This is a genomic window from Crateriforma conspicua, from assembly GCF_007752935.1.
Classification (GTDB): domain Bacteria; phylum Planctomycetota; class Planctomycetia; order Pirellulales; family Pirellulaceae; genus Crateriforma; species Crateriforma conspicua.
In genome coordinates this window covers 1728881-2651626 of sequence record NZ_CP036319.1, presented here as the reverse complement: position 1 = coordinate 2651626, position 922746 = coordinate 1728881, and the positions used below count along the sequence as shown (strand labels likewise).

General features: G+C 57.3%; 727 protein-coding genes, 2 tRNA genes, 3 other RNA genes and 4 pseudogenes (2 of these 736 only partly in view). 347 read left to right on the top strand and 389 right to left on the bottom strand.

Annotation, left to right across the window (positions count from 1 at the left end; translation table 11 throughout):
- The 4 genes from Mal65_RS10150 to Mal65_RS10135 all read left to right on the top strand — a co-directional run.
- Positions 1-2321, top strand: the 3' portion of a protein-coding gene (locus Mal65_RS10150) for a hypothetical protein (RefSeq protein ID WP_145296788.1). Its footprint begins 85 nt before the window's first position; 2321 of the gene's 2406 nt are visible here — the last part of the coding sequence; its start codon lies beyond the left edge, outside the window; it ends in the stop codon at positions 2319-2321.
- A gap of 163 nt (positions 2322-2484) precedes the next feature.
- Positions 2485-3573: a putative bifunctional lysylphosphatidylglycerol flippase/synthetase gene (locus tag Mal65_RS10145; protein ID WP_196784739.1), complete on the top strand. Its 1089-nt coding sequence runs from the start codon at positions 2485-2487 to the stop codon at positions 3571-3573.
- A gap of 39 nt (positions 3574-3612) precedes the next feature.
- The gene (locus Mal65_RS10140; RefSeq protein ID WP_145296785.1) at positions 3613-6603 is read left to right on the top strand and encodes a PSD1 and planctomycete cytochrome C domain-containing protein; all 2991 of its coding nucleotides are present in this window, start codon (positions 3613-3615) and stop codon (positions 6601-6603) included.
- A 67-nt stretch (positions 6604-6670) separates the two neighbouring features.
- The gene (locus Mal65_RS10135) at positions 6671-8068 is read left to right on the top strand and encodes a DUF1501 domain-containing protein (RefSeq protein WP_231131336.1); all 1398 of its coding nucleotides are present in this window, start codon (positions 6671-6673) and stop codon (positions 8066-8068) included.
- A gap of 185 nt (positions 8069-8253) precedes the next feature.
- Here Mal65_RS10135 and Mal65_RS10130 read toward each other — a convergent pair whose 3' ends face one another.
- From Mal65_RS10130 to Mal65_RS10120, 3 genes are all read right to left on the bottom strand, one after another.
- On the bottom strand, positions 8254-9627 hold the full coding sequence (locus tag Mal65_RS10130; RefSeq protein ID WP_196784738.1) for a S1C family serine protease: 1374 nt from the start codon (positions 9625-9627) through the stop codon (positions 8254-8256).
- A gap of 130 nt (positions 9628-9757) precedes the next feature.
- Positions 9758-10723 carry an ABC transporter permease subunit gene (locus Mal65_RS10125; protein WP_145296779.1) on the bottom strand — a complete coding sequence of 322 codons (966 nt, stop codon included), beginning with the start codon at positions 10721-10723 and terminating at the stop codon, positions 9758-9760.
- Positions 10720-11742, bottom strand: coding sequence for an ABC transporter ATP-binding protein (locus Mal65_RS10120; RefSeq protein WP_145296776.1), 1023 nt, complete (start codon positions 11740-11742; stop codon positions 10720-10722). Before Mal65_RS10120 ends, Mal65_RS10125 begins: the two co-directional genes overlap by 4 nt.
- A gap of 442 nt (positions 11743-12184) precedes the next feature.
- On the opposite strand from Mal65_RS10120, the gene argJ reads away from it, so the two are divergent.
- Positions 12185-13414, top strand: a complete 1230-nt coding sequence (gene argJ, locus Mal65_RS10115; protein ID WP_196784736.1) for a bifunctional glutamate N-acetyltransferase/amino-acid acetyltransferase ArgJ — start codon at positions 12185-12187, stop codon at positions 13412-13414.
- Positions 13415-13443: 29 nt separating this feature from the next.
- On the opposite strand, the gene Mal65_RS10110 is transcribed toward argJ, so the two are convergent.
- The 4 genes from Mal65_RS10110 to Mal65_RS10095 are packed head-to-tail and all read right to left on the bottom strand — an operon-like array spanning position 13444 to position 20018.
- Positions 13444-15543: a site-2 protease family protein gene (locus tag Mal65_RS10110; protein ID WP_145296769.1), complete on the bottom strand. Its 2100-nt coding sequence runs from the start codon at positions 15541-15543 to the stop codon at positions 13444-13446.
- 4 nt (positions 15544-15547) lie between these two features.
- Positions 15548-17002: an efflux RND transporter periplasmic adaptor subunit gene (locus Mal65_RS10105; RefSeq protein WP_145296765.1), complete on the bottom strand. Its 1455-nt coding sequence runs from the start codon at positions 17000-17002 to the stop codon at positions 15548-15550.
- Positions 16999-17991: an efflux RND transporter periplasmic adaptor subunit gene (locus Mal65_RS10100; RefSeq protein WP_145296762.1), complete on the bottom strand. Its 993-nt coding sequence runs from the start codon at positions 17989-17991 to the stop codon at positions 16999-17001. Before Mal65_RS10100 ends, Mal65_RS10105 begins: the two co-directional genes overlap by 4 nt.
- Positions 17988-20018, bottom strand: coding sequence for a TolC family protein (locus Mal65_RS10095; RefSeq protein ID WP_231131335.1), 2031 nt, complete (start codon positions 20016-20018; stop codon positions 17988-17990). The genes Mal65_RS10100 and Mal65_RS10095 overlap by 4 nt, the downstream gene beginning before the upstream one ends.
- A 405-nt stretch (positions 20019-20423) precedes the next feature.
- Here Mal65_RS10095 and Mal65_RS26980 point away from each other — a divergent pair, with 405 nt between their 5' ends.
- Together Mal65_RS26980 and Mal65_RS10040 are read left to right on the top strand one after the other, a co-directional pair.
- Positions 20424-45893 carry a LamG-like jellyroll fold domain-containing protein gene (locus Mal65_RS26980; RefSeq protein ID WP_196784735.1) on the top strand — a complete coding sequence of 8490 codons (25470 nt, stop codon included), beginning with the start codon at positions 20424-20426 and terminating at the stop codon, positions 45891-45893.
- Between the two features lie 263 nt (positions 45894-46156).
- Positions 46157-48970: a diguanylate cyclase gene (locus Mal65_RS10040; protein WP_145296756.1), complete on the top strand. Its 2814-nt coding sequence runs from the start codon at positions 46157-46159 to the stop codon at positions 48968-48970.
- 154 nt (positions 48971-49124) lie between these two features.
- Here Mal65_RS10040 and Mal65_RS10035 read toward each other — a convergent pair whose 3' ends face one another.
- Positions 49125-50141 (bottom strand): extracellular solute-binding protein, encoded by a 1017-nt coding sequence (locus tag Mal65_RS10035; protein WP_145296753.1) that lies wholly within the window; start codon positions 50139-50141, stop codon positions 49125-49127.
- A gap of 305 nt (positions 50142-50446) precedes the next feature.
- On the opposite strand from Mal65_RS10035, the gene Mal65_RS10030 reads away from it, so the two are divergent.
- From Mal65_RS10030 to Mal65_RS10005, 6 genes are all read left to right on the top strand, one after another.
- Positions 50447-51610 carry a hypothetical protein gene (locus Mal65_RS10030; protein WP_145296750.1) on the top strand — a complete coding sequence of 388 codons (1164 nt, stop codon included), beginning with the start codon at positions 50447-50449 and terminating at the stop codon, positions 51608-51610.
- Positions 51611-51732: 122 nt separating this feature from the next.
- Positions 51733-52722 (top strand): ABC transporter substrate-binding protein, encoded by a 990-nt coding sequence (locus Mal65_RS10025; RefSeq protein ID WP_145296747.1) that lies wholly within the window; start codon positions 51733-51735, stop codon positions 52720-52722.
- Positions 52722-54248, top strand: coding sequence for a sugar ABC transporter ATP-binding protein (locus Mal65_RS10020; RefSeq protein WP_145296744.1), 1527 nt, complete (start codon positions 52722-52724; stop codon positions 54246-54248). Before Mal65_RS10025 ends, Mal65_RS10020 begins: the two co-directional genes overlap by 1 nt.
- A 70-nt stretch (positions 54249-54318) precedes the next feature.
- Positions 54319-55317, top strand: a complete 999-nt coding sequence (locus tag Mal65_RS10015) for an ABC transporter permease (protein WP_145296741.1) — start codon at positions 54319-54321, stop codon at positions 55315-55317.
- 43 nt (positions 55318-55360) lie between these two features.
- Positions 55361-56722 (top strand): hypothetical protein, encoded by a 1362-nt coding sequence (locus Mal65_RS10010; RefSeq protein ID WP_145296738.1) that lies wholly within the window; start codon positions 55361-55363, stop codon positions 56720-56722.
- A gap of 114 nt (positions 56723-56836) precedes the next feature.
- A complete protein-coding gene (locus Mal65_RS10005) occupies positions 56837-58942 on the top strand; it encodes an SHD1 domain-containing protein (RefSeq protein ID WP_145296736.1) in 2106 nt (701 codons plus the stop codon).
- A gap of 223 nt (positions 58943-59165) precedes the next feature.
- Here Mal65_RS10005 and Mal65_RS10000 read toward each other — a convergent pair whose 3' ends face one another.
- From Mal65_RS10000 to Mal65_RS09990, 3 genes are all read right to left on the bottom strand, one after another.
- Positions 59166-60194 carry a D-alanine--D-alanine ligase family protein gene (locus Mal65_RS10000; protein WP_145296733.1) on the bottom strand — a complete coding sequence of 343 codons (1029 nt, stop codon included), beginning with the start codon at positions 60192-60194 and terminating at the stop codon, positions 59166-59168.
- An 11-nt stretch (positions 60195-60205) separates the two neighbouring features.
- The gene (locus Mal65_RS09995; protein ID WP_145296730.1) at positions 60206-61228 is read right to left on the bottom strand and encodes a putative zinc-binding metallopeptidase; all 1023 of its coding nucleotides are present in this window, start codon (positions 61226-61228) and stop codon (positions 60206-60208) included.
- 97 nt (positions 61229-61325) lie between these two features.
- Positions 61326-62402, bottom strand: a complete 1077-nt coding sequence (locus tag Mal65_RS09990; protein WP_145296727.1) for a mannose-1-phosphate guanylyltransferase — start codon at positions 62400-62402, stop codon at positions 61326-61328.
- A 249-nt stretch (positions 62403-62651) separates the two neighbouring features.
- On the opposite strand from Mal65_RS09990, the gene Mal65_RS09985 reads away from it, so the two are divergent.
- Positions 62652-63158, top strand: a complete 507-nt coding sequence (locus tag Mal65_RS09985) for an RNA polymerase sigma factor (RefSeq protein WP_145296724.1) — start codon at positions 62652-62654, stop codon at positions 63156-63158.
- A 107-nt stretch (positions 63159-63265) separates the two neighbouring features.
- Positions 63266-65860 carry a YfbK domain-containing protein gene (locus tag Mal65_RS09980; RefSeq protein WP_145296721.1) on the top strand — a complete coding sequence of 865 codons (2595 nt, stop codon included), beginning with the start codon at positions 63266-63268 and terminating at the stop codon, positions 65858-65860.
- 355 nt (positions 65861-66215) lie between these two features.
- Here the strand turns inward: Mal65_RS09980 and clpB are convergent, their stop codons facing one another.
- Positions 66216-68867 (bottom strand): ATP-dependent chaperone ClpB, encoded by a 2652-nt coding sequence (gene clpB, locus Mal65_RS09975; protein WP_145296717.1) that lies wholly within the window; start codon positions 68865-68867, stop codon positions 66216-66218.
- A 127-nt stretch (positions 68868-68994) separates the two neighbouring features.
- A complete protein-coding gene (gene dnaK / locus Mal65_RS09970) occupies positions 68995-70935 on the bottom strand; it encodes a molecular chaperone DnaK (RefSeq protein ID WP_145296714.1) in 1941 nt (646 codons plus the stop codon).
- A 465-nt stretch (positions 70936-71400) separates the two neighbouring features.
- Here dnaK and pheA point away from each other — a divergent pair, with 465 nt between their 5' ends.
- Together pheA and deoC are read left to right on the top strand one after the other, a co-directional pair.
- Entirely contained in the window at positions 71401-72378 is a 978-nt protein-coding gene (gene pheA / locus Mal65_RS09965) for a prephenate dehydratase (RefSeq protein ID WP_145296711.1), read from the top strand.
- Between the two features lie 83 nt (positions 72379-72461).
- Entirely contained in the window at positions 72462-73181 is a 720-nt protein-coding gene (gene deoC / locus Mal65_RS09960; protein ID WP_145296708.1) for a deoxyribose-phosphate aldolase, read from the top strand.
- Positions 73182-73233: 52 nt separating this feature from the next.
- Here the strand turns inward: deoC and Mal65_RS09955 are convergent, their stop codons facing one another.
- The 6 genes from Mal65_RS09955 to Mal65_RS09930 all read right to left on the bottom strand — a co-directional run bounded on the left by Mal65_RS09955 (position 73234) and on the right by Mal65_RS09930 (position 80876).
- Positions 73234-74202 carry an SDR family NAD(P)-dependent oxidoreductase gene (locus Mal65_RS09955; RefSeq protein WP_145296706.1) on the bottom strand — a complete coding sequence of 323 codons (969 nt, stop codon included), beginning with the start codon at positions 74200-74202 and terminating at the stop codon, positions 73234-73236.
- A 91-nt stretch (positions 74203-74293) separates the two neighbouring features.
- On the bottom strand, positions 74294-75757 hold the full coding sequence (locus Mal65_RS09950; protein WP_231131334.1) for a DUF1501 domain-containing protein: 1464 nt from the start codon (positions 75755-75757) through the stop codon (positions 74294-74296).
- Positions 75754-77676, bottom strand: a complete 1923-nt coding sequence (locus tag Mal65_RS09945; RefSeq protein ID WP_145296701.1) for a PSD1 and planctomycete cytochrome C domain-containing protein — start codon at positions 77674-77676, stop codon at positions 75754-75756. Before Mal65_RS09945 ends, Mal65_RS09950 begins: the two co-directional genes overlap by 4 nt.
- A 62-nt stretch (positions 77677-77738) precedes the next feature.
- Positions 77739-78581, bottom strand: a complete 843-nt coding sequence (locus Mal65_RS09940; protein WP_145296699.1) for an ABC transporter ATP-binding protein — start codon at positions 78579-78581, stop codon at positions 77739-77741.
- Positions 78578-79555, bottom strand: coding sequence for an adenine nucleotide alpha hydrolase family protein (locus Mal65_RS09935; protein WP_145296697.1), 978 nt, complete (start codon positions 79553-79555; stop codon positions 78578-78580). Before Mal65_RS09935 ends, Mal65_RS09940 begins: the two co-directional genes overlap by 4 nt.
- Positions 79545-80876 (bottom strand): ArsB/NhaD family transporter, encoded by a 1332-nt coding sequence (locus Mal65_RS09930; protein ID WP_390621968.1) that lies wholly within the window; start codon positions 80874-80876, stop codon positions 79545-79547. The genes Mal65_RS09935 and Mal65_RS09930 overlap by 11 nt, the downstream gene beginning before the upstream one ends.
- 406 nt (positions 80877-81282) lie before the next feature.
- On the opposite strand from Mal65_RS09930, the gene Mal65_RS09925 reads away from it, so the two are divergent.
- Positions 81283-83427 carry a hypothetical protein gene (locus Mal65_RS09925; protein WP_165701182.1) on the top strand — a complete coding sequence of 715 codons (2145 nt, stop codon included), beginning with the start codon at positions 81283-81285 and terminating at the stop codon, positions 83425-83427.
- A gap of 409 nt (positions 83428-83836) precedes the next feature.
- Here the strand turns inward: Mal65_RS09925 and Mal65_RS09920 are convergent, their stop codons facing one another.
- Positions 83837-85054 carry an RLV_5639 family protein gene (locus tag Mal65_RS09920; protein WP_145296693.1) on the bottom strand — a complete coding sequence of 406 codons (1218 nt, stop codon included), beginning with the start codon at positions 85052-85054 and terminating at the stop codon, positions 83837-83839.
- A 355-nt stretch (positions 85055-85409) separates the two neighbouring features.
- Between Mal65_RS09920 and Mal65_RS09915 the strand changes: the two genes are divergently transcribed.
- The gene (locus tag Mal65_RS09915) at positions 85410-85820 is read left to right on the top strand and encodes a DUF6384 family protein (RefSeq protein WP_145296691.1); all 411 of its coding nucleotides are present in this window, start codon (positions 85410-85412) and stop codon (positions 85818-85820) included.
- A complete protein-coding gene (locus Mal65_RS09910; RefSeq protein ID WP_196784733.1) occupies positions 85817-87328 on the top strand; it encodes a coiled-coil domain-containing protein in 1512 nt (503 codons plus the stop codon). Before Mal65_RS09915 ends, Mal65_RS09910 begins: the two co-directional genes overlap by 4 nt.
- Before the next feature lie 45 nt (positions 87329-87373).
- On the opposite strand, the gene rph is transcribed toward Mal65_RS09910, so the two are convergent.
- The 4 genes from rph to argB all read right to left on the bottom strand — a co-directional run bounded on the left by rph (position 87374) and on the right by argB (position 91283).
- A complete protein-coding gene (rph, locus tag Mal65_RS09905) occupies positions 87374-88096 on the bottom strand; it encodes a ribonuclease PH (RefSeq protein WP_145304815.1) in 723 nt (240 codons plus the stop codon).
- A 72-nt stretch (positions 88097-88168) separates the two neighbouring features.
- Complete coding sequence (gene argF, locus Mal65_RS09900; RefSeq protein ID WP_145296689.1) at positions 88169-89113, bottom strand: ornithine carbamoyltransferase; 945 nt, start codon at positions 89111-89113, stop codon at positions 88169-88171.
- A gap of 42 nt (positions 89114-89155) precedes the next feature.
- Positions 89156-90343: an aminotransferase class III-fold pyridoxal phosphate-dependent enzyme gene (locus Mal65_RS09895; RefSeq protein ID WP_165701181.1), complete on the bottom strand. Its 1188-nt coding sequence runs from the start codon at positions 90341-90343 to the stop codon at positions 89156-89158.
- A gap of 40 nt (positions 90344-90383) precedes the next feature.
- Entirely contained in the window at positions 90384-91283 is a 900-nt protein-coding gene (gene argB / locus Mal65_RS09890; protein ID WP_145304814.1) for an acetylglutamate kinase, read from the bottom strand.
- 169 nt (positions 91284-91452) lie between these two features.
- Between argB and proC the strand changes: the two genes are divergently transcribed.
- Positions 91453-92280, top strand: coding sequence for a pyrroline-5-carboxylate reductase (gene proC, locus Mal65_RS09885; RefSeq protein WP_145296685.1), 828 nt, complete (start codon positions 91453-91455; stop codon positions 92278-92280).
- Here the strand turns inward: proC and Mal65_RS09880 are convergent.
- From Mal65_RS09880 to Mal65_RS09865, 4 genes are all read right to left on the bottom strand, one after another.
- Positions 92277-93209, bottom strand: coding sequence for a hypothetical protein (locus Mal65_RS09880; RefSeq protein ID WP_145296683.1), 933 nt, complete (start codon positions 93207-93209; stop codon positions 92277-92279). The two genes, proC and Mal65_RS09880, sit on opposite strands and share 4 nt — an antisense overlap.
- A 24-nt stretch (positions 93210-93233) precedes the next feature.
- Positions 93234-95204, bottom strand: a complete 1971-nt coding sequence (locus tag Mal65_RS09875) for a vWA domain-containing protein (protein WP_145296682.1) — start codon at positions 95202-95204, stop codon at positions 93234-93236.
- A 45-nt stretch (positions 95205-95249) separates the two neighbouring features.
- The gene (locus Mal65_RS09870) at positions 95250-96146 is read right to left on the bottom strand and encodes a DUF58 domain-containing protein (protein ID WP_196784731.1); all 897 of its coding nucleotides are present in this window, start codon (positions 96144-96146) and stop codon (positions 95250-95252) included.
- 88 nt (positions 96147-96234) lie between these two features.
- Positions 96235-96633, bottom strand: coding sequence for a nuclear transport factor 2 family protein (locus Mal65_RS09865; protein ID WP_145296680.1), 399 nt, complete (start codon positions 96631-96633; stop codon positions 96235-96237).
- A 488-nt stretch (positions 96634-97121) separates the two neighbouring features.
- On the opposite strand from Mal65_RS09865, the gene Mal65_RS09860 reads away from it, so the two are divergent.
- Complete coding sequence (locus tag Mal65_RS09860; RefSeq protein WP_196784730.1) at positions 97122-98810, top strand: COG1361 family protein; 1689 nt, start codon at positions 97122-97124, stop codon at positions 98808-98810.
- A gap of 199 nt (positions 98811-99009) precedes the next feature.
- On the top strand, positions 99010-99633 hold the full coding sequence (locus Mal65_RS09855) for an esterase/lipase family protein (RefSeq protein ID WP_145296676.1): 624 nt from the start codon (positions 99010-99012) through the stop codon (positions 99631-99633).
- Between the two features lie 24 nt (positions 99634-99657).
- Here Mal65_RS09855 and Mal65_RS09850 read toward each other — a convergent pair whose 3' ends face one another.
- Positions 99658-100845, bottom strand: a complete 1188-nt coding sequence (locus Mal65_RS09850; protein WP_145296674.1) for an App1 family protein phosphatidate phosphatase — start codon at positions 100843-100845, stop codon at positions 99658-99660.
- 153 nt (positions 100846-100998) lie between these two features.
- The gene (locus tag Mal65_RS09845; protein ID WP_145296672.1) at positions 100999-101754 is read right to left on the bottom strand and encodes a hypothetical protein; all 756 of its coding nucleotides are present in this window, start codon (positions 101752-101754) and stop codon (positions 100999-101001) included.
- Positions 101755-101996: 242 nt separating this feature from the next.
- Between Mal65_RS09845 and Mal65_RS09840 the strand changes: the two genes are divergently transcribed.
- A complete protein-coding gene (locus tag Mal65_RS09840; RefSeq protein WP_145296670.1) occupies positions 101997-102836 on the top strand; it encodes a hypothetical protein in 840 nt (279 codons plus the stop codon).
- 1 nt (position 102837) lies between these two features.
- On the opposite strand, the gene Mal65_RS09835 is transcribed toward Mal65_RS09840, so the two are convergent.
- The 9 genes from Mal65_RS09835 to Mal65_RS09795 all read right to left on the bottom strand — a co-directional run bounded on the left by Mal65_RS09835 (position 102838) and on the right by Mal65_RS09795 (position 112545).
- Entirely contained in the window at positions 102838-104157 is a 1320-nt protein-coding gene (locus Mal65_RS09835) for a sulfatase (RefSeq protein ID WP_390621844.1), read from the bottom strand.
- Positions 104158-104396: 239 nt separating this feature from the next.
- Entirely contained in the window at positions 104397-106406 is a 2010-nt protein-coding gene (locus Mal65_RS09830) for an arylsulfatase (protein ID WP_165701180.1), read from the bottom strand.
- 186 nt (positions 106407-106592) lie between these two features.
- Positions 106593-107219 (bottom strand): DinB family protein, encoded by a 627-nt coding sequence (locus Mal65_RS09825; RefSeq protein ID WP_145296666.1) that lies wholly within the window; start codon positions 107217-107219, stop codon positions 106593-106595.
- A 292-nt stretch (positions 107220-107511) separates the two neighbouring features.
- Positions 107512-107871, bottom strand: coding sequence for a hypothetical protein (locus Mal65_RS09820; protein ID WP_145296664.1), 360 nt, complete (start codon positions 107869-107871; stop codon positions 107512-107514).
- A 112-nt stretch (positions 107872-107983) separates the two neighbouring features.
- Positions 107984-108679 carry an O-methyltransferase gene (locus tag Mal65_RS09815; RefSeq protein WP_145296660.1) on the bottom strand — a complete coding sequence of 232 codons (696 nt, stop codon included), beginning with the start codon at positions 108677-108679 and terminating at the stop codon, positions 107984-107986.
- A gap of 137 nt (positions 108680-108816) precedes the next feature.
- Positions 108817-109407, bottom strand: coding sequence for a DJ-1/PfpI family protein (locus tag Mal65_RS09810; RefSeq protein WP_145296657.1), 591 nt, complete (start codon positions 109405-109407; stop codon positions 108817-108819).
- A gap of 71 nt (positions 109408-109478) precedes the next feature.
- A complete protein-coding gene (locus tag Mal65_RS09805; RefSeq protein ID WP_145296654.1) occupies positions 109479-110777 on the bottom strand; it encodes a Gfo/Idh/MocA family protein in 1299 nt (432 codons plus the stop codon).
- Complete coding sequence (locus Mal65_RS09800; RefSeq protein WP_196784728.1) at positions 110774-111064, bottom strand: hypothetical protein; 291 nt, start codon at positions 111062-111064, stop codon at positions 110774-110776. The genes Mal65_RS09805 and Mal65_RS09800 overlap by 4 nt, the downstream gene beginning before the upstream one ends.
- Complete coding sequence (locus Mal65_RS09795) at positions 111064-112545, bottom strand: YeiH family protein (protein ID WP_165701179.1); 1482 nt, start codon at positions 112543-112545, stop codon at positions 111064-111066. Before Mal65_RS09795 ends, Mal65_RS09800 begins: the two co-directional genes overlap by 1 nt.
- 365 nt (positions 112546-112910) lie before the next feature.
- Between Mal65_RS09795 and Mal65_RS09790 the strand changes: the two genes are divergently transcribed.
- Both Mal65_RS09790 and Mal65_RS09785 read left to right on the top strand, forming a co-directional pair.
- On the top strand, positions 112911-114980 hold the full coding sequence (locus Mal65_RS09790; RefSeq protein WP_145296651.1) for a histidine kinase: 2070 nt from the start codon (positions 112911-112913) through the stop codon (positions 114978-114980).
- 15 nt (positions 114981-114995) lie between these two features.
- Positions 114996-115679 (top strand): response regulator transcription factor, encoded by a 684-nt coding sequence (locus Mal65_RS09785; protein WP_145296648.1) that lies wholly within the window; start codon positions 114996-114998, stop codon positions 115677-115679.
- A gap of 47 nt (positions 115680-115726) precedes the next feature.
- Here Mal65_RS09785 and Mal65_RS09780 read toward each other — a convergent pair whose 3' ends face one another.
- Both Mal65_RS09780 and Mal65_RS09775 read right to left on the bottom strand, forming a co-directional pair.
- Positions 115727-116074 carry a hypothetical protein gene (locus Mal65_RS09780; RefSeq protein WP_145296645.1) on the bottom strand — a complete coding sequence of 116 codons (348 nt, stop codon included), beginning with the start codon at positions 116072-116074 and terminating at the stop codon, positions 115727-115729.
- A gap of 237 nt (positions 116075-116311) precedes the next feature.
- Positions 116312-117688 carry an SGNH/GDSL hydrolase family protein gene (locus Mal65_RS09775; RefSeq protein ID WP_196784727.1) on the bottom strand — a complete coding sequence of 459 codons (1377 nt, stop codon included), beginning with the start codon at positions 117686-117688 and terminating at the stop codon, positions 116312-116314.
- Positions 117689-118169: 481 nt separating this feature from the next.
- Between Mal65_RS09775 and Mal65_RS09770 the strand changes: the two genes are divergently transcribed.
- The 8 genes from Mal65_RS09770 (at position 118170) to Mal65_RS09735 (ending at position 126124) form a co-directional block, all read left to right on the top strand.
- On the top strand, positions 118170-118337 hold the full coding sequence (locus Mal65_RS09770) for a DUF1328 domain-containing protein (protein WP_145296639.1): 168 nt from the start codon (positions 118170-118172) through the stop codon (positions 118335-118337).
- A gap of 151 nt (positions 118338-118488) precedes the next feature.
- Positions 118489-118959 carry a PA2169 family four-helix-bundle protein gene (locus tag Mal65_RS09765; RefSeq protein ID WP_145296636.1) on the top strand — a complete coding sequence of 157 codons (471 nt, stop codon included), beginning with the start codon at positions 118489-118491 and terminating at the stop codon, positions 118957-118959.
- A gap of 192 nt (positions 118960-119151) precedes the next feature.
- Positions 119152-120507: a dihydrolipoyl dehydrogenase family protein gene (locus Mal65_RS09760; protein WP_145296633.1), complete on the top strand. Its 1356-nt coding sequence runs from the start codon at positions 119152-119154 to the stop codon at positions 120505-120507.
- Between the two features lie 410 nt (positions 120508-120917).
- Entirely contained in the window at positions 120918-122963 is a 2046-nt protein-coding gene (locus Mal65_RS09755) for an FAD-dependent oxidoreductase (protein ID WP_145296630.1), read from the top strand.
- Positions 122964-122967: 4 nt separating this feature from the next.
- A complete protein-coding gene (locus Mal65_RS09750; protein WP_145296627.1) occupies positions 122968-124395 on the top strand; it encodes an ammonia-forming cytochrome c nitrite reductase subunit c552 in 1428 nt (475 codons plus the stop codon).
- 24 nt (positions 124396-124419) lie between these two features.
- Positions 124420-125049 carry a Tll0287-like domain-containing protein gene (locus Mal65_RS09745; protein ID WP_196784726.1) on the top strand — a complete coding sequence of 210 codons (630 nt, stop codon included), beginning with the start codon at positions 124420-124422 and terminating at the stop codon, positions 125047-125049.
- 65 nt (positions 125050-125114) lie between these two features.
- Positions 125115-125531, top strand: coding sequence for a globin family protein (locus Mal65_RS09740; RefSeq protein WP_145296624.1), 417 nt, complete (start codon positions 125115-125117; stop codon positions 125529-125531).
- Positions 125528-126124 (top strand): hypothetical protein, encoded by a 597-nt coding sequence (locus Mal65_RS09735; protein ID WP_145296621.1) that lies wholly within the window; start codon positions 125528-125530, stop codon positions 126122-126124. The genes Mal65_RS09740 and Mal65_RS09735 overlap by 4 nt, the downstream gene beginning before the upstream one ends.
- Before the next feature lie 28 nt (positions 126125-126152).
- Here Mal65_RS09735 and Mal65_RS09730 read toward each other — a convergent pair whose 3' ends face one another.
- Positions 126153-127775 carry a sigma-54-dependent Fis family transcriptional regulator gene (locus tag Mal65_RS09730; RefSeq protein WP_145296618.1) on the bottom strand — a complete coding sequence of 541 codons (1623 nt, stop codon included), beginning with the start codon at positions 127773-127775 and terminating at the stop codon, positions 126153-126155.
- A 401-nt stretch (positions 127776-128176) separates the two neighbouring features.
- Here Mal65_RS09730 and Mal65_RS09725 point away from each other — a divergent pair, with 401 nt between their 5' ends.
- A complete protein-coding gene (locus Mal65_RS09725; RefSeq protein WP_390621845.1) occupies positions 128177-128590 on the top strand; it encodes a nuclear transport factor 2 family protein in 414 nt (137 codons plus the stop codon).
- Between the two features lie 75 nt (positions 128591-128665).
- Positions 128666-129652 carry an alpha/beta fold hydrolase gene (locus Mal65_RS09720; RefSeq protein ID WP_145296612.1) on the top strand — a complete coding sequence of 329 codons (987 nt, stop codon included), beginning with the start codon at positions 128666-128668 and terminating at the stop codon, positions 129650-129652.
- A 141-nt stretch (positions 129653-129793) separates the two neighbouring features.
- Here Mal65_RS09720 and Mal65_RS09715 read toward each other — a convergent pair whose 3' ends face one another.
- Positions 129794-130249: a VOC family protein gene (locus Mal65_RS09715; RefSeq protein ID WP_196784724.1), complete on the bottom strand. Its 456-nt coding sequence runs from the start codon at positions 130247-130249 to the stop codon at positions 129794-129796.
- A 638-nt stretch (positions 130250-130887) separates the two neighbouring features.
- Here Mal65_RS09715 and Mal65_RS09710 point away from each other — a divergent pair.
- Positions 130888-131559 (top strand): response regulator transcription factor, encoded by a 672-nt coding sequence (locus Mal65_RS09710; protein WP_165701178.1) that lies wholly within the window; start codon positions 130888-130890, stop codon positions 131557-131559.
- Here Mal65_RS09710 and Mal65_RS09705 read toward each other — a convergent pair.
- On the bottom strand, positions 131510-132316 hold the full coding sequence (locus Mal65_RS09705) for an ATP-binding protein (protein WP_145296603.1): 807 nt from the start codon (positions 132314-132316) through the stop codon (positions 131510-131512). The genes Mal65_RS09710 and Mal65_RS09705 overlap by 50 nt on opposite strands.
- 257 nt (positions 132317-132573) lie before the next feature.
- Here Mal65_RS09705 and Mal65_RS09700 point away from each other — a divergent pair, with 257 nt between their 5' ends.
- The gene (locus Mal65_RS09700; RefSeq protein ID WP_145296600.1) at positions 132574-134187 is read left to right on the top strand and encodes a hypothetical protein; all 1614 of its coding nucleotides are present in this window, start codon (positions 132574-132576) and stop codon (positions 134185-134187) included.
- 42 nt (positions 134188-134229) lie between these two features.
- Here the strand turns inward: Mal65_RS09700 and Mal65_RS09695 are convergent, their stop codons facing one another.
- Complete coding sequence (locus tag Mal65_RS09695) at positions 134230-135243, bottom strand: transglutaminase-like domain-containing protein (protein WP_145296597.1); 1014 nt, start codon at positions 135241-135243, stop codon at positions 134230-134232.
- Positions 135244-135539: 296 nt separating this feature from the next.
- Positions 135540-136178, bottom strand: a complete 639-nt coding sequence (locus Mal65_RS09690; RefSeq protein ID WP_146438263.1) for a hypothetical protein — start codon at positions 136176-136178, stop codon at positions 135540-135542.
- A gap of 204 nt (positions 136179-136382) precedes the next feature.
- On the opposite strand from Mal65_RS09690, the gene Mal65_RS09685 reads away from it, so the two are divergent.
- Together Mal65_RS09685 and Mal65_RS09680 are read left to right on the top strand one after the other, a co-directional pair.
- Positions 136383-137441 carry a hypothetical protein gene (locus tag Mal65_RS09685; protein WP_145296592.1) on the top strand — a complete coding sequence of 353 codons (1059 nt, stop codon included), beginning with the start codon at positions 136383-136385 and terminating at the stop codon, positions 137439-137441.
- 15 nt (positions 137442-137456) lie between these two features.
- Positions 137457-138314 carry an aminotransferase class IV gene (locus Mal65_RS09680; RefSeq protein WP_145296589.1) on the top strand — a complete coding sequence of 286 codons (858 nt, stop codon included), beginning with the start codon at positions 137457-137459 and terminating at the stop codon, positions 138312-138314.
- Here Mal65_RS09680 and Mal65_RS09675 read toward each other — a convergent pair.
- Both Mal65_RS09675 and Mal65_RS09670 read right to left on the bottom strand, forming a co-directional pair.
- Positions 138298-139110, bottom strand: a complete 813-nt coding sequence (locus Mal65_RS09675) for a TatD family hydrolase (protein WP_145296587.1) — start codon at positions 139108-139110, stop codon at positions 138298-138300. The genes Mal65_RS09680 and Mal65_RS09675 overlap by 17 nt on opposite strands.
- A complete protein-coding gene (locus Mal65_RS09670) occupies positions 139111-139389 on the bottom strand; it encodes a hypothetical protein (RefSeq protein ID WP_196784723.1) in 279 nt (92 codons plus the stop codon).
- A 431-nt stretch (positions 139390-139820) separates the two neighbouring features.
- Between Mal65_RS09670 and Mal65_RS09665 the strand changes: the two genes are divergently transcribed.
- Positions 139821-141404: a hypothetical protein gene (locus Mal65_RS09665; RefSeq protein WP_145296584.1), complete on the top strand. Its 1584-nt coding sequence runs from the start codon at positions 139821-139823 to the stop codon at positions 141402-141404.
- Between the two features lie 7 nt (positions 141405-141411).
- Positions 141412-141870 carry a hypothetical protein gene (locus tag Mal65_RS09660; protein WP_165701177.1) on the top strand — a complete coding sequence of 153 codons (459 nt, stop codon included), beginning with the start codon at positions 141412-141414 and terminating at the stop codon, positions 141868-141870.
- A gap of 17 nt (positions 141871-141887) precedes the next feature.
- Here the strand turns inward: Mal65_RS09660 and Mal65_RS09655 are convergent, their stop codons facing one another.
- Together Mal65_RS09655 and odhB are read right to left on the bottom strand one after the other, a co-directional pair.
- Positions 141888-142733 carry a DUF1559 family PulG-like putative transporter gene (locus tag Mal65_RS09655; RefSeq protein ID WP_145296578.1) on the bottom strand — a complete coding sequence of 282 codons (846 nt, stop codon included), beginning with the start codon at positions 142731-142733 and terminating at the stop codon, positions 141888-141890.
- Positions 142733-144079, bottom strand: a complete 1347-nt coding sequence (odhB, locus tag Mal65_RS09650) for a 2-oxoglutarate dehydrogenase complex dihydrolipoyllysine-residue succinyltransferase (protein WP_145296575.1) — start codon at positions 144077-144079, stop codon at positions 142733-142735. The genes Mal65_RS09655 and odhB overlap by 1 nt, the downstream gene beginning before the upstream one ends.
- Before the next feature lie 417 nt (positions 144080-144496).
- On the opposite strand from odhB, the gene Mal65_RS09645 reads away from it, so the two are divergent.
- Positions 144497-145717, top strand: a complete 1221-nt coding sequence (locus tag Mal65_RS09645; protein ID WP_145296572.1) for an exonuclease/endonuclease/phosphatase family protein — start codon at positions 144497-144499, stop codon at positions 145715-145717.
- 67 nt (positions 145718-145784) lie between these two features.
- Positions 145785-149000 (top strand): DUF5060 domain-containing protein, encoded by a 3216-nt coding sequence (locus tag Mal65_RS09640; RefSeq protein ID WP_196784719.1) that lies wholly within the window; start codon positions 145785-145787, stop codon positions 148998-149000.
- 128 nt (positions 149001-149128) lie between these two features.
- Here Mal65_RS09640 and Mal65_RS09635 read toward each other — a convergent pair whose 3' ends face one another.
- The 3 genes from Mal65_RS09635 to msrB all read right to left on the bottom strand — a co-directional run bounded on the left by Mal65_RS09635 (position 149129) and on the right by msrB (position 153467).
- The gene (locus Mal65_RS09635; protein WP_145296569.1) at positions 149129-151297 is read right to left on the bottom strand and encodes a TolC family protein; all 2169 of its coding nucleotides are present in this window, start codon (positions 151295-151297) and stop codon (positions 149129-149131) included.
- A gap of 413 nt (positions 151298-151710) precedes the next feature.
- Positions 151711-152598: a hypothetical protein gene (locus Mal65_RS09630; RefSeq protein ID WP_145296566.1), complete on the bottom strand. Its 888-nt coding sequence runs from the start codon at positions 152596-152598 to the stop codon at positions 151711-151713.
- 212 nt (positions 152599-152810) lie between these two features.
- Positions 152811-153467 (bottom strand): peptide-methionine (R)-S-oxide reductase MsrB, encoded by a 657-nt coding sequence (msrB, locus tag Mal65_RS09625; protein WP_145296563.1) that lies wholly within the window; start codon positions 153465-153467, stop codon positions 152811-152813.
- A gap of 125 nt (positions 153468-153592) precedes the next feature.
- Here msrB and Mal65_RS09620 point away from each other — a divergent pair, with 125 nt between their 5' ends.
- The 3 genes from Mal65_RS09620 (at position 153593) to Mal65_RS09610 (ending at position 156757) form a co-directional block, all read left to right on the top strand.
- Positions 153593-154798: an ABC transporter ATP-binding protein gene (locus tag Mal65_RS09620; protein WP_145296560.1), complete on the top strand. Its 1206-nt coding sequence runs from the start codon at positions 153593-153595 to the stop codon at positions 154796-154798.
- Positions 154799-154890: 92 nt separating this feature from the next.
- Positions 154891-155646 (top strand): TSUP family transporter, encoded by a 756-nt coding sequence (locus Mal65_RS09615; protein WP_145296557.1) that lies wholly within the window; start codon positions 154891-154893, stop codon positions 155644-155646.
- A gap of 190 nt (positions 155647-155836) precedes the next feature.
- Positions 155837-156757 carry a TerC family protein gene (locus Mal65_RS09610; RefSeq protein WP_145296555.1) on the top strand — a complete coding sequence of 307 codons (921 nt, stop codon included), beginning with the start codon at positions 155837-155839 and terminating at the stop codon, positions 156755-156757.
- 10 nt (positions 156758-156767) lie between these two features.
- Here Mal65_RS09610 and Mal65_RS09605 read toward each other — a convergent pair whose 3' ends face one another.
- Together Mal65_RS09605 and Mal65_RS09600 are read right to left on the bottom strand one after the other, a co-directional pair.
- Complete coding sequence (locus Mal65_RS09605; protein ID WP_145296552.1) at positions 156768-157730, bottom strand: D-2-hydroxyacid dehydrogenase; 963 nt, start codon at positions 157728-157730, stop codon at positions 156768-156770.
- A 100-nt stretch (positions 157731-157830) separates the two neighbouring features.
- A complete protein-coding gene (locus tag Mal65_RS09600) occupies positions 157831-159405 on the bottom strand; it encodes a sulfatase family protein (RefSeq protein ID WP_231131332.1) in 1575 nt (524 codons plus the stop codon).
- A 568-nt stretch (positions 159406-159973) separates the two neighbouring features.
- Between Mal65_RS09600 and Mal65_RS09595 the strand changes: the two genes are divergently transcribed.
- From Mal65_RS09595 to Mal65_RS09585, 3 genes are all read left to right on the top strand, one after another.
- Positions 159974-160945: a formylglycine-generating enzyme family protein gene (locus tag Mal65_RS09595; RefSeq protein ID WP_196784718.1), complete on the top strand. Its 972-nt coding sequence runs from the start codon at positions 159974-159976 to the stop codon at positions 160943-160945.
- 122 nt (positions 160946-161067) lie between these two features.
- On the top strand, positions 161068-162456 hold the full coding sequence (locus Mal65_RS09590) for a Gfo/Idh/MocA family protein (RefSeq protein WP_145296546.1): 1389 nt from the start codon (positions 161068-161070) through the stop codon (positions 162454-162456).
- A gap of 102 nt (positions 162457-162558) precedes the next feature.
- On the top strand, positions 162559-163209 hold the full coding sequence (locus Mal65_RS09585) for a DUF502 domain-containing protein (RefSeq protein WP_145296543.1): 651 nt from the start codon (positions 162559-162561) through the stop codon (positions 163207-163209).
- A gap of 51 nt (positions 163210-163260) precedes the next feature.
- Here Mal65_RS09585 and Mal65_RS09580 read toward each other — a convergent pair whose 3' ends face one another.
- Positions 163261-164919 carry an arylsulfatase gene (locus Mal65_RS09580; RefSeq protein WP_165701175.1) on the bottom strand — a complete coding sequence of 553 codons (1659 nt, stop codon included), beginning with the start codon at positions 164917-164919 and terminating at the stop codon, positions 163261-163263.
- 273 nt (positions 164920-165192) lie between these two features.
- Between Mal65_RS09580 and ahr the strand changes: the two genes are divergently transcribed.
- Together ahr and Mal65_RS09570 are read left to right on the top strand one after the other, a co-directional pair.
- A complete protein-coding gene (gene ahr, locus Mal65_RS09575; RefSeq protein ID WP_145296537.1) occupies positions 165193-166203 on the top strand; it encodes an NADPH-dependent aldehyde reductase Ahr in 1011 nt (336 codons plus the stop codon).
- Positions 166204-166599: 396 nt separating this feature from the next.
- Entirely contained in the window at positions 166600-167058 is a 459-nt protein-coding gene (locus Mal65_RS09570) for a hypothetical protein (protein ID WP_145296535.1), read from the top strand.
- 105 nt (positions 167059-167163) lie between these two features.
- Here the strand turns inward: Mal65_RS09570 and Mal65_RS09565 are convergent, their stop codons facing one another.
- Positions 167164-168612 carry a sulfatase gene (locus tag Mal65_RS09565; RefSeq protein ID WP_165701174.1) on the bottom strand — a complete coding sequence of 483 codons (1449 nt, stop codon included), beginning with the start codon at positions 168610-168612 and terminating at the stop codon, positions 167164-167166.
- Positions 168613-168845: 233 nt separating this feature from the next.
- Between Mal65_RS09565 and Mal65_RS09560 the strand changes: the two genes are divergently transcribed.
- From Mal65_RS09560 to Mal65_RS09550, 4 genes are all read left to right on the top strand, one after another.
- Entirely contained in the window at positions 168846-170360 is a 1515-nt protein-coding gene (locus Mal65_RS09560) for a nucleoside hydrolase-like domain-containing protein (RefSeq protein ID WP_165701173.1), read from the top strand.
- A 169-nt stretch (positions 170361-170529) separates the two neighbouring features.
- Positions 170530-170967, top strand: coding sequence for a Dps family protein (locus Mal65_RS09555; protein ID WP_145296526.1), 438 nt, complete (start codon positions 170530-170532; stop codon positions 170965-170967).
- Between the two features lie 135 nt (positions 170968-171102).
- Positions 171103-171231 carry a hypothetical protein gene (locus tag Mal65_RS27305; RefSeq protein ID WP_261342801.1) on the top strand — a complete coding sequence of 43 codons (129 nt, stop codon included), beginning with the start codon at positions 171103-171105 and terminating at the stop codon, positions 171229-171231.
- A complete protein-coding gene (locus Mal65_RS09550) occupies positions 171228-171995 on the top strand; it encodes a sulfotransferase family 2 domain-containing protein (protein WP_145296523.1) in 768 nt (255 codons plus the stop codon). The genes Mal65_RS27305 and Mal65_RS09550 overlap by 4 nt, the downstream gene beginning before the upstream one ends.
- Positions 171996-172202: 207 nt before the next feature.
- Here Mal65_RS09550 and Mal65_RS09545 read toward each other — a convergent pair whose 3' ends face one another.
- The 3 genes from Mal65_RS09545 to Mal65_RS09535 all read right to left on the bottom strand — a co-directional run bounded on the left by Mal65_RS09545 (position 172203) and on the right by Mal65_RS09535 (position 174776).
- Entirely contained in the window at positions 172203-172874 is a 672-nt protein-coding gene (locus tag Mal65_RS09545) for a 3-keto-disaccharide hydrolase (RefSeq protein WP_145296519.1), read from the bottom strand.
- A 255-nt stretch (positions 172875-173129) separates the two neighbouring features.
- Positions 173130-173492, bottom strand: a complete 363-nt coding sequence (locus tag Mal65_RS09540; protein ID WP_145296516.1) for a cytochrome C oxidase subunit IV family protein — start codon at positions 173490-173492, stop codon at positions 173130-173132.
- A gap of 66 nt (positions 173493-173558) precedes the next feature.
- On the bottom strand, positions 173559-174776 hold the full coding sequence (locus tag Mal65_RS09535; protein ID WP_145296513.1) for a cytochrome c oxidase subunit 3: 1218 nt from the start codon (positions 174774-174776) through the stop codon (positions 173559-173561).
- Between the two features lie 59 nt (positions 174777-174835).
- Between Mal65_RS09535 and Mal65_RS26415 the strand changes: the two genes are divergently transcribed.
- On the top strand, positions 174836-174979 hold the full coding sequence (locus Mal65_RS26415; protein WP_165701172.1) for a hypothetical protein: 144 nt from the start codon (positions 174836-174838) through the stop codon (positions 174977-174979).
- Here the strand turns inward: Mal65_RS26415 and Mal65_RS09530 are convergent.
- From Mal65_RS09530 to Mal65_RS26975, 13 genes are all read right to left on the bottom strand, one after another.
- On the bottom strand, positions 174970-176730 hold the full coding sequence (locus Mal65_RS09530; protein WP_145296511.1) for a cytochrome c oxidase subunit I: 1761 nt from the start codon (positions 176728-176730) through the stop codon (positions 174970-174972). The genes Mal65_RS26415 and Mal65_RS09530 overlap by 10 nt on opposite strands.
- Positions 176731-176801: 71 nt before the next feature.
- Complete coding sequence (locus tag Mal65_RS09525) at positions 176802-177872, bottom strand: cytochrome c oxidase subunit II (protein WP_145296508.1); 1071 nt, start codon at positions 177870-177872, stop codon at positions 176802-176804.
- Between the two features lie 114 nt (positions 177873-177986).
- Positions 177987-178988: an SCO family protein gene (locus Mal65_RS09520; RefSeq protein WP_196784716.1), complete on the bottom strand. Its 1002-nt coding sequence runs from the start codon at positions 178986-178988 to the stop codon at positions 177987-177989.
- Between the two features lie 19 nt (positions 178989-179007).
- The gene (locus Mal65_RS09515) at positions 179008-179325 is read right to left on the bottom strand and encodes a hypothetical protein (RefSeq protein WP_145296506.1); all 318 of its coding nucleotides are present in this window, start codon (positions 179323-179325) and stop codon (positions 179008-179010) included.
- Positions 179326-179436: 111 nt separating this feature from the next.
- Positions 179437-180696 (bottom strand): hypothetical protein, encoded by a 1260-nt coding sequence (locus Mal65_RS09510; protein ID WP_145296503.1) that lies wholly within the window; start codon positions 180694-180696, stop codon positions 179437-179439.
- Between the two features lie 106 nt (positions 180697-180802).
- On the bottom strand, positions 180803-182296 hold the full coding sequence (locus Mal65_RS09505; RefSeq protein ID WP_145296501.1) for a quinol:electron acceptor oxidoreductase subunit ActD: 1494 nt from the start codon (positions 182294-182296) through the stop codon (positions 180803-180805).
- A gap of 7 nt (positions 182297-182303) precedes the next feature.
- Complete coding sequence (gene nrfD / locus Mal65_RS09500; protein ID WP_145296498.1) at positions 182304-183716, bottom strand: NrfD/PsrC family molybdoenzyme membrane anchor subunit; 1413 nt, start codon at positions 183714-183716, stop codon at positions 182304-182306.
- A gap of 91 nt (positions 183717-183807) precedes the next feature.
- Positions 183808-187188 (bottom strand): TAT-variant-translocated molybdopterin oxidoreductase, encoded by a 3381-nt coding sequence (locus Mal65_RS09495; RefSeq protein WP_145296495.1) that lies wholly within the window; start codon positions 187186-187188, stop codon positions 183808-183810.
- Positions 187189-187343: 155 nt separating this feature from the next.
- Entirely contained in the window at positions 187344-188030 is a 687-nt protein-coding gene (locus tag Mal65_RS09490) for a cytochrome c3 family protein (protein ID WP_145296492.1), read from the bottom strand.
- Positions 188031-188949: 919 nt separating this feature from the next.
- Positions 188950-193299: a DNA-directed RNA polymerase subunit beta' gene (gene rpoC, locus Mal65_RS09485; protein WP_145296489.1), complete on the bottom strand. Its 4350-nt coding sequence runs from the start codon at positions 193297-193299 to the stop codon at positions 188950-188952.
- A gap of 108 nt (positions 193300-193407) precedes the next feature.
- The gene (gene rpoB / locus Mal65_RS09480; protein WP_145296486.1) at positions 193408-197127 is read right to left on the bottom strand and encodes a DNA-directed RNA polymerase subunit beta; all 3720 of its coding nucleotides are present in this window, start codon (positions 197125-197127) and stop codon (positions 193408-193410) included.
- A gap of 413 nt (positions 197128-197540) precedes the next feature.
- Positions 197541-198374, bottom strand: a complete 834-nt coding sequence (locus tag Mal65_RS09475) for a hypothetical protein (protein ID WP_165701171.1) — start codon at positions 198372-198374, stop codon at positions 197541-197543.
- A gap of 108 nt (positions 198375-198482) precedes the next feature.
- The gene (locus Mal65_RS26975) at positions 198483-202475 is read right to left on the bottom strand and encodes a sulfatase-like hydrolase/transferase (RefSeq protein ID WP_196784715.1); all 3993 of its coding nucleotides are present in this window, start codon (positions 202473-202475) and stop codon (positions 198483-198485) included.
- Between the two features lie 389 nt (positions 202476-202864).
- On the opposite strand from Mal65_RS26975, the gene Mal65_RS09465 reads away from it, so the two are divergent.
- The 3 genes from Mal65_RS09465 to Mal65_RS09455 are packed head-to-tail and all read left to right on the top strand — an operon-like array spanning position 202865 to position 208280.
- On the top strand, positions 202865-203956 hold the full coding sequence (locus Mal65_RS09465; RefSeq protein WP_145296477.1) for a ThuA domain-containing protein: 1092 nt from the start codon (positions 202865-202867) through the stop codon (positions 203954-203956).
- Entirely contained in the window at positions 203943-207572 is a 3630-nt protein-coding gene (locus Mal65_RS09460; RefSeq protein WP_390621967.1) for a PVC-type heme-binding CxxCH protein, read from the top strand. Before Mal65_RS09465 ends, Mal65_RS09460 begins: the two co-directional genes overlap by 14 nt.
- Positions 207573-207593: 21 nt before the next feature.
- A complete protein-coding gene (locus Mal65_RS09455) occupies positions 207594-208280 on the top strand; it encodes an aquaporin (protein ID WP_145296469.1) in 687 nt (228 codons plus the stop codon).
- Between the two features lie 303 nt (positions 208281-208583).
- Here Mal65_RS09455 and Mal65_RS09450 read toward each other — a convergent pair whose 3' ends face one another.
- Positions 208584-209078: a tRNA (cytidine(34)-2'-O)-methyltransferase gene (locus Mal65_RS09450; RefSeq protein WP_145296466.1), complete on the bottom strand. Its 495-nt coding sequence runs from the start codon at positions 209076-209078 to the stop codon at positions 208584-208586.
- A 231-nt stretch (positions 209079-209309) separates the two neighbouring features.
- Here Mal65_RS09450 and Mal65_RS09445 point away from each other — a divergent pair, with 231 nt between their 5' ends.
- Genes Mal65_RS09445 through nagB form a run of 3 tightly spaced genes read left to right on the top strand, consistent with a single transcriptional unit; the run spans position 209310 to position 212279 of the window.
- A complete protein-coding gene (locus tag Mal65_RS09445) occupies positions 209310-210134 on the top strand; it encodes a hypothetical protein (protein ID WP_145296463.1) in 825 nt (274 codons plus the stop codon).
- A gap of 31 nt (positions 210135-210165) precedes the next feature.
- Positions 210166-211512: an HD domain-containing protein gene (locus Mal65_RS09440; protein ID WP_145296460.1), complete on the top strand. Its 1347-nt coding sequence runs from the start codon at positions 210166-210168 to the stop codon at positions 211510-211512.
- Positions 211509-212279, top strand: coding sequence for a glucosamine-6-phosphate deaminase (gene nagB / locus Mal65_RS09435; protein ID WP_196784714.1), 771 nt, complete (start codon positions 211509-211511; stop codon positions 212277-212279). The genes Mal65_RS09440 and nagB overlap by 4 nt, the downstream gene beginning before the upstream one ends.
- Positions 212280-212425: 146 nt before the next feature.
- Here nagB and Mal65_RS09430 read toward each other — a convergent pair.
- Positions 212426-212499: transfer RNA gene (locus Mal65_RS09430), tRNA-Ile, on the bottom strand.
- 384 nt (positions 212500-212883) lie between these two features.
- Here Mal65_RS09430 and Mal65_RS09425 point away from each other — a divergent pair.
- Positions 212884-214293 carry a PAS domain-containing protein gene (locus Mal65_RS09425; protein WP_145296457.1) on the top strand — a complete coding sequence of 470 codons (1410 nt, stop codon included), beginning with the start codon at positions 212884-212886 and terminating at the stop codon, positions 214291-214293.
- 121 nt (positions 214294-214414) lie between these two features.
- Here the strand turns inward: Mal65_RS09425 and Mal65_RS09420 are convergent, their stop codons facing one another.
- Entirely contained in the window at positions 214415-214813 is a 399-nt protein-coding gene (locus Mal65_RS09420; protein ID WP_145296454.1) for a CoA-binding protein, read from the bottom strand.
- A gap of 487 nt (positions 214814-215300) precedes the next feature.
- Here Mal65_RS09420 and Mal65_RS09415 point away from each other — a divergent pair, with 487 nt between their 5' ends.
- The 10 genes from Mal65_RS09415 to Mal65_RS09370 all read left to right on the top strand — a co-directional run bounded on the left by Mal65_RS09415 (position 215301) and on the right by Mal65_RS09370 (position 229522).
- The gene (locus tag Mal65_RS09415) at positions 215301-215819 is read left to right on the top strand and encodes a sigma-70 family RNA polymerase sigma factor (RefSeq protein ID WP_145296452.1); all 519 of its coding nucleotides are present in this window, start codon (positions 215301-215303) and stop codon (positions 215817-215819) included.
- On the top strand, positions 215816-217288 hold the full coding sequence (locus Mal65_RS09410; RefSeq protein ID WP_165701170.1) for a FecR domain-containing protein: 1473 nt from the start codon (positions 215816-215818) through the stop codon (positions 217286-217288). The genes Mal65_RS09415 and Mal65_RS09410 overlap by 4 nt, the downstream gene beginning before the upstream one ends.
- Before the next feature lie 32 nt (positions 217289-217320).
- Positions 217321-220452: a sulfatase-like hydrolase/transferase gene (locus Mal65_RS09405; RefSeq protein WP_145296446.1), complete on the top strand. Its 3132-nt coding sequence runs from the start codon at positions 217321-217323 to the stop codon at positions 220450-220452.
- Between the two features lie 75 nt (positions 220453-220527).
- Entirely contained in the window at positions 220528-223923 is a 3396-nt protein-coding gene (locus Mal65_RS09400; protein ID WP_145296443.1) for a family 43 glycosylhydrolase, read from the top strand.
- A gap of 345 nt (positions 223924-224268) precedes the next feature.
- Positions 224269-225057 carry an SDR family NAD(P)-dependent oxidoreductase gene (locus Mal65_RS09395; RefSeq protein ID WP_145296440.1) on the top strand — a complete coding sequence of 263 codons (789 nt, stop codon included), beginning with the start codon at positions 224269-224271 and terminating at the stop codon, positions 225055-225057.
- 64 nt (positions 225058-225121) lie between these two features.
- The gene (locus Mal65_RS09390) at positions 225122-226258 is read left to right on the top strand and encodes an alkene reductase (RefSeq protein ID WP_145296437.1); all 1137 of its coding nucleotides are present in this window, start codon (positions 225122-225124) and stop codon (positions 226256-226258) included.
- Between the two features lie 86 nt (positions 226259-226344).
- Positions 226345-226671: an ArsR/SmtB family transcription factor gene (locus tag Mal65_RS09385; RefSeq protein ID WP_145296434.1), complete on the top strand. Its 327-nt coding sequence runs from the start codon at positions 226345-226347 to the stop codon at positions 226669-226671.
- Positions 226672-226753: 82 nt separating this feature from the next.
- The gene (gene arsD / locus Mal65_RS09380; protein WP_145296431.1) at positions 226754-227143 is read left to right on the top strand and encodes an arsenite efflux transporter metallochaperone ArsD; all 390 of its coding nucleotides are present in this window, start codon (positions 226754-226756) and stop codon (positions 227141-227143) included.
- An 80-nt stretch (positions 227144-227223) separates the two neighbouring features.
- On the top strand, positions 227224-229026 hold the full coding sequence (arsA, locus tag Mal65_RS09375; RefSeq protein ID WP_145296428.1) for an arsenical pump-driving ATPase: 1803 nt from the start codon (positions 227224-227226) through the stop codon (positions 229024-229026).
- Between the two features lie 58 nt (positions 229027-229084).
- Complete coding sequence (locus Mal65_RS09370; RefSeq protein ID WP_145296425.1) at positions 229085-229522, top strand: arsenate reductase ArsC; 438 nt, start codon at positions 229085-229087, stop codon at positions 229520-229522.
- Between the two features lie 24 nt (positions 229523-229546).
- Here the strand turns inward: Mal65_RS09370 and Mal65_RS09365 are convergent, their stop codons facing one another.
- Together Mal65_RS09365 and Mal65_RS09360 are read right to left on the bottom strand one after the other, a co-directional pair.
- The gene (locus Mal65_RS09365; RefSeq protein ID WP_196784713.1) at positions 229547-230269 is read right to left on the bottom strand and encodes an MOSC domain-containing protein; all 723 of its coding nucleotides are present in this window, start codon (positions 230267-230269) and stop codon (positions 229547-229549) included.
- Positions 230270-230308: 39 nt separating this feature from the next.
- Complete coding sequence (locus Mal65_RS09360; protein ID WP_145296422.1) at positions 230309-230533, bottom strand: thioredoxin family protein; 225 nt, start codon at positions 230531-230533, stop codon at positions 230309-230311.
- Between the two features lie 476 nt (positions 230534-231009).
- On the opposite strand from Mal65_RS09360, the gene Mal65_RS09355 reads away from it, so the two are divergent.
- Positions 231010-231444 carry an Hsp20/alpha crystallin family protein gene (locus Mal65_RS09355; protein WP_231131331.1) on the top strand — a complete coding sequence of 145 codons (435 nt, stop codon included), beginning with the start codon at positions 231010-231012 and terminating at the stop codon, positions 231442-231444.
- 517 nt (positions 231445-231961) lie between these two features.
- Positions 231962-234940 (top strand): zinc-dependent metalloprotease, encoded by a 2979-nt coding sequence (locus Mal65_RS09350; protein ID WP_196784712.1) that lies wholly within the window; start codon positions 231962-231964, stop codon positions 234938-234940.
- Positions 234941-235555: 615 nt separating this feature from the next.
- On the opposite strand, the gene fhcD is transcribed toward Mal65_RS09350, so the two are convergent.
- The 6 genes from fhcD to Mal65_RS09320 form a co-directional block, all read right to left on the bottom strand.
- The gene (fhcD, locus tag Mal65_RS09345) at positions 235556-236464 is read right to left on the bottom strand and encodes a formylmethanofuran--tetrahydromethanopterin N-formyltransferase (RefSeq protein ID WP_145296413.1); all 909 of its coding nucleotides are present in this window, start codon (positions 236462-236464) and stop codon (positions 235556-235558) included.
- Complete coding sequence (locus tag Mal65_RS09340) at positions 236457-237062, bottom strand: 5-formyltetrahydrofolate cyclo-ligase (protein ID WP_145296410.1); 606 nt, start codon at positions 237060-237062, stop codon at positions 236457-236459. Before Mal65_RS09340 ends, fhcD begins: the two co-directional genes overlap by 8 nt.
- Before the next feature lie 96 nt (positions 237063-237158).
- Entirely contained in the window at positions 237159-238580 is a 1422-nt protein-coding gene (locus Mal65_RS09335) for an aldehyde dehydrogenase family protein (protein WP_145296407.1), read from the bottom strand.
- Positions 238581-238610: 30 nt separating this feature from the next.
- Entirely contained in the window at positions 238611-239705 is a 1095-nt protein-coding gene (locus Mal65_RS09330) for a PEP-CTERM sorting domain-containing protein (RefSeq protein ID WP_145296405.1), read from the bottom strand.
- Positions 239706-239827: 122 nt separating this feature from the next.
- On the bottom strand, positions 239828-241138 hold the full coding sequence (locus Mal65_RS09325; RefSeq protein ID WP_145296402.1) for an ABC transporter permease: 1311 nt from the start codon (positions 241136-241138) through the stop codon (positions 239828-239830).
- Positions 241135-242574: an efflux RND transporter periplasmic adaptor subunit gene (locus Mal65_RS09320; RefSeq protein WP_145296399.1), complete on the bottom strand. Its 1440-nt coding sequence runs from the start codon at positions 242572-242574 to the stop codon at positions 241135-241137. Before Mal65_RS09320 ends, Mal65_RS09325 begins: the two co-directional genes overlap by 4 nt.
- A gap of 506 nt (positions 242575-243080) precedes the next feature.
- On the opposite strand from Mal65_RS09320, the gene lysA reads away from it, so the two are divergent.
- A complete protein-coding gene (gene lysA / locus Mal65_RS09310; RefSeq protein WP_145296397.1) occupies positions 243081-244352 on the top strand; it encodes a diaminopimelate decarboxylase in 1272 nt (423 codons plus the stop codon).
- Here lysA and Mal65_RS09305 read toward each other — a convergent pair.
- On the bottom strand, positions 244339-245547 hold the full coding sequence (locus Mal65_RS09305) for a S26 family signal peptidase (protein ID WP_145296394.1): 1209 nt from the start codon (positions 245545-245547) through the stop codon (positions 244339-244341). The genes lysA and Mal65_RS09305 overlap by 14 nt on opposite strands.
- A gap of 331 nt (positions 245548-245878) precedes the next feature.
- On the opposite strand from Mal65_RS09305, the gene Mal65_RS09300 reads away from it, so the two are divergent.
- The 4 genes from Mal65_RS09300 to Mal65_RS09285 all read left to right on the top strand — a co-directional run bounded on the left by Mal65_RS09300 (position 245879) and on the right by Mal65_RS09285 (position 250135).
- Positions 245879-247102, top strand: coding sequence for a beta-ketoacyl-ACP synthase III (locus Mal65_RS09300; RefSeq protein ID WP_145296391.1), 1224 nt, complete (start codon positions 245879-245881; stop codon positions 247100-247102).
- Positions 247103-247275: 173 nt separating this feature from the next.
- Positions 247276-248055 carry a (Fe-S)-binding protein gene (locus Mal65_RS09295; RefSeq protein WP_145296388.1) on the top strand — a complete coding sequence of 260 codons (780 nt, stop codon included), beginning with the start codon at positions 247276-247278 and terminating at the stop codon, positions 248053-248055.
- Entirely contained in the window at positions 248052-249506 is a 1455-nt protein-coding gene (locus Mal65_RS09290) for a lactate utilization protein B (RefSeq protein ID WP_145296385.1), read from the top strand. The genes Mal65_RS09295 and Mal65_RS09290 overlap by 4 nt, the downstream gene beginning before the upstream one ends.
- Positions 249503-250135 carry a LutC/YkgG family protein gene (locus tag Mal65_RS09285; RefSeq protein WP_196784711.1) on the top strand — a complete coding sequence of 211 codons (633 nt, stop codon included), beginning with the start codon at positions 249503-249505 and terminating at the stop codon, positions 250133-250135. Before Mal65_RS09290 ends, Mal65_RS09285 begins: the two co-directional genes overlap by 4 nt.
- A gap of 1270 nt (positions 250136-251405) precedes the next feature.
- Here the strand turns inward: Mal65_RS09285 and Mal65_RS09275 are convergent.
- The gene (locus Mal65_RS09275; protein WP_145296382.1) at positions 251406-251609 is read right to left on the bottom strand and encodes a hypothetical protein; all 204 of its coding nucleotides are present in this window, start codon (positions 251607-251609) and stop codon (positions 251406-251408) included.
- A 9-nt stretch (positions 251610-251618) separates the two neighbouring features.
- Positions 251619-252617, bottom strand: a complete 999-nt coding sequence (locus Mal65_RS09270; RefSeq protein ID WP_145304800.1) for a D-2-hydroxyacid dehydrogenase — start codon at positions 252615-252617, stop codon at positions 251619-251621.
- 133 nt (positions 252618-252750) lie between these two features.
- Between Mal65_RS09270 and Mal65_RS09265 the strand changes: the two genes are divergently transcribed.
- Both Mal65_RS09265 and Mal65_RS09260 read left to right on the top strand, forming a co-directional pair.
- Positions 252751-253629 carry a nucleotide excision repair endonuclease gene (locus Mal65_RS09265; RefSeq protein ID WP_165701169.1) on the top strand — a complete coding sequence of 293 codons (879 nt, stop codon included), beginning with the start codon at positions 252751-252753 and terminating at the stop codon, positions 253627-253629.
- A gap of 69 nt (positions 253630-253698) precedes the next feature.
- Entirely contained in the window at positions 253699-254277 is a 579-nt protein-coding gene (locus tag Mal65_RS09260) for a hypothetical protein (RefSeq protein WP_145296376.1), read from the top strand.
- 59 nt (positions 254278-254336) lie between these two features.
- On the opposite strand, the gene Mal65_RS09255 is transcribed toward Mal65_RS09260, so the two are convergent.
- The 3 genes from Mal65_RS09255 to Mal65_RS09245 form a co-directional block, all read right to left on the bottom strand.
- Entirely contained in the window at positions 254337-254786 is a 450-nt protein-coding gene (locus tag Mal65_RS09255; RefSeq protein WP_145296373.1) for a DUF4430 domain-containing protein, read from the bottom strand.
- 142 nt (positions 254787-254928) lie between these two features.
- Entirely contained in the window at positions 254929-255165 is a 237-nt protein-coding gene (locus Mal65_RS09250; protein WP_145296371.1) for a hypothetical protein, read from the bottom strand.
- A 188-nt stretch (positions 255166-255353) separates the two neighbouring features.
- The gene (locus Mal65_RS09245; RefSeq protein WP_145296368.1) at positions 255354-255938 is read right to left on the bottom strand and encodes a pyroglutamyl-peptidase I; all 585 of its coding nucleotides are present in this window, start codon (positions 255936-255938) and stop codon (positions 255354-255356) included.
- A gap of 902 nt (positions 255939-256840) precedes the next feature.
- Between Mal65_RS09245 and Mal65_RS09240 the strand changes: the two genes are divergently transcribed.
- Both Mal65_RS09240 and Mal65_RS09235 read left to right on the top strand, forming a co-directional pair.
- On the top strand, positions 256841-260011 hold the full coding sequence (locus tag Mal65_RS09240; RefSeq protein ID WP_145296365.1) for a vitamin B12-dependent ribonucleotide reductase: 3171 nt from the start codon (positions 256841-256843) through the stop codon (positions 260009-260011).
- 170 nt (positions 260012-260181) lie between these two features.
- The gene (locus tag Mal65_RS09235) at positions 260182-261132 is read left to right on the top strand and encodes a DNA-methyltransferase (RefSeq protein WP_196784709.1); all 951 of its coding nucleotides are present in this window, start codon (positions 260182-260184) and stop codon (positions 261130-261132) included.
- Between the two features lie 112 nt (positions 261133-261244).
- Here Mal65_RS09235 and Mal65_RS09230 read toward each other — a convergent pair whose 3' ends face one another.
- The 4 genes from Mal65_RS09230 to fae all read right to left on the bottom strand — a co-directional run bounded on the left by Mal65_RS09230 (position 261245) and on the right by fae (position 264950).
- Positions 261245-262576: a PLP-dependent aminotransferase family protein gene (locus tag Mal65_RS09230; RefSeq protein ID WP_145296362.1), complete on the bottom strand. Its 1332-nt coding sequence runs from the start codon at positions 262574-262576 to the stop codon at positions 261245-261247.
- 151 nt (positions 262577-262727) lie between these two features.
- Positions 262728-263249, bottom strand: coding sequence for a hypothetical protein (locus tag Mal65_RS09225; protein ID WP_196784708.1), 522 nt, complete (start codon positions 263247-263249; stop codon positions 262728-262730).
- Positions 263250-263476: 227 nt separating this feature from the next.
- Positions 263477-264355: an NAD(P)-dependent methylenetetrahydromethanopterin dehydrogenase gene (locus Mal65_RS09220; protein ID WP_145296359.1), complete on the bottom strand. Its 879-nt coding sequence runs from the start codon at positions 264353-264355 to the stop codon at positions 263477-263479.
- Positions 264356-264452: 97 nt separating this feature from the next.
- Positions 264453-264950: a formaldehyde-activating enzyme gene (gene fae, locus Mal65_RS09215; protein WP_145296356.1), complete on the bottom strand. Its 498-nt coding sequence runs from the start codon at positions 264948-264950 to the stop codon at positions 264453-264455.
- A gap of 84 nt (positions 264951-265034) precedes the next feature.
- On the opposite strand from fae, the gene Mal65_RS09210 reads away from it, so the two are divergent.
- Positions 265035-266291, top strand: a complete 1257-nt coding sequence (locus Mal65_RS09210; RefSeq protein WP_145296353.1) for an ATP-grasp domain-containing protein — start codon at positions 265035-265037, stop codon at positions 266289-266291.
- A gap of 19 nt (positions 266292-266310) precedes the next feature.
- Here Mal65_RS09210 and Mal65_RS09205 read toward each other — a convergent pair whose 3' ends face one another.
- From Mal65_RS09205 to nusA, 10 genes are all read right to left on the bottom strand, one after another.
- On the bottom strand, positions 266311-268530 hold the full coding sequence (locus Mal65_RS09205) for a site-2 protease family protein (protein ID WP_145296351.1): 2220 nt from the start codon (positions 268528-268530) through the stop codon (positions 266311-266313).
- A gap of 4 nt (positions 268531-268534) precedes the next feature.
- Positions 268535-270124, bottom strand: coding sequence for an efflux RND transporter periplasmic adaptor subunit (locus tag Mal65_RS09200; RefSeq protein WP_145296349.1), 1590 nt, complete (start codon positions 270122-270124; stop codon positions 268535-268537).
- Positions 270124-270957 carry an efflux RND transporter periplasmic adaptor subunit gene (locus tag Mal65_RS09195; RefSeq protein ID WP_165701168.1) on the bottom strand — a complete coding sequence of 278 codons (834 nt, stop codon included), beginning with the start codon at positions 270955-270957 and terminating at the stop codon, positions 270124-270126. Before Mal65_RS09195 ends, Mal65_RS09200 begins: the two co-directional genes overlap by 1 nt.
- Before the next feature lie 5 nt (positions 270958-270962).
- On the bottom strand, positions 270963-272993 hold the full coding sequence (locus Mal65_RS09190; protein WP_145296343.1) for a preprotein translocase subunit SecA: 2031 nt from the start codon (positions 272991-272993) through the stop codon (positions 270963-270965).
- A complete protein-coding gene (locus Mal65_RS09185; RefSeq protein WP_165701167.1) occupies positions 272990-275074 on the bottom strand; it encodes a TolC family protein in 2085 nt (694 codons plus the stop codon). Before Mal65_RS09185 ends, Mal65_RS09190 begins: the two co-directional genes overlap by 4 nt.
- 176 nt (positions 275075-275250) lie before the next feature.
- On the bottom strand, positions 275251-276000 hold the full coding sequence (locus tag Mal65_RS09180) for a YebC/PmpR family DNA-binding transcriptional regulator (RefSeq protein ID WP_145296337.1): 750 nt from the start codon (positions 275998-276000) through the stop codon (positions 275251-275253).
- A gap of 105 nt (positions 276001-276105) precedes the next feature.
- Entirely contained in the window at positions 276106-277338 is a 1233-nt protein-coding gene (locus Mal65_RS09175) for a hypothetical protein (RefSeq protein WP_145296334.1), read from the bottom strand.
- A gap of 22 nt (positions 277339-277360) precedes the next feature.
- The gene (rbfA, locus tag Mal65_RS09170) at positions 277361-277777 is read right to left on the bottom strand and encodes a 30S ribosome-binding factor RbfA (RefSeq protein WP_145296331.1); all 417 of its coding nucleotides are present in this window, start codon (positions 277775-277777) and stop codon (positions 277361-277363) included.
- Between the two features lie 582 nt (positions 277778-278359).
- Positions 278360-281533 carry a translation initiation factor IF-2 gene (gene infB / locus Mal65_RS09165; RefSeq protein WP_145296328.1) on the bottom strand — a complete coding sequence of 1058 codons (3174 nt, stop codon included), beginning with the start codon at positions 281531-281533 and terminating at the stop codon, positions 278360-278362.
- 341 nt (positions 281534-281874) lie between these two features.
- Positions 281875-283419, bottom strand: coding sequence for a transcription termination factor NusA (gene nusA / locus Mal65_RS09160; RefSeq protein ID WP_145296326.1), 1545 nt, complete (start codon positions 283417-283419; stop codon positions 281875-281877).
- A gap of 364 nt (positions 283420-283783) precedes the next feature.
- Here nusA and Mal65_RS09155 point away from each other — a divergent pair, with 364 nt between their 5' ends.
- Positions 283784-284596 carry a sugar phosphate isomerase/epimerase family protein gene (locus Mal65_RS09155; RefSeq protein ID WP_145296323.1) on the top strand — a complete coding sequence of 271 codons (813 nt, stop codon included), beginning with the start codon at positions 283784-283786 and terminating at the stop codon, positions 284594-284596.
- Between the two features lie 84 nt (positions 284597-284680).
- On the opposite strand, the gene Mal65_RS09150 is transcribed toward Mal65_RS09155, so the two are convergent.
- The 4 genes from Mal65_RS09150 to Mal65_RS09135 all read right to left on the bottom strand — a co-directional run bounded on the left by Mal65_RS09150 (position 284681) and on the right by Mal65_RS09135 (position 289909).
- Positions 284681-286075 carry a hypothetical protein gene (locus Mal65_RS09150; protein ID WP_145296320.1) on the bottom strand — a complete coding sequence of 465 codons (1395 nt, stop codon included), beginning with the start codon at positions 286073-286075 and terminating at the stop codon, positions 284681-284683.
- Between the two features lie 264 nt (positions 286076-286339).
- A complete protein-coding gene (locus Mal65_RS09145) occupies positions 286340-287614 on the bottom strand; it encodes a BamB-related PQQ repeat family beta-propellar protein (RefSeq protein WP_145296317.1) in 1275 nt (424 codons plus the stop codon).
- Positions 287615-287840: 226 nt separating this feature from the next.
- On the bottom strand, positions 287841-288155 hold the full coding sequence (locus tag Mal65_RS09140) for an acylphosphatase (protein WP_145296314.1): 315 nt from the start codon (positions 288153-288155) through the stop codon (positions 287841-287843).
- Entirely contained in the window at positions 288155-289909 is a 1755-nt protein-coding gene (locus Mal65_RS09135) for a SpoIIE family protein phosphatase (RefSeq protein WP_145296311.1), read from the bottom strand. The genes Mal65_RS09140 and Mal65_RS09135 overlap by 1 nt, the downstream gene beginning before the upstream one ends.
- 437 nt (positions 289910-290346) lie before the next feature.
- Between Mal65_RS09135 and Mal65_RS09130 the strand changes: the two genes are divergently transcribed.
- The 4 genes from Mal65_RS09130 (at position 290347) to Mal65_RS09115 (ending at position 296021) form a co-directional block, all read left to right on the top strand.
- Positions 290347-291549 carry an HD-GYP domain-containing protein gene (locus Mal65_RS09130; RefSeq protein WP_145296308.1) on the top strand — a complete coding sequence of 401 codons (1203 nt, stop codon included), beginning with the start codon at positions 290347-290349 and terminating at the stop codon, positions 291547-291549.
- Positions 291550-291799: 250 nt separating this feature from the next.
- Positions 291800-292834, top strand: a complete 1035-nt coding sequence (locus Mal65_RS09125; RefSeq protein ID WP_145296305.1) for an exonuclease domain-containing protein — start codon at positions 291800-291802, stop codon at positions 292832-292834.
- Positions 292835-293435: 601 nt separating this feature from the next.
- Positions 293436-293873: a hypothetical protein gene (locus tag Mal65_RS09120; protein ID WP_145296301.1), complete on the top strand. Its 438-nt coding sequence runs from the start codon at positions 293436-293438 to the stop codon at positions 293871-293873.
- 234 nt (positions 293874-294107) lie between these two features.
- A complete protein-coding gene (locus tag Mal65_RS09115) occupies positions 294108-296021 on the top strand; it encodes a 3-keto-alpha-glucoside-1,2-lyase-like domain-containing protein (RefSeq protein WP_165701166.1) in 1914 nt (637 codons plus the stop codon).
- A 22-nt stretch (positions 296022-296043) separates the two neighbouring features.
- Here Mal65_RS09115 and Mal65_RS09110 read toward each other — a convergent pair whose 3' ends face one another.
- The 5 genes from Mal65_RS09110 to Mal65_RS26405 form a co-directional block, all read right to left on the bottom strand.
- Positions 296044-297504, bottom strand: coding sequence for a pectate lyase (locus Mal65_RS09110; RefSeq protein WP_165701165.1), 1461 nt, complete (start codon positions 297502-297504; stop codon positions 296044-296046).
- A complete protein-coding gene (locus tag Mal65_RS09105; RefSeq protein WP_145296292.1) occupies positions 297497-298711 on the bottom strand; it encodes a DinB family protein in 1215 nt (404 codons plus the stop codon). The genes Mal65_RS09110 and Mal65_RS09105 overlap by 8 nt, the downstream gene beginning before the upstream one ends.
- A 112-nt stretch (positions 298712-298823) precedes the next feature.
- Positions 298824-301946, bottom strand: coding sequence for an efflux RND transporter permease subunit (locus Mal65_RS09100; RefSeq protein ID WP_145296289.1), 3123 nt, complete (start codon positions 301944-301946; stop codon positions 298824-298826).
- A gap of 3 nt (positions 301947-301949) precedes the next feature.
- Positions 301950-303464, bottom strand: a complete 1515-nt coding sequence (locus Mal65_RS09095; RefSeq protein WP_165701164.1) for an efflux RND transporter periplasmic adaptor subunit — start codon at positions 303462-303464, stop codon at positions 301950-301952.
- A 233-nt stretch (positions 303465-303697) separates the two neighbouring features.
- Entirely contained in the window at positions 303698-304177 is a 480-nt protein-coding gene (locus Mal65_RS26405) for a hypothetical protein (RefSeq protein WP_165701163.1), read from the bottom strand.
- Between the two features lie 229 nt (positions 304178-304406).
- On the opposite strand from Mal65_RS26405, the gene Mal65_RS09085 reads away from it, so the two are divergent.
- Positions 304407-305387, top strand: a complete 981-nt coding sequence (locus Mal65_RS09085; RefSeq protein WP_145296280.1) for a family 43 glycosylhydrolase — start codon at positions 304407-304409, stop codon at positions 305385-305387.
- Here the strand turns inward: Mal65_RS09085 and Mal65_RS09080 are convergent.
- The 9 genes from Mal65_RS09080 to Mal65_RS09040 all read right to left on the bottom strand — a co-directional run bounded on the left by Mal65_RS09080 (position 305384) and on the right by Mal65_RS09040 (position 316673).
- Entirely contained in the window at positions 305384-305605 is a 222-nt protein-coding gene (locus Mal65_RS09080; RefSeq protein WP_145296277.1) for a hypothetical protein, read from the bottom strand. The two genes, Mal65_RS09085 and Mal65_RS09080, sit on opposite strands and share 4 nt — an antisense overlap.
- A gap of 100 nt (positions 305606-305705) precedes the next feature.
- Positions 305706-306398, bottom strand: a complete 693-nt coding sequence (locus Mal65_RS09075; RefSeq protein WP_145296273.1) for a HEPN domain-containing protein — start codon at positions 306396-306398, stop codon at positions 305706-305708.
- Complete coding sequence (locus Mal65_RS09070) at positions 306395-307510, bottom strand: DUF262 domain-containing protein (protein ID WP_145296270.1); 1116 nt, start codon at positions 307508-307510, stop codon at positions 306395-306397. The genes Mal65_RS09075 and Mal65_RS09070 overlap by 4 nt, the downstream gene beginning before the upstream one ends.
- 55 nt (positions 307511-307565) lie before the next feature.
- Positions 307566-310589 carry a DEAD/DEAH box helicase family protein gene (locus Mal65_RS09065; protein ID WP_145296267.1) on the bottom strand — a complete coding sequence of 1008 codons (3024 nt, stop codon included), beginning with the start codon at positions 310587-310589 and terminating at the stop codon, positions 307566-307568.
- Positions 310582-311919: a restriction endonuclease subunit S gene (locus Mal65_RS09060; RefSeq protein ID WP_145296264.1), complete on the bottom strand. Its 1338-nt coding sequence runs from the start codon at positions 311917-311919 to the stop codon at positions 310582-310584. The genes Mal65_RS09065 and Mal65_RS09060 overlap by 8 nt, the downstream gene beginning before the upstream one ends.
- Positions 311916-314009, bottom strand: coding sequence for a type I restriction-modification system subunit M (locus Mal65_RS09055; protein WP_145304797.1), 2094 nt, complete (start codon positions 314007-314009; stop codon positions 311916-311918). The genes Mal65_RS09060 and Mal65_RS09055 overlap by 4 nt, the downstream gene beginning before the upstream one ends.
- Before the next feature lie 103 nt (positions 314010-314112).
- The gene (locus Mal65_RS09050) at positions 314113-314313 is read right to left on the bottom strand and encodes a helix-turn-helix domain-containing protein (RefSeq protein WP_145296261.1); all 201 of its coding nucleotides are present in this window, start codon (positions 314311-314313) and stop codon (positions 314113-314115) included.
- A 296-nt stretch (positions 314314-314609) separates the two neighbouring features.
- The gene (locus Mal65_RS09045) at positions 314610-315101 is read right to left on the bottom strand and encodes a DinB family protein (RefSeq protein ID WP_145296258.1); all 492 of its coding nucleotides are present in this window, start codon (positions 315099-315101) and stop codon (positions 314610-314612) included.
- A 225-nt stretch (positions 315102-315326) separates the two neighbouring features.
- A complete protein-coding gene (locus tag Mal65_RS09040; protein WP_145296255.1) occupies positions 315327-316673 on the bottom strand; it encodes a Gfo/Idh/MocA family protein in 1347 nt (448 codons plus the stop codon).
- Between the two features lie 299 nt (positions 316674-316972).
- Here Mal65_RS09040 and Mal65_RS09035 point away from each other — a divergent pair, with 299 nt between their 5' ends.
- The 3 genes from Mal65_RS09035 to Mal65_RS09025 all read left to right on the top strand — a co-directional run bounded on the left by Mal65_RS09035 (position 316973) and on the right by Mal65_RS09025 (position 320687).
- A complete protein-coding gene (locus Mal65_RS09035) occupies positions 316973-317911 on the top strand; it encodes an alpha/beta hydrolase family protein (RefSeq protein ID WP_145296252.1) in 939 nt (312 codons plus the stop codon).
- A 66-nt stretch (positions 317912-317977) separates the two neighbouring features.
- Positions 317978-319189: a sialidase family protein gene (locus Mal65_RS09030; protein ID WP_145296249.1), complete on the top strand. Its 1212-nt coding sequence runs from the start codon at positions 317978-317980 to the stop codon at positions 319187-319189.
- A gap of 121 nt (positions 319190-319310) precedes the next feature.
- On the top strand, positions 319311-320687 hold the full coding sequence (locus Mal65_RS09025) for an alpha-L-fucosidase (RefSeq protein ID WP_196784707.1): 1377 nt from the start codon (positions 319311-319313) through the stop codon (positions 320685-320687).
- Positions 320688-320726: 39 nt separating this feature from the next.
- Here the strand turns inward: Mal65_RS09025 and Mal65_RS09020 are convergent, their stop codons facing one another.
- Positions 320727-321755, bottom strand: a complete 1029-nt coding sequence (locus tag Mal65_RS09020; protein WP_145296247.1) for an AraC family transcriptional regulator — start codon at positions 321753-321755, stop codon at positions 320727-320729.
- Positions 321756-321919: 164 nt separating this feature from the next.
- Here Mal65_RS09020 and Mal65_RS09015 point away from each other — a divergent pair, with 164 nt between their 5' ends.
- The 3 genes from Mal65_RS09015 (at position 321920) to Mal65_RS09005 (ending at position 324989) form a co-directional block, all read left to right on the top strand.
- Positions 321920-322735 (top strand): ThuA domain-containing protein, encoded by an 816-nt coding sequence (locus Mal65_RS09015; protein ID WP_145296244.1) that lies wholly within the window; start codon positions 321920-321922, stop codon positions 322733-322735.
- Positions 322736-322744: 9 nt separating this feature from the next.
- The gene (locus Mal65_RS09010) at positions 322745-323593 is read left to right on the top strand and encodes a sugar phosphate isomerase/epimerase family protein (RefSeq protein ID WP_145296241.1); all 849 of its coding nucleotides are present in this window, start codon (positions 322745-322747) and stop codon (positions 323591-323593) included.
- A gap of 73 nt (positions 323594-323666) precedes the next feature.
- Positions 323667-324989, top strand: coding sequence for a Gfo/Idh/MocA family protein (locus Mal65_RS09005; protein ID WP_145296238.1), 1323 nt, complete (start codon positions 323667-323669; stop codon positions 324987-324989).
- A gap of 1302 nt (positions 324990-326291) precedes the next feature.
- On the opposite strand, the gene Mal65_RS09000 is transcribed toward Mal65_RS09005, so the two are convergent.
- The 3 genes and pseudogenes from Mal65_RS09000 to Mal65_RS08990 form a co-directional block, all read right to left on the bottom strand.
- The gene (locus Mal65_RS09000; protein ID WP_145296235.1) at positions 326292-327668 is read right to left on the bottom strand and encodes an IS4 family transposase; all 1377 of its coding nucleotides are present in this window, start codon (positions 327666-327668) and stop codon (positions 326292-326294) included.
- A gap of 142 nt (positions 327669-327810) precedes the next feature.
- Positions 327811-328488, bottom strand: coding sequence for a transposase (locus Mal65_RS08995; RefSeq protein ID WP_145296232.1), 678 nt, complete (start codon positions 328486-328488; stop codon positions 327811-327813).
- Positions 328489-328548: 60 nt separating this feature from the next.
- A pseudogene (locus Mal65_RS08990) lies at positions 328549-328809 on the bottom strand (transposase); the annotation flags it as partial.
- A 157-nt stretch (positions 328810-328966) separates the two neighbouring features.
- Here Mal65_RS08990 and Mal65_RS08985 point away from each other — a divergent pair.
- The 5 genes from Mal65_RS08985 (at position 328967) to Mal65_RS08965 (ending at position 334488) form a co-directional block, all read left to right on the top strand.
- Positions 328967-329926: an alpha/beta hydrolase gene (locus tag Mal65_RS08985; RefSeq protein ID WP_145296226.1), complete on the top strand. Its 960-nt coding sequence runs from the start codon at positions 328967-328969 to the stop codon at positions 329924-329926.
- Between the two features lie 189 nt (positions 329927-330115).
- On the top strand, positions 330116-331258 hold the full coding sequence (locus tag Mal65_RS08980) for an AraC family transcriptional regulator (RefSeq protein WP_165701162.1): 1143 nt from the start codon (positions 330116-330118) through the stop codon (positions 331256-331258).
- Between the two features lie 167 nt (positions 331259-331425).
- Entirely contained in the window at positions 331426-332193 is a 768-nt protein-coding gene (locus Mal65_RS08975; RefSeq protein ID WP_145296220.1) for a 3-keto-disaccharide hydrolase, read from the top strand.
- A 149-nt stretch (positions 332194-332342) separates the two neighbouring features.
- The gene (locus Mal65_RS08970) at positions 332343-333125 is read left to right on the top strand and encodes a 3-keto-disaccharide hydrolase (RefSeq protein WP_145296217.1); all 783 of its coding nucleotides are present in this window, start codon (positions 332343-332345) and stop codon (positions 333123-333125) included.
- A gap of 85 nt (positions 333126-333210) precedes the next feature.
- A complete protein-coding gene (locus Mal65_RS08965) occupies positions 333211-334488 on the top strand; it encodes a Gfo/Idh/MocA family protein (protein ID WP_145296215.1) in 1278 nt (425 codons plus the stop codon).
- Positions 334489-334547: 59 nt separating this feature from the next.
- Here the strand turns inward: Mal65_RS08965 and ssrA are convergent.
- Positions 334548-334928, bottom strand: a transfer-messenger RNA (tmRNA) gene (ssrA, locus tag Mal65_RS08960).
- A 164-nt stretch (positions 334929-335092) separates the two neighbouring features.
- Between ssrA and Mal65_RS08955 the strand changes: the two genes are divergently transcribed.
- The 5 genes from Mal65_RS08955 (at position 335093) to Mal65_RS08935 (ending at position 344312) form a co-directional block, all read left to right on the top strand.
- Entirely contained in the window at positions 335093-335848 is a 756-nt protein-coding gene (locus tag Mal65_RS08955; RefSeq protein WP_145296212.1) for an RluA family pseudouridine synthase, read from the top strand.
- Entirely contained in the window at positions 335845-336336 is a 492-nt protein-coding gene (locus Mal65_RS08950; protein WP_145296209.1) for a putative molybdenum carrier protein, read from the top strand. The genes Mal65_RS08955 and Mal65_RS08950 overlap by 4 nt, the downstream gene beginning before the upstream one ends.
- Before the next feature lie 20 nt (positions 336337-336356).
- Positions 336357-338513, top strand: coding sequence for a M3 family metallopeptidase (locus Mal65_RS08945; protein ID WP_145296207.1), 2157 nt, complete (start codon positions 336357-336359; stop codon positions 338511-338513).
- 61 nt (positions 338514-338574) lie between these two features.
- Complete coding sequence (locus tag Mal65_RS08940) at positions 338575-339579, top strand: AAA family ATPase (RefSeq protein ID WP_145296204.1); 1005 nt, start codon at positions 338575-338577, stop codon at positions 339577-339579.
- A gap of 287 nt (positions 339580-339866) precedes the next feature.
- Entirely contained in the window at positions 339867-344312 is a 4446-nt protein-coding gene (locus Mal65_RS08935) for a DUF4332 domain-containing protein (protein WP_145296201.1), read from the top strand.
- Between the two features lie 111 nt (positions 344313-344423).
- Here the strand turns inward: Mal65_RS08935 and Mal65_RS08930 are convergent, their stop codons facing one another.
- From Mal65_RS08930 to Mal65_RS08920, 3 genes are all read right to left on the bottom strand, one after another.
- Complete coding sequence (locus Mal65_RS08930) at positions 344424-345842, bottom strand: RecQ family ATP-dependent DNA helicase (protein WP_145296199.1); 1419 nt, start codon at positions 345840-345842, stop codon at positions 344424-344426.
- Entirely contained in the window at positions 345839-346900 is a 1062-nt protein-coding gene (locus tag Mal65_RS08925) for an endonuclease/exonuclease/phosphatase family protein (protein ID WP_196784706.1), read from the bottom strand. The genes Mal65_RS08930 and Mal65_RS08925 overlap by 4 nt, the downstream gene beginning before the upstream one ends.
- A 120-nt stretch (positions 346901-347020) precedes the next feature.
- On the bottom strand, positions 347021-348424 hold the full coding sequence (locus tag Mal65_RS08920) for a GntP family permease (RefSeq protein WP_145296196.1): 1404 nt from the start codon (positions 348422-348424) through the stop codon (positions 347021-347023).
- Between the two features lie 217 nt (positions 348425-348641).
- Here Mal65_RS08920 and Mal65_RS08915 point away from each other — a divergent pair, with 217 nt between their 5' ends.
- Positions 348642-351143: an alpha-L-arabinofuranosidase family protein gene (locus tag Mal65_RS08915; protein WP_145296193.1), complete on the top strand. Its 2502-nt coding sequence runs from the start codon at positions 348642-348644 to the stop codon at positions 351141-351143.
- On the opposite strand, the gene Mal65_RS08910 is transcribed toward Mal65_RS08915, so the two are convergent.
- Positions 351121-352635, bottom strand: a complete 1515-nt coding sequence (locus Mal65_RS08910; RefSeq protein ID WP_165701161.1) for a matrixin family metalloprotease — start codon at positions 352633-352635, stop codon at positions 351121-351123. The genes Mal65_RS08915 and Mal65_RS08910 overlap by 23 nt on opposite strands.
- Before the next feature lie 364 nt (positions 352636-352999).
- Between Mal65_RS08910 and Mal65_RS08905 the strand changes: the two genes are divergently transcribed.
- Entirely contained in the window at positions 353000-353422 is a 423-nt protein-coding gene (locus Mal65_RS08905; RefSeq protein ID WP_145296187.1) for an RrF2 family transcriptional regulator, read from the top strand.
- 127 nt (positions 353423-353549) lie between these two features.
- Entirely contained in the window at positions 353550-355184 is a 1635-nt protein-coding gene (locus Mal65_RS08900) for an alpha/beta hydrolase (protein ID WP_165701160.1), read from the top strand.
- 13 nt (positions 355185-355197) lie between these two features.
- Here the strand turns inward: Mal65_RS08900 and Mal65_RS08895 are convergent, their stop codons facing one another.
- Both Mal65_RS08895 and Mal65_RS08890 read right to left on the bottom strand, forming a co-directional pair.
- Positions 355198-356466 carry a glycoside hydrolase family 117 protein gene (locus tag Mal65_RS08895; RefSeq protein WP_145304794.1) on the bottom strand — a complete coding sequence of 423 codons (1269 nt, stop codon included), beginning with the start codon at positions 356464-356466 and terminating at the stop codon, positions 355198-355200.
- A gap of 177 nt (positions 356467-356643) precedes the next feature.
- Positions 356644-357810 carry a XylR family transcriptional regulator gene (locus Mal65_RS08890; RefSeq protein ID WP_145296182.1) on the bottom strand — a complete coding sequence of 389 codons (1167 nt, stop codon included), beginning with the start codon at positions 357808-357810 and terminating at the stop codon, positions 356644-356646.
- A gap of 272 nt (positions 357811-358082) precedes the next feature.
- On the opposite strand from Mal65_RS08890, the gene xylA reads away from it, so the two are divergent.
- The gene (gene xylA, locus Mal65_RS08885; protein WP_145296179.1) at positions 358083-359399 is read left to right on the top strand and encodes a xylose isomerase; all 1317 of its coding nucleotides are present in this window, start codon (positions 358083-358085) and stop codon (positions 359397-359399) included.
- Between the two features lie 177 nt (positions 359400-359576).
- On the opposite strand, the gene Mal65_RS08880 is transcribed toward xylA, so the two are convergent.
- Positions 359577-359795, bottom strand: coding sequence for a hypothetical protein (locus Mal65_RS08880; RefSeq protein ID WP_145296176.1), 219 nt, complete (start codon positions 359793-359795; stop codon positions 359577-359579).
- 322 nt (positions 359796-360117) lie between these two features.
- Between Mal65_RS08880 and Mal65_RS08875 the strand changes: the two genes are divergently transcribed.
- The 3 genes from Mal65_RS08875 (at position 360118) to Mal65_RS08865 (ending at position 363664) form a co-directional block, all read left to right on the top strand.
- Positions 360118-361326: a DUF1559 family PulG-like putative transporter gene (locus tag Mal65_RS08875; protein ID WP_145304793.1), complete on the top strand. Its 1209-nt coding sequence runs from the start codon at positions 360118-360120 to the stop codon at positions 361324-361326.
- Between the two features lie 451 nt (positions 361327-361777).
- Entirely contained in the window at positions 361778-362821 is a 1044-nt protein-coding gene (locus Mal65_RS08870; RefSeq protein WP_145296173.1) for a nucleoside hydrolase-like domain-containing protein, read from the top strand.
- Positions 362822-363031: 210 nt separating this feature from the next.
- Entirely contained in the window at positions 363032-363664 is a 633-nt protein-coding gene (locus tag Mal65_RS08865) for a peroxiredoxin-like family protein (RefSeq protein WP_145296170.1), read from the top strand.
- Between the two features lie 33 nt (positions 363665-363697).
- On the opposite strand, the gene Mal65_RS08860 is transcribed toward Mal65_RS08865, so the two are convergent.
- Complete coding sequence (locus tag Mal65_RS08860) at positions 363698-364582, bottom strand: alpha/beta hydrolase (protein ID WP_145296167.1); 885 nt, start codon at positions 364580-364582, stop codon at positions 363698-363700.
- Between the two features lie 261 nt (positions 364583-364843).
- Here Mal65_RS08860 and Mal65_RS08855 point away from each other — a divergent pair, with 261 nt between their 5' ends.
- From Mal65_RS08855 to mscL, 7 genes are all read left to right on the top strand, one after another.
- Positions 364844-365671, top strand: coding sequence for an EcsC family protein (locus tag Mal65_RS08855; protein WP_196784702.1), 828 nt, complete (start codon positions 364844-364846; stop codon positions 365669-365671).
- Between the two features lie 345 nt (positions 365672-366016).
- On the top strand, positions 366017-367099 hold the full coding sequence (gene sbnA / locus Mal65_RS08850; protein ID WP_145296161.1) for a 2,3-diaminopropionate biosynthesis protein SbnA: 1083 nt from the start codon (positions 366017-366019) through the stop codon (positions 367097-367099).
- Positions 367096-368757 (top strand): FAD/NAD(P)-binding protein, encoded by a 1662-nt coding sequence (locus tag Mal65_RS08845; RefSeq protein WP_145296158.1) that lies wholly within the window; start codon positions 367096-367098, stop codon positions 368755-368757. Before sbnA ends, Mal65_RS08845 begins: the two co-directional genes overlap by 4 nt.
- The gene (locus Mal65_RS08840; RefSeq protein ID WP_196784701.1) at positions 368741-370210 is read left to right on the top strand and encodes a Y4yA family PLP-dependent enzyme; all 1470 of its coding nucleotides are present in this window, start codon (positions 368741-368743) and stop codon (positions 370208-370210) included. The genes Mal65_RS08845 and Mal65_RS08840 overlap by 17 nt, the downstream gene beginning before the upstream one ends.
- Before the next feature lie 156 nt (positions 370211-370366).
- On the top strand, positions 370367-370534 hold the full coding sequence (locus Mal65_RS08835; RefSeq protein ID WP_145296155.1) for a DUF1328 domain-containing protein: 168 nt from the start codon (positions 370367-370369) through the stop codon (positions 370532-370534).
- A gap of 118 nt (positions 370535-370652) precedes the next feature.
- Positions 370653-372137 carry a catalase gene (locus tag Mal65_RS08830; protein WP_145296152.1) on the top strand — a complete coding sequence of 495 codons (1485 nt, stop codon included), beginning with the start codon at positions 370653-370655 and terminating at the stop codon, positions 372135-372137.
- Positions 372134-372670 (top strand): large conductance mechanosensitive channel protein MscL, encoded by a 537-nt coding sequence (gene mscL, locus Mal65_RS08825; protein WP_145296149.1) that lies wholly within the window; start codon positions 372134-372136, stop codon positions 372668-372670. Before Mal65_RS08830 ends, mscL begins: the two co-directional genes overlap by 4 nt.
- A gap of 12 nt (positions 372671-372682) precedes the next feature.
- Here the strand turns inward: mscL and Mal65_RS08820 are convergent, their stop codons facing one another.
- On the bottom strand, positions 372683-374122 hold the full coding sequence (locus Mal65_RS08820; protein WP_145296146.1) for an MATE family efflux transporter: 1440 nt from the start codon (positions 374120-374122) through the stop codon (positions 372683-372685).
- Between the two features lie 190 nt (positions 374123-374312).
- Here Mal65_RS08820 and Mal65_RS08815 point away from each other — a divergent pair, with 190 nt between their 5' ends.
- Genes Mal65_RS08815 through Mal65_RS08800 form a run of 4 tightly spaced genes read left to right on the top strand, consistent with a single transcriptional unit; the run spans position 374313 to position 377606 of the window.
- Positions 374313-374561 carry a hypothetical protein gene (locus Mal65_RS08815; RefSeq protein WP_145296142.1) on the top strand — a complete coding sequence of 83 codons (249 nt, stop codon included), beginning with the start codon at positions 374313-374315 and terminating at the stop codon, positions 374559-374561.
- A 26-nt stretch (positions 374562-374587) separates the two neighbouring features.
- A complete protein-coding gene (locus tag Mal65_RS08810) occupies positions 374588-375658 on the top strand; it encodes a glycosyltransferase family 4 protein (RefSeq protein ID WP_145296139.1) in 1071 nt (356 codons plus the stop codon).
- Positions 375655-376764, top strand: a complete 1110-nt coding sequence (locus Mal65_RS08805; RefSeq protein WP_145296135.1) for a glycosyltransferase — start codon at positions 375655-375657, stop codon at positions 376762-376764. The genes Mal65_RS08810 and Mal65_RS08805 overlap by 4 nt, the downstream gene beginning before the upstream one ends.
- Positions 376749-377606 carry a glycosyltransferase family 2 protein gene (locus Mal65_RS08800; protein ID WP_145296132.1) on the top strand — a complete coding sequence of 286 codons (858 nt, stop codon included), beginning with the start codon at positions 376749-376751 and terminating at the stop codon, positions 377604-377606. The genes Mal65_RS08805 and Mal65_RS08800 overlap by 16 nt, the downstream gene beginning before the upstream one ends.
- Positions 377607-377652: 46 nt before the next feature.
- Here Mal65_RS08800 and Mal65_RS08795 read toward each other — a convergent pair whose 3' ends face one another.
- From Mal65_RS08795 to Mal65_RS08785, 3 genes are all read right to left on the bottom strand, one after another.
- Positions 377653-378474 (bottom strand): DUF4198 domain-containing protein, encoded by an 822-nt coding sequence (locus Mal65_RS08795; RefSeq protein WP_145296129.1) that lies wholly within the window; start codon positions 378472-378474, stop codon positions 377653-377655.
- A gap of 70 nt (positions 378475-378544) precedes the next feature.
- Complete coding sequence (locus Mal65_RS08790) at positions 378545-379633, bottom strand: DUF1559 domain-containing protein (protein WP_231131327.1); 1089 nt, start codon at positions 379631-379633, stop codon at positions 378545-378547.
- Between the two features lie 359 nt (positions 379634-379992).
- On the bottom strand, positions 379993-380610 hold the full coding sequence (locus Mal65_RS08785) for a hypothetical protein (RefSeq protein ID WP_145296123.1): 618 nt from the start codon (positions 380608-380610) through the stop codon (positions 379993-379995).
- Between the two features lie 299 nt (positions 380611-380909).
- Between Mal65_RS08785 and Mal65_RS08780 the strand changes: the two genes are divergently transcribed.
- On the top strand, positions 380910-382406 hold the full coding sequence (locus Mal65_RS08780; RefSeq protein ID WP_196784700.1) for a sulfatase family protein: 1497 nt from the start codon (positions 380910-380912) through the stop codon (positions 382404-382406).
- Here Mal65_RS08780 and Mal65_RS08775 read toward each other — a convergent pair.
- The 3 genes from Mal65_RS08775 to Mal65_RS08765 are packed head-to-tail and all read right to left on the bottom strand — an operon-like array spanning position 382403 to position 387290.
- Positions 382403-382918, bottom strand: a complete 516-nt coding sequence (locus Mal65_RS08775) for a nucleoside deaminase (protein ID WP_165701159.1) — start codon at positions 382916-382918, stop codon at positions 382403-382405. The genes Mal65_RS08780 and Mal65_RS08775 overlap by 4 nt on opposite strands.
- A gap of 58 nt (positions 382919-382976) precedes the next feature.
- Positions 382977-385880 carry a PAS domain S-box protein gene (locus Mal65_RS08770; protein WP_145296119.1) on the bottom strand — a complete coding sequence of 968 codons (2904 nt, stop codon included), beginning with the start codon at positions 385878-385880 and terminating at the stop codon, positions 382977-382979.
- 15 nt (positions 385881-385895) lie between these two features.
- Positions 385896-387290: an ABC transporter substrate-binding protein gene (locus Mal65_RS08765; RefSeq protein ID WP_165701158.1), complete on the bottom strand. Its 1395-nt coding sequence runs from the start codon at positions 387288-387290 to the stop codon at positions 385896-385898.
- Positions 387291-387757: 467 nt separating this feature from the next.
- On the opposite strand from Mal65_RS08765, the gene Mal65_RS08760 reads away from it, so the two are divergent.
- Positions 387758-388204, top strand: a complete 447-nt coding sequence (locus Mal65_RS08760; RefSeq protein ID WP_145296113.1) for a response regulator — start codon at positions 387758-387760, stop codon at positions 388202-388204.
- A 92-nt stretch (positions 388205-388296) separates the two neighbouring features.
- On the opposite strand, the gene Mal65_RS08755 is transcribed toward Mal65_RS08760, so the two are convergent.
- Both Mal65_RS08755 and Mal65_RS08750 read right to left on the bottom strand, forming a co-directional pair.
- Positions 388297-389736: a DUF1501 domain-containing protein gene (locus Mal65_RS08755; RefSeq protein ID WP_196784698.1), complete on the bottom strand. Its 1440-nt coding sequence runs from the start codon at positions 389734-389736 to the stop codon at positions 388297-388299.
- 2 nt (positions 389737-389738) lie between these two features.
- Positions 389739-392936: a DUF1553 domain-containing protein gene (locus tag Mal65_RS08750; protein ID WP_196784697.1), complete on the bottom strand. Its 3198-nt coding sequence runs from the start codon at positions 392934-392936 to the stop codon at positions 389739-389741.
- 234 nt (positions 392937-393170) lie between these two features.
- Here Mal65_RS08750 and Mal65_RS08745 point away from each other — a divergent pair, with 234 nt between their 5' ends.
- Positions 393171-393929 carry an AraC family transcriptional regulator gene (locus Mal65_RS08745; protein ID WP_145296108.1) on the top strand — a complete coding sequence of 253 codons (759 nt, stop codon included), beginning with the start codon at positions 393171-393173 and terminating at the stop codon, positions 393927-393929.
- A 47-nt stretch (positions 393930-393976) separates the two neighbouring features.
- Here Mal65_RS08745 and Mal65_RS08740 read toward each other — a convergent pair whose 3' ends face one another.
- From Mal65_RS08740 to Mal65_RS08730, 3 genes are all read right to left on the bottom strand, one after another.
- On the bottom strand, positions 393977-394849 hold the full coding sequence (locus Mal65_RS08740; RefSeq protein ID WP_145296105.1) for a universal stress protein: 873 nt from the start codon (positions 394847-394849) through the stop codon (positions 393977-393979).
- A 100-nt stretch (positions 394850-394949) separates the two neighbouring features.
- A complete protein-coding gene (locus Mal65_RS08735) occupies positions 394950-397940 on the bottom strand; it encodes a hypothetical protein (RefSeq protein ID WP_145296102.1) in 2991 nt (996 codons plus the stop codon).
- Positions 397937-398326 (bottom strand): fluoride efflux transporter FluC, encoded by a 390-nt coding sequence (locus Mal65_RS08730; protein ID WP_145296099.1) that lies wholly within the window; start codon positions 398324-398326, stop codon positions 397937-397939. The genes Mal65_RS08735 and Mal65_RS08730 overlap by 4 nt, the downstream gene beginning before the upstream one ends.
- 391 nt (positions 398327-398717) lie before the next feature.
- On the opposite strand from Mal65_RS08730, the gene ilvB reads away from it, so the two are divergent.
- Complete coding sequence (gene ilvB, locus Mal65_RS08725) at positions 398718-400517, top strand: biosynthetic-type acetolactate synthase large subunit (protein WP_145296096.1); 1800 nt, start codon at positions 398718-398720, stop codon at positions 400515-400517.
- Between the two features lie 48 nt (positions 400518-400565).
- Here ilvB and Mal65_RS08720 read toward each other — a convergent pair whose 3' ends face one another.
- The 4 genes from Mal65_RS08720 to Mal65_RS08705 form a co-directional block, all read right to left on the bottom strand.
- Positions 400566-402299, bottom strand: a complete 1734-nt coding sequence (locus Mal65_RS08720; RefSeq protein ID WP_145296093.1) for a sulfatase-like hydrolase/transferase — start codon at positions 402297-402299, stop codon at positions 400566-400568.
- Between the two features lie 111 nt (positions 402300-402410).
- Positions 402411-405500: a sulfatase-like hydrolase/transferase gene (locus tag Mal65_RS26970; protein ID WP_196784696.1), complete on the bottom strand. Its 3090-nt coding sequence runs from the start codon at positions 405498-405500 to the stop codon at positions 402411-402413.
- A gap of 17 nt (positions 405501-405517) precedes the next feature.
- Entirely contained in the window at positions 405518-406579 is a 1062-nt protein-coding gene (locus Mal65_RS08710) for an FG-GAP repeat domain-containing protein (protein WP_231131326.1), read from the bottom strand.
- A 206-nt stretch (positions 406580-406785) separates the two neighbouring features.
- Positions 406786-409101 (bottom strand): S9 family peptidase, encoded by a 2316-nt coding sequence (locus Mal65_RS08705; protein ID WP_196784693.1) that lies wholly within the window; start codon positions 409099-409101, stop codon positions 406786-406788.
- 307 nt (positions 409102-409408) lie between these two features.
- Between Mal65_RS08705 and Mal65_RS08700 the strand changes: the two genes are divergently transcribed.
- Positions 409409-410785, top strand: a complete 1377-nt coding sequence (locus tag Mal65_RS08700) for a glycoside hydrolase family 140 protein (protein ID WP_145296090.1) — start codon at positions 409409-409411, stop codon at positions 410783-410785.
- 64 nt (positions 410786-410849) lie between these two features.
- On the opposite strand, the gene Mal65_RS08695 is transcribed toward Mal65_RS08700, so the two are convergent.
- Complete coding sequence (locus Mal65_RS08695) at positions 410850-411671, bottom strand: DUF6528 family protein (protein ID WP_196784692.1); 822 nt, start codon at positions 411669-411671, stop codon at positions 410850-410852.
- A gap of 315 nt (positions 411672-411986) precedes the next feature.
- On the opposite strand from Mal65_RS08695, the gene Mal65_RS08690 reads away from it, so the two are divergent.
- Positions 411987-413018 carry a DUF1593 domain-containing protein gene (locus Mal65_RS08690; RefSeq protein WP_145296084.1) on the top strand — a complete coding sequence of 344 codons (1032 nt, stop codon included), beginning with the start codon at positions 411987-411989 and terminating at the stop codon, positions 413016-413018.
- 96 nt (positions 413019-413114) lie between these two features.
- Here the strand turns inward: Mal65_RS08690 and Mal65_RS08685 are convergent, their stop codons facing one another.
- Positions 413115-413834 (bottom strand): PEP-CTERM sorting domain-containing protein, encoded by a 720-nt coding sequence (locus Mal65_RS08685; RefSeq protein WP_145296082.1) that lies wholly within the window; start codon positions 413832-413834, stop codon positions 413115-413117.
- 700 nt (positions 413835-414534) lie between these two features.
- Here Mal65_RS08685 and Mal65_RS08680 point away from each other — a divergent pair.
- From Mal65_RS08680 to Mal65_RS08665, 4 genes are all read left to right on the top strand, one after another.
- Positions 414535-415362, top strand: coding sequence for a hypothetical protein (locus Mal65_RS08680; protein WP_145296079.1), 828 nt, complete (start codon positions 414535-414537; stop codon positions 415360-415362).
- 78 nt (positions 415363-415440) lie between these two features.
- The gene (locus Mal65_RS08675; RefSeq protein WP_145296077.1) at positions 415441-416658 is read left to right on the top strand and encodes an ABC transporter permease; all 1218 of its coding nucleotides are present in this window, start codon (positions 415441-415443) and stop codon (positions 416656-416658) included.
- 3 nt (positions 416659-416661) lie between these two features.
- Complete coding sequence (locus Mal65_RS08670; RefSeq protein ID WP_145296074.1) at positions 416662-417357, top strand: ABC transporter ATP-binding protein; 696 nt, start codon at positions 416662-416664, stop codon at positions 417355-417357.
- A 130-nt stretch (positions 417358-417487) separates the two neighbouring features.
- The gene (locus Mal65_RS08665) at positions 417488-417895 is read left to right on the top strand and encodes an ArsR/SmtB family transcription factor (RefSeq protein ID WP_145296072.1); all 408 of its coding nucleotides are present in this window, start codon (positions 417488-417490) and stop codon (positions 417893-417895) included.
- A gap of 85 nt (positions 417896-417980) precedes the next feature.
- Here Mal65_RS08665 and Mal65_RS08660 read toward each other — a convergent pair whose 3' ends face one another.
- Entirely contained in the window at positions 417981-419936 is a 1956-nt protein-coding gene (locus Mal65_RS08660; protein ID WP_196784691.1) for a TolC family protein, read from the bottom strand.
- Positions 419937-420287: 351 nt separating this feature from the next.
- On the opposite strand from Mal65_RS08660, the gene Mal65_RS08655 reads away from it, so the two are divergent.
- Together Mal65_RS08655 and Mal65_RS08650 are read left to right on the top strand one after the other, a co-directional pair.
- Positions 420288-421571, top strand: coding sequence for an efflux RND transporter periplasmic adaptor subunit (locus tag Mal65_RS08655; RefSeq protein WP_165701157.1), 1284 nt, complete (start codon positions 420288-420290; stop codon positions 421569-421571).
- 121 nt (positions 421572-421692) lie between these two features.
- The gene (locus Mal65_RS08650) at positions 421693-424818 is read left to right on the top strand and encodes an efflux RND transporter permease subunit (protein WP_145296065.1); all 3126 of its coding nucleotides are present in this window, start codon (positions 421693-421695) and stop codon (positions 424816-424818) included.
- A 71-nt stretch (positions 424819-424889) separates the two neighbouring features.
- Here Mal65_RS08650 and Mal65_RS08645 read toward each other — a convergent pair whose 3' ends face one another.
- The 4 genes from Mal65_RS08645 to Mal65_RS08630 all read right to left on the bottom strand — a co-directional run bounded on the left by Mal65_RS08645 (position 424890) and on the right by Mal65_RS08630 (position 428771).
- Positions 424890-425465 carry an REP-associated tyrosine transposase gene (locus tag Mal65_RS08645; RefSeq protein WP_145304785.1) on the bottom strand — a complete coding sequence of 192 codons (576 nt, stop codon included), beginning with the start codon at positions 425463-425465 and terminating at the stop codon, positions 424890-424892.
- A gap of 135 nt (positions 425466-425600) precedes the next feature.
- The gene (locus Mal65_RS08640; protein ID WP_165701156.1) at positions 425601-426599 is read right to left on the bottom strand and encodes an aldo/keto reductase; all 999 of its coding nucleotides are present in this window, start codon (positions 426597-426599) and stop codon (positions 425601-425603) included.
- A gap of 164 nt (positions 426600-426763) precedes the next feature.
- The gene (locus tag Mal65_RS08635) at positions 426764-427975 is read right to left on the bottom strand and encodes an amino acid aminotransferase (RefSeq protein WP_145304784.1); all 1212 of its coding nucleotides are present in this window, start codon (positions 427973-427975) and stop codon (positions 426764-426766) included.
- 238 nt (positions 427976-428213) lie between these two features.
- On the bottom strand, positions 428214-428771 hold the full coding sequence (locus tag Mal65_RS08630) for a GNAT family N-acetyltransferase (RefSeq protein ID WP_145296059.1): 558 nt from the start codon (positions 428769-428771) through the stop codon (positions 428214-428216).
- Positions 428772-429046: 275 nt separating this feature from the next.
- Between Mal65_RS08630 and miaA the strand changes: the two genes are divergently transcribed.
- From miaA to Mal65_RS08615, 3 genes are all read left to right on the top strand, one after another.
- Entirely contained in the window at positions 429047-430090 is a 1044-nt protein-coding gene (gene miaA / locus Mal65_RS08625) for a tRNA (adenosine(37)-N6)-dimethylallyltransferase MiaA (RefSeq protein ID WP_145296054.1), read from the top strand.
- 225 nt (positions 430091-430315) lie between these two features.
- A complete protein-coding gene (locus Mal65_RS08620; RefSeq protein WP_145296052.1) occupies positions 430316-434158 on the top strand; it encodes a S1 RNA-binding domain-containing protein in 3843 nt (1280 codons plus the stop codon).
- The gene (locus tag Mal65_RS08615; protein WP_145296048.1) at positions 434155-434646 is read left to right on the top strand and encodes a hypothetical protein; all 492 of its coding nucleotides are present in this window, start codon (positions 434155-434157) and stop codon (positions 434644-434646) included. The genes Mal65_RS08620 and Mal65_RS08615 overlap by 4 nt, the downstream gene beginning before the upstream one ends.
- Positions 434647-434725: 79 nt before the next feature.
- Here the strand turns inward: Mal65_RS08615 and Mal65_RS08610 are convergent, their stop codons facing one another.
- Both Mal65_RS08610 and Mal65_RS08605 read right to left on the bottom strand, forming a co-directional pair.
- Positions 434726-435766, bottom strand: coding sequence for an SMP-30/gluconolactonase/LRE family protein (locus Mal65_RS08610; RefSeq protein ID WP_145296045.1), 1041 nt, complete (start codon positions 435764-435766; stop codon positions 434726-434728).
- A gap of 266 nt (positions 435767-436032) precedes the next feature.
- On the bottom strand, positions 436033-436986 hold the full coding sequence (locus Mal65_RS08605) for a hypothetical protein (RefSeq protein WP_145296042.1): 954 nt from the start codon (positions 436984-436986) through the stop codon (positions 436033-436035).
- A gap of 336 nt (positions 436987-437322) precedes the next feature.
- Between Mal65_RS08605 and Mal65_RS08600 the strand changes: the two genes are divergently transcribed.
- On the top strand, positions 437323-438510 hold the full coding sequence (locus Mal65_RS08600) for a phosphoglycerate kinase (protein WP_145296039.1): 1188 nt from the start codon (positions 437323-437325) through the stop codon (positions 438508-438510).
- Between the two features lie 156 nt (positions 438511-438666).
- Here the strand turns inward: Mal65_RS08600 and Mal65_RS08595 are convergent, their stop codons facing one another.
- Entirely contained in the window at positions 438667-439098 is a 432-nt protein-coding gene (locus tag Mal65_RS08595) for a secondary thiamine-phosphate synthase enzyme YjbQ (protein ID WP_145296037.1), read from the bottom strand.
- Positions 439099-439603: 505 nt separating this feature from the next.
- Here Mal65_RS08595 and Mal65_RS08590 point away from each other — a divergent pair.
- From Mal65_RS08590 to Mal65_RS08565, 6 genes are all read left to right on the top strand, one after another.
- Complete coding sequence (locus Mal65_RS08590; RefSeq protein WP_145296034.1) at positions 439604-439828, top strand: hypothetical protein; 225 nt, start codon at positions 439604-439606, stop codon at positions 439826-439828.
- A 548-nt stretch (positions 439829-440376) separates the two neighbouring features.
- The gene (locus tag Mal65_RS08585; RefSeq protein ID WP_145296031.1) at positions 440377-441021 is read left to right on the top strand and encodes a response regulator transcription factor; all 645 of its coding nucleotides are present in this window, start codon (positions 440377-440379) and stop codon (positions 441019-441021) included.
- Positions 441022-441312: 291 nt separating this feature from the next.
- Positions 441313-442284, top strand: a complete 972-nt coding sequence (locus Mal65_RS08580) for an NHL repeat-containing protein (RefSeq protein WP_145296028.1) — start codon at positions 441313-441315, stop codon at positions 442282-442284.
- Positions 442285-442522: 238 nt separating this feature from the next.
- Complete coding sequence (locus Mal65_RS08575) at positions 442523-443044, top strand: hypothetical protein (RefSeq protein WP_145296026.1); 522 nt, start codon at positions 442523-442525, stop codon at positions 443042-443044.
- Positions 443045-443407: 363 nt separating this feature from the next.
- Positions 443408-444919 (top strand): secretin GspD/PilQ domain-containing protein, encoded by a 1512-nt coding sequence (locus tag Mal65_RS08570; protein WP_145296023.1) that lies wholly within the window; start codon positions 443408-443410, stop codon positions 444917-444919.
- 161 nt (positions 444920-445080) lie between these two features.
- Complete coding sequence (locus Mal65_RS08565; RefSeq protein WP_145296020.1) at positions 445081-446805, top strand: hypothetical protein; 1725 nt, start codon at positions 445081-445083, stop codon at positions 446803-446805.
- A 7-nt stretch (positions 446806-446812) separates the two neighbouring features.
- Here Mal65_RS08565 and Mal65_RS08560 read toward each other — a convergent pair whose 3' ends face one another.
- On the bottom strand, positions 446813-450283 hold the full coding sequence (locus Mal65_RS08560) for a pyruvate carboxylase (protein WP_145296017.1): 3471 nt from the start codon (positions 450281-450283) through the stop codon (positions 446813-446815).
- A 612-nt stretch (positions 450284-450895) separates the two neighbouring features.
- On the opposite strand from Mal65_RS08560, the gene Mal65_RS08555 reads away from it, so the two are divergent.
- From Mal65_RS08555 to Mal65_RS08520, 8 genes are all read left to right on the top strand, one after another.
- Positions 450896-451189 carry a hypothetical protein gene (locus Mal65_RS08555; protein ID WP_145296014.1) on the top strand — a complete coding sequence of 98 codons (294 nt, stop codon included), beginning with the start codon at positions 450896-450898 and terminating at the stop codon, positions 451187-451189.
- A 352-nt stretch (positions 451190-451541) separates the two neighbouring features.
- On the top strand, positions 451542-452237 hold the full coding sequence (locus Mal65_RS08550) for a hypothetical protein (RefSeq protein WP_145296011.1): 696 nt from the start codon (positions 451542-451544) through the stop codon (positions 452235-452237).
- 125 nt (positions 452238-452362) lie between these two features.
- Positions 452363-452950, top strand: a complete 588-nt coding sequence (locus Mal65_RS08545) for an ATP-binding protein (protein ID WP_145296008.1) — start codon at positions 452363-452365, stop codon at positions 452948-452950.
- Between the two features lie 190 nt (positions 452951-453140).
- Positions 453141-453213: transfer RNA gene (locus tag Mal65_RS08540), tRNA-Asn, on the top strand.
- 309 nt (positions 453214-453522) lie between these two features.
- Positions 453523-454731 (top strand): hypothetical protein, encoded by a 1209-nt coding sequence (locus Mal65_RS08535; RefSeq protein WP_145296005.1) that lies wholly within the window; start codon positions 453523-453525, stop codon positions 454729-454731.
- Positions 454732-454844: 113 nt separating this feature from the next.
- Positions 454845-456959, top strand: a complete 2115-nt coding sequence (locus tag Mal65_RS08530) for an N-6 DNA methylase (RefSeq protein WP_145296002.1) — start codon at positions 454845-454847, stop codon at positions 456957-456959.
- On the top strand, positions 456956-458275 hold the full coding sequence (locus Mal65_RS08525) for a restriction endonuclease subunit S (RefSeq protein WP_145295999.1): 1320 nt from the start codon (positions 456956-456958) through the stop codon (positions 458273-458275). The genes Mal65_RS08530 and Mal65_RS08525 overlap by 4 nt, the downstream gene beginning before the upstream one ends.
- Positions 458268-461513 (top strand): type I restriction endonuclease subunit R, encoded by a 3246-nt coding sequence (locus Mal65_RS08520; protein WP_145295996.1) that lies wholly within the window; start codon positions 458268-458270, stop codon positions 461511-461513. The genes Mal65_RS08525 and Mal65_RS08520 overlap by 8 nt, the downstream gene beginning before the upstream one ends.
- 104 nt (positions 461514-461617) lie before the next feature.
- On the opposite strand, the gene Mal65_RS08515 is transcribed toward Mal65_RS08520, so the two are convergent.
- Positions 461618-461833: a hypothetical protein gene (locus tag Mal65_RS08515; protein ID WP_145295993.1), complete on the bottom strand. Its 216-nt coding sequence runs from the start codon at positions 461831-461833 to the stop codon at positions 461618-461620.
- Positions 461826-463388 carry a hypothetical protein gene (locus Mal65_RS08510; RefSeq protein ID WP_145295990.1) on the bottom strand — a complete coding sequence of 521 codons (1563 nt, stop codon included), beginning with the start codon at positions 463386-463388 and terminating at the stop codon, positions 461826-461828. The genes Mal65_RS08515 and Mal65_RS08510 overlap by 8 nt, the downstream gene beginning before the upstream one ends.
- A gap of 102 nt (positions 463389-463490) precedes the next feature.
- Between Mal65_RS08510 and Mal65_RS08505 the strand changes: the two genes are divergently transcribed.
- Positions 463491-464999, top strand: a complete 1509-nt coding sequence (locus Mal65_RS08505; protein WP_145295987.1) for an alpha/beta hydrolase — start codon at positions 463491-463493, stop codon at positions 464997-464999.
- Here Mal65_RS08505 and Mal65_RS08500 read toward each other — a convergent pair.
- The 7 genes from Mal65_RS08500 to Mal65_RS08470 form a co-directional block, all read right to left on the bottom strand.
- Positions 464996-465415 carry a ParB/RepB/Spo0J family partition protein gene (locus Mal65_RS08500; protein WP_145295984.1) on the bottom strand — a complete coding sequence of 140 codons (420 nt, stop codon included), beginning with the start codon at positions 465413-465415 and terminating at the stop codon, positions 464996-464998. The genes Mal65_RS08505 and Mal65_RS08500 overlap by 4 nt on opposite strands.
- Positions 465412-466950: a recombinase family protein gene (locus Mal65_RS08495; RefSeq protein WP_145295981.1), complete on the bottom strand. Its 1539-nt coding sequence runs from the start codon at positions 466948-466950 to the stop codon at positions 465412-465414. The genes Mal65_RS08500 and Mal65_RS08495 overlap by 4 nt, the downstream gene beginning before the upstream one ends.
- Positions 466947-467447, bottom strand: coding sequence for a DUF2924 domain-containing protein (locus tag Mal65_RS08490; protein ID WP_145295978.1), 501 nt, complete (start codon positions 467445-467447; stop codon positions 466947-466949). The genes Mal65_RS08495 and Mal65_RS08490 overlap by 4 nt, the downstream gene beginning before the upstream one ends.
- Before the next feature lie 359 nt (positions 467448-467806).
- Positions 467807-468748: a hypothetical protein gene (locus tag Mal65_RS08485; RefSeq protein WP_145295975.1), complete on the bottom strand. Its 942-nt coding sequence runs from the start codon at positions 468746-468748 to the stop codon at positions 467807-467809.
- The gene (locus tag Mal65_RS08480) at positions 468717-469898 is read right to left on the bottom strand and encodes a hypothetical protein (protein WP_145295971.1); all 1182 of its coding nucleotides are present in this window, start codon (positions 469896-469898) and stop codon (positions 468717-468719) included. The genes Mal65_RS08485 and Mal65_RS08480 overlap by 32 nt, the downstream gene beginning before the upstream one ends.
- Before the next feature lie 6 nt (positions 469899-469904).
- On the bottom strand, positions 469905-470573 hold the full coding sequence (gene lexA, locus Mal65_RS08475) for a transcriptional repressor LexA (RefSeq protein WP_145295966.1): 669 nt from the start codon (positions 470571-470573) through the stop codon (positions 469905-469907).
- Between the two features lie 111 nt (positions 470574-470684).
- On the bottom strand, positions 470685-471209 hold the full coding sequence (locus Mal65_RS08470; RefSeq protein WP_145295964.1) for a hypothetical protein: 525 nt from the start codon (positions 471207-471209) through the stop codon (positions 470685-470687).
- Between the two features lie 332 nt (positions 471210-471541).
- Between Mal65_RS08470 and Mal65_RS08465 the strand changes: the two genes are divergently transcribed.
- The 13 genes from Mal65_RS08465 (at position 471542) to Mal65_RS08405 (ending at position 483074) form a co-directional block, all read left to right on the top strand.
- Positions 471542-472198, top strand: a complete 657-nt coding sequence (locus Mal65_RS08465) for an RNA polymerase sigma factor (protein WP_165701155.1) — start codon at positions 471542-471544, stop codon at positions 472196-472198.
- Between the two features lie 111 nt (positions 472199-472309).
- Positions 472310-472549 (top strand): hypothetical protein, encoded by a 240-nt coding sequence (locus tag Mal65_RS08460; protein ID WP_145295959.1) that lies wholly within the window; start codon positions 472310-472312, stop codon positions 472547-472549.
- Positions 472550-472582: 33 nt separating this feature from the next.
- Positions 472583-473341 carry an ATP-binding protein gene (locus Mal65_RS08455; protein ID WP_145295956.1) on the top strand — a complete coding sequence of 253 codons (759 nt, stop codon included), beginning with the start codon at positions 472583-472585 and terminating at the stop codon, positions 473339-473341.
- A 44-nt stretch (positions 473342-473385) separates the two neighbouring features.
- Positions 473386-473877 (top strand): DUF669 domain-containing protein, encoded by a 492-nt coding sequence (locus Mal65_RS08450; protein WP_145295953.1) that lies wholly within the window; start codon positions 473386-473388, stop codon positions 473875-473877.
- A gap of 94 nt (positions 473878-473971) precedes the next feature.
- A complete protein-coding gene (locus Mal65_RS08445) occupies positions 473972-474556 on the top strand; it encodes a RusA family crossover junction endodeoxyribonuclease (protein ID WP_145295950.1) in 585 nt (194 codons plus the stop codon).
- Positions 474556-476220, top strand: a complete 1665-nt coding sequence (locus tag Mal65_RS08440; RefSeq protein WP_145295947.1) for a DEAD/DEAH box helicase — start codon at positions 474556-474558, stop codon at positions 476218-476220. Before Mal65_RS08445 ends, Mal65_RS08440 begins: the two co-directional genes overlap by 1 nt.
- A gap of 28 nt (positions 476221-476248) precedes the next feature.
- Complete coding sequence (locus tag Mal65_RS08435) at positions 476249-476695, top strand: hypothetical protein (RefSeq protein WP_145295944.1); 447 nt, start codon at positions 476249-476251, stop codon at positions 476693-476695.
- Between the two features lie 55 nt (positions 476696-476750).
- Entirely contained in the window at positions 476751-478949 is a 2199-nt protein-coding gene (locus tag Mal65_RS08430; RefSeq protein WP_145295941.1) for a bifunctional DNA primase/polymerase, read from the top strand.
- Between the two features lie 117 nt (positions 478950-479066).
- A complete protein-coding gene (locus tag Mal65_RS08425; protein ID WP_165701154.1) occupies positions 479067-479525 on the top strand; it encodes a hypothetical protein in 459 nt (152 codons plus the stop codon).
- Between the two features lie 193 nt (positions 479526-479718).
- Complete coding sequence (locus Mal65_RS08420) at positions 479719-480186, top strand: GNAT family N-acetyltransferase (RefSeq protein WP_145295936.1); 468 nt, start codon at positions 479719-479721, stop codon at positions 480184-480186.
- Between the two features lie 35 nt (positions 480187-480221).
- Positions 480222-480791, top strand: coding sequence for a YdeI/OmpD-associated family protein (locus Mal65_RS08415; RefSeq protein ID WP_145304783.1), 570 nt, complete (start codon positions 480222-480224; stop codon positions 480789-480791).
- Positions 480792-480872: 81 nt separating this feature from the next.
- Positions 480873-481661: an MBL fold metallo-hydrolase gene (locus Mal65_RS08410; RefSeq protein WP_145295934.1), complete on the top strand. Its 789-nt coding sequence runs from the start codon at positions 480873-480875 to the stop codon at positions 481659-481661.
- 102 nt (positions 481662-481763) lie between these two features.
- Positions 481764-483074 (top strand): DNA modification methylase, encoded by a 1311-nt coding sequence (locus Mal65_RS08405; RefSeq protein ID WP_145295931.1) that lies wholly within the window; start codon positions 481764-481766, stop codon positions 483072-483074.
- Between the two features lie 6 nt (positions 483075-483080).
- Here the strand turns inward: Mal65_RS08405 and Mal65_RS08400 are convergent, their stop codons facing one another.
- From Mal65_RS08400 to Mal65_RS08325, 16 genes are all read right to left on the bottom strand, one after another.
- On the bottom strand, positions 483081-483404 hold the full coding sequence (locus Mal65_RS08400; RefSeq protein WP_145295926.1) for a hypothetical protein: 324 nt from the start codon (positions 483402-483404) through the stop codon (positions 483081-483083).
- A 12-nt stretch (positions 483405-483416) separates the two neighbouring features.
- Positions 483417-483644, bottom strand: coding sequence for a DUF4314 domain-containing protein (locus Mal65_RS08395; RefSeq protein WP_145295923.1), 228 nt, complete (start codon positions 483642-483644; stop codon positions 483417-483419).
- On the bottom strand, positions 483644-483877 hold the full coding sequence (locus Mal65_RS08390) for a hypothetical protein (protein ID WP_145295920.1): 234 nt from the start codon (positions 483875-483877) through the stop codon (positions 483644-483646). The genes Mal65_RS08395 and Mal65_RS08390 overlap by 1 nt, the downstream gene beginning before the upstream one ends.
- Positions 483874-484059, bottom strand: a complete 186-nt coding sequence (locus tag Mal65_RS08385) for a hypothetical protein (protein ID WP_145295917.1) — start codon at positions 484057-484059, stop codon at positions 483874-483876. The genes Mal65_RS08390 and Mal65_RS08385 overlap by 4 nt, the downstream gene beginning before the upstream one ends.
- A gap of 263 nt (positions 484060-484322) precedes the next feature.
- The gene (locus tag Mal65_RS08380) at positions 484323-484535 is read right to left on the bottom strand and encodes a hypothetical protein (protein WP_145295914.1); all 213 of its coding nucleotides are present in this window, start codon (positions 484533-484535) and stop codon (positions 484323-484325) included.
- A gap of 40 nt (positions 484536-484575) precedes the next feature.
- Positions 484576-485058 carry a winged helix-turn-helix domain-containing protein gene (locus Mal65_RS08375; RefSeq protein WP_145295911.1) on the bottom strand — a complete coding sequence of 161 codons (483 nt, stop codon included), beginning with the start codon at positions 485056-485058 and terminating at the stop codon, positions 484576-484578.
- A gap of 28 nt (positions 485059-485086) precedes the next feature.
- An RNA gene (locus Mal65_RS08370) (hammerhead ribozyme type II) lies at positions 485087-485158 on the bottom strand.
- A gap of 5 nt (positions 485159-485163) precedes the next feature.
- Positions 485164-485418 (bottom strand): hypothetical protein, encoded by a 255-nt coding sequence (locus Mal65_RS08365; protein WP_145295908.1) that lies wholly within the window; start codon positions 485416-485418, stop codon positions 485164-485166.
- 162 nt (positions 485419-485580) lie between these two features.
- On the bottom strand, positions 485581-485802 hold the full coding sequence (locus Mal65_RS08360) for a hypothetical protein (protein ID WP_145295905.1): 222 nt from the start codon (positions 485800-485802) through the stop codon (positions 485581-485583).
- A gap of 158 nt (positions 485803-485960) precedes the next feature.
- Positions 485961-486239, bottom strand: a complete 279-nt coding sequence (locus tag Mal65_RS08355) for a hypothetical protein (protein WP_145295902.1) — start codon at positions 486237-486239, stop codon at positions 485961-485963.
- 251 nt (positions 486240-486490) lie between these two features.
- Complete coding sequence (locus Mal65_RS08350) at positions 486491-486703, bottom strand: hypothetical protein (protein ID WP_145295899.1); 213 nt, start codon at positions 486701-486703, stop codon at positions 486491-486493.
- A gap of 72 nt (positions 486704-486775) precedes the next feature.
- A complete protein-coding gene (locus Mal65_RS08345) occupies positions 486776-487051 on the bottom strand; it encodes a hypothetical protein (protein ID WP_145295897.1) in 276 nt (91 codons plus the stop codon).
- A gap of 288 nt (positions 487052-487339) precedes the next feature.
- Positions 487340-488155: an amidoligase family protein gene (locus tag Mal65_RS08340; protein ID WP_145295892.1), complete on the bottom strand. Its 816-nt coding sequence runs from the start codon at positions 488153-488155 to the stop codon at positions 487340-487342.
- Positions 488156-488320: 165 nt separating this feature from the next.
- Positions 488321-489322 (bottom strand): tyrosine-type recombinase/integrase, encoded by a 1002-nt coding sequence (locus Mal65_RS08335; protein ID WP_145295023.1) that lies wholly within the window; start codon positions 489320-489322, stop codon positions 488321-488323.
- The gene (locus Mal65_RS08330) at positions 489319-490269 is read right to left on the bottom strand and encodes a tyrosine-type recombinase/integrase (RefSeq protein WP_197137846.1); all 951 of its coding nucleotides are present in this window, start codon (positions 490267-490269) and stop codon (positions 489319-489321) included. Before Mal65_RS08330 ends, Mal65_RS08335 begins: the two co-directional genes overlap by 4 nt.
- 17 nt (positions 490270-490286) lie before the next feature.
- Positions 490287-491510, bottom strand: a complete 1224-nt coding sequence (locus Mal65_RS08325; protein WP_145295028.1) for a site-specific integrase — start codon at positions 491508-491510, stop codon at positions 490287-490289.
- A 435-nt stretch (positions 491511-491945) separates the two neighbouring features.
- Here Mal65_RS08325 and Mal65_RS08320 point away from each other — a divergent pair, with 435 nt between their 5' ends.
- The gene (locus Mal65_RS08320; protein WP_165701153.1) at positions 491946-492152 is read left to right on the top strand and encodes a hypothetical protein; all 207 of its coding nucleotides are present in this window, start codon (positions 491946-491948) and stop codon (positions 492150-492152) included.
- 370 nt (positions 492153-492522) lie between these two features.
- Here Mal65_RS08320 and Mal65_RS26400 read toward each other — a convergent pair whose 3' ends face one another.
- Together Mal65_RS26400 and Mal65_RS26395 are read right to left on the bottom strand one after the other, a co-directional pair.
- Positions 492523-492840, bottom strand: coding sequence for a hypothetical protein (locus tag Mal65_RS26400; RefSeq protein ID WP_165701152.1), 318 nt, complete (start codon positions 492838-492840; stop codon positions 492523-492525).
- 159 nt (positions 492841-492999) lie between these two features.
- Positions 493000-493416: a hypothetical protein gene (locus Mal65_RS26395; RefSeq protein WP_231131323.1), complete on the bottom strand. Its 417-nt coding sequence runs from the start codon at positions 493414-493416 to the stop codon at positions 493000-493002.
- A 15-nt stretch (positions 493417-493431) separates the two neighbouring features.
- Here Mal65_RS26395 and Mal65_RS26390 point away from each other — a divergent pair, with 15 nt between their 5' ends.
- Positions 493432-494409, top strand: a complete 978-nt coding sequence (locus tag Mal65_RS26390) for a terminase gpA endonuclease subunit (RefSeq protein WP_165701150.1) — start codon at positions 493432-493434, stop codon at positions 494407-494409.
- A gap of 273 nt (positions 494410-494682) precedes the next feature.
- On the opposite strand, the gene Mal65_RS08310 is transcribed toward Mal65_RS26390, so the two are convergent.
- Complete coding sequence (locus tag Mal65_RS08310) at positions 494683-494958, bottom strand: hypothetical protein (RefSeq protein WP_145295883.1); 276 nt, start codon at positions 494956-494958, stop codon at positions 494683-494685.
- Between the two features lie 109 nt (positions 494959-495067).
- On the bottom strand, positions 495068-495610 hold the full coding sequence (locus Mal65_RS08305; RefSeq protein WP_145295880.1) for a hypothetical protein: 543 nt from the start codon (positions 495608-495610) through the stop codon (positions 495068-495070).
- A 603-nt stretch (positions 495611-496213) separates the two neighbouring features.
- Between Mal65_RS08305 and Mal65_RS08300 the strand changes: the two genes are divergently transcribed.
- Positions 496214-496519 (top strand): hypothetical protein, encoded by a 306-nt coding sequence (locus Mal65_RS08300; protein ID WP_145295877.1) that lies wholly within the window; start codon positions 496214-496216, stop codon positions 496517-496519.
- 444 nt (positions 496520-496963) lie between these two features.
- Here the strand turns inward: Mal65_RS08300 and Mal65_RS08295 are convergent, their stop codons facing one another.
- Both Mal65_RS08295 and Mal65_RS08290 read right to left on the bottom strand, forming a co-directional pair.
- On the bottom strand, positions 496964-497281 hold the full coding sequence (locus tag Mal65_RS08295) for a hypothetical protein (RefSeq protein WP_145295872.1): 318 nt from the start codon (positions 497279-497281) through the stop codon (positions 496964-496966).
- A gap of 497 nt (positions 497282-497778) precedes the next feature.
- Positions 497779-498351: a hypothetical protein gene (locus Mal65_RS08290; protein ID WP_165701149.1), complete on the bottom strand. Its 573-nt coding sequence runs from the start codon at positions 498349-498351 to the stop codon at positions 497779-497781.
- Between the two features lie 624 nt (positions 498352-498975).
- Between Mal65_RS08290 and Mal65_RS08285 the strand changes: the two genes are divergently transcribed.
- Positions 498976-499530, top strand: a complete 555-nt coding sequence (locus Mal65_RS08285; RefSeq protein ID WP_145295867.1) for a hypothetical protein — start codon at positions 498976-498978, stop codon at positions 499528-499530.
- 163 nt (positions 499531-499693) lie between these two features.
- On the opposite strand, the gene Mal65_RS08280 is transcribed toward Mal65_RS08285, so the two are convergent.
- The 7 genes from Mal65_RS08280 to Mal65_RS08250 form a co-directional block, all read right to left on the bottom strand.
- Positions 499694-500467 (bottom strand): hypothetical protein, encoded by a 774-nt coding sequence (locus Mal65_RS08280; RefSeq protein ID WP_145295863.1) that lies wholly within the window; start codon positions 500465-500467, stop codon positions 499694-499696.
- Positions 500445-500816: a 3-keto-alpha-glucoside-1,2-lyase-like domain-containing protein gene (locus Mal65_RS08275; RefSeq protein WP_145295860.1), complete on the bottom strand. Its 372-nt coding sequence runs from the start codon at positions 500814-500816 to the stop codon at positions 500445-500447. Before Mal65_RS08275 ends, Mal65_RS08280 begins: the two co-directional genes overlap by 23 nt.
- Complete coding sequence (locus Mal65_RS08270) at positions 500817-504584, bottom strand: protein kinase domain-containing protein (RefSeq protein ID WP_145295857.1); 3768 nt, start codon at positions 504582-504584, stop codon at positions 500817-500819.
- A 108-nt stretch (positions 504585-504692) separates the two neighbouring features.
- Positions 504693-505304 carry an RNA polymerase sigma factor gene (locus Mal65_RS08265; RefSeq protein ID WP_145295854.1) on the bottom strand — a complete coding sequence of 204 codons (612 nt, stop codon included), beginning with the start codon at positions 505302-505304 and terminating at the stop codon, positions 504693-504695.
- Between the two features lie 230 nt (positions 505305-505534).
- On the bottom strand, positions 505535-506248 hold the full coding sequence (locus Mal65_RS08260; RefSeq protein WP_145295851.1) for a hypothetical protein: 714 nt from the start codon (positions 506246-506248) through the stop codon (positions 505535-505537).
- Between the two features lie 126 nt (positions 506249-506374).
- The gene (locus Mal65_RS08255; protein ID WP_145295848.1) at positions 506375-507085 is read right to left on the bottom strand and encodes a hypothetical protein; all 711 of its coding nucleotides are present in this window, start codon (positions 507083-507085) and stop codon (positions 506375-506377) included.
- Positions 507086-507087: 2 nt separating this feature from the next.
- Complete coding sequence (locus Mal65_RS08250; protein ID WP_008655128.1) at positions 507088-507582, bottom strand: RNA polymerase sigma factor; 495 nt, start codon at positions 507580-507582, stop codon at positions 507088-507090.
- A gap of 344 nt (positions 507583-507926) precedes the next feature.
- Between Mal65_RS08250 and Mal65_RS08245 the strand changes: the two genes are divergently transcribed.
- Positions 507927-508463: a hypothetical protein gene (locus Mal65_RS08245; RefSeq protein WP_165701148.1), complete on the top strand. Its 537-nt coding sequence runs from the start codon at positions 507927-507929 to the stop codon at positions 508461-508463.
- Between the two features lie 100 nt (positions 508464-508563).
- On the opposite strand, the gene Mal65_RS08240 is transcribed toward Mal65_RS08245, so the two are convergent.
- The 5 genes from Mal65_RS08240 to Mal65_RS08220 form a co-directional block, all read right to left on the bottom strand.
- The gene (locus Mal65_RS08240; protein WP_145295842.1) at positions 508564-509424 is read right to left on the bottom strand and encodes a hypothetical protein; all 861 of its coding nucleotides are present in this window, start codon (positions 509422-509424) and stop codon (positions 508564-508566) included.
- Between the two features lie 45 nt (positions 509425-509469).
- On the bottom strand, positions 509470-510036 hold the full coding sequence (locus tag Mal65_RS08235) for an ankyrin repeat domain-containing protein (RefSeq protein ID WP_145295838.1): 567 nt from the start codon (positions 510034-510036) through the stop codon (positions 509470-509472).
- A complete protein-coding gene (locus Mal65_RS08230; protein WP_145295835.1) occupies positions 509993-510394 on the bottom strand; it encodes a hypothetical protein in 402 nt (133 codons plus the stop codon). Before Mal65_RS08230 ends, Mal65_RS08235 begins: the two co-directional genes overlap by 44 nt.
- A 143-nt stretch (positions 510395-510537) precedes the next feature.
- Positions 510538-511035 carry a hypothetical protein gene (locus Mal65_RS08225; protein WP_145295832.1) on the bottom strand — a complete coding sequence of 166 codons (498 nt, stop codon included), beginning with the start codon at positions 511033-511035 and terminating at the stop codon, positions 510538-510540.
- Between the two features lie 320 nt (positions 511036-511355).
- Positions 511356-511859, bottom strand: coding sequence for a hypothetical protein (locus Mal65_RS08220; RefSeq protein ID WP_145295829.1), 504 nt, complete (start codon positions 511857-511859; stop codon positions 511356-511358).
- A 186-nt stretch (positions 511860-512045) separates the two neighbouring features.
- Between Mal65_RS08220 and Mal65_RS08215 the strand changes: the two genes are divergently transcribed.
- Genes Mal65_RS08215 through Mal65_RS08140 form a run of 16 tightly spaced genes read left to right on the top strand, consistent with a single transcriptional unit; the run spans position 512046 to position 525850 of the window.
- Positions 512046-512306, top strand: coding sequence for a hypothetical protein (locus tag Mal65_RS08215; RefSeq protein WP_196784690.1), 261 nt, complete (start codon positions 512046-512048; stop codon positions 512304-512306).
- Between the two features lie 58 nt (positions 512307-512364).
- Positions 512365-513864: a phage portal protein gene (locus Mal65_RS08210; RefSeq protein ID WP_145295826.1), complete on the top strand. Its 1500-nt coding sequence runs from the start codon at positions 512365-512367 to the stop codon at positions 513862-513864.
- On the top strand, positions 513830-515854 hold the full coding sequence (locus Mal65_RS08205) for a phage major capsid protein (RefSeq protein ID WP_145295823.1): 2025 nt from the start codon (positions 513830-513832) through the stop codon (positions 515852-515854). The genes Mal65_RS08210 and Mal65_RS08205 overlap by 35 nt, the downstream gene beginning before the upstream one ends.
- Before the next feature lie 47 nt (positions 515855-515901).
- A complete protein-coding gene (locus Mal65_RS08200; RefSeq protein WP_145295820.1) occupies positions 515902-516231 on the top strand; it encodes a DUF2190 family protein in 330 nt (109 codons plus the stop codon).
- Between the two features lie 9 nt (positions 516232-516240).
- On the top strand, positions 516241-516591 hold the full coding sequence (locus Mal65_RS08195) for a DUF2190 family protein (protein WP_145295817.1): 351 nt from the start codon (positions 516241-516243) through the stop codon (positions 516589-516591).
- Positions 516592-516625: 34 nt separating this feature from the next.
- Positions 516626-517237 carry a hypothetical protein gene (locus tag Mal65_RS08190; RefSeq protein WP_145295814.1) on the top strand — a complete coding sequence of 204 codons (612 nt, stop codon included), beginning with the start codon at positions 516626-516628 and terminating at the stop codon, positions 517235-517237.
- Positions 517227-518222 (top strand): hypothetical protein, encoded by a 996-nt coding sequence (locus Mal65_RS08185; RefSeq protein ID WP_145295811.1) that lies wholly within the window; start codon positions 517227-517229, stop codon positions 518220-518222. The genes Mal65_RS08190 and Mal65_RS08185 overlap by 11 nt, the downstream gene beginning before the upstream one ends.
- 6 nt (positions 518223-518228) lie before the next feature.
- Positions 518229-518507: a hypothetical protein gene (locus Mal65_RS08180; protein ID WP_145295808.1), complete on the top strand. Its 279-nt coding sequence runs from the start codon at positions 518229-518231 to the stop codon at positions 518505-518507.
- A gap of 5 nt (positions 518508-518512) precedes the next feature.
- Positions 518513-518884, top strand: coding sequence for a hypothetical protein (locus Mal65_RS08175; protein ID WP_449252307.1), 372 nt, complete (start codon positions 518513-518515; stop codon positions 518882-518884).
- The gene (locus Mal65_RS08170; RefSeq protein ID WP_145295803.1) at positions 518881-519336 is read left to right on the top strand and encodes a hypothetical protein; all 456 of its coding nucleotides are present in this window, start codon (positions 518881-518883) and stop codon (positions 519334-519336) included. Before Mal65_RS08175 ends, Mal65_RS08170 begins: the two co-directional genes overlap by 4 nt.
- A complete protein-coding gene (locus Mal65_RS08165) occupies positions 519336-519890 on the top strand; it encodes a hypothetical protein (protein ID WP_145295800.1) in 555 nt (184 codons plus the stop codon). Before Mal65_RS08170 ends, Mal65_RS08165 begins: the two co-directional genes overlap by 1 nt.
- A gap of 39 nt (positions 519891-519929) precedes the next feature.
- Entirely contained in the window at positions 519930-520343 is a 414-nt protein-coding gene (locus Mal65_RS08160; RefSeq protein ID WP_145295797.1) for a hypothetical protein, read from the top strand.
- A 28-nt stretch (positions 520344-520371) separates the two neighbouring features.
- Positions 520372-520872, top strand: a complete 501-nt coding sequence (locus tag Mal65_RS08155; RefSeq protein ID WP_145295793.1) for a hypothetical protein — start codon at positions 520372-520374, stop codon at positions 520870-520872.
- An 11-nt stretch (positions 520873-520883) separates the two neighbouring features.
- Complete coding sequence (locus tag Mal65_RS08150) at positions 520884-521105, top strand: hypothetical protein (RefSeq protein ID WP_145295790.1); 222 nt, start codon at positions 520884-520886, stop codon at positions 521103-521105.
- A 24-nt stretch (positions 521106-521129) separates the two neighbouring features.
- Entirely contained in the window at positions 521130-525056 is a 3927-nt protein-coding gene (locus tag Mal65_RS08145) for a phage tail tape measure protein (protein WP_145295787.1), read from the top strand.
- Positions 525056-525850 carry a hypothetical protein gene (locus Mal65_RS08140; RefSeq protein ID WP_145295784.1) on the top strand — a complete coding sequence of 265 codons (795 nt, stop codon included), beginning with the start codon at positions 525056-525058 and terminating at the stop codon, positions 525848-525850. Before Mal65_RS08145 ends, Mal65_RS08140 begins: the two co-directional genes overlap by 1 nt.
- Here the strand turns inward: Mal65_RS08140 and Mal65_RS08135 are convergent.
- The 3 genes from Mal65_RS08135 to Mal65_RS08125 all read right to left on the bottom strand — a co-directional run bounded on the left by Mal65_RS08135 (position 525836) and on the right by Mal65_RS08125 (position 527502).
- Positions 525836-526234, bottom strand: coding sequence for a hypothetical protein (locus Mal65_RS08135; RefSeq protein ID WP_145295781.1), 399 nt, complete (start codon positions 526232-526234; stop codon positions 525836-525838). The two genes, Mal65_RS08140 and Mal65_RS08135, sit on opposite strands and share 15 nt — an antisense overlap.
- Before the next feature lie 611 nt (positions 526235-526845).
- Positions 526846-527235: a hypothetical protein gene (locus Mal65_RS08130; RefSeq protein ID WP_196784689.1), complete on the bottom strand. Its 390-nt coding sequence runs from the start codon at positions 527233-527235 to the stop codon at positions 526846-526848.
- Between the two features lie 27 nt (positions 527236-527262).
- On the bottom strand, positions 527263-527502 hold the full coding sequence (locus tag Mal65_RS08125; protein WP_145295779.1) for a hypothetical protein: 240 nt from the start codon (positions 527500-527502) through the stop codon (positions 527263-527265).
- A 915-nt stretch (positions 527503-528417) separates the two neighbouring features.
- On the opposite strand from Mal65_RS08125, the gene Mal65_RS08120 reads away from it, so the two are divergent.
- From Mal65_RS08120 to Mal65_RS08105, 4 genes are read left to right on the top strand one after another with little or no spacing between them, the layout of a single operon-like run.
- Entirely contained in the window at positions 528418-528975 is a 558-nt protein-coding gene (locus Mal65_RS08120; protein WP_145295776.1) for a hypothetical protein, read from the top strand.
- Positions 528959-530338: a glycosyltransferase family 25 protein gene (locus tag Mal65_RS08115; RefSeq protein ID WP_196784688.1), complete on the top strand. Its 1380-nt coding sequence runs from the start codon at positions 528959-528961 to the stop codon at positions 530336-530338. Before Mal65_RS08120 ends, Mal65_RS08115 begins: the two co-directional genes overlap by 17 nt.
- Positions 530335-531057: a glycosyltransferase family protein gene (locus tag Mal65_RS08110; protein ID WP_145295772.1), complete on the top strand. Its 723-nt coding sequence runs from the start codon at positions 530335-530337 to the stop codon at positions 531055-531057. Before Mal65_RS08115 ends, Mal65_RS08110 begins: the two co-directional genes overlap by 4 nt.
- Positions 531054-531800 (top strand): glycosyltransferase family 2 protein, encoded by a 747-nt coding sequence (locus Mal65_RS08105; protein WP_196784687.1) that lies wholly within the window; start codon positions 531054-531056, stop codon positions 531798-531800. The genes Mal65_RS08110 and Mal65_RS08105 overlap by 4 nt, the downstream gene beginning before the upstream one ends.
- 6 nt (positions 531801-531806) lie before the next feature.
- On the opposite strand, the gene Mal65_RS08100 is transcribed toward Mal65_RS08105, so the two are convergent.
- Positions 531807-532208 (bottom strand): DUF1801 domain-containing protein, encoded by a 402-nt coding sequence (locus tag Mal65_RS08100; RefSeq protein WP_231131322.1) that lies wholly within the window; start codon positions 532206-532208, stop codon positions 531807-531809.
- A 74-nt stretch (positions 532209-532282) separates the two neighbouring features.
- On the opposite strand from Mal65_RS08100, the gene Mal65_RS08095 reads away from it, so the two are divergent.
- The 5 genes from Mal65_RS08095 (at position 532283) to moaA (ending at position 537722) form a co-directional block, all read left to right on the top strand.
- A complete protein-coding gene (locus Mal65_RS08095) occupies positions 532283-532996 on the top strand; it encodes a glycosyltransferase (RefSeq protein ID WP_145295764.1) in 714 nt (237 codons plus the stop codon).
- Positions 532993-533799 (top strand): radical SAM family protein, encoded by an 807-nt coding sequence (locus Mal65_RS08090; RefSeq protein WP_145295761.1) that lies wholly within the window; start codon positions 532993-532995, stop codon positions 533797-533799. Before Mal65_RS08095 ends, Mal65_RS08090 begins: the two co-directional genes overlap by 4 nt.
- Positions 533796-534176, top strand: coding sequence for a hypothetical protein (locus Mal65_RS08085; protein WP_145295757.1), 381 nt, complete (start codon positions 533796-533798; stop codon positions 534174-534176). Before Mal65_RS08090 ends, Mal65_RS08085 begins: the two co-directional genes overlap by 4 nt.
- Positions 534177-534829: 653 nt before the next feature.
- Complete coding sequence (locus Mal65_RS08080; protein WP_196784685.1) at positions 534830-536530, top strand: alginate export family protein; 1701 nt, start codon at positions 534830-534832, stop codon at positions 536528-536530.
- A 211-nt stretch (positions 536531-536741) separates the two neighbouring features.
- Positions 536742-537722 (top strand): GTP 3',8-cyclase MoaA, encoded by a 981-nt coding sequence (gene moaA / locus Mal65_RS08075; protein WP_145304778.1) that lies wholly within the window; start codon positions 536742-536744, stop codon positions 537720-537722.
- Here moaA and Mal65_RS08070 read toward each other — a convergent pair.
- The 16 genes from Mal65_RS08070 to Mal65_RS07995 all read right to left on the bottom strand — a co-directional run bounded on the left by Mal65_RS08070 (position 537708) and on the right by Mal65_RS07995 (position 552310).
- Positions 537708-538262: a c-type heme family protein gene (locus Mal65_RS08070; protein ID WP_145295754.1), complete on the bottom strand. Its 555-nt coding sequence runs from the start codon at positions 538260-538262 to the stop codon at positions 537708-537710. The two genes, moaA and Mal65_RS08070, sit on opposite strands and share 15 nt — an antisense overlap.
- Positions 538259-538519 (bottom strand): DUF3565 domain-containing protein, encoded by a 261-nt coding sequence (locus Mal65_RS08065; RefSeq protein WP_145295752.1) that lies wholly within the window; start codon positions 538517-538519, stop codon positions 538259-538261. The genes Mal65_RS08070 and Mal65_RS08065 overlap by 4 nt, the downstream gene beginning before the upstream one ends.
- Positions 538516-538941, bottom strand: coding sequence for an RrF2 family transcriptional regulator (locus tag Mal65_RS08060; RefSeq protein ID WP_145295749.1), 426 nt, complete (start codon positions 538939-538941; stop codon positions 538516-538518). The genes Mal65_RS08065 and Mal65_RS08060 overlap by 4 nt, the downstream gene beginning before the upstream one ends.
- A gap of 262 nt (positions 538942-539203) precedes the next feature.
- On the bottom strand, positions 539204-539653 hold the full coding sequence (locus Mal65_RS08055) for a YbaN family protein (protein ID WP_145295746.1): 450 nt from the start codon (positions 539651-539653) through the stop codon (positions 539204-539206).
- Complete coding sequence (locus tag Mal65_RS08050) at positions 539653-540975, bottom strand: BamB-related PQQ repeat family beta-propellar protein (RefSeq protein ID WP_196784682.1); 1323 nt, start codon at positions 540973-540975, stop codon at positions 539653-539655. Before Mal65_RS08050 ends, Mal65_RS08055 begins: the two co-directional genes overlap by 1 nt.
- A gap of 148 nt (positions 540976-541123) precedes the next feature.
- Positions 541124-541459: a cupin domain-containing protein gene (locus Mal65_RS08045; RefSeq protein WP_145295743.1), complete on the bottom strand. Its 336-nt coding sequence runs from the start codon at positions 541457-541459 to the stop codon at positions 541124-541126.
- Entirely contained in the window at positions 541456-541749 is a 294-nt protein-coding gene (locus tag Mal65_RS08040) for a GYD domain-containing protein (protein ID WP_145295739.1), read from the bottom strand. Before Mal65_RS08040 ends, Mal65_RS08045 begins: the two co-directional genes overlap by 4 nt.
- Positions 541750-541776: 27 nt before the next feature.
- Complete coding sequence (locus tag Mal65_RS08035; RefSeq protein WP_145295736.1) at positions 541777-542613, bottom strand: class I SAM-dependent methyltransferase; 837 nt, start codon at positions 542611-542613, stop codon at positions 541777-541779.
- A 10-nt stretch (positions 542614-542623) separates the two neighbouring features.
- Positions 542624-543340, bottom strand: coding sequence for an iron-sulfur cluster repair di-iron protein (gene ric, locus Mal65_RS08030; protein WP_145304776.1), 717 nt, complete (start codon positions 543338-543340; stop codon positions 542624-542626).
- Between the two features lie 55 nt (positions 543341-543395).
- The gene (locus Mal65_RS08025; RefSeq protein ID WP_145295733.1) at positions 543396-545735 is read right to left on the bottom strand and encodes a nitric-oxide reductase large subunit; all 2340 of its coding nucleotides are present in this window, start codon (positions 545733-545735) and stop codon (positions 543396-543398) included.
- A 114-nt stretch (positions 545736-545849) separates the two neighbouring features.
- Positions 545850-547076: an NO-inducible flavohemoprotein gene (hmpA, locus tag Mal65_RS08020; protein WP_145295731.1), complete on the bottom strand. Its 1227-nt coding sequence runs from the start codon at positions 547074-547076 to the stop codon at positions 545850-545852.
- Positions 547077-547514: 438 nt separating this feature from the next.
- On the bottom strand, positions 547515-547835 hold the full coding sequence (locus Mal65_RS08015; RefSeq protein ID WP_145295728.1) for a hypothetical protein: 321 nt from the start codon (positions 547833-547835) through the stop codon (positions 547515-547517).
- The gene (locus tag Mal65_RS08010; RefSeq protein ID WP_231131320.1) at positions 547832-548431 is read right to left on the bottom strand and encodes a 4Fe-4S dicluster domain-containing protein; all 600 of its coding nucleotides are present in this window, start codon (positions 548429-548431) and stop codon (positions 547832-547834) included. The genes Mal65_RS08015 and Mal65_RS08010 overlap by 4 nt, the downstream gene beginning before the upstream one ends.
- A gap of 267 nt (positions 548432-548698) precedes the next feature.
- Positions 548699-549508 (bottom strand): diheme cytochrome c precursor, encoded by an 810-nt coding sequence (locus tag Mal65_RS08005; protein WP_145295723.1) that lies wholly within the window; start codon positions 549506-549508, stop codon positions 548699-548701.
- Between the two features lie 133 nt (positions 549509-549641).
- Complete coding sequence (locus Mal65_RS08000; protein WP_196784678.1) at positions 549642-552083, bottom strand: molybdopterin-dependent oxidoreductase; 2442 nt, start codon at positions 552081-552083, stop codon at positions 549642-549644.
- The gene (locus Mal65_RS07995) at positions 552080-552310 is read right to left on the bottom strand and encodes a hypothetical protein (RefSeq protein ID WP_196784677.1); all 231 of its coding nucleotides are present in this window, start codon (positions 552308-552310) and stop codon (positions 552080-552082) included. Before Mal65_RS07995 ends, Mal65_RS08000 begins: the two co-directional genes overlap by 4 nt.
- Positions 552311-552456: 146 nt before the next feature.
- Here Mal65_RS07995 and Mal65_RS07990 point away from each other — a divergent pair, with 146 nt between their 5' ends.
- From Mal65_RS07990 to dsrP, 3 genes are all read left to right on the top strand, one after another.
- On the top strand, positions 552457-553179 hold the full coding sequence (locus tag Mal65_RS07990) for a cytochrome c3 family protein (protein WP_145295719.1): 723 nt from the start codon (positions 552457-552459) through the stop codon (positions 553177-553179).
- On the top strand, positions 553166-554107 hold the full coding sequence (locus tag Mal65_RS07985; protein ID WP_145295717.1) for a 4Fe-4S dicluster domain-containing protein: 942 nt from the start codon (positions 553166-553168) through the stop codon (positions 554105-554107). Before Mal65_RS07990 ends, Mal65_RS07985 begins: the two co-directional genes overlap by 14 nt.
- 194 nt (positions 554108-554301) lie before the next feature.
- Positions 554302-555555 (top strand): sulfate reduction electron transfer complex DsrMKJOP subunit DsrP, encoded by a 1254-nt coding sequence (dsrP, locus tag Mal65_RS07980; protein WP_145295715.1) that lies wholly within the window; start codon positions 554302-554304, stop codon positions 555553-555555.
- A gap of 23 nt (positions 555556-555578) precedes the next feature.
- Here dsrP and Mal65_RS07975 read toward each other — a convergent pair whose 3' ends face one another.
- The 4 genes from Mal65_RS07975 to nrfH all read right to left on the bottom strand — a co-directional run bounded on the left by Mal65_RS07975 (position 555579) and on the right by nrfH (position 559047).
- Entirely contained in the window at positions 555579-555776 is a 198-nt protein-coding gene (locus Mal65_RS07975; protein WP_165701145.1) for a TenA family protein, read from the bottom strand.
- Between the two features lie 196 nt (positions 555777-555972).
- Positions 555973-556935, bottom strand: coding sequence for a YwiC-like family protein (locus Mal65_RS07970; protein WP_196784676.1), 963 nt, complete (start codon positions 556933-556935; stop codon positions 555973-555975).
- Complete coding sequence (locus Mal65_RS07965; protein WP_145295711.1) at positions 556875-558440, bottom strand: ammonia-forming cytochrome c nitrite reductase subunit c552; 1566 nt, start codon at positions 558438-558440, stop codon at positions 556875-556877. The genes Mal65_RS07970 and Mal65_RS07965 overlap by 61 nt, the downstream gene beginning before the upstream one ends.
- A 64-nt stretch (positions 558441-558504) precedes the next feature.
- On the bottom strand, positions 558505-559047 hold the full coding sequence (gene nrfH / locus Mal65_RS07960) for a cytochrome c nitrite reductase small subunit (RefSeq protein WP_231131318.1): 543 nt from the start codon (positions 559045-559047) through the stop codon (positions 558505-558507).
- Positions 559048-559145: 98 nt separating this feature from the next.
- Between nrfH and Mal65_RS07955 the strand changes: the two genes are divergently transcribed.
- Positions 559146-559835: a Crp/Fnr family transcriptional regulator gene (locus tag Mal65_RS07955; protein ID WP_145295709.1), complete on the top strand. Its 690-nt coding sequence runs from the start codon at positions 559146-559148 to the stop codon at positions 559833-559835.
- Between the two features lie 1083 nt (positions 559836-560918).
- Here Mal65_RS07955 and Mal65_RS07950 read toward each other — a convergent pair.
- Entirely contained in the window at positions 560919-562013 is a 1095-nt protein-coding gene (locus Mal65_RS07950) for an integrase core domain-containing protein (protein ID WP_145295707.1), read from the bottom strand.
- Between the two features lie 95 nt (positions 562014-562108).
- Between Mal65_RS07950 and Mal65_RS07945 the strand changes: the two genes are divergently transcribed.
- From Mal65_RS07945 to Mal65_RS07920, 6 genes are all read left to right on the top strand, one after another.
- Positions 562109-562990 carry an Rpn family recombination-promoting nuclease/putative transposase gene (locus Mal65_RS07945; protein WP_145295705.1) on the top strand — a complete coding sequence of 294 codons (882 nt, stop codon included), beginning with the start codon at positions 562109-562111 and terminating at the stop codon, positions 562988-562990.
- A 718-nt stretch (positions 562991-563708) separates the two neighbouring features.
- On the top strand, positions 563709-564524 hold the full coding sequence (locus tag Mal65_RS07940) for a metallophosphoesterase family protein (protein WP_145295703.1): 816 nt from the start codon (positions 563709-563711) through the stop codon (positions 564522-564524).
- Positions 564521-564778: a cyclic-phosphate processing receiver domain-containing protein gene (locus Mal65_RS07935; protein ID WP_145295701.1), complete on the top strand. Its 258-nt coding sequence runs from the start codon at positions 564521-564523 to the stop codon at positions 564776-564778. Before Mal65_RS07940 ends, Mal65_RS07935 begins: the two co-directional genes overlap by 4 nt.
- Before the next feature lie 102 nt (positions 564779-564880).
- Entirely contained in the window at positions 564881-565867 is a 987-nt protein-coding gene (locus Mal65_RS07930) for a methyltransferase family protein (RefSeq protein ID WP_196784675.1), read from the top strand.
- Positions 565867-566229, top strand: coding sequence for a low molecular weight protein tyrosine phosphatase family protein (locus Mal65_RS07925; protein WP_145295695.1), 363 nt, complete (start codon positions 565867-565869; stop codon positions 566227-566229). Before Mal65_RS07930 ends, Mal65_RS07925 begins: the two co-directional genes overlap by 1 nt.
- A complete protein-coding gene (locus tag Mal65_RS07920) occupies positions 566226-567344 on the top strand; it encodes an AAA family ATPase (RefSeq protein WP_145295692.1) in 1119 nt (372 codons plus the stop codon). Before Mal65_RS07925 ends, Mal65_RS07920 begins: the two co-directional genes overlap by 4 nt.
- Positions 567345-567347: 3 nt before the next feature.
- Here Mal65_RS07920 and Mal65_RS07915 read toward each other — a convergent pair whose 3' ends face one another.
- The 4 genes from Mal65_RS07915 to tuf all read right to left on the bottom strand — a co-directional run bounded on the left by Mal65_RS07915 (position 567348) and on the right by tuf (position 571187).
- Complete coding sequence (locus tag Mal65_RS07915) at positions 567348-568565, bottom strand: SUMF1/EgtB/PvdO family nonheme iron enzyme (RefSeq protein ID WP_231131317.1); 1218 nt, start codon at positions 568563-568565, stop codon at positions 567348-567350.
- A 50-nt stretch (positions 568566-568615) separates the two neighbouring features.
- Positions 568616-569074, bottom strand: a complete 459-nt coding sequence (locus tag Mal65_RS07910; RefSeq protein ID WP_145295687.1) for a macro domain-containing protein — start codon at positions 569072-569074, stop codon at positions 568616-568618.
- Positions 569071-569604, bottom strand: coding sequence for an ATP-grasp domain-containing protein (locus Mal65_RS07905; protein WP_390621960.1), 534 nt, complete (start codon positions 569602-569604; stop codon positions 569071-569073). The genes Mal65_RS07910 and Mal65_RS07905 overlap by 4 nt, the downstream gene beginning before the upstream one ends.
- A 380-nt stretch (positions 569605-569984) precedes the next feature.
- Positions 569985-571187 (bottom strand): elongation factor Tu, encoded by a 1203-nt coding sequence (gene tuf / locus Mal65_RS07900; protein ID WP_145295681.1) that lies wholly within the window; start codon positions 571185-571187, stop codon positions 569985-569987.
- A 55-nt stretch (positions 571188-571242) separates the two neighbouring features.
- On the opposite strand from tuf, the gene Mal65_RS07895 reads away from it, so the two are divergent.
- On the top strand, positions 571243-571524 hold the full coding sequence (locus Mal65_RS07895; RefSeq protein ID WP_145295678.1) for a hypothetical protein: 282 nt from the start codon (positions 571243-571245) through the stop codon (positions 571522-571524).
- Positions 571525-571609: 85 nt separating this feature from the next.
- Here the strand turns inward: Mal65_RS07895 and Mal65_RS07890 are convergent, their stop codons facing one another.
- A complete protein-coding gene (locus Mal65_RS07890; RefSeq protein ID WP_145295676.1) occupies positions 571610-572263 on the bottom strand; it encodes a nucleotidyltransferase domain-containing protein in 654 nt (217 codons plus the stop codon).
- A 19-nt stretch (positions 572264-572282) separates the two neighbouring features.
- Between Mal65_RS07890 and Mal65_RS07885 the strand changes: the two genes are divergently transcribed.
- A protein-coding gene (locus Mal65_RS07885; protein ID WP_145295673.1) for an IS3 family transposase occupies positions 572283-573454 on the top strand; the annotation gives its coding sequence in 2 pieces (ribosomal slippage) (positions 572283-572532 and positions 572532-573454; 1173 coding nt in all).
- Positions 573455-573488: 34 nt separating this feature from the next.
- On the opposite strand, the pseudogene Mal65_RS07880 reads toward Mal65_RS07885, so the two are convergent.
- Both Mal65_RS07880 and Mal65_RS07875 read right to left on the bottom strand, forming a co-directional pair.
- Positions 573489-573686, bottom strand: a pseudogene (locus Mal65_RS07880) (DNA polymerase beta superfamily protein); the annotation flags it as partial.
- The gene (locus Mal65_RS07875) at positions 573683-574558 is read right to left on the bottom strand and encodes a nucleotidyltransferase domain-containing protein (protein ID WP_145304772.1); all 876 of its coding nucleotides are present in this window, start codon (positions 574556-574558) and stop codon (positions 573683-573685) included. The gene Mal65_RS07875 and the pseudogene Mal65_RS07880, both read right to left, overlap by 4 nt.
- Positions 574559-574788: 230 nt before the next feature.
- Here Mal65_RS07875 and Mal65_RS07870 point away from each other — a divergent pair, with 230 nt between their 5' ends.
- The 19 genes from Mal65_RS07870 to Mal65_RS07785 all read left to right on the top strand — a co-directional run bounded on the left by Mal65_RS07870 (position 574789) and on the right by Mal65_RS07785 (position 592398).
- On the top strand, positions 574789-575598 hold the full coding sequence (locus Mal65_RS07870; protein WP_145295671.1) for a TIGR02452 family protein: 810 nt from the start codon (positions 574789-574791) through the stop codon (positions 575596-575598).
- Positions 575599-575622: 24 nt separating this feature from the next.
- Complete coding sequence (locus Mal65_RS07865) at positions 575623-576186, top strand: 3'-5' exonuclease (protein WP_145295668.1); 564 nt, start codon at positions 575623-575625, stop codon at positions 576184-576186.
- A gap of 746 nt (positions 576187-576932) precedes the next feature.
- Positions 576933-577427 (top strand): DUF2924 domain-containing protein, encoded by a 495-nt coding sequence (locus Mal65_RS07860; protein WP_145295665.1) that lies wholly within the window; start codon positions 576933-576935, stop codon positions 577425-577427.
- Positions 577424-578989, top strand: a complete 1566-nt coding sequence (locus Mal65_RS07855; RefSeq protein WP_145295661.1) for a recombinase family protein — start codon at positions 577424-577426, stop codon at positions 578987-578989. Before Mal65_RS07860 ends, Mal65_RS07855 begins: the two co-directional genes overlap by 4 nt.
- The gene (locus tag Mal65_RS07850; RefSeq protein WP_145295658.1) at positions 578986-579423 is read left to right on the top strand and encodes a hypothetical protein; all 438 of its coding nucleotides are present in this window, start codon (positions 578986-578988) and stop codon (positions 579421-579423) included. Before Mal65_RS07855 ends, Mal65_RS07850 begins: the two co-directional genes overlap by 4 nt.
- Before the next feature lie 84 nt (positions 579424-579507).
- Positions 579508-579852 carry a helix-turn-helix domain-containing protein gene (locus Mal65_RS07845; RefSeq protein WP_145295655.1) on the top strand — a complete coding sequence of 115 codons (345 nt, stop codon included), beginning with the start codon at positions 579508-579510 and terminating at the stop codon, positions 579850-579852.
- 216 nt (positions 579853-580068) lie between these two features.
- On the top strand, positions 580069-581274 hold the full coding sequence (locus Mal65_RS07840) for a hypothetical protein (protein ID WP_145295652.1): 1206 nt from the start codon (positions 580069-580071) through the stop codon (positions 581272-581274).
- The gene (locus Mal65_RS07835; protein ID WP_145295649.1) at positions 581249-582274 is read left to right on the top strand and encodes a hypothetical protein; all 1026 of its coding nucleotides are present in this window, start codon (positions 581249-581251) and stop codon (positions 582272-582274) included. Before Mal65_RS07840 ends, Mal65_RS07835 begins: the two co-directional genes overlap by 26 nt.
- A gap of 256 nt (positions 582275-582530) precedes the next feature.
- On the top strand, positions 582531-582857 hold the full coding sequence (locus tag Mal65_RS07830) for a hypothetical protein (protein ID WP_145295645.1): 327 nt from the start codon (positions 582531-582533) through the stop codon (positions 582855-582857).
- 181 nt (positions 582858-583038) lie between these two features.
- Complete coding sequence (locus tag Mal65_RS07825; protein ID WP_165701143.1) at positions 583039-583653, top strand: sigma-70 family RNA polymerase sigma factor; 615 nt, start codon at positions 583039-583041, stop codon at positions 583651-583653.
- Positions 583654-583733: 80 nt separating this feature from the next.
- Positions 583734-583973, top strand: coding sequence for a hypothetical protein (locus Mal65_RS27175; RefSeq protein WP_231131314.1), 240 nt, complete (start codon positions 583734-583736; stop codon positions 583971-583973).
- Positions 583974-584012: 39 nt separating this feature from the next.
- Positions 584013-584771 carry an ATP-binding protein gene (locus tag Mal65_RS07820; RefSeq protein ID WP_145295640.1) on the top strand — a complete coding sequence of 253 codons (759 nt, stop codon included), beginning with the start codon at positions 584013-584015 and terminating at the stop codon, positions 584769-584771.
- 49 nt (positions 584772-584820) lie between these two features.
- On the top strand, positions 584821-585303 hold the full coding sequence (locus Mal65_RS07815) for a DUF669 domain-containing protein (protein ID WP_145295637.1): 483 nt from the start codon (positions 584821-584823) through the stop codon (positions 585301-585303).
- 104 nt (positions 585304-585407) lie between these two features.
- Positions 585408-585929 (top strand): RusA family crossover junction endodeoxyribonuclease, encoded by a 522-nt coding sequence (locus Mal65_RS07810; RefSeq protein ID WP_145295634.1) that lies wholly within the window; start codon positions 585408-585410, stop codon positions 585927-585929.
- On the top strand, positions 585926-587587 hold the full coding sequence (locus Mal65_RS07805) for a DEAD/DEAH box helicase (RefSeq protein ID WP_165701142.1): 1662 nt from the start codon (positions 585926-585928) through the stop codon (positions 587585-587587). Before Mal65_RS07810 ends, Mal65_RS07805 begins: the two co-directional genes overlap by 4 nt.
- The gene (locus Mal65_RS07800; protein ID WP_145295628.1) at positions 587587-589776 is read left to right on the top strand and encodes a bifunctional DNA primase/polymerase; all 2190 of its coding nucleotides are present in this window, start codon (positions 587587-587589) and stop codon (positions 589774-589776) included. The genes Mal65_RS07805 and Mal65_RS07800 overlap by 1 nt, the downstream gene beginning before the upstream one ends.
- 406 nt (positions 589777-590182) lie before the next feature.
- Complete coding sequence (locus Mal65_RS07795; RefSeq protein WP_196784669.1) at positions 590183-590779, top strand: ATPase; 597 nt, start codon at positions 590183-590185, stop codon at positions 590777-590779.
- Positions 590776-590976, top strand: a complete 201-nt coding sequence (locus tag Mal65_RS07790; RefSeq protein ID WP_145295623.1) for a hypothetical protein — start codon at positions 590776-590778, stop codon at positions 590974-590976. The genes Mal65_RS07795 and Mal65_RS07790 overlap by 4 nt, the downstream gene beginning before the upstream one ends.
- 111 nt (positions 590977-591087) lie before the next feature.
- On the top strand, positions 591088-592398 hold the full coding sequence (locus tag Mal65_RS07785) for a DNA modification methylase (protein WP_145295620.1): 1311 nt from the start codon (positions 591088-591090) through the stop codon (positions 592396-592398).
- Between the two features lie 9 nt (positions 592399-592407).
- Here Mal65_RS07785 and Mal65_RS07780 read toward each other — a convergent pair whose 3' ends face one another.
- The 12 genes from Mal65_RS07780 to Mal65_RS07730 all read right to left on the bottom strand — a co-directional run bounded on the left by Mal65_RS07780 (position 592408) and on the right by Mal65_RS07730 (position 596846).
- The gene (locus Mal65_RS07780) at positions 592408-592725 is read right to left on the bottom strand and encodes a hypothetical protein (protein ID WP_145295617.1); all 318 of its coding nucleotides are present in this window, start codon (positions 592723-592725) and stop codon (positions 592408-592410) included.
- Between the two features lie 3 nt (positions 592726-592728).
- Entirely contained in the window at positions 592729-592974 is a 246-nt protein-coding gene (locus tag Mal65_RS07775; protein ID WP_145295615.1) for a DUF4314 domain-containing protein, read from the bottom strand.
- Complete coding sequence (locus tag Mal65_RS07770; protein ID WP_145295612.1) at positions 592974-593207, bottom strand: hypothetical protein; 234 nt, start codon at positions 593205-593207, stop codon at positions 592974-592976. Before Mal65_RS07770 ends, Mal65_RS07775 begins: the two co-directional genes overlap by 1 nt.
- 263 nt (positions 593208-593470) lie before the next feature.
- Positions 593471-593701 (bottom strand): hypothetical protein, encoded by a 231-nt coding sequence (locus Mal65_RS07765; RefSeq protein WP_145295609.1) that lies wholly within the window; start codon positions 593699-593701, stop codon positions 593471-593473.
- A 12-nt stretch (positions 593702-593713) separates the two neighbouring features.
- Complete coding sequence (locus Mal65_RS07760) at positions 593714-594199, bottom strand: winged helix-turn-helix domain-containing protein (RefSeq protein WP_165701141.1); 486 nt, start codon at positions 594197-594199, stop codon at positions 593714-593716.
- A 26-nt stretch (positions 594200-594225) separates the two neighbouring features.
- Positions 594226-594310: hammerhead ribozyme type II (locus tag Mal65_RS07755), an RNA gene on the bottom strand.
- 6 nt (positions 594311-594316) lie between these two features.
- Positions 594317-594559, bottom strand: a complete 243-nt coding sequence (locus tag Mal65_RS07750) for a hypothetical protein (RefSeq protein WP_145295603.1) — start codon at positions 594557-594559, stop codon at positions 594317-594319.
- A gap of 162 nt (positions 594560-594721) precedes the next feature.
- Positions 594722-594940: a hypothetical protein gene (locus Mal65_RS07745; protein WP_145295600.1), complete on the bottom strand. Its 219-nt coding sequence runs from the start codon at positions 594938-594940 to the stop codon at positions 594722-594724.
- A gap of 243 nt (positions 594941-595183) precedes the next feature.
- The gene (locus Mal65_RS07740) at positions 595184-595396 is read right to left on the bottom strand and encodes a hypothetical protein (protein ID WP_145295597.1); all 213 of its coding nucleotides are present in this window, start codon (positions 595394-595396) and stop codon (positions 595184-595186) included.
- 72 nt (positions 595397-595468) lie between these two features.
- On the bottom strand, positions 595469-595744 hold the full coding sequence (locus Mal65_RS07735; RefSeq protein ID WP_145295595.1) for a hypothetical protein: 276 nt from the start codon (positions 595742-595744) through the stop codon (positions 595469-595471).
- Positions 595741-595911: a hypothetical protein gene (locus tag Mal65_RS26385; protein WP_165701140.1), complete on the bottom strand. Its 171-nt coding sequence runs from the start codon at positions 595909-595911 to the stop codon at positions 595741-595743. Before Mal65_RS26385 ends, Mal65_RS07735 begins: the two co-directional genes overlap by 4 nt.
- A gap of 122 nt (positions 595912-596033) precedes the next feature.
- On the bottom strand, positions 596034-596846 hold the full coding sequence (locus Mal65_RS07730) for an amidoligase family protein (protein WP_165701139.1): 813 nt from the start codon (positions 596844-596846) through the stop codon (positions 596034-596036).
- 189 nt (positions 596847-597035) lie between these two features.
- Here Mal65_RS07730 and Mal65_RS07725 point away from each other — a divergent pair, with 189 nt between their 5' ends.
- The 5 genes from Mal65_RS07725 to Mal65_RS07705 all read left to right on the top strand — a co-directional run bounded on the left by Mal65_RS07725 (position 597036) and on the right by Mal65_RS07705 (position 603090).
- Entirely contained in the window at positions 597036-598259 is a 1224-nt protein-coding gene (locus tag Mal65_RS07725) for a site-specific integrase (RefSeq protein WP_145295028.1), read from the top strand.
- 17 nt (positions 598260-598276) lie between these two features.
- Positions 598277-599227, top strand: coding sequence for a tyrosine-type recombinase/integrase (locus tag Mal65_RS07720; protein WP_197137846.1), 951 nt, complete (start codon positions 598277-598279; stop codon positions 599225-599227).
- Positions 599224-600225 (top strand): tyrosine-type recombinase/integrase, encoded by a 1002-nt coding sequence (locus Mal65_RS07715; RefSeq protein WP_145295023.1) that lies wholly within the window; start codon positions 599224-599226, stop codon positions 600223-600225. The genes Mal65_RS07720 and Mal65_RS07715 overlap by 4 nt, the downstream gene beginning before the upstream one ends.
- A 401-nt stretch (positions 600226-600626) precedes the next feature.
- Positions 600627-600833: a hypothetical protein gene (locus Mal65_RS07710; protein WP_145295589.1), complete on the top strand. Its 207-nt coding sequence runs from the start codon at positions 600627-600629 to the stop codon at positions 600831-600833.
- Positions 600834-600894: 61 nt separating this feature from the next.
- Positions 600895-603090: a terminase gpA endonuclease subunit gene (locus tag Mal65_RS07705; RefSeq protein WP_165701138.1), complete on the top strand. Its 2196-nt coding sequence runs from the start codon at positions 600895-600897 to the stop codon at positions 603088-603090.
- Between the two features lie 137 nt (positions 603091-603227).
- Here the strand turns inward: Mal65_RS07705 and Mal65_RS07700 are convergent, their stop codons facing one another.
- The 5 genes from Mal65_RS07700 to Mal65_RS07680 all read right to left on the bottom strand — a co-directional run bounded on the left by Mal65_RS07700 (position 603228) and on the right by Mal65_RS07680 (position 608147).
- Positions 603228-603569 carry an ASCH domain-containing protein gene (locus Mal65_RS07700; protein WP_145295583.1) on the bottom strand — a complete coding sequence of 114 codons (342 nt, stop codon included), beginning with the start codon at positions 603567-603569 and terminating at the stop codon, positions 603228-603230.
- Positions 603566-604993: a Qat anti-phage system QueC-like protein QatC gene (gene qatC / locus Mal65_RS07695; protein ID WP_145295580.1), complete on the bottom strand. Its 1428-nt coding sequence runs from the start codon at positions 604991-604993 to the stop codon at positions 603566-603568. Before qatC ends, Mal65_RS07700 begins: the two co-directional genes overlap by 4 nt.
- Before the next feature lie 2 nt (positions 604994-604995).
- The gene (locus tag Mal65_RS07690) at positions 604996-605736 is read right to left on the bottom strand and encodes a Qat anti-phage system associated protein QatB (protein WP_527249234.1); all 741 of its coding nucleotides are present in this window, start codon (positions 605734-605736) and stop codon (positions 604996-604998) included.
- Positions 605737-605763: 27 nt separating this feature from the next.
- Entirely contained in the window at positions 605764-607587 is a 1824-nt protein-coding gene (locus tag Mal65_RS07685) for a KAP family P-loop NTPase fold protein (protein ID WP_145295574.1), read from the bottom strand.
- Positions 607588-607853: 266 nt separating this feature from the next.
- Positions 607854-608147 (bottom strand): MTH1187 family thiamine-binding protein, encoded by a 294-nt coding sequence (locus Mal65_RS07680; RefSeq protein WP_145304771.1) that lies wholly within the window; start codon positions 608145-608147, stop codon positions 607854-607856.
- 247 nt (positions 608148-608394) lie between these two features.
- On the opposite strand from Mal65_RS07680, the gene Mal65_RS07675 reads away from it, so the two are divergent.
- Both Mal65_RS07675 and Mal65_RS07670 read left to right on the top strand, forming a co-directional pair.
- A complete protein-coding gene (locus Mal65_RS07675; protein WP_145295572.1) occupies positions 608395-608592 on the top strand; it encodes a hypothetical protein in 198 nt (65 codons plus the stop codon).
- A 60-nt stretch (positions 608593-608652) separates the two neighbouring features.
- A complete protein-coding gene (locus Mal65_RS07670; RefSeq protein ID WP_145295569.1) occupies positions 608653-610203 on the top strand; it encodes a phage portal protein in 1551 nt (516 codons plus the stop codon).
- Between the two features lie 170 nt (positions 610204-610373).
- On the opposite strand, the gene Mal65_RS07665 is transcribed toward Mal65_RS07670, so the two are convergent.
- The 5 genes from Mal65_RS07665 to Mal65_RS07645 all read right to left on the bottom strand — a co-directional run bounded on the left by Mal65_RS07665 (position 610374) and on the right by Mal65_RS07645 (position 622409).
- Positions 610374-610721: an IS3 family transposase gene (locus Mal65_RS07665; protein WP_261343543.1), complete on the bottom strand. Its 348-nt coding sequence runs from the start codon at positions 610719-610721 to the stop codon at positions 610374-610376.
- A gap of 185 nt (positions 610722-610906) precedes the next feature.
- Positions 610907-611803 carry an alpha/beta hydrolase gene (locus Mal65_RS07660; protein ID WP_390621966.1) on the bottom strand — a complete coding sequence of 299 codons (897 nt, stop codon included), beginning with the start codon at positions 611801-611803 and terminating at the stop codon, positions 610907-610909.
- Positions 611804-612113: 310 nt separating this feature from the next.
- A complete protein-coding gene (locus Mal65_RS07655; protein ID WP_145295563.1) occupies positions 612114-614429 on the bottom strand; it encodes an endo-1,4-beta-xylanase in 2316 nt (771 codons plus the stop codon).
- A 54-nt stretch (positions 614430-614483) separates the two neighbouring features.
- Positions 614484-617720 carry an alpha/beta hydrolase-fold protein gene (locus Mal65_RS07650; RefSeq protein WP_449252306.1) on the bottom strand — a complete coding sequence of 1079 codons (3237 nt, stop codon included), beginning with the start codon at positions 617718-617720 and terminating at the stop codon, positions 614484-614486.
- A gap of 90 nt (positions 617721-617810) precedes the next feature.
- Positions 617811-622409, bottom strand: a complete 4599-nt coding sequence (locus tag Mal65_RS07645) for a PVC-type heme-binding CxxCH protein (RefSeq protein WP_145304769.1) — start codon at positions 622407-622409, stop codon at positions 617811-617813.
- Between the two features lie 874 nt (positions 622410-623283).
- Between Mal65_RS07645 and Mal65_RS07640 the strand changes: the two genes are divergently transcribed.
- The 3 genes from Mal65_RS07640 to Mal65_RS07625 all read left to right on the top strand — a co-directional run bounded on the left by Mal65_RS07640 (position 623284) and on the right by Mal65_RS07625 (position 626677).
- Positions 623284-623733 carry a MarR family winged helix-turn-helix transcriptional regulator gene (locus Mal65_RS07640; protein ID WP_196784667.1) on the top strand — a complete coding sequence of 150 codons (450 nt, stop codon included), beginning with the start codon at positions 623284-623286 and terminating at the stop codon, positions 623731-623733.
- Positions 623734-624047: 314 nt separating this feature from the next.
- Entirely contained in the window at positions 624048-625418 is a 1371-nt protein-coding gene (locus tag Mal65_RS07630; RefSeq protein ID WP_145295558.1) for a Gfo/Idh/MocA family oxidoreductase, read from the top strand.
- 104 nt (positions 625419-625522) lie between these two features.
- The gene (locus Mal65_RS07625; protein ID WP_145295555.1) at positions 625523-626677 is read left to right on the top strand and encodes a XylR family transcriptional regulator; all 1155 of its coding nucleotides are present in this window, start codon (positions 625523-625525) and stop codon (positions 626675-626677) included.
- 7 nt (positions 626678-626684) lie between these two features.
- Here the strand turns inward: Mal65_RS07625 and Mal65_RS07620 are convergent, their stop codons facing one another.
- Positions 626685-627563 (bottom strand): integrase core domain-containing protein, encoded by an 879-nt coding sequence (locus Mal65_RS07620; RefSeq protein WP_165701137.1) that lies wholly within the window; start codon positions 627561-627563, stop codon positions 626685-626687.
- Between the two features lie 693 nt (positions 627564-628256).
- On the opposite strand from Mal65_RS07620, the gene Mal65_RS07615 reads away from it, so the two are divergent.
- The 3 genes from Mal65_RS07615 (at position 628257) to Mal65_RS07605 (ending at position 630229) form a co-directional block, all read left to right on the top strand.
- Positions 628257-628532 carry a type II toxin-antitoxin system TacA family antitoxin gene (locus Mal65_RS07615; RefSeq protein ID WP_145295549.1) on the top strand — a complete coding sequence of 92 codons (276 nt, stop codon included), beginning with the start codon at positions 628257-628259 and terminating at the stop codon, positions 628530-628532.
- On the top strand, positions 628529-629035 hold the full coding sequence (locus tag Mal65_RS07610; RefSeq protein WP_145295547.1) for a GNAT family N-acetyltransferase: 507 nt from the start codon (positions 628529-628531) through the stop codon (positions 629033-629035). Before Mal65_RS07615 ends, Mal65_RS07610 begins: the two co-directional genes overlap by 4 nt.
- 66 nt (positions 629036-629101) lie before the next feature.
- Complete coding sequence (locus tag Mal65_RS07605) at positions 629102-630229, top strand: hypothetical protein (RefSeq protein WP_145295544.1); 1128 nt, start codon at positions 629102-629104, stop codon at positions 630227-630229.
- A 119-nt stretch (positions 630230-630348) separates the two neighbouring features.
- Here Mal65_RS07605 and Mal65_RS26380 read toward each other — a convergent pair whose 3' ends face one another.
- On the bottom strand, positions 630349-630552 hold the full coding sequence (locus Mal65_RS26380) for a hypothetical protein (protein ID WP_165701136.1): 204 nt from the start codon (positions 630550-630552) through the stop codon (positions 630349-630351).
- Between the two features lie 105 nt (positions 630553-630657).
- Here Mal65_RS26380 and Mal65_RS07600 point away from each other — a divergent pair, with 105 nt between their 5' ends.
- The 11 genes from Mal65_RS07600 (at position 630658) to Mal65_RS07550 (ending at position 646804) form a co-directional block, all read left to right on the top strand.
- A complete protein-coding gene (locus Mal65_RS07600; RefSeq protein WP_145295542.1) occupies positions 630658-631023 on the top strand; it encodes a hypothetical protein in 366 nt (121 codons plus the stop codon).
- Between the two features lie 185 nt (positions 631024-631208).
- On the top strand, positions 631209-631913 hold the full coding sequence (locus tag Mal65_RS07595; protein ID WP_231131311.1) for a GntR family transcriptional regulator: 705 nt from the start codon (positions 631209-631211) through the stop codon (positions 631911-631913).
- 50 nt (positions 631914-631963) lie between these two features.
- Positions 631964-633175 carry a mandelate racemase/muconate lactonizing enzyme family protein gene (locus tag Mal65_RS07590; protein WP_145295536.1) on the top strand — a complete coding sequence of 404 codons (1212 nt, stop codon included), beginning with the start codon at positions 631964-631966 and terminating at the stop codon, positions 633173-633175.
- Positions 633172-633948, top strand: a complete 777-nt coding sequence (locus Mal65_RS07585) for an SDR family NAD(P)-dependent oxidoreductase (protein ID WP_145295533.1) — start codon at positions 633172-633174, stop codon at positions 633946-633948. Before Mal65_RS07590 ends, Mal65_RS07585 begins: the two co-directional genes overlap by 4 nt.
- 17 nt (positions 633949-633965) lie before the next feature.
- Positions 633966-634910 carry an amidohydrolase family protein gene (locus Mal65_RS07580; protein ID WP_165701135.1) on the top strand — a complete coding sequence of 315 codons (945 nt, stop codon included), beginning with the start codon at positions 633966-633968 and terminating at the stop codon, positions 634908-634910.
- Complete coding sequence (locus Mal65_RS07575) at positions 634907-636643, top strand: arylsulfatase (protein WP_145295527.1); 1737 nt, start codon at positions 634907-634909, stop codon at positions 636641-636643. Before Mal65_RS07580 ends, Mal65_RS07575 begins: the two co-directional genes overlap by 4 nt.
- A gap of 38 nt (positions 636644-636681) precedes the next feature.
- Positions 636682-639405 (top strand): sugar-binding protein, encoded by a 2724-nt coding sequence (locus Mal65_RS07570; RefSeq protein ID WP_165701134.1) that lies wholly within the window; start codon positions 636682-636684, stop codon positions 639403-639405.
- 74 nt (positions 639406-639479) lie between these two features.
- Positions 639480-642176 carry a DOMON domain-containing protein gene (locus tag Mal65_RS07565; RefSeq protein ID WP_145295521.1) on the top strand — a complete coding sequence of 899 codons (2697 nt, stop codon included), beginning with the start codon at positions 639480-639482 and terminating at the stop codon, positions 642174-642176.
- Between the two features lie 88 nt (positions 642177-642264).
- Complete coding sequence (locus tag Mal65_RS07560; RefSeq protein ID WP_145295518.1) at positions 642265-643518, top strand: glycoside hydrolase family 26 protein; 1254 nt, start codon at positions 642265-642267, stop codon at positions 643516-643518.
- 159 nt (positions 643519-643677) lie between these two features.
- Positions 643678-645522 carry a sulfatase-like hydrolase/transferase gene (locus tag Mal65_RS07555; protein WP_145295516.1) on the top strand — a complete coding sequence of 615 codons (1845 nt, stop codon included), beginning with the start codon at positions 643678-643680 and terminating at the stop codon, positions 645520-645522.
- 95 nt (positions 645523-645617) lie between these two features.
- Positions 645618-646804, top strand: a protein-coding gene (locus tag Mal65_RS07550) for an IS3 family transposase (RefSeq protein ID WP_145293410.1) whose coding sequence is annotated in 2 segments (ribosomal slippage) — positions 645618-645888 and positions 645888-646804 — 1188 coding nt in all. Because the reading frame shifts where the segments join, the coding sequence is not laid out codon by codon here.
- Between the two features lie 794 nt (positions 646805-647598).
- On the opposite strand, the gene Mal65_RS07545 is transcribed toward Mal65_RS07550, so the two are convergent.
- Complete coding sequence (locus Mal65_RS07545; RefSeq protein ID WP_145295513.1) at positions 647599-648042, bottom strand: hypothetical protein; 444 nt, start codon at positions 648040-648042, stop codon at positions 647599-647601.
- A gap of 324 nt (positions 648043-648366) precedes the next feature.
- On the opposite strand from Mal65_RS07545, the gene Mal65_RS07540 reads away from it, so the two are divergent.
- A complete protein-coding gene (locus tag Mal65_RS07540; RefSeq protein WP_145295510.1) occupies positions 648367-648549 on the top strand; it encodes a type II toxin -antitoxin system TacA 1-like antitoxin in 183 nt (60 codons plus the stop codon).
- Between the two features lie 215 nt (positions 648550-648764).
- The gene (locus Mal65_RS07535; RefSeq protein ID WP_196784666.1) at positions 648765-651215 is read left to right on the top strand and encodes a sulfatase-like hydrolase/transferase; all 2451 of its coding nucleotides are present in this window, start codon (positions 648765-648767) and stop codon (positions 651213-651215) included.
- 52 nt (positions 651216-651267) lie between these two features.
- Here the strand turns inward: Mal65_RS07535 and Mal65_RS07530 are convergent, their stop codons facing one another.
- From Mal65_RS07530 to Mal65_RS07475, 12 genes are all read right to left on the bottom strand, one after another.
- Positions 651268-651597, bottom strand: a complete 330-nt coding sequence (locus tag Mal65_RS07530; protein WP_145295504.1) for a hypothetical protein — start codon at positions 651595-651597, stop codon at positions 651268-651270.
- A gap of 287 nt (positions 651598-651884) precedes the next feature.
- Positions 651885-653204, bottom strand: a complete 1320-nt coding sequence (locus Mal65_RS07525; RefSeq protein WP_165701131.1) for a sensor histidine kinase — start codon at positions 653202-653204, stop codon at positions 651885-651887.
- Positions 653197-653772: a heme NO-binding domain-containing protein gene (locus tag Mal65_RS07520; protein WP_145295499.1), complete on the bottom strand. Its 576-nt coding sequence runs from the start codon at positions 653770-653772 to the stop codon at positions 653197-653199. The genes Mal65_RS07525 and Mal65_RS07520 overlap by 8 nt, the downstream gene beginning before the upstream one ends.
- 51 nt (positions 653773-653823) lie before the next feature.
- Positions 653824-654372 (bottom strand): BLUF domain-containing protein, encoded by a 549-nt coding sequence (locus Mal65_RS07515; protein WP_145295496.1) that lies wholly within the window; start codon positions 654370-654372, stop codon positions 653824-653826.
- 46 nt (positions 654373-654418) lie between these two features.
- Entirely contained in the window at positions 654419-655804 is a 1386-nt protein-coding gene (locus Mal65_RS07510; protein ID WP_165701130.1) for an ATP-binding protein, read from the bottom strand.
- 2 nt (positions 655805-655806) lie between these two features.
- Positions 655807-656193, bottom strand: a complete 387-nt coding sequence (locus Mal65_RS07505) for a response regulator (protein WP_145295490.1) — start codon at positions 656191-656193, stop codon at positions 655807-655809.
- 77 nt (positions 656194-656270) lie between these two features.
- Complete coding sequence (locus Mal65_RS07500; RefSeq protein WP_145295487.1) at positions 656271-656696, bottom strand: response regulator; 426 nt, start codon at positions 656694-656696, stop codon at positions 656271-656273.
- A gap of 47 nt (positions 656697-656743) precedes the next feature.
- Positions 656744-657886, bottom strand: a complete 1143-nt coding sequence (locus tag Mal65_RS07495; protein WP_165701128.1) for a response regulator — start codon at positions 657884-657886, stop codon at positions 656744-656746.
- A complete protein-coding gene (locus tag Mal65_RS07490; protein WP_145295482.1) occupies positions 657883-659130 on the bottom strand; it encodes a response regulator in 1248 nt (415 codons plus the stop codon). The genes Mal65_RS07495 and Mal65_RS07490 overlap by 4 nt, the downstream gene beginning before the upstream one ends.
- A gap of 120 nt (positions 659131-659250) precedes the next feature.
- Positions 659251-660492, bottom strand: coding sequence for a hybrid sensor histidine kinase/response regulator (locus tag Mal65_RS07485; protein ID WP_145295479.1), 1242 nt, complete (start codon positions 660490-660492; stop codon positions 659251-659253).
- Between the two features lie 918 nt (positions 660493-661410).
- On the bottom strand, positions 661411-663570 hold the full coding sequence (locus Mal65_RS07480) for a hypothetical protein (RefSeq protein WP_145295478.1): 2160 nt from the start codon (positions 663568-663570) through the stop codon (positions 661411-661413).
- Between the two features lie 164 nt (positions 663571-663734).
- Entirely contained in the window at positions 663735-664553 is an 819-nt protein-coding gene (locus tag Mal65_RS07475) for an SDR family NAD(P)-dependent oxidoreductase (protein ID WP_145295475.1), read from the bottom strand.
- 424 nt (positions 664554-664977) lie between these two features.
- On the opposite strand from Mal65_RS07475, the gene Mal65_RS07470 reads away from it, so the two are divergent.
- Positions 664978-667839, top strand: coding sequence for a sulfatase-like hydrolase/transferase (locus tag Mal65_RS07470; RefSeq protein ID WP_165701127.1), 2862 nt, complete (start codon positions 664978-664980; stop codon positions 667837-667839).
- Positions 667840-667953: 114 nt separating this feature from the next.
- On the opposite strand, the gene Mal65_RS07465 is transcribed toward Mal65_RS07470, so the two are convergent.
- The 5 genes from Mal65_RS07465 to Mal65_RS07445 all read right to left on the bottom strand — a co-directional run bounded on the left by Mal65_RS07465 (position 667954) and on the right by Mal65_RS07445 (position 678496).
- On the bottom strand, positions 667954-668742 hold the full coding sequence (locus Mal65_RS07465; RefSeq protein ID WP_196784665.1) for a carbon-nitrogen family hydrolase: 789 nt from the start codon (positions 668740-668742) through the stop codon (positions 667954-667956).
- 119 nt (positions 668743-668861) lie between these two features.
- Positions 668862-670178 (bottom strand): glycoside hydrolase family 99 protein, encoded by a 1317-nt coding sequence (locus Mal65_RS07460; protein ID WP_145295470.1) that lies wholly within the window; start codon positions 670176-670178, stop codon positions 668862-668864.
- Between the two features lie 233 nt (positions 670179-670411).
- Positions 670412-671584 carry an aldo/keto reductase gene (locus Mal65_RS07455; protein WP_145304766.1) on the bottom strand — a complete coding sequence of 391 codons (1173 nt, stop codon included), beginning with the start codon at positions 671582-671584 and terminating at the stop codon, positions 670412-670414.
- A gap of 175 nt (positions 671585-671759) precedes the next feature.
- Positions 671760-677246 carry a PVC-type heme-binding CxxCH protein gene (locus Mal65_RS07450; RefSeq protein WP_449252305.1) on the bottom strand — a complete coding sequence of 1829 codons (5487 nt, stop codon included), beginning with the start codon at positions 677244-677246 and terminating at the stop codon, positions 671760-671762.
- 155 nt (positions 677247-677401) lie between these two features.
- Positions 677402-678496 (bottom strand): Gfo/Idh/MocA family protein, encoded by a 1095-nt coding sequence (locus Mal65_RS07445; protein WP_145304765.1) that lies wholly within the window; start codon positions 678494-678496, stop codon positions 677402-677404.
- A 229-nt stretch (positions 678497-678725) separates the two neighbouring features.
- Between Mal65_RS07445 and Mal65_RS07440 the strand changes: the two genes are divergently transcribed.
- From Mal65_RS07440 to Mal65_RS07410, 7 genes are all read left to right on the top strand, one after another.
- Complete coding sequence (locus Mal65_RS07440) at positions 678726-679874, top strand: AraC family transcriptional regulator (RefSeq protein WP_145295466.1); 1149 nt, start codon at positions 678726-678728, stop codon at positions 679872-679874.
- A gap of 171 nt (positions 679875-680045) precedes the next feature.
- Positions 680046-681677 (top strand): DUF5060 domain-containing protein, encoded by a 1632-nt coding sequence (locus Mal65_RS07435; protein WP_196784663.1) that lies wholly within the window; start codon positions 680046-680048, stop codon positions 681675-681677.
- Positions 681678-682015: 338 nt separating this feature from the next.
- Complete coding sequence (locus tag Mal65_RS07430; protein WP_145304763.1) at positions 682016-683494, top strand: sulfatase family protein; 1479 nt, start codon at positions 682016-682018, stop codon at positions 683492-683494.
- Positions 683495-683661: 167 nt separating this feature from the next.
- Positions 683662-685998 (top strand): glycoside hydrolase family 95 protein, encoded by a 2337-nt coding sequence (locus tag Mal65_RS07425; protein WP_145295463.1) that lies wholly within the window; start codon positions 683662-683664, stop codon positions 685996-685998.
- 123 nt (positions 685999-686121) lie between these two features.
- On the top strand, positions 686122-687822 hold the full coding sequence (locus Mal65_RS07420) for a sulfatase family protein (protein ID WP_165701126.1): 1701 nt from the start codon (positions 686122-686124) through the stop codon (positions 687820-687822).
- Between the two features lie 62 nt (positions 687823-687884).
- Complete coding sequence (locus Mal65_RS07415; protein WP_196784662.1) at positions 687885-689378, top strand: sulfatase; 1494 nt, start codon at positions 687885-687887, stop codon at positions 689376-689378.
- A gap of 152 nt (positions 689379-689530) precedes the next feature.
- Complete coding sequence (locus Mal65_RS07410) at positions 689531-692353, top strand: cation-translocating P-type ATPase (RefSeq protein WP_145295454.1); 2823 nt, start codon at positions 689531-689533, stop codon at positions 692351-692353.
- Between the two features lie 148 nt (positions 692354-692501).
- Here Mal65_RS07410 and nfsB read toward each other — a convergent pair whose 3' ends face one another.
- Both nfsB and Mal65_RS07400 read right to left on the bottom strand, forming a co-directional pair.
- Complete coding sequence (nfsB, locus tag Mal65_RS07405) at positions 692502-693161, bottom strand: oxygen-insensitive NAD(P)H nitroreductase (RefSeq protein ID WP_165701564.1); 660 nt, start codon at positions 693159-693161, stop codon at positions 692502-692504.
- A 415-nt stretch (positions 693162-693576) separates the two neighbouring features.
- Complete coding sequence (locus Mal65_RS07400) at positions 693577-694914, bottom strand: sigma-54-dependent transcriptional regulator (protein WP_145295449.1); 1338 nt, start codon at positions 694912-694914, stop codon at positions 693577-693579.
- A 225-nt stretch (positions 694915-695139) separates the two neighbouring features.
- On the opposite strand from Mal65_RS07400, the gene Mal65_RS07395 reads away from it, so the two are divergent.
- From Mal65_RS07395 to Mal65_RS07370, 6 genes are all read left to right on the top strand, one after another.
- Positions 695140-696786 carry a GAF domain-containing protein gene (locus Mal65_RS07395; RefSeq protein ID WP_145295447.1) on the top strand — a complete coding sequence of 549 codons (1647 nt, stop codon included), beginning with the start codon at positions 695140-695142 and terminating at the stop codon, positions 696784-696786.
- Positions 696752-697126, top strand: coding sequence for a response regulator (locus Mal65_RS07390; protein WP_145295444.1), 375 nt, complete (start codon positions 696752-696754; stop codon positions 697124-697126). Before Mal65_RS07395 ends, Mal65_RS07390 begins: the two co-directional genes overlap by 35 nt.
- A 194-nt stretch (positions 697127-697320) precedes the next feature.
- Positions 697321-698181 (top strand): NAD(P)H-binding protein, encoded by an 861-nt coding sequence (locus Mal65_RS07385; RefSeq protein WP_165701125.1) that lies wholly within the window; start codon positions 697321-697323, stop codon positions 698179-698181.
- Between the two features lie 142 nt (positions 698182-698323).
- A complete protein-coding gene (locus Mal65_RS07380) occupies positions 698324-700585 on the top strand; it encodes a sulfatase-like hydrolase/transferase (RefSeq protein ID WP_165701124.1) in 2262 nt (753 codons plus the stop codon).
- A gap of 124 nt (positions 700586-700709) precedes the next feature.
- Entirely contained in the window at positions 700710-701684 is a 975-nt protein-coding gene (locus Mal65_RS07375; protein WP_196784661.1) for a TVP38/TMEM64 family protein, read from the top strand.
- A gap of 79 nt (positions 701685-701763) precedes the next feature.
- Positions 701764-703287, top strand: a complete 1524-nt coding sequence (locus Mal65_RS07370; protein ID WP_145295436.1) for a mercuric reductase — start codon at positions 701764-701766, stop codon at positions 703285-703287.
- Between the two features lie 43 nt (positions 703288-703330).
- Here the strand turns inward: Mal65_RS07370 and Mal65_RS07365 are convergent, their stop codons facing one another.
- On the bottom strand, positions 703331-704782 hold the full coding sequence (locus Mal65_RS07365; RefSeq protein ID WP_196784660.1) for a sulfatase family protein: 1452 nt from the start codon (positions 704780-704782) through the stop codon (positions 703331-703333).
- A gap of 223 nt (positions 704783-705005) precedes the next feature.
- On the opposite strand from Mal65_RS07365, the gene Mal65_RS07360 reads away from it, so the two are divergent.
- Positions 705006-705893: an alpha/beta hydrolase gene (locus Mal65_RS07360; protein WP_145295431.1), complete on the top strand. Its 888-nt coding sequence runs from the start codon at positions 705006-705008 to the stop codon at positions 705891-705893.
- Positions 705894-705905: 12 nt separating this feature from the next.
- On the opposite strand, the gene Mal65_RS07355 is transcribed toward Mal65_RS07360, so the two are convergent.
- The 4 genes from Mal65_RS07355 to Mal65_RS07340 all read right to left on the bottom strand — a co-directional run bounded on the left by Mal65_RS07355 (position 705906) and on the right by Mal65_RS07340 (position 710629).
- Positions 705906-706340: a hypothetical protein gene (locus Mal65_RS07355; RefSeq protein WP_145295428.1), complete on the bottom strand. Its 435-nt coding sequence runs from the start codon at positions 706338-706340 to the stop codon at positions 705906-705908.
- A 40-nt stretch (positions 706341-706380) separates the two neighbouring features.
- Complete coding sequence (locus tag Mal65_RS07350; RefSeq protein WP_145304761.1) at positions 706381-707514, bottom strand: DUF1559 domain-containing protein; 1134 nt, start codon at positions 707512-707514, stop codon at positions 706381-706383.
- A 347-nt stretch (positions 707515-707861) separates the two neighbouring features.
- Positions 707862-708635, bottom strand: a complete 774-nt coding sequence (locus Mal65_RS07345; RefSeq protein WP_145295425.1) for a choice-of-anchor M domain-containing protein — start codon at positions 708633-708635, stop codon at positions 707862-707864.
- A gap of 1094 nt (positions 708636-709729) precedes the next feature.
- Positions 709730-710629 carry a LysR family transcriptional regulator gene (locus tag Mal65_RS07340; RefSeq protein ID WP_145295422.1) on the bottom strand — a complete coding sequence of 300 codons (900 nt, stop codon included), beginning with the start codon at positions 710627-710629 and terminating at the stop codon, positions 709730-709732.
- A 213-nt stretch (positions 710630-710842) separates the two neighbouring features.
- Between Mal65_RS07340 and katG the strand changes: the two genes are divergently transcribed.
- Positions 710843-713305, top strand: coding sequence for a catalase/peroxidase HPI (katG, locus tag Mal65_RS07335; RefSeq protein WP_390621965.1), 2463 nt, complete (start codon positions 710843-710845; stop codon positions 713303-713305).
- Between the two features lie 234 nt (positions 713306-713539).
- Positions 713540-714913, top strand: a complete 1374-nt coding sequence (locus Mal65_RS07330; RefSeq protein ID WP_145295420.1) for an NAD-dependent succinate-semialdehyde dehydrogenase — start codon at positions 713540-713542, stop codon at positions 714911-714913.
- Positions 714914-714993: 80 nt separating this feature from the next.
- Here the strand turns inward: Mal65_RS07330 and Mal65_RS07325 are convergent, their stop codons facing one another.
- Positions 714994-716526, bottom strand: a complete 1533-nt coding sequence (locus Mal65_RS07325; RefSeq protein ID WP_196784659.1) for a sulfatase family protein — start codon at positions 716524-716526, stop codon at positions 714994-714996.
- Between the two features lie 303 nt (positions 716527-716829).
- On the opposite strand from Mal65_RS07325, the gene Mal65_RS07320 reads away from it, so the two are divergent.
- The gene (locus Mal65_RS07320; RefSeq protein WP_145295418.1) at positions 716830-717678 is read left to right on the top strand and encodes a dienelactone hydrolase family protein; all 849 of its coding nucleotides are present in this window, start codon (positions 716830-716832) and stop codon (positions 717676-717678) included.
- A gap of 29 nt (positions 717679-717707) precedes the next feature.
- On the opposite strand, the gene Mal65_RS07315 is transcribed toward Mal65_RS07320, so the two are convergent.
- Complete coding sequence (locus tag Mal65_RS07315) at positions 717708-719000, bottom strand: lipopolysaccharide biosynthesis protein (RefSeq protein ID WP_145295415.1); 1293 nt, start codon at positions 718998-719000, stop codon at positions 717708-717710.
- A 173-nt stretch (positions 719001-719173) separates the two neighbouring features.
- The gene (locus Mal65_RS07310) at positions 719174-719923 is read right to left on the bottom strand and encodes an AraC family transcriptional regulator (protein WP_231131305.1); all 750 of its coding nucleotides are present in this window, start codon (positions 719921-719923) and stop codon (positions 719174-719176) included.
- A 63-nt stretch (positions 719924-719986) separates the two neighbouring features.
- Between Mal65_RS07310 and Mal65_RS07305 the strand changes: the two genes are divergently transcribed.
- Positions 719987-723334: a PSD1 and planctomycete cytochrome C domain-containing protein gene (locus Mal65_RS07305; RefSeq protein WP_196784658.1), complete on the top strand. Its 3348-nt coding sequence runs from the start codon at positions 719987-719989 to the stop codon at positions 723332-723334.
- 11 nt (positions 723335-723345) lie between these two features.
- Complete coding sequence (locus Mal65_RS07300; RefSeq protein ID WP_145304757.1) at positions 723346-724773, top strand: DUF1501 domain-containing protein; 1428 nt, start codon at positions 723346-723348, stop codon at positions 724771-724773.
- 45 nt (positions 724774-724818) lie between these two features.
- On the opposite strand, the gene Mal65_RS07295 is transcribed toward Mal65_RS07300, so the two are convergent.
- On the bottom strand, positions 724819-725685 hold the full coding sequence (locus Mal65_RS07295) for a hypothetical protein (protein ID WP_231131304.1): 867 nt from the start codon (positions 725683-725685) through the stop codon (positions 724819-724821).
- Positions 725686-726186: 501 nt separating this feature from the next.
- Between Mal65_RS07295 and Mal65_RS07290 the strand changes: the two genes are divergently transcribed.
- Positions 726187-727017 carry a PhzF family protein gene (locus Mal65_RS07290; RefSeq protein WP_145295408.1) on the top strand — a complete coding sequence of 277 codons (831 nt, stop codon included), beginning with the start codon at positions 726187-726189 and terminating at the stop codon, positions 727015-727017.
- Here the strand turns inward: Mal65_RS07290 and Mal65_RS07285 are convergent.
- From Mal65_RS07285 to Mal65_RS07255, 7 genes are all read right to left on the bottom strand, one after another.
- Positions 727014-727550 (bottom strand): magnesium-dependent phosphatase-1, encoded by a 537-nt coding sequence (locus Mal65_RS07285; RefSeq protein WP_145295405.1) that lies wholly within the window; start codon positions 727548-727550, stop codon positions 727014-727016. The two genes, Mal65_RS07290 and Mal65_RS07285, sit on opposite strands and share 4 nt — an antisense overlap.
- A 4-nt stretch (positions 727551-727554) precedes the next feature.
- Complete coding sequence (gene arsC / locus Mal65_RS07280; protein WP_145295403.1) at positions 727555-727905, bottom strand: arsenate reductase (glutaredoxin); 351 nt, start codon at positions 727903-727905, stop codon at positions 727555-727557.
- A 121-nt stretch (positions 727906-728026) separates the two neighbouring features.
- Positions 728027-728506 carry a hypothetical protein gene (locus tag Mal65_RS07275; protein ID WP_165701123.1) on the bottom strand — a complete coding sequence of 160 codons (480 nt, stop codon included), beginning with the start codon at positions 728504-728506 and terminating at the stop codon, positions 728027-728029.
- A gap of 164 nt (positions 728507-728670) precedes the next feature.
- Positions 728671-731076: an arylsulfatase gene (locus Mal65_RS07270; protein ID WP_145295396.1), complete on the bottom strand. Its 2406-nt coding sequence runs from the start codon at positions 731074-731076 to the stop codon at positions 728671-728673.
- A gap of 482 nt (positions 731077-731558) precedes the next feature.
- Positions 731559-732908, bottom strand: coding sequence for a sulfotransferase (locus tag Mal65_RS07265; RefSeq protein ID WP_145295393.1), 1350 nt, complete (start codon positions 732906-732908; stop codon positions 731559-731561).
- 3 nt (positions 732909-732911) lie between these two features.
- Positions 732912-733097 carry a hypothetical protein gene (locus Mal65_RS07260; RefSeq protein WP_145295390.1) on the bottom strand — a complete coding sequence of 62 codons (186 nt, stop codon included), beginning with the start codon at positions 733095-733097 and terminating at the stop codon, positions 732912-732914.
- Entirely contained in the window at positions 733094-734455 is a 1362-nt protein-coding gene (locus Mal65_RS07255; protein WP_145295387.1) for an arylsulfotransferase family protein, read from the bottom strand. Before Mal65_RS07255 ends, Mal65_RS07260 begins: the two co-directional genes overlap by 4 nt.
- Positions 734456-734737: 282 nt before the next feature.
- On the opposite strand from Mal65_RS07255, the gene Mal65_RS07250 reads away from it, so the two are divergent.
- The 5 genes from Mal65_RS07250 to Mal65_RS07230 all read left to right on the top strand — a co-directional run bounded on the left by Mal65_RS07250 (position 734738) and on the right by Mal65_RS07230 (position 741702).
- Complete coding sequence (locus Mal65_RS07250; protein WP_145295384.1) at positions 734738-735631, top strand: SHOCT domain-containing protein; 894 nt, start codon at positions 734738-734740, stop codon at positions 735629-735631.
- A 162-nt stretch (positions 735632-735793) separates the two neighbouring features.
- Positions 735794-736345 (top strand): sigma-70 family RNA polymerase sigma factor, encoded by a 552-nt coding sequence (locus tag Mal65_RS07245; RefSeq protein WP_145295381.1) that lies wholly within the window; start codon positions 735794-735796, stop codon positions 736343-736345.
- Positions 736342-737733 (top strand): FecR domain-containing protein, encoded by a 1392-nt coding sequence (locus Mal65_RS07240; RefSeq protein ID WP_145295378.1) that lies wholly within the window; start codon positions 736342-736344, stop codon positions 737731-737733. Before Mal65_RS07245 ends, Mal65_RS07240 begins: the two co-directional genes overlap by 4 nt.
- A 197-nt stretch (positions 737734-737930) precedes the next feature.
- Complete coding sequence (locus Mal65_RS07235; protein ID WP_196784657.1) at positions 737931-739208, top strand: DUF1552 domain-containing protein; 1278 nt, start codon at positions 737931-737933, stop codon at positions 739206-739208.
- A 13-nt stretch (positions 739209-739221) separates the two neighbouring features.
- On the top strand, positions 739222-741702 hold the full coding sequence (locus Mal65_RS07230; RefSeq protein ID WP_145295372.1) for a DUF1588 domain-containing protein: 2481 nt from the start codon (positions 739222-739224) through the stop codon (positions 741700-741702).
- Here the strand turns inward: Mal65_RS07230 and Mal65_RS07225 are convergent.
- The 11 genes from Mal65_RS07225 to Mal65_RS07175 all read right to left on the bottom strand — a co-directional run bounded on the left by Mal65_RS07225 (position 741699) and on the right by Mal65_RS07175 (position 754054).
- Positions 741699-744863: an efflux RND transporter permease subunit gene (locus Mal65_RS07225; RefSeq protein ID WP_145295369.1), complete on the bottom strand. Its 3165-nt coding sequence runs from the start codon at positions 744861-744863 to the stop codon at positions 741699-741701. The genes Mal65_RS07230 and Mal65_RS07225 overlap by 4 nt on opposite strands.
- Positions 744864-744893: 30 nt before the next feature.
- A complete protein-coding gene (locus Mal65_RS07220; protein WP_145295366.1) occupies positions 744894-746246 on the bottom strand; it encodes an efflux RND transporter periplasmic adaptor subunit in 1353 nt (450 codons plus the stop codon).
- Positions 746239-747975 (bottom strand): TolC family protein, encoded by a 1737-nt coding sequence (locus tag Mal65_RS07215; RefSeq protein ID WP_145295363.1) that lies wholly within the window; start codon positions 747973-747975, stop codon positions 746239-746241. The genes Mal65_RS07220 and Mal65_RS07215 overlap by 8 nt, the downstream gene beginning before the upstream one ends.
- A 170-nt stretch (positions 747976-748145) precedes the next feature.
- Entirely contained in the window at positions 748146-748484 is a 339-nt protein-coding gene (locus Mal65_RS07210) for a hypothetical protein (RefSeq protein WP_196784656.1), read from the bottom strand.
- Between the two features lie 230 nt (positions 748485-748714).
- Positions 748715-749299, bottom strand: coding sequence for an acetolactate decarboxylase (locus Mal65_RS07205; RefSeq protein ID WP_165701122.1), 585 nt, complete (start codon positions 749297-749299; stop codon positions 748715-748717).
- Between the two features lie 261 nt (positions 749300-749560).
- A complete protein-coding gene (locus tag Mal65_RS07200; protein WP_145304756.1) occupies positions 749561-750478 on the bottom strand; it encodes a DUF1559 domain-containing protein in 918 nt (305 codons plus the stop codon).
- Between the two features lie 354 nt (positions 750479-750832).
- The gene (locus Mal65_RS07195; protein WP_165700966.1) at positions 750833-751495 is read right to left on the bottom strand and encodes a hypothetical protein; all 663 of its coding nucleotides are present in this window, start codon (positions 751493-751495) and stop codon (positions 750833-750835) included.
- 194 nt (positions 751496-751689) lie between these two features.
- Positions 751690-751944, bottom strand: coding sequence for a hypothetical protein (locus Mal65_RS07190; protein WP_145295355.1), 255 nt, complete (start codon positions 751942-751944; stop codon positions 751690-751692).
- 2 nt (positions 751945-751946) lie between these two features.
- Positions 751947-753182: an ACR3 family arsenite efflux transporter gene (gene arsB / locus Mal65_RS07185; protein ID WP_145304755.1), complete on the bottom strand. Its 1236-nt coding sequence runs from the start codon at positions 753180-753182 to the stop codon at positions 751947-751949.
- A gap of 4 nt (positions 753183-753186) precedes the next feature.
- A complete protein-coding gene (locus Mal65_RS07180; RefSeq protein WP_145295352.1) occupies positions 753187-753666 on the bottom strand; it encodes an arsenate reductase ArsC in 480 nt (159 codons plus the stop codon).
- A 67-nt stretch (positions 753667-753733) separates the two neighbouring features.
- Positions 753734-754054, bottom strand: coding sequence for an ArsR/SmtB family transcription factor (locus Mal65_RS07175; protein ID WP_145295349.1), 321 nt, complete (start codon positions 754052-754054; stop codon positions 753734-753736).
- A 343-nt stretch (positions 754055-754397) separates the two neighbouring features.
- On the opposite strand from Mal65_RS07175, the gene Mal65_RS07170 reads away from it, so the two are divergent.
- Together Mal65_RS07170 and Mal65_RS07165 are read left to right on the top strand one after the other, a co-directional pair.
- Positions 754398-755882, top strand: coding sequence for a sulfatase family protein (locus tag Mal65_RS07170; protein ID WP_196784655.1), 1485 nt, complete (start codon positions 754398-754400; stop codon positions 755880-755882).
- Positions 755879-756499 carry a Tll0287-like domain-containing protein gene (locus tag Mal65_RS07165; protein ID WP_145295343.1) on the top strand — a complete coding sequence of 207 codons (621 nt, stop codon included), beginning with the start codon at positions 755879-755881 and terminating at the stop codon, positions 756497-756499. Before Mal65_RS07170 ends, Mal65_RS07165 begins: the two co-directional genes overlap by 4 nt.
- Positions 756500-756589: 90 nt before the next feature.
- Here the strand turns inward: Mal65_RS07165 and Mal65_RS07160 are convergent, their stop codons facing one another.
- The 3 genes from Mal65_RS07160 to Mal65_RS07150 all read right to left on the bottom strand — a co-directional run bounded on the left by Mal65_RS07160 (position 756590) and on the right by Mal65_RS07150 (position 761847).
- Positions 756590-758203: an arylsulfatase gene (locus Mal65_RS07160; RefSeq protein ID WP_174820206.1), complete on the bottom strand. Its 1614-nt coding sequence runs from the start codon at positions 758201-758203 to the stop codon at positions 756590-756592.
- Positions 758204-758493: 290 nt separating this feature from the next.
- On the bottom strand, positions 758494-760470 hold the full coding sequence (locus tag Mal65_RS07155) for a sulfatase (protein WP_145304754.1): 1977 nt from the start codon (positions 760468-760470) through the stop codon (positions 758494-758496).
- 93 nt (positions 760471-760563) lie between these two features.
- A complete protein-coding gene (locus Mal65_RS07150; RefSeq protein ID WP_145295337.1) occupies positions 760564-761847 on the bottom strand; it encodes an L-rhamnose isomerase in 1284 nt (427 codons plus the stop codon).
- 456 nt (positions 761848-762303) lie between these two features.
- Between Mal65_RS07150 and Mal65_RS07145 the strand changes: the two genes are divergently transcribed.
- Positions 762304-763170: a helix-turn-helix domain-containing protein gene (locus Mal65_RS07145; protein WP_145295335.1), complete on the top strand. Its 867-nt coding sequence runs from the start codon at positions 762304-762306 to the stop codon at positions 763168-763170.
- Positions 763171-763418: 248 nt separating this feature from the next.
- A complete protein-coding gene (locus tag Mal65_RS07140) occupies positions 763419-764693 on the top strand; it encodes a BamB-related PQQ repeat family beta-propellar protein (protein ID WP_145295332.1) in 1275 nt (424 codons plus the stop codon).
- Between the two features lie 7 nt (positions 764694-764700).
- Here Mal65_RS07140 and Mal65_RS07135 read toward each other — a convergent pair whose 3' ends face one another.
- Positions 764701-766026: a Trx7/PDZ domain-containing (seleno)protein gene (locus Mal65_RS07135; RefSeq protein WP_145295329.1), complete on the bottom strand. Its 1326-nt coding sequence runs from the start codon at positions 766024-766026 to the stop codon at positions 764701-764703.
- A gap of 184 nt (positions 766027-766210) precedes the next feature.
- Positions 766211-766594, bottom strand: coding sequence for a DUF6122 family protein (locus Mal65_RS07130; RefSeq protein WP_145295327.1), 384 nt, complete (start codon positions 766592-766594; stop codon positions 766211-766213).
- A gap of 368 nt (positions 766595-766962) precedes the next feature.
- Here Mal65_RS07130 and Mal65_RS07125 point away from each other — a divergent pair, with 368 nt between their 5' ends.
- Positions 766963-767154: a hypothetical protein gene (locus Mal65_RS07125; protein WP_145295324.1), complete on the top strand. Its 192-nt coding sequence runs from the start codon at positions 766963-766965 to the stop codon at positions 767152-767154.
- A gap of 75 nt (positions 767155-767229) precedes the next feature.
- Here Mal65_RS07125 and Mal65_RS07120 read toward each other — a convergent pair whose 3' ends face one another.
- On the bottom strand, positions 767230-767550 hold the full coding sequence (locus Mal65_RS07120) for a hypothetical protein (protein WP_145295321.1): 321 nt from the start codon (positions 767548-767550) through the stop codon (positions 767230-767232).
- A gap of 233 nt (positions 767551-767783) precedes the next feature.
- On the opposite strand from Mal65_RS07120, the gene Mal65_RS07115 reads away from it, so the two are divergent.
- The 5 genes from Mal65_RS07115 to Mal65_RS07095 all read left to right on the top strand — a co-directional run bounded on the left by Mal65_RS07115 (position 767784) and on the right by Mal65_RS07095 (position 773470).
- Entirely contained in the window at positions 767784-769280 is a 1497-nt protein-coding gene (locus Mal65_RS07115; RefSeq protein ID WP_145304753.1) for a hypothetical protein, read from the top strand.
- Between the two features lie 257 nt (positions 769281-769537).
- Complete coding sequence (locus Mal65_RS07110; protein WP_165701121.1) at positions 769538-770197, top strand: TetR/AcrR family transcriptional regulator; 660 nt, start codon at positions 769538-769540, stop codon at positions 770195-770197.
- Positions 770198-770236: 39 nt separating this feature from the next.
- Complete coding sequence (locus Mal65_RS07105; RefSeq protein WP_145295316.1) at positions 770237-771238, top strand: DUF1254 domain-containing protein; 1002 nt, start codon at positions 770237-770239, stop codon at positions 771236-771238.
- Between the two features lie 40 nt (positions 771239-771278).
- Entirely contained in the window at positions 771279-772784 is a 1506-nt protein-coding gene (locus Mal65_RS07100; RefSeq protein ID WP_145295313.1) for a DUF1254 domain-containing protein, read from the top strand.
- 194 nt (positions 772785-772978) lie between these two features.
- The gene (locus Mal65_RS07095; RefSeq protein WP_145295311.1) at positions 772979-773470 is read left to right on the top strand and encodes a YaiI/YqxD family protein; all 492 of its coding nucleotides are present in this window, start codon (positions 772979-772981) and stop codon (positions 773468-773470) included.
- A 51-nt stretch (positions 773471-773521) separates the two neighbouring features.
- On the opposite strand, the gene ppk2 is transcribed toward Mal65_RS07095, so the two are convergent.
- From ppk2 to Mal65_RS07075, 4 genes are all read right to left on the bottom strand, one after another.
- Positions 773522-774421, bottom strand: a complete 900-nt coding sequence (ppk2, locus tag Mal65_RS07090; protein WP_145304752.1) for a polyphosphate kinase 2 — start codon at positions 774419-774421, stop codon at positions 773522-773524.
- Positions 774422-774460: 39 nt separating this feature from the next.
- Positions 774461-774685 (bottom strand): hypothetical protein, encoded by a 225-nt coding sequence (locus tag Mal65_RS07085; protein WP_145295308.1) that lies wholly within the window; start codon positions 774683-774685, stop codon positions 774461-774463.
- A gap of 9 nt (positions 774686-774694) precedes the next feature.
- Positions 774695-775822 carry a Na/Pi symporter gene (locus Mal65_RS07080; RefSeq protein ID WP_145304751.1) on the bottom strand — a complete coding sequence of 376 codons (1128 nt, stop codon included), beginning with the start codon at positions 775820-775822 and terminating at the stop codon, positions 774695-774697.
- A 356-nt stretch (positions 775823-776178) separates the two neighbouring features.
- Positions 776179-776517 (bottom strand): cupin domain-containing protein, encoded by a 339-nt coding sequence (locus Mal65_RS07075; RefSeq protein WP_145295305.1) that lies wholly within the window; start codon positions 776515-776517, stop codon positions 776179-776181.
- Between the two features lie 342 nt (positions 776518-776859).
- Between Mal65_RS07075 and Mal65_RS07070 the strand changes: the two genes are divergently transcribed.
- The 3 genes from Mal65_RS07070 to Mal65_RS07060 all read left to right on the top strand — a co-directional run bounded on the left by Mal65_RS07070 (position 776860) and on the right by Mal65_RS07060 (position 781152).
- The gene (locus Mal65_RS07070; protein WP_145295302.1) at positions 776860-778830 is read left to right on the top strand and encodes an AI-2E family transporter; all 1971 of its coding nucleotides are present in this window, start codon (positions 776860-776862) and stop codon (positions 778828-778830) included.
- 46 nt (positions 778831-778876) lie between these two features.
- Positions 778877-779269: a response regulator gene (locus tag Mal65_RS07065; protein WP_145295300.1), complete on the top strand. Its 393-nt coding sequence runs from the start codon at positions 778877-778879 to the stop codon at positions 779267-779269.
- Between the two features lie 77 nt (positions 779270-779346).
- On the top strand, positions 779347-781152 hold the full coding sequence (locus Mal65_RS07060; RefSeq protein WP_196784653.1) for an alpha-amylase family glycosyl hydrolase: 1806 nt from the start codon (positions 779347-779349) through the stop codon (positions 781150-781152).
- An 85-nt stretch (positions 781153-781237) separates the two neighbouring features.
- Here Mal65_RS07060 and Mal65_RS07055 read toward each other — a convergent pair whose 3' ends face one another.
- Together Mal65_RS07055 and Mal65_RS07050 are read right to left on the bottom strand one after the other, a co-directional pair.
- Positions 781238-782716, bottom strand: a complete 1479-nt coding sequence (locus Mal65_RS07055; RefSeq protein WP_145295297.1) for a sigma-54-dependent transcriptional regulator — start codon at positions 782714-782716, stop codon at positions 781238-781240.
- A 21-nt stretch (positions 782717-782737) separates the two neighbouring features.
- Positions 782738-783955, bottom strand: coding sequence for a PAS domain-containing sensor histidine kinase (locus Mal65_RS07050; protein WP_145295295.1), 1218 nt, complete (start codon positions 783953-783955; stop codon positions 782738-782740).
- A 283-nt stretch (positions 783956-784238) separates the two neighbouring features.
- On the opposite strand from Mal65_RS07050, the gene Mal65_RS07045 reads away from it, so the two are divergent.
- Positions 784239-784550, top strand: a complete 312-nt coding sequence (locus tag Mal65_RS07045) for a hypothetical protein (protein ID WP_145295292.1) — start codon at positions 784239-784241, stop codon at positions 784548-784550.
- 230 nt (positions 784551-784780) lie between these two features.
- Here the strand turns inward: Mal65_RS07045 and Mal65_RS07040 are convergent, their stop codons facing one another.
- Positions 784781-785071 (bottom strand): putative quinol monooxygenase, encoded by a 291-nt coding sequence (locus Mal65_RS07040; protein WP_145295289.1) that lies wholly within the window; start codon positions 785069-785071, stop codon positions 784781-784783.
- 387 nt (positions 785072-785458) lie between these two features.
- On the opposite strand from Mal65_RS07040, the gene Mal65_RS07035 reads away from it, so the two are divergent.
- Both Mal65_RS07035 and Mal65_RS07030 read left to right on the top strand, forming a co-directional pair.
- The gene (locus Mal65_RS07035; protein WP_145295287.1) at positions 785459-785941 is read left to right on the top strand and encodes a protein tyrosine phosphatase family protein; all 483 of its coding nucleotides are present in this window, start codon (positions 785459-785461) and stop codon (positions 785939-785941) included.
- A 50-nt stretch (positions 785942-785991) separates the two neighbouring features.
- Positions 785992-787395: an MBL fold metallo-hydrolase gene (locus Mal65_RS07030; protein ID WP_145295284.1), complete on the top strand. Its 1404-nt coding sequence runs from the start codon at positions 785992-785994 to the stop codon at positions 787393-787395.
- 37 nt (positions 787396-787432) lie between these two features.
- On the opposite strand, the gene Mal65_RS07025 is transcribed toward Mal65_RS07030, so the two are convergent.
- The 3 genes from Mal65_RS07025 to Mal65_RS07015 all read right to left on the bottom strand — a co-directional run bounded on the left by Mal65_RS07025 (position 787433) and on the right by Mal65_RS07015 (position 790659).
- Positions 787433-789229, bottom strand: a complete 1797-nt coding sequence (locus Mal65_RS07025) for a serine/threonine-protein kinase (protein WP_196784652.1) — start codon at positions 789227-789229, stop codon at positions 787433-787435.
- Positions 789180-789827 (bottom strand): ECF-type sigma factor, encoded by a 648-nt coding sequence (locus Mal65_RS07020; protein WP_145295281.1) that lies wholly within the window; start codon positions 789825-789827, stop codon positions 789180-789182. The genes Mal65_RS07025 and Mal65_RS07020 overlap by 50 nt, the downstream gene beginning before the upstream one ends.
- Before the next feature lie 166 nt (positions 789828-789993).
- Positions 789994-790659: a peroxiredoxin-like family protein gene (locus Mal65_RS07015; protein WP_145295279.1), complete on the bottom strand. Its 666-nt coding sequence runs from the start codon at positions 790657-790659 to the stop codon at positions 789994-789996.
- A 385-nt stretch (positions 790660-791044) separates the two neighbouring features.
- On the opposite strand from Mal65_RS07015, the gene Mal65_RS07010 reads away from it, so the two are divergent.
- Positions 791045-791392: a tRNA-binding protein gene (locus tag Mal65_RS07010; protein ID WP_145295276.1), complete on the top strand. Its 348-nt coding sequence runs from the start codon at positions 791045-791047 to the stop codon at positions 791390-791392.
- Between the two features lie 25 nt (positions 791393-791417).
- Here Mal65_RS07010 and Mal65_RS07005 read toward each other — a convergent pair whose 3' ends face one another.
- The 5 genes from Mal65_RS07005 to Mal65_RS06990 all read right to left on the bottom strand — a co-directional run bounded on the left by Mal65_RS07005 (position 791418) and on the right by Mal65_RS06990 (position 796031).
- Positions 791418-792368 (bottom strand): glycerophosphodiester phosphodiesterase family protein, encoded by a 951-nt coding sequence (locus tag Mal65_RS07005; protein ID WP_165701120.1) that lies wholly within the window; start codon positions 792366-792368, stop codon positions 791418-791420.
- A 217-nt stretch (positions 792369-792585) separates the two neighbouring features.
- A complete protein-coding gene (locus tag Mal65_RS26375; RefSeq protein WP_165701119.1) occupies positions 792586-792729 on the bottom strand; it encodes a hypothetical protein in 144 nt (47 codons plus the stop codon).
- Between the two features lie 59 nt (positions 792730-792788).
- Complete coding sequence (locus Mal65_RS07000; protein WP_145295270.1) at positions 792789-793487, bottom strand: DUF4956 domain-containing protein; 699 nt, start codon at positions 793485-793487, stop codon at positions 792789-792791.
- Positions 793480-794232 carry a polyphosphate polymerase domain-containing protein gene (locus tag Mal65_RS06995; protein ID WP_165701118.1) on the bottom strand — a complete coding sequence of 251 codons (753 nt, stop codon included), beginning with the start codon at positions 794230-794232 and terminating at the stop codon, positions 793480-793482. Before Mal65_RS06995 ends, Mal65_RS07000 begins: the two co-directional genes overlap by 8 nt.
- A 143-nt stretch (positions 794233-794375) precedes the next feature.
- The gene (locus Mal65_RS06990) at positions 794376-796031 is read right to left on the bottom strand and encodes a CotH kinase family protein (protein WP_145295265.1); all 1656 of its coding nucleotides are present in this window, start codon (positions 796029-796031) and stop codon (positions 794376-794378) included.
- 316 nt (positions 796032-796347) lie between these two features.
- Here Mal65_RS06990 and Mal65_RS06985 point away from each other — a divergent pair, with 316 nt between their 5' ends.
- Both Mal65_RS06985 and Mal65_RS06980 read left to right on the top strand, forming a co-directional pair.
- Complete coding sequence (locus Mal65_RS06985) at positions 796348-798039, top strand: purine-cytosine permease family protein (RefSeq protein ID WP_231131303.1); 1692 nt, start codon at positions 796348-796350, stop codon at positions 798037-798039.
- Positions 798040-798043: 4 nt separating this feature from the next.
- Positions 798044-799543: a mannitol dehydrogenase family protein gene (locus Mal65_RS06980; protein ID WP_145295259.1), complete on the top strand. Its 1500-nt coding sequence runs from the start codon at positions 798044-798046 to the stop codon at positions 799541-799543.
- On the opposite strand, the gene Mal65_RS06975 is transcribed toward Mal65_RS06980, so the two are convergent.
- Both Mal65_RS06975 and Mal65_RS06970 read right to left on the bottom strand, forming a co-directional pair.
- On the bottom strand, positions 799540-800814 hold the full coding sequence (locus Mal65_RS06975) for a hypothetical protein (protein ID WP_196784651.1): 1275 nt from the start codon (positions 800812-800814) through the stop codon (positions 799540-799542). The two genes, Mal65_RS06980 and Mal65_RS06975, sit on opposite strands and share 4 nt — an antisense overlap.
- Positions 800815-800895: 81 nt before the next feature.
- Complete coding sequence (locus Mal65_RS06970) at positions 800896-802122, bottom strand: transporter (RefSeq protein ID WP_196784650.1); 1227 nt, start codon at positions 802120-802122, stop codon at positions 800896-800898.
- 376 nt (positions 802123-802498) lie between these two features.
- On the opposite strand from Mal65_RS06970, the gene Mal65_RS06965 reads away from it, so the two are divergent.
- The 5 genes from Mal65_RS06965 (at position 802499) to Mal65_RS06945 (ending at position 811779) form a co-directional block, all read left to right on the top strand.
- Positions 802499-806953, top strand: coding sequence for a PQQ-dependent sugar dehydrogenase (locus Mal65_RS06965; RefSeq protein WP_165701117.1), 4455 nt, complete (start codon positions 802499-802501; stop codon positions 806951-806953).
- A gap of 127 nt (positions 806954-807080) precedes the next feature.
- Positions 807081-808316, top strand: a complete 1236-nt coding sequence (locus tag Mal65_RS06960; protein WP_196784649.1) for a DUF6786 family protein — start codon at positions 807081-807083, stop codon at positions 808314-808316.
- Positions 808313-809572, top strand: a complete 1260-nt coding sequence (locus Mal65_RS06955; RefSeq protein ID WP_196784648.1) for a hypothetical protein — start codon at positions 808313-808315, stop codon at positions 809570-809572. The genes Mal65_RS06960 and Mal65_RS06955 overlap by 4 nt, the downstream gene beginning before the upstream one ends.
- Positions 809573-809607: 35 nt before the next feature.
- The gene (locus tag Mal65_RS06950; RefSeq protein ID WP_145295252.1) at positions 809608-810558 is read left to right on the top strand and encodes a sugar phosphate isomerase/epimerase family protein; all 951 of its coding nucleotides are present in this window, start codon (positions 809608-809610) and stop codon (positions 810556-810558) included.
- A 360-nt stretch (positions 810559-810918) separates the two neighbouring features.
- Positions 810919-811779, top strand: coding sequence for an alpha/beta fold hydrolase (locus tag Mal65_RS06945; RefSeq protein ID WP_145295249.1), 861 nt, complete (start codon positions 810919-810921; stop codon positions 811777-811779).
- A 50-nt stretch (positions 811780-811829) separates the two neighbouring features.
- On the opposite strand, the gene Mal65_RS06940 is transcribed toward Mal65_RS06945, so the two are convergent.
- On the bottom strand, positions 811830-812180 hold the full coding sequence (locus Mal65_RS06940; protein WP_165701116.1) for a rhodanese-like domain-containing protein: 351 nt from the start codon (positions 812178-812180) through the stop codon (positions 811830-811832).
- A gap of 435 nt (positions 812181-812615) precedes the next feature.
- Between Mal65_RS06940 and Mal65_RS06935 the strand changes: the two genes are divergently transcribed.
- Positions 812616-813911, top strand: coding sequence for an MgtC/SapB family protein (locus Mal65_RS06935; protein ID WP_145295244.1), 1296 nt, complete (start codon positions 812616-812618; stop codon positions 813909-813911).
- 51 nt (positions 813912-813962) lie between these two features.
- Here the strand turns inward: Mal65_RS06935 and Mal65_RS06930 are convergent, their stop codons facing one another.
- Positions 813963-814694, bottom strand: coding sequence for a hypothetical protein (locus Mal65_RS06930; RefSeq protein WP_196784647.1), 732 nt, complete (start codon positions 814692-814694; stop codon positions 813963-813965).
- A gap of 352 nt (positions 814695-815046) precedes the next feature.
- Between Mal65_RS06930 and Mal65_RS06925 the strand changes: the two genes are divergently transcribed.
- Complete coding sequence (locus Mal65_RS06925) at positions 815047-815340, top strand: MTH1187 family thiamine-binding protein (RefSeq protein ID WP_145295238.1); 294 nt, start codon at positions 815047-815049, stop codon at positions 815338-815340.
- 52 nt (positions 815341-815392) lie between these two features.
- Here Mal65_RS06925 and Mal65_RS06920 read toward each other — a convergent pair whose 3' ends face one another.
- The 6 genes from Mal65_RS06920 to Mal65_RS06895 form a co-directional block, all read right to left on the bottom strand.
- A complete protein-coding gene (locus Mal65_RS06920) occupies positions 815393-815971 on the bottom strand; it encodes a hypothetical protein (protein WP_145304745.1) in 579 nt (192 codons plus the stop codon).
- A 210-nt stretch (positions 815972-816181) separates the two neighbouring features.
- Positions 816182-817345 (bottom strand): hypothetical protein, encoded by a 1164-nt coding sequence (locus Mal65_RS06915; protein WP_145295236.1) that lies wholly within the window; start codon positions 817343-817345, stop codon positions 816182-816184.
- 146 nt (positions 817346-817491) lie between these two features.
- Positions 817492-817650 (bottom strand): Lacal_2735 family protein, encoded by a 159-nt coding sequence (locus tag Mal65_RS06910; protein WP_145295234.1) that lies wholly within the window; start codon positions 817648-817650, stop codon positions 817492-817494.
- Positions 817651-817715: 65 nt separating this feature from the next.
- On the bottom strand, positions 817716-818363 hold the full coding sequence (locus Mal65_RS06905; protein ID WP_145295231.1) for an SOUL family heme-binding protein: 648 nt from the start codon (positions 818361-818363) through the stop codon (positions 817716-817718).
- 545 nt (positions 818364-818908) lie between these two features.
- A complete protein-coding gene (locus Mal65_RS06900; RefSeq protein WP_196784645.1) occupies positions 818909-819340 on the bottom strand; it encodes a four-helix bundle copper-binding protein in 432 nt (143 codons plus the stop codon).
- 381 nt (positions 819341-819721) lie between these two features.
- On the bottom strand, positions 819722-821095 hold the full coding sequence (locus Mal65_RS06895; RefSeq protein WP_145295229.1) for a hypothetical protein: 1374 nt from the start codon (positions 821093-821095) through the stop codon (positions 819722-819724).
- A 437-nt stretch (positions 821096-821532) separates the two neighbouring features.
- Here Mal65_RS06895 and Mal65_RS06890 point away from each other — a divergent pair, with 437 nt between their 5' ends.
- The 3 genes from Mal65_RS06890 to Mal65_RS06880 all read left to right on the top strand — a co-directional run bounded on the left by Mal65_RS06890 (position 821533) and on the right by Mal65_RS06880 (position 825129).
- On the top strand, positions 821533-821931 hold the full coding sequence (locus tag Mal65_RS06890; RefSeq protein ID WP_165701115.1) for a hypothetical protein: 399 nt from the start codon (positions 821533-821535) through the stop codon (positions 821929-821931).
- A 96-nt stretch (positions 821932-822027) separates the two neighbouring features.
- Positions 822028-823956, top strand: coding sequence for a rhamnogalacturonan lyase (locus Mal65_RS06885; RefSeq protein WP_145295223.1), 1929 nt, complete (start codon positions 822028-822030; stop codon positions 823954-823956).
- A 150-nt stretch (positions 823957-824106) separates the two neighbouring features.
- Entirely contained in the window at positions 824107-825129 is a 1023-nt protein-coding gene (locus tag Mal65_RS06880; RefSeq protein ID WP_196784644.1) for a hypothetical protein, read from the top strand.
- Positions 825130-825466: 337 nt separating this feature from the next.
- On the opposite strand, the gene Mal65_RS06875 is transcribed toward Mal65_RS06880, so the two are convergent.
- The 8 genes from Mal65_RS06875 to Mal65_RS06840 form a co-directional block, all read right to left on the bottom strand.
- The gene (locus Mal65_RS06875; protein ID WP_165701563.1) at positions 825467-826939 is read right to left on the bottom strand and encodes a sulfatase; all 1473 of its coding nucleotides are present in this window, start codon (positions 826937-826939) and stop codon (positions 825467-825469) included.
- 160 nt (positions 826940-827099) lie between these two features.
- Positions 827100-827729: a 3-keto-disaccharide hydrolase gene (locus Mal65_RS06870; protein ID WP_145295221.1), complete on the bottom strand. Its 630-nt coding sequence runs from the start codon at positions 827727-827729 to the stop codon at positions 827100-827102.
- A gap of 167 nt (positions 827730-827896) precedes the next feature.
- Positions 827897-829153, bottom strand: a complete 1257-nt coding sequence (locus Mal65_RS06865) for a Gfo/Idh/MocA family protein (protein WP_145295219.1) — start codon at positions 829151-829153, stop codon at positions 827897-827899.
- A gap of 46 nt (positions 829154-829199) precedes the next feature.
- Positions 829200-830708 carry a sulfatase gene (locus tag Mal65_RS06860; protein WP_231131302.1) on the bottom strand — a complete coding sequence of 503 codons (1509 nt, stop codon included), beginning with the start codon at positions 830706-830708 and terminating at the stop codon, positions 829200-829202.
- A 269-nt stretch (positions 830709-830977) separates the two neighbouring features.
- A complete protein-coding gene (locus tag Mal65_RS06855; protein ID WP_145295216.1) occupies positions 830978-831349 on the bottom strand; it encodes a GxxExxY protein in 372 nt (123 codons plus the stop codon).
- Between the two features lie 46 nt (positions 831350-831395).
- Positions 831396-831767 carry a hypothetical protein gene (locus Mal65_RS06850; RefSeq protein ID WP_231131301.1) on the bottom strand — a complete coding sequence of 124 codons (372 nt, stop codon included), beginning with the start codon at positions 831765-831767 and terminating at the stop codon, positions 831396-831398.
- Between the two features lie 390 nt (positions 831768-832157).
- Positions 832158-833525, bottom strand: coding sequence for a sulfatase family protein (locus Mal65_RS06845; protein ID WP_196784848.1), 1368 nt, complete (start codon positions 833523-833525; stop codon positions 832158-832160).
- Between the two features lie 212 nt (positions 833526-833737).
- Positions 833738-835210 (bottom strand): sulfatase, encoded by a 1473-nt coding sequence (locus Mal65_RS06840; RefSeq protein ID WP_231131369.1) that lies wholly within the window; start codon positions 835208-835210, stop codon positions 833738-833740.
- Between Mal65_RS06840 and Mal65_RS27170 the strand changes: the two genes are divergently transcribed.
- Complete coding sequence (locus Mal65_RS27170) at positions 835112-835357, top strand: hypothetical protein (RefSeq protein WP_231131390.1); 246 nt, start codon at positions 835112-835114, stop codon at positions 835355-835357. The genes Mal65_RS06840 and Mal65_RS27170 overlap by 99 nt on opposite strands.
- Before the next feature lie 121 nt (positions 835358-835478).
- Here Mal65_RS27170 and Mal65_RS06835 read toward each other — a convergent pair whose 3' ends face one another.
- Entirely contained in the window at positions 835479-837086 is a 1608-nt protein-coding gene (locus Mal65_RS06835; RefSeq protein ID WP_174820144.1) for a LamG-like jellyroll fold domain-containing protein, read from the bottom strand.
- Positions 837086-837610: a sigma-70 family RNA polymerase sigma factor gene (locus Mal65_RS06830; RefSeq protein WP_145295202.1), complete on the bottom strand. Its 525-nt coding sequence runs from the start codon at positions 837608-837610 to the stop codon at positions 837086-837088. Before Mal65_RS06830 ends, Mal65_RS06835 begins: the two co-directional genes overlap by 1 nt.
- Positions 837611-838467: 857 nt before the next feature.
- Here Mal65_RS06830 and Mal65_RS06825 point away from each other — a divergent pair.
- On the top strand, positions 838468-838965 hold the full coding sequence (locus Mal65_RS06825; protein WP_145295200.1) for a hypothetical protein: 498 nt from the start codon (positions 838468-838470) through the stop codon (positions 838963-838965).
- Between the two features lie 275 nt (positions 838966-839240).
- Here the strand turns inward: Mal65_RS06825 and Mal65_RS06820 are convergent, their stop codons facing one another.
- Together Mal65_RS06820 and Mal65_RS06815 are read right to left on the bottom strand one after the other, a co-directional pair.
- Positions 839241-839723 carry a GNAT family N-acetyltransferase gene (locus tag Mal65_RS06820; protein ID WP_196784640.1) on the bottom strand — a complete coding sequence of 161 codons (483 nt, stop codon included), beginning with the start codon at positions 839721-839723 and terminating at the stop codon, positions 839241-839243.
- A 35-nt stretch (positions 839724-839758) separates the two neighbouring features.
- A complete protein-coding gene (locus Mal65_RS06815) occupies positions 839759-840028 on the bottom strand; it encodes a type II toxin -antitoxin system TacA 1-like antitoxin (RefSeq protein WP_145295195.1) in 270 nt (89 codons plus the stop codon).
- 88 nt (positions 840029-840116) lie between these two features.
- Between Mal65_RS06815 and Mal65_RS27485 the strand changes: the two genes are divergently transcribed.
- Entirely contained in the window at positions 840117-840377 is a 261-nt protein-coding gene (locus tag Mal65_RS27485) for a recombinase family protein (protein WP_145295192.1), read from the top strand.
- Between the two features lie 325 nt (positions 840378-840702).
- Here Mal65_RS27485 and Mal65_RS06805 read toward each other — a convergent pair whose 3' ends face one another.
- From Mal65_RS06805 to Mal65_RS06785, 5 genes and pseudogenes are all read right to left on the bottom strand, one after another.
- Positions 840703-841326, bottom strand: a complete 624-nt coding sequence (locus Mal65_RS06805; RefSeq protein WP_196784639.1) for a mobile mystery protein B — start codon at positions 841324-841326, stop codon at positions 840703-840705.
- Positions 841323-841700: a helix-turn-helix domain-containing protein gene (locus Mal65_RS06800; protein ID WP_145295186.1), complete on the bottom strand. Its 378-nt coding sequence runs from the start codon at positions 841698-841700 to the stop codon at positions 841323-841325. The genes Mal65_RS06805 and Mal65_RS06800 overlap by 4 nt, the downstream gene beginning before the upstream one ends.
- Positions 841701-841931: 231 nt before the next feature.
- Positions 841932-842687, bottom strand: a pseudogene (locus Mal65_RS06795) (type I restriction enzyme subunit R domain-containing protein); the annotation flags it as partial.
- The gene (locus tag Mal65_RS06790) at positions 842651-842854 is read right to left on the bottom strand and encodes a hypothetical protein (RefSeq protein WP_165701113.1); all 204 of its coding nucleotides are present in this window, start codon (positions 842852-842854) and stop codon (positions 842651-842653) included. The gene Mal65_RS06790 and the pseudogene Mal65_RS06795, both read right to left, overlap by 37 nt.
- A 17-nt stretch (positions 842855-842871) precedes the next feature.
- Positions 842872-843129 carry a hypothetical protein gene (locus Mal65_RS06785; RefSeq protein WP_145295181.1) on the bottom strand — a complete coding sequence of 86 codons (258 nt, stop codon included), beginning with the start codon at positions 843127-843129 and terminating at the stop codon, positions 842872-842874.
- 1612 nt (positions 843130-844741) lie between these two features.
- On the opposite strand from Mal65_RS06785, the gene Mal65_RS06780 reads away from it, so the two are divergent.
- From Mal65_RS06780 to Mal65_RS06770, 3 genes are read left to right on the top strand one after another with little or no spacing between them, the layout of a single operon-like run.
- Positions 844742-845233 (top strand): DUF2924 domain-containing protein, encoded by a 492-nt coding sequence (locus Mal65_RS06780; protein WP_145295178.1) that lies wholly within the window; start codon positions 844742-844744, stop codon positions 845231-845233.
- Positions 845230-846804, top strand: coding sequence for a recombinase family protein (locus Mal65_RS06775; protein ID WP_145295175.1), 1575 nt, complete (start codon positions 845230-845232; stop codon positions 846802-846804). The genes Mal65_RS06780 and Mal65_RS06775 overlap by 4 nt, the downstream gene beginning before the upstream one ends.
- Positions 846801-847217, top strand: a complete 417-nt coding sequence (locus Mal65_RS06770; protein ID WP_196784637.1) for a hypothetical protein — start codon at positions 846801-846803, stop codon at positions 847215-847217. The genes Mal65_RS06775 and Mal65_RS06770 overlap by 4 nt, the downstream gene beginning before the upstream one ends.
- Positions 847218-847225: 8 nt before the next feature.
- Here Mal65_RS06770 and Mal65_RS06765 read toward each other — a convergent pair whose 3' ends face one another.
- Entirely contained in the window at positions 847226-848104 is an 879-nt protein-coding gene (locus tag Mal65_RS06765) for a hypothetical protein (RefSeq protein WP_145295173.1), read from the bottom strand.
- A 49-nt stretch (positions 848105-848153) separates the two neighbouring features.
- Positions 848154-848576, bottom strand: a complete 423-nt coding sequence (locus Mal65_RS06760) for a hypothetical protein (RefSeq protein ID WP_145304739.1) — start codon at positions 848574-848576, stop codon at positions 848154-848156.
- 18 nt (positions 848577-848594) lie between these two features.
- On the opposite strand from Mal65_RS06760, the pseudogene Mal65_RS27480 reads away from it, so the two are divergent.
- The 18 genes and pseudogenes from Mal65_RS27480 to Mal65_RS06665 all read left to right on the top strand — a co-directional run.
- Positions 848595-848870, top strand: a pseudogene (locus Mal65_RS27480) (anti-sigma factor family protein); the annotation flags it as partial.
- A gap of 129 nt (positions 848871-848999) precedes the next feature.
- Positions 849000-849674: a hypothetical protein gene (locus Mal65_RS06755; RefSeq protein ID WP_231131300.1), complete on the top strand. Its 675-nt coding sequence runs from the start codon at positions 849000-849002 to the stop codon at positions 849672-849674.
- A 9-nt stretch (positions 849675-849683) separates the two neighbouring features.
- Positions 849684-852011: a heavy metal-binding domain-containing protein gene (locus tag Mal65_RS06750; protein ID WP_145295168.1), complete on the top strand. Its 2328-nt coding sequence runs from the start codon at positions 849684-849686 to the stop codon at positions 852009-852011.
- Positions 852012-852026: 15 nt separating this feature from the next.
- Entirely contained in the window at positions 852027-856004 is a 3978-nt protein-coding gene (locus tag Mal65_RS06745) for an efflux RND transporter permease subunit (protein WP_145295165.1), read from the top strand.
- A 770-nt stretch (positions 856005-856774) separates the two neighbouring features.
- Complete coding sequence (locus Mal65_RS06735; protein WP_174820143.1) at positions 856775-858472, top strand: efflux RND transporter periplasmic adaptor subunit; 1698 nt, start codon at positions 856775-856777, stop codon at positions 858470-858472.
- A gap of 12 nt (positions 858473-858484) precedes the next feature.
- Positions 858485-861727, top strand: coding sequence for an efflux RND transporter permease subunit (locus Mal65_RS06730; RefSeq protein ID WP_145295159.1), 3243 nt, complete (start codon positions 858485-858487; stop codon positions 861725-861727).
- Between the two features lie 30 nt (positions 861728-861757).
- Complete coding sequence (locus tag Mal65_RS06725; RefSeq protein WP_145295156.1) at positions 861758-862120, top strand: RND transporter; 363 nt, start codon at positions 861758-861760, stop codon at positions 862118-862120.
- A 184-nt stretch (positions 862121-862304) separates the two neighbouring features.
- Positions 862305-862652, top strand: a complete 348-nt coding sequence (locus Mal65_RS06720; RefSeq protein ID WP_196784632.1) for a heavy-metal-associated domain-containing protein — start codon at positions 862305-862307, stop codon at positions 862650-862652.
- Between the two features lie 225 nt (positions 862653-862877).
- Positions 862878-863201, top strand: a complete 324-nt coding sequence (locus Mal65_RS06715; RefSeq protein WP_196784631.1) for a thioredoxin family protein — start codon at positions 862878-862880, stop codon at positions 863199-863201.
- On the top strand, positions 863198-864457 hold the full coding sequence (locus Mal65_RS06710; protein WP_145295150.1) for a cytochrome P450: 1260 nt from the start codon (positions 863198-863200) through the stop codon (positions 864455-864457). The genes Mal65_RS06715 and Mal65_RS06710 overlap by 4 nt, the downstream gene beginning before the upstream one ends.
- The gene (locus Mal65_RS06705) at positions 864454-865098 is read left to right on the top strand and encodes a cation diffusion facilitator family transporter (RefSeq protein ID WP_174820141.1); all 645 of its coding nucleotides are present in this window, start codon (positions 864454-864456) and stop codon (positions 865096-865098) included. Before Mal65_RS06710 ends, Mal65_RS06705 begins: the two co-directional genes overlap by 4 nt.
- Entirely contained in the window at positions 865091-867229 is a 2139-nt protein-coding gene (locus tag Mal65_RS06700) for a heavy metal translocating P-type ATPase (RefSeq protein WP_165701112.1), read from the top strand. The genes Mal65_RS06705 and Mal65_RS06700 overlap by 8 nt, the downstream gene beginning before the upstream one ends.
- Positions 867230-867572: 343 nt before the next feature.
- Positions 867573-868919, top strand: a complete 1347-nt coding sequence (locus Mal65_RS06695; RefSeq protein ID WP_196784630.1) for a TolC family protein — start codon at positions 867573-867575, stop codon at positions 868917-868919.
- A gap of 751 nt (positions 868920-869670) precedes the next feature.
- Positions 869671-871197: an efflux RND transporter periplasmic adaptor subunit gene (locus Mal65_RS06685; protein ID WP_145295145.1), complete on the top strand. Its 1527-nt coding sequence runs from the start codon at positions 869671-869673 to the stop codon at positions 871195-871197.
- 39 nt (positions 871198-871236) lie between these two features.
- Positions 871237-874620: an efflux RND transporter permease subunit gene (locus tag Mal65_RS06680; protein ID WP_145295142.1), complete on the top strand. Its 3384-nt coding sequence runs from the start codon at positions 871237-871239 to the stop codon at positions 874618-874620.
- A 67-nt stretch (positions 874621-874687) separates the two neighbouring features.
- Positions 874688-875032 carry a hypothetical protein gene (locus Mal65_RS06675; protein WP_196784629.1) on the top strand — a complete coding sequence of 115 codons (345 nt, stop codon included), beginning with the start codon at positions 874688-874690 and terminating at the stop codon, positions 875030-875032.
- Positions 875033-875260: 228 nt separating this feature from the next.
- Positions 875261-875644, top strand: coding sequence for a hypothetical protein (locus Mal65_RS06670; RefSeq protein WP_196784628.1), 384 nt, complete (start codon positions 875261-875263; stop codon positions 875642-875644).
- Between the two features lie 223 nt (positions 875645-875867).
- Entirely contained in the window at positions 875868-876458 is a 591-nt protein-coding gene (locus tag Mal65_RS06665) for an RNA polymerase sigma factor (RefSeq protein ID WP_196784627.1), read from the top strand.
- 53 nt (positions 876459-876511) lie between these two features.
- Here the strand turns inward: Mal65_RS06665 and Mal65_RS06660 are convergent, their stop codons facing one another.
- Positions 876512-878182, bottom strand: a complete 1671-nt coding sequence (locus Mal65_RS06660; protein ID WP_145295133.1) for a TolC family protein — start codon at positions 878180-878182, stop codon at positions 876512-876514.
- A gap of 133 nt (positions 878183-878315) precedes the next feature.
- Between Mal65_RS06660 and Mal65_RS26805 the strand changes: the two genes are divergently transcribed.
- The 6 genes from Mal65_RS26805 (at position 878316) to Mal65_RS06625 (ending at position 887393) form a co-directional block, all read left to right on the top strand.
- The gene (locus Mal65_RS26805; RefSeq protein WP_196784625.1) at positions 878316-878870 is read left to right on the top strand and encodes a hypothetical protein; all 555 of its coding nucleotides are present in this window, start codon (positions 878316-878318) and stop codon (positions 878868-878870) included.
- 277 nt (positions 878871-879147) lie between these two features.
- Positions 879148-881271 carry a heavy metal-binding domain-containing protein gene (locus Mal65_RS06645; RefSeq protein ID WP_145295126.1) on the top strand — a complete coding sequence of 708 codons (2124 nt, stop codon included), beginning with the start codon at positions 879148-879150 and terminating at the stop codon, positions 881269-881271.
- Between the two features lie 11 nt (positions 881272-881282).
- On the top strand, positions 881283-884798 hold the full coding sequence (locus Mal65_RS06640) for an efflux RND transporter permease subunit (RefSeq protein ID WP_145295124.1): 3516 nt from the start codon (positions 881283-881285) through the stop codon (positions 884796-884798).
- Between the two features lie 114 nt (positions 884799-884912).
- A complete protein-coding gene (locus Mal65_RS26960) occupies positions 884913-886292 on the top strand; it encodes a hypothetical protein (protein ID WP_196784624.1) in 1380 nt (459 codons plus the stop codon).
- Positions 886293-886426: 134 nt separating this feature from the next.
- On the top strand, positions 886427-886702 hold the full coding sequence (locus tag Mal65_RS06630; RefSeq protein WP_145295121.1) for a hypothetical protein: 276 nt from the start codon (positions 886427-886429) through the stop codon (positions 886700-886702).
- Between the two features lie 19 nt (positions 886703-886721).
- On the top strand, positions 886722-887393 hold the full coding sequence (locus Mal65_RS06625; protein WP_145295118.1) for a GNAT family N-acetyltransferase: 672 nt from the start codon (positions 886722-886724) through the stop codon (positions 887391-887393).
- Here Mal65_RS06625 and Mal65_RS06620 read toward each other — a convergent pair.
- Complete coding sequence (locus Mal65_RS06620; RefSeq protein WP_231131368.1) at positions 887385-888326, bottom strand: PP2C family protein-serine/threonine phosphatase; 942 nt, start codon at positions 888324-888326, stop codon at positions 887385-887387. The genes Mal65_RS06625 and Mal65_RS06620 overlap by 9 nt on opposite strands.
- A gap of 180 nt (positions 888327-888506) precedes the next feature.
- On the opposite strand from Mal65_RS06620, the gene Mal65_RS26955 reads away from it, so the two are divergent.
- Entirely contained in the window at positions 888507-889322 is an 816-nt protein-coding gene (locus tag Mal65_RS26955; RefSeq protein ID WP_196784622.1) for a hypothetical protein, read from the top strand.
- 606 nt (positions 889323-889928) lie between these two features.
- Here the strand turns inward: Mal65_RS26955 and Mal65_RS06605 are convergent.
- The 5 genes from Mal65_RS06605 to Mal65_RS06585 form a co-directional block, all read right to left on the bottom strand.
- Positions 889929-890897: a potassium channel family protein gene (locus Mal65_RS06605; RefSeq protein ID WP_145295112.1), complete on the bottom strand. Its 969-nt coding sequence runs from the start codon at positions 890895-890897 to the stop codon at positions 889929-889931.
- Between the two features lie 75 nt (positions 890898-890972).
- Complete coding sequence (locus tag Mal65_RS06600; protein ID WP_145295109.1) at positions 890973-891251, bottom strand: metal-sensitive transcriptional regulator; 279 nt, start codon at positions 891249-891251, stop codon at positions 890973-890975.
- A gap of 77 nt (positions 891252-891328) precedes the next feature.
- On the bottom strand, positions 891329-892843 hold the full coding sequence (locus tag Mal65_RS06595) for a copper oxidase (RefSeq protein ID WP_145295106.1): 1515 nt from the start codon (positions 892841-892843) through the stop codon (positions 891329-891331).
- Positions 892844-892894: 51 nt separating this feature from the next.
- Positions 892895-894160 carry a TolC family protein gene (locus Mal65_RS06590; RefSeq protein WP_231131299.1) on the bottom strand — a complete coding sequence of 422 codons (1266 nt, stop codon included), beginning with the start codon at positions 894158-894160 and terminating at the stop codon, positions 892895-892897.
- A gap of 428 nt (positions 894161-894588) precedes the next feature.
- Complete coding sequence (locus tag Mal65_RS06585; protein WP_145295103.1) at positions 894589-896997, bottom strand: heavy metal translocating P-type ATPase; 2409 nt, start codon at positions 896995-896997, stop codon at positions 894589-894591.
- 117 nt (positions 896998-897114) lie between these two features.
- On the opposite strand from Mal65_RS06585, the gene Mal65_RS06580 reads away from it, so the two are divergent.
- Positions 897115-897447 (top strand): four-helix bundle copper-binding protein, encoded by a 333-nt coding sequence (locus Mal65_RS06580; RefSeq protein WP_145295101.1) that lies wholly within the window; start codon positions 897115-897117, stop codon positions 897445-897447.
- A gap of 113 nt (positions 897448-897560) precedes the next feature.
- On the opposite strand, the gene Mal65_RS06575 is transcribed toward Mal65_RS06580, so the two are convergent.
- From Mal65_RS06575 to Mal65_RS06545, 7 genes are read right to left on the bottom strand one after another with little or no spacing between them, the layout of a single operon-like run.
- Positions 897561-898016, bottom strand: coding sequence for a hypothetical protein (locus Mal65_RS06575; RefSeq protein ID WP_145295098.1), 456 nt, complete (start codon positions 898014-898016; stop codon positions 897561-897563).
- Complete coding sequence (locus Mal65_RS06570; RefSeq protein ID WP_145295095.1) at positions 898013-898822, bottom strand: radical SAM protein; 810 nt, start codon at positions 898820-898822, stop codon at positions 898013-898015. The genes Mal65_RS06575 and Mal65_RS06570 overlap by 4 nt, the downstream gene beginning before the upstream one ends.
- A complete protein-coding gene (locus tag Mal65_RS06565) occupies positions 898794-899819 on the bottom strand; it encodes a hypothetical protein (RefSeq protein ID WP_145295093.1) in 1026 nt (341 codons plus the stop codon). Before Mal65_RS06565 ends, Mal65_RS06570 begins: the two co-directional genes overlap by 29 nt.
- Complete coding sequence (locus tag Mal65_RS06560; protein ID WP_145295090.1) at positions 899810-900523, bottom strand: glycosyltransferase; 714 nt, start codon at positions 900521-900523, stop codon at positions 899810-899812. The genes Mal65_RS06565 and Mal65_RS06560 overlap by 10 nt, the downstream gene beginning before the upstream one ends.
- Entirely contained in the window at positions 900516-901271 is a 756-nt protein-coding gene (locus Mal65_RS27600; protein WP_196784619.1) for a glycosyltransferase family 2 protein, read from the bottom strand. Before Mal65_RS27600 ends, Mal65_RS06560 begins: the two co-directional genes overlap by 8 nt.
- A 5-nt stretch (positions 901272-901276) precedes the next feature.
- The gene (locus Mal65_RS06550; RefSeq protein ID WP_145295086.1) at positions 901277-902611 is read right to left on the bottom strand and encodes a glycosyltransferase family 25 protein; all 1335 of its coding nucleotides are present in this window, start codon (positions 902609-902611) and stop codon (positions 901277-901279) included.
- Positions 902612-902624: 13 nt separating this feature from the next.
- The gene (locus tag Mal65_RS06545) at positions 902625-903197 is read right to left on the bottom strand and encodes a hypothetical protein (protein WP_145295083.1); all 573 of its coding nucleotides are present in this window, start codon (positions 903195-903197) and stop codon (positions 902625-902627) included.
- Between the two features lie 651 nt (positions 903198-903848).
- On the opposite strand from Mal65_RS06545, the gene Mal65_RS06540 reads away from it, so the two are divergent.
- Positions 903849-904460: a hypothetical protein gene (locus tag Mal65_RS06540; RefSeq protein ID WP_145295080.1), complete on the top strand. Its 612-nt coding sequence runs from the start codon at positions 903849-903851 to the stop codon at positions 904458-904460.
- 423 nt (positions 904461-904883) lie between these two features.
- Complete coding sequence (locus Mal65_RS06535) at positions 904884-905135, top strand: hypothetical protein (RefSeq protein WP_145295076.1); 252 nt, start codon at positions 904884-904886, stop codon at positions 905133-905135.
- Between the two features lie 970 nt (positions 905136-906105).
- On the opposite strand, the gene Mal65_RS06530 is transcribed toward Mal65_RS06535, so the two are convergent.
- From Mal65_RS06530 to Mal65_RS06450, 17 genes are all read right to left on the bottom strand, one after another.
- On the bottom strand, positions 906106-906897 hold the full coding sequence (locus Mal65_RS06530; protein ID WP_145295074.1) for a hypothetical protein: 792 nt from the start codon (positions 906895-906897) through the stop codon (positions 906106-906108).
- Positions 906897-910025, bottom strand: a complete 3129-nt coding sequence (locus Mal65_RS06525) for a phage tail tape measure protein (RefSeq protein ID WP_231131296.1) — start codon at positions 910023-910025, stop codon at positions 906897-906899. Before Mal65_RS06525 ends, Mal65_RS06530 begins: the two co-directional genes overlap by 1 nt.
- A 328-nt stretch (positions 910026-910353) precedes the next feature.
- Positions 910354-910854: a hypothetical protein gene (locus Mal65_RS06520; protein WP_145295068.1), complete on the bottom strand. Its 501-nt coding sequence runs from the start codon at positions 910852-910854 to the stop codon at positions 910354-910356.
- Between the two features lie 22 nt (positions 910855-910876).
- Entirely contained in the window at positions 910877-911290 is a 414-nt protein-coding gene (locus Mal65_RS06515) for a hypothetical protein (RefSeq protein ID WP_145295065.1), read from the bottom strand.
- Between the two features lie 27 nt (positions 911291-911317).
- Positions 911318-911875 carry a hypothetical protein gene (locus Mal65_RS06510; protein WP_145295063.1) on the bottom strand — a complete coding sequence of 186 codons (558 nt, stop codon included), beginning with the start codon at positions 911873-911875 and terminating at the stop codon, positions 911318-911320.
- Positions 911872-912315 carry a hypothetical protein gene (locus Mal65_RS06505; RefSeq protein WP_145295060.1) on the bottom strand — a complete coding sequence of 148 codons (444 nt, stop codon included), beginning with the start codon at positions 912313-912315 and terminating at the stop codon, positions 911872-911874. Before Mal65_RS06505 ends, Mal65_RS06510 begins: the two co-directional genes overlap by 4 nt.
- A complete protein-coding gene (locus Mal65_RS06500; protein ID WP_449252304.1) occupies positions 912312-912683 on the bottom strand; it encodes a hypothetical protein in 372 nt (123 codons plus the stop codon). Before Mal65_RS06500 ends, Mal65_RS06505 begins: the two co-directional genes overlap by 4 nt.
- Positions 912684-912688: 5 nt before the next feature.
- Positions 912689-912967, bottom strand: a complete 279-nt coding sequence (locus tag Mal65_RS06495) for a hypothetical protein (RefSeq protein ID WP_145295056.1) — start codon at positions 912965-912967, stop codon at positions 912689-912691.
- 5 nt (positions 912968-912972) lie between these two features.
- Positions 912973-913983, bottom strand: a complete 1011-nt coding sequence (locus Mal65_RS06490; RefSeq protein ID WP_145295053.1) for a hypothetical protein — start codon at positions 913981-913983, stop codon at positions 912973-912975.
- Positions 913973-914584, bottom strand: coding sequence for a hypothetical protein (locus Mal65_RS06485; RefSeq protein ID WP_145295050.1), 612 nt, complete (start codon positions 914582-914584; stop codon positions 913973-913975). Before Mal65_RS06485 ends, Mal65_RS06490 begins: the two co-directional genes overlap by 11 nt.
- A gap of 23 nt (positions 914585-914607) precedes the next feature.
- Positions 914608-914958, bottom strand: a complete 351-nt coding sequence (locus Mal65_RS06480) for a capsid cement protein (protein ID WP_145295047.1) — start codon at positions 914956-914958, stop codon at positions 914608-914610.
- 9 nt (positions 914959-914967) lie between these two features.
- Complete coding sequence (locus tag Mal65_RS06475; protein WP_145295046.1) at positions 914968-915297, bottom strand: DUF2190 family protein; 330 nt, start codon at positions 915295-915297, stop codon at positions 914968-914970.
- A gap of 48 nt (positions 915298-915345) precedes the next feature.
- Positions 915346-917361: a phage major capsid protein gene (locus Mal65_RS06470; protein ID WP_145295043.1), complete on the bottom strand. Its 2016-nt coding sequence runs from the start codon at positions 917359-917361 to the stop codon at positions 915346-915348.
- Positions 917333-918679, bottom strand: coding sequence for a phage portal protein (locus Mal65_RS06465; protein ID WP_165701110.1), 1347 nt, complete (start codon positions 918677-918679; stop codon positions 917333-917335). The genes Mal65_RS06470 and Mal65_RS06465 overlap by 29 nt, the downstream gene beginning before the upstream one ends.
- 210 nt (positions 918680-918889) lie before the next feature.
- Complete coding sequence (locus Mal65_RS06460; RefSeq protein WP_145295037.1) at positions 918890-919087, bottom strand: hypothetical protein; 198 nt, start codon at positions 919085-919087, stop codon at positions 918890-918892.
- Positions 919088-919178: 91 nt separating this feature from the next.
- Positions 919179-921446 (bottom strand): terminase gpA endonuclease subunit, encoded by a 2268-nt coding sequence (locus tag Mal65_RS06455; protein ID WP_165701109.1) that lies wholly within the window; start codon positions 921444-921446, stop codon positions 919179-919181.
- Positions 921436-921642 (bottom strand): hypothetical protein, encoded by a 207-nt coding sequence (locus Mal65_RS06450; protein WP_145295031.1) that lies wholly within the window; start codon positions 921640-921642, stop codon positions 921436-921438. The genes Mal65_RS06455 and Mal65_RS06450 overlap by 11 nt, the downstream gene beginning before the upstream one ends.
- Before the next feature lie 423 nt (positions 921643-922065).
- Here Mal65_RS06450 and Mal65_RS06445 point away from each other — a divergent pair, with 423 nt between their 5' ends.
- Positions 922066-922746 carry the 5' portion of a site-specific integrase gene (locus Mal65_RS06445; protein WP_145295028.1) on the top strand. Its footprint extends 543 nt past the window's final position, so 681 of the gene's 1224 nt are visible here — the first part of the coding sequence; its start codon is at positions 922066-922068; its stop codon lies beyond the right edge, outside the window.

Below are 922746 nucleotides of genomic sequence, written 5' to 3'. Positions count from 1 at the left end.
TGGTTTTGCCGGCCCTGCAGTCGTACCTGCAAAGTGGGGCGACCGTCGGCGCCGACCCGGTTTTTGCGACGTTTGACGGTACCCCGGTCAAAGCGTCGCGGGTCGATTACTTTACCCAAAGTCACAATAGCGTCGTTCGCTTTTTGAACGAACTGGCCGACGAAACGATCCGCCGCCAAGGCACGCCGCGGACCGCCGGGTTCCGCTACAACACCCAGACGAACCAGGTCGAAGACCTTGGGATTTTTTCCGCCCCCAGCCAATTCGCCACGGTGCGAACGCTGCAATTTGCCTCCGAAGCCAAAAAAGCCGGCTTCGAATTGGACGACGGCGCGATCCGATACTGGTTGCAACAATTCACCGACGGCACGATGTCCGACGGCGAAATCATCAGCCGCCTGATGCAGTCGACGCGAAACCGGCTGGGGCAATACCACCTGTACGACGTTTTGCGACAGCTGTTGCTGGCCCAGGCGTTCCAGCAAAGCGTTGATTCAGGCTTGGCCGCCGGTTCGATCCCCGGCATGGGCGACATCCCGATCGTCACTCCGGCCCAGCAATGGGAAAACTTCTTGAAGCTCAGCCAACAAGCCACCGTGGATGCCTACGGCGTGCTGGTTGCCGACTTCATCGACAAAACCGATCCCAACCCCAGCGAATCGGACATCAACGAGGTCTACGAGGCGGGAAAGGACTTGTTGCCCAACGACCAGTCGCCCGAACCGGGTTTCCGCCGCCCCACCGTCGCGGAATTCGAATTCGTCGCCGCCAATTTGAACACCTTCATCGATCGCGAAATCGATAACTTCACCGAAGAACAACTGAAGGCGGAATACCAGCGTCGCTTGGACGGCGGTGATTTCCGTCTGCCAGTCGAACCGGAAGCCGACCAAGACCTGCTGGACTTGGGCATGGGATCCGAAGCAGCCGCCGACGAAGAGGCAGCGGAAGAAGAAGCCGCAGCCGAGGAAGAGATGGCGGAGGTTGCCGAAGAGGCGGCCGAGGAGCCGATGACCGAAGAACCCGTCGGCGACGAAGCACCCGCCGAGGAAACACCAGCGGAAGAAACGACCGTCGAAGAACAGGCTGCTGAAGAATCCCCGACCGAGGAGACTTCAGTGGAAGAATCTCCCGCCGAAGAATCACCGGCTGCAGAGGAAGCCCCCGCCGAGGAAGACGGCGCGGCGACCCGTTCGCCTGGCAACGGCACCACCTTGGTCGCATTGGTCCAGGACGAATCGGACGACGCCGAAACGGCCGACGACGCCGGCGATGCGGACACCGCAGAGGCCGACTCGACCGATGCCGACGCAGATGCTGAAGATGGCGAAGGCGAACCGGAGTTTGAAGCGGAATCGTTCGAAGACGTCCGCAACGAAATCTTGGACGACTTGGCGCGACCGATCGCGGCCCAAAAGTTGGACAAAGCCGTCCAACAGGTCCGCAGCCGGATGCAACGCTACTTCAGCGAACTGTCGATCCACGAAAGCAACGTGGCGGTCGGCACGGCGACCGAAGCCGACGCTCCGGAACGTCCGGATCTGAAAAAACTGGCCGACGATTTGGGACTGGAATACGGAACCATCGGCGAACGCAACGCGGAAGAAATCGCCGACGAAGCGATCGGCAACAGCGTCGGAACGGGCACCTCGTTGGACCAACGGGGACCGCCCTTCGCGTTTCTGATGTTTGGCGGCGGCGGCATGCAAGGCCAAGCCGTTTTGTCACCGCTGGTCACCGTCGACCTGACCGCCAGCAAGACCTACGTGTCGTGGAAAACGGATCAGATCGACAGCTATGCACCGACGCTGGAGGAAGCCCGCGACGAGGTCGTCATGGCCATCCGCACCCGCGAAGCACGCAAGTTCGCCGAGGAAGAGGCGACACGAATCGCGAAACAGGTCGCCGCTGAGAACGAAAAATCTTTGGAAGAAGCCATTCCGGATGACAAGCAAGACCAACTGAAAACCGGCTTGGGCCCGTTCAGCTGGATGAACATGATGGGATTCGGCCAGATGACGATCGGTAACGTTCCGGAATTGGATTCGGTCGGTCCGAAATTCATGCGGGCAACGTTCCACACGGAAGTCGGCAACGCGGGAGTCGCGGCCAACGCCCCCCAGCGTGTCTATTACGTGATCGTTCCGCGTTCCTTCCAGCCGTCGGTCGAAGAACTCCGCAACCGTTTCCTGCAACGCGGCGAACGGATGATGGCCCAGTTCTTGACCAACACGGAAAACAACGAAATCCGACGCGGTTTTTATGAAGCGTTAGACGAACGGACCGGTTTTAAAATGACCGAATTTGATCAGCCGGAATGATCTCGGCAGACCGAATGTTGTTTCACCACCCTGACGGCCGGTTACCCCGGTAACCACCGTCGAGGGGCCGAAACGTGTGCCCCTCTTTTCGATGTCCGCGACGTAACGCACAATCCCGGCGCCCTGCCCATTGCCGCGTTTGCGTCCGACGGAACCTTTCGGTTTGATCAAAAAGCATCACCTACGAAACGCCATCGGACCGGTCTTTGCGATCGGTCTTTTTCTGTTGGCGATCCGTCTGCTGATCCACGAAGCCCAAGAAATCACATGGGAAGAATTCAAGGGCGGTTTGATCGGCGTCGACCCGATGTACCTGGGCATCGCGGCTTTCTTGGTCGCGCTGAACTACGGTCTGCTGACCTGTTATGACATCCTGGCGTTGCGGTATGTGCTGCGTCCGTTGCCTCTGCCGCGGGTGATGCTGGTTTCGTTCCTGGGATTTTCGCTGGGAAATAATCTGGGAACGCTGCTGGCGGCTGCCCCGATTCGCTATCGCTATTACCGCCAGTTCGGGCTGAGCCATCATCAATTGATGGGCATGATGAGCGTCTTGGCGTTGACGTTTTGGAGCGGTCTGGCGTGGCTAGGCGGCACCGTCTTGATCCTTAGCCCGATCCAGTTGCCGGCCGACATTCCGATTCCGTTCGGCACCCGGACGCTGGGCGTTGGCTTGCTGACCATCGCCGTCGCCTACACGGCATTGTGTTTTCTGTGGCGCAAGCCCTGGCCGATCGGCAAACTTCATTTGCGTTTGCCTCAACCGGGCTTGGCCATCGCCCAGGCTTCGGTCGCAGCGGTCGATTTGATCATCAGCGCGATGACGCTGTACCTGTGCATGCCCAGTGACGCGAATGTGCCGTTCCCGTTGGTCCTGTCGGCGTTCCTGGTGGCGATCACGATCAGCATCATTACCCAAGTCCCCGGCGGCTTGGGCGTTTTGGAATTGATTCTGTACGCTTTGCTGAAAGACACGGTCGGCAAGCCGGTGCTGGCCGCGGTGCTGATCTTTCGTGTGCTGTATTTCTTCTTGCCGCTGGTGTTCGGCATGATCACCTTGGTCGCCCACGAGATTTACGTGGGTGCGTTGGAGGCCAAGGAAGCGAAGGACGAAATCAATCACGAGTCCCAGGCTGCGCCCCGCCCGTCTGCAAAGCCGGAATCCGCTTCCCGAACACCGAATCCAACATCCCAGACGCCGGCGTCGGTGGATCCTTCCGAAGCCATCGCAAGCGGGCGAACGGGCACCGATTGAGCCCCATGGGCGGACCGGTTGCGGTGTAAACTGGACACCATGCACCCCGCCCCTTGCCCCACCCTTTGTCGTGTCGTCGCCACGCTGGTCGTTTGCGGTTTCACCGGCGACGCCAGTCGCGCTGAATCGCCACGACGCGCCCCGTCGCCACGCCCCGCGTCCACGCCACAGTACGGTCGTGATGTCCGGCCGATCTTGGCCAAACACTGCTTCACCTGTCATGGTCCCGACGACCAGGCGCGCGAAGCCGGCTTGCGTTTGGATACCGCCGACGGCAGCCGATCCGATTTGGGCGGCTATGCAGCCATCGCTCCCGGCGATCCCGATACCAGCGAATTGTGGCTTCGCATCACAACGGACGATCCCGACATTCGGATGCCTCCGGCCGACGGTCACCGCCCCCTTTCCGATGACGAACAAGACATTTTGCGTCAGTGGATCGCCGACGGTGCGGCGTACGAACAACACTGGGCTTTCGTTCCGCCGCAGCGCCGCCGACCGCCACCGGCCGATTTGAATCCCTGGTGCAGCGACGCCATTGACGCGTTCGTGTTGCAAGCGATGAAGGACCAGGATCTTTCGCCATCACAGCCGGCTGATGACGTCGCTTGGCTGCGCCGCGTGTACTTGGATTTAACGGGAACGTTGCCGACGCCGGGCGACGTCGATCGCTTTGTCTCGGATGATTCTCCGATGGGACGTCAACGCATCGTCGATCGCTTGTTGGCATCGCCCGATTTTGCCCAACAGTGGGCCCGACCTTGGCTGGACCTGGCACGCTACAGCGATACCAACGGCTACGAAAAGGATCGTCCTCGCACGATGTGGCCGTACCGCGATTGGGTGTTGTCGGCGATCAACGACGACATGCCGTTTGATCAGTTCACGATCGACCAATTGGCCGGTGACATGGTCGATAGCGCCAGCGACGACCAAAGGATCGCCACGGGTTTCCACCGCAACACGATGCTGAATGAAGAAGGCGGCATCGATCCGCTGGAATATCGCTGGTTGTCGGTGGTGGACCGCGTGGCCACCACGGGAACGGTTTGGATGGGGCTGACCACCGGTTGTGCCCAGTGTCACACGCACAAGTATGACCCGATCACACACACGGACTATTACCGACTGTTCGCAGTGCTGAACAATGCGGATGAACCCGATCTGGTCGTCACAGAGGAATTCGCCGAAGCCGACTATCAACGCCGGGTCGACCGCGCACGCGAACAACTGGATCGCTGGTCCGCCGAACACTTGGGCGATGATGGATCGCTGCGTGAAGCATTCGACCAATTCGTCACCGCCCAGCGGCAATCGCTGACCTCATGGACCACGTTGCGTCCCGACACGCTGGAATCGACGATGCCGATTTTGACCGTCCAAGACGACGGCTCGGTGTTGGCTCGTGGCGATGTGACCAAGCGCGACCAGTACCAGCTGTCGTTTCGTATTCCCGAGTCGATCGGCCAGGCGACCGCGATTCGAATCGATGCACTGCCGCACCCTTCGCTGCCCGCCGGTGGACCGGGGATGGCGTATTACGAGGGACGGCGTGGGGATTTCTTTCTGAGCGAGTTGACCGCGACGGCCGACGGCGAACCGATGGAATTGCGGGACGCGACGCAAAGCTATGGAAAGCTTAGCGTGGGCTCCGGTGCAGCCACTGGTAACAACGTGATCGACGGCGAAGGTTCCACCGGCTGGTCCACCTCGGGACGTCCCGGCGAAGCCCACCACTTGGTGATTCAGTTTGCCAAACCGCTGGTTGCGGGCCAAACGCTTTCGATCGGCATGCTGTTTGAACGTCACTTTGCCGCGGCACTGGGGCACTTTCGTGTCTCCGTGACGGATCGAACCACCGGTGCCAGCGCGGTGCAGTTGCCGACCGATTTGGAAGATCGACTTTTGGCTTTGGGCGATTCGGAAACACTACCGGATGCTCTGGCGACAGACCTTCGTCATTGGTTCTTACGCACCAGCGATCAGTGCAAAGCGATTCGCGGAAAATGGTCGTGGCCAGAACGTGATGTGGTGCGAGGTCTGGTCATGGCCGAACGTCCCGCCGCAATGCCTCGGCTGACTCAACGCCACCATCGCGGCGAATACTTGCAACCCGCGGAAGTCGTCACGCCAGGAAACTTGTCACTGTTCACTTCCGCCACCTCGGACGACGATGGTCCCGCGTCGTTTGATCGGCTGGCCTTGGCACGCTTCTTGGCCAGCGAGCAGAACCCGCTGGTCGGACGCGTGATGACCAATCGCTATTGGCGTCAAATGTTTGGTGCGGGCATCGTTCGCACCGATGGCGATTTCGGGACGCAAAGCGAATCGCCCAGCCATCCCGATCTGATCGATCATCTGGCGGTCCGCTGGATCGATGGCGGTTGGTCGGCCAAACGCCTGATTCGTGATCTGGCCTTTTCATCGACCTATGGTCAATCGATCGGGCGGCCGCCGGTGTCGGATCCCGATAACCGGCTGTTGTCGGTGTTCCCGTATCGAAGATTGACGGCCGAAACGTTACGAGATTCGCTGCTGTCGGCATCCGGCGTTCTGACCCGACGGTTCGGCGGCCCCAGCGTTTATCCGCCTCAGCCGCCCGCGGTGATGAAGACCGCCTATGGCAGCCCGGCTTGGCCCACCTCCAAGGCCGACGACCGGTATCGACGAAGTGTTTACACCTTCAGCAAACGCACCGCACCGTTTGCCGCCTTTTTGACGTTCGACGGCCCGACCGGTGAACAATGTGTGCCCAGACGTCAGAGCAGCACAAATCCGCTGCAAGCATTGACGACGCTAAACGATCCAATGTTTGTCGACATCACCCAGCGGTTTGCCGACGACGTCTTGCACGCAACACCCGATGCGGATCCCAGCGAAATTGCGATCCACATTTTTCGGCGAGTTTTGGTTCGCACGCCGACCACCGACGAAGTCCGAGACTTGGTCGACTTTTACACACAACACCGAAGCTGGCTGTTGGTGGTCCGTGCGGTCATGAATTTGGATGAATCGATCACGATTCCATGAACCAAGCCATTTCCAAACTGTCGCCTTTCCACCCAGTCGCACTGACACTTTCCCGATGACCTTTGGCATGAACACGACACGACGCCAGTTGTTCCAGACTTGCGGGATTGGACTCGGCAAAATCGCGTTGGCTTCACTGCTGGCCGGCGGTCGTGATGTGCGGGCCGAATCGGCACCCGGTGAATTGCCCCACCATCCGGCCAAAGCCAAAACCGTGATCTATTTGTTCATGGCCGGAGCGCCCAGCCAACTAGACCTATTCGATTACAAACCCAAGCTGGTCGAACTGGACGGCAAACCGATCCCACCCTCGGTGATCGCGGGCCAACGTTACGCGTTCATTCAACCTGATGCCGCCGTTTTGTCGCCTCGATTTCCCTTTGCCCGATACGGCGACAGCGGCGCGGAACTTTCCGACCGCCTGCCACACTTGGCCAAAGTCGTCGACGATCTTGCCTTTGTTCGGACGGTGCATACGGACCAGTTCAATCACGCTCCGGCGCAACTGTTTGTCAACACAGGCAGCGGCTTACCGGGCCGACCGTCGATGGGTGCGTGGGTGACGTACGGTCTGGGCAGCGAGGCCGATGATTTGCCCGGGTTCACCGTGCTGACCAGTGGTGGCAATCTGTCCGGTGGCGCGGCGATGTGGAGCAATGGCTTTTTGCCCGGTCAATTCCAAGGGGTACCACTGCGTGGCGGATCCGACCCGATTTTGAACGTGCAAACGCCCCAGTCGGTCAGCCCGACACAGCAGCGGGACACGATTGATTTGATCCGACGTTTGAACCAACGGCGGATGATCGATACCGGCATCGGGCGGATCCAAGATCGCATTGATGCGTTTGAAATGGCATACCGGATGCAAACGCGTGCACCGGAGCTGATGGATCTGCCATCCGAATCCGCCGAAACGCTTGGGCAATACGGGATCAAGGATGTCGGAGAAACCAGTTTTGCCAAGAACTGTTTGCTGGCACGACGTTTGGCCCAGCGGGGCGTCCGATTCATCCAGCTTTACCACGCCGGTTGGGACCACCACAGCCAAGTCGAAAAGGGGCTGCGGGCGCGATGCAGCGAAGTCGACCAGCCCTGTGCGGCCTTGATCGCGGATCTAAAACGCCAGGGCATGCTGGATGAAACGCTGGTCGTTTGGGGCGGCGAATTCGGCCGCACGCCGATGGTCGAAGCCAGCGCGGCGCTGGGGCGTTCCCTGGGTCGCGATCACCATCCCCAGGCATTTACGATGTGGATGACCGGCGGGGGCATCCGCGGCGGGCAAACGATCGGACAAACCGACGAACTGGGTTTTCATCCGGTGGAACGTCCCATTCACGTCCATGACATCCAGGCGACGATCCTGCACCAGTTGGGCATCGACCACGAACGTCTGACCTTCACCTACGCCGGCCGCCCCTACCGGCTAACCGACGTCCACGGCCACGTCGTCAACGAACTCGTCTGAACCTGAACCAAAAAGGGGTCAGGCCTCTTTTCCGGGTGCTCACCCTGTCGATCCGTTGGGTATTTGAGTGATGGGTTTGCGGATCGGATCCGGTGGCTCGCGCCACCGGCAGAGAGCTGTCGGCCCTTCGGGCCTGTTGGGATGAAGGCAAGCGCCCATGTGATGCTGAGCATCACCTACAGGGCTTACGGTTGGGGGACCGCGGTGACGTCTTCCAACGGGGCGAGTTGTATTTGCAGAGTGATCGATTCGCCGTCGCGCAAAATCGTCACCGTTTGTGTGGAACCGATCGGGGTCCGTTCAACGATTTCTTGCAGTTCGACCATGTTGCGTGTCGGCTGGCCTGCAAAGCTGGTGATCACGTCATAGTTTTCAATCCCCGCTTTATCGGCAGCGCTGTCTTCGATGACTTGGTAAGCCAACACACCGATGCCGGGCTTGAGTGAAAACTTTGCCGCGATGTTTGCGTTCAACTCGGCCAGACGTATGCCCATCGCGGCGCGGCGGACTTTGCCATGTTGGTCCAGTTCATTGGCTAACCAGAACGCATGGTTGATGGGGATGGCGAAACCGATCCCCTGGTTGCCGCCGTTACGTGAAGCAATCGCGGTGTTGATCGCGACGACTTTGCCGTCCAAGTCGATCAAGGGTCCGCCGGAATTTCCCGGATTGATCGCCGCATCGGTCTGCAGCATTCGCCCCCGTTGGATTCGACGCAGTTTGCGATCTTTGGCGCTGATGATTCCCGCGCTGACCGTCGCATCCAACTTGAAAGGGCTGCCGATCGCCAGCACCCAGTCACCGATTTCCAACCGATCACTGTCGCCGACTTCCACCGACGGAAAGGATTGATCCGATTCGATTCGCAGGATCGCGATATCGCTGGCCGGATCGCCAACGATTTTCACTGCCGAATATTCCACTTCGGTCGACATTTGCACCACGACTTTGCTGGCGCCGCGAACGACGTGTTGGTTGGTGATCACCAGGCCACTGGGGTCGACAATCACGCCGCTGCCCAGTCCGGTCAAAACCGCGTCGGGATCATCGGGTGCCTTGGGTGGCGGTACGGGGCCCAAGTCTTCATCGGGCACCGGTGCCTTTTCTTGTTCATCCAGCGGCGATTCCCCCTCGTCGCCTTCGGGCGGATCCGGTGTCGGCATACCGGGAATGCCCGGATCCGGAATCTTCTCCTCCAGCTGTTCGTCCAAATCCTCCTCGGACTTGTCATCATCATCGTCGCTGGGCGGTTGGCCTTGGCCATAGCACAACACGGTGACAACACCGGGCGTGGCACGCTTGGACGCGTAACGGAAAGCGCGGGAAAGAGCCCGTGGGCCGACCAAGCGAGCCAGATCACTTTGCGAGATCTGGACCATCGCGGGGTCGTCCGCCGCGGAACCGGCCGCAGACGTGGCGACGCCGGCTTGGCCAGCGGTGGCATCCTGCGCGGTGATTGGCCCTGTTGACGAAGTCATCCACAGCGACGTGATCGTCGCGGCCAGACACCACCGCACCCACCCATTCATCATGTTGCTTTGCATCAAAGGTCTTTTCATTGCACGTATTCGAACCGATCGCACGCCAGGCCAATCACATCCTAAATCATTCCAAGTCGGCGTTGACGATTCTAGCCCGTTGCCGAACCCTTGCCACAGCCGATTCCGTCCGCGATCGCTTGGAAACGAGCTAAAGCGGGGCCGGCAAATCCCGTGTGTGAAATCGCCACAACGCCACGGCGTAGAAGGCCGCCCCGCCGGCCAGCAGGATCAACGGGTACATCAGCGGTGGCATTACCGCGTCGGGCATCGACGTCGTCAGACTCCACGGCGCCCACCGATCACCGTCGGTCACCAGAGCCAACAAAGGCTGTGGTTTGTAGCACGAGAAGAACGTGACGTTCTGAAGCCAGTTCAGCGGCTCGGCGGCTTTTCCCAGCCCCAACAGCACCAACTGGACAATGTAGATCGCCATCACCGCGCCGATCGTCCGCCAACGATAGCGGTCCAGACTGCTGAACATCGTCGCCAAGCCCAACAGAAAAAAGCCGAAAGCAAACAGGTTGAAAACGGACGCGGCAAAATCGCCCACATCCACACGCTGGTGCATCGGCAACGTTTCCACAACCGGTTGGCCGCCGCCCAACGGCACTTCGACTTCGATCCACGGGATCGTCACCGTCTGGGGCGGCAAGGTTTCCTTGACCGATGACAACTGAACGCCGATCCCGATCCCCAACCACAACAACAAACACAACAACGCCAAACCGACGACGCTGACCAATGCGTGGGACAACATCAACCGGACGCGGCTGATGGGTTGGGACAGCACCATTTCCAAAGTCCCGCGGCCCAATTCACCACTGACGACGTCGCTGCCTCGAGAGACGCACCAAATCACCGTGCACAAAATCACGATTGGTTCATCGAACGTCATGCCCACCCGTCCGGTGTGCGTGGCCAGCGCACTGAATTCGATTGGTGCGAAGCGTTCAAAGTCCTTGAACAGATCCAACACCGATTGAAACTGGCCCATGTCGATCATGCCGACGACCCAGACGCGGACCCAGGCAAACGCGAACAAGGCCAAGGCGCATGAAGCCCACAACAACATGGATTGGCGAACGTACTTGCCGACCAAGACGCGATCGATCATGACACCGTTTCCTCCGACGGTCGCGACGTGCCGGCCGCATGCATCGCGCCATGCGGTGCCGTGGAAACACCAACGGGAATGGTTTGGCCGAAATGGACCGCGTCATAGACCGCACGCAGCCCCAATGGCTCGACTCGCATGCGTCGAATCCCGAGATCATCCAGCCATCCCAAGAAGGACGCCAGATCGCCGGAGGTATCCAAACGAACCGTGGTCGAGCTGTTACTTCCACTTGCACCGGAGACTCCCGCCGCATCGTCGGCCAGGCTGCACACCAAGCGATCGGCAAACTGCATTGGTATTGCGTCAGAATTCGGATCGACCAAACGGTCGGCCACCGGTCGATCCAGGTCTCCGGTGATTCGGTGCTGCTGAAAAAGTTCGCTCATCGTCAAACGGTGAGCCAAAACACCACGACGCAAAATCGCGACTTCGCCGCACGTTTCTTCGATCTCGCTTAGCACATGCGATGACAGCATCACTGTCCGACCATCGGCCCGCGCCTCGCGAACCATCTGCAGCACTTCGGCGCGAACGGTCGGGTCCAAGTTGGCGGTCGGTTCGTCCAAAACCAGCAACGGCGTCCGCGGGCCGAGGACCACGGCCAAAGCCAGTTTCTGCCGCATGCCGGTCGACATGAACGCGACATGGGTGCGAAGGTTCAGGTCCAGTCGCTGTGCCACGTCTAGGCTACGTTGCAAATCGCCATCGGGGTGCATTGCCGCAAAGAATTCCAGGACACCTTTGCCTCGCATATGTCGCGGCAATCGGGCGTCGCCCGGCAGGTAAGACACGTTCCGGCGTACCGCAACGCTGTCGTCGACGACATCGATCCCGGCAACCCGGCACGTTCCGGCCGTCGGGTGGATGTATCCCAGCATCAACCGAATCAACGTCGTCTTACCGGCACCGTTGGGTCCCAACAATCCAAAAACTTCGCCTGCGGTGACGGTTAAATCGCAAGCACGCAAAGCATCAAAAGCGCCGTAGCGTTTGCACAACCCCTGGCACACGACCATCGGCGAAGATCGGTCGTGCGGCACATCAGTCTGGGACACTTCGGGGGATGACCTTCAAAAAACGAAAGATTTGCAAAGCCGGCGTCGACGAAGACACGTCCACGTTCCTTTAGTTTCCGTGCTGTCACCCCGCGTGTGAACCGGTGCAGACTTAGAAAGCGGAACCTCTGCCTGGAACGAAATGCGTGTTCAATCGGTCGGTCTTTAACCACCGGCCCGCAGTCATCAACCCGCACGTCTTTCCGTTAAACAACGCGATGCGGCAGCCTGCGGCAACGTTCGCACGCTGTATTGTGAACCCACGTCAATCAATGGCTGTCATGTCGACATGGTGCCCGCGGGTCAAGAAATCACAACCCCTTGCCCGACGAAGTGCCACTGTGCTGAAATTTCGCTGTGTCTTGCCCGTCTATCCATTCACTTTTCGACCGCTGAATCGCCCGTGACTGAACCGCTGCCCCACTGCCAGGCTGCTGAAACGCTGGCCGACGATCAATTGCCCGCCGGATTTCGATTCGGATCGACCGCTTGCGGGATCAAGCCCAGTGGGCGTCCCGATTTGTCAGTGATCCTTGCCGACCGTGATGCGGTGGCCGCGGGGGTGTACACGCGCAACCAAGTCGTCGCCGCACCCGTGACGTGGTGCCGTGGGCTGACGCCCACCGATCGCTTTCGTGCCGTGGTGACCAACAGTGGAAACGCGAACGCTTGCACGGGCCCACAGGGCGAACAAGACACGGCCCAAATGGCGGCGGAAGTCGCCCAGCGGATCGATTGCGAGGACCGACAAGTCTTGGTGATGAGCACCGGTGTGATCGGACACACATTGCCGATGGACAAAGTCGTCACGGGGATCGATGCCGCCGTTGCCGGTGCGGATCATTCGGCATCCGCGTTTCGTGATGTCGCCACGGCGTTCTGCACGACGGATCAATACACCAAGATGCACTGCACCACGGCCAAGCTTTCGGCGGGGACGGTCAAGATCGCTGCGATCGCCAAGGGTGCCGGGATGATCCAACCCGACATGGCGACGTTGTTATCGGTCGTGGTCACCGACGCCGCGCTGCCCATCGCTGCGGCACAGAAAGCCATCGCCGACGCGGCAGCGGCCAGTCTGAATCGAATCAGCGTGGACGGCCACATGAGCACGAACGACACGCTGTTGTTGTTGGCACGAAACGAAGGCACCGTGTGCAGCGATGCGGAGGATCTGTCCGTGCTGACCGACGGGATCGCCGAAGCCCTGATCGACTTGGGCAAAATGATCGTGGCCGATGGCGAAGGCGCCACGCATGTGCTGTGCCTGCAAGTCGACGGGGCGTCCGATGATGCGTCGGCCGACGTGATCGCACGAGCCGTCGGAAACAGCCCGCTGGTCAAAACTGCCATCAAAGGAAACGATCCGAATTGGGGTCGCATCGTTTCGGCCGCGGGCTACGCGGGACCCAAAATCGACGTCGCCAAGACCAGTCTTTCGATCGACGGCGTGGCGATCTATGAATCCGGCGCACCGGTTTCGTTCGACGCGGCGACGTTGAGCGGTTCGATGAAATCCGCCAGCGACGTGCACATCCATCTGACCGTCGGCGACGGACCGGGGCAGAGTCGGTTCTGGGCCAGCGATTTGACGGAAGCTTACGTCAGCTTCAACAGCGAATACACGACGTAGCGTCGGATTCGATTTTCGGGGTAACGCCGCTATCGCATTGATTGCGGATCCAAGCGTTCCCAGATGCGTTGGCCGATCGTCCGGTCATCACTGATCACCATCGTGCCCTGTTGCCCGGCACGAACCGATGCGGCCGCCACCGGTTCGATCGGGCTGGTCGCCGTGAACCGTGGAGCGATCAAACGGTTTTCACCCGACTCGGGATCCGGCTGTACTGGCAACGGACCGCCGATCGCCGCCGAAAGAGCCGGATGGGGCAATTGCACGTCGGCTCGCGGACGCAGCGAAACCGGCAACGCCGTGATGCCGACGCCACCCCGCAATCGAACGCGAACCGGTTGAGCCGACTGTACCGCTCGACGATACGCCGGGGCATCGGATTCGCCGATCGAAGCCAAAAGTTCTTTTTCATGGGCGTCGGAAACACGCACCAACTCCGTGCCCTCGGTCACGAATTCGCCCAACAAGTCGATCGGATTTGACGTCGTGACCATGCCATCACGCTGGGCGGTCACTTGCAATTCATCCAAACGCCGACGCAGATCCTCCAGCTGATGCTTCAGGTTTTCGGCTTGGCGTTTTTCAATTTCTGCATCAGCCAACTTTCCTTGCCGGCGCAGTTGGACCTCCCGCCGCATTGCCAAGTCCAAACGATCGGCGGTTTGGTCGTGCCGCACCTGCAGTTCGTCGTTCTGCAGCCGCATCAACAGACTGCCGCTTTTGACGCGTTGCCCGCCTTCGACAAAAACGCCGACCACAAACGCATCGGACGGTGCGCGTGCGATCTGTTCGTCGTGGTATCGAACCACGACTGGAACACGACGGGTGATCGGGGAACGTTGGTTCCACAGCCACTGGCCGAACGGCACGATCAAGACGACCGAAAGCCCCAAGCGGTAACGACGTCGCCAATCCCCGTCACGCACATGACGCAGCATCCAATTGCCCAGCGGTATCGCCGCCCAAAGCAAGACCGCGACCATTGCGACCAAGATCCCCAAGCCTTTGGCCCAATAGGAAACGGCGAAAACCAATCCCGCCATCCAAACGAATTGGAACACGACCGACGCCATCGCGTGGCCGGTGGCAAACGGAACTCGCCAACCGGACAACAGCGACGATTCACGCGGAACCGCCAACAGCACATACTCCAGCCATCCGGCCAATTGCCGACGCCCGTGCGACCGCAGGTTGGGGATGTCCACCAAATCCGACAAGACGTAGTAGCCGTCCAGTCGCAACAACGGGTTGGCGTTGACCAGCAACGTTGCCGGACCGGCCACCACAAACACTTGTGCCGCGATGTGTCGAACCAGTCCGTCGGGCAAGCACCACCAACACCATGCCGCCACCGATGCAACGGCCAATTCCACGTACACACCCGCCAGTGCGATGGCCATCCGTGACATCCGCCGAGGCAGCATCCATGACGCGGTCACATCAACGTAGGCCAGCGGTGCCATCAAAAAGAACATCACCCCGGTTTTGCCAATGCGAACCCCTTGGCGTTTGGCGGCAACCGCGTGTCCCGCCTCGTGAAGCATCTTGCACAACAACCAAATGCCCAGCATGGGAATCCACATCTGGCGGTCGAACAACCGCGATAGTTCGCCCGCCAGTTCATCGCGGCGCAACGCCATCATGACCATCGCGCTGATCACCAAAACGGCCCAGACCGCGACGGCAACGGGTTGAAACAGAAACCCGAAATGCCGACTCAATCGCAACGCGGGGCGATCGAAATCCATCAAGGGGATTCGTAAACTGACCACCGACGACAACGGCGTCATCCACCAACGCAACGGATCGGTCTTTCGGCCAAGCTGCTCGGCCTTCTCTTGATCAAACTCTTGCACCGGAGGCAACAGCAATCGCTCGCGAATCAGCATCGACAGAAAGCCGACCACATCATCCCCCGACCAATCGACGCCGGCACGCTGCATGCCCAACAGTAAGTCTTCAACGCTGCGTCGTCCGTCGATCATGCCGATCAACAAAGCTTCTTCGCATCCGAACCGAAAGAACTTTTCAAGCCCTTGGTGATGCGCGATCGCGCCGGATTGTCCGCCGATCGTTCGTGGTGACAAACGCACCTCGGAATCCAGGTGCGGTACGAATCCTTCCATCATTCGATCAGTACCCCATCCACCACAGCGATTTTTCCCAGATCCCACGAACATACGACCAGATCCGCGGACGGGTCGGGCCGGAGATTCTGGCCAGCCCCTTCATCCCGGGTCGCAAATCGTCGCTGTCGTTGGGAATCGTGACGTGGGCAAGAAAGACGTTCTGGTCGTCACGAATTTCGGCCGCCGGATAGATCTGGCCCAAGCCATCGTCATAGGACTTGCCGCCCAGTGCGGGAAAACGAATGTGGGTGTCCGCCTCCGGCGTTACCATGCCGATTTCGAACTCCGGGATCTGGACCTCCACACGCATGTCGCCTGGCGGTGCGATTTCCAACAGCGACTGGCCCATTTTCAAAGGTGCGCCGACGTACTGGCTTAGGTCGCCACTGATCACCACAGCGTCCATCGGGCTGCAAATCTGCAGACGGCTTAATCGGTCCTGCAACAGATCGCGACGTCGTGAAAGCTGTCGCTGTTCCAAAGCCGCCTGTTGAGCCGCCGCGATGTCACCGGACGCCAAGGCGACGTTTTCCGCCTTCTCCGCTCGTTGGCTTTCCGCGGCGATCGATTCCAATTCCAGTTGCAACGGGCGACCGTCCAGTTCCAACAAGCATTGGCCGGCCTGCACACGGTCGCCGGGCAAAACGTGGCTTTTCAACAAGGTTGCTTCGAACGGACTGGCGATCATTCGCTGTCCTTGGGGCTTGATCACCGCGGTGCAACGTATCGGATAGGCGACCGGCCAAAACGCCAACAGCGAAACCACCAACATGGCCAGAAAACCGGCCAAAACGGGGCGTCGCCCCAACACCGATGCACTCGATGGCATCGCGACACGCGGTTGACGCCAAAGCGCCGTCGCCAACGCACGCGACGATCGTCCCATCCAAACCAAGGACGAACTGGCCGGCTCGGTCTTGGTTCCCGCCTGAGGCTGGATCCACAGAAAACAGTGCCGTTTGCCGCCGATCTCCGACAGATTGATCACCCAAACGCCGTCGATACGCAGGGTCCGGCCGTGGGATTGATTCTGTTCCTTTTCGATGCCTTCCTGAAACAACGGTTCCATCGACTGGCGCAAACGATTCGAAGGGCTGAGCCAGCCCAATCGATGGTCGTACAGCTTCGTCATGCTTCGCTGGCCAAAGGCGATGCGGACATGGCATCCGGAGTACTCCGATGCAAGCCGTTGTACGACCCGCTCGGCCGATTCGCGACGATTCTTCGCACCGGCGATGCAAACGACGCAGTCCAGCGGTGTTTGCAGACCCGCGGCCGGCTTTTTGGCCGGTTCGGTTTCCACGGGCGATTCCATCTGGCCCAACATGTGAGCCAATTGCGTGATTCCCTCGTCGGCGTTGGCAAGCGCCGTGCGCACCGATTGCCCCGCCGTCGCCACAACGGATTCCGACTTCAGCATCTGCTGGATGTCTTGCTGCAAATCGTGATCGTCTTTCATTGGGCTACGGCCTCCGGTGCAACGGGTTGCCAATGAATTCGTGACACTCGGGTCACCGAATTGCGTGCCCCTGTCGTCGTGCGGGCGGTCCGCTGGGGCGTCAACTGAAGCGTACAGCGATCACCGGCCAAGAAAGTTTCGTCGCGATTGTCAAGCAAAACCTTCACCTGGACGGTACCACTTTCGCCGTCGATGGCGGGGCTGATGCGATCGACGGTTCCGTCCACCGTTTTCCCTTGGCTGCGCAGAAAAACGCTGACCGTCTGGCCCATTTGAACGTGGTGGATGTGTTCGACGGGAACGTTGAAGACGGCAACCAGTGTGTCGGTGGCGATCAATCGAAAGATCACCGCGTCGGCGGGCGTCAGGTATTCGCCGGCCGCATGCATCACCCGAGCGATTCGGCCGTCACAGGGTGCCAGCACCTTTCGTCGGTTCAATTCGATCTGGTCACGCTGGACCTGCAAGCGTCGCAGACGTTGTTGTTCTTGAGCGATCTCCACGCGTGCTTTGGCGGCTTCCAAATCCGCCTCCGCACGCTGCAGTTCCTCCGGTCGCGCCATCCCGTCGGCCGCCAGTTTTCGCAGCGATTCGGTCTTCAGTTGTTGCAGCCTTTGTTCGGCAACCGCCATTCGAATCTCGCCCGTTATGTCGGCCTGGGCTTGGCTGATTCGCAGCGCCGATTCCTGCAGTTGATCGTCCAATTGGGCCAGCAAGTCACCTTTGCTGACTCGGTCGCCCATGCGAACGTGTATCGCGGTCAGACGCCCCAGATCGACACCGGACACCAAGACGTCTTGGGCCGGTTCGGTGAAGCCATCGAAAACCAGGGGAACGCTGGGCGGTGCGGAACGGGTCTGTGCCGCGGCGCGTCCCGAATCGCCGATCATCGCCGCGGACATGATCATTCCAACACTCGCCACCCATTGAACGGATGACGGTCGCCGGCGACGGTACAGGCTGGTGCGGTTCGAATTGTCGGGTTTCATCGTTTTCCTTCCTTGACGTCGGCCGTTGCCGCTTCCATCAGCAAGTACGATCGCACCGATCCGGATTGCGGTGCGGTGGTTGTTTCAATGGGCTGGAATTGGGCGTCACCGACTTGAACGGGAACGGCGTCGGAATAGCCACCGGTCGAATCGCCGGTGCTGCCGGGCGCGAAAACATCGCTTCGCATGTCGGGTTCGGCGGGCACCGGTTCGTCCATCGATTCCAGGCGATCCAGCGGCAACGGAATGACCGCGGGTTCGTCATCGGTGGTCGCCGTATCCAGGTCCAGCGATGACGCATCGATCGTTTGGGTGTAATCGAACCGAACGTCATTGCATGCGTCACGCACCGCCGTGATACCTTCGCGTTTCAACAAAATCCCCATCGCACGTTGCATTTCGACCCAAGCGATGTGGTATTCCGCTTCGGCGGACACCAACATGCGTTCGGCCATCGTGCGGCGCTGCTGTGATTCCAACAGTGATTCCAAGACCAAGCCGGCGTGAGATCCGTCCGCACCGACGATCGCGAAACGCCGGGTCAGCATTTCCTCTTCTTCGCGAGCCGCGGCCAAGGTGATTCGTTTGGTTTGGCGAAGCTTTTCGGCAGTTTCCCATCGGATCAACGCCGTTTCGATTTCCAGCCGCACGTCCTGGATCACTTCTTGAAGTCGCGCCGATTTTTGGCGATACCGATGCATCGCTTCGCGGTGTCGCGAACGAGCCAGCCGGTTCCCGCGAGGCAATTCGTACTCCAATCCCGCCATGATGCCCGGGCCCGATTCGTAGAACTGTTCGCCGAAGGAACGGGCAACGCCGTAATCGCCACTCAGGCCCGCCAAGTATCCGTTGACGACCGCATCCAAACGCGGCATCAACTGATTCCGAGTCACCTGGATGCCCAACGCGGCCGACTGGATGTCTTCCATCGCCATGCGAATTTCCGGGCGCGATTCCATGCCGACTCGCATCGCTTCGGCCAAAGTGATCGGCCGGTGTGCCGTCGATGGCGGGGCATCTGGAATCAGTTCCAGCGACAACGGGGCGACGTTCAGTTCATCCGAACCGATCAGATTCCGCAGCGTCGCCTGTTGTCGTTGCACGCCCGCATCCAACTGCAGCCGTTCATCGTTGCGGCTGGAGACGCGTTGACGCAGCTTGGTCAATTCCAACCGGCTGACGTCAAAGTCGCTGCGACCGCGCAACACGCGTTCGATGTCTTGTCCGCGTCGAATCAATTCATCTTGCTGAATCAGATGACAACGTCGCTGGTACAACAACAAGTACGCGGAGATGACTTCGGTGATACGATCGCTGACATCACGCTGCATTTGCTGCCAAGCGATGCGGCTGTCCAACTTGGCTTGCACCAACAGCCGTTCATTGAACACACGCCCGCGGCCCGCCATCAGGGGCTGAGTCAGGCTGAGGCTTAGACGTGCATTGCCCTGATCGGCGGGTTCAAAGAACTGACTGTTGCTGTCCAGCAGGCCCAGTTCTTGCGTCAAGTCGATCTGGGTACCGCTGCGAGCGGTGCGTCGCACGCCCCCGTTGAACGCCCAGGAACGTTCACGCAATCGTGGCGGCCCGCCAGTCACCAAAGCGTTGCCGACCGGATCGTTGGTTTGATCGTAGCCGGCGTCCAAAACGTAGCGGGAATCAAACGCGGCGTCTTGCTGGATGATTTGTTCCAGCTTGATGCTGGCCGATTCCTGGACCGTTTGGATCATCGGGCTGTTGGCCAACGTATCGATCAGAACCGTCGGCAAATCGAACGCGACAAAGCGTTGCTTGTGAAGGGTCGGATTCTGGGACGCCTCACGCCACCATGCCAGCGTGTCGCTGTCGGCGGCCATGAATGCCGTCGACGGTTCGGCCGCAGGGACGATCATTCGTTCGGCCGGGGGGGCGGATGCGAGAACATCCGGCGTTTGTGCCACCGAGATCGGCGCAGCACAGAACGCTGGCAATGTCCCCATCAGGACAAAGACAACGCGAATTCCGTTTCGCCAATCTGTTAGGTGCATTAAATCCATTGTCGACAGCGATTCCGCCGCCTCACCCATACAGCCCCACATCAGGGAATCGGCGCACGTCTGGCCGAACGTTCACGGGCGTCAACGATTCACTGGTCAAGGCCGGGTGCGACAGCGAATCACCCCGACATTCCGAACAGACACGCCAATCGTCAAATCCTGCCAATGCCGCACGGCCTATGTGTCCCCACCGGTTCAGCGGATCGTGAAAGTTCACGCATTGTTCCGCCGTTGTTGTAGATACGTCGTATTTTTGTGCTGGGGGTTTTGTGACCCGGTCAAAGTGCGGCCGGCTGTGCTCACAAAAATGCGCGGCAATACCACCGATTGGTGGCAGGGTTCCATTCTCTTGCCCCGTCGGTGATCCGATGATCCAAGCCCCACCGGATGGCGTTGATGGCCGACAAAAAGAAACGCGTATTCGACTTTTACGCGCTCGAAGACCGAATCCTGCTCAGCGGCGAAAGCCCCGACCAGGTCCTCGGTGACGCCGACGCCGCGGTCGATGTCGATCTGGATGCGCTGGCTGATGGTCTGGGCGATGCCGATGGACATGCCGAAACGCACACCTACAGTCCGCCGCCGGGACCCGCGGACGATTCGTATCTGTCGATCGCCACCAGCGAAGATGACAGTTTTGACGGATCCCAAGTGGCCGACCCCGTCGATGTCGACGGCGAACCGATCGATCCGGCCCGCCCGCTGGAAGTCGTCTTTGTCGATCAGGCGGTCGATGATGCCGATGTGCTGATCAACCATCTGCGTTCGGGCACCGACGACACCCAGTGGATCATCGTCCGCATCGCATCCGATCAAAACGGATTGGATGCGATCACCGAAACACTGAATCAGTTGTCCAGCGTCGACGCGGTGCATCTGGTCAGCCACGGTGATGCGGGAACGATCCGGCTGGGCAACGCCGAACTGAACCTAGACACTGCACCGGAGTACGCCGGCGACATCGCGTCGTGGGGACATGCGATGGATGCGGGTGCCGACATGCTGGTGTACGGCTGCGACCTAGCCGCAACCACCGACGGACAGGACTTGATCGAACTGTTGGCGTTGGTCTGCGATTGTGACGTTGCGGCCAGTGATGATGCGACAGGGCACGAGGATCTGGGTGGTGACTGGATTTTGGAATACGCGGTCGGTGAAGTCGAAACCGACGTCGCATTTGGCTACGCGGCGCAGACATCTTGGCACAGCACGTTGGATATCACCAGCAACCTGGTCGTGCATCACGAATACGACACGTCGGGTTCGCTGACGGAAGCGGATGCATCCGGAAGTGGCAACGACGGCTCATGGGTCAATGATCCGGCGTGGACCAGCGATGCGGCCGTTGGTGAATACGCGATGGACTTTTCGCAGGATGCTCCTGGTGCGAACTCGGTCGTTGAGATCGCGGATGATCCATCGTTGGACTTTAGCGGCGATTTCACCGTTTCGTTCTGGTACAACGCGGACGCTTTGCAAGGCAACTCGACTCGCTTGATCGGATCGCACGACGGCAGCGACGGATTCTCGATCTACACCGACAGCGATGGAAGCCTGACTTTCTTCCTGCAAGGCAGCACCTCTTCGGCCGCCACTCTTGCGGGATCCGGTTTCGTCGCCGACGGCAATTGGCATCATGTTACCGCGACTCGCAGCGGAACGGATCTGCGTCTGTACGTTGACGGAACAACCTCCGGCCCAACCACCGCCAACGTCGGCGTGGTCGATGTCAGCTCGACAGTCACGATCGGCGGCACCAGCGTCGCAGCAACTGATTACGAAGGCAAGCTGGACGACGTTCGCATCTACACCCGTGCGATCTCGGACAATGACGTCAATGCCTTGATGGCCAAAGGTGCGGGCATCCAAGTCGACACGTTTGCCGACACGCTGGACGGAGACACCAGCAGCCTATCGGCGTTGTATGCCGACAAAGGCGTGGACGGATTCATCTCGCTTCGCGAAGCGATTATCGCAGCCAACAACACCGACGGTGCTGACACGATTGTGCTTGGATCGGGCACGTATTCAATGGATGTCACCGGTGATACCGAACAGTTCGCAGCGACCGGTGACCTGGACATTCTGTCGGACATCACGATCACCGGCAGCGGTGCGGGCGACACGATCATCGACGCCTCGGGGATGGCCGATCGGGTCTTCCATGTCGCGTCATCCAACTCGCTCACGCTCAGCGATTTGACGGTGACCGGCGGAGAAGGTGACGTCTACGAAGCGGGAGCCGTCTTCAACGAAGGCACACTGGAGGCGACCAACGTCGTGTTCCAGGACAACACCGCAATCAATCAAGCAGGCGGAGCAATCTACAGCACCGGCACGACGACGTTGACACAAGTTTCTTTGATCAACAACGCGGCCAGCGACGGTGGTGCGTTGAACGTGGACGGCGGTGTCACGACGTTGACCAATGTCACGATGAGCGGAAACACGTCAACGTACGACGGCGGAGCCATTCGTGTTAATTCGGGCACGTTGAACGTCGACTACTCCACCATCGCGGCCAACGAAGCGACCAGTGGAAACGGTGGCGGGATTCAGGTCATTGCGGGCACGGTCAACGTGACCAACTCAATCATCGCGGACAACGTTTCCGCGTTTGGTGGAGCCGATGTCAACGGAACACTGGCCACCAACACCAACAACCTGATCGAAGACAACGGCGGCGTTCTAGGAACCGATCCGGTTCTTTCCGCATTGACGCTTGATGCCGCCTCGGGTCAGTACTACCACAGCATCACGGATAGCAGCGCCGCGCATGATGCCGGTGGTGGAACGCCCCCAACCGAAGACATCCGTGGTGAGACTCGCGATGCTTCCGCCGACATCGGTTCGTATGAATACGTCCCGGAGGCACCTTCGGACTTGGCCATCACCTCGACGACCAATGGTGGAGTCAGCATCAACCACGATGGCGGAAACGATGCGTATTTCATTGCCGACGACGGTGACGCGATTCTGGGCGGACTGACCGCGTTGACGTTGGAGATGCAGTTCAATTCGACGTCGATTGGCAATCAATTCACGTTCTTTTCGTATGCGACCAGCGGAGACTTCAACGCTTTGGCTGGCTTGGTCAGCGGCACGGCGTTTCAGCTTCATATCGGCGGAAACAACTACGCGTTCTCCGGCTTTGACATGACGTCGTTGTCGGATGGCCTGGAACACAGTCTCGCGGTGACCTGGGACAGTGCCACCGGCAATGCGGCTTTACTGATCGATGGCGATCAGAAATCAACCGCATCCGGCGTTGCGACCGGACTGTCCATTGACACCGGCGGGACGCTCGTCTTTGGGCAGGAACAGGATGCTGTCGACGGTGGGTACGCACCGGCACAAATCTTCCGTGGCACGCTTCATGACATTCGGATCTTCAACGAAGTCCGGACGGATGCCGCCATCGCTTCCAGTTACCGAAGCAACTTGCCGTACGACGAAACGGGCTTGCTCGCCAACTGGCAATTCAATGAGTTGTCCACCGGCGGTGTGGTGACCGACACGGTCAGCGGAAACAACTTGACGCTCAAGAGCGTCGACAGCGACTCGTTCACGCAGTCCTCTCCAACGCTGAATCTCAGTGTTGACGAAGATGCCTCGACCGGGGATGTCATCGGATCGGTGACCGGCACCGACCTGGAACGCGAGGCATTAATCAGCGCGTTGTTGGCGTCGGATAGCGATCTACGATACAACGCCGAGACGGGAAAGTTCTACCAAGTGGTCGCTGGTGCTTTTGATTGGGGTGTGTCACAGACCAACGCTCAGTCGACTGCATTAAACACAGTCAACGGGCAACTTGCTGTGATTCGTTCGGCAGCCGAAAATCAATTCATAACCAATCTTGCGAACACGCAAACCAGTGGCGGCAGTGTTTGGCTGGGCGGTACCGATGCGACCGTCGAGGGAGAATGGCGTTGGATCGAGAACGGGTTGGAGGCGGACCAGTTTTGGCACGGTGCAGAAACCGGATATGCGACCGAAGCATACTCCCACTGGGCCGATGCCAGTCAACCTAACAATCTCGGTGGGACCGAGGACGCACTCCGACTGGATTCCAGTAATGCCCTTTGGTACGACGCCCCCAGCACCGGATCTGATCACAACTATGTCATCGAATGGGACGCCGATGCGGTCTTGGATGCTACCGAAGCCCTGACGTACATGATTCAGTCTCAAACGGTCGCTGGTGCCTTTACGATCGATTCCGACAGCGGCCAGATCACCGTCGCCGATGCGACAAAACTGGACTACGAAACGAACGCGACTCACACCGTCACCGTTCGCGTCACCGACAACGATGGTGGCACGTACGACGAAGCATTCACGATCGCGATCAACGATGTGGACGAATCGGAAGTCGCCCCAACCGATTTGTCCGGCGGTATCGCTCTGAACACCGATGGCGGAAATGATGCTTACCTGATTGATGCAGTTAGCGGTGTGCCGTACTGGGACGCGTTGGAAGCCATCACGATGGAGTTCCAAGTCAGCGATCTGCAAACGCCTGACACCATCTCAACTTTCTACTCACGGCAATCTGGCGGATCCGGTTCGTTCTTCGGTGTGGAAGCGGACGGGACATTGAATTGGACGGGTTTTAAGTCGACCGGTACCTACGCCGAACTGTTCGATGGCGAATTCCACAGCGTCGGTTTCTCATGGGACGCACCTAATGGCGACCTTCGTTTCTATGTCGACGGCGAACTGGTTGAGATCGTTAGCACACCCACCCAAGCCCAAACCAACGGCGGAGGTGCATTCGTTTTGGGGCAAGACCAAGACAGCACGGGTGGCAGCTTTGACGCGACGGAATCATTTTCTGGTGTGTTCCATGACGTTCGTGTTTGGGATCACGTTCGATCGATCGAAGAAATCTCGCACAGCTATCAACACAAATTGGATGTGACGGCCCCCGAAGCCGCCGCGATCGGTTTGCTGGCCAATTGGCAGATGGATTTCAACGGATCCAACGAAGTCGTCGACATCGTCAACGGTTACACACTTTCGATTGGTCATGCGACCGAGCCTGGCTTCATTGAAGGCAATGTTCAAAACGGCCTGCACATCGCGGAGAACGCCACGGGTGGAACATCCGCGGGTCACGTGACCGCGACCGATCCTGATGTCGCCGTGGATCTCGTCAACGACGGCTTGTTTATGGATGCCCCCGATCCTGGTTCCTACACCCGCTACACCACCGGTCAATCCATTGGCGGTTGGACGGTGGAAAGCGGCAACGTTGACTTGCTGGGTTCGATCGTTGGACCGACGGAACTGGGCGGTCGGTCGGTCGAACTCAATGGCGACACCGAAGGCGTGATCGTGCAGACGTTGACGACCGAAATCGGCAAGCAATACCAGGTCATTTTCAGCGCCGCGGGGAACTTCAGCGGTGGTGCGGACCACATTGATTTTCGTGCCAGTGCCGGTGGCGTCTCCGAAGACTTCGTGATCACCGAGGGCACTGGTTGGTCGTTGTCGAATCTCTTGCCGCAATCACTTTCACTGACCTTCACCGCCGATTCGACTTCGACCGACCTGCGTTTCGAATCGTTTACCGCCGGAGCGTTTGGAGCAGGCATCGGTGACGTTCGCGTGGTGGAAGTCCCCGAAGCGGTCTCGGTGATTCTGCAAAACGACAGCACGCTTTCGTACAACGCGGGCACCGGAAAGTTTTATCGGTTTGTCGATACGAATGACGACTTCAACACGCATCTGGCGACCGCCACCTCCGCAATGCTCAACGGCGTCAGCGGTCAAATGGTGACGATCGGCAGTGCTTATGAGAACGAACTGATCCGCCAGTTTGCAATCGACAGCGGCAAACAAATCTGGTTGGGGGCCAGCGACGCAAACAATGATGGCAACTGGAACTGGTTGGAGGGAACGACAGAATCGAATGATCAGTTCTGGACCGGCGGGGATGCCGGATCGCCAAGCAACGGATACTTCGCACCCGCCTTCTCGCAGACCGAGGCCGTCGGCGAAGACTATGTGCGGATGCTCGCCGACGGGACCTGGGCAGACGACGCGGCAGGATCGAATAACGCGTTGATCGTCGAATGGGACGCCAGCGAAGTCCTTTCCGCCTACACGTTCACGCTGACCGATGACGCGGGCGGACGTTTTGCGATCGACAACGCGACGGGCGAGATCAGCTTCACCGGCGTCGGCTATCTGGATCACGAAGAATCACCTACGTATGACTTGACAGTTCAAACCACCGACGCGGCGGGGCACTCTTCGTCGCAGATGGTCACCGTCGAAGTCGACAACGTTCCCGATGAATCGCCCAGCAATGTGGTTCCCGCTGGACAAATTCTGAATGAAGACTCCTCGTTGACGTTCAACGAGGCCAACGGAAATGCGATCGTGTTGCACGACGACGTGGGCGAAAGCATGCGGGTGACGCTGTCGGTCGATGACGGCACACTCACTCTTTCGCAAACCGACGGGTTGACGGTTGTCGGTGGAGGCGATGGCACGGCGACGGTGACCGTGACTGGCACTCTGGAAGCCATCAACGCGGCGTTGGAAGGGTTGCGATACGATCCGACCGCAGATTTCAGCGGTGGCGACACGCTGACAATCACGTCGCAGGACGAGCAAGTTTATCAACTGAATATCGACGCGAATTTGGAAGCGTTGTTTCAGTTCGACTCGGCCGATCCGGCCAACGATTCCGGACCGGTCGGAACCAACAACGGATCGCTGATCGGTGCAACGGTCACCACCGATGCGGACTACGGAGACGTGCTGTCGCTCAACGGCGATGGACAACGTGTCGAAGTCAGCAATCTGTTGACGCAACCCGCCAACGTCACCATCGCGGCTTGGGTGAACCTGACCGCGGCCGATACGCAGGGTGCGACCGTGGTTCAAATTGGTTCGAACATGGGACTGCGTTTGGACAATGCGTCCGGACAAATGGTCGGTTTCTTTCACGACGGCACGGACCCACAATCGGTGACTTTCGACGGCACGGTTGCCGGCACCGGGTGGCGTCACGTTTCGTTCACGTTCGATGACCTTGCCGACACCGCTTCGCTGTACTTGGACGGCGAATTGGTTGCCACGAAAACGATCGGCACATCCATCAATTACACCGGCGCAGTGACGCGTATTGGCGGGCTTGCTGTCGACGGATATGACTTCAACGGAACGATGGACGACGTGCGTGTCTACGACCGTGCCCTGACGCAATCCGACATCGCTTCGCTCGCAAACGTTCTTGGCGCAGCCGAAGCGACCGACACTGTCGCCCTCACGGTCACGCCGATCAACGATGCGCCGGTGCTGGACAACGCCGCGTTCTTTCAGTTGACCGGGATCACCGAGGACGACACCAACAATAGCGGCAACACGGTCGCGGAAATCATCGCCAGCGATGGAGGTGACCGAATTACCGATGCCGATGGCGATCCGGAAGGCATCGCGATCTTCTCGTCCAGCAGCACGTACGGCAAATGGCAATACAACACCGGATCCGGTTGGACCGATGTCGGCACCGTGTCGCTGACCGAATCGCTGCTGCTTCGTTCGACCGACAGCCTGCGGTTTGTTCCTGACGGCGAAAATGGCGAGAACGCATCGTTTGTCTTCGCCGCCTGGGATCAAACGACTGGATCGGCCGGAAACAAAGTCGACACGTCCAGCTACGGCGGCACGACCGCCTTCAGCGATGCCACGGACACGGCCAACATCACGGTGTCTTCGGTCAACGACGATCCGACCAACGCCGGTTCGCTGCCGACCGACATCACGGTCACCGAAGACGTCGCCAGCCAGTTGGATCTCTCATCGATTGACCTGAGCGATGTCGATCACGGCGGCGGCAACCTGACGTTGAAACTGAGCACCGATGCCAACGGCGAAATCACCGCCGCCGCGATGGCCGGAATCACGATCACGGGCAACGGCAGCGACGCGATCGAATTGACCGGAACGTTGGCGGACCTAAACACCTACTTGGACAACACGACGATCCTGACCTACTTGCATCCCACCGCCAATCTAACCGGTGATGACGCGGACATTCTGTACGTGGTGATCAACGACAACGGCAACACAGGCAGCGGTGGTGGAGGCAACGTCGGCCTGGGCAACGTCAACATCGACATCACCAACGTCAACGATGCACCGGTGATGACGGCATGGGGTCCGGTTTACAACACCACCGAAGATGCGTCCGCGTTCAACGCACCCGTTTCCTCGGTTCTGCAATCCAGCGTCAGTGATGTGGACCCGGGTGCGGTGGAAGGCATCGCGGTCTATGCGGGCAGCGGCGATGGAGGCGTGTTGGAATACAGCACCAACGGTGGCGGCATTTGGACCGTGATGCCAGCATTGGACGCCAACAACGCGTTGCTCTTGCGTACCACCGACCTGATCCGGTTCACACCCGACACCGAAAACGGCGGCACGATGACGCTGGACTACTACGCCTGGGATCAAACAACCGGAACGGCGGGCACATCGGTTGACGTGACCACCCGAGGCGGCGCCACCGCGTTCAGCACCGCAAACGATACGGTGACGATCAACACCACCAGCGTCAACGACGAACAAGTTGTCTCGACCAATACAGGTGCCACTTTTGCCGAAGGTTCAGGCGGCTACATCACCGATGCGATGCTGGAAACGACGGATGTCGATACGAGCGACACGCCCAATCAAATCGTTTACACCCTGACAGACTATCCCTATTACGGAAGTTTGACTCTCGATGGCCTGGGGTTGTTCACCAACGACACGTTCACTCAACAAGACATCACGTCAGGCCGTTTGAGCTACAGCCACTACGGAAGCGAAAACCACAGCGATTACTTCGACTTCACGGTCGATGATGGCGAAGGCACCACCAGCAGCGGCCGATTCAACATCACCATGACGGCGGTGAATGATGCCCCAGTCGCATCGTCCGTCGAAGGCACCGCGCTGGACTACACCGAAGACGACGGGGATGTCACGATCACCGATACGTTGGCGCTCAGCGATGCCGACGACACCGATTTGGAATCGGCAACCGTATCGATCACAGGCGGATTCAGTTCCACCGAAGACAGCCTCGTTTTCACGGACCAAAACGGAATCACCGGTTCGTACGATTCCGGCACCGGCGTCTTGACGCTGACAGGAACCGCGACCGTCGCCGAATACCAGGCCGCACTGCGTTCGGTCGCGTACAACAACAGCAGCCAGAACCCCGACGAGACGACTCGAACGGTGCAGTTCGTTGTCAACGATGGCGAAGCTGACTCGCTGGCCGCTGCTCGCGCGATCACCGTCACCGCCGTGGTTGATCGTCCGGAGATCAACAACCTGCACGGCGACGCCTACAACTACACCGAAGGCGAAGGCCCGGTCATCATCGACCAAAGCACCGCTGCGGTCGTTTCCGACGATGACAGCAGTGACTTCGATACTGGAACGCTAACCATCGACATCGTCTCCGGCGGCGACTCCGCCGAAGACGTCTTAGCGGTGCAGAACCAAGGCACCGGTTCCGGACAGATCGGTGTCTCGGGAAGCAACATCACCTACGAAGGCACGACGATCGGTTCCTTCACAGGTGGAACATCGGGTTCTGCGTTGGTCATTACGCTAAATGCCAACGCCGATGCGACGGCCGCCACCGCTCTCGTTCGAGCCATCACCTACGAAAACGTCGACACGATTTCCGCAACCGAAACCGTTCGGCACATCGAATCTCGCATGACCGACGGTGACGGCGGAACCAGTCTCGTACGATCGGCCAGCATCAACGTCGGCGTCGCCAACAACGCCCCGGTCATCACGGCGGCGGGCGGCGGCGATGCTTATACCGAAAACGGATCCGGAACGTATATCGAGAACACGCTGACGATCACCGACGGTGACAGCGATGACTTCTTTGGCGGCACATTGACGACTGACATCGTCACCAACGCACAATCGTCCGATCGCATCTTCATCCAAGCCGGCAACAACGTCACCACCGCCAGCAACCGGGTTTACTACGACTCCGGCAGCGGTGCGACCGAAGTCGGAACGTTCACCGGCGGTAACGGCGCCGCCGCGTTGGTGATCACGTTCAACCACGACGCCGACGCCACCGCGGTCGAGGCCGTCGCACGCCAAGTTTCCTTCCGCAACCTCAGCGATACACCGCTGGCCAATCAACGCACGATCGAAATGACCGTCACCGATGGCGACGGCGGAACCAGCAACACGATCAGCCGCACGATGGACATGACGCTGGTCAACGACGCACCGGTCGCCACCATCACCGCCGACGATCCGACGTTCACTGAAAACGCCGGCGGCGTGGGAATCTTCAGCAGCACGTCGGTCAGCACCGTCGAAGGCAGCGACCAAGTCAACTCGATCGAATTGACTGTGTCTGACCTGGAAAACGGTGCGGATGAAATCCTCGTCATCGACAGCCAGTCCATCGAATTGACGCATCTGAACAGCGAAACGACCAGCAATCGCAGTTACGACGTCGACGTCACGGTGTCGGGGACCACCGCAACGGTCACGATCAGCAAGACAGGCGGTTTCACCGTCGCCGATGCCAATGCGTTGTTGGACAACCTGTCCTACAACAACACCAGCGAAGTCGTTACCAACGGATCACGCACCGTCACGCTGACGACGATCACCGACGACGGTGGCGGCGCCAACGGCGGATCCGACACCGGAACGATCAACACGGCATCGACGATCACCGTCGTGGGCTTGAACGATGATCCGTATAACAACGGCACGCTGCCAGCCAACTTCACCATTTTGGAAGACACGCTGTCGGACTTCGTCTTCACCGGTTTCGACCTTCGCGATGCGGACGGTGACAACGGTGAGACACTGACGATCAAACTGTCAACCGCGACCGGCGGATTGTTGTTCGCATCCGACGCGGGCGGGGTGACCGTGACCGGCAACAACAGCGACACGATGACGCTGTCGGGCACGCGAGCCGACTTGAACACTTACCTCACCAGCAGCAGTCGTGTTCAGTACCAACATGGCATCACGCACACCGAAGGCACGGGCGCCGACACGATCACCGTCGTCGCCAACGACAACGGCAACACCGGAAACGGCGGCGGCACCGATCAAACGCTGGGCACCGTCCAAGTCAACATCACCAACATCAACGACGCCCCCAGCGGCAGCGACAACACGATCACGATCAACGAGGACGCCACGCACACGTTCACGCTGGCCGACTTCGGTTTCAGCGACATCGATGGCGACACGCTCGAATTTGTTCACATCGACACGCTGCCCGGCAGCGGCACGCTGCTTTACAGCGGTTCGGCATTGGGTGCGGGCAACTTCGTTCATTTCAGCGACATCAACAGCGGGCTGCTGACCTACGAACCAATCGCTGATGAAAACGGCACCGGCTACGCCAGCTTCACGTTCCGCGCCCAAGACGACGGCGGCACGGCCAACTCCGGCAGCGACACCGATCCGGTTGCCAACACTTTGACCTTTGACGTCACGCCGCAAAACGATGCGGCAACGATCTCGACCGGCTTTGACGAAATGATCGGCGAGTTCGGTGGCAACACGACGACCTCGGTGATCGGCAAAGCGACACTCGAATCGACCAACATGATTGCGATCGATTCGGACCAGACGTACGAGTTGTCGGTGACCGCATGGTCGGGCGATGGCGTGGGCGGCAACTATGACGCGGGCGAAACGCACTACCTGGGCTTCTACAGCTACGACATCGACGGCAATCAAATCACGTCTCAACATACCGGCCACTACGCGGGGGCAGCTGATACAACTCTTGCCGTCGACCTTGTCGCGGGGGCGACTGAAATCGTGCTAACCGACGCAACCGGTTGGTACGAGGGCGGTACTCTGAGCAACCGCTCATTCGCTTGGTACGGCTACACCAATAGCCTTGGTGAAACTTACGCCGACTACACCTACACCCGCAACGTTGAAACGAACTTATGGGATGCCGGCGCGATCGATCACGTGACCGGCGTCATCACGCTGCGAGAAGTTTGGTCCGGACCGACCATTTTGGCGGGTGAAGCCGTTCGAAACATGTCGCCGACGGGCGGAACGTACCAATACCCCTTGTTGTCCAACGGACCGATCGACGAAACCGGCGGCGATTACTCCATCGTGATCGGAGGTGCCAACGATACCGGCGCGACCAGCCAAACGCAGTTCCGTCACGGCACCGCCTACATCGCGCCGCTGGTCCTGGCCAATTACACCGGCACCAGCAATCAACTGAACATCAGCGATTTCAGTGTCACGACTCAGCAGGGCACCACGGTGTTCACCGAAGACGCCGGCCCGATTGCGATCATCGATGACGACTTTGCGATCACCGACATCGACGACACCCACGCTGAATCCGTCACGGTCACACTGACCAACGGCAAGATCGGCGACATCCTGAACGTCAACGAAGGTGCCATCAACGCGCTCGGAATCTCGGTGGCCGGCATCCCCACCGGCAACCTTTCGGCGGACGGTTCGATCACATTGACGCTGACCAGCGACACGCCCGACAGCGTGACGTTTGCGGATTACCAAACCGCACTCAACGAAATCACCTTCGACAACAACAGCCACGATCCGGATACGGCCGATCGCACGATGACCTTTGTGGTCAACGACGGCGATGATGATTCGGCGACGGAAAACCTGGTCATCAAAGTCCACGCGGTCGACGACGCACCCATCGTTTCAACCACCGCGATCAACCCAACGTTCACCGAAGGCGGCGCGAGCGTCAGCGTCTTTTCGGGAACCACCATCGACGCCGTCGAGCTTAGCGACACCATCGGATCGTTCGAAATTTCGATCGCCGGAATCACCGATGGCGCTCATGAGCAGTATCGCATCAACAGCGAATACATTGAACTGGTCGACGGCAACGAAGGGACCACTGACACCTCCGGGTTCAGCTACAGCGTCAGTGTGAACGCGGGCGTTGCAACCCTGACAATCTCGCGTGACTTCGGCATTGGTTCTGGCACCGCCGCGGCCATGATCAACAACAGCGCCTATCAGAACACCAGCGAAGCGCCCACGGGGACCACCCGCACCGTGACGTTGGAATCGGTCACCGAATTCGAACAAGACGGCGTCAACGACACGACGGTTGTCGGCACGCAATCGGTCATCACGATCACCGGTGTCAACGATGCCCCCGAATTCATCGGGCCGGAATTGATCAGCAACGGGACATTCGACACCGACTTGAGCGGGTGGTCGACGTCCGGAGCAGTCGCCTACATCGGTGGCGAAATGAACTTTGGTGGGGGCAACGCCGTGGGTCCGCACACGGCCTCGCAAACGATCGCCACCGAAGCCGGCCAGACTTATCGGTTGACATTCGATTATCGCGACGGTTCGGATCTGAAGAATCAATCCATGCAAGTCACCGTCGACGGCGACAGCAATCTGCTGACGACTTCGCACATTGTCACCGACATTGATGGCAACACGTACGTTCGATACGAGTACACGTTCACCGCCGATTCCGTCGCATCAACGATCACCTTCACCGACACATCGGACACCGCCGGGTTGTCCGACGATACCAACAACGTCGACGGTCGCATTGACAACGTTTCGATCCAGCAAATCAATGGCCACGTCGGCACGGTCGGCTTCACTGAAGGCGGATCCGCCGTGGTTCTGGACGGCGACCTGACGCTGTTCGATGACGAGATTGCCGCGGGACTGGACAACTACGACAACACCGAATTACGGCTTTCGCGAAACGGTGGAGCCAGCGGGGACGATGTGTTCGGCGGTAGTGGCAACCTGGCCGCATTGACCGAAAGCGGAAGCGTTGTCCTGAACGGCGAAACGATCGGTACCGTCGAACAGAACTCAGCTGGGGAACTCCGACTGCGATTCAATTTCAACTTGGACGCGGCCAAACTGAACGAAGTCCTGCAGTCGATCACGTACGAAAACACCAGCGATGCACCGCCGGCCAGCGTGCAACTGAACTGGGAGTTTGACGACGACAACTTTGGCACCCAACAAGGCACCGGTGGCGAGCAAACCGGCACGGCTTACACCGTCGTGAACATCACCGGGATCAACGACGCACCGGAACTGGACAACAGCGGCACGCCGACCGTCACGTCGATCACCGAAGATCAAATCAACAACGGCGGAATGACCGTTGCCGACTTGTTGGCAACCGGTACGGGCGGCGACCCGATCAGCGACGTCGATGGAGATCCGGAGGGCATCGCAATCACGGCTCGCATCAACGGCAATGGACAGTGGCAGTATTCGACCGATGGAGGAACGAACTGGTCGGCCGTTGGAACCGTCTCCGAAAGCTCGGCGTTGCTCCTGCGCAGTACCGACTTAGTCCGATTCCAGCCCGATGGCGACAACGGAATCACGCAGACCTTCGAATTCCGTGCTTGGGATCAGACATCCGGAACCGAGGGCACGAAGGTCGACACGACCACCAATGGGGGAACAACCGCGTTCAGTACAGCGATCGAATCGGCTTCAATCACGGTAACCCATGTCAATGACGCTCCCACCCTGGATAATTCATCCGCGTTGACACTGACGACTCAAACCGAAGACGCCGGCGCGCCGGTGGGAGCGGTCGGGACGCTCGTCACCGACCTGGTTTCTCTTGGTGGCAACGTGGGCGATGTCGACAACAATGCCGAAACCGGTATCGCGCTGGTCAGCGCCGACACAAACAACGGAACTTGGTGGTTCACAACTGATGGAGGAACCAACTGGAACGCACTGGGAACCGTGAGTGATTCATCGGCACGGGTTTTGGAGGCGAACGCCGACACGCGAATCTATTTCCAATCCGATGCTGACTTCAACGGCACGATCACCGATGCCATTCGTTTTCGCGCATGGGATCGTACCGTGGGCACGAACGGATTGCTGGAAGATGCAACGCTCGTCGGTGGGACCACCGCATTTTCGAGTGCGGTCGAACGCGCAGACCAGACGATCACACCGGTCAACGACGCACCGGAGTTGGATTTCAGTTTCTCAACGTCGCTGAATACGATCGACGAAGACGCTGTCGACAATGCTGGGCAAACTGTTGCGTCATTCTTGGCTTCTTCCGGCCAAGACATCTTGACCGACGTCGATGGCGATCCCGAGGGCATCGCAATCATCGTTTCCAACCCAGGCAACGGAACGTGGGAATACTCCACCGACGGCGGCACCATTTGGACCGATGTTGGCAGTGTCAGCAACTCCAACGCGTTGTTGTTGCGTTCCACGGATCTTGTTCGATTCAATCCCGACGGTGAAAACGGCACGCTGGCCAACTTCGGCTTCCGTGGCTGGGATCAAACCGCCGGCACGGCCGGAACCTACCACAATATCAGCTCCACCGGCGGCAATTCTGCGTTTAGCAATTCGACGGAATCGGCGTTGATCACCGTCACGGATGTCAATGACGCACCCGTTTTGGACAACAGCGCCATTCTGACTTTGACCGCGCAAACTGAAGACGCGGGCGCTCCATCGGGCGAGGTGGGCACCGTCATCACCGACCTTGTCAGCCTCGGTGGCAACGTGACCGACGTCGACGATTCGTCTCAAACCGGCGTTGCGATCACCGCCGCCGACACGACCAACGGGACTTGGTGGTATTCGACCAACAACGGCGGCACCTGGAACACGCTAGGCAGCGTCAGCGACGCTTCGGCGAGAGTGCTGAACGCCAACAGTAACACGCGAATCTATTTCGAAGCCGATGCGGACTTCAACGGCACGATCAGCGACGCGATCACCTTCCGAGCCTGGGACCGCACGCTCGGCAGCAACGGTTCACTGCAAGACGCCAGTACGAACGGCGGAACGACCGCGTTTTCCAGCGCCACCGAAACCGCGGACTTGACCATCGCCGCAGTCAACGACACGCCCGTGCTGGATGACACTTACCTCTACACGCTGACGTCAATCAACGAAGACGCCACCAACAACGCCGGCCAAACCGTCGCGTCCATTCTCTCCAGCAACGCGGGATTCGGAATCACCGACACCGACGCCGGTGCATCCGAAGGCATCGCGATTCGTGCGATCACGGCCAGCAACGGTCACTGGGAATTCTCGACCGACGGTGGCACCAACTGGACCGACGTCGGCACGGTGTCGTCCACCAGTGCGTTGGTGTTGCGTGACACCGATCACGTTCGCTTTGTCCCCGACGGTGTCGCTGCCGAACAAGGCAACTTCACCTTTGTCGCTTGGGATCAAACCGACGGCTCGACGCCGGGCACCAAAGTCAACGCCAGCACAACGGGCGGCAGCACCGCTTTCAGCGACCAGGCCGCTGTTGCCAGGATCACCGTCACCGAAGTCAACGACGCTCCGTCGGGGACCGATAACACGGTGGCCACGCTGCGCGACCAAGATTACACCTTCACGTTGGGCGATTTCGGATACAGCGACATCGACGCGGACACGTTCGCCAACCTGATCATCAACTCCACCACCGGCGTGGGCACTCTGTACCTCGACGCTAACGCCGACGGCGATTACGACGCGGGCGAAGAACTCTCGGCGTCTGATTCGGTCAGCCGTGCACAAATCACCACTGGTCGTTTGATGTTCACGGCGATCGCGGGCCAAACCGGAACGGCCTACGACAGCTTCACGTTCCAAGTCAGCGATGACGGCGGCGTCTTTGACGGTGGCGTGAACACTGATCCCACGCCGAACACGATGACCATCGACGTCGACGATGCCTATCGGATCGAAGGGAATATCGTCGAAGACGTCAACGGCGATTCACAACTCGGTGACGCGGTAGGACTTTCGGGCGTCACCGTTCACTTGTACGAAGACGTCGATGACGACAACGCGATCACGGCGGCGGACACACTGGTTGCAACCACCACGACAGACGTCAACGGTTTCTACCAGTTCAACAGTTTGCTAGACGACACGTACTTTGTCATCGTTGATTCACGAACGATTGCTCCATCGGCTGGTTTGAACGCGACGTTCAGTGCAACCGACGTCTGGGCCGAACAAACTTATGGCGTCGCCGGTGCCGCCGACGGCGCAGGTTTCCTGAGCAGCAGCGGTGCACTATTTGGTGGACGTGCGGCGGATGTTTCCGATGACGCGAGTTCCCTGTTGACCGCCGAACACGTGACGCGAGTTTCCGTCAGCGGATCGGACACGGCGAACATCGATAGCGGTTTCAGCTTCAACGTCGTGACCGGTGTTCGCGATGGCGACGACGTGGGCGGCGAAGGACGCAGCGTTCAAGGCAGCTTCCGCCAGTTTGTCGATAACGCCAACGCGATCGCCGGCGGAAACGAAATGCGATTCGTTCCCGGTGTCGCCGCCAACGACACCGACGGCGGTGGCAACGATTGGTGGACGATCCAGTTGACTTCGCTGCTGGCGGACATCGAAGACATCGGAACGATCATCGACGGGACCGCTTATTCGGCCGCCGACGGCACCACCGTGCTGAATTCCAACGCCGGGCAAATCGGCAGCGGCGGAACCGTCGGACTGGGTGCCGATGGCGTGTTGGGCACCGGCGACGATGTCACGCTTTCGCAATTCGAACGCACCGAACTGGAGTTGGTCGGCGTCGCCAATGCTGTCCGCACGTTAATCTTCACAGGCGACGATGCGGAACTGCGTGACGTTGCGGTTCGTAAGGACGCCGACGGCACGACCAACAGCGGCATCGTGTATTTCGAAGGCGACAACGCCGTCATGTCGGATACTCTGGTCGGCACCTCCGCCGACGGAACGCGGTACGCTCAGACCGGAACCAGTGGCAACTTTGCAGCGTTCAGCGGAGCGTCGGGGGCTTCGGTTACCGGCAACTACTTCGGCGTTTCCGGTGCTGCTGTCGGAACCGCTCTCAGCGTCACCGATTCCACGGGAGCGATCGTTTCAGGAAATGAAATTGACGGTGCGTTTCAGTTCGGCTTGAGTGCCTACAGCGATGCGGCGACAGTGTCGGGCAACCTGATCGACGGCATCACGTCCGGTTTCGGCATCGGAACGTTTTACGGTCCACGCACCGGCGTCACCATTGAAAACAACACGGTCCGCAACACGACGGGTTACGGTGCGATCGTCGCCGGATTCGGCTCGGTCGACACAACGATCCGATACAACGTCGTCCACACCAATTCCAACGCGATCGTCATTCGCGGCGATGGTTCGGGCCACGAAGAAGCGCAGAACGCCGTCATCTCGATGAACTCGATTTACGGCAACACCAGCGAAGGCATCGACAACAACGACATCGACGCGAATGACGGCTTTCTGGTCGCAACCGAGGCCAACGACGGCATCGATCACCCGATCATCGAAACAGCCAACCTTGTCGGTGGAGACCTGAGCTTGTCGGGATACGTGGGTGCGGCGGCGAACGACAGCGATTTCGCCGGCGCGCGGATCGAGTTCTTCGAAAGCGATGGCGGTGGGGAAGGCCAGCGATACCTCGGCTTCCTGACGACCGATGCGAGCGGCAACTTCTCCGGAACGCTTTCGGTCACGGGCGTCGTCGACACGGACCAAATCGTTGCGACCACGACGATGACGGGAATCGGAACGTCGGAGTTTGGCAACGAATTCGATGTCAACGTCACGCCCCATGACCTCAATCCCAACGCAGCCTCGGTCGACGAACACAGCGATACCAGTGGCGGTCACGCTGTCGCAACACTGCTGACCAGCGACAACGATTCCGGTGACACGGCGACCTACACGATCGTCGGTGGAGCCGATGCGGGCGTCTTTTCGATCTCCGGCGATCAACTGATCCTGACGGATGGTGTGTTAGATTTTGAAAGCCAATCGTCGTACACCGTTCGCGTCCGCACGACCGACTCGGGTGGCCTGTTCCGCGAAGAAGACATCGTGGTTTCCGTCAATGATCTCAACGATGCCCCCACGGTCACCGGTCCCGCCACGGCAACGGTCAACGAAGGCGGTTCGCTGACGTTTGACATCTTGGGTGCAGGCGTCTTCGACACCGACGATGCCGACGGTGATAATTTGACCGTCACGGTGACCGCCGATCACGCCGCGATCGCTCTTTCGCAAACAAGCGGCCTGACCGTCATCGACGGCGACGGCAGCGATGGCACGTTGCAGTTCAGCGGCAGCACGGCCGACATCGACGCGGCCCTGTACGGTTTGGATTACGACTCGCAAGCCGGCTACAACGGCAGCGCATCGTTGGTCGTCTTGGTCGACGATGGCAACCTGACCGATTCAACCACCGTGGCAATCACGGTCAATCCCGGCCAAACCGTGTTCGTTTGGGACGGAGGCGGAGCCACCAACGACTGGACCGACGCGGACAACTGGAACCACGACTTGGTCCCCGAAGCCGACGACATCGTGGTCTTCGACGCGACCAGCACCAAGAACTCCACGCTGGATGCCGCGTTTGCCGGATCGATCAGCGAAATCCAAGTCAACGCGGGATACACCGGAACGCTCACGTTCGATCGAACCCTGACCAACACCGGCGACCTTCTCATTGCGGACGGAACCGTTGACACCAACGGACAAACCGTCGACATGGACGGGTTCATCAACGTCACCGGCGGAACGCTGACGATCACCGGCAGCACGCTGAACCTGGCCGACGACTTCATCCACTCCGGCGGGACGCTCAATACCAACGGTTCGACGCTGTACTTCGACGGCACCGGCGACCGCAGTTTGCAAACGTCGGCACAGATCGACAACATCGAAATCGATCACGTCGGCACGTTGACGTTCCTAAGCGATCTGTCTTTCGCCGGTGACTTCACGCACAGCCAAGGCAGCGTCGACTTTGGCGGTCACGAAGTCAGCGTCGCCGGAACGACCGGCCAAACCGTCGACGCGTCGGGACTCACGTTTGACGATTTCGAATTCAACAACAGCAACACCGTCACCATCGTCGGCGGACTCGATATCGATGGCGACCTGAATTACACCAACGCCGTCACCATTAACGGCGGCAACGTGACCGCGGCGGGTAATATCACGACGATCGACAGTGTTTGGTCGGGCACCAGCGTATTGACGCTTGATGGCACCGCCGACCAAACGATTTCGACCGGTGGCGGTACCGGTGAACTGGGCAACCTGGTCATCAACAAAGCCTCCGGAACCGTTCGCTTGCTGAACGATATCGAACTCGGCGGCGATTTCACTCACACCTCCGGCGGATGGGACACCAACGGTCAAGTCGTCGAGTTCCAAGGTCACAACACCACGATCGATGCCGATTCGGCAACGTTTGACGACGTCATTCTAAACAGTACCGTTGCGGGATCTCGCGTGATTGTCGGAACGCTGGATGTCGACGGCGACTTCACGTTCACCAATGCGGGCACGCTGAACAGCGGCCAGATCACCGTCGCCGGCGACATCAACTACGGCGATGACAGCTACAGCGGCACGACGATGATCATCGCCGACGGCACCGGCAACCAAATCGTTTCGGCAACGACCGGCACCGCGAAAGCCGAACACCTGACGATTAACAAAGCGTCCGGCACGCTGACGTTCGGCAGCGACCTGACCATCAACGGCACATTGAATCACGTCGCCGGAACCGTTGCCGATCTGACGCACACGATTACCTTCGGCAACAACTCGGGAACCATCACCGCGTCGTCGATCAATTTTGATGACGTCATTTTCGATTCCAATTACAGCAAGAACATCTCCGGCGTGTTGAACGTCGGCGGCGATCTGACCATCACCAGCGTCAACGCACTGAACGTCGGCGAAATCCGTGTCGCGGGCAACATCACGTCATCGGACACCAGCGTCGGTGGCAACTCGCAGTTCACACTGAACGGAACTGGCACGCAAACGATCTCCGGCGACGACCTTTCCGATGGAAGCCTGAACATCGACAAGACCACCGGCACGGCGATCCTGGCCGATGACTTGGTGCTCAACGGAACTTCGCAAGACCTGAACGTGATTTCGGGCACGTTGGACTTGAACGGTCACACGATCAACGCGACCGGCGATGTCGTAATCGATGACTCGTTGCTGATCGGCACGGGCGCGATCACAAACGATTTGACGCTCGACAATGACGCGATCGTGCGTTTGTCGGCATCCTCCACCAGCGTTTACGAATCGATCGCGGTCGGCGGCACATTGACGTTGGGTCTTGGCGCGCAATTGGAACTCGACCTCACCGGCATGACGGCGGGCGGTTACCTGCAAGACATCTTCACGTCGACGACGCTGGCCGGGACGTTCGACGCAATCACCTTGCTCAATGACTCCGTCGGCTTCACCGTTTACGACGAGTACGACTCACCATCCGGTGCCGTCGATATCTTCCTCAACAGCAACCCGACCGGCAGCATCAGCGACGTCACCGTCAACGAAGACGCCCCCGACACCGTCATCGATCTCGACGCCGCGTTCAGCGACCTCGAACATGCCGACAACGAGCTCACCTACAGCCTGATCGGCTACAGCAGTCCCGCGTTCTTGGATTCCGCCAACATCGACAACGGTGCCGGCACTTTGACGCTGGACTACGCCGCCGAACAACACGGCACGACCACGATCACCGTCCGAGCCACCGACGCACGCGGCGAATTCACCGACGTGACCTTCAACGTCACCGTCAACTCGATCGAAGACGCACCGATCATTACCGGCGGTCCCGCCACGTCATCGCTAACCGAGACCAACAGCGGCCTAACCGACTCAGGCATTTTCACCGTCAGCGATTCCGACATCGCCGACAACGTCACCGCCGCCGTCGACAGCGTCGCGGTCTCGGGCACCGGCGCATCCAGCGTTCCCGGATCGCTCGACAACGCAACCCTGCAAAGCTTCCTGTCCGTATCGCCCACCGCCATCCTGGACGGCACCGAAACAACTGACACGCTGACCTGGAACTTCAACAGCGGCGCCAAAGCGTTCGACTTCCTCGCCGACGGTGAAACGCTGATCCTGACCTACACCATCAGCGCCACCGACGATTCCGTCTCCACCCTGTCCGACACCGAAACTGTCACGGTCACCATCACGGGAACCAACGACTCGCCCGATGTCTTTGTCGACACCGGTGATAGTGCCGCAGAGACGCTGACCGAAACCGACACGACGCTGACCAGCAGCGGTACGCTAACGGTGAGCGATTCGGATTTGACGGATATCGTCACCAGCAGTGTGACGGGAGTCGTCGCCTCCTCCACTACGGCTGGATTGGGCAGCGACAACGCGGCGTTGCTGGCGATGATGTCGTCGACGGCGGGCGTGCTCGATGCGACCGAGTTGTCCGATCAGTTGACCTGGAACTTCAACAGCGGCGCAGAAGCGTTCGACTACCTGGCCAGCGGTGAATCGCTCACCCTGACTTACACAATCGAAGTCACCGACAGTCAAGGTTCCACCGACACGCAGAACGTCACCATCACCGTCAACGGAACCGGCGACGCACCAGTCATCACCGGCGGTCCCGACACGTCCAGCCTGACGGAAACCGACAGCGGATTGACCGACACCGGGACACAGACGATCAGCGATGCCGACCGAACCGACAACGTCACCGCCGCCGTCGACAGCGTCGCGGTCTCGGGCACCGGCGCATCCAGCGTTCCCGGTTCGCTGGACAACGCGACCTTGCAAAGCTTCCTGTCCGTATCGCCGACAGCGATATTGGACGGCACCGAAACGACGGACACGCTGACCTGGAACTTCAACAGCGGCACCGAAGCGTTCAACTTCCTGGCCGACGGTGAAACGCTGATCCTGACCTACACCATCAGCGCCACCGACGATTCGGGAGCAACCCTGTCGGACACCGAAACCGTTACCGTCACAATCACCGGTACGAACGATTCGCCGTTGATCACGGGCGGCCCGGCCACGTCGGGCTTGACCGAAGCCGACGCGGGACTGACCGATACCGGAACCTTCACGATTGACGACGCCGACCTGACCGACAAAGTCACCGCATCGGTTGACAGTGTCGCCGTTTCCGGAACCGGTGCAGGCAGTGTTCCACCCGCACTGGACAACCCGACGTTGCAAAGCTTCCTGTCCGTATCACCCAATGCCATCTTGGACGGTACCGAAACGACCGACACGCTGACCTGGGATTTCAACAGTGGCACCGAAGCGTTCGATTTCTTGGCCGACAGCGATACGCTGATCCTGACTTACACCGTCAGCGTCACCGACGATGCCGGCACACCGCTGTCGGACACCGAAACGGTCACAGTGACCATCACAGGAACCAACGACGCGCCTGTGGCAACGGTCGACAGCGGCACCGCGGTCGAATCGGGCGGCGTCGGCAATTCGGTCTCCGGCAGCGATGCGCTGGGCAACGTCTTTGACAACGATACGGACGCCGATTCGGGTGACGCCGCGACCGTGACCGGCGTGGCCGTGGGAAGTCAACCCAATGCCAGCGGCAATGTGGGTGCGCCCGTCGGCGGTTTGTACGGCAACTTGGTGATCCAGTCCGACGGCAGCTACACCTATCAGCTGGACGAACTGGATCCGGCGGTGCAAGCGTTGCGGACCAGCACGGACACTCTCAGCGACGTCTTCACTTACACCATCCGTGATACCCAGGGAGCAACGTCCACCACCCAGATCACCATCACGATCCGCGGATCCAATGACGCCCCACACGACTTGATCGATCCGGGGTTGTCGGTGATCGAAGACGCCGCCGACACCACCCCCATCGGAACGATCGGATCCAGCGACGTTGACGCGTCCGATTCGGCCACGTTCAGCCTGGTCGACAACGCGGGCGGGCGATTCGCCATCGACGCTTTGACGGGAGAAGTCAGCGTGGCGGATACTTCATTGCTGGATTATGAATCCGCGGTCAGCCACGACATCATCGTCCAAATCACCGACACCGCGGGGGCAAGCTATACTGAAACCTTCACCGTCACGATCACCGATGCGAACGAGCACGCCGTCACCGCGCCGGCGGATACCGACGCATCAGTCAATCGTGTCATTGAAAATGCGGCGACCGACACGCTGGTCGGGATCACCGCATCGGCCACCGATTCCGACGGTACCAACAACACGGTGACGTACAGTCTGGCCGACAACGCGGGTGGACGATTCAAGATCGACGCGGCCAGCGGTATCGTGCGAGTGGCCAATGGTGGATTGTTGGATTACGAATCCGACACCAGTCATGACATCGTCATCCGCGCCCATTCATCGGACGGATCGACCGCCGACACGACATTCACCATCCAAGTCACCGACGCCGATGAATTCGACGTGACCGCGCCGACGGATTCCGATGCGGCAACGAACATCGTCGATGAAAACAGCCCGATCGGAACTCCGGTGGGAATCACCGCCGACGCGATCGACTTGGACGGAACCAACAACACGATCACCTATCAACTGACCAGCAATCCGGACGGCTTGTTCCAGATCGATTCGGTGACCGGACAAGTCACCACCGCCGCTTCGATCGACCGCGAGATCCATGGTGCCACACGCACCATCATCATCGAAGCGTCCAGCAGTGACGGATCGGTCGCCACCCAGTCGTTCGATATCGCCATCGGTGACGTCAATGAATTCACCCCCGTCATCACGCCGGGGCAAGTCCTGACGATCAATGAAAATTCGCCGACCGGTACCGTGGTCGGTTCCATGATCGCGCAAGACGCCGACGCAACCACCATGCTGCAAAGTTGGCAAATCGTCAGCGGTGACGCGGTGGGTCGATTCCAAATCGATCCCAACACCGGCCAAATCACTCTCGCGATGGCCGACTTGGATTTTGAATCAACGAACAGTTATTCACTGGACATCCGTGTCAGCGATGCGAACTTCAACAGTCTGGTCGAAACCGTTCTGATCAACGTGGTCGACGTCAACGAAGCCCCGGTGGCCGATACCGAGTCATACCAAACGCTGGTCGACCAACCGGTAACGTTGAACGGGCCCGGCGTGCTGAACAACGATTTTGACGTCGACGGTGATCCGTTGCACGTGGTTCTGGTCACGGCGCCGGCACACGGGTCCGTTTCGGTGCAGCCCGACGGAACCATCGTCTACACCCCATCAACGGCCTACTTTGGTACCGACCAATTCGTCTATCGGGCCAGTGACGGATCGTTGGAAAGCGGTGACACGGTGGTCACCATCGAAGTCCAGGCGGCACCGCCCACCGGCGGCAGCGGTGATGGAGACGGCGGCGACAGCAACACCGACAACAATACCGATACGGACACCGATACCGACGCCGACACGGACACCCAGGACAACGATTCCTCAGAATCCGGCGATGGTGGCGAAGGCGGCGAGGCAATCTCCGATGCAACCGATGGTGTTGCATCGCCGACCGAATCGAGTGAATCGAGCGATGAGGATTCATCCGGATCGAAAGATTCGGCGGCGACCATCACGACCGGTGGAAGCGCGGTGAAGGGCAATGGTGGTATCGGTGTCCGAAACTCCTTGGCCCAACAGGCTAGTTTTTCGACCGATGTCGGTGGGTCGATCCGTCTGGGCAAAGACGCCGACTATACGAGACTTGGATTCAGTTCGACGGAAATTCAGCTGATCGACCGAATCCGCACCTTGGACCTGCAAAACGCGGTCGTCTGGCAACAGTGGGAACAGATGCAGGATGAAAACCAGACTGAACAGTCCGGTGGTGTGATTGTCGGCGGCGCCGCGACCACGTTGGGATTGGCGTCGTTGGGTTATGTCCTGTGGACCCTGCGTGGCGGGATGCTGATCGCGACCTTGGCGGCCGGCATGCCGTCGTGGAAAGTCGTCGACCCGTCGGTGCTGCTGTCGGGTTACCGCGCCGGTTCGGACGAAACCGAGGACCGCATCGACGAAATCTTGAAATAGCGGTCAGCGGGGAACGGACTTGGCCACTCAAGCGTCCGGGACGACCAGCCGTCACAGGTGGAATATTCGGCAAGGTCGATTCGCCGCATCCGCTTGTCCGGCCATGTCCGACGTTCCCACGCCGCCGGTTACCAAACACAGGTCAACACTTACATGGACGATTGGCGTCACTGATCCGGACGACGCCAAAGCAAACAATTGGGGCAACCACGTTCGTTCGATCCATCGAACGAACGTAAAACCGGATCGCACGGGAAAGGGAATTGAAATTGTTTCGGACGTACTTCGCAGCGTTACGCATCGCTTTTGCGCTAACGTGCGTCAGCGTCGGGCTGTTGATATCGGCACAAATGTTTGGTGTCGTGCCCGACGTCGACCACGAACGCACGAAAGCCAAGCAATCGTATTGTGAATCGGTGGCGATTCACGCGGCGATGGCGGTGCGCCGTGGCCAGTGGTCCGACCTGGACGGCACCCTGAAAACCCTGGTCGACCGTAACCCTGAACTGCTTTCCGTCGGCGTCCGCAGCGATCTAGGCATCCTGCGTCTGGACACCGGTTATCACGAATCATTCTGGGCCGCCGATTCCGGACGCAACGATTCCACCCCACAAGATTCGACCACCGACGACTCATCATTGCCGATCCAAACGGCGGGATCGATGTCGTCCATGATGTCGCCCGCAGCGTCAACGCCCGACCAACCTGTGGATTCCGGTTTGTTGTCGACCGCGAAGAATCGCATCCGCCAAACCGCAACGGAAATGTGGGACGACTTGATCGGTTTGCCGGGCAAGCTGGCGTCGCTGCCCGAGGAAATCCGTCAGTCGCTGCGGGACACCGGCGACGAATCAGCGGCGGTCAACACCAACACGGTCGAAGTCCCCATCACACTGAACCGTCGGCCCTGGGGAACCGTGGAGTTTTCCTTCCAGGGCGATCAGGCATCCTTGTGGGGATCGTTGACCTCACGATCGTTGTTCCCTTTGACGCTTTATGTCGGATTCGCGGGGCTGTTCGCCTACTTCACTGTGATGGCCAAAATCATGGGCGCGTTTACCGGTTCGCAGGTCGTTCCCGATCGCGTTCGTGGTGCGCTGGACACGTTGGCCGAAGGCTTGTTGTTGCTGGACGATAAGGGGCACATCGTCTTGGCCAACCAAGCGTTTCTATCGTGCACCGGATCGGTCGCGTCGGAAGTCCGTGACCGAAAGATCGACGAATTGCCGTGGGTCCACGATGCCGATTCCAACGAAGACCAACATCCTTGGCTGCGAAGTATCCAGTCCAGTGAATCGATCACGACATCGATCCAGCGGTACCGCATCTCCAGCGGCGAGGTCCGCGTCTTTTCGGTCAACACCGCGCCGATCGGCGGCGACAACAGTAAGCGTGGGGCGCTGGTGACCCTGCGCGACGTCACGCACATCGAAGCCCACCGTGCCGAACAAGAACGCATGCTTTCGATGTTGCGGTCCAGTCGCGATGAAATTCGACGCAAGAACCGCGAACTGGAATTGCTGGCGACTCGCGACAGTCTGACCAACTGCCTAAACCGTCGCGCGTTCTTCGAACGCTTTGAAACGCTGTACAGCACCGCGACGTCCAACGGCACGACGCTGGCGTGTCTGATGTTCGACAATGACCACTTCAAAAGCGTCAACGACAACTACGGGCACCACATCGGCGACGAAGTGTTGCGGAAAGTGTCCAAGACGATTCGTGACCGCCATGAATCACGCCACCTGGTGTGTCGATACGGCGGTGAAGAATTTTGTGTGGTCATGCCGGGCTGTGATCTGCAGCATGCGATCCACGAAGCCGAAGAAACACGCCGGGCGATCATGGAAATCCGGTTGGATGATCCGGCCGAACTACGCCTGACCGCCAGCATCGGCGTGTCCGAATTGGTCAACGACCCGGCCGATCCCCAAGAACTGATCAACCAAGCCGACGCGTGCCTTTACATCGCCAAACAACGCGGTCGTAACCGTGTCGTCGCCTATGAACCGGGCTTCGAGGAACAACAAGAATCTGCCAAGGCAGACGATTCACGTGCCGCGCCGTCGACCGCCGCCTCGGTCAACGGTCCGGCGGTTCCCTTCCAAGCCGTCACGGCATTGCTGGGCGCGTTGTCGTATCGCGACAGCCAGACTGCTGAACACAGTTGCCGTGTTGCCGACCTGTGCGTCCGCACCGCCCGCGGCCTGGTCGACCAGAAACAGTTATACATGTTCGAAGTCGCCGGCTTGCTGCACGATATCGGCAAGATCGGTGTCCCCGACCACGTGCTGCTGAAGCCCGGCAAACTGACCGCTGCCGAATGGAAATTGATGGGTGAACACGACCGAATCGGCGTGGACATCATCGAAGGCACCTTCGATTCGCCGATGTTGACCGAGATCATTCACAGCCACCACGCCTTTTACGCCGGTGGGGGTCGTCACGATGATCTGCCGCACGGCAAAGACATCCCCTTGGGTGCACGCATCTTGACGATTGCCGACAGCTATGACGCCATGGTCAGCGATCGCGTGTACCGCAAAGGCCGCAGCCACGAAGAAGCCGTCGAAGAACTGCGACGTTGTTCCGGCACCCAGTTCGATCCGGACTTGGTCGAACGCTTCATCGAGAAAATCCACCCGAGCGAACTGGGACAAGGCTTGGACGAAAACGGGTTGACCAAGCAAGCCGCACTGAAGATCGGCATGCACGTCGAACTGATCGCCGACGCAATGGACCATCGTGACGTCAATCGTTTGCGAGAACTGGCGGTGACACTTTCCGGGCTGGCCAAGAGTCACCAGATCGACGCGATCGCCCACTGTGCCCAGTCCATCGAGACCCGCGCGGTGGAATCACTGGAACGCGTCAAGACGGCCGAAACCGCGACGGGAATTTCCGCGTTCGAGATCATGGATCCCGAACAAGAAGAAGAAAACGATTGGATGCAGTTGTTGTGTGAAGCCAATAACTTGCTGGACCTGTGTCGCGCCACCCAAAACGTCTACTTGGGCGACACCACCGAACGCAATCGTCAGATCATCGAAAATTTCTTGACCGACGTCGACGCCTAACGGCTCGTTCGTGATTGAAAGTCGCCATTCGCTTTGCCGAAAGCAGCGTCCCGGAACGCGAAACCATGCGGCGAACCATGCGGTGAACCCGGCGGCGATGCATCGCGTCGATTCAATCAACCGACTGGCGATAGACGGTACTTTCGCGTCCCGGCTATGGTTCGCCCAGCACGTCGCGAACCGCGTCGGCCCATTGCGGCCAGCCTTCGGCCGCCGATTCAAAATCCACTTGCATCCAGCGAACCGGTTCATCGGGCAAGACCGGCGGCGGGAACTTGCTGTCGGGGCTGACCGGCATCTGGCTGCTGGGCCCCATCGCCAAGCGGTCTTCGATTTCTCCGGTCATCAAATAGTCGGCCAAACGTCCCGCGGCGACCGGGTGCGGAGCGTCTTTTAAAATCGCCAGTGTGTTGGGAATCCGCAACGTGCCGGGCTGTTCGGGTTGTTGATCGGGAAAGATGATCGCGACCGGGTACCCAAGCTCTTGTTCGACAAAAGCGTCGTCGGTGTCGGTCAGCCCCCAAGCCAGACGGCCCGTCGAAACGGCTTGGGCGACCTGTTTGTTGCCCGACAAGATGACCGCGTTGTCGACAATTTGGCTTAGCATTTTCAACGCCGCGTCTGGGCCGATTCGATCGCGGATAACGGCGAAGTGGGTGGCGGTGGTGCCGAACAGGGGCCGAGCCATGGCGCAGTCCTTTGCCCACCGCGGGTCGCGCAAATCATCGACCGAATTGGGGCGTTCCGCCGCGTCCGGAATCATATCGGTGTTGACGATCAGCACCCGAGCCCGTGTGGCAAACCCACACCACGTCTTGTCACTGGCGATCAAGTCCTTGGGCCAAGTGGCGGCGACGTTCCAGTCATGCGGTTGCAGCAGCCCCAACTTTTGCAGACGCACGGTGTGCAGGATTTCATTGTTCCAAAACAAATCGCACTGCGGTCGATCCTTCTCCGCGATGATCTGGTTGACCAGCCCCACGGTTTTGGTGGATTCGACGTCAAACTTGGCGATGACGCCGGTTTCGCCATCCTGTCGGCGTTCAAACCCCATCAAAATCGGCTCGGCAAATTCTTGATCCAGCGCCGAATAGACCACGACGTCGCTCTCGCTACGCGGAACGCAACCGCTACAAAGCAACACCACAAGCAAGGCCGTCGCGTGAAGCATCCGCCATCGGTGCTTGTCAGCGGCCGTAAAAAAGTGTCGGCGGCTATACTGAACCCACTCGCTTCGAAACCTCGCTGTGGTCCCGCATGGAAATCTATTGGCAACGTGTTGTGTCGGCATGTTGGGTCGGCTTTGACGTTGAACGAAAGTCGCGGTGGCGAATGTCGGACCTGATTCCAGTGACGTGCCCGTCGCAATGTGTGTGCATTGCGGTCGTCGTCGCTGTTCTGTGTGGAGCGGATTGTAAAGCACAGTCGGCAACCGCGGACGGGCTGTTCCGTCATACAGGTAACCACATCCGGTTAGTGACAGACATCGACGACGCATCACAAATGGACACCATCGTGGCCACCTTTGACGCCGCGGTGCCGCAGTGGGTGTCGTTTTGGCGTCTGGAACCGGATGCCGCCGATGATTGGGTGGTCGACGCCTATGTCATGCGAAACGACCAGCCCTTTCGCGACAAAGGTTTGCTGCCTCGTTCGCTGGCCGAATTCCCTTATGGCATCGCTGACGGCAATCGCGTGTGGGTACGCGAACAAGCCGACGACTATTACACGCGGCACCTGGTCTTGCACGAAGGCGTGCATGCGTTGATGTACGAACAATTTGGCGGTGCCGGTCCGACATGGTTCATGGAAGGCACCGCGGAATTGCTAAGTGTGCACAGCGGCGTCGGTTCCGGCGTGGTGATCGGACAAGTCCCACGGAACCGAGAGTCCGTGCCGGGCTGGGGACGTTTCAAGATTTTGTCGCAGCGACGCGACGACGGCGAAGTCAAGACGATCGAAGATGTCATGCGTTTGCCGCATCGTTTGCGTGGCGATGTCGAATCCTACGGTTGGTCCTGGGCCGCCGTGATGATGCTGGCCCAGTACGCGGAATACCGTGATGCGTTGGTCGATGCCGCCACACGGGACGGCCGCGACCAATCCAACGACTTCACGCGGCGGTTGTACGCAAAACTGGTTCGCCAATGGCCCGTCGTCCGAGCGCGATGGGCCTTGATGAATTTGGAATTGGATTACGGGTTCCGGTGGGACCGCGAATCGATCGACATTGCCGTGGACGACCCGCTGTATGACGGATCGGAAATTCAGACGACGCTGCATGCCGACCGTGGTTGGCAATCGACGGGCTATCGATTCCCCGCGTCTTCGGTCGTCCGGATCGCGGCACAGGGCGATGTCGCGTTGGCCGATACGACCCGCCCGTGGGTGTCATTGCCCGATGGGATCACCCTGCGTCACGTTCGCGGGCGCCCCCTTGGTCAAGTCATCGCGTGCTTGGTGCCGACCGATATCCGTGACACGGGATCGGCCACTTTGCCCACCATCGTGACCGTCGGCGACGATGCCACCATTCGCATGGATCGCGCAAGCTGGCTGTTCCTGCGGGTCAACGATTCGGTCGATCAATTGACCGACAACCAAGGCCACTTTGAAATCCGCATCACGCCGGCCCGATGAGCTAACATAACCCTCTGGTCCACCACCGGCCGTTGGCTTCAGGCGTCCATTGATAACCGTCGGTGTGACGACCAACGCCATCGCATACCGCCATCCATCCCACCTTTTCGATAACCGCCGTCATGGTCCGATCCATTTTTCTGATTTGCACGCTGACCGCCACGACGATGATGCTGGTTGGTTGTCAGCCGCCGTCCGAAACCGCCGACGGCTCGTCCAGTGATGGCGATTGGACGATCGCGATGATCCCCAAAGGCGAAACGCACATCTATTGGAAATCGGTCCACTTCGGTGCACGCCAAGCCGCCGACGAACTGGGGGTCGACCTGCAGTGGAAAGGCCCTTCGAAAGAAAACGATCGCGATGAACAAATCAGCGTGATGCAGAGCTTTCTGAACCGGCAGGTCGATGGCATATGCCTGTGCCCGCTGGACGCCGACGCGTTGGTCCGGCCGGTGGCCGAAGCCGGTCGTGCCAAGGTCCCCGTGGTGATCTTTGACAGCGGGCTGTCCGACACCAGCGGCACCGTGTCCTACGTGGCCACCGACAACTTTCGCGGCGGCCAAATGGCGGGCGATGCGATGGCAAAAGCCTTGGGCGAAAAAGGCAACGTCGTCGTGATGCGTTACCAAAAAGGCAGCGAAAGCACTCACCAACGCGAAGAAGGTTTCCTGGAAGCCATCGGCAAGTACCCCGACATGACGGTCATCAGCAGCGACCAGTACGGCGGATCGACCACCGAAGCGGCGATCGACAAGTCGCAACAGATCTTCAACAAGTTCGGCGACGAAATCGACGGGATCTTTGCCTCCTGTGAACCGACCGCCGCGGGCATTCTGCAAACGTTGCGTGATCGCAAGTCCGCCGGCGACGTCGCCTTGGTGGCTTTTGACAGCAGCGAAACGCTTCGCAAAGCGATGGCCGACGGCGAAGTCACCGCAATCGTCCTACAGGATCCCGTGCGAATGGGTTATCTGTCGATCCAAACCATGGTCCAGCACCTCCGCGGTGAAGACGTCCAGCGGCGCGTGGACACCGGTGTGTTCGTGGCAACCCCCGACAACATGGACGACGAAAAGATCCGCAGTCTGTTGCAGCCCGGCCAAGCGTGATGACGGTTGACGATTCATCGAATCGCCCGTCCGAATCCACCGATGATCGGGCGGTGGTGGTCGCCAAAGGTCTGGGAAAGCGCTACGGACCGCATTGGGTTTTGCGGGACGTTTCGATCCGCTTGCGCCCCGGCCAAGTGATGGCATTGCTGGGTGAAAACGGCGCCGGCAAGAGCACGATGATCAAGATCCTGAGCGGTGCGGTCGTCCCCGACGAAGGATCGCTGTCCGTCTCCGGTGCACCGATTCGTTTCGGACGCCCCGACGTGGCGCGGCGATCCGGCATCGCCACGGTCTATCAAGAACTGAGCGTCTGTGATGACCTGAGCGTCGAAGACAACATCATGCTGGGACGCGAACATGGACGAATCGGAACCCTAAACCGGCGATCCCAGCGACAGATCGTCGACGCGGCACTTCAGCGACTGGGTCACGCCGACTTGGACCCGAAAACACAGGTTGGCGACCTTTCGGTGGCCGCTAAACAGTTGGTCGAAATCGCTCGGGCCATCGCGGGCAACGCCAAGCTGTTGATCCTGGACGAACCCACCAGTTCGCTAACCGCCGCGGATGTCAGGCAACTGTTCGAAGTCACACGCAAGTTGGCCGGCGAAGGATTGGCGGTGCTGTACATCAGCCATTTTTTGGAAGAAGTCCGCCAGCTGTGCGATTCCTACACCGTGTTGCGTGACGGACGCATGACGGGCAGCGGACAACTGAGCGACGCCGGTGAATCGGAAATCGTTCGGCTGATGGTCGGTCGCGACGTGGACGATCTGTACCCGCAAACCGAACGCTGCACCGGAGATCCCGTTTTGCGATGCCAAAACGTCACCGGCCCGGGCATCGCATCACCGACGGATCTGACGGTCCATCGTGGCGAAATCCTTGGCATCGCCGGGCTGATCGGCGCGGGACGGACGGAATTGGTCGAAGCCGTCTTTGGCATGCGATCGCGTGGCGGCGGTGTCGAAATGAACGACAACATAATTCCACCGGATCACCCCGCCGCGGCGATCGCCGCGGGATTGTCGTTGGTCAGCGAAGACCGCAAAGGCCAAGGGCTGGCGCAAAACCTATCGATCGCCGACAACACGACACTCAGCCGGTTGGGTCCCTACGCCACCGCCAACGTGTTGAATGAAAAACGTCGCCACCAAGCCGTGGACGAATTGATCGAACAGTTACAGGTCAAGTGTCGCGGTGGCCAACAAACCGTGGGCGAACTTTCCGGTGGCAACCAGCAGAAGGTCGCTTTGGCGCGATCGCTGCATGAGCAGGCCGATTGTTTGATACTGGACGAACCCACACGCGGTGTTGACGTCGGCACGAAAGCACAGATCTATCGTTTGATCGGACGGACCGCTGCCGACGGAACCGCCATCCTGTTCATCAGCAGTTACTTTCAAGAACTGTTGCACATGTGCGACCGCATCGCAGTGATGGCTCGCGGTCGCATCGTGGAAATTCGCGATGCCAAGGATTGGGATGAACACGACCTGTTGATCGCATCGATGAAGACCTAGCCGTCATGCCGCCAAGTGTTTGTTGCACGATGATGACCGCATTCCCTTTCGCCCGACAGTTCCCAACAAAATGACTTCGCTGATTCGACGAATCTTGACCGCCGCCGGGCCGTTGTTGGCTTTGCTGGTGGTGATCGCGTTTTTCGCAATCGCCGACGCGGCCCAAGGCTTTGAAGGCCGTTTTCTGACCAGCGGATCGGCACGACTGGTGGGGCTGCAAAGCGTCAAGATCGGGATCGCCGCGTTGGGGATGACGATGATCATCATCGCCGGCGGAATCGACCTTTCGGCGGGAACCGCGGCGGCGTTGTGTGGGTGCACCGCGGCCTGGACGTTGCAGCAAGGCGGCGGCATCGCGGCGGCGTTTGCCGTGGCAATCGCGACCGGCATGCTGTGTGGATGTGTCAACGGTTCGCTGGTCAGTTTGCTGCGGTTGGTGCCGTTCATCATCACGCTGGGTACAATGACCGTGTTCATGGGGCTTGGCAAAACCATCGCCGATGAAGGCGGCACGATCACACCGCCGGTGGAATCGATTCCCAATTGGCTGGTATCGATGGTGACGCAGTTCCCCGAACCCGAGTGGATCGCCTATCCGATCCTGCCCAATTTCTGTTGGGGCGTTTGGTTGTGGCTGGTGTTGGCCGCCGGCGTCAGTTTTCTACTTCACCGCACCGTTCTGGGCCGCCACTTGTACGCGATCGGTTCCAACGAATCGACCGCTCGCTTGTGCGGTGTCCCCGTTGTGCGAACAAAATTGTTGGTTTATTCGTTGGCCGGTTGCCTGGTCGGTCTGGCCGGGATGGTCGACTTGGCGCGGATGGGCAAAGGCGACGCCAGTGCGGGCATGGGGCTGGAACTGGAAATCATCGCCGCGGTGGTGATCGGCGGCGGGTCGCTATCGGGCGGTCGCGGCAGCGTGATCGGAACCATTTGCGGCGTGCTGATCATGGGCGTGATCAATCACGGATGCACCGCACTGGGTTTGGAAAACCAAGTGGAAAATATCCTACTGGGTGCAATCATCATCACAGCCGTCTACGTCGACCGGCTGCGCAACCCCGGCTGATCCGTTCCCCAAGATTCTCATCCGGCCGACGAATCGCTCCGACATGCCAACTTTGTTTTCCATGCCCGACGCGTTGTTTTCCAGTTTCAACATCCGGCGATCGATCGGTGCCGGCATGTGGGTGGTGATCGTCGCGTCGGCCGTGGCCGCGTATGACCGATTGAAGGGTGACCGAACCGATGCGGCATCCTCGCCGAAGGTCGCTTGGTTCACGCCGGTTCGTGACATTGACGCCCACGCGGTTGACGCGGACGTGCGAATCGGCGATCCCGTTTTCTACCGCGGCCCATCGTCCGACGCATGGGTGCAGGCGGGTTACATTTCCGACGTCACCGACGACCGATCAGCCAATCAGCGTCAAGACATGCGAATCCGTTGGTATGTCGACGGCGTCACACCGCAAACGTTGGTCTGGGAATCGCATCGCACCACTGGCAGCTTGCAGGAAGTCGTCCAAACGATGCTGCCGCCGGAAAAACGCCAGCGGATCCAATCACAGATTCAACAATTGCTGAAGCAGAACGGCCAGGAAATGACCGAATTGCTGCAGCCACTGGTCCGCGAAAGCTTGGTCCGGTCGTTGCCCGTGATCGAACGGGGCGTCCGTCGTTCGATGGCCGAACATTCCGATCAGTGGCAGGGGCTGGCGGGACGTTTGCAAACGGAGATCTTGGACCAACGGATCATGCCACTTGCGAAGCAGGAAATGATGCCGATCGTCCGTCGTCACGGCCAACCGATCACCGAATCGATCGGCCGTGAATTGTGGGACCGCGCGTCGCTGTGGCGGTTCGGTTGGCGTGCGTTGTATGACCAGACGCCGCTGGGGGAACGGTCGCTGGTGAAGGAAGAGTGGCAGCGTTTTGTCGACGAGGAAGCCGTCCCGGTCTTCGAGGACCACTTGGATGAAATCGTCGTCGCGGTCCAGAACACCATGTCGGATGTCGCCGCCAACCCGGTCATCCGCCAGGAACTCGCCTCGGTCGCCGGAACCATTGCCGACGATCCCGAAGCGCAGCGGTTGCTGAAAACCGTCTTGCGTGAATCGATCGTCGAAAATCAAGAACTTCGGACCTTGTGGAAAGAAATCTGGACATCGCCCCACGCGGTCGCCGCACTGGATCGCGTCGGCGATCGCGTGGAACCGGTGGTGCGTCAGATCGGTGACTTGTTATTCGGTACCCCGGAACAAGGCATCGACCCGAATTTCGCTCGAGTGCTGCGGAACCAAATCCTGCGGAAAGACCGTCGGTGGATCGTCGCGTTCGATCCCTCGATGCGCGCGGGCGGTGCCGATGCGACGTCCTTCAACGAGATGACTCCCGCCGGCGACAGCTATCGGCCGGTCGTCCGGCCCGCCCAAACGTCGATGCCTTACCCGGTCGTTTACTTGGCCAGCGAATAATTTGCCCCCCTGGAAACGCCGACGCACCATGCGCCGGCGATGCCACTGGGTTAAACTGCCAAGGGTTCTCCTTTCTGGCATTTCTTTTCCGTTCCGCTGCCACGGACTTGCACTATGTCTCCATCGATCTGCGGCTGTCGACTGACGGCGTTTCTATTGACGGCTTTGATGACCCTGACGCCCGTGTTGGCGTTCGAAGTCGGCGACCGAGTGACCTTTTCTCGCGCCGGATCATCCGGCGAAGGTGTGGTGTCGGACGTTCGCGGCGGTGGCAAATTTTTGGTCATCGAAGTCGACAACGGCGGCCGAAAATCGAAAGTCGTCGTACTGGCGTCTCAGGCCAAAGCGTCGGCTTCGGCACCCGCGGCGGATGATTCGATGCGGATGTGGACCGATGCATCGGGTTCGTTCAGCGTGAAAGCGACCTTGGTCGAACAGTCGGCGACGATGGCAACGCTCCGCAAGGAAGACGGTCGGGTGATCAACGTTCCGATCGAAAAGCTGTCCATCGGCGACCAGGAATACTTGGCCCTGATGGACACGGCCGATCCGAATCCGTTCGCCGGCGGCACGAGCATGCCCGCGACCGGTTCGTCTTTTGCACCCAGCAGCAATGGCGGTGCGTCGCCGTCGCGTTCGTTCGGCGGTGTGGCTCAGTTGTCCGTCCCACAGGCCGTGAAACTGCCCGAAGGCAAAAAGCTGTTGCTGACCAACATGAGCCCCCCGGCGTCGATCCAAGCGGACACCACACCGTACGACTTTTCCGCTTTGGGCAACGCCGCGTTGAACGTGACGAAAAAAGAGTTTCGCGAAGACATGACGCGGCCGTTCATCGTCGGCAGCGACGGGTCCACGCTGGCGTGTTGTCTGAAATCCAGCTGGTCGAACAATGACAAGTTCACCAAAGTCTTTCGCATCGACGGACGTCGTGGCTCGGCCCAACAAGTCGCCGAATGCACGGGCCGTTCGTTCGGGATCGCGTCGGCGGATCCTGGGACCGGTGACGCCCTGATCATCTTTGACGCGGCCCAGGGCACCCAATCCAGCGGCCTTGGCATCATGACCGGCCTGACCGACGGGTCGCCCCGCATCGCGATGACTTGGGACATGTTCCCCGGCGATTCCAACAAGAAAGACTACGTGCGTTATCGACGCGTGCTTCCCGGCGGCATCGCCGTGGTGGTCTATGGCCAAACCATCCGCGTGATCAACTATCGCAATCGATCCACGGTCTGGACCTGTGCCCAAACGATGTTCAACGAACCCGCCGTTTCGGCCGGCGGACGATACACCGCCGTTGCCGATACCACCGGCGAACAAATCGCGATCGTCGAAACCGCGACCGGTCAACAAATCGGTTCGGTCCCGTGTGGAAAAATCGGCTCGGTATCGATGGGCTTTTCCCCCGACGCCAAACGCATCGCCTTGTCCGAAGGCAACAAGGTCCGGGTGTTCGAAGTCGCCACCGGCGAAGTCTTGCTGGAACACGAGGCCAATGTGCCACTGTCCAAACACGGCGGCCAGTTGCCTTGGTACGGTCAATCGTTCCTGCTGTTACCGACCGGGCCGGTGTTAAGCCTGAAACGCAACCTGATCGTTTGGAACTATCAAATGCAGGGAGAGCCCATCGAATACGCCGACCGAATTTTCGAAGGCCTGTACCCGGTGGTCAACGATGGCAGTGTGGGCATCGTTCGTTTGCCACATGAAAAGGCGATCGAAGCGGCGGATCGCGAAGTCGGTGATTTGGCCGCCGTGTCACAGGGTGATTCGATCGCGGTGAACGTGACAGGATCCGGCCCCGGTGCAACGACGAATCAAATCCGCAGCTGGATCGAAGCGGCGATTGAAAAAGCGGGCTACCGCGTCGCATCCGATGCACCGACGAAGCTGAACGCTTCGGTGACTCGTGGCAAAACCGAAGAACGTTCCTATCGAGAGTTCGGAAACTTCGGGACCACCGAAGTGAAGTTCACACCCTACATCAGCAAGGTGGATGTGGTTCAGGGCAGCGATACCCTGTGGACTCGCAGCAGTCGCAGCAGCATGCCGTTCTTCGTTCGCGGCGACAAAACACTGAAGCAGATCGCTCGCGAAAACGAAAAACCCAACACCGGCGTTTTCGAGAACATGGAGTTGCCCGAACAGATTCTGAAACTGGAATACCAAAAAGGCTTCGGCAACAGCATGGTTTCCATCCAAGGCATCCGCGACATGTAAAGCATGGTGATGCCGAACGTGATAGCGTCGGGTTGAGTCCGCAAAACGCAATTCACGCCCCCTTCTGATTTTCACCCTCCCTCCGGGAGGGTCGAGCCTTAGCGAGGGGAGGGTGCGCCGGCAGAAGAACCCTCCCCGGAATCTCGTTCCTCGATCCCGACCCTCCTGGAGGGAGGGTGAATCTAAACGGCAAATGCCGATTCAAGCCGCCGCGGCTGGCGCATCATCCGGCCATCCAAGCCGGCTTGTAGCTCAGCCCCAAGTTCAAAATCCGCTGCAGCAACTGTTCGTAATTCACACCGCCGGTTTCAGCAGATTCCGCAAAATCTTCCCCGTATTCGATGTTCGGATTTGCATTGGATTCGATCACATAGATCTCGCCTGACGGACTGAGTCGCAGATCCATCCGAGCGTAACCGCTCATGTGCAGCGCCCGATAAACGCGTTTGCAAACCTTGGCGATTCGGGCTTGCATGGCATCGTCCAAGTCGGTGGCCGCGTGAGTGGTGATGCCGTGTTTTTCCTGGTACTTGTGATTGAACTTGACGTGTTGCGTCGCAATCTTCGCCATCTCCTCCGGCATTTTGCCGAAGTCCATTTCCCAGGCGGGAAACGTTTGAAGCCGTTGGTTGCCGATCACGCCGACGTAAAGCTCGCGACCTTCGATGTACTGTTCGGCGATCGCGTCATCGCCCGTCTTTTCATGGATAAAGTTGACGCGTTCGGCCAACTGTTGGTCGGTTTGAACGATCGATGCTTGGCTGATTCCGAAACTGGCATCTTCAATGACCGATTTGACAAACAGGGGAAACGTCAAACGTTTGGGCCGGTGAACGATGCGGCCTTTGGGAAAAACGGCGAAACGTGGTGTCGGGATGCGGTGATACGACAAGATCTTTTTCGACAGCGCCTTGTCTTTGCTCAGCAACAGCCCTCGGGGATTGCATCCCGTGTAGGCTTGCTGCATCAGTTCCAAATAACTGATGATCGCAAAGTCATAGATCGCGACGCCGTGGAATTCTTCCAACAGCATGAACGTGATGTCAGGACTCTGTTCCAGCAACGCCTTTCGGATCGGGCCCAGATCGTCATACACGCCCAGCGGAATGACCTCATGTCCCAGACACCGCAGGGTTTCGCAAACGTCGAATTCCGCTTTCCAGGCGTCCAGTTCTTTTTCCGTGACGCCGTCCAATGTGTCCGGCGGAACGTGGCCTTCACGGACCAACAGCAGGATTCGAAGTTTACGCATCTTGCAACCGATCAAACCACGACGCGATGTCGTCCTTCGTGCATGAAATGAGTCGTCCGCACGGCGACCAGGATCATCGCATCCCGCTTGACGTCCTCCGCGGGTCCGCCGACACGCAACTCCATTTCTCGGCAGCGTTCGATCATTTCCTGGATCACTTGGTCGATCGTGTAGGTGTATTCGCCGGTCCAACGAGCCACCACGCGACGAATTTCGCCGCGCACCTTGCTCAGGAACGCGGCCGCCGTGGGGGCACGGCGCGAACTGATGGATCCGTCGAACAGGCGACGCAGATCGGCATCGTAGACGCTGGGGATGTCCAAACCGTAATGTCGACGCTTGGAAGCATAGTGTTCACGCAGGGTTTTGCGAATCCTGGATAGCGGTTCGTCGGCGCGACGCGATGTCACGACCGGTTTGGTGCCCGCCACGGACTTCATGAACCGGTCGACTTGTTCCAGCTTCTTCAGTGCCGGCCAGTCCTTGTACGTCGCACGCCAACGCGACCCGGGACGCAGCCAGACGGCAAAGGTTTCCGCGAAATCCTCCAGCGGATGAGCTTGGGCGTACCACATTTCCAGGTGCAGCACATAGTCACGGCTGGACGGCATCGGCTGGTAATATTCACGATACGGCTGGGAAACCCGGCCAAAGACACGACGAAACGCGGCTTTGCGTCGCAGTCGGTATGCCGTATCGATCGCGTGACCGGCTTCGTGACGCAGAATCTTCATGCACCACTGCTTCGTACCGCCTTCGACCTCCAGCAACTGCTGGCGTTCCAGCCGCATCAGCCGCGGGTGGGCCAGATAGAACGGGATCGCGATCCCCGGGATGCCGTCGGGGCTGTACCAATCGTCGCTCAGCCAACAATGCGGGCGGAATGTAATTCCACGCTGGGCCAATTCGTCATAAAGCTGATCGACGCGTTCCTGAAGCGGGGTGTCTTTCAGCTTCAGCGGCAACTCGCACACTCGGAGATCCAGCAAGTCGTCGTCGCTCATCCTGGCGAGATTCAACTTACGCTTGGGCATCAGCAATCCGAGGCGGTGATGTTCGATCAGGCGGCAAGTGCCGGGCGCACGAAACGCATGTCCGTCGCGTCGGCAAAGACTTCACCGCAAAGTGTATTCACAACAGTGAATCCGATCCACGTTTTTGCAGCTCGGCAACCGCTTCGCGGACACGTTCTTCGGCATTCTTGTGTGCCACCAACGTTGCGTCCTTGGTTTGAACGATCACCAAGTCTTCCACGTCGATGGTCACAATCGTGTGATCGGGGTCACCGTGCACAATCGTCCCGCCGGTGTCGATACCGATATGGTTGGCGACGACGGTGTTGCCGTGATCATCCGGCTCGTGCAAGCGAGACAGCGATTGCCAGCTGCCCAAATCGTCCCAAGGAAACGGCGCTTCGATGACGACGACGTTCGGGTGACGTTCCATCACCGCATAGTCGATTGACGTGCCGTCGATGGCCGTGAACTCACGTTCCAAAACATCGGCATAATCGGGTCGGCCAATGGCATCGGCGATCGTTTGCAGGTGACCGTGCATGTCGGGCTGGTGTCGGGCCAACGCGTCGCGGATCAGCGAAGCTCGCCACATGAAAATCCCGCTGTTCCAATAGAATTCGCCCGTCGACAGGTAATCCTCGGCCGTCGCACGACTGGGCTTTTCACGGAAACGTTTGACGTAAAAGGCTTTGCCGCCCACCGCCGCGATCGGCTCGCCACGATGGATATATCCGAACGATTCGGCCGGATACGTCGGCCGGATCCCGAACGTCACGATGCGATCGGGGTCTTCGTCGATCAACCGCTGTCCGGCCTGGACGGCGTCACGAAAGGCCGCGGGGTCGGCGATCACGTGGTCCGACGGCATCACCAACATCGTGGCGTCTTCGTCATCGTGGGACACCAGCGCCGCCGCCAGCCCGACACACGGGGCCGTGTCGCGTTTGCAAGGTTCGCCGACCACGTTTTCCGGCGGCAAATCGGGCAACTGTTTGCGAATCTCATCCACCAAGACTTGGTTGGTGATGACGCGTTGGCGTTGCGGCGGCACCAAGTCGCCCAGACGGTCCAGCGTGGACTGGATCATCGTTCGCGGCCCGGCCAGATTCAGCAACTGTTTGGGCTTATGCTTTCGGCTTGCGGGCCAAAAACGAGTGCCGCTTCCTCCGGCCATGATCACAGCGTGCAGCATGGGTCAATCGAATTTCGTAGATGATGGAAATGTGAATGGCCGTCGGGCGAACCGGCCGGCATCGGGGCCGCCAGCGGATCACGTTTGGGGTCCGACCCGCAGCAAAACGCTCGCGGACAGCAATCTACAAAAATTTTTGCTAAGAAACCGCCACCCTGATCGTTGTTCTGATCGCCGGAGGGGATTTCGCCCCGTGTCTCCGGCCAGCCACCGTCTTTTCGTGTCCACCGAATCTTGAACCGAAAAAGAATGAACGCGAGCGATTTTTCGGAAGATTCCATGGAATCCATCGTCGACCGTTTCGAACGGCCGCTGCTGGCTTACGCCACCCGCATGATGCGCGGCGACCGGCAATCGGCCCAAGACGCGGTCCAGGAAACATTCCTGCGACTGTGTCGCGCCGATCGACGCAAAATCCGATCCCGATTGGCGGCTTGGCTGTTCTTCGTCTGCCGTACCCGAGTGATCGATATGCAACGAACCAAGTCCCCCCAGCCCATCGAAGCGTTCGAAACGACGCTTCCCGATCCAGGCCCACCCGCCGAACAACTGGCCGATGAATCGGAACAATGCGACCGCTTGGCCGCGATGATCGACCGGCTAAGCGATCGCCAACAAGAAATCTTGCGACTCCGCATGCAAGGCGGCCTGTCCTATCGCGAAATCGCCGAAGTCACCGGGCTGACGGTCAACAACGTCGGCGTCCAACTGCACACCGCCGTCCGCAACCTGCGTCAAGCCTTCGCGACGCAGTGAACCGCCGCTGACAACGCGTCGGTCGCCACGACGCCGCCTATCCAATCGCCCGCGGCAATCACCGATGCGGGCCATACCACAAAACAACACCACACCCAGTCGATCCGATGTCTGAACACACACCAAACCAACCCGATTTTGAATCGTCCGGCCAACAAGCCTGGGATGATCCCCGCGTGACTGCCTATGTCTTGGGCGAAATGTCCGACGAAGACAAACAAGCCTTCGAAGCCGAAATGTCCGGCAACGAATCGCTGTCGGCCGCCGTCGAAGAAGCCAAAGCCGTCACCGGTGGCCTGGAACACTTCTATGCCGAATTGTCCGATGCCACCGACGGCCTGGACGCCGATCGTCGCGACGCGATTCGCAAAGAAGCCGCCATCGCCCCCGCAACGGACACGAATGCCAGCGACACCGGCGGCCCAGGTTTCTGGCGCCAGCACGGCGTCACACTGGCCGTCGCCGCGTCGTTGCTGTTGGTCGTCGGCGGCTTGGTGGCGTACCCCAGCGTCCAGTCCGCTCGTCGTCAGGTCGCCATGACCGATGCCGAAACCGCCGGTGAATTTGCTGCCGATGAGTACGCCGAAGCGGAGATGCGATTCGACGACATGGCAGTCGATGAAGAAGGGTTGTACGAAATCCAAGAAAGCGGCGATGTCACGATCGCTGCGGTTCCCGAGCTGGGCATGATCGTGCAACAAGATGAATCATCGCGGTTGTCCACCGTCGCCCCGGCCGACCGTGAATCGGATTCGCTTCGGCGTTCCAACCGACCGTCCAAACAACTTGCCGATTTCGCACAAAACGAATCGCCACAATCCGGAAGCGCCGTCGACCATCCCTTCGGTGACGTAGAATCCAAAGTCACCCAGAAACTGAAACTGGACGCCGATTCGTATGGCGACAATGCCGACTTTGCCGTCCCCGATCGCGTTGCACGCGGTATCACGCCGATGCAGCGTGGACAAGAAACCAGTGGTCCCGCACCGACGTCCGAATCGAAAACTCGCGTTCTGGGACGTGAACCATCGGCCGGAAAACCTGTTGCCAGCCAACCAGCCGCCGGCCAACCGGTCGCCGGTACCCCAGTGGCGGGCGGCGCTTACGGAGGCGCAAGGATCGCCGGGGACAAGGTTCGGTTTCGATCCGAGGACGGTACGAACCTTAGCCTGGGTGTGACACCGCGGATCATGATCGAGGCCGAAGAAGAGCCCGCGCAGCTGGGATTCGGCATGGACACTCCCGAAGGCACCGGTCCCGGGTTCAGTGGTGATCGCTTTGAACCGATCACCGACAACCCCTTCAAGCGTGTCGACGAACATCCGCTGTCGACGTTCAGCATCGACGTCGACACGGCCAGTTACAGCAAGATCCGCAGCTATCTGAATTCCGGGCGACTGCCACGGCCCGACGCCGTTCGCATCGAAGAAATGCTGAACTACTTCGATTACGCCTACGCGGCACCCCGCGACGACGCGGCGCACCCGTTTGCCCACCGCGTGGCCGTGATGGACTGTCCATGGAATGAAAAACACATGCTGGCTCGGATCGCCATCAAAGGCAAAGAGATGAAGCCCGAGCAGCGTCCCCGATGCAACTTGGTGTTCCTGCTGGACACCAGCGGATCGATGAACCGGCCCAACAAACTGCCGTTGGTCCAAGAAGGCATGAAGATGCTGATCAAAGAACTGAACGACGATGACCGCGTCGCGATCGTGACATACGCCGGATCCGCCGGCCTGGTGTTGGAAAGCACACCAGCATCCAAGAAGCGAAAGATTCGTCGCTCGCTGACTCAATTGTCCGCCGGCGGCAGCACCAATGGTGGCCAAGGCATCGCGTTGGCCTATCAAACGGCTCGTGAACACTTCATCAAAGACGGCGTCAATCGAGTCATCCTGTGCACCGACGGCGACTTTAATGTCGGCACGACCGGCACCGACGCCCTGGTATCGATGGTCGAACAGGAATCCAAAGGCGGCATCTTTCTAACCGTGATGGGATTCGGCATGGGCAACCATAACGATTCAATGATGGAACAGATCAGCGGCCGCGGTAACGGCAACTACGCTTTCATCGATACCGAAAAAGAAGCCCGTAAGGTCTTGGTCAATCAAACCAGCAGCACGTTGGTGACCATCGCCAAGGACGTGAAGATTCAAGTCGAATTCAACCCGTCCGCGGTCTCATCGTATCGCTTGATCGGTTATGAGAATCGCGTCTTGGCCAAAGAAGACTTTAACGATGACAAGAAAGACGCCGGGGAAATCGGAGCGGGTCACGCTGTGACAGCCTTGTATGAACTGGTGCCCGCCGGTGTGGAAGCCGACGCGTTGCCGCCCAAGGTCGATCCGCTGAAGTACCAGGCCAACGTGCAACCGAAGGAAGACGCCGAGTCCACCGGTGAATTGATGACGTTGAAGCTTCGTTACAAGCAACCCGACGGTGACACCAGCACCCTGGTCGAAACGCCGGTCAAGTCAGACATCAAGACGTCCTTTGCCCAGGCCGATGACGATGCACGATTCGCCGCCGCGGTGGCCGGATTCGGCATGCAGCTTCGCCGCAGCGAATACAAAGGATCCTGGACGATGCCCGATGTGATCGCAACGGCCAAAGATGCCAAAGGCGAAGACGTCAGCGGGTTCCGATCCGAAATGATCAAGCTGGCCACCAAAGCCGGAGATCTGATGGGCGAATGAGGATCTTGGTCAGTCTGGTTTTTGATCATCCTCATCGTCGCTAGCCGCAAGTTGGCCGTTTCGCCCCCCTGACTTCACCCTCCCGCTCCGCGGGAGGATCCGCCAGACACTACTTTCGCGGAGCGAAAGGCGACGATGTACCTGAGCCGCAAGGCGCTAGCCGCGGGTTCTGCGGTTTCGGCAATGCACCCGACGCTGGCATGTTCGCCTCAGACATGAAATTCACCCTCCCGCTCCGCGGGAGGGTCGGGATCGAGGAACGAGATCCCGGGGAGGGTTCTTCCAACAGCGCACCCTCCCCTCGCTAAGGCTCGACCCTCCCAGAGGGAGGGTGAAGCGAGTCCGACTCAATCGTTCATCCGGCCACGCCGAACGTGAATCCATCGCCGTTGTAGTCGACTTGGACCGTGGCCCCTTCCGGATACGACGACTTCAACAGCGCAGTGGCCAACGGGTTTTGGACTTCACGCTGAATCACACGCTTCAGCGGCCGAGCCCCGTACAGCGGATCAAACCCGACTTCGGCGATTCGGTCGACCGCGGCATCGGTAACGCTCAGGTGCAATTCGTTGTCTTCCAAACGACGATTCAATCCGGTCAATTGCAAGCGAACGATTTGACGAATCTCATCTCGCTTCAGCGGATGGAAGATGACAATGTCATCGATCCGGTTCAAGAATTCCGGCAAGAACCTTGCCTTCAAAGCTTCTTGCACCGCGGCTTGCATTTCCTCCTCGTCGCCACCTTCCTCGGTGACCTTCTGAATCACCTGGCTGCCGACGTTGCTGGTCATCACCACGATCGTGTTGGTAAAGTCCACCGTTCGGCCATGGCCGTCGGTCAAGCGACCGTCGTCCAAGACTTGCAACAAGATGTTGAACACATCCGGGTGCGCCTTTTCGGTTTCGTCCAACAGAATCACCGAATAGGGGCGACGACGGACCGCTTCGGTCAGCTTTCCGCCTTCTTCATAGCCCACGTATCCGGGAGGTGCGCCGATCAAACGCGCCACGCTGTGACGTTCCATGAATTCCGACATGTCGATGCGGATCATGGCTTGTTCGTCGTCGAACAACACGGTCGCCAGAGCCTTACAAAGCTCAGTCTTGCCGACTCCGGTGGGTCCCAGGAACAGGAAACTGCCGATCGGTCGATTCGGATCCTGCAAACCGCTGCGGCTACGACGCACCGCATCGCTTACCGCGCCGACCGCTTCGTCCTGGCCGATCACCCGTGTGTGCAACCGTTCTTCCATCACCAACAACTTGGCCCGTTCGGTTTCCATCATTCGGCTGACGGGAACCCCGGTCCAGTGGCTGACGACTTCGGCGATTTCTTCGTCGGTGACTTCCTTGCGGATCAGACGCCGCTTTTCATCACCGGCATCGTCGCCATCGTTTTGCTCGTCGGATTCCCGAGATTCCTGTTCTTCGATTCGCTTTTCCACGTCGCGCAGCGCCGACTGGACCTCCAGCATCTCGCGATACAGGTCTTCGGGGTTTTCGCCACGCAGTTGTTTCTCTTTCGCCTCGGCGTCCAATGTCGCGAAACGATGCTGAAGCCGCTCGGCTTCCTGGCGGACCGATTGCACGTCATCCAGACCAAGCTTTTCCGCTTCCCATTGTTCGCGCAGACCGGCCAACTCGTGCTTGACCGATTCCATTTCCTGCTCGACTTCTTCGCGATTCTTGACCGCGGATTCGTCGTTCTCGTCGACCAATTGACGATGCGCCAATTCCAACTGTCGCAGTCGTCGTTGCAGTCGATCGATTGGTTCGGGAACGCTTTCCTTCTCCATCGCCAAGCGGCTGGACGCTTCATCGACCAAATCAATCGCCTTGTCCGGCAGGAACCGGTCGGCGATGTATCGATGCGAAAGATTCGCCGCGGCGACCAACGCGTTGTCGGTGATCCGGACTCCGTGGTGCGATTCGTACCGAGGCTTCAAGCCGCGCAGGATCGCAATCGTGTCTTCGACCGTCGGTTCGCCGACATAGACGGGTTGGAATCGTCGTTCCAGTGCGGCATCTTTTTCGATGTGCTGTCGATATTCATCCAGTGTTGTCGCTCCGATGCAACGAAGCGCACCGCGTGCGAGTTCCGGCTTCAGCAGGTTTGCCGCATCGGCGCTGCCCTCGGCATTGCCGGCACCGACGACCAGGTGAAGTTCATCGATGAACAGGATCACCTGTCCGCCGCTGTCCTTGACTTCGCGCAAGACGGATTTAAGACGTTCTTCGAAGTCACCGCGGAATTTCGCGCCGGCGACCAGCGCGCCCATGTCCAGACTGATGACCTTTTTGCCTTTCAGACTTTGCGGCACATCGCCTTCGAAGATCCGCAGTGCCAACCCTTCGGCGATGGCGGTTTTTCCGACGCCGGGTTGGCCGATCAGCACGGGGTTGTTCTTCGTCCGACGTGAAAGCACTTGAATGACGCGGCGAATTTCGTTGTCGCGTCCGATGACCGGATCCAGTTTGCCTTGGCTGGCCAGTTCGGTCAGATCGATACCGTACTTTTGCAAAGCCTGGTATGTGTCTTCGGCATTTTGGTCGGTAACGCGAGCACTGCCGCGCACCTCGCTCATCGCTTTGAGAATCTCGTCGGATGAAACGCCCGACAGCTTCAGAAGGTTCTTGGCCTTGCATTCCGCTTTGGCCAATCCCATCAGCAGGTGTTCGGTGCTGATGTATTCGTCCTTCAGGTTGGCCGCTTCGTCGGCGGCGGTGTTGAAGGCATTTTGCAGCGTCGCACTGATCCCGGGCTGTCGCCCGCCGGACGCTTTGGGAAGTTTTTCCAGTTCGCTGCGGACCATTTCGGCCAGCTGATTCACATCGACGTGAATCTTCTGCAACATGGGTCGCGTGATGCCGTCGGTTTCCGACAACAACGCGGACAACAAGTGCAGCGAATCGATTTCGGGGTTGCCCGCCGACGCCGCCATGCCTTGAGCTTCGGCGACGGCGGCTTGGGCCTTATGAGTCAGTTTGTCAAAACGGAATGTCATGATCGCCTGTGGGGGTTGTTGGAAGAGTCACGGGTTGGGGTGGACTTGGCATCGCAGTGAGGGGCCGGGGAGCGGCAACGGGCGTTGCACACCCGTTACCTGCAACCCGTTGTCTTCCTCCCAGCGATCAGTCCTTGACCTCGAAATCCGCGTCGATCGCGTCGTCGTCACCATCGTTGTCCGCGGCGGCTGACGCACCGGCGGCGGGATCCGCATCGGCGGCACCGGCATCCGCACCGGCCTTTTCGTACAGCACTTTGCTGAACGCTTGGCTGGCGGCATCCAGTTCGTCGGTGGCGGCTTTGATCGCGGCGGCATCATCACCTTCGGCGACCTTCTTGACCTTTTCGATGGCCTGATTCATCGGCGCCTTGTCATCGTCGCTCAGCTTGTCCTCATGTTCCTTCATCAGTTTTTCAAGCTGATAGACCTGCTGGTTCGCCTTGTTTTTCGCTTCGACCAATTCGAACTGACGGCGGTCTTCATCGGCGTTGGCTTCGGCGTCTTTGCGCATCTGTTCGATGTCATCGTCGCTCAGTCCGCCGCTGTCCTTGATCTCGATGTTCGCTTCCTTGCCGGTCTTCAGTTCCTTGGCCGATACATTCAGGATACCGTTCTGGTCGATGTCGAATTTGACTTCGATTTGCGGAACACCACGTGGTTGCGGCGGGATGCCTTCCAAGTTGAATTCGGCCAACAACCGGTTGGCGGTGGCCATCTTTCGTTCGCCCTGGAACACACGTACGGTGACCGCGGTTTGATTGTCCGCGGCGGTGCTGAAGACGTTCTTCTTTTCCGCCGGAACAGTCGTGTTGCGTTCGACCAAAGCGGTCATCACGCCGCCTTCGGTTTCGATCCCCAGGGTCAGCGGGGTCACGTCCAGCAACAGAACGTCGGTCCGGTCACCGGCCAAAACGCTGCCCTGGATGGCGGCACCGACGGCCACGACTTCGTCAGGGTTGACGCCTTGGTGTGGTTCTTTGCCGAAGATCTTTTGCACCATTTCGCGGACCTTGGGCACGCGGGTGCTACCACCGACCAGAACGATTTCGTCGATGTCGCTGGGTTTCATGCCGGCGTCTTCCAACGCTTGCATCACCGAGGGGCGACACTTTTCGACCAGTTCGTCGATCAGTTCTTCGAACTTGCTGCGCGTGATCTTCATCGTCAGGTGCTTCGGTCCCGACTGGTCCATCGTGATGAACGGCAGGTTGATGTCGGTTTCCGGCAGCGTGCTAAGTTCCTTTTTGGCCTTTTCGCAGGCTTCTTGCAGCCGTTGCAGGGCCATCGGATCGTTACGCAGGTCGATGCCGTTTTCCTTTTGGAATTCCGACGCGACGTAGTTGATCAGTTCTTCGTCAAAGTCATCGCCGCCCAAGTGCGTGTTACCGCTGGTGCTGATGACTTGGAAGACGCGGCTTTCCTGTTCTTCATCACCGCTGTCGGCAACTTCCAGAACGGAAACGTCGAAGGTACCACCACCAAGGTCAAAGACGATGATCTTTTCGTCCTTCTTCTTGTCCATGCCATAAGCCAAGGCGGCCGCGGTCGGTTCGTTGATGATCCGTGCGACTTCCAGACCGGCGATTTGACCGGCATCCTTGGTGGCTTGACGTTGGGCGTCATTGAAATAAGCCGGGACCGTGATGACGGCCTTGTTGACCTTGTGGCCCAAGTAAGACTCGGCCGATTCCTTCAGTTTGCGAAGCACTTTCGCGCTGATTTCTTGCGGCGTGTATTCCTTGTCGCCGACGCCGATCTTGACGTATTCGCCGGCGCCACCGGAGATCGAATACGGCACCATCTTTTCTTCGGATTCGACTTCGCTGTGTCGCCGCCCCATGAAACGCTTGACCGAGTACACGGTGCGTTTCGGGTTGGTGACCGCTTGGCGACGTGCGGGTTCGCCGACGATCGTGTCTTCTTTGTCGGTGAACGCGACGACGCTGGGCGTCAGCCGGTTGCCTTCGGGGTTGGGGATGACCTTCGGCTCGCTGCCTTCCATCACGGCCACGACGCTGTTGGTCGTGCCGAGGTCGATGCCGATGATTTTTTCGCCTTGTGACATATCTCTGGGATTCCTTCGCGTCTGGTGTTTGCGTTCGCCGTCGCGTTGACGTGGATTGCGTGGACGTATCTGCGTTGACGGGCTTGTCCGCGTTGACATGCTTGCGTGAACGCTCGCCGCCGCCGGGGTCGCGAATCTGGCCATCGCGACGCGGTTTTGGCGGGACGATGGTGTCTAAGGCAACTGCCGTGCCAGAGCCTAAAAATGGGGATTTTCGGCACGCTAATCCCCCCAAACCCCCGCATTTTTGACAGTCTCGTCACATCCGGGCTTTTCGGCCCAAATCGGGCCTTGCCAATTTGACACTCCCGGCGGTCTGGCAACACGTCGTGGGTTTGCCGTTGTCCCATTGGCCGATGTCTTACGCGAATCCGACCACGGGGTTACGATGCGCGGCGATCCGCTCCGGGTCGCCTACGCCCAACCGCCAGCCCACGCAAAACGCCCCCATCCCACGGTTTCGGCATGCCATCGGACAACATCGCCGCCATCGACACCCAGATCGCACAGCTGATTCGCCGCCGCGGGCAATTGGTCACCGGCGGGGATGCCGAGATCGACGCGGCGTCGGTGGACGCGATCCAGCGACACATCCGCAGCGTCTGTGATGCACTGCTGCGTCCGACCAACGTCTGTTTTTTGGGACCGCAGTTCAGCTACAGCCACTTGGCCGCCATCAAATACTTTGGCGACGCGGCCCAGTTCACCCCCGTGGCATCCATCGCCGCGGTCTTTGATGCCGCCCGCCGTGACCCGAAATCGCGGGGCATCGTCCCGATCGAAAACAGCACCGACGGTCGCGTCGTGGACACCCTGGGGCGGATGATCCATTGCGACGTTTCGATCATCGGCGAAGTCGCGTTGCCCATTCATCACAACTTGATGTCCAAGACGCCACGCGGCGAGATCACCGAAATCCACAGCAAGCCGCAAGCGTTGTCGCAGTGTCGCCGCTGGCTGGCCGACCAAATGCCCGACGCACGTTTGGTGGAAACCAACAGCACCGCAGGCGCCGCCCAATTGGCCGCCCAACGCCCCGGTGTCGCGGCGGTCGCCAGCTTCGAAGCCGGCCGACAATACGACCTGAACATCGTTGCCAAGAACATCGAAGACAATCCCAACAACGTGACACGTTTCGTCATCTTGGGACACGACGCGCCGATGCCAACCGGCAACGACAAGACATCGTTGGTTTGCCAAGTCCTTCATCAACCCGGCAAGCTGGCCGACTTGATGACGACGTTCAAAACGCACGAGCTGAACATGACCTGGATCGAATCATTCCCGATCCCCGGCCGGCCCAACGAGTACTTTTTCTTCATCGAATTTGACGGTCATCGCGATGACGCAAACGTCAAAGACGCGTTGGAACAATTGGAACGCCAGGCCAGCGAGTTGAAGATCTTGGGGTCGTACCAAAAAGGCGATCCCGCGCTTTCATGATGACGCCATCGTTTCGTTACCAACTTTGACGCCCACCGTTTTTTCATCCTTCCGCCATCCCCGCTAACCCCACCTGGATTCGCATGAGCTATACGTATCAAGACATCGCCAAGATGATCGACCACTCGTTGCTGCAACCGTTCTTGACCACCGACGAATTGGATGCGGGCATCGAGTTGGCCAAAACGTTCGATGTGGCCAGCGTTTGCATCATGCCTTACTACCTGAAACGCTGTGCGGAAATGCTTGACGGCACCACCGTGAAAGCGTCGACCACGATCGGGTTTCCCCACGGCGGGCACACCACGGCGATCAAAGCGGCCGAGGCGCAAAAGGCGATCGACGACGGTTGTGAAGAACTGGACATGGTCGTCAACATTTCCAAAGTCCTCAGCGGCGATTGGGACTATGTTCAAAAAGACATCGCCGCGGTGATCGACGTGGCCCATGCAGCCGGCCAGAAGGTCAAAGTCATCTTTGAAAACTGCTATCTGGAAAACGATCACATCACCAAGCTGTGTGAAATCTGTGGTGAAGTCAAAGCCGACTGGGTCAAAACATCGACCGGATACGGCACCGGCGGCGCGACGATGGAAGACCTGACACTGATGCGTCAAAGTTCCCCGGCAGAAGTCCAAGTCAAAGCGGCCGGCGGCGTTCGCGATTTTCCGACGCTGTTGCAGGTCCGCGAAATCGGTGTGACTCGCGTCGGCGCCAGCCGCACCGCGGAAATCCTGAACCAGTGTCGTCAAGAACTTGGCATGCCGACCATCGAAGCCAAGGCGTCCAGCGGCGGATACTAATCATCGCGGCACGCGGCGCGCTTGATCGATCCGTCGGCGTGCGGCTGCGCGGCTAGGCTTCCACCACGCTGCGGTAGTAATCGATGCTGCGTTTCAAACCTTCGGCCATCGAAACCGACGGTTCGAACGTCAAACGGTTTCGCGTCTCCGACACGTCGGCCAGCGAATCACGGACGTCGCCGGCACGCGGCGGTTGATGAATCGGCGTGATCGTTTCGCCCAACAGTTCTTGCAACGTGTCCAACAGTTCCAACAACGTCGTCCGTTGTCCGCGGGCGACGTTGAACACGCCGCCGGCCACCCCGTCGACCGTTGCCGCCAACAAATTGGCTTTGGCCACGTCGCCGACGTACACAAAGTCACGCGACTGCAAGCCGTCGCCATAGATGATCGGCGATTCACCGGCCAGGATCATGGAAACAAACCGTGGAATCACGGCGCTGTATTCGCTTTGCGGATCTTGTCGCGGGCCGAACACGTTGAAGTATCGCAGCACGACGGTTTCCATGCCGAAACCTTGATAGAAGGCTTGGCAATACGCTTCGGACGCCAACTTTGCCGCCGCATAGGGCGAAAGCGGTGACACCGGATCGGATTCACGTTTCGATACAAACGTGGAATTTCCATACGCCGCACTGGTGGATGCCAACACCAATCGACGGACACCCGCGGCTTGACCGGCGTTCAACAACTCAACCGTGCTGGTCGCACACCAGGCGTGACAAAGGGCCGGTTCCCGCATGCTGCGTGGCACACTGGCCATCGCGGCTTCGTGAAAAATCACATCGACATCGGCGACGGCCGTTCGAACGACATCCGGATCAGACGCATCGCCGGTGATGAATTCAAAATCTTCGCGACCGACCAAGTGTTCGACGTTCGTGCGAAACCCGGTGCTTAAGTTGTCCAGCACGCGAACCTTGGCACCGACATCGATCAACGCGTCACACAGATGCGAACCGATGAAGCCCGCACCGCCGGTCACCAAAGCCAGCTTTCCCCGCAATTGATCGATAGACATCGTCGAACCGTCCCGCACCGCGTTTGAACCGTAAATGTGACCCTGAAAGATGGCATATCGCCACGGGTCGTGCGGCGGGAAGTCTAAGCGATCAGGCGAATAATTCCATCACCGGTTTTCCCACGCCGTCGCGGGTGACATAAAACGGACGACCTTCCACATCAAATCCGGTGCGCGGGCTGATTCCCATCGCACGCATGATCGTCGCGTGCAGATCCGTCACGGTGACGGGGTTTTCGATCGCCAGCAACGGACGCTGCGGGGCCGTCGCGCCGTACAAAAACCCTTTCTTCATCCCGCCGCCGAACATGACCACGCTGGTTCCGCCGGTGAAGTGGCGGTGCAGCCCGTAGTGCTGGGGCTCGGTCACCGATTCTGTTTTTACGGTCGCTTGATCGCGCGCCGTCGATCCGGGGACACCTTCAACGATCGCATCACGACTGAATTCGCTGGCCACAATCACCAATGTGCGGTCCAGCAACCCTTTGGATTCCAAGTCTTGAATCAGCGTCGCGATCGGACGGTCGATTTCCTGGTGCAACCGATCCACCGTCGCGTGACCGTCTTTGTGAGTATCCCAGTGCAGGAAAGGCACATACTCGGTCGTGACTTCCACAAATCGACAGCCGGCTTCGACCAGTCGACGTGCAAGCAGACATCCGCGACCGAATCGGCCGGTGTCATAGCGCTCGTAACTGTCCTTGGGTTCGGCGTGGATGTCGAAGGCTTGGCTTTTCGAACTGCTGAGCAATCGATACGCCCGGTCCAGGGATCGCAGCATCGATTCGCGATGATCATCGCTGATGTTTTCGCTTGCCGGCCCACTGCGCAGCAATTGCTGGAACAACTGCTGACGCTCGGCAAACCGACGACGATTCATCCCTTTCGGCGGTGCGACCGCGGCGGCGGCCTGCTCGGGGAACGGCAGATTCATCGGCCCAAATTCGCTGCCAAAGAATCCTCCCGTCGTGAACGCTTTCAGTTCTTCCTTTTCACCCACACCTTCCAAACGCTGGCCGATGTTCACGAACGCGGGCATCACCGGGTCGACCGGGCCCAGCACCTTCGCCATCCAAGCCCCCAAGTGCGGCGCGGCGACGGTTTGCGGCGGCACATAACCGGTATGCCAGTGGTATTGGTGCCGGGAATGCAAAATGTGTCCCAGATCCGGCTGGACCGCCGAACGAATCAACGTCGCACGATCCATGACCCCGGCGATGTTCTCCAAGCCTTGGCAAATCTTGATGTCGTCCACGGCCGTGTCGATGGCCGGAAACGTGCTGACCATCCGGTCGACGGGCATGCCTTTTTCAAAGGGCGCATACGTCTTGGGATCAAACGTTTCCGGTGCCGCCATGCCGCCCGCCATCCACAACAAGATGCAATGGTCAGCGGTTGGCTCGGGTTGGTCGATCAAGTCATGTTCGGCGGCCAAAGCACGCGCCGTCGGTGCGGCCAGTGTCGCAGCCGAAGCGGCGGCCAACGATTTCAAAAAGTCGCGTCGTTGACGTTGCCGTTCCATCGATGCGGAATCCTGCGTCCAGTCTTGAATCATCGCACGTACCAAAATTCGGGTTGAACGATCACGGCCCACAAGAAATCCGCCAAGCCATCGTCCGTCGGCTGATCTCCCAACGAATCAAGCACCACTTGGCGTTCGCGCGACGTCGCATGCCGTGCGAAACAAGTCAGGTACACATCGTCAATCAATCGTTCCCCATCGATGTCCGCTGACGGGCCGCGATATTGATCGAGCAATCGGCTGGCGCCCTGCCGCAGACGCTGGGCCAACGTCGGATCATTCGCAAGCGTCAAGGCTTCCAATGTCGTCACATCACTCGGCCGTGACGTCACGATCTGGTCACGATTGGGACGCCCGAGCGACCGTTGCAGCGAATCGGCCTTGACCAAAGACGCCCGTACACGGTCCGCATCTCGTTGCACCGGAGCGTCTGCCTTCTTTGGCGTCTGGCCGGTGATTGTCCCGATCGCGTCGACAAACTGTTCCGCCGTCAAACGCTTGGCCACCGGTCCGCGAAACACAAACGCATCGCCTTCGCCGTCAGCCGAACCGGCATCGATCACCGTTTGGCAGCGATAGATTCGCGAGGTCGTGATCAGACGCAGGGTTCCCTGAAGATTGTATCCACGACGCACAAAATCGCCGGCCAAGTAGTCCAACAGGTCGTGGTCCCAAGGCGGCGTCTGCATCGCATCGGTGGGATGGATCAATCCCCGGCCCATCAACTGAGCCCACAAACGATTGACGATCGTCCGTGAAAATCGCCCATTGGATTCGGCCGTCATCAGCCCCGCCAATCGGCGAAGCCGCGCCCCGCGATCGGCCTGTGGATCGATTTCGCCCATTTCAGGATAGATCCACGCCGCCGATGCCACCGCACCGGTCGGCTTGTCGCAACGGTACATCGCCAACGGCTTGTCGGCATAAACCGCGGCCAGCGAATAGGCGTCGCCCAACGTCCAACGGTCGATGAAGCTGTCATGACAGGACGCACATTTCATATTGATGCCCAGCAACGCCTGCGACACGCTTTGCGAAAACTGGATCGGCAATGACTGTCCCGCGCTGACTTCGCCACGCCACTTGATTCCATTGATGAACCCGGCACTGGAATCGCCCGGCGGGTTGATCAACTGACGAACCATCTGGTCATACGGACGATTTTCCAACAGCGCCTGGTACAGCCATCCGCTGATTTGCGTGCGACCTTTGGTGATGAACCCGGTGCCCTCATAGTCATTGCGCAGCAAGTCGTTCCAAAACGTCAGCCAATGATCCGCATATCCCACCCGGTCGTCCGCCAAACGCTGGATCAGCCGTGTGTGTTTCTGTGGGGACGTGTCGGCAAGGTAGTCGGTGGTCTCTTGGGCCGACGGCAATCGCCCGACCCAATCCAGCATCGTTCGACGCAGCAACGTGGAATCATCGGCGGCATCGGGCCAACGAACCTCGTGTTGCTGAAAATACCGGCCGACCAATTGATCGATGGGATGATCGCCAGATGGTCCGGGCAATGAAACGGATTTCAAACGCAGCGGCAATTCCGGCTTCGCTTCGCCGAACTGGAATCCGGCTTGCCAGGCAACGCCCTGATCAATCCAGTCGATCAGGACTCGGATTTCACTGGCCGACAATCTCGAACGATCCGGCGGAGGCATCCGCATGTCGGGATCGTCGGTGATCAAACGTTCGACCAGCACCGACGCATCGGCATCGCCCGCTTCAATGACTCCGGATTCCAATGCCAATGACCGAGAATTGAAGTTGAATCCGCCTTCGGCCTCATCGCCTGTGTGACAATCGGCACAGTGTTGTCGCAGGACCGGAACCACGTCGTGGGAAAAATCCACGGCCGATGCGTTCAGGCCGGCGAAGCCCAACATTGCGACGATGGAAGCCGCCCCACGCACGGCGGCCACACGGATCGATAACCAAGAATTGCGAACTTTCATGGCTTCGATTTTAACTGGTCGATCGACCGTCGGCGCCGAACAGGCCGAAAGACGGTGGACGCTTAGCCCACCGATGCGGAATACCAACCGTCATCATCGCGACGCACCGTGGTCGGAACCCTATACAACCGACTCAGACGGTCCGACGAAAGCGCATCGGCCTTGGAACCATCAAAAGCGATACGACCGGAATCGAGCAAGACGACGTGACCGATCGGCGGTGCGATCTCTTCCAAGGCGTGCGTGACCAGCACCAGCGTCAAGTCATGCATTGGCAGCATTTGCAACATCGTTTGCAGGAATTGGTGCCGCGCGGCCAGATCCAATCCGCTGGTCGGTTCGTCCAAAACCAGTACCGGGGGTCGGTGCACCAGACTGCGTGCGATCAGGGTCCGACGTCGTTCCCCTGTCGACAGTGTTTCCAAGCGGCGGTCGGCCAGGTGGTCCACGCCCACCGAGTTTGCCGCATGATCCGCGGCCTCTTTCATCGCCGGCGTCATGTGCGGTCCAAACGCCGACAACATCGTTGCGTTGAATCCGCTGTGGATCACGTCACGAACCGACATGCGTCCGCTGCGTCCCGACAGAAAGTCATGCTCCAACGACTGCGACACGATTCCCATCTGGCAGCGCAGCTGGTCCACCGGCCAATCCGATCGGCCCAAGATGCTGACCCCTCCCTGTGTCCCATCGTCATCGATCGAGGGATAAAACTGGCGGACCAACAGTTTCAACAACGACGTTTTGCCCGCTCCGTTGGGTCCCAGAATCGCGGTGTGCCGACCGACGGGGATGTCCAGATCAATCCGGTCCAAGATGCGCGTGTTTTCACGCCACACCGTGACCTGATCCAGCATTAACAATGACGACGCCGACGGTGTTCCGGCGGGACTGGGCTGATTCATTTGTCGTCGTCGACCACGTGACTGGGGACCACAAGCACTGGATGAGGGCTGCGCCGAATTCGATCTTGCGCAAAGCCTTGCCCGAATCGATCATCGACCTCCAGCGGCATGACCAACAATTGTTTGACGTTATCGTTCAGCGGATTGGGCGGCGCGACTTCGCCCGCTTGTGGCACCAAGCGATAAGCCAGCTTTCGCGCCGTCGCTGTTTTCAACATGGATCCGTGCAGTGCATGGTGCGACTTGGCCAACGCATCGCTGACCTGTTGTTCGCTTAACGTGCCTTCGGGATCCATCGCTTGGATGATCGATCGCAAGTTTTCAAACTGCTCCTTTTCCAACACCAAGTTCAAAGTGACCTGCGCCGACGGTCCCGCCAAGCCGAAACACCAAGCCGCCGCACGACTTTCGATATCGCATTCGCTGCCGACGACCAGGGCGATCCGCCCGACACATTCGTCCAGCCGTTGATCGTCGCGTCGGATGACCAGCGTCGGCACGCTGCACCGCGCCAGCAAGACATCCAGCACCGTTCCGATGCTGTCCACACCGATCTTGTCAAACGAACGACCGAACGGACTGGGCACGATCAGCATGTCCAGTTGATGATCTTTGGTCGCTTGCAGTATCCGTTCATAGGGTTCGTCACCGGTCGATTGAATCGGACGAGCGCCGCTGATCTGCTTGACCAATTCGTCGATCGGCACGAGTGGATCGGCCGACGAATCTGCCGTGTCGCTGCGCAAAAACTCACGCAGATCCAAGATCAGTGTTTCGACGTTGACCTGTTCACGCAGGTACTGGGCCGCGGCGATCGACGTCGCATCTTGTGGCGAACCGTCCAGCGCCAGCAAGATTCGGGCGGGTCGAACCGGAGTGATTTCCGGGGCCGGGCCGACCTGAGACCGTTCGAACATCCGCATCGATTCATCGACGTCGCGGTCCAAGGATTGACGGTTGGAATCAAACGCCATGGCTGGCAAGCTCCGGTAATAGATTCTGGCTTTCAAGCAACAGGATGTACACGATGGCGCCGGCCACCTGGATCAACATCACGCTGCCACCCAGCTTTAAAAACTGTCCCCAGCCGACGTGCACGCCGACCTCTCTTTTCAACGCGTAAATCGCGATCACACAACTGATCGACCCGATCGGTGTTCCATTGCCGCCCAGATTGCAGCAGATCACCAGCGTCCACCACAGCGGTTCGGCCGGCACCGATCCGCCGGAAATGTCTCGCACGATCGGAATCAAGGTGGCGGCCACGGGAATGTTGTCCACGATCGAACTGGCCACCGCCGAAAACACGCCCAACAGTGGAACCAGCAACGCCAGTCGGTTGCCCGAAACCGCGACCACCTGCTCGGCCACCCAAGCCAACGCGCCGGTTTGCTTGACGCATCCGATGATGACGAACAAGCCCATGAAGAACAGGATCACTGTCCAGTTGACTTTGCCGATCGCGTCTTCCACCCCTTTGCCGGCAAACAACAACGCGGCCGTCGCACCGACCATGGCGATGAAGTCCATGCCGACGCCCAGTTGTCCGGCCAACGCAAAACCGATCACGGTCACCAACAGAATGATCGCACTGCGAAACAGCACGCGTCGGTCTTCTACCAATGCCCACGGATCGAACGTTTCAATGCGTGCCTTCAAGTCTTCGCGTTGCTGGGGCGTCTGATGCCAAGGCAGATCATTGCGAAAGAAAAATCGCATCATCGCGACGGCAACGACCAGGCTGACCACCGCGTAGGGCAACGACACACGGATGAATTGCATGTACGGGATCATCGCCGCCGTCCCGATCATGATGTTGGGCAACCCGCTGGCGAACGTCGCGATCGCGCCGCTGTTGGCACAAATCGCGACGCTTAACAACAACGGCGTCGGCTTGTAGTCCAGCGACCGACAGATCACCAGCACCAGCGAACTAAGAATCAACATCGCCGGAACGATGGTCAGCACCGCGACGAACAAGAAGGTCACCGCACACAACGTGAAGTACAACGTTGACGCACCACCACCGGTCAAGCGGACGATCCACATGCCGATGAAGTGGAACAAGCCGCTGCGGCCGACGACATCCACCAAGATGCCCGTGCCGATGATGACCCCGAAAATATTCAGGTCTTCTTTGATGAATTCGTAGACCTTGGGATATTCGAACAACCCCAACGCGATCGACAACACGATCAGCACCGCGGCGCCGCACAACGCCGCGACGGTCTTGTGAAACCGCTCGATCGCGACGCCGACATAGGTGACCATCATCACGGCGGCGAACGACAGCATGACCCATTTGGGCGCCGGTTCGACCGCGGTTTCGGTCAGCGATGCGGCCAGCGCTAGGCCATCAAAAATACCGATGTGACGGGCAACCCCCACGGCCGCGACGTCAATGGGAACGTTCAGGTCCATCATGTCCAATCTTGTCGATCCGAAAGGCGAAAACGATTGCGAAAACTAAATCGGTGGGGGAATCCGTCGGGACGGGCGGTCCGCCACTCCGGGCGGTGGCGGCCAGACCAATGGGTTGCCAAGTCTAAGGGGTCGGCCGATCGCGATAAACGTGCTCACCCGCCGACGCCGGGCTCATTTTTGAAAACTTCGCCCACGTGATCCTCCAGATCGCTTGGTCTGGACTGACGGGGCGCCCAAAATGGATCTTGTGAACTTCCAACCTTTTCCCCAACGCTGCATGACCTGCGACACGCAGTTTCGTGTCACCCGCCCAGACCTGGTCGGGATGATCGTTGCGTGTCCCAATTGTGGTTCGATGATGCAAATCGAACCGCCCGCCGGTACTCCGGATCCCCCGGGTTCGCCCGGTCAACCGCCACTTGCCGATCAGCCCGCCATCGCGGTCGGCCGACACAGCGTCGACAGCGACGCGATCACCGAAGCCAGTTCGATCGTCACCGGCGACCGCAGCGGACCGCCACCCGTTGTCGATCCCGACGCACCCCGATTCGAAGTCGATGACTCCATCCCGACGGATGCCACCGCAAATACCGAATCATCAGCACCGCCTGTACCAATCGGCTGGGAAAATCCAGACACGACCCGGCGGCGACAAATGGTTTTGGTCGGCGTGTTGGCAGCGACGGGCCTGTGCATCGCTGCATTGCTGTTCGTGATCTTCGTGCGGTCTTGGCAAAAAGACGAAACCGCACAAACCACGACTCCGGATCCCGCGACACAGCAGACGCCCAACGACGATACCGCGAACGATTCGCCGGCCAGCGACGACAACCGGCCTCTGGCATCCGGCGACGCCGACGACCAAGCGGATCCCAACCAAGTAGATCCCAGCCAAGACGAGCCCGGTCCCGCCCTGCCGGATGCACAAGCGTCGGACGGCGGTGATGCCGATCCAACCGAATCGACTGATCAAGCACCAGAGCCCGCGGAGGATTCGCCGCCGACCGACGACGACACGGGCGGTCCGTCGATGATCCCAGACGACCTGACCCGCGACCCGGACACATCTGGCTTGGACAGCTTGATACCAAAGAATCCTCTTTCGCCTGAAGCGCCACCCGAAGACGCCGATTCGGACGGTCCAGTCGTCGTACCACGCGGCGATGACGCGGATTCAGAATCCTCCGGCGGCCCGGCCGACTTGACCGGGCTGGATTCCTTCAAGCCGTTCTTGATGGACCTTTCGGCACCTGCGCCCGATGCGCCGCCGGCACTGCAAACGCCCGTCGATCGCAACCAAGCAATGCTGGACCGCCCGGCGGATGTCGACTTGGACCCGATGATGGTGGCAAACCCGCCCAGCGCCGTGGACCTGACGCGTTCGATGTCGATCGAATTCGCGCTCGCTCGGCCACCGACGTATCCGATGGCGGACTACGTCATGCTGATCAGCCAGCTGACGGGCGTGCCCATCGAAATCGACTGGGTGTCGTTTGACGTCGCCGGCATCGATGTTCGCCGCCCGATCAAGACGATCAGTCGCCCCGTCGCCGCGTCGGAACACTTCGCCTCGATCGCATCCCAATCCGAGGCGATGACGCAAGAAGACGAAGCGTTGTTGCGTCTGACGGTCAGCGACGAAGCGTTCGAATCCGCCGTCGCGCCGATCACGTCAACCGACGATTTTGGTTCGGGCCAAGCATCGGCCGATGAAGTCTTGGCAGAATTCCTGGCAGACCCAAATGAGGTTTCGGAGCCGGAGGCAAACGAAGACGAACCGCTGGTTGCACCGGAGGACCGCATGGTCTGGGTGCGACGCCGCAGCAACCGACAGCTTGCGGCCTTTGCGACCGATGCGCTCCGGCGAATGCGTTCGATTGCCCCCAAAGTCCCCGGCGAAGTCTTCGCACGCTGGGCATCAGACCAGTCGACGCCCAACGCCGACTTTGCTTGGCGCATCCTGGATGACGGACAAACCGGCCCTCAATCGCCCACAGCTATGCCGATCGCCCAGTGGTTGGCGGGAACGGCACGACGTAACGACGCATCCGTTCTGGTCCACTGGACCGACGCCGGCCGACGACAAATGTCGCCGCAACAATTGGTGCTGCCGCACGCGGGCGACGGATTCACCGAAATGGTCCGAACAACCTTGGGGCCGTTCAACATGCGAATCCGTCAAGTCAGTCCGTCGTACTGGTGGGTCGGCCCCGATGCACGTTACGACCGATTGCCGATCGTGATCTGGACCGCACCCCTAACCGAAGCTCAACAAAGCCGACTGATTTCCCAGTTGGACGCCGTCATGTCGGACTCCAGTCGCGATGTTTATCGGCGAATCGTCGATCCGGATAGCGGACGCATGTTGCTGATGCTGCCGCGGTTCCTGGCACGCCAATGGGGCAAGTTTGTCGAGCCCTAAGGCATCGTCATCGTCGGTGCCGGAGTTTGTGTTGTAGTCCGCACCGAGCGAGCGTCTTCAATGCCTAGTAACCTGAGGCGTAAGTTTTCAAGCTGCGCTTATCTGGTAACCCGACGCGTGAGCGAGGCGATGCCAACATCATTTTTTCCTCGCTCACGCTTCGGGTTACCAAAAAAGTCAATGCCTCGGGTAAAAGCGGAACTTCAAAACTGACGCGTCGGATTGCCATTTGTCGCAAAACTCCTGTCCGCCTGCTGAGCGAAAGGAGTGACGGCAAGAGCATCCAACGCCGCCTTGCCGGATCTGCGCTGGGGCTAGATCCGGCCTGCGGATAGCACGCGCTACTTTTGCGGAGCAAAAGGCGACTTTGCAGGCCGCACGGCGAGTGCTTTCGAGAAGCGGATCGCGACTATTTGCCGGTTTCGCCGCGTGCGTGCTTGGCCAACGTTTCCATATACTTCTTCTTGCCTTCTTCGACCGTTGCGCGAATGGCTCGAGTGCTTTCTTCGCTTTCCTTTCGCAATTCCGCGATCATCTCCAGCGATTCGACTTGGAAACCGCTGATCGCATCGACCAGCTTTTGGACGCTTTTCGGATCGATCGTGCTGCCGTAACCGGCCTTCAACGCCGCACGTTCCAATTCGCGTCCGAGATCCGCGATGTCTTCCAAACCTTTGTTGACGCCTTCCTTCATCGCTTCGGTCGCCTGAGTCACCTCGTGCAAACCATGCTGACTGGTGTAAACGGTTCCCAGAATCGTGAAGACGTGTTCGTTGGTGGTGAAGAAAGTCACCGCACGACGATAAACGCGTTCCTTGACGTCGTGCGTCTGTTTCAGCTTGGTGATCAACGTTTCGCCGACGTCGTAACCGATCTCCAGGTTCTCAGCGATGTCCTTCAGCAATTGATACGTTTCATCTTCGTCTTCGTACTTCTGCCGTGCTTCATCGCGGCGCAGTTCCAGTTGGCTCTTCTCGGCTTCTTCGGTGCCGTTGTATTCGTCCAAAGCCTTTTGGGTCGAAGCCAACGCATTCTTGGCGTCTTCAAGCACCGGAACCTGCTTGTCCAAAATCTCGCGTGCCAACACTTCCGCTTCCTTCAAAGCAAAGCGAAAGTCGATGTAGGCATCCATGATCTGTTCTTCTTTGCCCAACGCATCTTTGGTGTCTTTGGCGACATCCGTGTAGACCTCCGCAATTTTCTCAAAGCGGTCACTGGGGGTGCCACGGCGCAGCTTCATCCACCAATTGGAAATCTTTTCGGTGCCGCTGATTTTGCCATCATCCAACTGGCCGATCAGACGCTTACTGTCTTCGCGAACCGAATCGAACATCTGGGTGATTTCCATGTAGCGGTTACCGACCTGGATCGACTCCACATTCTCGCGGACCATCGCGTTGAAACTGCCCATGTGCTTGATCACATCGGCGATCGCCAAGACCTTGGCTTCATCCAAGTGCCGCACACTTTCCAACAGGCTGATCAATTCCTGGGGTGCCGATGCACGATCTTCACCGCCGAATTTCTTGAGCGTGTCCAATGCACGATCCAAATACTCGCGCATCGAACGCGTTTCATCGACGCCGGACGTTTGGTTGGCCGGTGCGGAAGCTTGGGCTTGTGACATGACTGTGTTTTCCGTGCTTACTGCAAAGTGAAGAAGGAACGTGAAGAAGGAAGATGCGAAAGTTGCGTCCGCGTGAATAGTATCCGTGATCCGATCGAATCCGTCCCGCCAGGATGGCTTCAAGTTAGCGCTTCGGCGCGACAGAAGCAAGAAGCGGACACAGCGGGACGACGTCGGCGAAAGCTAGGCAGCCCAACGCCGTTTTCGTAACATTCGGGCACGCGCGGCCTAAGTCTTGGGGATCCGATTCGAAAACCGACGGGGCGTCAGAGTTTTCCCCAGCCCGCCAGCATCATCGCCACCATTGCTGTCTTGCCGATCGCATCATCGCCGTTTGTAGGGATTGTGAACCAATATGTCAGACGTCCGAACCGCCCAGGCACAACAGCCGGCACCGTCGGGGCGCAATTCCCAGGCACATCCGGCGGAAAATTTGACGCTGGAAGAAACCTTGCGGGTCATGGATGTCGCACGCGAACTGCGTGACCGCCGGCAAACCGCCGAGGAAATGTTTCGCCGCGATGAGGTCCGCCAAAAGCTACGCGAAAAACTGATGAAAACCGCGCGGCTTTCGGGCGACAATTTGACCGAAGCGGAATTGGATACCGCGATCCAGCAATACATGGATCGGCTGCACACCTATCAAGATCCCGCGCCAGGGATGAACCGATTCTTGGCCCACCTTTGGGTCCGCCGACAGCAAGTCGCCTGGACTTTGGCCACGATCGCCGCCGCAGCCGGCGGCCTGTGGTTCTGGTTCGGTTGACCGACCGATCCCAATCCACCGGCGACACCGCCACCTTTTCTGCATCCGCCAAAGCCTTCACTGATTCGCCCGCCATGCCTTTGACCGGCCCCCAAGTCCACCAACAACTGCTGACCGCCCAGGCCGGACAACAAAACCGGTTGCAGCAAGCTCGGCAACAAATCCAAAACGCGGACCAACGGCGTGAACAACTGGAACAGCAACGCGACCACACGATGGTCGAACTGGCGGAGTACTTTTTGCCGGAACTGACCCCGGACGCGGTACGCACGACGTGGCAGGAAATTCGCCCGACGATCAACGAGATACTGCACCGCAAGGAACAGGCGGTCGATGATCTGCGACAACAACTGGACCAGATCGCATTGCAGCATGGACACGCCGAGCAAACGCTGACCGAATGGAATGCCCAACATGACTTGATCGAAGAAGAAATCGAGTCACTGGCGGCCACCATCGAATCGCGTTTGGCCGCCGACCCAAAGTTTGCACAACTGTCCGAACAGGCCGCTCGCGCCGAAGCCGCTTTGGAACGAGCCGAAGACAACCTGAACGAGGCCGATCAGGACGCCGTCCGAAAACTGCCCGCCTACGAAGAAAGCGATCTTTTCACATACCTGAAGGATCGCGACTTCGGCACCGGACAATACAAACCACGCGGCATGACGCGCCGCATCGATCGTTGGCTGGCCAAGCTGATCGGATACCAGCAAGCGAAACGAAACTATGACTTTCTAAAGTCCACGCCTGAATCAATGCGGCAAATCATTGCAGAGGATCGCGCCGCACTGGACACCGTGATGGCGGAACTGGAACGCATGCGCGACGACTTGGCCCGCGAACTGGGCGCCGATGCACTGAAGGTCCGACGTGAACAAATCACCGCCGAACGCAACCAAGCGACCGACACGTTGAACAAGCTGGATCAACAGAGCGAACAGATCCAACGCGACTTGAACGCTCTGGCGGATCGACACTGTGATTATTACCAAAAAGCGATCGCGGCCTTTCGCGGGATGATCGAACGCAGCGACACGCGGGCACTGCAGCAACGCGCCCGCCAAACGGTTTCGTTGACCGACGACCAAATCATCGCCCGAATGAACGGCTTGGAATCGGAGATCGGACAACTGGACGCAACCGTGGCCGGCTGGCGAAACCAGATTTCGACTCATCAACAAATCTTCGAAGCGATCGGACGACTGATCCAGCGTTTTCGCAGTGCGGGATTCGCCAGCGGGCGATGCCTGTTTGCCGACTCGCTGGACGTCTTGGGATCTTTGGCCCGCGCCGACGATACGTACGACGTCGAAGCGGTGTGGGACCAGATTCGGCGAACGCAAAGCTGGGGCCCGTCGACGATGGACCGCATCACCGAAGTCGCCACGCACCCGATGACCCAAGTCTTGTTGAACGCGATGGCATCTGCGGCCGGTGCCGCCCTACAAGAACACGCACGTCGCGCCGGGCATCGTCGGAACCGACATTACCCGCGACGCCCCTGGTGATTCGGGATCGGCCCGTGATCAGCAGCGGGCATTCGATTCCGCCCCTTACTGCCCCAGCACCGAACGCTGCATGGTCGTCAATTCGCCGATGCCTTTTTTGGCCAGCCGAATCAGCCCCGCCAGTTGTTCGTCATCAAACGTGGCTTCTTCACCGGTCCCTTGAATCTCCACGAACCGACCGCTGCCGGTCATGATGACGTTCATGTCGACATCGGCGGCGCTGTCCAGTTCGTAATCCAAGTCCAGTTTCAGTTCATCGCCGATCACCCCCACACTGATCGCGGCGACGCTGTCCAACAGCGGTCCGTTTCCAATCGTTGAACCGGGGATGATGGATGCCACCGCATCGGCCAAAGCGATGAACCCGCCGGTGATCGAAGCGGTCCGCGTGCCGCCGTCGGCCTGCAGCACGTCACAATCGACTGTGATCATCTGTTCGCCCAACGCATTCAAATCGATGATCGAGCGCAAACTGCGACCGATCAATCGCTGAATCTCGGTTGTCCGGCCATCGACCTTGCTGCGGTCGCGACGTTTTCGCGGACTGGTGCTGCCGGGCAGCATGTTGTATTCGGCCGTTACCCATCCCTTGCCCTTGCCTTCCAACCACGGTGGCACGGACGGTTCGACCGACGCGGCACACAACACGACCGTATCACCGCTGCTGTACAGCACGCTGGCCGGACAGGATTTCAAATAGCCGCGTTCGATTTTGACTTCGCGGATCTGATCGGATGGACGGGTGACATAATCGGTCGACATGGACAACTCAGGTGCAAAGTTTCGTATCAAAGAAGATCGCATGCGTCGGCAAAGCGTGCGAACCACACATCGGGAACACTATTCAGGAACGTTCTCGCCGACCCAATGCGGGTTCAACAGCCAAGCCAGCAAGCCTTTTTGCGCGTGCATCCGATTGCCCGCTTGTTCGATCACGCGGCTTTGCGGACCATCGATCACATCGTCGGTAATTTCTTCGCCTCGCACGGCCGGCAAACAGTGCAACACGATTGCCGTTTCCGGCGCGTGCTTCATCAAATCTGAATTGACCTGATAGTCCGCAAAATCCTTGCGACGTTGGGCCGATTCGGCTTCCTGGCCCATGCTGGTCCAGACATCGGTGTAGATCGCGTCGGCGGTGGAAACCGCGGCAATCGGATCGGTGGTCTGGTTCAGCTTTGCGTCGGGGTAACGTTCGCTGATCTTTGACATCCAGGGCTGGTCAAGCTCGTATCCGTTGGGACACGCCAGCGTGAACTTCATTCCCAGCATCGCACAAATCAGTGCCAGCGACCGGCTGACGTTGTTGCCATCACCGACGAACACCAAGTGGTTTTCGGTCAGGGGGCGATCGGCAAATTCGCCTTCGATGGTCAAGACGTCGGCCATCGCTTGGCACGGGTGCGCCAAATCGGTCAAACCGTTGATCACCGGCACACAGTCGTATTTCGCAAGTGTGGCGGCGGTGTCATGAGAAAACGAACGACACACGACGCCATCGACGAACTGGCCAAGCACGCGGGTGAAGTCCGATGGGGCTTCGCGTTTGCCAAAGCCAACGTCGTCACCCAAAAACAAACTGCTGCCGCCAAGCTGCGCCATGCCGGATTCAAAACTGACGCGTGTCCGCAAGCTGGGCTTTTCAAAAATCAACGCCAGAACGCGATGCTGAAGTACCGCAGGTCGTTGACCTCCGGCGTGCATTTTCTTCAGCACACGTGCCGCACTTAAAATGCGATTCAGTTCGTGCGAGTTCAGATCAAACAGGGTCAGCAGGTGTCGCATGATTCGCTTTCACATCATTGACGATTCAATCGGTTGTCCGTCTCAACCAAGGTCGACGGTTTCACTTTCCAACGCTTCCATTGCCGCCGTCATCCGTGACAACAATTCATCCCAATCACTTTCCGACGCGGTCGGTGGCAATTGCAGCCGCACCCAACCACCGCCGGTTGATTCCAAAATCAGTCCGCGTTGCAACGCGGCCGCGACCACTTCGTCGCCGGGGATATCCGACTGGATGGCCAAATTCGTCCCCAGATACTGGATATCGCGTACAAATTCAAAGCCGCCCACTTTTTCGGCCAACGCGGTGGCCATCGTGCGTCCCGGCAGATCAGCATCTTCGTCGCGTCGCCCGTCCCAAGCGGCGATGGTGGCCGACAGAACCTTGGCCGCCAAAATTGTGCCAGGCATCAACGTGACCTTGGCGTGCGAGGGATCCGCTGGTTGATCGCCCAGTCGCAACCACAGCCCGCCGGGTAAACCGCCGAACAATCCCGCCGACCACAAGAAATCCGTTGCAGGTGTGACCTGAATCGCGTCCAAGCTGAACGGGCCACCGGTTCCGCCGAAAACCAAACGGCTTTCGTCCACCACAAAACGGACATCCTGGCGGGCACAAAGTTCGCTGACGGTTTCCAACCAAGATTCCGAAAGCGATGCCATGCCGGCATCCACATCGGCCGGCTGGACAACCACACAGGCCACCGTTTCGTCCAACCGTTGGGCCAAGGCATCCACGTCATCGGCCGGCACATACACCACGCCGGGCACCAATGGTCCAAAACCTTCGTGCATTTCCGGTCGCCCACTGATGGTTCGCGCCAACGTGGTCACGCCATGTTCGCTGCCGACAAGACTGAGAATTTGAAATCGAGAATCCGAATGGGTTCGGGCATCCCAAACCGCAGCCTCCAAGGCCAAATCACGACACGGGCACAACGTCGCCGACTGCAGAAACTGTTCGGTTCCCTCGCGACTGCCGGTGAACGGTCGCGATCGCACCAATCGGTCCAATCGACCAAACAGTTCTTCCGCCAATTCCGGTTGCCCGACCTCGTTGTTCAACGAACAGGCATCGCCCAGATACCGCTGATGCGCACCACTGATTGCATCAGAGACGACGGGATCGCCCAAGCCCAGCGTACTGACACGACCGCACACCGCGTCGATGACCGCGGACTGATCGTCACGCAATCGCCACAACCCGCCATATTGTTGGCCATCGGACATCGCTGGACTTCCTTCCATCGTGATACGCCGTGCGAAAAAGCTATGCCGAACCGGTGGGCTGGCCCGCCGACTTTGGGTCTTTCACGATCTGTGTCCCCACACCGTCGGTCGTGTAGATTTCCAGCAACAAACTGTGGCGCAGTTTACCGTCGATGATGTGGATCTTTCCGACGCCACGGCCCAGCGTATCCAAGCACGCTTCGACTTTGGGAATCATGCCGCTGGCAATCACACCTTCGCTGATCAGCCGGTTGGCTTCGGATACATTCAACGAATGGATCACGGTTTCCGGATCGTCTTTGTCGCGCCGGACGCCGTTGACGTCGGATAGGAACACCAGCTTTTCCGCACCCAAGGCCTGGGCGACGGCCATTGCCGCGGTGTCCGCGTTGACGTTGTACTGGGCCCCATCGTCGCCCTGGCACATCGACGGGATGATCGGCACCTGGTCGGTGTACGACAGCCCTTCGATGACTTGACGGTCGACCCGAGTGACATGGCCGACAAACCCAAGATCCTCGCCGTCCTCGGGGACCAGTTTTTCACCAAACAAAACGTTGGTCGTTTCGAACGATAGATTCATCGCGCGACCACCCAGCCGTTCGATTTCGTCGGTCAACAAACGATTGACGTCACCGGCCAGCACGCGTTTGACGATTTCCAAAGTCGGGGCATCGGTGATCCGTCGACCTCGGCTGAACTTGGCTTCGATCCCCGCGTCGGACAGTGCTTGATTGATCGCTTTGCCGCCGCCATGCACCACCACCGGACGCATGCCGACGGTTTCCATGAAGATCACGTCCAGCAAAATGTGGTGCAGCGCCGTACGGTCTTCCAACAGGCTGCCGCCCAGCTTGATGACCGTCGTTTTCCCGCGGAACCGACGGATCCATCCCATCGCTTCCAAAAGGGTGTCCGCTTTTGCGATCGCTTGGTCCAACCGGCTATCTCCACAGGCTCGGTCCTGGCAAACTGGTCGCACGGCGGTCCGCCGATCCAACGTCCAGCCGCCACAGGGTGGCCGAAAGGAAAAACCGAGTAGTGTAGGTGCCCCGCCGGACGTCGGCCACCCGGCTTTGCCACCACCCCCGCAAGGACCATCGATTGCCATGACCGAAAATTCCAATGCCAGCCAACCGCTTCCCCCGCTGTGCCTGATCGGTGGCGGCCAGATGGGTCGCGCCATCGTCGGAGGGCTGATCCACGCGGGAACCATCCGCCCAGACGACTTGGTCGTCGTGGATCCCAGTGCCCAATGTCGCCAATGGTGGTCCGACCAGCATCCGTCGGCCAAGTGTCACGCGTCGGTCCAGACAGTGGAAACCATGCCACCAATCGTTCTGTTGGCCGTCAAACCGCCGATCATGCAACGGGTCGCCCAGTCCGCCCCCAAGCAATGGGCCGGCCGATTGCTGGTCAGCGTGGCGGCTGGGATCACTCTGAATTCAATGCAAACCTGGTTCGGTCACGATCGTGTGATCCGTGTGATGCCCAACACGCCCTGCTTGGTCGGCCAAGGCGCCAGCGCATTTTGCGCGGCGGCCGGGGCGACCGACGAAGACCAAGGACACGTCAAAACCATGCTGGAAGCGGTCGGCATCGCGATCGCCGTTGATGAAAAACAGATGAATGCCGTCACCGGTCTCAGCGGATCCGGCCCGGCATACGTCTTCACCATCATCGAAGGCTTGGCCGACGGCGGCGTCCTGGCGGGGTTGCCGCGTGACTTGGCGATGCAGTTGGCCGTGCAAACGGTTCTGGGTGCGGCAACGATGTTGAAAGAAACCGGACAGCACCCGGGACAACTGAAAGACGCCGTGGCCAGCCCGGCCGGAACCACGATCACGGGGCTGAATACGCTGGAACGCCGCGCCGTTCGGGCCGCAATGGCCGACGCCGTCGCCGCCGCCAAACAGCGCGGCGATGAACTGGGCTAAGACGATCGGAATCGTTCAATCCGATCCGCAATTGGCGAACCGCCACCGAAGGATTCGACCAGCGAGAATCCTGTATCGGTTTTGCGGTACACACCGCCGTCGACCGGGCTGCCCGCGTCACCATTGGAACCGGTAACCAAGAATCCCTTGTCCGACAATCCGTCATAGAAGTTTGCCAAGATCACGTCGAATTGGTCGTCGCTGAAATAAGACGGGTTCAGCACGTTCATCGCCCGAACACAGTCGACGTTCTGCGGCATCGGCCCGGTCATGTCGTGTTGCGACAACTGGAATCGCGCGTCGGTATGATCCAGACGCACCGCCTCCGGTGCAAACAATTGGATGGCACGACCGGCGATCTGATGCCGTCGATACTTTTCGGCCAGTGGTTCGGCCACATACCGCTGGACCCACGATCGGACCAGGTGGTTGATCGGATAATGCCGGTAACTGTCACGCTTGATGCAATTGAAGACGAACGGCGGATAAACGATTTCCAATAACTCGCCGGCTTCGGTAACGGTCACCGTGCAACGACTTTCCACCAGCACCCAGACGGTGGGCTGAAAATCGCTGGCCATGTATTCGACACTGGGAAACGACTTGACCAGCGTTTGAAACCAATCGACCGACGTCCGGGCATCGCTGACGCCGACATCGTGAATCCGCAACGATCGACCGTCCCACGATTCCTTCAGCCGCGATGTCACACGCCGGTCAAAGTCATCGAACCGACCGGCATACGTTCGCTTGAAGGCGCCGCATTGATCGGAAAAGCGATCCAGAATCCTCTCGGCCCAAGGTTCCAGTCCCGGAGATTCACAAACCGCCGGATACAGCGTCACCGAGATATTCATTGGCTCGCCACGAAGTCGCGTCGTCGCGTCGCCACGAAGATCATCGATTCGATAGATGCCAGTCTTCCACATGTCGGATCCGCAAACCGTATTCGTTCAAGCGATCCGCTTGCCAAAGTACCACCATTCAACCGCTAACAAGCCCAGCATGACCAACAACGCGATCCGCCAATACTCCTGACGCTGCTGAACCGTGTTGTCCACGGCTTCGACCGCACGGTACCCCAATTCGATTTCGGGTTTGGCAGCGATCCTGCTTTCAGTGCGATCGAACAAATTGATCGAAAACAACGACAACACGCGATCGTCACCACGCACCAGATAGTTTCCGGGTTGATCCGTATCGACGACTTCTAAGAAACCGGTCTCCGATGGTTGAATCGTTTTTGCCGTTTCCGATTCGCGTCCCACGGTGACTTCGTCCACCGCGTTTTCCAGACGCAATCGCACCGTTTGACCCGTCGGATGTGAAGGCGCGCCGCCCGCTTCGGCCGCGCCGGCCAGATAACGCAGCACGTTCAGAATAAACACGGGCCACGATCGTTCGGCATACCAATTCGTGTTGGCCACCGTCGCGCCGTCATCGTCTTGCGACACCACTTCGAATCCCAACACCAGATCCTGGTAACCATCACGCGGTGCGATCGTCAGCACGGGTCCCGCGTCCCCTTCGACCAAAACCGCCGAACCATCCGGGCCGTCCAACGCACGCCCTTGAAAGATCAGCAGCGAAAACAAATCCACAAACCGCAACAGCGGATGCGATCGATCCACATCGACCAAGACCACAGGTTGCGGATCACCACGCCAGGACCATTCGCCCGGCGGCAACGCACCGATGAAAAACGTGTTGGTCGCCGGCAACGTATCGGGACGACAGCGATCGAAGATCACCAGGTCGTCAACGCCCGCCAACATGCGTTTTTCAAAGGATTCGGATTCCAAGAAATCGGGACTGACGACATCAGCCGTACAAATCTTGGCCGCCTTTTCGGTCGCCAACGCTAATTCCAACGGTTCATTTCCCGGCGTGACCACCAACACGCGGACCGAACGGATCGGCGACAGCCCCGCATAAGCGACATTGTCCAGGTCCAACTGGTCCTTGCGATCGATCCGCAGCAGCATCGTCGTCGCTTCATCAGCGGCAAACGCGAACGATATCCCCGTTTGTTCCGACGCACCGACATCCAACGCTTGCGCGTCAACCAAGTCGTCCCCGATCATCAGCGAAACCGTGGTCGACACATCCACGGTTCCGGCATTTGCGATCGTCGCAAACGCTTGCACCTGAGTCGGATCTTCGACGTTGCGCTGAGCACTGAACGCGATGATCGCCAAGTTATCGACTTCGCCGGTCCCGACCGCATGGTATTCCGGCGTCAGATTCCCCAGATCGAATTCCGTCACCGGATTGAATCCGCCGTCACTGTACAACTTCAACGTTGCCGGCATCGCGTCGGCGACCTGGACATCGTTGACGTCCCCCATTTCGCTGCTGCGTCGCGGATTGGCCAAACCATCGGCCGCTCGCAACGCGGACAACACATCGGTCGAGCGATTGCTGACTTCCGATCGCTGCAACGCGTCACGCAGCCGCCGCCGGTCGGACGTGAAGGACTGCATCACTTCGGCACGATCGTCAAACGTGATCAGCATCGCCGAATCCTGGTCGGTCATCGCGTCGATCTGCCCGCCGATCATTTCCTTGGCCGCTTCGAACCGCGTGTTGCCCTCCAAATCAGTCGCCTGCATGCTGGCCGAACTGTCCAGAAGAAACACCATCCGGTCCAACGATTCGGATTGCCCACGCAGCCCCGGACGAAACAAGGCAATCGCGGCCAGAGCGACGACCAGCAGTTGAGCCAATAACAACAAGCTGCGACGCAGCCGCTGCAACAGACTGTTGACGTGCAAGTCTTCGATCGTCCGCATCCACAAATAAGTGCTGGGGACTTCCACCGGTTCACGGCGCAACTTCAGAAAATACAGCAGTACGATGCCGATCGGCACGGCGGCCAACAGGCCCCAAAGCCAAGGCGACTGCAGCGCGGGGATCCAAGTCATTCGTTCGCCCTTTTACCTTCCGTACGCGTCACCGCTACACGCCACTTACCGCACCACGCCACGCTTGCGAAGATAATTCGTCACTACGACGTCGACCGGTGTTTCGGTCGCAACCGGAATGTAGGCGATCGACCGGCGACTGCAGAACGACTTCACACCGTCGATGAAGGCGTGAACCGTTTCCCGGTACCTTTCCAAGACGAATGAATTGATGGTGATCTCGGTTTGATCGCCGTCTTCGATATCAATCAGTCGGCGGTCGCCCCGCAACGGTGGGTCCAATTCCTCCGGCGACAAAACGTGCATCACAAAGACGTCCATCCGGCGTCCGACCAGCATCCGCAGGGCCGATTCGTAACCGGTCTTGTCCATCATGTCCGTGATCAAGACGCAAATGCCCGAACCGGAATGCCGAATCGAAAAGTCCTTCACGCCGTCATGCAACGTGACGTTGTGACCGCCGTCGACCGATTCCAGATACTGCAACATTCGCCACAAATTGGATCGGCCGCGTAGCACCGGCGCCGATCGGCCGGGCGGCCCCAATGCGGACACACACACGCGGTCGGCACGACACAGTCCGATGTAGCCCAATGCCGCGGCCAACTGTTTGGCCACACGCAGTTTGGACGGCTTGCCGAATTCCATCGACCCGCTGCAATCGACCAACGCGTAAAAGTGCAGGTCTTCCTCTTCTTGGAACAGCTTCAAGAACAGCTGATCCAGTCGCGCGTACAAGTTCCAATCGATCAAACGCAAATCGTCGCCGGGAACGTAATTGCGAAAGTCGGCGAATTCGACACTCTGGCCTTTCCGCCGGCTGCGTCGTTCGCCTTTGATGTTGCCTCGAAAAACCTTCCGCGACACCAACTCCAGACGCTCCAACCGGGCCAACAAGTCGGGCGTCAGCAAAGGCTCGGACTCGGCCACCGCACTACTCAATCGTCATGCTCCCAGATCGTCGTGCATTCATGTGGCGAGGTTGCCGAACCCATCGCACGCCGCAAGGGGCGGCCGAGCGATGACGTTGTCAATCGAACAATTCCATCGCCGCGTGCATCGGAAACGTGTCGGCGTATTGGCGGAATCGTGTCACCTTGCCGTCTTCGATGTCGAACACGTGAGCAAACACGGCTTCCATCGGCTTTCCCGTCAAGCTGTGCACGCCACGGTACGTGCCCAGCACGATCACATGATGGTCGGCGTCGATGACTTCGTCCATCGTAGCCGAAAACGAATTCCATTCCCCGTGCAATGCGTGCATGACCTTTTCGATCACTTCGTCCCGCCCGCGATGATGCCCACCGCCGGGAAACCCCTTGCACTGAATCCATTGAACGTCGGGGGCCAGCAACTCTCGTGCGGCATCGTCGTTTTGTGTCGAGAAGCTGGCGTACACCTTTTCGACGACTTTTAATCCTGTGCTCATGTTACCACCTGCGAATAATTCGCATCACGCAAACGGGACATCCCTGATGACAATCACGACCGCGGGTCGCCCACCCACGGCGAAACATCAATATACGCGATCGACTGTTGACAATGGTGCCTCTCGGCCGCGTCCGCGACAAATTGATGGATGCGTCGGTGTGGCTTGAATCATCGGATTCGATTCACCGCATCGTTCGTCACCTTGCGGTTGCCGCAGCTTTTCAAGGTCGCAGTTTCTCACGGCCACATCGTCCCACGCCCGCGGCGACCTCCGGCGGTGATACCAACGATGCTGCGTTCATCTCCGCTGCGTTTTTATCCGCTGCGAACACGCCAGCGGATTTGATGAAAAGTTGATTTGTGACGGCCACGACTGCCATTGCCGGAACACCACTTGCTCGACCTCGCCGGCATCGTCGAACGGCGCTCAATGGATGTCGTTCGGTTCCCTTTTTCCTTAGCTTCCATTTACTGACGAGGTGACTCATGACTTCGATGGGACGAAGTCTGGCCATGTTCGCAACCGTCGTGGCAACGGCGACCGCTATCCAGGCCCAAAACAACGAATCCTCCATGCGTACCGGCGACGGATTGATCGCCGTGCACACATCGTGGCCCGAAGAAGTCCGCGTGGGTGATTCTTTTTCATACACCGTGGACGTTGAAAACGTTTCCGACAATGTGACCTTGCATGCCATCAAGTTGGCGCAGAAAAACATGCAAGGCGTCAGCATTGATTCGGTTGCCATGCAAGGCGACAAAGCCGATCAACCATCTGGCGACCAAGCATCCGGCAACCAGTCTTCGCAAGACAAGTCGAAGAAACAGAACAACCAACGATCGAACAAGAACAACACTCTGTCGATCGCGACGTTGAAGCCCGGCGAAACCAAGACCTTCGACATTCAGGCGACCGCGGACAAACAGGGCGAACTACGCAGCTGTTTGGAAATCGTCGACTACAAGCCGGCGATGTGTGTGACCGCGCGTGCCGTCAAACCGCAATTGGAGCTGACCAAAGTCGCCCCCAAGACCGCGAATCGGTGCAACACGATCGAATTGGAATACGCCTTGAAGAACGGCGGAACCGGCGACGTCGGCCCAATCACGATCACCGATTCGCTAGGCAAAGGCTTGGCAACGATCGATGGCGAAAGCGAGCTTAAATTCGACATCGATGGTCTGAAAGCCGGCGACACTCGGCGCTTCGTCGCTCGGGTTTACGCGTCGAAAACGGGCGAATTCAGCAGTCGTGCGACCGCCAAGGCCGACGACACCGATTTGAAGTCACGCAGCCAAAAGACGACGACCAAAGTTGTCGCCGCCGACTTGGCCGCCAATGTCGATGGCCCCAATCGTCTGTACGGCGACGAACTGGCTCAATTCACCGCCACGATCACCAACCGCGGTGATGCGACGGCCGAAGACGTCCGCGTAAAAGTGATGTGGCCGCAAGACGCCAACCTGGTCGATCTGAGCGATCCGCAAATGAATCGTGCCAAGAAGCAGAACAACAACGGCAACGAATCGAAGTCGAACCAAAACGGTTCTTCCGACACCGGTTCAAACAACAACGAATCGTCGAACAACCGCGATCAAAACGCCCAGATGGCCGATCGCACGCTGACGATTGACCGATTGGAACCCGGCCAATCCGCCACGTTCGACTATGCCATTCGCCCCGGCGAACTGGACAGCGTGATGACCAAAGTCGTCGCCACGAATGTTTGTACCGTTGACGCCGCCGAAGACCAAGACAATGCCACCTCGCGTGCATCGTCGACTGCCACCGCGAATACCAAGATTGTGCGTCTGGCTGCTCTGCAATTGACCGTCGTGGACGACGAAGATCCGGTCAAGAAGGGCGACGAAGTGGTTTACACCATTCGCGTTTGGAACGAAGGCGATGCGCCCGATCAAAATGTGAAGCTGTCGGCTCGATTGCCCGAGCAACTCTCCTTCGTCCAAGCCGATGGGCCGACGGAAGTGAAGTCCGAAGGCAACCACGTCGTCTTTCAACCGATCGAAACGCTGAAGCCCGGTGATGAAGTCACCTACACTGTGACCGCCAAGGGCGACGGGAATGGCCCGACTCAAATGCAAGCCGAACTGGTCAGCAATGAATTGGACGGTCGGATCCGCGCAGAAGAACCGACGCGTATCTTTCAACGCTAATCCCACTGAATGAACTTGATCAAACCCTTCGTTTGGTCGATCCGACAACGGGCCCACCGGCAACCTGACCGGCGGGCCCGTTTTTTTTGGTATCACATGTGCACCACGGGCAGTCGAATCGGTCATCGCTGGAACGTTCAGGCCATGTCGATCTTGAAAACCGCTTGCGAAAGCGAATCGTGTCCATCGCTCCAAAAACATGCCCAAAATCGAATTTCCCACGACCGGTCTGATTCTGATACCTGGATTCATGTCACCCGCCTGGATGATGCGTCCGCTGCACCGGGCACTGCGTGACAGATTCGCGACCACCGTGCTGTTCGACTATCCCCGCGTGTTTTCGAATCTGTCAAAGACCGTCGGGCAACTACGAGATCGAATCGACGCCGGACCAGTCGATCGCTGGGTCTTGGTCACTCATTCCTTTGGCGACTGGGTGGCACGTGCTGCTCTGGCATGTCGCGACCATTCCGAATCGCCCAAGGTGATCAAGGCTGTGTCCATCGCACCGGTCATCGATGCCGTTCCGATGGCACGACGGGTGCGACCACTGTTGGGTCGATTCAGCCAGGAAATCCGCATCATGTCGGACCGCCAAGCAGTGCAATCGGATTATCCGCCGAACGTCCAGCGGATCGTTCTGTGGACGCGTTGGGAATGGCTGATGAAGGCCCCGCCGAGTGATTTGCATGAGCTGAAAACGATCAATGCAACGCACAACTCGGTGTTATTTCAACCGGCGGGTATCGCGGCGGTACGCGGGGCCATTCAAGAATTGTGTGGCACATCGACCGCCGTCCAGGGAATCGCGGCAACCGTGTGAAGCGCACGAACAAATGCAATGGGATCAGGGCTGAAACGGCGTCGCCGACCGTTGCCTGTCACGTGCGGTGGCCGCTTCGATTCGAGACAGGTGCTGCGTCGACATCAGACCTTGATCAATCAAACGCCGCGCGGCGTCGATGCTGTCTTTGATCAGGTACATCGGTACGCCCAATTCATCGCAGCGACGAACGTGCACATCGACCTTTTCATCATGATGGCTGATCTGATCAGGATCCACATCACGAATCAAGATGGCGGCAATGCGATCCGGATGCTCGGCGGCGATCTCGGCATACAGTCTGGCGTCTTCCTGTCCAGAGTCACCAATCAGGATGAAAGGCAAATCGGGATAGTCGTTCATCAACCGCAACGCTTTGACCTTTTTGTGGTCATGACCTGACTTGATGAACTTGTCACGGTCGATTCCCAGATCTCGCAATAACAGCGGACCGGCGGGAATGGAATTCAACTCCAAGAAGTCCGATAACAAGTCGTGTAAGTTCCAAGGCGAACTGGACACGTAAAAGATCGGGTTGATCGGGTCGACGTCAAACTGGTCATCGCCTTGCAACCACTGGTAAAGCCCGGCCACGCCATCCAGCGGTGCTCGAGTTCGCGCATTGCCAAAAAACGTCAACTTGGCCATGGTCATCAGGCTGGTCGCACCGGTGTGCAAAATCGTATCGTCGACGTCGCTGACCACCGCAAAACGTGCCGATGGTGGCACCGTGACGAAGGGGCAAACAACGGGTGAAACGACACCCGAGCTCCGTGAACCTTCGATCCGCAACACCGCGGATGACCAATACGGAATCGGCCCGGCGGATTCGCCGACGCGTGGAACTTCCAGATGGAAATAGCCTTCCCGGTCGCTGGTCGCCCGAGCATCTTGATCACCAACATTGGCACGAACGACCACGCCAGGGACTTCGTCGGATGCAAACCGACGCACGGCGTCCAGCATGTTGTCCCACCAGCGGTCATTGCGAAAATCGGGATCCAGCGGCGGGTTCCGCAGCACACGCCCGCTCAAGTGAATCGATTGCCGGGTCGCGTGCCCCAGATAGGGATAAAGCTGTGGCGTTCCGGGTCTGCCATATCGTTTGCGAAGCTTACGAAGTCCGGCGTCAAACGCGTCATCGACGTCCGATGCCAGATGACGCGCCCACTGGTGAAAGGAATCCTGCCAATGTGCTTGCGGTTGATCCATTGCGATGGTGTGTGATGATCCAGGGTTCAACAAATGAAAGTCAGTGCATTCTAAAAAAGCAAACCCCATTCCAACCCTTGACGGGCAATCGACGGATCCAAAAAACGCTGAACGCGAGAAGCCATCGACCTTTGGTCTCACCCGTCATCCGGTTTAGGCTCGCACCAACATCTGCAGCACGATCGATCCCATCAGCGACACGTGCGTGATGAACAGGATGAAATAGTGCCCCAGTCGAGCATGGAAACGGATCACCACCACGCCGAACAACAAGTGCACCGCCGTCGTGATGAAAGGCAACCACGCGGCTTGATGAATGGAGCTTTCCAAGAACTGGCCCGACAGCATGGCCGTCAAAATTCCGGGCATCGCAAGACTGGCCAAAACAGTCCACGGAAACTCATTAATCAAAGCCGCATCGGTGTACACCCAAACAAAGGGCAACATCATCCCCAGAACCAACACCGCCAGTTCGGGACGGACCATGCGACGTCGCCACAAACTGAATCCCCACGCCGACCACGCACCGATGCAAACCACCACGGTCGTTGCCAACGGGATCTTCTGGCATCCGACGATCACCGCAGCAACAACCAAGGGCACCATCAACAGCCACCGCAATCCATAGCGTGCTTGTCCCAATTCCGATCTGCCCGACGTGCCGCCACTGCAAACCGATGAATCGCCATCAAGCCGAAATGCACCGGGCCAATAGCGACCGGCGACGAAACATAGAACGCTGGAAATGCTCCAGCTGGCCAGCGGAATGATCCAAAGCAAATGGGACTGGTCGCTTTGGTCCGATTCCGTCCAGTCGTAAAACCCCGGAATCGATAGCCCACAACCGGTCAGCACCACCGCCGATGCGATCACAAAGGGCTTCGCGTTTCGTCCAGACGTCGTCCACATGTTTGGAAAGATCCTGCCGCGTCAGAAGCGCGGCGCGATTCGGCGAAAATCCCTGAACACTCTTCCTCGCCCCGACTAAACGATGCGGGCGTACAGCAACGAAACACGCCCCGGCCCCCCGCCAAGCAACTTGGGCAGACCACGCAGACTGGACAAGCCACCCGACACAGCGGACTCAAGCCGCCGCGATCCGGCGTCCGATAACGCCCACGGGAATGCCACCAAACATTGACGGGGCTGTGATGAGGATCGATCAATCGGCGACCGGGTTTGTGACCTTTGATCAACGGCGACGCACCAACGACCATCTGGTCCAAAACGTGTTCGACCAAGTGTTGGAAGCCGCCGGGCGCGACGGCTACGCCAGCGCGGAAACGCCGGACGCGATCGACGGGCAGACACCGGGGATCGCCGAAGCCTGGGACCAGTGGTACCGCAACGAATCGCTGGGACGGTACCGACAAACCGAAAACCGACAGCAACTCGGCCAGACTTTTGCGAACGTCATGGTCCAAGCGTCGGAGTCGGCAGGCTATGTCGATCCGATCGGCTTTCTGAACCAACTGTCCGATGACCAGATGGAAGCGGTCCGCCAGATTCATGCGCTGGCCGAACCGATTCGCGTGTCATCGTTAAGCGAAGAAGGCGCACTGAACCTGCTGTTACCGCCGGCCGCACAGATCGACCTGGACAACGACGGGCTGACCGAATCCGGCAAGGCATACGGCATTCGCTTTCCAGACAGCCAGACGCCACTGGATGTCGTCACCGCGTGGGAAAACGCGACCGCGGACATGGACGAAAGCGAACGCATGATGCACATGCTGCACATGAAGTTGCCGGTGCTGACGTCCAATGCCGTGGTGAAACCGGACGGCACGTTTTCGCATTTTCGCCAGCCCGGCGATCCCGATTGGATCAACCCGATGGCCAGCGAAGACTATTCGTATCGCGGGGCGACCGAAGACATGATCGATTACCTGAACGCCTTTCGCAGCCAGATCCCGTCGGACCGCTTTCAGCGCGACATGGCGTTCTGGCAATCATTTCGATCGGAACTGATCACCGCAGGCGTCGACTGAATCATTTCTTCCGTTTCGGTTTGACCGCATCGCTGGGCAACCACTCGGCCAAGTCCTTCTTGACCGAATCAAACGCCGGATCGTTTGCCAGGTTCTTCCACTCATAAGGATCGGCAACGCTGTCGTACAATTCTTCATCACCGTTGGCATAGCGAATGTAGCGATGTTGTTGCGTCCGCACGGTGTGGTTTTCATACCCATGCGTGGTGATCGCGGGGTAACCCCAGGATGCGGACGGATCTTCCAACAGCGGCGTGATGTCGTACCCGCTGACGTGCCCGGGCTTGGGGATCCCGGCCAATTGACACAACGTCGGATAGACGCTCATGAGGTCAACCGTGCGTTCGCATCGGGTCGCCGGCTTGGTCATTCCGGGAACGACCCAAATCATCGGCGTTCGCGTCGGTTCTTCCCAAAGCGCGAACTTACGCCAGTGTTCCTTTTCGCCGAACGACCAACCATGGTCGGTCCACAGCACGACGATGGTGTTGTCCCGCTCAGGACTTTTTTCAAACGCATCAAGTAGACGGCCCAGATTCATATCGGTATAGGCACAAGTCGCCAGATACGATTGAATGGCGGCTTTCCAACGACCGCTCTTTAAAAACTTTGCATGATCCCCGTTGCGTGCCATCTTCACGGCCGCGGGCGGCAGGTCATCCAAGTCGTCTTCGCGGTGCGGCGGCAACTGGATCGATTCCAAAGGGAACGCATCGTAGTACTTTCGCGGAACCACGAACGGCAAGTGAGGCTTGTACAAACCCAACGCCAAAAAGAATGGCTGGTCGTCATCACGGTCCAAACGATCGATGATGTAGTTGGTGCTGTGCCAATCGATCAGGTCGTCGTCTTTCAAGTTCGGATGGATTTTGTCGACGTGGTACCCGTCCATCTTATCGACGTTCGGGCCGTTCAGCGTGAACCCGCTCTTGGACATGTATTCGGTCCACTCGGACTCGTGATAGTCCATGCTGTGATAAATTTTGCCAGCACCGGCGACATAATAGCCGGCCTTTAGAAACTGAGCCGACAAGCCATCACCGGCCGGTTGGTGTGTTTTCCATTTATCGCCATTCTTATAACACCCGGTCACCCACGGACGGCGGCCCCCCATCAAAGCGCACCGCGACGGTTCGCATGCGGGCACTGCACAGTAAGCCTGTGTGAACGCGGTGCCCATCTTGGCCAATCGATCAAAGTTGGGCGTTTGTGCCTGTGGGTTGCGTCCCATGAAGGTCAGCCAATGATTCAAATCATCGACCGCGATCATCAACACGTTGGGCCGCTGTGCGTTATCCGCCGTCGCACTGTTGGCGAACATGCAGATCAGCGTCAGCGACACGATCGCCGCAAACAAGAAACGTCGCATCATGGAAAGGTCCTTCAATAAGGCCATGGGAGGTGGGAATGTGGCAGTGGTGGGCGGGATGGCCGGCCTTCATCAGCTTGCACAAGCGTGACGGTCGCGACCGCGCGATCATCTTAGTCCGTCGACGATCGGGCCGAAACAAGCGGGACGACCACGACAGACGACGACCACGACTGACAGGGTGCATCGCTTCACCGCGACGGCCACCGTTTCAATACGTTGCCGTCGGTGTCTTCCAAACGCAAGTCTTTGATTTCGACACGCCCCGGGCCTTCGCACAAGTCGACTCGAATTCCGATCACCTGTGTTTCGGATCCCGCATCGGATTCCAATCGGACCGTGAGATCATGCCATTGTTGATCGTGAACGACATCGATGGGCAACCGTTTCCCGCTGGGCAGCTTCGTGGCTTGGTCGCGTGTCCAAAACACATGACCTTGGCCGCTGGAATCGCTGCGGACGGTCATCCGCAGCACAAACGGCCCGACGCGCTGGCCGATGCCCACCCGGTCGATCGCCAAACCCGGATCATCCCCGCGGCACTGCATCACCACGACGCCGTCTTCTAACGTGATCGTCGTTCCGACGCGTGCACGTACGCCATCAACTTCGCTGACGCGTGATTTGCCCGATGGTTTGCTTCTGCCTTTTTGCTTGGTCGCCTTTGCGGCACTTGTTTTGCCTTCACCGCCGGATGTATCTCCCAGTGACCGGTACACCGGTTCGTTCCCCGCGCTGCGCAGTTTCGAATTCATCGAATCGGGAAACCAGTCATCCCACCGCGATTGTAGTTCCGCGACTTTGTCTGGCATGCTGGACGCCAAGTCATTGGTCTCGGTGCGGTCATGCCGAAGATCGAACAGCTGCCAGGGGCGACTCCAATCCGAAGCCAGCTTCCAATCCCCGGCGATGATTGCGCGGTGATCGAACAAGTGAAAATAGAGTGCGTCGTGTGGACGCCGTTGCTTTCCCTGAAAGATCGGCACCAGCGACTTGCCCGGCAACGGACGCAGCGGCTGACCGTCCGCCTGTTGCGGCCATCGACCACCGCTGACGTCGATCAGCGTGGCCATCAGATCAATGATGTGTCCCGGTTGATCGGTGATGCTGCCGGGCGTGGCCGTCATGCCGGCCGGCCAGTGCGCAATCAACGGCGTGCAACTGCCCCCATTGAAAACATTTCGTTTGTAGTGACGAAACGGCGTGTTGCTCAGGTGGGCCCAACCGGCACCATACTCCCATGCCGAATCACCGTCAGGCGGCGTCCCACGACGGCCACGATCGTATGGCGAGGCACCGTTGTCGCTTAAGAATAGAACCAGTGTGTTGTCCAGTTGATCGCTTTCACGCAAGTGATCCACCACACGTCCGATGGCTTGGTCCATTCGATCGACCATCGCGGCATAGGTGCTGAACCGCAGGTCTTCAAAGTCCTGGTCTTCCGCAGACAGTTCATCCCACGCCGGAATCGTGTGCGGTCGCCGCGGCAAAGACCATTCGTTTCGCACCAGCCCCATTTGCAGTTGCCGTCGGTGTCGATCCCGACGCAATTGATCCCAACCGGTTTTGTATTTTCCGCGATAGCGTGCAACATCATCGGGCCAAGCCTGCAGCGGACCATGCGGTGCATTGAACGCTAGATAGACAAAGAACGGCTGGTCGGGATTGTCTAGGCGGGCCTTTTGGATGAACTCGATCGCATAATCAGCGTTGGCGTCGGTCGTATAGAAGCGATCATCCTTGGGCTGAAACGGTTGGTCATACAACCGGTGCGATGGATGACCTTTGAAGTAATTGCTGGCGCCGCTCAGATGTCCAAAGTAATGGTCGAAACCTCGATCGACGGGGTTGCCAATCAAGTGCCATTTGCCGACCGCGATCGTCGAATAACCTTGCGCCCGCATGGCCTGTCCCATGGTTAGCCCGGTTTGGATGCCCAACCCACAATCGTGCCAATATTGGCCACTGACAAGCGATGCACGCGTGGGTTCGCACTTATGTGAATTGTAGAAACGGGCGAACCGCAAACCGTTCTTGGCAAGTTGATCCAGGCGCGGCGTTTGGATCTCGCCGCCATAACATCCGAGATCCGAATAGCCCAAGTCGTCGGCCAAGATCAGCACGACATTGGGACGCTGCGTCACCGTGTCCGCGGACGCCAACCCGGTGCCGAAGAAAAGACAGACCGATACTGCAGGCATCGATCGATGAATGGACCCGAGCATCTTGGAATTGCATCCCGATCAATGGGCGGCCGAACGCTGTCCCGCATGGAACAGAACTGAAGCGGTCGCCCATTGTATCGGAACCGATGATGCAACACGGATCGCGGATCGACACGTGCTCGGAGACACGCGTTTCGCATCTATCCGGCGACGCTACCAAGTCTATCCGGCGACGCTGCCGGCAACCGCGACGGACGGCATGGCCGTGCAGCCAAAGGCCGGTTCGGTCGACTGGACCTGACAATCGTGTTCATGTCTTGCCAACGTGATCAACATCACGTCCGGCAACGTGTCCACACCCAACTGACGCAGCATGTTGACCAGTTGCGCGGACGTGTACTGGGCGTGCGTACAGACGTGCATCAAAACGTCGGCGCGAGGACATGCGTGACGCGTCCCGTTGTGCGAACTGGTGCTGACCTTGATCACGGGACGCTGCAGGTCATCGTCGGTCAGCCCGGCCAGATAGTCCGCCCAACGTCGGTCCAGATCGTTCCAACGATGCCTCAGGTCGGCCAAGTTTTCGACCGCTCCGTCGCCTTGCTGGTTTCCCGGCAAGCGTCCGCGAACGTCTCCCGGCATCACGGGATCTTCGTTCCCCTGCAAAGCTTCCAACCAAACGTATTCCGCGGCCATCAAATGGACCAACGTTTTCCAAATGCTTCCCTGACCGATCGACAGCGAGGTGTGCAATCGTACTTCGGCGACTTGGCCGACCGAGGCCAACAGTTGTTGATTGGTCCAAGTTCGATGCTGATGCAACCTGCGTATCAAGTCGATGGTGGTCATTTCAGTGGGTGCCACATGGGCGTTGAAGGGATGCGTGTGATGACTGGCAACTGAGACAGTTTGTCACGCATCGATGTTCGGCCCTTTGGACGACTTTGTCACAGAATATTCGCGGCACCTCGCCGATCGCATTCGATGTTGCCTCTTTCTGGTAACCCGACGCGTCAGCGCGGAAAAAATGATGTTGACATCGCCTCGCTCACGCTTCGGGTTACCAAAAAAACCAATGGCTCAGGTAAATGCTTAACTTCAAAACGGATCGCCAGGGTCCTGGGTTGGGAACGCTGGCCGACTAGACCGCGGCCGACGTCCAAGACGGCGGGTCGCTTGCCGGGAACGATTCCATTCCCGCTTCGGTCACCCAATCTTCCGATTCGACAGGATCGGACGTCACCGGGCGATCCGTGGCGGATCCCGACGTTCCGGCACCGTGTGCCTGATCGTCGCGCCAGGTCGAAGCCAGATCGGCCGCCTGAGCGACGCGGCGCAGCAGGTCGGGATACGATCCCGGAGGGTCTTGCTGGGCGAACTGATCCACTTGGTGCGCCCACGCACTGGCAACGTCGTCTTGATCACCGGCCAAATGTTCAGCCGTTTGATTGACGCGATCACACAGTTGTTTCCATTGATCTTCGATGAACGGATGACGCATGATTGCACTCCTGCTTTGTGGGGGGGGGGAAGTCACGAAAAAAGTCGAGACGGATGAAGGGGCATCATCCGTCTCGACCAAGCGTGCAATCAATGCGCCGAAACGTTGCCGGCTATTTCTTCTTCAGCGAAATCGACATGCCGCCACGGACGACGGTTTCCAAGTTTGGATTTGTCGTGATCGCTTCCATAAACGGCGGGTGTGCCATCCGCGGATTGATGTTGTGTGCCAAAATCAACCCGCCCGGACGCAACATCGGCATCAACGTGTTCAGGTAATCGATATAGCCTTCCTTGTCCGCGTCCAGGAAGATCATGTCCACGGTCCCGGTCAGCTTTTTCAGTTCGACATGTGCGTCGCCTTCGACCAAATTGATGACGTCGGACAGCCCCGCCCGCTGAAAATTTTCACGTGCGGTGCGAGCACGATCGGCGTCAATTTCGTACGTCGTCAGCTTGCCGCCGGTCTGCCGTAGCCCCAAGCCGATCCAGATGCCGGAGATGCCCGTCGAAGTGCCCAGTTCCACCACGTGCTGGGCGTTGATCGACTGCGTCATGATCCGCAACAACCGGCCGTCGTGCTGGGGCACATTTCGGAAACGCTGGTTCTTGCCAATGTCATCTAAAACGGACAACGCGTTGCGTTCAAAGTCGTCCAGTGCAACGGGGCCCTTTTCCAGTTCAACGTCGCCGGGAATTCGGTCACCGCTGCCCCCGGCACCACGCTGAGCCATCACGCGACTGGCACCCAAACTGATAAACGAGACGACCAACAATGCAACGCCAACGCCATATTTAAGCACGGTCATGTCAACCTCCTGAAGAAACACAAAAATGATCAACCACGTCTGATGAAACGAAACGCCGTCGTCGCCCGCACGGCCCGCCGGTGACGCCCCCGCGATCGCGAAACGACGGAATCAACCAACCACCGACGACGATGCAATCAAGACGACGCGACGGTTCCCGATCCACTTGTGGCCTTGACCAGCATTTCGATCCATGGGCCCAGGTAATGTCCGTTGTCGTGAAAGGTCCGTCCGCTGACCAAATTTCCATCAACGACACAGGGTTCATCGACGAAAATTCCGCCACACACCTCCAGATCGAATTGGCATTTAGGAACGGTCGCCATCCGCCGACCACGTACACAATCCGCGTACGCAGGAATTTCAACACCGTGACAGACACTGGCGATCGGTTTTTCCGCCGCGAAAAATGCCTTCGTCACGCGAACCAAGTCCTGGTCGTAACGGATGTATTCCGGTGCTCGCCCGCCCGAAAACATGATGCCGGCGTAATCGTCGGGTTCGATTTCGGCGAATGTGATGTCCGCCTGGATCGTGTAGCCTTCCCATTCCTTGGTGATCGTCCAACCGGGTTTCACTTCATGCATCACCATTTGGTAGCGGCGTTTTTCTGGCGCGGCGACCACGGGCTGCATCCCCGCTTCGATCAAACGGTAATACGGATACATCGTGTCCAACGTTTCGCTGGCATCACCAATGATGATCAAGACTTGGGGGCGTTCAGGCATTTGGAATCAGAGTATCAAGGCGTGGGGAGTGGTGAACCGAAGTTTGTCGACGCGATGGACCGCTTGGCGGTTCAGACGACTTCGAATCCGCTGCGTTGCGGACGTCGCATCATGTCGTTGGCCGCTGAATCATCACCAAAGTTTTCCGCGACCGGATCCCAAGTCAACGAACGCCCCAGTCGCATCGACAAATTAGCCAAGTGGCATGTCGTGGCGCTGCGGTGTTGACTCTCCACGTCCGAGATCGGTGTCCGGCGGGAATGGACACAGTCAAAGAAGTTGCCCATGTGGTTGATGATCGCGTCCAATTTGCCCGCACGCAGTGGACGCTGCAGATTATCGTCATCATACAGCCTGTACATTTCGCGGGGCAGCGGATCGGTTTCCAGTCGCTGCACCGGAGCTCCGTCCAAAACGCTGCGATTGACGAACAAACGTCCGCGGTCGCCTTCGAACAAGATGCCACGTCGACCGATGTCACGAACGAGTAATTGAACACCGTTCTGGTATTGGATATCAGCTTCGAAATCGGTGGCGACGTTGTAACCGTCGGCGATGCTGGGAAGCTTGGCACGCGTCTCGATCTGCGTCGGCAGCGATCCGATGGCCCACTGTGCGATGTCGACATGGTGGGCTCCCCAGTCGGTCATTTTTCCACCGGCGTACTCGTACCACCAGCGAAACGTGTAGTGACACCGCTCGGCGACATAGGGCACGCGGGGTGCCTGGCCCAGCCAAAGATCCCAATTCAAGTGGCTGGGAACGGGAACCGGTTGAAACGGCCCACCGCTGGGGTTCTTGTCCGTGGTGCAGGTCACGCGGCGTAATTTTCCGATGCGTCCGGCGCGCACCATTTCGGCGGCCAAGCGAAAACGCGAATCGTTTCGCTGCCACGTTCCGACCTGGATCACACGATCATGGGACGCTGCCACATCGCGAATGACTTTGCCTTCGTCGATGGTCAACGTCAACGGTTTTTCGCAATAGACGTCTTTGCCCGCCCGCACGGCATCGATCAGCATCTTGGCATGCCAGTGATCCGGCGCGCCGATCAGCACCACGTCGACGTTCTTGTCGGCCAACAGTTCTTGATAATCTTCGCTGATCTTGGGCGTGCTGCCGAAACTGGCGCGGGCCTGTTCGCGGACATGCCGATCCACGTCAGCGATGCGAACGATGTCTCCATAAAGCCTTGCTTTTTCGGCGATTACCGATCCCTGGTATCGCATGCCGATGGCACCGATGCCGACACGTTCAACTTTGTGTTTGGATTTTTCGCCGGCGGTGTCCGCCGTGGCGTTTCGCAGATTTGCTGCGGTGGCAACGCTGGTCGCCGCGGCTGCTTGCAAAAAGCTTCGTCGTTTCATCATTCACCGGTGGGTTGGATGGTGGCAGGCGGGAATCCTGTCGACCGGCCGGCCAATTCTTCGGCCCGTCGTTGCTGCAGGATCCACTCCATCCTATCCAACTCGGTGTAGTACATGGCGCTGGGATCGATCCCTTCGCTCTTGAGCCATTGAACGCGTTGCCGGACGGCTGGACGTTTGGCCACGGCAGGCAGCACCACCAACCAAATCGTTGCCAGCACCGTTACCGCAATGCCCAGCATCAAACGTCGCCGGATGGCCGGCCGTCGAAGGCTGTTCGTCAATCGCATCAGGGTGTGGCCGCCGTTGGGAAAACGACTTTGAACATCAGGTACGCCATGACCAAGGTCAAAACCAAGTTCAGCGACTGTCCGCACACGTACAGAATCAACGGTTTGCCGCCCTTCAGTTGTGGCAACAATTGACGAAAGTTCGTTTCCAGCCCGATACATACGAAAGCAAGGCAGAAGAACCAGCCACGCAGTGTTTTGGTCGAACCTTTGATCATCGCATTGACCAACTCCGGTCCGGCGGGCAGTGTCGCGTACAGAATCGAAAACAAGATCGACATCGCGATGAAGCCCAAGACGAACTTGGGAAAGCGGTACCAGATTTCGGAGACACCGACACGCGGTCCGGCCGGATCGCGTTCGACGTAGGTCACCCAATACACGGCGACACAAAATGCCGTAACGCCGATCAAAATGTTTTGAATCATCTTCACCGTCGCGGCAACTTCCAACGCATCATCGCCCAGCACGGCGCCCGCCGCGGCCACCGCACCAGTTGAATCGATCGTCCCGCCCAGCCAAGCGCCGCCCAGAATCGGATCCATCCCGACCGCTTTTATGATCGCCGGCAAAACGACCATCATGATGACGGTGAAGCTTAGCGACAGACCGATCGCCAGCGACAATTCTTCCTTTTTGGCTTTGCACGACGCCGCAGTCGCAATCGCCGCCGAAACCCCGCAAACGGACAAGTCCGCAGAAATCACCATGTTCAGTGATTTGGAGGGAACCTTCAAAACCTTTTGCCCAAACAAATACGTGGAAATCAACACGACCGGTGTCACCACCCAAGCGACGAACACGCCGGGCACTCCCAACGCTAACAAACGGCTCATCAAGACTTCCGCCCCCAACAGGACCAAGCCCGTCTTGATAAAGAACTCCGTCAAAATCGCTGGCCGCAAAAACTCCGGCGTGCCCACGGTGTTGCTGATCACCAAACCGACCAGCAATGCCCACAGCGCGTATTCCAGGTTGTAAGACTTCAGGACTTCCTGGCCGGCCATCACATAGGCCAAAGCCGCCAGAGCAAACACCGCCGGAAAGGCCACCAAAAACTGTTTGGCCGATCGACCTCGCAACTGCATCGCCAAGGCGAACAACACGCCGATCGTGACAAGAGCACCGGCCATTCCGATCCAGTTGCCCGCCAACCCGGCCAGCGGATTGACCGACCAACCGCCCGGCTTGGCCAAGAACGCTTTCAGCGGGCTGACCACCTCCATCGGCTCACCGGCCGCAATGCTTTCTTCCAAGCCAACCGGCCGGCCCAGCCAAACCGCTGCCATACAGATCAATAACAATGTGCCGCCGCACCAGATCGCCCACCAGTCTTCGCTGGTCCGCATGTCGGTGATCCAATTCGGTCGTTGTGGCGGCGTTACGGATTCGCTGGTCGAGATTTTTGTGCTCGAGGATTCAGTGGTCGAGGATTCAGTGGTCGAGGATTCGTTGGGGACATTCTCCGGGTCTTGATTCATTCAGACAGCTCGGCAAAAAGGTGGGATGCGTCAGGGGGGAGGGGCGGTGGGCGAGCGGATGTCGATCGCGTCGCGACAAGATCAGACACCAGCGGTTGGCTATGTTCCAATCTTCAAACCCGACATTTTCCCGCCGGACCATCAAACTTGCAACGGCCAGTTGTCCAGCAATCGGTCCTGTGGCAACGGCGATCCATCAACGAGTGTCGCGTTGTCTGCATCGCCTCGGTTGGCGGGCGGTCTGGTTTCGATTCCGCTCGGCAGATCCGCGATGTGGTTAAACTGGACCGGGGCGTTCCACCCGCCAAGGCCCGCGACCTTTGGTCGCGATCGTCCTGTCCCCACGCCACGTCGCCACCGAATTGATGAACCTGTTGCCCGATCGTTTTTCGCGATGGATCGCCGAAAGCCGGCGTTGGCGACTGATCCTGCTTGTCGGCGGACTGGGGTTGCTGGGCCTGATGATGACTCTGGTGTTGCGTGTCGACGGACGCTGGTTGCCGGCGGAGGTCCGGCGTCTGCAACAAGAGGAAGCGTACTTGTCGTCCACGGTGGACCGCGACGTCTTGTACGAACCTCAAGATCCCTTGCGGGCAGGATTCCACACGCGATACCAGGATTCTGCCGACGCTAAAGAATGGGTTATCGTCGATCTGGGCAAACCATTTGCATTGGATCGAATCGTTCTGGCCCCCACATGCATCCGCGACAGCAACAATCGTTTGGTCACCGGATATGGTCTGCCCCGACACGTCAGAATCGAAGCCTCCGATACCGAAGACTTTGCATCGCCGCGATTGCTGGCTGAACGACAACTGAATGCATCGGAGACGACAGGTCGTTACCCGATTCAATTCGTTTCGCACGGCCGACGTGGACGATTCATTCGGGTGACCCTTTCGGAGTTGGCCGACAAGGACGGACAGTATTTTGCGTCGCTGGGCGAACTGATCGTCATTTCGGGTAATCGGAATGTGGCCCAGTGGCGCCCCCTGAAGACATCCAGTTCGATTGAAACCGACATGCGATGGTCAGTGGAATTTCTGGTCGACGAATTCTCGATCCTGTCGGCTCCACAGATTGCCACGCCCAGCAGCACCGATGGCTATCTGGTCCGTGATACCCTAACACTGCCTCATGAAATCGTCGTCGACTTGGGCCAGACCTACGACATCGACGAACTGAGGCTGTATCCGGCACAACCGAAATCGGAACCATTCACACCGGGCTGGGGATTCCCGGCACGATTTCGCGTGGAAGTCAGTCAAACCGCGGACTTCGCTGACCCCACGGTGCTGCTGGGTTTCGAAGGATTTGATCTTCGGCACTGGACGGATCGTCCGCTGATCATTCCCGTGGGAACGCGTCCGTTCTTCACTCGCAACCAACCCCTGTTCGCCGCGGCCCCGTCCGAATCGATTCCGGAAATGCCCGTTGATCCGGTCCCCGCACGTTTCGTCAAAGTGTACGTATCGGGCAGCGATTCACGGCTATCGCCTCCCGTGATCGCGTTAGCTGAATTACAAGTTTTCGCGGGCACCGAGAACGTTGCACTTGGAAAATCCGTCTCGGCTTCCGAAACGTCGGAACGCTGGAGTTCATCAGCGCTGGTCGACGGATTCAACAGCCGTTGGAAACTGATTCCCGACTATGATTGGCTGGTGCGAATCAAGCGACGGCAATTCGACGAAGAGGCGTTACAGAAGATCCGCGGCGAATTGGGCGATACCTATTCGCAACTGTGGCGGCGACTGGCCGCCGGCGGCGGAGCGGCGATTTTGGTGATCATCGGATCGCTGACCTGGGGCATGACCAGCGAACGTTCACGGACAAAACGAGAGACCAAACGTCTTCGTGATCGCATCGCCAGCGACTTGCACGATGACATCGGCAGCAATTTGGGAACCATCCGATTGATCAGCCAAACGATCTTGATGAATCCGAATTGTGACGATGAACTTCGCCAAGACATCAACGAAATCGCTAAGATCGCCACCGAGACCAGCGATTCGATGCGTGACATCCTGTGGCTGATCAAGCCGACCACGATGAACTTGGATGAATTCGTGGGTCGTCTACGGCAAACCGCCAACCGCATGCTGGGGCACTGTCAATTACAAGTCGATGTGACCGAGAACATCCCCGCGATGGAGGTCTCGGTCGCTTGGCGGCGGAATGTTTTCTTGTGCTATAAAGAACTGCTTCACAACCTGCAAAAACACGGATATCCCGAACACGTTTCCATCTGGATCGAATATCGGGCACCACGATTTCAAATCGTCATCACCGACGACGGCCGAAAGTTTCATCCCGCCACCGTGCATCGGGGCGAAGGCCTGGCCAACATCGAAAAACGCATGCGAGAAATTGGCGGCCACATCCGCTTTGTCCAACAAGATCGACGTGTCGCAACGTTGCAAACGAAAATCAGCTAATCTTCGCCGCCGCTTATGAACCTTGAACACAACGCCGACATCCCATCCGCGGCCACGCCGGAGTCCAATATTCGAGTCTGGTTGATCGAAGACAACGATGCGTACCGTCGCAGCCTGTCACGCGTTATCGACCTGCTGGACGACTGCGTTTGCGAATACGACTTTGACAGCGCCGAATCTGCGATCCGGCGATTCAGGGAAGGCCGACAACCGGATGTCGTCCTGCTGGACATCGGTTTGCCGGGGATCGATGGCATCACGGCGATCGGCCAGATCCGGGAAATCTATCCCGATTGCAAGTTGGTCATCCTGACGGTCTTTGACGATCACGATCGCATCTTCGGTGCCGTGTGTGCCGGCGCTGATGGCTATCTGTTGAAGACTTCTTCCAACGAAGACATCGAGCGGGCGATTCGCGAAGTCCTTGCCGGTGGCGCTTCGATGACACCCCAGGTGGCCCGAAAAGTCCTGACACTGATGAACCATTCGCGACCGACCGTCGACGACAGCGGTCTTTCGCCAAGAGAGATGGAAGTCCTGAGCCGCCTGGTCGAAGGCATGACAAAAGAGGAAATCGGTGTCGCGCTGGGCATCAGCCGACACACCGTCGACAAACACGTTCGCGCGATCTACCAGAAGTTACACGTCAACACCCGCGCCGGCGCGACGGCCGCAGCCATCCGCCGTGGATTGGTTTAAATCTTGCCCACCGTCAGAACCGTTGCCGCACCGAAACGGACCGACGACTAAACCGCGAACGCGGACCGGATCGCACGCACCGCTGCGGCGACGCCGCCCGGTCGCAGACTCAACACAACGTCCGAAGGCGTCGATTCGGCTGCGATATCCGTCTGCGACTGTTTCGAACACGGATCCTGCTGAGGAACATCCGATTCCAAGATCCGCATCACGCACGAATCGGTGACCGACGATGGCGCGTGCGTGGGATGGGTAATGACGCTGGGTTGCTGGGAATCACTGAATTCAAAACCGGCGTCACACTGCGGACAGTTGACCCAGGTACCGACCTTGGTCGCATCGTCGTGAACAAAGTGCCCCAGCGGACATATCGCGGTGATGGTTTCGGATTCCATATTTATCCCCATTGATGATCGTTTGCCGTGCGTCAGCATTGTTTCATTGAAACCCTGCTCGTTTGAAACCCGTTTCCCGTTCGCAGGTTTCGCGATTCGGCGGCGGGCCTATCGATTGCAATAGCCACCGACGAGTCATCTTCCGCCAGGCATGCCGTTGGAAAAATTGACTGTGGCGTGAAGTCGACCATCGCTTCGGCTTCACGGGTGAGCCTCACAGGGACTCTACCGCGTCGATCAACCCTTCGTGTGAATTCGAATCACGTGTCGGACGGGCCGGACCGCCTGACCAACGGCCTGTGCCAAAGGCGCACGTTGCTGTTCTGTTTCACGAACGGCTTTTTCCATATGCTTCCGACCCGAGGGGCCGTGAAACACCTTCTTGATCTGGTGAGTTTCAAAGGCCTGCTTCACCGCCACCGCCTGGCTGACATCTTCAAACGCATCAACAAAAGGGTTGTCGGTGAATTCAGCGGCCAGGTTCACACCGGCACTCAACTGAGCAGGCGAATAGGTGTGCGACTGGTTCCCCCAAGTGACCGTCGCGATCCCCGACAATCCTGACACGGTCAACATCAACCGATTCAAGCCATCATCAAAGGGAACGAACGTCATCCCCGAACGCACCGAATCGTCGCGATCGACCGGGCCGTCGGCGCAGAACGGATAACGGTGGCTGACCAAAGACACTTCGCCCTGGTTCACCGACACCACTTCATGACCGCCCTTGGCCGTTGCCGTGTCCGCCGCCATGTCGACGTGAATGTGTCCCAAATCACCGTCGCAACCCAGCGCACGCAAATAGGCGTAAGCCATGATCGCATGTCCCGCCCAATCCGGGTGGATGCCATCGCGGCCACACATTTCATACGGCCGCCAACCTTGCCCGGGGTATCGTCCCGGCGCAAACACTTTGGCTTGATACATCGGCCAAAACACATCGGCAAATGCGGCGTTCTGTTGTTCGGCGACATCGATGGCAATGTCACGAAGCGCACACAAATGCTGGTTGTGTTCATCCAGAGTGCCTGATCGCCCCTTGACCCAAGTCGCGATTTTGCCGCTGCACCCCGGGGATCCGACGACAACTTCCGCACCCGCCGCTTGGCACTTACGAACGATCTGCCGATAGTGGTCCGCGTACCATCGTCCGTTGGTCACGTCATACGGCCGATACCTGGCGTCGTTCATGCCGTAACTAAGCGTCACGACGTCGGGTTGAAAGCGCAGACAATCGTTGTCCATCCGACGCAAAAAACCGTCCGTCTTTTCACCGCTCCAACCGTATTGCCGCACTTCGATTTCCAGTTCCGGCATGCAGGCAACTAAGTAGGTCTCGATCAGACGCGAATACATGCGTTGCTCGGTGATCGAATCCCCGGCGATCACCAACAAGTCGCCCTTTTCCAGCAACAGCTTTGCCGGTGGCGGCGGTGCCAACCGCGGATTCAGCTTTTCGAACGCGACGTCGTCTGGCTTGGCTTCATACTTGTAATTCGCCGCTGCCGGATCGGCCGGCCTGGCCGTCTCCTGTGCTTTGGCCTGGAAAAACCCTAGGGCGAATGCCATCCAGACGGAACAGAACAACAAAGGCGAACGTGAACAACGGATCATGGATGAAGACTTTTAAAAATGAACGCGGCAGCAATCAGGCGCGTGACACATGGTGACTCTCAAATTCGAATTCTAGTCGCTGCTTCCGACACCGTGTCGAGTTTGGTTTTGAGCCACAAACCATCGAGAGATGACCAGTGTTGTTCCGTTCGCAAAGCAGAAAACCGTGGCCATCCCGATCACGGGTGGCTGGACACCAATCACACGTTTCCGTGCGTCAGTAACCGCGACCCACGACACATGGGCAATTGATCGACCAACGACCGGTATGGACGAATTTCTGTTGCTTTCGCTGCGGATCAACGTGCGTCAAAGCAGCCGAAGCACTGAGATAGCCATGAAGTTGGCGGGTTGAAGCAACATTTCGCCGTGTCGCCGAGAATTGGTACGGCTTGTGCGTTACGTCTCCCTCGTACCACGACACGCCGGAAACTGTTCCGGCTGGTTGTGTTTCGAAATATCACTCATTGGGAGAACAAGCATGTTGGGTTGGGCATTGACCTTTTTCGTGATCGCACTGATCGCCGCACTGTTCGGATTTGGCGGAATCGCCGGTAGCGCCGCAGGTATCGCCCAGATCCTGTTCGTCGTCTTCTTGGTGTTGTTCGTCTTGAGCCTGATCTTTGGTCGCCGAGGCACCGCTGTCTGATCCTGTCACAGCCTGTGCACGGCACATCGCCGCTCGACATCAACTTCCACATTCACTGCATCGAAATACGATCCACACCCTGGCCAATCCGACGCCACCGAGTCGCCGGCACGACTGTGTGCATCGTTGAACAAAACCAAAAGGAGTCATCATGACTTTGGAAACCAAAGACCAATTGAACGAAACGACTGTCAAGAAACTGCAACAACTGATTCAGGCCAACATCGATGCCTACGACGGCTTTCGTGAATCAGCTGAAGAGATCGAACATCCCGCATTGGCAGATCTGTTTCGCCAGATCGCACACCAGCGTTCCAAGTTCGCGACCGAACTGCAGAACTTTGTCAGCTGGAACGGCAAAGCACCCGAGACCGACGGTTCCGTCGCAGCGTCAATGCACCGTACATGGATCGACATTCGCGGTAAGCTGAACGGCGGTGACCCGCACGTGATTTTGATCGAGGCCGAACGCGGCGAAGATCATATCAAGCACGCCTATGAAGACGTGTTGAAGGAAACTGCCGGCAGCGCGATGAGCGACGTTTTGAACGCGCAATACGCCGTCGTCAAATCCGGTCACGATCAGATCCGCGACCTGCGAGATTCTTTCAAAAAGGCGTAACACCCCAAGGGTCACGTCCGTGACTACCTTCGCCATCGGGGCGGCTGATTGACAGCCGCCCCTTTTTCTTTGCCGTTGATCGATTCGCCTCTTTGCCCGACTTGGCCCGGTACCGCATCACGGTCAGCCCCGATCCACGGGATACAGATCCCACCTGCGTTAGATCGATTTCCATTTTGCCCAAGTGTTCGAATGTCTTCGCCCACCCATTTTGATTTGATCGTCATTGGGACTGGTCCCGCCGGTGGAACCGTCGCCAGCAAAATCGCCGAAACTGGCAAACGGGTTGCGATTGTTGACGAGCGCACCTTCGGGGGCACTTGTGCCCTGCGCGGGTGCAATCCAAAAAAAGTCTATGTGAATGCCGGGCAATTGCTGGACCGCGTCCGACGATCCAACGGTCAATTGGTGGCCGATGTATCCACTCGAATCGATTGGGAAAAACTGCACGCGTTTAAGGAAACCTTCACTCGTCCTGTGGCCGAGGGATCCGAAGCGTCGTTTCGGGATTCCGGCATCACCACACTGCACGGGACGGCCAAATTCATTGGCGTCAGCACGCTGTCCATTGCGGGTGAACTTTATGAAGCTGATCGAATCGTCATCGCAACCGGTGGTCGTCCGCGAACGCTGAGTTTTCCAAACAGCGAGTGCTTGATTTCCAGTGATGTTTTTCTGGACCTTTCACAGTTGCCACGACACATCGCATTCGTCGGTGGCGGCTACATCTCGATGGAATTCGCCCACGTAGCGGCGCGGGCCGGTTCACGGGTGACCATCATCGAAAAGAACTCAAGCGTTCTGTCGGGCTTTGATCCTGATCTGGTGAAAACGTTGACGGCGCTTTCTCATCAACTGGGCATCCAGTTTCTGTTGAACCAAACCATCGAAGGCATCGACGTTCTGGGTGACGAATCACGTCGTATCAAACTGCGTGACGGCCAGACGGTGGCGGCTGACTGTGTGGTCCATGGCGCCGGCCGCGTTCCCAACATCGATCGAATGCAGTTGGACGTCGCTGGGATCCAACACGATCAAGATGGCGTGTCGGTCGATGCGCATCTGCGGAGCCAATCCAACGAAAGAGTTTATGCGGTGGGTGATTGCGCCCGTACGGCCCAACCACGTTTAACACCGGTGGCCAATGAAGACGCCAGGATCGTAGCAAAGAATCTTTTCGCGGATCGTCCGGTACGAAGCCCCGATTACGGGATGGTTCCGCATGCATGCTTTACCACCCCCGCAATCGCTTCGGTCGGATTGTCGGAAGAACAGGCCCGCCAAACGTCAGCCGATCTGGACGTGCGAACCGGTGACATGAGCGACTGGAGCAGCGTACGAAAAACCGGCAAGACGGTGGCCGGTTACAAGGTTCTGATTGACCGCGACTCCGATGCAATCCTTGGTGCCCATCTTTTGGGCCCCGGTGCCGAAGAAACGATCAACCTGTTCGCGATGGCCATGAAACACAATTTGACGGCAGCGGAAGTTAAATCCACCTTGTTCGTCTTCCCGAGTTTCAGCCACGACATTCGGCAAATGATCTAGCACCACCGGACGCTCAATGCGATCAAACATCGCATCATTGCCCAGATAAGGTTTCACGCGTCACCCTGCCTTGTTTTCGGGCATTACGGAAGCGTACGGCCGTTCCCCACAGCATCGACATTAGGAACGATTCGTTTTCGCCCGGGCCTTTGCGGGCAAGCGAATGCCGTTACCAAGGCCACGACGTCGGTTCCAACTCCGTTGTCATTTTTCATCGACCTCCGACGACGTTGTGGCGCTGCGGTTGCGAATGCGTGCGAGGCAACGCTGCGGCTTTCGGTCCGCCCACAACGAACAGATCCGTCCTCCTGCAATTCGGTTTCCGCAGATGGGTCGGCTTGGATGATGGGTGATCCGGGAATCCGTTGCGAAGTTTCATTCGCGATTCGCTTCTTGGTCTCGGCCGCTGCATGCAAACATTTCCCGATTCGCCGACCGATCCCGCATCGCTGCGGACCGTGCCGACCGGGGATCCGGCATCGAACGCTCACGAACGCTTGGTCATTGTCGGTGGCGGCATGGCCGGTTGGGGGTTATGCGACCGTCTGGTCAAACGCAATGCAAATCACTTCTATCAAATCACGCTGATCGGTGACGAACCGACGCCGGCATACGATCGCGTTCATTTGTCGTCGTACTTTGGCGGTCGCAGCGAAGACGATTTACTGTTGGCCGACCGTCAGTGGTACGCCAACCATCGAATTGAACTGCACACCGGACGCCGGATCAGCTGTATCGATCAAACAAAGTGCGAGGTCGTTGATTCAAACGGCGTGCGGCACCCGTACGATCGATTGGTGCTGGCGACAGGATCTTCGGCGTTCGTTCCTCCGATTCCCGGCGCGGACCTGGCCGGCGTTTTCGTTTATCGCACTCTGCAGGATTTGCAGTCCATTCGTCGACATGTTGACGAAACCGGAGCTTCCACCGGACTGGTCATTGGTGGTGGCCTACTAGGATTGGAAGCGGCGAAAGTCATGATCGACCTGGGGCTGTCGGCATCAGTGGTGGAACGTGCCCCGGGGTTGATGCCAAGGCAGTTGGATTCCAAAGCCGCCAAGCGCCTACGCCAACACGTGGAATCGATCGGCGTCGATGTGCACGTCACTTGCCGCACCGATTCGATCACAACGACGGACGATCAGCGTCTGCGGATAGCCTTCAGCAACCGTGATCCGATGGTCGCGGATTTGGTGATCATCGCCGCGGGGGTCCGTCCGAATGACCAATTGGCCAAAGACGCCGAACTGGAAACGAGCGTTCGCGGTGGCATTGTCGTCGACCGACATCTTTGTACGAGCGACCCGAAAATTCATGCGATCGGCGAATGCGTTCGCTTTCGTGATCACGTTTTCGGACTGGTCGCACCGTGTTACCGCATGGCCGATGTGCTGGCACAACACTTGGTCGGTGAAGACGCAAGCTTCGAGGGTGCCGATGAGTCCGCGGAATTGAAACTTCTGGGTGTCCAAGTCGCGACGTTTGGACGACAAATCGGTGAATCACGCGGCGGCGTCGTGCTGAACCACTCCGACGATTCAGGATTCCGGGCGATCTTGTTAGAACAGGGACGCATCGTCGGTGCGTCCTGTGTGGGGCAATGGGATCAGTTGCCACAAGTCCGTTTGGCGACATCGAATCACCAACGGATGTGGCCGACGCAACGAACCAGGTTTGTGAAGAGTGGTTCACCATGGCTGGATGATGCCGCTTTGTCTGTACATCATTGGCCCGATGACAGTGTGATATGCAACTGTTTGAACGTGACCAAAGGAACCGTCGGTGAACTGATCAAGCAGGGATGCGATCAACCAAAGCGAATCGCGGAAGCCTGCGGCGCGTCGACGGCTTGTGGAAGCTGCGCAAACTTGGTGTCGGAACTGACAGGTGCCCCCGCCGAATCGTCCGCGGATCAGGGCGGGCGTCCGCTGATGTGGGTTTCCGCGTTGGCGTTTGCCATGCTGGCGATCTGGTGTTTCGGCCCGGTCATCGCTTTCGCCGAAAGCGTCCAATCGGATCGCCGCCTGATTGACTGGTGGTGGCGAGACGATCTGGCAAGACAAATCACGGGGTTCTGTTTGCTGGGCGCGTTGGTGATCGGCCAAGCGTTTTCGCTACGCAAACGAATCCCAAAGTTTCAATTTGGCGATTACCGCCTGTGGCGCTGGGTTCATTCGGCCATCGGAACGCTCACCGTGGTCGGGCTGATCGCGCACACGGGGCTTCGATTGGGCACAAACTTCAATGCGGTCCTTGGGGTCACGTTCTTATCGGTCGCAATGGTCGGCGCTTTGGCAGGATTGGTCACCGCAATGGAAAGCCGGCAAAGGGGACCGAGCGCGTTGCGATGGAAAAGATGGCGAGGCTGGTTTTCCAAACTGCACTTTTTCTTGGCCTGGCCGTTGCCGATTTTGATCGCCATTCATGTCGTTTCATTTTATTGGTTTCGCGACTGACGACATGAAGCTGCCTGTCCCTGCATCACCGAAATTCGCCGTCTGGATGGTCATGAATATGGCCATCGCCGGTGTTGCCACGTACGCCCTGGTCGCCCCCAGCACCACGGTCGCCCGACGCATATTTCTGCCAGGCGAAACAACCCACGGCCACTATCAAATTGAATTGGCTTGCAACCAGTGCCACCAAACCAATGGCGGCAATGACGAATCAAACGCGTCCAATGTGATGCAAGATGCCTGTTTGCGATGCCACGAAACCGACTTGGACACCGCCAACGACACCCACCCGGCATCGAAATTCAACGATCCGGTGCACGCCGACTTGCTGAAGACCCTGGATGCCCAAAGCTGTCTTTCGTGTCACCGTGAACACGTCGCCGAAAGAACGCTGGCGATGGGGCTGACCATTCCCCGCGACTATTGTTGGCATTGTCATCAAGACGTTGCCGAAAGCCGCGTGAGCCACGAAGGCATGCGTTACGACAGTTGCGCCACCACGGGGTGCCACAACTATCACGACAACCGTGCGTTGTACGAAAAGTACTTGGACGAACACCACGGCGAAGCAGACATCTTGGATGATGCCACGCTGATCTTGTTGACCTCTCAGCAAAACGGTGACGACCAAACACAAGAAACGCAAACGCAGGTTGTACCGGACATCAGCGATGCGGATCCGCAAATCGTTCGGCAATGGTCATCCAGCGCCCACTTCGCCGCAGGCGTGAACTGCACGCAATGCCATCAGCCCGAAGCGGAAGATTCCCTCGCGAATCATGGCACCACAACAACGGCGGGATTCGGCACCGCTTGGAACGATCACGTCGCGCTGGACACATGCCGCCATTGTCACGCACGACAATCCGAAACGTTTCTGCGAGGCAAACACGGGATGCGTCTGGCCGTCGGCTTGCCCGAAATGCAAGTGGCAATGGCGCGACTGCCGATGCGTTCCGATGCAGCCCATCGACAATTGAACTGCAACAGTTGTCATGCCGCACACGTCGACGACGTCCAATACGCGGCGGTCGACGCATGCTTGGGATGTCACAACGATGATCATTCGCTGGCGTACCTGGATTCTTCCCACGCCGAACTATGGCGTCAGGAACGCAGCGGCGATATCGATGCCGGACGCGGCGTTACATGCGCCACATGCCATATGCCGCGTGTGGCGACCGGCGACGACACGTTCGTCAATCACAACCAAAACAGCGTCCTTCGACCGGTTGAAACGATGGTCCGTGATGTCTGTCAACGATGTCATGGCTTGGAGTTTTCATTGAACGCGGTGGCCGATCCGGAACTGGCTCAAACCTGTTTCGATCGGCCTCCCGAACAGACCGTAACCAGTGTCGAAATGGCGCACGAATGGTTCGAACAACGTCGGAAGCGGCAACAAAGTCGCAAGCGATCGGGTTCACGTTAGTTTTCTGTTTTTCACCTTTTCTGAATGAGTTTTCAAAGCATGACGATCCAGCGAATCTTCTTTGCCGTCGCCGGCCTATCGGCGGTCATTGTTGGCACCCTATCAATGACCGGTTGCGGTTCCAGCGAAGCCAGCAGCAGTTCCAGCGGTCCAACCATCACGCCGCAACAATTCGCCGATGGCGTGCATGCGGTGATGATGGCCGACCGCACCGTGTATGCAACCCACGTCGTGACCAACCTGAAGAAACAAGAGTCCGTCGTCACCGCCGATGAGTACTGGCAAGATTCCGACGATGCCATTCCTTTGCCCGCCCAAATGTTCCGCATGGGTGCCGAATTGGTCGACGAGAATAAAGAAGCCGGATTCACCTATGCGTTGCGATCGTCATGGCCTCTGAACGAACAACATCAAGCCAAGACCGACTTGGAAAAGAAAGCGTTGCAGTACATCGTCGAAAACCCGGGCGACAACTTCTATGGCGAAGAAGTCCTGGGTGACACCAATTACTTCGTCGCCGTGTACCCGGATCGCGCCGTGGCAGAAGCCTGTTGGACTTGTCACAACGACCACCCCAACCGCGGTGACGATTATCCAGAATTCGAAAAGGACGATGTCATGGGTGGAGTTTTGGTTCGAATTCCGCTGCCCTAGTTTCAATCTCCTCGGATACTGATTTTCAACGCAGCTACTGTTAACCCACCACACGGATCGAAGCCATGACACCCAATCAAATCGAACTTGTCCAGTCGTCTTGGGAACAAGTCAAACCAATCTCCGAACAGGCCGCCGAACTGTTCTACGGAAAACTGTTTGACTTGGACCCTAGCTTGAAACCGTTGTTTAAAGGCGACATGAAAGAGCAAGGCAAAAAGCTAATGGCAACGCTCAGCCTAGCCGTCGCATCACTGACAAAACTCGAATCCTTGCTTCCCGCTTTGAAAGACTTGGGAAGACGCCACGTTCAATACGGTGTGCCCGATGAAAGTTACCAAACGGTCGGCCAAGCCCTACTTTGGACGCTTGAACAGGGCCTGGGCGAAGCCTTCACCGCCGATGTCAAAGAGGCTTGGACCGAAACCTACGTGACGCTGAGTACCGTCATGCTGGATGCGGCACACGAGCAGGCGGCATGAACGCTTTCCGCTCGATTCATGTGCAACGGATCAATGCTCCGCAGCGCTGCGGTTGGATCACGCCACCACGCCGACGACTCCGGTGCACATGCTGTTTCGCCGCCCAAGTCGTGTTTTTGCTCGGGTGCAGCGAACCGTCGCTGCCACCCGTTCCTGACTCAGGCGAATCGCCGGCGGCCATTGCGCAAACCAAGGCCGAACGGGCGATTGCCAGTCCGTCGGACCTTGCGGACCACGACATGACGAATCCGGCAGACATTGAATCGGGATTGGCGACCTATGGTCTGTCGCCGCTAACCGATGAACAGATCGCGTCGCTTTCGGTCGGCGACGTGATGCAGGCGGTCCACGAATCAAAAGCCTACCGAGAATGGCTGAAACCGCCGATCGATCCGGATCTGGGGCAGTTGGTCGTGCGGATGTATCGGCATTTGGCATCACAAGTTCCACCCAAAGGTGACCCATTGGATTTCCAAACGCGTGCCGGCGAATTGGCCGACGCAGCCGACGCGGTATTGCAACAGGGCGATGAAGCGGTGCCCCGGTTCCGGCGCGCCGTCAATTGCAATTCCTGTCACGCACGTCATCGATAGCGATCACGACAACGAGGTGCGATCGACATCACTTCGTCCGGCGACGAATCCCCATCGATCGCATCCGTGATGACAACGTCGCGGGATGCAGCCCCAAAAACTGGGCGGCCCCCTGGTCGCCGGAGATCTTCCAGCGATGAGCTTCCAACACGTCGATCATGTTCTGACGTTCGATCCGACGTATTTCTTCCTCGGTCATCAGAGCATCAGTCCGCGCCGGCGTCGGTGACGAAACCGTCGCCGCGGCCTCGTGCGCCGTCTGGGGCAGGTCAAACTGCAGCGGTCCGGTCTGCGAACGGATCACCGCCCGTTCAATCACGTTTTGCAATTCACGGATGTTGCCCGGCCACCGATACGCCATCAGTTGACGCACGTGCCGCTGTTTCAACGTCGGCTGATCGACGCCGATCTGGCGGGCACGTGTTTGCAGAAAATGCGATGCCAGCAGGGGAATGTCTTCGACCCGCTGCCGCAACGGCACGACTTCGATTGGGAATACGCTGAGCCGATAATACAGGTCTTCGCGAAAGTTCTTTTCGGCCGCCTCTTCTTGCAAGTCGCGATTCGTTGCCGCAACAATTCGAACATCGGCCTGACGCGTCTGTTCTTCACCAATGCGTTCGTAGGTGCCTTCTTGCAGCACTCGCAGAAGCTTGCTTTGCATCTCCAACGGGACTTCGCCGATTTCGTCCAAGAACAGCGTCCCACCATCGGCCAATTCAAAACGTCCCACGCGATCCCGCACTGCACCGGTGAATGCACCTTGAGTGTGGCCAAAGAACTCGCTTTCAAAAAGGTCACGCGGAATCGATGCGCAATTGACCTTGATCAGCGGGCGATCGTGCCGCGGGCTTTGTTGATGAATCGCACGAGCAATCAATTCTTTTCCAACGCCTGATTCGCCAAGAATCAGGACATTGCTGTCGGTCGGGGCCACCAATGCGACTTGCTGCAAGACCTTTTGCAGCGCCGCACTTTGCCCCACGATTTCACCGAACTGTAACGACGAACTGATTTCGTCTTTTAGATATTCGTTTTCCAATTCCAACTGCTGGGTCAAGTGTTCGATCCGCTGCAGTGCTCGGGTGTTTGCGATGGTAACCGCTGCATGGTCGGCGATGATTCGCAGCCAAGAACGCCCCGCTGGCCAGACCGGTGAACGCAGAAAGACCCCCAGCACGCCCAGGACCTCCGATTGGTGCACCAACGGTTGCCCGACAAACCCACGGATTCCTTCGGCGGTGGCCCATTCCGGTCGCACGATCCAGGGGGACCCTTCGCTGATGTCGGTCACTTCCACGACGTCGCCGGTTGCCGCGATGTGCCCGACTTTGCGAACGCCGATCGGAAATCGCTGAAACCTCCCGTCCAGACGATCCCAACGCGATCCGTTCGATTGCGATTCGCCGTCGCTGGCGACCAAATGCAAACACTGCGACCGGTCGGGGCATTCGTCGGCAAAAACGCACCGCTGGCAGATGTCCCCAGGCTGGATCAACCACAGACGTGCCAGGGCGATGCTGGACGTTTGGCACAGCCGTCGGACGATCAATCGCAGCAGCGAATCGACACTTCGTTGCCGGGCCATCTCCAGCAGCAACGCTTGGAACGATTCGGCGTCATCACAATTTAGTTCAGGTGGCGAATTCATCTGCAACAGAATAATGGTTTTTCACGAATCACACCTGACTTTTCATGTTTCGTGATTTTTCACGACCACTTCGACAGGCACAACAATTTCCCTAAAGCGTTTCCATCAAACCACTTACGAACAACCTTGAAGTTTCGGCATGGTTTGTGCCTAAGCGACCCCGCAACCAGATCGCCGAGATCTTGCGTCCGCTGATGGAAAGCCATCCGCGGCAACGGCAAGGTACCGGTGGGTCCGATTTCAACACGAACCGTTAATCCGAAAGACGAAACGACGCCATGAATCACGAAACCGCTTGCACCACCGACGCTTGCACCACCGACGCTTGCACCACCGACGCTTGCACCACCGACGCTTGCACCACCGACAGCTGTGCAACGCCGACCGTCCTTCCGACGGACATCCGGCCGCCGTTCGATCGGGCGTCCGCTTTGGCCAAAGTCCAGGCGGCCGAAGACGCTTGGAACAGCCGTGACCCGCACCGCGTCGCTCGCGCTTACAGCGTCGATTCCCAGTGGCGAAATCGCGATCAGTTCTTTGTCGGACGCGAAGCGATCACGGAGTTCCTGACAGATAAGTGGCAACGCGAGCTGGATTATCGACTGGAGAAGGAACTATGGAGCTTCACCGACAACCGGATCTCTGTCCGCTTTGAATACGAATGGCACGATGCCACCGGGCAATGGTTTCGCACCCATGGCAACGAACACTGGGAATTTGGCGATGACGGTCTGATGCAACGTCGTGACATGAGTGCCAATGACGTTGCGATTGAGCCGAGCGAACGACGCTTGGTTGACGCCGCGACGAACTAGAACACACGCGCTCTTCGCCGCAACACGAGAACCAATGAATCAACACAGAACCACTTTCAACTCAAAGACCATAAAATGACATACCGTTACACCGGAGCTTTGGCTTTATTGTCCCTTTCACTTCTTGCTTCACCCGCCGTCAACGCGTCTGAGCCCCGTCCGATTGTTCGGGCGGCTGATTCATCGGACACGACGACGGTGCACCATCGCACGGATCAGGTCGACGGATTGGAGATCTTTTATCGCGAATCGGGCCCGGCCGACGCACCGACGATCGTGTTGTTGCACGGTTTTCCGACGTCGTCACACATGTTTCGCAACTTGATCCCTCGACTGTCCGATCGCTTCCACGTGATCGCGCCGGACTATCCCGGCTTTGGAAACAGTTCCATGCCCACGGTCGACCAGTTTGATTACACGTTCGATCGCTTGGCGGATGTGATCGGTCAATGGCTGGATCAACGTGAAATCAAACGATACAGCTTGTACTTGATGGACTACGGCGCCCCGGTCGGCTTCCGATTGGCAGTGCGTCATCCCGAGCGAGTTCAGTCACTAGTGATTCAAAACGGCAATGCGTACGAAGAAGGCCTAAGCCCATTTTGGGATCCGCTTCGGGCCTACTGGCAAGATCGCAACGAAACGACGGCAGAACCGTTGAAAGCGTTCTTGAAGTTGGACGGCACACGGTGGCAGTACACCCACGGCGTCCGCGATGTGTCAAAAATCAGTCCCGATAACTGGCGGGTTGATCAACCTTTGCTGGACCGTCCCGGAAACCAAGCGATTCAGTTGCAACTGTTCTATGACTATGGCAGCAACCCGAAACGTTACCCGGCTTGGCAGGCCTATCTGCGACAACATCAGCCTCCGACGTTGATTGCGTGGGGAAAGAACGATGAAATCTTCCCCGCCTCGGGAGCCACACCGTATCAGCGTGATTTACCCAACGCCGAGCTGCATCTGCTGGACACCGGCCATTTTGCGTTGGAAGATCGCGGCGAAAAGATCGCACGGCTGATGCGTGATTTCCTGACTCGTCATGTCTCGGCGGTTCAGTAACCAAGCGTTGCCCGAACGGCCGCAAAGGAATGCGGCCGGAACTTGGATCTGATCAACGCGGTACCCATCGCGTCAGCGTGATCGCTGCAGAGACGTTTACGGTCGCATCAGATCATGACAACTGCCATCCGCCCGATTCAGCTAATCGACTTGGGTGCGATTTTGTTCCGGATCGACACACATCACCATCCACGCCACGCCGAATCTGTCGGTGACCATGCCATAGGATCGCGACCAGAACGTTTTCACCGGAGGCATTTCCGGGTTACCGCCGTCGGCCAGGTGGTCAAAGACGTGGCGGATTCGCTCCGGGTCTTCGGCGGTATAGACCAGGCGAAACCCGTTCATCCCGACCGAAGCATCTTCAGCCATGCTTGCACCATCGGATGCCATCACAATGGTGTTTCCGATGCGAATCGTCGCATGCATGATCTTGTCGTCGAAACCTTCGGGAATCGGACAGTCGGGATCGGGTTCCGGGTTATCTTTGAACCGCATGACGAACACGATCTCTGCGTCCAGCCTGGACTGGTAGAACCGCAGTGCTTCTTCGCAATTGCCGTCAAAGAACAGGTAGGTGGATACTTCGGGGGTCACGTTCATTCTTTCCAGTGAAGAGCCTGACGAAGCCTGCCTTCGCTCTGTGAGATGTCACCGATGGGATCGTCGGCGGCAAAGCCTTCGATTTTAAAGAGACGTGGAATCTTGATGTGAGTGTCGTCCGCCATCGGACGCGGGCGGCGACAAATGCATCCTGCAACGCTTCGCCGGCCAGATCGGCATCGCCCGGGCACCGCGCCAAAGTGGCGAGGACGCAAAAAGAATCTTGTCGAAAGTTTTTTCGGCCAGGACTTCGATTTCGGTCACGGCACAATCGGGGGGGCAACAATCTGGTCATTCAGCGGAAGACAAACGAAACCCACGGGTTTCAAAACGCAGAGATGACTTCCGACTTGTCGTTGCAGCACACAGTGAAATCAAAAATCAGGGCGACTCGTCTCCGATTGATCGCATGAAACGGGTAAACTGAACCGAACGTGAAAGGAAGTGGAGCCTCAGTGGCGCGTCAGACTTTTTGGGATGCCCGGTGTTCAGCGGTTGGACATGGGGCGTAATTCGAAAATCTGAGCCCTTATGTCCGACTTAAAGCACGCGGCATGTAAAAAACACGTTAAACTGAGCCTCCTCTTTGAATCCTCTTCTGACATTCGAGCGTTGTACGTATGACGGACACAATGCCAGCGACGACATCGAACGGGCGTACCGCCGAGTCGGTGGTCTATCTGATCGACGATTATCCCGACGACTTGTTGCTGTTGCGGAAACTGTGCGAATCCATCGGCTTGAAGGTACGCACGTTTGCTTCGCCCACTGAATTTTTACAGCTCGCCGACCTTGGGGCCAAAGGTTGCATCGTTGTCGACCTGATGATGCCACAAATGAGCGGGCTGGAATTGCACCGCGAATTGGCCAGCCGCGGCAGTTCGATTCCGATCATCGTCGTCACCGCTCACGCGGATGCGGCGACCTGTCGGGAAGCGTTCAAGAGCGGGGTTTTCGATTTCATCGAGAAAAGTTTCAACCCGCACGAACTGGTGCAAGTGATCCAAAAAGCGCTGCGCCACAGCGAAGACACGGAACACGTCAGCCGGATCCGTGAACAATCCCTGATCAACTTGGACCGCATTTCCCCTCGCGAACGTGAGGTGATGGAATTGCTGGCGGCCGGAAAGACGCTGAAGGAGATCGGCCAGAGTCTGGGCATTTCTGTTCAGACCGCGTCCAAGCACCGGGGCAAACTGTTTGAAAAGCTGGATGTTCAAAACGAAGTCGAGCTGTTCAAGCTGTTGCTGACGGTCAACCCGGATCGGGGCCGTCCGAGTGCGGGCGAAGCATCGGGTGTGTGATTTCCACGGCGGCACCACCGTCGATTTCGCCGCACAACACCAGGCCACAATTTTGACGCTTCGCCAAAGCGTCGGCGATGGCCAGTCCCATCCCGGGACGCATCGGGTTCGCTGCTGAACCACGTTCAAAGGGCCGCAACAAACGCGGGGCCAACTGCGGCGGAAACCCCACGCCGTTGTCTCGGATCAGGCACGTCCATCCATCGGAGGTCGGCTTGACTTCAACGGTGACTTCCAGCGTCCGTTTGTCGTCGCGGTAACGGAACGCGTTGTCCAGCACTTGGTGCAACATCTTTTCGAACGAATCGAAATCCACGTCCGGATCGGCACCGGCGTGAATGTCCAGCTTGGCATCGCCGATGCTGTGCTGACGACAAACATCGTCCCAAGATTGACGTAAGATTTCGGTCAGCGGTTTTTCGCCAACCATCGTCCCCGGATCAGGCGGCATGATGGCCATGCACCACGAACGGATCGCATCCAGCAATTCGTCCATCGAACGGCCGGCCCGCTGGATCACGTTCAGACTGTCTTCGATGTCGGTCACGTCTTCGGCATGCTTTTGCCGCAGGTCATCGTCGGCAATTCGTTGCCATGCTTCGGCGGCAATGCTGTGGAACCCGCGAACGTGCCGGACCGGCCCCCGCAAATCATGCAGCATCCGACGCAGATCTTTCGGGTCGATCGTCACGCCATCTTGAGGTGGCGTACCGGAGCTCTTTTTATCGGAGCCGTCCATACCGGGACCTGGATTCATGGATTTGCGTCAGTGAAGGTGTGCGATTCGGGCCGGCGACGTCCGCTGCAGTTTACCCCATCCACTGAACGATGCTTTGCCGGCAAGCCAAAGACCCAGCGTCTGGCAACGATGCCGACTTGAACCTCGGCATTTTGGGCAAAGTTTGAGCAGGCGGAAAAGTCACCGCGTTCAACAAGATCGCTTCGGCCGATAGGACCAGAACGGACGCGATTGACACCACACCTGTGCCGCCCTTGCCCGCTTGCCACTGCCTCATGCCCGCCTTTCGCCTCGACCGCTACATCACGCCATCAATCCGTCACGGCCTGCGGCACGTCGTGACCTGGATTTTGGTGTGCGCGTTCGGTTTCACGGCGACGGCACAGGAAACTTGGACGCTTCCCAGCCCCAACGACATCAAATCGGATGCTGCCAATCCAGACGCGCCGCTGTGGTCTTCGCCCGAGGTGGTTCCACCCGGCAGCGAAACGGTGTTCGGTGACGAAACGGTGATCGGCAGCCAATGGAGTGTTTCGGACCCGGCCGATGGCGTGCAAGAGTCATCCGTTTTCCAGGGTCCCGCAACGGACTTGGCGATCGAATCAGGAACAGCCGAAATCATCGGCCCAGTGTTCGATGGGCAAACCCCAGTGTTCGATGAACACAGTCCTTTGTTCGACGTTCCCGGCAATGTTGTGTATCCCCAATCACCCACGACGTCGGTGATCATGCAGGGTCGACGCCCATGGCTGAACCTGGACACCGATTTTTCCGATCCGTTGTTGGACTTTCAAAACCGACAGACGGATAAAGAACAGATGATCCTGCGTCACGCGTGTCATCGCGACGCATTCACACCGGCGGTGTACGTCGGCGGACAAGCCCGATTGTCCTTCTTGGCGGCGACCACCAACACGACGGACAAGTTTCCGTACCTGGGTCGTTTCCCCACCGACTTTTCTGGCGACAGCGCGACCGACGCGCGACTGTTGCAGGCCAACGGTCACGTCACGGCGCATGTCTCACCGATGGCCCATGTGTACGGGGAGTGGCTTTTCTCCGACGTGTTCACGTTCCCAGACCACCGCCAAGGCAGTCTGCAAGTTCGCCAAGCGTACGCCGTGTTTGGTGATTTTCGGCAGAGTCCCTGGTACCTGTACTTGGGGAAAAAGAACATCGGTTTTGGCGACCTTGGAACCCTTAGCCCGTTCACCCAGTCCGTCGTTTGGCACTACTTTTCCGCGTTGGCCGAAGGCGTCGGGCTGGGGTACTTTGACGACCGGTGGCACGTCACGCTTGCCGCGATCAACGGTGGTCGAGGGATCCGCGTGGCCGATTCGACATCGCGTGGAAAGCTGAACAACTTCGCCGCCAACGTCCGTTTTCGTCACGGCGATATCGAATTGGGACGCATCCAACTTGGCAGCGGTTTTCTGTTGGGGACCATCTACGATGGTTTCACCGCCGAACACCTGGATGCCAACCAATTCGGTGACGACAACAACAGCGCATGGAATTTGTTCGGCCAATTCGAATTCATGGCGGTCACGCTGGCGGGCGAATGGGTTTCAACGACCGAAGCGTGGCCGGTCACCGGATCGATGGTCCAAGCGTATCGGCTGGAAGCGGCGTATTGGCCCCACCGTGGACCGGGGTTTTCCGTCTGGTCATTCAGCTACAGCGATGGCGATCAGGGCGGCCCAGGCACCGAGTTTGAATTCAACCGACAACTGGTGCTGGGGTACCAAAAACAACTGTCACACCACATGCGTGTGTCGGCTGAGTATGTCCGCAGCACAGGATTCGCGCCGTTGATCAACATCACGACGGTCAGCGACCGTGACGTCACCCAGGACAGCCTGGTGTTGGGCGCGACCATCGTCTTGTAGCGGCCAGCCGGATGGACCGAAAAGTCCGCACCCGGCATTCGATCAAACGTCGACCTGTTCCAACACGAACGTCGGATTTGGATCGCTGCGTCCTTTGACCTCGCAGGTGAAGAATTCTGTCAGATAACGCTGGGGCTTGCCGCCCTTTTCCGGGACACGAAAGCGATCACCTTTCTGTAAGACCGGACGATATTCTTCGATGCCACCGAATTGTCGGGTTCCCGCCGCTTGGCACGGGAACCAGTGACCGTCGCCGTCGGCGTCTTCCAGGTAGAACTCTGGATAGCAGTGTTCGGGCACCCAAACCATCCGCGCGGGAATCTTGGCGTTGCGGCACAAAGCCACGACCAGGCTGGTCATTTCTTCGCAATCGCCATATCCATTTTCCAAAGCCAACGATGCACGTTGGATCGGTCCGTTGACGTATCGCACGTTGTCCCGCACGTAGTCGTACATGCGTTCGACCAATTGCCACGCGTTGTCATAGGGCTCGGCGGACAGTTCGGCATAGGCGGCGCGGATCGTCCGGTGTGTGTGGTCGATCTCGGGACTGGTTCCCAGGTACAGCTTGATGTCCCGCGATGGCCGCGCGGGGATCACCAGATCATCGGTGACCTCCGGTGCAACGATTCGATGCTTCTTGACATCGAATTCGAACATGATTTCCGTCTCGCTGCTGGCGGCCACCTTGGCCACCGACGCGACCACTTGGGTCGTTCCCCCGGGCGCCGGACGTGTGATCCAGCGGGTCATCGGATTATCGATGTTCTTGTTGACCAAGCGGACTTCTTGTTCGGGCCAGTTGACCGGAATTGGAAACGTCGCGATCACGTTTTGACAGGTCGAACCGGTCTTCAGTGACAGCCCCATCCGCCATCGATGGGTTTGCGGCAGATCAAACGAAACGCGTGGCGTGCCTTCGGATTCCTGGTCGCCCCGTCGCGAGCGACGACTTTGTGCCATGGCATCGTGATGGTACTCGAGCGTCGTGGCTGCGGAGACGGCTGTCAAACGGGCCAACGACTGTGAACAAAACTGGCGACGATCAAGCGGCATGATGTCGATTGGGGTGGGAAGAAAGAAATTCGATTTGTTCAGAGACGGGTCACGATTGGCGACCCTAGAAAAACAGACCGGTCACGCATCGCCGCCGCACGGGCTCGTCGAACGACGGCGATACGATTCCAGTCTAGTCGGTGAACGATTCCAAGCGTTCGTCTTTTCAGGCCGCTGCATCTATCCACCGTACGGATTTCTACAGTGCCAGACGTTTTCTTCTACGTTCGACGTTCCGGGGCGACCGAACGCTGCACTACAAAGCGTACGTTTTGACACGCCGCGTCGTGCGAATGCTACTGGACGAGTTGGCGGTCGACGATGCGATCGCCGTGTTCGTCGTACATATCGTTCATGAAGTCCTGGACGGGCGACATTTGGCTGTTGTATCGGGGTTGGAACCCGTCACCGCCCATCACACCGCTGCCCATGACGCCATCGCCGATCACTTGTCCGTCGTACATCATCGGCGTTCCATAGGGATCAACGTATGCGCCGGCGGAAGATCCACATCCACAACCGGATTCCAGAGTCGGTGATCCATAGCAACTGCTGCACGTCGGTGCAGCCATCGCGGCGGCCGGCGGGCACTGCGGTTCACAATACGTCGGGGCGGTCACGACCGGCGTGGGAGCATAAGTCGGGGCCGGTGCGTAGGTGGGCGCCGGAGCGTACGTTGGTGCCGGGGCATAGGTGGGCGCCGGTGCGTAAACGGGCGGTGCGACCTGGGCGGCCGGTGGGCATATCTGCTGGGTCCTTGATCGACAGCCGCCCAACAGCCGGTTGGTGCACGAGCCGATCGTGTTGCACAAACCGCAGCGGGCGCCGCGTCCAAAGAAGAAGTTGCGTAGCCCGCTGCATCCCGATGACGTGGAAACGGTCAACAGAACCAGCACAATCATTACTTTGCGGATCATCATCATACTTTCCTTCATTAACAAACCGAGCCTATTCGTTGATCCTGATGAAGGACCGCACAAAACTAGGTCGCCTGGAGTGTTGTGCAAACGCAACATCGTTTTTTTTCAGCAACATTTTGATGTCCTACCTCCACAGCTTCCCCCGCTACGTCCTGTATCCATATGACTCCACCGCAGCGCAACAGCTTGACGACGTGTTGTCGGACGCGTCGATCGATCATGGGAATCCAACGAGTGGCTTGTCTTTCACTCGTGGTGTCAATCACGTTCGGCTTGACCGGCATCGCCGCCAGTCCTGATCTTCCGCCGATCACGGTCGACACATCGATCCATTTGTCTGACACCTTGGAATCAACGTCACGAATTGGTTCACTGGGCATGACCCAAGACCGTTTGTGGATGTTCAGCACCCGCGGAATGCAAACCAGCGTTTGTGCGGCCCCGCTGGAATCGCCCAACTTTCGTGTCTATCAGTTGGACACCTGTGGCCGGATCCATCCATCATCGTTGGACATGTACTTGGCCAGCCGTCAAAGCGATCGTCCGACGGTGGTTTACGTTCATGGCAATCGTGTGGACTCATCGGCCAAAGCCATCGAACGCACATTGGCGGTGTACCGCAGCGTTCGTCGTTACCAACACTGCACCGGACAATTCGGCGGTTCGATCGACTGGGTCTTGTGGAGTTGGCCCAGCGAACGCGAAGGATTCGGTCTGAACGACGTACGCATTAAAGCCGCACGGACCGATACACAGGGTCTGTATCTGGCTTGGTTGCTGCGTGAACATGTCAAAGCCAGCCAGCCGACGTCGATGATCGGATACAGCTTTGGCGGACGCGTGATCACAGGCGCGCTGCATGCAATGGCCGGCGGCACATTGGGTCGACGACAATTGCCCGGCGATAAAGTGACCGGTGCGGCGATCGACATCGGCTTGGTCGCTCCGGCGCTGGAAAATGACTGGTTGGCCGAACGAGGCTATCACCGATTGGCAACCCAGAATCTGGATTCCATCCACCTGCTGTACAACCGCCGCGATGTTGTGCTGAAGAATTACTGGCGGTTGGATCGCATCCGCAACGCCGATGCCTTGGGTTACAGTGGTCCGTCACGTTTCGCATCACGCTATGACGGGACTCGATTGCCGGTGCGGGCCCGCGACTGTGCCGCGGTGGTCGGCCGGCATCACAGCGAACTGGACTATTACACGTCCAATTGCGGAGCCGGTCCGATGATGCAAACGGTGATCGACCATTGCCTGTTCCCCAACCCGTGATGTGAATTCGATCCCATGATCCTGGGCGAATACTTTCAAAACGGCCGCTGGTACGACACACCGCCGCCACGCATTGACAGCACCGACGTGGGATTTCGCCAAGGCGTGACCGCCGTCGAAAGACTTCGCACCTATCACGGACAACCGTTTCAAACCGACCGCCACCTGCGGCGGTGGTGGGACACCGTTGAAGTGTTGGGCATTGCGTCGTTGCCGTCGAAGGACTCGTTCACCGCGTTGGTCGACGAACTGATCGAGCGGAACCGTGCGACCATCGACGTTCATGGTGATGTCGGCATCACTTGGCTGGCGACCCCCGGCAGTGAACAGGGATCGCCGACATGCATCTTGCAGATCCAAAGCCTGGATCATCAACGGCATCAACGCTGGGCACGGTCCGGACAACCGCTGGTCATCACCGACGTGACCCAACCACCGCCCACCAGTTGGTCACGGCAAATCAAAACACGGTGCCGATTGCACTACTACTTGGCGGACCAGCAAGCCAAACGCAGGCAACCGGATGCGGCCGGCGTGTTGTTGGACGGCGACGGTTCGATCACCGAAACCAGCACCTGTAACCTGGCGATACTTTCGCAGGGCACACTATGTTCACCACCCAAAGATCGCATTTTGCATGGCGTGACCCAAGCCGTGGTCGAATGCATCGCGGGTGATTTGGGCATCGGCTGGACACTGGCCCCGATCACCCCACAGCAGTTACGCAATGCGGACGAAGTGTTGTTGATGGGGACCGACGCCGGCGTGTGGTTTGCCGGTGAGGTCGACGGCCGCCAAAAGACCTGCGACCACGACAGCGTTTACAGCCGCATCAAAGCAGAGTTCGACCGACGGGTCATGCCCGCGGATTGAAGTTGAAATTCTTGCTGCGTGAAAAGAACTCCAGCGGATTTTCGTAAACCACTTTGCGGATCAACGATTCGCTGTGGCCGCGTCGTCGCAATTCAAAGATTAAATCCGGCACGGCGGTCGGCTTGCTGGGCCCCCAATCACCGGCCGAGTTGGCCAACAATCGTTCGCCACCGGTGCGTTCGATCATGTCGGCGGCGCGTTGCGGCGTGCATTTGGTGACCGGGTACAACGTCATGCCGGCCCAAAAACCACGATCCAAGACTTCGTCAATCGTGTGTTCTTCGACGTGATCGACCAACACGCGATCCGAATCTAATCGCGTGTCGGATTGCAACATGTCCAAGATCATTCGCGTCCCCTGGTACTTGTCTTCCAGGTGCGGCGTGTGGATCAGAATCGGTTGGTTGTACTTGGCGGCCAAGTCCAGGTGTTCCAAGAACACGGTGGCTTCGTTCTTGGTGTTCTTGTTCAATCCGATTTCGCCGATTCCCAACACATTGGGCTGATCCAAAAATTCGGGAATCATCTGGATCACGTCGCGCGACAGCGAGACGTTTTCGGCTTCTTTAGCGTTGATGCACAGCCACGTGTAATGCTGGATGCCGTATTGGGCAGCGCGACGCGGTTCGACTTCGGTCAGTTGACGAAAATAGTCGCGAAATCCGTCGACGGTGCCACGATCAAAGCCGGCCCAGAACGCAGGTTCGCTGATCGCGACACATCCCATGCGGGCCAACGTTTCATAGTCGTCGGTGATCCGCGAAACCATGTGAATGTGGGGGTCGATGTAGTCCATTTACAGTTCCATTTTCTCTCGCCACTGGGCATCGTAGGGTCGGCTGAACAGAAACTGCAGTCGGGCCGCGCGATCGGGATCGTCCGAAGCTAAGATCTCAATGGCTTGGTCCAACTGGATTCGTTTGTCCGAATCACCAAGCCCGTCACCGCCGGGTGCCGACTGCATCCGATCCAGCGCAGCGGCAATTTCCAGCATCTTGGAGCGGACTTCCAGATAGCTTTCGTTCAGGATCGTCTTGGCGTCTTGTTGGGACAATGTCACGTCAGATGATGGCATCGTTGCGACTCAATCATGATGGTGGTTCCCCGAACCGAAGCGTTGATTCCGGCCAAGCGACCGGATGTCTCGGGAAACCCAAATTATAAACCACTGCGGTCGGGCGATCATCCGCAAGCATGACCATCGCCGTCCTTTGTATCGATCACGACGGATGTAAGGGATGTCCGTCGCCCAACGCCGGGGCGATGCGGATCTGACAACCAACCGATGACACGTTTGTCAGAACGAAAGCTACGTTTCCAGTACGGGAGCGACCCAGTCGCTGTTCCGTGAATTGAACGTTTTGTGATGGCTGTCGGGAAGGGGAACTCGACAACCGTCCGTTGTCCGCAACGCCGGATTCCCATCTTCGTCGGTCGTCGCGTCCTTCATCGGTCGCAAGATCAAACGATATCGGAACGTGGCGTTTAGGGGGGGGGTGCTGTACGATGCCCGGGTTATCACTGACCTATGAATTTCTAGCCGAAACCGCCAACGCTGCGGCGGTCGACGTCTTGGCGTCGGCCCTGCGCAGCGGCGATCCGGACGCTCACCGACGTGCCGTTGACGCATTGCTGCGCCGACGCTGTGAACGGTCCGGCCGGTGCCTGGCGATGCATTGGCCGTCGTTGACGCCGGAACAACAAGAACGTCTCGTGCCACATGCCAAGTGGTTTCGAACGTTCGTCGCTGAACGTCTGTCAGGCGATGCCGATGTCGTGCTGCCGGCTTTGCGGGCGTGCAAGACCCTGCAGCTGGTCGACCTGACGGACACGATTGCCCGCTTGGCGGAAAACGGAAAATCCCATGCGATCCGTCACGCCGCCGCCGACACGATTCGCTCCATCGCCCAACAACTGGGGGATGCGGCACGGTCGGGACAGGTGAACGTTCTCGGTCGATCCGCCTTCGTGACTCGTCTGGCCGCCAGCGCCCGTCGATTCTCGATGCACCGAAACCACACCTTGGTGGAAGCGTTTCTGTTGGCATCGACTTGGTCCGACAGCGAACTGCGTCGATGCATGAAAGACGATTCGGGGATCGCCGAGTTGCTGACCGACTGTTTGGTCAAGGCGACCGATCGCAGCTTGATCGACTTGCTGGCCGCTGGCGTCCGTCGCCGCGACTTGGGTGATGTGCTGGCCGGCGCGATCCAGGATCGCACGGACGAAACATTCCAGTCATCGTTCCTAACGAGCGTGGGAACCGATCCGACACCCAATACGATCAACAACTTGAAACAGTTGGGCATTCCGCGCTGCTGTCGTCAAGCGTTCGGCGAATCGGATCAACTGTCCGATTCGCACCAAGCCGCCCTGATCTATGTCTGGTCCTATGGCAATGGCGACTGGGAAGACACCCTGACGTTGGCGTGTGGTGCATTACAACACTGCGGCGAATCCGTGATCCCAGCCGTACTTTCCGCATTGAAACGAACCGAACCCCAGCCCGCCGAATCGTGGTTGGAAGCGGCCAAGCACGTCAGCAGTGATGATCCCGCGCAGATCCAACAACATCGCAAAGCCCGATTGCTGATGAACCTGATCGAAATGTTGGATCATCCCGACCCGCGGATCGGCGAAGCGGCGCGTGAGGTCCTGCGTCCGTTGCATGCCGCGGCAATGCTGCCGGTCATGAACACATTGGGCCAACGCAGTCGCCGGATCCTGGGACGTGTGGTGATGATGGTCGACAATCAAGCGATCCAACATGTCAGCGATTCGCTGCGTCACCCGGTACTGCAAAATCGGCTGGACGCATTGCTGGCCGTCGATGCGTTCGCGGCGATTGATTTGCTGAGCGATTCGATGAAACACATCGTTCGCAATGACCACCAGGAAGCCCGTCGCGTGGCCGCCGAAGTGATGGCCGACGGCACGGGTGAAGAAACGTTGAACCTGTTGATCGAAATGGCGGATCTGCCGGAAAGCAGTGCACGCGACGCCGCACGCCGTTCGTTAGAAAAGCGTCAGGAATCGGACACGGAATTTCCGGCCAATGTGTCCGACCTTAGCGAGCTGAACCTAAATTAGGGCGAAGATGAACATGTGGTCCAACATTGTTTCCAAGACAAGCTCGGTCACCGATGCCACGTTACCCCTGGCCGAAACCGTCATGCGTGACGTCAGCCTTCAGTTCCGCGAACAAAAGGTTGAATCGGAGTGGCATGGCGAACTGTGGTTTTTAGCGATCCCGGTGATCGCGATTGCCGCGGCGCTGGTGATCTATCAAGCGTTTCGCCGCCAGACCGCCCCCGAAAATTCGCCGCATCAATTGTTGCTGGACTTGGGGCACGCCCATCGTTTGGATCGCAAGTCGATGCAATTGATCGATCATTTAACCGAAGCCGCGGGGATGAAACATCCTGCGGCGATCATGGTGTCGGTCGACGCGTTCGATGCCGCGGTGCAATTGGTCCAGCGAAAGTCGGGGCTGGGTGACAAAGACCAACCCGTCTTGGCCGACATTCGGCGACGTTTGTTTGTCGCCGAAGCCTGAGCGAAAAGCGATCACCATCACTCAGTCGTCTGCGCGTCGGCTCGATCGGTCATCTGACGCAGCGTCGTCAGGTCGATGTTGTCGGCAACAAAGGACCAACGTCCGCTGCCCAACAACACGTGCGCCCCGTCCACGTGATCGCTGCCGAAGCCGCCGACGACGCCCAATGTCGTGGTAGCGTCGTCGCCGGGAACCAACGTTTTCGACACGTTGATCGAATGCCCGCCGTTGCGGATCGATGATCGGGTGCCGCTGGCCCAACCGTGGTCGTCCGGCAACGGCAGTTTTTCGCCGACGAACACCGTGTATTCCAAACCATCACTTACACCGTCGGCGTCCAAGAAAACGTTGGCCATCAAGACGCCGTTGTTGTCCGGCGCGATCGGCGTTTCGACCGAACCCTGATTGCCCGCATAGCAGGTCACGTTTTCGGGCACCCCGTCAAAAGCGGGGCAACGCAGTTCGGGAACGACGGTCTGCAGCACCATCGTGTTGGACGGCGAATAAATGCTGGCCGACCGATCGATCGATTCGGCCAATTCCGGATGATCCATTCGGGCGATCAAGCCGGTCAGCCAATTGTGGTGGAACCCGGTGGGGTCATTACAAACCGCCGATGATTCGTCCCAGGTGCCTGAGGGATAATGTCCGAACGTCGAATGGTACGAACCCAGCGCCGTGGCGATCCGTTGCAAGTGCGTCTGACAGATAATGCGTCGCGATCGTTGTCGCGACTGCAGCATCCATGGGATTGCCAGGGCGACAATCAACGCGACCAAGAACAGCACGAAAACGACTTCGCCCACACCGCGGCCACTCCGTAAGGTCGGCCACGATTCCGATTGCGTGCTTGTCGACTTCATCACACCTCTAAAAACATTCTTGCTGGATCTTCGATCACTTCTTTGATTGTCGTCAGGAAACCGACCGCTTCGCGACCATCGACGATCCGATGGTCATAGGTCAACGCGACGTACATCATCGGACGGATCACGACTTGGCCGTCTTCGGCGACCGGTCGTTCTTGGATCGAGTGCAGACCCAAAATCCCGCTTTGTGGCGGATTAACGATCGGGGTGCTTAACAGCGAACCATAGATTCCGCCGTTGCTGATGGTGAACGTTCCGCCCATCAGATCCGCCGGCTGCAACCGGTTTTCGCCGGCCTGCCGCGCATAGTCCCCGATGGACCGTTCGATTTCCGCGAACGACATGCGTTCAACGTTACGCAAAATCGGTACCACAAGTCCTTTGCCGCCACCGATCGCGATGCCGATGTCTTGGTAATTCTTGTAGACGATGTTCGCGTCACGGATCTCCGCGTTGACGGCCGGGAATCGTCGCAGGGCTTCGACAGACGCTTTGGCAAAGAAGGACATGAAGCCCAGCTTCACACCGTGCTTTTCGTGAAAGCTTTGTTTGTACTTGTTACGGATGTCCATCACCGGCTGCATGTTGATTTCGTTAAACGTCGTCAACAGGGCAGCGGTTTGTTGGGCTTCGACCAAGCGTGCGGCGATCGTCCGCCGCAACATGCTCATCGGTTTGACTTCTTCGCCCCGGTGCAGCGAACTGGTCATCAGCGATCCGTCGATCGTCGGACGCTGGGCCGGTGTCATGGGGGCGGCGGGCGGTTGGAATGCCGTCGGGGTGGTCGATGCCGCGGTGGTCGGTCCATCGGGCCGAGTCGTTGCGGGGGCAGCCGACGGGGCGGGATCGGTAGGCCGCGATCGGATGTAGGCCACCACGTCTTCCTTCAGCAATCGACCGCCGGGTCCGGTGGCCGGGACCTGGTCGCCACGCAGGCCGTGTTCGTCCAACAAACGCTGGGCGGCCGGCATCACGAAACCGCCCTTGCCGGCGGGTGCCGACGAAGCAGGTGCGGGACTGGGGGCTGCCGGGGCGGGTGTCGGTGCGGCGGACTGGGACGATGCCGATTTGCCGCCGCCACCGCCGGCGGGAGCTTCGCCGGGCTGGATCGACGCGATGACTTCACCGACGGTCGCGAATTCTTCCTCTTTCTTCTGGATCGACGTCAGCACGCCGGCCACGGGCGCCGGGATTTGAACGGACGCCTTTTCCGTTTCGATTTCCACCAAGTCTTCGCCGGCGGCCACGTGGTCGCCTTCGGATTTCAGCCACTGGCCGATCTGGACTTCGGAAATGGATTCGCCCACGGTGGGGACTTCGACGCTAACAAGATCGCTCACGATCGTTTCTGACTTCCGTTCTAAAGGGCGGAACGTGGGATGCCGACGGGGCGTTGCCGCCGGGGAAGACCACCGACCGGCCATGGTTCGTCTGTGGGGCAACGTACGATCACCGGCGCCGATTCGGCGTCCGGGACCGACCAAGACGTCGCAGCCACCCCATAAAGAATACCGATCCGACGTGGTGGTGTCAGGCCGGCGCCGCCGGCATTTCGCGGTCATTCGTGTTGATTCGGTGAAGCGTTAAATCTGGTTCGATCCCTAGGTGCTGGATCTTCTGCACCCAAAGTTCACCAGGCGGCATGGGCGAACCACTTGCGCCCAAAGCATCACGGTGTGACGGTCCGATTCCATAGAAACGAGTCACCTGATTCCAAAGGAAGGTTCCTTCGATCGTTTGCCGGAGTCCCCATCGCGATGTCTGAACACCGTGGATATTTGATCCAGACCGGCATCGCCCTGCTGGTCGTCGTCGGCGGCGGATGGTACTTCGTCAAACATTACGAAGTGTCGGGACTGGATCGCGTGTCGGTACGTCCCAAATCCGGCGATACCGTCGATACGGACCGCGTCAGCTTTGCCGCCAACCGATCCGATCCCTTGACCCCGGGGACCGGAATGCAAACGGCCAGCGTCGTGCCGGCGGCATCACAGCCCAATCCGTTCACGTCATGGTGGAACGGCGACGGCCTGGCGGGAAAGTCCGGCAAGGAGGACTCCACCGGCGGTCCCGATTTCGATAGTGACACGTCGGTGATTCGTAACACGTTCGCCAAAGCCAACGTGCCCGTCGCCACACCGAACCGGGCGGCGGCCCTCACCCACGCGTTTCGCAATCTGCGGATCGCGTCGTGGGCGATGGGCGGATTCGGACCGACCAAATTGCGGGATCCGATGATTCGGAAAAACGTGATCCGGATCTTGCGTCAATTTGACGTGATCGCGTTCCAACAAGTCAGCTCGATCGAACGTGACGTCATTCCCCGACTGATCGATGCGGTCAACGAAGGACAAAGTGAAATCAGCGGCGCCTCTCGATACGATTTCATCCTGTCCAATCCGAATGCCGCCGCCGCAGCCGATCCGTTGCTGGGCGAACAGATGGGCTTCATCTTTGACACCAGCCGTGTCCAGGCGGATCGCACACAAACCTATACCGTGTCCGATCCGGCCGGTGCGATGTCGCATGATCCGCTGGTCGCCTGGTTCCGTGCGGCCGAACCGTCCCCGTCAGAAGCCTGGACGTTTTCCATGGTCAACGTGCGGATCGAATTGACGCGGGCGAGAGATGAGGTCGCTTTGTTGTCGGGCATTTTGAAAGCGGTCGCCGAAGACGGCCGTGGCGAAGACGACATTGTCTTGGCGGGTCTGTTCCAAGCCGACGACGCGTATCTGATCCCCAGCGTCGCCGGCGGACGGATGCAAGCCGTCGTGCACAGCAGCCCGACCGATGTGTTCGCCAATCATCAGACGTCCAACATTCTGGTGCGTCCCTCATCGACCAGCGAATACTTGGGACGCGGCGGTCCGCTGAATTTCCTGAGGGTCTACAATCTTTCGCTCAGCGAAGCAGAAGCCATTTCGCCGCACCTGCCCGTGTATGGCGAATTTACTGCCGTGGAGGGTGGCCACCTTTAACGTCGATTTGAATTACATTGTGCCCGGGTTAAATACTCAATTCCTAGGCACTACACGTAAACGATCGATGAAACTGAATCTTTCCCCCACATTCGCCATGTTGGCGATCATTGTCGGCATGACTGGGACGTCCCAGGCGAAAACGCCGATCACCAGCGAGCAAACCATTTTCGCGGAAACCGACGGCATCGCCGCGGTCGAAGCGGAACACTTTTTTGACCAGCAAAAGGTCGACACTCGCGCTTTCTATCTGACCACTTCGGAAACCCAGCCGAAGTTTTCGCCCGACGGCGACCCGCCCCATGTTGGCGGCGCCAGCAACGGCGCGTACTTAGAAATCCTGCCCGACAGCCGACGCAATCACGGCGAAAAACTGATCAAGGGCACCAACTTTTCCAGCACGCCCGGCGAATTGGCCGTGGTCAGCTACAAAATCAACTTCCAAAACCCAGGTCGCTACTACGTTTGGGTCCGCGCCCATTCGACCGGCAGCGAAGACAACGGCATCCACGTCGGCTTGGACGGCAACTGGCCCGACAGCGGCAAACGCATGCAATGGTGCACGGGCAAACGCACGTGGCACTGGGAAAGCAAACAACGCACCGAGAAACAACACTGCGGTGAACCCTACAAGATCTTCTTGGATGTTCCGACCGCCGGCGTTCACACGGTGCACTTCAGCATGCGTGAAGACGGCTTTGAATTTGACAAGTTCATCCTGACCCAGAACCGCGATTTCCAACGCCCCGACGGTGTCGGTCCCGCGCCGGTTGTCCACGCGGGCCCCCAACCGCCGACGTTCGCTTATGTGGATGCCCCCGCGCCGACCAACGACGCGCCCCAACCGACCGCCGATGCCAACACGCATCAACAAAACGGTGGCCATCAAAACGCGGCCAAGGCGCTGGCGATGACCGCGTCGTCGTTCACGCTGGACGGCACCGGGTTCTATCTGCACAACGGCAAATGGGCCGCGGTGAATCCCGATCGCAACAAGTCGGGTTTGGCCGGCAAGACGTTTCCGTTCCCCTCTGGAAAATACAACGTCACCTTGGAAGCGGTCGGCGAAAGCGATGGCGAATCGACGTACCAAGTGATGGCCGACGACCGGACGATCGGCCAACACCAATGTCCGCTAAGCGACAAGATGTTCGAAGCCGGTTCGCGATACAACAAAACTTGGAAATCGGTCGACCTGACCGAAGGTGATGTGATCAAGGTCAAGGCAACGATCGCTTCGAAAGACGGGCAAGAATACAGCCGTGCCCGCTGGGCCGCGGTCCGATTCGAACCGGCCGATGACACAACCCTGGCCGCCGCACAACCTTTCTTGAAAGCCGCCGCGGTTGCCAAGAACGAACCGGCAAAATCCGCCAAGCCCGCCACCAGCCCGACCACCCCGGTCAGCACAAAACCGCTGATTCAACCGCGTGGCGCCGACGGTGACGGTTCGATCGCGGTTTCCGGAACCTTGGAAGCCTGGCATAAGGTCACCCTGACGATGAACGGTCCGTTCGCCCACGAACAGGACAACGAACCCAACCCGTTCACCGACATGGACATGACGGTCACGCTGCACCACGACGATGGAACCACCTATGTGATCCCCGGCTACTTTGCCGCCGACGGTGACGCCGCGAATACGTCGGCTGACCAAGGCAATCAGTGGCGTGCCCACTTTGCCCCCGATCGTCCGGGTCGCTGGACCTACAAGGTCTCGTTCCGTCGCGGTGACGGCGCCGCGCTCGATCGTGATGCGGATGCAGAAACCGTTTCGCCTTTTGATGGCCAATCGGGAACGTTGAAAATCGCCGCCAGCAGCGCCGACAAAGACAGCTTCCGTTCCAAGGGACGTCTGCAATACGTCGGCCAGCGTTACCTGCAACACGCCGACAGCAAAGAATTCTTCTTGAAGGCGGGTGCCGACGCTCCGGAAACCTTGCTGGGCTATGCCGAATTTGACAACACGATCGCCGGTAAGAAGGATCGTGTGCCGCTGAAGACCTACCAGGCCCACATCCGCGATTGGCAAGACGGCGACCCGACCTGGGCCGACGGTAAGGGCAAAGGCTTGATCGGTGCGATCAATTACTTGTCCGGCAAAGGATGCAACGCATTCTCTTTCTTGACGTACAACGCCGGTGGCGATGGCGACAACGTTTGGCCCTTCATCGATCGCAACGACAAGATGCATTATGACTGCAGCAAGTTGGATCAATGGGGCATCGTGTTCGACCACGGCACCGACCGAAACATGTACCTGCACTTCAAGATGCAGGAAACGGAAATCGACGATCATCATCGCGGCCACAACGGTTCGGCCAACTCGGTCCCCGAGTCGCTGGACGGCGGCAACCTTGGCGATCAGCGAAAACTGTATTGCCGCGAACTGATCGCTCGATACGGCCACAACCTGGCGCTGAACTGGAACCTGGGTGAAGAAAACACTCAATCCACCCAGCAACTGCAAGACATGATCAATTACATCGACGCGTTGGATGCGTACGACCACAACGTCGTCTTGCACACGTTCCCAAACCAACAGGACAAACAATACCGTCCATTGATCGGTGACAAATCCAAGTTGACCGGCCTATCGCTGCAAAACAGCGGGATCAAAGACACCCACTGGCAAACCGTCAAATGGGTGCGTGAATCCACCGCCGCCGGCAAGCCTTGGGTCGTCGCCTTTGATGAATCGGGAACCGCCGCCCACGGCCAGTGCCCCGACCTGGGTTACGAAGGCTACGACGGCCGCGACAGTTCCGGCGAAATGACGTACACCGAGCATGAAGTGCGACGCCAAACCCTGTGGGGACACCTGATGGGTGGCGGCGCCGGCGTGGAATACTACTTCGGTTACAAGTACACCCAGAACGACTTGGTTTGCGAAGACTGGCGTTCACGTGATCGCAGTTGGGACTATTGCCGTATCGCTTTGGAATTCTTCAAAGACAACCAAATCGCGATCCAGGAACTGATGCCTTCGGATGAGGTGATCGGTAACAACCTGACCAACGGCAGCAACGAAGCCAACGCCAAGTACTGCATGGCCAACCCCGGCAATCTGTATCTGGTCTTCCTGGCGACCGTCGGCGAAACCGAGTTGGATTTGTCCGGTGTCGATGGCGAATTCGAAGTCGGCGTGTTTGATCCTCGCAAGGGCGGTGACGTCAAATACGACGGCACCACCGTGCAAGGCGGATCCAAGATCACGCTGAAGTCGCCTGCGGCCGGTGAAAAGTCCGCCGACGACTGGTTGCTGGTCGTGCGACGCAAATAAGTCATCGCACGACCGTGATGCGATGATCCGTCACCGCATCGCGACTGTAAAATGATCTAAGGTAGGCGGCCGGATGCTTCCAGCATTCGGCCGCCTTTTTTTGTCCGTCGTCGGTGCCACCGTTCGTGTCAGCGACGCACGTCCGGGACCAAGATCGGAACCACGCCGGCGACGGTTTCATTTTTGCCGGTTTTGTTGGTATCGGGATCGTCCTTGGGTGCTGGTGTGATGCCGTCATCGTCCTCCTTCACCGGCCCTTCGTTGCCGCCTTGCGACGGCGGCATCGGCTGGTAAACCTCGGACGTCACCGGCATGCCGGTGGATTGAATCGCCGACGGATCAAACGGTCCGGACGAAACCGGTCGCGGCACATGGACCTTTTCGGGTTGGTGACGCGGCTTCAAGAATCGTCCGACTTCGTACGCATCGCGATAGGCATCGGGGCACCATGGACCTTCGCCCAGTTGGATCTGGTTGTACGCCAACAGCGACCCCTTGTTGCCGTGGACATCGCGGATGGCCAGGTTGTACGCGGCCAAGGCTTGATAGAACTGTTGTTCGCTGGTGACGACCTGGCGTTGTGCTTGCAACAGGAAATTAATGTTGTCCGTGCCGTCCAGGTAACGACGGCGCAACACTTCGACCTGACGCAGATCGGCCAAGTAGCGGTTGTAGTTGGTTTCCACCAACTGATACGTGACCTCCAATGCACGCGTTGCCGCGGTCAATTCATGGCTGACACGCAATTCGGCATCGGACAACAGTGCCCGTTCGCGTTGCAGCGTCAACTTGGCGTTGGCGATCGCCGCACTGGCCGCTCGCAATCCCACGGGCAACGACAACTCCATGCCCATTTGCCATTCTTCGAACTGGCCGCCGGTGATTTCACCATACAGGTTGTCAAGACTGCCGTGCCCTTCGCTGCCGATCAGGTGATCGCCCAACCCGCGAACACGATAGATGCCCAGGAAGTCCAATTGCGGCCGCTTGTTCAGCCGTGCCGCGTACAGTTCCATCTCGCGGCGTTTGACTTGCAGACGTTGTCGACGAATTTCGACGCGTCGCTGCAAGGCTTGGGACAACGCGCTGTTCCAGTCGAACGTCACGCGAACATCGATCGGATCGGTGGTCGGACGGATCAGCGTTCCATCGCTGGCCGGCATGCCGATCAGGTAACGCAGCTCACGTTCCAGTTCATACAAACCCTGGGTGCCGCCGAGCGCGTTTTGCACCTGGGCATCGAATTGGTAGTACTGCGATCTTGCTTGGGCTTCTTCGTCGCGACGTCCGGTACCGACTTCCAAGCGGACTTGTTGGAACTGCAACGTCTGTAACGCTGATTCGCGACCCTTCAGGTTGGCTTCCAAGACCCGATAGGCCGTGGCCAAGTTCCAGTACGCGGCTTCCACGTCCGATACGACACCGATCACGTTGCGTTCGAATTCGGCCAGCGATACGTCTTCGTTGACACGCGCGATCAAGACACCGTTGTACTGACCGGGAACCGATCCATTGCCGACGATGCGGTTGAACTGGGTGCCCGCACCACGCATCAAGGGCTGACGATACTCGGCTTCGAAATACCCGATGAAGGAACTTCGCAGGAAGTTGAACGGCCGGTTGTTGCGGTCATAGTTGACGTTGTGCCGCAAGGCAAAGCTGGCACCCTGTGCGGTGCGTTTGGACAGCTCGTTGGAGAAAACCGATTGGGTCGCTTGAAGTGCCAGCGGACTGAACTGGATCGCGATCGGGTTGTTGGGATCCACATTATTGGGCGTGTCGACCTTGTTCCAACTGAGTGTCTGCGCGTATTGGGCATCGAACGCTGCCAACGCCGCTTCCACGCCTGAGAACGGATCGGAGTGTGCCATCGCCGGGTCGTAAACGGTCGATACCGATTGTGGCGAAACGACCGCATTGGTGCCGGTGCGACGCAAGACGGGGCTTTGCGAAATGGCCCGCCGGATCGCTTCATCCAACGTCATTTCCAACGCGGGAATCTTTGACGGGTCTTCCAATGTGACCGGCGCCGATGCGGCACGGGCCGCCTGGCTGGTCGGCGTCGCGCACTGGGCGACTTCGGGGTATTCGATCCGCAAGGCCGAATTGTCGTGATACGACGTCTTGGTGTCGTGAGGCCCATCGGGCAGATGGCGAAACACGCCGCAACCACCGATCGATTGCACGACGGTCCCGATCACTATGGCAGCGACCAGGGCTCGCTTTCGTTCAAAGCGTCGACTGCGACGCTTGGTCGATGCGTCAGCAGAACTGTGCGGGGATGTCGTGTCTGACATAGCGATGTCGCCTCGATCAGGAACGCTTGGGATGCTGCGGTACAGACGACGGACGCCCGAAAATCGCTCGGGACGAATCTTCCGCTACCGTCGTCAGCACCGTCATCGGACATACACACCGCATTTCTGGAACGACCGGCGCCCGAAGCGCGGCGATCAACCGTACTCACACCGAACAAGCCCGACACAAGGCATAACCGGCATATCCGGCCACCTGTCAAAGCAGTCAAGCTTTGACGGTTATGCAACGATCAACCCGACGTCTGGCCGATCAGATCGAACCCAAGCGGCGGGCGATGAGATGACGCGCGTTCACAATCGCGATTCTGTCGTCAGCGCACGAGAAACGCCGCAAAGGGGATGACCTTTGCGGCGAGGCGATGATTCGATTGGATTCGTCGGTCGAAAAAGGGCTAGGGCAAAGCCACTGCGGCACCGGCGATCGCGGCGGCTTCGGCAATCACCGCACGCTTTTCATAAGGTGGACGTTGCAACATACGCGGTGCACAGCTGCCGACCCGGTAATACCCCATCGTGTATTCGCAATCGCACGGCGGTCGCACTGTCGCAAGGTACGGCAACATCGGGATCGTCGCGAAGAACCGGGCACCGCTGATCAAAGGAGTCGCACAGGGGAACCGCTCGTGACCGTGGCGTTCCAGCATTCGGTCTTCGAAGTACCGTGGCAATGAAAACGTGTTCGGCGCGGCCCAGTGCTTGACCGTCCACGAAGCCGGCAAGCCGCGATCAAACAAACTTTCGGGCAAAGCCATCACCGGCGTCGGTACATCGCCACGGAAATTGTCCGGCAGACGCCCGTTGCCGATCTCGGTCATGTCCGTCGTCAGGGCTTCCAACTTGGGCAATACGAAGCGGCCGCCCTCGAGCGACGGCACTCGTTCGTTACCGTCACCATAGATCGACTTGCTCAGCCGACCGTCCATGTCGTCTTCATCCATTTCGCCCAAGTCATCCGATCCGTAATCCTCCGCCGGATCGTCAAAGTCATCCAGCGGATCGACGTCATCAGCCGACGAATCAGGCGGATCCAATTCGTTCAACCATGCGGTAGAAAACGCATTGGCGGGTTCCATCAGATTGGCCGCAAACGCACCACTCGGTTCGGCCGCCCCGGCAAGCGAGCAACAACCGATGCCGACGGCCAGCCCCAAACTGCCCAGGCTCTTCAAGCCCAAGGCACGCCACAGACGACGGCGACGCCGAATCGGTTGGTCACCGACACACGCCCCATCAGTGCATTGGACAAAGGGTTGAGTTTCGTTTTCGTTACGGACACGCATGAGTGCTTCCTTGCACGGCGGATCGGCTCGTAAGATCGCATCGAACGGATACCCAGCTTGCGCGGGCAGCCACTCGTTAAAAGACCTTCGACCAATCCATCTGCTGAAAACAGTCCATGCGTGCTTTCGCCGCATAACCCGAACAGCCCGAACAAGCGTTGCGTCATCACCGGTCCACCAGCGGACAATGGCACCCGAATCGCGTGTGGCTGCTATTGGTCGTCCGCAGCGGATGCCTCGTCGGACGTTTCGGTGGAATCTGAACCTTCAGACTCGGCCGCCTTCTTCTCCGCCGCATCCTGTTCAGCCTTGCGTCGATCCAGCGTCGCTTGATCGACAAAATTCATCGAAGCGCTGTTCATGCAGTAGCGCAAACCAGTCGGCCGTGGGCCGTCTTCGAACACGTGTCCCAGGTGAGCCTTGCAGCGGCTGCAGTGGACTTCCACGCGGGTGTAGAACAGCTTCCAATCCTTTTTGGTCCCCACCGAATCGGGGCTAAGCGGTGCAAAGAAGCTGGGCCATCCGGTTCCCGATTTGAATTTCGTCTTGCTGGTAAACAAAGGTTGACCACAAACGACGCATTCGTACTGGCCTTCGCGTTTATTGTTCCAATACCGGTTCTGGAATGCCGGTTCGGTGCCTTCGTTCTGCGTGACGTTGTACTGGATCGGCGACAGTTCGCGTCGCAGTTGTGCTTTGGACTTCGGGCGATACGGCTTGGCCTTTTCCTCCGCCACACCGGACTGCTTTCGTGACGAATCGGAATCCTGTGCCAACACCGCCCGGGAACCGACCGATCCCCAAACCCCGGTCAAAACGGCCACAATGGCGGCGGCTGACAAAATCGAGAAAAGCGATTTGCGCTGCATCGTATCTCTCCGAAAACGGTCGACGGTGCGAACGCGATGCGTCCGTCCGCCAATAATGAACAAGGATGACGTGCCAGTCGGCGTAGCGATCCGCCGCTATCCATCGTGGCGAACGACTGGTCGGAATGCCACGTAAAAATGGCCTAAGACCGGATCACTCCGCCCGACACTCACATTTTATGCCACAAGTCCAGCTTTCCGCCGTTCGATTCGACTATCCGGATCCTGCCCCCACCGCATCGGGGCTGTTGTCGGGAATCGATTTGGACATCGACGACGGCCAGTATGTCTGTCTGGTGGGCAACAGCGGGTCCGGAAAATCGACGCTGTTGCGGTTGATCGCTGGGTTGCTCCGTCCCGACGCGGGCATCATTCGCATCGGCGGAGTCGATGTCGACGGTGTGCCCCCCCATCGCCGCGACGTCGCAATGGTGTTTCAGGGCGACGCTTTGTATCCCCATCTGTCCGTCGCCCGACAACTGTCGGTCGGTCGAGCCCAAACAAACGTACGCGATTCGACACGACTTTCCGACATCGTTCGGTCCACCCGCATCGAAGGTTTACTGGACCGGTTCGCCGATGGGCTTAGCGGTGGTGAACTGAAACGAGTCGGGCTGGCCAAAGCGTTGATCCGCAATGCGGGTGTGCGATTGCTGGATGAACCCCTGTCGGGAATCGATGCGTCGCACCGACAGTCGCTGGCAGATATTTTGATCGAGGTCCACCAACGCGGCGGCGGCGTGACGCTGCACGTGACGCATGACGGACAGGAAGCCGTGCGAGTCGCGGATTCCATCGCTGTCTTGCATGACGGCCGTATCGTTCAAAGAGACAACCCCGAAGTGCTGCTGGACAAGCCCGAACACCGCGCGACCTGTCGGCTGTTAACACCGTGGGGCCTGAATGAGTTTGCGTTTACACCTGCGTCTAAAAGCAGATCGAATCAAATCCAGCTGAGTAAGTTGCCCGACCAAGACATGAATACCGCGCCGACCGTTTGCATCTTGCCCCAAGCGGTTTCGGTCGAGTGCATCGAATCGTCATCGACGCCGGCAAACGTTCCAGCAACGTTGCAACGCGTCGGCGGGGACCGATGGGCGATCGTCGGGAACCTGGTTCGTCGTGCCTCAAACCGCTTCACGGTATCGCTGCCGATTCACACGCACGACCGCTCAGACGAAGCCGGAACAAAAGCACTTCTTCGTTTTACCGTCGCCGACCATGATGGATCGATGAAATCGGCCGAGCCCGGTCGCACCGTGCGAATGGTATTCGCCGACGACGCGGTGCATTTCTTTGACGCCGATGGATGGCGACAAGACGTCCATTGATGTTTGCACGGCGGCATGCCAGGCACGATAACGAATTCGCAACCGTCCAGTCCCGCTGACGTCATCCCGAACGATGCGTTAGTCTTCGCGACATGGAATCGCTTTCCGAATTCTTGCCGCTGGCGTTGATCCTTTCGGTCGGCGTATTCGTTCAGTCCGCCGCCGGTTTTGCCGCGGGGCTGTTGATCGTCCCCAGCCTTCTGTGGTGCGGTTACAGCATCCCCGAAGCGCAAACGGCATTGTTGGTCGCGACGATTCCACAGAATGCTTGGGGCGTTTGGAAATTCCGCGACTGTTTGACGCCTAAACAAATCGCGTGGCCGGGGCTGGGGCGGTTGGTGTTTTTGCCCTTGGGCGTCTGGGCGCTTCAAAATCTGGAATCGGTGTCGATCACGACGCTTCGCCAGATCGTCGGCGGATTCGTCCTGACGGCCACCTTGGCGACGATCTATTTTCGTCCTGTCCCGCGGGCTCGTCTTCACCCCGGCTGGGCGTTCCTGGCGTTTCCACTGTCGGGCTTTTTTCAGGGCGTCGTCGGCATGGGTGGCCCGGCGATGGTGTTCTGGGTCCAGGCCCACGACTGGGACACGCGTCAAATCCGCGGTTTTCTGTTCGGGATGTATCTGATCAGCTTGGCCCCCGCGTTGACGGTTCTGTATTTGTTTTTCGGCGACCGAATCATCGGCCCGGGAATTGCGGCGGCCGCATTGACGCCCTGGCTGATCGTGGTGACCAATTTGGGGCTGCGATTCGGCACGCGACTGGGACGCCAGCGTTTGCGAGTGTTAACGCTGGGGCTGTTGTTGATGTTGGGGGTGTCGGGGCTGGCATCGCCGTGGCTGCGGTGAAAACCGACGACCGCAAACTCGGTCACTGACCATCGGATCGCTGGACATCTGGCTCGCGAACGGGCCAAAACGGCCGTCGATCCGCATCCACGCAACGTTTGCTAAATTCATCCTATCCGCGGCCCGTCAAAGCGGCCCAATCACGTCACACTCCGGTGCATCGAGTCGATTCATGTGGGATTTTCTGTCAATGGATTTCGCAAGCGTTTCCTGGCTGGCGTCCGGTGTCCAAATCGCCAGTGATGCCCCACTGGTGTCGATGGAATCGGCCATCGCCTTGTTCGCGTTGACGGCGATGGAAATCGTCTTGGGAATCGACAACATTGTCTTCATCGCAATCATCACCGGTCGGCTTCCCCAGGACAAACGGTCCTTCGCGCGTCGGTTCGGGCTGTTCCTGGCGATGGGGATGCGGATCTTGCTGCTGATGATGATCGGCTGGCTGATGGGCCTGGAAGACGCCTTGATCACGCTAAGCGATTTCGTTTCCTTTGCCGGACTTGGTGACTGGCTGGCCGAACACGAAGAAGTCAATCAGGTTTCCGGTCGCGATCTGATCTTGCTGGTCGGCGGCCTGTTCCTGATGTACACCGCGGTCCGCGAGATTCACCACAAAATCGAAGGCGGCGAACTGGAACACGAAATTGGCAATTTGCCGGGTGACACAGGCGGTTCGGCCGATGGCATCGATCCGCCTGCATCCGGATCAGGCAAGATCACCGTCGGCGGCGTCCTGTTTCGGATCGCGTTCATGGACGTGATCTTTTCACTCGACAGCGTGATCACGGCCGTCGGCATGGCGTCGCACATCGAAATCATGGTCACCGCCGTGATCATCAGCGTCGGCATCATGATCATCTTTGCCAATCAGATCAGCGATTTCGTTCAACAGCACCCGACGGTGAAAATGCTGGCGTTGTCGTTCCTGATTCTGATCAGCGTGGTATTGCTAAGCGACGCGATCGGCGAACCGATCAACAAAGGCTACGTCTACTTTGCGATGGCGTTTTCGTTGTGCGTCGAATTTCTGAATCTACGCATGAAGACCAAACGCATTCGTCCCAGTCAGGGCGAAGGCGAAACGGGTTCACTAACGTCCGCGGCCCAGTAGGCACCGGCGATCAGTTGACGACATTGACCGCATCGCCATGGATCCATTGGCGAACGTTGTCCGTCACCGTGTCAATCAACCGTCGTCGCGCTTGGACCGTGGCCCAGGCGACGTGGGGCGTGATGATGCAACGGTCCAGGCCCATCAGCGGATGGTCCGCCTTCATCGGTTCGCTGTCCAACACGTCCAGGGCCGCAGCACCGATGACACCGTTTCGCAGTGCCGATGCCAACGCTTCTTCGTCGATCACCGGTCCCCGCGATGTGTTGACCAACCACGCCGACGACTTCATCGTCGACAACCGTTGTGCGTTGATCAAATGATGCGTCTGTGGCGTCAGCGGACAATGCAGCGAAACGACATCGCTTTGCGCCAGCAAATCATCCAATCCCACCGGCGTGAACGCATCGGGATCGTTGGGATCCGGATTCGGCGGCGTGCGAGAATACGCCAAGATATTCATTCCCAACGCCCGGGCGATCGTGGCGGTACATCGTCCGATCGAACCAAACCCGATGATGCCCATCGATAATCCCGCCAATTCGATCAGCGGGCCGGTCGTGAAGCTGAAGTCCGGACAGCGTTGCCATTGCCCGTCTTGAACCGCATCGTTGTGCCGGCCGACTTGGTTGGCCAGTTCCAGCACCATGGCAAAGACGTGCTGGGCAACCGAACGGGAACTGTAATCCGGAACGTTGGTCACCACGATGCCACGCTGCGACGCGGCTTCCATGTCAATGATGTTCGTTCCCGTCGCGGTGACGCCGATGTATCGCAGTCGTGGCAACGCCGCCAATGTCTCGGCATTCAGTGGCACTTTGTTGGTCAGCACCACATCGGCGTCTTGGCAACGCGGAATGATTTCATCGGCGGCGGTGCGTGGATAAACCTGCACATCACCCATGTTCGACAGTGCGTCCCAAGAAAGGTCACCGGGGTTCGCGGTGTGCGCATCAGTTACGACAATCTTCATCTCGGCCAGCCAGTTCGCATCGTGATGGTGGATAACGACCGACCGGCCAATGCATGATCGCCGCGACGCTGATGCGCCGCGGTTGGAAACAAGCAGCGAATCAGTTTCGCGCCCTGCGACGCTTGACCGGTTGGATCGTGTCTCCGGGAACTTGATACATTTCCTGCATCTGCGTCAACCGCTCGGTCATTCGGCTGCGAATCTCGGCGTACGCGGGGTCATCGGCGACGCTGGTCAGTTCGTTCGGATCTTTTTGCAGATCAAACAGTTCCCAGTCGTCGATCGGTTTGCCTTCCAACGCATAAAAGTGAATCAGCTTGTACCGGCCGTCGGTCACACCGCAGTGCCGAGCCACGTCATGCGCCCCGGGGTTTTCGTAATAGTGGTAATAGAAGTCCTTTCGCCAATCCGCCGGCGTTTGACCACGCAACAGCGGCACCAATGACCGGCCCTGCATCTCATCGGGCACCGGCACACCGGCCAAGTCCAGGAAGGTTTCGGCAAAGTCCAGATTGCTGACGATGTCGTCATTGGTGCTGCCCGCCTGGGTCACGCCGGGCCAACGAATCATCAGCGGCGTTTTCAGCGATTCTTCGTACATCCAGCGTTTGTCGAACCATCCGTGTTCGCCCAAATACCATCCTTGGTCGCTGCTATAGATAACGACCGTGTTGTCAGCCAAACCGGCTTCATCCAAGTAGTCCAGCACCACACCCACGCCATCATCGACGCTGCGAACGCATCGCAAGTAATCCTTGACGTAACGCTGGTACTTCCACTGCACGATTTCCTTTTCGGTCATCGATTCACGGGCCTTCAAGAAGGCCTTGTTCTTGGGCCCGTACGCCGCGTCCCAAGCTTGTCGCTGCTGGGCGTTCAAGATGCCTGACCCGGTCAATTTCAAATCGCGATCATTCAGGTGACGAGCCATGGTCATCGCCTGAGCAGCGGCGGATTGGGTCCGCCCCGAATAATCGTCCCACATCGTTTCTGGTTCCGGAATCGTAACGTCATCCAGCCAATTCAAATACTTCGGTCCCGGCATCCAGTTTCGGTGGGGTGCCTTGTGCTGGAACATGACCATGAACGGACGATCGGGATCACGAGCTTCCTTCAACCAGCGGACCGTTTTTTCGGTGATGATGTCGGTGGTGTAACCGGTGTGTTCACGCTTGACGGGCTGACCATCCGGCCCGGCGGTCAACATCGGCGGATTGTAATACGGCCCTTGTCCCTGAAGCACATCGTAATAGTCGTATCCTTGTGGCGTGGACTTCAGGTGCCATTTGCCGATCACCGCCGTTTGATACCCGACCGCCTGCAGCAGCTTGGGGAACGTTTGCTGGTCGCCGTTGAACGTGTCGCGGTTGGTCTTGAATCCGTTCAGATGGCTGTACTTGCCCGTTTGGATCACCGCCCGACTGGGACCACAAATCGAATTCGTGACATAGCAACGATCGAAACGCATGCCGCCTTTGGCGATTCGGTCCAAATTCGGCGTTGCGGTCCGCGAATCGTCATACGCACTCAACGCCTGTTGGCAGTGGTCGTCGGTAAAGATGAAGACGATGTTGGGACGTTCGGCAGGGACGACCGACGCGGCCCCGATGCACAAGACCATCCCAAAGACCACGCACACCGGTTTCACCCACCCGGCAACTCGTTGCAATCCCATCACGTTGCGATCCTTTCATGAAGACACTGGCACGGCGGAATTGGCACGGCGAAATTGCCGCAGCGGCCTAAGCAAAGAGCCGCCGGTCGATCGCCGAACCGTTCAAGGTTTTGTTGCTGTGACAAGTCGACGCAGCACAAAAAGCACACCGGGGCGCGATGCAGAATCGCGTCGGCCCTCAGCGATCCGCAGTATAGGCCCATCACGAACACCTCGTCGGATCGTTGACAGTATCCAAGCAGGTTTTGGGTTAAACTGTTGTGACCTTGGTTCCTAAGCCGGCGGACAGACCTTTTTGAGCTTTGTGACCCGACGATGCCGACGCATCGAGCCGAGATTCCCACCTACCTTTCCATCTTCACGCTACACGCCCATGCCTCCGATTCGCCAATCGGCCATTCCCTTTTGCCCAACCTATCGCCGGTGCGTTCTTCGACACGTCGGATCCAGTTCACGGTGGTGTTCGGCTCCCCTCGCTATCGCGTTTCTGTGCATCCAGTCCGCGACACTGCTTTGCAATCCCGCCGGTGCGCAAACGGCAACCTCGTCGCCCGATAACGCCGAACTGTTGACCAAGATTCACCAACAAATTGTGGAAGCGTCGGGCGAGGTCAGCCAAGACGACTTCAAAAACTACCGTCAAACCATCCCTCGCACCGGAGTCGAGTTTGAGATGGTGGCGGTCCCCGGCGGCAGCTTTACGATGGGCAGTCCCGAAGACGAGGAAGACCGCGAAGACAACGAGGGCCCCCAGCAACAGGTCACCGTGTCACCGTTTTGGATGGGCAAGTGCGAAGTGACTTGGGACGAATACGAACCGTACATGATCACGCAAGCACCGCGTGACAAAAATGGTGCCCGCAAGGACTACGACCCGGCCACCGACGACATCGTCGATGGCGTCAGCCAACCGACACCGCCGTACACCGAAATGAGTTTCGGCATGGGGCAAACCGGTTACCCCGCGATCAGCATGACCCAGCACGCGGCCAACAAGTATTGCCAATGGTTGAGCGCCCAGACGGGTCACTTTTATCGGCTGCCCACCGAAGCCGAATGGGAATACGCCTGTCGCGCCGGAACCACCGGCCCCTATTCGTTTGATGCCGACGCGATGGAAGACCATGCGTGGTTCTATGACAACAGCGATGATAAGTATCAACAGGTCGGCCAACTGAAACCCAATCCGTTCGGCCTGCATGACATGCACGGCAACGTCATGGAATGGACCGCCGACCAATACGAAGACGATTACTTTGATCGCATCGCGGACAACACCACCGATCCGATCGTGCGGCCGATCAAGCTGTATCCCCGCAGTGTGCGTGGCGGCAGCTGGTACGACGATCCCGAGCAATTGCGATCCGCCTATCGCCGCGGCAGCGATCCGTCCTGGAAAGACCAAGACCCACAATTGCCCCGCAGCATCTGGTACCACACCGACGCCCTATGGGTCGGGTTCCGTGTCGTTCGTCCGATGCAGGTCCCCGACGTCAAAACAATGGACGCGTTTTGGAACAGCGCGACCGATGCCCGCTAGCGAGCACTTCCTCCAACGATCACTTCATCCGCGGCGACGACGCGGCCCATGCGGTCGCCCACCGGCGCCAACGAATCCCACCTTGTTTTGTTTCCCCACCCATTTCATCAGGTTTTCTCACCATGACCGATCTGCCCCGTCGTGATTTCATTCGCAGTGCCGCCGGAACCACCGCCGCCGTCGGCGCGATGGCTGTTCCCAAGGTTTATGGCCAAGCCACCAATGACACCCTTCAAGTGGCGCTGATCGGTTGCGGTGGACGCGGTACCGGCGCGGCCAGCAACGCGCTGCGTGTCGGAAACGGCCCGACCAAGTTGGTCGCGATGGCGGACGTCTTTGAAAACCGCTTGGAAATCAGCCTTTCGGCACTGAACAATGAGTTCCGCGAAACGCCCGACAAGGTCGACGTGCCCAAGGATCGTCGACACGTCGGTTTCGACGCTTACGAAAAAGCACTGGACGCATTGAACCCCGGCGACATCGCCGTGTTCGCCACCCCGCTGGCGTTCCGCTGGGTCCACTTCCAGAAAGCGATCGAAAAGGGCCTCCACGTTTTCATGGAAAAGCCGTTGATCGCCGACGGCCCCAGCGCCAAACGCATGCTGGAACTGTCAAAGAAAGCCGACGAGAAAAACCTGAAGTGCGCGGTCGGCCTGATGATTCGCCACTGCCGTGGTCGCCAACAATTGCATCAACGCATCCAAGACGGCGAAATCGGTGACATCATCGCGATGCGTGCTTACCGAATGCAGGGCGTCATCGGATCGTGCTTCTCCACAAAGAAACCCGAACACAAATCCGAAGTCGAATGGCAAATCGAACGCTTCCACAGTTTCCTGTGGGCCAGCGGCGGCAGCTTCAGCGATTTCTATATTCACCAGATTGATGAAACGTCATGGATGAAGAACGCGTTTCCGATCAAGGCCCACGCCGTCGGCGGACGTCACTACCGTCACAACGAAGACGGCGAACTGTACGTCGACCAAAACTTTGACACCTATTCGGTCGAATACACCTATCCCGACGGCACCAAACTGTTCTTCGACGGCCGCAACATGCTGGGTTGCCAAAACGAAATGTCCAGCGTGGTTCACGGCACCAAGGGATCGGCGTTTGTCAGCAAATTCGGTCACTCACCACGCGGCGTCAGTTCGTACAAGGATCAAGAACAGAATCGCCGCCAACGCATCTGGGAATACGACACTCCGAAACTGAGCCCGTACGATTTGGAGTGGGAAGATTTTGTCGATGCGATCGTCAACGACAAGCCATACAACGAAGTCCCACGCGGCGTCGAAGCCAGCTTGGTGACCAGCATGGGACGCATGGCGGCACACACCGGCCAAGAAATCACCATCGAACAAATGCGTGAATGTCCGCAGATGTTTGCTCCCGATGCGGACAAGATGACGATGGACGGCCCGGCGCCCGTCATGCCCGATGCCGACGGCTTGTATCCGATTCCCAAGCCGGGAATCAACAAGAAATTCGAATACGTGATCGAAGCCTAAACGCGGAACCGACATAGGCACATTGCCGTCTTTTACGTCAGAATAGGGCATCGACGCCAAGGGCTCCGGCGTCTTCGCCCTTTTCGGTAAAGACCAATTCCTATGCGTGAACATGTCGAACGACAGTTCGGATTTTTGCGGTCAACGGCGATCGGCGGCATCGTTTTCTTGTTGCCTTTGATCGTCGTGGGATATCTACTCGGCCAAGTCGGATCGATCGTCTACTGGATCGCTCAGTTCCTGAACGAGACCTTCGAAATCCGCACGGTCCACGGTTACACCGTGCTGCTGATGGCCGCCATCGCGGTGCTGATCATCCTGTGCTTTAGCGCCGGCGTCGCCGCACAGTTGGCCATCGGCAAGAAATTCAGCGGGATCGTGGAAAAGCATCTGATCATGATCTTTCCGCGATACTCCATTTACAAAGACCAGGTCGCCGGTGGCATCGGCGGCGAACTGGGACGCGATCGCATGAAGCCCGTGCTGATCGATCACATGGGCATCTATCGACCGGGGCTGGAAATCGAACGCAGTGACGATGGTCGTGTCACCGTCTATTTCCCCGGGTCGCCGGATCCGTGGAGCGGGACCTTCGGCTTCCTGAAATCGGAACAGGTCACCAATATCGACGTCGACCTGGGCGAATTCCTGGCCACCTTCGAACGCCTGGGACGTGACAGCTATCCGCTGCTTCGTGATGCTTGGAAAGCCAGCCAAGCGGGTCAAACCGAATCAACCGAATCAACTGCCTGAAACCACCGGCGTCTAGCCGACGGCATCGCCAATTGATTTACCAGCGAAGCCTTACTTTTTTTCGACGCGATCCTTCGGCCACGGCAACACGTTGGCTTGTCTCGCCCAGCGGGTCCATTGGTCACGTAATCTTTGGACCACCTTGGGATGCGATGATGCAACATCGTTTTGCTCGGTCCGATCGCGGACGATGTCGTACAACTCCCAGGCATCCGGAGCCGTCGCATTCAGCGATACCAATTTCCATTTGCCTTGCCGAACCGCGGCGTGTGATTCATGTTCCCAGAACAGCGACCGCGAATCGGCCAGCGAGTCATCGACAGATTCAAAGGCTGGCTTCAGGCTGACACCCGGCGTCGGCTTGATTGCTTGGCCGTTGAACTGCGTTGGATACATGGCACCAGCGACATCGGCACACGTGGCCAGGACATCGACGACGTGCCTCGGTCGCCGGCACCAACGATCGGGCTGATCGATGCCGGCGGGCCAATGCGCAATCAGCGGCGTCGCAATCCCACCTTCGTGGACCCAGCGTTTGTGCAATCGGAACGGCGTGTTGGACGCATTGGACCAAGCTTCGCCCATGCTGCTGCTGCGGCCACTTTGGTTTCGCCATTGATCATGGTTCCCCTTGGTGTTTTCATTCCAGCGATAGCCAAACATGCCACCCTCGGCACAGCACCCGTTATCCGACAGAAACAGAATCAGCGTGTTGTCCAGTCGGCCGGACTGATCCAATTCCTGGATGATCCGCCCGATGTTTTGATCCATCCGTTCGATCTGGGCCGCATAGATCTCGCGTCGAAACGCTGATTCGTTTTGGTCCGACGCCGACAGATCTGCCCAAGCCGGGCATTGGCTATCGGGCAATGTGGTGTCTGCATCAACGACGCCCATCTGGATCATGCGTTCCAGTTTTTCGCGACGCAGTTGATCCCAACCTTCGTCGTATCGTCCCTCGCACTGGCTGATGTTTTCAACGGGTGCTTCCAGCGGCCAATGCGGCGAATTGTAAGCCGTGTACAAGAAGAACGGTCGCTCATCATCGGCCGCGTCATCCAAGAACTTCAGCGACCAATCGGTGAACACATCGGTGGTGTACCAAGGCTGATCGGGATGCAGCGAGTTGGAGGGTGTTTCGGTCGCATCGATCACCAGACGGTCGTTGTGATAGACCGGGCACCCCGGCAGCACTTTGAAATAGCTGTCGACGTGAATGTGAATGCCGTAGAAGTGTTCGAATCCTCGATCGGTCGGCCACTGTCCCTTTTCATGCCCAACGTGCCATTTGCCCGCCATCATCGTGCGATAGCCGGCGTCCTTCAATACTTCGGCGATCGTGACGGTCTGGCGATTCAAATAGGGGTGATAACCGGCGCCGCGATCACGATAGACCATGTGCCCCAGTCCCGCTTCATGCGGATACAGCCCGGTCAACAGTGACGCTCGTGTCGGACAACAACGTCCGGTGTTATAGAACTGTGTGAAACGGATTCCGCCAGCGGCCAAGCGATCGATGTTCGGCGTCTGTATTTCACCGCCGTAACAACCGATATCCGAAAACCCCATATCATCGGCCATGATCAGCACGATGTTAGGCCGTGGTTGGTCGCCGGCCGAAGCGGATTGCATCCCCGAGATGTGCAACAGCCCAAGCGGGAAAACCCATCCGCAAAACCAAACCGTCCATTTCGTTGAGAATTTTTTCATTGATCCGGTGAACAACGGAGGATGAAAACGTTGATCGCATTGCGACCATTTCATGGCGGGTGGCCAACCAAATGGGTCGCCGCCCCGTCATCCAACGCCAGATAACGCGGAACTGTGACCGTTTGCACAACGGACCGATGAGCCAGGCGACGACACCCCAACGTTGAATCAACGTGACACGGGCGGGCTCCAGCGATTGACGGTAATTCTAACATGACTGAAACACGACAAACGCCAACAGCAACACCACCCAAACAAAAGAGACCTTCAACAATGCCAACTGTTCATGCCTATGCCGCGACCGAGGCCAAAGGAGAATTGGAACCGTTTGAATACGAGTTGGGTGACCTTGAACCCGACCAAGTCGATATCAAAGTTGAATCATGCGGCATCTGTCACAGCGACGTCAGCATGCTGGACAACGACTGGGGCATCAGTGCCTATCCACTGGTTCCCGGCCATGAGGTGACCGGAACGATCGACGCCGTTGGCGAATCGGTGACGTATGTCAGTCCCGGCGATCGTGTGGGTCTGGGCTGGCATTCGCAGTACTGCATGACTTGCGATCAATGCATGCAGGGACACCACAACCGATGCGCGAACGCCGTGGGCACCATCGTCGGACACCATGGCGGATTTGCCGATCGGGTCCGAGCCCAAGCGGCGGCGGTCACCAAGATCCCCGACGGTTTGGACGCCGCGGAAGTCGGCCCAATGCTGTGTGGCGGTGTGACGGTGTTCAACCCGATGCTGACCAAGCGACTTTCGCCGACCGCACGTGTCGGTGTCATCGGCATCGGCGGCCTTGGACACATGGCATTGATGTTCGCCAACGCTTGGGGATGCCACGTGACCGCGTTCACCTCCAGCGGTCCGAAGATGGACGAGGCCAAGAAACTTGGGGCACACGAAACGATCAACTCCCGTGACGACGACGCAATCGAAGCGGCCGCGGGTCAGTTCGACATGTTGTTGTCGACCGTGAACGTCAACTTGAATTGGTCGCTGTTCTTGAAGACCCTGCGTCCCGACGGCCGACTGCATTTTCTGGGTGCCGTCACAGATCCGGTGGAACTCGACCTAATGCCGATGATTTTCGGCGACCTGTCAGCGGGGGCGTCGCCCGTGGGAAGCCCCGCGACGATACGCACCATGCTGGATTTCGCCCAGCGGCACCAAATCACTCCGGTGACCGAACATTTTCCCATGAGCAAGGTCAACGATGCGATGGAGCACCTGCGCGAAGGCAATGCCCGATACCGGATCGTGCTGGACCGCGATTGATGCCGATTCGTCAACCGCAGATGTCCAAGCACGGGTGCGTCGGATCCCGCGGAAGCACAGTCTGGCTGAAAGGGGCGTGAAACAGAGTCGGCGGGTGAATGCCGGCGAATCGCTAGCATTCACCGTTCGGAACTGTCTCGTCCGTCTTCCAGGCCGTGTTCCTCAGCGGCTTCGGAAACTATTTCGGCGTTGCACGCGATGCCGTGTCCGCAAAAAAACAGGCGAAATACCGCTTTTTGCACCGGAGTCGCGGACGGCGGCGGCGTGGTCAGACCACTCCGGCCGACCCGTGCGACCATTCAACGCCCGGCAAATCACTCTTCCCCATTTGGCGCGGGTTTTCTAGGATGACGCCATAACGGAATGTCTCTTCACGTCGCATGCACGGACCCAGGAATGCGCAACCTTTTCATCATCGGTCTGCTGGTTGTCGGAGCCTCCATGGCCGGCTGGTTCACCATCGAAAAAGACGGTGAGGATACCGGCATCAAATTTGACACCAGTGAAATCAAAAGCGACCTGAGCAAGCTGCGCGAACGAGGCCGCGAATATCTGGACAAGAGCCGGGACGAAGGCGACGAAACGAGCTGGACCGACCAATGGCGGTCGCAACCCGATTCGGGATACGACGATCGCAACCAGGCGTACCAGGGTGACCGCTGGAATGACGACCGCACAGCGCAGTCTTGGCAAGACGCTCCTTCCAGTTGGGACCGCGATTATCAGGGAACAGCTTACCGCGACGATCGATACAGCGGCGAAACCTATTCCAATCGACGTCCACCTTGGAACAACGAACCCGCACCGACTCGCGATGACGGCCGTTATGACGAATACGGACGCCAACCGTATTAGTCACCGGAAAAATCCAGGCGGCCAACGGCACTAATTGAGTTTCCAGGCTAGTTCACCATCTGCCCAGTGCCGCCGAACTTCGGCTGAACTCTAGGGCCGGTAATCTCAGTTGGACTTTGGATTTAGACGCGGCAACAAAGCCCCCGTTTGCTCCAGCCAAACGTCAAGGGCTTCCGCCATCTCCGCCACCTTCTGTGGCATTTGTTCGGCCAGATTCGACTGTTCACCCACGTCTTGTTTCAGGTTGTACAGTTCATAGGCGTGCGTCCCTTGCTCACCGCTGAACCACAACCGGATCAGCTTGTAATCTCCGTCACGAACGAACGATCCGCCCACCGTTCCGGCCAACGTTTTGGATCGTGGAAAGTGACAAAACAGACGTGAACGATCCAGCGAGCCGGTTTCGGTCAGAATCGGCAGCAAACTGACACCGTCAACCGAAAGTTCCCGAGGCACATCGGCGCCGGCGATCTGGCAAAGCGTCGGATACAGATCGATCATGTGGACCGGCACATCGCAAACCGCCCCCGCGGCAATTTTGCCAGGCTTGCGAACAACCATCGGCACACGAATGCCGCCTTCATAGAAACAGGCTTTACCACCGCGCAGCGGTGCATTGGATGTGACCGGAACGGGAAAACGTTCGGCATACTGACCTTTCATGTTATGCCAGTGAATCCCGCCGTTGTCCGACAAAAAGAACAACCACGTATCATCCGCAATCCCCTCGTCATCCAACCGCTGCATGATCTTTCCAAGGCTTTGATCCATCGCATACAGCATCGCAGCCATCACGGGATTTTGATGCTCGTTCGCGGGATCCATCTTTGCCGCAAAACGTTCGATCTGTTCGGCAGGCGCTTCGTAAGGCGAGTGGACGTTGAAGTGTGACAGGTACAAAAAGAACGGATCGTCGCCGCGCCGACTGATCAGCGAACACGCTTCGTCGGTCAAGCGTTCACAGATGTATTCGCCGTCCGGACCGGGTTGCAACGCGGGAATGTTGTTGGGTGCAAAATAGCCGCCGCTAGGCCCCGCACCGCCAACGCCGATCACGGTTTCAAAGCCTTGCTGTTGCGGCCAGAAACGTGGTGCCGCGCCCAAATGCCACTTGCCCAAAAACCAAGTCTGATAGCCAACCTCTCGCAGGACTTCGGCGATGGTTTGCTCCGACAAGGGCAAGTGCGATCGGCTTTGCGGCCACACCACGACCTGCCGCGGATTTGCCGCAGCGGGAACGATCGGGTTGGGCTTGCTTTGTCCGGTAATCGCCTGATGCATTCCGATCCTGGCCGGATACTTTCCGGTCAACAATGCGGCCCGTGACGGCGAACACAGGGGTTGTGCGTACGCCTGGGTCATTCGCATGCCTTGGCCGGCCAAGCGTGACAGATTTGGCGTTTCGTAGAACGTGCTGCCATAGACCGAACTGTCCGTCCAACCCATATCGTCGACCAGAAAGACAATGATGTTGGGTCGGGCCTTCGCAACCGCGTGATTCTCCATCGTCACAGTGGCGGCAACCAGCAAACAAAAGATGCCAAGCGTTCTCATGGGACCCAAAATCTTTCCACAGACCGAAACGAACAACACCATTCAATTCAACAGCCACGCCAGATCGGAATGGGTAAACCGGCCAGTGGCGGCATCGGATGTCACACCCCATCCCATACGTGGCCGCCTCGCCCAGTATCGACCGATGCCAAGCCAAAAATTCCGCTACGCTAGCCACTCATGACGGCGGTCGCGAGCACCGCGATGTTTCAGTTCCTTCAACGAATTCGATCATGAGAACGATCTGCGCTGCGTTGTTGTTGATATCTTATCTGGGCGAACCCTCGATCGCTGCCGAAGACACCACTGGCGGACGCGCTCGGATGCTGGTGTTGGCCGACATGGGCAACGAACCGGACGAAGAACAGCAGATTGTCCACTTGGTGGCCTGTTGCAATGAATTCGACGTGGAAGGTTTGATCGCCGTCACGGGCAAGTACTTGCATCCGGGTTCCCCGACGGCCTATCGCCAAAGACTTCATCCCGAACTGTTCCACCAGATCATCGACGCCTACGAAAAGGTTTTTCCGAACCTGAAGAAGCATGCCGACGGATGGGCAGATCCTGATCATCTGCGGTCGGTCGTCGCGTCGGGTCAGACCGGCTATGGAATCGAAGACACCGGCCCCGGCAAATCGACCGCCGGTTCAAAGCGGATCATTGACGCGGTGACCAAAGACGACCCGCGACCACTTTGGGTGGTCGTCAATGCGGGGTCCAACACACTGGCCCAAGCATTGATCGACTATCGGGCTAGCCACACCGCCGCAGAAGTCGCGGATTTCGTATCGCGATTGCGAGTCTTTGAAAATGGAGCCCAGGACAACTCCGGTGCATGGATCTGTGCCGAGTTCCCCGACATTCATTGGATCCGCAGCAACTATCAAACTTATGCCTATGGCGGTCCGGGCGGCGATGGCAAGAAAGACAATCGTGGGTCACGCCAATCGCTGGGACCATACACCTGGAAACCTTACGAATACTCGGGTCTGGGGCAACACCACTGGGCATTGGACCACATCAAATCGGACAACGGACCGCTGGGTGTCGCTTGGCCACTGCGCCAGTTTTCCGGCGGCCGCCTTTCCTTCCTCGAAGGCGGTGGAACGGTGCCGTGGCTGGGCTTGGTTAACAAAGGACTTTTTTCCATCGATCACGTGAATTGGGGCGGTTGGTCCGGACGATTCGATCCCCAAAAAACATCGAACGATTGGTCCAAGCACCGCAGCGTACGAGACGACGAACAAACCGGTCGCCCATTCAAGGTTTATGCCGAAGCAGAAGACCATTGGATCGATCCGGAAACAGGCGAAGATTTCAGCGGCATCTTTGCACCCGTGTGGAGATTCCGGCGGGCGACGTGGAACGATTTTGCCGCACGGTTGGACTGGTGTGTTCGTTCCTACGACCAAGCCAATCATCATCCCGTCGCTGCAATTGGCGACGACGCCGGCGACGCCATTCTATTTCGCAGCGGTACCGCGGGAGAACCACTATCGCTTGACGCCACAAAGTCCACCGATCCCGACGGCGACCAGTTGCGGTTTCGCTGGTGGTTCTATCCCGAAGCGGGAACCTACACGGGCGAATTGCCTGCGATCCGCAACGGCGAAACAGCAACGCCAAGCTTCAATGTTCCGCAAGACGCCAACGGCCAAACGATTCACTTGGTTCTTGAAATCACCGACACGGGCCGACCGTATCCGCTGACCGATTATCGACGTATCGTCATTCGGGTCGGAACCTAAATGAATTCAACTATGCCATGGCCTTTGCTTCTCCGTCCGCGTCAACATGCCGCAGCGGTTGAACGATTCAAAGCGACATTACCATGATGAGTGAAATCGAATCGGAACGTCGACAACATGTCCCTCCGATTCATCGATATGTATGCCGAAATCGCCAAGAGAATTTCTGATGAGTGAAAAACTGGTTGAATCGCTTCGCCGCGTGGTCGCCGACACCTATGCGGTGATGGGACAAACGCATCTGTGCCACTGGAACGTTCGCGGACGTTCGTTCTTCGGGCTGCACAACGCATTTGAGGAACAATACACCGAAATGTTCGAAGCGGTTGACGAGATCGCCGAACGCATCCGTTCGATCGGTGCATTGGCCCCCGGCGGTCTCGCGAACCTGGCAAAACTGGCAGGCATCGACGAAGTGGCCGAAGACGCGTCCGCCGATGACATGGTTCGCCACTTGATCAAATGCTACGACAAACTGCTGACCGATTTGAAAGCCGCTCGGGATGTCGCCGGTGATGCGGATGACTCCGAGTCGGAAGACTTGATGATCGCTCGCATCCAAGTGCACGAGAAAACGGTTTGGATGTTGAAGAGCTATCTGGAGTAACTCCGTCGAGCGATCAATCGCTTGATTGCAAAGCGATGCATCGCCCCTCCACCGCTCTCCCCAACGAATGGTGCCGACGTCGCCAACGGGATGCCCCCCGCAGTGACGCCGGCATCTTTCGATTTGCGAAACAGGGTGGCCGCTGATTTAGTCACCCACGGTTACAGCGATGAAGTTTGCGCAGCCGCATCGGATGCACAGGCAATCGATTGGATCGCCGGGACCTATCTGATCAGTGAAGGCGCTTTTACGATAGGCGAATGACTCCATCGCAGTTTCGCCGAGCATCATTCCTACGCCATCGCTATCGATTGCCAAGATTTCTGCCGCTTGGCTGGTCGCTTCGTGTTCGTGAACGGACTGGAATCGCGTCGGTTTATCACCCGCGCTCCGTCGCGAAGAAGGTGATTTTCATTCACGTCCCCAAAGCGGCGGGATCAAGTATCGGGCGACTGGTTTTCGGAACCGACATCATCGGTCACTACCCGTACTTCGTTTACCAGCGTTACGATCCGCAGCGATTCGACGACTACTATAAATTTTCGCTTGTCCGGTCGCCGTTGGCTCGGCTGTTTTCCGCCTACCGATATGTGCTGTCCGGTGGCAAAGGTCGGGCCGATGCGAAGTGTGGCGATGTCATTCGCGCCGCGTCCGGGTCGTTCGAAGACTTCGTTTGCAATGTTCTTGATCCAGCCTTTGCCTATCGCTGGGTGCACTTCGTCCCACAAAGCTTTTTCTTATGCACCGACGCAGACCAACTGATGGTGGACGACGTCGTCAAAGTCGAATCGCTTCCCGGAGGCTTTGAAGCGATCGGCAAGCGACTTGGGATTTCGGCGTCGTTGCATGGGGTCAATCAGCAAAGCACCACACCAATGCCCGCACTCGGCGCACATGCCCTGGCAAAGGTCCACACGATCTACCAACGCGACTATCGCATTTTTGGCTATCCCCAAGAACGGGCAACCGGCCCAGCGAACAGGTCAGAGAACGGGGCAGAAAACGGCTCCGGATTAGCGAGTCCATGAAGCCACGGAAACGCAGCTTCAAAGTCGCTGTCTTGAAGTGTTTCGCGGCAACGTAGCGTCGGAGGCTTCAGCGGAGCCCATCCTTACCAAGCTTCGTCATATCAAAAAATGCCGACGCCGCTGCCCAATTGAATCTGGCGGCGACGCCGGCATCAAAGCCGAAAAACCGATGTCTGATCAGCAAACGATCAGGATCACGCTGATCATTCAGTCAAACTTGCGGACGCGAATGTTCCGATAGGCCACTTCGTCGCCGTGGTCTTGCAATGCGATGTGGCCGCTGGTCGCTTCACCAAAGCCTTCGAATTTCGAGAACTTGCTTTTTGCGACGCGCTGATCCCAGTCATCGCTGCCTTTGACATATTCGAAGTACTTCACGCCGTTAACGTAGTGAGCGCACTTTTCGGGCGTGATCAAAATCCGAAGCTTGTTCCATTGCCCGGCCGGTTTGGTGGCATCAACGTCGGCTTTGTACAACTGGTACAACCACCCGGCTTTTTGCGGATCATGACCTGCGGTGTTGTCTTGCACCTGGATCTCCGGACCGCTTTGCCACGGCTTCGGGTTGTCTTCGGTGACATGGAACATCACGCCGCTATTGCCTTCGGGTGAAATCTTGTACTCCAGTTCCAACTCAAATGCGCCAAACTTCTCCTTGGTGATGATGTCACCGGCACCTTTCTCGGCACGCACCAAGGCGTCATCCTGAATCTTCCATCCCGATGAGATCGTGTCGGACTGGTAATTCCTAAACGCGTCGGTGTTGGCCCCATCGAACAGAACGGTCCAACCGGACTTCGTTGCTGTTGATTCGCCAAACGCGGTGGTGAAGGAAAAGAAGGCCAAAGCAAACAAGCAAGTCAAACGCACAACGGGCATGATGGGTTCCAAACGTTACAGGTGGGGGAATGGTGCAGAAAGGATGGATCGGTGGGAAGCGTCGCGGATTGCGGCCGGAGGAATCGATCGGACGTGTCCACGAAAAAACGCCACTCTGCATTTCGCAAAGTGACGCTTCGTATTGTACTGAAGAGTGGGCCAGTCGATCGGAACCGGCCCGCAAATCCGGGGTCAAGACGACGCCTGCGACGATTCAGAAACCAGCGTCTCCTATCGTTCGGCGTGTCCCCAGGATCACATCGATGCTTCGGCGACGACCGGTTCGTCAATCTTGGGTTCGAAAGAATCCGACGTCAGCTGACTATCGCTCAGCGTGAAGATCACGAACAGACCGACAAAAACAAACGAACCGACGAACACGATGATGTTGAAGGGTTTGTCGAATGCCAGGTGCATGAAGAACAACGCGACCAAAATCGCTTTGATCGTCGCGATGGCCATCACGACCGCCACATCCAGGCTGCCCAGATCGAAGCTGGCCTGTGCCACGGTGACGATGGTCAAAAACACCAACGCAAAGAAAACACCGAAAAGCAGTGGCAACGGGATCGGGTGCGCAAAATCGGTTCCGTCGTCGCTATGTCCGTGACCTGACATGATGAAGTCGCTTAATGAAATCGAACGTCAAAAAGAAATGAGAGACCGGTGTTTCTGGCCCGCGGATTAGCGGATCAGGTACAGCAACGGGAACAGGTAAATCCAAATCAAGTCGACCAGGTGCCAATACAGTCCGACGTAATCCACCGGGCCAAAGTATTGACGATTGAAGTCTTGGCGAATCGAACGCACCAGCAACCAAACCAAAACACCGATCCCCGCCAAGATGTGAATCGCGTGGATCCCAGTCATGCAGTAATAGATGCTGAAGAAGACACCGGCGGTCCGAGGCGTGAACACGTTCTGTGTCGCCTTTTCGATCGTGCCATCCACTTCATCGACGTCGCTGACGACGGAACTGCCGGCCACTTCGTACTGACGCCGTCGGGCGTCCAATTGATTTTGAAGCCCCGTGTTGGATTCGTCGGCTGCCAAAGCTTCTAAGGCGACCAGATCGCCCGAATCTTCCATCGCGGCAACGGCCGCTTCCACATCGGCATCGTGATCGTGATCGTGATCGTGATCCGCCACTGCGTGATCCGCGTGGGCATCCCCGTCGCCGTGATCACCCGCGGCGGCGTGGTGTTCGGCGGATTCACCGCTTTCGAGAATCGTTCCCAGTCCGACGCCGGCGAAAAAGCTGAGGCAGACGACCAACAGCGGCTTGGCACATTCGAACTGGAACGTGTTCTTCTTCAGAAACGAAACGACCAACCAGATCGCCACGCCGATCGTGATCGCGATAAACGGAATACACAGCCACAGCAAGTAGTTGGGGTGACCGCCGGGATGAGGGTTGGCCGGGTCATAGGTGAACAGGCCGGCAGGGTTCAGACCCATGCCCCACTTGTGCGAATACTCGATCGACTTTACGCCCAAGAACACCATCGCACAGGACAGCGTGGTGGCCAGCAGTGCAGTCAGCTTCTTGTATTCTTCTGTTTGGGCACAGCGAACGGCCCATGCCATCGTCAGCGAACTGAACAGAAGAACGCCGGTGTTGATCGCACCCAGCTTGGTGTTCAGGAACTGGCTGCAGCCTTCGAAAACCTCCGGACGCAACATCCGAAAGATCGCATAGGCACAGAACATCCCGCTGAAAAACAGGACTTCCGTGACTAAGAACAGCCACATGCCCAACTTGCCACTGTCGAACTGCTGCTCGGGCGTGTCGAAGTGGTGAGCCAAGAACGACGGGTGATCGTGATCATGCCCGTGGGTCGAATCGGACGACGCGGACGCTGAAGCACCGGTCTCCGTCGTTTGAACATCAGTGGTTGACATGCCTTTTCGCGTCGATGGTCGTCGACATTTGTAGGATGCGGTCGTCTTGATCCGCAGCGATGATCGAAAGTTATAGCCAATGCAAGTGTTTTCGCACGACCGGTCATCCCGGGCACGAAGCGGACCACAGCAACCACGGACGGATCACTGCGGCCCATGTGTATGACGCGGACGGGACCGCGTCGATCAATGATCAGTTTTGACCACCCGCGTGAGCCGGCGATTCTTCCGGTACGGTTTGCGGAACGATCTCTCGTTCCGGCTCGGCCGTTACGTATCGTTCGTTTTCGGCGTCCCAGAAGATGTCGTGGAAGTCATAGGGGTCTCCCACGACGGGAGCACGTTCAAAGTTGTAGTACGGCGGCGGGCTGGTGCACGCAAATTCCAGCGTCGCGGCTCCCCAGGGGTTTGCCGGCGATCGCTTGCCGTTGACCAGCGATGCGATCAGCACGACCAGCGCGATCAGCAATCCGATTCCCAAAATCAACGCACCAATGGTGCTCATCTGATGCAGGTATGCGAATTCCGGATCGTAGGTCGCATAACGACGAGGCATCCCGCGGCTGCCGAGCACGAACTGGGGAAGGAACGTCAGGTTGAAACCGATGAAGACGATCGCCGCGGATAAACGTCCGCCCCATTCGTTGTACAAGCGTCCGAACATCTTGGGCCACCAGTGGAACACACCGCCCAGGAAGGCGATCAGCGTTCCGCCGACCATCACGTAGTGAAAGTGCGCCACGACGAAATAGGTGTCGTGCAAGTGCAGGTCCGTCGCAAGGGTTCCCAAGAACAATCCGGTCAAACCACCGATCGTGAACAGGAAGATGAACGACAGGGCATAGCACATCGGCGTCGTCAGGCTGATCGAGCCCTTGTACATCGTCGCCAGCCAGTTGAAGACCTTGATGGCCGAGGGGACCGAAACGGTAAAGGTCAGCGCACTGAAGATGATCGTGGTCAGCGAGCTCATGCCGGCCGTGAACATGTGGTGTCCCCAGACCAGGAAGCCCAGCAAGGCGATCGCGATCGACGAATAGGCGATGAAGCGATAACCAAAGATGTGCTTGTGGCTGTGAACGCTGATCAATTCACTGATCACGCCGAAGGCCGGCAAGATCATGATGTAGACGGCCGGGTGGCTGTAAAACCAAAAGAAGTGTTGGTAGGTGACCGGGTCACCGTTGAATTCCGGATCAAAGATGCCGATTTGCATGACGCGTTCGGCGATCAGCAACAACAGCGTGATCCCCAGAACCGGCGTCGCCAGGACCTGGATGATGCTGGTCGCGTAGGTAGCCCAAAGGAACAACGGCATTTTGAACCAAGTCATTCCCGGCGGACGCATCGTGTTGATGGTCACGATGAAGTTCAATCCGGTGAAGATCGAACTGAAACCAAGAATGAAAGCGCCCAACGTCGCCAGGATGACGCTGCTGTCGGTCGTCGTGCTGTACGGGGTGTAGAACGTCCATCCGGTATCCAGACCGCTGGAAAGCAGAGCGCCGATGAAGAACAGGGCGCCGAACATCCACAGGTAGAAGCTGCTGAGGTTCAGTCGCGGGAACGCGACGTCCTTGGCCCCCAGCATCACCGGCACCAGAAAGTTCCCCAAGGCGGCCGGGATGCTCGGGATGATGAACAGGAACACCATGATCGCCCCGTGCAGGGTGAACACTTGGTTGTAGATCGTGTTCTTGTCGACCGACGATCCCAACCAATTATCGGTGAACAGCCATCCTTCGGGGCTGAACAGGTGCAGACGAATTCCCAGGGCCAGCAAACCGCCGATCAAAAACGCGGTGACGGTACCAATCAGGTACATCACGCCGATCCGTTTGTGATCCAACGTGCAGAACCAGCTGAGGAACCCTTTGCTGTTGGTCAGATAGTTTTCACGCTCGGTCGGGAATCCCGGATCGCGAACGTTACTGGGCAGGGTGCCGGCAGACATACTTCAGCGGACCTCGATAAACGGTTTAAACAAATACGATGAATGGTTTTCTGGCGGGGTAACGGTTTTCGTCACTCGGCCAGGGTTTTCAGATAAGCGATGATCGAATCGATATCGTCGTCACTCAGTTGGCCTTTGTAGCTGGGCATCACGGGGTTGTATCCCGCGACCACTTTGGCCTTTGGTTCCAGGATCGATTCACGGATGTAGTTCGGGTCAACCGTCACACTGGATCCGTCGGCCAACGCGTGGGTGGAACCGGCCAAATCCTTGAACGACGGGCCGACACGCTTGCTGCCGTCGATGGAGTGACAGCTGGCACAACCGCGTTGGTTGTACAGCGTCTTTCCCCAAGCGTCGGGAGCCACGTCGTCAGGACGCGATGCCTTTTCCTTGATCCAAGCGTCCAATTCTTCTTGGGTTTCGTGAACGACCACGACCGTCTGCATTTCGCTGTGACTTTTGCCACAGTATTCGGCACAGTAAAGATCAAAGAAGCGATAACCGTCGGGCGTGAACTGGTACTTGTCGTAATCCCAAGCGTCGGTACCGGTTTCCTTCTTGGCCGATGCCAATTCGTCGACGGACACCTTTTCGCTGGCGACGGTGGGCTTGAACCACATGTAGTTGTATCGCCCCGGCACGATGTCCTTCTTGGCACGAAAGGCCGGGATGAACAGGCTGTGAATCACGTCGCTGCTGCGCATCGACAGCTTGGTGGGTTCATCCAACAACAGGTGCAGTTCGGGGTGGTAGGTCCCGCCGCCGTAATCCATCGTCCAGCCCCATTTGTAGGCTTCGACGCCGATCTCGTACGATCCTTCGGGCGGGGTCCGCATGTCCAGGTAGCTGATCGCACCGACGACGAACATGTAGACCAACAGGAATGACGGGCCGATCGACCACAGCAATTCCAAAGGCGTGTGGTGCGAAGTCTGACTTTCGGCCGGTTCGCCCTTCTTCTTGTGGTACTTGATCGCAAACCAAACCAAGGCGATCACGATGCCGACGAAGAAAACGAGGCTGATGTAAAGGATCGTGTCATAGACCCAGTCCACACCTTCGGCAAACGAAGACGCTTGCTCGGGGAACCAGAGGCTTTTGTTGACATCAGCCAGCGGCAGTTGATTGTGGTCCAACATTTCAATTCGGAATGGGGTTGGTTGCGTGGCGGTGCGACAAATTGAACCGCGTTGCTATCGTGCGACGATCACGTCTGACGCCAAATAATTCAATGGTCCGGCGGGGCTTGTGCGTCAATTTGCCGCGGCGGAGTCGGAATCGGGTTGCGAACCGGGGGGATCGCTGGATGCATTCGCCGGGTCACCGGCGGGGCGGCGACGACGTCCCACCCAAAACGGCAGCAGAGCCGTGACCAATGCGCCGACGGTCACAAAACCGCCCAATCGCATCAGTTTCCAAGCTTGCGGGACATAACTGTTCTTGTTCGGGTCGTAGCTGTAACACCACAGTACGAACTGGTCGACGGCTGATCCGACCTTGCCTTGGCCCGCTTCGACGATCGACAGTTTCAACTGGTCCACCGGGAATCCGACGTCCAGCGAGTAACGGACGATGACGCCGTCGGGACTGACGTAGGCCAACATGGCCGGGTGGTAGTATTCACCGGATTGCTCGTCATAGACGTAACTGAACCCGAGGGCATCGGCCAATTTGGTGATCTGTTCCTGCTGGGCGGTACAGAACCGCCATCCCTCGTTCGCACCGCCTTGGCGGGGAACTTCCTGCAGATAGCGTTCTTTTGTTTGTGCGACCTTTTCGGTCGGTTCGGTCGGATCGATGCTGAGCGAGAGAAGACGAAAGTCTTCGCCGATCTTCAATTCCAGTTCGTCCAGCGACTGCACCAAAGCATTCAACTGAACGTTGCACAGCATCGGACAGTCGCTGTAATTCAACGTGATCAACAGCGGGATTTCACCATCCAGCAGGTCCCCGGTCGAGAGGGACTTTCCTGACGAGTCCGTCATCACGACGTCAGCGGGGATGGTTTCACCCAGCTTTTGCGTCACGGTGACCGAACGAACCTCGCGAGGAATCGAGTTGTTCAGCGAGACCCCTTCGCCGCTCTGCAGCGGTTGGGCGGACACGGGCCCACCGAACATGACCGCCCCCGCCAACACGATCATCGCGGCATAGGCCGCGATGAAGCCCGGCCGGGCGCACGAAACCTGTCGTGCGCGTCGCCCCGGCGTGTCGCCGAGATTGCCGATTCGTTGCTGGGGAAGATTTACAGTCACGTCAGTGTCAGCAGGTTTTTCAGATTTCGTTGTTTGAATCGTCGTCGTGGGATTCCGAATGGCTTTCGGCCACCACCAGTTCCATCGCCTTTTCGATCGGGATGGTCACGTTGGCGTTGCTGGGGTCCACGCCGTACTGGGCCAGTTCCGTTTCCTGGCTCATCAGGAACTCGTTTTGCCGGCGGTAATCGCTTTCGGCCTGCTTCTTGGTGTCGTTGTAGGAAGCCATCGCATAAAACGCGACTTGGACCGCCAGTGCGGTAACCGCAGTCACGACCACGGAGATCACCCCGACCAGGGCAATTCGTCCGCCGTTGAGGTCATCGTATTGTGCCATCGGTTTCAGTGCCTTTGCAAAATTTCTTGATCGCGAATCGCGTCGTTTTCATTCGTCCCTCCAGGAGCCATGCACGCCTGTGGGCAACACTTCCGGGGGGGAATCAACCGATCAGATGTTGTGGAAAGCCAAGGATTCTTGCAGCCGCGGATCGCGGACCGCAATCAAACGGGTGTTGCCGGCGACCTTCAACATCAGGCCGACCATCAACATGACCATGCCCAGCACGCATACCAGACTGGCCAGCACGCCCACCGCACCGCCGACGCCCAGGCCTTCGTGGGCGTGATCGGCTTCGGGAATCACCACCCAATAAATGTCGATGAAGTGCATCACCAAGATGTACGCCCCGATGAGGGCGACCAACGCCGGACGACGACGAACGTGACGGCTCATGATCGCCAGGAACGGAACCGCCCAGTGGGCGACGATCAACAGCGCGCTGATTGACAGGAATGGTCCCTGTGATCGCTCGTAAAACCAGTGCGTTTCTTCCGGAATGTTCCCGTACCAGATCAGCATGTACTGGCTGAACGAGATGTATCCCCAGAAGCATATGAATCCGAAGATCAGTTTGCCCAGGTCGTGATAGTGTTCCTTGGTGACCTCGTCACGCAGGGCACCCTGACGCTGCAACAGGAAGGTGAACAACGCAATCGCACAGTGTGCTGACAAAATCCCGCCGGTGAAAATGTAAACACCGAACATCGTGGAGAACCACATCGGTGCCAGGCTCATCAACCAATCAAAAGCGGCGAACGAGGTCACAAAGGCGAACGCGATGATCGCCGGCCCGGCGGCACCCTGCATCGATTCGGTCAGCGTGCGTTCGCCGGTTTCATCTTGCGTGCGGCTGCAGCGGAAATACCAGACGGCCAATCCACCCCAGATCGCGAAATAAATCAGCGTGCGGACGATGAACCAACCGGGCGTCAGCCATCGTGATTTTTCCCCCCACACCGTGGTGTCGATCCCGGTCGCGGCGGCATAGCCCGGGTCGTCCCATTTGTACAACACGCCTTCGCCGGTGAACGAAACCAGAATGGGAATGAACAACACCGCCAACGGGATGATCATCACCATCATCAATTCAGCGACACGCCGAACGACCACGCTCCAACCCGCCTTGCACAAGTGCTGGATCAGCACAAAGAACAACGCGCCCACGGCGATCGTCAAAACGTACATCACCGACGTCAGGTAGACCGACATGCCGAACGTCGGATTGACGCCAAAGTGGCCCAAAGCCGCACCGGCGATCAACGCCAACACACCGGCGATGATCAGCGGAAAAGTCAGGCCCTGTAACAACGACGGCAATTGAAAAGCCGGGTCGTCGGCGGGTTTGGATTGGATCGCGTGATCGGACATCGGAACCGCAGGATGCTTGTTTGAACGAACGGGGATGTAAGTTATTTCAGGTCAGGTCGGGGTGTTCGGGCTGTCCGCCAATTGGCGAGCCAACCGACACCATCAATCACTGGTCGTCGGCGGAATCAGCGTCGGCTTCTTCGGTCGCCTGTTCGGCTTCCTCAGCAGCCGCTTTGGCGGCCGCTTCTTCTTGACGTTGACGCTCGGCCTCCGCGGCTTCCTTCAACTGTTGCTTCACGTCGGCCACTTCTTTTTCGATCGTGCCGCGGTCCGCCGCCGGGACTTCGTCCAGCGAAGCGTTTTGACTCTTCTGCAACGCCCGGACATAAGCCACGATCGCCCAGCGGTCTTCTGGTTCGATCTGTGATGCGTATCCGGCCATTTTGCGGACGCCATTGGTGATCGTGCTGAACAGTTTTCCGTCGGGATACTGGTCCTGGTACAGCGTCGGATCGTGCATGTTCGACGGCGGCACCCAGGCCGTTGCCAAGATGCGTTGGGCACGCTGGTTGACCAATCCGTTGCCGCGACCGTCCAACCCGTGACAGGTGGCACAGTAGATGCCGAACTGGGTTTGGCCACGCTGCACCACGTCCATGTCGACGTCCAGCGGGTTGGATTTCAACCAAGGCGTCTTGTCCGTCTGGGCAGCAGCGTCGCCAGAATCAGCCGAAGCATCGTCACCACCGGCCTGGGCCGAAGCGTCATCGCCCTGGGCATAGGCGGCCACCAGCCGCTGTGCACGTGGGGCATCGGTCATCGACAGTTCTTCCATGTCGATGCCGGTCAGGTAATCCAAATTGCCGTCGAACGCACCACGCGCGACGGTGCCGGGAACGTCAGGACGCATCGCACGCAAATCGGCGAACAGCGTCGACGTCTGTTGGGCGTCTTTGGCGGGCGACAGGTCCATGTCCATGAAGATGTGGAAACGGGGCTTGTCGCTGGTGGTCACCCGCATCTTCGCCACGATCAACGCCGGAATCATCGACAGGGCGATGACCGAAACGATCGCGGTCAACAAGAAACGCGGAATCTTCGTCGGCGTATCATCATCGACCACCGCGGTGATCTGTTCGCCCCCGGCGTCACCGAGCAAACGCTCGACACCGGCCTGATCGAACTGTGGATCTTTAGCGTCGATGTACAGAAAGAACGTGTCGTCGGTCGCCCGATCGAAACGCGGGTTGGTGAAGATCGGATTGCTGAAACGAGGCAACCCATTGAGTGCCCACATTCCGAAGAACGTCCCGAAGGAAGCCAACAGAATCGTCAACTCAAAGGCCACCGGAATGAAGGCCGGCAGACTGATGAACGGCTTGCCCGAAATGATGTACTGGTAATCGATGCCGTTCATCCAGATCTGCATCGCCAGAGCGATCATCGTTCCGGTGGCACCGGCACCGAGCGCGATCCACGGCAACACGGTCGGCTTGATGCCCAACGCGTCGTCGATTCCGTGTACCGGAAAGGGCGTGAAGGCATCGGTCCGCTTGTAACCCGCATCGCGGATCCGGCGGCACGCGGCCATCAACGAATCAACGTCCGTGTATTCGGCGACGACGCCGTGAACTTTCTTGTCTTTGGTTTGCTCAGTCATCGTTGCGTCAGTGCCCCCCGTGTCCGGAGTGCGAAAGGTGAAGCTCGTGTGCCAACGTCGCTTTGGTTTCCGCCATGTTCACGACCGGCATGAACTTGCAGAACAACAAGAACAGGGTAAAGAACAGGCCGAACGATCCGACCAACATCGCCCAATCGACCCAGGTCGGTTCAAAGTAGGCCCATGCGCTGGGCAAGTAATCGCGTGACAAACTGGTCACGGTGATCACGAAACGTTCGAACCACATGCCGATGTTCACAAAGATCGACACGACCCACATCATCCAGGGCGTCGTGCGAACTTTCTTGAACCAGAACAGGTTGGGGCTGATCACGTTGCAGGTGATCATCGTCCAATACGCCCAGGCGTAAGGCCCGAAGGCACGGTTGATGAACGCGAATTTTTCTTCGGGAACTTGGCCGTACCAGGCAATGAAGAACTCGGTCCCGTATGCCAGACCGACGATCATGCCGGTGGCCAGGATGATCCGCGTCATGTTGTCCAAGTGCCGCAGCGTGATGATCTTTTCCAGGCTGAAAATCTTCCGTGCCGGGACCATCAGCGTGATCACCATCGCGAAGCCGCTGAAGATCGCCCCGGCGACGAAGTACGGCGGGAAAATCGTTGTGTGCCAACCGGGGACCTGCGAAACCGCAAAGTCAAACGACACGATCGTGTGCACCGACAAAACCAGCGGGGCGGCAAAAGCGGCCAACAAGGCATAGGCTTTTTCGTATCGCATCCAGTGACGCGACGAACCGCTCCATCCCAAGCACAGGATGCCGTAAGCCATTCGACGCCATTTGTTTTTGCTGCGGTCGCGGAATGTTGCCAAGTCGGGCACCATCCCCATGTACCAGAACAACAGTGAGACCGTCGCGTAGGTGCTGACCGCGAAAACGTCCCACAACAGCGGGCTGCGGAACTGCGGCCACATCCAAAGGTTCAAACTGGGATACGGTGCCAACCAGTAAGCCAACCAAGCGCGACCGACGTGGATCCCGGGGAAGGTTCCCGCACAGACGACCGCGAAGATCGTCATCGCTTCGGCCGCACGGTTGATGCTGGTTCGCCATTCTTGCCGGAACAGATACAGAATCGCACTGATCAATGTTCCCGCGTGACCGATCCCGACCCAGAACACGAAGTTCACAATCGGCCAGCCCCAGAAGATCGGTGCCCGGTTTCCCCAGACGCCGACCCCGGTGTAGATCAAATACAGGATACAAAGGCCCAGCATGTTCAGCAGGGCGAATGCCACAATGAATCCCAGCACCCAAGCCCGACCGGGTGGCTTTTCTGCAATGCTGGAAACCATTTCAGTGATGTCGTGATACGTCGTATCACCCAACACCAACGGGGCGCGTTCGCCCGGCCGTTCTTTGGTGTTGTCCAGTCCTGTGGGTACGGCAAGTGCCATGATCAGCGGTTATGCAGTTAGCGGTGAAAGGTTGCCAGATAAAATCGGCTGGGCCAGCCTTGAAAGTCAGTCCGTAAAAACCGTCGATTGTTTAAGTCGTCTCGGCGGGCTTGGCCGATCCGGCGTCATGTGCGTCGTGATCGTGCCCCGATTCGGCATGGTCGTGATCGCCGTGCGCCTGATCGCCGTGCCCCTGGTCACCATGACCGTCGTGGTCGCCATCACCATGGTGGTGGTCACCGTGATGCGGCGCTTCCAGGTGTTCCAAATCGTGCAACTGTGCCGTCGTCATCAACGACGCCGGCGTGTTGCGGATGCGGGCCATGTAGGTCGTCCGCGGCTTGACGTTCAACTGCGGCAGCATGCCATAGCTGCGAATGTCTTCACGTGCCTTGCTGACCTTGGATTCCGAATCACCGACGTTACCGAACTCGATCGCACTGGTGGGACAAGCCGACTGACAAGCGGTGACGACTTCGCCGTCTTCGATCGGTCGTCCGCCGTCTTTGCGGGCGTTGATCTTGGCGGCTTCGATCCGCTGGACACAGTACGTGCACTTTTCCATCACCCCACGGCCACGAACCGTGACGTCGGGGTTCAAGACCAGAGCTTGAAGCTTGCGACTGGCGTTTTCGATGTTGCTTTCGTAAGCATCGATGCCGTAGCCGACGCCGACGTCGCTGTTGTAATTGAAGTAGTTGAACCGCCGAACTTTGAACGGACAGTTGTTGGCACAGTACCGCGTTCCGATGCAGCGGTTGTATGCCATCGCGTTCAGGCCTTCGTCGGTGTGCACCGTCGCGGCGACCGGGCAAACCTGTTCACAGGGTGCCGTTTCACAGTGCATGCAGGCGACGGGTTCTTGAACCACATCGGCGAACTCGGAATCGCCTTGGAAATACCGGTCGATCCGCAGCCAGTGCATTTCGCGGCTGTTCTTGACCTGTTCACGCCCGACAATCGGCACGTTGTTTTCGCTCTGACAGGCCACCACACAGGCGTTACAGCCGATGCACTTGGTCAGGTCGATCGACATGCCCCACTGTGGCAAGCTCGGCTCTTCCTTTTCGATCGTGTTGATCGGTTCTTCCCACAGCGAACCGTCGGGTCCGACCGCGGGCACGTGCGGCGACTTGGCCTCCACGAACTCGGGCAGCTTCTTCAACAGTGCCGTGGTGCCTTCGCGGACCAAGCTGAAACTGCGGGCTTCGGTTTCTTCGCGTCCCAGTTCGTCGATCGCCCAGTGATCCTGGGTCGTTGCCAAGTCGTAGGCGGTTTCGACACGGCGTGCTTCCATCGACGTGGCCAGCAACATCGCGTCGCTGAACCGAATCGGCTGGACATCCACACCGACCGCTTCGATTTCTTCGCTGGCAAGTCCGCCGACCACTCCGGCACGCTCGCGGCCGTAGCCGATCGGCACGCTGATCACGCCGGGAGCACATCCGGGCAACTCGTAAACCGGCAACGTCACTTTCACGCCGTCGCTGTTACGGATGGTCACCATTTGACCGTGATGAATATCGATCACTGACGCGGTCGACGGGCTCATCACCGCCGCGTTGTCCCAGGTCACCTTGGTGATCGACTGTGGCAATTCTTGCAGCCAACCGTTGTTGGCAAACCGACCGTCAAAAATGCCATCGGCGGCATGGAAGATGACTTCGATGTCATCCTTGTCGGCTTGTTCAACGACGACCAGCGAGTCGGCGTCCGCCGTGGGGGCGTCACCGCTGGGCGTGAATTCCTCGTCGCCTTGCTTCAAGTCCTTGGCATAACCGTCGTGCAGCAGCTTTCGCCATTGGCGGTTACTGACCGACGCACCGGAGACTTGTTCGGCCGTGGCCCGGACGATCTGTTCGCCTGACGTTGCGGGCAAGCCCATCATCAAGGCCAGCGTTTCGGGTACCGTTTTGCCCGAAAGCAACGGCAAGATCTGTGGCTGGGTGACGCCGTAATAACCGTGATCGTCGACGGTATCGTTCCAGCTTTCCAGCGGATGGCTGACCGGAACCGACCATTTGCAAACGGCACCGGTTTCGTCGTCGTATTCGCCCAAATAAACCGAGTTGTCGACCGCGGCGATGGCGGCCGCCAGGTCCACGTCGGCCGGTGCGGTGAACACCGGGTTGCCGTCAACGATGACCAGCGAATCGATTTCGCCGGCACCGATTTTGTCGGCCAATTCGGCAATCGAAACGGAGCCTTCGATTTCAGCGTCGGCGGGGGAGGTGAACGTTTGCAACTTGCCCAGCGAACCGAGCTTTTGGTTCAGCCGAATGCCGGCGGCAATCGCCTCGGGCCCCAAGTGTTCGCCGACGACGACCACGCTGTCCGCGGGCGAAGCGGCGATGTCGCTCGCCACACTGGCAATGAAGCGTTCCAGTCGGCCGGCGTGATCCAGTTGATCGTAGGGCGTGTCAGGCTTCATTTCCTCATCGGCCGATTCACCCGACGCCGCATCAACACGACGTTCCAGTTCGGCCAAGAAGGCCGCCATTTGGCTGGGACGCAGCGACAACCGCGCGTCGGCCGTTGCGCCGGTTTGGGTGTACCCGCCTTCGACGACGTACAACCGGCTCATCGATTCGGAATTCGGGTCACGCGACTGGGCAAAGCCGGCGGCATTGTTGACGAACCCGGCGTCACGGCCCAGCACGTCGGCTTCCAACGTGACGATGTTCTTGGCGTCGGCCAGATTCAGAACTTGCTGTGCGGGTTTGCCGAACGCCTGGGTCGTCGCTTTCCGCATGACTTCGTTGGTGACCGAGTCGTAACGAGCGATCGTCATCTCGGGCAACTTCGACTGCAACTGCTTGATCATCCGCACGGTCGACGGCGATCGCGTGGGTTGCATCAACAAAGCAAACGAGCGGCCTTTGCTGGATTCCGCCGTGCGAATCAGGGCTTGGCCGTAACGTGTGAATTCATCCCAGTCGGCGGCCACGCGTCGTCCGTTCTCAGACGCTTTGGCCAAAGGACCATCGTCGACACGGGCACGGTCGGGATCGAACAGCGACAGGATCGACGCTTGCGAATAGACATCGGTGCCGCCACCGGCGGGGTGATCGGTATTCGGTTCGACCTTCAACGGCCGACCGTCGACACAACTGATCAGCAAGTGGTAAACGCGGCCGGCCAATTCGACGTTGGTCGCTCGCAGGTATCGTTCCCCGGGGACACGGCCCTCGGGACGCAGCACGAACGGCGCGATCAACTCTTCCGGATATCGGCATCCGGCCACGCCGGCCATCGCCAGCGAAGCGCCCATGATTTGCATCCACCGACGGCGCGACACGCCTTCGGGAAACTCCGATGCGGCGACCGGAAATTCGCGATGCAGGTACTGGTCAAAGTCTTCGCTTTGCTGCCAATCGGACAGACTTCGCCAAAACCGCGAACGGTTCTTGGATGACGATGCCGGTCGGCCGTTGGCGGCGGCGGACGATGATGTTTCAGAAGGACGAGCCATGTCGAACTGGTCTGCGATTCAGAAAGGAGTTGGCTTGTTGACGCTTTGACCGCCGCGGGGCGATCCTTTGCAAATTGCCGTGCTGCCTGGATGCGATTCGGCGGTGGCGTCATTCGCCCCGACCACCGAATCAGCGAAGGCCACCGGGCGGCCGATCAGCGGTGACACACCGCACAGTGGACTTGTGGATTGATATTGAACTCTTGAACGTGAGCCTCGATGGCTTCGTCGTCCCAGTCGGCCGGCGGTTGCCAATCCAACTTGGTGACGAATTCCTGTGGCCGCAGTTCCTTCTTGAAATTGCGGTGACAATCGATGCACCACGCCATCGACAATTGCTCGTGCTGATAGACGACTTCCATCTGGTCGATCCGACCGTGACACGTCTTGCAACTGACCCCGGAATTCACGTGGGCGGCGTGGTTGAAGTAAACGTATTCCGGCAGGTTGTGCACGCGTTTCCAAGCGACGCTTTTGCCCGTCAACCAGCTTTCGTGGATCGGCAACAACTTGGGGCTGTCGGTCCGGACGGCCGCCAGTGCGGTCTGGCCATCGGCGTTGGCCGGGCTGTGGCAATTGATGCACGTCGCCGTCGGAGGCACCGCCGCGTGGGCCGCATCAAAGACGGTGTTGTGGCAATAGCGACAATCCATCTTCAACTGGCCGGCGTGCAGCGCGTGGCTGAACGGCACCGGCTGTTCCGGCTTGTATCCGACGTTCAGCGTTTCAGGGTCGGTAATCAAACCGCCCATCACCGCGGCATAGCCCGCGCCGCCGATTGCGGCCAAACCGAGCACCGCTAGAAAAGGGTTGACCCAGCGGGGAAACAGAAACCGTTGCATGCTCGTTCGCCTCAGAGAGGCTTCTTCAAGTTTCGGTCAAGATTCGTTGTCAGTGTCCATTCATCCGCACCGGCGACAGGCCGGTCATGGACACGCGATTTTTCGGCCGGCGGTCACATCCGATCAGCCATCGCGTCGGTCCCCGACCGTCGGCGCCGTCGCCACGTCCAATCGGTTTCCGGATCAACCGCGATGCGGTCGACGCCATCACTTGACGATTCACCGGTAAGGCCCGCGTCGGGGTGCCCGGTTCAATGCATCATTGCCGACGCATCGCCCAAGCCATTTCACGCGGCCGACCCGCCATCACTGGCACGCCGGACTACCGATCGCAAAGCCAAGTCGTCGTTGACCGATCCTGCCAACGCCGCCGAAAAAGGAAGATCCCAATTCCAGGGGCGGGACATATGCGGGCCGCCATCGTTCCTGATGTCGTCCGTACCGATCGCCGACGAAAAATTGTCGCAGTTGCGGGTCGGCAGTATCACCGCGAAGCCGAGTTCGTGGCAAGGCCACGCACGGCTCCGCGACATTCTGCCGCATTTTTCTTTTCGCCCCAAGTTCGGGATCAGCGGCCTGGGATAACGACGTCGCAATATACGGCAAAATCTGGTCAATCCTGGCCCATCGCCTGACCCACATCCGCACACCGGATCGCCCATTCCGCACGACCTGCACGCCCTTGCTTTCGACCCCGCCTGCGTCGAATGGCCGCACCGCAAAATACCGATTCACCGCACCGCGCATGAAAAAACCCGGCGGCCACCGATGACGGGTGCCTGCCGGGCTTTCAAAGTTCATTCAATGTCGCCTTGGGGCAAAGCCCCGGGCAACTGAAATGGCTTGGCGGAATACCGCCGGACCTTGCCGCCGGCCCCCATCGGCACCGACGGCTTTTGGTGTCCGGCGAAACCGACGATCAGTCTTGTCCGCCGCTGTGGCTGTCCAGCGTCTCGCCGGTCGAACCCAATTCCCCCGGTGCGGGCTGGGGAGTCGCCCCTTCGGCGGTCGACGATGCGTCGGCCCCTTCGCTAAGCAGCGGGAAGCTTTCTTCCATCATCTGTGCCGGGGCGTTGGCCAGTTCTTCCAGGGCTTCGCGGCGATAGTTCACCTCGGATTCCTGGAAGACACGGAAACCGGTACCGGCCGGAATCAGGTGACCCAGAATCACGTTTTCCTTCAGACCCACCAGACGGTCGACCTTGCCGGCCAAAGCGGCCTCGGTCAGCACCTTGGTGGTTTCTTGGAACGACGCGGCACTGATGAAACTGTTGGACTGAACCGCCGCCTTGGTGATCCCCAGCAACTGGGTCGATGCGGTCGCACTCTTGGGCCGCTTGCCCTTGGCGGGTGTGCCGCCCAAGGCTTCGATTTCGGCGTTGGTTTGTTCCAACAATTCTTTCGGGATGATCTGACCTTCGGTGAAATCGCTGTCGCCGGGATCCTTGATCTTGATGCGACCGGAAAGTTCCTGGTTGGCTTGACGGAACTGGAATCGGTCCATGACCAAGCCGGGCAACAGGTTGGTATCGCCGCTGGTTTCGATCTTCACCTTTCGCAGCATTCGCGCGATGATGATTTCGGCGTGCTTGTCGTTGATTTCCACACGCTGCGATTGGTACACCTGCTGGATTTCGTGCAACAAGTACTGCTGCACGGCTTCCTCGCCACTGACACGCAGGATGTCGTGCGGGACCAGCGGGCCATCGACCAGTGCCTGTCCGGCTTTGACGATGTCGCCGCTGTGCACCAGGAAGTGCTTGCCGTGCGGCACCAAGTGTTCGCGTTCGATCCCGGATTCGCTGCGAACGATGATCGTCCGCTTGCCGCGTTTGCGTTCGGTCAAAATCTCGACCTCACCATCGACCTCGGCGATCACCGCCGGATCCTTGGGCTTACGAGCTTCGAAGATCTCGGTGACCCGAGGCAGACCGCCGGTGATGTCGTGGACACCGCCACCTTCACGCGGCATTTCGGCCAGCACCGTACCGGGGGTGACTTCCACGCCTTCTTTGACGCTGATCGACGCCCGTTCGGGCAGGTACTGGACGTCCAACGGCTTGCCGTCTTCGTCTTCGATCACAATCTGCGGGTGCAGGTCACCCTTGTGGTCGATGATCATCACCCGTTCGTTACCGGACGCTTCGCGTTCGGTCCGCGCGGTTTCGCCATCGACGACGTCTTCGAAACGAATCTTCCCGGTCGTTTCCGACAGAATCGGAATCGCGTACGGGTTCCATTCGCACAGGATTTGACCGGCGGTGACGGTGTCGCCGTCCTTGACCATCAAAGTCGAACCGAGCGGGACTTCGTACGATTCGATTTCACGATCGCGATCATCGACCAGCATGATTTCGCCGTTTCGCGTCAACGCGATGTCGCGGCCACTGGTATTGGTGACACTTCGCATCCGGGTCAAACGGATCTTCCCGGCCTTCTTCGACTTGATGTCGGACTCTTCGACCTGTTTGGACACAGAACCACCGATGTGGAACGTCCGCATGGTCAACTGCGTACCGGGTTCACCGATCGACTGGGCGGCGATGATACCGACGGCCATGCCTTCTTCGACCATCGCACCGGTGGACATGTCCATGCCATAGCAGCGGCGACAGACACCCAGCGGAGCATCGCAGCACATGGGCGACCGGACTTGGATCTTTTCCAATCCCATCGCTTCGATCTTGCGTGCAATGACCGGAGTGATCATTTCGCCCTCGGCCACGATGACTTCGTCGGTCACCGGGTTAACGATCGACTGCAGGCTGACGCGACCGTTGATCGAATCGGCCAAGCGGACTTCGACCTTTTCGCCGCGGTACACGACACCCTTGGTGATCCCTTGGGTCGTGCCACAGTCTTCCATCGTGATGACGACGTTCTGCGCGACGTCGGCCAATTTCCGCGTCAGGTAACCACTGTCGGCGGTCTTCAGCGCGGTATCGGCCAGACCCTTTCGGGCACCGTGGGTCGAACTGAAGTATTCCAGCACCGACAGGCCTTCGCGGAAGTTCGCCTTGATAGGCGTTTCGATGATTTCACCGGTGGGCTTGGCCATCAGACCACGCATCCCGGCCAGCTGACGAATCTGGGCGATACCACCCCGAGCACCGGAGTGCGACATCAGGTACACCGGGTTGATATACCAACCGCCTTCGCGGATGTCGTTCTCCATCGCCTCCATCATGTCTTTCGTGATGGCTTCGCGGGCGTTGGTCCAAGCGTCCAAGACCTGGTTGTACCGCTCCTTGCCGGTCATCTGACCGCGATCATAGGCCTTCTTGTACTTCATGACCTCCTTTTCCGCGGACTTGATGTAGTCCTGCTTGGTATCGGGGGTCACCAAGTCGTCGGTCGCGAACGACAGACCGCTGCGGGTCGATTCGCGGAAGCCCATCTGCATCATGTCGTCCAACAAGTGGATCGTCGCGCGACGTCCCAGCCGTTGGTAACAATCACTGATCGATTCGGCCAAATCACTGCTTCGCATGGCTTTGTTGTAAAAGTCCATGCCCTTGGGCAGCATTTCGTTGAAGCGAACGCGGCCCGGCGTGGTTTCGATCACCGCACCGTACTTGGCGCTGTCGTCTTCGGTTTTCAGACGCTGGTACTTGGGCAACCGCATCTTGATCTTGGTGTGCAGTTCCACCTTGCCCTGGGCCAACGCCATTTCGACTTCTTCGAACGTCCCGAACACCATGCCTTCGCCGGGGCGACCGGGCAATTCACAGGTCGCGTAATAGCAACCCATGACGATGTCCTGCGACGGGCTCATGATCGGCTTACCGTTGGACGGCGCGAACACGTTGTTGGTCGACATCATCAACGTGTGGGCTTCCACCTGGGCTTCGATCGAAAGCGGCAAGTGGACCGCCATCTGGTCACCGTCGAAGTCGGCGTTGAAGCCTTTGCAAACCAACGGGTGTAGGTGGATCGCGTTGCCTTCCACCAAGGTCGGTTCGAACGCTTGGATCCCCATCCGGTGAAGCGTCGGGGCCCGGTTCAGCAACACGGGGTGGTTGGTGATGACTTGTTCCAGGATATCCCAGACCTCTTCATCCTTCCGCTCCAGCATCTTCTTGGCCGACTTGATCGTGTCGGCGTGGCCCAGTTCCTTCAGGCGACGGATGATGAACGGTTGGTACAGTTCCAGTGCGATCTTCTTGGGCAAACCACACTGGTGCAGCTTCAGACGCGGACCGACCACGATCACGCTACGTGCCGAGTAATCGACACGCTTACCCAACAGGTTCTCGCGGAAACGACCTTGTTTCCCCTTGATCATGTCGGTCAAGGATTTCAGCGGACGGTTGGATGATCCCAACACCGGACGCTTGCAGCGGTTGTTGTCGAACAACGCATCGACGGACTGTTGCAACATCCGCTTTTCGTTGCGAATGATGACTTCCGGCGCGTTCAGATCGACCAGCTTGCGCAGCCGGTTGTTCCGGTTGATGATCCGTCGATACAGGTCGTTCAAATCGCTGGTGGCGAAGTTACCGCTGTCCAACAAGACCAACGGACGCAGATCCGGCGGGATCACGGGGATCACGTCCAGCACCATCCATTCCGGACGGTTGTCGCTGTCACGGATCGATTCGACGATCTTCAGTCGGTTGATCAGGTCCTTTTTCTTTTGCTTGCTGCCGGTTTCATCCAGCTCTTTGCGCAACTGATCGGACAATTCAACCAAGTTCAATTTGTTCAACAGCTTGCGGACCGCCTCGGCGCCCATGTCGGCTTCGAACGAACCGGGTCCGTACTGCGTCCGCGCGGCGCGGTATTCCTCTTCGGTCAACAGTTGCTGTTCTTCCAGGTCCGTCGATCCCTTGTCGATCACGACGTAATCTTGGAAGTAAATGACTTTTTCCAGCGAACTGGTCTTCATTGCCAACAGGTTACCCAGTCGCGACGGCATGGCTTTGAAGAACCAAATGTGCACGACCGGCGCGGCCAATTCGATGTGGCCCATTCGCTTGCGGCGGACACGGCTGTGTGTGACTTTCACGCCACAACGGTCACAGATCATGCCCTTGTATTTCATCCCGCGGTATTTACCGCAGGCGCATTCCCAGTCCTTTTCAGGTCCGAAAATACGTTCGCAAAACAGACCGTCTTTTTCCGGGCGATAGGTCCGGTAGTTGATCGTTTCCGGCTTTTTGACTTCGCCGAACGACCAACTTTTGATGTCCTGGGGACGGGCAAGCGAGATCCGAACGCTGGCGTAATCGTTGATGCGATCGTAATTGCTGGTTTCGCCGATGCTCATGATGGAAAGGTGTCAGGTTTTGGGTTTCAGGTGACTGGTTTGGGACGTCGCTGATCGATAACGGCCGGCCGACCGATGGGCCGCCGGGCCGTTACCTTTCACCTCGTATCAGATCGGGCGTTTCTCCAGCTGCATGTTCAACGCCAGGCCGCGGATTTCATTGGTCAACACGTCAAAGCTGGCGGGCGTGCCGGCTTCCAACGTGTTTTCGCCCTTGACCATCGATTCGTAGATCTTCGTACGACCTTCGACGTCGTCGGACTTCACCGTCAACAGTTCCTGCAGGATGTAAGCGGCACCGTAAGCTTCCAGTGCCCAGACTTCCATTTCCCCGAACCGTTGTCCGCCGAAGCGAGCCTTGCCGCCCAGCGGTTGTTGGGTGATCAACGAATACGGGCCCGTGGAACGTGCGTGAACCTTGTCGTCGACCAAGTGGTGCAGCTTCAACATGTAGATGTAACCCACCGTGGTTTCCTGCTCCATCGGTTCACCGGTGCGACCGTCACGCAGTCGAACCTTTCCGTGGGCGGGCAATTCCGCGTCAGCCAACACCTGGTTGATGTCTTCTTCGCTGGCACCGTCGAACACCGGCGTGATCGCTTGGAAGCCCATCTTGGCACCGGCCCAGCCCAAGTGAGTTTCCAAAATCTGTCCCACGTTCATCCGGCTGGGAACACCCAGCGGGTTCAACATGATTTGGATCGGCGTGCCGTCGGGCAGGAAGGGCATGTCTTCGATCGGCAAGATCTTGGCGATCACCCCTTTGTTTCCGTGACGACCGGCCATCTTGTCGCCGACGCTGATGCAACGCTTGGTCGCGATGTAAACCTTGACCATTTGCAACACGCCGCTGCGAAGTTCATCGCCACGCTTCATGCTGTTCAGCTTGCGGTCGCGGTTATCCAACGCGTTTTCGACGTTCCCCCACTGGTTCTTGTAAACCTGGTGGACGGCTTGCTTCTTTTCCTCGTCTTCGACCTGGTCCATGGCGTGGTCGATGCGGAACACGTTGGCCCGCTCGGCGACGAACTTGGGATCCTGGCCGTCGGCCAACGGGGTCCCGGTGGTGTCCTTCAGCTTCTTGCCGGCCGCTTCTTCCAAGTCGCGAATGAACGATTCGAACGTGCTGGCGATTTCCGCGTTGCCCGTCGTTTCGGTTTCTTTCAGTTCACGCTCGAACGCCTTGCGTTCTTCGTCCGACAGACTCATTCGACGCGAGAACTTCTGGGTGTCGATGACGATCCCTTCGATCCCCGAGGGGACTTCCAGCGAATCGTTCTTCACGTCTTCACCGGCACGACCAAAGATCGCGTGCAACAGCTTTTCTTCCGGCGTCAATTCGGTCTTGGACTTCGGTGATACCTTGCCGACCAGGATGTCGCCCGGCTTCACATAGGTTCCGACCTGAACGATGCCGCTTTCGTCCAACGCGGCCAACGCTTTTTCGGAAACGTTGGGAATATCGCGAGTAAATTCTTCGCGACCCAGCTTGGTTTCGCGAATTTCCACGTCGAAGTCTTCGATGTGGATCGACGTGTAGGTGTCGTTGCGAACCAGTTCTTCGCTGATGATGATCGCGTCTTCGTAATTGAAGCCTTCGAACGACATGAACCCGACCAAGACGTTTCGGCCGAGCGCCAATTCACCATTCCGGGTGGCGGCACCGTCGGCAATGATTTGGCCTTTTTCGACCTTGTCACCGACCGTGACCAGCGGCTTTTGGTTTTGGCAGGTCCGCTCGTTCAAGCCCTGGTACTTCTTCAGCTCGTAATGGTCGCTACCGATCTCGATGCGGGTCGCATCGGCGCGGGTGACCTTCCCGGCTCGCCGAGCCCGGATGACCATCGAACTGTTCTTGGCAACTTCTCGTTCCATCCCGGTTCCGACGATCGGTGGTTCGGCGACCAACAGAGGCACGGCTTGCCGCTGCATGTTCGAACCCATCAACGCGCGGTTCGCGTCGTCGTGTTCCAGGAAAGGAATCAGACCGGCCGACACACCGACCATCTGGGCCGGCGCGACGTCCATGTAGTGGACCTGGGTCGGTTGGACGATTTCAAAGTCGCTGCGGAAGCGGGCGATCATGTTCGGCCCCGGCACCAACGCACCGTCCTTGACCTCGGTATCGGCCGGCGCGACGTAAGATTCGCTTTCTTCGTCGGCACGCAGCCAAACGACGTCGTCGGTGACCTTTCCTTCGTCGACCTTGCGATAGGGCGTGACCAAGAAACCGTAATCATCGACACCGGCAAAAATCGCCAACGAACTGATCAGACCGATGTTCGTGCCTTCCGGCGTTTCAATCGGACAGATTCGACCGTAGTGAGAAATGTGGACGTCCCGGACTTCGAAGCCCGCCCGTTTCCGGTTCAAACCGCCCGGACCCAACGCCGACAAACGTCGCTCGTGAGTCAACTGTGACAACGGGTTGGTCTGGTCAACGACCTGTGAAAGTTCGCCACGGCCGAAGAAGTAATCGATCGCCGCCGAAACGCTCTTGGGGTTGATCAGCGAACGCGGGGTCATGTCCTGGGCGTCCTTGACACTCATCCGTTCCTGGACGGTCCGTCGCAGCTTCAGGAAGCCCTTGCGGAGTTCTTCGCAGGCCAATTCGTCGATCGTTCGCAGACGACGGTTGCCCAAGTGGTCAATGTCATCGATCTCCGCACCGGTGTCCGGATCGAACAAGTCGATCAGGTAGCGGATCGCGGCGATCATGTCGTCCGGACGCAGCGTCATTTCCGACTCGGCGACGCCCAAATCCAGCTTGCGATTCAAGCGGAACCGACCGACCTTGCCCAAGCGATAACGGTTGCTGTCGTAGAACTTTTCATCGAACAGCGTCTTGGCCTTTTCCAGCTGCGGCGGGTTACCCGGACGCAGACGCTGATAGATCCGCAGCAACGCTTCTTCGTGGCTGGCGGTGTTGTCTTCACCCAAGGTATTGAAGATCAATGGCACCTTGGGGGCATTCATCAACTCGACCGACTTCACCTCCGCGGTGACGATCTTCTCGGCGACGTCCTTGCTGATCCGGTGACCGGCTTCGACAAAGATTTCACCGGCACGTTCGTGACCACGGGGGTACACGATGTCGTCGACGGCGATACGGCCCTCGATCTTTTCGGCCGAACTGCTGTCCAGCTTTTCGGTGTAGGTTTCGTAGAACGCGTTCAGCAGGTCCGCGTCGGTCGACAAACGCGGGTCCATCGCACGCAGCAACGTGGTCGCCGCAAACTTACCACTCTGGTCGATCCGGACGGTCAACGAATCCTTTTTGGTCACGTTGACTTCGATCCACGAACCACGTTCGGGGATCACACGGCAACTGGGCAATTTACGGTCGGTCGTCGTGTCCTGTTCCAAGACAAAGTCGACACCGGGACTGCGGTGCAACTGGCTGACGACAACACGCTCGGCACCGTTGATGATGAATTCACCGCCGCCCATCATGATCGGCAGGTCGCCCAGATAGACCTCTTCCTCGTGCGGCTCTTCACGATTCAGCCGCAGCCAAATCCGCAGCGGACGGCCATAGGTCAGTCGCAACTGGCGACATTCCTGACTGGTGTAGCGGGGCTTGCCCAGTTCGTAGTACAGGTATTCCAGCGTCGTGTTTCCGTCGTAACTTTCGATCGGAAAGATTTCACGAAGCACACTTTCCAGGCCGAAATCCTTTCGCTTTTGCGGCTCCACTTCCTCCTGCAAGAAATCCGCGTACGAGGCGGTCTGCAGGGCCGTCAAATCTGGCAGTTCGAAGCTTCCAAGGCCGGTGCCAAACTTGCGAATTTCGGTCGGTTCCAGGCGTCGCTTGCTGGTCGTTGCCATAGTGGGTGGGTGGCTCCAAAGAGGAAAAACGATTGGCTCGGGTCAGGGAGAATCGGCGTCGGATCTAACGACAGGCACCGCCGAAGCGGTCGGAAACAAGAATCGGGGCTGCGTGAATTGGGAAGAATGTCATCCGTGCGTGCGAAGCGTTTGCGGCGCGAACGTTCAGCGGAGTCGCCGCGACGTCACCAAGTCAGACCGCAATGGCGGCCGACCCACGTCGGGAAACCTCGTCAGGCAGTATTTGGGGCGGGACAGAGTCGTCCGCCCGGAGAGGGCTGAATCAAGCAATACGCAGTGCGCAAATCCGGGGCCGATAATCACCGCGGTAACCTAGCAAGATAAGATTGGACCGAAAAGGGGAAAGCCCACAAATTTGGCCCGATTTATGCACGGATCGGCGGGATCGCAAATCAGGGGCTCTCAGACGAAGGGGCCTCAGGAGACGGGTTCTCAGACGAAGGGCTGTCGGACCCTGACTCCTCGGCCGATTCCTCTATCGGCCCATCGCCCTCGTCTTCCTGTCCCCCGTCAACCTGTTCCTCCGTCACCTTCTCCTCTTCCTGTCCCCCGTCAACCTGCTCCCCTGCCACCTTCTCCTCTTCCTGTCCCCCGTCAACCTGTTCCTCCGTCACCTTCTCCTCTTCCTGTCCCCCGTCGACCTGCTCCCCTGCCACCTTCTCCTCTTCCTGTCCCCCGTCGACCTGCTCCCCTGCCACCCTCTCTACCATGACGTCCCACGACACCACTTTGCCGCGGAATTCCTGGGGATCCCAGTCGCTGCCCACCGCCGTGCCCCGGTCGCGGCCGATGCTGAGCGGTTCGCCGGGTTGGCGTGCCAGCAATCCGGGCGACTTCGCCTGAATCTTCTCGCCCCCCAAGACCTGGATCGTCATGTTGTCGGCGTCCCAGTTGATCGTCAGATCCACGCGGCCGATGACCACCTGGCGACCGACCACCTCCGTCACGCTGCCGTCGCGACGAATCGAAAAGACCGGACGCCCGTAATCAAACCCCAGGGCATACCCGTTCTGTTGACCGCCCTGGGCCAGCACCACGCCGTGCGGCAAATCGGACACGACGGTCGCCTGGATTTTCAGTTCCGCATCGGCCACCTGAGGCGTTTCCACCGCGTCGACCTCGGCGCGACCGTCGGCCGCCCCGGCCAAGGCCGGAAAAACCACCAGCGGCAAGACCAGTGCGGGAACGATGCATCGAATCCATGAATGATGTGACGAACAGAACATAGCTGGGGCGACTTTTCGCAAGGTGACGTGTTTCCAAAGCACCGCGGACGGCGGGGCCACATTGATTGGCAAGGCCCTCGGTGGCCCCACCGTTTTGACGCATCGGCGTCAGTCGATCCATACCGGGCCCGCCGCATTGATCTTCATCGCGCCGTTGGCCTGCCCCGGCTGTTGACCTCGTTCGGTGTTCCCACCGCCGCCTTTGTGAAGCGATTGCCGGTCGGGCGTGGGGTGCTGCGGCACACAGTCACCGGTCTCACGCTCCCACTGACGAAACAGCTGTCGCATCGTGCCCAGGGTTTCGGCATAGCGAGCTTCGTCGGCCAAGTTGTCGAATTGGCAGGGATCGTTGCGAACGTTGAACAGCATCTCCGCCGGCTGTTGGGGCAGGGTCAGCAGGGCCTGGGCGTCGTTCAGCTTGCCGCGCTCGGCCGCCTGCCAAAGTTCGCGGACCGCGGCAAACACGTACGACGAACTCTCTCCGGCGACGCTGTATCGGTCCGGCCAAGCGTTCCAAATGTACAACCAATCGCCCGCACGAACGGCGCGTTGGTGGTTCTGGTAAACGTGCCAGTTTCTTTCGGCAAACGCCACGTCACGCACGCGAGCGTCGGGATCCTGGAACACGTCCACCAGACTGACGCCCTGAACGGTGTCCGGATGCTCCAGCCCCGCCAATTCCAAAAACGTTCCCGCATAGTCGATCGAGCTGACCAACGACTCGGTCCGTCCGACGGCGACCCCGGGGCCCGCGACGACCAAAGGGGTTTGAATGCCGCTGTCATACAGATACGTCTTGCACCGGGGAAACGGCCGACCGTTGTCGCTGCAATACACCAGGTAGGTATTCTCGGCGATGCCCTGACGCTGCAGTTCGTCCATGACCTTGCCCAAGAAGTGATCCGTCCGACTGACTTCGTGATAAAAGCCGGCCAGCTCGGCCCGCGTTTCCGGACCGTCGAACATCATCGGCGGCACCTGCACTTGCTGGGGATCGTATACCGGCGCGTCGTCGGTGATCTCGAACGCCCGGTGGGCATCATGCGAAGCGAACCAGGCGAAGAACGGCCGATCGGCGGGACGGTTCCGCAAGTGCTGAACCCACTTTTCCGCCCCGGCGGGCTTGGCGTCACTGGATTCGACGAACCCCAACTGTTGTGGCGGCGCCATGTGGTTCTTGCCCGAGATCATCGTGTGATAACCGGCATCGCGCAGCAACTGGACGAACGTGGTTTGATCGTCCGGCAACGTCAGGTGCAACTCCGAGGCGCCGGTGTTATGCGGATACCGACCGGTGATCATGCTGCATCGACTTGGCGAACAAGAACTGATCGTCAAATAGGCGTTGTCAAACACCAGCCCACGATCGGCCAGCCGCTTCAGGTTCGGCGTCGACACAAAGTCGTTGCCGTAAATACTCAGGTCATCCGGGCTGATGTCGTCGGTGATCAAGAACACAAAGTTCGGGCGCGGGTCGGCCGACGTTGCCCCGGCCTGCGAGTCTTCTTTTGATGCCGATGACGGGTCGGCCGGACGACTGTCGACGCGAACGTCCATCACTCCGATGCATTTGTCTGTACCGGACGGCTGCAATGACAAACGAACCGCCCTGGTCACGATGCCGCCCAAGTCGACGTCGTTGTACTGATCCGCCTTGGCCGTGTACGTCGCACCCGCCGGCAACGTAACGTCTTTCCATCCATCACCGTCGTCGGTTTGCACGGTCCAATTGCCGGGCGGACGAATCCCGCGTTGATCGTCATAAAAATAGACGCCCAAGGATCGCAATTCCCTGGGACCATCGAAACGAATTTCGATCCATTGATCCTGGCCACGTTGCGGCCAACTGGTCCAACGCGGCCGCGACTTGTCGGACGATGAAACCGGCTGGATCGGCATCCGCACCGCGTCGGCCGTGTTGTTGGGATGCGTGTACGACGCAAAGGCACGTGAAAACTTCCACTGATCCGGTGTGAAGGCCAGCGAAGCATCCGCGTTGCGAACCCACGGGAATTCGGTCACACGCAGCGTCGTAGCGCCATAAGGAATCAAGGCGATTTCGTCACGCTGGAAATCTTTCGGCAAATCCACCGGGCTCAGCGGTGGCACCGCGGCGCTGTTGCGATGAACCGTCCACTCGGACAATCGGATCCCCACGGTCGTCAAACGGACCGGCGCTGTTTCGCTGGTCCACGGGTTGTCGGGGATCGAATCAGCGACGTCGACCTGGACATTGGCGTCCGGCTGGTTCACGACCGCGCCGGGTAACGCATAATTCCACCGCTGCGTCGGGTGGGCTTCGCGATAGCCGCGGTGCATCGCCGTCTCGGGAACCCCATCGGGTCGCGGCTGAACCACTTCATCCCACCGGGCCGGGACATCCAGGGCGAACACCAACGGCCCGCGTTCGATCGCCTTGGATCGCGCAAACCAAGTGGTACTGCGCAGCGGCATGGGGAAATGCAATTCCACGCGGTCGCCCGATTCCCAGCGTCGCGCAAGCACGTGCATCGTGCCTGCGTCGACCGATTGCATCGCCCCCTCATTGACGCGGACCTGCGCACCTTCGGCCCACGCGGGAATGCGAACGTGCAGCGGAAACGACACCGCACCGCTGTCGACACTTACGTCGATCGCGACGTCCGAGTGGAACGGGTACCCGGTGTCCGTTGAAAGCGTCACCGAACGATTGCCATCGACCCGAGTTGTCACCACCGACGGCGCATAAGCGACCGCGGCCAGCCCGCCATCGGCCGATGCCATCCACAAGTGCTGTGCAAACTTGGGCCAGCCCTGGTGCAGATTACAAGTACAACACGGATAACCACTGACCAGCCCATAAACGACTCGATCGCCGTGGTCATTGAAAAAATCACGAGATCCGAACGTACACTGCACCTGATTGGTTTGCTGGAAGTACTGTCTCGCGTGATGGTCGTCGGTGCACTGTGTTGGCAACGCGTTGAACGCGATCTTTTCCAAACGATCGCCGAATGAAACGTCACCGGTGATCTCAAACATCTTCTCCAGCGAATACATCATCTCCACCGCCGTGCACAGCTCACTGCCACGCTCCGGTGCATCGCCATGCATCGCTTCGTCGCCACCGTACAGCCCATGCGGTTGGCCGTGGAACGTGCGTATGTCGGCAAACGCGTTGGCCACCGCAGCAAGGTGACGGTCGTCTTGGTCCTGTTGCCAACGGATCACCGGCGTCTTCATCATCTGGGCCAAGTTGACACAGTGCAGCGCGTCCCCCTGGTCACCGCGGCGACGAATCATGTTGTCCACGCCCGGCGAAAACCAATCCGTCACGGGGACGGTTTGTTGATGGATCAGATCGGCCAGTTCCAACAAGAACGCATCGCCGGTCACGTTGTACAACCACAACACGACCATTAAATTGTCGCCGCCACGTTGGGCGGCCCACCATGACCCGCTGGCCGGATTGTCGGGATCGTGCAACGGTCGTTTGGGAAGCTCGCTTAATTGAAAACGAAAGTACCGCGTCAAGCTTTCGATCACTCGTGGGTCGCCGGTGGCCATGTAGTGTTGTTGCAAGATCTTCAACATCACCATCCGCGGCCACCAATCATCCGGCTTCAACACTTGCGCACCGCGTGGCGGCGGCACGGTGCGATCGGCGGACTTGATTCCGTAAGGACCGATCTGGCCGCTTTCACGCTGGTTGGCCAACGTCCATTCGATCCACCGCATCGCCTTGGCTTCCAAATCACGGTCGTCCAACAATTTGGCCAGTGGATACAAACCATCGATCCAGTACGGACCGCGCTCCCACGTGTCCCCGTCGCCTCCCAGCCACGCGTTGCGATCGCCACAGACTTCGGGATACCACTGGTCCAGGTGACCGGTCATCCCATCGGCCATCCGCTGCAATTCATCGCGCAGCCAGCCACATGGCTGGATCGAACCAAGCGGCAATTCGCTGTACGGCTTGGCCGCAAGCGGCGCACGATTGAAGACGGGATCAACCGGGCCATCGCCGTCGATCGTCCGATCCGCCGCGGAACACAACACCGGCGTGACGACTGGAACGGACCCGACGGCAAGAAACGCAATCAACCAAGTTCGGGGGGACATGAATCGAAGGAGCATCGAAGGTGGGAAGGAAGGAGAGCATTCGCGGGGGGCCTGGCGTCGATGCAACACGGGATGCATTCACGCGACAGGCTTGTGCGCAACAACATACGACGACCGCACAGCGATCATGGTCAAAAAATTCAAAGCCGCATTCATCGCGGCGATCCGTCCGAGCCGCGACGCCGACCAGCCACGATTCCCCGAGGCTGGTGCCGCATGACGCCGCCACTGAACAGATATCACCGACGCCTGGGCGGGCCACATTCGGCCAGACCTGGTGGACCATCGGCAACGCCACCCCGGTGCCGGTTTGATCTATACTGCGACACTTCTGACAGGCCAGCCTGTCCCCACCCCGTCCACGTCCCACCTGTATCAACAGAGCGTCCATGTCCCCGGTTCTGTCTCGCGCCATCGCGTTTTGCTCCGCGATTTTCCTTGCGTTGCCCGTTTTCGCCGCCGACGATCGGCTGGTGTTCACTCCGCCGGGCGATGGCAACGGCAAACACGTCGTCCTGATCAGCGGTGATGAGGAATATCGGTCCGAAGAAGCGATGCCGATGCTGGGCAAGATCCTGAGCCAAAAGCATGGCTTTCATTGCACCGTCTTGTTTTCGATGTCCGAGGACGGCACCTACATCGATCCGAACAATCACACCGGCATCCGCGGCTGGGAAACGTTGGACGATGCCGACCTAATCATCGTCGGCACACGATTCCGTACGCCGTCCGCGGAAGACGCCGCCCACATGACAGCCTACTTGAATGCCGGCAAACCGATCATCGGTGTGCGGACATCGACGCACGGGTTCAAAGGCGCACAATCTTTCGGCGGCGACATTTCCTATGACAAATGGGGACTTCGCGTCTTGGGCGAAGAATGGGTGCGTCACCACGGCAAACACAAAGTCCAAGGGGCCCGCGGCGTCGTCCAGAAAGAATATGCCGACCATCCGATCTTAAACGGCGTTGGCGAAATCTTTGTGCCCAGCGACGTGTACGGCGTCACCCACTTGACCGACGCCGACCGCGTGTTGCTACGCGGTGCGGTCACCGAATCGTTGGACCCCAAATCCGCCAACGTCGACGGCGAACTGAACGCTCCGATGCAACCGTTTGCTTGGCTGCACACCTACACCGCGCCCGATGGCGGTACGGGCACGTCGTTCTGCACCACCGCCGGCGCGGCAATCGACTTGGCGGACGAAGACCTGCGACGCTTGGTGGTCAACGCGACGTATCACCTGACGGGCCTGGACGTTCCCGCATCGGCCGATGTCGCATTCGTCGATCCGTTCTATCCCAGCTTTTACGGCTTCATTCGCACCGAAGGGTACTGGAAGAACGCCGACCTACAGCCCGCCGATTTCGACTTGGGCCAGTCACCCGCCATGCCCGATCCGAAAGGGTCGCCGGTCTTCGAAGCACGCGACCGACCGAAAAAAAAAAGACGCCGTAGTCTGGCCGATTCGCCAAAATGAACGAGTCGTCGCGGTCGGCAATTCGCTGGCCGAGCGGATGAACCAGTACGGGCATTTCGAAACGCTGTTGCACACGCGTTTTCCCGACAAACAAATTCGCTTTCGCAATTTCGGCTGGCCGGCCGACGAGGTCGGAAACCAACAACGCCCCAGCAATTACACCAAGATCGACGACCCGCTGGAGGTGTTCGGCCCCCAAACGTTCCTGTGCTTCTTCGGGTTCAATGAATCGTTCGCCGGCACCGATCCCGCGGCGATGGAAGCTTTCGTCGCCGACTATCGCGATTATCTGAAACAGCAAACCGAACGTTTCAGCGAAGACGACCGGCAGCCCTCGTTCATCTTGGTCAGCCCGATCGCGTTCGAGGCGACCGGCAACCCGCTGCAGCCCGACGGCGTCCAACACAATCGCAATTTGGCCGCGTACACCGAAGCGATCCGGCAACTGGCCGCCGACGACGGCCACGGCTTTGTCGACCTTTTTACGCCCACGCTGGCCGAGTTCCAAACGGAAGCCGGGGCTCAGTTCACGATCAACGGTGTTCACGTCAACGAAGCGGGCGACCGCTTGGTCGGCCGGCTGATCGACACGGCGATCTTCGGCGACAACCATCCGGTCGGCATCGGGATGTCCAAGTTCGAAGACGTCCGCCGCTGGGTCAACGACAAGTCTTGGTATCACTTGCAAGACTATCGAATGCTGAACGGTTGGTACGTCTATGGCGGCCGCCGTACCTGGGACACCGAAACGTTCCCGCGAGAATACAAAAAGATTCGCAACATCGTCGAAGTCCGCGATCAATACATCTGGGACTTGGCCGCCGGTCGTGACGTGCCCGAACAGCCCGACGATTCGAACACCGGCGACCTGTTCACCCCGGAGACGATGTTCGGCACGCGAGACGAGAATTTTCGAAAGCTGCGCGAACCCGAGGTGCTGGAATACCCGACGCCGGAACAATCGATCCAGATGATGACGGTCCCCGACGGCATGGAGGTGCAACTGTTTGCATCGGAGCGTGAGTTCCCCGAACTGGCAAATCCCAACCAGATCGCGTTCGATAACCGCGGTCGCTTGTGGGTTTCCTGCATGCCGAATTACCCCCAGTGGCAACCGGGGGCCCAGCGTCCCAGCGACCGTCTGTTGATTTTCGAAGACAACGACAATGACGGCCGGGCGGACAAGTGCATCACGTTCTATGACAAGCTGATCTGTCCGACGGGATTTGCATTTTACAACGGCGGCGTCCTGGTCGTCGACGAGCCGCGAATCTTGTTTCTAAAAGACACCGACGGCGACGACCGTGCCGATCTGGTCGAAACCGTCGTCGATGGCATCGCGACCGATGACACGCACCACACGGTCGGTGCCTGGGAATGGTCCCACGGTGGACGGCTTCACATGCTGGAAGGCATCTCGTTGTCGACCACTCTGGAAACACCTTGGGGCGCGTTCCGAAACAAGGGAACCGCCGGATGCTATGTACTGGATCCTCACAGCCTGAGCTTTCAACACTTTCGCACTCCCGGTTATGGCAACCCCTGGTGCCTGGTGTTTGATCCCTGGGGCAATGGCATGGTCGGTGATGGCACCAACGCCAAGCAACACTGGACCAGCCCGCTGTCGGGATACGAAGTGAACACCCGCCGGACACTGGAGCCGAACTTTGACAACGAAGGCATGCGGCCGGCGGTGGGCAACGAATTTTTGTTGTCGCGACACCTGCCCGATGACATGCAGGGGCAATTCATCTATGCGTGCGTGATCAACATGCACGGCATGCCGCGGTTCGAATTACAAAACCAACCAGACGGCGCGGGATTCGACGGCCGGCGTGTGGACGACCTGTTGTCATCGACCGACATCATCTTTCGTCCGGTGGATCCGAAGATCGGTCCCGACGGTGCCGTTTGGTTTGGCGATTGGTGCAACGCATTGATCGGTCACATGCAGTATTCACAACGTGACCCCAACCGCGACCACAAACACGGTCGTGTGTATCGATTGGTCAACAAGAACAAACCGTTGCTGCAGCCGATCACGCAAGCTGACAAAACGGTGGACGAACTGATCCAACAGCTCAGCGTTTACGAACCCCGGACCCGCTATCGCGCCCGACGCGAACTGTGGGATCGTGACCGAACGGAAGTCTTGGCGGCGGTGAAGCGTCACGTCAACGCGACGGACGACCCACAACAATGGTGCGAAGGACTGTGGTTACAGGAAGCGTTTCGCGCCGTCGACACCGCACTGGTCGATCGCATCTTGGCGTGCGACGACTATCGGGCTCGCGCCGCGGCGATCCATGTGCTGACCAACGAACGCGATCGCCAGCCGGCGCTGATCGAATACCTGGAACGTGCGATGGACGATCCGCACCCGCGTGTCCGCTTGGAAGCCGTCCGTGGGCTCAGCTTCATCCACACCATGCGGTCGCTGGAAATCGCGTTGAGCGCCGCCGAACGACCGATGGATTATTGGATCGATTACACGCTGGAACACACACTGCATGCGTTACAGCCCGTCTGGGAACCCGCCCAAAAACGCGACGACTTTCTGGCCAATTCGTCGCAAACGGCCAAAGACTATCTGGTTCGCTTTCAACGCAAGACCGGCCCCGGCGGTGCGGCGGTGACACCGCTGGAGATCGCCGAAAACGAAGATGCATCGGAAATCGATCGGCACAACGCCATCCGCACCTTGGCCGGCCTACGCGGCGGCAGCAGTCGACGTGGCGAAGGTGTTTTCAAACAAGTTTGTTCGGCCTGTCACATGATCGGTGACCTGGGCAAGAAGTTCGGCCCCGACTTAAGCGACATCGGATCGCGAATGACGAAGGAACAGCTGATCACGGCGATCATCCATCCCAATGACACGATCGCCAAAGGTTTCGAAACGGTGACCGTGTTGACGTTGGACGGCGTGGTGCAAACCGGTTTCGTGTTGAAGGAAACCGATGAAGTTCTGTCACTCGGTATCGCCGACGGAAAACAAGTCGACATCCTGCAAGACGACATTGATTTTGTTCAGCCCAAGAAGGCCAGTTCGATGCCCGAAGGTTTGATCAAGACCATCGCGCCGATCGAATTCTTGGACTTGATCAGTTACCTGTCGTCACAAAAATCGATCCGCGGCACACGCGACCGTGACGGTTGGATCGGACTGCAACAGAAAGACGTCCAACTGCGATCACACAACGGTTTCCAAGAAATTTCACGTGACGCCCACATTCGCTTCGGCGGGCGATTCAGCAATTCCAGCTGGAATGACGAGTCGTACTTGTTCCTAAGCGACGTGCCGCGCGAAGCCTTCGACTTTGCGTTCCACAGTGATCACGATACCGACAACCCGCACGTGACCATTCGATTGGCTGGGCCATCGGAAATTCGGTACGTGTGGCTGCGGAATCGAACAGGGCTGCAAGAACGTGCCGACGGATTGACGGTTTGGGTTTCGGACGACGACAAAAATTATCGGCAAGTCTGGCAAGCGGAGAAACCACAAAGCCAGTGGATGATCGAATTGCCGCCGGACACCCTTGGACGTTTCATTCGCGTGGGACTGCCCGAAGGCGGGACGTTTCATCTTTACCAAGGTGCGGTTTACGGCCGGTGACCGGCTGATACGCTTTCGCCCATGCAAACACCACTGTTTCACCGCTGCGTCGCTGAGTTCCTGGGGACGATGTTTTTGATCGTCATCGGTTGTGGCGCCGTCGTCGTCGCCGGACTCGTCGAACCGCTGACTCATGAAGGCGTGGCGATCGTCTGGGGGCTGATCGTGTTGGTATTGATTTACGCGATCGGCGATATCAGCGGATGTCATATCAACCCGTCGGTCACGATCGGTTTTGCCGCGGCCGGCCGATTCCCGCTGCGGGAAGTCGGACCGTACGCGATCGCACAGTTGGCCGGCGCGATCGCCGGCGCGGCGGCGTTGCGTGCGGTGTTCGGTGTGGATTCGACCAACTTGGGTTCGACAGCGATCAACCCGGTCATCACGGTCGCCGGCGGCTTTGCGATTGAATTCATGATGACGCTGATTTTGATGTTCGTCGTGATGGGCGTTTCCACGGGCGCCAAAGAAAAATCGATCACCGCAGGCTTGGCGGTCGGCGCGGTGATCGGAATGGAAGCGATGACGGCGGGCCCGATGACCGGCGCTTCGATGAACCCGTTTCGTTCGTTGGGTCCCGCGTTGGTGTCAGGCAATCTGACCAACATTTGGGTCTATTTGACCGCCACAGTCCTGGGATCTCTCACCGGAATGGCGTTGTACAAATGGATCCGCTGCGTCACGGAATGCGACACACCGGAAGACTGATATTGGCGGATCATCCGCGGACCAATCCTCTGTACTTTCGTGCCTTTCTGACAAATCCCCTTTCTCGGGTGCGGTATGCCTCGCACGGAGGCACAAAGACACGAAGGAAAGTATGGGGATAGGAATTGCCGAAGTCGGTTTGAGTCGCCTCGTCCAGCACGCCTCTCAATCCGAACCTCGAACAAAACCTCTGTGCCTTCGTGCCTCTGTGAGAGACCTCCCTCCCCGGACGAGATTGACCTCGCACGGAGATCCGAGAAAGAAGCAGCCGAGCGGGTTTGATCAACGCTTGATCGAATCGCTTCAAGCCTGTTGCCGAAGCAACTGTCGTTGGTGTTCGTACAGCGCGATGCCGACAGTGACGGACAGATTCAAGCTGCGGACCTCCGGCTGCATCGGCAACCGCAACGCATGGCTGTCGTTGGGATCCAAGATTTCCGGTGGCAAGCCTGACGTTTCGCGGCCGAACACGAACACATCCCCGTGCCGGAAATCCGCATCCCAAAGCGTCCGCTGGGCCGTCTTGGAAAAATAGAACATCCGACGTCCCCGATGCGTCTGACGCAAGTGGTCCCAGTCGGGCACGTCATGCCACGTCAGGTGTTGCCAATAATCCAGTCCGGCGCGTCGCAATCGGCGTTCGTCGATGCGAAACCCCATCGGCCGGACCAGCCAAAGATGCGCTCCGGTCGCCACACAGGTTCGCCCGATGTTCCCCGTGTTTTGTGGGATCTCCGGCTGATACAGCACCACGTGGGCCGGTGGATCGGCGGCACCGTTTTGGGTCGAATCGTTCATACGAGGTGAATCTCTTGCGTCAGGGTTTGCCGGCTCATTGGATCGGACGCGACGGGTTCGTCAACGCTGGGTTGCGGTCAACGATCGAGCCATGGGAAACTATGCGAGCGCGGTTCAACGCCGTAGCCAACTTTCATCGCGGCTTGTCCCCCCCTGATTGTCTTTCCTTGTCTGTAAACCCCCTGTCGATCCTTCGCGATTGAGATTCGACGTCACTGATTGACCGCCACCATGCCGATCCAAGTCACCTGTCCCAAGTGCCTGAAGCGATTCCAAGTCAGTGACAAATTTGCGGGAAAACAGGGGCCATGCCCGAGTTGCAAGAACGTCATCAAGGTCCCGTCGGCCGAAGAACAGGTCGTCATTCACGAAGCCCCCAGTGACGCCCCGATCGATTCCAAAGGCCGCAGCGTTCTGAAGCCCATCACGCGTGAAGACACCGATGTCACACGCAAAGGCTTGATCCTGACGATCGTTTCGGTCATCGCCATCTTTGCCGCTGCGGTCGGCGTCCGGATGACGTCCGGCCCCGACCAAACGCCGATCTGGGCATCCATCGCGGGGATCCTATTGTTGGCACCGCCGCTGGTTTGGTCCGGATACAACTTGGTTTACGACCGCGAATTGGAACCGTACCGTGGCGCCGAATTGTGGCAACGCGTCGGGATCGTGTCGGCTGTCTTTGCCGTGTTGTGGGCCGTCTATGCGTTCGCGCCGGCCTATGTGCTGGATCTGGACCAAGCATCGGAGATGACTTGGATGGTCGCGGGCATCGCGTTTGCCGTGATGATCGTCGGTGGCGCCTTTGCCGCACTGGCCGCGTTTGATTTGGAATTTCCCAGCGGGCTGGTGATCAGCGGGCTGTATTTTCTGTCAGTTGTCTTGTTGGCATTGGTCGCAGGCGTGGTTCTGGCCGGCCGCGAGGTGGACGACCGCCCGGGACCGCGGGCCGCACCGGCAGCAGCGACCGCGTTGCCATCCACTTCGCCTACGCTTGCGGCAATTCCGCCAATCAACAAGTTGCTGCAAGACGTCGAATCACCGCGGAACGTTTAAGCGTCGGAACCCGAAAGGCCCAATCGCATCGATGGATCTGCCCGAAATCACCGCCCTGCGACGTCCCGAATCGGTCGTCCGCATTCCCGACCGGCAAGACGTACCGATCACACCGCGGGTTCGTCGCATCTTGGACACCGCTCCGGTGCGACGACTTGCATCGATCAGCCAGCTGGGCATGGTCGCGTTGGTCTATCCCGGTGCGACACACAGTCGGTGGGAACATTCCTTGGGAGTGTATCATTACGGACTGAAACTGCTGGACCGATTTTCCGTCGACGACCGCTTCGCCGATCCCGCGGTGGGCGAAGCGTTTCTGTTGGCAACGTTGCTGCATGACGTCGGGCACTGGCCGTTTTGCCACCCCATCGAAGACATGCAGCTTGGCGGACTCAGCCGTCATGAAGACCACGCGGCGCTTTGGATGAACGATGCGGAGATCGTCCAAGCGTTCGACCAGGACTGGCGCTGCACGCCCGACCAAGTGATGGGTTTCCTGACCGGACGCCATGGCGATGCTTGGGCCGACGATGACGCCTGTCGTTTCTTGACCAGTTGTCTTAGCGGTCCCATCGACGTCGACAAACTGGATTATTTGCAACGCGACAGCTGGCATGCCGGCGTGCCGTACGGACGCAATTTCGACGCCGATCGTCTGGTCCATTCGATGGTGGTGCACCCCGAGCGTCCGGAATTGGCGATCCACCAGAAAGGACGAACGGCCGCGGAGATGATGGTCTTTGCTCGCTACGTCATGTTCAGCGAAGTGTATTGGCACCATGCGGTACGTTCGGCCACCGCGATGCTTCAACGCTGTGTTTTCCTGCTGCAAAACCGTGTCGATTTGGAATCGTCGTTCCGGATGGATGATGCGACTTGGATCGCCATGATCCGCCGGATGGCCGCCGGCAGTATGGCCGAACCCCTGGCCGAAGGGCTGTTTGGTCCCCGTCGATGTCTGCACAAACGGTTGGCACAGTTCGACGTCATCGAGGGTGAATCGCTACACTGTCGATTGGCGCGGCGGCCGTACTGGTGGCTTGTCGCCGCGGCGGAAAATTTGGCACGGTTGATGTCGACCGAAACCGGTCTGGCGGTTCATGCATCGGATGTCCTGATCGACGCACCGCCGGTCAAATTAGAAGTCGACATCAATATCGATATCGTCGACGATGATGACCAAGTTCGCCCACTGGGCCGGTTAAGCCCCGTCGCTTCGGTCCTGGCCAACCGGCAATTCGATCGGCATGTCAAACGTGTTCGCCTGTTCGTCCGACCGGATTTAAAGACACCGTTGATGCGCAGCTTGGATTCCCCCGAAGCCGTCGAAGGTTTGGTCGCCCGCGCGATCGACCAAGCAGAGAAAGAAATCGTATGAACTCAACGCCTCGCCCGTCCATCGATGCCAAACGGATGGTCGTCTTCGATGACGTCCAGCAGGCATCGCATCACGTCGCCGACGAAATCATCCAATTGGTCGGCACAAAACCTTCGGCCGTCCTGGGGTTGGCCACCGGCAGCACACCCATTGCGGTGTACGAAGAATTGATCCGCCGGTATCGCGCCGGCGAAGTCGACTTTTCAAAAATCACGACGTTCAATTTGGACGAATACGTCGGCTTGTCGCCGGAGCATCCGCAAAGTTTCGCGGCGTTCATGCGGACGCACCTGTTCGACGCCATCGACGTTCCCGAACATCACACCCACGTCCCGGCGGGTGTGGCGAACGATTTTCTGTCGACCGCCGAATTGTTCGAAAAGAAGATCCAAACCTCCGGCGGCATCGACTGGCAATTACTGGGCATCGGCGACAACGGCCACATCGGATTCAACGAACCGGGGTCCCCCGGCGACAGCGGGACGCGGCTGGTCGAACTGGCCGATGAAACGATCGAAGCCAATTCGCGATTCTTCGATTCGCCCGATGACGTGCCTCGCCAAGCGATCACGATGGGCATCGCAACGATCCTGAAAGCCAAGCGATTGGTCCTGATGGCCTTCGGCGCGGCCAAGGCACAAGCCGTCGCCGACGCGGTGGCCGGGCCGGTGACGCCCGATTGTCCGGCATCGTTCCTGCAGCGGCATCCCAATGCGACCTTCATCGTCGACCGAGCCGCCGCAGCTGCACTGCCCACCGAAGCCTAGGGCGGCGAACCGAAAATCGTTCCCCGACGCGGTCCGACCCACCGCAGCAGCCGGCTGGATGATGGGTGCCCGGCGTGGCGACAGATGCCCGGCTTGGCGACAGCCCACGGGATCCGCCGCGTGCTCGAAAGGGCGCGCGAAAAAAATAGGCCAGGCAGGACTTGAACCCGCGACCCAGGCATTATGAGTGCCCTGCTCTAACCAACTGAGCTACTGGCCCGACGCGTTGACTTTCCGCCGACAACAGCCGCCTTTTGACAGGGCCGCCGATCGGCGTCTTTCGCGGCGACAGTGTACGCGATTCGCCCCCCATGGCGAACCCTGACCAGGTGCCTGCGAACACACCATTCGCCAGGTGATTTCCCACAACATCGCTGTTTGGCGGCTTCTCTGCAGCCGTAGCACCGGGCGCGACCACCGCCCCTTTCGTGGGGGCAGTGGCATCACAGTCGCAACATTCCTTTCCGGTGACGATCAGGTGGCCGGGCAAAATCGGATTCCGCCTTCAATTCGCCCATGGGTCACCGCGGCGACCAATTCCTGTGACAAGTTTCAGATGAACATCCGTGACTTGTGCCCCCTTCGTGTCGCGTTCTGACTCACCATGAACCAGCCCCGATCCCAACATTGCATCGACCAGGAAAGTCCGTTCGGTGTCGATGAGCTGTTCTTTTCGACCACCGACCGTCGCGGCGTCATCCGCTTTGGAAACGAAGTTTTCATTCGCGTGTCGAAATTCAAGGAAGACGAACTGATCGGCAAAGCCCACAGCATCATTCGTCATCCCGACATGCCGCGTGGCGTGTTTCGCTTGTTTTGGCAACTGTTGGAAAACGACGGGACAGTCGCTGCGTACGTGAAAAACCGCGCCAAAGACGGCAGCTATTACTGGGTCATGGCCTTTGCCACGAAGATCAGCGACGGCCACCTGTCGGTGCGTCTGAAACCGACCAGCGAATTGCTGGAAACGGTGATCGGCGTCTACGATCGCGTGCGACAAATCGAAATCGAAGCGGCCGAAGGCGGTGCATCCAAGGACGAAGTGTCCGACATTGGTTTGGAAGCGGCCAGTCGCGAGATCCAGCAACTGGGCTTTGCCGATTATCCGTCGTTCATGCGATACGCGCTGTCGATGGAAATGGCATCGCGCCGCAAAGTATTGGCGGAGGGCTCACCCAACCCGGACGCCATTTCACACCACGCCCGATCCGGCGACGGCGTCATTGGCGATTCTTCGGTCGCGTCGATGCTGCGATGCAACCAGCGGTGCACACGATCGCTGGACCAAATGTTGGATTCGCTCGCGAAAATTCGCACGGCGACCACCACGATTCAAGCCATCAATCAGCGGATGAGCCAGTTTTCGGACAAGATCGGGCTGGTCGCGATCAACGCCCGCGTCTCCGCCGACTCCGCACCACGCGAAGCCATCGCCGTCGCGCTAGCGGAATCGGAATCGGAAAACCGCGAAGCGATCGCAGCCATCCACCAATCGGTCGAACAATTGGTCGATTCTCTTGACGCGTTGTCTTTCGAATTGTCCGCCGCCGCATTGCAAAGCGAAACGAACACGACGTTCCTGCGTGAACTGCACGTGCATACGAACAACGCTGATTCCGAAGCACTCGGCCACGTGCAATTGTTGACGGATCAAGCCGGTCGCTGTGCCGACGACTTGATTCGACGGTTGCAAGACGCCGACGACTGGTTTGCAAAGCTTGCGAAGCTGACCGAATGCTTACAGCGAAACGCAAAGACCCTGCGTTTTGTCCGCATGGCGGGCGTCAAAGAATCCGCCAGCTTGGATGAATCGCACCCGTTCCGTGGGTTGTTCGATGTCGTTAACAAGCACATCCAAAGCACGATCGACGACTGTGGTGAATTACGATCGGCCGCACGCCAAGCCAGGTCATCGGTGGCCATCATGGAAAATTGCAAGACACAGTTGATCGATGACATGGCGTCCATGAACGACCAGTCAGCGGCTTTCTTTCAGTCCGCCTGTTTCGCCTAACAGCGATTTGAAATTGACGCGAGCGTCTTTGCTTTCGCGCAAGCGGCAAACCTCGCACGGCGACTCTGATCACCACCGCTGATCCGCCGCGTCAAGATCAAGCGGTGAAATGCAAACGTCTTCAAGACGCGCGGGCCAACAACACCAAGATGCAACTGCCATCATCGATGACGTCCAATCCGGCATCGCGTGCGGCTTGACTGGCCTGGTCATCTTCGGCGCCGGGCTGCATCCAGATGTGTCGGACTCCGGCGGCAATCGCATCGGCCACCACCAGACGCGTCACCGGCGGCGGCGTGATGATCGACAAGGCATCGGGCCGCACGGGCAAAGCATTGATCTTCGGATACGCCCGATGGCCTTCGATTTCGTCCTGCGCGGGGTTCAACGGAAAGACGTCACGGCCCGCCTTCAGCAACGCGCGAAAAACCTTGTTGCCGTACTTTTCACGGTTCGTCGACGCACCGGCGACCGCAAACGTGCCGGCCATCAAGAATCGCTGGATCGCGGTATCACTCATTTCATTTCACCTCAATGGAATCGACTTCACGACCAGACACCGTCGGGCGCGAATGTGTTCGGCGGGCCATGCCTTGATCGGCTGTCAGCCCCCCCAATACCACTGCCCCAGCTGATACGACGCCGGCCCAACGGAATCTTACCGGGCCGCTGATGTCCCAGGATCCCCCCGGGCGTGTGCCGGGAAATGCCGGACGGATTTGGCCCAGACCGGCTATGATTGACGGATCACGCATGGACAAAACAACAGCACCGCAAAAAATCGTCCGCCGACAAAAATCACGGCCGGACGATCCAAGTTTGACAGTCGGGTCTTGATGGCAATGGCCAACGGCCCGGGCTTATCGCCACGTAACGGGGTCCTCAGTCGCGGGGATGAAAACGGGGCGATATTCCGGCCCCAATGCCCGATTCGCTCGACCGCATTTTCACGCTCGCCGCGTATAGAACGAGGTGCGACGTTCGTACCAGCCAGTAAGAGGCAACGAATGTTAACCACCGAAGAAATCACCGAAATCGTCCTGCGCCAGCGACTGCCGCTGACCGCGCACATCGCCACGGTGACTCGTAATTTCCACTTGGCCGAAGACGTTTATCAGGAAGTCTGTGTCAAAGCCATCGGCCAAGTCGGCAAGTTGGAGTCCCCCCAACACCTGATGAACTGGTTTCGTGTGGCGTCGCGAAACCGAGCCATCGACGTCATTCGCACCCGCGAAGGCCGCTACGTTGGGTTGTCCGACGAAGCAATGTCGATCCTGGAATCCGAATGGACCGAAACGTCCCTGGTTCCAGACAACGACCGCGTCGACGCGTTGTCCCAGTGCATCGAATCGCTGTCCGAACGCAGTCGACAAATCGTCCGCATGCGGTATTTCGAGAACCGATCGGGCAAAGAAATCGCCAGTTTCATGGACGCAAAAATCGCGTCTGCTTACCAAGCGATCGCGCGTATCCACAAAGCCTTGGCGGAATGTGTCCGTCGTCGAATGGAGGCCGAAACGGTATGAACCGTCACGATTCATCATCACCGATATCCTATGAAGACTTTCTTCGTGCTGCGACGATGTTCCAAGACGGTGCGATGTCACCGGAGGAACTGGAACAGTTCGACAAGTCGTTGCAGCGGAGCCCGGAACTGCGACGCTGGTTCATCGAATTCCAAGAACAATCCGCCACCCTGGCCGAATGCTTCCGCGGCCAGGCTGTCCATGGCATCGATCGTATCGACGCAGACGCCGATTCGCTTTCTTCAGCACCGCAGCGAACCAAGAAAGTATCCGACACCGGATGGGACACACCACTGGGCACCCCGGGATCGCAACGAACACTCGCCTGGGCGGCGGTCGCGGTGGCCCTGGCCGCGTGTGTGTTGGTGGCGTTCTTGCCTGGCAAATCATCGCGGCAAATTCCCGAACACGATGCGGTGATGACCTATGCCGAACAAGCATCTTGGGGTGGTGCGGCAGACCAGTGGCCCGTCGACGGTCGTTATTTGACGCGTTCCGATTCGTACCGTCTGGACAGCGGATCGATCCGATTGCGTTTGAACTCCGGTGCAATCGTTTCAGTCGCCGCGCCGGCGTCGTTTCGCATCGTGGGACCGGAAAGTATCGACCTATTGGCCGGCAAGATGACCGCTCGCACGTCGGGTAACCGGACCGATCTGGTCATCCGTGCTGGCGACTTGGAAATCCGTGATTCGGAAACCGCCTTTGGTGTCACCGCGACGACCGATGGCGATGTCGATTTGGCCGTCTTCGATGGTGATGTCTCGGTGCGTGTGACTGACGACGTGGATCCGCCATCCGAACAGATGGTGGTCGAAGGCAGCGCATTGGCAAGCTATCGATCGGCCGGCCGAACGACGAAAATCCCTTATGAACCGGGCAAATACCAGGACATTTGGCCGTTGGCGCTGGGCATCGATGAGGCCTCGTCCATTGTCGACTTTGTGCCGCCTGGTCCCGACGTTTCGCTCAGTTCGCTGGCCCACAATCACAAGATGTTTTTGGTGCCCGAAAAGCTGAACCATCACGTCAGCCGTCCGGCCGATTTGAAATTGGTGCTGCCCGGCCAGACTTGGCCGTCCAGCCCCACGCAGAAGTTCCGGGTCACGCCCAAGCAATCCGTCAGCAGTTACCTGTTGATGTACAAGCCGCAAACCAGCAACTTTGGTTCGCGGCAAACGCTTTCGGGTTCGATCAGTTTCCAACACCCGATTCTGGGCATCGCGGTGACCGGCGATCAGTTGCGAAATAGCGATCAACCGTTTGGGATCGATGACCTGGATTACAAAGCCTTTCGCGGGCGACATCTGGAAGACGTCGACACGGAATTCGGCAGCCTGCCCGCCGACAGCATCACGATCAGCGATGACGGACGGCAACTGTATTTCAGCCTTCACGTCGGCGCGTTGACGGATCACTTGCGTGTGCTGGTGGACGATTCGGAATCGCCTGCATCCGACGCTCCTTAATTCCATCGCCCCCTCCTTCCCCCCCGCCTCCCATGACTCGCCTGTTCTTGGCCGCCTTGGCCACGCTGGTGGCGTTGCAGCACGCCGACGCCACGGCACCGTCGTCAACGACCGACCCCAAACCGCCAAATGTCATCGTCATCTTGGCCGACGATTTGGGCTACAGCGATTTGGGATGCTACGGATCCGAAATCCCAACGCCTCATATCGACGCCTTGGCCGGTGACGGTGTCCGCTTTACCCAGATGTACAACAGCGCACGTTGCTGCCCCAGTCGTGCTTCGTTGATGACCGGTCTGTATCCGTCCCAAGCCGGCATTGGTGATTTCACCACCAACAAACCCAGTCCCACACGCGGTCCCGGATACATCGGACGATTGAATGACCGATGCGTGACACTGGCCGAAGCCTTAAAGACCGCCGGTTACGGTTGCTATTACGTCGGCAAGTGGCACATGCACGAGGCAACCGGTCCGATCGCCCGTGGCTTTGACGAATTTTATGGCTTCACCCGCGGCCATTCGCACGATCAATACGACGCGGACTATTACATCCGTTTGCCCGATGGTCGTGAAAAGGAAATCGATCCCCCGGCCGACCAGTTTTATGCGACCGACGTCTTCAATCGCTATGCGATCGAGTTCATTCGACAAGGCCAACAGAGCGGTCGCCCGTACTTCTTGTTCCTCGGTCACTCATCGCCCCATTTTCCGGTCCAAGCCCCGGCCGAACGTGCCGACGCGTTCGAAGCGGTCTATCGCCAGGGCTGGGATGTACTGCGGCAACAGCGTTTCGAACAGATGAAGTCGATCGGGCTGATCGACGGCGACCATTGGCAGATGTCCCCCCGCAGCATCGTGCCGGTCGACCGCGACGACATCGCCAACGGTTATTCCGGCCAGCCCAACCCGGCCTGGGACAGTCTTTCTAGCGACCGCCAAGCCGACCTGGCACGACGCATGGCCGTCTTTGCCGCGATGGTCAGCAGCGTCGATCAAGGCGTGGGGCAAATCGTCGAACACCTGAAACAGACCGGCGACTTGAACAACACGCTGATCCTTTTCCTCAGCGACAACGGCGCCTGTTACGAATGGGGTCCGTTCGGATTCGATGGCACGTCGCGCAAAGGAACGACAACCCTTCGCACCGGAGACGATCTTCGCGAAATCGGCCAACCGGGAACGCATCAATCCTACGGCAGTGCGTGGGCCAACCTGGGGAACACCCCCTTTCGTCTGTACAAGCACTTCACGCATGAAGGCGGAATCAGCACACCCCTGATCGCGCACTGGCCGTCGGGGATCGGAAAACCTGATCGCTGGATCCGCCAACCGGCCCATGTGATGGACATCATGCCCACGCTGTTGGATGCAACCGGTGCCGAATACCCGACCACGATCGACGGCAAAAGACGCTTGCCGCCGGAAGGCACCAGCCTGTTGCCCGCCATGACGGGCGAATCGTTGCCCGAACGCACGATCGGTTTTGACCATCAGGGCGCCCACGCGATCCGCCAAGGCAGCTGGAAAGCCGTTTGGTCCAAACGCATGCCCGATGAAATTCAGTGGGAACTGTACGACTTGTCGTCCGACCGTTGCGAAATGAACGACGTCGCTTCGCAATACCCCGACAAACTGCGAACGATGACCGAAGATTGGACCGATTGGGCCCGCCGCGTTGGCGTGATTTGGGACAACCCCAAGGGATCAGAAACGCAGCCGGATCCGGCGGACGCTTCGCCATCGATCGCCGGTCGCCCCATTCATATTCAAGCCATCATCGACGCAAGTTCGCCCCATGGTGTCGTTCTCGCTCAAGGTGGCAATCAGTACGGATACGCCCTGCATTTCGATGACGGCATTGCCATGCTGGATGTCCGGTTGAAAGGCCAAGTCACACGTCTAATGTCGTCGCACCGCGTCAGTGGTACGGTCAAACTGTCAGCCAGTCTGACCTCCGATCAAATGACCTTGACCGTCAACGACCAGCCGGCAACTTCCCGTCCATCACCCGGTCTGATTCCGATCCAGCCGGTCGACGCACTCAGCATCGGCTTTGACGAACGAACGCCCGCGGGCGACTACCCCGCGCCAAATGATTTCAATGGCACCGTGGTTTCTCACAAGATCACCACGGGTGACCGAAAACCGGATGACGAAACAGACGACCATGCCGAAGTGGACACGTCGAAGTTCACGCCGAAACGTTTTGGTGATCTCAGCAAGCCGATGTTTGCCGATCCGAATTATCACGGATCGTGTGACCCGGAAATCGTGTTCGATCCGTCCAGCAAACAATGGCTGATCTACTTCACCGCTCGACGTGCAACACGTCAGCAAGCGTCATATGTCGGGACACCGATCGGCGTGCTGGCATCAAAAGATTTCAAGCATTGGACGTTTCGCGGTTACTGCACGTTTGATGGTCGCAAAGGCCAACCCGACAACCCGGACACTCATTGGGCACCGGGGATCATCGTCGACGGCGACCAGATTCACATGTTCGCGACGTACAAAGCGTCGGCAACGCCGCCATGGGGTGGCGATGGGGTGATTCGTCATTACGTCGCCCCGCTTTCCGATCCGATCGATGGATGGAAGCTGGTCGGTGTTCCCAATTTTCACCAGCCCGACCCGATCGATGTGTCCCTATTGAAAATGGGCGACCGATTTCATGCTTACTACCGCGTCGGAAAAGGCGGCGGGATTCAGTGGGCGACCAGCGACGACTTGCAACATTGGCAAAACCATGGCCCCTGCCCTGGCGACGTCAACGCCGACGACCGTGGCTTTGGTTATCAAGAAGCCCCCTATGTGTTTCGTTTCGCCGACCGATATTGGATGCTGACTGATCCGCACGACGGGCTTGCGGTCTTTCACAGTGATGACGCCGTCACATGGCATCAGCAAGAACGCATTCTGTTGGAACCGGGATTCGGACCAGCCGACGGAACACGCGCCCGACACCCCAGCGTCGCGGTCCGTGACGATCGCGCGTTCATCTTTTATCACACCGAACCGAATCGTCCCTATCCGACGCCGCCCGCGGAAAAACGGACGGTCACCCAGAAGATCTCCTTCCTGCAAATCGCGGAACTCCAGATCAACGACGGCCGCTTGACTTGTGATCGTAACGCCGACATCCGTTTGCATACCGAACGGTGACCGCGCGGAATGAGATCCTTCAACGCACACTTTTCCCCTCCCTCCCCCACCCCTCGAAGTGATTTGTTGAGACTGATGAAGATTCTGTCCTCTCTGTTTACCGTCGCCGTGATGATCGGTGCCGGGTCGACCGCCTGGGCCCAGCCCATCGTCGACAGTTGGCGATACACGTTTGAACAACCTGATGGCGACTGGCAACAACCCGACTACGTCGCCCAAGGTTGGAAAGAAGGCTCCGGCGGCTTTGGCACCGCCGACACGCCGGGTGCGCGCGTCGGCACCCGCTGGGAAACCGATGAAATCTGGTTGCGCAAATCGATTCGATTAAACAAACCGGCCAAAGACATCGCGTTGTATGTCCATCACGACGAAGACGCCCAGATCTATTTGAACGGCGTGTTGGTCGCGGATTTGGACGGTTACGCCCGCCAATACAAGCTGGTCAAAATTCCCGCCGACAAAAAAGACGCGGTCCGAACCGGCACCAACGTCTTGGCCGTGCATTGCAAACAGACCAGCGGCGGTCAATTCATCGACGTCCACTTTGCGCGTCCGGGCCGGCTGCCGGAATTGCCGCAACCGGCCGGCAGCAAACAACCTTTTCAGTCTGACCTGATCACCCGCTGGGGTAAGAAGGTCACGGCCGAAAACGCCTGGACCGAATACCCGCGTCCTCAATTGAAACGGGACGACTGGACGAACCTGAACGGACACTGGGACTATGCCGTCACGTCATTGGATTCCCACGACACGCCCGGCCAGTGGGACGGCAAAATCTTGGTCCCGTTCTGTTTGGAATCCAAACTCGGCGGCGTCCAGCGTTTGCTGGATCCGTCGGAGGCCCTGTGGTATCGACGCACCTTTGACGCCGACGTCGCCGATGGGCATCGACAGATCCTGAACTTCGAAGCCGTCGATTACCACTGCGAAGTCTTCGTCAACTCAGCGTCCGTCGGAACGCACACCGGCGGAAACACGCCGTTCCAGTTCGACATCACCGACGCGGTCAAACAGGGCGCAAATGAGTTGGTCGTGCGTGTCGAAGACGCCACCGAGCAATACCAACTGCGTGGCAAGCAAACCTTCAACGCACGCGGCATTTGGTACACACGCGTTTCGGGCATCTGGCAAACGGTTTGGATGGAACAGGTTCCCAGCGAATCGATCCGCGACATCAAGATCAGCACCGATGCAGATCGCGGCAGCATCACCGTTTCCCCGGAAACGACATCCGGCCAGAACTGTCGCATCGTCGTCCGCGACGGCCAACGCGTCGTTGCCACAGGTGAAACCGCCGACACGATCGAATTGGTGATCGACAACGCCAAGCTGTGGTCGCCCGACCAACCGCACTTGTACGACATCGAAGTCACGCTGAATGACGACTCGGGCAACGCCGTCGACTCCGTCGCTTCCTACGCGGGCATCCGAACGGTCGGCAAAGTCAAAGACGCTGACGGGCACTGGCGATTCACGCTCAACGGCGACGTCTTGTTCCACTGGGGACCGCTGGATCAAGGTTGGTGGCCCGACGGGTTGCTGACGCCGCCGTCGGACGAAGCGATGTTGTTCGACATCGAGTACTTGAAGAATGCCGGATTCAACATGATCCGCAAACACATCAAGGTCGAACCACGACGATATTACTATCACTGTGACCGACTGGGCATGATGATGTGGCAAGACCACGTCAGCGGTGGCCCCCAACCGCCGTGGACGCGATTGCAACCCGATCCCACCGATGCCGTTTGGCCTGATGATCAGCACGATCAATTCATGCTGGAACTGGAACGGATGATCGACACACTGGAAAATCACCCGTCGATCGTTTCCTGGGTTCCGTTCAACGAACGATGGGGCCAGCACCGCACCATGGAAGTGGGGCAATGGACCGTCGATCGAGACCCGTCGCGGTTGATCAACATCGCCAGCGGTGGAAACTTCTGGCCGGTCGGTGACGTCGTCGATCACCATCAATATCCCCATCCTGATTTCCCGTTCGACCTAGGCAAGGGCGGACGCTTTGACGACTTCATCAAAGTCGTCGGCGAATTCGGCGGACACGGTCTGCCGATTCGTGGCCACTTGTGGGACGCCGATCGTCGCAACTGGGGTTACGGCGGGCTGCCACAGAACAAACAGGAATACTTGGAACGTTACTTGACCTCCATTGAAGGCCTGGATCGTCTGCGACGCCAAGGAATTGCGGGCGGCGTTTACACTCAAACGACCGACGTCGAAGGCGAAATCAACGGACTGATGACCTACGATCGCGAAGTCATCAAGATTCCCGCCGATCGCCTGGCCAAAGTCCACAAGATTCTGTTCACGTCGATCGACCAAAAGGCCGCGGATGCGTTTCCCAAAGCGGCATTTCGAGAAGTCCCCACCGATCGCAAGCCGGGTCCAGTCATGGACCCGGAAACGATTCGTGCCGGACTGAAAAGCCATGACCGTGCCTTGTACATCAAGCCCGGTTGGATCCGTGATCCTTATATCACCCTGGGCCCAGACGGTTATTACTATCTGACCGGAACGCAGCCGCGAGAAGACGATCCTCGCGAAGACGAAAATCCTTATAACATCGGTCTGGGCGACCAAAGCATCGTCGGCGATCAAGTCCGTGTGTACCGCAGCCCCGACTTGATCGAGTGGGAATCCTTGGGCGTCGTGTTCGACCTGAGCGACACGCACCGCGAACAGAACGGTCAAAAGATCAAGAAACGTTTGATCTGGGCCCCCGAAGTCCACTGGATGGGCGACCGCTGGGCGTTGGTGCATTGCCCCAAAAGCCATTCCAGCCTGGCCCTCACGACGGGCCCTGAATTGAAAGGGCCCTGGGTGCACCCGATGAACGGGAACATGGGTCCGCGACACGATCCTTCGATCTTCACCGACGACGAGGGTACGCCGTACCTGTTATGGCAAAACACCTTGGTCGCCCCGATGAAAAAGGACTTGTCCGGCTACACCGGCGAACCGGTACGCATCGATCCGGCCGGCAGCCGACCTGGCCCCGATGGAACCCCGATCAGCCGCATCGGTCACGAAGGCGCGACGATGATCAAAGTCGGCGGCAAGTACGTCCATCTGGGAACAGCTTGGTCGACCGATCAAGGTCGCAAGGGATCCTACAACCTTTACTACTGCGTGGCCGACAACATCAACGGTCCCTACGGTCCGCGGAAGTTTGCCGGACGGTTCCTGGGTCACGGTACGCCATTCCAAGACAAAGATGGCAAGTGGTGGAACACGGCATTCTTTAATGCCAATGTCCCCCCCGTGCCTCGCGACGGCATCCAGGATCGCGATCTTGGTGAGAACGCCCAAACCATCAACGAACAAGGCGTCACGATCGTGCCGCTGGATGTTCGCATGCTGGACAACGGCGAAGTCTACATTCGCGCAAAAGACCCCGCCTATGCGACGCCGGGTCCGGACGAAGCCCAAGACTTTGACTTGAGCGAATAAGCCAGTCGATGGCGAACCCTGTCGGGGCATTCGCAAACCAATCGGCCTTTCATCGCCGGCAAGTCCTTCTGGGCTTGCCGGCATTTTTTTTGGCCCCCCGCGTCGCCATCGTGATCCGGCATCGATCACCGCACCGCGTCGGTTGGCATGATGATTGCAAAGACATCCCGACAACAACACACCATGCGTCGCAAAATCGGCCGCGCCGATACTGCATTCACCGGCACATGGCGGTGGACACCACGCGAAAGTCATTGGGATACCCGTCGGCGGCCGATCCCTGGTTCTTGCAATCGATCGACCGTTGTCATTCATCAAGCAAACGTTTCCAACAAGCACTGAAACATGGAACGAACATTACAGGGAAAAACCGCGTTGGTCACTGCTTCGTCCGGCGGTATCGGCCAAGCCATTGCGACCAAATTGGCCATCGAAGGCGCGCGGGTGACCATCAACGGGCGCTCCGAATCCAGCGTGAATCGAGCGATCGACGAAATACGCGGGCAAGCCACCGATGCGGACCTGATTGCCTTGGCCGCCGATCTTTCAACCGCCCAAGGTGTGGCCGAAGCCATCACTGCGCACGAATCGGTCGACATTTTGGTCAACAACTTGGGCATCTTCGAAGCGGTCGACTTTTTCGACATCACCGATGACCAGTGGATGGAGATGTTCGAAGTCAATGTGATCAGTGGCGTTCGATTGACGCGTCACTACCTTAAGAAAATGCTGGACCAAGGCACCGGTCGCGTCATTTTCATTTCCAGTGAATCAGGCGTCACTCCGGCCCCCGAAATGGCCCACTACAGCGTCACGAAAGCCGCCCAACTGTCCCTTTCACGCAGTCTGGCCGAACAAACTCGGGGCACCCAAGTCACCGTTAACACTGTTATGCCGGGATCCACCAAAACCCCGGGTGTCGAAACGTTCGTCAGTAATCTATTTCCCGACGAATCGTTTGAAGATGCCGAAAAGCGATTCATGAAGGAGAACCGGCCGACATCGATCATCGGTCGGCTGATCGAACCGGACGAAATCGCCGCCGCCGTCGCGTTTGTCGCCAGCCCCACCGCGTCGGCCATCAACGGTGCCGCACTGCGTGTGGACGGAGGCATCGTTCCGACAATGGTTTAACACGTCGTCACAACAATCGTTTCCAAGCCAACTTCATCGCAATCAAGTGCACCGGAGAATTACCATGACCCAATCCAACGAATCTCATTCGTCGCTTCCGCATCTGTTTTCGCCGCTGGAACTGGGCGACTTGACGTTACCCAACCGCATCGTGATGGCGCCGCTGACCCGCGCCCGTTCCGGCGAAGATCGCGTGCCCAACGACATGATGGCGACCTACTATTCCCAGCGTGCCTTGGCCGGCCTGATCATTTCCGAAGCCACCGTTGTGTCGCCTCAAGGCATCGGTTGGTCACAAACGCCGGGAATCTATAACGATGCCATGACCGAGGGCTGGCGACGTGTTGTCGATTCGGTCCACGACCACGGCGGACGCATCTTCTTGCAACTGTGGCATACCGGTCGTGCGTCCCACAGCGCGTTTCATGGTGGTGAATTGCCGGTGGCACCTTCGGCGATCGCGATCGAAGGCGATCACAGTCACACGCCCGAAGGCAAGAAGCCATACGAAACGCCGCGTGCACTGGATACCGATGAAATCCCAGGGATCGTCGACGACTATCGCGACGCCGCACGCCGGGCCAAAGAAGCGGGGTTCGACGGCGTCGAAGTCCATTCGGCCAACGGATACTTGCTGGACACGTTTCTGCAGTCCAAAACCAACCATCGCAGCGACCAGTACGGCGGCAGCACCGAAAACCGTTATCGCATGCTAGGCGAAGTCGTCGATGCAGTGACCGAGATCTGGCCCGCAAGTCGCGTCGGCGTTCGCCTGGCGCCCAACGGTTCGTTCAACGACATGGGTTCGCCCGATTACCGCGAACAGTTCACTTATGTAGCCGCGCAGCTGAACACCTACGGTTTGGCTTACCTGCACGTGATGGACGGAACGGGATTCGGATTTCACGAACTGGGCCCCGCGATGACCCTGGCCGATTTTCGACAAGTCTTTTCGGGACCGCTGATGGGCAACGTCGATTACACCGCCGAAAAAGCCGAAACCGCCATCGCGGGCGGCGACGCTGAACTGATCGCATTTGGTCGCCCGTTCATCAGCAACCCCGACTTGGTCCAACGGTTCGCCAACGGATGGCCACTGGCCGATACCGCACCAATGGACGTTTGGTATTCCCACGGCAAAGCGGGCTATACCGATTTCTCGCCCTATCAGCCCGATTCAGCGACCGTCGCCAGTTCTTGAATCTGTCGTCGGTTGACAAAAAGTCTGGCGGAACGTAGCGTTGATCGTCGATTAACGATTTAGAAACCAAATCCTCGGGACCAGCGATGCCGAAAACAACGACCAGCCAGGCGTGTGATCCTGCACCGGTGAAGCTTCCCACCGATCCGACCGACAAAGAATTGGCGGATCTGGCTTGGGCCATCGCTCATCCGGCACGGGTCCAGATCGTGCGTCTGTTGATCGGCCGCGAAGCCTGTGTTTGCGGCGAAATTGTCGATAGCCTGCCCTTGGCCCAGTCGACGGTTTCTCAGCACCTGAAGATTTTGAAACAGTCCGGACTGGTCGAAGGCGAAGTCGACGGCCCGAAGGTCTGTTACTGCATCAACCCACGGATGCTGAAGCGTTTGCGGACGTTGGTGGCTGCACTGTAGCCGTCGCCAACCGCCAATTTTTTTGCAATGCTAAATCGTCCATCGCCGATTAACGTTTACTTCATCTGGCAAAGGAATCCCCATGAGTCGAATCCAGATCTTTGACCGCGCCATGTGCTGCTCGACCGGCGTTTGTGGTCCTCAAGTCGACAGCGTCCTGCCACGCTTCGCCGCCGATTTGGACTGGCTGGCCAAGCAAGGTCATCAAGTCGAACGATACAACCTGGCTCAAGACGCCGGCCAATTCGCGGGCAATGCGACCATTCAGCAAAAGCTGGCTAGCGAAGGCGTGGAATGCTTGCCCGTGGTGATCATCGACGACGTCATCGTCGGACAAGGTGACTATCCCGATCGCGATCAGCTGTTGTCCTGGCTGGGGGAAGCCCCAAGTGGTGAAGTCACCCGCACGGCGAAGCCGACCGGATTGCCGGTCACCGGCGACGATTGTTGCGGCGGATCGGGTTGCTGCTGACACACCACGGCCACGAACGGCAACGCAGCGTTGCCGTCTTTTGACATCTTTTGCCACCCACCTTCGAAGCGACTTGTTCCATGTTCGAATTGATTCAAAACGCGACTCGCCATCTGTTCTTCACCGGCAAAGGCGGCGTCGGCAAGACGTCGATGGCCTGTGCGACCGCCGTCCAGTTGGCACAGTCCGGAAAGCGGGTCTTGTTGGTGTCGACCGATCCGGCATCCAACTTGGACGAAGTGCTGGGTTGTCGTCTGGGTCATACACCGACACCGGTCGACGGCGTCGATGGACTGGACGGGATCAACATTGATCCACAGATCGCAGCCGCGGAATATCGCGAACGAATGGTCCAGCCGTATCGTGGTGTGTTGCCCGACGCGGCCGTGCGAAGCATGGAAGAACAGTTTTCGGGTTCTTGCACGGTGGAGATCGCGGCGTTCGATGAGTTCGCGAAACTGTTGGGTGACGACACCGCGACGTCCGATTACGACCACGTTGTCTTTGACACCGCGCCGACGGGTCACACGCTGCGATTGTTGACGTTGCCGTCGGCTTGGTCCGGGTTCATGGAATCCAGCACCACCGGGGCGTCATGCTTGGGACCACTGGCCGGACTGCAGGCCCAACAAGCGATCTACAAAAAGACGGTTGCCGCACTGGGCAATGGCGACCAAACGACGCTGGTCTTGGTCACACGCCCGGAAACATCGGCGTTTGCCGAAGCGGCCCGCAGCAGCGACGAACTGCGTCAGTTGGGTGTGTTGAACCAACGTCTGATCGTCAACGGTGTCTTCACCGCGTCGGACGAAGGCGACCGAGTGGCCGCGGCCATGCAGAAACGTGGCGATCACGCACTGGAACAGATCCCATCCAACCTGGCCGAACTTCCACGTTTGTCCGTCGCCCTTTCGCCGTCGGGCGTGATGGGTATCGATCGCCTGCGGCAAGTCGGACGGGCCGACCATGAAGACTCCGGTGCAAACACCGGTTCCCCGTTGAACGTGTCGCCTTCATCCACTGAATTGCCCGGCGATTTGTCCGATCTTGTTGACGGGATCGCCGCCAAAGGACGCGGCGTGGTCTTGGCGATGGGGAAAGGCGGTGTTGGCAAAACCACCGTCGCCAGTGCCGTCGCCGTCGCGCTGGCACGTCGCGGCTTTGACGTTCATCTGTCGACCACCGATCCGGCCGCGCACGTCGCGGCGACCTTGGCTAGCGAATCACTGGAACGCTTGACCGTTGATCGCATCGATCCGGCGGCGGAGGTCGAAGCGTATCGCCACGAAGTTTTGGCGACCGCGGGCGAAAACTTGGATGCAAATGGCCGCGCTCTTTTGGAAGAAGATCTGCGGTCCCCCTGTACGGAAGAAATCGCCGTCTTCCGAGCGTTTGCCCAATCAGTCGCCGCGGGCACCGATCGCTTTGTCGTGTTGGACACCGCACCGACCGGCCACACCATCCTGTTGCTCGATTCGGCGATGGCCTATCACCGCGAAGTCAGCCGCCAGGGCAGCGAAGTTCCCGAATCGGTGCAGCAGTTGTTGCCGCGATTGCGGGATCCCGATTTCACACAAGTCTTGATCGTCACATTGCCCGAAGCAACGCCGGTCCACGAAGCGGCAAAGTTGCAGGAAGACTTGGTTCGCGCCGAAATCCAACCGACCGCTTGGGTCATCAACCAAAGCATCGCTCCCCTGGAAACGACCGATCCGGCGTTGCAACGCCGCCAGTCACACGAGCAGGCCTATATCGATGAAGTGAAAACTTTGTCCGGCGGTTCAGCGGCGCTGGTCCCTTGGCAATTACAACCGCCCACCGGTGTCGATGCCCTTTCAAAACTTGGGCAGCGTCATCACGCCCCGCTGGAATCACGATCCTGATCGCGTTTTCTCCGTCCAACCACTTCTTATTTTCGTACCCCCGAAACCGACAACAACGATGACCAAAAAGAACGTCCTTTTCTTGTGCACCGGAAATTCGTGTCGCAGCCAGATGGCCGAAGGCTGGGCGCGGCACTTTCACGGTGATGCCATCCAACCCTATTCCGCCGGGATCGAAGCCCACGGGATGAACCCCAACGCGATGGCGGTGATGAAGGAAGCCGGTGTTGACATCAGCGGCCAGTCATCCAAGTTGGCCGACACCGTGAAAGACGTCCCGCTGGACTTGGTGATCACCGTCTGCGGACACGCCGACGAAAACTGTCCGATGTTTTTGACCAAGGCAAAGACGGTTCACGTCGGCTTCGATGACCCGCCCAAGTTGGCCAAGGATGCCAAGACCGAAGAAGAAGCACTGGATGCCTATCGTCGGGTCCGTGACGAGATCCGTGACTTCATTCAGAATCAGTTGCCCGAAAAGCTTCGCGAAGTCTAAACGAACGTCGCCACCGACGTCGATTCAGCTGTCGCCGCGCAATCGCGCGTCGACCGACGATTGGTGGTCCGATTCGCTGCCGCCGCTGCGGGTATTCAATGTCTTTTTCCAAGACACCGACAACGCGTCGCACGCGGCCAGACGCAAATCCAACGCCGCATCCCGCGGCTTGGCGAACATGACATCGTTGGCAAACGCGACGGTGAAATCGGGGTAATCACGGCGAGTCAAATGCATGCTTTGGCCGGGCCGAATGGTTCCGGTCGACAAAACGCGAAAGTACCAACCGGTTCGACGTGTTTGTTGGACCCGCACGGCCAGTTTGGGCAAACGCCAGCGTCGGGACAGTTTCCAACAAGGTTGTCGGGGCTGGCTGACTTGCAACACACAGTCGCCGATTTCGAAAACGTCTCCGATGCAAACCTTGGTTTCGTCCGCCTCGGCGATCGTCAAGTTTTCACCGAACGTTCCATCGCCCCAATGGACGTCGGGAAACTCTTGTTTCCAGAATGGGAAGTGGACCGCCGGATAGGCCAGCACCGCTTTGTCGACACCGCCGTGGTGCACCAGGTCGGCTTGCCCGTCCCCGTCCAAGTTTTCGCGGCCCACCCGGATCGGGCCGTCGACCCGATCTTTGATGATGCCGGACGTCCAAGGTTTGCCGGGATCATCGCCCGCGTCCATCGCCCGAGGACGACCGACGTGGATGGAAACGATGGGGAATGCCGTATCCGTCGCGGTGGTCACGATGGCTTCCTCGGTGGGTCTTGGACGAACGGTGCGATTCTATTTTAAATCCGACAGGTCGGCGCCGTGATTGATGTGAAACGGTTGGCCGTCGATGACCAATGCCGGCACCGACCGAACACCCGCCGCTTCGGCTTCACCCAGTCGATCCTTTTGAATCCCCAGGTGAACCTTTTCGACATCGTCTCGCAAGGCATCGGCGACGGTCTGTTCGGCGGCCACACAAACAGGACAACCGGCATGAAAGAAAACAACGTTGGACATCGTGGTGGGTTCCTTTTCGTCAGAAACACTTTTGGAAAAACGGGGACAGAATGCCGACCGCCGAGTCAGTCGCGGTGGTCGACTGAAAGAAAAATACGCGCAGCGTTTCCATTCGTCCAATACGAAATTACAAAGCCATTCATAGGCACAGGCTATCACTGAAAGCACTGGATTTTCGGGTGTTTTTGGTTTGTCCGCCGTTTCACTGCCGATGCCCCATCGGTCGGGGATGCGTCGCTGCGAACCGCCCTCGGAACCGAAATTGGCACGCTCGATGCATCGATCTGAAATCGAAATGGTTGACTGTCAAATTGACCTGTCCCCTCGCAAAAGCGCTCGACGCAAGTGCCGCGACCACCGCGGCGTCGCGGGTGCTCCGGTGCAACAAAGCGTTCGCACCGACGTGGGGACCGGTGATTTGTCAGAGGGTTTGTGTTGGCTTTTAAATCTGGAGATCAATGACGATGAACAATGGCATGACTCGACGCCCCGGCTTAACGGTCCCCGATTCGCTTGCTTCGGCGTCACGCGATTTGAATGAGCTGTTTGACCGCCTGTTCGACGCTCCGCTGCGTGTCAGCGGATCGCAGGCTTGGTTTGCTCCGACATCGGTTTGGGAAGACGACGGACACTTCACCGTCGAAATGGACCTACCCGGCATCGCACCGGATGATTTGGACGTGACGGTCGATGACGGCAAGTTGACCGTGACGGCCAAGCGGGCCGATGCGGAAGACCGCAAGTACCTGCACCAAGAACGCCGGTTCGGCGAACTGACCCGCAGCATCACGCTGCCCGAATCGGTCGACCCGGAATCGATCGAGGCCGAATACGCACACGGTGTGCTGCGTGTGACCCTGACCAAGCGTCCGGAAGTCCAGCCGCGGAAGATCGACATCAAAGTCGGCTGATCCGCCAAAGTAGCAAACGTTCACCGGGGCCGCTGCGAGATTGACTTTCGCCGCGGCCCCGCGTTCGTTGGGGTTCGACCGAGTTACAGCGATGCCGATGGGATGCTCAGTCGCCCCGCGATTCGTCGAGGGGCGCGATCGTGGCGATCCCAAGGCGGATCCGACCGCCATTGTTTGCGTTGGAAGGAGAATATCGGATAAAACGGTAAAGACGGCAAAACATTCCGGCCCCGCCGTGCGTCAGAATCGAAGACGCGCTGGAGAAACCGTTTTGCCGGTGGCGGCGGCTCTTCTGAGCTACCGTTTCTTGTTGATCCCGTCCTGGGCGGACGAAACCGATCGGAATGAGACGAAGTTTTGGAATCTTCGGATGATCCGGCCTGCCCGCCTTCGTCACGCCAACGTCGGTCCGATGGACGAGCCGACGGAATAAAATTTCTTTGCCAGAGTGAATGCCATGACCCGATTGTGGGACCGTGCCCGATGGGTAGCCGCTAGCGCCATTTGCGGAATGTTGATGTCCGCACCGGCCTCGGCCGCCAGCCTGCCCCCGTTTGATAAGGTTTCGGAAGACTACACCGAGATCAAAGTCTCCGATCAAACGGCCAGCAAAGGCTTGTTCCGTTTGTGGAAGCGGGAAAAGGACGCTCAGTTGCTGGGCGAATTGCCCAAGAACTTCAGCACCAAGCGGTACTTCATCGCATTGACCGTCAGCAGTGGGGATCGATATGCGGGACTACAGGCCGGCGAATGGGTCGTCCAGTGGCGTCGTTACGATGACCGGCTGGCACTGATCGCCCCGAATCTGGACATCAAAGCGTCGGGCGAACCGGAAGCCAAATCGTCGGTCAAACGACTGTTCACCGACCGAGTCTTGCTGGACATTCCGATCGTCGCGATCGGCCCCAGCGGTGGTCCGGTGATCGACTTGGACAATCTGTTGGTCGGCAGCGCGTCGACGTTCTTCGGATCGTCGGTTCGGCAATCGTCACGGTCACGCATCAAGTCGTTGGAAAAGGCGAAGGTCTTTCCCGAAAACGTCGAGATCGCTTTTGAGATCGTCGGTGCCAACAGCCGCCTGCAAACGATCCACTATTCGTTCAGCGAAGTCCCCTCGGCATCGTCGGGCTTCCGTCCCCGCAAGGCGGACGAACGAGTGGGTTACTTCACAACATCGTTCACCGACCTGGGCAAATACGAGGACGATGAAACCGTCATTCGCTTCATCAATCGCTGGCGTCTACAAAAGCGGGATCCGAAGCTGAAGCTCAGCCCGCCCAAAGAACCGATCCGCTTTTACGTCGAACACACCGCCCCGGTGCGTTATCGCCGCTGGATCAAAGCCGGCGTGGATTATTGGAACAAGGCGTTTGAAAAGGTCGGTATCGTCGATGCGATCGTGATCGAATACCAGGACGCCGAAAGCAAGGTCCACATGGAAAAGGACCCCGAGGACGTTCGATACAACTTCATTCGCTGGCTGAACAACGACGTCGGGACGGCCATCGGCCCGAGCCGCGTGCATCCCGAAACGGGTGAAATTCTGGACGCCGATATCATCCTGACCGACGGCTGGATCCGCCACTTCAATTTCAATTATCACGAATTGATGCCCAAGCTGGCGATGGAAGGCATGACGGCGGAAACGCTGGCATGGCTGGGACGTCACCCGAATTGGGATCCGCGTGTCCGCTTGGCCGCTCCCGAAAACGCCAACCACTTGCGTGCCAAGTACGCTCGCCAAGCACAACAGCCGATGGCCGGGTTCAAGATGGCACAGGCCGACCCCAGCCTGTTGGGCGACGATGAATTTGATGGGCTGTACGGCCAGATCAGTCAAAAGAACGGTCTGTGCATGGCCGCCAGCAGCCGCAGCCTGGACCTGGCACTGGCCCGCATGGACTGGGCGTTGACCTTGATGGCGGACGAAGAAGCCGAAAAGGAAAAAGAGAAGAAGGAAAAGGAAGCCGCGGAGTCGGATAAGAAGAAACAGGACGACGACAAAGAAAAGGATGGCGACGAGAAGGACGACGACGAATCGTCTGATGACGAAGACGAAGATGCCGACAAGGATGACGAAGCGGTCGCCAAGAGTGACGATGACGACGCGAAGTCCAAGAAGGCGGATCCCGGTGAATTGCTGGACGGCATGCCGGAGTGGTTCGTCGGACCGTTGCTGGCCGACTTGGTCGCCCACGAGGTCGGACACACGTTGGGCCTGCGTCACAACTTCAAAGCCAGTTCACTGTTGACGCTGGACGAAATCAACAGCAAAGACGTCAAAGGCAAACGCACCTTCGCCAGTTCGGTGATGGATTACGCGCCGATCAACTATCGCTACGAAGCCGGCGAAACGCAGGGCGATTACGCGATGATCGACATCGGCCCCTATGATTTCTGGGCTATCGAATACGGCTACACCTTTGAAGAAAAGGACTTGCCGGAAATCCTGAAACGCTGCGTCGAACCGGAACTGCAATACGCAACCGACGAAGACACCAGCGGACCGGATCCGTACGCCCGGCGATATGATTTTGCCAAGGATCCGCTGTCGTATTGTCAGGAACAGATGAAGCTGGTGAATCTGTATCGCGGTCGCCTTCTGGATTCGTTCGTCAAAGACGGCGACAGTTGGGCCAAGGCGCGACGCGGCTATGAATTGACACTGTCATTGCAATCCCGAACGGTCAGCATGATGGCCAACTGGATCGGCGGTGCGTTCGTCAATCGCGACAAGAAGGGTGACCCCGGTGACCGGCCTCCGGTCCAAGTGGTGCCTGCCAAGGACCAGCGTGAAGCGTTGGAATACGTGATCGAAACCACGTTCCGTGACGAAGCTTTCGGCCTGGAACCCAAACTGCTGGAACGCATGGGCGTGGACAAATGGCTGGGCGGCGGATCGCGTTCGGCTCTGTCCGACGAAGCGACTTGGCCGATCCATGATCGCGTGCTTGGAATGCAAGCGTCGGCGCTGACGATGTTGATGAATCCGACCACGCTGCGTCGTGTGTATGACAACGAATTACGTCTTCCGCCGGAAGAAGACGCGTTGACGTTGCCCGAATTGCTGGACCGTATCAGCAATGCGGTGTGGACCGAGTTGGGCGAAGAATGCCCCGAAGACCGAGATGATCGCAATCCGATGATCAGTTCGCTGCGACGCAACTTGCAACGCGAACACCTGCAACGCTTGATCGATTTGATCCTGGACAGCAGCGATGACGTGGCGGCACAAATGCCGATCAGCAATCTGTCCCGCATGCAACTTCGGAACCTGAGCAATCGCATCAAGGTGACGATGGACAAGTGTGCCGGAAAGATCGACGCTTATACGATGGCCCACCTGACGGAATCCAAGGAACGGATCGATCGTGCTTTGGACGCGGGTTACACCTACAACGGTGGCTCCCAACAGCAGATGCCGATCATGATGATGTTGATGGGCCAACAAGGTCAGCCGGTCCAACCCGGCCAGCAACCCGCGACGACGCCGTAGCGTTTCGCAACATGACGATTGTTCCTGAACGGGGAACACGATTCAGGCTTGGTGTCGCGACCAAGCCTGTTTCTTTGCGCCCATGGTGCAGGGCAGGCGACGGTTCGAACCGGGCTACCAATGCCACCAAAGTTGATTTCGCATTTTCCTCTGTGAGAGACCTCGCAGCCTGGGCAGATGACTCTCACGGAGGCACCAAGGCACGGAGGGGTGTAAGTGGTTGAGAGGGGTTGTTCGAATCAGGCCACCGACGCGATGGAATCGTTGACCTTCGCCGCACTCCTTCTTCATCTTCGACTCCGTGTCTTCGTGCCTCTGTGAGAGACCTCGCAACCTGGGCGGATGGCTCTCACGGAGGCACCAAGGCACGGAGGGGTGTGAGTGGTTGAGAGGGGTTGTTCGAATCAGACCACCGAAGCGATGGAATCGTTGACCTTCACCACGATCCCCACCGCCTTCTTCTTCATCTTCTACTCCGTGTCTTCGTGCCTCTGTGAGAGACCTCGCAACCTGGGCGGATGGCTCTCACGGAGGCACCAAGGCACGGAGGAGTGTGAATGCTTGGGAGGCGACTGTTTGTTTTCGCAATCTTTCGGCGGAGCGAAAGGCGACGATTTAGTCCAGCAACTCGTGTAGATGGATCAACGACTTGCCCAGGCGTCCGCCATAGTTGCCGGCGGTGATGCGTATCAATCCGTCCGTGTCTGCGGCGGCATGAATCGCTGCACGCGTCGCGTCTTTCAATGAGTCCAGATCACGACCGTTGATGATGATTTCCATGATGCTGCCCACACCTTCGGGCACCTTGGATTCGGCCCCCAGCTTCTCTTTCAGCGTCGGACAAAATTCGGCGTAAGTCGATGCAATCGTGAAATCATAGCTGCTGCCGGCTTTGGACCCGCTGGCGGCAACACCGCCGGGAAATGTGGTGATGACATTGGGCACCGCATCGGCTGCTTGAGCAGCTTTTTCGGCAGCCGCCAATGCGATGTCTTCATCGGGACCAAAGAACCACAGATTGCCGCCCATCACGCCGTCGCGAAAACCAAACCGGCGAGTCAAATAAAACTCACCGCCCAAAATCGGGATGACCCAACCTTTGGTTCCATAACGTTGGTCGCGGAACTGATGCCGGTCACCGAAGAACGCGACTTTGCGTCCCAACTTGAAATAGTCTTCGGTATCCAGTCGATTGAAACACCGGGCGGTCGGACACGTCAGCACGTTTTGGCTGATCCGCGCCAGCATCACTTTTTCCAAATGCTCACGTCGGTCTTTGCGAAACCGTGGCACGTGAAATTGCACGACACCGCCGATCCGACCGTCGGGGGTCTGTTCGCTGGAAACGATTTGGGCCACACCGGCTTCGCAATCACACAAGATCGTGCTGCTGGCGTGACCGGTGACGGCATTCAACGCGTGCCGCAACCATTTCTCGTCGCGCGCGGTGATCAGGATTTCGCCATAGATACTGCGAAACCCTTCGGCATAAGTGTCTTCGACCAGTTGCTTCAGATCAGCCATTGCGTCCCCGCCCTTCGATCACGCGGTCTTCGGTGATGACCTTGTCCATGTAGATGTCGTGATCCTGCATCGGAATTTCGTCGAACATTTGACACTCAAACGCCAGTGCGACCAGCGGCGTATCGGCTCGCGCGTTTTCCAGCAACTTGTCGTAATAGCCTTTGCCGTGGCCGGTGCGTCCGCCACGGTCATCGAATCCGACGCCGGGCACCAGGATCAAATCTAATTCGCTGACATCAACGCGTTTCTCGGCGACGTGCCGCAGCGACTCGGCCGGTTCCAGGATCTTGTACATCCCCAGTTCCAGTTCCTCCATCGATTCCAGGTGGAACAATTCCAATTCACCGTCGACACAGAACGGGATGACGGTTTTCTTGTCGCTGGCAATCGCATCGGGCAACGCGTGACGCGTACGGGCTTCGTCGCGGACATCGACGTACCACATCACGCATTTGGCTTGCCGGTATTCGGGCAGCTGCAAAATGCGGTCAGTGATCTGGCGGCTGATGGTGTCCTTGTCTTCCTGGGCTTTGCGAGCCGCGTGGGCCGCCTTGCGAATTTCGGTCTTGCGGGCGGCCAGATCTTCGGTGGGACTCACGCTGGAGGACTCCTGCAATGGGAATGGGGGCGAAGCGGTAGAAACCGTCCGCAGTTGAATGGCCGCGGCACGCTTTGTGAAGCCGATTGGACGGGATCAGTCGCCCAAATGCAAAACGATCATTTTGGTTTCCGTCATTTCGGCGATCGTATAACGTGGGCCCTCTTTGCCGATTCCACTGTTTTTCACGCCTCCGTAAGGCATCAAGTCGGATCGCCACATCGGCCCACCGTTGATGTGAATGTTGCCGCTGTCGACGTTGCGGGCGAAACGCATCGCCGCGTCCAGGTCGCGGGTAAACACGGCGGCGGACAAACCGAACGACGTGTCATTGGCCGCCGCGATCGCGGTGTCGACATCGGCGACCGCTTGGACGGCGACCGCGGGGCCGAACAATTCATCACGGACGATTTTCATCGTCGAATTCGCGTCCGTGATCACCGCCGGCCGGACAAACGCGCCGTCTTGTTCGCCGCCGGTCGCAACGTGAGCACCGGCGGCGGTTGCTTCGTCCAGCCAAGCCCTCACTCGATCGGCTTCGCTGCGCCGAATCAGCGGGCCCATGTCGGTGTGTTCGTCCAGCGGATCGCCCAGACGGATCGCTTCGACCGCGGGCAACAACCGCTGCAGAAAATCATCGTGCACCGATCGATCGACGATCAAACGCTGGGCCGAAATACAGACCTGGCCTGCGTTGGCGAACCCCGACGCGACCGTGGCGGCGACGGCCGCGTCCAAGTCGGCGTCGGGCAATACGACCAGCGGGCTGTTGCTGCCCAGTTCCATCGTCACGCGTTTCAAACCGGCGGAACGACAGATTGCTTCGCCGACAACTTGGCTGCCCGTGAAGCTGATTTTTCGGATCCGGTCATCGCCACAGATGGCTTTGCCCAGAACGCCACCACCACCGGTCAAACAAGCGATCGCCGAAGCGGGCAAACCACTGTCGATCAAAATGCCGACCAGCTTCAGCGATGACAGCGGCGTGTCGCTGGCGGGCTTGATCAATACCGCGTTGCCGGCGGCGATGGCCGGACCGACTTTGTGACAGACCAGGTTCAGCGGAAAGTTGAACGGCGTGATCGCGGCAACGACGCCACAGGGAACACGCAGGGTGAATCCCAGTTTGTGTTCGCCACCGGCGGCCGCGTCCAGCGGCAACACTTCGCCGTTGATTCGTTTGGCTTCTTCGCCGCTAAGCCGCATCACCTCGGCCACACGCGCGACTTCGCCACGAGCCTCGCGGATCGTCTTACCACATTCGCTGCTGATCGTTCGGGCCAGCGAATCGGACTGTTCGCCAATCGCTTGGGACGCTCGCAACAGAATCGCCGCCCGCTGGTGAGCGGGCATGCGGGCCATCACGGGGCGGCCGACTCGATCCAGGTGATCGATTGCAGCGTCGACATCACTCACGTCCGCGGCGGGTACCCGGTCGACCACATCACCGGTCGCCGGGTTGGTGACGTCAAAGGATTCGCGTTTGGATTGCCAGGATCCACTGTGAAAGAAATCCATCGGCGAAAGCCCCGCAAAGCTGTGACAGAATCAGACGTCCGCCGCAGCCTCCATTGATTGCTTGGCACGTTGGCGGCGACGGCGATAACAAGCACCGCCACCGATCATAGCAAGTGCAAACCACGTCGACGGTTCGGGGACGGCGCTGGCATTCAAGTACCCAATGTCACGCAACAAAGCCACATCCAAATCGGTCAAGTATTTGCGTGTTCCGGTCGTCAATGTCGGATCCATGACGACTTCCTGAGCCATGCCATCGGTGATCCGAGTGCTCATCAATCCCGCCGCGAAGTGAGCACCACCGCCGTCGATGATGCCGGTACCCGTTCCATTCAAATCGATCACTTCGCTGCCCAGCCAATCGGTGCCGCTGACCAAGTCGTCCCAAGTCTCTGATCCACCAAAACCGATCGAGTGCAGCATTTCGTGAAGCGCGACGGAATAAAAATCGTCTTTGCCTGCCGCGACACTGGTCGTGTGATCAAAGTGCCAGTTCGCATTCAGAACCGCGGCACTATCGGTGGCACCGTCATTATTGGTGTCTTGGTCGAACCAAAGGTTGCCGAGAGCCGGCCCCATCTCGAAAGAGAAAGAGTTTCCGCTGACATTCCCAGACAGCGTCCCAATCACTGGCCCTTCGTTTCGACGGTGCTGGTAGCTTGCCTGAGCGTCGGCGATGGCGGCGGAGATCGGCCCAGACCCGGAAACCCCGCCAATTGCAATTCCTGACCCTCCCGATCCGCCTTGGCCCAAAGTACTGCCCGTTAAGTTCCGCATGCCGACGTAGATGCGAATTTCGTTCGCCGGCGTCGTGGTGTCGTTGACGGTGACAGACGCACCAGTCGCCGGATTGGTGTACTGATATCGGAAGTCAAAATTTAACACGGTTCCGCCACCACCATTGCCGGTGACGGTGTCATCCGTAATTGCGTCCAAATTCAAATTCAACACGGCATTGATATCGGATGCTGCAGCTTCCAACGCTGCCTTGGCCGTCGCATTGCTACTAAAGAACCCGGTGTCGTGCGTGTAATCCAGAACGATTTCCGCCGACGCCGGCGTGCCGAACAAGATGGCTGCTAGCACTGCGAAGAGCGCAGCAGACGCCCGGTAGAAACGGTGCATGATCAGAGACTCCGCCAGAAAGAAAAGCCGACAAGTGAACAAGGTGGCAGCCCCATGAGACGCCAAGCTAACCGGGCGCGACGCGCCGGTCTGCTACTAGACGATACCCCCTCCGGCGTTTTTTATTCGTGACGCAATGCGTCGATCGGATTCATCATCGCCGCACGACGTGCCGGATAGACGCCAAAGATCAGACCGACCCCCAGCGAGATGAACAGCGACAGGAAGACCGACCACAGCGCAATCCGCGGCTCCAACGTGTGAACGATCGGCGGCAGTAGATCCGGCGAAATGAGTTCCGCCGTGTTTCGCACGAAATCAAAGATCGGCCCGCACATCAGACCAAACAACACGCCCAGCAAGCCACCGCCGCCGGTCAGCACCAAAGTTTCTGCCAAAAACTGTTGCACGATATCGCTGCGTTTGGCGCCGATCGCACGACGCACACCGATCTCTCGGGTCCGTTCGGTCACCGTCGCCAACATGATGTTCATGATGCCAATCCCGCCGACCAACAATGAAATCCCGGCGATCACGACCAGCAGCACATTGAACATCGTTCGCGTTCGCTCGGCTTGCCGCAGCAGTTCCTTGGGCACGACCACCGCGTAATCTTCCTGGTCATGATATTTTTGCAATAGAAAGCTGACGATCGACGCGGTTTCATCGACTTCGTCCACGCTGCCAACGGTCAGTGTGATTTGCGTCAACTCGACGACTTCGCCTTTGAAGTTAAAACCTTCACCGGTGCGGGTCATGATCTGGTCACCGACCCGATGCCGAAACGTTTCCAAAGGAATGTAGGCGTCAAAACGGTAATCGCGTGCTTCCAAACTGCCGCCGACCGCCGCGGACGCTTCGCGAGGTTTGGTTTGGCCGATCACGGTATAAACGTCGCTTTCGACACGTACCTTTTGTCCGATGGGGTCTTCGTATCCGAACAAACGCTTGGCGGTACCGTCGGCCAGCACGATCACGTTCTCGCGATCATCGTCGCTGCGCAACCATCGTCCCCGAGCGATTTGCAGTCGGTTCAACGCCAAGTGATCCGACGTACAGCCGATCAGCTTGGCGTCCAGGCGACGACCGCCGACCATGAATTCACGACGTAGTTCGCGGATGGGAACCGCGCGAACGATCGTGGGGATGTTGGACATCATGCGCCGGTAATCGGCGCGGGTCAGTCCATACGTTTTGACGCGTTCGCCGGCCGCTTCGCTGCTGTGCGGTTCGATACTGCGGACGATGATGTTGGTCGCACCCAGTTCCAAGATCTGTTGCTGCGCGTCATGGCTGACACCTTCCCCCATAGCGACCAGCCAAATCACGGTGGTCGTTCCGATGAAGATCCCCAGGGCTGCCAGGGCCGATCGCAACTTCTGTAACAGAAGACTCTTAACGCCCAGCAACAGCGTTTGCCAGAACCGCATCATGTTTCGGTCGGCTCCAATGATGCGGTGGTCTCGGAATCGTTCGATTCATCGGCCTCGGTGCCGCCGACGCGCCCGGCCGCGTCTTGAGCTTCATCCACATAGACGGTGGGATTCAAAATCACGCGATCGCCTTCGGCCAAGCCTGCCTGGACGATCACAAATTCGTCGTCGGTATCGCCCAAGGATAGTTCGCGGCGTTGGACGCCGTTTTCGGTAACGACCCAGCACAAGTGACGATCGCCGTCCTCCAAAACACAGGCCACCGGCACGGTCAGCACGTCGTCGTACTGGGCCAGCACCACATCCACCAAAGCCGTCATGCCCGGCTTCAGCCCGGGTTGAGATTCCAGGCGGATCAGCGTGTCATATTTCACCAAGTTGCCGGTCCACCAACCGGCCGGTCGCGTGACTTCGGCGATCTCGCTGACTTTGCCTGCCAACACGTCGTCTTGCAATTCGACCCTGGCGGGCATTCCGACCGACAAACGATCGACCTTCGATTCGTGGATGCCGACTTTGACCTGCATTTTGGAAACGTCGGGGATGATCAACAGGGTTTGTTGTTCGCGAACGACCGCGCCTTCTTCGATGTCGGGCGTGGATTTCCATTCGGCCATTGACGGAAAGATCACCATGCCGGGGACGTCGGCAACGATGGTGCAGTTTTCCAGTTGTTCCCTTTCGCGATCCAGTCGAGCTTGTTCCAACTTCAACGAGGCTTCGAAGGATGCCAAACGGGCTTCGGCGGCACGCAGTGAACTTTGCAGGGTTTGAAGTTCTTTTTCCTTCTTATACTTCTCCAGCGATTCCAGTTGAGTCTGTTTCAATTCCAAATCTTTGCGTGCCGATTCCACGGCAAACTTCTCACGGCTCAGCTGCAACGACTTGATCAATCCCTTGCCCGCCATACGGACGGATGATTCATAATTCAGCTTGGCTTGGGTGAGCGCTTGTTCGGCATCGAAGATGTCTTTTTCGATCGTGCTGCGTTCTTGAACGTAAGTGCCTTCCAAGTATTCAGTGATGCTCTTGCGTGCCACCGCCACATCGGATTCCGCGGTGATCTTATTGGCCAGCGCGTTTTCGTAGACGATCTCTTGGGCCAAGATGTTGTCTTCGATTTGCGATTGGTCCAGACGCACCAAGACGTCACCTGGCTGGACGATGGTGCCGGTTTCGATGACCCACAGCACGGTGCTGCCGCCTTTGACCATGCATTTGATTTCTTTGTTGTTGCTGCTTTCGACCGTGCCGTTTTCCGTGACGGTCACCGCCAGCGATCCGCGGCGAACGGTGTAGGTCATCCCGACCGGGGATTCTTCGACACGCAGTGACGATGTCGCGATGGTCGACGCCGCACCGACGGCGGACAACAGCACCAGAGCAATCGCGATGCGTTTGATCCAACGGCGCAGGGGGCGGGGGGCATCGTTCATGATGGTCAGGGTGGGGATGCGCGTGGCAATCACGAGGGATGATTCGCCGACGCAGACAAAGGCGGGTGGGATGGGCAGGTTTTGCCGCCGGGGCACACCAGCATGATTCAAAACATGACTGCACGCGCGTGGCTCTGACGAACCTGCGTCCTTTATTTTCTCTCAAGAAGAGCGTTGCCGACACGCTCGTTTTTCACAGCCGCCGATTTGTCGCGGTGTTGCGTCTGGACTTCTTCGCGGTTAACCCGGCGACGGGGAATCCGATGCTTGGGGTGATCGGGCAAACGAGGCGGCCTTTCCGGCTCGGTCAACCGCCCCGAGTCTCACGCCGGCCGCCGAGCCGCACGCCAAGCCGCACGCCAAGCCGCACGCCAAGCCGCACGCCAAGCCGCACGCCGTCGCTGCGGCCCTTGCTGCCCAAAAACGCGACGGCGGTGTATCCTGCGTCGACTGAATTGCTGCCTCCCATTAGTTGCCCCGATTGTTAGAACTGGATGACGCGTTCGATGGCCGCCACCACCGCTTTTCCGACCGCCCGCACCGAAATCGCCGGACAGACGATCGCCGATTTGGTCGGCCAGTACGGCACACCGCTGTACGTGTACGACCAAAACGTCATTGACCAGCGGATCGAACAGCTGAAATCGTTCGACGTGATCCGGTACGCACAAAAGGCCTGCAGCAATATCGCGATCCTGGAACGGATGCGACGACGCGGGGTTGTCGTCGACGCGGTCAGCGCGGGCGAAATCCACCGGGCGATGAAGGCCGGATACCAGGGCGGCCCGGGCAGTCACGAGATCGTCTACACCGCCGACATCTTTGACCGCCAAGCTTTGGAGATGTGTGTCGATCACCGCTTGCACGTCAATTGCGGGTCGCCCGACATGATCAGCCAGATCGGCAGCCGCTTGCCGGGCTGTGAAATCACCTTGCGGATCAACCCGGGATTCGGACACGGGCACAGCCAAAAGACGAACACCGGTGGCGACGGCAGCAAGCACGGCATTTGGCATTCACAGATCAACGACTGTCTGTTGCGAGCCGACCAGAACGGTGTGACCGTGACGGGGCTGCACATGCACATCGGATCGGGCACCGATCTGGAACACCTGGGCCAAGTCGGCGCGGCGATGGAATCGGCGGCTCATGAAGTCGGTCGCACGTTGAAAACCATCAGCGCCGGCGGCGGATTGCCCGTGCCGTACAAGGATGACGAATCTTACGTCGACATTGAAAAGTATTTTCAAATCTGGGACGACACTCGAAATCGCTTGAGCGAATCGTTCGGCCACCGGTTGCAATTGGAAATCGAACCGGGCCGTTTCTTGTCCGCCGAAAGTGGATACTTGATCGCCGAAGTCCGCGCGGTGAAGAAGGTCGGCGACAACTTGTTCGTCTTGGTCGACGCGGGCTTCAACGACTTGGCACGTCCGGTAATGTACGGCGCCTATCATCCGATCAGCGTCTGCAGCATCAAAGGCAACGCGGCGGCACGCGAAGAAGTCCCGACGATCGTCGGCGGCCCGCTGTGCGAATCGGGCGACATCTTTACCCAACGCGAAGGCGGGTACGTGGAATCGCGAATGCTGCCGACCGTCGGTGTGGGCGACTATCTGATTCTGGAGAACGCGGGTGCTTATGGCTTCGTGATGGCCAGCAATTACAACAGCAAGCTGCGTCCGGCCGAGGTGTTGATCGAAGACGGATCGGCCAAGTTGATCCGCCAGCGGGAAACGATGGACGACTTGACCCGCGGCGAGATCATTCCCGATTGATCGGCTGGGCCGGTAAGCGACCAGCGGCAATCGGTTCCGCCGTCGCGGGAACCCACCCGATGAGATCATCGCGTCGGATCGGCCCCCATTTGCGGCTATCGACCGAAACGGGGACGTTGTCACCCAAGACGAAGAATTGGTCTTCGCCCAGACGCAGCGGGAACGATTCCGTCGCATCGGTTCGCCGCAGCCGATATTCGACCGGGCGTTCCAGTAGCAAACCCGCCACGACGGTGCCCGGCGGCGCCGTGATGGCGACCGGCCTTTTTTGCGTCACCGGAATCGTGGCGTTTCGATCTGCGGGGACCAAGACCGCGTCGCGACTGTAGAATCGCATCGCGGACATGTCGCGCGGCAGCGGACGTCGATGCATCACGATGCCATCAGGGGTCCAGAAATAAACTTCGATGCCGCCTTCGCCCAAGGGCCCCGTCGCCACGCTGGCATCCGGCCCGGCCTGGACGTTGGCCGTCAGCACCAGTCGGTCCACTTCGTACAACGGGCGGACCAGCGAAACGTTTCCCGGATAGTTGTCGCGAATGCTGTCCTGACGAAGCGAATGAAAAACGTTCCGGTGCCGATACACCAGCCAAGATGGCGTCGCGTCGTCGCGCGATCGTGCCGCGGTCCACGCGGAATCCTGGCGTGCCCATCCGCGATTCGGACGTCCTTGTGCGTCCGACGGTTGCCACCAAGAAAACGGACGTCCCTCCGATGAAGGCCTCTCGGCGTCTGGATCTGACAACCAGTCTTGATTGACGACGATCAACGGAGCGTCAAAGTGGTCGCCCGCCGTGCGGCCGTTGACGGTCAAACGCAAGCCGTCCAAGGCCACCACATCGCCCGGCAATGCCACCAACCGCTTCAAACGCGGAATGCCATTTCGTCGCACCGCGACCAAATCGCCACGCTGCCAGCGGTGGTCATTGCCTCGGGGGTGATGAACCGCCACAACATCGCCCGATCGATCGGCCACACCGGGACTGGTCACTTCGCCACCGCAAAACGGACAGACGAACGTTTCCCCCTTGGGCGGCATCATCGCGGTGACGATCCGCAGGGACGACAAACACTGTTCACAGCGGACTTCGCCGTGCCGCCCCACCCATGCCGGGGCCATGGACCCGCCGGCCACCTTCATCAGGGTGACTTCGTCGCTCTGCCGCGGCCGGCAACCCGTGACAAGCAGCGGCACGGCGATCAGAATGACGCCCGCGATCGACCGTCGGACGAAAAAGCCGGACGATCGAGCCGACCTGGCAATCGACCGGGCTGATTCGTGGGTCCACCGTGGGCGAAATAACGTCCGCCACTGGTTCGTCTGCCGCTGCTGAAGCCTGATCGTTATACTCCCGCTCATGATTGGCGAACTGATGGTTGAATCGACCGCGTTTGCCGGCCGGAATTGACACCGCCGCTGGATTGCGCGTCGGTCGACCGGCGTCGCATTATTATCCGGCAACACGATCGCCGTCGGCCTGGCATCCTGGACCGACCCGGTGTGTTCTTCCCGCGATTGACCGCCCATGACCTCCACGCCGATTTCGTCCGAACAGGTTCGTCGCCCCACCAGCGGGTCGTCCGCGCGCCGTGAACGTCTGCGAAATGACGCGTCGCCGGCCCCCACCACAACGACCAGCGGCCGTGGGCGTTTGGGACGTCTGACTGGATTTCGCATTGCCGGGACGGGATCGTACGCACCACAGCGGATCGTGACCAATGAAGACTTGGCCGCGTTGGGCTGTGACAGCGATTGGATCGTCCGGCGAACCGGCATCCGGCAACGTCGTGTGATGGCCGAAGGTGAAACCACCAGCGACATGGCCTATCAAGCCGCGATGGATTGCCTGAAGTCGGCCGGTCGCACCGCGGACGAAGTCGACCTGATCATTGTTGCCACGATGACGTCTGACTATCCGACGCCGTCAACGGCGTGCCAGCTGCAAGAACGGCTGGGTGCGTTGGCGCCGGCCATGGACGTCAACGCCGCCTGTGCCGGATTCGTCTATGCATTGATCACCGCGGGGCAGTTTGTCGCCAGCGGAAATCACCAATGTGTCTTGGTCGTCGGTGCCGATGCGATGAACGGTACGGTCGATCCCAGCGACAAGAAAACCTATCCCCTGTTCGGCGATGCCGCCGGCGCGGTGCTGTTGGTCCCCGATGACGCAACGGTCGGCAACGATGCGGCGATGGCCGGTGATTCGGGCCAAGACGACGATGTGTCGCTGCGGTTGGATCCGGCGCACCCCAACGGATTCGCCGCCGACGGATCTTCGGACGACCGTTATGGTTTGCTGTCGTATCAGTTGGGCAGCGAAGGCAGCGGCGGGGACTTGTTGCAAATCAAAGCCGGCGGATCAAAACATCCGCTTACACCGGAGCAGTACGCCTGCGGCGGCCAATATTTTCGCATGGACGGTCGCGCGGTCTTCAAATGGGCGGTCCGCGTGATCGAAGACAGCGGCAAAGATGTGCTGGGCGACGCCGGTGTGTCAGCCGACCAGATCGACTGGGTCGTGTTGCATCAAGCCAACCAGCGGATTTTGGACGCGTCGGTCGCGGCGTTGAACATCGCCGGCGATAAGGCCCTGATGAATCTTGACCGCTATGGCAACACTTCGGCGGCCAGTATTCCGCTGGTGCTGGACGAAGCGTCCAAGGACGGTCGGCTGAAACGCGACGATTTGGTGCTGATTAGCGGATTCGGCGCGGGACTGGCTTGGGGAACCGCGGTTTTGCGGTGGTGATCGACGTCCGCGGCAAGTGGTTAACAATTTGCTTTGCGAAAATCGTCAATGATTGATCGTTGACGATCTCGCCACTGCCACACGATGGGTTATCTTGGCGGTCGGCGCACGGTTGCACGCCCAACCTGGCGCCGCACTCCTCTTGACCGCAACACCGTTCCCCAACGACGTCGATGACAGTCGCCCTTTTTGTTCCCTGTTACATCGACCAGTTCTTTCCTCAGGTCGCCGTCGCGACACTGGAACTGTTGGAAAGCCTGGGTCTGGATGTCGTCTTTCCCGACGGGCAAACCTGTTGTGGCCAGCCGATGGCCAACACCGGCTGTAACAGTGACACCGCGCCGGTTGCCCGGCGTTTCGTCGAACTGTTTACCGGCTATGACGCTGTGATTTGTCCCTCCGGTTCGTGCACCGCGATGGTGCGGCATCACTACGCGGAGTACTTCGCCGACGACGATCCCGCATTCACGTCGGTCCGCGACCGAACGTTCGAGCTTTGCGAATACATCCACGACGTGCACGGCGGCCGGATCCCTGACGTCTGTTTCCCGCACCGAGTCAGTGTCCATCAAAGCTGTCACGGTTTGCGTGAATTGGGACTGGGGTCGCAAAGCGAACGGATGGTCCAGCGTCCGGACAAAGTCGCTGCGGTGTTGAATCAAGTTCAGGGAATTGAACTGATGCCGCTGACCCGCGTGGACGAATGTTGTGGATTCGGCGGCACGTTTGCGGTCAATGAAGCGGACGTGTCGGCCGCGATGGGTCGCGACCGGATCGCCGATCATTCGGGTTCCGGCAGTGAGGTGATCGTGTCGGCCGACATGAGTTGTTTGATGCACTTGCAGGGAATCTTGCGTCGCCAGCAAAACCGCTTGCAAGTGATGCATGTGTCCGAGGTGTTGGTCGGACGCGAATTGGAAACCGCTCCTCTTGCCGCCGCACAGCGATCATGAAGCTGCCGATCGTCGACCACCCGACCGCTGCCAAGCCGTTTGTGACCAACGAAGATCGTTCGCACTGGCACGACGACGCCCTGTGGTTCGTCCGCGTCAAGCGTGACCGTCAAGCGTCATCGGTGCCCGAATGGGAATACCTGCGCGAACGTGCTTCGGCGATCAAGACCCACACGATCGCCAACTTGGGCGATTACCTGGAACAATTCGAACGCAACGCGACCGCCCGTGGTGCAACCGTGCACTGGGCCGCGGATGCTGAAGAACACAACGCCATCGTGTTGAAGATTCTGCGACAACACGGCACCCAGCGAATCGTCAAAAGCAAGTCGATGTTGACCGAGGAATGCGGGCTGAACCCGTACCTGGAAAACAACGGCATCGAAGTCGTCGACACCGACCTGGGTGAACGCATCGTCCAACTTCGCGAAGAAACGCCCAGCCACATCGTCCTGCCGGCCATCCACATCAAGAAGGAAGAAGTCGGCCAGACGTTCCACACACACTTGGGCACCGATGCCGGGGCGTCCGATCCGCAATACCTGACCGAAGCCGCACGCAACCATTTACGAAACAAATTCTTGGCCGGTGAAGTCGGCATCACCGGGGTGAATTTTGGCATCGCCGAAACCGGTGGCTTTGTCGTCTGTACCAACGAAGGCAACGCGGACTTGGGCGTATCGCTTCCCAAAGTCCACATCGCTTGCATGGGGATCGAAAAGATGATCCCGTCGCTGGCCGATCTGTCGGTGTTCACTCGATTGCTGGCCCGCAGCGCAACCGGACAGCCTGTGACCACGTACACGTCACATTTTCACGGTCCCAAAGACGACAACAGCGAATTACACATCGTCTTGGTCGACAACGGCCGCACACGACTGCGGGGCAACGACACGTTCCGCCCCGCCATGCACTGCATCCGCTGTGGAGCGTGCATGAACACGTGCCCGGTGTATCGCCGCAGCGGCGGACACAGTTACCGCGCGACCGTGCCGGGACCAATCGGCAGTGTGCTGTCGCCATCGCGTGACGCCAAATCGTACAAGTCGCTGCCGTATGCGTGCAGTCTGTGCGGTTCCTGCAGTGACGTTTGCCCCGTCAAGATCCCACTGCATCATCAATTGCTGGCGTGGCGTGGTGAATTGGTCGGAAATGGACTGTTGCCGTTGTCCAAACGCGTCGCGATGAAGACGGCTTCGTTTTTGTTTCAGCGACCGGGGCTGTACCGGACCGCCGGATCCATGGGACGCACGGCGCTGCGTGTCTTGCCGCACTTCGTCACTCACAACCGATTCAACACGTGGACCAAGGCCCGCGAATTGCCGAAACCGCCACGGGAAAGTTTCCGTCAGTGGTACATCGCCAACCGGGGCAATCCACAACGCCGTGATTCGGTCAACGGGAACGCGACAACCCACGCGAACACGCGGTCCAATGGAGACGCATCGTGAACGAATCCACTGTCAAGTCATCGGTGACAGCAACGACCGACAGCCGACGCGCGATCATGGACCGCCTGCGTGGCCAAGTGATCGACAGCAACCCCATCCCGCCGATCGACACGTCGTCGTTGACTCAGTTTGATGATCCGCTGGCGGTGTTTCAGCAAAACTTGCAGGCGGTCGGCGGCGAAAGCCACTTGGTCGACCGGCCGGAACAAGTTGCGGAAATTCTGCTGGGAATCGACGTCTTTTCATCAGCCGAGCAGATCTGTTCGCTGGTCCCCGACGCCGTCAATGGAAACGTCGATGCGTCCGCGGTCGATGATCCACACGAATTCGCGCCGCTGGACTGGACGATCGCACAGGGCCAGTTTGCCGTCGCGGAAAACGGCGCCATTTGGATCGACGGGGCGACGTTGCCGCACCGCGTGCTGATCTTCATCGCACAATACTTGGCGATCGTCGTTTCGCGCAGCCAGATCGTCAGCAACATGCACCAGGCCTACCAGCAGATCGGTAATATTGAATCGCCCTTCGGCGTCTTCGTCAGCGGCCCCAGCAAGACGGCCGACATCGAACAATCTCTGGTGCTCGGTGCCCACGGGTGCCGCAAGCTCCAGGTCTTTCTGCTGCCCTAAACACGATGTTCCGCTGCCCGCTATCCGGCAGCCTTCTTTCCCCGTGTTCACCGACCGGCTTGATCCGACAGGTCCGGGCGACCGTCAAAGTCGTCGCGATCGTCACCGATTCCGGCGGCCACCGGCATTTCCCGCCAAGTCAACGCATCACGCATTGGCAACCTGACCGATAGCCATTCACGACACCAAATTTCGGTGTCGCGCTTGCCGCCACACGCCGACCGGCCTTTGATTCCTCCCACGTTTCAAGGTCGACCCGTCGGAGTCGCGAAGGTTGTCATGGCTGTGGCCGACGCTTTCGACATCCCACGGTTGCTCGGCCGTTCGGACGTGTTGCGGCTGGCGAATCCCGTTCAGTTACCTTTCCATGGAGAATTCACGATGCGTCGTGTAATCGTCCCTGCTCTGTTGGCTTTCGCGATCGCCGCCAGCAGTGCCCCGAGCGCCAGCGCGTTCGGCCTGTTTGACAAGTTGTGTGGTCACGGATGTGATTCCGGTTGTGACGTGTGCGAGCCGGTTTGCGGATGCGAGCCCGTTTGTGCACCGGTTTGCGAGCCGGTTTGTGGCTGCGAAGCTCCCGCACCGAAGTGCGGTCTGTTCAGCAAGTTGTTCAAGCGTCACAGCGCTTGCGACGCCTGCTGCGCACCGGTTGTTGAACCCGCTTGCGGTTGCGAAGTTGCCGTTTGCGAACCCGTCTGCGGTTGCGAGCCGGTTTGCGGCTGCGACGCTCCCGCACCTTGCCACAAGCCCTGCAACCCGCTGGGATTGTTCAAGAAGCTGTTCAACAAGCACAATCACGGATGCGATTGCGGTTGCGAAGTGATCGAGCCCACCTGTGGCTGCGAAATCATCGAACCGGCTTGCGGTTGCGAAGCTGCTCCGGCTTGCGGTTGCGGTCACTGATCCGCTGCAAAGCTTGATTAGAAAATGCATGGCCCCGTCGATCACCATTGGATCGACGGGGTTTTTTCATGCGCCGATGGCACACACATCCGCCGCGATCCCCGTGATCGAATCACCTCGCACAGAGGCACCAAGGCACGGAGCTTTCAGGGAATCCAATCCCCATCCTGCCCCACCCTCTCTCCTCCTCCGTGCCTTCGTGACTCCGTGAGAAAAACAGCAGCACCCGCAATCGGTGACCTCGCACAAAGGCACCAAGGCACGGAGATTTCACGGAATCCGATCCCTAGCCTTCCTCACCCTCTCTCCTCCTCCGTGCCTTCGTGACTCCGTGAGAGAAAACACAAACGCGCACAAACGAACCCGATCAGCGTTTTTTTCCGGGCCAGCGGATCGTCCCGTCTTCATTCCACTCGATTCGCCACCCCAACGCGGCGTAAGTCTCGTTGAATTCGGTGACAAAGTCTTTGCGAGATTCGGGCTTGGCGGGCAGCAAAATCGGACTTGCGTGTCCGTGGCCTTTCTCGATGATCGCGTCAGCCGGCACGATACGTCTTTGACTACTGCTCATTGAATCCCATCATCCGTTCGGGTTCTCGGTGCACGGGCGATAGACGTCCGCCGGATGGGGAAAGCCCAACCGCTTGTCGACCACATTGTAGGGCTGCTGTCCGGCGACGAAGCGTTTCAAATTGATGCACGCGAGATCGACGGTATCGCTGACACGACGAAACGACTGTGCGCCGATGTGAGGTGAAATCATCACTTTGGGATCATCCCAAAGCGGGCTGTCCGCGGGTAACGGTTCGACCTCGGTGACATCCAGCCCAGCGCCGGCCAAACGCCCACTGCGAAGTGCCGCGACCAAAGCCGATTCCTTGACCACGCGACCGCGGGCCACGTTGATCAAGTAGCTGCCGCGTTTCATTCGGTTGAACACCGCTTCGTCGAACATGCCGTCGGTGTTTTCGTTCAGCGGGATCGCAAGGATCACCACATCGCTGATGTCCAGCAAATCATTCAACCGGTCCGCCGGCCACAACGTTTCCACCGACCCCGGACGATCGACGGGATAGAAATCCGTGGCGACGACACGCACGTCCCAGGGCGACAACATGTCCGCGATCGCGCGACCGTTGCCGCCCAGCCCGACGATACCGACCGTCTTACCACGCAGATCATCGGTCGGCTGGCGTGAAAAGTCGCGAACTTTGCGAGCGTTGAAGAACACCGGTGCCCGTCGGATCACACCGAACAATAACGCAAACGTCTGTTCGGCGACTTGGGGTGCGAACAGCCCCGACGCACTGCTGACGATGATCGAATCGTTTTCGATCACCCCGGGCACCAAGCAGTGGTCCAGCCCGGCCGCCGACGATTGGATCCAGCGCAGACGCCCCGCATCCAGCACACGATCCCAATTCACGGGGACTTTGGCGTGACCGATGAAGATGTCCGCGGTGGGCAACAGTTCGTCGATCCGCGATTGACCGGCATTGACGACTTCCGCATCGGGGACCGTTTCGGCAATCCGCGCCACCTGGCTATCGGTCACCGGAAAACACAACACGATTCGCATGACATCGGCTTGGGGTAAACTCGGGTGCATGTCACAAACAATATCGACCGACAATCGTAGCCCCCAACCGTCGTTTGCCCAGGCACCGATGCCGATCCACCACTCAGCACGACGATCACGCCCATCGTCTGTCGTGACGATCTTGGTCGGCATCGCCTTGGCCATTTCGATATCCGGCCAGTCGTTCGCGGATGCGCCCCAAGCCACGAGCGATGCGGTTGCACCAGATACGGTCATCGACGAAGCCTTCGCACGGTCGTCGCAAGGATTCAGCAGTGATGAGTTGTTGGTGCGAGACGACTTGCGTGCCGATTTCTTGAAAGCGGTCGCGCAAATCGCTGGCCTTCAAGACACATCGACATGGACGGACGATCAACAGCGTCAACTTTTCCTGCGGCTGTTGGGGCTTCGCAAAGCCGGCAAGCTGACGACATCGGCGACGCGGCGTGCCAAACCGGTCGATGATGACGTGCAGGTGATCGCCGAGATGGCCGGACGTGCGGTGATGGACCGACACCGCATGACGACCGATCAATTACTGGCCGACCCACGCACGTATCGCGAGCTGACCGAAGAAGCACGCAAGCTTTCCCCCGACGTTGACGCCTATGCCGTGCGGCGGACACTGCTGCGGCTGCGCAAGACGCGTCGGCTGCGACCGGAATTGGTGCTGCAGGTCGCCGACTGGCAACGCGAAGTCACAACGTATTCGCTGGACGAACTGAAACAAACCGACGTCCCAACGCGACCGGGCGTCTACTTGTTCAAAGACGCCAGCGGTTACCTTTACATCGGCGAAGCCGTGAATCTGGCCGAACGTTTGAAACAACACTTTGACGGCAGCCACAACGCGGCGCTGGCGATGATGCTACAGAGTCCTCGATCCGAGAACGTCTCGGTGGAACTGCACGTCTTTGCCGCCGATTCGCCGGCATCGAAATCGGCCATGCGACGGGCGTATGAAAGCGAATTGATCCGCAGCCGCAGCCCCAAGTACAACGTGCGACCCTGACACCGCGTTTGCGAACAACACGCAAGCCTTGCATCACCGAACACGATTTCCCACAAGACCGACGCCACCATGGACGCCCAGCCCACCCCGACGTTTTCTGCACTGATCCGAATCGGCCAGATCATCACGTTCGCTCTGATCCAAGGCTTGATCCTGATCGCCGCGGTGATGACCTACTTGACCCTGTCATCGGCCGACCAGAGAGAAACAGTGGCCCAGGAATTGGCGGCCGAGGAACGTGAACCCGCCGGTGCCGGGGACTTGGTCCTGCCGGGCATCGCAACGGCGTTCACCGCCATCAGCCTGGCCGCCGCCTTCTTCCTTCCGCCCACCATCCGCAAAGCGGCCGTACAGCGTTTTCGCGCTGAACAGCCCGGCGGATTTACCGTGCCCGACGGCGACGATCCGATAGAAGGCCCGATGCGTTATCTGTCCGGCGGCGACCAAGCGGCGCGGATCGTGACCAGCGCAATTTTCGAAGGCGTTGGCGTGATGGGCAGCATCCTGATGATGCTTCAAGGCGATCTGCTGTTCCTGATCTTTCCCGCCATCGGCATCGCGGGGATCGCGTCACAGTTTCCGACCCTGACCAAAGTCCAAGATTGGATGCGTCAAATCGCCAACCAGCCCGCTTCGCTTCCGTCTTAAGCCGTGCGTAACCTCGACCGGCTGCCGATGTTCCGCCCCAAAGCCCCGACGAATACGTCTTACTCCGACGCCGCGTCGGGCCAATCGCTGTAGGCCCACGTCACGGTGGTCGGCGGGCTCAGCTTGACCGATCCGATGCCCAGCTTGGAAAATTCGCCGTCGACTTTGAACGTCCAGCCGCCTTCGGTCCCGGTTGCCTGCCCCAGCATGCTGTCGACGAATGCCATTTCGCCGCTGCCGGTGACACCGACGTCCAGTGATTCGACCTGTCGCATGACGTCTTCCAACGTTGTGCCTTCGGCCACATCATCGATGGTGACCGTCTGGTTGGAATCGTCCGAAATGACTTCGACGGTCACCGGTCCGGTCGACACGGCGACATCGTCGGTCGTCGCGGGGCTTGTGACCGTGGCGTCACGACAGCCCGGCGTGGACCCTAGAAAGAAGGTCACGGCGACCAGAGCGGCGGCCGGAAAGAAACGGTGCGCGTTGGAATGTGGCTTGTTCATGGCCGCATGATATCGGCACACCGCCCGATTGGCGACGCGGACCCTAGGCAATGTCCACGTCCTGCGTCAGGATCGCATCTACGCTACTGGATGCGATCCCGGCATGGCAACAAAGCAAACCGCAACCGCGGTCGGCTTCGGATCAGCGGTTGGCTTTTTCTTCGGCGCGAGCGGCCTGCAATGCCGCGGCTTCACGCGAAAGCTTGAATTCCGGACCGACCGGGAAGTATTGCACGTCGTCCTGTAGGTAGTACGCGCTGGGCAACGTCTGGCCGTTGATGCTGGACTGGCACCCCGTGGCCGCAGCCAACGTCGAACCGATGATCAGGGTCAGCAAGGCACCGCCGGTCAATCGTTGTTTTTTCGTGATGCGGGTCATCGATTCTCGCCTTCGCGGATTGGCTTCCACAGTCAATCTGAAATGTGTGAAACACGCTTCGGACTGCTGTCCGAAACGCTCGTCACAACCGGTATCGGCCGAACGACCGTCATATCTTTACCCCCGACCGTCAAAAAACTGCTTTGCGGACTTGGCCGGGTCACCTGGCGGTCGTGCGCTGCCGCCTCTCAGGCGACGCGTTCGGTCAACCGAGCGATGGTCATCGCGATCGCCGCGGCGGACAACTGCGAACTCATGCTGGCGAAATCCTGCGAATCCGCGGCCACTTGCGCCGGAGTCAGCGGCAGGTGCACAAACACGCTTTGCGTCGACATGCCGAAGGACTGGCCATAATGCTGGCTGAGATAAAGAGCCGCGTTGCACAAAAACGTCCCCGCGTGGTGCGACACCCGCCCAGGGATGCCCGCGGCTTTCAACGCGTCGGCGACCGCGTCCAGGGGCAAAGCCGTCCGGTACGCTTCGGGGGCGTTCGGAATCAGCGGGGTTCCGTCGCTTCGCAGGTTCAATCCGACGGATTCCAGCCGGATCACCGCCGAACCAGGGGCCTGGCCCAAATGGATGGCCAAATCGAATCCCTGATGCAGGTCTTCCCGCAACCGGTGGCTCATTTCCGACAGATCCACCGGATAACGTCGGGTGACCAATTGCGCGGGCCCATCGTACCAGTTGGTCAATTCCACCAACGCCTGCCAACTGGCATTGTCTTTCCAGCGGTCATACGGCTCGAAAGCGGTCAAAAGGACGCGGGGCATCAACGGGACGATCCGAGGGGGACGTGTCAGAAACGGTTGCGTTCAACGCGACGATGGCGGGACCGGTAGCCTCGGGCCAGGCAAACAAGCCACATCGAAAACGGCCGATCCACGTCAAAATCCTAGTTGACCAATCGCCGCACGTCGGGCTGATGGCGAAGAAAGTTTGAAGTCTGGGATAATCTTTGGCCGCGGGGGTCGCCCCATCGTCCGCGGCGGATTTCAATCCCGCGGTGCCCACAGCCCGATCGCTCCGACCCAGTGGCCTCCAGAAGCCGGCCTGTTTGAAAAGGCACGTTTGCGACCCGTGCAGTCTGCGCCGTTCAAAGGGAAGACTGGGGGCGATCCGCGGGTGTCAAAACCAAAGGGTCCTGCGGGCCGCGTCGATTGGGCTGGAGAATTTTGTTTTTCTTGACAAGTTTTCCACGGCTTGTCGGAATTTGCTAGCAAATTTCTGTAAACCTTCATGCGGCTTGGCTTTGCGCGCATCGGCGGGACGGTGGCGACGATCGGGCTGTTTCGCCGAATCTGCCGTAAAGCATTCTGTTTCAATGACTTAGGGCCGACGGCAAATTTTTGTTGACAGCGACGCCGGGATCCCTATCATCCCCTGCGTTGACCCACATCTAGTGCTTCACGAGCCTAGAATGCACTACCGGTAGTGCTGGCATTACCGATTCGGCCGATTTCAACCACTCTGCGGGAAAGATGGAATTTTCCGATCCCTCCGATGGACTTAAGGGGCCGAAAGTGTGCAACGACTCGTGGTCGGGGCGATCAGATGTGTTGGGCAAGTCTTGTTTCTATTTTCGCAGCGACGTCGATCGGGTGTGACGCGAGGACCGCGTACCAACTTCACACCCCCGGCGTTCACGGACGACCTTTAGGAGTCTTCAAAAGTCATGGCTACTGTTCTGCCCGCATCCGATCGCAAGGAAAGTTCCGACCCGGCTCTGGAGAAGGTCAATGCCGAACATGGTGTCGCCTATGCCCGGCAACGGTTCAGCGATGCGTTGCGTACAGATCGCTCGGGACTGAAAATCGATACGGTTTTCTGCCCCCAGAACGATTCGACGCCTTTCGAAACCACCACCTGGGAACTGCGTAGTGCGGCGATCAAGGACGAGAACGGCAAACCGCTGTTCGAGCAAACCGATTGCGAAGTCCCATCGTCGTGGAGCCAACTGGCCACCAACGTCGTGGTTTCGAAGTATTTTTATGGCGATCCCAAGAACGGTACCGAACGTGAACGGTCGGTCCGCCAACTGATCCACCGCGTCACCCGCACGATCACCGACTGGGGCTTGGAAGACGGTTACTTTGATTCCGCCGAAGACGGCGACCGGTTCTATCGTGACCTGACGTGGTTGTGCCTGCACCAACACGGCGCGTTCAACAGTCCCGTGTGGTTCAACGTCGGCCTGTACCCGCAATACGGCGTGGTGGGCGACAAGTGCAACTGGCACTGGGACCGGACCAGCGACGAAACGCTACAGCCGGAAAACCCCTACGAGTTTCCGCAGGGTTCGGCGTGTTTCATCCAAAGCGTCGACGACAACATGGAAGACATCATGCGTCTGGCGTGCAGCGAGGCGATGTTGTTCAAGTTCGGCAGCGGTACCGGCACCGACTTGTCGACGATCCGCAGCCAACGTGAAAAGCTGTCCGGTGGCGGCACCCCGTCCGGCCCGCTGTCCTTCATGCGGGTTTATGACTCCATCGCCGGTGTCATCAAGAGCGGCGGAAAGACTCGTCGTGCGGCCAAGATGCAATCGCTGAAGGTCTGGCACCCCGACGTGCTGGAATTCATCGAATGCAAGTGGAAGGAAGAACAAAAGGCACACGCCCTGATCCGCGAAGGCTACGAAAGCAACTTCAACGGCGAAGCCTACAGCAGCGTTTGTTTCCAAAACGCCAACCTGTCGGTGCGTGTGACCGACGACTTCATGGAAACGGTCCGGGCGGGCGGCCAGTGGCAGACCCGCTGGGTCACCGACAAACCGACCGTCGACGCGCCGTCGTACGATGCCAAAGAACTGCTGAACAAGATGGCCGAATGTGCGTGGCACTGTGGCGATCCCGGCGTCCAGTACGACACGACGATCAACAAGTGGCACACGTGCCCCAACAGCGGCGACATCAACGCGTCCAATCCGTGCAGCGAATACATGTTCCTGGACGACACGGCGTGCAACCTGGCCAGCATCAACTTGATGAAGTTCTTGGGCGAAGACGGCAGCTTTGACGTCAAGCGTTTCCGCGCCGCCGCACGTCTGTTCTTTATCGCCCAAGAAATCTTGGTCGATCACGCCAGCTATCCGACCGAGCCGATTGCTCGCAACAGTCATCGTTTCCGCCCGCTGGGTCTGGGTTACAGCAACTTGGGCAGCGTGATCATGTCATCGGGTCTGCCGTACGACAGCGACGCGGCTCGTGGTCTGTGCGGTTCGCTGACCTCCATCCTGCACGGCGAAGCCAACCGCACCAGCGCCGAATTGGCCGGTGTTGTCGGTCCGTTCGAAGCGTATGCGGAAAACGAAAAGCCGATGCTGAACGTGATGCGGATGCACCGCGAAGCCTGCGACGACATCAACGACGACGGCCCCAGCGAATTGAAGGAAGCCGCCGCCAAACTGTGGGACGACGTTTGCGAAATCGGCGAACGTTACGGATTCCGCAACGCCCAAGCGACCGTGTTGGCCCCCACCGGCACGATCAGCTTCATGATGGACTGTGACACGACCGGCATCGAGCCGGACATCGCGTTGGTGAAGTACAAGCAACTGGCCGGCGGCGGCATGTTGAAGATCGTCAACCAGACGGTCCGCCGCGGCTTGGACAAGCTGGGCTATCAAAGCGAACAAATCGATTCGATCCTGAAGTTCATCGACGAAAACGACACGATCGAAGGTGCACCGGACCTACAAGCCGAACACCTGCCCGTTTTCGATTGTGCCTTCAAAGCGGCCAACGGCGTCCGCAGCATCGCGTGGCGTGCCCACGTCACGATGATGGCCGCCGCCCAGCCGTTCCTGTCGGGTGCGATCAGCAAAACGGTCAACATGCCCAACGATGTGACCCCGCAAGACATCGCCGACGCCTATTTCTGGGGCTGGGAACTGGGCCTGAAGGCGATCGCCATCTATCGCGACGGCAGCAAGCAATCGCAACCGCTGAATACCAAGTCCGACGACGGCAAGGCCGAAGCATCCGGTGAAGCCAAGGTCGTCACCAAGACGGTGGAGAAGGTCGTCTACAAACCGCGGCGTGAACGTCTGAACGACACCCGCCAAAGCTTGACGCACAAGTTCAGCATCGCCGGTCACGAAGGCTATCTGTGTGTGGGTCTGTATCCCGATGGTCGGCCCGGTGAAATCTTCATCACGATGGCGAAAGAAGGATCCACCATCGGCGGCATCATGGACAGCTTCGGCACCGCACTGTCGATCGCCCTGCAGTACGGCGTCCCGCTGGAAGTGTTGGTCAACAAGTTCAGCCACACACGCTTTGAACCGATGGGTCACACGTCCAACAAGGACATCCGGATCGCGAAGAGCGTCGTGGATTACATCGCGCGTTGGCTGGGTCTGACCTTCATGAGCGGTGAAGGCAACCAAAACGTGCCCACCGGCAGCGTGAACCCTGGCGGCAGTGCGGGCAACGGCCCGGAAGTCGCCGTCAACCAAAGTCCCGTGATGCGTGAACTGCGTGACGGTGCCGCCGCCGCAGTCCAACTGGCCGAACGAGCCGCCCTGCAACAAAACCTGAAAGACATCCCTGGTCTATCCGGTCGCGTCAGTTCCACACCACCGGCCACCGAGAAACCGGCCGCTGGAAACGGCAAGTCCGCCAGCCCGTCCAACGGTATTGGTAACGGCAACGGACAAAGCAATGGCAACGGACACGCATCGCTGGACATCGTGTCCGACGGCAACAATCCCGCCGGCCAAACGGAGCAATTCGCACGCTTCCAAATCGATGCCCCCAGTTGTGACAACTGTGGCAGCATCACCGTGCGAAACGGCAACTGCTATCTATGCCACAACTGTGGCAACAGCATGGGCTGTAGCTGAACCAGCGTCGGGATGACGATCGTTTTGCAGATCCAAAATTGATCGTCATCTCAACATGACTTGCGACGACCGAAAGTCCGCCTTCGCTGGCTTTCGGTCGTTTCGGTGACGCGGCGATGCCATAGCGCCCCGCGCTCACGCCAAACGCCACGTAACGATGGACGGCATCCGTGTTGAAGCTTGATCAAATTCATCAAGGCGACTGCGTCGAACTGATGAAACAGATGGACGACGGCAGCGTGGATTTGGCGTTCGCCGACCCGCCGTTCAACATCGGCTACGACTACGACGTCTATGAAGATCGCATGCCGGTGGACCATTATCTGCAATGGTCCAACCAGTGGATCAGCGAAGTCCACCGTGTTTTGAAAGACGACGGCACGTTCTGGCTGGCGATCGGTGACGAATTTGCCGCGGAACTGAAGATCGAATCCCAAAAGGTCGGCTTTCACTGTCGCAACTGGGTGATTTGGTATTACACGTTCGGCGTGAACTGCAAATACAAATTCACCCGTTCCCACGCTCACCTTTTCTACTTCGTCAAAGACCCGGACCACTTCGTCTTCAACGCGGACGATCCCGATGTCCGCGTCCCATCGGCACGCCAACTGGTTTATGGCGATCGCCGAGCGAACCCCAAAGGCCGGTTGCCCGACGACACGTGGATCCTGCGGCCACAAGACTTGGCCGAAGGCTTCGCCGAAGACGAAGACACGTGGTACTTTCCTCGCGTCGCCGGCACCTTCAAAGAACGCGCCGGTTTCCATGGATGCCAGATGCCCGAACAGTTGCTCGGACGGATCATCCGGGCTTGCAGCCGACCGGGCGAAGTCGTCTTGGACCCGTTTTCCGGCAGCGGTTCGACGGCCGTGGTCGCGAAAAAGCTTTCACGAAAATCGATCGCACTGGAAATGTCCGCGGACTATGCCAGCCGTGGGCAACAGCGACTGGACGAAACCTGCCCCGGCGATCCGCTGGTCGGTGCTTCCGATCCCAAACGCAGCGCACCATCGACATCCAAAGGTCGTCGCCTGGCAGATAAGGCAAAGAAGCCTAAAAAGAAACAGACCACCGCCGTCGCCACGCCGTCGATGTTTGACGACGCATCGCCCGACACCTAATCGGCGCATCAAACGCAATCTTTCGCGTTTCCCCAGCCGCCGACTTCACCCACAACCGGTCAACCGCACCCATCGCGTCCAACCCCGATGCTCGGGATCCTGACGCAGCCCACTAATCCAGTATCGCTTCGGCAATGCGTCCGTCATCGGCCGGGTTGACCCAGCGCAAATCGATCCGCAGCGCATCGTCTTCGGCATCCAACAAGACTGACGGGTGATGCTGGGCCAGTTTTTCGGCCCAGGCTTTCGCGTCCAAATCGGGACGTCGCAATTCGATCTGTCGCGACGGCAATTGCCAGCGACCATCCGCGATGATTCCGGCCGACCGATCGGTGATCTGAATCGTCTGTTCGATATCCGTCGCACTCAGCCGCGTCGCCAAGCGTTCGCAACGTGCCTTCAGGTTTTCGACCGATGTGTTCAACATCGACAATGCCGCGGATCCATCAACAGCGGCCGACGCTTGACGCTCACAAGCTTCACACAACATCGCGATCGTCGCGGTACCCGCGGCCCACGCGGACCAAGACTCGTGACCGGTGATGTCGACCAACACCGATTTCTTCCCGACGATCAGGCCCGAAGCCGGACCACCGATCAAACCATCGCCGGGGACCACAACAAATTCGGCTCCCTGATTCAACAGTTCGCCGACCGAAGCCAGATCACCGCCTTCGATCGATCCACCCGTTGCCGGATCGCCGCCGCCGCGCAGCGTTCCGCACCGTAGCACGGCCGCCCACGGTTGATCATCCGCCGCGACGGTGTCCCAGGAAATCGCCGCCGCGCCGCTATCGCCGCGGATCAGAATCGCATTGGAATTGCCGGCCAAATCTTCGGCCACAAATGTCCGACTGTCGCCGATTTCTGCGGTCATCGCAAAAACCCCGCCCAACAAGTCCGACGTGGGCCGACCGTCAACGCGAAACACTTCGCTGCGTGGCACCAAGAAGGGGCGATCCAGCGAGATCGTCGACACCGCCATCAGCGCCGCCGACATGGAAGCGGCCACGGCTACATCCCGATCGTCGGCCAAGTTCATGGCTTGGTGCAAGTGTCGATGCAGCCGATGATCCAGCGAGGTATCGCAAACACGATTGCCTTGCATCGCTTCGATGCCCGCTGCGACGACGACTTCGCTGATCGGCGGGCTGCAACGTGGGTCCAACAACGTCCCGGTCGCATTCACGCAAGGCAACGTGACCGCGTTGAATTTTTCCGACCACTGTCGGAACGCCTTGGTCGATTGTTCCGCCGACTTCATCAGCCGATCCAAACGACGCCCGGCCGATTCGATGCCGCGTGCCGCCGAATCAGGCAGGTCTTGGACAAGTTCCGATGCGCGAGATTTGATCTTGTCGATCGTCTCGGACTGTTGTGCTTGTTTCGCGGCGCCAGAAATCTGGCGATACAGAAGTTCGACGGTCCAGGGAGGCATGGCCATGTTAGATGCACTTGATCGTGGCGTGTTGGTTCCGCGACGACCAAGTCCGATGGTCTGGTCGTCGCCCCACGTGCATCATCGTCCGACCAAGGTCGCCGGACAAGTCGGGCCGTCCCGATCAAAAACATCGGGCGGTCGGTTCGAAGCGATTTTAACGGATGCGGTCCTGGCTCAGGAATTCACCCACGGTGGCGACCTTTTCTTCTGGCTCCGGCTGTGCGAACAGCGATCCAAAGAAGCCTGGCTTCTTCGTCTCGGTCGTCACCGGTTTCGACGCGTTGCCGGCGAACATGTTCATCGGATTCAGCCTTGCCGGATTCAGCACTTCCTTGGTCCGCGTCCAACTGCGTTTGGCTGTGGCGCCGACATCGGAAAACAAGCTGTCCTTTTTCTTGATGATCCGGTCCTTGTCCTCTTGTCCGGGCATCACACCCGAAAAGCTGGGCATCTTGAACTTGGGCATCTGCCAGTTCATCGGATTCATCTTCGACGCCATTTCACCAAAGGTCGGTGCAGGCGCTGTCGCGCTGTCGCCACTGAAGACGCTGGACGATTCCTGTGCATTCGCCACGGTGGCATTGACGCAAATGCCGAACGCCAAAGCAGCGATGGCAATGCAACGACGGGTCGTTTTTTGAAAACGATAAGGTGGGCAAGTGGTATTTGATCGCATGGCGGGAATAACCCTGATCTCTTTCGAACTATCAAAGACAGATCCATAGACCGGGGCAAATTGCCAAATGGCGAAAACGCCGTGCAAGATCAATCCGCATGAAATGACCAAGATTTGCGCGGAAAACAAGACAATCGCGGAAGATCAAGTTTCACGTCTTGAATGCCCCCGACGTCACTGGCGTGAAACCCGCTTTTCACGCCAGCCGGCTCCGGTGCAACGCCTTGTCACCCGACGGTTTTTGCAATCGCATAGATCTCTTCGGCGTCCAGCACCAGATCGTTCGCCGTGAATAACCGCTCGATCGCCTGGACGTGCGTTCGCATCTTCAACCCACCCACCCCGATCGCGCCGTATCCGACGCCGCCGCCAACAGGCACGGCCTTGTCCGTCATCGACACGCCTTCGATCCCCGCCGGTGGGACCGCATTCAGGTCGATCGCCACGGCCAGATCGGACATCGATTCCACCACTTGGGCGGACAACAATTGGACTCCCGCGGCCCCACAAGCAATCACGCAGTTGCGATCCGCCATCACCTTTTTCAATTCGTTTTCGCCGCGAGGTGCCGCAGCGGTCAGCAACGCGGTGGATGCTTGATCCGCCCCCACTTTTTCACGAATGTCTTGGCACGCGGCTTCGGCACGCTCCTGTGAACGGCTGGTCAACACCACGTCGGCGCCTTCACCGGCCAGCAACTGGGCGACGCGTCGACCGACCGGTCCGGTACCGCCCAACACCGCCGCTTTGGCATTTCCCAGTTCGACGTGTCGTCCCGCCGCGACCACCGCCGCGCTGGCCGTCGTGTTACAGCCGCCGGCATCCAACATCACCGAAACGCGGACGGGCCCAAAGAAGGTGTTGCACACCGACTGCAACAACTTCTCAGCATCCAGGACGTCTTCGCCGCCGATGAAAATCGCGGTCGATGCCAAGTCGTCACCACCGCGTGTGAACATCGCACCGTGGACCAGACCACGCACCGCCGACGGATGAACGTCGCGATAGGTCAACAGGTGATCCACCCCGGAATCGATTGCCACCACCGAATCAAAGGAACTGGCATGGTCACCGGTGTCAAACTGCAACAGAATCTTTTTGGGCATGATGTATCCAAAATAAAACCCCGACCGGCAAAAACTGCGCGGCCGGGGAACGTTTGAAAGTCGTTGGCGTCATTGCAAGCGGGCGAACCCGCCAAGATTAGAATCCCTTGAACGGGTGCGCCGCACTGTCCTTCTTGGCCAACATTTGATCGGCCGACGGTTCGTTCTTCATCGCGGCGGCGATCGCTTGCTTGGTGGCTTCGTAATTGTACGTGTAGATCTTTTCGTCACTTTCAGCGGCCGGGTGGATGAACACGCCACAGACGCAAACCAATTCTTCGGTTTGATCCTTGGGGATCACGCCGTCGGCAACCGAATCGGCAACAGCCTTGGCCACAGCGGCTTGGGCGGGACCGAACATCTGCACGGCTTGCTTCATGCCCTTGATCGTGACCTTGGTGATCATGACCGTCGACGGCTTCACAGCAACGTTGGGCTCCAGAACCGCCAGCAGGTTGGTGTGACCGTCACTCTGGGTCGACAGCGCGTTGGCAAATGCGGTTCCGACCGGGCCGTTCTTGCTGCCGATCATCAAGTCAATGTGGGCAACTTCGTTGCCGTCGCCGACCAGGGCTTCGCCGATGTAAAACTGCATGAGTGTCGGTACCTTTCAAGAATGTAATTTCGAGGGGGCGGGGGTGGGCCATGGAAGTGATGAACGTAGCAGAGCGGCACCGTGATGCAAGCACCTGACGCGATCCCGGGCGATACGGAACCTCCGCCAGACCACCGCGACAGCCCAGCCCCGTCAACCGATTCGGCCGCCGTGGTCGGTAAAGTCATCCTGATGGGGGCATCGGTGCGATCCGCCGCCGCGTCGGCCCGCCGTGGAGGCCTGCGAATTTGGGGAATCGACCGATTCGGCGACGCGGATACTCGAGATCTTTGTGAAGAATTCCAGCAGATTTCCGGTCCGGACCAGATCGCGGCCGCCCTACGGCGTGCCAAGGCCCGGTGGCCAGACGCCGCCGTTGTCGCCGCCGGTGATCTGATCACTCCGCCGGACGTCGAAGTTGATCAAGGGCGGTGGTGCGAAGCAAAAACGATCCGCTGCCGCGATCTTTGGGCCCAGGCGGCCGGGGTATCGGATTGTCGATTTCCCGCGACTCGTCCGATCGTCGATGAAGCAAGCACAGCGCACCAACACCGGCGGCAATCGGTAGACCATGACCGCTGGCTGGAAAAATCGATGACGGGCACCGGCGGCTTGGGCGTTCGATGGTCGGATCCGAATCGCAAATTCCAACCCGGCATGACGTTTCAACAACAATGGGTCGCCGGGCGAACGCATGGCGTGACATACATCGCCGATGGGGCCGAAGCGAGAATGCTGGGGGTGTGCCGGACCATCACCACCAGGTTCGGCGATCTGCCATTCATCTACGCCGGTTCCCTCGGCCCGGTGTCCTTGCAACAGTCGACACAGGATCGGCTGCAGCGTCTTGGCCAAAGCCTGGTGGAACGAACCCGATACCGCGGCCTGTTCAATGCGGATGTGGTTCTGTCAGGCGACCAGCCACCGTGGTTGCTGGAAGTCAATCCACGGTGGTCCGCGTCGATGGAATTAGTCGAACACACACTTGCACCGGAGCCCTCCGGTTCCAGCCCGGCAACGCAACCATCGCTGATCCGGTGGCACGTTCGGGCACAATCCGAGCGTCTGCATACTTGGGTGCGGGTCCCGAATCCAAATCATTCAATTCATCGATTCAAACGGATCGTCTACTCGCTTCGGGCGGGAAGACTGTGTTCGCAAGCCATCCAGCGATGGTGCCGCCAGTTGCACGCCGAAGACCAATCGATCCGGTGCACCGACATCCCCGCCCAAACCGACGACATCGCCATCGGCCAGCCGATCGTCACACTGACGGGCATCCTAACACCGCAAACCAACTACCGCGACTTGATTCGCCAGGTGCAATCATTGGTTTCGTAGACGACGGCGGAATCGTCGTTCACCGGCGGTTCGAAGCGGCCGCGTCGTCGTACCAGCGTTGCAATAAAGCGGTGCGAACCCGCTGGGCAATCGTTTCGTCGCGGTACCCCAAACGTGCTTCCACCAACAATCCGGCGGGCACCCGCTTGGCGGTCGATTCGTCCAAACGCGCAATCGCCATGAAATGTGGTTCGATCAAGCGGACGGATTCGCCGGGCCCTTCGTTCGGTTCCAACGAATCCGATGGCGAATCATCCGTTCGCACCGCCATCGGCCCGCCGGACGTGGCCGCCAGAGCCGGCGTGGGCAATCGATCGGTCGCCTGAGGTTCGATGCGTTCCAGTTTCCCGGTGAAATTCCCCACCGCTTCGCTGGCAAAGATCGTGGCGTCCCCTTCAAACCGTCGTGCGGTGCGAATGCCCGCTTGGTCGATCAATGCGACCACTTCCTTGTGCCCATCATCGACGATGTCCATCAAGGAATCGCCCTTCTGGACGTACATTCCCAAACGCTCTTCCAAACCCCGCGCTTCGACCCGCCCGGTGCGATGCGCCACCAGCCGCAATCGGTCGACCTGTCTCGCCAGATGATCACGACGACTGACCAGGGATGCCCGCCGCTGTTGAAAGATCTGATCCGCAGCGGCATCCAGTTGGTGGATCGCGGTCAGTTGTTGTTGTTCGATCTGTTGCAACTGAATTTCCACATCGGCCAGTTCGATTCGCAAGGCATCATTTTCCAGCGATGCCAACACATCGCCTGGTGATACCCATTGCCCTTCGCGGACAAACACCGCGGTGACAAAACCGTCCACGCCGCAGCGGACCGAACACTCCGGTGGGAATCGAACCACCGCGGGGGCCGCCAGTCGTGTCGGAAACGGCATCCAAAACACGATTCCCGAGATCAGCCCCAAGCCGGCGAACGTGACGAAAACCGGCCGCAGCATCGACGTCCCCGCCGATTCTTGCTTCATCGTTTGAAACGCGGCGACCAGGGGCCGCCCCACCCACTGTGCGATTCCCAGGATGGCGATCAACACGCCGGCGCCCTGAAACATCCAGGCGGCAGCGATCCCCAGCGTCACTGCTATGATCCCCTTCCAAAACAGGGACGCCCATCCATACGCATCGATCGCCCAGCGACGCCACCACGGTTCGTCAAAATCCGGCGGACGTTGGCCCAACAGCAACCAACGCATCGACGACGCAACCCTTCGCTGTGCGACGGAATACAGATTGGGAAAATCAAAAGCGTCCGCCAACAGATAGTAGCCGTCAAACCGCATCAAAGGATTCGCATTGAACAGCACGGTCGAAACCCCAGCGGCAAACAGCACCTGGTGCCATACCAATCGTTGCACCGGATCGGCTGACCAAGTCCAACCCAAGACGGCGATGGCTGCGATTCCCAATTCCAAGTAGATTCCGGCGGCACTGATGATCATCCGCTTACGGCGACTGCGGCACATCCAAGCATCTGTCAGATCCACGTAGACCATCGGCATCAACAAGACGGCCACAATCCCCGCCTGCCGAACCTTCACACCGTATCGCCGGCACGCCGCGGTATGCCCCAGTTCGTGAACCAATTTCAAAACCAGCCAAATACCGATCAAGTAGGCCCACTGGTCGGGATCAAAGACATCGGTTCCGCCGGCCACCAATTCACCACGCTGAATCCAAGCCATCCCCATTCCGACCAGAATCAGCAAAGACCAAAGGATGCAGCCGAGACGCTGATACAACGGCAACACAGCCATCGAAGCAGCATCCAACACGCGATGAACATTTGGCAAAGGAAGCTTGATCCAAAACGGATTGAATCGCTGCCACCATGCGGTGCGATCCGAATTCACCGACGTGGCCGAATGCGATGAGCCACCCGACCGCAAGTGCCCAATGGTTTCGGTTATCCCAACGTCATTTTGATTGTCCGCGAACGATGCCAGACGCTGACGCACCATCCACTGCAAAACGCTTTTGGCACGTTCGGTCGACGGTGCATCGCAGCCCAACTTGGCCGCCGCCATCGCACAGGCCTGGGCCAACGTCGTCTGTCCGTCAAAGAAGCTGATCAACGCGTATTCCGTCGGTCCGATGCGGAAAAAGCGATGCTGTGACGGTTGTTCGATCTGACAGAGCCAACGCCCACGCTGGCGGACGGGCCGAAAACGCAAGCCCGGTTTCAGTCGCACCGGCCGTGTCATGACATCCAAGGTGTCGTACGATTCCGCCATCCGATCACCATCCCAACCAGACGCGCAATCGGGCGATGGGCCGATGCAACATCACCCACCCCAACGAAGCCGTCCCCGATTCGATCCAGGCACGCCCCTTCATGCCGGGCCGTAAAAGATGTTCGGGGTCATCGATGACCGCTTCGGCGATAAATACATTTTCTCGGTCTTTGACATCAGCGGTCCGGTGGATACGACGCACCGTCGTCATCCATTCGCGATCGGCGAAAGCGTGCAACCGAAACGTGGCCATTGAACCCGCAGCGGCGTAGGCGATTTCCGATTGTGGAATCGCGATCTCCAAACGCTGACGTCCCAAAGGCGCGACTTCAAACAGTGTTTGACCGCGCGTCAGCGGTGCGTCTTCGGCGTCGCGAAGATCGCCACGGATAACCACTCCATCAATCGGACTGGTCAATTGCAGTTGGCTGCGACGATGCCGCAACAATTGGGATTCCAGCTCGAAGCGTTCTGCTTCCAGCTCCGCCAACTGTTGTTGTGCCGTCTTGCTTTCCGCCAGATAGGTGTCGATTGCCTTGCGAGAACGGGCCAATTCCGCTTCCAACGCCGCCAATTCCAAATCCATTTCCGACGCGTTGATGACGGCCAACACATCGCCACGGGCAACCGAATCCCCACGTCGGACGCGTGAAGATTCCAAAGGACCGTCGACCGGCGCCACCACAAAGCGGCGTCCGCTGGGCAGCAATTCACACTGGCCATGAATGTTGTACGGAATGGGAATCATCAACAACAAACACAGACACACGACGCTGCACCACAGAATCGTGCCGCTTCGGCCGCTGATCGCTTTGCCGAGGTCCCCCAACCAACGTTGCAGTCGTGACGGACGATGCCGATACAACTGCGAAAGCTTTTCCGCCAGTGGCACCGCCACCGCATTCACGCGGCTTTGGATGCAAATGGATGGATCGGGCGGTGATGGTTCGACCAGCAGCACCACGCCACAGCAACGAAGACGTTCGTCGACCAAGGGAACGGTCAGCAACAGCGTCGCATCGATCGAATTTGCCAATCGCTCGATCGCCAAAGCCCCACAGCGATCGCCCGGATGCCGTGGCGGGAACCACGTCGGTTCTCCACGTCGCAGCGCCTCGTCCAGCGCGGCGTCTTGTTGCGAATCCAGCTTGCTTTCGATCCTTTCTTCGGGATCCTCCGCCGTTGGACAGTGCCAGACGATCGCATCGCGGCAAGGCGATTCGGGGCTGTCGATGAAGCCGACGATGACCGTCCGCGCCGACCATGACCGTCCCATCCAACCGGCCGCTTCGCACATGGCATCGTGCAGGTCACGATGCGATTCCAAATGGATTTGCAGCTCCAACGCGTCGGCCAAAACGACCGCGGCAGGATCGATCGAATCACCGGCCTGTCCCAAACGGGACAACAAGTGCATCGCGGCATCGAGCGCCGCCGTGGCATCGTCCGAACCGGCGAGCGAACGGCCGGACACCGCCCGCCCGTCGGCATCGCTGCTGCGATTCGTGATGGATTCATACTGCGACACGGCACTCCCGCCTTCTTCTTCACCCGATCCGATCCGCGTGGCATGAGACACGCGACTGGGATGCATCAGCGGGTCCGCAACAACCGTGCGGTGCGTGTATCACCTGGCAAATCCAAACGGCAAACCAACCCCGCCTTCAGCTCTTGTGAACTGTTGGGGATTCGCAATTTCACCAGAACCGTTCCACTTTGTGGATCAACAACCGGCGCGATGTATTCGACCATCGCGGTGACGGGTTCCTGCCGCTGTCCCACGACCAGTTTGACTTCCATGCCCAAACGCAGATGTTGGATCTGATCATTGGGAATCGTTAGGTTGCACCGGAGCGTGTCCAGTTGCACCACTTCGAAGATCACCGGATCGGTTGGTGAAACGAATTCGCCGGGACGCTTGATGATCTCCGTCACGATACCATCAAAAGGCGAACGAACCCGGCGTTTTTCAATCTGCTGGATAGTGCGATCGTATTCCAACTGCCGCAACAAGATCTGTTCTTCAGCGGCCTGTACCCGCGCGAGTGCTTGGTCATAGTCGGCTTGGGCCCGTTCCACTTCCCGGACACTTGCATTGCCCGCCTGACTGAGTTCGACGAAGCCTTCCAAGTGACGCTTCTTGATTTCCAAGTCGATTTTGGCGGCCCGCATGGCACCTTCGGCATCCTTGGCGGCTTGCGCGATTTTCAAACTGGCTTGCAGAACGCGATCGTCCAGTTGCCCCAAGACTTGATCGCGCTGAACATGCTGTCCTTCGACCACGTCAATCGCCGCCAACGTTCCCATTTCCGAGGCGGATACCATCACACGCCGATACGGTTCGGAGAATCCTCGCACGCCTTCGGCCCGAACCATTGATGTGCACAGCAGCCAAGCGATAGCGGGCAACATGATCGACAAACGCATCACATTCATCCTTGAAAGGAAAGCTCGGAATCGGGTTGCCAGGCCGGCCGTGGCGTCTGCCAAGCCTGATCGACCTGATATTGCCGCATCATTGCCAGCCGCGCGGCGGTTTCGTTGCGTTGTTGGTTTTGTTGAATGTCCAAAACGTGTTGACGCAATTGCCCCGGCGGAACATCGACGGGACGAACCAGCGACGCATGGTCATGCGATCCGGCCACGCCGTTTCCGACCGACCGGACGTGCCCGCGAATCAGGCCTCCGAACCAGTCGTTGCGGCCTTGGGCAATTCCGTCGTCGGCGGCCAGACAAAACCGCGCCGTCCCAGGATCGCCACCCCGCGCACAACGTCCGATCAACTGACGATCCACCCGAGCCAGACGATGGTGTTCGCACACGATGACGTGCAAACCGCCACGTTGCCGAGTCGTCGCATCCAATGCGATGTCCGTCCCGCGTCCGGCCAAGCTGGTGGCCACGGTCACCGCGCCACTTTGCCCGGCGTCGGCGATGATCTCCGCCTCGCCGCGGTCTTGGATCCCGCTTAACACCTGATGCCGGATGCCACAGCGATCAAAAAGCTGGGAAATCGCCAGCGACTGTTCGATGCTTAGCGTGCCGATCAACACCGCACGACCGATCCGCGATGCATGCACCGCTTCATCGACGATCCACTGAACCTTGGCATCCTGGTCGGCAAAGATCGCGTCGGCCAATACACACCGACGACTGGCCAAACGCAACGGAATCACCTGGACGCAGCAGCGATACACCGACGCAAATTCCCGCTGGCAACCATCCGATGTCCCTGTCATTCCACCGATCCAGCGATAGCGGCGAAAAAAGGCTTGTCGCGTCGTTTGACTGGCCGATTCCGTTTCGGCCGTCACCGGAACGCCTTCCTTCGTTTCAACGGCCTGGTGGATGCCGCCGGACCAACTGCGGTCGGCAAAGATTCGCCCGGTGGATCGATCAACGATCTGGACCGTTTGATCTTGAATCACGTAATCACGATCGCGTTGAAACACATGCTGCGCCAACAACGCCGCGCGTACGTAGTCATGCCAAGGACGCTTCAACCTTGCATCATCCACCGGCCATTGATCGTCGTAGATGCGATGAAACCCGTCTGCGGTGAATTCGACTTGGCGATGATCCTGACGAACCACATAGTCGATGTCGGATTGCATCCGCATTGCGGCCTGGCGAGCCGACATCAGCAGGTCATCCAATTGCCGGCCGACTTGACGACGCTGTGACAAAATCAGTGGCGACACAGCATCGTCGATCAATACGTGATCCGCTTCGTCCACGATGACCGCGTGCAACGGACGCATCATCGCAGGCGGTCGTCCTTGCCCCATCGCCGTTTGGGCCAGACGATGCGATCGCCCCAACCGCATCCACTGTGTTTCGGCCAAGCGATCGCGCAGAAAATCGAACCCCAGCACTGCGCCCGGCGCATACACCACGTCGCCGTGGTACAGATCCGTCTTTGCCGCCGGATTTGGGTCATCCAGAACGACACCACACGACAAACCAAGCGATTCGAAAGCCGGCGCGAGCAACTGAGCGTCACGTTGTGCCAGATAATCATTGGGACAGACCACATGCACACCGCGTCCGGTTGCCGCCATCAGGCAAGCCGGCAGGAAACACGCCAACGTCTTGCCTTCACCGGTTTGCATTTGAGCGATCCGGCCGGCCGCGATCTGCCATCCCGCCAGAATCTGGGTCGGATACAAACGCTTGTCCAGCGTGTGCTGTAGCGCTGCAGTGATGCATCCGGCCAAATCAGCCCACGCCGAAGCATCGTCGATCGCGAACATGCCATCAACGATTTGGCCACGCAGCATGGTGAAGTGATCGCGCACCTGCTGTGGCGACCGTTCGATGTAGCGATCGTGGGCATGTTCACACAGCGGTGTCAGTTCATCGCAACAACGACGAACCATCTCGCGAATACCGACACGATAGCGGTCCCCGATCGTCAGCCGATCACGTTTGCGTGCCAAGCCCATGGTGAATCGTGGAATCATTGTGCCGGCTCCACCACATCGCCAAACATCATCTCCGGTGCATCGACCTGTTGCGACGCGTCCACGTCATCCGTTTGGCTTGACGCGGCCCGCAACAGGACGCCCATGGATCGACGTAATTCGACCCACGACATTGCATAGGCGACCTGCGCGTCGACAAAGTCTTTTTCCGCGTTGAACAGACGCTGTTGGGCGTCCAGCAAGTCTTCGATCAGTACGATCGCGGATTGCTGCGGTTCGACCAAGCGTTCATAGCGTTGTTGCAAGTAATCGACTTCGCGACGCGCGGCCAAAATCGACTGATAACGAGCCGACATCTCTTGATAGCTGGTTTTCGTTTCGCGTGTGGCGATGTCAACATCCGCCAACACCGATTCGGTCGCTTGTCGGAATTCTTCTAACGCCCGACAGTATTCCCAGCGATTTCGGGTCAATCGTGCCCGCGCCGCGCGATTGCCGACCGGCAATTCCCATCGCAATCCGGCCGCGTAAGTGGGAGCACCGTCGGAAAATTGGTTCAGAAAAGCCCCCCAAGTGTCGCGGCGTGAATCAAGACCCGCGACGTATCCCGTCAGCAACAAATCCAACCGCGGCAGAACCTGATTCTTGGCGACGCCGATCTTGGCCGATGCCGATCGAATCCGCTGCATTGCGACGTCCAAATCAGGACGATTGTCCAGCGCCATGACCGCCGCATCACGCGTGGCGATGGGGATCAGCACCGCCGGTGGGACTTCCTGGGGCGTCAATTCGACATGCACGTCGTGCTGCAAAATCTCGCTGCCCGTCAACATCCGCAATTTGGCCTGAGCGTCGCCGATCGAAGCCTCCGCACGACTCAGTCCCGTCCGGCGTTCGGCCAAAGCCGCCTCGGATCGCAAACGCTGCCGCGTGATCGTGTCGACATGCTGACGCGCCACGACAATGGAATGCAGCTTTTCGGTGCGTCGCAGCAAGCGGCTCCGCTGCATCCATTCGCAACGGGCCTGGTACAGATCCCAATACGCTCGCGTGACCGATACCAAATGCTTTTCCAACGCTTGTCGGACTTCGCCACGCGTCAATCGAACGTCGATGCTGGCCAGAACGATACTGATTTCGTTGACCGCACGTCCGTGGTTCTTCAGCAACGGCTGGGAATAGTTCAGTTCCAACCGTGTGGTGCCCTGTGGGTTGGGGACCAGAAAGTCGCTGTTGTTCTGTTGAAATCCACCGCGCTGTACCGCTTCCAACGTTCCCCCGCCACGCAACTGGCGGTTCATGCCCACGTCCGCCGAAAACGTTTCGTCACGGTAGCGACCGAACGCGCGGCCGGTCGTCAACGTATCGCCGACCGGTTCATCGGTGTCGACAAATTTGCCTTCCAGATAAACCGCGGCATCGAATTCCGCGTCGGCGATCACCACCGCCGTCTGGTCAATCTTTGGCTGGGTCAGCAAAGATTGAACCAGCGGCGATGATTGCAGTGCCGTCCGGGTCAACCAAGAAACGTCGACCGGGATCGCACGTGGCGACATGCCCAACGGTTGCTTCAGGGCGTCTTGCCACCAAAGGTGAACTTCGTCCGACGACGGGATGCTTTGGCTGTCCGGTGTCTTGGTGACATCCGTTTCAATCTCCAGCACCCTGCCGCGATACGGATCCAGCCAACCGTGGTTATCGGTGATCGGCGTCGCCAGCGAAAACACATCGCCGGGCACCTCGGGTGTCGGTGGCAACACCGTGTCAGGCGTTTCCAAGGGAACAAAGGTGGCGTCCTTGGCCCCTGGTGTGACCGGCGTCGGTTCCGCTTGGGCCGATCCCAGCGATGGGGGATGGACGGCATCTGCCCCGTCGGACGATTCGGGTGGCAACGCAAAATCGTCGGTCACCTGGATTCGAACCGACGCCAGATCAAACGATTTCTGACCTGGGCGGACGCGACTGTGGGCCGTCGACGTGCCAGCGTCCGACGCGGGCAAGCGAATCGGACGGGGCGGTTGGGCCGCCATCGGCGTGGCACCGACCATCTGGAATGCACCGAACGCGACCGCCAACCATCGACGACCGCGTCGCAGCGATCGGCCGCGGCGTTTGCGCATCGATGGGGCAACGCGGTGTCGCGGGATTCGGATGATGGGTGTACCAGAACGCATATCGTTGCGATCGGCACGACCCACACGAACCTTTGAACAGTGTCGGATCGAATAACCGGGCGCACCGGCCCGCGCCCACACAACCGTCAAAGTTTGACCAGCTTAGGTCATCCGCAGGGTTTTCAGGCGTCTTCTTCCTGCAACGCTTCGTCGGTGATGTTCAGGTTCGTGCTGACATTCTGGACGTCGTCGTGGTCATCCAACGCCTGCAGCAACGACAACACCTTTCGCGCCATGTCCGATTCCAAGTCGACGGTCGTCTGGGGAACCTGTGAAACTTCGCTGTAGTCGATCGCCAATTCGGCATCGGTGAAAGCTTCGACCAGACCGTCAAAAGCGTCGGGCGGACTGGTCACTTGCAGCTTGCCATCGTCGTTGTGGTCGATGTCTTCGCCGCCGTGTTCCATGGCGATCATCGTCACCTGCTCTTCGTCCACGCCGTCTTCAAAAACCACGACGCCCTTGCGGTCGAACAGATACGACACACAGCCGCTGTTTCCCAGATTGCCGCCGAACTTGGAAAACAATTGCTTCATTTCCGGGGCGGTGCGATTCCGGTTGTCCGTCATCGCTTCGCACATCACCGCGACGCCGCCGGGGCCGTAGCCTTCATACAGGATTTCTTCCATGTCCCCGCCGTCCAATTCGCCCGTGCCACGTTTGATGGCACGTTCAATATTGTCCTTGGGCATACTGACGGCTTTTGCGTCGTCGATCGCCTTGCGGAGCCGAAAGTTGGCCATCGGATCACCGCCACCGGATTTGGCGGCCATGATGATGGCTTTGCTCAGCTTGCTCCACATCTTGCCGCGAGCCGCGTCGACGCGTCCTTTGCGGTGTTGAATGTTGGCCCATTTCGAGTGGCCTGCCATGGAAACACTCCGGTATCAATTCAGTTGCACAGAAGATTTTAAGATCGGTTCGGTTTCAACGTCCGGGCGGTCGACCCGATAACCTCACCATCAACCACATTGCCGTCAACGCGGCTTACGTTTGCTCAGCTTGCGAGAGCTTGATTTTTTGGCCGCTTTCTTCGACGCCGATTTGGTGTCACCGGTCGATGACGATTTGGTTTTGGCGGGCTTCTTTCCGGCATCAGGCGTGGTGGACGACTTCTTTTTTGCGGTGGACTTCGAGGTCGACTTTCGCGACGAAGCCGACTTGGTGGACGAGGATGATTTCGTCGTGCTGTCCTTGGTCGAACTGGTCTTGGTCGGACTGTCCTTGGACTTGGCAGTTTCCGCCTTAGGCTTGTCCGACTTTGCCTTTGACGACCTGGACGACTTGGACTTTGATTTCGATGCGGCCTTCTTTGCCGCGGCAGCCTGTTCGGCGGCGGCCTGTTCGGCGGCCGACGGTTGAGAGGCGGTTTTCTTGGTTCGGCGCGACGCGGAGGCCGATTTCTTTGCGGCGGCTTCGATCGCGGCCCGCTGTGCCGATTCGGCTTCCGCCTTGGCCTTTTCGCGTGCCGCTTCCTTTTCTTCTGCCTTGCGTTCGGCGGCCCGTTTGCGAGCCTCCTTCTTGCTGGACAACCATTCCTTCAAGTTGGCTTCGGCATTCTTATCGACGGCGACCAGCGTTTGCATCGCGGTCTTGTCTTTGGCGTTTTGGTTCAGGTCGACGGCACACTGGTGCAACAGCGCACAAAACTCCAAACCTTTGCTCTTGGGAATCGCCCGTTCCAAGCCGGGGACCTTTCCGGTGGACGCTTCGGACGTCGACGCGATGCCACAGACCAGCATCACGACCATCGCGCTGTAGTCCAACGGGATCGAATGCCCGCCCAAACCGTGCTGGACGGTGTATCCCAGCACGAACGAACTCATCGACGGCATCTCGGAAAACTTCTTGACGGCTTTGCCCAAGTTTTCCTTCTTCAGGTGATCCAGGTCGAACGTGTAGAACTCCTCGAAAATCGCCTGCAGGTTTCCCTTCAGCCGTGACGCGGCACGAATCGGATCGGGCAGCCGGCCCAACACCTGAGCCAATTCGCTGATGGTCGTCACCCGGACTTCGTTCCAATCAAAGAAGTCCTGTTCCAGCTTGGCCATCCCTTCGTCGGCCAAATCGGCGGGACAGTCTTCCAACAGCGACGCGTACAACACGTGTTCCAACAATGGACGCGACGGTTGCGTGGGCGGCACCTTGTAATTCTTCTTCAGTGCCTTGTGAAGCTTTTCGATCAGCTTGGCGCGATTGCTTGCGGACATTCGTTTGTGTGGGTAGCGTCAATCAGGATGTGGGTTGGTCATCGGACGGCAACGTGTCGACATCGTCGGCCCCGTCGTCGTCAGAATCGTCTTGTTGTTCGCGGCGGATCTTGGCCAGCAATTCGCCCACGACCATGGCGTTGTGTTGGCCTTTGTCCAGGCTGAATTGCAGCCGCGGGGTGTAACGCGTGTCGATCCGTTGGGCGATTTTGCTTTGCAGGAATCCGGCGGAGTTCTGCAAACCACGCAGTGACAAGGTCTGTTGCTTTTCATCGCCCATCACGCTGACGGCCACCTTGGCTTCGCGCATGTCGGGACTGACCGAAACACCCACCACCGTCACGTCTTTGACGCGGGGGTCACGGAGTTCGGTCAAGATGGCCTGGGCGACGACTTCGCGGATCGCTTCGGCGGCTTTCAATAGGCGTCGGCTGGACAAGAGTGGTCGGTAAGGATTCGTGGATGATGGATAGGTCAGAATAATTCGGGCGGACCCGGCGACCATCGCAACGTCGGTCGTCGGGCGGCTAGTGGCGGGGAACGCACCGATGCGATCGTCACGACCGCCATGTGCCGCCCCACTGGTAGGGCCAACGAATCGGCGACCCCGTTTCACCGGAACGAACCGCCGTGATGAAAACCATGGCGAGGTCCGGTGCCGGCGGGATCACGTTTGCGTTGATTCGACAGGCCCGGCATCCCCTCGGGTGCAATCGATCCGGATCGTGATTGGCAAATTGCCGCGCTCATCGCGCGGCAAAACGCCGGCGATTCGCAAACGTCTGGTCGAACTGAAACGATGGCGAAGGATCATTGCTGGGTGGGTTGCCGATTGATCCCGGGGGTCGATGATCCGCGGAAGGTGGACGATGTCACCGGCCGCCGTCATCGCAGCGGTGGGATCCACCGTCGTGAACCGCGATCCGTTTCCGTCCAGCGTCTGCGGCGGTCGAAACCATCGCAAGATCGATCGCCGCCACGGACGATCCCGCCGAAATCAGGCGCAGGGCCGTCGGATGGATCAATCAAGCGTACGAGCAACCTCTTCGATCTTGTAAGCCTCCAGAACGTCATCCTGTTTGACGTCGTTGAAGTTCGCCAATCGAATCCCGCATTCCATTCCGCGGGGGACTTCTTTGACATCCTCTTTCACCCGTCGCAGGGTATCCAAGGCGTAATCGCCGATGGTCCGGCCGTCGCGGTTGACGCGAATGCGGCACCCACGTTCGATGACGCCTTGGGCGACATAGCACCCGGCGATCGTTCCAACGCGGCTGATGCTGAAGGTCTGCTTGACCAATGCACGTCCCAGTTCGACGACCCGTTCTTCCGGCTTCAAGCGGCCTTCGATCATCGCCTTGATGTCGTCGGTCAACTTATAGATCACGTCGTAGCGGCGAATTTCGACGCCACGTTCGTCCGCCATCGACCGGGCTTGTTCGTCCGGGATGACGTTGAAACCGATGATCACCGCATCGGATGCGCTGGCCAGGGTGACGTCGGCCAAGGTGATCCCGCCGACACTGCGTTGCAGCACGCGGATTTCGACCTCGGGGTGGTCGAACTTGCTCAGTTCCTTGTCGATCGCTTCCAACGAACCTTTCACGTCGGCCCGCACGATGATGTTCAACTTGACCTTGTCTTCCAGCGACCCCAGTTTGCCTTCCATCAACATTTCTTGGAAGTTCTCGAACGACACCTTGGTGGTGATGCCCGACAGGGATTGGCGGCTGGACGATTCGGCACGTTGCGAGGCGATTTCACGGGCCTTGGAAATGTCATCCAAGACGTGGAAACGGTCACCGGCACCGGGCGGTTGATCCAAGCCCGTCAAACTGACCGGGGTGGACGGTCCGGCTTCGGTGATCGGTTTTCCGGTCAGCGGATCGGTCATCGCACGGACACGGCCGTGGGCCGGACCGCAAACAATGATGTCGCCAACCTTCAGCGTTCCGTTCTGAACGACCAGTTTGGAAATCACCCCCTTGTCGCCGTGTTGTTCGGCTTCCAAACAAACGCCCAACGCTTGGCGGTTCGGGTTGGCGGTGAATTCATGCAACTCGGACACCGTCAGCAATGTGTCCAACAGGGTGTCCATTCCGGTGCCCTTGATGGCACTGGTGGGCACCACTTCCACATCGCCGCCCCATTCGCTGGGCGTCAATTGGTGTTCGGTCAACTGCGTCATCACACGGTTCGGATCGACGCCTTCCAAATCGATCTTGTTCAACGCCACGACGATCGGCACTTCGGCGGCTTTGGCGTGGCTGATCGCTTCTTCGGTTTGCGGCATGATGCCGTCATCGGCTGCGATGACCAGCACCGCGATGTCGGTGACGTTCGCACCGCGGGCCCGCATTTCGGTAAACGCTTCGTGGCCCGGCGTATCGACAAACGTGATCGGCTGGCCGTCTTTGTCGATCTGGTAAGCACGAATGTGCTGGGTGATCCCGCCGGCTTCGCCGCTGACCACGTCGATTCCGATCAGGTAATCCAGCAGGCTGGTTTTCCCGTGGTCGACGTGCCCCAGGAACGTCACGATCGGCGGCCGAGCAACCAAGGATTCCGGATCGTCCTCGGTTTCCTCCAGCTGGGTGATGACCTCTTCTTCCAGCGTCTCGGTTTCTTTCAGCTGGATGTCCAGGTCCAACTCCGTCGCCAACAGCTCGGCGGTTTCCAAATCGATTTCGCTGTTGATGTTGACCATCATCTGCATGCCCATCAGGACACGCAGCACTTGGGCAACGGGAACTCCGGCGGCTTCACAGAAGCTACGCAGGGTACAAGGCAACTCCAAAGTCACCTTTTCCTTCCGCGGCGCGGCGGTGTTGGTTCCCTTGCGTTTCAGCGTGGTCTTTCGGAAATTGCCGGGCGATCGGCGGCCACCCCGGTAGTCTCCGGAGCCCAAATTTCGGCGGCCACCGCCACCCCGTACGCGTTCGGCGCGGGCGCTGGCCATGCCGGCCAAGCTGCCTTTCTTGCGGCCGGGCCGTTCCTCTTCTTCCTCCGCACCCTTCTTACGGCCACTGAAACCTTTCAAGCCGCCACCGCCACGCTTGGCCGCGGTGCGTTCCTTTTCCTCGGATTCCAGTTTTTGCAGCGGTGCCGACATGCCCTTTTTGTGGCCGGCGATCAAGTCTTTGCTCAGCTTGATATCGGGCTTTTGAGCAGCCGGTCCACTGGCAGCCGGCTTTTCAGCCGGGGCCGGAGCATCAGGCAGCTGGGCCAGATTGATTTTGATTTTGGGTTCGCGTTTCTTGCCCTTGCCGGCGTCGCCGCCGCCTTTGACATTGGCGTCACCTTCACCGCCCCCACGTCGTGGACGATCCAGCGATCGCACGCGGTTGCCGGCCCCCATTTGGCCGCGGACCGGAGCCACCGGTTGGCCCGGACGATTGGGCACCACGCGGTTGCCGGTGGACCCCATGCGGCTGGCGATGCGTTCGGCCATCGACGTATCACCGGACTTGGCAGCCGGCGCAGCAGGTGCCGCTTTCTTTTCGGTCTTGGGCGGCGTCGCAGGCGCCGATGGTTGACCGGCCGGCTTGCCCGACTTGGCAGGCATTCTAGGAATCGGACGCGACGGCGAAGCATCCTTCGACAGCGGGCCGCGTGACAGCGGACCGGACTTGGGCATCTTGGGCACCGGACGCTCGGCCTGGTCGGAGCGATCCTTGGCCGAGGCATCATCCGCACCGGAGGCAGCTGCCTTGGACTCCAGCGGCGGCATCGCGGGCGGCGGCGTGGCCGGTGGTTCGGCCGGCATCGCCGGGACGGGTGCTTTTTCCGCCGTCGGTGTTTCGGAAACCTGAACTTCGTCGGCCCCGGTTTCGGTGGGGGCATCGGCGGTGGTCACATCGCCAGATGTCGCGGCGGCGTCGTTTCGTCGCTCGGTTGCCCCACGTCCGCCTCGGATCGTGATCGGGCGACGCCCGCTGGGAACAACGGCGTCGCGGACAGCGGCAACGGGTGCCGCGGGGCTCGAATCGGCAAGAGCGGCTTTGGCGGCCGGGGCTTTTTTGCCAGCCGAGGCGCCGCCGCCGGAAAGATGTTCGCGTACCTTGACGGCTTCGTCATCCGTCAAGCTAGCCAGCGCCGAACCTTTGCCGGTCAGCCCGACTTTCTTGACAATTTCAACAAGGTCTTTGCTGTCGAGGTTCAGTTCTTTTGCGAGCGCGTAAATGCGTACGGGCACGGGGGTAAGATCCTGGGGAAATCAATGGTGAATCGGCAATGCGTCGGCGCACCCCGATCCTTGGTTCAAATATTCGGTCACATAAACTTGGTCCTCCAACGCCGGGATTCATCGACTTTCAAGGAATCCCGGGGGGAATTACCGAAGAATCAAAGCGTCCGCTTTCGGTGGGATGCCATCGGGGGACGGCGAGCGCGGCTCTGCCAGTCGGGTAGAATAACGCAAGGTTCCACAATTGGGAAACCGCTTCCGTCGCCAAAAGCCGTCAATTTCGCGACTCGGGGCTCCGACACGCCGACTTTGCTGGTCGGCATCCCCGGTCTTGACGGCCCGACACGACGTCAGCTCGGTTCGTTCCGCTGGGGGTCGTCTGAACCGTCGACGTCACCGCCGTCTTGCCCGACCGCCGTCGGCTGGGCCTGCGATGCGTCCGTCTCCTGTGAATCGTCGGCCGACTCGGCAACCGCTTCTTCGGCATCCGCCGACGCTTCGGCTTCCTCAGCCGGAGCCTCTGTTTCGGCCGGCTCAGCCTCTGCTTCTGCAACCGGTGCTTCGGGCGACTCCGCTTCCACTTCGACCGACTCTGCTTCAGCCGACACCGCTTGCTCGGCCCCTGCATCATCCGCAGGTGCTTCGCTGGTTGCTGCCTCACCGGTCGGGGCTTCACCGCCCTGAGCCTCCACGGCCTTCTGCGCCTTTTCGCGTTCGCGACGCTGGGCTCGTTCTTCGGCCGCCGCCTCCTCGGCTTCCTCGGCTCTCGCTTCGGCGACTTCGACGATCCGGTCAATCGTCTCCAGCGGCAAGCCGCTCATTTCCGCGAACACATCCGGTTCGATCACCGACAGGTCGTCGTAGGACAGATAGCCCTGTTCGACCAAAGCCTGCGCGATCTCTTCGGTAACGCCATCGATCTGGCTAAAGCCCGTCACGGCGCGTTCGATCTGTTCTTCCAGTTCGCCGCCAGTCATGATTTCGATGTCCCAGCCGCACAGCTTGCTGGCCAGGCGAACGTTTTGGCCGCGACGCCCGATCGCCAATGACAACTGGTCTTCTTGAACCAGCACGATGGCCCGCCCGATCAAGTCGCACAACAACACCTGCTCGACTTCCGCCGGTTGCAGGGCGTTGGGAATCAAGACTTGTGGGTCATCGCTGAAGCGAACCACGTCGATGTGTTCACCCGCCAGTTCCTCGCGAACCGCTTTGATCCGACTGCCGCGATAACCCACGCACACGGCGATGGGGTCGACCTGGGAATCGACACTGCTGACGGCCACCTTGCTGCGGTATCCCGGTTCGCGGCTGATCGAATTGATGCTGATCACGCCTTCGGACAGTTCCGGGATCTCCTGTTCGAACAAACGCTGGACCAACTGAGGCCGCGTGCGGCTTAGAACGACCCGCACACGATTACCCGCGGCGCGGACTTCGAACACGATCGCACGCACGCGTTCATTGGCGTGCAGTGTTTCGCCGGGGATCTGTTCGCTACGCGGCAAGATTGCTTCGACATTGCCCAGATTGACAGTGGCAACGCCGCCGTCGGCTTTTCCGATGATCCCGCTAACGATCTCGCCGATCTGTTCGCGATACTCGGTCATCAACGAATCGCGTTCGGCTTCGCGAACCTTTTGAATGATCACCTGCTTGGCGGTCTGGGCGCCGATGCGCCCGATCTGGTCGTCACCCAACGGCTGGCCGTCCAGGGTCGCCATGATGCGACCGTTGCTGCGGTCCAAATTGACCGTAATATCCGACTCTTCGCCGTACTGACGCTTCGCGGCCGATTGCAGCGCGGATTCGATCGCCGAAAAAACCAGGTCGGTATCGATATTCTTCTCGCGATGCATGGAATCGACGTAGCGAAGAATGTCTTGTGGATTCATGTCGGCGTGGGGGTGTAAAAAAACAGCCCGAACCTGAATGGGCCCGGGCACACGTGCATTTGCTGGACTCGAATGTTTGGAGCCTATCTTTCGTCGGCCAAGATGTCAACCAAAGTCCGGCCGTAACGGCGCCCATCCGCGCCGCAACAATGCCCCCTGAGGCGGTCAACACAACCGCCCCGGCTGGCACGATTTTCGGCCCCGCGGCGTACGTTTCATCGGGTCGTGATGACCGGCCGATCAACGCCGTCGTCTGGGATGACCGTGGGCGTGCGGTTAAAACGTCGCGTCACCGCATTTTTCTTCGACGATTCATTTGACCGTCGCACCAAACGCCAAGGCCTTCACGGAGCAACTGACCCCCATGAAATACGGCATCTGCAATGAAACGTTCGGCGACTGGGACCTGAACCGTGCCCTCCAGTTCGCCGCCGAAGCCGGCTACCAAGGGTGGGAAGTCGCGCCATTCATGCTGACCGATGACATCCGCAGTTACGGTGATGCGCAACGCCGCGCCTATCGCGATGCGGTTCATGCGGCCGGGATGGAAGTGATCGGGCTGCACTGGCTGTTGGCAAAGACCGAAGGCTTTCACCTGACCAGCACCGATCCTCGGATTCACCTGGAAACCGTCGAGTACTTTCGCGATCTGATCCGCCTTTGTGCCGACATCGATGGCGAAGTCATGGTGCTGGGTTCACCGCAACAACGTAACGTCCCCGAAGGCGAGTCGATGGTCGACGCGACGGCCGCCGCCACGGTGGTCCTGCAGGACATCAGCCCGACGCTGGAAGAATGCGGCGTCAAAATCGCCTTGGAACCTTTGGGTCCCCAGGAAGGCAATTTCCTGAACACCGCTGCCGAAGCCCGTGAATTGATCGAATTGGTCGGCAGCGATCACGTGGGATTGCACCTGGACGTCAAAGCAATGAGCAGCGAAGCCGACCCGATCCCCGACATCATCCACGACAACGCTGATGTCATGCTGCACTTCCACGCCAACGACCCCAACCTGCTGGGCCCCGGCATGGGCGACGTCGATTTCCGGCCGATCTTCCAGGCACTGATGGACGCCAAGTACGACCGCTATGTCAGCGTCGAAGTGTTTGACTATTCACCCGGTGTCGAACGCATCGTCCGCGAAAGCATGGACAACATGCGGGCCGCCCAGAACTGAGCGGCCGTCCGCAACAGCCATGCTACCTTGTCCGGCGACGATCACGCTGTCGCATCGCCATGGGTAACCCGAACAGGCAAACGGTCAAACCGGTGCCGACCCGCTGGCAACACTCAGCGGCTGGACGGCTTGGAACGGGAACTGGAAACGGCCGTGCGATGACGGCGTCACCTTGAATCCGTTGTCGCCGTGCTGGTGTCCGATATCCAGCATCACTCGATGTACGTAAGCGTAAACGTCACGCCATTCGCCAGGATACAGTTCGGCGACTTCCGTCCCTGATCGACGTGCCCGCTGGACCAGTGTTTCCAAATGCTGCTTCAAGATCCCCGCAGCCGATCGGCTGCCGGCGATCTGAATCTGGCCGCTGTTGGCGTTCCGCTTGGTGATTCCCGCGACGGCGTCTTTGGTGACGGTGCAGACGACTTGACCGTCGGCCAAGACGCCGAACAAGCAAACGCACAAAGCATCCGAACCATCGCTTGCACCGGAGCGATCAAAACTGACCGCCAGCACCATGTTTTGACAGCCGACCTGAACCACCTGATTGACCAGCCCTTCGTGGCCGCCGACTTCGATCACCAAAGGGGATTCGAAATCCAACGATTCCAGTTCCGACGTGAACTTGGCCAGCTTGGTTGAAAGGTTGCCGTCCATCGAAATCGTGATCGATGGGTCATGGTAGTGCCGGACAACATGATCGATCTTCATTCCCGCCAAGCCGTCTTCGCCGCTGGCCACCGCAACGTTTTGCAGCTGACGCGAAACCTGTGAATTGGGGGCGTTCATCATCGCAGCAGTGTGAACGTTCAAACAATCCGGATCGTATCGCTTTCCGCCCAGGCACATGTTGATCACTGCGCCCGCAATGGCCGCCATCCCCAGCGTGCCCAAGCCATAAACCGCCAACACCATCGACCACGGCGTCGCCGGATCGGCATAGGGTGGTGTGTCCTGAGGCATCCAGCCCAACTGATAGGCGTACCCCAGCATGCCCACACCTGCGATCAAGTGCGCCAGACGCACCATCACCGTGCCGCGACCGTAACGCAGACAATACCCCAACAAACTGAGAATTGCGGGGATCGGATACAAAATGCACCCGACGATCGACGGCCCGCCGCTGCCACATATCACCAGCCCCAACACGGCGACCGCGGTTGCGATCCCCAGATACCGCAGCACGTCGGCTTGTGGCGGTAGTTTTTCGATCGCTTGACCGATCACCACTTGCAAACTGGCCGTGCCGTCGGCATCGGGACGCATCGTTTCGACGCGTCGCACGATTTGCATTCCCAGCGGCGTGGCAGCCAACTGTTGCGTCACTTCCGCGGCGTCAAACGAACGACCGGTCGAATCGTAACGCTGCTGTAACAAAGCCAGGGTGCCACCGGCGACCAACGCCAGCGTGGCCAGGAACCCGCCCAGCATCACGCGGAAATTGCGAGGTTCAACGACGACAAAACGCTGCACCTTCATAGAGGGTCGATCCCGTGCCAACGCGGCAACAAACAAGTCAGGTCAATGGCATCGCCGACGATCCCGTCGATCGTCAACAACAATGCATAGCTCGCTTGCGACCATTTGGCCCACCGATCCCGGCGGGCGATCCCGCCAAGTGGGCGGTTGAAGCCACGAAAACCGCCAGAACAGTCCCAGCCTGAAAAACCGGCACTCTGTCCGACCTTACCCCCAGCCCCCGACTTGATGATGCGTTTTTGATTCCCGCGAAGGCTTCAACCCTCAACCTTCCTCAGACCGTTGCAGACAGAACAAATGGTCTTCCCCACGAACAATCAATTGATCGTCCACGGGTGCGGGAGTCGCGTCGACGGTTTCCCCCATTTGATTGACCGACACGATCTGCAATTCGGGACTGTCCTTGATCACCACGATCGATCCGCTGCGGTCGCTTAGATAAACGTGTCCGCCGGCGGCGACCGGCGACGCATAGATCGTTCGCAACCCGCTGATTCGCTGGGCGACATAGTGTTCACGTCCGGTGGTGACGTCGACACAAGTCAATGCACCGGATTTGCCTTTGTAAAAGTACAACCGGTTTCCGCTCAGCAACGGCGATCCAATATCCGGTGTGTCTCGATGACGCGTCCAGACGACGCTTGACGTGCCTTCGATGTCGCCGCGGCCACGAGGATCAAAGGCCCCCAAGAACGCACCGCGAAATCCACTGGTGACGATCACCAAATCGTCGGTGGCCACGGGTGATGCCGCCGGTCGCTCCGTTTGGCCACCGCACGACCACAGTTCTTGGCCTGTTTGCAAGTCATACGAACGGACCTTGTTCTGGCCGGTCAACACGACCTGCGAACGCCCCTCGCTTTCGATCACCAACGGCGTTCCCCAGTTGGACGGCTCATCACGATCCGTTTTCCAAAGGATTTCGCCGGTGTTCTTGTCCAAGGCATACAGACGGGATGCTCCTTCGTGATCCCAGGGGACCAACAACATGTCGCCTTCGATCGTCGGCGAACTGCCTTCGCCAAAGCCGTTCCGCATGGCCATGTCGCCAAAGTCACGCTTCCACACCAACTGGCCGTCCATGGTGTAGCAAAACAAACCGCGTGAATTGAATGATGCGTAAACGTGACGCCCGTCGGTGCACGGCGATGCGGACGCGAATCCGTTGGTACTGTGCGTTCCTTCGTGCGGCCTGGCTTTGACCGCCACCTGTGACCACAAGGTTTGCCCGGTGTTGCGATCAAACGCCATCACCAAAAACTCGTGCATCCCCAGCGGGTCAGCCGACAGCGCGGCCGCCGACGTGACGAACACGCGATCATCCCAGACGACCGGCGATCCCGATCCCTTGCCCGGCAAGTCGACTTTCCAACGTACATTTTCGTCGGAGCCAAACTTCACCGGTGGATTGGCATCGGTCGCCACGCCATTGCCGTCTTCGCCGCGCCAGTGCCCCCAGTTCCCAGCCCAAGCAACCTGTGGAACCACCGACAAAGACAAGGCAGCGATCGCGGATGCGACGGTGAACAATCGATTCATCAAATGAGGTCTCCGAAAGAACAAGACAGGCCCGGTTCATCATGCCCGCGTGGCAAACCGAGCCAAAAGAAGGTGCCGAAAACGACGGATGCCCCAAAATGACGTGGCCGACAAGCTTATCGGATCAGTCCGCGGACGATGCTGAAAACCTGATGAATTTCTTGACGGCCGACGGACGCCACCGGAAAAGAAAACCAAAGCACGGCCGCCCATCGATGATCGGCCATCAATAGCGGATACGAAAACCGTTACGTGGCGGCATGGCGTCGCGCGGGTCGACCAGCGTGTCATCGATCCGTCCCGACATTTCCATCCCGATCCGTCGCATCAATTCATCGACGTCGCCCCGAGGTCCCTGTACATCCATTCGAACGTCGCCGTTGGGCAGATTTTGAACAAACCCATCCACCGCAAGCCCGCGGGCACAGTGCACGGCAGTGGCGCGAAAGCCGACGCCCTGGACATGCCCACGATAGGTCACCACGACTCGGCGCGATCGGTCATCGACACGTGGCCCGCGTGCATCGGACGAAGCCGCCATCAGACGGGGTCCACAATTTCGCCGGCGGTATCGCTGATGCCATCGGGCGGTTGCGTCTCGCTGATGCGTTCGATGACCACCAAACACATATCGTCAAACTGGTCGCCGTCGCCGATGTGTTCGAACACCGCGTCGACGATTCGCTGCTTCACTTCATCCGCAGTGCCACTTTGGGCGGTCAGATCCTTGATCCGGTCGGTTCCAAATTCTTCGTCCGCGATGTTCATCGCTTCGTTCACACCGTCGGTGTACATCACCAACAGATCGCCGGTGGACATTTGAAAATCAACCGCTTCGTAGTCCATGCCTTCGTCGATCGCGATCGGCAAGCCCGATTCTTCTTCGCCCGGTTCGCACAGTTGGCCATTGCCGCAATCACGAACGATGGGTGGCATGTGACCGGCGTTGACGATGCTGATGCGATCTTCATTGGGCTGGATCACCACCAACAAGAACGTGACGAACCGTTCGACATGCAAACGGCTCATCCGATTGTTCAGCATCTCGATCGCTTTGCCTAAATCGGGTTCGCTGGCCAAACAGAACCGAGTTTCGGCCGACAGTTTTGCCATGTACATCGCAGCGGCAACACCGTGACCGACAACGTCCGCGACGACGACACCGATGCGACCATCGGGAAGCGAGATGTAATCAAAGTAATCACCGCCGATGTGATTGGCGGCTTGATAGAAACTGCGGACCCGAAAGCCGACCGCGTCGGGCGACGTTTGCGGCAAGAACGCCTGTTGGACTTCGGTCGCCAATCGCAGGTCTTGTTCGACTTCCTGTTGCGCGAGCGCCTGTTGGTGCATCCGCGCATTGTTGATGACGATGCTGGCCTGGGCCGCGACGCCGGACAACAGGTCCACATCTTCATCACGAAACTGGCCGTGACCTTGCGTCGAATCGATCTGCAATGCGCCGATCGAATTGCCGTCTTCGTCCTGCAGCGGTGCGCAGATCATCGACCGGATCGAAAAATCGGCGATGGATTCGCTGCTGTCAAAACGGCTGTCGTCCATCGCGTCCAACGACAGAATCGCTTCGCGGCTTTCCATCACTTGGCGAATGATGGTCCGGCTGATCCGGACGGTTTCGGTTTCATCACGGCTGCGTCGTGTCTTCACCCACTGGGGAACCAACTTGCCTTCGCCAGTTTGCGTGACGATGAATCCGCGATCGGCGGCCGGAAAGATTTCGAACAAGCTTTCCAAGACCTTGGGAAAGACTTCGTCCAGCGTCAGTGCACCGGTCAAGTTTCGATTGATCCGCATCAGCGCCGCCAGCTTGGCTTCCGGCGTGGCGGACATCTTCAAGCCTTCTTGCGAAGACGAATATTGCACCTGAGGCAACGGTTCGTTCTTCGTTTCGTTTTCGTCCACCATCACGATTCCGAAACTGGAACCGTCGAACGTCATCGCTTGGCCGGCGGCGAACTGCGGGACGTCTTCGCGGTGGAAGACGAAATCGATGTCGCTGATCCGGACGCGGTCGCCTTCCTGTAAGACGTGCGGCTCGGCGATCAATTGGCCGTTCAAGAACGTGCCGTTTCGGCTGCCGGAATCTTCGACGCGAAACTCGTCGTCGGTGTGCAGAATCCGCGCATGGAATCGGCTGACCGCGCCGGCTTCGACCACGATGGTGCAATCGGGGTGGCGACCGATGGTCGTCACCGCCTCGGTCAATTCAAACCGTTCGGCGGGTGCCGCGTCGGCCTGTCCGGGAATACGAGAACTGCAGGAAAGGAATGCCATGAATCGCCACGTCGAAGAAACTGTTGCCCGCGAACTTTGATTCCGCCGCGGGGACGGTGCAGTTTAAAAGCAGGACGTGCCCCCCACAATCAAGATCGATTCGACCAAATCGCCCCAGCGAACTCAGATTTCACCGCTCGCATGCCCGGTTTCATCGCTCGATGGCCCCGGCCGCGATCGAATGGCCTCACATTGGACCGGACCATCGGTTTTACCGGGGGGATTCCCCCCGCGGCCCGCTATACGCCTGAACGGCTACCGCCGGGCCGGTTTCGGCGAGGGGGCGAGAAATTCGCCTGTGGCGACCCGCATCATTGGCCAAAGCCGCAGGAAATCGCCAATAAATCATCGCGAAGCGCCGCAGTTTTGACAGCTTACCTGTGCGCCACTTTGCCCGATTGCCGATTTTAAGATCAACCAAAGGGGGTAACTATCGGATGAGTAAGGCTGAGTTTACGGAAATGATCCAGACCGCGGATTTGGAGCTGGGGCAGAAGACCGAGACGGATCTTTATGACTCGGCCGGCGAATTGATGATCACCCAGGGATCACTGATCACCGGGCTGTTGATCGAAAAGCTGATGCGTAACGGCGTCGAACAGCTGTACACGACGCCCGGGCGTGGCGGCAAAGACGGCGACGCCCCAACCACGCAACCATCCGCCGATACCGCCAAAGCCACCGCCACCGCATCGCCTGCACAAAAGCAAGCCGATGCGGCGATGTCGGCATACGACGAAATCAAGCGGGAACGAACCGCCAAACTGTTCTTTGAAAACGCGGCCATCGTCGACGACCTGTTGCAACAATACGCCGAAACCGGTCGCGTCGACCTTCGCACCGTCGACCCGGCCATCGAAAACATCGCTGATGAAGTCACCGACGAATCCGATCCGGTCGTCGCCCACACGTTACTGCGGCAAAGCGATCTGGACCTGACCCGACGGTGCGTCCAGTTTTCCACGTTGGCGATCGGCGTGGGCTTGCGAATGAACTTGGCCCACAAGGACGTCATGGACCTGGGCCGCGCGGCGATGGCGCACGATTGGACTCTGTTCGAATTGCCGCCCAACCAACGCTTTCCTCATCAAAGTCGCGACGAAGCCGGCGAAGCGATCTATCGACAGCACCCGCTGCAAAGCGAACAAATGATGGCGGCCGATCCACGGTGTTCGTCGACCGCATCGATGATCGTCGGCCAGGTTCATGAACGTCTGGACGGAACGGGTTTCCCGCGGCGATTGAAAAGCGAATCGATTCACCCGCTGGGACGCATTTTGACCGTGGTGGACACGTATCTGACGCTGACAAGCCCGCCGCCATCGGCGCCCCGCATCGTCCCCTGTGACGCGGTCGCCTACATCGTCAACGGAATGAGTTCCGGGAAATTTGCCCCGATCGCGGTGTCGGGTTTGTTGGAAACCATTTCGCTTTACCCGCTGGGCAGCATGGTCGAACTGAGCGACGCGTCGCGAGTCCGCCCGATTCACACCAACGGATCCGATTACGGATACCCGATCGTCCAAGACATCGACGAAGCGGGCCGCCAAATCAATCTGAAGGAATCGGAACTGTTCGTGACCCGGCCTTTGGTCGTCCAAGAATTCGGCGAAATCCGGATGCCCGAAAGCGTGGCCTGACCCGGTTTCGACAGCGCGGATCGTGCCCCAAGTCGGTCGGGCTCTTCTTCCCGGCCTCCGCGACGCAAACCGCCGATTGGCAGCGGCGCTTCCAGCGGCGACAATCGTGGCATGCCCGCAGGCCCATGTCGAAAAGCCCGAGTTGGAAGACTCGAGCTGGATATCTCGAGCCGGCGGCAATTCCCCGATGGCGGTCGCGATTGTTTTCAAGTGCCACCGCCGGTTTGCCTGGACCACCGCCGGATCACGGATGGATTTCACCGCTATCGATTTCGAAACCGCCAGTCACCGCAAAGACAGCGCATGCCAATTGGCGGCGGTGCGTGTCAGCGAAGGCAAGATCATCGATTCGGCCAACTGGTTGATCCGCCCGGTCCCAGCCTATTTCAACCCGTCGAACATCCGCATTCACGGGATCACCCCCGATCAAGTCGCCGACGAACGGACCTTCGGTCAGCTTTGGCCCGACATTCAACCGTGGCTGGAAGATCAGATCCTGGTGGCTCACAACGCGGCGTTCGACATCGGCGTGTTGCGTGCTTGCCTGCAACAACATCGCTGCGAGATTCCAGAGCTCAGCTTCACCTGCACCCGCGCGATCGCCAAACGCACTTGGCCTGATCGCCGACGTTATGGTCTGAAACCCTTGGCCACTTGGCTGGGTGTGGATTTTCGTCATCACGACGCTTTGGAAGATTCCATTGCCTGTGCCAAGATCCTGTTGGCCGCGGGGATCAGCCGCAAAGCCGAATCGGTGGCGGATCTGGAATCGCGACTGGGACTTGCCCGCGGCGGAGCCGGCCCCTGGGGATATCGCGGTGCCACCACCCAGCGCCGTCGCCGCAGCCGCCAAGCATCCCAAGCAAACGACACCGCTTTATCCACACCCACGCCACCCCACAGTGAACCGGAAGACACACCCGGCGTCGATTTCCAGCGTCTGCTGATCCGCGCCCAGTTCATTCAGCCTTTGGCAGGACAGCGAATCGTCTTCACGGGTCGGCTGCGGGTCCTGCAGCGTGAACAGGCGGAAAGATTGGCCTGTGAATCGGGCGGCCAGTGCCAAGGCAACGTGAACGGAAAAACCAGTTTGCTGGTCCGCGGATGCCCCGACGAACGAACCGCGGCGGCGGGCCGAACGGAAAGCGTCAAGGAACAAACCGCCCGACAACGCCGCGCCGCCGGCCAAAACATTCGGGTCTTGGACGAAAAAGAATTCTTGGGGCTGATCCTGGGCACCGACACCGTGGGCCAGTGGGTCGGCGAGGAATCGGATCAATCGTAGCCCATCACCGTGCCCACAATCCGGCATATTGGATGCCCCCGATCATGAGCCCCCAAACATGAGTCGTGATGTTGGTGGCGAACATCTAACCCTGTGTCTATCACACCGTGTTGCAATCACATCGATGGTGACACATTTTTCGATACATTTGGCGGATCATCGCTGGATTGGACCTTGCGAACCGTAACATCACAGGCCAGATTACTCTATTGTTCATTGGACCCGTTTTATTGACTTTGGGCTGGTCAGCGGATCGCAATGTCCACCGCCCCTGCTTGTCGGGATGGTCGAAGTGTTGCTCGGCGATTGAGCGGAAAATCGCACACATGCTTCGCCAATACGAAATAGCATTCGGGGACGCGGAATGGATTCACTTTTCGGGTGACGGATCGCTAGGTGATCGCTGTAGATCTCTGCACGGAATGATCACTTACACATGTTTGTTGGACGCACATTCAATCCGAACGCCGTGTCATGCGTGATGCACGGTGGTTTAACCCATCCGCGGGGATTGAACGCCTATTCATCATCGACGGTGCGTCCGTACCACCCCTACCGCGGATCTCATATCACACATTGCAAAGAAGAGAACCTTCATCGAATGAACGATCTGAATGGTTTGCTTGAGTCGGCGCTGGACGAGTCGCAAAGAGAATCAACCACCCAAACCAAAGTGGAAAAGCCCCAATTGAGTAAAAGTGAAAGAGTCCGGCTGTATCTGAAACAGCATCCCGGTGTGCGAAACAAAGATGTCGTCGCCGCATTGTCACACCACGGCGTTAAAGCCGCTGACGTGGCCAACGTTAAAGCCCAGCTGAAACGCAAAGCGGAAAAGAACAAAGGCAAATCGGAACCGGCCGCCGCAAAGTCCGCACCTGTCGCTGCCGAAACGGCCGCCCCCGCCGATTCGTCCAACTCCATCGACGCCACCGTCGGCCTGGATGTTCTGGAACTGGGCATGGAGTTCATCCGCAAATCGGGTGGCGTGAACGAAGCCCAACATGTGCTGAACCTGATTCGCCGCATCCGGCAAATTTAAAACATCGCGACCGGCACCGATCGAGCTCCCACCGATCGTGTTCGCCACGCACTGAAACTGAATCGGACCGCACGCGACCATCCGGACATCGGAATGGCGGCGTGCGGTTTTTCGTTGACCCCGTCGGGCAAAACGCGGTCTCATCCCACGCGGACGCGCCGCGTCGAATATCTTGAAGCGGCTTTCGTCTTTTCGCATCCCCTCCCAAGACATCGTTCTTGCTTCGCCCCGCCCATGACACAATTATCCATGCCCAAGCCATCGTTGATGACACCGTTCACACCGGACCGACCACGCCAAAACCCCAGTTCGATTCGCTGGGTCTGGATGCTGATACTGTTGGTCGTTGCCGGCCAGATTCAAGCGGCGGACACGGCGAAACCAAAACTGATTTTGGATTGTGATACCGCCAACGAAATCGATGACCTGTACGCCATTGTTCGGATGCTGCATCAAGACCAATTCCAGGTCTTGGGGCTGACCTCAACACAATGGCTGCACTATCTGGGTGACCCCGATTCCGTCCAGGCCAGCCAGCGGATGAACGAAGAATTGTTGCGTCGAATGCGGCGCGACGATTTGCCGACACCGATGGGATCCGAAGAACCGATGGGCAAACCTTGGGGCGGCACCGACCCCAAAGACAGCCCCGCCTGTCAATTCATCATCGAACAAGCCCGGTCCATTCCCGATGACCAATCGCTGATCGTCGTGTGCACCGGTGCAACAACCAACCTGGCATCCGCCATCCGGATGGCACCGGAGATCGCCCCGAAAATCAAATGCTACTGCATGGGATTTCGCTACGACGAATCGACTGGGGCTTGGAACAAATCCGAGTTCAATGTCCGTCGCGATCTGAACGCAGCCGATTTTCTGTTGTCTCACCCCGAGGTCGAAATGCACGTGATGACCGCAACGTTATCACAAGCGTACAAGTTCGATCAAAAAGATTCCTTCCGACGCCAAAGTCAGATGGGACCGGTCGGAGCTTACCTGACCGAGGCCTGGACTCGTCGTTTCCCCGACAGTCAAAAATGGGTGATGTGGGACTTGGCTTTGGTCGAAGCGATGTTGCACCCCGAGATGGCGAACGAAAAACAGGTTCCCGGGCCGCCGGAAAATGGCGGTCGACCGATTTGGGTTTACGACCGTATCGACGTGGACGCGATGCGGGATGACTTTTGGAATACGGTCCAACGGTTGGGCTATGACGGAACCTGGTCATTCCATCTGTCCGACGGCTATCCGGTATGGCTGGACATTCGAACCAACGACCTGCAAACCCCCACCGGATCGCTGCTGTGGAGCGTCGGTAGCGCTGGCCCGATTCAAAAAACACGCTGGACCGACGACGGGTCCCTGGCATTCGTTCGTAAACGAAAATGGAAACCGGGGGGCGCGGACGTCGCCTATGAATTGGTCGGCGACTTGATTGCAAAGCTGAACGACGATGATTCGATGACGCTGACGTTTACACAACGAGTGGCCGGCGACGATTCATCCCCCACCGAAACGGTTCGGCTGAGTGGAAAGCGGATTCCATTGATGCCGTCCAAACCAGACTTGGCCAAAGTCGAATTTGGTGAACCCATCGACCTGCTCAGCGAAAACGATTTGTCCGGCTGGTCACTGATCCCGGCGGGAAAGCAAAACGGCTGGCGAGCGGTCGATGGCGTCTTGATCAATGAAACACCCAAGCAGGACTTCAGTGCATACGGCGTCTTTGGAAATTTGGTCACCGACCAGAAATTCAATGACTTTCGCTTGGAACTGGAATACAACGTCCCCGCCGGCGGCAACAGCGGTGTGTATCTGCGTGGGACCTACGAAGCCCAAGTCGTGGACCGTGACAGCAAGATGCAAGGGATCAGTGGCCCCGGTGCAATCTTTGGTCGCATTGCCCCGTCCACCAACGCCGGCAAGCTCGGCGGACAGTGGAACCAGTACGTGCTGACTTTGGTGGACCGACACATCACGGTTCAGCTAAACGGTGTCACCGTGATCGACAATGAACCGTTGGCGGGATGCACCGGCGGCGGCATTGAATCGGACGACACCGCACCGGGACCGATTCTGTTGCAAGGCGATCACACGTCGGTGAAGTACCGCAAGTTGCGACTGTACCCCGTGGTTCAGAAAGACTGACGCATCGTCGACCGCCTCAAGGTCAATTCGACGTATTCAAAAAGTCAGCAATACGGTTCAAGTGGTCCACGGTCGTCGCCATGCTGATCGACGGCCCTGGATGACGGTGGTACCGCATCGGTTCGTCGGCCACCCAGGCACCACGTGAATCGATCGCGCCAACGATCTTTCGGATTCTTGACGCATTGGCTTCGCGACGGCCGATCAACCGATCCAGCCAAGCCTCTCGTGCATCGTCTGCGACCATGCCCCGACCGATGACTTGTTCATAACGCCGTCGCAATCTTTCCGTTCGATCCCCGATTTTAAATGCATAGTGCGTCGGCATGTCGGAATCGTCATACGTCAGGTTGTACTGGCGATCGAAGTACAGCGGCCGGTTGGTTCGCAGTTCATAGAACCGTGCCAACCTTCCGTCGGACAAACGGCTGCGTTGCAGATAATCGATCGCCGGACGAATCGGCTTCAAATACTTTTCGTCCCCGGTCCATTGATACACATCCATCAAAGTGTCGATGACGGCTTGCGATTCCGAGCCACTGACCGCGGGCGGTTCAAACTTCCTTGCCCAGATCGGCTGCATCTGCTGGTTGTATTGCTGGGCCCACGCCCGTTGAGGCGAAGGCAACTGCGCCAACAACAACGAATCGGCCAAGCGGATGGCGGCATCACGATAGGCCGGGTCATCGTAGGTCTCGCTCGCCAAAATCAGCGTCGTCATCAACGTCGACGCCAAGTTGTCGTTCAGGGTGTATCGATGCCAGTATTCGCCGTGGCCGGGATATTCGCGTGGCCATTGTTCGGGAAAGGACGCTTGGATCGGCGGACGCTTGGCATCGACGGGCGGTTGGTCCATCCAAACTTGAGGAAAACCGCCGTTTTCAAACTGGCCCTGACTCATCAGCCCTTTCAATGCATCGGTGGTCATGGCGTGGATGCCGGCATCGCGAAAACCGGTTGCACGATCCAGCTGAACCAGAAACCGAATCGATGACTGTGTCTTGTCATCATCCAAGCTGGATTGGTCCTTGCGTTTCTTCCCCGGCGGTTCGGTCCGATAAGCCCATTTGGCGCGCCGGTCCGGATCAAATTCGATGTGTGCCTGCCAGCCACCGCTACGCATCTGTCCATGCCGCAGCGCACCGGCGGCGGCCATCGCGGCGTCCAGAAACTGTGGATCCGATGTCGCCTGATACAGACGCACAAACGCTTCGCCCACCGCGGGCGTCCCTGGCGGCTGCACCCAGACGGTGGCTGTATCCACAACGCCTTCGCCCTCACGAACTTTCAAATCCGACGAATAACGCCAAAGATATCCGCCATGATCTGCGATGTTTTCCGTCAGAAACGTGGTGGCCAGTTTCGCTGTCCGCAACGCCTGTTCCCGCAGCGGATCTGCGCCGCGGGCGCGATCCGACACGACCGACAACCACACGGTCATGGAAATACCAATGACGATCGTATTACGAAACAGATTACTCATCGGGAAAATCCACCAGTTCGAACTTCGCAATTGTATTGGTCGTGTGCTCGCCATAGTGTCGCTGCATCTGTTTCATCAATGCCCGCAACGTCGGCCATCGTGACCCAGGGGCCTTGTCCTCCGGTTCAATCCCTTGCAACAAATAGGCAAAACGCCGACAGAAATCGCTCACCCGCTGCATCTGCCTGGCCTCTTCAACGCCGTCCCATTCGGGATGTGCCGGCGTGTAGTCCGGCGGCATCTGCTTGGGATTTTGATCCATGACGGGAATCTGGTCATCGATCGCGTGATAGATCTGTGAAAAGAACAGCAGCTGTCGCCCCATCATGTGTTCGGCGTTCCAACGCGGCGTATGAGTGCCGTTGGAGGGCCGAAAGTTCAACTGCTTGTCCGAAAGCTTTGCAAAGACCTGCTGTGACTTTTGGCAAGCCGCTTCCATGGCATCGAAGGGTTTCACCAGCGATGCCTTCATCTGCCACGGCTGGTCGGTCATCCAAAACCACTGCATCGGTTGGTCTTTCAAACCGCTTGCCGATACAGCCATCGTGTTGTGATCGATCCGGTGTGCGTTTGATCCATCGACATCGCTGGATCCCGAAGCACTGGACAGGACGATTCGACGCGGCAGGATCGCTGCGTTGGATTCTTTTCGTGCCCACGCTTGGACTTTAGCCGCATCGTCCGTCGCGATCACCATCACGTCGGGCCGGACATCCCCAACGAATTGTCCCTGCACCGATCGCAGCTGATCGCCGGCGACCACCACGATTGTCACACCATCGGCGTCGATCAAAAACACGCTCGATGCGGCCTGATCCTCCGATCGACCGCCGGGGCAGCGGACGCGAATCGCATGAGGACTTGCCACACGTGTTTGCTCGGCCGGTGTCCACGTGGCCAGCGTTTGATTGGGCAGACGATCCAAAACATGGTTGATGGCCTGATCGGTACCGACGGTGACACGCCCCGATGTGGCGTCCAGATCATTCGCCCTGGCTCCGTCGCTGACGCTCGCTCTGCCGAGATCGATGTAGACCTCCAGCCCCCAAAACGATTCCACCGAAACAACATCGTCGGGCCAAAGTCGGATGGCCAGCGGATCACCCGATTTTGCGAACGCGGAAGCCGATGAACACAACGCGGCCAAACATAGGCAAACCTTTGCCAGTGATGACCGATAAGAATTCACAATTTCGAAAGACTTCATTCGACGGCGCTGCCAATGACGGTGGCTGGAAAACACCGGCAACGTTCGGCCGATGTATTTGCGTAGCATACCGGTCACCGGACGCACCGTTGCGCGTCAAACCGAGATGCGATTACAGGGAAGTCTCCACCGGGATCTCGCCAGCGGTCTCAAACGGGTTGTCGGACCGATTCCCGCGAATCGCCATCACGGAATAGACCGTGGGGATCACCAGGCACGTCAACAGCGAACTGGTCACCAGTCCACCGATCACCACGGTCGCCAAAGGTCGCTGGATCTCCGCACCGTCACTGGTGGACATCGCCATCGGCAGGAATCCCAGGCTTGCCACCAACGCGGTCATCAACACGGGACGCAGTCGATCGTCGGCGGCCGACATCGCGGCGTCCTTCGGCAATTCCCCTGATCGACGGTGATTTTCGGCGTCGCTGACCCAAACCAGGCCGTTCAGCACCGCGACGCCGAACAACGCAATGAAACCGACCCCAGCCGCAATGCTGAACGGCATTCCCCGCAACATCAATGCAAACACACCGCCGCTGGCCGCCATGGGCACGCACAGAAAGATCAACATTGCCAAACGCATCGAGTTGAAACTGGTGTGCAACAACAAAAAGATCAGCACCAGAACCAGCGGCGTGATCAACAGCAATCGCTTGCTGGCCGATTGCAAGTTTTCAAAATCGCCCCCCCAACGCAGCTCATATCCTGCCGGCAAAAGCACTTGATCGTGAATCTGCTGCTTGGCATCGGACACAAAGCTTGCCACATCTCGACCGCGGACGTTGGCCGACACGAATGTCCGACGACGGCCGTCTTCATGTTCGACCGTAGGCGGTGTTTGTTCCAGCGTAATGTCGGCCAATTCACCCAGCGGCACGACTTGTCCACCGGCGATACCAACGGGCAACTGTTTCATCTGCGCGACACTGTTGCGCCAACTTTCGTGCAACCTTACACGAATCGGGAAACGCGCACGGCCCTGCAGGATCTCGCCCACCGGTCGTCCTCCCATCGCCGCCACCACGTCCATTACCGCCGCGGCATCGATGCCGTAGCGTGCCAGCCGATCGCGGCGAGGTCGAATGTTCAAGGTTTCCAACGTGGATTGGATGTCCGCTTTCACATCCGCCGCACCAGGTATTTGCTTCAGCACACGTTCGATCGACTTGGCTTTGTCGGCCAAGACGTCCAAGTCGTCGCCGAACACCAACACGGCCACATCGGCTTTCACCCCGGCCACCAACTCGTCCACCCGCATTTCGATCGGCTGGGTGAAACCGAACGCCACGCCGGGAACTCGGTCGGTCAGGACCGCTTCCATTTCTGCGATCAATTCATCACGGGTCTTTGCCGCCGGCCATTGGTCGGGTGGATTCAGCATGACCCACACGTCCGACTGGTGGACGCCCATCACATCATTGGCGACTTCGGGTCGCCCCGTTTTGGTGAACACGGTTTTGACCTCGGGGAATTGCGTCAACTCCGATTCAACGGCCTGTGCCATTTCTCGTGAACCTTCCAACGACGCACTGGGCAGCCGTACGGCTTCCACCAACAAATCGCCCTCGTTCAAACGAGGCATGAATTCCGCCCCCAAGCCGAGAGCAATCGGAATGCTGATCAAAAACACCATCAACGCGGTTCCGATGGTCAAAACGGGCCATCGCAAACACAGCCCCACCAAAGGCAAATAGAACCGTTTGATCCATCGCAGAAACCAAACCTCTTTTTCTTTGGGCGACTTGGGCAACGCGACCGACGCCAAGGCCGGCATCAACGTCATGGACAGAATCAGCGAACCGCCCAGCGCAAACAGCACGGTCAATGCCATGGGCCGAAACAGCTTTCCTTCGGTGCCTTCCAGCAACAGCACGGGGATGTAGACCACCGCAATGATCAGTTCGCCAAACATCGTCGGTCCCCGGACCTCGATCGCCGCATCGCGTATCACGGCCAGTCGATTCATGCCCGTCGCCGCCGTCTCGGACAGACGCCGGACACAGTTTTCCACCATGATCACCGACGAATCGACAATCAGCCCGAAATCGATCGCCCCCAGACTCATCAGACTGGCCGAGATCCCCAGGGCCAACATCAAATTGGACGCGAACAGCATCGACAGCGGAATCGCCAAGGCCACAATCAGACCGGCCCGGATGCTGCCCAGCATCGCCAACAAGACAATCGCCACCAAAGCGCCGCCTTCGACCAGGTTCTTCAAGACCGTTTTCAATGTCCGCCCGATCAGATCTTCACGGTCATAGATGATCTCCAGCTGAACACCCGACGGCAACGATTCCCGCAATTCTTCGATACGGTCTTTCACGCGTGCAACCACCTCACGTGAATTTTCACCGATCCGCATCATCACCATGCCGGTCACCGCCTCGCCACGACCGTCACGACTGACCGCCCCCTGACGTGGCAACGGTGCGATGCAGATGCGTGCGACATCGGACAGCAACAATGGAAGGCCTTCGTCGTTGCGACGCAGAACGATGTTGCCCAAATCCGATTCGTCGACCAACAATCCCTCGCCACGCAAAAAGCGTTGTTCTCCGTGGTGCACGATGTAACCACCACCTGCGTTCACGTTGGCATCTTCGATCCTCCGGTACAGTTCATCCAATCCGATGCCCAGGGATGTCAACCGATCGGGATCCGGACGGACTTCGAAGCTTTTGTAAAAGCCGCCCATGCTGTTGATCTCGGTCACTCCGGCGACCTCACGCAACCGCGGTGCGATCTGCCATTCCAACAGCGTTCTCAGTTCCATCGGCGACTTCGAATCGTCACGCACTTCGAACTGCAGGATTTCGCCCAGAGCGGTCGTCATCGGCCCCAATTCAGGCGGCCCATAGTTTTCAGGGATTTCGGCGGCTGCCGACGACAACCGCTGGTCCACCTGCGACGTTGCAAAGTAGACATCGGTGCCTTCGTTGAAGACGATCGTGATGACCGACAGCCCGAACTTTGAAACACTGCGGACTTCTTCGACGTTGGGCAATCCACCCATCGCCCATTCGATCGGATACGTCACTTGACGTTCGACTTCCACCGGCGGCAAAGACCCCGCCTCGGTCATCACCGTGACCTGAGTGTTGGTCAAATCGGGCACCGCGTCGATGGGCAAGTGCAATGCACTGCGCAATCCGGCCAAGGCGACCAGGAAAGTGATGACAAACACCAACATGCGGTGGTGCAACGAGAGTTCGATCAATCGCTTCAGCATCGATCACTCCTCTCCTTCCAACAACAGTTCGCTTTTCAACACGAACGCACCTTCGGTCACCACGGGGTCTCCCGCATGCAACCCTTCGGTGATCTGCACGCCCTGTCGGCCGGTGCGTCCCAACTGTACGCCGACGGCGCGAAAGGATTCCCCATCACGGACAAACACGCTGGTCGAACCATCGACGTCGATCACGGCCGATTCCGGTACCACCAATGCCGATTCGATGCGTTGGATCGGTACCGAAACACGGGCAAATTGTCCGGGCCAAAACCATTCGTTGTCGTTGGGAACGGTCAACACCAAGGGAATCGTGCCGGTTTGCGGGTCCAACCGACGCCCCATGAAATGAACGGTCGCGTCGAGCGCTCTTTCCGGCATACTGGTCGGAACCAGCCGCACCGAATCACCGGGTGATACATGGACCGATGCGACATCGTCGTCACGAATGTCTGCACGCACCCACAATCGCGATGTGTCGGCAATGACAAACATGGGCTGACCCGCTGTGACGCGTTCGGTCGGTGCAAACCGCCGCTCCTGGACGACGCCGTCGATGGTGCTGCGAAGCACCAACCGGGAAAGATCACTGCCATCGGCATCGCCCGTTTCATCAACACCGGCTTCGGCAACGCCGCTCGCTTTTCCTGGCTGGTTCAAGTCGGACGACCGCTGTGGCATCTGTCCGGTCAAATTCGCCACTTGCTGGGCCGCCAGATCGACCGATCGCTGCGCGGCCTGGTAACGAACCGTTGCATCGCGAGCCGTTTGTTCAACCTCAAAGCGTGCGGATTCGATCGCGGCGCTCAGCGATGCGGCGGCTTGGTCCACCGATGCTTGCCGTTGCTGAACGACCCGGCCGCTGACCGCCCCGGATTGGCCGATATTGCCCGCCGACCGTGCCAGCCGGTCGGCCAGCAACCATTGGCTGTACTGCATCAGCAAGTCGCCACGGTATTGCCCCAACGTGACATCCTGCATCTCCGCTTTGATCTGTTCGATTGCCTGGCGCTGCTCGATTCGTTCGATCAACTGCAACGTTCCCGATCGGATGGTTTGTTTCCAATCGCTTTCATTGGATGCCAATTCGGCTTCGTCCAAACGACGCAGCCATTCATTGCGTGCTTGACCGATCGCGGGGCTGCGAAAGATCGCAATGACCTGCCCCGACTTTACGTCGTCACCGGGTTTGACTTGGATCGATTCCAAGATGCCGTCGGTCGGCGCGTTGATTGCCACGTGCAGCGATTGATCGTATTCGAACCTGGCGGGGTAAGTCCGCGTGACGATCAATTCGGTGGGCTGAAGTGTCTGGATCTGAATCGCCGCGGCCGCCATCTTTTTGGCCGTCAATCGAACCAGACTTCCTTGAACAACCTCGGTTTCGTCCGACGCATCACCCGATACCGATGCGGATGGCGTCTGTGATGGTGGACTTTGTTCTTGCCAATAGGCGGTAAACGCCAACAGGCCGCCGACGCCAATCATGGCAACGGCAATCCAGTGGTGGATCTTCATAGCGGTGAGAAAAAAATTTCGCTTGGGAAACACACCGACGGGAACATGATTGCAAAACGAATCTTGTTTCCGGCCAGGACCATGTTCACCGATCCGCGATGCCATCGACGGCGATGTGAACGATTCGTTCCGTGACGAATCATTCAATCATCCCGCTGATGGACCAATCGAATTCGACGGTCCAAGGGTGCTGAGATACCGATCAACAACAGCAATTCAATGCGTCGAATCGGTTAACACCTTGCGATACAAAGCACCGCGCAAGGGCGTCCCAGAAAACGTGTTTTGTCCACGCGATACAGACCGCCGCGGATCACATCGCCGTGTCCACGGACCAAGCCACCGGCCATCAACGGGGCAATCGCCAGACCGATCATGTCCAGCGATTCGGTGGCGTTCACACCGCCCCCCAATCCGGCCATCACATCGCCGCCGACGTGACGACTGAACATCGGAATGCTGGGCATCGATTCATCGATCGGATCATCGTGCGACGAATTCGATGGATCGCACGCTCCCGGCCAAACCCAGTGAACATGCCGACATGCGTCATCGGACAAGTCGTGATGACGTTGCGTCAAATGATCATGAAGACGAAACGCAACACCAACGTGTTGATGATCGTGAACAACGGGCACAGGCGCATGCATCTGGCACAGCAAGACCGTCAAGACGATCGGCCATTTAGAAAATGCTGGTGAAAATTGATGCATGATTGCGCCTTTGCGAAAGAACGTGCGACATATTGTATCTGAACGGTGATTTGAAATTCAGCCCAATCGGGCATGGTTTGTCCGACATTTTCTGTTTCGTCTTGCCAGCAAATCACCGCCGGTGCTCGTCCAAAAATCTGCTCTTGTCTGTTCGCGTCGATTCCCCAGGATTGGCTTTCCGTCCCACCTTCTCTGCCGATCCGTCACCCGAACTCCTTCACCCCCTGCCATGCTCCAGCAATCTCGGCCAATTCATTCGGTACTTCTCGGCTTCATTCTTGTCCTGTGTCATTCAATGTCCGTCGTGGTGGCCGATTCCGCCGAAACGGAAAACCAAAACACTGCGAAGACGGATTCCCCCGCGGCACCCCCGAACAATCCGCTGCGGGTCAACGGGCATCCGTTTTATGGTGCCGACCCGTCGGTCATCATCGGCGATGATGGACGTCTGTTTCTGTACCCGACCACGGACAACAAAGACTGGGACCAACAAAAAGGCTGGTCCTGCTATTCAACCAATGACCTGGTCAACTGGACCGATCACGGAACCATTTTTTCCGACAGGGATTCGCGGTGGGGAACCCACAAGGCGTGGGCACCGGACATCACCAAGAAAGACAACAAGTACTACCTGTTCTATTACTTCAACAACGGCGGCAAAGGCCGACAAGGCGTCGGCGTCGCCGAAGCGGAATCCCCCGAAGGTCCCTTCACCGAACTGACCGAACAGCCGCTGGTCCGCGGTCATGACCCGGCCATCTTGAACGACGACGGCGTTTACTGGCTGTACCTACAGGATCGGGTCTACCAACTGGGCGACGACATGAAGTCGATCGTCCAAGGCCCGATCGACCTGAATCTGGAATACCGCCCCGACCGCTTCGAAGCCGCCTACGTCTTCAAACGATACGGCACGTATTACTTCACGATCGCACGCGGCTGGAACAACTTGATCTACTACACCGGGTCCAGTCCGCTGGGACCGTTTGAATTCCGCGGCGAATTCATGAAACCCTACGGCGGCAACAATCACCACAGCATCATCAAGTATCGTGGCCGCTGGATCCTGTTTTACCATCAGTGGGTCAACGACGATCCGAAACACCAGCGCCAGCTTCGCGCCGAATACCTGGACTTCGACGTCGACGGCAGCATCCGAATGGTCCAGCCGACCAGCGAAGGCGTCGATCTGACGGATCTGTTGCCCTAGCCCCACGCGTCTATGTGTTGTCCGTTCACGCGAAACGGTGCCGAGGTTGGACTCGGCGCGATGGAGTTAGCGATAACGTCTTCCGCCGTGCCGTGCGACACCATCCTGATTTTTGCCCCCCATTCGCCGAATTGGCGGAAGAACACCCAACCGGGATCGCCATCGCTGCCCAAGTAGTCGAGCATGTGATCGGCGGTTCGAGACGTAAAGTCGTCCATCACAATCCTTTGTGAATGATGTAGAACGAAAGAAAGTGTGCCTACATTGGGGGCTGTTCTGGGGGCCCTAGAAAGAAACGCGATCCGTCGGGAGTACCTTTTACGTTCCTTGCGAAACCAACCCGCCTAACATGTTTTCGATGTGGGTCACAAGCTCTTGGCTAAACTTGAGAAGACAGGCGTGTTTCTCGAGCAGAAAAACATGCGTCAATTGGGGAGAAGCGTTTTGGTGCAAAACATTATTCCGAATCGCTGTCAACGAATTGACGATGCCCGCCATATCGACTTGCTGGGTCGTCCCATCGGCTTTCTCGATCTCGACATTGATCGCGTCGAACGGATCAGGGACCCCGACTCGACGAAGCAACTTTGCAACTTCTTTCTCGCCGTGTTTGCCATAGCTGAACTTGCAGTCGATTTCAAAATCTCCTGAATCTTGATCCAACCAGAACTTGGCCAACGCTGTAGAACTAACACGAATGTCTTCAAACTTCGCTTGGTTGTAGTGTGATTCTACGTTGCATGACCGACGATGCGTGTAGTGCGTCGATATTTCGATCGGAAGCACGCTACACGGAACATTCTCGGTTCTAATCCAATCCCCGACCTCTTCGACAAGCTCTTCCAAAAAGCACTCGAACTTCGAGGTGAGCAACAAGAGAGCGCATTTAAGAAATACTGCGTATTGCTCGTCCTCGTCGTTCTCGTCGGCTTGGACCGCCAATTCCAAAAGCAGATTGAACTCTTGCAGCGACTCTTCAAATTCTGATCCAGCTTCGATCGACAATGTCATGGTGCTGCCAATACCTCATCGACCATTGAGCAGAACTTCGACACGCGGTAGTCCATCTTCTTTTTGTCGGACGTGCGAACCGTTATCGCGTCGAGGAATTTCGGATCGTTGAATAATTCTATTAAACCGCTCTTGATACCATCTTTGTTTGCCTTCAAGTCAGCTTCGTCGTGAAGTTTGAAGCACGCCAACACCGAATCCATCAATGCGCGATTCAGCCGTCCATCGAAGTTTCCGTCTTCATCGACACGTTGCAATGCGTCGTCGCCAAACACATCCAAGCAAGTTTCGATTGTCGCAATACACTCGCTTTCCATCCGAGCGATTTCCTGCGGTCCAGCATTTTGCTTCTTCCGCATAAAACCGTTCAGCGAAGATCGCATGTTCCCGGTGTATCCCTCGACTGACTTAATCGACGGCGAATAGCCTTCAGACACCATGAAATGTCGAAGAAGAAGTTCGGCATCGGTCATGCGTTTGTGTTTCTCCTTTCGCCGCATGAGCTTTAAGACTGACGGGTGCTCTCGTAGCTTGTGCAAAAGCTGGTTGAACGTTCCTCGGTATAAGCAGTTGCGTAACTCTTGCTCAGAGAGTGTGATCGCACCTTTATTTAGTCGCATGAAGATCTCGTACTTAATGTCGGGATGCGACTCCTTAAAGATCAAGATAATACGGATGATGCCGTTGCGAAGGATTCGACTCGCCTTGGGGTTGAGCTTGTGGTATCGCAAGCGATTCAAGTCGGACAGAACTTCAAGCCCCCGCAACGCAAATTCGTTGTTCATAAAACGGGCAATCGAACTTAGACGCTGGAGCCCGTCGACAACGTTCCAGCAACCATCCTCGTCTTCGGCGACATAGACCACAGGAATTGGAACGTTCAAAAGAATTGACTCGATCAGCAAGGATGCTTTGGTGTCGTCCCAAACATAATCACGCTGATACTCGGGGTTTAGGATGATGTCGCCATTCTTGATCATCTCAACCAGATCGCTGATGCTTTTGTCGTACGCTTGCGTACGGAGCGCCCTCAGATCCTTGGGAATCTCGTCGATCTCACTTTCTTGTTCCTCCGGGGGATCGGAGAATTCCATCACGTCTTCTTCTGGCATCTTTCTTCCTTCGTTCTTGACAAATTACGGTACGGTTTAGTTGTCTACGGTATCTCTACGCTGACTCGGCTAGTTCGATGCCTTTTTGGATGACCGTGTAAGCCATGATGTCGAAGATCGCGCCGGGGTCGATGTACTTGGGATCCCCGAGTTGTTCGTACAACAGACGCAACGCGTAGGCGTCTTGGATGCCCTTGTCGACTTGGTCGCGGAAGATGCCGTCGAGGTAGGCGCGGTCGTGACGGTGGGCGGCGACGGTTTGTTGGATGTTCTCGTCGGCGATCTTTTCTTCTGAGACTTCTTTGATGTGCAGCGCCTCTTCGTCCGTGATCTCGAATTGTTCGCGGATCTTCGCGATCATGTCTTGGACGGAAACTTTCTTCGGTGGTGTTCCACCGCCGCCGCCCCCTTTTCGCGGCTTCGGCTTTTTCTGGCCGCCCGGCATCTCGACCGTCCCTTCGTAGGTGACGGCCGCCTTGTCGACGAAAGTCGCCCGAACCTGTTTCATCAGTTCCGAAACGCTGCCGGCTTTGATTAGTTGCGGACCAACGTACTCACAGAACTCGGCAAACTCGCGAATGTGCGATTCGTAGGCGAAGAATCGATTCAAAAAATGATAAATCTTGACGAACTTGGCCAGCAAATAGACGTACTCTTTGCGCTCGTCGGAATCAGGGGCAAAGTGACCGGCGAACCGCTTTCGCAGTTCATTGACGGCCGTTTGTAGCCTTGCGTCGTCGTTCTCCTCGATCAACTTAACGATCGGCGGCGCGTCGGATTGCTCGAACAGGCCGACGGCCAAGATCTCGTCGTACAAATCGAGGCACTTTTGCGAATCGGGTTCATCGGGATCGTGTGGCGAACCGTGTCGATACTTGTTGAACGCTTTCAGGATCGCTTTGGCGTTGTTCGTGAAGTCAACGACAACGACGTCCGATTTGTCGGGATGGCATCGGTTGAGACGTGAGATCGTTTGAACGGCGTTGCGATCGGCGACGGCTTTGTCCAAGAACATGCCGGCCAATAGTGGTTGGTCGAATCCGGTTTGAAACTTGCTGGCGACCACCATCAACCGATACGCGTCTTCGGCGAATCGGTCTTCGATCAACTCGCCCTCTTTCAAGTCGTTCAATTCGTGTTCCGAGATCACCTTGTTCGTGTCGGGGTGAACGAAGTCCGTGAACGCGTAGAGAACTTTGTAGTTCGCCGCGCGTTCCTTCAACTTGCGTTTGATGATCTGGTAATACAGCAGGCCGGCCAGTCGACTTGTGGCGACGATCATCGTTTTGGATCGGCCGTCGATCAGGTTGGCGACTTGTTCCTCGAAGATCCGCAACATGACTTCCGCCTTGTATTGGATCAGTTCGGGATCTTGGTAGGCGACGTTCTTCAATGCTTTCGAGACAACGCCGGCCGGGTACAATTTTTCCTCTTCGCCGATCGGTAAGATCGAGCAACTCAGGTTGTAGAGCGTCTTGTAGGAAATGATGCTTTGGACTACGTCGACGATGTAACCCTCGGCGATCGCTTCCGCTTCGCTGTAGGTGTCGAACGGTTCGCCGAATAGTTGTTGCGTCGCGGGGCTGGGCGTTGCCGTGAACGCGACGAACAATTGGTTCAGATCGCGTTCCTCGATCACCTTGGCCAACTTGTCTTGCGGATCCTCTTTCTCGGTCGCGTCTTCGACGTCGGGATCGTCCGCCCCGGTCTTGGCCGTTTCGGTGACAACTTCCGCTTCTTCCGCGTCGTCGTCCTCTTCGACGGTGTAGCTTCCCAGTTTTTCCGAGACGGCTTCGGCATCGCGAAACATTCTCGACCGGTCCGTCGCCATGCGTCCCTCTTGGGATCGGTGCGCCTCGTCGATCAAGAACGCAACGCGTAACGTCCTTAATTCGGCGTCATCGGCAAAGCGTTTCAAGATGTAGTGAAACTTTTGTTGCGTCGTGACGATAATCTGGGCTCGATCGCGGATCAGGTCGCCAAGGTTGCGAGCCTTCTTGGCGAACCGGACGACGTCTTTCAGGTGTGAGAACTTTTGCAGATCTTCGCGAATATTCTTGTCGAGCGACTTTCGATCCGTGACCAGAAAGATCATGTTGACCATCTTTTCGGTCGTGCCGGGCTTGTAGATGCTATGCAAGCGATCGGCCAGCCAACACATCGTCAACGTCTTGCCCGAACCGGCCGAATGATTGACGAGGAACTTTCGGCCGACGTCGCCCGTGGTCGCAAAGTGTTCTTGCGTCTCGTCGGCGATCTTCTCGACGACGCGGTGTTGGTGATAGCGGGGAAAGATCGTGAAAGCCGGTTGCTCCGGGCGTTCGGCGGTTGCCTCTTGTTTCGGGGCGCGGACCAGATAGAACGCGATCGCCTCGAGCAAGCTTTCTTGGGACAAGACTTGACGATACAGATACTCGACCGGGTATTCCCCGTCGGTTGTCGGTTCGTTGGTCAGTCCGGTATTGAACCAGCGAAAGTTCTTTTCGCGACTCGGATCGGTTGCGACCATCACATCGGCGGTATCGGCGGCGACGTGCAAGAACGGCAATTGAAAGATGCGGTCGTTGTGGTCGCGGTCGACGTACTGGGTGACGGCGTCGTGGACGTTCTGGTTTTTTTCGTGCTTCAGTTCGATCGTGATGATAGGCAAACCGTTCAGAAAGAACACGAAGTCGGGACGTTTGCCGCCGCCGATGATAAGTTCGGGAATGAACGTAATTCGGTTCTCTTTGTAAAGCGTCGCGGCGACGCTTTCGCTTGATCGGGCTTTCGGGAAATAGAGTTTGAAGTCGTGACCGCGAACGCGTAGGCCGGATCGGATGATCATCCACAATGGCCGGCGGTTAAGTTCGTCGCGAAGTGCTTTGAATATCTCGTCGCGTGAATCGCTGCCGTAGTCGACTTCCAATCGCTCGAGCGTTTCGGCTTGGGTGGCTTTCAGGAACGCGTAGAGATGATCTTCGGCGAAGTAGTAGTCGGTGTCGATAATTTCGGACTGTTCGAGCACAGCGTAGCCATTTTCGCGGACCAGAAAGTCCGCGATATGACGTTGAAACTTGTGCTCGGGCCCTTCAAACATGGCTTTTCACCTTGGCGACGTCGTCTTCCGAGATTCGGCGTTTGCCGGTTACACATTCATGGATTAGTGATTTGCGGTACGCATTCAGACTACGGATTTGATCGCGAGTTACCGCCGCAACTTGATCAATCTGCCGTAGGCGATTCAATAGGAAATCCGCAATTGCCGACTGCTCACATCGTGGGGGAATAGGGACGATCATGTTCTCAAGTTGGTGGCGTCCGATGTTGGGTTGCGCGCTTCCATAGCAGAATATATCAATCTGTTCGCGAACCAATTCTGACTTGATCAGATACGCGATGAATACGTCATCTGAATTGATTGGCCGAAAGGCACCCACACGCTGATTCAGAAAACACGGCTCGTCACACCGAAACACAGCACTCTTCCCAATTGTCGCGCCGGTCATCGCGATCAGAACGTCCCCCGTCTGCAACAGAAAACGAGATAGTGTTTCTCTAAAGTCATTCGGGACGCGTTTTGCTATTGATAGGTCTGGACTATCAACGACTTCACTGATCCTAATGATTGCCGTTCCATCTTCGATGTAGGTTCGACTATCGAACGCGTAACCACTCAGTAGTTCCGCGATGCCCTTCAAACGCCCAACTTTCCAATGCTCTGGTACGCGTGGGAACCAGAGAGCCCCCGAGTCTTTCATCGGGACGTTCGGGTCGAGTCCTTGGGTGACGGCTTTTTGGATGATGGATTTGCGAAGCGCGTCGAGGGTGTCGAGTTGCTTCTGCTTCGTCTCGACCGCCCGGTCAATCGCCTCGCAACTCGCGTCGAGGTAGTCCGCGATGCGTTGCTGTTCGTCGATCGGGGGTAAGGGGACCGGGCAAGTTTTGAAATCACGTTTTCCAATTGCCCAACGTGTGATTCCGGTTGCATGCTTTTCGTAATGTTGGCCAATTGATCGGGACAAATGTAACCACGCTGCGAATGCGCCAAGCAGTCGGCGCCCATCCGCTCGTACTATAGCCAGGTGATACCCACATAACACACCGGGCAAGTCCTCTTTAACCAGAGCAGGGACCGCAATGTCCATTGGGTTCTCGGAGTCTTTAGTTGCAAGAACATCACCGACATTCAGCGCAAACTTGTTGATCTCGTGATCACTTGCAGTCGCGTCCATGAATTCGACGTCGCTGGTGATGAAGTCGTTCTTGTAGACGTCCACATAGTTGCAAAGTCGGACCGGCGTTTCATCGTCGTAGGATTTCTTGTCGACGTTGCTAACGATTATGTCTGCAAACTTTCCAAGTCGATCGGATCCCCAGCTATCGGGAAGCGTTTGCGTCCAGTCTGAGGAGTTGTTGGCCATTGTCATTGGGCGACTTCCTCCGCCAAACCTTTTAACAGGTCTTCCGCTTTTTCTTCGAGTTTCCAAAACTCGCTCAACAGGTCGTCGGCTTTGGGCGGTTCGACATACTTGTAGAAATACTTGTTTGGCAGGATCTCGTAGCCGAGTTGCGGACGGTCTTCCCACCGAATGATTTGTTTCTCGATCTCGCGTTCCAGAAACTCGGGGATGTACTTGTCGGGATCGCCCTTCGGATCGACCGGAATGTATTCGTCGTCTTTGATGTAGTGCCGATGGGTGTAGCTGACTTCTGGTTCCAGCTTGTTCAGCGTGCTGGAGTTGAAGTTCTTCATCTCCTTACCGAACCGATCTTTGATCTCGGCTTTGTAAGCGTCCAAGAACTTGTCGTCCGGTCCGACGGTGATGTCGAACTCGTGGAGCGTTTCGGTCTTGGGGCTCGTCACGCGGATATGGAACGTGATCTCGCTGTCGTAAAACTCTTGTTTCTTGCTGACGTTGCCCGACGTGAAGGAAACCGGGAACGGTTCGGTGATGATCGCGGGTTCGTCGTTTTCGTCGGTTTGCCAGAACACGACTTCGACTTTGTGGAACGCAAAGTCGTCTTTGGTGAAGAACCGGACGTCGTCGTCGGCTTTGCGTCGGTTCCATCCGTTGTGATAGCGATCCTCGATCCATGCCCGATGTCGCTCGACAATTCGGTTCCGTTTGTTACCAAACGATTTGGGTTCTTTTTCGTACTGCTGGCGGGCGTCGATCAGCATGATTCGGCCTTTGCGGCCGATCGCGTCGCGGTCGTTGCGCAGTAGCCAAATGTAGGTGTAGATCCCGGTGTTGTAGAACAGATCGCCGGGCAACATGACAATCGCGTCGAGCCAATCGTTCTCGAGGATCCAGCGTCGGATCTCGCTTTCACCGCTGCCACAATCGCCATTGGATAGCGGCGAACCGTTGAAGATGATCGCGACTTTGCTTCCGCCTTGCTGCGTTTTGCCTTTCTTGGGCGCGGGCTTCATCTTGGCCAAGATGGTTTGCAGAAACAGCAACGATCCGTCGCCAACGCTTGGCATGCCGGCGCGGTATCGCGTCGATTCCAGCTTCTCGGCTTCTGTTTGGTAGCCGTCTTTGCCGCCCCAAGTCACACCGAATGGCGGATTGGAGAGCATGTAGTCGAATTGGTGTTTCGACTCGGGGAATTGATCGCCGGGGTCTTTGCTGCCCTCAACATGCGGGATCAACGAGTTGCCCCAATGGATCGTCGTTTGGGTTTCGTTCCGGATCAACGCTTCGCTACGCGCGATCGCGTAAGTTTCGGCCATCAACTCGGTGCCATGCAACGTGATGAACTTGTCGACGGCCTCGCGTTCTTTGTCTGTCTTGGCTTTGTCGAGTAAGTGTTCTTTGGCGACGTACAACATGCCGCCCGTTCCACAAGCCGGATCGTAGATCGAGGTGTGACGCGTCGGGATCGGGATTTGCAATAGCTCGACCATCAACCGAATGACTTCGCGGGGCGTGAAGTGATCCCCGGCTGCCTCGGCGTGGGCTTCCGAAAATCGCCGCAACAGTTCTTCGTAGATGTACCCCATCTCGAGACTGGAAAGCGATTGCGGCCCGATGTCGAGAATCGAGTATTGGTTCAAGATCGGTGCCAACCGGGCGTTCTTGACCATTTTGCCGATGACGGCCCGGTAGTCGAAGCTATCGAGAATGTCTTGGATGTTCTCCGAGAAGCCTTTCAGGTACGCGCGAAAGTTCTTTTCCAACAGCGTGTGATCTTCTTCGTAGACCTTCCGCATGGTCCACGTCGTCGAGTTGGAGAACCCGGGCGATTGGGCGGGATTCAACTCCAACCCTTTGACCAGTTTCTCCAATGCGTCGTCGGTGATCTTGGGTCGCTTCGATCGGATCTCGTCGGCTTTGGCTTCGCGCCAACGGATCAAGACACACTCGAGACGTCGGATCGTGATGATCGGTAGAACGACGTTTTGGTATTCGTGGGCTTTGAACTTGCCGCGCAGTCGCTCGGCCGACTTCCATATCTCGTCGGCCAGGTTGTTCAGGCGTGATTTGTCGAGGTGCGATTCGGGTTGGTTCATCAGGTCGGTTAGTCCGTTGGTTGGCCCGCGTCGGTCGGCTTGACGCGTCGGCGGTCCGGTCGTCGGTCGCCGCTTGGCTGGGTCGTTGGCTGGGCGGTTCGGTCTACTTGGGTCGTTTCGGTTCGGTTGGCGTGTCTTTGCCGAGCCATCGTTCGATGACGTCACGATGAAACCGCCAATGCTTGCCGACTTTCTGGCCGGGAATCTTGCCCTCTTGGACGAGTTTGTAGAGCGTCGATTTGGAAACCTTCAAATAGGTCGCCAATTCGTCGATCGTGAGAACGTCGTCGAGTTGGGTTGGCATGGCGTCGCGATCCGTGTTCGAGCGTGTTTGGCCCCCTCAAGGGGGCGTGAGCCCCGCAACGTGGTATTGTCGGCGTTCTTAACAGTTGCTGTCAATTAGCGGGCGGTCGGATCGCGTTGTTGCCTGAGCACCGTTGCCAGTAAGGCTCAGAGAATTTGTTCTGCGAGCATGGCAACCACATCGTCGCCAGCGTTCCGCGCAGCAGTTTGCCACGGATCACAGCAGGTTCTGCTCTGGCCCCTCAGAGAATGCGTATCCGTGTGGCCCGATGCCGTATCGCTCAGCCGCTGAATCGATTAGCCGCCGTACAGCAGCGGTGTTTCCACGCCGTTCATCCGCAAGTACACCAACAGGTGGCCGCGGTGGTGTGCGACGTGCGAGATCTCAAACATCTGAAATGTCTCGTAACGTGACATCGTCATCAGAGTTTGTCCCCCCGCTTTCAACGACCAATCGGCGTCCAGAGATTGAACGTCGAAATCCGCCAAGGCCGTCCGAGCCTCTGCAACATTCTTGTCCAACGCTTTCATCGCGTCGGCCACCGTCGCCATCTCGGGTGTCTCATGCGGCGGACCGTCCGGCGGGGCAACATCGAATTCGTCGGCTTTCAAGATGATCTCGGCCCAGCTTGGGACATCGACCAAATGGCTGACGTTCCAGCGTACCGATCGCATCGTCGGGCTCGCCTGGTAGTCCAGCACCGCATCGGTAACAACGTCCAAGACCTGACGCGTCCGCGCGATCTCGTTTTCAAACTGTTGGGTCATCAGACTGCGAATATCGCTCACGGTGGACTCCCATGATCCAAGGGTCGGCTTCGATGTGACGGCCCTTTCTAACGCACTCCAACGGAACGCTTCCGCCACAAGCCCAGCAAGGTATCACGTCCGCGATGCCAAGTCGGCTCCACGACATAACCGGGACGTGATGAATTTTTGACGAAGACGTGATGTCGATGACCACGCCCCGCGATCGGTCCGCCGACCGAATCACGGTTCGCCGGAAAAGTGGAATCAAACGTCATGCGCCGTCGGGTGTTCCCAGTCGCCGCGATACGGCCGCGCCAGTTGCAGATTCGCTTCGTCGTCATCGATCACCCGACCGGCGTCGGCATCCCACGCCAGCGAACGTCCCAAGTGCATCGACAAATTGGCCAACAAGCAGCACGCCGTCGACGCATGACCTTCGGCAATATCGGCAACCGGACGACGGCCTTCACGACGTGCTTCGACAAAGTCCTGCATGTGACGACGCGTGGCGGGTGCGGCGAACATCTCCGTTTCTTTGTGCTGTTGGTCTTCGGGATACTGTTCGCTTTCATCCACCCAGTCACCGTGTTCCGCTTGGCCACGTCCCTTGGGAATGAAATCATAGGAACGAACGCTCAGCTTCAACGTTCCCTTGTCGCCGTACAGCGTCGCACCCCAGGAATAATCGGGTTCCGGATTGGTGCCCCAGTTCCGCTGGTTCCAGGCCACTTGAACGTCGCCAAAATCAAACAAGGCGTTTTGTGTATCGTGAAGGTTGACGTTGGAATCCGGCGGCAACATGTACCGTCCGCCCGTCGCCGCAATCGTCTTGGGCATCCCGAGATCCAAGAAATATCGCACGACGTCCAAGAAGTGCACGCACAGATCGCCGGTCTTGCCGTTGCTGAATTCACCACAGGCACGCCAGCGTCGTGGATGGATGCCGGGGTTATAGTCGCGCCAAGGTGCGGGCCCGACATAGCGATCCCAATCCAGGTTTTCCGGCGGCGCTTGCGTCGCGGGAAAGTCACGAGGCCCGCCACCATAAGCATGCACATCGACGTAGGCGATCTTGCCCAGCTTGCCGCTGCGAATGAATCGATCTCGAGCTTGCAATAAGTGTGGAGTGCTGCGCCGCTGCAACCCGACTTGGACGGTCCGGTTGTATTTCCGCGCCGCGGCGACCATCGCCTGGCCCTCGGCAACATCCCAGCTGATCGGCTTTTGCACGTACACATCCGCACCGGCACGACAAGCATCGATCATCGGCAAACAGTGCCAGTGGTCGGGCGTCCCGATCAACACCACATCGGGCTTGTGTTTCGACAACAGGTCTTCGTGCTTCCCATACGTCGGCGGAACATTGCCCGACGGATGTCGTTTGGAAACCAGTTGCGCGGCTTCCTCGGCCATCTTGGAATCGACATCGCAGATCCCCACGACTTCGACCGGCGCGACTTGGATCAAATGAAACAAGTCGGTCTTGCCATACCAGCCCGAACCGATCAGTCCGACTCGGATCGCGGAATCACCGGCGGTGGCGTAAGCGGATGACTGGACGGCGGCCAGCGACGCGGCGGCGGTGGACGCAAGAAACTCTCTTCGACGCATCTTCTCATTCTCGTCAGGGAAACAGGACGGTTGAAAAACGAAGTTAGCCGAATCTAGCCGGGGTCGGGGCTGCCGAGTCGGTGATTTCGGAAAATTAGGGAAGCGAAACACGCGGGTCGCCTGCCGCCGAACGTAAAAACTCCATGCCACCGATCGGCCAACCGACGCGACGCTGGGAAAACCAACTCGATTTGATTCACCGCCGACCCGCAAGTGAAGTAAAACCAATCGCTGATCGACGGACAACAAACGTCCAGCTGATATGACCCGATTTGATTCGAAGTTGCATCGAGTTACCGATGAAGTTCTGCTACCCCTTTGTAATCGCATCGTTTGTCGGCTTGGCATTGGAAACCGTCGCTGGCGATGACAGCCTGGGGCGTCGCAACGCAAAACCGCAACCGGAATCGGCACAAGTCCTTGAACCTCCGGCACTGTCGACCGGACCTGCCACCGCGGGACGTCGTGTCGCGATTCATGCTCCGGAGTTTGCAGACACAGACATCGTTCACCACGTGTATTTGCCCGACAACTGGAATCAGAACGGACCGCCGTTGCCGATCATTTTTGAATACACGGGCAACCGGCATCCACCGACCGGATCGACCGGCGACCCCAAAGATGCGGTCTTGGGGTATGGGATCTCCGGTGGCCGTTTCATTTGGGTCACGCTTCCCTACGTCGACGAATCTGGCAAACGCAACGCACCGAATTGGTGGGGCGACATCGACGCGACGGTGCACTATGCGAAGGTCAACGTGCCGCGAATCATCCGCCGTTTCAACGCAGATCCTGACGCAGTGTTTCTATGTGGCTTCTCACGCGGTGCGATTGGCGTCAGTTTGATCGGTCTGCATGACGATGAAATCGCCAGCCATTGGACCGCCTTCGTAACGCACGACCACTTCGACGGCGTCCGCCAGTGGCGTGGCACCGACTGGGGTTCGCCACTGGACGATTATCGCGAACAAGCGATCCGACGAATCAAACGCGCCGGGAATCGCCCGTGGTTGGTCAGCCAGAACGGAAACATCGATCCGACGAAAGACTTCTTGCGAGCCTCGCTTTCCCAGACCGAACACTTCACGTTCTTGCCCGTCAATACTCGCGAAGCCTTGGGCGAATTTCCCAATGCATTGGCTAAAGCCGCACACACCGACGCTTGGCTGTTAAAACCTAGTCGCTATCGCACTTCGGCTTGGAACTGGGTCAACGATGTTTTGAGTCCAGCCGATTAGCTGACGCAGCTCGCCTGGCCGGTGCCCCGTCTTCCTAGCTTGATCTTCCCGCCAACGGTTCCCGCCATGTTTCGCAACTCGCTTCCTTCTGCATTGGTTCGCCGTTCCCCCGTCATCGAAAATCTGTTTCGATTCGGGTTGGCGTTCGTTTTATTTGCCTTCGCTACTTCCCACGCTTGCCGGGCCAACGCGGACGACAACACGCCAGCGGAATCGAAACGGCCACGTGGCGAAGCGATTTTCCAAGCAGGCGAACAGGGTTACCACACCTTTCGTATCCCGTCGCTGTGTGTCGCGACCGATGGCACCGTGATCGCGTTTTGCGAAGGACGCTTGGCCGGACGTGGCGACAGCGGCAACATCGACTTGGTTTACAAGCGTTCCACTGACGGCGGCGTCACGTGGTCAGACCTGCAAATCTTGTGGGACGACGAATCGAACACCTGCGGTAACCCTTGTCCGGTCGTGGACCGGGAAACGGGCAAGATCAGCCTGTTGCTGACGTGGAACCTTGGCCGCGATACCGAACGTGAAATCATCGGGCAAACCAGTGAAGACACCCGCCACGTTTACCTCAGCCATTCGCCTGACCATGGCCTCACATGGACCACGCCGACCGACATCACCGATGCCGTGAAACCAAACACCTGGACTTGGTATGCCACCGGTCCGGGCAGCGGCATTCAAATCAAGCACGGTAAGCACGCCGGGCGACTGGTCATCCCGTGCGACCACATGGAAGCGGAAACGGAACACAAGTATTCGCACGCGATCTATTCCGATGATGGCGGCGACACTTGGCAGGCAGGCGAACGCACGCCCAAACGTGACGTCAATGAATGCGAAGTCGTCGAACTATCCGGCGGTCGGCTGATGCTGAACATGCGAAACTATGACCGCAGCCGAACCGTCCGACAAATTGCCATCAGTAACACCGGAGGCGAAAGCTGGCACGACCAGACGTTTGCACCGGAGCTAGTCGAGCCGATCTGCCAGGCGGCGATTCGGCGTCTACGTTGGCCCCAAGACGATCAGCCCGGCACGATCCTGTTCAGCAATCCGGCCAGTGCCAACCAGCGGGTCAACATGACGCTTCGAGCCAGTCATGATGAAGGAGCAACTTGGCCAAAGCAGATCGTTCTGCATTCCGGCCCGAGCGCCTATTCGGACCTGGCCGTCTTGTCGGACCAAACCATTCTGTGCCTTTACGAAGCAGGAAAAAACTCGCCTTATGAAGCGATTTATTTGGCTCGCGTCGCGTCCAATGAATTGGATTGACCGATCGACAATTCGCGTCGAATTGACGCACAACCACACTTGTCGTTTGCGTCGGATACCATAGCCCACACACGCTCACTCGCCCGCCGATTCCCTTCCTGCCAAGACGAATTGAACCGCTATGAAAACGTCACGTCTTCCAATGCACCTTCGCATCCTGGTCGCCTTCCTTGTTGCCATCCTGCTGGCCAGTGGTTCGATCCCTGCATCGGCCGCGTCGCCTGATGATTCTCGAATGGATTGGTGGCGAGACGCCCGCTTTGGCATGTTCGTGCACTGGGGACTGTATGCCGTGCCGGCGGGCAAGTACGAGGGGAAAGAAGTGAAAGGGATCGGCGAATGGATCATGAGCCGCGCGAACATCCCACGCGATCGCTACGAAGCTTTTGCCCCCCAATTCGACCCTCAGCAATACGACGCGGATACGTGGGTCCGCTTCGCGAAATATGCGGGGATGAAGTACATCGTCATCACCTCCAAACACCACGACGGATTCTGCTTGTTTGATTCCGAGGGTCAGTACGACGTGGTGGATGCGACCCCGTACGGCAAAGATATCCTGGCCGATCTACGCGACGCGTGCGAACGTCATGGTGTGAAGTTTTGCACGTACTATTCGATCATGGATTGGCACCATCCGTCCCAAAAACCGGCCAAGATGAACAACGGGCGTCCCGTCTGGAACCCGACCCAAATGATCGACGATCAAAAACAACAATACGTCGATTACATGAAAGGCCACTTGGAAACCTTGGTCAAAGACTATCGCACGCACGTGCTGTGGTTCGACGGCGAATGGCCCAGTTGGTGGACCGACCAGGACGGCCAAGAACTGTATCAATGGCTGTTGAAATTGAATCCCGAGTTGATCGTCAACAACCGCGTGGGTGCCGGCCGAAAAGGCATGTCGGGCTTCACCCAAGAGGGCTCGTTTGCCGGTGACTTCGGCACCCCGGAACAAGAAATCCCCGCCACGGGCGTCAACAGTGATTGGGAATCCTGCATGACGATGAACGACACCTGGGGATTCAAAACGTCCGACAAGAACTGGAAGAGCAGCCAACGTTTGATCCAAAACTTGATCGACATCACCAGTAAAGGAGGCAACTATTTGCTGAACATCGGCCCCAAGGCAGATGGAACGTTCCCGCAAGCCAGCGTGGACCGGTTGCGTGCCATCGGCCAATGGATGAGCATCAACGGAGAATCGATTCATGGCACCCAGGCCGCACTGTTCCGCCCCGACTGGGGTCGCGTCACACGCAAAGAAGGCACGCTGTATTTGCACGTGTTTGATTGGCCCAGCGATGGCAAACTGACCATCCCAGCGTTGTCCAACGAAGTTCGGCGCGTCTCGCTGTTGGCATCACCGGAAACGACGTTGAATCTGAAACGGGATGGTCAAACGATGGTCATTGACCTGCCTTCAACGGCCCCCGACGACATTGCCAGCGTGATCACCATCGACACCAAAGGTGAACCCGCCCTAACGGAATGATCGCCGTGCGGATTTCTTGACTCTGCCAAACGCATCGTGTCACGACGATGCGTGTTCGCGGGACGCATACTGCTGTGGCGAACAGCCATGCTGTCGCCGAAACACGGTTGCGAAATACTGAGGCGAACTAAACCCACACGCTTTGGCCACTTCACCGTTGCTCATCTCGGGATGCTCCCGCAGCAAATCAACGGCGGCACTCAACCGCAATTGGTTTAAATACTGCACCGGTGTCGTATTGGTCAGGCGACGGCAGTAGTCCGTGAAGCGTGTGATGCCCAGCCCACACGCCTCAGCCATCATCTTGATCGTCCATGGTTCGGCCAGATGATCCCGGTTGTGTCGCAGGTCATCCAAGAACAATTGGATGGTTCGCTGCGTGTCGGCCAAGCTCGCGTCCATCGACACATCGCGACTGCGTAGTAGCGACAGAATCTGCAACAGCAATTCGTTCATCAACAGTGTCAACCAAGACACGTCGATGGAACCGTCCACAGTGCAGCGTCCCAATACGTCGGCGATGCGTCCAAAACACTGGCCGACATCGCTGGCTTGATGCCAAACCGGTTGCTCATTTTGTCGCAGCAATTCCGTCAGCTCTTGCAAATCGTCCCGCGTCAAAACGACCCAGTCCGGCCACTTCCAACTTTGGTGTGGTCGTCGCACTTGAACATCGATGATCGCCCAGTGAAGCCGCCCGGGTCCGATGTTGGGGTCGCCCAAGCGGTGCCGTTGCCAGGGACGCGTGATGGTCAAATCGTTCGGCTGCAGCGTGAACGCCTGACCTTCCACCGCAAACTGTAGTTGGCCTCGATCCAACAAACACAGCTCGATGCCTTCGTTTTGATGCCAATCCAAGCCCCAAGACTGCGGACGCGCGGCGTCCCAATATCCCAACGCCTTCAAGCCCGGCAGCGCGTTTTTGGGTAATCGACGACCGGGATAATGCCCATGCACCACGGCATCCAACTGAATCTGACCGGCTTCGGCAGCCTCCATCAATCGCCGACAGGAATCCGCACGATAGGTCGCATCCTGAATTTTGTAGATCGGTATCCGCGGACTCATCAGGCCGAACCATCAGTTCAATTTCTTTCAGTGAAACAAATCGCACTCTAACGCGCGGATCCGACCGTTAAAATGCTACGTCATCACGCCGACGTTGATTACAGCCGTCGATCAAAACCGCGCGTTCAGAAAATCCCAATCGACGGCAACGGCAAATCGTCACCATGCCCCCGATCCACTCTCTGCCAATCCTCTTGTGCTTGCTGGCGTCCTTGGCCGCGGGCGCCCACGCGGACTCGCCCGACAACAATTCGATCCGTGTGTTGCTGATCAGCGGACGCAACAACCACGACTGGAAAACGACCACACCGAAGCTGAAAGCCATCTTGGAAGCCGACGGTCGGTTCGATGTCACCATCGAAGAACAACCACAACGTTTGACCAGCGATCGGCTACAGTCGCACCGAGTCATCCTTAGCAACTGGAACACGTTTGGCCGTGGCGATAAGGCAACGGGCGACTGGCCCCCGCAGACTCGCAAGGCCTATCTGGATTTCGTTCGCAACGGTGGCGGACACGTCGTCGTTCATGCGGGATCATCATCATTTGCCGACTGGCCCGAGTATCAACAGTTGACGCTGGCGACATGGCAAGCGGGGCAAACCGGCCACGGCCCACCACACGAATTTGTGGTGCGCATTGATGCAAGCGACCATCCGATCACCACAGGCATGGACGACTTTCCAATCCACGACGAACTGTGGCATCGATCCGGTATCCAAGACGGTGTGACGGTCTTGGCATCCGCTTATTCCGATCCTCGCATCCGCGGTTCCGGCGAATTCGAGCCGGTCGCGTTGGCCGATACGTTTGGATCCGGCCACAGCTTCACGCTGTTATTGGGCCACGCCGCCAAACAGATGGACACGCCTGGCTTTGGCACTTTGCTGCGACGTGGAACCTATTGGGCTGCAACAGGCAAAGCGATGCCAAACGGTTCTCTGAACGATCCTTTCCCATCACCACCCCTTCGACCATAAAGTCCGACGATGAAAATCGGTGTCTTCCTATTGATTGAACCTTTCGCAAGCGTGGAAGTTCAACTGCAACGCGCCAAAGCAATGGGCTTTGACTGCGCCGACATCACCGACACCAATGCGGGCGGCAGCATGTTAGGCACCGCGGGTTTTTCGCCGACCATTAGCCTGGATGACAATCCGTTCGAAGTGAAGCGATTGTTCGAAAAGTATGACATCGTGCCATCGACCGTTTGCGCCCATGCGGGACTGCTGGAACCCAGCAACCCGGGCATCTACGGAACGTCGGAGATCATCAAAGCCGTCCAATTCGCCGCGGCGATCGGCATCAAAGATGTGGTAACGACCGACATGGACCCGCGATCGGATTGGGCCAAGAGTCTCAGCTATGCCGAACAGGTCTTCGTCGTCGCCGAAAAGCTATACACGCCGCTGAAAATGGCGGGCGACTATGGGGTCCGCGTATTGTTGGAACCTCACGGCCCGATCACCGACAGCATCCAGGGCTTACAAGACGTGATGGATCGCTTGGGAAACCCTGACGCGCTGGGAATCAATCTGGACACCGGAAACTCATGGCTTGGCGGTGCGGACCCGGTGGCGATGGCGAAAACCTTTCAAGACAAAATCTATCACGTCCACTGGAAAGACTTGGAAGCCCAGTGGGAGCCCAAACGCGGCGAAATGTTCGGCTGCGGGTTCTCAACAATCGCCTTGGGCGATGGTGTGATCGACATTCGTGGCGTTTGTGACGCTTTGAAAGACGCATCCATCGAATCTTCCACGCTGGAAATCATCGGCGACGAAAACATCCTGCAACGCAGCGTCGATTATCTTCGGCAATGTGGTATCGCCGATTGAGGCATCCCCTCGCCCCAGACTCCCCCACCTCCATCCCCCGCCAAACTGACGCGAATCCCGACGGAGCACTCCCATGAAGTCTCAAAAGGTTTTGACCAAGCAGAACACGTCACCCACACGTCGTGATTTTCTAAAAGCAAGCACTGCGATCACCGCCGCAACTGCGGCCGCCCCGTATGTAATCACCAGCACCGCGTTGGGCGACACGAACACGCCACCGGCCAGCGACCGCATCACCGTCGGACACATCGGCGTCGGCGGGCGCGGACGAGGAATTTTGAACGGAATCCGCAGTGTCCCCGACGCTCAAAGCGTTGCCGTTTCGGATTGTTATCGCGACCGACGCGACATGATCGCGAAAGTCATCGGCGGCGAATCCTACCAAGACTTTCGTGACCTTTTGGCTCGTGACGACATCGATGCCGTTGTCGTCGCCACCCCCGATCACTGGCACGTCCCCATCGCGATCATGGCGGCACAGGCCGGCAAGAGTGCTTATGTGGAAAAGCCACTGGGGTTGTCAATTGACCAAGTCCTCGCCTGTCAAAAGGTCTTCAACGAACAAGGCGTCGTTTTCCAATACGGAACCCAACAACGCAGTCTGGCTCATTGCCGTCAAGGCTGCGAACAAGTGCGTCGCGGAGCCATCGGAAAAATACAATCCATCGAAGTCGTCTGTCCCAATGGCGGCGCAGGCGGGATCACCGAAGGATCGGATGTTCCCGACGGGCTGGATTATGAAATGTGGATCGGTCCCGCACCAATGACCTCCTATACCGTCGACCGCTGCAAGCCGCCGGGAAGCTATTGGATTTATGATCAGTCGATCGGCTACTTGGCCGGCTGGGGGGCTCATCCGCTGGACATCATGGTCTGGGGCTGCGATGCCGATCCTAGTGGCCCCATCGTCGTCGAAGGCACGGGCGAAATCCCATCCGATGGCTTATACGATTGCGTCTATAACTGGGACATGAAGATCCAACTGGGCGACATTCCGGTCACGTTTCGCCCCGGAGCCGACAGCACCAAGTTCATTGGTGAAGACGGTTGGATCGATGTCGCGCGAGCCAAGGACCGCAACGCCGCCAGCGATCCCGGCCTGCTGACACAATCGTTGGCCCCGGAACACAACCAACTGGTGGTCAGCAATCATCATCAAGCCAACTTCATCCAAGCGGTGAAAAACGATGATCCAAACGCCGCAGTCTCCAACCTGAACGACGCCGTCCGCAGCGACATCATCAGCCACCTGTGTGACATTGCCGTTCGCACCGGCGAAAAGATCACATGGGACCCGAAAGCACAGAAACTGGTGAACCCCAGCCAGCGTGCCGCGGCCATGCTGTCCCGCGCGATGCGTCGTGGCCCATGGACGTTGCCCACGGGAGACGCGTGATGCGACGGACAGGCCTACGTTGGATCACGGCCTTCGCGGTTTGCGTCGCCGGGTTGACCCTGCCGGCAATCCGCATGGATGCCGCAACGCCGCCGGACATCGCATCGATTCGCCAAGCGATCGAAGACTGCGGCGGCCACCTGGAACTGGATGACCAGGGTCGGCCGATCAAGGTCGACTTGGCCGCGGATCGCGGATCAGCCGACCAGGCGGGTTTTGACGCCGCGATCCAATGCAAAACGCTAACCTCACTACGTCTGCGAGCACCGGGGCTAAGCGAAGCAGACTTAACCAAGATTCGTTCGCTTTCATCGCTGCAGGAACTGTACCTGCAAGACGTCCGCATCGATGACGATTTCGTCGCCAATGTGTTCGCCGAACTTGTCAATCTTCGCCGACTGACGCTTCGCAATACGCCGGGGGTTTCCAAGCTGCAAGCGATTGCTTCGCGTCCCAACCTCACCCACCTTTCATTGATTGACCTGCCGATCGACGGCCCCTCGCTCGACGCACTGAGCACCGCTCCCAAGCTTGCGGCGCTGGACTTGCGTTTGTGCAGTCGGCTTAGCGGTCGCGATTTCGATGCCCTTCATGACGTCGCCAACCTCAAAGACCTGAAGCTTGGCGGATACGGAATCGACAACGAAAGCATGCGTTCGATCGCATCCGTCGACAAGCTTTCGAACTTGACCATCGAAGACGCATCGATCGATGCCGTGGGACTTCAGGCGTTGGCCCCCATCGCTGGTCAGTTGCGGGCACTCAGCTTCGCCCGATGTGCGGCACTGGATGACTCGGCCTTGCAGTTCGTCAGCCGCCTGCCTTCTTTGCGTTCGCTGATGCTTCGCGACATGCCGGTCACCGGCACCTTTTTAAAATCATTGGCTGCCCCCGCGGAACTGGAAACTCTGGGGCTGAGACAAACCTTTCTCATCGACGAAACCTTCGATGCGATCGCGCAGTGTCGCGAGCTAAAACGCTTGGATCTGCCAGAGAACTATCTGCCGCCAGGTGCCATCGCAAAGATTGCGACTCTTTCAAAACTTCAAATCCTGAACCTGTCGTCATGCAGCTTGGACGACACTTCCCTGGAACCGCTGAAACAGTTGGAAAACCTCCAAACCTTGCTCCTGGATGGCAATCCAAATCTTAGCCGCGATGCAGCAGCTAGAATCTTGGATCAGTCCTCCAGCTCAACGCCAACGGCAAGCTGTCGCATCGTTTCGTCGCCGACATCGACGGAATGCCAGCTCGGACTCGAAAAAGGGGTCAGGCCCGAATGGCACTTAATCCACCTAAGTCTCATGCCTCACCGGGTTTGTAGTCGCGTCGTGGCTTCTGCATCAGCTTGTAGCCTTTCGCTCGTCGCTTCAGCACGCGCGGCTCGTAGCGATCGGGACGATTGCCGACAACTTGTCGCCTGCAACTCTGAAACAGCACTTCGCACAGCTCGTCGACGTTGCTGATCACGTTCAGCGTCGGGAGCAGTTCGACCAGCGTTGACATCGTTCTTTTGAAGCTGACTTGCCACGGTTGCAGCTTGCCCGACATCGCCGCGTCACACATCACTTGTCGAATCAAGTTGTACGCCAACATGTGCGCACGAAGATCGTTCCTTACGCGATGCGGACGCTTGCACCGGAGATGATCCATTTGCATGATCGTTTTCAAACTGCGCAGGTGCAGTTCCGCTTGCCAACGCCGACGAAACAGTGCCGAGATATCGTCTTTGCTGTAATCACGATCATCAAGCAGCGAGGTGTGGACGATGATCTCGCGAGTCCGAAAGCCTTGATTGTCGACTCGTATTTTGATCTCACGGATCGTGATAAAGTCAGGATACTCGGCGTACTCCCGATCGCTCATCCAGTCGGGCCGCGAAGGCTTATCCAAGTGGATCGTGTGATCGTCTTGGCCGTAACGGATACCGGTTCGAAAATCACTCTTGCGAAGTTGGTGTTTGCGGACGACCACATGAGCACCACGGGACATCAATCGAGCCATGTCGAACCAACTCGAATAGGCCCGATCAGCCAGGAAAACGTCGTCTTCTTGTATGATCTGGTCGACTTCGCGAAACAAACTCACTTCCGCTGTTAGCTTGCCTCGATACTTGCCCATCGCCGTTTCGAGCACCACGCCGGTGGACAACGCAAAGAGCACAACGACCCGCATGATCGGGAAACCGCAACCGACCGCTTGGCCGCGTTGCTGAGGATACTCGGCTTGGTTTTCGGGCGTGTCGGCCATCGTGATCGTCGTGCCGTCCCCAGTGACGACTCGGTGACCGAGCCACAGCCAATCGTCAGGTGCTTGATCGTCGATATCCTGGCCGACCTTGGTGACCAGTCGGTGCATGGCCGATTCGTCCAGCTTGTCGCGCGCGATGCAATACATTCCGGTCTTACTGCTGCAGCGTCCAAGCCCGCGGGCGCAGCGATAATGTATGAGCTTCGCGACGGCCGAGACGCAGCCATGGTCGACCGAGAGGACTTGCGAGAGAAACACCCACAGCGTGACGGCTGTTGTATAAATTCTGGCCGAATCAAGAATGCCGGTTGCTTCGCCAAATGCCGATGCGATAGTCTTTCGATCCAGCAGCGAAGCGAAATAGAGATCACCGGACTGGCGTGCGACGATCAGCCGCCGACGGAACGAACTGAGTTCGGATTGAAACACGGGGGGCTTCCTTGCTGCGTGTGTTTAGGTCGTTAGATAACCAAACTCATCGCAAGTGAAGCCCCCTGCTGTCAATCGACGCTAAGTGCAGACATCACAAGACTTTGCCGTGGATTAAGTGCCATTCGGGTCAGGCCTCTTTTTATGGCTTGTGCACTCGTGGACGCCCCCGCGGTCGCAATGTTGACTCCAGATTCAACCGCCTGGCGATCGACTCCACCCAGCCTTCGTCACCCAGCGGCGCTCCTCGATGCGCACATCGTCGAACGGCCTCCAGCTCTTTCTCGGTCAGTGGTTCGTTGACTCGATCAGCCCAACGAGGCGATCGAGACAGCGGCCACGGCGACAGCAGCCTTGGTTGGGGTTCGGGCTTTTGCAACCAGCGCCACAGCGACCCCCAACGCCAATTCTCGGCTTTGCGAACCATGCCCGCGCGCAGGGCATTTCGCTCGACATAGCGGCAGACGACCAGAAAATGTTCGTCATCCTGAATCGGAAAACTCTTGTAACGCTGCTGGTACAAGTGGCCCATTCCGCTGGTGCCGTAATGGGCGTGGTATCGCATGGTGTGCGTGCCACCAACCCAGCCCATGAATCGACTCATTTCGCCATCAACCAATGGCCGCAGAACCAGATGGTAGTGATTCGGCATTAGCTGGTAGCTGTACAACTCAATTTCGCACAACTCCAGGCCTTCGGCAAGAATCCGCTCAAAGGCTTCGTAGTCCTCCGGCTTCTTGAATATTTCGGCGCGCATATTGGCGCGATTCAGGGCGTGATAGAGCCCGCCCGCTTCGTCGGCTCTTGGTGGTCTTGGCATATCGCAAGCGTACCACGGTCTCTGCGAAAAAGAAAGAGGCCTGACCCCTTTTTAGCCCCGTCGCATGGTGTGGGTGCCACCAACCCAGCCCATGAATCGACTCATTTCGCCATCAGCCAATGGACGTAGAACCAGATGGTAGTGATTCGGCATTAGCTGGTAGCTGTACAACTCGACTTCGCACAACTCCAGGCCTTCGGCAAGAATCCGCTCAAAGGCTTCGTAGTCCTCCGGCTTCCTGAAAATCTCGGCACGCATGTTGGCGCGATTCAGGGCGTGATAGAGCCCGCCCGCTTCGTCAGCTCTTGGTGGTCTTGGCATATTGCAAGCGTACCACGGTCTCTGCGAAAAAGAAAGAGGCCTGACCCCTTATCAGTCCCAGAAGCGACTGCCCGTGACTCGCGCGCGTGCAATCGGTGGCGGGCACGGGTATCCTTGCTATCCAACTTCCCTCCCTCCCCCCAACGGAAACACATCCATGAGCCAATCATCACCGTGCATACTCGTTGTGCTTATTGCTTGCTTGACGTTTCCACCGAGTCAGTCGGTTGCCCAGACCGAGAAAAAAAAGACCTCAGAAAGCTATGACTTATCGGTTCCTAAGCCGACATTTTCCGAGGTGAAATATGGCAATCACCCGCGGCATGTGCTGGATTTTTGGAAAGCAGAATCGGATACCGCGACTCCGTTGGTCCTGGTGATTCATGGAGGCGGATGGCAGGGCGGATCGAAAGAACGGTTGCACCGATTTGCGGACGCCCGTGCGTTGTTGGACGCCGGGATCTCCGTCGCCGCATGCAATTATCGTTATGTCAAACAGGTCTCGGCACAGGGGATCAAACCACCGGTGAAGGCTCCGCTTCACGACGCCGCCCGGGCTCTACAATTCATTCGAAGCAAAGCAGGTGAGTGGAACATCGACAAACAAAAGATCGGTGCCGCGGGAGGATCGGCCGGGGCCTGTTCGAGTTTGTGGATCGCCTTTCATGACAACATGGCGGATCCAGAGAGCGACGATCCAGTGGCCCGCGAATCAACGCGACTGTGGTGCGCGGCCGTGACCGGAGCCCAAACAACGCTCGATCCGGAGCAGATGAAAGCCTGGACGCCCAACAGCCGATACGGCGGCCACGCCTTCGGCTTTGCCAATTTCACAGCATTCCTGGAAGGTCGCGATTCGATCCTCCCGTGGATCGCGGAATACTCACCCTATGCACTGGTCAGCCGCGACGATCCCGGCGTCTATTTGACGTACTCGCGTCCGCCAGCGATCGGGCGGAACCAAAAAGACCCCACGCATACATCAAACTTCGGTGTGAAGCTGCAGGAACATTGCCATTCCGTCGGAGTCGCCTGCGAACTTGCCTACCCCGGTGCCCCCAACATCCAACACAAGACACCAACGGACTTCCTAATCACGCAGCTGAAGCCACCCTAACAACCGCCGCCCCCGGAAAGGGGCCATGCTCCGCAAAGGGGTCAGGCCTCTTCTTAACGTCCAGGCGTTCCTATCGGCTCGTTTTGCATGCCGTGTTCTGGCGATTTCGCCTAATCAATGGCGTCCAAGCCCACCTCACACCCCAAAAAGAGGCCTGACCCCTTTGCGAGAGCGATGACGAATTTGAGAGTGAAGTTGCTGATTGAGACATCGCGGGGGTACGGGCAGAGTCTGCTGCGCGGGATTTCAAAGTACGCGCGGGCGAATGGTCCGTGGTCGTTCATCCAAGAACCGGCGTTCTATTTGAAACCAGACCGAGCGGAGGTTCGGGCGGATCGCCGCCGACCGGTCGATGGGATCATTGCCCACACCGACGATGCCGGCCTAATGAAGCAGTTGATCGCCGAGAATGTCCCGCTGATCATGAAAGGCATCGGCGAACTGCCGTCTGAGATCCCCACGATCCAGTCCAATGACCGGGCCATCGGAAAGATCGCGGCGGAGCACCTGTTGTCGTTGGGCTTTCGCAATCTTGGTTTCTGTGGCTACGCCAACATGTACTGGTCGGACGACCGTGGCAAAGGCTTCACAGAACACGCCATGTCGGAGGGCATCGACGTGGACTGGTTTCAAGAACCACGCCGCAAACGTCGACTGGGCGTCGAACAACGTGAAGCGGCGATTGAACGCTGGCTGCAATCGCTGCGAAGCCCCGCGGGCATCCTTGCCTGCAACGATGATTGCGGGCAAGAAGTGATCCGATGCGCGCTGAACCGAGGCTTCGCAGTCCCCGATCAGATCGCGGTCGTCGGCGTTGACAATGATGAAATGGTTTGTGATTTGGCCGAGTTCCCACTGTCAAGCATCGCGGTGGCCAATGAAAAAGCAGGGTACCGGGCCGCGGAGTTGTTGCATCGGATGATGCGAGGTGAAGAAGCGTCGGGCCAACAAATCATTGCCCAGCCGCTGTACACAATCCAGCGTTTATCGACCGATACCTTTGCCGTGCAAGACTTGGCGGTCCGACGTGCTCTTTATTTTATCCGCGACCAGTTGCCAAAACAGATTTCGGTGAACGACGTGGTTGGTCAGATGAGCATATCCCGCCGCATGGCGGAGATTCGTTTTCGAAAGTCAACAGGATCGACCATCAACGACCAGATCGTTCGCGAGCGATTGCGATTGGTCAAAGAGATGCTGGTCGAAACGACATATCCGATCGAAATGGTTGCACAGCGCACGGGTTTTTCATCGGCCGCATTCTTGGGGCTGAAGTTCAAACAGGCGACCGGACAAACACCGACGGCTTATCGCAAGCAGCATGCTGCGTAATACGTCTGCGGCCAATTGACGCGACAATCCACCAGCAACACCAAAATTGCGCAATATTGATAACGGGTTTCGTATTTGCCGGTGTCTGATGGGACTCGGTTGACGTACAGTCAGCGCTATCAAGTTCGATGTGTTCGATCCGAGTCACTAAGCCCCCAATCATCGGTATGACCGATACACGAAATCTGCTGGTCCGCGGGGTCGCGACGCTGTGTCTGCTGCTGACGCAAGGTATCGCGGCGACGTTTGCCGAAGTTCCCGTCAACACGCTTTCCGAGCAAGAAAAGGCTGACGGCTGGGAATTGCTTTTTGATGGCGTCACGTCAACTGGCTGGCGAGGCATCAATCGCCCGGACTTTCCCACCACGGGCTGGGTGATCGCATCAGGTGAACTGCAATGCGCCGCCGACGATGGGGCTGAATCGGGCAACGGCGGAGACATCATCACCGTCAACAAATACAGCAACTTTGAAATGGCCTGGGACTGGGCAATGGACAGCGTGGGCGGCAATTCCGGCGTCAAAATTTTTGTGTTGGAAGGCTTGGATGCGAACCCGAAACACGGCGTCGGCTTGGAGTATCAGATCCTGGACGATGAAAACCATCCGTGGATGCTGAAAGGCAAAATGAAACCCGGCGATTTTCGCACCGTTGGGTCCGCTTACGAACTGTACGCCGCAAAGAACAAGACCGTGATGCCGCTGGGCCAGTACAACCACAGCCGAATCGTCAGCAAAGGAGACCACATCGAACATTGGCTCAACGGCGTCAAAGTCGTTCAGTACCAGCGTGGCAGCGACGACTTTCGCAAAAGAGTGGCCGAGTCGAAGTCATGTGACATTAAAAACTATGGCGAAGCGGCCGAAGGCCACATCCTGATCCAGGATCACGGAAGCCGCGTCCGTTTTCGCAATATTAAGATTCGTCCGCTTTAATTCGAGCCCCCCCGTACCAACGTCCAACCACCTACCGTCGTGTATCGACGCGACGAGTCTTCCCATCGCATATTTCCATACAACGCCATTTCAAAAATCGCGATCCCACCTGCCGATTCCCACCTTCATCCTTCCGATTTGCTGCTGCCATGAGATTGCTACTTTCATTCGTGCCTTTAATGGCCTGCGTTTCCATCGCGATCGCAGAAGACGGCTTTCACCGTTACCAATTCCCCGGCCACCATGGTTTGCCGTCAATCGCGGACACCGGCTTCACCGTTCACCAACCCGACCGCCGTCAGCCCGAGCGAATTGAACCGCCGTGCATATCAGCGGAGGTCACGGTTCCCGCGCCATCGGACGCCATCGCGCTGTTCGACGGAACGTCCATGGATCAATTCCAGGACAACCAATGGGAGTTTCGCGACGGGCTGTTGATCGCCGGAAAGGGCGGTTTGAATACGGTGGAAGCCTTCGGTGACATCCAGATTCACGTCGAATGGCGAACCCCAGATCCGGAGCCCAACAAGAACAAGCCGGGCAGTATGGGAAACAGCGGGATCTTTCTGATGCAGAAGTATGAATTGCAGGTCTTTGATTCCTATTCGTGTGAGATCTATGCCGACGGATCCGCGGGGGCGATCTATGGCCAATCACCGCCGTTGGTGAACGTTTGCCGAAGGCCCGGACAATGGCAGTCGTATGACATTGCCTTCACTGCGCCGGTCTTTGATGGCGAGACCATCGTTTCGCCGGCCAGGATCACCGTCTTTCACAACGGTGTGCTGATTCAAAACAACACCGAAATCTTCGGGCCGACACGGCACAACAAAGCCCTTCCTTATGTCGCACACCCTGACAAGATGCCGCTGATGTTCCAAGCACACGGCAGCCCGGTCGAGTACCGAAACATTTGGGTGCGGCCACTGTAGCGTTCGATCTATCGCCGCCCGGCCCCACCGCACCTACCCACGATTGTTGCCCACCATCCTTGCCCACCTTTTACGAGCGATCGCCATGCACTCTCAATCATCTCGCCGCCCGAATCGTCGATCCGCTTTGAAAACCATGGTCGCGGCAGCCTCCGCACCACTGTTTGTTTCCCCTCGTGTCTTTGGCAATAACGCTCCATCCAACACGATCACCCTTGGGCATATCGGAGTGGGCATCCATGGCGTCCAACGCAACTTGAACGGCTTTCTAAATCAGTCCGATTGTCGGCCCGTGGTTGTTTGTGACGTGATGAAGTCGCGTGCGATCGAGGCGGGTCGGTTGGTCGACGAACACATTGATGATACGTGCTGCGATGTGACGCACGACTTTCGCGAAGTGTTGTCGCGTGATGACGTCGACGCGGTGGTGATTTCAACGCCGGATCACTGGCACGTGCCGATGTCATTGATGGCGTTGGAAGCCGGAAAGCACACGTTTTGTGAAAAGCCGACGTTGACCATTCGCGAAGGCCAGGAATTGGTTGCGGCCGTCAAACGCAGTGGCAAAGTCTTCGGCACCGGCCTGGAGGATCGTTCGGTCACGGAGTATTTCCGAATCGCCGAACTGGTGCGCAACGGTGTCATCGGCACGTTGCAACACATCGAAGTCGGCTTGCCCGTTAAACCCGTTTTCCCGATCGAACAACCGGCACCGGTTCCCGACGACTTGGATTTCAACTTGTGGATCGGGCCGGCCCCGATGCGGGCCTTCACGCCGAAGTTGACGACCGCGCAGTGCTGGCGTCAGATCCGCGACTTTTCCGGCGGTTCGCTGACCGACTGGGGATCCCACCTGATCGACACCGCTCAAGTGGCCAACTTCAGCGAAAACACCACGCCGATTTCGATCACCGGCGAAGGTCAGATTCCAGAGAACGCGATCAATTCGGTCCCGCACACATTCGACCTGGATTACACCTATGCCAACGGCGTGACCATGCACGTGAAGTCCGACGTGCCATCGATTCGCCTGGAAGGCAGCGATGGTTGGATTGGCAACCGTGGTTGGTGTGGCGAACTGACCGCCAGTGATCCGAAGTTCCTGGAGGCCAGATTTGATCCCGGGCTCAGCCGTATCTGGCCACAGCCGAGGATCGAACATCGCGACTTCCTGGACGCGCTGAAGTCCGGTGATTCGACGATGTACGATGCAGAATCGTTGCACCGATTAAGCACGGTGATGCACCTGGGTTCGATCGCAATGGAACTGAACCGTCCTTTGAACTGGGATCCCCAGGCCGAGTCGTTTGATGACGCCGATGCGAACGCGTTGCGGAGCCGTCCACGTCGCGACTGGTCGTGATAGCGATTGGTCGCCGACGAAAAAAGGGCATCGTGGATATTCACGATGCCCTTTTTGATGGATGGAGGCGGCGGGAATTGAACCCGCGTCCCGCGATGCATCCACGTGACCGTCTACGTGTGTAGTCGAACCATTTTGGTCCGCAAGCGGACCGAATTTCGCTCACCACGGCGCTGCTCGACAGGCTCCGTCGCTCGCTAGGGCGAATCAAAATCTCACCCGCCGCGTCTCACCCAAGACGGCGGGCCAGCCAAAATTAACGACGGGTTTTCAGGCGACTTTGGCGATCCCCATCAACCCGGGTTGCCTGTTCTTAGGCAGCCAGTGCAAAACTTTCGTCTGCAACTAAAAAGTTTGATCAGCTTTTTACGTGGCCAACTGATCAACCACGACACGCAGGCCGCCGCTTCTTGTCATCCGGTCGAATCCAAATCGCCCCCGGAGTGTCAACGAAGACGCGAACACTGGTAGCCTTCAGCATCGGTCGTCGGTGTCGGAAAGTCAAGGACATTCGTGTCGATGTGGCCGTCGCAACGACGTTCACCTTGCCCTGCAACGCAATCCTGGCCTGCAACGCAACAGAATCTTGGAACACCAGCCGCCCATGTCACTGCAGGTCCTTTACGAAGACAACCATTTGTTGGTGGTCAACAAGCCCGCGGAAATCGCAACGATGGGTGCGGAGGCGGGGCGTCCGACGATCCACGCGGCGGCCTGTGAGTACTTGAAAACCAAATACAACAAGCCGGGCAACGTTTTCGTGGGCATCGTCAGCCGGTTGGACACGATGACCAGCGGCGTCTTGGTGTTGGCCCGGACCAGCAAGGCGGCGTCGCGCCTGCAGGCCCAATTCGCACGCAAGGGCAACGACAGCGGACCGGGGAAGGTCTACTTGGCCGTCGTCCAGGGTGAAATCGATCCACCGACGGGACACTTGCGCGACGAAGTGTTCAAAGACGACGCGGCACGGCGGATGCGAACCGCCGGCCGCAGCGGAAATCCACCCGGGGGTTCGGCACAGTCGGCGGAACTGGAATACCAATCCATCGCCGGTGATGATCGGTGCACGTTGTTGGCCGTTCGGCTGGCGACCGGCCGCAAGCACCAGATCCGGGTTCAGTTCGCCGATCGCGGCCACCCAATTCTGGGAGACCGAAAATACGGATCGGGGCGTCCGTTTCCCGCCGGCATTTCGCTGCACAGTTGGGCTTTGGCGATCGACCACCCGACCAAGAAAGACCGGATGGCGTTTCACGCGTCACCGCCGCGGTCTTGGCGTGGCGTGCTGGCCGACTTGGGCGTTGCCGACGTCAAGGACTATTGGCCACAGGTGTCCGATGCGTTTCAATTCAACGCATGAGTCTCTTTCCCTCTAATGTCGTCGTACCGCTGCCCCGGCGGATCGTTTCCGGTGGCCAAACCGGCGTGGACCGTGCGGGTTTGGACGTGGCAATCGATCTGGGATTGGAACACGGCGGGTGGTGCCCGGCGGGTCGGTTGGCGGAAGACGGCAGGGTGCCCAACCGATACCGCATGACCGAACACCGGTCACCGATGTACCCGCCGCGGACCGAGCAAAACGTGATCGACAGCGACGCAACGTTGATTCTGTATTTGGGAAAGCTGTCGGGCGGAACGCTGTTGACCAAACGATTGGCCGACAAGCACCGTAAACCGGCGATGACCCTCAAACTGAACAGCGAATCGATGGACCGGGTGCGTCGCTGGTTGGCGGATGTCCGTCCGGAAACATTGAATGTGGCCGGGCCGAGGGAAAGTTCTTGTCCGGGCATCGAGCGGTCCGCCGCTGAATTTTTGCACCAAGTTTTTTCTGATCCGAATCGTTAACCCGCGGGAACCCTTTCGTGATGCATCACCGTTTGATCGTCGCCGCCGTTATGGCAACCGTGTTTGCGACTTTAATCACCGCACCGTCTCAGGAATCCATGGCTGAAACCTCCACGTCCAACGACATTGATCCCGCCACGCACCCGTTGCTGAAACCCTGGACCGGACCGTTCGGTGGCGTGCCACCGTTTGATGCGGTTCGCGTCGAAGAATTTCCGGCGTTGTTCGACGTGGCCATTGCCGCGGCAGAATCGGATTACGAAACGATTGCCAACAATCCCGAACCGGCGACCTTCGAAAACACGTTCATCCCAATGGAAAAGGCCGGACGGATGCTGAACCGGCTGGAGGTCGTATTCGACGTCCACTCGTCCAACTTGAACGTCGGCCCGATGCCCGATTTGGAACGCGGCATTGTTCCAAAACTGGCCGAACATTCCGACAAGATCACGCAAAACGACGCTTTGTTTCGACGCATCGAAGCGGTGTACCAGCAACTGGACGACGGCGATTTCACCGTGGCCCAGCGGCGTTTGGTCGACGACACGTACAAAACGTTCGTCCGCAAAGGCGCCAAGCTGGACGACGCCGACAAGGCCAAGCTGTCACAGATCAACAAGCGTCTGGCCCGATTGTTCACCGATTTCAGCCAGAACGTTTTGGAAGACGAAAAAGGCTATGTGACTTGGATCAGCGATGAAGCCGACCTGGACGGGCTGCCCGCCAGCATCGTGGCTGCGATGAAGAGTGCCGCGACCGAAAAAGGCAAACCCGATCAATGGGCGATCACCAACACGCGATCGTCGATGGACCCATTTTTGACTTACGCGACCAACCGCGGGCTGCGTGAAAAAGTCTGGCGGAATTATTACAGCCGCGGTGACAACGGCGACCAGTACGACAACAACGCGATCATCGCAGAGATTTTGAAACTGCGTGCGGCCCGCGCGAAATTGCTGGGCTATCCCACCCACGCGCACTGGCGATTGGAGCCGACGATGGCCAAGACGCCCGAAGCCACGATGGAATTGATGACCAAGGTTTGGCCCAAAGCGGTTGCCCGCGTTCGCGAAGAGGTGGCCGACATGCAAGCGATCGCCGACAAAGAAGATCCCGGCGTCACGATCGAACCTTGGGACTATCGCTACTATGCCGAAAAGGTCCGCAAGGCAAAGTACGACTTGGATTTCAACGAAGTCAAACCGTACCTGCAGTTGGACAAGTTGCGAGAGGCCATGATGTGGGCCGCCGGCGAATTGTATGGTTTGCAATTCAAGCCGCTGACGGGCATCCCCGTCTTTCATCCTGACGTGCGGGTTTGGGAAGTCACCGATGGCGACGGCAAACATGTCGGCCTGTGGTACTTGGATCCGTACGCCCGCGAAGGCAAACGCAGCGGTGCGTGGATGACCGACTATCGTCCGCAATCGGCGATGGGCGAAACGTTGACGCCGATCGTTTCGAACAATTCGAACTTTGTTGAAGCTCCCGAGGGCGAAGTGACGCTGATCTCATGGGATGACGCGGTGACGTTGTTCCATGAATTCGGCCACGCCCTGCACGGATTGCTGTCCGACGTGACCTATCCGTCCCAGTCGGGGACCAACGTCGCGCGGGACTATGTCGAATTTCCGTCACAGATCAACGAACACTGGTTGTCGACGCCGGAAGTCCTGAACAAATTCGCGGTGCACTTCGAGACCGGCCAGCCGTTGCCAAAGGAACTGTTGGAGAAGATCGAAAAGGCGGCCACGTTCAACCAGGGCTTTGGCACCACCGAGTATTTGGCCAGTGCGCTGGTGGACATGAAGCTGCACTTGGCCGGCGATGCTGACATCGATCCAGACAAGTTCGAACGCGAGACGTTGGCGGACTTGGGGATGCCCGACGAATTGCCCATGCGTCACCGCACGCCGCATTTCCAGCACATCTTTTCCAGCGATGCGTACTCGGCGGGCTATTACAGTTATCTGTGGTCCGACGCGTTGACCGCCGATGCGGCCGAGGTGTTCGAGGAAAAGGGCAGCTATTACGATCCCCAGTCGGCCAAGTCGCTGCACGACAACGTGTTCTCGGTGGGCGACACGATCGACCCGGCCGAAGGGTTTCGGCGGTTCCGCGGTCGCGATGTCGACACGGCGGCATTGCTTCGCAAACGCGGCTTCCCCGTCGATTGATCCGGTCGGTTATTCTGTGGCCTTGATCACGCGTTTCACTATTGCTGACCGGGTTGGATAGATGACCATCACCGCCGACGACATGCAGGCCCAGGCCGAACAATTCCGCGACCGCTATGGTGCGCTTCGCGAAATGATCGGCCGCGTGATCGTTGGACACGATGACATCGTCCACGGCGTGCTGACGGCCATGTTGTGTGGCGGGCATTGCTTGTTGGAAGGCGTGCCGGGTCTGGGCAAGACGATGCTGGTCCGCACGTTGGCCGAAGTGCTGGATTTGAATTTCAACCGCATTCAGTTCACGCCCGACTTGATGCCCGCGGACATCCTGGGCACCAACATGATCGTCGAAGACGCCGAGGGGCATCGGCGTTTCGAGTTCCAGCGCGGACCGGTGTTTACGCAGATCTTGTTAGCCGATGAGATCAATCGCGCGACGCCGAAAACACAGTCCGCGATGCTGGAAACGATGCAGGAGGGCACCGTCACCGCCGCGGGTCATCGCTTTGAACTGGATCGCCCGTTCTTTGTGCTGGCGACCCAGAACCCGATCGAACAAGAGGGCACCTATCCGTTGCCCGAAGCCCAGTTGGATCGTTTCTTGTTCAAGTTGGTCGTCGGCTACAGCAGCCGTGACGAGCTGAACACGATCGTCGACCGGACCACACGCGGCGAACGTGCCAGCGTCGAAAAGGTCATGGGCGGCGAAGAAATCTTGCAGCTGCAACAACTGATCCGCGACGTGATTCTGGCCAAGCACGTGCAGGATTATCTGGTCCGGCTGACTTTGGCCACGCATCCCGAAGGCCCGCACAGCGTCGATGCCACGAATCAGTACGTGCGTTGGGGCAGCAGTCCGCGGGGGGCACAGACGCTGGCGTTGGCTTCGAAGGTGCGGGCGCTATTGGACGGTCGCTACAACGTCAGCTTTGAAGACATCCGTCGGGTGTTTTTGCCGACGATGCGTCACCGTGTCCTGTTGAATTTCGAAGCCCAGGCCGAGGGCGTGGAAACCGACCAGGTGTTGCTGGACATCCTGGAAAAAGTGCCTGAAAAAGGCGAATGAGGCACGGTGGCAGCTTCGCAGGGTGGCCGTTCACAGGTTGGTGAGCTTGGGGGACAGGAAATCTGCAGCGGGGATCGCTGGGGGCGTTCTTTTTTGTCCAGGTGCACAATTGCGAACTTTGCACCAGAAATCGATCTTTCGGCTTTTTTCCTATTTCGATTAAAGTTCGCCGGCACGCTGTGAAACAGCACAGGTTTTTCGGCAATCCCGCAGTCAGGCATGTAGGCCGGCTGGCCGAGAAAGACCCAACGTATTGAAGACCCACGTGGCCATGGAGGAGCCTGACCATGCTGTTGGACCGCATCGATATTGACACTCATGGTCCGTTGCAGCGAGTCGAAATCGGCCCGCTTTCGGAACACCTGAACGTGTTGCTCGCACCCGCCGGTGCTGGAAAAACCGCGATCGCTCGGTTCGTCCGTGATTCGCTGGTCGACCGCGATTACCCGCTGGGAATGATGAGCAGCAGCACCGGCCGCGTTGTCTGGGCCGACCGCAACGGCATGGTTCATTGCCGTCGCGAACAAGACGGATCGCCACACGGCCGACGCACGATCGAATTCGAAACACGCGGTGAATACCCGATCCGTTTCGACAATCTGGAAGGATCGTGGGTCCGCACCACCGGCCATAACACCGACGCGCGATTGTCGCTGCGTTCGGTCGAATTGCCCGAATCGATCGTCGACGGTGTGATCACCGACACGCACCTGAGCGATGTCAGTCGCGTGGTTTCGGCTTGCGTCCGCAGCGGCTTGGATCACCCGGAAACCTATCGCGATCTGCCTTTGCACGGCGATTCCGCCTTGGCTTCACGGGGCGAATCGGGATTCCGCGGATACGCCTATCACGAACTGGGTGCGGCCGACCCGCTGGGCGGAAATTATCGACACGACCGCGAATCGGAACGGCAACGGCGACTGCGGACCGAACTGGCCGATGTGGACGCGCAAATTGCCGAACTGCGTCCCAGCGATCGGACCTGGCAATACGATTCGCTGGTTCGCCGACGCGAAGAACTTCACCGGCGTTTGGCCGTTTTGGAACGCCGCCGCATTGTGCCAGACGCGGATCCGTCACACCGTTATGCCGCGTCATCCGTATTGGATCATGATTACTGGCGTACCGCCGACCGAACCCAATGGCGGGATCGCTTGGCGAAGTTGCATGATCGCGCCGAATCGCTGCGTCATCGTCAAGCCGAACTGCGACGCTGGATCGCGGCCATCGATCGCGACGCACATCTGTATCGCCCCGACCGCCGTTTCGACGGATGGGCCGCAAGCCTGGACAACCCATTGCGGGCACGCATCAACGACGTCGACGCCCAAATTGTGCACCTGCGCCGCACATTGGTGGAAGTCCAGTCGCTTCGCACGCTGGTCGCCGACTTGACCAAACGCACCGACGCTTGGTCCACGTATCGCAACCGTCCGACGGTAGATCACTTTGCCGCCGCGCTGGACCGATACGATCGGGATGCCGGTTGGGAAGATTTTTATCGCCGCGCGTATCGTCCGCTGCACTCGATCGACGATGTCCAGTCACGGATCGCGGCGGCCACACGTCAAATCGACTGGTTGCTGAATCACTATGACGCCGAACCCGGTTTGTGGTCCGATTGGTACGCGGGAGCTCCGGTGTATCGACCTGTCGCGAGCGAACGTCCCTATTCGCAAACCAGTATCGTCGAGACCCTGCGTGCGATCCGCGCGGACTTGACCGACGCTTGGCGTTACCCGACCGGTACCGACTATCCCAATACCGATTATCGCGGCTCGGTCGAAACCTTGCGTCCGGTTCACGACCGTTCGATGGCCGAACTGGAATCCTGTTTCAATTGGTTGACCGCCGCCGTTGACCGGTTGTCGGCCCAGCGAGAATCATTGCTGCGTGAATCGGCCCACTTGGCCGAAACGTCTCGCATGGCGGAATTCGACAGCGTTTACTTCCGTCACCCCAACTGGAATCACGAACGTGGTCTTCGCAGCGAAGAACTGCAACGTGTGACCACGGAACTGGAAACTTGCCTTCGCGACGCCGCTGATTTGCGAGCCTCCTTGCGACATCTGCCCGTCGTCGATCTGCATGGCATGGGTTCGACCGTCGCCGGTCCGCACCGCGATGAATGGAAGAATCAGCGTGATTGCTTTGAGTACGAACAAATCGTTTCGGAACTGAAACAAATCGACCACCAGCTTTCCAACGGGTCACGTTGGGATTGGCTGCAACGTCGTCGCCAGCAAATTCTGCAAGAACTGGGGTCGATCGTCCGGTCAACGCCCAGCCAAACCCCGCTTGCCGATGCCGCCAGCCGTTGGTTGGTCCGGTTGTCCGGCGGACGTCTGCGTCACGTCAGCTGGAATCCGAATGCCCATCGCCACTTGGCGGATCGACGCAGCCATCATGACACCGCTCGCGTTCGTCACGAATCGGCAACGCTGAACGTTCAGATTGATGGCCGGCCGGAAAATCAGTTCGGCGACGCCGATCGTGGCTTGGCTTGCCTGGCCATCCGCATGGCGGCGGCCGACTTGCTGGCCCGCACCGGTCGGCCCGTTCCGTTGGTGGTCGAAACTTGGCCGTCCATGTTTGCCGCTGCGAATCCGGCCCAGCCGATCAATGCTACCGAAGCCCATCGTGGTTATCACGAATACGGTGACGACGGACGATGGAACCACAGCGTGACCAGCGCGTTGTTCGATTTCGTCCGCACCGGACGCCAGCTGTTGGTGCTGACCAGCGATGCCGAATTCGCCGACCAAGCTAACCGCACCGGCGCACGACAGTTCCGTCTGCACGGCCAAGCCACACTGCATCCGCATCGTCCGATGTGGAAACCACAGTATGCACCGGAGACGTACGTCGGTCCGCACCCACATACGGCACCGGTCGATGGCCCCGCGGTTCCCCGCACAGCAAACGCACCGGTCGATCAGATCAACCGTGACTTTGACGTCGCTTGGCGTGAAGCGTACGGCCAACACGATTTGCACATGCACCGCGAAGGCCGACACCGTGCGATGCCGGCCACCGACTTGGCCGCCGACGGAACCACGTACCGTGACGGATTCTATTACGGCAACACTTACACGACCGTGCAACCGACGCCGGGCGAAAGCGTTGCCAAGGCAACCACAGCCGACCAGCAGCTGGCCGATGCCGACGGCAGTCGCATGATTCGCCGCCGAAGTGCGGGCGAAGATCAAACCGACAGCCCGTTCTTTTTGACCGTGGACAGCCCGATCGACCAAGCACCGTCGATCGATGCCGTTGCCGCCGCTCGATTACGCAGCCTTGGCATCACCCACATCAATCACTTGATGCAACAAGACTCCAACCGCCTGTCCGATTCGCTGGGACTGGGCAACACCAACGCCGCGACCATCCGTCGTTGGCAGCATGAATGCCGTTTGGTTTGCCGTGTTCCTCAATTGCGTGGCTTTGACGCTCGCGTCTTGGTGGGCTGTGGCATCACCGACCCGGCACAATTGGCGGCGATCCACCCCGATCAGCTTCTGGTCCGTGTTCAAGCCTTCTTGGCCACCGAACGCGGCCAACGCATCCTGCTGTCCGGCAGCAGTTATGAACTGTCCCGCATCACCAGCTGGATCGCTTCGGCCCATCGCAGCACTTCGCTGGACGCCGACGGCTTGGTGGTCGACGGCAAGCCGGTCAGTTCACGATCCTATCGCGAGATTGAACGCGATCCGTTCGACAGCGAGCGATACGAAGACGCCCGATACGATGACGACGACTATGAATACGATCGTGATGCCGACGGCCGGTTGATCCGCCGTCGCCGCCGCCGCGTGTTGCGGCACGAATCGGAGGCCACCGATTACGAATCGCAGCGTCGCGATGGACGTCGGCGAGAATCGTCCAGCGTTTCAGCGTCGAACCGAACCAGCCGTTCGTCGCGATCGTCCAACTCCAGCCGGTCATCCAGCCGACGTAGTTCGACCAGCCGTTCATCGTCCGCCGGCACGCGTTCGCATCGCAGCCGTGACGGCGAACGAACACGCCGCAGCACCCGACGCACCAGCGACCGCGATGTCGTCCGAATCAGCGACGGCGGCGATCACGATACCAACCGACGCACCTACGAATCGGAATACGATCGTGACGGCTACGGCCGCAACGGCGACGGCAAATCCAACGGATCCGGCAGCGGCGAAGCATCCAGCCAACGTGGATCGTCCTCCCGCAGTTCATCGTCCAGTAGCTCGTCGTCACGATCGTCGACGTCCAGCAATTCGTCGTCGCGTGAATCATCCACCAGCAGCGAAAAGACCCTGCGTTTCTACCTGCAACGCAGCGACGATGTCGTCGACGCTCCGTCGATCGGCCCCCGTATGGCGGAACGATTGAACGCGATCGGTATCTACACGGTCGACGACCTGTTGATTTCCGATCCTGCCAAGGTGGCCGAACAATTGGATCACCGACGCGTCGAAGCGGAAACCGTTCTGGCTTGGCAACAGCAAGCGACCTTCGTTTGCCGCGTGCCGATGCTCCGCGGTCACGACGCCCAGTTGTTGGTGTTGGCGGAAATCACCAGCCCCGAAGATTTGGTCGCATGGGATCCCGCCGAACTGTTGGCGATCGTTGACCCGATCGCTCGTGGCGGCGAAGGCCAACGTATCCTTCGCGGCGGATCGCTGCCCGATTTGGAAGAAGTCACCGGTTGGGTCGAATACGCACGCCAAAACCGTGAACTGAAAGCGGCCTAGCCGACAACGGTCACACCGGCCGCATGCTAGATCATTGACCGAGACAACCAATGCGTTGCTCGGTCGCCGATCAAACGTGAACTTCCGCGGCGTTTCGGACACTGCGAAAGATCAACAAAAATACTCGTACAAGTATCTCTGGCGATCGCTCGGATCGGTCGCCGCGAATTTGACCAGCTCATACAACCGTTGCTGGTCACGCGTCTTCTTTTGCCCCAGTGCCGCATCGTCATCAAACGGTGCTGGCAAGTGATCGGTCGTCAGATCGAAACATTCCGGCGGTCGTGGGCCTGCCAGCACACCGGCTCTTTCCAACATCGCCATCGCCGTGTCCAAGCGATGGTCGTGACGGCTGATGCGTTGCAATTGATCGCTCAGCCATTGCAGCCCATACGCCAGGCACTGTTCCCGTTTGGATTGCAGAGCATCAAACAAGCGTCCGTAGAACGCTGCATCAGGGTTGGACCATTCGATGAACTGCATCTGAGTCATCAAATCCGCTTGGTCGTACAGCCAAACACAACGACTGGGCTTTCCGTCGCGCCCGGCACGACCGATTTCCTGGTAATACGATTCGATCGATCCCGGCGTTTCCGCATGGATCACCATGCGAATGTCCGACTTGTCGATGCCCATCCCGAACGCGGGCGTGGCCAAAACCAAATCGGCATGGCCCGACATGAATTCATCTTGGATGCGTCGACGTGCCTGTCGCGGCAGATCCCCGTGATAACAAACGTGATCGACGCCGCGGCTCAGCAACTGATCGCTGAAACGCTGCAGTGTTTTGATCAATGAGAAGTACAGAATCGTGCTGCCCGTCTTGGCCATCGCTGAATGCAACAGATCGTGCAAGTGTTCCAGTTTTTCCGCTTCGTCGTAAACATGTTGGACGTCCAACTGCAAATTCGGCCGATCGATCCCTTCATGAAACAGACCAACATCGGCCGCATCAATGCCTAGCTGGCGATAGATGTCATCACGACATTCCGCCGTCGCGGTCGCCGTCACCGCGATCGTGACCGGATCTCCCACGACCGACCGGATCTCCGCCATGCGAGAATAATCGGGTCGAAAATCATGGCCCCACTGGCTGACGCAATGGGCTTCATCCACGACAAACAACTGAACCTTACGTTTGGCCAAAGCCTCACGAAACTCAGGTTTTCGAAAACGCTCGGGGGTCACATACAGCAGCGCATATCGCCCTTCGGCAACCTCACGATAACGCTGATTTCTTACATTCGCGTCGAGAGATGAATTGATAAACGTCGCATCAACGCCCTTATGACACAGCGAGTCTACCTGATCCTGCATCAACGCAATCAAGGGCGACAGAACCAACGTCAAATCCGCCGGATCGCGACGAAGCAAGATGCCAGGAATCTGGTAACACAGTGACTTCCCCATGCCGGTCGGCATCACCACCATCGCATGGTGACCGGACATCACGTGATCAATGACCTGTGACTGGCTGGTTCGAAAATTGGCGTGACCATAAACGTCACGCAAAACATCCAGCGGACTCACTTGACGCGAAACGTCGCCACCAAGGGATGATGATCGCTGATGTCGCGCTCGTCATCCTTCATCGTCCAGTATCCGTCCCAGTGTTCGTTTTGGGTGTCCAAGTCACCGCGAATGTTCACGTCACTGCGGACGGTGATTTCGTCGAACACCAAATCGGGGACTCCAGGCTCGTCCTCGATCAACGAAGGCGTGACCAAGATGCGATCAAACTGTTTGCCGGGTAACAAATGAGTACGTCGACCGGATGCGGGCAACCGATCGTGCAGATCAATCAAGTCGTCGTCTTTGGTCGCCGTGTCCCATCCGCAAAGTGCCGCGACGTCACTTTCGGGTCGCGTCTGACTGCCGTCTTCTTCGGTATTCATATCACCCAGCACGATCACATGTTCGCCCGCGGCGACACGATCGGCGATCCACAGATGAGCCAATCTGGCTTGACGAATTCGCAGGTCTTCCGCCTCCGCCCTGGCCCTCAGGTGCAATATCAAGATGTGGACTTGTTCGGTCGTATCGCCAACCGGCACCTCCACGGTCGCCAACAGGTGTTTGCTGAGGTTGTAAAACCGCTCGGTCGCACGCATTGATTTCGATTGATGAAGCTGGCTTGCCGCAACAACGTCCGCGGATTCGTGACACAGCAAACCGACGTCTTGTTCAGTGTAGTGATCCGTACCATCGATCTGATATTCGCGATACTTTTCACGATGGTTTCGATCCAACGCACGCGTCAGGTACCACAGCACACGTCGGTTTTCCACTTCTTGCAAGGCCACAACGGTCGGCCGCACTTCCGCGATCGCTTCGGCCACCGCATCACGTTTCCATTCCCAGCGGTCCCGATCCGGTGCAGACTGTTTCTTGGACAGGTCACTGTGGTTGTCACCACGGTATTCGTCATAGAACCATTCCACATTCCACGTCATCACACTCAGTGCGGCATCACTTTCGTCGGCCGATGACGGTGAACCGGCCAGTGCCAGCACGGCGGCGATTCCGCAAGCCAGCCACAACCGTGGACCGGTGGCGGCGTTTGTGAACACATCAAGGTTCGTCTTCATCAATTCAAATCTTCGTCGTAGCACGATGGCGGGGAAGTGGCGTCGCAGGCAAGTCGGCCTGATCCGCCCCGCTACTTTGCTTGATCAACGTCGTCGCGTCTAGCCAGCCGAAACCGCTGTTCAGCGCAGCCCACAAAGACGCATCAGCCCGACGGCCGCCAGTCCCCCCAGCCCCATGCACAGCGATTGAGCCGTGTAGGTTCGCAGCAACACCGCGGGGGGCGCTTCATGCAGACGATTCAATAGCCAAAAGAAGCTTGAATTGACGTGAAAAACGCAAAACGCACCGCTGCCGATCAACGCAGCCGCCATTTCCGGCGACACACCGATCGAAGCAGCAAGCGGTGCCACGACGCCCGCCGTGGTGACCATCGAAACGGTGATCGACCCCGTAGCGGTAGTGAAAATCGCCGCCAGAAAAAACGGCAACAGCCAGCCCAACGTCCCCAACATGGGTGCCGCTTGTGCGATCCATTCGGTCACCCCCGCATTCTTGATGACGTGACCGAACGCGCCGCCGGCCCCGGTGATCATGATGACCGCCGCCGATTTTTCGATGCCTCGCTCCGTCGCCGCCGCCAACCGGGCCATCGAAAAGTCCCGACCGTACTGCAGCATCGCCAGGGCCACGCCGATCGTCAGTGCCACCAAGGGAAGACCCAAAAATTCAAAGGCTCGAACCGTCCATACCGACAAGAACGCACTACGGGATGCATCATCCGATACGGGTAAGAATGATCGCACCGATATCAAAATCAAAGGCACGACGATGGGCAGCAAAGCCGACCAAGGGATGGATGTATCGACGTCCTGATCATCGACGTCCCGAACATGATCTTGCGGATCGTCGCTTGTCCCGCTTGAAAAACTCTGGGCATCGTCGGCCGATCGCGCGTCACCGCCGGATGGATCCGATGCCAGGCTGACACGTCCCGCCACTGTTGCCGCCCACCACACACCCGCGGACATCGCACAAAACGCCACGACCGCGTTGATCACGATCACACGGCCCAGCGACGCATCCAAGATCCCGGCCACCGCCACCGGCCCCGGCGTCGGGGGCATCAGCGCGTGCGTCGCCGTCAAACCGGCCGCCAATGACAATCCCACCGACAACACCGATCGACCGCTGCGTCGGGCCACCGCCGTCGTCACGGTGCACATCATGATGTAAGCGATATCCACAAACACGGGAATCGAAACGATGTACCCCGTGATGCCCATGGCCGGGCACACATGCTTGGGACCGGCGATGCGAACCGCCGCAGCCGCGATTCGCTGTGCACCGCCCGTTTCGCTAGTGATTTCACCGATGATCGCACCGAACACCATCACCACCGCGATCCACTTCAGCGTGTCGGCAAACCCTTGCATCAACAGATCGACCGTCACCGCCGCGCCGACGCCGCAAAGACAGCCCAATGCCAAACCGGCCATCAGCAACGCGATCAATGGATGCACTTTGTATCGGCCGACCGCCAACAACAAAGCGGCAACGACGATCAACAGATAGATCAACGGCATTTTAAGTTCAGCAACACGGATGGATCATTTGACACAGGCCCCACGTTGTCTTCCGGTGTCAAGCATTTTCACATACGAAAGCCACGCGGCTTTTCGACGCACAATCGAGTGGAAAGCGAGCGCAATTTCAACACTGTTTTGCGCAAATGTTCAATGCCTCCTGTGCTAACGTGATCCCACACAAGGTTGATCTCACCACTCAAGCTGTCGATGCATCATGTTTTGTCTTCCCCAAATCCGATCGTTCCTTCATTACGGCAATCGAATCGTCGCCACACTTGGCATCCTCTGTTGCATTGCTGGAATCGCATCGGCACAAACACGGATCAAGGTCAACGTTCATGCGGATCAACCCACCGTGGAAATCAGTCCGCATCTTTATGGTCTGTTTTTCGAAGACATCAATGACGCCGCCGACGGCGGGCTTTACGCGGAGCTGATTCAAAACCGCTCATTCGAATATTTTTCGCTCAAAGACACGCATCCACGTACCGAATTTCATCCGCTTTATGCTTGGCAAATCGCATCGTCGCCCAAGAATCACGACGGCTTCGTTGATGCGACCATGCAAGTCCACAACGAGTCGCCGCTGAATTCCAACAACACGCATTATGTCAGCGTGACGGCGGACCAGCCGGGCACCTTTGGAACTCAAAACCTGGGCTTTGACGGCATACGAATCGACCAGTCCGCCAAGTACGACGTGTCGTTGTACGCTCGCGTTGACGACTGGCAGGGTGCCGCTCCGTTGACCGTGCGTCTGCTTTCGCCCGATGGCGATGTTTGTGGAACGTTGGAACTGCCAAGACCGGGCAGCACCTGGCAAAAATTCGACGGCGTGCTGACCGCCAATGAAACGCGAGATGACGCACGACTGCAGATCACGACCAACGGCCGGGGCACGCTTGACCTGGACATGGTGTCGCTGTTCCCCCAGCAAACCTTCAACGGTCGCAAGAATGGGCTGCGCAAAGACTTGGTCGAAGCCTTGCGTGACTTGAACCCCCAATTTTTGCGTTTCCCCGGAGGCTGCATCACTCACGGTTGGGGCTTGGACAATCGGTACCGCTGGAAAGACAGCGTGGGTGACGTCGCACAACGTAAACCCAACTGGAACCTCTGGGGTTATCACCAGACGTATGGCCTGGGCTACTTTGAATACTTCCAACTGTGCGAAGACTTGGACATGGAACCGTTGCCGGTGGTTCCCATCGGCGTTGGCTGTGGTTTTCGGTGCACGGAGTTTGTACCGATGGATGAATTGGGGCCTCACGTTCAGGACGCGTTGGACCTGATTGAGTTTGCCAATGGACCGGCCGATAGCACTTGGGGATCGGTGCGTGCCGACATGGGCCACCCCGAACCGTTCGGTTTGGAATTCGTTTGCCTGGGCAACGAAGAACACGACACGCCGGACATGCGGCAAAGATTCCCGGTCTTTGCCGAAGCGATACGAAAGGCGTATCCCGAGATCAAAATCATCGGCACGTCAGGACTGGGCACGGGCATTCCTATCTACGACTTGATGACGAAAGAAAAAGTCTACAGTTCCGACGAACACTACTACATGAGCCCACGTTGGTTCTTTGACAACGTGAATCGGTTCGATTCATTTGACCGCGATAAACCGCTGATCTTTGTCGGTGAATACGCCGCGCACGACACCGATCGCAAGAACACGCTGTATTCCGCGTTGTCCGAAGCCGCGTTTTTGACGGGCATCGAACGCAACGCCGACCTGGTCGACATGACCTGTTACGCGCCGCTGTTTGGCCGCAAAGGACACATGCAATGGCGTCCCGACATGATCTATTTCGACGATCGAAACGTCGTGCGGACGACCAACTACTACGTCCAACAATTGTTCAGCCGGCTCAAGGGCGATGTCTACCTTGCGAACAGCATCGATGTGGTCGCCAAGTCGCCGGCACCCTTGTTTAACGGCTACGTCGGAATCGGCACATGGAACACGACGATCGAATTGGGCGAAGCGGCGGTCAACGGCCGACCGCTTGACCTTGCCCACTGGAAAACGACATCAGGAAAGTTCGAACACGACAACGGTCATCTGGCGCAGACCGACATGAAGGAAACTCCCGCATTGGCGATCAGTCACGAGAGCTTCTCCGGTGAAAAGATCGTCTTCACAGCGCGGGTCAAGAAAACGGGCGGCAAAGAAGGGTTCCTGCTTCGATTCGCCTCCGACGCCAATGGCAAAGGCGGCTATTGGTGGAACGTCGGCGGTTGGAACAATCGCCAGCATGGCATCGAATCGTTCGACGGCGACCAAAGCAGCACGATCGCCAAAGTCGACGGAGGCATCGAATCCGACCAATGGTACGACTTGAAGATCGAAATGAATGGCGACACCGTTCGCTGTTTCATCAACGGCGACCTGAAGCAACAGGTGCAACTTGGATCGCTGGACGTCTCCATCTCGTCGACGTACGACCGCGACGCTGGCGAAATCATCCTGAAGCTGGTCAACCCGACGGCCGCCGAAGTCGATGCCCAGATCGAATTCAGCGGCGTCCAAGCCATGGCATCGTCGGCGTCGGTGGTCACCCTGGCGGGCACCAAAGACGCCGTCAATATGTTCGAGTCGCCCGAGACGGTGAAGCCGGTGGCGTCAAAGATCGCGGCAGGGACAGAGTTTCAACACACCATCCCGCCGTACGCCGTCCAGGCGATCCGGATCAAATCCGAAAGAACGAACTGAAACCGGTCCTGAATCCGGATGGATGCAGCGCGAACGACAAAACTTGACGGAACATGTTCAACATCGTGTCCAGAATCATTCGCGTGAACATGGAACCGAACCCGAATCTTTCAGACCTCGCGCCCGTATCGGATCCACGATCGTCCATCCATTGATCGAATTCGTCAAAGCTGATCGTGGCATCCAGATCGGCATCCGCGGCCGACAATCGACGCCACTGTCGGCGGCTCAGTTCATCTTCGGTCAGCGTACCGTCGCCATCGCTGTCCAGGGTGTCAAAGCGGTTTTGACGAAGCATCGCCACCAAGCTGCTGATCTCTTCGCTCGATAGAACCGTGTCGCCATCGGCATCGGCCTGTGCGTCAAACAGATGCGTCCACAATCGCGTGGGGACTTCGCTTTCCGCCAAGAAACCATCACCGTCGGCGTCATAAGTTTCGAACAGCGTGTCGGTGTTGATGCGTGTCAGACGATTGATCGCCGCATCACTTAACGCGGAAGGAAGATCGTCCGCGTCCGTTTCGTCGTCATCGGCCATGTCGTCGCCCGCATCCGTGTTACCGTCGTCCGGCGTGTCGCTTTCATCCGTGCCATCGGTTTCGTCACCGTCGGTTTCATCACCATCGGTTTCGTCACCATCGGTTTCGTCGTCGTCAGCCTGGTCATCGCCGTCGTTTGCCGGCGTGTCGTCGGTTCCCGAATCCCCATCCGACTCATCGTCGGTTCCCGAATCCACGTCCGACTCATCGTCGGTTTCGTCATCGGCCGGGTCCGTGGGATCGATCAGGCCGCCATGATCGATGATGACATCGGGGTCTTCGTCGACATCGGGATCGGTGACGTCATCTTCGGACGGTGTCTCGGTCACTGCCGGGGCATACAGTTGCAAGATTTCGTCGATGTCCGAATCGCCCAGTTCCGTGAACGCTTGAGCCGGTGAAACGGATTCCGACAGCACGGCGCCGAAATCATCCGAGTGTTCGAGCCCCAACGAATGACCGATCTCATGAACCGCGACCCAGACCAGATCGAAGGCGGCATTGCCTTGCTCATTTCCGATCTCCCAGTTCTCCGCGATGTCGAACTGAATGTCGCCTGCGATGCGTGGCGGATTCACGTCATCCGGAAAGTAGGCTTGAGCCAATGTGCCGCCGTTTCCATCGATCGCGGCAAACGAGATATCAATCGAATCACGCAGGCCCGCGGTTGATGTCGGCGTGAACGTCACATCGACGACCGACGCCCAAGCATCCAAAGCCGTCTCCAATGCCTGTACGGTCTCCGCCGCCGACAGCCCCGGTGCGACCCCTTCGATGTAGTAACTCAGTTCTGCCGATCCTTGCCCGGGTCCGTCCCAACCCATGCTGGCCGCCAGCAACCGCCGGGACTCCAGCGACTCGGCCATCAGACGTCGGCGGCGTGTCTTCTGTTTCATTCGTGACTTGCGTGTCCATCGTGACTGACGTGTCAACATGAATTTGAAATCCTTCACGGGGGGAAAGCTCCAAACAGCGATCCGAAACAAACGGATCTCTGCATGGCCCCGATAGGACGAATCACCGGACCGGTGTCACACCGACAATCGGACGAATTCTTGACATTCCTGTTTCACCGCAACACGAGTCGTCCAGACCCGGCGGAATTCAAATTCAACCCGTTGATGTTGCACGCAAAACAGATCGTCCAGCCGCCGCGTCCGACGATCGTGCGATGCGTGATCAGTGACGAATGGACAGGTACCGCGAAGAGTGGCTCGGAGTTGCCAGCGTGTGGATGATTCCGCGTCGAAAAGGTATTCTGCGGAAACAAACGAATCCGCTGAACTTCCCCAACGTCATCGGCATTGCCGGACCACCATGATTTCCAAGACTGCCGAATACGCCTTGCGTGCCGTGGCCAGCATGGCCGGATGCGGGGCACCCGTTTCGGCGGACAACTTGGCGAAACAGACCAAGGTGCCACGGCGTTATCTGACCCGCGTGCTGCAAGACTTGGTGGCTCACGAATTGGTCCGGTCGCGGCCCGGTCCCGGTGGCGGTTACGAATTGACTCGGCCGACCGATCAATTGACGATTCTGGACGTCATCAACATCGTCGACCCGATCGAACGAATCCGTCGTTGTCCGCTGGGACTGGCCACGCATCATGAGTTGTGTCCGTTGCATGCGGAACTGGACAAGGCATACGCCGAAACGGAGGCCGCGTTCAGCCGTGTGACGATCGCAGCGCTGTTGGAATCGACCAGTCCGATTGTGCCGCTGTGCGAATCGCCCCAGTAGCCATCGTCTTAAGCGACCTCCGCGATCAAACAATCCCCTGCCGAGCAGTCCGCTAGACTGTGGCCACCGGATGATCGCCGTTACGGTGATCTTACGCACCGCCTGCTTTACAGGGAACATTCTGTCGATGCGATGCCACCCACAACTGTTGCTACTGCTGGTTGCCACGCTGCTTTCCTTCGTCACGCATCCGGCTCTTGCCCAGCGCACACCCCCGTCCCAGTGGAGATGGGTCGACACCAACATCGCCGACGACTGCCAGCACCACACGCTTTACAGCGAAGCATCGGGGCGCGACATCGGGTTCAGCGTCTACCTGCCGCCGGGTTATGAAACATCGAACCAGCGTTATCCGGTCGTGTATTACCTGCACGGAGCCGGGGGCAGCGAATCGTCGTCGCGTGAATTCGCATGGGCGGTCAAGCAGGCGATTGCCGACAAAGCCATCCAGCCCGTGATCTATGTCTTTCCCAACGGTGGCCAGCGCAGCGGATATCGCGACTGGGGCGACGGCACCGTCATGACCGAATCATGGATCATCCAAGAATTGATCCCTCACATCGATTCAACCTTTCGCACGATCGCCAGCCGTGACGGTCGCGCGCTGTGCGGCTGGTCCATGGGCGGCGGCGGGTCCCTTCGGTTCGCCATGAAATATCCGAATCTGTTTTGTGCGGCGGCGACGATGAGCGCGGCTTTGGGGATGCCAGGAGAAGACGCCAACGATTCGGCGGCGGCGAACCTGCGTCGCAACATCGACGAAATCCGCGACCGCGTTGGTATCTGGATGGTCGTCGGCGAAACGGACTTCTTGAAGCCGGGCAATGAAGCCTTTGCAGAAGCCCTCACCACACTGGACGTGGATCACTCACTGACGATCCTTCCCCAGACCGGTCATAACTTGGGCCAGATGTCCGCCAAGTTTCATCGCGACATCGTGATGATGCTTGACACGCACCTCGCGGAACCACAAGCGGTTGCACCGGAGTCCGATTCGATCCGTTTGATCCAAGACGAATCTTATCGCCCCGATACGGCCGACCCATACGCACGCCGTCGATGCAAGTTGGACTGGTACCTGCCGACCGATACTGCGGCCACCGCAACGCTGGTCTGGTTCCACGGTGGTTCGATCCGCAGCGGCGACAAAGCCGGCGATATTGCCGTGAACTTGGCGCGACGATTTTGCCGTGACGGCTTCGCCGTGGTGTCGGTCAACTATCGGCTGTCACCCAAAGTCAACTATCCGGTCTATCTGGACGATGCCGCCGCCGCGGTGGCTCACGTCATTGGCCGAGTCCGCGAGTATGTCGGCGAGCAATCCAAGGTGTATGTGTCCGGACATTCCGCCGGCGGATACTTGGCCGCGATGGTCGGCGTGCACCCCGATGCGTTGGCCAAACATGGCTGCGGCACGGATTTGTTGGCGGGCGTGATTCCGGTGTCCGGCCAAATGATCACGCATTCGACCGTCAGGGCCGAACGCGGGATCGACCGTTCACGTCCGGTGATCGACGCCGCCGCGCCGGCCTATCACGTCGACGATTCAGCACCGCCATTTTTGTGCATCGTCGGCGACGACGACTTGCCCGCTCGATCGGCGGAGAATCACTACTTCGTGGCCGCGATGAAAGCCGCCGGCCACGCCCACATCCGCTTCGTCGAAGTGCCCGGACGCAACCATTCCACGATCGCCAACCAAATGGGCCAACCCGACGACGCGGTCGCGCGCCTGATCACCCGCTTCATGACCGGCAAGTAGGACAACACACGGGTCATTCGGTTGACGGGGCTGATGACGCGGCGGTTACGGCGTTGGCTTGCTCGATCCGTTGTCGCTGTGCCTTGTTTAGCCCTTGGCTGAAATAGACATCCGGTTTGAACCAAATCTTGTTGCCACGCATCCAAGGATCGTCGACATCCAGGCTGAGGTCACAGTCGAACCGGGCCAGAATCGAATGGCGTTTGCCTGCCGTGCCGGCGTTAATAAAATGGCACAGCCCCCACGTGATGCCGCGTCCGTCATCGGTGTCGGTGAACGCGTCGGGGGTGAACGGCGCACAGGCGACCGGCGGCATGTCCACGACCGACGCAATTTCGAAATTGATGCCGTCGGGCGACCACTGCATCGTGCTGCGTTCGTTGCCGTCTTTGATGCTGAGCGCAGCCACACCGTCTTTGAACGGAAAGTAAGTCGTTTCGTGCCCGGAGTGCAGCACGGGATTCAGCGGACAACGCTGAAACGGTCCCAGCGGATCGTCCGACGTGACCAAGCCATGACCCACCGCATACCTTTTCCGTTCATCGGGCCACTTGTTGAACGCCGCCTTGTAATAGATGTGAATCTTGCCGCGATAAACAATCGGCATCGGATCGTGCACCGCGTCTTGGTCCCACGTTCCTTTGGGACCGGTCGGCACAACGTTCTGATGGGTATGCGTCCAAGGCCCATCGGGTGAATCTGCGTGCGACACCGATACCGCACACCAATCGCCTTTCAGTCCGCTCGGTTCAATGAAGGCTTGATAGTAAAGGTAATACCGGCCTTTCCAAACCAGGATGTCCGGCGTTGCCACGCTGCGCCATCCCGGTTGTGGTTTGGGAGGTCGTGGCACGGCGACGGCTTGTTCTTCCCAAGTGAAACCATCCACGCTGGTCGCGTGCCAAATTTCACACAGGTCCCAATCGGTCGACGGGATCTCGTCAGTCGCCTGACCCGCGTTGGCCGCACCGATCGGCGGAACGATGGTGTCACGTTTGGTGTACCAGATGTGGTACTTGCCATCGGCCACAATCGGACGCGACGGATCACGACGCGTGACCGTGCCATCGCCGTCGTGATAATCCAAGCCCTGCAGCGGCGTGTATTTGAATTGCGTGTACAGTGGATTGTCCTGCAGCAACGGTGCCGGATACTCGTACAACCGCTGCGAAGCGGTGCTTAGCGGGATGTCCGGTTTCGTGCTGGGCATCTTGTGCGGAAACGCTTGAGATTGCCCCATGCAGGGCGAATTCGACCAGCACAACGACAACGCGCCGAACATCCAGCACGCGAAAGACAAACGAAACAACATGGTGGGACGCCTGGGTGGGGAAGGGAGATCAAAAAGGCGAATCAGGGGTGGGGCAGGTCGTGCCGAGCACCCAAGACGAAAACGCCCGGCCCGGCACACCGACCCATTGTAAACAATTTACAAAGCCATGTCGGGGCGTGTTTTTTCCTAGGACGCCGCGTCGCTTTGCACCGACTGGCGGAACTCCGTCGGCGATCGTCCGGTCGCCCGCTTGAAGGCCGCCGCCATGTACTCGGGATACTCGAAACCCGTTCGCTTGGAGATTTCGTGGATCGAGATGTCCGTTTCGCCCAGCAACACCTTCACCCGGTCCATTCGCACCCGCGTCATTTCGTCATGGGGCGTGCGACCGACCAATTTGACAAATCGATGCTCCAGTGCCCGGCGCGACAATTCGGTTTGCTTCAACACGTCGGCCACGCGAATGTTTTCACAGGCATGCCGACGGATAAAGCTGAGTGCCTTGACCACGTCCTGGTCATCGATCGCCATCGTGTCGGTCGATTGACGCATGCGAATCCCCAGGGGTTGTGTGATCAAGGGATGATCCGCGTCGACCACTTGGCCGTTCATCATTCGGTCCAACATTTCGGCCGCCTCGTAACCGGTCCGGCGAGTATCGGGGATGACACTGGACAGCGCCGGATCGCTTAATTCACAAATCAACCGATCGTTGTCGACTCCCAACACGGCGGCTTGTTCGGGAACGCTGATCCCCAGCGTTCGACATGCATCCAAGACTTGGTGTGCCAAGAAGTCATTGCATCCCATGACCGCCACCGGACGCGGCAGACTCTTCAGCCAATCGGTCAGCCCCAGCGCGACGCGATCCCAGCGGTACATCGGATCATAGCGATGCATCGTCTGGTGTTCGAAGAAACGACATTCCCCGCGTGTCGCCAAATCACGGAACCAATCGCGTCGGGCATTGGACCAGCGCAGGCCCGGGTCGCCACAGAATGCCAGATTGCGAAAACCGCGATCCAGGAAGTGCTCCACCGCCAGTTCGGCGATCCCACGGTCTTCGGTGTCGGCCCAGGGCACCCCCGGCAAATGTCGCGCGGCGCTCAGGTCCACCATGGGCAAATTCAGTTGCCTAAGCCGACGTCCGATCGCATCGGTTTCGACTCGGGCGATAATCCCATCACCCTGCCAGGTGTCCAGCCATGCCGGCGGCATCGCCCCGCGTTCCTGTTCGCTCAGATAGATCGACCAATCCGTCCGGTGCTTGGCGTACTGGTTGATCCCGTCCAACAGACCGCGGCAATAACCATTGGACGTTTCAACCAGCAATGCGACGGCGCGGCGGGTCATCGATGATCCGGATCGGGAAAACAGGCGGTTCCAGCGACGGCGGGGAAAGAAAACCCGCACCGGAACGACGTGAAATATCTACGACACTTTGCGTGAAGTCTACTGGAGCCTGGGAGCCGGGTGGCCAAAAATAGGGGCCCATGTCCGCAGAAACTTGGCTTCAGTGGTGGATGGACTGCCGATCGGCCCCATCGGCCGACCGCGCCCCGGTATCATCGCCGGCTCTGCTGTGACGTGAAATAACTTCGCCCTCAACCGACAGGAACCCCGCCGTGTCCGCATTCCCCGAAGTCAGCAAGATCAAGTACGAAGGTCCCCAGTCGGACAACCCTCTGGCGTTTCGCTGGTACAACCCCGATGAAGTGGTTGCCGGCAAGACGATGAAGGAACACCTGCGGTTCACCGTCGTGTACTGGCACACGTTCCGCGGCACCGGTGCCGACCCGTTCGGCGGCGCGACGATGTGCCGGCCATGGGACGACGGGACCGAAAGCGTTGAAAACGCATGCAACCGTGCTCGCGTGGCATTCGAGTTCTTTGAAAAACTGGACGCCCCGTTCTACGCCTTCCACGATCGTGACGTTGCTCCCGAAGGAGCCAATCTTGCGGAAACGAACGCCAACTTCGACGCGGTCGCCAAAGTCCTGAAGGAACAGCAAGACGCGACCGGCGTGAAGCTGTTGTGGGGCACCGCCAACATGTTCAGCAACCCGCGGTTCATGCACGGTGCGGCGACCACCTGCAACGTCGACGTCTTTACCTACGCCGCGGCCCAAGTCAAAAAAGCGTTGGAGGTCACCAACGAACTGGGTGGTGAAAACTATGTGTTCTGGGGTGGTCGCGAAGGCTATCAATGCCTTTACAACACGGACATGAAACGCGAACTGGATCACCTGGGCCGGTTCTTTCACATGGCGGTCGACTACGCCAAAGAAATCGGCTTTACCGGTCAGTTCCTGATCGAACCCAAGCCGAAAGAGCCCACCAAACACCAGTATGACTCCGATGCAGCGGCTTGTCTGAACTTCCTGCGTGCTTATGACTTGACCGATCACTTCAAGCTGAACATCGAGACCAACCACGCGACGCTGGCCGGTCACGAAATGATGCACGAACTGGAATACGCAGGAATGCAAGGCATGTTGGGTTCGATCGACGCGAACACTGGCGACCTACTGTTGGGCTGGGACACCGACCAATTCGCGACCAACTATTACCTGACCACGCAAATCATGCTGGTCTTGCTGAAGTACGGCTTGTCACCCGGTGGCGTGAACTTCGACGCCAAGGTTCGCCGCGAAAGCTTTGAACCGATCGATCTGTTCTATGCCCACATCGGCAGCATGGACGCGTTCGCCCGCGGTTTGAAAATCGCCGCGAAGATGATCGATGAAGGCGGGCTTAGCAAATTGGTCGACCAGCGTTATTCCAGCTGGGACGGTGACTTGGGCAAGAAGATCGAAGCCGGACAGGTTTCCTTCACCGATTTAGAAAAGATCATGCTGGAAAAGGGCGACGTCGAAGCCAACACCAGCGGCCGCCAAGAGTTGATGGAAAACATCTTCAACCGATATCTGGATTTGGCTTAGTCGATTCATTCGGCCGATCATCTCCGACCGGCTAAACGTCAACAATCAACCAAACCTTCACAACGTTGCCCGGCATGTCCAAATACCTGGATGCCGGGCAACGTTTTTTTGACATGTGCACCAAACAAATCTAACAACACATGCAAGCATTTTCCTCACACAAGAGAGGGAAATCTCCTATCGCTGGGCGGCTTCACCCGCAGCCATTTCCTGCTCATAAGCGGCTTCTTCCTCCGGGGTCATAACACCGACCTCTTCTTCGGACAGCACCGTGTTATCGCTACCGGAACCACAGCCGATGAATTGACATCCGGCGAGGACAAAGAGCCCGGCGAAAAAGACATTCAAAAAACGACGCATGGCAAACCCTTTCACCATTGAAGAAAACAAAAACACAGATACCAAACGTCCAGCGCCCGTGATCAATGCACTGGTAACTCATAAGACTACCGACCAAAACGCCGGCGATGCAATCATAAGAGAGAAAACGCAAACTGACATGTTGACGCACCTGGGTTCATTGTCGCACCTACCAACAATGCGTTCCAAACGAACCGAAAATTTTTACATCGCTTGTGGTAACCCCCTAACATTTTAGTTGCTATTTACAAAACACACCGAAACCTTACGTCTCCGTCATCGTTGAATCATTCACGACAACACGAAGACTTTCCATTTGTTTGTTTGTTTTCCTCTTTCTTGGAGTGTTAAAGTGGGCATCAGGGTTTCGAACCGTCGCTTCACTGGCTTCACGCTAGTCGAGCTTCTTGTAGTGATTGCGATCATTGGTGTTTTGGTGGGCCTCCTGTTACCCGCGGTGCAGGCGGCTCGTGAAGCGGCCCGCCGCATGAGTTGCAGCAACAACATGAAGCAGATCGGATTGGCCATCCACAACTATCATTCGGCTTTCCAATCGATGCCGATGCAGGCAGGTGGCACCTTCCACCCAACGAGCAACGGTAATCCGGGAGGAACCAACCTGACGGACAACAACCGTCGCCGTCTCAGCTGGCTGATTCCGATCCTGCCATACATCGAACAGCAACCCTTGTGGGATCAGATTTCCAATCCCCTGGATGTCAATCAAGACGGTGTCGTCGACTATCAGGCGATGGGACCACGCCCTTGGGACGGCAGCTACACACCTTGGCGAACCGAATTGTCGTCGTATCGTTGCCCCAGTGACACGGGCACCGGCGCCCCAGCGATGGCGCGAACCAACTATGCGTGTTGCATCGGCGACGGCACCGATTGGGTCAACCACGGTTTCTGGCGCGGCAGTTGGGACCAAGGCCATATCGCCAAGGCCAATGCCGCCAATCGAGGTGCGTTCTACAATCGCCGGCGCATGGCGTTCCGCGACATTACCGACGGCTTGTCCAACACCATCGCCGCCGGCGAAATCGCCAGTGATGCCGGCGATAGCGACGTGCGAACCCAACCCTACTTTGGTATCGGCTGGGATACGATCCACAACAATCCCAGTTCATGCGAAGACCTTCGCAACCCGTTGAAGCCGACTCAGTGGGACCCCAATCAGGTCGGCGCGACGGCCAACCCCGGCGGTCGCAGCACCGGTTGGCGTCGTGGTTATCGTTGGAGCGACTCGGTTCCGATCTACACCAGTTTCACCACGATCCTGCCGCCTAACCGGGAAGTTTGCATTGGAGGATCGGGAGACTTTGATACCGGTGCCGTTTCCCCCAGCAGTCGGCACCCCGGTGGTGTCCATGTGGTGATGGCCGATGGTGCCGTGAAGTTCATCGCCGATTCGATTGATGCGGGCGACAGCACTCACCCGTCCGTCCGACTCAACAGTGGCATCAATTCGTCCTACCCAGGTTCATCCCCGGGTTCTCCCAGCCCTTATGGTGTCTGGGGCGCCCTGGGCACGCGAGCATCGAAGGAATCGATCGAAGATTTTTAGGCGGCACGTCATCTGAATTCGATCGCTCCGATTCGGATCACACTAACCGGAACGTCATTGAAACCGAAAATACCGACCAACCACGCTTGCCCGATTGCAAGCGTGGTTTTTTTCGTCATTTCATTCCGACTGAATGGACCAAGCCGTTCGGCTCACCCGGCATCATTGCCAACGCTTGGATCCCGAAAAGCATTCCAGTGCGCCAATCCCCAAGCACCGACTGCGAGCGACTGTTAATTATCATCAGACAACAACAGATCCAACCGTTGCTGGATGGACGCGATCTAGCCAAGATTCGGCGCAGTTTATCAAGACGCTATTTCTTGGAATTTGTGCCGACGGTTGCACCAGTCGTCACCAGGCGGTGGATGTGCTGTAATCCCCACGCTCCGTTGAGCATCCGTACAACTAAGGCACGCCGTCCAGCCAACACTCTTTCGAAGTCCCCCACATGCGAATTTGTTTCTTGTGTCTTGTCCTGACCACGTGTATTAGCGAGTCGCTTTTGTCGGCCGAGCCGCCGAAGGTTTGGATCTATTCGGACATCAGCGACCCGACATTGGCCGGCAACAACAAGGAAGGCACGATCAATGATCCCGACGACGTGTCCGCCATGGCGGGCTATCTGTTGTTGGCCAATGAGTTCGACACCTTGGGCATCGTGGTGGCCAGCACGCACCGGGGCGAACACGCCACAACGCCAGACCAGGCCGTTTGGGCCGACCAGTACTTCGGCGATGCGTATCGCAACGAGGTCGCCGCGTTAAACGAATCACTGGACGGCTATCCTGCCGATATCACGTTTCAACAATCGTGCATCAAGGACTCGGCCGAGCGGTTCGATCCACAAAACGACTATGCATCGCTGGATTCCTACGACACCGTCGCCGCTTTGCTGAACCGCGCCGAACAAGACGATGTCAGCCCCGCCGATCCCATCCACGTGTTGTGCTGGGGTTCTTTGACCGAACCGGCGATCCTGGTGAAGCACTGTTTGACGACCGGCAAAGCAAACGTGCTGAATCGCATGAAGTTCATCGCGCACTGGACCAATTCATCCCTTCACCAGGGAACCCCGGCGCATCCCGAACACGTTGCCAATTGCCGGGAAGACGCCAAGGCGTGTGCTTATTTGAAATCGGTCGCCGCCCAGTCGAAGATCGTCTATCACGAATGTGGCGCGATCGGCCAACATGGAATCGTCAGCGGTGCTCCGTCGGGCAAAGATTACTACGAAGCGTTTCGCACCAGCCGCCTGGGCACCCTTTTTGTCGAGGGCAAATTCGCTTACGGCAGCGTCGATCATTCAGATTCGGCAACCTATTGGGTGCTGATGCCGGGCTTCGGCGTCACGCTGGATGACATCCCCGCCGACGGAACCAACACGCCGGCGGTCGAACGTGCCAATGAACAGACGTTTCGAAAACACTCGCGACGCATCCACGACGAACTGCTGCGGCGTAGCCAATTGGCCGCGGGCGACCCAGCCGACTAGGCCAGCATCGCATCCGCCCGCCAGCCGCATCGTATTGCGGAACGGCCGGTGACATGAACGGCTGTTCGCCCCGGGAACCGCACCACACATTTGTGCGTTTTTTTCTGTCGGCATCGGACGCGATCCGGACATTGATCCGTTGCGTTGCCATTGCCGACGCGTGTCACCGTACGGGTGAATCGCAAATACCTAAAACGCCAATTGAGCCTTATGAAATTCCAACCCTTTGCGCTGTTGATGACCGCTGCCGCTTCACTGGGCAGCATCCTGGGAACCTCGGTCGCCCCCGCCGCCGGTATCGCACCGACGGCCCAGCAGACCGACCCGATAGCCGTCGGTGCTGATTTGCCGGACGTTGAAGTCACATCGATCAAAGGGGAAGACGTTTCGCTGCGTGACATCGCCGACGGCAAGCCAACCGTGCTCGTTTTTTTCCGCGGCGGATGGTGCCCGATTTGTTCGCGACACACTGCGGAACTGATCAAGGTGTATCCGAAGATTCAGGAAGCAGGTGCGCAGATCGTCGCGATCAGCCCCGACAATGAATCCAGCAGCAAAGACAACATCGCCAAAAACTCGATCCCCTTCCCCGTCTTCAGCGACCCCGATGTATCGGCCGCCAAAGCCTTCGGCTTGGCGTTTCAAGTCGACGATGGCACTTTGGAAAAGTACAAGGGTTACGGAATCGATTTGGAAAAAGCATCCGGCTTTGACCATCACGCGTTGCCCATCCCGGCGGTCTACATCACCGACGCGAAGGGCAAGATCGTCTACGCCCACAGCGATCCTAACTATCGGCAGCGTTTGGATCCCAAAAAGATCCTGGACAACTTGCCCGAGTAAGCTCGGGTTGCACTGATCGCCGACCCTTTCGAATCAAACACTCTGATCGATCAGCCAGTCATCGATCGAGTCGTAAACTTGCTGGCGATTCGATTCCAGCAGCAAGTTGTGTTTCAGCCCGGCGAATTCTTTTCGGCGGGCTGCGGGGCAGCGGTCCACCAACTGTTGTGTCGACTCGCGATCACACAGCGTGTCATCGCCGCCGATCAACACCAGCAAGTCGGCAGATATCTGACCGGCGTTTTCGACCAATTCATGTCCGCTGGCCATCAATGCGCCTCCGATGCCGATCGACAACTGTTCGTGCACCAGCGGGTCGTCCGCCAATTCGCGTAATACATCGGCATCGTGCGTCAGTTCCGTCGCGTCGATCGACGCACTGAATCGAAGACGTGGGATCAATTTTGCCGTCACCCAAGCGGCAAACGCTTGCGGCTTGGTCGGCGGGTTTTCCGGCAAGATCATCGGGTTGGTCACCACGGCTCGTTGCACCGGAGACGGACGATCGGTGCACGCGGCGTTTTCGATCAAGTGACGCAGCACCAGATGACCGCCCAGACTGTGGCCCACCAGAATCGGCTGGGCGTCGGGAAAGTGTTGCCGGGCGGCTTCGATTGCCACCGCAACATCATCGACCAGGTTTTGAAGTGATTCCGCGTCGCCGCGTCGGCCGGGACTCTTCCCGTGGCCACGCTGGTCGTACAAAAGCACGCCGCAATGCACCGGGGACTCGCCTTGGTCGTCTTTGCCAGATGAGCCCTCCGAAAATCGTTTGGCGAATTCTTGGTACCAACCGCTGTGTTCCCCCAAACCGTGGACGACCACCAGCACCTTTGCCGCGGATCGGTCGCCGTACAATCGCATGTGCAGCGGTCGGTCGTCGGATGAAATCAATGTGTCGTCGGGCAAGACGCTCATGGCGGTTGAATCCTTGGTCGTTCGTATACTTCGGTTGCCCGTGGGGGTGTTCACCGCCACGGGGTAATGCAGATGGCATGCCAATTGCATCCGTTTCGCGTTCAACGGTTCGCACCCGAGCCAAGATTGCTTCGCCACCGGCGAAAGCCTGAACGGAAGACGACCGGCCATTCGACTGACTGTTTTTTGGCCGAAACGCGGAACATATGGCATCTCCGCGACGGCCTGCCGTCGTTCTCATCCACTCATGACTGTATCCAAGTGACAAACGAAATCATCACCACCGATTTACCCCAGTCCGCATTACAAGAATTGCGGTGGGCCCGAGATGTGTTACAGCATCGTGGGATTGCCGACCGCTTGACCGAACTGGTGGGGACTCCGATCACCGCATCGCTCAAGCTGTTGCCCGATGTCACCGAGGATTTGCTCTATCGCGTCATCGATCGTTCTTTGAAAGCCGCCTTGGACGTTGCCGTTCGGACGCTGGGGCAATCCGATGGCGATGTGTCCAACCCCAGCCTGCGGACCCACAAACTTTTGGCGGGCATCAGCGGCGCGGCCGGTGGCGTTTTGGGCGGCGCGACCGTGGCGGCCGAGTTACCTGTGTCGACGGTGCTGATCCTGCGCAGTGTGGCCGACATCGCCCGCAGCGAAGGTGAGGATCTGAGCGACTTGGAAACGCGTCTGGCGTGTTTGGAAGTCTTCGCGCTGGATCCTGGCAAAGGCTCGGACATTGATGACCAAACAGAAATCGGCTACTTCGCCGTTCGCGCCGCGATGGCCAAGCAGATCAAGGATGCCACCCAGTACATCGCTAAGAACGGTTTGGGCGGATCGGTCGCGCCGCCGTTGGTGAAGCTGATTTCCCAGATCGGTAAACGATTCGGCTTGGTGGTCAGTGAGAAGATCGCGGCACAAGCGGTTCCCGTCATCGGTGCCATTGGTGGCGCGTTGATCAACAGTTACTTCATCGATCACTACCAAGACTTGGCCCGTGCCCATTTCGCGATCCGGCGTTTGGAGCGCCAGCACGGTGCCGACCTGATTCGGCGTGCTTATGAATCGCTGCCGCGCGAGAACAAGTGATCAACCGACCGGCGGATTCGACACGATCCAGCGATGGCGGATCAGCGTTCAATCACCGCTGATCGACCTGCATTTTTCCGTGTGTTCTCTGGCGATTCGATTTCAAAAAGCCTTGATTTCCATTGCCTTTTGAACACGCCGCCGATTCGGTCGTTTTGCAAAGCACCTTTCGGCACGCCGGTTGCTTTCTGCCGTTGTCGTGATCGCGAAACGGGTTTGCGACACGATCTTTCCCCACAACGGTCACGTCCCACACTTCGATCGCGGCGCATCATCCTGGATGCCTCGGCGGCGAATCATTGGACGGGCGTTTGCCCGGCGGCATTGACCGATCTCGATACACCTATGCTGATTAATTCCAACACGTTCCCGCGGTTCGGCTCTTGGGCCATTCCGCACGGTCGACCAGCGGTCACATCGGTATGCGATGGCGTGTTGGACGCGATCGGATCGACGCCGCTGATTCGCTTCGATCGTTTTTTGCCGGACGCCGATATCGATTTGTTGGTCAAAGTCGAAGCGTTAAATCCAGGCGGGAGCGCGAAAGACCGTCCCGCCAAGCGAATGCTGCAACAAGCCCTGGATGGCGGCAAGATTGATCAACAAACGGTGATCATTGAATCATCCTCCGGCAACATGGGCATTGGTTTAGCGCAGGCATGCGCCTTTCACGGGCTGCGTTTCATCTGTGTCGTCGACCCTCGTGCGCAAGCAAACAATTTGGCGATCATCCGTGCCTTGGGTGGCGAGATTGAAACCGTGACACGGCCGATCGATGGCGACTTTTTGACAGCACGTCTGTCGTGCGTTCAGGAGTTGCTTCAGCGACACGCCAATGCGTTTTGGCCGAACCAATACGGCAATCCGGCCAACCCACTGGCTCACTTTCATGGCACGATCGCAGAAATCGACCGTGCTTTGTCGGGCGACTTCGACGTGTTGCTGGTGGCGACCAGCAGCACCGGGACCGCTCGTGGCTGTCGCGACTTCCTACGTCAGCGCGGTCGCGACGTGGACGTCATCGCCGTCGATTCGGTCAACAGTGTGTTGTTCGGCGGGTCACCGGGTCCACGAAAAATTCCGGGCATGGGTGCCGGCAAGGTCCCGGCATTGGCGGCGGGCCAGTCCTTTGCCCAAGTGCGACGCGTAACCGATCTGCAATGCGTCATCGGTTGCCGAGTCGCCGCCCAGCGTGAAGCCATGCTGGTGGGCGGATCATCCGGCGGTGTGCTTGCGACGATCGCCACCATGAAAAACGAACTAGCCGGAAAACGCTGTGTCGGGATCCTGCACGATTCGGGCACGCGTTATCTGGACACGGTGTTCAACGACCAGTGGGTCCAATCCGCACTTGGCATTGCACCGGAGCGACTACATCAAATGGTAACCCAGGCGGAATTCGCCGTTTCAGATGAGGTTTTAGCATGAGCATTGCACCCAGCGTTGGCACCATCGGTTGGGGCGTCCCCACGATCCCGCAGCGTCAACCGTACCGAATCGCAATCGTCGGATGTGGTCCACGTGGCCTGCATTGCTTGGATGCGTTGTCACGCCACCTGACCAACGAGGATCTGGCACGAACCGAAGTCACCGTGTTTGAACCTGCCGAATGCCTCGGCGCGGGCGTGATCTATTCGCCCGACCAACCCGCTTCGTTGAAGATGAACTTTGCCACCGAACACATCGATGTTTGGAATCGGTCTGGTGGCCCTGCCAGCGACGCCGACATCGACGGTAAATCGGTACGAGGACCATCGCTGTTGCAGTGGTTGCATGAAAATGCACCGCAATACGCCCAGGCGGATTCCTACATCCCACGCGCTTTGGTCGGCGAATATTTGCACGATGCATTTGTCCGTATTCGACGAAGGCTTCAGGCGGTTGCGGTGTTTCGACACCGCGGGTCGAAAGTCGCGGACGTGCGGCACGACGGGGAACGTTGGGAAGTCAAGTCGCAGGGGCGTTGGTGGAACTTTGACGAAGTCGTTTTGGCGACCGGTCACGAAGGCCTGCGTGCCAACGTGGACTTACCACCGACGGATGACCACACGCCGGCTCGCTTTGTCTATCCGGTGCAAGACTCGCTTTGCCGAAGCCGCATCCCGGCCGGCAGTCGTGTTGCCGTCCGCGGATTTGGTCTGACGGCGATTGATGCCGTGCTTAGCCTGACCGAAGGCCGCGGCGGGAAATTCTTGGACAACGGATTTCTGCCCAGCTATATCCCCAGCATGTTGGAGCCCGAACAGATTTCGCTGCACAGTCGGTCTGGCCGCCCGATGTTGGCGAAACCGACGCACAAGGTGGAACCGGTCGATCGGACTTTCTATCAACCGTTCCAAGCGGCACTGTCGGCATTGCAAAATCAGCGTGGAGAGATCCGGTTCTATCAACACCTTTGGCCCATCCTGACCGGTGCCGCTGCCGGATTGATGTCGGCCAGTGGCCAAGATCGTTCCGCCTGTGACATCGATCACTGGTATCGCGGTTGGTCACGTTACCGAATGGACGCGGCATCGGCACAGCATCACATGTTCCAATCGGTTTGCGTGGCGTATGCCAAGCGTCCGATCAACGAAGCGTATGCCATTGGTGAAACTTGGCGTCGTCTGTATCCGCACTTGGTGCAACTGGTCAGCTTCGGCGGACTGGAACCAGGACAATATCAGACGTTCCATAAAGTGGCGATGGAAATGGAAAAGATCGCGTTCGGACCACCTGCTTGCAGTGTGGCAAAGATGGTCCGTTTGATCAAATCGCGTCACGTCCGCATCGCCGAAGAATGCGAACCACCGGTGGGCGTTGACTCGGTGATCGATGCGGTCATCGCCGGCCCCGACCAAGCCAGTCAATCCGGTCCCGTTCGATCGTTGCTGCAACAAGGCCACCTTCATCAGGACGAAGAAACCGGCGGGATCCGTATCCATCGCGACGGAACGGCGGTGAATTCGCCCGACGGCTTGGCGATCTTTGGCCGCGCCACCGAAGGCTGGATCCTGGGCAACGATACTCTGTCGCGTACACTACACGACCAGATCGAATCTTGGTCCCAAACCATCGCCAGCCGGTTGCATGCCCACACCCACTGACACCATCACGGAACAAGCGACATCGCCTGACAACGATTCATCGTTTGACCGATATTGCCAAGGCGTTCCGCCGTTGTCCGCGCGCATCGAACCGTGGATGGTTCAGTTCTTAAGTGCCGCGGAATTTCCTCAGCGGATTGAGCCGTACGGGTCACCCGTTAACGTGTTGAATCCGCACCGGATGGCCGACAACGTAGCCGAGTTGAATCAGATCGCTTCGGAGCGTCAGGTTGACTTTCGCATCTTCTTTGCACGCAAAGCCAACAAGTGTTTGTCCTTCGTCGATCAAGCACATCAACTGGGTATCGGCGTCGATACGGCCAGCGAAATCGAACTGGAACAAACGCTCGATCGAAATCTGCCGCCCGAAGACGTGATCTGCACCGCCGCGGTAAAATCGGAATCTCTGATCCGGCGATGCCTGGAATTCGGGATCTGCATGGCGATCGACAACCATGACGAACTTGAGCGTGTTCGCTCTCTGGCGGCCACTCACCAAAAGCAAGCCATCGTCGCGTTGCGGCTGAGCGGGTTCCTGCATGGAACCCAACGACTGGAATCGCGATTCGGATTCGATTGTGAACGCGACCGTGACTTGTCCCAGATTCCCGTCGATGATCGAATTCGAATCGTCGGTCTTCATTTTCATCTGGACGGGTACGATCCGCATCAACGCGTCACTGCCATCGGTGAATCCATTCGTTGGATCAAATGTTTGCGGGCCGCCGGTCATCATCCTCGTTTCATCGACATGGGTGGTGGTCTGCCGGTGTGTTATCTGAAACACCAAGAACAGTGGGACCATTTCTGGGACCGGCATGCCGAATCACTTCGCGGACGAACCGACGAAGTGACTTACAATCGGAATCCGCTTTCTCGCTCGGTCCATCAGGCCAATGTCGGTCCACCGCAGTCGATGTATCCGTATTACCAGCGTCAGACCCGTGCGACTTGGTTTGCGACCGTCCTGGATTCCAATGTGGGCGGCCAAACCGTGGCTCAGGCTTTGAAAGAAAACGAACTGCAATTGCGCTGTGAACCTGGACGCAGCCTGTTGGACGGATGCGGAATCACGATTGCACGAATTGAGTTTCGAAAGCAAGACACACGCGGACGCTGGCTGCTGGGCTTGTCGATGAATCGCACCCAGTGCCGCACGACCAGCGATGACTTCTTGGTCGATCCACTGCTGATCCCATCCACTTCCGAAACGCGACCGACCGTCGAAGGCTATCTGGTGGGAGCGTACTGTATGGAATCGGAGCTTTTATCTTGGCGAAAGTTTCGTTTTCCCAGCGGCGTCGGTACCGGTGACCATCTTGTGTTTCCCAACACTGCCGGCTATCTGATGCACTTCTTAGAAAGCCGATCGCATCAATTTCCGCTGGCCAAAAACTTGGTAATCGGTGCCGATGGGGTCGCCGACCTACGATTGGACGACATTGATCGCTGATCGACCAATCGCCGGCGCTGTGGCGGCAAATCACTGCTGATTGCCGGCAGTTTTTGAAATGGCACGCCGCGTGCTTTCCCAGTCCCAGTGAAATCGTTCGGGCCTCGCATCGTTTTGCGGCCCGAACGTCCAACCATTCCACACTGGGAGAATCCGATGCTTTACTGGGCAGCCGTCTTTTTCATCATCGCTTTGGTCGCGGGCTTGTTAGGTTTCGGCGGAATTGCAGGCGGAGCCTCCACCATCGCTCAAGTCCTGTTCGTCGTCTTTCTGGTCCTGTTTGTGATCAGCTTGCTGTTCGGTCGACGCGGACGCGTGGGATAAGCCACATCCCACACCCCGACATTTTTCTTAGTGCGGTCACGCGCCGGTGATCGCACTTTTTTCATGGCCTTTGCAAATTCCCCCGGCCGCTTCACACACAAATTTTCAAGTACAGAACATGTCCGATTCCAAACCGCAGTGCCCCTATCAAACACAACAGTTCGGTCGCCCTGTCGACGACAACCAGCACTCACAAACCGCGGGTCCACGCGGTGCCATGTTGATGCAAGATGTCCATCTGGTTGAAAAGATGGCTCACTTCAACCGCGAACGCATTCCCGAGCGGGTCGTTCACGCGAAGGGTTACGGCGCTTTCGGTACCTTTACCGTGACCAACGATATCACCGAATACTGCATGGCGGATTTGTTCAGCAAGGTCGGTAAGAAGACCGAGACGTTCGCCCGATTTTCTACCGTTGGCGGTGAGAGTGGATCCGCCGACACCGCGCGTGATCCCCGCGGTTTTGCATTGAAGTTCTACACAGACCAGGGCGTGTGGGACTTGGTCGGGAACAACACGCCGATCTTCTTTATTCGTGATCCGTTGAAGTTCAGCGATTTCATTCGGACACAAAAACGACATCCACAAACCCATTTGCAACCCCACTGGCGACGCTGGGATTTCTGGGGTCAGGTCCCCGAAGCCCTTCACCAGGTGATGTTTTTGTACAGCGATCGTGGCACGCCGAAAAGCGCACGTTTCATGAACGGTTATGGAAGCCACACCTTCAGCATGTACAACGCCGATGGCGTACGTCATTGGGTGAAATTCCACTTTAAAACCCAACAGGGCATCGAGAACTTCAGCGACGATGAAGCGATTGCGATGGCGGGCAAGGCTCCGGACTATTCCACACGCGACCTGCATGACGCGATTGAAAACGGCGATTTCCCACAGTGGAAGATGTGTATCCAAGTGATGCCGGAATCCGACGCGGCCGACTATCACTGGCACCCCTTTGACCTGACCAAGGTCTGGCCACACGACGATTATCCGTTGATCGAAGTCGGCACCTTTGAACTGAATCGCAATCCGTCGAATTATTTCCAAGACGTCGAACAAGCGGCGTTTGAACCGGGCAACTTGGTCGACGGCATCGGCCTTAGCCCGGACCGGATGTTGCAAAACCGAGTGCTCAGCTATCCCGACGCACACCGCTATCGCATGGGCGTGAATTATCATCAGATTCCCGTCAACCAACCGCGTTGTCCGTATGCGACCTACCATCGCGATGGCACGATGCGAGTCGATGGCAATGGTGGCGGCACGGTCGACTATGAACCGAACACGATGGACGGTCCCAAAGAAACGGGTCGACGGAATGAACCACCGATGCCGGTCCATGGCGATGGCGATCGTTACGATGAATTCCCTTGTGACGACAAGGACTACTTTGGCCAGCCGAAACTCTTTTGGGAAAAGGTTCTGGACGAAGGTGCCCGCGAACGTTTGTGCACGGCCATTTCAAACTCGATGCTTGATAGCCCCGAACGCATCCGAAACGCCATGCTGAACCAGTTTGAAAAAGTTCATCCCGATTTCGCCGAAGGCGTGAAGTCGCGATTGGATGCTCCCGCCGAAGAACCCATTCCGATCGCATGAAATTTATCGAAGACTTCAAGAAGTTCGCATTGCGTGGCAACGTCATTGACTTGGCCATCGGTTTCACCGTCGGTGCGGCGTTCACCACGGTGGTCAAGTCGCTGGTCAATGACATCTTGATGCCGCCGATCGGGTTGGTGTCCGGCAATGCTGACTTTTCGGATTTGTTCTTTGTTTTGAACCTGCCTGACGGCGTGCAGCGTCCCGAGGGCGGATTTCAGACATTGGCTGCCGCGCAGAACGTCGGTGCAGTGACGATCAATTACGGCGTCTTTCTAAACAATTGCTTGGCGTTGTTCATCATTGCCTTGGCCATGTTCCTGATCATCCGCATCGCCAACCACGTCGACGAAGAACTGGACGAAGCGTTTGGCGACACGCCGCCACCGGGCGAACCGACCGAAAAGAAATGTGACTTTTGTCGAACCAAGATCGCCTACCGAGCGACTCGGTGTCCGCATTGCACATCACAACTGTCGGTACCTGACGCGGTGGCACGCGATCGGAGTTTGGCCGGCGGTCCCACTTCTTAATCGGGTCCAAATCTAACCGGTCGGTCTTGAATGCCCTGACCGACCGGTGGTCGGAAAATTATCGATCTGCAAGCGGTGCAAATGCAATTCAATCCACCCGGCCTGGATCACGGCCCATATCACCAAAGCTGACCACCAAAACGAAACCGCGGTTTCGTCGTGCGGGCGAATCCACCACGCCGATCCTACGACTGCGATACCGGAACCGGCCGTGGCAGCCAAAATGATCGTGGTCCGTCCGAGTCCCTTGGCCGCCGCTCCCAGTAGCAACCCGATGATATCGGCGATCCCATATATCGCGGCATAGACCATCAGCACATTGGCGATCTTGTGGATCTGGTCCCTTCTGTCTCCGTCGACGCCGCGCAGCGGGATTTGAAGTAAAGGATCGGTTGCGAACAGCAACAACATGCTGATGATCCCCGCCGTTATCAGACCCAATACCAGACCACGTCGAATCACGTGCGAAGCGACGTCACGTCCATGTCCGGCAAAGGCTTGACCGGTGACCACCGTCACGGCGGTCGCCAGCCCGATGACCGGAATCGACAACAGTTGATATAGAGAAAGCGTCGCCGACGTCGCCGCCAACCCATCGACCGACGCGGCGCCAATGACCAGCAAGATGAAACTGAACAACGCCGACCGGATCAATTGCTGAACGCCCAAAGCGGATCCAGGTCCCACAATCTTCGCGGCCACCGACAAATCCGGCTTCCATGCATCGGCTCGATACCTTGCGAAGGATCGCAAACGCGTCATTAGCAATGCGAACCCGGAAACCTTTAGCCACATCGCCAAGACGGTCGCGAGCGCCGCGCCGCGGACTCCCATCGCCGGAACGCCAAGGCCGCCGAAGATCAGCCAAACGTCCAAACCAACATTCACCACAGCGGAAAAAAGATTCATCCGCAGAATCGGACGCGTGATCCGCCGCCCCACGAAGAATGCCGTCAGCCCGGCTTCCAACATCGATGCCGGGGCGATCCACAACAGAATGCGAAAGTATCCGGCTTCCGCTTTCGCGAGTGCCGGTTCGTGGTCAAACGCTTGAAAAAGAATTGGGCTGGCCCATCCAATCAAGCTAAAGACGGGCACACTGGCGGCAGCCATCCAAATGCATTGCCAGATCAGCGACCAGATCCGGATGTTTGCCAGACGTCGATCTCGCCGACCCATCTGCAACGCCACCAAAGGTGTTACATAACCCATTGCGCTGACGGGAATGCAGGCCACTGCCCAATAGAGATTCCCCGCCGCCACCGAGGCTGCGGACGACGTGGGTTCATACCACATCAACAACGTCCGATCGGTAAAAAGCGTGATCGAAAAACAGCCAACGGTTGCCGCCAAGGGTACGGCCACCTTCAACAAAGCCGCATAACCGAACTCGCTTGATTCCCGTCGCTCTGGCTTGCGTTGATTCGCGGTTCGGCGTTCATCACGCAGCATCAGTTCGGGCTCATCAATTCTGCATGGGTCAAAAATCGGTCATCAAAACGGTGTCGAAATTGCAGTCAGTCTTCTGTCCGCACCGCCCGCCGGTTTTCCGACGTCGAGGTCAACACCGCAATGCTGTGCGTAGGTTTGCAAATCTCTTTGCGAATCTCATACCGCCCTGGTCCACCATCAATCAATTCCCATGCAACGACCTGAACGAAATTCATCCTTCCGGAATTCACTGTATCGCATTGCGTATCGAATTCGGCATTGGACCGGAAACATTGATCGCGTGGAACGTTCGGCAAGGACCAACGGTTTGGTGATCGCACGATGCGAAGGAACCGCGGGGCTTCCCATTGCCCCGGTTAAAAATTTGCGTCTGGCACAGCAATTGCCAATCGACGTCCTTGCCAGGAAGAGCCAACAAGCACACGGACGTTTGACATAAGTTTTGAACTATCGGATGACATCACAGTGAAAATCGGAATCATCGGGCACCTGAAGCATCCCATTGCGAAGCCATTCGCCGGCGGTTTGGAAACGTTCACGGATTCATTCGTACGTTCACTGACCAAGCGTGGTCATGACGTCACTTTGTTTGCCAGTGGCGATTCGGACCCAACTCTACCTTTGGTCTCCATCATTAAGCGTGCGACGGTTCCCGATTCAAAACGTCGCCTACAGCGTGTTCATCATGAATGGATCGAATCGGTGGAGAACGAAGCCTATGCTTCTCTGATGGCCGGTCTGGCGGCAAGCAATTTTGACGTGATTCATAACCACACCCTCAGCCCGTTGCCGTTAGCTTTCGCGTCGACGTTACCGATGCCGATGATCACCACGCTGCACACGCCACCGTTGCCCCGAATGGTCGATGAACTTGCGGATCGCGGCAGTGACAACAGTGGCGTATTCGTCAACATCTCCAATGCCAACGCCGAACGATGGAGATCTTGCATCAGCCAACAAACGATTATCTACAACGGCGTCGACACATCGTTTTGGAAGAAGTGCCATCAGCCGAAACAGCGTCGTGCCATATGGTTTGGTCGCATCCTGGCGGACAAGGGGCCCCACCACGCAATCGATGCGGCACACGCGGCAGGGTTACCCATCGACATCGCCGGGCCAGTTGCGGATTCCGAATACTTCGACCGCGAGATTCAGCCACGACTGCAGGACACCGACTGCTATCACGGCCACCTGACTCATGAAGCATTGTGCGGCTTGATCAGCCGGTCTGCGGTGGCATTGGTCACACCATGCTGGGACGAACCCTTCGGTCTGGTGGTGGCCGAAGCCTTGGCTTGCGGAACTCCCGTTGCCGGGTTTGCACGCGGTGCATTGCCTGAACTGATCACTCCCGCGGTCGGTCGATTGGCACGCCCCGGTGATTCATCGGACCTTGCACGTGCCGCTTTACAGTGCATCGACATCAACGGGTTGGCTTGCCGGCGTATCGCCCAGAAACGGTTCGGATTCCAACGCATGGTCGACCAGTACGAATCGTTGTACGCGCGTCATCATCTGGAGGCGGCAGCATGAATCGTCCTCACGTCGGATTCTATGTCCACTATCACGGGCTAGGCCACAAACATCGCGCCGAAGCGATCATGCGACATCTGGATTGCGATTGCACCATCATCACCAGTCGACGGGGCGATGCCGCGTGGTCGGGCAGGCATTTGATTGATGTGATCGACCTTCCCTGTGACATCGACGATGTTCCCAATCATGGCTATCGCCATCGTCAAGATGTTCCCGCCTTGCATTACGCGCCCCTGTGGACGGACAACATCACCGAACGCGTCGCGGCATATACGAGGTGGTTGCATGATGCCAAGCCGGACTTGATGGTCGTGGATGTGTCGGCGGAAATTTCGATGCTGACGCGTTTGGCGTCTATCCCACAAATCGTCGTCCGCCAGCATGGCCGCCGGGATGACGATGCGCATCACAATGCTTACGCCGCAGCGATTTCACTGTTGGCACCTTTTCCGGAATCTTGGGAGGACGACATCACACCGGCTTGGGTCCGCGAAAAGACGATCTATCTGAACGGCTTTCGCCGAAAGTCGGACGCGGAATCACAGACAAAACCACAAAACGATCGTCCCACCGTGGTGCTCATGTTTGGACGCGGAGGACACGCTGACGTGCACGCCTCACTGCGTTCCGCAGCGAACGAGTGCCCCGATTTTCAGTGGCTGGTGATCGGACTGGATGATGACGGAAACCACCCGGCCAGTCCAGCGAACCTAAGATTTCTTGGCTGGCATGAATCTCCCCAGGACATCTATCGCCATGCCGACGTCGTGGTCACCGCGGCGGGACACAACAGTGTGATGGAAATTGGATCGTATCGGCGACCGATGATCGCCATTGCCCAGGATCGCCCTTTCGACGAACAGATCCGCAAAGCCAGGGTACTCGATCGCGAGGGCTTGGCGGTCGGCTTGTCGCGCTGGCCCGAATCCGGCAGTTGGCCGAAACTTCTGGATCGGGCCCGCGATATGGATACCAGCCAATGGGATAGCGTTTTTCAAGACGACGGGGCCCAACAGGCCGCCCGCTATCTGACCTCGACGGCACAATGGGCCGCTAAACAAAAACGTTCACAAACGGAAACGTCGCCATGTCCTTCAGCGTGATGACGATCGTTCGTGGTCGTCGAAACCATTTGTGGAATCAAGGCCGCAGCATCACCGAATCTCATCGCAAGCCGGACCAGTGGATCATCGTCGGCATGGACCAGGATGTGGATCCGCCCAGCATCCCCGGTGTCGAAGTCGTGATCGATCGCGTCGACGGCGACGGCGAACGTTTACCGCTGGCCGAAGCCCGCAACCGTGCGGCGGACCGTTGCAGCACGGAAACCATGGTGTTTTTGGATGTCGATTGCATCGCTTCGCCCACACTGTTTCCAACGATGGTGGACACCGTTCAACAGGCCGGTGGTCTATGGATGGGCGATGTTCGCTATCTACCCAAGGGCGCGACAACCGATCATTGGACGATGAACGATTTGATGCCGCTGTCGGTGCGTCATCCCTTGCAACCGAAACTGATAACGGACAGACAGCCGTCGCAGGACTATCACCTGTTTTGGTCTTTGTGCTTTGGGATCAGTCGCTATGACTTCGAAACGATCGGCGGATTTGATACGGGGTACGAAGGCTACGGTGGCGAAGACACCGATTTTGCCTTCACGGCAAGACGAGCCGGTGTGCCATTCGGGTTCGTTGCGGCCGTTGCGTATCACCAGCACCACCCGGTCTGCAAGCCACCGCTGAATCACTTCAGCCAGATCGTTTCCAACGCCGAACGATTCCGCCGCAAGTGGAATGTTTGGCCCATGGAGTCTTGGCTGGATGCGTTCGCCCAACGTGACCTGATTCGGTTCGATCCTGGTTCCGACCAAATCGATGTGCTGCGGTGTCCCAGCAAGCACGAAGTTGCCGCGGCCGTCATCGATTCGCCGGCCGGCTTTTGATGCCTACCGACCGACGAACCGAAGGCACTGCGTGATTCAGACGTACTTATTCAACAGCCACCCAAGGACGCCCGGCCGGCACGTGCAATGTGACCGTCGTGGCATAACTGGTGAAATCATACTCATCTGTTTTTTCATCGGACGCCGTATGGTGAGCAACCAATAGGTATCGACCTGGTTTTGGCGGCACCAGTGTCACGTTTCCCTGATCATCGGTGTCCGCTTCGAACCGGGGATCAAAGTCTTCGGCAAGCTGGCCACCTTCGGGAATCAGGCTGACCCGACAACCGGCCAACGGCTGATGATGCAACAGCACCTTTGCCGTCAGTGGTTCCCCGGCAACCACTTCGCGAAACGGACAGCTATCCAAAACCACTTCGAACGCCCAGCCGAAAGGTTTCTGATGGGGTCGGTCGTCCAGCGTGATCGAATCCAGCATCGGTCCCACGGCCACATACGCCTTGGCGGTACGTTGGCTGCGGATCGGGCGACCGTGGTTCAACACTTTGTCCAGCGTTTGAGTGAAAGCATGAATGCCCGATGATTTGGGTGACACCGTGGTTCGCCAAACGCCTTGTTTTTCCGCCGACGACGTCGACTGCATGGCGTCATTCAGGTCGACGTTCGGCCCATCGGGCTGATGCCATCGCGTGGTGGTCCAGTCCAAGGTGACTTGGCTAGCCAACAGAAAATCGCGATGTCCATTTCCATGATTTCCCAAACACAGTTCGACGATCAGCGGCTGGCCGGTTCGAACGATCGGCGTGTTGGTTTGCAGCCATGTGTCGTGAGCCAACGATTCCGGTGATCCGAACAAGCCGAAGGAAGCCACGGTGACGAAGAAGATGCGGGTAAGTGAATTCAACATAATGTGATTTTGTTTTTTAAAGGGTGTCTTGATTGAATGAAGTGAACGCGATTTGGTAGTCCAACTGGGGTCACCAAGCTTCGATGCTGCGGTGGTCGTTTCTGGATCCAACCGAACGCCATGTTTCCAGATCGATACTTTCGCTGGCGAAACGCACGCTGCCATCACACAGAGCGACGTGAACGCCACCGGGATGGTTGCTGCGAGCGGCGAACACGCCCCAACCGCAAGACTGCATGTCGGGAATACCACTTTGCGGCGGGTGGTAATGCGAATAACCGGTCCAGTATTCGCGCCCATTGATCCAGCCTGCGCCGCGTTGCCCCGACCAACCGCGAAACAGTGAACTGCCCTGTGTGAAGTCTTCCAATTCGTTGGGGTCTTCGGGCAACTGGTAACCTTTCATTCCCGGACTGGATGGCAATCGTGAACGGTCGATGAAGTCACAGCGGACATTCATCATCGTTCGCCGCCGTTGATAGTCGTTGGTCGGCGCTTCCGGACTTTGCTGGCTGACACCCAACAACGATTCCGAAAACGCGGCAGTGTTACTGAGCCCATCGGTGATGGATTCAAAACCCACATTGGCATCGATCCACAGGATCCCGTCGGTGGGCACGCGGGTGTCGTACTTGGTCCCGACGCCGGTTCCAAAGTTCATGGCGTAATTGGTTCCGGAATACTGTTGGACGGGCCCGGATCCGGAAAGTGTGGTGACGTCGTAAACACGATCCACACTTTCACTAGGACAAGTCAGCAGGCTGATCGGGGTTTGAGCCGCCTGGTCGTGTGGCGTGACCAATTTTCCGGGGCAACATCCGACGTGCAGCGGACGCCCGAAATCGATCAGGTCCAGAACGTTCCCTTGTTCATAGAACGATGCCATCTGAGCGAAGACGGAAAAGTTTCCGGAGATCCCGGTGCCGGTGGTGTAGTTGGCTGGCAAGCGTTTGTAGGCACTTTCGTAATTGTGCATCGCCAACACGATCTGCTTCATGTTGTTGCTGCAGCTCATCCGTCGCGCCGCTTCGCGGGCCGATTGGACGGCGGGCAATAACAGGGAAACCAGAATTCCAATGATCGCGATGACGACCAATAGTTCGACCAACGTAAACGCCGGTCGGCGACGCCCGAAAGCGGGCGGGTGATAGGAGTACAAGAATGAGTCTCTCTGTGCTTCTGCGTTGAAGTGTATTGTGATGGAAGGGATCTGACCGGCACGGGCGCGCAGCGATCGCGTCATCAACCGCAAATCGAATCGCGGCAGACGGATCGATGATTCCCGTTGACTGGCCGTCCCAAAGGACGCCTCCATGCCGACGGCGGCAACTCACGCGTTGTTGTGAGGAACGAGCGATCGCCGTGACCGCGACATGGAAGCGGTATTGGTGTTTCAGGCGTCTGGCACCGCGGACAACGGCGCGCACCTGTATCAAGCCCACGCGTTAAAGAACGCGTTTGCATGGAATCGGGATTTGCGAAACAGAAAGCCCGGCGATCAACGCCGGACGCGGCAAATCAACACCAGGGAACCGGCGGATCGGGTCGATGAACGATCGATTCGACGGACTGATCCGACAAAGTCGTCCAATGAATCAATGCGACGCCTGACGTGGTCGGCGTGGGTGGATCGCTGCCCAAATCGGCCATGAAAGTCCAAAGCCACGATAGACCACGGCATTCAGCGGCCTTCCACCACAACACGACGCGGGTTGCGTCTTTGTCATCATCGATCGCGGCCGTGCACTGGGAATCTTCGTCGCTGGATTTTGATCCACAGCAACAACAGGACTCGCCAGATTTGGGAACCACCGTCGACACGGCCAATTCGGCTTGCCGCTGGGCAACCCGACGGACCAAAAACGGCGGCGGAGTCACCCCGTTTTCGTCGGCCCACCGAAGCTTTTCCTCGTCATTGAAACAACAACACCTGTCCCAGCAAAACTCGGCGGTCGAACAGCCACAGGGACAAGCTTCACAGGGAAAACGTTGGTCCGAAGACCGGGGTGAGGATTTGGAAGAAACCGGAACAAAGAGGCAACCCGACAGCGCACCGCCCAACACCAGCAACATCACCGATGCGATGCTGCGGCGGATCAAACCGGGGCGAATGGAATGGGCAAACAGCGGTATCAAAAGAATTCGTACAAGGAGCGTCGGAAACGCTCGTTCCTCACTTGAGGCAGTATGGTCCGTCGCCGGCGAATCGACAACGCCATCGGCGTCGCCTGATCAAAAGCCCCGATCAAAAGAACTGTTCGCCGCAAAATGTGTCCGAGACCGACGGGTGGTGAATGTACGAACATGCCGCCACGTCGGTCCGGTCAGACCTTCTACAATGTCGCGACGGCGATCCAGCACGCGCACCTGTCTTGCTGCCTTTTCCGCCAGACGTCTATCCCGCCCCCTGCCCACCCGCGCCCCGACCAGTCCCCATGCAAACATCCATGATCCGGCACTTGTTTCTTACGTTCACTTGCGCGCTTGCGACGATCGGAACCGCCGCATCCGACGCCCCACCGCATCCTCACGTGATCGTCATCTTGGTCGACGACATGGGTTACGGTGACCCGGGATGCTTCAACGCGGAATCAAAAATCGCAACACCCAACATCGATCGTTTGGCTGCCGAAGGCATGCGATTCACCGATGCCCACGCCCCCGGGCCGCTGTGCCACATGTCGCGATACGGGCTGATGACCGGTCGATATCCGTTCCGCACCAACGTCGGTGTCTGGCCGACGCAACCTTTGATCGACGAAGGCCAAACCACCATCGCCAGCCTGGCCAAGCGACAAGATTATCGCACCGCCATGGTCGGCAAATGGCATCTGGGGTTCGCCGAAAATGGCTATGAAAACCCATTGCCCGGCGGTCCAGTCGACCACGGCTTTGACCAGTTCTTTGGCATTCGCGCATCGACCGACATCCCACCGTACTTTTACATCCGTGGCGACCGTGCCGTACAGCCACCAAGCAATACGATCGAAGCCAACCAGACCGAAGGCTGGTCACCGATCCAAGGTGAATTCTGGCGTGCCGGCGGCATCGCTCCCGATTTGTCGTTGGATGAAGTGCTTCCGCGGTTCACCCAGGAAGCCATCGATGTGATCAAAAGTCATCAGCGCGATACAAACGCCGGTATTGATCAGGCAACCGACCATCCATTGATGTTGTATTTGGCTTACCCCGCGCCCCACACGCCATGGTTACCGTCGGCGGCCTTCCAAGGAAAAAGCGACGCCGGCCTGTATGGTGATTTTGCGATGATGGTCGACGCAGAAATCGGCAAGGTCATCGGTGCTTTGGCACAAACCGGGATGCTGGATGAATCGCTGGTGATCATGACGTCCGACAACGGCCCGGTTTGGTACGACGAAGATGTGGAACGCTTTGATCACGATTCGGCCGGCCCATTGCGTGGGATGAAAGCCGACGCCTGGGAAGCCGGACACCGTATGCCGTTCATCGTACGCTGGCCGGGTCACGTCCAACCCGCCAGCCAAAGCGACCAACTGGTTTGCTTTACCGACATCATGGCAACACTGGCCGATCTGTGGGACGTGCCATTGGGTGACGACGAAGGCCCCGACAGTTTCAGTTTCCTGTCTGCGTTGACCGCCGATACCGAGGGCGATGATGCGAGCGATGCAGGGCGACGAACCGAAATCGTCATGCGTCCGGGCGGCGGGCGGATGATGGTGATCCGAAAAGACGACTGGAAGCTGATCGACGGTTTGGGTTCAGGCGGTTTTTCAAAGCCGCGAACGATCACCCCCACGGGCAACGGGATCAACGGGCAACTTTACAACTTGAAAAACGACCTGGCGGAATCCGAAAACTTGTTCGGCCGATATCCCGATTTGGTTTCCCAGCTTCGCGACCGGATGAAAGTCATCCAAAAACGTGGACACCGATTGGTTCAAGACTAAGAAGCGTCTTTTCGGTTTTGCATCAAGAGTTCGCGACAACGTTCGCGGCGTACCAGCCCGCGAATCTTTGGCGAACGATTGGCATGCCGAAAAAATTCTTCGCACGGCAATTCCAACGTCTTGTAACCGGCGTCCAAGATGTCGCTGCACGACGCTCCGTAAACGATCCCGTCCACCTTGGCCATCGCTGCGGTCGCCGCACACATCGGGCATGGTTCACCGGTGCTGACCAGGATCAACCCCGACAAGTCCAGTCGACCGGTCAGCCGGCAAGCTTCGTCCAACGCGTTGACTTCGCCGTGACGTGAAATCTGGTTCTGACGTCGGACCGTATTGTGAGCCGTCACGACGCAACGACCGTCGGGATGAAAGATTCCGGCGGCAAACGGACTCTGGCCCGCCGCGATGGCTTGCTGCAGCGTGTCGATCACCTGGTCCATCCAGTCGTTCAACCGCTGCAAATCGCCGAACCAATCGTCGGTTCGTTGGTCTTCGGCATTGTCGGTCAACATTGAACGTTCCTGGTGGAAACAGTGGGCGGGCGTTGGCGGGCCGTCGCAAGTGACGGGCTCACGCGTCGGCCGTTGTTTCGATCTCATTCAGACGCATTTGGATCATCGCGTCCGCCTTGTCTTGCGTTTCGACCGGTCGTGGGATCTCAACGTAAAACGTGCTGCCTTTTGATGGTTCCGATTCGATGCGAATTTCCCCATCCAACCGATCGACGATCCGCCGGCAGATCGCCAAACCGATCCCCGTTCCCTTGTACGTGTCCATGCTGTGCAGACGCTTGAAAACACCGAAGATCTGTTTGTGATACTTCGGATCGATTCCGATGCCATTGTCGGACACTGACAAGACCCATTTGTCATGTCGGGATTCTCCACAGACGTGGACGCGAGGTGCGGCTTCGCTTCGGTATTTGATTGCGTTTCCGATCAGGTTTTGAAACAGCTGCGCCAACTGAGTGGGATCGGCCCGCACGACCGGCAAGTCGTCGCTTTCGACTTGGGCATTCGATTCCTGGATGGCATGTGACAGATTTTCGAGCGCCCGCCTGGCCGCATCGTTGGCGTCAACGTCGACCAACGGCTTGCCCTGAGATTCGATTCGGGAAAAGGACAACAGGTCTTGAATCAACGTCCGCATGCGGTGGGCACCGTCGACGATGTACTTCATGAACCGCTGGGCATCTTCGTTCAGTTGCCCTTCGCATTCTTCATCCAACAGTTCGCAGAACGACGTGATCTTGCGGAGCGGTTCTTGCAAATCGTGAGAGGCGACGTAGGCGAACTGTGCCAGTTCGTCGTTGCTGCGTTTCAATTCCAAGTTGGCACGCTGTAACGCCACCTCGTTGATTTTCCGGTCCGTGATATCGATGTGCACACCGATCATCCGCAGCGGACGGTCGTCGTTTCGTTCGGCCAGCTTGCCCCGTGACAGAATCCATCGATAACTGCCGTCGCGATGTCGCATTCGAAAGGTTGATTCGTAATCGGTGGCACGGCCTTCCAAGCAATCGCCGATCGCCTTTTCGACTTCCGGCAAATCGGCGGGGTGAACGCGACGTTGCCAGCCTTCGAAATTCTCATAGGCCAATTCTTCGCCCAACTGCATCGATAATTCGCGGTTGATGCGAACGTTGGACGTGCCGACGTCCCAGTCCCACATGCCGATGCTGGCACTGCGGACGGTCAAACGCAATCGTTCCTCGCTTTCCTTTGCGACGCGAGTGGCTTCTTCCAATTCGGCCTGAGCATTTTTCAATTCGGTGATGTCGTTGATTACCGCGATGATGCCGGCCAGTTCGCCTTCGGCATCGAAAATCGGAATTTTGTCGGTGCTGGCCCAGCGGGTGTCTTTGTTTTCGATCGACACACGTTCGATGATCCCCAGCCGGGGTTTCCCCGAACGCATGACTTCCAAGTCGTCTTTGTAATAGGCGTGATAGTCGGCAAAGAAATCACCGGTGCTGTGGCCTTCGATTTGTTCCGGCGGCAAACCAACCATTTCCGCACCAGCGCGGTTGACGCGCAAGATGCGATTGTGCCGATCCTTGAACAACACGGTGGCGGGGATGGAATCCAAAATCAGCTGGGTTTCGCGCCGCAAGCGTTCGTTTTCTTGTTGTTGCTGACGACGCTTGGTCACGTCGACCACGGTCGCCAGCAAACCGCTGCCGTCGGACCATTCGACCGGCGACAACCCAAATTCCAAAAACACCGCTTCCCCGCCACGCCGACGACCGGCCGCGGGTCGCACGCCGTCCCAACTGCGAAACGAAAACTGTGGATGCAGATCCACCGTGTCATTGGTGTCGTCGGGATTGCTGAGCGCGTCGGGGATCAACATCGTGATGGGACGTCCGATCAATTCCGATCGGTCGTATCCGAAAATATTTTCGGTCGCATCGTTGACCAGGGTGATCGTGCCGGAATGATCCGTGCCGATGATTCCACCGGGCGCGTGATCGACAACCGCCCGTAAACGGTTTTCCGACGACTGCAACAAGTCACGCGAAACGGTCGTCTGTGACAGGGAATCGATCAGCCGGTTGAATGAGTCGCTCAGACTTTGAAACTCCGACGTTTCGTTGACGTCGACCAATCGCGACAGATCATTGTCTTCCTGAATCTCCTGGATCTGTTCAGCCAACAGTGAAAGCTGGCGCGTCGATCCACGCGTCACCAGCGACACCGCCAAGATCAACGACGCGGCGCAGGCGGCCAACACGCCCAGAAAAAACAGATCCAAGTTCTTGATCGATCCGAACGCCACCGATTGGCGTTCCGATTGGCGAATCTGCAACCCCGGATATCCCGGCAATGCACGGGAAGCCCAAATCCATCGGTCATCGCCCAAGTTAAACTCCGACGAACGGTACAAACGCTGGCCTTCGTCAAACAGTTGAGCTTCGTGATCAAAGTCGGTGGTCAGAAAATCATCCAAGAACACCGTCGTGTCGTACTCAATTGCCAACGCCGCTTCCGGCGAACCACCGTATTGCACCGGAGCCACGATCAGAATCGAATCTTCGTCGATTTCAAAATAGTCCTGCCCCGACATCACCGTTTCGATGAATCGTTCGACGGGCAGCGGATTGGCGTTGCCGTTGGTCATCACCGCGCGCCCGCGATAATCCAACATCGTGACATGCCGGAATGCCGGGCTGGGCAGTTGTAACGACCGCAAAAAGACGACCAGTTGGCCTTCCCGTTGGCTTTTGTCGACGATCGAATTGATCAACAAGTCGTTGGCGGCCAGCGTTTTGGCGGTCCCACGCAACAGATTCAAGCGATCGGCCAACGCGATCGCCGTGATCGTCGCGTTTTGTTGCATCCGATTGCTGACTTCTTGAGCGACCGTGCGACGGATGCTGTATCGGGTGACCCAGACGATCGCGATCAACGCGACCAACGTCAGCGGCACGACTCGTAGGAGCAGTGTCTGTTGCAGTGTCCTGGTTTTGGCCATCCGGTGGGTCCGATGCTAATTCGGTCCAAGCGGCACAATCACTCCGGCCTCGTCGAATCGGGCCAGGTGCAGATCGTCGATCGTCAAAGCATCGTGATCGGTGACGGTGAACGGTCGCTGGAAGTTTCGAATGAGGCCATTGTAGTTTTTCAGCCGCTCCAGTGCGGCACGAACTTCCAAACGATCCACCGTCCCGGCCTGGCGAATCGCCTGGGCCAGCATCATGACAACCTCATAAGCGTGCGCGGTTCCCGTCGGTGCGAAGATATCGCGGGCCGAATCCGCATCGTCAAACGTCCGACAATACGCCGCAACAACGCTTCGCGCGGTGTCCGTCAAATCGGCGGACAAGAACGAATACGACTGTAAAAACCGCAAATCCACGCGATTCAGGTCGTCGCCGACCTGGTCGGCAAAGTTGCCGCCGGTGATCCCCCAGTGGGACAGGATTGGGATCCGATCTTCGGCGGGTACTTGAGCCATCTGCTGGACGAATCGAGTGCCTTCCAGCGGATTGGCGACCAGCAACACGACTTCCGCGCCGCTGCTGCGGATCGCATCGATCTGCATTCGAAAACTGGGCTCGCCCCAATGAAACCACTGGACGGTCGTCGGCTGTAGCTCTCGTTCATCCAACGCCTGCCGCATGGCCACTTCGTTGGACCGGCCCCATCCGGTGCTTTCCAAAGCCAAAGCGATTTGCGTTTTGTCGTCCTGGACCGCATTGCGAACCAAAAATTCGCCCGCGAATTCATCACGCACCGAAACGCGAAACACGAAATTCGGCTCGTAACCGTTGGCGATCAGCGGTGTCCCCGCCGCCCAGGGTCCCAGGTAGGGCAATTCAACGTCGTGAATGACGGACAATTCTTCCAACGCCACAGGGGTATGGATTCCGCCGACGACCGCCACGACATCCGGATTGGCCGCCAGATCGCGAATGTTGTCGATGCCGCGTGCGGGATTGCCACGATGATCGCAAACCAGCAAATCGACCTGTCGCCCCAGCAGCCCGCCGTCATGATTGATGCGGTCGATCGCCAGAACGATGCCACGTCGGATCGCTTCCCCCGACTTGGCCGATGCCGAGGACATGTCGGCATCCAATCCGATCAAAATCCTGGGGACGCGATCGCGTACCGGCGAGGAAGCCGCCACGGCGTCGGCGTCTTGAAAACCGGCTTGGCTTTGCCGATCGCTGCCCGACCAGGGCGTCGTCGTTGAACGGGCCGAACGCCCACGTGAACGGTTTGACGTCCGTTCGATCGGCAATGTCAGCCCCGGCCCGGGAGAACCGATCGCCGTTGCATCATGGGAATTGGCGAATGAATCGCTGGATGAATCGCACCCGGCCAGGGCAAGACACAAGATCGCGGCAGCACACCCGATGGCTGAAAGAAATTGATTCATCGGAAGTTTCCGATCCAAACAAAGACGATGCACGACGGGCCACGCGCCCTGGGACGAAGCCGTCATTTCACTGCAAAACTGAATTGCCATGGCAAAGCCGACGTTCCGCCAACGCGTCGGCCGCTGGCCCAAACATCGCCGGACCAAACAATCAACCGTGCCAGTCGGACGCGGACCACCGCAATGATCGGCCACGACGAATACTTCATACAAATGGGATTTCCGCGGCGAGTATAGCTGGGGGGCCGGTGTCACTTGAACCGCGATTCCGGCTGCATTTTTAGCCGTTGTTCTGCGTTTTGCTTTCCGCGACGACGCGTGCATTGCGTTGCCCGGCCAAACAACGTCCGATATACCTAGTCCCCCTCGATTCCTGTTCCGCCCAATATCGCCCCCATGCGGTCCGCCCCCGGGTCCGCGATACAACGGTGTGCGATCTTGCAAGACGACCTTGTCCAATTTCACCGATGACCGAACCGCTCGCCAAACCGATTGACATCCTGCTGGTCGAAGACAGTGACGCCGATGCGGAATTGACGACGCGTGCGTTGAAGCGTGGCAAGATCGCCAACACGCTGAATCGGGTCGTCGACGGGGTGGAAGCGATGGAGTATTTGCGGGGTGAAGGCAAGTACGCCGACCGATTGCGTCCCGATCTGATTCTGCTGGACCTGAACATGCCGCGGATGGACGGTCGCGAAGTCTTGCGGGAAATCCAACAAGACGACGACCTGAAACAAATCGCGGTGGTGATCTTGACCACGTCCGATTTTGAAACGGATGTGCTGGATGCTTTCGGTCTAAGCAACGAAGCCTACATCGTCAAACCCGTCGATGCGGCCCAGTTCTTCAGCATCGTCCAATCGCTGAAAGACTTTTGGGTGCGCGTCGTGCGTTTGCCCGACGAACTGTAACGGTCATCTCGGTCGCCCCCCGGGGCATGGTCGCGCCGTGCCCCGTTGCCGATACCGCGTGCGGACATCGCGCGCCGGCAAACCGATCACTGCTAAGCCAAGATGTCGTCGACCACGTGGCCATGAACATCGGTCAATCGGAAACGGCGCCCTTGATACTTGAACGTCAAACGTTCGTGATCGATGCCCATCAGGTGCAACAACGTGGCGTTGAAGTCGTGAACGTGGACGGGATTTTCGGTGACGTTGTATCCAAATTCATCGGTCGCACCGTAGGTCATGCCGGGTTTGATCCCGCCACCCGCCATCCACATCGTGAAGCAACGCGGATGGTGATCGCGCCCATAGTTGGTGGCCGTCAGTGTGCCTTGGGAATACGAAGTTCGTCCGAATTCGCCGCCCCAAATCACCAGCGTGTCGTCCAGCAAACCGCGTTGCTTCAAATCCTTGACCAACGCCGCAGACGCTTGATCGGTTTCGGACGCTTGTCCGCGAATCTGTTTGGGCAAATTCGAATGCTGGTCCCAGCCTTGGTGATACAGCTGGATAAAACGCACATCCCGTTCGGCCAGACGCCGGGCCAACAAACAGTTCGACGCGAACGTCCCCGGCTTGCGTGCGTCTTCGCCATACATGTCGAAGGTTGATTCCGGTTCGTCCGAAAAATCGGTCGCATCAGGCACGCTGGTCTGCATGCGATACGCCATTTCATATTGTGCGATACGCGATTCGATTTCCGGATCCAGTTCTTTGGCAAATTGGTGCCGGTTCAATTGGGCGATCGCGTCCAGTTGGGCACGACGTCGCAGTGGCGAAACACCGGCCGGATTGGACAAGTACAGCACCGGATCGGTGCCGCCACGAAACTGCACACCCTGGTGACGCGAATCCAAGAACCCGTTGCCCCACAGTCGTGCATACAAAGGTTGCCCGCCCTGGTTGGCCGAAACCAACACGATGAAGGCCGGCAGGTCCGCGTTTTCGCTTCCCAGTCCGTAAGAAAGCCAAGCGCCCAACGACGGACGCCCCGCGATCTGCGATCCGGTTTGAAAAAACGTGATCGCCGGATCGTGATTGATCGCTTCGGTGTACATCGAACGGACGAAGCAAACGTCATCCACGATGTTACGGTGGTGGGGCAACAGTTCGCTTAACCAGGCCCCCGATTTGCCGTATTGCTGGAATTTGAACTGCGACCCGGCCATCGGCAACGAAGATTGATTGGCCGACATTCCCGTCAACCGTTGTTCGCCACGCACCGACGACGGCAATTCCTTGCCGTTCATCTCATTCAGCATCGGCTTGTAATCGAACAAATCCTGCTGAGCCGGACCGCCGGACTGGAACAGATAGATCACGCGTTTGGCTTTCGCCGGATGATGCAATCCGCCGCCGACGCCAGGCGTGGGAGCACCGGCGGAATCGGACTGGTTCAGCAGTTGAGCCAACGCGGCGACACCGATTCCCGTCGCGCCACGCCGGAAAAACACGCGCCGGTTCACACCGGTCGCCTGGGATGATTCAAAAGGCATCTTTATCGTTTCCATATCGTGGCATCTAAATTCAAAATCGCCTGACAAACGGTGGTCATGGCGGCTAATTCGATCGGATCCGCCGTTGCGTCCACAGCCGAATCACCGATCGAAATCAACTGTTCGGCTGCTTTGGGATGGTCGGCATAGTGTCGACGTTCATCATCCAAAAGTGTCATCAGCAACTGCAGCTCTTCCTGATCCGCATCACGACCGGCCAGGCGCAGGAACGCGGCAGCAACGGCATCACCAGAATCTTCGGCCCCCAAGACGTCTTGGGCCAAAACGCGCGAAGCTTCGACAAACTGAACGTCGTTCAACAACACCAATGCTTGCAGCGGAGTGTTCGTTCGCGACCGCACCACCGTGCAGACTTCACGTGTCGTTGCGTCAAAGGCCATCATGTTGGGCAATGGCACCGTCCGCTTCCAAACCGAATACAACGATCGTCGATACAGCGATTCGCCCACCGATTGCTGGTACGGCGGCGACATCCCGTTGGACTCTTTCCACAAGTCCTTGCCCGGTTGGTAGGGCGACACCGGCGGCCCGCCCAACTGGCGGTCCATCAAACCCGATGCGGCCAACGCCAAGTCGCGGATTTGTTCGCCGCTGTATCGGTGGGCCGGACCTCGTGACAGCAACCGATTCTCCGGATCCACTTCCATCGTCTTCTTGTCCGGCACGGAATCCTGGCAATAGGTGGCTGACAAAACGATTTGCCGGCACAACCGCTGGACGTCCCAACCGTTGTCGACAAAGTCGCGTGCCAACCAGTCCAGCAATTCCGGATGCGTGGGCAGTTCACCCTGCAGGCCAAAATTTTCCGGCGTCCGCACCAAGGGTGCCGAAAAGAAACGCGACCACAGATGATTCACCGCCACCCGCGCCGTCAGCGGATGATTCGGATGCGTCACCCAGCGTGCCAGCCCCAGACGATCCTGCGGCCATTGGTCGAACCACGGCAATTCGATCGCTGTGGGAACGTCACGTTGCACCCGCGTGGAATCGTCGGTCGGGGCGTCGTATTGTCCACGAGCCAGCAAGTGGGTTTCGCGCGGCGTGTCCCATTCCTGCATGATCGGAATTTCGTTCATTGCTTCTTCGGCCATCACAACCGCTTGGCGAGCCTTCGTCAGTCGCCCCATCGCATCACGACACTCCGAATCCAATGCCGAAACATAGACGTCGGCCAAGTCGCCTTCCCATCGCCCGGTGGCCAGATAACCCAGCTCCGGTGCAGTCAACTGTCGCTGGTACAATCGAACATCGTCGATCAATCCACCGGTCAGCCCACGCGCCCGGAATCGCTGGCCGACCACAAATTCGCCGCCATGATCGACTTTGACATTGCTGCTTTTCTTGATGTCATTTCGCAGCACCCTCGTGGGCAATGGCACACCGTTCAGATACAGCCGCAGCCCTTCGGCATCCGACGAACCGTCATACGTCGCCGACAACTGGTGCCAAACGTCTGCGGGGATCGGATCGACGGTGCGAACACCGATCGCGTTGCCCGGCCAAACGCGATACATCCGCGATTCGACATGACCGTCAACGATCGTTAAATCCCATCCGTTGTATCCACAGTCGGTCCCACGGGTGTGGTGAACGATCAGGCTGCGAAGCGGCGAACGTTCAGTTTCCCGCAGCGTCACCACCACCGAAAACGGCGTCCAGCGATCCAGCGGATCGACGCCGTGTACCGTCACGCCTCGCTGGCCGTCCAACGACAACGCACGTCGCGTCGTTTCGCCTTTGTAATCGGCCAAGTCCGCCGCCTGGGATTCCGGCAAGGTGGGAATCTCGGATCCTTCAACGGCCACCAAGTCGGGCATCGACGTCCAACCCCGATCGTTTTCCGACGGGTGGTAGATCTCCTTCATCGAATTGTTAAAGTCACGATCGAACGACAACGCAACCTTCAGATCGGGCAGCTCGGCCGGTGGCGTGATGCCTTGCTTTTCTTGCGTCGGACGATCGCGGGCCTGTTCGACCAACCGGCGATATTCTTCCAGACGCTGGTCGGCGTCCCGCTTGGCCTGCTCCAGTGCAACCGCCTGTTCCTCGGTGGGCAACAGCATCGACGGGCAGGGCACTTTGGCCGTCCGGTCGTACACGCCGGATTCGTCAATGCTGTTGAAGAACGCCGACAACGCGTAATAGTCACGCATCGGCAGCGGATCATATTTGTGATCGTGACAGCGGCAACATTCCATCGTCAGCCCCAACACCGCGGTTCCGAAGGTGTGTACGCGGTCGGCGACGTTTTCCACCCGCCATTCTTCGAACACCGCGCCGCCCTCGTTGTTCAATCGGTGGATGCGATTGAAAGCGGTGGCCAACCGTTGATCGGTCGTCGGGTTTTCCAACAGGTCCCCCGCCAACTGCCATGTCAGAAAATCATCGTACGGCAGGTTTTCGTTGAAGGCACGGACGACCCAATCGCGATACGGCCACTGCGTGTTCAACTTGTCGGACTGATATCCGTACGAATCGGCGTACCGGGCCAAGTCCAACCATCCGATCGCCATGTGTTCGCCGAAGGACCGCGACTGCAGCAATCGATCGACCGCATCACGATAGGCGGCGTCCGCGTCGTGTTTGCAAGCTTCGATAAAACGTGTGATCTGATCGGCCGTCGGCGGTAACCCGGTCAAGTCGAACGTGACGCGGCGCAGCCAACGCGTGTGAGACGCGGGATCGGCGGGCGACAAGCCGGCTTTTTCCAAACGAGCGACGACAAACCGATCGATCGGATTGCGGGACCAGTCATCGTCTTGCACGGCCGGGACATCGACGGTGCCGGGCAACGGTTGAAACGACCAGTGTTTGGCATAAGGCGCGCCTTGGTCGATCCAGCGTCGCAGCGTATCGACGTCGGCATCGGACAGAGTCAACTTGGATTCCGGCGGCGGCATCCGCATGTCAGGATCGTCGCTGGTGATGCGGTCGATCAGGTCGCCCGATTCCAACACGTACTCGGCATCTTCACGCCGGTCCAACCGCAAACCGGCTTGGCGGTTGGCGTCGTCCGGTCCGTGGCAATAGTTGCATTTGTCCGAAAGAATCGGCCGCACGTCACGTGCAAAATCGATCTCCGTCGACGGCGTTTCCGCCATCGAAACGGATCCGAATGTGGCAATCAGCAACACGATCGCTGCGCCGTGCGCCGCGGTGCCGGATGAATTCAAAAACATTGGCATCGGGTCAAAGGGCCGAAGTGGGGAAACAATCGGAAAACCGGTTTCGCCGGTCGAACGGACGATACCGCTGAAGCCGCAAGAAACGGGTCGGATTTGGGGTACATTGGCCGATCCGCGGGACGATGACCTGTATTGCGGCGGTCCCGACCATCGGCTGTGAAGACAAACCTATCCGGGGTGCGACCAAACGTCTTGCACCGGAAAACCATTGCCGTGTAATTTTACGGCATGAAAAACACTGACTTTCGCGACGCCTTTTTGCAGCGTCTGCCGGCGGATCAAATCTTGGCCCTGTTCGACCGACTGCCCGACGTCTCGTTTTTCGTCAAAGACCGGCGGGGCCGATTCGTGTCGCTGAACCGCCGCGGATGCGAATACTGTGGCGTGACGTCGGCGGACGACGTGATCGGCAAAACCGACCATGACTTTTTTCCCAAGGTCCGCGCCGACGAATACCGCGACGACGACCGCCGCGTGATGAAGTCGGGCAAGCCCATCATCAACCGGATCGAGAGCGCCCCGGAGGACGTGGGTTCGCCGCGTTTGGTTGCAACGACCAAGATCCCGCTGCGCGATCAAAGTGGCAAAGTCATCGGCGTGGCGGGGTGTTCACGCCAAATCGAACGCATGCAATCGGGCACCGCCGATGCGCTGGGTGACGTGATGGAATACCTTCACCAGCACTTTGATCGGCACGTGACCAGCGACCAACTAGCGGAGATGTCGGGGTTGTCGGTCAGCCATTTTGAACGACGGTTTCGATTGGCTTTTGGGACATCACCGCGACAATATCTGATCCGCATTCGCATCGAACAGGCGACCAAGATGTTGCGGCAGACCGACCACAGCGTTTCCAACATCGCACAACGTTGCGGCTTTTATGACCACGCCCATTTCAGCCGCAGCTTTCAACGCATCATGAATGTGTCGCCGACGAAATATCGACGACAGTACGGTGAAAACGCGGTCGTTCCCAAAGGCGAATGATGCCGGGTGCTTCTGGGCCGCGGTGATTCAAGTTTTTGGGCAGGGCTTCAGCGAGCGATCAAAACGGACTGCGTGGCGTGCCGCAACACATAGCGTGACGTGCTGCCCATTAACAGACGGGCAACAAAGCCGTGTCCTTTGTCGCCCACCACGATCAAACCGCTGTTGTGTTCGGCGGCCGCTTTCATGATGCCTTCGCCGATGTGGTCCGATTCCATCATCGTCGCGGCAACGGTGGCGACGTGCTTCTTCAAACGCTCGGCCCCCACGACGGCCAAACGCTTGGCATCGGTACGCCGTTTGGCAGATTCTTCGATCGCCGCGGGTGTGATTTCTTGACCGAACATTTCCAACCGGGATGCCACCGAGACCACATTGACGATGGCGTCTCCGGACCAATCGACGTTGGCAAAATCAACCAACGCCTTTTCCGATGAATCGGATCCGTCATAGGCGACGGTGACACGCAAGTCGTTCCCACCGGCGGCGAACCCTTCGCTACGTCGATACACCAAAACGCTTTGCTTGGCATGAGTGGCCACGTCGTCGCTGACGCTGCCCAAAACGATGCGGGCAACGGCCGAATGCCCGACCGCACCGATGACGATCAAGTCCGCACCGTATTCGTCGGCGGTGTCCAAAATGGAATGGGTCACATGCCCGGTGCAGGTCTTGGTCGTCACATGGTCGTGACCGGCCAACAGGGCCGCCGCGTTGTCCAACGTCGACGCCGCCAATTCCTCCTGTTGTTGCAACAACTGAGGCACCCACAAGTCGGCCGATGCGTCGATCGGAACCTCCGGTGGATTGACCACCGTGGCCAGCAAAATCTGTGACGGCGTCTTTTCCGTCAGGCGACCGATCGCCTTCACCGCTTCCATCGAATCGGGGGAACCGTCCACAGCAATCAGAATCTTCATCGCGTCACCCGCCTTTGGCGTCCACCAACAATCATGCACATCAAGCCGCAATCGTCCGCACGATTCTGCGGAACCCTATTCTAACAGACGCGGCACAACGCTATGGCACCAGCCAACGTAAACGCACCCAATCCGTTGGCCGTGGCAACAGACGATCGCGGTGTGATGCACCGGGCAGGGCCCAGCGGACTTGAGCGAACCAGACATCCGTGGCTTCGCCGTCGCGTTGCAAATCGTTGCGTCGGATTGCGATCTCGAATGTGACACCGCTGTCGTCCGCTTCGCTGGCATAAAACCAAGTCGGCTGCCACCCCGACATGCCGTCGACGCCGTCGAACGTGTGCCGATCGGCCGTCATCGCGATCCGGTAAGCCGTCGTCAGGTCCCCATCGACGTCCAGACGCAATTCCAAGTGCGGCCGTTGCGACAAATCATGGTCGCGGCGTTTGGCGGAATCGGCGGGTCCCGTTGAAACCGAAGCTTGCACCGGAGTTGATCCGCCGGAACCGATGTGCGTTGCTTCGTCGCAAACCACCGCGATAAAAATGAACTCGTCGTCACTGGCGAAGCGAAATCGAACGCCGTCACGTTGGGTTTCCACCGCCCCCTGCCAACACGCGTCGTCCAAGCGACCATCCAACCAAGGACGCTTCGGGGTGACCGCCACGGGGGCGACCATCGTCGCACGGGTCAGCAATTCGCCCCAGCCGTTCGTCCGATCGGCCATCGCCAAACGCTGCAGCCCCGGTGATAACGAATCGCCGGCGGGGACGGATTTTGGTGCATCGGCGATCGCGGCATCCACGTTTTCAATTTCAGTCGACGTGTCGGATTGGGCATCGGTGTCCAAACACCCGCCCGGCCGTTTCAGCCACAGCCGCCAGGGATGAAATTCCCACTGCAAATCAACGGCTCCCGGTTCCTTGGATGACGTTGCGATATCGCTGTCGCGCGATCCCGGAAACACCGCTTCACCGAATTGGCCCAAGGTCCCCAGCGTTGCCTTGCCCTTCCATCGCGTTCGTTCCACTTGAAAAGGCGAATCGATACCGCCGATCGACTGGTCCGATTGCTGGGGTTCGCTTGGCTGGATGCTTTCGGTTTGAAAGGGCGACGATCGAACCACCTCGACCGAATGCCGGGGCCGATCGTCGGACGGCTCGGTCAAGAACGCCGGCAGGGAAGCCGCGGCCAGCATGCTTCGTTCCTGGCTGGCCGCCAGCACTTTGGACCGCAAGGCCGCCCACTGTCCGACACTTTGTGACGGAAAACGGCTTGCGATTTGGTCCAAAAGGATTCGCTGTGATTCCCCCGGATCGACCGGCCGAACGGGCCCGGACCTTCCCGATGCATCGGTTGCCCGGCGATACAATCGCCACAACACCGCCAAGCGATCATCGGAATCGAATTGCGATACCAGGGCATCCAATTGTTGGTTCAAGGTTCCCTGCATCGATTGCCGGCCGGCGGGCATCGATGCCCCGTCACCGTTATCGGACAGCCCCAACAAGGCTTCCACCTTGCGGGTCAGCCCGATCCGTGCCTGTGCGATCTGGACGTCACGTCGCGAAGCGGTCGGCAACCCGGCGGCGATCCGGAAACCCGACGACAGCGGCAGACCAGACGCAATGCTTTCACCAGGCACCATAGAACCTCGAGCGTCGTACAACCATCGCAAAGCCAAGTGATCCAGTTCGCCCGACGCCCCCGCGCTGATCGCCGCATCGGGGCCCAGTGTCATCCATGCATCGTTCTGCAAATCGCAGGCAACGACACCCAGCCGCGGGTACAACGCCCCGGCATGCATCAGCGTGTCACCCGACGTGCCGTACTGACAGTCGACAACGCGTTGCACCTGAGCTTTCACGGCAGCGTGCAACCATGCCTGACGCACCGCTCGTGACATGTGACGGTCGATCACCAACACCGCCGGGCGATGACGACGCAGCCAAGTGTTGATCCACCCGGAATGCGAGGCATCGTCGGCGGAACCAGACGGCCGGACAGCCGGTTGATAATCAACGCCGCCACCGCCCATTTGTACAACCGCGTCATGGAATCGATCCAAGTCCGCCAAACGCTCGCTTGCGTTCGACGCCTGGTCCGCCGAGTTTTCATCCCACCACAAAACAGTCGTTCGCTGGCCCGACTGCAGCGTTTCGCTGGCGATCAGCCTCCAGGGCGTTTGAATGCGGTCGGTGGTGACAATCAGAATTGCAGTGCGGCGCGCGTCGCCATGGACTGGTTGCCAAGCACCGGTCGCCGTCGCATCGTCACCAGAAAAAATGCCATCGGCGGTTTCGCCCGCGGTCGACGGTACGCGGCGTCGCCAAATTCGACCGTGATCGCCGACGGCAATCTGTTCTTCCCGCCTGCGATCGCCATTGCGGTCTGCGATCGTTACCGACGCGCGAGCGACGCCGTCGGCCGGTCCGTCGACGATCGGCGTCTTCGCGGCACGTTTGAACGAACCTTGGACGTCCGGTGCGGTTGCCGCCGCACCCTGCCATTGCCGCCCGCCGTCGTAGCTTTCAAAGCGGTCGGTCAGATCGGCAAAACTGAACCGGCCATCGGCGACCAAACAACGACGTGCCGCATCAAATTCGACTTGTCTCAGGCGTGGAAGATCGCCATCGATGCCGCGTGACCAAGACCGGCCGCCATCGGTCGACCTGATCACGACACCGCGGCTGATGCCGGTCACCGGGTCGTCAAACCCGCCGACGGCCACCCACAGGTCGGCCGAAACCACGGTCACGTCATCCAGCCGAGCCCGCGTGGACGATTCCACCAGAGCCCATGTCTGGCCACGATCGGCCGAGCGCAAAATCACGCCTCGGTCACCGACGGTCACGCTAATTTGCCCATCGGGCGACACGGCCACCGCGTTCAGCCGCGATTCTTCACGCAGGACGTCGACGGCACTGTAATCGGGAAACCGACAAACACGCTGTGCCTGGACCGATCCGGCAACGGCTAGGACGAGGGCAAAACAGACCACCCACAAAATGCGGTGGACCTGACCGCTTCGCGAAATGGAGTCGGCCAACACCGACGTGGCCGGCGAATACCATCTTCTTGAAACCTTCACGACATCCAGCCTCGTACCATCGACGCGCTTCCCAGCAACACCGCCCAGCCGACCAATAGATTCGTCAACACATAGACCGACGCGACGCCCAAACGACCTTCGCCCGCGGTGGCCGCCGATTCGGCTGCGAAAGTGGAAAAGGTGGTTAAACTGCCCAAAAAACCGACTCGCAGGGCAAGCGCGATCGCGGGCGGCAAATTCCCGTGAATCAGGCTGAATTCGGCCAATCCGCCCAGCAAACCGCAGCCCAGCACGTTGACGATCGTGGTCCCCCACAGGGATGACCCGCCCGGAACCGCCATCGCGGCGACGGTCACCAAATAGCGACAGGTCGCGCCGACGGCGCCGCCTGCGGCAATTGCACCGAGATTCATCCAAGTTGTCATGGTCTGGGGCCGTTTTACGCATTGCCTAAGTGGTGTCACGAATTTACGTTAGCAACGAGAGCGGCGTTATCGCCGCGGCCGATCCCGTTGTCGGCCCGCCAATCGGGGCATCTGCGTGTTTTGTCCGACCGACAGCCGCGAACCCGGCCGGGCCCAGCGGACACTAGAACACCAGCCGGACGTGTGCAATCACAACATGCCCCGGCACGCGACGCCTCCGGACCCGCGTCCGGATCGTCTCGTATTCATCGCGACGGCCCCAAAGATTCGATATTTCCGCGGCCCAGGACAATGTCAGTTTGCGGGCCCAACGACCGAGTCTTTGCCGCGGATGTCGTGTTTTGACGCGCCAATTCGCTAAACGCACCACTTCGGACTGACCGGATTGTCCATGAGCACCGTTGATTCAGATTCGTCCGCCACCAGCGGATCCAAGCCAGCCGACGCCCCCGTGATGAACGGCGCCGATATTTTGGTCAAATCGCTGGTCGATCAGGGCGTCGATACGCTGTTCGCCTACCCCGGCGGATGCAGCATGCCGATGCACCAATCGCTGACCCGTTTCGGCGTCGATTTACGGACGATCCTGCCCCGACACGAACAGGGCGGCGCGTTCGCCGCCCAAGGTTACGCCCGCAGCACCGGCAAAGTCGGCGTCGCCATGGCCACCAGCGGCCCCGGCGCGACCAACCTGGTCACCGCGATCGCCGATGCCAAACTGGACAGCATTCCGATGGTCTGCATCACCGGCCAAGTCCCCACCGGGATGATCGGCAGTGACGCGTTCCAGGAAACGCCCATGGCGGAAATCTGCCGCGGAATCACCAAGCATCACTACTTGGTGACCGACCTGGCCGACCTGCCGCGGATCATGAAGGAAGCCTTCCACATCGCGACCACCGGACGCCCCGGACCGGTCTTGGTCGACATGCCCAAGGACGTCCAACTGACGACCGCGGAATTGGACCTGGATCCGGAAATGGATCTGCCCGGCTATGAACCCACACCGCCGGAAATCCCGTCCGAAACGATCCGCCAAATCAACGCGGCGATCAAGCTTTCACGACGTCCGGTCATCTACGCCGGTGGCGGCATCATCCTGGGCAACGCCAGCGAAGAACTTCGCCAATTCATCCGCCAAAGCGGTATCCCCGTGGTGACCACCATCATGGGCATCGGTGCGGTCGATCCGGCCGACCCGCTGTCGATGGACTGGCTGGGCATGCACGGTTCGGCCTACGCCAACTATGCCGTTCGCGACTGTGACCTGTTGATCGCCTTGGGCGTGCGGTTCGACGACCGAGTGACGGGCAAGGTCGAAGCGTTCGCCAAAGACGCCAAGATCATTCACGTCGATATCGACGGATCCGAGTTGAACAAGAACAAGGAAGCCCACATCCCGGTCCGCGGCGATGTCAAACGCTTCCTGGTCCAAATGAACGAGATCGTTCAACACTGTGAAATCGATCCGTGGCGCGACCACTGCAGCGAACTGAAAGCCAAGTACCCGCTGACGTACGACGATTCGTTTGACGGCATCCTGCAACAGCACGCCATCAAAACGCTCAGCGATGTCACCGCCGACATGAACACCTACATCAGCGTGGGCGTCGGCCAACACCAAATGTGGGCGGCACAGTTCTATAAGTTCCGTCGCCCGCGGACGTTCATGTCCAGCAGCGGCCTTGGCACCATGGGCTTTGGCCTGCCCGCGGCGATGGGCGTTCAAGCGGCACATCCCGACGCCCTGGTCATCGACATCGACGGCGACGGCAGTTTCCAGATGAACATCCAAGAATTGGCGACGTGCTTCTGCGAAGAACTGCCCGTCAAAGTGTTCTTGCTGAACAACCAACACTTGGGCATGGTCGTTCAGTGGGAAGACCGATTCATGGACCGCAATCGCGCCCACACTTACCTGGGACCGATTCACCACGACGAAGCCAAGGGCAAGAGTGACGCGGACCGCTTCGAATACGCCAAAGAACGCTATCCGAATTTCGTCCAAATCGCCAAAGGCTATGGCTGTGGCGCCGCAACGGTTCGCAAGAAAGCGGACCTGGAATCGGCCATTCGCGAGATGATCGAATACAAGGGTCCGTTCTTGCTGGACGTCGAAGTCCCCTACCAAGAACACGTCTTGCCGATGATCCCCGGCGGTCACACCGTCGACGACATCATCCTGGAATAAGCCGACTGGCGGCAAAAACAGATCACTCGTCGGTGACCGACCGCTCATTCACAATGCCGGAATCATGGCAAGCGATGGCTGGTCATCGACGATGAAGTATCCGATCGTTTTGCCGTCGATGGTTTGGACATGCAAAACGGTTCCCGGATGCGTGCCGAAAGCCTTCTGCCACCCGGCCTCCAGCGTTCCGAACGACCGCGCCCGGCCCTCGGCGTCGATCCACCAGACATCGACCGGTTGCCCCGCACGGTTGGCAATGATCACGTCAACCGTGGCCTCGCCCGGCTTTGATTCGGGCAACGCTCCGTCGCCGATCGGGTTCCAGGAAAGTACAGGCAATGACGCGGTGTTGTCACTTCGGTAATTCGCGAAGGTTTCAGGCACGAATTGCTGCAGCCGCCGGATTTCTGCGTTGTGCTCGGGGCGTTCCGCAAGGTTCTCCCATTCATGGGGATCCTTCGCGATGTCGTACAACTCGTGGTCGCCGTTGCCATACCGGATGTACCGCCAGCGTTCACCGCTGATTGCCAGATTTCCGGGTCGGTTCAGGAAGGTCAGCGACGCATGGGGCCAATCGGACTGTGGATCCTTCAAAAGTGGCACCAGACTCGGTCCATCATTGCCTTCTTTCGCTGGCAGCCCGGCCAAGTCCGTCAGTGTGGGATAAAGGCTAAGCAAGTTCACCGGACGACTGCACACCGCACCGGCCCGCGTTCCATCGGGCAAAGCCGAAACGCCCGCCGGAACACGCACGATCAACGGAACAAGAGTGCAGACGCGCCAACCTGTGTACTTTTGCCAGTGATGCTTTTCACCCAAGTGCCAACCATGATCGCTCCACAAAACGACGATCGTGTTGTCTCGATTCGGACCGTTCGCCAAAGCGTCCAACACTCGACCGACCATCGCATCGGCAAAATGGATCGATGCCAGATAACCTTGAATCGCCCGCTTCCATTGCCCATGCTTGCGAATGTGTGCGAAGTAGCGATTCGGTCCACGCGACTTGCCTGACGGTGGCAGATCATCCAGATCGTCTTCGCGATACCCCGGCGGCAACTGAATGTCGTCCAACAGAAACGGCCGAAAGTATTTTTCCGGTACAAACCAGGGTTCATGTGGTCGGTAAATCCCACAAGCCAAAAAGAATGCCTGATCGTGTTGCCTGGAAAGCTGCTGCCCGATCCACTCGGAAACCGACCAATCACCGCCAAATGCTTCGCCTGTCACATCCAGCGCCGCCCAGTCGGTTTCGATGTACTGCCAAGGTCCACCAACAGGCAAACTGACCGGACGATTCTTGGGATAGAACGTGCGTGGGAACGGATTTTCGGTTTCCTTGGGTGGAAAATAATCGTCCCACGAATCGGCATCGGTGAAGTAATGCAAGATCTTTCCAGATCCGGCCGACCAATACCCGTGACGTGAAAAGTACTTGGGCAACAATTCGGCGTCGGGCATCATCTGGCGCATCTTTTGTCGATTGTCATACAGCCCCGACACGTGCGGCGAGATGCCCGACAAAATCGCACCACGCGACGGATTGCATGCCGGTGCGGGACAATGAGCGTTACTGAATAACTGGCCGCTGGCCGCCAGGCGGTCGATATTCGGCGTCAACGTTTGCGGATGTCCGCCCAGACAGCCGATCCAATCATTCAAATCATCAACGGCGATAAACAGAACGTTCGGCCGCGCTGCTTCAACCGATCGGCCTCCCAAACAACAGGTCGTGAATGCCCAACCCAAAAGCCACAGATTCAAAAACGAAGCAATTTTCATCGGCGCGGTTTCTCACATGTTTTCGAATCAGCGAGCCGCCAAAATTCGTCCGATCGCAGTCAACGCTGACTTGACGGATGAGCCCGGGAACCCCGCTTGCGAATCAAGACATCACTTTCGGATGACCACTGTTCGTGGCGGCCAACACGGTGAATGAATTTCATGAATGGATCCGTCGCGACTTTCCGCCACATAAACGCCACCGATGCGGGCATTCAATGTGATCGAATCGCCCGGTGCCAGGGTTCGCTTGACGGCTCGTCGACCGGTGGGTTTGCTCGCCTGCAGAAAGATGTCCCCGTCCGTCCGATTCTCAAAGGTGAATTCGACCTGCCAACGTCCGGGCCCGGACGGGCTGGTGTGCACGGCAGGCGTCAAACTCAATTTTCTCGGCGGGTGTTGCGACTGCAATTGTTCGCTCAGCTTCGCCAATAACGACGGATCAACCTCTTCCGCGATGTTCTTCGCTTCCGGCGTTCCCAAGTTCGGCTGAAATCCGCCCTGATCGCCAGCGGCTTGATGATCATACAGCTCTTGATCTTTCAATTCCCCGGTCGCAAAGTCGCGCCATTCGATGTAGCGATACCGGTCGGTTCGCATCGAATACCCCATGTACTCGGTGTCCTCATAACGGCGGTAGTACTGACTCAATACGGATGAATGGACCGTCGCGTCTGGATCACGCAGAATCGGGACCAAACTTTTGCCTTCGACAAAGTCGGGGATCTCCACCCCGGCCAATTCACAAAGGGTCGGAAACAAATCCAGCAATTCAACCAGCGATTCGGTGCACTGCCCGTCGTTGTTTAACCCAGGTGCAGAAATAATCAGTGGCACACGAGCATCAATCTCATAGTTGGTCATCTTTCCCCAACCACGATACTCCCCAAGCTTCCAGCCATGATCGCTCCACAAAACGACAATGGTATTTTCTCGCAAACCTTCTTCGTCCAACGCCTTCAACAGTCGCCCAATTTGCGCGTCAATGTAGCTGACACAGGCGTGATAACCATGAACTAATCGCCGAGCTTTGTCGGCGGCCAAATCGTCAGTGTCCCAGGGTTTGGGCATGTCGATCAGATCAACATAGTGTGACAATTCACTGTTGTTGTGAATCGCATACGGCGGCGCCCCCTCCGGTGTTGCCTGACCTGCCAACACGGGCAATTCCTCCGAATCGTACAGGTCCCAATATTTTTTCGGCGCGACAAACGCAAGGTGAGGCCGGATGTAGCCCATGGCCAAGAAGAACGGCTGTTTCGACTTGGCTAACCGTCGCATGTCTTCGATGCACAAATCCGTTCTGGCCCCATCCAGCAATTCACTGTCCGGCAAATCGGGCGCCGACGTCGCCAACGCACGCAAATTGTTCTTACGCCAGTCGTTCGCGGGCAGCTTTTCCATGGCCTGGCGCACAACGTCGCGGGTACCATCGGGATAGACATAAGGCAGCGAAGGCAAACTGCGAACTGGTTCGCTCCAAGATTGTGGGTCCGGCGTCGGATTATGAAAGATCTTGCCATGACCGACCGCGGTGTACCCGAACCGTCGCAACCACTGTGGCAATGTGACCGCATCCGGTTTCGCCTCGCGAAAATGGATCGGCAGCGTCCAAACGCCCAACGTGTCGGGACGCAATCCGGTCATCAAACTGGCTCGCGACGGATTGCACACGGCAACCTGACAATAGGCGCGATTGAAACGCATTCCACTTTCCGCCAAACCATCGATATTCGGACTGATCGCGTGGGCATCTCCATAACAACCAAGCGTTGGACGCAGGTCATCGACCGCAATGAATAAGACATTGGGTTTTCGACTCGCTTCCAAGCCCACATCCGACACCGCAGCATCGATTTCCGGTCCGATGGCCATCAACGATCTGGCGGTGCGAAAATAGATCGTCCCGGCGGAGATTGCGGGGGTGGCCAGACAAGAATCGCCCAGCGGATTCTTTGCCAACAGTTTGTATTCCGGCCCCGCGGCAATCACATACACGGTGCCGTCTTCCGACGTGCAGTAGATCTTGTCGTTTGCTGCCACCAGAGACGACACCACATAAGCGCCACTGTCCAGTCGCTTTTCGTAAAGCTTCTCTCCTGTGTTCGCATGAAAACAGCGCAGCACGCCGTTGGAATGCCCCAAATACAGGTAGCCCCCGACGACGACAGGCGTCGACATATAGGAGCCCCCCTTTTCCACACGCCAAACCAACCCCGCGTCTTGGGGCGACACCGAATCGGTCAGATTCCCCTTGGCGTCGGTGCGGACCGCGATCACAGGCGAAGGGCCGCCGTGTGCACTGGTAATGTAGATTCGATCATTCGCGACAAAGGGGGTAGGGATTGGGTTGTCGCCTCCCCCTTCGATACGCCAAACCTCATCACCGGTTTGTAAATCGTAGGCGACGATCCAAGGGAACCCGTTGACAACCACCTGAGCACGCCCGTCGACTTCATGAATCAGGGGTGTGCCCCAACTGCGTTCGCAGACCTCGTCACGATCGCGACGCCAGATGGGCTCACCATCCTTCAAGTCGACGGCGATAATGTGCGGATGATCGGGATCATCGCAGACCAATACGATGTGTCCATCATGGATCACCGGCGAACTGGCGTAGCCCCAACCGATGCCATACTTGCTGACATCCACAATGCCCAGATCCTTCTTCCATTTCAATTCGCCGTTCAGGTCATAGCAGTACAGGCCTTCGGAACCGAAGAACGCCACCACATTGTCTGCGCTGACCGCAACGGTGGTATTCGCGTGCGTTGCCTTGGCATGTCGCGTTGCCTTGGGAACTCCCTGATAGACCGTTTTCCGCCAAAGTTCTTCGCCGGTGTTCTTATCGAAGCAAAGCAACATCCACTTTTGTTCGCTGTTGTCATCTGCCGCGTTCGTATTGCCAGCACGACCAATCTGAAGAGGGACATCCCCGTCGGTCGCCACCGCAGTCGCAACAAAAAGACGGTCGCCAACGATCACCGGACATGAATGCCCCAGTCCCGGGACCGCGGACTTCCACAACACCGATGGGTCATCGAGATCCGTCGCATCCCACTGCACCGGCGTCTCATATCCGTTGGCAACACCTTGGGCCCCGGAACCACGAAAACTGGGCCAGTCGGTTGTTCCAGATTCTGCACCGACAGGTACGCTGAACAACAATGTCAACAAGACCAAAGATTTTGAACGAACCATGCTTGGGATCAGATGCGTCATTGCCTTGCCGGTTGATTGACGAAGATTTGGTTCTGCTGGTCCGAATTGGCGATGGCGATGTCGGGGTAACCGTCACCAGAAAAATCACCGACACACAATCCGTACGTTGCCGATTGCTCCGGCCCGAAAGATTGCGTGACAAAACGTCGTGCGTTGTCGCGATTGTAGCAAACCACATTGGGTTGCCCCTGATTGCCCGCCACGATGTCGGGGAGGCCATCCCGATCAAGATCTGCAACGGCGATACAAAACGTTTGCCCGTCTTGGCGGCCAATCTTGATTTCACGCGTCACTCCCCCGGTGCCGTCGCCCAGGAAAACCACATTGGCGGCACCAATGTTTCCGACGACCCAATCCATATGACCATCGCCGTCGAAATCGGCCGTCGCGACCGCACGGCTTGATTCCGCTGTGCCAAATGCAATGGGCGCACCAAATCGTACGGTGTCCTTCTCTAAATTACCGGGATCTTCGGCAAGCAGGATCGTGTTGGGTTGATCGTCACGATTCGCAAGGATCAGGTCCAATCGTCCATCTTCGTTTAGATCAACGACGGCCACGTCGATGGTGGAATCCTCACGTGTCCCAAAATCCAAAGCGTGCTGGAAATCGGCCGAACCGTTGTTCAGATAGATCGGATTGGCGCTTCCGCGACAGGTCAAAATCAAATCCATATCTTGATCGCCGTCGATGTCCGCGATGCTCAGACTGCGAACGCTTCGGGGCTGGCCCAGGTTCGTGTGAAATTGAAACCGACCGGTGCCATCATTCAAGAACACCCGCGACGGCGCCTGGTCATTGCCGACCGCCACGTCCAAGTCGCCATCGCCATCCAGATCAGCTAATTCACATGCATAACTGGTACACAGGTCACGCCCCAATGGACGCGCCACGTTGAACCTTGCCCGCGTTTGATTCAGGAAAATCAGATTTTGTCCCGGCCAGTGCCGACCGTTGGCCACAACGAGGTCGACATCATCGTCGCCGTCCACATCCCCGGCACGCACCGATGCCGATCGATTGGCTTGCACGCCGATCAGCAATCGAGAACTCGACACGAACACGCGATCTTGCGCAACGGCAAGATCGGCGTGCCCCCAAGCGGTCCACAAAAACAACGCCGCAAGAACGTCCGTTCGCCCGAACGGACGTTCTGTGATCCGCCCAACCAACACTCGCATGCGATACTCCACCGATCCTTAATGTAACGCGGGGTGATCCGCCAGCTTAACCATCAACTTCGATCCGTGTCGGCACATCCGCGTCACTTCGGCCCTGGCGGAAGGTTTTGGTTCAAATACCGTGTCAGCAACTCGAACAGATGCCGCGTCGTTCCTTTGCCTTCGCTGATGCTGTGACTGCGATTCGGATACGCCATCATGCTGAAGGGCTTGTGATGTTTGACCAATTCATTGATCAACATCTGGCAATTCTGATAGTGGCAATTGTCGTCCCCCGTTCCATAAACAAGCAGCAAATTGCCCTTCAACTGGTGTGCGAACGTGATGGGGGACCCATTTTTGTATCCCTGTTGATTGTCGTCCGGCAGCCCCATGAATCGCTCTTGATACAGCGTGTCATAGTTCTGCTGGTCGCTGACAAAGGCGATCGCCATGGCCGTGTGATAGAGATCGGGATAGCGGAAGATCGCATTCAGACTCATCGATCCTCCGCCACTCCAGCCCCAGATGCCGACGCGATCGGCGTCAATGAAACTCCATTGTCGGGTCATGGCGCGGACCGCGGCGGCCTGATCGGACGATGCCAGGATGCCAATTTGTCGATAGACCGATTTTCGCCATGCTCGTCCACGTGGTGCCGGGGTGCCGCGATTGTCGATGCTGACCACCACATACCCTTGTTCGGAAATCATGCGATGCCACAAGTTTCGCTTTCCGCCCCATCGATCCAGCACGGACTGAGCCGCAGGTTCACCGTAAACGAAGATGAACAATGGATACTTGCGACTTGGGTCAAAGTCCGCGGGCTTCAAACACCAGCCATCCAAGGCGACTCCATCGCCGATATCGATCTGAAAGAACTCCGTGGTTCCTCGATCGACTTTGGCAACGGCGGCATTCAAGTCCGCGTTGTCTTCCAAGACGCGAACGGACTGATGGCCGGGCAAGCGAACCAGATCAATCACGGGCGGCTGGTCAAAGCTGGAAAACGTGTGAATGGCCCACCGCGCATCATCCGAAATCTGGTAGCTGTGGGTTCCCCTCTGATCACCGGGAGTCAACGATTGGATTTCCCCGGTTCCATCCAGCGATGCGCGAAAAAGATATCGCTGCCCCGCGTTATCGGGAGACGCGATGTAATAGACCCAACCACCATGGTCATCAATCTTGACCACCCGAATCACATCGAATTCACCCGGTGTCAGCAAGGTCATCTGCTTTCCGTCGGCGGACACCCGATAAAGGTGCCGCCAACCGTCGCGTTGGCTGGTCCAGGTAAATCGCTCCCCCTCATCGATCCACTTCATGTCGTCGTGGACATCGACCCATGCGTCGTCCTTTTCCACCAAGATGGTCTTCAGCGGACTGACGACAACCGTGCCGCCCGCATCACACGTCACATCGCAGACCATCAATTGGTTTGTGTTCTGCAAGCGGTTCAATCGCTGCAAGACGATCCGGTTGGTCCTAGGAATCCAGTCCATTCGCGGAACATAGTTGTCTCTCAAGTCACCCGGAAGACTCACCCATTGCGTTTCACCTCCATCGACACTGACCACCCCGATCCGGCATGCCGAATTGGTTTCGCCCACCTTGGGATACTTGTAGCTGGTGATTTCCGGATAACGTGACTTCGTATAATTGATCAGCTGAAATTCTTTGACACCGTCGGTATCAAAATTCCAAAAAGCGATAAACTTCCCATCGGGGCTGAAACGCCAACCATCCCGGACACCAAACTCTTCTTCATAAACCCAATCCGCCGTCCCGTTGATGATGGTTTCGGAACCCGTGTTCGTCAGTCTTGAAATTTCCATCGATTCCAAATCTTGCAAATACAAGTTGTTTCGATAGACGTAACCCACGTGCTTCCCGTCGTGCGAAAACTTGGCGAACATCATCCGCGATTCATCGGCGTCACCGCCCAACTTTCGCAATCGTTTCGCTGCAATGTCAAACGACCAGTAGTCGCCCCGAGTTTCTTGCCGCCAAACTTTCACCGAATTGGTATAGATCAACAGTTTGGTCCGGTCGTCGGACCAAGCGTAGTTCTTGATTTCTAGCGGCTTTTCTTGGTCCTTGGGAATCAGATCGGTGGCGGAAACCAGAACCGACCGATCACCGCCGCCGGGATCGTAGGCGACGATGTCTTTTCGGCCTTTGTGGTCGGGTGACTCCTCCAGCGTTGTGTAGCCACCACCTTGACGGAGCCAACGAGCCGGCCCAAACGACTTACTTTTAAAATCGCCGCCCGCATAAATCCTCTGCACGGTCAATCGGGACTGGTCCAAGTCCTTGCGAACGTCGCCCGTGGTCGATTCCTCTTCATCGGCTCGTCCGACCGAGAGCCCACCGAACACAATCAACGCGATGCACAGCATCCGAAAAAGATGCATCATCGGCGAACGTCCTTTCCAAGCCATCAAGTTTTCCCAACAATGTCAGTGATTGTCGACGTTGCCAAACGAATCAATGCGACGAAACTCACGGCTGTCTTGCGCTTTCTTCTTCAACAACGTCCCAAACTTCTCTCGCGTCGGGCGACAGTTTACCACGCCACTGACCATCGTTCTTACGACGCATCCCAACGGCATCCTCGCGGGCACTATGCTGTGAAGTAGAAAGGCTTCCCTGGGGCGATTTGGTGGCCCACGCCTTTTCACTTCATCGTTCGCTTCCAGCGAAATCTTCAAACGAGAGCCATCCATGTACAGTATTCCGATGCGTGCAACGTTCCTGGGGCTGATCGTCCTCAGCCTCTCTTGCTCACATGCGTCGGCGGTTCAGTTCCCGCTGCGGGTCAGTCACAACGGTCGGCATTTGGTCGATCAGCAGGGAACCCCCTTCTTCTTTCTATGTGACACCGCCTGGATGCTGAACGAAGCGACCACGTTGGAACAGGCCAAGTTTTACCTGGACAACTGTGCGGAAAAGGAGTTCTCCGTTGTTCACGCGGCAATCTATTTCGACGGGCCCTTTGATCGCACCAAGATCACTGATCCCGACCTTGATCACTTTCAGAAGATCAAAGACACCGTCGCCTACGCACGGAAGAAGGGAATCGCCGTGAATTTGATCCCTGCGTGGATGGGATGGCGAGGCGAATCATGGGGAACTCTGTTCACGGATCTCAGCCAGACCGAGATCGAAAACTACGCCACCTTTGTCGCGAATCAGTTTCGTGAATTTGACAACGTCATCTATTCAGTCGGCGGCGACTATAACCCGGATTTTGATCCGCGAACGAAACAGCGCGTCGCGAATTACCTGAAAGGCTTTGAGATCGGAAACTGGATGGGGCACGCGCTGAAACGCACGCATCCACAGGCTCTTTGCATGTACTTTTCACAGGGCGGATACCCCAGCTCCCAGTTCTTTGGCAAAGAATCGTGGTGCGATTTCCATTTCGTCCAGTTCAAGGACGCCAATCATGCCCAGCAATATCGGCTGATCAAACGAGATTACGAGTTTCAACCCACCAAGCCGACCTACTTGGGCGAGTTTGCCTATGAGTACCGCTTCGAGGGTCAGCGGTGGCCGAAGACCACACCGCTACAGATACGGCGATCGGCGTATTGGGCGATGACCAGCGGCGCATGCGGTTACACGTACGGCCGACGAGGCCTTTGGCACTTCCATTCAAAAGCGCCGTACAAAGTGCATCAACCGTGGCAGGACCTGATGGAATGTGACCTATCCCCCGGTCGTTGTCACATGACACATTTCGCACGAATGTTCAAAGGTTTGGATTGGCACCGGTTGGAACCTTATCACGTCAACAATCTTGTCACCATGGGCGCCGACGAAGGCACGACCGATTTCACCAGCAGCGCGATCGCCCGTGATGGCAGTTTTGCGGTTGCCTATTTCCCGACTCAGAAAACTTCGACGATTGATCTGAGCAAACTCACCGGCGAACAGATCGAAGCCCAGTGGTTTGATCCGGTCAGCGGCCGGTACCACAACGCTGCTGGATCCCCGTTTGACCGGGTCCAGGTCCCGATCACTCCGCCTGGTGAGAATTCGGAAGGTTCGACGGATTGGGTGTTAATTCTTCAAAGTGTTCTGGATGTGGAGGACTGAATGCTGGCGCATCCAGCTACGGTTGTGGACGGTGGCAGTGTGGCGGCGCAACACCGCAAGGGTTTCAGTAGCTAAAGTCCACGTCCTGCCACCAGCGTGCTTTGTAAAAGCGTGCACCATCAACCCGGAAGCTGGTCGGCGTCCCTTTTGGATTCACCATTCGAATGGAATCACTTTGAAAACTGGCCCCGATTTCTGTTCTTTCGGGATCACTGATCCAGATGGTGCCGTCGGAATGCTGACTTGCGCTCTTGATCGAATCCAAGTCGGACAACAGGTCAAACCGTTCGCTTTCCAAATCAAAAGCGAACAATGCATCGTTGTTGCTGACCAACAGTTTGGCTTCGCTGCGGCAGGGGAACAGATCGTGTCCCGTCGGCGAAAGCGGCAAATCAAACGCCCGGTCAAGTGAAAGGTTTCCGCTGCGGTAGTGGTACCGATAAAGCCGATCGCCCAAAGCCCAAAGGCAATCACGGTGCTTGTCCCAGGTGATCCCGTGAGCGTACGGCAATTCGTGGTCAACGAAGTCGTCGGCGGAACGATGCAATCGCAGCATCCCGTGATTGCTGTTCACACTGACAATCAATCCATCGGGCAACAGTTCCGCGGAATGGCAACTGCTGTACGAAGGATAATCCTTGATCACCTTGGCATCAGGGAATCGAATCAGCCGCACGCGACCGTGATAGGCGATCAGGATCATGACCGTATCATCCATCACCACACGCTTGGCATCCGTGGGGACATACTGCATCGGCGGATCGTCAGCCGCCGGATAGCTCCACAACAACGCGGATTCACCATCCGCAGCGAAGGGATCGACCAAACACACGCGATTGTCCGCTTGGTCGGCACACACAATTGCCGGGACATCGGTCGAGATCACCTGGCTACGGATTGGTTCGGCCGGCGTTTGCGCTACAGCAACGCCGACCGGAAGGCAGAGAAGGATCGCAACAAAACTTTTCATAACACAGTATTCCCGACTCGGCCGGATTCGCTCCAACGGTTTGGTTTCTGATCGTGACAGTGTCTCGATCGCCTCCCACGTCGACAACCGTTCGATCCGGCTTCCGCGAAAGATCAACCGGTATGGGAGCATCCCTGGTCAGCCCCCACGTTCCCCTGACCGATGGCATACACTTGGCGATTGTCGCGAACAGCTGACGCCCGAACACTCCCCCGACCGGAATCGAATCCCATGACAAACCCTTCGATATGCCGAGTGATTTTGGTGGTCGTTCTGGCCGTCTGGTGTGGATTCGCGAACGGCGAAGAACGCCCCAGGCTGGCCGTTTTAACGGACATCGGTGGCGACCCCGATGATACCCAGTCGCTGGTTCGATTGATGGTGTATGCCAACGAATTTCAGATCGAAGCGATCGTTGCCAGTGCATCGGGCACACCCGGCGAGCTTAAGAAGTCGATCACACGCACGGACCTGATTCTGGAGATCATTGATGCTTACGACCGCGTGCTTCCGAATCTGAAGCGGCACGATGGCGGTTGGCCGACGGCAGACACATTGCGTGGTGTCGTTCGTTCGGGCAATCGTTTTCGAGGGCTTGAACACATCGGTGACTCGCATGACACGGACGGATCAAAGTGGCTGATCCAGTGCGTCGATGCCGGTTCGATGGACCGCCCACTGAACATCGCGATCTGGGGCGGGCAAACCGATTTGGCGCAGGCACTCTGGCGGGTCAAGCAGGATCGTGGGATGGATGGTCTGGCCGCTTTCGTCAAGAAGTTCCGCGTCTATGACATCGCCGATCAAGACCGGATCGCCGATTGGATGCGGAAGACGTATCCGGGGATGCACTACGTTTTGTCAAAGGCTTCCCCGGGACAAGACAAACGCACCGCCACGTTTCGCGGGATGTATTTGACGGGGGACGAATCGCTGACCAGTCGTCGTTGGATCGACGAACATGTTCGGTCACGCGGGGCCCTGGGGGAAAAGTACCCGACCAAGACTTGGACGGCCCCGAATCCACACGGTTGCCTGAAAGAAGGCGACACACCGTCGTGGCAGTTCTTCTTGCCGCTCGGTGGCAATGATCCGTCCGATCCGACGCAACCCGGATGGGGCGGTCAATTCCAGCGTGAACCCGACGGATGGTACCGCGACCTGACCGCCACCGATTCGGTGGATCCCCGAACAACGGTCAGCCGACACCGCGTCGCGATCCAAAACGACTTCGCCAAACGCATGCGTTGGTGCCAACCGTAGCCAAAAGGGGACGGGGTTCTTTTCAGAGCGGAGCGTCAGCGGGCCGGCGTTAAGCCGACCCGCATGAACAATGATCCACGAAAGTGCCTGAGGCGTTCAGACAGACGACTTTCGTCGTCGACGCCAGACAGCGGCGCCTCCGCACAACCCCAACAGAGCAAACGACGACGGTTCGGGAACGGCCGCGACTGTGCTGAACTGCAAGTCGTAGCTTCGAGCAACAATGCTGCCGCCGGTACCGCCGGAGTTATCAAACAAGACGGTGGAAGTTGGTGCGAAATCGATCCCCCTCGTCACAAACTCGAAGGCGCCCGTGTTTGCGGTTGTCAAATTGACGGTGGTTCCATTGATGTCAACGTTTCGCTGAAAATCGCCGTTTCCGCCAAGCCCTGCGTTTGCGCCGACAAAACCATCGAACACGATGGTATCGCCGAAGTCGGTCGTGGTGCCTGAAACACTGCTTACCGAAAGAGTGACGTTGTTCAGGCTTCCGAACCCTGTATCGATTCCTTGTCCCCAAGCACGTTGCGAACCACCGCCGCCCGCCGCGGTCAGCGTGAAGGTGACCGAGTCGTTCGCGGTCGAATCGCCGTCAAGATCCAGATTGGAATACGTCAGCTGAATGTTCAGAGGATCAGCGACTGTAGTGCCCGAAGGGGCCACATCATTGATCGTCACTGCAGAGATATTCGGATCATGACCGAACACGCCGGTTCCACGCACGTCGAGTGCCGTGATATTCACCAGCGCTGCGTTTGCCTGTGAGCCAACCGCTGCTAGAGCCAATAGAAGAGAAAATGCCGTCAGTCGTTTCATAAAATGTCTCCGGGGGATGCTGTTGGGAGCCGCCGAATTTGCATCAACCTGGTGCAGGCTGTCCCCACACCAAATGCATCGCTGATGCGTTGCTTTTCAAAATGAACGCCTTTTCGAACGGCCGTCGCCCTTCACGAAATAAACACCTGAGCTAAGCCAGGCAGCAAAACTGTTAACACTTTACTTGGCTTGGGGGTCCGCAAACTCTGCGTATTCTTTGCGTTTTCCCTTATTTCAATTCCCAAAATGAGCATTCAATGCTGCCTAAGCATTGAGACGCGAGAAGGCACCACCCTTTGTGGTCAAAAAAACCACCCCCGAAGGAACTGCTTTGGAGATGCGAAATTGAGCCAAACGCTGCGGTCGATGCTTGCTGGTTAACGCAGAATGGAAACAAGGGACAACCAGAGTGGAGGTGCGTTCCCCCAAAAGATGTCTGGTCACCGGACCCGCCCCGCAAAGTCCATTTGATGCCGTGAATGACGGGGTTTCATGGGACCGTACGCTGCGTTTCTAGGTGCCGGCAAGATCGGTCGCATCGACAACAAGGGAATTGGACTGGACACCACATATCCGCCTTAGCGAATATACAAACCATATCCGCCAAGGCGGATATACGGATTCAATGCCGTCGCCGGCCGTTCCCCAAGCCCCGGCATTTCGCCGGGAGTTTTCGTTTCAACCAAGCGAAGGATTTCAAATGAAACGCACGACAATTACGACACGTCTTTTGGCCGCTTTCACGGCGGCGGTGCTGTGTCTGGTCTCCGCCGATCCAATTCAAGCGGCCACCGATTCGGCGTCCGAGAGCTTCCCGGAGGGGCCCGCCGGAGTGGCGATGCGGAACGCGGCGGCGAAGGGAAAATACTTGTTCGTCTATTTCTGGAAGCAGGCCGACCAACCAACCCAGACGATGCGGGCCGTTTTCGAAAAGGCGACTGCTCAGATGAACGATGTCGCCGATGCGATCAGTGTGCGAATCACGGATGCCGGCAACGCGGATATCGTGAAGAAGTTCGACGTCAGCCGGGCTCCCATGCCATTGGCACTTGCGATCGCGCCCAACGGTGCAATCACACGTGGCTTGCCGGTCAAGTTCGACGACCAACAGTTGAAAGAAGCCGTGGTCAGCCGCGGAACCTCTCATTGTTTGAAGGCCATGCAAGATCGCAAGTTGGTCCTGCTGTGTGTCAAACATCAGACCGGTCCGAACGATTTTCCCGGCGCTTATGAGTTCACCCAAGACGAACGTTACTCGGCGGCGAGCCAGATCGTTCGTATCGACCCGAGCGATTCATCCGAGCATGGATTCCTGCAATCGCTGAAGATCGACCCGTCGGCCGATCAGGGCGTGATGGTTGTGATGAGTCCTCCCGGCCAACCTGTCGCAACCTTCACCGCCGACGCGACCAAAGATCAGATCATCAAGCGTTTAGCGGCCGCCAGCGCGTCTTGCTGTCCCGGAGGCCAATGTGGTCCTGGTGAATCCTGTTGCCCCGGCGGCAATTGCGAACCCGCCGCGAAATAGGAATTGAAAGGAAGCAACGATCGCCGCCTTCACCTAGGCGTTCGAAACACCGAGACAATCATACGGAGATACAAATCGATGAACCTGAGAAAGCTGGTCTGGCGAGAACTGTTCGAGCGTAAGAGCCAGATGATCACGATCTTTGTCGGAATCCTGCTGGGGATCACGACGGTCATCGCGATCAAAAACATTACTTACTATTCCGAGATGGCCGTCGCGCGAGAGATGGACAGTTTGGGTGCCAACGTGTTGGTGTTGCCCAAGAGCGTGACGCTGCAGGATTACTATTCCGCCGACCTGCACAACGAGACGATTCCCGAGGAATACGCGTTGCGTTTGACCATGTCGAACCTGGCGGGCGTCGACAATCTGTCGCCCAAGCTTTGCGTTCCGGTCGAATTGCAGAGTCGCTCGTTCACGCTGACGGGCATTCTGCCCAAGAGCGAGTTTCAGGCCAAAGCGGCTTGGGGCGGCGCCGGGATCTTTTCGCGGCCGATCGGTTGTGGGGCGATCGACGTCGGCACATCGAATGAGCCCGAAGACAAAAAGACACTCGTTCGCAAACGTGTGATCGACGACTTGGCCACCGATGAAGCGCTGGTGGGTTCCGACACCGCTTCGGTCCTGGGCATATCAGAAGGCCAAACGTTGGAACTGCTGGGGCAACAGTTTTCCGTGGTCGCCGTGCTGCCCGAAACGGGGACGGTCGACGATTCACGCATCTTTGCTCACTTGCACACCGTGCAAGAGATGTCAGGCAAGGACGCCGTAGTCAGCTGCATCGAGATCGTCGGTTGCTGCAAAGAGATCTCTGCCGGCCTGGTCGGCAAAGTCAATGATCTGTTGCCCGATGCCAAGGTCGTCACGGTGGCGCAGGTCGTCGCGACGCAGGCAAAGGTCAACGGGATGATGGAAAAGCTGTCGTTGATCTTTGTTGCCATCATCATCGTGATCGGTGGTGCGGGGATCGCGAATTTCATGTTCGCCAATGTGTATGAACGTCGGCGTGAGATCGGCACATTGATGTCTTTGGGGGCACAGTCCGGTTTGATCCTGCGGATTTTTTTGTTGAAAGCTTTGTTGTTGGGTGTTGCCGGCGGAGTCAGCGGGTTTGTGATTGGCACGACGTTGGCCGTCACGTTGGGGCCGCGGTTGGCCAACGTTCCGGTATTGCCGATGCCCATCCTGGCGTTGTGGGCGATCGGAATCTCGGTCGGCACCACCTTGTTGGCCAGCTATTTCCCGGCCCGCAACGCGGCTCGATTGGACCCCGTCACATCATTCAAGGAGGTTTGAACCATGTTATTGATGCAAAACGTCACGAAGACTTATGAGATGCACCGCCAGAAGGTGGTCGCCTTGGACGATGCCACGCTGGAGATCCCCAGAGGTGATTTCGTTTCGTTGATCGGCCCCAGTGGCAGCGGCAAGAGTTCGCTGTTGGTCATGCTGGGCGGAATGTTGTCGCCGACGTCGGGCCGTGTCTTGCTGAACGGCCAGTCGATGTACGACTTAAACGCCGATGGTCGAGCGCAATTGCGACAGGCCCACATCGGGTTCGTGTTCCAGACCTTCAACTTGATTCCGTATTTGACGGCTCAGGAAAACGTTCAAATTCCGCTGTATCTGTCGGGCACATCGGAAGCCGACCAAGGCGACCGGGCGGCGGAGTTACTGGCGCGAGTCGGCCTGGGTGACCGCTTGGATCACAAGCCGACCGAACTGAGCGTCGGACAACAGCAACGCGTCGCATTGGCCAGGATGTTGGCCAACGACCCGGACGTGATTCTTGCGGACGAGCCGACCGGGAACTTGGATCCGGAAACCGGCGAGCAGGTGATCGAATACTTCGAACAGTTCAATCGCGAAGGCCGAACGATCGTGATGGTGACGCACAACCCCGAAGCAGCCGAACGTGCCAAGCGAGTGCTGAAACTTCGCAACGGCAAAATCATCGACGACCGCGCGTCGTTGCAGTCGTTCGACGCCGCCTAGCGTTGCGGTTGCAACGACTGTTCTGTTGATCTGGTCGCGTTTGCCCCGGTACGATGGTGCTTTAGAACGCATCATCGCGATTTTGGGGAAACGCGACTGTCGATCCGACCAATCGAAAGGCCACTGTGACATGAGCACCACGACGGAATCCCGCTCGGCAGACGACATTCCGATCGTTGCGTTGTCGGAGATCGGCGAGGAAATCAACACCGTGTTCCGGGCGTTTGCCGACGGCACGCGTTTAAGGATTTTGCACCTGCTGGTGGAGGATGAAATCTGCGTCGGCAACTTGGTCAAGATCCTTCAGTTGCCTCAGCCCACCGTGTCGCGTCATCTGGCGTATCTACGCAAAGCTTCGTTGGTGGACGTTCGCAAAGTCGGCCAGTGGTCGCACTATTCACTGGCTCCGGCACGGTCGTGCTTTCAACAAAAGTTGTACGGCTGTCTGACCGACTGCTTTCACGATGTGCCTGAGTTGCAAGACGACAAGCGACGCGCCCGTGAATTGAAAGACAACGGCGGTTGTTGCGATTCCTAGCCAATCGCCGCGAGGTCGACAATCGGGGCGATCGCCTCGTGTCGGTCACCTCGCGGCTTCCATCAGTGATGGCGGTTCCCGCCGATCACATGCCTTCGCTGACAGGCCAGCCGAGGGCACGTTGCAGTTCGAACTGGGCACGATTGTGTCCGACGACTGCGTCCAAATAGGCTTGCTGGGCGGTTTCCAAGGCGACGATCGATTGCAACGCTTCGATCGGCAAACCTTGACCGTCGGCGATTCGGCTGACGTTGCGGTCATAGGAATCTTGGGCGGTCGGAATGGCAGATTGGCAAACGTCGATCTGGCGCGTCCGCATCGTCACCTGGGATGCCGCGGTGCGTACATCGGCGGCGACCTGGTCCATCGTGCGCAGCTTTTCATAGCGTGCTTGCTGGACTTGGGCCGAAGCTCGACGGCGTGCCGCGTGTTCGCCGAAACCAAGGTTACGCGTTTGCCAAACCAACGCGGCATCAAAGTCATAACGGCTGTCGACTTGATCCAAGTTGTTGCCCAAACCACCGCCGAAGCCGCCGGTGCTGAAACCCAACAGAACACTGGGCACGAACGGCGAGAAGCGTTCACGTCGATGGGCTTCACAAGCCTGGGCGACCAATGCCTGGGCCTCCTTCAGTTCCGGACGATTTCTTAGCGCGATCGGAACCAGTGAATTCGTATCATCTGACGGAACTCCAAAATGGACCGGCATGGCCATCGCATCGGTGGGAATCAAATCGCCACCGCCGTCCAGGCTGGCCGCCGCGGCAAGTCGTGCGGCGGCGACGCCCACTTGTTCTTGGGCTTCGAACAATCGGTTCTGGACCATCAGGACCTCGGTCGCCAGACGGTCCGCGTCGGCCTGCAAGCCTTCGCCGGCTTCGGCAAAGTCACGGGTCAGCTTGGACAACCGCTGGGCACGCTGCAACGATTGCTGGACGATCGCCATCCGTTGATGGGCTTGCAACAAATCAGTGTAGGCAACCGCAACGTCGCGCAGTTGGTCATTCATCGTGGCGGTTGCCGCATGACCGTCGGCCCACATGCCACGTTTGGCAATCCGAGGTTGAAAGAGTGCATCGGCCAGGTGGAAACGGGCGACCAGACCGGGCGTCGGTGTGGTGCCCGCACCGGTTGCACCGGCCCCCAATCCGTATTGGAACGAGTTGCGATTGACGTCCACGATCGAACCGTCGCTGGCCTGGTAATGACCATCATGTCGGTGGAACGAAAAACCGGTTTGAATCGTCGGCAGCCACAACGCACGTGCTTGGTCCAATTCGGCGTAGGCTTCTTGGACCCGCCAACGTGCGACGGCCACGGCGGGATGCCGACCACCCACCATCGCCAATACGCTGGGCAGGTTGACGGGCATCACGCCGGCGGAATTGTCGATCAGGATCGGAGCCGAATCATCGGCCAGAACTTGGATGTCGTCGACCAATTCGATGGCCGATGCCTGGCTGGCCTGAATCGGCGAAGTGGTGGCCATTTGCACCGGCGCAGCAGTGGCGAATTCGATGGGCGTTGATGGTGAGGTATCGTCCGCTTCATTGGCCTCAGTGAGCGCGGGCGGCTGGTCGACCGAGACGGCTTGCGGTGCTGGCGAACCGGTGACCGCCGGCTTGTCAAAATCCACCGGCGGCGCCACAGCGACCGGACCGTCGGTTGCGCGTTCGGGTGGCGGGACTCGGCGGGGACTGGCCGCGTGACGAATGGTCTGCCGGGCTGCTGTGGCGAGTTGGGGTGGTTCGCTTTGCGCCGACTTTTCCGATTCGACAGCCGCAACCGATTCGGTGTTGTTGACCAAGCGCACGTCACCCTCGACATCCGCCGAAGGCCCAATCATCTTGGGATCCAGTCTCCGGGGAACGGAGCGATCACTGGCGTTTCCGGCATCGGTTGCCGGATTTTGCACGTCGGTCGCGTCCATCACCGGCACATTGGTGCTGTCGGCGCGATCGTTGAATCCGGGCATAGCCGTGCAACCGGCACACGCCGCAAGATTTGCCAAGGTCAAATACAGCAGTCGTCTCGATTTCATTCGTGGCCTTTGACGGGCGATTGAAGTCGTGTTGAACCTGCGGTTCCGGTTTGCCCGAACGTCGGGATACGGCAGGTCGTATGACTTCTGATTCGGCAACGGGTTATGCGTGCGGTCGCCCCAAGCGCCCAAGAAATGACCGATACAAACGGAACAGAAACAGAAATGCCCGTCGTATGGATTAAGCTGGCTGCGAAAACGCTTCAGTTTGAATCGCCGGTACGCCCCACCTCTTTCCCTCCCCGCATGGATCGATTCGCCTTGAAACCCAACCTGGCCATTCGTCTACGTCTGTCCCATTGCCACCTGCCAGCGACGTGCCAGCGCCGCCTTTGGCTCGGCCCGATCGCCATGCTGCTGATCGTCGCATCGGTCGGATGCCAACCGTCGGGCGATGACACCGCCGGCGCGGAATCGAAACGCAGCGACGCACCCGTCGCCGTGCAATTGGTCTCCGTTCAGCAGGCGACGACCCGACAAACCAGTCGCCAACCGGCCACGGTGCATCCGTTCTATGAAGCCGCCCTGCGTCCTCGGGTGCAAGGATTTGTTCGCGAAGTCCGATCGGACATCGGCGACGTGGTCAAAGCGGGTGACGTGTTGATCGTTTTAGACGTGCCGGATTTGGAACAAGACCGCGAAGCCCAGCGTGCCAGGATCGCGCGGTTGGAGGCCGAAGTCCAACGTGCCAATGCCGGTGCCGAATTGGCTCGGGCCGTCGTCCAGTCCGCCGAAGCCAACGTGGCGGCCGCCCAAAGTGAGATGGCCGGCGCCGAAGCCGAATTGGTAGCCGCCGAATCGGAATTTGCCCGCACGCAAGATTTGGTGTCACGCCAATCGCTGCAGCAACGCATGCTGGACGAAGCACTCCAGCGGCGTGACAGCCGACGCGCCGCATTGGACGCGATCCGTTCGTCGGTCAACGCGGCACAAGCCGAGGTCACCGTGGCTCAGGCCAAGTTGACGGCCGCGGCAGCTGATGTCGATGCGGCGAAGGCCGACGTCGATGTCGCGCTGCGTCAATTGGACCGGATCGAAGTCATGCTGAACTTTGCAACGATCAAAGCCCCCTTTGACGGCATCATCACCCAGCGGAACGTCGCCCCGGGTGACCTGGTCGATGCGATCGCGGGCCCCCCGTTGCTGCGAATCAGCCAAGTCGACCGCGTGCGAGTTCACGTGCCGGTTCCCGAATCGGATGCCGCTCATGTCAACGCGGGCGATGCCATCGAAGTCGCGTTTCCTTTCTTTCCCGACGAGTCACCGATGCAGGGTACCGTCACTCGCGTCGCCGGCGAACTGGACCCATCGACCCGCACGATGGTGGTCGAAGCGGTGCTGGACAACGCCGACGGAAAGCTGGTGCCGGGGATGTTCGGCCAAGCGACGATAGAATTGGCGGTGCATGAAAACGTCGCCACGTTACCCGCCCGTGCGATCCGGTTTGACGAAAGCGGCGACGCCTATGTTTACGTCGTCAACGATCAAACCGTGTCGGTCCAGAACATCCAAACCGGCAACGACGACGGATCGACGATTGAGGTCCTTTCGAATTTACCCGCCGGGACGAACGTGATCGACGCGCATCTGCAGCGATTCACCGATGGCCAACAGGTCGCGGTCTTGGCTCCCTGATTTTGCCCGCTTTGTTTTTGCACCGCTCCCACCTTCACGCGTGATTCTCGCCAGCGTCGAATTCGTTTGAACGTTTCTTCGTCGCCACCACGCGTCACCGCTTTCGGAAACAAGTTTCGCAATGGGTCTGATCCGATTTTCGCTTCGTAACCCTTACGCCGTTTTGGCGTCGGCCATCGCATTGTGCGTTTTGGGCGCCGCGGTGATTCCGCGGACCACGATTGACATTTTGCCGGACTTCAAAGAGCCGGTCGTGGTCAGCTTTTTCAGCTATCCGGGGCTGCCGACGCTGGACATGGAAAAGTCGGTGACCAGCCGTGTCGAGCGTGCGTTGACCCTGGCCGGCAAGATCGAACACCAAGAATCGCGAACCGTCCCCGGTGCGGCGGTGATCAAAGTCTTCTTTCAACCCGGTGCCGATCCCAGTTCGGCGATGAACGACATCGTCAATCTAGAAGCCAGCGACATGTTCCACTTGCCGCCGGGGATCGAATGGCCGTTCACCCTGCGCAGTGAACCGGCCAACTTGCCTGTTGTTTTGGCGGCCATCAGCGGCGAAGGGCTGAGCGAATCAGAGCTGTACCAGATTGGTTACTACGCGGTGCGAAACAAGATGGGCGGCTTAAAAGGCGTCCAGATTCCGCACCCCTTCGGCGGCAAATTTCGCCAGATGATGGTCTATGTGGATCCACAAAAACTGCAGGCCTTCAACATCGCGGCAACCGACATCGTCGAAGCCTTGCGCAACAGCAACCTGGTCCTGGCGTCTGGATCGGCGCGGATGGGCGGCATCGACTATCAGATCCATCCGCGAAACACGTTGCCCGACACTGATGAAATCGCGGGCATCCCGATCACCGTTCGTGAAGGTCGCCCGGTGTTCATCCGCGACGTCGCCGAAGTCGTTGACGACGCGGCGCTGCAATACAACATCGTCCGGGTTAACGGAAAGCGAAGCGTGTATTGCCCGTTGTTGCGTGAACCGGGCGAAAACACCATCGCGGTGGTGGACCGAATTCGCGAAGGCTTGGCGGAGGAAATCCCAAACATGAAGGAGCGGGGCGACATCCCCGAAGCCACCGAGGTCACGCTGGTCAGTGACCAGTCGGGTTACATCCGCGACGCGATGAAGAACCTGTTCAACCAAGTCGCACTGGGTGCGTTGCTGGTGGCCGTTGTGGTCGTCGTCTTTCTGCGTCGCTTGTTGCCGACACTGGTCATCGTGGCCACGATCTTGCTTGCACTTCTGATCGGTGGACTCGGATTCGCCTTTACCGGTCAAACGATCAACGTCATGACGCTGGGCGGATTGGCGTTGGCAATCGGCACCGTGGTCGACGCGGGAATCGTGGTCGTTGAAAACATTTTGCGTCACATGAAGATGGGCAAATCGTCCATCGATGCGGCGCGTGACGGGACCGCGGAGGTCAGCGGTGCAATTCTGGCGGGCACGATCACGACCCTGGCCGTCTTCCTGCCGGCAGTGTTTTTGACCGGGATGATCAAGTACTTGTTCGCCCCGCTGTCACTGGCCGCCACGTTCACCATCGGTGCGTCTTACATCTTGGCTCTGACGGTGGTGCCGGCGTTCTGCGCCACCTTTGTGCGTTCCAAATTCCAAAGCGATTCGGATCCAAGCGAGCCGACGGACAATGCTTACAGTCGTCTGTTGCGTGGCCTGATCAAAGCACCGGGGTTGGTCGCTCTGGTAATCATCCTTGGCGTGGGTGCCTCGTTCGCGCTGTGGCCGGCGATCGGGACCGAGCTTTTCCCCAACGTCGACGAGGGCACGTTTGAAATTCGCATCAAGACGTTGCCCGGAACGGAGTTGTTGGAAACCGAATCTCTGGTCGCCGACATCGAAGACACGATCCGGTCGGTCATTCCGGAATCGGAGATCGACGCCCTGATTTCCAACATCGGGTTGCCGGTGGGCAAGGGTGCCGGTTTCAGCACGGTGTTGAGTTCCAACAGCGGTCCAGACACGGCGTATGTGATCGTCAATTTGACACGCAGCGGTCGCAGCGCCAGTACCGACCATTACATCCGCCAACTGCGAACTAAGTTGGCCGATGATTACCCGATGCAGCAGTTCATGTTCGTCGGCGGCGGGATCGTCAACATGGCGCTGAATCGTGGGGTGCCAAGCCCGATCAACATCCAGTGTGGCGCCGGGACACCGCAAAAGTGCCGCGAGGTGGCGGAAAGAGTCGTCGCGAAAGTCCGTGACATTCCCGGTACCGTCGACGTCCAAATCGCTCAGTCCTTGGACTATCCCCAATTCGATATCCAAGTCGATCGGACGCGGGCGAAGTTCCTGGGCGTCGATCAGAAACAGGTCGCTGAAACGATCTTGACCGCGTTGGGCAGCAGCGTTGGCTATGCACCCACGATCTGGATCGACCCCAAGTCGGGCGTCGACTTCTTCATGGGTGTTCAGTATGCCGACAACCAATTCGATTCGCTGGACGAGATTCACAGCATGCCGATTTCGTTGGACACGGCCGACGGCGCGGTGACGATCCCGTTGTCGAACATCGCCACGGTCCGCCGCGTGAACATTCCCGCAGAAATCAAGCACTACAACATTGCTCGGGTGAACGACGTCTATGTCAACGTTTCGGGACGTGACGTCGGTTCGGTCGCCGCCGACGTACAACGTGTCATCGACGAAATGGAATTTGAAAGTGGTACGTCGGCAACGATCCAAGGTCCGGTACAGACGATGTACAGCGGCATGGAAATGCTGGGCTGGGGATTGTTGGTCGCGATCGTGTTGGTCTACCTGGTGCTGATGGCACAGTTTCGGTCGTTCATCGACCCGCTGTTGATCGTGCTGGCAGTTCCACTTGGGATCGGCGGTGTCATCGTGACGCTGTGGGCGACCGGAACGACGATGAACATTCAATCGCTGATGGGCACGCTGATGATGGTCGGCGTGGTCGTGAACAATTCGATCCTGTTGGTCGAATTTGCCAACCAACGTCGCGCCGATGGCAAATCGGCAGCCGACGCGGCGATCGAAGCTGCTCGCGTCCGTTTACGTCCGATCCTGATGACCAGTTTGACGTTGGTCGCATCGATGTTGCCCTTGTCATTTGCTTTGACGCCGGGCAACGAAGCGATGATCCCCCTGGCCCGTGCGGTGGTCGGCGGGATGGTCGCGTCAACGGTCCTGACGCTCATCCTGGTGCCATGTGTCTACACGCTGTTGCACCGGAGAAACGATTCGGCGGCGACGGTTTGATGCACACGTAGGTCATGCTGTGCATGACGGTGTGGGCGATCCGACAGGGATTGTGTCATGCACAGCATGACCTACGGTTCGCCGGCTTCACGAATCCTACTGACGGTTTCGGGCGTCTGATTTCTCTCTTTGGTGAAACAGCCCCAGTGGTCGGGATACACGCCCTGCTTGACCCAACGATGGAAACTGGTGTGCGGCCAGTCTTTGGCACACTTGACGTACCCGTGCTTCACCGGGTTCCAGTGAACGTAGTCGAAATGGCTTTGAAAATCCATCTCGCCTTCAATGGTGTGTTCCCAGAACCGAGGCTGCCAAACGCCTCGTCGTCGTTGACGCTGCTTCCCCGTGGATACCTGTTGGTCCGATCCACCGGCGACTAGCCAACGTTTGGTTAACTCCTTCTTGATCCACCCCAGGCGCTTTGAATACTGGTCATCGCCGGGCGGAAGCGACCAGATCGAATGCCAGTGGTCCGGCAACAACACGATGGCGATGGCATCGACCGGCCAACGACTGGCACATTGCCGCAAAACGTTGCCCAAAAGAGTCACTGCCGTCGGATCCGCAAACGTTGGCTGTCGCTGATATGTGACGACCGTGAAAAAGTACGTGCCCCCGGTGACGAAGGCCCTGCGGTATTCAGGCATCATTCCCGATTGAGTCGGCGGATAAAGACCGGGCCGGGCGCGGCTTACGGATCTGTCATGCTACTGACTACGGATCTATCGATCTTCATGCACAGCATGACCTATAGATCAACCTATCGTCATGCACAGCATGACCTACGGGGTGATCAATGGGGCGGCGGGGTACTTGGCGATCAGCCGCAGGGTTTGATCCATCTGCTCGGGTGTTTCGGCGCCGACGGTCATCGTGTCCAGCAGCCCGTTAGACTGGGCGAACCGGATGCATTCGTCGGCTTTATCGGCCAGCGTGCCTTCGCCATAGATCTTCATCCCGATGATCGCTTTGCCGTTCTTGCGGGCCTCGGTCAGCACGGACACAACGTCATCGACTTTGCCATCCATCTTGGCGCCGTGCGGGTTGATGCGAGCCAAGATGACGTCGACCCAATCGGACTGACTGGCGATCTTGAGGGCTTCCAAGTTGTGACAGGAAACGCCGACCGCGCGTAGCTTGCCCGACTTCTTCGCTTCGTCAAACGCTTCCATGTACGGTTGCAACTGTTCGGACCAATCCGGCGTGGTCATGCAGTGCAGCAACAAGATGTCCAAGTGGTCGGTGGCGATTTCGTGACAGAATCGTTCGATCGTCGTCTTGGCGGCCTGCTTGCGATGCGACGGCGCGATCTTTTCAAAGGGACCGTCATAACGAGTCCACAGTTTGGAAAGGACCGTGACTTTATCGCGTGGGATCGTCCGCAGGGCTTCGCGGAAATAAACGTGCGAACCGTACAGATCGGCCAAGTCAAAGAAGGTCACGCCGCGATCATAAGCGTGGTTCAGCAGCGCGACCAATTTTTCGAAGCCTTGCCGGGTGTGGTCCGATTGTCGATTGCCACCGTGCATCCCCGTTCCCTGGCCAACACGAGACATGGTGATGCCCGTGTTACCGAGCTGGATCTGTGGCGGCGGGGGCACATCGTCGTCGATCGGAGCGGACGGCGACTCCGATTCGGCGCCGATCGCGGCACCGGCGTGCATGGTGCCAGCCGACAAAGCGGCGGTGGCGGTCAACAGGGAACGCCGGCTGCATCGGTCAGACGGATTCGTGTTGGATTGTCGGGAGTCGGATTCGGTCGGAAGATTCCGCTGGGACATCGATTCGATCCCTTTAGCAATGGGGGCGCACACGGGACACATTTGCCGGGGCAGGCCGCGTCGGCCCGTGCCCGGAACACAACGGTGGCGCTACTTTGCCACCGAATCCAGTGTAGGCGTCCGGGGCCGGTGATGCACGAACGGGCGACCGAATCGATCGGCGTTTACAGCACCGCCGCGACCTTTTCGCACAACCAGTCGATGCGGTCTTCGGCCATCCCGGCGACATTGATGCGACCGCTTCCGACCAGATAGATGCCGTGTTCGGAACGCAGTTGGTCGACCTGCATGGGCGACAGGCCGCTGAAGCTGAACATGCCTTTTTGCGAAAGCAGGAACGAATAATCGCGATCCGGCGCGACTTCTTGCATCCCTTTGACGAACGATTCGCGAAGCCGATGAATCCGTTGCCGCATTTCCATCAATTCCGACTTCCAGGTCCGGCGTAACGCTTCGTCGCCCAGGATCGTCGCCACAATCGACGCACCATGGCGTGGCGGATTGCTGTAGTTGCATCGCACCAGCCGTTTGATTTGGCTGACCGATGCGGACGCTGCGGCCTGGTCGGCGGCCATCATCACGACCGCGCCGGTACGTTCACTGTACAGCCCAAAGTTCTTGCTGAAGGAACTGCACACCAAACATTCCGGAACGTGTCGCAGCATCGTGTGCAGCCCCACGCTGTCTTCGGCCAATCCGTCACCGAAACCTTGATAGGCAAAGTCGATCAGGGGGAAAAGTTTCAGCTCGGTGATCCGCGCGGCGATCTGTTCCCATTGCTGGGCGTCCGGGTCGACACCCGATGGATTATGACAACACGCGTGCAGCAGAATCACGTCGCCCGGTCGCGCGTTTGCCGACAGGTCGTCCAGCATCCCGGTCAAGTCCAGCGACGTCTTGTCCGCTGACAGGTAGCGATACGACACGGCTTCCAAACCAGCGGCGTTCATGATCGCACCGTGGTTGGCCCAAGTCGGCGTGGGCAAAAAGACACGCGGCCGGGCAAACTGGTCGGCCAGAAACTCGGCCGACACACGCAGCGCGCCGGTGCCACCGGGTGCCTGAACGACGGCGGCCCGTTCGTTGGGAACTTTGCCGTCAAAGACCATATCGCGGACCGCGTCGCGATAGTCGGCCATGCCATCGATCGGCAGATAGCCTTTGGTCTTTTCGCCTTCGATCAAGATCTGCTCGGCCTGTTTGACCGCCCGCATGATCGGGGTGATCCCGCTGTCGTCTTTGTAGACACCGACCGTCAAATTCATCTTGTCCGAACGAGGGTCGGCCAAGAAGGATTCGGTCAAACCCAGGATCGCGTCGGGCGGTGCGGGTTGGACGGAGCTGAGCTGCAGCGGTGCGGCGGCGGGTTCGGACATTGCGGTGCGGATGCCTGAATAAAAGATCGATGGAAAGCGACGGACGTGGACGGTTTCGGCCGAATCGTCGACGTGAAAGAAAGACGTATCAGCGGTCAGCGATCCGTGCGTTAGCGCCAACTTAGCTGACAGGAAACAAAACGGCTATCGCTGGTTCGTGTCGTCCACACGGGGTGCTCGGCGGACCAGTGTTGCCACCCGGTGGCGGTCGGAATCGCGGGTCAGAAAGGGTCTCGGATCATGCGCCGACGATATCGGCCGCCTTGTAAACCACGTCCGCTTTTTTGAAGCCCAGCTTTTCATACAACCGGACGGCCGCCGCGTTATCGGTGGTGACTTCCAAGTGCATGCGGCGGATGCCTGTGACGGCGAACCCGGCAGCCGCTTTCAGCAGCAACAAACTGCCCAGACCTTTGCCGCGGTGATCCCCGACGACGCCCAGGTTTTGGACCGCGCCCCAGCCGTCGACCGACAACCCTTGGATCGTGCCCACCGGGCTTTGAAGTCCGCTGGCCGGATCGCGGTGCCGCAACAACCAGGTCGCCTCTGGGACGAAAGCCGCGCGGCTGACGATTTCACGCATCAGACGCAAACAACCGTCTTGCCGTGACAGACACGGAAACACGTCCGCGTCCAGCTCGCTGCGAAAACTGTCGAACTTGGCGGTCGCATGTTCGCGGACCAGGGCATCGCTGTAAGGAACCAGTTCGTATCCGAACGGCAGTGGCGGCGATTCGGGCACGCCGGCGGCCAGATCGAATTCCATTCGGAATCGTCGAAAGTAGGTGATGCCCATGGGTGTCATCGTTCGGCGATGGATGGAAACGGTCGCCCACGCAGACGCCGTCGAATGCCACGATCGATCGTACCACGCGGCGTGCCCAATGGCATTCAAAACGTCGGGATTCCGGTGCGGATTGATCGCTTCGATCCGTCCGACGGAGGGACTGGTCGATTTGTAGGGTCTACTTAGACTTTTCCTAGACCATCGAACGACACCACCAGAGCACCGGTGGACGCCCGGCCGACCGACCGACGCCCACTCTACTACGACGAACCGCACCGAAGATCTTGGACGCCGCCGAAGACCGCCCCTATCCACCGCTGATCGATCGAGCCGTCTTTGTGGCCGGTGCGACCGCGACGGGCAAAAGCCGCATTGCCATGCGTTTGGCCCGGCAGGTGGGCGGTGAAATCTTGTCGCTGGATTCCATCGCGGTCTATCGCGGCATGGACATCGGCACGGCCAAGCCTGACGCGGACGATCAAGCCGCGCTGCCGCACCACTTGATCGATCGGGTCGATCCGGACGAAGACTACAGCGTCGCGCGGTACTTGGACGCGGCGCATCGCGTGGTCGATGACGTGCTGGGGCGCGACAGGGTGCCGATCTTTGTCGGTGGAACGCCGATGTTTTTGAAGGGCGTCTTGCGAGGCTTTGATCCGGGCCCGCCGGCGGATTGGGATTTTCGTCGCCAGGTCGAAGAAGACCTCGCGCGGCACGGCGTTGACGCGTTGCGGAATCGTCTGTGGCAAGTCGATCCGTTGTCGGCGTCTCGGATCGACGCCAACGATTCACGTCGCATGATCCGGGCGTTGGAAGTCGCCAAGCTGACCGGCCAACCGCTCAGCCATCGCCAACAGCAATTCGACACCGTGCGTGATGCCGATCAGTGTGCGGCGCTGGTCGTCCGGCGTGACCGCGCGGAAATTCACCAGCGAATCAACGCCCGCGTCGACGCGATGTTCGATGCCGGCTGGGTCGCCGAAGTCCGCCGTTTGGCACAGCGATTCCCGACTCTGTCGCGGACGGCGGCCAGCGCGGTGGGTTATCGAGAGATTCTGCAGTGGGCGGAAGACGAGAACCTGTCGGCGGACGATCCCGACGCTTGGCCGACGCGACCGCCGGAGGAAATCGTCCAACAGATCGCCGCACGCACCCGCCAAATGGCACGTCGACAGGAGACTTGGTTTCGATCGTTCACCGAGCTGACGGATCTGCCCGGCCGACAGATCGATGACGACGATCAAGCCCAACACTGGGTGGACCGAGTCGTCGATCGGATATCGGGCGGCCCGCCGTTTCAACTTGGGCAAGACAAACCGGATCGGTAATTCTGTCGGGGTCTCGGTGACCGCCGAAGCCGCGTCGTCAGCGGTCGTCTCGGTTGACAGTCCTGCGCAGCGGTCATATTCTCCGCCGTTTACTGCACTCACGGCGCAACTCGAGCCCCCCAGGGATCTTGGACGCGTCGGTGGCGGTGCAAGTAGACATCAACTTCAACTGCGTCGCGATGCGTCTTCGGCCGCATCGGACCGCTCGATTGAGACCGACCGATCATGACTGTCGATCTGGAGGCAATTGCCCGCCGCGGGCGTTGCGAAACTGCTAGTTTGCGAATCGCCCTGCCATTGTTGGAACAGGGATACACCCCGCCTTATCTGGCGCGGTACCGCCGGGATGAACTGGGGGATATCGACGAAGCGTCGCTGTGGCATCTGTCCCACGCCGTCCAGTCGGATCTTGAACTGCAGCGACGCCGCGAAGAATTGGTGCAATCGTGGAAGACCAGCGAACTGACCGATCCGGCACTGGGCAAAGCGGTTGAAAAAGCGGCCAGCAAACGATTGCTGGACCGGTTGGCTCGTCGCGTGAAATCGGAACTGGGCGAAAAAGTCGATCCTTCGACTCGCTTGGCTGCCCGGATTTTGAACCCCCGCAAAGGCGACGGTGATGACATCGCCTCGATCGCCGGCAAAGTTGACGGGATCGAAGCGGATCAAGTCGAAGCGGCCGTTGCCGGTTTGGACAACGCGCTGGCGAAACGTTTGTGTGGCGATCCGCGGGTGATCAACGCCGCCGTCCGCTGGCTGACCAAAAACTCTCGCATTCATATCTCCCAAGTCCACGACCCTCACGGCGGCGACGAGCCGGAAGAAAAGAAGAAGGGGCGAAAGGGCAGGGAACAAAAGGACCCGAAGCAGACGGATAGCCAGGTCACGGGTGAGCAGGTTGCCGCGGAGCAGGTGGCAGGTGAACAGGTGGCAGGTGAACAGGTTGCGGGCGAACAGGTCGCTGTGACCCCAGCGACGGAAAGCCCAGCAACCGAAAGCCCTGCGACCGAAAGCCCGTCAAGCGAACCCCCGCCAACCGAACCCCCGGTCGCTGCGGAACAGGTCACCGCCGAAACGGTTGCCGCCGCTCCCGCACCGGAAACGCCCACGTCCGAACCCGCAGCCCCGTCACCCGTCGACCCGTCACCTTCCGACCCGGTTTCTGCCGACCCGGTTTCTGCCGACCCGGTTTCTGCCGACCCGGTTTCTGCCGACCCGTCACCTGCTGACCCGGTTTCTGCCGACCCGTCACCCGTCGCCCCGTCACCTGCCCCCCCCAAACACCCACAAAACAAGCCGGCTTCGCCCGAGGTCACCGACCCGACGCCGGTTCCGGTGACGAAAAAGACGAAGAAGGTTTCGCCGCGTCAGCGCCGCCGACGTTGGTTGGTGGGTGTGCTGAAGCCCTTGCAGGGCAAACGACTGCCGCCGTCGAAGCTCAGTTCGTTCCAGATCGTGATGTTGGCTCGTGCCTTGCGCAGCCAAGTCGCCGTGTGCTCGTTCGAGTACGACGCGAAAAAACTGGTGGACGAAATTCAGCGCTCGGCAATGGGGCTGAATCGCCAACTGGAAGCCAAGCTGCGTGAGACAGTTCTGATCCACGAAGCCAACATCCGCGAAGCGGCCGAGTCCGCTTGGTGGGATGAATTGCAGGAACAAGCTTCCGCTCGTCTGGTCGGGATCGCCGCCGACAACCTGCGTCGCAGCGTCAACCGCGGCGGCGTGGATGCCAAAGTCGTGATGTCGATCGATGCGGTCGGACCTCGCACCGCGGCCACCGCGATCGTTTCCAGCGACGGACGTGTGCTGCATCACGAAGACATCCCGTGCCAGTTGTCCAAATCGCTGCGGTCGCAAGCCGTCCTGAAGATGGGCGAACTGATCCACACTTACGGCGTCGACCTGATCGTGGTCAGCAATGGTCCGGCCCGCCGTGCCAGTCTGGCCGCCATCGGTGACTTGATCGAACAATCGCCGGAACAGTCGATCCGCTGGACATTGGCCGATCGCAACGGCGCCGACGCTTACGCCAGCGGTCCGGTGGCCGATCAAGAAATGAAGGCGACCCCGCGGCGTTTCCGTGCCGCATCGTGGATCGCTTTCTCGGTCGTCACCCCGGCGCAAGCGCTGGCCAAGGTCGATCCGCTGAAACTGCGGTTGGGTTCGTTCCAGCGTGAACTGTCCGATGACACCCTGTCGGGCGCCCTGCGTGACGTGATGATCAGCGGTGCGTCGCGTGGCGGGATCGATGCCAACGGCGCGCCGGTGACTTGGCTCAGCCGACTGCCCGGTATGAACGAAGCGATCGCCAAGGCCATCGATCAACGTCGACGCGAAAAACTGTTCGGATCACGCACCGAATTGACCGAACTGGACGTCTGGGATTCGCTGGTCAGCAGCCGCCAAGCGCTGCCGTTTTTGCGTGTCTTCGGCAGTCCCCAGCCTCTGGACGGAACGATGATCCATCCGGACGACTATGGCCTGGCTGAAAAGCTGGCCAAGGCGTTGGAACTGGAACTGCCGCCCGCCGAGCCGCCGGGATACACCGCCCCGTCGTTCGACGATGAGCCCTCGGAACAGCCGGTCGAGCCCGTGGAGACGCCGGTCGCCGACGACAGTTTGAAAGTCGAGACGTTCGAAACCGTCCCGGACGAAAAAACGGAAAACTTTGCGGCCAAGATCGAATCGGAATCCGACGCTGCACCGGAAGCCGAAGCCACCGGCGAGTCCGAGCCCACGGCCGATGCCGATTCGCCCGCCGAAGCCGCGGACACCCCAGCAGACCCCGACGCGGCGTCCGAATCAGCACCCGAAGCCAGCGCCGACGCGGAAGCCAGCGACGCCCCACCGCCCGAAGCCAGCGCCGATGCCGGCGACGACGCCACCGCCGAAACTTCGGCCGATGCAGACGCGACGCCCGAATCCGATGCCAAGCCCGACGCGGAATCCGACAGTGCGGCCGATGCACAACCAGCCACACCGTTCCGGCAAGCGTTGCCCGAGCCCGCCAAGGTCGACAAGTGTGTCAAGGAATGGCAGGTCGGACGTCACCGTTCGCACCAGATCGTTCATTGGCTGTGCGACCCGTTCGGCGACAGCGACCCCAGCGGTGTCAGCCCGGCCGTATTGAACACGATGCCGTCGCTGAAATCGCTGAAGGAAGGCGACGAAGTGATCGGCGTGGTCGTCGGTGTCATGCCGTTCGGCGTGTTCGTCGAACTGGCCCCCGACTGCAGCGGTCTGATCCACGTCAGCCGCATCAGCGAAGGCTTCGTCGAAGACTTGCACGAAGCGGTTCAGGTCGGCGACGTCATCACCGGCTGGGTGACCGGCATCGACGAAAAACGTCGACGTGTCGCTTTGAGCGCCATCAGCCCCCAACGGGTCATCGAACTGGACCAAGAGCGCCAACAACAACATGGTCGCCGTGATGACCGTGGCCCGCGCGGCGGTGGCGGCGGCGGACAACGACGCGGTGGCGGCCAAGCCGGTGGACAAAAGGGCGGCGGCAATCGCGGTGGATCCGAACGCGGCCGTGGCGGTGACAACCGCGGCGGTGGCGGCGGCCGTTCGTCCGACAATCGTGGCGGTGGCCGCGGACGGGGCGGCGGTCGGCCGGGTGGACGCGATCGCGGTCGTTCTCGTGACCGCAAACCCGAGGTCTATCGCGTCACCAGCAGCGAACCGGAAAAGGCACCGATCACCGATGCGATGAAGCAGGGTGCCGAACCGCTGCGGTCCTTTGGTGACCTGATGCAGTTCTATCAAAAGGACACGCCCGAACCGCCCAAGCCGGAGGTCAAACCGGACGCCCCGGCCCCGGCGGCCCCTGAAGCGGTCGCATCCGATGCCGCTGCCACCACGCAGCCGCCCTCTGATTCGCAGGCACCGGCTGATTCGCAGCCGCCCGCTGCTTCCAGCGAACGAGTCGATCCGCCGGCCGCCGATCCGGCGCCGCCCGCGAATCAACCGCCCGGCGATGACGCCGCCACCGAAAAAGCCACTTCGCCGGCCGCCACGACGGACCCGACCAGCCCCAACAACCCTTCGGATTCGTCGTCGGCATGAGCAGTGGAGATTTTCGATCACGATTGGAATCGGCCATCCAACGTGGCCAGAAACGGGCACAGTCCGCGGCCGATCGGCAACGCAAGAAAGAACTCAGCGAAGACGAACTGCGGCGTCTGCACACCAGTTATCGGCTGAACCTGTCCGACCGGATCGAGCGTGCCGTCACCGGTGTGGCCGACCACTTTCCCGGCTTTCGCCAGGAATCGCTGTTCGGTGAAAACGGCTGGGGCACCGCCTGTTACCGAGACGACTTGAAGATCGACGGTGGCCGGCGGACCAATCTGTACAGCCGCCTGGAGATTGTCATCCGCCCCTTCAGCGACGCCAAAGTCCTGGACATGAAAGCCAAAGGAACGGTGGGCAATCGGGAAATCTTCAATCGCAGTTTCTTTGCCGACTTGGTGGACGTCGACGAAGACGAATTCGCCCAGCTGATCGACACCTGGGCAATCGAATTCGCCGAACTGTACGCAAGCAACAGCTGAACCAAGGCCGTGGACGAGTCAGGTTCTCAGCGTCCCTATCAACCTGTCATCCCGCAAACCTGTCAGCCTGCAAACCCGCTCACCCTCCCGCCTTCATCTTCACGCGGCACAGTTTGTCATCGGCGGTGATGTACAACGTCCCATGGGTGTCGTCGAACGTGCAATTGCTGGTCCGGCCGCCGGTGATGATTCGGGCAATCAAGTCGCCCGACGGTTTCATCACATAGATGCCACCGGGACCGCTGCCGAAGATCAATCCGCTGGGATGCACCGCCAAACCGTCGGGCAACCCCGGGTATTCTTTCATGAACTGCGTTGCATTCATCAACACCTTGCCATCACCCAGTGTGCCGTCGTCGCCCAGGGGATAGGCCGTCCAGATCGGGCGTCCCGGATCGCTTTGTGCCACATACAACGTCTTTTGATCCGGTGACAAACCGATCCCGTTGGGCCGATCCAATTCTTTGGTCAACAGCGACAGATCGCCATCGGCGCTCAAACGGTAAACGCCACAAAAATCCAACTCGCGTCGCGGATCGTCGGCCCGCTGTGGCAATCCATAGGGCGGATCGGTAAAGAACAGATTCCCCGCTTTGTCGAACACCGCATCATTGGGGCTGTTCAGCCGCTTGCCTTCGTATCGATCGACCAGCGTCATCTTTCCGCCACGACGGGTCAACACACTGACACGTCGGTCACCGTGTTCACACATCGTCAATCGACCGTGCGGATCCAACGTCAACCCGTTGGTCCCCGGTTCCAATCCATAATAGGTGACTCCGGTGTAACCACTGGGTTGCATGAAGGTTTCCATGCCACCGCGTGCCGACCAGCGAAAGATGGTGTTGCGTGGGATGTCCGAAAACAGCAGATGCCCGCCCGCATCATCGGGCACCCAAACCGGGCCTTCGCACCAAGTCAGACCATCCGCCACGACTTCGATTTTGGCGTCGTCGGCCAACACGTTGTCGGCGGCATCGGTCAGTCTTTCGATACGTCCGATCGAACGATAGCGGTCCGAGCCATCGGCCTGGTTCGACTGTGCGTTCGACGTGACCGCGGTCAGGGCCAACAACGCCGCCAAAGTCGCGGCCGCGGGGGAAAACAAACGCTGATGCATGTTGGGATCACCGGTGGGAAGATGGGCGTCAATGGTGGGAATGGCCGGCCGGTACGATCACCGATCACGACCGCCGCTGATTGTAGTCAGGCTTCACAGGGCTCGTGTTGCGTGGCAAGTCTGGTGGTGCGATCCGGCCGATCGATTCACTGGCAACACAGGCGTCGCCAACGCGATGCGACGAAGTCGTCGGAAGAAAAACCCGCCCGCGCGATGCTTGTCACCGACTCATTGCTTGTCACCGGCGCGGCGATGCTTCAACGGCTTTAGCGTTTGTCGCCGCGGCCGGAATGTTGCGCCGTGCGAGAGCTATCCGGCGACACCCGCGGCTGTCCGTTCCGCTCGCCCGCCTTGGCCAACTCCGCACGCTTGGCCACCGTCAAAATGGTTCCCGCAAAACGCTTCTTCGTTTCCATTTCGACTTGGGGCAACCGTCGTGCGACGTCCACCATGCCGCCGGGATTGACCGCGGATGCCTGAGAAACTTGCGCGACAAATCGTGACGTCTCCATGAAGTTCACGTCCGCCGATTTTCCGATCAGCCCGGAAAACGTTCGCGCGATCAGATCGGTACCGAAGCCGTCAAACTTGATGAAGCAATCCAGCGTTCCGGTCACCGTGGTGCCGCCGCTGGAATTTTTGGCGTAGCTGCTTCGCAGCATGAACACGCCTTCGCCTCGCACCGGACTGGTCGTCAGCTTGCCGTCGTACAGGCCCGTCGCCACAAACACGTGCGTCGTCGAATCGCCGTAGACCAAATCGATCGTGCACGTCGTCCCGCTGCCGTCTTGGGCTTCCAGTTGATAGGCGCCGGTGCGACGGACGGCGACCTTGGTGATGTCCATCAGGTCCCACATGCCGACCAAGACTTCGGGGTTGCGGGTCAGGAACAAAAACATGTCCCGATCACAGGCGATCGCTTGGGTGGGCAACCGGCGATAGATCGTCGGCTTGTCGGTGATCCGCTGGATCTTCTGCGACGCTTGCGGCGTCAACCGCTGCAACGGCAATGCGGCGATCGCCTCGCGGCGTTCTCGCGACGTCAGCGTTGACAACAATCCGCCACCGGAACCGTCGTTGGCCATCACCGGCACGTCGGAACCGAGCGAAGCGGCGATCAACAAACAAACCCAAGCGGCAACGACCATGCGACGCAGCACACCGGCATTCACCGGCGCGGCACACGCGTGAAGCACGATCCGCCCGAGACGAATGCGCAACGATCGACGGTCGTTTTCGGCGTTTCGCTGGCCCGCCACTGGCGTCCCCCGCTGGAGATTCGTCCGTGGTCCACCTGCCACGGGGCGTTGCGGCGAGCCGGCTGGGTGCCCAGTACAACGCATGGTGTTCTTCTTCGGTCGGGTTATGCCGCGAAGTTCAATCAAAGGGGTCGCGACGACCAAATCGGGGTCGGCACCATCGACCCGTTTCCGGCCCCATTCGCGTCAATTGGCCCCCCTCCCGCATCCAAACGGATTGGCGGATAATTCCGCCGACGCACACTCGCGGGGCCGACCCCCGACCGTTTCACACCCACTTGTTTCACAAAGCTAGCGATGGCCAAGAAAACCATTGATCAGATCGACGTTGCCGGAAAAAAAGTCCTGATGCGTGTCGATTTCAACGTGCCTTTGGACGACCAACAATCGATCACCGACGACCGTCGCATCCGCATGGCTCTGCCCAGCATTAAAAGCGTCGTCGATCGCGGCGGCCGGCTGATCCTGATGAGCCACCTGGGACGCCCCAAAGGTGACGCGGGCGACAGCAAGTTCAGCCTGGCACCGGCCGCCAAACGCCTGGGTGAACTGTTGGGCAGCAACGTCGCCTTTGCCTCCGACACCGTCGGCGACGACGCCAAGGCCAAAGTCGATGCGATGGGCGACGGCGATGTCGTCGTCTTGGAAAACCTGCGATTCAACGCCGGCGAAAAAGGCGGCGATGCGGACTTTGCCGGTGAACTGGCCGCAATGGCCGACGCCTACTGCAACGACGCGTTTGGCACCTGCCACCGCAAAGACGCCTCGATGGTCGCCGTCCCCGAAGCCATGGCGGGCAAGCCCCGCGTCGTGGGCCACTTGGTCGCCAAAGAAATCCAGTACCTTTCCGACGCCATCGGCGATCCTGGTCGACCGTTCGTCGCCATCTTGGGCGGCGCCAAGGTCAGCGACAAAATCAATGTCATCAACAACCTGTTGGGCATCTGCGACGCCGTGCTGATCGGCGGTGCGATGGCCTACACCTTCAGCCTGGCCGAAGACGGCAAGGTCGGCGGCAGCCTGGTCGAACCCGACAAGGTCGATCTGGCCAAGGAACTGATCGCCAAGGGCGGCGACAAGTTGCACCTGCCCGTCGACACCCACTGCGGCGACGACTTCAGCGGCGACTGCAACAAAAAAGTCGTTCCGGCCGGCGAGATCCCCGAGGGCTTCGAAGGCTTGGACATCGGCCCGGAAACCGCCAAGAAATACGCCGATGTCATCAAATCGGCCAAGACCGTCGTCTGGAACGGACCGATGGGCGTGTTCGAAATGGCACCGTTTGACGAAGGCACCAAAGCGGTCGCCCAAGCCGTTGCCGACAGCGACAGCGTCAGCATCATCGGCGGCGGCGACAGTGCTGCGGCCGTCGAACAACTGGGCTTCAGCGACAAGGTCAGCCACGTCAGCACCGGCGGCGGCGCCAGCCTGGCCATGTTGGAAGGCAAGGCTTTCGCAGCGGTCGACCTGCTGGACGAAGCCTGATCGGCCCCACCGAAACGTCGATCGTCCAATTGCGATCTCGTTCCAAGGCCACGACGCCCACGTCGTGGCCTTTTTTCGTCCCCCTACCTGAACCAACCACCAACGCCCCCCCAACCCCGTAGCTGGATGCGCCAGCATTCAGGCCCCAAACCGTCGCTAATCTCCCACTCCCGTTTCCCCCATCGCCGTGATCGTCAGGTTCCGGGCCCCGCCACGGTCGCGGTGTTCGCACAGATAAATCCCCTGCCACGTGCCCAGGTCCGGACGACCGTCACGAATCGGCAGGGTCAACGACGCCCCCATCATCGACGCCTTCACATGGGCGGGCATGTCATCGGGCCCCTCCAGCGTGTGAACATACGGCAAGTCTTCGGGAACCATGTGATTGACCGCCGTTTCAAAGTCCACACGGACATCGGGATCGGCGTTCTCGTTGATCGTCAGCGACGCGCTGGTGTGGCGAATGAACACCTGCATCATCCCCACCCGGATCTGTGACAATTCCGGAATGGCGGCCAAAACGTCGTGCGTGATCAGGTGAAAACCGCGCCGCTTGGCCGGCAACCTGATGCGTTTTTGTACCCACATGACCCGTCCAACCCTCGTGTCCCGTGACGATTTTCGCCAAGGACGAAAAAAATCCTGGCTTTTCCTATGGTAATTTCCACGCCGCAACCTATCACGGTGCCCGTCGACACGTCAGATCCGGTTGACAGCCGGGACCGCATTGCGGCGAACCACTGCAACGGGCATTTCAGCATTGAGTTCGAGCGTAGGGGAAAATTCCCACACTTGAAGGGCCATTTTTCGGCATAACGCAACAGCCATCCGCATCGGGCGTTGGTTTCTTCCCGAGCGACAAAGTTTATCTGGCCGCCAATGGTGGCTCGGTCCGCTGTGTTTGCGTCTTCACTCTTCACGGAATTTTCTTGACTGTCCCCCGTTGACGTCAATAATCACGGCGTCCAACCAATCAAACCGACGCCCGAGAAACCAGGAATCAAGGCGTCGCCGACTTTCTCTCGACTTCGCCGCATCGCCACGGAAAAGAGCCCGCGGTCGAAGCCCCAAAGGAAGATTTGTTCCAACGCTTATGAGCCACTGCAAAAACGTTTTCGAAGCCATCCTTCGCTACGGTCACGATGAAGACTTCGTCCCCCACAAGGATGACGGCTTCGAGCCCACCGATGCTCCGGCCGGAAGCCCCGAAAAAATTGAAGTTCTGCGCCGTCGCGTCGAACTCGGCCAGCCCTTGTGGCACAACACCGACCGAGTCGATTACAGCGGCCTGACCGGCGCCATCCGTCCTCGCGAGTAAGGTTTCCCCCGCTCGCGGCGATCGTCGCCCCCGTGCGTCAATCGCCACATACCAAATCGACCCAGAAAGCCCCGGAGTGCTTCAGCATTCCGGGGCTTTTTTCGTGCGCATCGCCGTGGAATGCATCGAAAAAGCCAATCCGACCGGCCAGCGGAAACATCGGTCACCCCGACAAGCCATCGGCCAGGTGACCCGATAACGCTCCTGATAGAGAGCCAACGGGCTCATCATCCCCTGTCAATCTGACAACACCGCTCAGTTTGCGCTAAACCGAATCGACAAGATCTGCCCAATCCGTCACGCGGCAACCTTGCGGTGAGCCGCAAACCTTGAATTTCCCCGACATGCCAACAATCGGGTGCAACGGTTGGTTGTGCAAAGCCTCACCATTTGCCGAATCGCTTTCAAGGGAGCGGGACGCACCGTTGGACCACCCCAAGGTCCACCATCACGTGTGATCACCCCCAACGATCACTCCCCCCACGCCTCGCCCCCAACGGAAGTGATCCGGACGGCATACCCTCACCATTGCCTTCGGAGAATCACCGATGCCCCCCACTTTATTTTTGATCGAAGCCAACGACTTCGTCCGACTCGGATTCCGATCCGCGTGCTCGCGTGACCTGGTGTCGATCGTCGGCGAAGCAAGCGGCCTTCAAGAAGCCACCCAATTGCTGACCGACCAATCCGTCGACGTCGTGCTGTTGGATGCCGACTTTCGCGACGAACAAGCGTTGGCGCAACTGCAAACGCTGATCGAAACGATCGGCGATGCCCGCGTGATCGTCTGGTCCGATCAGGTGTCGTCCCAATCCTATCCGTCGTTGTTGCGGATGGGCGTTGCCGGCCTGGTCGACAAAACGCTCAGCTTCGAACAACTGTTCTGTGCGATCACGTCGGTCGCCGAAGGCCGCTATTTCTTCTGCCACCCCCAGCACCAGTCGCTGCTCAAGCCCATGCGACCTGCCACGACGGTGGACACGGATGCCGACCGCATCGACCAGTTGTCCATTCGGGAACGCGAGGTCTTGGGATTGCTGTCCGACGGCATGACCAACAAGCAGATCGCCGAAAAGCTGTTCCTCAGTGTGAAAACGATCGAGACCTACCGGGCTCGGTTGATGAAGAAGCTGGACGTCCGATGCCGCGCGGGATTGACCACGTACGCCCGGCAACTTCAACAGACGGCCTAGCATTGCCGGCACGCCGTGGCGGGTGACGCGAATCGCCTGCCGCCGCTGCCGAAGCGTCTGGAATCTTCGACTGATCCAATCGGCAACACCCTGGTGGAACCGAAGCCACATCCTTCAGTGGAGGCTTCAAGATTTGCCGCTTTACGCGAAACCGCAACCCGATCACGATTCGTCCCAGTTCGCCCAAACGATCGATCTTGCCCCAGGCATCTTGATACATCGTTCTGGCGAATCGATTGGGTAGGGGGGCCGGACAATTTTGCGGTCGATCGAAGGAAGGAGTCGCATCGGATGCGAATGGACACCAACGGATGGATGGCGGTACGGACGTCGGGATGGATCTGCTTGGGTTTGGTCTGCGCACTCTCGGCGAGCCCAACCGCCTTGGCGGACCTGATCGGAATCACCGGCGGCAAAGTACTGGTCGATGGCAAAGCCCGTGACCTGTCATCGGTGCTGTACCGCATTGACGCGGCGACCGGGATGGCGACCATGATCGGTCCGACCGGTTTTCAAAACGTCGGCGCATTGGCGGTCCACCCACTGACCGGCCGAATCTATGCCCACCGCAACGACCGCACCGCACAAGTCGGCGGGCAACTGTTGGAACTGGACGCTGTGAACGGTCAGGCCATGCTGATCGGCGACACACAGATCGGCGTCCCCGACATGACGTTCGACTCGTCCGGCAACCTTTACGCCTGGCTACAGCAGGGCAGCTTTGCCGGACTCGGTTCGCTCAGTCGACAACTGGTCCGCTTGGACACGAGCACCGCCGCGGTTACTCCGATGCAGCCATCGGGTTTGAATGTCAATCAGGTCGGCTTGGCGTTCGCGCCCGATGGAACGCTGTACATGAAAAGCGGCGATCCCGATGCCAGCCAGCCCATCCCCGATCAACGCGGCGCTCTGTTCACGTTGGATGCATCCACCGGTCTGGGAACGTTTCAAACTTGGCTCAGCGGCGAACCGGCCAACGCGCTGACCTTCGGGCCCGGCGGACGCGCATTCACCGTCGACCGCAACACCGGTGAATCTGTCTTACAAACGATTGATTTACAGACCGGTGAATTGACCACCATCGGATCCATTCGCGATGCGTCAACCGGCGACCTTCTGCAAATCACGTCGATCGCCGGCGCAACCGCGGTTCCCGAACCCCAGACATGGGGCTTCATTCTTGTGATGTCGGCGTCGCTATTTCGCTCAAGACGCAACCGCCAAAACGTGGCTTCGCGTTTGCCCCGACGTGGTGTCCGTTGATTGCCTGACAAACACCAGACGCAACTTCGACGGGCTTCAAACTGCGCGACGGGACGGTTCGGACTTATGCTTCGAATCGTTTGCCACCGTCGCGTCCCGGCATAGGTTTGCAGTGAAAGCGACGAACGCGATCACCGACCACGGTCATTGAATGCCGCAACGTGCGGTCGGCCAACTTCGGTGATGTTTCGTTGCAAACCTTTTCCACTTGTTTCACGTTTGCTGAAGGCTGCTCACCATGTTTCGCATCCAATCAATTGTTGCCGCTTTGATCGTCGTCGCTTCCATGACCACGGCCAACGCTCAAACCAGTGACACCCAAAAATTCACCGTCACGGTTCCCTCGTCCATCGCCATCATCGCCCCGGACAACGTGAATCTGATTCACGACGAAAGCGAAAACGATCAATCGTTCTTGCCGCAGCCTTGGATCGTCAAAGGCAACTCCAGCGCCGGCGTGACCGCAACCTTCGCGACCGCCGCAGCCTTCACGCATACAAACACGCCCAGCGAAAAACGTGACGTCGCCTTGGGACTGGCCGTCGATTCGTCAATCGGCGGTGCCACCTGGACCGTTGCCCAAAGCAGCGACCAAACCGACTACATCAACAACGACGAAGTCGCCACCGTTCAAGTCAGCAGTGACGGTTTCGGTACGGCCAACATGAACCTGTCGGTCACGTTCATCACCGACGGATTCGGAACGTTCCTGGCTGGCGATTATGAAACGATCGTGACCGGTACGATCACCTCCAACTGATCGATGTCGCGACAAATGGGGGTGGGTTTCGTCCCGCCCCCTTTTTGTCTTTCGTCCCCTGACGGCCTGCCCTTAGGCCGCTGATTCACCCAACGCACACCGCCCCGTGAAACGCCGCCAGTTTCCCGCGGCATCCGATCGAAAATCACGGTAGCGACGGCCTACGGCAAACCGCTATTGGACGCCTACCGAAATTTTGTTCACCTGGGCATTCATTCAATACAGGACCAAACGTCGTTGCGACCATGCGGAAGGGAATCCGATGTCTCGCCCCATCACACCCACGGGTGCCCGGTGCGATCGCGTCACGTCCCGACGTTGCCGACGCGAATCACAATGGCCCTGGTCTTCACAGCAATTCTGATGCCCGGTTGCGTATCCCGCCCGCTGCCGCCGCGTCCCTCGGTGGAAGAGTTGATCCAGCAGGCGATCGAAAAGTCGTCGGCCGATCAAGCGATCTCGCCGATCGAAACGGTCGTCCATGAGGACGCCGAAATTGTCCGCCAAGAAACGATCATCCGCGACGCCGACGGAAACGTTCTTGACGTACAAACCGACGCACCGGAGCTGAACCAATGGCCGGGATCGGATTACTTCGCCGGTGAAGGCTGGTCGGCCCATCTCAGCGATTCCAGCAACTCGGATTCCCCCGACGGGGAAGATGAGTTGATCGATGATGAATTCATCGAAACGGATGTCCGCGAAGTCTTGATCATGTTGGCCGAGGACGCGGAGATTGACTTGGTCATGGATCCGCAAGTCGCCGGCGTCGTCAATACGCAAATCAACGGGATGACGATTGAACAGGCGATCGAAAAGATCTTGATGCCGTTGGGACTGTCCTACGCCAAACGGGGCAATCAATACATCATCGCACCACCGGACCCCGATTCGCCGCTGTTCCCCTACATCAGCACGCAAGTCCCCTATCGTCCGAATCATGTCAGCCCCAAAACGCTGGTCGACACGCTGCCCGATCGATTCGAACCCTACGTGGAATTGGTCAACGGCAGCAACCTGGTCATGATCGATGCGCCATCGAATACCGTTGCGGCGATTCAAAAGCGCTTCGCCGCCATCGACCAACCGATCCCACAAGTGACACTGGAAGCGATCATTTGTGTGGTGTCCCCGGATTCGGGTTTCCAATTCGGGCTGGACTGGCAACACGCCGTCCAGTTGAACGGCGAAACACTTGCCAGACTGGGTGCCAACGGCTTGGCGTTGTCAGGCGTTTACAGTCCCGCCGGTGGCCGACAAGCCTTCAGCGATTTTGCCCAAACATCGGCCTTCGTCAAACTGCTTTGCGAACACGGTTACCTGACGATCCGTGCGACACCACACGTGATGGCGCAAGACGGCGAACAAGCCAACATCGCGATCAACCGCGAAACGTTCTTCAGCATCCAGCCTCAAAGCACGTCCGACAACAACGCGTATTTCTTTCAACAAGAAATACAAAAGGTGGAATCCGGCATAACCCTGGCGCTGACCCCGACGATTCGGGAAAACACCGTCACGATCGATATCGAAAAAGCGGAAGTCAGCGAAGACATCCGGAATGCCAACACTGAATTGGCGGTCAATCCGTTCCCAATCATCAACCGACGATCCGTGTCGACAACGGTCCACGTCGAAGACCGCAAAACCATCGTAATCGGCGGACTTGTCCAGAAAGAAACCGTGGACCGCATCAATCGCATCCCTGGTTTAAGCAGACTGCCACTGCTGGGCTACCTTTTCGAGACGACTCAGCGACAGACTCGTGAAGCCGAAGTCGTCATCTTCCTTTCGCCTCGCATCGAACGACCTCGGGTTTCCCCCACAATCGTCCCGGCGTCCCTGACGTCACCCCACGGTTCGGTTGCCCACTGATCCACGGCGCACCGTCACCGTCACCGCTCCGCGTTGCTGCTCGCCTTTGACGCCTGTGATCACTGGCGGCGGTGCACACGGAGGGTCACCAGACAAACACGATGCCCTGATGCGAAAGGCGGACCCGACAACACCAACCGTCTCACCACTGTTGATCTCCGATGAAACGTTTTGTTCGCCACACCGCTTTGCTCGGCTTCCTGTTGCCGCTTTGCCTGTCCGCCAGCGTGGTCGCACAGACCTCGCAATCCAACTCGACCGGCGTTCGCACCGGCACGACCGCTGACGGTCGCCAATCGGTGACGTTGACGCGTTCGGTGGAACCTTCGTTTCACATCGAACCGATCGTCCAGCGTTTCGAAGCCCGCCGCGGCGCGGAAATTCCGTTCCGCTTCAAAATCACGTCCACCGGCAAAGACATGAATGTCACGGTGCAGGCGGTTCGTTTGCGTCAGGAAGAATCCGGCGTCATCCTGCACGATCTACAGGGAGGTGCCCCCGACGAAGTCGACATCACGTCATCCACAGCGTTCCCGCTGGCTCCCGGCGAATCCCACGTCATCCAAGGCACCGTCAAAGTCCCGCTGGCGAAAACCAACTTCCTGTCTTACGGGATCTTGGTCCGTGACAACGGTGTGGCCAACGAATTCACCGGCGACGCCGACGGTCAAACGACCACCGCCGGAGTCCAGTTCGTGACGCAGTATGTCCTGCGGATCGATATCGAAACCGGGATCAAAGACCTTGCCGCGATGAACCAATTGCAACTGACCGAAGCCCACGTTGCCAGCGAACTGGGGATGCCGGTCGCCACCGTCTATTTGGACAACCCGACCGACTATGCCTTTGAATTCAAAGTCCGCGGGAACATCGGTGTCGCCGGCCGTCGGCCCGCTGCGCCGTTTTGGCTTTCGATGCTTTCGCGAGCCAGCCTGGAAGACGAATCCGAGCGAACGCTGATCCGGGTGATGCCCAAGTCGCGTCTGAAGTTGCAGGCCGAAGTGGACTCCCTGGACCTGCAAGGCGACAAAGTCTTTCGCATCGCGATCACCAACGGACGACGTGAATTGGTGGTCCGGGAATTTTCGCTAGCCGCCAAAACAGCCTCGTTTCCCGCACTGAAGGCAAAGCTGGCACACCTGGGCGACGGCTTTTCCGTTTCGCCTTCGCAAATCCGGCTGGGCCAAGTCGCCGGCGTCGACCGAACGGCCATTCTGCGATTTGAAAACACGGGCAACACCCTGCAATCGGCCCGCATCCGCTTGCGTGACCTGGACGGTCATCCCGTCACCGGTGTGCGAGTTTCCAGCGACGATTTTCAACTGAAACCCGGACGCACCAAATCAGTCCGTCTGTCGATGCAACGCTCCGGCGATCACACTGACGCCATCTTTGGAGTCTTGGATATCGTTTCCGAAAGCGAATCGGGCCAGGCCTCACGACGTCAATTGCCCGTCGCCATGTTATTCGGCGACGCTCCGGCGGCCGACCTGCAATTGGGTGATCTGCAACTGCAACAGGACGGGTCCAGACGCTATCTCAGCATGACCGCGACCAATGCCGGCGAAGGCTACCTTCCCGTCGACGCACGCTTGACCCTGGCCAGTGCCGCCGGATGGACCCTGGAAATGGCCGACGGCTACGGCGTTTGGTTGAAGCCGGGTGAAACCAAACAACTGCGATTCATTCCCGATCGTTCGCTGGACGACGGACAATACCAAGTCGATTACATGGTCCGCAGCACCGACGATGTGCCACCAACGGTTCGGTCTCTGATCGTCACGCTGGGACAAGCCGGTGACGAAAGCGAACCGCCACAAACGGCACCGTCAGCCGAACAAACCCTGACGTCGGCCAACGAATCGCCGCTGGCCGACGCCCGCTGAAATCCGTTTAGGACTTCATCACGATCAACAGATCGCCGGCTTCGACTTGTGTTCCCGTCGGCGTTTCGATGGTCTCGATCGTTCCGTCCAGCGGTGCGTTGATCATGGTTTCCATTTTCATCGCTTCCAGACTGACCAATTTCTGGCCCGCCTTGACATGCTGGCCTTCCGTGACGGCTACCGTGATCACCATGCCGGGCATCGACGCGGCAACGTGACATGGATTCTGCGGATCGGCTTTGACCGCCGCCTTGGTTTCCGGTTCCAGCGATCGGTCGACGACGGTGACATCACGCGGTTGACCGTTCAGCTCAAAGAACACCGTCCGCGTGCCGTTGGGGTGCGGCGCGCCGGTGGTGATGTACTTGATGATCAGCCGCTTGCCCTTTTCGATGTCAACGGCCAGTTCTTCACCGGGCTCTTGGCCATAGAAGAAGTTGGGTGTGGCCAGGGCCGAAACATCGCCGTATTGGTTTTCGTGTTTGGCAAAGTCTTCGAACACCTTCGGATACAAAAGGTGAGTCACCGCATCGCGGTCGTTGGCAGTTCGGCCGGTCAGTTGTTCCGCCGTTTGCCGCGCCTTTTCGATGTCCGAGTCGGGCATCGTGGCCCCGGGTCGATCGGTGATCGGCGGCGTATCGCCCAAGATCCGCTGCATTACGGGCTGTGGGAAACCGCCGGGCGGCTGGCCCATCTTGCCGCCGATCAGATCCAACACACTGGCGGGAAACGCCAAAGCCTTCTCGCTGGTCATGACCTCATCGGCGGACATTTCGTTGGCGACCAAGAACAACGCCATATCGCCGACGGCCTTGCTGGTCGGCGTGACCTTCACAATGTCACCGAACAACCGGTTCACGTCCGCATAGGCCCGACAGACTTCTGCCCAACGATCCGATAGCCCCAGCGCGCGGGCTTGCTGGAACAAGTTCGTGTATTGGCCACCGGGCATTTCGTGATCGTACAAGTCGCCGGTCGCCGGAAGCACGGAGCTTTCGAAGGGCGTGTAGAACTCTCGAGTCGCCTGCCAGTATGTCGCCAGCTTCGTCAGATGATCCGTCGACAGATCGCTGGCTCGATCGGTGTACCGCAACGCCTCGACCAACGTGTTCAAGTTGACTTGGCTGGTCCCGCCCGACATCGGCGCGAACGCCGCATCGGCAATTTGCAGCCCTTCGGCCGATGCCGCCAAAATCGTTGACGCTTGGATGCCCGCGGTATCGTGGGTGTGCAGATGAATGGGGATACCGATTTCTTGTCGCAGTGCTTGGATCAACTTCACCGCCGACGCCGGCTTCAACAGCCCCGCCATGTCTTTGATGGCCAACAGGTGCGCGCCCATCTTTTCCAACTGCTTGGCCAGATCGACGTAGTACTTCAAGTCGTACTTGGTTCGCCCCGGGTCTTGCAGGTCGCCGGTATAACAAATCGACGCTTCGCAAATCCCGCCTTCTTCGATCACCGCTTCCATGGCGACCTTCATGTTTTCTTGCCAGTTCAACGCGTCAAAAACACGAAACACGTCCATGCCGCACTGCACCGCCTCGCGAACGAACAGGCGGACCACGTTGTCGGGATAGTTCGTATAGCCGACCGCGTTGCTGGCCCGCAGCAACATCTGTGTCAACAGGTTTGGCATCGCCTGGCTCAGGTCGGCCAACCGCTGCCAAGGCGACTCCTTCAAGAAACGCATGCTGGTGTCGAACGTGGCACCGCCCCACATTTCGACCGAAAACAGCGACGACGCCATCGCGGCATAAGCCGGCGCGATTTGCAACATGTCAAACGTTCGCACCCGAGTCGCCAACAGCGATTGGTGGGCATCACGCATGGTCGTGTCGGTCAGCAACAAACCTTGTTGCTTTTCGATCCACGCGACCAGTCCTTTGATGCCTTCGCGTTTAAAGATGTCCTTGGTTCCCTCGGGCAACGGATCGGCCCGGTGCACCTTCGGCGTCGGCGCTGGCAACCGACGCGTTGCCACGGGACGATCGGCGACCAAAGCATTGCCGTTGACGATCGTTTCGCCCAAGAAGGAAAGCAACTTCGTCGCACGGTCCTGACGCGTCGGGAAACGCACCAAATCCGGCGTCGTATCGATCAACCGCGTGGTCGCCTGGCCCGCCAGGAATACGGGATGGTTGACCATCTGGATCAAGAACGGAATGTTCGTCTTCACGCCGCGGACACGGAACTCTTGCAAGCATCGATCCATCCGCGACGCCGCGGTCGCCAGATCACGCCCTCGTGCGGTCACCTTCACCAGCATCGAATCATAGAACGGATTGACCACCGCGCCACTGAACGCGCTGCCCGCATCCAAACGAATGCCCAAACCGGCGGCCGGTCGATAGTGACTGACGCGACCATAGTCGGGACGGAACTGATTGACCGGGTCCTCGGTGGTCACACGGCACTGAATCGCAAAACCCGTGGTGTGAATCTGTGACTGTTCGGGAACCCCGACCAGTTCGCTGTCCAACGCATGCCCTTGGGCCACCAAGATCTGTGTCCGAACGACGTCAATTCCCGTCACTTCTTCGGTGACCGTGTGTTCAACCTGAATTCGCGGATTGACTTCGATAAAGAAGAAGTCTTGCTTGTCGACGTCGTAAAGAAACTCGACCGTCCCGGCGTTGTCATAGCTGTTGCCACCATCACTGCTGACCGCGCGACCGATACGAAGCGCCGCATCACACAGCCCGTCACGAACCTCCGGTGCAAGGTTTGGTGCCGGAGCAATTTCTACCACCTTTTGGTGACGGCGTTGGACGCTGCAGTCACGCTCGTACAAGTGGATCAGATTCCCGCACTGGTCACCGATCAACTGGACTTCGATGTGACGTGCGTTTTGGATGAATCGTTCGACGAACACTTCATCGCTGCCAAACGCGGTCTTGGCTTCGCGTTGGGCGGCCTCCAGCGCCGCTGGCAAATCGTCTTTCTTTTCGACCACTCGCATGCCGCGACCGCCACCGCCCTTGGCCGCTTTCAAAATCACGGGAAAGCCGATTTTTTCGGCGATCGAAATCGCCTCGTCCGCCTCGCGAACCGCCTCGTTCGTTCCACCCAGAATTGGCACCTTCGCGGCCTCGGCCAATCGGCGAGCCGACATCTTGTCGCCCAACATCTCCAACGACCGAACGCTGGGACCGACGAACATGATGCCCGCGTCTTGCAACGCTTTGGCAAACTCAGGGTTCTCCGACAGAAAGCCGTACCCCGGGTGCACCGCGTCGACGTCGTGCTCCTTGCACAGTTCGACGATGGCGGGAATGTTCAAATAGCACCGAATCGGCTCGCCCGGTTCGCCGACCTGATAGGCCTCATCCGCCTTGAAACGGTGCAGCGCGTAACGGTCCTCGTGGGAATAAATCGCGACCGTTCGGATTCCCAGCTCGGTGGCACTGCGAAAGACTCGGGTTGCGATTTCGCTGCGGTTGGCGACCAATAGTTTTCGGATCGGACGAATGGGCATGTCGGTTCGAAAAGAAGCTGGGGTCGAAATGGAAACTCACCTGATGGAACGGCTACAGGATGCAATCCTGACAAGCCGCCGGACGCGATCATGTCGCGACGGTTGAACGACGCTCAATCTAGACCGCCAGAGGCCGGGACAAAACAGGCCCTCAGGTTACATTTTGTGGCGAATCGATCGCCTCTACGGTCACGCCCCGGTCAATCCGCCGCTTCGGAAATCTCCAGACACAGCGACGGACGCCAAGCGACCAGCACCCGCACGCAACGGGTCTCCGGCACAACCGGCCCCAACGACAAAGTCCCACCGATCGCAGAAGTCTTCCAGATCCGGCGGGCTTCTGGACGAATCAAAGTCTTGGCAACCCGGAAAGTCTCGCGTCCCTCCCTTTAAACGCGATGACTTTTCCGGGCGGCTCGCCTGTCGCATGTCGATCCGGTTTCGGTTCGCCTTGCCGTGTCGATTGACGCCTCCCCGTCACGATGGTGGTGTCGCAACGTCGGACCGACCGCGGGGACCTCGTCCCCGGCTCGGCCGCGCGTCCACTGTTGCACCGCCGCCAGACCGCAGTGATCCCTGTCCGCCGCCACGCCCTTTCATGTCGTGAATCCCATGCATTTCACACGCAACCGATACTTTCTGTTGGGCGTCCTGCTCATCCTGCTGGGCATCCAATTCCGTATGGTCGAATCGTTTGTGCTGAACGAACCGACGACGCGCACCCTGGCCAAAGTCTCCCAGAAGACGGCCGCTCAGCCGGACTACAACATGCAGTCGTTCTTCATGCAAGTTCATCCCAAACCGACCAAGCGTGTGGAACTGCCACGGTGGCTCGGGATGGCCATGATCACCGTCGGCGCCGTGGTCAGCCTGCACGCGATCGCAATGCCTCGCGACGGATCCTGATCTCGGTCGATCCCCCACTGTCCCTGCCTGCACGCTGCTCCCAAAGTGCGAACGGATCCGACGTGCAGGTTGGCAAGGCGAGCACATTGTGACCGCTCGCATCGATGCCACCGGCACGATCGCGGCGTCGCACCAAAGACCTGCAACCGAACGACACAGGACGTTGCACCCGAGTCGCTGCTTTCACCCATCGGCTCCGCGGGCACCGATCGCCTCCAGCGCCCACCAGCCACGCGTACGTGACCGTCGCATCGCGTCGCAGCAGATCGGCACGATGCCTGAACCGAAACGCTGCTTTGGGCAAACGATCTCACGCAACACTCCTGGACTCCCTCCCACCGATCACAAACTCATGTTGCTGTTATTGTTGATGACTTGTTGGATTCGTCGTCCGATGCATTTCGCCGGACCTCGGAAGCGAACAATCGTCTTGGTATCGACCATGCTGACGGTGTGCTCGCCGATTCACCTGCTTGATCAACAGGCCACTGCGCAAACGCCCGCCATCACAGCCCCGTCGGTTGGTGCGTCCAGCGTCTTCGCCACCGGCGCATCGCCGACGAGTTCCCAATACGACGCCAACAACGATGCGGATCTGGAAGCTCCTGACGAAAGTCGTCGGACGATCGGGCGCGTCTACCGGCTTCGCGAAGGCACCCGCATTCCGCCCACCCGCGGACGCGTCGCCAAGCTCGGTCGACGATGGGTCTTTATCCCAGAAAATGTCGATGCCAATCCGCCAGCATCGGGCACGGGATCACAGGTGAATCGATCGCAAACGATCACCGAAACCATTCAATCCTCACGCGGTTTGCTGACGCGGACGACCTCCCGCACCAGTGCCATGCACGCACCTCCGGAACAACAGCGAACGGTTCCCCGCCGGTTGCCCCAGATGATTTGTGTCGAAAACTTGATGCTGCAGCGAATCGTCGAAGCCATCAACGACGACGTGGCGGATGACCAATGGAGTATTACCGGCCAGATCACCGAATTTCGCGAAGAAAACCGGCTGATCCTTCTCTCCGCCCAGCGTGCCAGCCAATGACCCGCCGGATCAGGATGCTCGCCAGTCGATGCCGCATCCCGGCAGCGAACTGACTTGATCATCGATCCGTATTTTTCAGTTAAAGTACCCAGTCCGGTCGGCTGCCACCGAACTCATCGCGTTCCATGATCTCTCTGCCCATGCACGATCACGACTCCCATCCGGATCGACTTTCCGGTGCCGACGACGCGTCCGACTCCGGACGGGCACCTGACGCCCATCCCGATCCCGACGCTCGACTCGATGCGTGCCCCCAGCGTGGTGCCGCCCCACAGCCAGACGCCGAGTCCGAAACAAGCTCGGATGTCGAGCGATGGCAGTTTCGCCAGCACCTGCCTTCGGACCTCTCGGTGGGCTCGCAACTGGGGCTGCAACTGGCCGACGCGATGCGACAATACGGATGGCCCGACGAAGAGGTGTTTCGGGTTCACTTGGCGTACGAAGAAGCGATCGCCAATGCCATTCGCCACGGCAACCGACACGACACCGAAAAGCGGATCGAAGTCCACCTGCACTGCGACGGCGACGAAGTTCAAATTCGGATCACCGATGAAGGCGATGGGTTCGACCCGGACGCGGTGCCGGATCCGACCAGCGAACACTTGCTGGAAGCCCCCGGGGGTCGCGGCGTCCTGCTGATCCGCGAAATCATGTCCGATGTCCGCTTCAATGACGACGGAAACCAGATCTGGATGACCAAACGCCGGGCCTGACGTCGCGCCGAAGGCCGCAAAACAGGCACAATCCGATTCGGCCGCCGACAGCCGGTCGTGTAGCGTGCGGGAGCGGGAAAAAAGGCGATCTAACTGGGTTGAAGCCGACGACGGAAGTCTTTAACATTCGTCGCTTTGGCGGACCGGAGTGTCGATCATCCCCGTCCGGCTCACGCCAAAAGCTCCTCAATCCCCTGTAGCTCAGTTGGTAGAGCAGGCGGCTGTTAACCGCCTTGTCGCAGGTTCGAGTCCTGCCGGGGGAGCTCGTCGGAAAATCTTGGAATTTTCCGACCGCCCACTTAACGCCTGCTGGCCAGCATTGGTCCGCGGGCGTTTTTCGTTTATCCCCGCGTTTCGCGGCCCACTGGCCCGCCACGCCGCGGACACCCGCGCTCTCGGTTCTCTTGCCGAGACCGTCAGCCCGGACCCGATCCCAGCCGTCAGGTCCGCCCTCGCGGTGGTCTCAACAGAGAACTCTCAGAGTCTCTGTTTCTCTCCGACGGGTGGTTAACGCGGTCGCAATCAAAGCCGACGATTGATCAAAATGACCTAGTCTCTTTACGTGAACGAAAATGACTGACCACCGCGACACAGATGAACGATTGCGATCACGGCTTAACGGTGATCAACCCGGACGAGAGCGTATGTGTCTCGCAATTTTGTCGTTAGATCGACAGTACTCCGCGGTGACACCGCGCCGTCCTGAAGGCGGGCCGGACGGTGGGCGTGACATTGAAGCCATCTTTCGTGGCGAGACCCGGTGTCTCGGAGGGATTGGTTTTCAAAACTCGGTTGAAGACTCTGCGAAGAACAAGCGAGAAGCAACCAACAAGTTCCACGACGATCTTAAAAGCGCTCTACAGGCAGAACCAGATCTTCGATCGTTTGTGTTCTTTACGAATGTCGATCTGACGCCCGCTGAGATTGAAAAGCTACGGGATGCGGCATTCAAAAAAGGGGTGACTCATGTCGATGTATTTTGGCGTGAACGAATCCGGCAAGTTCTGGATAGTCCCGAAGGCCTGGGGCTCCGTTATCAGTACTTGAAGCTTTCGCTATCGGAGGCAGAACAAGCAGCGTTTTTTGCCCGCTTCGGTGGGCAATTGGAGCAACTTATTATCAATCAGCAGCGTTCTATCGAGTCTCGTCTTGATCGCATCGAGTTTTTTTCCTCATCGGTTCTTCCATTCAATCATGTGTCCGTCTCGTTCTCGCTTGGAGACAAACCGATACCGATACAAGACGACATGGCGGTGCTGATCTCGATTTCTGGTATCCGTCCACGAAGGGATTCGCTGTTTCTTTATTGTCGATCTGAAAGTCGAATTAAGACAGTTGGGAAGGCGTGGATGTGGAGTGACCCAAGCAAACACGTCGGATCTGGCCAATCTCACCACCCTGAGCAAGTTAAGTTCTTCTCGAATTCATGGAGCGTCAATCTTTTTGATGCATCGGTAGGACCATTTGCATTGAAAGATATTGCCGGTTGCGTCGTGGACATTTTTGTTACCCGTCCGTTGCTCGAAGCCTCGGTTGATTACCGGTTTATGCTCAACAATTACGTCGCGCACGATGGTGTGCCGCGCACCTCCAGCGAATCACCGGTGACTCGCAGTTGGTGGAAAGATGGTATTCCGAGTTCCGTCTTGGAGCATCAATGGTATCCACTGATGCTTGTCGGTGGTTCGACCTTTAGCAGCGCCAGCCCGCTGCGGCGTCACGAGCCCGAGACAATCCATGTTGACGATTCTTCCACGTCTCCAACGATCACGATCTCCTAACCCCCTGATTAACGCTAGATGATGGGCCAGCTACAATTGTCCTTTCGCTGGATAGCGACTCGAGCGACTTCTTAATCGCTTTTCAAACACATCAAATTCCAAGAGCAAGACGCTTGAACCGCGAACAATTGAAACAACTGGAAAAGCAGCTTTGGAGTGCGGCGGATAATCTGCGGGCGAACTCGGGGTTGAAGGCGAACCAGTATTCGACGCCGATTCTGGGGCTGATCTTCCTTCGCTTTGCCGACAATATCTATCGTGGGCACGAGGCCGAGATTAACGCGGAGTTTGAAAAGCTATCGGGCACGCGCCGAGAGAAACCGATTTCCGAGATTGCGATCGCCAAGTGTGGGTTCTACCTGCCCGACGAGGCTCGGTACGAGTACCTGCTGGAACTGCCCGAAAAGGAGAACATCGCCAACAAGATCAAGCAAGCGATGGTGGCGATAGAGCAGCATAAACCGGAACTCGAAGACACGCTTCCCAAGGACGACTACTTCGAGCTGATGCCGGACAATTCGTCGTCGCTGTTGAAGTCATTGCTGAAAACGTTTGCCGATATTCCAGCTGATGCCGAAGGCGACGTCTTTGGTCAGATTTACGAATACTTTCTGGGCAACTTTGCGTTGGCCGAGGGCCAGGGTGGTGGGGAGTTCTTCACGCCCAAGAGCGTCGTGCGGGTGATGGTCGAAATCATCCAGCCCCACGGCGGTAAAGTGTTTGACCCGGCGTGCGGCAGCGGTGGCATGTTCGTTCACTCGGTCCAGTTCGTGAAGAAGCACCGAGAAGCGTTGGCGAGCACCAAAGGGAAAGGCAAGAAAGCGTCCGCCGATGACATCTACGTCTACGGTCAAGAGAAGACAGGTGAAACGGTGAACCTGGCCAAGATGAACTTGGCCGTCAACGGGTTGCGGGGCGAGATCAAGCAAGGCAACAGCTACTACGACGATTTGGTCGACAGCTATGGCAAGTTCGACTTCGTCCTCGCCAATCCGCCATTTAATGTCGACGACGTCAACCTGAGCCGCGTTCGCGACGATCGCCGGTTTAGCGATCATGGCATTCCGCAGAAGAAAACCAAGTCGAAGAAGGCTGACGAGGGCAAGGAGACCGTCCCCAACGCCAACTACCTCTGGATCAACCTGTTTGCGACGTCGCTCAATGAAACGGGGCGGGCGGCCCTGGTCATGGCCAACAGTGCGTCGGACGCTCGGCACAGCGAAGCCGAGATTCGCAAAACGCTGATCGAAAAGAATCTGATCTACGGCATGCTGACCTTGCCGTCGAACATGTTCTACACCGTCACGCTGCCGGCGACGTTGTGGTTCTTTGACAAAGCGAAGGACGACGACCGCATCCTGTTCATTGACGCTCGCAACATCTTCACGCAGATCGACCGCGCCCATCGCGAGTTCTCCGAAGAACAAATCGCCAACATCGCGGTCATCTCGCACTTGCGAAAAGGCCAACGAGAGAGTTTTACGCGGCTGGTGGACGGTTACTTTGCCAGCGGATTCGAGCAACTCGCCGAAACCGCGACACGCGTTCAACCGATCGCGGAGCAAGTCGTTGAGGTGCTCGACAGCACGCCAGAGATTGTCGCCGAAGCGGAATCTGCGGTGGCGGAGTTGCTCGCCGCGTGGAAGGGTCTGGGCAAGTATCAAAAGCAATACGACAAGTATTTGGAAAAGCACGGCGACGAGGGCGTCGTCGACAAACATAACAAGGCTCAGCACAAACTTCGCGAATCACTCGACCCGTTCTTTGAAGCGTTGCACGCCGGACTCAAGCGACTTGACCGTGTCGTTCGCCAGCACCAAAAGTACAAGGCGGACGAAGCCAAGGCCGAAGGCAAGCGATCAGGCGTCGATCGCGAAACGAAAGAGATCAAGCGTCGCTTGGAAGTCTTGCACACCGAGATCAAGAACGCGGAAAGCTATTTCACGCACATCCACTGGCTGCAAGAACGGTTTCCATCGGCCAAGTACGAAGACGTCACCGGGTTGTGCAAACTGGCCACGCAAGCCGACTTGGAAGAACAAGACTACTCGCTCAACCCTGGCCGCTACGTCGGCGTCGTGATCGAAGAGGATGGCAAGACGGAAGAGGAGTTCATCGAAGATCTTTCGACGATGCAGCTTGAATTTGAAAGCATGAACGACGAGGCATCAACGCTGGCTTCCGTGATCGGCGATAACGTTAGGTTGCTAACTGAGGATGGCGTATGACGATCGACGTACTTCCGATTCCACGATTAACAGTCGCCGAATTGATTGAAGCTGGCGAGGCTGGCGTTCAAACCGGGCCGTTTGGAACTCAGTTAAAGGCCAGTGAATACGTCGAAACTGGTACGCCAGTCATTAACGTCCGCAACGTTGGGTTCGGCAAAATTCGCGACGCAGACCTAGAATATGTAAACGAAGCAAAAGCCTACGCGTTACGAGCACATCATCTCCGAGAAGGCGATATTGTCTTTGGTCGAAAAGGAGCCGTTGAACGCCACGCGTTGATCAACCGCGACTCCGATGGATGGATTCAAGGATCGGACTGTCTCCGTTTGCGCGTCGACAGCAAACGAGTGATTCCAAAGTATTTGTCGTACTATTTCAGGACTCAGGGACACCAAGACTGGATGCAAGCTTTGTGTTCATTTGGCGCGACGATGAGTTCGCTAAATCAAGACATTGTGAAGCGAATCTCGTTTCCCTGCCCACCGCTCGAAATCCAACGGAAGATTGCCGGTGTGTTGTCGGCTTACGACGACTTGATTGAAAACAACCGGCGTCGCATCGCGATCCTCGAGAACATGGCCGAGGAAATCTACCGCGAATGGTTCGTCCGAATGAGATTCCCAGGACACCAAAACGCCAAGTTTGAAAAAGGAGTCCCGGAGGGGTGGGAGGTTAAACCCTTTGATGCAGTCGTCAGCATCAAGCCAACCGAACATGTCGTGCATGGAGAAGAATACACATTTGTCGCAATGGACAAGCTGAGTTGCAATTCGTTTTATTTTCATTGCGACGAGAAACGATTGCATCCATCTGGATCTCGATTCCGAAATGGCGATGTTCTTTTTCCTCGCATTACCCCGTCAGTCGAGAATGGAAAACGCGGCTTCGTCACGTGTCTTGCTGAGGGGAGGATTGGAGTCGGGTCAACTGAATTCATCGTAATGCGGGAAAAAGAAATCTGCAAAGAGCACTTGTTCTTTGTGACTTGTTCGGACGTATTTCGCACACACGCTGAGCAGAGCATGGTCGGAGCCTCGGGGAGGCAACGCGTTCATGAAAAGTGCTTTTCATCGTTTCTGGTAAAAACGCCGCCAAATGGTGTTCGCAAGCAGTTTGTAAAAGCGGTTTCGCCTTTTTTCTTGTCCATCGTCTCGCTCTCGCGGCAGAGTTCTCTACTGGAAAGGAAACGCAATTCATTGCTGGCCCGCCTCATCTCCGGCAAACTCCCCGTCGATGAACTCGACATCCAATTGCCGCCGAGCATGACGGACGATGCGGCGGAGGAAGCTAGCGAGGAACCGGTTCATGCCTAGCTTTCTCTCCGAAGATGACATCGAACGTGAGATCATTGGCGAGATGAAGGCTCGCTGGGGTGACTCGTATGTCTTCGACACCTTGAATTGCCATACGACCGACCCGGAAAATCTCAATGACAAATCCGGACGCACCGATAAACGGGATGTGATCTTGGTCGATCGGGTTCGTGAAGCGATTTTACGACTTAACGAAGTGCCCGAGTCAGCCGTCGAAGATGCGATCGAACAATTGACCGCTCGCCGGTCGAGTATGTCGATGGTCGCGGCCAATCGGGAAGTGACGGCACTGATCCGTGATGGGGCACCGGTCGAGTACGACGACGATCGGGGACGCAAGCAACACGCACGGGTCCGGTTTATCGACTTTGACGCCGCCGAGCAAAATACGTTCCTGGCAGTGACTCAGCTATGGATCAAAGGTATCGGGCCGGCGGGACGGTTTCGGCGGCCCGATGTGTTGTTGTTCGTCAACGGCATTCCATTGGTCTTCATCGAACTGAAGAACAGCAACGTGAATGTTCGCGACGCGTTCGACAAAAATCTGACGGACTACAAAGCCGACATCCCGCAACTGTTCCATGCCAACGCGATCTGCGTGCTTTCCAACGCGATCGAAACTCGCGTCGGCAGCATGACGGCGACTTGGGAGTACTTTTTCAATTGGCTGCGGGTCGATGACGAGAAAGAGAAGCTTGATCGCCAGAAGATCAAAGCCGACACGGACAGCCTGCCACGGGTGATCGAAGGCTTGCTCTCGCCGCCACGATTGCTCGATTACGTCGAGAATTTCACGCTGTTCTACAACGAGAACCAAAAGATCCTCGCTCAAAACCACCAGTTCATCGGTGTGAACAACGCCTACGAGCGTTTTGAGCGTCGCGACGAGACACCGGGCAAGCTGGGCGTGTTCTGGCACACCCAAGGGTCAGGCAAGAGCTTTTCGATGATCTTTTATGTTCGCAAGATCTTTCGCAAAGCGACTGGCAATTTCACCTTCGTCGTCGTGACCGACCGCAAGGACTTGGATGACCAGATCTATCGCAACTTCTTGAACACCGAAACGGTTCGCGACAACGAGGCTTGCCAGCCTCGCAACAGCGACCAGATGCGTGAGTTTCTGGGCAGCAACAAACGGATGGTTTTCACGCTGATCCAAAAGTTCCGCTACGACAAGGGCAAAGAGTACCCGCTGTTGTCGCCTCGTAAGGAAATCATCGTGATGGTCGACGAGGCGCACCGGACGCAGTACGAGGATCTGGCCCAGAACATGCGTGCGGGCTTGAAGAACGCCCAGTTCTTGGCTTTCACCGGCACGCCGCTGCTGGGTCGTGATCGCAAAACGAATCAGTGGTTCGGCGATTACGTTTCGGAATACAACTTCAAACAGGCGATCGACGACGAATCGACGGTGCCGCTGTTTCACCAGAAGCGTGTGCCCGAGGTGCTGATTCAGAACGAGGATCTGACGGAAGACTTGATCGCGATCTTTGACGAAGAAGACATCGACGAATTGCAGCGGGAAAAGCTGGAGAACCGCTTCGCGAAGGAAGACAAGGTGATCTGGCGAGACGATCGTTTGGACACGATTGCCGAAGATATCGTCGATCACTTTCCCCAGCGTGGTTATCTGGGCAAGGCGATGGTGATCACGCTGGACAAGTTCACCGCGGTGACGATGTACGACAAGGTCCAGCATCACTGGAAGGAGAAGCTGAAATCGCTGCGGGGCGAGATTCGGTCAGCTACGGGGCCGGCGAAAGATCGCCTGAAGCGACAACTCGAGTGGATGAAGCGTGTCGAGATGGCGGTGGTGATCAGCGAGGACGCGGACGAGGAGAAAAAGTTCGCCGATCGTGGCTTGGACATCAAGCCGCACCGACAGCGAATGGAATCGGTCGATAAAGAGGGGCACGATGTCGAGTACAACTTCAAAGACCCCGATCACCCGTTGCAGTTGGTGTTTGTGTGCGCGATGTGGTTGACCGGTTTTGACGCTCCGACGGTGTCGACGTTGTACTTGGACAAACCGATGCGGGGGCACACGTTGATGCAAACGATCGCGAGGGCCAACCGTGTCACGTCACACCAGATCGATGGTGTGCAGAAAACGCACGGCGAGATCATCGACTATTACAACGTGTTTCGGAACCTGCAAAAGGCGCTTCGCGATTACGGTGAGGGCAGCGACGCGGGTGACATGCCGGTTCAGGACAAAGGCGTTCTCTTCGATTTGCTCGGCCAAGCGATAGACGAGGCGACGAAGTTCTGCGAGAGCCATGGGATGCCGTTGGAGGGATTGTCGAAGAACGCGGGACAGATCTTCAAATCCGTATCGATCTTTGGCGACTACGCCGACGTCTTGCTGGGCGACGAGCAGATGCGGAAGTCGTTCTACGTGTACGAAAACACGGTGTCGTCGCTTTATGATGCCTGCAAGCCGGAGATCTTCGGTGATCCGATTGTTCGTCGGGTGGCTGTGTTCCAGTATCTTCGAGGTGTTGTCGACGCACTGATCGAAGGGCAGGACGTGAGCGACGTTCAGCGACGCATCACGGAGTTGCTTGATGAAAGCTTGGTCGTTGACGATTCGACCGGAAACGCCGTCAAGGAAGTGCAAGAGACGAAGTATGTGCTTCAGTCGGGGCGTGTCTGGGACTTGAGCAAGACGAACTTTGAGCATTTGAAGCATGAGTTTAAGGCGGTAGAGCACAAGAACATCGAGATTGCCGACCTGCTGGCATTCATCAAGAAGAAGCTTGATGAGATGATGAAGCAGAATCTGACCCGTCGTGACTTCGCGGTGCGTTTGCAGGCGATCGTCGATAAGTACAACAGCGGTGGATCGTCGAACGAGAACTATTTCGATGAACTGGTCAATTTTGCCGAGGAGATGAAGTCCGAGGATGAACGTCATGTCCGGGAGGGTTTGTCGGAGGACGAATTGGAAATCTTCGATCTGCTAAGAAAAGACAAGATGACCGAAGCCGAATCGCAAAAGGTGAAGCTGGCCGCTCGCGCGTTGCTGCGACGCGTGTTGGAAGAGCACCCGCGAGTCCTAGTCGAGGATTGGTTCAAAGACGCGCAGACTCGGAAGGTCGTTCGGGATGCTTTGGAGGAAGTGCTGGACGTCAATCTTCCTGATTCCTACGACAAACAACTGTTCCAACGCAAACGCGACGACGTTTTTGACGCGATCCTGGACTACGCCCTCAGCGGCGTGAAGTTCGCTGCGTAATTTACCTTGAGGAATCCCGGCGATGAGTGCGTCGGTAAGACCATCAAGCCGGCGACACGTCCTGAACGAACGCTCTGCGAACAGCCTGAATTGCGGCGGTTCGGTTAGCGAGTCGGTTCGTAGCCGACGATCTGGTGTTGAGCATCGGCAAAATCAGCCGCTTCCTCATTCCGGTGGCGGATGATCTTGGGAGCGACTTCGTCGCGGACTCGCTTGACGGCTTGCTCCAAGGCAGTCGCGTCTTTACGTTCCAATCGACTCTCTACCTCGTCCATGCTCATCCATTGAATCGGCTTTTGCTGTTCAATTGAGTCAGGCATGGCGGGGTGATGCTCCGAGATTGTGGCGGTATTGAGCAAAGGAACTGTAGGGATTTCGATCAAAATAGTCTAGCCGGGTATCTTCGCCCGTGATGGTGGATCGGGCAATCTTCGAGCCAATTCGAATAAAAATTGGCTCCAAATCGCTTTCGCCCGCAGTCGCGTCCAGCAAAATCTCCCCAAACGCCTCATCTTTTGTTCGCAGGCTGGGGGTCGACATCTCGACACACCAGACGAATCGGGGCAGTGACAACGCCAGTTGCATCCGGATCGCCAGGTCGGTTGGCTTATCCGCCAGTTCACGCTGTTTGAACTGTTTGAACGATACGCCAGTGGCAAGAAGCGGCCGGTACACGATGGGTTCGTTTAATTCTAGATCTTGGAGCGTTTCGGTCACCATCGGCTCGAAGACCTTGTCTTCCAGAAAGTCCAGGACGTAATTGTCAACGTCTGTCGGGCGTAGATATGCTTCGTCGGGCAGCGGAACGACGATGCGGCGTACTTCGTCCAGGGCCCGTCGATAGTTCTGCTGTTGCGTTTTCGTGCGCGGCATCAACTGATATGGGAAGTAGGCATCGTCCATGACGACGTATTCATCTACGAGTTCGGCAGCATGAATTGGCCCGTTCAACTTGCTAACCCGTTCCCGGGTGACATCTTGGTCGAGAGACGCATGCCCGACGATACTGACAACGTGCTCACTGAACGAGGCAATAAGCGGGAAGCCGGACTCGATGTAGCAATACAAGATTTTTAGGAAGTCGTTGAAGGCCTGCTGGTCTTGAATGCCGTCTTCTTTGGAGGCGAAGATCTGCGACCCGAGCCCATGGTTGGTGACAATGATCGGATGGCAACCGAAACGATCAAGCATCTCTGCATAGTCGGCGTAGTTTAGTCCACGATGCGGAATGATCCGGCCATTGCGACGGCCAGCCATCTCGATCAATTCATACGGAAGATGCTTCCGGTAACGATCGAATTTATGCGATAGGTAGCGGCACACCGCCCACATCGTGACGTGAGCACAGACCGTCGCCTCGTTGCTTTGACTTCGGTAAGGGAATCCGTTGCATTCGTAGAGTGTTCCGCCAACGCGATTGCGAAATCGAGTCCCAAGCAGATGAAAATGTTCTGGGCCGAGGCCAATCATTTCAGGGCGAATGACCGTTCGGCCGATACAACGAACCATCAGTGGCTCGACCACTGAAAAACCGATGTAGTGTTCGCGGGGGAACGCGAACACGACTTCGCTTTCGGACAGGTGCTCATTGAAGAAGTGCAGCCGGCAACACTTGCTCGGTCGCTCGCGAAACTTTCGCCCGTAAAAATTTTGGTGCAAACTGCGGAAGTCCTCACAGACGTATGGCGTCTCTACAAGGACGGTTTTGACGTGAGGATCTAGGCCTGCTCGTAGCTGCTCGACTCCCCAGGGAGTCAGCATGTCAGATGTGGCGGCTTGGACTTGCAGCCAAGCTTCATCTTTTCGCTCTCCGGTCGTTGTGTCAATCTGTATTACCGAGAACTGGACATTCTCGTAAGCGGGGAGGTTTGCCATACTTTCCGTGTTTTCCGCGTCGGTGGGTTAGCGACCGCTTGACTGTCAACCGACGCTCCACGTGCTTCAGCACGTCACTCGTCATTTTTGTCAGGCCGCATTATGTTTGCTGATTTTGAACTCTCGTTTGCGTACTGGAAAGGGCTGGTGCGATTTTCTCTTTTTCGCAACGGTCTAACAGAGGCTACTCACAAGGTCGAGTGGAATACGATCAAGCCGCGATTGACCGCGTTGCTCGAGCGAACAGAGGCTTTTGACGACAATGCCGAAACCCCGGAGCACTTGATTGCCTTGTGGGCGGAGATGGTCAAGTTGACGATTGGCGAAGAAGCCTGCCGCGTGATTGTTGACGCGCTTCCGGCGAGGCTAACGATTGCAGTTCAGAATACAGTTCCCGCTTCGCATCACGATTTGTTTCGAGTCGCTCCCTGGGACATCACGATCTCGATGGTCGGCGGTTTGTCTAGTCCTGACGCCGCGAACAACGTGCTTGACGATAACTTGGTCACAGTCGTCGATGTGCGAATCGCAGAAGAGGGACATACGGCGGCGTCGGTTGGTGGGGTCGAGAACGTACCAGCCTCGATGGATTACCGATCGGGTCAGGACGATGAAGAGGCAGACGGAACTCTCTTTCCTGTTTGGTTTGGGTCGAATCGTCAGCTTTACCAAGACGGCGAGCATGTGTTCGAGCGTCCCGAGAGTGCGCCATCGAACCAGGTAAAATTTGGGAAGTGTGAGGTTTGGATTCCTAAAACGCATCGACGTGGTGAGCAAAAGTCACCCTGGTATCGACCGGATCGCTGGCTGTCGGGCGAGACGCTGCAAATTCGCAACACCCAATTAATCCAGGATCTTGTTGGCGATATTTGTGGACAGATTCAACAATCGACAACCACCAATCACCTGCTTTTTATTCACGGATTCAACAATTCGTTTCAAGATGCGATTCTGCGTGCTGCCCAGGTAGGATTCGACCTTGGCATCAACGGAGCTACAATCGCGTTCAGCTGGCCAAGCCGTAAGTTGCTGCCATTTGTTTCCCGTTACAACTCCGATGGAGATGCAATCTTGGCCAGCCGTAAGGCACTGGCGTCGCTGGCCGAGCACATAGGTGGTTTGGAAGGCACACTTCACGTCATCGCTCATAGTATGGGCAATCGCGCATTATCGCTTTCATGGAAAGAAGTTTTTGAAGCCGTCAACTCTTCGGAGTCGCTCAAGATTGGTCAAGTGGTTTTTGCAGCGCCTGATGTTTTTCAAACGGTCTTCAAAAACGACACCGAGAATATCGAGGACTTTTGTCAAAGAGCAACGCTCTACGCCAATCGGACTGACTTCGCTCTCGGGCTATCTCGATTGCTGAATCGTTGGCCGCGAGCGGGCGTGCTTCCGCCGGTGATGAGCTTGGATGGAATCGACACGATCGAGGTGCCGTTCAATCTGGCTTTGTTTGGGCACACTTACTTTGCCAAGCTGATTCCCATGCTAGAAGATCTTTCGTCGCTGATAGAGACGAACGCGGATCCCGACGGACAATCGGGGCGGTCGTTGCATCGGGTTGATGAAACAATGCGGCACTGGCGTTTGAGCGGCCCACGGTCACATTAGAGATGTGTTGTCAGACGACTGAACTGCGTCCTTTGCTTCTCCCACGACGGCAGAAGAGCTACGACTCGCAATTCTCGTTCGGTGATTGGGTCGCGGCCGGTAATGATTTTGCAGTGGTGGAGGATCTCCTCCTGGATGTCCGGCGAAAGATGCAGCAGGTTCATGATTTGCGTCAGACGGGGGCGGCTGACTTGACCGAGACGGGCTAGTTCGGCTTGGGAGGTAACCGCGCCGGTGCGGATGAGTTCGTCGAAGTGGATGGCGAGGGCCAGGAGTTTGGTGACTCGCGGAAGGCGGCCCGGTGGGGGCGACGGTGGCGGCGTGCCGGGCGTTACGTTTTGGCGGCCGGCGCAGCGGCGGGTGACGGTGAAAGGTCGCGTTACCGGGGTTGTGTCGGGTTCGACTTGTGGTTTCACGATGAGGGCTCCGGGTTGGTTTGGCCTAGCGTGGTGATGCCTGTGGTGTGAAAGTGGATGTCGACGGTCCCTGCGACGCCGTCGTAGTCAACTCGGTCAACGAGCGTCGCAACGAGGTCGTTGCGATCGCGGGGCTTCATTGACGCCCAAAGTTCGTCGAAGCGGTTGAGCGAATCGACGATATCGACGCGACGTGGGGCATTGGCTTCGAGCGATTCGATTTGCTCGTTCAATTCAGCGTGCCTTCGCTCCGATTGGGTGATGCGTGTTTGCAGGTCGGCGACCAACTCCATAGGACCGCTGGTGATTGCCAGATGGTTCAGTTGGCCGTGATAGGATCGCAAAAACTCGATGAGCGATTCACGCTCGCGGACGAGAGCATCGAGCTTTTCTTTCGTTTTGAACTGAGTCTGGTCGTGGATGTCCGCGATCAATTCATGATCGGCTGCGATCGCTTTGATCTCGCCGATGACGAAGGATTCGATCTGGTCGGCCGGGATCGATGGCGTGGGGCAAGATGCGTGGCCACGTTTCTGGGCACCACCACACACGTAATAGCGGTAGCGACGGTTCCGCTTCGTGCTGCTGTTGTGGACCATGGCGCGGTCGCATTGTTTGCACCGGAGAACGCTTCGCAGCAACGCGGCATGCTGGTTGCGGGCCTTTTCGTGACCTCCGCGACCATTACGTTTCAATCGCTTTTGAACGGAAGTGAAAAGGCTGGTGTCGACGATCGCCTGATGCTCGCCCTCGTGGACCTCGTCGCGGTAGCGGACTTTGCCGATGTAGGTCGGGTTGATCAACAGCGTGTGAACATTGGTCTTGTCGAAGAGTTTGCCGCCACGCTGCGTTCCCTTTTTGGTGGTCCACTGTTTGGTCCTCCAGCCCCGTTCGTTTATCGCCTTTGCGGTGTCGAGCAACGATCCGTGTTCGAGATAGAGCGAGAATATCTGGCGAACTCGCTCGGCTTCTTCGGGGATGACGACTAACTTGGTGTCGATCACGTTGTATCCCAAGAGCGGCATGCCACCGGACCACTTACCGCGTCGTCTCGCGGCGGCAATCTTGTCGCGTGTTCGCTCCGAGATCATTTCGCGTTCAAACTGAGCGAACGATAGCAGCACGTTCAGAATCAGCCGGCCCATGGAACTCGCAGTGTTGAACTGCTGAGTGACCGAGACAAATGCGACACCTTTGTTATCGAACTTTTCCATGACTCGGGAGAAGTCCATCAGCGATCGGCTGAGTCGGTCGACTTTGTAGACGACGACACAGTCGATCTTGCCAGCATCAATGTCCGCCATCAGTCGTTGCATCGCCGGTCGATCAAGGTTGCCGCCGGTATAGCCGCCGTCGTCGTATTTGGTCGGCAAACACTCCCAGCTTTCGTGCCGTTGGCTAGCAATGAATGCTTCGCCTGCGTCGCGTTGTGCGTCGAGTGAATTGAACTCTTGTTCTAGCCCGTCTTCGGTGCTCTTGCGGGTGTAGATCGCACACCGCACGACCTTGTCGTTTGCATTGGCTTCGCGGATCATCGGCTCGTCTCCTTACGATCGAGTTTGAAGAAGCGGTATCCGTTCCAATGGGATCCCGTGATGACGCCGGCGATGGCGGTCAGCGATTTGTAGAACTCGCCTTCAAATTCAAAGCCGCCTTCGCGGACGATGACCTCGTAGGTAACGCCTTTGTAGACACGTTCGATCGTGAGTCCGACTGCCGGCAAACGGTCGTCGCCTGCCGGCGGGTGCAGTTGTGCTCGGCCGGGAATGCGTTTGGCTGGGGGTGCTGCATCTTCGCCGGGCGGGGTCGTTCGCAAATCAGACGTATTGGCGATTTCGCGGGCACGGGTGAGTGCACGGTCGGATAGGCCGCCGTATTCGTTGGCTTGCATCCGCCAAGCGATGCGTTTGATCAACCATTGTTTGTGTCGACCGTTGGTGGATTCGCCGTAGACCTCGGCGTACTTCGACTGCAATTCGCCGACGGTCATCCGCTTCATCGCGGCGACCTCTTTGTCGATGTTCAGGGGCATGGGTTCTCTCTGTGTTGAAGAAGTGGTTCTCGCGGTCCGTTTACCGCGTGGTCACAGAGAGCGGTCCGTCGCCGACACACTCAAGCGATCATGCTCGGAGTCGTGCGAACTTTCACCGAAGTTATTTTCCCGTGGCTCGGTTGTGCCGGCAGCTGGGCGGGACAGTTGGTCGACGATGGCTTCGGCGAGGATTCGAACGACGTTGTTTCGGCGGGAAACGTCAAGTGTTGTTGGCCTTTGGAGTGATCGCAACTCGGGAGACTCTTTTGGTCGTGGAACAAGACTGAGCGGTTAACGACAACCGCTCTCACCTGTAGACCTACCGGAAGAAACGTCGAAATCACGAAAGGCGATGAGAATTATTTTGCGAGCTGCGATCGGCCGCGGAGACGAAGGATGGCTTCGAGGTCATCGGCGGTGTCCCAGAGCAGGTTCAATTCGGTAGCTGTGGGATCGGCGAAGCAGCGCGTGACGTCGGGTTTGGTCATGCCAGTGAGTTTGGCGAGCTGCGTTTTCGATGGTCGTGGAAGCAGTGTAATGCCGGCTTCGGTTTCGGCGGCGGCGATTGCGTGGTCGGCCGCGGCCGCGAGATGCCGTTTGAGTTCGTCTCGCAGGCGTTCGATCTTGGCGGTTCGGGTTCCACGCTTGCGACGGGGTTTTGTCGATGTATCGGCATCACTTCCGCGAACCGTAATTGCGTCTTCAATCCCGTCCCAATCGATGATGGGATTCGACTTGTTCAAAACGGCGACTTGTTCCAAGGCGAACACGCTGCACCGAACGATTGTCCGCCAATGGTCGGCGGACCCGGTGGTCGGCGTAAACAAGATCGCTTTCGGATGAGTGACCAATCTTTCGCGGATCACATTGACATGCGATGGGCCGGCACCGCGTACAAACAGCAATTCACGACTGCGGCCACGAAGCGTATACCGACCGATCTTCCACAGGTGATTTGCGATGATTGATTCGACCGCGACGCGTGAATCTGCGAACAGCCATCGCAGCATGGATTCGGTGTCCAAAGCGAAACGATCGACTTGGTCCACAGACAAACGAATCGATCCGGCGTTGCAGATCACGATCGCTTGCTTACCCGCGGGAAAGTCGTGGTACTGGACCGAGTGGTGTTCGCCACAATCATCACACCACCATTCCGCTGCGGGCAAGGTCGGAACGAGCAAGCCGGCAGGACGCAGAAAAGCGAGTTGCGTTTTCCAGCGGGTTTCAACTTCATGGCGGGTGAAGGTGGCCGAAGCGGATTCCCACCTAGCCCAGACCGGATTGATCGATCGACGCATTGTCGATGTTCCACAACTTGAGATGCTTTTGAACGATCTCGGCACGATCGGATGTCAATCGGTTCAAGTTGCACGAACGCGGCGTGATGCGGATGGTCGTTCGACCGGCGCGGTGATAGCGGGTGCCGGGGAACTGAAACTTGATCTCCACATACGTCACCTGCAGTTGGTGCAAAGAACTGGGTTCCCGGCCGAGTTCTTCCTCGATCGCTCGGTAGATCGAATCATCGGAGTCGTTCCGCCGGACGCTGGCGGTCGATTTGCGATGCGTGATCGTGTTTAACAATCCGATTGATTCGATTCGGGCGTGGATGTTGTCGGACGGATCCGTTTCGAGATTGAACGTTGGGAGTTTGAGATGGTCCAATTCATACGCCGGCTCATCGCTGTACGGCCCAAGATCCCAGCCCAGCGCGACCTTGGCGACGACCTGTTCGATCTGGGATTTGCGTGGCTGTTTGATCTTCGTCGAAATTTGCAATTGGCCGACGCCTGCGTCGTATTTCACGAGAACTTGTGTCGTCGGACGCAGTGGGATGGACATCAAGTTGCCACTTTCATCGTGCGTGTTCTCACTGCGAACGTAGTCGTCCGGGTTGCAATCGAAGTAGGTGCAATCGCCGCGTTTGACGATCTGGACGGTCGTTTGCTGGCCGCGACCGTCTTCGCGAAGTAGGTCGGAGATCGCGTCTTGAAGTCTTTCCTTGACGTCTTTAGCGATTCGCATGTTCTGGGGAACATCGTTTCGGCACCGCCACCACTGGGCCTCGTCCAGACGCAGGAATAGCAACGACGATTTAAAGATCTCTGGTTCATTGACACGCACCCACATCGCTCGACCGTTCAGGTCGAGGTCATCGGGGATGCGTTGCATCAGGTCGTTTACGTCATGTAATTCTGCAGCGTCCATGAACGCTCGCATGCCGGCTTCGCTGGCGAACGCACGGACGGTTTGCAGATCAATGTCCATTTCGTCACGCTTGCTCGGTGGCAACTCGTTGTGAAAGGACATCATCGGTTCGACTTCGCGTTCGCCCAGATCATCCCACTTGATTGGGAATTGTCCGGGAACGTGGTCGTCGAACCAACGACGAAGCAAGACATTGGGAACGGTTCGAAAAACGGTTGAGATGGCAACAGGTTGGGACATGAACTCTTAACTTTCAGACTTCCGAGAAACACCGATGACTTTTCCAAGCACACGAAAGTCGCTATCAGGCTGAACCTCGATCGGTTTGTACCGGCGGTTTTCCGGCAGCAACCGAACCTCTCCGTCGTTGGCTTCCAAACGCTTGACGGTGGCTTCGTCATCGATCAACGCAACAATGATCTCACCGTTTTCGGCGATCGGTTGCCGGCGAACGATCACGACGTCACCGTCACGCATGTCAGCGTCCTTCATGCTGTCGCCGCTGATCGTCAGGGCAAAGCATGGGCTGCGGCCGACCAGCGATGACGCAACCATGACTTCGCCAAGACAGTTCTCTTCGGCCAACATCGCCGGACCAGCTTTGACCACGCCAACCAACTTCACACCGGTCATTGACTCGATCGATTGGCTCGGACGTCGCAGGACGCGAAGGCTTCGCGCCTTCCGCGGTTGCCGTGCGACGTAACCCTTGCGTTCAAGTTGCAAGACCAGTTGGTGGGCGCTGGCGGCGCTGATGCCAAGCCGGTCACCGAGTTCGGTCATCGTCGGCGCAATGCCGTGGCGATCGATCGCGGCGGACAGTTCGTCGAGTGCCCGCGATTGGCCTTCGGTGATTTCGGTTTGGCGTGGTCGTCCGCGTCTGGGCGGCTCCCGGCGTGACTTCGATGGCTTCATGATCGGACTTCCATGACGTTGACTTTGGGCGGATCGAATTAGCGCTGATAGACTTCGTTTCGTGCTTGCTTAAATCTAGTCATGCAGATTGCCCGGTCTAGTCAAAATTTGCTAGCAAAGCTGAAAGCACTGTAAATAACCGTCTGAAAAATTTTCTTTGGCGCTGACAAACTCACTGGACATCGACCCGTTCACGCCAGCATAGAACATTGGCCGGCCACGTAAGTTCGATGTTTGAACATCCTCGTGCGCGCGGATGAATTCTTGCGGTGATCCCTGGCGCCAGACGCGGTCGTCCTCGTCCATGATGCATCCCAGCAACAACGGCAGGACAAGTGGATCGCGTGGGATGCCGGACTCGGTTGTGATCGAACTGTAGGAAAGGTCCTGCTGGATCTCAGCCCAACTCGCTCCGCGGGGAGCATGACATTCGAGCATCACGTTTTCGAATTGGCCGAGGAACTGGATCAATTCGGCGTCGGCGAGGATGCCGTCGGCGATGTCGCATCGGTCCAGTTCGGGGTTGAGCAGAAATTTCGCTAACCGATCGAGCATCTCGGTTTGCAGAGCATCGGCCTTTTCTTCCTGGGCGAACTCTTCGTCGGTCAGCGGGCGGTGGAACGGAATCACGTCCATTTCGGATCTCCGGTGAGAAGGGTTTGGAAACAGCATTCGCCGTTCAGCGTGACCGGTGGCTTTGACACGTTTGGTCCAAGCGACCAAAGAAAGTTTAGGAATTTCTAGTCGGCAGATCCCCTCGCACGTGGGACGCGTGAGTGTTGCAGTTGCAGTTAGTGCGATTTCGTGCAACTGCAACAACTTTTTCTGCAACGTTTTCTCCCTGTGTTTTGCGGGGTCAAAACGGTTTCACAAAAGCCGGAGTGCGATTTCGTGCAACTTCGCCGGTGGGTGTGGCCGCTGCCGTGACGCGGCCAAGCCAATCACCCACTTGCCGACGGAGTTCGCACGTGACCCTTTCTTCCAAACCCTATTTTTCGTCCATCGATCTGGTTGCCCCCGGCGAAGGAACGACCGAGGCCGACCGCATCGTGGCCGAGTTGATCGCCGATTGCTTCACCCGCAAAATCATTCACCGGCGAGTCACACAGTTGCTTCGCCTCGCCGAGTTCGTCGGCGACACCGTTGATGATCTGACGCAGGAATTCCTGATTCGATTGACCGACGCGATGAAGCACCACGACGACGAGGTCGGCCATCGCAATCCCTACATCGTCAGCATCGTTGACCGGCACACCGCCACGATGCTCGAACACCGCAGGGCCAAGGTCCGCTACACCGCCGATGGCGTTTCGCTCGATCAGCGGATCAACGATGGCGAAGTCGGTCCGCGAGCGATGGTGGACCTGCTGAATCAAGACGACAAGTCACGCCGGCTGCAAACCGAAAAGCGTGATTCGATTGATGCAACGAACCTGCGCGATGACCTGGCGTCGGTGCTCGCTGAACTGCCCGCTGACGAGCGGGAATTTCTGATCCTGCTTCGTGAACACAACGTGACGGACGTCGCCGAGATCTTGGATTTGCCGCGTTCGACGGTCGTGTCGCGGCTGGAAAAGCTGACGCAAGTCTTCGAGGACGCGGGACTGCGTGATTACCTCGCCTGAAATTATTTCTCGCCGGGTTTCGTGATTTGGGCATTTGTTCCGGTAGGTCTACAGGTAGCCGGCGAGCGTCGATCCGCTTGCTGACTTCCCGCAACCCCAACCCGGACTGTCATGCCCAATCTTGCCCTCGATATCGAACGCCGCGTCGGACTCTCGCTCGCCGTCGGACGCTACCTGCGATCGGCGGATCGCTTCAACGAAGCGTCTCGCGAATTCACCGGAGCGTGTAAGTCGCTCCGCAAACGACTCGGACCGAGTCAACGCTTCATCGTTCAGGTGGACTTCAAGCACTACCTCGTGACCAGCGATCGAGACGGCAACTTTGACGTTGAACCGATCGAATCCCTTTAACCAACCACCACCCGTCAAGGAGTCAACCAACCAGTGACCACGTTACTTCAATCCATCCAATCCGGCCGGCAATCGAAGCCACCTCGCGTGCTGCTCTATGGCGTCGAGGGCATTGGCAAGTCGACATTCGGCAGCCAAGCACCCAAGCCGATCTTCATTCAGACCGAAGACGGTCTCGACGAGATCGACTGCGATCGTTTTCCGCTGGCCGGCACGTTTGATGACGTCATGGCGGCACTGAAAACGCTGCGTGATGAAAAGCACGACTATCAAAGCGTCGTAGTCGACTCACTCGATTGGCTCGAACGTTTGGTTTGGGACAAGCTCTGCCAGCAGTACGGAGTCGAGTCAATCGAAAAGGTCGACGGCGGATACGCCCGCGGCTACATGCACGCCTTATCGCTGTGGCGGGACGTTCTCGATGTGCTTAGCGTGCTGCGTTCCCGTGGCATGGTGGTCGTGCTGATCGCTCACTCAAAGGTCGAGCGTTTCGAAGATCCGGAAAGCTCGCCCTACGACCGCTATTCGCCGCGACTGCACAAACACGCCGCGGCACTCATCAAAGAGTGGTGCGATGCGGTGCTGTTCGCCACCCGCAAGATGCGAACGCAAACCGAAGACGGCGGGTTCAACCGTAAACGCACGATCGCTCACGCGGTCGGCAAAGACGGCGGCGAACGTATTGTCCGTGCCTATGGATCACCGTCGTGCGTCGCCAAGAATCGCTACGGCATCGACACCGAGTTGCCGCTCTCGTGGCCGGCGTTCGTCGGTGCCATGACCAAGAACTGATCGACCGATTCACCAACCCTTTCCACTTTCCCAAGGAACCAACCATGGCCAACCTTCAAGGCTTTGATGCCAACACTATTAAACCCGCCAACGACCTCGAACCGATCCCGGTTGGCAAGTACGTTGCCGTCATCACCGACAGCGAAATGAAGCCGACCAAGTCGGGAGCCGGAAATTATCTTCAGCTCACGTTTCAAGTTATCGAAGGCGAGCACGCCAACAGGCTCCTGTGGGTGCGACTCAATCTCGACAACCCCAACGCGACCGCAGTCGAGATCGCTCGTCGCGAATTGTCTGCGATCTGCCGCGCCGTGGGTGTGCTCACCCCAACGGATTCGACGGACCTGCACAACTTGCCTTGCAACATCCACGTCAAGGTGAAACGCCGATCAGACACTGGCGAGTTGCAGAACGAAGTGAAGGGGTATTCCCGGCGCGACGCCTCGGCCCAGCCCATCGCGGCTTCCGAACTGTCTAGCACCGCCGCTTCTTCGCCGGACTCTTCCGGCACGGATACCCCACCTTGGCAGCGATAGTCGCGACCTCTCCCTGAAGATCGCACCAAGGCCAGACGCTCGGCCGGCAACGGACTGTCGGCCGGGCGTTTTCTTTTCACTTGCTCTGTAACGAATGCTCAAGCTCAAACTGCCCTATCCGCCCACGATCAATCACTACTGGCGACACGTCGGCCAGCGTGTGTTGATCTCCAAGAAAGGTCGCGAGTACCGCGCCGACGTGAGCGGCTACCTGCATCGCAAAGGCGTGCAACCGCTCGAAGGCCCCCTGTCGGTCGACATCGAATTGCACATGCCCGACCGCCGCCGTCGCGACATCGACAATGTGCTCAAAGCGATGCTTGACGCGCTGCAGTGGGGCGGAGCGTTCTTGGACGACAACCAGATCGTGCGATTGGCGATTGAAAAGATCGTGGCCGAGAAGAAGGCTCCGCCAAAGCGACGAACCAAGGCAGAGATCGCCGCCGGTGTCCAGCGGACGGCAGACAAGCCAAAGGGCCAAGCGATCGTCTGGATCGCAGAGGTCGATGTCGAAAGACACGCCCATGCCAATCGCATTTGTTTGCAGTGCCACCAATCTTTCGAATCAAAAGGCCCGACACACCGAATTTGTCGTGATTGCAAACACAAGCAATCGAAGATGCCGCCATCGGTCGTTGAAGCCGGATCCGGCAAACGCCGAAACGGAGTGCCGATGTGATGCAACTGCGAGCCTATCAACAATCCGCCGTCGACGCGGTTTACGAACATATCCGCACCCGCGACGACAATCCGGTCGCCGTATTGCCGACCGGTGCCGGTAAGTCTCTCGTGCTTGCGCAGATCGCTAGCGATGCTGTTCAGCGTTGGAGCGGTCGCGTGCTGATCCTGGCTCACGTCAAAGAGTTGCTCGAACAGAACGCCGACAAGGTTCGCCGCCTCTGTCCGGACATCGACGTCGGTTTGTACTCCGCTGGGCTGAAGAAGCGTGACACGAACACGCCGGTTTTGGTCGCTGGCATTCAAAGCGTTTACAAGAGAGCGTGCGAGCTTGATCCGTTCGATCTGATCGTGGTTGATGAGGCACACCTTATCGGCAAGAAGGGTGACGGTATGTATCGGCAGTTTCTTGCCGATTGCAAAGTGATCAACCCGAATGTTCGCGTGATTGGGCTAACCGCGACACCGTTCCGCTTGGACAGTGGAATGATCTGTTCGCCAGACCATTTCTTGAATCATGTTTGTTTCGACGTCGGCATCAAAGAACTGATCCGCGATGGATATCTCTGCCCGCTCGTTTCCAAAGCTGGCGTCAACCGAGCGGACTTCGGCGACCTCCGCACCCGTGCCGGCGAGTTTGTCACCGGTGATGTCGAACAATTGGCCGGCGACGACGCCCTCGTGTCGGCCGCGTGTGCCGAGATCGTGGAACTGACCGCGGACCGCAGGGCGGTTTTGATCTTCGCCGCCAGTGTCGCCCACGGCCGGCAAATCGTCGAAACGTTGGCGAAAAACCACGACATCGAGTGTGGCTTTGTCACTGGTGAGACGCCGGCGGATGAACGCGATGAACTGCTGTCGCGATTCCGCGGTGATGCACCAACTTCCTTGCTTGCCGACGAACCGCTGCGTTTCCTTTGCAACGTGAATGTGCTGACGACCGGATTCGACGCACCTCGCGTCGATTGCGTGGTCATGCTCCGCCCGACCATGTCGCCGGGCTTGCTTTATCAATGTGTTGGTCGCGGCTTTCGTCTGCATCCCGACAAACGGAACTGCCTAGTCCTCGACTTCGGCGGCAACATCGAACGCCACGGACCGATCGACCAAATCAAACCGAAAGAGAAAGCTGCCCGCCCGGACCAAGAACCACCGGCCAAAGAGTGCGAAAAATGTCACGCCTTGGTCGCGTGCGGATATGCGAATTGTCCCGAGTGCGGTCATCCGTTTCCACCGCCAGACCGCGAGGCCCACGATGCCAAGGCGAGCGAAGCCGGCGTCCTCTCGGGCGAAGTCACCGACACCGACTACGACGTCCAAGACATCGTTTATCGCATCCATCGCAAACGCGATGCCGACGATGACGCACCGCGATGCTTGCGAGTCGACTACATGATCGGTCTGGATCATTGGCAAAGTGAATTCATCTGCATCGAGCACTCCGGCTTCGCCCGCCGCAAAGCCGAACAGTGGTGGCAGGAGCGTTGCCTCGATCCGTGCCCGACTGACGCCGACGAGGCGATGGGCATCGCTGCCGCCGGACTATTGGCCGCACCGGATTCGATCACCGTGCGATCAATCGCTGGCCAACGCTACGACCGCATCATCGGTTGCACGCTCGGCGAAGTACCGGCAATCGCGAATCTCGAAGATGCCCCGTTTTGACTTCGACCTTTAGCCCAAGGATGTTTCATTGGAATACTTGATCCAACTCAACGACGGTCCGCTTGATGGTGTCGAGCTTTCGGTCGCCGGCGATGCAGCCCGCCTCATTCGAAGCCTGTCGGTCAATCTGGTGGACGAAAGCGATGTCGACAACATCGAAGACGCCGAGGTGAAGACCGTTGACTATGACTTGTACATCGACGAACCAACCGCGAACGATGACGGCGGGACGTTGTGCTTCTACCACGATCGGTCGACGCTGGTGCCGAAGCATCCGCTGGCCAAGATTCGACATTATCTGCCGCCGCGTGACCGAGAGTATTGGAGCGGCTGGATGATCGACATCACCCAAGCGTTGGATGAATGTTTCCAGCACGTCTCACCGGAGACTCGACACGCGGACCGGGCTATCAAGGCTTACGAAACCGCGCAGCGTCGGCTCGCCGAGATGCCGAAGCTGGGATCGAGTGAGTGACTGCCGGCGGTCACCCATCTTCCCCACCCAGTGACTTGCATCTTGGTAGCCGGCCATGTCCCAGCCAATCCCAATCGACGTTCGATCGCACGTCGCGAACTACCGCGATCGTGGCTGGTACTGCGTGCCGCTCAAACCAAACTCCAAGTCACCATCGCGACGGGACTGGACATCGCTGCGTTTGCAGCCTGAGGTCTTTCCCGAAGGTTGCAATATTGGACTGATCCTCGGCGAGCCGTCCGGTTGGCTAGTCGACGTGGATCTCGATTGTCCCGAAGCGATCGAACTAGCCGATCAATATCTGCCGCCAACGCCAGCGGTTACCGGCCGGCCGTCCTCACCGCGCTCGCATCGTTGGTACGTCGCAACTGGTGCAACCACAGACAAACACACCGATCCGACCGACGGTTCGATGATCGTTGAGCTGCGATCCACTGGTGGTCAAACCGTGGTCGGCCCAAGCATCCATCCAGACGGCGAACCCTATGACGTGCTCGACGCCGATCCAGCAACCGTCCCCGCCCCCATGCTGGCCGCGTGCGTGAAAGCTCTCGCCGATGCCGTCATCATCAAACGGGGCGTTCCAGTTGCCAAGCCAATACCGGCCGCGCTTTCGGAACCAACCGCCGACGTTGAACAACGAGCCATCGCATACCTCACCGCCATGCCAGGTGCGGTCTCCGGCAGCAGCGGTCACTCGAAAACCTTCGCCGCCGCGACCGCATTGGTTCACGGCTTCGGCATTGCACCTAATCGCGCCCTCGCGATCTTGCAAAGCGAATACAACCCGCGGTGTTCGCCGCCGTGGTCCGATCGTGAGTTGCAGCACAAGATCAACCAAGCGGCAACCAAATCTCACGATCGTCCCTACGGCTGGTTGCGCGACGAACAATTGACATCGCCACCGGCGAATGACGTTGATCTGTCGGCTTTCACAAAGTCATCAAATATCATTGACGATGACGACGATGAACCGGATTCGAGTGACAAACCCAACATTCCCGACCCCGGAGTGCTGCCAGATCACTTACTCCGTATCCCCGGATTCATCGCCGAGGTCATGGACCATTGCCTCGACACGGCTCCGTATCCCAACCCTGTCATGGCGTTCTGCGGAGCGTTGTCGCTGCAAGCCACACTCGCCGGCCGCCGCGTACGTGATCCCGGCGACAACCGGACGAATCTGTATCTGCTCGGTTTGGCTCACTCGGCCGCTGGCAAGGATTGGCCGCGGAAGTTGAACGTCCGCATCCTGCAGCAAGTTGGCATGGCAAGCTGCGTCGGAGAACGATTCGCGTCCGGTGAAGGGATTCAAGACGGTTTGAACCTAACCCCGTCGATGCTGTTTCAGACCGACGAGATCGACGGACTGTTGCAATCGATCAACAAATCCAAGGACGCTCGCTTCGAGCAGATCATGTCGACGTTGCTGACGATGTACTCATCTGCCAACAGCGTCTATCCCATGCGTCGTAAAGCCGGCAAAGAAGACCCCGGCGTCATCAATCAACCGTCACTGGTCATCTTTGGCACGGCGATCCCGAACCACTATTACGAAGCGTTGTCCGAGCGGATGTTAACCAACGGATTATTCGCTCGAATGTTGATCTTCGAATGTGGCCGTCGCGGAAAGGGCCAAGAACCCAAGATCCGTGATGTCCCGGATTCGATCATCGAGACGGCCGCGTGGTGGGAGAATTTCCGCCCCGGTGCCGGCAATCTTGTTGATTGGAACCCCACGCCGGCAATCGTCCCTCATGACAAGGATGCCAAGCGGTTGCTCGCCGACGCTCGCGTCAGCGCCGAGGAACAGTACGACAAAGCCGAGGAAGCGAACGATCCGGTCGGAACGACGGTGTGGGGACGGGTGAGCGAACAGACCCGAAAGCTCGCCCTTCTCTACGCCGTTAGTCGCAACTGCCGTGATCCGGTCATCGATGCTGACGCTTGTCGCTGGGCCATCCGCGTGGTCGAGCATCAAACGCGGCGGATGCTGTTCATGGCCAGCGACCACGTTGCCCGTAACGACTTCGACGCGATGGCCAAGGAGGTCGTCCGGCTGCTGAAGAAGTGGAAAGAGAAACGCGGCGACAAACCAATGCCCGAATGGGAACTCGCCCGCAGATTGCCGTGGAAACCCAGCGAACAAAAGGAGGTGATCGAATTGCTGGGCACGCAGCGTTTGGTTGTTCGTGAGCAGCGACGGTCCAAGACCCGATGCGGCTTTGTCTACCGGCTGCTCGAAAACGGATGAATTGAATACCGCAGTTGCGGCAATCACTGCGAGGGCCAAAACATCAGTGCGGTAATCGAGTTCATCACCGAATGCCGCAAACCCGAAATTCGCCTGAAACCCAAGGAAATACGAACAATGAAATACATAAATAATAATACCTCAATACATCAGACACCCGCGCGTATGCCCGCCCGCACGCGAGGGCACGAGGGGGTTACTGATGAATTGCGTTATTGCGGTATTTTGAATCAGCCTGAACCGTCGTGCTGGGATTGCCGCTTCTTCGACACCTCGCCGCTGCTCGATCGCGATCAACCGCCCGAAGAGGAATGCCAACAGGGTGAGTGCCGACGTCTCCCACCGGTATGCGACCATGGCAACCGCGAGGCCTCGGTGAACTACGCGTTGTTCCCGATCGTGATCGCATGTGATTGGTGTGGCGAATTCCGTCCGCGGTTGGCGTCATTTGCGATCACCGACGCCAACGCCGAACTAGACGCGGCAGCCCACGAGGACGCGACAGACGCCGCCGTTGTGGCCGTTTGCGTCGATAGCGAACCACTGCCCGGCCAACCGCCAACCGACCGCGTTTAGGTACTTCCCGGCCGTGCAAACGCCGGTGGGGGCCGCGGGAACAGCGGCGTTATTAGGTACAGTTTGTTTTGCTTGTCCGAATGAGACTTTCGGTCGCGGTTGTCTGGCGTCCGCATGTCTTTCATGCGAACCTTACCGGCTTGAGTGGTGTCTGCCCGCAGGCACTATCGAGAACCAATAGCAAAGTTTTCAAATGATTCGTGACTTCAAAGCCAACGACAAAGCAGGCGTGATGGAGCTTTCTTCGGCGGTTGGCCTGTTCGAGGCGCGAGAGTTGTCGGAACTGGCAAATACCGTCGATCAACACTTTGCCGCTGGGGATGTATCTACCGACAAATGGTTCGTCGACGACGAGGACGGTATCGCTGGTGTTGCCTACGCGATGCCAGAGCGAATGACCGAAGGCACATGGAATCTGCTCTACATTGCCATTGATCCAGCCAAGCAGAGGTGTGGTCGCGGCGGTAAGTTGCTCAGCTTCGTCGAGCGAGCGTTAGCGAAGCAATCCGCACGCGTGTTGCTAGTGGAAACGGCCGGGCTCGACGACTTTGAATACGTTCGGTCGTTCTACAGATCCCATGGCTATCGCGAAGAAGCTCGTATCAGCGACTTCTACATCGACGGCATGGACAAAGTGGTTTATTGGAAACGGCTCGATTGAAGCCCGTTGGAAGTGATTGCAACCTGGGTCGCAGCATGGACATCACCGAAACGATCAAACCGGCCAACCGGAAGGAATGGCGAGGCTGGCTGCAGGAAAACCAAAAGACAAAGACCGAGATTTGGCTTTTACTCGACAAGCGACCCAATGTGCCAGCGGTCGAGTATCTCGACGCGGTCGAGGAAGCCATCTGTTTCGGTTGGATCGACGGCATCGCCAAGAAGCATTCCGAGTTCGAGAAGGCTCAACGTCTGACGCCGCGTCGCAAACGCAGCAACTGGACCGAGTTGAATAAGGAACGTGCTCGCCGGTTGATTCGTCTCGGTTTGATGACCGACGCCGGCCAAGCGACGTTGCCCGACCTGTCAATCAACTTCTGGGTCGCCGAAGACATCGTCGCCGCACTCAAGGCCAAACCCGACGCATGGGAACACTTCGAGTCGTTTCCGGATCTCTACAAACGCGTTCGCATCGGCTACGTCGAAGAGATGCGAAAGCAACCTGCCGAGTTCGACAAACGACTCCGCAACTTCATCACCAAGACCGCCGCCGGCAAGATGTTCGGCAACTGGAACGATGGGGGAAGGTTAGCTGACGAAGGTTGAGCGTGATGACCTTCGTCGTTTTGGGTTCAACCTATATCTTGTATGCATTCACCAAAATCGACCTGTAGCGTTGAACCCCTCATGCTGAAAATCATCCACGCCAATTTCGGTTGGCTTCATTCACCGCCACTTCCGCCAGCGTCCTGCCACGGATTGATCCTTCGACAAGCTGATCGGATTGTCCTCGTCGATTCGGGAATCGGAATGCTGGACATTGAGCAACCTGTCCCTCGCATTGGACGAGCAGCGATCGACGCGGCCGGTTTTCAGTTCATCCCCGAATGCACGGCACTTTGCCAAATCGAGAGCCTTGGACTTTCGCAAACCTCTGTCACCGACATCGTGTTGACTCACGGTGATCACGATCATGCAGGCGGTCTAGCCGACTTCCCCCAAGCAAAGGTGCATGTGTCGTCCGAGGAGTTAGCCGAGATTGAACGTGGTAGCCCTCGGTACAGTGCCGAGCAATTCTCGCATAGCCCGATGTGGGATAGCTACTCCGAAGCTGATGGGGATTGGTTCGGTCTACCGTCGAGGCGTCTCGAGTTAGCGATAGACGCCGCTGTCCACCTCATTTGGCTTCCGGGACACACGATCGGTCATTGCGGCGTAGCCGTCGAAACGTCCTCAACGAAGCTATTGTACGTTGGCGATGCCTACTATTTGCGTGAAGAACTGAACGATCGCAATCACCCAATCGGCGAACTCGCAACCATTCGCGCCGAAGACAATGTGGCCAGGCTGGAGTCACTCGATCGACTCAGGAAGTTCTCCAATGACCATTCACAGTCCGTTGAATTCTTCGGATACCACGACGTGACCGAGTTGCCCGCGAAAATCCCACGAATCGAGAGTTTCAAAGGAATATAGTTTCAGCCCGCTCGGACGACGCACCCAACCAACCCAACCATCTAACCAACCACCCAACGACCGACCCTTTTCCGCTTCTTACCTCTGGAAAAGGACTCTGCCATGCAGGTCGAAATGTGGTCGCTTGATCGAATCAAGCCGTACGAGAACAACCCACGTATTAACGATGATGCGGTCCGACCGGTCATCCAGTCCATCAACGAATTTGGCTTCCGGCAACCGATCGTCGTCGATCCCGATGGCGTCATCATCGTCGGGCACACGCGGTTCAAAGCCGCGCAAAAATTGAACCTTACCGAAGTCCCGGTTCACGTCGCCCGTGACCTCGAACCCGAAGCGGTCAAGGCGTACCGCATCGCAGACAACCGCACCGGCGAGAACGCGGAATGGGACTTTGACCTGCTGCCGATCGAACTCGGTGAACTGCAGCACGTTGGCTTTGACTGCGAGTTACTCGGTTTCGACAGCGATGAACTTGCCAAACTGCTCGATCCCGGCGTGAAGGAAGGGCAAACTGATCCCGACGACGTTCCCGAACCGCCCGACGAGGCGGTGACGCAGCGAGGCGACATCTGGATTCTCGGTGACCATCGATTGATGTGTGGCGACTCCACCAGCGTCGAAGACCTCGATACCCTGTTGGCGGGTGCGAAGATTCATCTTTGTAATACAGATCCCCCGTATAATGTTCGCGTTGAGCCTCGCAGCAAGAACGCGATCGCGGCCGGCAATAGCTCGTTCGAGGCTGGCAAGGGTAAGTCAAAAGAAGGCCCGAGAAAGATGCGGGCCAAGGACCGACCGCTGGAGAACGACTTCGTCTCCGACGAAGAGTTCGACCGTCTGTTGAAAGCATGGTTCAGCAACATCACTCGCGCGCTCGAACCGGGTCGGTCATTTTATATTTGGGGAGGCTTCTCCAACATCGCAAACTATCCACCGGTCCTCGCTGCCACCGGGCTGTATTTCTCGCAAGCCATCATCTGGGACAAACAGCACCCGGTGATGACTCGCAAGGATTTCATGGGAGCTCACGAATGGGCCTTCTACGGATGGAAAGAGGGCGCCGGCCACAAGTTCTTCGGCCCGAATAATGCGACCGATCTTTGGCACGTCAAGAAGATCCCACCACAAAAGCTCGAACACCTCACCGGAAAGCCCGCCGAGTTGGCGGTGATGGCGATGCAGTACTCGTCACGCAAAGGCGAGAACGTGCTCGATCTGTTCGGCGGCAGCGGTTCGACCTTGATTGGGGCGGAGCAAACCGGACGCAACGCCTTCTTGATGGAACTCGACCCACCGTATTGCGACGTCATCGTCGATCGCTACCAGCGTTTCACCGGCAAGGTCGCCGTGCTCGAACGGACCGGGGAGTCACCGATCCCCGTCGGCGTCCGCGAGGAAAACATGCGATGAGCGTAGTCAAGACAGCTTGCGAGTTGCCCACTGACCATCATCGAAGATGTACACATAGGCCGCGCCGCAATTCCTCGAATAGTCGAGCATCGCTTCCAACGTCGGCAACGTTGTTGACGGTACTTCGGTGTCGTAGTACTCCGGTTCGCCCAACTCCGAATCAAGACAGCGAATGTCGCCCCGCTGAACGAGCGTTTCCACCTCCTCGGCCGTCAGGTAGTTGGCTTCGAGCAGTTTTCCGGCGTGCTCAGGGTAGCCATCAAAATGCAAATAGACCGCCAAGTAGTCGCCGCTTGGCCGGCGGACTGCGATCGTGGCTCGTGTCGACATGGTTTCAAATCCTTATGGCTTGTCGGCCGCCGGCAGTTCAATTCGCTCGACGACATCCGGTGGAATGGAAAGCATCAGCGACCGGCCGCCCGTCCAATCAACATCAAGTTGCGTCCAATCGCGTTGTGGATAAACACCGACAACCGTTCCGATGGTGCCGGCGGGAATCGGGTCGGGGTCGTCGGTCATCGAAACCAGGCGGACCCGGTCGCCCGCCTTGAAGTTTGTGTTGCCGTTCATCAGTTACGGACTCCGTTGGTTTCATCGAGCAATGCGGCGACCTCCGATAGCTGGGCGTTGATCAAATTGACCGCCCGCACATTTGTCCAACGCAGGTCCTTGCAGTCCGGCCGCATCATGCGGTCGAGTTGCAGTTCGATGTGCCGCAACAAGTCGCGTGTGATCTGGTGACCGTTCTCGTAAGCCGGCGCCGGCTCGATCGATCGCGGGTTGGGGGTTTGAACCTTGTTCATTGTTGTTCTCCGTTTTCGTTGAGGAAGATTTCAGTGCCGTTTTCGAGTTCGACCTTGGTGGCACCGGCGCGTTTCGCATCGGCGACAATGGTATGGACTGGCAGTGGTTCGTCGACTTCGATTCGCCGGCCGTCGGCGAGGACAACCGTCGATCGCCAGCGTTGAGGTTTCAAGTTTTGCATTCGGGCTCTCTGTGTTTGGAGAAAGAAATGGCGTTCGCGTGAACACACATGAGCCATGCGCCGGCGCACACAGCAAGCGAACTTTGGAAAACACACGTAAAGATTCGCGATGTTTTTCACCAAAAAGAAGTCGCGGCCGACGTCGCCGCGTGTGGGGCCTCGACGACGTGTGGCCCGTTAACCGACCAACGACAAAACGCCCGACCGTGGCCAACGTCGGGCGTGTGCGGCGAAGTGTTCGCCATGCGGAGAAGTGTTTGCGGTTACAAGCCGCGCGGGACCAAAACGTACGAGCCTTCACCGGTCACCGGATAGGTTTCGCCGGCGGAAGTTCGCGCGAACAAGGTGTCTCCATCGCGAAACACACATTCGACCTCGGTATCCACCGTGCGGTTCTCCATTGTCCGCAAGTCATACGTCACACCTGGTTCTGGCAATGCTCGCTCGCCATCGGCCAAGTCCTCGACCTCTCGCAAATCGTAAAAAATGCTTTTGCATCGAATTATTCCTTCCCGCCTAGCTGCGAACCGTGAAGCGGCCGCGCTCGGTTTTAACGAATCGGCTCTCATTGCCTTTGCCAAGGTCCCGGAGGATCGCCGAGTACAGCGTCGCGTGCGGAGTCTTGCCGCCGGGGCTGGTCCAGTACCCAGCGTCCGTCATCGCCGCAATCATCTCCTGCGTGTTCAGCGGCTCCGAACTTTCTTCCAAGACCTTGATCGCCGCTTTCACGCAGGAAAGCTTTTTCTCGGTGGCCGGCGACTCGGACGTCTTCTTGGCAACGCGTTTCTTCACACGCTGGGTGGGTTCCCCATCCGACGCCGTGGTTCGCGCAGGACCTTGCAATCGGCCCGCCGTTTTGACACGGACCTTCTTGTTCGTCGAAAGGTTCGTCGCGTCCCAACCGCCAGAGGAGTTCTCCGCGTCGATCCGCACAACAACCTTCTTGTTCGTGACCTTGGCGTAGTACTCGCCGCCGATCTTTACGTCTGTCTTTTTCATCTTTGTCTCTCCGTTTGGAATCGTTCGTGGTTGGCTGCCATCGTCAGGCGGCGGGCACCAACCCGCCGCGACGCCAGGCTTCCTTGCCGGCGTTTCGGCTTTCGTTTAAACCACCCCGCCCAGGTTGCTCTTGCGGAATAGGTCGTACATTTGGGCGAAGATGTAGTGTTCGTCCAAAAGCGGACCAGCGTTGCCGCCTAGGTCGGCGTCCGCCTTCTCCAAAGCGTCGGCGAGCGGTTTGAGGTTGTCGGCGATGCGATAAAAGTCTTCGCGGATGCGTTGGTACGTGTCCGGGTCGAGTTTCAACATCTCGGTGCGAAGGTTGGCGATCGCAGTCTTTTGGGTTTCGTTCAGGGCCATGGTTTGGTCTCTTTGGGAAAGGGTTTGAAAAGCGTTTTGCCGTTCGGCGTTAACACACATGAGCCATGGTTTTGAAAACACCTCAAGCGAGTTCGGGAAGCTTTTCGCAGTCTTTTTCCATGTTTCTGGAATGCTGCGATAACTCGCGACGCACGGCGGAATTCAGTTGTCGAACTTCTTTCGGAGGTTCGTTAACAACCCGTCGACTTCGTCGTGCAGGTCGTCCAGTTCATCGAATGTTTCAACCAACCCGCGTTGCGATACCGCGTCGGCCAGCGGCATGTTGGCGACGGCTTCGCGGAGTTGTTCGATCAATAGCAACGCTGATGTTTGGGCGTATAAAACGTCTGCGGTTGAAGGACGGCTTTGGGTGGCAGTATCCATGGGTGTGTCTCCGGTCGGAAAGGAATGAAAAGCGTTTCGGTGACACACATGAGCCATGCGTTTGTGAACACATCAAGCGGAATCCGCCGGCGGTCGGCAATCATTTGAAAACTTTTCGAATGACCGTGACCGTGACCGTTGGCGTTCGCCGCGGCCGGCTACCTTCCGATGTCGTCGTGAAGTTGCGCGTTCAATTCCATCAACCCGTCATAGAAGCGTTGCAGCGCTGGGTAGACATGTTGGCTGTCTTCGGGCGCATAAATCCCTTCCGGTTCAAAGTAGTTGACGTAGTCGGTTAGTTCCGAAAGCATGTCGAGCGTTGCCGCCTTCAAGCAGCAGTTGGCCGCTTGGGTTTGTCGCGCCGCGTATCGCTTTCGCAAGACTTCGAGGCGGTCGGGTCGAGGGCGGCGGCCGTTGATTTCGTTGACAGTTCGCATGGTTGTGTTTCCGTTTTGGAAAGGGTCAAGAATTCGTTCCGTTGACACACATGAGCCATGCGTTCCAAGACACCTCAAGCGAGTTCCCGCAGCAATTTGCGGTGATGTTGAATGTTTCTCGATACCGCCGACGTGGACGACAAATGCAACGTGTGGCGTCAATCAAACATGTCGACAAACCATGCCCGAATGAGAAAACGCCGCGGCGTTGGCCGAACGTCGCGGCGTGTGGCCAAGACTGCCGTTGATGGTCAATCGCCATCGGACAAAACGAAGTGCTTCTTCAAATCTGCCAGTTGTTCGCAAAGATGATTGAGCGATCCGACATGGCCCCAATCAAGCGGATAATCGTCGCTACCCGGCGCCGGCAGATCCTCGATGGTCTGGTGCAAATCTTCGAGCAAGGTCAACGCTCGAATGTGTGCGGCAACGTAAGCGTCTTCGAGTTTGTCTCGGTGCGTCATGGGTTCATTCCTAGGTTGTTGGATAGAAAGGCCGGCGGCGTTCTTTCGCGCCGCCGGCGTGAAAGTTCGCGTTTAGCAATCGCGGCAGGTTTCCCAAGCCCGTTTGCTGCCGTAGCAAATCTGCCCGCCTTCAACGATGTAAACCATCGCGTCTTCGGCGACGTCTTGGTCGTCCGCGAATTCGTGCGGGTCGTCATGCTCCGCTTCGTTCATTTCCGCGCCACTGGTGACGCCGGCGATGCGGTTTTCAAAGGGCCAGTTTTGTTGCGTCATCAAACGCACTTCACAGTCTTCGCCGTGCTCGTCGCGGTACTCCTCGAGCAAGCCGATCAGTTCGCCAATGGTCATGTTTGTTTCTCCGTTGAGGTGAATGAAAAACCGCCTTCCGATGACACACATGAGCCATGGGTTTCCGAACACAGCAAGCGAAACCCGGCAGTAATTTGCAAGCTTGTTGCAGTTTTCTTGATGTCGCCGATGTCGCCCACAAACGCCGCGTGTCGCGTTCGTCTGGATCGTCGGCTGATACCTATGACCTACCGGAAGAATGCGACAGATCGCGAAACTCGCGGAAAGAATTTTGAAAAACGCCACGGCGAGAATCGTGGCGTGGTCGAGGTGGCAGGCTGCCGGCGGTCACACCGCCCGGTCGTACTTGCGGGCCATGGCGAGCAGCTTTTTCTTGACCGGCCGCCAATCGCAGGTTTGGTCGCCGGCGGTCAGTTCGCCGAATCGTTTGTTTCGCAGGTCGCCCTTGTACCAACCCTTCGTCCAGCCAAGCCGATAGAACAACCGGTTGAGTTCCGTTTCGCCTTCGCCGGCACCCGGTCGATCCCAGCAAGATTTGGTTCCGGGCTTTTTGGCGTAGTCCCAGCCCGAGCAGCGTTTGCTATTGATGGCCAGTTCGACCAAGCCCAAAACAATTTGCAGGTACCCCGCAATTTTGTCTTTGTTGAGGCTGCCGGCGAAGGCCCTGATCTCGATTCGGTTCCGGCCGCGGGCGAGGTGCGTGAGGTTCAGCAGGTGGTGGCGATCCGATTCGCATTGGCGTTTCGCGGCGTCCTTGTTGCCGTAGTCCTTGATCCGTTTCGCCCAGCGGTTTTGTTCGCGGCGTCGTGTTCCGGTTGAAGCGTAGATGGCCCGTTCGTGGTTGCCGATCAGCGAGATGAGTCGCGAGAGCGCCGCGGCGTCGTTGCCGAAGCTGACCGTTACGTGAATGCCGGTCGAATAGTTGACCCGGCCGCCGCGGGCCGCGATCGCGTCGACCGCGGTCATGACGCTTTGCAGCCCTTCGTATCCGCGGAGGACCGGCGATACGAATTCGCAACCCTTTCGGCCTCGCCCGAGCGTCATGATGCTCGAATCGCGTTCGGCTTTCCAACCCGCTGGCAACCAAGAAACCGGCAACCCGTTGTGGTAGCCGCCGATCGGCGTGGGGTCGTTTTCGGGCATGGTGGTTTCGAGTTCGATGCTATGCGGAGCTCCGCATAGTATCGATTATGCGGAGTTCGGGATTATGCAGAGTCTGAAGTCTGTCACGCTGTTTGGCATCATGAATAGCTACCTTTCTTGATCGGCGACTCGCCCTGCACTCCGCATAATCCCATGGTCGCGAATCTACAACGATTTCAGAAATTTCAGCAGTTCATCGTCCGGCTGAAATCGCATCGAGCTGTTCTTGACCGGCTGGAGAGCGGCGAGCGTCGCCTCTTTAAGTTCAAGGTTCGCTGTAATGTAGAGGTGCGTTGTTTCGATACTTTCGTGACCGAGCCACATTGCGATCAGCGTAATGTCGACGCCGGATTGAAGAAGATGCATGGCTGTCGTGTGACGTAACGTATGCGGCGAAATCCGCTTTTGCACGAGTGATGGACGGGCTGAAGTTGCTCGAATAATCGCCTGCTTCAGTCGCTTTTCCACCCCCGAGCGTGTCATCATCGCGCCTCGAGCGTTGGGAAACAGCGGTTGCGATGGTCGCAGCCCAGTTCCCTTGATCCACTGGCCAAGCGTCTTTGATGTTGATTTCCAAAGAGGTAACAGCCGCTCTTTTCGACCTTTGCCTTGAAACCGAAACGTTCCACTTGGTTTCAACGTCACATCCGACACTATGGCACTCACGACTTCGGAGACCCGTGCCCCCGTGTTGTACATCATTGCAAGCAGAGCTCGATCACGCTTTCCGCTCCAGGTGTTTGCGTCCGGCGCATCCAAGATAGCTTCCATTTCATCGCGGTCCAGAAAGCCGAGCACTTGCCGCGATGTCCGTTTTGATGGAATGGCGAGGATGCTCTCCATATCACTTGAGATAAGTGGTTCCTTCCAACGAAGGTACCTCGCGAAGGCACGAATTGCCGACAAGCGTTGGTTGCGAGTTGAGTCGCTGCATTTCTTAGTCCGCTGCAGGTGGCTGAGAAACGCCACAACATTCTCCGCGGAGAAATCGCTTGCGGTGATCGCTCGCGGCGCAAGGTTTTTCTTATGTTGAAGGTAAGTCAAGAAGGCGCACAGAGCATCGCGGTATGAATGTACCGTGTTGAGACTACAGCCACGGTCCTGCACTAAATGCTCACCGAGAAAATGCTGCAGATGACGTGGGATATCGGGTCCAGATTTTTTCATGACTCGCCTCCCAGTCTAGCGCGTTTGATCGACGATTCGCTCCGTTTAGAGCACTGCTGCATCAAGATCGGTACGGAACTGAGATACCAGTACGTTGAGGTCAGCGTTGCGTGCCCCAGATAGACCGACAACTCATGGACTGCGTCATCAATGTTGCAATCTTCTTGGTATGCTCTGAGAAGATGATTGCACGCGAAGGTGTGTCGCAGATCGTGCAAGCGAGGTTTACGTCCGTTTTCAGGATTCAGATTCGCTCGCTTCAGCAGTTGATCGAACGCGCATCGCATTGTTGTGTAAGGCAGGTGCCCACCGCGAGGTGATCGGATGAATGGGTCAGCTTGATCCGCATTGCCGAACTGTCGATCCCTCGCGATGCGATAGTTCAACAAGCTGATTCGCGCCGAGTCGGACACCGGAACGAGACGCATCGGCAGGTTTTTGCTGTGGCAAACCCTCAAGACCCCCTCATCGAGATCCACGTGCTCATTCTTCAGTGCCAACACTTCGCCGATTCGCATTCCGGTGCACGCCAAAAGCCCGATGACGGTGGCGTTTCTCAGACCCGTCATTGGATCACGTTTGAAAGACGGAGCGTACGTCAGGCACGTGCCCAACAACAGCGATATCTCTGCCGGGGCAAAGATGTATGGTGGGATACGATCATAACTTCTACCCAGCAGACCGCGCATCGGGATTTCGGTACGATCGTCAAAGACTGCGAGGTAGCGGGCCAGCGACCGGACGACATCCAATCGTTTCGCATGGTAAATTCGCTTCTTTCCTTTGCAATTGGTCGCCCACTGAAGCGCGACTTCGACCGTAAGTGGCCTCCCCGCAGCGTGATTGTCGGCGTACTGACCGAATGACCTCAACAAGTACGCCTCTGAGTGAATTCGATACCCCAGCGAGCGTCGGTAAGCAATGTATCGTTCGACGAGTGAAGACATCGCGAGTGTTTTCTTGCTCATACTGTCACCTCCGGCCACTCACCTGCTACACGACGAAGCGCTGGTAAATCGACCTGTGCATACAGGGTTGTCGTTTGCAAGGAATGGTGCCCAAGCACATCTGCGATTGACTTCAAGCTTTGTCCCTCATGCTTCAAACATGTCGCCATCGTGTGACGGAGAATGTGGGTGCCACGATTCGGTCCGGTAAACCCAGCTCGTTTCCATGCAACTGAAACCATCCGCTTCAGAGATGCTGCCGATGCAGGCTGACCAATTGGATGCGTGTGACGCAAGAACACATTGCGGTGCGGAGTTGCGGGGCGACCCTTTCGCAGATAATCGGCGATGGCAACACCTGTTCGATCCGGCAATGGTAAGTCATAAGGTCTGCCGCGCTTGTGGTTTGAAATCCGAATCGTCCCATGGGTCCAATCAATGTCATCCAATCGAAGCACAGCTACATCGCCGACCCGTACTCCTAAGTCCATCATGCAAAGAATCGCGGCATAATTTCGCCTACCAATCTTGGTGGATCGGTCAACCGCTTGTAGCAGCTTTGCAGCATCGCCATCACCCAGCCATTTCGGCGACAACGCCATTCGATTGCTGCGGACGACCGGTAAACACTGTTGTAAGTTGCTGGTGCAGATCCCATTCATGCGGAGAAATCGAAAGTAGGCTCGCAATGCCGCACAGCAATTCCGCTGCTGACTTCGATGCGGCAAGCCTGTCACATATTTGTGAACACTTTCGGCTGACAGTCGCTTCATCGAAATTTGGCAATTGCCAAACATGCTTCTAAAGAACAACAACAATCCTCGTTGGTGATGTTCGACCGTCCCGCGCGCTAAACCTCGCTCAGTTCGGAGGAACTCAGAGAAACGTTCAACCTCCTTCTCAGCAAAGCTGGATGAAAGTCTTGGCGGATGCTTCTTCCGGACCAACGAGAGAACGTTGTTGACAGCCGAAACCGCACGCTTTCTCCGCGGACTGTTTGCGTCCGGAGAGACTGAATCGAAAAACTGCACGACATGGTCGTCAGAGATTGAATCGATCTTAACTCTCTGACATTTTAGCCAGTCGCCAAATGCGGCGGAGTAACCCAATGATGCTCGTGCGTACTTGAAGAAGTAACCTTGGGCATGGAAGTACACGGCAGCCTCGTTGAGGAACGCCGACAGGTGATTGCTTTCCATCGCGGCAAGCCGCTTGGGATCGCGAAAATAGAAGCTCAACATAATTACCAACTCCACAAATCAGGGTGCGAGCAGATCAATGTGACCCGCGGGTTGGCAGATTGTTATGCGGACTCACAAACTTGAAAAATCAACGTTTTTCGGTGCATAACCGACCAACTCTGCATAATCCCGAACTCCGCATAATCGATACCGAAGGCGATGTCGTTGGCGTGCATGGCGTGTGTCTCCGAAGGGGTGAAGAATTTGTTTCGTTGACACACATGAGCCAGCGTTTTCGAGACACCTCAAGCGAAGTCCGGCAGTAATGTTCAAGGAATTCGCAGCCTTCTTTTCACCCGCACGCGCGGCCACTTTCGGCCCGACGTGGCCCGCCGATACATACGGCCACTGACCGCGAGCATGCATCCAAACGCGACAGTCGCCGGCGTGAGGCGACTTCGCATACACACCCAAGCATCGGAGACTCTGGTCGCCATGGAAGGCCCAAAAGACGAACTCAACCCGAACGCGATGACGGCCGAACAGACCGCCGCGTTGTTCACAAAACTTCGCCGGCGGAAGGTCGATGCGGCCGAAGTCCAAACGGATATCGACGCCGGTGCACCGACCGATGCCGAAGGCCTCTTGAACGTGTTGACCTACACCGCATGGATGCTGAAGGAGGCAGGCCGTGGCGATTGATCCAAGGAAACTTCGACCGAGCGAATGTTGTCGGCTGCTAAATTCAACGCCGCTTGGCGCCGTCATCAACGAGCGGCAATTACACCGGCATCGAATCGAAGCTGGCAATCGCATCGGAGACGGCCGGCATGTCGATCTGCTCCGCTACGCCGATTGGCTTCACGAAAAGCGTCATTCTCCGAAGCCCAAGGCGGACGATGATCCGTACGCGAAAGCGAAGGAGCGAGCGCGAGCCCGTAACGCCGCGATCGCTCAAGCCGGCCGTGATATTGGCGAATTACCTGCGGTCGAGAACCCGGAACGCAAAGCGAAAGCCGCCAGTTCGTTTCGCTTTTTTTGCGAAGCCTATTTCGGTTTGACGTTTCACCTTTCATGGTCTCCGGACCACTTGAAGGTCATCGCGAAGATCGAGGAAGCTGTGGTTCGCGGTGGTTTGTTCTCGCTGGCGATGGCTCGCGGCTCCGGCAAATCGTCCCTCGCCGAAGTCGCCTGCATCTGGGCAGTGCTCAACGGCTACCGCGACTTCGTTTGCTTGATCGGAAGTGACGAAGGGCACGCTTGCGACATGCTCGACTCGATCAAAACCGAACTCGATTGCAACGACGTGCTCGCCGCCGATTACCCCGAAGTCTGTTTCCCCATCCAAGCCCTGGACGGCATTGCCAACCGAGCCAACGGACAACTTCACGCTGGCAAACGCACGCAGATCGGCTGGACGGCGAAAGAGATCGTCCTGCCGTCCGTCGCAGGCAGCAAAGCCGGCGGCGCGATCATCAAAGTCGCCGGCCTGACCGGTCGCATCCGCGGCATGAAATTCAAACGGCCCGACGGAAAGACGGTCAGGCCATCACTTGTCGTCCTCGACGATCCGCAAACCGACGAATCCGCTCGTTCGCTTTCGCAATGTGCCAACCGCGAAGCCATCCTCGCCGGCGCGGTGCTCGGACTGGCCGGCCCGGGTAAGAAGATCTCTGGCATCATGCCTTGCACGGTCATCCGCCCCGGGGACATGGCCGACAACATCCTTAGCCGTGACCTCCACCCGGAATGGAACGGCGAACGCACTCGAATGGTGAATTCGTTTCCGACCAATGAGGAGTTGTGGCTTCGCTACGCCGAAATCCGCGCTGAAGGATTGCGTGCTGGCGATGGTGGCGCTGCTGGCACTGATTTCTATCGGCGGAACCGTGAAGCGATGGATGCCGGCGCGGACGTGTCGTGGGCCGAACGGTTCAACCACGATGAATTGTCGGCCATCCAACACGCGATGAATCTGAAGTTGCAGGACGAGTCCGCGTTCTTCGCCGAGTACCAAAACGAACCGCTCCCCGAAGAAACTGTCGGCGCCGACCAACTCACCGCCGAACAGGTCGCTGCCAAGATCAATAATCTGTCACGACAACGCGTCCCGATCTCGGGCAACCACCTCACCGCGTTCATCGACGTCCAGGGGAAGTTGCTCTTCTATGTGGTCGCCGCGTGGGACGACGACTTCACCGGCTATGTTGTGGACTACGGCACCTACCCAGACCAAAAACGCAACTACTTCACGCTCCGCGATGCTCGTCACATGCTGGCTGGTGCCGCCGAAGGTACCGGACTCGAAGGTAGCATCTACGCCGGCCTCGAAACGTTGACACAAGACTTGCTCGGGCAAGAATGGCAACGCGACGACGGCGCGGCGATGAAGATTGGCCGGTGTTTGATCGACGCCAACTGGGGGCATTCGACGAACGTGGTTTATCAGTTCTGCCGGCAAAGCCCCCATGCCTCCGTCCTATTACCCTCGCACGGCAGATTCGTCGGCGCCTCATCCAACCCCTTCAGCGAATACAAACGCCGGCCGGGTGACCGCGTGGGCTTGAATTGGCGAGTGCCGTCGATCAACGGCAAGCGAGCAATTCGGCACGTAATCTACGACACCAATTGGTGGAAGTCGTTCACGCATGCACGTCTCGCCGTTGCGATGGGCGATCGTGGTTGCCTTTCGATCTTCGGCGATCGACCGGACCAACATCGCATGTTCGCCGAACAGGTCACGGCCGAATACTTCGTACGGACCGAAGGTCGCGGCCGGACAGTGGACGAATGGAAAGCCAGACCAGAGCAGCCGGACAACCACTGGCTTGATTGTCTCGTCGGCTCTGCCGTTGCAGCATCGATGCAGGGCGCACTTCTTTTTGGCACAGATGTTCCCGCGCCGCCGAAAATCGAGCGAGTGAGTTTCAGGGATCTTCAACGAAAGAAAAGAAGCTAGTCACAATAAGCTGAAAGCGTCTCCGATCGATGGCTTCCGTATCCTCTTGCGACAGCGGTTTCGGAGCGGTGGTGTCTCTGTGCCAGCGACACCGATGCGATTTCGGCCGGAGGCTTCAAGCTAGCGGTCGATGCATCCGATGTTACAAAAAATGACCCCTTATAGGCTCACCACAAGCCCCTAATTCCGCACCCTCAGAATCCGAATCGGTATAACGGTCACGCCTCAAAAAGTAGCGTGCGAACCAAAACTTGGGTTCGTCTCGGTTTGGCATCAACTGGAGTAGTACATGTAGATCGGTAAACCAAGCAATACTAGCCATCCAAACGCCGCGATCAGAAACTCAGGCGAGGACTGATCGATCGTGCCTCCCTTCCCAACGTATCCAGTAAACTCGCTGAGGTCTTGCGCAAACCAAATGAGCCCGAGTGGCGGGACCAGCAAGGTCATCATTCCTGGGATAGCGAAGAAGCCTGCCATGAAGACCGAGATCGAGGTGTAGACGATTGCCAAGCACAGCGCTGCAATTTTACTCAGCGTGATTGCCATTTCGGTGCCTCGCTTAGAAACGACTGAAAACTCAAGTTGGCCAACCAACACACTGTGATCGCGCAACACATCAATGACTCGGAATACCTGCTCGAATTCACTCAGTTTGCTACTTGCTAAGCGATTTTTCCGCCTTTGTTTTGTCAGCTACTATTAACTGGGCAAGCAATTCCGTGTAAACGGGAGACAGGTCCCCGGCTTTGTGCTTTGCAATTAGCGATGCGGCCAGTCCACCAGCTTGGATTCCGACTTCGTTCAGAAAGGCCTCTGCCTCGGCGATTCTCTTCCCGGCGTTTTCGCTTTGCGCGCCTGATTGCAAGTCGGTTTCTTCGTCGATAGAAACCATCAAGAATCCAGGCACGTCTTCTCGAATCTGAGTGATCCCTTTCACTACCTGTTCACGAACAGCATCGATGCCGATGTCCGGCTGCTTCTCCTTCATCAATTCCATCGTCACATCTACCATTGCTTGTTTCAGCGTTTGGCTCTCCTTTAGTGAACCGTTCTTCGCTGCCGCTGTATCCGGCTTTGCCGGGGATTCAGCGGGATCCGTTAACGGTTGTCCTACATCGATTGGGGGCTCTGGCTTGCCGCAGCCCGCGAGGACTATCAGCAGCAACACAATCGTTGTGTAGCTTGGCATCCGCAGCATCTCGTATGTCTCCGTGGCTTACGATAATCGTGTTTCGATTTGAGTGGACACGGTTCGCCAACGCAACTGTTTCGGTTCGACCTTTCAGTGTTCCATTTCGTTCTCGTTGCAAGTTCAGATATTGGATCTCTATCTCGATACCTCGGCAGGCCTCCGCAGGTTAGACGACTTGGCCACGAACCCCTCTCGATCCGGTCCGGCATTTTGAAGAGGACTGCGTCGAACCGTTTCAGCGAACTCGCACGTGTCGATGCATCCACTCGCATGAACTTTGGCGGACTTCGAGCTTGCTAACGGATGGTTCACTAGCCTTGAAATCTTTGACGGCGCTGGCGCAGCGAGCGTGCGTTGGCACACCTTCTCGGGAGTGCTGGATCTCTACAAGCACGGCGTCAAGGATCGGGATCAGGCCGTCAGTTCTCGGGTCGTCTGCCAAATGCCCCGGCACGCGTTCGGAGTTCCTGCCATTCGCCCTCGTCGATTACGCCGTCCTCGTTGCTGTCGAGTTGGTCAAAACGCCGTTGCATGCGTTGGTTCGCAACTGTGATCCGCCACTAACCTGTGGGATGCCCCTCAGGCCCCTGACCAAGTAGCCGAGCGCCAATGTCAATTCCCTTGATTGCAGCAACGATTGGGAGTCCGAACAGCAAGAAAAGAACTGTTCCCTGCTGGATAAGCGGCGGCGCGGCTATCGACTGCAAAAAGCCTCCAATGATCGGAGTCAAAAGAATGGCGGACAGCGCGAACGCAGCACAAGAACAGCTGAAGGCTGTTCCGGCGACGATTGCGCATTCGGTCGCGGTTGATCGTTCGTCACTCATGTTCTATCTGCCTTTCAAAGCGAACAAGTACATTGGAAAATTCTCCTGTCTGAAAATTGGCTGGAAACAAGAGTCTACGGGGCGCTGAAAGTCGCAGGAAACACGAGCGTCTATCCGACAATGCGAAGTCCTGGAATGATAGAGTCAGATGAGTCGTCAACACCGTCGCATCGAGAGACAAGCCGGAGCTTGGAAATGCCTCAGTTTTGGTTGTCCGTACTTAGAGAATTATCTAGGATTGGGATGCGTAAAGCAATCTGACCTTCTTTCGCCCGCCGGCGGTCAGTTGTTCTCCTTCATTCTCGCTACAGGCTCCCAAGATTCTGATACGACGTTTCGCGCTAACTGCAGCGAAGCGATCGTGCGAAGTGCACGTCGCCGATGCAATCGCCGCTACCTAGGGAAACGCGTGACGCGTGCGACAATGACCGGCTCAACGCCCGCGCCATGACCTCTGACCTGGCCCGAGAGTTGGTTGTCCAGTTAAAATTGGTCGCGAGGTCAAAGCCTTAAACTGCCCTCTACTGGCTTGCTAGGGTTCATAAGAGCCCGCGTTGTAATGGTGGTCCCAAACGGTCACGACATCGTCGATGTCATCTACCCAGATGCCGGGAGGTACAACAAAAAATCGACTTGGGTCTTCAGGCAAGCCCGGCCTCGTTGTCCAGCCAGTAGTACCATCAGTATGTTTGATCTTCACTGGCTCGCCTGTCAACACAGTGAAGTTGTGCGTGCCCGTAAATCCTTCCTCTGGGTCAAAGTGAGTGTTCATTCTTGTGTATAGCTCGATTTTTCCATCAGTGCGATCGATACTGTTCGCCCAGTTTCGAAGGTCTTTGCGAACACCCATCCACCGGCTTCTCCATTGTGTCCAACGAACGCCCGTGAGAAGCAAAGCTACCGCAAGTACTCCCAGCAGCAGTGTTCGCGTAGAGTATCTCAATGGGGGCCTCGCTTTGGATAGTGTTGGAGATCGCGCGGTTGCCGAGAGTGATCATCCACTACGATAAGGGATCCGACAATTTGTTGTGCATCGCTTCGTCACCCAGCGCATGATCCAGAAGCTGAGCATAAAGATGCTAGCGGCTGTATTCGTATGCGTCGACTTCTTTGCAAGTCTTTGTATGCATCTCGGCAGGGTGTCTCTCGTCCCAACAAGTTTGTAGGAGAACCGCTGCCTCACGCGGAACTCGGAAGCCAGACGCTTGTCGATGTCGGACAACAGGTTTTCTGCGATGATGGTGGGTGTAACGTTCAACTAAATGCGAGATAAACAGACGTTGTGGCAAGGTTCGCGAGCGCCGACCGGGCTAGGAAAAATCTCAGTCTCCTAAGAGGCGGCCTCGACTACTTCTCTGCCTCGGGGGTTTGTCGCTGGTAACCGACCGCCTTGACGGGGCTTGCCGTCTGTTTCGTGCGAGGTAACCGTCGCTTGATAAAGCTGGGCATGTGCGAATCAAGTACGAGCAAATCATGCTCTGGATCCACTCCGCGAACAAAGCTGACTTCAGCACCGTTGAAGCTAACGCTTGGGTCACCGAACCACAGAAATCTGGCGCCCTGAATCTGAGTCACAAAACACATGGAGTCGACCGTGAACTTTTCTTCCTCTTTCCAACGACCCGCTGCAATGATCTGATGCCTGCCGCCCATCCGCTCCGAGAACGTGGATTCCACTCGCTGGATAATTTCCTTTCCGGCCACCGCGATTGCAGCATCTCGGGACACGAAGAACTCGATCTGCAGTTCTTTTCTTTCAACAGGTGCTTCTTGTGTGAACCCCAGAATTCGTGAGACTTCAGGATTGGCGTGCCAAGTTCCTAGCCACGGAGGATGGTCTTCCCAGGTCTCGTTGGCATGCGTTCTGCCACTGACCCAACAGACAAAGACGAGGAACATGATTGCGTGAGTGGTTCTCATCAAGATCTCCAAAGGACAGTTGACGTCGGGGTATGGCTCATTGCCGCGGGTTGCCGGGCGCTCCATCTTCGGACAATCAAATCTGAAGTCGCTTCACAGTATAAATGAAACGGGATTTAGAATAGCGAGCGAGTTTAGCAAGTGCTTCGTACGATTGGACGAAGCGACCGAAAAGCCCGCCGTTTGTCCGTTTCCTATCCGAAAAAGGGTTGAGACGTAGTGAAGAACATGTGGTTGCGATATCGCAAATGGAAACACGCCGTCGCTCCGATCCTGCTTGCAATCGCGTACGGCTGTTTGCAGAATTTCGCGAAGGGAACCGTTCCCTGGAATGTTGGGTTGGTGTTGGCTTGCACCGTGGGCTTTGCTTACGTCATCGAAGAGATCGTGTGGAGTCTTAAAGGCAAGGGACGTCCTTGTCCGGCCTGTGGACATAGGGTCCGCATGAAGTCATTTCGGGTGCACAATTTTTGCCCGAACTGCGGCGAGCAACTTTGATTTTGAGCTCGGTGCCAACTCACTGGGAAGACGTTTCACAAAAAGATCGAGACGCCACAGATCGAGACACCACTGAAACCGCAGCCGCAATTTACGATCACTGGTCTGCTCGCGCTGACGGCAGCGATGGCTCCTGCCTTTGCAGTCATCCAATGGCACGACCTGATGAGCTGGATCCAATTGGGAATTCCCATGGTGATCCTGTGTCTGATCGTGTTGAAGTCTGGAGCGCGCTGCTTGATTGGGGCCGCTGTGGGTGCCGTCCTGGCTTCTGCATCGCTCCTGGCACTGATATACCTGACTGGAAGTCTGACGGATGATCACTCGCGACTGATCGGCGGTTTGATTGGAATGGCGTATTTTGGTTCGGCAATCGGCGGTGGGATCCACGCATCTTCCCGTGCGCATCTTGCGAGAGTTGGATCGCAGGACAATGACGCAACTGCTGACGAGTTTTCGCTTCAGCGCGTCGCGATCATTCCGTTCGCTTTGCTTGCCATGCTGCCGGGTTGGTATGGAGGACGGTTCGTCGCCTCCGTCCTGGTAGGTTACTCGTTCCTTGACGACAACAGTCAGTTCATCGGTTTGATCCACTACTTTGCGGCGATCGTTGGCGGCATGATAGGCGCCTTAGTCGCAATTCTGATCTTTCGGTCGCGATCGTGTACCGATGCCGTTTAGGTAGCTCACTGATTGTCGCGATGCTGTCTTCTCAATCAGCTGCGGACGAGGGTCTGCCATCACCTTCACACTCTAAAGCACGCGTCGAGGAAGAAAAACACTTCCGCGGAACGAAACAGTTACGATCGCTCAAGTGACGAGTCGCTAGGGCGCGGTACATCAGTTAATGGGATGAAGCACCCGCCGCCGGGGGTTTATAGGGGTTTTCGTCTTCGCGTGCATTGCCGTCTAATTCACGATGCGAAGTCGTCTGGTGACGTGCCTTTTTGGATTGCTTGTCGAGTTCATCAAGCAACTCTTTGGACTTGCCGACCCAGAAAGCCACGTCCTCATGGAGGACTGTTCTGGATTGCCGAAGGGCGTTCCGCTTTCGGCGAATCTCTTCTAGGCGAATAGCTTGATCATGCGTCAGGATTCCAGCCGCTTGTATGGCGCCGGCGTCCGATTTAGCACCAACTTCCAGCCCACCTTCAGACACCCTTCCGCGGATGATCCGTTCAAGCTTTTCGCAGTTTTCGTTTAGCATTTCGATCGTCGGCACTTGAGCCGCGGGCCGTCCGATTCGGGCGACGACGTAGGCAACCCACGAACTGGCCAAACATCCTCCAGCGATGAACGCAATCAGTCTCGGAAGCATGGGCGGCAAATCGATTTGGGCTGCCAACCAGACTGAGAGAAATGAGGCCGGTGGTAGCGTTGCCGCTCCAATCAGCACACCCAGTGTGGCACCGCCGATCCGTCTCCATTGAAACGGTGCCCAACCAACTCTCGCCCCCAGTAGAGCGCAGGCGAGAATCGGCACGCCACACCACATGAATGCCAAGAAGAGGAATCCGGGCAGCAGGTTAAACACTGTATGGGATGCCAGTAGATTCAGGTTCCAAGTAAAAACAAGCATCGTTCCATACATTTCGTCAAGAGAATCGGCAGCAGTCACTTACTGCTTGCTTTAAACTCAACCACTCCCGGCTCATCTTCAATCGTTTGTAGGTCAAGTTGTACTTCAGCATCTTGATTCGGGGTATTTCAGGCCTTGTCGCCGCGAATGTGCTCGCGGTCCTGATACGAAGACGACGCACCTGGACGGTCATCGGGGCATCCGCATGAAGTTCGATGGCGATGAGGCCTGGATCGCGGCAGGCTTGGTTTTTGTCGATGACCTTGCTCATCTGAACGCCGTTGATGGAATGCGTGAGGCGATCACCTCTCGCAACGATATGCACTTCGTTCCACGCGGGAGCGCTCCTTACCTTCGTTTGATGCTCCCGTTGGGTGATTGATGGCATTCAGTCAATCAGCATAAAGAAGACGAGCAAACCAACGAGATCGACGCCGTCCTCTTCATCAACTCGAACCAACAACTGATCTTCGTCGACGGTCAGTCGTATGGCGGGAACCAGAGAATCGACCTCGTCGGCAAATGCACTGGCCAGCTTTGTGTTTTCGTCGTCAGGACGCTCACGAATCGATTCTCTGAGCTTCGGCCAGCCACGTTTGGCTGTTTCCAGCAAGACCGAGGCTTGGTCATGGAGCGCTCGTGCGGTCTCCGCATCGATTGCCTGGAATCGCGCGAGGATCGGCGTATCCGAAGTCTGCTTTGCGGTCAGCGTGATCCTTCTGAGTTGCTCGCTGGCCTGTTCGATGACCGGGTACACCTCCGGATCCTGTGCCTCGGCTGGCAGCGATTCGAGCAGCAATGGCCCGGCACTGCGAACGTCGAACTCCAACAGCAGGTCGTCTACTGCGTCAGCGCGTCCCAGCCGCGCGGCCATCAGTCCCTTCCCTTCAGGCTCGTCAATAAGACTCAGAATTCGCCGTTCCGCGGCACAGACCAGAGTTCGGTCATCGGGAAACCACATCTCCATTCTGCCATCATGTTGATAGTACGTTTCGCCTTTGTGCTCCGCTTGCGTGTATCCTGACGCGTGGTTGTCGATGTATGACGTTACGTCGACCGGGTCATTGAAACGAAGAATCAACGTCCAGATTTGTTCATCAAAGAAGTTTCTGATCGTCCTGCTGCTTAGGGGAGGCGGGCCTAGTTGTGCGACGACCTGGCGAAGGTTTCTGATATCGAGGCCCTCGGACTCAGCGATTCTTGCGAACATCTGGTCAAACCCTTCCTTCACCTTTGATTTCCGAGTGAGGATCCGCTGTGGGTGAGCAACCAGTAAACCTACCGTGTCTTTGTTGATGTAGGTCGTGTCGAATACATCACGAGTCGATTGCTCGTTCTCGTCCGGTTGCTTGCGCCGGAACTCCATGAACATAACGTTGCTGTCACCTGGGGAATCAAACGTCGTGGGACGCTTGACGGGTTTCGAGTCGGCGATGCGTTCCCCCGCAGGGGAATCAGTCCCGCCTTGCTCGACCAGACAAATTCGCAGCACACCGTCGTTGAGTTCGTAGATGCCCAGAGATCGTTGATTGGGTTGGTCGCGGTCAATGAAGTCAATGGTTTTGGGGGTCGCTGTGCTGCCGATCTCGATCCGACCAGTGTCAACGTCGGAAATATCACCGTTGGGCGTCCTTTCCTTGATAACAAACCTGTTGCCCTTGATCTGGAGCAGGAGGCCGCCAAAGCCGTTTTCAGTGGCAAGCTGTTCTCCGCTTTCGGTGACCGACGAGGTTTCCCAGTCGCCCTGGAGTTGTGTGACGTCCGGATTCGCGGGCGACCAGTCAAGCGTGACAAACAGGAAGGTGGCATTGCCGTCCTTTGTCGCTGCAGTCATCGACTCCATCGAGAGGTCGTGGGTCATGTCCCCTTTCCAGTAGCTCAAGGCAAGCAGCAATTGTGTCTGCCCCGGGTCGATCGGTTCCAGATCGGCTAGTTCAGTTGTGTTACTGAACGGGGCTTCGACGCTGATCGAGAGCCCTTTGTCTTCATTGACAGTTGCACTACGCGAGGGGACTGGAGATTCGACAAAAAGAATGGCGTTCACCCTTCGCTTGCGGTCCGCACCTGTCGCATCATTTCTCACCTCTAGGCGAACCGTATTGGCGAACTCGGTCGGAATCTCTTCGAAATCAAATTCCTGCATAACTTCGATCTTTCCGTTCTGAGCGAGCAGTAATCGGACCTTCAAATCACCGAGGTCACGGCCCTTGAAGTTCCAGTCGTACAGACTCGGTAGTCCAGCCGTGCCCTTGTTGACCGTCTTGCTGGTGACTTTGAGTTCGGGCTTGCTTGGCGATGCTGCGGCAGTCGCTGGTTGATCGTCGCCGGAATGAACCTCGGGGGCTTTTTCTTTTCCATTTCTCCATAGATCGATCCAGTCAATCGAACCGTCAATCACGTCGACGAGGTCAACGTCCACTTCGTAACGCTTTCCCGGTTTCAGCTGAAATGTCTCCTGCACGACCTGTCGGTCTTTGGCCCGATCCGATGCTGCAAAACCGATCACGAGTTTAGGCCCGGAGAAACCTCCACCTTTCGCTATCCGGACACTCTCCAGATGAAACTGACTGGGCGCACTCCCAACTGGTCCGTAGCTCCCACTCTCATGCTGTACCGTCACCGTGAGTTCACGTTGCCGTGGAGTTACACGGTCGTCGTGAATGAGTGCCGCGGCCCAGTCGATGGCGTGTTTCGCTCCCGCATCTTCAAAGTTGGCAAAGGAAAGCTCCTCTGAATCTGCATCGATTTTTGCCAGCAGCTTCCGACCCTCGCTGCTGTCGGTCAGCACGTTCAGGGCATTTACGGAGTAGGTGTTATGCTTCGTCTTCTTTCCCGTTTGAAGATACGAACTGAGATCGGTGTACGCATTCTGCGTTTCCTGAGCAGGATCACCGCAGCCCTTCACGCTCAACAGTCCAAAAGCAAGTACTGTCGCGATGGCCAAGGCTATCAATGTAGGGACTCTTCGAAGCGTCAAAGCAGCGAAGGCAGGCTTGGCCTTTTCGACCTCGGTGCTCGCCGATACTGCGCCTCCCGCGACGGCAACCTTGAACTTTGAGAGGGCGTCCGCCACTTCCACGGGCGTTTGAAATCGCTCTTCCGGATCCTTGGCGATCATTTTTGAAATGATGATCGCGAGATCAGTTGGTACATCATCGCGTAGAGAATTCAGGGGCTCAGGTTCGAACTGTGCGTGCCCCTTCAGTTTCTCCATCACGCTTCCATCAGCGAACAGCGGGCGGCCGGACAACAGAAAATAGAATGTCGCGCCGAGACTGTAGATATCGCTTCGAATATCAACGCTGCGGGCGTCAGTGGCCTGTTCTGGCGAAATAAAATCGGGAGTCCCCATGAGGGCGCCCGCTGCCGTTAAGTCAGATCGAACTGCCACAGTGTCGGAGGCTGGGATCGCTTCAGGTGCGAGTGAGGCTAGACCGAAATCGAGAATCTTGATCGTGCCATCCGCAGTCACCATCATGTTGTGAGGCTTGATATCGCGATGCACCATGCCGCATTCGTGAGCGTGTTGCAGCCCGATCGCTGCCTGCCGGATGTAATCGCATGCTTCGGCGACGGGCAACGCTCCTCGCTTCTTGACCGTCTGAGACAAATCGACTCCGTCGACGTACTCCATCACCATGAAGTGAAAGTCGCCGGCATGATCGGCGTCATAGGCGGTCACAATGTTGGGATGAGACAGTTGCGCGGCGGCCTTCACTTCACGATGGAAACGATCCACGGCTTCGGCTTTCCGAACCAGTCCGCGATTGATGACCTTTAGCGCCACCGTCCGTTCCATCTTCCGGTGGCGAGCTTTGTAGACGTCGCCCATGCCGCCTTTGCCGATCAGATCGATGATCTCGTATCGCGGGTGCTGAGCGAGCGGCTCGGGAACGCCCGCCGAACTCTGATTGGTAGTGCCCGACTGGTGATCCGCTGTCTGAGCGTTTGGTTCCTGATCTGCGCTCTGCAGAAGCTCAATGAACGTGTCAGCGGATGAAAGATCGGCAATGGTCTCGCAGCAAGGTTCACACTCGCTGATATGTCTCTCGATAGCAGTCGCTTCATCAGGAGGAAGTTGTCCAAGTCCGAAAGCGTGTAAATCGGTAGGGCTGGGGTGGGTTGTTTGCTCAGGCACGGTTGTTAGCTCAGGCACCGGGGGCTCTCCATCGTTAAATTTTCAGCATTCGTCTCTCGGGCACAGACGGATCCGTCCGCGAGTGACGTGCGGCTATCTTGAAAGAGCCGCAGCCGCACATTTATGTTAGCGCCGGGCCGAAAAACCCGAATATGAGTCGACAAGCCCTTGGGATTCTTGACGTAACCTGCCTAGCACTCTGGACTTAGCCGTCACAACGGCATTCAGCGAAATCTTCATTTCTGCTGCAACATCACGCGGCCTTTCCCCCTTGAGGGCGACCCGATCGAACGCCGTCCACGTGTTGGGGGCGAAATGAGGCTTGACCAGTTCGAGTAGCTGTCGCAAGACGTATCGGTCGTGCTCCTCGTTCCAAAGCTGACTCAACTCACTGGTTGGAATCTCCAACTCAGCCAACCTCTCGTCGATATCGGAATGACCGCGTGCCTCTCGACGGCGATCTCGTGCTCGCCAGAAATTTCGCAGCCGATTGACCAGAATTCCCTTCAGCCACCCCCGAAAAGCGCCCGGCTGCCCACCATGCTCAAACTTGCTGAGATCCTTCGATACCGCCAGCAACACCTCTTGTACTAAATCGTCCGCGTCGCTCTCTTGAACGTCGTACTTCCGCAGCCATGCTCGAATGAGCGGTGCGTACAATGTTATGAGCCGATCCCAACTCTCCGTTTCGGAAGACTCTTGAAGGCGGTGCAGCAAACTAAGCGACGTCTCATTCATGTTGGGTTTGGGCTGGCTTAGCTGGACCTGGGCCCTTCGTGAATCCGCTCAATCCGTGCATTGTGGCTGGCGCCCCGTGATTGTTTTCGCGGCTTATGATCGCATTCTAGCCGAAAGTCTACCGGTACCCAGGAGATTGATCGGGCGTTCGATGCATCCGCCGCGCCCAAATCGCCACTGATCGCATGTCGTTTTGGGCAGAGCCCGCGTCCTTTCAGGATTGGTTTCGACTACCTCTTACCCCGGGGCTCGAGCCACAGCATGAATCCTTCCAGCGGCTGCTGAAATGGAATCCGTTCACTTGTTGTTCCATCTGGCATTGGCTTCTCCCGAATGCTCAACCGGCGACGAAGCAATACGAGTGGTTTGCCCAGTTCACTCGTTTTCTGACCGTCGTCCGCCGCGACTTCGGTAGTACTGGCTCGAGTTGCATCAACATCATGTTCCAGCGGGTACGAGAGGATCGAATCGCCATCGGTAAAATCCAGATATGATTTTGTCGTTCCATTCTTGGATTTCTTGACCAACGATACTGACAACAGTTTGCCATTTGGTAGCGAGCCAATGAAGTCTTTTGCATCCATCGTATTCCGCCAGATGTAATTTGCTTTCTCATCGGGGAGTCCATCCGCTGGGATCAATCGGTTGCAGAAGCAAATATCAATCTTCGTGCCAGGCGGAGCATAAACCCTCCAGCTCCAGTTTTTCCGCCAATCCAACTGGGGCCCTGGAACAGGAATGATGTTCATCTGGCCTGGGTCGTCGACTACGAGCTTACCTTGCTCCCTTCGCAGTTGTGTCAGTTCACGTTCCGAGTCACGGACACGCTGAACAAGGAGCAGGTTGGATATCAACAATGCAATCAGCAACATGAAGCCGAGCAGTTGCCCCAGACTGAACCTCAATCCTTTGACTCTCTTCGTTTTCGATGTTCCAGAGTTCATGTAACCTGTCTCTCAAGCCGGCGAAGACTCAGCTCGGCGAACACAACGTTGAGCGTGGTGGGAAGGCCGAGCAGCAGTGGTGTTGCAACAATGAGTGAGCCGCGTCGGAGTTCCATTTCTTGCCCGTCACTCCTTGATCTCTTCCGCCCACCAGTCCCAGACTTCGGGATCCGATCGCTTCAGCTTGCGGTACTGGAAGACGACGATGGCAACAACGGCAATCGCATCAATCAGGACAAAGATCACGATCGCCGGCGCGATGAAGCCGAACTGCCGATAGCCCCAGTACGCACCGTACGACACGGCCGCGATGGCCAGCCCGGAGAACATGGTCAACAGCGTTCGACGCGGCAGGCTCTGAAGTATCCGGTCTGACCGTCTCCTTGATGCCTTGGCGTATTCGTAAAGGTCAGGCCTGCTCAAGACTTTCGCATAGTAGTACCGCTGGAAACAGTCCGTGATCAGCCAAAAGGCACAAATCCCCAGCAGCACAGTATTGATGACACTCCAACCATCATCGAGAACGATAAACAACCCAGCCATGATTCCCAGAATAATTGGCGCGCTGTTAGCTCGCCACCAAGGTTGGAACACCGTCTCGTTGAACTTCTGGCGAATGGTACGCTCAAAGTTCTCGACCATCGCCTCATGATCGGCCGGCTTGATGTTTACGTCGGCCACATCTTTCAGCAGGTCTTTCATCTCCTGACACTCCCGCAGGTAGTCCCTGCCGTCAGCAGTTTGCACATAGACAGCGACCAAGTCCCGTTCGCCTTCGGTCAGCGCTACTCCGTAGACACGCTTGAGACATAGTGTCCTGATTTCTTTGGTATCCATGATCAATCCTCGATTGCTTGAAGTTCTTTTCTCAGTTCTTGTTTGGCCTTGTGCAATCGCGACCAGACCGTTCCTTCGGGAACATCAAAGATCCTGGCGATTTCCTGATGCTTCAGGCCCTCGATGCAGAACAGCGTCAGAATCAAGCGATGAGGCGGCGGTAGTCGATTCAAGGCCTGCCTCACCTCATCCTTCATCTGTTGTTCACGCGGGTCGGGCTCGGGATGCGTCAGCTCGATGTGATGGTCGAGTCGTTCGCCTTGGAAACGTTTGCGAGTGGTGAGATTCCTCCGACAAACATTGATGGCGATGCGGAACAGCCATGTTCGGACGCTCGAGCGACCTTCGAATGAATCCCACGCGGTATACGCCTTGAAGAACGTCTGCTGGGCGACTTCCTCGGCTTCGGTCTCATCAGCGAACATCAGGATGCCGAGCCGAACAACGTCGACCCAATGGGCATTCACCACGCTCTCGAATTCTTCATGACTGTTCATAGTTATTAGATCGGCGAGAAAGCGAATCCTTCACGCCATGCCAGGAAAATCGCGGGAATTGACACGGCAGTGACCTAAGTCATTGCTGTGAAATCGGTTAACAGTGCCCCCCGTCCTCCCGCCGCTCTCATAATTAGGGCTCCGGTGACCGCAGACTTCGCGATTCCGCGCGGGCCCGCCTCGCCCAGCTCACAGCGAGTTTCGGTAATGAGTTCCTGAATGTCTTTCCGCAAGTTCAATACTGGTCTGGGCGATATCGCTTGCCGCGGAATTCCGACTTCATTCTTGCGACAGAACTCATCACTGCTTCCCTCCCACGCAACTGCAAAGAAGAGGACGCGACAGTGAGCCGCTCCGGCTACACTGAAGATGACCTTTGCAGGGAGCGGCTCCCGGCTGACCATACGGTCAATTGCGCCAAATATTTCAGGTCCATCAACATGGCGGAAAATCCTTATTTGCCAACGGGTGTCGAAGCTGAACCTCAGGATTCAAGCGGAATGTCCGCTCGGGCTGTGTTCCGCGAGATCCTCAAGTACCTCGGGGCATATCTCCTCGGAATTATCGCGTCCATTGCACTCACTCCAGTAAAAATGGCTATGGGCGGCCACGTGCCATTGTGTTTTTTGTACCCGATCCTTGCTCCCATCGGATTGTTGCTGTTTTACTTCTATCTCGAAGGAGCGTACTTGCCGTTCGGTGGAAAAGGCCTCATTTACTGGTTTTTCTTCACCGTCGGATTCGTACCGTTTGTGATGGAGGTGCTGGCCTATTTTTTGAGATCGCGGCGATTACGTGCGTGGCGACCCTTGTGGATTGGTTTTCCGGTTGGATTCGTGGGCACACTCGGTGTGTACTACACGGCCGCCGCCTCCATTTAGCCGGGGGAATCAACGACGTCGCGAGCGGCGTCTGGTACGGGTTTGATAATCACGGCAGACAGAATCTATCTCGAGTCGACGGCGAATGGGCATTGGAATTCTATTTCGTTATTCGAAACACGTAGACTTCGCTGATTTCCCGATCGTAGCCAGGGTACAAACCCTTGGGCATGCCCAGAACGATCCGTTTACCACGATTGGATAGCACCAACATTTCTCCAGCCATTTCATCAAAATCGATGCCTTCGATCTCACCAACATCACGCAGTTGGTCAAACGCTAGTTCGTGGTTGACGTAGGCCGCCGTCCCCGTGGCATCGGCCGGCGCTTTCCAGAGATTGTCGGCCTCCTGGTTGTCGGCATCGCCGTCATCAGCAGTGATGAAAAGTACGCCACGGTAACACGCGATGCCCTGTTGCCACTGAGGGACCGGTCGCAAGTGCAACTTACCGGCGTATTCTCCGTCGGCGAGCCGGTAGCGATAGACATAGTTACCGCTCACCCAGTCCGTCATCCAGATGAGACCGCTGGTGGCATCGACTGCCAAAGCACTCACTTCCACTTGCCCGGACTCAGGATTCCAGGGAAACGCACGTTTGAACTTTAGCGACTCGGCGTCATAAACAGCGATCTGGATGTCTTTGCCGCGACCGTCCTCGAACCATTCAATCCCTGCGTACAGTTCTCCGTTGTGAACGCTGATGTCGCCAAAGTGGTTGGCTGGTTTCTCCAAATCGACGAATGGATCTTCGTTGGATTTCAGCAACTCGCCTTGCTTGGAGTAAACATGGAGTGACTTGCTACCGCTGACGAAATACCGTCGGCCGTCGGTCGCAATTCCCTGGCGTCCGGCCACTTCCAGCACTCGCACCAATTTGTATTTTTCCGCTTGAGCGGTATCGGGGCAGCACTGGACACACAAGGCTGACAAAACAAGTGAGTAGAAGATCGATTTGTGCATTTTTGAAAGTCAACCTTTGTTCGGAGCCAAAATGTTTGCCAAAAATCACCCCGTCGCCCCATGTCGACGCAGCAACTCAGCTATTTCATCATGCTCGCAGGCAACGGCGAGCTGAAGCGGTGTCTGCCCGTCAGCAGTCCTTGCGTCCACATCCAACCCCTGCGAAATCAGCGCCTCCACGACGTCGGTGTATCCCTTGCGTATGGCAACATGGAGCGGATGCGATTGGCTTTCACGAAGCGCCGGTCGTATGCCCTCGGGTGTTGCCTTATCGGCAACCTGTCGTCGCAGCAGTTCGAGTTCTTCGTGTATCGGCCACTTGAAGAAGACGATATATGCCAAGACAAGCCAGTTCAACGGCGTTAGCACCAGTAGGGCAAGACCGATTGCGGTCAAATCCGAGTAGCCCATCTTCTTCAGCATGACGCCAATTAAGAGGACGATCGGCAAGCACATCAATGCGACGATGGCGAGTTCGGTGACGCTCAGACCAAACACAAAGGCACCTTCATTTTCTAGGTTGGGATTCCAGACGCTCGAACGATTGGCTGTCTTGACGTCGGCAAAATCACTTTGACTCTCCGCTTTTCGATCGCCGAATCTCTTCCACAATCTCGGCCGACGACTTCCGACCGCTTTCGATGTCCGCGATGTCTGCGTCCGTCAGAGTAAACGCTTCTGACTGATTCGATACCAAGCCAAAGTATTGGACGATCGTGGTCGTCGTCATGCGGCCTTGGAAATCGATCACTTTCGTTCCATGCTGCGGAAAGCCTACGGAAACGCCTCCTCCGTCCGGCTTAGGAAGCAAGATGAGTGATTCCCTCCAGCCGATCTCTCGGGCCGTGATGCTTCCGTCCCCGTCCAGTTGGTACGGGGCGGCGTCACCGTCGGGCAGAATCAGTGTCACGTTGCTTGCGGGTTTGCCCTCGAATCGAATCACCAAACGTGGCGTCGAAATGGTGTGCATGTTGGTCAGCGCTACGCAAAATAGAATTGCAGTGATCGCTACCACAAGGACGACAACCGTCTTCTTCGATTTCATCAGGTGAGTCTCCGAAAGTGCGTAGAGGCGTGTTTGCTTCACCAAGCGTCGTAGTGGCGCAAAACTCCCTACGAATCCGAGCCGGATTTGCTGAGCGACTCATACCGCCGAAATGACCGTTTAACTTCCGTTGGATCCATGAAATCTTGCCAGACGGTCGTTTTCCACTGCTTGGTGGGGTCCACGTCCGCCTCCTTGGCGAACTCCGGGTAATCCGCCGGGCTGGCATAGCTGATGAAAACAAAATGCCGACTGATTTCTCGTCCATTCTCGCCCGACACCGTGATATCGATCAACTGACCTGGCTGTTCCTTATCGTGGACTTCCCGAGTTGTCACGGACACGCTGGCGGACTTGGGGAGCGCATGGTCTTCGTTCCGCTGGACGACAAACCCTTCGAACCAGAATGCCCGCTCTCCACCGTCGGGGGCCTGATCGATCTCGAGCGTAATCTCTTTTTGCTGTGTTGAACCTGGATCGCACCAGAGGACCTTTTCCCACCCCTTCATCCAGGGCTCGTCACCAAGATTCTTCAGGACCGAGCGACGCAACTGCACGACCGACATCACGCGTTGTTCCTTCGCTTTGGCCGTGATCTTCCAAGTGTATTCGACTGTTGATCCGTCCCGACCGCCTGGGCTAGATCGAACGACACACGTGCTAGAGATTGCCGGAACGTCGCGCCCATCCGCAAATGCGGTGATTGGGAGTAGAAAAAGGGCCATCACGGTATACGCAATTCGCATCTTCGTACCTCTGTTGGAATTCTGATGTTCAAGGACGCGCATCTGAGGTTTCGGATTCCAGAAGGGATTTCACCCGCTAGCTGGAACAGGCACGGGCAAAGGGGATCGCGGGCGCGAGACAGCGGTGCTTCATAAAACCTTCATTGCATTCTTGAATCATCGCTTTCACTCGCAGCCGTTTCATTGTTTGTCATTGGCTGCAACCATAACAAAACACCATTGGAAGGTCCTTCTGGCAAACCAAATCCCTGGTTCGGTTTGTCCACGGAGAAGACAACGCGGTACAGTTCGACCGGCCACGCGATGTTACTCGGCTGGTGGGGCCGTTCCCACGCACCACCACCAGCACCGCCATGGCCGGGATTCCAATCGGCGGGTTCGGTGATTTCAATCACAGGAGTGTCATCCAATAAAGCGATGATGTTCCATTTGCCCTGTTTCCGAAGCTTTCTGAGCTCGATTTGGTGTCTCCCGGGTGGAAGGAGGAACTCCTTGGCTGGTGGAAATGCCGCAGTCGAGTCGCGGTCGACGTTACGCGTGGCCATACACAATTTGTAACGAGCACCGCCAGCAGTCACAGCTTCCTCACTTGGACATGCGACCTGCCACTTCAGTTCGTCGGACCAACTCTCCGGCAATTGCACGACAGCCAATCACTGGCTTGATTGTCTGGTCGGATTCGCGGTTGGTGCGTCCATGGAAGGTTCATTGCTTTTCGGAACCCACGTCCCGCACGCACCCAAACGCCAACGCTTAGCTTCAAAGAGATGCAGGGACGCAAACGCTCGTAACTAAAATATTCTTGAAAAATCCGGTTCGTTTTTCGTGATTTGGACTTTTCTTCCGGTAGGTCTACAGGCAGAGAGTCGCCGCTACCTCCATCGGACGCCATTTTGCCAGACAACCTCGAAGATGAGATTCGCGACAATGCCAAAGGTCCGGCGAAGGCGTCGGGCGATGCCGGTAGTGTTGAGCAACACAAACTGACGGATCAGATTGCCGCCGACAAACATCTCGCCGGCAAGAAGGCGGTTGCCAAATCGCACCGTGGACTTCGCTTCAACAAGATCGTGCCGCCTTCGGCCGGCTGATCTCTCTTCTCATTCCAATCCATAGGGCTGCCGGGGACGGCAGAATGGAACAGCACGGATGCTGAAACGTTTGTCAGGGATTATCGAGCAAATGCGCGGCCGCGGTGCCTCCCCGCCGGCCGCCTCTGGACGCTCGCTCCGGCAGCCCTTCTTCTCTCGCTTACGCGCCAAGTATGACGCGGCCAATACGACGCTCGGTAATGTCAAACATTGGTCACGTGCAGATGGTCTCTCTGCCGCTTCGGCGAATTCACCCGAAGTCCGTAAAACACTTCGCAACCGTTCGCGGTACGAGGTCGCCAACAACAGTTACGCCCGCGGCATCACGCTGACGCTTGCCAACGACGTCGTCGGCACTGGACCGCGTTTGCAGATGCTGACCGGCGATGATGCCGCGAACCGGTTCGTTGAAAGCGAGTTCGCTGCATGGTGCGAAGCGGTTGGCTTGCCGGAAAAGCTGCGAACGATGCGGCTTGCCCGCGTGTCCGATGGCGAAGCGTTCGCGTTGCTAACCAACAACGATGCGGTCGATGCTCGCGTCAAGCTCGACTTGCGTTTGATCGAAGCGGATCAAGTCGCATCGCCGACGTTGGCATTCGAGACACAGAGATACCTCGATGGCATTCGCTTTGACCCCGACGGCAACCCGATCAGCTACGACGTCTTGAAACATCACCCTGGCGATGACCTCTTTGCGGTTCAGGAAGAGTTCGACACTGTGCCGGCCGCCGCCATCTTGCACTACTTTCGATGCGATCGACCGGGACAGATTCGAGGCGTTCCTGACATCACGCCGGCGCTGCCACTATTCGCACAACTGCGACGCTTCACCTTGGCGGTGCTCGCCGCCGCAGAAACAGCCGCCGAATTCGCCGGCATTCTCTATACCGACGCGCCCGCCAACGGCGAAGCTGATGCCGCCGAACCCTTCGAGCCGATTGAACTCGAAAAACGCATGCTTCTGACCATGCCCGGTGGTTGGAAGATGGCTCAGATGAAGAGCGAACAACCTGCGACCACGTACGCCGAGTTCAAGAAAGAAATCCTCAACGAGATCGCTCGTTGTTTGAACATGCCGTTCAATGTGGCCGCTGGGAATTCATCGGGATACAACTATGCCAGCGGCCGGCTCGACCACCAAACCTACTTCAAATCGATCCGCGTTGAGCAGACCCAACTTGCTCGCGTTGTCTTGGATCGAATCCTGATCGCTTGGCTCCGCGAAGCCATTCTCATCGAGGGCTATCTGCCCAACTCGCTTCGCACGCTCGACTCCACGTTTGAGCATCAATGGTTTTGGGATGGGCATGAACATGTCGATCCGGCCAAAGAAGCCAACGCCCAGAAGATCCGTCTCGCCAGTCATACGACAACTCTGGCCATCGAATTCGCGCGGCAGGGGCGTGACTGGGAGACGGAACTGAAACAGCGTGCGAAAGAGATCGCACTGATGCGTGACCTCGGTCTGACGATCGAGTCCGACGAATCCGAATCACCACCCGAAACCGAGGTCACGGAAGACGATGCCGAAGAGTCTCAAGAACAACCAACCGCTTGAAGCCGAAGCCGAGTCCGTTCCCAGTTCGCTGCGGATTGTTTGTGATGACTCCGCGACGATTCAATTGGAAGCCGCCGAAGTCACGGCCGAGGGTGAAGACAAGCAGTCGCTTCGCAAGTTCAACATGACGGCTTACACCGGCGGCGCGATGCGGCTGAGCGGTTGGCCTTATCCGGTCGTCGTTGACTTGGCCGGGATGCGAGTGACCCGCAAGTCTCGACCAATCCTGAAAGATCACGATCGGGGTAGTATCGTCGGCCACACCGACGACATCGCAATAACCGACAAATCTCTGCAAGTTGCTGGCGTGATTTCCGGTGTGGGATCAACGGCCCAAGAAGTCATCGCGACCAGCGAGAACGGCTTTCCTTGGCAAGCCTCGCTGGGTGCCAGTGCCGACAAAGTTGTCTTCATTCCCGAAGGCAAAACCGCCAAAGCCAACGGTCGCGACCACAAAGGCCCGGTCTACATCGCCCGCAAGTCAACCCTCGGCGAAGTCTCCTTTGTTGCGTTGGGTGCGGACGACAACACGGAAGCTCGGGTCGCCGCCAATCAGCCTGACGACGAAGATTCGGGCGAAGGCGACGACGATCAGGAAGACACACTCCTCGAACCGGTCAACGCAAGTCTAAACATGAGCTCGAAACCAAAGTCCAACCCCAAGCCGAATTCATCAGTCGATGACATGCGTGCCGAAGCGGCGGCCGAATCCCGTCGCATCGCTGGCATTCGCAAACTGTGTGCGGAAAACCATCCCGACATTGAAGCCGACGCGATCGAGCAAGGTTGGTCCATCACCAAAACGGAACTTGCTGTGCTGCGAAGCGAACGCCCGAAGGCTCCCGAACAGAACCAGCATTCTCCCCGATACACCCGCGAAGTTCTCGAAGCTGCCGCGTGCCTGTCGGTTGGCATTGAAGAGAAATCACTCCTGGCCGGCTACGGCGAAAAGACACTCAACGCCGCTAATCCATTGCGGCATATCGGCTTGCGAGAACTCGTTGCCGAGTGTGCTCGCATGGAGGGCATCGAGGTCCCACGAGTCTTTGGCGACGGCACCGCGACGATTCGAGCCGGTTTCAGTTCCATGAGTCTGCCCAGCATCATGGAAAATGTCATGAACAAGACGCTGCTGGCGGCTTATCAAAACACGCCGATCGCCGCGTTCGATCTCTGTAGCGTCGGCACCGTGACCGATTTCAAAGAGGTCGCCCGCTATCGGTTGCTCGGCACCGGTGGATTCGAGCAAGTCGCACCCGATGGCGAACTCAAACACGGCAAACTGTCGGAACAGAAATACAGCAACAAAGCCGACACCTATGGTCAAATCCTCACGCTGACCCGGCACGACATTATTAACGATGACCTGTCAGCGTTCATGGACATCCCACGTCAAATGGGACGATCCGGTGCCGAATCCATCGATGATCTATTCTTCACGTTGCTGCTTAAGAACGCCGGATTCTTCTCGTCCGCTAACGCCAATTTCCTGCAAGGCGCGGACACGAAGTTCGGTCCCGACGCGTTGACCGTCGCCAAGACGACGTTCCGCAAACAGAAGGCTGGTCCCGGCGGCAAAGCCAAAGACCAAAAGCCGATCAACATTCGCCCGGAATACTTGGTCGTTCCGGTTGAACTTGAAACGGAAGCCGAACTGTTGATGGGCAGTTCGCAGTTGATGATCGACGCTCAGGGATCACCGACCAAGATTCCCGTCGATAACCCGCACCGCAACAAGTACCGCATCATCTCTACGCCGCACCTGTCGGACAGCTACTACCCGGGTGCCAGCGCATCGGCGTGGTATCTGTTTGCGAACCCGCGAGTTCTGCCCGCATTCGAGATCGTGTTCCTCAACGGCCGCCGCACGCCGATCATCGAGCGAGTCGAAATGCCGCCCAACACGCTCGGCATGGGCTTCCGCTCCTACATCGACTTCGGCGTGAACAGCCAAGACCACCGCGCCGCCGTCAAAGTCGCCGGCGAATGAGCCTTGCTCCTTGACTCCCCATCTCCCAACTCCCGGTCTGTAAAATCATGCAAGCACAATTCGTTCACGATGGTCGCCAAGTCGATTTCACTCCTGATGTCGACGTTCCCGTTGGCAGCATCGTCATTCAAGGCGATCTGGTCGGCATCACCCGCCGCGATCTCCCCGCCGACACGCTCGGATCGATTGCCGTTGAAGGTGTCTTTGACATTCCCAAGGATCCCGCCGACGCCGAGACCTATGCCGCCGGCCAAAAGATTTATGCCACCACCGATGGCATCGTTACCGAGGTCGCTGACGGCACGTTCTATCTCGGTAAAGTCGTCTCCGATGCCGAGGCGACCGACAACTTCGTTCGCGTTCGTTTGAGCCAGTGATGAACAGCCGTGAGCAACCCCACCATCGTTCCCATCGGGGCGATCTACGTCCACGAGGGCGTGACCATCCCGATCGTTACCGACGTTGAGATCACTTCCGGCGATGTCGTGGTCCTCGAAAAACTCGTCGGCGTCGCCAAGTTCGGCATCTGTGCCGGATCACGCGGCAGCATCACGGTGTCCGGCGTTTTTGATGTCGTCAAAGACCCGACCACCAACATTCCCGCCGGTACGATTCTTTACTGGTCCAAGATCAGTCACCACGTCATCAAGAACCAATACCAGCACTCGATGATTGGTATCTCCGTCGAGGACGCTCCGCCAAGCACGCCGAGTGTCAAAGTCAAACTCGTTCAATAGTCTCATCGCAATCGTCTCATCACGAGGTCATCGCATGGAAGCGAAATGGCGGCACTTGGTTGTCGCATGTTTGTTGTTCGCTTGCACCGGATGCTTGCCCGAAGGTGACGTGCAAGTTCGCGCGCTACCGGCTCCGCCGCCCGAGCAACCGGTTGCGAACCTGCCCACGCAGCTTCATCAACGCAACTGGACTGGCCGGCTCAATCAGGGCAGCTGCGTTCACGCGTCGCTGGTCAATCACCTGCGTTGGCTCAACGAGTTTGAGCTCGGCGAACGTTGGCGGGCAACCTACAGCGACGGCGAATGGGACACGCGGCTGCGAAACCGACTCGACGCGGCCGGCATCGACTACAGCTACACCGTCAAAGCCGATCCGCGGTTTCTTGATTGGGCCAACGCCACCCGTCGCGGCGCGATTCTGTGGTGGAAGCCCGCCCACTGTTGCACGTTCGTCGGCTGGGTCGAGCGAAACGGACAGCAATACGCCGCGATTCTCGACAACAACTATCCCGGCCGGTTTGAACTCACACCGCGAGAGCAATTCGTTCGTCTCTGGGCGGGCTATGGCGGTTTCGCACTGACCGTGATGGAAGACCCCGCCAGCTCTCTGCCCTATCGAAGTTATGAGGTCGTCAATGAAGGATGAAATTCGGATCCGGCTCAGCGTCGGCCTGATCGTCGTTGCTGTCTTGCATGCTGTGTTGCTCGCTGCCGTGTTCACCGCGCTGCATCGCAAGCCCAATCCATCGCCAGATAGCTCCTGGCGACTGCCGCAGGCAAAACCGGTCAGCGAGGTCGGTCAGCAGATTGAACAGTTGCCGCAACCGTCGCGCGTCAACTTGGAAGCTCAAGGTGAACTGAAACAGCAGTCAGGCTACTGCCCGCCACCATGCCCGCCCAACATGACGCCCCCGGTGCAACCTTATCGAGTTGTCCCCAGCACACCAACCGCTCCGGCACCGATCATTGTCACTCCGACCACAACCAACACGCGTCCGGCAACGCCTCCCGAGCAAGCCAAAAAGCGATATCAAATCGCATTGTTCGTGGGCAACGACGCCAAGAGCCAACAACTGTTGCAGTGGTTTGAACGCGATCCGAATCTGGTTCGCTTGAAATCCAAGTGCGCGTTCCAGGTCTACACCGAAACCAACGCCCTGTATCGCACTCGGTATGCCGACATTGTCCCGGTCAACCAATTCCCGGTGGTCTTGTTCCAGGATTCAACGGGCGGTCACGTTCACGCCGCCGGTCACACCATGCTGCCATCCACGCCTCGCGAACTCTATGACGATCTACGACACGGTTACGAACTGTACCAACAAACGCGGCAAGCCCAGCGGACCGGAGCACTGAAGACGCGCGGCTATTCCTGGGATGCCGCGATCAATCCCACGATGCAGCTATCGCCCGAGGATTGCCCGGACGGCTACTGCCCCATCGAACCGGTCGACAACACTTGGCGACCGTTTGATCGCGACCGAGACGGCGACCGCGATCGACTCTTTGACCGCGACTCTAGCGGACGCAACGCCCTGATTTGGGCGGGCTCCGGCGAACTCGCCACGCTCGCGTTGATTTTCGTCGCCGTTCTGTTGCTCGGGTTTATTCTCATCAAACGAGGACTTTGAAAACTTATGATTCTTGGAATTGCCACCATTGTCGTCTTGGTCCTCGTTGCCATCGCGATCCTGCCCGCAAAGAAACGAGACCGCGACGGTTCGCCGCCCGGCTTCGTGCAACCGTTCGCTCGCCAAGCCAATTTCCGCCAGCAACAGCTCAACGAAGAAGCCGAAGCGATCGCCGATGAATACCAACGTCGTGCCGACGAAGCTTGGCGTGAGGAACTCGGTGAAAAGGCTGCGGCTCTCTTTCAGACCAAGCCCGCCACCCCACCGAAGTCACGCAAGTCGTGAGCGACATGCTGCAGCGTGGTCAGTCATGGCTATCGGCCAAGCTGACCAAGCACGCCTCTCGGCCGGTCGTTTATCAACGTGACGAAGTCTCCGTCGAGTTGCCTGCAACGATCGGCAAGTCCGAATACGAACAAGACGATGGCGAAGGCGTCATCACGCGGGCTCAGGTCCGTGACTTCCTCATCAACACCAACGACCTGCTGTCGTCAGAGATCGGCACGTGGCCCCGCCGCGGCGATCGCATCCTCGAAACCGATGGTGACACCACGTTCGTCTACGAGCTGATGTCGATCGGCAACGAACCACCGTGGCGATACAGCGATCCGTTTCGCATCAAACTCCGCATCCACACCAAACTGGTCGACACCATCTCATGACTGCCGCTTCCGCAAAACCGACTCCGGCCACCGTCATTCAAATCGCCGACAGCGTCGTTGCCGAGATCAATGCTGCCGACTTGTCGAAGAATCCGACCGCCCAACGACTGTACGTTCCCGACTTCGACCTCGAAGACATGAAGGAACTGCGAGTCACCGTGGTGCCTCGTGAAGTCGAATACCTACCGCTCGACCGAGCGACCAACAAGTATCACGCGACGATCGACGTTGCGGTACAGAAAAAGTTCTCCAAAGGCGATGCCAAGGAGATCGACCCGCTGGTGCTCTTCGTCGAAGAGATCGCTGACTACTTCCGGCTCAAACGACTCAATTCGTTCGTTGCCGCGCGCTGCATCAAAGTCGAGAACGCAGTGCTCTATTCGACCGAACACTGGACGCAATTCAATCAATTCACGAGCCTTTTGACGCTCACGTTTGAACTCGCCAAGTGATGCACATTCGGACGCGGGTTCGTTTTGACGCGGACCGCATCAGAAAGAAGGTCGACCAAGCGTCGTTCAAGTCACTGGGTCATGCCGGAGGAACGATTCGGAAGACTGCGTATCGCAGCATCCGCAAACGCAAGAAACCCTCGCGGCCCGGAAGCCCACCGAGTTCCCCCACTGGCCGGCTACGACGTTCGTTCCGCTACGAAGTCGACCGCAGCACGCCCGGCGTCGTCATCGGCCCGGTCAACGAAATCTCGGGCCGGCTATGGAATCTGCACGAGTTTGGCGGAATCGCGAGGAAACGTCGGCGGCTCAAACGTCATCGGTTTCGCGTCGGCCAGCATGGACCGATCCGAGCGATCCGGCCCGGCAAGTTTGCTCGCATCGAATTGCGAACCGCCGCCCAAGCCAACCGTGCTCGCCGATTGATCGACGAAGAGAACCAGCGTCGCGGTTCTGAGAAACCTCGCCGTTATCCGAAACGACCGTTCATGAAGCCGGCGCTCGACACCCACCGAGCCCAACTTCCCAAGTTTTGGCGGGACTCCGTCAGATAGCCTCTAGGATGCAATTACCCAGAATGGAACCGCAACTCTATGTCTGCTGAAGTCGTACTCGGACTCGATGCCGTCCTCACCATCGACGGTGCGGAGATCAAAAACGTCAAAGACCTGACCGTCACGCTTGAAAAAGCAGAAGCCGATGCGTCCACGCGCGACAACAACGGCTGGCGAGCGACCGTCGGCACGCTGAAAGATGCTTCGATTGAGTTCACGGTCCTCAACAAATCCGGCGACACCGCCTTCGGCATGCTGCAAGGACTCTGGGCCAGCGGAACACCGACCGATGTCGGCATCAGCGACGCCGGCGGATCTCTTGCGCTGACCTGCGAAGTCATGAACTTCAACGTCAACCAAAACCTCGAAGAAGTCGTCTCGGCCGATGTGACGCTCAAGCCAACGCAGTCGTCATCGGGCAGCGGTATGAATGTCGGCGGCGCTTCACCCTGATCTTTCATAACACCTGAAACGGAATCCCATGCAAAAGTTCGTTGACCGACACGGTCGCGTTTGGATCGTTGATATCGACAACACCACGCTTCGCCGTGTCAAAACGCTGACCGGCGTTCGCTTGCTTGATGCGGTCGACGGTGACTTGATCCCGCAGATGACGCAGGACTTCTTGTTGCTTGGGGAAGTCTTGTTCGCGGTTTGCAAACCACAAGCCGACAAAGACAACGTCGACCAAGAGGTCTTCGAGTCTGGCCTGTCGGGCGATTGCCTGACCGAAGCGCGCAACGCACTCGTCGAAGCATTGTTGGACTTCCTCCCGGAGGACCAACGCCGTCTGTTGACGAAAGCGGTGGAACATCAACGCGAGGTGACGGCACGCGGGATGGAGATGCTGCATCGGAAGCTGGAAGACCCGACGCTGGCGGACAAGATGGTCGCGGAACTCGAAGCGAACCTGGAGGTGCCCGGCTTGAACGCGAAATCTGTCACCTCGCCGGCATCCTCGGCGTCGACCCCGGACCGCTAACGCTGCGGCAAATGGTCTGGATGATCGACGCCCGTCGCCAACACGATTGGCAGCTGGCCAGTTCGATCGTTTGGATCACCGCCGAAGTCAACCGCGACCGTAAACGACGCCGCAAGCCGTTCAAGCCCGACGACTTCAACCCGTGCGCCACCACGCGGCCCGCGCCCGCAAAGGCATCGGTCAAGCAGGTCGCATCGCTTCTCGGTGCCAAGTTCACCAAAGCTAATCGCTAACCGCTAAAGGCCAATCGCTTCTCAATGTCCCAAGTTCGTGCCGGAGCCGCGTTTGTCGAACTGACGCTGAAGAACTCAGCGTTGGTGAAAGGATTGCGTTCGGCACAGAAACAGTTGTCATCGTTCGCTTCTTCCACGTCGATGATGGGCGCGAAGCTAACCGGGCTTGGTGTTGCGATGGCCGCGCCGCTCGGCGATGGCATCCGAAAGTTCACCGAATACGACGATGCGATCCGCCAAGTCGGTGCGATCACGGGAGCAACCGGTGCGGCGTTCGATCGACTGAATGCGAAGGCAAAACAACTGGGAGCGACCACGAGCTTCTCCGCTGTCGAGGTTGCAAACCTTATGACCGAACTCGGCCGAGCGGGTTTCAGCCCTAAGCAAATCGAAGACATGACCGGCAGCGTCATGAACCTCGCCCGCGCGACCGGCACCGAAGCGACGCAGGCTTCCGGCATCTTCGCCGCCGCGATCCGGCAGTTCGGTATGGAAGCCAGCGACGCATCACGAGTGGCCGACGGACTGACCGCTGCGGCAAACAAGAGTTTCAACAGCGTCGAATCGCTAGGCGAAGCGTTGAAATACGCCGGCCCCGTTGCGGCCGACGCCAACATGAGCCTCGAAGAAACCCTTGCGATTCTGGGGACGCTTGGCAACGTTGGCATCCAAGGATCATCCGCGGGCAACGCACTGAAACGATTGCTTACACTGTCGGCCGCCGAAAGTGAAAAGTTTCAAAAAGTGTTCGGTGTCGCGACCAAAGACGCTGCTGGCAATGCTCGGCCGTTGGTTGATGTCTTGGGGGAAGTCGCTCAGGCCACCGCGGACCTCGGTTCATCCGACCGCGCGGCTAAGTTCAACGAAGTCTTCGGGATGCTCGGCATCACCGCCGCGTCCGCTATCGGCAAAACGGTCACGGACACCCGCGAGTTGCTCGGTGAACTGGAGGGTGCAGGAGGCATCGCCAAAAAGACCGCTGACAAAATGGAATCAGGACTCGGCGGAGCGTTTCGTGTGTTGTCCAGTTCCTTTGAAGCCGTCCGCATCTCCATCGGTGAAGCTCTCGAAAAGCCGATGCAGCGACTGACCGAAAGCGTATCGCTCGCCGCATCGTCCATCACCGATTGGATCGGCGAGAATAAACGTGCTGTCCAAATCGCCGCATTGGTCGCCGCTGGTGTCATTGCCGCAGGTGCCGCATTGCTGACGATCGGTTCAGCCGCAGCCGCAGCATCGATGGCGGTCGGAGGGCTGCTGGGCATCTTCTCCGCGATCGGCAGCGTGGTTGGCATGGCTGGAGCAGCGGTCGCCGCGTTGCTCTCGCCGATTGGATTGGTTGTCGCAGGGGTCGCAGGGCTGGGTCTCTACCTCGCCAAGACTTCCGGCCTTTTGTCGCGAGTCTTCGCCTTTTTCAAAACCGCGTTTGCTCAAATCGCGGTCGATTCGCAAGCCGCATTCAAAGCCATTGCTGCATCACTCGCATCCGGAGACATCACCGGAGCCGCCAAAGTCATGTGGGCGTACTTGCGAGGTCTGTGGAAACAAGGTGTCGCGGCGCTCGCTGACACATGGGATCAATTGTCATCGAGCCTCGACGGTTTCGCCGGCGGATTGCTATCAGCCGTGGGCAGCTTGCTTCGCAGCACACTCGCCTGGGCCAGCGAAAACCGAACCGCAATCCTGACCGCTGTCGCAGGCTTCGCCGCCATGAAGGTCGCGGCCACCGGCGTCGGTGCCGCAATGATTGCACTCAAGGGCATCACGCTCGGCCTGTCGGTCGCATCCAAAACACTCGCCGCAACTTGGACGGTTTTGACAGCTGTTGGTGGAGGCATCAAAGCCGTCTTCATCGGTTTGGCCGCGGTCAAGAAGATCAACATCGCGTTGGCCGGAGTCTACGCCGCGGTCACAGGCGGACTGTCCGGCGCGTTTGGATTGCTCACCGGAGCGATCAGTGCAGCGGCCGGTGCGATGGGGCTGTTGTTCTCACCGATCGGCTTGGTGGTTGCGGGCGTCGCCGCGCTGGGTGCGTACTTCCTTTACACCTCAGGAGCCATCGGCAGTTCGATCGACTTCCTCAAAGGAGCGTTCCAAAAACTCAAAGCCGACACCATGGCCGCGTTCGGAGCGATTGCCAACGCGCTGAAAGCTGGCGACATCAACGCAGCCGTCGATGTGCTGTGGTCCTACATCAAACTGCAGTGGACCAAGGGTACGACGTGGCTGTCCGGCATGTGGTCGCGGTTTACCGCTTACCTTTCCGATGCATGGGGCGACGCAGTCTACAAATTGGCCGATCAACTGATGCAAGGTTTCGGCGGACTGCGAGCGATCTGGAACAGCACGGTTGCCTACCTCGCTGATGGGTGGACGATTCTCACGTCGGCCGTTCAGAAAGGTTGGAACAACACGGTCGGCTTCCTGAAGAAAGGGTTTCTCAAACTACACGAACTGGTCGACATCGCTGGTGACGTTGCGATCCAGATCGGTGGCGTCTTGGTCAACGCATTGGCCGGTGTCGAAGGAGCGTGGGTGGAAACGATCGACTACCTTGCCGATTCGTGGGCGGTGTTCGTCGGCGAAGTCCGCAAGATGTGGAACAGCACGGTCGGGTTCCTTCGCAAGGCGTGGGTGAAGCTCAAGTCACTCTTTGACGACGACATCAATGTCGAAGCCGAAGTGCGCAAGATCGACAACGAGACGAACACCAACAACTCAGCCGAGCAACGCAAGCGACAAACCGCGATCGCCGGTCGCGCCGAACGACGCCGCAAACGCAAGGCGGAGATCGAAGCCAACCGCAAGGCAATGCAGGAAGACCTGCAGCGTCAGCTTGACGAGCGAAAGAAGTCTCGCGAAGGCCAAGACCTCGACGCCGAATACGCTGCGATCGACGCCGAAACTGACCAACAAAACGCCGCCGTCGATGCCGAACGTGATCGTCAGTTCGACGCCAACGCGAAAGCGAACCAGCAGCGAACCGCCGACACGGAGGAGTTCACCGCCGGCGTCCGCAACACGCTCGACGAAATGCGACGTCAGGCAAAGGCCGACGCCGCTGCCAAACGCGCCGAGCGTTCACTCGCCGAAGCCAACCGGCAATCGAAAGTGGCCGAGGCCGAAGCCGACTTTCAAGCGGCCGTTGATAAAGCAAACGCCCTGAAACCGGGAGAGAGCGAGCAAACCCTCGAAAGCGATGCCGCATCGCCAGAAATCTCAGTCGACCTCGCCGCAGCGATCGCCGAAGCCAAAGCGTCTCTCGAAGCCGCCCAAGCGGAAGCCGGGCTGACTGGCGAAGACGCTTCAGGTGATGAACGCATCCAAAAGCTGCAAGCCGGCATCGCGGCAATGGAAGCGAAAGCCGCCGCGATCAACAAGCGAGCAAAAACCGACGGCAAACTCAAACTACCGGCAGCCGAACTCGACAAAGACACCGTTGCCCTCGAACTCGATCGTGACGCGCAAGCCTCGATCGACAACTTCGCCAGCACCGACGTTGGCGATCAAGCAACCGAATCCGTCACCGGCAAGTTTGATTCCCGCGGGTTGAACATCGGCAGCGGTGCAACACGATTGGAACCGATCGCGCTGAACCAACCAGCAGAAAAGCTCGAGCCGATTGCCGATGAAATCGAACCCGAAGTCATCGTCGCTCCCAAACTGCTTGTCGAGGAACCGGCCGACGGAAACGAACCGGCCGCAGAAGAAGAGCCGGCCAACGAATTCGCACCCGGCTTGCAACAGATCAACGACCGCTTGATCGCGATTGGCGACTACTTGATGAAGTCCAATGAACTCCTGGCCAGCAACCAAGGGAACGTCAACGAGACCAGCGATCGACTTGGCCTCGGGCTGAGCGAAGACGTCGAGCGAGCGATTGTCGAAACCGCCAACAACACCCGCAAACTGGCTGAACAATCCAACGGTCGGGGCTTGGTGTTTAGCTGATGGGGTTTTCATCGGGAGGCTACAACTTCGCGGTCGCTGCACTATCGCCAAAGGCAACACGCGGCACCCGGAGTTCTGACGTCACGTCCTACGTTGCCGATACCGGTGGCGGGGCAGTCAGCCCGGCGGCTGCCGCCGAGGCGTTGCATAGTCATCTGGTCACTAGTGACCCGCAAATCGAACCTTATCTTCGGGTCGATGCCGAGCACATCAACCAGAAGTATGTTCTCGCCACCGCCAGCATCAATCGAACGAAGCTCGATCCCGTCTCGTTCAACACCACGGGAGCGACCACGCACGTCAATCAATCATTGTTCACGCGCGGCATCTTCGCCGCACCCGGCAAGATCGCTCCGAACTATCGCGGGGCAATTGGTGTGAGCGATTCAGAGGTCTCCGGTGTCGACGTGACCGTTCCGGCGTTCGAGTTCTCGGTGCGAAAGAAGTTTGAATTCGTCTCGACCAGTTATTTGCTGGCTTGCGTTGCGATGACCGGGCGCACGAACGGCGGACCGTGGTCGATCTTCAGTCACGGTGAAGCCCTGTTTCTCGGCGCGGAGGGCGGCGAGGACGAACAGAACTGGGTGGACATCACCTATCACTTCGCAGCACGTCCCAATCAGCCCACGCTTTCGATTGAAAACATCGGAGTCATCGACAAGCGAGGCTGGGATTACCTGTGGGTCAAGCATGATGAGGAAGTCGTTGGCGACCGAGTGTTGCAAACGCCGGCGGCAGCTTACGTCGAACAGGTTTATCCAGAAGGCAACTTTCACGCTTTAGGTATCTCGTAGGTGGCCAGACGTGTTCGACCCGGCGACAACCTCGAAATCACCGCGGCCGAATACAACCGACTGTTGGCGGCGGCCGAAGCGATGCACCGTAACAGGCTGCCTGGTGGCAGTGGTGCTCGCACACACCAGCGAAACGCCGCGACCGTTCGCGTTCACAACACGTCTGGTTCGGTCGTCCCGATCGGCGGCATCGCAGGCTTTGATTCGCCGATCACGGATCCGGAAGCCGGTCCGGTGGAACTTGCCCGGTTCGTCCGTGACGCGACCATCAAGACCGTTCGTCCAACCGAAGATGAACACACCGGCCGAGTCGGTGTCGCAATTGAGCCTATTCGCGATGGCGAAGTCGGCCGAGTTGTCTTCGACGGTGTCGTTGCCGCGCAAGTCGACATCAGTGAAACCTGGCATCGCTTCGCCGATGTGCCTGAGAGTGGCGGCGATACGCTGCAGTCAAAGCCCGACGGATCGGCCCAGATCCTGTGGCGAAAAGACTCTGGCGCGACTGGCCGTCAGTGGGCGGTGGTCCGCGTCGGTCGGCCCGCCGATCCAGTGTACACGGCTAAAGTGCCCACCGGTGGTATCGCGGCCCGACGCGGAGTGCGAACCGGTGCGGCCGATTGTGACCTGTATCAACTCAACAACGACGGCGAACTCGACGCCGTCACCGACTCGGCTGGCCAGCAAGTCCGCATCACCGCTCGCAATCACTCGGCCCAGCGAATCCGCGGTCCGGTCAACGGCAGCAGCGAAGACCAATACCTCGTCGTCACGTTCGACGGTCGGTGTTCGTGGGTCATCGACCCGCCGAAACAAACACTTCTCTGCAAACCGACGAAACGGCTGAAAGCCAAGTCGTGGGGCACGGCCCGGGAGTTGCGGTTTGACGGTTCACGCTGGCGACCGATCGGCGTCCGAGTCTCGGTCTACAACGTCTGTGACTATGCGTTGCTCGCGTCACAACAAATCATCTGCCACTTCCACGAGGACACAGGCAGCTACGTCACGATCGGTTGCCGTTGTTGTGACGGCAGTAGCTCATCGAGTTCATCATCCTCGTCCAGCAGTTCGTCCTCTAGCGTCGCATCCTCATCCAGTTCGTCTTCTTCGGCAAGCAGCCCATCCAGTAGCAGCAGTTCTTCAAGCAGCCCATCGAGCACTTCATCTTCCAGCAGCTCATCACTGAGCAGCAGCTCGTTAAGCAGTTCCAGTTCGAGCAGCATTTCGTCTAAGTCGAGCAATTCGGCATCCTCTTCATCGAGCCTGTCTTCGTCGAGTTCACGGTCAAGCCAATCCAGCAGTCCAAGCTCATCGAGCCACCCATCGTCTTCGAGCGATTCCTCACTGTCGAGCCAATCGTCGTCGAGCGTTAGCAGTAAGTCATCCACGAGTTCGATCTCGGACTCAAGCAGCAGTCACTCGGATAGCTCGCACTCGGATAGCTCATCGAGCGAGTCAACTTCAACAAGCAGTTCATCAACTTCAGAGTCAGGATCATCGGCTTCCGATTCAAAGTCATCGCATGATTCGCTGAGTGACGGATCAAGTGCTCCTTCATCCAGCAGCGAGTCGTCGCAAAGCGTATCGTCGGCGAGTGATTCATCGGCAAGCAATTCGTCCGCAAGTGATTCTTCCGGCAGCACGTCGGACAGCACGAGTGCTCCGTCTACATCTCACTCCACATCAAGCAACTCACGAAGCGATTCTGACAGCAGCGAATCCGACAGTGCATCTGACAGCCCATCAGCATCCGAGCAATCGGGATCTTGGGAGCCGAGCGAATCGACTCAAAGTAGCGGTTCTCAGTCTGGCTCCACTTCCAAATCGATTTCGAACTCAGTCTCAGACTCCATAAGTCAATCCAACAGCGAATCAGAAAGCACCTCGCCGCCGGAAAGCTCCGGATCGGATGAAAGCGAACCGAGTGGGTCACCTCCGCAGGAAAGCGACTCGGGCTCGACGCCTTGGTCAACCTCAACCAGCCATGCATCCGGATCATCAACGGGAAGTGACAGCGATAGCGGATCCGACTCAGCAAGTGATAATTCTGATTCTCAATCGAATCCATCCGGTTCTGATGCATCCGGCTCCGAGCAATCGACGTCCGAAGACTCCACCAGTGACGGATCACAAAGCACACCGCCGAGCACCAGCACCCTCGACGGCTCCTCGTCCGATCACAGTGACAGTCAACCGTCCGGCGATTCAACCTCGGTCGACTCCCGGTCCGACGGAAGCGATGAACCCTCCGACGATGGTTCCGACATCGATGCCAGCAGTGACTCGCGAGACGAAAGCGAGTCCGACAACCCAAGCGACTCACACGAACCCAGCGGAAGTCGTGACGACAGCAATGATCCGTCGATCGACTTCCCATCAGGCGACAGCCGTTCCGAAGATGACTCAGGCGACGAACCGTCCGGTGCCAGCAGCGAAGGTTCCAGCGAACCCTGCGACAGCACTTGGGTTTGGTCCTGCGGATGGGAACTTGTTGATAGCGACTGTGAAGATCCCGGCGAACCGCCATCCAGCAGCGGAGCCTACGACGGGGAAGTCGCGGGGATGACCGCATGATCCATTGCCCGCATCTGACCAACGACAACGTTTGCAAAGTCGCCTCCGGCATGGCGGACTGCCAAGCCAAGGTCACGCCGGCCGCCTGCAACGCTTGTCAGAACGAGTCCAACCCGCGAGCGATCAACGTCGTCACTATCGGCATGGCGTTGGTCAACAAGAAACGTCGCAAGCAAGACACGCGTGAACTGCACGCGATGCTTCGCAGCTATCTGCCCGAACGCAGCGAAGAACCCGCAACACTGAAGATCGCCGACTACCGACCAGGTCCCGGCAACGAACTCAAAAAGATGCTCGCTTGGTTCGCTCGGCCAAGTGAAACCTGCAACTGCGACACCCGCGCCGACACGATGAACGACTGGGGCGTCGAGGGCTGTTTACAAAACATCGAAACGATCACGGATTGGTTACTTGAAGAAGCCGAAGCACGAGGCCTACCGCATGGACGGTTCACCCGCACGATCGCCAAATCACTCGTCCACACCGCCGTTCGACGGTTCCAGAAGAAATTCCCCGACGGCGCACCCGAGCCAGACGATGACGATCGAGCGTGATCGGAATGTCGTCGAGCGATGTTTCCTTATCAACCTCGATCGACGCGAAGACCGACTCAAGGAGTGGCTCCAGCAACTGCCGGATCCGTGGCCACTTCCCGAACCCGAGCGTTTCGCTGCGATCGACGGCCGCCGGTGTGCCACGCCTCCCCAATGGCGAGCCGGCAACGGTGCTTGGGGATGCTACCGATCGCACTGTCTGATTCTGGAAAAGTGCTTGATCGAAGGCATCGATTCCTACGTGGTCTTTGAAGACGACGCGGGCTTCGTCGAAAACTTTGCAGAACGCTTCCAACAATACGCTGACGAATTGCCAGCCGACTGGGGACTCGCCTACCTCGGCGGGCAACACCTGTTCGCCGGCAAGCATCCGCCGCAACGAGTTAGCGAACACGTCTACCGGCCGTACAACGTCAATCGAACCCACGCCTTCATGGTCCGCGGTCGCGAGAACATGAAAGCCCTGTACCGCCATCTGCATTGGAATGATTGGCAACAGCGGCACCACATCGACCACCACCTCGGCCGATTGACTCAGCGTCGCTATCAAGCACTCGTTCAAGGCAAGAACATCGAAAAGGAATCGATCGCTGTCTACACGCCTGATCGCTGGTCAGTGGGCCAGCTTCCGACCAAGTCGAACATCTGCGGTCGGAAGTGGGAACAAACCCGCTTCTTCAACGACGCCCGCAACGCCGACCACAGTGACTCGCCGTTCTTCGCCGTACTCGGCCCGCATCGATCCGGCACCTCCTGCGTCGCGATGGTCATGCACCACCTCGGTGTCCACATGGGCAACCAATTATCGGGATACGAAGCGACCGGTGGAGGCGAGGCAGTCGGGCTGGCCCAACTGTGTGAAAACGCAATGCGATTCCCGGCGATCGATCCCGTTTGGCCCGATCATCAACTGACTCAGAAACTCAAGTCCTGGATCGTCCAACGCAAAGCCGAAGCCAATCGCGACAAAACGGTCGCCGGCGGAAAGTACCCGCACCTGTGTCGCTTCGCCGAACATCTGCACGCTGCTCTCGGCGATTCGCTGCGAATCATCTCAGTCGAGCGGGACATCGAAGCGTCGATCAACAGCATCAAGTCACGCAGCGAAAAACATCGGGGGCAATGGTTCGCTGCAACCGACGATCAATGCGAGCAACTACAGCGCAGTCTGCTGGCACACCGCGATCGCTTCATCGCCGATCATCCTGACGTGCCCGTCTTCCGAATCGAATTTGCCGAGTTGGTGACGTACCCGGAGGAAGTCATCAAGAACCTGATCGAGTTCCTCGGCATCGAACCCAGTGACGAAGAGATCGCTTCGGCCATCAACCACGTCAATCCCGACTTGCGAAAACACGGATGATGGAGAGCGACTTCCCGAAACCAACAGAAGACCTAGGCGTGATGTACATCGCGATTGGTGGGCGATCGCTTTGGCAACTGCGACGATCGCTGGCGTCGTTGCGGCATCACTGTCCGAACGTGCCGGTCGCACTGTTCACGAACCAGCCAGCTGAATCATGCCCCAGAGTCGAGTATCGCTTCGAGGTATCGGCTACCGGCGGTTACCACGTCAAACCACGATTCATTCCTTGGCTGCCATTTGAGCGAACGATCTACCTCGACGTCGACACCGTCATCCTCAAACCGTCCGCGATCGCGCCAGCCGACTTGTTGACCGATCAGTTTGGTTACGAGGCCGCTTACGTCCACGGCGTTTCCCGTCGATGCGACAAAGTCCGCATCTGTGGCGTCCCATCGATGAACTCGGGCGTTTTGATGCTGCGGAAATGCCCTCGCGTTCTCAGGGCTTTGGCCCACTGGCGGCGAACCTACCGCGGCGGCAACGACGAGATATTGCTCACCAAGGCACTGCTGCGTCACCGAGTGCCCAGTTACGTGTTGCCAGCCGAGTGGAACTGCCGAGTCCGCGGCCAAGTCCGTCACTATTCCGTAATCCGCATCACCCATCATCGCCACGTCTTGAGACTGGTCCAGCCCGACGGATCTGTGCCCGAAGAACTGCTCAGGCAATGGTGGGAAACTGGAATCGCCCAACCCACGGGAGCTTTGGTGGCGTGAGCATCTCACTTTCGGACATCACGTTCTGCATCAAGACGATCCACCGCCCGTGGTCCTGCCATCGCTTGGTCGAATCGCTGCGAAAACACTTTAACGATCCCAAGATCACTATTGTTGACGATGGCAAGCCTGAGCGTCGATTCGTCGCCAAGTATCCGAACACCGCCGCCAACTGCAAAGTGATCCACACCGAATCCCACGACGTTGGAGTTGGTGCAGGGCGAAACCTCGCCGTCGATTCGGTGACCACCGATTTCCTGTTCCTGCTCGATGACGATCACGTCGTCACCGAAAACCTGAATTTCGATCGAGTTCAAAAACGCTTTGTCGAACTCGACATCGACATCCTGGGAGTCAGACAAGGTTCCGGCGGTCGGCCGACGATGCTATCTAAGCTGATGGACGGCAAGCGGATCTGGATGCACCGCGGCGAGACTCATCGCCGTGGCTACGTCGCTTGGTGCGATATGTCGTCCAACGCGTTTCTCGCTCGCACTGAGACGATTCGCACTCTGCGATGGGATGAGGCCATTAAGACGTTCGAGCACTGGGAGTTCTTCTACCGCGCCAGACTCGCCGAGTTGAAAGTCGCAGTCGCCGGTGATTGCTTCATCAAACACGCCCACGTCGAGTCCGCTGATTATCGAGTCCTTCGCAAGCGAGCCAAGTTCCGCGCGATGGGACTTCGCAAACACGGTTTCCATTCCATGCGACTCTCCGGAGGCCAAGTCGTCCGTGCGTAACTCTATTTAGAAGACATTGTCGCCCGGCAAAGCTGCAGCCTGACGAATCCATTTGATCAATTGCTGATCGTCTCGCTCGTCATTCTCGCCGACGTGTAGCGAACGGACGGTCTCTTGCTTGGATTTCACTGGGGGTGCAGGCTCAAGCTGATCACCGTTCAAGAACGAAACTTTGACGTACTTGTTGAAGCAGTGAAAGCACAGAAACCATCCATGCCCTTCGACTCCATAGAACGGCGTGTTCCAGCGGACCGCTTTTCGAACACTTGGAATGGACGCGACAACAAGTTGGTCAATCCATCGACCGACATCGTGCTTCCACTCAGGCATCGCGGCGATGTAGGCCTGCACCGGTTGGTCGCCATCGGCTTTCGCAATTTGCGGATTGCCTCCGGATAGCAGTTTCACTTCGGTAGTCGTTTCGGGTTTAGCAGATTTCTTTGCCATCGCATTTCATCAGTGAGGTTGGAGACTGACGCATTATGACGGACTTGGTCACCTTCTGCATCAAGACAATCCATCGCCCGCAGTGTTGTGCCGCATTGGTGCGGAGCATCCATCAGCACTACGGCAATGATCGGCCAAGCATTCACGTTCTCGACGATGGCAAGCCGGAACTGCGGTTCTCGGTGAATTGTCCCGAGGAAGCCACGTTGGTCGATCAATTGATCGAGACCGAGTACGACATCGGATTGTCAGCCGGCCGAAATCGGTTATTGGATGTTGGTGATACGCCCATCGTCGTGTTCGCCGACGACGATCATCTGGTCACAGAACGAACCCGACTTCCCGATTTGGTCCGCAAACTCGATCAGCATCACGATCTCGACTTGCTTGCCGGGCTTTCAAATCATCAAGAGAGACCCAAGATGATGCGGGTCCAACGCAAGACGATGCGGATTCCGCATGGCCATTACAAGAAACGCGGTTCGATTCGCTGGTGTCACTACGTTGGCAACTGCTTTATCGCTTACCGCGACATTGTTCAAGCGATCCGCTGGGACGAGTCGCTCAAGGTCGAAGAGCACTGGGACTTCTTCTGGCGGTGCAAGATCGCTGGCGTCAACGTGGCCTGCGACGTTTCGCATTCGTTCAAGCACGAGCATGTCGACCCGCCGGGCTATCAGCGTCGTCGTCCCGAGTTTCAACGAGCGGCACTACAAAAACATGGATTGGAGCGAGTGATTTGGCGATGATCGAACTGCCAGCATTGGAATACCACGTCGCCCACGGTTGCAATCTGTCCTGCCAGCAATGCAGTCACTACTCGAACTTTCATGTCGCCGGCAAACTACCCACGATCGAAGACGCGGACTCCGAATACGCCAAGTGGTCGCATCGCTTGAAGCCGCGCCGTTTCGCTTTGCTCGGTGGTGAGCCGCTGTTGAATCCGAATGCGTTGCAACACATCCAGCTTGCTCGGCAGCATTGGGCCGACAGTCAACTGATGCTCGTCACAAATGGGCTCGTTCTGCATCGGTTTCCCGAACTGCCGTCAGTCCTAATTGAAACCGATTGCCGGCTCGAAGTCAGCCAACATGGAACGCACGAGGAATACCTCACGCGCTTCCGCGAAGTGAAGCGACTCGTCTGGCGCTGGCGAGAAGAGTATCCCGGCATCCGAATCAAGATTCGCCAGTCGCATCTCGGTTGGATGCGGCAATACAACGTCGAGAACGGCAGGCCCGTACCATTCCAATCAAACCCCAAAGCTGCCTATCGCGCCTGCATGCAGAAGACGTGCACGCAGCTCTTCCGATCGATGCTGTTCAAGTGCCCGGCCCTTGCGTTCTTCAGCCAACTTGAGGCGCGACTCAAGTTGCACGATCTGCCGCAATGGCAACTCTTCCGCACCTACCAAGCCTGTTCACCAACCGCGACCGACGATCAAGTTCGCGAGTTCTTACAAACCAAAGCGATCCCGCAGTGCGGCCTGTGTCCATCGCGCGGCACCAAATTCGTTCATCCCAACCCGCTGCAACGGAGTGCTTTGCAATGACATCGCCGTTCGAACCCGAAATGCCGCCGCCTCCATTTGTTCCACCATTCGATCCGCCCGGCAGCGAACCACCGTACACCCCCGAAGGTAGCTCAACCGACGACGACGGATCCAGTGACGACCTCGGTTCACGTCCCGAATGGTGGCCCGAGGATTGGCCGTGGCCGCCCGAGCCCGAAGAGCCAACCGTCATCGAAGCCTATCCCCCGATCCACACGTGGCCGCGACTGCCACCCGACCACCCGTACCACGTGCCACCTGGTCACTCTGCACCAGACGACCTGCCACCAGGTCACCCCGGCGAGTATTACCCCGACATGCCGCCCGACCCCGCGATCTATCCAGTCAGTTTCGACGGTGGTTCGACATCGGGCTAAAGCGAAAGAGGTAAGCGAACCTCGCCGGCACCAAAGTGTCTATGCACCAGTCCGTCAATTTTGGAAATTGAGATGACCACATCCACTTTATTCACAACAACAACGACCGACTCGTCCTTCGAGGGCGAGGCGGGGATGGTGCGTCGTGAGTGAAGGTTGATTCCGAAACGATCCACAAAGCCCGCCCGGTGAAATACTTGGCGGGCTTTTTTTGTGGATGGTTGGTTCCCGATTGATGGCGTTTTCCTGTTTCTTCGTTCCCGGTCATCTGACGCTTATGAAAGCGAAAAGGCGATGGAGGTTGCTCAACTCCACCACTGACTTGTACCGACGGCAGTTGCGAAGTTTCGTGGCGGCTGTTTTGCGTTGGTGCATTGGGCGAGCAGGCGTCGCTTGATGTAGATCAATTTGGCGATGGGTGCCGTCAACAAGTTTTGACAATTGTTGGGGTCGAGATCATTGACGGGGGATCGTTTCCCTGACTCCCCCAATATGAAGGCGGATGAAAAGCGAATCTGGTCAGGAATGTTGTCGAAGTAATGAGATGTGATGCTCAGGTACCGGGATCGGCAGCCTGCTCGGGTGCGGTCTTCTTTCCAAGGCGGTTTGGACGGCGGAATCAGCATCGAACCACTAATCCAAGGACGGAAACTATGCCTCGTTCATCAGGTCGCCAACTGCGACTCGCCCTCGCTATCATCGCTCCTTCGCTGTCCATGGCGTTGTATCCTCCATCGGCTGCGCTAGCCGATGAATCCTTGTTGGCAGATACCGTCGTTCAAACGGCGACGTTTCAAAACCAGCCCGCCGAGTCAGTGTTGCCTAGTTCGCAGTATGTCGAGGGCAGCGTGACCGAGGCGTTTGCCGATGGTGCAACGACGACTCCGGCATCGCAGGAGCCCGTCGCCCGAAGCTACAGCGGATCTTCGATGGGTTCGGTTCTGGCTTGTTCTTGCTGCAACTCCGAATGCCGCACCAAGGAAGACAAAGTGGCTGCCACCAAAGCGATGAAATCGGCGCACTCGGGTCTGTTCTTTGGTAACAACTTTTCCTACCTCCGCGATCCCCGCTACGACGGGCCGAACTTCTGTGGCGAATCGCTGAAGAACATGGACACGCGCTTTGGTACGATTAGCGTTGGCGGTGAAACGCGATTCCGCTATCACAATGAACGGAACTTTCGTGGAGCCAACGGGCTGACCGGCAACGACGACAATTTTTGGTTGTTCCGCCAACGGTTATACGCTGATTGGCAGATGACCAACAACGTTCGCGTTTATGGCGAACTTTTGGACGCCAATTCATCGGGCGAAACGTTCCAGCCGTTGATCATTGAAGAGAACGATCTTGATATCCAAAATCTATTTGTCGATCTGAAGCTGTTTGACAGTGGCGACAGTTCTTTGGTGACGCGCATCGGTCGCCAAGAATTGCTCTACGGTGCTCAGCGAACTGTGTCCCCGCTGGATTGGGCAAACACACGGCGAACATTTGAAGGTGTGCGTGCCTTGTACCAGAGGGGCGACTTTTCGCTCGATGCGTTTTGGACGCGGCCGGTCAACGTGGTGCCCAAGGCGGAAGATCGCAGCGACGAAAAGGAAGACTTCTTCGGTGCGTACGCAACGATGAACAACGTCGGCTCGGGATCGCTGGAGGCGTACTATCTGGGTTACAACAGCGACAATACGTCAGCCATCCCGATTCTTAATCGCAACTTCACCTTCCACACGCTCGGCGGTCGATCGCTCGGAAAAACTGATGGTGGGATGTTGTACGACTTTGAAGGTGCGTATCAATTCGGCGATAACAACACGGATGCAAGCCACTCAGCAGGTTTTGTCGCTTTAGGACTTGGTCGCAAGATGGCCAGCACTCCGCTGCAGCCGACCATCTGGGGCTGGTACGACTACGCATCCGGCGAAGAAGACTTTGACGAACGTTCGATTGGCGATGGAGGATACCACCACCTGTTCCCACTGGCCCACAAGTACAACGGGTTCATGGATTTGTTTGGGCGGCGCAACTTGCATGATATCAATACGCAAATCATTACGCCGCTCTGTGATCGAATCACGATGTTGGTTTGGTATCACTACTTATTGCTTGCCGAAGACACAGTGCCGTACAACCTAGTGATGATTCCTTACAACCAAGCTGGCAATGCGGCGGAGGATCGCGAACTGGGGCACGAGATTGACATTCTGTTCAACATCAACCTGAATCCTCGAAACAACATTTTACTCGGCTACTCGCACTTCAGCGGCGGTGACTACTTCGATTCGGCGACGATCGGTCCGGTTGACGAAGATAACGACGCGGACTTCTTTTACGCTCAATTCCAGACCCGTTATTGAACGATAAAGAGATTGGCGGTCGTTTTGCTTCGTTGTGATCGCCAAGGCGTGGCTCCCCAAGTCATTCAAGCGACCATCGGCATTTGCTGGTGGTCGCTTTTTTCGTGCTTACATACTCCGACTTCGCGATGGAGCGTCTGGGGGGAATCACCGTCCGATGGTAGAATGCGGTTGTGAGCAATTCCTGATGAGTGAAAGGTTGAATCGCGGCGTGTTGGTGGATCGTTTCGGACGAAAGCATACGAGTTTACGGGTCAGTGTGACCGATCGTTGCAACCTGCGCTGCACGTACTGCATGCCGGCTGACACGCCGGACTATTGCGAGCGTGACTCGATCCTGACGTTTGAGGAAATTACGCGAGTGGTGCGTATCGCGGCGGGGTTGGGCGTCGATGACGTTCGTTTGACCGGCGGCGAACCTTTGGTGCGTTCGCAGTTGTACAAATTGGTGAGGGCAATCGGCAACGTTGCCGGTGTGAAGAAGGTCTCGTTGACTACCAACGCGATCCTGTTGGCCGATCAGTTGTCGCAGCTTCATGCCGCTGGACTTCGCAGCGTGAACATCAGCTTGGATGCGCTAGACGAAGCATCATTTTTTGAAGTGACGCGGCGACCGGGGATGCAGCGGGTGCTCGACGCGATTGACGCTTGCCGAGCGATGGACGTAAAGGTGAAGGTCAACGCGATTGCGATGAAGCATTTCACCGAACGTCAGATCGCGGCTTTTGGCGAGTTCACTCGGGCGACGGACATTCCGGTTCGGTTTATCGAGTTCATGCCGCTCGACGCCGATGGGAACTGGGACGATTCGCGAGTGCTGGCCGGGAAACGGATCTTGGATCTGTTCGCCCAGCGAGTTGGAGTGCTCTCGCCAAAGGGGGAGCCAAGTGTTTCGCCAGCGATAGACTACACGTTTGAGGATGGCGTTGGCACCATCGGCATCATCGCTTCGGTAACGCAGCCGTTTTGCAGCACGTGCAATCGGTTTCGTTTGACCGCGGACGGGCAGCTACGCAACTGTTTGTTCGGCGGCGATTCCGGTGACTTGCGGGCGCTCTTGCGGGACGGCAGCAGCGATGAAGCAATCGCTGATAAAATCGTGTCGGCGGTGATGGCCAAGAAGCGAGGTCACGGAACGGATGATCTATCCTTCGATCGGCCGTCGCGTCCAATGTATTCAATCGGCGGTTGATGCTGCCGTCGGCAATTCGCTCCTTAGCGGCATCGTGATGACCAGGCCGGCTGTGCGATCTTCGTTGCTGGTGCGTCGCTTCACGTGACATTTCAAACACTGTGACCCGAGACGGATCGGTCCGGCGAAGTGATAACGATTTGAGGTAGTATGCTCGGCGAACGGTTTGCCGGCGGCGAGCAATTTCACAGCGTCTTTCTCGAACGGCGTTTCGGGTTCGTGATCGACATTGACGACGTCGGTATTAATGATCAACCATTTCATTTTCACATCATAGCTGTCGCCCATCTCGTGGAACACATCTTCGAGCGACGCCGATGGAATGGCGTGAGCGTTGTCTTCGTCGAAGAAGTCTCGGTGCATGATTTGAAGAGTTCCGCAAACCAGTTCGTGAAGCATCTTTGCACGCGAGCGAGCTTCTACAATGGATGTCGCCTGCGCGACATTCTCGGTGTTCGATTGGGCTTCTTGATCGTTAGCGATTGTGACCAGAGTGATGACTGTCAGCACGGTGGCAATAAGTATGCATCGACGGATCATGCGTTGGTCTCCGGCCGGTCATCTGCGGGAGCACCGTCAATACACTTCTTGCAACCGAGATGATAGCCGATCATCGTGTCGCGTCCTTGTTGAGTCAGCACCCAGTTCCGAGTGACCAACGGTGGATCATGGCGGACGTGCTGGTTGTGACCACAAGCAAGTTGCGAAACCCAGTGGCCTTCATCGTCGGTATGGAACCCAAGAATCGGCTGCGGTTTGGTCGCGTCTTGTTCAGTTGATTCGTCGAATTCAGTCATGACGCGGTCTCGCACAAAGGAACGATCGGGCTGGCGGAGTTGACCAGATCCTTAATCGTAACACCCTTGAATGCCTTTTCGGTTGCCGCGTAGGCTCGATCGAGTTCAGCGTGCAGCGGGCAAAGTTTCGTGTGTGTTTTCAAGCCCAGGGGACACTTTTTGATTCGTTCGATTGGTGCAACCGTGTTGATGACATCAAGAATCGTCAGCTTGCCGATTGGTTTGGCCAGTGCGTAGCCGCCGCCCGGACCGGGGCGCGACTGGACCATGCCGGCGGCGCACAAATCCTGCAGCACCCGTGTTAAGTAACGACGCGGCACCTTGGTCAATTCGGCCAACGCGTTGGCCGAAACCGGCTGATCCGGCTGGCTACCCATGCAGGCGATGGCTCGCAAGGCGTATTCGGCGGTCTTGGAAATCACTTCGAAAACCCGTCTGAAACTTTGGATCGGCAAGACAAGCTGGAACCCGACACAGTATTATGCATCCGAATGTATACTTTATGCAGTGATCGCGTTTGATGCAAACGTAGTTCGCCGGAAGCCCGCTGTCTTGCACCAGGGAAAAGTCCGCCAAAGGCCGACCACCCAAGAAGGAAGTATCCAGGATCCCAAGAGCCGAATGCAGTGGGTTCGCTTGCTCAGACATCCAACCATCAGGTGAGCGACTGCACCTCGTCGATTTTTACCAACTTGATGAACCAGGATTTTGCTCTGATCGCATTGCATCGCGTGATGATCGTGCAGTTGGCAATCGCCAAACAAACCAAATGCCGTAGAACGCGGCCAGCAGAATGACGGTCTTGATCGCGATGTTCAGCGGGCTGAACAACAGGGTCGATCCGACCAGTAACGTGACCATCGCGATCGCGAGCACTTTAACGCCGGACCGGACACCGCCCTGATCTCGCCAGTCCCGAAGCGGTCCACCAACGACCGGCCATGCCATCGCCTTGGCGTGCATCGCCGGCGACACGCGGATTAGGAAATAACACATTAGGAGCAGAAACGGTGTCGTGGGAATGCCGGGCAGGACGACTCCGATCATGGCCAACACAAAGAAGAACACCGCGGCGAACCAGTACAAGCCGCGCCGCCATCCAGACACCGTTGGAATGGTCGCTTCTTGTGCCATCAATCCGCCTTGCCGCCGACGCAAAACAGCGTCTGCCCGGTGCGGATCAGGAGACGATCGCCTGCGACTGCGACGCCGTAGACCATTGGGTCGCCGTACGAAAACATCTGGTGCAGTTGGCTCTCGGGCATATTGGCAAAGATCTTTTCTGGCCCCGACTTTGGCTTGGCTTCATCGGCGGGGACAGTGTTGGCTTTGCGTTGATTTTCGGCCGCCTCGCGTGCGTCCATCATCGCGCCGGCATCGTAGAGCTGATTACGAGCGATTTGGTCGTACTCGTCGCTTGGTCGCAGAACGATCGTGAAACCGTTCTTCAAGACCAAGTAGACAAGTTGTTCGCCATCAGGCCGAGTGACGCCAACGGCCGAGGCCCAACAAGGGTTGCCAATTCGTTTCGCGAAGACCTGCTCGCCGGTTTCCTGGTCAACGCAGTAAAGCACTCCGACTTTGTTGACATAGTAAACGTATCCGGCGAAGGCCAGCGGCGTCGAATAGTACGAGTTCGCTCGTTCGGCTCCCCAGCGGACTTTGTAGCCGAGTTTGCCGTCTTCTTCGGTCAGTTCGATGCAGCAATTCGATCCCGCGACGGCGTCCTCGTCGGTCGCGCCGCCGTACATGGTGGTGGATCCGACAAGTATCCGGTTGCCGGCGACGGATGCGGAGGGAATGTGGTTGCCTTGCAAACCGTCGAGTTGCCACAGTGATTCGCCAGTCGCTGCGTCGTAGGCATCCACTGTGTCGGCCGAACTGGTGACAACGATGTTTCGCTTTCCAATTTTCGCGATCACCGGCGAGGACCACGACGGAACACGGTCGCCGCGATCGGTTTTCCAATCCACGTCACCGCTGCGTTTATCAACCGCCAACAGATAAGACGGCCCATGATGGTCGACCAGAACGAACAAGTGCGTATCGGTTTGCGAAAGCGAACTGGCAACGCCGCGTTCGTTATCGACTTCGCCGTACGTCTTGATGATCGGTGTGCTCCAGCGTATTTCACCGTGATGCGTCATTGACGTCACATCACCGCTGGCGAAGAACGAATAGACGCCCGATTCATCGACGCAGCACGTCGGCGCCGCACGGCTGTTGCGAAAGTAGTTTTCAACTTTCGTTGTCGCTTCCATGTGCGTGGTCCAGAGCCTTGTTCCCGACTGCAAATCGAATGCGTGAACTTGGCAGTCTTGTTGCCACGGTCCCTCGCTGCTGGTCACGTAAACGTGATCGCCCCAAACGACCGGCGACGATTGACCGTAGCCGTGAATGTCGGCCTGCCAGGCGATGCCTTCGTCGGACGACCATCGCGTCGGCAAGTCAGCCATCACCGTGCTGCTGCCGTCGCCACGAAGCCCGGTCCAGTTCTCACCAGCGTGGATGGGGGCAGCGACGATTAGGACGAAACTTATTCGTAGAAGATATACAGTAAATACATTTTCGACCCACAATTTTCTACCAGAATCCATCCTCGATCTACGCATTCGACTTCGCTCCCTTGAGCAACAGAAGCAACATCTTCGTCGCCTTGTTCGCCGTGATGCTGTGCGACAGGTTCGCAGCCATGTGAACGAACGTGCCCGCTGATGCCTGGATCGTCTCGTCACCCAAGGTCACCGTGGCGTCGCCATCGAGAAACTGCAGGATCGCGGGAACCGCGGCGGTGTGTTCGGACAGTTCTTGCCCGGCATCGAAGCCGAACAGAACCACTTTCAGTCCGTCGTCCTGGTGCAGAGTCTTGCTAATCGTTCCGCCAGTTTGGATTTCGACTTCGGTGGTAAGGTCGAGGAAGGTTTTGGCTTGGTCGCTCATGATACCGCCTTCAATACGTTCTCAAATTCTTGGTTGTCGTAGCAACGCATCGTCTGGGTACGCACGTTGCCGTCTTTGGCCAGTTTGATCAGCAAAGCAGAGCCGGTCGCTTCATCGGGCGTTTCAAACACCACACAGCCGTCGTACTGGCCAACGGTCCAAACTTGCGAGACCAGTTTGCCGCCAGCGTCACTGACGGACTTGCTAAAGTCTGATGCTCGTTGCACCGATTTGTCAACGTTTCGAGCGCCTTGGTCTGTGAATTGGATGAGGGTGAGGTAACGAATCATGATTGAGTTCTCTAGAGTTGGGAGGAATTAGGATTTCTGGCCGACCATCGTGACGGCGCAAAGGTGATCTTCATAACGACGGAAAACGCGACGCATCGCGTGAACGCGTTTTCGTGCGGCGGGTGTTCGCAATACGTTGAAAGCGATCCGAGCGGTGCCGAAGAAACCTTCATCGGCCAGGACACGTCGTGGTTTCAATAAGTGCATCGGAGCGGTCACACAGGTCGATGAATCGACATGCAACCCGGCCGCTTCGAGCGTTTGACGCCAATCCGAAACGGTTAGCGGACGGGCACCGACGTGGATCGCTTCGGAGACATTCTTCATGATCGCGTCCTTGAGGGATTCATCGCTGTCGTCGGGCATCAAGCCGAGTTCGTGAATGGCGTAGCGGCCGCCGGGACGCAAAATTCGCCAGGCCTCTTCGGCGATGGCTTGTTTCTGACTTTCGACTTGCATCGTCAACATCGCTTCGCCGTAGACCACGTCGGCCGACTCGCTCGGCAAGCCCGTTTGTGCTGCGTTGCCTTGGACGCAGCGATCACGCGGATCGGACACCAATGCTTGCACCTGGGCCGCCGCGTCGGGATCACGTTCGACGGCGATGTACGCCGCCGGTCGCTTCGCCAGGGTAATGCGAGCCGTCGTGCCCAATCCCGGTGCGAGTTCGACGACCGTGTCGGAGGATGAAATCATCAATGAATCAAGCATCCGCCGGGTCAGTTCGATACCGCCGGGGCGCAGGACTCGCTTGCCCAGGCGCGCCAGCAGCCAATGCCCAGGCATCTTGGATGCGTCGAGTTTCTCGCCCGGCATCGCGGGGGTAGAATTTGATTGTGAAACAGCGTTCGGATGAGTGGCCATGGACATCGTTTCAACCTTTGCCTTGTTCGAGCCCAATCGCTTTGGGAAACAATACGTTGTTCTCTTTGTGGATGTGTTGATGCATGTCGCGTTCGAGTTGCGCCAGTGAATCGAGCATCGCACGGTACGTGTTGCACGCCCATTCGGGCGGCGTGTAACCGTCGGTGGACTCATTCAATACAGTCAGTGCGTTGCCGGCTTGGTCATGCTCATGTTCCATCTGACGGATCGGGTTGGCGACGCTGCCACAGTGGTTCTCTTGCCGCTCGGCCGACGCTTCCAATTGGCGCACGATCGGAAAAAGGATCTTCTCCTCTTTCATCATGTGCGGCTCGAGTTCGGCTTTCAGGGCGACGAATGCCTCACGCATCTTGAACAGCCGCCGGTCCTTGTCGCCGTGGACTCGCGAAACCTTCTCGGTCATGAAATCGAGCCGAGGCAACTCTTCACGCAGATAGGCGTGGTGAGTCGTTTCGATATGATCGGCCAGCTCGGTCAATCCCATCGCATCGACGTCCACAAGCGTGTCGATGTCGGCTTGAGCGTCGTTTTGAGTGATCGCCAGCAGCACTTCATCGACTTCGATGCCGCGTTTTTCGCAAGCACGGTTCAGCGACACTTTGCCGCCGCAGCAGTAGTCGATCTTGAGCGACTCAAAGACACGAGCGCGAGTGGGTTTCTGGCGAACGAAGTCTCCGACGGATTGTTCAGGGTCGAGGGTGAGCATGGTTGAGATTCCTTCAGGATGTGGTTTGGTGAAAGGATTGGAAGTAGAGAACGGATTAGGCAAGGACAGCTTCGCGATCCTCTTCAGGCTGTTCGGTGTCTGTGCGGTCGAAGTCGGTTGCTTCGTTCTCCGGCGGGTCAAAGCCATCGGGTTCCTTCGAGAACGAGTGTCCGGTCCAAAGTCCGAAGATGAACCAGACGAGCGCGACGGCACCAAGGAAGAAGATTGTGTCGCCGGGAACTCGCATCCACCTGAGCGTTTGCATCAGCTCTGTTTGCATGAATTCACTGCTGCGAGCAAACCAATACCCGTGTTCGACCGACGCTTTGGTTTGCAGCAGACCAACCGGCAACAGGCTTAGGACACACATGGCCATCAGCCCGACATTCATGCCCCAGAACCCGAGCTTGAGCGCTCCGTCTTTCCACGGCCGTCCGGGCAGCAGCACTCGCATGCACATCAGCATCAGTCCGATACCCAACATGCCGTACACTCCGAACAATGCCGCGTGTCCGTGCAACGGTGTCGTGTTGAGCCCTTGCATATAATACAGTGCGATCGGCGGGTTGATCATGAATCCGAACAAGCCGGCTCCGATCATGTTCCAAAACGCGACGGCGACAAAAAAGTAGATCGGCCACTTGTAACGCTGTACCCACGGCGACGCTTTGCTTCGCCTGAGATCGTCGGTCGCGTCGAATCCGAGCAACACGAGCGGCACGACTTCCAGTGCACTGAATACCGATCCCCACGCGAGCGCCACCGTGGGCGTGCCGGAGAAATACAGGTGGTGGCACGTTCCGATGATTCCGCCAGCCAGAAAGATGGTCGCCGATAGCAGTGCCGCAGCGGCAGCCAATCCGGGACGCACCAATCCGAGTCGCATGAAGACGAATGCGATCACAGTGGTCGCGAACACTTCAAAGAAACCTTCGACCCACAGGTGGACCACCCACCATCGCCAATACTCGACCATCGACAAGTGACCATGCTGGCCCCATGTCAAACCAGCTCCGTAGAACAACGCGATCGCTCCCGTTGCCACGGCGAGCAGCGTCACCAAATGGCGTTGCGAGTTGGCTTCGCTGGTCGTCTCCTCTTGCTTTCTTGTCAGTGCCGGCCAAAGCACTCGCAGCATCAGCACTAGCCACAACAGCAGTCCCGTCATTAAGGCGATTTGCCAAACCCGCCCCAGTTCGACGTACTCGTAACCTTGGTGACCAAGGTAGAACGAGACCGTGTCGCTCATGTAGTTCTTGACGCTCAACCATTCGCCGGTCAGCGAACCGACGACGACCAGCAACAAAGCAGCGAACAGAACATTGACGCCTAAACGCTGGAACTTTGGTTCGTGGTTACTGACCAGCGGGCCGATGAACAACCCCGCTGCCAGCCAAGCGGTCGCGATCCAGAACAACCCGATTTGCACGTGCCAGGTTCGCGAAACACTGTAAGGCAAGTACTCGGCCAGCGGAAATCCGTAGAATCCTTCACCTTCGACGCCGTAGTGGGCGGTGATGATCCCGAGCGTCATCTGCGCGAAGATCAACGCGGCCACAACCCAGAAGTACTTCATCGTGGCTTTCTGCGAGGGCGTCGCTTGCCACCGCGCCAACGGATCGCTGGCCGCGATGCCTTCGGGTTTTTCCTCTTCTTCGCGACGAGCCGCGTACCACCACGCCATCGCAGCGATCCCGCCTAGCAGCATGATGACACTGACGCCGGTCCACATCACGTTGTCACCGGTGGGGCGGTTTCCGACCAGTGGTTCGTGAGGCCAGTTGTTCGTGTAGCTGGCGATGTCATTGGGGCGATCGGTCGCCGCCGCCCACGATGTCCAGAATACGAACGCCGAGAACTTTCGCAATCGCTCTTCGCTACTGATTGAGCCGGCCGGAATGGCGTAGTCCGCGTTGCCGTCGATGAACACCGTTCGGTAATGATCGACGCCTGCGTCAAATGCGGCGGCGCGAATCGGATCAATTGTGACCACGGCAGTCGATTCATCGTACGTGTTGGTACGCATCAAGTCCGTTAGCCGACCAGTTAACGTCGCTTGGTGTTCACCGGAGAGCGAATCGAATGGCTCGCCAAATTCCTTGTTGGCCCACTGATCAAGAATGAACATCGACTCGCGGTGCAACCAATCGGCGGTCCAGTCCGGTGCGACGTAGCTCCCGTGTCCCCAGATCGAACCGACTTGCATACCGCCCAGCGATTGCCAAACGTTTTGGCCCTCGCCGACTTCGCCACTGTCGATCAGCGTCACGCCATCAGTCGTGACATACTTTTCAGGGATCGGTGGTTTCTCTTGATAGATGCGAGTCCCAATCCAGCCAAGGATGAGGAACGAGACGATCATCACGGCCGCAAAGGCCATCCACAGACGTTTCATGGGAGGTGTCTCTTTTGAGCCCACGGCGCTAGCCGCGGATGTCGAGTATGAACCGGGGAGTGTGGAACCCGCGGCTGGCGCCGTCGGCTAACAGCGTGTTCGAGGAATCCTGCGCTACGCATTGACCAATTCTTCCTTCGGACCAAAGAATTCGTAGCGTGTGCGATGTTCGTCCACGCCCAGTTCTTGCAAACAAGCGTGCATGCTTTGCATGAACGGTTTGGGACCGCAAAAGTAGAAGTCCGCTTCGGAATACGGCGTCCAATCGCGCAACAAGTCCGTCGTGACGAATCCAGTGCCGTCGCACTTGCCGTCTTCGACATCGCCCGGAAGCGGTGCGTCGTAAATGACTTTGGTGCGAACGTTCGATCCGGCTTGTGACAAGTTGCCGAGTTCGTCAGCGAACGCTTGCACGTTGCTGTTGCGAGCGGCTTGAATGAAGTAAACCTGCGCATCGGGATTGGCGTGAATGATCGACTTGGCCATCGACAACAGCGGCGTAACCCCGATGCCACCGGCGATCAACACGACCGGTTTGGCAACCTCATTGGGATCAACAGTGAACTCGCCACATGGTGGGCCGAGTTGGATCTTATGGCCTTCTTCGATTGCGTCGTGTAAGTGGTTGCTGATCAAGCCGTCTGGCGCGTCAGCGGCGAGTCGTTCTTCGCGTTTGACGCTGATGCGGTAGTGAGGTTGGCTGGCACAGTCCGACAGGCTGTAGTTACGTGGTGACGTTGGAGTGTGCGGGTGGTCGATGTGGACCGTGATGTACTGGCCAGGTTTGAAAGATGGCAGCGGTCCTTCGTCTTCGGGCTTGAGATAGAACGATGTGACGATGTCGCTTTCAGGAACCTTCTTGGCGACAACAAAGGTTCGCGTTCCGTTCCATCCGCCTGGTGCTGACGCTTGTTCTTCGTAGATCGCACCTTCGCGACCGATGAAGATGTCGGCGAGGAATCCATACGCTTCGCCGACCGCTTCGACGATCTCGGGCGTGGCGGCGTCACCCATCACGTCGCCGATCGCACCGAGCAGGTTTTCACCAACGATCGGATAGTGCTCGGCCTTGATACCCAATGACACGTGCTTCTGTGCGATCAACTCGACCGCCGGCATCAGCACGGCGGGATTGTCGATGTGAGTGAAGTAGGCACAGATCGCACCAGCGAGTGCTTTTTGTTGACCACCGGTGTGCTGGTGGGCCTGGTTAAAAAACGCCTTCACTTCCGGATTCGCCTCGAACATTCGTTCGTAAAAGCGACGCGTGATGGTTTCGGCGTTGGCAGCAACCAGCGGCGTGATCTCTTTGACAATCCGGATTGTTTTTTCGCTCAGCATGTGTGTCGGTTTCAGGTTGGGTGGGGTGGGGCAGGTGGGAAACTCGCTAAAACACAGGGAAAAAGAGAATGTGCACCAAAAGATACACGTTTAAACCTGCATGTCAAGGTGTATGTTTAGGCGGGTCAGAAAAATCCCGTTCGCTTGATAAGGATGCTTTCAAGAACAAGTGAATACGCGTTGCGTGCACTCACTTGTTTGGCAGAACGGTCGGCGTGCAGCCAAACGCCATCGCCCGCTGAAGAAGTCGCTCACATCACTCAAGTGCTCCGTCGCTATGGACGTTGACGCAGAGTCACGAGAGACGGAGAAACCCAGAGAAAGGGGAAGGAGGAGGTAAACGCGAAGTCGCCGTCGGCGCTGGCTTGTTCTCCGCATTGAAATCGTCCCGCAACCTCCGCGTCCCCGTGGCTCCCCGCTTCTGCGTCAATTTTTCGTTCAACCGCTGGGTAGCCGATTGCGAATGATTTTGGTGGTGGGGTCGCCAGGCATGATCGTATCGCACCACGTTTCGTTCTCGAAAACGTAACGCACCTGAATCGCGATGGCTTCTTTGGCGGCGAAGGATGCGTGGGCTTCGGCAAGCGTGACGGTGGCATCCGTCTGGGGTGATTTCATTTGCACATGCTGGACATCGGCACCATCACGCAGATCATCGAACAACTGCAACACCTGATCCGCCGACCATTCGGCTTGCAGGATTTCGGGAAGCGGCTCGTTGTTTTCCAGATACTCAAGGCTGAGCTTTTCAGGGGTCATACGTGAGGTCTTCCGGGACGGGAGAAGGCGGGCATGAGAAGAATCGCGTTTTCGGGTGCGGGGCAGACGTAGCGGCAGACTCCGCAGCCGGTGCAGGTGTCCTCATTGATGGTCGGCTTTCCGTCGGCGACGGTGATCGCCCCTTCGACGGGACAACGTTCGCCGCACACGGTGCAGGTGGTGTTGTGATGAGCTAAACACAAGTGCTCGGTGACGCGGGCGGTTCCCATGACTGGTGGGATCGACTCGACCAGCACGCCGGGTTTGCAAGAGGCGATGCACGGGAAGTCTTCGCACATCATGCATGCGGATGTGTCTGCTTGGATGATCGGCGTGCTGGCGATATTGCCGAGTCGATCGGGGGCTTTGAAAATGGCGTCGTAGGGACATGCCGTGATGCAGTCGCCACATCGGGTGCAACCGATTAAGAACTGAAATTCGTCGATCGCACCGGGCGGACGATGCACGGGCAACGAACGCGCGACGGACTTCTTCCCAAGGTCGGTCGCGGGCACCGGGTCGATATTGATGCCGCCGATGCTGCGGGGGGATTCTGCTGGTGGTTCTTCCGTTTGTGGCTTGGGCAGCCGGGTCACCAGCGGCGGAAAACGGTCACGCGGCAGGAGTCGCCAAAGACGACCTTGCAGAAGATCGCGTCGGCTTTGGTTGGTACGGGCGGGACGCAAGAGGAACGCTGACGCAGAGACGGGTAGACGGAGAGTCGCAGAGAAGAGTCGTTTCAACCTGTGCAACAATGAATTCATGGATCTCAATTTCGATTCTGCATGAAGACTTGCGACAGGTAAGACAGGCTTCCAGCCTGTCTCAGCGAATTGACAGGCTGGAAGCCTATCGCACGACTGCTAATTGGCGACCACGTCCAACGGCGGCAACATTGGGACCGAATCCGGGCTGAACATTTCGGCCTCAGGCATTTGGTCCAGGGTTGCCGATGGGGCGTGACACTGGGTGCAGTTGGTTCGCCATGGGTGTGTCGATTCCATGCCAGCCCATCCGTGCGGGCCGCCGTGACACGCGTTGCAATTCTCTCGCATCCACCGCGAGTGCGGAATCGTCGGCGGTGCGCCGGGATACGCTCGTTTGCCTTCCTTGGGGGCCGGCAGGCCGACGAAACTTGATTCGACGGACGTGTCCGCATCTTGGAATGGTGCCGGCGGCATCGGAGCGTGGCACTGAACGCAGTTGCCAAGGAACTCGTGCGACATCACGCTGGCTTTCAGGCCTGCCATCTTCACGCCGTTTCCATGACATGCGTAGCAAGCCGCATCGGTCGTGTTCTCAACCGGGTGCGGGATGATCGGTGGAGCACCGTTGAAGGCGCGACGCGACGACCGCAGTTTGCTGGACGCTTCCTTTTCAGCTTCGCTCGGTTCAATCTTGGTGTAGAGATCATACTCCGGTTGCGGCAACGCTTGGCCTTTTAGACTCCACGTCGCTGTCGGTCCCATCGCGGTCTGCGAGACCTCGGCGTAGGAGACCGCAGGGATCAACTTGGGGTCCGATTCAATTTCGGCTTGGTCGAACTTTGCGACCAATGCGGATTCGTCCAGCCCATCAGGCTTCGGAACGCCATCACTAATTCCCACGAAGTAACCGATGAACGCGAACGCAATGACGCACGCGAAGAAGATCGGGGCAAGTCTTTTTAACATGACATTTTACCTCCGCGTTGATCCCTCTTTGCGTCTCTCCGACTTTCGCGACTCTGCGTCAACTTCTTTGGAAGTAAATTTGACGCGGAGGCGGGGAGACGCGGGGACGCAGGGGGCGAAGTTTGCAAGGTGCTCATGATTCGGCCTCGCTGAGCTTCTTCACCCGCGCGGCGCACTTCTTGTAGTCGGGCTGTTTTGAAATCGGACAGTGCTCGTCGAGCGTGACGTTGTTGATCAATTTTGTTTCGTCGAAGAACGGTACGAAGATGGTTCCACGCGGCGGACGGCCGCGACCGTCGATCCAAACGGGCAACTCGCAGGAGCCACGGCGTGACTCGACGATTACCTTCTCGCCTTGGCGAATGTTGGCGGCCTTGGCGTCTTCCATGTTCATTTCGACGTAGCCGGTCGGCATCGCTCGATTCAGTGGAGCCAATCGCCGCGTCATGCTGCCTGTGTGCCAGTGCTCCAGCACGCGTCCGGTGCAAAGCCACATCGGGTATTCGTCGTCGGGCATTTCCGGCGGCGGTTCATAGTCATGGAACCAGATTTGTGCCCGACCGTCTTTGGTCGAGGAGTGATAGAAGTCGAACTCCTCTCCTTCGGCGACAAACGGATCGTCAAAACCGGAGAACCTGAATTTCGTCTCCCGCCATGAACCGTCTTCTTGCTCGACGACTGGCCAACGCAGTCCGCGTGCTTTAACGTATTCATCGTACGGTGCGAGGTTCTTGTGCTTCATCGTCGTGAACTGGCGATATTCCTCGAACAGATGCTTGTCGACGTTGGTGTCGTAGTAGCGATCGAATTCCCAGATCGGGACTTCTTCGCCGGACTCGTCTTTGACGGCGAAGATAAATTCGCCGTCTTTGTCCTTCATGCCTTCGTGACCCATCTCGAACAACTTGTGAGCGATCGCGATCGTCATCCAAGTGTCATCACGAGCATCGCCCGGCGGATCGACCATCTTGAACCACTGCTGCGTGCGGCGTTCGCTGTTGCCGTATATCCCATTCTTTTCGACCCACATCGCGGCGGGCAGAATCAAATCGGCAAGCTCGGTGGTCGGCGTCGGGTAGACATCACTGACGATCAAGAATTTGTCAGCGAGGTTTTTCTTGTCGTTGAACAGCTTATTCAAGTTGGGCAGCGTCTGACCGGGATTGGTCACTTGCACGAACATCGTCGTGATGTCGCCACCTTCGTCGGTTGGTATCGTGAATTGGTCAAACATTTTGACCGTGTGATAACCCGGTGTCGCGTTGATGCGGCCTTCGGGAATGTTCCAAAACCCTTCGCATTGCTGACGATGCTCGGGATTGGCGACGATGCGTCCGCCGGGCAACGCATGAGCCAACGTTCCGACTTCGCGAACGGTTCCGCAGGCCGATGGTTGCCCCGTTAAGCTGGTCGGCGAATCGCCGGGTTTGCCGAAGTGGCCTGACAGCAGATGCACCCCGTGAACCAAGGTGTTGATCGCCGTGCCCATCGTGTGCTGATTCATCCCCATGCACCACAGGCTGGTGATCTTGACGTCATCGTCGCCGAACAGATCGCCGAGCATTCGGATTTGTTCGACCGACAAACCCGACAATTCGGAAACTCGCTCGGGCGTGTACTCGGCGATGCGTTTGCGAAACTCATCTTCGCTGATCGCTTCGCCGAACAGTGTCTTGCCGGATTCGGGGTGAGCGCGGAAGTTGCAATGCTTCTCGACGAACGACTTGTCATAGGTGCCGTTTTCGATCAGCAAGTGCATAATCCCCAGCGCGATCGGAACGTCGCCGTGGGAATCCATCTCCAGATAGTCGTTGGCCGCGTCAGTCGTGCGGGTCCGACGGGTTCCGATGTCGATGATGCGAACGTTCTCACCCCGCGACCGGCGATCGGTCACGCGTGAAAACAGGACCGGGTGCATTTCGGCGGGGTTGTTACCCCACGTGATAAGCACGTCGCACTCATCGAGGTCTTGATAACAACCGGCCGGTTCATCGACGCCGTACGTTCCTAGGAATCCCGTGACCGCCGACGCCATACACAACCGAGCGTTGGGGTCGATGTGATTGTTGCTCAGTCCGCCCTTCATGAACTTTTGCGCGGCGTAGCCTTCGGGAATCGTCCACTGGCCGCTGCCGTAGAACGCAAAAGTCTCCGGCGAATCGAAGATCCGCTTGGCGATGATCTTGATCGCTTCGTCCCACTCGATCGGTTTCAAGCTGCCATCTTCTTGGCGAAGCAGCGGCTCGGTCAAGCGGTCTTTGCCGTACAGGATGCCGCCGACGTGATAGCCTTTGACGCAAAGAAGACCTTTGTTGACATCGGCCGCTTTATCGCCAGCCACCGCCACGACGCGGCCGTCTTCCACGCCGACTTGCACATGGCAACCGGTTCCGCAAAAGCGACACGGTGCTTTGTTCCACGACATGCCTTCGCCGGTTGGCAAATCGTCGACGGCTTGGTCAGCCTGAACCACCGGCAGCGATCCGCCGGTCACCAAAGAACCGGCCGCGGCGAGTGCGGAAGCTTTCAACAGTTGACGACGGTCGTGGCTTAACGTCTGCATGGATTGGCTCATGGGTTTTCGTCCTTGTCCTCATCAAAAGCGACCATTGCGATCGCCAAATCGGTTACGTTTGGTAATTGTTGGACCGCATCCCAAACGTTCCGGTCCTGTGTTTTAGAAACGGTATCGACGACGATTGCAAGCTTATTGTCTCGCACTTGACCTAGATCAACTTCCGGCATTGCCCGCAGCGTTTCGACCGCCTCGGTACATTGCTCCACCGGTGAATCGAAAGTCACGACGAGTCCGCTGATTGGCATCAGGCTTGCGATGTACAGGACTTAGAAAAACGGGCGAAGCGAATCCAAAAACGGGGTTTCGCTAACGTGCACCCAAGTGTATACATTGTCGGTAAGCAGCGGAACCGTGTTTTGGACAAAAAGAGATGCTTCGACCGACAAATCTGATCTTTGCCGCAACGTCAATTCTGGTCGTTTTCATGATCGCGGTTGTTGTGTCAAAGCGTGCCGGGCAAGATGGCTTGGCACCAGTTGCGGAAGACATCCGTAGTGGAACTCGTCAAGAGCTTCGGCCCGCCGCGGACACAGGCTCGTCGAAAGCCTCGACCACTTCCGCAACTACCAGAACACACCCAGTCATCATCCGTCAGCCCGACGGGCCGCCGCGAGTCAAGCTGACCGGCTTCGACCCGCAAGGGCGCAGCGGTGAAGTCGCCTGCTCGACCTGTCACAGCGTTCGCCAACCCAATCTTGAAAACAAGACGCCCGAAACGCTCGACGAGTTTCACCAAGGATTGGTTGTCAACCACGGCAAGCTCGCCTGTTACGCCTGCCACAACCCTGAAGATTCCGATTCGTTGAAATTGGCCGACGGAACCAAAGTCGCTTATCAAGACGTCATGACGATGTGTTCGCAGTGTCACGGCCCGCAAGCGACCGCGTTCGCCCATGGTGCTCACGGAGGCATGAATGGACACTGGGATTTGACTCGCGGACCGCAAATGAAGAACAACTGCGTTGATTGCCACGATCCGCACTCACCGGCCTACCCCAAGATGATGGTCGGCTTTAAACCGAAAGATCGCTTCAACGCACCGCGTGCCGACCACCACGACCACGAAGGAGCGGAATCGCATGACGACCACTGAAACACCGCAGAAGCCATCACTTCCGATCGTCGAAAACTTCACGCGACGGGCCGCCGTTAAAGGCGCGTTCGCGACACTGGGTGCTGGCGCGTTCGTTGCCGCAATCTCGCCGCTGCGGCAAGCCGCCAGGAATTCGTCGGCCGCCGAGTTCATGCAGACGCATTACAGCGAATTGTCGCCGGAACAAAAGGCCGACGTGATCGCTCGCTTGGAAGCCGAAGCGAAAGAGAAATACGACGCCGACGTGACGATCGCCGATGATCGACCAATTCCCGGCACGAAGTTCGTGTACGCGATCAACCTGAGCGTGTGCAACGGCAACGGCAAATGCGTCGAAGCTTGTCACAAGGAAAACAACCACGACCGCGACACGAATCAGTCGTACATCCGTGTGATCGAAATGCCCAAGGGCACGATGGACATGGAAAAGGGCTCCACCACCTACACCGGAGCGGTCCCGAAGGACGACAAGTTCTACCTGCCCGTGCAGTGCCAGCAATGCGACGAGCCGCCGTGCGTCGACGTTTGTCCGGTTAAGGCCACGTGGAAGGAAGAAGATGGCATTGTCGTGGTCGATTACAACTGGTGCATCGGATGCCGGTACTGCGAAGCGGCGTGCCCCTACCACGCGCGGCGTTTCAATTGGAAGAAGCCCGAGGTGCCGGCCAAGGAAGTCAATCCCGACCAAAGCTACCTGAGCAACCGTATCCGTCCGGTCGGCGTCGTCGAAAAGTGCACGTACTGCTTGCACCGAACGCGACGCGGCAAGTTGCCCGCGTGCTTGGAAGCATGCCCCACTGGTGCTCGAGTCTTCGGCAACATCCTCGACCCAAAATCCAACATCCGCTGGATCCTCGAGAACAAACGCGTGTACATCCTTAAAGAAGAACTCGGCACGAAGCCAGCTTTCTTCTATTACTTCGATTAGAGGGGAGAAGAAGTTGACGCAGAGTCGCGAGAGGCGGGGAGACGCAGAGAAGAAGATGGGAAGGGAAAACGCAGAGTCGCAGTTGAGTTCAATCCCTATCTAGTTTTTTGATTTGTTCTCTGCGTTGGAACGATCCCACAACTCTGCGTCCCCGCGTCTCCCCGCCTCTGCGTCAATTTTTTCCGAAACGAACCATGAGCAGCATCATCACACCGAGCGAATCTGAATCGCACGTCACAAGCTACCCGAAGTTCATCGGGCGATCGTTATGGTTGGCAACCGAAGGTTCGTTCGCGTTTTACGCATGGATGACGATGCTGACCGCGTTGTTCTTGGTCGGCGCGAACGCTTGGGCCAACCAAGTCGCCGGCGGCATGATCGGCACCAACATGACCGATCAGGTTTCGTGGGGACTGTACATCGCCAACTTTACGTTCATGGTCGGATTGGCGGCCGGTGGAGTGATGATGGTGATCCCGGCGTACCTGTATCATGACCGCAAGATGCACGACGTCGTCATCATCGGCGAACTGTTGGCGATCGCCGCTATCGTGATGTGCTTGCTGTTCGTCGTCGCTGACCTCGGTCGTCCCGATCGGTTCTGGCACATGCTGCCCATCATCGGCAAATTCAACTGGCCGATCTCGATGTTGACGTGGGATGTGATTGTGCTGAACGGCTACCTGCTGTTGAACCTACACATCTGCGGCTATCTGCTTTACATGCGGTTCCTCGGTCGCAAGCCCAATCCGACGTGGTACATCCCGTTCGTGATGCTTTCAATCGTTTGGGCGATCTCGATCCACACCGTCACCGCGTTCTTGTACTGCGGCCTCGGCGGGCGACCGTTCTGGAATACGGCCCTGCTCGCGCCGCGTTTCCTCGCGTCCGCCTTCGTTTCCGGTCCGGCGTTCATCATCGTATCGATGGTGCTGATCAAACGACTGACCGGCGTCGGCGGCCTCGATCAACCGATCGCGACGCTGACCAAAATCATCCGAGTCACGATCCTGGTCAACCTGCTGATGGTTGCCTCGGAACTATTCACTGAGTTCTACACCGGCGGATCGCATGTCAGCGCCGCGAAATACTTGTTCTTCGGTTTGCACGGCAAGACCGCACTTGTGCCATGGACATGGACCGCGATCGGACTGAATGTCACCGCGGCGCTGCTTTTCCTGTGGCCGGGACTGCTGCGATTTCGCTGGCGACCTTTACTGGTGACCGCTTGCGTGATGGCATTCGTCGGTGCGTGGATCGAAAAAGGCATGGGCCTGATCATCCCCGGCTTTGTCCCCAGCACGCTGCACGAGATCGTCGAATACGTCCCCAGCCAACTCGAATGGAAAGTCACCGTCGGCATCTGGGCTTTTGGCCTGATGGTCTTCACGATCGCCATCAAAACCGCACTGCCAACCCTTAAGCATCCGGCCGAGCACTCGCGATAGCATCGGCGGAAGACGCTTCCGTGCTACTCGCCATCGAGCGGGGCGGTGAAGAAATCGAATTCGCACTGCATCGCGTATCGGTAGGCGTCCCGTATCGAGACGGTGTCCGATGCCACTTCATCGAGCAGACCTTCGAGTCCGTTGCAAAGCTGTGCAAATTCATCACTTGCGTATCTCGTGATCCAATCGCGGTACGGGTGATCGTCATGAACCTTCGACATCAATGACGTTCCAAGATGCCTGTAAAGGGTCATGCAAGGAATGTTCCGTCTCGAATCGTGTCGAGGAACTTGGCATGGGTTCCCTCTCGCCATCGGTTTCCCGCTTCGACGACAAACGAGGATTCCTCGATCGACTTCAATGACGGAATGTCCGTCAATGCATTAGTATTCTTGGCAGTCCGTTGTTGGCTTTTGTTCAAGCGTTGCGTGTCATCCAGATCGCCGACGCAACGGTGCCGACAACTAAGGTCCAGCCAACGCGTTTAAGTTGCTTGGCGTGGGGAGGATCCACCATGAGATACCAAGACATCACCAGCATTGGGAAGGTGACGATCGGAAGCTGCATTGCCCTGTACGTCAACAAGACGACCAATAGCGTCAATCCTCCAAGGGACCACCAATGCAACCATCGTGCTTGCCGCTTTTGGGTTGCAATGACCCCCCGAACCGCCATCGTCGTGGCAGCGAAGCCGATCAGCCAAGTGCTCCAAGCTTCTAAGGTCAAGGCAAGCGGTGCTTTCCCAGCAAGCATGATTGGCACACACGGGACCGACAAACCGACAACCCCAAAGAGCTGACCGCCGAGTGTTTTGTGTTTGCCCACGATCGCCAAAGCAAAGCTGGCGGTTGCCAGCACGCCGCAGAGTACCAATGACCATCGGACCGAGGCGGAGCCCATCGCGATCGCGACGGTGCCACAAGCAACGGTGATGGACACCAAAACCGCGAGTCGTCGGGATGCCGCCGGCGTGGTTCGTTGGGCACGCGAACCGCGGTGACCGAGCGTGACAAGCAACGGTTCATGAGCCAAAAAACCCGTCACGGCGGCGACGGCCACGCACACCCCGGCAACCGTCGGGCCAGCGATCACAAGGGCGGTGATAATCGGGATCCCGACAATCGCGTACGCCCCGTGTTCCTTGGGTTTCAGCTTGGTCGCCGGCGTAGCTTGTGAGGTCGTGTTTTGAATCGTGGCGGTTCTCGTGATTATCGTTAAAAATTTGACGCGGAGTCGCGAGAGGAGAGAGCCGCAGGGAAGATCGGGGCAACGCGAAGAAACGAGATTGTCTTGCTCAGCGTCCCAGTGTCTGTCGACGTCTATTCCGCCGCCGCGACCGTCTCGTCTTCCGGCTTGGCGTCTAAGTCCAGCTTGTAGCACACCGCGATCGCTTGGCGGGCGTAGTCCGCGGACTCGCCCAGGATGCGGGCGGCTTCCTGGCGAGCGTGGAAACCCTTGCTGTTTTCGCTGGCGATGTAATCGAGTCGCCACATCGCCTTACGTTGCAGCTTGCGAATCGGTGCTAGTTGTTCTTCCGTCGCGCCGGCTTTCTGCACTTCGATGATCGCGTCGAACATGTCCACGTTCGCCGCGGCGGCCCGGTCGATCAACGCCCGCGTTCGATCCTGGATCAGGTCGACGCGGTCTTTGATCTCTTGCTCGGGAATGTTATGACAGGTTTGGCAGGCCTTGTTGATGTTCATCATCGGGCTGCGAACCCAGTGGCTACTGACCTTCGTCGCCCCCTTCTTCTCGTATGGCATGTGGCAATCGCTGCAACTGACACCCGACCGAGCATGAATGCCCTGGCTCCACAATTCGAACTCGGGGTGCTGAGCCTTGTATACCTTCGTGCCGGTCTCTTTGTGGACGTAGTCGTAGAACTCACCACCCTCGCTTCCGTCTTCGCCATCCGGAAACACGGTCGCGTCCCACTCGGCTTCGAGCTCTTCCATCTTCAGGCCGTTGCTCCACGGAAACGTCAGCGTCATCTTGTTCGCGCAGTAGTATTCGACATGACACTGTCCGCACACGAACGAACGCATTTCCTGACGCGTCGCCATCGTGTTCGGGTCGTAGTCGCCCTTGCTGCCGGCCGCTCGCCACTCGCCAATGCTGGGCAAGTGCGGCACCGGATCATCGCTCTTGGCCAGCTTGTCGATGCCCAAAATAAAACCCGGCCGGGTGACGCGAATTTCCATCGTGTCGGGATCGTGACAATCGACACACGAAACCGGATGCGCCCCGCCCATGTGCGGATCACCCGACGCAACGTCAAAACCGTCGGCGGTCTTTTCGACTTCGGCGTGGACTTCTTCGTATGTCTTTTGGCTGACCGCTTTGAAGCCCGCCATGACCGCTTCTATGTTAAAGTCTTCGGCCAGCACCGCCGGTGTGGCGTCTTCGCCCATCTCTTCCAAACCGATGCGGCGATAGGTCGGGATGATTGAAGCGTGGCAATGCAAACAGGCACCGGCTTGTTGTACGTCGGTGACACGCTTGGTGACTTCTTGGTCGGAAAGCATGTGAGCATGGCCACGGGCTTCGCGGTAGTCGATACTGAACGCGTATCCGGCGAACAATCGCTTCAACCACGGATGCTCTTTCAGCTTACTGGGCGGCAGCGCGTGATTGCCACCGAAGTCCGTGTACGGATCGTTGACGGTTTTTAGATAGTCTTCGTACTGCTGCGGAAAGTTCAGTCCCCACGGTTTCGGGTCGCTACTGACCTCGGTCACCTCGACCACTTTGGTGAAAGGTGCGCGGGCTTCCTGCTTCCGTTCAAAAATGTTGACCAGCAGAGCCACCAAGCCGACGGTTGCAACTGCGGTCAACAGCGTCAACATGGCCAGCCATCCGAAGCCGCGTTTCATTTCGTTCGCCATGATTGAGAGTTCAAGGGTGAAAGGTGAATGAAGTTTGATGAGTGAATATCGAAGGCAGAAAAACTCAGCGTCCGGCGTGGCCGACGTCTCCGTGGCAATGCACGCAATTGGTCATGTCTGATCCAGTGTTGGCCGGCAGCAGGTTGTGCACGAAGTTCTTGTGACAATCGACGCAGGTGCTTTGCGTCACCCGTCGGTTGCGTGGTTTGATCTGGATCGGATCGTCATATCCGCCCAACGTAAACGCCAACGAGTGGAAGAACCCGTTGTCGGCTTTGGTCACCCACTTCCCGATCGGGTCATGCGGCAGATGACAATCGTTGCAAACCGCGACGTGGTGGTGACTGCTCTGTTGCCACGAATCCATGTGATCCTGCATCACGTGGCAGTTCACGCACGTCTGCGGATTGTTGCTTAGGTAGCTGGCCCCTTTGCCGTACCCAAACGTGAACATCCCCACGCCAGCGAGCACCCCAAGCGTCATCGCAAACACGATCGCGCCCTTGCCGAAACGCGGCTTCGCTTGCGGTGACGCTGGGTCTGATGTCGCTGGTCCTGATCCTTCGTCAGGTTCCGGTCGGTTCGTGTGGGACGTATCCTTCGTCACTGTGTGATTCCATATCAACGTGCGAGCACTTTCTCAATATTAAAGCCATTTCAGGCTGCCTTTCAAGCGACTTGATGTAGGTCAAGTCGCGGCTGTCTATGTCCGAACAAAAACCTTCTAGCGAATCAGACCGCATCGCCAACGATCAGCCGCTGGAACGTGTGATCCTCGGCTGTCCCCTATTTGCGGGGCTCGGGCCTGCGAATATCCGGTCGCTTGCCTTGGCCGCCAGAATTCAAGACTTTGCAGCGGGCGAATTGATCTTTAGGCAAGGCGAGCAATGTGCTGGCGTTTACATTGTCGAAACCGGAGTGGTGCGGGTTTATTGCCGGGGCGGTGGAGGACAAGAGCACGTGCTTCATCTTTGCGGCCCCGGTCAATCGTTCGCGGAGGTCGCCGTGTTCGCTGATTTTGACCTGCCCGCCAATGCGGCAAGCGTCGAGGCCACGCGTTGTCTCTTCATTCCCGCTGAGATCATTCAAGACCAGATCGCCACCAATCACGACTTTTGTCGCCAGATGCTTGCCAGCATGGCGTTCTGGACCCGGCACTTCACTGATTTACTCAGCGACATCGTCCTGCGAGATGCATCGGACCGCATTCTCAGTTATCTGCAATCTTTACCCCGCGACGCCACCGGCATCGTCGACCTGCCCGGTCCCAAAAAACACATCGCCAACCACCTTGATTTAACGAGCGAAACGTTCTCGCGAACGCTCCGCAGTCTCGCCGACCGTGGCCATATTGAGATCACCTCCGGCCGCGGCATCCGCATAATCAATACGTAGCGTTCGGTGCTTGGCGGTGCATGCGTTTCAGCAGGGCCTATGATTAAGCGACGTATCCTTCGGCACCGTCGAATCACACAAGAAATCGTTTAGGGATACCTGCAGTCGATCATGAACCATCCATTCTCGCCCGGAGACCCAAAATCAGGCCCAAGCCCATTACCCAGGTAACGGTGGTGCCAAAGAAACGAAGAACGCGTCTGGCAAACGCCCTCATCCGCAGACACCCCGAAACACGGGGCAAGAACGAAAAAAGGCCGACACGGAAACCATGTCGACCTTTTATTCACTTCAGGGTCGGAAACGACTTTGATCGTTCCGAGAATTTGCGGGCTTCGGATCTGAACTGACGACTGTGATGTTAAGTGACTCAGTGATCATTTGTTTCGATGAGCGGACCATCGGAACGGGGGTAGCTGCGTATCGGATTCCGAGTCGCAGACAACCTTTTCTTTGCTGAACTTGATTGCAGGGTGATCGCTTCGTCGCGAATCGGCAGCATTTAATCGCGGGGTGAATGACAGCGGCGTTCCACCGCGTCTTTGTGATAGCTCTCGCTGTTAACCGAGAGGCGACTTGTCTTTCTCTCAGAACTAAACGACCTCCGGTTAACACCACGCTGTTAACCGGCCGTTCCAAATTTCGCGAGTGTCACACCCGCAAAAGGCATTGACCGAACCGGACGGATTTGCTGTAATGTGTTGGTAGACAAAGTGTTAGCTGTTTGCCCAAACCGAGACTCTTTCCGGAGAGCGTTGGGTTCGGGGAGCTAAACTGAAAATCCTGGAATTCTCAGACTGACCACTTAGCGCCCGCTGGCCAGCATCGGCTCGCGGGCGTTTTGCGTTGTGCCCCGCGTTTCGCGGCACTCTGGCCAACCACGCCCGTCCTGTCAAAAAAGTGGGCCGGTCGTTTCGGATCGGTTTTTGGCGAGCTAAAGTGGCATGTAGCAGTCGGCAATTCGGCCGAACCACTGGGCGAAAGCGAATCAAGCTTGGTCAAGCCGACGGTTTTTCGACCGACTGCGCAGCAGCGAACGCCGATCAAACTGATCTTTTTCAATCTGGTTAGACAATCAGAAGGTCAAGCCGCCCGGCTGTACGACTTCAGCAGTCCGCCGAGTCGCTTGTCGACGACGATCTCGCCTTTATCTGGCGGCGGATGTTCGAACTTCATGATCCGCTCGTTATCGAGTCCCTGGTGCGGTCGTTCGTCGTGATAGTGTTCCAAAAAGATTGCGGTGGCTTTATCGAGCATCGACTTGCCGAAGAAGATCATCTGCCGAGCCAACTCTCGCTTGTACGTGCCGATAAACCGCTCCATGTGAGCGTTTAAGTTTGGTGAACGCGGCGGCAGGACATGAGGCTTCACTTCTTTGTTTTCTAGCTTTGCCCGGAATGCTTTGCTGAACTTTGTATCGCGATCCATCAGTACGATCGTCGGGTGATTTTCGCCGCCGAAGATGCCGTCATCTGCCGTCACCCGATCGACCGCTTCGAGCATCCAGGCTTCATCGGGATGTTCGGTACTGCCAAGGCACTGCACCTTCCGCGTTCCGATCTGCATCGCGAACAGCAAGTAGATCGTCCGCAGTCCTTTTGGCGTCCAAACATCGACCGTCGTGAAGTCAATCGCCCCAAGGCAATCGAGGTGGGCGGCCAGGAACTCCGACCATGACGTGCCATCTTTGCGTGTCGGTTGCGGCTCGATGCCGTTGCTCTTCAAGACGTTTTGAACGGTGGTGTCCGAAACGATCACGCTCAGTTTGCGAAGTTCACCTTGTATACGATCGCACCCCCAAGTCGAATTTTCGTTGGCCAACCGAACGATCAGCGCTTCGGTGTCGACGGAGATCTTCGGTCGACCGGACTTTCCGCTACCGGGATACGTGTGTTTCTCGGCAACCAGTCGTCGATGCCAACGCAGCAGCGTGTCCGGTGTGAACAGCGTCTTGATCTGCCGAAGGCGTTTCCGCCCCAGCACCTTGCCTTTGACAGCGAGTCGTCGACGCTGATCGTCGTCCAGCAGAATTCGTTTGCCGCCGACCTTCTCTCGAAGGATCGCATTCTCGGTGACGAGGTAGTCGATGACTTCCTGTTGCTGTTTGCCAATCCACCCTGCCATGCACCACAGGACGAACAGCCAGGGCTGAAAAATGAATGGAGATTGATTCGGCATGTTCGCATGTAAGGAGCACGGGTGGTACGGTGGCAAGCCAAGGACGATAATTTGAATGGTATCGCCGACAACATTGCCTCTTTCTCGATCTCCCCATGTCAATTGGCATCGACCCGCTCGTCGACTTCGCCGCCAAGCGGGTGCTCGGCAGTCCGGAACATTCGTCGATCACGCTGCACTTCCTGAACGCGGTGCTCGGGTTTGCCGACCGAATCGTCGATGTGACGATTTTGAACCCGATTAACCTGAAGGACTTCGACGTCGACAAATTGTCGATCCTGGACATCAAAGCGACCGACAGAGTGGGCCGGAGATACAACATCGAAGTCCAAACGACCCGGCCGTTGGGCCTGCCGAAGCGGTTGACGTACTACGCGGCCAAGCAATTGATCGAGCAACTTGGCGAAGGCGACCAGTACGCCGATCTGAACCCGTCGATCAGCATCTGCTTGCTCGATTCGGTCATGTTCCGCTATGAACCGGGCCTGCAGCACGCGTTCGGACTTCGCACCGTCGGCGGGTTATCGCTGACCAATTGCTTGCAGGTCCACGTTTTCGAACTTCCCAAGTACGCCATCCCAAGCGATAATCAAGTCATCGTCGACCCGGTCGAGCAGTGGTTGTACTTTTTCCGTCGTGCAGCCGACTGCACTCCCGAAGAACTGGCCGACCGCCTCCCCGACCCGGTATTCGCTGAAGCCACAGGAGTTTTGCAAATGATCGCCCGAAACCCTGAAGAACGACAGCACTACGACGATCGGCTTAAAGCCGAACGCGATGAGTGGGCAAGGACCGAACAGGCGAAGATCGAAGGGTTTGCGGAAGGCAGACGAGAAGAGCGTCTTCGCACAGTCAAAATGCTTCGTGACATTGTCGGCGAGAGCGATCCGTCGGACTCGGATCTAGCGGGGCTTTCGCTCGATCAGTTGGGGCAACTTGAAACCACCTACCAGCAGCGACTTCGCGACCGAACCTGACTCGATTCGTGTCGCTCTGTGAACCAGCAAGTCACTTTGTCCCATGCGAAAGAAGAAATAGCACTCTGGTTAACACATCGGTGTGAACCGGCTCACAAAAAGTTCGCGACCGTTGGGATCGCAAAAGGCATTGACCGAACCGGACGGATTTGCTGTAATCCTATTCAGTACCATGGGTTATGCAGATCCCCAAACCGAGACTTGTTCCGCAAAGCGTTGGGAGCGGGGAGCTTTTTGAAAAACTACGGAACGAAGTACCGTCCAGTTAACGCCCGTAAGGCCCAATCCGGCCCGCGGGCGTTTCTCGTTCTTGCCCCGATTTTCGCGGTGTCACGCGACTTCTCCCGGGCCGGCTACCTCTCGCGCGTCCGCGATCTGTCATCTCTGAGACAAGCGTGAAACCTAAGATCGCGCTCGAATCCCCGCCGAGACCGCCAAAACATCTCACTCTCTCTGTATCACGAGCCCAACCGGGTTAACGCCCGATCTCTCTTCGATGCACCGGGCCAACCTGCTCGCCGGTGTTCCCGCAAACCTCTCCCGAATCCAGTCAAGAGATTGAGAGAGACTGCGCGAGGTATCGAGTTCATTACGCCGATGTGGGGACATCTCTGAGATAGACCTTGGCAAGAGAGAGATCTCAGAGAGAGCCGATTTTGACCTCCATTGTGATTCCCTGTGGTTGAACCACCTCGTTCGTCACGGTGTCTTGGCCGGCATGAAGATCATATCAATTCAACCCGAGCTGATTCGGGAGATTCCATTCCTGAATGCTGGCCGAGGGCCGGGCGGTTTCTACAGGGACTCGCTGCCGGTGCACCGTGGATTTGTGGATGCGCTACCTGAGGGAATATCCGCGATCATCGCCACTGCTGATCTGCAAGGACGCGAGACTTTCGAATCGGCTAGCGGCAAACCACTTAGTCTGCTCGGTGAAGTCCTGCCGGCGATCCTTGCCCGTGAGATCCTTCCAAATCTCGGCCTCGCCGACGGGAGGATTGGCGTGCTCCTGGCAGGCGACTTCTACACGGTTCCCGCACTCGACAAGCGTGGCGGATCCGGTGACGTATCTTCCGTATGGCAGGCGTTTGCCGACGAGTTCGATTGGATCGTTGGCGTCGCCGGAAACCACGACCTGTTCGGCGACGCAGCAACTCGTCCCCGATTTACCGCCCCAGTTCATTTTCTCGACAACGACACAGTCACCATCGATGAACTGCCGATCGCAGGGCTGAGTGGCATCCCGGGCAATCCAAGGCGCCCATGGCGTCGGTCAGAAGAGGATTTCGTTGAAGCACTGGAAGGACTGCTATGCGAATCGCCGGGAATATTGGTCATGCACGAAGGACCGGATGCACCTGAATTCGGTTTCCGCGGTTCGCCTAGAATGCGAGAAGCAATCGAGCGTTCGGAGCCAACGCTTATTGTTCGAGGGCACGCTCATTGGAATGAACCTCTCGCAGAACTCTCAAACGGGACTCAGATACTCAACGTCGACGCGAGAGTCGTCATTCTCACGAGTGAAGCATCATGAAAGTCTATCTTGACGATGAAAGAGAAACACCGGCAGGTTGGACTCGGGTTTATTGGCCGGATGAAGCAATCGAACTATTGCGAACAGGTCAGGTGACCGAGCTCAGCCTCGACCACGATCTTGGAGACGACAACCGCGGCACCGGTTACGATGTGGTCACATGGATCGAAGAGCAGGTTGCGACGAACAACTTCGTACCGCCCAAGATCAAAGTTCACTCCGCCAACATTTCTGCTCGCCAAAAAATGGAATAGGGAATCTCTTCAATCGAGCGACTCTCAAATCTGTAGCGGCAGGTGATGAGTCATTGCTAATAAGAGGTATCATTAAACCGATTCAATCTGCTGAACTCCTTGATGCCCATGAACCCACGACAAATCGTTTCTGGCTATTTTGCTTTGCAAGCGATTGGAGTCGTGGCTTGGTGGGCACTGTTGATGCTAGATCCACAAAGTATCGGATGGTTTCATCCGCAGGGTTGGCCAGACGATGCGTTGCTCTCCTATTGGCTCGCAGATTTCACTCTGATCGTAGGCGGTTCGTGTATCGCTGCTTTCAGCGTTTGGCATCAACGCAAATGGGCATCGACAGCGGTTTGGAGCGTTGCCGCGATCTGTTGGTATCCGACATTGGTATGCATCGCCACAAGCATGAGAACGGGTGACGCGTGGATTGCTTCAGCCATGATGGTCAGCATGGCAGGACTCTCTCTTGCGATGGCTACTATTCAGGGCAAGCAAGGCGATGCTCCCGCGGCATTTCGAGTGACGTCAATGAATCGGGTTAGTTCATTGCTGTCGACCCTCGGGCAGATCGTGATTTTTTGGGGAACTTTCCTCTGGATTATGCCCATGGGAATCGTTGAGCTTCAGGAGGCTCTGAGTTGGAAACGGTTTGAACATCCGTTTCAGACCCAGACGTCGACAGGTCTATTCCTGCTGGCGTCGTGCGTCGGCTTATGGAGTGGACTCTCGATGGTAACTTTAGGCGGAGGAACACCGCTGCCAACCGCGACCGCGCCGCGGTTGGTGATTGCCGGACCTTACCGATTCGTTCGGAATCCGATGGCCGTTGCGGGCATTCTCCAGGGAATTGCGGTGGGTTGGCTGCTCGGCAGTGTGCCGGTCATTGTTTATTCATTGATTGGCATCGTTGCGTGGCATGTTTTCGTGCGTCCCGTAGAAGAAAAAGACTTGCTTGAAAGGTTCGGCTCTGAATACGAGCGTTACCGAAGCCGCGTTCGAGTTTGGGTTCCAACAATAGGATGGACTGGTCAACAAGAATTTGAAGGTTCGGAATTGCCTGATGCCAAAAATGACGCGAAACAAACGGATAGCGTCTGATGGCCAATCGAATCAACGTCTTGTTCGTTTGCAGCAAGAATCAGTGGCGGAGCCCGACGGCCGAAGCGGTCTATCGGGACGATCCGCGAGTGTCGGTTCGATCTCGAGGTACGGCGAGATCTGCGAGGCAGACGATTCGCGCTGGCGATCTCGCTTGGGCGGATCTAGTTGTGGTGATGGAAGACAAACATCGCCATCGTTTGCTTGCAGACTTTCCCGGTGAGACCAAATTCCTGCCCATCGAAGTCCTGCATATTCCCGACGACTACCAGTTCATGGACTCGGAATTGGTAGAATTCATTCGTGTCGCCACTGAGCCATTCATTGATTCTTACCAATCAAAAGAACCTCCCATACCGTGATTGATCGAATTGCCATTTCTGGATACCGTTCGATTCAATCCATCATTTTGCGGTTAGGTCAATTGAACGTCGTCACCGGAGCAAATGGTTCTGGTAAATCGAATCTCTACCGTGCATTGAAGCTTATCGCGGACGCAGCGCATGGACGACTGGCAGAGTCTATTGCGATCGAAGGTGGCTTTGACTCGATTCGTTGGGCTGGTCCCAAAAAGAACAAGAAGGATCCAGTGAGTTTGCGTCTGGGCTTCACCGCTGATAGCTACAGCTACTGCATGGATCTTGGGCTTCCCATTCCGGCGGATTCCGCCTTTGATCATGATCCCGAAGTAAAACGGGAATGTCTTTGGCGCGGAGTCGGCATGGATGCCAAGTCGCTCTGTGCCGATCGTAAAGTGACAACACTACGCTGCCGCGGAGAGTCGGGGAAATGGCAGGATGTCGATGTTCCCTTATCGCGACACGGAAGCATGCTCTCCGAATACTCGGATCCATTTCATGCACCAGAACTGATCGTCATTCGCGAACTGATTTGCTCTTGGCGGTTCTACGATACTTTCCGAGTCGATGTCGACTCGCCCGCGCGACGCTCCTCGATTGCCACATTTACCCCCATCATGGCAGGAGATGGACGCGACTTGGCGGCCGCACTCCAAACGATATGCGAAATTGGCGACTCGGGAGGTTTAAGCGAAGCCATCGACGACGCGTTTCCGGGATGTCGAATCAAGGTCGAACGTATCGACTCGCAAATGGAGGTCTACTTCGAACAGCCAGGTATGAAGCGAGATTTGTCGGCACGAGAGCTCTCAGACGGGACGCTACGGTTCTTGCTACTTATCGCAGCCCTGCTGACGCCACGTCCGCCGGCCATGTTCGTCTTGAACGAACCAGAGAATAGCCTACATCCAGATTTGATGCCCGCTTTGGCCAAGTTGATTCAGCTTGCAGCGGAGAACAGTCAGGTGATTGTCGTGAGCCACAATGCGGAATTGGTCAATCTGCTGGAGGCGGATGAGATTTGTGTTCCCATTCGACTAGAGAAGGTTGACGGCGAAACCAAACTTCAAGGCGGAGATTTGCTGAGCCAATTCGGTTGGAAATGGCCGGCCAGGTAATTGCTATTCAGCAAGAGGCTTGCCGACGCAGCGAAAGCCGAGGCAACGACCGCGCGCGTCCGGATTTCGGCCTCGGCGATAACTTGGGCGACAAAGTTCGATCGGGCCGACCCAGCTACCGCCTCTTTCACTACGAACGCCGGTTTCGATGTTGGCCACCGGATCACGTTGGTCGTTGCCAACAGTTTTGTAGGAATCAGCAGAAAACCAGTCACGGCACCAGTGCCAAATTGTACCGCTCATGTGCCTGAGGCCAAACCGCGACTGGCCGAGGGCTTCTTGAACGTTTGGTAGGGGCAACCCTACAGAATCGTATGATTGACCACGACGATGGATTCCGGCATAGACAAGCTCTTTGTTTTCGAAAGCATTTTGAGTAGCGTGCTCCCATTGAGCTTCAGTCGGTAGAAAGCTCGTGTCCATGATACGCCAGTCGACTCCATTGGCCCACCTGGAATAGGCGTCTGCTGCGTACCAGCACACCATTACGACTGGCTGCATTGCCTTGCCGGCACGTGGTTTCCAGCGGCCGTCGTCAAACTCGAATTGCACGTCTGACTGCCGATCATCATTCTCCGGCAGGTCGATCAACGTTTGTATTTCATGCGACGTGATATCGATAGAATTGAGGAACCGGCAGAAAGCCGCTACCGAAACTGGCTCAGTATCAATCAGATACGATGACAGCGTTACTTGGTGTCGCGGTGTCTCATCGTCATGGGCCTCAGGATCGTCGCTGCCTATCTCAACGGCACCTCCCGGAATCTGGACGCATACCATTCCGTCGGTCCCGCGGCGGTAGAGTGGAAACTCACCACAAACAGCAAGTCGCTCGAACAATTTGGATTGCGCCAAATCAGTCGAGACGAATCGTCCGCTTAGTTGCGTGAAGCCAGACTCGATCGCGGGAGGCAGTTCGATTGGCTTCTTTCGCCATCCGCCGCGGACGGGCGAGCCGGCACCTTGATTCAAAAATGCAAACTCAGCCAAGTCACGAATTCTAAATGGTTGACGCGTAAAAATTAGTTTACCGACTGGGGTTTTCGGAGAGTCCGGGATCGTAATGCCAAACTCATCTTCCGTTTCCATGATCAGCTCGATCATGTCGAGGCTATCACAGTTCAGGTCTTCGATGAGGCGGCTCTCTGGCTTAACCTCATCCAAATCTAACCCCAGTTGCTCCGCAGTTATGACGCAAAGCCGGGCTTCAATTTGTTCCAATTCGAGCCATCCGCATCGGTCCGTCATAAACACACCCCTGTCTCAAACTATTACGAAGGCTGAAATACAACCAGCGTGTGGTCTTCTCCCTCAAGCTCTTCATTGATAATCGAACTGATTGTATCCCAATCACCACCTGCCAAACCGGCACCGAGCATTGGGTATCCGATTCGTTTACCCTTGAAGTCAGATCTCACTTTGCGAAACACGTTTCGGATCGCGTCGTAGTCGGCTTTTACGCCGGCGCCACGATAGTTGAACTGCGTGTACGCGTTTACGACGGTGAGTCGATGATCGTCGATCGATACATCGGCTGATGAATAAGAGCCCAACTTCTCACGGCTCCCTTTCTCGGTTGCCAAATCTGCCTCATACGCTGCTGGAAATCGGTCGCGGATAGCCTTCGCGATGCCTGCCCCCATCGTGCAAAAACAATTGCATCCGTGAATGATCACGTCGAAACGGCCCTCGCCAGCAAATTTCAGTAGGTCACCTTCGATTCTGTTCACGATTTAATACTCCGAATGGCATGATCAGACACAGCTTTTACGATGGCTTGGGGGTCGCAATCGTACAAGTCGGCTCCTCCAAACGGATTCAGCTCAAGTAGACGGCATTCATCGTCCACCTCGCAGATGTCCAAGACGTAGACCGGCGATGGCGGTTCCATGGAGGTTGCGATCTCCTCAGCCAAGTCGAGAGCATTCGAGTCCTCGCCTGCGGATGATGCACGCCGTGTTTCCGCGTCGTAGCTGCTGCCAGCAATCACTTGTCCATCAACGACCACGAAACGCCACTCGCGTCCAACCTTGGCGACCGGCGCGACAATAACCGGAAGCGTTTCGTCTTCGTAGTAGAACCCATGGTCGAGTGCCTTGAGGGAAATCGAATCTACATCCAGCACGCGACCGCTAAAAGGTTTGAGGGGGCTGTCTGGTCGAACAAAGACACGATCAGTGCAACCAATCGAGCTAGCGACGTCGGCAGCACTGGCGACCAAGTCATTCGCCGGCACACACCGCCAATCGCGATGCAACAACCAATTGCTCGCTCTCGGGTACCAAGACGTGCAGCAAAAATCGTTCACTGGGCAAAACGAGCCGGGATTCCAATTCGCCTTTGCTTCAATGACAGCCGCATTGCCGAGGGACCCATGGAAAACAACCGGTGTCTGCTCATCGAATTGGGGTGGTTCGTCCAGCCACCAATCATCCCGTGACTCAACGATGCGGTGCCCAGCGTCATTGATGGCCCGCCGCAGCCTTGCGTGGGAACTTGGGAACACTTCGGATTCGAGAATCCAGATTATTGCTGTCACTGTTAGTCTCGCCGCGTATCGAATACTTCAGTAGAACCAAAACGCCCGCGACGGATCTCTCCGCCGCGAGCGTTGTGCAATGCTATCCAATTGTCGTCGATCTAACCGACGACTCGTGTCACCACGCCCGATCCGACGGTCCTGCCGCCTTCACGTATGGCGAAGCGGTCACCGTCAGCGACTGCAATCGGTTGCTTCAGCGTGACTTTCAACTGCACACCGTCGCCGGGCATCGCCATGTCGACTCCGCCCAGCACGTTTGCACTACCGGTCACATTCGTGGTTCGGAAGAAGAACTGAGGAGCGTAGCCGTCAAAGAACGGCGTGTGCCGGCCTCCTTCCTCTTTCTTCAACACGTACACTTCGGCCTCGAATTCGCGATGCGGAGTCAATGTTCCCGCCTTCGCCAAAACTTGACCTTTGGTGATGTCGTTGTGAGCCGTCTTGCGAAGCAACACACCGACGTTTTCACCAGCGTTTCCGGCTTCCAAGACCTCGCTGAACGATTCCACTTGCGTGATCACATCCGTCGTGGTCGCGGATCTCAGTCCGAGGATCTCGACGCTGTCACCGGCGCGAACCATTCCCTGCTCAATCTTGCCAGTCACGACGGTGCCGCGGCCAGCAATCGAATAAACGTTCTCGATCGGCATCAAGAACGGCTTGTCGATCAGACGAACAGGATCGGGAATCCAGCGGTCCAGTGCATTCAGCAATTGCTCAACGCACTCGATTGCCTTTGGATTCGTGGGATCGTCGTGCGCCAGCTTGGCCGAACCACGAATGACCGGAGTCTTTTCACCGTCGTAACCGTACTCGCTGAGCAACTCGCGCAAATCTAGTTCGACCAGCTCGAGCAATTCGGCGTCTTCAACCAAGTCGCATTTATTCATGAACACGACCAAGTGCGGCACGCCAACTTGTCGGGCCAGCAACAAGTGCTCGCGAGTCTGCGGCATCGGACCATCAGCTGCGGACACCAACAACACCGCGCCGTCCATCTGAGCCGCACCAGTGATCATGTTCTTGATGTAATCGGCGTGACCGGGACAGTCGATGTGGGCGTAGTTGCGACCAGCGGTCTCGTACTTCACGTGCGAAGCGATCACCGTCACGGTCTTGTTCTTGTCACGAACAATGCCGCCTTTCGCGATCGATTCGTACGACTTGTACTTGGCTAGTCCCTTCTCGGATTGAACGCGCAACAGGGCAGAAGTCAGGGTCGTTTTGCCGTGGTCGATGTGACCGATCGTGCCGACGTTGACCGAGACCTTGCCATTTCGCGTCATTTCGTTCTGAACCATAGCTCGCAAACTCCTGGGTAAAGGAAACGTTTCGCACCGATCGCCAGCGGCCGAGGTGAGCAGCCTCGGCAACCTTTTTGCCCTGCGTGAGCGCCAGATGAACGGAAACGAAGAAACAGGAAAACGCCGTCAATCACGAACCGACGATCCACAAAAAAAAGCCCGCCAAGTGAATCACCAGGCGGGCTTTGCGAATCGTTTTGAACTTAGATTTCAACCACGACGCACCATCCCCGCCTCGCCGTCGAATGACGAGTCGGTCGTTGATGATGTTGATGTTGTGGTGAAAGTAGTCATTGGGTTTCCAGAATTGACGGACCGAAGCAGAGACACCTAGGGGTGAGACTGGTTCGCGTTTTTTTCGTAGTGGACGAGGCGACGAGTCCCAGCGTAAGGGATTCGTCGCCTCATCCACTACAATTTCACCGCAACCGCAAACGCACGAGCAGATCATTCAATTCATCACGAGCCGACGGCATCTCGGGAAGCTTGCTGGCTTCATAGGCCGACTCGAGTTCGGCGGTGAGTCGCTCGTATTCTCGGGTGTGGAATTCTAGATCGGCAGCTTGAAGCGTTCCTTTCTCCGGTCCAGAACGCTTGCGGTCCACGAGCTCGTCAATGTACGAGTGCTTCGCCGACTCGTTCAGCGCGATCAGGTTGGCTTCCACCTCGCCGGTGCGCATCAAGTGGATGCCCGTCAGCAGCACGCGATAGACGTACAGCAGCGGCTTGACGCGCGGCGGCGACTCCTTGGCGAAGAGTTTCCACTGGGTCGCGGCAAATCCGAGATAGTGATGTGCGTGGTGGCGCGTGATGCAGTTCCTGGCGATCGACTTGAGTTCCTCGTGCTCGGAAGTGCTGTACACCACCAGCGGCGAGAAGATTTGCTCAAGCACGTACCCGTTCCGCTTCAGCATCAATCGGAAGAACTTTTCCACGTCGTGCGTGACCAGATCGATTTCGAGGCCGTCGTAGATGCCCTCTTTCTCAACAGTCTGATCGCCTTCATCGAGTCCGACAACGGTCTGGAATTGCCCACGAAAAGTTGACAGTGGGGCGGCGCATGTCAGACTCATCTGACAGGAGAACCCATTTATGGAAAAGCGTCGAATTTATAGTCGTGAGTTCAAACTCGCGGCAGTCCGAAAAGTCGTGGAGCACGGTTTGTCATTTCCAGCGGTCGCCAAAGACCTCGATGTCGGTGCGAATCTGATTCGCAAGTGGAAGAAAAACTTTGAAGCCGACGGCTCGCTGGAAAGTGAAATCACCAGCAGCAGTTCAGTCGAATCCGAGCTGAAGCGACTCCGTGAAGAAAATCGACAGCTCAAAATGGAACGCGACATTTTAAAAAAAGCGACGGCGTTCTTCGCCAAAGAAAACAGCTGAGAATTCAGTTTATCGACGAGCACCGCGAACGATGGCCGATCGCGGTGCTCTGCCGAGCTCTCGAAGTGACGCGTGCGGCTTTCTACAAGTTCGCCAACCGTAAAGATACGCCGACACAGGCAAAGCAATCACAGGTCATCGACGCAATCAAAGCGGTTCATTCGCAAAGGCATCACGATGCCTATGGAAGCCCAAGAATGCATCGCGAGCTTGTCAAACGCGGCATCCAGTGCTGCCGAAACACAGTTGCCAAGTGCATGCGAAAAGCAGGAATCCAAGCAAATCGCCGTGCCAACTTTAGAATCTCCACCACCGACTCCAATCACAATTCACCGATTGCTCCCAATCTTCTTGAACAGGACTTTTCGACTGAGACGCTCAATCAAGTCTGGCTGACAGACATCACGTACATCCCCACTAAAGAAGGATTCACCTACCTGGCCGCGTTTGTTGACCTGCATTCACGAAAGATCGTTGGCTGGAGAACCAGTCACCACATCGACTCAAATCTGGTGGTCGCGGCGCTGGATCAGGCCCTTGCGATCCGCACCCCTAAAGCAGGATTGATCATCCACAGTGATCGTGGTTCCCAGTACGCGAGCGAACATTTCCGAGGTCGATTGAATTGCCACCGGCTCGTTCAAAGCATGAGCCGTCGTGGCAACTGCTACGACAACGCCCCAATGGAATCTTTCTTTAAGAGTTACAAAACCGAAGAAGTTCAAGAGATATACGACACCCACGAGCATGCGACGCGCGGCGTGTCAGAATACATCGAAGGATTTTATAACCCAATTCGCTTGCACTCATCGTTGGAATACCAGAGTCCCATCGAGTTTGAGCAAGCCTTCAAAAAACTCTCACTCGTCAGTGAATCCTGATCGTCAGGACTCACAATTTCCCTTCCCGTTAGGATCGTTCCACTGTCAACTTTTCGTGGGCAATTCCAGTCTCCAGTGGCAGCATATGAACGCCACGGAGATCGAAGTCGGAATCGGGCGAAGGAAAACCATAGAGATGGGCTCCACTGATGGTCGCAAACAGCAGCGGGTACGGATGCGACTCGACGTGCTGCATCATCTTCGCGTGGTCAATCGTGCTGGCATCGGTCATGGCAATGACTCCTCCATCGCTCGCCGGCGCGCGTCGACCAGGAATGCGTTGGCACGCTCATAGTCGGGACGGTCCGGTAGCTTGGTTGTTTTGAACGCAGACTCAAAATCGTTTTGCAGTTCCTTCCGCCACGAGTCTGCTTCGGCGAACGGCATTTCACCTCGTTTGATCGTCAGCAATCGATCTCGATACTGGCCGACGTCCACCATCATCTCGCCTGAACGCAAGACGTGCGTTCCCGACAGCAGCAACCGAACCAAGTGCATCACGTGCTTCCACTTCACACGCCCCTGATTGCGGATGTCGGTTTGCATCTTCTTGAACTGTGACGCGACGTATCCGGAGAACGTCTGAAAAATAAGCTTCGAGAGGAATGCAGATCGCATCTCGAGCAGTTCTTCGCCCAGCGGAGTCGCCGACTCAACGATTGGGGAATAGAGGCACTCGAGCACATTCGGGTTCGCCTTCAGTGCGAGCACGATGAACTTCTGCAACTCCCAGTAAACCTCCTGAGTCTCATCATTTTCCAATTGCTCAGGAACCCCGAATAACGACCAGTGCAGGTCAGCCGCTGGCAGGTAGATTCCACGGCGATCGGTATCCGACGCTTCGTCTTCCAGTCCGTAAGCCCGCGACCCAATTACGCAGCGATAGATCACGCGATCGTACAAGCCCGAACTCATCAACGGCGCATCGTTGTCGCGAATGCTGTTGGACTTGAACTCCGCCAGCCGAACGAGTTGATCGTGATGGATCGGCGCCTCGAACCCGTCACTGAACTTTACGCGGTAGGCGTGTGTGCGATCAACTGGCGACCGGACGATCACACCGACGGCGCCCGCCGGGTGCGCAATGCGATCGTTTGCCGCCATGACTTCCTTCTGAGCGACCACCTGCGTGCCGACACTGTAGATAAGTGATTGTTCCGTCACCGAAGTGCTTCCGTTGAAATCGATTTCGATAAAGTCTCTGCCAACAAAATTGATTGGACGACACTAAACAGACAGATTCTAGCTGGATGGGTTCTGCCGGAGCGAACCGAAACATCGAGACACGTGTCCTGTCATGATTTAAAGGAGAATCCCGCAGGGAGGAATTCAACATGACACTGAAACAACTCGCACAAGAAACACTCGACCTGATTGAGGCGGGCGAATACCAAGCAGACGGTCAGACCGTGAGGTTTACCGAGCAGCAAGAGTCGGCCGTCCGTGGCACACGCCTCTACCGACCTGATGAAATCGCTGCGCTATCCGCGTCGCCAGCCGATGAAAACCAGACGATTCGAGTGGTGGACGGGACGACTCAAGTCGTCGCCCTGACCATGGCCGCACAAGGCGATGTTGCGCTGTTGAACTTCGCATCGGCCCGAAATCCCGGCGGCGGATTTCTGAATGGTGCGAAGGCGCAGGAAGAAGACCTGTGTCGCTGCAGTGGTCTGTATCCGTGTTTGATCCAGTGCATGAACTATTACGACACCAATCGTGCTCAATCATCGCTGCTTTACACCGACCACGTGATCTTCAGTCCGTCGGTTCCGTTCTTCAAGACACGCGGCACCGGTGACTTGCTTGCCGAGCCGTTCTTTGCCTCGGTGATCACCGCACCAGCACCGAACAGTGGCCCGTTCTTGCGAGGCAACTCAGACGCTACCGTGGAGCTTGAGCAAACGTTCGAGCGACGCTGGCGGAACGTGCTACGCATCTCAAGAGACCAAGGTGTCAAACGCCTGCTCCTAGGTGCCTGGGGATGCGGCGCTTTCGGAGGTGATCCAGTGATGGCTTCACGGACGGCGAAATCGGCGATCGAGAAGGACGGAGGCGGAATCGACGAAATCGTCTTCGCGATCCCCGGCAAAGGCCGGCAAAGCAAAGCCAATCTGGATGCGTTCCGCGATACCTTTGGCGTCTAGCAATCACACAACAAAGAAGAATCGATGGCAAGAAAACTAGACCAGATTCTGGTAGTCGACGTTGAATCGACGTGTTGGGATGGCCCGCCGCCCGAAGGCGAAGAGAGCGAGATCATCGAGATCGGTTTGTGCGTGATCGACGTTGGCAAACTCGAGCGATTGAGCAAGCACAGTCTTCTCGTCCGTCCCGAACGATCCACGATCAGTCCGTTCTGCACGGAACTCACAACTTTGACGCCGGACATGTTCGAAGCAGCGGGATCACTCCGCGAAGCGGTCAAACGATTGAAGCAGGAGTTCGATTCGAAAGACCGACTGTGGGCCAGCTGGGGAGACTACGATCGTCGCCAGTTCGAGCGAGTTTGTTCGGCGGCAGGCGTTGGTTATCCCTTTGGGATCACGCATCTGAATGTCAAATCGCTTTTCGCGGTATCGCATGGCCTGAAACACGAGGTCGGTCTCGACGGCGCATACGAGATGTTGAACCTTCCGATGGAAGGTACCCACCACCGGGGAGACGACGACGCCTGGAATATTGCTGGTATTCTTTGCCGATTGCTCGGCGCCGCGAGAGCTACGAAGCTATAGCAGCAAGTTCGACGAATCCCGTTCGTCGGCCCGGGCGTGAACCGGGTAGGTAAATCTCGCTGACTGTTAACTTCTTCTCCGTAGGCTTTGGCTGGGCGAGCATCGCAGGCACTTGGCGCGGGTTGTTTCCACTTGAGGAGCATTCTGTGTCATCGCTTTATCTCACCGAAGACCTATCTGCTGGCGAGCTTTCCGCCGATCAGCGCGAACAACGTGTCGTCGAAATCCTGGCAATCGGGCTGATGCGTCTGAATCGTCGAGCCGGGTTGTCCAAAGCAACCGAGCGGGATGGTTCCACTTCTTTGCCAATCTCTGGCGACTCCGCCGCATCTCGGCTTGAGTCTCTTTCGGATTCTGGGCTGACTGTTCCCAACCGTTAACCCGTTTCAGATTTCCGCAAACGAGACTACCGATGCAACGAGACACCGAACCCGATCCTCGCATTCACCGACATTCCGTCCATCAAGTGCGTCAACAACTCGATGGAGCAGACGAAGAGACAGAACAACCGATCGGTCAGAACACGGCCGATCAGCATCAACGCCGCGTTGTTGAAATTCTCGGGATCGCACTGGCGCGATTGAACGGTCGCGGCGGGTTGAGCAAATCGACTGAACCAGACGGAACCCAACCATCGGAAACATCTGGCGACTCTTCCGCATCTCGGCTTGAGTCTTCTCGCGACTCCGGGCTGACTGTCCACAACGGTTAACGCACCCGAGATTCTCGAGAAGGAGACCCAAACAATGGCACTCAACGTGACCAGGGAGGTTCGGAAGATGGAGAAATGCTCCGTCCGCGACCTTCGCAAACAGTACGCCGAAGTCTTCGGCGAAGCGACCAATGCGTCCAACAAAGATTGGCTGATTAAGCGTATCGCTTGGCGGATGCAATCGAACAAAGAAGGCGACATTTCCAAGCGGGCTCGGCAGCGAGCGTTGGAGATCGCATGCGATTCTGACGTGCGGATGTCACCTCCGCCGGAAATGCCCAAGCCGAAGCCTCCACCGGACCGCAAGTTGACGGAGGAATTCAGACCGTCGATCGACAAGCGTCTTCCGCCACCCGGAAACCTCATCACACGCAAATACAAGGGGCAACTCCATATCTGCAAAGTTCGTCAAGACGGCTTTGAGTACGACGGCGAATTCTACAAGTCACTGACCGCAGTGGCTAAAGCGATCACTGGCCAGCACTGCAGCGGCTACGCATTCTTCAACATCCAAAAGGCGGACTCATGAAAAAGACCGAAACCAAGAAAACGATCCGCTGCGCGATCTACACGCGGAAGTCGACTGAAGAAGGACTCGACCAGGAGTTCAACTCGCTCGATGCCCAACGTGCGTCGGCCGAGAATTTCATTGCTAGTCAAGCAAGTGAAGGTTGGGTCGCACTGCCGACTCAATACGACGACGGCGGTTTCACCGGCGGGAACATGGACCGGCCGGCGCTCAAACAGATGATGGCAGACATCGACCGGGGCAAGATCGATTGTGTGGTCGTCTATAAAGTCGACCGTCTTAGTCGATCGCTGCTCGACTTCTCTCGCATGATGGATGAGTTCGAACAAAAGAAGGTGTCATTCGTTTCGGTCACTCAGCAGTTCAACACGACCTGCAGCATGGGACGACTGACGCTGAACATTCTACTCTCGTTCGCCCAGTTCGAACGCGAAATCATCTCGGAGCGAACGAGGGACAAGATCGCCGCTGCGCGTCGCCGAGGCAAATGGTCGGGCGGGATGCCAGTGCTTGGTTACACGGTCCCGGAAGGCTCAACCAAGCTGGTGGTCGATCCATTGGAGGCCGAGCGTGTGCGAGCCATCTTCGATCTGTACCTCGAACGCAAGTCATTGCTGGGAGTCGTCGCAGAACTGGATCGCCGCTGCTGGGTTGCCAAACAATGGACAACTCGCAAGGGCACCCAGCGTGGAGGCCGGCCGTTCTGCAAGACGAGTTTGCATCGCCTGCTGACGAACGTGACCTACCTCGGGAAGCTGAGGTACAAGGACGAGATCCACGAGGGCGAACACGATGCGATCGTCGACGAGGATGTCTGGAAGAAGGTGCAGGCCTTGATGAACCGCAACGGACGATCCGGCGGCGGCGAAGTGAAAAACAAGTTCGGTGCATTGCTACGCGGACTGCTTCGCTGCAAGCCCTGCGATTGCACTATGATTCCATCGCATTCGACGAAGCCAAATGGCAAACGATATCGGTACTACGTTTGCGCCATGGCACTAAAACGAGGCTGGGCGAATTGCCCAACCAAGTCGGTGCCGGCTGGCGAGATCGAACGCTTCGTCGTCGACCAGATTCGTTGCATCGGCCGCGATTCGGATCTTGCTCGAAAGGTGATGGAACAAGCCGAAGTCGAATCGCGAACGCAGATTGCCGCGTTGGCCAATGAGGAACATCTGCTGCTGAAGAATCTCAGCCTCTGGCAAACACAGCTCGGTGAAGTTCTCCGCAAGCTGCCAGCGATGGGCGAGGATTCGGTGATGCTAGGAATCCTGGCCGATCTGCAAGACCGAATCCGTGAAGGAGAAAAGCGACTGACCACGATTCGGATTGAATCGGATCAACTGGCCCGATCCAAAGTCGATCCTGATTCGGCGACCGAGACGTTAGCGCACTTCGATGATCTCTGGCAATCGCTTGTCCCCAGAGAACAAACCGAGTTGATTCAGATGCTGATCCAATCGATCGAGTACGACGGCGAGGCCGGAAAGATCTCGATCGCGTTTCATCCTTCAGGAATTGGTGTGATTGAACAACGATTGCTTGCGGGGCCTACCGAATGAACTCGCCAATTGTCTTCGAAGCTGATCTGACCTTTGAACGTCGCGGGGCCGGAGCGAGGCGAGTCGCAACGGGCGAGAAGCCGGACGAAGATGATCTGCCAGACGGACGTCTGATGAAAGTCGCCAAACTGATGGCGTTGGCGATTCGGTTCGAGGAACTGATCGCCGACGGCGTCGTCACGGACTACGCCGAACTCGCGAGGCTCAGCCTCGTTTCCCGAGCACGTGTGACGCAGATCATGAACCTGCGATTACTCGCTCCAGACATCCAAGAAGCCATTCTGTTCGCCCCGGAAATTCGCAAGGGTCGCGATCCAATTTCCGTTCGCGACATGCAACCGATCGCTCTGACCGCGAACTGGGAACACCAGCGAGACATGTGGCGGGAACTTTCCTCGCGGCTGGGACCAAACGTGTCCACGGACTCCCAATAATCGCCGGCATCGCTGCTTTCGTTAATGCCAGCAATCTCGATTGCCGGCCGAAGTTCGTTTCCCGCTTCCAGGATGGAGTGACAGATGACCCCGCAAAAGTTTGGTGCCCAAATCCGCATTCGTCGACTTGAAAATCACCTCGAGCTGCCCCAGCTCGCCGAGCAACTTTGGATTTCGCCTCAGCACCTGGCCTCGCTGGAACATGGTGAGTTTGAGGAAGGCGATGACGACCTGATTGAGAAACTGGACGACATTCTCGATTCCCCGCCGTGGGATCGCCTGGCCTTCGATGGCTTCCGACAACTTTTCCCCGAACGATCAACGCCTGCGGATCTGGCGTTCGTCGCTGCATTCCCAACTCCAGTCAAGAATTCACCGCTTTTCTTTTCGCCGCGTGACCAAACGTGTCCACCCCTATCGCAATGCTAGCAACTCCGGCGACGGGGCTGGGTGAATCGGCAGGACGCCCAAACGGATCGCTCGAACAGCAGGCCACGGACGAGCGGAACGGAGACCCAATTGGAACGGTGGTGGAATCCGCCATCGCTCAGCCTCGTCGCACTTTCAATCAGCCATTCGGAATGGAACTGACCTTTTTCCCCATGGACGCTTTATGACCTGTTCGTGATCCGCTTTGGACAATCGATGCACACGCTCAACTATCAACGATTTACCAACTTGCCATTCTTGCTATCGATCAAACCACAACGGCTTCGGGAATTCCTGGAGCCGTTTCGTGATTACCTTTCTGCGAAGCAATTGCATCCGGACCAGAACGATCTTTCCCACAAGGATTACGTTCAGAGGCTCGCCGAAGTGTTTGCTTCCCCGGATGCGGATACGCCATCACCACTTCTGGATGCTCTGCATATCGTCAACGGTTTGACGGGCCGGGCTACGGTCGATCTGCTGTTCGATCAAATCGATGGACTGATCGACACGTTTCAAAACGAAGACGATCCTTTTCCCGGAGACGTGGCCATCGAAGCATTTCTCCGCGATCGTGATCAAGCGGAACGAATGCTCAGCCATCATTCCGCGCAATCACGAAGAGCGTTTACGTCGTTCCAGTCACAGTCATCATCGCCACCGCAACTTGTGGCGGATCTTGCGACGGGGACTCGTACATTGACACGAGACCTCGACCAATGGTTCTATCGGCGCGGTTGCGGTCGAGGCGCGTCAGCTCAGTGCAATCAGAACGACGGTTCGCTGTATGTCTTCGTCAGCCACGGCACACCGATGCGTCGGTTGGATGTGCTCGAACAGGGATTGCCGGATTCGCTCATCTGTCGGCCGCTAAAACATGATGTCGCCGTGTTCGACAAACTGATTGGCGAGCTCCGAATCAATGCAGAAACAATTCCGCAACGCGAGATTTATCGGCGTTTGATCGGCAAGCATTTGTTTGGCAACGAAGAGATGTTTCCACCAGGCGAGAAATTTACTCTCGGTCCGCTTCTGGAATACGGCGAGGCCTCGCTGTCCGTCGCGATGATCGAAGAGCTGACGAGTGTTGAATGTCATTCGGTGAAGATGTTACTGCCGGGGCACAAACCCGAAGAGCTGACCTCGCGACGGCAAGATGTCTTGGAAGTTTTAGAGCAACGAATGAAATGGCTCGCTCGGCAAGGCTACGAGGACATTCGTTTGACGGAAGCAAAGTTCAATCTGTTGTTCGCATCCAGCCGACGATCTCGAGTCGTGACGATCAAGCCTCCCAACGTGGCAATCTACAGTCGCGACGGCGATAGCGAAATCGTCGAGCGATTCCTTCGCGACCGAGGCTTCATCACCGAGCAAGACTGGCAGCCCTATGCGATCGATGGAGCCGTTCTGGCGGGCAGCTAGGCGTTGTCGAAACGAGACGACGCTTGCTCACTGGCGTCAAATGCTCGGTGAGCAATTGCCATTCTTCGAGCATCTCTTGCTGGCGACGGACCAGCTCGGCAGTCACATCCCGAGTCCAACCTGCGGATGGACTTGGTGGGATGTCGAGGTCCGCGATCAGCAGTCCATCTACGCAACGAACAAAGCAACGATGGAAACCCAAACCTTGCCTCGACGCGACGCCGTGGTCTTCCGTGTCAATGTTCCGCTGATCTTTCGCAGTATCTGTCGGGCGGCCGACTGGCAATGGGACTATCACGAGGTTCGAGCGGCCGAAGGGCTATCTCGGATCGCGATCGATTCACTCTCGCCAAGTGTCCAGCTTTCAATCTTCTATGCGAGCAGTGGCTTGGACGCTTCGCTGGCTTATCTCGCAGCTGTCAGCAATAAACCATGCGTCATCTTTCGAAGCAGCGGTGGGGATCTCGATGCAAACTCGCAATTGATGCTGCAACGGATGCAATCGATTGAATTCGCGTTGCCGCTATGCACCGAACTCGACGATCGAGGCATCGTCGCGCTCAACGATTCCGCGCTGCAGCGTTTAACGGACTTCCGCCGACAACACAGTCCGCCACCGGAACCCAACCCGCAAAACAGAGGTCTCGACGTTCCGGCTGGAACAACCTGGAACTCAGTCCAGATTCGCTTCATCGATTACGAGACCATTCGCGTTAGCGTGCCAGGCTCGTCCGGCATCTTTCACTACACACAACTTGGAATGGCCAACAGCCGGAACGCCAAGCCCGTTAAGCAGTGGCAATTGCTCCGTACCTACGCCGACAACCACGGCCTCCTAACCTGGCGTGACAGCGGCTCCGGCCAGAATGTCAAAAAGCAAACTCAGGAGCTGAACAAAAAGCTGATCGCATCACTGGGCATCGCGGGGACGCCAATCGAATACGACAGGTCCATCAAGGGATACCGCACCGTCTTCAGGATCGATTCAGATTGTTGGTGACCGTGAAACTTCGTCGAGTCGATTCCAAAATCTCGCAGAAAAATCGCAATTCATTGCGCTCGGCGATTCGTTTTCAATTCAGCAGTTGTCCGTCGTATTCGGAGCGAAATTTCAGACGGCCAGCGAAATTTCGCCAGTAAGGGACGACAGGCTCAGTTGATCCAAACATCGACGCAAGATCGGACAAGTCCCGGTGAGCCAATTCCCACTGCCTGTCGTTGGTCGCTGTGGATCAATCCGTTAAGGAGATCCCACGATGGAACTCATTCACAAATCTTCCCTTTCACTTCAACGCCAGCTTCTGGTCGAAACACTTCAGCGAGTCAATTTTGGCCGACTGGAGCATATCCGTTTTCGCAGCGGCCAGCCCGAACTGCATGACGATTCCAAGATCGTCCGCGAACACAAGTTTTCGGCGGAGAACGGTCCACGACCAGAATCGGACAAGTCCGACTTCACGCTGAAGCGTCCGCTTGTCGAGCTGTTCCAGTACTTCGATCAACGGGTCGACGGCGAAATCGATGTCCTCGAAGTGAAACACGGCTTGCCCTTTCGCATGATTGTCATCGAGCCGGCGGCTTAACTCAGACCTCAACTCCAACCGTTCTTACAACACACACCTGACATTCAGCCGGCCGCCTAGCGGAGGCGATTGTGGGCGACACCAATCCAATGTTGGTGCGACGCAATTGCCTCCGCTTTGTTGTTGGCCTGCATCGTTTGGTCGCCCACGCCTCGGCTTTTCTCCGGCAAGGAGATATTCCGTGACTCAATCCATTTCTAACTTCAATCCGCTCGAAGACACTTTCACCCGAAGGTTGGTCCAACGCAAAGCCAATCAATTGATCGGCAAGTATGGCTACACCGAGATCGACCGCGACGATCTTCAGCAGGACATGTACCTGAGAGTGCTTCAGAGCCTGCGGTCATACGATCGCAATGAAGGTCACCAAAACAAGTTCATTACCGCGGTGGTCGAGCGATACGTGGCGAACATCGTTCGCGATCGCTGTGCCGAGAAACGATGCGATGCGGACACGGTGTTACTGAGCACGCCGTTGTCCGAAGCTGACGGCGAGTCGATTCGCGTCACTCACACACTCTCCGGCTCATCGAATGATCGGCATACCGGTCGATCACGCCGATCGGATACCGAAATCTCGCAATTGCGATTGGACGTCCAGGCGGTGATCGATGAATTGCCGGCCGATTGGCAGCACATTGTCGAACTACGCAAAACATTCTCGATCACCGAGATCGCGGAACAGATAGGTGTCGCACGAACGACTATTTCCGCGCGTTTCCAGAAGATCCGGGAGCGTTTCGCAGAGGCTGGTCTGGCCGATTATTTCCAAGCCACTTCGTCGGCTCGAACGTGAACCGGGTAGGTCTATTCCCGGCGGCGGCCCGGTGTCCGTGTCGACCGGCAGTAAGCAGCACGCATTCATTAGGAGCCTATATGCCGGAACAAGCACTCGACATCGATCGCCGCGTCCGTCTTTCGATTGCGGTCGGTCGGTACGTTCGGTCAGCCAACCGTTTCAACGAGGTTTCGCGTGAATTCACCGAAGCATGCGACTCGCTGCGGAAACAGCTCGGACATGGTCAACGGTTCGTCACGCAAGCCGACTTCAAGCACTACCTCGTGTCCAGTGATCGCGCAGGGAATCTCAACGTCGAAACCATCGAATCTCTCTAAACATCCACTCACCCACTTGTCCAAGGAGTCCTTCAACCAGTGACCAGCTTACTCGAAACCATCCAATCCGGCCGGCAAGCCAAACCGCCTCGTGTTTTGCTCTATGGCGTCGAAGGGATCGGCAAATCCACCTTCGGCAGCCAAGCTCCTAAGCCGATCTTCATTCAAACCGAAGACGGGCTCGATGAGATCGACTGCGATCGATTCCCTTTGGCCACCAAGTTCGACGATGTGATCGCAGCGTTGAAATCGCTCGTCAATGAAAAGCATGAATACGAAACCGTGGTGATCGATTCGCTTGATTGGCTCGAACGTCTCGTCTGGGACAAGCTCTGCCAGCAGTATGGTGTTGAATCAATCGAGAAGGTCGATGGCGGATACGCACGAGGCTACACCCACGCGCTGACGCTTTGGCGTGAAGTTCTCGACTTACTGAACGTGCTTCGTTCTCGCGGGATGGTGATCGTGCTGATCGCCCACTCCAAGGTCGAACGTTTCGAGGATCCGGAAAGTTCTCCCTACGACCGGTATTCACCGCGACTCCACAAACACGCCGCGGCCCTCGTCAAGGAATGGTGCGACGCCGTCTTGTTTGCGACACGCAAGATGCGAACTCAAACGGAAGAAGCCGGTTTCAATCGCAAACGCACGGTGGCTCACGCGATCGGCAAGGACGGTGGCGAACGAGTGATGCGTGCTTACGGTTCGCCGAGCTGCGTCGCCAAAAACCGCTACGGCATCTCCGAGGAACTCTCCCTTTCCTGGCCCGCGTTCATGTCTGCCATGACCGCCAATTGATCCAATTTCCAGTTTCGATCTTCCTATCCACTCAACCAAGGATCCAACCATGGCAAACCTCCAAGGCTTTGATGCCAATACCGTCGAACCAGCCGATGATCTCGAACCGATTCCCGCCGGCAAGTACGTCGCCGTCGTTACCGATAGCGAAGTGAAGCCGACTAAATCGGGGACGGGATCGTATCTTCAGCTCACCTTCCAAATCATCGAAGGCGAATATGCCAATCGACTGCTGTGGGTGCGACTCAATCTCGACAACCCCAATGGAACGGCCGTCGAGATTGCTCGGCGAGAACTGTCTTCGATCTGTCGAGCCGTTGGCGTGCTGACTCCGACCGATTCCGCCGACCTGCACAACCTGCCTTGTTTCATTCACGTTCGTGTCAAACGCCGATCGGATACCGGTGAGTTGCAGAACGAAGTGAAGGGGTATTCGCGGCGCGACGCCTCTGCTCAGCCGGTTGCGGCGAGCCAAGTCGCCTCTTCAACGCCGGATGCTACCGGTGCCGATGCCCCGCCTTGGAAACGATAGCCGCGGCTTCTCTTGAAATCGTTCCAAGGCAATCAGACGCCCCTCTGGCAAGGGAATGCCGGCTGGGCGTTTTCTTTTTGAAGACGCGGAAACACCACGAAGCAATGCACCAACTGACTTTACCTTATCCGCCTTCGGTCAATACCTATTGGCGACATGTCGGCCCGCGAGTCCTGATCAGCAAGCACGGACGGCAGTTCCGCACCGAGGTCTGCAATCAACTGCGTGCCAAACGCATTAAGCCGATCGAGGGCGATTTGATCGTCGACATCACGATCAACCCGCCAGACCGTCGGCGACGTGATGTTGATAACGTCTTGAAAGCACTGCTCGATTCGCTGCAGTTCGCCGGTGCGTTCGAGGACGACAGCCAAATCGTACGGCTGACAATCGAAAAGCACGAACCGTTGCCGAAAGCCGGCAAAGCGACCGTTCGCATCCAAGCATTGCCGGCCGACATGGAGTTGATCGACGCGCGGACGTGTCTGCGTTGCGGATATGTTTTCGATTCAGAAGGTCCCCATAACCGCATCTGCAATGTCTGCACGATGATCAACCGTGGACTTCCGGAATGCACGCCCGTCGTCCGCGGACTCAAGCGTCACAACGGCAAGGTGATCCGATGAAGCTGCGCGGCTACCAACAAGCCGCGGTGGATGCGGTCTACGATCACTTGCGCAATCGAAACGACAATCCTGTCGCGGTACTGCCGACCGGCGCTGGCAAATCGCTGGTCCTAGCGAAGATCGCTTCCGATGCGGTGTCGAGATGGAGTGGTCGTGTTTTAATTCTCGCCCACGTTAAAGAACTACTCGAGCAGAACGCCGACAAGGTCCGCCGCCTGTGCCCCGAGATCAAGGTTGGTCTGTATTCGGCTGGCCTGAAAAAGCGAGACACCAAGACGCCGATCCTCGTTGCCGGCATTCAGAGCATCTACAAACGTGCCTGCGACCTAGATCCGTTTGACCTGATCGTTGTCGACGAAGCCCATCTGATCAGCAAGAAGGGCGATGGCATGTATCGGCAGTTTCTCGCGGATTGCAAAGTCATCAATCCGCATGTTCGCGTGATCGGCTTGACGGCCACTCCGTTTCGCCTCGACTCGGGCATGATCTGTTCGCCGGACCATTTTCTCAATCATGTCTGCTACGAGATTGGCATCAAAGAGCTGATCCGCGACGGATTTCTTTGTCCGTTGATCTCAAAGGCCGGTGTCAATCGTGCTGACTTCTCTGGGGTACATATCCGGGCCGGCGAGTTCGTGTCAGACGAGGTCGATCGGCTTGCCGGTGACCAAGCTCTCGTCTCGGCTGCGTGCGCCGAAATCGTGGAGCTTTCGTCCGATCGTCGAGCGATTCTGAACTTCGCCACCAGCGTGGCACACGGTCAGCAAGTCGTCGAAACGCTACGGACTAATCACGGGATCGAATGTGGATTCGTCACAGGGCAAACGCCGGCGGCGGAACGCGATGAAGTGCTAGCCCGCTTCCGAGGTGATGAATGCGATTCTCTATTCGGCCGGGAGCCGTTGCGATATCTCTGCAACGTCAACGTGCTGACCACGGGCTTCGACGCACCTCGTGTGGATTGCGTGGTAATGCTGCGTCCAACCATGTCACCCGGTCTGCTCTATCAATGCGTGGGCCGCGGCTTTCGACTGCACCCCAACAAACAGAATTGCCTGGTGTTGGACTTCGGTGGCAATATTGAACGCCACGGGCCGATCGACCAAATCAAGCCGAAGGAAAAGCAATCGCGAACAGGCCAGTTGCCGCCGGCGAAAGAGTGCGAGAAGTGTCACACACTGGTCGCATGTGGATACGCGAACTGTCCTGAATGCGGTCATCCCTTCCCACCGCCTGATCGCGAATCGCACGAAGCACAAGCAAGCGAGGCCGGCGTGCTTTCGGGTGAAGTCAGCGACACAGAATACGACGTCCATGACGTTGTTTATCGTATTCATCGAAAACGTGACGCTGAGGACGATGCACCTCGCTGCCTGCGCGTCGACTACATGATCGGTCTCGATCACTGGCAAAGTGAGTTTATCTGCATCGAGCATTCTGGCTTCGCGAGACGGAAAGCCGAAACCTGGTGGCGCGAGCGATGCCTCGATCCCTGTCCCGAGAATGCCGACGAGGCTCTTGAACTGGCCGACGCCAGACTTCTTGCTACCACTGAAGCCATCACCGTTCGCTCGATCACTGGCGAGCGTTACGATCGCATCATCAAGTATCGCTTGTCCGAGATACCGAACTCCGCTCTTGAAGAGGCGCCTTTTTAGTGACGAGCGTTCGGGATCAGGTCGCAATCTATCGCCAGCGAGGCTGGTACTGCGTGCCGCTGCGCCCGCAGTCCAAATCGCCAACGCGGCGTGACTGGACCAACCTGCGATTGACCCCCGAAGTCTTTCCCGAGAATTCGAACATCGGCATCATCCTCGGCGAACCCTCGGGCTGGCTTGTCGACGTCGACCTGGATTGCCCTGAAGCGATCGAACTTGCCGATCAGTACCTGCCGCCAACCGCAGCGATCACCGGCCGGCCATCTTCACCGAGATCACACCGTTGGTACATCGCCGTGGGAGCGAGCACCGAGAAGCACACCGACGCCAGCGGGGCGATGATCGTCGAGCTAAGGGCAACCGGCGCGCAGACGGTGGTTGGTCCCAGCATCCATCCCAGCGGTGAAGAATATGACCGGCTCGATGCCGAACCCGCGACCGTCCCCGCTCCGATGCTGGCTGCCTGCGTGAAAGCTCTCGCCGATGCCGTCATCGTGCGACGCGGGGGACCAATCTCGGCGATGCCGCCAATGTCGCCGCCAGTCTCGCCGACTGACGCGACCGACGTCGAAACTCGGGCTATCGCCTACCTCGCCGCGATGCCGCCGGCAGTCTCCGGCAGCGGCGGTCACTCGCAAACCTACGCCGCGGCGACGGCACTCGTCCACGGCTTCGGGATCGACCCAGATCGCGCGATGGCAATCCTCACGGCCGAATACAACCCTCGATGCAATCCGCCCTGGTCCGAGAAAGAACTCCTGCACAAAGTCAATCAAGCGGCAACCAAACCGCATGATCGACCATTCGGCTGGCTGCGGGATGAATCGTTGACGGAACCGTCGGTTGATCCAGTCGATCTCAGTGCATTCATGACGAAGCCAACGGTGGTTGCGTCACGTGATGAGAAAACTGAATCGAAACTTGCTACGGCACTCGATCCAGGACATCTTCCCGAGCGACTGTTCGAAGTGCCTGGATTCGTTCGTCGCGTCATGGATTTCACGCTTGCCAACGCACCCTACCCGAACGTTGGCCTCGCGTTCTGCGGGGCGATGGCGTTGCAGTCATTCTTAGCCGGTCGAAAGGTTGCCACGACCGGCGACCTGCGTACCAATATCTATCTGCTCGCCCTCGCCGGCAGTGGGACAGGAAAGGAGTTCCCTCGTAAGGTTAACTCCCAAGTTCTGTTTCAGATCGGCGAATCCAAATCGATCGGCGACAAGTTCGCTTCCGGCGAAGGCATCCAGGACGCTTTGGCGCGGTCTGGAAAGATGCTGTTCCAGAACGATGAGATGGACGGAGTGCTGCGTCAAATCAATCTGGATCGCGACAACAGTCGTGAATCTATCCCCAACATTCTGCTCACGCTTTACACATCAGCTGGGGACGTGTATCCGCTACGCGTGAAGGCAAACCAAAAGGACGCCATCCATGTCGATCAGCCACACCTGACATTATTCGGCACCGCGACGCCACAGCACTTCTACGAGTCGCTCTCGAAGCGGATGCTGACCAACGGTTTCTTTGCTCGACTGAACATCATCGATGTCGGAAAACGCGGCAAGGGTCAGACACCTGGATCCGCTCGGAACCTACCCGATGCTATTCTTGACATTGCGAAATGGTGGGCCGACTTCGAGCCCGGCGGTGGCAACTTCATGAGTGTGCATCCGAAACCGAGCTGCATACCGTTCATGGACGATGCCGAAACTGCCATTACGGAGCTAAGGGAGCTAACCGAAGCCGAGTACGACAAAGCCGACGACGCTGGTGACGAGGTCGCCAGGACAGCGTGGAGCCGTACCTGCGAGCACGCCAAGAAGCTGGCGTTGATCTACGCCTGCAGCGAGAACCACGTCGAACCAAAGATCACGCTTGCTGCCGTCCGTTGGGCCAGCGAGTTCGCGCTGCATCAAGCCCGCCGGCAGCTCTACCTCGCATCGGTCCACGTTGCCGAGAACCCATTCCACGCAGAATGCCTGCGGCTTAAGAAACGGCTTTCCGATCGTCCCGACCGTACGATGGCGCGTCGCGAAATCATGCGATCGATGACGCTCAAGGCACACGATTTTGACCAAGTCATCTTGACGCTCATGCAGCAAGAAGAAATCGAACCGGTCACCATCCAGACCAAGACAAAACCAGCCCAGGGATACCGTCTGATCGAGCCAACGGAAATGCGTCAGTAATCCGTCAGTATCCGTCAATCGATTCTGACGCATTCGGCGTGCTGCTGTGAACTTGGGCAAGCAATCCAGTCAAATCCGTCAAGAAACGTCAACCGACCAACTGACGGATTTCTGACGGATTCGAACCGAGTAAAAGTCCTTAGATACAAAGAAAAACTCTCTCTTTCTATGAATACGTCAGTGTGTCAGCCCCGTGCCCCCGCGAAGTGCCCGCGCACGCATGAGGGGGCATCTCGACGGATCTCCCCTGACGGATTAGGTACTTCCCACCGATCGGTTCTCTGGTCAGGGCCGCGGGAACAGCCGCCTTATTGGGCACAGTTTGTTTTGCTTGTCCGAATGAATAATCCAAGTTGGTAAAACTTCATTCACGCCGTAAAATGCTGGCAAGAGGAACCCAATCAGTTTGAGCGAGCCCGCCAATCCAACCGTTTACGTCATCGCCGGTCCCAATGGTGCCGGCAAGACAACGTTCGCCAGTCGGTATCTACCGCAGTTTGCTGGTTGCCAGGAATTCGTGAACGCTGATTTGATTGCTGCCGGTCTGTCACCATTCAATCCAGAATCCCAATCGGCTGCTGCGGGCCGCTTAATGCTTGATCGGATCAACGAGTTGACATCAGCCCAAGCCACATTCGGATTTGAGACGACACTTGCTGGCCGCGCTCATGCGAAAAGGTTGCGAGCGATGAAAAGCTTTGGTTACCGAGTGTCTTTGTTTTTCATTTGGCTTCCGTCCGTCGACCAAGCCATTGCACGTGTTGCGACTCGCGTCAGAGAGGGTGGTCACAATATCCCCGAACCAACGATCCGGCGTCGCTACGATCTTGGAATCAAAAACTTTGCGTCGTTGTATATGCCAGTCCTCGACGAGTGGTTTGTCTACAATGGATCCTGCCGACCAGCTGGAATTATTGTAGGCCAGCAGGATGGCAACCGACGGGTCTATGACGATGTCGGTTTTGCTGAACTCAAACAGTTTTCCCCGGAATTATTGCCATGATCCGTGACGATACGCCTGAAACCGTGAAGCAAGCGAACGCCGCCATGGAACAAGCCGCTAACGACGTGTTGTTGCGTGCCCGGCGTCACAAAACGCCAATCGTCGTTTGGCGCGACGGCAAGGTTGTCGAACTCGATCCATTTTCTCCTGAGTTCGATGAACCCAAGCAGCAACCACCAATTGCCGGCGACGAGTAGACCTGCAGCGTCGAGAAGCACACCCAACCAATTTCCCAGCTATTTGAACATCTAACCAACCACTGACCAAACCCTTCCGTTTCTCTCCTCGCCTTGGAAGGGCTTTTGCACATGCAGGTCGAAATGTGGTCGCTTGATCGGATCAAGCCTTACGAAAAGAATCCGCGAATCAACGACGACGCGGTTGCCCCCGTCGTCCAGTCTATCAACGAGTTCGGCTTCCGGCAGCCGATCGTGGTTGATCCCGATGGCGTTATCATCGTCGGCCATACACGTTGGAAAGCCGCGAAGCAGTTGAACCTCGCCGAGGTTCCGGTCCATGTTGCAACGGACCTTGAGCCGGAGGCGGTGAAGGCCTATCGCATCGCCGATAATAGGACCGGTGAGAACGCCGAGTGGGATTACGATCTGTTGCCGCTCGAAATTGGCGAGCTACAGCACGTCGGATTCGATTGCGAATTGCTCGGCTTCAACAGCGACGAGCTGGCCAAGCTCCTCGATCCAGGTGTTGAACCGGGACTGACCGATCCCGACGATGTCCCGGAGCCACCTGACGATCCGGTCACCCAGCCCGGCGACCTTTGGATCCTCGGCGACCACCGATTGCTATGTGGCGACTCGACCAGCGTGGAAGATCTCGATCGGCTATTGAACGGTGCGAAGATTCAACTGTGCAATACGGATCCGCCATACAACGTGAAGGTTGAACCCCGTAGCAAGAACGCGATCGCCGCCGGCAACAGCTCCTTTGAGGCCGGCAAAGGGAAATCGAAAGACGGTCCGAAGAAGATGCGAGCCAAAGATCGGCCGCTCGCGAACGATTTTGTTTCGGACGAGGAATTCAATCGCTTGCTCGAAGCCTGGTTCGGCAACATTGCTCGCGTTCTCGAACCCGGCCGAAGCTTCTACATCTGGGGAGGCTTCTCCAACATCGCAAACTACCCGCCCGTGCTGGCAAAAGCCGGGTTGTATTTCTCGCAGGCCATCATTTGGGACAAGATGCATCCCGTGATGACTCGCAAGGATTTCATGGGCGCGCACGAATGGGCGTTCTATGGCTGGAAAGAAGGGGCCGGCCACAAATTCTTCGGACCGAACAATGCGACGGACCTGTGGCACGTCAAGAAGATTCCGCCGCAGCAGTTGGAGCACCTCACCGGCAAACCGGCCGAACTCGCGGTGATGGCGATGCAGTATTCATCGCGACGCGGCGACAACGTCCTCGATCTCTTTGGCGGCAGCGGTTCGACGTTGATCGCCGCCGAGCAGACCGGACGCAAGGCTTTCTTGATGGAACTCGATCCGCCGTACTGCGACGTGATCGTCGATCGCTACCAGCGGTTCACCGGCAAAGCCGCGGTGCTCGAGCGGACCGGCGAGTCACCGATCCGCGTCGGCGCTCGCGAGGAGAACATGCGATGAGTGGAGCGATCAAGCCTTTCGGTGTCGCCACATGTCATCGTAGAAGTAAATGTGCTCTGCATTTAAGTACCGGGCAAGCCGATCCAATTCCGATTCGTCTTTCAACACCTCGGTTTGCCGACTGGTCGCGAAATACTCAGGCTCAGCAGGGCGTGGTTGAAGCGATCGCAGTTCGCCGCCTTCAATCAACTCGATGGCTTCGTCCGGATCCAGGTACCCATCGACCAGAATCGGCAGGACGTGTTCCGGGTAGCCGTCAAAGTGCAAGTACGTGGCGAGGATTCCTCGATCGTAAGTCTGCGTGGCAATTATTGCTCGTGTGGACATGGTTCAGTTTCCTTGGCTTGAAGAATTGGATTTGGAATTGCCGCCGGAAAGCCGTTCGACGCGATCCGGCGGAATGGAAAGCATCAGCGACCGGCCGTTGTCCCAGTCGACATCGAGTTGCAACCAATCGTGTTGCGGATAAACGCCGGCAACCGTTCCTGTCGTGCCGGCTGGGATCGGATCGGGATCATCGCCCATCTCGATCAGACTTACGCGATCGCCCGCCTTGAAGTCGCATTTGGTTTTCATCAGTTTCGAACTCCGTTGGTTTCGTCGAGTAGCGTGGCGACCTCCGATAGCTGAGCGTTGATGAGGTTGACCGCTCGTACGTGTTGCCATCGAAGGTCTTTGCTATCCGGTCGCATCATGCGGTCGAGTTGCAGCTCGATGTGCCGCAATAGGTCGCGAGCGATTTGGTGGCCGTTCTCATAGGCCGGGGCCGGCTCGATCGGCCGAGGATTCAGGTTTTGAACTTTGCTCATTTGGGTTCTTCGTGTTCGTGAAATGAAATGGCGTTCGCGTTAACACACATGAGCCATGAGTCCGCGAACACAGCAAGCGAACTTTGCCAAGCATGCGGAAAGATTCGCCATGTTTTTCGGTAGGTAGAAATCGCGGCTGTCTTTGCCGCGTGCGGCCTTGTGAAGTAGTGCGGCGAGGTAGCCGACCAACGACAAAACGCCCGACCGTGGCCAACGTCGGGCGTGTGTGGCGAACTGTTCGCCGGGGGAAGAAAGTGTCGAAGTTAGAAGGAGAGAGGGACCAAGACGTGCGCGTTCCGGCCGACAACCGCGAACTCTTCGCCGGCGGTTGTTCGGGCGATGATCATGTCGCTGCGTCGAACCAGGTGTTCCACCGTGCCACGTTCAAAGCGGTCGCCAATGGCGGTCCGCAGTTCGTATCCCATGTCGGGTTCCGGCGTTGCCGTTTCCTCTTCCGCAAGGTCCTCGATTTGTCGAACGTCTCCGATAAACATCTTGCCAGCCTCCTATGCCCGAACCGTGAATCGGCCGCGTTCCGTCTTTACAAACCGGCTTCCGTCGCCTTTCGCCAAGTCACGAAGGATCGCCGAGTACAACGTCGCATGCGGAGTCTTTCCGCCGGGGCTTTCCCAGAGATTCTGGTCAACCATCGCGGCGATCATTTCCTGCGTGTTCATGGGTTCGCCGGCGGATTCCAAAACCTGCAAGGCCGCTTTCACGCAGGAAAGCTTTTTCTCGCCGCCGGTGCTGGCTTCGGATTTCTTCTTGGTGACTCGCTTCTTTGCTCGCGTGGCGGGCTCCGCAGTCGACTGGGCCGTCCGTGCCGGTCCTTGCAACCGACCAGCCGTCTTGATGCGGACTCTCTTGTTTGTCGAAAGGTTGGTCGCGTCCCAACCGCCCGAGGCGTTCTCCGCGTCGATGCGCACAACCACTTTCTTGTTCGTCACCGTCGCGTAGTACTCGCTACCGATCTTTACGTCTGCCTTTTTCATGTTTGCGTCTCCAAATTTGTGTTCATGGTTGGCTGCCATCGTCAGGCCGCAGGAACCGCCCGCGACGACGCCGACCCGATTCGTTTGAGGAATGGGGCCGGCGTTTCGGCTTTCGGTTCAAACCACCCCGCCAAGGTTGCTCTTGCGAAGCAGGTCGTACATTTGCAGGAAGAGAAAATGCTCGTCGAGGAGCGGGCCGGCGTGGCCGCCTTGGTCCGCGTCAGCCTTTTCCAAAGCGTCGGCCAGCGGCTTCAGGGTGTCGGCGATGCGGTAGTAGCTTTCGCGAATCTCTTGGAAGGTCGCCGGGTCGAGTTGTTGCATCGCGGTGCGAAGGTCGGCGGTCTTGCTTTCTTTGGCCATGGTTTTGTCTCCGGTAGAAGGTCGTGGTTCTTGGTTCGCCCTGTCGGCGTTAACACACATGAGCCATTCGTTTCGCAGCACATCAAGCGAAGTCCGGCAGCAATTCGCAGTCTTTTGAAAGGTTTTTCAAAGACTGCGAACAATGCCGCTGCTCAGGCGATGTCACTCGGCCGTGTTGCGCCGAAGTTTCGCTGCCAGCCCGTCGATGGTGTCGTGCAAGTCATCGAGTTCGCCAAAGACTCGCTCGAAGTTGGCGCTGTTGGCCGCTGCGGCAAGCGGCAAGTCTTTGACCGCAGCGTGCAACTCTTCAATCAACTCGAGCGTTTGCGTGTGCAGGTACAGAAGGTCTGCGGAAGTTGGGCGGGCAGTTGTGTTGGCCATGTGTCTGTCTCCGTAGGTGGGAAGCGTGAAAACCGTTTCGGTGACACACATGAGCCATGCGTTTTCAAACGCAGCAAGCGAAGTCCGGAGAGAATCTGCAGTCTTTTTTCAGCTTTGGGTTGGCCGGCGACGTTCGGCCGAAACGCCGTTCCATGGGCATACGGCAAACAACCCGCAAACAAGAAAACGCCGCGACAGGTTGCGAACGTCGCGGCGTATGGGCGAAAGAGTTCGCTTTACGAATTAGCTGCCGTTGTCTTCCGGTTCATTGGATTCAAGCAATTCCTCAAGCCGCGCTGCGTAGTGGCGAAGCGTTCCGACGTGATCCCAACCGATCCGCGTTTCGCTGTCCGGAGCCGGTAGGTCCTCAATCATCTGTCGGACGGCTTCCGCCGCTTGCAACGCCCGAGCGTGGGCGGCGACATAGGCTTCTTCAAGGTTCTGCTTTTGATTCATGGTTTATGCTCATCTCTGGTGAAAAGAAAGGCCGGCGGCGTGATCCAGCGCCGCCGGCGTGTTGATTCGCGTTTAGCAATCGCGGCAGGTTTCCCATGCCCGCTTGCTGCCGTAGCAGATCTGTCCACCTTCGACGATGTAGACCATCGCGTCTTCGGCGACGTCTTGGGCATCCGCGAACTCGTGCGGATCATCGTGTTCCGCTTCGTTCATTTCCGCGCCGCTCGTTACGCCGGCGATGCGGTTTTCAAAGGGCCAGTTCTGTTGCGTCATCAACCGCACTTCGCAGTCTTCGCCGTGCTCGTCGCGGTACTCTTCAAGCAAGCCGATCAGTTCGCCGAGGGTCATGTTTGTTTCTCCGTTTGGGTGAATGAAAAACCGTCTTCCGATGACACACATGAGCCATGCGTTTCCAAACACAGCAAGCGAATCCAGCCAGTAATTCGCAGGGTTTTTCCATGTTTCAGCGCGTCGCCGACGTCGCCCACAAACCGCCCCTGTCGCGTCAGCGGCATTGGTGGCCACCTACGTTTGACCTACCCGACATCGCCCACAAACGGCGAGTGTCGCGGCCACAAAACAAAGAAACGCCGCAGCGTTCACTACGGCGTGCGATCGAAAAGGAGAAGTCGTTCCGTCAAACCGCCTGGTCATATTTGCGGGCCAAGTCGAGAAGCTTCTTTTTGACCGGGCGAAAGTCGCATCCGGTTTCGCCGGCGGTCAGTTCGCCGAATCGTTTATTGCGAAGCTCGCCCTTGTACCAACCCTTTGTCCAACCCAGCCGGTAGAAGAGCCGGTTCAGTTCCGTTTCCCCGTGGCCGGCGTCCGGTCGGTCCCAGCAAGATTTCGTTCCGGGCTTCTTGGCGTAGTCCCAGCCCGCGCATCGTTTTTGGTTCAAGGCGAGTTCGGCCAAGCCCAGGATCATTTGGATGTAGCCGATCAATTTGGTTTTGTTGAGCGTTCCGGCGAAGGCCCGGATCTCAATCCTTTGCCGTCCGCGAGCCAGGTGCGTCAGGTTCAAAAGGTGGTAGCGGTCTCGTTCGCAGCGTGTCTTCGCAGCGTCCTTGTTGCCGTAGGTTTTGATTTGCTTCGCCCATTGGTTTCGTTCGCGGCGTCGTGTTCCGGTCGATGCGTAGATGGCCTTTTCATGGTTGGCGATCAAGGAAATCAGTCGGGCCAAGGCCGCCGCGTCGCCGTTCCAAGAAATGGTGATGTGCAGCCCGCAAGATTCGTTGACCCGCGCCCCGCGTTCTCTGATCGCGTCGACCGCGGTCTCGACGTTTTGCAAACCCTCGCGTCCGCGAAGGACCGGTGAAACAAACTCGCAAGGTTTGCGGCCGGCCGGCGTGCGGATGCTGCCGTCGCGTTCCGCCTTCCAACCCGCGGGAAGCCAGGAAACCGGAAGGCCGTTGTGGTAGCCGCCGATCGGCGTGCGGTCGTTTCCGGGCATGTGGGTTTCGATTTCGATACTATGCGGAGCTCCGCATAGCATCGATTATGCGGAGTTCGGGATTATGCAGAGTTGGTCGGTTATGCACCGAAAAACGTTGATTTTTCAAGTTTGTGAGTCCGCATAACAATCTGCCAACCCGCGGGTCACATTGATCTGCTCGCACCCTGATTTGTGGAGTTGGTAATTATGTTGAGCTTCTATTTTCGCGATCCCAAGCGGCTTGCCGCGATGGAAAGCAATCACCTGTCGGCGTTCCTCAACGAGGCTGCCGTGTACTTCCATGCCCAAGGTTACTTCTTCAAGTACGCACGAGCATCATTGGGTTACTCCGCCGCATTTGGCGACTGGCTAAAATGTCAGAGAGTTAAGATCGATTCAATCTCTGACGACCATGTCGTGCAGTTTTTCGATTCAGTCTCTCCGGACGCAAACAGTCCGCGGAGAAAGCGTGCGGTTTCGGCTGTCAACAACGTTCTCTCGTTGGTCCGGAAGAAGCATCCGCCAAGACTTTCATCCAGCTTTGCTGAGAAGGAGGTTGAACGTTTCTCTGAGTTCCTCCGAACTGAGCGAGGTTTAGCGCGCGGGACGGTCGAACATCACCAACGAGGATTGTTGTTGTTCTTTAGAAGCATGTTTGGCAATTGCCAAATTTCGATGAAGCGACTGTCAGCCGAAAGTGTTCACAAATATGTGACAGGCTTGCCGCATCGAAGTCAGCAGCGGAATTGCTGTGCGGCATTGCGAGCCTACTTTCGATTTCTCCGCATGAATGGGATCTGCACCAGCAACTTACAACAGTGTTTACCGGTCGTCCGCAGCAATCGAATGGCGTTGTCGCCGAAATGGCTGGGTGATGGCGATGCTGCAAAGCTGCTACAAGCGGTTGACCGATCCACCAAGATTGGTAGGCGAAATTATGCCGCGATTCTTTGCATGATGGACTTAGGAGTACGGGTCGGCGATGTAGCTGTGCTTCGATTGGATGACATTGATTGGACCCATGGGACGATTCGGATTTCAAACCACAAGCGCGGCAGACCTTATGACTTACCATTGCCGGATCGAACAGGTGTTGCCATCGCCGATTATCTGCGAAAGGGTCGCCCCGCAACTCCGCACCGCAATGTGTTCTTGCGTCACACGCATCCAATTGGTCAGCCTGCATCGGCAGCATCTCTGAAGCGGATGGTTTCAGTTGCATGGAAACGAGCTGGGTTTACCGGACCGAATCGTGGCACCCACATTCTCCGTCACACGATGGCGACATGTTTGAAGCATGAGGGACAAAGCTTGAAGTCAATCGCAGATGTGCTTGGGCACCATTCCTTGCAAACGACAACCCTGTATGCACAGGTCGATTTACCAGCGCTTCGTCGTGTAGCAGGTGAGTGGCCGGAGGTGACAGTATGAGCAAGAAAACACTCGCGATGTCTTCACTCGTCGAACGATACATTGCTTACCGACGCTCGCTGGGGTATCGAATTCACTCAGAGGCGTACTTGTTGAGGTCATTCGGTCAGTACGCCGACAATCACGCTGCGGGGAGGCCACTTACGGTCGAAGTCGCGCTTCAGTGGGCGACCAATTGCAAAGGAAAGAAGCGAATTTACCATGCGAAACGATTGGATGTCGTCCGGTCGCTGGCCCGCTACCTCGCAGTCTTTGACGATCGTACCGAAATCCCGATGCGCGGTCTGCTGGGTAGAAGTTATGATCGTATCCCACCATACATCTTTGCCCCGGCAGAGATATCGCTGTTGTTGGGCACGTGCCTGACGTACGCTCCGTCTTTCAAACGTGATCCAATGACGGGTCTGAGAAACGCCACCGTCATCGGGCTTTTGGCGTGCACCGGAATGCGAATCGGCGAAGTGTTGGCACTGAAGAATGAGCACGTGGATCTCGATGAGGGGGTCTTGAGGGTTTGCCACAGCAAAAACCTGCCGATGCGTCTCGTTCCGGTGTCCGACTCGGCGCGAATCAGCTTGTTGAACTATCGCATCGCGAGGGATCGACAGTTCGGCAATGCGGATCAAGCTGACCCATTCATCCGATCACCTCGCGGTGGGCACCTGCCTTACACAACAATGCGATGCGCGTTCGATCAACTGCTGAAGCGAGCGAATCTGAATCCTGAAAACGGACGTAAACCTCGCTTGCACGATCTGCGACACACCTTCGCGTGCAATCATCTTCTCAGAGCATACCAAGAAGATTGCAACATTGATGACGCAGTCCATGAGTTGTCGGTCTATCTGGGGCACGCAACGCTGACCTCAACGTACTGGTATCTCAGTTCCGTACCGATCTTGATGCAGCAGTGCTCTAAACGGAGCGAATCGTCGATCAAACGCGCTAGACTGGGAGGCGAGTCATGAAAAAATCTGGACCCGATATCCCACGTCATCTGCAGCATTTTCTCGGTGAGCATTTAGTGCAGGACCGTGGCTGTAGTCTCAACACGGTACATTCATACCGCGATGCTCTGTGCGCCTTCTTGACTTACCTTCAACATAAGAAAAACCTTGCGCCGCGAGCGATCACCGCAAGCGATTTCTCCGCGGAGAATGTTGTGGCGTTTCTCAGCCACCTGCAGCGGACTAAGAAATGCAGCGACTCAACTCGCAACCAACGCTTGTCGGCAATTCGTGCCTTCGCGAGGTACCTTCGTTGGAAGGAACCACTTATCTCAAGTGATATGGAGAGCATCCTCGCCATTCCATCAAAACGGACATCGCGGCAAGTGCTCGGCTTTCTGGACCGCGATGAAATGGAAGCTATCTTGGATGCGCCGGACGCAAACACCTGGAGCGGAAAGCGTGATCGAGCTCTGCTTGCAATGATGTACAACACGGGGGCACGGGTCTCCGAAGTCGTGAGTGCCATAGTGTCGGATGTGACGTTGAAACCAAGTGGAACGTTTCGGTTTCAAGGCAAAGGTCGAAAAGAGCGGCTGTTACCTCTTTGGAAATCAACATCAAAGACGCTTGGCCAGTGGATCAAGGGAACTGGGCTGCGACCATCGCAACCGCTGTTTCCCAACGCTCGAGGCGCGATGATGACACGCTCGGGGGTGGAAAAGCGACTGAAGCAGGCGATTATTCGAGCAACTTCAGCCCGTCCATCACTCGTGCAAAAGCGGATTTCGCCGCATACGTTACGTCACACGACAGCCATGCATCTTCTTCAATCCGGCGTCGACATTACGCTGATCGCAATGTGGCTCGGTCACGAAAGTATCGAAACAACGCACCTCTACATTACAGCGAACCTTGAACTTAAAGAGGCGACGCTCGCCGCTCTCCAGCCGGTCAAGAACAGCTCGATGCGATTTCAGCCGGACGATGAACTGCTGAAATTTCTGAAATCGTTGTAGATTCGCGACCATGGGATTATGCGGAGTGCAGGGCGAGTCGCCGATCAAGAAAGGTAGCTATTCATGATGCCAAACAGCGTGACAGACTTCAGACTCTGCATAATCCCGAACTCCGCATAATCGATACCGAAGGCGATGTCGTTGGCGTGCATGTTTGTGTCCCCGAAAAGCGTGGAATTCGTTTTGCGTTGACACACATGAGCCATGCGTTTCGAGACACCTCAAGCGAAGTTCGAAAGTAATGTTCCAGTAATCTGCAGCTTTCTTTTCTTGCCCACAGGCGGCCAGTTTTGGCCCCACGTCGCCGCCGAAAACATGCGGCCACTGACCGCAAACATGCACATCCTCGCGACAGTCGCCGACGTGTTGGCGCAGTCGCAACCTCGTCCACGGAGCCCGCCATGGAAGGCAGCAATGAAGAGCTGAACCCGAATGCGATGACCGCCGAACAAACTGCCGCGTTGTTCTCCAAGTTGCGTCGGCGAAAGGTTCCCGTTGCCGAGATCAAAGCCGACATCGAGGACGGCGCACCGACCAACGGTGCCGACCGATTGAACCTGTTGACCTACACCGCATGGATGTTAAAGGAGGCCGGCCGTGGTGAATGACCCACGCAAACTGAAGCCAAGTGAGTGCTGCCGGTTACTCAACTCGACGCCCCTCGGCACCGTGATCAACGAACGGCAGTTGCATCGGCACCGAGTCGAAGCGGGCAATCGCATCGGAGACGGCCGGCATGTCGATCTACTTGCCTACGCTGATTGGCTACATGAAAAACGGCATGCACCGAAACAGATTTCCGATGTCGATCCGTACGCAAAGCTCAAAGAGAGCGCCCGAGCGCGTAACGCTGCCATTGCCCTGGCCGGTCGCGACATCGGAGAATTGCCGGCGGTCGAGAATCCAGATCGCAAGGCTGCGGCTGCCGGATCATTCCGATTTTTCTGCGAAGCCTACTTTCGTCTGACGTTTCACCTTGCATGGTCTCCGGACCACTTGAAGGTGATCAACAAGATCGAAGAAGCGGTCATCCGCGGCGGTCTATTCTCTCTCGCGATGGCCCGGGGATCCGGCAAAAGCTCACTCGCCGAAGTCGCTTGCATCTGGGCAGTGCTGAACGGCTATCGTGACTTCGTTTGTTTGATCGGTAGCGACGAAGGTCACGCCTGCGACATGCTCGACTCGATCAAGACCGAACTTGATAGCAACGATCTGCTTGCCGTCGACTACCCGGAAGTTTGCTTTCCGATCCAAGCCCTCGACGGCATCGCCAACCGAGCGAACGGCCAGCTATTCAAAGGCAAGCGAACTCAGATCGGTTGGACGGCTAAAGAAATCGTCTTGCCAACCCTTGCCGGCAGCAAAGCCAGCGGCGCGATCATCAAGGTCGCCGGACTGACCGGTCGCATTCGAGGGATGAAGTTCAAACGCCCCGATGGCAAAACGGTCCGCCCATCGTTAGTGGTTCTCGACGACCCGCAAACCGACGAATCCGCTCGATCGCTATCCCAATGTGCCAACCGTGAAGCCATCCTCGCCGGCGCGGTGCTCGGACTGGCAGGCCCCGGCAAGAAGATCTCAGGCATCATGCCCTGCACGGTCATCCGTCCCGGCGACATGGCCGACAACATTCTTAACCGCGACCTTCACCCGGAATGGAACGGCGAACGAACACGCATGGTCAACGCGTTTCCAGCCAACGAAACGCTCTGGCAACGCTACGCCGAGATCCGTGCGGAAGGATTGCGGTCCGGCGATGGTGGAGCCGCCGGCACAAAGTTCTATCGCCAGAACCGTGAAGCCATGGATGCCGGCGCGGACGTTTCATGGAAAGAACGCTTCAACCACGACGAACTATCGGCGATCCAACACGCGATGAACTTGAAGCTTCAAGACGAAGCTGCATTTTTCGCCGAATACCAAAATGAACCGCTGCCGGAAGAAACCGTCGGTGCCGATCAACTAACCTCCGACCAAGTCGCTGCAAAGATCAACAACCTGCCTCGTCGTCGAGTCCCGATCTCCGGCAACCATCTGACCGCATTCATCGACGTTCAAGGCAAACTACTGTTCTACGTCGTTGCCGCATGGGAAGACGATTTCACCGGCTACGTTGTCGATTACGGAACCTACCCCGATCAACAACGAACCTACTTCACACTCCGCGACGCTCGGCACACATTGGCCACTGCCGCCGAGGGAACCGGACTCGAAGGCAGCATCTACGCCGGCCTCGAGGCGTTGACAAACGAGCTACTTTCTCGCGAGTGGCAACGTGATGACGGAGCGGCCATGAAGATCGGACGTTGTTTGATTGACGCCAACTGGGGCCACTCGACCAACGTCGTTTACCAATTCTGCCGGCAAAGCTCCCACGCTTCGATCCTGCTGCCATCGCACGGCCGATTCGTCGGCGCGTCGTCCAATCCCTTCAGCGAATATAAGCGCCGTCCGGGCGATCGCGTTGGACTCAACTGGCGAGTGCCAACCATCCATGGCAAGCGAGCGATCCGCCATGTGATCTACGACACCAACTGGTGGAAGTCCTTCACGCACGCGCGGTTAGCCGTAGCCATGGGTGACCGCGGTTGCCTCTCGATCTTTGGTGACCGCCCCGACCAACACCGCATGTTCGCCGAGCAAGTGACCGCTGAGTATTATGTCCGCACCGAGGGCCGCGGCCGAACCGTCGACGAATGGAAAGCCCGCCCCGAGCAACCAGACAACCACTGGCTCGACTGCCTCGTCGGCTCCGCCGTCGCCGCATCGATGCAAGGTGCGTTGCTTTTTGGCACAGATACTTCGACCCTACTAACTCGTGAGCGCATTAGCTTTCGGGACCTACAGCGAAGAAAAAGAAGCTAGAGGCGGACACTCCTGTCTTTAAACTTGATTCAGCGTCAGTCACGACAACCGTAGCAGATTGCTGGCTTCTGCGAGGATATTTATGAACGCACAATCCCAATGCACCCTCGTTCTCGGATTTGATTCCCGTCCTCTTCTTACTTCAAATTCTCGATCACCAGTTCGTCTTCGACTTCGAAAAGGCCGGGCTGACCACGAACTGAGAACGGCTTGAGTTCGCGGGCGTTTTCTAGCACCCATGAATAGGCCCCATTGTATTTGCGGCACCGAGCATGAGCCTCGTCCAGCACCGACATCGGACGACAATCGACGAGTTCGACAACTGCCAACGCGCAGCCAGCTGGCGCGATGTCAGGCTCTTTAGAAGAAACAATAAGCAACTTGCCACGATGCTCTGTTTTCCACGTACGCGTTTCGATCGTCTTTTCACCACTGGCGATCATGTTCGCCCATGGCTGCTTGATTGAAAGTGCTTTCATACCGGTTGTGATACCATACTAGTTGTGAAGCCAAGCTGACGCTTCATTTCATCCGAAGTTCGTACCTCAAACTCAGTAACGAGATCGATCGCCCATCTCTTCAGCATATCAGCCCATGGCTGATATGAATCGACAACCTTTGGACCAATCAACTCGCCAATGGAAGATGGGAAATATCCCTGACTGAGAACACGACTCTGAAGTTCAACGTCGGATGCAGATGCCAAACTTTTCGCGAAAGGGATGAGAGCTTTGGCATCGAGCTGCTTGTATGGCGTCAGGCTTTTACCATTAATCCGAGATGGGGTACCAGCAAGTATATCAAATGCGTAGGAATCGGGATCATCCAAACCACGTTTCATCATTGCCGCACGTCTATAGAGGCAGGGGACGCAGTAGCCGCAGTGCACAACCTTCTCGTCCTTGTGTTGACTGGGATGGGAACAAGAAACTGATCTCTTTACGGCATCAATCAGAGAAGGATCCATATTCTGCAGCATATCTGTCTTGCTTAAGTATAGAAATGGATTTCGGATTTCTCCGTCATAGACGTTAGAAGCGTGCAGCGTCCGAAGCAGGCGTTGGAGGTAGATCGGATGCACCGTACGCGTGCTGTGGGAACCTGCCCGTGACCGCTGTAGAGGCGGATTCAACGCAATTAGGCCATTCTCAGGAATGAAGACCGAACTGATACCAGCTGCTTTCGCGATCGTGATAGCGAGGGCAAGAAACAGAAAAGACCGTGGACGATGCGAATCTTCGATCTTGTCTGGCAATGGATGGCGATGAGTCACATTTCCCGAGCGAGCAACGCGACACTGAATGAGGGCAGCTTGGTCGCCATACTTCCCGGCTAGAAACTGGAACAGATCCTTTTGTGCACTTGCCGTTGTCGGCTCCGCCTGATGCCCCACAAGCAATACCTTACGGCCTTCGGAAAGCAGCTTATGTGCGCCGAGTAGTGAATCGACTCCGCCTGAAAACAGGCATACGGTGTCGAATCCCTCAGGAAGCGACTGCCGGTGACGGGGACCGTCTGGCAAGGCCGATCGCTCTAACCACTCAAAGCTAAATCGGTCCTGAGAAAGAAACTTCAAAGTCGACGACAACGATGATGATGCCCGTTGCCAGTTGTCTGGTTTGGCAACCGGAATAATGAGGTCGAAGTCGCGAGTCCAGCGGTCTGCAGCCGTCTCGCGTTTCACAAGTTCGTCGGCGATATAGACGGAAATAGCAATATCCACAAAGTCACGAGTCTCGGCGTCAAGCTCGATACGCATCGGTTGCCCATTGAGCTTGTACTGCACGGTGACGTTTCTGTCTCCAGTCAGGCTATCGATGACACCAACGGATGCGTCGTCGAGTGCCGCGATGTACCTTTCGTCGTTGCAGGCTTCCTCGCCAACGTAGCGCACGATTCTCATGATCACTCCTCACTTGAGAGCAGGCTGAGGCGAAATTCCAGCGTTCCAACTATTCCCTCAGCGAGCTGCTTTCCTTCTTGTCCGAACCAATCTGTCGTTCCGAATCGCCCTTCGTCTCGAATGTCGTCCATAAGCTGTTCTACATGACCACGGCAAGATTCTTTCACCGCAGAGGCCATCGCGAGCGTATCGCCATTCAGTTCAACCTTTTGAGTCGCATGTTGTTCAACCCAGCTCCAAATTCGATCGAAAACGAAGTGGGACAGGAACGATTCAATGAGCCCTTCAATACCTTCGCTGCTCAGGAAGCCCTGGAGTGACGTATCGAGGTCTTCGTATGAGCCGTCCGCCTCGATCGCCGCACATTCGAGAATGGCGTCGCGCAACGCCGTTTCAAGGAGATCGTGATGTGGTCCCTCGGCGTGCTCGGCAAGATGCTCAGCAACAGCAGCAACAACTTCAATTGCTGTCTTATCCTTAAGTTCATCCAAGCCGAGTCGTTCAATGCCCGCGTCGAGCCCCCCCGTGCCAACTGCAGCACCAAATCCACCTAACCCAGAGACGGCCCCTCCAACTGATGCTCCTCCGCCTCCACCCCCGCCGCTTCCGCCAGAGCCGAGACCACCACTGGAATTGATGACGCCGCCAATAAGTGCTTCAGAGCTGAAAGACGAACTTCCGCCGAGTGACCGAGGAATTCCTCGCTTAACCGCCGTCCATCCGCCATTGCTCGGCGTCTCCATTCCTTTCGAGGTACCCATATTCGCTTCCTATACTCGATCCTTCTTTTTCTTCTTTCTCACGGTGAGCGCTTCAGCAAGCTTGCTTTGGAACCGTCCTCTAGTCTTCTCGTCAACTGTGTGTCCTGCACCCTCTGCGGCTGTGAGCAAACTACTTACGGCGACATTGATGGCATCCTGCCCTTTGGGATCCAGACTTGATAGTCCTTTGATAACCACCGGGAATTGATCCGCATGTGATCTGCAGATCTCTGAAAGGCCGTTGATCATATGAATCTGGATTGTCATCTGGTTTACAGCGGGGAGATCTGCCAAGAGTGCTCTGATGATCGCCGACACGACTGCTGGTTCCTGCGCAGCCGCTTGCCGAGCAGCCGTTTTCGTCCGTATTGGATCGTTGCTGGCGATCAGCCGCGAGAGCGACTTCGCCTTCTCGTCGACCGGAACAAGTGCCTGTCGCTTTCCTTGTCCAAGTGAAGTCTGGGCCAAGTAGAGATAGTGACTCAGGTTGTCGTTACCATCGAGGGGCGGTTCGGCGCGCAAAAAGTCCAACAAACCAACGTGGCCCAAGGATTCAGTAACCAACTCCGAGTTGCTTTGTTTCTGTCCCTCCGAATCTGCGATAGCAAACATTTCCTGAATCAATGCAGAAGTGCCAGTCTGCGGATCGATTGTGTCGACGATTGCATTAAAGAAATCTTCCCATGCGTACTCTAGAACGGCCAACTTGATAAGCAGAGCTGGCTGAATCTCCAAACTATTTGCATTGGCAAGTTTTTGACGAAGCGAAACGATGTTGAGAAACCGCTTGATCTGGCGAGGATTCCCACGAAGTCCGTGGGCAAGAACGTCGACATACGGCAAGACATCGTCGAGCTCGGATTGGACCTGCTCCGGCTTATGTTTTAAGTGGAGCTGATTCTCGTCGGGCCAGGTCCGAATGCTGTCGCCAATCTGTTCGGCGGCCAAGAATGCGGTTCTTGCTGCAAGCAGATCCGCAAGACCTGCATCGTTCAAGTTCCGACCAATGATTAACATGCCGACATAGCATGCGATGTCGCGCAGCTCTTGAGCTGGAATTGAGAACGGAACTTGTATGATCTTTTCGAGAAAGTCCTTTCGTCGCTGCGACTCCGAGACGCTGTAAATCTCGCCGACCGCATCTTCGATCTTTTCGGCATCCGCCCCGATGACGAATGTGCATGCCGGTGTATTCAAAAACAATTTGATGGTTTCAAACGTTTCGATGACTTTCTCGCTGGAGCATCGATCCAGATCGTCGATGAAAACGACAACGTGCTCGACCTGCATCTTCTTCAGCAACAACTCAAAGTCGCGATCGAAGACTTCCATGGTTTCGGCAACTCTTTCAGATTCTTCCTTGAAGCAGTCGACGAATTCTGAGATATCGGGCGTCATCGTCATCGCCGTCTTGCCTATGAATTTCGCGAGTTTGAGAACGCTGGCTCCCTCTTTGATGCGATTGACAACGTCAGACGCCTGATCCCACAAATTCTTGTCTTCGGCGAGTCGCGCCAGAATTGCGTGAATTAACGCCGATTGGGCTTCCTCACGTCTTTCGTAACGCCATGCGTTAAACCATAGCGTTTTTACACATCTCTCTTTCTGGGCCTCAATGCGGGACTTTAACATCCGCATCAGGCTTGTCTTGCCGCTTCCCCATGATCCAAAGATTCCGAGAGTTAAGGGCGCAAGGTCCGGTAACGTACAGACGTCAGCCAACACGTCCACGTAACTGGCGAACCCCAAACAATCGTGTTCTGATTCGCGATCCGACCACACTAGAATTGTCTCCACGAAGTTGAAATGCTCAAGCACTGTTTTTTCAAGCAACGCCTGTCAATATTATCAAATTCCCTCTGGTGGGTGTTGGTGCACCAGACGCCTGGCTTGATCGTGAAAGAATCTGCAACGCACCGCCACAAACAACACCTTTTTTCGAGTGACAGTCACAACTACGGCGAGAAATCCCCTACAAATTGCCACCATGCTTCAGGATGGAGTCCAATGCGTTCCGACGCTTTGGTGGCCGACAGCGGGTTAGATACTTCTGGACTTGGTCTCGACAGTCTGAGAGTTAAGTCCCTGGAATTGGACTTTCACTCAAATCTGACGCTGTCGATTTTCTCCTGCATGGTTTGCTCCCGATCCGTGCGTGTCCCGACTTTGATGCTGGTTGTGATCCGTGGTGCTCCTATTGCGTGAACACGTTCGTGACAGAGCTTGATCGCGCCAAACACATCGTCCCAATCGCCTTCGATGTTGGTTCCGTACGCATGGAGTTGGTGCTCCAGTCCTGCTTCCTGAAGCACCTTCTGGCATTCAGCGACGTACTTGCTGACAGAAACGCCCACGCCCATTGGAACGACGCACAGATCTACGATGACTTTCATCTGACATGTCTCGGAACAGGTTGAATTTGTATTGAGACCATGATTTTGGACGCGAGCATTGGACGCGGCAAGGCGTTGAACGCTCTCGTACGCATTCGAACGATCCTTCACTCTGCGGTTTTGCTAGTTGGCAACGCACGTGGGGATGCTGTTAGGTCGCCAAAATCTTAGGACGGCGTCGTCGGCAAGGGATTCCACCGGGTAGGTGTATTCGCAGAAGAAACATGTCTTTCCTAGTGAGACTTCTGTGGCGGATGACCTTCAAGACGAGATTCGTGAGAACGCTTCGGGGCCGGCGAAGGCGTCGGGTGATGCTGGGTCGGTGGAACAGCACAAGCTGACTGATCAAATCGCGGCGGACAGACATCTCGCCGGCAAGAGTGCCGTTGCCAAGCCGCATCGCGGACTTCGCTTCAACAAGATTGTGCCGCCGTCGGCTGGTTGATCTTTCTTTCGCTCTCCAATCCACAAGGGCTGCCGGGGACGGCAACAGGACACAGCACGGATGCTGAAACGTTTGTCAGGGATCATCGAGCAATTGCGCAGCGGAGGACTCCATCGCTCCGTCGCCTCTGGACGCTCGCCCCGGCAGCCCTTTTTCTCTCGCCTGCGTGCCAAGTACGACGCAGCAAACACGACACTCGACAATATCAAACATTGGTCGCGAGCCGATGGCCTATCCGCCTCCGCGGCCAACAGCCCCGATGTCCGACGGACACTTCGCAACCGATCACGCTACGAAGTCGCCAACAACAGTTACGCTCGCGGTATCACGCTGACGCTCGCCAATGATGTTGTCGGTACGGGGCCTCGGCTACAAATGCTCACCGCGGATGATGCGGCCAACCGCTTTGTTGAAGCCGAGTTCTTCGCTTGGTGCGAAGCGGTTGGCCTTGCCGAAAAACTGCGAACGATGCGGCTATCGCGAGTTGCCGATGGAGAATCGTTCGGATTGCTCACTAGTAACGAACAACTTGACACGCCGGTCAACCTTGATCTGCGGCTGCTTGAGGCCGATCAAATCGCCTCGCCGACGTTGATGCCTGACACACGTCGCTACCTCGATGGCATCCAATTCGATGCCGATGGCAATCCCGTCGCGTACGACGTCTTGAAGAACCATCCCGGCGACGGCTTCTTTGTGCTAGATGATGAATACGACACAGTGCCATCCGTCGATGTCGTCCACTACTTTCGCTGCGATCGACCGGGACAAATTCGCGGCATCCCGGACATCACGCCGGCCCTGCCGCTGTTTGCTCAACTGAGGCGATTCACGCTTGCGGTTCTTGCTGCAGCGGAAACGGCCGCTGAATTCGCCGGCATTCTCTACACCGATGCGCCGGCCAACGGTGAAGCCGATGCGGCGGAACCGTTCGAGCCGATCGAGCTTGAGAAGCGAATGCTGTTGACGATGCCCGGCGGCTGGAAGATGGCTCAAATGAAAAGTGAGCAGCCATCGACCACTTACGCGGAGTTCAAGAAAGAAATCCTCAACGAGATCGCTCGTTGCTTGAACATGCCGTTCAACGTCGCTGCCGGGAATTCCTCGGGCTACAACTATGCCAGTGGGCGGCTCGACCACCAAACCTATTTCAAATCGATTCGTGTCGAGCAATCGCAGTTCGCCCGCGTGGTGCTCGACCGCATCCTGCACGCTTGGCTTCGCGAAGCCATTCTCATCGAGGGCTATCTGCCCAACTCGCTTCGCACGCTCGACTCGACGTTCGAGCACCAATGGTTCTGGGACGGACACGAACATGTCGATCCAGCCAAAGAAGCCAACGCCCAGAAGATCCGTCTCGCCAGTCATACGACAACTCTGGCTATCGAATTTGCGCGGCAGGGGCGTGACTGGGAGACGGAGCTCAAACAACGTGCGAAAGAGATCGCCCTGATGCGTAACCTCGGTCTGACGATCGAGTCCAAAACTGATTCTTCATCCGAACCCGAAGTCACGGAAGACCATGCCGAAGACGCTGAACCCCAAACTGTCGGAGCAGAACTATGCCGTATCTGCTTGAGTTCACCGAAGCGGATTTGGACCGGCCGTTGACCGAACCCGAGAAGATGGCGGAGACGGTTCGGGAAATGTTTGACGGGAAGACGCCGGTTCGGACGAAGGATGTGGCGGACCGTTTAGCGCGGAACTACGGAACGGTGAAAACGCATTTGCATCGGGCAGGGAAACTCGGACTGCTGCTCCATGTTCCCCGTCGGGGTTGGCTATTGCCAGAGACCGACCACGCCAACGGATAAGTCGCTCAACAGCGCCACCAAATCGTCGCCGGTGAACTTTCGACCCACTTCCAGTGCAATGCACTCACGAGTGAACTCGTCGATCAGAGAGAGGATCTTCAACGAGCGACCGTCTTCGGTTCGATCAAAGATGAAGTCGACCGACCAAACGTGATTGGGGTACTCGGCCGATCGACGAATGACGCCGCCTTCGGAGTTGCCCAATCGTCGCTTTTTCGCCTTTTTGACCGGCACCTTGAGACCTTGTTGTTTCCAGAGTCGGTGGATTCGTTTGAAGTTCACACGCCAGCCTTCCTGCCGCAGAAGACGAGTGATGCGTCGATATCTCTTCCAACATCCGAACTCGCTGTCGAGATCAAGCCTCGGAACTCCGGTTGCCCATACCCAGAGAATCCCATTGATGGTTGTGCGGTGATCGTTCCAGGGGCGTCCGGGCTTCCCCAGCCACCACTCGCTATTGACAGAATTTTATCCAGCCGCTGGCACCTAATATCTACGTCCTAGCTCGCCGGCTTCAGATAACCATGCATTCCGAGCCAACGCACATAGGCATCGAACCAGCCGGTGCTGGTAGTGGATTTCTGGTACATGCCAAAGCCGTGCCCGCCTTGTTCGTAGTAATGCAATTCAACAGCGCGATTTGCTTTACGCCAGCTCTCAATCAGACCAAAGCCAACAGGGAAAAGTGGGTCATCGGCTGCAATAGCAACGAATAGGGGCGGTGCATCGGCGGGAACTTCAACCGCATTCAGTCCGCCATAGATGCTGGCGATGAATGCGGGCTTGCTTTCCCCTCCGCTCAGCGTTGTTGTCATGGTGAGCATCGCGCCAGCAGAGAAGCCGATCATGCCGATGCGGTCTGGATCCACATGCCATTTCTCGGAATTCTCGCGAATGAGCGCGAAAGCGGCGTTCGCATCGGCGACTTGCGGTGCAATACGAGCGGTCATCTCTGCCGGTGTCGGACGCCCTGACCGCGGCCCACTCCTAGGCCGGGGGCGAGTAGGATTTGCGAACTCTTTAAGATCTGCAGCAGTCTGGTTAAGACGATACTTGAGCACAAAAGCCGCCACGCCTTTGGCGGCGAGCGCCTCGGCGACCTGCCAACCTTCATTTTCCATTGACAATGTCCTGAAACCTCCTCCTGGTGCAACAATCACAGCCGCGCCGGTCGCCTTCCCAGGATCAGGTAGAAAGGGAGTCAACGTGGCCACAGTAACGTTGCGAGCGAACTTGCTACCGTATTGACTGCGCCAGGACTCGGGCGTTTCGGCGCCGGGCAATGGACCAGTTCCCAACTCGATGGCGTTGGGCTGTGCGGGGGTTTCGATCGACGTCATGGCATCTCTCGGAGTGTTTTGCTCCGGTGCGTTTGGACTTGCCGCTTCCTGAGCTATTGCTGTCGCAGGTATCGAGAGAAAGCACGCTGACGATAACGACACACAATACAACGTTGTCTTGACCTTTCTAAACAAGCGAAAGTCTACGATTCTTGTATTTCGATTTTTCACAGATGACTCCAGTACTTAAACGGTTTATTCGAGGGAATGCCAACGTCGGATCTAGGACCCCACAATCAGATTGTGGAGTATCCGATAGGTCGATCGGTCTAGCAGATTCTGCAGCTGCGGCTTGCCGCCTGAATAGTAATGAAGCATGCCCAGATTCCTGCTCATAACGCTGCATGATCATTCAGATTGATGCGGGCTACTGTTCCAAGTTCTTCGTGTCGATCGTCCAATCCGGATCGCGTTTCAATTGACTATCGTCGCCAACGAACATCTTCGCGGAAGCCTTATCGTCTTTGAGCTGCCAGTTGAGCCAAGCAAGGGCAACGGAGGAGTATTCGCCGCCGTGCGGCTGACGGTAGGTTCCTCCGTGCCCGACGTCTAAGTTGGTCATTACGATGGGCACATGGTCGACTCGGGAGAAATCGTCCATCGCGTTCTTGTAGGCGATGTCGGAAGGGCCGCCCATAATGTACAGGACGGGACCGTGAAACTTTTTGAGGTCTTCCTTAGTCAGGTTCGGCATCGCAGCCATCGGTGAGCGAGAGGGTAATACGCCACTGTTGCAAACAACCGTCGTTGTGACTCGGGGATCGTCCGAAATTTCGATGGCTTGCAGTCCACCACACGACATTCCCATCGCGGCGACTTTAGTCGTATCAATCTTTCCGCAGTAGATGCTGTTTTCATCGGCGTCCTGTGCGATGATCCAGTCCAAGGCAGCAACCAATTGAGGAGAATTCGTCCGCTGACGAGATGTCTCGCCTCGCTGTTGCAACTGATCCAGCGGTCCAATGCCGAGAATGATGAATCCGTGCGATGCAATCTCGTTGAGAAAGTTTTTGTGTTCCTCCGTCGTGTTCGCACACGCTCCATTTCCCCATAGAAGTACCGGCAGCTTCTTTTCGCCTGCAAAAGCAGACAAATCCTCTGGGCGATAAATCGTCATTCCCGCAAGTGTTGGTGCTTCCGTTACGATCGCTGAATAATCACCCTGACCACCGTCTTCAATCCTCACGTTCTTTGGCGGTTCGGGGGCTCTCTTGGCAGCATCGTCATCGCTATCTGCCAACGCCACAATACTGGCATACGCTGGCTTAACGTTGTTGTTGCCGTCAAAAAGAAGAGGATGTTGCCCCCGCCTCCAGGTTCGTCGATCGTTCAGGCCCCAAAATGTAACGCGTTCGATGACGTCTTCATGCTTCTTGAAGATAGCGAACAGCCTTGCGTAGTCGTCGGCCTGAGCGTACAAATCGTCAACGGTAGGGGGAGCACTGTTGCGAAACCGTCGTCTTCCGAATTGCCCGCCGGATTCACCACGGATTGTAACGTCGAGTTCCGTGATACTGACTTTCAGTCGAAGCGATGCATAGTCGGTGATCGCCTTTTCGATGTCTTCGAAAGGAACCCGCCCGCTTCGCCAATGCCCTTGGATGCCGACGGCATCGATGGGAGCACCATCGGCAAGCAGTCGTTCAAGCAGCACCATCGAACTTGCATGCTTGGGTCCCGATTCGATGTTGTAGTCGTTGTAGTAGAGCACAGCATCGGGATCTGCCTGTCGAGCAAACTTGAATGCCAAAGTGAGAAACTCGGGGCCGAGCGTTTGCAACCAATTCGAGTTGCGTAGATTTTCCGTCTTCGCGGTTTCAGAATTCCCACCATCATTGATGGCTTCATTGACCACATCCCAGCTCTGCAACTTCCCTTTGTACCGTCCCACAAGCGTTTCAATATGTTGTTGCATTCGCCGCTTGACCGTCTCGGGATCGCGCCCCTCGAAGAACCAATTGGGCGTCTGCGCATGCCAAACCAAGGTGTGGCCGTGGATGGTCATGTCGTTCTTTTCGGCCCACTGCACCAAAGCATCGGTCCGCTCAAAATCCCAACGATCTTCGGCCGGGTGAACTCGCTCGGGCTTCATGCAGTTTTCGGGAGTGATCGCGGCGAAATGCTCTGCCGCTAGTTTCAACTCCTCCTCTGAATAACGCGAAGGAAGGTCACCGGCCATGCCGACCAAGAATGAATCTTTAAACGCGTCTTTGATGAGACAATCTATTTTGACTTCGACCACTGGAGCAGGATCTTCCTTCGGTGGTGGCTTGGGAAGCTCACGCGTGGCAAGCGACTCTTGGCCGCCCCGCTCTCCAAACGACCTCGTTATCGCGAGGTCCTTTCCTTTGCGTTCGCCGCTGTACTCAATACGAAACTCTCGGTCGCCGAACTGGCGGACCTCCGCAAAGCTGAGTGAATCGTTGTCGACCTTCACGTCGACGAACTCGACTTTCCGCACTTCGTCGCGAGTATCTACTTCCGCGTGCGCTGTTGCATCGCCGGCGTCATTAATCGCAATATGGAGGTGGTAAGTCTGCAACCCGAACGGTGAATCGAATTGGCAATGCCACGTGCCTGTCAAACTTTCGGAGCTTTGCTTTGGCGAAGTATTTTCTTGGCCCAGCGTGAACGTGGCGGACAACGCGATGCAGCAGAAGCAAACAATCGATTGAAATGACATACGGCGATATCCGATTTGGTTTTGGAAGTTGCAGTGATCTATTGGCGAGATGGCTTATTCGGCAACAACGCTCTCTGAAGCCAACAGTGAGAGCATTGCAGCAGCATATCTCTTACCAAACTCGCGAGAGCCTTCCGGGTTAAAATGCAGTTTGTCGTCGGTCGGCAAACCTGCTGACGATATCACCCGAGCACCCGAGATTGATTCCGGTAAGGTCGCGATGATCGCGTTGTGACTTGCACATCGGCCTCCCTGATCAGCGTGCACCATCTCTCCGGCCAACAGAGGCACCTCGTTTGGATCTAAATCGAGGTCCTTCATCAAGTCGTCATAGACGGACTTGACTTTCCCGGGCCACTCTTTGTCCCCGGTGTTGGATTCGCCCTGATGGAGAAGAATTCCTTTGATGACGCCGTGCTTCGTCGCCTCTCTAGCCATGTCGACAAGGTTCTGATAAGGATTTCCCTCGTAGGCTTTGACGATGTTTTTCAACCAGTCTCTCTCGCCGTCGATATAAGACTGAAACGACTGCTTCTGATACAGTTCGATTTTGCATCCGGGCACACAAACCTTGATGATTCCAACGCGGACGTCGTCTGGAAGTGAATTAACCATCGCTTTGCCGAATGAATCGACCATGCAAATGCCTCGCCCTCGCGCGGCCAGCGGTGGAACGGCGTGGTACCAGTTTCCTTTCTGCCAGCCCCTTTGTTCGTTGTCAAAGTCGGCCATCACCAGCAGACGCTTGGGCACCTCACGGTCAGCGTCATTCATCCGCCCGCCGCTATCCATGTTGGATTGGCCGAAGCAGAGATAAATGTGGAAGTTTGGGTCGATCGAGTCGGCCATTGCGACGGCCTGTTGTCGCTGAGCATCGGCCCGACGCTGCATTGATTCCTTTGCGTTTTCGGAGACCAAGTCATCAACGGATTTCGACTTCTTCGCCGTTGCTTTCTCCGTCGCGAAGTCGCCTACCTTTCGCGAAAACAGGATCGTATCGCCGTCGATCTGCCCCTCGTATTCAATACGAATTTCGTTTCCACCAAAATTCAGGTTTTCGACGAACGAGATGGTATCGCCGGTCCGTTTGACCTGCTCAAAGGTAACGTCGCGTGAGCGACCATTGACTTCAGCTCTCGCCGTTGCGGAGAGTTCGCCGCTTTCCTTGCCAAAGGTCATTGCATAACTTTGGACGCCGATTTGAGTATCAAAGTCGACCTTCCAGTTGCCTAACAGGCTGTCCTCAGGCTGAAACAACAGAGGGGCGAATTCCTTCAAGCTGCGTCGCCAAGTCTGCCATTCGTGGGCGGTTTCGGGAGACAGGTAGTAGTGGGCATCGATTCCCATCTCTTTTAATTGCTTCACGGAGTCGGCGGGATTGCCACCGCGACGCGTTCGCCCGCCTCCAACCTCTTTGCTTCCGTAGCTAACGAACACGAGTTCAACTTTGTCTTTGAACCCTTCCGTGTTCTCGACATCTTGTCTTCCAATCGTGGCTCCACTAAACAGCCCGATGTGCGAAAACTTGTCAAGGTTGCGTAGCGTGATTGACTTCGTTTCCATGCTACCCATCGACAGTCCGGCCATGGCACGATTGGGTTGATCGGTCAAAGTGCGAAAGTTCTGATCGATGTGGGGAACGAGTTCATCAACGAGGACCGTTTCAAAATCCTTGATATCAAAGTTGCGAAGTCCGCCCATGCGAACTTCGTTGGTCATGCCATAGGTCATGACGATGATGAAGGGCTTCGTCTTTCCTTCCGCGATCAAATTGTCCATGATTAGACCCGCGTGGCCTTGGACGCTCCAGCCATATTCGTTTTCTCCCCAGCCGTGCTGCAAGTACAGCACTGGGTAGCGTTCGTCTTGATTGCTGTCGTAGCCCGGTGGTGTGTAAACGAAAGCTCGCCGCTCGGAATCCGTGCTCTCGGAATGGAAGTAGATCTCTCGAACCTGGCCGTGGGGAACGTTTTTCAGCGCGTAGAATTCACGATCGTGGGCAGGGATTTCGATGCCGCTCCCCCAACGCATTGCTCCGAAATAGTATTTGCTGTTGGGATCAGGTACGTGGGCACCGTCGATGATCAATTCATAGTAGTGGAAGCCTTCGTCAAGCGGACGTGAGTAGCCGACCCAAGCCCCATCTTCACCTTTTACGAACTCAGTACTGTCACGAAATGTCGTTGCCACGCTTTTTGCTTCCGGCGCGACGACTCGAAACTTGATTCGGCCTTGGGAATTGACCTGCGGGTAGTCCCTTCCAGCTTGATTGGTAGGCGCCGGCTTGAAATCGTCTTTGATGCCTTCAGGAACACTACTTCCAGCGGCCGCGTTCTCATCTTCATTCGCAGAAGGCTGTTCATTCGAATCGGTCGTCGTGTCTTCCTGCAGCTCTGAGGCCTTCGAAGTCTCCTGAAATACCAATTGAGCAAAATAGTACAGATTGTTTCGCCAGTGGGTTGGATCGTGTCCGTGCGAGTCAACGTTCCAGATTTGCGGAATGTCGTGCTCATTCAAATAACGCTGCAGACGTTGACTGACTCGAATCAATCCGTCTTTCTTTCCACACGACAAGTAGAGTAGCTCGAGTTGTTCCTTCGTCTTTTCTGGATCGGGGACCAATTCCTCCGGGGCCTTGGTATTGGGCGCGGACGAGAATCCGCCGACCCAGGCAAACGTGTCCAGGTTGGTCAGTCCGAAGTTCAGCGACTGGCCACCGCCCATCGACAAGCCGGCCAGGGCTCGATGTTCTCGATCGGCCTGAACGGAATAACGCGACTCGATGGTGGGAATGACGTCATCGAGCAAGTCTTTCTCAAAAACGGCAAATGCTGGAGCACTCGCCATCACATTGCCTTCGGCGCGGTCATTCTTCTGCGCGCGGCCGTTCGGCATCACCACAATCATCGGAACCGCTTTGCCATCCGCGATCAGGTTGTCAAACAACACATCAGGTGTCGCAAAACGCTGCCACTCGGTTTCGTCGCCGCCAATGCCGTGCAACAAATACAAGACAGGCAACTTCTTCTCGCTCGAGTACCCCGGGGGCGTGTAGACGTTCATCTTGCGAGTCGTGCCGACCGTCTTCGACTCATAGTCGATCATCTCCAACTTGCCGTGCGGAATGTCTTCCCGCTTTGCAACGATGCTATCTGCAGGATCGGGATAAGTTTGCTTGTCGTCGGGACCAAGTTCGATCGGGCCGCCGAATCCGCCTCCGCGACGACCTTGGCGAGGACGTTCCGGGTTTTGCTCCTGTGCTTCGGCAACCGCACTGGCAAGCTGCAGCATGCCGAGCAGGACTAGAACAACTAATTTTCTCATGAGAGGGTCTCGATACAGAAGAAGAGGAGAAGGAACGTCAACGAATCACCGTCAGGTCTAGTGACCTTCACCTGCAAACTCGACGGTCACCGCAAACACAAGCGGAAGCGAAAAGTCACCGCCTTTCAAGAATTCGATTTTCGTAAGTGCTTTGCCAGCTTCGGCAGGAATCTTCAAGTAGCGGATTTGCTTGCCGCTGGCTTCAATCGCCTTCTTCGATTCCGGCACATCCTCGCCCGCTTGGTAAGTCACGATGTGCTTGCCGTTGACCAATTCAAAGTCACTTGTGCTTCCGTCAGCGTAATGACGACGGACGATCATGCTGGTCGTTTCATCCTTGAAACGCGGGTAGGCAGCCCAGGCGACGCCCCCCAACATGTGAATCGTTTTCACGTTTCCAGCGCAGTCGAGGCTAGCCGATTCTGGCAACGTGCTTGGAAATCGCGATGATTGACGTTGCAAACCGATGATGTTGGCAATCCGATCTCCCTGGGGATCGACCAATTCGAACGGAACGCCTTCGACCTCCACACGCCCGTAGGAATCGAGCACAAACTTGTCTCCAGGTCGTCCGCGGAATCCGGGGAGACCTTTTTCGCTGTTGATCGTCGCAGCGTTAGAGATGTTCAGCGGCGCGTACTTGCCACGTATGGCGAGAAACGACAGCAGATCCGCCATTTCAGTTTTACTGATCGAGCTTTCAAAACCCTCTGGCATCAATGACTTGTGCGACGAAGTCAATTGCTCGATGTCTTCGCGAAGGACCAGCTTTTCTTTGCCTTGCGTGTCGATGATGCGTAGCGAGTTTGCCGACTCGCCGGCTAGCATTCCGGAGAGCACATTTCCGTCGACGGTCAAAATCTGGTACGTGCGGAAGTTGCTTTCGACGCTTCGCGATGGATCGAGGACGTTCATCAAGATTTCTTCTTTGGGATGAACAGCCATGCCCGTCAAGTTAGGACCGATTTCTTGTCCGATTTCGCCATGGATGTGACAAGCTGAGCAATGTTTCTTGAACATCGCCAGGCCGTTCGTCACATCGCCTTCCACGGCAGCGACCGGTAACCATTGATCGACCAATGCTTGGCGATTAGATGTTACCATCGCACCTCGCGTTTCCATCAACTCCTTTGCTCGTGATGCTATCGATGAGGTGGGGTGGTTCAGTAAGGCTTGGCGTTGATCGAGCTGAAGATCATTGAATTGCACTTGTCCATCGGCAATGGCGTCCAGCAAATCTTCAGTGCCATCGGCTCGGGATAAAAGCAACGTCAGAATTTGGCTACCGAGTTTTGGCCCCAGCGAGGTTTTCATGTCCAGCAACGTTTCGGAAAGACCATTCACGCGGGCGGCCTGCAGTGAGTTTAGTGCCGCGACCCCGGTTTCTGGAGCCAATTGCGGTGTAAACAACGCTTCGACCGCGTCGAGAATCTTTGGACTCGTTGGTGCAAGGCGAATCGATTGATCCCAAGCACTCAGACGTTTCTCTGAATCGGCATCCGCGTCCAAAGCGGTTGTCAGCAGTTCGTCCTGTATTTCACTGACAATCTCGTTTAGGTTCGTGATCGACCACTTGTCGGCTACCGCCAGGATCGCGGCTTTGCTTTCGACCGAAGTGTCGCCTGCTAAGAACCGGTCACGAACAATTTTCTGCGATGACTCGGGAAGATTAAGAACCAGATCTCGCGGCCAACCCTTTGCCAAGCCTTCCCAGACCGTGACGGCGACAGGTGAATCGGGCGAGATTGCAAGCAGCTCGCTGATTTGCTCAGCTGTGGGATTGCTCCGCGCGAGGTGCTCCGCCAGAACGGAAATTCGCTGATTGAGCGAATTCGCCGCGGACGGACTCATCTTGCCGAGCGCCACGATCGTCGCGGCAGGATCGGTCGCAGCAGCGGAAGTCCATGCGTCCAATAGAACGCTATCGTCTTCGATCGAAGCTACCAAGCCAGCAAGCTCGTTACCGTTGATCGCAGCGTTCGCTTTTCCTTCGGCAACGCGCAGCAACAAGGTCACCCGCACCTTGGGGTCGGCGTCGTTTTGCAGACCCGCTTCAATCGCCCCGGCGACCTGCTCGCTGCCGCAACTCGCGATCGCCGCGTTGCGCACTGGGCTGGATACATGACCGAAGCCGGCGTCACACGCCTTTGCCAGTGCAGCGACTGCTGATTCGTTACCCGATTCCGACAAGCCTGCGAGCGTCCAAATCGCATGCATCGCGGCTGGGTTCAATCCGATCTCGTCGACTTGATCATTTTCGACCAATGAAACAAGAGCACTGAGCGTCGCATCGTCAGCCGCCCCACGTTCCACGATAAGACGTTGTGCCGTTCGACGCCAAAAGAAATTGTCACTGCTGAGTGCCGTAACCAACTCGGCGTTCTCTGCATCAGCGAGTTGTAACGTTCGCGTCGCGGAGCCGCTGCCTGCCTCGTCGGTCACTAGTCGATAGACTCGGGCGAAACGTTTGTCTCGCAGATCACTTTCATAAGCAGCCCCTTTGCCGGTTTGGAAACCGTTGGGCGTTGGGTTGTGCTGAACAATGTAGTTGTACCAGTCCAAGACCCATACGTTGCCATCGGGGCCGACCTCCGACATGATCGGAGCTGACCAGTCATCGATGCTGGCAACCGTGTTGAACGCATTTCGAGAACGATAGTTTGCACCGTCCTTCTCCAGCACGAAAGAACCGACGAGGTGTCCCGTCGGACCGCAGACCATTTGAATTCGGTTCCACCAGGTCGGTGGATAGTTGCGGGCAGTGTAGATTGCTGAGCCGCAACCGGCTGTAAATCCGCCGTGCCAGTCCACCTGGCGAATGCGATCATCGATCGGATCGAACCGATGGGACTGGGCAATATTTTGAAGAGTCTCGGGCGACCAGCCGGCGACTTGATCGTAATACCGATTGGGAATCGGCATGTGAACGCTCGGGCAACCGTTTGCAGTTGAACCAAAGACATAGCCTTCCTCGCTGAAACCCAGCCCCCAAGTGTTGTTGTTCGTGCCTCGCATGAACTCCAATGCATCGACACGGATTGTGTGCTGATCGAAGTCGCTTGATTGGTTGTCTGCGACTTTGCCCGTTTCTGTGTCGATCGCATAGGCTGGCGCTGTCTCGTCCGACGCCCCCGCTTTGACTTTGAATCGCCAGAACCCTTGGCGGAAACGCATTTGCGGTTCGCCGTTGATGATGGGCTGGGAATTGTTGTAGCCCTGCATGCCCCAGATCCAATTGTCGGGGCCATACTGAAAATTGCTAACGCCGCCGTGCGTGTCGCCCAGCGCCCAGCCGGTAATCAGCGACTGTCGAAAATCGGCTTTGTCGTCGCCATCGATGTCCTTCAAATAGATCGTCTCTTCGCCGTCCTGGACGATCACGCCACCCCGGTAGCAAACCAGTGTCGACGGAATGCTCAAGTTTTCGGCAAAGACCGTGAACTTATCGGCCTGGCCATCGTTGTCCGTATCTTCGCAAATCTTGATGCGGTCGCGGCCGACGGCTGATTCTTCTTTCAGTTCATTGGGGTAGTCGACCGTTTCGCAAACCCACAAACGCCCGTCCTCATCCCAGTTCATTGCGATCGGCTTGCCCTTTAGCCCTGCAGTCTTGTCGTTTTGCTGGGGATCGCCGGGCCAGTTGTCGGTCGACTCCTTGGCCCAGATTGCGAGCTGCATTCCTGCCGGAGTCGCGAACGCTTTGATGGACTGTTCCGCTGGGAGAGGGTCTTGCATCTTCGAGAACGGTTCGGCCTGCGTTCCCCACTGAGCACCCGGCGTGTAGTTGGGGATCTTCGCCCCCACGTCTGTCGTTGCAAATTCTTCATCGTCGACCGATGGCGGATTCATCTCCGGCGAGGAAAAGGGACGATTCGCAGCGATGACCGCTTCCGCTTTTGGATCTGTAGGCTTGCCACTGTCGGTCGAAGCTGCGGTGAGCGTCTGGCCACAGGCCCACAAAACACCGCGTGCGAGCAATTTTTGAAAGTCAGCGTTGGACCACGTCCGATGATCGTGCCCCCACGCGGTATAGAAAACGCGTCCTTGTCCGCTCGTTCGGATCCATGTGTAGGGTTCACCATCGGGATCGCTCACGGGACCGGATTCGTCGCTCCGTGTCTCAAGAACGGTCATGTCTGGGTTGAGCTTACTGTGACGGTAGCTTTCGTCCATCGAACGAACCGGTTTCAGCCCCCGCATGATCTCATGGTCGGAAGCCACGATCTTGGTTTCAAAGCGAGTGAACCCGTGACTTCGAAACTGACCGCCAACCAATTCGATGTACTTATCGGAATTGAGAAAACAGAACGACGCGCAGTGAACGGGAATCAGGCCTCCGCCATTTTGAACATAGTTCAGCAGAGCCGACTCGGCCTCCGGTGTGATTTGTTCAATGTTTGCGAAGACCATCAGCCCTTCATATTTTGCGAGATGATCTTTGTTGAGGTCGCTCAGCTTCTCCGTGTAAACAAGTTCGATGCCTTGCTCTCGGAGCGGCCCTGCCAAATGCCGGTAGAATTCGGATGGCCTATGGAATCCTCTGTCGCCAAGCATCAATACCGAGACTTGCGATTCCTGTGCCGATGCAAAACCGCAGGCGAGAAGTAGAACGACGAGCAGATTTGCAGTTGCAAAGCGTTTCAATAGAGCAGTCATCTTGTTTCTGGTAGGCCGATTTGGTTGACGGTGCAAACTCCACCAGCTTGATGTCGATCTAAGCAGATGAAGCTGGATTCTCGGTGGACAACTTGCCGCCGTCAGGATCAATAGTGGGACGAGATATCGCGAATGATGGAGTGGCAGTACTGTGCGTTATAGCCACATTGAGTTCAATGAAAATGAGGAATTGCGCACCCCTGCGGAGATATTTCACAAGTTCGCAGCAGATCCGCTCAGCAGATAACCGTGCGTACACGCATAAACCCCAGGCCGGTCTAAAAGTTCTGCAAATCGGTGAGCCAATCCATTACTTTCGGGGATGTTTCGATTCTATTGGGCGAATTTAACGAAACGACGCGCCACCTCTTAATGGGCGATTAATTTGCATTGTGCAGCAGCAGCGGGCCATTCGCTAGAATTGGCGGCGCTGCGTCATTTGGGACAGCATCCACTTGCCAGGAAGCGCGGACAGTAACGATGTGGACCGCCATTGCAAAGAGCCGCCCCCTCAATGCACGTGGAATGGTTTCAAAAGTTGGGACTACGTCCTCATGTGTTTGTTGTGTACACTCTGCCGAAGTGGAGGTATTTCACGGCCTCATCTCGAAGATCTCGTCAGAGAATCCGGCTCGCGTGCAGGGAAGACGCAAGCATCGCAAAAATTATTAACACAGGCACTTCATGCGATTCAGATCTTTGCTCGTTTTTCCAAATTCTCACTTCCGTTGGTTGTTGCGAGTGGAGGCATTCGACAAAGAAAGCGAAGGACCAATTCACACGTCAACTTTGAAAGAAGTGGCATCACGAACGCCCATCGATCGGCGAGGGCGGCCATCAGACATTTTCTTTCGCGTAGGAGTCGCTTGAATAGATGAAGGAATCCACACAGCAAGAGCGAGAGTTGCCGTTAGCATTGCGTGCGGCCTACATGGCGCTTCACCGCAACACGGAAGCAGCGTTTGCTAAGCATGGCGTGACCGCTGACCAGTTTGTGCTTCTATTGGCACTCTCGGAGGGCCAAGCATTAACGCAGCGTGAACTGGCCGACCGAATCTCCTCTGACCCGAGTACGGTCCGAGCGATGCTGGTGTTACTGGAAAAGATGGAACTGATCCAAAGGGCAAGCCACCCAACCGATTCCCGCGCCAAAACCGTCACGCTGACCGCCAGCGGAAAACGAAAGCTGCGCAAGCTTTGGAAAGCCGGGCAATCCATCCGCGATGAAATGTACGGGTGCATGACGCCGGATGAGGCGGACACCCTGATCCGCCAGTTAAGAAACATCACTTCCACGCTCAATCAAGAAAACTCACTTGTATAGCGTCCGTCGATAAGATCGCCGATTCTTAGGAATTCATCACGCACAAACTGGATTGACCGATTACTCCGGCATCAAATTCTCGGCTCACTACGGAGTCAAATCCGCGGGCGCCCCTGAGGAGGAACGCGTGCAAGAGGCCTGTCGCCGACTCGGGAGAAGGTTGTCGGAGTGGACGGCAAGCATGATTCAAGGGCGAACGGAGGCACATCCTTTGAACCAGTCCTATGAACGCTTCAAAGACCTAGGCAAATAGATCCCAAGTACGATTTCTACATTTCCCGTTCCTTTCCCCGCTCTCTTAACGAGGTTCCGCAATGAAGCCGCAAACAAGATTCAACCGACGTGATTTTCTTCAAACGGCAAGCGCCGCCACTGCGGCTGGCGTCTTTATGGGCACCAGCTCCGCTTCCCACGCGCAAGACTCGCCGAATGAACGTCCCGTTTTTGCCACGATTGGACTGCGAAACCAAGGGTGGACGATCACGGACAAATCAACCAAGTTCGCGGACTTCGCGGCCTTTGCCGACGTCGATGCCAACGTGCTGGGTCCGATCAATGACAAGCTTGAGAAGAAAACCGGCAAGAAAGCTGAGGGATACAAAGACTACCGCGAAGTGCTTGACCGTAGAGACATCGATGCGGTGATGATCGCAGCTCCGGATCACTGGCACACCAAGATCTCCGTCGAAGCGATGCTCGCTGGCAAAGACGTGTACTGCGAAAAGCCGCTGACCTTGACGATCAACGAAGGCAAGTTAATCGAAAAGATCGTCAAACAAACCGGGCGAGTGTTCCAAGTCGGAACCATGCAGCGGACTGAAAGCGAACACCGATTCCTCAAAGCCATCGCACTGATCCGCGAAGGACGAATCGGGGAGATTCGCAAAGTCACCTGTGGAATCAACGGTGCTACCGGTTCGCCCGTAATCCCAGCCATCAATCCTCCTGAAGGTCTCGATTGGGACATGTGGCTCGGCCCAGCCCCCAAGGTTCCGTACAGAGCGGGGACCGAAATGCGTCGAGGCTATGGTGGCGGCGTACCGCTTTACACCAATTGTCACTATGCATGGCGTAACTGGTACGAAACCTCCGGTGGCCAGATGAATGACTGGGGTGCTCACCACGTTGACATTGCGACGTGGGCACTGGGCGCGAGCGAAACCGGTCCAAATACAGTGACGCCGGTCAGCTACTCATTGCCGGTCGAGTACAAGGATGGCTATCCGACGGTCAGCGATCAATACAACTCGCCAACAAAGTTCGAGATCCACGTTAACATGCCGGGTGACATTCCAATGATCATCACTAGCGAAGGTGACAACGGCATTTTGTTTGAAGGAACCAAGGGGCGATTCTTCGTTAATCGCGGAAGGCTGGCGGGCAAGCCGGTCGAAGATCTGGAAACCAACCCGTTGCCTGAGGACGCAGTGGAAAAAGTCTACGGCGGCCCTGTCAGCGAGAATCATACCGCCAACTTCATCGAAGGCATGCGCTCGCGTGAACAACCGATCTCCGATGTTTGGACACACAACCGGATGCTCGAAACTTGCCACTTGGCAAACATCGCGATCCGCTTGGGGCGTGAACTGAATTGGGATCCGACCAAGCGTGAGATCATCGGCGACGACGAAGCCAACTCGTTCCTTTCACGAGAAAGTCGCAAGGGTTACGAGATCAACATGTAGTGGTTTGTAGCGCCGGACGCCTCCGTGAATCGATACGGTTCCGGAGGTACGTTCCAGGTTGATGCCGGCATTTCACAATTACTCTCCCAGTTGTTTTGTAGCCAATGACTCGACGATCTGTCGCCCTGCTGATAGAAACCTCAAACGGCTACAGCCGAGGCTTACTCGAAGGGGTCATTTCCTACACGAAAGAGCATGGAAATTGGTCTGTCTACTTGACCGAACAGGAACGCGGTGCACCGCCACCCGCCTGGTTAGGAACCTGGGGCGGGGATGGGATCATCGCTAGGATTGAAACCGATTCAGTCGGTTGCCAATTGCAACGCTGTGGCGTTCCAATCGTTGACCTCAGTGCGGCTCGGCACGTCAAAGGAGTTCCCTGGGCTGACACGGAAGACAGAGCGATTTCAAAATTGGCAGTCGAGCATTTTATTACACGAGGTTTTCGGAATCTTGCTTATTGTGGAGATGCTGGTTTTCAATGGTCAACGAAACGTTGCCAGCACTTTCGGCAGTTTGCTGAAGCATCTGGATGCAAGGTTTTCGAACATCAATCCGTAGCACGGTATGACCGCGCCTTTGACGCTGTCGCTGAGAAGAGGCGAATCATGGTTTGGGTTCGCCAGCTTCCTCGCCCGGTTGCAATCATGGGATGCTATGACTTCAAGGCGCAAGAGGTTCTAGATGTCTGCCGGCAGTTGAAGCTCGCTGTTCCGACAGAAGTCGCGGTGCTGGGAGTCGATGACGACCATTTGATTTGCGAACTGTCTGATCCGGCGCTCTCGAGCGTCATTCCAGATACCAAACGCACTGGATACGAGGCAGCAAGTTTGCTTGACCGAATGATGTCCGGAGAGGTTTTCACAACTGAAGAACCGCTGATCACTCAACCGCTAGGGATTCAGCTTCGCGAGTCGACTGATACAGTTGCGATTGAAGACGAGCAGATCGCCAAGGCACTCCAGTACATTCGGCGGAAGGCATCAGCCAACATTCGCGTCGTCGATGTTTTAGACAATATTGACCTGTCGCGTCGAGTCTTTGAACATCGCTTTAAGAAGTTAGTCGGGCGGACGCCGCACCAAGAGATTCAAAGGGTCCGAATGAATCGGGTGAAAGAGTTGCTGCGAGAGACGGACTTGACCGTTCCCCAAATTGCTGAGCGACTTGGGTTTGAGCATTCCGAATACTTGGGCGCTGCGTTCAAGCGGGAAATTGGCGTTTCCCCAGGTGAGTACAAGCGGAAAACACTTGACTGAACTGTCTTCATGCCGTGCGGCGATACGAAATCAAGTGACCACCAAGCGTCGTGTCGCAGATCACTTGGTTTTTCGAGAACGGTATGAGCGGAAACGAGGCTTCGCCCTGAGTGGGCGGCAAGTGGTCTCGTGCTGAATGCCCACGGCGCTTGTTGTACCAGTCTTCCGCAGCACGAAGAATTCGGTCGAGATGCTGGTTTGTCACAACGCAGAATGCGTTCAGCACCTCATGTTTGATTGTTTGAATGACTCGCTCGACGTGAGCCTGCAAATTAGGTAATCGAATCGGTGTCAACTTGATCTTCCCGCCGGTCGATCGGACGATCTCATCAAACGAATCAACGTACTTTGCATCGCGATCGCGCATCAGCATCTCGCACGTCAACTCATTGTATTGCAGGTGCATTTGGAAGTTGCGTCCCTGTTGGGTCGTCCATTCACCGGTGGGATTCTCGGTGCAAGGCGAGATCCAGATCTGCCGCGTTCCAATGTGAATGAAGACCATGAAATAAAGGTCGACCAACCCTTTCAGTGTCCACTTTCTCTTGCACGCAAAATCGCATTGCCAAAGCGTATCAGCGTGACGCTTGATGAATTTGTGCCACGTATCCGGGTGGTCGCCTGGCGTCGGCTTTAGCCCTGCCGCAACGATCACGTTCTTCACTGTTTGCCGGGACACGTGAACGCCCATACGGCGCATTTCTTGCAGGATTTTCGTGTACCCGAATCCCGTCTCTTTCCGAATACGAATGATGGTTTCGCGAACGTCTTCCTCAAGCTTCGGTCGCCCGGCGCGGCGTTCCGGCGACTTCTTTGCTGGTGGCGGTGTGTCGTCCTCTATCTTGCGAACCCACCGCCGAAACGTCGAATACGACACGATCGTCATGACGTCCTTGATCTTTCCACCCAACTTTTTCCCGTGTTTGACAAGCGTTCTCCTCTCACGATTGTCGAGCGTGATTCGTTTGGGTAACTTACTCCGAAGGATCTCGTTCTCAGCTTTCAAGAACCGAATTTGCTGAGCAAGTTCCTGCCGAGTGAGCGAAGCGAGGAGTGTCAAAAGTGGGTGAACAATATTCGCCATCGATCGCCATTTCGCCTTGCAAATCCCGATATATTCGGGGTGGCAACATTTTTGTACCCCGCTGAAACAACGAGCCTACGAATTGCCTCGCCGGCCGCAATGGCCTTGGGTTCGACCTGTATTCGGCCAATCGGATTATCTGTGCCGCTGTCAGATTAACCGGCACAGATTGCCGAGCGGACGCCCGCTTCGGGAAACATTCTCTATCCCTGTTAACCACTCGCAGACATGCGAGAAAAAGCAGCTTCGGTTAACAGCAAATCTACAGATAGCTTTCGCAATTGCTTCGTCTCGTGACGAATCGGAAGAGACGAGAATCGCATCGAATTGGCCGACTCAAGCAGAAAAAGCCAGCATATTCCCGGAATTCTCTCCGGATTGGTTTTGTACGGGGAGGACGTAGGTCGCCGTTTTCCCAATGAAAAACCAGCTTGTCATGTACGGCATTTTGCCGTACACTAGACCTGTACGACGAGCCGAATTCCGGAGCTAGCGATGGAAACCAAATCCGCCCGCATTGAGACACGACTCTCCACTGAGCAGAAAGCGCTCATCGAACGCGCGGCAGCCTATCTTGGCCGTAGCGTGTCCGATTTCGTGCTTGGTAACGCGGAACAAGCTGCCAAGGCGGTCATTGAAGAGCACGAGCGGATTCAGCTCGACCGAACCCAGAGCCGTGTGCTTGTCGATGCACTGTTGTCACCACCATCTCCGAATAAAGAGCTGCGAGCAGCCGCGAAGGAGCATCGCAAGAAGGTGACAAGCCGGTGAGCGAATACGTCTGCGAGGCCCTCACCAAAAAACACAATCGAAAAGACTTTGATTGCGGCGTCGAAGTCCTCAACGACTACTTGGTGCGATTTGCCAGCCAAGACGTCAAACGGAAGGCGGCCGCCGTGTTCGTCTTCACGGCGTCAGAGGAGTCCAATCGCGTCGTCGGTTACTACACACTTTGTGCAACATCGGTGGAACTGAGTGGCCTGCCTGAGGAAGCAGTTAAGCGTTTACCTCGCTATCCACAGGTGCCTGGAATTTTGATCGGGCGTTTAGCCCGCGATGTAGGCCATCCAGGACTTGGGCGATTGCTTCTCGCTGACGCGCTATCACGCTGTGCCCGATCGGCGAAAGAGATCGCCGCCGCGGTTGTCGTTGTTGATGCGAAAGACAAATCGGCCGCGGATTTCTATTCGAGATTCGGATTCATCTCGCTACCGAAGATGAGGTCCCGTCTATTCCTGCCGATGGAAACCGTCCAAAAACTCTATTCATCTTGAATTGTGAAGTGATGCCCATCTCTTTGCAATCGATTGAGTGTCCGCGATGCAACCGAGTCACGAACAATGAGTGAGTATCAGTACATCCACTTCGCCGCGGTGGATAAGCCGTTGAACGACAAGCAACTCGCATACATGCAGGACCAGTCGACGCGGGCAGAGGTCACACGTTGGAGTTTCCACAACGAGTACCACTACGGCGACTTTCGCGGCAACGCACTCGAGATGATGCTGCGTGGGTACGACGTGCACCTGCACTACGCAAACTTCGGGATTCGCAAACTGATGTTCCGGCTGCCATTTGGATTGCCGATGCAACAGAAACAATACAACGAGTACGCGATGAAGTACTGCATTGAATGGAAGAAGGACAAACGCGGAAAGGGAGGCGTGCTGTCAATCCAGCCCGATGCTGACGCTGGAACCTACGCCGAAGAGTATTTCGAATTCGACCATCTTACGGAGCAGCTACCAAGAATTCGTGAAGCCTTGATGGCTGGCGATATCCGGGCTCTCTATCTTGGATGGCTTGCTTTCAACTGGGATGAAGATGACCTCGAACCAGCCATACCCGCTGGACTGAAAAGCTTACCGCCTGAGCTCGCAGAGTTTGTCGACTTCTATCAGCTCGATCGTGATCTACTTGCCGCGGCCAGCACCAAATCTCCCGATGCTCCAAGCCGCCCTGGCGACGGTGGACCAGGTGCTGATGAATGGTTGGCCCAGCAATCTCTTGGCGATCTTCAAGAGCTCATGCGGCGAGTCCTTGAAGGTGATGCTGCGGCCGTTCGAGCCGAGTCGTTGGCCGCCATTCGAAACGCTTCCGGCATGGAGACGTGGCCAACAACGGAGGGCACTCGAACGCTTTCCGAGCTTCGAGAACAAGCCTCTGCAGAATCCGACCAAAGAAAGAAACGAGAGCTGGCCGCTGGGCAACGCAAACTGAAGAAACGCCTTGCAAAAATACGCGAAGATCCATCCGCAGCGATATCGGAAGCGGAGAAGTTGATCCAAAAGCGGTCGACAACCAGTTACCAGCGAGCTGCAAAGCTGCTGTCAGAACTCCGAGTTGCGATCGGTGGTGAAAAAGGTGAACGCCTTGCGAACTACGCGGCTAAGAGAATCGTCACGAAGCATCCCACACTTCATTACGTCAAACGAGCTTTTAACGATGAAGGCTTGAACTACAAGTAAATCCAAATCGAGCGGGGATCGTGACCGAGTCACATTCGGGCCGACCGAACTGCCGGTTGAAGCCTCAAACGCACCCCATCGAAAAAACTAACTCGCGGCATTAGTGGACCGGGTCCTTCTCATAGTCGCTGATAACACTGCTTCAATACGGGAACGGGTGCTTCCGCTGTAAACTTGGCTGTCAGAAACAAGCTCAGGCGGTCTTTAAAAATCTGAGCTATAAGTGGATGCGGGACCAGTCGAAAATTGCCAAAGGGATGACCAAGCCGGCGCATCGCCTTGACGATCTGTTCGGGCTTACGTCGCTTTCGTGCTTGTTTCATCTCGAGAGTCTCCTTGGCCGTTATTGGCCAGTACACTCTCATAACTTATGGACCAGTTTTTGGGGAGCACGCCAGGACTACATGCTGAGGAGATCTTCCTCCAGCATGTACTACTTGTTTCCACGCTCAACCACCGGTGCAGATTTTGTGATCGGAGCTTCCGAGTTGGATACACGTGCACTGGCGGACCGGCTTAGCAACTCAGTCAAGTTTGATACGCAATTGTCGTTTGAGCTGATCGGCGGAACGGTCAAGAAGGAAATTCAGATCGTAGGAACTCCATTTCGGATCGAGCAATTCGAATTGACCGACCAGACCTTCGATCAGTACCGATTCGCTCGCCGGCGAAAAGTGTCGCCCGGTGGAATGGAAGTTTGGATTTTCACCGTCGAATACGTCAGTCTGCAGAAGCTGATTTGTTCTCGGCTACGAGATCTCGATGACCTCAAGTGGACCGGAGCCTGCCCTTAGTCGGCGTTAACACTGCTCTAGTGCGGGAACGGTGCTTCCGCTGTTAACCCGGCTGTCAGAAACAAACCAAGGCGGCTCTGAGCCGGAGGCATCCGATCCGCGGGTGCCGTCGCTTGCCTGGCGAATCCACATTGTATACAATCAGTACCCAACGTGACCACAAGACGTTATCGGAGTCAAAAACGTTGGAAACTGCCGCGTCAAAGAGCCTTGCCCCGACCGCCAGTGACCGGGTGTTCGCGGTCTTGAAATCCCGAATCCTGAGTGCCGAATACTCTCCGGGCCAGCCGCTGACCGAGCTGGGAGTGGCTGACGACTTGAAGGTCAGCCGGACCCCCATCCGCGAGGCACTTCGCCGTCTGGAGCATGAGCACCTGGTCCAGATTCTGCCGCGCAAAGGTGCCATCGTCGTTGGAATCTCCGCAGAAGACATCAACGAGGCTTATCTGATTCGGCAAGCACTGGAGGGTATCAGTGCGCGACGTGCCGCCGAGTTGCTCAGCGATTCCGCCCTCGCACATTTGCAGGAACGCATGGCCGTGGCATCAGCAATGCTTGCCGATGGCGATCGCGCCGGCGCCTCCGATGCAACGGATGAATTGCACCGAGTGGTCCTGAGTGTGGGAGGTACGCCTCGGCTGCTGCGAATGGTCGCCAACCTGAAGGAGTTGACCGAGCGGTTGCACGAACTCGCGTTATTGGTTCCCAATCGACTTGAACGATCGATCGAGCAGCACCAAGAGGTCTTGGAAGCGCTGAAGCTGCGCGACGGTGAAGAGGCGGAGCGACGAATGCGCGAGCACATCGCTAGCACGCTGACAGATGTTCTGGCTGCCTTTCGAAACCGTCAAGTTGGTACGGCAGGTTCCGTTTCCACCGCCAGTGACTGAAACCAGAGCCGAAGACACCATGCCAAGTATCAATTCACCGAGATGAATGGATGAAGATTCAGTCGGTAAAGACCTATGTGCTGACCGTCCAGCTCGGCAACGATCGGTTTTATTCATCGCAATGCGCGTTTCCCGAACGTAATAGCTTGCTGGTTCGCATTGAAACAGACGACGGTGCGGTCGGCTGGGGTGAAGGTGGTCAGTACGGTCCCGCGGAGCCGGTTGCTGCATGTATCGATCATGTACTTGCACCCGAGATCATTGGTCGGTCACCGCGTGAGTCGGGCAGGATCTGGGAGGAACTCTATGCGGCGACTCGTGACTTCGGCCAGAAGGGCTCTTACATCGAGGCGATCTCCGCTATCGACATCGCTTTGTGGGACCTGAAAGGTCAATCGTTCGGTGTTCCGGTCCACGAACTACTGGGTGGTGCTTTTCGCCAAAGCGTGCCTGCATATGCAACGGGCTGCTATTACCGAGGCGAAGACGTCCAGGACATTGAGCGAGGACTGCCGCAACTTGCGGAAGAGGCCCATTCGTACGTTCAAGCAGGCTTTGATTTGCTGAAAATTAAGATCGGCCTGGTCAGTATTGAAGACGACCGCCGGCGTCTGGAGGCTGTTCGTAGCGCAGTGGGACCGACAACCGGGATCTTGGTCGACTGCAACCACGCCTACAACGCGACGACGGCGATACGCATGGGCCGCGTTCTTGAAGAATTCGGTTGCCTGTTATTCGAAGAGCCTGTGCCGCCAGAAGATCGTGATGGTTATCGACGTGTGCGTGAGACTCTGGACATCTCGATCGCCGGGGGTGAAGCGGAATACGCGCGTTGGGGATTTCGGGATTTGATCAGCAGCGGATGCGTGGATATTGCCCAACCCGATCTTTGCGTTTGCGGTGGCTTTTCCGAGTGGCAAAAGATCAACGCGATTGCCTCGGCGTACGGTGTCCCCGTGCTTCCACACGTGTGGGGATCGGGAATCGCATTGGCAGCAGCTCTTCACGCGATCGCCGCTTTGCCGCCGATGCCGCATACGGCCAATCCGATTCCGCTGCAAAACGAGCCGGTCGTCGAGTTCGATCAAAACCACAACCCGCTGCGTGACGATTTGCTGACGCAGACAATCGCGATTGGTGCGGACGGAAAGGTTCCCGTACCACAGGGAGCCGGGCTGGGTGTAACGGTCGACGAATCGACCTTACGACAATTCAAAAAACAAGACTCCCAAAGCGTCGCAGAGGCAAAAGAGTTGTCATGAGACGATTCGAAACGAAGAACGTCATTGTCACCGGCGCCGCGATGGGGCTGGGGAAGAGCCTGGCCGAGCAGTTTGCTGCGGAGGGTGCTCGATTGGTCGTATTGGATCGACAAGATCCCGCCGCAGCCGTCCAAGACTTGCGACGCCTTGGTGCGACCGCTGACGGCTTATCCTGCGACATTGCCGTGGAAAAGGACGTGACGAAAGCGGTCGCCGACGCAGCGCAACTTCTGGACGGGAAAATCGACATCCTGATCAACAACGCTGGATTCAACGGAAAGGCGCAGTTGCTTCAGGACATGAAACTCGAGGACTGGGACTACACGCTTCGGGTCAATCTGACCGGCACGATGCTCGTCACACGTGAAGTATCGCACCACATGATCGCTCGCAAATCGGGTCGGATCATCAACATCGCCAGCAATGTTGCCAGGCGTGGTTTGCCCTTCCGAGCGGATTATGTCTCAAGCAAGTGGGCGCTAATAGGGCTGACGCAGACGCTTGCACTGGAGTTGGTAGAACACGGAATTCGTGTGAACGCTGTCTGTCCGGGTCCGATTGAAGGCGAGCGAATTGGACAACTCGTTCGCATGCACTCCGAAGCAGAAGGTGTCGATCTTGCGGCGATGCACAAGGCCTGGGAAGACGTGCCGATGAAGCGGTTCATTCGCCCGGAGGAGGTAGCGAACGTCGTCAAATTTCTTTGCGGTGAAGAAAGCAGTGCTATGACCGGGCAAGCACTCAACATCACCGGCGGAATGATCATGACTTGAGCTTTGAGGCGTTTGCGATGCATGAAGAAATCCCGATCATCGACGCGCACGTTCATGTGATTCCCACGGTCCGTGGCCGCAATCGCTTCGGCAAAGTGGTTTCAGGCCGTTGTGGATGTGTAAATCGTGGTGCAGAGCTCGTGCCCATGTTGCCGACCACATGTGTCGATTCCAACTATCCGGTTGAATCATTGTTCGAGCTAATGGATCGGTCAGGCGTAAAGCAAGCCGTACTCCTGCAGAACCCCACACTGGGTACCTGCAACGAATACATCGGTGACTGCACACAGCGATATCCTGATCGGTTTTGCGGAGTCATTCAGATCGATCCCCGCGACCCGCTCGCGACTGAGACGATACGCCAATTCGTCTCGCCCCAGCATCACACGTTGAAAATGGAGATGAGTTTTGATTGGGGTTGGACCGGCTTGTATCCCGATTTCCGGATCGATTCTGCGGAGATGGATGGAATTTGGCAGACGGTTGCCGATGAAGGTCTTGAAGTGATCATTGATCCGGGACCTCCAGGGAATCTTGGCTATCAAGTCGAAGGCTTTGATGCGCTGATCTCGCGAATGCCCTCGACGCGTTTCGTGCTTGCACATCTGGGCTATCTACCCGCAGATCAATTGTCTGACACGGTCGCGTTGAAGCGTCGTCAGAGCCTGCTGGAACTCGGGCAAAGGGACAACGTTTGGCTGGGCTTATCCGCCGTGCCAACCCTCTTGGAAGAAAGCTATCCATGCCCTGAGGTCGCCCGTCTGTTACGCGAGGCGGTAGGGTTGGTCGGGGCTGAAAAGCTGATATGGGGATCCGACGCACCGGTAACGCTAAATCTGCACACGTACCAACAGTTGATTGATACGGTTCGCTGCGATTCGGACTTCCTGTCGGCGACACAGAAACGACGGATCCTTCACGACAACGCAAAGACCGTTTTTCGAGGATTGAATAACCAATGAAACGCTTCGTATTTACAACTCTATTTTCGTGCTATGCCTTTGCGGCTGTTTCGCTTGTCGCTTCGGAGCGTCCCCCAAACGTCATCCTGATTCTGACGGACGATCAGGGATACGGTGATTTCGGATGTCACGGTCATCCAGCATTAGAAACGCCGGAGATGGACCGCTTGTATTCCGACAGTGTTCGGATGACCGATTTCCACGTCGATCCCACTTGCTCGCCCACCCGAGCGGCATTGATGACCGGTAAGTACGCCAGCCGCGTCGGCGTATGGCACACGCTTCAAGGACGCTCAATGCTACGTCACAACGAAACGACACTGGCTGAGAGATTCCGTGACGCCGGTTATCGCACTGGCATTTTTGGAAAGTGGCATCTTGGGGACGCGTACCCTTATCGGCCCCAAGATCGCGGTTTTGATGAAACGCTGATCCACGGCGGTGGGGGTATCGGGCAAAACCCAGATTACTGGGGCAACACCTATTTTGACGATCACTACTGTCGGGATGGACGGTGGGAGAAGTTCAACGGCTACTGCACCGACGTATGGTTTCGCGAGGCAACACAGTTTATTGAGCGAAATCAAAGCGAACCGTTCTTCTGCTACCTCCCGCTGAACGCCCCCCACTTCTGGTATCGAGTGCCCGATCGATACGCCGAGCCTTATCTCGAACTTGGCATGGAAGAATTGCGAGCTCGATTCTTCGGGATGATCGCCTGCATTGACGCAAACCTTGGGCAATTGCGAGATCGGCTTGGCGAGCTTGGGATTGCCGACAACACGATCCTGATTTTCATGAACGACAACGGACACGGCGGCCCCACGCCCGGTAAGCCTTCGCCCTACGCCTATCATGCCGGATTGCGGAAATGGAAAGGCAGTCCGTATGACGGTGGGCATCGCGCCGCATGCTTCGTTCATTGGCCCAATGGTGGCCTCACCGGTGGCCGAGATATCCCACAACTCACCGCACACTTCGATCTCACTCCGACACTGATCGACCTTTGCGGTTTACAGCCTGCAGCCCCAAACGAAATTGACGGATGTAGCTTCGCGGGGCTGCTTCACGGCGAACAAGTGACTTGGCCAGATCGCACCTTGTGTGTCCACAACCCTCGTGTTGAGCGGCCGCAAATGTGGTTGAAATCGGCAGTTATGACCGAGCGTTGGCGGCTGGTCGAAGGAAAACAACTCTTTGACATCCAAACGGATCCGGGACAGGCAAACGATATCGCTTCGAAGCATCCCAAGGTGGTTGAAGAACTTCGATCCAAATACCTGGATTGGTGGAGTACCCTTCAGCCCCGCTTCGACGAATTTTGTCGCGTCTACATTGGCGCAGCACAGGAAAACCCGGTCAAACTAACCTGCCACGATTGGCACAGTCGGTCATCTTTGCTGACCTGGAATCCTGACGTCATTGCCAACCGCCAGCAAACCAATGGTTGGTGGACAGTCCAAGTAGAACGCCCCGGAACCTACACCTTCCGCTTACAAGAATTGCCCGACGAAGCTGAATCCACCGAACCGATCAGGGCGGAACGTGCGAGACTTCGCATCGGTGCGATAGATCAAGAACTAACGATTCCCGCAAATGCAACATCGGTTGAGTTCAACATCAATCTTCCTGCCGGACCATTCACCATGATGACTTGGCTGATCGAAGATTCTGGTGATTCGCGAGGAGCCCCCTTCGTCTATGTAAACCGACCCGACAAGAGCGGTCAATGAACCGGATCTCCAATGGCAACCACCAACGACCCACTGCGATGAACAGAAGACCTGAACGAATGCACTGGTTTGCATTACTGATGCTCGGTTGCGTTTGCTTTCCGTCGAGCGGAATGGCCCAGATCAAGTATTTTGACTTGATGAAGAAGGAACCCGAAGTTTTCGACATCAAGCTGGCGACGTGTAATCGAACCTTGTCACCTCCCGTTGTGGATGGAGTCCTGGACGACGCTGCCTGGCGCAGGGCAACCCGATTGTCAGATTTTTCCAATACCATTCAGCTAGGTTCAAACAACAACTTCCAGGAAACCACCGCCTGGTTGACCCATGACGACGACTATCTGTATTTCGCATTCTCTTGCCAAGAAGAGCAAATGCAGAGAGTGCGGACAGAGACGGTTCGCTATGACGATCCCGACATCCTGTTTGACGATCGCATCGAAATTTTGCTGGATCCGCAACACAACCACAAGAACATCATCCGTTTAGCATTCAATGCCAACGGAATCACGTACGACACCACGTTTGATCGCCCGGTCCAGTATTCCGTTTCATGCATTAAGGGTGACGATCGCTGGAATACGGAATGGCGAGTAAAGACACAGAAACTTGATGATCGCTGGACTGCCGAAGTGGCTATCGCCATGGATCGCATCTATCCCCATCCCATCCGCCCCGGCACCACTTGGGGTTTCAATATTGTCCGAGACCGTCACTCACGTTTCTATCATGGTCCGCGCGCTGGCGGCGGAGCCAAACCGCATGGAACGCAACAAATGACGGCCTGGCAACCGGTCGACGGCAATGTGAAAGGAAGCTTTTCCGATCGCTGGCTGGAACCCAATGGCTATGCGGACTTGGTCTTTGACCAGAACGACCTAGCTGTTTCCAGACTTGCCTTTCACGAAGCGTATGCGAACTACAACGGAAGCGTTTGGCACAAACCACAGTTCTTTGGCGACAACCCGCTTGAAGTGACGCTGCAAAATCACTCCGGCCACTCGATGGATCTTCTTTTGGTTAGCCAAACAACCGACTACCGTGGGGATTCAATCCGCATTGAGAAGGACGTCTCATTGAACGCGAAAGACTCGCGTACGGTTACAACCTTGATCCCGATCCGCGACTGTGAACGTCAACAGTTTTCATTATCGGTCGTCGACAAAGACGCAAACGCGACTCTGTACAGCACGTCTTATGATACAAGGGTTCCACCGTTCGTTGAATTCGATCTATCTGCGATCTATTCGAACAGAACGAAAGACAGAGAAATAGCTTTCAGCCCGGTGGTTATCCCCGAAGCCATCGACGGCTGCAGTATCTCTTTTGATTTATACCGCACCAACGAACCGGCTCCCATCGCTACAGATCGAAAATCGAATCTGAAACCGTATCTGTTCGAAACTTGCTTCGAGGGATTCGATTGGTCATCCCTACCATCGTCGAACTACACCATCACCTGTCGACTGCGGGATCCAACAGGGAAAACTATCGGAGAATTTGATCACGGATTCACCAAACACCGCACAGAACCGTGCAGCAACTTACATGCTTCGGAAACCCAGTACAGCTTCGGTGGCCAAGAGGGCAAGGCCACGGTGGTATCCTTCCCCGCCGGTGAACGATTCGTTTTCTGGGAACATTCTTCCTATGTTCCCTGGTGGGACCTCGAGAACATGGCCGTCACCTACGAGTTCATGGAGTGCTGGGGCTTTGGCAACCAGGGATGCAGCGAGCCGATGCAGGACAAGGAAAACCGTTACTCCAAAGTCGACATCATTGAAAACACGCCGGCGCGCGTCGTATTGCGTTGGCGATACGCACTGGGTGACCCGAATTACCAGATCATTTTCAATGAATGGGTCACCGAGTATTACTACCTTTACCCAGATGGCTCCGGCGTTCGAGACATTCAGTTCTGGGCCAACAGCGATGTGCGACACGAAATCCTTCAGCCTCAATACGTCTTCCCCACCGGTGTCATCCCGCGGCAGATGTTCGAAGACATCACTTGCAAGGTTTTCAATTTTGACGGTGAATCCGTTGTCAACCGAATCGATGCGCCAGTATTGAAGCATCCCGAACAAGCGAAAGATTGGAAGGAGGAAGTGATGCGGATCTTTCTGAAAGACCGCAAACATCCCTACCTGATTTGGTCGAAGCGAGAAGACATCGTCCCGAATTCAATCAACAAGGGCCTCGTTGTTGGCGACGTCGGACGGTCCATGGGCGGGCACTGGCCGATGCAACCGATGAACGTGGATGTCTACAGCGTCGTCGGAACCGACCGGCCGTATCACAGTTGGCTCGGAAGCGTCCACGTTGTGCCCGATCCCAAGACGCAACCGAATCGATGGAAGCACTTGATCGGTGTGTGTGATCAAGGTGACGAACAACTCATCACAATCGGCACGAACTGGCTTTATCCGCCATCGGTGCATACACAATGCGAGGGAATTTCATTCACTGGTTTCGATGCAGCCCAAAAGGCGTTTGTCTTCCACCAAAGCCATGAGGTTCCGGAGCTGAATTTTCGTTTTTCAGGAGAGGAGGAAACGGTCTTTCACCCCGCAGTGATCCTGGAAAATTGTTTTATGGAGATTCAGTCCATCAGCGTAAATGACAAAGCGTTGGCCCCAGAGGAATTCAAGTCTGCAACGATTACAACAAGTGGCGATGCAGGCAAGATCATCTGGCTGGACCGAGAGATCCCCATTGAAACAACGTTGTCGATCCGATTCACCAGCACCACGGGCAGGTAGATTCAATGACTACGACTTTACGATCCATCAGCCTTTCGATCCTCGTACTCGCGTGCAGTCCCTTGTCCGCGCAGATGAAATACCTGGACCGGATGGATGCGGGACTGAAGAATTTTTCATTGCGGAAGCTTGTTGCACTGCGAGCCGACCAACCGCCGGTATTGGATGGAAAACTCGATGATGACTGCTGGAAAGAGTCGAACGTTTACACTGACTTCCAGAAGACTTGTGTCGGCCCCGGCGAATTGGTCGCTAATCAGACGAATTTCTACGTCCTTTTCGACCAACGGTATCTGTACGTCGCGTTTGAATGTTTCGAAGACGACATGTCGGGTCTACGGACCAAGGCATTCATCCAGGATGACGAGCAAAATATCCAAGGCGACGACCGAGTGGAGGTATGGTTGGACCTGGACCACGACCATTGGCAGGCGGTGAACCTGGTGTTGAGTGCCTCGGGCGCCACGATGGACCAGACGATTGAACGGCCGGTTCAATACGCATTTTCGTCCAACTACAAACCACAGTGGAACGGAAAATGGCATAGCAGCGTTTCCCGATACGACGATCGCTGGACGGCCGAAATCTTCATTGATGTCAACCATATCAGCAACCGCAAGAACTTTGACGGAAGAACGTTTGGCCTTCTTGCGGGGCGAGGGAGAAGCAGTCGCGTTGGAAACCAAATCCAGGTCAAGCAGAGGCAGCAGACACAATTCCTTTCCGCCGAGCAAAAGAATGCTGTGAGCGAAAGAAACACGTTTGATTACGCGAGGTTTGCTGAATACAGTTCTATTCCCTACTGCGAGGACCGTACCGACCGAATGAATACCTACGCGGGGTTTTCATCTCCGATCCGTTTTGCGGATTTAGTGTGCGGAGAAAACCCTCTGGCCGTGAGGTCGATCGCCTTCAACGAGGCCCACGCCAACTATAGTGGACGGGTTTGGCAAAAGCCGATGTTTTGGGGCAACAACCCGCTGCGACTGCATCTTAAAAACACGAGCGAGAGTGCTTTGAACATCGCCGTGGAGGTTGCCACACAGGACCAAAACGGGGATAGAGCGCTGAACCGCCAAACGCTGAAAATTCCCGCTGAAGAGAGTCGACAAGTCACCACAGAGATAAAGATTCGAGACTTCGATTTCCAATCGTTTGAGGTAAAGATTTCGGATGCGAACACCGGACGCCTGTTCTATCACACTTCTTACATGAGCCGAGTGCCGCCGTTCGTCGAATTCGACCTGGAGGCGGTCTATCTTCCGCAGGAACAATCGGGACGCATCCGGTGTATTCCGGTGATGCACAACGCAGACACTTACGACTTGACTGTGTCACTCATTCGCCAAGAGACAGGGGAAGTAATCGCCTCAGAATTGTTGACCGAGTTCAGCAGCGGAAATGACTACATCGTTTGCCTTGGTGACCATGACATCAAGAACCTGCCGGCTGGCGACTACGCTTTGCTATGTCAACTGATCGACGCGAGGGGAATGGTCGCCGGCACGTTCAAACAACTTTTCACGAGAAAAGTGTACGGCGACGACAGATCGTTCAGCGCTCGACGGGAAACGTACAGCTATGGCGGAGTCAAGGGAGACGCCGTCGTGGTTAGCTTTCCCGGCCGCAAGGATATGGTGTTCCCTGAGCATACGTCCTATATCCCCTTCTGGGATTTCAACAATGTGGGTGTCAGCTACGAATTTGTGGAGGCCTGGGGATACGGTTCACAGAGTTGCAATGAACCGATGCAGGACAAAAAGAACCGCTATACCCGCGTCGAAATCATTGAGAACACACCGAGTCGAGTCACCGTTCTTTACCAGTACGCATTGAACAACAACAACTACAAGATCTATTTCAACGAATGGGTCGATGAGTTGTACACGTTTTATCCTGATGGCACGGGAACCCGAAATATCAGAATCTGGGCGAACACCGACCTTCACCACACGACTTGCCAGCCACAGTACGTGATACCACCGGGGATTTTGCCCGAAGCCATACTCGAACCGGTGATAACCCGCGTATCGAACATCCAAGGTGAGAACGTTGAGAATCGCCTTGGCAGCGAGGTGACAGTCAAGGGATACAACAAGAGCTGGAATGAAGAGATTTTGAGAATCCCATTGAAGAATCGACCGGATGCCTTCCTGGTGCTTGGTAAGAACCAGGGCCTCGTCGATAACTACGTCACCAGCAATTTCCTTTATCAAAACGAAGACAGCCGAGATGTGCGTTTTAACTTGGGCGCACACTGGCCAATGTCGGAGATTGACATCGATGTCTTCAACATCGTGTCAGTCAACCGACCGTACCATAGCTGGATTGGAAACATGCGCATCAACACCAACACGGAACGCGAACCGAATGAGGTCACGCTTCTGATTGGTGCCACAGACCAAGATGATGACCATATTCGCCTGGTGGCAAGTTCCTGGCTCTACCCCGCTCGCGTTGTGGTCTTGAGTCATAACGCCGTCGACACCGGATTCAACCACGTGAAGAAGGCATATGAGCTTACCCTGAAGAAGGGAGCACTTCCCAAGGTAGAACTAAGATTCTTACCGCAGAAATTTGAAACGATCATCAATCCCGCCATCATGCTACGCGATTTCCACAGGAGTCCTGCAGATTGCGAGGTCTTTATCAAAGGGAACAGGCTGGCCGCTGATAAGTACAGCCTAACCTCCATCGGTAGTAACGATTCGGACATGTTGATCTGGATCGACAAGGCCGTTTCCGCGCAGGACACCATTTTGATCCGCTGATCGCCAGCCTGGCATGTAGCGTGGTCGAATCCGCCGATTCGCGAATTGCAGTAGTCACATTCAAGCCCCCCCGTTCATTCCAAGCATCATGATTCATCGAAACAAGATTGGAAGCTGTACGATGCGACTTCGAGAACGGCACCAGCACGACGTTCCTGTGGGTCGGTTCCGGAAAAACATCAAGGAAGGTTGGCATTCACTACGAACCGTTTTAATCTTTTGCATCTGTTGGGGAGTCGTACTCGTGATGGGGCATTCAACCTCAAGGGGCCAATCGGATGGAAACGCGACGATCGAGACTCGGAATCTCTATGCGAACATGAAACGCATGAGTGGAAGGGGAATCATGGTCGGGCATCAAAACACCCAAACAATGTTTCGTGACGGGCGAAACTTTGAAAACGTGCCTCCGTATCCCTCCGATTGCGTCAGGGCAGTGGGCGAGTACCCGGCCGTGCATGGATTTGATTTCAATCCAGTGAATCGGGAGCACAACCTGATTCGAGATGAGATCATCGACGCCCACCTACGTGGTGGGATCATTACAATCAGCTGGCATGCTCACAACCCGCTTTCCGGAGGCGGTCACAAGGACAGGGCGGGCAATCCCATGCGAGAGATCACACCTGGTGGTTCTGCTAACGAGGCGTGGAGATCAGAGCTGGACAAAAAGGTGAAATTTTTCAAGGGTCTTACGGTTGATGGTGTGAAAATCCCTGTCCTGTTTCGCCCCTTTCATGAGCACACCCACAACGCGTTCTGGTGGGGCGTTAAGTCGTGTAGTTCAGAGGAGTATGTCTCTGCCTATCGCTACACGGTCGACTACCTTCGCGACAAGGGAGTCGACAACCTGTTGTTGGTCTATTCGCCGTATTCGGTTACCCGTACCGGCGAAGAAGAAATGCGTTCTAGGTATCCGGGAGACAAGTACGTCGATTTTCTAGCTGTCGACCACTACGGCAACGAAACCTACAGGGACGGAGAAGAGCCCTGGGAGGTTTTTTACCGCGAGTTCCTGGAGAACTGCGAGATTACGGCGTCTTTTGCCCAGAAGCACGAGAAGCCAGTTGTCATCGCGGAGATCGGCGTAAGAAAGGGCCTGAAGAATTCGTCAAAGACGAGTTGGTACGTCGACCTGCTAGAAATGCTGAAGTCCGACGCCCACGCCCGCCAATTCGTCTACATGTTGCTGTGGCAAAATGGCCCAGAAAACTATTGGGTGCCGCTTCCGGGCGACCCACACCATGCGGATTTCAAGTCTTTCCATAAAGATCCTTACACTCTTTTCGAAACAGATCTTCCGGATATGTATCGTGCTCCGTCGGCAGAAACCGGACGCTAGGCACTGTTTATCAATTGGTAACCCGAAGCGTCAGCAAGGGGCCGAAGTTATTCATTCATCAAGAATCCCTCGCTGACGCGTCGGGTTACCGTTTTCATTGGCCTTCGTCTTGAATTGATAAACAGTGCCTAGTCTCTCAACGACAAACGGGACCTCCCTATGAATTTGAATCGCAACCTGAGCCGCCTTTGCCTTGTGTTTGCTATCGCGATCTTGGGGCCAGCGCCCGCTGATGCGTCTTCCAATCCGAACATCCTCTTGATATTAATGGATGACATGGGGATTGGAGACTTGAGTTGCTCGGGGAATTCCGTGTTCGAGACTCCTCAAATTGATCGATTGAGCAAACAGTCGATTCGTTTCGAAAACTTCTTCGTCAATGCGTCATGTTCCCCCACTCGGGCGGCCTTGATGACGGGTCGCTACTTCGTTGACGCTGGCGTTTGGGGGGTTCACGGTGGGCGCGAATACATGCACACCGACGAAGTGACGCTGGCCCAAGCATTGCAACGTGGTGGTTACGCGACCGGCCTATTCGGCAAATGGCATTTGGGTAAATCCGAAGACACCAAACCGTATCGTCGCGGCTTCGACGAAAGCATTCACTTGGTCGGACGATTGTATGCAGACACGGGTCCTATTGTGGAACGAAACGGTATTCAGGAGTCGCCGAAAGGATGGAGCGTCGACCTGGTAACCGAATGGACGAAGGACTTCATACGGCGCAAACAAGCAGAAGGGAAACCATGGTTTGCGATGGCGAGCTATCCGCAGATTCACACCCAGTGGACCGCCAAGGAAGAGTACATCGAACGATACCGTGGGCGAGGATACAGCGAGGGATTCGAGCTTCTTGCAGGGTATGTCGCACAGACGGATGAGGGCGTCGGACGTTTGATCGAATCGATTACCGAGAGCGATCTTGCACAGAACACGGTGGTTGTCTACTTGCACGACAACGGCCCCATCAACCGGATGTCAAACAACTCGCAATTCATCGCTGACGACGAAGCGGTCATCCGGAACGCAATGAAGCTGCGAGGACAGAAGGGGCAAGTGTGGGACAATGGTGTGCGTTCACCGTTGTTCATCCGGTTGCCCGGCGGCCACGGTGGCGTTTCAATCGCCGACAATGCCCACGTCATGGACTTGCTGCCCACGATATGCGAACTGGCCGGTGTGGCGATACCCACCGACACTGCGGGTCCGCTTGCCGGGCGAAGCTTGAAACCGCTAATGGATCTTGGCGAAAACGCTAACTGGAGCGATCGCTACCTCATGGGCACCCGGCCGACGCCCACCTGGGGAACGAAACCCTTCACCAGCAGTGGCATGCACAAGGCAATGCCGATCCGACAGCGTTCCGTGCTGCGTTACGAGTTTCAAGACAATATCTCCATCCGCGATCAACGTTTCAAATTGGTCAAATTCAAAGACGACGAGATGTTGTTCGACATTCAAAGTGACCCGTCGGAACTGGTGGACCTAAGCGATACTTACCCGAACCGTAAGCAGAAAATGTCGGCTGCCATGAAAACCTGGTTCGAAGCCTTCATCGATTCGCCGCGTTGCTTCACGTACCCGACTTCAACGATTGGAGTCGCCGGCCAAGTGAGATCCAGTGTGCACATCGCTTCTGCGTTTGAAGATCATGGCGTCACAAGGGGCAGCGAAGGGATTCGGGACTGGGACGATGGCGGCGATGTGGCACGGTTCCGAATTCGGGTCGAGCAGAAGGGGACCTATGCGGTCTGCTTGCAATCATCCAGCTCGGACAAGGCGATCGATGCTCAGGCTCGTTTTCGAATTGGCATCGGAGAACAGCTGATCGAAGCATCGCTGCAGCAGCTAGCGGATAAGCAACACTCCGTACGACGGCCAAGACAGACTAGCTTGCCTCTGACGCCAGGCGAATACATTCTCTCGGTGGAATTGATCGATCCCGCGACGGCGAAAGGCAGGTTGCAGATAAAGGCCGTCTGCTTTGATCTGCAAGGCCCCTGAGCTTCCAGTTAGGAAGGGAGGTGGCGTGCTCCCCAAAAACTGGTCCATGAGTTATGAGAGTGTACTGGCCAATAACGGCCAAGGAGACTCTCGAGATGAAACAAGCACGAAAGCGACGTAAGCCCGAACAGATCGTCAAGGCGATCGCCGAGGGTGAAGCCATGTTGGCCGCCGGCAAGAGCCTGGCGGAGGTGTACCAGAAGCTTGGGATTGTTGAATCGACCTGGATGCGATGGAAGAAGCAGTACGGCGGCATGAAGTCCGATGAGGCTCGACGGCTTCGCGAACTCGAAATCGAGAACCAGAAGCTCAAAGAACTGCTGGCCGAAGCAGAACTCGATAAGCGAATGCTCAAGGTGATCGCTGAGGGAAACTTCTAAGCCCGACGCGTCGCCGTGAAGCAGCCTGCAAGTTGCAGAGTTGCTTCGGCGTCTCGGAGCGTCGGGCTTGCAGGACGCTCGGCCAATCGCGAAGTAGCCAACGATACCGGCCAAACGCAAAAGAAGACGAACCACGTCTGGTTGCTCGAATACTGGAACTCGTCCGCGAGTTTCCTCGCTATGGCTATCGACGCATCACTCGTCTTCTGCGGCAGGAAGGCTGGCGTGTGAACTTCAAACGAATCCACCGACTCTGGAAACAACAAGGTCTCAAGGTGCCGGTCAAAAAGGCGAAAAAGCGACGATTGGGTAACTCCGAAGGCGGCGTCATTCGTCGATCGGCCGAGTACCCCAATCACGTTTGGTCGGTCGACTTCATCTTTGATCGAACCGAAGACGGTCGCTCGTTGAAGATCCTCTCTCTGATCGACGAGTTCACTCGTGAGTGCATTGCACTGGAAGTGGGTCGAAAGTTCACCGGCGACGATTTGGTGGCGCTGTTGAGCGACTTATTCGTCAGCCGCGGCATCCCGTCGTTCATCCGCAGCGACAATGGCCCGGAGTTCATCAGCAAGGCGGTCCGCTCCTTTCTGGACTTCATTGAGGTGGGGACTTCCTACATCGAACCGGGCAGTCCCTGGCAGAACGGCTACGTCGAAAGCTTCCACAGCAGGCTTCGCGATGAGTGTTTATCGTGCGAGCTGTTCAGCAGCTTGTCCGAGGCACAGTCGATCATTGAGTCATGGCGTCAAACGTACAACCATCGACGTCCGCACAGCGGCATCGGTGGAATGGCCCCAGCGGATTTTGCTTCACAGTGGGCTACTTCCGCTTCGTTCGCTGCGCTCCCTTCGCGGAAGCAGCCCACTGTGGAATCGTTTAACCAACCCGTACTCTCATAACCGTGGATCAGGAAATGGGGGCATTCCACCCAGCCGGTCTCTTTCCGGATCCGGATGATCGTATCGGCGATGCTTTCGTCGATTCGCGGCCGACCAGGTTTATCGTCCACTTTCGATTTCGGCCGTTTCGCCGGCCCGTCCTCCATGTTTCGGATCCAGCGGCGAAAGGTCGAATAGCTGACGATTGAGATCAGTTCCTTGATACGCGGGCCAAGCTTCTTGCCGTGACGAACCAGCCGGCGTCGCTCCTGATTGTTCAACGTGATCCGATACGGTAACTTGCTCCGCAGGATTGCATTCTCCGCTTTCAAGTACGTCACTTGCTGGGCCAGTTCCTGCCGAGTCAGTGACGCAAGCAGTGTCAAAAGCGGGTGAACGATCGCGGCCATTCGTACTGCCGATTCCCTTGCAAATCCTGAAATATTCGGGTTGGCGACGTTTTTGTACCCCGCTGAAACGACGAGCGTACAGACCGATTCGCCCGCCGCAATGGCCACAAGTATGAAGCGTAGTTTGCCATTTAAACTTCGGCATCGCCGTTCAGAAAAATCGGAACAGATTGCCAGCGATCGAGTCGCTTCGGCCAGCATTCTCTCTCCCTGTTAACCACTCGCAGACAGGCGAGAAAAAGCAGCGTCGGTTAACAGCAACGTCCCATATAGATTTCGCATCTGCGTCGCCCGAGAACGGATCAAAAGGGACGGCAAGTGCATTGCAACAGGCGTATTCCTCACAAAAAATCCTGCAAAATCCGCTGAGTCTCTCCGGATTGGTTTTGTACGGGGAGGAAAAGCTCAAAAGGGACCAGAGGCGCCCCCAGGTGGTCCCTTTTCAAGCGCCCCGTGACAGGCGAGTTTCAAAATCAGCTTTTCGATGTCCGCGGCAGTTCTTGGCCGGCCCTTCTTCGGTTTCTGCTTCTTCTTGCCGGATTCTTCTCGGATCCATCGACGAATGGTTGAGGGATGCACGATCGTCGCCAGCTCGTTCAACGCCGAGCCAAGATTTCTGGCGAACCGGATCAGGCGATTTTTCTCACGCAGAGTTAGGCTCAGTCGCTTCGGCAGTCGGCTTCGCAGGATCTGGTTTTCTGCTTTCAAATAGCTCACTTGCCGAGCCAATTCCTTGTCCGTGGACTTGGCGATCACGAGCATCAAAGAGGTGTAGACGTTTCGGAAGCTCGCCATTGCAATTATGCTGTTTTCATAGGGAAAGTCGCGGTCGGAGCGGACTTTTTGCACCCCAGGATCGGCCCTCCAAAGTAATTCGAACCCGCCCCGGTTCAATGGAGACGCGTCGTTTCACCGTCACTCTTCAATCCGTCACACGCGGCCACCGTCATACCAAGTGTGACGCCCGTAAGCCGCGAACTCTTGCTCGCTAGAACGTTCGTAGCCGTGACATTTGTGCCGCTTTGAACCCAAACGGCCTCTGACTCAGTAAGCCATTTCCCCGGCAGTGTTTACGAAAAAGAGAACTCCCGCGAAATCTCACGCTGGGGGTCCTGCACGGGGAGGTGATGGGGCGTAAGAAGCCAATGGAAGTATCAATGGTGAGAGAAGTCTTTGGAAAAGTCCGCGAATTTCAGTCGTCGCTTTGACCAGTTGATTGCGAGTTGGCGACCGTGCTGCAACGCGTCCGATTTCGTGCTGGGCAACGCGGAGCGGGCTGCCAAAGCGGTCATTGAACAGCACGAGCGGATTCAGCTAGACCGCGTCCAGCCCCGCCAGTTTGTTGAATCGCTGTGATTACAGGCTGTGCGTATGCGTGCGAGTGGCGCCAGACAGGCCGACCGACGAAGTTTGCCAATATGGAATTTTTTCCTGGCATTTTCAGAGAATTTGCGGCAGGTTGGCGATTGTCGATGCATCGGTATGCATGACGATGTCACAATCCGGTCAAGAACCGGCGACGGTGCCAAAGGTCAATGCACGGTTGTTCCTAGTGGCCGGATCGATGTCCAATGTCAGGCCGAAATGCTGTATCGCAACCTGTGTTACTTGCCTTGCTAAACTTTGACGCGAGGGCGATGCCATCGGACAGCCCCGATTCCGAACACTTTGAAAAAATGACGACGCAAATGAGAGCGTTTCTGATCGTTGCTTGCGTACTGTGCCTGTCGGCCGCGCACGCGAATGCTGAACAGCAAGAACCGAAGTCGAAGCCCAACATCATCATCGTCTTTGCCGACGACATCAGCGCTCGAGAATTTCCGATCTACGGATCGTCGGTCTGGACGAAAGAGAAGGGTGTGGACACATCGGATCGGGCGTTTCGAGCCGCAACACCGGTGCTGGATCAAATGGCCCAGGAAGGATGCTGGATCAAGACGGCATGGGCGTCGGTCGTCTGTTCGCCCAGTCGTGCGATGATGATGACCGGACGATATGCCCACCTGCATAAATGGTGGCAGAATTCCTACAAGGGACGATACATCGACGAAAACGGAAAGGAAACCACGTGGCCGCTTTACATGAGTTCGCCGCTGCAGATTGGACACGTCGCTCAACGCGCAGGGTACGGAACTTACTGGGCTGGCAAAACTCAGATGGCCGGAGACCTTCGCGAGTATGGTTTTGATCAAGGCTGCTTCACACCCGGTAGCCTAGCTGACAAAGACAACCCCTACACCGACTTCAAGCTGGTCCAGAGAGTTGTCGACGGTGAAAAACTGATCTTCAACGCGGACACCGGCAAACCGATTGACACGTACCTTCAACATGGTTGGTACTTTTACCCGCACGTCCGGTTGATGAATCACGACGACCAGGAATTTCAGTGGTGGCCAAACACCGATGAGTCCAGGGAGGCGTTCGGTCCCGGCACCTACGGCCCCGACGTCGAACTGGATTTCATCTTTGACTTCATGGACCGCCAGCATTCCAAGGGGCAACCGTTCTTCGTCTATCACACCACGCACCTGGGTCACGGTGCGTTCGATTGGCTGAACCCCACCAACGGCCAATGCTGGCCGGGGACTCCCGTCGTCCAGTGGGACGGTGACAAATACACGCGGACCGAACCTCGAATTACCGGCGACGACGGCGTTTATGACACCCACGGAACGGTCACAGAAACGGGGATCCAGTCGCACATTGAATACCTGGACTATCAGATGTGGCTGTACCGCAACCGATTGCGGGAAATGGGGATCGCCGACAACACCGTGATTATCTTTTGCGCCGACAATGGAACTTCCGGATATGGAAAGGGCAGCCATGATCGTCAGAAGGGCGTCCATGTGCCGCTGATCATTTTTGCACCGGGAATGGCGAAACACGGCCGGCAAGATGTCCTGGTCAACCTGTCCGACCTGCTACCGACGATCGCTGATTTGACGTGTGCAACGCTCCCCGCAAATTACGTGCACAACGGCGAAAGCCTCGTTCCGTTTTTATTCACGGACAAGCCGAGACATCGTCAGTGGATCTACGGATACAGTCGCCAGCGACAGATCATTCGTGGCGATCTTGTGATGCGAGACGGCAACGGCAAGTGGTGGGATGTCGCCGAAGAACCCGCGGATTTGATCAGTTACAACCAGATCACTAACTGGGACGACGTTTCACAACAGCATCGCGATGAACGCGACAAGTTGAACACCGTCCTTCCCCAGTTCGATATGTTCGATACCGAACCCGATGCGCCAGGAGTCCGCCGTTCGGAGAAACTCGGTGACCTCAAAGCATCGGGCTCGGTGAAGAAGGGTGCAACGAACCGAGCGACAGGCTCGCAGATGGCATCACCCGCGGCTGGCGACGTTGGTTCACAACAATGGAGGGCCGTTTTTGAAGACGACTACGACAACCGAAACAAAATTGGCAAGGATTACACGACGGCACGGGGCCACGAGGATTCTTGGTCGGTCATCAACGGCGTGCTAGTTGGAAAACAGACCAAGGCGGATCACGGTGCGGTCATCCGGACACAGCTTGATTTTGACGACATCGATATCCAGTTCGATTTTCGGTTCAGCGGCGGGAAGAGTTTCAACTTTGTGATCGATGACGAGAACGAGAAATCCGTTCATGCCGGACACATCTGTCGCGTTTCTGTTTTTCCGAAGTCACTAAGGATTGGTGACGACAAAACGGGCAGCATGAATCTGGACGTCCGCAAGCAACGCCAAGACAAGAATCTATCGGCTTCTGATGCCGAGGCACTGCAGAGGCTACTGGAACGCACAGCTGCGTCCGCAAAGATCAGCATTCACCCCGAACAATGGCACACGCTGCGAATTCGAATCCGCAGTGACGTCATGAAAGCGTTTCTTGATGAGGCATTGGTCACAAGTCTGCGATCACCGGGTTTCGACCATCCGACCAAAACCAAGTTCGGCTTCACGGTGAACGGACGGTCCATTGATTTTGACAACCTGGTTGTGAAAAGACTCGAAACGATGGACGGACGCTGATGGCGCTAGGTAGGCGTCGGTTTACTGAACTTAAAAAAGTCTGTCCGGCTACTTAACGCCAGCAAACGCGGCCTTCGAAGATCGACAACTGGTCACAGTCGAAGGAACAAAGGATCTTTTCCAACGCTTCAAAGCGGATTCCTGGGGCGATGATCTCGTCCATGATTGCATCCGCCTCGCTCATCAATTGTTCAAACCGCTCGGCATCCATTTTTTCGTCGACCTCACCGGCAAGCCGTCCCAATTCATGCTCTTTGTCGAACAGAGCTTTCACCTTGTAGAACGCACCCGTCGGCTCAAAGGGTTCGCATGGCCACTGGTCATCAAAGCCGACGTAGCCAAGCACAACCTCGCCCCGAACGACTCGATATCTTCGTTTCAACGATTGCTCCGATACTTGTCTTGGGGACTGAGAAAAACCTATCGCACAGCGAGACAAGCATAACGTTGATCCGTCGCGATCGCTGCAGCGTTTCGAACGCCGTAAGGCGCCGAGCCATCGCAAGTTGAAGAACCAAGACAAATCCTTGGGTAACCATCAGCACTCTGCGGTCGGCCAGACCAATCACATTGGAGCTTTCGTGATCAGTCGCGCCCAAGCCTTGCCAGAACAGGCCGGTTCCAAATCTGCTTGCCGCCATGCGTCCCGCAAATCCGAAAGCACCGTTTCTATCCAGACACACCGTTCGCGGTGGGCAATCGCATTCGGACACAGGTACCGCCACACGGAACGGGTTCGATATCAATTTCGCCGCCGTGCTTGGTCACGATGGTGTCATAAACAAACGACAGGCCTTGCCCCATCCCCTTGCCGACTTCCTTTGTGGTGAAAAATGGTTCAAAAATTCGGTCGCGGATCTTCGCGGGCACGCCGGGCCCGTTGTCTTGCACCCGAATCTCCACCGCCTCGGCCTGGGCGTGACTGGAAACACGAACGCATCCGATCTGGGACGATCCCTGTTCCTGAATCGCCTCCAATGAATTGTTGATCACGTTCAAAAGACATTGGCTGACCGGACCGGACAAACAAACCACGTCACCAACCTCGGGATCCAATTCTGTTTCAATGGTCGCGATCTGGTCGGCTTGGTTGCGTATCACGGTCAGTGAGTTTTCGATCATTCGGTTCAACTGAGTTGCCGTCTTGTTTTCAGTGGAGTTTTGCGAAAACTCCTTCATGGCACGAACGATGGTCGCCACCCGTTGAACTCCTTCCAGCGACTGGGCAATCGCGCCGGGAAACTCGCTTCGCAAGAACGGAAGGTCCACCAACTCCTGTTCCGTTCGAATCGTCTCGATCAAATCGTCTGCCGCCTCACCGTTCTCGATACGCTTGGCCAGAAGATCGAACAGATCCAGCAACTTTCCGAGGTCCCCGAAAGCACCCTCCAGAAACAACATGTTGTCATTGACAAACTGAATGGGCGTATTGATCTCGTGTGCAATCCCCGCCGCCAACTGGCCGACCGATTCCATTTTTTGGGCTTGAGCCAAGCGGGCTTCCAATGTCTTTTTGCGTGTCAGGTCACGTACCAGCATCGTGTATTGCGAATCGTCACCCGCACCGCTTCGGCTGATGGCGACTTCAGCACAAAACTGTCGGCCGCTCTGCGTGACGCCTTGAATTTCGACGGGTTCAGCATCATGGGCACCTTCGATAGGCGACCAATTAGACTGTTGAGGAAAAAGAACCTGTTCAAGATCCTGCGTCGTCTTGAACAACTGGCGAATGCCGATGTCGTTCGCGTCATCGCGTTCGAAGATCCTTGCGGCCGAGCGATTGAACAGATCAATCTGACCGTCGTGCGAATAGGTGACGATTCCCTCCGCGGCGGTTTCCACAATGGCACGGGTTTGCCTCGCTAAACCATCCAGTCGTTGGTTCGCGTGGAAGATTTCGATCGATTTTTGTTCCAACAGACGTTCGGCTTCTTTGCGAGCCTTGCGTTCACGCTCGAAACGTCGTTGGAGTAGAGGATCATCAGACATACGCCTGAACTTCACCATGACGATGTTGCTCGACGGGCGTCAAACAGAAGCACGCTTCGGTCCCATTACCGTCCCCCAAGTCTTCGCGCACCACCATCACTTCATCACCGAAGTGATCCACACACGCACGGACCAATCCCTCCGCCAAGTCGGCGAATGGTCGCGAAGATTGATAGTGCATCGTCAAGGTTCCTTCATGAATCCCGCAGTCGAAGGTGGGCAGTTCCGCATCGGGGTACAGTTTTCGCACCTCCACATGGATATAGGTTTCCACCAGCGGCAGAAAATCGAAGGCGGACTGTGCGTGTTCGAAGAACTGTGGATACAGTTGCGAAAAACGCTTGAACAAATGCCGCCCAAAAGTCTGCACCAACTCCGGAACGGGAACTCCTGTCTGATCCGACAGAGCCAGGACCAGTTGAATCAACTCGGCATGGTCATAGCTGCCGACGGCGGTGTAGGCACCCTCGTTCGATGTCCCTGACGTGGAAATCACTCGATCCGCGATCTCGATTCCCAGATCGTCTTCGACCATCTCGATCAGTTCGGTAAATACAATGCCCTTCATCGAATTGGCCCTTGTTGAATGCGTGGAAAATGTGCGAAAGAAAACGACCTTTTACGATGTCGTTGCGAGACGATCTGGACCGGGTTGCCGGTCGTCGGTCCCGGAAAGACTGCGTCGCCAGCGTCCCCTTCGAAAGCCATCCAGTATCTGCGACACACGTTTGCTGTCGCCGTTGAGATCGGTCAATCGTTGACCTCGAAAGAAATCGACAAAGCCGGGCAGTTCTTCCAGCGTGTTCAAGCCACTCAGAAACCCCATACTCCATTGACCGAAATTTCGTTCGGTGATCGTTCTTGACGACAGCAACAAAACATTGTCGTGCCTGTTATCACGAGCAATCTTCTGATACAGCCGATCCACGGCGTCTGGCATCCCTTCCAAAACCTGCAAGAACGTCCCTTCATGGAACAACAGCACGCCGGAAACGTCGATACCGGCGTTATTGCGTCGCGACTGGGCCAAAAGCGTTTCCAGGTCTTCATCGGAAAACGCAACCGTCGCGGCACTGACGTAGACCAGTTGCGTCATGTCGCTTGGGTGATCGCAAAGATTCATTTCCATCGTGTTCTCCAATTCATCGAAGGCAAGTCCGCCAGTCATAAGACAAAATTCGGTTCATCAAGTTTCGTGCGCACGGTGCGGCCCGCTATTCACAGGCAGCTGTCTTTTGATGCACCGGCAAACGCATCGTCACTTTCGTCCCCAGATCCACTTGGCTTTCGATGGTGATCGACCCCATATGTTTTTCGAAGATCCCGTAGGCGATCGACAGCCCCAACCCGGTCCCTTCGCCGACCTGTTTGGTCGTAAAGAAGGGTTCAAAGATGTGTTCAATGTCTGAGGGTGGAATGCCGACACCTTCGTCTTCGACGACGACGCTGATGGTTGTGTCGTCGGCGGTGGCCGATAATCGAACGGTCCCGCCGGTCGGCATCGCTTGGCTGGCGTTCAATACCACCCCAGCGATCGCTTGGCCCACTTCGCCCGCGTTACACACGGTGGACGGCAATTCGGCCAATTCGCACTGGACATCGCACCCATCGGGTAATTGGCTTGAGATCAACTGCAACGTATTCACCACAATATCTTTCACATTGTTGACCACGTGCCCGCAGCGATCCACGTGTGAAAAATCCTTCAAGCCTTGGACAATGCCTTTGATCCGAGTGACGCCGTCACGAGTCTCTTTAACCAATTCTTTGGTATCGTCGATTACGAATTCCATGTCTTGGGTCTGAGCTTCCAATTGCATTCCCTTGATGACATCGTTGCCCGCGTTGCTTTGCTTGATCAACGTCGCGCACAACGATTCATACAGTTGTAACGTGGACTCGATGACTTCGATGTAATCATTCAACGTGGTCAGGTTGGCATCGACAAAAAACAGTGGGCTGTTGATTTCATGTGCGACTCCCGACGCCAACAGCCCCACTGACGCCATCTTTGCAGAGTGCACCAACTGTGCTTGCTGTTCGGCCAAGTGCTCATTCGCTTCCTTCAGCTTCGCGTTGACTTCGATCAACGAATCCATCGCCTGGGAATAGGATGCAGCCAAGTCCAGTCGCATCAAATCCAAGCAGAAGTGGCACTCGATGGGGCCATGTTCCGTTTTCAAAACGCATCGCCCGGTGCGGAATTTGGGATAACGAATGCACCCAAAATAGATTCGCGGCGACGTGATGGTCAGCTTGGTGTAGGTCTGCTGCAATGTCACGATGCTTTCACCCACGATGGTGTTCAGCGTCTCCGACATCGCATCACACAGGTCTTCTCGGATGGCATCGCGATTGTCGTCGCTAATCTGTTCGCAGATACCGATCACGTTTGCCGCGGTTTGTTCGTCCATGGCCAACAAGTATTCGCCGTAAACGCTGCCGGTGTAGTAGATCGAGACGATGAACGTCTTGTCGGTGTTCACCGAATCGGTTTCGGTCACCGATCGAATGGTCGGTTGGCTGATCCCGAACATCTCGCCAAGCGTACGTGCAGCAACGCCGGCAAACAGTTCGGTGTGTGTGTTGACGATTTCCATTTTCAGCAGGCCTTCTCTACAGCTTTTTCCAGTGTGGAGCACAGGCGAGACAGATCCGCCGGACTGTTGGGGCGAATCGGCTTCTGCAAAAACTCGAACGCCCCCGCGTACATGCATTGTTCAATCACCGCAGCGTCGCGGATCGCGGAGAGCATCACGACACGGGCCTCGGCATCGATTTCCAAAATCTTCTGCAGGCATTCGACGCCGTCCATGTTCGGCATGGTGACATCCAACAGGGTCACGTCGGGTCGTTGTTGTTTGAACTGATCCAGGCCTTCGAATCCATCGTGGCCAACGCCGACGACTTCGAAGCCCATTTCTTGAAGCGAAGTCTTCATGGCACGCGCCATAAACTTGCTATCGTCAACGACAAGGGTGCGAATCATAGTTCTGGTTTCGGTGCAAGTGAGTGGTGGTTCGGTTTTGGCTGAAAGGTGGTCAATGGTTGCGATCGAGTCATCCGTCAGGTCGACACAGCATGGTCGGCCAAGCTGTGGTGTGATTCATTGTTCTCATTTGCCGCTTCGCGCGATTCCAAGCCTTCGCGAATTGCAATGGCCAGTTCCACATCACGAATCGGTTTGGTCAGGAACCGGAAAACGCCGCCACGATTGATTGCGTCCTGGGCGACGTGCACGTTTGCATGCCCGGTCAACATCAAACGAATCGTCTTGGGATGATGCTGACGAATCCAAGCCAGCAGTTCTAAGCCGCATATGTGGTCCAGACGCTGGTCCACCACGGCGACATCAAAAACGCGATGTTTGAACAACTTCATCGCTTGGTCTGCCGAATTGGCGACATGCAAGAAGTACGGTTGGTCCCGCAGACTGCGTCGCAGCCCCCGCAACAGATTCATGTCATCGTCGACGAATAGTAGGTTGGTCATTGAACAACTCTTTGGGTCATTGCTTCGTTGGTCCTGAGAACAGTCGGTCAACCGATTCCCACCGCTTCGGTTTCCGGTTGGCGATCGGGAACGGGAGCAAGGGTTCGCACCAAGATCGGTTCTTGCACACCGTTGCCCGATCGACAGAGGGCCTTCAGCTTTTGAATCAGTGAATCGTGGACTTCGTGTCCCTTGGCGACCAAGATTCGGCCGGCGTGGTCCAGCAAGTGTTCCTCCAGAACCATCCCTTCGGTCAATTGCGAAACCAAGACTTCGACTTGTCGATAGGTGGCTTCGACGACTTCGGCTACGAGTGCCAGGATCTTGGGGTCATAGGCCGGTGAGCCTTCCATTTCACGTAGCGCGACCAAGGGTGATCGATCATGCCGATACCGCTGAAAGTCACCGACGACCTTCAGAATTTGCGATGCCGCCGGCACCTGTGGTGATGGCGGGTCGTTCAATCGGGAAATCAACGCGGCGACGTTTTCAAGTCTTGGAATGGACGCAACCAATTCGCTGCCCAATGCTGGGGTTTCATCCACCAGTGCCAGCAGTTTTCCATCCAGCGGCTCGGCCCGCAGATATCGTTTTGCGATCTCTGCAGGCAAAGAAACGTAGCCCAGACGCATCAGCATCGCGGCCATTTCCAGCTCCCACAGCGGTTGCACGTTCATCTGCTTACCGACTTCGCGTGCCAACGTTCGCGCTTCCTGGGTCAGACCAAACGCTTCGGGCATGGCCAACGAAAGCACTTGAGTCAGCACTCGAATGCTTCCAGAGACGGTCTTGCTTAGCAGGTCGGCTTCGGCGGTCACCAAACGATACTGTTCCAAAGCCGCGTCCAGCGTTTTGGCCAAAACTTCCGGCGGACATGGCTTGCCCAGGAATCGAAAAATGCATCCTTCGTTCACCGCATCGACGGCCGTCTTTTGATCTGCATTGCCGGTCAACATCACGCGAACAGTGTGTTCGTGCATTTCGCGGACACGGGCGAGCAGTTCGACGCCGCTGATTTCCGGCATCTGCATGTCTGAAACCACCACGGCGAAGGGACCTTCGTTCCGAATTGTCGCCAAGGCTTCATGCGGCCCGACGGCCAGCGAAAGCTCATAATGCTTTCGAAGGTTGCGTTTGAAGCCTTGCAGGACATTGGGGTCATCGTCGACCAACAGCACTCTTTTGTTCACGGCATCGCCTCCGCAAGCATTTGGTTGCACCAATGTTCGGCGCGAAGTTTTAGCTGCAGCGATTCCAGATACTCAAAATCCATGTCGTTATTCTGCGGCGGACTCGACTCGGGACACTTTCCCAGCGTTTCGCAACACGACACATCCAGACCGATCAGGTTGTTGGCGACATGGACCGCGGTCAGCGGGCAAAATCGGCCGCCCGGTGCCGATCCCGGCTGATGATGAAACGCGACCGCTTCGACGACCGGGTTGGGCAGCCCCCAGAGGCCGAGCAAATGCCCACCGATGGCAGCATGGGTCGTTTGGAAAATCTCCAACTCTGCTTGCCAAAGTGGTTGCTGTCGTGCATCGGCCAAACGGATGGCGTCGGCAAAAGCTTCGGTGTGATGAACCGCCAAGATCAGCTTGCCGATATCGTGCAGCATCCCGGCGCCAAACGTATCGTCGATTACCCCAGGATCATCCGTTTCACATTCCGCGACCCGACGTGCGGCCACTCCCACCGCCAGACCATGCTGAATTTCATGATCCAAGCAGAATCCATCCACATCCAGCGATTCATACTGCAGAAAAACGCTTGCCGAAAGAGCCAGCGGTCGCATGATATTTAGCCCCAATAACGATGCTGCATGCTTTGGGGCAGTGACTCGACTGGGCAAGCCAAAGAATGATGAATTGACAAGCTGAAGCACTTTGGCACTCATGGCCAGGTCGCTTTCGATCATCTCCGCCACGCGATCGATGGATGCGTGATCCGATTCCAGTTCATTGACCAGATCGCGATAGATCTCTGGCAAGCTTGGCAAGGCGGTGATCTTTGAAATGATTTCCTGCAACGCTGTGTCTTGCAGTTGGGCACGCAGATTGACGGCTCGTTCAATCGTGTAAATCAGCCGATCCGCATCACAGGGTTTCGATAGGAATTGATGGGCCGGGCCGATAACACGAAAGATCTTCTCTTGTTCCGACTGGCCACTTAACACCAAGCGGATCGTATTCGGGTATCGGTCGGCGACGTGAGTCAATAATTCGGCACCATCCATACCCGGCATACGCATGTCCGAAACAATCACATCGATCGGCATTTGTCGCATGACGTCCAACGCGGCTTCGCCGCCGCCGGCAAAGTGCATGTCCCAGACGTTTCGTTGGCATCGCAGCATCCGCCGCAACCCTGAAAGCACGTTGGGTTCATCATCGACAAACAACACCTGACGCTTAGGTCCCATCGATTCTGTCATTTTGTTTCACCTGTATCGCCCGTTATCAACTTGTGACCCAACTGTTTCCATTCGTCGAGAACGGTTTTCCTTCCACGACGCTTACCAAGAGAATGTTTTGCTTGCCCGCTTTGGCATGGATCACCCCACACATGCCTTCTCCATCGACTCGGCTGGCTGGATGCCTTGTTCCGTTGTGTTGCCCAAGGGCAGCCGAATGACGAAAGTCGTCCCTATCCCAACCTTGCTTTCCACATCAATCGTCCCACCATGTTTTTCAACGATCACGCTGTGTGCGATCGCCAGGCCCTGACCGGTACCCTTGCCGGCGGCTTTGGTGGTGAAGAACGGCTTGAATATCTTTTCCACGTTTGCCGCATCGATTCCCGTCCCCGTGTCAGACACACGAATCTCCGCTGCGGTCCCGCATCGGTGAGTGCTAATTTCAATACGGCCCTTTTCGGATCCCGTGTCCCCTTGACGATCAGCGATCGCGTGGGCCGCATTGACGATTAGATTCAATAGGACTTGGTTCAGTTCGCCGGGCAAACAGGGAACGGCGGGCAATTCGGAATCAAACGCGGTCTCCAGGTTCGCCACATACTTCCACTCGTTCCGTGCCACCATTGCGGTGTTTTCGATGCACTTGGAAAGATCGGTGGGCACCATCTCCGATACCCCAGGGTGTGCAAATTCTTTCATCGCGCGCACGATGTTGGCCACGCGTTCGACCCCTTCCAGTGTTTGTCGGATGGCCGCCGGCACTTCATCGATCAGGTATTCAAAGTCGGCCTGTATCATGGCGTCGTGGATGACCGTCTTGATTGCAGCAACGTCACGACTGGGCTGTTCATCGCTGACGATATCGCTGCACTTGGTCAGCACATCCATCAGGTCTTCGCAAGCGTCACGCACGAAACGTGTGTTGTCGCCGACATATTGAATGGGTGTGTTGATCTCGTGCGCGATGCCAGCCGCTAATTCGCCCACGGCCTCCATTTTCTGTGCTTGAACGACACGGTCTTCCAAATCGGACACGTACCGAATGCGTTCGACCAGTGCGTTCAAATGCTCGATACCACAATGTTTCGATAAACATTCCGATACGCCCAACGCAAACGCTGCCTCGTTTTGTCGCTTGCTTCCATCGGTCAGTGCGATGGTGTGATGGCATACGTCGTGAATGGATCGCAGAAACTCGCTTGGCTCCGAGCACCAGTCGAAGGGGAACGGGACCATGACCGCAGACATAAGATTGCAATCCAAAACATCACGAACCTCCGATTCATCGGCGGCTTCATGCAGTTCCAGTTCGTGGGATCCCAGCCGACTGGTCCATGCTGCTCGGATACTCCGTCTCGGATCAACAATCAATAGGCGCATGGCAACAAGGACATCACTTCAAATAGCATCGGATATAGACTGATCTACAGTGTTGAAACATCGGAATGACAAAGTCGTCATCATCTTGGGACGCGTTGATCACCGTTGGGCATGAAGCAGACACACACCAATCTGTTCAGGAAACGGTCGTCAACTTCACCATTGATTTCCGTGCGGACTTGGTCTCGCACCCCGTCTCATACGTCTGGTTGGGATCGCCCGCCATGCACCAAGACTTGATTGCCGGACGACGGTGTTGGCGAAGTCGGATTCACCGCCGTTCTTGGCTGACTGTGATGATGGAGGGCCTTTTATTCGCGAGGTATTGGGACTGAGGGTCGTCCCAAAGCCTGGGCAGAACCAAGCGTACGTTTGGTCAATCGCGACGCTGAAATCGAGCAGCATGTCGTCGATCGCCGCGGTCGCGGATAGAGATGGTGAGAACTTCATTCGCGTCACTCGGATGTGGATGACGATTCGTTCCCCCGTAAGCGACCGATGATTTCATCCGTCGCCGTGTGCACTTTAAACCTGTGACAGATTCCTACACAAAGCTGCCTATATTGGAGCGAATTGTCGCACTGAACCTTGGTGGCAGGCCGGTTGTATCGATCAATTTTGAGTCCGACCAAAAGGGCCGATCACCGTGATCAACGCACGCTCAAAACGCAACATCGCCGCAAGAAGCGATGCGTTTTCTGAGCCATCGTTTATGATGCCGACCTTCGAAGAGAGACCAGCGCAATCTTCAGCGAAGTCCGTGCGTTCGGATATAGCCACTGTTTATCTATTGGTAACCCGAAGCGTCAGCGAGGGGCCGAAGTTATTCATTCATCAAGAATCCCTCGCTGACGCGTCGGGTTACCGTCTTCATTGGCCTTCGTGTTGAATTGATAAACAGTGCCTAGCCGATCCTTGTCACTTTGCCTCGGCCCGAACGGAATCCAATTCTTGTCGCACGTCATCCAAGATCCTGGACCAATCCATGTAATGCGTTCTTGAGAACAGTTGCGGACGATACTGGCTGGTGGCGACGTCGGCATAACGAGTCCATTGCTGCACCGCATTTTCGAAATGCTGCACCGCGCGATCGTGGTGAACGGTTCGTGTTCGATCGGCACGATAAACCGCCAATTCCGCGGCACCACGAATCTTGGCGGCGTAGTATTTGCCCAACCACGCCATCGCCTCCAAATCGCTCAGCGTCGACCGCAACTCCGGACTCGATGCAGTCGTGTTACTTCGAAGCGTCTTCACACCGGCCAGCGTTTGAGCCGCATCGGCGTCCAGCGTGTCGGCAACATCCATCGGCGTGATCCCATCGAACGATTCGTCCTGGATGATCTTCTGGGCGTACTGCTGGACCGACAGTATCCCTGAACCCTGCAGCGGCGGATGTGCGAAGAAGGATCGATCAACCGTCAGAAATCCCTCTTTTGCAATGCAACCTTCCGGCGAAAACTGGAGATCATTCACACGGAAGAAGAATCGATTGACCAAGGGAATGATCTGAGAAGCGGATTGCCAGGTTTCGTACAGGCGTTTCGCATCGGTGTCAGGAAAGCGTTCGGCCAATCGTTTTTCAAAATAGTCTCGCGTGAGGGTCAGGTCATAGCTCAACCGACCGAACATCATGAACCGATACCAGTGTTTGTCGACCTCCATTTGGCCGGTCAGTTCATCATTCTTACTGACGAATTCCTTGCCCTGCACAAAGCCGTCGGGGCCCATGAAATAGCCAGCTTCGGATCGCAGCACGTCACGAGGAATGTTGGCCCAGAATTCGCGAACGTAGTCGGGATCACCCCAACGAAAGATGAACAAATCATCGTTGCGAACGTTCAGCCAACACGGAATTTCGAACTTTTCCAGACCGTCACGATACTCGATGTCCAGATACGGGGACGTGGTCGTGGAATGAACGCGTGCGCGAGCGTATTTGTGGTCGGTATGGAAGGCACCGACGTCATAGTCTGCGAACACATCCATGATGTTGTCGGCGTTTGACATCAGGCTGCGGAAGATGAATGTGATCCGGCGATCGGGGTGGTCGCGGCAGTAGTCTTTGATGCCCAGTGCGTAGGTTTTCCACAACCATTCTTCACGAGCCCCGCCTTGGGGAAGATCAAAGTGTTCGCCGGCAGCAACACCGATCCCGTCAATCTGCGGATACGTTTCCAACATCCGGCGGACGCAGTATCGCATGTACTGGACGGTTGCGTCGTTTTTGCCACTGTCAGTGATTCCGTATTTGCCTTCCGCGCCGAAGGTATAAATGTTCCAGTGGTACAAATGGATGGTGATCCCGTGTGCCTGGGCATAGTCGAAGACGCGTGTCCAGAACGCGATTTTTTCGTCCAACGTGATTTTCTTGACCACTTTGGTGTTGGCGGGATCGAAAACATCCAAGCGATCCCAATGGCGATCGCCATGTTCATCGACCGGCTTGGCCAGTACACGTACGTCGTCGTAGTTTGCATCCGGGTACTCCGGCAATCGGACCATTCCGGGATAGGGATGCGTGACCCACAGGGTCAGCGTGTCGTACCGATTGCGAATCATCTGATCGATGAACGACTTCCAAAAATCCCATTCCCACATGACCGGGATGTTTTGGTGGGCTGACGTACCGGTGTCATCGTAGCTGGGGGCTCGGGCGTCCAGCGGGATGTTGAACTTCAAGCCACGATGGGGCACATACGGCTTACGTGCCTTTTCCCGTATACCTTGCAAGCTGTTGCCCAACGCAATGTCTTCGGCCAATTCCAATGCGCCGTACATTGCCCCCACGGAATCGCCGTGAAAGATGCGAATTCCACGCGTTCCTTCCTTTTGAATCCGGAACGATTGGGGGCCCATCCCAGGTTCATACTGTGAGAACGCGATATGGAAATCGGCTTGTTCAGAGACGACTTCATTGCCGGTGGACTTCAGCGCTGCTGTCAAATCACCGACGCCGAAGACCTGCATCGGATCGTTCGCATCGTACTGAATGGAAACGCGGTCACCCCAGGCATCGGAAAGAACACCGGCGCAAAGAACCCACGCGAAAACGCACCACCAGTTCGAACGAAACATCACAATTGACCGGGACAGCGAGAATGAGACCCCAGTGCCGGCAAGCCAAGGCTCGCATGGCACGCGGGATCCATGATAGCGACGGTCGTTAGGATGCCTGTGCCAAGAACGGCTTGATCCGCGTCGCTAGGTCAATCTGTCAACTTTCGCGGCCGCATCGCGATTCAGCGTGATGCCGCCAAGACTTCGCTTAGGATCGCGTCCATCGTTTGGACGACCGCCGCCGATTTATCAACATTCAACGCGTCGTGGTGCGGTTGGCCAAATCGCCGCGAATCGTTGTCGTAGTAGCGTCCGGAGGCTTTGTCGAACTCATTTGAGGTTGCCGCACGCACCAGGATATCCGAACCAATCGAAAGATCCTTGCCGTCGATTCCAAACGCACGCTTGACCATCTTGCTGGCCAATAGCGAACCGGGATTCACCGAAACCATCATCGGCCCGTCATTGCCCAGCGATGCCGCCATCTGATTGGTCCACATGATCAGTGCCAGCTTGCTTTGGGCGTACGCGTCACCATCGGACAACGTTCCGGTGCCAGACAAAGCACTCAAGTTGACCGGCGCTTGCGCAGCAGACGAAACGTTGACGATGCGTCCGTCGCTGCCCAACGCTGGGATCAAACGTTTGGCAAGAATGTACGGTGCGATTGTGTTCACCGCGAAACGCACATCCAACCCGTCGTCGGTTCGAGGTTCATTGACGGCGAAGACGCCGGCGTTGTTGATCAACACGTCGATGCTGGGATGATCCGAAACAACATCACCGGCCAGTCGTTCCGCCTGGGACAGGTGCGAAAGATCGGCAAGGTAGCCCTGCACCGACTCGTCATTCGATGTCTGCTGAATGTCGGCCTGGGCCTGACGAAGCTTGGCTTCGGACCTGCCATGCAGCAGGACGCGATGTCCGAGCTGTGCAAGTCGTTTCGCAGTGTTCAAACCGATGCCATCGGTCGCACCAGTGATCAAAATCGTTTTTCGCATCGTTAACTCAAATGGGGCGATGTCATTGGTCCGCGGCCCTTACCCCTGTCGGGAGCGTTTGGCTTGGCCGGACGATTGCGGCCATCGGTGGATCGTCCGAGCAATCAATCGCTTCGCCGACGCTGGGACATAGTGCCCAGATGTGCGCACTTCAAGAGTTCCAGTGTCAGGCGACGGCCAGCGTGAAAACGGAGCAACCGGTCGGATAAGATGGATACCCGATCGAAATTTGCACCGACTGCGTCGACACATCAATTGCGAACGTCGTACCAATAGTCAGCCCGACACTGTGCTTATGGCTGTTTCCCGCCGATTGACCGCCGCCGAGCGTTTCATCAGTGACCAGATTTCGGCGACCAGATTCGGTCGGCTCCCGCCCCTGATCGTGTGCCTCCCCACAGACGCCGCTCCCCTGCTGCCCGCCATGAAGAAACACCGTCCCGATGTCATCTTGTTCCTAGCGATGATGCTGATTGGCATCATTCCGTTCGCTGGTCGACCCGCGATCGCGGCCGATGATCGTCCGCCGAACGTTGTGGTCATTTTCATCGACGACATGGGGTTCGCAGACCCGAGTTGTTTTGGCAACCCGGCGATGAAAACGCCCAACATCGATCGGTTAGCCGCCGAGGGAATCCGGCTGACCAATTTCTATGTCAATTCGCCCATCTGTTCCGCGTCAAGGGTCGCGCTGACGACGGGCCGGTATCAGCAGCAGTATCGCATCCATTCGTTCCTGGCAACTCGCAAATCGAACCGCCAACGGAAGATGCCCGACTGGCTCGACCCGGATGCTCCGACGCTGGCCAAGCTATTGCGACAAGCGGGATATCGCACCGCGCATTTTGGCAAATGGCACATGGGCGGCGGACGCGATGTCGGCGACGCGCCACTGCCTCAGGCATATGGTTTTGACGAATCGCTGGTTTCTTTCGAAGGCTTGGGCGACCGCATCCTTTGGCAGAAGACGGGCAACCAGAAACTCAGTTGGACGCACGGTCGAGGCAAAATCTTGGATTTGCCCAAGCACCGGACAACCGAGACCTATGTGGATCACGCGATTGAATTTTTGAAAGCCAACCAAGAACGGCCGTTCTATCTGCGCGTCTTTCCGAATGATGTTCACGACACGCATTCACCATCGGAACGGCAAGCGAGTAAGTGGCAGGGAAGTTCTGACAATCCGCCGGACGAAGCATTCTTTGCCGTCCTTGACGAAATGGATCGCCAGATCGGTCGTCTTCTGGACACACTGGATACGCTCAAGCTTTCAAAAAACACGCTGGTCCTTCTGACCAGCGACAACGGCCCGACTGATTGGCCGCGATACTACGAGGCCGGTCACCAACCGCCCGGTTTTACCGGACCGTTTTTTGGTCGCAAATGGAGCCTGTACGAAGGCGGCATCCGGATGCCCTTCATCGCACGATTGCCGGGCCGAATTCCGGCCGACCGTTTGAACGATTCAACGATCATGGCCGCGATCGACGTCTTACCGACCGTCGCGGCGATTTGTGGTGTTACCGATCAGATCACGCAATCCGACGGCATTGATCTATCCGACGCGTTGCTTGGTCAAAAAGTTCAGCGGGACCAACCCGTGTTCTGGGAATATGGCGTTCACGGCAGCATCCAGCCCGGCAAGGCGGAACACCAAAGCCCATCACTGGCCATGCGTGATGGTCGATGGAAGTTACTGTGCAATCCCGATAGTTCCCGCGTGCAATTGTTTGACTTGACCGCTGACCCTGGTGAGACGAAAAACCTGGCTGATGAACAACCGGCGACCGTCCACGCGATGAAGCAACAACTGTTGGGTTGGTGGCAAAAGATGGACGCCCACTATGTTCAAAAACCGAAGGCGGCGTCGACGCGTTCAGCGGTCGGTAAAACGCGTGATGCTGTCTCCGTACAGCATGAGTCGACGTCGCAAGGTCGATCTGCGGCATCCCCGAACATCGTTCACATCATCGCCGATGACCTTGGCTGGAACGATGTGGGCTTTCACGGCAGCGATATCAAAACTCCTGCGTTGGATCAGTTGGCCGAACAGTCCGTGGTCCTGGACCGCTTTTATGTCACGCCCATTTGTTCGCCCACGCGGGCCGGTGTCATGACCGGCCGCTACCCGTTTCGTTTTGGAATTTGGGGTGGCGTATGCAATCCCAATGCACGGCACGGTTTACCACCCCAGGAAGTCACCACGGCGGAAGTCTTATCGAATGCCGGTTATCCACACCGCGCGATGTTCGGCAAGTGGCATTTGGGATTGGCGTCCGATCTGTTTCATCCGCTGAAGCATGGATTCAATCATTTCTATGGTCACTACAACGGCGCGATCGACTACTTCAGCCACAAGCGGCACGGGCAACTGGACTGGCACCGCGGGTACGACGCATCGGAGGATGAAGGTTATTCGACGGACTTGATCGGCCGCGAAGCATCAAAGTACATCCGTGACCACGCCGCAGGCGATCCTTTCTATATGGTGGTCGCGTTCAACGCACCGCATTCCCCCATTCAAGCCAAGCGAAAGGTGCTGGATCAATACGGTTTCGATCCCCAGGGTGATCTGGCACCGAACACGGATCGTCGGTTGGCGAAGCGTGAAAAGGCACCGAATTACGGTAAGGCCGGCCGCGGCAATACGGTTCGCCAAACGTTCGCAGCCATGGTGACGTCGATGGACGAAAACATTCGACAGATCTTAGATGAGATCGACAAACAGGGAATCGCCGAGAACACGATCGTCGTTTTTCACAGTGACAACGGCGGCACGCCCACCCACGGTGGCGACAACTCACCGCTTCGCGGCAACAAGTTTGACACCTGGGAAGGCGGCGTGCGGGTTGTCGCCATGATCCGCTGGCCACAGCAACTGCCCGCCGGTCAACGGTTCACGTCCGTGGCCAGTTACGTGGATCTATTGCCCACCATTGCAGCGGCCGCCGGGACAACGCCGCCGCAGGGATGCGACGGAAAAAACCTATTGCCGTACTTGAGTGGCAGCCAAACACCGCCGGAACGATCGATCATCTTGGGTGCCCATGCGGTCGTGTCCGACCATTGGAAACGGGTGGACGATCAGTATTTCCGCATCGCGGATGACCCGACCGAATCCGAGCCGGTCAAAGACGTCCCCGCCGATGTTGCCGGCCGGCTAAGCGATGCACTGTCTGGATTCGAAACAATCCAAGGCTCAGCTTTTGAAACGCAACTTGCCAAACCCGACGTGTGGCCACCGGTGGATTGGAAACTGCCATCGGAACCGGATCGCTTGCACTGATCGACAGACGCCAATCAAAACACCTTCACGGTCCGCCGCGCGTTTCCCAATCGACCTGTGAGTCAAACGGGCTGGTCAAGGAACCGGCTGTTGACACTCGGATCAAACGATCATTCAGAACTGGAACAAGTCCGTGCGGCGATCGGAAAACACCGGAATGCGCGCTCGCACATCATCGATCTGATCCGTGTCGATCACCGTCGTCACCACCTCTTCCTGATCGCCGGCTTGAATCGGTATTTCGCCCCAGGGATCAATGACACATGAATGGCCACCAAAAACCGTGGGACCGATTTGTCCGACACAATTGCATGCGATCACAAACATTTGGTTTTCGATTGCTCGGGCACGCAACAGTGTTTTCCAATGCTCCACACGCACCTTCGGCCACTGTGCGGGAATCAACACCATGATCGCACCGTCGGTCGCGTACGAAGAAAACAGTTCGGGGAAACGCAGGTCATAGCAGATCGCCATTCCCGCCTTTCCCCATGGACTGTCAATCAAGACCGGTCGGTCACCTGGCTTTAGGAACTGGTCTTCGTGCATCAGGCGAAACAGATGAAGCTTGTTGTATTGCCCCAACGCTCGTCCGCCGGGTGCCGTCCAAACACTGGTGTTGGCGTACTGATTCGAGACGTCTTTCGATAGACAGGACCCGACGATGTGAATCGCATGCTCGTCGGACAATCGTTGCACTTCGGCAAAGACACCGTGACCCACCGCATCGGCAAGTTCGCCGGCACGCTTCAGCACGTAACCGGTCGACCAAAGTTCCGGCAGGACCAACACATCGGCGCCTGCGTCGGAGGCGTGCCGTGCCATCTGGCTCGCTTTGGCAATGTTGGCATCGGGATCACCGGGAACGATGTCCATTTGTCCCAAACTGATGGTCAACTTCATCAAGATTCCTTCGCCGGTCCGATCGCTTGAGTGGCTGTCTGGATTAGGCGGCAACCAACGGCATCGCAATCGGAATTTTTTGAGGGGCTGAACGCGTGAAACCGAGTGATCCGGTCGTTTTACGGATGGAAATCGGGGACTTTCGTGACCGGTTCTTCACCGCGAATCACACGAGCCGCTTCGCCGACCAAACGCAGATAGTGATCACTGGGCAAGCCTTCATAAGTTAGGAAAGGCACGTGATCATCAACAGGCGGGTCGTTGGTGCATTTGAAAATTGCGGTCCCTTCGTCCACTTCGTCAAACATCGCGACGTACAACATGTTTGCACCGGCCTGCTTCGCCGCCATGACTTGCGACCAAAGAAACTTGCCTTTCTGGCGCGGGATCGCGCCCAATTCCGCTTGGCCTTCCTTCAAGTTGTGCCAGCTGAATCCAGGGAAAATGACCGGCAGATAATCCTGGCCCAGCTCGTCACAACGTTGCTGATCGGCGGCCCAAAACTCATCGGCGTGGCGACGCACCTGGTCAATGTCTCGGTATCGACCGGGCGTCCAGGGGCTGATGACATCGGCCATCTGCAAGATCTCTTGGACGATGGGATCATCGATGCAATCACGTGTTTGCTGTCGCCATCCCGTGGGAACGCCCAGCATGACGCTGCAGCCGCGAGATTTGATCTGGGCGATCATATCCCGGCATCCTTCCAACGAGTACGACCCTTCTTGATGGCGGTCTTTGAATCCAACGCCCCAGATCGCCACCAAAGGCTTGCCGTGATGTTGCAGATAAGCGGGGCTTTGGACCACGGCAAAGGCGGAATCCAAACGATCCCAGTCATCGGCAATCATTCCGAGCTGTCCTTCGCGCAGGCCGGACAGGTCGTACATCACGACAAAGGCGCGGCCATGGTTTTCCGCCGCCTGTCGACAGTGATTCAGGATTCTGTCACGGTTGGCACGACTGGCAACGGATCGCAGCGACGTTGCAAACCGCTGAACGAACGCGCCGTCGATGCCATAGTCCTTCATCCAGCGGAAATGCCGGTCGACGGTTGTTTGATTCGCACTGCTGAAAACCTTGGCGATGCTGCCATCGGCATTTCGAAATCCGGTTTCGAACAACTCGTCATCGCCATATTCCGACACATCCGGCCACAGGTCAATCGTCACGCTTTCCGGTCCGAACATCCGGCGACTGGATCGCCCCCAGTGTCGCCATCCCAATTCCGATCCGTCGCCGGGACAGTTGAACCAGCCCTGGTAACCACACATCACCTTGCCGTCCAACGTCGTGCAATCGACCGAACCAGGGCTGGGTGAATCCGCTTGCGAAACGGCAGATAGCCCAACGACCAAACACAGCCAAACGAGGGGCAGTACCCGGTTGCGTTGATTGGAAAGGATGCGTTGATTGGAAAGGATGCGTTGTTGCATGGTTGATCAAGGCGGGGCGGGACCGCGTCGTCTGAGACAGCTTGAAGGAAACAAGCGACGACGAAACGCGATTGGTTCGGCGGGGCAGGGGACCCAACGGGTCGGAGGCCGACACATCATGGCACCGATCCGCCGGTCCGTCAAAACCATCGCCGAACATCGCACCATGCACAGACATCCGCCATGTCGGTGGCCACGGGACCAGTGACACCGAGCAAAAACGGAAAACCAAATCAGCCACGGTGCAGTGGTAGGATGATATTTTCCGCCACTTGTTCCGCGTTGACCATGTTGGAGATTACGGCGCTAAGTTTTGGGTTTCGCAACGCCCAAAGGTACGCCTTTTGAGGGATCGACCAATCGCCATCAACCGCCTCGTTCAACCGCTTGCGGCCTTCCCTATTGCCGTTGGCCGACTGGGGGCTGCGATACACCGGTCGCGCGACTTTCATTGCGATCACCCCGACGCCGGCATCGTGGGCCGCATCGATGGCCTGGTTCATGAACGATTCGTTGACAACGTTGTAGGCCACCATGGCAACCGAATAGATCCCAGATTTTGTTGCAGCGTCCAACACGCCGGCGGGATCATTGTGGGACGACACGCCCAAGAAGCGAACCTTTCCGTCGACTTTCAATTCGTTGAATGCATCGAAGATTTCGGGATACCTTGTCAGTTCAACCGGACTGCTTGCGCCGTGCGGGCACATCAACACGTCCAAATGATCGGTCCCCAAGCGTTGCAGGCTGCCTTCGACCGAATCAATGATGATCTGACGATAGTTTTTGACACGATCGATTCGGTCGCCATAGGTCGCTTCCATCACGTCCGACAGTGCAGCCGCATTCAATTCGCGAGTCTGGCCGCCAAAGTAACCGCCCAGATAATCCGGTTCGGCCGCACCACGTTGTGCAATCAAGTCATCCGCCGCGCCACGCAATCGCGATTGTTCGTCACCGGACAAACCGTTGTAAATCTTTTCAAAACGCTCGTTACGGTTCAGATCCCAAACGCTGACCTTGGATGTCAGAAAGAAATGATCTCGTGGCCGCTGCTTGATCACCTTAGCAAACCCCAATTCACTGGCGCCTTTGCCGTAGGCGGGCGAAGTGTCCAGGTAGTTCAACCCCATGTCCATCGCTTCGAACACATGTTGGTAATTGTCCGGCGTGATTTCATTGCCCCCCATCACGATCTCGGAAACCATCATCCCGGTTCGCCCCAGCATCCGGTAACGCATCGCTTCATTGCGGTTTCGCCACTGGACCTGAGGGGCCGCCGTCGCGGAATTTTGCGATGCGGGATCGTCGCCCGCTGCCGACTGGCCGTTTTCCGCCAATCCGGCTGCCACAGCGGTACCGATGGAACCTTTCAAGAAACGACGACGAGAATTTGGCGACGCCATGCGAACACTCCGCGGGAATCCGTGACCGGACGAAACAAGATGGCGTCCAGTTTACCCGGGAACCCCGACGCCCGGCTTGGGCCAGCGAGCATTTCCCACGCACAATGCCCAACAAGACAAGCGTGATTTGTCACGCAAATTTGGCACACGGATTTGATACTGCGGGTCGACCGGTCTATTGCTTCAAAGCGTCGTAGACCGCATCAAAGGCGGGTTTGGGCTGAAGATCGCGGTCAAATAGCAGCGGGTGATTCACACGTCGCCAGGGAAACGTGTTCAGCCAGCTTTCACCATCGTGCAGATTCCAAAACGAAACCCTGGCGATGATGTCGCTGTATTCATTGAACAGTTCAAACAATTGGACGTATTGGCGGATCTGTTGGTCACGAATGTCATCCGGCATCCCATCGGGATAGGGATCATAGGCGGACAATTCATCACGAAACTTTCCATCCTCGGACCACCAGCGGCCGCGTTTGACGACGTCGATATCCAGCTCCGATACAACGACCTGTAGCCCCAGCCGACGAAGCTCCTGAAAAGTGTCGCGCAATTGGTCGATGGATTCGTCACCAAGTTCAAAGTGGCCTTGCATGCCATACGCGTCGACCGGCGCGCCCGCAGCTTTCAGCTTCGTCAGGAACTCGATCAGCTTCTTTCGCTTGTCTGGTTTATGGCCGTTGTAGTCGTTGTAGATCAACAAGGCATCGGGATCATTTGCGTGAGCCACTTGAAAGGCTTTCACGATGAAGTCCATCCCGGTAGCACGTGAATACACCGAATCACGCAACAGGCCTTCGTCACCATCGCCGATCGCTTCATTGACAACATCCCACATTGTCACGGCATCGGCGTATCGCTGCACCACCGTTTCGATGTGGGTTTCAATTCGCTGCAGTAACTTGTCTCGGCCGACGTCGCTGTCACCGTCTTTCATCATCCAAGGGTCCGTGCGGTCATCCTTGGCCCAAACCAGACAATGCCCAACGACCTCCAAGCCATGTTCTGTCGCGAAGTCCACAAACTTGTCCGTCGCGTCAAAGTTCCATTCGTCTTCGGCCGGATGAATGCCCTGAGGTTTCATACAGTTTTCCGGCGTCAGAATTTGAAAGTGTTTCTGGATCAGTTCGGCGTTGGCTGGGTCTTCGATCACGCGATGGCTGACGCCCACACCGATCTTATAGCGGTCGCCGACCGCGGCTTTCAGCGATCGCTCGCCGCCATCGCGGTGATCCAACGATTCGGAAACCGTTTCTGCATTGCCGTCGGATTCGTCGCGTTGAACTGTGACCGCCATCACGATGGGAGCGGTGGAATCATCACCCTTGACCAGCTCGATCGTATTGATCATTGCGGAACGGCTTGGCACGACCTTCAGATAGCGAATTTGCTGATCACCCAACGCAAAAGCGAACTCACTTTTGGGCACATCCACGCGGCGGATGTAATCCGCGAAGTGCAAGCCGTTGATCAATTCATGATCTTCGGATGATCCATCGGCATAGTGCAGACGAACGATCATCGATACCGATTGTTCTTGCTCAAACGGATAGCTCCATCCACCCACGCCACTTAACAGATGGATCGCCGAGGCGGACGTTCCACAAGGCAGCGACACGGACGCCGGCATGCGTGGCGGCAAGGTTCCGCGTGGCCCACGCAGCAAAATCAGATTCTTTTGGCTTTGCCCCATCGGATCAGTCAGGACGAAAGGCACCCCATCGAACGTCTTGGGATCCCAATTGTCGAACACCATTCGATCCGGGCCACGATCGCTTTGTGAAAACAGTCCTCGTGTGCTGATCGCCGTCGCCACATCGTCCAAAGGAATGGGAACAAACGGCCCCTGGTCGGTCAAAAACTGCAACAGGTCGGCCAATTCGTCGTCGCTAATCTGTTTTTCGAATCCCTCGGGCATCACGCTTTTTCGCGACGCGATCAGTTCTTCGATGTCTTCCCGCGCCAACCGAATCTCTTTCGCTTGAGCGTCGATGATCGTGATTGACGTGCGGGATTCACCCGCCAACATTCCACTGAACACTTGGCCGTCGACGGTCAACACGTTGTACAGGCGGTAGTTGCCTTCCACGTTGCGCGATGGATCAATGATATGCGTCAACAATTCCGACTTCGGATGCGCAGCCATGCCCGTCAGATTGGGGCCGACCTTTTGCCCAAGATCACCGTATTGATGACAGGCGCTGCACACTTTTTTGAACACCTCTTTGCCCGCTTTCACATTGCCGGTCCGAGTGGTGACATGCATCAGCGACTGCAGCACCTTTTCGCGGTCCGCATCGGGAAGCCCGCCGCCCATGGCAAGCTTGGCTTCGGCACGCCGGCGGATGCGCCGATCAGGAAAGGACCGCAGTTGTTGCTTTTGTTCCAACGTCAATTCGTTGATGTCAAACTGGTCGGCCTCGGCGGCATCCAGCAAGGCACGAGTCCAACTGGGCTTGCCGATCATGACACTGATCGCGGCCGATTTGACTTGCGGCGTCAACGTGGACAACGCATCGATAATCAGCTCCGCGGCTTCTTCGGAACGACTGCGTGAAACGGCGTTTAAGAAGCCGGCCGCCAATGCCGGATCGGTCTGCGGCGTGATTTCCTGAACAATACTGTCGACCACATCGGGATCATCGGGCCGGAAAGCGATCCAGTCCTGTGCCGCACGAACCCGCCGTTGCGGATCGACGTCGGGGTCGGACACCGTGTCCCGCAATCCGGCCAAGATCGATTCGGCTTCATCGTCCAGCGTGTCCAAACCTGCTGCCGCCGCCAATCGCAATAGTTGAACCTTGCCCGCCGATCGGGACGCACGAAACGCGTCGCGAAGCTTGGCAACAAGCGTATCGGTTGCCGAAACACGATGGTCCTTGGGCCAACCCGCCAACAAGCCGTCGACCATTGCACCGGCGATGTTCGGTTCCGCGCTGGACAGCGCTTCCAACAATCGCTGCAGCGTGGCGCTGTCGGGTCGCCCACGGGCGACATGCTCCGTAACTCGTTGCGTGACCGGCGACACCACCACCAAGCTTTCGCGGCCCAAACGAGTCTGGGCAATTTGTCGAAGAAACGAGGGGGCATGTGTGGCCGCTGCGGACGTCAATGCGTCCAGCATGATCGGATCGGTCTGACCGACGCACAGTTCCGCCACCAAACGCCCCGCGTCCTCGGCTTCCGGCAAGTCCGACAACGTCAACACCGCCTGCAGTCGGACTTGGGCATCCACGTCGTCGAACACTTCACGGTGCCGAAGCAACAACCGGCTGCCGGCTTGTGTTTTTGGGATGACCGCCAATGCGTTTCGACGCACGCCGGCCGAAGGATGACTCAGGGCGTCTTCCAAACCATCGATGAATTTCGAATCGGTGATCTCCGCCTGTGGCCCCGATGCTTGCAGCATTGCGGCGAGCGTGTGCAACGCGTGAATGGCACCGACGTTCAGTCCGATCGTGTCGACTTCTCGGTTCGACACCAGGTCCATCAGTCCGTTCACTACTTCGGCGTCCTGGCCGAGTCCTCGTTCGACCAATAATCGCTGAGCATGCAAACGCCAGCGCATCGACGGATGCGAAAGGCTGTTGACCAAATCCTGGTTCGAGCCTTGAGAAAGATCTTCGATTGCATGCAAGCGTTGGTCGTCATCGGGAACGACACGATAGATCCGACCGTGCGTTTTGTCGCGAAGATCGCTTTCGTAGGCACGACCTTGCCCTGTTTCAAACCCGTTGGGCGTCGGATTGTGTTGCACAATGTAGTTGTACCAATCGATCACCCAAACCGCGCCGTCGGGCCCCACTTCCGCCATGATCGGAGCCGACCATTCGTCATCGCTTGCCAACAGATTCACGGGGCTGGTCGATTGGAAGTTAGCGCCGTCGGGACGCAGCACGAATGTCCCCACCAAATGACCGGTGGGACCGCAAACAAATGCCGTGCGGTTCCACCATTGACGCGGAAATGCACGAGCGGTGTACAAGGCATGCCCGGCGCCGGCGGTGTACCCACCGTGATGATCGACTTGGCGAACGTTGTCGGTGATCGGGTCAAATTCGTGCGTGTCGGCGATCGAATGCAATGTCGATGGCGACCACCCGCGTACGCGTTCGTAGTAGCGATTGGCAATCGGCATGAACATGCTGGGGTTATGATTGGCGGTCGATCCAAAGATCAAACCGTCTTCGCCAATCCCCAGCCCCCAAGTGTTGTTGTCGCTGGACCGCACAAATTCCAAGTCCGTCACCACCGGTGGGTCACTTTGTGACAGCTTGAATCGCCAGAAACCCTGACGAAACGATTGTGATTGCTTGCCGTCATAGGTCGGCGTGCTGTTGTTGTAGCCCTGCATGGCCCAGATCCAGTTGTCCAAGCCGTAACGAAAGTTGCTGACGCCGCCGTGCGTATCGCCCAAAGCCCAGCCTTCGATCAAAGTCGACCGTTGGTCGGCCACGTCATCGCCATCGGTGTCCTTCAAATAAATCGTTTCGGTTCCGTTTTGAACGACGGCGCCACCCCGCACGATGACGATCGAGGTGGGAATACTAAGCCCGTCGGCAAACACGGTGAAACGGTCGGCGACATGGTCACCATCGGTGTCTTCACAGATGCGAATCCGGTCACGTCCCTGCCCCAGTTCATTGGGATAGTCGACCGTTTCGCAAACCCACAATCGCCCACGCTCGTCCCAAGTCATGGCGATCGGTTTGGACTGAAAATCACGCTCATCGGCATAGCGTTCTACCGCCAAACCGACCGGCGTGACGAAATGCTTGATGGACTCCTCTGGGTCCAGCGGCATCTGCATCAGTGTTTTGGGATCCCCCTGAGTTCCCCATCGCCGACTGGGGGTGTAGTTCGGAATTTTGGGACCGACATCGACGTACTGGAAATCAGCCGCATCGTCACCAACCGTGGTCATCGCCGGCACGTCAAAGGTTTCGACATCGCGAAAATCGGCCACGACCGACGGATCTTCGCCACAAGCCCAGCGAATGCCGCGTTCGACCAGGTTGTGAAAACCTGGCTGGGTGAACGTTCGACCGTCGTGTCCCCAGGCGGTGTAAAACACGCGTCCGCGCCCGTGCGTGCGAACCCATGTCCAGGGTTCGCGATCGTTGCCCTCGGCTTGCTCGTCCCCGACGCGATACTCCAAGACGGTTCGATTCGCCGTGTTGTAGCGGTGATGAACGTAGGTTTCATCCCAACTGGAAAAACCTTCGAATCCATTCATCACCGGATGCTCCGGTGCAACGACCTGCGTTGAAACGATTCCGGTCCCGTGCCGCAAAAACTGTCCGCCCATCAAGGCAACGATTTCGGGGTTGTTTCGCCAACAGTAACTGGCACAGTGCAATGGAACGAAGCCCTTGCCGGCGGCGACGAAATCGAGCAGAGCAGCGGCCTGTTCGTCTTCGATTCGGTCGATGTTCGCGTACAAAACCACACCGTCGAACGTTTGCAACGTCGACGGGTTCAGGTCGCCCATACGCTGGGTGTAGCGTAGTTCAATGCCACGACGTTCCAGCACCGGCGCCAGTTCTTGGAAGCGTCGCGTAGGTTGGTGATGACCGGAATCACCGATGAACAACAACGTCAGGTCGGCCGCACCGACCGGTGTGAACGTCAGAAAAGCGGTCTGCAACCACCCGACGATCATCAATGCCCACAGCCTGTGGGAGATTGCCATAAACGAACAAGGGCTCATCAACGTTCTCAATATCGAAACCGATGTGAAATTCAAAAAACGACCACCTAGCGCACAGCGAGCGAACCGCAAAATGTTTCAGCCAGACCACCGCCAATGGGCCGCGATTATCCCAGCGTGAATTCCGGCAATCGAACCACCTGTCCGCCCTGCAGCGCCGACTGGTGTGCACAGATGCCGACACAAGTCCAGTTGGCACTGGTCACCGCGTTGGGCCGTGGGTCACGGTCCTCCAACAGCGATGAAACAAACTCGTGGACCAAATGCGGATGCGATCCGCCGTGTCCGCCGCCCTGAATGAACGACAAGTGTTCGGCGTCATGGATCTGTGCCGGTAACGTGAACCGACGAATCTGTTCGGGCAAACGGTCTGCAAAGTCGGGCACCTCCACCTTTTCAGGGATTTCGGGTTCCGGTTTCTTTGCGGTGTGAATGACGTGTGGTTCGTTTTCGACCAACGTCCATTCGAAGCTTTTTTTCGTGCCGTACACGTCAAAACTTTCGCGATACTGGCGGGCCACGTCGTACAGGAAACGCCAGATGTGCGCCGTCAGATCACTGTCTTTGATTTTGATGTGACAAGTTTCGACGGCAAACGAATTGCCAGACTTTTGGGCGATGTCATCGCGGACGGTTCCCGATCCGAAACAACTGACGTATTCCGCCAAACCGTCCACCAAACCCAAGCATGGGCTGACGACATGCGTCGCGTAATGCATGGGGATCATCTTTTCCCAGTAACTGGGCCAACCGTCCATGTCCTGGGGATGCGATGCGGCCAAGTGCTGGATCTTTCCCAATTCGCCTTTGCGGTACAGGTCTTGAATGAACAGAAATTCGCGGCTGTAGACCACCGTTTCGGCCATCATGTATTTCAAGCCGGTGTCGTGCACTTTTTGCACGATCTGTTCGCACTCTTCGATCGTGGTCGCCATCGGCACCGTGCACATCACGTGCTTGCCGGCGTCCAAGGCCTTAAGCGACATCCATGCGTGATCGGGGATGGGGCTGTTGATATGAACGAAGTCGATTTCGGGGTCGGCCAAAACATCGTCATAGTCGGTGTACCGCCGGTCGATGCCGAACTGGTCACCGGCCTGATTCAACTGGGTGGCATCGCGTCGGCAAATGGCGGCGACTTCGGCGTTCGGATGCGCCTGATAGATCGGAATGAACTCGGCTCCGAAACCGAGCCCCACCATCGCAACTTTCACTGACTTTCCCACCACACGGGCTCCCCAACATCAGAACACTTCGAACAGGACCTTAGCCATCGTATTGTGCGCCAATCGGCCCCCTTGACCATGACGTTTTGCGCAACAATCTTGAGATATTTCACGGCTCCGGAACTTTCGCCCGACCGCGAACTTCAACGTAGAAAGCCGTATTTTTCCTTTCCCGGAAATGAGCCCCGTCGCTTCTTGAGTTTTTATGCCGCGTCGCAGCGTCGCACTACTGATCGAAACGTCCAACTCCTATTCCCGCGGGGTCCTGGAAGGCATCGTCGACTACGTGCGGAAACACGAACGATGGGCGATCTATTTGCCGGAACAGGAACGCGGCGGCAAACCGCCGCCGTGGCTGCCCCGATGGAATGGCGATGGGATCATTGCAAGGATCGAAAACGACGCCATCGCGGACGCGCTGCGCCGCAAGAAAATTCCGGTGGTCGACGTCAGTGCCGCGCGACAGTTGCCGAACATTCCGTGGGTGGAAACGGATGACACCGCCATCGCCGCGATGGCAATCCGGCATCTGGCCGATCGTGGTTTTCGGCATTTGGCGTTTTGTGGCGACCCCGGATTCAATTGGTCCAATTGGCGGCGGGAACAATTCAATCGCTTGGCGAACGAGCACGACATCATCGCACACACGTACGATACGTTGTCGCGCACCGATCCCAAGTATTCGTGGAACCGCGAGAAACGTGGCCTGGCCGCTTGGCTGAAAAAGCTGCCGCGCCCGGTGGGCATCTTGGCCTGCTACGACATTCAAGCTCAGAAAGTCTTGGAAGTCTGTCGCGAGATCGGCATTGCGGTTCCAGAACAGGCTGCTGTTCTGGGCGTGGACAACGATTTGTTGTTGTGTGAATTGGCCGATCCGCCACTGTCAAGCATCATCTGCAACACACGCCGAACCGGTTATGAAGCCGCCGCGATGCTGGACCAGATGATGGCGGGTGCGGATTTCGAATCAAAGCGTGTTTTGATCCCACCACTTGGGATTCAAACGCGACAATCAACCGACGTTCTTGCGATCGATGACCCTGACATCGCAGCGGCACTTCGGTACATCCGCGAAAACGCATTGGACGGAATCAATGTTGCCGATGTGGTTCGACACGTTCCGCTTTCCCGCCGAGTGCTGGAAAGCCGTTTCCAAAAAATGTTGGGACGAACACCTCACGAAGAAATCACGCGACTGAAAATCGATCGCATTAAAGAGTTGCTGACCGACACGGATTTGTCGCTGGCCCAGATTGCGGTGCGAACGGGTTTCGAACACGACGAATACATGTGCGTGTTCTTTCGAAAGGCGGTGGGCGTCCCGCCTGGAAAGTATCGCCAACAACGACGCTGAATCCATTCGCCAATCGACCAACCGCCGCGGCGCGCACGTGGACGTTTGTGACGCCTCGATCGATCCGATGGCAAGCCACGACGACGGCGGTTAGACTGGCGGCAAGCCCAAGTGTCGACTGTTGACAATCTGGGTTCCCGCCTCTCCCGCCACCTTCAGGACTGCGTTCGCATGAAACGAAACGCCTTGAACCCCACCTACGCCGCGCTCACCTTTCTTCTCGTTTCGCTGGCGATGCCCCACTCCGTCCTCGCGATCAATCGGGTTGATTACCAAGAAGGTGCCGTTGCAGGGCGGCAGTGGGAGGTTTTGGACATTGCCTTCGCAACGGCAACCGCCCCGCAAGCCAGCGAAATCGAGATCGCTGCCGACTTCACCGGCCCGGATGGAACCGAGATTGCTGTCGACGGCTTTGACGACGGCGACGGCCGATTCGTCATTCGGTTCACGCCCACCAAGCCCGGATCTTGGACGTTCAACGTCCGGTCATCGGTCGCCGCGCTGGACGGTAAACAAGGCAGCCTGTCGGTCCAGCCAGCCGGTCAGGATCGAAAAGGCGGCGTCGTGATCGCGAAAGACTCGCCGACGCGGTTCGAATATGAAAACGGTGAGCGTTATTACCCGATCGCGTTTGAATGTGATTGGCTGTTCGCGCTCGATGCAGAAAACCCGGATGACATTCCACAGACACGGCGATTCGTCGACACGCTGGCGGAAAACGGTTTCAACCAAGTCGTCATGAACGTCTTTGCCTACGACGTCAACTGGCCGAAAGATGATCGGCTGGTGAAAGAGTTTGATTACGGCAGCCCGGACGTCTATCCCTTCGGTGGCCACAACGAAAATCCCGATCATTCGCGTTTGAATATCGAATACTTTCAGCGTCTGGATCGTGTCATCGATTACTTGGACCAAAAGGGCATCGTCGCACACCTGATGATTTACGTTTGGAACAAGAACGTGAACTGGCCGGAGGCTGATTCACAGGCGGACAACCGTTACTTCGATTACGTCGTGCGGCGATACCAAGCGTTCCCCAACATGGTGTGGGACATTTCCAAAGAAGCATTGGGCTATGGGCACAACGACGTCAATTACATCAGCCACCGGATCGACCGTTTACGAAAGGCTGACGCGTACCGTCGCTTGGTAACCGTCCATGACTATGCGTATTGTCGCCGTTTCCCCGAAAAGGTGGACTTCGTCAGCGTTCAGCTTTGGCTTTCCGAACTGTACAGCGTGATGCGTGACGTCGTGAAGAACATTCCCGGTAAACCGATTCTGAATATCGAACACGGCGGTTACGAACGTGGTCCCTACGTGGTCTTTACCGGCAATTACACGTCGCCGGAAGTCTGCTTGGAACGTGCCTATCAGTGCGTTTTCGCGGGTACGTTCCCGACGCATTACTGGCAGGGTGCGGCGTGGAATGTGATCATCCCCGATATCAAAACATTGCCCGCCGATGAACAACCTCGCCTGGATTACTATCGGCACATGCGATCGTTTGTGGACCGTTATCGCGTGGATGAACTGGTGGCCGGCGACCGCAAAGCGAATGCTGGTTTCTGCTTGCACGACAACGCTGACACTTTGATCTATTACATTCCGAAAGAATGTGATTTCATCGGCGTCCGTCTTCCTTCGGAACGTCGCGGCGAAACCATGACTGCGACCTGGTTCGATCCATACACCGGCGAATATTCCAAACCGGAAAACCACAAAATCACACAGTGGCCTTCACTGAAAGTCCCAGCGGGTGACGGGCTTCGAATCTTGGTGCTGAACTTGGACACACCGTAGCGATTCGAAACGTTTGCAAGTTGCAAAACATTGCGATGCTGGGGCGTCGTCCGTGCGATGACCGCCTCGGGTGGCTTGGGGAACACGGCGACGCCGCGGAATCTATACTGGGCGTTTGACGGATCGGTTGGACCGCCGGACCAAAAAATCCAGCCGACACCTTTGCTCGTGCGATCGGTCGTCCGTCGATCAACCGACGTCTTGCCCTTGTTTCGATTCCCTCCCCAGCATCCCCACCTGAAATGCATCTTCATTCTGCCCGATCGGGCCAGCCTTACCGCCAACCGACGTTGCTTCGCACCGGTATTTTCTGCGTCGCTGCTTGTGCTTTCGTGACGATGACCAGCGTGTCGGCGCCGGCTGCGTCTGACGAAGACGGCGCGAAGGGTCCCAACTTCCTGTTCATCATTGTGGACGATCAGTCGCCGTTTGATCTGAAGGTGTACAACCCAGATTCCACGCTTCAAACGCCCAACATCGATCGTTTGGTTTCCGAAGGGATGACGTTCGATACCGCCTATCACATGGGGTCGTGGAGCGGTGCGGTATGCACGCCATCGCGGCACATGGTGATGTCGGGACGAACCGTTTGGCACCTGCCGCAAAAAGCCAAGCGAGGCCGAAAGCCTCTGACAACCGCCCCCAAGGACTTGGCTGACCACACGATGGCGGCGGTCTTCAACGACGCCGGCTACGACACGATGCGCACCTGTAAACGCGGCAACAGCTATGAAGCAGCCAACGCCCAATTCACCGTCCGTCACGATGCCAGTAAGCGCGGCGGAACCGACGAAACGGGCAGTCGCTGGCACGGCGACCGCGTGATGGATTACTTGACCGAACGAGACCAGCAGGCCGACACCGATCCATTTCTGATCTACTTCGGGTTTTCCCACCCGCACGACACACGCGACGGCGTTCCAGACCTGTTGGAAAAATACGGTGCGACCAACCATACCGACAAGAACCGTTTGCCCACCGCCAACCCCAAACAGCCCGAGTTGCCCACAAACTATTTGCCCGGCCACCCGTTTGACAATTCGCATATGAATGTGCGTGACGAAGTTTCCGTCAGTGGAGTCTGGAAGAATCGCGACGAGCGTACGATTCGAAATGAACTGGGGCGTGAATACGCGTGCAGTGAAAACATCGACCGACAAATCGGTCGAGTCCTGGACCAATTGGAAACCATGGGCGAATTGGACAACACGTACGTCTTCTACACATCGGACCACGGAATCGCGATCGGGCGTCACGGCCTGCAGGGCAAGCAGAATTTGTACGAACACACTTGGCGTGTTCCCATGATCGTCCGTGGCCCGGGTATCAAAGCCGGTACACGTGTGACGGGCAATGTGTACCTGCTGGATGTTCTGGCCACCCTTTGTGACTTGGCCGAAATCGACGCGCCGGCGACCAATGAAGGCAACAGCTTTGGTCCCATCCTGCGTGGCGAGTCATCCGAAGTCCGCGACGTCTTGTTCGGCGTCTATTGCGGAGGCACTAAACCGGGCATGCGGTCTGTGCGTCGCGGTGATTGGAAGCTGATCAAGTACGAGTCGATCGATTCGGGTGCTCGCGAAACCCAACTGTTCAATCTGGCCGAAAATCCACATGAATTTTTGCAAGAGCATCATGCATCCGACGTGGTGGCGTTGACGGGGCACCAACCCGCCAAGAACCAGATCAACCTGGCTGATTCGGCCGAGTACGCCGACCAATTAGCAACGATGGAAGCCTTGTTGCTGTCGGAGATGAAACGTCACGACGATCCGTTCCGATTTTGGGATCAGCCCAAATCGTCTGCGGCAAAGTGACTTCGTCGCAGGTGTGTTTTGTCGGCCACGCCGGCCGACAAAACCGTTTCTAATGACGCCTGTTTGAACGTCAGTCAGATCCTGATGCGCAATGACTTCGCACCTTGGTTTTGCGAATTGCATCCGGATTGTTATTTCCAATGCCCTTCATCTCGATTGATCTCACGATGCGATTATCGTTTCGCTTGACTTGCCTGCTAACCATCATCTTGGCCACGTCTTGGCTTTCTTCTGACGTATCCAGTGGCGAATCACCTTGGACTTTGCGTTACGATGAACCCGCCGAATCGTGGAACGACGCGCTTCCGGTCGGCAACGGAATCATGGGCGGGATGGTCTTCGGTGGCGTCACCGACGATCGCGTCCAATTCAATCATGACACCCTGTGGGCGGGTCGCCCGCGGTCTTATTCGCACGCGAACGCCGCGCAGTATTTGTCGGAGATCCGACAACTGCTGTTCGATGGAAAACAGGCTGAAGCCGAAAAGCTGGCATCGGCCCATTTCATGTCGCAACCGTTACGGCAAGCCCCCTATCAACCGTTCGGGGACCTGGAACTTCATTTCGCCGATCCTACCGCGGTTGAAAACTACGAACGCACCTTGGACCTGGATGCCGCGGTCGCACAGACCACGTATGAAGCTGACGGTGTACGTTTCACTCGAACCGTGTTTGCCAGCCACCCGGATGGTGTGATCGTGGTCCATCTGACCGCCGATCGGCCGGGTGCGATCAGCTGTTCTGCCCAACTGTCGACCCCACACCAAAGCGATGCCAAAGTCGCCAGACTGGACGATCACACGCTGCATATGACGGGCAAGGTGGACGAAGTCGATTACAAGCAAGTGGTCTTCGAAGGGGCCGTCCGATTTGAAGCCCAGCTTCGCGTGGTCATCGATGGCGGGACCGTCGACGTATCGGACGCCCAGATTCAGGTTCAATCCGCCGACGAAGTCACCTTTTGCCTGGCTGCCGCAACGACTTATCAGGATTATCAATCCTTGACCGCAGATCCCAACACGATCTGTCGCGATGTGTTGGATGCGATCGCCGACAAGCCGTATGCGTCCTTGTTGGCCGATCACCTGCGGGATCATCGCAAGCTGTTCCGTCGTGTCGATCTGGACCTGGGCGGCGGCCAATCACGTTCAATGACGACAGACAATCGTTTGGCGGCGTACCAAGACGAACCTGACGCGGATTTCATCGGCCTGTTGTTTCAATATGGACGTTATTTGTTGATCGCTTCGTCCCGTCCCGGGGGCCAACCGGCAAACCTTCAAGGCTTATGGAACGAAAGCAAGACGCCGGCTTGGGAATCCAAATACACCATCAACATCAATACGGAGATGAACTATTGGCCGGCGGAACTGACGGGGCTTTCCGAATGCCATGATCCGCTGTTTGACATGCTGGAAGATTTGACCCAAACCGGTCGCGAAGTGGCCCGTGAACACTATGGGGCCAATGGTTGGGTCACGCATCACAACACCGATGCGTGGCGGGGCGCGGCGCCGATCAATGCGTCCAACCATGGCATTTGGCCGACCGGCGGCGCGTGGCTTAGCACACACTTGTGGGATCGATACCAGTTCACGATGGACGAAGATTTCCTGCGGGAACGTGCGTACCCGATCATGAAGGGATCATCGCAGTTCTTTCTGAACACCCTGGTTCCCGATCCCGTTTTCGACAAAGACTGGTTGGTCAGCGGCCCCAGCAATTCACCCGAACGTGGTGGACTGGTCATGGCGCCGACGATGGATCATCAAATCATCCGCCATCTGTTGGACGCAACCGCGGAAGCCGCAGACATTTTGAAGGTCGATGCCGACTTTGCCGATCAACTTCGATCCACCAGCAAACGCATTGCCCCCAACCAAGTCGGCGCGGAGGGTCAGTTGAAAGAATGGCTGTACACCGAAGACCCACGCACCACGCATCGGCACGTGTCACATTTATGGGGACTGCATCCGGGATCGCAGATCACGCCGGAAACACCCGAGCTTTTTGATGCCTGTCGAAAAACACTGCAATTCCGTGGTGACGCCGGCACAGGTTGGTCGCGTGCATGGAAGGTCAACTTCTGGGCGCGATTGCGAGACGGCGATCACATGAACACGATCTTGCACGGCTTTTGCAAGAAAGGCGGCGGAGGATTTTATAACAACCTTTTTGATTCTCACCCGCCGTTTCAGATCGACGGCAATTTCGGCCTGACCTCCGGCGTTGCGGAATCATTGGTTCAGTCGCACCGTCGTAATGCCGACGGCGATTACATCATCGACTTGTTGCCCGCGCTTCCCAGTGCATGGCCCGACGGTTCGGTGACCGGCTTGCGGGCCCGCGGCGGATTCGAAGTGTCTGTTCAGTGGAAAGATGGACAGTTGAAAGAAGCGTCGATTCGATCGCTTCACGGCGGCCCGCTGGTGGTGCAGACGGCCGATGGTGTCAAAATATTGGAATCAGAAACGACACCGAACGAAGTCTACGTCGTACGTTAGTCACCGCGAACGACGGTTTTTTCATCGATGTTGCGCAAGCCCTACGGTCCGGCAACCATGTTGCCAGGCCCGGGGTGGGGACCATCGATCGTGCCCCACAATCAACCTCGTCGAAGGAACAACATGAAACGACTCTTGGCCGGACTTTGGTGTCTATCGATCACGGCTGGTATCGGCGGCAACGCAATGGCGGCGGCCACGGACCGTCCGAATGTCTTGATCATCTACTTCGATGACATGGGGTGGGGCGACATGGGTGCCAACGCGCCAACGGACCACGCCATTCCTGAAGATTCCCAATACTTGGATCCACAGGTTCCCACACTGACGCCTCATCTGGACGCGTTTGCGGCACAAGCGATGCGGTTCACCAACGGCCATTCTGCCGATGGCGTGTGCACGCCGTCCCGGTATGCCCTAATGACGGGGCGATACTGTTGGCGAACACGATTGAAGAAGGGTGTCAACGGTGGGTACACGCCCACGTTGATGGAACCGGATCGCTTGACGATCGGAAAGATGTTCCAAAGTCGCGGCTATTCAACCGCGATGGTGGGCAAGTGGCACATCGGCATGCAGTTCCATGATTCCGCCAATCGACCTGTGAAGGGCAACTTGGGGAACCGATCAGATGTATTGGAGAAGAACCTGATCGACTTTTCCAAACCGGTCACCGACACACCGATCCACAATGCGGGATTCGATGTCTTTTTTGGAACACCAGCCTCCCTGGACATGCCGCCCTATGTTTGGCTGCAATCCAACGGCGACGCAGTCCGCGTGATGTCCCAAGGTGGCGTCGTTCGTGACGGCGAAGTTGACTTTTCCAAAGCGCGCGGGGCGACCAATGACGACCTGGTGGAACGTCAGAACTTCAAACGATCCGTCGGGATCGCAACACGTGCGGGTGTCCATGATCCCACGTTCGACCTGCGAGATTACCTTCAAATCCAAGCCCAAAAGGTTTGCGACCTGATTCACCAGTTCGACGACGAATCTGAGCCCTTTTTCATCTACGTCCCCATGCCTGCGCCTCACACGCCGCATGCGGTGCAGGATCAATTCGTCGGTTCGGCGGGATGGACCTACGGGGACTATGTCGTCCAAACGGATCACTACACCGGCCAGATTTTGGATGCCCTTGGCGACCCGACCGACGGCAATAGCATCGCAGCTGAAACGGTGGTGTTCATTTCCAGCGACAATGGTCCGGAAAATGGCGCCTATCACACCAGTCTGGAAGTCGACCATGACGCCAATGGCCCGTATGCCGGTCGGAAACGTGACAATTACGAAGGCGGCACCCGAGTCCCGTTTCTGGTCCGTTGGCCCGGTGTGATTCAACCGGGATCGGTGACCGATCACCTGTGTTGGCAAGGTGATTTCATGGCAACGATGGCGGATCATTTGGGTATCCCGTTGGGCCCCGACGACGCTCCCGATGCGGAAAGATTTTTGCCAGTGTTGAAAGGCCAACCGATGCCCACGCAACGGCGTCCTGCGATCATCCAACACTCCAGCCGTGGACAATTTGCGATCGTCGATCAATCCGGCGAATGGAAACTGCTGGACGGGACCGGGGGCGGCGGAAACGGCACCACCTGTGATGCCGACGACCAGGAAACGTTGCGGGCGGGCAAGATTCGCGAAACGCCGCGACAACTGTTTCGTTTGTCGGTCGATCCGGGCGAAAGAAACAACCTGCTCAACGATCCCGATCAAGCGGCCACCGACAAGGAATCCGAGTTGTACGAATTGCTGAATCGAATTCGTGGCGATCAAGAATTCGGGACCGACGGCAATAGCCAAGTCCCGCGTCCGTAGTGATTCAACGATCGGTTCATAAGCCAGACCCTGATCGTCCGCAGTCGCCCTAAGTGATGCAAATGCAAAGTAAAAGTGTCCGTTTGTTGTTTGGCTGGCTGGTGATCCACCTTTTGGTCCCTGTCGATCACGTATCGCTTGCGAAGGACCAAGGCCCAGACGACAAAGGCCGACGCCCGAACGTTTTGTTCATCGTGGCCGACGACTTGAACTGCATGATCCGACCATACGGTGACAGGACGGCGGTCACACCAAATTTAGCGTCCTTGGCCGATCGCGGAATCGTTTTCCAAAACGCCTATTGCCAACAGGCCGTTTGCAATCCGTCCCGGTCGTCGTTCCTGACCGGGTTGCGGCCGGATACCGTTGGCGTGGACGATTTACGCAAAGGATTTCGCGACACGGCACCTGGCGGTGAATCACTGGTCACGTTGCCGCAGCATTTCAAGAACCACGGGTACTTTTGCCAAAACATTGGAAAGATCTTCCACAACATGGGCGACACGCAAGATCGCCGGTCTTGGTCGATCGATGAAGTGCTTCACGCAGGGACACACGCGGCCGATACCGTGTACACCAACACGGCACCTGGTTTACGAAAAGAACGGTTTCGCAAAGCACCGGTGACCGAGTCGTTGGCCGTCCCGGATATCGCCTATCGTGACGGGCAGATCGCGAACTTGGCGGCCGCGATGCTGCGTGATTACCCGCAAAATGGCATGCCTTTTTTCCTGGCGGTTGGATTTTGGCGTCCGCATTTGCCTTTCGTTGCACCGAAAAAGTATTGGGATCTTTATGACCCGCGAACGATCCCGATGCCCCAGCCGTTGTCGCCGCCGGCGGAGGTGCCCGACATCGCGATGCATGATTCCCGCGAAGTCCGAGGCTATGACGGCCCGGCGTCACAGGATCCGTTCACTCCAGAATCCCTGCGGCATCTTCGCCACGGGTATTACGCTTCGATCAGTTTTCTGGACGCTCAGATCGGCGAGATCCTGCGTGGGTTACGTGACGGCGGTCATTGGGACAACACCATCGTCGTCTTCACATCGGACCACGGTTTTCATATGGGCGAAAAATCGCTGATCGGAAAGACCAGCAACTTTGAATTGGATGCTCGAGTTCCGTTGATCATCGCGGACCCGAGGCGTCCCGACGCCCACGGCCGATCGACCCGGTCGCTGACCGAATTGGTCGATCTTTATCCCACGCTGGCATCCTTGGCCGGCATCCAGGGTGACTTATCGGACAGTCTGCAAGGCGTCGACGTTTCCGCCGTCATCGAATCACCTGATTTGAGTGTCAAAGACGTAGCCTTCACTCAGCACCAGCATCCGTTCTACGGCGCACCATCGAATTGGCGGGCGTGGGGACGTTCCATCCGTACGGCGGATTGGCGTTACACCGAATGGCATTCCATTGACGACGGATCCCTTCTGCACCGCGAACTTTATGATCAGGCCGGCGACCCGACAGAGTCGGCAAATGTCGTTGCACGCCATCCCGTTGTCGCGGACGAGCATGCGAGGCGTCTAAGGGAGCACTTTGGAATTTAGAGGAGTCCACCCGAAGGTTTTCGAAACAAACTGTCGCAGTCGGCACCGATGCGGGTACCGTTAGAATGAATGGACTGACATTGGGTGTATCCGCGTCAATTTAGTCGATCAGACCATATACGCCTCCGGTGCATGCGTTTGTCACTGCGAAGATGAACCACAGCAAGATTGCGAGTGTCGCTTTCCACGCGTCGTCAATCGACGAAGTGACCGGCCACTTTGACACATCCGCTGATACAGGCTTGGACCAAGACGACGTTGTACGTCGGCAGTCGCTTTATGGACCCAACCGATTGAACACCGAAACACAATTGCGGTGGTATCGAGTCCTGGGACGCCAATTCTGCGATGTCTTGATTCTGGTCTTGGCGATTGCTGCCGGGGTATCGGTTGCGGTGGGCGCATGGACCGATGCGTTGACCATTTTGGCAATCGTAGTGCTGAATGCACTGCTGGGATTTGCTCAAGAATGGAAAGCCGAGCGTGCCCTTCAAGGACTGCGTCGGATGCTAAGTCCGCGTTGTACCGTTATCCGCCAGGCACATGAACAGACGGTGGATGCCGACGAGATCGTTCCCGGCGACCTGGTGGTCTTGAGGACCGGTAATCGTGTGCCCGCCGATTTGCGATTGGTGCGATGCGTGAACCTGAGGATCGACGAATCGGTACTGACGGGGGAATCCGGGCCAGTGGTAAAACGAACCGCGCCGGTCGACAGTCAATGCCCGTTAGCCGAACGTGCATCAATGGCGTGGATGGGGACGGAAATTTGCACCGGCCACGCACGAGGAATTGTGGTCGCGACCGCGGATCAAACGCAGTTCGGCAACATTGCTTCGCTGACCGAGTCGGTCCATCGGGAAACCACACCCCTGCAGCATAAACTGGGACGTCTAGGACGCCAGTTGGGCGTGGCGGCGGTGGGCATTGCCGCCATGGTGATGTTGGCCGGATTGTGGATGCAGAAGCCTTGGTTGGAAATGTTCTTGACCGGCATTTCGCTTGCCGTCGCGGTCGTCCCGGAAGGCCTGCCTGCTGTGGTGACCCTGACGATGGCATTGGGTGTACGTGCCATGGTGCGGCGAAAAGCATTGCTGCGTCGTCTTCGTGCCGCCGAAAGTCTGGGGGCGGCCACGGTCGTTTGCACCGATAAAACGGGAACGTTGACGAAGAACGAGATGACGGTCACGGAAATCTGGTTGGCCGATCAAACCATCAACTTCGACGGAGCCGGATACGATCCGCACGGAAAATTCACCAAGAACGACCACACCGAAGTCACGCCGGAATCGGACCTCCCGTTGCGTGAATTGCTGGACGCTGCTTCCCGATGCAGTCACGCCAGGCTGGAATTCAGCAAAGCATCCCGAGAGTCGTTGGGCGAGAATGGCCTCGCCTCCGGCAACCCGCAAAATGATCTTTCAGGGGACACCACCACATCGCTTTCCGTTGGCGGATGGACCAGTGGCGGTCGGTGGATCCCGCATGGCGAACCGACCGAAAGCGCTTTGATCGTTGCTGCTGTCAAAGCGGGACTTTCCGCACCGTCGGATCTTGATTGCGAAGTCGAGTTTCCGTTCACTTCCGAGCGCAAGCGGATGACCGTTGTGCAGCAAATTAACGGAGGGCTTATCGCATTCTGCAAAGGCGCACCGGAGGTCATTCTGGCGCGATGCAACACGTTCCGGTCCGCGGAAGGCATCGAGAACCTGACCGAAACGAAACAGCGATCGGTAACGCAAGTGTACGAGGAAATGGCCCAACGCGGACTTCGCACGCTTGCCGTTGCCACCAAACCGTTGGCGGATTCGAAGACGATGGACGCCAAGAATGTCGAGTCCGAACTGACGCTGTTGGGGATCGTCGGCATGATGGATTCGCCGCGCGATGAAGTGCCCGCCGCCATTCAACTTGCTCATCAAGCGGGCGTGAAGGTGATCATGATTACGGGCGATTCTCCGGTCACCGCCATCGCCGTTGGACGTGGAATCGGGCTTTCGCCCGGCGGCAGTGTGACCGGCGACCAGTTAAACGCCATGACCGACGAACAACTGATCGACGCCATTGACCGTAATGTCGTCTTCGCACGGACGACACCCGAGAACAAACTGCGCATCGTCAATCTGCTTCAGAAACTGGGACACGTCGTCGCAATGACGGGCGATGGTGTGAATGATGCCCCCGCACTGAAGAAGGCCGACATCGGCATTGCCATGGGGATTCGAGGAACCGACGTTGCCAAGGGTGCCGCCGACATGGTGTTGACCGATGACAATTTCAGCTCGATCGTAGGAGCGATCCAAGAAGGCCGCCGGCAATATGACAACATCCTGAAATTCGTCCGCTATCTGTTGTCATCCAACACGGGCGAAGTGGTTGCGATCTTTCTGAACATCCTGTGGGGTGGGCCGCTGATTCTGCTGCCCGTCCAGATTCTATGGATGAATTTGGTGACCGATGGGTTGACCGCAGTGGCACTGGGCCTGGAGCCCGCCAATCGTTCGGTAATGCAGCGTCCACCGCGTCGTCCGGACCAATCGATGGTCGATCGGCCCGGATTCGTATTGATCCTAGCCATTGGGATCTACATCGGAATCGCCGCCCTATGGATATTCCATCGTTATTTGACCAGTGGCGATCCGCAATCCATTGCCGTTGCCGGCACGGTCGCGTTCACCACTATCGTGTTGATTGAAAAGGTCAACGTTTTGAATTTTCGCTCGTTACGTTCACCCATTGGCGACATCGGATGGTTCAGCAATCCATGGGTACTGCTGGCAATCGTGCTGACCGTCGGTTTGCAAGTCTGTGCCGTCTACATCCCGGTGTTGCAACAGGCACTGCACACCGTGGCCCTGCGCCCCGCCGACTGGGCGATCATTCTAGTGACCGCTGCCCCGATCTTTGTTTTCGTCGAAGCGGGAAAGTGGATCTTAGCGCGTCGCGTTTCAGTTGACCGAGACAGTCGGCATTGACGGAACACACCATTGCACCGGAGACATTCACCGCGGAACGCCGACCGGTGACCTCCGACGAACGTCTTCACAGCAGTTGCCCCTCCTGCTGTGAAGACGCGTTTGTGGAGAATGGATTACCGATCGCGTTATCGCAAGAAACGCGGTCTCAGATTTCTGTCAGGATTTCCGAATACGGAAGACGCGACTTTGGCAAATCGGCGTTGTAGTCTTTCTCCGCGTCGTGATAACCCAGAGTCACGACCACCAGGCTTGTGAATCCTTTTTGACGCAGTCCCAGTTCTTCGTCCAACGCCTTCACATCGATGCCCTCCATCGGCGTCGCATCGATCCCAAGGGCGGCCACCCCCAACAAGAATGCACCGATGTTCAAATAGACTTGCTTGTCCATCCAGTGCTGGACATCTTTGAAATCGTGTTTGTGCAAGTTGATGAACAGATTGCGTCCGGCATTCATTTTGTCCTTGAAGGACGGGTCTGCGTCAAATCGCCCGTCCCTTTCTTCCTGTTGCAACAACCGCGTCAAGTAATCTTGCTGGATGTCCAATCGGCTACAGAAGACCACCACGTGGGAAGCAGCGCGAATGGAACCGCTGTTGAACGGATATTTCTCGTCAGTCCCCTTGGCAACCCGTTCCTTTCCTTCGTCGGTGGACGCCAGGACAAAATGCCAAGGTTGTGAATTCACGCTGGACGGGCTGAACCGCAGCAGCTTTTTGATCTTCTCCACATTCTCCGGTGAAATCTTTCGTTCCGGGTCGTAGGCCTTGGCGGAGTAGCGGTTCAGTGCATGATCGACGATATCCAGTTGTGCTGACTCAGTGTCCGATCCACAGTCGACGTTCGTATCTAACATGATCAGTCTTTCCCACTGGTCGAATCGCAAAGGCAGTGACCGGTTTCGGTTGTCCGACCTCCGGCGAAGATTTCGGCTGCGGGCGGGTAAGATCACGAATCGCCCAATCGGCCGTCGCCACCGGAAAGGCAAGCTGCGTGCCAATTGATTTACCGGAGGGCAAATCGCGTTAATTGCGGGTTCCAAAGCCTTTCAAACGCAGCCGGTCACGATGCCGCCGTGGGCCCGTCGCGCGAATTTGCGCACCTTTGTCAATGGGCGCACAGTCGGCCGCCAGACAGCGGAAGGGCGCTTGCAGAAGACGGACTGCAAAAGACGGCCGATAGAAGATGGCCGCGTGATCGAGTTTCACGGCGCTGATCGCCGATCAGCCATCGACGCCGTGCTGCTTCATCATTCGGTACAGCTTGCGGCGTTCGATTCCCAGCACCCGAGCCGCGGCCGATTTGTTGCCATTTTCTTGCTGAAGGACTTCAATGATGTGTTGACGTTGCAGACGCATCAAGGTTCCTTCCTGAATGCCAGATTCTTCGCCGTCGGCCGGTTCGTTCGCGGCGACTTCATCGGGCAGATCATCGATCGTGATCTCGTCATCGGTCAACACTTTGGCACGTTCGATGGTGTTGATCAATTGGCGAACGTTCCCCGGCCAATCATAGGACAGCAAAGCCGATCTTGCTTGTGGGTGCAGTTCGTGCTGGTCTCCCAAGAAATAATCGATCATCGTTTCGACATCGGAGCCACGATCACGCAGGGCGGGCAAGTCGATCGCCAAAACGTTGATCCGATAGTACAGGTCCTCGCGGAAACGTCCCGCTTCGACCTCTTCTTTCAGATTTCGATTCGTCGCGGCGATGATCCGGACATTGACACGTCGTTCCTTTTCGGATCCGACGCGTCGCATCGAACCATCCTCCAACACTCGCAACAGTTTCGGTTGCAACGTCAACGGCAACTCGCCGATTTCGTCGATGAACAGGGTGCTGCGATCGGCGACTTCGAACAGCCCCGGTTTGGCAGCGGTTGCACCGGTGAAGGATCCTTTTTCGTGACCGAACAATTCACTTTCGACCAACTGTTCAGGCAAAGCCGCGCAGTTCACGGTCACCAAAGGGCGGTCACCACGCGTGCTGTTTTGATGAATCGCTTGGGCGACCAGTTCTTTTCCAGTCCCACTTTCGCCTTGGATCAACACGGGCTTGCCGGTGGGGGCGACACGATCGATCAGACGAAAGACTTTCTTCATCTTTTCCGATTCGCCGACCATTTGGACGGCCGGGCTTTTGGATCGATCGATGACTTCGCGTAGTTGGGCGTTTTCTTTGCGTAGCCGTCGGGCTTCCGATGCGACTTGGCAACGCCGTTCCAGTTCGGCCATCGGGAACGGCTTTGACAGAAAATCAAAGACGCCACGACGCATCGATTCCACCGCATTTTCGATGGTGCCTTCGCCGGTCAGCACGATGATTTCCGTGTCGACGCTGGTATCGCGCATCCGCTGGACCAATTCCAGACCGCTTAGCCCCGGCAGATTCCAATCCAAAATGGCGATATCGAAGTCGCGTTTTTGGCTTTCGCTGATGCCGTCCTGGCCGCTTGCCGCATGAACGACCGTGTGTCCACTTTTTTCGAACCAGCGCACGCATGCACTGGCAAAATCGGGATCGTCATCGACGAATAAGATCTGAAGTTGGTCGTTGCTCATGATGATTCCGATTGTAGAAAATCAGCCGCCCCGCGGCAGGTGGCGTTGAAAATGAGCACAGGCCGACGGCCACACAGTGCTTGCACCAACCGATGGGATGCCGTGTGATAGATGGGGCAAACACGAATGGATTCAGTGCCCGACGCCCCACCGAAACTCTCAAGGTGCGGTGATCGGCACCCATCGCACGCTACCAATACTTCATCGAATCCTTGGAAGGCAGGCATGCTTGCACAACACGAGCGGATCGAACGCGACTTGCGGGGGCAAACCCGCGTGCTGAAGCGTTTGGCCGAAGGGGCTTCGCTGGACGAAATTTTGCACACCTTGGTCGAGGTGGCCGAGGAATCGCGACCGGAAATGATCGGTTCCGTGTTGTTGTTGGATTCCGACGGACGTTTGCGCAATGGTGCGTCGCTGCGTTTGCCGGACGAATACATCAAAGCGGTCGACGGCGTGATTCCATCACCCGATATGGGATCCTGTGGAACTGCCGCGTATCTGAAACGACGTGTCGTCGTCGAAGACATCGCAACCGACCCGTTGTGGAAGATGGCCCGCAATGCGGCGCTGAAAGCTTCGCTGCGTGCTTGTTGGTCCGAACCCATCATCAGCACCACGGGTGATGTGTTGGGAACGTTTGCAATGTATTACCGCGAACCGCGGAAACCGAGCGAAAGCGACCTGGATTTTGTTTCCAGCATGGGCAGCCTGGCCGCGCTTGCCATTGAACGCGTGCGTCACCAGAACGCGGTCGAACGCGAGCGTGCGGTCCTGACAGCGATCGTCAACGGGATCCCCGATGCTCTGGTCATGACGGGACTGGACCGACGCATCACACATTTCGGCGGATCGGCGGAAAAGCTTTTCGGCTACACCGCGGATGAAGTCTTGGGTCAAACCACCGAAGTGCTGTATGCCAGTTCCGACGACTACAAACGGATGGGTGACGAACACTTCAACACGATCTCCATGACGACGACCGACGCAACCGAATTGATCTGGCGACGCAAATCCGGCGAGACGTTTCCGGGTGAAGTCGTGGGCGCGGTGATTCGTGATGAACAGGGTTCACCCTTTGCCTTCCTGGGATTGATCCGTGACATCACCGAACGCAAGATTGCGGAGGAACGTTTGGCCGAAAGCCAGTTGAAGCTGGTCCAATCCGAACGACTGGCCGCGATGGGACAGATGGTTTCGGCGATCGCGCATGAAAGCCGCAACGCGTTGCAGCGAATCCAGGTCGGGATCGACGTCCTGGGCTATGAAATCAAGTCGGGAACGGAAGCCGGTGATGACCTGGAACGAATCAGCCGTGCCAAAGACGACTTGCTGAAGCTGCATGATGGCCTGCGGAATTTCGCAGGACAAATTCGACTTCAACGATCGACCGCGAACTTGGCGGATGCTTGGCATTTGGCCTGGGGCAATCTGAATGTCTTGCGAAAAGGACGTAACGCCACGCTGGTTGAAAACGCCGATGGCGTCGATTTGGAATGTCCACACGATGCGTTCCGGATCGAACAAGTGTTTCGAAACCTGTTCGAAAACTCGCTGGCCGCGACAGAAGATCCTGTGACCATCGACATCAAGGCCGCTGAACAGATCGTGGATGGTCGCGACGCGATCGTGGTGACCGTGCGTGACAACGGTCCAGGCTTATCGGCGGAACAACGTGAAAGGGTTTTTGACGCTTTTTTCTCCACCAAACCCAAAGGCACCGGATTGGGCATGGCCATTGCTTTACGCTTCATGCAAGCTCATGGTGGCACGATCCAGATCGGGGAATCCCGATGTGACGGAGCCGAATTTTTGTTGACATTTCCTAAGTCCGCTGATGAAAACGCCCCTGCGAATCGTGATCGCCGATGACGAGGACGATATTCGATCGTGCTTTGGCCGGTTGCTGCGAAAGCTGGGCTACTGCGTCGTCGGTGAAGCATCGGACGGCCAGCAACTGGTGCACGAAAGCCATCGGACCACGCCCGATTTGATCATCACCGACGTCCGCATGCCGCATAAATCGGGGCTGGATGCGGCACTGGAAATCAATCAACAGCACGACATCCCGATCATTTTCATGTCCAGCTATGAAGAAATTGCCGGACAGACGATCGAGTTCGCCGTGGACTTTCTATTGAAGCCCGTCGACGTTTCACAGTTGCAGCAAGCCATCTGCAAAGCGTTTCCCGATCGTTGTAATCTTCACTGATGCGAGCGGCCCGCGGCCACCCTTCTTCGCGTCGCATTGATTGACCGGTCAAACGAGGATCTGTCCCCCCACCGTGGCCTAAGGGAAACCGAGCGGCCACAGGCGCGCGTATGTGGGCAACCGCAACCGCCGACGCCCACCGGCGGCCAGTCACCCAATGCGGGCCCCACCCCAACCCCCGACAACATTCCAAGATGAATCCCAAACTTGTCGCCATCACCGGAACCACCGGCGAACTAGGACGTGAAGTCGCCGAACGTGTGGCCCAATCGGGTCTTCCGATGCGATTGTTGGTTCGCGATTCCGATCGGGCGCCGCAAATGCCCAACACGGACGTCCGCGAGGCCAGTTATGAAGACGTCGATGCATTCGCCACCGCCGTTTCGGGTGCGGACACAGTATTCCTGGTGTCTTTGCCGGAATCGGAACAGCGACGTGCGTTGCATCGGTCCGCGATCGATGCGTGCCGCCAAGCTGGTGTGAATCGGATCGTCTACACCAGCTTCACCCACCCGTCGCCCGATGCAGTCTTCACGTTGGCAAGGGATCACTACGACACCGAACAAGCGTTGGAATCGTCGGGCATCCCCTTCACCGCGCTTCGCAACAACTTGTACATCGAAATGATCCCGACCCTGGTGACCGCTGGCGTGATTCGGGGTCCCGCCGGCGATGGCCAGTTTGCTCCCGTGGCGCGGACCGATGTCGCGGCCGTCGCCGCGAGGGTGATCGTTGACGGTTTCGAAAACAACCAGCGGTTGGAAGTCAGCGGTCCCGAACGGATTGACCTGCACCATGCGGCCGCGTTGATGTCGGAGATCACCGGCCAACCGGTCGGGTACATCAACGAAACGATGGACGAAGCGTTTCAGAGTCGTGCCCACCTGAACGCCACTCGTTTCGAAATCGAAGCATGGATCAGTAGCTATACGTCCATCGCCGCCGGCGAAATGTCGAACATCAGTGACACCGTTGCGAAGCTGACGGGCCGTCCGGCCCAAACCCCGCGGGAACGACTGACGCAATACTTGTCCACGGCGACAACATCGTGCTGAGTGGGTTTACCACCGTCGTGCGTCGAATCGGCCTGGCGTGACTTTGATCGGCCGAGCAGCCGCCTCGGCCGCGCGACCATCGCAACCAGCCGTTACATTGTCGGTTCGAACAACGATCCGACAACTTGCAAAGGCTGTGACGATGAAGCCGTTTCACTCCGTGTCCTGTTGGCTGGTGCTATCCCGCCCGGTGCTATTCGGCCCGATGCTATCCGGCCTGGTGCTTGCCTGGCTGGCCTGCCCGCCCACTGCCGCCGCCCAGCCCCAGCATCCCAACGTTCTGTTCATCGCCGTGGACGACTTGAATGACTGGGTCGGCTGCCTGTCAGGTCATCCCGATACGGTGACACCGAACATCGACCGCTTGGCCGGACGCGGCATGTTGTTTACCAACGCACACTGTGCCGCACCGGCGTGCAATCCATCCCGTGCGTCGATCTTCAGCGGCCGGATGCCGAACGTCACGGGCGTCTGGTCCAACGATTCTGGATCGATTCAAAAGGTCTATCCACAGGCACGCCACTTGCCGACGGCGTTCGAAGAAGCGGGCTATCGTACGGCCGCAGTTGGCAAGCTGTATCACACCCGAGGCAAAGAACAGTTTCAGCAATACCAGGTTGAAAGCCAGCGTTGGAGCCCTTTCCCGGCCGGCGATGTCAAATACACACAAACGGAATTGCCCACCAAAGGCAGCGATCACCCTCGTCACATGTTGCAGGACAGCATGGGGCGTGAAGTCGTTCTGCCCATCAATCGCATGCCATCGGATCGGCGTCCCGACGATGTGGCGGGCGAATCATTTGATTGGGGCGGATTTGATCTGCCTGACAGCGATTGGGGTGACACTCGCGCGACCGACTGGGCCATACAACGTTTGACGGAATCCGAAACACAGCCACAATTTTTGTGCGTGGGATATTATCGTCCGCACATTCCACTGTTTGCACCGGAGCGATTCTTTGATCGATTTGCGACAAAGCACGCGGCATTGCCGCCGTATCGCAGTGACGATCTGGATGATCTGAGTGACACCGGACGAAAATGGGCGATCGAAGCGATCACTGCGGGATTGCATTCCACCGTCGTCAAGCACGACCAATGGCGTGTCGCCGTCGAAGCCTACTTGGCCTGCGTGACTTATGTCGACCAGGAAATCGGCCGCCTATTGGATTCCGTGGATACCTCACCGATGGCCGACAACACCTGGATCGTTTTGTGGTCCGACCATGGTTGGCATCTCGGTGAAAAAGACCATTGGGGAAAGTGGACCGGTTGGGAACGTTCGACGCGCGTTCCGCTGATCATCGTCCCGCCGAAACAGTCTGCTGCCGGTTTTGCGGCGGCCGGATCCACCTGTGATGCTCCGGTCGGTTTGATCGACTTGTACCCGACCTTGGTGGAACTGTGTGGTTTGGAGGGCCCGCAAATTCTGGACGGGCATTCGCTGGTCCCGTTGCTGAAGAAGCCGAAGGACGAATTCCGCGACAGCGTCCTGACGATGTTCGACCAGGACAACGCCAGCGTCCGTGATCGGCGATGGCGATACATTCGCTATCAAGATGGCAGCGAGGAACTGTACGACACGCAAACCGATCCCAACGAATGGAACAACTTGGCCGACAGCGACCAGCACCGTGACGCGAAGGAGGCGATGAATGCGCAGCTGAACGAACACCTTGCCCGATACGAAGCAGACGCCAATCGCATTGCCGCGTCTCAACTGAAATGGGTCGGCGTGTACCGCAAGCAACCATTGTTGCCGGATCCGTCGGAAATGCTGACGCACCAGGACGCCGAACCTGATTTGAACGATGGATTTCAGCCTTTGTACAACGGCCAGAACCTGGAAGGCTGGAAACCCATCGGCGGTGATTGCAAATTTGAAGCGTCCGGCAACACCATCGTCGGAACTTGTGTCCCCGGGTCGCCCAGCACTTATCTGTGCACCGACCGGAGCGATTTTTCGGATTTCATCTTTTCCGCAGAACTGAAACATGTCGTCGACGGCAACACGGGCGTCATGTTCCGCGCCGCAACAAAGCCCGGCGAAGGCCGATCGGCTGGCCAATTGACCGTCTTCGGTCCACAGTGCGAAGTCGAAGCGTATTCGAAGCAGCGGTTCTGGTCCGGTGGGATCTATGGTCAAAGCGCCGGCGGATGGATCTATCCCATGTGGCTCAGCCGGCACGAATCGGCCAGACAAGCGATGCAGTCGATGGGGCAATGGAATCGCGTGACGATCCAGGCCAAGGGTGACACCATCCAAACTTGGATCAACGGACAACCGGCGGCCAAGTGGAAGACGGATCAGTACGACCAAGGCTTCTTCGGTCTGCAAATTCACGCCGGTCGCGAGGGCGAAGTCCACTTTCGCAACGTGATCGTCAAAGAACTTTCGCCCTGATCCGACGACCGATCGTTGGCGGACCGAGCGGACGATTCGTCATTCCCACTCGCTTGGCGGTTCGACCACGTTGCCGACGGCCGGCTTGGAGAAAGTGCTCGCGCCCAACAGCTTGACGGTTCCGATGGTTGTCGACGAATCCACGACGAATACGCCGCCACCGGGTCGCGTCAGTTCGAATGCGACGGTGGCATCCGAGAAACCCGATCGGCGACGATGGATGACGCGTTTGCGGTTGGCTGGATACCTGGTGATCGCAGTTTCCGCCTTGGTGATCGTTCGATCGTTGCCGCTGGACAACGCGATATCACACTTGCAAGGCTGGATCACCGACCTTGGATTCTGGGGTCCGTTTGCTCTGGTCGTTCTGTACATTCTGGCGACCGTGTTGTTTGTCCCGGGAACCCTTTTGACGTTGGTTGCGGGTGCCGTTTTCGGACTTGGTATCGGCACCGCGATCGTTTCGGTGGGATCCACCGTTGGATCCGCTTTCGCGTTCTTGATCGCACGCTATGCCGCACGTGATTCGGTCGAACGACTGGCGTCGAACAACCGACACTTTGCGGCCATGGATCGTGCCATCGGCGAAGGCGGTTGGAAGATCGTGGGACTTCTGCGGCTTTCCCCCGCGATACCCTTCAATGTCCAGAACTACCTTTACGGTTTGACGCCCATCGGTTTTTGGCCATGCGTGGGGACCAGTTGGCTGGCAATGCTGCCCGGTACCTTCATGTACGTCTACCTCGGGCATTTGACCGGCGCGGCAGTGGAAAGCGATCGTCAACGCACCACGGGTGAATGGATCTTGCTAGGCGTCGGCTTGCTGGCCACGATCGTCGTCACTGTCTACGTCACACGCTTGGCCAGCCATTCATTGAAGGCACAGGTCGCTGCACCGGAGAATACTGCGTCGTCGGATGAAACCGCTGAATCGATCGAAACAGCGAAAGTCCCGACCCCAGCCAAAACCATGCGAACGGGGTTGGTCACGGCGTTTGCCGTGATCATGGGGATCGCGGCAGCGTATGTTGCCACGAACCAAGACCAAATCGCCGGTCTGTTTGATCCGGCCGTAAAGTCCGCGGCCGCGTCAAACTGAGTTCAGCGGCCCAGGCACCTGTCACCATTGACGCGTTGATCATTTGCCGGTTTCGAATTGCCCAACGGAGAACGCTTGTATGAACGCCTTGCAACCCGACGGTGAAGACAATCAGCGTTTGGAATCCAACGTTCATCCACCGGATTGGACCAACCCGACCCCGACGGGTCCCTATCATCTGGTGGTGATCGGCGCGGGCACCGCGGGCTTGGTGACCGCGGCCGGTGCCGCGGGATTGGGTGCGAAAGTCGCCCTGATCGAACGCGATTTGATGGGGGGTGATTGTCTGAATGTCGGATGTGTTCCGTCCAAGGGCGTGATCAGTGCGGCGCGGGTGGCTCGCGGCGTTCGGCGATCTGCCGATCACGGCGTGAAGACCACGGGCGACGTTGAAGTTGACTTCGCCGGCGTGATGCAACGCATGCGTCGATTGCGAGCGGACATCAGCGACAACGACTCGGCGGCGAGGTTTTCGGATCTTGGGGTCGACGTCTACTTTGGGTCCGCCCGATTCGTCGACAGCGAAACGATCGAAGTCGCTGATCAAACGCTGAAGTTCAAACGTGCCGTCATCGCCACCGGCGCCCGAGCCGCTGTTCCGACGATCCCAGGCCTGGATGATGTGAACTATCTGACCAACGAATCGGTCTTTTCGCTAACCGAATTGCCCAAACGTTTCGGAGTCATCGGTGCCGGCCCCATTGGTTGCGAATTGGCACAGGCCTTTGCACAGCTCGGTTCGGAGGTGTATCTGATCGACTCCGCCCAAGGCATCCTTTCAAAAGAGGACCCGGATGCCGCAAACATTGTCAGGCAATCGCTGATACGTGATGGCGTCCAACTGTTGTGCTGTGGCCGCGAATTGAAGGTCAGGCAGTCGCCACAGATTCACGTCAGCGTGGAAGCCGGCGGAACGTCGTACGACCATTCGGTGGATCAATTGCTGGTCGCTGTCGGACGAACGCCCAACGTCGAAGGATTGAATTTGGAATCCGTCGGCGTCGCCTACGACCGGCACGGTGTCCAGGTCGACGATCACTTGCAAACCACCAACGCCAAGATCTTTGCCGCCGGCGACGTCTGTTCCAAGCTCAAGTTCACGCATGCCGCCGACTTCGCAGCCCGAATGGTGATTCAGAACGCGTTGTTCGCGGTGGGACCGCTGGGGAAGAAGAAGTTCAGCGACCTGATCATTCCCTGGTCCACTTACACCACCCCAGAAATTGCTCACGTCGGGATCAGCGAACAACAGGCCGACGAAAACGGCGTGAAGATTGATACCTACCGGCAATCGATGGCGGAAGTCGATCGAGCGATCTTGGACGGTGAGACCGATGGGTTTGTGAAAATCCACACACGCAAAGGCACTGATCGCATTTTGGGGGCCACCATCGTGGCCCCGCACGCCGGTGATTTGATTTCGCAGATCACACTGGCAATGCAGCAAAAGATCGGACTCGGTGCCATCGCCAACGTCATTCATCCTTACCCGACCCAGGCCGAAGCGATCCGAAAATTGGGTGATCAATACAATCGGACACGACTGACCGCCACCAGTAAGAGCGTGCTGGCCGCGCTGCGTCGGTTCAATGTTGGGGGTTAGAAGTCGTGGCCTTAGGCGATCGCCGATAAGTGGCCCGAAGACTTCAAGGCTTTGTTCGGCCCAGGGTCACCGATACGTCCTTGGTCTGGCGACACCACTGGGTCAATTCCGACAACAAGCGTTCCCTGTCATCGTGGTACTTCGGATCGTCAATCCGATTGCGGAGTTCATCAGGGTCAGTCGATAGGTCGTAGAGTTCCAATTTCGGAACGACACCTCCCAGATTCTGTGGATCCATTTCAGCCAAGACTCGATAGGCGACCGGGAAGCGATCTTTCAAACGAATCGTTTCGTCGTAGACACGATTGCCCCACTTCGGAAACTCGCGGGAATCCGCGTTGACCTGACGCCAACCGGTGTCGACGTTCTCACGATAGATCAGCTTCATTCGGCCATCAAAGATCATGCGTTCTTGCATCCCGTCGTTGGGCAGCGGCCCACGATCGGATATCTCGGCATAAATGTTTTCCCGCCCCGTCGATGTTGTGTCACCACGAACAACGCTGGCAATGGATTGACCATGAATCGGCACGTCGAACGTGTGGTCGATGTCACAATATTTCAACAACGTCGGCAAAAGATCCACTTCGCTGACCAAAGCGTCCGAACGTTGTCCGCGAACCACCCCTGGGCCTCGAAAGATCAACGGCACGCGCAGCCCCAAGTCATACAGCGTCATCTTGCCATGTTGATACGTCGGACCATGATCGCTGAGATAGACGACCAGCGTGTCGTCGGTGTGACCGGTTTGCTGCAGCGCATCTAACGCCTCGCCCACCGCATGGTCGGTTTGTTCGATCGCCGCCAAGTATTCGGACCAATCTTTACGGATGACTTCGGATTCTGGCAAAAAACTGGGCGGCTGAACCTTGTTCGGATCGACGCGAATCGCCTGCTTGTCGCTGTTGGGATACGGCCGGTGTGAATGGGGAATGTTGACCATCAAGAACCATGGCCGTCCCGACTGATCCGCAGTATCAATGAAACGCTGTATCTCACCGCGTCCCCCGTGCAGGAACTGGTCATAGGGAAACTTTTCATTGGGCAAGACATGCAATTTGTGCGTGACGCCTTGGAAGTAGCCGCTGTCATGCAAAATCTGTGTCAGCGTGACATAGGGATCGCGAATTCGGTTGCGACGGAACAACGGCCGCCGACGTTCTTGCGGCGTCACTTGCTCGGCGGGTTTGTGGTAGTTGTACGTGTTGTTCAAAATTCCATTGGTGTGATTGTGCAGTCCCGTGTACAGGGCGGCTTTGGATGCCGAACACACCGGATAGGCGACCATCGCATTGGTGAAATGGATCCCGGATCGCGCCAGACCGTCAATGTTGGGCGTTTGCAGTCCCGGCGTTCCCAAGTAACCCGCCTGCGCCCCCTGATCTTCGGCCAAGATGAACATGACGTTGGGATGGTCGGCACAATGCCCCGTTCCCATCGATGCTAAAACGGCAATGGTGATCCCCATCAACCAAGTGCACGGGTTCGGTTTCATCGACAACATTGCTGGGACGATCTCTTGCATGAAAGGTCAAACGTCGGTTGATCCATTTCAATCGATGTTCCGATGCAGTATACGCATGTCGTGATCGTTCAATGTTCACGACGGTGGTCCGAATCATGCAAGCGTGACGCTTTGGCAACGGCTATGATCGGGGGCGACCCTCGGTCATCCCGCCTGTCGAATCGTTTCCCGCCTGAAATCTTCGGAACACGTCATGACGTTCGCTCTTCCCCGCCTTCGATCCTGGCGACGCTTGTTAACGATTGCCATCGTGTGCGTCGCGTTCCTACCATCGGCCGCGCGTGCCGAAGCGACCAAGATCAAAGACCTGGAATTTGCCAGCCTGGACGGGCACTCGCTGAAGCTGGACCTGTATTTGAGTCAGCAGCCTGACAGCCCGCTGTTGGTTTGGATCCACGGGGGCGGATGGCGTGCCGGCAGCAAAGCGAAATGCCCGGTGAACTGGTTGACCGAAGAAGGCTTCGCCGTCGCCAGCATCTCTTATCGGCTGACCGACAAGGGGACGTTCCCGGACCAGATTCACGATTGCAAAGCCGCGGTCCGTTGGCTGCGTAGCAATGCGGACAAGTACGGCTACAGCGTCGACCGCATCGCGGTCGGTGGCACCAGCGCCGGCGGACACCTGGCCGCATTGCTTGGCACCACCGGCGGTGTCAAGAAATTGGAAGGAAACGTCGGCGGCAACGAAGACCGGTCGTCGCGCGTCGATGCCATCGTCGACTTTTTTGGCCCCACCGACTTTGTGCACCGCACCAAAACACAACCACACAAGACGACCGAAAAAGGATCACCGGTTAGTTTGTTGTTGGGCGGACCGACCGACGAGAAAGTGAAAGCCGCCAAGTTGGCGTCACCGATCTACCATGTCAGCGAGGACGATCCGCCGCTGTTGATCTTCCACGGTACCGACGACACCACGGTTCTGATTGCTCAATCGGATCGATTCGCCGACGCCTACCGAAAGGCGGGCCTGAGTGTCCGGTACGAGAAGATTGACGGTGCCAAGCACGGCGGCGCCGTGTTCTTTTCCGGCGAGCAGCGGAAGACGCTGAGCGAGTTCCTGAACAAGCACTTGCGTTGATCGACCGGCTTCCTATCGATCCAACGGCACGTCCGCCAAATGGATTTCGACGGCGGTCAGCCATCCCGCTTCGATGCTCGCTTCGCGATAAGCGAACTGCACGTCACCGACCTGGCCCATGTGGACGGCGCCGCGTTGTTCGGTGAACGTGGGAACTTCTTCCTCGGGCACCTGACACGCGGCAAGCAGGTTCAATAGTGCCGTCACTGGGACCGGCGTGCCTTCGGGTCGTCTGCCACGTCTGGATCGATACGAACGCTTATCGGTGCTCTCGGGCAGCGGCAAAGGATCCTTGCTGATGATCAGCCACAGCGACATGGCTTCGGTCGGCTCGGTGCCACCGATCACTTTGCCATCGGCCGGCATCGTCACCGACAGTTTCTGTTCAAGACGCTCCAGCGGCGGAAAATGGCGCTGATCTCCCGTGCAACCGACCATCAACAGCATCGCCCCGGCAATCCACGCATAGTTCGGCGCGACAATCGCTCTATTCGACGTTGGTTGCAATCTCGCCTCCATTGCGACTTCCCATGGCCCACCACGTCTGCATGTCGATCGATTCCGATTGAAAATTCACACTGCCATCGGCCATCAAGACGTGAATGCCGCCGACGTGATGGCTGCCCGGCGTGACCAGGTTACTGCCGATCCCTTCACCACCATAGATGTGGCAATTGCGATCACCGATCGGCATGGCGTGCATGTAGGTATTGGCGGCAAATGTCCATCCGCTGATCCAGGCATGGCCGTGCCTTTCGATGTAGGCCGGATCACCATGAGTCACCGAACCACAGTAGGGAATCCACTTCTCCAGTGAACGGGCACGATGGGAACTACCACAGAAGGATTGCATGTTGACGTCTGTGTTACCAGCGACATAGCTACCACCCCAAGGACTGCTCACAACGGAAACCGAGCTAATCTTTCGCTCCGCCACTGCGGCAGTGTTTGACAGGCCGTCGGTGATGTCACGAAAACGGATCTGGGGCACTTGCCAACCATCGGGACTGGACGGGTTCAGCAATCCGAAAACTCCATTTTGCTTCTCAAGTGGGCTCTCGTCGTTTCCGGGCCAAAACGCAAGTTTGGGCCAACCCACGTTTCCGGCATAGCTTCCCGGAGCCAGCGTTTCTCCATCATCGTGATACTGCAAAACGGACGCCGGATCCGATGGGCACAAGTAGGTACCGATCATCGTCTTGGCGGCCTGGGCATTGGGGTGATTCGGCCCGATGCTGTAATTCAGATAATCGCTGCTTACGTTGTAGTTGCAGTGATCCGCCAGCGGCTGGCTGAAGTCGATTTGGTCGTACAGCGTTTCCTGTTCGACAAACGGCAGGATCATCGCAAGCCAACTGTAAAACCCGCTTCCACAGCCGCCGTCCGTTTTGTCCGGTCCGGTGGTCGTGGTTGGAATGTAGTGGTGGGCACCGTGGTAGTTGTGAAGCGCGAGCCCGACCTGCTTCATGTTGTTCATGCACTGGGTGCTTCGTGCGGTTTCGCGAGCCGCTTGCACCGCTGGCAAAAGCAGCGACACCAGCACGCCGATGATGGCGATCACCACCAGCAGTTCCACCAGCGTGAACGCCGTCAATTGGTTTCGTTGTCGAACAATTTTCATCTCAAGTTCCCGTGCACAATTTATCTTTTGATTTTTGTCTGTTTTTTCTTCGGTCGTCCAATCTTTGGATCACCGAAACACCAGGCCAACGTGTCCAGTTGGCAAAAGGGTCAACAGCAAAACGAAAAGGCATCGCCACCGCCGATTATGTTTTCATGCAGTCTGCTCATACACGAGATCGGTCTTGGCCCCCTAGTAAGCCACTTCGTCGTCTGGGCTCCAGCGACGCCACGCCGCGCAAGATTTCTAACACATCCCGAACAAAAGTTCGGGACGTCGTTGACCAGACGGCTGCGGCGGTGGAGACAAATCCATGCTGTCGATTCACGGTCGAACAGTTTCAGACACTAGGCTTGGGCGACGCCCGACTTCGCCTTGCGGCGACGACGGATGTAGGCGCCGCAGGCACCCAAAGAAGCCAACGCAGCAAAGCTGCCCGGCTCCGGAACCGCGGTGGCGGAAGCCGTGAACTCGACTTGATAAACACCTTCCGCGGTGAACCCATAGTTAAAGTGGTCATGCCCTCCGATCGGAAATGTCACCTGGTCATCAACGGGATCAACACCGTCGAGCGCGGTCGACATAAACACATTCACTCCACCAAGCCCGTCCCCCTGATACAACGCGAACTCGCCAGGCCCAGAAAATCCGGTCAGTGACAGCGTTACATCGCTAGTAATGGGAGGATTCGTCAACTCTTCGGCTGCGAGCCCGACAAATGGAATGCCCATCGTGTTGGACTGCGGAAGAACCCAAACGAAATCGCCAGTCTGCGTACCGAGGAACGGAATATCACCTGTGGTCACATTTCTTGTCGCACTGGACGCACGCATGTATGCCTCGCCAGGCTCCAACTCCAAGTCAGAATTTGGTGCGGAGCCATTCAAACCATCCTCGAAGTGATAGTGCAATTCCAACTCGCCGCCTTCGTAGCCAACACCGATATCACCGTGGCCCGTGTTCCACTCGTTCGCAGAACCAGTGCCCGTATAAGGGGCATCACCAACCACAAAAGTGAAGACCGCTGTATCGGTAACCGTCGCTGCCGACGCGGTGCCGGCCGTGACGCAAAGAGCGCCCAGGCAGCAAAGGGGAATCAGACTTTTCCTGAGATACTTCATCTCGTTTCTCCAAAATTCAAAACCAGGTTTAAAAAATCAAAACGTTGGCTGCCTTGGGTTCATTCACGCACCGGCAGCCGGTTCCTTGCGTGAGTGACAATGGGGCTCGGCGGTCGACGAGCCCACCGCGGGATTCGTCAGGCCGAAGCACGATGTCGCGGTGAAATCTTGTTGTCGTCTTCTGGATGCAAACCGGACGGGCTTGTGCCACGGACACGGCAGACCGCTTTCGGTTGTTTGGCAGTGAATGCCCCACGGCACGCACGCCAACGGTTTGACACAGGTTGGTCGGACCGGGCGTCGCACCATCGACGCACGCGCACGCGAGGATTCCAAATGGATTCATCAACGTGTCAGCGTTGGCGACATTAGCGCGAGTTTCGCGCGGACCACCGACGGGATCGGCGCAGCCGCATACCGGTCAGCAAGCCCTGGCGATCAAGACGTCGGACGCTTTAGACGGTCCGACAGGGAGGCCCACGGGCGAAGCAATCATCACGCGGCATTGGGTCAACGATTGGGCCCTGTGACAGCCCGACGTAACCAACCACACAACGGTCAAAGACGATGTCGGCGTACCAAGAAACGATGCCGGCCGGAGCCGCCAACGCCTGGCAGATCGGACAGGTGTCGTGGTCGTGGGGTGACGGCCCCCGCATCGGATCGTGCGAAGAATGTCCATCAGGAACCGATCCCGCATGCGAAGCCAACCCCTCATGATCATCCGAAAGGTCGTCGCCGTGGCAGTGGTGGCAACAACCACCGCACGATGCCACCGGTTTCGACACGATCGCCCGACCGTGACCATCGCAATTCGCGACGTGCCACCATGCAGGCATCTGCCCCATCACCAAGACGGCGAGGAGTGCGTGACAGACAGCCAGTCGGGACAAAGAAATCACGGTTCGCCTGACGCGTAACCACGGAAATGACGATTGGGAGGGTCCGACCAAAGACTCAACAGGCTACGGTAAACCGGATTATCCGGTTCGTCAATGAAGTCCCCGTCAACGATGGGTAAAGAACTTGGCCGCATCGCTGACAGCCCCCCCCGTTGGTGCAATCCGGTTGCACTTCGAGCCCCCGCACCGCCCCTAGGTGGACGGCCGAGCAGCAAACGTCTTGCTGTAACCGACCAGCTTCGCCTGGAACTCGGCGAACAATCGGCTGTGGAAACGGTAGGGGTTGGTCACCGCGACGATGGTCCGCGACGGCCGCGGCTTGCCAAGCGATCGATAGACGCGGCGATCGCACTGGTCCAGCCGCCGAGCCATTTCGGGAATCATGGACACGCCATGTGATAGGGACACCAGTTCCTGAACGGTCGCCAGCTGGTTGGCGTTTTCGACGGCCACGGGCCAAACCGACTGTTCACGACAGAACGTCGTGATGTTGTCCGACAGACAATGGGCTTCGTCCAGCATCACAAACGGTTCGTCTTCGATGTCGGACAACCGAATTCGTTTCTTTTCACAAAGCCGATGCCCCGGCGGCAACAGCAACACCAACTCCTCGGCGAACAGACGCCGGACTTCGACGTACTTCTCCGTGACCGGTTCGGCCAAGATGGCGATGTCGATTTCGCCTTGCTTGATCTTCTTCAGCAATTCCTCGGTCGTGCTTTCGTGGACGATCAAATGCGACCTTGGGAACGCATCGGAAAACTGCTTCAGCAAATCCGGCAGAAAGTACGGGGCGATCGTGGGAATCGCCCCGACGCGAATCTTCCCCGTTTCGCCGTCGTCGGTGATCTCCGCCTGCGTGTCTTCGACGATCCGCAGAATCTGCGTCGCACTGCGTTGGAACAGCACACCGGCGTCGGTCAGTTCGACCGAACGAGGCTTACGCTCGAAGAAAGGTTGCCCGAACTCTTCTTCCAATCGCTGAATCGACCGGCTGAGTGCCGATTGCGACAAATTCAGTCGCGTGGCGGCTTCGGTGAAGTTGCCCGTCTCGGCGACACATTGGAAGTATCGCAGTTGATCCAGATCCATCGCAGGGCTGGCTCCGTTTGATTGCGGTTTCCGAGGTCAAAGACACCGGCCGCAAGTTTCCGCCAGTTGCGGCCAGCCCCATTATGCACCAAACGCATCACTGGCATACAAAGAATGCATTGGACGCAGCCTTGGCAAGCCCGATAATTCTTTGGCAGACGACCCTTCGTCGCCACTTGGTCTCAACGCGCCAACCGCAGGAATCCACTGATGATGAAAATCCACACGGAAAACCGACGTCTTGCCAACCGCCGTGCCAGGACGTCACAGCGTTTGCGCCGCCGAAAACCGGGCGTGCGCCGCATCGCGTCATCGCTGGCCATCGCGCTGGGCCTGATGACTTCGGCACCAATCAGCTTGGCCGTTGCCCAGGACGCAGGTTCCCAGGACTCAGGAGCCCAGAACAGCCGCACCTCGGCCGGTTCCAATGCCCTGGCCCAGTGTCCGGTGATGGGGCCGTCGGCCGGTCCCAACCGGCACACGATCGCCGGGTCGATGAGCAATGGTGACTGGTGGCCCAATCAATTGAACCTGGACATCCTGCACCAGAACTCGGCCAAGAGTGACCCGATGGGTGACGACTTTGACTATGCCGCCGAATTCAATTCGCTGGATTTGGAAGCAGTCAAAGACGACATCAAAACGTTGATGACGACATCACAAGATTGGTGGCCCGCCGATTACGGACATTACGGCCCGCTTTTCATCCGCATGGCCTGGCACAGCGCGGGAACATACCGTGTGACCGACGGGCGCGGTGGTGCTTCCGACGGAACGCAACGTTTCGCACCGCTGAACAGTTGGCCGGACAACGCCAACCTGGACAAAGCACGTCGTTTGCTTTGGCCGATCAAGCAGAAATATGGACGCAAGATCTCTTGGGCTGACCTGATGGTATTGACCGGCAACTGTGCCTTGGAATCGATGGGCTTTGAAACGTTCGGCTTCGCCGGCGGACGCGTCGACGTTTGGGAACCGCAAAAGGACGTCTACTGGGGCCCGGAAAGCACGTGGCTGGGTGACCAACGTTATGAAGGCGATCGCAATCTGGAAAACCCGTTGGCCGCGGTGCAAATGGGTTTGATCTATGTCAATCCCGAAGGCCCCAACGGCAAACCCGATCCGTTGGCCGCCGCCAAAGACATTCGCGATACGTTCGCACGAATGGCGATGAACGATGAAGAGACCGTGGCCTTGATCGCAGGTGGTCACACGTTCGGCAAAGCACACGGTGCGGCCAGCCCCGAAGGCAACGTCGGCCCCGAACCCGAAGCCGCTGACTTGACCACGCAAGGTCTGGGGTGGATCAACCGTCACGGCAGTGGAAACGCAGGCGACACGATCACCAGTGGTTTGGAAGGCGCGTGGACCACGACGCCCAACCAGTGGTCGCACGGGTACTTTGAAAACCTGTTCGAATACGAATGGAAACTGGTCAAAAGCCCCGCGGGAGCCTGGCAATGGACGCCCACTGACGAAGCCGCCCAAGACACCGTGCCCGATGCTCATGATCCCGCAAAGGCACACGCACCGATGATGTTCACGACGGACTTGGCCCTGCGGATGGATCCGGAATACAACAAAATCTCGCGTCGGTTTTACGAGAACCCCGAACAGTTCGAAGAAGCATTCGCCAAAGCCTGGTACAAGCTGACCCATCGTGACATGGGCCCCGCATCGCGGCTGTTGGGTGATGACGTTCCGCCACCGCAGGTTTGGCAAGACTCGGTGCCACCGGCCACGGGTGACTTGATCGAACCGGCCGAAGTCGCCCAGCTGAAAAAACAAGTCCTTGCATCGGGGATCGCGACCAACGACTTGGTTTCGACCGCTTGGGCATCGGCATCGACCTATCGCGACAGCGACATGCGGGGCGGAGCCAACGGTGCACGCATCCGCTTGGCACCGCAAAAGGATTGGGAGGTCAACAATCCGGCCAAGCTGGCCGGCATCCTACAAAAGCTGGAAGGCATCCAGAAACAGTTCAACGGTTCACGCAACGATGGCAAACTGGTGTCCATGGCGGACCTGATCGTGTTGGCCGGTTGCGCGGGGGTCGAACAGGCCGCAGCAAAAGCCGGCGTGGACATCGCGGTTCCTTTCACCCCGGGACGGACCGATGCGACCCAAGAGATGACCGATGTCGAATCGTTTGAGTATCTGAATCCGGTCGCCGATGGCTTTCGGAATTACCAAGCCCATAACGCCGATCGACCGGCCGAAGAAATGCTGGTCGACAAAGCCAACCTGCTTTCGTTAACCGCGCCGGAAATGGCGGTCTTGGTTGGCGGCATGCGTGCGCTCGGAACCAACGCGGGATCCGGACCGTTGGCGGATCTGGGCAAACTAACCAGCCGCCCCGGTGTGTTGACCAACGACTTCTTTGTGAACTTGTTGGACATGAACACTGCATGGGAAAAATCGCCGATGTGCGAACACTTCTTCGAAGGCCGTGATCGGTCGACCGGAGAATTGAAGTGGACCGCCAGCCGAGTCGACTTGGTGTTCGGATCCAATTCGCAACTTCGCAGCATCGCCGAGGTTTATGCCAGTGATGATGCCAAGGAGAAATTCGTCCAAGACTTCGTCGCCGCCTGGGACAAAGTCATGAACTTGGACCGGTTTGACGTGAAGCACGGCAACGCCGCACCGGCAGCGCAAGTCGTTGCCAAGTAAGCCGGCGTAATCACGACGTCGCTATACCAACGACGGTCCACCCGCCCAAGACTCTCGCCCAGCGTCTTGTCTGCCGTTCCGTGCAGACAAGACGCTTTTCTTTTGTCGGCGGTGGCCGGATCCCCCTGGCTGGTCGACCGAAATATCCACGGTCATCCGAAACTTTGGCGTCGCGTTTGCACTGTTGGCGGAACGAAACCCATCGAACTTCCTTCCAACCCCAGTTTGCCAAACATGACCATCACCAGCGTCAATCCCGCAACGAACGAAACCATTGGCCAATTCGAATCGCTTCATAAAGACGATGTGACCGACGCGGTCGCCAAAGCCCACGACGCGTTCCAAACCTGGCGAGAAAGCACTTTCGAGCAGCGTAAGAAATGCATGCTGAAATTCGCCAAGCTTCTACGCGACGATGCCGATGAATACGCGCGGATCATCACGCTGGACATGGGCAAACGCATCTCCGAAAGCCAGTATGAGATCGAATACTGCGCTAATATCGCCGAATACTATGCCAATGGTGCCGAAGAATTCTTGGCCGACCAGAGCATGAATCAAGACGACGCCGAAGCGTACATGCGTCATGAACCTCTGGGCGTCTTGCTGGGTGTGATGCCGTGGAATTTCCCGTTCTATCAGGTCGTTCGATTCGCGACGCCCAACATCATGGCGGGCAACACCATCCTGCTGAAACACGCCAGCAACGTTCCCCAGTGCGCCAGGGCGATCGAAGACTTGTACAACGAATGTGGTCTTCCCGGTGGCGTGTATCAGAACCTGTTCATCCCGTCGGAATTCGTCGAAGTCATCGTTTCAGATTCTCGGGTTCAAGGCGTCTCGTTGACCGGCAGCGAACCGGCCGGACGCGCCGTCGCGGCTTTGGCCGGAAAGAATTTGAAACGCAGCGTTCTGGAACTCGGCGGCAACGACCCGTTCATCGTGCTGGAAGACGCGGACCTGGACGATGTGGTGGAAAAGGCTGTCCAAGGTCGCACCGTCAACGCGGGCCAGTCCTGCGTCGCCAGCAAACGCTTCATCGTTGTCAGCGACATCGCCGATCAGTTCATGAAACGGTTCAAACAGGCAATGTCGTCACTGCAATTAGGCGACCCCATGGACGAAGAGACCACATTGGCACCGCTGTCCAGCGAAAGCGCGGCGGTCAAACTGCAAGAACAAGTCCAATCGTCGATCAATGCCGGCGCCACCGTCGTGTTGGGCGGCGATCGTCCTGACCGCGAAGGGGCCTATTTCAATCCGACCATCTTGACTGATGTGACCCCAGACAACCCAACCTTCGACCAAGAATTATTCGGTCCGGTCGCGACCGTTTACGTAGTGGACGATGAAGACGCCGCCGTCGAACTGGCGAACCGATCGTCCTACGGCCTGGGCGGCAGCGTGTATTCCGCCGACCGCGAACGTGCCGAGCGAATCGCCCGTCATGTCCACACCGGCATGATGTTCATCAACCAACCGACCAAGTCACAAGCCGAATTACCGTTCGGCGGGATCAAAAATTCCGGCTACGGCCGCGAACTTTCGCACCTGGGAATCTTGGAATTCGTCAACAAGAAGTTGATCCACCTGGGACCAAAGTCTTGATCACCCGCCACGCCAATCCGAGGTCGTCGGACGTCACCACCGACGCACCGGTTGGTGACGATGGCTTGTCGCGACCGTCGCTACGGCTTCACCACCGAAGCTTGGCGACTGGGCGCAGTGGGTAGTCGCGATTCCACGATCTGTTGGTAATCCGCCAGCAATTCAGCCACGGTGGCTTGATATTCCGGCTGCTTTGCCAAATCGCGACTTTCAGTCGGATCATCCATCAGGTTGAACAGAGCCTTTGGTTCGAACGCGGTCCGTTTTTGATTGCTTTGGATGATCAGCTTCCAAGGCATCTTCCGCAGCATCACTTCGTTTCGTGATCCGGCCTGTTGGATGAAGTACGGACGTGATTGAAATTCGCCTTCACCGGTCAACAGCGGCAAAAAGTTATTCGAATCGGGTGCCTGACCCACAGGAATCTCGGTACCGACCAGCGCGGCAAGCGTTGCCACCAAGTCCTGGTTGACCACCAATTCGTCACAAACCCCCGCTTCGATTTGTGACGGCCATACCGCGATGAAAGGCACCCGATGACCGCCTTCCAAGGGTGAATTCTTGCTGCCGTTCCATCCACCGCCGGGTGCATAGCCGTGCTTGGCCGCTTTCCCGTCCTGCAAACCACCATTGTCGGACATCAAAACGATCAAGGTATTGTCATACGTCTTGGTGGACTTCAGCGCATCGACGATGCGTTTGGTCTGCATGTCCAGTTCCGCCACCATGTCCAGGTGATTCGACGGCGTGGTTCCCTTGATCGGTTTGCCATCGAACTCGACCGGTGGACGGTGTGGCAAGTGAACCGCGTGAGTACAGAAGTACAAAAAGAACGGTTGGTCTTTCGCTGCCGAACTGCGAATGAAGTTGCTGGCCTTTTGCGAAACGAGCTTGCCCAGCTGGCTGGCATCCCAATTCGAATCTCCCAGCCCCGGCCCCTTGTCCGAAACATCTTGTGGATGCTTGGCCGTTTGTTCGTTGAAGAAAATGATTTCTGAATCGTCACCCAGGGGGAACCAAGTCTGGTTCTCATAAACCGTATAGATCGGTCCTTGAATTCCGCATGGGACGGTGAAGTCATAGTCAAAGCCCATGTCGCGAGGGCCGCCGCCGACCATCTTTGACATGTCGACTTTGCCGGTCAGATCGCCATTCTTTGGACCTCGATAGATCTGGTCGGTTCCCGGTACCAAGAAGTCGCCGCCAAGATGCCACTTGCCGACAAACCCGGTCCGATAACCGGCGTCTTGCACCACACTGCCCAAGGTGGCTTCCCCTTCGATCATGGCGGACGGTGCGAACGTGCTCCACACGCCCCAAGGTGCATAGGACCGATAGCCGTTCTTGCCGCTCATCACGCTGTAACGTGTCGGTGCACAAAGCGCCGTCGCGGAGTGTCCGTCGGTGAACCACAAACCTTGTGCGGCCAGCGCATCAATGTTGGGTGTTTCGACGATCGGTTCCTGATTGCGAAACTTCCGCGCGTGAAAGCCGACGTCTCCCAGTCCCAAATCGTCCGCCATGATGACGACGATGTTGGGGGATGGGCTGTCGGCCCAGCCATTGGCAACGGCCAAGGTGACCATCAACGGAATCATTAAAAAACGGTTCACGATTCGATCTCTCATGCGAAACAGACACGGGGCGGGAAGTTCGGTAGGAAGTGTCAACGGCGGGCAGAAGATGACACGCCAAGATGTCTACAATAAACAAGTTTTCGTTCATCGACAGCCAGCACGCACGTCGCCGGCGGCCAGCGGTCCGCGGCGATCAATCATTGCCAAACCACGCACTGCTACAATGTGCCGCACCCCGGTCCCTCGACACGCGGCACGAGTCGGCAGAGTCTTGCCACACGAACGCCCTGTGCTCGTTGCCGATCGGAACATCCCATCCGCAATTATTCGGAGCCCGATATGTGCGATCCCAAAACCTACGAAGAAGACCTGAAGAAGTACTCGCGTCGTGACATCGGCGCCTTGGCCGCCGCCGGGATGGGCGCGGCAATGATGTTGCCGCGAACCGCCGATGCGGTGGAAGTCAGCGACGAAGACGTCAACATCGAAACCCCTGACGGCGTCTGTGACGCGTATTACGTCACTCCGGCATCGGGTGCCCACGCCGCGGTGCTGATCTGGCCCGACATCTTCGGTTTGCGGCCCGCGTTTCGACAGATGGGCAAACGCTTGGCCGAATCAGGTTACAGCGTTTTGGTGGTCAACCCGTTCTATCGAAAACAGAAAGCACCGACCGCCGCCAAAGGTGCCAGCACATCTATCAGCGATGTCCGTTCGCTTGCTCGCACGTTGTCACCGGAAACGCATACGACCGACGCCAAAGCATTCGTGGCTTGGTTGGATCAGCAATCACAGGTCGACACCAACAAGAAGGTCGGCACAACGGGCTATTGCATGGGTGGCCCGATCGTCTTTCGCACGGCCGCGGCGGTTCCCGATCGCGTCGGCGCCGCAGCAACGTTCCATGGCGGCGGACTGGTTTCCGATTCGCCGGACAGCCCCCATTTGCTGATCCCACAAATGAAGGCACAGTTCTTGATTGCGGTGGCCGAAAACGATGACCAGCGTGATCCCGAGGCCAAAAACGTCTTGAAGGACTCGTTCGCTCAGGCAGACTTAAAAGCCGAGATCGAAGTCTATCCGGCCGGTCACGGTTGGTGTCCGCCCGACACTCGCGTCCACAACCCGGAACAAGCCGAAAAAGCCTGGAGCCGTATGCTGGCGTTGTTCAAAGAAACCTTGGCGTGAACCGATGATCGCCGGCAAACGAATCCATGTCATTTGACCGGACGATAAAGGTGACGTGACGCAGTGATCGCGAAGAAGATCGTTAGCGCGCTGATCACGACCAGGAATGCAGCCGCGGTCCCGGTCGCGCCCGCCATGGGGGCCAACACGGCGGTCAGCCCCAGCAAGGCGATCGCCGCAACGGCTTCACAAGCGATCACAAATCGGTTGAAGTTCACAAACCGCAAATAGGCGGGTGCGAGTGACCAATACGCCGTGACACAGCCGCCGGCCGACACCAAGCACAACGCGGGATAGCCGGCGACATAGGCGTCCCCATACAGCCGCAAGATCCAGCGTCCGAACACGATCACCACCGTCATAAAGATGGCACACAGGGATCCAATGAACAGATGCCGTTTCCAGCTCATCTGTCGGGCACGATCGATATCACGCTGTTGCACCAGCACCGACATCTGTGGCTGGTAAAGCTTGTCGGTGGACTTCGACAACAACAAGACTTGCAACCCGATCTCCGATGCGGCGGCGAAATAGGCGACCTGGGTCTCCGCAATCGGCAGCATCTCCATCGCGATGATGGGTAGGCGGAACAGTGATGCCCCCAAGAAGCCCGACACCGCAAAATAAAACCCTTGGCTCATCCAAACCCTGGTTCGATAAACGGGCTTGCTTTGTCGAATCGTGGAATCGGTGATGCCGATTAACACGCCCCAACACAGAATCGCCCCCAGGGCGGACCCGAGACCATAGATGGCGACACCCTGCATGGAGTTCAGTGTTTCGCCACGTGTCCAAAGGTAAACCAGGACGGCCAAACTGGAACCAGGAATTAGAAATCGCGAAACAAGGCTGCCGAAAACGGACATCCGATTGGCCATCAACAGATCAATGCCGACACCACTGAGCGCGGTCAACGGCAAAAACAAGGCGGCGATCGCCGCAGGGTGACTGGTGAACGGACCGCCTTTACGCCATTGGCTGATCAACATCACAACGGCCAACGCCACACTGATCAACAACACTGACACCGCGCTGTAGCGATAGTAGCCCGACAGCCGTCCCCAACGCTTCTTCAACCGATACCTCGGCAAGACCTTCATCGCGTACTTGCCGACCCCGGCTTCGGAAATCGTCGTCAGCAAGCCCAACGTCGCGACGGCCACCGCATAGTCTTCGAATTCATCGGTGCCCAACAGACGTGCGGCAAACACGGAAGTGGCGAATCCCAAGACTGAACCGACAACGGTCAGCACCAACAAGATGTTGGCGCGCAACAACCCGTCGTCGATCTCAACGGCACGGTCTGTGAGGGGTTTCGCCATGCTTAGGACTATGTTCCAGCGCGTCGGGCATTGCCAGACGCAACAAAAAAATCGGTTTCAGTTCGCACCAAAGAGGGGGACAAGGCAACGATTTCAACGTCAACAATCACCACGATCGTCTCCACCGACCGTCCCCATCGGTGGCCGATACGCCATGGTATGAGAATGCCGGATCAATCCAACCGTCGCACGAACCGCTTTCGATAGGCCGCAGGGGTCATCCCGGTGGCTTGTCGAAAACGCTTGGTCAAATGACTCTGGTCGGTATAACCGACGTCGACCGCAATCTGTGCCAGCGTCAGCGAGGTCGTCGTCAATAATTGCTGCGCCGTTTGGATTCGCACGGACCTCAAATAGTCGTTCGGTGTCATGTGCAGCAGTTGGCGAAACCGACGGTTGAAATGAGTCGTCGAAAGGCCGGACATCTCCGCCATGGCCGCCATCGAAATGGGTTCGGCATAGTGGCGTTCGATGTACCGTGCGCACGGCAACAGTTCTTGCAAATAGCCCGACAGTTCGCTGTCGCGTTCGATGCGGTACATCGATCCGGCCAACCCGATGACCTGACCATCCGGATCCATCAACGGGGTCTTGGTCGACACGTACCATCGCGGGACTCGGCGACGGTGCAACACCAGCCAGACTTGTCCCGGCATCGGTTGGGCCGACTTCATCACCCGACGATCTTCGGCGATGTACGCCTCGGCCATCACGGGGGGATGCAGGTCGCGATCCGTCTTGCCGATCGCTTCGGATTCATCCGCCAAACCATGATTTTCCAAAAACTGTTGGTTGACTTTGACAAACCGGCTGTCGCGATCCTTGGCATAAAAATAGGTGTGCGGCAGACAATCGAACAAGCGAATCACGGACTCGGCCAAAGGATGACGGCTGAAAAATGCATCCTGAATCGATTGGGACACCGGCTGACTCATGGTCAAAACGTACCATTTCGAACGTCCACTGTCCAAGAAACCGCTGCCCGGTTGGCCTACACTGAAACCACCAAGGTCTTGGCACCTTCGGCGTCTGGCCCCACCGATCCGCCCACCGCTTCCCCCAATCTGATCCAAGCGAGATCCATGACGTATCGGGATCCTTCCTTTACCGTCGCCGATCGGCCGTTGTCCCTACGACGACCTGGAATGGCGGTGCAAAACGCAAACAATCGCCCGCCGACCGGTCAGCGAAACAAAAGAATGCGGATCATCGCGGGGCAACCGTCGTCGTGGTTGTGGTTTGCCTGTGTGGTGACTTGTGCCAGTTTCGCATCGGCCGACGACATCCGATTTTCGCGAGACGTGTTGCCGGTCTTGTCGGACCGGTGTTTTCATTGTCACGGTCCGGACGAATCGAATCGCGAAGCCGACTTGCGTTTGGACATCGAAGACGCCGCGAAAGAAGACCGTGGTGGATATTCAGCAATCACCGCAGGCGATCTGGAGGCCAGCGAAATCTGGCTCCGCATCACCACCGACGACGAATCCATCCGCATGCCACCAGCGGATTCGCACCGAAAACCTCTGACCGCATCGGAACGCGACGCGATCCGCGATTGGATCGTGCAGGGTGCAAGGTGGGGGAAACATTGGTCCTTTGAACCGATCGTCCGACCCCAAGTTCCCCCACACGCCGATCACCCCATCGATGCCTTTGTGATCGACAAGTTGCAACCGATGGGCTGGACGCTCAGTGAACCAGCCCCGGCACGAACACAACTTCGTCGTCTGTCGTTCGACTTGACCGGACTGGCCCCAAGCGATGACGAGGTCCGGGCGCTGGTCGATGCATCGCCATCGCAACCGGAAACCGATGCGGCTTGGAACGAAGCCTTGGACCGCATCTTCGCTTCCCCCGCCTACGCCGAACGCATGGCGATGTGGTGGTTGGACGCCGCCCGCTATTCGGATTCCGATGGCTATCAGCAAGACGCGACCCGCCAAAATTGGCCTTGGCGTGACTGGGTGATTCGACAGTTTCAAAACAATCGATCGTTCAAAGATTTCACCATCGAACAATTCGCCGGTGACTTGTTGCCCGATGCGACCGACAGTCAGCGCTTGGCGACCTGTTTTCACCGCAACCACATGACCAACGGCGAAGGCGGTCGTGATCCGGAAGAATCACGTGTCGACTACGTCATTGACCGGGTCAACACGACGGGAACGGTTTGGCTGGGATTAACGCTGGGCTGTGTCCAGTGCCACAGCCACAAGTTTGATCCGATCTCGCAACACGACTATTACGCAATGGCCGCGTTCTTCGACAGCATTGACGAAGACGGCAAAGCGGGCATGTCGGCCAAACCGTATCTCAGTTACACGTCACCCGATGTGCAACCATCGATCGATGCGTTGACCGAATTCGTCCGCCAATGCGAAGACGAACACACCGCCGCGCAATCCGATGCTGCGAAAAGGTTTGAATCTCACTTGGAGCAACTCACGTCCAGTTCCACAGTCCCGTCTCAAGCGTGGTGGGACGTCAGGCCACAGGTGCAAAGTAGCGAAGGCACCGAGTTTCGCATTGAATCGGACCACACGATTCAAACGTTGGGTCCGACGCCCGAACAAGACGACTATCGCGTCATCATCCGGGTCCCCGATGACATGCCCATGGTGACCGGCTTTCGCGTGGAGATCTTTCCGCACCAGTCCCATGTCGACGGACGCTTCGCGCGGTCCGGAAACGGCGAATTCACGTTAACCAGCGTGCTGGCCCTCGGCCGCCGAAACAACAGTCCCGCTGAATCGCAATTGGAACTGGCCGGTGCGGTTGCCGATTTTGAGCCTGCCAAGGATCGCAAAAGCAAATGGGATCGCCGCTACGCGAACATCGCCGAAACCCTGAACGACGATGCACGCGACGGTTGGACCACCGAAGGCGCAACGACGGTCACACCGCATGTCGGCGTTTACGAATTGGCCCAGCCTTGGACGGTCCAGCCCGGCGACCAGTTCGTCGTCGTGCTGCGTCAACGATCCACCCACGGCGACGCCAACATTGGACGTTTCCGAATCGCCTTGGCCTCCGAGCGTGGTGAAACGGTGCGACGTACCGACGGTGATTCACCGATCGCGCAACTGCACCGCATCGTTTCCGCCGGTGACGAGATCACCGACGAACTTCGCGACCGACTGAAACAGCAGTTTCTGTTGGGCGATACGGATTACCAGACGGTGCTGCAGCGTTTGAAGACGGCTCGATCGCAATTGGCGGAACTGAAGAATCAAGCTAAACCGCGAAAGGTCATGGTGCTGCGGCAACGCGACGAACCACGCGATACGCACGTCTTGGTGCGTGGCGTCTGGGATGCCAAAGGCGACGTCGTCCAGCCCGCCGTATTGCCCAGCGTATTGCCGCGCCCGACCGACGCGATCCATGACCGTTTGGACTTGGCTCGCTGGATCGTCGATCCCGAAAATCCGCTAACCCCACGAGTCGTCGCCAACCATTTGTGGCAAATCATGTTCGGCGCGGGACTGGTGCGAACACCGGAAGATTTTGGTTTGCAAGGCGAAAGGCCGACGCACGATCGTCTGCTGGATTTCTTGGCGGTGGAATTGATCGAAAGCGATTGGGACGTCCAGCACATTTTGCGATTGATCGCCAACAGCGACACGTATCGACAAAGCAGCGTCGTGTCACCGGAACAATTGGCCAAAGATCCGGAAAACCGATTGCTTTCACGAGCTTCACGATACCGGTTGCCGGCATGGATGATCCGCGACAATGCATTGCACGTCGCCAAGCTTCTGAACCCAAGCGTCGGCGGGCCACCGGTGATGCCGTATCAACCGGACGGCGTCTGGGCGGAAATCACCATGGGGCGGTTCGACTATCAACACAGTTTGGGACCGGCTCAGTATCGTCGCACGATCTATGCGTTCTGGCGACGCAGTAGCGCGCCCACGTTCCTATTCGACAGTGCCCAGCGACGCGTCTGCGAAGTGGGGGTCCGGCGGACCAACACGCCACTGCAGGCGTTAACGCTGATGAACGACACCACAATGTTGGAAGTTTCGCGAGAGATGGCGGATCAGATCATCGCAGACAATAAGTCAGGCCGTTACACCGGAGCCCCCGCGAAGGACGTCCAGCAGATAGCGAGTGCCGTGCTGTCACGTCGCTTTGACGCCAGCGAAACCGATGCTTTGGTCAAATTGTGGCATTCCACCAGAGACCATTACCTTCAGCACACCGACCAAGCGATCGCATTCTGCACGGTCGGGCAACAACCGCCGCCGCGTTCCGATTCGGCCGCATCCACGGCAGCTTGGATGACCGTTGCCAGTTTGATTCTGAATCTTGACGAAGCGATGACACGCGAATGAGGCGAACCGAGATGAACCTGGACTGGAACCAATTGGGCCGCCGCAGTTTCTTGCAACAGGCCGGCTTGAATTTTGGGGCTTTGGCCGCCGGCGCGATGCTGGGCGATCAGGCCGCAGCGTCCGAACTGAAATCAGCATTACCCCATTTCGCCCCCAAAGCCAAACGGGTGATTTTCCTGACGCAATCGGGCGGTCCGTCCCAGATTGAATTGTTCGACTTTAAACCCAACTTGGCGAAACTGGCCGGGACCAAGCTTCCTGATAGCGTTCGCCAAGGCCAGCGTTTGACCGGCATGACCAAGGGCAAGCCCCAGTTGATCATGCCGCCGATCACCAAGTTTCATCGACACGGCGAATCGGGCACGCTGCTGGGCGAATGGCTGCCGCATCTCGGGACAATCGCCGACGAGATTTGCTTGGTCAAATCGATGGTGACCGATCAAATCAATCACGCGCCGGCGATGACCAAGTTTTTGACCGGACACCAGTTGCCCGGACGACCAAGCTTTGGCTGTTGGGCCAGCTATGGATTGGGCAGCGTCAACCGTAACCTGCCCGACTACGTCGTCTTGATCTCGCGAATGAAACGAGGCAGCGATCAACCGCTGTACAACCATTACTGGGGCAGCGGTTTTCTGCCCTCGCGTCACCAAGGCGTCAAGCTTCGCAGTGCCAAAGACCCGGTGCTGTACTTGAACGACCCCGACGGCATGCCGCGGTCGCTGCGTCGTGAAATGTTGGACGCGATGGGTGACTTGAATCGGAAGCATCATGCCGAAACATTGGATCCGGAAATCGAAACACGGATTCAGCAGTACGAGATGGCGTTTCGGATGCAAGCCAGCGTCCCCGATTTGACCGACTTGTCGGACGAGCCAGATTCGACGTTTGAACTTTACGGACCCGATTCACGACGGCCTGGCAGTTATGCCGCCAACTGCATTTTGGCGAGACGACTGGCCGAACGTGACGTTCGCTTCATCCAGCTGTTCCACCCCGACTGGGATCACCATTCACGACTGCGGTCGTGGTGTGTGTCGCGTTGCGTCGACACCGACCAACCCAGCGCGGCGTTGATCAAGGATCTGAAACAGCGTGGATTGCTGGACGACACGCTGGTGATTTGGGGCGGTGAATTCGGACGCGGCGTCGCGGGACAAGGCCAATGGGATTCGCCCGAAGCCGGTCGAGATCACCATCCGCGATGTTTCACCATTTGGATGGCGGGTGGCGGCGTGCGTCCGGGAATCAGTCACGGTGCGACCGATGACTTCAGCTACAACGTGGTCGAAAACCCCGTTCATGTCCGCGACCTTCACGCCACCGCGTTGCACTTGCTGGGCATCGACCACCAGCGTTTCACGCATCGGTTCCAGGGTCTGGATTTCAAGCTGACCGGCGTCGAACCGTCGCGAGTGGTCAAAGACATTCTGGTATAGCGACGCTCGACAATGCAAGGAACCGACAAAACGGCCTCCACCTGATCACTGTACGAAGGTGGGGGGCAGCATGGACCCGTCTTCTCGAAAATTCAGGTCATAGACTTCGCATCCGATCTCATTGTGCACCTTGTCGTGCTCCAGCAGGATCGAATCGAAAGTCATCGCCTCGGGTGTCAGAAGATCTCCCTTTTCGCGACTGACGATCGTAGGCACATTCGGCAGTTTGGGTGGGTTCTTGTCCAGCACTTTGAAGTTCGGGTTCGTATACACGACCGGCGTGAAACAAAGAAAGTGTTTTCGATAGGCTGTGCTTTCGAAATGCCCGGGAAAAAGGTGGTCCACGCATCCATCCGGTGAGATCACGCCATCGAGAACCTCCAAATCCGAAATCAGCAACTCGCTACCGATATAGATCGACTGGAATCCGTCGCCGATCAGATTGTCGATCCCCGCACCTCCGACGAAAGTGATTTGATCGACTCCTTCACTGGTGATGATGTCATTTCCATTGGCCCCATAAAGGATGAACTTGGCGCGATCGAACAACTGCATCGCGGATTGATCTGTGCGAAGCGAAATCCAGTCGTTCCCACCTGCACCGGAAACCATAATTTTCAAAATTGACGTGAGGTCAGGTTGCATTTGTTCGGTGTTTTCATCCCAGGGATCGGGGGGAAGGTCACGCTGGCGAATTCGGCCTACGTATTCGTCGTTCACCCAAAAGCGAATTCGATCGTCTTCGACTTCAATGGCGATCTTGTCGTCGCCAGGAGTTCCAACAAGAACGATCGTGCCTTCCAGCCAATCGTCGATGAGTTCGATGTCGTCTTCGTCCTCCATCGCGGGAGGCAAGACGTCCGTCAGTGACACGGGGTCCTGGGCCGAAAGCGACACCGCAAAGACAGACATCAGACCGAGAAAAAACAGGCACGCGTTGGGGCGAATTCGAGTTGGCATCGCAGATTTCCGATTTGCTTGAACTTCGAGCGGTGTGTTTGGCTGACCTGCAAAGCGTTGAAAAAGCGGAGATGTGACACGCATTTCTGAAAAACGTAAATCTGCGAATCTGAATGGCTGAACCCGCATTCTTATCCCCCCGATCGCTTCCGATTTGTACGGCAATTTCAACCGAGCATCCCTCAGCAGAGGCCGCTGCGGCGGATGGGATAGAAAGACGCCCCCAGGTGCCGAATCTGGATTCCAAGCTGACCGGTGTCGAACCGTCCCGAGTGGTCAAAGACATTCTGGTTTAGATCCAGGGGAATCTGCGCCACCGCCTCGAATAACGCTGACGGCCGCTCCCCCCGCTTTCGATCCGGTTCGTGAACCAAGATGATGGACCGACTGTCCCACCATCGGGAACGGATCTTTCGCAGCATTGGCATCACGTCGGGATAGGGTCAAACACGCATGAGTCTTCCATTTTCACAAGTCGACGCCTTTGCCGAACGACCATTCACAGGGAATCCAGCCGCCGTGGTCGTGCTGGATTCGTTTCCAGATGACCGATGGATGCAATCCGTTGCATCGGAGATGAATCTGTCCGAAACGGCGTTCGTGGTTGCCGGTGCGTCTGAGAACGAATTTTCGTTGCGTTGGTTCACGCCTGCGGCCGAAGTCGATTTGTGTGGTCATGCAACACTCGCATCGGCTCACGTCTTGTATGACACGTGGCGTGTTGGACGCGCAGACCCAATTCGTTTTCAAACCCGCAGCGGTCCACTGACCTGCCGGCATCGCGAGGGTTTAATCACGATGGACTTTCCGGCGATCGATCGCCGGGACGATGTCGCCCCGGATGTCCAACATGCCGTTTTGGATTGTCTCGGATTGGCCACCGCTACGGTGTTCCAATCACGCTTTGACACCGTGGTCGTTGTTGAAGATGAAGCGTCGGTGATTGACTTGACCCCCGACTTTCATCGAATGAAGCGGATCGCGACTCGCGGCGTGATCGTTTCGGCATTGTCATCGCAGCCGCAAAGCGATTTCACGTCACGATTCTTTGCACCACGCCACAACATTGACGAAGATCCCGTGACGGGGTCGGCACACTGTTGCTTGGCCCCGTACTGGTGCCAGCGTCTGGGCCGCCAACAATTGATCGGATACCAGGCATCACAGCGTGGCGGATTCGTGGATTGTCAGTTGCGTGGGGACCGGGTTCGATTATCCGGTTGTGCCGTGACCGTCTTCGATGGTCAACTGCGGAAAATCGCCGAACCGGCAAACGCGACCTAAGCATTGCATTGCACGGCGCCGTCACCGTCGGCCGAACGTCCGGCATGACGAACCAGCGAATCGTCAAACAACGCTCGCGTCATGCCATCGGCAACATGCACGCAAGTGACGTTCAGCGTCGAGACTTCGCGAATGTTTCGCATTTCGTCGTCAAAGAACAGCATGTCGCAAAAATCCACACCACTTGCCGATTGCAGAGCTTGGAAATGTTTTAACTTGGACGACGGATAGATCTCGGCCAAGGTGAAGTAGTGATCGATCTCCAACATTCGCACCAACTGGCGTGCCCAAGGCGGTTGCTCCGTGCGTGACGCAAGTGCCAACGCGATCTTTTCCGTTTTACACACCTCCAGAATCGCATTCACATCGTCATACAATCGAATGTGGCGTCCGCTACGATCAGTGACACGCGGTCCCTTGGATCGGAAGGGCGGCGAAAGGCAATCGCACCAAGTGCCACCGCAATCCCACAGGGTGAAGTCCAGATCGAAAACAATCAGCTCCGGCAAGCGGCCGGGATATGCTGTGGCCATCGGATCAGCCGTCCAAGATTTCGACGACTTGTTCGATGGGACGCCCGATGGCCGCTTTACCGTCATGCACGACGATCGGCCGTTCGATCAGCCTCGGATGCTCGGCCAAAATCGCAATCCACTGCTTGTCTGTCTGCGTTTGATCCGCCAGCCCCAATTCCTTAAAAAGCTTTTCGCCCTTTCGGACCAACTGTTCGGGGCGGATGCCCAGCAATTTGACGATCTGGCGAAGCTGTTTCTCGCTGGGTGGTTCTTCCAAATACTTGATCACTCGCACATCCAAGCCACGCGATTGCAACAGCTTCAGAGCTTCACGTGACTTGGTACAGCGAGGGTTATGGTATATCTCGGTCATCAACGGATCGGCATGTCTGGTTGATCAAGATGGCCCGATACCTTCAGGGGCCTTGCGGCGGCATTTTAGCGACCGCTTGTCCATCCGGTCGACCAGGGACCGCCAACCCCATGAATCAACTTCACAGATCAACGGACGTCAGCATACTGGCCTGCGTTTCGATGTTGCTGTCGTCATCTTCACCGACAGGTTCCGCGTCACGAAGTGCGATCCGCTCCAACGCACGTGCACGTCGCTGGGCCCGTTTCGCTTCGGCGCGTGCCAATCGTTGTTCTTGGATGGATTGCTGTCGATCGACCTGTTGTCGGGCGTATTCCTGGGCCTGCTGTTGGCGCATCGATGCCAGCATCAGCTGTTGTTGATACAGCTGCTGTTGCAACGCATACAGTTGCTGACGCTGATACGCCAATTGACGCTGATAAGCCGCGTCGGAAGCCGTCGGTGAAAAGGCGGCGGTGCTGATCCCCAAGGATGACGATCGACTTGGGCCGCTGCCCCCTCGACCGCCGCCACCCCCACTGCATTGTGCCGATGCGTCGCACACCACCAGCATCGCGATCATCAGGCCCAGACACGAACACCACGTTTGACAACGAATCATCGTCATTCCCCCATCGGCTTGGATTGGTCACGAACACCGTCACCCAACCCTCAAGGACGTCTTTGAAACGAGACTGTCACGACGCAAAAAAAAGAATCAGGACGCCCCCGGGGGGACGCCCTGATTGATCGAAGATGCGGATGTCCGCGCTGCGAAAGCTTTGATCAGCGGGACAGCGCCGCCTTGACCTGCATTTCGCGGTATTGCTGCAACTGTTCGTCGGTCAACGTATGATCGGTAATCTTGATCGTCACCGTTTCAAGTCCGCCCGTGAACTCAAACGGCACCTGATAGTCTTCCGCGATCGGCGTTCCCGTGTCTTCACCGATGTCTAAGGTTTCATCCAAAGACATACGGAATGGGATCGTCCGAGGGACTCGATTCGTTCCCACCACTTCACCGTCGATCGACAGCGTGGCTTCGCCGCCTTTGCCCAAACCACCGCCGTCATAGTTGAAATCAAGCGTCACCACATGCTTGCCCGCGGGAATCGCCGTTTCTGATTCAACGCGATATCGATGCACATCGGCCAGGTTGTAAACGAACACGGGCTTGCCATCCAAAACGTACAGCCCCATGCCACAGAACCGGCCGCCTTGAGTCATCAGCAATCCTTCGGCACCGTCGTCGGGAATGTCCACCACGGCGCTGATTCCGAACGACTTGTTCTTCAAATCTGGCGCTGAACCCTCGGGGATTCGCGTCATGCCGTCGTAGTAAACGAACGTGTCGCGACCCGCGGTCAGACTGGGACGGTTGGTCACATCCAAGCGTTCAACTTTGCTGTTGTCCAATGGCAAGACGTCATTCTTCACCGCTTCGATATAGAACAATCGCTGAAGCTCCTTCAGTTTTTCCGGATACTTCTTTGCCAAGTCATTCGATTCGGAAAAGTCTTCTTCGACGTTGTACAGTTCCCACTGATATCCATCGATGACGTCCACCGGATCCACCACGCTGACCCAAGGCGGTGACGTGGGTGTGGTGCAGGCCACCCAACCATTGTCATAGATCCCACGATTGCCCAGCATCTCGAAATACTGAGTCGTTCGATGCGAGGGCGTTTCGGCATCATCCCACGTGTATGACATGCTGACGCCTTGAATGGGTTCCTGGGTGATCCCGTTGATCGAATCCGGCCCGGGCACTCCCACGGCGTCCAAAATCGTCGGCATGATGTCAATCACATGGTGAAACTGGCTGCGGACGGTGCCCGTTTGTTTGATTCGCTTGGGCCATGACATGACCATCCCGTTGCGAGTACCGCCGAAGTGCGACGCAACTTGCTTGGTCCATTGAAAAGGCGTGTCCATCGCGTGGGCCCAACCGATTGGATAGTGATTGAACGTCATCGGACCGCCCAGTTCATCACGATGCTGGTACACCTCATCAAAGGGGACTTCGATGTTGTTGAAGAACGTCATCTCGTTCAACAATCCCTGCGGGCTTCCTTCCGCACTGGCGCCGTTATCCCCTTGGATGTAGATGATCAGTGTGTTGTCCAATTCGCCGGTCTGATCGATCGCGTCGATGACACGCCCGAATTGATGATCCGCATGCGACAGAGCCGCCGCATAGACTTCCATCATACGGGCGAAGACCTCTTTCTTTTTGTCGTCCAGACTATCCCAAGCCGGGATTCCCTTGGAACGTTCGGTCAACTTGGTTCCCGGCGGCACCACTCCTTGGGCTTTCTGTCGGGCCAGGGTTTCTTTGCGGACTTCATCCCAGCCATCGTCAAACTGGCCTTTAAATTTCGCAATCCAGTCTTTTGGCGCGTGATGGGGGGCGTGGGCTGTCCCAGTCGCGTAGTAGCAAAAGAACGGTTTTTCGGGTGCCACCGCATTCTGCATCTGGATCCAGCCGATCGCTCGGTCGGCCATGTCTTCGTCAAAGTTGTAAGTCGGATCGTCGTGCGGTGGCTCGATCGGTCGTGTGTTTTCAACGATCGCTGGTGCCCACTGGTTGGTATCGCCACCGACGAACCCATAGAAGTATTCGAACCCCAGACCGACCGGCCACAAATCAAACGGTCCCGCTTGGCTGGTGTGCCAGTCGGGGACGTTGTGGTTCTTGCCAAACCAAGACGTGTTGTAACCGTTGTCTTTCAGGATCTGGCCGACCGTGCCACAGGACTTTCGCACCAGCGTGTTGTATCCCGGATACCCCACACCGATTTCCATGATGCCACCGGTCGACGCGGTGTGATGGTTACGTCCGGTGATCAATGCCGCTCGCGTCGGTGAACATAACGCGGTGGTATGAAATTGGTTGTATCGCAAACCCGACTTTGCCAAGCGATCGAAGGTCGGCGTCGGAATCGGTCCGCCGAACGTGCTGCTGGCACCAAAGCCCACATCATCAGTCAAGATCAACAGAATGTTGGGTGCATCCTTGGGAGGTTTGACTTCGGCTGGAAAGTCTTTGACCGAATCCGACGGTCGCAATCCGATTTTGCCACCAAAAGGCGTCTGGGGAATCGGTAGCGACGTCCGATTCCATGGTCCATCACCCATCAGCAATGGGCTCATCAAAAAGATCAACGATGCAATGCGAAGAGAAGGAAACATGGTGCGTGTGCCCGCAGAAAGAACGTGGAATACGATGAACCGCTTCGGAATGTCGATTCGGTTCGGCGTATCGGAGGACGAGTTCCCGTTATCTTAACAGTCTGACGAATGTCCGATCTTGTCGTTCTTCGATGCGTTCGATGCAAATTCACTCATTCTTCAGGCAACACCCCACAGTCGCGTCCTGAATTCACCTCACGACCACAATCACTCTGAATCGATTTAGTAAGCGGACAGATCATTTGAAGCTCAGGAAGTCGACGCATAAGCTTTGAAGTTGCGCTTTCCTGGTAACCCGACGCGTGAGCGAGGAAAAAGTGATGCTGACATCGCCTCGCTCACGCTTCGGGTTACCAAAAAACCAATGGCTCGGGTAAAAGCACAATTTCAGAATTCACGCGTTGGGCTACCATTTGTCGCAAGACTCCTGTCCGCCTGCGTAGATGAACACATGCATCATTGGACATGCCACGAACACGGACCTAAACCTCGGCCCGCTGCAGTTGCCTGAAGACTTGATAAGCTTCCTTGATCAATGGCGCACTGGAATCGGTTTCAACCTGCACACCACACAGTGAACGCGAAGGTTGATCGATCGCACCCCCGGCCAAAACGGCATCGGCAACCGACACGGGGTCATTGCGAACCGCGTCATTGCCGATGATGCGAATTCGATCACGGGGCAAGGTCAACGCGTATCGATAGTAGTCCAGCCAACGCTCGATCCAGTAATCGAACGAGTCAGCGTCATGATGGCGAAAGGCTTGCGATTCAAAGACAAAGTCGCGTCGGTTCAGACCGAATTCGTGATGCCCCAACATGTTCATGTAGTCCAGGACAAAAGGCGATTGCTGTTGCAACTGACAATGCAATCGATGCTGGCGAAGCAAACTTTGGGCATGTTGAATCGGATCGCGATACACCAACACGATCGTGTATTGCGGGGTCTGCTTTAAGAACGATTCCGCCCTTAGCAGAAAGTTGTTGTTCTTCGACAGATAGACCGACGACGGTGAAGCGCCGACCGTCGCGAGCCGCTTGAACTGTTCGATCTGCTGCGTGGAAACGGCATGGCGATGGAGCGTCCCGTCGCGATAGTAATGCTCCTTCAAGATGACTCGCCAAACAAACTCGTCAAAGGCTTCGGGACTGTCCAAATCGACCAACAGCCCATCGCGATGCGTCCGCTCCACCGCCTGGCTTCTCGCTCGATTCACCGTTTTCCACAATCGCGGGGCCATCGGAAACGGCATCTGTCGATACGTCAGACACCAGGTCTGGTCGTTTGAATGCAACACACGCAACATCGCCGTCGTTCCCGCACGTGCCAGGCCCGTCACGATGATGCCTTTGTTAGCGGGACGGTCACCACACACCCACCGATCGACGCGACCGGCCGTCAAGCCGACCGACGGGACGCCCAGCGTCAGATAGTAAAAGCACTGCTTACCGGCGGAATACTGGTCTGCTGATGTTGGTCGGCGAAGTCGCCAAACATAGATCACGCAAATCGGCAAACTGCCCAACAACGCCCGACCGACCACATCGACACCGGACCGCCCCACAAACGAAACGGCCAGAAACGGCAATCCGGACACGACCACGATTCCCACCGTGGCAAGGGACAGGGTGAACAGACACCGCACCAAAGCAATGGCATCGCGTTGAGCTTTGAGAAGCCGAACTTGGTCGTCCAGGTTGTACCGATTCAGTTCATAAACACTTTGCCCCAGCGTGACCAGAAAGCGGTCCACCAAGTGTTGAAACCCGGTCCAGTGGTACAGAAACAATCCGATCAAAGCTGACAGAAATCCAGCCGCAATCGCCGGCATGAATCAATCGCCTTGATCAAGAGGTGGTTTCGATTCATCCCGTTGACGACGTCGACGCATCTGTAACGGCAGAATCGCAAACGCATAGACCAGGAACAGGCCCGCCGCGACGAATCCCAGCAACAAGACGAGACCACCGATGCCAATCCCGGGGCCAATATACGCAAGCATGTTTTCCAAGACGTTCATGACGGATCCATCAAACGGAACCAAGCGACATGCCCCACCTTGCCATCACGATTGCCGGGGCAAACAAACTTGTAGGAGCGGTCACTGGCCAAGTCAGCCGCGACGAAAAAGCTTTGATCCGACGCCTCGATAAACAACCAGGCATCTTCCTTCCACCACTTCACGCGACCTTGGGTGGGCGTCTTGCAATCGTGTCGGGCAAAAACGTCCTGAAAGACCGATTCGGCTTGGTCCGCGTCGAAATCGTAAACCATGCAACGATTGTGTTCGCCGTGGCGGTACACGAATCCGGATCCCCAAGGCGAATTATTCATCACGTTGTTATCGAACACACTGATTTGATGATCGCTGACCACGGTCACATCGTGTTGATAGGACCACGCAACGGCGTTGCTCCATATGACTTTGCCGGTCGACGGACGGAATAACAGGACGGTGCTGATGTTTCGCAAGCTTAAAAAGACGTCTCCCGGTTCCCAGTACTCCGATCGCCCCCGAACCGGTTGGACATCATTCAGATGGAACGGGTCGGCGTCGGACCGTGCGTGATGCGAATAGTCATGTTCCGGATTGGCTTGAAAGATTTCGCTGATCGGATACCGCTGCAAAACCCGGCCATTGGTTGCGTCAATCTTCAGCGCCACGTCATCGCGAAACCCCTCTTGATCGGCGACCATCGAACACGTCCACAGATTGCCGTCGTGATCGACCTCCACCGAATGGTGCACCATCTCGGGTGATTGCCACAGCAACGTGCCGTCGGGATCAAAGCAACATAGCGATTGCTGTAGACGCGTCACCAAGCGGCCACCGTCCAGTATCAAAGGCGAGGCCAAGGGAAAACGAATGGGACCGCGGAAATGGAAATTCGGGTAACGCCGTTGATTTTCTTTCAGCCACTGTTTGTAACGTGACGCCAAATCGTCATAGGACCAATCCCAACGGTGAACCACCTGTTTGTCGGCCAAGCGACGACGAATCACGCTGATCCGGTTGGAATCTTGGTGATAGCGGCTGTATAGAAAGTCCTTCGGTACCGGGACGGCGTCGACACCGACAATCGATACGGATCCCGGCGGCAACATCGTCTCGGGTTCGGTGTCCAAATTGCGAACGACGTCGGGGTCTTGGATCACCGCGGTCGCGTGCTCGGGAACTTCGCGTAGGCGTCCGACCATTCGTTCCAGCGGGCTCAATTGCTGGCGATCGTCCAGCTTTTTTTGAATCCGGCCGCCGTACCACAGCCCAAAGACCAACACGAACAACAACAGCACGGCCCAGCGTGCCCGCAAGACAAATGCCTGAAACGGGGATTCATCGTCGAAATCGTTCCGGTCGCGGACAGGTTTCGAAGACATTCGTCTCTCTGCAGAACTTGGGCGAATCGGCGGTGAACATACCGGGGCCGTTTACGCAGGGTCAACCGCCACCGCATGAGGCCCGAAACGATGGCGTCGGCGATTCGTATCCGATCGGCGAAAATCGGGGAGAACCGTTGAGTTCGATCCAAAAGATTGGCGATCGCTGGCCCACGGATCTGTCGGTTGCCGCTTCCGGTCCGGCCCGCCAGGGTGCAGAATGCAGGTACCAAGGCGGAGCATCCACTCTTTTACCCGACCAAAAAACTCAAAGTCCCCACCGTGTCCCAACTATCTTCCGCCGGTCAACAATTGGTCCAGACCCTGGCCCAGCGCTACGGACTGTCAACCGATGCCGTCACGCACATGCTGATCGCCGTTCACAACGGCAACGGCACGATGGCCCAGTTCAACCATCCGGAGTTCGGCGGCTCGGGCCAATGGATGCAGGGTGGCATGACCATGGTCAGCGACCTATTTAACTATGCGTTGAAAAACCGCGTCGATGGCATTTGCCAAGACATCTCCAACGAACTTGCCAACCATCAACTGGTGCCATTTTCGGGATCGTTTCAGTCCCAAAGCCAGAACGGGTCATCGGCACAGTCCCAGGCTGCCGGCACCATCGGATCCCAAAATACGTTGTTTGTTCCCGACCCGGCCACGAATTGGTGGCCGGTCGAACTGGGCGCGCCGTCGGCCATCGGTTCACAAAACAACATTCGCTACGCCTACTTTCCTGCATCGCAACGATTGGCCATCAGCACTGGCGGTGAACCCTGGGTCTATGACACGCTGAATCATCAAATCGGTGGCTTTTCGCAGCAACAGGGAACCGGCGGTTCGATCTTGCTGACCAGCCAATTCGGGACGATCGACCTGGCAACCCTGCCTGTCGTTTCGCGCGGTGGTGTCATTCAATCGCCATCGGCACCCGACGTCGCTCCGCCCGCCCCGCCGGCATCGGAGTCGCCAACACCGCCACCGATCGACGAGCCGACTTTCGCTCCCGTCCAAGACGTCGCCAGCGGCGAAGCGCCGACGCCGGCCGGCGAACCATCCAACCCGCAAGACATCATCGAAACGCTCGATCGCTTGGGCGCGCTGATGGAAAAAGGCTATTTGTCCGAACAAGAATTCGCGGACAAGAAAGCCGATTTACTCAGTCGACTGTGAAACGTTTCGAAGGTGCCGCCCCGAACCGTCTTCGCCCGCGAAAGCTGCATGATCGTTGATCCGTCGCCGCGCGAGCGAGCGTTTTCGGGAATGATCGATGGCGAAGCCAGAAAAATTCTCGGTTTCATCGGCAGGTTCATCGAAGACGCCGGATAGCTGACCATGCGACCCAATGCTGTTCCCTCTTCGCCGCCCGAAGAAGCCGAATTCATGCGGCTGTTTCTACGTCACGAGAATCAGTTGCGCGTCTATGCGCGAACCATGCTGCCGGACTGGAACAGCGTCGACGATGCACTGCAAGAAGCCAGCGTGACGATGTGGCAAAAGCTTTGGCAGCTGGAAAATGCCGACGGCTTCCTGCCCTGGGCCAAGGTGATCCTGCGTTTCAAATGCCTTCACTTGATCGAAGACCTGCGACGCCGTCGACCGATCCTGAGCGATGAAGTCTTGACCATGTTGGCAGATAATCCCGACACCCGAATCCCTGAACAAGATGCGGAGATGCGGTCGGCCCTTCAGCAATGCCTGTCACAATTCACCGCGGCACATCAAGAACTATTGATCGCACCCTACACCGCCGGCCAACGAGTCGGCGAACTGGCCGAGCAATCGGGCAAGACCCCCAACGCGTTTTACAAATTGCTGGGTCGGCTAAGAGAAAAACTGACCGACTGCGTTCAACGTCAGATTCACACGGCACAGTTTCCATCATGAATCCCGACCAATTATTGCATCAGTATTTGCTGGGAAACCTGGACGCGGCCGCGACCGCAGAACTGGATCGACTGTTGGCCAACGACGCCGATCTGCAGCAACGCTATCGATTGGCCATTCAGATCGATACGGAACTTCGCAACCGATCGCTTCAGTTGCCGGATTCACACACCGATGATCCCGACAAAGCGATCGCTTCACCTGCCACGCCACGATCACCATATCTGCGAACCATGTTCGCGATGTTCGCGACGGCGGTGTGTCTGATGATCGCGGTCGGGCTATGGCAATCGTCGCCGGATGTCGTTGCGACGTTGGTGTCCAGTGAAAACGCGGCTTGGGAAAGCGATCTGCCCACCAATCCAGGATCCGATTTGCGCCCGGGAACGCTGAACCTAAAAACCGGCTTGGCGACGATTCGATTCGGCTCCGGTGCGGAATTGACCGTCGAAGCACCAACCCAGGTGGAGCTGATCAGTGCCATGGCCGCCAAGCTGACCACCGGGGCGGCGATGATCAACGTCCCCGAATCGGCAATCGGCTTTCGATTAGAGACCCCCGGTGGCTATGCGATCGATCGAGGAACCAAGTTTGCTGTTCGTGTGGATGACAACGGGCAAAGCACGGATTTTGAGTTGATCGATGGCGAAATCGATGTCCATCACAAGAGCACCGGCGACTCCATTCGTCTCCGCCAGGCTGGTACGGCGGCCTCGGTTTCAACCGATGTCATGTCGTTGATTCCATCTGCCGTGGAGTCCGATTCTGCGGACACCGCCGACAATCAAAGCGAATCCGACACACCCGTTCCATCCGGTCAACGCATTCTTCGAATCGGCACCCAAGGCCGCTGTGGTACGGCGATGCCACGGTCACACAAACGCCACAAGTTCATCGATCCGGCGGTGCTATCGGTCAAACGCAGCGGCACGGGGAAATGGGACTTTCGTTCCTTTTTCGAATTCGACGTGACCCACATCGATGTCGCTGACGTTGTCCATGCACGCGTGCGTTTGAACCTGATTCCCAGCACTCGCGGCGTCGCATCGCGTCTTCCCCGCATCAACCGGTTTGCGATCTATGGATTGACCAACTCGGAAAAATTCGGCTGGGACGTCGAACCGACCTGGGAAGCATCGCCGGGCCCCGAAGATGGTGTTCTGTTGGGAAAATTTGAGATCCAGCGCAGCCAGAATCGTGGTACGTTCGGCATTGAATCCGACAAACTTCTGCGGTTCCTGCGGTCCAATGCGGATCGACCGATCACGTTGATCTTGGTCCGCGAAACGACACAGATCGAAGGCATCGGCGTCGGCATGACGCACATGTTTGCCAGCGATCGTCATCCCGAATCCGTCGGACCGACCTTGGAATTAACGGTCCGCTGAACACGGTGCCGCGATCTTCCGCACCGCCCGCGTGGCCCCGTGGCCCGCCATGCATCGAGACTCCAATGGACGCGGCGACTGGAAAGACCGTCGTAAATTTTTTCCGGAATCTGCGGCAGATTGTCTCGCTGGTCTAGGATAAAGACCACACCCACCGACTGTTTGCCCCACCTCTATCCCGCCTTGGAAAGTCTTTGATGTTGAATCGTCGTGCTTTGGTACGTTCATTTGGCGGCGGCATGATGGCGTTGCCGATGCTGGAATCCGCTCCCAGTTCCGCCGCAACGCCACGCAGCAGTTCGCCGCATGCCAAGCGTCTGTTGATCGTGGGGAATCCATTCGGTGCCCATCCCGAACACTTCTTTCCGCAACAGTTCGGCAAAGACTTTCAGTTTCCCAAAACGATTCGTTCGCTGCAGTGGCTGAAGGATCGTTTGAGCATCCTGTCGCACACCGACCACAACATGAAAAGTGGTCACGGTCGCGAGATCGCGTTTCTAAGTGGGGTGCTTCCGGAAACCAGCGCGGCGTATCCGGAAAAGAACATGACGATTGATCAAATCGTCGCCAGACGGACGGGGACGCAGACCCGATTCGCGTCGGTCAATGCGTGCTTGCAGCGTGGCATTCGGCTTAGCTGGAACGCGAACGGGATGGACATCGAACCGTTCACCGATGTTCGACGAATGTACGACCACCTGTTTTTGAACCTGACAGCCAAACAGCGGCAAGAACGCCGACAATTGCTGCAGCAAAACGGCAGCGTTCTGGATGCCGCTATCGACCAGTTCAATGGCTTGCGGCGAAATTCCCCCAAAACCGACAAGGAACGTTTGGATCTTTACGCAAATTCGATTCGCACGCTGGAACACAACTTGGTCGATCGCCAACAGTGGGTGGATCGCGACAAGCCGACTTTCGAACTGGACGGCTACGTAAGCGGTGGCGAAATCACGATCGAAAATCACTACAAAGCGATCTTTGACATGGTGTCTTATGCGTTCCAAACGGATCTGACTCGGGTCGCGACGATCGGGTTTTCCCCCGAACTGAAGTACACCGACATCCAAGGTGTCACCAGGGGTTATCACGCCTGCACGCACAATGGCAAACGCGAAGACACCGTTGCGGAACTGGTTGCGATCGAATCGTTTCAAGTCCAACAGCTGTCGCGTTGCCTGAAACAACTGGACCAGATCCCCGAACCGAACGCGGACGGCAGCATGCTGGACCACACCGTCGTGTTGTTCGGCAGCGGCATGGGATATGGGGGAACCCATTCCAATCGTGACCTTCCCATCTTGGTCGCCGGTGGTGGTTTCCAGCACTGTGGGCACGTCGACACGCGTGATTCCAGCGGTGACAACATGCCGCTGTGCAATTTGTATTTGGCCATCTTGCAACGTTTCGGATTGGAGTACGAACAGTTCAACCAGAGTTCGGGCGTCTTTGATTTCACCCATGGAAAAGCTTGAAAGGATGTCCGTGATGTACCGAACGTTTTTGACGACGCTGATGGTTGTCCTCTTGCCTTCCATCGCACCGTGCTTTGCCGACAAGGCCCTCTTGCGGGAACACTGCGCCGATTGTCACACCGGTCCCGATCCCGAAGGCGACTTCAGTCTGCATGACTTGGGACGCGGTCCCGAAGAATCGAATGTTCAGCTTTGGATCAAAAGCCTGCAGCGGATCCGTGCCGGCGAAATGCCGCCCGATGACGCCAGCGAATTGTCACCGGAACAATCCCAGACACTGCAATCCTTTTTGCAACATTCCGTGACGGCTTACGAACGCGCATCGGCACCGACACTGCGGACGCCGCCACGCCGATTGAACAATCGCGAGTTTGAAAACAGCGTCCGCGATGTCTTGCTGCTTGATCATGTCGGCACGAATGATCCTATGGCGATGCTGTTGGGGGACACCCTGCATGACGGATTCGACACCCACGGTGAAACTTTGGGGATCAGCGAATTTCATCTGGACCAATACTTGGCCGCGGTTCGCGCCGTCCTGGATCAATGCATCCTTTCGGATCCACAACCTGAATCACAACAACATGTCGGTACCCCCGACGATCTGATGATTCAAGACGACGGAAATCGCCAACGCCGGGACAGGACCTTTCGAAGTGACCGGGGAATCGAAATTCGCAGCCCACGTGAAAGGGCGGTCTGTAAAACCTTCCCCGAAACGACCGCAACAGGGTATTACCGCATCAGCGTTCAAGCCAAAGCACTTGATCGGCACATCTATCCACAAGAAGCGACCGGCATCCACGATGACGATCCCTTGATCCTGCGGATGCATTTGGGCAATCGAAGCGTGGACTTTTCGTTGGCCGAAGGCGAATTCCAGGAATTCGAAGACACCTATTGGTTGGCGGCGGGAACACCGATTGAATTCTCGTTTGCGACCGATGGCCTTCGACTGTTGAACAACGGTAACTTCAAGTTCCAATATCGCATCGGCCACGACCACATCAAGCAACACAAGCCGAATCTTTACCGGAGGGTCGTGACCGAAGAAGTCCCTCGAGCAACGAATCGCCGCGACATGCCCAGTCATTGGGTCCACTGGGTGAAGTATTGGCAGGGGCCACGTCCGATGATCGGCGGCCTGACCATCGAAGGGCCGTTCTATGATTCATGGCCCCCCAAACGCCAAACGGCGTTGCTTGGTCCGGAACCCTCCTTGAATGATGCCGCGGAAATCTTGCAACTCATTGCCCGGCGTGCATGGCGACGCAATGTCACCCCCGATGAACTGGATCCCATCGTGCGACTGGTCCAACAACAGGCGGATTCATTGGGCATCGTCGGCGCGTTGCAGGAAGGCATTGTTGCCATCCTGATGTCGCCATCGTTTCTGATGCCGGGCAGTGATCAGCTAACCGACAACGAACGCTTTGCCGCAAAGTTCAGCAATGTTTTGTCGGCGACCATCCCCGACGCACCGTTGATGGCCAAAGCCGAACAGGGGCGGTTTGACAGTGAATCCGGAATCCAGGAAGAGCTAAGCCAATGGCTGCGATCCGGCCGTGCCGAACCGTTCCTTCGCGAATTCCCCTACGCTTGGCTGCAATTGGATCGCATCAACTTCATGGCACCTGATGTCGATCGATATCCGATGTATGAAAAGAAGCAAATCGGGGACGACATGGTCCGCGAAGCCATCGCTTTCTTTCAGCACAACGTCCAAAACAACCATCCGATTCCCGAACTTCTGACCGCCGACTACTCGTTCGTCAACGCGGACTTGGCGACGGTCTATGGTTTGACCGACGTCCCCGACGATTCCGTGCTGCGCAAGTACACGTTCGGTGATGGTCGACGGGGTGGTTTCCTGGGGATGGGAGCGTTTTTGACCCTGACCGCGGACACGCTCAGCACGTCCCCCATCCATCGTGCGGTCTATGTGATGGAAAACTTTATGGGCATTCATCCCGCCCAGCCGCCTTCGGACGTGGACATCCAAGAACCCGACATTCGATCGGCGCGGACCATCCGTGAAGTCTTGGAAGCCCACCGCAGTGACACGTCCTGTGCGGCATGTCATCAAAACATCGACCCGTTCGGTTACGCATTCGAGAACTTCGATCCGATCGGTGCGTGGCGTGATCACTACGTCGACGCATCCCAGCAGGCCGATGCGTCCGCAGCGGGAAATCGGCGACGTCGCACAGTCGACGTGGTCACCATTCCCGTGGACGCATCCGCGACGTTCCTTAGCGGCGCCCGCTACGACGACGTCACGGAATTTCGCCAGATCATGATGAATGATGTCAGCCGTGATCGCTTTGTCCGTTGTTTCGTCACGAAGTTTTTGACGTACGCCAACGGTGTCGCCCCCGATAACTTCAGTGAAATCGAAGCCATCGTGAAACGATCGTCCCGGCACGATTACCGAATCATCGACACGATGGCTGCAGCGATGGACAGCCCGCTGTTTCGCGAAACCAACCGCTAAGCATCGACCGCCAATTCAGCCGCGACTTCCGGTTCGCGGCGACGGGATGCAAACAGCACGGTGATGTCCTCCAGGATCATGTACAGACAGGGCACCAGCACCAAGATGATTGCGGTGGCAAACAGAATCCCAAAGCCCAGGGAAATCGCCATCGGGATGATGTACTGGGCCTGAAGTGACGTTTCAAAGATCAGCGGCACCAAGCCACCAAAGGTGGTGATCGTTGTCAGCAAGATCGGGCGGAATCGTCGCAATCCGGCGAAGGTGATCGCTTGGATCGCCGATTCTTCACGACGCAATTGGTTCGCATAATCAATCATGATCAGCGAATCATTGATCACGACGCCCGACAACGCGATCACGCCCATCAGGCTGACCAATGACAAATCGTATCCCAACAGCATGTGTCCCAGCACCGCGCCGACGATGCCAAAGGGAATCGCAACCAACACGATCAGCGGTTGGACGTACCCGCGAAACGCAACCGCCAACAGCGAATAGATGACGGCCAAAGCCAATCCGAACGAACCGTACAGGGATGACGTGGATCGACGCATTTCCGCATCGCTGCCTTCGAACGTCCAAGTGATGCCGGGATAATCTTCACGCAGTGCGGGCAGTTCCTCTTGTTGCAAAGCGGCCAAGACCTGGGTGATCGCTCGCTTGGGTTCGACGTTCATCGAAACATTGATCACGCGCCGTCCATCGCGACGGGTGATCGATGAAAACGCAACGTTCTTTTCCACGTCGGCAACGTCCAACAGTGGAACCTCGGCACCATTGGGCGTACGGATGACAAGGTCTTCCAAGTGGTGCATGTCTTCGCGCTGGTGTTCGGGCAGCTTCACCCGGACCTCGTTTTCGTTGGTTCCGCGTAACAGACGCAGTGCCAAGGATCCGAAATAGGCACCACGCAATTGCCGTCCCAGTTCTTCGTCGGTCAGCCCCAAAGCGCGGCCTTCGGGGCGTAGCCGAAAGTCGTACTGGTTCTTACCACGGTTGAAACTGTCGTTGACGTCGCGAACATCGGCGTACTGTTCGACGCGTTGGACGAAGGCCTTGGACGCCTTTTCCAGAATGTCGATGTCGCTGTGGCTCAGGTCGATGCTGAGGTCACGTCGATGACCACCGGGCCCGCTTTCCGCTTCGAAAGTCACCTGGTCCACACCGGGCAGATCGCCGATGGAATCACGCCACAGGTCGATCACATCTTTGGCCGTCATGTCACGCTGATCCGGCGGCTTCATCACGATTTCCACGTCGATAAAGCTTTGTCCGCGGACGTTGGTTTTGATGCCTTCGGCGACCTCATACAGATTGTGTTCGTCGAACATCCGCAAACTGGCCCGTGTCACCGTATCGGCGATCTCGGCGGCTTGGTCTTGGGTCGTCCCGACGGGCATACGCACACCGGCTTCGATTTCATCGGCCGAAACTTCGGGCATTAAAATCATGCCCATGTGGGCACTGTTGGCATAACCCGTCACGATGATGAACAGCGCCAGCGCCGCCGACGTGGTCACGTAACGGTACCGCAGACACCCACGCAACAGCGGCCCATAAAGCAACTCCACCATGCGGTTAAAAATGCGGCTGAAGCCCTGCTGGCCCCGGTGAAGCCATGCGCCCGGACCGCGTCGACGGATGGTGCCATCGGCGCGCTGGCCGGCATCACGTGCGTGGGCCAAGTGGGCGGGCAGAATGAACAGCGATTCGATCAGCGAAAGCGTCAGCACAATGATGACGACGATCGGCAGCGGCTTCCAAAACTTGCCGGTTTCGCCGGGAATAAAAATCAGGGGAACAAAGGCGACAATGTTCGTCAGGATGCTGAACACCACCGGGCTGGCGACTTGCTGCGTCCCCTTGATCGCGGCCTTTTCGTGATCCGGTTCCGTTTGTCGTTTTTCGTGCACGTTTTCGCCGACCACCACGGCGTCGTCGACCACGATCCCAAGAACGACCAGGAAACCGAACAGCGAAATCATGTTGACGCTGACACCGACCACCGGCATGAACACCAGCCCGCCGATGAAGGACACCATCATGCCCATCATCACCCAAAACGCCAGTCGCATTTCCAGGAACAATGCCAAGATGAACAACACGATGCCGACGGCGATGACGGCGTTTTCGAGGACCAGGTACAGACGGCGCCGGAACTCCTCGGCGTTGTTTCGATCGACTCGCCATTTGACGCCCGGCGGCAAGACCGTTTCAAAGTCGGCCATCGTCGTTTCCACCGTCTCGGCGATTTCGATGGGCGATTGCGTTCCGGCACGAAAGATGTCCAGTTCCACCGACGGTGTCTGGCTGAACTGTGAATGAAAGCCGACGTCTTCGAAACCGTCACGAATTTCAGCGATATCGCCCAAACGCACGACTTGGCCGCCTTGCCCCGAAACGATCTCGATCGCGGCAAACTCGTCCGCCCACTGTTTGCGTGCTTTGACTCGCAACAGCACTTCGCCCGCATCGGTTTGAACCGAACCGGCCGCCACGTCACGGCTGGACCGGCCGATGATGTCGGCGACGTCGCTAAGCGTTAGACCGTATTCACGCAAACGTTGGCGTGGGATTTCGATGTGGGTCACATAGTTGGGAACACGACGCAGTTCGACCTGGGTGATCTCCTCGGTCGCCTGCAATTGATCCCGCAGCTGTTCGGCCAGTTGTCGCAACGCCCAGATGTCGATCGGTCCATAGATCGCCACCTGCATGACTTCTTGTTGCTCGGACTGCAGTCGGACTTCGGGTTGTTCGATCTGTTCGGGAAACGTTCGAATCCGGTTGATCGCCTGTTCGATCTCTTGGAACGTTTTGACGCGGTCTTTGCCGCCGACCAATTCGATCAAGACTTCACCGCGACCTTCGCGTGCTTCGCTGGTGATTTCGCGGATGCCTTCGACGCTGCGGATGGCCCCTTCGATCGGGCGCAAGATTCCCTGTTCCACTTCTTCCGGCGAAGCACCGGGATAGCCAACGTTGACTTCGACGACGTCCAGCAAGTACTGCGGAAAGACTTCCTTTTGGACCGCAAAAGCCGACCAGATTCCGCCGCCCAACAGCAAACACATCAACAGGTTTGCCGCGATCGGGTTGCGAGCCATCCACGCGATCGGACCGCGAGGTGTCGGTGATGAGGATGCGTCACGTTCCATCGCGTTTACATGATCCGCAGGTCGGTCGGTTTACGTTTCATCGTCGTTTTGTCCCCTTTGGTCCGGGGCTTCATCGGACACGGTCGAATCCGCTTGGTTGGGTACGTTCGGCGACGCGGTTTCAGCGTCTTCGGGCTGATTTGAATCAATGGCTTCATTGTCATCGGATTCGATTTTTCGAAGCGAGACTCCATCGGCAACGGTTGCCAGTGTGGTCGCGACCACTTCATCGCCGTCGTTCAATCCGTCACGGATGTAAACATGATCGGCGTCACGAAACACCACGTCGGCTTGTCGAATCCGCAACTCATCGTCCTGCATCACCCAAACGGTGTCACCGTCGCGAAGATAGGACCCTGATAATCGTATGACGTCGTGAATGGGCCGTCCTTGAATCTCCACATCGACCAACGAATCGATGATCAACGGCGGGTCATCACCTTGCAGGCTAAGCGGATCGGCAACACTGATCAGCACCCTGGCCAAACGTGTTCGCTGGTCCAGTGCACCGATCATCCGCGAAACCACACCGATTCGATGGACGTCGGGTCCCCAAGCATCACGATCGCGCAGGATGACTTCCGAACCGTCTGGGACGGCATCGGCATCGTAGGATCCAACCGATTCGGGATTGGCGAATTGGATCCAACGCAGGCTGCGTAGCGGCACGGCGGCGGATACCCAGTATTCATGAATGCCGACCAACCGGCCCAGTTCGTCACCGGTACCGACCTGGGATCCGACGTGAACCGTGCGCGATAAAACCTGGGCATCGAACGGTGCCAGGACCTTGGTGCGTTCCAATCGTAATTTCGCACGCTGGACGCCGGCCTGGGCCGCGGCGACTTCGGCGCGGATCGACGCGATCTGTGGCTCGCGCAACACCAGCGCACGATTGGTCCCCTCGATGGTCCCCTCCAGCAGCTTCAGTTCTTTCTGCGCCAAGCTTTGTCGGCCGGATTCGATATCCAGCGAAGCCTCCGCTTTGCGCAATTCACTTTCGCTAATCCGCAGATCGTTTTCAAAGTCGGCCGGGTCGATCTTCAGCAACACATCGCCCGCTTTGACCATCCCGCCGGGGATGAAGTGTGGCGACAGTTCGACGATTTGGCCGTCCACACGCGGACTTAGCGAGACTTCCTGGGCGGACTGAACGTTTCCCAGCACCGTGATGGTGGGTCGACACGTCTGGCGATGAACGGTGATCGTTTCCACCAACGCCGATGACTTGCGTTTGGCATTGATCGTTTGCGCCGTCGGCTCGGTCTGGTTAATGATGACGACCGCCCACACCGAACCGGCCAGGATCCCCGCACAGGCAACCACGCTGACAATGATTCGAAACCATTGCCATCCGGATTGCTGTTTCGGCGGGCTACTCATCAGGCGGGACGACGATCGTTTGGAAGGAGGGCGGTGAGGGAAGGCGGGTCGGCCCCGACCAGTTTGCTCGAGACGCTTCCACATTCAATAGCTCGTTCGGTGCCGAAACACTTGGCCCCGTCGACAATAAATCGATCAGGCGTTCGCGTTCCGGACGGTCCGGCGCCGGCAAACCGTCGTCACCAGCATCCGGCCTGCGATCTTCGTCGTCGGGCATTCCATCGGTCTCGGACGATTCGGCCGACGAATCGTCACGCAAACCGTCCGGCCGGTCATCATCACCCGCATCGGAATCGGTGGCGGCCGGATCGGATTCAGCCGGCGCTGGTGATTCCACGTCCTCCGTCGATACCACCACGGTATCGGCGGTCTGGCCCCTGGGATCAAAGCCACCGGCCAACGCCAAGTACAACGACACGCGGATCAACCGTAATTCTAGTTGAGCGGCCAGCGATTCGCGTTGCAAACGTTGCCAACCTTGAATCGCGGTCAGCACGGCCAAATAGTCTTCGTCGCCGATCAGATACTGTTCACGCAACTGTTCGGACGACTTGCGGGCAAGCTCGGTCTGTTCGGCCAAGTGTTCCAGTCGTTCCAGCTGATACCGTTCCTGGGCCAATGCGTCTTCGACTTCGCCAAACGCAATCAACATCGTCTGGCCGTACTCGTTATAGCGCAGACGCGCCACCGATGTGGTCCGATCCACTTCCGCACGCCGCTGGCCGCCGTCGATCAACGGGGCGACCAACTGGCCACCGATCGACACGAACCAATCACGGAACAAATTTTCAGGTGAATCGGCAACATTCAAAACCGATCCGGTCAGATTCAGCCGCGGGAACTGATCGGTGATCGCCGCCGCCACATCACGATCGGCCGCCTGAAATGCCAGGAATGCGCTGCGAACATCCGGTCGTCGGTTCAACAGTTCGGCGGGCAATCCGGTACGCGGCAAAGAAGGCATGTCGGGCAAACGCGTTCCCGGATCATAGCTGGCCGTTTGCGGCAATTCGCCCAACAAGATCGCCAACTGGTGCTCCAGCACATCGACACGCGATTTTGCGACGGCGTACTGTTCGAACGTCGACTCCAACAACTGGCGCTGACGCAGTACGTCCGGGCTGCGAACCAGGCCCAAACCGAATCGCGATTCCTGCAGGTCCAATCCCGTGCGGTTGGTTTCGATCTGGTCGTCCAACAGTTCCAGTTGTGCTTTCGCTTCGATCAGATTTAGCCAGGTCCTCGTGACTTCGGCCGAAACGGCCAACGCAATGGTTTGGTAGTCGGCATACGTGGCCGAGGCCCGCAAACGTTCCGCATCGACCAACGCATCGATCTGGCCCCACAGGTCAACGATGTACGAGGCATCCAAGCCGATCACGCTGGGAAAATCGTCGTCACCGGGCCCGAAGTCGCCGCCCGCGGTCGCGACGCCGTTGACGTCGGGAAAGAAGTCCGATGCCTGACGCCGAGCCACCGCACGGGCGGCCGAGACGCGCTGCAACGCGGCGGCCAGATCGTAATTGCCACCGAACGCCTGCTGGACTCGGGCGTTGAGTTCCGCGTCACCAAATGCCGTCCACCAGCGGTCGGACATCTCCGCCGGCCCCGAATCGGAAAACGTCGGCAAAGGTTCGCTGCTAAGCCGACCGATCGCTTCACGATTGGCGCAGCCGACGACGCCGACGAGGCATCCCGTCGCCAACAGACATAGCAATGGCCCGAGCATGGCGCAGGCTGGACCCGGACGGATTCTGCGAAAGTTGAACATCTCGAAGCTCGCATAGATCGAAACATTCATTGATCGCAAGCCCAATCGACGCGGCCCCATCCTTCTGGGGTTTCACCCTGGGCACAAACGAACCTGATCATCCAGTAAGCGATGGGCGATGGATACGATTAACTGTCAACGGGAAGCGTCAGGTTGACGTTTCGGCGATACCGATTTTGTAGCGCAGGCACTGACACGATCGGCTGTGCCACCACACCGCCAAAACGAGCCTCGGTGACCATCACGGGCCGGTCATGGATCAAGCAAAAGACGCACCCACAATCGTCAAACCGCACCTCCGTTTCGTGGGCATACTTGCAATACAAACCGCCGGAAAATCCGACGTTCCCAAACTGCAATCGTCGGCCATCGGCGTCCTCGGCCAACGACAAACATTCCTGGCAAAAATGCCAGGGATAGCGAGGGAAACTGCGCTGTGACGCGCCGCATCCGGGGCAGTGATGCACTGGCGGATTGGCAGATGGCGATGAGGACCCCGTCGATGACCTGTTCATGGTGAATCATCATCGCGATTGCCAATCCTGGTGTAAAGCAACGGTCCGTTGCCTGCCTGAGGGCAAGCAAGCATCACAGCATCGTCGCCGATCGAATCGACGACGATGCGTGCCTGCAAGTCTCGCGATCAACGGTGACGAGATGAATCGAAACCTAACGCATCACCCCATCAATCGAATCTTCAATCGACCGGCAGGTACAAAACGGAACCCGCACGCACGGTTAGAAGTTCGACATGCGCCGTCAATGGTGGTTCGCCGACCTCTCGTCGAAAGACCAGGTGCTTGTGAGTTCGCGTGGCCGGATGCGTCAGCTTGCCAACGGCATCTTCGGCGTAAACACCAACAACCTGGGCCGATACATCGTGAAGCGTTTCTTCGAACGGGCGTTGCGACGACGGAATCGGTTCCTTGCGAATCCGAGCGTGAACCGGACAGGCACCGTGAATCACGTGAACGTCGGCTTTGGCGAATTCACCATCGATCCGAAACATGATCGGTTTGGATGAATCACCGCCACGACGCTGGATCTGTTGCTGGATGAACGTGTCCAGTTCCGCATCGGTCAGGTCTTTGGGGACCACCGTCTTTTCCCAAGCGTCCACGTGGGCGCCGATCAACATGGTGGCTTGACGGTCGCCGGTGTCGCCCGCAACCGACGTCAATTGCCCCTGTGGATCCACCTGTGAAATCACGATTTGCCCATCGGCGATCGTGATCTCACCTTCCAAGCCCTCCAACGCACCGACGGCGAACAGGTTCGACACGGGCTTTAGATCTGACAGTCGCACACGGCCCTGATGTTGTTTCATCCCGATGACCTGATGCATCTGGCCAAATTGCAACAGGGCCCCGTGTTGATCCCCAGACGTTGACTGATGGGACGTTGATTCGTCTGCATGCAATGCCGAACAAGCGGTCGCCAAGCACGACAAGACGAAAACTGGAATGAAGTGATAACGGCGCATCATAAGGCTCCTTTGGGAAAGCGGCCGACACTGGTACTGTCGACCTCAAGAAAATGGAAATCAGTATTCACCGAACACCTCGCGTCCACTGCGGGTGCACAATGCGTGGTAGGTCTGCATGTCGATTTGTTCGGAGACCAATGCGACCGATCCATCGGCCTTCAAGAAATGCGTCCCGGCCGGATGGTCGCTGCTGAAAGTGAATGCGGGACTGGTATTGGAGTTCGGCGGGTTTTCGGCGACCGCGACCACGCGTCCTGGGGCATGCGCGGCACCGGCGAACACACCGATCCAAGTCGACGGTGAATAACGCGAATTGCGTTCGCCGACGACGAACGTGTTGGACAATCCGTCGGTGATGTCTCGAAAACGCATCGAGCGTTCCAACATGAAGGTCCCGTTGCCTTCGCAATCACCCTTGGGACACCCGGCATCCAACATGCGAACGGTACCAAAGACACCGACATAGTTGGCTTTCGCAACCAACGTGCTTTGGTAACCGGCGTTGTAGTTTGGCCTGGGCATCGGACCAGGCGGCAACACAAACGTGGGCGCTGCCGCATCGGACGGACAGACATAAGTCGCGATGACGGTTTTCCGGGCTTCGCTGTGGATGTCGTCAAGAATCGGCTTTTCGAAATCAATCCGATTGTCCACGACGTTGCCCTGTTCCAAGTACGGCAGCAACTGTGATGCCCAGGCCCATCCGGGACGTCCCAGCCAATACGCTTTGCCGGTGTCAGGGTGTCGTGACATCCACCCTGGCGGGAACCCGCGAAGCGTGTCGTGGTACATGTGCAGTGCAAGTCCGATCTGTTTCATGTTGTTCTTGCACTGCGTTTGCCGCGCCGCTTCGCGAGCGGATTGAACCGCGGGCAACAACAGGCCCACAAGGATTCCGATGATGGCGATGACAACCAATAGTTCGACCAGCGTGAACGCGTGTCGTCGGTGCCCGCCTGAAAATGAATGGTGCATAGGGATGGCGAATGAAGTCTCAGTAATGTTCGGTCAAGTCTTTGATCGTGTTCCGTCGGGCACCTGAATGATGCGCAGCGGTGAAAGACACGTCGGGATGAACCGTTCGCGTCAGAACTAAAATTCAGCGGCACTGTCGGTCTTCATCGACGCGTCAACGCTTCACCCACAGCACACTGGGGTGTGTACTTTGACGGCGGCGTCCGATCGCCGCGCGGGGCGCAACACGCACCTTCCGGCTAAACAGCCACAACCGTGACGCATCGCGAGCATCCGACGCAGTGGTGACCAGCACCGACAAAGATGCCGGCTGTCGGCGACGGCCAAGTCAAAGCAGAAGAAAGACGTCTGCCGCTAGGAAAGAAGCGACCGAAGAGGCACGGGAGGATCCACCGATTCGACGCGAGAACTTGCCATCTGGTCACCAAGACGATTCCAACCCAGAGGTACAAGGTGGAACCAGGGCCCGGCCCAGTCGTTCACAAACGCCACCGCCAGCATTGACCAAAATGCGGCTAGGCCGCGGCACTTGGCCGCTTTCCACATCAGTACCACGTGTACCGTACTAGACTCCATTGCACCCCAATCGGGCTTGTCGGAATCTGGCCGTGGTGCGACGGCCGGGGTGGCGTCTGGACCGGCGTGCTGGCAACAACAACAGGCCCCCGCGTCTGGCCCTGTCGCCGACCGATCAGCGGCCAAACGCTGCGATGAGCGGCCGACCCGTTGGACCAAAAAGGCCGGGGGTGTGACGCCATGACGGTCAGCCCAAGCCAGTTTTTCTTCATCGGTATGACAGCAACATTGGTCCCAGCAGAACTCCGCTGACGTGCAACCGCAGGGACAATCCTCACACGGGTAACGTTCGTCGGTCGGCTTGCCGATGGTCGTCGCACTGGGATGACCGATGATGCCGATCAGCGCAAAACTGACCGACCACAGCAATAGCCAGGCAAGGCTGCGTCGTGGCTTTCCGTCACGCAAACAGGATCGAATCAGAAAATGCAAAATGGACAATCGCCGGGGTGTTATGGCGCTCGCTCCTCACACCCTGATTATCAACCGCAACCCATCTTTTCACAACGCCGTGGCACTCGTGGAGTTTTATCCCACAAGCGTTGTCGGGTGTGGTTGTAAGAAACTCATGACGTCGTCGACCCAAAACCCCATCGCCATCGATCGTTCCTTGCTGGTGAAAGCCGAAACGTCATCTACGCAGTGGCGACGACCGACTCCAAAGCAACCTTAGCGACACACAGTTTGTAACAACTGTTGAACTCGGGACAGGCCGTGCACTGGTCCCATTGTTCCGTATCGACGGTGATTTTTCGTTCGGCCGGCATCATTGCGGCGGTACGTTGTAACTGAACGCTGAATACCTTTCCGCGATTCGTTCGCCCGACTCTCAAATGCAAATTGTCCGGATACATGGTGCCGAAACAATCGCGATGTTCGCCTACTACCATGATCAAGTGTCCAATTTCAATTGCGGCTCTGTCTCCGAATGCACCGCAGCCAGATCTTGGTCAAACCAATGTCGCGTCGAAACACAGAACCTAACCAACATCAACATCAATGGCACTTCGATCAAAACACCGACCACCGTCGCCAGGGCGGCACCAGAAGAAAGGCCGTACAGCATGACGGCCGTGGCGATTGCAACTTCGAAGTGATTCGATGCGCCAATCATCGCGGTCGGCGCTGCGTTTTCGTACGTCAGCCCCAGCCACTTGGACAGGGCATAGCCGATTGCAAAGATCAACACGGTTTGAATGAACAACGGAATCGCGATCCAAACAATCGTCAGCGGGTTGGACATGATGATCTCTCCCTTCAGTGAGAACAGCAAAACCAGCGTGACCAACAACGCAGCGATTGTCACTGGACTGAGCCAATGCAGAAACTTTTCGCGAAACCAGACCTCCCCCATCGCACCGATGATCCAACGTCGCGACAGAAATCCGGCAAACAACGGCAACGCGACATAGATTCCGATGGACAGCAACAAGGCTTGCCACGGAACGGGCAATTGCCCCACACCCAACAACAGTCCGCCCAACAGGCCGTACAGCAACAGCATTGCCAGCGAATTTACAGCCACCATCACCAACGTGTGACCGTCGTTGCCACCGGACAGGTATCCCCACACTAAGACCATCGCGGTACAAGGTGCGATCCCCAGCAGGATGCATCCGGCCAAATAGCTGCGCCACAGCGGAACTTCCAACATTTTCACGCCATCCACCAGGACCGCCTGACCGGCGCCGTATGTCGCCCCCACCTCCAAGTCAACGCCCATAGGTGGCTTCACCAAATCGACCGCTTCCGGCCCGATCACTCCAATCAAAACAGTGCCCAGAAAGAATGATGCAATCGCGTACATCGTGAACGGTTTGATGGCCCAGTTGATCAGCAGGGTCAACGCGACGGGCTTGGCCGCTTTCCCGGCACGCACGATTTCGGCGAAGTCGATCTTCACCATGATGGGATACATCATGAAAAACAAACACAGTGCAATCGGTATCGACACCACGGGTGCCCCGTCCACCATGATCGACATCCCGTCCAGCGTTTGAGCCAACCCAGGCATCCACTTTCCCAACAGCACACCGGCGACGATGCACAGCCCGACCCAAACGGTCAGGTATCGTTCAAAGACTCCCATGCCACGTTGGGGCTGGTCAGTCGGACAATCACTTTTCATCTTTTCAATCTTCTTCACAGGTCGTCGTTTGGGATTTGTGTGCGGCAGTGGCGGACGATTCCGGGTCGGTTGCCAACCAAGACTCAATTGATTCACGGACTTGATCACGGACTCGGCGAAACGCCTGTAGACGATTTTCGGCGTCGCCCTGAACGGCGGCGGGATCGGGGAACGGCCAACACATCGTTGCCGTGGCGAAGGGCCAAATTTCGGGACAAGACTTTTCCGCCTTGTCGCAAACGAAGATCACGTACTGTGCCTCGTTTTTGCGTAGAAAACCCTTCAATGATTTGGATTGCTGGGACGAAATGTCGACGCCCACTTCCGCCATGACTTGAACGGCCAAAGGGTTCAATCCGACGGGTGCGAGCCCGGCACTTTGTGCGTCGAAACGGTCACCCGCCCGTTCACGAAGAAACCCTTCGGCCATCTGGCTGCGTGCAGAGTTGCCCGTACATAGAAACAACACGGTTGTTCGTTTCATCACCGATCCCCTCAATTCAAACTTGGCCACATGGCAATATCGCCATAAATAAAGACAAAAAAAATTGCTACTTCAAAGTCGACTGACGGTCGCGGACGTCCGACCGCAGCACCGATTCCATGCACGCAAAGAAGCCTCCCAGACAATCGCAGGCGATGCGGTAATAACTGGATGCCCCTTCCTTGCGGACTTCCACCAAACCCACGTCGCGCAGCACAGCCAAATGCTTGGACACCGTCGACTGGTCAGCCTCCACGGCTTCGGTTAATTCGCCGACGCATCGTTCCCGCTCCTGAAGCAGATCCAGAATCAGCAACCGACTGGGGTGGGCAAGCGCCTTGGCGATCTTTGCCCGCGCTTCGTATTGCTTTCGAGTTTTTCGCTTCATGGCCATATCGCCATGCTTGCATGTGTCGGCATTGCAGGTCAACACTGGTGAGCCTGATTTCCCAGATTTCTCCGCCAGCAATCGGTCCATCCCCTGTTGGACACCTGGGTTCGCCGGCGCAAAGTCTTCAAACTCAGCCGGCTCCCGACAAAGGCGGATCGGCGCTCATCGAAGTGCCCCTGCGACATTCTGAACCAGCCAACCGCCGGAGCACACAGAATGCGACACAAGCGATTCGGATACACTGCGTTTTGCCGTTCCACGCCTTCGATCCACCGCACCGGCAATCGCGTCCATCACGACTTCCGCGTGCCCGACCACGGACCCATCCGGCATGAATCGCGTGCGTAAATCAATCGACCATCGGGGTATGATCGTCTTGCTGGTCTGGATTGTAGTGACCGCGACGTCTGGCAAATGTTGGTCCGATCCGTCCGACGATCAACGACGTCCGAATGTCGTCATCATCTTTACCGATGACCATGGATACTCGGACTTGGGTTGCCAGGGCATTGTGTCCGACATTCGCACGCCAAACATCGATCGCTTAGCCCAATCCGGTGTGCGTTTCACCGACGGCTACGTCACCGCGCCCCAGTGCGTGCCATCGCGCGGTGGGTTGATCACGGGCCAGTACCAGAACCGTTTCGGATTGGAATCCAATCCCCAGGCCCGCGATGCAAAGATCATGGCGAACTTTGCGCGAACGCAGACCATTCCCGAACGACTGCAGGCGGCCGGTTATGCCACAGGCATGTCGGGCAAGTGGCACCTGGGGGCTCCGCAAGCGATCACCTCTCACGGCTTTGATCATGTGTTCTTCAAGAACAGCAATGCCCAAGGGTTCTGGAACATGGACCTACAAGGCCAAGACATCCCGCCGACGACGCAAAAAGGTGGCGGTTATCACTTGGACTTGATTTCCGATTTCGCCTGTGCGTTCATCGAACGGTACAAGTCGGATCCGTTTTTCTTTTACTTGGCATACCGTGCCCCACACGTACCGTTGGATGCGCCCAAGAAGTATCTGGACCGATTCCCGGGTGACATGCCACAGCGACGTCGCCAGGCACTGGCCATGCTTTCGGCGGTCGACGACGGCGTGGGGCGTGTCATGGCGACACTGGAATCCAACGGTCTGCGTGAAAACACGCTGATCTTTTTGATCAGTGACAACGGCGCGCCGCTGAAGATCCACAAAGCGGATACACCGGGCGGTGGCCCCGGGTGGGACGGATCCTTGAACGATCCCATGAACGGTGAAAAGGGCATGCTGACCGAAGGCGGCATCCGCACGCCATTTGTCGGCTGTTGGCCCGGAACCTTTCCCGGCGGCCAGGTCTATTCCCAGCCCGTGATTTCGTTGGATGCCATGGCAACGACGCTGGCCGCAGCAGGGCTGACGATCGATGACACCATCGACGGCGTGAACCTGCTGCCGTTTCTGACGGGTGAATCGGACGGGGCGCCGCATGACGCGCTGTATTGGCGTTGGCTTAGCCAAAGTGCGGTACGTCAGGGCAAGTGGAAATACATCCGCAGCAATGACCGTGAATTCCTGTTCGACTTGGAAACGGATGCTTCGGAAACAACCGATTTGACCAGCCGGCACCCCGATCAAGTTCGGCGTTTACGGACCCTGTTGACCGATTGGTCGCAAGGTCTTTCGCCGCCTGGCATCGGAACTGTCCCCTCGGAAGCGATGAGCCGCCAAGCCGATCTTTATTTCGATTACTACATCGACGGCATACTGCGTTCGCCAACGAAGCCCAAGCGGCGTCCAAATCGTCAAAACCCCAAACCAGAATCTGGAAAGGCCCCACAATGAACCTGTCACGATGGTCCGCCCTCACGCTTGCCGGACTGGCTTGCTTGTTCGGCTTCGTCGGTTGCCAACGCGGAAACGAGGCCCCGGAACCAAACGCACAAATCGAACCAGCGGATGCACCGGAGACTGTCGAAAAACTGCCGTCGATGCGTGACGAGCGTTTCGCCGCCGCGGTTGCCGCAAAAGACGACCTGTTTCAAACGCTATCCGGTCGACTGATGGAAGTCATGCAAGCCGAAGGGCCGGTCGCTGCCATTCGCGTTTGCAGCGAAGACGCCCCGAGGATCGCGCAAACCGTTGCCGACGAACACGGTGTTGAAATCGGCCGCACTTCTTGGAAGCTTCGCAATCCCGATAACGCGCCCCGCGATTGGGTCCAACCATTCGTGGACCAAAAGGCCGATCTGCCTCAAACCGTCACCCTGGAGGACGGTCGCCTGGGCGTCACCTTTCCGATTCGCTTGGATGTGAAGTGTTTGATGTGCCATGGCGGCCCCGATGACGTGCTGGACAGTGTCAAACCGGAACTTGCCAAACGCTACCCCGACGACCAGGCCACGGGTTTCAAAGCCGGTGATTTACGTGGCATGTTCTGGGTGGAGGTCCCCGCCACCTAGGCTGTGCAGGCCGCGTCGCCTGTGCGCAGGACCTGAGGCCGATTCACCGCCGTCATCGCTTGGTCAGTCCTGCACCGAGCGATCCGCTGCTTAGGGTTTTGCGTCGTTCGCTATTTCGGTCGACGAATCCGCCAGAAATTGATCTCGCAACTGATACCATCGTTCGCTCAACGCTTGGACCTTGGCGGGATAGGTGTCCGCCAAGTCTTGCTGTTCGGCGCGATCGTTGGCCAAGTTGTACAAAGCCCAATTCGATTCGTTTGAGTCGCCTGTTTCAACCATTCGATAGGGAAACGGGCGTCCTTTGTCGGAATGGACAATTTTCCAGTCGCCTTGTCGCAGCGCGCGATTGGCTTCGTGACAAAACCAAATCTCATCGTGCAGCGAGTCGCCGTCCTTGGACAACAGCGGACGTAGACTTTTTCCGGTCATCGGCGGCGCACCGGGAAAGTCAGGTCGCTGCACGCCGGCCAAGTCCAGTACCGTCGGGGCAATGTCGACAACGTGCGCGACGGCCGACCGAAATTCGTTCTGTGCTTCCAAGCCCGCCGGCCAATGAACAATGAATGGCGTGGATATGCCGCCTTCGTGCACCCAAGTCTTGTGTCTGCGGAATGGCGTGTTAGCGGCACTGGAAAAACCAGGGCCCAAACACAGATAGGTGGCGGCAGATCCCGGCGCGGCGTCTGGATCGTGCCCGTCACCGCGGACCATCATTTCTGCACTGGCTCCGTTGTCCGAAAGAAACATGACGATCGTGTTGTCATACGAATCCATCGCACGCAATTGATCCAACACGCGTCCGATTTCGCGATCCATGCGATCGACCATCGCCGCATGGATGGCCATCTTCATCGCTTGAAACCGCTGTTGCTGCGACGTCAATTCATCCCACGGCAGTGGTCGATTGACTTCACCCGGGCCCAGCAATTCGATTTGATCGGGAAAGGCATAGGGTGGTCCCACGTCGGGTTCCATCGCCGATAGATTTCCCACCGAAAACCCAAGAGCCCGCTGGCGCTGGTAACGCTGGTTCCTCAGGTGGTCCCAACCGTCGTCGTATCGCCCTTCGTACCGCTGGATGTCTTCGGGCAAGGCGTGCAGCGGAAAATGGGGCGCATGAAACGCCAAATAATGAAAGAACGGTTGGCCCGCAAAATCCTCGGAATGTTCTTTCAAGCAATCGATCGCATGCTGTGCCGTGGCAACCGTTCGATAGAAATCGGGATCCCGTTCCCCACGTTTGTTGGTGTCAAAGAATCCCGGACCTCGCGTCGCTTCGTCGGACCGATCGAATCCGTTTTCGGTCGGCTTGCCGTCGATGTGCCACTTGCCGGAATGATAGGTACGGTATCCCGCCATTTGCAGGTACTGGCCGATGGTCTGTGCCCATTGCGGCCGGACACCGCGACCACCAAAACCCTTCGGTGCCCCCGGCATACTGTCGCGACGAATCTGTTGCGGATAGTACCCCGTCATCAACGCCGATCGCGTCGGCCAGCATCGGGCGGTGTTGTAAAACTGCGTGAACCGCAAACCGCCGGCCGCCAGAGCGTCCAAGTTGGGCGTCGCGATTTCGCCGCCGTAGCATCCCGGATCGGAAAACCCCAAGTCGTCGGCAATGATGACCAAAAAGTTGGGACGGCGATCGGACTCTTGTGCTGACGATTCAGCCGACGTTTTCAAACTCACGCCGAAGAACATCAGGGCAATCGCGGTGACCAAACCGGCGGATCGGATCATCATGGGTGGGGCTCGACCAAAGGCGGGGCGGGATCAGGACAGAAGCAAGCGAGTAACCAACGTTGCCGCTGAGAAGTCCTAGGAAAAATGAAACGCATCACAGCAGGCAATCAAGACGGCATGCCGGACAGCAAACAAACACGGCCATCGAAATACCAAGCCGTTTCACAACAACGGACGCGACGCATCATCCGTTTCGCGGCACCGATTTTAGCGGATCCGGATGGCAAGGTTCGTCGCCATCTCCAAACTCAAAACGCCCACTGATGAACCAGTCGCCCGTCCTGGGTGACCAGCCGCACCGCGTGAACCTGAATGTCGCCGACGGCGGTTGCCGGATCAATTCGGATGGCCGAAAGCGGTCCCTGGGTGCGGAACTTGATCACATAGGAATGCCGATCTCCGTCATGCGTTGGCGAATAGACTTCGCTACGTTTGGCCGTGAAAGGACCGCCCCCTTCGGTCTGCCAAAACACTTGCCCGGAACCGCCCGCGTTGGATGTGATCTCCATCTGAAGAACGAATGCGGTTTCGTCGATCGGCGGTTGCAATCGATAGCTGAAATAGGGGTCACCGCCGGTGCTGTGCACCAACAGCTTGCCATCACCGATCGACAATTCACACGTGCCGGCGGGCTGCCACCCGGCAACAGGCTTCGCCGATTTCCGCCGCTTTGTACTCGCGCCACCCGGCAAAAACTTTGCTGCCGGAGCCCCCTCGGATGCAATGTCATACTTCTTCGGATCGAACGACGGGTTGGCTTGCGGGACGACCGCACCGGTTTCGCGCAGATGTCGTTCAATCAACGCATCCATCTGTTGCACGCGTTCCGGCATCATCGCGGACAGGTCATGTTGCTCGCCAATGTCGTCTCGCAGATTGAACAGTTTGTATCGGTGACCAGTGTCATCGCCGCCATGAAAGATTCGAATCAGTTTCCAATCGTCCTGGTGAACGCAAATCGATGGCGGCAGCCAATCAGGCACGGGCGGATTGTGTGGAAAGTACGTAAAGATGCCATCGCGATCGATGGCCCCGCCCGTCAATGCCGGCACAAAGCTAATACCATCAAACAATTGATCCGACGCCGGCGCCATGCCAAGCATATCCAATAACGTGGGAAAATAGTCCACGCTTTGAATCATCGCGCCGCTGGTCGTTCCCGATTCCACATGACCAGGCCAAACGACGATGGCGGGCGTCCGAATACCGCCTTCGTAAACGGTCGCTTTGCCGCCGCGTAGTGGTCGGTTGCTGGTGGGACGTTGCCCGTCGACCAAGTTGTACATGTTGCCGCCGTTGTCCGATGCAAAGACGATGATCGTGTTCTCGGCGACCTGCAAACGATCCAGTTCGTCCAGCAAGGTTCCGATCGCGTCGTCCATGCTTTCGATCATCGCGGCGTAGGTGGGACAACGCTGCTGGTCGGTTGGGTCCACCGTCTTGGCATACTTTTCGATTAATGCGGCCTTGGCATCGAAGGGTGCATGCACGCTGAACATCCAATAGTTCAGGAAGAACGGTTGATCGCGATGTTGCCGCATGAACTGCACGGCTTCTTGGGCCATTCGATCTTCGATGTGCTGGTCGGGAACGTCCGGGTCGTGGTCAAAGTCGGGGAATTTCCACGGCGCGACGTAACTTCCCGCCGGCCCCGGTCCATGCCAATGCGGCACATCGATATCGAACCCATGTTGCAGCGGCGAATACGGTTCAGCCCCCAGGTGCCACTTGCCGAAATGCCCGGTCGCGTAGCCTGCGGTCCGCAATGTTTCGGCGATCGTGATGTGGTTCGGATCCAAACGCGTCACCGGATCCGGTTGAATGGAAAACTGGTGGGCGGCCGCGTTTTGCTTCACGACGGACTGCAGACGCACCGTCGGCGTATGACAGTTCGGCGATGTGATGCCGTGACGCGCCGGCGACAATCCGGTCAAGATGCTCGCACGCGTGGGCGAACACAGCGGGCTGGCGGCGTAGGCCCGATCAAACGTCATCCCGCGACGTGCCAAACGCTGGACGTTGGGCGTGCGATAGAAATCGCTGGTGCCGTAAAGCGATGTGTCGCTCCATCCCAAATCGTCGGCCAGGATGAAAACGATGTTGGGCTGACGTTTGTTCGGCGTCCCGGCTTCGTCCGCCAAGGATGTTCCCGCCGTGGACCACATCGTCAAAACGAACCAGCCGAAAACGGCAACACTGACCACCGCCCGAGACATCCGACACATATTCACGACAACACCTGTCTGATCAAAAGGTCCCAAACGCTTTCGTCGCACTGGGCCCCATCAAAAGAAATCCCAATCCCCACCGCCGTGATGCTATGCAGGCACCGAGGCGTCCGAGCGAAGCTTCAGCACGTCCTGTTCATACTGCCGTACAACGTCCAACCACTGTCGACCGGCGGGAACATCGGAAACCTGACAATAGTGGTCCCAAACCGCCCCCAGCGGCATCATTTTCTGCTCCTCCATCAACGCCAACCGCGCGGTGAAGTCGCCCTCACGTTCCAACCGCTGCAACTGTTCGGTGGGTTCCAGCAAGGCCGCCAGCAGAGCTTTCAGGGCGTTGCGTGTACCGATGGTCCAAGCAGCCACTCGATTGATACTGGCGTCGAAGAAATCCAGACCGATGTGAACGCGATCCAAAAATCCGCCACGCACGATTTCTTGCATGATCGCCTGAAGTTCATCGGTGAAGGTCACCACATGATCGCTGTCCCAGCGCACACCGCGACTGACATGCAGCAACAATTCAGGCACGTACATCAGCACCGATGAAATCTTGTCGGAAATGACTTCGGTGGGATGAAAGTGCCCGGCGTCCAGGCAAAGCATCTGGTTTCGCGAAATCGCATAGCCCAAGTAGAACTCGTGCGATCCCACCACACAGCTTTCACTGCCGATGCCAAACAGCTTGCATTCCACCGCATCGATGGTGTGCGTCGGCGGCAATGAACCGCTAAAAATCTCGTCCAAGGAAGCCGCCAAGCGCTCACGCGGCGTCTTTCGATCCGCCGGCGTATCCTTGAACCCGTCGGGAACCCAAAAGTTGTCGATACAAGGCGAACCCTGGGCCGCCCCCATCGCCGCAGCGATCTTGCGACACGCGATCCCATGATCGATCCAGAATTGACGAATGCCCGGATCGCTATGTGCCAGGGTGAATCCGTCGGCGGCATGGGGATGCGAAAAGAAACTGGGGTTAAAATCCAGCGGGACGCCTTGGTCAACGGCCCACTGAATCCATCCTTGGAAGTGTTGCACATCGATGGCATCGCGATCCACGGGCGTATCAAACTCCCCATACATCGCATGCAGATTCAAACGATGATTTCCGGGAATCAACGAATACGCCATCTGCAAATCTTGACGCAGTTCATCCGGCGTTCGAGCCCGGCCCGGATAATTTCCGGTCACCGCCAAACCGTTGCCCAGCGACTGTGCATCGCCCTCGAATCCGCCGACGTCATCGCCCTGCCAACAGTGCAGCGAAATGGCGACGTCCCCGATTCGACGAATTGCGTCATCGGTGTCCACTCCGATCGCCGCGTATTGTTGTCGCGCCAATTCATACATGGCGTCAATTTTGCCAGAACGGCCCATCCCAAGATCCAATGTTTGCGAAGCGACGGAGTTGCTTTCTAAGTAAGTCTTGAAGTTACGCTTTTACCCTAGGCATTGGTTTTTCGGTAACCCGACGCGTGAGCGAGGAAAAATTGATGTTGACCTCGCCTCTCTCACGCTTCGGGTTACCAGATATTCGCAACATCAAAACCCACGCGCCGAGTTGCCATTCGTCGCAAAAACCCTGTCCGCCTGCTCAGGCTCACGACTCGAGAGCGGTGACCACACAGCGTAAATATCGCTCCGGCAAGTTTGCCTTGACAATCAAGCCAGGCAATAGCACGATAGTGCCACTCGCGTGTTAACAATCGCGACGCCAAAGGCCAAACGTCGGTGCCGTCAGCCCCAACGACCGGTGCCCATCCCCCGGAAGATTGCCCGTCTCCGCTGCCCGCTTTTCTTTTCCTGCCCTCCTTCCCCGCCGGTGACCACATCATGATTCGGCGTCTGAAAAAACAGGACTGGTTTCATCCCGATGGGTTTCCCATCGTGGTGGAACGCCGTGATCCACAAGAGCCGTTCGGGCTGCATTGCCACGAGTTTTCCGAGATCGTCATCATCACCGGCGGGCACGGTCGACACATCACCGGCGAAGACAGCTATGAATTGACCACCGGTGACACATTCGTCATCGGCGGCGACCGCCCCCACGACTATTTGAACATGGACCAACTGAGTCTGATCAACATTTTGTTTGATCCGGACGACCTGCCCATGTCACTGTGCGACCTGCAATCACTGCCCGGCTACCACGCGCTTTTCAATCTGGAACCGGCGTGGCGGAAACGTCACCAATTCACCAGCCGGTTACAATTGAATGCAGCGGAGATGGCCGAAGCGTTGCAGATTGTCGATGAAATCGACAAGGAATTGCAAAGTCGCGGTCCGGGCTTCGGCGTTATGGCGATGACACGAATGCTGCAGTTGATCACTTTCCTGGCCCGTTGTTACGGCCGTGCCCAATCGCCGGAAAGCAAACAACTGTATCGGCTGGCGGGATCAATCTCGCACATCGAACACAACTTTAACCAGCCGATTACCTTGGACGAATTGGTGCAGATGTCGGGCATGAGCCGTCGCAGCTTCATCCGAACGTTCGAAGACGCGATGGGAACATCACCGATCAACTATTTGATCCAGCGACGCCTGCGTGAAGCCTGTCACTTGCTCAAAAGCACCCACCGTTCGATCACGGACATCGCATTTGACGTCGGGTTTTCCGACAGTAATTATTTCAGCCGCCAGTTCCGAAACATGATCGGTCATTCGCCTCGCGAATACCGCAAGCCGTTCAAGGCCTGAAACAAAACACTCGGAAACAAGGCAGCCCACCATCGCTTGATCGGGATCAAGCTTCTTCTGCCCCGCGGTCACTCGTTCACCCGCATCAGCGTCCACGGGCGTCCGACCAAGGGTCGCGGAAATCCGCCGGATTAACACCGACGCACGGGGCGTGATTTACAATCGCTTTGCCGTCTGGTTGTCGCCACGGCTGTCCCCGCCGCGTCATTCCCGCCCCGCCATTGCTCTCAAACCCACCAGCCAAATCCATGCGCCGATTTGCTTTTGCCGCCAGCCTGGTCTGCATTGTCGTTTCCGCCGTGACTTGCATCGCCCAGACACCCACGTTTTCCGAATCGGATTGGCCGTGGTGGCGTGGTGAATCCCGGCAGGGCATTGCCGCAGCGAATCAAGATCCCCCCACCACGTGGAGCGAAACGGATGGCGTGATTTGGAAGACGCCCCTGGACGGACACGGCCACGGTTCTCCGATCCTGTTGGGCGACCGGATGTATCTGATTTCCGCCGATGAAGAACAGCGGACTCAGTGGCTGATCTGCCTGGACCGGCAAACCGGACAGGAACACTGGAAGACGGCCGTCCATCGCGGCGAGTTCTTTCGGGTCGGCGATCGTCAGCCCAACGAGAAGTCATCCTGGGCATCGTCGACACCGGCAACCGATGGCGAGCGTATCTTCGTCAACTTCTACAGCGACCGAGCCGTCCATACCAGCGCGGTCGACATGAAGGGCCAAATCCTGTGGCAACGTAAACTTTGCGATTACCAGATTCACCAAGGCTATGGTTCATCGCCGACCGTCTACCAAGACCTGGTGATCGCATCGGCCGATAACAAAGGCGGTGGATGTATTGTTGGCTTGGACCGCACGACCGGCGAAGTCGTTTGGCGACGCGATCGCCCGAAGAAACCGAACTACGCTTCGCCGATCATTCTGACGATGGATGGCAAAGACCAATTGATCATGATCGGATGCGACCTGGTCACCAGCCTCCATCCATCAACGGGCGAGGTGTTCTGGGAGACAGGCGGGGCAACCACGGAATGCGTGACGTCCACACCGACCGATGGCAAACACATCTTCACCAGCGGTGGGTATCCAAAGAAACACGTCGCCGCGGTGGCGGCCGACGGGTCCGGTGAAGTGGTGTGGGAAACCAACACAAGGGCCTACGTCCCGTCGATGCTGCAGCGTGACGGCTATCTATACCTGACGCTCGACGCCGGGGTTGCCATGTGCATCGAAGCGGCCAGTGGTGAAACGATGTGGAAAGCACGCTTGGGCGGCACCTTCACCGCGTCACCGGTCCTGGTCGGCGATCGGATCTATGCGACCAACGAATCCAGCGAAACGACCGTCTTCCGTGCCGATCCCGATGCGTTCGACTTGGTTGCTAAGAACCAGTTGAACGGAACCACCTTCGCCACGCCCGTCATTTGCGACGGACGTGTTTACATCCGCGTCGCCAAAATCGAAGACGACGCGAAACGCGACTTCCTTTATTGCATCGGCAATGGCGGATAAGTCGAATCTACTTTTGAATCGGAATCTCGGTGGTGATGGTCCGGCCGTTGCGTACCAGCTTCAAAGTAACGCGGTCACCGGGACGATGGTTGTCGTTGACGTGATTGAAAATGTCGGCTTCGCGACGAAAATCATTGCGTCCATCGTATTCGATCAGAATATCACCGACTTTCACTCCCGCTCGATGCGCCGCACCATGGGCACCATGCTTTCCGGCATTGGCAACGCGAAACGCCATCGGCTTTGTGCCATCCGACGTCGCGGCGTCGTCTTCGGGAATCAAACGCATTCCACCGCCCGCGATACGGCGCATCATCCACGATGAAATCCGCCAAGCCGGATCGTCCCAACGCCGCCAAGCTTTGGGCAAAGCCAACGACAATTCGACTTCTCGTTCGCCACGCCGCACCTGGAAATCGATGGAACCTCCATCGCCTGGCACTTGGTTCAATGCCCACTGAACGTCGGCCATCGACACGATCGGTTGTCCGTTCATCGCGGTCACGTCGTCCCCCACTTGAAACCCGACGGATTTCGCAACTGAATCATCGACCAACTGCTTGATTCGCGCCGGGTATCGGGGATCCAAGATCAAGCCGATGGATTTCGGATGGGGAAACGGATGCAACAGCTCCTCGGGGATCGGACGATCGCTTTGCCAATAGAAATCACGGCGGGCTTCGCCGATTTGATGGCAATGGATACAGCTATTGGCGACTTCGCCTTCATAGTCCAGACGATCGGGATGCTTGCGCAGGGTGGGATACTTTTCCGGTGATTCAAATTCCAAAGGTTGTCCACTCTTGCCGGCCAACGCGTCTCGGTTGGCCGGATAAGCGTCGTGCAGTTTCAGTCCCTCGCGGAGCGCCGCCGCCATCCCTTCCAGTGAAACATCCCCCAGCCATTCGGTGCGGTGTGATCGAGTTCCAAACCGGCCATACACGGTTTTGTCTGCATTGATCATGAAGACGGCGAACGACTGGTCGGTGTCGTACTGAAACACGTTCAGGTCCAAGCCGTTGGTTCCGACGATCCGGACACGAACGAATTGATCCAACAACGCTTTGATTTCTGGATCACTTTCGACCAAGTCATCGTCCAGCTTGACGCATTCCTCACAGGGCAGACACCGCAGAACGACCAAAATCGGTCGCCCCGTTTGCCGTGCTTGCTGAACCGCGGCGTCCAAATCGTTGTAGATCCAATACCCGGCAGCCAAGACACGTTCACGGTCATTGCGAACGATGGTTTCGCGGTCTTCTTTCGCCACGGCGGTCACCGCCGGCAACGAGACCAACGCCAGGGCGATCATCACAACAACAACTTTGGGCATGCTACGTCTCCTATCGAATTCTCTTGTCAATGGACCGGATCAAACGATCCGCGGTCCCGTCAACCGATCACCGGCATGCCCCGAAGCGTGTTGGTCGATCGGCCGACCGGTCGAGGATTGTAATGGATCCCAGGCCCGCCCATGCCATCGGTCATGAAAAGCGATTTGGGAACGCTCGACGCGTTCAGAAAGCAACCACCAACGGCCAGACGAATCCGAGCAAGCCGTCCGGATCGGTTCCCAGATGCCCAAGCCGACAATCAATGGCATCGGTACACAAATGCCAAAGGCACCCGAATCCGACCGCTTGAATCTTCCATACCGGCACCATCAGCAAGGCGATATAAACCATCGCCGCCCAGACGGTATGAAGCGGGTGGAATCCGATACTGCATCGACGGGGATCGAAAATGGGATCCGCCCACAGGTGATCCAAGTCGATCACGATGGTTGCCACCATCAGGCCACCAGCGGCCCGCCAATGACGCGGGAATAACAACATCGCAATTCCAAAGGGCACGACCAGATGATTTCCATAGTGAACGATCTGTCGCAAGATTTCTGGCATCGTGTTTGAATCGCCGCGTGGCGAACAGGAAGGGTCTGGTTTGCCGCAGTGTGGCGGAACGTTAAGCTGTTTCGCCATTGGTCCAAATGCCGACCAGCACGACAAGGCATCAACAAGAAACGCGGCTTAAAGGCCGTACCGGCTTCTGGCATAGGGGCCTGTCCTGGCGAAGCGTCCCAGCGTATCGCCATGCCCGTGGCTCTGAAATCCATTGCCTGCAAATCCGTGGCCCTGAATTGCACGGGTCCGCGAAACAGGGTGGTGATCCAAGCACGGCGTCGGGCACAATCAAAACAGTTCATCGGAAACACGGAACCGATGACGGCGCCCCGGCAGGGCAATTCCCGAACCAACGAGAAAATAGAACCATGGAACAAATGAAAGGCTTGTGGCGTGACACCAAGTTCGTCTGGCTGACGTTCTTGGCCGCCATCTTTTCATTCGCCTTGCTTGCGTCTTGGTTTTACCTGTTGCTATTGCCTTGTCTGCCCGTTTGCTTCGTCTACTTTGCCTTCATTCGCTACGATGAAGAGGGCAACGAGAAAGCCGACATCGGCTAGGTCCCCAGGTGAAACGGGGCCGCCCCCGGGTTTCCACGGTCTTCAAACCGGGCCGCCACCTGGCAACACATGTCGCTACGCAGGTTCGGGCAAGACCTTTCCCGTTCGCGCGTCCACACGATGCAGCCGTGTGACTTCGCCCGACGTCCCCCGGCTGCTTTTTAGCGAGACCAACCAATAGGGATCGTGAGCCACGTTGGCCGCGACCATTGCGCGACGCACCTCGGGATCGCGCACACCGGTTTCGCTGTACAGCTGCGCATGAAACTCTTGTTCGCGACGAATCCTTTCGTGGTCAAACAAGACGGCCGAACACTTTGTTCCCGGGGGAACATCGCCCAGGTGTTCGATGACAATCATGATGGCTGCTTTCTGATCGATTTCTTTCTCTTTCACCGTTTGATTCCCGTACGTGGACCTTGCCGCCGCTGTCCGTCTGTCGAATGCGTTGCGACCGAACGTCAACCGGATCGAATTGCCCGACCTTTGTACAGGCTATCGACAAGAACTGGCGATGCCGACGCCGGGGCCACGATCGCATGTTTCGTGAAAGCAGGTTCCGTTGGCGGTACAGTGAATGGTTGCCGGCCCCTTCCCCACAACAAGCGTTTTCGGTATCGGAGATCACCATGCAAGACCGACGACGATTCGTTCGCAATTCGATCGGTGCGGTCACGGGATCCGTCGCCAGCCTGGCCTGGCTACCGAAGCTGGCCGCCGACGATGTGGCGGTTGCCCCGGAACACGTTCGCTTTCATGACGATATCGAACCATTGGTCCGGCTGCTTGAAGACACACCGCGGCGCCAAATCGTCGATCAGGTTTTCGGCGAAATACGCCACGGCCGCAGCTATCAAGAACTCCTTGCCGCACTGTTCCTGGCCGGGATCCGAAACGTTCAACCGCGTCCGGCGGTCGGATTTAAATTCCACAGCGTGTTGGTCGTCTATTCGGCACACCAAGCATCCTTGGCCGCCGTCGACCAACATCGCTGGACGCCGCTGTTGTGGAGCATTGACTACTTCAAACGTGCCCAACAGTCCGATGTTCGCGAAGGCGACTGGACCATGGCCGCCGCGCCGTCATCCAACCTGCCCGATCCACAAAAAGCTTTACGATCGTTGGATGATGCATTGACGCGATGGGATGTCGAAGCTGCCGATGCGGCGGCCACCACTGTCGCGCGAACCGCATCAGCCGCCCAGATCCTGGACCTGCTATCCAAACATGCCGCTCGTGATTACCGCAGCATTGGTCACAAATCCATTTATCTGGCCAATGCCTTTCGGACGCTCGGTGTCATCGGCTGGCAACACGCTGAACCGGTCGTGCGTTCACTGTGCTATGCGATCCTGAATCATACGGGTGATCCGAACCCGGCAACAAGTGATTTGGAAGTCGATCGAGTCGGGCGATCCAACTGGAAGCTTGCCGATCAGTTCTCCGCTGGGTGGTTGTCATCCGAGCGAAAACCGATCGAATCGGCAACCGTTGCCAAGGAGTTACGAACGTCTTCACCGGAGCAGGCCAGCGAATTTGTTCTGCAACTGATTCAATCGGGTTGTCATCCCGACAGCGTGTACGACGGGATCATGGTCGCCGCGGCAGAAATGGTTTCTCGTCAAGCGGCCATCGTCCCGCTTCACGCCGTCACAACGTCCAACGCGATGCGTTTCCTGTATCGCACGGCGCATGACGACCGAACGCGAAAGTGGCTGTTGCTTCAAAACGCAGCATTCATTCCTCACTTTCGTCGTTCGGCCGAAGACCGTGGAAAGCTGAACGACACGGACCTGCTTCAACTCAGTCCGTCGGAAGATGACAGCACCGATTTGGATTCTGTATTCGATCTGGTTCGCAAGGATCGCCCCGAAGCCGCCCGAGCCGTTTTGAAGCTGGCGTCGCAGCCACAAGTGACGCATCGCCTGATCGGACAGGCACGCGAGCTGGTATTTCTGAAAGGCAACGACGCCCACGACTACAAATTCAGTTCGGCGGCACTGGAGGATTACCAGCAGATTGCCCCCATTTGGCGAGCCCGATATCTGGCCGGCTGCTCTTATCTGCTTCACGGCCGAAGCGAAAGAACGACGGACTTGGCAGAACGAGTGCTTCAGTTCGGATAAACGCAATCGCGACCATCACAAGCGACCGTCTCCGCAATCATCCCGCCTGATCCTCGGGGAGCACACGTTTGCACAAGTGCTTCAGCACCGCGGTTGTCATGGCAGTGCCGCCGCCCGGAAAAACGCGTGTCCCCCGGTTTGGCGACGCCCCCCCTGAAGTTCGATCAGCTTCACCGGGGTGTACAGCACGCATCAACAGCCCCTCGTTTTCAATTTGCGCGTTGTTTTCTGACTTGCCGTCCCCGGAAAATGACACGATGTCAGCAAGAAAGCTTCACCGGTCTTTCGTCTCGCAAATTCCCGCTGCGCAGCGTCCGTTGACCAAGGCGGAACGAACGCGTGTGGAGATCTTGGAGGCGGCTGTCGAATTCCTGTGGACGCATCGTTTTCGCGACCTAACGATCGCCAAATTAATGAACAACACAAGCGCCGGAAGATCGGCGTTCTATCAGTACTTTGGCGACCTTTACGAACTGGCGGAAACCCTGCTTCGCGGGTTGGAGGCTGACATTTTTGGCGTGGCCCGACCATGGTTGGAAGGTGACGGCGATCCGGTCGTCCTGCTGGAAACATCGCTCTCCGGACTGGTGGACGTCACCTACGACCGTGGCCCCATTTTGAAAGCGGTGTCCGATGCATCCCGCAGTGATGACCGATTGGAAAAGGAATGGAATCGTTTTCTAGCTCACTTCGACGATGCGGTCACCAAACGTATTGAGCAGCATCAACGTGATGGCTTGATCGTACCGTTCGAAGCACGCCCGATTGCGATGGCGTTGAATCGTATGGACGCGAGCCTGTTGATCCAAGCGTTCGGCAGCCGACCGCGCAGTCAACCCGAACCGATTCGCAAAGCCATCATTCGAATCTGGCAATCCACGCTGTACTTGCAGGTGCCCACATCTGCAGGTGAGTGAAAAACTGATCAATCTCCTCCGATCCCGACAATGACCTTCATGAGAACCCTAGGAATCCTGGTCGCCATTGCTTTGACGACGACCGACGCACAATCGCAAACCATCCCTGTCAACGCGGACAACTTTGCCCAAGCGGAAACCGCATGGAACTTCAATCGCTGGGCCAAACTGGGCTGTGACGAAAAAATCGTGCACCTGCGAAACGTGGCCCCCACTGGTCCCAAAGCACCCACGGTTCGCATGAACTGGGACACGTTGTACTCCGTCCGCATCGTCAGAGTCCCCGACACGAAAACATTCTCGATCCACTTACCCAAAAGCGAACTGTACATGGCGGCCCACGTCATCGACGAAGACGGCTTTGCCCCCTATTACCTGATCGAGAAGGGGAAAACACACCAAGTCCAAGTCAACACGGACTATGCGTTGATCATCTTTCGCACCGAGATCATCGATCGAAAGTCAGACGAGTCGTTGGTTCGGACACATGATTCGCAAGACAAGATTCGGGTCACCGGAATCAGCGATGAACGATACCAGACGCCTGAATTCGACCAACAGCAGCTGGAAGAGCTTCGAAGCGAATACAAGCAGGAATTCCTTTCGAAAGGCGTCAATTTCACTTACGCCAAAGGCCCCGGCCGTCAGGATCAGCACCTGCTGAACCTATCCCATGCCGCGGGTTGGGGCGGCATGGAACCCGAGCTTAACGTATCGAATGCATATTTCAGTTCCGACGCGATGTCCGGCGACGTTGCCAGATCGATCACGTTTGACGACCCTAAAAACAAGTTCTTCACCTCGTTCACTCTTTATGACGCGAACGGCTACTTGATGGACGGCGAAACCCACATCAATAGCAAGATGTGGATCCCCAACGATGATGGCACCATCACCATCCACTTCAATGCGGGCGATGATGCAATCAACAACCTTTCGTCACACGGGCAACCATTCAATTACACGGTTCGCAATTATGGTGTCAGCCAACTCGTCTTGGATGGGTCATGGCGGCCGCTTGAACCACAGCCATGTCAATAGGTGACGCTCTTTTCACAATCCACCAACCATGAAACGTCCAATGAAAATCAATCTTACGATCCTTTTACTGACAGTCGCATGGATCGCATCCGCTTCCGCGGAGCCTCCCAAGATGAAGATGACCACGGATATTCCCGCTGGAATCGCAACACCCGATAAATTGCAAACGAGTATCGGGACGCTGACGTCCTTTGACGGCGTCCCTGACGACGAAACGACCCGAATGGTCTATGACAACTTGGCGTTACAACGTGCCCAACACGCGTACCTTTCGTCGATCCAGATTTCGTCCATGTATGCGATGGAACAGGGATTGCGGAAATTTGGGCCGCCCAACACGACGGCCTTGCTGTTCGAAGACCTGATGGATTCCAAGGCGTTGTGGCTGACCCCCAACACCGTATCGGTCTACATGGCAACGTGGATGGAAATGGATGATGAGCCCATGGTGTTGGAAACGCCACCAAACGTGCTGGGCTTCATCAACGACGCTTGGTTCCAATACGTCGTGGACTTTGGAAACGCGGGCCCCGACAAAGGTAAGGGAGGCAAATTCCTGATCGTCCCCCACGACTATGACGGCGATATTCCGGCGGGATATCACGTCGCGAAGACGTTCACCAAGGGGCACTGGGTCGTCTGGCGCGGCTTTCAAGTGGATGGTTCCACCAAGCCCGCGGTCGACGCGACCAAAGAAACCTTTCGAATCTATCCTTTGTCAAAAATGGATGATCCGCCCGAAATGAACTTCATCAACGTCTCGGGGATCCCACACTACACGATTCACCGGATGGACTTCGGTTTTTGGGAAGAATTGAATCAACAGATCCAGGATGAGAACATCGCCGGTCTGGATCCCGATATTCGCGGATTATTGGCAACGATCGGTATTGAAAAAGGAAAAGCGTTCGCGCCGGACGCGCGGATGAAGAAAATCTTGACCGACGCCGCCGCGATCGCATCGGTGACTGCACGAGCGCTTACCGCCCGCCCCCAGGACCAGCGACACTACCTTTACCCGGGACAACGCGTGTGGACCAACCCCTTCATTGATGGACGGTACGACTTTTTGATGGACGGCCAGCGTCTGTTTGATTCACGCGTTTACATGCACTTTTACGCAACGGGAATCACACCGGCGATGTCGGCCAAAAATGTCGGAAAAGGGTCTCAATACGCCATTGCCTACTTGGATTCCAAGGGCCAATCGTTGGACGGAAGCAAGACGTACAAGATTCATCTGCCGAAGGATGTCCCGGCGAAAGACTTCTGGTCCTTCACGCTGTACGACAACCAAACCCGTTCAATGTTGCAGACCGACGAACGTTTCCCCGGTCTCAGCAGCGTGGACCAAACGCCCCCGGTACCAAACGATGACGGGTCGTACGACGTCTATTTTGGCCCCGAGCCCCCGCAAGGAGCCGAAAACAACTGGATTCAAACGGTTCCGGGCAAAGGCTGGAATACGATCTTTCGTCTGTATGGGCCGCTCGAAAGTTTCTATGATCAAACATGGAAACCGGGTGACCCTGAACTGGTCGATTGAGAGTGCGCACCGTTTCGACCGTCGTCGTTCGGACAGCCCACGACGATCCTCGTTGGTATTCACCTCACGCGGTCATCTGTCGTGTGGCTGTCGGTGTCCGTTCGGGTTGCCGCCGGTGTGTCGTTGCAATGCGACGACGCTGATTCCCGAACGACTCTTTGTCGATTCCGCGCCAGACTGATCGAGACATTGGATTGAGCTCTGAAGACCGCCCGTCACCGAAAATTTTGGTCGACGCAGACGCATGCCCCCTTGCGATCAAAGACATCGTTTATCGGACGGCGAAGCGACGTGAAATCGAAGCCATTGTCGTTGCGAATCAGCCGATCGCGGTGCCGGATTCGCCGTGGGTTCGTCGCGTTGTCGTCAGCAGCGGTGCGGACCAAGCCGATCACGCGATCGTTAAGATGGCCAACCAAGGAGACATTGTGATCGCAGACGACATTCCCTTGGCGGCACGCGTGGTACAAAAAGGCGGGCTGGTGGTCGGAAGTCGCGGCGACAAATACGACGAAAAAAACATTCACAGCCGCCTGGCGACACGCGACCTGATGGAACAACTTCGTTCGGCCGGCGTGGAAACCGAAGGGCCCAAACCGTTGAAGCCAAAGGACGTCCAGGCGTTCGCCAATCAATTGGACCGAGTGCTGACCCGGCGACTGAAAAACGCGTCTGGCGAAGCGTGATACGACGAATCGATCCCCTGATCGCCTTCGACGGTCTGGCGGTCCGGTCGTCTAGTAGATCGACGGAACGAAGACTTCTTTTGGCATGGGATTGCGTTGGTAGTCGTCGCTGCGACGCCGTTCGGGAAGTTCGACCGAATCTTGTTCAACGTCCTGATAAGGAATTTGCTGCAACAGATGGTGAATGCAATTCAAACGGGCTCGCTTCTTGTTGTTGCCGTCCACGATCCACCACGGCGCCCCCTCCAAGTTGGTCTTTTCCAACATGATTTCTTTGGCGACGGTGTAATGTTCCCATCGACGGCGTGATTCCAAGTCCATCGGACTCAGCTTCCACTGCTTCAGCGGATCATCGATGCGGCACTGAAATCGAAACGCCTGTTCTTCGTCGGAGATCGAAAACCAATACTTCAACAAGTGCGTTCCCGACGAGACGATCATCCGTTCGAAATCCGGGACAGTTCGGAAGAATTCCTGATACTCTTCTTCGGTGCAAAACCCCATGACCCGTTCGACACCGGCGCGGTTGTACCAACTGCGGTCGAACAGCACGATTTCGCCGCCTGCGGGAAGATGCGGTACATAGCGTTGAAAGTACCACTGGGTTTTTTCGCGCTCGTTGGGTGCCGGCAACGCGGCGACGCGACAGACACGCGGGTTCAGTCGCTGGGTGATGCGTTTGATCACGCCGCCTTTTCCCGCCGCGTCGCGGCCTTCGAAGATGACGGCAATCTTTGATTTCGTGGCGACCACCCATTCCTGCAACTTGACCAACTCGATCTGCAGTCGCAGCAGGTGGCGAAAATACTGCGTGCGTGTCAGCTTCGGTTGCCTGCCATCGTCGTTGCGTTTCTCCTCGGTCTGATCAAGCAGCAGATCACGCAGTTCGGCTTCGACTTCTTCGTCGATCGAATCCAGCACTTCCTCGCGGATACGTTGATAGTCGTCCATCGCAATTTTCGTCATGTCGCCGTCGGCGGTTTGCTTAGATCAGCCCTTGGATCGGTATTCGGCCAACAGCACCGCAAGGAATTCTTTGATCGTATTCAGTGACAGTTCGGCACCGCGCATGTGTTCTTCCAAATGGTCGATTTGAATCTGCTGGGCCTGACTCTCACGACGCTCCAGTTCGGATTCCAGTTCGCCCAGGGTTTTTTCGGTATCGGCGATCAGCCTGCGAATGCTGTGCGTCGAAATCTTCTTGATGTCCGTCACGGTAATCTCCTAAACGATGCTGGAAACACCGAGGCAGATCCCCGGAATGATAAAGAAGACGCCCAAAATATACGCCAGCGCAACGAACTTGTTCTCGGCCGCGGTCACCCCCAACCATTCCGCCGCGCGAACCGGCATGAATCGAAGCAGGGGAATCCCGTAAATGATCAGCACGCCCAAAACGTTGTACGTCAAGTGAATGAAAGCGATCTGAAGAGCCGCATTGGCATTGCCATCGACGGCCGTCGCCGCCAGCAATGCCGTGATGCAAGTTCCGATATTCGCACCAAGAGTGAACGGATAAATCTGTTTCAGACCAAAGGCTCCTGATCCAGCCAGCGGCACCATCAACGACGTGGTGGTGGATGATGACTGGACGAAAACAGTGACGATGGTTCCGGAAACGATACCCGATATTGGCCCTTTGCCGATCGCGGCGTGCATGATCTCCTTGGCTTTGCCCACCATCAATTGCTTCAATAGTTTGCCGACGTAATGGATGGTGATAAAAATCAATACCACTCCGCCGACAATCAACAGAACACCGCCGACTTGGTCCCCCAGTTCCAATGCGTAATGCTTGGCATTTCCGACCACGGGTTTGGTCGCGGCTTTCACAAAATTCAAATTGCCCATCGACGCATTTTCAACGACAAACAGGCCAGCCAAAGCACCACCGATCTTTTCAAGAAATCCGAAAGCCATCTCCAAAGGCAGGAAAATGACCACCGAAAGTAAGTTGAAAAAGTCGTGAACCGTCGCCGCAGAAAACGCGCGAGCGAATTCCTTCTTTTCGCGAACGTGGCCCAGCGAAACGATGGTGTTGGTGATCGAAGTTCCGATGTTTGCTCCCATCACCATCGGTACCGCAACAGAAACCGGCAGCCCGCCGGCCACCAATCCGACGATGATCGATGTCACCGTCGATGACGATTGAATCAACGCGGTCGCAACGGTCCCCACCACCAAGCCCGCGAATGGATTGGTGGCGAAGGCAAACATTTCTTTGGCTTCATCGCCGGTGGCGGCTTTAAACCCCGAGCCGATCAGACCGACGGCGCACACCAGGAAATAGACCAACATCGCCACGGCCAGCCACTGGATCATATTGGACTTTGACGATGTGGCTTCCAGCATTTGCGGATCGGGTTCCAGCAACGAATCGCCCACGATTTCGTCGCCTTTCACGCCCGTCGCTGCCGTGGCGTCGCTCATGATTTTTCTCAATAGATTCGCATCGAAAAGATAGATCGGTGGCCCCATGCGACGCTTTGAAAGTAGCACCTGTCAGAGGGATGTCGTCACCTAACCACACGTCGGGCTCAGCCTGAGCATTCGGGTCGGATTTGCCTAGACATCCCGCCACCGATTCGCCGAATCTTAACAAACCACAAACGGATCGGGCGACTTATGGGGTGCGACAGCCCTGACGTTGCCCACCTGCGGCCGACCAAGACCTCGTTTTCGTTTGCCAGCCGGCCGTCCGCATGCCGTTACGATTCCGTCGCATCACGGTTGCCCATCCTCGCCGGTGGACTGGTCGCTTCAACGGCCACCAAGTTTTCCAAGATTCGATAGCGGTGTGGGGCTCCTTCGGGCACCATCCAGGAATCGCCACCTTGCAGCGTGGCGGTTTCGCCATCCAAATCAATCTCCAACCGGCCTTGGATCACATAGCCGACGGTCTCGTATTTCCGCGTCCGCATGTCGGCCCAGTCACAGGGCGATGCTTCCCAGCGTCGCATCGCGACTTGTTTGCCGGTTGCCAAATAGTCTTGCCCCATATCACCGGTCGGTGCGGTTTCGTTGGGAGTGACTTGTGGAATATCCATCAGCGTTTGCTTTCACTTTCAAAGGGTCGTCTTGGTTGTGACGGTACGTTTCGGTCACCACGTCTTCGCCCCAACGGTGTTGCAAACGCTGGGCCCTATCAGCGTTCCCAAAGAAAACGCTTGGGCATCGTACGGTACCTTTGAAACGTCGTGTGCTTCACCGAGTCGTTGTTTTTTCCGGCATGCGTGTCCTTGCGTGGGGCGATTGGGTTGACGGGATCGGCAGAGACACTGGTCGGTCGTCGCGCAACCGCGCCGACGGCACAGGGTTTGCGAAGCAATCGATGCCCCGCTGATCACCAAAACTTTCCTCACGCCCCTTTACACGGCCAAAGCCCACGCATGGCAAAAGCGAAATCGGACATTGCGACCATTGCCGCAGTCGCCCAGTTGCTGGGCGTCGTGGTCGCCGTGGCAGCTTTGTTCTTTGCCCGCGAAGTCTTCATTCCGCTTGCCCTTGGGTTGCTGCTTTCGTTCCTGCTCAGCCCCATCGTCGACCGACTGCATCGCTGGGGCGTTCCCAATATCGCCGCGGTCGTTGCGACAGCCGTCCTGGCATTCCTGTTCTTGGCGGGGCTGTTCAGTTTGCTCGGTCGCGAACTGACCACCTTGGTCGGTCAGCTGCCGGAATACCGCCATGAGTTGATTGACAAAGCTCGCGGCTTTGCCGGCTTAACCGGCGGTGTGGGCGGTTCGTTGGATGAATTGGCGGAAGATGTCAGCGAGGCGATCGAAGAGGGCACCGAACTGGAACCGGGCGAAGCCAACGACGCGGAAGATCCAAACGCGGAACAAGCGTCGTCCCCGACTCTGTTTCAAAAGTGGACCGACCGCCTGCTGCCGGAACCATTGACCAACGAAAAGCCAGACAACGATGGTTCGTCCTTGAAGCGGCCACTGTATGTCAAAACGGTTCAGCCTAACGCGCCCCTGGCATCTTGGGCGACGACCGCGGGTACCGTTCTAGGCCCATTGGCGACCGCGGGGCTGGTCAGCGTGTTTGCATTGTTCCTGTTGATTTATCGTGACGACTTGCGAGACCGAATCATCGCGGTGGTCAGCCACGGCGACTATGTGACCACCACCGAAGCGATGAATGAAGCGGGGCAACGAATCAGCCGCTACTTGATCGCGCAAACGATGATCAACACGGTTTATGGAATCCTGTTAGCCGTCGGGCTGTCGTTGATCGGCGCGTTGATGACCGACGATGGTTTTCCTAACGCGGTATTGTGGGGCGTCCTTGCCATCTTTTTACGCTACATACCCTATCTGGGTCCCACGGCCGCCGCGATATTTCCATCGGCCATCGCGTTGGCGGTGTTCCCAGGTTACAGCGTTTTTCTGACCGTGGTCGTGCTGATCGCCACCATGGAACTGATCTGCAACAACATCGTCGAACCATGGTTGTACGGCAGCAGCACGGGAATATCTGCCATCGCCGTGATCACGGCCGCGGTTTTCTGGGGCTGGTTGTGGGGCCCCGTCGGACTGCTGCTGTCCACGCCCCTGACGGTCTGTCTGGTGGTCGCGGGCCGGTACGTGCCAAGCTTTCGTATTCTGACAACTCTGCTGGGCGAAGACGTTCAAATCAAACCGGGGATGAGGTTTTATCAACGTCTGTTGGCCGGCGATGAATTACGCGCCAGTGAACTACTGCGCGAGCATATTGAATCCCAGGGATTTCCCGCCACGTGCGACGATGTCATTGTGCCGGCACTGAAACGAATTCGACTGGACCAAGATGCCGACCATTTGAACGAGGCAGATGCGAATCGCTTGTTCGCACTGGCGGGTGGCTTGATTGCCGATTGCAAATCCATGACAGGCGATCCGGCAGATGAAGCGGATGCATCATCGGACGACGCACCGAGGCTTCCCACGATGATCGGCTGCACGTCGCATCACTTCAGCGAAACTTTGGTTTTGAATCTTTTGCGAATCGGCGGCGTCGGTACTTTTCATTTGGACGTGATCGATGACGACGTGATGCCAGACGACGCAGGACGCATCATCACAGATCAAGATCCGCCCATGGTGGTAATCGCCGTGCTTCCCAAAGGTGGCTTTCCACAAACACGTTACCTTTGCCAGGCGATCCGTGATGAAGGCTACACCGGTCCCATCATCGTATCAGCGTTGGGGCGATTCAAAAATTACGATCGACTGTTCGTCGGGCTGCGAAAGGCGGGCGCGACTTACATGACAACGTCATTCACCCAAACGCAAAACAAAATCGAAAGCCTTTTCAGGCGACACGCTCGGTCGGCCCCCATCGCGCCATCGGTCGCTGCCGCCGAACCGTCGCCATGAATGCACCATCCTCAACAGGAGTCGTGGGCATCGCCCGCGAATCACCATGCCCACCATTTTGATTGTGGAAGATCACGATGACATCCGCGAAATGATCGCCCGTCGCATGGAGAAGCATGGCTTTTCCGTGGTCACCGCTGGTAACGGCGTCGAAGGAGTGCTGGCGGCGGCCCAGTCGGCCCCGTCCTTAATCTTGATGGACATCAACATGCCAGAACTTGACGGCATCGAAGCCACCGTGCAAATCCGCGCCGCTGCCCCGAACCAGCAAACCCCGGTGATTGCCCTGACGGCGTATGCCTTGCCAGGCGATGCCGCACGCGCCAAAGCCGCGGGATGTGATGACTTTCATCCCAAGCCCGTTGACTTCGATCGACTGTTTCGACAGATCGAACATCTCATCGGCCAGACAACCAGCGACTTGGATCGGGCTTCCTAGCATCTTTCCCCTGATTTTTTGTCTTTGACCGTGACCCTTCAATCCATTCTTCCACTTTCCGTACCTATCAGAAAATCATGACAACCACTGAACCGACCGTCGCGGGCATGGGTCCGATCATCTTGGATCACGGTGTGGCCTTTCGTGTTTGGGCTCCGCACGCGGATTTGGTCAGCGTGATCGGTGACTTCAACGACTGGGATGCCGATGCGACGCCGATGGTCGGGGAGGACGCGGGAAACTGGTTTGCTATCGTCGAAAATGCGAAGCCCGGTGACCAATACAAGTATGCGATCACACACGGCGACACGACGATGCAACGCATCGACCCCAGAGTCCGCCAGGTGACCAACAGCGTCGGAAACGGTGTGGTGCACGATCCATACTTTGACTGGCAGAGCGACAATTTTTCGATGCCCCATTGGAACGAGTTGGTCATCTATGAAACGCACATCGGTTCGTTTCACCACGACGGCGATGGGGATGTGGGGACGTTTGACGACTACCGAAAACGTTTCGACCACCTGCGTGGCCTGGGCGTCAACGCACTACAAATCATGCCGATTGCGGAGTTCGCTGGTGATCTTTCTTGGGGATACAACCCGGCGCACCCCTACGCAATTGAATCGGCTTACGGCGGCCCCGATGGCTTCAAAGTCTTTGTCCGTGAAGCCCACAAAGCCGGCTTTGCGATCATCTTGGACGTGGTTTACAACCACTTTGGCCCCAGCGATCTGGACCTATGGCAGTTCGATGGTTGGAACGAAAACGACAAGGGCGGGATCTACTTTTACAACGACCATCGTTCCAAGACGCCCTGGGGCGACACTCGGCCCGACTATGGTCGCGGAGAAGTACGGTCGTACATCCGCGACAATGCCATGATGTGGCTGGAAGACTATCACGTCGATGGTCTGCGATACGACATGACGTTGTACATTCGCAGCGTCGATGGCAGCCCCCACACGGAGATCCCCGAGGGCTGGGGCCTGACCCAATGGATCAACCGCGAAGTTCATGGATTCAAGCCTTCGGCGATCACCATTGCCGAAGACCTGCAGAACAATGACTACTTGACCAAGTCGGATGCCGATGGCGGTGCCGGATTTTCCACGCAATGGGACGCACGTTTCGTTCACCCAATTCGCGACGTGCTGACCCAGCCTGACGATGCCAGCCGTGACATGCACAAAGTCATTCATGCGATCAACCATCGCTACAACGGTGACGCGGTCCAACGCGTCATCTACACCGAATCACATGACGAAGTGGCCAACGGGAAAGCCAGAATCCCCAGCGAAATCGACCATGCCGACACGGATGCCTGGCACGCCCAGAAACGGTCGACCCTCGGGATTGCCCTTGTGATGACCACACCCGGAATCCCGATGTTGTTCCAAGGACAAGAATTCTTGGAAGACGGTTGGTTTCAAGATCACGAGGAATTGGATTGGAACCAAGCCGACGACCATACCGGCATCATCCACCTGACGTCGAAGCTGATTCGATTGCGAAAGAATGTCGACGGTTTCACCCGCGGCTTGACCGGCAATCATGTCGACATATTCCATGTCAATCACGGCGATAAGGTGGTTGCATTCCGACGTTGGCTCGACGGCGGACCGGCGGATGAATGCGTGGTCATCATCAATTTTGCCAACCGACACTTCAGCCAGTACGAGTTCGGCCTACCACAGAGCGGCAAATGGCAACGTCGATTCAGTAGCGACCGAAAACAGTGGAGCGATGACTTCGCGGGCGCCGCCAGCGGCGACATTGTGGCAACCGACGCACCCTATGACGGCCAACCGTTTCGGGCCAGCATCGAATTGCCGCCGTACACCGCGCTGGTTTACAGCCAATCGGCTTCGGCATCCGCCTAACAATGCCGGGCGGATGATCGGCGAACCGAATGCCCGGCAGTGGCGGTCAAACGCCATCGCAAACGGTATCTCGCGCGATCACGTTTCACTTTCGATAGGGAGCAACGTCAATGTCGTGGCGTTTCAACAGCTTGTTCATTCCTTGTCGCGATAAGCCCGCCTGCCGGGCTGCGGCGGCAATGTTTCCGCCATGTCGCTGCAACAAGACGTCCAGGTATGCACGGTCCGCGCGATCAAGCGCTTCGTCGCGTGAGATTTCGGCCAGGTCATCATCAAGACCCTGTGATTCGGGTTCAGCAACCGCGGTGGTCAGCGTTGGGGGCAAATCAGTCGGCTCGATCCACTGCCCATTCGCCAGTGTCAGAGAACGCTCCACTACGTTTCGAAGTTCACGAATATTTCCTGGCCAACGATACCTGCGAAAGCAATCAAGCGTCGCATCGGAAAACCCGAGGGCCGGTGAATCCGGGGCACGCAATCGATGCAGAAAATACTCGGCCAACAAAACAATGTCTTCCTGTCGCTGTCGCAACGGAGGCAAAGCGATGTGGATCACCGCCAGACGATAAAACAGATCACGACGGAAACGATCCGCATCCACTTCGGTTTGCAGGTCACGGTTGGTCGCACAAATGAATCTCGTGTCCACCCGGACCACCGTATCGCGACCAACGGGAGTGAAGGTTTGTTCCTGGACCACACGCAACAGTTTCGCTTGGGAAACCAGCGGCAATTCCCCCAGTTCGTCGAAAAAGGCGGTGCCCCCATCGGCCGCCTGCAACAAACCGGATTGATCACTGACAGCGCCGGTGAATGCGCCTTTGACGTGTCCGAACAGAGTCGATTCGAACAACGATTCCGGAATGGCGGTGCAATCAATCACCTGCAACGGTCGTCCAAACCGCGGGCTGCGCCGATGAATCGCCCGCGCAATGACTTCCTTGCCGGTGCCACTTTCGCCCGTGATCAGGACACTTGTATTGCTGGCCGCGACGCGATCGACGATTTCCATCACCTCCCGCATCTGCGGGCTCTGGCCGATCACATCAATGCCAAACGAATCCTTGCCCTTTTCGGTCGATTCGCCGCGTGCGTTCGTTTCTGAATCGTTGGGGTCCGTCGTACCAGCGACGTGTGCATCGGACTTGCCTGCCGATCCATCGCGTGGACCGCTCGCGTCCAGCGATCGTTCGCCATGGGCCAAAGCACGTCGCACGGCCACCAACAGTTCATCCAGCTTCACCGGCTTCAACAAATAATCAGCGACGCCCAACCGCACGCTTTCGATGGCCGACGACGTCGACGGGACCCCCGTAACAATGATCATCGGTGTGTCGCTGTATTTCGTCCGCCCTTCGTTCAACAGTTCAAGCTTCAGATTCCCCGGCATATTCAGATCGGACAGAATCAGATCGAACCGGTGGTTGTGCAAAGCGTCCAAAGCGTCGTTGGCGTCTTCCACACAGACACACTGAAAGCCTTCTTCACGCAGGAACTCCGCCGTCGTTTCGCGGTACAACGGTTCATCGTCAGCGATCAAGATTTGGGGGGCCGGTTCGGTCATACAGGTGCGATCGCTGTGTTCCTACAGCGTCCTTGGCAGATCAACGGTAAACACGGCCCCTTGGCCCACCTGACTTTCGGCGCGAATGTCCCCACGCATGCCTTCGACCAAGCCACGCGTGACGGACAAGCCCAAACCCATCCCTTGGCCGACCTTTGCCACCTTGGTGCTGACGAATGGATCAAAGATTCGGTCGATCAGTTCTTCGGGGATACCAGATCCCGAATCGGAGACCACCATTCGAAATCGTTCGCCATGCGGTTGAACAGTCACGTGGACCTCCTGGCCTCTTTCCGACGCCTGTATCGCATTGTGAATCAGGTTGATCAAGACCTGCTTCAACTCGCCACGACGCAAGCGAATCTGATCGTTTCCCAGCGTCCCCCGTGATGGCAAGGGTTCAAAATGCCATTGCACCACAACCCCATGTTTGCGAGACGTCGGAAGTGTCAACGATTCCACGTGCCGCCGTGTTTCGTGGATGGAAAACGTCGAAGCCGACTGTTCGCTTGGACGATACAGTCGATGCATTTGATGTGTGATACTGCTGATCCGTTCAATCTCATCATCAATCAAGCTCAGTTTGTCATAGTGCTTGACCGTGTCGGGCAAATGCCGTTTCAACAAAGCGAACGCATTCCGAATCCCCGCCAGCGGATTGTTGATTTCATGGGCAACCCCGGCAGCCAATTCTCCGATCGCCGCCAGCTTTTCCATCTTCAGTCGGTGTTCTTCCAGTTGCGCGATCCTTGCCGTCCTTTCTTGAACCAACTGTTCCAGATGCTCGTTCTGCAGTCGCAATTTTTCTCGCAGTGCGTGGATTTCCGTCACGTCACGCACGCTGACACGAAACCCTAACGATTGCCCGTCTTCGTCACGAAGCGGTTGCCAGGACATGGCCATCCAAGGTGTTGATCCGTCACGATGCGCGACCCGAAATTCGACATTGTTCTCGGTGCTGCCGGCAACGGCATTCCGCAGGTGCGCCGCCATTCGCTGTCGATCTTCTTCGACAATCAGCGGCAATGGAAAGGCATCCATCGCGGAACATTCCCGGGGCGTGTAACCGGTGAACCGACGGACGGCATCGTTCAACCACAGCAGGTCCCCGGCGGTCGAAAACCAGATCTCCCAATCAACAGTACCTTCGGCGATCGCACGAAAATACTCCGGTGCAATCGGCTGTCCGGGCTTGGGAGGGACCGTTTTTTGGGAAGCAGAGCGTGACGATGCGTTCATCCCAAAATTCTAAATCAGGTCGCCCGTCGGTCGTACCCAGTGTCCGCCGAACACGTCGATGAAAAACCCGCCCAAACCGTTGCTTGAAAAGCCCGGAAACGTCAACGCCGGTTGACGGTGCGACAACGCCAGTGGACGCGTCCGCCCCGAAAAGGAGGCGATTTCCGCGATAATTGGGCGTTTTTTGGCTTTGGCCTGCTGCGTGCTTCCTTCATCCAATGACCAACGCCGACTTCAGCGGTGGGACAAACTTGTTCGCGATGAACGGATGATTTGAACCGGGTTGTCTCTGCCGGAATCTCTCTCCGGAGGCCGAAACATGGCTACCATTTTCATCCCCGAATCGCAACATGTAACCCCCGTACCGACGGCCCGACACGCGGGCCGCCGTCCACGTCAGCGCGAATCCTACTTTCACAATGAAACAGCCGCGGACATTGATCGGAATCACAGCGAAACAACCTTCGCCATGGAATCCAGCGATACCGAAGCGCGTCATCTGTTGAGAATGTTTCTGTTGATGTTCGCGTTGATGGTGCTTCCGGCTTTGCTTCTGATCATTTACCTCATCGTGAACCCCGATGCGTTCATGTAAGAGATTGCTCCGCAAAGCGATTTGTCGTCATGGCATCCAGGAAAATCGTTGTAACGCGAGAGGATCATGCTCGCTATCGATGAAGTCATCTTTCAACCCGGACAAGATTCGATCTCCGCGTGAATGATGAAGGCCGCCGACGTCCGATCCGCGATCGGCAGGCTTTGATGAAAACGCGTTGACGCCGAACATTCCAATTGCTGTGTCCGATTGCAATTGCCCCGTAACGTTCATGCGATGTGGGTCATCTCGTACACGGCAAAGTCTTCGACCATGCCTTCGGTCGCGGCCTGGTAATCCTTCAGATGCTGATTGTTCATATGCTTCTGCCAGGCCTCGCGAGACTCCCAGTTTTCGAAGAATAGAAAGTGTGCCGGGTTGTCATTGTCTTGGTGCAAGTCGTACTGCTGGCAGCCTTCTTCGGCACGCGTGGTCGGGATCAGTTTTTCAAGTTCCGCTTTCACAATGTCGATCTTGTCAGACTTCACGGTGATGTCGGCAACGATGGTCAGCTTGGCCATGTGAAAATTTGATATCGGGCGAAGGAAACGAATTTTCGACAGCCTCAATTCGGCTGTCGGTGATGAACGCATCACGAACCAGGTTGTACCTGATCGTTGTCCCCCACAACATCCGCCGCTTCTTGCCGATCTCATCCTGGCGGTTGTTAACCACACGGCCTCGCGGTTCTTAAACACGCCGCCGCTGAATCGAGGGGACCATCATTCCACCAGTTTGTTGTTGAACAACCAGACTGGCCGATGAATGACCGCGGGTCGGCTCAAACTGCTTCCGACTGGGCCGTCTCCCGTGCATTGAAGGGCATCGCAGGGTTGCGGCACAAGCTTTGCGAAAACCGTTGTTCGTAACACGCTCTGGAAAAATGACTTCAACGAAAAGAGATTCCCATGTCCAATCGCAAACAGATCAACGACCAAATCACCGTTAGTGGCCAACCCTCGGAATCTGAAATCTTGGCCCTTCCGTCCGAAGGCTTTCGCGCCGTTGTTAACTTTCGCACGTCCGGCGAAGACGACCAGCCGATCGATCCCGACCAGGAACGCAAGATGGTGGAATCCGCGGGGATGAAGTACGTCCATCTCCCCGTTTCGATGGATACCATCAGCCACGATACCGTCGACCGATTTCGACAGCAGTTGGAAGCATTGCCGAAACCGGTCTTTGCCCACTGTAAGTCAGGTAAACGCGCCGGCGCCATGACCATGATGCATGTGGCGGTCGAAAACGACATGTCGGGCGAGGAAACACTGGCCAAGGCCGAACAGATGGGCTTCGAATGCGACGTCCCCGAATTGAAAGATTTGGTGAAGTCCTACGTCGACCAACGTAGCGATGCATCGACGGTTCAAAGTGGCAACGCCAGCAACTGATTGATTCGGTCACTGGCTATCGACATTCGGCATCAGATTACGGTCCAACCATGATTTTCGAACAGCACTTCGTTCCCGGTCTTGCCATCGCGTCCTATCTGGTCGGTGATGAAAAGACGTCTCAGGCCGCCGTCATCGATCCCACACGTGACGTCGAAACCTACATCCAGTTCGCCAAACAAAACGGCCTGCACATCAAGTACATCTTGGAAACTCATGTGCACGCAGATTTCGTCTGTGGTTCCAAGGAATTGAAGACTCGACTGAACGACGACGCCCAGATTATCACCAGCGGATACGGCGGCGATGACTGGACACAAGCGTTCGCGGATCGCCATGTCCAAGTGAACGAGACCGTGGAGTTTGGTGATATCAAACTCGGGTTCGAGCATGTCCCCGGGCACACACCGGAACACATCGCAATCACTTTGTACGATCGTTCCCGCAGCGACGATACCCCTTGGTTGCTGTTCAGCGGTGACTTTTTGTTTGTCGGCGATGTCGGCCGGCCCGACCTGTTGGGCGATGATCAGAAGCAACAGTTGGCGCACGAGCTGTACCAAAGCGTGTTTCAGCGATTGGATGCCATCCCCGACATCACGGAGGTCTTTCCCGCCCATGGCGCAGGTTCGTTGTGTGGCAAGGCGATCGGATCCCGAAGATCGTCGACCGTCGGATTCGAACGCAAGTTCAGTGAATCCTTGCGTCCGTTACCGGAAGATCGTTGGGTCCGGAAACTGCTGGACCAAATGCCGTTGTCACCGCCCTATTTCAAAAGGATGAAGGCGATCAACCGCGATGGCGCGCCGATCATCGGCCCCGAATTGCCGGGCCAGATTCGACAGACCGCAAAGGCCGTTCGCGACCGCGTGTGCGAGAACTGTTTGATCGTCGACACGCGATCCAAAGAAGCCTTTGCCGCGGCGCACATCCCGGGATCGATCAGCATCCCCAACGGTCAAAACTTGCCGACGTGGGCCGGATGGGTGTTGCCCTACGACCGTCCGGTGATGATCGTTGTCGACGACCCCAATGACATGTCGGGCGTCACGACTCACTTGCTGCGCGTCGGCTTTGACGACGTCCGAGGTTACCTGGAGGGCGGCATTGATGCCTGGGAGGGTGCGGGATATCCGATCGCACGTCTACAGACAATGTCCGTTCACGACCTGAATCGAAAGCTGGACGCCGAAAAACGCCTGACCGTCTTGGACGTTCGTACGGAAAAGGAATGGAACAGCGGACATATCGATGGTGCCATTCACCTCCACGGCGGCCAGTTGCAAGATCGAATTGATGAAGTTCCCAAAGACGGGCCCATCGCGGTGGTCTGTGGTTCCGGCTATCGCGCGTCGATCGCGGCGTCATTCTTGCTTCGACACGGTTTTGATGACGTGACCAACGTGATCGGAGGCATGTCAGCCTGGAAAGCGGCCGACTTGGCCACGACTTGATCCATCCGTGCGTTTCTTGATCAGCGATGCATGGCGATCACCGGATCCCCAGTGATCGACATTCATCCAGAAGCTTGGCAGCATTGCGAAAACTGTTCCCGGCGAACTTGTCTTTCCAAACCTCGGCGTTTTGGCTCCCGGGCCTCTGGACCCACATATACAACCACGACGATAGCAGCATCCCCACCAAACCGATGATCAATGACGGGATCAAGGCATTCGGATGCAAGATTTGGTCCAGTCCAGCGGCAACACCGGCGGGAATCCACATCAGCCACCAAGGGAAACCAATCAACGGTGTCAGTCGCAGGTACAAATCACGGATGCGTGTGATCCTGGCCCTTACATCGTCGACCGATTGCGAATAGTCGATTCGTTTGATCCGTGTCATCACCGCGATGGCGGCCGCGATGAACACGATGCCGTAGACATGAACGATGATGCCTATGGTCATGAGGGTTGGGTTCCCGATGTTTTGCGACCATCCGAAAGCCCCCAATCCGATCAACAGCACGCCGACGATGATTTGAACGGCCTGCCAGCGAAACAACGGTTTCAATGCCGATTGCACTTGATTCATCAAGTCGCGACGGGTCAGCAACCAACGTGTGGCGGACTCTTGCTGTTGCACACCACGGTGATCGACATCGGCAGGCATGCGCTGGCCGGGATGATCGGCTGTCGATTTCACTGGGATGTCACCCGCGACCAACGTGGCCGCCAAACCGGAATCGTTGCTGTCAGCGATTGACTTCAAGTCTGATTTGATCTCGCTGGCCGCTTGGTAACGCTGGCTTGGTTCCTTTTCCAAAGTTCGCAGAACGACCTCATCCAACCGAACATCGATGGCAACTTTTTGAGACGGGGCCGCGAAACGTCCCATGGGCAGCTCACCGGTCAACATTTCGTAGAACACCACCCCCAGCGAATAGATATCGGCGCGATGATCCACTTGGTGCGTGCCTTCAAATTGTTCGGGTGCCATGTAGCGGGGCGTTCCCATCACCTGATGGGTGCCGGTCAGATCGCTGGCCTGGCTGGGGCTGTCTAGCAATCGCGATAAACCAAAGTCGACAATTTTGACGGTGCCCTGATGTGTCAGCAAAATGTTTTCTGGCTTGATGTCGCGGTGGATTACCCCGTTGTCGTGTGCGTACTGCAAAGCGTCACAAAGATGAGGAATGATTTCCAACGCATGCTTGGGTGCCAGGCCACCGGCGCGGACGACGTCACGCAACGTCGGTCCATCAACGAACTCCATCAGAAAGAAGAACGTGTCCTGGACGTTTCCGAATTCGAAGACCGACACGATGTTGGGATGATTCAACTTTGCCAACGTGCGTGCTTCACGAGTGAACCGCAAAGAGAACTTGGCGTCGTGGGCAAATTCCGCCGGCAGAATCTTCAATGCCACAACGCGATCAAGCCCTTCTTGTTTGGCTTTATAGACGGCCCCCATGCCGCCGGCCCCCAACAGTTCGATCACCTGCAGATTGGGAAACATGTCCGCGACACGCTGGACCGGTGGCGGAACAAAACCGCTGGACGGCCGATCGCCTTCGTTCAAGGCATCTCGAATGTCATCGGCATGATCGGGAAAGCGGTCCAGATATTGGCTCGCTTCGGGCGATTCGCCACGCCGACGTCGATAATCGGCATCCAAAACAATCAACTCGGCCAGCAGAACATCGCGTTCCTGATCGGAAACTCCTTCGGATAAAACAGATTCGATCGACGGAGGATTGCCGGTCTGCCAGGCCTTTTCGAAGGCAGCACAGCGATCATCAATTTGCTCCAGAATCTGGATCGGCAATTTTTGTTGACGGATGTTCATCGGTGGCGAGCACTTCCTGTTGGCATTTCTGTCGGATCAAATGCAGACGACGTTCGATCGTCCGTTCGGAACACCCAAAACGCTCGGCCATTTCCGCGTTCGAGTAGCCCTCTAATTTGGCACCCGCCAAATCGCGAAGCTGCCCGACACCCAGATGGGAAAAAAAACTTTCAACCGTTTCCTGCATCATCAACACCATCTCGGGGGATGGTGCATTGCCGATGACCTCCATCGCCCGATCATCGTCCGCCACGGCATCAATGGAATCGACCATCGCCAGGCCCCCACGTCGCTGGCGACCGTCGCGACGCCGCTTATCCACAACTTTGCGGGCCGACATCCGCAGCAACAGGTACCAGAGGTCATCACGATCGGCCAAATCGGGAAATCGCCCTTGCTCGGCCGCTTCATAGAAGCTGTCAAAAACGCTCAGAACCACGTCTTCTTCATCGCTCACCGCTCGGTTTTGTCCCAGCAATTGCTTTCGCACCACGCGGACGAGGCGATCAAAGTAGCGGTGCCAGATCTGGTTCGCCGCCAGCGCATCGCCCGCTTTGACCCGATCGATCCAATGGCTGACCTCGTGAGTGTCGGACATTTCGTCAGCGTGTGGGCGATCCAAGGCGGAAAGAGAATGGACAGTCGTTCGACCGATGTCCTCGTTGGCGGTCAGGCATTCTAAACCACCGGACCCTTGGTGTCGTTCGCCAATACACGGAACCCAAACCGGCCCACGTTGTGGGGGTTGGCCCCTTTGCATCCGACTAGGCTTTGGCGCTGACGTCAAGCTTCGTGAGGGCCGCGATGATGTCATCCGGTTCGGCACGATGCCGATAATCCACATCGACAAATCGCCAAGTGACGATGCCGTCGGGGTTTAAAACGAAAGTCGCCGGGATCGGCAGCACGCTGCCGTTTCCACCGTTGATGTCCGCCAGTTCCAATTTGCGATCGTTACGCATGTGATCCAAAATCAGCTGGGGCACTTCCCAGGCAACGCCGTAATCACTCGCCACACGAGCATCTTGGTCGGACAGCACAGGAAATTCCAACGTTGCCTGTTCATCCGGTGACAGAGATTCGTCGGGAATCTCAGGACTGATCGCCACAAGTTCAGCCCCCTGTTGGTGAATGTCGTCCAATCGCTGCTGCATCGCCCTCAACTGAAGATTGCAATACGGACACCAACTGCCACGGTAAAAGGTCACGACGACCGAACCTCGGGCCAACAGATCCGACAGCGTCACCGTTTCCCCCGTCGGTTTGGGCAAAGTGAAATCGGGGGCCTTGCCACCCAAGTCCAATGCATTGGCACCCGACTGAAACGCTTCGGCAGACGATAGCAACTGATCGATCTTTTGCGCAAACTCAGGATTGTTTTTTTGGGTTTGTGCGATTCTGGCGTCGGTTTGTTCGCGAAGACTTGTCATGGGACTTCTTTCCTTTCGTGCAAACGGGACTGGACGGTGGACGACGTTGGATGATCCGAGGGATGCTGCGGCAGACACTCCCCCTTGGCTCGACTTCTTAATGGTTGCCACATCAACTATCCCGCCATCAAGCAATCGGGCCCACAGAGTCGATGGTCGCCTTCAGCCGCCTTTGCACCACCATCCGGCTCCGCCCCATCCCCAGACGCATTCATTCCGCCAGCGGTATTGATCTAGTCGATCACGTGAAGACCGATCATGCTTTGCAATCCACCGTTGATTGCAACTCAGCATCCACGTCGAACCGCCCCAGTTGTGGCCCGCGTTGGTGGTGCAAAATCAGCCGCCGGTCACATGCGTCGTCTCCAAAGGAAGTCAAGCTAACATGAACGAGTCCGGCACCATTACTTGGCAAGAATTCGAGAACGTTGACCTACGTGCCGGTATGGTCGTTCGCGTCGAGGACTTTCCCGAAGCTCGCAAACCGGCCTACAAAGTCACCGTCGACTTTGGACCGAAATGGGGGACCAAGCGAAGCAGTGCGCAGATCACCGTCAATTACACCAAGGAATCTTTGATTGGACGCCAAGTCATCGGCGTTTTGAATTTCCCACCCAAGCAGATCGGGCCGATGATGTCCGAGTTTCTGCTGGTGGGATTCAGCAGTGATGATGGTTCGGTCGTCCTGGCGGTCCCTGATCGTTCGGTACCCAACGGTGCCAAGCTGTTCTAGGGCCGATGTCGACGTTCGTTTCGCATCAGGGGACCTCGACCGGTTGGATCACAAGGCATGAACGTTTGGATTCGGGAATGACTAATGGCGTGTACAGCAACGGACCGACATCGCGGGGAAGGTCCGTTTCGATGATGTCGCCACCTCGCTGCAGCAGTTGGCGATAGTCATGCCTCAGCGATTGGTCGGTACCACCCCCCCTGGCGAAATACTCGCGATCCAGATTTCGCGACGTTCCAATCATCGTCAACGCACCGTTTTGATGGACGGCGTCAAAAAGCGATGAATCCGACGGCGGAACGTGCCCCAAAAACGCGATGACATTTTCCCACGGGACGCCTGTGGCATTGAAGGCATCCACTTTTGCGTGATTGGGAATCATGACCTCCATCATGATGTCGGGATTCATCGCATGGCAAGCACGCACGTCATCCAAGTTGCCGACGATCAACATGGCATAGGATTCCGCTTGGTGTTTGGTGATGGTCTCGACGCGAGTTTCCAAAGGGACATCTTTTTGATCCAACACCAAAACCGTCTTTCCTTTGGCCCATCGCAACACTTCATCCAACGTCGGAATTGAGTGGTCGGTGACTTTCCCGTCGACGTCTTTCAAGCGGTATTGGCTCAGTTCCGCCAACGTCTTTTCAGCGATCTTGCCGGTCCCCGTCGTGGTCCGGTCCAGCGTTGCGTCGTGATGAACCACCACCTTGCCGTCTTTGGTGATCCGCGGATCGATTTCCAAGAGCGAAAAAGTCTTCGTCAGGGTGTGTTCAAAGGTTGCGATACAGTTTTCCGGATAACCGGGACCGGCACCGCCGCGATGGGCACTGACCACGGGCAAGCGTTCACCGGTGTAGCGAAACAATTCACGCAATTGCTGCGGCGTTTCCGGACAGATCCGATGCATCGCAACCGCCGATCGGCTGTCGCGCGGCGATGGGTCTTTGGCGGGCAACCACGAAGAACTCAGCACCGCGACAGTGAAGAGCGTCAGGAACCGACCGCAAGGAAATCTTGATGAGCGTTTCATTGGGGCGTGCTTCGTGGTCGCAGACGGGTGATTCAAACACATTCCGAACAATTCCTCCCAGCGAATGCTTGTTAGCGGATCGCTCGACCAATCGGCTCCTCCACCGGGCCAAGCCTTCTCGTTCCGGATCCAAATTCGTGCGGACCTCGCCCCCGATTCGCTACGGGGTCAACATCATGCAGGCGATGAATCCAAAAATGAAGCACCAGTAGAACAGATGTCGCATCGCGGTACCGGCGTTGGGCATCCCCATCAACCGCCGATTGCCACGGCAATAGCCGCCCCCCCAAACAGAACGCCGCATCCGCCAGCGCCGCATCCGCCAGTTACCGGTACGCCAGCGCCGGTACGACGACGCTGTTCCTACGTCACCTTTGCGGTGACCGATTCGACGTTGGGGACGCTGTTCAGCGCGGCGATCATTTCCACCGCATTGCTGTCGGCTGATGGGGTGACGCGGTACAGCATTTCCATCGCCGCGCCGCGACGCGTGGTTTCGGCCGAAAGCAGTTCATAGCTTTCGGCAAAGCGGCTGAGTTCGCTCTCCCACCCCTCGGTCGCACTCAAACCGACCTGCAAAGTCACCCGCCACGCTTTGGGTTTCTTGTCCCCTTTGGTCGATTCGGAATCTTTCGTCCCCGCTTGCGATGTATCAGCCTTGGATGAATTCAGGAACGTTGCCAGCCCAACGACCGACAATCCCAATCCGACCACCCAGTATTGCCCCGCCCCCACCGCCATCCCGGCCACGACGGCGGCCAGCACAAAAGCGACGTCACGGGTCGCCGGAACCGCGGTCCGAAAGCGAACGATCGACAACGCCCCCACCAAGCTGAACGCCCGCGCGATGTTGTCACCGATGATCTGCGTTGCCATCGCGATCAAGATGCTCATCAGGATCAACGTCAGCGACAACGTATCCGGTTCCCCCGCCGGACGACGACTGCGGGCGATCCACGCGACGACCATGCCACACAGCCAAGCCAAGACCAAACGCAAGCCCAAGGTCGTGACCGTCGGATCGACCTCCGACGAGGTCACATTCATCATCCATTCAGGCATAACAAAGCGACTCCGCATGGGAATCCACCAATCCGTCACCACGGTTTGCGGCAAGGGCTTGCATCGCGTGCCGGTACTTTGAAAACCCGGATGCAGGGATCGTGAAGGTTCGCAACAGGTCTTTGAACATCAGTGGCAGGATGCCATTGAACTTCAGTTCCAAAACCTTGCCGTTGCCGAACTGAACGTCCGGGCAAAATTCTGACGCGAGCGGCACGGTCCAACCGTCCGCCGGCGACGCGGTCATGCAGTCATCAATCGTCAAGCGAATGGTCTGACCGTTGACCTGTGCGGTACGAGCAAAGCGGCGATAGGCGATGCGCACCATCGGCTGAAGCCCACGCCTGCGAACGCGTCGAAAGAACCAATCGTCATCCGCTGCACCGACCGGCCAATCACCGCGGAAGACGGAAAGTCCCCCAGACGCCCGTTGCGGTGCAGAATCGTGGCAAGCGAAAAACTGTGCTTCGTCGACCGTGGACCGTCGCTTCTTGACCACCATCCGCTTCTTGCGTTTCGTTTCCAACCACAATGACGATTCATTTCCGTAACGTCGAACGCGATGTTTGGCGCGTCCCACTCGACCCGTTTCACGCAACAAATCCAACTCGGGCGAATCCAGATACAGATTACAGATCTGATACCGATCATCTTCGTCGCCGTCGCAATGCGGATCCACATCCATGTGTTCACGAGCCCACTGGGCGACCTGATCAGCGATACGATCATTAAGACGGAATTTCATCTCAATGCGTTTCATGGTCGAACGTTTCTGGTCCGGATTCTGGGTACTTGGCTGGTTCATTGGATCCACTTCCCTGACGTTTCAAAATTCATCGACACCGCGACTGAACGGCCGGCGGTGCTACGCAGTGACGCCAATCGCGGTCAGTTATCATCCGAGCGTTGGGCCTTGCCTTGATCGGCCACATATCGCAACAAGTACTGGCTTCTTCCCTGAGCAAAGTCCTTCAACGTCGGACGATTTCGTGGTCCACGTTGCTCGGGTTCGAGTTCCTGCATTTGATCGGCCTCGCCCGACGTTGTGGCAACGAAACGCTCGTAAGTGGTCAGTGAGTGAGTTTCAGTCTTCACCACCGGCGTAATCAGTTGGAGCTGCGACTGGACAAAGGGTTCCAGCGTTTCCCAGTCCAGTGATTCATTGGCCAAAGTTTCCAGGTTCGCTAAAAACTGATCGCGGTACGCGGGAACGGCCAACACTTTGCTGTACAGCGGCTTGTCCGCATCGTTCATCGCGGTGAAAGGATCCAAGCCCACCGGCGACGATTCACCGCCCGCCTGACGTCCGCGGCCCGGGCCGCGTTCGGCTCGATCGTCCCGGCGGGGAGGGCCACCCAATCCAAAACTTGGAAAATCAAACCCACCAAATCCAAAACCTCCGCGTCCGCCGGGCCCTCCTGGACCGCCGCGTGCCGGGCGGAACGCTTCGTTCATGTCGTGCGGAATGAAGCGAAACTTGTCGTCTTTGCCCAAGTAGATGCTGTAATCGCTGGCACGTACCCAGTAACCATCACCGTTGATCAAGCCGACGTCCAAGGCCAGGAACCAAAGCAGACCATCGACGTCACAGATCGCTTCCAACTTTTCGGGCAACTGTTCGGTAGGGGTTTCGTTCAAGACTTTGCAAAACTGCATCAGCTTGGCAGTCGCTTTTTCACCGCCGGATTTGATCTCGTAGGGATGCCCGTACGCATTCAAGTCATCGCCGCGGTAATCCAAACCGCCTCCACCGCGCGGTGATCCATGGACCTTCCATCGTGCACCTTTCTTGGTGTCGTAGTTCTCTTTGAGGAATTCCTTGTTGTACTGTTGGGCATTCGTGTAGATCCCCCAGTCTTCACCGTTGATCACCACGCGAACAAAGTTGGCTTTCGGCGCCGGGATGTATTGACGGGCGATGTGGGAATACAACACGGTGCTCATCATCGAATCATCACCGTGGGCGTTCAACAGATTCAGCGTCTTGTAACCCATCAACCGCTGATCCGGGTCGGCCATGTCCATGGCGATGTTGAAGGATCGCTTGTATCCAGTGCCGACATGATCATAGGAAGACGCCCCGCGGAAACGGATGCCACAATCCGGATACATCTGTCCGTCAACCGTCAAATCGGCGGACAGATCGACATCGGTGTTGTGGAAATCCTCCAGTTCGGCTTCCCAATCGTCGGTATCGAAGTCGATGAAGATCGTCCGCAAGACACGGGTGTCGTACAGATCGCCTTGTTGAGCCTGCGTTTCGGTTTTGGCGACATGACCGCCGGTGGAAACCGCCGGCATGCTGCCCGCATGGCTGAATCGGGTCGCAATCGTGCGAACGTCAAATTGAAAGGCCCGGCTGGAACGGACTTCGTCACGAGCTCGGCTGCGTTCGATGTCATCCAACCAACCGTTTCCATCGGCATCAAAGGCATCGACCAATTCGATGCTTTCCTGTTTGCCAGGTCCCACGGACGCGTAGGCCACAGCCATGACGCCGCCAACGGCAAACAGTGCGATCAACAACAAACGTTTCTTTTTCATTCCCGTGGATCCGACGAGTGGAGGAATAGGGGGGGCTCGTCATTCCATGCGCCATCGGGTCGCAAATGGTGCCAACATTTTCGTTTGCCGCCGGAGACGAATCACGAGAGATTTCTGCGATTTGGCCCGCAGGTACGGCCAAAGACGCATTAAATGCCGGGCCGCGGTGTTTCCACCCAGACTCTGGAGACGAACTGGCCCAGTACACTGCGAACCCTTTACCGCTCGATTACCCCCGCATTCGGTCGCCCCACGCCCCATGTCTGTCGCCACGCCAAGCCCCCCTCGCGCTGTTGCGAATCTGACGCCGGAACAGATGCCCGTCCCAGACGAACAACTTCACAGCTGGCCCCATTTTTTGGGGCTGTACGCCGGTGAACATGTCGCCGCAACGGAATTTGTGATCGGTGCGACGTTCGTCGCGCTGGGGGCAACGACCCAGGACATTCTTTGGGGTCTGTTGATCGGCAATCTGTTAGCGATCGCCAGTTGGACCCTGATCACCGCCCCGATCGCGGTGCAAACACGGTTGAGTCTTTACACCTATCTGCACAAGATCGCCGGCGACCGGATGGCTGATCTTTACAACGGCGCTAACGTGCTGATTTTCACTGTCATCTCCGCTGCGATGATCACGGTGTCCAGTACCGCCGTGCGACTGCTTTTTGGAATCCCTGCCCAGTTGCAGTGGTTTCCCACCAGCGGGCTTTTCGTCTTGGTCGTTCTGGGTGTCGGGGTCATCGTCGTGTTGATAGCGATGTACGGGTTCAATGCCGTCGCGGAATTTTCCAGCATTTGCGGCCCCTGGCTGGTCGTGATGTTCACCTGCGGTGCTTTGGTACTGATGCCCGCATTGGCCGAGTCCGTCCTGGGGCGTACACAACTGACGGGCATGAATGACTTCATCACCATCGGTGACCATTCGATCTGGACAGGAGCCGCCGCCGACGGATCCGCAGGTATTGGATTGTGGGAAGTGATCGGATTCGCTTGGGCAGCCAACACGATCACTCATTTTGGCCTGATCGACATGGCGTTGTTTCGATACGCCAAGCGATCCATCTATGGCCTGTGCACCAGCGCTGGAATGTTGTTCGGCCACTATGTCGCGTGGATCGCCGCGGGCATCATGGGGGCGGGCACGGCCGCGGTGGTGCAAAAGTCGATCGCTGAATTGGACCCCGGCGATGTGGCCTATCAAGCACTGGGCCTGTCGGGATACGTGATCGTCATTGTTGCCGGATGGACAACCGCGAACGCCAACCTTTATCGCGCCGGATTGGCGGCCCAAGCCATCTTCCATCATCACTCCAGACGGAAGGTGACATTAACGGTCGGCTGTGTCACCGTCTTGGTCGCATGCTTTCCGTTTGTATTCAGCAAGATGCTGCCATTGCTAACGTATGCGGGATTGTTGGTCGTTCCCGTGGGAGCCATTGTGTTCGCCGAACACTTTCTGTTTCCGATTTTGGGTTGGACTCGCTATTGGTCGAAATACCAGGATCTTGAAACCAGCGTCCCAGCCATCGCGTCCTGGGCGGCCGGACTGGTCTTCGGCTTCGGGATGAATGCCGCAAACGTGATGTCGTTCTTCTATCTATTCTTGCCCACTTGGGCGTTCACGATCGTTGTCTACTGTGTGCTGGCTCGGTTCTACGGAGCGGCCGATTCGTATGAAGACCAAATTCAGCAGGAACAAAACGACATGGCTGTGATTCGACAGTGGCAACGAGATCAGGCCGCAGCCGATCACCATCCGACGATGCCGAAGTCGCCTCAAACAATGGTGTTGCGTACGGTTGCCTGGCTATGCCTGGCGATCACGATGCTGTTGGCTTTGCGAGTCATGTTTGGCAGCCCTGACATGTCGACTTACCAAGCCCATGTCACGGATTTTCATCGCTGGGGATTCTTGATGACGGTGGGATACTTTGGCACCGCCTACGCCGCCCTGCGCATTAAAAAAGCAAGACAATCCGTTCATTCAACCGACGCGAAAACCAACTGATATCATGTGCCCCGATCCAAACTTAAATGAAGCCAACCTGAAACACTTGCCTTCCAGCATCCGGCGTCCGACCTACGATCGGTCTTCGGTCCACACAGGCATCGTCCATATCGGCGTTGGTGGTTTCTTTCGTTCGCACTTGGCCGCCTATACTGACGAACTGTTACATCAAGAAGACACGGCATCCTGGGGCATTTGCGGCGTTGGCATCCGCGACGACGATGCGCGCATGGCCGCTGCGATGTCACCACAGGATGGTCTGTACTCATTGATCGTCAAACATCCCAATGGTCTGGTCGAAAGTTCGGTCATTGGGTCGATGATCGAATTCGTCTTGGGCTCGAATGATCCGTCGACGGTGATCGTCAAAATGGCTTCGCCCGAAACCAAAATTGTGTCCCTGACGATCACCGAAGGTGGTTACAACCTGTCGCCCGCGACGGGTGATTTTGATTTTGATCATCCCGACGTGGTGCACGACCTGGAGCATCCCGATCAACCAAAATCTGTGTTCGGCTACCTGACTGCGGCATTGAAAATGCGTCGTGATGCCGGCTCCGCGCCGGTGACGATCTTGTCTTGCGACAACATCCAACACAACGGCGATCTGACACGCCGCATGTTGCTTCGCTTTGCACAGCGTCAATCGCCCGAATTGGCAACGTGGATCAGCGATCAGGTGACATTTCCCAATTCGATGGTCGATCGCATCACCCCGATGACCTCCGAAGCGGACATCGAATACTTTCGCGTTCAATCGGGATTGCTGGATCGCTGGCCGGTTACCTGTGAACCTTTCCGCCAATGGGTGATCGAACACCGCTTTGCCAACGGACGCCCCGCGTGGGAACAAGTCGGTGCGCAGTTTGTCGCCGACGTCGCGCCGTACGAAACGATGAAACTGCGGCTGCTGAATGCCGGACACTCGGTCCTTGGTATTCTGGGTGCCATGCATGGATTCGATACGATCAACGAATGTATCGCCGATGATCGCTTTGCGGCCTATCTGCGATCGTTTTTTGATCAGGAAGCAACGCCGACACTCGATCCGGTTCCCGGCATCGATTTGGTTGCCTACAAGGATTCGTTGATCGAAAGGTTTGGCAATCCGAGCATCCGCGATAGCGTCAGCCGCATTTGTCTACAAAGTTCCAGCAAATTGCCCGTCTTTCTGATCCCCACCATCATCGACAATCTAGACAAGGGTCGTTCCATCCGGTTGGCCACATTGGTTATTGCTGCATGGTGCCTGTACTGCGATCGCCAAGTGGACCGAAACGGAAACCCTTTAGCAATCACCGACGACATGAAGGAACCGCTGCATCAAGCGGCGATGAAAACCGCTGATGACAAGCGCGCCTTCATTCGATACCGCCCAGTCTTCGGTGATCTTGCACAGAACGAAGACTTCGCCACCACGTACGAAACGCTTGTCGACGACGTTTATCGCAGCGGCGATATCGTGGAATGCATGCAGCGTCTGCTGGACGACACTGTCAATTAAAGATCCGCTGCGAATTGAATGACTTGTGTCGGCAGAATCGCATCGGACCGGATGGAAAGTGTTTCGATATCGGCCGTCGTCACTCCATTGATTTCACATTCCAGCGTTTGTCCGGGCAGCAGACCACGCAGCGACCGGGTCGCCATGTTTCCGCCGGCGCCAAAATAGGCGTCGCGATAGATCGGCGCAACGCCTTCGTTGGCCACACGCAAACGCAATCGCCCCTCCGCCAACGTGGCCTCGGTCACTCGAAACCGGTATCCGGTCGACGATGCCGCGTCGCGCAGTCGTTCGGCAGGCTGGAAACGCAACTGGTCGTTGCCGATCATGTACGAGATGTGGAACTGTTCCGCCGCCTGTTCGAATGAAACACCATGCGGGCCCTGATCGGCAAGCGCAAGCTTTTGATCCATGCGGGTGTAATAGCTAAACTCGCCGCCCGCCGGACTGTGACGCCAACGTTCGGGTCCCAAAATGCGCCAGTTCACAGCATTCTCGCGTGCGTGTGGCTTACATAAGAACGAATCGTCGAACACCCCAAACGAAAGCGTCAGCAATTCCGCATTTTCTTCCAGCGGTGAATACGTTGAATCGGCCGCGTCGATACTGATCGACCAGGGCAGATGCTGAAACGACGCACTCATATGCCGAAAAAATTGATCCTGAAATGCTTTGCTTGGGAACGTCTTTCCCAACTTTCGCGGGCCGCTGTAGATATGATACTCCGCCCACAAGCCGAACCCCGTTTGCAGAAAGGCGATTCGGGGATCGGAATCGTATCGCTGTGCGAAGCGGCTGTAGAACTGCAGTGTGAATTCCTGTAACGCTTGGTTGCTCCAATCACAGAAATGCGTCGTCTTCTTCTCGCTCTTGCCAACCGCTTCCCGATAGTCAGACCGTGATCGAATGAAATCCGGGACCGTCGTTTCTTTACCGACGTAGCAAAAGTGAAACCGCAAGACGGCTTGATGATTTCGCGATGCGATATCATCCAAGACTTGATCGATCCGCGAAAAATCGTAACGCCCATTGGCATCGACGACTTCATCATATCCGCAATAGCGAAATTCTAACGCGATCGCATCGGCCTGCTTTTTCGCTTTGGGATTGTCCGACCACAAGACGATGCCGGTCATCGGCTGGACCTGCGTGATCTGCGATCGCAGCCGGATTGGTTCGGACGAAACAGGCACCGGCGACAGAAATGCGAAAGCGGCCAATAGCCATCCAAACGGGCCAAGGTTTTCCGCCGGAATTCGAAAAAAAAGCATCAAAGGACAACCACACGAACAGACATTCAAAACGCATCCACGATCGACGCTGCGAAAAAGCGGCGATCACCGGCGCGGTCATCATAGTCGGCGGTCTAGCGGCCTGTGAATGCTCGATCGTTGCCTATCGCTCTGCGGATGACACGTCGCCAAACGCAACGTGCGCGAACCGGGCAACGGTGATGCTTCGCGTTGATCCGAAAAAATGCAACAGCCAGTTAGCCGCCGGCGCCCCCCTGGGACGCAACCGGCGGCGTGGCACGACGCGATCGTTTTAGAAGCTTTTCGACCAACTGGCCACGATCGACCAATCGGTTTCCAGCTGAATCCCGTCAAGATCCTGATGAACATCGGAACGATTTCAACGTTCAACAAATGCCCGTTCAGTAATGCCGCGGCCCCCACACCCAAGTTCAGCGTGTATCCGCCGCGAAAGCTTTCCACGTTGGTGCTGATCAACGCGTCGGGGCTCATCGGATCGGCACCACCGTAATTGGTTCGCCACAGGTTTTCGATTCGCAGGCTGGTCGAAAAATGGTCTGTCAGAACGTGGCTATACCAGGTGTTCAATCGAAATTCGTCTCCCACGCTGTAGTCACGGTAGTTTCGACCGATGGGCAAATCGGTTTGAAACTGGGTACCGAAGGAACCGTGATCAAAATATCGCTTCCACGTGATACCGGGCCGAGCGTTGAACTTTCCAGATCCCAATCGCATCGGGTACGGCAGCGGTTGCTCCATCATTCCGCCGGTCGGCTCGCGCGTCGTTCGAAAGATGTCTGCGGTCGGCAACGAACCACCCAAGTTCAAAATCAGATCGTCATCTGCATCGCTGTACAACCGCAGCAACGCACCGATGGTCGTGTCACCAAACCCGCTGTTGTGCGTCGTGAAATAGCTTCCCGCACCGGCCGGATTCATTGGCCCGCGGATGTGGTCCATCGTGATCGATGGCAACATGATCATCGTGTACAACGTGATGTCATCAGTCATCCCACGCATGATGTGCAACATGTGCATCTCATGCGTCATGCTTGACGGCGACGCACCACGGTTGGTGACCGGATCACTGGTCGCGCCGAACGCAATGGATTCGGCATCGCTCAACCGTCGTGTCCCGGCTCGGTTTCCGTCCATGTACATGTTCATGTACCGGTACTCCACCATCCATTCGCCGGGTTCATGGACGTGGTCGCCCATCAATCCCGCCGGCGCATGCTTGTCGGCGCGCGATCGCAGGTCGCCGTGGCCAAAGGCTTGGCTTCCAAAGGCGACCACACATCCGACCAATATGAGCTTTCGAATCATCCGCTTGTCCTTGCTGAATCTGTTTTCCAGCTCGTTCCTCACAAGCCTAAACAATCGTCAAAATCCGCGAAAAGCCTGCTTCATTGCTCAGCCTGATCCTGTCTCAGTCATGAAACACGCGTTTGCGTCAGGATGATCGGGACAATCGGAAAACATTCACAACATTTCTTGCCACGACAATGCCGGTGCTTCACCGGCCATTGGTCGTGAAGGAGCTTCGCGGCATCCCCTTCGCGGGACAGCTATATTGGCGTCTGCCCCCCACGGAATCACCGCCCCGCCCGACGATCCGATCGTCGATCCTTCCTTGTTCTTTTACCCAGCGCAGGTTCTTTCGATGGTCTCGTTCGATTTTTCTGGTGCGCACGCCGCTGCCATGATTGCCCTACTGGTCATCGCCCCCATGGCCGCCGCAGCCGAGCCCAATGACACGGCACCGTTCCATTCACTGTTCGATGGCCAAACCTTGGACGGATGGGAAGGCGACGATCGTTTTTGGCGGGTCGAAGACGGTGCGATTGTCGGCCAGACAACGGCCAAAGTCCCCGCGGAACACAACACGTTTTTGATCCATCGTGGCGGTTCATTCAGCGATTTTGAACTGCGGTTGTCCTATCAAGTCCAGGGATACAATTCTGGCGTGCAGTACCGCAGTGTCGACGAAGGCGACTTTGTGGTGTCGGGCTACCAGTGTGATTTCGAAGCACGATGGCATCCGGTCAAAGGAAAACCCGCCGCTTCCCCGGTCGATCAGTTCACCGGGATGTTCTTCGAAGAGAAAGGCCGCATGTTCTTGGGGCATCGCGGTGACGCAGTGATCGTTCGTGAAAACAACGACAATGCCAAGAAGCCGCATATCGAAAAAGTCGGCTCGGTGGGCGATCCGGTGGACTTGGAAACCCACATTCGCCGTGACGACTGGAACGAACTGATCGTCATCGCCAACGGCAACCAGTTCACGCACATCATCAACGGCCAAGTGATGGCGATTGGAATCGACGAAGACGCGGCCAACCGTCGCGGTTCGGGACTGTTCGCTTTTCAGTTGCACAAGGGGCCGCCGATGGTGATTCGCGTCAAAGACATTCGCGTCCGCCGGCTGAACGAAGCCGCCCACAACGCCGAAGATGCCGACGACGATGCCGCAGCCAACCACAATGACGGTGCAAAGATTGACCTGGATGCCTTGGAACAATACGCGCTGACGCACACCGGAAACGCCGGGAAGGGCAAACAGATTTTTCAGGATGTCAGGACGAAATGTTCGGTCTGTCACACGATCGATGGACGCGGTGGCCAAGTCGGCGTGGATCTGTCGCGAATCGGTGGCAAATTCGATCGGCCCCATCTGATCGAATCAGTTTTGGAACCGTCACGACAGATCGTCGAGGGTTATCGAACGAGTAATGTGCTGACCGTTGACGGTCGTGTCATCAGCGGAATCATGATGCGGCAATCCGACGATGCATTGACGCTGATCGATGCCAACGCAAAGACACACTTCATTGCGAAAGACGATGTTGACGAAATCAGTCACAACACCGCGTCGATCATGCCCGAAGGCTTGGCGGGCGAACTAACGCCGGACGAATTCACCGACTTGATCGCATATCTGGAAAGCTTGCGATCGGGAGTGAAGACCAAAACGGGCTCGGGGGTTGCCGGTCCGATCAGCGTTCCGGACGGCTTCACTGTTGAAACCGTTGCCACGGGTATCGATGGTGCCACCGCGCTGGACGTGCTTCCCGATGGCCGCGTTTTGGTGTGCGAACAAACCGGACAAATCCGTATCATTGAAGACGGCAATCTGTTACCCGAACCGCTGGCCACCTTTCCCGTGGATTCGACATGGGAACGTGGCGCGATCGGCGTGACGCACGCACCGAGTTTCCCCAAAGAACCCTACATCTACGTTTGCTGGGTGGCCAAAGATCCCTATCCACACCACCGAATCAGTCGTCTGACCGTCGACGGAAACGCCGCGATTCCCAACAGTGAATCCGTGCTGCTGATCGGCGATGACCAAACAAAAATGGGTGGCAAGGTCCCCGCGGGTCATCAAGGCGGCGGCATCCACTTTGGAAATGACGGCAAGCTTTACATCGGCATCGGAGAACAAACCGCCGGAACACCGTCTCAAGAATTGGATACTTTTCTGGGCAAGATCCTGCGAATCAATCCCGACGGATCCATCCCCGAAGACAACCCATTGCTTGATCGCACCGCCGGAAAGTACCAAGCAATCTGGGCATTTGGCTGCCGCAATCCGTTCACGTTTGCGGTTCGTGAATCGGACGGCTTGATGCTGATCAACGATGTCGGTGGGAAATCCGAAGAGATCAACGTCGGCCGCGCGGGCGCCAACTACGGTTGGCCGATCGTCGAGCACGGTGATTTCCCCGAGTACGACGATGCCCAATACGACGGTCCGATCCATTGGTACCCGCAATCATCCGTCAACGGTGGTGACTTTTGTCCTTCCGATTCGGCGTGGCCGACCTCATGGCAGGGACGCTACTTCTTTGCCGATTTCGTCCATGGCTGGATCCACACTTTGGATCCCGATCATCCAGCAAACGTGAACACGTTTATCGAAGGCATCCGGCGTCCCGTCGATCTGCGTTTTTCGGATGACGGATCTCTGTACGTCTTGCTTCGCAACGCTTGGGTGATCGACGACAGGTTCCAAGGCGGAACAGGATCGCTGTTGCGTGTGCGACCAAAGTCAGCGGCATCCAAGCAGAAGGTCGTGGTGACCACCGACGACCGCCCCAATCCAACCGGCGTCCATGTCACCGAGGACGCAGTGGATGCATCCGCCGGTGACCTACCCGCGTTCAAAATCCAAACGGCGACGGCGACTTACTATCTGGAGAAATCGGGCGGAGGACTTAGCAGTTTAGTCGACAACGACGGCAATGATTGGCTGGGCTTTCACCCCGGCAAAGGCAGTGGTGCGGCCGGCGAGTACCGCGGCTTTCCCAACGCGGTGTTCCGTCAAGGCGGCAACTATTTCCACGCGACAAATTCGCAAAGCGATTCGATGCAAACTCGACTTGAACATGCCAATTCAGACTATGCAGCAATCATCGCAGAGTCTTTGGACGGCCGGTGGCAAGGACGCTATGAGTTCTATCCCACCCACTGCACCTTTTCGATCACGCGGATGCCCAAAGACAAGCACTATTGGATCTTGTACGAAGGCACGCCCGGCGGCCGGTTGGATCCCGATGATTGGTGGATGAGCTCGTCGACGCCCACCCCCAAACCCATTGCCCAAAAGCACAATGGCGATCTTGATGCGCCGGAATGGTTCGCGTTTGGGGATGCCAACCATCGGCAATGCATCGTTTTGCACAGCCATGATGACGACCGCTGGCACGATTCGTTCTATGCCATGGATGACCAAATGACCGTGTTTGGTTTCGGACGCCAGAAATTGCACGCCCATCTGAACACACCAGGACAACGCTTTTCGATCGGATTGGCCGATGGCAAGGCCCCGACGGATGTAAGCCGACTGGTCGATTCCATGCAGCAGTCCAAGTCGACGCCGCACGCTAGCGACAGCACTGCACCGAACGATTCCGCGTCAGCCGACCGTGTGATTGCGGCCGTCCAACAACCTGGGCCGAAACCCGGCGATGTCTATCGTGAATACGCGATTCACAACGGTGGCAATTTCGCCTGGCGAGTGACCGACCCGAACGCTTCTGCCGAAGGTGCAAAGAAGTTTTTGCCGAATCCCGTTTTGACGCTTGCGGTGAAAGACTTGGAACATGCCATCGCCGCCGAAGTCGTTTTGGATCGCTGGGGCGGTCACGCTGGAACGACGGACAAGCGGATTCGGTTCAACGGTAACTCTTGGATCCGATTGCCGGAGTTGTCGACCACGCCAAAAGGTCATTCGCCGGAAAAGTTTCATTCGCAAGACAATCCCGTCATCACCCTTCCGCTGGATCACTTGGTTCAAGGCGATAACCGTATCGAAGCAACGGTGGGCCCGAGTAATCAGAATCACTGGGGCCAGTGGGGTCTCTATTCGCTGATCCTGCGTGTCTACTACGATCCGGTTGCGAAGTCGCATGCCAGTGGACGGATTGCTTCACCCGTCACGGGATCAATCATTTCGGATGATCCACCAATCAAAGTCGACGTGACGAAGAACGCCGAACGTGTGGACGTCTTGGCTTGGTATGACGGCTATGACGAAAACGGCGATGGAATCTACCAAGACTGGCACGTGTCGCGTTTCCAGCCTTGGCGTGGCCACGCCGCGGATCTGCAGAACCATGTGGGCACGATCGATCCGTCGATTGGACAACACGAACTGCGATGGGACACGCATTGGGTCCCCGACCAAATGCCAGAGTCCATCAAGCTGCTGGCTCGCATCCATGATGACGACGGAACGATTTTCGTCACCGACGTGGTTGATGGACTGACCCTGGATCGCCAATCGGTTTCGGTGCGTCAGTATCGCGCAAATGATGTTCCGGAATCTTTCAGCGTGCGTGTGGGAAAAGAAAAGTCCTGTCGAATTCCTATCGATCCGGCGGCGCCAATCGAACGTGCGGAAGAAGCCGTGCTGCACTACCGCACTTGGGAAGCCTCCGACGCGCACCACCAGCCATTCCGTCTGAATGGTCACCCCCACCGCCACGAAGGCAAGAATCACCACTACGACTATGACCTATTACCGATCCCCGTATCGCAGCTTCGTCGTGGAGACAATCGCTTCACCATTCGGTCCGAAACACAGCATCACATGGTGGAAGTTCTATGGCCGGGGCCGGCAATCACCGTTCGGTACGCCGCACCGTTACAATAGCGAACGGATCAAGCAGCATTGACTCTGCTAGGCGACCGCGATTGAAGCGTACGAACGTGGCAGACATCACGGATGTTCGATCGATCCTCCATCCAAATTCGGCATCGTCCGTCAAAAGAGCAACTTGATGAATTGGTCTCTTGTATTTTTCTCCACCGCGTTTCTTGCGTCGCTGGCGTGTCTGTTCAGTTTTCCTGTCGGTGCAGCACAACCCTCCGCCGAACCCGGAACCTTCGGCCATGACGTCGACTTTCTTCGCAAGCACTGTGACGTCATTGTTTTGCAAGGCAATTCCGATTCCAGCCAAATCGCCGTCGTCGCCGACTATCAGGGCCGGGTGATGACCAGCACAGCAAACGGTGAAGCGGGGGCCAGCTTTGGATGGCTGAATCACGACCTGATCGCTTCCGGCGAAACACGTCCCCACATCAACGTGTTCGGCGGCGAAGACCGTTTCTGGATTGGACCGGAAGGCGGTCAGTTTTCGATTTTTTTCAAGGGCGGCGATGAATTCACTTTGGAAAACTGGCAGACGCCGGCGGCGATCGATATCGAACCGTTTTCGGTCGTGTCCAAGAATCAATCCAGCGTTTCGTTTCAGCGGAAAATCAGCCTGAAAAACTACAGCGGCTTTCCGTTCGATATTCAAGTCGATCGCGACATTTCGGTGCTGTCGTCCGCACAGACGGAATCAGCATTGAGTGTCAAATTGGGTGACGAAGTCAAATCGGTCGGCTTTCAATCCGACAACCGTATCACCAACATCGGCTCACAAGCTTGGCACAAAGATACTGGCCTGCTGTCGATCTGGATTTTGGGTATGTTCAACCCGTCCGACCAAGCGACCATCATCGTCCCGTACAAAATGCCGTTGACGCTGAACAGTGACTACTTCGGCGACGTTCCAGCAGATCGATTGGTGACCACGGAAACCGCCGTTCTGTTCAAAGGCGATGGACGATTCCGATCAAAAATCGGATTGCCGCCCGAATCGATCGTTCCCGTGTGCGGCAGCTACGACGCACAGCAACAAGTTCTAACGATCGTCCAGTATTCGTTTGCCGATGATCGCGACTATGTGAATTCTCAGTGGAAGCTGCAAGACAAGCCGTACGGTGGCGACGTCGTCAATTCGTACAACGACGGTCCGGTCGACGACGGCACCCAACTGGGCCCCTTTTACGAATTGGAATCATCATCGCCCGCCAAGCCACTGGCACCCGGTGAAAGTGTTCGCCATGTCCACAAAACCTTCCATATCGAAGGCGACTACCAGGATCTGAATCGAATCGCCAAGGCGGTCTTGGGCGTCGACCTGGATGACACAACCATCCTTTCGCAAACGCAGCCGACGAAACAATGAACGCCAACCGCACGGTTGAATCGAAACAGAATGATCGCAGTACAACGAGAATTCGATGGCAACCGGCAAAAGACAGGTTGGCCAAGCGACGTTGTTTCATCAAGCAAATGTTTGCCGCCGGCGCCGGGTTGACGATCAACGCCACGGCCCGTCCCGTCAGTGCAGCACCTGTCAAAACGACCCAACCGGCACCCGACGGTTTCTTTACGCTGGGAAAACAAGACGATCACTGGTGGCTGATCGCCCCCGACGGCCGGCCATTCTTTACGGTGGGGATCAATCACATCGACCCGGCAACGCTGCGGTACCCGGAAAACATCGATCTGTGGCGTGACAAGTACGACGGCAGCACGATTCGCTGGATCCAAGAATCCGTGACACCCAACCTGCATGACTGGGGGTTCAATTCGGTCGGATGGGTTCAAGAAGTGACCGTTCGCAAATGGCAACATTCACGTAGCTTTACCATCGATGAATACCGGGCACTGGACATGCCCTATTGTCATCTGCTGCCGTTCACCGAATCACATCAATGGGAAAAGCACACCGTTCACTATGATTTCCGCAGCGACGACTGGAAAGAATGGTGTGACTATGTGGCACGCGCTCATTGCGGCGAACTTGCCGAAGAACGCAACCTGATCGGATACTTTTACAGTGATTGTCCGACATGGATTCACAGCCGACCAGACAACCAATGGCGCGGCTCCATCTTTGATCCCGGTCGTCTGGAATCCGAAGCCGGCCGCAAAGAACTGACTGAGTTGGCGACCCTTTATTACCAAACCACTCACGATGCGATTCGACGTTATGACAAGCACCACCTGATCTTTGGAGACCGATACGAAGCCAACGCGCCGATCGCCAAGCAAGTCATCGATGCCGCGCTGTCGTATGTCGACGTGCTATCGTTCCAAGACTTTCGTGATCCGGTCACCCACCTGCCGGAGTATCATCGACAGACGGGCAAGCCGGTGCTGTTGGCGGACGCAGCCCGCATGCGATGGCAGACGGCACCAGGCGAATTCACCCACAACGAAGGTCAGTGGTACGCCGCCACACTGCAACAGTTGTTTCAATCCCCAGGCTGTATCGGATTTCATCTGTGCGGTGCCTATCAACGCAATCGCGCCCGACGCTATGGCCTGTTAGATGAACAAGAGATTCCCGATTCCAAAAACGTGCCACTGATCCGCCAAGCCAATCATCGAATCGCGCAGCAGATGAATCAGCGATTCCCGCCAGTGCAACAGTGATTCCCCCCACCCATCATCCCGCCAGGACATCATCGATGAACCATCAACGCCGCCGTTTTCTCGCGTCTTCCGCCGGTTTCCTTACGGCAAGTGCGCTGACCAAGTCCGTGCTTGCCCAGCCGTCAGGGCGACGTCGTTTTACCGTGGATTTGCGTTGGGGCAGCATTGGCGTCAAAGCCAGCCAACGGGAAGCGATCGAACTGGCCGCCAAGCATGGATTCGAATCCGTGGCGGCGTCGCCGGCTGAATTGGCCAAGTTGTCCGATAGCGAAAACCAGGACTTGCTGGGTCAACTGGCCGACGCCGGGTTGGTCTGGGGTTCCAGCGGTTTGCCACTGGACTTTCGCAAGGACGAGGCGCGTTTCCAGGAAGGATTGCGTCAATTGCCAACGCTTGCTGCTGCCGCGCAGCGAGCGGGCGTGACGCGAATGGGAACTTGGATCACTCCCGGCAGCGACGAATTGACTTACGTCGCGAATTTCCGCCAGCACGCCCGACGACTTCGTCAGTGTGCCAAGGTGTTGAAGGATCACGGCATTCGGTTTGGCCTGGAATATGTGGGCACGCCGTCGTTGCGAAATTCCAAACGTTATCCGTTCATCCATACCATGCGTGAAACGGCCGATCTGCACGCCGAAATCGGCGTCGACAACATGGGATTTGTCTTGGATTCGTGGCACTGGTACACCGCTCGCGAATCCGCGGACGACATTCGTGCCTTGGATTCAAAACAAGTGGTCGGGTGCGATTTGAATGACGCGCCGGCGGGACTGGACATCGAACAACAACAAGACAACCAGCGGGAATTGCCGATGGCCACGGGCGTCATCGATGTTCGATCTTTTTTGGAAGCTTTGGTCGACATCGGATACGACGGTCCTGTTCGCGCTGAACCGTTCAACAAGCCGCTGAACCAGTTGGACAATGACGCGGCATGCGCTAAGACGTCCGCAGCGATCCACCAAGCGTTTGCCTTGCTGGATTGACCCATCGCAAGGGTTGCCCTTGCCATTCTTTTCTTCATGCCAGCGGAGTCCCCGACGCCGCGACTTTGGCGCGGAAGCTGCATCCCATCGCCATGCCGCTCAGCAGTAGCCATCCCTGCGGTTGGTTCGCACCTGCCGAAGATGTCATCAACGCACGCGATTGCTGCCAGACGCTTGCGTGGTGGATTTACCTACGATGCGAATCTGATTGAGCGGTAAACGATCGCGTTGACCGATGAAGAACTGGTCGGCGTTCGACTGACCGTCGCTTGTCGGACGATGACCGCGTTTCACCATCGCATCTATTGTCCGTCCAACGCGACCAATCGCTGAACTCATTTTTCGGGAAGCTCCACAGCAATGAAGATTCAAGACTTTCGCAACCGCCAGCAAATGCACTCACTGGAAGGTTTGATTGACACCCCGCTGCAAATCGCGGCGACCGATGTCGGTGACGGGGACGCAGTGGTGTTGTTGCATGGCATACCGACTTGGTCGTTTTTGTTTCACGAAGTCATCGATCCGCTGGCGGAGCATTTTCGTGTCATTGCCCCCGACATGGCGGGCTACGGCTATTCCGACCGTCGTGATCGATTTGACCGATCGATCGAGTTTCAAGCCGACGTGATCGAAAGCTTCCTTGATGAAATGGGCGTCGATCGCGCGCACTTCGTCGCCCATGACATCGGCGGTGGCGTAGCACTGATCCTGGCGGACCGTCGTCCCGAATTGGTACGTTCGATGGTACTGTCCAACAGTGTCGCCTATGACAGTTGGCCGGTGGACGAAATGTTGGCTCTAGGACACCCGCGCAACGCACAGTTGAGCAGCGAAGAGATGACCGACAAACTGGTCGAGAGCTTCCAGTTTGGGCTTTCAAGAAAAGAACGACTGACCGATGAGTTCAAGGAGGGAATCGTCGCGCCTTACCAAGAATCTGACGGGATTGTCAGCCTGGTACGTAACGCGGCAAGCTTGAACACCAACCACACGACACCCTTGACGCATCGCCTGCACAAGATGCAGCAGTCGACGCTTTTGTTGTGGGGTGAAGACGATCGCTGGCAACCCATCGACACTGCCCAACGCCTAGTCAAAGACTTGCCCAACGCGGAACTTCACCCGATGCGGAATTGTTCGCACTGGACACCGCAAGACAATCCGGACGAATTCGTCAGTGAAACACTGCGATTCTTGCAAGCAACCCCCGTCGCGGTCTAATTCGGCCGCTGGACGTGACGTCGTTTCCGTCCACTTGGTGCGTTTGCCGGTCACTCCGACATGCGCACCTGATATGAATCCGGCACTTTGAACAGTCGCCAGTACGGATGCACGTCGGTCGTCGGCCGGCCATCCGCCTTCACCAAAGGCAAACCGGCATCGCACCATCCCAGAATGCTGTCGCGATAGTTGACCGCGTCCAGCCCCGATTCGACCAACTTGGCGGCGAAAAGATAGCTGCGACCGCCGACGGTGCAGTACGCCACCACAGGCCGGCCGGAATATGACTGCGGGTCCGATTCGAATTGTTCGCGAGTGATTGCACCGGAGATCCGCGAAACGGAAAGTTCCGCGTCGCTACGGACGTCCACCAAAACCGGCGGCACTTTCGTGGATTCCAACCAAAGAACCAAGTCGTTTGTCGTGATGCTCCGCACCGGTGTTCGCCCCAGTCGACACCGTACGGATTCGACAACTGCGAAAGCGAAATTGCATAGGCGTATGATGCCAGCGCCAAAATGATCTGCACAGCAATCCGCCAGCGACATGGTGCCGTTCCTGATGCTTGTGTTGACTGGTGTTCGGCCTTGGCGGTCACGACGGGCCAAAGTCGGTGCATCAATCTCCCGCGTTTAATACGACTCGGTCGCGACCTGCCAACCTGATCTTATCCTATCCTCGGATCGCCGCTTGGAAATCGGACGAATGGTCGCCGCAATGCCATATCGCCCCGCGTTTGCTGTTCGGAGGAAACGTCCGCCGATTAGAATAAGGGATTGGCCTACGGCCGATGCAGCTTGTTTGTGCACCCGTTTGGGTTCGAAAGTCTGACATCCATGGAATCCTTCCAGTCACTCGCGATTTCTCTCGGCCTAGGGCTGCTGGTCGGCCTGCAGCGTGAGTGGAAGGAGTCGGACATCGCGGGAATTCGCACGTTCCCGCTGATCACCATGCTGGGGACATTGTGCGTGATCGCGTCGGGCGGTATCAGCTGGCTCAGTGCAGCGGGGCTGCTATCCGTGGCGGCCATGCTTGCCGTCGCCAACATCGCGAAACTACGGTCCGGTGTGAACAGTTCGGGGATGACCACCGAGGTTGCCGTGCTGTTGATGTATGTCGTCGGCGGTGCCCTGGCGGTCAACCAAACGGGGCCGGCGATCGTGACGACCGGGGTCGCCGCGGTCCTGCTGCACTGGAAAGCTCGACTGCACGGAGTCGTCGATGCCATGACGGCGAAAGACTTGCGCGCGGTGATGAACCTTGCGTTGATCGGTTTGATCGTTCTGCCACTTTTGCCAGACGAAACCTACGGGCCGTACGACGTACTGAACCCGTTTAGCATTTGGCGAATGGTGGTGCTGATCGTCGGAATCAGTATGGCCGCATATGTCGCACAAAAGCTGTTGGGTGCCAAAGCCGGTGCGGTCCTTGGCGGCATCTTCGGCGGGCTGATCTCCAGCACCGCGACCACCGTCAGCTACGCCCGTCAAACCAAAGAAACACCAAACATCAGCGCGATCGCGGCGTTAGTGATCATGATCGCGTCGACGATCGTCAATATCCGCGTGCTGATCGAAATCGGTGCAGTGGCGCCCACGCTACTCGACGTTGCGTTTCCGCCGATCGCTGCGATGTTGGTGTTGATGGTTCTGGTGTGCGCCCTGCTATACATGCCCGTGCGAAAGCAGGACACCACCGCACCGGACTATGAAAACCCAGCCCAGCTGAAACCCGCCATCATCTTTGGCGCTCTGTACGCCGTCGTTCTGTTCATCGTTGCGGCCGCCAAGGACATATTCGGCGACCAGGCCTTGTACTGGATTGCCGGCATCTCGGGGTTGACCGACGTGGATGCGATCACGCTCTCGACGGCCAAGATGTTCAGCGAAGATCGAGTTGATTCACAGACCGCTTGGCGAGTGATCCTGATCGCGACCCTTTCCAATTTGGTATTCAAAGCCGGAATTGTGGCGGTACTCGGATGCCGCCGAACGTTTCTGTACGTGTGTGTTGCATTCGGAATTGCAATTGCCGGTGGAATCTTGCTGCTGGTGTTTTGGCCTGGGTGGGATGTCAACGAATTGGGCCGGTTGTCGGGGGTTTTGCATCTGCTGAACAACGGTACGAAATAGCCGCGTCCCCCAACGCAAGATCACCATCACATCCATGGCGGTCGATCACCATCAGGGCCCGTCGGAAGTGCCATCGATCGGCATCACAAGCGTGATATTGTGCCGAACTTTTTCATAGGCTTCGCCGTTTTCTTTGCCGGGCGTTGAAAACTCGACGCTGCTTCGCAAAGTCAGTCTGCCAGATGCAGGACGCTGCAATTCGATTCTGCCATTGCCGTCGGTCTTCACGTTCAACCGAAGACCGTCCGGCCCGCGCACAAAGACCATTCGATCGGCCGCCGGCTTGCCCTTCCACAGCAGCGTGAACTCCAGAAGTCCGCCCACATCGTGGGGCACAAGGTCCAGGTCCATCTGCTCCGCTCGCCCGAGTTCATGCATGGCATCATGCGATAGGACCGACAGATTACGTGCGTAATAGTGAAGCAAGACATTGGTTTGACCGTAGGCGTAAACGCCAAACTTGCCATAAGCGTCCACGCTGTATTCGTTGGCCGGCGGAACCGTCACTCGCATCCACCGGTTTTCGCCGTCCTTGACTTCATCCGCTTTGATCGCATCCGGCGAAGGATTCTCGATCGTGCGAATCCATACGTCGCTGCTGCCGAGAAAGTGGTCCAGGTAAAAACCGTCGCCCGGACGCGCAGCTTCTTCGAAGTAAATGTTTGTTCCGGTGTCACTGTCCGCTTCGCGGTCAACGGCGATCCACAAGTAATGGGCGTTCGCTGACGCCGCGATGCCCAGCCAGGCGATGACGGTGGCGGAACGAAAAATGATCTGATTCACGAGGCGAACTCCCATCGCTTTCAATCGTTGGATTCTCTTGAGGCAAATGTCCGGTTTGGTCGGCGGCATTCTAACCAGCCCTTAAACGCGGCACCACGTTTTTCGATCTGATGTCGCCTAGGTCGTGAAACCATCACCCTAGACACATGTTCAACCGGCGGCAACGATCTAGGCACTGTTTATCAATTGGTAACCCGAAGCGTCAGCGAGGGGCCGAAGTTATTCATTCATCAAGAATCCCTCGCTGACGCGTCGGGTTACCGTCTTCATTGGCCTTCGTGTTGAATTGATAAACAGTGCCTAGGGTGAACGCGTCGATTGCGAACTCGAATCTGCAAAGGAACCGATCGGCATGAAAGTCATCATGGATCTGTGCATCGTCCCGATGGGCGTCGGTGTCTCGGTCAGCAAGTACGTCGCCGAGTGCCAAAAGGTACTGCTGGAAGCGGGGTTGGATCACCAGCTTCACGCCTACGGAACGAATATCGAAGGCGATTGGGATGAAGTCTTCGCCGCGGTGAAACGATGCCACCAGCGGGTCCACGCGATGGGCGCACCTCGCATCACGACAAGCATCAAAGTGGGCACGCGAACCGACCGCAACCAAACAATGCAAGACAAAATCGACAGCGTCCAAACCCCGTAGTGGACGAGGTCACGAGTCCCCCTGCCGCCTGGACGCTTCTCCATTACGATTTTCAACTTTGCCCACGACCAGAGTGACTGGCCAAATCAACCGACTGAACGGCCTTCCGCGGCGTCGACACATACATGATGGCTTCCTGGCCCGCTAATCCAGACTCCTGCAGCAACACAAAGTGATCGTACCGCTCCACTTGGAATGGATGATCGCCAATACAAAAGTACCGATGCATGAGCTTTTCGCTGCGTTTGGTGTATAGCTGGATCTTGCCCTTCACCGGGAACGTTCTTCCATCCCGAAGCGTTCGCTTCATCTGATTCCGGTGATAAAGAATGAATCCCCAAAGGATCAGGGCGAAAAGCATCGTGACACCGGCGTACGCCGCCAACGCTCTCGCCCCGAAGGTATCCCTGCGAAGCATGTCGGCACAGAAGCCAAAGAAAGCGACGCCGAACACAATCAAAAAGGCAATCCAAGCGAAACGCGAGTTGGCGTAGTGTGCACGTGCGATCTGATCCTTCTGAGTCGCCGAAAGTTCACCCGAACGATTGACTGCCAGGTCGTCTTGCGAAAAACCAAAGACCGTTTCCAGGGCGGCCTGCCCTTTGGATCCGGCATCCTCCGCCCTGTGCATGCCTTCGACTTGCCTTCCGCTCAAAGTTCCCACATCCGAAATACGACCGCTACGCAAGTCGAATTGTAGTATGCAGGAGGCCGCCGGGGACAGAGAACCGGCTTTAACCTAAACAAGCGAAGTCAAATCGCCAGGTGTTGCAGGGTCGACGACCAAATCGAGTCCAGTCGTTTGCGAAGACAATTTCGGCGTACATCGAAATGCCCGAATTCAATCGGTCGGCAACAACACCCACAGTTCAGGTCGGCCGACGTTACAGTGAACGGCTCGGACCAGCATCCCCATGCAAGCCCAGGAAACGAACAGCGTGATGCGAGCGGCATGCCACGCGATCGGGACGCCACCGGGCGTCGGGGAACGACGATTGTCGACGCTGGGAACGGGATGGAAAATGGTTTCAATCAATGCGGATCGTCGCGGCTCATCGTCCTGCAGAACATCAAGCGTCTTCACCGTTTGCTGCAGTATCTCCGGTGAAACGCCCGACAATAAAACCTGTCCGTCGATCGCGTACGAAGCCTGGCGACTGAGCGTCGGCAACGTCAGCAAGCCAAAAAATGTCCAGAGCGTGAAGCCCAGGCATGTCATTGTCAGCCCCGCAACGCTGGTCACGCCGGCTGCCGGCAACGATGTCGACAACGCGAACCCTACCACCACCCACCCAAGTGCCAGCAACAGCCCACGTGTTCGGCTGCCACTTTGAATCGCTTCCAGTCGTCGCGCAATCACAATCGCTAGCTGGTCTGGCGATAATTTTCTGATCGTGTCTGCCGGCAACACCACGGTCTCCATTCCGGGCAGACCGACAATGCCGCCGGTGAAGCCGGGGTCGTAATGCTGCAGTGTCGTCGTCGGACGCGGCTTCCAACCCCAAGCCGCAACGATCGAACGAGCTTTTTCAAGCTTCGCGTCGATTTCCCCGTCATCTGCCGCGCGACTCCTCAGTGCTCCCACAAACTTGGCGATCGGCAACTGTACACCGACAAGAAGGATCGCGAAGCCTGCGATCGCCACCACTGCACCCGCGGTCCCGAACCAGCGTCCGGTCAACAGGATCAACAGGCTGGCCGCGACGAAGAGCGTTCCCTGAACCAGCACGCCACGAAACCATCCTGCCGCAAACTTCTTCAGCGAGATCGTGTTTGGCCTCCAATGGTTCGGAAGCAAGAACCCGCCCAGCAAGTCCATCGGGAATAACACAGCGGCCAGACAACCAAACAGCAGCACAAGCGCGGTCAAATCACCGCCGCTCCAAGACTGCGAGTCGGGCAGGACTTCAAGCGGGTACTGCGTCAGCAGCAGAATCGTGCTTAGCACGACGATCAAACCAACACCGGACATGCCGAGTAGCAAACGAGCGCGGGCATAGGTCATCGTTCAGTCCTCAGCAAATAAACGTGGTGGACGAGGTCACGAGTCCCTTGCCGCCAATATGCACGTGGTGGACGAGGTCACGAACGCTCAGTCCAACTCCACCAACTCACCGTTCCGCAAGCACACATGAACCCGCCACCACAGGATTAAGCTTGCTTCTCCAGTTCATCGATTTGTCGCCCAATCTCTTCGGCCTCGGCACGCTTTTCGTCGCTCTTTTTCCGATTCACGGTCGAGAGTTCATACGACTCTTGCATCAGCTTGTTGTACTTTGCCTGCAGATTGTCTTTGCGATTTCCAAACATCGCTGGTGGTCTCCGTCGAGGGTTTTGAAAGAAGCAGATAGCCAACCGAAAGAAATCAATTGACTTCACAGGTCCCCATGTCGCATCGGCCGGTCCACCGACGGCGTTTCGTCGCTGGATTGCTTCAACCGGATCAGGATCTCGTTTCGGCGAAGCGGCCCGGGCGTGAACGGCGGATCGTACCCAGCGGCTTCCGCAGTCGTTTCTCCCTCAAGCCCACGGGCGTTCATCCAATCCCGCAACCTTGCCTCTTGCTTCTTTGCGAGTTTGGAATCCATCCGACCCGAGAAGCGAATGACGGCAAAGCGGCCACTTTCACGTCGGCGGATCTCGACCCCATCACTCTTGGGATCCGGCACGCCTTCGACCGCCACTTCCTTGGGCATCACAAATCCCATCGAGACGTCCGACAAACCGTTATCGCCTTCCATGAAAACCGGCGTCGTCATGGCGATCTTTTGGTCGTTCTCGTTATTTCCGCTGATGTATCGGAACAGCCGCATGAAACTGCCATCCCGCCCCTGCGAATCCAGCTTCGAGCTTGTCGCCGCCAGCATCAGATCGGGGTATTCGCGGATTTCGATATCGCCATCGGTTTCAACGACCTTGTACTCCGCTGACTCGTATCCGGCTCTCGCCGTCATCGTCCACGCGGCGGTCCCGAGCACCGCGGCCCCCACCAGCACCCCCAGATGAAACATTTTGCGTGTCATACCTCAAACCCTTGATTGAATGTCCGTTATGGCATTCTAGGTGCTTGGGAAGCAGACACCGTTTCGCGTCTGACAATGGGCAACGATGCCCCGGTCGGAACCGGACATAGAAGAGTCATTCGAGACCGCACAGCACCACTACCGACGGCAAGATACATCCGTTAGATACACGCCCGTTCAACGCCCCACGTTGTCGATCGCGTCGACAGGGCAGGCAAATCTTGAAGTAGGCCGGCGGGACGTGACGCGGTTCGTGCTGCGGGGGCGATATCGCGTTAAGCAGGCGGACAGGAGTTTTGCGACAAATGGCAACCCGACGCGTAAGCGAGAGACCACGTACTTCGCCGGTTCGTTCCTCGCTTTTGCGTTTTGAAGTTGCGCTTTTACCCGAGGCATCGTTCTTTTCGGTAACCCGAAGCGTGAACGAGTCGATGCCAACAGCTTTTTCCCCCGCTCACGCGTCGGGTTACCAGATAAACGCGACTTCAAAACCTACGCGTCGGGTTACCGAACTTAGAAGAATCTGTCCGCCTACTTAGCAACGATCACTGCTCTGCCTGGCACGCTTCGATGCATGCCCGACACGCTTTCGCACAAGCCTGGCATTCGGAATGGTCGTGCTTTTCGCACTCGGCGACACACCTTTTACAACTTTCGATGCACAGCTTCATGATCGATGCGGACATCGGACCGCCACGTGCATCGCTGGCCGCGCACGCTCGGCAGATGTCGGCACAGTCCTGGCAGATCTTGATGCAATCCATCATGTCGTCCATGCCATCAGCCAGAGCTTCCAGGCATGCCGCAACACAGTTTTCGCAGTGCGCGACGCAGTCGCTGCAAGTCAACGCGCAGCGGAGATCCAATCCGTCGGTGTGCGAATGACTGTGTTGATGATCATCGGCTCGCACTGCGGTTGAGGCCATCACGGCGGCGGGTGCAGCGGCAAGGGCGGAAATCACGTTTCGTCGGTCCATGTCAGGCTCCTTCGGGGAACAGTGGGTCTGGTGCATCGCACACGACGCCGATCGGGCATCGCAAGCGGGCGATCCTCCAGACGCAGAAAATCTGGCTTGCGCCAGATCGCGACAAGCTGCAAACTTCATGCCTGTCGGACCGCGGGTAATTCGGCGCCTGGCACGAAGGAGCCGATGCCCGACGGCGCGGCAATTTCGAAACCACATCCTCCAAAGAGAACGAAAATCCAACAATCAAACGTCGCGCCCTGTCGGACGCAGTCGGGATCCGTGGCGCATGAACCGATCGCGATCACTCTTCCCGCGGAAACCCCCGAAACCGGCCGGCCCGGCGCAGATGCGCAAGCGTTTTGAATCGACACCGACCTGAAAGCGAAACGGCTACGGAATCTCAAGCGTCTCGATTACATCCGCATTCTTGAATCCGATTCCAAACACCGCATCGAACACAGATGTGGCATCAGGGTCGCGATTGTTCAGCAGGCGAGTAGGCGATTCCGCGAGCGTGTTGTCGTGATCAAGAAAAAGACGTATTTGCACCTTGCACGGTTCAAGCGTGACACCGGCTGGATCCAGCTGGTCGCGTTGTTCGGACTTTGCCAAGACGAAGAGTGATCCGTTGACGATTTTGCGCGGCGTGACCAGTGACTGAGTGAATGCGATGGGTTCATCCGCCCAACGATCGGTCTTCTCGTCCCAACGGTGCACGAACACTTGAACGGTTGCCAGATTTGGCCACGATTCTGGAACGCCTTTGATACGTACAACGTGCTGGGTCGGATACCAATTGTCCTCGGGAAGTTCATCGTCGGACTCGTAGCCACCCGAAACGGAAGCTGCGTAATCCTCCAGCCAATGCAACCAAGCCTTGTATGACTGATCGCCTTTGTGCATCTTGATACCGCCCATGTGTGACACCGGAATTTGCGAAGACGGTTCGCCGATTTTTCCTTCCGAGGTCTTCGGCGGAAGTTTTGCTGTTGGCTTTTGGATCAACAAGCTCAAGGTGGGATTCTTAAGATTGATCAAAGGCAGAACCGTGCCTTTGCGTTTCTGTTCGCTTCCAACGATCCGGCTGCTGGCAACCAACGAACGCATCGTCTCCCACGGCGTCTCCTTGAAGAGGTTCATGCGTGCTCCGTACTGCTTGACGAAGTCTCGATGCCTTTCGATGGGCTTTTGATGCATCGGATTGTCCGCGTCCAATTCGCCCGGCGTGTGGCAGGGGAAACATCGCATCCGCTGGGACCAGACATTTCTGACGAATGAATCCAGAACACGATCTTTTCGTGTGTGGCGAATCAAGTCATCTGAATGACTTGGCCCTGCCTTCTGATTGCCTACCGACGGGCGGGCCGAAAGCAGATCCTGGTCCTGACAACAAGCGACAATCCAATACGAAAAGGCGTCGTACTCCGCCTTGCGATTCTTTGCGTGAATCCGCCGGGCTAGTGCATCGGGATCAGAATCGCCCATGGAAATCAGGTGCAGGATTTTGGATTCACCGGGGCGTTCGGTGTCGATCAGTCCTTGTTCTCGCAGCGACAAAAACGTTTCACGACTGGAGGGAAGGATGTAGTCCTTCAAGTCGACGGCGGAAAGATGGCACTGGACGCAGCTTGATGGATTGGGCGAATCAAAAATCGGCTTCAAACGCGTCTCGAATATCGACTCGGGCGTTGGTTCCTGAGCGGCCCCGGTCACTAGCATCCCCGCAAAAGTGATGACCGCGCCCCAGCATCTGACGTCGTGCATCTGACAAATCCATCGCCCCGGCCCAAGCGTTTGTAAACGTGCAGCTTTCAATTGTATCGCACCCGCATTCGGCCCACCGATAAAAGCAAAAACCGGCAAATGGAAACCAAAATGGCTGGCGAATTCCATTGTTCAAGCTCATCTCGCTGCAATCGGCCATTCGCTCACGCGAGCTGATTTCACGCAGCCATACAGGCATTCCGGTGTCGCGAGGCAGATGACCGTCGAAGCAGACGTCATCCTAATGAACGATCACCAATGCCCCGCATTCCAAGTCACATCACGGGGACCGGCCATCGTTCGCCAGCGATCTCATGGCGATGTGAAACTTGCAAATCACTTCCACCATCCACGGCAAGGAGCAACACGACAAATCGGCCAGGGTTTATGATGTGCAGTCCGAACAATGACTCATACAGTCCACTGCAACAGAACCGATGAGCACGCAACATCACTCGCTGCCAAGCATACTTCGGCTCGCCTGCTATTGCTCTTTGCTCTGGATGAAACCGCCGGCACCTCAAGCGATTGCCGCCGACGAAACCTATGATATTGTTGTCTATGGCGGCACGCCGGCGGACACGTGCGGCACGCGAGGCGACAACATCATTGGACAATACTACGAAGCATTCCCGGGACACACGGCTCGCTTGGACGAAACACTCAGTCGCCAGACAGGCCAACGATGGGAGTCGCTGGCGAAGCGTCGCGGCATCAAAGTCCCTGTCGTTACCGATTCGGTCACGCGAGGTGAATGGTTGCGTTTGACTCTAATTATGGGCCAGACCTCTCCAAAGACCGCAAGACAGAGACCAATCTATTTCGTGACGAGATAGCGCCGGAGACCGCGATCGGTTGCGGCCGTCTCCGTCCCAAAGCCGAACAAACGCCAAGCAACAATCGAGACACCATTTTTCAGCGAGCATCCGACGATGCAACGACACTTACAGCTCTTGACACTTTTCGTCGGGACCTGCGTCCTGAACCCGGCTTATGGACAGCCGCTTGACTGGGAGGATCTTGACCGAGGCTTGGTGGCAATTCAGGCCGATCAAGGCGTTTTTCTCAGTTGGCGTTTGCTTTTCGATGACGCCTCTGACGTTGCATTCGATTTATGGCGTGGGGTCGGCACCGACTCTGCGACGAAACTGAATGACCAACCGCTGCGTGGGTCGACCACCTTTCTGGACGCAGCACCTCCTGCATCGGGAAAGGTCACCTACGGTATCACCCGCACGAACGCACCTGGGGGAATCACAGAACCTCAAGCCAAAAAACAAGTATCCATCGATCTTGACCAGGCGCCGTTCGGCTACCTGGAAATCCCGACAGAGATTCCATCTGGCTATCACGCCAACGACGCGTCGGCCGGCGACCTGGATGGTGACGGCCGTTATGAGTTGGTGGTTCACGTCGCCGGTCGCGGCCATGACAACTCTCGCGGTGGAATGACCGACCCACCATTGTTTCATGCTTACACCTTGGATGGTCAAAGATTGTGGCAGATCAACCTTGGCAAAAACGTCCGCGAGGGCGCCCATTACAACCCGTTTCTAGTGTTTGATTTTGATGGGGACGGTCACGCTGAATTCGTCTGTCGAACGAGTGATGGAACGGTGGATGGGCGTGGGCAGGCGATAGGTGACCCATCCGCTGATTGGCGAGTGCCGTTGCCGGTCACTTTGCGTGACAGCGAAGGTGCGACACACCGACGTCGCCTGCCGGGAGACGTGGGCAAGATCCTCTCGGGTCCTGAATACATGACCGTTTTTGATGGACGCACCGGCGCTGCATTGGATACAGTGACCTATCTTCCCCAACGTGCTCCCGACAACGACAACCCGTCACGGGAACAGCAACAGCAGGTTTGGGGCGATGACTATGGCAATCGAATGGATCGCTTTCTTGCGGCGGTCGCATTCTTGGATGGCAAACACCCGAGCATCGTGATGTCCCGGGGCTACTACACCAGAACAGTCATCGCCGCTTGGGATTTTCGCGACGGTCAAATTCAAAAACGCTGGGTGTTCGACAGCGACGAAGTCAAATTCGATGGCCACCACAATCCTTGGGCGGGGCAGGGGAACCACAGCATTTCGGTTGCCGATGTCGACAACGACGGACGCGACGAAATCGTGTTTGGATCGATGGTGATCGACGACGATGGCACGGGGCTTTACTCAACGAATCTCGGCCACGGGGATGCTCAGCACACAGGAGACCTTGATCCACGCAGACCTGGCCTTGAGACTTGGAGCATTCACGAAAGCAATCGCCCCGAACCAGACTTTATCGGGTCCGAGTTGAGAGACGCCGAAACCGGCCGAATCCTTTTCGTTGGACGACGCGGTCGTGATGTGGCCAGAGGTATGGCAGCGGATATTGACCCACGTTATCCCGGCGCAGAACTGTGGGGTGGGTCTCGAGATCTTTGGACGGCCAATGGCAAAGTGATCGGGCCAGCGCCACGGTCGACCAACATGGCCATCTGGTGGGACGGAGACAGGCTACGGGAACTGCTGGATGGAGTTCGAATCGAAAAGTGGGATCATTTGGCCCACGAGCAGAGACTCCTGTTCGACGGACCGCGGGCTGGCGTCGTCGCGAACAACGGTTCGAAGAACAATCCCTGCTTGGCCGCCGATCTGATCGGTGACTGGCGGGAAGAGTTGGTCGCCCGTTCCGCAGACAATCAAGCCCTGCGAATCTACGTTTCAACCATCCCAACACAGCACCGCCAGGTCACTTTGATGCAAGACCGTCAGTATCGACTCGGCGTCGCTTGGCAGAACGTTGGATACAATCAGCCGCCACACACGCGTGACTTCATCGGCGCGGTCGATCATTCGCAGCCCAAATGAATCGTTCAGTATTCAAAAGCTCGGCTGAATCAACATCATCCGCTCTGAAAACCACGCACCCGTGAAGACCGAGAGATCATGGTCAACCAAACACGAACAGCGACGTCGCGAAGAACCTTCATCGAACTACTGGCTGGAACGTCCGCTGCCATGGGGCTTTTGACGGCCTGCAGCGTACGCACGCAAGCCAACGAAGACCTGGTTCAGCCGACGCCATCCGCCGACGAAGCCTACCTGCGACGGGGACTCAATGCACTCGCGCGGGCGCATCACATGAGTTCGATGGCGGGCCACTTGGGGGCGTCGATGATTGCGGGGTACTACATCCGCCGGCAACGCCCCAATCTGGCCCCACAGGTTTACGACGGGATCCATGATGATTTGCAGCGGGTTCAGGATGGTGGATCAGTCTTCGGAAAAAGGATGTCACGGAATGCAAGGCTGACGGATGCCGAATTGTTTATGCCTTTTCCGAAACAGGCAGCCGACGAGACACTGATCGATGGCATCGCCGAGGCACTAGCCAAGAGCATCGACCAACCGCGTCAATCCGGGCACAACGTCATTTTTGCTTCCTTCGCGATCCGAGCCCTCAAAGATCATCCGGAATATGCCACTCCGTCGATCGTCGACGGAATCTGCAAATTGATGGCGTTGTTCGAAGGACAGACGCCGGGCAACGGCTACTACGGAAAACAGAAAGGGCGAATTTACGGACACAAAATCAAGTTGCCTGACAACGATGGAACGCCCGTTTTTGACGACATCCCGGGGATGGTGGATGCGGTGCTTGACGAAGTCATTCACCAAGACCCGACAGTCCACCGCGTCGGCTTTGGCGGATTGGTTCACATCATCAACCACGCCGCCGCAATCAGCGATCTGAATGACTGCGGCTACGGCGACTTGGCTTCGCGTGCAGTTCGCTCTCATCGACAACACTTGCGTCTTTGGAGAAGCCTTCCCAACGTGGCCGACGAAAAAGGCCCCTTAGCGGTGTCAAGATTCACGCCGCACGACGCCGCCTATTGGACGTCCGGCGAAATCCCCTACGACCGAGCGTTGCTCACGCATCGGGTCAAGACAATGTTCGGTTTTCACGAACTCGTCGAACCCGTTGACTTTCCGGAAAAAGAATCAGCCGCCTACGACAAGTTGCGTTATCTGATGTAGTTCTCAAGCACGCACAATGCCCGACAAACTCGGCAGAGATCAAATACCTCGTAGACCAGTCAACGATTCCCCTCAGCACACGCTGCCCCCGGGGAAGATAGGCTCATCCGGGTTTATTGTGGGCAAAACTTGAGTCCACCTCAGTGAAAGAAGATCGCAACCTTGAAGTTTTGCAAGTATGGCTTTGCCGGCGCCGAACGCGTTAGCCAGGCGATATGCGAAGTGCGAAAATAAGCCAAAGATCCTTCCTGCTTCGCCGTTTTCCTGGCTTCGTGATGAGCGCTAATGCTGTGATGGACCATCGCGGTTCTGGACTGAAGAAACCACGCTGGTGTGGCTACCGTTCATCTTCTTCCAGCGGCCGCCTGCCTGTGAAAGCTCCCCAGTCTTTTCGTTTTCGGTAGTCTTTGTCCTGCTCATAAACCTTCAGGTCAGCACCAAGGTTCAGCTTGGGGATTCTGGCTCCGACTTTTTCAAAGTAGGTCATCATATCAGTGTAGAGCTTCTGGTGTTTGTCCGGATGCCGCGCGGCGATATTGGTCACCTCGCCCATGTCGGTGGACAAGTCAAACAGCATCGGAATCTCAGGGCGATCGTAGAAATGAAGCACTTTAAGGTCGCCGGACACGATTGCTGAATGCGGCATGCTCGATCGGTAGTGCGGGTAGTGGAAATAGAGGTTGCGATTCAAAAACGCCTCGTCGGGCTTCGCTCCGGCTAGGTAATTCGCAAGGCTGACGCCATCAATGTCTTTAAGTGTGCTTGAGCTGCCGCCGGCCCAGTCGACGAATGTCGGCAGGAAGTCGTAGTTGACGACATTGCCCGTGAAAACAGAACCTGCCTTGATGCCGGGACCTCGGACGATCATTGGGACGCGGATGCCACCCTGCCAGACCCACCACTTGGCGGCATGGTGTGGCTGAGTCAGCCCCTCCGTCAGCTGAAGTTCTTTGTGTCGGTACCCATTGTCCGACACGAGTACGACATACGTGTTGTCCTCGATCCCCAGCTCGCTGATGCGCTGGAGCACGGCTCCGATGCGGCCATCGAGGTCGTCGCCCATCCCCAGCCAGATGGCCGGGTCTTCCTTGCGTTTTATCGTCTCAGCCGTCTTTCCGATCTTCTCGTAGTAAGCCTGCACGAGCGGATGTCGCGCGTACTTTTCACGCGTCGCGGGCAGGCATTCGCGACCTTCGTGCATCGCGTAGTGGGAGATCTGCAGATAGAACGGTTGTCCGGCTTGTGCCTGCTCGGTCATGAAACCGAGCGCTTTCTCAGTGACGCTGAACATCAGCTTGGGATCAGTCAGGTCGTCGGGCAGGCTTTGGTTTGCGCCAGCGGGCAGCGTATTGCCTGGCTTGTTGCTGGTGTCACCGTCGTGAACCACATAGCCTTCGTCGCCGGGATCGCCTCGCATGTGCCACTTCCCAATGTGCGCACTGACATAACCGAGCGGCTTCAGAGCTTCGGGGATTGTCACCGCGTCGGCGTCAATCGTCATGTCCGAGATGCAAGGAATCACCGGAAAGCCGGGATAGCCCTTTTCGTCGTAGTAGTCCTGTCCGCGGTCGTTCATGAAAACGGTAAATCCATTCCGCGGTGAGGACTGACCAGTCTGAATGCAAACACGCGACGGCGAACATTGCGGTGACGCATACGCATTGGTGAACTTCATACCCTCACGAGCCAGCCGCTCCACATTCGGCATCTGCAAGACCGGCATCCGCGAGTTTTCCATGCCGTCGTGCATCGGAATTGGCGTGCCGTTCCACGCCCAGTCGTCGATATACAGGAGCACGATGTTTGGCATTTCTGCGGCATAACAGTTGCCGGCCAACAACCATCCAACGCATAAAAGCAAAACTGCTGGGGTGATTCTGGTACGACTCATTACGGCTTCCTGACTGGTGCTGTGTGCAAGGCTATTTTCATGGTTGGTGACTTTTCCTCGTTTGGATTGTCGTACTCGGTTATTTCTTCTCGAGTCGACGGACGCGAATCGACCGAAACGAAACGTGTCGTGCTTTCTCCGGTGACTTCTTGACGCCGTGGACCTGCAGTGCGATCACACCCGAGGGATACTTTGCGTAGGCTTCGGAATCCGTGACATCCCCCACCTGTTTGCCATTGATCCATGTTTGAATTCGCGGCCCTTTGGCCAAGACTCGAAGTTTGTTCCAGTGGCCGTTCACCATCGCTTCATTGCGGATCAGATCTTCTTTCGGCGTGATCCATGCGCCATTCCCCTGGTTAAAGATGTGGCCACTCCGTCCAGGCGATCGTCCGATATCGACTTGCGGGCCGTGAACGGACGCACGAACTTTTCCGTTATCGCCCGTGCGCGTGAGTTGAGTCCGAATTTGAATGCCCGAATTAAGGTCCGTGTCGTGAAGTTTGACTTCCAATTCGAGTTCAAAGTCACCGTAGGATTCAACGGTCTGCAAGAACTGAGTCTGGCTGGAGCTGGTGCCAACAATGACTCCTTCTGACAACGCGAACTGTGTGTTGTCACGTGATGGTTTCCAACCGTCGAGGCTCTTGCCATCGAACAAGGTCACCCAATCACCAGCGAAGGCGGAGCCACAGCAAAACGAGCTCACAAGAACTATTAGAACGAAGAGGGTCCGGTGTGTCGTTGAATTGGCAATCATCTGATTTTCTCTTGATAAACGATCGTAGTGGACGAGGTTACGAGTCCTCGTTCTGATTCCGTCGGTGAGCAGGACTCGTGACCTCGTCCACGACGGCTTCTCGTCGGCGTTTCCGCTTAAACATTGGGAAGAGAAAACTGGGGACGTCGTTCCTTGGTCAACATTGCATTGGCCGCCTTATCGCCGATGATCTGCTCGTTGTCCGCGTCCCAATTGATCGTGCGACCGGTAATCCGACAGAGATTGATCAGGTGCGCGACGCTGCTAATCAGATGGCCGACTTCCACCGGCGCATTGGGCTGTTCACGGGTTTCGATGCAGTCCAGCCAGTTTGCGACGTGCGATTCCGTTTGTGACCCGGTGAATGGAGCGAGTAAGTCCTTCGGATTACACGCGAAGCGTCCTCGATTGATTTCGAGTTTGCCCTGCTGGCCGATGAATATGCCGCCGAACGCGGGACCATCCGCACTTTCCAGCCGAATAACGGTGCCATCCGGGTAATAAAGCCTCACACCGCGATCCCAGTAGTCTTTCGCTTCGGTGGTGGGTTCGATCCGCGTCGGCGCGACTTTCTCCCACCCCATGGCAAGGTGAACCATGTCCAATGCGTGCGAACCACGATCGCAAATCGGTCCGCCTGTGAATGCGTCGTAACTCCGCCACCTACGATGAAGTCGTTCGTGATAGTCAAGCAGCTTTGCTTGGTCACAAAAACGATTCCAATCCATGCCTTCGGGGATGGGTTGCTGCTCGAGCCCCGTCGCAGGCCGAGAGCCTGAGTAATTCTTGACGAGGATCGTATTGACGTTTCCGAGTCCACCTTCGCGGACGAACTCGCAGGCATATTGATTGATCGGTGTGCTGCGTTGTTGCGTACCAACTTGCAGCACACGTTTGTGTTTTCGCACTGCTTTGACCAGAGCCCGACCTTCGGGAATGCTGAAACTCAGTGGCTTTTCCGCGTAGATATCCAGCCCCTTGGCGCAGGCGATCATGGCTGCACGCACGCGCACGTGATCGGGCGTCGCGATTATCACCGCGTCGAGCTCTTCAGAATCGAACATCTGCTCGTATTTCTGATACCGCTTCCACGAATCACCGGCCCGTGGATCGTTTTTGTTGTCAGCCGCAAGTGCATCGATCTGCGGCAGGTAGCAATCGCAGACGGCAACCAATTCGGCTCGATGGGATTCGCGACCCAAGGCACGTGTCAGCCATTTGGCTCGCCCTCCGGCGCCAATTAGTCCGACACGTAACTTGTCGCTGCCGGATGTTGACGGTGCGGCATAGATCATTGATGGCACCAGACCGGACGCAGCCAGCGTGGTGGTCGCGCCGATCGATTTCAACGCCGTTCGACGTGAAGGGTTCATGTTTACTCCTGTTTTCAATGGTCCGTAGTGGACGAGGTCACGAGTCCTATTCACCGACAGAATCAGAACGAGGACTCGTGACCTCGTCCACTACGGCCGGTAAGTTCTTAGTCCCTCTTCGAGACTCCTTGCGTTTCTTGGTCAGGGCCGAGGGAAGAGGTTCGGCGGCCTCGGCGAAACGAGGGACCAGGGCCCGGAGTTTATCAACGGTGTTTGCGTATTTCGGGTTGTCGATCTGGTTGTTCCATTCATGGGGATCCCTCGAGGCGTCATAGAATTCCTCCTGGTCGGCCCCGTAGCGGGTGTAGCGGCCGAGTTCATGGCGGATGCTGATATAGGCCATGTCCGTCTTGGTTTTATCGCACAATCCAGTGATGGCGGTGCTTTCCCACGGAGCTTTCGGGTCTTTGAGCAGCGGAACTAAGGAGCGTCCATCGATGGTCGCGGGCGGCGTGAGGCCGCAGAGTTCGGCAAGAGTCGGATAGATGTCCATCAGGGAAACGAACCGCTGCGACACCCCCCCGGCTTCGGTGACTCCCGGCGCGCGAAACATCAACAAGACGTGCGTTCCCTCCTCCCAAAGGGTTGTCTTTTGCCAGTGATGTTTTTCACCAAGGTGAAACCCGTGATCGGTGAGGAAGACGACAATGGTGTTGTCGTTGTAGGGGCTTTTTTCGAGGGCATCGAGAACGCGTCCTATCTGGGTGTCGACATACGTGGTCGTGGCCAGGTAGGCCTGAACCGCTTCTTTGTGTTTACCTGCCTGAATGACCTTGTCGGCGAAGCTCCCGATCCCGTCACTGACTGCTCTGGCGAGCGGAGGAAGGTCATCCAGATCGTTCTCCCGCAATTCCGGAAGAACTACCTGATCCAGCGGGTACATGTCGAAGTATTTCTTCGGGACATACCAGGGCATGTGCGGATTGAATGAGCCATAAGCCAGGAAAAATGGCTTGTCGTGTTGTCCCTGCAGAACAGCAACCGCCCTGTCGGCCCCGAGCGTGTCATTCATCTGTTCTTCGGTGAGATGAATGGGACCCCAGTCCTGTTCTCCTCCGCTGAGTTTTGCTAGGGGTGCTCCCGGCGGAGCCGGGTCTCGCTTGTGGCCAAACTTAACGTCCCAGTTTTCCCTCTGGTCCCAGCCGTGGGTGATCTTGCCGTAGCCGAAGGTGCCGTAGCCGCTCTTCTTGAACAATCCGGCCAGTGACAGCACGGCCTCCTGGTTCATGACCTCACTTGTGCTGATGGTCTGCGCGTTGTTGTAGATACCCGATTTCCAGGGAGTTACACCTGAAAAGAACGCGGTGCGAGAAGGCGAACAAACCGGAGCCGCCGTATATGCCCGTGTGAAGTTGACACCACTGGCGGCCAAACTTCGCAGATTGGGGGCAATGACTTTGCCTGCGTACCGCTCAGCATCCTCAAGCAGCCAACTGTTCAAATCATCGGCGACGAGAAACAGCACGTTCATCGGCTTGTCGGATTCAGCTCGCGCCGGTGAATGGGACAAAGCAAAAACAGTCGCGAGAATCAAAGGCAGAAGTAGATTGGCCACAGATGAACACGGATGCACACGGATAGCCCGAGAAAATATGCGTCTAGATTTCATTGAGTTTGCGTGTCCTTCATTGATGCGATTGTGGATCAGTTTGGGGAAGCGATTGGCCACAAAAAAACTGATGAATACGAATTATTGAAGGCGAAGGACCATGCCCTCAATGTGATCACCCGGCTTGTCGCGACGAGTTCTAGTTTCTTCATCTGTGTTCATCTGTGGCGAATCACGCGGTCCAAGGTGGTTGGGCCACAGATGAACACAGATGGTTAAAGGCGAAAACGCTTTATTTCTATGCGAGGTTTACCGAAATTCAGCAGGAGGCAAATCGGAAGTCCGGTTGCTTTTAAGTAGTTGAGGCACTGAGCCGCGAATGCATCGCTAATCTCTTTCACTGCTTTAATTTCAACGATTACCAAATCCGACACAAGGAGATCCGCGAAGTATTCCCCAACCACCGTCTCTCCGTAGATTACTTTGATCGGGGCCTGCTGCTTCAACTCAAGACCGTTCTTGCGGAGCTCAATCGCCAGCGCATTCTCATAGACCTTCTCCAGAAAACCCGCTCCCAACGTATTTGAAACCTGAAACGCGCACCCAATGATCTTCTCCGTCAACGCATTCAACTCGCTCTCATTCATCTGTGTTTATCCGTGTTCATCTGTGTTTATCCGTGTTCATCTGTGGCTAATCCCCTCCGGTCGAAACACCGCTGGCAACTCCCGCGGGACGTAAGTTCTTTCTGAGATCCGTCTCGAACGTTGCGAGTTGTCGTTTCAAACGCTGTGCGATCTCGGGATGTTCATCAATCAGGTTCGTCTGCTCACCGATGTCGTTGCTCAGGTTGTGGAGCGTCTCGACGTTGATCTTCTCCGGCTTTGTGACGCTTGCGGCCTTCCGTTTTGATTTCTTCTCTTTCGGCGACTTCTCAGTAGCAATGCGATACTTCCAGTCGCCAAAACGGATCGCCTGAGCCCCTCGACCACGCAGATAGTAGATGGCCTCGTGAAGCGATTTCGCGCCCGGAGCCGTCGCGACAGACTCGGCCCCAAGTGCCAAGAGACAGGTCGCAGCGATTAGAGTTTGAACGGAAGGTCTCATTTGATTTTGCGATTTTTCAGAGCATGTGACCGTAGTGGACGAGGTCACGAGTCCCGAAGTTGCACAGGACTACGAGAATTTCAACTACCGGTTCTTTTTGCTATCACAGCTTCGTTTCTTCGGCTCTGCCTTTTCAAATTTTTCGTATTTCGCTTTGGCTTTCGTTCGCCCGGCGCCGTCGCGGCGGATTCGCCCCCAAGTGTCAAGAGACAGGCCGCAGCGATTAGATTTTGAATGAAAGGTCTCATTTAATTTTGCGATTTATCAGAACATGTGACCGTAGTGGACGAGGTCACGAGTCCCGAAGTTGCACAGGACTGGCAACCTCGTCCACTACGAGAATTTCAACTACCGGTTCTTTTTGCGGTCACGGCTTCGTTTTTTCGGCTCTGTCTTCTCAATCTTTTCGTATTCCGCCGGCAGCTCGGCAACCCATGCCTGGAGCGACTTTCCAAGGCTGGCGACGACTTCTGGATGAGTCTCTGCAATGTTGTTGCGTTCGCTCGGATCGACGGAAAGATCGTAGAGTTCCGGTTCGCCGCGTTGCTTTCGTGGCAAGTGCAGTTTCCATTTACCGACGCGCATCGCGGGAGTACTGCCCGTGGAACTGGCCCTCCAAAACAGCGGCTTTGTGCGCTGGCGGTCGGCACCAAGCCAGATGTCGGAAATGTTCTCTCCGTCAAGTTGCGACGGCAGTTCCTCAATCCCGGCTATCGAGCAAAGTGTCGGCAGCCAGTCGACAAAGGAGACAATATTGGCGGAGTCGACTTTGCCTGCCTTTACTCGGCCCGGCCAACGAATGATGAATGGCACACGCGTTCCGCCTTCGTATTGCTCGTGTTTGCCGCCACGAAACTCGCCCGCGTAACCCAGCATGTTGTTCGAGAATTCGCGGGCACCTTGCTTCCCAAGGATCACCGGTGCAGGTCCGTGGTCGCTGGAGAAGACGACGATCGTGTTTTCCCGGAGCCTCAACTCATCGAGCGTCTTCAGCACCCGCCCGACATTCAAATCGATCTGGTAGACATCGCCGAGATACTGCCGCATGGATTCATCGAGATCGCCGCCGATCTTTTGGCACTCATCAAACTTGTGTTGCATGGTCAGCGAGAAGTCATTTCGGTCGACCTTCACGTCTTTGAATTCGGCAACCAAACCATCTGCCGTATTGACGGGAAAATGCGTCGCATGTCCCCAAATATTGACGTAGAACGGACCTTCCTTATTGTCACGAATGAAATCAATCGCCGCCGAATACAAATCGTGATCGCGTCCGGTCTTCCCGCTCGTTGCGTCTCGGGCCTTGCCGATTGTCTCGACCAAATCGATTCCATAGGTGCCGTCGCTGTCGCGGGGGCCAATGTGCCACTTTCCGAAGTGCCCGGTGCTGTAGCCTCGCTTCTTTAACAACTCGGTGATGGTCGTGCGGTCTCCAAAACCGAAGTCGGCCGCATATTTCGGAAGCCGCGCCGGAAACAGTCCGGTCATGAGCCCCGTTCGGCTGGGATTACATGTGACGCCTGTCACATAGAACTGAGTGAACCGCGTGCCTTCTTTGGCCAGTTGGTCGATCGCCGGCGTTCGAGCGTAGGGGTGTCCGTAGCAACCGATGTCTCCGTAGCCAAGGTCGTCCGCAAACATTAAGACGATGTTCGGCGGGCGCTCGGATGCGGTTTGATCGCCAAAGACACTGCCCGACAACAATAACAACAGCATTGCTGCGGTTGCATACTGATGCATCAAACTCAGACATCTCAAATTGTCCATCAGATACTGCTTCTCACTTTCGTGTCTTGGGCGATCGGTCAGTCAATTTGTAGTGGACGAGGTCACGAGTCCGCGATCAACAATATGCTTATTAAATCTGATGGATGGTGCCGGACTCGTGACCTCGTCCACTACGAATGCCCATCGTTCTCTATGCGTCGTTACCGTCGCGGCTTCGATTGCTCTTGCTTTAACGCCGGATCGGTGTAAGGCAGATACTTTGGATGTGGCACATAGTTGCCTTCGCCTTTCTCCCAGCGAAAAGATTCGCCTTCGACCACTAGGTCACGTCTCGCGTTGAGCTTGGGTTCCGGATCGGCGAACTTCTTCGGTGCCGACTCCCGTAGTCGGGCGATGACGTCCGCCTGCTGCGGGTCGGATGCGAGGTTGTCCCACTCATGCGGATCCTCTTTGACGTTGTACAGTTCTTGGTTCTTGTCGTCGTAGTGAATGAAACGCCAATCGCGATTCATCACTGTGTATTCACCGGGGTTCATATAGGGCAAATACACGGTTCGATCTTTGGCATCGCCGGGATACTGCAGTGTCGATGCCAGCGAAACGCCTTCCAGCTCCTGACGCGGCGCCGGCAAGTTGCACGTTTCAACCAGCGTTGGATAGATGTCGATCAGGCTGACCGTCACGTCGCAGCGAACTCCCTTTGCCACGCCGGGGCCCGCCCAGACGAACGGCACGTTGGAGGTTCGTTCCCACAACGTGTGCTTGCCCCACTGGCCTTTTTCACCCAGGTGATAGCCGTGATCGCTCCACAGCACGACGATCGTGTTGTCGGCATAAGGACTCGCAGCTAGAGCATCCAAAATTCGACCGACCATGGCGTCGGCATAGCTGGTGCAGGCAAGGTATCCGTGCAGAGCGTCCTTCCATGCTCCCATCGCTACGAGCTTGTCGTAGTGCTGCTTCTTGCGATTCTGTCGTTGCTTGATGATCTTCTGCGGAAGGTCAGCGAGATCATCTTCTTTGAACGCAGGAGTCTCGATGGCGTCTCGATCGTACAAATCAAAGTACTTTTGCGGACAATAGTTGGGGTAATGAGGAGCGTAGAAACCACAAGCCAGGAAGAACGGCTTGTCGTGTTTTCGTTTCAGCTGGTCGACCGCCCAGTTGGAACGGATCGTGTCGGCCATCTCCTCTTCTTGTTCGTTTGAAACAGCTCCCCATTCCAGGAAAAGCCCGCCGGTGATCTCTTTGCCTTTGTTGTAAACACTGTTCGGAAAGGGCTGCGGCACAGGCGTATCGCTGCTCCACGATTCCAAAGCCCAACCGCCTTCTCGCTGGAACTGGTTCCGCAGGAAGAACGTTGTCCAACCACGCTGGTCGATCGCTCCAGCGGGATGATGAAACAGCTTGCCAGCGCCCAGCGTGGTGTAACCCGCTTTGGCAAAGCTCATTTGCAGCGATTCAATTTCCGGATGATGCACAAAGTAGTTCGGAGTCATGTAGCATCCGGTTGTCGATGCGTACTGGCCGGAAAAAATCGCCGCACGACTGGGTGCACAAAACACACCGGCGGTATGAGCATTGGTAAAGCACACGCCACGAGCGGCAAGCCGATCAATGTTTGGCGTGATCGCACCCGGGCGCGACTCAAGACATCCGACAAAATCGTTCATGTCGTCGACCGCCAGAAACACGACATTGGGTCGCGTATTCGCCGCAACCAGTTGGCCAATACAGGTTGTGGTAAATACAACGATGCTGAAAAGAAGACGGTGTATTATATTCATAAGTTTCATGCTTTCGGGATAGATTTTTTGTAGTGGATGAGGTCACGAATCCCCTGTTTTGGACTCGTAACGATCGCCCACGACGTCGTACCTGGAGGCTGGCGACGATGCACTGATGGTGCTCCGTTGGCTGGACGTGAAGGCGCAGTCGTTGTCATCTTGATCTGACGATCTCTTCTTGAGCAGTTCGGTAAAGTGACGCGATTTCATTTTCGTTGAGTGCTCGGTCGAAAAGGGCCAACTCGTCGATCCGACCATCCCACACCTGAATCGCTTTAGGGTCCGTGCCGAACCAGACCGTAGCGTCAGAGTCACTGCCCGCCATCGCCGCACAGGGTGTCGATGCGACGAGCGTACCGTCTTCGTAGAGTTGCAATCGTTCTCCATCAGCGGTCACAACGACGTGCCGCCATGTCTCTTGCGGCAGGACGGAATCGCTTGTAGTGGACGAGGTCACGAGTCCTGTTCCCGGGGCACTCTCGGCTGGTTCAGGACTCGTGGCCTCGTCCACTACGGCGTCACCATCGTCGTTCTTGACCGTGGCCTGCAGCCGACCAAGCTTATTAAGAGAAAGGCTGAAGTTGCCCTGACCATCATGCAGGTTCGTGGCAACCATCGTGCCGCGTGCGGGCGCTTCGAGGTACACGAAACAAGCTAGAGAGAATTGCCCCGTGCCCAATGCCGGCGGCGAATCAACCCGTCCTCCGCGACCGGTGGAATCGGCGCCGATTCGAAGAGAACCGCCCACGAACACACCACGGGCATGTGGCGGACGCTTTCCATCCCCGGTCACCACAATGCCAGAATATTCGGGCGGTTCAGAAACCAGCCCGCGGTCGCGAATTGGCATTCGGTAGATGGCCAGTGGCTTCAACCGCTTGACCAAGCGAGCATAGTTCCACTTCGGTTCGTCAAAGTCACGAATGAATCTGTCGGTTGCGATGGTGATGCCCTCGGGCTCAACTTCGCCGTCAGCAATCCGCACAGCCTGCGATGCCTGCAAATCAACGGACCTCGACAAGGCACGCTGTTGCAAAGCCCCGGGATGAACTCGCACGAGCCCATCAAAAACATGCACCTCGCTTGCGCCAGCTTCTGCATCGACGCAGAACTCGGTGCCAAAGTCGACGACCTCCGCTGCGGGAGTTTCCACAGTGAACCCAATACCCTCGGGAGGTACTCTGGCCGACAGTCGACCGCTATGCAGCACCACACGCTTATCGCTAACTGCATCGAAATGCGCAGGAGCTTCGATATAGACCATCACGCCACCGCCGAACTGCAGATTCAACAATCCCTTCTGTAGCTCGTAATCGCCAGGTGGGATCTTAGCGTCGTCCCAATGCGAACCGCTTCTCATGAGTGTACCGCTGACGTTACCCACGATCTTAGCCGCCGCAGCAACCTTTTGTTTTGGCACAGATTCGGCTTCAGGCCACACGAAGGCAAAGAGAATGCTGGCCGCCGTCACGAGCCCCGTTATGCCCAGCCCCAGTGTCCTTCGCGACTGGAGAACCGACGCCTGTCGTTTCTCCTGCGATGAATCGAACGCAGCGACATGATTATCTTCGCTCGCATCCAGTGCATTCTTCTGAATAAGCTGTCGCTGCAGAGAACGCCGCAAGCCCGAATGCAACTCGGCACGAAGCGCAAATCGTTCGAGGTTTTCTTGATCCTGAAGCCAACTCTGCAACTCCGCGGCCTCCTCGTCGGACACCTCTCCTTCGAGAATGCGATCGATCAAGTCATTGTCGACGGACATCACGAATTCTCCATCGCGATTCGTCGCTCAATGCAACCAGCAAGAGCATTCCGCACGCGCGACAACAGAACGCGCACCGAGCTACCGGTGGAACCGATTTCTCGAGCCGTTTCTTCGGCTGATAACTCTTCCACATACCGCAAGTCGAGCAGTCGGCGTGACCTTGGCGGGAGTTCATCCAGACAGGCCTCCAACGCTTCGCGCCGTCGACTTCGGCCGTCAGCCTGACTGGCAATCGTGTCAGCCAGCCGTCCGAGCAATTCGTCCGAGAAAACAATTCGTGATCGTCCCTGAACCCTGTAAAAATCAATCACCCGCGATTTGGAAATCCACAGCGCCCACGCAACGAACGAACGCCCCGAGTCATACTCATCGAATCGACGCGCCAGCTCCTGAGCGATCTTTTGAACGACGTCTTCAGCATCATGAAAGCCGCTGATAGACGCAAAGACGTACGCTGATACCGAAGGCTCAGCCTCCAGCCAGTTCTGAGTAAAGTCTTCGCGTTTCTTGTTTTCGTCCATAGTCACGACTGATACGATACGACAGCAGATTGACCGTATGCCGACCGCGAACGGGAATCGTTAACAAGAATCCGAAAAATCTCCGACCATCTTTGATTCCACTGCGTTCACCGTCCGGAATTGGGTCTGTTCGGCCAACTCGACAGCCTGGAATCCATACCAGTTCCGATTTGGCCTGGGGAACTTTATGAATCATCAATTCAAAGTTAACGGCCGGAACTTATCGCTTCATTTTCGTGCATCGGCGAGAACGATCGACTGCAATTCCCAATCCTTCTTCGTGCAACAGGCTGGACCAGCCTCCAGCATGAAGCGTTTCCGTGTCGACGCGGAGATCATGCAGACCGACACGAGTTGCTGTCTTTCCCCGAGCGCGCACCGGCATCCGACGAAGCGATTGCCATGGAATAAGCTCAGCTTGCTGTCCGGTTCTCATCCAACTTCGTGAGCCACGCGTTTCGCGATGTCGCGATCTTGCTTGGCGCAGACCTGGGTGACATTGGCAGTTTCGTGACCGCACACCTCTTGGGCGGCTTCGATGCCGAATCGGCGACGGATTTCGGCTTCTTATGTGTGCCAAAAGCGATTCGGTGACCATTTTTCGATTTCCCGTTTCTCGCGCGCTCGCCGGCTGAATCTGTCGCAAGCCTGTCAGCGGCACAAGCAAATCAGCCTCGGCATTCGCCAACGAGCCCGACGGTTCTCACCCCATGATCCCGTCCCTTCAAACTGGCTCAGAAAGCCTCGCTCTCCGCTGACACAAATCACTCCCTCAGGGTCACACATGCAAACCGCGCGATCAAAATAGTGGATAATGGTGACCGAGATAAAAAAGCTTCTGAAGGCCAAGCCCCACAGTGGACCCGTTCAATCAAATCTGGGAATCGTCGCGGACCAACGATTACTCGTGGGGCTACCCAGCCGTCGTATGGGCTGGCGTCGGCGTGCTCATCGCTTTGTCGCTGATCCGGCACAACGTGCTTCGCCGTATTTTGAAAGTCATCGCGATCGGTGGTCTCGTGATGACGGCAACGCAGTGGTCATCTTCAGAGATCGAAGAGAAGTGGCGAATCCGAGCCGAATGGGCAGACACGCATCCGGCCGAAATGACCGAGCAAGGTTACGAAGCTCTGACCGTCGACGGAGCCAACCGAACTCTCGGCCCACTGATCTATGGCTTCCAAGCCGGCCTGATTTTTGTTGGCGTTGCCGCGGTCCTGTTCGTCATCCGACTTGCTATCCGCAAACAGCCCATGAAACCGCTCGTAGAAGCCCCACCAGAAATTGAAACCGAAGTCGCAACGGATCTGCACACCTCGGACAATCCGTATCACCCGCCTGCAGATTCAGCGTAGTTCGCGTCGACGAAATCGCCGAAACCCGTAGACTCTCTAAATCTCAGAAATTCACCTTCGCCGGAGATCGCAGAGACAGAGAGCGCCGAAAGTCTTGGCCCAAGTCCAAGCCAGCCCGACCCACTCAACGGGGACTCCCCACGGCCGGCCAATTCGTTTACTCGTCAGTCACTCGAGTTTGACTGGGGTTGGTACAGTTAACGATCTTTCAAGCGTTCAAAAAAACCAACGACCGTCAGGTTATGTGGTTCTCTGTGAACAGTGACGCTCTGCCATCAGCCGAGGGCGAGCCTTTCTAATAGTTTGAAGGGCAAGTAGAGTCGCATGGGGTAGCCGGGGAGTTCGGCGAAGTCGAACTGTTGATAGAACGCTTTGGAGGGGGCGTCGACGCAGTCGAGAATGACGGCGATGAACGCGAAGGTTTGGGCTGCGTCGTAGCAATCTTTTAAGGCGGTGGCGAGTAAACGCTTGCCGATGCCTCGCCCTTGAAACGATTTGTCGATTCCGAGCCACGCTAAGACGGCGACGGGCAACTGCCGACTGGGAAGTGACTTGGCAATTTCGACGGGTAGGTCAGAAAAGTCGACTTGGCATGTTGCCAACGTGTAGTGGCCGACAATGCTGCTTTCAGAATCGAGCAATGCCTTGGTGGAACTCAGGTGTTTCTTCTGATTCTGAAACGCTGTCTTTTTCAGCCATGCATCGACTTCGTCTTGCCCGGATTGAAACCCTTTCCGGTTGTGTGACTTGGACAGCAATTCGACTCGCCAGCCGTCGGGAAAGCGAACGCCGCTCACGCATCGCCTCGCATGATCGCTCCGAGTCCTTTTTGCGCCTTGGTCAATTTGGGTGGCTTAGCAAGCGCGTTCCAAAAATCCAGTTGTTCCGTGGGCGTCATCGCAATCGTGTGTGACCGTGCCGCTGCCAATTCACGTTCGGCCTGACCCATGACAACACTGCGAACGTAATCACTCACACTCACGCGCCGCAGTTCAGCGGCAGCGCTGAGCAATGCCTTCGATTCTTCATCGAGCCGCACCATCAAGGAACTATTCTTCTGCATCGCGTATTAGACTCCATGATTCAAACATTCGTTCGCCTGTTTCACCGAAGTTGATTGTACTGCAAACCGCTATACACGGCAAGCTCTTGTGGAGGATCCTCGTAACACGACTATCGAGAATGATTTGAGCTCCAATGACGGGCCGAAGTTGCCCCGAGCGGCGGCAGTCGATGTGCGTCAATCTCGAACAAGAGGACTCACCTATAGTTGCTGCCAGAACCAAACCGACCTGTGCCGATCGCTTGCCTCGCAGAAAGGATGGACGGTAGCGACGGTGTTCTCGGACGAGGGTCAGTCCAGCGAAACCTTGGATCGACCTGAACTCTCGCGATTGCTTGGCTTGGCGTGATTATTGACCTTTGCCGCGCATTACTCGACGTCGCGCCCACGATCGGTGTGCAAGTTTCGCTTTCCGCTGCACTCGCGAATCACGGAGAATGTCGAGACGCATTGGACATACTCGACTCGCTCGACACGGCGAAGGTTAAGGACTATCAACCGTACTGGGCCGTGCGGGCCGACGTGCTTCGAAGGCTCGGGCATGCAGAATCGGCGGCGGCGTACGACCGAGCTATCGGTTTGGCCAGCGATCCAGCCGTTCGCGACTTTCTTCTGCTTCGAAAGCGAGACAATGAGTGAGACGCTATGTGTCGTGCCTCAAATAATATGCGTGTTTACTCGCTAAACCTTTGGTGCAAGTCAATCAGCGGCTCATAGTTTCGTGAGTCAGCCGCCTTGATCGCGGCAATGTACTCGTCGCGAATTGGACTCTCTGTGTCGCGAAGATCAGTGGCGGGCCAAAGCGTGGCCGGCTGGTCATGTTGCATCAGCCATATGTTTGCCAAGAGTCTCGCCCAACGACCATTGCCGTCTTCAAAGGGATGAACCCAAACCGCGCGGTGATGAAACTCAGCAGCGGTTGCGATCACGAGAGCGCCCGTTTCGTTATGTCTCTTGTCGGCCTCCATCGCAATCACCCCGAGTTCCGCGGCGATGATGTTGGGGTTCACACCGATGTTCTTTTCAGTCGATCGGATCTCTCCTGCCCAACTCCAGATCGAACCCAGCATTTCGCGGTGGAGTCCGAGGAGCCAATCGAAATTGAACGGCGCGAACTTCCGGGAGGATTTCGACAGCAAGTATTTCTCTGTCACGCGAAGGATCGACTCAAACTCAACTTCGTTGAGCTCGCGTCGTGTTTTGATCGTCTTGAGCTTTAGGCCCGACCCGTCAAACGGCGTGCCGTCATCTTTCCCGCTAGAACCAAGCCCCGTGCTTTTGCCACGACCCGAGTTCATGAGGCCCACAGTTTTCGACTGGACGATGCAATCCGAGCTTTCGCTTCTTCGAGATGCGATTGAGCCGAAGCCCGCGAGACAGCTTGGGACTCGAGAGCCACATTGCCCTGCGTAAGTGCAATCAAACGTTCGGCTTTTGCGGTGGCTATCTGATCTCGAAATTGCTCGGCGGGAATCTCGGTTAGATCGAGAGAGCTACCCAACGCGGCCAGAATAGCCTGCAAGTTTGCGAACGAGAATTCGTGATCCTCACCGCCGAGAATCCGAATGACCGTGGCCCGCGAAACACCGCTGCGGCGCGCAAGATCCGAAACAGAGATATCGAGCTCTCGTTTTCGTTCTTGGATGCGGGCAACTATTTCGGAAAGGAGCATGGCGACACGTCCGGCTAATTTGGAGGCGCTGATTTGCAAATTGGGAACTACCTGCAGCTCATCGGCCGCAACTAAATTGTTGCATGTGTGACACAAAAGTCAATTGACAGTTTGTCTGGCAGCGAGGATACGCTTCGCAAAAGACGACAAAAACGCGATACTACTCAAGCGAGAGCGTTTGCGGCCCGATACCGGCCCCGCCTGTGCAGGCACCCCTCAACAGAGCGGTTACTGCGCCGCTTCGTCCAAGGTGCTGCAGAGGGAGTAGGCCTTGGTGATCGATGCCATCACGTCCAGGAATCGCTGCTTGCCAGTTTTGTCACCCTGCGGTTCCAACGCCAGGATATGGTTCGCGGTTTCCGGCAAGATCGCCAAGGCATTGGTGCGATAGCTGGAGTAGTCGAAACCGTGCAACAGACCACGAACGACATCCATCTTTTCACCCAGAACGGCCAGGGCTTCTTCGGCCTTCAGCGTCGGTTGCCCCTTGCCTTTCGCGTCGGTGTAGGTCTTGAGTGCTTGTTTTAGCTCGCTACCGATTCCGATGTAGTCCACGACGACGCCACCAGGCTTGTCCTTGAAAACTCGATTCACCCGAGCGATCGCCTGCATCAGGTTGTGGCCGGACATCGGTTTGTCGACGTACATCGTGTGACAGCAAGGCGCGTCAAAGCCCGTCAGCCACATGTCACGGACGATCACGATCTTCAGCGGATCATTGGGGTCCTTGAATCGCTTTTCGAGGCGCTTCTTTGCTCGATTGGTGAAGACGTGTTGTTGCAAGTCTGGCTTGTCGGTCGCCGAACCCGTCATGATGATGCGGATCGCACCGTCTTCGTGGTTGTAGCCGACCTCCTGGCCTTCATCGTTCTTGATCTTCGTACCCGCCCAGTCAGGACGTAACGCGATGATCTCATCGAAAAGGTCGACGCAGATTTGGCGGCTCATCCCTACGAACATCGCCTTGCCTTCAATTGAGGCGTTTCGTCGGTAAGCAACGACGCCGGCGCATCGCCACGAAAGCGGGACAACAACTCGTCGCGTTCGTCGGCAGGCGTCTCACCAGTCACGAAGCCACACTCGATGTCGTGATTTTTCGCCAACGTTTCGACGACTTGCCGGCCGTGGGCAACGCTGGCGGCGAAGATCAGCACGGCCCGGCGATCGGCCGTCAGGTCGACAACGACCCGATGCCGCTGCGATGAAATGAGATTTCGATCGTGCTGTCGCTCTGGTCGAATTCGACGCTCGCGACCAGCAATCCAAGCAACTCCGCCTGTTCGCGAATATTAAACACGTCCCAGATTCGGTCAAATTCTGCAAACGTGTTTGAGATGTATTCGGCTGAAAGACAGTGCTTCTTCGCATCGGCCAAATCTCGTTTGACCGACGTGAGTTTGCGTTCGGCCGACTCGATTCGCTGTTGCAAGTCGGCGATCCGCGCGCTCGTCGAACTGTGCCCATCCCGCTCCAACACCAAAGCCTGGATTTCTCTGTGATCGCGAGTCAGTTGCCGGGTCAGCTGTATTCTTTGCGTTTCAAACTCGCGAGTACGATGTTTCGACGACTCATTCGCTTGTCGAACAATCTCATCCCGCAGGTTCGAATCGCCTGCGATCGCCCGCACCTGGTCCACGACAGCACGCTCAATCTCGCCGGCCGGCAACGACGGATGTTGGCAGGCTCAAGCCGCTTGGGTAAAGAGTTCGCGAGATTTGGCGAAACAGGTTCCGAGCTTGGGGTCTCTTCTTGCGCATCGACGCCAACACTTCCGTCGGACCGATGAACGCGATCGATTCCGATCGCCAAGATGGCTGCGATTCTTTGCAGCCGAATGTCCGCGGGCGTGGCGGATTGAGAAAGGACATTTCGAGCGATAGCGGCATCTCCCACGTGCGAAGCGATGTTCCGAGAGTTCCAAAGCGAAACTCCCACCGGAACTATCTATGCCGCCTCCGCACCGCGCGCCCCATCACCCGAAAAGTCAAATTTCGTCCGCCGTCCATTCCGCCGAGTCAGACCAGCAACGAATCGACCATCCCGAGCGGGCCAGACGCTCGATAACCCAGCTCCGTTTACCCGAGACCGCCAAGCACCCAGAGAGTCGAGAGAGATTCCGCTCGAAAGCGTCTCGATATCGGCCCAAAACCGCCGGCACCCGCACCAACTGGCCCGCCAAAACTCTCTCACCAGAGAGTCCGCGATAGCAGCAAATCGCGGTAAAGCCACGAAAAAAGCCGGCGTTCTGCGGTTTGCAAAACGTCGGCTTTCGGAGTTTACCCCTGGCGGTCAGTTTCCTAACCAAACAGAGAAGTTGTGGGCGACCGGCGGTTTTCAAACTCTTGTGGGATTCTAACCGTTGGTCAGAACACTTGGCAGATTATGTAGTGATTTTCTCTTAGGAATTGCTCGATCTCGGGGATCGGTTTGTTCGTTACCGTTCCTTGGTGGGGTGAATATTTTTTTGATTGGCTTGAATTCTACTTTGGCGCGCAGGCGAACGGTAGGACGGCATAGGTAACCGGGGAGGGAGCGTTTGGTTGCTCCCGGTTGCTTGTCGTTCTTTCAAAGGGTTGCGTGTGGGTAAGTCGGATTTTGATGTGGGTGAGTTGTCGCCAGATGCGCGACGACGGGCTGTGGCTGAGTTGCTTGGTCGCGGTGTGGGGCGATGGAAACGGTTTTGCCTGGAAGCTGTTTCGGGAACTCTTGAAGACTCTTTGGGAAAACGGCTTGAGGCGGGTCGGTTTCCAGGGCTCTCTGTGACGGACGCGGTTTCTGAGCGGCAGATGACCGCGGCCGAATCCATTCCTTCTTTCACAGAGGTACCCATTCATGAGTGATGCAAGACGCAGCAATATCGCTGCCATTCTTTCGCGTGCATTGACTCGATGCCGGACCAAGGCAGAACAATCTTCGACGCAATGTGCGATCTACACTCGCCAGTCGAATCAAGTTGACGTCGAACAAGATTCCGATTCGCTCGACAAAAATGATATGTCGATCGTCTCCGAAACGGAGCAAGCTAACACGGAGGTGAGCCGATGACGGATGAAACTCGACTGGCGGTTGCCGCGCTTGAGGACAAGACAGTCAATGAACTGCGATCGCTCTACGAAGAAGTGTTTGATGAAGTTTGTCGCAGTCGCCACAAGAAGTATTTGGTGCGACGAATCGCTTGGCGGCTGCAAGCGTTGGACGAAGGCGGGCTGAGCAACGAAGCGAAGCAGAAGGCTCGAGAGTTGGCGGCAACATCGGATCTTCGTATGACGGCTCCACGCGAAGAAGTTCTGGACAACGTTCGTCGGGCCACGCCGGAGGAAGATGGGTACGTCGACTGGGATCCTCGCTTGCCACCGCCGGGCAGCTTTCTGGAGCGGCGATACAAGGGCCAGATGGTTCGGGTGCTCGTATTGACGGACGGATTTGAGTACGAGGGCAAACGGTTTCGTTCGTTGTCGAAAGTCGCTGGCGAGATCACCGGGGTCAGCTACAACGGATTCCTCTTCTTTCGGCTCGGAAGGAGACAGAAATGAAAAAGAAAACGGAATCTGAACGGCGGATCATTCGGTGCGCGATTTACACTCGTAAGTCGACTGAGGAAGGACTCGATCAAGAATTCAATTCGTTGGACGCCCAGCGTGAAGCCGGCGAGAACTTCATCGCCAGTCAATCGCAAGAGGGCTGGAAGGTCATTTCGACGAGGTACGACGATGGCGGCTACTCGGGCGGCAACGTTGACCGGCCCGCGATGAAACGATTGCTGGAGGATATCGCGGCGGGCAAGATTGATTGCGTGGTCGTGTATAAGGTCGACCGATTGAGTCGTAGCTTGCTGGACTTCTCGAAGATCATGGAAACGTTCGACAACCATGGCGTGTCGTTCGTTTCGGTGACGCAGCAGTTCAATACGACGCACTCGATGGGTCGGTTGACGTTGAATATTCTTCTTTCGTTCGCACAATTCGAGCGAGAGATCATCGGCGAGCGGATTCGCGACAAGATCGCGGCTCAGCGACGGCGTGGTAAATGGGCAGGCGGTATCCCGGTGCTGGGCTACGACGTCGACCGATCCGGGCCAAGCCCGAAGTTGGTGGTCAACGCGGACGAGGCGGCGAAGGTGCGGCGTATTTTTGGCTTGTACCTCGAGATGGAGTCGATGACGCCGGTGGTCGAAGAACTTGACCGTCGTGGATGGTGCTTGAAGTCTTGGAAAACGAAATCGGGAAAGACGAGAGGCGGCAAGCCGTTTGATAAATCGTCGCTGCACACAATGTTGACCAACCAAACCTACATTGGTCGGATCAAGCATAAGACGCAGACGTTCAAGGGTGAGCACACGCCGATCATTGACCAGAAGTTGTTCGACGATGTCGCGGCGATGATGCGTAGTCACGCTCGCGGCGGCGGCAATCACTTGGTCAACAAGTATCAGGCGTTGTTGAAAGGTTTGATCTATTGCCCGGCGTGCAACTACTCAATGGTTCACAACGTCGCTCGCCGCCGGTCGAAAGTGTACCGCTACTACACGTGTGTGACGGCAATCAAACGCGGGCGGAAGTATTGTCCGTCACCCTCGTTGCCAGCGGCTGATATCGAGGCCGCTGTGGTCGACCAGATTCGCTGCATCGCGGATGATCCAGGTTTGCGCCGCGATGTGCTGGAACAGTCGAGCAAACGTTGTGAAGCGGAGTTGGCGGAGTTGACTACCCAACGAACGCAGCTCACCCAACGGTTGAATCACCAGCACGAGCAGATGAAACATGTGAGCAATTCGACGGATGCCGGGTCTGGCGATTCAGAGCGATTGGCCGCATTGCACCAGGAGGTCGCCGGCATTATCGAGTCGCTTGAAATCGTTAACGGCGAGATCGAACGTTTGACTGCGGAACAGATCGACGAGCGTGATGTGAACGCCGCCTTTGCAGATTTTGGCAACGTCTGGAATGAGCTGAACACTCGCGAGAAGTCGGCGGTGCTGACGTTGCTGATCAGTCGGATTGAATTCGACGCAGACGAAAGCTCGCTTTCGATTTCGATGCACCCGGCGGGCATCAAAGCCTTTTCCGCCGAAGCGACCGAACAACAACAGGAGACGAATTCATGATTACGGTCAAATGTAAGGTCAACGTGAACCTGAAGAAACCCGCCAAGAAGAAGGCGGAATCGGCCGACGAACCGCCGGTGAAAAGGCGCGGAAAGGTTCCCAGGATTTCTCGCTTGATGGCGCTCGCGATTCGTATGGACGAGATGCTGCGGCGTGGCGAGGCACAGGACACGATCGAACTTGCCGAGTTGGGCAAAGTCTCGCAGCCCCGTCTCACTCAAATTCTGAGCCTATCACTGCTCGCCCCCGAGATCCAAGAAGCGTTGCTCTACCTGCCCCGCGAAATGACGGGGCGTTCCAAAATTCACGAAAGGAACTTGCGTCCGATCACGAAGCAACTGTGTTGGGTCAAGCAGCGTGAAATGTGGAGCGATCTGATTCGCTCAGTCGGTCCGGCGGCGAAAGATGTTTGACGCCATATTTAGAACGCCGGTGGCGTGATTCCCTTGGCTTTGAGGGCGGCTAGGTATTTGTCTGGTTCGGCGACCAACTTTTTGGCACAGCCGGGGCAGCAGATGTAGACAGCTTTTCCATTGACATTGACCTTGCCTGGGACGCCCATGCCGCCCAGCGGTTCGTCCATCACGGGACAGGTTTTCTGTGCGGCGATTGCGGCAGCATCGGCAAGCGTCGATTTGAAAACGCCCTCGCGGACTTGTTCGCCTTTGGCGGTGTAGTACTTGGTGAGGTACTGGTCGGGTGAGGCTTCGACTTTCTTCGTGCAGCCCGCACAGCAGACGAAGAGTGACTTGTCACCGATTGTGATCTTGGGTGGCTTGCCCATGCTGCCGAGCGGTTGGCCGCTGACGGGGCACGTGGCTTGAAGGCTGATGAGGAGTTCGTCAGAGAGCTTACCGCTGGCGAGTTTGCCCATCGCATGGAAGACCAGAGGCTGGCTTCCGATGTTGGTGATCTCGACGTTGATGTGCAACGGTCGATCGACGACTTTAGACAGGTCGATGCCGACGCCGATTGCTAGGTTTTTGAGCGTTTTGAGTTCGTAGGCGTATTCCTTTTCGCTGTCGCCGACTCGCAGTTTCAGTGTGCCGGTCGCGTCGGGCGGGGCGATCGGTTGGTCGTTCTTGCCAAGGATCATGAACATGATGCCTTTGTCGGCGATCACGGTTTCAACGCGGCGGTCGCCAACGGTTTGCACAGTGCCACCGTGCGGGCCAGTTGCCGCAGTGGCGTGACTGTGCCCAGCGTGGTCGTGTCCGGAGTGGACGTCCTGCGCGGTCGCGAGTTGGGGCGACGCGAACAGTGTGGCCGCGACAATTGCAGTGAGAATGCGAAGTTTCATTGAAATAGTTCTTTGAAAATAGTGATGGTACAGGGTGATGAACGTGGGGCTACTGATTCAACTTGGCGAGGTACTTGTCTGGGTCGGCGAGCAGCTTGTCTTTGCAGCCGTCGCAGCAAATCCACACTGACTTGCCGTTCACATCGACCTTTTCAGGGGCTCCCATCGTTCCAAGCATCTCGCCGCTGACGGGGCACATGTGTTGGGCCATGGCGGACTTGTGATCTTCCGGCGATAGCTCTTTCAAGCCCGCCATCATCTTGGCCATTGGCGAATCGGAATCTGCGGTGGCGTGGTCGCCGTGATCGTGATCGGCGTGGTCGCCATGGTCATGGTCTGCGTGGTCCTCGGCCGTGTCGCTGGCGGGAGTCGCGGGTGGCGTCACAGGATCGGATTCGGGCGAGTTGCAGCCGAAAATGCCGAGAATGAGCAACCCGCCGAGTAGAAACGGGATGAATTTCGTGAGTCGCATGGGGTTTTGCCTTCGCGGATGAGGAGGGCGAATTTTTCGATTGACGTGCATTTGGATACTTGGGCGGTCGCTTTCTTCACGCCGTGCGGAAAGAATTCTGCAAATTCACTGAAATGCGTGAATAAACACGTACTTCGGGCATCAAAAACACATCAGCAGAAGCGTCTCCCAGAGAATGAGTGGGTTATGTCAACCAACGATTGCAAAACTGTGCAGCCAGACCTGTCGGCTTATCACGACGGCGAGCTTGCGGCTGGACGAGCGGCAACGGTGGCGAAACACGTTGAGTCATGCGAATCGTGTGCGGCAGAGCTGAGTTCGTTCAGGTCAATCGGGTCGAATTTCGCTCAAACGCCCATCCCAGCAAAGCCGTCTAGTCTGTGGCAGCGAATTGAGCGTGAATTGCCGACGGCCGTTGAGCCGGTGACACTGTCGCGACGGTTTAGCGTTTGGATTCGCGAGTCGCCGTATGGCGCGGGGCTGGTGTCGATGGCCGCGTCCGTTTTGGTTCTATTGGGTGCAGGTCTGTGGTACGGCGGCGGCAACAATCACAACATGGCCAGCAGTGGTGCGATGGCGACGCACGGCACCGATGGACATTCGCCTGATGGTGAGATGTCAGCCGAACACATGGTCGAGTTCGCTGGCGTGATGGACGAATACTTGCAGAAGCTGCCCAGCGATCCAGACGCAGCGGAACGAATGCTGCTTACCAAGTACGACGGTGAGAAAGTCGACGCGGACGGAGCAGTTAAGTTGGTCGGCTATCGACCGATCGTCTCGGGCGGATTGCCCGAGGGATATTCGTTGGCATCAACCAGCGTCTTGAAAATGCCTTGTTGCACGTGCGTAAAGGCGGTTTGCAAACGCAACGACGGTTCGACGTTGGTTCTATTTGAACACGACGACGAAGAGATGGCTTGGTTTGGCGATCGCCGCCAAAGCATGGCAACGTGCGGCGACAAAGATTGCTGCCTCGTCGATCTCGATTCCAGCATCGCGGCAACTTGGAAGCAAGGCACTCGAAGCGTCACCGCCGTCGGTGTTCGCGACCAAGATGAAGTGGCGAAGCTGGTGACCTGGTTAGACAAATCCTAAAGCGAACTCATGAACGAATTCTTCAAACAACACCGCGGGAAACTCTGGATTGCACAAGCGGTGGCGTTTGTGCTGCTCGGTGTCTTCGTCGCTTCTTGGTTTGGCGGCGGCTCGGATGAGCCGAATGTGTCCTCGAATTCCGGTACGTCGAATTCGGAGGCCATGCAAGGGAAACCGTCGATTTGGACTTGTTCGATGCATCCGCAAATCCGTCGCGATGGTCCGGGCAGTTGTCCGATCTGCGGGATGGACTTGGTTCCGGTCAGAGAATCGGCCGACGGTGTTCGCACCGTTTCGATCAGCTCTGAGATCAAGAGCCTAATGAACGTTCAGGTCAGCCCCGTGCGTCGGCAATACGTGACGGCCGATGTTCGGATGGTGGGCAAGATCGAGTACGACGAAACACGACTTGCCCACATCACGGCTTGGGTTCCCGGCAGGCTCGAACGCATGTTCGTTGACTATACGGGCGTCGAAGTCAACAAGGGCGACCACATGGTGCAAATCTACAGCGAGGCACTCTACACCGCACAGGAAGAGTTGCTTGCCGCCACTCGGCGGGACCGGCCGCAAAGCTCATCGCGTTTCATCGAACCACTCGATCTTGCCGAATCCGCTCGCGAGAAATTGCGGTTGCTGGGACTGACGCCAGAACAGATTCAGACAATCGAGCAACGTGGTAAGTCATCCGAAACCGTAACGATCTATTCGCCGGTCGGCGGCGTGGTCGTCGGCAAGTTGAAACAAGAAGGTGATCGCGTACAGACCGGCGACCGCATCTACACTGTCGCTGATTTGAACCACTTGTGGGTTCAAATGGATGCTTACGAATCGGACCTAGCTTGGTTGCGATACGGGCAAGACGTCGAGTTCACGACCGAAGCTTATCCGGGCGAGGTTTTTCACGGACGCATCGCGTTCATCGACCCGGTGTTGAACGAAGATACGCGAACAGTGAAGGTTCGCGTGAACGTCAGCAACGATGACGGCCGACTGAAGCCGGAGATGTTCGTGCGGGCGATCGTGAAGAGCAACGTCGCGGCGGGCGGCCGAGTGCTTGATGCGTCGTTAGCTGGAAAGTGGATCAGCCCGATGCATCCCGAGATCGTGAAAGATCAACCGGGCGACTGCGACATTTGCGGGATGCCATTGGTACGGGCCGAATCATTGGGCTATGTCACTGCGGAACCGACCGATGCTGCGAAGCCGTTGATCGTACCGACGTCAGCGGTGTTGCTAACCGGCACACGAGCGATCGTCTACGTTCAGATTCCCGACGCAGACAAGCCGACTTATGAAGGTCGGGAGATTGTGATCGGTCCGCGAGCAGGTGAATTCTATCTGGTGAAGTCCGGTCTCAACGAAGGCGACCTCGTTGTGACCAACGGAAACTTCAAGCTCGACAGTGCGCTGCAGATTTCTGCGAAGCCCTCGATGATGACACCTCAAGGTGGCGGCGGCGGTGGACACAACCACGGCGGTATGGAAATGCCAAAGGCAGACGAAGGTGTCACGATGAACGCGAGTCCGATGGAGTTGGTGCCAGCGGTACGTGATGCGATGCAAGGCATTGTTGAGCAATACAAAACGATTCAAGAAAAGGTCGAAGCAGCGAACCTCGCAGAGATTCGTGCCGGCTACGACGAACTGGGTAAAGCGGTCGAGGCGTTGCCAGCAGACTTGATCGGCCCCGACATGCGACCGCAATGGTTCGAGATTGCGATGTTATTGCGGAACGACGTCACCGAAGGCCGTGAGACCAATTCCATGCGTGAAGCCGATCGGGTGTTCGCGTTGACTCGCCAGCACGTCGATCAAATGAAGACGCAATTCCCGTTGCCGATGTCTCACGATGAAATGCAGATGCCAGCGATGGCGAACATGGATGCTCCGCCAGAAGTGACCCAGCAATTAGACGGCTTTGTCGGTCCTTATTTGGGACTTGGTAAGGCGCTCGCGGCCGACGATCTGGAGGGTGCGAAGCAAGCCGTCGAGCCGTTGCATCAGCGATTGGCTTCATTGCTGCCGATCGTCTCTGAGTCCAAAGCGGTCGAAATGTGGAACAAAGAGAAACGCGACTTGTCCGAGATCGTCGCAAGAATGCAGAAAGCAAGCGACCTCGCCGCCTTGCGGAGCGGATTCGCGTTGCTGTCTGAGCAGATGCTGAGCCTGGAGCGGATGTTCGGCCTTCCCACCGACGCGGCTCTTTACGAACTGCATTGCCCGATGGCGTTTGAGGGACGTGGTGCATCTTGGATTCAGTCCGACGATGCAGTTCGCAATCCGTACTACGGCCCGTCGATGCTGAAGTGTGCCGACAAAGTCGAAAAGTTGTAGGCCAAGTAATTCAACATGACTGACAACGATGAAACCATTGAATACGCAAAACGCTCGATCCTCGGCCGGCTGATCTGGTTCTGCTTGACCAACAAGCTCGTTGTCCTGTTGCTGGTCATTGCCACGCTAGGCTGGGGCGTCATGGTCGCGCCGTTTGACTGGGACACCGGCGTGTTGCCTCGCGATCCCGTGCCGGTCGACGCGATTCCCGACATTGGCGAGAACCAACAAATTGTGTTCACGCAGTGGATGGGTCGCAGCCCACAGGACGTCGAGGACCAGATCGGTTATCCGTTGACGGTTGCGCTGTTGGGCATTCCCGAAGTCAAGACGATCCGCAGCTATTCGATGTTCGGCTTCTCGTCGATTTACATCATCTTCGGCGAAGACGCAGACTTCTATTGGTCGCGAACGCGAGTGCTGGAAAAGCTGAACAGCTTGCCCGCCGGTACCTTGCCCGATGGCGTGCAACCGACTCTCGGACCGGACGCGACAGCATTGGGGCAGATTTATCTTTACACGCTCGAGGGCCGCGATCCTGATGGCAACCCGACCGGCGGTTGGGACTTGCGAGAGCTGCGAACGATTCAAGACTACTACGTTCGCTATTCGTTGACTTCAGCGGAAGGGATCAGCGAAGTCGCGTCGATCGGCGGCTTCGTTCAGGAGTACCAAATCGACGTTGATCCCGATGCGATGCGGGCCGCTGGAGTGACGCTTGCGAAGGTGTTTGAGTCGATTCGCATGACGAACGTTGATGTGGGTGCTCGGACGATCGAACTGAACAAGGCGGAATACGTCATCCGCGGTCTCGGCTTCATCGAGGATATCGAAGACATCGAGAAGACGGTCGTAAAAGTGACGGACAACGTGCCGATCACGGTGGCCGACGTAGCCAACGTGTCACTCGGGCCGGCTCTCCGACGTGGTGCGCTCGACAAGGCCGGTGCGGAAGCCGTCGGCGGAGTCGCGGTCGTGCGTTACGGATACAACCCGCTGGCAGCGATCAAGAACATCAAACAGCGTATCAAGGAAGTTTCGCCGGGCCTGCCGACGAAGGTGCTTGTCGATTACACAAAGACGTCGGCCGATGAAGTTGATCTCTACGCCGACCGGCATGACCTGGAACCGATCACGGGAGCGACGGCCAGTAGCGATGCCTGGGTCAAGCATCTTCGTGGCATGCCCCAAGAACAGTGGCCGACATGGATTACGACCAGTCAAGTCGCGGTCGTGCCCTTCTACGATCGCACGGGGTTGATCTACGAGACGCTGGGCACGTTGAACACAGCGCTGTTTGAAGAAATCCTCGTGACAATCATCGTGATCCTGGTGATGGTCGTCCACCTACGCAGCTCATTTCTTATTAGTGCGCTACTACCGCTGGCCGTTTTGATGTGCTTCATCGCCATGAAGACGTTTGGCGTGGACGCAAACATCGTGGCGTTGTCTGGCATCGCGATTGCGATCGGGACGATGGTCGATATGGGGATTATTCTCACCGAGAACATTCTCAAATACCTGGATGAAGCTGCGCCCGAAGACGACAAGTTGACGGTGATCTTCAAAGCGGCTCACGAAGTCGCCGGTGCGGTGCTGACCGCCGTGACAACGACCGTGGTCAGTTTTCTGCCAGTATTCACGATGATCGGTGCGGAAGGAAAGCTGTTTCGTCCGCTCGCATTCACCAAGACGTTTGCACTCACGGCATCCGTCATTGTGGCGCTGACAATCATTCCGCCAGCCGCCCACGTGTTGATGGGCGGGCGCATTGAGTCAAAGAGTTTGCGTCGTGGGGCTTGGTTCGCGTTACTGATTCTCGGTATTGCGGCGTCGATGATGTTGACGTGGTGGGTCGGTGCAATCTTGATCGTGCTGTCCGCATACAAACTGTACGAAGAACGGATTCCTGAGCGTTACCACCGTTTCGGACCGTACGCGGCCAGTGCACTCGCGGCGATAGTCGTCGGTGTTCTGCTGACGCAGGAGTGGTTGCCGCTGGGACCGCAGAAAGGTTTGCTACTGAATTTGCTGTTCGTCGGCGGATTGATTGGCGGCATCCTCGGCTTCTTTACTGTCTTTCAACGATTCCTGTACGAACCGATCCTGCGTTGGTGCCTGAATCACAAGCTCGCGTTTCTCTGCTTGCCAACTGCGATCCTGTTGTTCGGTGGATCGGCTTGGTTGGGTTTCGACAAGGTCTTTGGTTTCGTTCCCAAGGCGTTCTCGATGGTTGGCATTTCAGATTCGACTGTTCGGGAGTCCGGTCCTTGGAGAACAGCAACCAACGTGCTACCGGGACTCGGCAAAGAATTCATGCCGCCGCTCGACGAAGGCTCGTTCCTCTACATGCCCACCACGATGCCGCACGCTTCGATCGGTGAAGCGATGGACGTGTTGCAGTTGCAGAACCAACTGCTCGTCTCGATCCCCGAAGTCGAATCGGTCGTCGGTAAGATTGGTCGCGCCGACACTCCGCTTGATCCGGCACCCGTGTCGATGATCGAAACCTACATCACCTACAAGTCGGAATACAAAACCGACGAAGACGGTCACCGGCTGAACTTCCGCTATGACACGGAAGCAAACGAGTATATCCGCGACGACGACGGTGAGCTGATCCTTGATCCCACCGGTCGTCCGTTCCGGCAATGGCGAGACGAAATACGCACGCCTGACGACATTTGGCAAGCCATCACGACGGCGGCCCAGATTCCAGGCACGACGTCCGCTCCTAAACTGCAACCGATCGCGGCTCGGATCGTGATGCTGCAGAGCGGCATGCGTGCGCCGATGGGGATGAAGGTGAAAGGCCCGGACCTGGAAACGATCGAGCGGGTTGCCTTGGAATTGGAATCGCTGTTGAAGCAAATTCCAACGGTCCAATCGTCAGCCGTCATCGCTGACCGCATCGTCGGCAAGCCGTACTTGGAGATCGACATCGACCGCGATGCGATCAAACGATACGGACTGCACATTCGCAGCGTGCAGGACGTGATCGAAGTTGCGATTGGCGGCCGGCAGATCACAACGACCGTCGAAGGTCGTGAGCGTTTCCCGGTGCGAGTGCGTTACGCCCGCGAACTGCGGGACGATCTCGAATCGCTCGAACGGATTCTAGTTCCAACGCCGACCGGATCGCAAATCCCGCTCGGACAACTCGCCGACATTCGCTACACGCGAGGTCCGCAAGTCATCAAGAGCGAAGACACGTTCTTGCTTGGGTACGTTTTGTTCGACAAGAAGCCGGGCGAAGCGGAAGTCAACGTCGTTGAGGATGCTCAGGCATTTTTGCAATCGAAGATTGACTCGGGCGAGTTCACGCTGCCCGCTGGAGTCACCTACACGTTCGCAGGCAACTACGAAAACCAAATCCGATCGCAAAAAACGCTGGCAATCGTGTTACCACTCGCACTCGGGATCATCTTCTTGATTCTGTACCTGCAATTCAAATCAGCCATCACAACATCGCTAGTCTTCAGTGGCATCCTGATCGCGTGGGCGGGCGGTTTCATCATGCTATGGTTGTACGGGACCGAATGGTTCCTCGATTTCAGCTTACTCGGCACCAACATGCGTGAGCTGTTCCAAGTCAAAACGATCAACCTAAGTGTTGCCGTTTGGGTCGGCTTCTTGGCCCTGTTCGGCATCGCCAGCGACGATGGCGTCGTGATCGCATCGTACCTTGACGAAAGCTTCCGCAAGGATCGCATCGAGAACGCCCAGCACGCTCGCGAAGCCACTGTGGCTGCCGGCATGAGACGCGTTCGACCGTGTTTAATGACCACGGCGACGACAATCCTGGCATTGATTCCAATCCTGACATCGACCGGCCGTGGCAGCGACATTATGGTGCCGATGGCGATCCCCAGTTTCGGCGGCATGCTCATCGCAATCATCACGATGTTTATCGTGCCGGTTTTGTATTGCAGTGCGATGGAGTGGAAGTTGCGGCTGGGTATCCGAGACGAACGCTTTGCGAAGGACGCTTGAGGGAAGATGGGGAGTGAAGCTGGGTTAATCAGACTCCCAAGTGGGCGTGTTGGTATGCGAATTGCTTGATTTGCGGCTGGCCATGCAAGAATGACAGAACAACGCGGCAAGCATTTGCCGATAAACTGGACTGGTCGCAAGGCTAGTTGTAGCCTACAATCTTTTTGATGGCCTACCTATTAAGAAGAACCAACTGACACGATGTTTCGGCTGCTTTTACTATCGTTTATCGCATTGCGAGTTGTCGCGTGCCCGGTGTTTTGCCTGGGTGGGTCTGATGATCGTTTTGTGAGCGATGTGGCAGTTGTGCATCATTCTTGTGGTTGTTCTGGTGAACAGAACGCGCCTTGTGATGACGATAGCGTTCCACCGGTGGAATCGCCTTGCCCTTGCGAAACGGGATGTGAGTGCCAGGTCACGCCTGAGCTGAACCACCGAACGATTGCTGATTTTCAGCTCGCCTTGGATCTCGCTCCGCTGAAATTGGAGTCGCTTGATCTCTCTGAGGTCTTGGTTTCTCGATTCGAGCATCAACCACGTCCATTCAATCTCTTGACGGGTCGCTCGGTGCGCGTTGCGCACTCTTCTTGGCTGCTCTGAGCCGCGACTAGGTCACTTCGTCTGCTGACCGGCGAACTCGGTTTGTAATTCCGGCTACGGATTTTCGCGCTTGGGTTCTCCCTTCTGGTTGGCTGCGATTTTAGTCGTTGTATGCGCTCGCGGTTGTTGCGTGCGCTGCTTGCACCGTCTCTAGCCAGCAAGGTTTTCCAATGAGTCATCCGATTCCCCATGCGCCGAGAAAAAATCCTCGGCAAGAACCCGTGAAGCCGTCCGTCAACGGACACAAGGTTCCAGACGCCAAAACTGAAATTACTCAGGACGGGAAATCAAAACCTCGCGGTCCCGTTCGCCGCGGTATCTCGTTCGTGCTCGGTAGTATCGGACCGACGCTGGTTCTGGCCGGTTTCGCTGCCGTGTTTTGGTATGGGCATCACAACGATTGGCGGATTCCCAAATTCGCCGCGTTAACCGGCGAAGTCGAACCGGTTGTCGATGATTGGTGTGAGGAACACGCGGTGCCGGAGTCCATTTGCGTCGAGTGCGATCCGACGTTGATGCCCAAAGGACCGGACTACGGTTGGTGTTCGGATCATGGCGTTCACAACTGCGTGCTGGATCATCCCGATGTCGCGCAACTCAAGCAGCCGCCATCGCGGGGCGAGCTTGCGGCGGACTTGCAGCGTGCGGCCCGTGCGTTGGCGATTGCCCCGCGCAAGGAAAACAACAGCGGCTGCAAGATCTACCAAACGCGGATTCAGTTCGCGTCGATTGAAGCTGTGATGCAGGCGGGCGTTGATGTCGAACTGGTTGAGCGGCATCCGATTGTGGAGTCGATTTCTGGCAATGGTGAAATTGTCTACGACCCGACGCGGCAAGCCAAACTGGCGTCTCGCGTGCCGGGCAGCGTTTGGAGAGTTTTCAAGAATGTGGGGGACAAAGTCTCCAAGGGCGAAGTGTTGGTGGTCGTCGACGCGGTCGAAGTCGGGGAATTAAAAACCTCGCTGCTGCGTTCGCTCGCCGAAGAGAAGTTGCAACAACAGAACGTATCGCGTTTGACCAAGGCACGAAGCGCGATTGCGGGGGCGAGAGTTCTGGATGCAGAGGCGGCGCTGGCTAAAGCACGTGCGGATGTCTTGAGTGCGGAGCAATCGTTGCGGAATCTGGGGTTGCCGGTTGACGTCAAACGGCTTCGGGGAATGGACGAACAACAGGTGCTCGATGAATTGCGTTTCATCGGTATTCCTTCGTCAATCCGCTCGCAACTCGACGCACAAAGCGACACTGCCAATCTGCTACCGCTTGCGTCGCCGATGGATGGGATCGTCATCGAGCGAACCGTGACGCCGGGCGAGGTGGTCAATCCGTCGCGGATGCTATTTCAAATCGGTAACACTCGCCAGATGTGGCTGCAACTGAGCGTGCCGCTGGAAAACATGGACCAATTGGCGATCGGGCAACGCATCCGGTTCGCACCCGATGGCAGTCGTCAGGACGTCGAAGGCGTGCTGGACTGGATCGACACGTCGGCCGATCAAGACACTCGCATGTTGGAGGTGCGGGCGGTGCTGGCCAATGATGGCGGGCGGCTTCGCAACGAAACATTCGGCATGGGAGAGATCATCCTGCGTGAGGAAGCCGATGCGATTGTCATTCCGACCGGAGCGTCACATTGGGAAGGCTGTTGCCAAGTCGTCTTTGTTCGCGACAAGGATTATTTCTCCGGCCCCGACAGCTACAAGCTGTTCCACGTCCGCTCGGTTCGATTGGGTGCCCAAAACGGCGACGTCACGGAAGTCATCTCCGGTGTCCTGCCCGGCGAGGTCATCGCGACCGCTGGTAGCGACGTGCTAAAGGCGCAGTTACTGAAAAACAATCTTGGTGCAGGCTGCGACTGCGTCGCTGAATAAAGGAGAGCACGGATGCTTAATTGGCTGATTGATTTTTCGCTCAAGCACCGCGGGTTGGTGATTGTGGCGGCGTTGTTGTTTGCGGTTGTCGGCGGTTTCTCGCTGCAACAACTCGACATTGACGCATTTCCCGATACGACTCCGGTACAGATTCAAATCAACACGGTTGCGCCGTCACTGGCCTCCGAAGAGATTGAACGCCAAATCACCTTTCCCGTCGAGCAAGCCATTAGCGGTTTGCCGGGACTGCACGAACTGCGGTCGATTTCCAAGTTCGGTTTGTCGCAAGTCGTGGTCATCTTTGATGATGGCATCGACATCTACTTCGCTCGGCAATTGATCAACGAAAGGCTTTCGACGGTGGAATTGCCCGACGGAATCGGGCGGCCCCAAATGGGACCGGTCTCCACGGGCTTGGGCGAGGTCTTTCACTACGTCGTGGTCAACGAAGGCGTTGATCTTTCGCAGGTGTCGCGCGAGCAACGCGTCAAGCAACTGACCGAACTTCGCACCATTCATGACTGGGTCATCAAGCCGCAGCTTCGTTCGGTGCGTGGTGTGGCGGAGGTCAACAGTTGGGGCGGATATGAAAAACAGTATCAGGTGCGGATCGCCCCGGACCTACTGCTCAAATACGGACTGACGTTCGAGCAAGTCAGCGAGGCAATTCAGGAGAACAACGAAAACGTCGGCGGCGGTACGGTGACCGATGGCAGTGAGATGCTGTTGGTCCACGGTGTTGGTCGGACGGTGAACATTGCACAAATCGAAGAAGTCATCATCACGGCCAAAGACGGTGTGCCGGTTCGTGTTCGCGACGTGGCCGAGGTACAGATCGGTCACGAGATTCGTCGTGGTGCGGTCACGGCCAACGGTCGAGGCGAAGCCGTGCTGGGTCTCGGTTTCATGCTGATGGGCGAGAACAGTGACGAGGTCACATGGGCACTGAAGGAAAAGCTCGAACAGATTAAGGAAACCCTGCCTGCCGGTGTAACGATTCAAACGGTCTACGATCGGACGGAACTGATCGACCACGTCATCCATACCGTGCAGAAAAACTTGTTTGAGGGCGGCCTGCTGGTCATCGCCATCCTGTTCATTTTTCTTGGCAATTTGCGAGCCGGGTTGATCGTGGCTTTGGCGATTCCGTTGTCGATGCTGTTCGCGTTCTCGGGAATGTTGAAGTTTGGCATCGCCGCGAGTTTGCTCAGTCTCGGTGCGATCGACTTTGGATTGGTTGTCGATAGCAGTGTCGTGATGATCGAGAACTGCGTGCGGCATTTAGCACACAACCGGGACGGTAAGAGCCGCTTGGAGATTATTCGCGATGCAGCCATTGAAGTTCGCAAGCCGACGATGTTTGGCGAACTGATCATCATGATCGTCTATTTGCCGATCCTGACCCTGGAAGGCATCGAAGGAAAACTGTTTAGGCCGATGGCGTTGACCGTCATCATGGCACTCGCCGGTTCGATGATTCTTTCGCTGACGTTGATGCCCGTTTTGGCGAGCATCTTTTTGCCCAAAAACATCAAGGAAACGGAACCTTGGTTGATCCGCGTTCTGAAATGGCTGTACGCCCCGGTGCTGCGGTTCACCATGCATCACAAGGCGTTCGTGATTGGTTCGGCCGTGCTGTTGTTGGTCAGCGTTTTCACCCTCGTCGCACCTAACCTCGGCAGCGAGTTCGTGCCTCGACTTTCCGAAGGAGCCATTACGCTCAATGTTGTGCGTTTGGCGGGCACGCCGCTTGAAGAATCCATGCGTTACAACACGCGGATGGAGCAGGTGCTACTGGAAAAGTTCCCTGACGAAGTCAACCAAGTTTGGAGCCGCATCGGGACCGCCGAAGTCGCCACCGATCCGATGGGGACTGAACTTACCGACCTGTTCATCACGCTGCATCCCCGCGAGCAATGGACGCGGGCGGAAACGCAAGAGGAACTGACGACTCTGGTGCAACGGGAGCTTCGCGATTTGCCGGGGCCGCGTTTGGCGTTGTCGCAACCGATTGAGATGCGAATGAACGAGATGATCTCGGGCGTTCGCTCGGACGTCGCGGCAATCCTGTACGGCGATGATCTCGATCTGATGAACGAGAAAGCAATCGAGATTGAACGGGCATTGAATTCGATTGCCGGGGCTTCGGACGTGAAGATCGAGCAGATATCAGGTCAGCCGGTTTTGCAAATTCAAGTCAAACAGGATCAGATCGCTCGCTACGGTATCCCCGCCAGCACGGTGATGAACATCGTCCGCTCCTTGGGAAGCAATCATGTCGGCGAAGTCTACGAAGGGCAACTGCGATTTCCGTTGGTGATTCGATTGCCAGAAGAAGCAAGGTCTGACCCGGAAGCCATCGGTGAAATTTTGGTCGCGACGCCGTCGGGCCAACGCATTCCGCTTTCGCGTCTGGCCTCGATCGAGCGTGTGGAAGGTTTCAACACGATCAAACGCGACTGGTATCAACGTCGCATCACGATCGAGGCGAATGTGCGTGGCCGCGACCTTGGCAGTTTCGTCGCCGAGGCACAGCAAGTCGTCGATGCCAAGGTTCAATTGCCCGCCGGTCGCTATCGCATCGAGTGGGGTGGGCAGTTTGAAAACCTCGAGCGAGCACAGACGCGGTTGATGATCGTCGTGCCGATCGCGCTGCTGTTGATCTTGGCATTGCTCTACACAACGTACCGCAACTGGATCGACTCGTTTCGTGTGTTCACGGGCGTTCCCTTCGCATGGATCGGCGGCGTGCTGGCGTTGTGGATTCGCGACATGCCGTTTTCGATTTCGGCCGCTGTTGGCTTCATCGCCTTGTCCGGCGTCGCGGTGCTCGATGACATGCTGCTGGTTTCAACGATCCGACAACTGCGACGGCGTGGGCGTTCGCTGGATGAAGCCGTCGAGGAAGCGGCAATGACAAGATTGCGTCCGATCCTGATGACCACGTTGGTGGCCAGCCTCGGCTTTGTGCCGATGGCCTTCAGCACGGGCATGGGAGCGGAAGTGCAACGACCGCTGGCGACGGTCGTGATCGGTGGCGTTTGCAGCGCCATGATCATGAGCCTGCTTGTACTTCGTGTGCTTTACGTGGTCTTCAACATGCCCACCGAGAGCCACGATGACGATGGAGGAGACGATGACGGTCATTGTCTTGAGCCGGAAGAACCGACCGACCCGGAGGCCGGACTGGAGTTTGATGCTTCGCAAGAGCGAGAGTCACAACGTTGGTCCGAACCGACGACGGTCACCCCCTAGAAATTCGGCCCTGAGCCGAAGGAGAACAAGATGAATTGGATGATGAATGGACGCGGCCTGATGTTTGGTTTGCTGGTAACAGCGGCGATCGGACTGGCAGGATGCAATAGCGACGACGTTGCTACCGAACCGGGCGTGGCGGAACCCGTCGCGGCCACAAACGTGGACCACAGCCACGGTGGTTGGTGGTGCGTCGAACACGGCGTGCCCGAGGAGGAATGTCCCCGATGCGACAAAACGCTGGTGTCCGAGTTCAAGGAAGCGGGCGATTGGTGCGACGAGCACGAGCGTCCCGAGTCGCAGTGTTTCATTTGCAGCCCCAAACGCGCCGAAAAGTTTGTCGCACGTTACGAAGCGAAGACCGGTCACCAACCGCCCGAACCGACCGAGTAATTTGCTCGAGCCAAGTGGCTGGGGGTGTGGTGGCTTCGACCAGCCCGTTGAAAACGCTCGCTCCCAGTCACTCTTTCGTCCCAACTCCCAACTCAAAAGGAGATCGCCATGTGACACTCAGCCCCCATCCGAAAGGACTGACCATTTTGAAAACCACAATCTGTTACCTGGAAGGAATCTGAAAATGTACCGCACCTCCCTCTGCCTTGCCCTGACGTTCGCCTTTGCCGTTTGCATGACCGCCCAAAGCCGAGTGGCCAATGCCGCTGGTGCTTCGACGACCAAAACCACCATCACCTTGAAGGTTCTCACCTGCGAGAACTGCGCCAAGAAGGTGGCGGCCAAGTTGAACGAAGTTCCCGGCGTCGAAAGCGTCAAGACGGACGTCAAATCCAAGACCGCGACCGTCGTTCCCAAAAGCAACGCGACCCCGTCGCCGTTGAAACTTTGGGAAGCGATCGAGAAGGCCGGTAAGGAACCAGTGAAGCTCGTCGGGCCGAGCGGAACGTTCACGTCCAAACCGAAGCAATAGTCTCACACCGACTCTCAATTGATACGCCGCCGATGTGGAGACTTCTTCCGCATCGGCGGCAGTCGGCCAACGAATGTCGGAAGCCAACAACCACCTATGCCATTTCACCAAACTCACCACATCGCCGCCGCGTTGATCGCTCTCGTTTTGCTAACCGTCGGATGCGATCGCGACTCATCGCCAACGAATGTAGTTCCGTCACCGACCAGCGCGGGACCGATTCAGTTGACGGATGATTCGTTTCAAGCTGAAGTCCTTGAAAGCGAACTCCCGGTGTTGGTCGATATGTGGGCACCGTGGTGCCAGCCCTGCATCGCGATGAAGCCGACGATACAGCGACTTGCATCGGAGTTGTCCGGAGATGTGAAAGTGGCCGAATTGAACATTGAAGAGAACCCGTTCATTCAACAAAAGTATGACATTGACAAGTATCCGATGCTATTGATTTTCGTCGATGGCATCGAGGTGCAAAGACTTGTGGGAAGCGAAACCCACGAGCAACTACTCGACGCGCTATCAAATCATGTAGCCGTGGAGAAACAACGATGAGCAAGCTGCCTGTAGAAACAAGACTCGATAGCACACTTGCGCTCGCACGCAATCCGTACCGTTTTGTTTCGTCACGATGCGAGAAGTTCAACACCGACGCATTTGAAACTCGGCTGTTGCTGCAAAAGGTCATTTGCATACGAGGCGAGGAAGCCGCCAAGGCGTTTTACGACACCTCGCGTTTCACCCGCGTCGGTGTCGCTCCGCCGCGAATCGCCAAGACTTTGTTCGGACGCGGCGGGGTACAGGGCATGGACGGCAAGGCCCATCGTCATCGCAAGATGATGTTCATGTCGTTGCTGACCGAAGACAAAAAGGGCGGACTGACGAGGCTTGCTCGTGACATTTGGAACCGTCGAATTCTGCAATGGTCACGCATGGATCAGGTCGTGCTTTACCGACAGGCTCAGGAAGTTCTCACCGAAGCGGTTTGTCAGTGGGCAGGCGTGCCGCTCGATCCCGCCGATGTGGATCGCAGGACCAGCGAGCTGGCGGCGCTTTTTGACTATGCAGGCAGTATTGGTCCAAACCATTGGTGGGCAAGGATCGCACGCAAACGCAACGAGGCTTGGCTGCGTGGAATCATCGAACAAATTCGTGCTGGAACCTATCAACCCCTCGAAGACACCGCCGCATTCATCGTCGCCAACCATCGCGATCTCGATGGAAACTTGCTCGACGCTCAAATCGCTGCGGTCGAGCTAAACAACATTTTGCGTCCAACGGTCGCCGTGTCGGCTTACATCGTTCAGTGTGCGCACGCCTTGAACGAGCATCCTGTGATTCGCGAACAACTTCGCGATGGCTCCCCGGATGATTTGCATTGCTTTGTGCAGGAGGTCCGGCGTTACTATCCATTCTTTCCGTTTGCCGGAGCAAAGGTGAAAGAATCATTCGAGTGGCACGGTTACCACTTTCCGAGCGGTCGGAAGGTGCTGCTGGACCTATACGGCACCAACCATGATCCACGTCCTTGGAACCAGCCAGAATCGTTCAGACCATCCCGTTTTCGCGAATGGGACGGGAATCCATTCACCTTGATACCTCAAGGCGGCGGCGATCACTACCAGAACCACCGCTGCCCCGGCGAATGGATCGCGATCGAGCAAATGAAAGCGGCCACCGACGTGCTCGTCAACCGATGCAGCTACGAGATCCCGGAACAGGATTTGCAAATTGCGATTGATCGACTTCCCGCCATTCCCGCTGACCACTTTGCCATGACGAACATTCAACTGCTAAGAGAAGTGCGATGAGCGAGGAACGAGCAAAATTGATACGCCGGGGTCGCAATGTCGAAATTGCCAGCCTGATCTACAACATCACCGAAGTGACCATTTCGCTAACGGCCGGATTCATGACGGGCAGTTCGGCGCTGATCAGTTGGGGCGTCGATAGCATCGTCGAAGCGAACTCCGCCGCGTTCATGATCTGGCAATTGAACGGCGAAGCCAAAGGTATCAACGAGCGAGACAAGCGGAAGAGAAAGAAGATCGCGTTAGGGGTTCTCTCGGGTGCCTTTACGATTGCTGTCTTATTCATCTGTTACGAGGCGATCAGCAAGTTCATCAGCCAAGAAACTGCGTCGATGTCGTGGTGGGGCATTGGCATCTTGCTGGTGTCGTTGGTCGTCAACCCGATGCTGGCATGGGGCAAGTATCGCTACGGCAAGAAGACCGATTCGGCGACTCTGAAATACGACGCCATTGACACGATGATCTGCGAGTACCAAACCATTGTCGTGCTGATCGGCGTCGGTCTGGTGCAGTGGCAAGGTTGGTGGTGGGCCGATCCGGTGGCTGCACTGTTGATCGTTCCCTATGTGGCTTGGGAAGCCTACGAGTCTGGACGCGACGCATGGCAAGTTCAAATCGACGAGGAAGACAACGATGAGTGATACAAACAACATGCAACTTAAAATTCACGGCATGGATTGTGCCGAAGAAGTATCGTTGATCAAACGCGAACTGGTGCCGCTGCTCGGTGGCGATGAGCGTTTGGGTTTCGACTTGCTAAGTGGTCGACTAACCGTCGACCTCGATGGCGTTGACGTTACTTCCGGTGACGTGTTGGCGGCGATCGAGCGAACCGGGTTGAAAGCTGAAACGTGGGAGAACGCACAACAGTCCTCCGACGACCAATCGTTCTGGGTCAAGCATCAGCGGGCGATCATGACCGCGATTAGCGGTGTGTTCGGCGGGATCGGGCTGGTGATTCATTTGCTCTCAGGCGGATTCGACGGGGCCGTCGCAACGCCCGCGATCGTTTGCTACCTGATCGGAATTTTGGCCGGGCTGTATTTGGTGCTACCGAAAGCTTGGCGAGCACTGGTCACCTTGCGGCCTGACATGAATTTGCTGATGTCGGTCGCGGTGATCGGGGCGATCGCGATCGGCGAATGGTTTGAGGGAGCGGCGGTCGCATTCCTGTTTTCGCTGTCGTTGTTGCTGGAATCATGGAGCATCGGTCGGGCTAGACGGGCGATCGCTTCGCTCATGGACCTGACGCCGCCGGTCGCTCACCTGCGACACGAATCTGGAGAAGTCCGCGACGTTGTTCCTGCCGAGGTGCCGGTTGGTTCGACCCTGATCATTCGACCGGGCGAGAAAATACCGCTCGATGGGGAAGTCACCGTGGGCATTAGCGACGTCAATCAGGCACCGATCACCGGCGAAAGCGTGCCAGTCGAAAAGCAGGTCGGTAGTGAGGTGTTCGCTGGAACGATTAACGGCGACGGCTTGCTGGAAATGCGAAGCACCAAAGCCGCTGAAGACACGACGTTGGCCCGCATTATTCAGATGGTCGGCGACGCCGGATCGAAGCGTGCTCCGTCAGAAAAGTGGGTAGAGAAGTTTGCCGCGGTCTACACACCGGTGGTGATGGCGGTCGCGTTGTTGATGCTTTTAATTCCGACTTTGCTGCTCGGACAACCATGGTCGGTTTGGATCTATCGGTCGCTGGTGTTGCTGGTCATCGCCTGCCCATGTGCATTGGTCATTTCTACACCGGTGTCGGTCGTTGCATCGCTGGCCGCCGCTGCACGCAATGGCGTGTTGGTTAAAGGCGGCGTGTTCATCGAGCTACCTGGTAAGCTGGTCGCGATCGCGATGGATAAGACCGGGACGCTAACCAAGGGTGCCCCCGAAGTCATCGACGTCGTTCCGATGAACGACCACGACGAAGAAGAATTGCTAACGCGCGGCGGAGCCTTGGAACTCAATAGCAACCATCCGCTCGCACGAGCCATCGTTGATGAAACCAAGAAACGTGGCATGACGATGCCGCCAGCCGAATCGTTCGAAACGATTCAAGGCAAGGGGGCGACCGGAGTCATTAATGGTAAAAGCTACTGGCTCGGTTCGCATCGCTATTTGGAACAACGCGGTCAGGAAACCCCGGAGGTTCACCAGCAACTCGAAGCGATGCAGGAGGCCGGGCGAACCGTCGTCGTGATCGGCAATGACCAGCACGTTTGCGGCTTCATTACGCTGGCCGATGCCATCCGTGACGAGACTCGAGAGGCAATCAAGACTTTGCACCAAGTCGGCATCAAGCAAATCGTGATGCTGACCGGCGACAACGAAGGCACCGCCAAAGCGATCGGCAAGGAGTCCGGTATCGACGAAGTCCACGCGGAGTTGTTGCCTGAAGACAAAGTCGCGGCGGTCGAACAACTCGTTTCACGTTACGAGCATGTCGCGATGATAGGCGATGGCGTGAATGACGCACCCGCCCTAGCCCGGGCTTCATTGGGACTTGCGATGGGAGCGGCGGGAAGCGACGCCGCGATTGAAACAGCAGACATCGCCCTCATGTCCGACGACCTGTCGAAACTACCTTGGCTGATCGAGCACTCGCGACGAACGTTGTCCATCATTCGCCAGAACATTTGGTTTTCACTGGCAATCAAAGCATTGTTCGTCGTGCTGACCTTGGCGGGAGTGGCATCACTGTGGGCCGCCATCGCGGCCGATATGGGCGCTTCCCTACTGGTGATCGCCAATGGTCTGAGGCTGCTCCGCTGCTGAGACGTTAAAATCGTTACAACCCGATCGCGGATTCTTCCGAATGTTCGCACTTGCGGAATCGCAACTAACAATCCGATCGTACCCATCCGATGGAAAGCATGGGCTGGTCTGTATTTTCACGGAGGAAGACGCGGTGATCGCGAACGATAGGACCAGTACGCGCCGGCGGCGAGCAAGACGCTTGTTGCTTTTGGCGGCTTTGGGTTTCACGAGTGGTTGCCAGTCGGTTGGGCAGCATGTCGCTCAATCGACTTCGAGCGAACACGTCTCGGCGACGAACCAAACGCGGGTTGTTGAACCGCCTATCACCGTGCGGACGGTTGCGTTCACGGACGATGACGACTTGCAGGTCAGAGATCTTGATGAATTGGACGAACTCGACGTCGAGCTTGATGATTTGGATTCGGATGGTGGTGCCTCTGCCAACGATCCCGCGTCTCTACGCGACGCGATGGCTTTGGACGCGGCGAACGAGACGGTTGAAACCGCTCCGTTCATTCAGGACCAGTATTCCTACGGTTTTGAGCAACCCGCCGGACTGACGCTTCAGTCAATTGAGTCGATGGCATTGGGTTCGCATCCGGCCATCGCGGAAGCTCGTGCTCGTGTCGAATCAACTCGCGGGCAATACGTTCAAGCGGGCTTGCCGTTCAATCCGGTGCTGCAATATCAGTCGGATGAGATCGGCAACGAAGATGCCACCGGTCTGCATTCGGTGCAGATGTCTCAGCAGTTCGTTACCGCCAACAAGCTGGGGATTGCTCAACAGGTGCAGGCCCGCGAGATCCAAAAACAGCAAGCTGCGCTGCGAATTGCGGAGCTTCGCGTTTTGACTCGCGTTCGTGCTGCGTTTGCGACAGCCATCGTATCGCAGCGAAGGGCCAACATTGCTGACCAGATTGTCGAGTTGGCTGAGAAGTCGATCGAATCAGTGAATGCCCTGTTGGAAGCCGAAGAGGTTTCCAAAATTGCTTTGTTGCAGGCTCGCGTTGAAGCTGAGCAAGCGCGGATTACGGCGGAGAACGCTCGAACGCAGTTGCAAGCCAACCTGCGGACGCTTGCCGCTGCTGCCGGGATGCAAACACTGCCGCCCGGACCGCTTAGCGGCAACGTGGGTGACGATCTGACCGGCGCGCCGTGGGAAGCATTGCTCGCCGAAATCTCGACCAACAGTCCCGAACTATCGCGGGCCGGATCGGAGCTTGAGCGAGCTAAATGGTCGTTGCAACTTGCCTGTGCCCAAGTGACGCCGAACGTGACGGGAACCGTCGGTGTTGGTGTCGATGCCGCTACGGATGATACGTTCGCGGTCATTGGCGTCAGCGTTCCGCTTCCCATTCGCAACCGCAATCAGGGCAACATACGCAGTGCCCGAGCCGACATCGCCGCAGCGTCGGCAGCGATCCAGAGCACGCAACTCAGCCTAGAAGCCCGGCTCGCCGAAGCCGTCGGCCGCTACCAAGTCGCGTTGGAACGCTACACCCGCTTGCAGGAATCGGTCGTGCCGACCTCGGAGGAAACCTACAAGCTCTCGTTGGAGGCATTTGATGCGGGCGAAACCGATTTCCTACAACTGTTAACAGCACAGCGAACACTCTTCACGACTCAATTGAACGTCCTGGATGCCGCCGGACAAGCCAAGCAGGCTGCTGCGGAAATCGAAGGCCTGTTGGTGACTCTGAGCCTGTGATTTCCCGCGATACCGCCACCAGAAGATGCGTAATCTGACGAAAGTTTGACATTACTATTGGACTGGTATGGTCGTTTCCACCGTATCGACCGATAATACCGTTGTACCGTACCCGAAGGATGTTTTTGTGTCTGTCGTTTGTCGTCTCACTACCGTCGCCGCATTACTGCTGCACCTGATTTTCGGGTGTTCGCTGCATCATGCTGACGCGTGTGGGCACCACGACCATGACGGATGCCAGCACACCTGTTCAGCGGCTGATTCACCAAGTGTCCACGACGATCACGCGTGTGGCCACGATCACGAGCATGATTGCTCGGGTGAAGAAGAGACGGTGGATTCGATCCACAATGCGATCGAGTTAGCGGCTCCGTGTTGTGCCTGCGAGTCGCAACCCTGTGATGGAAACCATCCGGGGTGCCATGGCGTCGTCGAATGCAGTTTTGTGCCTTCAAGTGATGTCGTGTTCATCATTGATGCTCCGTTGGTCGCGTTCGTGACTTATGAGCACGATCCGATGCTGAGCTTCATTAGTTCGCTATCGGCCCGTCATTTGAATCAGCGGTCGCCGCAGGTTGCGACGGACTCTCTCTCCCATTGTGCTTCTCTCTGCACGTGGATCATTTGAATTGAAGATTGTTGATTGAAGATTGACGATTTGGAAAGGCGTTTGCGCGTCGCCAGATTGTTGAATCCTTCAGTCCTCTTTTGAAATCTACATTCTTCAATCTCAAATCATCAATGTGTTTGCATGTCCACGCTAAGAGCTTGGCTGGTGCGCCTGCGCGGCCCCGTTTTGACCGTCCTGGCGATGGCAATCGCGATCGTCGTCGGCGCGTTCGCCTTTACCGACTATCCACAACAATTTGGCCTCGTTGCCACTGCAATCGTTGAGTCTGATCCGCACGCGGGTCACGATCACGGTCCAGGTGAACACGATGACCACGGCGACGACGACCATGCCGGACATGATCACGATGGTCACGAAGCGGGTCAGTCGATCGAATTGAGCCAGCAGGCTCGTGCGAACTTGCGGTTGAAGACTGAGGCCGTCACCGTTGGACCGTACACGAGCTACATCGAGGTCCCCGGCATGGTGACGCGCTGGCCCGGTGAAACGCATGTGTCGATCACGTCGCCACTGACGGGCGTCATTAACAAGATCAATATCTCTCGTGGCGAGATGATTAAGAGCGGCGAGCCGTTGTTCACGCTTCGGCTGACGCACCAAGACCTCGTCAATACGCAAGAAGACTTCCTCTCGCAGCTCGGGCAACTGGATGTCGAGGAGCGGGAGATTCAGCGGCTGACTTCGGCGTCCCGTTCGGGCGCGATCGCTGGGAAAACGCGAATAACCCGCGAGTACGAACGCGACAAATTGCAGGCGAAAATCCGTGCGGCGAAGCAGTCAATGTTGCTGCACGGTTTGAGTGAAGACCAAATCGCAAGCATCGAACGCACTCGCACGTTGGTCCGCGAAGTCGTCGTGACGGCCCCCTTGGTCGAAGAAGACAATTCACTGCATCACGAATCGCTGGGCGAAGCGAACAACCGAGTCTCGGGCAACCCGAGTGCAAGATTAGCGGCAATACAACCACCGCCGATGTCGCTGCCTTCGCACAATCACATTGACGCTGAGTTCTTGGTCACAGAACTGAGTGTTCGACGCGGCGAATCTGTTAGCGCCGGTCAGCAGATCGCGCAGCTGTCGAATTACAGCCGCTTGCTAATCGAAGGCCAAGCCTACCAGCGTGACGCAGGTCTGTTGCGAAAGGCTGCCGATTCGGGTGCTGAATTGCAAGCCACGATGACCGGTGCGGGCGACGAAGTCGAAACGATCACGGGATTGAACGTGGTCTACATCGGAAACGAAGTCGGTACTGAATCACGGTCGCTGCCGTTCTATGTCGGACTGACCAATGAGATCGAACGCAGCGAACAGCGTGGCGACAAACGCTACGTCAGTTGGCGATACAAGCCCGGCCAACGGCTAACCGTTCGGCTTCCACAGTCGCAAGTCGCCGACGCGATTGTTGTTCCCAAGGACGCGGTTGCCGAAGAAGGCCCCGAGCGATTCTTGTTCGTCGAGAACGGAGATCACTTTGATCGTGTTCCGGTGGAAGTCATTGCGTCGGACAGCGTCAACGTCGCGATCAAGAACGACGGCCAAGTTTGGCCCGGTCAGACGATCGCCGTTAGCGGTGCTCATCAATTGCAGATGGCGATGAAGAACCAGGCGGGCGGAGCCATTGATCCCCACGCAGGGCACAACCACTGAGTTGTTCGCTTTGCCAAACCAAATCTTTGAGGGATCAAGATGCTAGATAAAATCATTCACTTCTCGCTGAACAATCGACTGATCGTGCTCGCGGTTGCCGCGATCATGCTGGGCGTTGGTGCGTGGCAATCCTTGCAATTGCCGATCGACGTGTTTCCAAACTTGAACCGGCCGCGTGTAGTGGTCATCACAGAAGCGCCGGGGATGGCACCAGAGGAAGTCGAGACGCTGATCACGTTTCCGTTGGAGACCACGTTCAACGGTGCCAGCGGCGTTGAGTCAGTCCGCAGCAGCAGCGGCATCGGTCTGTCAGTGATCTATGTCGAGTTCGAGTGGGACACCGACATCTACAACGACCGACAAGTCGTCAATGAACGTATGCAACTTGCCGCTGAGCAATTGCCCGACGGCGTGAAACCAACACTCGCACCCATCTCGTCAATCATGGGACAGATTCTCATGTACGGCATGTGGAGCGAAGGCGGAAAAGCCGAGCCAATGGAGGTTCGCACGCTGGCCGATTGGGTCGTCCGTCAAAGATTGCTGACGATTCCCGGCGTGTCACAAGTCTTTTCAATGGGCGGCGGCCGGATGCAGTACCAAGTGCTGGTGAATCCGGACTTGCTGCGTGAATTCGGACTGACGATGGACGATGTCCACACGGCCGTCAGTGAGTCGAACCTGAATGCGACCGGTGGTTATCTAGATCAGCGTGGCGCGAACGAATTGCTGGTTCGCGGACTCGGGCGAATCACCAGCCTAGCGGACCTGAAGGAGATTGCGATCACATTGCGGGACGGTCGCCCGATCACTTTGGGTGACGTCGCCAGAGTTGTTGAAGGCCCGCAAGTCATGCGTGGCGATTCGTCCGCGTATCTTCGCGGCGACGATGGAAAAGTCGAAGGCGGACCGGCGGTGGTTCTCACTATCAACAAGCAACCCGGCAGCGACACTCGCGCCGTCGATCAAGCGATTGCCGAAGCGCTCGAAGAATTGAAGGTGTCCTTGCCGGACGACATCCGAATCGCCAACGTCTATTCGCAGCGATCATTCATCGACCGAGCCATCGACAACGTCGTCGAAGCGCTTGCCGATGGCGGCGTGCTGGTCTTGGTGATCTTGTTTCTGTTCTTGCTGAACTTTCGCACGACGTTCATCACGCTCACCGCAATTCCGCTGTCGATCATCGCAACCGCGTGCGTGTTTGCTGCTTTTGGTCTGTCGATCAACACAATGACGCTCGGCGGGTTAGCGGTTGCTATCGGGGAACTGGTCGACGATGCGATCGTTGACGTCGAAAATATCTTCCGCCGCTTGAAAGAAAACCGCCACTGCGAATCCCCACGACCGACGCTTGCGGTGGTTTACGACGCCAGCATCGAGGTACGGAGCAGCGTGGTCTACGGGACGGCGATCGTCGTTCTGGTGTTCATCCCGCTGTTCGCTCTCGAAGGCATGGAAGGCAAGCTCTTTGTGCCGTTGGCGATGGGGTACGTTGTCTCGTTGATCGCGTCGCTGGGCGTTTCGCTGACCGTCACGCCGGTACTGGCATCGTTACTGTTGGTCGGCCGGCGCGTCTGGCAAATCGTTGTACCGATTCTAGCTTTCGGCATCGCTGCGTTAACGATGTACTGGGTCGTCCCGCGAGCGATTCACATTCTGCACTTGCCGTTTGAACTGCCGGGTAATCCACTGTGGTGGTCGCTCGTCCTGACGCCAGTGGTTTGGGTTCTGATTCAAGTGATCGAAAGACTGCTGGGTGGTCCCGAAGCCGAAGAAGGCCGGTTGCTGGAGGGACTCAAAGGCATTGCCGGTTTGGCGATTAACTTCAGTACCAAATTCGCCGGTCCCGTGTTGGGCGTCGCGGCCGTCATGGTGACGTTCGCGTTGTTCGCGGTTTCGCAACTCGAACGTGACTTCTTGCCGCCGTTCAACGAGGGAGCCGTTCAGGTCAACGCGTTGCTTGCACCGGGCACATCGCTGGCGACGAGCAACCAGATCGGGCAGAGCGTGCAAGAGGAGTTGATGAAGATCGAATCGGTCAAGTCGGTCGCGCGTCGAACAGGCCGAGCGGAGCTTGACGAACATGCCGAAGGCGTCAACGTCACCGAGTTGTTCTTGGAGATCGCTGACGACGCAGATCGCGAAGGCACGATCCAGCAGATTCGCGAAACGATGGAGGACATTCCGGGCGTGGTGTCGAGTACCGAGCAACCGCTGGCGCACCTGATCAGTCACATGATCTCGGGTGTCAAGGCGCAAATCGGCATCAAGCTCTTCGGCGACGATCTAGACGTGTTGCGGAACAAGGCTGAGGAGATGAAGAGACGCATCGCGGACGTGCCGGGCTTGGCCGACGTGATGATCGAACAACAGACCAACATTCCACAGCTTCGCATCGAGCTGAATCGCAAGGCTCTAACGCAAAACGGGCTGCGACCGGCCAACGTCATGGAACTGGTCGAGACCGCGATGAACGGGCAGGTCATTAGCCAAGTGCTGCTCGGCCAACGCACGTTTGATCTGATGTTACGAATGGATGAACCGTACCGCGAGGACGTCACCAAACTCAAGCGTCTTGCCGTCCCACTTCCCGATGGAGGCACGTTGCCGCTTGAGGCGGTGGCGAACATCTACGAGAGCGGCGGGCCGAACATGATCAAGCGCGAACAGGTACGGCGTCGAATCGTGTTGCAAGCCAACGTTTCCGAGCGAGGCGTCGTGGACGTTGTCAGCGAAATCAAAACGCGACTGGCAGATTTGGAATTGGAGCCGGGTTACTTCATCGAATACGGCGGCCAATTTGAAAGCCAGCAATCGGCAACGCGTCGATTGATGATTCTTTCGGGCGTCGCGTTGCTAGGCATGTTCTTGGTGCTTTACACGTTGTTTGGCAACGTCAACTTCTCGATGCAGGTGTTGGTTGCGTTGCCGACGGCGTTCATCGGAGCGGTCGCGGCACTCGTCATCACGGATCAAAACCTAACGGTCGCAGCGATGGTCGGTTTCATCTCGTTGTGCGGCATTGCCAGTCGCAACGGCATCCTGCTGCTGAACCACTACATCCACTTGGTCGAACACGAAGGCGAATCGTGGACGGGTGAGATGGTGCGTCGCGCGGGCCAAGAACGGATGGCTCCAGTGCTGATGACGGCACTGACGTCCGGCATCGGTTTGCTTCCGCTCGCACTCGCCGCGGGCGAACCCGGCAAAGAGATTTTGTATCCCATCGCCACCGTGATCGTTGGCGGATTGTTGACCAGCACGTTGGCGGAGTTCTTCGTTCGACCGGCGTTGTTTTGGACGATCGGTGTCGGCGCGGGCCAGCAGATTGTTCGCGATCACGCGGGAGACATAGGAGATGAGAAATCGGGCATGGGGAGTGAACACCTCAGTCCTGAACCTGAATTGGTCACAAGTTAGTTGTTTGTTCCGGTGCGTTGCCGGAGTGATGTTTTCTGTTTGAGAAGGTTTCCACGGAGGATTTGAAATGTTGAATTTACGGATGTTTGCAGTCGCGGCTTTGGTCGCATCGATTTCGTTGGGTGGCATGTTGGCGAAGGCCGCTGAGCCGAACACGGCTGCCAAAGAACTGGTGTCGTATCGCTTGGAGAAGTGGAAGACCACACACAGCGAAGGCGAGAAGGCGGACAAGTTGGTCGGCACACTGAAGAAACTTCGCTGCGAAGTCAAAGTCGGCTCGCACGGCGGACACATGGACGTCAACTACCGCTGTCCAAAGTGGCAGCAGATGGCGTTGAAAAGCCACGAAGAAGCTCACCAGTGGGAAGCATGGTTAAAGAAGCTCGGCTTCGAGACCAAACACGCTCACTAAGAATCGCGGAATTGGGAATGGGGGATAGGGAACTTCGTTCTATCCCCCATTCCATTCCCTGACTTTCATCCGCTCATCCCCATCCTCTCATCGGTATCCAAAATGAAAATTCATCTATTCGCTCTGACCCTCGCTTGCTTCACTCTTCTCGGATGTTCAAAGAAGGACGTGCAGGTCTCCGAAGCTCCGGAAGCATCTGGCCCTGTCGAGATAGACGAAATGCCACCGATGATTGAGATGGATGGGCATCCCGAGCACGGACCCCACGGCGGCGAGTTGGTCGAACTAGGCAAAGAAGCGTTCCACATCGAAATGATGCACGGCACCGGAGCGGTCGCCATGTATGTCCTTGATGGTTCGGCAACGCAGCCGGTCGCGATCGAAGCCGAAAAGCTAACGGTCAGCCTAAAGCATGATGGCAAAGTGAAGTCGTTCGAGCTTCCCGCCGACCCGCAAGGCGAAGACGCAGCTGGCAAGTCGTCACGATTCGCTTCGACCAATGCCGAAATGGACCAGTGGCTCGAAGCCGAGGCCGAAGGTGCGGTCATCGTGCAAATCGAAGGCAAATCCTACACAGGCAAGATTTCGCATGATCACGATCATGACCACTAAGAACGTGAAATCCACAACTGATAATTGACCAATTGAGCATTAAACAATTTGCTCCAGTCGTGTGCGGTGTCTCACCGTAGACGGCAAGGCTCCCGACCCATCATACGACTAGCCCTCGTTGGGTCGGGAGCCGCTTTTCGTAATAGACAAAAGACGACGAAATCATGATAGACAACAAGAGCCGCTCTCAAGTCAATGCAATCCTGCCCGGCGACCAGCCGCATTGGTACCCCCGGTGGGTATTGGTATAACTTCTTCAATGGGCCAGCCCGATGAACGCAAATCGACCGAAACGATCGCCTCCGAGACAATCGCCGCTGCGATATCTGGAGATCGTTCTGCGTTGCGCTCGATCTACCAGGCGACGTCGGATCGTGTGTTTCGCTTGATGGTTCGGATGGTCGGTCAGCAGGACGCCGATGACTTAACGCAGCAAACTTTCGTCCGAGCGTTTACGAAGCTCGATCAATTCAGTGGCGAGTCGAAGTTTGAAACGTGGCTGTATCGACTGGCCACCAACGAGGCATTGCAACATCTGCGCCGCGAGAAACATCGGCGGACCGAAGAACTGGTGGTCGAGCCGACCGCTGACCAAACCGACCACATTGAGCAAGACGAACGAGTCGCGATGGTACGCCAGGCACTCGATCAACTCGATCCGGAACTACGGGCGATCTTCACGCTCAAAGAAGAGAGCGGTCTGTCATACCAAGAGATCGCCCAGACGCTAGACATCCCCGAAGGTACTGTTGGATCGAGGTTGAACCGGGCACGGCGTGAATTGCGGAGGTTGATAGATGGGAGTCGGGAGTGAGGGAGGAGCGAGTTGTGTTCTCCCTTCTCCTTCACCCCCAACACCCCTACTTCTTATTGAGGGCAACCTACAGTGCGATCCAACTGGGCGATCGTGCCGGCTAGCGTAGCGTCGATGCGGGCGAGTTGGGTCTCGAACATTAAGAGCTCGCGGTAGGTTTTTATCAGCGTGAAGAAGTCCGTGCGTTTGCCACGGTAGTCGGCGATCGAAAGTTCAAGTGTGCCTTCGGTGCGGGGAATGATGCGGTTTTCATAGATATCGCGTTGTTCCGCCAATGCGTCGGCTTGAACGATCAGGCGACGGATCTTTCCGTAGAGTTCGTCGCGTTCGGCTTCGAGGCGACGGGTGGTGCTGCTGCGTCGGTGAGCGGCTTCGCGGATGCCGGCGTTAATCTTTTCCCGCCAGATCGGCAGCGTCGTCCCAAAGCTGATGCTCAGGTTGTCGTTCCCGTTGGCGACAGGACTGATCACATCGTGACCGTCGCTGATCAATCCCCAGCTGAGGCCGACATTGAAGTCAGGATACTGCTGCAAACACGCCAAGCGTTCCTTGTCGCGGTCGCGTTGAATTTCCCACGCAAGACCCCGCAGTTTTGGATTGCATTGTTCGGCCAACGCGATCAATTCTTCAATTTGCTGGGGCGTGTCAGTGATACCGAGTTCATCCGTTGCTTCGGGAAGCAAGTCAACAGGTTGTTGCAGCAGCGTTGCGAGGTCGGCTTGGGCGACTTGCTTTTGTCTGCGAAGCGTGATGAGTTGTTCGTCGAGGCGATCGGTTTCAAGCTGAGCGCGCAGCACGTCTTGTTGCGAACCACCGCTGCGGTAGCGGGCTTCGGCAACGTCAGTCAAGTCAGCGACGAGGTCTTTGGTTTCCTCGATGATCGCGATCGCACGTGTGGCAAACCAGACTTCGTAGTATGCCAGTCGTACGGACTCAGTGATCTCGCGAGCGATTCCGTCGACTTCGGTTTGAGCGATCTGGACTTCGCGACTCGCAATGATGGCTTTCGTTTTTAGCTTGTCGGGAAACGGGACTTTCTGGTTAACCGACATCTGATTTCCGACACGACCGCCTGCGGTTTGCAACGCGTTGTCATGGAACGGCCAGAACGTGTTGTTGAACGTTGGGTCGGGAAGTGCTTTGGCTTGCGGGATGACGTTTGATGCGGCGGCGACTCGCTGTCGTGCGGCAAGGATTTTCGGGTGCCGCGATAGTGCTTCGTTGACGAAGAACTCGACTGGGGCGGTGGGGGAGCTGGGAGTGGGGGAGTCTGGGAGAGGGGGAGTCTGGGAGTCGGTGTTTCGAACTTCATCTTCATCGCTCTCCCCATCTCCCTGACTCCCCCTCTCCCCATCTTCTTCAGGTGGATCCAATTGCAGGAAGTCGCTGAAGCTGCGGCTCGATACATCTGCCTCTTCGCTGTCCAATCCCAGCTCACCGTCGTTGTCTTGTGGCAGCGTGAACGCGGCGGGCGAGGCGACGACCATGCCATCGTTGAAGCCAGCCAATTGCACTGGCGTTTCGACAGATCGATAGGCAATTGCCTCCGGCCGCGTGTTCGTTGAGACTGTTTCAGCGGCGACGAATGAGGTCGCTTTTTGGGTGTCCGAGGCAATTTGGACGCCTCTTTGGGTCGCACAACCGGACATGGAGGCGGCGATCAGTGCACCAAGCAATATTCGCTTGGTTTGTTTCGTAGCAGGTGTCCAATATTGCCGATCCATGGCATTTCCGTCCTGTTCCGTTACACTGAAGAAGTCAAAGTTTGCCTAACCGGGTGATTCCTATTGAACTTTTCGGCCAGATTTCCGATACAGTTCACATACCGGGCATGGGTATCTATTTCGGAAGGCCATAGTGAACAACTTCCCCCTAATTCGCACCGCCGTTAATCTTTGTCTGATCGCTGCAATGGTGATTCAGCCGATGGCGTTGGTGGCTGCGCAGGGAACATGTGCTCAAGGTCAGTGCTGCGAGGCCGAGACGGTCTGCCACGCTTGCAAATGCTGTGAAGTGAAAACGGACGGCGAACTGTGCGGTTGCTGTAGCGGCAATGAAGAAGACGCCAGCAGTTGCTGCACGAAGAAAGGCGAACAATCAAAGCACGACGACCTGTTCGGTGAAATTTCTGATGTCGTGCCCGAGCCACCGAAATCCGACGACGAGAAATTGGTTCAAGACCAATTTGCGTTGTCATCGTGCATGTGTGGCATTCGATCAGAACCGCTAGCACCGGCACCACATCGCGTACCTGTTCCTCAGGTTCGTGATTTGGTCGTGATTGCGTACTTGGATCACGTTGCATCCGAGGCTGGACTTTCAATTCGTCCAGATCAACTGATGTCACGATTGCCGATCGGCGATCACTCACCGCATTTCTCTCAGCGGTTTCTTTGCATCTGGCGCATCTAGCGTCGTCTCGATAGGAGAGCTGCGCGCTCGTAGCTCTTCGTTTTCAAGTTGGCTTTCACGCGAATGATGCTGCGCGCTCGTTCCGAATGAAGTCTATCCAGATGCAATCCCTACGCGATTTGATCGCGTCACCAAAACAATGAACCGGTCACAGCCTGGAGGCGATGACTGGTCGATGATGCGATCCCCTCCGTCGCGTCGTCGGCCAGTCACCTCTTGAGCTGACGTTCGTGGATGGAACCACAAACGCGTGCCGGAAAACGCCGCGAGAACTGTCATGAATCAGGACGAACCAATCGAACCCAACAAAGCCGACGTTGACGATAAAGTCAGCAGCGTGGATACGGATGCGCCGACCGATAGCGAGCCAGTGGAAGCGGTGGCCGAAGAAACGACCACGCCTATTGAAGCCAAGCCGACCCCACCGCAAAGTGATGGCGGGATGAAGTGGCTGGTGCGCACTGCTGTGCAAGCATCAACGGTCGTCGTCGTAGTCGGACTCGTATTTTTTCTGCTCGGTGTCGCACAGCGAACGAAGTGGCTGACTGCGGATGGCTTTTCCGGGGGCCAAGGCGAATCCGTTGCAGAATCCGGCGGTGGCGAAGACAAGCGATACATCTGTCCAATGATGTGTACGCCACCGTCGACGGAACCCGGACGGTGTCCCGTGTGTGCGATGGAACTGGTTGAAGCAACTGGAGGTGGAGGCGGCGACGGCATCTCGGTCACGATTGAATCATCGGCGCGACGATTGGTCGGCATTCGAACCGCGATGTCAAAGATGGGTGAAGTCAATCGCACCATTCGCACGATCGGCTCGATCGACTACGACGAAAGCCAACTATCGACTATCAGTGCCTACATCGACGGCCGCTTGGAAAAGATGTACGCGAACTATGCCGGAGTGAAGGTCAAGGAAGGCGATGATCTGGCATTGATCTACAGCCCGCAGCTCTACACCGCTCAAACCGAATTCATCACCAGCATGAACAGCGATGGCAAGATTGGTCGCTTTCAAATCTCTGGCGGCGATTTGAACAAGATGGCACGGGAAAATTTGACGGAACTGGGGATGACGGAAAGTCAGATCGAGCAGTTGGGGAAGTCGGGTAAACCAATGTCGCGCATCCGCATCAAGTCACCGCAGAGAGGAACCGTGATCGAAAAGTCAGCGGTTGAGGGCGACTACGTGAAAACGGGAGACAAGCTTTACCGTGTAGCCGACCTAAGCAGTGTTTGGCTGATGCTTGATCTGTTCCCCGACGACGCATCGGCTGTTCGTTTCGGCCAACAAGTTGAAGCGGAAATTCAGTCGATGCCGGGCGAAGTATTCACGGGCCGCGTCGCTTTCATTGACCCCACCGTGAACCCGAAGACGCGAACGGTTCGCGTCCGTGTCGAGATCATGAACTTCGACGGCAAGCTGCGACCGGGCGACTATGCCACTGCTCGGGTGACCGTGCCGGCGATCCCAATGGACCAAGTTTACGATCCGGCACTGGCGAACAAATTCATCAGCCCGATGCACCCGCAAGTCATCCGCGACGAACCCGGTAAGTGTCCGCTTTGTGACATGGATTTGGTGCCGACGTCGCAGCTTGGGTTCGCATCAGAACCCTTGCCGATGCAACAAGTCGTGACCGTTCCGCGCGATGCCGTGCTTCTGGCTGGTGAAAACAGCGTGATCTACGTCGAAACCGAACCGGGACGTTTTGAGATTCGCCGAGTTGCGGTCGGTCCCATGAATCGCAAAGAAGCGGTGATTGTGGAAGGACTTTCGGCTGGTGAGACGGTTGCGACGGGCGGCAATTTCCTGATCGACTCACAAATGCAGCTCGCCGGCAATCCTTCGTTGATGGACCCGACGAAAGCACCGAGCTATTCGCCGGGACCGCTGGAACTTCCCAATACTACTCCTGTCATGCTGGCCAGCGACGCTGGCAAAACGCTTGATCGAACCTACGACGCGTACTTTGAAATCCAATGCGCAATGGCGGCCGACCAAACGCCTCCGCCCGTTGCGTTGAATACGCTGATCGAAGGTCTCCGCGAACTGGAAATGTTGGCCAATGTTCCCGATGAAGCTCAACGGCGGTTCGCAACTGCTCGCCGCGCGGCGTCACGCATGGACGGTTCGTTAGAAACGGCTCGCGAGGCCTATCGCGGTGTCAGTCACGCAATGTTGCGAGCGGCCACGGTGGCTCGCGGGCCGAAGACGGCTGTGAAGTTGACGCACTATTACTGCCCGATGGTTCCCGGCGGCGGTGGCGACTGGATGCAGCCCGGCGGCGACTTGCAGAACCCATATTGGGGCAGCGAGATGCTGACGTGCGGCGAAGTAGTTCGTGATATGGCAATGCCCGCGGGCATGGTTCCCTCAATCGCGCGCACGGTGCAATAAGGAGACGAACCATGCTTAATCTAATCATTCGCTTCTGCGTTAAAGAACCTTGGCTGGTGGTATTGCTGACCATTGGTCTAAGCGTCGCTGGCTGGGTCAGCTTCAAGTCGATTCCGATCGACGCGATTCCCAACATTGGCGAGAACCAAGTCATCGTGTTGACGCCTTGGCCGGGTCGCTCGCCAAAGGACATCGAAGACCAAGTCACCTATCCGCTGAGCGTTTCGTTGCTCGCTGTTCCCGGTGCGGAATCGGTGCGTGGCAAGAGCATGTTCGGCTACAGCTTTGTGCAGGTCACGTTCAAGGACGAAATTGACTTTTACTGGGCACGCAGCCGAGTTTCTGAGCAACTCGGCAGTGCCGCGTCACAGTTGCCCGATGGCGTCGTGCCACAACTTGGCCCGGACGCGACCGGATTGGGACAGGTTTACTACTACACGCTTCAGCCACCCGAGGAAGGCATGGGGCTGGCGGAACTTCGCAGCATGCAAGACTTCGTTGTGAAGTACGAATTGCAGGCGGTCGAAGGGGTCAGCGAGGTCGCGTCGATCGGCGGTTACGTGCGCCAGTATCAAATCGAAGTCGATCCCGACAAGCTTCGCTTTCACAACGTATCGCTCGACAAGTTGGCGATGGCGATCAAGGGATCGAATTTGGACGTCGGTGCTAAGACAGTCGAAACGACCGGCATGGAGTTCATCGTCCGCAGCAAGGGGTTCCTCGGCTCTGGCGGTGACAAAGACAAAGCGGTTGAGGACATCGAGGACACCGTCATCATGCAGCGTGACGGAGTTCCCGTTCGCGTCCGCGACATTGCCAATGTGCAGATTGGCCCTGATTTTCGTCGCGGTGCATTGGATTACAACGGAGCCGAAGCAGTTGGCGGCGTGGTCGTGATGCGATACGGCGAAAATCCTCGAGTCGTCATCGACCGCGTGAAAGCCAAGATCGCCGCGATAACGCCATCGCTACAAGGAGTGACCATTCATGGCGTCTACGATCGCAGCGGACTGATCGACGAGACGATGGCGACGCTGACGCATGCGTTACGCGACGAGATCATCATCACGGCGATCATCATCCTCTTGTTTCTATTGCACATCCGCAGCAGTTTCGTTGTCGCGATCTGTTTGCCGGCAGCCGTGCTGATGTCGTTCATCGCGATGCGGTTCGTCGGCGTCGGAGCGAACATCATGTCGCTGGCGGGGATCGCGATCGCGATCGGCACGATGGTCGACATGGCGATCATTGTTTCGGAGAACATCTACCAGCATCTTTCGGATTGGGAGTCTGGTAGCGAAGAGGCTCGGATCAAACAACCTCGCACGGAAGTCGTCTACGAGGCAACGGTTGAAGTCGCACCGGCCGTCGTGACCGCCGTGGCGACAACCATTGTCAGTTTCTTGCCGGTCTTCTTTTTGACCGGTCGCGATTACAAGCTGTTCTCTCCGCTGGCTTACACCAAGACATTTGCGATTGCTGCGGCGATGATCACCGCCGTCACGATTGTGCCGGCACTGTGCCGTTTGATGCTGCGAAGCAATGTGCGTCGCAAGAGTGCGGCTTTGCTCGCTGGCGTTTCGCTGGCCGGACTTCTCGGTGTGGCTTCGCATTTCCTTTGGGGGTCGCGACTCGCAGAGCGATTCGGCTTGGAAACCTGGATCGTGACCACCGTCGCCGCAGTGATCGGATTCATTGCCGGTTGGCAATTGCTGCGAGAGCGGATTCGGCCAATCGAAGAGATTCCTTCCAGTCGCTTCGTTCGTTGGATTTACGCAGCCCGATTGCGATACGCCCTGAACCACAAAGCGGTTGCGCTTTCGTTTCCGTTGATGCTGTTGATCATCGGCGTGGGTGCCTACGTCGGAATGCCAACCGTGCTCCGTCCGGTCGAAAAGTTCGCCAACTTGTTCGGTGCCGATCTGAATGACTTTCCCGGCTACGTCGATGCCAAGCATGTTTTTACGGGGTTGCAGAGCGACGACTGGATCGCCCTAGACGAAGGAAGCTGGTTCTACATGCCGACGCTGTACCCGGCAGCCAGTTTCTCGCAAGCGATGCAAGTGTTGCAGACGCAAGATGTTTTGATCGGCCAGATTCCCGAAGTCAAAGATGTGCTTGGCAAGATCGGTCGCGTCGAATCGGCACTCGACCCCGCGCCGGCCGCGATGGTCGAAACCTATGTGATGCTCAAACCCGAAAGCGAGTGGCGAGAAGGCGTCACGGCTCGCGACGTGTGGGACGAAATCAACCGAGTCGCCACGTTGCCCGGTGTCACGCCCGCGTCGGCGTTACAACCGATCGAGGGCCGAGTCGTGATGTTGCAGTCTGGCATCAAGGCACCGATGGCCATTCGAGTTTACGGCAACGAACTCGACGAGTTGGCTGACGCGGCCATGAATGTCTCCGCTGAGCTGAAGAAGTCGCCGCTGATCAACGCCGGCACCGTCAATCCCGATATCGTGCTTGGCAAACCCTACGTCGAGTTCACCGTCGATCGTGAGGCGGCATCGCGGTACGGGATGAGTTCGTCGATGGTGAACCAAGTCATCGAGACCGCACTCGGCGGGATGAATTTAATCAAGACCGTTGAAGGACGTGAGCGTTATCCAGTGCGGCTCCGTTACAACCGCGACCTCCGCGAACAGATCGACGGCCTGAAACGCTTACCCGTCGTCACACATTCGGGGGCGGTCGTACCGCTCGAAGAACTCGCGACGCTGGAAACGACTTGGGGGCCGGGTGCAATCAACAGTGAGAATGGCCGACTGGTCGCTCACGTTTCTTTCATGACCAATGGCAGCAAGGGCGATTTGGAATCCGTCTCCGCGATCGAAGAACAGCTCCGCGAGGCTCAGTCGCTGCCTCCGTCGGACCCGAATCGGTTATCGCTGCCAGCGGGATACTCTCTCGAGGCCGTTGGTAGCTTCCGAAATCAGATCGAAGCCAACAGGCGTTTGATGTGGATCATTCCGATGGTGATCTGCATCAATCTGATGTTGCTTTACATGGAGTTCCGAAACCTCTCGATTTCGTTGGCCGTGTTCTCCGGTATCCCCGTCGCCTTCGCTGGTGGCATGATTGCAGTGGCAACGATGGGCGTCGAACTCAATACGGCAGTATGGGTTGGCTTCATCGCGTTGTTCGGACTAGCCGTCGACGATGGCGTGGTGATGGCGACCTACATCCATCAACTGCTGAAGAAACGTAAAGTCGAAACGGTCGAAGATATCCGCAACACAGTCTACGAAGCTGGACTGAAACGCATTCGACCTTGCATGATGACAACGGTGACGACGCTTGCCGCGTTGATTCCAGTGTTAATTGCGACAGGCCGTGGTGCTGACGTCGCCCGAGCGATGGCGATTCCCGTGTTCGGTGGCATGTTAGCTGAACCGTTCACGTCGTTTATTGTGCCGACGCTCTATTGCGGCTACCTGGAATTGAAAATGCGTTTCGGATTTCAAGACGAGCTTTGGGAAGGCACCGAAGCGATGCCGGAGGAGGAACTCATGAAAGCGGCATAAAACTTTTCGTTTGACCGTGAAGGAATTCACGACTCAGGCATCCAATCAATCAACCTCACCAAGATCGACGGACCCAACGGACGGTGTCCTGAAACTTTACAACGGAGTTCTCCCATGAAACGAACACTCATCATCACCGCTTTCTCACTCGCGATGTCCACATCGGGCGTGTTTGGGCAGACGATTCAATCGCAGCACAATCACGCTGGGCACAACCACGTGATGCCCGGCATGACGCAGGCTCGCGAAGCGACGCAAGCAGGGCCGCATGGCGGCAGTTTGAAACAAACCGGCAACCTGCAAATCGAAACGATTGTTTCACAAGGCGGGCTGCAAATGTTCGTCTATGACCGCGCTGGTCAGCCGGTTTCGGTTGACCGGGGACGCGGTGCCGTTTCGGTACGAGTCGAAGGCAATGCGAAACGCTATCGCTACGACCTGTTACCCGATGGCAAAGGAGCGTTGACTGCTCCTGTGAACTTGTCGCAAATCGCTGGTCGACAGATTGACGTCGATGTGCAATTGGTCGGTATTGCGGCCAGCACAATCTCTTTCAACGAAGTCGCCACCGTTCCGGCCAGCGAGCAACAACTGGCAGCCGCGGCGATCGCACGACAAAAGATCTGTCCCGTCAGCGGCAAACCGCTCGGCAGCATGGGTGATCCCGTCGCCGTCGATGTCAACGGACAGAAGCTCTACGTTTGCTGTGCAGGCTGTGTGGGCGCGGTCAAGTCGGACCCGGCTAAGTATGCCGCCGGTCGCCCGCAGATCACGGTCACCACAGCGACCCAAGCTGATGCAGCAGCCATTGCCGCCCAGAAGGTTTGCCCCGTCATGGACGAACCGCTCGGCGGCATGGGGACACCGATCAAGGTGATGGTTGGTGACAAGCCGATCTATCTGTGCTGTAAGGGATGCATCAAGAAGATTCAGGCCGAGCCCGCGAAGTATTTGGCGATGGTTTATGGCAACGGCACGCAAGCCAGTGCCCAGCCTGCTGCCACGACGACGGCAAAGATCACTGTCTCGACCTCAACCCAAGCCGACGCAGCGGCCATTGCGGCCCAGAAGACCTGCCCCGTCATGGATGAACCACTTGGTGGCATGGGTATACCGATCAAGGTGATGGTCGGCGATAAGCCGATCTATCTGTGCTGCAAAGGATGCATCAAGAAGATTCAGGCAGAGCCAGCGAAGTATTTGGCAATGGTTTACGGCAGCGGTAATCAAGCGTCCGTTCCCGCAGGTACCGAACAAGTTCGGGAAGGCATCTTCAAGGTCGTTTCTGCCGATGCGCCGTTCATTGCCGCACAAAAGAAATGTCCTGTGATGGACGAACCGCTTGATGCGATGGGTGGGCCATACAAAGTCAATGCGGATGGAAAGGCGATCTATATCTGTTGCCCTGGATGCGCGAAGAAGATTGCGGCCGAGCCGCAAAAGTGGTTGGCTGTTCTGAAGTCTCAAGGAGTTGATGCTCCATTGATTCGTTAATCAACTCGGGAGCGAGAACTGCTCGCTTTCGATCTGACTCACGCGGGGGCGGTGTCGCGGCTGATTCACGCAAGTGATGACGTCACCACGCCGTCCCTGCCTTTTTGTTTTCAACTTACGACAAGGACGTCGTCATGAAATCGCTATGGAAATATTGCGCAACCGCAGCGCTCGTTTTGCCCCTCTCGCTATCCGCCGGATGCCGTTCGCTGCCCTGGCTGGGCAATCGAAAAGACGAACCGGCAATGACCGCTCAGCAATACGCCGAGCAAGCTGCCGCCAACATTCAATACGACACGAGGGTTGATTTCGACACCGACTATCAACCGCCCGCAGCAAATTCGTTCACAACCGCTCCCACTTCAGTTTCGCAGCGTCCCTCATCAGGCGGCGAAAGCTGTTGCCACTAACGCAGGAGCACGTTCTACCATGAAGTCTCAATCTACACGCTCGATACGTTGGTTGGCGTATCGAGTGGTCCGTCGTTTTGCGATCGCGAACGTCAGTCACTTCTATCAGTCGCCGATCGACACGATGCCGCGAACGCCGACGCCTGACAGCTACACGATTGGTTCGTGTTCATCCAAACGGCTACGAGAACACGCATCCGAGTTGGATTACGCAATCCCAGAGCGGGACTTGGAAATGCTGGACGCCGGCGCAGCCAAATGCATTGCAGCCTTTCAAGCCGATTCGCTCGCCGGGTTCGCTTGGGTCGCCTTTGGAAACATACCCGGTGAAATGAACCACGACGGCAAGCCCGAAACTGGTCTGCCAATCCAACTCTCCGACGAAGCCGCTTTCGTATTCCAAGTCTTGGTGCTTCCTGCCTACCGAGGACGACGACTGTACGCGGCGATCTTGAGCAGGATGGCCGACGAATTGCAACGCGACGGCATCCGACACCTGGTGCTGACGACCGAAGGATCGAACCACAACGCCCTGCGAGCGGTCGAGCGAATGCAATTCCAAAAAGTCGGCCAAGCATCGTTCTTTCGCATCGGACCACTCAGTCGATCAACCTACCCGACGCTTTCAAAAGATGTTGGATTCACAATCGGACGATATCTCGGCGACGATACCGCAGCCCATTCAAGTTAACTGAGCCACCAACAGCGTGGTGTCATCGAAGGCCTTGCGCCCCTTGCGGAACGTTTCGATGGACGACTCAAACGCTTCAACCAGTTCCCGAGCGTTGCAGCGTTTGACCGTGTTCATCAACTGCTCAATCCGCTCGGTTCCGTACTGTTCTTCACTCGGGTCAAACGCTTCAGTCACTCCGTCGCTAACAATGACTAAACGGGCCGCATCACCGAGCTGGATTGTATCTTCGTTGTATTGGGTATCCTCTTCGACGCCCAAGATCAGGTCGCCCACATTCAATCGCACCGGTGTTTCGCGTCCAATCTGCAAGAACGGAAATTCATGGCCTGCATTGGCGTAGGTCAGTTGTCGCCTTTTTGGGTCAACGACCAGTAGCGTCATCGTCGCAAAGTGTCCCATCATCACGTACTCGCAGTATCGCTCGTTGACATCTGTCAGAATCTGGGCAGGGCTGGACGATTTCTTTGCCGCTTCCGACACAAACGCCTTCAGCAATGTCGCCGCCATCGCGGCCGGCACTCCATGACCCGACACATCCGCGACGCAAAGTAGATATTGTCCATCAGACAATGGAATCACGTCGTAGTAGTCACCGCCAACATCGTCGGCCGGCTCGAACAATTCGGCGACGTCGATTCCAACCAATCCATTCACCGTCGGTCGTAAGTTCTGTTGAATTTGACGTGCCTTTTCCATGTGAACGCGATGGTCGCGCTGAGCGTGATCCAAAGCCTCGGTCATCGAATTGATTTGATCGGCGAGATAACTCAGTTCTCGACAGCTTCGCGTACGTGCAATCACGCTTAGGTCTCCGGCGGCAACACTCCGCAGCGCCGAAACGAAACCTTGGATTGGTTTGGCGATCAATTGCCGCAGTACCGCGCTGACCACGAAGGCAGTAATCCCTCCCAGCAATAGGACTCCGAACATTTGGATCAACAACGAGCGGCGTGTTGCGCCCACAACGGCTGAACGTTTCTCTGAAATGTAGACCGTGCCCGCTGATCCAGTGAAAGACCCGACAACGAGCGCGCCGGTAGCGTTTGATCTGGAGAGGGTTGAATCAGCAGCCGACCGCATTGCCAGGAGCATTTCGTCGGAAGCATGCCCATGCGAGACAGCTTGGTACGGAAGCCCTCGCCAATCCGCAGCAATATGGTGACCGGGCGAATCGTCAGTATTCATTCGAGCGCAGACGTTGTCGACCAGATTTTGAATCGCCTCGCCGCCGTGAGGTTCAGCGACCAACAGCGATTCGTACATCGTTTTCGCTTCTTCGGTCAACGCGATCTGCTTCTCGTTCAAATGCCGATCCATCCTCACGCGGTAGTCAACGAGAAGAAACAGAACGACAAACCCAAAGAGAATCGCATTGACGAGGACAAGCAGTTGCCGGCTGATCGGCAGCTGATGCCATCGGTATTTGAACGCTTCCATCACGGCAACCTAACAGAGAAAAGCCGGGCGAGTTTTTTAGGCTCGTCCGGCCGATATGAGATCGAACGGAATCAGACGCGATTAGCTGAGTTCAGCCAATTTTGCTTCCGTTGCACTTACCGATCCTTTTCCGCAGCAGGCCGCACCGACGCTGCAGCAGTACGCTCGCTTTGCACAACAGGTCGGTTTACCTGCCGAGCTGGCAATGTCGCTGGTTGCCGCGTTCGTTCCAGCGTGCTTCCCACAGCATCGTGCGTTTACCGAACAGCAATAGGCACGCTTGGCACAGCAGGTGGGTTGAGAAGTTGCGCCGGCCACTTCGTCAGTGGTTGCTGTCGTTTCCGCTTGTTTTCCACAGCACGCCGCTTGGACGGTGCAGCAGTATGCATGCTTGGCACAACACGTCGGCTCAGCCGATGCGGCGGTGCCAACATCACCAGCAGGGACCAGCGAAACGGCAAACAAAACAGCAGGGAATACAGTCGCTAACATTTTGGAAACTCCAGGATTGATGGCGCAGCCGACATCGACATGCACCGATTGGGGAACAGAGACATCTTCATTTTTGACTTGGTCTGGCTTCGCAAGTCGAAGCAGAGACGACTGCTAAATCTGAAGACGAATGTGCCAATCAATCAGAGAGCTAGGATGAACCAACGAGACCGACCGCACGAGTGCGACCGACTCCGTCCTCCAGTCAATCCGTAAGAAGTCACTGCGGTCCAAACCGCGAGGCGTCAGATCGTTGGTGGAAGTTCTCGGCGGCAGCCAAACCGTTAATTCACACGAAGCCATCGCGGGACATTCGTGCAAAGGATCACTGTCACAGCAGCCGTGCCCGACATGCTGCGGTTGGCAGCACGCATGAAGGCAAGGCTTCGCGTCGTTTGATCCTGCTCGGGCGGCCGGTGAGGACGCCAACAGCACCGCGATCACTGCAAAAGCAGCAAACAATCGAGTGGCAGCATTGGTGTGACGACGGTTCATGGCGGACAGTTCCAAGAGCTTTCAGAGGACTCCCACTGAGGGAATCTCTTCTTTGATGCTCTTTGGATGCACGGCCCCGACGCTTCTTCACGACTTCGTGAAAAGATTTCAGGATTCTTTTCGGGGTTCGCTTCTGGTGCAAACGGCTAGCGCGTTCAGGTCGTGAAGCCACTCGGATTGCTGATCGACAAAGGCAGCTTTTAGCTGGTCCAATAAATCGTCAGAGTCGCCGATCAACGGTGAAATCTCGATCGCCAACCGTGGGTCGGGCGCGTCATGCGTCGAGTGACAGATCACGAAATGCCGTTTGGTCTCCTCCAGCATCTGCATGCTAGCGTGCCAAAGCCGATCAACAGCCTCGGAGCTGGCGGGGAGCTTGGCCGCATCGACTTGCCGCACCGCTCGCATCATCGAAGATACCTCCAGGCAGAATCTCAGCATTCGGCTCATTGCATACCGCGGTTCGCTAAATCGAAAGTAATGCAGGACCGGATAGAAATGATGCGACTCCAACAAGTCCGCCATGTTCGACGACATCGTGTATAGGTCTTGGTTGACTAACGAAGGATCGTTCCCGGTCAGATACGCTCGCAAATAGCCAAAGCTGTCGCCCGTTCGTCCGGTGCGATACTCAATTTCGTTGGCAAACTGGTTGCGACGGGCCAGGGTTGAATAGACCGAAATGACATAAGCCAACACGAGCGTAAAGAAGCTGAACCCCAAGCCGGCAGCGGTGATTGTCAAGAACTGCATTGCTGGCGTTCGCGGCACCAAGTCGCCCACACCCAGAGTGGTGATCGTGAAACCAGCGTAATACACCGCGATTGCAAAATCCGTATCCGTCGGTGTCAGTCCGGTTGCCGTGATGCCCGTGCCGAGCTGAGGCCATACGATCAGGCTGACTCCAAGCAACAGTAGCGTCGCCCAACACAACACCTGCGTCGCTATCAACGCCGGTCCGCAGTAAACCACAACTCGCGGATGAGCGAACATTCGCGTTCGGACTAAAAAGTGAAAGCCACGATTGATGCCTTTCGTGATCGGGCCAACCGTCGCACGAGGATGCAGAACTGCCATGAAGGTTTCCCAGACGCCAAGGCAGGTCACCAGAAACCCACCAGTAGTCAGGAACCAATTCATCGCGTTAATAACTCACTCGCCGTACTTCCGAAAGACTGTCATCAGCTCTTCGATCTTCTCGTCGCGGTCCTTGGCACTGCCACTCTTGATCGCCTCGCTGACGCAGGATCGGATGTGCTGCTCTAGGACGATCTGGCCGACTTTGTTGAGTGCTCCCGTCGCGGCGGACAACTGCATAAGGATATCGACGCAGTATTCCTCATCCTCGATCATACGACCAACCGCTTCGACTTGTCCGATGACACGTCGAAGTCGGTTGTTGAGCTTCTTTTTCTCGTCGTCGGTCAGCATTCGTGGAGACTTTTAGTCAGGTTGGTTTCGCGGAGTTCCCGATTTTAGCCTCTAAACGGCTCCGCAGTTAGTCCGCTTCACATCATCATCCTGGGCGCAGCTTCGTACTTACCGGGGTCACCGAAACGACGAACGATTTCAGCGAATACCGCTCCCTTTTCAACCGGCTGGTCGCTGTTCATTACCAACTCATACAGATCGTCTGGCAGAACTCGCAGCACGGTCATCAATCCTTTGACCGACATCGCATAGTTCGCTCGCATTCCGCGAACTTCCTTTCGGCTCCAAATCGCGTTCATAAAATCCTCGGACATCTCCATGCCCTGCATCTTCTGTGGGTAGCCTGGCGTCGCAAATTTGTCACTTCGTGAAGCGTCGACCTGCGGGCGGCTGCTGAGATTCGCGAGGTACTGATCGACCGAAGCGTCATCGCGCATTCGCGGTCCCACTTGTTTGACCATGTGGTTCATCATGTGGTGAATCATGTGACAATGGAAAATCCAATCGCCGGGGTTGTTGGCGATGAACTCGAAGCTCGAAGCCTGAGCGACACCGACCAATTCGTTGTTGCGTGGAACCCAGGCACTCTTGGGAATGCGAGCCCCTTCGTGACTGGTCACCCAAAACGTATGCCCATGCAGGTGGATCGGATGGTGTTGCATCGGGGCGAAGTTCAACAGTCGCACACGAACACGCTCGCCATGTTTGCATACAAGCGGTGTCGTGTAGGGGCCACTCTTGCCGTTGATCGTGTGCCAATTCCAGTCCATCGACCACGAATCGCTAATCGTGTGCGTCGGCGGAATATGAAAGTTCTGAAACAGCAATCCAAAATCGCGATCCACCGGCGGGTCGAAGACTCTCTTGGGATGGACGATGAACCATCCGACTTGCCCAAACGCTTCTTGCATCGCAACATGCGAGTGATAGAAAAACGTGCCTTCTTCATGGATGTCGAACTCAAAGACCTTCGTCTTTCCAGGCTTGATGGGGTTCTGTGTCAACGTGGCGGCTCCGTCATACTGAACGGGCAGCTCAAAACCGTGCCAATGCACGAACGTATCTTCCGGCAGTTCGTTGGTGACAACGATGCGAACTCGATCGCCTTGAGTGACTTCGATCGTCGGGCCGGGCATGCTTCCGTTGTAGCCGTAGACGTTCATCTTCACGCCAGGATGAAACTCTTGCTGAACTGCCATCGGCACAAGTTCAAACACCTTCACACCGTTGTCCATCTTGTAGGGCAACGTTGGGATGTCGGGAGCCTCAAATGGCGCGGGGCCATCGGAAGCCTTGCGAAACCCTGGAACCAGCTTGCCGATGTAATAGTCCGAGTCTGGATCGAGACCGCGACTGGGTTTGAAGCGAGAGAATCCCTCGTATTCCGCGGCGACCTCCGATGAGGCCGGGATTTCAGGGCGAGCCGAGGCGTTGCCGATTGGCTGCGGCATGTTGTCGTGTTGCTTCATGCCGCTGTGCTGCATGGGTTCTTGCGCGTTGGCATCGCGTCCCAGCAAATTGCCAACGAAACCAGTTGCTGCGGCGAACGAGCCTACTTTCAAAAACTTACGACGATCTTCTGGACTGGGCATGAGATTGAGACTGCTTAATGTGAATGGATGTTGGTGACGACGAAGCGTTGATTAACGAGGCTTCGCAACGGCGTCGATGTGACCTGGTGGCGTTGGACCAGGGGCTGCCATCAAACCGCCGTGCAACAGGTAGCCTCTGACGAGAACTTCGTTCGTGCGGACTTGTTCGAGATGTTGGACTCGGGTCAAACGTGAATCGAAGTAATCCATCTGTGCGTCCAGTACCGTCGGCCAATCAACTCGGTTCGCTTTGTAGCTTTCGAGCAATTCTTGATAGGCCAATTCGGCTTCGGGAATGATCACCCGATCGTATTCCGTCGCGATTTGCAGTGCCGTCAAATACTGTTGGTAGACGTTGGCCATCTGCTGCTGCAGCATCAACTCGGTGCGGCGAATCTCTTCTTGTTGCCGGCGATAATCCAGTTGGGCTTGGCGAATGGTGCCCTGGTTCCGATCAAACACAGGCAATTCGATCGAGACTCCGGCCGCTGCCGTGGTTTCTTTGGCCTCGAAGTTGTATCCGGCTCCGCCTTCGGCAACGATGTCCGGAACCCACTCGACTTGTTCACGTCTGACGGTGACGCGGTCCGCCGCCAACTTCGCTCGGGCGGCGGCAAGTTCTGGGCTTTCCGTCAGCACCAAAGACATCGCCTCCTGATAAGAAAGCGGTTCACCTTGCGGCATCAGCTCGCCGGACACGACACCGTCGGTCAAGTCGACACCAACGATCGCAACCAACCGTCGAAATGATTCGCGGTAGTGATTCTCTGCGGACAACACGTCTAGCCTCGCCCGCTGCAACGCAATGCTCGATTTGCGAACTTGTGGACGTGTTGCTTGGCCTTGGTTGTAAAGCTCGCGTGCAGTGACAGCACCATCTTCGGCCGTTTTCAACAGCTCCTTTCGCAGCTCGACGATTTCGCGAGCCGCTAACGCTCGGAAGAAGTGAATCCGCACGTCATTGCAGACGCGGAACTGTTGAGCCATCGCGAGGTGTTCGGAGATATGAGCACGGCGCATGTATTTTTCACGACTCAATTTTAGCTTGCCGGCAGTGACAAAACGTTGACTCACTGTCATACCCTGAAACTCGCCCGGCGAATCCTTGTCGCCTTCGACATCAACTCCGATCTGTTCGCCGATGTAGTTCAGAGTCGGGTTGGGGTACAAACCTGCCTGCAATGCCTTGGCGGTCTGTGCTGAAATCTGCAGTCGAGCTTGACGGATCGTGGGATTGTTCTGAGCCGCCAGAGTCAGGAAATCATCTAGCCTGTATCCTTGGACTTCTGTTTCCGTTGGGAACGTCTCCGAGATCATTTCGCCGTCGACGTAAACAGGAGCTGGCGCGCTACCGAAGTCGCTGCCGTCGATGCGAACACCGGGAAATAGTGGCCCGCTTGGATCGAGCTGATCTAAACCGTAGGGTGCCGATGGCACAGGTGGTGGAGGCGTGAATGTGCGACCGATCGCCGAAGCCGTGTTACCAATCGAAGGCATTTGGGCACTGGCAGCGGTACAAAAAATTCCGGCAGTCGCAATGACTGATAGTCCGGACTTGAACAAAAACGATCGCACTGAAATCACTCCTTTGATCTGAGCAGCGGCATGTTGGCTTGCTTTTCAGATCGGCTAGATACCTGCGAGGGGTATGTTTGCAGTGAACTTTCTGGAAGTCATTTGCGAAAAGGGGTTCAGTTGTACGGTCTACCGAGCCTATGCGCTGGTCGCAAATCGACCAACCGGAACTACGTGAGCTTGGCTGCCCGCAATCTCAACGCATTCGCAATCACCGACACACTGCTAAAACTCATCGCTGCTGCTGCAATCATGGGGCTGAGCAACACGCCGAAGATCGGATACAGCAACCCAGCTGCGACCGGAATTCCCAGGGTGTTGTAGATGAAAGCGAAAAACAAGTTCTGACGAATGTTGCTCATCGTTTTGCGACTCAAGTTTGCCGCCGCAGCCACACCGCGAAGATCGCCACCGACAAGCGTGACACCGGCAGACTCAATCGCAACGCCCGTCCCGGTGCCCATGGCGATGCCAACGTTCGCTTCGGCAAGTGCAGGAGCGTCGTTGATCCCATCGCCACACATCGCAATTGTCTTGCCTTCCTGCTTCAGCTTGCGAACGAAGTCATGCTTTTCCTCGGGCGAAACCCCAGCATGAAATTCGTCGATGCCCAGTTTGGATGCGACGGCTTTCGCGGTCGGTTCGGCATCGCCGGTCAACATCACCACTCTCAACCCCAGTTCATGCAACGTCTTTAGCGCTGCAGGCGTGCTTTGCTTGATCGGGTCAGTGATGGCGAGAATTGCCGCCAGCTTGTTGTCGATCGCCACGAACACAACCGTCGCACCTTCGACCTGATGCGATCCCGCTTTGTCTCGCCCCGCATCAACGCCCTCGATGCCTTGTTCGTCCAACAAGTCAGCCTTGCCAATCAACACATCATGATCATCGACGCGAGCGCGAACGCCACCACCGGTTATACTATTGAATTCACTCGCCTCCACAAGCTGCAACTCATCCGCCTTCGCTCGGCGAACGACCGCCTGAGCCAACGGATGCTCGCTCTGTGCTTCGACAGCAGAAGCCAACGTCAACACATCGTTCTCATTCCAGTCAGCAAACGTCTCGACACCCGTCACTTCCGGTCGTCCCTGCGTCAGTGTGCCTGTCTTGTCGACAACAATCGTGTCAACCTTCTCCATGACTTCGAGGACTTCAGCGTTCTTGATCAGCACGCCTTCCTTCGCTCCTCGGCCAACACCCACCATCACGGACATCGGCGTCGCCAGCCCCAACGCACACGGGCAAGCAATGATCAACACCGCAACGGCCGCTACGAACGCATGAGCCAGTTGCGGCTCTGGACCAAACACCGCCCAGCCGATGAACGCTGCCATCGAACAAACGATCACCGCCGGCACAAAGTAACGCGCGACCACATCGACCAGTTTCTGAATCGGAGCACGACTCCGCTGTGCGTCCGCAACCATTTGCACGATGCGGTTCAGAACCGTGTCCCCGCCAACACCGACAGCTTCCATGACGAGCGCACCAGTCTGGTTCAACGTTCCGCCCGTGATTTCGTCACCTTCCGCCTTCTTCACCGGCATCGGCTCGCCCGTCAACATTGACTCATCGACGCTGCTCGACCCGCTAAGAACTTTCCCATCGACCGGAACTTTCTCGCCAGGTCGTACTCGCAGCCGATCGCCCTTGTGGACTGAATCGAGCGAGACATCTTCCTCGCCATCGTCTGTGATTCGGTGTGCCGTCTCGGGCGCAAGCTTCATGAGTTCCCGAATCGCTCCGCCCGTCTGCTGTCGTGCTCGCAGCTCCAATACTTGCCCGAGCAACACCAAGGTGATGATCACCGCCGCGGCTTCAAAATAGAGAGGTGGAACACCGTTCTCGAAGAAGGCTTCTGGGATCACACCGGGAAGCAACACAACGACCAAACTGAACAGATATGCCGCCAATGTTCCCACGGCGATCAACGAGAACATGTTCAAGTTCATCGTGCGAAACGACTTGGCTCCGCGAACCAACAAGGGCCATCCGCACCAGAACACAACTGGCGTCGCCAGAGCCAACTGCACCCAGCCAAACACCGTCTGGCTCATCCAATCCGCGACCCGCAATCCGACCATCGGCCCCATCGCGATCACGAGCAATGGCACCGACAACGCAACGCCAACCCAAAAGCGACGTTTCATGTCGGCGTATTGTTTATCTTCACCCTCTTCATCCAACGAGACGACCTTCGGCTCCAAGTCCATCCCACAAATCGGGCAGTCGCCGGGGCCGACCTGCTCGACTTCTGGGTGCATTGGACAGGTGAAAAGAGTCTGGGAGTTGGGAGAGGGGAGCGTTGAGTGATGACCGTTCGATTTGGTCGTCTTGGATCCACAGCATGAGTGTTCGGCTTTCTCCTCACTCCCAACTCCCGACTCCTTACTAAACTCTGCAGGATCATCTTGGAACTTTTTCAAGCATCCGTCGCTGCAAAAAACGTAGTTCTTGCCACCAAACTCAGCCGATCGTGGACTATCCGCCGAAACGGTCATTCCACAAACCGGGTCGATCTGCGTTGACGGATCGGCGACCGGCAAGGACGACTCGTGTTTCTTATCGTGGTCCATGATTTCTCCAGGCTGTCAAAAAGTCATTCTCCAATATACCCCGTAGTGGTATGCAAGTTGCATACCGCTAATGCAGCGGCAACGGGGCCGTAACAACAATTTCTAAAGGAGAAACGAATGAGTACCGCAACCGCATCCATGAAAGAGTGCATCGAAAACTGCCAAGAGTGCCAAACGACCTGTGCTGACATGCTGACCAGTCATTGCCTGTCCGAAGGCGGCGACCACGTCGAGCAAACGCACGTCAAGCTGATGCTCGACTGCATCGCGGCCTGTGCTGCCTGCGTCGACTTCATGAGCCGCAATAGCGATCACCATGCGCACTACTGCAAAGCTTGCGCAGCGATTTGCAAGGCCTGCGCCGACAGCTGTGAGAAGGTCGGAAATATGGACAAGTGCGTCGAATGCTGCCGCAAGTGCCACGAGAGCTGTTCGTCGATGGCGGCGTAGCACCAGCCGAAATCCCAAAACGCACAAAACGCCGACGCCCCGATGTGGGACGCCGGCGTTTTGTTTATTGCCTTGGTAGAGTAACGCTATTCGTTTTCGTCAACGGTCGGCGGTCACTCGTCGAGGATGCCTGGATAGCTCGGCCAATCGTCGCCCCAGTCTCCGGGATGAACGACGGGATAATCGGGCATACCAGGATAGGCTTCGCCGGGGTGACCTGGCGGAAGGTTGTCTGGCGCAGAGTAACCCGGCGGGACGTGATAGGGATGGTCCGGCGGCAGTCGCGGCCAAACGTGAATCGGCGGCGGTGACTCGATCACCACCGGTTCTTCGGGAGGCGGCGGCCAAGGGTAATCGTCTGGCCACCAAGGCGGACGCGGGCCGGGATCGGGAGTGCCTGGCGGATAGTCGTCGGGCCACACCGGCGGTGGTGGCAATGGCGGCGGAGTGAGAATGATTGGACCGTCGTCGTCTTCCTCGGGATCGTAGGGTGGTTCGCTGCCGGGCGGATCAAACGGCGGGACGAATGGGTAAGGCGGCATTTCCGGATAGTCGGAAGGATACGTCATTGCAGGGCACTCCGTTGCAGAGGATCGGGATGGGAGAATGCGGTGCGTTTGCTGGGGCATAATCCGCACTGCGGAATGGATTTGGTTTCGATGAAGGCTTGCAGTTCTTCATCCGTGGCGTCTTGTGAACACGCTTGGTAGTCGCGGAAGAGTTGCCACTGCGGCAATTCATGTAGACGCAGCTTGGATTCGAGCTTGGCAAAGTAGGCCAGCGCGGGACATTTCCAAAGCTTGCCTTCGTAGAGCTGTGCACAGGTTTTCTGCATGCAGACTTTGAACGCGGCGTTGGGCCTGGAGTTGAACGGCATTGGTTTGCCATTCGCTACCTTGTACTGACGCATCCAGCCGCGGTGCGATTGTCGAATCTTGATGCGAATGCCGGGAAACTGTTCTCGCCAGCGCCAAACCAGGTGTTTGACTTCGCGAAAGCGTTTGACATATTCGGCGTGCGCTCCGTGCTGGCTGACTTCGAGTCGACAGTGCGTTTCCACGAGCACTTTCGGCAGTTCGGGAAACCGATGTAGAAAGAATCCGTTGGTAACGAGCATCAAGTCGCTGTCCCAATGCTGCCTAGCGAGCTTGATGTGTTCCAAAATGGCGGGATTCAATAGAGGCTCGCCACCGAGCAACGCGAACCGAGTCAGCTTCAGACGATGCGACCACTTCTGGTAATCGGCATCGGCTTGCTCGATCGTGGGCATCGCGCCGCGCAAATGGTGGTCGCTGTAGTGGCTGCATTGCTGACAAGACAAATTGCAACCGTGCGCTAGGTGATACTCAAGTGCTGGCAAGTTGTGTCGTTGCATTGTTGTCCTCCTTAACGCGAAGTCGAAAGCGTCGAGCGTTGATGCCTAGCTGCAACAGAAAGCGGGTTAGCACCAAATGCGACGAACCGGTTTCCGTATGACTGAGCATCCGTCGATCCAATTGGTATGGCTCGTCTGACCACTGGCCAGTGACAACCAAATTCGGATAGATGGCAAGCAGGTTCGCGGCAAGTTGTGGAGTGAAGATCGAGCCGATGTCGTATTCGGCCGGCGGATCGTCTCTCCATAGCTGAATCAGTTCTTGCGTTTGAGCGTTGCCTGGAAACGGTAGCTCCGGTGGATCACGTCGTCGCCAATGACATTCATCAATGTGAGCCTTTGATCGCCCAACAAAATGGTAGACGTAAGATTGCATGACCGGATTGATGGCCCAGGCAGGCGAGTAGACCATGCTGACGTTGAAATCGGGCGGCAAGAATTTGATGTAGCCCGGATGGTCGTTGTAAAGTTGGTTGACGATCAACGACTCGTCGGTGGCCTGATCGCTGGCACCCCACGTCGGAATCAAATGCCTAATGATGCGAGCGAACATCGGCCCATACATTTCTGAGCCATACAGATAGAGTCCACCGTTCGGATGCAGCCATGTCGGTGCCGGCCGCACACCGCATCGCTTCGCCCAAATCTCTTGCGCCCGCTGCTGCCAACCTCCATTGTCGATCCGATTATTGGCTGATTGACGCTCGGCAACCATTCCGAATTGCTTCGGGGTCAGCAGATCAAACGGCGAAGGACAGTCCGATCGGATCAACATGTCGTTGTCTAGTTGCAGCACGTGCGCCGGCCCGAACTCTTGATGCACGTGATCGCAGACAAACATCTTCTGCCAGAATGGATGCACGGGTTGAAGGTGATCGTCAATCCAAAGCACCTCCGCGCCCCATCGTTTCGCGGCAGCCTCATAGCTTTCTCGTACGTTCTGCGATGCTCGCCGTGGTGGCAAGTCGAGGACCGCAATCACTCGTTTCATTTCCATACAACTTTCTCCAGTCCGTGTTTGTCCAAACCGGCTTTCAAGAACTCCGGTCGCCGTCGTTGATAGCCGGGCGGGTCGACGTGCTCATGTTTGAACGAGTGATTTAGATCGACTGCGACGTTCATTCCGGCGATCTTTGCTCGCCAAAAGAAGTCCCAGTGCTCTTCGACCTTGAGTGACTCGTCCCAGCGGATCGCTTGCAGAATGTCGCGATAGGCAACAAAGCAGTTGCCGACGTAATGGCACCAGCGAATCGAACGCCGCTGTCGGTAGCTTCCGAAGGCGATACGCAGGGTTCTGCCGTCGACACGTAACATGCGAGGACGCTCTTCGTTGTTGCTGAGCGCCGCCAGCAGATCGAGATCGTGATGTTTATTGAGCGTCGCGATCAGCTCTGGCAATCGCGTTTGATTCGTCACGAGATGATCGTCATCGGCGAAGATAACGATCGGCGTGTCGCCAATATCGAGCAGTCTGTTGCGACCGGCCGATAGACCAATGTCGTACTCGGTCTCGATTAGTCGATCGACCATGGCGGCTTCGTCTGGACAAACGGCCGAGAATCGCAGTTCCGGTTTGCCGTCATCGAGGACGTGGATCAGCGGACGGTCGTCGCCATAGTGTTCGTAAATGCTGCGAACGAGTGCCGCACAGCAATGTGGACGGTGAATCGTTTTTATGCAGAAGGTGGCTTGATTACGCACGGACGATTTGACCTCCTGGATAGCGCAATGAATGGAAACCGTGTTTACGAAGTCCCATCGCACGGAACTTCGATCGCCCACGCAAATCGCGGTAGCCGGTTCCGGCAACATGGGCGTGGACGACGGAACAATCGGTGGCGACCGCAATTTGCAGCTTGGCTAGGTGGCTCGCCCGGTAGAAGAACTCCCAGTGCTCGTACGTCTTCAGGGCTTCGTCCCAACGGAGCGTCGCGATCGTCTCCCTGCGAGCGAGGAATGCGTTGCTGACCATGTCGCACCAGGCGACCGAGCCAACTCGCTTCTTTTCACCGCGGTGCATCCAGATGCGTTTACCGTTCATCAACGGTGAGAGCATGGTTGGCCGACCGCCTCCTCCTTGGCGCACTGCGAGGATGTCGAGTTCGTGGTCTACGAAGTACTCGCAGACGCGGTCGATTTGGAAATCAGCGGTGATTACGTGATCGTCGTCGAGCAGAAAGATGTACTCGGTCTGCGCCGCGTCGATCGCTGCATTGCGTCCGACTCCGACGCCCACATCGTGCCGATCGAGATTGATGACCTCGCAATGCTTGGCGGTTTCGGGATACTTCTCGCTGAAGCGAAGTTCGGGGCGACCGTCATCGACGACGACAATGGTCGGGTCGGCGATTTGCTCGCGCAGCGACTGGACCAGCCGATGGCAGGACCAAGGCCGGTGAATCGTCTTGATGCAGAAGGTGATGTCTGCCGTTGAAATGCTATTCGACATAGTGCTCACCCAAACTTCCGAAGATCTGGATTGACGTGTTCGATTGCCGACTGGATTTCATCCTGGGTCGGCGTGATGCCGAGGAACTCGATGAGATTGCCAATCACTTCCTCGGGATACGTCACCAACTCGGCGAATTCGATCCGGAACACCGGCACGTCGGGATGCTCGGAGATGAAGTTGTCTCGGTGGTCGCGGAGACTGCGTTGCAGAACCTCACAGTCCTCGTCGTTCGCCGCGAACCACTGGCCACGGTGTTTCTCGCTTCGGTTTTGCAGCGATCGAATCGACGCCTCGATATCTCGTTCGACAGAGATGATTCGCAGTGAATCACCAAGCCCCGCGTGAAGGTGAGTCACGAACCGACACAAGTGCGGATACTTCGCTCCAGCGACTGTCTTGTCGCGATTGGCTTCCGATTTGCGGCTAACGATCCACGACTTGAGCATTTGAGTCAGTTGGTCGTCGCTAACATTCGGATCGGTAGCCGGGAAACGCATCACCTTTTCGCAAAGCTGTGCCAGTCCAACTGCCTCGCCGCCTCCGGTCGCTTCGTAGCCGCCGAGTTGGTTGCCCATGTGAACGCCCAGGTGATGCATCACCATTGCGACACACGACGTGCCGGCGCGGTGCGGGCCGAGGACCGCAAAGAACGGTGCGTCCGAATGGTCCGCGTTCTTGGCGTCATTGAAGAACCGCGTTTGACTCCATTTGCGACCGCAGATATTTGACTTGGTCGGCAGTTGTCCAACGAGCCAGCGATCGGGCGTGTAAACCGCAATGGATTCCTTTTGGATGTTCTTACCTTGCACGAGTGCCTGGTAACGGCGCTGGATCAATCGACCGAGGTGATGGTCGATATGATGCTTGGTGTGCCAATCGTTCCAAGTCAAATGACGATAGAGTGTTTTCATCGCCTCGCGTCCTCGCACCATGAACGCGTGCGTGCGATTCACGTTGTACGGACGATAGACGTGTTCGCTGACCTTGTACGGCGGGTTCTTGCCGGCGTATAAATGTTGGCCGCCGAGATACGCCATGCCCCAGTCAGCCGGCAATTCCGCAATGAACTGCTGCAGTCGTTCGCAAAAGTCATCGCCGAAACCGGCGTCGTCTTCAAAGACGACATACGAGTCGATGTGTTCGAGCAAACACTTTTCGAGAATCAGTAAGTGAGATCGGTAGCACCCCCACGCTCCGTTCCCAGCCCGCCACTGCGGGGGCGTGGCCACGCGACGGCCGTCGATCGCGGTGAACCGTTCGGGTTCGGGGAACGGCCACGGATCGGGAAGCTGCCGCATCCAGTCACGCAGCCGATCATCGCGTCGATCGAGGTTCATCAAGAAGCAACGTTCAACGATCGAATTCGTCCTCCGGATCGTCTTGGTCTGGTTCGGGTGCCCCTTCGGGGAATTTTCGCTCGTACTTGCGGATGGCAGTGCTGACGAGACTGCGGGCGACTGTGGCGGTAAACCTTCCATGCGGGAGTCCTCTTGCTTGGGCTTCTTCGAGTAACCAATCGACGATCGTGTCAATGTTTCGGCGGCATCCATCGGCACCCCAGTCGTTCATCGTGTCGACGCGGGTTTCGCAGTTGCACGTTTCGCTCGGCTTGGCAAACCAAGCGATCATCTTTTTCAGTTCGTTGCCGGGGCCTGGCCGGTAGCTGCTCATCTTCAACGTCGCCGGCATCAGATCGTCGTCCGGCATGTAGTTGCGAAGCAGTGCTTCCAACTCGGTGATGTCTTGTTTGCGCCGCTTCTTGTTGACCAATGCCATGCCGATCGTGACGACGTTGATCGCGCACGGGTTGTCGTTGGTTTGGCATGCGTTACAGGCGGCCGGAGTCGTTTGCACGCGGCATCCAGCGAGTTGGCACGCCACTTCGCATTGGTTGTCAGGTGTCAGATGTGGGCAATGCATCATGCTGTCATCCCCGCTACTGCTCCATCGAATGAACCAGACGAACTCGGTGGATCGCCAGGGTCTTCACAATCACTGCTCACCAATTCCCAACCGCACGACCAAATCCAGGTGCTGTTGCAAGGTTCACTTGATCCGCTGCTGTCTTCGGAAGGTTCCTCGGTTGAATCGCTTTCGCTCGGCCGATCGGAGCCGTCGCTGCTATCGGACGCACTTTCGCTGGGTCGATCGGAGCCGTCGCTGGGTGGGTCTGAGCCGGATGTCGAGTCGTTGCTTTCGGATGGTTGATCGCTATCGCTTCCAGATGAATCACCGACGCTAGGATCGTCGCTCGCACTTGGCCGATCACTGTCAGAGCCTTCTGAGCCCGAATCACTCGTCGACCGCGATGTTGAATCGGATTCAGAGACGCTGGATGATGTAGGCACGCTGGTGGAGTCATCACTTCGTGAGTCACTCCCGGATTCCGACCCGCTCGTTGATCGTGAATCGGAAGCAGATCCGCTGCGGCTATCTGATTCGGATGCACTTGTGCTGCCTGACCCTGATTCACTGCCTGATGCAGAACCACTTTGGCTTTCGCTGGCGGAGGCGCTGTCCGAGTACGATGCTGAAGCACTCGCTGAGTAGCTTTGTGAGTCCGAACTTCGGTCGATGCTTGATTCGCTTTGGGATTCACTTTGGGATTCGCTTCCCGACTCGCTTGCCGATTGCGATGTGGAATCGGACGTTGATTGCGATTGGGATTCCGATTCGGAACCGCTTGATTCAGAGTCGCTTTGGCTGCTTGTCGACGAATTCCAACTGTACGAAGGCGCACTCTCCGATCCGGACTCGCTACGTGATTCACTTTCGGATGTGCTTGATTCAGACTGGCTGGATTCAGATGTCGATGATTCGCTAGCGGAAGACACACTCTCGGATGCGGACGATTGCGAACTGCTAATGGATGGCGTGCTGGTTGATTCACTCGATTGTGAGGCGGACGAATCGCTCGACGAACCTGAGTCGCTTGAATGTGAATCGCTCGACGAAGACGCACTTGCCGATGAACTGGACGCGGACGCACTTGGCATGCTGATCGACGTACTGGAATCACTCGATTCGCTTGTCGATGAGTCGCTGGACTGGGAATTGGACGAACTATTTGACGAATCACTCGATCCGGACGACGACCCATCGGAGCTTGATGAACCACTGACGCTGGGCAGACTGGTCGAATCGCTCGAGTCACTGGACTCGCTGTTGGATGAATCGCTTGATTGAGAAATTGATGAACTTCCGGATGAATCGCTCGATGCTGACGATGAACCATCGGAGCTGGATGAACTGCTTACGCTCGGCAGACTTGTCGATGTGCTTGAATCGCTACTGTCCGACGAATCGCTCGATTGACTACTGCTGTCGCTGCTCGATGAAGACTTTGAACTGTCGCTCGATTCGCTGCTGCTAGATGCGGACGAACTAACGGAAGAATCGCTGCTGTTGGATGACGAAGAGTCGGAGGATGATTGACTACTCGACGACGACTTTGATGACGACGACGGGCTGCTCGATGACGAACCACTGCTTGATGACGACGAAGACGACGGGCTGCCGGACGACGAGGAGGGTGATCCGCTGCTCGACGAACTAGAACCTGAAGAACTGCTACTGGAGGAGGACAGAGAACTGCTGGAACTCGACGACATGCTCGATGAGCTTGAGCTGCTCATGCTCGAACTACTCGACGAGCCACTGCTGCTTGATGAGCTTCCCGATGACGAGGATGAAGATGATGACGAGGGCGACGATGAAGAACTGCTCGAAGAAGAATCGCTGCTAGAACTGCTGCTGGAACCTGAACTCGACGAACTGCTGGAGCTTGATGAGCTGCTCGAGCTACTGCTGCCATCGCAGCAACGGCAACCAATCGTCAAGTACGCCGATGTGTCTTCGTGAAAGTGGCAGACGATCTGTTGGCTCGCCAGCAACGCGTAGTCGCACACGTTGTAAACCGAGACGGCAGGGCCAATCGGTTTCCATCCGCCATCAAATCGAAGTTCACGAGCCGTTCCCCACGACTTTGCTTTGATGCGTTTCGTCGGCTTGCACAGAAGCGTTTGCTTGGGCGGGTCGATCACCCAGGATCGTTGACCGTCGAACTGCACTTCCAGGTATTGCTTCGGCGAATCGGCGATCGGTCCGCGAATACGCTGCGCCGAGTGATTCCGAGCGGTGATTCGTACTGTGTCCCCAGCCGGATCTGTGACCGCTTCGATCTCGCCCGCTTTATCGAGTTGATAGAGGTCGCAGTCCGCACTGCCCGTCCGCATTCCTCGGCGACCAGCGATACCGCCGGTCGGAACCTCGACAAGGTAAACCGGATCAGCAGGCCGCCCGACACGAACGACTGCCCATTGGTCACCGAGTTGGTTAAGGTCACGTCGCCACAGAATCTGTGCCGATCCATCTGGTTTCGATTGCAGCGTGTCACCGGCCGATTCGCCAACGTCTGCAAACTTATGCCAAGTCTTGACGACGTTGACTCGCGCGGCCACCACGCCATCGAACACCACGCGGCCGACCTTGTCTTCCGCGATCGGTTCGATGGCGACCCCAACGCGACCTGTGTGTTCATCCTCGGTCGGGCGCACGCACTCGATCGTTGCGTCGCGAACAAAGCGGGCCAGTTCCATTGGCCCGACGGTCGGATCGGTCAGCGGCGACTCAAAGCCGACGATTCCGCCAATCGGAACCGTGGTTGCCGATAGGTTGTGAACGCGAACGGTTGCGGCGTTTCGCAGATGCGTGCGAGGACCACCTCCTCCTGGCAGCCGATTGCGATGAGAGGCTTCGGCAGCAACAAGCAATCGGTTGTATTCAGCGGCGGTGATCGCAAACTGATCGCCTGGTTTTACGCGCCGGGTCACTAGCTGATCCCCAACACGTTGAAGTTTCCTCCGTGATAGACCTGTTCAACGTACGCTGCCTCAGGAACTTGCAGCACGCGATCGCCGACCACTTTCTCGCCGTGTTTAACCCACAAGTAGTCCCAACCCTGCTTGCTGATCCCGGAGATGTTTCCAACCGTCATCGCGAACTCGTTCGGACGAGCGGCGAAGTGGTAAGTCACATCGACCCAGTTCTGCTCATCCTCGCCTCCTTCGCCACCGAGAAACAACGCTTCGCCAGGAGAGAAGATTGACCACGCTGTCGAATTCACTCGGCCGGTCATCGACACCATCGCAAGCAGATAAGCCGTCGAGACGAACTCAAACTTCTTGCGAACGGAGAACTCAAACGCTGGAACCGTGATGTCGACTCCGGAAACGCCAGAATCGCTGACGCCGATCGCTCCGTGATAGACGGGAGCCGCGATCCCCGGCGCGGAGTAGATGCCTCGAGTCTGCAATGACTGATTCAGATGGGTTGTCGCTCCCGTTGTACTGAATGAAACCGGATCGAGCTTGGTCTTGTTGATCGTGACGCTGACCAGAGCATGCTTTTGGTTGATGAACTCCGAGTCGATTTGCAGATACGGGATCAGCTCCTTGTGATTCGCTTTGTAGTACTGATACAAAGCACTCGCAGCTGCGGCCGGATCGACAGCCCCGCCATTCGTCGCAACATAAGAAGTGAAGTCGGAGTGTGATTTACCGCGTGAGGCCTTTTCGGAAAGAGCCGCGACCTCGAAGTCGTATCCACCAGTAGATATTGACATCAGCTAAACACCAATCCTCCCGACTGCGAACGCTCAACAAGGCGTCGAGTGTTCTCAGCGGTTTGGATGATTGCACGTTTCATGTCCTCGCTGAATTCGCCACCGGACGTCGCAGGTAATTGCAATTGCGAAGTGCTGTTTGTGATCGCAGAGTCAAACGCCGCAAGTGAACGTCCAACGGAAGCGAATGCTTCGGTAATCGCGGCAACGTCCAGCGTCGGTGAGGATTCCAGATCAGTCGGCTCGGACTGATTCATAGGCTCTGGCAGATCGAACGGGACATCGACCTGGTTGTCGGCGATGACCTTGTTGTCTTGCTCGCCGCTCACGATCGGATCGTCGGCTTGTTCAGGCTCCAACCTCAACTGCGGCGCAACGATGACTTCTACGAAATCGTTCTCAGCGGCAATCGGCTCCAGCTTCTTGAGTGGCTCAGGAGCCCGTTGCGGAATCGTCGAAGCTCCACTGCCGAGCCCCAAACCTCTCGCATCAAAATTGCCGGCGACTTCGGTTCGATCAGTTTCGGGACCGTCAGCGAACTGATCCATCGCTGCCTGAGCGTTTGGGTTCAGGTCGAGACGTAGGTCTTTCGCGTTGGGGGGCTGCAACTCGGGATCGTCGATGCCGGGGAGATCGACCTTGGGAATGTCGACTGAACCGGGCTCAGGTATCTTGGGCGGAGCGACTGGTGGTTCCGGCGGAGCGGCCTCGTCGGGTTTCGGCTCAGCATCGGAAGGGGCCGTCGCGTTGTTGGCTCGTTGCACCGCAGCATCGAACTCGGCCTGCGCGGTTGCGATTTGATCGTCGCGTTCCTTGTTGCGATCTTCAACGGTTGGTCGCCCAGCCTCGCGTGCCGCTTTCGCTTCCGCTCGCATTTGATCGAGCGTCCGTTGCACCCCGACGGTCGTGTCGTCGATGATTTGTTGGCGATTGTTCTGCGCCGCATCGTTTTCGCGGAGCTGTTGTTCCTTGGATTGATCGACAACCGCGTTCTTTGCGTCGGTCTCATCGTCGATCGCCCGCATGTCGGCGTCGATGTCTTGACCTTCGCGAGCCTTGCGTCGCGCTTCGAGTTGTGCGGCGATGCCCTTTTGCATTTCTACGCGGTTGGCTTCGATCTGCTCCTTGCGTTTGGACCGGCGACGCTGGCGCTCGATGATCGCCTGCTGGCGTTGTCGTTCCTCGGCAGAATCGGCCGCTCGAGTGTCAGCGTCAATTTTCGCCATTTCGACGTCGACATTGATGTCGTCGTCGAACAGGCCTTTGAGCTTGATCCAAGCTTTCTTCAAGAATCCGACGGTCGAGTTCCACATTGACTTCACTTGACCAACGAACACGGTCCATGTGTCGGCAAGATAATCGACGGTTTCAACCCAAGCGTTCTCAACGCCGGCCAATGCGTTGATGAGCACTCCGCCGATCTGCACCGATACGTCGCCGGCGATGTCAACGAGTTCGTGAAGTTTTAGGAATCCCTTCTTAAGAAACCCAATTGTGTTGTTCCAACCCTTCTGCACGGCGGACGTGAGGATCGTCCAACCGTCTGCCATGAATCCGAGCGTGCTGTTCCATACGCCAGCGAGCCCGGACAAGGCACCAATGAGAACATCCCCGATCGCATAGGCGGAGTCGGCCCACACGTCTGAGATATATTGAGTGAAGTCCGCCCAGATACCTTTGATGTAGCTCGTTCCTTTGACCCATTGGAGTTTCAAGTAGGTCCACAGCACATCGGTCGCCGCAGTGATGTCACCAGCAGCTAGCGCGTTGGCGATAGCACCAAAGGCGGCGAGCGTGTCGGCTTTGAGTGTTTCAAATAGACCTTTCAGATACTCGACTGCTTGGCCGGCGATTCCTGTGGAGTAGAGGAAGTAGCCACCAAGCGCTGCAACCGCCGCGACAACAAGGCCAAGCGGTGTGAACAACATTCCGACCGCCGAGACGATGACGCCGATGGCACCACCGATGAATGAGAAAATGGTTGCGAGCCCACCAACCGCGAACGACGCAACGGCAGCGAACGAACCAAGAGCGAACAATGCCGCGCCGATCGTGAAGATGGCGATGGCACTCGCAGCGGCAATCTTGACGATCTTCTGATTCTTGTTGATCCACTCGATCACACCTGACGCGGCGCGGCTGAAGGCTTGCACCATCGTGGTGACGCTGCCTTCGAGTGATTCACCGATCGCAATCGCCACGCCCTCGATGGAAGACTTCAGGATTCGGAACGCTCCGCCGAGTCCGCCTTCCATTTCCTCAGCAGTCTTGCCTGCGATCCCGCCAGCCTTTTGCAGCTCGGAATACAACTCGCGGGTATCGGCCACGCTCTTTCCAATCGAACTGGCAGCGGTGATGCCCAGCAGCCCGAACACCTCGTTCAGTTTCTCAGCCTTTTCGGCCGTTCCCATCTTCTCGGTTGCAGCAGCGACTTCGCCGAGAATGTCGACGAGTGATCGGGCATTGCCTTTCGCATCCTTGGTCGTGACGCCAAATGTGGTTTTGAATTTCTCCGATTCGGCGGCACTGATCGTCAGCAAACGACGCATCGCATTACCGGCCGATGAACCCTGGATACCCATATTGCCGAGCGTACCGAGGATCGCGAGTGTCTCTTCGAGACTCATGTTCGCATCGGCAGCGACGGGGCCGGCATAGGACAAAGCCTCGCCAAGAGATTCCACCGTGTTGAACGACTTGTTCGCCGCGGCGGTCAGGCCATCCGCAACCCGCGTTGCTTCGCCGGCTTCCATTCCGAACTGACGAATCGTCGCTGCCATGATGCCGGACGCCTGCGTCGCATCAGTTCCCGTCGCACGGGCCATGTTCATCACGGCCGCCGTCATCTTCTCGATCTGCTCCGGCTTGAATCCGGCGCGACCGAGTTCGGTCATCAGCGAGGCGACTTCGCTGGCAGAGTAACTGGTGGTTGCTCCGAGCTTCTTTGCCGTATTGCGAAGCGATTCAAGCTGCGATCCAGTCGCTTGTGTGATCGCGGCGACGCCTCGCATGGCATCGTCGAAGTTGGAGAAGATTGCGACGCTACCGGCCAATGGTGTTGCGGCAGCCGCGCCGAGTCCCATCAGTTTGGTGCCGAGCAACCGCGTTGACGCACCGAATGATTCCAATCGCTTTTGAGCGGATCGAAGACCTTTGACGAATGCTGAATCCTTGGTCAGCAATTCGACGTAGGCGGATCCGGCTCGGACTTGGGACATGGAGACTCGTTCTCACGGGGCTGGAAGACTGCGCCGAGTAGATGGGCGACTTGTTCAACAGTGGCTTTCACTGGAACCGGTCGAGTGACCGTGTAGGGATTGAAGTCATCGGGCTTAAACGGTTTTCGACGACGTTTGCGATCGCGATTGATCTCGGCCGTCAGTGCCATGACGCTCGATGCGATGTGCCAATCGTGCTGGCGTTTCGCTTCGGCCATTTGGACGAGTTGCCGAAGCGTCAGTGGTCCGGGGTCGACTCCGATGATGCCGGCGAGTCGGATGATGAGTCGCTCGATGTCTGCACCGCGAGCTTGCGTTCCAGGTCCTCCACAATCCGGTCCACCAGATTGGGATCGTCCAGTCGCTTCTCGATCGCTTCCAATCCCCGCGTCTCGATCATCTTCTGCTTGTCGGCCGCCTTCCGCAGAAGGCGGCGGCGGGACTCCGGGAAATACGCGACCAACGCATCCACCAATGCCTTGCAGGCTTCGTCGATCGAGTCGCCCGCCAGTCCCTCGGCGAACGCTTCGTCGTCAACGTCTTGTTGATCGGCTTGCGGTTTGCAGATCGCGAACAACACATCACCGAGCAACAACGGATCGCTGGAAAGTCGCGTGACAAGGTCGCCGTCGATCGCGTCCAGCAATCGCACGTCGGTGAGTGCCTTCACGCGGCGAAGCGTCGTATTGTCGATGTCAACGATCCAGACACGACCACGACGATCAATGAATTTCTGCATGGAGTTCCGTTCCGAGGATTACTTAGGGCGTTCCGCCACCAACGTTCATGCCGCTGCCAGACGAAGATTGGGTTGGCTTCAAGGTGACGTCGGCCGACACCACTTCTTCGAGGTTTTGATTGACATTGAAGTTCATGACTTCACAGGTCAGTGTCAGCGAACCACCAGCATCCGAAATGCCAACGTCAGTCGGCGTTCCGCTACTCCACAGTCCTTGCAGCATCCCAAACGCGGTGTCGCCGCTCTTGTTGAGCACCGTGAATTCGATCGACGCGTCTTTTAGAGTGCCGACTGTGGCTCGCCAGCCGTTGTTGTCACGAGTCGATGCGTCGGCTTCGGCCTTCTCGAGATTGACCGTCAAATCCTTGACGTTCTTGATCTCGGCACCGTCGATCGTCAGGACGGCATCGAGACCGAGTTTCACTTCTGCTGACATGTTTCGATTCCATCCGTGGTCGAGAGACTATTTGACCGAGTCACGCCAGAACTTTGGCAGGCGTGCTTGATTGGCAATGAGGGCAGGTTTCATGAACGGGCGTGCGGGATAGCGGCGTGGTTTACTGGCTCCGCGGCGTTCGTTCTCTTCTTCTATTAGTCGTGTGGCTCGGCTGGCTTGGGCGATCGTTAGCAGTTTGATGCGGGCAAACTTGCCGGGCTGTTTTGCACGGATCGGCCCGAATTCGCCAACGCGAAACCGATGGCGTTTCAGTTTGCGTCGCTTCGTGACAACGCCACCGAACTCATGCAGGTTCCACAGCCGGCCGGCAATCTCGTTGACTGGGCCAATGACTGCCTCGCCGCGATCCCGATTGACTTCGTAGCGAAGCACACGACGTAGCATTCCAGTCGGTGAACTGGGCGGCGATCCTGGGTTGGATGGTTTCTTGCGTTTGCGGATCGATCGTTTGGCGGTCATCCGGATGGTGCCGGCCGCATGATTCATGCTTTTGAAGGTCGCTTGGTTGACCTTCTTTTTCAGTTGGGCCGGTGTGAATCGCACGCGAGCCCTGATGTGCATCATTTCGCCAGCTCAAACGTCAACGTCAGTAGGCTCGTGAATTGATTGAACTGGGTCCAGTGCTCGGAGGAGTACAGGACTGAGTTCTCGACCTTAACGCAGCGGGCTGCCACGAACGAATTGAGTCGTTTGAGCCTGAAGTAGTCGGCCAGTTCTTCGACAAAGAACACCAATGGGTCAATTTCCTTGGCATCGCCCTTGCTGAACTTCTTTTGGACGGCGACGTCGATCGTGGCATGGTATTTGTTCGATCCTCGATCGAGCGGGAGGTATTCCACCTCGCGAGGCACAACCGTGACTCGCAGTTCCTTCATGTCCTCGAGATCGAAGTTGGGAACGTAGAGTCGCTGAGCGGAGAGGTTGGTCTTGCTAAAGTCGCCGGTGTTGATTTCCGCGACGACGCTTTCGGCAATTTGAATGACGGTTGCAGGCGTTGCTGTCATGTGATCGTGTCAACCAGTTTGGTGTGGATGCGGAGTTTGACGCGGAATGGATCGCTGTATCGCCAAGGTGGCTCGTTGCCAATTGACATCAGCTCGTAAACGAATGTCGTGTCACCGTCGGTTTCGAGGATGCGATCGCCGCGGCGAGGCCAGGTGCCGATGTCGGATTGCAGCAAGTCCTTCGTGTTAATCAGAAAGTCTCGAACTTGAGCACGCGTGATGACGCCTTCGCCGTCGTCCTGTTCGTATTCTGATTTGCCAATCGTGGCGGACAGTTCGACGGAAACTTCGTCACGCTGGTACACCACGTCTCGCGAGGCATGTTTGGTCAGCTTTGCAGCTAACCAAGACTGGCCTCGATGCAGCATGTCACTCACGATTTACGGGGCTTCGATGCTGCTGTCGTTTTGGTCTGAAACAAGACGGTTGCCTTTGCGCCAAGCTCTTCACGCCAGGCTTCATCAGCTCGACGTTGATATTCGTCAGCGATCGCCTCTGCTTCTTCGCTAAGCTGCTGTTGCCGAAAGTTCGCTGGCCGTGTGAAGGACTGAACGAAGTTCGGGGTCGATGCGTCGCGATCTCGCTTTTTCGCCGGCAAAATCGCAAACGCGACCAAGACCAGGACGACGACGGTTGCAATTCCAAGAATCATGAGTTTTACAGGCCTCGTTTGATGAGAATGAATCCGAGCAACAGAACCGCCACAAAGATCAACGCGAGGGTGGCCAATTCACCGGCTCCCGCCCAAATCAATGCGTTGCGACCACTAGAGTCTCGGTCGAAGAGTCGATCGCGGTCGCCGTCACGATCCCGATCGAACGGCCGCCAAGTGTTGTCGACGGGTTCGATAGGGCAGTAACCATCGGGGCAGTCTTCGGACGAAAGCTGCATCGTTGGTGAGATCGCAGCGTCCCAGGAATAGCCTCGCGTCTTTAGCGCGCCGGTTCGTTGGGCCTGCCGCGTTTGTTGATAGAGTTCGTATCCGTGACGCAGATCGTCGAAGAGTTCACGAGCAGTTGACGGCAACATGGTGTGACCGGCCGCATGAACATGCCCGCCTGTCGAGTCCTGGAATAGCACCACAGGGAATTGATTTGCCGGGACAATGTCCGCATATCGCGTTCGATACAGTGCATTGGATTCAGTGTAGACCTGAAATGCACACTTCGATTTCAACTTCACCAGGTTTGGGTCCGTGTTGAACCAGTCAAGCAGACGCTGGCTTTTGGCGTCACTGGCAACGAACAAGGCGATTTGATAGCGATTCTTCGCTTGTTCGGGCGGCGTCACGGGTCGCGTGCTGCTCGACGCGGGGGTGACGATGATCGGAGCTGGAACCGTTGGAGCTGTTGGCACCACACGATAGGGCTGCACAATTCGATGCGGCTCCGCAGCGGGAATCGTGTTCGGCGGACAGGGCGGGCAGTAACCAGACTGCTGTTTCAGCTCGCCCTGTGCTTCCAAGTTGACACGCGAAGGTTGCGGCAACTGTTGGATTCGCGATCCAACCTCGCTTGTGGGCCGCGCCGGCGGCAAACGCCAGGAATCGCTCGTGTTAGCCGCCGGTGTTCGGTGCAACGCCGTGAACACCGCTCCGAGCATCACCGCATGCAGCACTGCGACTACAATCAGGCCGACGCTCAGCCGGATTCGGATTTCATCTTTCATCAATGACCTCGTAGCTTCGGTAGGGCAAGGAACTGGCGGGGTCTTCCATCACCGTCAGGGCGAACCCGCCGTAGCCGGCCCAAAGACGCACGAACTGTTCACGCGGTGTGAGTTCAAATCGGCCGGGATAGTTGTTGTCGAGAATGGCTGCGTATTGCCGGCCGTCGCGATTGACCCAGCCGACGAAGGTGCAGCAGTGAGCCGGCTTCCACCACAGAATCGCACCGCGCCGCGTCGCCGTTGCCCAGTCAAGGAAACGAGGATCCGCTTTGACGGTGTAGCTGTAGTCGATGTCCGCAGCATCAAGTCGGTTTCGCAATCGTGAATCCCATTCACCGTCGCTGTAGGTTGCTCGCCAACGCTCGCCGAGTTCAAACTCGTTGAGCCAACGAAGGTGATTCACCAGCGATGCGTGAACACAGCTACCTTGGTTGAGACGCCCCGTCCAATTTCGTTGATGCAACTGAGTGGGGAGATTGGCGATCGGTTGTTCGGGCGGAGGTGCCGGAAGCGAGCGGACTTGAACATCGCCCTCCGGCAAACAGCCTGTGCAAATCAGCAGCAAGCATGCGACGAAAAGCGTGCGCAGTTTCGCTTCCATGCGAGGACCTCGTGTTGGGATGGTTACTGAATCAATTTGACTTTGACGGTCAGCGAACTCGGTGGCGCGTCTTCAACCGCGATGCCGATCATCGAGTGTTCGTAAGCGTTCTTGATGACGTGGTGACTGATCTTGGACCAGTAAAGAATGGTGCCGGTCGGAATGTTGGTTGTCGGGTCTTTCACCACATCGAATACGCCAGCAACGGTGATGCTGCCGCGAGATTTGGCACAGATGCCGAACTTGGCAACGCCGACCAGCTTGCCAAGGACAACGACATTGCCGGCCGGAATCTCAACGTCGGTAACGATCGGGACCGTCACGCCTTCGTGGACGTAGATCGCCCCGACGGGTGCGATGATGGGGTTGCTCACAGGTGGTCATCACTGGCTCAGGCGAACGCGAACGAAGTTGTCGGTCGGCGCGGCGTCAGCAACGACCTTGCCGAGCAACACCGATCCATCGGGCACATCAGTGACGATGCCGTCGGTGGTTGCATAAATTTTTTGTCCAGCGGTGTAGGTCTCCGCATCGGCCGAGTCCTTGGGCATGTCGAACACGCCTTCCACGGCAATCGAGCCGAGAACATCGGCCTTCAGATCACGTTTGGTGATGCCAACCAAATCACCTTGAATGACGATTGATCCAACAGGGACATCGACGTCGGGTGTGAAGTCGACTTGTTTTCCGTCGTGAATGAATTGAGCTTGCATGGGTCTTTGTGTTTACGGTGAAAGAAGAAGGTCAACGTCGACAGGCGATCATTCGCCGGCGACTTTCACGGCGGCTCGGTGGTCTTGGCTGTTCACACCAAAGTCGATGTAAGACCGGAAGCCCATGCCGAGCGTGTTCGGAGGCATCTCGACTCGCTCGATGATTGGCGTTCGACGACCGTTCAGGAACACGATCTCGAACGCCGGCAGCACCTGCGGATTCGCAAAGAGATACCACGCGGCAGCACTGGCACCGGGGTAGTAGCTGTCCGACAGATGCGGTGTGCTGATGATCCGGTACTTGTTGCGGTGCGGGTTATCGACAGGGATTTTCGTCGGCGACCCTTGCGCGTCGATCATCAACTGCGACGATCCCATCAACAGTTCCGCTTCGGTTTCCAACTCCACCGGAACGACCAAGTACTCAGGCCGGATGTTGATCGGCTTTTGATCCTTGGGTTTGCCGCCAGGACCAGCTTTCTGCTTGCGGAAGGTTGTCTTGGCAACGGTCAGTGCATCCGGGCCGAACTTAGTGTCCGCTCCCTGCAGCAAGTTGGCGTTGGCGGACGAGAAGAATCCGGCGTTCTTGAGCAGCAGTGTGAAGAACAAGTCGTCGATGGACTCGGCACCACTGCGTCCCATTTGACGAGGGATATCCATGAACGCCGACAGGTCATCGTTGATGATGTCGTGCCGGGTCAGCGTAAGGATCTGACCGTAGGTGTCAGCCTTGTTCGAGTACTTCTGTTCGGACAGTTTGCCGTGTTTCAATTCGCCATCGGGAGCAACCTGCTCAAACCCGCCAGTGCCAAGCAAACGGTATCGAGCCACCTCCTTAAAATCGGTGACGGTTCCGACGCTGCAAAGATCGAACGCGGCGATCGGCGTGTTTTGATAGGCGGCCAGCAACGTCTTGTTCATGACGTTTTCCATGATGCTGGGTAGACTCATGGAACTGAAACCCGCTCGAATGGTTGCCGTACCATCGCCAAAGACGCGAGGCACGTCGATGCCTTCCATCCGAGCGCACTCGGCGACGAGTTCACGCAAGCCGATGTGACGTAGCGGGTTGGCGGCGTTGAGCGTCTTTTCGCCATAGCTGGCCAGCAGCGTTTTTTCTTCGATGCCGACCGACAGACAGGCGGCAGCTTCGAGGACCTCGCGACTGTAGCGTGGTGAGTTTTGCGTCTGTTCGGGAGCCTTGGGGCGTTCGCTTCTCAGCACGGCGAGTTCCGTTTTGGTGGTGGACCAGCCTTGCTCGATCGCGTCGGCTTCGATATCGGCGTGATTGCCCGCACAGACTTTGCGAATACCTGCGATGCGACGGGATTCCGCCGCGGCCTCAGCTCGCATGTCATTCACCGGTGAAGCGGTGGCTGTTTTGCTTCCGGACTTTGGCTTCGTGCTCATGTTCAAGCTTGCGTTGACGGGTTCGAGGTCGTCGGTGTCTTCATCCGTGTCGCTGGGGTCATCACCGTCGGCGTAGTTTTCGGCAGCGACGCGAGCCTCGGTGTCGTCGTCAGCACCCAAAGCGACGAACGAAACCTCGCCCAGCGTGGACTTGCGAGCGACATAGACTGGCCCTTTGATCTCGCGACCGTTGGCGTTCGCCGTCTTGCCTTCTGGGATGAAGACAACCTTGTCGGCACTCGCCCCCAGCGATGCTTGCCAAGGGAATCCGTTCTCACTGGTCGCGATCACTTCCTGCGCGGTCGCACCGACACCGGAAATGACGCCGGCGACTTCGAGCGACTTGTCGGTGATCGCAATGTCGTCTGTATGTCCGACAATGCTGCCCCGATCGTGGTCTTTCAAGATCGGTCGCGACTTGCGAGTCACTCGCATGCCAGCCAAGTCAACGACAACCGGATATGGCCAACCGCCCAACCGCATCGCACCGCCGGTGTACGCGGTCATCGAAAACTTACGCAGCGACGGCTTGCCTTCTTCTGGCGTTTCGGCCGCGGCGAGCGTGATCGTCGCGGCGTCATCACAAACGATTCGCAGCGAACTAGGGACGGATTCAGCGTCGGCTTCAAGCGGCGCGTGCTGTGTCTTCGGCATTGTCTTCCGTGACCTTCGTTGAGGGATTGGTTTCAGTTTCATCGCTGGCCGACAGACCAAGCTCACGCATCAGCGACACTTCTTTGGCACGCTGTTTGAGTTCCGTCTCCCAATCACGCCCCTGCCGCGCAAATTCGATGGCCAGAGTGGTCGTATGATTCGAGAGACGGATCTTCTGGGCATTGGCTTCTTTGGCGGGATCCACATGCTCGTGACCATCCCAAAACCATTGGTGCTCGAACGTCGAATCGAGCGTGCGAAGCGAGTTGGGCAGATAGCCCTCGATGAGAATGGCTTCGCGAAGCCAAGCACTCAAAACGCGATCCAGAACGACGCGAGCGAGTTGGGTTTGCTCAACACGGATCGACTTGAAGTAGGTTTGATGATCGAGACGCCCACTCGCGTAGTTGTAGCCCGAAGAATTTCCGGCAGCGACGTTGAAGGGCATGTTCAAACAACGAGCGATTTCGTTGAGGATCTCTTTCTTGAACTCTGCGTAGGTGGTCGAAGGTTGCTCCGACCTCATTTGAGCCATCTTCCAGCCACCGGGCATCGTGAGCAGCATGCGCTTCTCAAGTTCGATCGGCTCGAATGGTTCGGCCGCGTCGGCTTCGCCATTGGCCGGCGCGTCCGTGTAGAGGATGCCGGCAAAGTCAGCCGCGGTTTCGGCAGCCGCAAGTACTGCAAGTGTGAAGCGACGAAGTTGTGCGAATAGAGGCAACGCCGGCGTGATATCGGGAATACCGCGAATCTGACCCGGCCGATCGCAGCGGAAGTAGTGAAGCACCGCGGTGGCCGGCACAGTGTCAAACTCTTCGTCGATCGTAAACGTAACATCGCCAGGATGTTCGCGAAGCACGTCGTAGCTGAGCGGGTTTCCGTCGGTATCAAACTGGATTCCGTCGATGTATCGTGTTCGGTCCGCTACCAACGTCGGCGAGGCCACTTGGTCGGCTTCGATCAATCGCACGTCGAGCTTCACAGTCGCGTCGACGCGTTCGTTGCTGGTCAGCAAACCAAACGATTCGCCATCCGAAACGCGGGCGAGTCGCATCGTCCGTAGTTTTTCGGCCAATCCAACTGCTTCGGCCCAGGCGAAGAACTCTTGTTCAACAAAGCGATTTGCAGCGTCATCCGCTGTCAACATTTGCAAACGCGGCCCGGTGCCAACCACGTCATTGGCGAGGGTCAGCGTGATCCCGCGAGCGTAGCTGTTGTTGGCGACCTCGTATCGCGACCGATTGCGAAGGGTTCGCCTCACATCGGGGCTATTCGCTGCAGCTGACGACAAACCATCGGCTCGCGCCCAATGTTTCATGTTGTCGAGCGTGGTATTCGCGGCGTCGTACTTCGCACGAAGCCGCGAAAAGAAGGGCTGCCGGGGCGAGCGTCCCGGCGCGGATGAAGAGCGGGAAGCTCCGCCGCGCCATGCTTGCTCGATAATCCCTGACAACATCTTCAACATCCGTGTTGTAATCCTATTGCCGTCCCCGGCAGCCCTGTGCTCATCGCGAACCGAAAAGAAAGATCAGCCAGCCGAAGGCGGCACGATCTTGTTAAAACGCAAACCGCGATTGGGTTTGCGAACCGCGTCCTTGCCAGCGAGATGCTTGTCCGCAGCAATCTGCTCCGTCAGCTTGTGCTGCTCAACCGACCCCGCATCCCCCGAAGCCTTCGCAGGCCCCGCAGCGTTCTCACGGATTACATCTTTCAACTCTTCAGGCATGGCTTGCGTTTGATTAGAAACATTGCTTCATCCCTGGTTACCTATGCCGTGGGAGGCGAGACTTGTACGCGAATATTCAGAAAGGCTTGATTTAGTTCCGTTTTCGTTTTTGCAGCTCTTTGAAACTGACTCGCTCGCGTCGGCGGATTGGTTCCACATCGGTGCCAAACAACAGCGAGCCTTGCATCGAAGCGGCGACGGCACAACCAACGAGGCAGTCGAGCCAGTGGTTGTCGGGCTGTTCGGGTCGGGCTTTCCATTCGTCAACAGTCCGACCGCGGCCCTCGGTTTTGATGAAGTACTCTGCAGTAATTTGTTCGGCGAACATGCGATGCGTTTCGGCCTGGTTTCCGTAAACGGACAAGCAACCACGATCGCCCATTGCGACCGCGAGTCTCGCGTGAGTGAACGACTTCCACCAGTTCGTGTCGTAAATGATGTGTCGGATTGCACGTTTCCCGTGGACGCTGGGGATTCGCCAGTTCAAACCAACGCGGTCGCCGGGGCGGCGTTTGTATTCGCTGAATGGATTCGAGGACGCACCGACGAATCGACCATGCGAAGGCAATAGGATCGAAGCGTGTGGGCTTTGCCGGCAGAATTGATAGACCACATTCGTCGAGTGTCCCCAGTTGGCATCAATCAAGCACCTGCCAATCTTCATTGCCGCGCCATCGTCGCGTTGCCATTCACGGCCGAGTAAATCTTCGGTGAGTGATGCAAGGCCGGCGTAGATACTGCCTTCGAGTCCCGTGCCATCCGCGGCGGTTGCCAGCGTGTGGCGTGCATCGCGAAGCGTGTAATACGCTCGGCTTTGATCAGGGTACGCTCCATAGTCGAGAACGTAGCCCGTGAAATCGTCTTCCCAGGCGGCGACCACATAGAACAAAAGCTTTTGCTGCACGTCAATGAACGCGGTGAGATGGTTCGCCGAAATCGGAACGCAGCGTCGTTCGAGTCCGTTGATTTTGCCAGCGACCTGCTCGGCCGTGAGTTGGTCGGCATCGACGCGTTCTTCCGGCAATGGTTCGTTTTGATATTCGGCGAAGAAGGCGGCTTCGTCTTGTAGTTTCAAATTCATCGCGTGCTGAATCGCCGACAGTTCGTCGTGGTTGAAACGTTCCTTCCAGGCAACGTCGGCACCTTCGTCCATTGCATCGCGGTTTTGACGATAGAACTCGGTGCCGGCCGCGCCTCCGTCGCCGGCGCGCAAACCCTCGGCACGGATTTCTGCGTAGCGTTCCCATAGCGTTTCATTTGTTGGAAATGAGTTCACCATTCGCGTTCGCGCACCGTTCCATTCCGGATGTTTGTCGCGATCGAGAATGTTGTCGGCCATGTCGCCGGGACGAATGACCGTGCAGGGCATGATGCCCGAGATCTTTTTACCTGGGCCGGCGAGTCCGAGCACCGCGCCGGCGAGGATCGCTTCGCGGTTGGCACATTGCGAAAGCGAACGAGCCGACTCGTCCGTTTGCGGGTCATCGAGCACGACCAACGAAGGTCGAACCGTTCGTCCATCGGGCCGCTTGAACTTCATTCCACGAATGCGTCCGGTCAGGCCGGCAACTTTGATGATCGCACCGCTCGCTTTGCTGTTAGCGATGGTTGGCAGGACAACTTCTTTCGCCGTCCATCCAATTTGCGTGCGTTTGCCTTGATAGAGCTGCCCGTTGGCTCGGTTTGAGATTCCGTCCAACGCCTGAATTGGAAAGCAGACTTCCGGGTAGTCGGCCAACAAAATTTCATTGGCATCGAGTTCCGTTTTGATCGAGTCGAGCATGTCGCATGCGTGGCCTTCGTCGCTGCCGATCAAACATACGAAATCTCGGTAACCGTTTAGCACTGCCCAGATGCACGCAACCTCGGCCAGCGAACTTTTTCCACTACCGCGAGCCATCGCGAGTGAGAACAGACCACCACGAACGACCGCTTCTTCGATGCGCTCAATCACCTTCAAGTGATCCGGCGACCATTGCAGATGAAACGTCAGCGAGAAATAGGCTTCGCAAAAGTATCGAAAACTACTGGCGGCCTTCGCTTTTCGCCGCGGATCCTCGATCACTGGCAAGTCACCGATGTCGCGACCGGCCAATGCGATCGCTGCATTGCGGGCGCGGGCTTTGTCTTTGACCTTGCCGTACGGATCCTCGTCGGCCGGCGGTTTCGGACGGTGGCGTTCTTCGACTAGCCAAGCGGTAAACCGGAGAAGGTCAACGTGCGTTCCGTCTCCGATGCGATTGCCAGCTCGCGTTCGATAGCGATAGAGCTGGCGTTCGTTAATCACCTCACCGAGCGGCGTGCTATTGAGCGTTCGGCAGCACTCGCTCGGTTTCATTCGTCGCGGGTCAGTCGCCACGGTGTATCTCCTGTAAAAGCCAAGCGGTGTAGACGACCAAGTTGATCGTGCCGTCAACGTTTGTCGGTGCACCGGCTTCTAGGTCGGCGGCGATTTGTTTCTCTGGAACGCGCTGGCGGTACGCGTTGCTCAACAACTTTGAAAGTTGCTCGACCGAAAGTTTCGTGGGGTCAACATTCTCTCGTTTGCCTTCCATGACGGGATCCGTGGGTTGGTTCGCGACTCGCCGCACACGTCGGCGACTGTCGCGTTTGTTTGCATGTTTGGCATCGTCGGCCGCATGTTTGGGCCGGCGACGTTGGGCCAGAAGTGGCGGCGTGTGCGGGTGAAAAGAAACCTGGGAATTACTGAAACATTACTTCCGGACTTCGCTTGAGGTATCTCGAAACGCATGGCTCATGTGTGTCAACGAAACGAATTACACGCCTTTTGGAGACACACGAATGAACGCCAACGACATCGCCTTCGGTATCGATTATGCGGAGTTCGGGATTATGCAGAGTTGGTCGGTTATGCACCGAAAAACGTTGATTTTTCAAGTTTGTGAGTCCGCATAACAATCTGCCAACCCGCGGGTCACATTGATCTGCTCGCACCCTGATTTGTGGAGTTGGTAATTATGTTGAGCTTCTATTTTCGCGATCCCAAGCGGCTTGCCGCGATGGAAAGCAATCACCTGTCGGCGTTCCTCAACGAGGCTGCCGTGTACTTCCATGCCCAAGGTTACTTCTTCAAGTACGCACGAGCATCATTGGGTTACTCCGCCGCATTTGGCGACTGGCTAAAATGTCAGAGAGTTAAGATCGATTCAATCTCTGACGACCATGTCGTGCAGTTTTTCGATTCAGTCTCTCCGGACGCAAACAGTCCGCGGAGAAAGCGTGCGGTTTCGGCTGTCAACAACGTTCTCTCGTTGGTCCGGAAGAAGCATCCGCCAAGACTTTCATCCAGCTTTGCTGAGAAGGAGGTTGAACGTTTCTCTGAGTTCCTCCGAACTGAGCGAGGTTTAGCGCGCGGGACGGTCGAACATCACCAACGAGGATTGTTGTTGTTCTTTAGAAGCATGTTTGGCAATTGCCAAATTTCGATGAAGCGACTGTCAGCCGAAAGTGTTCACAAATATGTGACAGGCTTGCCGCATCGAAGTCAGCAGCGGAATTGCTGTGCGGCATTGCGAGCCTACTTTCGATTTCTCCGCATGAATGGGATCTGCACCAGCAACTTACAACAGTGTTTACCGGTCGTCCGCAGCAATCGAATGGCGTTGTCGCCGAAATGGCTGGGTGATGGCGATGCTGCA

Coding starts and splice junctions, on each gene's coding strand:
- Mal65_RS10140 (WP_145296785.1), top strand. CDS start 3,613: ATGCACCCCGCCCCTTGCCCCACCCTTTGTCGTGTCGTCGCCACGCTG.
- Mal65_RS10135 (WP_231131336.1), top strand. CDS start 6,671: ATGAACACGACACGACGCCAGTTGTTCCAGACTTGCGGGATTGGACTC.
- Mal65_RS10130 (WP_196784738.1), bottom strand. CDS start 9,627: ATGAAAAGACCTTTGATGCAAAGCAACATGATGAATGGGTGGGTGCGG.
- Mal65_RS10125 (WP_145296779.1), bottom strand. CDS start 10,723: ATGATCGATCGCGTCTTGGTCGGCAAGTACGTTCGCCAATCCATGTTG.
- Mal65_RS10120 (WP_145296776.1), bottom strand. CDS start 11,742: ATGGTCGTGTGCCAGGGGTTGTGCAAACGCTACGGCGCTTTTGATGCT.
- Mal65_RS10110 (WP_145296769.1), bottom strand. CDS start 15,543: ATGATGGAAGGATTCGTACCGCACCTGGATTCCGAGGTGCGTTTGTCA.
- Mal65_RS10105 (WP_145296765.1), bottom strand. CDS start 17,002: ATGAAAGACGATCACGATTTGCAGCAAGACATCCAGCAGATGCTGAAG.
- Mal65_RS10100 (WP_145296762.1), bottom strand. CDS start 17,991: ATGAAACCCGACAATTCGAACCGCACCAGCCTGTACCGTCGCCGGCGA.
- Mal65_RS10095 (WP_231131335.1), bottom strand. CDS start 20,018: ATGCACCTAACAGATTGGCGAAACGGAATTCGCGTTGTCTTTGTCCTG.
- Mal65_RS26980 (WP_196784735.1), top strand. CDS start 20,424: ATGGCCGACAAAAAGAAACGCGTATTCGACTTTTACGCGCTCGAAGAC.
- Mal65_RS10035 (WP_145296753.1), bottom strand. CDS start 50,141: ATGCTTCACGCGACGGCCTTGCTTGTGGTGTTGCTTTGTAGCGGTTGC.
- Mal65_RS10025 (WP_145296747.1), top strand. CDS start 51,733: ATGGTCCGATCCATTTTTCTGATTTGCACGCTGACCGCCACGACGATG.
- Mal65_RS10020 (WP_145296744.1), top strand. CDS start 52,722: ATGACGGTTGACGATTCATCGAATCGCCCGTCCGAATCCACCGATGAT.
- Mal65_RS10015 (WP_145296741.1), top strand. CDS start 54,319: ATGACTTCGCTGATTCGACGAATCTTGACCGCCGCCGGGCCGTTGTTG.
- Mal65_RS10010 (WP_145296738.1), top strand. CDS start 55,361: ATGCCAACTTTGTTTTCCATGCCCGACGCGTTGTTTTCCAGTTTCAAC.
- Mal65_RS10005 (WP_145296736.1), top strand. CDS start 56,837: ATGTCTCCATCGATCTGCGGCTGTCGACTGACGGCGTTTCTATTGACG.
- Mal65_RS10000 (WP_145296733.1), bottom strand. CDS start 60,194: ATGCGTAAACTTCGAATCCTGCTGTTGGTCCGTGAAGGCCACGTTCCG.
- Mal65_RS09995 (WP_145296730.1), bottom strand. CDS start 61,228: ATGCCCAAGCGTAAGTTGAATCTCGCCAGGATGAGCGACGACGACTTG.
- Mal65_RS09990 (WP_145296727.1), bottom strand. CDS start 62,402: ATGCTGCACGCTGTGATCATGGCCGGAGGAAGCGGCACTCGTTTTTGG.
- Mal65_RS09985 (WP_145296724.1), top strand. CDS start 62,652: ATGAACGCGAGCGATTTTTCGGAAGATTCCATGGAATCCATCGTCGAC.
- Mal65_RS09980 (WP_145296721.1), top strand. CDS start 63,266: ATGTCTGAACACACACCAAACCAACCCGATTTTGAATCGTCCGGCCAA.
- clpB (WP_145296717.1), bottom strand. CDS start 68,867: ATGACATTCCGTTTTGACAAACTGACTCATAAGGCCCAAGCCGCCGTC.
- dnaK (WP_145296714.1), bottom strand. CDS start 70,935: ATGTCACAAGGCGAAAAAATCATCGGCATCGACCTCGGCACGACCAAC.
- pheA (WP_145296711.1), top strand. CDS start 71,401: ATGCCATCGGACAACATCGCCGCCATCGACACCCAGATCGCACAGCTG.
- deoC (WP_145296708.1), top strand. CDS start 72,462: ATGAGCTATACGTATCAAGACATCGCCAAGATGATCGACCACTCGTTG.
- Mal65_RS09955 (WP_145296706.1), bottom strand. CDS start 74,202: ATGTCTATCGATCAATTGCGGGGAAAGCTGGCTTTGGTGACCGGCGGT.
- Mal65_RS09950 (WP_231131334.1), bottom strand. CDS start 75,757: ATGATTCAAGACTGGACGCAGGATTCCGCATCGATGGAACGGCAACGT.
- Mal65_RS09945 (WP_145296701.1), bottom strand. CDS start 77,676: ATGAAAGTTCGCAATTCTTGGTTATCGATCCGTGTGGCCGCCGTGCGT.
- Mal65_RS09940 (WP_145296699.1), bottom strand. CDS start 78,581: ATGAATCAGCCCAGTCCCGCCGGAACACCGTCGGCGTCGTCATTGTTA.
- Mal65_RS09935 (WP_145296697.1), bottom strand. CDS start 79,555: ATGGCGTTTGATTCCAACCGTCAATCCTTGGACCGCGACGTCGATGAA.
- Mal65_RS09930 (WP_390621968.1), bottom strand. CDS start 80,876: ATGCTGTCGTTCGCCGCCGTGATGATGGTCACCTATGTCGGCGTCGCG.
- Mal65_RS09925 (WP_165701182.1), top strand. CDS start 81,283: ATGACCTGCGACACGCAGTTTCGTGTCACCCGCCCAGACCTGGTCGGG.
- Mal65_RS09920 (WP_145296693.1), bottom strand. CDS start 85,054: ATGTCACAAGCCCAAGCTTCCGCACCGGCCAACCAAACGTCCGGCGTC.
- Mal65_RS09915 (WP_145296691.1), top strand. CDS start 85,410: ATGTCAGACGTCCGAACCGCCCAGGCACAACAGCCGGCACCGTCGGGG.
- argF (WP_145296689.1), bottom strand. CDS start 89,113: ATGCGACACCTGCTGACCCTGTTTGATCTGAACTCGCACGAACTGAAT.
- Mal65_RS09895 (WP_165701181.1), bottom strand. CDS start 90,343: ATGTCCGATGGCCAACAATATGGCGGGTTGTGGCGATTGCGTGACGAT.
- proC (WP_145296685.1), top strand. CDS start 91,453: ATGACCGAAAATTCCAATGCCAGCCAACCGCTTCCCCCGCTGTGCCTG.
- Mal65_RS09880 (WP_145296683.1), bottom strand. CDS start 93,209: ATGTGGAAGACTGGCATCTATCGAATCGATGATCTTCGTGGCGACGCG.
- Mal65_RS09875 (WP_145296682.1), bottom strand. CDS start 95,204: ATGACTTGGATCCCCGCGCTGCAGTCGCCTTGGCTTTGGGGCCTGTTG.
- Mal65_RS09865 (WP_145296680.1), bottom strand. CDS start 96,633: ATGAGCACAGGATTAAAAGTCGTCGAAAAGGTGTACGCCAGCTTCTCG.
- Mal65_RS09860 (WP_196784730.1), top strand. CDS start 97,122: ATGACTTCGATGGGACGAAGTCTGGCCATGTTCGCAACCGTCGTGGCA.
- Mal65_RS09855 (WP_145296676.1), top strand. CDS start 99,010: ATGCCCAAAATCGAATTTCCCACGACCGGTCTGATTCTGATACCTGGA.
- Mal65_RS09850 (WP_145296674.1), bottom strand. CDS start 100,845: ATGGATCAACCGCAAGCACATTGGCAGGATTCCTTTCACCAGTGGGCG.
- Mal65_RS09845 (WP_145296672.1), bottom strand. CDS start 101,754: ATGTGGACGACGTCTGGACGAAACGCGAAGCCCTTTGTGATCGCATCG.
- Mal65_RS09840 (WP_145296670.1), top strand. CDS start 101,997: ATGAGGATCGATCAATCGGCGACCGGGTTTGTGACCTTTGATCAACGG.
- Mal65_RS09835 (WP_390621844.1), bottom strand. CDS start 104,157: ATGTTCGCCAACAGTGCGACGGCGGATAACGCACAGCGGCCCAACGTG.
- Mal65_RS09830 (WP_165701180.1), bottom strand. CDS start 106,406: ATGCCTGCAGTATCGGTCTGTCTTTTCTTCGGCACCGGGTTGGCGTCC.
- Mal65_RS09825 (WP_145296666.1), bottom strand. CDS start 107,219: ATGACCACCATCGACTTGATACGCAGGTTGCATCAGCATCGAACTTGG.
- Mal65_RS09820 (WP_145296664.1), bottom strand. CDS start 107,871: ATGCGTCATCCGTTCATCGAAGATCAATGGAAACAACTGTGTGATCGC.
- Mal65_RS09815 (WP_145296660.1), bottom strand. CDS start 108,679: ATGACCGTGCTTAAATATGGCGTTGGCGTTGCATTGTTGGTCGTCTCG.
- Mal65_RS09810 (WP_145296657.1), bottom strand. CDS start 109,407: ATGCCTGAACGCCCCCAAGTCTTGATCATCATTGGTGATGCCAGCGAA.
- Mal65_RS09805 (WP_145296654.1), bottom strand. CDS start 110,777: ATGATGAAACGACGAAGCTTTTTGCAAGCAGCCGCGGCGACCAGCGTT.
- Mal65_RS09800 (WP_196784728.1), bottom strand. CDS start 111,064: ATGCGATTGACGAACAGCCTTCGACGGCCGGCCATCCGGCGACGTTTG.
- Mal65_RS09795 (WP_165701179.1), bottom strand. CDS start 112,545: ATGAATCAAGACCCGGAGAATGTCCCCAACGAATCCTCGACCACTGAA.
- Mal65_RS09790 (WP_145296651.1), top strand. CDS start 112,911: ATGAACCTGTTGCCCGATCGTTTTTCGCGATGGATCGCCGAAAGCCGG.
- Mal65_RS09785 (WP_145296648.1), top strand. CDS start 114,996: ATGAACCTTGAACACAACGCCGACATCCCATCCGCGGCCACGCCGGAG.
- Mal65_RS09780 (WP_145296645.1), bottom strand. CDS start 116,074: ATGGAATCCGAAACCATCACCGCGATATGTCCGCTGGGGCACTTTGTT.
- Mal65_RS09775 (WP_196784727.1), bottom strand. CDS start 117,688: ATGATCCGTTGTTCACGTTCGCCTTTGTTGTTCTGTTCCGTCTGGATG.
- Mal65_RS09770 (WP_145296639.1), top strand. CDS start 118,170: ATGTTGGGTTGGGCATTGACCTTTTTCGTGATCGCACTGATCGCCGCA.
- Mal65_RS09765 (WP_145296636.1), top strand. CDS start 118,489: ATGACTTTGGAAACCAAAGACCAATTGAACGAAACGACTGTCAAGAAA.
- Mal65_RS09760 (WP_145296633.1), top strand. CDS start 119,152: ATGTCTTCGCCCACCCATTTTGATTTGATCGTCATTGGGACTGGTCCC.
- Mal65_RS09755 (WP_145296630.1), top strand. CDS start 120,918: ATGCAAACATTTCCCGATTCGCCGACCGATCCCGCATCGCTGCGGACC.
- Mal65_RS09750 (WP_145296627.1), top strand. CDS start 122,968: ATGAAGCTGCCTGTCCCTGCATCACCGAAATTCGCCGTCTGGATGGTC.
- Mal65_RS09745 (WP_196784726.1), top strand. CDS start 124,420: ATGAGTTTTCAAAGCATGACGATCCAGCGAATCTTCTTTGCCGTCGCC.
- Mal65_RS09740 (WP_145296624.1), top strand. CDS start 125,115: ATGACACCCAATCAAATCGAACTTGTCCAGTCGTCTTGGGAACAAGTC.
- Mal65_RS09735 (WP_145296621.1), top strand. CDS start 125,528: ATGAACGCTTTCCGCTCGATTCATGTGCAACGGATCAATGCTCCGCAG.
- Mal65_RS09730 (WP_145296618.1), bottom strand. CDS start 127,775: ATGAATTCGCCACCTGAACTAAATTGTGATGACGCCGAATCGTTCCAA.
- Mal65_RS09720 (WP_145296612.1), top strand. CDS start 128,666: ATGACATACCGTTACACCGGAGCTTTGGCTTTATTGTCCCTTTCACTT.
- Mal65_RS09710 (WP_165701178.1), top strand. CDS start 130,888: ATGCCAGCGACGACATCGAACGGGCGTACCGCCGAGTCGGTGGTCTAT.
- Mal65_RS09705 (WP_145296603.1), bottom strand. CDS start 132,316: ATGAATCCAGGTCCCGGTATGGACGGCTCCGATAAAAAGAGCTCCGGT.
- Mal65_RS09700 (WP_145296600.1), top strand. CDS start 132,574: ATGCCCGCCTTTCGCCTCGACCGCTACATCACGCCATCAATCCGTCAC.
- Mal65_RS09695 (WP_145296597.1), bottom strand. CDS start 135,243: ATGCCGCTTGATCGTCGCCAGTTTTGTTCACAGTCGTTGGCCCGTTTG.
- Mal65_RS09690 (WP_146438263.1), bottom strand. CDS start 136,178: ATGAAGGAAAGTATGATGATGATCCGCAAAGTAATGATTGTGCTGGTT.
- Mal65_RS09685 (WP_145296592.1), top strand. CDS start 136,383: ATGGGAATCCAACGAGTGGCTTGTCTTTCACTCGTGGTGTCAATCACG.
- Mal65_RS09680 (WP_145296589.1), top strand. CDS start 137,457: ATGATCCTGGGCGAATACTTTCAAAACGGCCGCTGGTACGACACACCG.
- Mal65_RS09675 (WP_145296587.1), bottom strand. CDS start 139,110: ATGGACTACATCGACCCCCACATTCACATGGTTTCGCGGATCACCGAC.
- Mal65_RS09670 (WP_196784723.1), bottom strand. CDS start 139,389: ATGCCATCATCTGACGTGACATTGTCCCAACAAGACGCCAAGACGATC.
- Mal65_RS09665 (WP_145296584.1), top strand. CDS start 139,821: ATGCCCGGGTTATCACTGACCTATGAATTTCTAGCCGAAACCGCCAAC.
- Mal65_RS09660 (WP_165701177.1), top strand. CDS start 141,412: ATGAACATGTGGTCCAACATTGTTTCCAAGACAAGCTCGGTCACCGAT.
- Mal65_RS09655 (WP_145296578.1), bottom strand. CDS start 142,733: ATGAAGTCGACAAGCACGCAATCGGAATCGTGGCCGACCTTACGGAGT.
- Mal65_RS09645 (WP_145296572.1), top strand. CDS start 144,497: ATGTCTGAACACCGTGGATATTTGATCCAGACCGGCATCGCCCTGCTG.
- Mal65_RS09640 (WP_196784719.1), top strand. CDS start 145,785: ATGAAACTGAATCTTTCCCCCACATTCGCCATGTTGGCGATCATTGTC.
- Mal65_RS09635 (WP_145296569.1), bottom strand. CDS start 151,297: ATGTCAGACACGACATCCCCGCACAGTTCTGCTGACGCATCGACCAAG.
- Mal65_RS09630 (WP_145296566.1), bottom strand. CDS start 152,598: ATGCGTGTCCGTAACGAAAACGAAACTCAACCCTTTGTCCAATGCACT.
- msrB (WP_145296563.1), bottom strand. CDS start 153,467: ATGCAGCGCAAATCGCTTTTCTCGATTTTGTCAGCCGCCGCCATTGTG.
- Mal65_RS09620 (WP_145296560.1), top strand. CDS start 153,593: ATGCCACGTAAAAATGGCCTAAGACCGGATCACTCCGCCCGACACTCA.
- Mal65_RS09615 (WP_145296557.1), top strand. CDS start 154,891: ATGGAATCGCTTTCCGAATTCTTGCCGCTGGCGTTGATCCTTTCGGTC.
- Mal65_RS09610 (WP_145296555.1), top strand. CDS start 155,837: ATGGATTTCGCAAGCGTTTCCTGGCTGGCGTCCGGTGTCCAAATCGCC.
- Mal65_RS09605 (WP_145296552.1), bottom strand. CDS start 157,730: ATGAAGATTGTCGTAACTGATGCGCACACCGCGAACCCCGGTGACCTT.
- Mal65_RS09600 (WP_231131332.1), bottom strand. CDS start 159,405: ATGGGATTGCAACGAGTTGCCGGGTGGGTGAAACCGGTGTGCGTGGTC.
- Mal65_RS09590 (WP_145296546.1), top strand. CDS start 161,068: ATGACCGATCTGCCCCGTCGTGATTTCATTCGCAGTGCCGCCGGAACC.
- Mal65_RS09585 (WP_145296543.1), top strand. CDS start 162,559: ATGCGTGAACATGTCGAACGACAGTTCGGATTTTTGCGGTCAACGGCG.
- Mal65_RS09580 (WP_165701175.1), bottom strand. CDS start 164,919: ATGAAAAAATTCTCAACGAAATGGACGGTTTGGTTTTGCGGATGGGTT.
- ahr (WP_145296537.1), top strand. CDS start 165,193: ATGCCAACTGTTCATGCCTATGCCGCGACCGAGGCCAAAGGAGAATTG.
- Mal65_RS09570 (WP_145296535.1), top strand. CDS start 166,600: ATGCGCAACCTTTTCATCATCGGTCTGCTGGTTGTCGGAGCCTCCATG.
- Mal65_RS09565 (WP_165701174.1), bottom strand. CDS start 168,612: ATGAGAACGCTTGGCATCTTTTGTTTGCTGGTTGCCGCCACTGTGACG.
- Mal65_RS09560 (WP_165701173.1), top strand. CDS start 168,846: ATGAGAACGATCTGCGCTGCGTTGTTGTTGATATCTTATCTGGGCGAA.
- Mal65_RS09555 (WP_145296526.1), top strand. CDS start 170,530: ATGAGTGAAAAACTGGTTGAATCGCTTCGCCGCGTGGTCGCCGACACC.
- Mal65_RS09550 (WP_145296523.1), top strand. CDS start 171,228: ATGACTCCATCGCAGTTTCGCCGAGCATCATTCCTACGCCATCGCTAT.
- Mal65_RS09545 (WP_145296519.1), bottom strand. CDS start 172,874: ATGCCCGTTGTGCGTTTGACTTGCTTGTTTGCTTTGGCCTTCTTTTCC.
- Mal65_RS09540 (WP_145296516.1), bottom strand. CDS start 173,492: ATGTCAGGTCACGGACATAGCGACGACGGAACCGATTTTGCGCACCCG.
- Mal65_RS09535 (WP_145296513.1), bottom strand. CDS start 174,776: ATGTCAACCACTGATGTTCAAACGACGGAGACCGGTGCTTCAGCGTCC.
- Mal65_RS26415 (WP_165701172.1), top strand. CDS start 174,836: ATGATCGAAAGTTATAGCCAATGCAAGTGTTTTCGCACGACCGGTCAT.
- Mal65_RS09530 (WP_145296511.1), bottom strand. CDS start 176,730: ATGTCTGCCGGCACCCTGCCCAGTAACGTTCGCGATCCGGGATTCCCG.
- Mal65_RS09525 (WP_145296508.1), bottom strand. CDS start 177,872: ATGTTGGACCACAATCAACTGCCGCTGGCTGATGTCAACAAAAGCCTC.
- Mal65_RS09515 (WP_145296506.1), bottom strand. CDS start 179,325: ATGGCACAATACGATGACCTCAACGGCGGACGAATTGCCCTGGTCGGG.
- Mal65_RS09510 (WP_145296503.1), bottom strand. CDS start 180,696: ATGTCCGATCACGCGATCCAATCCAAACCCGCCGACGACCCGGCTTTT.
- Mal65_RS09505 (WP_145296501.1), bottom strand. CDS start 182,296: ATGACTGAGCAAACCAAAGACAAGAAAGTTCACGGCGTCGTCGCCGAA.
- nrfD (WP_145296498.1), bottom strand. CDS start 183,716: ATGGCACTTGCCGTACCCACAGGACTGGACAACACCAAAGAACGGCCG.
- Mal65_RS09495 (WP_145296495.1), bottom strand. CDS start 187,188: ATGGCTCGTCCTTCTGAAACATCATCGTCCGCCGCCGCCAACGGCCGA.
- Mal65_RS09490 (WP_145296492.1), bottom strand. CDS start 188,030: ATGCAACGGTTTCTGTTTCCCCGCTGGGTCAACCCTTTTCTAGCGGTG.
- rpoC (WP_145296489.1), bottom strand. CDS start 193,299: ATGAGCATCGGCGAAACCAGCAATTACGATCGCATCAACGATTACGCC.
- rpoB (WP_145296486.1), bottom strand. CDS start 197,127: ATGGCAACGACCAGCAAGCGACGCCTGGAACCGACCGAAATTCGCAAG.
- Mal65_RS09475 (WP_165701171.1), bottom strand. CDS start 198,374: ATGTTCTGTTCGTCACATCATTCATGGATTCGATGCATCGTTCCCGCA.
- Mal65_RS26975 (WP_196784715.1), bottom strand. CDS start 202,475: ATGTCCCCCCGAACTTGGTTGATTGCGTTTCTTGCCGTCGGGTCCGTT.
- Mal65_RS09465 (WP_145296477.1), top strand. CDS start 202,865: ATGTCCCCGGTTCTGTCTCGCGCCATCGCGTTTTGCTCCGCGATTTTC.
- Mal65_RS09455 (WP_145296469.1), top strand. CDS start 207,594: ATGCAAACACCACTGTTTCACCGCTGCGTCGCTGAGTTCCTGGGGACG.
- Mal65_RS09450 (WP_145296466.1), bottom strand. CDS start 209,078: ATGAACGATTCGACCCAAAACGGTGCCGCCGATCCACCGGCCCACGTG.
- Mal65_RS09445 (WP_145296463.1), top strand. CDS start 209,310: ATGCCGATCCAAGTCACCTGTCCCAAGTGCCTGAAGCGATTCCAAGTC.
- Mal65_RS09440 (WP_145296460.1), top strand. CDS start 210,166: ATGGATCTGCCCGAAATCACCGCCCTGCGACGTCCCGAATCGGTCGTC.
- nagB (WP_196784714.1), top strand. CDS start 211,509: ATGAACTCAACGCCTCGCCCGTCCATCGATGCCAAACGGATGGTCGTC.
- Mal65_RS09425 (WP_145296457.1), top strand. CDS start 212,884: ATGAACCAGCCCCGATCCCAACATTGCATCGACCAGGAAAGTCCGTTC.
- Mal65_RS09420 (WP_145296454.1), bottom strand. CDS start 214,813: ATGAGTGATACCGCGATCCAGCGATTCTTGATGGCCGGCACGTTTGCG.
- Mal65_RS09415 (WP_145296452.1), top strand. CDS start 215,301: ATGTTAACCACCGAAGAAATCACCGAAATCGTCCTGCGCCAGCGACTG.
- Mal65_RS09410 (WP_165701170.1), top strand. CDS start 215,816: ATGAACCGTCACGATTCATCATCACCGATATCCTATGAAGACTTTCTT.
- Mal65_RS09405 (WP_145296446.1), top strand. CDS start 217,321: ATGACTCGCCTGTTCTTGGCCGCCTTGGCCACGCTGGTGGCGTTGCAG.
- Mal65_RS09400 (WP_145296443.1), top strand. CDS start 220,528: ATGAAGATTCTGTCCTCTCTGTTTACCGTCGCCGTGATGATCGGTGCC.
- Mal65_RS09395 (WP_145296440.1), top strand. CDS start 224,269: ATGGAACGAACATTACAGGGAAAAACCGCGTTGGTCACTGCTTCGTCC.
- Mal65_RS09390 (WP_145296437.1), top strand. CDS start 225,122: ATGACCCAATCCAACGAATCTCATTCGTCGCTTCCGCATCTGTTTTCG.
- Mal65_RS09385 (WP_145296434.1), top strand. CDS start 226,345: ATGCCGAAAACAACGACCAGCCAGGCGTGTGATCCTGCACCGGTGAAG.
- arsD (WP_145296431.1), top strand. CDS start 226,754: ATGAGTCGAATCCAGATCTTTGACCGCGCCATGTGCTGCTCGACCGGC.
- arsA (WP_145296428.1), top strand. CDS start 227,224: ATGTTCGAATTGATTCAAAACGCGACTCGCCATCTGTTCTTCACCGGC.
- Mal65_RS09370 (WP_145296425.1), top strand. CDS start 229,085: ATGACCAAAAAGAACGTCCTTTTCTTGTGCACCGGAAATTCGTGTCGC.
- Mal65_RS09360 (WP_145296422.1), bottom strand. CDS start 230,533: ATGTCCAACGTTGTTTTCTTTCATGCCGGTTGTCCTGTTTGTGTGGCC.
- Mal65_RS09355 (WP_231131331.1), top strand. CDS start 231,010: ATGACTCGACGCCCCGGCTTAACGGTCCCCGATTCGCTTGCTTCGGCG.
- Mal65_RS09350 (WP_196784712.1), top strand. CDS start 231,962: ATGTCCGCACCGGCCTCGGCCGCCAGCCTGCCCCCGTTTGATAAGGTT.
- fhcD (WP_145296413.1), bottom strand. CDS start 236,464: ATGGCTGATCTGAAGCAACTGGTCGAAGACACTTATGCCGAAGGGTTT.
- Mal65_RS09335 (WP_145296407.1), bottom strand. CDS start 238,580: ATGGATTTCTTTCACAGTGGATCCTGGCAATCCAAACGCGAATCCTTT.
- Mal65_RS09330 (WP_145296405.1), bottom strand. CDS start 239,705: ATGCACCGTTTCTACCGGGCGTCTGCTGCGCTCTTCGCAGTGCTAGCA.
- Mal65_RS09325 (WP_145296402.1), bottom strand. CDS start 241,138: ATGATGCGGTTCTGGCAAACGCTGTTGCTGGGCGTTAAGAGTCTTCTG.
- Mal65_RS09320 (WP_145296399.1), bottom strand. CDS start 242,574: ATGAACGATGCCCCCCGCCCCCTGCGCCGTTGGATCAAACGCATCGCG.
- lysA (WP_145296397.1), top strand. CDS start 243,081: ATGGCCGCCACCACCGCTTTTCCGACCGCCCGCACCGAAATCGCCGGA.
- Mal65_RS09300 (WP_145296391.1), top strand. CDS start 245,879: ATGACCTCCACGCCGATTTCGTCCGAACAGGTTCGTCGCCCCACCAGC.
- Mal65_RS09295 (WP_145296388.1), top strand. CDS start 247,276: ATGACAGTCGCCCTTTTTGTTCCCTGTTACATCGACCAGTTCTTTCCT.
- Mal65_RS09290 (WP_145296385.1), top strand. CDS start 248,052: ATGAAGCTGCCGATCGTCGACCACCCGACCGCTGCCAAGCCGTTTGTG.
- Mal65_RS09275 (WP_145296382.1), bottom strand. CDS start 251,609: ATGAGCAGTAGTCAAAGACGTATCGTGCCGGCTGACGCGATCATCGAG.
- Mal65_RS09270 (WP_145304800.1), bottom strand. CDS start 252,617: ATGCGAATCGTGTTGTGTTTTCCGGTGACCGATAGCCAGGTGGCGCGG.
- Mal65_RS09260 (WP_145296376.1), top strand. CDS start 253,699: ATGGACGCCCAGCCCACCCCGACGTTTTCTGCACTGATCCGAATCGGC.
- Mal65_RS09255 (WP_145296373.1), bottom strand. CDS start 254,786: ATGAACAAGCCACATTCCAACGCGCACCGTTTCTTTCCGGCCGCCGCT.
- Mal65_RS09250 (WP_145296371.1), bottom strand. CDS start 255,165: ATGACCCGCATCACGAAAAAACAACGATTGACCGGCGGTGCCTTGCTG.
- Mal65_RS09245 (WP_145296368.1), bottom strand. CDS start 255,938: ATGCCCCGCGTCCTTTTGACCGCTTTCGAGCCGTATGACCGCTGGAAA.
- Mal65_RS09240 (WP_145296365.1), top strand. CDS start 256,841: ATGGCTACTGTTCTGCCCGCATCCGATCGCAAGGAAAGTTCCGACCCG.
- Mal65_RS09230 (WP_145296362.1), bottom strand. CDS start 262,576: ATGGCCATGCCTCCCTGGACCGTCGAACTTCTGTATCGCCAGATTTCT.
- Mal65_RS09225 (WP_196784708.1), bottom strand. CDS start 263,249: ATGCGATCAAATACCACTTGCCCACCTTATCGTTTTCAAAAAACGACC.
- Mal65_RS09220 (WP_145296359.1), bottom strand. CDS start 264,355: ATGCCCAAAAAGATTCTGTTGCAGTTTGACACCGGTGACCATGCCAGT.
- fae (WP_145296356.1), bottom strand. CDS start 264,950: ATGCAGTTTTACATCGGCGAAGCCCTGGTCGGCGACGGCAACGAAGTT.
- Mal65_RS09210 (WP_145296353.1), top strand. CDS start 265,035: ATGCAAGCACCTGACGCGATCCCGGGCGATACGGAACCTCCGCCAGAC.
- Mal65_RS09205 (WP_145296351.1), bottom strand. CDS start 268,530: ATGGCGGAATCGTACGACACCTTGGATGTCATGACACGGCCGGTGCGA.
- Mal65_RS09200 (WP_145296349.1), bottom strand. CDS start 270,124: ATGCATCCCAGTCGCGTGTCTCATGCCACGCGGATCGGATCGGGTGAA.
- Mal65_RS09195 (WP_165701168.1), bottom strand. CDS start 270,957: ATGCGTTTGTCGATCATGTTGCCCGCTATCGCTTGGCTGCTGTGCACA.
- Mal65_RS09190 (WP_145296343.1), bottom strand. CDS start 272,993: ATGATTCCACGATTCACCATGGGCTTGGCACGCAAACGTGATCGGCTG.
- Mal65_RS09185 (WP_165701167.1), bottom strand. CDS start 275,074: ATGCGCAAACGCCGCGGCCGATCGCTGCGACGCGGTCGTCGATGGTTG.
- Mal65_RS09180 (WP_145296337.1), bottom strand. CDS start 276,000: ATGGCAGGCCACTCGAAATGGGCCAACATTCAACACCGCAAAGGACGC.
- Mal65_RS09175 (WP_145296334.1), bottom strand. CDS start 277,338: ATGTCCGCAAGCAATCGCGCCAAGCTGATCGAAAAGCTTCACAAGGCA.
- nusA (WP_145296326.1), bottom strand. CDS start 283,419: ATGAATCCACAAGACATTCTTCGCTACGTCGATTCCATGCATCGCGAG.
- Mal65_RS09155 (WP_145296323.1), top strand. CDS start 283,784: ATGAAATACGGCATCTGCAATGAAACGTTCGGCGACTGGGACCTGAAC.
- Mal65_RS09150 (WP_145296320.1), bottom strand. CDS start 286,075: ATGAAGGTGCAGCGTTTTGTCGTCGTTGAACCTCGCAATTTCCGCGTG.
- Mal65_RS09145 (WP_145296317.1), bottom strand. CDS start 287,614: ATGAATCGATTGTTCACCGTCGCATCCGCGATCGCTGCCTTGTCTTTG.
- Mal65_RS09140 (WP_145296314.1), bottom strand. CDS start 288,155: ATGGCGGCTTCGTCCGATGCACGCGGGCCACGTGTCGATGACCGATCG.
- Mal65_RS09135 (WP_145296311.1), bottom strand. CDS start 289,909: ATGGCATTCCTTTCCTGCAGTTCTCGTATTCCCGGACAGGCCGACGCG.
- Mal65_RS09130 (WP_145296308.1), top strand. CDS start 290,347: ATGAGTAAGGCTGAGTTTACGGAAATGATCCAGACCGCGGATTTGGAG.
- Mal65_RS09125 (WP_145296305.1), top strand. CDS start 291,800: ATGGATTTCACCGCTATCGATTTCGAAACCGCCAGTCACCGCAAAGAC.
- Mal65_RS09120 (WP_145296301.1), top strand. CDS start 293,436: ATGAACGATCTGAATGGTTTGCTTGAGTCGGCGCTGGACGAGTCGCAA.
- Mal65_RS09115 (WP_165701166.1), top strand. CDS start 294,108: ATGACACAATTATCCATGCCCAAGCCATCGTTGATGACACCGTTCACA.
- Mal65_RS09110 (WP_165701165.1), bottom strand. CDS start 297,504: ATGAGTAATCTGTTTCGTAATACGATCGTCATTGGTATTTCCATGACC.
- Mal65_RS09105 (WP_145296292.1), bottom strand. CDS start 298,711: ATGAAGTCTTTCGAAATTGTGAATTCTTATCGGTCATCACTGGCAAAG.
- Mal65_RS09100 (WP_145296289.1), bottom strand. CDS start 301,946: ATGCTGAAGCGATTGATCGAACTCTCGTTGCACCACCGCATGTTGGTG.
- Mal65_RS09095 (WP_165701164.1), bottom strand. CDS start 303,464: ATGAAGATCCACCACTGGATTGCCGTTGCCATGATTGGCGTCGGCGGC.
- Mal65_RS26405 (WP_165701163.1), bottom strand. CDS start 304,177: ATGCATCAATTTTCACCAGCATTTTCTAAATGGCCGATCGTCTTGACG.
- Mal65_RS09085 (WP_145296280.1), top strand. CDS start 304,407: ATGCTCCAGCAATCTCGGCCAATTCATTCGGTACTTCTCGGCTTCATT.
- Mal65_RS09080 (WP_145296277.1), bottom strand. CDS start 305,605: ATGGACGACTTTACGTCTCGAACCGCCGATCACATGCTCGACTACTTG.
- Mal65_RS09075 (WP_145296273.1), bottom strand. CDS start 306,398: ATGACATTGTCGATCGAAGCTGGATCAGAATTTGAAGAGTCGCTGCAA.
- Mal65_RS09070 (WP_145296270.1), bottom strand. CDS start 307,510: ATGCCAGAAGAAGACGTGATGGAATTCTCCGATCCCCCGGAGGAACAA.
- Mal65_RS09065 (WP_145296267.1), bottom strand. CDS start 310,589: ATGTTTGAAGGGCCCGAGCACAAGTTTCAACGTCATATCGCGGACTTT.
- Mal65_RS09060 (WP_145296264.1), bottom strand. CDS start 311,919: ATGACAATGGCCAACAACTCCTCAGACTGGACGCAAACGCTTCCCGAT.
- Mal65_RS09055 (WP_145304797.1), bottom strand. CDS start 314,009: ATGAACCAACCCGAATCGCACCTCGACAAATCACGCCTGAACAACCTG.
- Mal65_RS09050 (WP_145296261.1), bottom strand. CDS start 314,313: ATGCCAACCCAACTCGACGACGTTCTCACGATCGACGAATTGGCGACC.
- Mal65_RS09040 (WP_145296255.1), bottom strand. CDS start 316,673: ATGCGTCGAAGAGAGTTTCTTGCGTCCACCGCCGCCGCGTCGCTGGCC.
- Mal65_RS09035 (WP_145296252.1), top strand. CDS start 316,973: ATGAAGTTCTGCTACCCCTTTGTAATCGCATCGTTTGTCGGCTTGGCA.
- Mal65_RS09030 (WP_145296249.1), top strand. CDS start 317,978: ATGTTTCGCAACTCGCTTCCTTCTGCATTGGTTCGCCGTTCCCCCGTC.
- Mal65_RS09025 (WP_196784707.1), top strand. CDS start 319,311: ATGAAAACGTCACGTCTTCCAATGCACCTTCGCATCCTGGTCGCCTTC.
- Mal65_RS09020 (WP_145296247.1), bottom strand. CDS start 321,755: ATGAGTCCGCGGATACCGATCTACAAAATTCAGGATGCGACCTATCGT.
- Mal65_RS09015 (WP_145296244.1), top strand. CDS start 321,920: ATGCCCCCGATCCACTCTCTGCCAATCCTCTTGTGCTTGCTGGCGTCC.
- Mal65_RS09010 (WP_145296241.1), top strand. CDS start 322,745: ATGAAAATCGGTGTCTTCCTATTGATTGAACCTTTCGCAAGCGTGGAA.
- Mal65_RS09005 (WP_145296238.1), top strand. CDS start 323,667: ATGAAGTCTCAAAAGGTTTTGACCAAGCAGAACACGTCACCCACACGT.
- Mal65_RS08995 (WP_145296232.1), bottom strand. CDS start 328,488: ATGCCAAGACCACCAAGAGCCGACGAAGCGGGCGGGCTCTATCACGCC.
- Mal65_RS08985 (WP_145296226.1), top strand. CDS start 328,967: ATGAGCCAATCATCACCGTGCATACTCGTTGTGCTTATTGCTTGCTTG.
- Mal65_RS08975 (WP_145296220.1), top strand. CDS start 331,426: ATGACCGATACACGAAATCTGCTGGTCCGCGGGGTCGCGACGCTGTGT.
- Mal65_RS08970 (WP_145296217.1), top strand. CDS start 332,343: ATGAGATTGCTACTTTCATTCGTGCCTTTAATGGCCTGCGTTTCCATC.
- Mal65_RS08965 (WP_145296215.1), top strand. CDS start 333,211: ATGCACTCTCAATCATCTCGCCGCCCGAATCGTCGATCCGCTTTGAAA.
- Mal65_RS08955 (WP_145296212.1), top strand. CDS start 335,093: ATGTCACTGCAGGTCCTTTACGAAGACAACCATTTGTTGGTGGTCAAC.
- Mal65_RS08950 (WP_145296209.1), top strand. CDS start 335,845: ATGAGTCTCTTTCCCTCTAATGTCGTCGTACCGCTGCCCCGGCGGATC.
- Mal65_RS08945 (WP_145296207.1), top strand. CDS start 336,357: ATGCATCACCGTTTGATCGTCGCCGCCGTTATGGCAACCGTGTTTGCG.
- Mal65_RS08940 (WP_145296204.1), top strand. CDS start 338,575: ATGACCATCACCGCCGACGACATGCAGGCCCAGGCCGAACAATTCCGC.
- Mal65_RS08935 (WP_145296201.1), top strand. CDS start 339,867: ATGCTGTTGGACCGCATCGATATTGACACTCATGGTCCGTTGCAGCGA.
- Mal65_RS08925 (WP_196784706.1), bottom strand. CDS start 346,900: ATGAAGACGAACCTTGATGTGTTCACAAACGCCGCCACCGGTCCACGG.
- Mal65_RS08920 (WP_145296196.1), bottom strand. CDS start 348,424: ATGCCGTTGATCTATCTGTTGATCGTCGTTGCCGCTTTGTTGTTGGCG.
- Mal65_RS08915 (WP_145296193.1), top strand. CDS start 348,642: ATGTTTTGTCTTCCCCAAATCCGATCGTTCCTTCATTACGGCAATCGA.
- Mal65_RS08905 (WP_145296187.1), top strand. CDS start 353,000: ATGATTTCCAAGACTGCCGAATACGCCTTGCGTGCCGTGGCCAGCATG.
- Mal65_RS08900 (WP_165701160.1), top strand. CDS start 353,550: ATGCGATGCCACCCACAACTGTTGCTACTGCTGGTTGCCACGCTGCTT.
- Mal65_RS08895 (WP_145304794.1), bottom strand. CDS start 356,466: ATGTTCGGCGCGTTGTCGTTGTGCTGGTCGAATTCGCCCTGCATGGGG.
- Mal65_RS08890 (WP_145296182.1), bottom strand. CDS start 357,810: ATGACCCGCCGCGCCGTCGCATTGCTGGTTGAAACGTCCAATGGTTAT.
- Mal65_RS08870 (WP_145296173.1), top strand. CDS start 361,778: ATGCGAATTTGTTTCTTGTGTCTTGTCCTGACCACGTGTATTAGCGAG.
- Mal65_RS08865 (WP_145296170.1), top strand. CDS start 363,032: ATGAAATTCCAACCCTTTGCGCTGTTGATGACCGCTGCCGCTTCACTG.
- Mal65_RS08860 (WP_145296167.1), bottom strand. CDS start 364,582: ATGAGCGTCTTGCCCGACGACACATTGATTTCATCCGACGACCGACCG.
- sbnA (WP_145296161.1), top strand. CDS start 366,017: ATGCTGATTAATTCCAACACGTTCCCGCGGTTCGGCTCTTGGGCCATT.
- Mal65_RS08845 (WP_145296158.1), top strand. CDS start 367,096: ATGAGCATTGCACCCAGCGTTGGCACCATCGGTTGGGGCGTCCCCACG.
- Mal65_RS08840 (WP_196784701.1), top strand. CDS start 368,741: ATGCCCACACCCACTGACACCATCACGGAACAAGCGACATCGCCTGAC.
- Mal65_RS08835 (WP_145296155.1), top strand. CDS start 370,367: ATGCTTTACTGGGCAGCCGTCTTTTTCATCATCGCTTTGGTCGCGGGC.
- Mal65_RS08830 (WP_145296152.1), top strand. CDS start 370,653: ATGTCCGATTCCAAACCGCAGTGCCCCTATCAAACACAACAGTTCGGT.
- mscL (WP_145296149.1), top strand. CDS start 372,134: ATGAAATTTATCGAAGACTTCAAGAAGTTCGCATTGCGTGGCAACGTC.
- Mal65_RS08820 (WP_145296146.1), bottom strand. CDS start 374,122: ATGCTGCGTGATGAACGCCGAACCGCGAATCAACGCAAGCCAGAGCGA.
- Mal65_RS08815 (WP_145296142.1), top strand. CDS start 374,313: ATGCAACGACCTGAACGAAATTCATCCTTCCGGAATTCACTGTATCGC.
- Mal65_RS08805 (WP_145296135.1), top strand. CDS start 375,655: ATGAATCGTCCTCACGTCGGATTCTATGTCCACTATCACGGGCTAGGC.
- Mal65_RS08800 (WP_145296132.1), top strand. CDS start 376,749: ATGTCCTTCAGCGTGATGACGATCGTTCGTGGTCGTCGAAACCATTTG.
- Mal65_RS08795 (WP_145296129.1), bottom strand. CDS start 378,474: ATGTTGAATTCACTTACCCGCATCTTCTTCGTCACCGTGGCTTCCTTC.
- Mal65_RS08780 (WP_196784700.1), top strand. CDS start 380,910: ATGCAAACATCCATGATCCGGCACTTGTTTCTTACGTTCACTTGCGCG.
- Mal65_RS08775 (WP_165701159.1), bottom strand. CDS start 382,918: ATGTTGACCGACAATGCCGAAGACCAACGAACCGACGATTGGTTCGGC.
- Mal65_RS08770 (WP_145296119.1), bottom strand. CDS start 385,880: ATGGCCAAAACCAGGACACTGCAACAGACACTGCTCCTACGAGTCGTG.
- Mal65_RS08765 (WP_165701158.1), bottom strand. CDS start 387,290: ATGAATCAATTTCTTTCAGCCATCGGGTGTGCTGCCGCGATCTTGTGT.
- Mal65_RS08760 (WP_145296113.1), top strand. CDS start 387,758: ATGACCGAACCGCTCGCCAAACCGATTGACATCCTGCTGGTCGAAGAC.
- Mal65_RS08755 (WP_196784698.1), bottom strand. CDS start 389,736: ATGCCTTTTGAATCATCCCAGGCGACCGGTGTGAACCGGCGCGTGTTT.
- Mal65_RS08750 (WP_196784697.1), bottom strand. CDS start 392,936: ATGTTTTTGAATTCATCCGGCACCGCGGCGCACGGCGCAGCGATCGTG.
- Mal65_RS08745 (WP_145296108.1), top strand. CDS start 393,171: ATGAAAAACACTGACTTTCGCGACGCCTTTTTGCAGCGTCTGCCGGCG.
- Mal65_RS08740 (WP_145296105.1), bottom strand. CDS start 394,849: ATGAAGATTCTGATTGCTGTGGACGGTTCCCCCGATTCGATGGAAGCG.
- Mal65_RS08730 (WP_145296099.1), bottom strand. CDS start 398,326: ATGACAACTTGGATGAATCTCGGTGCAATTGCCGCAGGCGGCGCCGTC.
- ilvB (WP_145296096.1), top strand. CDS start 398,718: ATGAGCACCGTTGATTCAGATTCGTCCGCCACCAGCGGATCCAAGCCA.
- Mal65_RS08720 (WP_145296093.1), bottom strand. CDS start 402,299: ATGAAAATTGCTTCGTTTTTGAATCTGTGGCTTTTGGGTTGGGCATTC.
- Mal65_RS26970 (WP_196784696.1), bottom strand. CDS start 405,500: ATGGTTCGTTCAAAATCTTTGGTCTTGTTGACATTGTTGTTCAGCGTA.
- Mal65_RS08705 (WP_196784693.1), bottom strand. CDS start 409,101: ATGATGCATCTTTTTCGGATGCTGTGCATCGCGTTGATTGTGTTCGGT.
- Mal65_RS08700 (WP_145296090.1), top strand. CDS start 409,409: ATGTACAGTATTCCGATGCGTGCAACGTTCCTGGGGCTGATCGTCCTC.
- Mal65_RS08690 (WP_145296084.1), top strand. CDS start 411,987: ATGACAAACCCTTCGATATGCCGAGTGATTTTGGTGGTCGTTCTGGCC.
- Mal65_RS08685 (WP_145296082.1), bottom strand. CDS start 413,834: ATGAAACGACTGACGGCATTTTCTCTTCTATTGGCTCTAGCAGCGGTT.
- Mal65_RS08680 (WP_145296079.1), top strand. CDS start 414,535: ATGAAACGCACGACAATTACGACACGTCTTTTGGCCGCTTTCACGGCG.
- Mal65_RS08675 (WP_145296077.1), top strand. CDS start 415,441: ATGAACCTGAGAAAGCTGGTCTGGCGAGAACTGTTCGAGCGTAAGAGC.
- Mal65_RS08670 (WP_145296074.1), top strand. CDS start 416,662: ATGTTATTGATGCAAAACGTCACGAAGACTTATGAGATGCACCGCCAG.
- Mal65_RS08665 (WP_145296072.1), top strand. CDS start 417,488: ATGAGCACCACGACGGAATCCCGCTCGGCAGACGACATTCCGATCGTT.
- Mal65_RS08660 (WP_196784691.1), bottom strand. CDS start 419,936: ATGAAATCGAGACGACTGCTGTATTTGACCTTGGCAAATCTTGCGGCG.
- Mal65_RS08655 (WP_165701157.1), top strand. CDS start 420,288: ATGCTGCTGATCGTCGCATCGGTCGGATGCCAACCGTCGGGCGATGAC.
- Mal65_RS08650 (WP_145296065.1), top strand. CDS start 421,693: ATGGGTCTGATCCGATTTTCGCTTCGTAACCCTTACGCCGTTTTGGCG.
- Mal65_RS08645 (WP_145304785.1), bottom strand. CDS start 425,465: ATGCCTGAATACCGCAGGGCCTTCGTCACCGGGGGCACGTACTTTTTC.
- Mal65_RS08640 (WP_165701156.1), bottom strand. CDS start 426,599: ATGTCCCAGCGGAATCTTCCGACCGAATCCGACTCCCGACAATCCAAC.
- Mal65_RS08635 (WP_145304784.1), bottom strand. CDS start 427,975: ATGTCCGAACCCGCCGCCGCACCGCTGCAGCTCAGCTCCGTCCAACCC.
- Mal65_RS08630 (WP_145296059.1), bottom strand. CDS start 428,771: ATGGGCATCACCTACTTTCGACGATTCCGAATGGAATTCGATCTGGCC.
- Mal65_RS08620 (WP_145296052.1), top strand. CDS start 430,316: ATGACTGTCGATCTGGAGGCAATTGCCCGCCGCGGGCGTTGCGAAACT.
- Mal65_RS08615 (WP_145296048.1), top strand. CDS start 434,155: ATGAGCAGTGGAGATTTTCGATCACGATTGGAATCGGCCATCCAACGT.
- Mal65_RS08610 (WP_145296045.1), bottom strand. CDS start 435,766: ATGCATCAGCGTTTGTTTTCCCCCGCGGCCGCGACTTTGGCGGCGTTG.
- Mal65_RS08600 (WP_145296039.1), top strand. CDS start 437,323: ATGGCCAAGAAAACCATTGATCAGATCGACGTTGCCGGAAAAAAAGTC.
- Mal65_RS08595 (WP_145296037.1), bottom strand. CDS start 439,098: ATGTGGGTACAAAAACGCATCAGGTTGCCGGCCAAGCGGCGCGGTTTT.
- Mal65_RS08590 (WP_145296034.1), top strand. CDS start 439,604: ATGAGCCACTGCAAAAACGTTTTCGAAGCCATCCTTCGCTACGGTCAC.
- Mal65_RS08585 (WP_145296031.1), top strand. CDS start 440,377: ATGCCCCCCACTTTATTTTTGATCGAAGCCAACGACTTCGTCCGACTC.
- Mal65_RS08580 (WP_145296028.1), top strand. CDS start 441,313: ATGCGAATGGACACCAACGGATGGATGGCGGTACGGACGTCGGGATGG.
- Mal65_RS08575 (WP_145296026.1), top strand. CDS start 442,523: ATGTTTCGCATCCAATCAATTGTTGCCGCTTTGATCGTCGTCGCTTCC.
- Mal65_RS08570 (WP_145296023.1), top strand. CDS start 443,408: ATGCCCGGTTGCGTATCCCGCCCGCTGCCGCCGCGTCCCTCGGTGGAA.
- Mal65_RS08565 (WP_145296020.1), top strand. CDS start 445,081: ATGAAACGTTTTGTTCGCCACACCGCTTTGCTCGGCTTCCTGTTGCCG.
- Mal65_RS08560 (WP_145296017.1), bottom strand. CDS start 450,283: ATGCCCATTCGTCCGATCCGAAAACTATTGGTCGCCAACCGCAGCGAA.
- Mal65_RS08555 (WP_145296014.1), top strand. CDS start 450,896: ATGCATTTCACACGCAACCGATACTTTCTGTTGGGCGTCCTGCTCATC.
- Mal65_RS08550 (WP_145296011.1), top strand. CDS start 451,542: ATGTTGCTGTTATTGTTGATGACTTGTTGGATTCGTCGTCCGATGCAT.
- Mal65_RS08545 (WP_145296008.1), top strand. CDS start 452,363: ATGATCTCTCTGCCCATGCACGATCACGACTCCCATCCGGATCGACTT.
- Mal65_RS08535 (WP_145296005.1), top strand. CDS start 453,523: ATGACTGACCACCGCGACACAGATGAACGATTGCGATCACGGCTTAAC.
- Mal65_RS08525 (WP_145295999.1), top strand. CDS start 456,956: ATGACGATCGACGTACTTCCGATTCCACGATTAACAGTCGCCGAATTG.
- Mal65_RS08520 (WP_145295996.1), top strand. CDS start 458,268: ATGCCTAGCTTTCTCTCCGAAGATGACATCGAACGTGAGATCATTGGC.
- Mal65_RS08515 (WP_145295993.1), bottom strand. CDS start 461,833: ATGCCTGACTCAATTGAACAGCAAAAGCCGATTCAATGGATGAGCATG.
- Mal65_RS08510 (WP_145295990.1), bottom strand. CDS start 463,388: ATGGCAAACCTCCCCGCTTACGAGAATGTCCAGTTCTCGGTAATACAG.
- Mal65_RS08505 (WP_145295987.1), top strand. CDS start 463,491: ATGTTTGCTGATTTTGAACTCTCGTTTGCGTACTGGAAAGGGCTGGTG.
- Mal65_RS08495 (WP_145295981.1), bottom strand. CDS start 466,950: ATGATCCGCGAAGCCAATGCAAACGACAAGGTCGTGCGGTGTGCGATC.
- Mal65_RS08490 (WP_145295978.1), bottom strand. CDS start 467,447: ATGCCCCTGAACATCGACAAAGAGGTCGCCGCGATGAAGCGGATGACC.
- Mal65_RS08485 (WP_145295975.1), bottom strand. CDS start 468,748: ATGCGTCGATCGATCAATCCGGTCTGGGCTAGGTGGGAATCCGCTTCG.
- Mal65_RS08480 (WP_145295971.1), bottom strand. CDS start 469,898: ATGTCCCAACCTGTTGCCATCTCAACCGTTTTTCGAACCGTTCCCAAT.
- lexA (WP_145295966.1), bottom strand. CDS start 470,573: ATGAAGCCATCGAAGTCACGCCGGGAGCCGCCCAGACGCGGACGACCA.
- Mal65_RS08470 (WP_145295964.1), bottom strand. CDS start 471,209: ATGGACGTGATTCCGTTCCACCGCCCGCTGACCGACGAAGAGTTCGCC.
- Mal65_RS08460 (WP_145295959.1), top strand. CDS start 472,310: ATGCCCAATCTTGCCCTCGATATCGAACGCCGCGTCGGACTCTCGCTC.
- Mal65_RS08450 (WP_145295953.1), top strand. CDS start 473,386: ATGGCCAACCTTCAAGGCTTTGATGCCAACACTATTAAACCCGCCAAC.
- Mal65_RS08445 (WP_145295950.1), top strand. CDS start 473,972: ATGCTCAAGCTCAAACTGCCCTATCCGCCCACGATCAATCACTACTGG.
- Mal65_RS08440 (WP_145295947.1), top strand. CDS start 474,556: ATGCAACTGCGAGCCTATCAACAATCCGCCGTCGACGCGGTTTACGAA.
- Mal65_RS08430 (WP_145295941.1), top strand. CDS start 476,751: ATGTCCCAGCCAATCCCAATCGACGTTCGATCGCACGTCGCGAACTAC.
- Mal65_RS08425 (WP_165701154.1), top strand. CDS start 479,067: ATGAAATACATAAATAATAATACCTCAATACATCAGACACCCGCGCGT.
- Mal65_RS08420 (WP_145295936.1), top strand. CDS start 479,719: ATGATTCGTGACTTCAAAGCCAACGACAAAGCAGGCGTGATGGAGCTT.
- Mal65_RS08415 (WP_145304783.1), top strand. CDS start 480,222: ATGGACATCACCGAAACGATCAAACCGGCCAACCGGAAGGAATGGCGA.
- Mal65_RS08410 (WP_145295934.1), top strand. CDS start 480,873: ATGCTGAAAATCATCCACGCCAATTTCGGTTGGCTTCATTCACCGCCA.
- Mal65_RS08405 (WP_145295931.1), top strand. CDS start 481,764: ATGCAGGTCGAAATGTGGTCGCTTGATCGAATCAAGCCGTACGAGAAC.
- Mal65_RS08400 (WP_145295926.1), bottom strand. CDS start 483,404: ATGTCGACACGAGCCACGATCGCAGTCCGCCGGCCAAGCGGCGACTAC.
- Mal65_RS08395 (WP_145295923.1), bottom strand. CDS start 483,644: ATGAACGGCAACACAAACTTCAAGGCGGGCGACCGGGTCCGCCTGGTT.
- Mal65_RS08390 (WP_145295920.1), bottom strand. CDS start 483,877: ATGAACAAGGTTCAAACCCCCAACCCGCGATCGATCGAGCCGGCGCCG.
- Mal65_RS08385 (WP_145295917.1), bottom strand. CDS start 484,059: ATGCAAAACTTGAAACCTCAACGCTGGCGATCGACGGTTGTCCTCGCC.
- Mal65_RS08375 (WP_145295911.1), bottom strand. CDS start 485,058: ATGAAAAAGACAGACGTAAAGATCGGCGGCGAGTACTACGCCAAGGTC.
- Mal65_RS08365 (WP_145295908.1), bottom strand. CDS start 485,418: ATGGCCCTGAACGAAACCCAAAAGACTGCGATCGCCAACCTTCGCACC.
- Mal65_RS08360 (WP_145295905.1), bottom strand. CDS start 485,802: ATGGATACTGCCACCCAAAGCCGTCCTTCAACCGCAGACGTTTTATAC.
- Mal65_RS08355 (WP_145295902.1), bottom strand. CDS start 486,239: ATGCGAACTGTCAACGAAATCAACGGCCGCCGCCCTCGACCCGACCGC.
- Mal65_RS08350 (WP_145295899.1), bottom strand. CDS start 486,703: ATGACGCACCGAGACAAACTCGAAGACGCTTACGTTGCCGCACACATT.
- Mal65_RS08345 (WP_145295897.1), bottom strand. CDS start 487,051: ATGACCATTGGCGAACTGATCGGCTTGCTCGAGGAGTACCGCGACGAG.
- Mal65_RS08340 (WP_145295892.1), bottom strand. CDS start 488,155: ATGCCCGAAAACGACCCCACGCCGATCGGCGGCTACCACAACGGGTTG.
- Mal65_RS08335 (WP_145295023.1), bottom strand. CDS start 489,322: ATGAAAAAATCTGGACCCGATATCCCACGTCATCTGCAGCATTTTCTC.
- Mal65_RS08330 (WP_197137846.1), bottom strand. CDS start 490,269: ATGTCTTCACTCGTCGAACGATACATTGCTTACCGACGCTCGCTGGGG.
- Mal65_RS08325 (WP_145295028.1), bottom strand. CDS start 491,510: ATGTTGAGCTTCTATTTTCGCGATCCCAAGCGGCTTGCCGCGATGGAA.
- Mal65_RS08320 (WP_165701153.1), top strand. CDS start 491,946: ATGGAAGGCCCAAAAGACGAACTCAACCCGAACGCGATGACGGCCGAA.
- Mal65_RS08310 (WP_145295883.1), bottom strand. CDS start 494,958: ATGGCAATCACGCTGAGTAAAATTGCAGCGCTGTGCTTGGCAATCGTC.
- Mal65_RS08305 (WP_145295880.1), bottom strand. CDS start 495,610: ATGCTGCGGATGCCAAGCTACACAACGATTGTGTTGCTGCTGATAGTC.
- Mal65_RS08300 (WP_145295877.1), top strand. CDS start 496,214: ATGTCAATTCCCTTGATTGCAGCAACGATTGGGAGTCCGAACAGCAAG.
- Mal65_RS08295 (WP_145295872.1), bottom strand. CDS start 497,281: ATGGGTGTTCGCAAAGACCTTCGAAACTGGGCGAACAGTATCGATCGC.
- Mal65_RS08290 (WP_165701149.1), bottom strand. CDS start 498,351: ATGAGAACCACTCACGCAATCATGTTCCTCGTCTTTGTCTGTTGGGTC.
- Mal65_RS08285 (WP_145295867.1), top strand. CDS start 498,976: ATGGCTCCTGCCTTTGCAGTCATCCAATGGCACGACCTGATGAGCTGG.
- Mal65_RS08275 (WP_145295860.1), bottom strand. CDS start 500,816: ATGCCATCAATCACCCAACGGGAGCATCAAACGAAGGTAAGGAGCGCT.
- Mal65_RS08265 (WP_145295854.1), bottom strand. CDS start 505,304: ATGAATGAGACGTCGCTTAGTTTGCTGCACCGCCTTCAAGAGTCTTCC.
- Mal65_RS08260 (WP_145295851.1), bottom strand. CDS start 506,248: ATGAACTCTGGAACATCGAAAACGAAGAGAGTCAAAGGATTGAGGTTC.
- Mal65_RS08255 (WP_145295848.1), bottom strand. CDS start 507,085: ATGGATACCAAAGAAATCAGGACACTATGTCTCAAGCGTGTCTACGGA.
- Mal65_RS08250 (WP_008655128.1), bottom strand. CDS start 507,582: ATGAACAGTCATGAAGAATTCGAGAGCGTGGTGAATGCCCATTGGGTC.
- Mal65_RS08240 (WP_145295842.1), bottom strand. CDS start 509,424: ATGCACAAATCGATCTTCTACTCACTTGTTTTGTCAGCCTTGTGTGTC.
- Mal65_RS08230 (WP_145295835.1), bottom strand. CDS start 510,394: ATGCACACCATTTCGACGCCACGTTTGGTGATTCGATTCGAGGGCAAA.
- Mal65_RS08225 (WP_145295832.1), bottom strand. CDS start 511,035: ATGTCGGTCGTGCAGTTGCGTCGCTCGGTCCTGAAGAATCTTGGTGAC.
- Mal65_RS08210 (WP_145295826.1), top strand. CDS start 512,365: ATGCTGAAACGTTTGTCAGGGATTATCGAGCAAATGCGCGGCCGCGGT.
- Mal65_RS08205 (WP_145295823.1), top strand. CDS start 513,830: ATGCCGAAGAGTCTCAAGAACAACCAACCGCTTGAAGCCGAAGCCGAG.
- Mal65_RS08200 (WP_145295820.1), top strand. CDS start 515,902: ATGCAAGCACAATTCGTTCACGATGGTCGCCAAGTCGATTTCACTCCT.
- Mal65_RS08190 (WP_145295814.1), top strand. CDS start 516,626: ATGGAAGCGAAATGGCGGCACTTGGTTGTCGCATGTTTGTTGTTCGCT.
- Mal65_RS08185 (WP_145295811.1), top strand. CDS start 517,227: ATGAAGGATGAAATTCGGATCCGGCTCAGCGTCGGCCTGATCGTCGTT.
- Mal65_RS08180 (WP_145295808.1), top strand. CDS start 518,229: ATGATTCTTGGAATTGCCACCATTGTCGTCTTGGTCCTCGTTGCCATC.
- Mal65_RS08175 (WP_449252307.1), top strand. CDS start 518,513: ATGCTGCAGCGTGGTCAGTCATGGCTATCGGCCAAGCTGACCAAGCAC.
- Mal65_RS08170 (WP_145295803.1), top strand. CDS start 518,881: ATGACTGCCGCTTCCGCAAAACCGACTCCGGCCACCGTCATTCAAATC.
- Mal65_RS08165 (WP_145295800.1), top strand. CDS start 519,336: ATGCACATTCGGACGCGGGTTCGTTTTGACGCGGACCGCATCAGAAAG.
- Mal65_RS08160 (WP_145295797.1), top strand. CDS start 519,930: ATGTCTGCTGAAGTCGTACTCGGACTCGATGCCGTCCTCACCATCGAC.
- Mal65_RS08155 (WP_145295793.1), top strand. CDS start 520,372: ATGCAAAAGTTCGTTGACCGACACGGTCGCGTTTGGATCGTTGATATC.
- Mal65_RS08150 (WP_145295790.1), top strand. CDS start 520,884: ATGGTCTGGATGATCGACGCCCGTCGCCAACACGATTGGCAGCTGGCC.
- Mal65_RS08145 (WP_145295787.1), top strand. CDS start 521,130: ATGTCCCAAGTTCGTGCCGGAGCCGCGTTTGTCGAACTGACGCTGAAG.
- Mal65_RS08140 (WP_145295784.1), top strand. CDS start 525,056: ATGGGGTTTTCATCGGGAGGCTACAACTTCGCGGTCGCTGCACTATCG.
- Mal65_RS08120 (WP_145295776.1), top strand. CDS start 528,418: ATGATCCATTGCCCGCATCTGACCAACGACAACGTTTGCAAAGTCGCC.
- Mal65_RS08115 (WP_196784688.1), top strand. CDS start 528,959: ATGACGATCGAGCGTGATCGGAATGTCGTCGAGCGATGTTTCCTTATC.
- Mal65_RS08110 (WP_145295772.1), top strand. CDS start 530,335: ATGATGGAGAGCGACTTCCCGAAACCAACAGAAGACCTAGGCGTGATG.
- Mal65_RS08095 (WP_145295764.1), top strand. CDS start 532,283: ATGACGGACTTGGTCACCTTCTGCATCAAGACAATCCATCGCCCGCAG.
- Mal65_RS08090 (WP_145295761.1), top strand. CDS start 532,993: ATGATCGAACTGCCAGCATTGGAATACCACGTCGCCCACGGTTGCAAT.
- Mal65_RS08085 (WP_145295757.1), top strand. CDS start 533,796: ATGACATCGCCGTTCGAACCCGAAATGCCGCCGCCTCCATTTGTTCCA.
- Mal65_RS08080 (WP_196784685.1), top strand. CDS start 534,830: ATGCCTCGTTCATCAGGTCGCCAACTGCGACTCGCCCTCGCTATCATC.
- Mal65_RS08070 (WP_145295754.1), bottom strand. CDS start 538,262: ATGATCCGTCGATGCATACTTATTGCCACCGTGCTGACAGTCATCACT.
- Mal65_RS08065 (WP_145295752.1), bottom strand. CDS start 538,519: ATGACTGAATTCGACGAATCAACTGAACAAGACGCGACCAAACCGCAG.
- Mal65_RS08055 (WP_145295746.1), bottom strand. CDS start 539,653: ATGGCACAAGAAGCGACCATTCCAACGGTGTCTGGATGGCGGCGCGGC.
- Mal65_RS08050 (WP_196784682.1), bottom strand. CDS start 540,975: ATGGCTGACTTGCCGACGCGATGGTCGTCCGACGAAGGCATCGCCTGG.
- Mal65_RS08045 (WP_145295743.1), bottom strand. CDS start 541,459: ATGAGCGACCAAGCCAAAACCTTCCTCGACCTTACCACCGAAGTCGAA.
- Mal65_RS08040 (WP_145295739.1), bottom strand. CDS start 541,749: ATGATTCGTTACCTCACCCTCATCCAATTCACAGACCAAGGCGCTCGA.
- Mal65_RS08035 (WP_145295736.1), bottom strand. CDS start 542,613: ATGGCCACTCATCCGAACGCTGTTTCACAATCAAATTCTACCCCCGCG.
- ric (WP_145304776.1), bottom strand. CDS start 543,340: ATGCTCACCCTCGACCCTGAACAATCCGTCGGAGACTTCGTTCGCCAG.
- Mal65_RS08025 (WP_145295733.1), bottom strand. CDS start 545,735: ATGAAACGTCTGTGGATGGCCTTTGCGGCCGTGATGATCGTCTCGTTC.
- hmpA (WP_145295731.1), bottom strand. CDS start 547,076: ATGCTGAGCGAAAAAACAATCCGGATTGTCAAAGAGATCACGCCGCTG.
- Mal65_RS08015 (WP_145295728.1), bottom strand. CDS start 547,835: ATGACCCCTGAAAAGCTCAGCCTTGAGTATCTGGAAAACAACGAGCCG.
- Mal65_RS08005 (WP_145295723.1), bottom strand. CDS start 549,508: ATGTTAAAAAGACTTGCCCCGATCTTCTTCGCGTGCGTCATTGCGTTC.
- Mal65_RS08000 (WP_196784678.1), bottom strand. CDS start 552,083: ATGAGCCAATCCATGCAGACGTTAAGCCACGACCGTCGTCAACTGTTG.
- Mal65_RS07990 (WP_145295719.1), top strand. CDS start 552,457: ATGCTTCGACCGACAAATCTGATCTTTGCCGCAACGTCAATTCTGGTC.
- Mal65_RS07985 (WP_145295717.1), top strand. CDS start 553,166: ATGACGACCACTGAAACACCGCAGAAGCCATCACTTCCGATCGTCGAA.
- dsrP (WP_145295715.1), top strand. CDS start 554,302: ATGAGCAGCATCATCACACCGAGCGAATCTGAATCGCACGTCACAAGC.
- Mal65_RS07975 (WP_165701145.1), bottom strand. CDS start 555,776: ATGTCGAAGGTTCATGACGATCACCCGTACCGCGATTGGATCACGAGA.
- Mal65_RS07965 (WP_145295711.1), bottom strand. CDS start 558,440: ATGGCGAACGAAATGAAACGCGGCTTCGGATGGCTGGCCATGTTGACG.
- Mal65_RS07955 (WP_145295709.1), top strand. CDS start 559,146: ATGTCCGAACAAAAACCTTCTAGCGAATCAGACCGCATCGCCAACGAT.
- Mal65_RS07950 (WP_145295707.1), bottom strand. CDS start 562,013: ATGCCGAATCAATCTCCATTCATTTTTCAGCCCTGGCTGTTCGTCCTG.
- Mal65_RS07945 (WP_145295705.1), top strand. CDS start 562,109: ATGTCAATTGGCATCGACCCGCTCGTCGACTTCGCCGCCAAGCGGGTG.
- Mal65_RS07940 (WP_145295703.1), top strand. CDS start 563,709: ATGAAGATCATATCAATTCAACCCGAGCTGATTCGGGAGATTCCATTC.
- Mal65_RS07935 (WP_145295701.1), top strand. CDS start 564,521: ATGAAAGTCTATCTTGACGATGAAAGAGAAACACCGGCAGGTTGGACT.
- Mal65_RS07930 (WP_196784675.1), top strand. CDS start 564,881: ATGCCCATGAACCCACGACAAATCGTTTCTGGCTATTTTGCTTTGCAA.
- Mal65_RS07925 (WP_145295695.1), top strand. CDS start 565,867: ATGGCCAATCGAATCAACGTCTTGTTCGTTTGCAGCAAGAATCAGTGG.
- tuf (WP_145295681.1), bottom strand. CDS start 571,187: ATGGTTCAGAACGAAATGACGCGAAATGGCAAGGTCTCGGTCAACGTC.
- Mal65_RS07890 (WP_145295676.1), bottom strand. CDS start 572,263: ATGAGTCTGACATGCGCCGCCCCACTGTCAACTTTTCGTGGGCAATTC.
- Mal65_RS07875 (WP_145304772.1), bottom strand. CDS start 574,558: ATGGCGGCAAACGATCGCATTGCGCACCCGGCGGGCGCCGTCGGTGTG.
- Mal65_RS07870 (WP_145295671.1), top strand. CDS start 574,789: ATGACACTGAAACAACTCGCACAAGAAACACTCGACCTGATTGAGGCG.
- Mal65_RS07865 (WP_145295668.1), top strand. CDS start 575,623: ATGGCAAGAAAACTAGACCAGATTCTGGTAGTCGACGTTGAATCGACG.
- Mal65_RS07860 (WP_145295665.1), top strand. CDS start 576,933: ATGGCACTCAACGTGACCAGGGAGGTTCGGAAGATGGAGAAATGCTCC.
- Mal65_RS07855 (WP_145295661.1), top strand. CDS start 577,424: ATGAAAAAGACCGAAACCAAGAAAACGATCCGCTGCGCGATCTACACG.
- Mal65_RS07850 (WP_145295658.1), top strand. CDS start 578,986: ATGAACTCGCCAATTGTCTTCGAAGCTGATCTGACCTTTGAACGTCGC.
- Mal65_RS07845 (WP_145295655.1), top strand. CDS start 579,508: ATGACCCCGCAAAAGTTTGGTGCCCAAATCCGCATTCGTCGACTTGAA.
- Mal65_RS07840 (WP_145295652.1), top strand. CDS start 580,069: ATGCACACGCTCAACTATCAACGATTTACCAACTTGCCATTCTTGCTA.
- Mal65_RS07835 (WP_145295649.1), top strand. CDS start 581,249: ATGGAGCCGTTCTGGCGGGCAGCTAGGCGTTGTCGAAACGAGACGACG.
- Mal65_RS07830 (WP_145295645.1), top strand. CDS start 582,531: ATGGAACTCATTCACAAATCTTCCCTTTCACTTCAACGCCAGCTTCTG.
- Mal65_RS27175 (WP_231131314.1), top strand. CDS start 583,734: ATGCCGGAACAAGCACTCGACATCGATCGCCGCGTCCGTCTTTCGATT.
- Mal65_RS07815 (WP_145295637.1), top strand. CDS start 584,821: ATGGCAAACCTCCAAGGCTTTGATGCCAATACCGTCGAACCAGCCGAT.
- Mal65_RS07810 (WP_145295634.1), top strand. CDS start 585,408: ATGCACCAACTGACTTTACCTTATCCGCCTTCGGTCAATACCTATTGG.
- Mal65_RS07805 (WP_165701142.1), top strand. CDS start 585,926: ATGAAGCTGCGCGGCTACCAACAAGCCGCGGTGGATGCGGTCTACGAT.
- Mal65_RS07790 (WP_145295623.1), top strand. CDS start 590,776: ATGATCCGTGACGATACGCCTGAAACCGTGAAGCAAGCGAACGCCGCC.
- Mal65_RS07785 (WP_145295620.1), top strand. CDS start 591,088: ATGCAGGTCGAAATGTGGTCGCTTGATCGGATCAAGCCTTACGAAAAG.
- Mal65_RS07780 (WP_145295617.1), bottom strand. CDS start 592,725: ATGTCCACACGAGCAATAATTGCCACGCAGACTTACGATCGAGGAATC.
- Mal65_RS07775 (WP_145295615.1), bottom strand. CDS start 592,974: ATGAAAACCAAATGCGACTTCAAGGCGGGCGATCGCGTAAGTCTGATC.
- Mal65_RS07770 (WP_145295612.1), bottom strand. CDS start 593,207: ATGAGCAAAGTTCAAAACCTGAATCCTCGGCCGATCGAGCCGGCCCCG.
- Mal65_RS07765 (WP_145295609.1), bottom strand. CDS start 593,701: ATGTTTATCGGAGACGTTCGACAAATCGAGGACCTTGCGGAAGAGGAA.
- Mal65_RS07760 (WP_165701141.1), bottom strand. CDS start 594,199: ATGAAAAAGGCAGACGTAAAGATCGGTAGCGAGTACTACGCGACGGTG.
- Mal65_RS07750 (WP_145295603.1), bottom strand. CDS start 594,559: ATGGCCAAAGAAAGCAAGACCGCCGACCTTCGCACCGCGATGCAACAA.
- Mal65_RS07745 (WP_145295600.1), bottom strand. CDS start 594,940: ATGGCCAACACAACTGCCCGCCCAACTTCCGCAGACCTTCTGTACCTG.
- Mal65_RS07740 (WP_145295597.1), bottom strand. CDS start 595,396: ATGAATCAAAAGCAGAACCTTGAAGAAGCCTATGTCGCCGCCCACGCT.
- Mal65_RS07735 (WP_145295595.1), bottom strand. CDS start 595,744: ATGACCCTCGGCGAACTGATCGGCTTGCTTGAAGAGTACCGCGACGAG.
- Mal65_RS26385 (WP_165701140.1), bottom strand. CDS start 595,911: ATGCCGCTGACGCGACAGGGGCGGTTTGTGGGCGACGTCGGCGACGCG.
- Mal65_RS07730 (WP_165701139.1), bottom strand. CDS start 596,846: ATGCCCGGAAACGACCGCACGCCGATCGGCGGCTACCACAACGGCCTT.
- Mal65_RS07725 (WP_145295028.1), top strand. CDS start 597,036: ATGTTGAGCTTCTATTTTCGCGATCCCAAGCGGCTTGCCGCGATGGAA.
- Mal65_RS07720 (WP_197137846.1), top strand. CDS start 598,277: ATGTCTTCACTCGTCGAACGATACATTGCTTACCGACGCTCGCTGGGG.
- Mal65_RS07715 (WP_145295023.1), top strand. CDS start 599,224: ATGAAAAAATCTGGACCCGATATCCCACGTCATCTGCAGCATTTTCTC.
- Mal65_RS07710 (WP_145295589.1), top strand. CDS start 600,627: ATGGAAGGCAGCAATGAAGAGCTGAACCCGAATGCGATGACCGCCGAA.
- Mal65_RS07700 (WP_145295583.1), bottom strand. CDS start 603,569: ATGAAAGCACTTTCAATCAAGCAGCCATGGGCGAACATGATCGCCAGT.
- qatC (WP_145295580.1), bottom strand. CDS start 604,993: ATGAGAATCGTGCGCTACGTTGGCGAGGAAGCCTGCAACGACGAAAGG.
- Mal65_RS07690 (WP_527249234.1), bottom strand. CDS start 605,736: ATGGAGACGCCGAGCAATGGCGGATGGACGGCGGTTAAGCGAGGAATT.
- Mal65_RS07680 (WP_145304771.1), bottom strand. CDS start 608,147: ATGAAAGTCATCGTAGATCTGTGCGTCGTTCCAATGGGCGTGGGCGTT.
- Mal65_RS07670 (WP_145295569.1), top strand. CDS start 608,653: ATGCTGAAACGTTTGTCAGGGATCATCGAGCAATTGCGCAGCGGAGGA.
- Mal65_RS07655 (WP_145295563.1), bottom strand. CDS start 614,429: ATGTCATTTCAATCGATTGTTTGCTTCTGCTGCATCGCGTTGTCCGCC.
- Mal65_RS07650 (WP_449252306.1), bottom strand. CDS start 617,720: ATGCTGCAGCTTGCCAGTGCGGTTGCCGAAGCACAGGAGCAAAACCCG.
- Mal65_RS07645 (WP_145304769.1), bottom strand. CDS start 622,409: ATGACTGCTCTATTGAAACGCTTTGCAACTGCAAATCTGCTCGTCGTT.
- Mal65_RS07640 (WP_196784667.1), top strand. CDS start 623,284: ATGAAGGAATCCACACAGCAAGAGCGAGAGTTGCCGTTAGCATTGCGT.
- Mal65_RS07630 (WP_145295558.1), top strand. CDS start 624,048: ATGAAGCCGCAAACAAGATTCAACCGACGTGATTTTCTTCAAACGGCA.
- Mal65_RS07625 (WP_145295555.1), top strand. CDS start 625,523: ATGACTCGACGATCTGTCGCCCTGCTGATAGAAACCTCAAACGGCTAC.
- Mal65_RS07620 (WP_165701137.1), bottom strand. CDS start 627,563: ATGACGATCGTGTCGTATTCGACGTTTCGGCGGTGGGTTCGCAAGATA.
- Mal65_RS07615 (WP_145295549.1), top strand. CDS start 628,257: ATGGAAACCAAATCCGCCCGCATTGAGACACGACTCTCCACTGAGCAG.
- Mal65_RS07605 (WP_145295544.1), top strand. CDS start 629,102: ATGAGTGAGTATCAGTACATCCACTTCGCCGCGGTGGATAAGCCGTTG.
- Mal65_RS26380 (WP_165701136.1), bottom strand. CDS start 630,552: ATGAAACAAGCACGAAAGCGACGTAAGCCCGAACAGATCGTCAAGGCG.
- Mal65_RS07600 (WP_145295542.1), top strand. CDS start 630,658: ATGTACTACTTGTTTCCACGCTCAACCACCGGTGCAGATTTTGTGATC.
- Mal65_RS07590 (WP_145295536.1), top strand. CDS start 631,964: ATGAAGATTCAGTCGGTAAAGACCTATGTGCTGACCGTCCAGCTCGGC.
- Mal65_RS07585 (WP_145295533.1), top strand. CDS start 633,172: ATGAGACGATTCGAAACGAAGAACGTCATTGTCACCGGCGCCGCGATG.
- Mal65_RS07580 (WP_165701135.1), top strand. CDS start 633,966: ATGCATGAAGAAATCCCGATCATCGACGCGCACGTTCATGTGATTCCC.
- Mal65_RS07575 (WP_145295527.1), top strand. CDS start 634,907: ATGAAACGCTTCGTATTTACAACTCTATTTTCGTGCTATGCCTTTGCG.
- Mal65_RS07570 (WP_165701134.1), top strand. CDS start 636,682: ATGAACAGAAGACCTGAACGAATGCACTGGTTTGCATTACTGATGCTC.
- Mal65_RS07565 (WP_145295521.1), top strand. CDS start 639,480: ATGAAATACCTGGACCGGATGGATGCGGGACTGAAGAATTTTTCATTG.
- Mal65_RS07560 (WP_145295518.1), top strand. CDS start 642,265: ATGATTCATCGAAACAAGATTGGAAGCTGTACGATGCGACTTCGAGAA.
- Mal65_RS07555 (WP_145295516.1), top strand. CDS start 643,678: ATGAATTTGAATCGCAACCTGAGCCGCCTTTGCCTTGTGTTTGCTATC.
- Mal65_RS07535 (WP_196784666.1), top strand. CDS start 648,765: ATGTCAGGCCGAAATGCTGTATCGCAACCTGTGTTACTTGCCTTGCTA.
- Mal65_RS07525 (WP_165701131.1), bottom strand. CDS start 653,204: ATGTCTGATGATCCTCTACTCCAACGACGTTTCGAGCGTGAACGCAAG.
- Mal65_RS07520 (WP_145295499.1), bottom strand. CDS start 653,772: ATGAAGGGCATTGTATTTACCGAACTGATCGAGATGGTCGAAGACGAT.
- Mal65_RS07515 (WP_145295496.1), bottom strand. CDS start 654,372: ATGACTGGCGGACTTGCCTTCGATGAATTGGAGAACACGATGGAAATG.
- Mal65_RS07510 (WP_165701130.1), bottom strand. CDS start 655,804: ATGGAAATCGTCAACACACACACCGAACTGTTTGCCGGCGTTGCTGCA.
- Mal65_RS07505 (WP_145295490.1), bottom strand. CDS start 656,193: ATGATTCGCACCCTTGTCGTTGACGATAGCAAGTTTATGGCGCGTGCC.
- Mal65_RS07500 (WP_145295487.1), bottom strand. CDS start 656,696: ATGACCAACCTACTATTCGTCGACGATGACATGAATCTGTTGCGGGGG.
- Mal65_RS07490 (WP_145295482.1), bottom strand. CDS start 659,130: ATGACAGAATCGATGGGACCTAAGCGTCAGGTGTTGTTTGTCGATGAT.
- Mal65_RS07485 (WP_145295479.1), bottom strand. CDS start 660,492: ATGCGCCTATTGATTGTTGATCCGAGACGGAGTATCCGAGCAGCATGG.
- Mal65_RS07480 (WP_145295478.1), bottom strand. CDS start 663,570: ATGTTTCGTTCGAACTGGTGGTGCGTTTTCGCGTGGGTTCTTTGCGCC.
- Mal65_RS07475 (WP_145295475.1), bottom strand. CDS start 664,553: ATGCGAAAAACGATTTTGATCACTGGTGCGACCGATGGCATCGGTTTG.
- Mal65_RS07470 (WP_165701127.1), top strand. CDS start 664,978: ATGAAGAAACACCGTCCCGATGTCATCTTGTTCCTAGCGATGATGCTG.
- Mal65_RS07465 (WP_196784665.1), bottom strand. CDS start 668,742: ATGAAGTTGACCATCAGTTTGGGACAAATGGACATCGTTCCCGGTGAT.
- Mal65_RS07460 (WP_145295470.1), bottom strand. CDS start 670,178: ATGCAACAACGCATCCTTTCCAATCAACGCATCCTTTCCAATCAACGC.
- Mal65_RS07455 (WP_145304766.1), bottom strand. CDS start 671,584: ATGGCGTCGCCAAATTCTCGTCGTCGTTTCTTGAAAGGTTCCATCGGT.
- Mal65_RS07450 (WP_449252305.1), bottom strand. CDS start 677,246: ATGATCGTCGGGTGGTTGCAGACCGCTTTTCTGACGTTCACACCGGTC.
- Mal65_RS07445 (WP_145304765.1), bottom strand. CDS start 678,496: ATGGTGGGGCTCGGTTTCGGAGCCGAGTTCATTCCGATCTATCAGGCG.
- Mal65_RS07440 (WP_145295466.1), top strand. CDS start 678,726: ATGCCGCGTCGCAGCGTCGCACTACTGATCGAAACGTCCAACTCCTAT.
- Mal65_RS07435 (WP_196784663.1), top strand. CDS start 680,046: ATGAAACGAAACGCCTTGAACCCCACCTACGCCGCGCTCACCTTTCTT.
- Mal65_RS07430 (WP_145304763.1), top strand. CDS start 682,016: ATGACCAGCGTGTCGGCGCCGGCTGCGTCTGACGAAGACGGCGCGAAG.
- Mal65_RS07425 (WP_145295463.1), top strand. CDS start 683,662: ATGCGATTATCGTTTCGCTTGACTTGCCTGCTAACCATCATCTTGGCC.
- Mal65_RS07420 (WP_165701126.1), top strand. CDS start 686,122: ATGAAACGACTCTTGGCCGGACTTTGGTGTCTATCGATCACGGCTGGT.
- Mal65_RS07415 (WP_196784662.1), top strand. CDS start 687,885: ATGCAAAGTAAAAGTGTCCGTTTGTTGTTTGGCTGGCTGGTGATCCAC.
- Mal65_RS07410 (WP_145295454.1), top strand. CDS start 689,531: ATGAACCACAGCAAGATTGCGAGTGTCGCTTTCCACGCGTCGTCAATC.
- Mal65_RS07400 (WP_145295449.1), bottom strand. CDS start 694,914: ATGAGCAACGACCAACTTCAGATCTTATTCGTCGATGACGATCCCGAT.
- Mal65_RS07395 (WP_145295447.1), top strand. CDS start 695,140: ATGCTTGCACAACACGAGCGGATCGAACGCGACTTGCGGGGGCAAACC.
- Mal65_RS07390 (WP_145295444.1), top strand. CDS start 696,752: ATGAAAACGCCCCTGCGAATCGTGATCGCCGATGACGAGGACGATATT.
- Mal65_RS07385 (WP_165701125.1), top strand. CDS start 697,321: ATGAATCCCAAACTTGTCGCCATCACCGGAACCACCGGCGAACTAGGA.
- Mal65_RS07380 (WP_165701124.1), top strand. CDS start 698,324: ATGAAGCCGTTTCACTCCGTGTCCTGTTGGCTGGTGCTATCCCGCCCG.
- Mal65_RS07375 (WP_196784661.1), top strand. CDS start 700,710: ATGGTTGTCGACGAATCCACGACGAATACGCCGCCACCGGGTCGCGTC.
- Mal65_RS07370 (WP_145295436.1), top strand. CDS start 701,764: ATGAACGCCTTGCAACCCGACGGTGAAGACAATCAGCGTTTGGAATCC.
- Mal65_RS07365 (WP_196784660.1), bottom strand. CDS start 704,782: ATGAAACCGAACCCGTGCACTTGGTTGATGGGGATCACCATTGCCGTT.
- Mal65_RS07360 (WP_145295431.1), top strand. CDS start 705,006: ATGACGTTCGCTCTTCCCCGCCTTCGATCCTGGCGACGCTTGTTAACG.
- Mal65_RS07355 (WP_145295428.1), bottom strand. CDS start 706,340: ATGCTGTTGATGGTCGGTTGCACGGGAGATCAGCGCCATTTTCCGCCG.
- Mal65_RS07350 (WP_145304761.1), bottom strand. CDS start 707,514: ATGAAAATTGTTCGACAACGAAACCAATTGACGGCGTTCACGCTGGTG.
- Mal65_RS07345 (WP_145295425.1), bottom strand. CDS start 708,635: ATGAAGTATCTCAGGAAAAGTCTGATTCCCCTTTGCTGCCTGGGCGCT.
- Mal65_RS07340 (WP_145295422.1), bottom strand. CDS start 710,629: ATGGATCTGGATCAACTGCGATACTTCCAATGTGTCGCCGAGACGGGC.
- katG (WP_390621965.1), top strand. CDS start 710,843: ATGAAAATCCACACGGAAAACCGACGTCTTGCCAACCGCCGTGCCAGG.
- Mal65_RS07330 (WP_145295420.1), top strand. CDS start 713,540: ATGACCATCACCAGCGTCAATCCCGCAACGAACGAAACCATTGGCCAA.
- Mal65_RS07320 (WP_145295418.1), top strand. CDS start 716,830: ATGTGCGATCCCAAAACCTACGAAGAAGACCTGAAGAAGTACTCGCGT.
- Mal65_RS07315 (WP_145295415.1), bottom strand. CDS start 719,000: ATGGCGAAACCCCTCACAGACCGTGCCGTTGAGATCGACGACGGGTTG.
- Mal65_RS07300 (WP_145304757.1), top strand. CDS start 723,346: ATGAACCTGGACTGGAACCAATTGGGCCGCCGCAGTTTCTTGCAACAG.
- Mal65_RS07295 (WP_231131304.1), bottom strand. CDS start 725,685: ATGTCTGTCTTTGCGGTGTCGCTTTCGGCCCAGGACCCCGTGTCACTG.
- Mal65_RS07290 (WP_145295408.1), top strand. CDS start 726,187: ATGAGTCTTCCATTTTCACAAGTCGACGCCTTTGCCGAACGACCATTC.
- Mal65_RS07285 (WP_145295405.1), bottom strand. CDS start 727,550: ATGGCCACAGCATATCCCGGCCGCTTGCCGGAGCTGATTGTTTTCGAT.
- arsC (WP_145295403.1), bottom strand. CDS start 727,905: ATGACCGAGATATACCATAACCCTCGCTGTACCAAGTCACGTGAAGCT.
- Mal65_RS07275 (WP_165701123.1), bottom strand. CDS start 728,506: ATGATTCGTTGTCAAACGTGGTGTTCGTGTCTGGGCCTGATGATCGCG.
- Mal65_RS07270 (WP_145295396.1), bottom strand. CDS start 731,076: ATGTTTCCTTCTCTTCGCATTGCATCGTTGATCTTTTTGATGAGCCCA.
- Mal65_RS07265 (WP_145295393.1), bottom strand. CDS start 732,908: ATGCCGGCGATTGCGGCTGGATTTCTGTCAGCTTTGATCGGATTGTTT.
- Mal65_RS07260 (WP_145295390.1), bottom strand. CDS start 733,097: ATGAACGTCTTGGAAAACATGCTTGCGTATATTGGCCCCGGGATTGGC.
- Mal65_RS07255 (WP_145295387.1), bottom strand. CDS start 734,455: ATGTCTTCGAAACCTGTCCGCGACCGGAACGATTTCGACGATGAATCC.
- Mal65_RS07245 (WP_145295381.1), top strand. CDS start 735,794: ATGCGACCCAATGCTGTTCCCTCTTCGCCGCCCGAAGAAGCCGAATTC.
- Mal65_RS07240 (WP_145295378.1), top strand. CDS start 736,342: ATGAATCCCGACCAATTATTGCATCAGTATTTGCTGGGAAACCTGGAC.
- Mal65_RS07235 (WP_196784657.1), top strand. CDS start 737,931: ATGTTGAATCGTCGTGCTTTGGTACGTTCATTTGGCGGCGGCATGATG.
- Mal65_RS07230 (WP_145295372.1), top strand. CDS start 739,222: ATGTACCGAACGTTTTTGACGACGCTGATGGTTGTCCTCTTGCCTTCC.
- Mal65_RS07225 (WP_145295369.1), bottom strand. CDS start 744,863: ATGGAACGTGACGCATCCTCATCACCGACACCTCGCGGTCCGATCGCG.
- Mal65_RS07220 (WP_145295366.1), bottom strand. CDS start 746,246: ATGAGTAGCCCGCCGAAACAGCAATCCGGATGGCAATGGTTTCGAATC.
- Mal65_RS07215 (WP_145295363.1), bottom strand. CDS start 747,975: ATGCTCGGGCCATTGCTATGTCTGTTGGCGACGGGATGCCTCGTCGGC.
- Mal65_RS07200 (WP_145304756.1), bottom strand. CDS start 750,478: ATGCACCATTCATTTTCAGGCGGGCACCGACGACACGCGTTCACGCTG.
- Mal65_RS07190 (WP_145295355.1), bottom strand. CDS start 751,944: ATGGTAGTAGGCGAACATCGCGATTGTTTCGGCACCATGTATCCGGAC.
- arsB (WP_145304755.1), bottom strand. CDS start 753,182: ATGAAAAGTGATTGTCCGACTGACCAGCCCCAACGTGGCATGGGAGTC.
- Mal65_RS07180 (WP_145295352.1), bottom strand. CDS start 753,666: ATGAAACGAACAACCGTGTTGTTTCTATGTACGGGCAACTCTGCACGC.
- Mal65_RS07175 (WP_145295349.1), bottom strand. CDS start 754,054: ATGAAGCGAAAAACTCGAAAGCAATACGAAGCGCGGGCAAAGATCGCC.
- Mal65_RS07165 (WP_145295343.1), top strand. CDS start 755,879: ATGAACCTGTCACGATGGTCCGCCCTCACGCTTGCCGGACTGGCTTGC.
- Mal65_RS07160 (WP_174820206.1), bottom strand. CDS start 758,203: ATGTTCTTCGGCGTGAGTTTGAAAACGTCGGCTGAATCGTCAGCACAA.
- Mal65_RS07155 (WP_145304754.1), bottom strand. CDS start 760,470: ATGTGTCGGATGTCTCGGGCGGTGGTCAGTGTTGCCGTTTTCGGCTGG.
- Mal65_RS07150 (WP_145295337.1), bottom strand. CDS start 761,847: ATGGGCCGTTCTGGCAAAATTGACGCCATGTATGAATTGGCGCGACAA.
- Mal65_RS07145 (WP_145295335.1), top strand. CDS start 762,304: ATGATTCGGCGTCTGAAAAAACAGGACTGGTTTCATCCCGATGGGTTT.
- Mal65_RS07140 (WP_145295332.1), top strand. CDS start 763,419: ATGCGCCGATTTGCTTTTGCCGCCAGCCTGGTCTGCATTGTCGTTTCC.
- Mal65_RS07135 (WP_145295329.1), bottom strand. CDS start 766,026: ATGCCCAAAGTTGTTGTTGTGATGATCGCCCTGGCGTTGGTCTCGTTG.
- Mal65_RS07130 (WP_145295327.1), bottom strand. CDS start 766,594: ATGCCAGAAATCTTGCGACAGATCGTTCACTATGGAAATCATCTGGTC.
- Mal65_RS07125 (WP_145295324.1), top strand. CDS start 766,963: ATGGAACAAATGAAAGGCTTGTGGCGTGACACCAAGTTCGTCTGGCTG.
- Mal65_RS07115 (WP_145304753.1), top strand. CDS start 767,784: ATGCAAGACCGACGACGATTCGTTCGCAATTCGATCGGTGCGGTCACG.
- Mal65_RS07110 (WP_165701121.1), top strand. CDS start 769,538: ATGTCAGCAAGAAAGCTTCACCGGTCTTTCGTCTCGCAAATTCCCGCT.
- Mal65_RS07105 (WP_145295316.1), top strand. CDS start 770,237: ATGAGAACCCTAGGAATCCTGGTCGCCATTGCTTTGACGACGACCGAC.
- Mal65_RS07100 (WP_145295313.1), top strand. CDS start 771,279: ATGAAAATCAATCTTACGATCCTTTTACTGACAGTCGCATGGATCGCA.
- ppk2 (WP_145304752.1), bottom strand. CDS start 774,421: ATGGACGACTATCAACGTATCCGCGAGGAAGTGCTGGATTCGATCGAC.
- Mal65_RS07080 (WP_145304751.1), bottom strand. CDS start 775,822: ATGCTGGAAGCCACATCGTCAAAGTCCAATATGATCCAGTGGCTGGCC.
- Mal65_RS07075 (WP_145295305.1), bottom strand. CDS start 776,517: ATGGATATTCCACAAGTCACTCCCAACGAAACCGCACCGACCGGTGAT.
- Mal65_RS07070 (WP_145295302.1), top strand. CDS start 776,860: ATGGCAAAAGCGAAATCGGACATTGCGACCATTGCCGCAGTCGCCCAG.
- Mal65_RS07065 (WP_145295300.1), top strand. CDS start 778,877: ATGCCCACCATTTTGATTGTGGAAGATCACGATGACATCCGCGAAATG.
- Mal65_RS07060 (WP_196784653.1), top strand. CDS start 779,347: ATGACAACCACTGAACCGACCGTCGCGGGCATGGGTCCGATCATCTTG.
- Mal65_RS07055 (WP_145295297.1), bottom strand. CDS start 782,716: ATGACCGAACCGGCCCCCCAAATCTTGATCGCTGACGATGAACCGTTG.
- Mal65_RS07050 (WP_145295295.1), bottom strand. CDS start 783,955: ATGAACGCATCGTCACGCTCTGCTTCCCAAAAAACGGTCCCTCCCAAG.
- Mal65_RS07040 (WP_145295289.1), bottom strand. CDS start 785,071: ATGGCCAAGCTGACCATCGTTGCCGACATCACCGTGAAGTCTGACAAG.
- Mal65_RS07035 (WP_145295287.1), top strand. CDS start 785,459: ATGTCCAATCGCAAACAGATCAACGACCAAATCACCGTTAGTGGCCAA.
- Mal65_RS07030 (WP_145295284.1), top strand. CDS start 785,992: ATGATTTTCGAACAGCACTTCGTTCCCGGTCTTGCCATCGCGTCCTAT.
- Mal65_RS07025 (WP_196784652.1), bottom strand. CDS start 789,229: ATGAACATCCGTCAACAAAAATTGCCGATCCAGATTCTGGAGCAAATT.
- Mal65_RS07020 (WP_145295281.1), bottom strand. CDS start 789,827: ATGTCCGACACTCACGAGGTCAGCCATTGGATCGATCGGGTCAAAGCG.
- Mal65_RS07015 (WP_145295279.1), bottom strand. CDS start 790,659: ATGACAAGTCTTCGCGAACAAACCGACGCCAGAATCGCACAAACCCAA.
- Mal65_RS07010 (WP_145295276.1), top strand. CDS start 791,045: ATGAACGAGTCCGGCACCATTACTTGGCAAGAATTCGAGAACGTTGAC.
- Mal65_RS26375 (WP_165701119.1), bottom strand. CDS start 792,729: ATGCGGCGTTCTGTTTGGGGGGGCGGCTATTGCCGTGGCAATCGGCGG.
- Mal65_RS07000 (WP_145295270.1), bottom strand. CDS start 793,487: ATGCCTGAATGGATGATGAATGTGACCTCGTCGGAGGTCGATCCGACG.
- Mal65_RS06995 (WP_165701118.1), bottom strand. CDS start 794,232: ATGAAATTCCGTCTTAATGATCGTATCGCTGATCAGGTCGCCCAGTGG.
- Mal65_RS06990 (WP_145295265.1), bottom strand. CDS start 796,031: ATGAAAAAGAAACGTTTGTTGTTGATCGCACTGTTTGCCGTTGGCGGC.
- Mal65_RS06985 (WP_231131303.1), top strand. CDS start 796,348: ATGCCCGTCCCAGACGAACAACTTCACAGCTGGCCCCATTTTTTGGGG.
- Mal65_RS06980 (WP_145295259.1), top strand. CDS start 798,044: ATGTGCCCCGATCCAAACTTAAATGAAGCCAACCTGAAACACTTGCCT.
- Mal65_RS06975 (WP_196784651.1), bottom strand. CDS start 800,814: ATGCTTTTTTTTCGAATTCCGGCGGAAAACCTTGGCCCGTTTGGATGG.
- Mal65_RS06970 (WP_196784650.1), bottom strand. CDS start 802,122: ATGATTCGAAAGCTCATATTGGTCGGATGTGTGGTCGCCTTTGGAAGC.
- Mal65_RS06965 (WP_165701117.1), top strand. CDS start 802,499: ATGATTGCCCTACTGGTCATCGCCCCCATGGCCGCCGCAGCCGAGCCC.
- Mal65_RS06960 (WP_196784649.1), top strand. CDS start 807,081: ATGAATTGGTCTCTTGTATTTTTCTCCACCGCGTTTCTTGCGTCGCTG.
- Mal65_RS06955 (WP_196784648.1), top strand. CDS start 808,313: ATGAACGCCAACCGCACGGTTGAATCGAAACAGAATGATCGCAGTACA.
- Mal65_RS06950 (WP_145295252.1), top strand. CDS start 809,608: ATGAACCATCAACGCCGCCGTTTTCTCGCGTCTTCCGCCGGTTTCCTT.
- Mal65_RS06945 (WP_145295249.1), top strand. CDS start 810,919: ATGAAGATTCAAGACTTTCGCAACCGCCAGCAAATGCACTCACTGGAA.
- Mal65_RS06935 (WP_145295244.1), top strand. CDS start 812,616: ATGGAATCCTTCCAGTCACTCGCGATTTCTCTCGGCCTAGGGCTGCTG.
- Mal65_RS06925 (WP_145295238.1), top strand. CDS start 815,047: ATGAAAGTCATCATGGATCTGTGCATCGTCCCGATGGGCGTCGGTGTC.
- Mal65_RS06920 (WP_145304745.1), bottom strand. CDS start 815,971: ATGCACAGGGCGGAGGATGCCGGATCCAAAGGGCAGGCCGCCCTGGAA.
- Mal65_RS06915 (WP_145295236.1), bottom strand. CDS start 817,345: ATGACCTATGCCCGCGCTCGTTTGCTACTCGGCATGTCCGGTGTTGGT.
- Mal65_RS06910 (WP_145295234.1), bottom strand. CDS start 817,650: ATGTTTGGAAATCGCAAAGACAATCTGCAGGCAAAGTACAACAAGCTG.
- Mal65_RS06905 (WP_145295231.1), bottom strand. CDS start 818,363: ATGACACGCAAAATGTTTCATCTGGGGGTGCTGGTGGGGGCCGCGGTG.
- Mal65_RS06900 (WP_196784645.1), bottom strand. CDS start 819,340: ATGGACCGACGAAACGTGATTTCCGCCCTTGCCGCTGCACCCGCCGCC.
- Mal65_RS06895 (WP_145295229.1), bottom strand. CDS start 821,095: ATGCACGACGTCAGATGCTGGGGCGCGGTCATCACTTTTGCGGGGATG.
- Mal65_RS06890 (WP_165701115.1), top strand. CDS start 821,533: ATGAGCACGCAACATCACTCGCTGCCAAGCATACTTCGGCTCGCCTGC.
- Mal65_RS06885 (WP_145295223.1), top strand. CDS start 822,028: ATGCAACGACACTTACAGCTCTTGACACTTTTCGTCGGGACCTGCGTC.
- Mal65_RS06880 (WP_196784644.1), top strand. CDS start 824,107: ATGGGGCTTTTGACGGCCTGCAGCGTACGCACGCAAGCCAACGAAGAC.
- Mal65_RS06875 (WP_165701563.1), bottom strand. CDS start 826,939: ATGCCAAACATCGTGCTCCTGTATATCGACGACTGGGCGTGGAACGGC.
- Mal65_RS06865 (WP_145295219.1), bottom strand. CDS start 829,153: ATGAACCCTTCACGTCGAACGGCGTTGAAATCGATCGGCGCGACCACC.
- Mal65_RS06855 (WP_145295216.1), bottom strand. CDS start 831,349: ATGAATGAGAGCGAGTTGAATGCGTTGACGGAGAAGATCATTGGGTGC.
- Mal65_RS06845 (WP_196784848.1), bottom strand. CDS start 833,525: ATGCTGTTGTTATTGTTGTCGGGCAGTGTCTTTGGCGATCAAACCGCA.
- Mal65_RS27170 (WP_231131390.1), top strand. CDS start 835,112: ATGAGCATTGGTAAAGCACACGCCACGAGCGGCAAGCCGATCAATGTT.
- Mal65_RS06840 (WP_231131369.1), bottom strand. CDS start 835,210: ATGAACGATTTTGTCGGATGTCTTGAGTCGCGCCCGGGTGCGATCACG.
- Mal65_RS06835 (WP_174820144.1), bottom strand. CDS start 837,086: ATGTCCGTCGACAATGACTTGATCGATCGCATTCTCGAAGGAGAGGTG.
- Mal65_RS06830 (WP_145295202.1), bottom strand. CDS start 837,610: ATGGACGAAAACAAGAAACGCGAAGACTTTACTCAGAACTGGCTGGAG.
- Mal65_RS06815 (WP_145295195.1), bottom strand. CDS start 840,028: ATGCAGAAGAATAGTTCCTTGATGGTGCGGCTCGATGAAGAATCGAAG.
- Mal65_RS06805 (WP_196784639.1), bottom strand. CDS start 841,326: ATGAACTCGGGTCGTGGCAAAAGCACGGGGCTTGGTTCTAGCGGGAAA.
- Mal65_RS06800 (WP_145295186.1), bottom strand. CDS start 841,700: ATGCTCCTTTCCGAAATAGTTGCCCGCATCCAAGAACGAAAACGAGAG.
- Mal65_RS06780 (WP_145295178.1), top strand. CDS start 844,742: ATGACGGATGAAACTCGACTGGCGGTTGCCGCGCTTGAGGACAAGACA.
- Mal65_RS06775 (WP_145295175.1), top strand. CDS start 845,230: ATGAAAAAGAAAACGGAATCTGAACGGCGGATCATTCGGTGCGCGATT.
- Mal65_RS06770 (WP_196784637.1), top strand. CDS start 846,801: ATGATTACGGTCAAATGTAAGGTCAACGTGAACCTGAAGAAACCCGCC.
- Mal65_RS06765 (WP_145295173.1), bottom strand. CDS start 848,104: ATGAAACTTCGCATTCTCACTGCAATTGTCGCGGCCACACTGTTCGCG.
- Mal65_RS06760 (WP_145304739.1), bottom strand. CDS start 848,576: ATGCGACTCACGAAATTCATCCCGTTTCTACTCGGCGGGTTGCTCATT.
- Mal65_RS06750 (WP_145295168.1), top strand. CDS start 849,684: ATGAACGAATTCTTCAAACAACACCGCGGGAAACTCTGGATTGCACAA.
- Mal65_RS06745 (WP_145295165.1), top strand. CDS start 852,027: ATGACTGACAACGATGAAACCATTGAATACGCAAAACGCTCGATCCTC.
- Mal65_RS06735 (WP_174820143.1), top strand. CDS start 856,775: ATGAGTCATCCGATTCCCCATGCGCCGAGAAAAAATCCTCGGCAAGAA.
- Mal65_RS06730 (WP_145295159.1), top strand. CDS start 858,485: ATGCTTAATTGGCTGATTGATTTTTCGCTCAAGCACCGCGGGTTGGTG.
- Mal65_RS06725 (WP_145295156.1), top strand. CDS start 861,758: ATGAATTGGATGATGAATGGACGCGGCCTGATGTTTGGTTTGCTGGTA.
- Mal65_RS06720 (WP_196784632.1), top strand. CDS start 862,305: ATGTACCGCACCTCCCTCTGCCTTGCCCTGACGTTCGCCTTTGCCGTT.
- Mal65_RS06710 (WP_145295150.1), top strand. CDS start 863,198: ATGAGCAAGCTGCCTGTAGAAACAAGACTCGATAGCACACTTGCGCTC.
- Mal65_RS06705 (WP_174820141.1), top strand. CDS start 864,454: ATGAGCGAGGAACGAGCAAAATTGATACGCCGGGGTCGCAATGTCGAA.
- Mal65_RS06700 (WP_165701112.1), top strand. CDS start 865,091: ATGAGTGATACAAACAACATGCAACTTAAAATTCACGGCATGGATTGT.
- Mal65_RS06685 (WP_145295145.1), top strand. CDS start 869,671: ATGTCCACGCTAAGAGCTTGGCTGGTGCGCCTGCGCGGCCCCGTTTTG.
- Mal65_RS06680 (WP_145295142.1), top strand. CDS start 871,237: ATGCTAGATAAAATCATTCACTTCTCGCTGAACAATCGACTGATCGTG.
- Mal65_RS06675 (WP_196784629.1), top strand. CDS start 874,688: ATGTTGAATTTACGGATGTTTGCAGTCGCGGCTTTGGTCGCATCGATT.
- Mal65_RS06670 (WP_196784628.1), top strand. CDS start 875,261: ATGATTGAGATGGATGGGCATCCCGAGCACGGACCCCACGGCGGCGAG.
- Mal65_RS06660 (WP_145295133.1), bottom strand. CDS start 878,182: ATGGATCGGCAATATTGGACACCTGCTACGAAACAAACCAAGCGAATA.
- Mal65_RS06645 (WP_145295126.1), top strand. CDS start 879,148: ATGAATCAGGACGAACCAATCGAACCCAACAAAGCCGACGTTGACGAT.
- Mal65_RS06640 (WP_145295124.1), top strand. CDS start 881,283: ATGCTTAATCTAATCATTCGCTTCTGCGTTAAAGAACCTTGGCTGGTG.
- Mal65_RS26960 (WP_196784624.1), top strand. CDS start 884,913: ATGAAACGAACACTCATCATCACCGCTTTCTCACTCGCGATGTCCACA.
- Mal65_RS06630 (WP_145295121.1), top strand. CDS start 886,427: ATGAAATCGCTATGGAAATATTGCGCAACCGCAGCGCTCGTTTTGCCC.
- Mal65_RS06625 (WP_145295118.1), top strand. CDS start 886,722: ATGAAGTCTCAATCTACACGCTCGATACGTTGGTTGGCGTATCGAGTG.
- Mal65_RS06620 (WP_231131368.1), bottom strand. CDS start 888,326: ATGTTCGGAGTCCTATTGCTGGGAGGGATTACTGCCTTCGTGGTCAGC.
- Mal65_RS26955 (WP_196784622.1), top strand. CDS start 888,507: ATGCGAGACAGCTTGGTACGGAAGCCCTCGCCAATCCGCAGCAATATG.
- Mal65_RS06605 (WP_145295112.1), bottom strand. CDS start 890,897: ATGGCAGTTCTGCATCCTCGTGCGACGGTTGGCCCGATCACGAAAGGC.
- Mal65_RS06600 (WP_145295109.1), bottom strand. CDS start 891,251: ATGCTGACCGACGACGAGAAAAAGAAGCTCAACAACCGACTTCGACGT.
- Mal65_RS06595 (WP_145295106.1), bottom strand. CDS start 892,843: ATGCCCAGTCCAGAAGATCGTCGTAAGTTTTTGAAAGTAGGCTCGTTC.
- Mal65_RS06590 (WP_231131299.1), bottom strand. CDS start 894,160: ATGATCTCGGAGACGTTCCCAACGGAAACAGAAGTCCAAGGATACAGG.
- Mal65_RS06585 (WP_145295103.1), bottom strand. CDS start 896,997: ATGGACCACGATAAGAAACACGAGTCGTCCTTGCCGGTCGCCGATCCG.
- Mal65_RS06580 (WP_145295101.1), top strand. CDS start 897,115: ATGAGTACCGCAACCGCATCCATGAAAGAGTGCATCGAAAACTGCCAA.
- Mal65_RS06575 (WP_145295098.1), bottom strand. CDS start 898,016: ATGACGTATCCTTCCGACTATCCGGAAATGCCGCCTTACCCATTCGTC.
- Mal65_RS06570 (WP_145295095.1), bottom strand. CDS start 898,822: ATGCAACGACACAACTTGCCAGCACTTGAGTATCACCTAGCGCACGGT.
- Mal65_RS06565 (WP_145295093.1), bottom strand. CDS start 899,819: ATGGAAATGAAACGAGTGATTGCGGTCCTCGACTTGCCACCACGGCGA.
- Mal65_RS27600 (WP_196784619.1), bottom strand. CDS start 901,271: ATGTCGAATAGCATTTCAACGGCAGACATCACCTTCTGCATCAAGACG.
- Mal65_RS06550 (WP_145295086.1), bottom strand. CDS start 902,611: ATGAACCTCGATCGACGCGATGATCGGCTGCGTGACTGGATGCGGCAG.
- Mal65_RS06545 (WP_145295083.1), bottom strand. CDS start 903,197: ATGATGCATTGCCCACATCTGACACCTGACAACCAATGCGAAGTGGCG.
- Mal65_RS06540 (WP_145295080.1), top strand. CDS start 903,849: ATGCTTGATTCGCTTTGGGATTCACTTTGGGATTCGCTTCCCGACTCG.
- Mal65_RS06535 (WP_145295076.1), top strand. CDS start 904,884: ATGCTCGATGAGCTTGAGCTGCTCATGCTCGAACTACTCGACGAGCCA.
- Mal65_RS06530 (WP_145295074.1), bottom strand. CDS start 906,897: ATGTCAATATCTACTGGTGGATACGACTTCGAGGTCGCGGCTCTTTCC.
- Mal65_RS06520 (WP_145295068.1), bottom strand. CDS start 910,854: ATGCAGAAATTCATTGATCGTCGTGGTCGTGTCTGGATCGTTGACATC.
- Mal65_RS06515 (WP_145295065.1), bottom strand. CDS start 911,290: ATGTCAGCAGAAGTGAAACTCGGTCTCGATGCCGTCCTGACGATCGAC.
- Mal65_RS06510 (WP_145295063.1), bottom strand. CDS start 911,875: ATGATGCACATCAGGGCTCGCGTGCGATTCACACCGGCCCAACTGAAA.
- Mal65_RS06505 (WP_145295060.1), bottom strand. CDS start 912,315: ATGACAGCAACGCCTGCAACCGTCATTCAAATTGCCGAAAGCGTCGTC.
- Mal65_RS06500 (WP_449252304.1), bottom strand. CDS start 912,683: ATGCTGCATCGAGGCCAGTCTTGGTTAGCTGCAAAGCTGACCAAACAT.
- Mal65_RS06495 (WP_145295056.1), bottom strand. CDS start 912,967: ATGATTCTTGGAATTGCAACCGTCGTCGTCCTGGTCTTGGTCGCGTTT.
- Mal65_RS06490 (WP_145295053.1), bottom strand. CDS start 913,983: ATGAAAGATGAAATCCGAATCCGGCTGAGCGTCGGCCTGATTGTAGTC.
- Mal65_RS06485 (WP_145295050.1), bottom strand. CDS start 914,584: ATGGAAGCGAAACTGCGCACGCTTTTCGTCGCATGCTTGCTGCTGATT.
- Mal65_RS06475 (WP_145295046.1), bottom strand. CDS start 915,297: ATGCAAGCTCAATTCATTCACGACGGAAAACAAGTCGACTTCACACCC.
- Mal65_RS06470 (WP_145295043.1), bottom strand. CDS start 917,361: ATGCCGAAGACACAGCACGCGCCGCTTGAAGCCGACGCTGAATCCGTC.
- Mal65_RS06465 (WP_165701110.1), bottom strand. CDS start 918,679: ATGAAACATTGGGCGCGAGCCGATGGTTTGTCGTCAGCTGCAGCGAAT.
- Mal65_RS06460 (WP_145295037.1), bottom strand. CDS start 919,087: ATGCCTGAAGAGTTGAAAGATGTAATCCGTGAGAACGCTGCGGGGCCT.
- Mal65_RS06450 (WP_145295031.1), bottom strand. CDS start 921,642: ATGGAAGGCAAACGAGAGAATGTTGACCCCACGAAACTTTCGGTCGAG.